Here is a 922746-nt window from a genome sequence, read left to right as displayed (position 1 = left end):
GCTCTTGGCACAGCGCCTGCGTTACTCCCCTAGCGACGACAACAAAGACCTTGCCAGCGGAGGAAGACGCATGCAGGCAATCGGAGGAATCAGGCGAGCGATGATGCTCGCGGCACTCTCGGGAAGCACCCTTCTCTTCGGCACGTCGCAAGCCCGCGCGGGCCACGATAACCCCTACGCCCTGGCGGGGCTGCTCGTCCAACAGGCCGGTCAGTTCCAGTGCTCGGTGGCAGAGATGTCCAAGCACGTCCCGGTCTGCCCCGACCTCTTGCGGCATGCCGGCGTCCTTCAGTCGCAGGCCTTGCTGCTCAATGGTCAGCTCCAGGCGGGATCCGCGCAGTGCCAACTGGAGGAAGTCGTCCGATCGCTCGAGCAGACCCAGGCGTGTGCCGAGGACGAGATCGAGGACTTGCGGGTTCCGCGGCGTTCGTGTGCCTACCCCGTCTACAAGCAAGCGTCATGCCTCATCGAGGACATCGAGGACACGATCGATGACTTGGAGGACGCGATCTGTCATCTCGATCGCTACCGAGGCAAGGGATGCGCCATCCAACCGGTCCGAGGTCGTCCCTACGGCAACCTCCCAGGGCTCTTTCGCGGCCACGTTCCCGGCTACAACGTCAATCCTGGCCCCGCACGACGAGGAGCGACCCCGCCCCGGGTCTTCCACGAGGAGCCCGTGATCCCGCAAGGCCCAAGCATCCAGCCGGTGCCCTCGGCCCCCGTGCCACGGCCGCCGCAACTGGCTCCGGCGCCCACGCGGCCAGAGGGGTCTTCTTATCACCGGGCGAGGCGTCCTGGCCGTTCGGTACTGACGCCGGTCGGCAACCGAAGCACCAACTTCGAAGGTCGTCTGGGACCGCTGCGGTTTCGGTTCTAACATTCCGAGGACTCGCCGGGGGCGCCCTTTGTCGCGGCCCCGGCCTGGATCGATAGCGGGTGTTTTGGCAACAATGGTCTCCGGAAGCCGCTCGGAACACGTCAACATGCGAGCGGCGACCAGACGACAGCCTTCGGCACCCGAACCCATCTAAGAGACGATGTTGAACGCGGTCCGCCCCCTCCCCTTGATTCTCCTGCTTGTCGGCCCCTTGGGCTGCTCCGGCGTCAATGCCTCGAAGTTCGAACCGATCTTCAAGACCGCCGACGACATCGAGACCTCCACTCCAGAGACGTTCACCGAGCAGCGAAGCCTCTTCAACCGGGCACTCTCGACTCTTGAGGAGCAGCGGCTCAGTTCGAGCGAACGAGGGGTCGTTCGCCTCCTGGAGCAAGCCGCCCAGGAATGGCTGCTGGCCGACATCGCGTTCGACGAGTATCGTCAAGCGACCGACCAACGCCAACGCGACGCCGGACTCGCGCACGCCACCGAGGGTCTCGAACGGGGAAGTCGCTACGTCGAGAAAGCCAAGCAACTCGTGTCGGGTGGTCGCCTCTTCTGACCACGCAAGCCACCAACGCGATCGCCCATCGACAAACAACGACTTGGCATCACGTCGCCTGGGGTGTCGCGTCCATGAAGAATCGCATCGCGGCCTCCGCGAGCAGTTCGGGATGACTCAGGTGAGGTAGGTGCCCGCAATCGGCAATGGTCAACCGCTGGGTGTTGGGAAGCCCTTCGACAAGCTCGTCGGCTTGCTCGGGCGGCACGAGCGGGTCCTCCTGGCCACTGACCACGAGGACCGGTTGCGACACCGATCCGAGGATCGGCGAGAGGTTGGTCGCGTCGACCGCGCGACTTTGAGCCGCGGCGGTGCGAATCGGAATGAGCCCGCGGCGCTGCGTCAGGAAGTCGACCAATCCCGGATCGCGCGCCAGCAGCGACTTGCCGTGAAAACGAGTCACCATCAACTTCATCAGCAGTGATTTGCCAAGATTGCCCCGACTGCGGCCGGCGAAAAAGCGAACGAATCGCTCGCGGGCCTTGAGCGGTCGATGGACGAACCCACTGGCAAGGACCGCGGCGGTGATTCGGTCGGGAGCCCGCGCCATCGCGCGGACACAAACCGTCGTCCCGAAGGAGATGCCGAGAAGTCGGAACGTGGCGTGCCCCAGATGGTCGCCGAGCGCCAGGAGGTCCTCGACGTAGTTCTTGAGCGAATACGCCGCGAGATCGGCCCCGTCATCGCTGTTGACGCCGGGGTAGTCGAAGACGGTCACCTGGAAGCGCTGGGCGAGCTGCACCATCAGGGTCGAGTAGAGCATGATGCTCGAACAGATGCCGGGCACGATCAGTAGGGGAGGCCCCGCGCCCATCGTGGCGTAGCGGATGTTGTAGCGGGGCCCGTCGAAGACGTGCTGGTAGGCCTCGACGTCGAAGCGCTCAAGCATCTGTTCGAGGGAGAGCAAGGCGGATGTTGCCTCGTCTTCTCCCTCCGCCGAAACCGCGGTCTCGCTCACGATGGGGCCTCGTTAGTGGTCGCGCCGAAGAAGCGTTCCCCGGCCTTGGCCAAGACATCGGGATGACTCAGATGGGGAAAATGGCCGCATTGGGGAATGAGCATCACCCGAACGTCCATCAAGCGTTTGGCGATCTCGGAGGCTTGCTGGGCCCCGACGAGCCGGTCGTCGCTGCCGTGAACGACAAGCACCGGCTGACGAACCTCGGCCAGCAGTTCGCGCAGATCGGTTTGATGAATCGCACGGGCTTGAGCGGCGGCGGCGCGCACCGGAGCCTCCCCCAACTGAGCAACGAGAAAATCGGTCCGTTCGGGCGCGTAATGATCGATCTCCAGCCCGTGGTTATAGCGAGTGACCATGCTCATGAACGGAATGTGGCGCATCCGTCCGGGCCAGTGCTGGAGTACGTTCAGCAGGAATTGCTCCGACGCAACCAGACGGCGCAGCGCGAACCCGCCGAGAAAGATCGCCCGCGTCGCTCGCTCCGGGGCTCGCACCAGGGTCTGGGTCGTGATCGAGACGCCGAACGAGGACCCAACAAGACCGAATCGCTTGTGACCGAGGTGGTCGGCCACCGCGAGCAAATCGCTCGGATAGTCCTCAATGCGGTAGCGCGACAGATTCGCCCCGTCGCCGGTTCGCATTCCCGCCAACTCGTAGAGCACAACGCGAAAGGAACTCGCCAGGGCCAACGCCAGGGGCGCGTAGATGCGGCTGGGCGAACACATGCCCGGCACCAGGACCAGGGGAGGGCCCTCGCCGAGCGAGGCGTGATGGATGCGATAGCGCGGTCCATCGAGGACGCCGGTCTCGGCCTGGTCGTCGAATTGCTCGAGCAAGTCGTTCAGAGGCGTCAATGGGGTCGATCGAGGTGGCAATTCGACCTGACCAGTGGATGCTTCCGCCATGCTTCCCCAACACGTGGACATAGGACCAGGAACGTGGTGACGCCCATCCCTCTATTCTCGGCATGCGGCGGTTCGGGTCAAGCCGCACGTTCGCCGCCGGCCAACTCGAGCGATTCTTTTCGTTGACCTGATCGCGGTCAGCCCGTATGAGGCGAGCGCCCGCGAGGAGGCAATCTTGGGCAGGAAACTATCGAAATCGAGGGCACGACGATGAAAACGTGGACGATCTGGATCGGGGCCGCGTCGCTGGTCGCGGTGATGAGTCTCCCGAGTTTGGGACAGGACTGGCGCGATCGAGCGCGGGGGCTCTTCCGAGGGGCCACCAATCGGTTCGTGGCGCCGCGGCAGGCGACGCAGCGTTCTGGCGATCCGCAGCCGCAGAACGTTGCCGCCAACGAGATTCGGATCGAGCGTCACATGACCCGCGCTTCCGATGGGTGGAAGCTGGTCGCGACCCGCTACCAGGTGCCCGGCAAGCTCGTCGCGGGGCGAATGCCGGTCATTTTGTGCCACGGCTTCGGCTACAACGGCCGCTTTTTCGACATGCGCGAGGACGCGAGCCTCGCCCGCTACCTCGCCCAAGCCGGCTTTGACGTTTGGGCCGTCGATCTGCGCGGGAGCGGCTTAAGCAGCAAGTGGGCTCCCACCGCCGCCGGAGGAGCGACCGCCCTGCTCGATCGCGTTATCCCGACCGGAGCCGAAGTGCCCGCCCAGGGCTTCGGAAGCCTCGACTTCAAGTACGCCAATTGGACGATGGACGATCACGTCGACAAGGACGTCCCCGCCCTGATCGACTTGGTGAAACAAAAAACGGGCGCCCCGCAGGTCGCTTGGGTCGGCCACTCGATGGGGGGCAACGTGATGCTGGCCTATCTGAGCAAGTACGGCAATAACGGGTCGGTCGGCCGCTTGGCGACGGTCGGTTCGCAAGTGACGATGCCCAATGGCCAACTGATGATCGAGTTCCTGATCGAGCTCTTCACCCGCCGGCAGGGCCAACTCTTCGGGAATCAGCTCGATGCCCAGGACGCCCTCGACAGCGTCAATAGTATCTTCTTCAACGAAGCCAACACCGATCCGATCATCCAGAAGGCTCTCTCGACCGGCGGCGTCGCCTACGACATGCCTTCGATCAACCTGATCAAGCAATACCGCCTCTTCGCCGACCAGGGGAAGCTCACCAGCGAGAATCGGCAAGTCGATTACTCGTCGGGACTTAGCAAGATCCAAATCCCGACGTTGGTGATGGCGGGGAGTGTCGACCAGGTCGCCCCGCCGCGGACCCAGCGTGAGTTGCTCGAACGCATCAGCTCGAACGACAAGACGCTGGTCTTTCTCGGACGCCACCGTGGCATGGGCGCCGAGTACGGCCACAGCGATAGTCTCGTGGGTCTACAGTCGTCCCGCGAGGTCTACCCGCTCCTCTCCTCGTGGTTGGCCGGCCAGCGGGTTCAAGCCGACCGCTAAGTAGAGAAACGTCGACGAGAGACCTACTGCATCTTCTCGACATCGTCGCGAATCTCTTGAAAGTCGACGAAGTGCATGCCCGCCAACGAACGAAGTTCGCGGGCGACGAACCCCTGTGTCGACAGGATCAAGAACCGTTTCCCGCGAGCGTGCAACGTCCGCATCGGCCGTTCGAAGTCGGCGTCGCCGCTGACCAGGACGGCCATGTCGTAGTGCTCGATCTGGTTGAACATGTCGAGGACGATCTCGACATCGAGATTGGCGCGTTTGCGGTCACTGCCGTCGGAGAGATGAATCGTTCGCAGCTCTTTGGAGACGACCGTGTATCCCATGTAACTAAGAGCTTTGAGAAACCCCTCTTGCTGAGGATCCGCGTTGTAGTCGACCCCGATGTAATAATAGGCGTCAACGACATCCCCTCGTGTCCTAACCCATTCCAGCAACTTCTTGGGATCGATCCACCAGTGAAGCCGGTCCTTCTGCATGTAGAAGAAGTTGGCCCCGTCCACGAACACGCAGGTTCTCATCGATTCTATCCTTGCGTTGGTTCTCTCACGCCCGGAGAGGGGCCAACTTCCAATCATAGTCGGCACAGACTCTAGGACGCGCGGCTCCCACCGCTCTCGGTGGCGAGCTCTCCCCAGTTGCTAGGCGCACTGATCGTGACGACGCGTGATCACTCCCCTTCCCTTCAACTCCAATCAAGGGACGTTGGAGGGAGAGGCAATAATCCTCAGCACGCTCTCACGAAGGTGATGAAAGACGCGGTGGGCGGAAACGCCCAAGTGGTGGGGAAAAAGAGAGAGTGACCCCGACGGGATTTGAACCCGTGTTGCAGGAATGAAAATCCTGTGTCCTAGGCCAGGCTAGACGACGGGGCCGGTGGCAAAAAACGCGATCAACAAGCGTTGATCATGATGTCCGATGGTAGAGATAGGACACGTTCTCGTCAAGGCACCCGTTTGACGCCCTTTCGGCCATAAAAACACAACTCGAAACCCAAAAGAGAGTTACGACCAATCCAGCATCCGGTTCCATTCTCCTTGTCCGCCCACACACAGCTCGCCGCGTCTTCACACGTTGCGCCTTGGAAGACACTTCCAAGCGACCGCCAACCGTGTCGTGGTCCTGCCACGAACGCGGTCACCGTCGCGACGGACCGGATGCAAAGGCCGTTCCAGTCCTCCATGCCCACCTCCTTTGAGGCGAGTCAATGGTCCCAGGGACAACCCTAGCGTGAATCGCTCCTGCCCACTCCCCGACTCGTCTTTCCCGGTGAAACCGTAGTTAGGACGGTCGCTCGACACCGAAACAAGTGGAGCAAGGTTTTTTCCGTGAGATTGAAAAGACGCCCGCCAGCTTCGCCGCTTTCTCGCATCGAAACGGGTGCGGCAGGATGAGCGATCATCCACCGCTACTGGTTGGTCACCAGCCAACCTGGCTCCGCAAAGGCCATGTCGTCAACAACTCGCCTCGGGGAGACGTTGGGCCCCACGGTCGTCATCATCGTGATTTGGAAAGTGTCACGCGCCCTTCCAACCGGTGTTGGTCCAGCGAATTCCCCCCTTCCTGACTCCCACCGACCAATCGCACTCGCTCCCGAAGGACTCTCTGGTACGCGATCTGCTTTCGCTGCTCCACGACCAGTCGTCAACCACCGCAAATAGCCTCACCTAACGAGGTGTTCGTCGTGGTCGACGCTCGGCGAACGTCCTCCTCCCCGGCCTTCGCCACCAGGGAATGCGAAACCACCTTGTGAAAGGACCTTCGATGTATCACCACGTCAAGAAGCTAATGTACACCGTGCACGTGGACGATCCCGATCCCCGCTTCGGCAAGATGTTGCTGGAACAGTTCGGCGGAGCCAACGGCGAACTCGCCGCCGCGATGCAGTACTCCATCCAGGGGCTCAACTGCGAGGATCCCGCTCGCAAGGACTTGCTCATGGACATCGGCACCGAGGAGCTGAGCCATCTCGAAGTCATCGGTGCCCTGGCTCGTGCCCACCTGAAACCGCTACGGGAAAAGGGCGATGCGGCCGTGGAAGATCCGCTCATCGCCGTCGTCGGCGGAGGCGGCGTCTCGCTCAACAACTCCCAGGGCAATCCCTGGACCTCCGACTACATCAACGTCACCGGCCAGCTCGAAGTCGACCTCCGGGCCAACATGGCCGCCGAAGCGGGAGCCAAGATCGTCTACGAGCGGCTCATCGGCTTCACCGACGATCCTGGATCCAAGGAGGCGCTCAAGTTTCTCATGACCCGGGAAATCACGCACCTCAAGGCCTTCGGGGCCGCCCTGGAGAGCATGGACAAGGGTCCGCTGGAGATCGGCGAACTCAAACCCGAGAAGGAGTGGGTCGACAAGTACTTCAACGACTCGACCGGCGAGGGTGATTTGGGCAAGGACGCGACCGGCCCCTGGAACAAGGGCAAGGAGTGGGAGGTGATCGAGAACCCCGCCTTCGAGTCGCTCAAGAGCTGAGTCGCGGCATTCCGTAGTGGGGTCACTCCCCGATGGTGGACCATCGACGCGTTCCGGCTGGACAAGTTCCGGTCGGAACGCGGGATGATGGCCACCGGAACCCGTACAATCGTGACGGATACGTCAGGAAGCCCATTTGTACGGGAGCATGCCGCTTTGAAGTTCGCGATCTGCAACGAGTTGTACGAGCAACGTCCCTTCGAGGAGATCTGTCGCTCGGTCGCCGAGATCGGCTACACGGGACTGGAAATCGCGCCCTTCACGCTGGCGCCCCTGATCACCGACGTCGACGCCGAACGTCGGGCCCTCCTCAAGCGACAGGCCTCCGATGCCGGGGTCGAGATCATCGGCTTGCACTGGCTCTTCGCGAAGACGACCGGGTTTCACCTCAATTCGACCGACGAAGCAGTTCGCGTCAAGAGCGCCGATTATCTCCGGGCGCTCGCCGACGCCGCCGCCGACCTTGGGGGCTCGATCCTGGTCCTCGGATCGCCGGACGCTCGCCGAATTCCCGAGGGCACTTCCAACGACGAAGCGCTCAAGCTCGCCGCCGACACCCTTTCACGTGCCTGTGGAACCCTCGCTGATCGAGGCGTCACCCTTTGCATCGAACCTCTGGCGCCGACGGAAACCGACTTTCTCCAAACGGCCGACGAGGGGGCTCGCCTCATGAAGATGGTCGACCATCCCAACGTCCAATTGCACCTCGATGTGAAGGCGATGTCGTCCGAAACGCCTTCGATTCCGGAGATTGTCGCGACGCATCTCGGCCATACCGGGCACTTCCACGCCAACGACGCCAACTTGCGTGGCCCCGGCATGGGCGAGACCGATTTCCGTCCGATCTTCCAAGCTCTGCTCGAGCACCACTACGACAAGTGGGTCTCGGTCGAGGTCTTCGACTTCAAACCCGATCCCGAAACGATCGCTCGCGAGAGCCTCGCCTACATGAAGCAATGCCTCGCCGACATCGGAGCGGCGACATGAACGACTTCGGCCAACGCCTCAGCGACGCGATTCTCGCGAAGAAGACCCCCGCGATGGTCGGCATTGATCCCCGTTGGGAACTGCTCCCCGAGGAGCTTCGCCGCGATGCCGTCGCCGAGCACGGAGAGACAACCAAGGCGGTCGCCCAGGGCTACCAAGTCTTTTGCCAGCGCGTGCTCGACGAGGTCGCCGATCTCGTCCCGGTCGTGAAGTTCCAGATGGCCTTCTTCGAGGCGGCCGGCGCGGAGGGCTTGCTGGTCCTCTCCCAACTCGTCGACCACGCTCACGACGCCGGCTTGCTCGTCGTCCTGGACGGCAAGCGCAACGACATCGGCAGCACCGCGGCGGCTTACGCCAACGCCTACGTCGGGTCGATCGGCATTGGTTCGACCACGCTGCGCCCCTGGAACGCCGACGCCCTCACGGTCAGCCCCTACCTGGGAACCGAAGGCATCAACCCGTTCGTCGAAAGCTGCGATAAGCACGGAACCGGGATCTTTGTTCTGGTCCGGACCAGCAATCCCGGCGCGGGGGCGATCCAGGAACTCAGCGCCGAGGGCCGATCGGTCTGCGAACGGGTCGCGGACCTGGTCGAGGGAGCTTCGGCTTCGCTCACATCAACACCAGACGGCTACGGCCCCTTGGGCGCCGTCGTCGGGGCGACGGTTCCCGAGCAACTCGTGGCGCTGCGCAAGCGAATGCCGCACGTCCCCCTGCTCATCCCCGGCTACGGGGCCCAAGGGGGAAGTGCCGCCGACACCTCGGCTGGCTTCGATGAGCGCGGGCTCGGCGCGGTCGTCAACAGCTCGCGGGCGATCCTCTTCTCCTACCGTCTCAAGGACGGCGCCGAGGCGCCCTGGAAGGATTCGTTCGCGACCGCCGCCCGGCGAATGATCGACGATCTCGCCACCCACACGCCCGCGGGCCGGCTTCGCTAACGCTCCGATCGCCAAGTTCGTCGCCGAAACGCTGTCGGGAGCGATGCTCGCGTTGGTGTGGGCGTCTTCTCGAATCCGTGGCGTCTCGCGCATGCCCACGCGGCGGGGGCATGGCACCCAGAGCCAAGAGGTCTCCGCGGACGAAGCTTCCTCGGCCTGACGATGAGCGTTGGTTAGAATGGAGTTGAGCAGATGACACCAGGAGACTTGGGATGCAACTCGAACTGACCGACGAACTCAAGCAACACGTGGCCGACGAGATCAAGTCAGGCCGGTTTCAGACCGAGCAAGAGGTCGTCCTCGACATGCTCGAGCGTTGTCGCCAGTTCTTCGTCACGGACATCGAGGATCTGCGCCGGGAGATTCAAGTCGGGATCGACGAGATCGACCGCGGCGAGTTCGTCTCCGCCGAAGAGGTCTTCGCGCAGCTCCGGAAACGCAACAGGCAGCTTCGCGAGAAGGTTTGATGGATGTCAATTTCTCGCCTCAGTCCCAGAAGGACCTCGACGAGATCCACGACTACATTGCGGCGGATAGCCCCGAACGTGCTCTCTCGTGGATCCGCCAGATCGAAACGGCATGTACCAGCCTGAGTGAGGCACCTCTTCTCGGAACGCCACTCGCGATCGGCCTTCGCCATGTGCGAGCGACGACCTACGGAAACTACGTCATCTACTACCGGGTTCGCGACGATCAGGTCGACATCCTGCGGGTCGTCCACGGAGCCAGACGGCCACTCGGATCGTTGTGAAGGGTCGCGGCATCGCCCCCGGCTACCGCGGATGATCGACGTTCAAGATCTCGCCGACCGACTTTTCGATCCCTTGGCAGATCGTGTCGAGTCGCAGATCGTTGCTGTCGCGGCCGAAGGGTTCCTCAAGCGACTCGGCAAGCAGCTCCATGCCGACCATGAAGTAGGCGATGAACGCGGTCGCGGGAATGCACCAAGCCCCAAGTTCCTCGGTGAGCCCCCAGGGAATCCAAACGAGGTAGAAGATGACGCACTGGCGGATGACCGAGAGGTAGCCGGTCGAGATGGGGGTCGACTTGATGCGTTCGCACGCCCCACAAATGTCCATGTACGCGCGGCCATGTACGTCGAGGATGAAGCTGTCGGTGCCGTCGATATGCCCTTCCCGCTTCCAACGTCGCAGTTCGTGCTGTATCTCTCCCGCGAGATAGGCGGGGACGTGGGTGACCGACCCATCGTGGGGAACCTCGACCGGAAGGGAGGCGACATCAACTCCTTCGCGAAGGTGCTCCTTCAGCACGTAGGGAAACGCGACGATCAATTCGCCGATGCGGTCGGAGCCGACGCCCGTATGACCTAGGAACTCGCGCGACTTGATCGCGAGGTTGCGAGAATCGTTGACAAGCTGCCCCCAGAGCTTGCGCCCCTCCCACCAGCGGTCGTAGGCGGAGTTCATCCGAAAGACGATCAGCACACTGAGCACGGCACCCGCCACCGTCTCGAAGCGGGAGTCGACCGTGATCGCCATCCAGGGCCATCGTTGGATCACGAGATGAACCAACGTCGCGTAGAGGCAGGTCAACAGTACGAAGATCGTGACACGGTAGAACAGCCCATGATCCGGGCAGTCGGATCGAACACTCATCAACTACTCCGTTGCCTCCATTGAATACTATCAACAGACCCTAGCTGCCAGCACGTCACCACCGCGAACCCGATGCGCGGCCCCGGAATCGAGCTTGCCAGGGCTCGAAGGATGCCCCAAAATTAACCTGGGGGAGGTACCTACCGCAAACTCACGGGGAATCACTTCATGGTTAAGTTTCGTTCGCGCTCCGCGTTCACCCTCATCGAACTGTTGGTGGTGATCGCGATCATCGGTGTTCTTGTCGGTCTGCTCCTCCCTGCCGTGCAGTCGGCGCGCGAAGCCGCCCGGCGCATGCAGTGTCAGAACAAGTTGAAGCAGCTCACCGTCGCTTTGGCCAACTATACGGACTCGGCGGGGCGTTTCCCCCCGGGGCACGTCTGGATGTCGACGGCTGCCGTCCCCACGTCAGGCCAAGGTCGTGGCGCCAGCTGGGGAGCGAGTTGGGCACTGATGCTCCTTCCTTACATGGACAAACAAGCGATCTACGATAAGTACAACTTCCAGCTCACCTCAAGGACGCCGGAAAACTCGACCGTCAACCTCATGCAGATCTCGGATTTCCTATGCCCATCCCAGTCCGTCCCCACGACTCCCTTGACTCAGGATTACAACGGTCATGCGAAGATGCATCTGGCGGCGAACTTTGGCCCCGGACAGCAACTCGACCTCGGCGACTTCACCACGCAATCCCAACGAGGCCCCTTCAGTGCCGTCGCTCAATGGGGAGCGGCGCCCGAGGACATCGCCGATGGAACATCCAAAACGGTCGCGCTGTCCGAAATCATGGCGCTGACTACCGTCAGCTATGACGGTCGCGGCGCGTGGAATTATGTCGTCGGTCTCTCCTTCTGTGGCGATGACGGCCAATTGACCCCCAACTCACTGATCCTCGACGAGCCTCCCTACTGTATCAACAGCGCGACCGTTGCCCCGCCCTGCTCTTCGGACAACACTGGCTCCAGCTCCGTCCAGGGGGCTCGCAGCGTCCACCCCGGCGGCGTTCACGTCAGCTTCTGTGACGGGGCGGTCTCGTTTATCAGCGACTCGGTCGACTCGACGGTCTGGGATGCCGCGCTCGGCATCTCGGACAATCAAATCGCGGAAGGTCTGTAGTCGGACGCCCGATTGCGCAGTTACAGGAGTGTATAAGTGACGAGCGTCCAACATCTCGGGCGAGTGGGGATAGGTTTGGCTTGCCTGCTACCGCTCTCCCTGGTGGCAGGTTGCGGCGGAGATAGCGGTCCGCCGAAACTATCGGCCACCGATGCCAACAGCCAAGTCGCGAAGAATCTCGTCGAACGCATTGCCGAGATCAAGAAGGTCGCCTCCAGCAGCACGACCCAGGCGAGCAACGAGTTGGCGATCCTCAAGGAGAGCTTCGAAGGTGACGCCTACAGCAACTTCGGTCCCAAGCAGGGGACCGTTGACGAGATCCATGCGGAGCTTGACAAGCTGATCAGCTTGTCAAAGTCCAACGGCTCGAAGAAGGAGATCCTTGCTGGTCTCGACCAGATGGAGACAAAGGCCAAGTCTCTAACTGCACCGTAGAGACGGCCCAGTCGCTCCAGGCCCAGTAGAAGTTCTTGCAACCACTCAAAGCGAAACGCCCGTCCCAAAGTGACTTGGAGACGGGCGTTATCGTTGAGGCTTCCATGTTGTCAGGACCTAGGTCTCAGCTCTTCATGAAGTTCCGCAAGACGGTCTGAAGAATACCGCCGTTGCGGTAGTACTCGACCTCCACCGGCGTGTCGACTCGGCAGATCGTCGTGAACTCGGTCACCTTGCCATCGGCGGCGGTCGCGCGAACCGTCAGCTTTTGGCCCGGCGTGATCCCCTCGGCGATGCCGACGATGTCGAAGACTTCGTCCCCCTTGAGCCCGATCGTTTCATAGGTATCCCCCTTCTCGAACTGAAGCGGCAAGACACCCATGCCGACCAGGTTCGAGCGGTGGATACGTTCGTAGCTCGAGGCGATGACCGCCTTGACGCCCAGGAGGAGCGTTCCCTTGGCGGCCCAGTCGCGCGACGATCCGGTGCCGTACTCGGCGCCGGCGAGGATCATCAGCGGCGTCCCGCTCTCCTTGTACTTCATCGCCGCGTCGAAGATCGACATCTGCTCGCCCGTGGGCAAGTAGGTCGTCACGCCCCCCTCGGTGCCGGGAGCCAGGAGGTTCCGCAAACGGATGTTGGCGAACGTCCCCCGCGTCATCACGCGATCGTTGCCGCGGCGCGATCCGAAGCTGTTGAAGTCGGACCGCTCGACGCCTTGCGATTCGAGGTACTTCGCGGCGGGACCGTCGGCCTTGATCGCCCCGGCCGGGGAGATGTGATCCGTCGTCACCGAGTCGGCGAGCTTCGCCAACGCCCGGGCGCCGGTGATGTCCCCGACCGCGTCGGGCTCGATCGGAAGGTCGAGGAAGAAGGGCGGCTCCTGGACGTAAGTGTTCGCGGTATCCCACTCGTAGATCTGGCCCTCGCCGCCGCTGATCGCTTTCCAGTGGTCATCACCTTCGAAGACGTTGGCGTAGCGCTCGCGGAACATTTCCGGCGTGATGACCGAAGCGACCACGTCGGCGATCTCCTGCTCGGTCGGCCAGACGTCCTTGAGCATGACGGGCTGACCGTCGGCTCCGGTGCCGAGCGGCTCGGTCGTCAGGTCAACCGTCACACTCCCGGCCAGGGCGTACGCGACGACCATCGGCGGGGAGGCGAGGTAGTTGGCCTTCACCAGCGGATGAACGCGTCCCTCGAAGTTGCGGTTGCCCGAGAGCACCGACGTGGCGACCAAGTCCCCAGTCGTGACCGCCTCGGCCACGGCATCGGGAAGAGGCCCGCTATTGCCGATGCACGTCGTGCAGCCGTAGCCGACGGTTTGAAAGCCCAACTTGTCGAGGTACTCGCTCAGGCCCGACTTCTCGAGGTAGTTGGTGACGACACGCGATCCGGGGGCGAGACTCGTCTTCACCCACGGCTTGACGTTCAGCCCCTTCTCGGCGGCCTTCTTCGCGACCAAGCCCGCCGCGACCATGACGTCGGGGTTACTGGTGTTGGTGCAGCTCGTGATCGCCGCGATCACCACCGCGCCGTGATGCAACTCCGCGCTGTCGCCGTTGGACTTGAAGGTCGCCGACTTCTCCAGATCCGAGCCCGAGAGCCCGAAGCCTCGCTTCTCCGGCGGCGTGGTCAGCGTCGTCGCAAAGGCCGACTTCATGTCGGTCAGCTTGACGCGATCCTGCGGACGCTTGGGACCGGCCAGGCTCGGCACCACGGTCGCGAGATCGAGCGAGAGGGTCTGCGAGTACGTCGGGTCGGTGGCGTCATCCGTCCGGAAGAGCCCCTGGGCCTTGCAGTACTTCTCCACCAAGTCAACCAGTTCGTCCGTCCGACCACTCTGGCGAAGGTACTTGAGCGTCTCGTCGTCGATGGGGAAGAAGCCCATCGTGGCCCCGTACTCGGGCGCCATGTTCGCGATGGTCGCCCGGTCGGCGAGCGACATGTTCGAAAGACCCGGTCCGAAGAACTCGACGAACTTGCCGACGACGCCGGCGGCCCGAAGCATCTCCGTCACCGTCAGGACCAAGTCGGTCGCGGTGGTTCCCTCGGGGAGCTCGCCGGTCATACGGAAGCCGACCACCTCGGGAATGAGCATGTAGATCGGCTGGCCGAGCATCACCGCTTCGGCCTCGATGCCGCCCACGCCCCAACCGAGGACGCCGAGCCCGTTGATCATCGTGGTGTGGCTGTCGGTTCCGACCAAGGTGTCCGGGTAGGCGACCGCGGTCGAACCCGAGTCGTCCTTGAAGACCCCCTTGGCGAGGTACTCAAGATTGACCTGGTGGACGATGCCGGTCGCGGGGGGCACGATCTGGAAGTTGGAAAAGGCTTTCTGGCCCCAACGCAGGAATTCGTAGCGCTGCTTGTTGCGATGGAACTCGATCTTCGCGTTGAGGTCTAGCGAGTCGGCGGTTCCGAAGTTGTCGACCTGGACCGAGTGATCGATCACCAAGTCGACGGGGCACGTCGGATTGATCTTGGTGGGATCCCCACCCAGTCGCGACATCGACGAACGCATCGCGGCGAGATCGACCAGGGCCGGAACTCCCGTGAAGTCCTGCAGGATGACTCGAGCAGGCTTGTAGGGAATCTCGGTCGGCTCCGCGGCGGTCGGCTTCCAACCCGCGAGGGCGCGGACGTGATCCTCGGTCACGGCGAAGCCATCAACGTTTCTTAAGACGTTCTCCAGCAACACCTTAATGCTGTAGGGCAAACGATCAATGGGACCGAGCCCCGCCTCGTCGAGCTTCTGGAGCGAGTAGTAGCGGACTTCACCTGCGGCCGTAGCGAGAGTCGCTTGGGCATCAAACGCGTTCGAGCTGGGGCTCATTGGTGGTGCGTCTCCGGCAAGATTCAACATTTGGTTTCGTACTGGTTAAAGTATGGTGGGCGCACGGGACCGCCAAGGAGAGGTTTCTCCCTCGCTCGCGTCGAAAATTCCCCGCCACCACCATCGATTCACCAACCATTCCGCCCTCGACGCCGCGTGTGATCGAGCCATCGGGGACCATCACGAGGAACTTTGCGGCTCGTAGCGGTTCGACGAAGCCTGATGAACAGGTAGGAAATATTCGGATTATAGGAGTTCTCAACAGACTAAAGCGACTGGGGGGTTCCAGCCGAAACAAACGGTGGGATCGGCCACTCGACATCGCATGATGTGACGAGAGGCGCCGCACGATGCGCGTAACTTCTGGACCAGGATCAACGGTCCCCACGCTTGTCAGACGTTCGATATCCACTAACCACCGATTGTCTCGTCTGGAGCTGACAAGGATGCTTTGCTCACTGACTCGACATGCCCTCGGCACGGCTTTCTTGGCGGCGACACTTTCCGCCTCGCCCGTGTTCGCCCAGGACGCCGACCCCACCGGACCCGCGATCACCGCTCCCGGTGACGCTGGCGAAGTGCCGCCCGATCCGGAAGCGTTCGTCGCCCCGGAAGGCGCTGACGACGAGTTCCTGTTCACCCCCGATGTCTCCGACACGGGCATGGGCGCCGATCCCGTCCTCGAAGAGGACGTCAACACGGCACCGACGCCGAATCCCTTTCAGCCCTTGCTCTTTGAGAACAATTTCCTCTATCTCGACAACCCAGGGGCCGATCGGGGCAAGATGTTCGAGTGGCTCAAGCGCCGCAAGCTGTGTGGCGATTGCGTGGTGGTCTCGGCCGGTGGCCAAATTCGTCACCAGTACAAGAACCTCGACAACCGCAGTCTCTTCACCGGAACGCCGACGACGCCACGCACCAACAACGAGAGCCTCGTACGGTTGCGGACCTATCTCGATGCGGAAATCGGCGGCTGGTTCCGGGCCTACGTCGAGTACCTTGACGCTTCCTACAACAACTCGTCACTGCCCCCACTGGCGATCGATGAGAACCGAAGCGACCTACTCAACGTCTTCGGCGAAGCGCATCTTTGGACGTGGGACGATGGAGCGAAGACATCGGCGCGCGTCGGTCGCCAACAGCTGACGGCCGGAGCTCAACGGCTCTTGTCGCCGCTCTTCTGGGCGAACGCTCCGCGAACCTTCTCGGGCGGCAAGCTCTTCACCAAGGGCTCCAAGAAGTTCGACACCGAGATCTTCTGGGTTCGGCCGACCAACGCCTTCTACTGGACGCAGTTCCACCCAACGAGCTACGACCAACCGAGCCAGAGCACCTGGCTCGCGGGCCTCGTCGGCTACACGCGGGGAAATGAGAACATCCAGGCAATGCCGTTCCTCTTCATCCTTCGGGAGGAAGATGCCCTTCCCGGCCCCCAAGCCGGTCCAGGTCACCGCAACTACAGCGGCAATCCCGACAACCTGGTCTGGACCGTCGGCAGCCGTTTCGACGGTAAGGTCTCCGATTGGCTCTACGACATTGAAGGGGGCATGCAGCTCGGGACGTCAGGCAGCAAGGACATCGTCGCGGGAATGATGACGGTTGGTATCGGCCGCGAGATGCCCGATGTCTTTTGGACGCCGACGGTCTGGGCCTGGTTTGATTGGGCGAGTGGAGACTCCGATCCGTTCGACGGCACAATCGGAACCTTCAACCAACTCTACCCATTGGCTCATAAATACTTCGGCTTCATCGACCTCGTCGCCCGACAGAATGTTTACGACGCCAACTTCCAGGTCTTCGTCAAGCCGACCAAGAAGCTGACGCTTCTGGCTTGGAGCCACTTCATGTGGTTGGCCGAGAAGCGCGACGGGCTCTACAACGCCGCCGGGATCGTCTCCTTCCAGGATCCGACCGGACGCTCCGGGCAGCACATCGGCAACGAGTTGGACCTCGTGGCTCTCTACAAGGTCACCAACAACGTCAGCCTGGAAGTGAGCTACAACCACTTCTGGTCCGGCAACTTCATCCGCAACCAGGGTGGTCAGCAACAAGCTCACTTGCTCTACACCCAGATCCTCGTCAACTTCTAATCGGACGAGAGCTTCTGAGCGATCGCGGTCACCAGCGGTTTCATGAAGAAGGACTCCGATGGCGAGACGGCGACTTCGACCCCACGCTGCTCGAGCGCCTCGTTGACTACCGGGCCGACCCCGGCGACGAGCGTTCGAGCAATCCCTTTCCGCAGGGCCTCGGCCCGCTCGGACTTCTCCGCCACTTGCCAAAGGCGATCGACTTGCGAGGCGCTGGTGAACGCCACCACCGTCACCTCTCCCCGGTTCATGCGATCGATCAAGTCGATGACACGATCGGTGTCGCTATCGGGAGCGTAGACGTAGGGGGCCACGGGAGCGACGGTCGCTCCCGCTTCGCGAAGAAAGCCGAGTAGTTTCTCGTTGGGAACTTGGCCGTACATTTGGACCGCGACGCGACGTCCCTGGAGATGCTCGCTTGAGAGCGTCTCGATGATACCGTCGGTCGTCGGCGCCGCGGCGGGAAGGTCGGGGCCGAGTCCGATCTTTCGCAAGGCGCGACTCGGCTTGGGGCCGCGGGTGATCTTCCGGACCTTTCCGAGAGCCTCCTCGACCGCCGGCCTCATCGAGGCGCGTTCGGCGAAGCCGAGAAGTCGGTTGACTCCCTCGCCGGTCATGAGGATGAGGTCGTCGAACGTTCCACTCACAAGATCCTTGAGCCAGGCCTCGATCGGGGCGGCATCCTCGGCATCGTGAATCGCGACCAAAGGACAGCGAATCACTTGCGCCCCCTTCGCCTCCATCATCCGGGCGAGCGTATCCAACTCGCGACTCTCGGGCAGAGCGACCGTCGCATCCGCGATCGACGCAGCATCATCAGACATGGCAAGCTCCATCGGACTAGCGAAACAGCCTCGAGGCGACCCGCAAGACCTTCGCATCCCGCGAGCCGGTAACTAGTAACTAGGTGTTCGCGACGGCGTCGCAAAGAGTAGGCGCCAAACTTGGTCCCGGGTCGCGCCGAATCGCGACGAGTGCCCAAGAACGGCGCGAGCTTGCTGGATCATCTCGCATCCCTTCATCGTGCCGAGTGAAACCAAGAGCTGTAACCACCGAAGGCGGCACGTGTTAGCGACAACTTCGCGGTTATCCTGCGGAACCGGAATAGGGTTTGCACCGATCACCGGTTGGGATCGGCTTAGCGAGGTAACCGCGTAGGGACTTCTCCGAGGTCCCGTCCATCTATTCGTTGCCAAGTAATAGATCGAAATCGATGACCGATCCGTACGCCGACAATCAATCCGCGCCAGCCAGCGTTCCCCAGCCGGGACCGCTTCACGTACTCGGTTCACCCGATTCGAAGCTTTCCTTCTCCCAGATCAACGAGCTGAAGACCGAGGGAGTGTTCCTCCGCAAGTCGGACTCCCCCGGCAAGTTCATGATCCGAATTCGCATCCCCGGCTGCGAGCTGACAGCCGACCAGGCGCGCGAAGTCGCCTTCGTCGCGTACGAGTACGGTCACGGCATCGTCGACGTCACCCGCCGAGCCGGATTGCAGGTTCAAGGTCTCGACACCCAGCGGGTCGCGAAGGCGGTCGAACGACTCGAAGCGGTCGGCCTCTCCACCAAACGGACCGGCTGGCACAGTGTCCGCAACATCTACTGCCACCCACTCAGCGGTATCGATCCCGACGAAGTCTTCGACACCCGCGAGTTGTGCGTGACCCTTTCCGAACGCTTTGTCGCCAACGAAAGCTTTCGGAACCTCACTCACAAGTTCAACGTCGCCCTCAACGGCTCGAGTCGCTTGGCGATCAGCTATTGGCTCCAGGACCTTTGCTTTCTCGCGGTGCGCGGCGACGACGGCGATGTCGGCTTCCGCGTGCTTATCGGCGGCCGACAGGGTGAAAGCCCTTCGCTGGCGCGGCATCTTCCGGTCCTCATCGAGCCTGAGCACGTTCCCGAAGTCGCCGAGCGGCTGGTGGAAATCTATCGCGAACACGCTCCCAAGTACGCCGAGGCCGGTCGTCGCTTCGACACCGTCGTCGACGCCCTCGGACTCAACGAGCTTCAGCGTCTGCTCGAGGAAGGACTCGACCACCCGCTGATTCCCTGTGTCGCCGAGCCGCCCACGCCGGTCGCGTACGACGATCTCGTTGGCTGGTTCTCGGAGAGGAAACAGGGTTTCTGGGCGATGGGGCTCGCGGTCCCGGTCGGTCGAATGAGTTGGGAACAGCTCGAAGCGATCTCCGTCGCCGCCAAGCGATGGGGCAACGGAACCCTTCGCACGACGCAAGAGATGGGCATCGTCGTCCCCGGCATCAAAGAGGCGTTCCGCGATTCCGCGGCGACCGAAGTGGGCCGAGTCGGGCTCAGCCCCTTCGCCGACACGCAAACGAGAAACATCTACGCCTGCACCGGCCGGCAGTTCTGTAGCTTGGCGATCACGGAAACCAAACGCCACGCGCTGCGTCTGATCGACGAACTCCGCCGTAAGATGCTCACGCTGCACGGCATCCGCATCCACATGAGCGGCTGCAACTCCGGCTGCATGCAACACATGAGCGCCGATATCGGCCTGAAGGGCGTTCGCGTCCGGCGGATGCTCGGAACGCGCGAAGGCTTTGACGTTTACCTCGGTGGCGGTATCGCCGGCCGGGTCCATCTTGCGAGACCCTATCGCATGGGCGTCGACGTCGAGCAGCTTCCTCAAGTCATTGAGGAGATCGTTCGCGAGTACTACGTCAAGCACCGGCCGGGCTATACCTTCACCGCGTATTGGCGCGAAGTGCTTCGTCACCACGAGGCCAAGCAGGTGCAAGAGGGCGAGTACGTCCCCCCGACGTGGGTTTGCGAAGCGTGCAACTACCGCCATCGCGGCGAGGATCCGCCTGTCTTTTGTCCCGAGTGCGCCGCCCTTCGGCGTCACTTCGCGCGCGATGAACGTGAACAGTCCGAAGAGACCACTCTCCCGGCTCCTACCAATCCGATCGAAAGCGACGCCGATTCCTTTGACGACGAAGTTCCGATGGACGAGATCGTTCAGGTCGTCCAACAACCGCAACTCGTCGGAATCGACCGGGTCAAAAAGGCGGCCGAGACGCTCGTCGACTGGCTCCGCCAAGCCGAAAACACCTCCTCCCAGCAACAACGCAAGAGCCGTGGTCGCCCCCGTGATCCCGAGATCGCGCGCCGCGACCGACTGATCCGACGCCTCGTCCGGGAGCAACCCCATCTGGGGCATACCGACGTCGCGAAGATCGTCTCCGAACGACTCGAACGAGACATCACCACCCACATGGTCCGCAACGCACTCAAGCGGGGCGGGCAGACACGTGGGAGTAAGGAAACGCTGTCAAGCGATCCTTTTTGACCACCGGCTTTACCGCAAGACGCAAGCCGTTGGCCAAACGAGAGTTGCGACACGACCTCAAAAAACTCCGTGGTCGAAAATCGTTAAGACCAACGACCTTTTGATCACCCCTTAAGATGCGTCCGTGGCCCAAGGCGGTGTCCCGAGAGGATCACGATGGCGATCATTGTTGATAGTTTGACGACCTCCACGACTCAGGACGAAACGGCTCTCGCCGGCGTCAGCGGAGAGCGTCTGATTCATCATTACCTGCAAGAGCAGCAGGACCTGACCGCCGTCGAACGCTTCGCCAACGCGCATGACGCCTCGACGATTCCCGAGATGCGGCGCTACTACCGCGACTTGATCCCACTCACCAATCCGGGCCCCGGCGAGCAGTTCGCCTTCCAAGTCGATCTCGACTCCTGCACCGGCTGCAAGGCCTGCGTCACCGCGTGCCACAGCTTGAACGGACTCGACGACGACGAGGCGTGGCGCGATGTCGGCCTGCTTCACAGTCGCGAGACCGACGAGCCCTATCTCCAGATCGTCACCACCGCGTGTCATCACTGTGTCGATCCCGCCTGCATGAATGGCTGCCCGGTCAACGCCTACGAGAAGGACGAACTGACCGGCATCGTTCGTCACCTCGACGACCAGTGCATCGGTTGCCAGTACTGCGTCCTGAAGTGCCCCTACGACGTTCCCAAGTACAACAAAGCCAAGGGCATCGTCCGCAAGTGCGACATGTGCAGTCAGCGTTTGGCGAAGAATGAAGCCCCCGCCTGCGTCCAGTCGTGTCCCAACTCCGCGATCAGGATCACGATCGTCTCGACCGAGCAGACGGAAGATCGCGCCGACGAGCAGGTCTTCCTGCCGGGCGCTCCCGATCCCTCCTACACCAAGCCGACAACGCGTTACCGCACCTCCAAGCGGATTCCCGAGAACGCGATTCCCGGCGACTACTGGACGGTCAAGAAGGAGCACGCCCACCTTCCGCTAGTGATCATGCTCGTCCTCACCCAGCTTTCGGTGGGTGTCTACGCGGTCAACGCGGCGATCACCTTCCTTCACCAGCAGATCCAAACAGGTGAGCTTGTGGCGATCAAGGCGTTGGTGGCCCTCTTCGTGGGACTGTTGGCGCTCGGCTCCAGCACGCTGCACTTGGGCCGGCCGCTCTACGCCTTTCGGGCGATCGTCGGACTGAGGAAATCGTGGCTCAGCCGCGAGATCGTCCTCTTCGGCCTCTTCGCGAACATGGCGATGTTCTACTCGGCGTACTCCTGCTACGAGTGGGTCTTCCAGCGGCCCTTGCTCGACTTGGGAAGCTGGCTCGACGCGGGCATCGTGACGGTCGGCGTTGTGGCGATCTTCTCCTCGGCGATGATCTACCACGATACGCGTCGCCCCTATTGGCACCTGGGACGTTCACTCTCGAAGTTCCTCCTGACGGCGCTCATCCTCGGCATCAGCGTCAACTTGAGCGTCGAGATCGTGACCGCGGCGTGGTCGAACGACGTTCCCCTGACGACCTTCATGAGGGTGTCGGCACCGGAGCTCTGCGGCGTGCTGATCCTCGCCACCCTCGTCAAGATGGCGATCGACGCCAGTGTCTTCGCCCACCTGATGGACAACCAACAAACGCCGCTCAAGCGAACCGCCATCCTGATGGCGCGGCATCTCTCGGAAGTGACCGCGTGCCGTTTCCTCTTCGCCCTGATTGGCGGCGTGGTCATTCCCGCGGTCTTCATGCTGGGACACCAGGACGGCGATCTTCAGAACCTGCCCTTCGCGATCATCGTGACCTCGCTCTCGCTGGGGCTGAGCCTGGGGGCCGAGTTCGCCGAACGCTACCTCTTCTTCACATCGGTCGCCGCCCCCAAGATGCCGGGAGGAGTCCCCCAATGAGTCTCGCCACCGCCAACGACACCGATCGCCTCATCGACGAATTCGCGCTCATGCGAAAAGAGGGGCCGCTGACGCGCCAGCTCCTGCAGGAACCGGGCGGCTTCGGGCTCGGCATGATCCCCAACGGCTGCAAGCCCGACAGCACCACGAAGATGGTGTGCGGCTTCTGCTCGACCGGTTGCTCGCTCAACGTCCATCTGAAGGAGGGCGAAGCGGTTGGGCTGACCCCCGCGACCGGCGATCCCGTCAACGTCGGCATGGCGTGCCCGAAGGGTTGGGAAGCGGTGTCGGTGCTCGACTCGCCCGCCCGAGCGACCACCCCACTCTTGCGACGCAACGACCGACTCGAGCCGGTCTCCTGGGACAACGCGTTGACCACCTTCGCCGAGCGGATCAAGGCGATCATCGCCGAACACGGACCCGACTCGGTCGCGTTCATCTCCACCGGTCAAATCCCGACCGAAGAGATGGCGATGCTCGGAGCGTTGGCGAAATTCGGCATGGGGCTGCGGCACGGCGATGGCAATACCCGCCAGTGCATGGCGACCGCCGTCGTCGCCTACAAGCAGGCCTTCGGCTTCGACGCCCCGCCCTACACTTATCAGGACTTCGAAGAGTCCGACATGATCGTCCTGGTCGGCTCCAACCTTTGCATCGCCCACCCGATCATGTGGGAACGGGTGCTCAAGAACAAACGCGATCCCGATATCGTCGTCATCGACCCGCGCTGCACTGAAACCGCGATGGCGGCGACGTGGCACCTACAGATCAAGCCCAAGTCCGACCTCGCGCTCTTCTACGGCGTCGCCAACATCCTCGCCGAGCGTGGTTGGCTCGACGAGTCCTTCATCGAGCGGCACACCGAGGGCGTCGATGATTTCGTCAAGCACGTCGCTCCCTATAACCTCGACCGCGTCTCCCACGAGACCGGCCTCGAGTCGACCGCGATCGAGACCTTCGCCCGCTTCATCCACGAGCGCGAGCGGACCTCGTTCTGGTGGACGATGGGCATCAATCAGAGCTACGAGGGCGTTCGCGCCGCGCAGAGCATCATCAACCTCGCCCTGCTCACCGGCAACATCGGACGTCCCGGCACCGGCGCCAACTCGATCACCGGCCAGTGCAACGCGATGGGCTCGCGGCTCTTCAGCAACACCACCTCCCTCTTCGCCGGACGCGACTTCACCAACGACGCGCATCGTCAAGAAGTCGCCGAGACGCTCGGGATCGACGTCGATCTCATCCCCTCGACGACAAGTTGGGACTACGCGACCATCATGGAGAACGTCCTCGCCGGAAAGGTGAAGGCTCTCTGGGTCATCGCGACGAACCCGGCCCATTCGTGGATCAACCAGAACGCTTGCCGCGACATCCTCAGTCGGCTCGACTTCCTCGTCGTCCAGGACAGCTATGTCGACACCGAGACCGCCAAGAGCGCCGATTTAGTCCTGCCGGCGGCCGCTTGGGGCGAAAAGGAAGGGACCTTCATCAACTCCGAGCGACGTCTTGGGGTCATCAAACGCGTCAAGCAAGCGCCTGGACAAGCCCTGGCCGACTTCTCGATCTTCAAGCTGATCGCCCACTACTGGGGATGCGACGACCTCTTCCGTGAGTGGACCTCGCCCGAGGCGACGTTCCAGATTCTCTCGCGACTCTCCAAGGGGCAGCCCTGCGACATTTCCGGCGTCGAGGACTATCGCATGATCGACGACGCCGGCGGCATCCAGTGGCCCTGTCCCGAGGGAAGCCCCCCGTCGCTCGCCAACCAGCGTCGCCTCTTCGAGGATCACGCGTTTTACACGCCCTCGGGCCGGGCTCGCTTCAAGTTCGAGGAGCCCAAGCCCCTCTCAGAGCCTCCCGATGACCACTACCCGCTGATCCTGCTCACCGGGCGTGGGACCTCGGCGCAATGGCACACGCAGACGCGAACGCGACAGTCGGCGGTGCTTCGCAAGCTCTATCCCCAGCAGATCTACGTCGAGATCAACCCCATCGACGCCAAGGAACTGAACCTCGAGGCGGACGAGTGGGTTTCGGTGGAGTCGCGGCGGGGGCGAGTCAAAGCTCGCGCCTTCCTCACGAACTCCGTCCAGCCGGGCCAGGTCTTCCTGCCCATGCACTACGAACCGGTCAATCGTCTCACCGACGCGGTCTTCGATCCCTACTCCCGGCAGCCCTCCTACAAGGCGTGTGCGGTACGGGTCGGGCCCTGGCGCGTTCATCACGGAGTCTAGTCGTGACAACATTCACCAGTAGCTCGGCGGAAGCGTCGGAACAAGCCAACCAGGCGGGCAACGCAAACGCCGATCCGCCTTAGTCGATTCGCAACGCCCAACCGGCGCCGACCTGCGGCGTCTCGTTCGTCACTAGTTGTCAACAATCTTGGAACACGGTCGCCAACGGCCGTCCGCGTGGAAGGTACGTCCCGACATCGCGGCTCGGTCACTCGAATAGGAGGAAATTTCGTGCAAGTATCCGGAAAAGCCACTCGCATCGAGCTGTTCAAGCTCACCACGCAGATGAAAGCGTTCCACATGAGCTGGTTCGCCTTCTTCCTGTGCTTCTTCGGCTGGTTCGGCATCGCCCCGCTCATGGCCGTCGTCCGCGACGACCTCGGACTGACCAAGGTCCAGATCGGCAACACGATCATCGCCTCGGTGGCGATCACCGTGCTGGCCCGACTCCTGATCGGCCCCCTGTGCGATCGCTTCGGTCCCCGACGCACGTACACGTGGCTGTTGATCCTCGGTTCGCTCCCGGTGATGACCATCGGGCTCGCCGACAGCTACGAGTCCTTCCTGCTCTTTCGGCTCGCGATCGGAGCCATCGGGGCCTCCTTCGTCATCACGCAGTATCACACCTCGGTGATGTTCGCTCCCAACTGCGTCGGCACCGCCAACGCCACGACCGCCGGCTGGGGCAACTTGGGCGGTGGCGTGACCCAAATGGTCATGCCGCTGATCTTCGCCGCCGTCCTTTTCTTCGGCGTCGATGCCGTCCTGGGCTGGCGACTGGCGATGGTGATTCCCGGTGTCGCACTGCTGCTGACCGGAATCGCGTACTACTTCTTCACCCAGGACGCCCCCGAGGGTGACTACCGGGAGCTTCGCGCCAAGGGCCTCATCCCGCCGGCCAAGTCGATCAACTTCTCCTCGTTCCTCAAGGCCTGTGCCGACATTCGCGTCTGGGCGCTCTTCATCGTCTACGCCGGCTGCTTCGGCATCGAGCTGACGATCAACAACATCGCCGCCCTCTACTACCACGACCAATTCGGCCTGGAACTGCAATACGCCGGTTTGATCGCGGGGCTCTTCGGTTTGATGAACCTCTTCGCCCGAACGCTCGGTGGGTACTTCTCCGACGCCGCCGCCAAGATCGTCGGCCTCAAGGGCCGGGTCTGGTTCCTCTTCGTCGCGTTGATGCTCGAAGGGATCGCGCTGATGCTCTTCTCGCGCATGAACGTCCTCGGCGTGGCGATCGCGACCATGATCGTCTTTAGCCTCTTCGTCCAAATGTCCGAGGGAGCGACCTTCGGCATCGTCCCCTTCGTCAATCGTCAAGCTCTCGGAGCCGTCGCCGGCATCGTCGGAGCGGGCGGCAACGCGGGAGCGGTCGCGGCCGGCTTCCTCTTCCGCCAGGAGGGACTCAGCCACCAGGACGCTCTGTTGTATCTCGGGTGTGCGGTCGCCCTGATCTCCTTCTTCGCGCTCGCGGTTCGCTTCAGCCCCGAAGTCGAGCACGCCGAACGAGAGAGCTTGGCCAACGCCCTTCGCGAACGGGCCCTGCCGGCCGGTGCGTGAAGTCGATTCATCGCGTCCAGGATTCCGTCGTCAACGGGAGAGGATTTGACATGAGGTCACTCGGGCCGCCCCCGCGGCGGCAGTTTCAAGGAAGATCGACGACACGATGATGTCGGGCAACCTACGGTGATCTTCCCGTGCAGCTCGGTTGTTCATCCGGGTCGGTTCACGGGACTATCGGAGTACCGTGCTAGGCCGATCCCAGCCCGGACGACTCCGAGCTGTACGGGTTTTCTTCAACCAGCGTCCCCGCGCTTTTCGCGCCGGGGACGCCTTCGATTCAACGAGGGACTCGCGGCGACAAGGCCACGACACGAATAGCACCTTCAGACAAGTCACCTCGGCGTGACCCCGACGAGGGAAGGAAGCGAGATGGCAAGCAACGGAACAGCGCAAGGGTTCAGCGAGGAACAGAAGCAGTACCTCTCCGCGTTCATGTGGGGCAGTGACTTGGCCCGAAGCGCTCGGGGACTACCGACCTTCGCCGGCACGCTCGGCCCCGCCAACGAGACTGATTCCTCGACGAGCGGCAGCTTCGACTACGACGCGTTCGGCCCCGAAGCGATGCATCGGCGCGCCCAGGACCAAGTCGAAGCCGGTGGCGGAAAACTCTGCAAGGAAGAAAAAGCCAAACGCGACAAGGACCCCTTCGGCATGTGGGGCGAGATGCGCGCCAATGCCCAACAGGGAGTCTTTCCCAAGGGAACCGACGTCTTTCTCTACAAGTACTACGGCCTCTTCCACGTCGCCCCCGCCCAAGACTCGTTCATGTGCCGACTCCGCTTCCCCGGAGGACTGCTCAACGCCCACCAAGCCAACGAAGTCGCTCGCTTGGCACGTGACTACGGCGGCAACTACGTCCACGTCACGACCCGGGCCAACTTGCAAATCCGCGAGATCGGCCCCAAGCACACCTTGGACGTCCTCACCGGCTTGCAAAATGCCGGCATCATCAACAAGGGCTCGGGCGCCGACAACATCCGCAACGTCACCGGCAGCGCCACCGCCGGCATCGACGCCGAGGAGCTGATCGACACCCGGCCCCTCAGCAACGAAATGCACCACTACATCCTCAACCACCGCGAGCTCTACGGTCTTCCCCGCAAGTTCAACATCGCCTTCGATGGTGGCGGGAGCATCTCCACGCTCGAGGAGACCAACGACATCGCCTTCGCCGCGGTCCGCGTCCCCGAAGGCAAGTCGATCCCCGCGGGCATCTACTTCCGCATGGGCCTCGGCGGCATCACCGGCCACAAGGACTTCGCTCGCGACACCGGCATCCTCCTCGAACCGGACCAGTGCGTTCCCGCCGCCGTCGCCGTCCTCAAGACCTTCATTGAACACGGCGACCGCACCGATCGCAACAAGGCACGCCTCAAGTACGTCCTCGACCGTTGGGGCTTCGAGAAGTTCCTCAGCGAGTCGGAAAAGCATCTGCCCTTCGCGTGGCCCAAGTTCCCGTTGGAGCAATGCGAGCCGCGCCGTCAGCCCGTGCGGATGGCCCATCTCGGCGTTCACCGTCAAAAACAAGAGGGCAAGGTCTATCTCGGCGTCGTCCTCCCCGTCGGCAAGCTCGAGACCGATCAGCTCGAAGGGCTCGCGACGATCGCAAATCGCTACGGCAGCGGCATGCTCCGGCTAACCGTCTGGCAGAACCTCCTCATCCCCGACATCAACGAATCGGATGTTCCCGATGTTCAAGAGGCTCTCGAGGACCTTGGTCTGGACTGCTCACCGACTAGTATTCGAGCGGGTCTGGTCGCTTGCACCGGCAACACCGGCTGTAAGTTCGCGGCCTCGAATACCAAGGGACAAGCCATGATCCTCGCCGAGCATCTCGAAACGAGCCTCAACGTCGACCAGCCGCTGAACATCCATCTGACCGGTTGCCATCACTCCTGTGCCCAGCACTACATCGGCGACATCGGGATGCTCGCCACCAAGGTCGAATCGAGCGATGGCGAAGAACTGATCGAAGGTTATCGCGTCTTCGTCGGTGGCGGCTACGGCGCCGACGAGGGGATAGGACGCGAACTCTTTCCCGAACTCCCCTTCGACGAAATCCCCGGACGTCTCGAGTCCCTCCTGAAGGTCTACATGCAACGACGGGATTCCGACGACGAATCGTTTCGTGACTTCTCGCGGCGTCATTCCATCGACGATCTCCTCGCCATGACGGAGCAACAGACCCATGCATGAACTCAACACCAATCTCACCACCGAACGGCTGGTTCCCCTGATCCCCGAGAGTGCTCCCTTCAACACGGAGCAGCGGGCCTGGCTCAACGGCTTCCTCGCCGGCTACTTCAGCAACGAGGTCGTCCCCGAAACAGCCCAGCCGGCGGTCGCCACCAGCGGTCAGGTGCCCGAACCCGAAGCGGCGCCCATTGAAGAGGACTTTCCGTGGCACGATCCGGGGCTCGAAGTGGAGGAGCGGTTGGCCCTCGCCGACGACCGGCCGCTTGAACGCCGTTTGATGGCGGCGATGGCTCAGCTCGACTGCGGCCAGTGCGGCTACGTCTGCCAGACCTACGCCGAGGCGATCGCCAACGGGAGCGAGTCGAAGCTGACCCTCTGCTCGCCCGGCGGCAAGACGACCAATCGTCAGCTCAAAAAACTCCTCGCCGAGTCCGACGCCCCGAGCGCCAATGGCGACGGTTCGCCTGGTGCGACCTCGACCGCCAGCGAGACAAACGGCCAAGACAAGGCGGGCTACGATCGCAACCATCCGGTCAGCGGCCGCTTGCTCGAGTCGCGGCGTCTCAATCACCCCGAGTCGGACAAGGAGACGCGTTTCATTTCGATCGACCTCTCCGAGTCGGGTCTCACCTTCGAGGTCGGCGACAGCTTGGGGATCTTCCCCAAGAACTGCCCCGACCTCATCGGTGAACTACTCGGCGAACTGGGCGCCAGCGGCGAGGAGACCGTCGGCAACAACGGCAGCAGCAAGACCCTGGCCGAACTCCTCTCCCATGCCGACTTCGGCGCTCCCTCCGACGAGTCGCTGCAACTGCTCGCCGAGTGCGCCACCGACGCCGAGGAACACGCCTACCTTCATCGCTGTCTCGAGGATGGAACCGACGATGGTGACGACATCGTCGACGTGCTTCGGCGCGTCCCCTCGGCCAAGCCCGATCCGGCGTCGTTCGCCCTGACGCTCGAACAGCTCCAGCCCCGGCTCTACTCCATCTCGTCGTCCCAGAAGGAACACCCCGGCCAGGTACAACTGACGGTCGCGGTCGTCCGCTACGAACGCAACGAGCGACGCCGCAAGGGGGTCGCGTCGACGTTCCTTTCCGAACGCCTCGAACCGGGGACGCCGATCGACGTCTATGTCCAGCGTTCCCACGGCTTTCGTCTGCCGGGCGCCGATGTTCCAGTGATCATGATTGGTCCCGGCACGGGGATCGCACCCTTCCGCGCTTTTCTCCAAGAGCGCAAGGCGAGCGGTGCCAAGGGAAAGAACTGGCTCTTCTTCGGCGACTGGCGTCGCGAGCACGACTTCCTCTACGAGGACGAGTTCTCCTGCTACCTAACCGACGGGCATCTCACCAACCTCGATCTCGCGTTCTCGCGCGATCAGGCCGAGAAGATCTACGTCCAGCATCTCATGCGGGAGCGTGGCAAGGATCTGTGGGAGTGGTTGCAGGAAGGGGCTCATCTCTACGTCTGCGGTGACGCCAAGCGCATGGCACGCGACGTCGACAAAGCCCTCAAGGAGGTCGCCACGACCCATGGCGGCGTCGACGGCGATCAGTACGTCAAGGAGCTCTCCGCGGCGGGACGCTATCTCAAGGACGTTTATTGATCGCGTGGGCGTAGGAACGCAGTCCGCCTTGCAAGCCGTCGGTAAGAAATCCCCTCTCTTGGCTACCCCAGGTTGATTCAACCTGGGCCGGCGCAGCCGGCAAGAAGTCTCGAGAGGATGCTCCCCCGCGGACGATTGTCCCTCTCCACCATCCGGCGATCGGAAGTCCCCGTCGGCCTCCGACGTGCTTCGCTCATATCCCTCTTCTGCTCCCCCTTGTCCAAGGGGGAGATAGAGGGGGTTCTCTTGTCCCCGCGAGTGCCGCCTCCGATGTTCATTGGTGGGCAAGTGCAGCCCGGAGAGAGCGAGCGATCCGGGACGTGTCGCCCCGACGGGGCTCGACGACTGCATCACATCACCCTGGCACTCACGTGCCAGGCTTTACTCGGCTGTCGCTTCGCGGCTACTCCCGTCCCATACCGATCGTCGAGCGCCCCGGTACCGTCAGCAACCGGGGCTACCGCGAAGGAGGGTTCGTTCGACTCACCGCCAACCCTCTCTTGGCTACCCCAGGTTGATTCAACCTGGGCCGGCGCAGCCGGCAAGAAGTCTCGAGAGGATGCTCCCCCGCGGACGATTCTCCCTCTCCACCATCCGGCGATCGGAAGTCCCCGTCGGCCTCCGACGTGCTTCGCTCACATCCCTCTTCTGCTCCCCCTTGTCCAAGGGGGAGATAGAGGGGGTTCTCTTGTCCCCGCGAGTGCCGCCTCCGATGTTCATTGGTGGGCAAGTGCAGCCCGGAGAGAGCGAGCGATCCGGGACGTGTCGCCCCGACGGGGCTCGACGACTGCATCACATCACCCTGGCACTCACGTGCCAGGCTTTACTCGGCTGCCGCTTCGCGGCTACTCCCGTCCCATACCGATCGTCGCGCGCCCCGGTACCGCCAGCAACCGGGGCTACCGTGAAGGAGGGTTCGTTCGACTCACCGCCAACCCTCTCTTGGCTACCCCAGGTTGATTCAACCTGGGCCGGCGCAGCCGGCAAGAAGTCTCGAGAGAATGCTCCCCCGCGGACGAGTCTCGTGTTCCACCATCCGGCGATCGGAAGTCCTTCCTCTCCGCCTACCCCAACTCGAACGTCGTCACCCCGAAGACCTTCGCGTCATCGACCTGCGGACGACCGTTCTTGTACATCCGCGCGGTCTCGAAGACCTTGGTGAGCTGCCGAGCGGCCGCCATCGCTTTCGCCTCGGCGTTGAGCCCCGCGATGTCCCAGTAGTAGAGCTCTCCGGGAATCGTCGAGAGGAGCGATTCGAGGAGCGACTCGGCGATCGACGCATCGTCGGCAAAGAGCGGACCGATCTTCCACCCTTGGCGGCACGCGCGGATGACGCCGTAACCCGCGAGTTGGCCGTCGCGCGGGACGCCGACCGCTCCCCCCTTCGGCCGATCGATCCAGCGTTCGAGGAACGCGGACCTCTCGGCGGGAAAACAAAGGCGGTCGTAGCGCATCACTTCCTCGAAGGGAACGTCGGCCAGGTCGACGACCTCCCCCGGGCGGGTGCCGCCGCCGGTCCCTTCGAAGCGAATGTTCTGGGTGATGAGTTCGAAGTTCCAGAGTTTGCGATAGCTCTCGACCTGCTCGACGACCCCATCGCAGCCGATGATGCGGTCCCCCAAGTACGCGAGGGCGACGTCGGCGAGCTTTGGACCGATCCAGCGATTGCGAAAGTCGGGCCGGACGATGTAGAGGCCGACGAAACCGAACTGGGCGTCATACGCCACCGCCGAGACCGCCGCGATCGGCTCACCCTTTGACTCGGCGACGAAAAAGCCGCTGGGGTCGGCGGCCCAGAAGGACCGAGCGTCGTCGAGCCCCGGATTCCACCCTTCGGCGGCGGCCCACTCGAGGGCCACGTCGACGTCATCACGATTCATGGTCCGGATGTGAAAGTCGGCCGCCAGCGGCATGCCCGAAGTCCTCCGCGCAAGGGTATGGTTGGGCGATTCGGCCGAACGAACTCGTCCCGCGTCGCGACCCGACGACGAGCACGCGACGTCGGTGCCTTCGGCCAACTGCCCCCTTATACGTGGAATGTCAGTGCTCGACGACAACGCCTTTCCAGAAAGCGACGTGGTCGGTGATTTCGCTCGCCGCTTCTTTCGGCTTGAGATAGGACCAAGCCGCCGCCGCGTTGACCTTGCCGTCGACGACGATGTCGTGGTAGCTCGCCGTCCCTTTCCAGGGACAGACCGAGGTCAATGTCGAGGGTCGCAAGAACTCACGATGGAGAGACTCGGGCGGGAAATAGTGATTGCCTTCGACGATCACCGTTTGATCGGACTCGGCCAAGACCTTGCCGTTCCACTTCGCCTTGGGCACGGTGCTCACCTTCCGTCAGTGATCAGGGGACGCTCGGAGCGACGACATCGACCTCTTCAGGCGCCGGCGCGGGTGTTTCGATCACTTTCGAGACCTGCTTGCCAACCGGCTTGCGGGCACTGGCGATGCGACTGGTCGAGCTCGCGAAGAGCTTGCCCTCGCCAACCGCGGGGATCGCCGCTGGCGGCACCGGGAAATCGTAGTTCACGGCCAACTTGCTGGCGCTGACCATGTGAATCACCGGCACCCCTCGCTTCATGAACCGCGTCATGACCGAGTCGATCGAGAGCGCCTTCGCCGAAGCCTCGAGGTTGAGACCGGGATGATAGGAGCGCTTGCCGATCGAACGACCGACCGACGCGGCGCCACCGCCGACATTGATGTAAGCCTTGATCTCGTGATCGTCGGCATGCCGGTCGATCAAGTCCATCCGTCGACGGATGGAATCCCCCAACGTCGTCTCATGCAGAAACGGCAATTGGTTGCGTTCGATCGCCGCCCGCAACATGTTCCGCGACTTGTCGTTGAAGTTGAGACCCTGGTCCTCGCGTCCGCCCAAGGAGGCGGCGACCGAGCGGAAAGAGATCAACTCCTTCTCGTGCAGGTACCGCTCGATGTCGAGCCAGGTCATCTCGGGAAAGTTCGCCCCGTATTGGGACGCGGAGGTGCTCGCGACGCAGACAGGATTGAGGTCGAGCGTCTCGATCGAGGCCGCGACACAGAGATTGAACGCGGGCAGCGAGCCGGTCCAGCCGACAGCGATCGTGTCCCCCTCCTTCACGCCAGCTTGTTTGAGCATCGACACCACGGCGGCGGCGAAGTTCGGGTTGGCCGAGGAACGCTTCGAAACCAGATTCCCACGCATGCTCGTTAGCGCCGTGTCCGCGGCGCCGATCAAACCGCTGCCGGTTGGGTCCAATTCGAGGTTGATCGGATAGCCCCGTTCAAGCCGGAGCTGCTTGACCGCTTTCATCAACTCGACCGCGTGTTCGGCCGCCTGGGTGAACTCGGCACTCGCGATGGCACGTGGAGCGCCCGCGAAAGCGCGCGGCGTCGGCATCACCAAGAACGCGGAAGTCAAAACAGCGGTCCGCAACATCGTCCGTCGAAGATAAGTCATGGCAACCTCATGCGGATGGTTTGAACCAGGTCCGACCCAAAGGGTACTGGGTGCGGCGCGGAGGATGGCAATCGGGGAGACAGCCACCGGAGGTTTGGCTGGGGAGCGATTCGCGGTGGAGCAGCGAACCACTCGACACTCAATCGTACCCCAACGCCGAGACATTTTCTAGTGGAGATGGACTTTGGCCCCCTTCCCGAGCGAGCGACCACGAAAGCATGCCCGCCGAACTCTCCTCGTGTCGCCCTTGGGCCGATCACTTCGACGAATTTTCTTGGAAGCTACGGCAAACGAGAGGATCCTACAGACGGAACCGCTCGGGCAAGCCCGCCGAGCGGACGCGATTTCGCGGTCTTTGCGGGCCTCGCGGCGGAAGGATGCGGAAGCTTTATCGCGAGTGACGACCGTTCCGGGAGACCTTCGAGCCCCTCGCTCTTGACACACGAGGACCATTGGCCATTTGACGACATCGCCCAAATTCCGACGATGAGTGACATTCGACACCACGCCGGTCACCCCGCGAACGCGATGCCCGAAAGGGGGCTCGCCTCGCCCAGGATCGGCGACTTAGCCAACAGAGGAGACCGATATGGCGGAAGCCCCGCAGAGTTCCCAGCAAGCTCAGAAGAGCGTGCAGCAGTTTCAGCAACTCCTTCCCCTGACGCTCGCAATCGCCGGCCTACCGACCAACGAACTCGGAAAGCATTTCAACGAAGACCAGATGGACGTCCGCTCGCAGCAGATCAAGACCGCCTACAAGATCGCCCGGCGCTTGATCAAGGACGTTTCGCAGTAGGCCAATCGCGTCCCCGAGCGACGATCCGCCTAGAGATCCAGGGTGCCACTTGCTGCTCGCCCGCCAGTGAGATCTAGCGACGATGACCCAATCGGGGACGGTCTCCCAGGGGGACGGTCTCCCGGAACATGCCGATCGGGTGAAACCTCCGAAGGGCCCTCGGAGTATCTTCTGTTGGAACATGCACGAACGGTACCGAGGATGTGCTGAGCGACGACCAGGACCTTGTCGACCGCTGCCTGGCTGGCGACGAAATTGCCTACCGCGATTTCGTCGAACGCTACCAGGAACTGATCCACGGCGTCTGCTACCGACTCCTGCGCGACCGGCACGAAGCCGAAGATGTCGCCCAGGAAGTCTTTCTGCGGGCGATTCGGGCGTTGGATCGTTGGGATTCGCGTCGACCGCTGCGCCCCTGGATCTTGACCATCGCCATCAATCGGTGTCGGACGTGCCTCGGACGCCGGGGACGACGCCCGACTCCCTCGGAGTACCCCGAGATGATCGCCGATCCACGCTCGGACTCCGGGGAGAGTCACCTTGACGCGAACGAGCTCGACACCGAAATTCGCGTCGCCGTCGACTCGCTGCGCGAGGACCAGCGCCAAGCCTTTCTGCTCTTCCACGAGCAGGGGCTCAGCTACGAGGAGATCAGCGATGCTTTGGCGACCCCTATCGGAACCCTCAAGACGTGGGTTCACCGTTCTCGCAAGCGGATACTGGATCATTTGAAAGACAAAGGGTTCGCCGAAGTCCTTCAGGCGGCCCTGGCATGTGGAGCCCCCCGCTCGACCGGGAGCCAAAGCGATGATGGATGACCAAACCTTCGAATCGGCGCTCAACGCGTGGTGGGATGAGCGCGACCATCTCAAGGATCCGAGCGGTCTCGAATCCCTCCCCGAGGAGTTGCGTCGCGAGATCGACCGCGATCCCCAGCGGCGCGATGACGCCCTGGCGTGGATCGGTCTGGCCCGGCGCGTTTCCTCCCTTCCCAAACCGGCGGTTCCCGGCGACTTCGCCGATCGCATCCTGGCGCAGCTTCCCACGAAGGCTCCCCGACGACGGGGTCCGGGCACGCGCCGGTTCGTCGCGGTGATCGGTGCCGTCGCCGCGGTGGCGGCGTGCCTGCTCGTTGTCGTCGCGTTGACTTCATCTCCCGACAGCGCCCCGAGCGACGTCGCGGTCGTCCCTCCCGAGACGCGACCGGGCGATGGTCCGCCGGAGACCCTCGAGCCCGAGATGCTCGTCGTCGATCTCCGACAAACCGGCGCGACCTACAGCAAGGCCTTCTGGGAACTCGTCGAAAGTCCGCTGGGAACGGAGGACTCCTCCAGCGCGACCGAGCGAGAGGATGACCACCCCGAAGCGACGGCCCTCTTCGTCGCCCCAGGCGCCTTGGATGAACTCCTCAAGGAAACCTCGGGCAACGCCGAACGCGTCCGAGCCAAGATGAGCCAACGACTCGCCCCCGTTCGTGAAACAACGTTCAGCGCCTTCTCCTTCCTCGGCGTGGGTGCCCCGCAGGTCCCGGAGGAACCGACCATATGAATCAGGTGTATGGGCGATGGCTCGCCGTGCCGTTTGTGTTCAGTCTGCTGCTCGCTCGTCCCTTGCTCGCGCCGGCGCTCGCCGAGCAGTCCTCGCTCGACAAGGTGTTGGCACTGGTGCCGTCCGACGTCGACGCCCTCCTGATCGCCGACGGCATCGCCGACGAGTACGCCGACTTGCGGCAATCCGCCTGGTGGAAGAACGCCGAGAAGCTCCCGATCGTCCAACAAGCTCTCCAATCGAAACCCGCCCGCAACGTCCGCTGGATGACCGCGATGATGCCGGCCTTCCTGGGCGTCACCCTCGAGCAATTGCGCGATGACGTCCTGGGCGAAGCGGCCGTCTTGGCCCTCTGGAAACGCGACCAGAAGGACCCGATCGGCGCCTTGATCGCCCGCGCTTCCGATGCCGAACTCCTCGCCAAGCTGATCGACACTCTCTCGGCCGAGCGTCCTGGACGCGAAGTCGACCAGCGCGCCTTTCGCGGCCAAGACTACGTCGAGACCCGCGAAGCCAACGGCAAGAAGGCCTACCTCTTCCAACGCGACGACATCGGCGTGATCGCCGGCGACGAGGAAGCGGTCCGCAAGATCATCGACACGATGCTCGACGGCCACGGCTTCGGCACCTCGTCCATCCGCGCGCGGCTGCGTCGAGCCCTGCCCGAGCAAGCCTTCCTTCGGCTCTACGTCAACCCGCGATCCCTCGACCATGCCCTCGACGAGGCACCTCCCTCTAACGACCCGTTCGAGCGGTTCCTCCTCCAGCGTCGCGAGGCGTGGGATCGTGTCGAATGGTTGGCCGCCACCATCTCTTCCAGTCCACGCTACGAACTCGGGCTTCACTTCGCGATCCGCTCGATGAAGCCCCCGGTTCCGACCTCGGCTTCGCTGGCGGCGTTCTGGGATCGCGTCGACGACTCGACCTTGATGGCGGTCCACATGATGTTGCCGATCAAGTCGGTCGTCGGCATTGTTGGCGAGGTCCAATCCGAGCGGGAGTCGCGCGAAGTCCGCGAAGCGATCCGTGTCATCTCCCAGTTTCTCGCCGGTTACTCGGTGCCCGATGTCTTGGACCACGTCGGCCCCAGTGTCGGCGGGATGATCGCGCCGGGCCAGCCGGGCCAGCCGCCGCGCGTGATGGGCGTCGTCGAACTTCGCGACGAGAAGCCGAGTACCCTCGGGGCCCTCCCCCTTTCGATGGCGTTGGAGAACAGCGGCGTCGCGGTCCTAGTCCTGATCGGCGTCGAACTCTCGCGCAAGGAGAAGACACCCTGGCGCGTCGAGCTGGAACTCTCCGAGGGAGAGCGGATTCACTATCTCCGTCGGCAGGAGGCACCCGGTTCCTGGCCGCAGCCGGCGCTCGCCGTCACCTCGCACCAACTTCTCTTCGGCAGTTCGCCGAAAGCACTAGCGCCCTGGCTCGGGGGGGAGAAGGAGTCGAGCGATCTGCCCGCGTGGTTCGCCCAGCACTTTCCCGCCGGCTTTCGCCCCATACTTTGGGTGAACGCCAGCGCCGTTCGGACCTACCTCGAGCGCGAGGGCGATCGTCTCCTCGTCTTGATCACCCGCGACGATCCCGAGCACAAGGAGCGCCTCGCCAAGCGTACCGGCCCGATCCTTTCGGTGATGGGCTTACTCGACCGTCTCGTCATCGGCGTCAACGTCACCTCCGAGGCCTACCATCTCACCATGACCCTCTTTCCCACCCCCGCCGAGTCCTGACTTGCGTCGGGCGGGTCTTGACTAGTTCTTAGTTAGGGTAGGTCTTGATTGAAACTGAGGTGGGGTGGGTCTTGACCCACCATTCTCCCTTCCGGGTAGCCCAGGTTGCTCCGCTACCGGGGCGGCGAAGCACGCAAGAAGTCTCGGGAAACACCACCATCCGCCATTCCAACTTGCTCGCTCGCGTTCCGACACGGAAGGATGCATCCACAGAGATCGCAGCGACCGCAGCGTTGGTCACCGAGGAGTCTTCCCACCAACACCCTCTCCCCGTGGGAGAGGGAAGCTCGCGCAGCGAGCAGGATGAGGGGTTCAATCAGCCCGTTGTCTATTCGCTGCCGGTTGAACACATCAGATCGCGAGAGGGAACTCCGCGCACTCCGTTCGCCAATCCCGCCTTCCTCGCAAGTGATCCATCGAACCCACGCCGCATTTGGGTTAGAATGCCAGTCGACGTTAGAAGAACGGTGTGAGGGGAGGAGACCGACATGCCGAAGAGTGTCACGGTGTGCGACGAGACGATGACCGGCAACATGTTGCACCAGCGGACGATCGACCTACCCGGACATCGCATCACGATCCGCGAGCTGATCCGCAACCGTGTCTTCCAAGAGGTTCGCGACTTCAACGAGAACCAACCCGACGACTACAACGGCCTGGTCCAGCCCAGCGACGCCGAGCCGACCGAAGGCGGTTGTCGGCTCCGCATTCCCCGCAAAATCAACTGGAGACAACAATACGAGCGAGCCGTCTCGGCCTTCCGTTCCAAGCAGATCCTCATCGTCGTCGACGACCGCCAAGTCGACTCGCTCCACGACGAGGTTCGCATCACCGCCGACACCCGCGTCTCCTTCTTCAGACTAGCGCCGCTGGTCGCGGGATGAACGACGTTGGATGCCATGCCTCAATGTCCCCCTTTGTCGAAGGAGGGGATGGAGAGGGTCTCTTCGTTCCTCGTCCAAGGAACAATGGCTCATCGAATGAACAACGGCAGGCAGTGGCCTGCCCTACGTAGAGAACAATCGCAAGCTGCCCTATTTAGTGCTCATGAGGCATCGCTACGGAGCCGCAAACACGGCGGCACCACGTAGCCTGGTGGCGTAAGCCCCAGGAAATCCCGCCTCGCAGCTTCCGCCTTCTTGGCCACCCCCGGTTGCTTCGCTACCGGGGCGTGCGCAGCACGCAAGAAGTCATGGAAAGGATGTCCATCCGCGCACAGTTCGCCTTACCCGTTTTGCCTTCCGCTCAAGGCCTCCAGCGCCTTCGTTTTGCCTTCCGCTCAAAGCCTCCAGCGCCTTCGTTCTGCCTTCCGCTCAAAGCCTCCAGTAAGCCCCAGGAAATCCCGCCCCGCAACTTCCGCCTTCTTGGCCACCCCCGGTTGCTTCGCTACCGGGGCGTGCGCAGCACGCAAGAAGTCATGGAAAGGATGTCCATCCGCGCACAGTTCGCCTTACCCGTTTTGCCTTCCGCTCAAGGCCTCCAGCGCCTTCGGCGCCCCGGTAGCGAAGCAACCGGGGGTAGCCGGGAGAGGTCTTTCTCTCAAGACAAGAAGTCATGGAAAGGATGCCCATCCGCGTACAGCTCGCCTTACCCGCTTTGCCTTCCGCTCAAGGCCTCCAGCGCCTTCGGCGCCCCGGTAGCGAAGCAACCGGGGGTAGCCGGGATGGTGGTCCATCAATCGACCACCATCCTCACTTCTCCGGTTCGGCTTGCTTGATCTCTTTCGTGTTCGACGTGCGGGCGTTGGGGTGGCAGTAGCAGCTCGCGACGGGGGCGACGTCGGAACGCGACCAGGCTTTCTTGACCTGAGCGGCGAGCTTGTCGGCCTTGGCGGTCTTGCCCTGCTTGCGGAGGGACTGCTCGAGCCCCAAGAGCGACCAGGCGTTGTTCGGATGACGCACCAGGTCGGCGCGATAGACCTCCTCGGCCTCGGCGTCGCGACCGTCCGCGAGCAGCAGAGCCCCAAGAGCATGTCGCACCGGTTGCATCCAGCCCGGCGGCTCGTCGTAGCGGAGCATCTCCTCCATCGCGACCGCCTTTCGTAGCCGTTTGAAGGCCTTCTTCGTCTTGCCCTCGCGAAAGAGAATCTCCCCCATCGCCATCGTCCGGGCGATCGCGATCACCTCTTCGGCCTTGTTGTTGCCCATCTTCCACTCGTCGGTCAGCTTGGACGCGACCTCGTCGAGTTGGTCGATCTCGTCGCGTGCTTGATGCGTCTTGCCGAGCGCCGCCAATGCCACCGCGCGGGCGAAGTGCCACTCGGCCCGGCTGAAGAGACGCTTCGTTGGCGGTTCGGGCTCGGCGAGGATCTCGTGCCACTTGCCGAAGCGGATCATCACGTAGAGCGACGTCGGCATGAAGCCGTCGGCGAGCGTGACGTACTTCTCGAGAAACTGCGGCGGGATGCTTTCCTCGATCTTGCGGGCCGATTCGAGAGCCAGGTCGTAGCGGCCCTCCATCATTGCGGCATACGCGAGGAAGTGGACGTTGTGCAGAAAGTAGAGGCTGTAGAAGTCGGGCTCGGGTGCCTTCGCAAAGTAGGACTCGTCCGCCTTGATCGCTCGCTCGTTGGCGTCGGCCGCATCGCCGTAACGACCGACGCGAATGTAAATGTGCGAGGGCATGTGGACGAGATGCCCCGAGCCGGGCACCATCTCGCGAAGACGCTCGGCAGAAGGAACCCCCTTCTCCGGCCAGGGCGAGGCCTCGATGGCGTGGATGTAGAAGTGATTCGCGCCGGGGTGCTCGGGCATCTTCGCGAGGGTCCGTTCCAACACCGCGACGATCTCGAGCGTCCTCCCCTTCGGGGCCCCCTCGTGCGTCCAGAGGTCCCACGGTTGGAGGTTCATCAGCGACTCGGCATAGAGAGCGCCGACGTCGGGGTCATTGGGGAAGCGGTGCCAGACCGACTCCATCGCGTCGGCATAAGCCTGGTCGAGCGACGAGCGGTCCTCTGGCACGGGCAACGCGTATCGCTTGCTCACCGCTTCGACGAGAGCCTTCTCGACGGGGGCCTCGTTGTCGAGGGCATTCATCGCTTTGGTGGCGGCTTCATGGGCGAGCTTGCTCTGTTCCTCGGTCATCTCCGGGTTGTTGATGTGAAGGCCACGGGCATAGGCCGAGCCCCACCACGCCATGGCGCAGGAGGGATCGATCTCGGCGGCTTTCTCGAAGGAGCGGATCGCCTCGTCGTGGTTGTAACCGTAGAGGAGCTGGATTCCCTGGTTGAACCACCGTTGGGCGTCGTCGGAATCGGTGGTGACTTTGCGGGTGTAGCCATCAAATCCGGGGTAGAGGTTGGCGCTTGGGGGGTCAATCTGAGAAGATAGCTCGCCGGCCACCGCCGAGCGGACGGGGTCCTTCTTGGTTTTTTGGCTGGCCGTGCTGGGTGACTCGTCGGCGCTGACGAGGAACGTCCCTCCGAAGAGTGCCAGTGTTCCCACGAGCAATCGTGGCATGAAGTGCCTCCTTACCTAGCGGATTTCGAGGGCGTCCCGGGCCCTTCGCCGGGAAAGAGCGATCTCCCCACGGCGGGGTTCGCCCCAACAGTCACCCCCAACCGCTCGCATGCCGGCGGAGGCGATGATATTCTGGGGACCGCTCGATCCCAGGACTGATCTTACCGTTTGCGCTTCGGGCCGTCTGGCCCGACATTTTAAGCTAGGAGTTCACGTTAGCCGATGCCCACGACTCGATGCTTGTTCCCCGTCCCCGCGCTGTTGGTCTTGGCTTGTCTTGCCGCCGAGGTGGCGACTGCCGTCGAGCCTCCCAACGCGTCGAAAAAGACATCGAAGGTGATCAAAAACGATGCAAAAGCGTCCAAAACGGCGCCCAAATCGTCCGAAAACGAGCACAATCCGACCAAATCGGGCAAGAAAGCGCCGAGAAAAGCGCCCACGAAACAGATGTCGCCCGAAGACGAGGCTCGCGCCGTCATGAAGGCGCTGCGCAAGCCCGAGGGGATGACGCTGGAGCTATTCGCTCATCGTCCGATGCTCGAGAATCCCGTCGCGATCGGCCTGGACAAGGACAATCGCGTCTACGTCGTCGAGACCCACCGGATGCGGCGCGGCGTCCCCGAAAACCGCGGCTTCGGCACCTTCTTCCTCGACGAGGACCTGCAAATCGGGACCGTCGATGAACGACTGGCCCTCTACAAGAAATGGGCCGACAAGTTCGACGGCGGGATGGGATGGTTTTCCAGTCATGGCGAACAGATTCGCCTGCTCGAGGACACCGACGGCGACGGCTTCGCGGAAAAGACTTCCCTCTTCGCCGAGGGCTTCAACGACCCGCTCGACGGCACCGCTTCAGGCGTGCTGATTCGCGACGGCGATGTCTACTTCGCGTGCATCCCCAATCTGTGGCTGCTGCGCGATACCGACGGCGACGACAAAGCCGACGAAAAGAAGGTCCTGCACCGTGGCTACGGCGTCAACATCGCCTTCATCGGTCACGACCTGCATGGGCTGACTTGGGGACCCGACGGCAAGCTCTACTTCTCCGTCGGCGATCGCGGTTTCCATATCGAACGCCCCGACGGCAAGGTTCTCGCGGCCCCGCGCCGCGGAGCGGTCTTCCGCTGCAATCGCGATGGCAGCGATCTCGAGGTCGTCGCCCGCGGCATGCGCAACCCGCAGGAACTCGTCTTCGACCGCTTCGGCAACCTCTTCGCCGACGACAACAACTGCGACAAGGGGGACAAGGGCCGACTCGTCTACGTCGTCGAGGGGGGCGACAGCGGCTGGGACATGGCTTACCAAACCATCGAGGAGCCCTACCTGACAGGACCATGGCACCGAGAGAAGATGTGGCACCCGCATCACGCGGGCCAACCGGCTTGGCTCTTGCCGACGATCGGCTGGATCGGCACCGGCCCGGCGGGCTTTTTCGGCAACCCGGGCGTCGGTCTAAGTGACCGCTACGACGACTACTTCTTCATGTGCAACTTCACCGGCAACGGCGGCATCGAGGCGTTCGGCCTCGAACCGAAAGGAGCCGCGTTCGCGATCAAGGACTACCACGACTTCTTCAAGCCGCTTCGGGCCAGCGACGCCGACATGGGCTACGACGGCAAGATCTACGTCGCCGACTTCGGCTCCATCCAATGGGAAAAGAACGGCGGCGCCAACAGCCACCTCTACACCCTCTTCGATCCCGAGCGGATCAAGGACAAGGCCGTCCTCGAAACCAAGGAACTCTTCGCCAACGGCTTTGACAAGCTGAGCGACGAACGGCTCGTCGAACTCCTTGGCCATCCCGACATGCGGGTCCGGCAGCGGGCTCAGTTCACTCTCGCCGATCGGGGCGAAGCCTCCGCGGAGAAGTTCCTCCCCGTCGCCCTCTCCTCCACCAACCGCATGGCCCGGATCCACGGCATCTGGGGCATCGGCCAGCTCGCTCAGACGAACCCCGAACTCCTCACCCCCCTCGCCGCCTTGCTCGACGACGACGACATGGAGATCCGCGTCCAAGTCTTGCGAACAATCGGCTGGGCCAAGCGAACCGATCTTGGTGACAAGGTGACGGCACTCTTGAGCGATCCCGAGCCGCGCATCAAGTTCCTCGCCGCGATCACCCTCGGCAAGTTGGGCCACCACGCCGCGATGGACGACGTCTTCGCGATGATCAAGCAGAACAACGACCAGGATCCCTACCTGCGACACGCGGGTGTCATGGCGCTGCTCGGCATGAACGATCCCGACGCGGTCCACGCCAGGGCTCACGACAAGAGCCCAGCCGTTCGGATGGCGGCCCTGCTCGTCGAACGTCGCAACCACGACCCGAGGATTGTCGAGTTCCTCTACGACGAGGAGCCGCTGGTGGTCACCGAGGCGGCGCGGGCGATCAACGACTTGCCGATCGAGCAGGGAACTCCCGCCCTGGCCCGCATTCTCGAACGATTCACTCAGCGACCGACGGGGGACTACGAACCTCTCGTACGCCGGATCATCAACGCGAACTTCCGCCTCGGCGCCAAGGAGAACGCCCAGGCCCTCGCGTCGATCGTCTCCAACCCGAACTTCTCCGAGGTGATGCGTCGCGAGGCGCTCGCGGCTCTCGCCGATTGGGAGAAGCCGTCGCAGCGCGATCGCGTCACGGGCAAGTGGCGGGCTCTTCCCGAGCGCGACGGGGCGATCGTTCGCGACGTCCTCAACGAATCGATCACCAAGATCCTCTCGACCACTTCGGGCAACCTTCAAACCGATGTCGCCAAGCTGATCGGCAAGTACGACGTCAACGTCGACAACGATACCTTCTTCGCCTGGATCGCCGACGACGATCGCGCCGCGTCGACCCGCATCGCGGCGCTTCAGCTCCTTCACGATCGGAAGTATCCGAAGCTCGACGAGGCGGTCTCGATCTCGCTCGAGGATTCCCAACCGCTGCTTCGCGCAGCCGCCCGCGATGTCGTCGCCAAGACCGACCCCGAGCGAGCGGTCAACCTGCTCGAGGAGGTCCTTACCAGCGGCGATGCCACGACCGCCGAGAAACAACTCGCGTTCGTCACCCTCGCGGGCACCCAGTCCCCAGAGGCCGACCGGATCCTCGCGGCGTGGATGCAAGAACTCGTCGGCGGCTCGGTCCCGCGCGAGCTTCGTCTCGATCTCCGGGAAGCGGCCCATCAGCGGGCGACGCCCGCGCTGGCGTCGTCACTGGCCGAGGCGTCGAAGTCGCTGAAGGAAGGCGATCTATTGACCCGGTTCGACGAGTGTCTCTCCGGCGGCAATGCCGAACGGGGTCGGGCGATCTTCGTTGGGCACCGCGACGGCCAGTGTATTCGTTGTCACCAGATCCGCGGGCAAGGCGGCACGGCGGGTCCCGATCTGTCGAAGTCGAAGCAGATCGCCGATCGGCGTCACGTCCTCGAGTCGCTGCTCGATCCCAACGCGAAGATCGCCGAGGGCTTCGGCACGATCAGCCTCGTCTTGGACGACGGCGACGTCATCGCCGGAACGGTCAAGTCGGAGGAGGACGGCACCATCGAGTTGATCACCCCGGAAGGCAAGGTCCTTCGCGTGCCTCTCGACCGGGTCGACGAGCGATCCTCGCCCAAGTCGCTGATGCCGACGATGGAGAAGTCGCTCTCCCGCCGCGAACTTCGCGACGTGATCGAGTATCTCTCGACGCTGCCCAAGAGCTAAGTCTTGTCGGGTCGGTCCGCAGCCTCTCTTGTAGGTCAGGCATTGTCTGACTCTTCGCAAACTGGGCCTGCTGCCCATCGGCAACCCCGAGAGACACCGAAGATGGTGGGTCAAGACCCACCCTACTTGGCTCCCGATTCCAACAACGCGGCCACCATGTCCGCCCATCGCCGGCAACCGCAACGCCGTGATCCCGATTTCCGGCAACGCCGTGATCCCGATTTCCGGCAACGCCGTGATCCCGATTCCGACAACGCGGTGATCCCGATTCCGACAACGCCGTGATCCCGATTCCGACAACGCCGTGATCCCGATCCCGGCAACGCGGTGATCCCGATTCCGGCAACGGCAACGCGGTGATCCCATTTTCCGACAACGGCAACGCGGCGTGATCCCGATTTCCGGCAACGGCAACGCCGTTGAACAACACAGCCCAGGGTCGCGCAGCGCACCCTGGGTCGCCGTGGTCCCCCAATCCAAACCCCGAAGCGGGTTTGACACGTGTTGCGTTGTGCCAACAAATCACCGGCCGTCACGGCGGTGGTCGAACGCTTTCAGCGTTCCGAATGTTATTTCCACGTCACCCAGGGTGCGCGAAGCGCGACCCTGGGCTGTGATGTCGCATCCCTTCAGGATGCTTGGGAGACGACAACGGCAACGCGGTGATTCCATTTTCCGACAACGGCAACGCGGCGTGATCCGATTTTCCGACAACGGCAACGCGGTGATCCCATTTTCCGACAACGGCAACGCCGTGATCCCATTTTCCGGCAACGGCAACGCCGTTGAACAACACAGCCCAGGGTCGCGCAGCGCACCCTGGGTCGCCGTGATCCCCCAATCCAAACCCCGAAGCGGGTTTGACACGTGTTGCGTTGTGCCAACAAATCACCGGCCGTCACGGCGGTGGTCGAACGCTTTCAGCGTTCCGAATGTTATTTCCACGTCACCCAGGGTGCGCGAAGCGCGACCCTGGGCTGTGATGTCGCATCCCTTCAGGATGCTTGGGAGACGACAACGGCAACGCGGTGATCCCATTTTCCGGCAACGGCAACGCGGCGATCCCGATTCCGACAACGCCGTGATCCCGATTCCGACAACGCCGTGATCCCGATTTCCGACAACGCGGTGATCCCGATTTCCGGCAACGCGGTGATCCCGATTTCCGGCAACGGCAACGCCGTTGAACAACACAGCCCAGGGTCGCGCAGCGCACCCTGGGTCGCCGTGGTCCCCCAATCCAAACCCCGAAGCGGGTTTGACACGTGTTGCGTTGTGTCAACAAATCATCGGCCGTCACGGCGGTGGTCGAACGCTTTCAGCGTTCCGAATGTTATTTCCACTTCACCCAGGGTGCGCGAAGCGCCACCCTGGGCTGTGATGTCGCATCCCTTCAGGATGCCCTGTAGGTGGTCAACCAGGTCATAAGAAACACGAACGCTCGTTGGTTCCCACCAAGGAATGCCAGGAAGTCGTGACGCTGCTGCCGAAGACCTGCCGGCGTTGCGACTTGGCCGGTTGCCGAGGAGATCGAAGACGTCGTCGATCGCGGCCTCCTGGTTAGCACGTCGAATCTCAAGCAAGAAGAGCGCGACGGTCCCACATCAGTCATGGTCGTTTAGCTGGCGTCATCCCCTTCGCGGCACGGCAATGTGGATCCATCGGTTGGATCAATCCTTCGCCAAGCGGTACACTAGCAGTTCGTTGATTTAAGCGGGCCAAGGCGAGAACGAGCCATGTTGGCCAAGATCAAGGAGAAGAAACGGAGGCGAATCCGTGGATTCGTCGAGTCTCGAAAACCTCGTCGGTCAGGTATTGCCTGACTCTTCGCAACGTGGGCCCCGTGGCCCATAGGCAACCCCGAGAGACGCCGAACATGGTGGGTCAAGACCCACCCTACGAGTCGTTTGTGTCGGGCAATGGCCTGACCGACGTGAAGTCCCTGCCAAGTTCCCCAACCCCTTGAGAAGGATACCTGACAACGATGCCCTCCAATCCGACGCTTCTGACTTCTCTGCTTCTTCTCCTACCAACAGCGCTCTGCGCGTCCGAGCCCCCCAAACCGAACATCATCCTGGCGATGGCCGACGACCAAGGCTGGGGCGATACGAGCTACAACGGCCACGAGATCCTCAAGACGCCAATCATGGATGAGATGGCGGAGACGGGCCTGCGCCTGGACCGCTTCTACGCGGCCGCGCCGGTCTGTTCGCCAACGCGGGGTAGCGTCATGACGGGACGGCATCCCAATCGTTTCGGCTGCTTCGTCTGGGGATCGACGCTCCGTCCGCAAGAGATCACCGTCGCCGAGGCCCTCAAGACCGCCGGCTACACCACCGGGCACTTCGGCAAGTGGCACCTCGGGTCGGTCCAAGCCGACAGCCCCGTGTCACCTGGTAAGAGCGGCTTCGACGAGTGGGTCTCGAGCCCGAATTTCTACGAGAACGATCCCCTCTTCAGCCACAACGGCAAGGTGATCGAAACCAAGGGCGAAAGCTCGCGGGTCACCGTCGACGCGGCCCTCGATTTCATTCGCTCGGCAAACGATCGCAAGCAGCCCTTCCTCGCGGTGATCTGGTTCGGCAATCCGCACAGTCCGCACGAGGCCCTCGACGAGTTGCGCGAGCCGTACAAGGACCAGCCGCTCAAGGACCAGCACTACTACGGCGAGATGGCCGGGATCGACCAAGCGATGGGGCATCTTCGAACGGAACTGCGTTCCCTCGGGATCGCCGAGAACACGCTGGTGTGGTACACGAGCGACAATGGCTCGCGGGCTCCGGGGTCGACCGGCGGCCTGCGTGGGCACAAGGGCCAACTCTGGGAAGGGGGCATTCGCGTCCCCTCGATCATCGAGTGGCCGGCGGTCATCAAAAAGCCGAGTCGCAGCGACTTCCCCTGCGGCACCATCGACATCTATCCGACGGTCCTGCAAGTCGCGGGCGTCACGATGCCCCACCAGCCGAAGCTCGATGGCGAGAGCCTCTTGCCGTTGATCGAGGGCGAGGCGATGCCGAAACGTGCCCCGCTCGGTTTTTGGACCTACCCACAAAAGGGAAGCCCGATGCGAAGTCACGAGATGCTCGAGGAACTCGCGAAGCAGCAGCTCCAGGGCATCGCGCCGAAGGAGACTCCCCATGCGAACGCGGGTGACTTGTCGACGCAATACGCCACCGACGATCGCCAGGGCGACGCGGCGCTCATCGATGGCGACTACAAGCTCCATCGGATGACGAACAAGAAGTCGGGCAAGACGCATTACGAACTGTACAACCTCACGAGCGATCAATCCGAGACGAAGGACATCGCTAAGAAAGAGCCGAAACGCACGAAGAGCATGAAGGCATCCCTCGAGGCCTGGCAACGCAGTGTGATCGACAGCCTCAACGGAAAGGACTATCAGTAGGTTGATGTTCAACCCACGCTTGGGAATGGTTGGAATCGACCGGCGTTCGTGAGTTAGGCTATTGTCTGATCCAACAACCGGCGAACCTCGCTCGCCACGAACGAGGAGGGTCGATTGCCGGGCGGCAAGTATGCCAACCGATTCTTCCGGACGGGCAGTGGCACTTACTCGCAGCGAGGTATCTCATGGATCCCATCACCACCAAGCCACTCGTGGACCCGAGCCTCATCGAACTCCTCAACGCTCACGACATGCTTGAGTTCCTGGGGCTCGGCATCGCAATGATCTTGGGAAGCATCATCGTCATCTGTTGCTTTGTGGTTTCGAACTGGCGAAGCGACCGACGACATCAGCGAGATGTGGCTCTCAAGCAAGAATTGCTTGATCGCGGCTTGTCGGCCGACGAGATCGTTCGGATTGTCGAAGCCAATTCCGAACCACCCGCGAAGTGCGGTTAGCGACGATGGTGGGTCGTTTCCTCGTCGGTCAGACATTCCTCCCCTCAGCCGCGTGGGAGAGGGGAACAAGAGGCTCAGTCTCCCACGGAGAGAGGTCGACGCTCGTCGTCAGCGAGTTGGGGGGGGACGAGTCTTCCTGAAAACAAAGCTGTTCGCTGAAAGAGAACCCCCTCACCCCTAACCCCTCTCCCACAGGGAGAGGGGAACAAGAGGCTCACTCTCCCACAGGGAGAAGAGGGGAACAAGAGGTTCAGTCTCCCACGGAGAGAGGTCGACGCTCGTCGTCAGCGAGTGGGGGGGACGAGTCTTCCTGAAAACAAAGCTGTTCGCTGAAAGAGAACCCCCTCACCCCTAACCCCTCTCCCACAGGGAGAGGGGAACAAGAGGCTCACTCTCCCACAGGGAGAAGAGGGGAACAAGAGGTTCCGTCTCCCACGGAGAGAGGTCGACGCTCGTCGTCAGCGAGTGGGGGGGGGGGACGAGTCTTCCTGAAAACAAAGCTGTTCGCTGAAAGAGAACCCCCTCACCCCTAACCCCTCTCCCACAGGGAGAGGGGAACAAGAGGCTCACTCTCCCACAGGGAGAGGGGAACTCGGAAGCCTGACATCGAGATCTCGACGGACCACTCGCGAACGTTCCCTTTCCGAACAGCCAGGTCGTCCCTTTCCGAACGGCGGCTCACTTCTTTCTGAACGGCGGCTCACTTCTTTCTGAATGGCGACTCACTTCTTTCTGAATGGCGACTCACTTCTTTCTGAACGGCGACTCACTTCTTTCTGAACGGCGACTCACTTCTTTCTGAACGGCGACTCACTTCTTTCTGCCTCCTCCTCGGAATTTGTGGGTCATCTCTTGGCTGTTTTGGCGTCCAGTGGGCCAATTCTTCGAGAAACACCGCTGTTTTTGGCTTCGGAGGCCTGCTGGCAATTGGACCGGCAAATTGCGAATCGTGTTCGAGCCCTCTCTTGCGAGGTGACGAAATTTCGTCACCTCACCGCTTGGCTGGAGAATAGGCTTGGTCCTGGAACGCCAACGCCCGATTCGCCTAAAAAACCAGCCCGGATCGGCTGGGTGACGCCGGGCCCCTGCAAAGACAGCCCACCAGGGTGGCGTCCGGGTCCCAGACGAGCCGGCCGGCAGAGAAGCAATTTGTCCTCTTTAGGACCCACAGATTCGCCAATAGAGCCTTCTTTCTGAACGGCGACTCACTTCTTTCTGAACGGCGACTCACTTCTTTCTGAACGGCGACTCACTTCTTTCTGAACGGCGACTCACTTCTTTCTGAACGGCCTCGACGTTCCTATCCGAACGGCAATGCCGTTCTCTAACGAAGCCCAGGGTCGCGCTTCGCGCACCCTGGGTACCAACCAAATGGAAACACCAACCCCGCAGGGGTTGTCTACACCTCAAATCAACGGAGACTAGGGAAACGCCAGCCTATCGACGTCCGCGAGAAACGTGGTCAACGCGCGACCACTCAGAGTGCCGTTCACCTGTTTCTGATGGAGGCTCTTGCAGAAGAGAAACACGTCGACGTGCTTTCCCGTCCTGAGCCGAATGGTGATGGGGAAAATGACGTGTTCTTTCCCTTCGTACCGCGCCCACGCCCCCGCGTCTCGCTCGACGAGCGACTGACCGAGGTAGAGCGAGAGCAGTCGCTCGAAGTTGTCGATCCCCAGCTCGATCGACGCCGGCGACCTCGCGGCCGTTCGATAGATCCGCTCGACGAGTTGGAGGCTCTCGTCATCGTAGCCGATCTCGCGGTCGACGCCGGTTCCGCTCGATTCAATGATGAATTGAAGGTCGCGAGCGACCGATTTGGCTTCGGCGACGGTCTCCTCAAGGGTCTTGGCGACGAACGACGAGGGTGAGCGTTTGAACGCCTTTCTCGCTCGGTCGGCCCATCGTGGCATCGAATCACCTCGCTCAACAGATTCGTCCGGCATCCCAAAACCAAGATCGTGGGGTACAGTCCCACGGTACCTGCCAGAACGAGGGGTGATCAAGGAAACGGGGACTTTCAAAAACTTTTGGCGGGAGAGCCAAGATTCGGAAGCGAGCGGCGAGTAGCTTGGAAGGTGAGTCTCTCGGTCCGTGGCTCGTCGTTCGTCCAGGGAAAGGAATGGATCCTCATGGAAGCCGCCTCGCATCCACTCTCGGAGCCGTCGTTTCTGCAACAGTTTTTTGAGCCGGGGGTAATGCCGTTCGCCTTCACGGGCGTGGTGCTGCTGCTCTTGGCGATCGTCGCCGTGTCATGGATCGGGTTTCACTACTGGAATGCCGACCGCCGCCATCAACGCGAAGTCGCGTTCAAGCACGAACTGATCGATCGAGGCGTCTCGACGGAGGAAATCATCCGGATCATCGAGTCGGGATCGAGTGCCTACAAGAGGCCCGAGCAGCGATCCTGGTCGGACGATGTCGTCCGCGTCATCGAGGCGAGCAAGGGGAAGTGCGCGCCGGGAAAGAAGGCTTGACGAAGTCCTCCGCGGAGAATGGCCCATGGAGTACCCGCTGGCCCGGGCCGCGAGCGAAGCGACGACCGAACAAGGTCTCGCGGCGTTGGGAGCCCGTTGATCGATTCGCTGCCAAGTTCGCGGCGGACCGTCGTCACGCGCGATCCAACTCAAGCGGAAACTGACCGAGCGGGGACTGTCGGTCGACGAGATCACGCGAATCATCGAAGCGGGGAAGGATGTCCCCAACGACGATTGACGCCGATCATGGTCCGGTCGGCACCTCATCCCCCCACCAAACGCGACCTTCCTTGGCGCGCCAGACGGCGCGTTTGCCGGGCAACTTGAGATAAGGGCACTGCGCCGTTCCCGTGCGAAGGGTCAACGACGTGTCCCCCGGCGCGATCCACAGCAGCCGGCCGGCGTCGATCCAGGGCTCGAGCACGTAGTCGTACTCGTCCTCCGCGTCGAACCACTCCCCCGATCGATAGACGCCCGCGGCGTCGGTGTAGCTGAACTTGTCGATCCCCCAGTCGTTGGTCCGGCACTCGTCGGGCAACGACTGGTCGGAGAAGTAGACGATCGGGTAGGCATCGAGCTCGCCGATCATCACGTGCGAGACGACCGCCTTGACCGAATCCACCTCGAAGAGTCTCGGAATGACAAAGGGCTTCTCGGGGCCCGGCTCGGCAAGGAACGGAAAAGCCGGGATCGGGTCGGCATGACGGACCGCGCCGGTGAAGGAGAGATACTTGCCCCCCATCGGCTCATCGAGTGGCCGTTGCGGCTTGTCGAGACTCCACCACAACCCATCGATGCCGATGTTGTCGAGGGAATGGGCCCAGACCTCCTTGGTGAACGGGCATCGGGAGAGTTCCAGCACCGGCACATTGGTGCGGTAAGCTTCCCAAAGCTGGGTGAGCTGTTCCGTCAAGGGGGTGATCTGAGGGCGGAGGTTCTGCCCCGTCTCCTCGGCGGTCTCGATCAATTCCGCCAAGCGGCGCATGCGGGGAAAACACTCGGCCAGTAGATCCGCTCGATCGCGGGCGTTGAATGCCACGCTCGTCTCCTCTCAAAGTCGGCCCGGAGGCCGGTTGGCTCGGTCAGGTGTTCGGCTGTTCGCGCTTATTCCCAATAGCTGTGGCCGACGCCGCCGTCGGGGTTGAAGTCGACCAGCGGCTCGCCCCCCTGCTTATGGCTATTCAGGATCGCGTTGTCGATGTCGCTCGCCTGGCTATCGGAAGGATCGTAGTCCCACGAGCGGTGATCGCCGTGCTGCCCCTGGACGTGGGGATCTCCCTGAAAGTCATCCACGACCTTCTTATGCAGGTCGGGATCGGAGTCGGGCGTGACTTGCTTCCAATTGCCGTTCTTGTCCTGCTTGTGGATGTCGAACATGTCGTGATCGCCGGTGAACTCCTTGCCCTTGTTGGGGTTTGGATTGCCATTGACCATGTCGCGATTGTCGAGGAGCACGCCTCGGTCGGGATCGACGGTGACTTTGTCGCCCTTGGCGTGGACCAGCTCGTTGTTGTTGCGGTTGAACTCCTTGAGACGCTGGGCGCGCCGCGATTCGAGCTTGGCGGCCTCCTCGGGCGTGAGGCTTCGACCGAGTTGCCGTTCGGCGTTCTCGCGCGCGGCGTTCTTACCCGGTGGTTTGAAGTGCCCGACCAACCCCTGCGATCCCGGGTTCGGCGGCGGTCCCATCAAGACGTCGAGGTCGTTGATCGACTTGTTCTTCAGGAAGACCGGCTTCTTCGGATGCCCCGCCTTGATCCACTTGAGACACTCGGGATTCGACGGCCGCATGCGAATCTTCACCTTGTGCTTCTTGGCGATCTTGCGCATCGCCGCGAAGGCCTCATCGGTCATCCCGACCAAGTCGCGGACCCGAACCCGCCAGGGGGCGTTGACGTTCATTTGCGTCAACTCGTTGTTCATCCCGCTCTTGCCCTTGCCCTTACCCTTGGCGGCTTGGCCCTTGTGGAGCCCCTGCAAGTCGACGTCGACGAGTGGGTTGTCGGTGTAGGCGTAGAGGTTGATCCCCCCCGCGATCCCCAAGGGATCGGACTGGAGATAGCGGCCCAGTCCGGGGTCGTAATAGCGGAAGCGGTTGTAGAAGAGGCCGATCTCCTCGTCGTGATAGTGCCCTGGGAACCGCAGCGGCAGCGCGATCGTCGACTTGGGGGCGACATGAGCCGTGCCGTAGGGATCGAGGCGAGCCTCCCAAGCGACGCGGCCCGAGAGATCCTCGACCCAGAGGGGAGCACCGAGCTGGTTGGTGAAGATCGCGTACGACTCGCCCGAGTTGGGATCGGCGTCGGGAGCGGCATAGTCGACGAACTGGACCGGGGTGAGAGCCTGACCGTTTGCGTAGAGGTAGATCCGCAGCCGTTGGCCGTCGTGAAGCTCGGCGGCGAGTCGCTCGTCATCCCAGAAGAAGTCGACCCGGTGGCCACGCCACTCCTTGGAGATCCGCCGGCCGAGAGGATCGTAGCTCGCCTTCCACTCCCACGAGTCGCCGTCCGCTTCCTCAACAACGACACCGACGAGCAGGTCGAGCGAGTTGTACTCGTAGCGGAGCTTGCGACCGTCCGCGCCGACTCGGCTGGCGAGATGGTTGCGGTCGTTGTACGTGAAGGCTTCCTCGTTGGCGGACTGAAGGCGATTGCCCTCCTGGAGGGTGACCGCGTGAAGCCCCGGCTGCCTCAGGAGGTTGCCGGCGGGATCGTAGAGGAACTCGCGAATGGTCCCATCGGGGAGCTCTTCCGACTCGAGCCGATGGTCGCCGTGATGCCGATACGTCGTCGTTCCGGCGAGGCTATCTTCGACCCGGTGCAAGTCGCCCGCGGTGGTGTAGTAGTAGCGACGGACGTGACGAGCTTCGTGCTCGGCGTCGCCGACGATCTTCACGAGGCAACGTCCCTGGTGATCGTACTGAGCCAGTTCGGTCGTGCCGCTGGCGAGCTTGCGGAAGATGAGGCCACCTTCGCTGTACTCGTAGGTGTGATGATGTCCCGCCGGGTCGACGAGCGTCATCGCGCCGATGCCCTCGGGACGATAAAGCGTGCGGAAGCGATCGAGCACCGTCGTCTCGGCATGCTGGTTGAGGACGTTCTGGTGCGTGACGCCGAGGCCCCCTCGGATGTCGGAGATCACCCGTCCTTGTAGGTCGTAGGTCAGCTCAACATCGAAGTCGCCATTCCCGGCGGAGGTGATTCGGCCGAACTCGTCGTGGGTGAAGCTTTGGCACTCGCCGGAGGCAAGCTCCCGCTTGGTCAAGACGCCGCCGGGCCCCGGGTCGAGCTTGAGGATGAGGTTCCCCTCGCCATCGTGCTTCTCAAGGAGGTTGCCCCCGTCGTCGTAGGTGTAGCGCTCCCGGACCTGGCCGTGGCGCCGAACGACCGCGAGCCGGTCGAGGTGGTCGTAGTCGAACTCGCTGACACTTCCGCCCGGATCCTCGACGCGGGTGATCGACTCGCGCAGCGAGTGCTCGAACCGCGTCCGGGCGCCCAGCGGCGACACCTTCGACTTACAGAGGTTCCACGATCCGTACTCGCGGCGATGAACCGCCCCGTCGGCATCGCGGTAGGCGACGGTGTTGCCGTTGCCGTCGTACCGCCACGTCTCCTCGCCACGGGACTGGTCCCCTCGGCGAACAATCCGCCCCAGAGCGTCGCGACGACTCGGCGGCCGAACCTCCGATCCGCGAAGCGAGACCAGCGCGGCGGCGTTGTCAACCCGGCGGAGCAGGCGGTCGGTCTCCTTGGGCCCCTCGATCGTCTCCGGATCGAGCAAGACGCCGTACTCCCATTCCGCGACGGTGCGCGGCAAGTCGACCGCGAGCGGGTCGGGAGGCATCGGCATGATGTGCATGGGCGGCAACTCCAACCCGGTCGGGTCGATCCGTCCGGTGTGCCCACCCCACGCGTCGTAGAGGTACTCCGTCTCATCCCCGTTGGGATCGATCTCGGAGGCGACGTCGCCTTCCTCGTTGACGATGAACGAGCTCACCCCGCCATCGGGTTGGAGGACCTCGGTGATGACCCCATCCTCGTTGAACACGTACGTCGACTCGGCGCCGTCGGCGAAGGTCGCCACCGTCGTGCGGCACTCGGGATGGTACTCGAGCCGGACATCGTAGAGACCGTCGTCGCCCCAAGTGTGGACACAGCGACCTTCCTCGTCGTAGCGGTAGTGAAAGGAGTAGCCGTTGCGGTCGGTCTTTCGCGTCATCAGCCGACGATCGGCGTACTCGTAGCGAGCTTCGCGCTCGGTCGGGTCGATCCAGCGAGCGAGGCATTCCGCCTCGTCGTAGTCGTAGCGAGCGATCGTCGTTTCCTTGCCCGAGGAACGCGAGGGAATCTTGACGGCGCGAAGCAGGTCGTTCTCGTCGTGTTCGAAGGTGACACGATGACCGCTCGAGGTGCGAAGATCGCTCAAGCGGCCCCGACCATCGTACTCGAAGTGTGTCGAACGGCTCGAATCGTTCAGCTCGATCAGTCGCGCCGGCCACGCTCCCTGGAGCAACTGGAAGATCATCGTCGGCTTGCCGGTCTCCGCCAAGATCCACCGGCCACCCGGCTGCGGCGTGAGCAAGAGCCCGTCTTGAGCAACACTCTCCTGCCCGGCGGGAACGGGGGGAAGCTCGATCTCTTCCCCTTCTTCATTGACGTAGAGGAACCCATCGGTGGTTTGAAAAAGTTCTCGTTCGTACTCGTGACGGAAGCCCCAGCCGAGCGCTCCGCGGCGTTCCTGGAGCGAACTGTTGTAGAAGCGCCGCCAGAGGAACGGGATGGGGCCGGGCGCCTCGAAGTCGATGAACTCATCGACGTTGGCGCCGGTGACGACATCGACCGGTTCGCCGGGACGTCCGCATCCCTTATTGTGACTCGGCGCCTTCTTCTTCAACTTCTTCTTGAGTCGTTTGCGGACCTTCTTCATCAGCTTGGTGCGCATCAACCGCTTGAGGCCCTTGCCGAGCGCCTTGAGCGCCAACCCCATGATCAAGTTCATCAGCGAGATGATCGGTGGGCCCCCGATCAGGACCGGCTTGCCAGCGGGCACCGGGAAAACGAAGCTCGTCGGCAAGACCATCGACTTGACCCGACTCTTCTTCTTCGGGTTCATGCGCGGCGGAGGGATCATCCCGACGTCGTGGCAACTCAGCGCCGGCAGCGCCATGTAGCTCATCGCGTCGCCGTCGAACTGAACGGTCATGCTCCCCATGAACATTTCGCATTCGTTCGCGGGTGGTTTGACGAAGGTCCCCCCGATCGGGATGTGCGGCGGAACGCACTTGCCCATCGTCCCGGCGATCGCGCGATGCAGGAAGTTGACGTAGATCGTCGAACCGATGATCGGGACGTAATCAAACGGATCGAAGAGGAACCCGACGAAGGGGTGCGGGATCGGCACGACGGCGCCGACCGGCGTCAGGATGAGGTGAATGTCGATCCCGATCACGGGATCATAGTGTTTCGCCGCCGGGAACATCAGTCGCGTCCCTTTACTCCTCCCCGCGAGCCAAAGGTCGCGAGGATCGCTGTGTCTTCGACGTGAACGACGTCGCTCGGATGACGAACCGTGCCGATCGTCTTCTCGATGGTGCGAGGGGGCACGATCGGCTTCACGCCCGGCGTGAAGTCAGTTCAAGGGTTACATGGGAATCGTTTAGAAAAACCGGCTGCTCGCGACGCCCGCCCCAGTTTCTCCGAGGCAATCCGACGATTGCGACCATTGAGAGGACCGTTCGCAGCCAGCATCGAATAGCTTCACGGTCGTGTATCTTGGTTCTTGATCGCGCGGGAGGGTGACGAATGAACGGTGTCTCCCCCATGCCCACGGCGAGCGCAGGATATCGCCGGAGACTCTTTCGGCAACGAATCATCCCATTGGGGCATTACCCCTCGGCCCAGTCTTCGCCGAGCGCCTCGTCCAACCGCTTGCTCACCGCGGGCCACTGCTCCTCGAAGGACTCGTTCGCGGCGAGATCGCGTAACGCGCGACCGACGTAGGGAAGGGTCGAGTTGAGTCGCTGTTCGGGCTCCAACTGTTCTCCCACGGCGAGCGCCGCCTTGCCGGCCTCCCATGCCTGTTCTCTCTCTCCAAGGGTCGCGAGGCAAAAGCAACGCATGCGCTGGCATTCGAGTTCCGCGAGGAGTTGTTCGGTCTTCTGGGCCATCGGCACCGCGGCGGCGTAGGCCTCGGCCGCTTCCTCATAGCGTTCGGCTTCCACTAAAGCGGCTCCCTCCGCCATCCGGGCTTGCAGGATGAGCTTGGGCCCCTCCTCCGCCCCCTGCTTGTCCGCCGCGTTGGCGGCGACCCCGGCGCGACGATAGGTGTCGATGGCCGAGTCCTTGTTCCCGGCGGCCGTGTACGCGGCGGCAAGCGCGAAATGCGTGACGACGCCCATCGCCGGCCAATTTTCTTTCTTCGCGATCGTCAGCGCCCGCTTGGCCGACAATTCGGCTCCCTTCACGTCCCCCTTGCCCGCCGCGTTGGTCAGCGAGGCATACTCCTTGCGAAAGGCGCGGTCGGGCGTGTTGGGGCCATCGCCACGGGCCAGTTCGCGGTGAGCATCGGCCATGTCGAGATCGAGCGGTTGGGTCACGACCCGTGCCGGATCGGCATCGGCCAGTGGGCCTAGGAAGGGAGCGTGGACATTGTCGACCATCATGAACCGGATCGCCTCGGGCGGATCCTTCGCGAGAATCTCCGCGAACCAACGATGGAACTCCTCGACCGAGGCGATCGTCGTCGGCGTCAGGAAGATGACCATCCGCTCCATCAAGTCGGCGTAGTGCTTCCAGAAGGAACCGCAGGCTCGGGTGAAGATGCGCAGGTCGCCGTTGCCCTCTTCCGGGACGGGACACTGCCAGGTATTGTCAATGCCTTCGGCCTCGAGCGCGTCGCGCTGTTCCTCGTACATCTCCCGCAATGTCTTGCATAGCACGCCGGAGTAACTGTCGAAGGATTCGAAAGGCTGTTCGAAGCGCAGGAAGTAGTCGGGAGACTCGCCGGAGTCCTCGCTTTGAAGCTGGACAAAGGCGTCGACAATTTGAGCATTTTCGCTGTCGGTCAGCCAACGCATGAGCCGTGCATCGGGATTGACGGCGAACTCGTTCCAGTATTCCTCGACGCGTTGGATTCGTCGCTCGATCGCATTCTTGACGTTTGCCGGCACGACCCCAGTCCCCCTTTGCCTCCGCGATGAGACCCAAACGACATCTCAGCGTTCGGGAAATCGCGGAACACCGCGCGTCGCGAGCGACGTCGGTACGCCCATAGATGGGGATCGTTTTAAAAAACCGGCACCTCGCGACACCCTTGATGAGAAAGTCGCGAAAAGATGCCGGCACTCGGAATGGTCTCCGCCCCTCAAGACGCGAGAGGCGTGAAATGGAGCTGACGGTGACGCTTGCGGTCACGACTCGGGCGCCGGTTCCGGGTCGGCTGGAACTTCCGTTGTCTTGACCGGGAGGGCAAACGCGGCCGCTTCCTCCCCGTTGCGAACGTAGAGAGTTCCGTGAGCGACGACGGGATGATTCCACGTCTTGCCGTCGATGGCCTTGAACTTGGCCAGCTCGCGATGCTTCTCGGGCGTCGCCTCGAGCAAGACGACTTCCCCCTTCTCGGAGAGGACGAGCAGCAATCCCTGGTCCTCGAGCAAGAGAACCTGCCCGTTGCCGTAGCGCCCTCGTTTCCAGGCTCGGTCACCGGTCTTGAGATCGACGCACGTGAAGATATTGCCGTCGAAACCGTATAAGGCGTCGCCGTAGACGACGGTGTCGTTGAAGTAGGGCTTGAGGTTGCGTGAAGTCCATTCTTCGCTGGCGGTCCACTCGTCGCCCGACCGCGCCACGTTGATGAGTCGACTCCCCATCCCGTAGCCGGTGCCCAGAAGAACTTGCTGTTCCCCGACAAGCAATGGTTGAACGACCCGTGAGTAGGGGGCACTGGGCCAGTCGTAGTTCCAGATCTCCGTTCCCGAGACCGGATCGACGGACGTCACCCCCGCGTCGGTGAGCGCCAGGACTTGGTCGACGCCGCCGAGATCGGTCCGCTGCGGCGAGCCGTACGCGTGTTCTCCCGCCTCGGCGGTCCACAAGGGCTCGCCTGTGGTTCGGTCGTAGGCCGCGATCCCCTTGCCCGTCTTGCCGCCGACATAGACAATCACCGCGTCGTTGACGACTTCGGGCGAACTGGAGAATCCCCACTCGGGGACCTTGGCTCCGGTATCCTCGGCGACGTTTCGCGACCAAATCTCCTTGCCGGTCGCCGGGTCGAGAGCATTCAGGATCCCGCCGGCGCCGAAGGTGAAGAGTCGTCCGTCATGAAAAGTCGGCGTCGCTCGCGGGCCCGCCCCGGAAACGGTTTCCGTGAAGCGATAGTCGTTCTCATGAATCCAGATCGGCTTACCCGACGCGGCGTCGTAGCACGTCACCACTTCCTGGTCGCCGCGCTGCTCCTGGGTGAAGAGATGCCCGTCGACGAGGGCGAACGACGACCAACCGGGGCCGAGCGGTCGTCGCCATCGTTCCTGGGGAGGACTCTTCTTCCAGTCGGTCTCGATCACGGTCCCCGTCACCACGCTATCCCGCTGAGGGCCCCGGAATCCGGGCCAATCGCCAGGCTGCAGGGCGAGCGGCGGCACGGTCGCCTCCGGCGCCTCGGTCGACGGGGAAGGTTCTTGGGCAAGTTGTTCGAGAAAGATCTGTTCGGCGGTCGGGCTCCAGCGCAAACTCATCTGGGCCGAGAGCGTGCCGTCGGCGCCATCGAGGCGAAAGAGGGTCCAGAATCCCCAAGCGCCGAGGATCCCGGCCGTCATCACGACCGAACGAAGACGCCAAGAGGTCCCCCTGGTGAGGAAATACGCAACGACAAACGTCGTGGTTGCCGCCGGAAGTCCATAGACCAGGAGCATGAAGGGAATCGTCGGATGGACGAGGAGGTTCGCCGCGATGATCCCCATCGCGAAGACCAGGACGATCCAGGCCTTGACGCTCCAGGGGGCGCGGCTCAGGAAGAGCCACCAGATGCTCAGGAGGCCAAGCCCGATCATCGGCCCCCAAACCATCCCCATGAACTGCACGGGGGTGCCGGGAGCGAAGTACCCGGGAACGACGACGGCGACGATTTGGGCGACGACGATGGCCAGCGGCACCCAAACCCTCCACCCGGAGGCGTCCGTTGGTCTGGCGGTGGCCATCGGCGTTGGGGTTTCGGGTTCCGCAGACGACGACTCGGCGGACGTGGTGGACTCAAGACTCGACATGGCAGTTCCTTTGCCAAAATGACATTGTGTCGTTCGAGGTTCCCTCGGTAGGCTGGACTCTTTTGGATCACTCGCAACTATACCGGTACATGTTGTACCCGTCCACTTTTTTAGGTTCACCTTTTTGCCCCGACCGCTGGTCCGATCGACTCCTCCTCGAGAAGGGTAGGCCAACGCCGCGAGGTGGTCTTCGCGACCTGGAAACGTGCCTCATGCCAGACTCACAGGAACTCGCCTCCGTCGTCGCCGAATTCGGCAAGTCGTACGCGCGGTGGCTCCGCGACCAGTTGGAACATACCGGCACGACCCCCGCCCGGGCCCGGCTGATGATGGTCCTGAAGTGCGGCGGGGCGCAGAAGATGAGCAGGATCGGCGAGCAGTTGTCGGTGACCCCGCGAAGTGTGACCAAGTTGGTCGACGGGCTCGAGCGGGAAGGACTCGTCGCCCGCGAACCATCGCCCCACGATCGTCGCGCGACGCTGGTCCACCTCACCGAGTCGGGCGAGCGGGTTTGCAAGGAGAGCATGCTCGCCAACCATGCCGCCGCCGCGGAGTTGTACGACGAACTCTCCGAACGGGAACGACGGGACTTCGCCCGCGTCATCCGCAAGCTACAACAGTCACTCACGCAGCGAGGTTACTAGCGCGAATGTCCATCCGAAGGTTTCGGGAGCCTCGGATGGCTTGTCGAGCTGGGAGAATACGACGCTTCGTTGTCCGCCGGATATAGAGGATTGAGAAAGCACTCGCCGCCTCACGAAAGGAGTCACTCACGATGTCACTGGAAAGCCGCGTCGAGCGATTGGAGAAGGAAGCCCGTCTTTGGCGCCGCGTCGCCCTGACCCTGGGAGTGGTGATCGCCGTCGTCATCGGGTGTTCCGCCAAGACTGTCGAACGCACGAAGTTCGACGCCATCACGGTTCGGCGACTGCGAGTCGTCAACAGCGACAGCGTTCTGGTCGCCCGTTTCGGATGCGAGAATGGCGAACTTCCCTCCCTGTGGATGCAAGATACCTCCGGGACGGCGTCGACCAACATCACGATGGAAGAGGGCGGAACCAAGATCCGCCTCGAAAACGACCAACGCCGCGTCGTCGACCTCAGCGCCAGTGCTTCGGGGAACCTCTCCCTTGGATTCTCAAAAGCCGACTCCAACAGTGCCCCCTACGCCGAGGCGATCGTCGGCATTGACGGCAAGGCGAAGCTGAAGGGCTTTGGACGCTAGCGACCAAGGGAACCATCGGCGTTTGGCGACACCGGTGGCCGAGTCGTGAGATCGAAGTCGAAGTGATTGTCCCCTCGCTGGACGTCCCGCACGAGCACGCTCTCGGCGTTGTACCATTCGGGAACCAGTTCCGGAATGCCCGGATCGGGGTTCGGCGTGCCGTCGTCGAGCGTGTCCCCACCCTCGGGCGGCTGATAGGTCGAGACCCGCACGACGTTCGGTCCCAAGAGAGCCCCCATCCGGTAGGGAGCGTAAATCAACTCATAGTTTCCGTGTCCATCGGTCTCGGCTTGAGCCGGCCGGCCGTGCTCCGGCAAGAAGGTCACGAAGGCATGACGTAGCGGCATCCCGTCGAGCGTGATGCGGCCATGCACACGCCCGAGAGGCGGATTTCCAAAGCAGCCGCCTAGAACGAGCAAGCCGGCGACGCACTGAATCAGCGCGCCTCCGCGAGCGATGTTCACCCGTTGGCTCGTGGAGAGTCGTCGTGCCATGTGGATCCGTACGGGAATGAAACCCCAGTTCCCCGATGAGCCATCGCCCTTCGATCACCGTTTCCGTCGGTCAGTGACGAGCAGCCCGCCAAATTAGCGCCGACGCCGCCAGAGCCGGCTCATTCGACGGAGCCCAGCTTTCATTTTTTATCACCGCGACACCAGCCAAGCCATGGGAATCTCCGCCGCTCCCTTCCCAACCGACGAACCAACCAAGAATGGACGCCTGGACACGACACGGCGACACTCCGTCTCGTCGCATGGTCCTCCTGCTGTTGCACCGACGGTGATGTCGGGACATCCTTCCAGTTTCGCGGGAGCCCAACGAGGAGGGTCGCGCCATCGGCAAGCGCCAGCGTGTGGATGGCCTTGAGACGTTCACGGCCCGGATGGTGACTTGATACCCCGTGTGGAGCAACCTCACGCGTTCCCAGGTAGAGTCGATTGAGAAGGTGCGAACCGAAGAGAGAAATGCCCAGTATCTCTACCAGGAGCCTTGGCGCTCGCTCCCGAGTCACCGTTCTTGCGGATCGATCGCCGGAACCATACGTCACGAACTCGGCCGACGCAACTCGGCGCCGCATCGCACACCACAATCCCTTCTCTATTCACGTATTATCGCGAGCACTGCGAACTCGGGACAATACGCGGACGTCATGGATCAAGGTTGTCCGTTCGCCCCGGGAAGTACCCAAACGCTCCCATCGCTGAGCATGTTCCTCAGCCATCGTCGATCCACCGAGATCGTCGACGATCGAGCGCGGACCGCCTCCGCCACCGAAGAACCACCCGTCGAAGAACCTCCCACCGGGAGCACCGGAACGGGTCTCGACGATCTGGTCGAGATCACCCTCGACGATCCTGGGCTCGCCAAGCGGGTCGATCGCGCCGACGTCGAGGAGGCCGCCGCGGCCGCGGACACAATGAACGCCTACCTCATCGAGGCGATCGTCGCGACCGGCATCGCCAATGACGGCACCATCGACGCCGCCGACGTCCGCGACGTGAGCGCCTACCTCGCGGCCAATCACTTCGACGAGTGGGCCGAGCTTCACGGCGACGACGGCGCGGAGGGATCGAAGCGGGCTTCCATCTCGTGCGGAATGAAGGCGCGACGACGCGGGTCTTCGGCGGCCAGAACGCGATCAACGCCGTGGCCGATGCCATCTACCATCTCGGCTTCGAGATTCGCAACGGGCGGCTGCTGAACGAGGACGGCGACAAGAACACTCACGTGGAGACCGTCGCGTACTGGCTCAACGAGTTGCTCGCCAAGGATCTCGAGGAAGGAAGTCCAAATCCGCCGGTGGTTCAGGTTGCCACCCCGCTGGTGACCCAAGCGACGGCGATCTCGGCGACGGGAACGGTGCGTGAAGCGGAGGCTCTCGACGAGGTCTTCACCCTGCTCAACCAAGGATCTCTCTTCGCGTCGGTGACCGAGTACCAACAAACAAGCGTCCGTGGCCCTAACAACCACGGACGCTCTTTTTACTCCTTCAATCGTCGACCGCCGAACGACTTAGTACCGCAAGATCAGTTGGTTGATGAGGCGATTGTTGATCCACATCTCGTTGTTGGAAAGCGGGAACTCGAAGGCGATGCCATACTCAAGGTGCTTGCTCGGCTTCGCGGAGAGACCGAAGGCCAACGTCACCAAGTCACGGCCCGCCATGTCGGAAGTACCGAGGTTGATCAAACTGTCGACTTCCTGAAGGCCGGTCGGCAAACCGCGACGTCCGCCGGCCGTGTAGTGCCACCAGTTGAACTCCATCACTGGATAGAGCCACGACGTCACTTGGGCATCGAAGTGCGCTTGGAAGTAGCCGAAGCTGCTATTGTCGGCGGAATCGACCGGAACCGAGTAGCCGGCGTTGCCGATGAAGTGGAAGACCTCGGCGATCTCTTTACCGACCGAGAAGTACGGGGTGAAGACGCCGTCGCCCTGACCTTGAAAGATAGCCGACTCACCCGTTCGCAGTTCGTACGTGCAACCAACCGCCGCGAGGAACTGATTCTCGACGTCGCGAATCACCACGTACTTGAGGCCGGCCATGAGGTTCACCCAGCCCTCCGGATCACCAAGGCCGCGGCTGTTGAGCCAAAGATAGCCGTCCTTGTCGGCGGTGAATTGCAGACGCTCGGTTAGGGCAAGTCGAATCTGGCAGGCCAAGAGATTGAAATCGCCCGGACCGGCGAGGTTTTGGCTCGGAATCGAGTCGTAGATGTACATACCGCGCAGTTCCGTCTGCGAGATCGGCGAGCGCGCAAAGATTGGATTCGAGATCGGCGAAACGAACCCGTTGAAGCACTGATCACTTTGGAAGAGCTTGCGGCACTTCTCGCAGAACGGCACGCAGGGATCACAACAGGAGCAGCAGTCGGAGCAAGTGGAACCACAACAACCCGAGCCACAGCATCCGGACCCACACGACGAGAGCCCCCCTTCTTCCCTCTCCGTCAGCGAGCTATAGAAGACCGACTGCGGTTTCTGGTTCTCTTGCGTGTCGCTCACCTCTTCGATGACCGGTTCGGCGGCAATGAGAGTCGGAAGCTGCTCCGCCGGGGGGACATCCTTGTCCACCGGCGATCCCATCACCAAAAGCACACCTATCAGCGTCCAGGGCATCGGACATGCTCCTTTATGTCAGCTCGAGGCTTCTCTCGCCCCGCAACGTGAACCTTGTGTCTGTTTCGTATTCACCCGTATTGGCGACCGATTGACCGTCTCGATTCCCTTCGAGTTCCGATCGTTGAAGACCTGTCGGCCACCATGGCCCACTCCGGGTATCGTCATTACTTTTGCTGAAATCCGTCCGAAGTGCCGAACCGCTTCGACTGGGTTCATCGCCAGCTCACCTACAAACCGGAATACTGTCACAACCGACAAAGTTCCGACGTCGAACGACCGAGAGTTTCCCTCCTCCCGACGAGCCGACCACCACGCCTACAACCTAACACCTAACCCCAATCATGCATTGCAAGCTTATTGAGCTTCAACGCGAGGAGCGGCGCCTATCTTTGTCCCAAAGGGTTGCCCGCGAGGGTAAATCTCGACGACGCTTTCCCCCGACCCAATTTCACCATCACTTGACCGGCCAACACACGCAGACTATGCTTCAATGCTATTCTTAGTCTTCCCTTGCAGTCGCAATGGATGGACGCAACACAAGGAGGAAACAGTGCGGTCCAATCCTCCACATCACTCCGGCATCGACGACGTCATTGCGGTTGCGAGCCCGTTGACGTGCCCAATCAAGACAGAATCCGGATCTGGCCTCAGATGGGCCAAGTGTAGCAACACGAATGCTCAGGCCCATTTCGAGCGCATGACATGGCCCAGCACTCTTAACTCATGCGCATCTTCGGAACAGCGGATGGGATTTCGATGAACTCCGATTCACCAGTTTCTGTGCTACTTGTCGCGGAAAACGACGCCGACGCCCTAGCATTTCAAGAGGCGTTGGAGATTCCCCGCCTCGGCCCCTTTCACGTGGCCCGCGCCGAATCGCTCGAAGTCATGTTCAGTGTTCTTGAGCAAAACCCTGTCGACATCGTCGTTCTCGATCTCTCGCCCGAATGGAAAGGCGACCTCGGCAACTTGGCGGCGATGATGAAGCAGGTCCGCGCGACGCCGGTGGTTCTTTGGCGCCACTTAGACGATGCCAACCATGCCATCCCGACGAGCGAAGGCGTCGACGACTACCTCGACAAGCATCTGCTCAAGGGGGAGTACATCGGTCGAGTTCTTCGCGACATCGTCGCTCGGGAGCAACTCCTCCAGAAACTCGAGCAAACCAGCGAGTCGGTTCTCAACGAAGTTCGGGAACGATCCGCGATGCTCGCGCACGTCAACGCGAGTCTCTCGGCCGCGAGGATGGATGCCGAGGTCGCCAATCGCGCCAAAACTGCCTTTCTCACGAACATGAGCAACGAACTCAAGACGCCGCTGACCAGCATCATGGGCTACACCGAGATGCTCATCGAGGGGCTTTATGGCTCGCTCAATCTCGAGCAGCGCGAGGCCATCGAACAGATCGCCGAGAGCGGCGAGCGGTTGAACAAAGTAGTCAAGCACTTGATGAACCTGATTAGACTGGAAACCGGTACGATCAAGCCCGAGATCGAGCCGGTACTCATCAGCGCCTTTGTCAACGATTGCATTTTACCGGTGCAAGTCCGGCACGAGGGCAAGGGACTTGACGTCGAGATCGACATCGACGAGCACATCGTTGTCGAAACCGATCCGGTGATCCTCAAACAGGTGTTGCTTCACCTGATGTCCAACGCCGTGAAATTCACCCCCGAAGGTGGAAGAATCGGCGTCCGCTGTCAGACCGATGCCGGGACCGCAATCATCAGTGTCTGGGATACGGGTGACGGCATTGATGACGAGCGTCTCCAGTCTATCTTCGATCCATCGCAGCAAGAGGAGAATGGCCAAGTGCAGTCTGGAATCGGCCTCACGATGACCTCACGACTACTCAGCGTCATCGACTCCAAGATCGAGGTCGAAAGCCGCCCGGGCATGGGATGTTGCTTCTCTTTCCGCGTTCCGCAAATCGAGGTCGATCCGACATCAACCATGGATCGGAACGACATCGCCGCGGCCCAATCGGCCGCCATCCCCGAGTCGAATGGAAAGCGAGTCCTTCTCATCGACGATGACGCCGGGATTCGCAAGCTCGTTCGCGACACTCTTCGGCCCGTTGGCGCGGAGGTCGTCACATGCGCCAACGGAGCTGACGGTCTCCAACGACTTCGCGATGAGTCGTTCGATCTCATCCTCCTAGATCTGGAGCTCGAGGGAGCGACGGGCGTCAACGTCATCCGATGTATCTGCAAGGAGCAGCTCGCTCGCCATATCCCGATCTACGCGTTCACGGCGTACGCCGAGCGGGAGGATGTCGACCGTCTCTTCTCCCACGGATTCGTCGGGTTGATCACGAAGCCCTTCGATATCCGCGCGCTGCAGGAACGCATTGCGGAGATCTTCGCCCGGGTTCCAAACGTCACGGCCTCGTAGAGAAGCCGTCTCGATGGCCTGAACTAGCACCTCGGTGGGGTCACGTTCGGCGAGCGAGTCGGTTGCCGTGTCGGGACTCTCCTGCCCTCCAAGCGACGTTGACAAACCAGCCAATCGGCCAAGCTCATCCCGTGGAGCAAATGGAGCCGAATCCAAGGGTGGTACAACTCGACCGGGTCGGTTGGGAACGGGCCACTCGTTCGAAGCAGCCGCCAATGCTCGAGCCGCGCGAGGATCCGACGCCCATGGGTTGTGATCTCCGCGAGTTCCAACGCGTCGCGTTGAGCGAGCGGCTCGCGCGAGGCGGCGATCGTCTCCAGGAGCACTCGCTCCTCGGCACTCAATCGCGTGAGTCTTTCATCAAGAGAACGGATCACTCCCGCGCCTAGAACGTGCTTGGTCTCTCGCGGGTGGTGGAGTGCTCCGACAAGAGGGACCAGGGATGGATTGCCCGCGACCTCGCGGGCGATGTCGTCCGCTCGCCGTGTCGACTCTTCGCCCCGTTCAAGTTGGCTCGCAATCACCTGACCCATCGCATCGTTTGAAAGTGGACCCAACGCGAGGGAGTGACAACGTGCGATACTTGGATCCTCGCGCAATCCCCTTCCCAACGTCTTGAGGAAAGACGCGTTGACCAGTTCCTCCGTCCGAACGCTCGCGACGAGCAACAGCCGAGGAACGCGCTGCTCGACGAACAGTTCTAAAAGTGCCTCGGTGCTCGCGTCGTCTCCCTTCTCCAGATCATCGACCAATAGAACGAGTCCATGACGACTTGAGAGGTCGTGGATCAAGCGCACGAACGTCTCCATAGCCTCTCCACGACGGCGATCGGCATGGGGGAACTTCGGTGGCATGACGTTACCGCCGTCACCTTCGCCGAATGCCTTGAGTTCGGCGAACGCGGGAAAGTGTCGCGAAAGGCGTTCGCCCCCTCCTCGCAGGAGCGAGGCGAGATCGACCTCCGGGCGACGTTCGAGCTCTCCGACCATGGAGTGGGCGATCTGGTCCCAGAGGCCGAGGACGACGAGTTCTCGTTTCGAACATCCGGCCTCGATCACGACAGCCCCCGACGACCGCCGAATCTCCCTCGCGGCACGCTGGAGGAACGTCGTGCGCCCGATTCCTTCCGACCCGTGCACGACCACGATTGTCGAGCGTTCATGCTGGCAGGGCTCGGCGAGCGATCGGACCTCCTCGAGCTCGCGGTGCCGACCGACGAACAGTTCCCGAGACCGCGCGGTCGCGGATTCGCGATTCTTCCGTTCGGCACTTTCCCCAAGTCGCGCGAGCACCCGATCCGGATCGGGTCGTTTCAACTCCACGGGGGAGAGCAACTCCACACAGAGGTCGGCGAGATCGTCGGGTATCCCCGGGGCTCGGTGACGGGGATCAGGCGGATCGAGCAGGGACTTGGCCAATCCGATCTCGGTCCATGTTCCGGCGAAGGGAACCTCCCCCGTCAACACCTCGTAGAGAACGACGCCGATCGCGTAGAGATCACCCGTGGGGGTCGAACGTCCCGAGTCGTACTGCTCGGGGGCCATGTAGACATCCCGGGTTCGTCTCACGTCCGCGCGAGGCAACGTCCCCATCCGGTAGTCGACCGGCGTCCCGAGATCGAGCAAGGTGAGCCGCGACGTGGAGGACACGACAATGTTCGATGGCCTGATGTCACCATGAACACCACCCGACCGGTGGAGCGACGCGGCGGCCCCCACGAGTTGTCTCAGAGCGTGCCGAAGGCGTGGAAGCCAACCTCGCCCCGAGTGTTCGCGCCCTCCCGCCGGCGAAATGTCCTCGTCATCCCTCACGAAGTCGAACAGGTTTTGCCCTTCGACGTACTCCATCGTGAGGAACCAGCGTTCGCCCGCGGCGATGAGCTCGTGGTAGGCGGCGAGGTTTGCATGTCCATGGTTGCGACGCCGATGGAACTCACGCTGCAGCATCGCTACCTGGGAAGGCGAGGCGCGCCGGACGGTCTTGAGCACCACCGGCTCGTCCCACAGGTGGTCGTGCGCCAAGTAGGAAACGGTCGTCGGCGCAATCCCCAGGCGGCAGATGACGTCGAAGCGTTCGCCGGGATCGAAGGTAACCGAGGAGACCACCGCGCGATCGCTCTCGGGGCCTTCGATCACGTTGGTGTCAAGTCGCCCGTCCGCCATCATGTCGAGGAGTTCGAGTTGGATCGGTAATTCGTCGGCAAACTGGGGGAACCGCGCGCGATACTCCTCGATCTCGGGAGCCTCCCCATCGCGGCGGCGAAGGAAGTACTCCCCGGCGATCAGCTCGAGAAGCGCCTCTCGCTGGTGATGGAGCGACCGATAGCGGGCCAGATAGTCCTCAACGCGGGCACCACTTCCCTTTGTCCAACGCGACAGTTGATCGGCGAGGAGGAGAAAGGCGAGTCCACCATCTTCCGAAGCGCCGTGATTGGGATCCATCGGCCGTTTCCTCGTGTCACCCGAATTCAGTGACAAGCGTGTTGATGGAAGGGATGCGAAGTCCGCTCTTGGGACGCCGAGCGCTAGCCACGCCGCCGAGCCCATCGCTGCCGCATCGGCGTGAAACGTCGTGGTGCGACGCCAACCCAAACGTTGGAGGGCGATGCAGTCCACCTGCTCGCCCTCCGCGTTCGCGTGACGATGCTCCCCTCACGGACGTTTCGCGACTAGAGGAGGTCCTCGTCCTCGGCGAACAGGCTATCGAGTAGACCGACGTTGCTCGGCAACACGGCCGCTTCGGCGACGCTCTCATCGACCCAGTGGCCGGCGACAGCGGCCAACACCTCTCCACTCGGAGCATCGACCGACAGGCGCAGCCGATTGATCGAGGTCGCATCCCGGTTGAGCACGAACTGGTTGGTGACCTCGTGATGAACGCCGGCTTCGTCGACGCCATCGCCATTGAAGTCACCGACGACCGGAAGCGCCGTGCCGCCTCCTTCGTTGAAGAAATCCCAGATCGCCTCGTCGCGACGGTAGTACGCGTCCCAACTGAAGTCCCGAACGTCCGACGCGTTGACAATGAAGCGGTTCATGTCACCGACGAGTCGCATGACGCCGATCTGGGCGTAGGCGACGCCGGGCATGAAGCGACCGACGACCGGGGTATCAGGTCTCGCCTGCCCCAGGTCGCGGGCCTGGTCGATGGTCAAGCCATAGGTCACCGAGGTATCGGTCTCCATCCCGTCCCACGCGGCGTTTTCGTTCAGATCGAAGGAAAAGGACGCGTACGCTCCGCGGTAGACGATGAACTGGGCGATCCCGTTGCCGTCGATGTCCTCGGCCATCGGCTTGTCCCCCGCGATGCCGAAGAGGGCCGCGGCGCGGTTCTGCGTGGCGTTGAAGGCGGTCACGTCGCTGGTGTTGACAATCCACACCATGATGCCGTCGGCGTTGATAAAGGTACCGGCGGCATTGGTCTTGCCATCGCCCGTGAAGTCGGCGAAAACGATCTCGTCGAACTCCGCGACCTCGGTGATCCCGGCGTCGATCGGTCGGAACTCGATCAGGGCCACCGGGCTGGTGGAGAAATCGTCGGGCGGCGACTGGAAGGCTGTCGTCAGCTTGCCGACCCCTCGCTGGAGAAGCCCGACCCCCTCCTGGGTCACCACCGTGGGCGGATTGACGGGCGGCGAGACCGGAGGAACTACCGGGGGAACCACCGGAGGAGGCGACACCGGCGTCGGCGGAGGTGTCGGCAGGGCGATCTCCACCAACTCCGAGTTCAACGGAGCACTCGTCGCCCGATTGCCGAACGCGTCGACGACATCGCTTGACACCTCGATGCCGAACTCACCCGACTGGAAGACCCGAATGTCGACTTCGAAGGTTCGGCCACCATCGGGGGTGGAAACGCCCAGGATCTCGCTGCCTCCTCCCGTGATCGTGAAGCTCGCTGCCGTCACGTCCACCACCTGGCGATCGAATCTCACTTCGAACGCGATGTCGGCGTACGCGGAATTCTCCGTCAGGATGCCCGTCGGAATGACGTTCTGAATCACCAGCGGTCGTCGATCGACGCGAACCGCCGGCGATGGGGTGGTGGGCTGAAGCTCGTTGCCGGCAACGTCCTGGATGTTGTTGTCGCCGTTCATCGTTATCTGGACGGCGCCAATGGCTCCCTCGGGAATCATGACGACGATCGTGTAGGAGTTCGGTCCCGACACTGTTACTTCAGCGATGTCGGCACCTTCGGCCCCATCCCCGAAGAGCAGGAAGTCGTTGGCGTCGACATTGAGCACCTGCCCCACGCTGTCGTTGAAGGTCACCTCGAAGGCGATCGTCGCGGCGTTGGTCAGCGACGGCGTTTGAATTCCCACGGCGAAGCTCGCCACCAAGCCGGTCGTGTCGACCTCCACCGGATTGCTCGGACTTCCAGGGACAGCGACGTTGCCGACCGCGTCGCGGACCGCGTTGGGCAGGATCTGCAGTCGCATCTCTCCCACTTGGTTGTCGCCGGCCGACACTTGCACGTTGAAGAGTCCCGCGCCGATCGGAGTGACCGAGAGCACGCTGCCTCGCAACGATCCCGTGGTGAGGACCTGAAGGGCCTCGGCGGTCAAGACCTCCACGTCCGCCGGTAGTCCGAGCTCTTGGAAGGCGACCGTAAAGGTGATGATGTTGGCGTTCGTCAACGCGGGACCGTCGGGCAGGATCGTCACCGTCGGCGCGATCGTGTCGACCTCGAATCCGACTTGCGAGAAACCAAGCTCGTTGGTGAGGATCACCCCGTTACCCGACGGGGTCGCGATGTCCGCGTCGCCGGCCAAGACGATGGTGACGCTTCCCTTGCCCTCCAGTCCCGTAATCGTCAGCGAGTAGTTCTGGCCGGCTCCCGAGAGGACGGCCTCGTCGTAAGTCACGCCATTGCTCAGGATGACGAAGTCGTCTAGATCGACGTTCTCCAGCGGTTGCCGCTCGGTCGATAGCTGAACGACAACCGTCCCGGCATTGGTGGGAAGGTCGCCCATCTGTTGACCATTGACAAAGGGAACGCCGACGAGATCGACGAGTTGGTTGTCCACCACGATCGGCGTCGACGGTTGCGCCTGAGCCGCGTCGAGCGGATTGCCCGCTTCGTCGTGGATCACCGCGTTCGGATCGATCCGGACGCTCAACTCCCCGTTGCCGGCGATTCCCCCGACGACGATGAGGTAGGCGTGACCGTCTACCGAAAGAGCCGCCAGATCGAAGTCGAGGTCATCCTGGTCGAAGGGCAAGTCGAGCCCGAGGTCGTCGAGTTCGAAGTCGGCGTCCGCCGGAAGTTGGACCACGGAGAGCAACTGACCCGAGAGCGGCTGACTAGAGCCGAGCAGCGACTCCAAGACGAGTTCGAACGAGCTTCGATCGACCCCTTCCACCGGCTCGTCGAAGACCGCGGTGAAAACCGCGAGGCTCGAGTTGCTCGGGTTGTCGAAGGGATAGATCGAGAAGAGGCTCTCCAACTCGGGAGCCGCCGAATCGACGGTGAACTCGCCAGACGCCGCCGGCTGGAAAGCGAGTCGATTTCCTGCCAAGTCCACGATCGGGGTGGCGGCCATTAGGTTGATCGCCAAGCCGAGCCGGCCATTGCCGGTAACATTGTCGACCGCGAGGATCCACTGCGTCGCCGAGATCCTCGTCGCCTGCCCGATCGTTCCGCCCACGCCGTTGGCGTCGAGTAGGAAGTTGCTCGCGAAGTCCTCCGGAATGATATCCCCGATCTCTTGGTCGAAGTTGAGCTGAAAGATCACCGTGCCCGGCGTCGGAGTCAACGCGGGGGAGATCAGTTCGGGTCCGAGCGGCTCGATCGAGACCACGGGAGCGGTTCGGTTGACGATGAAGACCTGATTCGCGGTCAAGCCACCGAGTTCGTTTCCGAACCGGTCGGCCAACTCGTCGCTGACGAGCAGCTCGACGACCCCTTGATCCAGGGCTTGAACGGTCACGTGGTAGGTCAGCACCTCCCCGCCGGGAACGTCGGGAACACCGACCACTTCTTCAACAATCCCATCCGCGAAGACGCCGAGCAGATCCTCCCTCACGTCGAAGTCCGATAGCGTCAGCGTGCTCGACAGAGGCTTCGTGAACCGAACCGCGAACGTCAGTCGCGACTCGTCAGTCAGCTCGCCGCTCGGATCCATCCGCGTCACGCTGTAGAGCGGTGCCACCTGATCGACAACGATCGTCGTGGTTTGCGACGGCGGCGAGTTGATGTCGAGCGCCACATCGAGTTCGTTGACGATGTCGTTGGCGATGCTCGGCACCACCTCGAGAATCCCATCGGCCGCGCCCGTTCCGTCCGCGGCGGCGATACCGCTGACGGTGACGATCCAGTTCACTCCAGCCGTCCCGACGGGGTCCGCGAAAACCTCGATGGAGGCCGCGGAAATGTCGCCCACCAAGTTCAACGCGAAGTCGTTGGCGTCGACGTTGACGACCGGCTGCGTGAACGTGACGTGGAAGGTCAACTCGTCGGCGTTGGTCGCGGCGATGCTGGGCTCCGGAGCAATGAGGACCGCCGGGGCGACGGTGTCGATCTCGTAGATCGCGACCGAGCCGACGCTTCCTTCGAAGGCGTTGCCCGCCGCGTCAAAGATGTCGCCGACAACTTCGAGCCCCAGTGTCCCATCACCACCGGCGTGGACGAGCACGCGGTACTGATCCGTCCCCGCGATTCGACTCACCGACTCGATGCGGGAGTTGGCATGAGCCGCGGCCGACCCGGTCAGTCCAAAGTCCGTGGGAGCGAGCGGCACCTCGGCAAGATCGCCCGTGTTCGGATCGACTTCGTGTCCGAAGACCGCTTGGTCGAAGCTCACGATGAACTCGAGCTGCGTGCGGGCCGTCTCACTCGGAACGGGCACTCCGGTAACGGGATGCGGAGCCCTCGTGATTGACGTGACGGCGGGAGCGACGTGGTCGATCACGTAATCGAGCGATTGCCCGATCGTCGTCCAGCGGTTGCCCTGGACATCCCGTAGCTCGGTGGTGGGACTCGGGATCAATCCGAGCCGTCCCTCGGGAACACCATCCACATCGACGACCACGGAGACTAGCAGCGGGTTGTTGGGGTCGACCGCGACCTGTTGGATCGCGGCCCCTGCCACCGGCACCGACTGCCCATCGACCATGAGGGTCAATGCGAAGTCGCCGACCGTCGGCGGGTATTGGCCGAACTCCATCTGCTGCGCGAAGGTGACCCAGAACGTCACGCTCGATTGGTTGGTGACTTGCGGGTCGGCCAACGCGACATTGGCCGAGACCGGATTGTTGTTGGCCGTGTCCACGTTGACGGTCTGCAACGTGATGTCGCTGGTGGGAGCGACGAACGCGATCCCATTGAGGTCGACGATCCCGTCCGCTTCGCTCTGGAGCAGCTCCGCGACCACCGGCCCCTCTTGACCGGTCGGAATCGGGACGGTCAGCTCCCACGTGCCCGAGGCTGGCTCGGCTCCGCCGACGTCGCCGACCGGCAGGACCGTCGCGTTGGCGACGATCGACCCGTCCGGCAATTCGACCTGGAACATGTCGGGCGTGAGGCCCGTGACGACCTTCGAGAAGTTGAGCGTGTAGGTGACCGTTCCCGTCCCGGTGGCGGGATCGTGAACAAAGACACCCTGGGACGCGACCAACTCCGGGGGCGTCTCGTCGTTGATGGCGATTGACTCGCCGACGGGGAAGGTCCCGCCGTAGCTGTACGGATTGGAGACTTGATCGACGATCGTCGCCTCGGCACTCGTTTCAACGATGGACAGGTTCAGTGTCCCGGCAGCCCCTTGGACAAGATCCACCACGACCGTCCAAGTTTGGTTGGTGCTGCCGGCCGCCTCGAGGACGGAAATGGAGGTTGCGTCGACCGGCGTCCCATCGAACTCCACCGTGAAGTCGTCCTCGCCGAAGCCTGACACAGCCTCGCTGAAGATGATCGTGAACCGCGCCTCTTCGCCACTGACCTGCACCGGGTTGATCTCTTCGATGACTGGCGCGACGGTATCGACCGACTGCGTTCCAAGGTCGCCCATGGCGTGATCGAGCGCGAGACTGCTAGCGTTCACCACCAGACTCGGATCGACGAGGACGAGATCGACATCTCCCTCCTCACCGGCGGGAACCGTCGCGGAGATCGTCCAGACGGTCGCGCGTTGCGTTTGGGGCTGATTCGTGTTCGTTACGGAAAGGCCGTCCAACGGGTTCCCATCCGGACCGCGAATCACCACGGCGGCCGCGGGAAGCTCGACCGGTTCGTTGAAGGTCACGGTGAAGCTGACGGTCGCTGGTTCGGGCGATGCGGAGAAATCGCTTTCCACCAAGTCGATCGTTGGAGCTCCATCGAGCGACTTCGTGGCGATCGGGTTCCCCGTGGTCGCGCTGATCGGAATGCCCGCGCCGTTGGCGACATCGGCGATGACCTGGTCGGCTTGTTCGAGATTCAGTCGACCTTGGAACGGACTCCCCGCCGTGGCGGCCGCTTGCGCCGCCGCCAGGTCCGCGGGAGTCAACGTCTTGGTGATCGTCCATGTCGTCGACAGGTTGCCGATCGGGGTACCATAGTCGGCGTCGTTCAACGGGTCATCGTTCACGACCGTCGTTCCATCAGCTCCGACGACCTCGATCGCGAGAGCGGCGGCGTCCGTGATCACGACGGCGGTGTCGAACACGACGGTGTAGGTGATTTCACCCGTCACCGGATCGTAGGTACTGGACGTGTTGGTGATCGTCGGAGCTTGGGCCAGTGTCTGCGACGCGACCGGATTGACCAGGTTCGTCGGATCCAACGGAACGGCCGCGGCGGTGATCCCCGACGCATCGGCGATCAGCAAGTTGGCGGTCTGCCCGAAGAGCGACTGCCCATTGGGTGTGTTGGACACGGTTCCGCTAACGGTCCACGTCTGGCTCCCGTTCCCCACCCCGGGGGTCAGGTTGACGTTGGTCAGATCTTCAGCGGCGCCACCGGCACTTCGGACCCTGATGGTGAAGACATTCGCGTCCAGAATCGTCACGTCGGTATCGAAGGTAACGTCGAAGCTGACTGTTTGCGTCGCTGGATCGAACGAGGAGGTCGCGGTATCGAACGTCGGCGCGGCGATGAGCGTGCGCTGTCCCAGGACGATCGCGGGATCACCCGGTTCCCCAATGGGTGTCTGGCTGTCGGTGGCGACGACCGCGGTCACGTCGTCGAGCTGGAGCGCGACGTAGTTCGTCGCGTCCCGCAGATTCCCTGGAACGGTCCAAGTGATCGTGACCTCGTTCGACGCTGTCCCAATCGAGGGCGTGAAGTCTCCCGCATTCGGTGTCGACGATTGGAGCTCGACATCCGATGAGTTATGGACGACGAGGGAGAACGCGGCGGGATCCGTGATCTCGACTTCCTCGTTGAACAGGGCCGTGAAGGAGAGTTCGCCGGTCGCCGGATCATAGGTGCTCGAGCTCTGAGTGAGTTGGGGAGCCGACCCGACGTTGAGCATCAAACTGGCGAGTTCGAGGTTCGGCGAGACGCCGGTGAGCGTCTGGGCATTGTCTCCAATGTCCGCAATGAGAGTCGGGTTGGTGAGGACCAGCGTGACCGGGCCATCGGGCTGACCCGCAGTGGAACGGCGAATCCGCCAGCGGGTGCCGTCAGCGATGACGGGATCGAGCTCGGCAGTCGCGGGGAGGATGGCTCCGGTATCGCCGAACCTAACGCCAAAGGCGCCCGATCCCACGAGAACGGGCCGATCAAACTCGACAACGTAGACCGCTTCGAGGTCACCGTACCCCTCGACATCGACCAGTTCCGCGGAGACGGGACCGGCGAGCGTGGGATTGCCTGAGACCAAACGCGTGGGATCGGGGAGACCGGCGACCGTGACTCCGTCGGCCGTCATGAACGAACCGCTAAACGCGAGGTTCACGCTGTCGCCATCGCTGAAGCCCTCGGGGAGGAGGACATCGACTACCCACGTTGAGGCGAAGACGCCTGACGCCGTCGGGGTTCCACTCGCGGTCGTGATCTCCACGTCCCCGGCGGGAATGGCCACCGTTGTTCCATCGACGACGACTTCGATCATCGCATTGGTGGACGGGAAGGAAACTAGCGTGTTGAACTCGACGATGAATCGAGCGACGCTCTCAGTCTCCTCGGCGGTCGTCGACGCCACGGGCACGAAGGCGAACGATTGTATCGCTTGCGGCTCGTCCTCGATCTCGCGTTCGCCAATGGTCGCGACGACCGCGGTCAGCCTCGCGGCGGCGTTCGGCGCGACGCGAATCGTCGTCTCTTGCGTAAAACCGTTGGGCAACGCGATCCCCGGGTCGGAGGTGATGGCACCGTCGTTCGGTTCGAATCGTAGGGAGAAGCTCTCCCGTTGGGCAACGGGAACATTCGCCAGATCGAGGGTCACCAGGTAGGCCTGGCCCACTCGGAAGGCGATCGGATTGGCCGCATCGACCCCGACGACCGAGACGCGATCGTCACTGGGAACGAAGAACTCGATTCTACCTTCCAGTCCTTCCACCGGTTGGTCAAAGACCATGATCGCCGTGACGATCGGGCCCGTCTGCTCACTGGTCGAGGGCCCGAAGAACTCCAAGACCGGCGTTCGGTTGTTAATCGCGAAGAACCCGACATCTTCCGGCGTGGGCACGAAGACGTTGCCCTCGCCATCCGTGACTTCCAGATCGCCGGCAAGGAAGATTGGTAGCACCAGTTCGCTCTCGGCCGGAAGCGTCACGTCGGCCGTGTAGGTGAACGTGCTGGACGATCCCGCTACTGGGGAGAGGTTCACATTGGAGACGTTAACATCCGCTGGAAAGGCGACGGTGAAGTCGTTCAGGTCGAAACCAACGACCTGTTCGCTGAAGGTGAAAGTCGCCGAGATCTGCCCCGTCGTGGCTCCCGTCGCGGAAAAGGTGGTGTCGATCGACTCAAGAGTCGGGGCCTCGCCGATGATGGTGTCGACGAAGTGCATCCCCATTTCCGTCTCGGGAAGCACCCCTGAGAGAGTGAGGCCCATCGGATTGGTAATCGCCAAGAGATTGGAGAGCGTCAGGGTCACCGGCCCCCGAATGCCGATCGGAACCGTCGTCCGGACAATGATCTCCGCGTCCCCGATCTGTCCAGCATCACCCTCGGCGAAAACGGCCGAGAAGGACTCCGGGGGGAGAAGCTGTCCATCGGGCATGCGGATCTCGAAAGCGCCGCTGTTGATGGTCAGGCCACTACCTTCCGCGGGAATGGTGAAGGTCAGCTCTCGCGTCGTTTCGTCGAAGCTTGTCCGCGCGAACGAAATTGCGCTCTCGCGAACAATGGTCGGCCCCGCGAGGTGCAGAGCAATCGTCTTGGATTCGGGGAGCGGCTGGTTGTCGACGTCCGTGATCCCCGCCGCCTCGAAGGCCACCTCGACCCGGTTTGGACGGGAGACACTACTCGGCAACGGAACCGTGACCTGGTAGACGTTGTCGATGAGGCCGGCGCTCATGGCCTGTTCGATGCTTGGATCGATGCCCACCGGGACCACGACACCGTCGAAGTAGATCGTCAGATCACTCGTGTCGAACGTGACGGGCTCGGAGAAGGCGACCCCGATACTGACGTACTCCTCGGTCGTTCCGTTCTCAACGTTCGATTCGAGATTCGCCGTGAGGAGGAGGATCTCCGGGGGCATGTCCTCGGGGATGAGCGTGACGACGGTCGTGGCTTCGGCGACGACCAGGGCGATATCCCGTTCATCGACAATGTCGCCGTCGACGTCGTTGAAGATCAACTCGAAAGTTTCGCCGCCGTAGGAGGAGTCCGCGGCCAGTCGGACCAAGTAGCCGGCACTCGCGGTTGAAGAGGGGGAGTCACCCTTGGCATTGAATGGGACAACGCTGAAGACGCGAACCGCGTCGGTTCCCCCGATGGAGAAGTCGTCGACCTCCACGCCGCTGACCGGGACCGAGAAGTTGATCAGGGCGAGTCCCGAGTCGACCGACTGGCGGGGAAGGATTGGGCCAAACGACTCGATCGTGGGGGGGGCGACATCCGCTTCGATCGCGGCCACGGTGATCTCGGACGACGGTGACGACGAGCCGTCGAGGTCCGTGCCCGCGGTGTCATTGACATGCGACAGCGCGAACAGCGCGTCGTAGACGACGGTATACGTGACGTCTTGATCCAGGTCCGCACGGTCGGCTCGGAACTTGTACGTCCATCGCTTGGCTCCCCGCTTGCCGGAGCCATCGGAATCGAGCGCCGCGAAGGCTTCCGCCAACTCGACTTCCGCCACGTCGGAAGAACCGTCGCTCCGAGTCACCTGCAGGTCGTCCGCATAGAGCCCGTCGACCTCCTCATTGAAGTAAACGTCGACGATCACTTCGTCGTTGGGAGCGTCGTAGAAGGTCTGAACGTCCACCGCCTGGGGCGCGGTCCGATCGACTCGGAAGTGACGTAGGACCTGATCGGTCTCTGGAAACAGGACAAGGCCATCGCCAGAAGTCGCACTACCCTCGAGCAGCACGACATCGTACTCCCCGTCACTGAGTGTGTCCGTGGGGAGCTGAACCCTCTTCGTGGTGAAACCGTTGACAGAGGCAGAATCCATGACATCGAATGCATTCGCGACGACATTGCCCTGGGCATCGCGAATCTCGAAATCACCCGGATCAAATAGGGCACCTGGCGGTTCGGCCACTCCGAGATGGAGTTCATAGGCGGATGAATTCGTAATGACATCTGGGAGTCGATTGGCGTTCGTGGGGTCGTCGAGGACGAACGCGAGTGGCTCTAGGAGTTCCGGAGAACCGCTATCAAAGACGGCAAGGGTCGTCGACTCGGAGATGCTCGTCGGATTCCCCGCGAGATCCTCAAGGGACGCAAGGGCACTGCTGGCTCTAAGTTCAAGACGGCTAAGAGCGGGTACAGCGATACCCGAGAGCGTGAGCCCGGTCGGCGTCTGGTTGACCGCTGCCGAGGCGGTGACGTCGTTACCGTTAACCAGGATTTGGAAGAGGCCGACTTCCTCCTGGAGCGTGACGAGGTCGAGGCTCTGCTCCGCGTGCGTCAGGATGTGTAACGTGACCGTCGAGTTGGCGGCGTCGTAAATCGGGTAGGCTTCGATCGAGGGCGGAACCACATCGAGGTAGATGCGGTGCAGTAGCGCCGAATCGTTGAGCGTCCCCTCGAGATCCGCGACACTTCCCGCCTTGAGGCGGAGCTGGTAGAGGCCTTGCTCCAAGCCGGAGAAGGATTCCCCCGATGGGAGCGTGAAGTCATAGGCCATCTCTATCTCAGTCGGCCCGCCGTCTGTAGACGAGTTGGTGATCGTTCCCCCCACGCTCTGGCCATCGGGCCCAATCAGTTCTAGCTCCGTGCCGTCAATCTCGGTGGCGTTGAGACCAGCGGCGGCGGAGTAACGCACCGAGAAGGCGAACGTCGTCGAATCGCTCATCGAGGCGTCGATCACCTCGGGAGCGTCAACGATCTCGGCAGTGATGGGAAGCTCCGGTAGCGGCGCCTCGAGGGTGAGACTCACGCTAGAGGAAACACCTGCATCGAGATCGAGTGCCGCGGGCGGCACCAAGGTCGATGCCACATTGTTGTCAATATCAAACGCGATCGAGAGTTCGCCTTGGAGGTCGCTTTCCAAGAAGATCACAACGAGAAAGGCGTTGTCGCCAACCGCCGAATCGCCATCCGCCGGAGAAACCTCGACGGGCAAGAAGGGATGGGAGTACGCGACACCGTCGATGGTCACCGAGAGGTCGTCGGCATCGAAGTTCACCACGTCCCGATTGAAGGAAATGGTCGCGAGGACGAGATCGCCCGGGACACCAAACTCCGTGCCGTCGAAGAGGGCCGCGTCGAAACGCGTCAACTTGGGAGCATCGGTATCAGCGCCGACGATCACTACAGCGGGTTCCGGAGGAAACACCGCGCTGTTGCCGTAGAAGTCGACGATGTCTTGCGAGAAGCTGGGCACGAGAGCGACGGCGTCGCCCGACCCAACGGCGTCAACGTCGACCAGGATGATGAACTCGTAGGATCCAGACGTGTTCGCGAGCGGATCGACACTGAAAACGATCGCCTCCGGAGGTGTCGGGGCGAAATCCTCCACGCCAATCGAATCGGGGTTGATCGGCTCGTCGAACGAGATCCGGAACTCGATCAACCGAGGCGATTGTCCATCGGGCGTGAAAGGAACTTGCTCCGGGGAGGTTCCCTCGAAGGCGACAACCCGCGGTGGCGTCGTGTCGGCCTCGCTCACCGCGGGGACGACGACCGGTCGAATCTCTTCTTCGCCCAGGAGAACGTTGCCCGCGTTGTCTCGAATGGTGACGCCTTCCTCCGGCGGCGTGAACCGCACGTCGAACGGTTGGTCTTCGTCGGTCTGCTCGACGATCCACATCACCCGGACCCGGCGCGAGCCGGGAATGCCGTTGAGATCGGGGTCGTCCCTCTCACCAAGGGCTTCGATCGTGGCCAGCATGGGAGGAAGCCCCAGATCGCCCCCACCTTGTCCACCGTCAGTCGTGGTCGACTCGAGAATGAACTGCTCCCCAACCACGTCGACCACGTCCTTGCTGAACGTCACGTCGGCGACGACGCGACCTTGGTTGGCGTCGTAGAAGACCTCCATGTCCTCGACCACGGGAGCGGTTCGATCGAGTGTGAACTGACCAAGCACCATCTCCGCGATGGGGAAAGATGTTTCTCCACCGATCGTGAACGCATCTTGAACGAGCACGATCTCGTAGTCACCGTCGGCCATCCCCGCGATACTCGGGGCGATGTTGAACGCAACCGTTATCGAGGCGGCATCGTCGGACGGTTTCGCCACGGTGATGCCCGCGTCGACCAGTGTCCCATCATCAACGCGGCGGGCGACAAGATCCGATTCGGTGATCGAATCGACATCGATCGGCGTTTGATCTCCACTCTCCAGGTGAATCGTGACGGAGAACGGATCGTCGTTGGTCAGCGCATCGATGGGGGCGTCAAGATAGATCGCCGGCTGATTCGCCAAGAATGAGAACGTCGCGAGGGTCGAGTCGGCCTCATTGGTCACGGGATTACCAAGTCGATCGGCTAAGCCGTCATCGCCCGGGGTGTACCGAAGCGGCACCGTCGTGTCCGTCGTCGGGAGGAGCGGATCGTTGAGAGTGATCCGGACCCCTCCTCCCTCTAGAGGTTCGGTCGAGAAGGGGAGCTCTCCGAGGGAGAAGTTCCCCAGGACGTTCAGGTCAAGCTCGGGGTCCCCGTCGGCATGGACGTGAAAGCTGAGCTGTCCCACAACGGGCTCGTAGAACGCTTCGGCCCGGAGTGTCGGGGCGACGGTGTCGACCGCGAACTGCCCGAGTTCCTGCGGGCGCATGATCGCTCCCGCACGGTCTTGGACAAAGCCGCCGTCGATCCGAAGGGTGTAGACACCCTGGAGTTGATCGGCCCACGTGTCGGTGTCACCGAAGGGGAAGGAATAGACCACGCGGGCAAGGTTCGGTGACAGGATCTCCGGGGACGCGCCGCCGGCGGCCACTTTGGTCCCGTCCGGGGTGACGAGGATCGCGGCTTCGGGACGATCGACCCCACCCTCAACGAACCCGGCCGGGGAGTAGTACAGCACGCTCTGTTGGAACTGGTTTTCGACTCCACGGGTGGCGTTGATGTCTTCCAAGCGACCGTCGACGACCGCGACGACTTGCTCGGTACCAACTCGGGGGGACTCAACCGTCGCCAATTCCGCCGGGTCGGGCACGCTCGTCGGATTGCCGACGCCGTCCTGGAGAAGCGATCCGTTGAGAAGGTACAAGTGGAACGCGTTGGAAGCTGGTGAGGAAGCCACGTCGGGCACCGAAATGACGTCGGCCGTCTCGCTCGCCGCATGGAAGGTGAAGGGAATGTCTTCGCCTTGAGCGTCGCGGACGACGAAGACGCTCTCGGGCGCCCCCGCGATGGTGGCGGGTTCGTCATAGTCGACGAGAAAGTGCACATTGCCGGCCAGATCGACAAACGTTTGTACCCCGACAATCCCCGGCGCTTCGGTGTCGACGCGGAAGGAGTCGATGGCGATCTGTTCGCCGTTCGACACGCCATCGTTGTCTTGAACAGTTCCCCCATTCAAGTCGATGGCGAATTCACCCTGGAACTGCTGCCACGCTCCCGCCCCCTGGGTGCCGTCAAGATCCACGGTGTAGGTCGCGACAACACTTTGGGGGTCGGAGTTGTCGGGCTGTCCGACCGAGATCGTGGCGCCCGAAATGTCGACGCCGGAGAGACTTCGGACGGCAATGTCGGCGTCATCAATCGTGTCCCCGTCGATCGGAGCCGCGTCGCTCGTGTATCGCACGGAAACGGTGAACTCCGCTTCCTGGTCGGCTTGGGCGGCGGTCACGTCCGCGAGCGCGACGGACTGCAACTGACCGGTGACGGCCGGCGTCCAACGATCCTCGAGGGCCTCGAGAAGGAGATCACGCTTGGAGCGGTTGGTCCAACGACGAACCTTCTCAATGGCGGGCAGGATACAAAAGGGCAGGATCATGGTCTTCTCCCAGGCTTAAGTCGATAGAGTGAACCTTGTGGCTCAGCGTCAACATCAAGTGACTCAAGACGCGCGGTTGGTACGTACCTTCGACGCCAGCCTCTCCCAGTTCTCTCCGAGCGAGGCGCATCGCGCACGGAATGTGTTCCCTCGATCCACCTCTCGCCGTCCAGTGACGAAACGGACACAAGTTCGGAGCGATCGGACCGAAAACGTCAGACCTTCACGAAGTGATCACAATCGATTGCCCAACCTGGAGGGTGGTGACGCTAAGTCATGGATCGAAAAGGAGTAGGGAGAGAGCGGCGAGAAGGGCGTTGTAGGCGACTAAATAAAGAATCGTTCAAAATCGAACAGCGCTGTTGTATGCCCTCCAACCATGGTTAGTTTGTTGATGGCGTACGTGACTCATTTACCGGTCAACGGGTCGCCGCTTGAGACGACTCCGTCAACCCGACGGCATAGCCGTTGGATCCCCACCCAGCCCAGCAAAGGTCGTTGTCCCTCGACATCGCAATGGCCCTTTTTGGAGCACGACAGTTTGGTAGCCACAACCTCAACCGTTGCCGAGATTCTCGAGCGGGCTCGTCAAGGGGACGAACACGCCGCCTACGAGTTGGTCCGCCGCTACGAACCGCTCATTCGTCGAGCCATTCGCGTGCGCTTGGTCGACCGGCACCTATTGCGTCTGGTCGATCCGAGCGACATCGTTCAGTCGGTCTTTCAGAGTTTTTTCCAGCGACTCGTCGCTGGCGAGAAGGAGTTTGACGACTCGGAGAAGCTGGTCCGCTACCTGATTGGCATGACGCGCAATCGAGTCGCGTCGGAAGTCCGCTCCCATCGGCGCGATCGGCGCGACTATCGCCGGACCATCTCCCTTCACGACGAGAACAACGTCGCGAGCGAACGGATCATCACCCATCGGTCCCCTTCGGAGGAAGTGGTGACCACCGAACTGATGGGGCGCGTCAAGCGAACGCTCTCGCCCAGAGAGCACGAGCTGATCACCATGCGAACCGAAGGACATTCGTGGTCGGAGATTGCCGACCGTCTAGGGGGATCGCACGAAGCGCTCCGGAAGCAATTTACGCGGGTGCTCAAGCGAGTGCGCGGCGACTTGCAAGTCGCGGTGGGCGCCGCCACCTAGTGTCCTGATCGACAAGCTCGCCACATTGAATCTCGGCCCTCGGATCGTGCGGAAGATTGCCCAATCATAGGCGTCTTCCGCATGCCCACGGCCAGCGTGGGCATTGGCACCCAAGACTCTTTTCGTCAATGAATTCACCAATCAGGACACTAGGCTCCGTCTCAAAAATCGGCTCTGGCTTCGGCTGGCTAAGTTGCCGCGGGACTTTGTCGGTCTGCATCGACGAATCCAACGGATTCGCCTGTTTCGACCTCCTCGTCCCCCACCAACTCGCTGTGCCTCGGGCCGACGATCAACTTTTGAGACGAAGCCTAGCGGTCCATTGATCTAGGCGGGCCGAGGCGAGAACGAGCCGGTCGGGTCGTTCGACAGGTCCGTGGAACTCACGAGCGAGGACGAGCGCCCTTGGAAAGCCGGGGGCGACAACCAAGCGACGGGTTCGCCGCGATCTCCGGTCGGCCGAGGAACCAGGTTCGGTCAAGCGACCCAGCCTGTCACTCCTGTCCCGCCATCCGAACGATGACACTTCCCAGACCGAACGCGACCAAACTGATCAACACGACCGAACCGATCGTGACGCCCAGGAGCATCACTGTCGTCGACGTGGCATCGCGGAGAATCACGGTCCGGTCGCCGGTGATGATCATCCCGAAATAGGGCTCGTCCCCATCGCCGCGCAGCGGCAGTTTCCGCGCCATCACGATCTCGTCGCCGACATCGTAGGTCAGCAGTTCCGTCGACGGAGCGGGACCACTGAGAAACTCCCTGGCGCGATTGAACGTTTCCTCCGGCTCCGTCTCCTCGACAATGGTTCGCGAGGGGCCGCGGTGGCGAAAGACGATCTCTCCTTCCTCGTTGGTCATCGCGATCGACTCGTACAGAAACTCGGTGCCGAAGACGTCGGAGAAGCGTCTGTCGAGTTCGATCTTCAAGAGAAAGACTCCCTTGGTTTCGTCGTCGATCGCGATCGGAGTCCCCGCGTAGAACTCGTTGGGGCGATCCGCGCGATCGAACAGGATGCGCGAAAAGTAAACGCGACCCGACTCTCCGCCGGCGACTTTCCGCGCGAACTCCGCCCACCGGGCGAATCCGGGCAAGAGCTTCGTCACCGACGTCTCGTCGGTCAGGTTCCCCGAGGCGTCGAAGCCCAACACGATCGCCGAGGGATCTCGAGACGACATCATCGCCGCGGCGGTGTACTCCTTCCAGTGACCGATGAAGTTGCCGATGCCGACGATGGCGGCCGAATCACGCGAGAGCTTCTCTTCACCACCAAGGGCGGCAGGGAGTCCGGGCAACGTGGTGAGGTAGCGGACGTCCTTCTCGATCGCCGCGACGTTGTTTTTGAGGAGAACTTGCGCGGCATGCGTCTGCTCGTGCATCGCCGCGATGGCCTGATCGAGCATCGAACGACGATTGGCCCAAAGCGAAGTGACCACCACCGAGGCCGCGACGACCACCGCGAGCAAAATACCGGCGGCGGCGATCGACCGCTTCGGATTGGCGACCGCGCGGCGCGCGAACTTGCGGACGAAGGGCTCAGGGTAGACCGACACCGGCTCGCCCGCGAGCCAACGGTTCAGGTCTGTCGTCAGCTCCTCGGCGCTCTGGTAGCGCCGCGTGGGATCGGACGCCATCGCCTTGGCGCAGACGGCGTCCAACTCGAGCGGAACCGATTCATCGACCTCCCGCGCGCGCGGCGTCGGCCCGGCCGCCACCTCCGAATAAAACTCGTCCGGTCTTCGCGACGACATCCGCGAGTGTGGCGCGACTCCCGCGAGGACGTGAAACAGGATCGCCCCAAGTCCATAGATGTCGGTACGCTCGTCGATCAGCTCCGGTTGGCCCGAGGCCTGTTCGGGGGCCATCCAGAGAGGCGAGCCGATCCGCTGACCCGGTTGGGTCAGGTCAAGCTCCTCGGGTTGAAAGTCATAGTCCGACATGTCGCCCGCCGTTCCCGAGGATCTGGAAAGTCCCCAGTCGAGCAAAAAGACGCCGCCAAACTCGCCGAGCACGATGTTCGCCGGCTTGAGGTCGCGATGAATCACGTTCTTCGAGTGGGCATACGCGACGGCTTCCCCAATGCGCACCAGGAGGCGAACCAGCCGCTTTCGTTCCGAGCGCCACGCCTGGTCACTGCGATGGCTCGGGTGAGCGCGGGCGATCGTCTGCTGGAGCGTCGCCCCCTTGAGGAATCGCATGACATAGAACGGCGGCCCATGTCCCTCGGAGACCTGGTAGACCGGGACGATGTTGGGATGTTCCAGGCGCGCGGTGACCTTGCCTTCGGCGAGAAACCGTTGGACGAGCAACGGGTTGTCCGCCCGGTCGCTTCGGACGCGTTTGATGGCGACCACGCGGCCGGTCGCGGTTTCGCGAGCGCGAAAGACGGATCCGAGTCCTCCTTCCGCGTGAAGAACCTCGTCCATGAAGGGGGGCGACGTGACAGGAGATGGAATAGCCGGCTTCGAACCGCCGGGATTGGGAGACGCATCGGGTGTCGAGACGGTGTCATCCCATAGGGCTTGGCGTCTGACGATCTCCAGTACGCCCGAATCGTCCACCTCGCCCGCCAGTTCCTCGGCCGCGACCCGAATCATGTCCTGTATCTTCTTGCGACCCGCTTCCTCGAGCCGGTCGGCGAGCATTTGCTCGAACTGAGCCAGATCTTCCGGGGCGAGACGTTCCTGGGCGAGGAGCTGACGCGATAGTGGTTCGCGATCTGAACGACGACCATCGAAGTGGCGTTTGAATTCGGCCGCGTCAATCAGCCCACGACCGAGGACGGCGAGTCCGAAGAGGAACTCTTGGTCGTCCCGCGGGTCCTGATCGTCCGTCTCGTCCGTCTCGTCCGTCTCGTTCGTTGCCAAGTGCCACTAGCCTCGCAACCAGCGATCCCATTGCCCCCCTTGGGAGTCCTCCCCTCGCACGGGGCGTTCAGGAACCCCGGAAAGGGAATTCGCGACCCAGCTTTGAAAGTTATGGAATTGATCGCGCCGCTTCCGCTCGGTCTCCTCGCTCGGCGCGGCGTCGGTCGGCTCGGGCTTCTCCGCGCTGGTGTCGAGTTCCTTGGGCCGGTCGCTCTCCATGAGACTCATCCCTGGCGGAAGTCCCACGGAAAGGGATGCGTAAACCCAATCGGGAAACTCCTCTTGCTCGGGTTCGTCCTTGGCGACTTCTTCCGTCTCGACGAAGGCCTGGGTCCAATCGCGCGTCGGCGGCCCTTGGGGAAGTTGCAACTCGATCGCGGCGACCTCGTCGAGGAACGATCGAACCTTCGTGACTTCCTCCGCCTTTCGCGACTGCTCCAAGAAACCACTCGCGTCGGCGGGGAGTTCCATCGCCCGGACCTCGGGGCTCTCGAGCCCCGCTCGAGGTAGATCCGGCATGTCGATCTCGCCGAATCCACGAATGACCTTCGCCACTTTGGCGTCGATCTCTTCGCAGAACCGCGCGTGCTGAGCCGGTTCCATCACTTGAGCCATTTTCGGCTTCATGGCGAGCAGCTGGAGGAGCTGCCGCTTGACCACCTCGGCATCGGGAAGCATTCATTCCCCTCCCTTGATGGGTACGTTGTTCCTGTCCGCGATCATCCATCCCCAGCCGGCGTCGTCGGCCACCCACTCCTACCTCGGGAAACATCCCACCCCAGCGCCAAGACGCGGAGCGACGCTTCGTCCTCCTCGCCATCACGGCAGGCATCCAAGGCGAGCGCGACCGAGATCGAGGTGGCGACCCCTCGGGCCGGAAAGTTCTGCGGAAGATGGTCCATCGCCGCTGGCAGCGGCAAATCGAGGTAGCCGGCAGCGCGGGCGAGCCAACAGAAGGGGCTCTTCGACGGGCATCGCGATCCCCAACGACTGGCGGCCCGAGCACGTTCGGCTTCCGGCTCGATCACCCACGCGATCGACGCCTGTAGCGCGTTCAGTTCGGTTTCACTGGGCGCCTCCGAAGCGAGCAAGTCCGAAAGAACGAGACAACCCCACCACACCGCGCACCGCCGCGGCAACGCGAACGCCAAGAACGTGATCGCGTCCTGATACAACTTCTCGTTGATGAGCGTTTGCAGGTACTCGCCACGACGCTGCCCTGCTCGCAGCCGTTCCTTGGCGACGGGACTCAGCGCGATGACAACGCTATTGACGACATCGCTGGCCGTGGGCGCCTTCTTCGCGGACTCGAAGACGATGTCCATGGTGATCCTCCCGCGCTTGCTAGGTCGGCGGCGTCATCCGCACCCGGATTCCTGGAATGCCGGAACCAACTGACTACTCACTCATTCGCCAGAATGCTCCAGTTCGTCTGTAGCGAGGTACTGTCCGCGACGAGACTACCGGCCCGTGCCCTGATACTGGCGTAGTCGATATCCGACACGTTCGATGTTGTCTCGGAAACGCTCGTATTCAACTCCGAGACGTTGCTGCTCAGCCGGCCGACGTTGACGTCGATCTCGTCGACGATGACGTTGGTCTCCGCGACGCCGCCGACGATGTGTTGGTTCTTGATATCGAGCTTCATGTTCGAAAAAATGTTGACCGCGCCGACGAGAATCACGTTGAACTGGAAGCCAACGAAAACCACACCTAGCGGTTTGAGTTCGGTGTGAATCATCCAGTAGTCGGTCGTCATCCCGACAATGCGGATCGTCGTGTCGAGGTCACCCATCTGGTATGTCGTCGCGACGTGGAACTTGGTCCACTTGCTCTGTTTCGAAGACTGCTCGTTGACGGTGTAGTCTCCTTCCACCGTCAGCGTGTAGTTCTTTTTGATCGTCTCGGTCACCTCCCCACCCGTCACTTTGAGTTGGTAGAGCGGATCGTCGCTCTCCTGCTCCTGCTGGACGGTCAGCTCGTAAAGCGTATTCTCGTCCCCCGCCGTCGTGTCGGTCACTGTCGTGAGGTACTGGCCCGAGACATTGACCTCGTACCCACTCGCGTAGGTCACATCGTTGTCCGGCCCCACCAATTTCGACGGTGCGAGCGCTGAGTCGTCTCCAGAATTCGAGCGACTCGGAACGCGGGCGATGGCCTCACCGATTCCACCACCGAGAGTCGAGACCTCGGGAACGTCGAATCCGATGTTGAGCGTGTGACGCCGACCGACGTTCTCGAACCGGTCGGTTTCGGCGCGAATGTGCAAGTCCCTCTCCGCGTGAAGGCGGACGAGTTCGTTCCCCAAGGTATCGTCGAAGAGCAGTTCACTTACGCCATCGCTCTCGCCCGCGATTGTTTGGGTGCGAAACCCGGAGAGCGATCGCTCCGCGGGGAGGTTGAATGGGGGTCGCTGCTCGGCGTTGTAAAGACTCCCGACAATCACCGGGCAATCGGGGTCGCCGTCGAGAAAGGAGACCAACACTTCCTGTCCGAGTCGTGGCAGCGTCATGCTGCCGAACCCCTTCCCGGCCGACGGCTGCGCCACCCGGACCCAAGCGGTTGACTGCCCCTCTTGCATCCAGTGAAAACGAATCCGAACTCGAGCATGTTCCTCGGTGAAGACTTGGTCGTAGCCCTCCTCGTCTCCCGAGGAGCCGATGACCGTCGCCGACTGCGTCCCCTGGATCCGCGGACGCGGGGTGGAGACTTCGGGACGAAAGGTCATCCCGGCGGGAATCACCCGAAAACGATTGCGATAGGCGTCGTGCCCGCCGTCCGAATCCTTCCGAAGGGACTCCCCATCGCGTTCGAGTAGTTGATGGTTGATCTCGGTGACGAGATACGATCCCTCCGCCGAAGGATAACCCGAGAAGTCGAACGTATGCCCCGTCAGCAACGTAGAAACGTTCGATTCCGCGCGGATCGTGATCGACTCAACCGCGTAGCGCTCGCTCTCGATCGTCGCGAGCGATTCGGCAAGTTCGCCCATCGGCCCCGAATCGGCGTTGGTCGCGAAGGGCTCAAATCGATTCGCCAGCCGGGAATCGAAGCGGCGCGTGCGAAGATCCCCCAACTTGGACACCGTATCGAGCGCGAGGGTTTCGCCTCCCACGACTTGTGACGGCGGCATATCCGCCGACCCCTTGAACGTCGATCGTGGTTGATACTGAAAGGAGCGATCCCGAAGGGTGACCCCAGCGGGTCGCAACGTCTGCGAGCGGCTCCACCTCCAAATCGAGCTGGTCTGGTCAATTGTTCTCATCGGTTGATAGCGGAGCGTCGTCCCATCGCTCGGTTTGGGAACGTTCGTCGCGTTTCCCAGGACCATCACGTGGCTGTCGGCCTCGTGCCAGAAGAAGTAGAATACTCCCGCCGCTTCCAGTAGCCGAGAGACGAACTCCAGGTCGGTCTCCTCATACTGCACGCAGTACTGATAGGGCGTGGCGACGGCGGCGACCTCCTTGTTCACCCGGTTCGTCTTGAGGGAGAACTCGCTGCCAAAGGCGCCGCGATAGTCCTCGAACACCGTTGAGACGATGTCGAGCACCGACGCGTTCTGAAAGACGCGGTAGGTCGAGTTGAGCCCCAGCAGCGAAAGCTTCGGCGCGAGCCGCATCCGGTAGTACACGTATTGGGAGTCGAAACCGACCTCCTCGAAGGTGGAGGTCATGCCATGAAGATGGCGTTTCGTCTTCGGGCCTTCCGAGGGAGTCGACTCAACGTCGATGCACGCCCACTTGCCGAGTAGCTTCGCCACGTCGACCTCGTCGCGACGATCAAACTCGACCGCGACCGCGACATCGAAATCAAACGGCCGCGAGATCGCTTCGGTTCCTTCGAAGCTCGTTAGTCGCAAGAGATCTTCGCCGAGCGGCGTGCGGAGCGTGAACTGCGATGGACAGAGTTTCATCGTCCCCTACCTCCCTTGGACATCCACGGACCCCGCGTGCCGAGTGGCGCAAACGTGGTGGTCGTGTGTTCCCTCGCTCTTCGCGCCTGCTTCGACGATGCCCCGCGCCGGCCGGACGAGAGCGGCTCAGCGGAGAAGCACCCGAAACTAGTACGTCGCGATCACACGGGAATCATGGCCCCTTTCCGCCAGGTGCGGTTCTAGCGGGCCAGTGGTGACAGGCAAATGATCGCGGCTCGCGGCCTTCTCATCGCGCCCTCAGCCTCATCTCCCCGAGAGGTGTCGGCAAGCCACCTTGGATTTGCTCGTTGAAGAGTTCGCCGCCTGAAGCGATCATGAGTCGGAAGTGATGCGATCTCGATACCAGTGCTCCGACAAACACCCGCGGCTCCACTCTCCCTCTTGGGCTCACCGCCAACCGACCACCAATGATCAACTACGCCCGGCAGGACTCGAACCTGCAACCAAGGGATTATGAGTCGTTCCTGACCTATTGTCTGCCTTCAGGTTGACTCAAGTGTGCCCGAGTTTCTCGGGACTCGGGCACACTCATTCTTTACCCATTCTGCACTCAATTGTTAGGAAGATGTCACTGACGTGGCGCTTCGCATCCCAACGATTTCGGCCTCCCGGCTCAACCAGCTGGACTGAGTTGCTGTCCATCCGACGCTCTTGACCATGCACGGCTTCCCTTTACAACGATTGATGCACGAGGTTTCCAACAGGCTACTTCATGACTCCGCGATCCTATCAGCGATTCGTCGTTGTCGGCCATAGCCGCACGGGGTGGCATTTGCTGCGGACCGCGCTTAGGGAACATCCCAATGTCGCCTGCCATCACGAACCATTTCACGACCGCAATCCACAAGCCTTTCCGCACAGCACACCTGCCGACATCGTCCTTGCAGAGCACCTTTTCACCCACTACCCCGGGAACATCCATGCGGTCGGCTTCAAGATCCAATATGAGCAGCCGGTGTATAACCCCTGGTGGCAGTCCATTTGGAGGCTGCTCCGCGCGGATACTGAGATCAAGCTCATCCACCTCAAGCGGACCAACCTCCTCGCACGGTTGCTTTCCGAGTGCAACGCCCTTCGGACGAATCGCTGGTTCGTCGAAGCCGGGACTCGGCCGCCCATCCCGCCGCCGGTGACCCTCGATCCGCAGCGTTGCCGAGAAAGTTTCGAATGGACCAAGCGTCAGGAGAAGCTCGTCGAGGAGTTCTTCAAGGACCACGAGATGATGGAGATCGACTTCGAGGATCTCGTCGCCGATGTGCCGGACACGCTCGGCAGGGTCCAGGAGTACCTTGGTGTTCCAGTGGTTTCGATCGCACCGGGGACGCAGCGGATAGAGAAGCGGCCTCTCGCGGAAGCGATCGTGAACTACAAGGAACTCAAGCGAGCGTTCCAGGACAGCGAGTGGGCGACGTTCTTCGAGGATTAGCGATCATGTCCTCGCGATGAGCGACTCCATGTGTTCGGCCAGGTGGATGCCGGAAGCTTCGTAGTCCCAGTCGCGGTACTTCTCGGCGATGCGCTCGGCGCCCGCGGTGTACTCGTCGGAGCCGAGGATCATCTCCATCTTGCGGAAGATGTCGTTGGGTTCGGTTCCCGAGACGACCAGGCCGGCTCCCCGCTCGACGATGGGGGCGGCGCACATCTCTTGTTCGAGACTCAAGGGGAAGTTGAGGACCGGCTTGCCGCCAAGGACAAACGCGGCCATCGTCGCGTGATTCGCGTTGAGGATCGCGAAGTGGCAGTCGCGCCGGGCTTGGGCGATGTCGACGCGCTCTTGCTGGAAGTGGAGCGTTCGCGAGGCGTACTTCTGCTGGATCGAAGTGGAGATGCCGTCGGGATGGATGACGGTCGGAAGCTCGAGCTTATTGAGGAGTTCCAAGAGCGTGGGGAGCGACGCAAAGGGTTTCAGGTAGCCGAAGACCCTGCGGCGATCGCCGGGTGGCCAGGCGGGAGGAGCGCCCGCGACCAGCGGCGAAAGCCCCCAGTAGGTGGCGCCCGCGCGATCTTGGTAGTGGTCCATTTCCTGGAAGGTGATGAGGATCCGATCGTCAAGATCTGCGTAGAGCTGGGCGAGGTACTCGAGCGGCGGACTGCCGAAGCGGTCGAGGACCTCGTTGGCGTTGGAGAGGAGTCGGGTCTCGTCGGCGAGGAGTTCCTCGGGCGAGTGCGGCAGGCGCGGTTCGAGGATGGGAAAGGGGGCGACGGCGATCGGACAACTAAAGCCCGCGCCGATGGTGGCTCGCTTGGCGGGGAGACCGCGAAGAGCGAGCAGAGCCGTCGGGCTGTGATCGCAGATGACGAGATCGGGCTTGATGAGTTCGAAGAGATTGCGCCAGGCGGCGACGAGGGAGAAGAGTTCGCCGGGGTGGTCGAATCCGACGTTGTTCAGGATATGGGCGAAGGTGACGGTCTTCTCGATGGGATGCGTGGGTGGACTGCACTTGAAGGGTGCCTGCAGGTAGCGAACGCCGAGGCCGCCGAAGACCTTCTCCATCGCCTGCAGGTTTCGCGAGGCGAAGAAGACCTCATCTCCCCGTTCGCGCAGCGCCTCCACTGTCCGCCGATGCGGCAACAAGTGCCCCAGCCCCCGTCCGAGTTCCCAGGTGAAGAGGATGCGTGACATTTGTTACCTTGTGGGAAGCGAATGCCTTCGAGGGCGAGCCGTGCGCACCGCCCACGATACTCTCTTCACGGTCACCGAGGTCGTTCTGCCTGGAGTTGCTATCCAGAGGGCCAGGTTACGACAAGTCCATCGAACAACGATTGTCAGAACCTGGCAACTGCGTTCGGGGACCACCATAAAGATTAACGTTCCGCCTGCGAAGTGGTAGTGTCGATAGTCGCTCATCGTCCACACCTGCCAGGCGATCGCCCACATAGACATGACTCTCTTCTCTGATTGCCGAACAGCTTGCGATACAACAGCGTGGTGGGTCAAGACCCACCCTGCTTGGCTAGCGGCATGTTCGGCTATTGACATTATGTTGGCCCTAGAGGAAAAGAATCGTGTAGGTCAGAATCACTGGCATGAAAAAGAGAAGAACAGGGACCGGTCGCACAAGAGCCCAACACTCTTTTCAGCGGGCGAAGAACCGGACTCACATTTCCGCGTCTACCACTACGGGAAGTTGCCTAATAGGGAACTCGAACACCGTCCCCCATCCGGATCAAGAGTCAATCTTCACCGCTTTTGCTTGCCATGGCGCGACGAACATCCGCTCGAATCTGCTCACTAACCTCACTATCGGGTCGAAGTATCATCTCCTCTGTGGCGTGCGAGGGCCACTTAACCCCATGCAAATCCGCCAAGAGCTGCCAAGCACGCTCTCGCGGAGTATCTGGCGTGGAATTCGCCTCCGCAATCTCTAGAAGTTCTAATGCTATCGATTCATCCTCCTTCGCACTATCACCAAGAAGCACGATAGCGGTTGATTGGATGGGCCGATCCAGGTCATCACGTTCTCTTTCGTCACCTTGTCGCGCGATTCGCTTTACTATTGAGCGGAGAACGTCGTGTTGCTCATGTATTCTAAACAGCGTATAGAGAGCGACGGCCACGACCATTGAGTCATCATGGGCCAAGAAGGGCCACAAGATTCGATCGTCACCAGGCACAGGGTTTCGGCGCAAATCGACAATGGCATTGTGCACCGCAGTATATGATTGCTTCTCGCAATCTCCCAACACTTGCAATGCACGATTTCGTATCTCATACTGATCTGTCACCGGGCCAATTCTCCGAGGATGTTTTCCGCGTTGTCAAGCAGATTCGACAATTCCCCAAGTTCCCCTTCAATGATCGCTCTGTTTGCCTTCGACAAATTCCGATCACTCAAGTGCTTTTTGATGTTAACAATATGTCTCTTTGCTGATGCCATATCGTTTCTCGTTTCTGTAAGGTGATCATACGGAACTCCACTTTCTTTGCGGCTCACGACTTCGCCTGCTTTCTCCCTCGCGGCAGACTTCACATGTCTTGGATCTAGAGAGTGTTTATAGTTGTCAACTCTTCGCACATATCTTCCATAGGAAGTTGTAATGTAGCTATTATGCACCAAGGCCCCAACGGTGCCCACACGATAGACGTGCTCGTTGTGGACTTCGAGGTTGTAGACGGTGTCGTTACCGGGACGGGAGGTGACCGAGGCGACGGTGGTGCGGCCGTGGAGGGTGTCGAGGGTCTCGCCGCGGCGAAGCTGACCAGCGGGGACGAATTGCTTGCGGTCGACGGACCAGTAGCGGTGGTTGTCGGTGACGCCGGTGGCTTCGGATTGGTTGGCGAGGCGGAGATCGACGATGTTGCCGGCGGCTTGGTGGATGAAGCGGCCGGTGACGACGTTGCCGTCGCCGGGCTTGATCTCCGGACAGGGAGCGATGGCGGTGATGACGGCGGGGCCGTGAGCCCCCATCTCCTCCAGGTCGAGATGAATCGTGTCGCCGACCGTAGCCTCTTGAGCCTCGAGCCACGCCAAGGGCCGCAACAGCTCGATATCGAGACGGCCGCCGTTGCCTTTCGTCATCCAAAGCGTGACGTGCCGCCATGTCTTGGAATCGGGCTCGGCCGTGGGTTCGACTTCGCTTCGGTCGGGATTCGTGCCGACGACACGGTCGCCGAGAGCGACCTCCTCGATCGCTTTCGTCGGTAGCTTCTCGGGCGTGACCGCCGCGACCGCCAGCGATGCGGTGTGGTTGGCGCTGGTGGGCTGCGGGCTTCGGATGCCGGCGAAGAAGAGTGAGCCCGCGAGCGCCAGGCAGAAGGCGACCCACGCGAAACGTCCTCGACCCCTCTTCGGACGTTCGAGCGTCTTTGCCGATGCACCGTCGTTCATGGACTGCTCCTGGTTCTCGTGAGTCTCTCTAGCCATGGGCGGTTTGTCAAGAAGGGTCACCGCTGCCTTGGTTCGGACTGGTTCGGTGCAAGGGGCCCGTTCGCCATGCCATGAAGCCTCGTCGTCAATGTCCTCCTCCCACGCGAAGACGTCGTCATGCCGCGAGATTCGTTCCGCGACATCCCTGGCGCATCAATCCACTTCGTTTTGCAGTTCCAAGAGCTGATCATCAGGATCCCAGAACTGAATACGATACTTAGCAAGGCCCAGCTTTGTCACAATCTTCGACAGAATGTTAACCCATCTTTGTTCCAATTCCAGAATCTTGGCATCGAAGACGTCGTCATCCAGGCCAGATTCAGCCAGCCTGTCATATTCTTCAAGCAGATTGTCGAATACAATCTGGCAACCAGAATCTTCGATTCTATTTGGGTTTGAAAGGGACGATGGGAACACAATGATTCGCCCCGAATCAGGCCAAAGTTCAACCCGAAGATAATCCCAAGAAACATTGCGGTTTTCCGGAATGATCACCTCTAGGATATGCGTGCATAGCTCCACCATGGCGTCCTCGATCGGTTCGCCTGCGTTGACGGTTGCGACAGTGTAGTTGTTCTTAAGGCGTTCCCACTCCATAGTTCTCCCTTGATGTCTAATGAAGCATGCTTGTGCTACGTTCGAGTCCCGCACGCAACTGATCAGCGTATTCCTGGAGTGCTCTCGCCGCATCAGCATCAGAAATACCAGGGTTCAGCTCTATGATCCCATCCAACCTCTTGTTGATTGCAGCATTGTACTTTGGATGAGATCCCAGATGCTGAAGACGTCCTAGTCGAATCCCGTTGTTGGCGCCGTTTATGTTGAAGCCGCCGCGAGCAGCACGCTCTACTAGGTCATGATTGCGACTTTCAAACGGAATGATATGGTGCGTTTGCCCACCACTCCCGGGGACTGATCTTCGAAGTGCTTGTCTAGCAGACGTTCCGCTCTTGCGTAGTTGCTGAACATAACTATTGTGCACCAACGTCCCAACGCTGCCCACGCGGTAGACGTGCTCGTTGTGGACTTCGAGATTGTAGACGGCCTCGGTTGAAGAGCGTGGCGTGATCGAGGCGACGGTGGTGCGGCCGTGAAGGGTGTCGAGGGTTTCGCCGACTCGAAGCTGGCCAACAGGGATGAAGGCGTTGCGTTCGACGGACCAATAGCGGTGATTGTCGGTGACGCCGGTGGCTTCGGATTGGTTGGCGAGGCGGAGATCGACGATGTTGCCGGCGGCTTGGTGAATGAAGCGACCGGTGACGACATTGCCGTCGCCTGGTTCGATCGCCGGACAAGGAGCGATGGCGGTGATGACAGCGGGGCCGTGGGCCCCCATCTCCTCCAGGTCGAGATGAATCGTGTCGCCGACCGTAGCCTCTTGAGCCTCGAGCCACGCCAAGGGCCGCAGTAGCTCGATATCGAGACGGCCGCCGTCCGCTTTCGTCATCCAAAGCGTGACGTGCCGCCATGTCTTGGCATCGGGTTCGGCCGTCGGTTCGACTTCGCTACGATCGGGGTTCGTGCCGACCACCCGTTCGCCGAGGCGAATCTCTTCAATGCCCTTCGTGGGAAGTACTGGAGTGTTGCTAGACGCGACGGCGATAGGAGAGTGATCTGGGCTCGCGGCAGAGGGTTGCGGATTTCTCGCTCCAGCAAGGAACAGCGATCCCGCGAGAGCCAGGCACACGGCAACCCACGCAAAACGGCCACGGCGCGTTGTCGGCGGCTCGGACACTTTCGGTGATTCGGTCATGCTCACCTCTCCCTCCCGACTCTTGTGAGTCTCCTCGGGCGATGGCGGTTTGTCAAGAAGGGTCACCGCTGCCTTGGCTCGGACGGGTTCGGTGCAAGGGGCCGGCTCGTCATGCCATGAAGCCTCGTCGTCAATGTCCTCCTCCCACGCGAAGACGTCGTCATGCCGCGAGATTCGTTCCGCGACATCCCTTGCGAGGCTAGTCGGCGATCGGTCTCGATCGTTGAACGGATCTTCGGAAAGTTCCGGATCCTGGTCGCCGAAGACAGCATCCGTGAGGTCTTCCCGTTCCTCCCGCTTCTTGCGCTTGCGATCGGGCAGCAGCCCCGCTCCGGCCGCCGCGAGAGCGACAAAGGCACCCGCAAATAGATAGGTCCTCATCTCCTCACCGCTCGGGCCGACATTAGCCACGATCGGCTTGTTCCAAAGTTCCGGCTCCCCGTTGGCCATGACGACGGGTGTGCCCGCGACGAAGCAGGGGCACCAGCCGAAGAACTTCTTGACGGACTTTGGTACTCCCATGGTGTTTAAGACGGCTCCACCAAGCCCAACGCCATCGGCAACGTCGAAGTCCCCATTGATGATGTGGTAGCCGGTTTGGACATGGTCAAAGGCATCGGAGACAACCATGTAGCCCTTCACGACCTTGGCGACCCAAAGAGGACCACCGACAGGAGTGAATGACAACGCAAATTGCGCACCGGTGCCTGCCACTTGCCCAGCTTGATAGGCGCCGCTATTGGGGTCGATACCGTCGTTGGCGTCGAAGTATTCACGAACATACCAGGTACCGTTGAACGTCAATGTATCCGCCCAGCCGGCGGCGAAGTTGGCGGTCTCATCCAGTGTGGGGATCCAAGCGGTCCAGGTTCCTTGCTGTGGCGGGATGGCGTAGTTCGCAATCTCATCGAGTTCCATCTCACTGTACCACGCGTATTCGAGGTCCATGGTGAGAATAATACCATCGTGCTCGTATTCCTTTTGGACGAGTTGCCCCTCCTTGTTGGCCTCATGAATCTTGTCGGCCTTTCTCTTGCCGATGTCCGCGGCTTCGATCGACTCTTCCAGATTGATGTCATTGATCGCTTGCTTGTATTGGACAACTTTCGGCGAAGTGAACGTGAGCCACCAAGAGTCATTGGCGGCGTTGCCATCGACCAGGGCCTTGCTGGCCTGGGCGTCGGCCAGATTCCTCGTCTTGGCGGCGTCGGCGTTGCCGCGAACACGCGTGGCGTCCTCCGACGCCCTGGTGTCGTCGAGTGTTCTAGCCGCCTCGGCGACCGATTCGGAGTACGACTTGTTGGCCGTCGCTTCGGCCTGGGCGAACTGAAGCCCCGCCTCGGCCATGGCGTCGTTGTAAGTCTTGGCAGACTCGGCCGCACCACTCACCCAGGTGACCGCCGCGCCAGCAACCGCGTTCTTGTAGGTTTCGGCGGCCGACGCTTCCGATGAGGTTTGAAGTTGAGCCTCAACTGCGGTCGTTGTCACGTACGTCGTGAAAGCGGACGACTCGTTGGTGGCGAAGGTCTGCCACGCGGACGCAACATTCGTGTAGTAGGCCGCCCACGCCTGCGCCACGTTGGCGGCTTCCACATTGCCACCGGCGGCGGCTGTCGCCGCTGACGCTTGGGCAGCCGCGACTGTGCCGACGTAGCCAACCGCAGCCGAAATGACCGAACTCTCGTATGTGTTCAGCGCCGTCGACATCGAGTTCGTCCAAGTAACTCCCGCCGTCGCCATCGCATTGGCTTGCGTCGTCGCGGCAGTCGCCTCCGAACCGACCCAAGTCGCCTCCGCCGCGGCGAGGGCATTGCTCAGCGTTTGATCGGCGGCGGCCAAGGCATCCGCTTGTGCTTTGGCTGCTTCGGCAACGGTATCGTCGTAGGTCTTCTGGGCTTCGATATAGGCGGCATCTCTGGTCGGCGCTGCCTCCCCGACGGTGGCGTTGTACTCATCGGCGGCGTCGACGAGAGCGTTAGCGAGGGTAAATTCCGCATTCGCGAGGGCATTGGCGAGGGTGAGCCCGTGCTCGGCAATCGAGGTTGCCAATGGAAGCGCGAGATTCATGTAGTCGAGATCGAACTGAGCTCGTTTCTCAATGTAGGTGTTCTCAAAGGTGTTTCCGGCAGTCGCCTCGGTTATCTGGAACGCTTTTCCCGCGGCAGTCACGGCGCTCGCGAGTGCGACCGATTCCGACTGTTCCGATTCGGTGTAGGCGAGCTCGTGTGTTTTGATCGCATTGAGGTAGTCGAGCTGTGCTGCTCGACGCGCGAGTTCGTTCTCCTTGAGGAGAGTGTTTCTCTCATCGTTCGTCGATGCGTCCCCAATCGCGTCAAAGTAGGCATCGTTCGCATCGTTGACCGCTTGTGCGTAGGTCTCGCCCTCGGTCTCGTAGTGACCATTGAGCGTTCGTGCGGCCGATTGCATCGCAGTGCGGAATGAATCGATGGCGGAATTGATCTGACCTTGCTGAGTTTCTCTGGCACCATCGATCGCGTCATGCAACGTGTTCTGTGGCTGGACGAGGTCAGCCTCAAAGTTGGCGATGAGTTGGTCGACGGCCGCGTCGAAGGCTGCATTCAATCCCCCGACGGTGTTGTCATACGTCTCCTGGGCGGTGGTGGTCGTGGACTCGTAGGCAGCCTCGGCATCAGCAACGTCGCTGTCGTATTGAGCCTGCGCGATGGCTACGACATCGTCGAAGGTAGCATCGGCGGCCGCCTGGGCATCTGCCTGAGCGGCCGCTGCATTTGACTCGGCCGTTTGATAGGCATCGTTGGCTGCTTGCACGGCGGACGCATGGGCGCCCTCAGCGGCAGCGACGGCATCATCACGTGTCCCATCCGCGTCGGCGAGAGCGGCGGTGTAAGCATCGCTGGCCGACTGCGCAGCCGTATCATAGGCATCGTTCGCGCCATCGAGCGTTGACTCGAAGGCCGTTCCCGCCGATTCGATGGCCGTTTCCAAGGCCGTGCGAGCGGATTCGAGGGTTTGCTGGTATCCCGAATCGTACTCCGCCGCGGATGGGGCATAGATCGCGTTCGGATTGGCGGCGATCACCGCGTCACGCGAGGCTTCGGCCGCCGCCACGGCGGCATCGTAGTCGGCTTGATAGAGGTCGACATAGGTCTGGTAGTTCTCCCATGCGTCCTCCTCGGCCTGGCGATAGGTTTCGGCCGCCGCGTCAATAGCATCGCGGAGTGTCTGTTCGGCTGCGGCGATCGCACTATCGTAGGCCTCATCCGCATCGGCGATCGCCGCTCGATAAACCTCGCTCTCTTCTTCATCGGTCTGGTCGAACTGCAATCGCGCGTTCGCGACCGCCGCTTCATAGGTGTCTTTCGCCGACTCGACGGATTGATTGTACGTTCGTTGGGCATTGGAGACTCTCGTCTCGTACGTTGAGTCGTTTTCTTCGACGGCGTCTTCGTAGGCGTCCTTTGAATCCCTCAGTGCCTGGCTATACGCTTGTCCATTCGCCTCTTCAGCCATCGAGTGCATCCAGTTTGCCAACTCTACACCGCTGCCCAATGAGAGAGTCAACCAAGCCGCGAAACGGTCTTGCTCGAATCCGATCTGCGCATCTCTGAATTCTTCGTTGAGATCCTCAAGATCGTCATCTAGACCTTCCTTGATGGCCCTGATCTCTTGTAGGAACTGCTGGTGTTGCTGAGCCCACGGATCATCTGTTTCGACTGCTGGGTCATCTGGTTGCGTCGCCGCCATGGGCGCGAACAACGGACCGGCTCCGCCAACCCCCGTGCTTGGGAGGACGAGTGCTTGTTGCGTGCCTTGCTCGAGAGTTTCTTGATCAACGAAGGCTGAGTCGAACGTGGGAGGTATCCCCTGCGTGATCGCCAACGGTGCCATGAGAGGAGCCGCCATGGGGGCTACCGCTTCAACCGTGATCGTCACCGTGGCGACGTTACTTGTCGCAATCCCATCACTGACGCTGTAGGTGAAGGAGTCGGTGCCCGAGAATCCCGTATCGGAGACGTAGTCGAAGGATCCACTCGCATTGAGAACAAGAGTGCCATTTGCAGGGCCCGTCACGACTGATGCCAGAATCTCATCGCCATCTCGGTCGTAGTCGTTGTTAACTAGGCCCGTGCCGGAGCCATTGGAACCGCTGTTGCCTAAATCCCATCCGTAGACGCTGAGCGTTTCACCGCTGTCAACGACAAAGCTGTTGTCTGTCGCAACGGGGGCTGAGTTAACCACGTTGATCGTGACGGTGGCGAGCGGACTGTCCAGAAGTCCGTCCGACAAACGGTACGTAAACGTATCAACACCAGTGAAACCCGGATGTGGCGTGTAGGTGAAAGATCCTTCGAAACTCATGCTCAGCGTGCCATGCGAGACATCGTCGACGACGGTGATCTCAAGAGCATCTTGCTCGGCATCACTGTCGTTGTCGAGCACAGATACTCCATCGTTGTCGACGGCGACAGCGAATGCCACGAGGGTTTCGTCGTGCTTGACCGTGTAGTCGTCATTCACCGCTTGCGGTGCCGTATTGACGACATGGATGGTCACGGTCGCGACATTGCTGTCCGTGACACCGTCTGAGACCGAATAGGTGAACGAATCGGTGCCAACGAATCCAGGCGTGGGCCGATAGCCGAAACTGCCATCCCCCAATAGCGACAGTGTACCGTTGGAGACGTCACTTACGAGTTCCACCGTGACCGAGTCGTCGTCGACAATTTGGTCATTCGATAGAACACCGAGCTGACTCCCGGTGCCGTACCCGTAGCCGTAGAAGAAGCGGTTGTAGTAGTCGTCGAGATAGCCTTCCTCAGTCTCGAACTCAGTCGGTTCAGGTACTTGAAGGCTCCGATCATGTGCGACGGTAAAAGTGTCATTCTGCGCAACGACTCCTTCGTTGGTCACATTGATCAAAACGGTGGCTAGTTCACTTTGGTAGGTTCCGTCAGTGGCCCGATACGTGAAACTGTCGACGCCGACAAACCCGGGATTCGGATGATAGGTGAACGAGCCATCTGGTTGGAACTCGAGCGTGCCATTGGCAACATCGTCGACCAGGATCGCGGAAAGAGAGGCACCGTTCGTGAACGAGTCATTGCTTAGGACACCGTAGGTTGGAACACCCCCAGCGGACGATGCGCCGTCCTCATCATCTTCTATCGGCGCGGCGACATTGAGCACGTTTCCGTGGACCAGGTCGAAGGAGTCATCATTGGCGACAATGTCACCATCGGAAACGGTGATCGTGACGGTGGCATCATTGCTCTCGTCCGAGCCGTCTGTCACTCGATAGGTGAATTGATCTGTCCCGACGAATCCAGCGTTGGGAGTATACGTGAATGATCCCGAATCACTGAGATTAAGGACTCCGTTACTCACGGAAGCAACCAGAGACACGTTGAGATGGTCGCCATCCGGATCGGAGTCGTTCGAAAGAATGGACTCAACCGGCGAGTCCTCATCGAGGGGAACTACTAGGGCTGAGAGCTGGCTGTCGTGGAGTATCGTATACGCGTCATCGGTTGCGATGGGGACACCGTTGCTAACGTTGATCGTGACGATAGCAATGGAGCTTTCGAAGATTCCATCCGTCGCCTTGTAGCTGAAGGTGTCGATTCCCGTGAATCCAGCGTTGGGTCTGTAGATAAAGGTGCCATCCGCGAACCATGTGAGAAGTCCGTTCGATGGGGAGTCGACGAGAGTCGTCGTCAATTCCTTCTGGTGATCGTCCGTGGCACTGTCAAGCAAGGAACCGTCGATAACGACAGAGTTGCTTTCGCCTTCTTCGCCTACCCCAAGATCTTCATGTCCGAACCGCAAGGCAGTGTTGTCCGGAATGGTGTAGGCAGCGGACTGAACACCGATCACGTTGCCGACCACGTTGATGGTCACGGTCGCGGCGTTGCTCTCGGAGATGCCGTCTCGGACGACATAGGTGAAGCTGTCCGTTCCTGCAAAGCCATGATTTGGTGAGTAGATGAAGGAACCATCGGAACGAAGGGACAAGGCACCGTTTGTTGGCCCCGAAACGAGAGACACGAAGGAAGGTTCTTCGTCCCACGAGTTGTCGTTGTCCAGAACCGTCCGAGTGTCGTAGGCGAAAGAATCTTCCTCGCCGCCCTGTCCATCGTCCCCGTCAACACCAGGATCGACTCCGGCAAAGAGCCGTTGGCCGGCTGGAACGCTGAAGCCGTCATCGGTGGTTGACGGAGTTTCATTCGTTGCATTGAGCGTCACCGTGACGGGACTGGACGAGAGCAACCCGTCCGATGCCTGATAGGTGAAGGAATCGGTCCCGGTGAAACCTTGTCGTGGAGCGTAGACAAACGAACCGTCCGCGTTGAGTTCAAGGAGCAGACCGTTGGACGGAGCTGCAACGAGGACTGCCGTCAACTGGTTGCCGTCACTATCCGTGTCATTGCCGAGAACCCCAGGAATGACTGGATCGCCAGGTTCAGCAGCATAACCTGCACGGAAGAGTTGGTCGTGCACGATGGTGTAGGAGTCCGCATTGCCAACAGGCGCGGCCCCATTGACGAGGATGGTCACGGTAGCCGCCGCACTATCGCGTGTTCCGTCATTGACCTTATAGGTGAAGCTGTCCACGCCGACGAATCCGAGGTTGGGTTCGTAGGTGAATGAGCCATCGGTTGCGAAAGACGTGAGCGTCCCGCTCGCCGGGCCAGCGACTAACGTCGCTGTCAGCGTCAGGCTCAGGGGACTACTGTCGTTTTCAAGTAGTCCGTCGTTGCCCGCAACGGAATTGAGGATGGTGTCGTGCAGAATGAAGTATTCCTCACTCTGAGCCACGGGAACGCTAGAGGCGACATCGATGGAGACTGTAACTACACTGCTGTCGGCCACACCGTCTGAAACTAGATAGGTGAACTCATCGACACCGACGAAGCCTACATTGGGTTGATAGGTAAAGGAGCCATCACCTGCAAATGCCGTGATGGTACCATTCGCTGGCTCGGACACTCTAACCGCGTGGAGTGAATCATCGTCCGCATCCGAGTCGTTCGCAACCAAGCTCGAGGCACCGACAGCAACGACGAGCGGAGTCTCCTGGTACGCCGAGTAACTGTCCGCTACCGCGACGGGGGCGGTGTTTCCGATTCCAATGGTGACCGTCACAACCGAACTCTCACCCACGCCATCACTCACCTTGTAGGTGAAGCTATCAGTGCCAACATGGCCTGCCTCAGGTTCGTAGATAAACGAGCCGTCGGCTTCAAATTGAACAAGTGTTCCGTGCGTCGGATCAGTGACCTTGATCGCCGTAAGTCCATCACCGTCCGAGTCCAAGTCATTGCTGAGCAGACCGACCTCCGGAACAACCGACAACAACTGTCCGTGGCTGGTTTCAAAGGAATCGGCGTTGGCCACGGGGTCATTGTTCGTGACGTCGAGAGTGACGGTGACGATGCTGGACGTGCTGACGCCGTCACTGGCCATGTAGGTGAAGCTGTCGGGACCGACATAGCCCGGTGTCGGGGTGTAGACGAACGAGCCGTCCTCCTCGAGGTCGACGGTGCCGTGCTGGGCATTCGTAACGAGTGATGCGGTCAGAGCGTCCGATTCGGGATCGGAGTCATTGACCAACACGCCATTCGCAACGGCAACGTCCAAGTCTCGGTCGTGGATGACCGAGTAGGTGTCGGCTTGTGCCTCGGGAACGCTGTTGGACACCGACAACGTCACCGTGGCGAGACCGCTGTCGGTCACGCCATCGAAGAGCGTGTAGGTGAACGAGTCGGCTCCCAGGTAACCGGCGTCGGGCGTGTAGGTGAACGAGCCATCGGTCTCCAAGGCGAGCACACCATGCTGGACGTCGGAGACGATCGTGATGGTGAGCCCATCGTTCTCGCCATCGCTGTCATTCGCGAGGACCCCACTGCCGGCATCGATCGTGAGTGCCTGGTCATGCAAGACGCCGTAAACATCATCGGCGGCAATCGGGGCGGTGTTGGTGACGTCGAGGGAGACGGTCACGAGATTGCTTGTTTGGAGACCATCGGAGGCCTCGTAGGTGAAGCTGTCGGAACCGACGTAGCCGGCGGCCGGCGTGTAGATGAACGAACCGTTGGCAGCGAGTGCCAGTGTGCCGTGTTGGACGTCGGTGACGAGCGCTGCCGTGAGGGTGTCATTCTCGCCGTCGGTGTCGTTGCCGAGGACGCCACTCGCACCGACGGTGAGCGTTCGGTCGTGGTAGAGGCTGTAGCTATCGTCGACGCCCACGGGAACGGTGTTGGTGACATCGATCGTCACGGTCGCGACGCCGCTCTCATCGAGCCCATCATCGACCTTGTACGTGAAGAAGTCGGCGCCGACATAGCCGGCGGCCGGCGTGTAGAGGAACGAACCGTCCGCGGCGAGTTCCAGCGTCCCGTGGGCCACGTCGGTGACGACGACGGGGGTCAACGGATCGCTCTCGGCGTCGCTGTCATTCGTCAGGACACCGGCCGCGACGACCGTTAGCGGTTGATCGTGAACCGTGCTGTAGCTGTCATCGGTGGCGATGGGCGCGGTGTTGACCACGGTAAGCGTGACGGTGGCGACGAGACTGTCGACGGCGCCATCGGAGACCTGGTACGTGAAGCTATCGGGACCCGTGTAGCCTGCGGCGGGCGTGTAGGTGAAGGAACCGTCGGCCGCCAACTCCAATAGGCCGTGCTGCACATCCGCGATCACCGTGGGCGTCAACGCATCGGAGTCGGCGTCAGTGTCGTTGGCGAGAACTCCTTGAGCGATCGCGATGACGTTCGCGCGATCGTGAACGACGGTGTAGGCGTCGTCGGCGACGACCGGGTCGGTGTTGGTCACGGTGAGCGAGACGGTGACGGTCGCACTCTCCTCGGCCCCATCGGAGAGCTTGTAGCTGAACGAATCGGCGCCGACATAGCCGGCTGCGGGGGTGTAGATGAACGAGCCGTCGGTTTCGAGTTCCAGCGATCCCTGCTGCACATCGGCGACCAAGACGACCGTCAGCGCATCGCTGTCGGCGTCCGAGTCGTTGGCCAAGAGACCGCCCACGACATCACGAGTCAGCACGCGATCGTGGAGGACGCTGTAGCCATCGGCCACGGCGACCGGTGCGTTGTTGGTCACCGTCAGGGAGACCGTCTCTGTCCCGCTCTCCTCGGCGCCATCGAACAGCCTGTAGCTGAAAGAATCGGATCCCAAGTAGCCCGCCGCGGGGGTGTAGGTGAACGATCCATCGTCGTCGAGGTCGAGAACACCGTGCTGAACATCGGCGACGAGGATCGCGGTCAAGGCATCACTGTCGTCGTCGTTGTCGTTGGCCAGAACGCCGCTGGAGGCATCGATGGTCAGCGTTCGGTCGTGGATGATGTCGTAGCTGTCGGTGGCGCTCACGGGAGCGGTATTGGTGACCGTGATGGTGACGGTCGCCAGATTGCTTTCCAGTGCCCCATCGTTGACCCGATAGGTAAAGGTGTCGGTTCCGACGAAGCCGGCGCCGGGAGTGTAGGTGAAGGTGCCGTCGGCGTTCAGCGGGTCTAGCGAGCCGTGGGATGGTCCGCTCGCGAGGATGGCGTTCAGCGGGAGTTGGTTGGGACTTTCGTCGTTGGCAAGGAGGGTGGGAGAGCCGTAGCCATCGACGGAGAGCACCGTCCCCTGGTGAACGCTGTAGCCATCATCATTGGCCGTCGGGACGCTGGCGGGATCGCCCACCACGATCGTGACGAGGACCGGGTCGCTCTCCTCGGCGCCGTCGTTGGCCTTGTAGGTGAAGGAGTCGACGCCCTGGAATCCGGTGTTTGGCGTGTAGCTGAAGGTGCCGTCCGAGTAGAACCAGTTGAGCGAGCCGTCGCTGGGACCGGCGACGAGGACGGCGGTGAGCGGATCGTTGTCGGCATCGGAATCGTTGTCGAGGACGGACTCCGATGAGTGGACCGTGCCTCCTCCATAGCCGTACCCATATCCGTAACCATACCCATAGCCGCCGCCGCTGCCGGCTTCGAGAGAGGAGCCCGCGGGAATCGTGTAGCTGTCATCGACGCCCACCGGTGCCGAGTTGGTGACGTTGATCGTGACCGTGGCCTCGGTACTTTCCGCAGCGCCGTCGGAGACCTTGTAGGTGAAGGTGTCGGTACCGACGAAGCCGTTGTTGGGCGTGTAGTAGAAGGAGCCATCGCTCGATAGATAGGAGAGATTCCCGTTCGAGGGACCGGCGACAAGGGTGGCCGTCAGCGATAGCTGATCGGGACTCGAGTCGTTGGTGAGCACGCCCGTCGAGCCATAGCCGTACCCATAGCCACCGTAGTTGCTGGCATAGAGCGTGCCGCCCTGATGGACCGAATAGCTGTCGTCGACGGCAACCGGTGGGCTCGTGCTGTTGGCGACGTTGATCGAGACCGTCGCGGTGTTGCTGTCGTCGGCGGTGTCGTTGACCTTGTAGGTGAAGCTGTCGGGGCCGACGTAGCCGGGGTTCGGCGTGTAGCGGAAGGTGCCGTCCGAGTAGAACCAGTTGAGCGTTCCGTGACTGGGGCCACTGACGAGCTGGGAATAGATGGGGTCGTTGTCGGCATCGGTGTCGTTGACGAGGACGCCGCTGCTGCTCCCGCCGTACCCATAGCCATAACCGTAGCCGTACCCATACCCACCACCGCCGCTCGTGACATCGAGCGTCGTGTCGTGCATCACGTCGAAGCTGTCGTTGACCGCGACGGGTGCCGTGTTGGTGACATTGATGGTCACGGTCGCGACGTTGCTCTCGTTGACGCCGTCGCGGATGCGGTAGGTGAAGCTGTCGGTGCCGGTATAGCCGTAGTTGGGATCGTAGGTGAAGGAGCCGTCGGAGTAGAGATAGAGATAGCCGTGCTGGACGTTCTGAACCCGTTCGACCCATGAGGAGCCGTTGGCGGTGTCGTTGAGAAGAACGCCGCTGGTGCTGCCACCGTAGCCATATCCGTAGCCGTACCCGTAACCATAGCCGCCTCCGCCGCCCGTTTCATCGAGCACGTCGCGATGGTGGACGGAGTAGGCATCGTCGTTGGCGATCAGCACGGCCGTGCCCGTCACGGTGAGGGTGACGGTGGCGATGTTGCTCTCGGCGGCGCCGTCGGAGACTTTGTAGGTGAAGCTGTCGGAGCCGATGAAGCCTGGGTTGGGAATGTAGACGAACGAGCCGTCGGCGTTGAAGGTGTCCAGCGATCCGCTCGATGGACCGACGACGAGTTGGGCGAGTAGCGAGTCGTCATCGAGATCGGTGTCGTTGCCGAGCAGACTCACCGGGTCGTTGACCACCGCCCCCGTGCCATAGCCGTAGCCGTATCCATACCCACCACCGCCGTAGGTCGCTCCCCCCGCCGCGAGCACGTCCCCGTCCGGGACTTCGTAGCTGTCATCGACCGCCACCGGCACGTTGTTGGTGACACTGAGATTGACGGTCGCGACACCGCTCTCGGCAACGCCATCGGTGACCTTGTACGTAAAGCTGTCCGAACCGACGTAGCCAACCGCGGGCGTGTAGGTGAACGAACCATCTGCGGCGAGCGAGAGCGTCCCGCGTTGGACATCGGCGACGAGGATCGTCGTGAGCGGATCGCTGTCGGCATCGGTGTCGTTGGCCAGCAGGCCCGCGGCGGCGACCTCGAGCGTTGTTCCCTGATGGAGGTCGTAGGTGTCATCCACCGCCAACGGCGGCAGGTTGTCTCCCTCCAGGCGGTTGGTGATGATCACCTCTTCGGGGAGACCGTTCCCCCACCAAGAGAGCCGGACCCGGGCAGCGCCCGTCTGCTCGCGGTACTCGAGCTTGATGTCGTACTTCGACCCAGCGCCGAGGTTGATCACGCCGGTATGGTTGGTCAGCCCGACGCTGTCCCACGCATCGATGATGAGCTGGTCGTTGACCCAGAGCCGGACGCCATCGTCGGAAACGAGATTGAAATGCGTGTCGCCGGAGATGCGAGCTTGCACCTGGCCTGTCCAGCGGACACTGAAGGTGTCGGCACCGATCGAAGCATCCGGAGAACCGCTCGCCCAGTCGAAGTCGATGACCGCGTCCTCGCGCGTGAAGACGTGGCTGGTGAGATTCTCGTCGTCGTAGTAGCGGCCGACCAAGCCGTCGCCATTGCCAGCCACCGAGTTGGGGAGCAGGTAGTTACTCGTGATGATTTGGGGGGTTGGATTGCCGGTCCGCGACCAGCGAAGCTCGATCTCCGGGGAACTCGAGCGATCGACGTACTCGAGTCCGAACTCGTAGCGTTTGCCCGCCTCGAGCGCGATCGTCGCCGTCCGTTCGATCGCCCCGCCGCCGTCGCGATCGAGATCGTCGATGATGAGCTGGTTGTTGACGTAGAGCCGTAGCCCATCGGGTGCGGTCACGTGGAAGGTGTAAGTGTCGGTCGCGGGAGCGATGATCTGACCGGTCCAGCGAGCGCTGAAGCCATCGGTGGGGACGCGCGAGTGCGGACCGAGCGTCGTCCAGTCGAAGTCGATTGTCTCATCAACCCGCGTGAGCAGTTTCTCGCCGAACTGATACTGGAAGTATTCGGCGGTCAGGCCGACAACAGCGGCTTGCGTGAAGCCGTCGTAGAGCCTGCCAACGGGGACGACCTCGGGTGTCCCTTGGGAGGGCTTCTGCCATGACAGTGTCACGAAGGCATCGCCGGCGTTGTCGCGGTAGTCGACGATGACGTTGGCTCGCTGGAAGGCGGCCAGGTCGATCGTCCCCGAGACTTCGCCGGGCGTCGTCTTGTCCCAGGCATCGATGACGAGTTGGTTGTCGACCCAGAGCCGAACGCCTTCGTCGCTGTTGAGCAGGAACGTGTAGGTGCCGCTCTCGTCGGGTTCGACCTCGCCCTTCCATTGGACGCTGAAGCCGTCGGCGTTGATCCCGGCAGTCGGGGCCCCGCTACCCCAGTTGAAGTTGATCCCCGCATCGAGTTGGGTCGTCGCGTTCGAGGCGAGGAAGGCGTCGTTGTGGTAGGTCGCCGTCAGTCCGCTGCCGCTGCCGCCACCGCTGCCGACCGAGATCATGACCGTGGCGAGGCTTTCCTCGGCGCCGTCGCTGGCCTTGTAGATGAAGGTATCGACGCCGTTGAAACCGGTATCGGGCGTGTAGCGGAACGTGCCGTCATTGTAGAGCCAGTTGAGCGTTCCGTGACTGGGGCCTGACACCAGGATCGCGGTGAGCGCATCGTTGTCGGCATCGGAATCGTTGTCGAGAAGCTTCTCGGGGGCGGTCGTCACCCCGCCGCCATAGCCGTAACCGTAGCCATACCCATAGCCGTATCCGTAACCGCCTCCGACCCCCGCATCGAGTGTGGTGTCGGCAGGGATGCTGTAGGCGTCGTCAACGGCGTTGGGAGCCGCGTTCGTGACGTTGATGGTCACGGTGGCCGTCGTGCTTTCGACCGCGCCGTCGGAGACCTTGTACGTGAAGGTGTCGGTACCGACGAAGCCGTTGTTGGGCGTGTAGTAAAAGGAACCATCGCTCGCCAGGTAGGAGAGATTGCCGTTCGAGGGACCGGCGACGAGGATGGCGGTCAGCGATAGCTGATCGGGGCTCGAGTCGTTGGTGAGCACGCCCGTCGCGCCATAACCGTACCCGTACCCACCGTAGTTGTTGGCATAGAGCGTGTCGGCGTGGTGGATGGAGTAGTTGTCGTCGACGGCGACCGGCGGACTCGTGCTGTTGGCGACGTTGATCGAGACCGTCGCGGTGTTGCTGTCCGAGACGGAGTCGTTGACCTTGTAGGTGAAGCTGTCCGAGCCGACGTAACCGGCAGCGGGCGTGTAACGGAAGGAGCCGTCCGAGTAGAACCAGTTGAGCGCCCCGTGACTGGGACCGCTGACGAGTTGTGCATAGAAGGTGTCGTTGTCGGCGTCCGAGTCATTGGCAAGCACGCCGCCACTTCCACCATAGCCATATCCGTACCCATAGCCGTAGCCCCCACCGCCCGAGACATCGAGCGTGGTGTCGTGCATCACGTCGAAGCTGTCGTTGACCGCGACCGGAGCGTTGTTGGTGACGTTGATCGTGACCGTGGCTTCGTTGCTCTCGTCCGTGCCGTCAGTCACCTTGTAGGTGAACGTGTCGGTACCTGCGAAGCCGTAGTACGGGCTATAATTGAAGGAGCCATCGGAATAGAAGTAGAGATTGCCGTGCTGAACGTTCTGGATCCGCTGGGCCCACACCGATCCGGAGACGGTGTCGTTCAGCATGACCCCGCTGACGCTGCCCCCATAGCCGTATCCATATCCGTAGCCGTACCCATAGCCGCCGCCACCCGAGACATCGAGCGTCTCCCCATGCTGGACCGAGTACGAATCGTCGACGGCCGAGAGCGATCCCGACGAGAGGAACATCGTCAGCGGTTCGGTGGCGAGGTTCGCCCCCGCGTCCTTGGCCCCCGACGCTGTCGCGGCAACGCTGGAACTGGGAGTGGCAACGGCTGGATCGACCGAGACAAGCTCGCTCGTTGTCAATGACTCGACACTTAGCCCAGCTCCATCCGAACTCGACCCTTCGTCGCTGCCTGCCCCATCGGACGACCGGGGTTGCTGAACGCGGGCGCCTCCACTGCCAGTTCCCCCGCCAGCACCGCCCGATCCGCCGGCCACGGCGATGATGGACTCGGTCGGCCCAGGCAGTTCCGCACGAACCGGTTCGGCCCCTCCTTGGTCTCCACGCGGTCGCTGCCGCGATCCCGACTGACTCGTCTCGGGCTCTTCAGCGAAGAGATCGGCAATCGGATTGAAGGGATCGGGCTCATCCGCCTGCTCGGCGGTCGTGGTCTGATTGTAGAAGAGGCTCGGGTCGATCCGGGGTGGTTGCGGCGAACGCTTCTTCGACTCGGACTCCGATTCTTTGCCGAGCGTCTCCTCCCGCATGGGGTCGCCCATAAAGAACGGCAGATCTTCGATGGGTGGGAGGTTCCTGGGTGGTTGCTTGCCGGCGACGCTCTCCTCCTCGTTGACGGCCAGCCCGTTCCAGAGCCCGTAGAGCGAGGGGAGGAACGGAATCATCGCATAGATGTTTCCGGAAGGCGCCGAGCGTTGCTCGAGCGCTTCGACCCCAAGTGGTGGAGTACTTGCCGTGCGAGACGTTTTCCTCGGACGTCGATCCGTACGAGCTTCCGCTGGAAGAATCGAGAAAGGCAAGCGCATACCGGTACCCCTCGGCATTAGGAATGGAGAGACATTCCGCCCCGCGAACGAATGGTCAATCAATAGAAAGTGAGGAAGGTCGACATAGACGCTTGCCACTGACTAAGCAAAGACAGCGTCGACACTCGAGGCGAATTCGCCTCAAGCCCTGCGCGCAAACACTATGAGCAGACCTTCCTGGCGCCCATCATCCATGAACCCACAACTCGCTTCGAAGTCCTTGAAGCGATTCGCAACTCCACAACGAAAAGTTTCGGTCCCCATCGTCCCGCCGCTACAGGCAGGTCCGTAGTCGAGCTTCGATCGATTCCCGCTGTCACCCCGGTTCAAGCGATCCCAGCTAGTGGGACGTTATCTTGAACCCAATGGTTCATTCACTTTGAGCTCGCCACCGCACTGTCTGAACGGTGACACCCAACTCAAGAAACGGAAACTTCGGTCGCAGCATAGCACTCTCGTAAGGAAAGAATCGAGAGCTACCCCAACGTGATTCGACAGCCGTCCCAAGTCGGTTCCCCGACGGCGATGGTCAGCGTAGGGAGCCAGCGTTTGGTCCCGAACTGACGCGATGATATCGTTCACGAAATCAGATCGAGCCTAGCGTCCGCTCCCGGCCTGACATGCAAGAATTCTACAACAAACGTACTGGCACCAAACACGGATGCCGTAAACCTTGAATTGCAAGGGGTTACGTCGCCAAAAACTTTCCATGAACGCGAGATCTCGACCGTCCCGCGATACCATGTTCAACCACCGTCACCATTCCCTAGAAGAACCGCCAAGCGTCTGGAAGACTCACCATGCGGACATAACCCATTTACTGTCATCCGGTTACAAGGATCGCAGGCTTGGTTGCCACAAGATCGGTGTTGTTCACTCGGCTGGGACCACATTGTTGACGGCGGTTGAATGTGGTAACGCTGGGGGGGATTCGCGGTACCTCAGCGAGAGGGGAACCGCTTCCTCCACTGATTTTGAGAGGCCTTCGACTTGGTTGATCCTCTCAGCAAGATCCCCATGAACGGCGTTGGGCATGGACGCCACGTCCCTTGCCGCCACCTTGAACCGCCGGAGGAACTCCTCCGCCTCCTTGCGAACTCCGGAACAATCGGGACCAAAGTCCCCATCTTCCCAAGTCGCAACAAGACGTGAATGAGCGCCACCATTTTCAACCGCCGCGACACAACCCCAGCGCCGCCATTTTCAACCGCCGTCAACATGGTTTGATGGTCTTTGTGTTCTCGACGGAGATCCCGATGTCGATCGGAAACTTGCAGCCGGATGCCTGCGGAAGTGCCCTTCGTTTTGGGGTTTTGTCATCGCAGATGGGTGCTCAACGCCTGACGGCATCAGAGGAATCGGCACAGAGAGCCGTACAGGCACTTGAGTGGTCGATGATGCTCGGCGACAAGGGCCATTGGCTCATCAGCGGTCAATGAACTGCGACTTCGAGCCTCTGACGAAATCTGTTCAGTGTCTTTTCTGGCAAGATGCGTCGGGCTCGCAAGAACGTAAGTCGTACCAACTCCGCGTCTAGAACCGCGCGGTGAACAGGTTGCATGCTCCATCCGTGAGTTCGCGCGATGGTCGATAGCTTGAAGTCCTCCGTCTCATTCAACTCTCGCGCGAGCATTACCGTGTCAATCCATTCCAACGACAGGCGACGACGAATCGAACCGCTGGCGATGGCCGACTCGAGAACAGCGGACTCGAAGCGAACGTTGTGTGCGACGAGTACCACTTCGTTGGCCATGGGAAGCCATCGAAGGAACCGGTCGACCACGCAATTGGGCGGAAGAGCTCCGGCAACAAGGTGCTGCTGGATCCCCGTGAGTCGTGACACAAACTTCGGTATCGGGCGTCCAGGGTTGGCGAAGGAGTGGAAGCGTGAAGTGATCCGGTCAACGTCGACCGCCGCTATTTCAAGCAGATGAGCATTTGGCGGCAGTCCCGTTGTTTCCGTGTCAAGAGCAACGAATCGCATGATCGAATGTCCCCAATTTCTACCGACATGCAGCTTGTTGGTATGACCTGCATGCTTCCGGCCGCAGCGCTGGGATTCCTTCGAGATCTACACTTCGATCGCTTCTCTATCTCAAGTCGGGATTGAACATGTTCCCCCCCCCACGCGTGTGGGGACAACTCCAGGTTGCGGAGGATCTGCTTTGCTACAACCGGTTCACCCCCACGCGTGTGGGGACAACAGATACATGTGGTGGCCCAGGACATATCCTTTCGGTTCACCCCCACGCGTGTGGGGACAACGCCCCGGCGTACCTCCGTCCCATCCAAGATAAACGGTTCACCCCCACGCGTGTGGGGACAACCGAGTGATCGAGGCCGAGCGGCTGTAGGTTCCCGGTTCACCCCCACGCGTGTGGGGACAACTCAAGTGGCCGGGTGGGCCGATGATGTTAATCGTCTTCACCCCCACGCGTGTGGGGACAACTCCCCCTTTGGAGGAAGTGGACAGATGAGCATCGGTTCACCCCCACGCGTGTGGGGACAACCGTCCCGTTTTGGTACTCGGTCCAAGTGCGACCGGTTCACCCCCACGCGTGTGGGGACAACACGAGCTGAAGCCTTTCCATCTGACGCAATGGCGGTTCACCCCCACGCGTGTGGGGACAACTACGTAGAACGAATTCATGGGGTCATCTCCTCCGGTTCACCCCCACGCGTGTGGGGACAACGTTTCGACTGACGTGTCGGTCATGCGTCAGCTCCGGTTCACCCCCACGCGTGTGGGGACAACTGCTGGTGACAGGTAATACGCAGCGGCGTTTCTCGGTTCACCCCCACGCGTGTGGGGACAACGACAAGGCTTGCGGTCACGTGCTCGGCATACTGCGGTTCACCCCCACGCGTGTGGGGACAACCAAAGAGTCTTCCCGTTGCCGCGCCAGATCACCGGTTCACCCCCACGCGTGTGGGGACAACGCCAGGCCCGTCTTTTCCCCTCCGCGTCGCATGCGGTTCACCCCCACGCGTGTGGGGACAACGATGCCAAGTGTCAGACGCTGGAGTGAGTCTACGGTTCACCCCCACGCGTGTGGGGACAACTCGATCCAAGGCCGCACGTGCGCCCTCTAGATCGGTTCACCCCCACGCGTGTGGGGACAACGAAGTCCTCGACATCTGCCTTGGCCCTCTTGGCGGTTCACCCCCACGCGTGTGGGGACAACTTTAACAGGTGATGGGTGATCACATTTCGACCACGGTTCACCCCCACGCGTGTGGGGACAACGTGTCGTCACGACTTCTTGGTAGGGAACTTTTCGGTTCACCCCCACGCGTGTGGGGACAACTTTAGTCTCCCCTCTCGTCGTAACTGAGAATCCGGTTCACCCCCACGCGTGTGGGGACAACATGACCGCCGTCGACGAGCAAGGCGAGCACCTCGGTTCACCCCCACGCGTGTGGGGACAACCCAGCCACCGTCTAAATCTCCCGACAGTCAGTCGGTTCACCCCCACGCGTGTGGGGACAACTCGATGTCCGCGGACTTGCTCGTCGCGACGACCGGTTCACCCCCACGCGTGTGGGGACAACGCGTCGGCAAGCTTCTGTCGCTCGATCGCAATCGGTTCACCCCCACGCGTGTGGGGACAACCCGCATCCCTTGATTTGGGCGTGCGGGCATGGCGGTTCACCCCCACGCGTGTGGGGACAACAGCCGAGTTTCGAGAAGTCCATTCGTCGGTTCCGGTTCACCCCCACGCGTGTGGGGACAACGTGGCGTTGGCCTCGATCCACCGTTCGGCTTTCGGTTCACCCCCACGCGTGTGGGGACAACAAGCTCGTTCACCGCCCGTCCGACCAATCTCACGGTTCACCCCCACGCGTGTGGGGACAACTGAGTCGGTCGCGGCGAGCGTGAAGGTCGTCCACGGTTCACCCCCACGCGTGTGGGGACAACGTTTTCTCGTTCCGTCAGATTGACCCACCGGTGCGGTTCACCCCCACGCGTGTGGGGACAACGTTCTTCGTGATCGCGCGACCCTCGATCAACTGCGGTTCACCCCCACGCGTGTGGGGACAACGTCGTCGCTGTAGCCCTCCTGTCGGGCCGTCTCGGTTCACCCCCACGCGTGTGGGGACAACTCCCGGGCCCACGTGTACTCGCTCGAGCCCTGCGGTTCACCCCCACGCGTGTGGGGACAACTCAATTTGACTCCACGTCCGAAACGTCGTTGTGCGGTTCACCCCCACGCGTGTGGGGACAACAACTCTGCTAGGTAGTCCCGCATCTCGATTTGCGGTTCACCCCCACGCGTGTGGGGACAACAAGAACGGCTGATCCTTAGCCTCGAAGATCGTCGGTTCACCCCCACGCGTGTGGGGACAACTAGTCGCTGTCGAGCTGGATCAGCTTGACCTTCGGTTCACCCCCACGCGTGTGGGGACAACATAGCGATGGTGGCCCTCCCGGCGTGAAACATCGGTTCACCCCCACGCGTGTGGGGACAACTAGTCCCCACCCTCGGGGCGGAAGCCATCTACCGGTTCACCCCCACGCGTGTGGGGACAACAGGAGCCAACTCTTCGCACGCTCGCCGGCCTGCGGTTCACCCCCACGCGTGTGGGGACAACTCGTTGAAACGGTCCTCTTTGTGCCGAACACGCGGTTCACCCCCACGCGTGTGGGGACAACTCGCTAAGTCCGTGTCCCACAGGTCGGTGTCGCGGTTCACCCCCACGCGTGTGGGGACAACTGATGCGGCTCGGGCTGCGTCTCGGGCTGCGGCGGTTCACCCCCACGCGTGTGGGGACAACTGATGCGGCTCGGGCTGCGTCTCGGGCTGCGGCGGTTCACCCCCACGCGTGTGGGGACAACTTCTTGTTTTCGGCGGCGGAGCTCGACGAGCCCCGGTTCACCCCCACGCGTGTGGGGACAACTCCGCACTCCCGACGTCTGAGGGCTCGATGAGCGGTTCACCCCCACGCGTGTGGGGACAACTTGCCTTGACGGCTTAGAGGATATCCAGATACTCGGTTCACCCCCACGCGTGTGGGGACAACCCCTGCAAGTACCCCTGGATATGCCACTCGTGCGGTTCACCCCCACGCGTGTGGGGACAACCGCTCGGGGAGATACTTCGCGTATCGCCCATGCGGTTCACCCCCACGCGTGTGGGGACAACAACAGCCTCGACCGGAGTTCCTCGATCCCCTTCGGTTCACCCCCACGCGTGTGGGGACAACACCGTGTTCGAGTTCTCGAAAGAGCAGGACGGCGGTTCACCCCCACGCGTGTGGGGACAACGCTCCACCTCTCGCGGGTCTTGCCGTCGTACTCGGTTCACCCCCACGCGTGTGGGGACAACATCAGGACAAGCCCTGGCGACGTGGAGACACCGCGGTTCACCCCCACGCGTGTGGGGACAACGCCAGGGTCGACCGTTGGTGGCCCGGCCATCTACGGTTCACCCCCACGCGTGTGGGGACAACTCTTGCCTGCCTGGTTCTGTGTGCGTGCGCGCCCCGGTTCACCCCCACGCGTGTGGGGACAACGCCACATCTAGTTTTGGGATATCGTCCGTGCCACCAGATGTAGACCCTCGATGTCGACGAGTCGACGTTGTGGTTCGCCAAAGACACGGTAGGCAAACCCTTGCTCGGTGTTGGCTCGCCAGATCTGAACACACGTTCCTCCCTTGGCGCCGTCAATCGCTTTGGCCCAAAGCTCGTCACGGACCCTCGCGCTCATGCGACCAAGGAATGTCCCGGCCCTCGGTTCGATCATCCAACGACTCAAGTCCCCCCTTAGACTCGGAGGGACTCGCTCCAGTATCATCACGACCATGCAGCACCTCGTCGATGTCTCTGGGAATGCTCTCGAGCAAACGCTCGGTCTGAAAGAAGTCACGGCAAGCGAGCCGGGCCCGACGCTCCACGTGGCGCCCATCCTCCGCGACGACCCGGAATGCCAAGGGGACGATGTGGTCGACCTTGTAGAGGTCGGCGACGTCATAGACGAAGGAAAGCATCTTGCCGGTGTGGACGAAACCGAGCGCGGGGGAGTAGCCGATACTCGTGATCGCCGCGTGAACCACACCGTTGAGGCAGGAACTTGCCGCCGAGAGAGCGCGATTGAGTGGATCGGCGGTGCCCCACGCGGTCGGATCGTAGTTGCGTCCCTTCCACTCGATCCCGAACTCCGCTGCCCAACGCTGGTAGGCGGATCGGACCCGATGGCCTTCCAAGCCGCGAATCTGTCGGATGTCCAAGTCGGCATCGAGCTTTTCGTCAAAGCGCTTCTCGTACATCCGGCGCACGACGCCATGCCGGAGTCGGGGATGGGTCGCCAACTCGGCCTGGCGAATCAGCCGAGCCGAGTGATAAGTTCCCCCTTTGCCGTAGCAGTACATGCGAACTCCCGTCTCGCCTACCCAAGCGACGAGACAATCGCAGTCGGCCAAATTCCTGATCGCGGCGTGAGAGATTGTGGTCCCCGGACCCAGCATGAGCAGTGCGAGGTCCGCCGCCGGCACGGGAATGGACTCGTTCTTGGTGACGAAGGCGATCGACTTGGCGTCTTGCTCGATGTGGCCCTTTTCGAGGTAGAGGTAGGACAGCCGATCGCGAAAGAGGGCTAGCTCGGTGAGTCTTCTCACGGGCTTCCTCCCGCTGGAGCTACACTGAGCAGGCCGAAGCCGAATGCTTTGGCCGATCCGATCCCCGCTTCGATACTCGCGATGAACTCGGTCGGGTCGGTGACTTGCAGGACTCCCTCGAAGCGAACGGCATGATGATGGGTCGTCGAGCCACCCTTGCGACTGGAGACGCGACCGACCGGATCGGCGCGAACGGTTTCGATGGAGAAGCCCCCGGAGTCCCCTTTGCGCCGGAGCCAGTCGATCTGGTCCTGATCGCGAAAGAGACCGTGTCGTTTCCCCTCGCGTTTGACGGTCGGGTTGGCGAGGAGTCGAAACCGAAATCGCCGGCCGATCGGGATGGGGACGGCGTGGGGATCACCGTCGGTCGAATCTGAAGAGAATCGAATCGGGGTCGTTTCGGCATTCGTGTAGTCGGCCTTGACTAACGACGACCAGTCCGGTTCCTTGTCGGACTGTGCGAGGACGATGGGCGGCCCCTCGTCCTGGCGGGTTTCCAAACGAAACAGGACACGACCGGGACCACCGGCTTCCCGATCGGGAAAGCCGCGCAGGAGTGTGCGGTGTAGTTCGTAGGGAGAACCGACGTCCCGAAGGACTCCGCGGTTTCGTGGATTGAGCGTCAGTCGGCTAAGGTACATCGTTCGAGTCTCCTATGGTTCGTAGCCGGGGGCGGGGAGCGTCTCACTCGGGTTGTCGATCCAGGCAGTTCGGACGTAGCGAAGGGCGAAGGAGCGGCGATCCGAGACAAAGGTGTTGGGGTGGTCGCGTCGCACCTCTCCCTCAAGACGATCGTTCGCCTCGAGGACGAGTCGTAGACGCTCCGGCGGGTTACGCTTGGGACGACGCCATGGTTCGGCGCGCAACACGGACTCGACGTCATTCCCATCCCGAGGCCCATCGGGATCGAAGACCGGCAGGCTGGGAACAAAGGCCTTCCGTCCCAGGTAGAGTGGGAAGACCGGGCGTTTGACCGCCTCGTGCAGCCGCCCGATCAGTTCGTCCTCTCCCGACAACGCCACGAGGAAATCCGCATCGGCGAGATAGTCGCGGTGGGAGATGACGGTCTCGGGTCTTGCGCCATTCACTTTGGCGACTCCGTAGTCACGTCCGTTCAGCTTTCCACCGCCGGCCGTATGAAAGTCTCGCTCGATTCGGCCTTCCCGATTGACGCGAATTCCCATCCCGAGAGAGCCAAGATCAGCAAGCGGCTCGTCCCGCGACCGGCCGAGGGCAGCGCAAAGCACGCCGACGATTCCGCTCTTGCTCGGTTCGAGCCCAGTATCGCGATGGGAAAAGCGACTCTGTGTCCCCCAGCTTTGCATCGGGGCGACAAGGCGCAACAGAAGAACACTCATGAGGCCTCCTTGTCGATGCTCACGTGGTCGAGAACTTTCCTCATGACCTCGTCAAACGAACCGCAATCGTACTCTTTGGTTGCTTCAAGCAAACCGTCGGGCTCCGTGGAGCAGATCGCTCCGGTGACAAGATCCTGATTGCCGTAGACGCGCGTCAGATTTGCCCAGTGGGTGTCCAATGCCTTGATCGAATTGGCCACAAGGCTGTCGTTGCCGAATGGACGGATGGGATTTTCGAATGCGTTGGCGAGAGACAGGAGCCCACGATTGCGCACGACCGCGAAGATGAACGAGGGGCGTTGGTGAGCGGCCATGCTGTTTTGCTTGCCGGTCGGAATCGCCTCGATCGATGCTTTGAGAAAGGCGCCGATCGCTTTCCTGGCAAGCTGCTCGTCCTGCTGTAAGTTGCTCATGAGTTGTTCAGTGTTGATGTTCGCGTAGCGATAGAAGCACGAAGAGTTGAACTCGACCGTGCCCATCATGCCAGCACCCGCATCATCGTTCCGTGTTTTCAAGTCGTCGACGGCTGTAAAGAAATCCATCTCCATGTCGACCTTGTTGGTAGAGATGGCATGCGCGACTTGGGATGCTGCGTCGATGTTCTTCGAAGGTAGATTGGCGAGCATTCGTCCGAACAAGGCCAAGTCGGCCGCCTTGCCGCCGTCGAGGACGTTGCCGATGGCTTCCTTGATTTCCTTTGCCGCTTCCTTGGGCAAGGGCTTCTTCCCTTTGTGCGCCGCAAGCTTGTCAAAGTTGCTCGACAGCACCGCGGCCAGTTCGGTGATTTCCTCATTGCCCAGAAAGAGGAGGTATTGAGTTGCTCCAGATTCATCGACCTTGAGCTTTTGGGTTTCAAACGCGAGCGAAATCACGCGGTCGATTGTTGCGTCATCGGCGTCGACACGCTCCGAGATCATATCGGCCAACTTCTTGGCCACTACAAGCGATCGTGTGGCGCGTTCGCTTTCCGCAAGTAGATCTTCCGTCTCAAAGGTCGAGCGGATGGCTCGCTTGAGACATTGGCTGCTGATACGGGCACGCCGGTAACCGCCAAAGCGGCAGTCCTTGGGCGTATTCGTATCGTCGCGGTTGAGGCATGAGGGAGCGAAGTTCTGAATGAGGTGTAGTTCGATAAACATGAGAATTTCCTTAGTACGAGTCACTGGATACTGAGTTCATTGAGAGACGGCGGACGGTTTGGCTTTGTCGCTTATCGATTCGTTTTCACCGGATTGAGGAGACCAAAAATCACGGGCCCACTGGCGTTGGACGAAGCGATCTGGATGACTCCAATTGAAGAGGTCCTTGGCTACTTGGATCCAATCAACGGCGATGTCCTTGGAGCGGAGCAGAGAGATCGCATGCCGCAGGCGACCGGGTAAGTCCTCCGCGTCGGCGTTCAGAAGAGTGGTGAACCGTCGTTCGGGTCCATCGGAGTCATCCTGACGTGCGAGTTGTCGAAATGCGGCGCCCAGCGTGCCAGTACCGCCTGGTTTCGAATGGCTCGCAAACAACGACGCGATGATACAAGCGACATCAAGGTCACGATCGGAGAGGGTCGATGGCGTCCGACGGATGACCCAGGCATCACGCTCGGCCAACGTTCCGAAAGGTTTGCCAACTCCGCGGCGAAGACGTGCAAGGGTCGCGCGGTCCTTTTCCGATTCGATCCGTTGGAGCGACTCCACCAACTCATCCCGCCATGTCTGCCTCTTCATTGAGGATCTCCTTGTAGTCAGAAAACTCCTTGGCCAATGCCGCCCTGAGCTTGCTTCTTCCCCGAACGACGGCACGAAGTAAACGAGAGTCTTGATCGAGTTGATGTGTCGCTTCGTCGAAAGCGTCGATTGCGGTGCCGCGGACGGTGTGCCAAGCCCACGTTGCGAGAGAGAGGTCGACGGCATTCGGGTCGGTGTGTGCGAGATCGAGCAGAAGAGTGCGGAAGGGAAGCTCGAGTCTGGACCAGAACACTCGCTCGATGCCAAGCGATGCGACCATCTGCCGGGCTCGATCTTTGTCGGGTGGATCACCCTCTGGCTCGAGGACATCGACGGCGAGACTGTATGTGCATCGAGAGAGGACTCTTCCGACCGCCTCGGCGGCATTCAAGCCGACGTCGACTCCATCGATGAGCTGTTCGTTGACGAGAAGATCCAAGGGCAAGGGGAGACGTTCGTTTCTCCAGAAGTTGATCTTGGCCTTGTCCGTACAAAGGCCAACCGACATCAAGTCGAACGTGAAGTCTGAGTCGAGCACTCCTTCCGCAGTAAGTTCGGCAAGCCATGCAATAACCGCCGGCTGTCGGTGGGACTCCGAATCGAACTTGACGAACAACGCATTTGAGTCTCGCCAGACGGCACGGTTCTCCGACAGACGCATCGGGACGTACCCCAGTTCCTTGTTGCGTCGGTAAGCCATGTGAGGATCGTTCCAAGCGATCTCTGGTGAGTGAACTCGCCCTTGAGAGTACGCCGCTCCAATCGTTGTGCCATCTTGGTCAACTTCGAGACGAATGCGTCGGCTCATCCAAGTCAGATGATCGAGGTAGCCGCGAGGAGTGGACGGCCCATCGTTGGGATCATCCAATTCCCAGCACGGAGCGTCATTTGTTGCTGGAACAGGGTACTGCTCGTCGTACCTAACTAGGTTGAGCAGCAGTGTCGTAAAGAGTTGGCTACCGACAGGAAGGTGAACGGCTCCTCCGAGAAGCGGTCCACTGCAGAGGTTGCCGGTCTTGCTGCGACCGCCGCCAATCGCGTAACCCTGTTCGGCGATGAGCGATCGCGCCGTACGAGCTGATGGCCAATCGACTCTCGCGGCATCGTTGGTGTGATCAAAAAGAGTGGCATTGTTGCCTCTTGCGTGTTCGGCGGCGAGACGGGCAACACCAGCCGCTTCGGAAAGGTCAAGACTGCGATCCTGTATGAACGGATACTTCTCATCGAACAGATCAAAGCGGTGACGCCATGTTGTCAAATAGTCGGCAAGCGGATCGGGGTCGAATCGCCCTCTGTCCCAGAGCGTCTTCCACGCCTTGCGGTCGGGCGGTCCGTGAACTCGGTGAAGGATCGCCAACAGTAGGCGATGGAGAGCGAAGGTCACGAGTGGCGAGTCATCGTGGATCTCGCGCAGTTCGTGAGCGTTTATCAATGTATCGTGGATGCCGAGTTCCACCGGCGTGCCATCGAGACGAACGCACGGGATGAAGGGCTCGTCGATCAAGTTGAAAGATGGTTGGGTCATCGATTGGCCGCCTACAGGGGTTCAGTGTCTTCGAACACAACGCCGAGGTTGTCGTCAAGCTTCAATCGCTGGCCGCGCCGTTCCCAAATACCACTGGGAGGTAGGACGGCGACATGGGCATGGCGGAGCACGCCACTCTTTTGCCAAGCAAGGGGCCGGCAAGGTTCGTCCCGAAGGAGGCGAACCCACTTGATGGTCGAGAGCGAAACACTCCGCTCGAGCAACCGACGTGTCGTCGTGGGATTGGGCCGAGCCATCAGATCGACCGGTTCCGACCCATCGCGGTCGAGACATGGTTGGCCCGCCACCTCCCAGAGGAAACTGACAGTCACAGACTCGCGAGCATCACGCGTTGCCGCCCGCAGCGACTGATGGACATCGGGATTCTCCTCGTCGAGTCCGACCTTGTTGTTGCAGAGGAGATTCTCGTCGTTCGGATCCGGGATGAGGACGCTACGACCCTTCTGATCTTGCTTCTTGACATCCGCATCCATCTGGCACTTCGAATCAATTAAGGCGGACCGGAAGAGGTCGGGAGCTTCGTACTCGTCGGCATAGACCTGTTCAACGAGCGGTTCCAAGTCGTCTGGAAGGCGAATCTGCTCGCGGTCCCAAAGGGCCAGGTGCGAGCGAAGCAACACGTGCCGCTGATAGATCTTTTCGGAGATACCGAAGTCGGGAATACCTTCATCGTTGTGAGGTGACTGCAAGACGATGAGTGTCGGCTCTTCACACTTGGTCGGCCGACGGCGCCCCTGATGGCGATGAAGACGGCCCGCCCGTTGAAGCACCAGGTCGATCGGTGCCAACTCGGTGATCATGAGATCGAAGTCGAGGTCGAGACTCTGCTCGACGACCTGGGTCGCGACAAGGACGGCGCGACGGGGCCGGTGGGGACCGTGGATCGGCTTGCCATAGCGTCCGAGCACGCCTTTCTCAATCCGGTCCCTGTCTTCGAACGGAAAACGGGCATGAAAGAGTTCCACGACGTCATCGTTGTCAAGCGAATCGGAAAGCTCCCGATACAATGACTGAGCGCCGCCAACAGTATTGCAGATCACCGCGGCGCAGCCGCCTTCGGAGAGTCGGTCGTTCAGCAAGTTAGTTAGACCGCTTTGCGAGATCGTTTGCAGCCGCATCGTCACCGCACGGGCGGGGTCGGTGTCGATTGCCTGGCATTCGATGTCGCGACGACCCACTTGCGCCACCGAGATGCGTGGATAGCGGTCCTCGGGAAGTGTGACGTTCTCCTGCCCGGAGTACGCGTCGAGCAGTGTTCGCCTAGTCTTGGCGGGCAGCGTGGCGCTGAGGAGAACGACTTGGCAACCAAGCGAGCCCAGCCACCGCAGGAGCTGACACAGCAAAGCATTCATGTAGGCGTCGTACGCATGGACCTCGTCGAGAATGACCGTTTTGCCGGCCAACCCGAAGAGCCGTACGAACCCGTGCTTGGTTCGCAGCACCGAGAGCAGCGATTGATCGATAGTGCCAACGCCGAAGGGAGCGAGCATCGCCTGCTTTTTGTCGAGAGCGAACCAAGTCTCGGCGACGACACCGCCATCCCCATGGTCGTCGTCATGAATGTCCGCGAGATCGAGTAGGTTGGCGAGATCGTCGTTGAACGCGGATTTTCCGTGGAGGAGTTGCAGATTGATCCGTTCGACATCGTGGTAGCGTTGCCGGAGATAGTCCCGCACGCGTCCGAACATTTGATTGGCGGTCGCCATGGTGGGGAGGGCGACGTAGGCTCCCCGTCCGCCGAGAACATGGGTCGCGTGGTCGGCGAGATAGAGCGCCGCTTCGGTCTTCCCTTCGCCCATCGGGGCTTCGATGAGGACGAGCGTTGGCTGGTTCGTTTTCTGGGCAATCTCCACGCAAGCGTGTTGCAGCGGGCGTGGTGTTGCGATGGCGGGATGGACCTCCCGAAAGGAGAGTCGCTCTTTCCGATCCGGTTTCCACCGTGCCCAACCCATCGTCTGAAGAGCTCGTGCGGCGTTCTCGCGGGACAAAGGCGCGTAGGCCTCTAGATCGGAAATGACTCCCGCTTTGGGAAAGAATTGGAGGTTCGAACCAATCCAATCCGACACCGTGACCAGGCCTGCCAGAAACAGGTAGAAGGCGTTGTCGTCTCCATCGGGTGGTGATGGTGTCGGTGTGTCGACGGTCAAGCCGATGAGTTGGGCGATTCTTGTCATCGCGACGATTTGAGCCTGTCGCCATCTGCGTTCGCCGAGTTGGCGTTTCTTGAGGTGAATCCAATCACCGGAAAGTGGGAACCATCCGTGATGACTTCCTAGGACTCGGGCAACCGAGAGGCTGAGCTGCGACGTGACTCGGGGCCAATCGTTCGAGGTCTCGGACACCTCGTGGAACAGTTTTGCCGAGACATTTGCGTGAGCTACCTCGCTTCCGGGTACCCGGCAACGATAGCCCGCTGTAAGCAGCACCTTGGGAGCAGTACCGGAACGATCCTTGTTCTGAAATCCGGGACTGATCTTCCCGACGTCATGAAGGGCGGCCCAAAACGCAATCCACTTTCCGAGCGAAGGGGTTTCGATGGCCAAGGCTCGCGACCACCGCTGTCGACTGCGTTCGTCGATGACATCGTGCCAGATAGCCTCCGCGACATGACCGACATCGAGCATGTGGCACACAACGGGATGCGCATCCTCCGGGTAGGTCCCGCTACCCAGCTTGGCCCAAAAGAGAAGAAGCTCCTCGTCGGAGATGCTCATGACAAGGCATTCTCTGTTTCATAACGGTCCAAAGTGGCCCGTAGCTCGCTGACCGTTTTGGTGATCAACTCCGGAGGTTCGAGTACCTCCGCCGCCGTGCCAAAACTCATGACCCACCGGAGAATCTCATCCAAGGCCCCGACGGTGAAGGTGGCGATCAGGCCGCCATCCTTCTGAAGCTCGAGTTGTTGGCTTGGATGGAATTTCGATTCCCGGACATAGCGAGCAACGCTCGACGAGAACTTGATACGTACTGTCCACTCCTTGTCACCTTGGTAGATGCCGAAGCAACGATCGCAGTGTGCCGTGAGATCAAAGTCCTTGGGAAACTCGAAGGTCGCGCCGCCGACCTCGACGTCGTGAAAACGATCGACCTTGAAGTGCCGGATCTCGTCGTGCTTCAAGCTGAAGGCGATCAGGTACAAGGAGCCTCGGTGATAGGCGACGCCGTAGGGATAGAGCTCGTACTCGACCGGTTCGGTCGAGCTCGCGGAGTGGTAGACCGCGATCGTCTGACGATGTTCCTCGATCGCGCGGTAGAGCTCGTCGAGCAGTTCCCCTTTGCCCTTGTAGTCGCTGGCGCCGGGGATGCGGTGGTAGAAAGTCTCCGCCATCTTCAGGATGTACTCGAGGGCGTCTTCACGCAGGGTCGATCGGATCTTCTGGAAAGCTCGCTGGAGTGATGACCAGAAATATGTCCCCGCGATCGGCTGCAAGGTGTGCCGGGCCAGGTAGAGGGCCAACGCCTCGTCGTAGGGAAAGGTCAGCTCTGTCTCGCCCCACGAGGAGTCGATGCGGTAGGTCTTGCGGTTGTAGTCACCGCTCGTTTCGGTGATCGGAACACCGACTTGCCGGAGGACAGCCAGGTCGCGGGAGATTGTCTTTTCGGATGTTTCAAACTCCTGGGCCAATTCACGAATCGTCGCGCCGAATCGGCGAGCGCTCAGGGTTCGCAGCAGATTCCACTGGCGGATGAGTTGCTCGTTGCGGCCCACGCGTTCACCTCCGACCATCTCCCGATCACGACTCGGCGTTGGGTGTTCGAGGCCATGATGTGGGCCGAATGCTCGAAGTGCCAGGAAGATTGCGTGCATTTCCCATTTCCGTCCCATCCGAATGGATCAGCCGTCTCCTCGCTTGACGAGGTCGGGGCAGCGCCTCGTCCCCAATCAAGCTACCACTCCGCGAGACAGATCAGGTCCCACCGAACAGGCGTCCACCGGAAGGTCTCGTTCGCCGCCGAAAACCTCGACCGAAGACTGGATTCGGGTCTTACCACCGGACAATGTTCATATGTTCATCATTTGGATTTCCGATTCACGATCCGCCTCGTAATCATCTCCGAGTGGTTGCGAGAGTGCGGCGGGTCTTTGCGCGGGAAGGTGCTCATCGATTGAAACCAGTCCACGAGGGGAAGCTGCAACGGCGCGCTCGCCGTGATCTACGTTCGGGAAGGCCTTCACCCGAAGCATCAAGAGTTCGTCATCGCCCACGAGATTGGTGAACTGACGATGTCGACGATCGAGCGCCGTAGCGGGGAAGAGATTGACGACGCTCGCCTCATGGAGGTCATGGCCAACCGTTTCGCTTGCCAGTTGATGGTTCCCCATCGCTGGTTCGCCAACGACTACTGGCGGACCGGCGGAGATTTGGAGACACTCCAGGGGATCTATTCGACGGCGCCGGCAAACGTGATCAAGGTCGCGATCGGCGCCTTGCTTGCGATCGAGGGCGAACCGTTCGAGCTGGCGGCGTGAGTTTATTGAACAACCGAGCCCGGTCGCTTTGGTGACCGGGCCGTGGGACGGATCTCAGTGATCACAGCAAGGTCTGGGACTTATTGAATGGCGACGAAGAGATATGCGTTTTGGAAAACCAAGGTCGGGAGACCATTCCGAAAAGGTACCGACTTCACAACGAATGCTCCGAAGCACTACTTGACACAATGTGTACAGAGATACACGCCGAGAGGCGGAGGCGAGATGGGCTGCGAGTCTATTCCGATCTTTGACTTCGAGCTGCTGGCCACCTTCATTCACATCGAGCATGACGGCGAATCACTCGACGGCACCTCCACGACAGACTTGGTGACTGGAGTGTTCCCGAAGTGGATCAACGGTAGAAGTGGAGGCAACAAACTACAGGAGAACGACCCTGAGGTCCTCTTACGCCTGATAGACGAACAGGCCAGAGATTACTTTCGAAGAGCCCCCGATGACTACACTCTTCTTTCCGGAATTTCGCTTGAAAACTACCGGACGCCTGAGGGAACCTTGCCGTCCGAAAAGATCAATCTATCTGGCTGCGAAATTGAGTTGCCGAACACGCCCCGTCGCCGCTTCGAAATACCTGACCGTCTCGCAAACATTGGCAAAGGCCCGATAATCCAACATCTCACCGAGACGGGATATCAAACCCTATTGGCAAGAGTAAAGGCCAGAAGTTCTTATGACGCGGCTCGAAAAGGGGAAGAGACGCTCGATTTGTTGCGAGCAATATGGACACTAGCGGGAACATATACCAGCTTGGCGCAGAACATCGGCGGAAAACCCAAGCCAATTGGCGTCCTCTTCCTGAGCCCAGTTGCCGTCACTTACGCTGGAACTCCAGGCTTTGATTCCCAACCATCCGGAGTCTATTGCGAATTTGGCTTTACTGAAGACAGAGACCTCTACAGACCTGGAGACAAATGGAGCGAGCTTGAACGGCTCCGCGAGCTATACACTTCCTCTTTGAACAGGAATCCGCTGGGTCCTGCAATTGAGAATCTTCTGCGGAGATACGTCAGAGCATTAGACCACCTTGACATCGACACGTCTCTGTTTCAGATGTGGAGTGTCCTCGAATCATTAGCCTCGACGGCAGATGAAGACTACAGTGTAGTCATCAAGAAATCTACGGCCATATTCGCAGATGCTTCAAGAGGCTGGATAAGAGATGTCATGTCAACCGCAAGGGCGAACCGAAACGCTTACGTGCATGCGGCCGAGAAATCTTCTGCACGCCGTTACCTCACACGACTCGTGAAGAAAGTCGTCGACAATCACCTTCTTCGCTTGATCGAGAATAGGGACGGCTTTTCATCGCTTGACGAATACAAGGAGTTTCTCGGGCATCTCTGCCTAGATGACTCAACGCTCGACAGAAGGCTCAGGCTGCTTCAGTTGATAGCTGACTATCGCGAAGAGGACGAGGCCAACACCGAATCGAGTAAAGAGCGTCGCGGTGACCAAACAGACGCATCCTGATGTGCGGAACGCCGACGTATCTACTTCGTCACCTACCGAGTCCGGCGGGTCTGGCTTCCTGGTAATTCAAAGGCCCCCCATTTCAACGAAAGGCACCATCATGAGTTGGCGAATCAAGATCGTTCCGAAGGAACACCCACCGACAGGAACAATGTCCTCCCTTTGGGGATACGTCTCCAGATGCGATCCGCGCAGCTGGTCCAACAACAACAAACATGAGGTGATCACCACCTGGACTGACAAGGACATCAGCCAAGATCCACGGTACGCCACCGCCGAGTTCAGCGTGGAACCAACCGACGCAAAGGACCGCCGAGGCAAAACCGCCGCGATCGAGAGCCTGAAGAAGGCCATCAAAGATCTGGACTGCGTCGAGACCTTCGACATCACCGAGGAAGCTTGACCATGGCAACGCTCTACAAGAAGACGATCGCCGACCCGAAGCCCCCTTGACCTTCGCCCCTGCCTCGTCGGCTACCGGGTCCGGCGGGGCGGGGGCTCAATCACCCGGCAACCCGGTACGGAGTTCCCATCATGTCCAGAGCCTGGATCCACCAGGATGCCCGACAGGTCCGCATCCGCGGGCCCGAGAACGCATCCTACTACGTGGGCTGGTATGACCCCGAGGGCAAGCAGCGATGCAAATCCTTCGGGACCGGCTCGCGCGGCAAGCAGAACGCCGAAAAGTACCAACGGCGCGTCGAAGGCGAGCTGGCCGCAGGGACGTACCAGAGTGCCCGCAAGGCGACCTGGAAGGACTTCCGAGCCGAGTATGAGACCAACGCCCTTGCGGGGCTCTCCTACGGCACTCAGGGGCTCGTGAAGCAGTCGCTCGACGTCTTCGAGAAGCACATCAAGCCCAAGAAGATTTCGGCCATCACGACGCGAACGATTGTCTCGTTCGTGGCCAAGCGGCGCCTCGATCGCGGCAAGGCGGAAGGCTCGAAGGTATCCAAGGCGACGATCAACAAGGATCTGCGGCACCTTCGGGCGGCCCTGCGCAAGGCGAAGAAATGGGGCTACCTTGCGACCGTGCCCGACTTCGACATGGAACGCGAGCCAGAGCTCATCAAGCCCTACGTGACGCCCGAGCACTTCTGCAAGCTGTTTGACGGCTGCGACGCGGCGACGTTCCCCAGGGACGTGCCCAACGTCCTTCCCGGCGACTGGTGGCGGGCCCTGCTGCTGACGGCGTACCTAACCGGCTGGCGGATCGGGGAGCTACTCGCGCTCGAGTGGACGGACGTCGACCTCGAGGAAGGCGCCGCGATCACCCGGGCGGACGAGAACAAGGGCAAGCGAGACGATCGCGTTCCGCTCCATGAAGTCGTCTGCGAGCATCTGGCGAAGATCAAGGCTTTCCATCCGCGTGTCTTCCCGTGGGATCACGACCTGACGCACCTCTACGCCCAGTTCAGGCGGTTGCAGGAGTCGGCGAAGGTGACGCCCGAGGATTGGATGCGGAAGCAGTGGTACACCTTCCACGATCTACGGCGGGCGTTCGCGACGATGAACTATGACCGGATGACCGGCGACGAGCTGCAAAAGCTCATGCGTCATCAGAGCTACGCGACGACGCAGCGGTACATCAAGCTCGGTGGCAAGCTCCGCTCGAAGGCCGCCGACATTTTCGTTCCCGACATCAAGGGGACGCGCAAGCAGGCCTAACCGGCCAATGTTGGGAAAATCCCGGGACGGGGGTTGTGAATCGACGTAAGTCATTACGCCCGGCAGGACTCGAACCTGCAACCAAGGGATTATGAGTCCCCTGCTCTAACCATTGAGCTACGGGCGCGTGGTGTTGATAAATGACGCAACATCTTATCGTGGTGTCTCTTGCGGATACCGGAAATCCACATCGGTCCAGCACAGCCAACCAGGGGTAACGTGGCGCCCGGCGTCATTCGTCACCCCACAGCATATCAATCGTGCCCTGTTCGGTCTCGGCGTAGTAGTCCAGTGAGACGTTGATGGTCGAGTGCCGCATCATCGCCATGAGTTGCTGGGCCGGCACCTTCACCGCCCATCGGCTCCCGTAGTTCCGGCGAAGGTCGTGGAGCGTGCATGCCTGCTTTCCGTCCCGAGGCTTGCCGTTTCCGGGGACGGCGGCTCTTGTCGCGATCTTGCGGAATTGACGAGATATCTCTGGGATTGAGGTTGGGACGTCCTTCGTAATGAGCGGGCCCGTCGGGAGCCCGTCTGGGAACTGGGCTCGGATCATCTCGTCGAGGTCGCGGGTGATGAACGCCCGCGCGTCCGCGTTGCCCGCCTTGTTCCTGGGCAGGTGGATCAGGTGCCGCTCAAGGTCGACGTCCATTCCCTCCACTCGTCGGCACGCCCCTGCCCTCATCCCGCAATGCCACGCGACCGCGTCGACCACCGATACCCTGACCGATCGCTCGCTGGCGATCCAGAAGTCTTCCTCGGTCGTGGTCGACCAAGGGCCGTCGGGACCAAGCCCCACGGACATTCTCGAATACACCCTGCGTTTTCAGGTCTCCGACTACTTCGCCTTCGACAACGTCATCATCCTCGACACCCTGACCGACGGTCAGACGTTCGACATGACCTTCGCTCCTGTCCTGACGTTCCAGGAACACGACAACAGTCACACCGCCGACTACAGCCTGTCGACCCCGACCGTCACCAACACCAACGGCGACATCGTCACGGCTTACGATCACTTCTCCGTCAACGAACTCTTCGGAACGAACCTGGGCTGCGATGGCGCGACCGAGATCGCCTTCGACGTCTCCGGCATTCTCGACTCGATCCGGTTCCCCGGTTTCGACGATCTGGTTCTGGGGGGCTTGATTCCCGACGGTGGCGTCGGCGCCGGCAACGAGCCGGACGCGACGGTCTTCAACGGCGGCCCCACGACCGGAGAACTCACTTTCCGCTTCGTCGTCAACGAGGAGTATCGCAAGGACTTTCCCTCCGGCGACGCGCCGATCAACTCCGGCGACCAGATCGGCAACCACGTCGACATCCAAGGCGACGTCCTCAATGTCGAGGACGCCTTGACGCCGACCGGATCCACCGTCACCGACACCAGCAACGAAGAACTGACGATCGTCGATGGGTCGTTCAACAAGAGGATTGATGCGTTCCAAGACGCCAACGCGGGCTCGCCCACGATTCTCCCCCCCGCCTACTCCGATCCCAACGTGACCGATTCGGCGACGCTGCTCACGGTGCGACCGGGCGACCTGCTCACCTATCGACTGACCGTCACCTACACGCCGGCGATCCATCCTTACTGAGGGCGAATAATTGTCGGGACGCCGTTGTCGTTGGGGATTTCCTCAATGCGGCATCGGCATATGGTTAGACTCATGCGAACGGATTGGAGGCGCTGAGATGGGATACTCAAATAGAATTCCATGGTTAACAGATGTCAACGAAGGTCCGTCCATGCCGACGACACCAACGCAATCCTCGCCACATCGTGCCGAGCAGTTCAAAGGCCGGCTGACTGATGTTCTTGACCTCGCCGCAAGGTACGGCCTCAACCAGTCCGACGTTGCCTCGATTGTCGGTGTCGAGACCTCCCATACTTCTCGATGGGAGAAGACTGGCGTCGGCATCGTCAGGGTCACCGAAGAGGTGATGGGCCTCTGCCGTCCCTTCGGCGTGAAACCGAAGTCAATGTGGACGGACAAGTTGGAGTTCACCGACGAATCACCTTTTCTCATCGCCGCCAAGCGATCAGCCGCCTGGCGGAACTTACTGGACAATCACGACAAACTTGACGCGTTGCTGGAGTCCAGGGACGCCGCCCTCGTCGTGTCGCTCATCCATTCTCTTTCCGAGAAGTTTGCTCACGGCGAATAGCCGCTCGCTTCTTTATGAACAGCTCCACATCGTAGGGCCGGAACAGCAGCCGTGGTGCCGCCCTTCCCCACGTCGCGGACCGACGAACTCGCCTCACGTCGGGATCGGATGCGGACGTCGGACCTGCTTCGCGGAAGGGCCAAGCTCTCGGGATACGTCTACATCGACCTCAACCAAGACGGGCAACGCGACGCCGACGAGCCGGGCATCCCGAGAGTGTAACTCATCCTCAACGGCACCTCCATCCGCACGACGGTCACCGATGCGCAGGGTCGGTACGTCTTCCAGGAGTTGCCGGCCGGGGCGTTCCGGGTTCGCGAAGTGCAGCCGAGTGGCTTCTTCGACGGTCGCGACCACATTGGCGTCCTTGGCGACGCGGACGACGACGCCTCCGCATCTGGGACACTCGCGATGTGCGTCGCGGGGTTAGTGACACTTCGCACTAGGCGTGGCAAGAAGGGCGAAGAGGACGTGACCCCCTCGGCTTGATGGCGGTGCGAGTGGGGGGTAATACGTCCGAAATGCGCGAGAATGGGTCCAAATGGGTTCGTTTCGTGGCCTTTTCTGTCGAAAATGTGCCCGAAACGGACCAAATTCGCGCCGATTCGGACCTATTGGCTCCGCGCGGACGGTCCGCAAGTCCCTGATACTCACGACTCGCGCCGGTTGACCGAACCGGACGATCCCCTCCCCGAGGCGATCGCCGATTCCTGCCGTTTCGCCCCCATGCGGACCAGCTCCGCGGCGTTCCCGACAAACCGGCAAGCGACGGATGCGGCCCGCCCCCATTTCTCCTACCATATCCCCTTGGACGATTGCCGAACCCGCGGTATCGCGAGTTCGTTGGAGTCGAGCGACTCGCATCTTCCTCCAAGGGCCCTCGCTCGCCCCGCACTCGCCCCAGGTTCAAGCCTTCACGCCGCGCCCGTAGCTCAATCGGATAGAGCAACGGACTTCTAATCCGTAGGTTGGTGGTTCGAGTCCACCCGGGCGTGCTTCAAAGAAGTGATTCTAAACCCATTATCTGCTGTCGTTTGCGACGATTCCCGATCGGGCGATCGGCGTCGTCTATTTCACATTCTCGACCTCGCGCCACGTCGGCGCCACGTCAGGTCTCGGCTGATCCTTCCAAAGGGCTTCCACCGCCGCCGCCTCGGTATCGGCGTAGAAGCTCATCGTGGTGGACAGGTTCGCATGGCGCATCAGCCGTTGTAGGACTTGGGCGGGAACCCTCCCGGCCATTCGGGAACCGTACGCCCTGCGTAGGTCGTGAATGGTGACCAAGTCGTGCTTCGATGCCCCCTTCACTCCCGCCCGCCTGGCGATCTTCTGGAAGGTGCCCGAGATGGCGGACTTGTCCTCGCTGACCTCTCGCTTGGAGATGAGTTGGCCGCTTGGGATTCCCTTCGGATAGCGACCGACAAGGATCGCGTTCAGTTCCGGCGAAATGAAGGCGTGCTCGTCGCTGTTGCGACTCTTGGCATTGGGGATGAAGATCCGATGCCCCTCGAGGTCGATGTCCTCGCCCCGAACGTTGCGGGCCTCGCTGGACCGAAGTCCGGCATGCCAACAGAACGCGAGGAACAGTCGCCACCCGTCGTTCGGGCACGCCGCAAGCAACCGGTCAAAGACCTCGCCCGTGATGTTCGCGGCCGCCCTGATCTTCTTCCGACTGATCGCCTTCGGGACCGGCGGCATCTCGATCGTCGGCACCCGGACAAGGTATTGCCGCTTGTACGCCCATCGGAGAATCGCACGGAGGTACCGAAGGTGAAGTTGGATCGTGAAGGGGCTCAGGTTTCGCTCCCTCAACGTCGCGACGTAGGCCGCGATCGTCCGCTCCGTGACGCTGTTGATCGTCGTCAGCTTGACGTGACTCTCGAATGAGTCGAAGACGTCGATCGCACGTTTCTGGTTTGTCGGCGACGTCTCGATGAGTTTCTCGGTCTCGTACAACTCGCGGAGCCGCGACCATCGCATTTGGCCGGCGCCGACGTCGACGCCGCGGTTCAAGTCGACCTCGAGTTCCGCTCGCTGCTGCTCGGCGGCCCTCCAGTCGTTAGTTCCCGTCGACTTCGTCCGGCGCTTGCCGGTCGTCGGATCGTGCCACTCCAGCGCGAGGGTACGCCCCTTGCGCTGCTGAATCCAGACTCTTGTGCGTTCAGGCATGATGCCTCCAGTACCGGGTTGCCGGGTGAAAGAGCCCCCACCCCGCCGGACCCGGTAGCCGACGAGGCAGGGGCGTAACGGTTAACTCAGGGGCCACCTGACACCTTAGTTAACCGATAGGAACGCTCGACCTTGGTCGGTGATGACGACGCCGGTCCAATGGGAGTATTCCGCGACGATGACCGTCACGAGCCCCCGATTGTCCAATCGCGTGCATGACCGGCTGAGAGTCGCCATGACGCGGGAGTATTCCTTCTCGCCGATCTTCGTCCGCGAGAAGCGATGGCTTCCCGGCGATGCGAGCACGCCGTCTTCGTACTTGAGGGGCCATCCTGGTTTCCAGCCGAAATACTCCACGAGGATTTCGGAGTAGTAGAGCCGCGGCGCCTTCGCCGATCGCTCGAGGATGAACCGTTGCAGTTCCGAGAGTCCGCGTCCCATGCTGTTCTCTCCCACGGCCCGGCCCCCGAAGGGACCGGGCTTGTTGTTGTTGACGGCTACAGGGCTTGCTGGCTCTCGTCATGCTTCAGTTTGAGCCAGTGGATCATCATCGACATGTAGGGCCCCATCGGTCCGCTTAGCAGATCCCTTACTGTCTCCAGCGAATCATCGTGTTGTCTACAGGGGAGCGACGGTTCCACCCTCTTTCCCTGTCTCGTCTCCGCTCGTTTCCACGATTCGCTTTCGTCATCATCCTCCGGTTCCTCGATGTCGTCTTTGTCCCGCCACGCACGAAGAATCTCGGTTACTTCGGTGTAACTCAGCTCACGATCAGCTAGGTCGCCGAAGGTGATCCCCAAGCCATCGGCCACGCTTTGCACACTGTCCAAGCGGGGCCTATTCTTCATCTTTGCCCAATTGTCGAGCGTGAACACCTTGGTCCCATCGGGCAACCATACGCCCCACTCCTTGCGCCACTGTGTTCTGATCTTGGCGGAGTTGATCGCGACATACGTTCGCGCCGTCATGTCTTCGACATAGAGATGAACGCGGCACGAAGGGCGACTGGTCATGTGGATGAGAGCACGTTGCCGTTTCTTCTCGAGTTCGTCGACGGTGGGGCGATCCGATTTCTCCGTGCCGCTCCTGAAGTCGGCGGGCAGACGGTTGTTGTTTGCATGCGTCATGCGGCACCCCCTTTCGTGGGCTCGGCGAAGGGCTCACCTGTCACCACCGCGAGGATAACGTTCCTTGCGCCTTCGTATGCGTGACGCTGAGCCTTGAGGAAGGCGATCGTTTCGCGGTCCCCGATGAACTGTGCTTCCATTTGAGGCGGAAGAAAGTCTTCATCAATGAACGTGATGCCGTCAAGGTGATCGGGGAGCGAAAAGATATCCTCCTGGACGTGGCGCGCATACTCATGGTGATCGGCATCAATCGTCCGTCGGCTCTCGTTCAGCATGAAGCAGAGGTGACCGGGGAATGAGCCGCGCTCGGCAATGTAGCGACGTGTCGCGTACTCCCGAAGCGATATCACCCGACAAAGTGGGCCTGCGGGCGATTGGGGCTCCTCGGAGAAGTCAAGGGGCACGCCTTCGGCGAACTCCAACGGCTCGTCGCGGCGCAAAGCCCCATTGATGCGATTCTTCCCATTCGGGACACTGTTCTTGGCCATGGCGTAGGGTCTCCTATGAAGTGGCAAGGATCGGCCGGGAGGTAGTGTCTCTCGGTCGGTCCGCTCTTTCCGTGCCGCCCATCGACGTGATGAGCGCGCGCACGATCGACCAGGGGCATCACGCCCGGAAGACAGACCGATGGCAATCGATAGGATGAAATGCAGCCATGGGTTGAACCTCTTGTACAGGTCGGCTCGTGGTTAGGGCCTGTCGAGTGTTGACGCACTCGGCGGGTCCGACCTTTGAACCTATCGATTTTCCACCTCCCCAGCAAGCGAATTTCCACCGCGCTAGGGAAATCCCTAATGGCACGCCGGAGCCGGTCCGGTACGCTTCCATGGTGCCACCTACCTACGGGAGTCCGCGTCATGTCTTCGACCAGAACCTCGAACTCGGACGACAAGCGATGGATGTACCGGGACGTCTCGCTCGGCATCAACGTCGGTCCGTACACGCCCAAGCAGATTCGCCAAGCCGTCATTGACCGCATCATCACCAAGGACACGCCCATCAGCCCCAACGGGAGCAAGTGGGTTTCCGCCGGGGAAGTCGACCAGCTCAAACCGTATTTTGGGGGCATACCCGCGACGAATGCGGATGAGCCACCGACCATTCGCACGCCACCGCTCTTGGACAATCTCTCGAGGCTCAACTACATCCTGTGCATCGTCGGGGCATTCTGCGGACTCATCGGCGCCGTCTTCTGTGCGGCCAACGTGTCCCTAGCCCTGGCCATCTCGTTGACCATTTCGACGGGAACGTTCTGTCTGCTGACCGCGTCCATGGGTGCTGGACTTTCTTACATCGGGCTAACCTATGCCCATGTAAGAACACTCTCGCTTGGTTAGTTCGGCATCGGGTTGATGGGTCGTCTATTCTGTTGCATCTTCGCCTGTTTGTCGGTCGCTCTCTCGATGGCTTCCGCCGCTCGTTCCAATCGCTCCGCCGCGAGGGACTGTTTCTCCGCAGCTTGTTGAAGCTCTTGAACTTGGGCTTTGTCGCGGCGGGAGTAGCTCCCATCGGCGGACAATTGATCCTTCAGGTCGCGGGCCTGGAACGATAGATCCGACGCCCGTTGTCTCGCCGCTCTCGCCTGCTGACGTTCCTGGAGTTCGGCGGGAAGGAACCCCTGGACAACGGCGTCTTGGTTGAGCCGTTGCTGCCGTTGGGCGAGGACTTGGTTGATGGCCTGGGGGGCGAAGCGTTGTTGATCCTGGGGGAGGAACTGGTTGGCGAACTGGAACGCTTGTGCCCCCGCGTCGAGCCCGGCGCCCAACTTGTTCTTGTCGAGGACCTGATTGAGCGGACCGCTTAGGGCGGACGCCGTTCTCCCGATCGCGTCCCTGGTTTCCTGTTGCTTGCGTTCACGCTCCGCCTTCTTGTCGGCTTCGGCCTGGAACCGTGCCACTTCCCGCTGTCGCGCGAGAAGGTCGGACCGTTGCCCTTGGAGACGCGCCAACTGTTGCTCGGCGTCGAACAGTGGTTCGTTGGCGAACCCACCCAAACCGGGAATGTTGCCAAGGATGTTGCGGCGGATGCCATGCTTGTGACCGGACACAACGTCCTGTTGCTCGAGGATCTTCTTGTCGATGTCCGAGATGGCGGTATTGATCTCGTTCGCCTCGTTCTGCCTCGCGACCGCCTCTTGCCCCATCTGAAGCTCGCGCAGCTTTTTGCGGACGCTGTCGGCCGTCTTGCCGAACCGCTCCAGGGCCTTCTCTCCCTTCTCGACGTCGTTCGACGATTTCAGGAAGTTGTAACCGAGCGTCAGCGCCGCGGACGCCAGACCGGGGACCGCGAACAAGAGCGGACTGATGCCGCCGAGCAGCATCGACAGGTTGTTCGACGCCGCCCGCGCGCCCGAAATGATGCCTTGCCAGCCACCTTGCATCGACGCGACCACCGCGAAGTCATCGAGTCCCTGGGAAAGCGCTGTTACCTGCATCTTGTCGAGACCGAGCGTCTTGTTCGCCTGATTCCCGCCCTTGGAAAGGTTCTTGTAGGCGAGTTTCAATTCCTCGATCCGGCCGCGGACTCGAACGACTTCGGCCGCTTGGGCCTTCAATGCCGCTTGGGCTGCTTTACCGCCGGCGGTGGCGGTCTTGGCCGTGTTGAGTAGCTCTTTCGAGAGCAGCTTCTCTTTCTGAGTCATCTTCGTCATCTCGGCGAGCGCATGGGACGCGTCGCCGTCGTACCGCAGGGTGGCTACCTCGGGCATTGTTCTTCCTCCAACCAGTGAAGATCAGACCACGTGGGCAAGTAGGATGGATCTAGGCCGCGTCTCCAGGGGAGACTTCGCTTCCAACGGCTTGTGTGTCCGCCATTTTTTTTTGAGCCTCGATCTCGGCGATGATTTGAGGCACGCCCAAACTCGCCTCGATGACGCCGTTGCGAATGCTCGGGGTCGTGTGGATCACGTTCAACATCCCGACTTCGTGAACACCCACGTGGTAGTTGACGTTGAGCAAGCCGACCGCGTAGCCGAAGAACTCGACCAGACTGAAGGACTTCCCTGTCTCGACCCGATCGTGCCAGATGTTCGCCTCATCCATCAGGTCGCGATAGGCCGGCGTCACCTGGAGGGAGACGTTCCCTTCGGGGGAAACCGTGAACTCCTTGGGGAGCGTCGTCGTGCTCACATGGATCGAGGGAATGACCCATCGGTTCCCATCGGCGAGTTCCACGGGCGCCCCCTCGACCATCGACCTACGAGCAAGATCCCTTGGCGTCGGCGGGTTGCCGTTCTGGATGCCGACCCAATACGGCTTCTTCCCGACATTGACTTCCCGCCACGTCTGGAAATCGGGGTAGTAGCCGTTGCGGGCGGTTTGCAGGTCGATCGACTTGACCGCCAACATGATCCCGCTACCACCATCGGGGCCGCCCCTGACCTCCCCGCAGACCGACCAGTCCCTTCCCCTAAGATGGGCTAGTTCAGGAAACCACTCGTCGCCGAAGAGTTGTTCTTGATCAGCCTGGATGCCCATCGGTGTTTTCGGAAGGTAGTAGAGGAATCCCGCCACTGATTGAGTCCTTTCAAAGGTTGCCTAAGACCTGCTTGTCGATCACATCCGGGCGTTTCCGTAGCCGTCGGATGAGTGCGTTCGTGCTGACGCGGTGCATCGCCTGGAGCTCCTCGTCGATGAGAATCACGAGTTCCCGCCGAAACTCCCTTCGAAGACGGCGGTTGTCCGAGGTATGGAGCGGAATGCGAACGTTCGCCTTCCCGCCCCTGGTGACCGTCTTGATGTTGAAGGACTCCGGGGGACGCCCCGTGAGCTCATCTCTCAACCGCCCCGAGAAGACCAACGGACGAACGGGGCGTTTGATGCGGACTCGTTCGCCATTGACGTGCCACGACTTCGCCCGCGTCTTGACCCGAGTCGTGAACGACGACCGCTCTTGGTAGCCGTAGCGCCCCGACGCGTTGCGCGTAAAGTGCTTTGGCAGGAAGTAGCGAATCCAGTACTCCCCCGCTTCCAAGAGCGACTCCGCGAGCAGACGATCGAACTCACGTTTCATGTTCGCCGCTTGGCGTAGATTCGTCGCCGTGATCTTGATGGGAATCACCATCGCTAGGGTCCCTTCACCTCGAACCACGCGTTCATGAACACCAATAGAAACGAGTCGAACCGCTCGTCGAGTGACGCCATGTGTTGGTCACATTGGGCGAGCTCTCGCGAGATGCGGGCTTGCTCTGCCTCGTCGCCAGCAAACTGTTGACGTTCATCGTGGAGTTCGGTGATACGGCCACGAACGTCGATCAGTTCCGTCAAGAGATTCGTCCAAAGCAAACTGGTTGATGTCCCAATTTGCCCGGCAAGCTCGACCATTCGCCTCGAGGATTCGTTCCAAGTCGTTGACATGTCGATTTCTCCAAGTAGCGACTACTGCAAGCCGAATGACACGCGAGAGGCGACTCAATATAAGTCGTTGGCCTCGTTCAAATCTGATCTGACGAAGCCGATGCTCTGGTCGGTGCTCGAGAGTAGCAACCGACCGGGAGACAACGATTCGTCCCAGATGTCCTTGAGCACACCGCCGACGCTGTTGGTGAATTCGATCGCGGCATCCTGGTCGTCTGCTTGCTCGACTCGGTCCGTGATGTGAACCTCCAACGTCCCATTGATGAAACTTCCCATCCCTCGCCGGTCGGTTGATGAGATAGGGCCCATGACGACACAGAACGGAAACGTCGCGGTGTTTGGTGCCACCTGGAAATACGTCCTGGCCTTCGCGTCGGCGAGATGATCCAACAATCCCGCTAACATGTCTCAACTCCTTTGAGAGACAACCCACGGTGAAACCCTCTTCACCGTCAAATACCCTTTGTTTCCCCGCCCAATCGCTCGCGGCTGCCCTGAGCTTGCGGCCATCCCGAAACAACCCAACATTTGGAACCGATCGGATAAAAACGCTGCAATTCGCCGCCTCCAGTACCCGGTACCCCCCTGGAAAGAACCTATGCCCCCTGGGGCCTGCCAAGATGGCAGCCTGGGTAACCTGGAGCACATGCGTCATGATTCGAACGGGGCGCCGACAGCAGGAAAGGAAGCCGCCGACGCCCCGCCATCGGAGCCGCTGGGCTGGATTGGAGGGCCCGCTGCTCAACGACGGATCAACTTGTCCGAAGCGTTGGCGGCTCGTTCGTCTTGTCGAAGAACGACGGCCGACGGCCGGCGAGCAAGAGAAGTTCCCTCGCCGCGCTGTCACATTCGCTGTGGTGCGTTTCCGCTCGTCCCACGGCCATTCGTGCCTCGAGGAGTTCTTCCTTGTGTCGCCGCTTCAGGTCCGCAAGAGCATTCCGCTTGGCGTAGAGAACATCCCTCGCCTCTTCGCGTTTGGCGTGGAGTTCCTGAAGGTCGAACACCCGCTTGACGATCTTCTCGTCATCCTTGACCTTCTCCGGGCTCAATTCCAGGTCGCGGATGATCTGCGTCAAGAGCTCGGCGTCCTTCGGCATCGGATTGTCCGAGCGTTTCAGGAACTCGAGGTAGTGACGCTCCGCGCTCTCCTTCCATTCCCGTTCGCCTTGCTCGAACCGAGCGTTGTCCTCGTGAAACTTGGCGATCGCCGCATCGGTCGCGGCCACCGTCTTGGCTTCACTCTTCTCGCCTTTCGGCATGGTTGCCGTCGTTGGCATCTTCTCTTCCTCCGTTCTTGATGACCTTGCCCGAGGGCACCGCGCCTTCGAGCATGCTTCCTTCAGTTTCGAGCCGTCCGGTTCGTTCCCTTGCGAACGGCGTCGATCGTTGCCGAGAGCGTTCGAATCCCGTCGACGAGACCAAGCTTGACGGCGTCACCGGCGAGGTAGTCCTTGCCCGTGGTGATCTCCTCGAGCCGATCGCGATTGACTGGACGGGTTCGGCCGACAGCGCGGTAGAACTCCGCGGCGACGACATCAACTTGTCGCTGCCATTCGGCTTTCTGCTCGTCGGTGATGACGGTTCCGGGCCAGCCGGCCCCCTTGAATTTGCCCGACCTGATGAGGACCGGCTTGATTCCCCGATCGGCGTAGTTCTTGCTCAAGTCGTACACGCCGAAGTAGAGACCGATCCCGCCGACGCGAGCAGTCTTGTTGCTGACGAACACCTTGTTCGCTTGAGACGCGAGCCAGTACGCCGCCGACGAGCAGTGATCCTCGACGTAGGAGACAACCGGCTTGCGTTTCGCGATGTCCGCGATCGCGTTGGCGCAGGTGTCGAGCCCCTTCGTATGGCCGCCGAGGGAATCGACCTTGAGCACAATGCCGTCAATCTGGCTGCTTGCCCCCGCCGACCTGACCTTCTCGGCGAGATCGAGATAGGAGGTCCACCGATCGTGCAGAGAACCGTACTTCGACAGAACACCGTCGACAGGGATGATCGCGATCCGCTGCTTGACGCTCCCATTCGCAGGCGATGAGAACCGCGGGGGCGTGATCCGGTTCGATCGCGATTGGATCTCCGATGCCACGATGTCGCCGCCGAACATCGGGCAGACAGCCCAAAGTGGATCGGTCCACTGATAGAGGATCAATCCGGGGTTCCCGACCTGGGGATTGTCCTGATAGTGATGTTCGATTGCGGCTTCCTCAGGCACTCGATCATTCATCTCTTGCTCTCCTGTTGTTGCCAGACTGGCCCGTTCGTCCGAACCGGCTTCGTTCAATTGATCCTTCCTCTGCATCTGCCCACGTCGCCACGCTCAGCCCCTCGAACAACGGCTCGCCTCTCTCTGCCCTCGCCTGGTAGTAGAGGATGCGTCGCTCCCTCTCTTCAGCGTGCTCGTCTTCGGCTCTTGCTCTCACGTCATGCACGGGGCTAGGACGTGGCATGAGTTCCGCGGCGATGATCGGTCGTTCGTCCAGCTTTGCCATTGGCGGCCTTCTCCAGCCTGCTCTTGGTCACATCGGGGTAGCCTTGACTGCGTGAACTGGCTAGGCCAGCACGAGTCCTTCGGTCCCATCAAGTGCAGCAGCGCTAACACCAAAACCTTCTCCGTCGTTGACAGGTTTGATCTCCACGCCCGTCGAGCGCGTTCGAACACATCCATCCCGATTACCACCTGCGTTCGACCTGTTGGGTCTCAGAACGGCCATCACGCGGCCTGGAGGATCGTCTCCCGGGCGCTCGCCCACAGATCGGACAACCGGTCGAAATGCTCGGGCGGCTCGTCGTCGATCCCGAGCGCGGCCGCCATGTCGGTCCAAGCACACGTCCACATCGCGGTGTTGTCGCTCGGATCGTTCCAGACCCCGGGAAACGCCCCCATGGCCCCGCTAACGGCATTCGCCCTGTGGGTGGTCTGAGTAGCTTGGAGTCGTTGTTTCGCCTCAGGGAAGCCTTCGTAGACGGCAACGGATGCCGCTCGTTTCGCCGCGTCAGCCAACGCGGTGGATATCATCCGCTGGACCAGTGCGGCGTATTGCTCGGCGATCTCGGGTAGGCCTTCCCCTTCGCACAACGATTGACCGTTTTCGGGTGAGTCGAACCGCGTTGGGATTCTGGGCTCGAGGACCTTTTTGACGGTCTCCGGTGTGACGAGGAACGCTTCGGCGATTGCCTCGACGTCCCATCCGGCGGCATCGAGCATGAGGACATCGGACGCGAACAGGTCCCACCATCTCACCGCGGAGTAGTGCCGATCCTCGGGTGTCTTGTCCAAGAATCGACGATGGATGAACTGTTCCGAGCTCTCCAAATCCGCCGCGCTGCGGCGGATTTGGTCACCGATTCTGATGGTCCTCTCGAGCAATCTCTCGAATCCGCGGATGGTCAAATCGGCCGCGATGTGGCCGCTTTCGATGTCCATCAGCCCCTCGAACTCGTCCCAATGTGACGCGATTCGCATGTAGCGTTGGGCCACTCGACAGGAAAACTCACAGTGTTGGGACACCCATGCTTCCCAACCCCCGTGCCGTATTTGCTCCTTCGCTCTAAGTAACGCGTCCCCAGCAAGCTTTGCGTTTGCCAGCACCGACTTTGCCGAAGCCAACACGGCGCCCGCCGAGTCCAAGGCTTTCCTGTGGTAGGTGTTGATCTCCGTCGCCGCCGTCTGAAGTGATCTCATCGCACCCATCTTCCTGCCTCCGTGGGTCTGTACGCTGCCCATTACGGGGTGACTTCCCCCGCTGGCTACATCGTTGCGTCGGTGTACCGGTCCGTTTCCCACTAGCGGGGAGGCAGTCCGCTCGTCCTCTCGGTCGACAGTTGATAGAGCATCTGCTCCGTCACCCCCCGGGTCGTCAGGGTAGGACGTTGCCCGGATTGCTTGGGTCGACCGATCGGCACTATCTCGAGGCCACGGCTGCGAGCCGTTTCGGGGTGCAGCAACAACGTTGCTGCGTGATGGCCTGAGCCACGACGACTGATAAGAGTCATCGCCGGTGTTGATCGCGTTAAGGGGGAGAAGAGCAACGAATGAACCCCACCTTCGATTGACGATGCTGCTTTACGATCAACGATCTGGTACACTAACGCGAGGTGGCCCGGACAAATGCCACGTAGACCGACTGCCAAGTCATGTCCGGGTCGCCTCTCTCTAACACCATTCCGCCGCCCGGCCGCGACACCGGGGATTCGCTCTTCGGCGACGAAGTATCCATCTCTCATCGGCCCGCCTCTCCCTCGCGGAAGAGCCACCGCAGCACATCGGCACCGCGATACCATCGCCGGCCAACGCGTACGGACTCCCGCAGCTCGCCGGCGCGGACCGCGGCGCGAATCGCGCGGTCAGTCAGGCCGAGAGATTTCTTGAGGGCGGCGCGATCGAGGATCGCGTCATCTGCGATCTCCGCGTGTGCCATCACAGGGGGCCCTCACACTTGGCGCGGGCCGCGACGAATCGCCGCTTGATTGACGCAAACGTCTCCTCGTCGAAGAAACTGATCCCTCCCTGGATCACCGCTGGCTTGGCGCGGGACTCCGCCATCGCTCGTGCTAGGGTCTGGCGGTCGATGCCTATCTCGCGGGCCATCTGCCCGACGTGGCGTAGAGTCTGGTCCATGGTCGATCTCCTGGATGGGCCGGTGATTGTGATCCCGTGGTGCTGGCCCGCACACCTCGGGTCAGTTCGCTGGTCAGGCCTCGACGGCCTCAAAAAAACAAAGCTCCGAGTCGTACTCCTCGAGGATCTGCTGGACGATGGGCCAGTCATGATCGAGGTACGCGACTCGGAGCGCGGATAGGGTGTGGTTGGGTGGTCGCCCATCGCGAAAGCGGATGGCGACGATCGGAGCAGGGATGCGATTGACGCCGGGGCCGCGTAAAGTGACCGTTGGGCCGGCGATAGTATCAGTAGCGGACATGCTGAGTACCTCTCGGGTCAGACCGTCATCTTGAGTCTGATCCGATGGTACTCACTGCGATGCGATTTTTTTAGATTGGGAGGTAACGTTGGAGTAGCGACGAAGAAACACTGAAAAAACAATCACGAAGCGGAGAATGTCGCGCTACACTCCGCAATGTGCTCGTCAACGCGTGTCCGATCGAGTTTGGCGATCACGACTGACTTGTTCTCAGCACGATCGATCATGAAAGGATAATCTCGATCGCTGATGTCTTCGCGTATCTTCGTTAGGAGAGTCCTCGCGTAACTATCTTTGAGCTCTAACTCTCTCTTGAACGACTCCCATTCCATCTTTCCATTGTTCTTGAGAATCTTGTTGATCGCGTCTAACCGTCTTTTCGGGGGCGGTGACTCTGCTGGAAAAGGGAACTGGCATCCCTTGAGCCAGAACTCTCCCATGCGGTCGATATGGCCTCGTGCGAGCCCCTCATGGGCGACGACATTGGCCGAGAGTAGCTCCCTCATTTGGATCTCGGCGGGCGCCTCTTCAAGGGCACTACTTTCAACGTGCTGCTCGGCCATCCGAACCGGAGCCTTAGTTGGACCCGTGTCGATCGCGACGACCGGGTCATCGGTAACCCCGATCGCGGTTTCCAACCGATCGACTTCGTTCGATGCGTCCCATCCTTCGCCTTTGTCTCGGATGGCAATCTGAGCGACCGTCAACATCCGCGCGATCGCCTCGAAGACATTCACCGTTGGGTCGAGTCGACTGTAGGAAAGAGAACTCATCAAGAGGCCATCGTCCGAGCACGGGACGTGTTCCGATCCCACGCACGCGAAGGACTCGGCAGAAACAGCCGCGGCTCGCTCGGTTGATACCCGCCCCAAGCCGTGAGAATGGAGCGTCATGAGCGTGCAGTCCACGGCCCTGCTTCGGGGGCCGTGGATGTGGTCGGGTGATTGAAAGAAACACTCATAGCCAAGGCACTGATTGATTGCCGGGGCAATATCGTAGAGCAACTCGCATATGCCTTCGAGTCTTCGATACGCGTCCCACTCGTCCGCGCCTGTCCGATCCCAATCGGGTCGGTCCAACGGATACTCGTTCTCCGAAAGGGAGTTCCACTTCTTTACGAATGCGGGTGTTCGGCGATAGTAGAACAGGTGGACCCTCGCGATGTTGGCGGAACTCGTCTGCCGAACTCCGTGCGTGGGGTCGAGGATTTGCACTTCGCTAAAGGCGCCGCAGGGGATGAACCCATCCTCCATTTGGAAGCCCTTGGCCGGGATTCTGACGCCGAGACTGTTGCCCGCGAACTCGTCAACGACTGGCAAGTCCCAGCGGTCGAGTTTGACTTTCTGCTCATGTCGCTCGTAGATTCCGGGACGTTGTCGGTAGAGTTCAATCGCGTCGTATGACTCAACGCATGGCCGGGGGACCCACGGAAAGTCACCTTCTGGCATGACCATGACTGGATGAAGCGGAAGCATGATCACCGCCGCGTCCCGGCAATCCTTGCTAATCGTGTCTAGCGCAAGCTCGATTCCGTTCGACATGACATTTTCTCCGGGTTTTGTGCCAGCCCGCGTCCAGGGCACCGGAGAGAGCCCCAGACGCGGCTAGCGTTGGTCGGTGATCAGGCCGACATGGCTAGTGTACGTCCGTCGAGTGAGGGCGTCAATCGATAGTGGGGCGAGACGCCTTGCCGCGTCGAGGTCGCGTGCTGCGGTTGTTCCGCTGCCGACAAAGACGCATCGCGTTAGGGTTTTCCCTAATGCCCGCGTCCCTTGGACCAACTACGATGGCTCGAGACCGACGATCCCCCAAGATCCCGGAGCCCCGTCATGTCCAACGCCTACTACGTCATGATTGACGAGACGCCCCAGGGGCCCTACTCGAAAGTCGTCATCGGACGCCTGCTGTACGAGAAGACGATCACGCCCGAAACACCCATCCGAAGCCAAGATGCTCCAGGGTGGAAGACCCTCGGAAGCAACGCCCAGAAGTTCGTCGACCTCTATCGGAAGCAGGGAATGCCGACCGGCGCGAGTTGGTCGCGGGCCGACTCTCCCGAGGTCAAGCCAACACCGCAACCGCAACGGGCCGAACCGGCTCCCGCGCGGAGCCGCGAGTACAAAGTCCTGACGCAGAAAGACAAGTGGTTCTCGGGCAAGTTCGATCCCGAGAAGCTCGAGGAGGCCTTGAACGTTGACGCCTGGCTCTTAGCGGACTTCGCGACCCTTTGGAGCGTTGGTCACCGAACCGCGAGAGGGGTAATGAGCGGCCGGTTGTCCGCGGCGATGTTGACCTCGGCGACGACGTTGTAGACGGAGGCGATTCGTTCTCGAGTCAACACGCTCGCGGGCGGACCGGCACCGTCGACGAGCCCATCCTTGAGCACATAGATCGTGTCCGCGAAGCGGGAGGCGACCTGTAGGTCGTGCAGTGCCATCACCACGCAGAGGCTTCGTTCCGTGCACAATCGTCGAAGCAAGCCGCAGAGGTGGAACTGGTGCTCGATGTCAAGGTTGGATGTCGGCTCGTCGAGAAGCAGAACTCGCGGATCGCGAACGAGAGACTGAGTGATGGCGACCATCTGGCGTTGCCCACCGCTAAGTTCGGTGATCATTCGTTGACTCAAGTCCGCAAGCCCCATCTTCTCGAGCAAACTCTCGACCTGATGAAGGTCCGCCGCTCTCGGTCGCCAACCGAGGCGATGAACGTAGCCGATCAGCACACTCTCAAAGACCGTCAGGCACGCTCCCGTCGACAGGTCCTGGGGGAGATAGCTGACGAGGTTCGAACGCTCATCGGTCGACAACGTCGCGATGTCCCGCCCGTCGAGCACGACGCGTCCTTCCGGCGACAGGAGACCGCAGAGGCACTTGAGGAGCGTCGACTTTCCCGCGCCGTTGGGGCCGAGAAGGACCGTCAACCCAGACTCCGCGTGGAAGTCGACACCTCGGAGAACTGGCTGCGAACGATACGAGAAGGTGACGTCTGTCGCGTCGAGGATCACCAGAAACGACTCCTGCCTCCTAGAATGAGCGAGATAAAGAACGGTACACCGATGAACGCGGTGGCGACACCGAGCGGAAAGACGGTGCCGGGTATGATGCACTTGCTGACGATCGAGGCGCAGGAGAGTAGCAGGGCGCCCAAGATGGCCGAGAGTGGGAGAAAGTACCGCTGGTCTTCGCCGACCGACATGCGCGCGATGTGAGGGGCAACTAGTCCGACAAAGCCGACGGCGCCGACGAAGCAAACCGCAGTGGCCGTCAGGAGAGACACGATCAGAAGGATTCGCCGGCGAAGCGTTCGTACGTCAAGCCCCAGGCTGTTGGCTCGGTCGTCACCTAGTCGCAGCGCCGTGAGTTTCCAAGCGTCGAGAGCAAGAACGGGCAGGGTGACGAGGAGGCAGGCGCTGACGAGCATTAGTTTGGGCCAAGTCGCTCCCTGGAGACTTCCGAAGATCCAGAAGACGATTGCCGCGAGTTGATCTTCCGACGAGACGAATTTCAGAAAAGCGACACCGGCACTGAAGAGAAAGTGAAGGGCCACGCCGCCGAGCACGATGCTCTCCGTCGACCCACCTTTGACACGAGCGATCCCGTAGACGGTGGCGCTGGAGAGCATGGCGAAGCCGAAGGCGGCCAGCGGCACCAAGACGGTCGATCCAACGAGCGATGCGCCCGTGCCGAAGACAAGAGCCAACGCCGCCCCAAAGCAGGCTCCCGACGACACGCCGAGGGTGTAGGGGCTGGCCAGTGGGTTGTTGAGGATCGTTTGCATCTCCGCACCGGCGACTCCGAGAGCGGCACCGACCAACAGGGCCAGCAGGGCTGTGGGCATCCGGAGCATCCAGACGATGACGTGTTCGCGGCCGGAGCCCCCCCAAGGAGAGAGGAGTGTGTGGAAGACTTCCGCGATCGAAAGCGACGCGGGCCCCGTGATCAAATCGACCATCAGTGACACCAGCACGACACCAATGGCGGCGACAAGAAAAAGCAACCGGCGCCGGCTGTGGCGCCGGTAGGAGTCGCTCGGCGAAAGTCCGGTAATGGCGATCGGTGTGGCGATCGTGTCGTCTCGCTGTAACGTATCGCTCATGGTGTCAACGAGGCCATGAAAGGATCGAATGTCGTCGTTCTCACATCGAGCGACTCCAGTTCGTCGATGACACGTAATCGGCTCTCCTCGGTGCCGCCATACTTTGCAGCGCCCATGACGGTGACGTCCTTCAAAAGACAAACTCGTTGACCGGCTTTCAAGAGGCCCCTCGCTCCCGAATTGACGCAGGCGTTGAACCCGTTGCCGAAGACAATCCATTCCTCGACATCAAGGAGTTTGAAGAGCCGAGCGGCGTTGGCATTGGTGTTGAGCACATCGAAGGCTTGGAGAGCGATATTTGTCTCCGGGTCACCACGTCGACGCTTCTGAAGGTAGAATTCGCGGTGCGAAGAGATTTGTTGTTCCCACTCGCGCCGTTCCGGCTTGTCGGGGATGTAGAGGACTTCGGGAATGTCCCCTTCCTCGAGTAGTCGTCCTCCGAGGCATGAGCAAAAGACAAGGGGAAAGGATCGTTCCCGTGCCAACGCGTAGAGTCGCTCGAGTCGCGGTGCCAGGGGAGCTGCCCGCGGACGAATCGTGAAACCGTTTCGCTCCTCGTTTACTTCCCGACAATCGACGTCGAAGAATCCTAGCGGAAACGTCATCCTTTGTCCTCCAAACTGATCATCCACGTGCCTTGGCACGCGTAGGGAAGAAAACGCCGATGGAATTCGTCGAGTCGCTCGCGTGGCGCGAGATCGGCAAAAGTCGCTGGATAGAGCCATTTTGCCAACTGTTGCAGAGCGACGAAATTGAAGGCATGCATGCAGAACCCGTGAAAGATGGCGTGGACGCGTCCCGAGCGGACCGACTGAAGATCACGCCAACCGGGACGGCCTAGATAGGCTCGAAGCCGCGATCGGGCATCGGTGGGATCGGCGGTGTACCCCAAGCGAATGGTGTCGGGAAACGTGGGCCAGTTGGCGCCGGTAAAGATGATCAACTGAGGATCCTTCGCCAGAAGGTATTCGGGATGGACCGGAGTCAGATTGGGAACGACTCCGACCGCGATGTTGCGCGACGGAAGACGGCCAACAATGGCCGCCCAACAGGAGAGTCGTCGCTGGGAATCGTAGGTCCAAGTCCACCCGAATGTCGCGACGCCGCGCGCGCCCTGTTCGAGGTAGACACTCGGAGATGGCTCTTCGATATCGTCGAGTTTCGAGTAGACCTCTTGCAGGCGAGCTTCGATAAACTCGTTGATCTCTCGACTTCGATCTTCCCGATCCAGGATTCGTCCGAGCAACGCGAGACTTCGCTGGGGATCAACGAGCGGATCATTCGCCGTCTCGAGAAAGAGAAGTGGGATACCGGCGCGTTCCATTCGATCGATGCTGTCATGGCTACGTTCTCGCATGAAGTTCTCGACGATCACGAGATCGGGATTGAGATCGAGGATCTGCTCAACGCTGGTCGCGTCCCGATAGATCGAACCGATGTTCGGAACGTCGGCCAGCCACGGGTAGGCCTCGACAAACATCTCGTATCCGTCCCGATCATACGCTTTGAGGTCAGGGCCCCATGCGACGAGCTTGCCTCGCATCTCTTCGCCAAGTAGGAGTGCCAGTTCGTAGATGTCGCGACCGCGGATCAAGACGATCCGTTCGATCGGTTGCTTGAGCGTGACCTCGCGTCCGGCGAGATCGGTTACCGTGATGGTGGCTTCGGAGATGGGAACCTCGGACGGCGTCGTGGAGACGCCGCAGCCGATCGAGGAAAGAGCGCCAACGAGAAGACAGGCGATACGAGCACGTGACATGGTGATCCCTTGGGGCAAGTCGCTTCGGATACTCGCTACTTGCGTTTCGAGACCAGATCGAAATTGGCTTGGTCCGTCCCTCCCTCGGGAACCTTGAAACGAAGCGAGCCATCGGAGGCGTTCGAAGGCAACGTGATCTCACGCGTCGGCTTTCCTGGAATGTCCGGAGTCCCCTCCTCGTCGCCATTTCCATTTAGGGAAATCGAGATACGGACAACATGTTCCGCACTAACGGCACCATTGCCCCCCTTGACCGTTTGGAGCGTGAAGTTCCCTTCGCTGTCCGTTCGGCCCAGTGATCCCGGACCGACGTTGGGGTTGTCCTTGTCCTCGGCGAGGGGGACGAACGTGAGCGAGACGTCGGGACAGGGTTGTCCATTGAGCGTCACTCGCCCAGAGACAGGAACGACACCGTACTCATTCCCGCCGCAACCAACGAACGTGAGGCACATGGCTACGAGCATTCCTCGAATCACAAGGTAACGAGGAAGCGCTCGTGACCGTGGGAACGACGTCGGTACGTGCCGAAGGTAATCTGTCGGTGCGGGCATCGGACGGGAACTCCACAGTGTCATCGGCGGAATTGGTTTCACCAAGAAGTTGGGTTCTCGTGGTTTTTCCACGTCAGGGCAACTCGACGATCTCGCCACCATTGATCGTTGCCAAGTTGTAGAGAATCGTCAGGTCGATGCTCTCGCTGATGGCCCCGACCGAACCGTCCACGAAGACGAATTGGATCACTCCCGCATGTGTGCTTCCCCAACCGCGGGCACAGGGGGCCGACCAGTCGCCGGCGGCGCTGGCCAACGCGGCGCACTGGTCGTAGTCCGCGGTAAGCGAGAGAGGATGTTCGATGGAATGCGACATGGAGTAGTAGATGTACGGGTAGGCCCAAAATGTCGCCAAATCGAGCCGTTCGACCGAAGCCTTTTCGCCGACCATCAAGGTCTTCGACGCTCCGTCGGTGACGGTACTCAGCGACTCACAAGCTTCACCCGGAAAGGCACCAACGCTGTGCAACACACCTCGCTTTTGGTCTTCTGGGTAGTTCAGGGTGCCATCGCCGTCGTAGTCGTAGAGGCCGTCCCACCAGCCCTGCTCGCGAAGCGTTCCGATCGATCCGACCGCTCCGGCCACCCCCTTGTAGCTTCCGGTGCGGTAGGTCAAGTCGAGTCCGCCACGGGCGCTAGTGCCTCCCGGACCGGTCAACGGAATCGCGAGCTTTCCTCCGGAGGGATCCGAAGGACAGATGTAGGTCTTGACGAGCGATTGGTGGACGAAGTTGTTCTCCACCGACTCATTGTGAATGTTGAAGTTGTATCGGTCGGCGAGACTCGGTTGGTCGCCGTACTGAAGGATCGAGAGGGCCCAGTTGCTGAAGCTTGGTTCGGAGCAGCACTCGCCGACGGTGACCCCGCCCGCCGGGAAACAGTTGTTGGCGTCATGGTAGTTGTGCAGGGCAATGCCGATCTGCCGGAGGTTGTTGGAACACTGCATCCGTCGGGCGGCTTCACGTGCCTGTTGAACGGCTGGTAACAATAACGCAACCAAGACGCCAATGATCGCGATCACGACAAGTAGTTCAACGAGCGTGAACGCCTTCTTCGGGAAGGGAGTGTTGGGGCGTGGAGAACTCATGACTGGTCAACACCTGCAAACGGAAGGATCACTGGCAAACACGGAAGTCCGTGTGAGTCGTCCGCATTTCGCGATTTCCGTGCCAAGAGGCCTTCTCTATCGTCGGTGACAGACTAACCGCCTACGACATCGGACCTTGTGGAAATGCCGCCCGAGTTCCCTTCGGACGAGACGGAGACGTCCGACGGCGACAATTTAACCATGGACGGCGAGAAATTCGCCACCGAGAGATGCCCGAACTTTGTCAGTGACTTTCGTGAAAGTGCCGAGGAATTGAACGCGGACGCCAGTCAGCGCCGACCCGCAAACCGTTGAGTCAATTCGCCACTGACCAAAACGGCGCCCTACCGAGCGCCACGTTAACGACATCTTTTGCACACTTGGGTATCATCTACTGTGCGAAGGGTGGCGACGAAACCCCGATGAACTCCAGGGTTTGACACCTAAGCGACTAGCAGATAACAGGTTAGAATCGACTTCTAATCCGTAGGTTGGTGGTTCGAGTCCACCCGGGCGTGCTTTGGCGGTGCCCCGCTCGCGTGCGGGGATCGGCTATTTCACGATAAGACGAAGGACGCCCCACGCGATCATCGTGGTGAGAAAGATCGACACGATCACGATGACGAGATTGACCATGATCCGCTGAAGAAAATTCGTCTTCACGCGAACGATTCGCAGGTCGATCATCGTGATGAAGCCCAGAACGCTCGACTCCCCACTGAACGCGTAGGGGAACCGCTGAGTGCAGACAATCCACTCCTGCGTGAACGGCACAACGCTGACGGCTTGGCAATGGACATCGGTGCCCGTCGCGGGATTGGTCACCTCGTCGATGAAGCTCGGGTTCGCCGCGAGTAGCGCGAGCGCCGACTGTTGCGGGACGTAGTCGGGCGACTGAACGACAACAATCCTTCCTTCGGTATCCGTCACGACCACCACCGCGACGGGATGATCGCCAATCGCCCCCATCAAGAGTTCACCGACATCGACGACCGCCACGATCACCCCGAGCAGTTCCGCCTCATCGCGGACCGCCATCGCCACGACCGTTGTCGCCGAGACGGCCTCACTCTTCCCCTGGTGGCCCAGCCGTAACACGGGCTCGCCTTGCGGTTGCCGCTCCGCGGCGACGACGCTCTTGCGCTGCTGTTCGCTCAGGGGAGAGCCGCGCCCCTCGCGTGAGACGACCATGTTGTCCTTTAGCGTGAAGGTCCATGAGGGCGTGAACGTCCCGTCGTCGCCACGAGCGCCGAAGATCACCGACCTCAGGAGTCGCTGACTCTTGAGGAACCGATGGATTTCACCAAGCGATTCCTCGCGTCGCTGGGGATCCATCCCCGGAACCAAGAGATTCTCCGTGGCGCTGGAGGCGCTGAGAAACTCGAGTTCGCCCTCGAGTTCATGGAGCCCCTTCTGCACGCGGCTTCGTTCGTTGGCCCCACGCGTGGTGACGATGCTTTCCGAAGCGACGGTGCCGCCGGTGATCACATCGGCGTAGATCACTCCCATGATCACCAAGGGCAGAAGCAAGCAGAGGACCATCCCGACGACAAGGGACGTGCGCATGGGGTAGGTCAGGGCCACGCGCGCGAAACGCCGCCCCCACGGTTCTCGGTGGACGGAGACCGGATCGTCCGCGAGCCAATGCTGAAGGTCCGTCGTGAGATCGCGAACCGTCTGGTAACGATGGGATGGATCCTTGGCCATCGCCGTGGCGCAGACGGCGTCAATGGACGGCGGCAAGTTGGCAATGATGCCTCGGGCGCGCGGAGTGGGCTGGGAAAGGATATAGCCGATGACCTCCCGCGCATCCATGGTCTCCTCGGGCAAGTGGGGAGGCTGGCCGGTCAGGATGTCGAAGAGGGTCGCTCCAAGACAGTAGACGTCGGATCGTTCATCGACATTGGGTCCGCCCTCGGCTTGTTCGGGAGCCATCCATAGAGGCGTACCGATCCTCGTGCCCGGGAGCGTTTGCTCATAGCTCGTTCCCGCATGGACCGTCTCGGAGGTCGACTCGTTCTCCGAACGATCGGTGACTTTCGCCAGCCCCCAGTCGAGGAGATGGGTCTCCCCGAAATCTCCGCAGACGATGTTCGCCGGCTTGATATCCCGATGGATCACGCCGCGCGAATGAGCGAAGGAGACGGCCTCGCAAACACTGACGAGCCGTTGGACAAGAGCGCGAAGATGCTGGCGCCGCGCGGGGTTGTTTCGCCGAAGATCGGGCGCGTCATGGATCAACGCCTCGAGCGTGCGTCCCTGGACCCAACGCATGACATAGTATGGGGGAGCGTCGGCCACCTGCCGGGGCACCGAGTAGACCGGAACAATGTTCGGATGCTCGAGCTGGGCGGTCACACGGCCTTCGGCGAGAAAGCGGGCCGCGATCTCGGGATCGTCGCTCCGATCGGCTCGGAGTTGCTTCACCAGAACGGTCCGCCCGGCTCCTTCGTCGCGCACCTTCCAGATCTGTCCGAGCCCCCCCCGCGCGAACGGCTCTTCCCCACGAAGCTCTTGCGGGGAGCAGTAAGCATCGATATGCCAGACGAGCGCCGGCAGCCGCCTCCAGAATTCGCGTCTGACCTCGGGAGGCAGCGTTTGGATCGCTTCGGCGATTCCTTGTTGGCGGGTACGGCTTCGGGCGCGAAGATCCTCGGTCATCGAGCCGAGACATTTCCGGAGACTCGTCTCCGTGAGGACTTGTCGATCGACGAGTTCCGTCCCGAGAGAAGGTCCCGACTCTGACCGCTTCGAGAGGTGTTCTTCCGCGACCAAGAGAACCTTGCGGGCATCGACACCCTCCCAGTTCAAGAGCCGCAGGAGCAGGAGGATCTCGAAGTCGACCATGGTGTTTGTCCGGCATCTCGTGCTCGCCCGCTCACCAACGTCGCCAATGGCGGTGGACGCGCGACGACTTCTCGATGTGTGCGAGCGGTTTGCTTGTTCGGGGCGTATGTCGACCGCAGGGTGTCTTCGGGGCGAGCCCGACTCCCGCGTTGCCCATGGTACTGACGTCTCCAGGGAAAACGAGTCCAAAGCCGACGCGTCCCCCGCTCCCGACTCCCTGGGAGATTCGCATGGAGCACTTGCTTTCCCACGATGCAGGAGCCATGATCGAGTCATCGTCGGGATCGCGCGTCTCGGCCCCTTTCTGACGTCGAAATCCGTTTCCGAGGACATTCGAGAGGTTCCAACACCCACGAGGGATGAAGGACCGGGGCCTCGTCAACCGGAGGCGGCTCGCGATGGAACTCCACGTCGGCCCCCAAACTCGGCGAACGATTGTCGTAAGACGGAATGGTTGATGAAGCATCTTCTACGTTGTTCGATCTGGATCCTCGCCACCGCGAACCTCGCGGTCGCCCAGGACGTCGGCGGGTTTCTGCGGCAGCACTGCGTCAAGTGCCATGGCCAACGACTCGAGGAGGGGGAGCTTCGGCTCGATCACCTCACTTCCCCCGATGCGACGACCGCGGAAACCTGGACCCTCGTCGCGGACATGATCGAGTCGGGCGACATGCCGCCGGAGGGCGAGGCCTCTCCCGACCCTGAGCAAACCAGACGGTTCCTCTCTTGGATCAACGCGAAGTTGGCCAAGGCCCAATCACCGCCGGCGGCGACGCGTCGGCTCAACCGCGTCGAGTATGAACACACGCTCCACGATCTTCTCGGGATCGACGTTCCGCTGGCGCCGCTGCTTCCCGAGGATGGTGAGGTTCAGGGGTTCGACAACGTCGCCAGTGGTTTGGGAATCTCCTCGATCCTGATGGAGCGCTATCTCGAAGCGGCCAATGTCGCCTTCGAACACACCATCCGCAGGATCAAGCCGCTCCCCCCAAGCACGCGGCGCGCCGTCTTGATGGAGTCGAAAGAGAACATCGGCTCGGTCAAAGGGAAGAAAGGCGGCGTCATCGAGTCCCACGGCGCGTTCGTCGACTTCACGCCGGGTTGGCCTCCCGCCCGTGTCGACGCGGCCCATCCCATCGAAGGCGGCACCTACCATTGCCGCGTCGCCGTCTGGCCCCACGACCCGGGCGATCGAACCCTGAGCGTTGGCGTCTTCACCGGCCCCCTCTTCGGGCCGGGAGAGCGGACCTTCGAGGGGATGTTCGACGTGACCGGCACGCCGAAGGAGCCACGCGTGATCGAGTTCACCACGCGTCTGGAAGCGGGGCATGCCCTCCACATTCTCCCCTGGATCTACCCCGAACACGTGACCTGGCGTGACAAGGATGAGCCACGGCCGGGCGTCGCCATCGCTTGGGCGGAGACCCACGGACCACTCGACCAGAGCTTTCCCGCCGAGTCCCAGGCTCGACTCTTCGGCGATTCGAAGTCGTTGACGCTCAAGGAGGGCCGGCCGTTCTACCTGCGTCATCGTCGCGGGGTGAAGGAACACTTCATCGACTCGACCGAGCCGCGCGCCGATCTCCAGCGGCTCCTCCGCGATTTCGCTCCCCGCGCCTTTCGCCGGCCGGTCGACGACGCGCTGATCGACCAGTTCATCGAACTGGCCCAGGCCCGACTCGACGACGGCGACACCTTCGAGCAAGCCGCGCGCACCGGCGTCACCGCGATACTCTGCTCGCCCCACTTCCTCCTGCTCAACCAAGAGGAGCGCGTGGATGACTACACGCTGGCATCGCGACTCTCCTATTTCCTTTGGTCCTCGATGCCCGACGAGGAACTGACGCGGCTGGCGGCCGAGGGCAAGCTCGGCGACTCCAAGATTCTCCACGAACAAGTGGAACGGATGATAAGCGATCCGAAGATTGAACGCTTCGTCGACCACTTCACCGGTCAATGGCTCGACCTGCGCGAGATTGAGTTCACGACACCGGACAAGAAGCTCTACCCGGAGTTCGACGACCTGCTCCTGCGTTCGATGCTGGCCGAGACGCGTCGCTTCTTCCGCCATCTTCTCGAGGAAGACTTGAGCGTTCTGAACTTCGCCGATGCCGACTTCACGATCCTCAACCAACGACTCGCGACGCACTACGGCATTCCCGGCGTCCGCGGCCATGAGGAGTTTCGCGTTGTTCCGCTTCCCTCGGACAGCGTTCGCGGCGGGTTGCTAACCCAAGCGAGCATTTTGAAAGTCACCGCCAACGGGACAACCACCTCGCCCGTGCTGCGAGGCGTCTGGGTGTTGGATCGGCTACTCGGGCAACCCGCGCCACCGCCGCCACCCGGCGTCCCCGCGGTCGAACCCGATATCCGAGGGGCCACCTCCATCCGCGAGCAGTTGGCGCTCCACCGCGAGAACGGGGCATGTAACCGTTGCCACACCCGCATCGACCCGCCGGGTTTCGCGTTGGAGGAGTTCGACGTCATCGGAGGGCATCGCGACGCCTACCGTTCACTCGAAGGAGACCGGAAGCGGCGCGTTGGCCGAACGCGTTACTTCGTCGGTCCGCCGGTGGTCTCTAGCGGTGAATTAGCCGATGGGCGGACGTTCGCGAACTTTGTCGAGTTCCGCGAACGACTCGCCGACGACCCGGAAACGATCGCCCGCGCCATCGCCCAAAAGCTACTCGTCTATGGCTGCGGTCGACCGATCACGCGCGGCGACAGGGACTTGGTCGACGCGGTCGTTCGCGCGGCGCGTTCGAGCAACTTCGGACTCCGCTCGATGATTCACGCGGTGGTCGACAGCGAGCTCTTTCGGCGGCCCTAGTTTCCTGTTTGGCAAGTTCGTCACATGAAATCTCGGGCCTCAAATCGTGCAGGAGTTTGCCCAATGACAGGCATTTCCGGCATGCGCACGGCCAGCGTGGGCATGGCACCCAAGAGTCTCTTAGGCCATGAACTTACCAATAAGGACACAAGTGCTCTGTTCCAACGTGGTGTTGGTGTTTGTGCAATTCCAACCCTTTGGCACTGGCTGACAAGCAGCCAGTGGCCCCCCAAAACTCCGATGGACCAGTTCACTAGGCAACGACTCACCGAAGCTGCGGCGCAACGTATGTTGGCGGAATCGCCATTGGAACATTGACAGGTTACTCACCCCGACTCGGACTCCAGGCCATGCCACGTTCAACACTCGATCGTCGATCGTTCCTCCGTGCTTCGGGGGTCGCCCTTGGACTTCCCATTCTTGAAGCGACCGCCCGGCAAACCACCCGAGCCGCGACCAACCAAGCGCAACCCAGGCGGATGGTCGCGATCTGTGCTCCGCTCGGCATACACACGCCCTACCTCGTGCCCACCACGGCCGGAAGAGACTACGACGCCACGCCCTACCTCGAGCCGCTGCAACAGGTGCGCGACCAGGTATCGGTCATCTCGGGGTTGATGCACCCGATGGTCGACGGCGGCCATGCCGCGGAAAAGAGCTTCCTCACTGGAGCCGCCCATCCGGGCCAACCAAGTTTTCGCAACACGATTTCTCTGGACCAGTTCGCCGCGGAGCGGATCGGACACAAGACGCGTTTCCCGTTCCTCTCCCTCTCGGCCGGCAACGGCGGGATCTCCTACACGCGTTCGGGGGTGTTGATCCCGTCGGAAGGAAGACCGTCGCGCGTCTTCAAGCAACTCTTTCTCGAGGGAACTCCCTCGGAAAAGACCGAGCAACTTCGGCGTATCAAGAGCGGGCAAAGCATCCTCGACCTGGTCGGCACGCAGGTCGGCGACATCAAACGGCGATCGAGTCGCCGCGATCGCCAGACGCTCGACCAATACTTCACGAGCGTCCGCGAACTCGAACAACGGATGACGCGCGCCGAGGAGTGGGTCCACCGTCCTAAACCCACCGTCAACGAAAAGCCTCCGACCGACATCGACGATCGAGCCAACTTCTCCGGCCGCATGAAACTCTTTCTCGACCTGATGGCGCTCGCGCTTCAGACCGACTCGACGCGGCTGATCACGCTCAAGGGACCGGGCGGCAACGAGGTGGTCGATCTCAAGGGAGTCGATGACGGCTGGCACAACCTCAGCCATCACGGCAAGTCCCCGGAAAAGATCGAGCAACTGGCGATCATCGAGAAGGAGGAGATGCGGCTCTTCGGTGAGTTTCTCAAGCGGCTTGCCGACATCCAGGAAGGGGAACACTCCGTGCTCGACCAAACCGCCATTCTCCTGGGATCGAGTCTCGGCAACGCCTCGAGTCACAATAACAGCAATCTGCCGATTGTCGTCGCCGGCGGCCGCTTCGACCACGGCCAACACCTCGCCTTCGCCGCCGACTCCGCGCCACCGCTGGCGAATCTCTTCATCTCCTTCCTTCAGCACCTCGAACTCGAGAACGACACCTTCTCCAGCGGAAAGGGAACCCTCCGAGGTTTGTCGAGCTAGCGCTCTGTTCCAACTTGGTGTTGGTGTTCGTGTTGGTGCAACGCTAGCCCTTTGGCCCTGGCCAACAAGCAGCTAGTGGCCCCCTGAAACCTAGATGGACCAGGGCACGAGCCTCCCTCAATGGAGTCGTCGCCATGTCCATCTTGGGTGTCGCGCTGAGCGACCAACGGTCACCCAAACGACCCAAGGCGACAAGACGTGGACTTCGGTCTTCCCTTCGCCGTCTCAAGAGGTATCTTGGGACACGGCCTTCTCCCTATGCTCAACGGTCAACGCGATCGAGAAACCGAACCCGTAGTCTTTCCTCTCCGCGACCCGGTGAGGGCGAACAGTCTCCACTCTCCGACAGGGAAACCATGACACCAGTTGCTCGCTCCAACCGTTGGGTTCACGGCCTTCTCCTTCTTGGTATCGCGATCGCGATCCCAAGCGTGGCCCGATCGGCCGAACCAGCCGGTGTTCACAAGGACATCGAGTTCGCCAACGTCGACGGCCACAGCCTGAAACTCGACCTCTACCTCCCCGACACCAAGCACCCACCGCTGGTCGTCTGGATTCATGGAGGTGGCTGGCGGGCTGGCAGCAAGGCCAAGTGCCCCGTCACTTGGCTCACCGATCATGGGTACGCCGTGGCGAGCATTTCCTATCGGCTGACCGACAAAGCGACCTTTCCCGCCCAGATCCACGACTGCAAGGCCGCGGTGCGCTGGCTAAGGGCCAACGCGGACAGGTACGGCTATCGAACCGAACCGATGGCGGTCGCCGGTTCGAGTGCCGGCGGCCATCTCGCGGCCCTGATGGGAACCTCGGGCGAGGTCGAGGAACTCGAGGGCGAGGTCGGCGGCAATCTCGATCAGTCGTCGCGTGTCGATGCCGTCATCGATCTCTACGGAGCGACCGATTTCGTCCTGCGCTCCAAGACGCAGCCTCATCGCGCCAACAAGGAGGGCTCCGTCGTCCATCGGCTTCTCGGTGGAGGTGCCGACAAGAGAGTGGCGTTGGCCAAACAAGCATCCCCCGCATTTCACGTCACCCCCGACGATCCCCCCTTTCTCGTCCTCCACGGCGACAAGGACAAGACCGTCCTGCTCGATCAGTCCGAGCGGATCCAGCAGGTCTACCGCGACGCGAACCTACCGCTCGAGCTGCGCGTCCTCAAGGGCTCCGGACACGGCGGCAAGGAATTCACCAGCGGCCCCCGACGGGAGCTGATGCTCGAGTTCCTCCAAGAACATCTCCGGCCAACGACCGCCTCCCGCGACCTGCCGCGAAGCACACCGGAGTCGCAGGGAGTCGACTCGGCAAGCATTCGAGCCTTCGTTCGAGAAGCCGACGAGACGATCGACACGATGCACAGCTTCATGCTCGTCCGCCACGGTCACGTCATTGCCGAAGGCTGGTGGAGCCCCGAGTCGGCGTCGAAACCGCACATCCTCTGGTCGCTAAGTAAGAGCTTCACCTCTACGGGCATTGGACTCGCGATCGCCGAAGGGAAGCTGCGTATCGACGATCCCGTCCTCAAGTTCTTTCCCACGAAGGCCCCTTCGCAACCCTCGGCGAATCTCAAGGCGATGCGCGTTCGCGACCTGCTGACGATGGCGACCGGACAAGATCCCCTACCCCGACTCGCGCCCGACGATGTTTGGACCCAGAAGTTTCTCGCCGCGAACGTTCCCTATCGGCCCGGTTCCCGCTTCCTCTACAACACACCCGCGACCTACATGCAGTCGGCGATCGTCCAGCAAGTGACCGGCGAGACCCTACTCGACTATCTGCAACCGAGACTCTTTGCTCCCCTCGGCATCGCCAAGCCCGTTTGGAGGTCGAGCCCCCAGGGCGTCTCGATCGGCGGCTACGGCCTGTACCTTCGCACCGAGGACATTGCGAAGTTCGGTCAACTCTACCTGCAAGAGGGAACGTGGGACGGCAAGCAACTCATCCCAAGCGACTGGATCGCGCAGGCGACCAGCAAGCAGATCGAAAACGCCGATGCCCCAAGCGGCAGAAACCCCGATTGGCGACAAGGGTACGGCTTTCAGTTTTGGCGGTGCCGTCACGATGCCTACCGGGGCGATGGGAGGGATGGTCAGTTCTGTATCGTCCTGCCAAACCAGGAAGCGGTCATCGTGATGACCGCGAAGACGAACAACATGCAGGGCCAACTCGATCTCGTCTGGAGACACCTGCTCCCCGCCTTCGACAATGTCCCACTTCCAGAGAACAAGGTCGAACAGACCCGTTTGGAGCAGGCCCTCGCGAACCTCAAGGTCAAAGGGTTGTAAGACAAACAATCCTGCCCCCCCAGGTCGACGAATCACCATCACGCCAAGTCAAGCGATGGACCATCGCAACACTCCGTTCGATACCGACTAGATCACGTCGCGGACGACTCCCCTTCCCATGAACTGGTTGTGAAATTCCACTTCTTGCAGTGAATAGACTTGCGGATGGACCTCGGAAACACCAGAATTCTGTCCAGCCTTAGCTAATCAGGTGCCCGACCGATCGTTTGGCGCTGATGTGAGACGATGATGACCATCTCGCAGGTGGTCGAGGTCAGTTCTCGTCGTCTGGCCCATTCGCCATCGTCTCTCCACGCACCACGACCGACGCGGGTGCGCGTCGCCGATAGCAAAGAGATCAATGGGCGGGTCGACACGGCCCGGCAAGCGTCTTTCGACAAGAACCTCTTTCTCGACGGAGTGTTCTCGTGATGTGTTCCTCACCACACACGAAGCTCCTCTTCGGAGATCCGCGACCGCGTGGCGCCGGATCGAGCGATCGAACTTCATTCGCATCTCCGCGAACCAGCGACTCCAGTCCCCAACGCGTTCTCGAAATCGCCACCCGACCGACGGAGTCCGCACGGACGCTTGTCCGAACGTCATGTTCAAACCCGCAGCGAAAGTGAAAATGTTGACCGCCGAATTTCAACGAGAAACCGAATCGCTTCTCCAGCAAGTCCGCGAAGGAGACCGACTCGCGCTCAACAAACTGATGGACCGTTCCCGTTCCTACCTCACCCAGGTGATGAAGCTCCAATTTGACCCCGCTCTAAGAAAACGTGTCGACGAATCGGACGTCGTGCAGGAAACGCTCTTGAACGCATGCCATCGGATGCAGGACTTTCTCGACCGCAAGCCCATGCCCTATCTGATCTGGCTGCGAAAGAACGCACAAGAACGGCTGATCATGCAGCGTCGTCGGCATCTTTCCGCGGAAAAGCGAACCCTTCGCGGGGAAATCACGGAGAATTCCTCCATTTTACTCGCGGATTTGCTGCCCGCCGCTAACGATCAGCCACGCCAAGAGTTGGAGCGCAAAGAGTTGATCGCCAAGGTTCGTGACGCATTGACCCAGCTCTCCGAGGATGACCAAGAGATCCTTCTCATGCGGCAAGTCGAAGGGCTCTCCAACTCCGAGGCCGCCAAGGTGCTCGACTTGACCACCTCCGCCGCGAGCAAGCGTTACGGACGGGCGCTGCTTCGACTCCGCCGCGCCGCCCGCAACCTCGGTCTGGGGGAGAGTGCCGTATGAGCGACCTCGGGCCCCCTCCCCGCGACGACTCCCGTGACCCTTTCGACGACTCCGGCCTCGATTCGTTCATCGGCCGTGTCGCCGACGAGTTCCTCGAACTTCAGGAGAAGGGTCGGACTCCCTCCCTCGAGGAGTTCATCAGCCGCTATCCCGAACACGCCGAGGTGCTCCGCGACCTCCTTCCGATGCTGGGAGCCTTTCCCGAGGGCGCGGCCGACGACGACGCCGACCCCTTCAAGGGACTGAAGGTCCCCAAGCGTTTGGGGGACTACCACCTCGTGCGTGAACTTGGCCGGGGGGGAATGGGCATCGTCTACGAGGCGATTCAACTCTCGCTGCGGCGCCGCGTCGCCCTCAAGACGCTCTCGGCCCCGATCGAAACCTCCGAGGCACACCGTCAACGGTTCGAGTCCGAGGCCCGCGCCGCCGCGATGCTCGATCACCCCAACATCGTCCCCGTCTTCGCCAACGGCGAGCAGGACCAGCAGCTCTACTTCGCGATGCAGCTCATCGAGGGCAACTCCCTCGCCGCGCTCGCGAGCCAGGAACGGCGATCGATCGACGCCAACGATCAAGCGAACAGTCTCGCCTCCTCATGGTGGAAGTCGATCGACACGACCGATCGCTATCGGTCGATCGCCTCGCTCGGCAAGCAGATCGCCGAGGCCCTGCACCACGCCCACGAGCGCGGCGTCATCCACCGCGACGTCAAGCCGTCGAACATCATGGTCGATACCAAGGGACACCCCTGGATCACCGACTTCGGCCTCGCCCTGGTCCGCGACGAAGCGACCATCACCAAGACGGGCGAGTTGGTCGGCACCCTCCGCTACATGAGCCCCGAGCAGGTCGTCGACAGCCGACTCATCTCCCACCGTACCGACATCTACTCGCTCGGCGCGACGCTCTACGAACTCTTGGCCAGCCGCTCGGTCATCGATGGCGACAACCCCAAGAGTGTCCTTCACCGCATCCTCGAACACGAGCCACCGCCGCTCCGAACGCTCGACCCGACGCTACCAGTCGATCTGCAGACGATCGTCACCAAGGCGATCCAGAAGGAGGCCCACGAGCGCTACGAGACCGCGGCCGACCTCGCCGCCGATCTCGGTCGCTTCCTGAACCACCTGCCGATCCAAGCCAAGCCCTTGGTCCCAATCGACTACGTCTTCAAATGGGCCCGCCGCAACCGCCGTGTCGTCACCACCGCCGCGAGCCTTCTCGTCACCCTCTTGGTCGTTTCGGTCGTCTCTCTGATCGCGGTATCGACCGCCTACCGTCGAGAACACGACGCCCGCACTAAGCTCGAGACCGCCAATCTCGAGAATCGCCGTCAGCTCTCGCGGATGTATGTCGAGCGTTCCAAGCTCGGCGAGACCGACGACGTGATGAGCGCCCTCCCCTGGCTGGCCGCCGCCCTCAAGCTTGACGAAGGCGATCCCCAGCGCGAGCGCATGTCCCGCATCCGCATGGGCATGGCTCTTCGGGCGTGCCCAAAGCTCGAGCAATTGTGGAAGTTGCCGGAGCGTCCTTCAAGAGTACTTCTCGCACCAAACGCGAGTACTGCCCTGGTTCTGTACCAATCCGGAGGAGCGGAGCTTTGGAACACCAGAACCGCTAGACGCGCAGCACAACGTCAACACTCGGACTCCCGATTCACCGCTGCTGCCTATACCCTCGACGGGAACATGATTGTTACCGGCGACGATAGGGGAGTCGTACATCTTCGGCAATCCTCCGCTTTCTCGACACACACACATACATTCTCTCATTCAGACGCGATCACAAGAATTCTCTGCCACCCGAAGGGACGACTAGTCGCCACCGCAAGTCGAGACGCTTCCTGCATGCTCTGGGACATGTCGAGCAAAGGCCAACACCTCGGCCCCTTCCAGCATGACTCAGAGATCACTGATATATCCTTCGACCCCGATGGCTCCCATATGCTTACCGTAAGCAACGACAAGACGGCTCGTGTCTGGAACATCAACAACGGCACTCCGACGACACACCCCCTACTGCACTCCTCGGCCGTCATCTCAGGCCTGATCAACGCCAGTGCCACTCAGATTGTCACCTCAACGTCCGATTGTGGCGTTCGCATCTGGAACATAGACTCCGAGAGCGTAGTATTCACCGACTCACAATTGGATAGCCCAATCATTTGCTTCGCCTGGAGTTCACAAGGGCGATTCATCGCAGGCGTAGACACACAGTCACAAATGCACGTCTGGGATCTACACTCTGGGATGACACGATCCACCTATAACAACCATTCGCCCTACACTTCGTCGCACAACAACAACACAACCCTTCTACTTTGCCATCCTAGCAACACCATTCTGTCCTGTTCCCGACAGGTGTCGCTTCGACATTTACCAAGCGGTAACGCGGCGATTTCACCGATCTCACGCGTGCTTGATTCACACGCGGTTTGTTCCAACGGTATCCTCCACATCGTCACGATAGACCCTACACTTACGACGAGGTACTGGAGCACCCACGTCCCCTTCCCAAACCAACAATTGTTCCCGAGCAGAAAAGTCACAGCTTCCTGCCCCATTGGCCGTACAAACCGACAAATTATCGCTCTTGATGACAATAGCGTCCACGACGTGGACCTAGTGAGGTGCTCGACTATTTGCTCCTTTCCACGGTCAGCCGACCTCACGGATATCCGAGTATCGACTGACAACTCCACTGTCGCCCTCGTTCATGGCCAACGCAACGTCACCGTTTACAACATTGCCCGCCCGACTCCACACATAGCACGATTGCAATCAAATGAGCCAGTGGTCGACTTACAACTCAGCAACGACACCATCGCTCTACTCGGCAAGAGTGGATCGGTCGAAGTATGGAGTTACAGCGGCCACGCGCCAAAGCGATCTCGCACACTCAGCCATCCATCATCGACTAGCTTCTTACGATTCAACCATTCAGGAGACACTCTGTTACTGGGCTCACCACGAGACGCGGTACTGGTAGATCTCTCAACAGGACTACAGCAGCAGGTCACGGACCGACCCATTTTACAACGCATCCCAAACAGCGTTGTCCAAGGGGATCCTGGCACGCTGCTTGGCGCCAAGGGATTTGAAAGTGTGCATTTCGACACTCTGCCCGGTCTCACCATCCGAACAGCTTCCGCAGAGTGGACCAAGGTTCTGGCAACCCAAGGGAACGGAAGCAAGATGATCACAGCGTCGAACGATGGAGCGGTACGACTATACGACGGACGTTCGAGTGTCAGAGTAGCAGCGAGGCATCCCGAAGGTGCCAGAATTACCTCCGCCACCTTCTCTCAGGACGGATCACTGGTTGCATCCATTTTCTCTGATGGTTACCTTTCCATCAACAGCGTATACACTGGCGAGCGTATCTCCCCTTCGATCGGTGACCGATCGCCTTGCAAGTGCTTCGCCTTCAGCAACGACAACACCCAGTTGACTCTACTCTTGAAAGACGCACACATCACGACTCGGGACTTGTCAGCCGACAGCCGTAACGGCTCACGCTTGCTCGCCTTGTCGGCATCCATGACAGGCAAGAGAGTCGGACAGAAAGGAACACTTGAACCAGTGACGAGCGGAACGCTTCGAACACTTCGGCGAGGATCCGTTGGCGCCGACGAGAACGACCAACGCCGCCAAGAGAGACCCACCGGCATGTTCCCTCAAGAAGACAGCAACGATCCTAAGTCCGAGTGATATTAGTGTACTGTTTGCGAGTTGAGCGAACTCATGCTGGCCGAGAACTCTTACAATGGACATCGAAACACTCGGAATCCATGCTGTTTGCTCCATGTTTCTTCAGCAGCGCATAGATGCGCGGAGCGCCCGCGAGAGATGGGTGAACTCCGAACTTTGCCATCCCAACAAACAAAGTCGCGGGCGACATACGCTCATTCAACTCCCAAACGTTTCACTAGACAGTAAGGTGCACAGAGCGCCGTCCATGAGAACCACAGTTTAGAGACGCCTAAGACGAGGAGACTGACGTGGACTACGTTTCACTATTTGAAAAGTCGTTGACCAGCAACGACGATACGCATCTTGAACGAGGGACCCAGATCATGCAGGGGCTAAGCAAAGCATACGATGGACTGAACGTCGCAAAAGCGCAACGAATGCTTGCTCGGCCCGTCAGCTCGCGGCGAACGTATCTCGCCTACTCCTTTCACGCAGACGCATCATTGACGACTGACTCGATGGTCGCGTTTGTCGTCCTTCGAATCCGGCATAGTGCCAATGGGACTCCAGTAGAGCTTCACGTCGAGATGCTTGGAATTGACAAGAACGAAAGAGTGCGAAGCTCGCCTCGAAAGCAGCGCACAATTCTCGACCATGTGATCCGGCGTTGCGGTAACTCGATGAGAGCATTGGAACTTGACCGATTGTCCGCATGGGTACCACACAGATCAGGCATGGCGCCCATACCACCTCTCCGAACGGGACCCAACCACTACAACGACACGAACATAGAGCACTTTCTTCATCACTACTTGCTCAACAGAGCGAGAAGCGGGAACAGCCATGACCACAACTCACCCTCTGCGTGCATACGGATTCTGTACGAGAACAACCGTACGAGAAGCGATGGCTCAGAGGACGGCTCAATCGATGTAACCTTCACCATACTGAGTTGCTAACCTTGACTTTTCCGCGACCTAACTACCAGGAGCACTACCATGTCTGCCGGATTCTTGTTGAGCTTTGACAACCAGTCTAGGACTGCGAACTCAATTAACTTCGACATTATTTTGACGGCGCAGAACGGATACAAAGGGACAGTTCTATTCACGTTCTTGGCGAAGCCCCAGGGCCTGAGCGTCCAACCTACTCAGGTGTTCCCAGATGACTCCGATGATACTGACGAGTACGTCCCACAAGACGAGGATGCGACACAGACTACAAGTATCTCTTATGGATTGCCCTCATCTACGACCGGTTGGGACCTCGCGGTCGTTGGCATTGATAGCGTCGACTCGAGTATTACCAGCACAAATCAAACGCCAATAGCCAACTTGTGAAACGAAGAGTCTACGAAATTGCGCCGCTAGAGACACTCGAACAGAGCATCAGTCAGTTGTCGTGACTCTTAGAACCGAGGACGCTTGCTGGCCAACACTGTTCTGCTCCCCGTACGGAGGGCTGTTTGAACTTCCAGTATACGCAAACGGCTTTCGGCTATCCCACTGCCTCTTGGGAATGATGTAACCGATTTCGTCGTTGGCCAGGCCGAAGAGCATCCATCTTCGGTCTGGCATTTCTTTTGCCAAGGGAGGCTCGATGGGGGCGTCGGGAAAGTCCAAGCGCAAATCGGGTGGATCGACGACCCCGCCATAGACCAACTCGGGATGAATCTCGCCGGGAATGAGAAGAATGCGCAGTTGGCCAAGCTGAAGCCAGCCGGCTTCGGTCTCGATCGCGATCAAGCTGCCCGTTTGGCGACTTGGGACCTGGCGTCCAAGCTCGGAAGAATCCCCCGTCCAAAGATAGATGGGCCTCTCCAGCAAACCGATCGACAGGGCGCCGATAAACTTGGGGTTCGTGAGAGGAAGCGAACGACGCTTCACCACCGGCTTCATCGGCATGAGTTTGATCGGTTCGCTTTCGGCGAGCGCCTTTCGTGCGAGCGAAGTGACCGCCTTGCCGTACTCGGCCATTCCCTCTTCAATCGTGAGCGACTCTGACCCGCTCCGTTCCCGTAGGGGACGAAGATTCGGCATCATCAACCCGCCCGTCGCTCCGACAAAGAATAGCCCGGGGCAGCCGTATTCTTTTTGTAGTTCCGCCAGGAGGGTCGCGGGGTAGTCGGCGCTGAGGAAGCTCGAGCGGGCACTGGTGCATTCGGGATGGGCGCCCCATTGGACGACGATCGCGAGCGGCTGGTTCGTCTTGGCGTGGCGGAACATCAGGGTGCGGAGGATGTCGTCGTACACGTAAGGGGGCCTGGGGTCGTAAAGGAGCGACTTGTCCTGGGCGGTGCCGAAGGAGGCGGTGGCGGGGTTGGTGCTGCTTCGGGCGGAGGTGACGGCGGCGACGATCTTGTCCTCGATCAAGCGGACGTACGCGGGATCCTTGCCCGACTCACGTCGCGAGGGTCCCCAGAGCCCGATGACGTCGGGGGTTGAGTGGGAGTGCGTGCTCGCGACCATCACGTAGTCGAGTTCCGGCAAGCGCTTGCGAACTCGTTTGGTCACGTCGTATTGCAGGCCGATCGAGTCGACCGAAACCAGCGCGATCTCCTGGTCGCCATCCTTGAGAACCAGAGCGCGGGCGTAGAGCGGGTCGAGCACCTTCGTCGCCCGCCGTTCGAGGCCATTGCCCGCGATCCAGACCGGGCGATCCCCTGAAAGAGTCGGCGTGATGTCCTCGGCGGCAAACCCGACCTCGAGCGTTTCGGCGGCGGCCCCAGCACTTGGAGAGAGCAGCCCCCCGGCGAGAAAACTCCAAAGACAGTAGCGCAGGGCAGTTCGTCGGAACGAGGTGTCGCCGAGCATGCATCCGTCCCATGGGGAATCTAGTCGATCACACGCTCCGGTGGGCCAATTCGACCAAGTTGGGCGTCCGCCTAGAAATCGGAGACGATCTCATTGCCGTTGATGGAGTTGATGAAGATCCACACTTCTCCATCAATGTTACTCGAAATGAAGCGGGCCGATCCATCGACAAATGCCGCGTTGACGCCGCCGGGATGACGGCTGCGGGCTCCCGCGAAGGAATTCTTGTCACTGTTTACCGAGTAACAAAGAAGATCCGGGGGATTGTTGTCGCAGAAGAACGATCGCGGCATGCCGTCCCCGGCGCCCGTGGCCTCTCCATAGAAATCTTCGGTGCCGTTGGGTGTGTACCGGGTCATGAACGTTCCGGCTCCCGGCGCGGAGACCCACGCGAATCCGCGTAAGTCGTTCTCGCCGCCCTGAATCACCTCGGAATAGCAGACCGTCTTCGACGTGCCATCGGTGAACGCCGCCAAGGGGACGGGCAAGTGCCCGAGCGCGGAATCGAGGTTCGGCGTGAAGTCGCTATCCTGTCCCCAATCGGTGTTCCCCCAGGAGCCAGCGTAGTTGCAGCGTGAGAAGGGAATCGAGGCGACGGCACTGAGTCCCGCGGCCCCGGCGTACGTCGGATCGAGCTTGAAGACAACGTCCCCATCGGAAGGGCAAAGGAAGTTGCTGAGAGCCTTCTGCATAAGGGTGTAGTTGGCATTGATCCCCGCGACGTTGTAGGGACCGCCCACAGGGCGTGCTCCGAAGGTGCCTGTCTCGTAGTTGAATGCCTCGGCCGCCGCCAAGCCGTCCATGTAGGGAAAAAGAAACGGCAACCAGGTCGTCTCCATCCCACCATGAAGGATATCGGCGGTGTTCGAGGTGATCGGCTCCGCGTGCGTCGTGATCCGCCCGGGAACGTAGAAGCCGTGTGAGGACTCGTAGTTCTGGGCCGCGAGGGCGATCTGCTTGATGTTGTTGAGGCACGAGGCACGCCGGGCCGCCTCACGAGCCTGTTGAATCGCCGGAAGCAGCAAGGCCACGAGGAGTCCAATGATGGCGATGACCACCAGAAGCTCGATCAGCGTGAATGCACGGACGCGGCAGTGGGTTGTTCGCATCGTAGCATGCCCTCATCTCAACACCAGTAACGGACGCACCAACCCTACTTTTTAAACAACAACTGGGAGGATACGCCCCTCATCTACTCAGCCTAGTGAGATTCAATCTTGATGAACTCACCCATCCGACTCAATCCGCGTAACCGCCGTTTCAAATAGTATAGCGAACGCCGCGCTATTCCCACTGCCGGTGACTCTCGGAAGGTGCTTCCGTCGCTCCGACGCGAAGGAAACGATCGAGGGGGGGAGAGGTTTTAAAAATCTATCGGGTGAGCATCAGACTGGCGCAGAACCCCACCAGGACGGAGACAGTGACGCCAATGGCGCCGAAGAGGAGGAAGGAGAGTTGCGTTGTCATCGCGAGGGTCGCAACGACGGCAAAGCTCGCGGCCCACCCGATGAGCGCACCGCGAGCGTTGCTCCGTCTGGTGAAAATCGCGAGCACGAAGAGCCCCGCCAACCCACCACCGGCGAAGCCCAACACCAATTGGAACATATCGAAGAGCGAAGCGACGTGGCTGCTGGCCATCCAGAGCGCCGCCCCGGTCCCTAGCACGCCGAGCAACAACGTCAGCCCACGAGCGAGGTTTAGGTAGAACAACTCGTCACGCTCCGGATAGCGTCGACGAACGAAGTCGGTGGTGATCACCGTGGCAACCGAGTTGAGGCTGCTGTCGAGCGTCGACATGGACGCCGCGAAGACCGCGGCGATGACGAGCCCGGCAATCCCGGTGGGCATTCGTTGGACGATGAACCAGGGGAGCATGGCATCGATCGGCAAGTGAGGATTCAACTCCGAGGGGAACTTCGAATAGTAGACGTAGAGGGCCGTTCCGAGGCCGAAGAAGAGAATCGTCGCGGGGATCGTCAGCACAGCGTTCGTCCAGATCGAACGGGCGGCGGCGCTTTCGGTCGGCGTCGTCAGGTAGCGTTGGACAACGGCTTGATCCGATGTGTAGGGAATCAGGGGATTGAAAAAGGCCGCGATCGCGACAATCCAAAACGCGGTGCCGGCATCGCTCGTCGTCCAATGCACTAGCCGCAGCTTCTCCGATTGCTGGGCATCGGCGACAAGTGCGAACGGGCCGCCGACATCGAAGGCGATGAGCAGGAGAGCCAATAGCGCCCCACCCAAGAGAACGAAGACTTGCAGCACGTCCGTCCAGACGACGGCCTCGATGCCGCCGAGGTAGGTGTAGATCGTTGCGAGAACCCCCATCACGATGATCGAGAGCCACACATTCAGCCCGATCGCCGCGGAGAGGGCCAGCGCCGGCAAGTAGAGGACAACTCCCATGCGCCCTAGTTGCATGAGTGTGAACGTCCCCCCAGCCGCCCACCGCACCCCGACGCTAAAACGTTGCTCGAGGTACTCGTAGGCCGTCGTGACATTCTGTCGTCGAAAGTGCGGCAGGTAGAACCAGACAACCAGCGGAGCGACGAGGAGGATTCCCCCGTTGAGCAGAGCGAAGGTCCAATCCTCGGCATAGGCCTTCGCGGGCACCGCCATGAACGTGATGGCGCTAAGCTGGGTCCCGAAGATACTCAGGCCCGCCGCCCACCAGGGAATTCGACGCCCCGCGAGGAAAAAGTCCTCGGTACTATGCTCGCGGCGGGAGAAATAGACGCCGACACCGACAATCGCCAGCAAGTAGAGACAAAGAGAAAAGTAGTCCCAGAAACCAAAGCGGGTCCTGCGTAGCGGCGTGGCGACGTGGATGATGCTCGAGCGGACACCGGGGCGAACCTCGCCACTGGGTAGCACGAGACGGCCGTTCCACATGACCGCTGGCGTGGTCACCGGCGGTGCGATGTTCCGTGAAGGATCGCGGGGAAGTGAACCGATCGTTCGCCAGGAATTGGTCACTGTCTCGAAGGCGAGAATGTCCTGGGAGAAGCCGGGGTGTCGGTCTGCCAGTTCCTCGACGCGAGCGGCATGGGCGCCAGTGTCCCCCCCAAGCACGAGGAGATGGGTCTGGCCAATGGCCGGCGCGGGGTTGGGGGAAGCGACCGCGGGCTGGGGTAGCGGAGCAATCGGCGACCAGCCGTCGCCGGGGCGGTAGCGAAAGGCGTCGGTCAGGTACTCGCGAACGGGGGAGCCATCGCGGCCGGCGACGAGATCGACCCCGCTGCCGAGAATGATCGCTCCTGCCTGGGCGCCCATCGCCGCCAACATGCGTGGAGGACCCGGCCAAGGTTCCAATTCGCGCCAGGTTCCTTCGCGCAGGTCAAAGGCCAGGAAGCGGTGCTCGGGTTTGTTCGCGTTCGGCTTGGTAAGCCCTCCCGCCACGTAGATGACACCATCGAGGATAGCTCCCGAGGCGAAGGCCAACGGAATCGGAAGCGGGGGAAGCTCCTCGACAACGAGTCGCGTGCCATCCCAACGATACCGGCGCACATCGGTGACGTGTTCGTCCGCGTCCCCGCCACCGATGCAGATCACTCCCTCGGGGGTGGTGAGGGAGAGCCCGTAGGCCAGCGGCTTCGGCAACGTTTGCTCGAGCCGTTTCCACGACCCGTCGGGACGCTCCAAGAGATAGATGTCATCGTGCCAGACTTTCCGATACCCATCCCATGGACGCCCGTCGGGGAAGTTGGCTCCTCCCGCAACGAGCAGCGCGTCGCCGGTCACGCCAGCGAACGGCCCCGCGACCCCAACCGTGTTGGGAAACGCGTCCAACTCTCCCCAGGAGTAGGGGTTGCCGACAGCGCTGGACTCCCGCGGCGCATCCGACGGCGCCGAGGCACAAATGAGAAGGAGGGTGATAACCCGCCCACAAACCATCTCCAGATCCCCTACGAGTCGGCGGAAGCCAGTCCTTGACACCAGTCGAACAGACCAACCTCCGCGAGTTCCTCGCGAATGATGGGCCACTGCTCTCCCGAAGGCATTCGCAGTGGCAACCGCGTCGGCCCGCAGTCGACGGTCAGCTCGTTGATCGCCAGCTTGATGGCCCCAAGTCCGCCGTGGCGAATCAAGACGTGGATCATGGAGGTCGCCACTTGCTGCAACCGGCGCGCCTCTTCCAAGTCGCCTTCCTGGAACGCTTGAACGACGCTCAAGAAGAGTGGCGCGGCGAAGTTGTAGGTGCTACCGATCGCCATCGTCGCGCCGGCGAGAACGCCAGAAAGCAGCATCTCGTCGACGCCGAACGCGACCGTCTTCTCTCCGGCCTCGGCGAGGCCCAACTGAAACAGGTCCACCGCGGGCGAGGTGAACTTGACCCCCGCGAACCCATCGATGGTGTCGTCCGCGCGCCCGATCAATTCGACGATGTCGACCGGGACGCCGGTCAAGTGGGGGATGTGGTAGTAGTAGATCGGGAGTCCTTTGCCGGCGGATGCGACACATCGCAAGCACTCGAGGACCGCGTCCAAGGAGTTCGGCTTGAAGTAGCAGGGGGGCAGCATCGCGATCGCATCGGCACCCGCCAGCTTCGCGTGCGTCGCGAGTCCACAAGCCTCGGCCAAGGAGTTGTGGCCGACATGAACCGTGACGGGAATACGGCCATCAGACGAACGGACGAACTCCTCGGCCAACGACTGTCGCTCGGACGTCGTGAGCGACATGCACTCTCCCGTCGTGCCAAGCGCGAACAGGCCGGTCACTCCCGACTCGACGAGGTGATCGACGAGCGGCCGAACCATCTCCAAGTTGATGGCGCCGTTCTCGGCCAGCGGAGACGGCGCGGCGGCAATCAGATCGAACGATGCGGACAACGTAGGTACTCCCGTGGAGCGATCGGCTCCACCATTGCAAAATCTCGCCAGCGGGGCTGAACGAGCAACCATGCCGGAGCGATCGCGACGATCCCGCTCCGACCCAATAGACGGGATACGCTCAGCGCGAACCAGCGCCTCGCGACTCGAGTGACTCGATCGGAATCCGGACGAAGCGAATCTCCTCGTACGGTTTCTGTCCTCCCTCGTAGAGACAGCCGATCGTCCCATCGGGAAGCTTGGCCAAGCAGGAATAGGCGGCGTGCCCCGGATCGACCACCAGCTCTTTCGGCCAGGTCCGGCCATCGTCCTCGCTCGCCCGGAGGGTGAGCCCCACGCGTTTCTTGGGGTGCGCGGGATTCGAGAAGAGCAATCGGCCAGGGTTCTCGCCTTTCGGCCAATCGTAGCGAATGATACTCGCTTGGCAGACCGGTTCGACGAGCGTCTTGTCGTGGCGAATCGGCCCCCAGGTCTGACCGCCGTCCTCGCTGGTCGCAACCCCTCGCGAACTCTTCTTCGCGTAGGACCGCATGTTCATCTGAAGGGTGCCCTGGCCGTCGGCCAGCTCGACGACTTGGCATTCGTTCATTGCCGGCTGGATGGGGGCTCCGAGCCGCCACGTCTTGCCATGATCGTCACTGTAGATCGCGTGCGAACCGAAGCCGGGCTTGACCTCGGCGCTGCCGGGCGTCGTGTCAAAGCTGTGGTCGCACGGAATGACCAAGCGTCCCTTGTGCGAACCATGCTCGACCTGGATACCGACTCCCGGTCCGGTCGCGTACCACCCCCAACCGGGATCCTTCGTGCTCTTGGTGATTTCGACCGGTTCGCTCCAACTCTTTCCGCTGTCATCACTATGACAGACCCAGACCGTGCGGGTTCCCTTGGCTGTTCCGGTCTTGATCTTTCCCTCATGATCGGCCCCGAGGTTGTGGGTCAACAGGAGCCAGATCCGTCCGGTGGACTGATCGACGACGGGGCAGGGATTGCCACAGGTGTTGGGTCCCTCGTCCCAAATGACCTCCTGGTCGGACCAATGGCGCCCGCCGTCGGTCGATCGCTTGACGACCAAGTCGATGTCGCCCGCGTCACGCATGTTGTTCTTGCGGCCCTCGCAGAACGCGAGCAGCGATCCATCGGGAGCGACGAGAAGTGACGGAATTCGGTAGGTGTGGTAGTCGTTCATCCCCTTCTTCCAGACGGTGACCGGCTTCTCCATGCCGGCCGCCTCGGCGGCCGTGAGACTCGCGAACGTCAGGATGGCTCCCGCTAGAAACGTCATTGAGCTGATCTCCTTGCTGATGAACTGTCGTTGAAACACTCATTGCCTGCCGGACGCTATCGCGCCTTGGCCGTTGACCGCTGGTCCTCGGCGACCTCGACGTCAATGGTCGTCGCCTCCGCGGGCAGATCGACCGTTCGAGCGTAAGGGGCGAAGAGCGCCTTGCCCTGTGGCGCCTCCTCGCTGACGGCGACTCCGTCGTATCCCTCGACCCGCAGCCGATGGGCGCCGCCCACCACTCCCTTGCCGCCGTCGGCGGTATCGAAACGGCCGTTCTTGATCGGTGCGAAGCCTTGCGGCCCCCGGTTGTCCTTCGACGTATCGGGGTCGAAGTAGACCCAACCGCTCGGCACCGGCTGTCCTTGGTGTGACACGCGCCCGGAGACACGGTAGCGCGTCGGTCCCTCGGCACCGGAACAACCGCCAATCAGTCCGGCGAGAGACAACGAGATCCAGAGCTTGTTCATGGCCTTCATCGGTGTTCCCTCAAGTCATCTCTCACGGTGCGTCGAGAAGTTCGCCACCATCGCGACTCGCGCCCGCCTTGAAGACCGCCAAGTCGATGTTCTCGGACACGAAGGTCGTGGCGCCGTCACACATCAGGAAGTGAGCGCCGCCGGGATGGAGACTCGAGAAGGGAATGTCGTTGAAGATGCTGCCAAAGGGAGAGTTGATCCCGTTGGAGATGTTCTTGCAACTCGACATCCCGTCGAACGCGGGAGAAAAGGCGATCCCTCGAGCCCAACTCGCCCCGTCTCCGGATCCCTCGGAGAGTTCTCCGAGCAGGTAGGTCCGCGTCGTTCCGTCGAGGATCTCGCTGATCCCCGATCCCCGATTTTTTCCCATCACTCCCTGGAGGGCGAACCCGCCGTGAGTCGCGGGACTGTTGTCGTGGCGGTACGCCGTCCCGTCGGGGGCGGTTCCCTTGGGACCGGCGACACCGTAGTAGTGCGAGGTGTAGGTCTTTCGCCCATCGCTGAGGGTGCTGCTCCCATGGGTCGCCAGTTCATTGGGGGAAGTGGGACAGAGGAACATCGGGATCCGCACGAGGGCATGGACATTCTTGTCGGGGCCCTCGTTGTTGGGAGCTCCGTTAAAGGAGCCCGAAGCGAAGCTGAACCTATCGAAGAGCGCCTGACGGTCGATGTAGGGGAGGATCGAAACGTTCCAGGAAAGCCCGGTCGAAGTAAGGGTCCCCGGTGGAAAGAGTCCCTGGGAATCGTGGTAGTTGGCGAACGCGATCCCCAACTGTCTTAGGTTGTTGGTGCACTGGGCTCGTCGAGCAGCCTCGCGGGCTTGTTGCACCGCGGGCAAGAGCAGACTCACCAGCACGCCGATGATCGCGATCACCACCAACAACTCGACCAACGTGAACGCCATTCGCCTCGACTCGATTCCTCGCATGTCACTACCCCTTTTTGCGACCTCGGCCCGCCGCGAGCGGCAGAAGCGCGACGTCGATCACCATGTGGTTGGGATCCGGATACTCCCCTCGCGAAAGGTCGTGAAGCATTCGGCCAATGATCGCGCCTTGTTGCTCGTAGCCCACCAGTGGTGTCGTGCACGGGTAGAGCGGCGCTACCCCATCGGAGGCGTAATAGTCGGCGGCGAAGATCTCAAGGTCGCGCGGCACCCGTAGCTTCAGGTCGCGTGCCACCCGGCTGGCGACGTCGGCGGCGAAAACCGGACGGCAAAGAAGAGCCGTCGGCGGGCGCCTCACCTTCAGCAGGGACTGAATCGTCGGCGCCAGCAGCGACTCCTCGTGGGCGACGCTCCGAACCGTCAACGCGTCGATCGGCAAGCCCGCGTCACTCAACGACGACTGCACCCCGTCGAGAAAGAGATTGTCGCCCGACCCCCAAAGGTCGCGCATCAGCACCGCGACGCGCTGGTGCCCTTGCGTGACGATCTCGTCGGCGAGCAATCGCCCCATCTTCCGTTGATCGCGATCGACCCAACAGAGGTTCTCGACGTCGGGATGAAGACTGCCGGATACGACGATCGGCAGATGACTCTCGGAAGCGTAACGCTGTAGTTCCGGACTACTCACGAACAGGACGGCTCCGGATGGTTTGGGAAGCGCGGGCGACTCGAAGAGACGCTTGACGAACTCGACCTGATGATCCGCGGGCAGCAGCGTGTACTGAATCGCCGCCTCCGGCCATTCACGCGACAGCCCGAGAATCATCGGACCCAAAAACTGTTGGCACGAGCGGAGCGAACGGCGAGGAATCAGCAGGTGCAAGCAGGCCAACCCAGGCGACTCGTCCGCTTCGAAACGATCACCGACAAACGTCCCCGCCCGTCGTTCCCGCGTCAGAATCCCTTGTCGAGCGAGAACCTGCATCGCACGATTGGCGGTCATGGCGCTGACGCCGAGAAGTTCCCCCACCTCCCTGGCGGTAAGATACCTATCGCCGGGAAGCACTCCACGCTCGCGCATGTCGCGAAGAACCCGGCCGGCCAACTGTTTCGCGCTCGGCGCCGCGATGCCACTCTCGGTCATCCAGTCACTCTCTCCCTCTCGACGAAGACCCGTTCTCAGGGCTTTGTCAGTTGAAAGTCTTGCCGCATCGAGGTAGCTCCCTTCTCGACGACGACTTCGAGGTTCGAGCGTTCATTGAACTCCGCGGGCACGTACTGCTCGCGCGCCTCGATCTCCAAGTCGTCACCGGGATCCTTTGGAAGCTCCCGATAGCCCATGATCTCGACCCGATAGGTCCCGACCGGAACCCCGCCCTTGTTGGTCACCTCGTAGAGTCCGTCGGCGATGAGCGCTCCGGCGACGGGAGCGACGGTCCCCTTGATCGGCACGAACCGGAGTTCGCCCTCGGCGATCGGTTCGTCGCCGAAGGCCACATTCCCCCGCACGCGAACGCGCTCGAACCCGTCGGCGCGACCCCCGCACCCCACGAGCAACGGCGAACAAGCCACGAGCCCCCAGACCAGCCTCACCCCAAGGTTCATCGGTCAGCCCCTCTCGAGCGTACCCCGCCAAGCGGTCGTACGAACTCACAATATATCACTTAACACCAACTAACACCACGCCCGTAATGTTTCAGCGCGGATCGGTCAACCGCGCTCCCAGGAAGGCGAGGCCTCTAGAAACCCTGGTTGATGACTTCGTTGCCGGCGCGGGTCGTCAGCGCCTCGAGCATGCCGATGTCGATGCTGTCGGAAACGAATTGCACGCTTCCGTCCCCAAGCAGGAAGTGCGCCCCGCCGGGATGGTAGCTCGAGAATTCCTGCCGGGCGAAGTTCCACACCCCGCCGCCGGGAAGCGTGTTCGGGCCGTTGATCCCGCCAGCGGTGTCAAAATGGTTGACGACCGACCAGTAGTTGCCGTCGTAGGACCCCGGCGAGGAGCCGGTCACCTCGCCCACCATCAAGGTGTTCTTGCTGCCGTCGGCGATGTCGCCGAGGGAAGTGCTGGAGTTGTTGAACAAGACGCCGTCGCCGTCGGTGCGTCCCCAACTCGAGGCGCACTCCCAGGTCCGCGAGTCGGCAACACCCGCCATGTTCGTGCGCCCGAGGTCATCCTTGTTGCTCGGGCCGCCGTTGTTGATCGCCCCGGTGCGGTTGCAGCGAGGATCGCGTTGCGGATCGCTAGGACAGAGGAAGACGCCCACGCTCGCCCCGACGGCGTCAATCGCCTTTGACGGGGAGACGTTGTAATTGATGGAGAAATTGATCTTCTCGTAGGTCGCGGTCCTGTCGAGAAAAGGTAGCAGGTGGGCTCCCCAGGCGAAGCGATAGACCTGGGAGACGCTCCATTCACTGCCGCTACAGCCCCGGCCCGAATCGCGATGATCCGAGAGCGGAAAGAGACCGTAGCTGGCGTGATAGCTGTGCAGCGCCACCCCGATCTGCTTGAAATTATTCTTGCAGCGAATCCGCCGCGCCGCCTCTCGGGCCTGCTGGACCGCCGGCAAGAGCAAGGCGACCAAGACGCCGATGATGGCGATCACGACCAAGAGTTCGACCAGCGTGAACCCCGCCCAACGACGCAACGGCTCTTTCGACATGACGTGCTCCCCTATTCCCCGACGTGACATGAAGATCGCCCAGTCCCGCGTGCCAGGCCCACATTGGCACGCGGCGAGATGCCGAATCACGGTCTGCCCGACCCATGCGAGATCGAACCCGACCGCTTGTCCCCCACGCGATCGCTCGCCTGGGGGCTCGCGTCCGACCGCGTTTCCCCGCGCGGCGGACGATCTTGGCATCACCTTGGACGTGATCAGAAATGTAACACTAAATTCGTTTAGTATCAATTAAAAGAGAAAGTTGATGATTCTTGTCAGAAAGCATTGCATCGTGCGGAAAGGACGTCTTAGATGGCGTTTGGTCGACACCCCACTTCCCTCATGGGGCGGGAAGAGATGTCACCATGATGGCACCGCGATTGACCGGACGTACGCTTGCGTCCTTTCGACCTCCCTCCGGACCCGCTGGCGTGTGCCCAACGAACCTCAAGCAATGGGACCCTGACCAATGACGACCGACCTCAACCAACGCGTGAAGCGGCGAACGTTCCTGCTGGGCGCTGGAGCCGCCGCTCTCGCCTCGTCCGGCATCCGGCCCTTGAGAGCGGAACCCGGCGGCGCCCGCGACCTGATCGACCGTATCTCGCAATCGGTGATCTTCTCCGGCCGAACGGCGGTGGATGGAATGCGAGCTCGCTGGTTTCACCCTCGTGGCTGCGCCATTCCGGCGAAGCATCGACCGCTCGTCCTCATGACGCTCCAGGAGATCTCCGGCAGCGACATCTTCGGTCCGGTCCATGTCACCGACAGCGATGATCTCGGCGAGACGTGGACCCAACCGGCGCCGATTCCGGGGATGGGTCGCCAACAACTTGGCGACGGCCTGGAGATGGGCCTCTGCGACACGGTCCCGGAGTATCACGCCCCGACCGACACCGTGCTCGCGCTGGCGTGGAACGTCTACTACAAGAACAAGCGCCTCCACTCCACGGAGAAGGATCGCTGGGTCGTCTACAACGTCCGTTCGCGCGACGGACAGTGGACGCCGCCGAAGCGCCTCGAGTGGAACGATCCGCGCGCGAGCCGCATGTACGGCTCGAACTGTTCCCAACGCTTGGTCTTGCCCGACGGCGACGTCCTTATCCCGATGACCTACGCGCCGATCGGCCAACCCTACCGCTCGGTCACGACGGTTCGCGCCTCCTTCGACGGCAAGAATCTACAGATCAGGGAGGTGGGCAACGAACTAATCAACTCGGCCAAGCGGGGACTGCTCGAGCCATCGGTCGGAGCCTTTGGCGGCCGCTACTTCATGACCATCCGCGCCGAGGATGGACGGGGCTACGTCAGTCAGTCGAAGGATGGGCTTCGTTGGAAACCGCAAGTGGCGTGGGCGTGGGACGACGGAGAACCGCTGACGATGTCGACGACCCAGCAGCACTGGCTCGCCCACTCCGACGCTCTCTATCTCGTCTATACGAGGCGTGATCCTTCCAACATCAACGTGATGCGTTGGCGGGCGCCGATCTACATGGCCCAAGTCGACCCCGAGTCGTTGCGGCTGATTCGCGACACCGAACGGATCGTGGTCCCCATGAAAGGCGATGGCGTCAACCATCCCAAGGACGTCGCTCGGCTAGGCAACTTCCATCCCATCGCCATCACGCCGAAGGAGTCGTGGGTCACGGTCTCCGAAACGCTCCATCACCACGGCTGGCATGGCGATACGATCCTCGCGCGGATCGACTGGGCGCGTCCCAACCAGATGGTCACTCCGACGACGTAAGCGGCGACGAGGGAAAGCACCCATTCGTTCCTCCCGGAATGGGAGTCCAAGCGGGCTACTTCCGCTTCTTCCGGGGAGGAACGACGACCGGGCTTTCCGGATCGTAGATCGGCGAGTCGAACTCCTTGATATCCGCCGGCTTGACACCACGGCGATGACCGCCGAAGCGAAACGTCACCGGGTGATACTCCCCAACGAAGTCGACGTTCATGTTCGGGGTGATGCTCGCTTCATCCCCGATGGCCCACAGCGTCGCGTTGACGAGCATCCGACGAAAGTCCTCGTCGAGGATGTCCTCCGACGCGCCGTAGGTCGTGGTGAAGACTCTCCCCTTCGTTCCATCCTTCCCTGAGTAGGTTCGCACCCACGCCCCCGGACAGGGCGACTTGTCGGGTGCCGGCGACGCGGTCGGCTTCATGCTTTCGAGCGGCTGAGCCATCGCGAGCACGACACTGTCCTCCATCGGCTCGGTCCAATATCCGCCCGCTTGAACCCAAGGACGTTCGACGCCCCGGAGGATCGGGTGCGACTTGGCACTCGGGACCGGATCGAGCCGCGTGCTCATGACGTGGTTCTTCCCATAGTGTCCCGACCAACTCTCGCCGAGCACCTGACGTCCGAAGCCTCGCGAGTAGTCGTCGCCAGGGTACTGAAAGTCGAAACGAGCGAAGGGCGAGTCCTTGGGAATCTTGAACGCGTGCGTCGCGGTCCGCAAGCCGACCACCGGGCCGCCACGTTCGAGGTAGTCGACGATCGGCTGCATCTGATCGGCGGGAAGGTTCTTAAAGCGAAGGAAAATGACCGCGAGATCGGCCGAGTCGAGCGTTTTCGTTCCCGGCATGTTGTCGGCGGCGGGATCGATCTCCCCCGTATTCGGATCGACCGTGAAGAGGACGGTACATTTGTAACCATAGCGTTTCGCGAGAATACGGGCCAACGCGGGCAACGTCTCTTCCGAACGGTACTCGTGATCGCCCGCGAGAAAGACGATGTGCTTGCCGACCCCGGGACCGGACGCCCCCTCGTACACCAGCGGTTCCGCACTCGCCGCTTGGCAAAGACAGAGAACGATCCCAATCGCCCAGGTTGCGTGACGAACCATGTTTTCTCCTAAAGCGCTTCCGAAGGTAGGTGTGCTGTCATCCGTGGATGGTGGCCATCATCACACGAATCGCGGCGTCCGTCCACGCGAATGGAGAAACGAGTCGATGGGGGAAAGAGCCAAGGCTTCGTGCTGCGACAAGAGCGCCCCGGCAACCACCCCGTCGGAAAGGTGGCGGAGTCTAACGGTCGCCAACCTTCTTCTTGGCCGGGCGATGACCACCTCGAGACTGCGGCGTCCACTCGATGAGTTCCGACTCATAGCGTGGCCATTCCCACACCGGCCAGACGGGACTGTCCTGGGTGACGTCCGCGTACATCGCGGTCAGCTTCGCCGCCAGTTCCCGCAACCGCTCGGGCTCATCGGCGGCGAGATCGTGCTCCTCGGCGATGTCCTCGCGAAGGTTGTAGAGCTCAAACCCCATCGGTTTGGCCTTCGTCAACGCCTCGATGTCTTCCTCGGTGATCCCGCCACTCGGCTTGAGATCACCGGTCGACAGGCGAGCGAGAACCTTCCAGTCGCCCTCGCGCAGAGCCACCTTCGGAGAACTCTTCGCCCGCCAGAAGTGCCAATAGAGCGGCGTCGATCGCTCAATGGGCTCTCCCTCGAAGAGGGGTGTCAGATCGGTGCCGTCGATCGCCCGATCTCTGGGGGGTTCGGTTCCGGTGACCGCACAAAGAGTCGGCAAGACGTCGACACCACACACCGGCTCCTCGCTGACCGTGCCTGGCTCGATCCGGCCGGGCCACCGCACGATCCCCGGAACGCGAATCCCGCCTTCGTAGACGTGGCCCTTCTTCTTCTGGAGCGGCCCCGTCGATCCGTGCGGATGCCGTCCGGTGATGGCCGGCCCGTTGTCACTGGTGAAGATCACGAGCGTATCGTTGGCGAGGTCCTCATCCTCAAGCGCTTTAAACAAGCGTCCCAGGGCATCGTCGAGCTGGGTCACGTTGCCGTGGTAGGCGGAATAGCTCGCATCCTCCGAGGGATAAAGCTCGCGGTACTTCGGGGCGGTCGCGATCGGTTCGTGGGGTTCGTGAAAACACGCGAAGAGAAAGAACGGCTTCTCTTTGTCGCGACGGTGTTCAATCCAATCGATCGCCTCGTCGACGACCAGATGAGCGGAGTAGCCTTCGAGCTGTCCCACCGGCTTGCTGTTGCGGACAAAATTGGCCGGGTCATGATGGTTGGGCAGCGCGTTGTTCTGCGTCGAGAACCAGTGCGAGAACCCATGATCGTGAGGCTGCGGCTGACCCGTCAGGTTGAACATCCCGTTGAGGTGCCACTTGCCGACGTGGCAAGTGTCGTATCCCCCCGTCCGGAGAAGGGTCGCGATCGTCACCTCGTCGCGCGGCACGTGCATCGGCGAGAACATCGGAATCCAGTTGTGAACCCCGACCCGTGTCGGCGTCCTTCCGGTCATTAAGCCGGTACGCGCGGGGGAGCAATTGGGCGCGGCGGCGTAGCAATCGGTGAACCGCATCCCCTGGGAGGCAAAGCGGTCGAGGTTGGGCGTTCGCGTGATCGTGTTGCCATAGCAGCCGAGGTCGCCGTAGCCGAGATCGTCGGCAAGCGCCAGGATGATGTTGGGGCGTTCCGCCGCCAACGCCGCGAAAGGCACGACAAAGAAAAAGACTATGGCGAGCAGCGACAGTCGACGCGGGAAGCTGGTCCTCATCGCGAGTCCTCAAGAGTGAAGATCATTGGTGGTGGAAAGAGTCACGGTGGGTCGAAGAGAACACCTGAGAGAACCCATTGTGCCCGCTAGAGAGGCCCCGCGTCCAAGAATTGCCGGCGATAAACGCAAAGATCCGCGAGGGAGATGTTGCCGCCGCAAAGAAGAACGACGACCTTCTCCGACTCGCCGAAAGAGTCGGCTTGCAACCGCGCCGCGGCGAGCGAACAGGCGGCGGCGGGCTCGACAAGTTGCTTGGTCCGCTCTAAGAGAAACTCGAGCGCCGCCATTGCGGCGGCGTCGTCGACCACCACGACGTCGTCGACGAGCTTCTCGACATGGTTCAGCGTGAAGGCGCTGACGCGGGGGGCGCCCAAGGTCCGCGCGATGGAGGTGATCGCCGGCAATTCGATCAGCTCGCCCGCCGCTCGGCTCTTCGCCATGGTGTCGGCGCCGCGCGTCTCGACGCCGATGATCTTCGTGGTCGGCGAGAGCGCTCGAATCGCGGCCGCGATGCCCGCGATCAACCCGCCTCCACCGATGCTGACATAGACGCGGCTCACGTCGGGGACATCGTCGAGGATTTCGAGTCCCACGGTCCCCTGCCCCGCCGCGATCAATGGGTCGTCGAAGGGATGGACCGGAGTGAGCCCCGACGACGCGCGTTTCGCCATCTGGGCGAACGCGTCGGCGATATCTTCGCAAAGAACGATCGTCGCTCCATAGCCACGAGTCGCGTCGAGATAGTTCGCCGAGGTTCCACGCGGCATGCAGATGGTCGAGGCGATCCCGAGCGAGCTCGCGGCGAAGGCGAGACCTTGAGCGTGGTTGCCACCGCTGGCCGCGACCACCCCTCGTTCGCGCTCGAATGCCGTCAGCGAAAGCAGTTTGTGGAACGCGCCGCGCGGCTTGAACGATCCGGTCCGTTGCAGGTGTTCGTGTTTGAGGTAGGTCCTCACACCAAGGTCGTCGCTGACCGAACGTGAGTGGAGGGTCGGTGTCCGATAGAGCCGCCCCCCGATGCTCGCCCGAGCCGCGCTAACTTGATCGAGCGACAATAACTGCATCGGCTGCGAGAGATTGACCCCGCTCATACCATGATGTCCTCGACGACGCGACCGTGGACATCGGTCAGTCGGAAATCGCGACCGTTGTGACGGTAAGTCAGCTTGGTGTGTTCGAGTCCCAGCAGATGCAGCATCGTCGCGTGCAAGTCGTGGATGTGAACCTTATCCCTCACCGCGTAGTAGCCGTACTCGTCGGTCTCGCCGTAGCGCATCCCGCCTTTGACGCCGCCGCCGGCGAGCCACATCGTGAAGCCCTCGGGGTTGTGGTCGCGGCCTTCCTTGCCCTTCGTGGCTCCCTGAATCGTCGGGGTTCGGCCGAACTCGCCCCCCCAGAGAACGAGCGTGTCGTCGAGCAAGCCTCGCGCCTTGAGATCCTTGAGCAGGCCGGCGATCGGTTTGTCGACCTCCTTGGCATTCTTCGTGTGACCTTCGACAAGCGAGCCGTGCTGGTCCCATTGCACCTTGGTGTCGCTATGCGTCACTTGAATGAAACGAACGCCCCGCTCGGCAAACCGCCGAGCCATGAGGCACTGGCGCCCGAAGTCGGCCGTGATCGGATCATCGAGCCCGTAGAGCGACTGAACGACGTCGCTCTCCCTGGAGAGATCTTGGATCTCGGGCATCGACGTCTGCATGCGAAACGCGAGCTCGAAACTGGCGATCCGCCCCTCAAGTTGTTGTTCGATCGGCGACGGGGGTCGCGTCTGGTTCATCTCGGCGAGCAAGTCGAGTTGCAGTCGCTGCTCGGCGCGGGAGAGCCGTCCATTTTGGATGTGGTGGACGACGGCCTGCTTGGAGGGAATCGACGCGTTGCCGATCGGTGTGCCCTGATGGGGAGCGGGCAGGAACGCCGAACTCCAGTTGTTGACGCCGCCGTGAGCCAGCGTCGGACAGATCGTGATGAACGAGGGCAGATTCTGGTTCTCGGTCCCCAAGCCGTAGCTGACCCACGATCCCATACTCGGTCGGACGAAGGTGTCGCTGCCGGTATGAAGCTTGAGAGCCGCGCCGCCGTGAGCGGGGTTGGTCCCATGGAGCGAGTTGATGACACAGAGATCGTCGGCGCACTCGGCGACATGGGGAAAGAGCTCACTGACCGGTAGGCCCGACTCGCCCCGCTGCTTGAACTTCCAGGGCGACTTCATCAGGTTGCCGGTCTGCGCGAAAGTGACTCGCGGCTTGTCGAAGGGAAGCGGCTTTCCATCATCCCGATCGAGCATCGGCTTGGGGTCAAAGGTGTCGACGTGCGACGGCCCCCCCTTCATGAACAGGAAGATCACCCGCTTGGCGCGAGGCGCGAAGTGAGGCGTCCTCGCGGCCAGCGGCCCTTCTTCCTTCGTCGCCAGTGTTTCGGCCCGCGCTTCATCCGCGAGCAACGCCGACAGGGCCAGACCGCCGAACCCGACCGATCCGAGCTGCAGCATCCGGCGGCGGCTAAAGGGCATCTCTCTCTCGCCGAGCATCGGTCTCTCCGTCGTCCTAGGGGACATAAACGAACTCATTGCTTACCAAGAGCACCTGTCCGAGAGCGACCCAGGCGCGTTTGGGAACCGGTCTCGGCTCCGCGCTTGCCGCCTGGGGCATCGCCTCGCGGAAGCGATCGAGGAATCGCAGCGACCGAGCGATCTCCTCCGCGGTGGCGTGACGGCCGAAGGCGATGCGGTAGGCTCGATCGACCCGCTCGGCATCGGGGCGGGGCCCTTCCTCAATGAGTCGCTCCGCGAAGGCCTCCGCGGAGTCGGACACCTCGTCGCTGTTCATCAACAGCAGGGCCTGGGGGGCGACCGTCGTCGTGTTGCGATCCCCGGAGACGTTGGCGGGATCCGGGAAGTCGAACTGCTGAAAGAAATCGTAAACGTGATTGCGAATGACCGGCAGATAGACCGAACGCCGGCGATCGGCGTAGTCGGTCATGTCCATCGACGTATGGTTGAAGACGAGATCCCGATTCGGCATGTCGCACGCTGGCCCACCCATCGTCGGTTCGAGCAGCCCCGACACCGCGAGCAAGCTGTCACGCATCTGCTCGGCGCTGAGCCGCTGCACCGGGGCACGCGAGTAGAGCCGATTGTCCGGGTCGCGGCGAAGCGTCTCGTCGCTGGCGTGGGAGGACATCTGGTAGACGCGGGAGCGCATGATCTCGCGATGGAGTTGTTTGATCGACCAGCCCTCCTCGATCAGTCGCACCGCAAGCCAGTCGAGAAGCTCCGGATGCGAGGGAACTTCCCCTAGCTTGCCGAAGTTGTCGGTCGTCTTGACCAGACCACGACCGAAGTGCCAACGCCAAAGGCGATTGGCAAGGACGCGCGCCGTCAGCGGATGGTCGGGAGCCGTCAGCCATCGGGCGAGTTCTAGTCGTCCGCTCGACTTCTCTTGCACCTCGACCGGGCTCCGCGTGAGCACGACTGGGAAGCCGCGCGGAACCTCGTCGCCCAGCGTCAGATGGCTACCACGCCGATGGACACGGACATTCGCGATCGTTCCCTCGCGCACCCCCATCGCCGAGGGCGTCTGATCGCGCAGTTTGTTGAGCCGTCGGACTTCGGCTTTGAGCGCCGCGATCTCCTTTGGTTCGGCGTTGGCGAGCTTGTCGTGAAGGATCGCAATGCGAGCATCGAGTTCCTCGATGAGTTCGCGTTCCTCCCCTTCGGCCAACCCATGCTCCCACCAACGGGAGATGATCACACCGTTGATGTCGTGTTCCATGGTTTGCGTGCTGCGGAAGATCCCGGCGAGCGAGTAGTAGTCGCGCGTCGAGATCGGGTCGAACTTGTGATCGTGACAACGAGCGCATCCGATGGTCAGCCCGATCACCGATCGTCCCAACGTCCGGATCTGTTCGTCGACGATATCCATCGCGAGCTTGGTCTTGTCGGGCTCCGCGAGAACCTTTGCCCCGAGTGAGAGAAAGCCGGTCGCGATCAACTGCCGCTGGCGGGTCTCGTCGTCCGCGTAGGGAAGCAAGTCTCCCGCGATCTGCTCGATCAGGAATTCGTCGAACGGCTTGTCCTCGTTGAACGAATCGATGACGTAGTCGCGGTAGCGCCACGCATGGGCGAAGCCGGCGTTCTCGTCGAGCCCATTGGAATCGGCGTAACGCACGACATCGAGCCAATGACGTCCCCAGCGTTCACCGTAGCGGGGCGAGGCGAGCAGATCCTCGATCACGCGATCGAACGCCTCGTCAGAGGAATCGGCCAAAAAGGCGTCGACCTCTTCTGGCGCCGGCGGCAATCCGACCAGATCGAAGTAGGCGCGACGGATCAGATCGCGGCGATCCGCGGGGGCGGCCGGGACGACGTCCTCCGCTTCCATCTTCGCAAGCAGGAAGTGGTCGATCGGGGTTCGAGGCCAGTCCTCTCTCGCGACCGCTGGCACGCGTCGCTTCTCCGGAGAGCGGAAGGCCCAGAACGCTCGGCCCGCCTCGACATCGATCGACTTCTCTTCGCTGACGGGCGCGGGCTGGTCGCGTGGATCCTTGGCACCCCGCCGAATCCACTCCTCGAGATGAGCGATCTCCGTCGCGCTGAGCTTGTCCTCGGGAGGCATCTTCAGCTCGGAATCGGTGTAGCGGACCGCTCGCATGAGCAGGCTCTTCTCGGGATGACTCGGAACGATCGCCGGCCCGCCGGTTCCCCCCTTGCTCCAACCCTCGCGCCGATCGAGCAGGAGCTCACCGGCCATCTCCCCCGAATCCTCGGAGTGGCAATCGTAGCAGTGAGTGATCAACAGCGGACGAATGTGCTGTTCGAAGAACGTGACGTCATCGTCGGAGAGTGGTTTCTCGCTGCCCGACGCCGGCGCGAGCGGCAGGCAACCCAGCAGCGCCATCACGACGATCCCACGAGACATCCCCCAGAAACCGGCGAGCGTGAGCGAATCTCCGCGAGTCCGCGAGCAGCGAGTCATGACCTGACCTCATCGTGCGGCGTCTGGCGACGCCAGGGTCTCGAAGGAAGGAAACTTGGGGGGAGATTCCCAATCGCGCTCGCCAGAATCGTGCAAGGGCTGGAAATCGCTCCTGGTAGTAATCTAGCGCTTACCACGCAATAGCACAATTATCGAAGCGGGAAACGAGTCTTTTACGTGGTCAAAGAGTTCCCCGACTCCTTCGAATCCTCCTGACGAACACCGAAGTAGTCGCGAAGGAGTCGTTGAAACACCTCGACCGGTTCGGCGGCATGCGCCCCCCGGCGCGTCACCAGGGAGATTGAAATCCCTTCATCCCAGCCTTCCAGCGGTCGCCGATAGACCGCCGACTTCGCCGGCTCCTCATCGACGTGAAGCAGCGCGACGCCCATCCCGGCCGCGACGTAGTGTCGGATCACCTCCGCGAGCGGCGTCTCCATCACAATCCGCGCCTGCTGGTTGAGATCACCTCGACTGAGCAGTTGATCGAGCGTCCTCCGGGCGAAGGCCCCCTCGGGGGGAACAATCAAGGGATACTCGATGATGTCCTTCAAGGAAATCGATCGCTTGCGCGTCAGTGGGTGTCGCTTCGGGGTCAGCAAGGACAAGGGCAAGTCGCGAAGGAACTCGTACTCGAGCTGCGGACTGCGCGCTTCGCCGCGATCGACGAAGATCACCCCGAGTTCCGCTTGTCCCTGCTCCACTTGGCGGATCACTTCCTGGAACCAGACGAGGACCCGCAGCGTCAGCCGTGCCGTCTCGTGTTCGTCCGCGAATCGCCGGACCGGCTCGATCAGGTGCGTCGACGCCAAGTAGGGAATCGCGGCGACCGTCAACTCCGGCGGAAGCATCCGTTGTCGTGCCGCGAAGAGCGACTCAAGCGACTCGAGTCCGCTTACGTGCGGCTGGACCAGTTCCAGCAAGAGCCGACCGTCGTCGGTGAGCACGACGTTGCGTCCTCGGCGCCGCATCAGGGTTGTCTTGAGGCGTTGCTCGAGCGCGCGAACCTGTTGCCACACGGTGGGAGCGGAGAGTCCCAGGGTTCGGGCCGCCTTGGTGAAATTGCCCTCCTTGGCGGCGACGCAGAACGTACTGAGTTGCCGAAGCTGAATCTCCTTGTAGCGGTCGATATGCTTCTCCGAGTCTCTGTCACGCTCCCGCGAGCGATCGCTCGCCCTCACGCGACGGGTTGAACGAGACCACCGATCCTTTCTCGGGTGGGCACTGCTGCCATATCATTGGCACTAGGTCGTTGTCGGCGATCCAAGGTCGGACGAATGGATCAACAACTCGTTTTCCCAGGCTGACAAGCGGCCAGTGGCACCCGAAACACAGGCTTTGACGGAGCACTAGGAGAAGAAAACCTTCTCCGCCGTTCGCCGCAACATCCAATCCTTGTCGTCGGGCGAGAGAAAGTCGAGGCCCTCCTTGATAAGATCGATCGACGCGGCGTAGCTATGCTCCCCTTCCACTTGGAACGGACAATCGCTGGCCCACATCAACCGCGAGGGCCCGTAGGCGTCGAGGACGCTCTTGATCAATCCCGACAGGTCGGCGTAGGGCGGCTTCTTCTTGCCCAATGCGTAGAACGCCGAGGTCTTCACGTAGACGTTGGGATGACGCGCGAGCCCGGTCAGCGCCTTGACCTCGTCGGGCTTGACCTCGCCATCGATGCCGATTCGAGCGAAGTGGTCGATCACCACCCTTGTCTCAGGATGCTCGATGCAGAGCGTGTCCACATCCGCGAGCGCCGGCGGGTTGATCAGCGGACAGATCGCAACCCCCGCCGCGGTTGCCTCCCGCCAGAGATTGCGCATGCTCGGATGCTCGGGAGACGTCGTCGGATCGTCGAGTCCCAGCCGGATGCGAAGCCCGCGCACGCCTTGCGACGCCAACGAGCGAATCTTCGTTCCCACGTCGGGAGCAGTTTGGTCGACGATCGCCACTCCGGAGAAGACGCCAGGATACTTCTTCATCGTCGCCAACATGTAACTGTTGTCGTAGCGGTAGAAGCTCATCTGGATTAGGACGACTCGCGTGACCCCGACCGGCCGGGCGTGCTCCATCAGGACGCTCGGGGGAAAATTCGCCGGCTTCATGTTCGCGACACGAAACCCTGGAGCCAGCGGATACGCTGCAACATCGTCGGTCCAGACATGGACGTGGGCATCGATGAAGCCCTTCGCCTCGCCGGAGGATGCCTCCTTCGCGTCATGGACATTCAACAGCAGTCCTCCGAGCGTCGCCGAGGCTGCCGCGAGAAAGTCGCGCCGCTTGACCTGGGCTTGCCGCCCGAGGTTGGCATCATCTCGCGCCGGCGTCAATGGGTCGCATGCCGGGGCTGCCTGAATCGTCGGTTCGGTTGGTCGGTATCGCACCATCGCGTGGTCGCCTTCGCTACAAACCCTCGGACCTGGAACATCGTCAACGCACCGAGCCAACCCGAGCGAACACAAACTCAGACCGGGCGCCCCCGACAACACCGACAGCCCGATGATCGAATCGATGCCGACTACGAACAGGCCTCTTAGATCAACGGACTGCTAAGCTTGCGGGCCGGCGTCGAACCCCAGGATCCATTGGCGATAGATCTCTTGGGCCTGAAGCACCTGCTCGCAGTCGACGAACTCGACCGCGGCATGCGCTTGATCGATCGAACCCGGTCCCATGATGATACTCGGAATCCCCCGGGCGGAGAACTTGCTCGCATCACTCCCGAAGGGAACCCCGACGATCTCGCTGTCGCGACCGAGCCTCTCCAGCGCCTTCGCCGCGACCCGAACCACCATCGCGTCGGCGGGCGTCTCAAGCGGTTCATCGGTGAGAAGGGGCGACTCCATCGTCACCTCGATCTCTCGCTCTCCGAAGCCGAGACCATCGAACAGTCGCTGGTAGTGGTCGAGCACCTCCTCGATACCCTCGCCCGGCAATCGACGCCGATCGATCTCGATGACACAGCTCTCGGGCACGAAGTTGATCTGAACGCCCCCGTTGATAACTCCGACATTACAGGTGGCCGGACCGAGCAGAGGATGCTGAACGTCAGCGAGTTGAGCGGAGTCCGCTTCCAACGTGACCAACAAGTGAGCCATCGCGTTGATCGCGTTTCGTCCCAGATGAGGCTTCGAACTATGCGCGGCTTTGCCCTTGGTGAGGACGCGAAAACGAACGAGCCCCTTGCTCGCGGTGACGAGTCGCAGATCGGTCGGTTCGGCGACGATCGCGGCGTCGGCCTTGAGGCCCTCGCAGCACTTGAGCACGCCGCGATAGGAGTACTCCTCGTCGACCGTCGCCGCCAACAAAACATCGCATGGGGGAACGATTCCCTCTTGCTTGAGCGAGGCGACCGCGTGCATCATCGCCGCAAGTCCCGCCTTCGTGTCACACGAGCCACGGCCGTAGAGCTTGCCATCGACCAGCCGCGGCGAAAAGGGAGGGATCGTCATGCCGGTGACCGCGACGGTGTCGGTGTGGGCCTCGAGCACGATACGCCGCGACGAGTCGCGACCGGGCAACCGGGCGATGACGTTGGGACGGTCGCGCCACACCTCCTGGCGGGTCGTCTCGATGTCACGCTCGGCGAAGAAGCGATCGACGTAGTCGGCGATCTCTCCCTCCGGCACCCCGTCATCGTAGGCGGGATTGACGCTCTTGATCCGAACCAAGTCCGCGAGCGTGTCCAACACTCGCTCGGAGGCTACCGTCAGCATCGAACCGCTTCTCCTTCCTCCGACCAGTCGATCGGCGCGACCTGCCCGACGAGGGCCAAGTAACTGAAAATCCCGACGCCGAGCACACCCGCCGCCACGGTGAACGCCAGGCCGAACGAGCCGGTCAAGTAAACGATGAAGCCGGTCAACATCGGCGAGACGACGCCCCCCATGTTGCCGATCGCGTTCTGGATCCCGCTCCAGCGTCCCGACGCTTTCGGGCCCGCGATCGTTTGGGTCATCGCCCAGACGTTGGCGGTGTACAAACCGAGGGCGGAACAAGCTCCGACAATGAGCGCCACGCACGAGGTCACCGTCTCGACCCGAGTCACGGGAAAGAGCATGATTCCCGCGAGCGCCAGCCCGGTGACCGCGAACCCTTTGCGAACCATGGTGACCGAGCGCCCCTGGGCGATGAGCCAGTCGGCCGTCCAGCCCGCAAGGACCGTCGTCGCCGCCATCGCGAAGAGCGGAAGGGACGCGGCGACCGCCATGCGGCCCAGATCCAACCCGCGCTGCTCGACCAGATAGGTCGGCAACCACGTCAGGATGAAGTACCAGGTGTAGCCAAGAGTGAACATGCCGACCGACGTTCCCCAAAGGTCACGCCGTACGAGCAGTTGCCCCAGGGAGGGACGCGAACTTGCCGCGGGTTCGCGACCCTTGTCGTCGTCGAGTGCGTGCAGGGACGAAGGGCTCGGCGCGACCAGAAACCACGGGATGAGCCAGAAGAGCCCACCGACGCCTAGGCCGATGAAGAGGGCCCGCCAGCCGAACTGCTCGACCATTAGCCCTCCGATGAGGGTGCTCAGCCCCGGCCCTATCTTCGAGCCGGCATCGACCAGAGCGTTCGCGAGTCCACGACGTTGCTCGGGAATGTTCTCGGAAATGATTCGCGACGTCGCTGGGTAGGCGACGCTTTCCCCGACCCCGAGGACGAGACGGGTACTCAAGAGAAGCCCGAAGTTGCCCACGAACCCGGTCAGCGCGGTGGCGACCGACCAGACGGCGTAGCCGATCGCGTAGACCCATTTGACGTTGAAGCGGTCGACGAGCCAGCCGGCGGGAATCTGGGCGAGGGCGTAGGTCCAAAAGAACGCCGAGAGCAACAGTCCTTGATGAATCTTCGTCAGGCCGAACTCGCTCTCGATGAGCGGATTGGAGACCGATAGCGCTCCGCGGTCGATGTAGTTGACCGCCACGGAAATCACGATCAGCGTCAAGAGCGCCACCGCTGGAGGACGGCTGGAAGGACTCTCCGAACCGAGGTTCCCGGGGGAAGATGGTTTCCCCACACGGCTGGGCTCCTCGGGAGCGACTTGCGGCGAGGGATCGGCGACCGAACCCATGGGAGACCTCTTTGTGTCAGGCGCAGCGAGTGACGCGGCGGCAGGAGACCGGCGTTGACGACCCATCGTCAGTCAATCGGCATGAGTTGACTTGAGGCTAACACGGGATGCTGGGAAGACTATTACCATTCCGGAAAAGGTCCGTTTCACCCCGTCAAAGAGAGGTCTCCGGCGGCAATCGCTCCTCGTCTCACCGGCCGACAAGCGACCGGCGATCTCTTCATGGGATACAGAGGCCGACGTTGCACTACGCCGATTTGGGTACAATCGCTTCGCTCCGGCCGGGACGCTCGACCCACTTGTAAGCGCGTATGGCGTTCTGAGAGAAAAACTTGGGAGCGACCTCCGAGCCGCGTTCGGCGACATCGTCGAGGACGAGTTGCTCGAGCACGTGATATTCAGCCCCCCGGTCGGAGACGGGCCAGTTGCTTCCGTAAATGAGACGGTTCTCGCCGAACGCATCCCAAACGACATCGAGGTAGGGCTTGTAAAACGCCAACTCACGCGGCGCCGTTCTTCCTCCTCGGGACGCCCCCTCGACCAGGGCCGACACCTTGCAGAAGACATTCGGCCCCTTCGAGGCTTTCCGCAAGCCCTCGGCCCACTCGCTCGGCGGCGCCTCGGCGGTGATCGGCACGTTGGCGATGTGATTGATCACGATGCGAAGGGACGGCAACCGCTCCGCGAGTCGAGCGACCGCGTAGGGCCCCGTCGGCCCGCCGTTAACATCGAGCGAGAGGTCGGCGTCGGCCATCCGCTTGAGGTCGGCGAGGTCGTCCTTCTCCAGCAACTCGAGCACTTGCTTATCCCGAACTCGGATGCCCCGGTAGAGATCGTTCTTTCCAAAGCGGGCCAGGTGATCCTTGAATGCCGGCTCTCCCGGAGTCAGATGCCCGACGATGCCGACGATGAAGGGATCGTCCTTCGCCAAGTCGAGCAGCCATTGGTTGTCCTCAACCCATTTGCTCGCTTCGACGATGACCGTCCCCGTGACCGGCTTGGGCTTGGGGAGTCGCTTCAAATCATCGGGCAGCACCGTTCGATAGAGTGGCGTCCCCTTCCCCGGCCAAGGAACTCCCTGCGGACGCGTCGGATCGTAGAAGTGCGTGTGGCAGTCGATGATCTCGAGCGTCTCCACGCCGGTGTCGCTCTTCGCGGCTCCGAGGGCGACCGTCCCCAAAGCTCCGGCCACCGCGTGTCCCAAGAATGCCCGTCGCGTTGTCATCAGCGTTCCTTTCAGGGATCTTGCGAGCGGCATCGCACCATGTGACGCGGAGTCGATCAAACCGTTCACCTCAAGCGGTCTGGAATGACATCGTCGGCGGTTCGTTCGAGAACGAATCCCAGGATGGAGAACGTCCGGCTCGGACGAAACGCATGCCCGCTAGCAGGTGAACTGTAACCTCGCGAATGACGCAAAACAAGCGATCGATGCCGGAGCGCCGAGGGACAATCGCGTCCCTGGAGATCGGATCGCGACCGCGATCCACGTGACCGTTGAGAGGCCCGGTGTCGGCCCCGACAACGACGGGCTACACGACGACGAACATCTCGGCGTTCGGCCCATCACGCAACGTCTCCGCGACGGGGGCGGCCACCGTCACCCACTCGCCGCAAGCGAAGATGTTACCCGCTCCGTCGCGAACCTCCGCCATCGGCCCCTTGTAGAGAACAAGCCGCTTCTCGTGCCCCGTCCCTCTCAACACTTTGCGAGCTTCCAGCATCGACTCGCGCAGTTGAATCTCGTCGACGACGAAGCATGGGGAGGCCTTGAACTTCGTGAACCTCACGGCCGTGAATTGACTCGCCCGCAAAGCGCGGACGAGGAAGTCCTGCATCGGAGTCGCTTTCACCACCGACGCCGGTCCCGGCAAGGAGAGTTCTCCGCCCCCCACCGGTCGATCGGCGACCAGGGTATGGAGCTTAACAACACCTCCCTCCTTCAGGGACCGATAAACCTCCCGAAGAAGGCTCGTGATCGTCACTTCGTCGAGAGCGGTGTTGAAGGTACCGTTGAGCCTGACCTCATCAAGAGAACCGTCAGCGAAGGGAAGCCGCGTGGGAATCTCGGTGCCCAGCGAGTGCTCCCAGAACAAGCGGGAGCCGCTCTCTGGTTCGTCAACTTCGGACTTGTCGATCTTGGACGCCGACGTCTCGCCAGCGGGAGTCACCGAGACGACCTCCGATCCCGCCCCGAAGTGATCGATGTCTTCGTGAAGCAGGTAGATCTCCCAAAGAACTCCGTCCGGGTCGTGAACCCAAAACTTCGTCTGCCGTGAATTGCAGCACTCGACCCCCTCCTCCCGCTGGATCGAGGCTCCCGCGGCGACCAGCCGACGCTCGGTCGCGAGCATCGCCGCCGAGTCGAGGAGCCTCAACCCCACGTGGTTGAGCGAACTTCCCGACGGGCCGCGAGCGACACCGCGTCCGCTCGCAGGCTCGCGATCTCCCCTGGTTCGAAGACCTCGCGGAGTATCAAGGACCCATCGCGACGATAGGCCTCCACGTCCCACGGAAAGAGACAATGGTCAAAACTGGTCGCGGTCGCCAACTGGCTCTCCCTCCCTGATTCCGAACCTCGGAACTCCGAGACGATCTCGTTGCCACTACGGGTCGAGAGGCCGCGCCAAAGGTCGAAGTCGATCGAATCGTTGATGAAGCGTGTCGAACCATCGGCGAAGGAAGCGTTGACACCGCCGGGGTGGCGACTACGCGCCGTCCGCCAACCCCATCCGGTGTACTGCCGCTCGCCACCGGAGACCCAGAAGCCAAGGCAGTCGAGTTCGGTGTGGTTCGGCGGGTAGAAGTGGTTGTAAAGGGCGCAGCGATATTCGCCGTTGGCCCAGGAGAAGCCGCGCGGGTCGCTGATGTTGTAGCCTCCCGGCGCGGCGCACCCTCCCTCGGACAACGGCGCGGAGTACATCGTCGCGTAGACCGTCCGCGGGTCTTGCCGACCCGACGGAGCCGGATCGCTTCCCAGTAGGCTCTCGGAAAAGGCGATCGTCTTCGACGTGCCGTCCGTGATGTCTCCGAACCGCGTCGCTGAGTTGATGTAGAAGAGACCGTCGGTGTCGAACGCTCCCCCGTTCTCGACCAAACCGGTCCCCGTGGAAGCCGCGTAGTTGACCGGTCCGAAAGTCGACCCGGTGAAGCCGAGCAAATCCGCGACAGGAACCCCACGATCGCTCGGACAGAGAAAGACGCTGAAGACGGCGCCGACGGTGGTACTGTTCTCCGGCGAGACGGAAGTACTGCTCGAATAGAGCGGCACCTCGAGATTCAGCGATTCGTAGATGCCCGCTTGATCCAAGTAGGGCGTCAAGTGGGCCCACACCGACCAGCGATAGTAGTTCTTCGGATGCGAGGGATCGGCAGGCCACAGCTTGAACTCCGAGCCGATGGGAAAGGCTCCATGGGCCTCGGCGAAGTTTTGGGCGGCGACCGAGAGTTGCCGGAGATTGTTGAGGCACTGCGTCCGCCGAGCGGCCTCGCGAGCTTGTTGCACCGCCGGCAGGAGGAGTCCCACCAGCACGCCGATGATGGCGATGACGACAAGCAACTCGACGAGGGTAAAGGCGGCGCGGCGCGATCGTTTGCTGAGGATGGATGTGAGCATGGCGGGTGTCCGTATGGGGATCCCGAGCGATCCAAGTCCCGGACCGGTCGGGAAGTCGCGATGCATGTCGGCTCGCCGGATCCCTCCGAGAGCCTCGGGTTGAGCGCGAAACAAGGGGCACGCGGGCGCCAAACCCTCCAACGTTCTAACGAACATTTGAATATAGTCACCGACAAAGATCGCGGGACACGGGCGTCGGGTATCGTTGGCTGTGATCGACGTGCCGACGTCGGCGTGGAGCCGGGCAAGACTCCGGGAGTCGGCTTCGAACCGTCGCGACTAACCCTCTGGCGATGCTTGACCGAAGTCGAGACGGCAGCAGCCGAGGTTCAGCACCGAGGCGTCGGAGGACTCCTCGAATAGCGATTTGTTCAGCGAATAGACGATGTGACGTCCCTTGCGCCGATCCTTGACCAGACCGGCATTGCGGAGCACGCCCAAGTGATGCGAGACGTTGGCGATCTCGGTCTTGAGGATCTCCGCGACCTCGCCCACGTTGTGGGGAGCCTCGAAGAGGCACTGAATGATCTTGAGCCGTTCGGGGTCGGCGACGGCCTTGAGCATTCGGGAACAGCGTTCGGCGTCGAGCCTATCTTGCATGGTGTCTCGTCTCTATCGCGTTGCGGTCCTTCAACAATGAGTATATCGCCGCCGAGCGACCCCAGGGAGGGCATTCGCGGGGACCACCCCGTCCGCCCCGGAGATGACGTCGATCAGGCAGGAAGCGAGAGCTTTCTCTAACAGCCCGTTGATTTGAGCGGGCCAAGGCGAGAACGAGCGATGTTGGCCAAGATCAAGGAGGCAAATCGCAGGCGAATCCGTAGATTCGTCGAGTTTCTCCAACGCCGAGATTGGTCAAGAGAGCCGTTCGCAGCCGGCAGCGAATAGATCAACGGACTGCTAGAGGGTGTTGCGCGACCGATACGTTCCCGGCGTCTCGCCAAACCACTTCTTGAAGACTTCGACCATGTACTGCGGGTAGCGGAACCCGGATTTGCCCGCGATCTGCGTCAGCGATAGATCGGTCTCCACCAGCAACTGTTTGACACGCTCGAGTTGCAGCCGGGTGATCTCCGCCTTGGGGGAGCGTTTGAGCACCGCGCGCATCTTCCGCTCAAGGGCGGTTCGCGAGATCGGAACTTTCTGAAGCACCTCGTTGACGCTGATCCCCTCGCAAGCGTTCTCGCGAATGAAACGGACCGCGGCCGCCAAGTCGGTGTCCTCCATCGCGACGATGTCCGACGACTGCCGCGTGACGATCCCGACTGGGTCGACCAGGATCGGCTCCGAAGGCGCCGTCTCCCCACGCATCAATCGATCGAGCAACTCCGTCGCGGCATAGCCGATCAGCTCGGCGTTGAAGCAGACGCTCGAGAGGGGCGGCTCGGCCATGGTGCATAGCGTCTCGTCGTTCTCGACCCCGACCACCGCCGCCTGTTCGGGAACCGCCACGTTCGCCCGTCGGCAAGCATCGAGCACCCAATAGCCAAGCTGATCGTTGCACGCGAGGATGCCGACCGGTTTCTCGAGCCCGTCGATCCAGCGGGTCAGTCGCGCTTGCTGCGTCTCCCAGTTCTTCGTCGGCTTCATTCCACGCGGCGGAAAGACCGAACAGGAGAACCCTTTCTCTTCCACGGAGCGTTGGAAGTTGTCGCAGCGTTCCTGGAAGAAGACCTCCGACTCGATGCGCCAGACCCCGAAGCGGACGAAGCCCCGTTCGATCAGATGCTCCGCGACCATCTGGCCCATCGCCGCGTTGTTGACCCCGACGAAGGGAAACGAATGGGCGAGCTTGGTCGCTCGCAGCTCGACGGTCGGCACGCCAAGTCGGCGGATCGCGTCGGCCGTCGCTTGGCTGGTCGTGCGCGTGAGGATGCCGTCGCCCTTCCAGGTTCTCAGCCACGAGGGGACTTCCGACTCGAGGGCGCGAAGCTCCATGAAGACCGACCAGGGCCCATGCTCCGACAGATAGCGGCGCAGTCCGCGCAGCATCCCGCGACCGTAGGAACGGGAGGTCTCCACCAGGACCGCCACGTGCGGAATCGTCGCCATTCGTTTCCCAAACGCCCCCAGTCATCCCCTCGCGTGGCACGCTTGCCGCGAGGTCTGACCATCATAAACGCGCCAGGGTGCGAAGAATACACTCCGAGAAGAAGAGCCCTCCGGTTGATGCCGCTCCCCGCCGCTGCTAGCATGCCGACGAACGCGGACGCACGACTCGTCGCTCCGCCTCGTCCAAGGCGTGAGCCTCTTGTGCTCCCCCTTTGTCCAAGGCGTGAGCCTCTTGTGCTCCCCCTTTGTCCAAGGCGTGAGCCTCTTGTGCTCCCCCTTGTCCAAGGGGGAGATAGAGGGGGTCTGCCACAGCGTTCAAGAGAGCCACGAGTGTGCCGACAAACGCCACACCGCACCACCGGTCCGCGTCGACCCGATCGTCGATCCGACAAAGACAGGAAGTTCGATGTACCAAGAGAAACGGATCGCGGTCGTAATCCCCGCCAAGGACGAGGCCCATCAGATCGAGCAGGTCCTTCGCACGGTGCCCTCCTTTGTCGACGCCGTCTTCCTGATCGATGACGGGAGCACCGACGGCACCGCCGCGACCGCCGACTCGATCGCGTCGGCCCTCCCTTTCGTCCTCGAGGTCATCCGCCACGAGCGAAATCGCGGCAAAGGCATCGCCGTGGCGACCGGGTATCGTCGTGCCCGCGAGGAACGCTACGATATCACCGTCGTGATGGACGGCGACGGCCAAATGGACGCGGTCGACTTCGAGCCCCTCATCCGTCCGATCGCCGAGGACCGCGTCGAATACACCAAGGGCAACCGCTTCGCCTTCCCCGGCGGCTTGGCCCATATCCCACGCCTCCGCAAGCTCGGCAACTTTGTCCTCTCCATGATGACCAAAGTCGCCTCGGGGTACTGGCACGTCTCCGACTCGCAGTGCGGCTACACCGCGATCTCGCTACTCGCCCTTGACGCCCTCGACCTCGACCGGCTCTATCCGACCTACGGCTGTCCCAACGACGTGCTCATCAAGCTCAACATCGCCAACATGCGTGTCGGCGAACTCCCCGTGCGACCGCTCTACAACGTGGGCGAGCGATCGAAGATGCGCATCAGTCGCGTTGTGCTGCCGATTCTTCGGCTGTTGTTGTTGGGGTTCCTCGGCCGCTTGGTGGTGAAGTACACCCTCATGAGCGGACACCCACTCGTCTTGGTCTATCTCGCCGGCTTGGCCCTGGTGGCGATGCTCGCCCCTCTTGGGCTCTATCTCACGATCATGCTCTTGATCACCGCCTTGTTGCGCCGCGGCGCTCTGATCATCGCGGGATTCTGCTTCGTCGCGGGAATCAATCTACTCGTCGGTGCGATCGCGATGGATGCCGACGCGAACCGCCATCTCTGCGTTCACTTCTCGCCGCGCGAACTCGCCAGGTTTCGATCCGGCCAAACAAAGTAACCGTCACGACGACGAATCCCCGCGTGCCTCCTCGGCAACCGACGATGCGGGCGCGTGCCGGAGCATGATCCAGCCAATCGCCGCCAGCATCAACTCGATCGCGGTCTGCCAGAGACGACAGACGCCGGTGACAACGATCGCCGGCCCAGGACCGACGATCCCCTGGAGTCCCATTAAGAGAATCCCCTCGCGTACCCCGATGCCCGCCGGCGCGAAGAGAGCCACGAATCCCGCGACTTGCGCCGAGAGAAAGATCGCCGCGATGGTCGGCCATTGGTCCCAGCTAACCGGGTAGAAACTCGCGAGCAGAAGAAAGAAAGCGGTTCCCGTCAACAAACACGTCACCACCAACGTGATCACGACCAGTAGCAATTCCCAGAGGCTGAGCCGAGCGGAAAGGGGCTCTTTTCCCAACAACCGCAGCCCCCAATTGCTCAAGCCATAGAAACAAGGCGGGAACGCGAACGCCACGAGTGATCCAAGGGCGATCCCGAACGTCCACGGACCGAAATGACGCAAGATCACCTCGCCACCGAGCAGGAGCGTCGTTAAGACGTTCGCCAGCAGTCCCGCCGCCATGACCAGCGCGATCGTCACTAAGGCGACACGTCGGGCAACGCCCTCTCGCGCGAAGAGTTCCATCGCGACCACGATGGTCCAGATTTTGCCGGGCACGTACTTCGCCAGTTGCGGGAGGTAAACGACGCCGACCATTCTCGGAAACGAGACCTCCGCCCCATGCCGCGACAGGACAAAGCAATACGCCACCGCGACAAGCGAGTATCCCGCCAGCCCCACCAAGGTGGAAGCTCCAAAGAGCCAAGGGCTCGGTACCGGCACCGAGCCGACGTCCCGAGCATGCACCATCACGTACCGGCCAACGAAGACCAAGACGACCAGGAACAGCAGCCAACGAATTCCCGCCGCGAGTCGTCCACTGGGACTCTTCCCGGTCGACGCCGTTTCGAAAGCGAGGGCCTCTTCTCGCTCCCGCGAAGATCTCACTTCATCGGAAGAATCCGCCGTGTCGCCGATCATCGCCTCCCCGCGAGGGCCCCCCAAGCTTCGTTTCAACGTTGACCATTTGCCCGAGGCTCAGCGAGTTGGTGCGGGGCGAGATGGGCGCGATGCCGAGATCGCGGATCGTACCGACCGATTCCTCGATGTTCCGCCTCGATCCCGACAAGATCGGCGCGACGGATTGACTATATCAATGGGAAGCCGACCGAACCGATCGCGGAAGAGTCCGCTGACGGTCACGAAACGCGACCACACGCGAACGAGTCGGCGATGTTCCGCTCCACGCGGCACGATACGATCAACCCACCGATGTGAATTCCCCATGGAGATGCCACGATGCGACCGTCCGTCACTGACCGCTTGTCTCGCTTGATCCTCCACTCGACGTGGATGCTCACGTGCCTGCTGGCCGTCGCTCCCGCCCAGTCCGCCGGCGCGGAAGAGACCAAGCGACCCAACATCATCTTCTTGCTCTCCGACGATCAGCGCGTCGACACGATCACGGCCCTGGGCAACGATCGCATCAAGACCCCGAACCTCGACCGGTTGGTTCGGCGTGGCTTTATCTTCGACAACACCTATTGCATGGGCTCGATGTCCGCGGCGGTCTGCGCCCCGAGTCGAGCGATGATTCTGACAGGACGCACGCTCTGGCACAATCCCATCGGCTTTAGCGTCCCTTGGAAGGGAACGAAGCAGACGCGCGGCAAGACGCCCCACATCACGATGCCGAAGTTCTTCCGCGACCACGGTTACGCCACCTTCTGCACCGGGAAATGGCATCAGGGTTCGCCAACCGCTATCGAGGGATTCACGGCCGGCGACAATATCTTCTTCGGTGGCATGGGAAATCACGAGGAACTCCCCCTCACCTCCCTGGAGCGGGTTTCCCAGGGGAAAGGCGCGACGAAGAGTTCGACCTTCTCCTCGGAGGCGTTCGCGAGCGCGGCGGTCGACTTTCTGCGTCGGCGCCACTCCGAGGAGTCGGCATCGAGCCAGCCCTTTTTCATGTACATCTCCTTCACCGCGCCGCACGACCCACGCACCCCGCCAAGCGACTATCGCTACGATGCCGATACCATGACAGTCCCTAGGAACTTTCTCCCCGAGCATCCCTTCGACAACGGGGAACTGACGATCCGCGACGAGAAGCTCGCGGCGTTTCCGCGTTCGAAGAAGGCGGTCCGCCAACACCTCGCCGACTACTACGGCATGATCACCCACCTCGACGCCCACGTCGGTCGCGTCCTCGAGGCGCTGCGCGACACCGGTGAGGCCGACAACACGCTCGTCGTCTTCACTTCCGATCACGGACTGGCGATCGGAAGCCACGGGCTGCTCGGCAAGCAGAACCTCTACGAGCACTCGATGAAGGCTCCGCTCATCTTCGCCGGACCGGGGATCGAAGAGGGAAGCTCCGCCGCGCTGGTCTATCTCTTTGACATCTTCCCGACACTCGCCGAGTACGCGGGCCTACCGGTTCCCGTATCGGTCGAGGGAAAGAGCCTTCTGCCGATCATCGACGGCAAGAGCGACAGCGTGCGTGACTCGGCTTTTCTCGCGTACCGGGACTTGCAACGGGCGGTTCGTGAGGGGAAGTGGAAGTTGATCGAGTACGCGGTCAAGGGCAAGCGGACCACCCAACTCTTCGACCTCGAGAGCGATCCCGACGAAGTGCACAACCTCGCCGCCGACCCGAAGTACAAAGCGATCCGCGAGCGACTCTCCGTCAAGCTTGGCGACTGGCAGGAGAAACTCGACGACCCCGCTCGAAGTAAGTTTCAAGGCTGAAGCGAAGTCACAAGCCGCGTCGCCGACCTCTCGCGGAGGTCACTCCTTCTCCGCGATGATCGGTCGGTGGCGTGGAAGGACCGCCTTGAAATCGCCGAGCGAACGCCATTGGGTCCGGCGATCGAGGTCGACCTCCGCCACCGCGACGGTCCCCCACTCCTTCGCCAGGGCGGGCGTCTCTCCGGCATGATCGAAGACCGCCGAGAGCATCCAATCGCGGTCGATGTCACAGTAGGTGCTGCTGACCAGGTAGACGTGATTCTCGATCGCCCGGGCCCGCGCCAGTTCGGGGTTGCAGCCCCACACCGGCCACGCGATCACCTCGGCCCCCTTGTTGGTCAGCGTTCGCGCGACCTCGGGAAAAAAGCCGTCGTAGCAAATCATCATCCCGACCTTTCCGAAGCGCGTCTCGAAGACGGGCAAGTCGTGGCCGGGCGCGACGCCCCGTTCGATCTCCTCGCGAGGAAGGGTCACTTTGCGATACTTGCCGACGATTTCGCCATCGGGACCGAGCAGGACCGCCGTGTTGTAGACGAGGTGCTTGTCGCGTTCGTAGAGGCTCAGCACGAGGTACAAGTCGTGCTTGTCCGCCAGCGAGCCGAAGTACGTCGTCGTGGGACCGGGGATTGGTTCGGCCGTCTCCGCGGGCTTCTTTCCCAGGCCGACGTAGGGAAGCGTCTCCCCCAGCACGACGAGATCGGCCCGTTGCTCGGCCGCCTTCTCGACCAGCGGCGCGGCCATGCGACAGTTCTCCACAGTCGAGCGGCCACCCTTGGGCATGAAGTGCACCGCGGCGAGCCGAACGAGTCGGCGCGGAGGCGCGGGAACTTCCCTCAGGGAAATGTCGCTCCACTCGGCCTTGCCGTTCGGCGCCCAAAGAAGGTGCAACTCGATGACGGCCTCGGTCGCCCGCGCGGGTGCCAGGTAGGTGTCAGAGACTTCCGTCCAGCCCTCGGCATCGGCCTGCTTGTCGGTCGGATGCTCGGGCCGAACCAGCGGCGTCCCACCTCGGGGTAGCTCCGGCGTCGCCTCGCGATCGTTCGCGACCAGGGAGCCGGCGGCGTCGCGCCAGATCAGCCGCGCCGGGGCGCTTCGTCGTGGGGACGCGACTCCCGTCAGTTTGCGGAACGCCTCGAAGCGGTAGTGCTTGCCCGCCTCGACCGGGAGCGTCGTCGTCCAGTAGCCGTCGAGCCCCTCGCGCTGGTCGTGGCTGATCAGGAATCGTCCCTTGCCGTCACGGCCGCCATCGGCAACGTAGTCGAACTCGGGGCGAATCTCCTCGCGCGCCGCGACCGGTTTCCAACCCGCGGGCGGTTCCTCGGTCCAACCGGGAATGGCGGCGACAAGGAGAAGGAACAAGGACACTCCAAACAGGTTGTTCGCTCGAAACACAAGTGACTCCTTCCTCGTTGGCTGAGCAGCGAGACGTCTCAGCGACGGGCCTCGTGGACCTTCGGATTCGCGGGCATCTCCTGGGCCCCCACGTCGCGGCGCCATTGCTGGAGTTGGGCGTGCAACGCGGCGGCGCGTCGGGGATCGGCGGACGCGAGATCGGTCTGCTCGCCCGGATCATTGGCCAAATCGAAGAGTTGCACCGAACCGGGTTGCGGGCCTCCCTTCCCGTTGCGATCAAACCACTCGATCAGTTTGAAGTCGCCCTTGCGAATCGCTCCCGAAGGCCCATCGCCCGCCGAGTGGTAGTGGGGGAAGTGCCAATAGAGCGCCTCGCGATCGAGGCCGTCGTCTCCGCGCAAGAGCGGAACCAGACTCACGCCATCGATCGCCAAGTCAGTGGCTTTCTCCCCGGCAATCTCCGCGAGCGTCGGGAAGAAGTCGATCGAGGAGACCGGCACCGAACAGGTCGAACCAGGCTCGACCACGCCGGGCCATCGGACCACCATCGGCATCCGAATCCCTCCCTCGAGGATCTGTGCCTTGCCCCCACGCAGCGGCTTGAGCTCGTCCTGACCGTGCAAACAGCCGTTGTCCGACATGTAGATCACGATCGTCTCGTCGGCAATGCCGAGATCGTCCAATCCCTCGAGCAACCGGCCGACGTTCGTATCGAGCGTCTCGACCATCGCGGCGACGATCGGCTTCTGGTGCGAGTTGTTGGCTCCCGTTTTGGCTTTGTACTTCTCGATCAGCCGTTCGCGTTCCAACAGCGGGGTGTGGATCAGGTGATGCGACACGAAACAGAGAAACGGCCCGTCGCGGTGATCGCGCATGAACCGGAGGGCCGCGGCGGTGATCTTGGCGGCCGAGTGGGCATCATCGTTCGGATCGGCTTTCCCGGAGGGTTTTCGCGTCGTCAGCACCTCCTCGAAGCCCTGCGACGCCGGGTCCATCGGTCGACCGGGCTTGTAGTTCTTGTCCTTGTTGAGGTGCCACTTGCCAAAGAAACCGGATGTGTAGCCCGCGGGCTCGAGCAACTCCGCGAGTGTCTCTTCCGATTCGGGAAGATGCTTGGTCCACTTCGGGGTCAAGAGCCGCCGATTGGCCGGTTCTCTTCCCGGGATGTACTCGGTCAGATGCAACCGAGCGGGATACTTGCCGGTCATGATGCTCGCGCGGGTCGGCGAACACGTCGGCGCCGCCGCGTAGGCATCGGTGAAAAGCATCCCCTCCGCCGCGAGCCCATCGACGTTCGGAGTCTCGTAGAAGCTATTCCCGTACCGTCCGATCTGATGCTGCCCCTGATCGTCGGCGAGGATGAAGACGATATTCGGAGGCTTGGTCGATTCCGCGGCCCGAAGTGCCGACGTCGTTCCGCCAAGCCACATCGCGACCAAGAAGAATCCCGCGGCAAGGCGCGTCCCTTGGTGAGTCACGGCGTGGGAGGAGCGATGCATGGCGGCAGTCCTTGAACGCGGAGGCGGGATCTCGCGGAGCGATCCCATTCTCGGGTACGCCGCGAAGAAGATCAATAAGTACCCCGGTCGACTCGCCCGAAGAACCCTAAACCGACGAGGCGACGCAACTCAGGGACCGAAAAAGCCCGCGTCGAAACCGCGAAATAAGAGGTACGGTGTGTCGCTCAAGATAAAGAAGAGCCCAACCAACACCGCCATCAGCCACTGGCCCACACGCGGGAGATAGACGATTAACCCCCACGCCACCGGCCCCAGAATCGCCAAGGCAACGGGGAAGAGGTAGCGTCCTTGGACGCTGAGATGAATGCTCCCGTACCGGGCGTAGATCGTGTAGTTCACCCAAAACAGAACGCTCGCGTAGCCCAGCGCGATCGCCACGGAAATGAACATCAGTCGCAAACGACCCGGAGCGTCGTCCGGCTGCCAGGTGCGAATCGGCAGTGGCAACAACAGCATCGCGAGGCCCAACCCAACAACGCCCATGCCGATCCGCGTGTGCCAGGGATCCTTGAAGAGGATCTGGTGCCCGAGCACGCCGAAGAGTCGTTCGGCCATCAGGAAACACCAGCCCGGAAGATGGGCGAAGGGAGAACGAGGCTGCGCCGATCCCTCGCGAAATGGCCTGGCCTGCTTCAGCAATCCCTCCGTATCGCGACGATCACCCAGATGGGGAATCGACGCCGCGGCTCGTTGGGCTTGGTCAAAAGAGAGATCTCCATCGAGGAAACTGGCGACGATGTGGTTGCGAGCGAAGATTCGGTGCCGCATCGCTTGCTCGAGCGTGAGCACTTGCAGGGTCTTGGGAACTGGCCGACCGTAGCGAACCAAGTTGCCGCCGTAGAGTTCCACGTTCAGCCCCACGAGCAGGAGGAGCAAGAGGGTGAGTGCGAGGTGACTGGTCCGCGGTGGCCAAACCAACCCTCGCAGCGATTCCCAAAGCCCCCGCAGTCGGCCGGCTTCATGAAGCAAGAGGGCAGCGCCAAGAATCAACACGAGCGGGAGCGCCGTCACCTTGGTCAACGACGCCGCGCATAGGCAGCATCCGAACCAGCCAAGGGAGATGGGGCCCGGGGATCTCCAATAGGCATAGAGCCAGGAGAACGCCAGGGCGGCGAGGAGGTTCGTCATGTTGTCGTACGTCACCGTCGCCGAGAGGAAGGTCAGCATCGGCGTGTTGGTCAGCATGATGATAAAGAGCGATCGCACCACGAGGTTCGATGTCAACTGCTTGATCCACGCCCAGCCGACAACAACCAGCAAGGCGCCGCAAGCGACGTTCGCCAGTCGCAGCGCCGTGAGTTCTCCACCGCCCGCCGGGACCAGATTGAGCACGCGCGCCGACGTCCAGTAGTAGAGGTAGGGCTGCCGCGTGACCGGCCCGAAACGGTACGACTCCGCGTCATTCGTCGGCAGACCGAGGGTCTTGGCGTAGACCTTGGACACGCCGAGATGAGACTCCTCGTCGGGCGGCACGCTGGGATTGAGCGTGAACGCCAGAAGGGCGGCGCGCAGAAGAAAGAGCACGAGGGAGAGGAGAAAGACCACGTCTCCAATGTCTCGAGCCTGAAAAATCTTGACGAGTCTCAATGAAGAATCTCTCCTGATGGTCGGTTCCCGACGCGTTGGTTGAAGCATGATCGCTTGGTCCGTCTCATGCAATCCAAACCCACCCGGAGGGGACAGCACTCGATGGTCATGCGCGGTGGCAACCGCCGAACGAATTGCTTCCACGGAACGTGAATGCGTCGGACGTTTCGTTCCGCTGGAGTATCACAAACGGTTGACCAATGGAGCCGTGGAGACGATGGGAGAGCCCTTGGGCATGGCCGCGAAGAAACGCTACTGGCTGATGAAGTCGGAACCGTCCGACTACTCGATCGATGACTTGGAACGCGACGGCAAGGAGCCGTGGGACGGCATCCGCAACTACCAGGCCCGCAACATCATGCGCGACGAGATGTCGATCGGCGACGAAGTCCTCTTCTACCACTCCAACGCCGATCCGCCCGGCGTCGCCGGCATCGCGAAAGTCGCGTCAAAGGCCTATCCCGACCACACCGCTTGGGACAAGAAGAACAAGCACTTCGACAAGCGGTCAACGCCCGAGAATCCCGTTTGGCTGATGGTCGATGTCGAATTCGTCGAAAAGTTCCCCCACCTGGTGTCGCTGCCCGAGATCAAGGAGGAGGAAGCTCTTGCCGAAATGATGGTCACCAAACGCGGGATGCGACTCTCCGTTCAGCCCGTCGACGGCGCACACTTTCGCAAGATTCGCAGCATGGGACGAAGGAAGAAGAAGTAGAGCGGGCCTCTTGCACCACCGATTCCCCGCAAGAGCGCGAACCACCCTGCTTGGGAAACCCTGGCGCACAGGGCACACTACGCGGCTTTGGGAAGGGATTCGGTGCCGAGGTCGCCGTGGGCGATCGACTCGAGGAGCGAGCGAAGGGCTTCGGGACTCAACTGGCGCCGTTCGGAGCCGACGTTGACGTCGAGGGTGACTCCCTCGGCGGTGGAAACGAGGGCAACTTCGTAGCGGCCGGCGAAACCGACCCGAACTTGCCCGCAGAGCTGCTCTCTCTGCGAGAGATCGCGATGGAGAAGTCGAAGGCTTCGGGGAGCCATGTGCTCGTCACCCGGACCGAGATCGAGGTCGACGTGGTGAAACATATTCCGCTCCCAAGCTCAACGTCCGCGCGCGGCGCGGCTACTCCATCACCTCCGCTGTCTTTCTTTCGGCCAGATCGCTGACGTTCTTCTCATATTCCTTCGTCAACTTCTGAATCTCGTCCTTGAGTTGATCGCGATCGTCCTCGCTCATCTCCTTGGACTTCTCGGCGGCGTCGGCGTTTTTGTTGCCGTCGCGGCGGATGTTCCGAATCGCCACCTTGGCCTCCTCGGCCAGATCGCGAACCCGGCTGGCAAGACGCTTGCGCTGCTCACCGCTGAGGGAAGGAACGTTGAGGCGAATGACTTTGCCGTCATTGTTCGGCGTCAGCCCCAGATCGCTGGCGAGGATCGCCTTCTCGATCTCCTTGAGGGCATTGGCGTCAAAGGGACGGATGACCAGGAGCTGGGCTTCGGGGGCCGAAACGCTGGCGATTTGCTTCAGCGGCGTTGGAGAGCCGTAGTAGTCGACCCGAACACTTTCGACGAGTCCGGGACTGGCACGCCCGGTGCGAATGCCGACCAATTCGTCGCGGAAGTAGTCGACCGCCTTCTGCATCCGTTCTTCGGCATCAAGCTGAATCTCGTCGCTATCCATCGCTCAGTCTCCCACCAAGGTCCCGACACGTTCTCCCGCGACCGCCCGGGCGATATTGCCTTCCTTCAAATAGTTGAAGACGACGATCGGAATGTTGTTCTCCATGCACAGGCCGATGGCGGTCACGTCCATCACCGCGAGCTTGTCGCTGATCACTTCCTTGTACGAAAGCCGCTCGTAGAGCACGGCGTGTGGGTTCTTTTCCGGATCATCGCTGTAGACACCGTCGACCCGCGTCGCCTTTAGGACGATATCGGCACCGATCTCACAAGCCCGCAGGGCGGCGGCGGTGTCGGTCGTGACGAAGGGGTTACCCGTTCCGCACGCGAGAATCACGACCCGGCCATGTTCGAGGTGGCGGGTGCAACGGCGGCGGATAAAGGGTTCGGCGAAGCCATCCATTCGGATCGCGGTCATCAGGCGGGTTTCGCAGCCGATGTTCTCCAGGGCGTCCTGCAGCGCGAGACCGTTGATGACGGTCCCGAGCATGCCCATGTAGTGGGCGGTCGCCTCTTGGATCATCTCGGTGCCGGCGCTGAACCGGGCGCCGCGGATAATATTGCCGCCGCCGACGACCACGGCGAGCTGCGTGCCGCTGGTGGCGATTTCGGCGAGTTGGCCGGCGAGTTTGGCGACGTCGGCCACGTTGACGCCCGTCGCGCCGCCGCTGCTGAAGCCTTCGCCACTGATCTTGAGCAAGACTCGGCGATAGCCCTGGGGCTGGTCGGAATCGGTCACGGGATGTCTCTTCGAATCTTGGTTGGATGACGAGCAATCGCGGGGAGGCGCTCGACGACTCCTCGCCACTTCCCGATCGCCCCCTCGTGGCCCCAAAGCGGTCGTCCGGAAGCGATCTCTTCGCCTGTGGGGGCGTCGAACATCGCGAACGACGTTCACCATGAACGCATCGACGCCATGCGTCAACATGAAGGTGCCCACGCGAGGCGTGGGCACTGATCCCTTTGAACTAAGGGAATTCTACTTATCTGGCGGCCGGACGTCCGGGACTCAAGGTCAATCGACGGCCGGAGCAAGGTTGGTCGAAGCCCAACCGACCAGGACTTAGTCCTCGGCGCCTTCCTCGGGCTCCTTCGGAGCGGTCTCGCCGACCTCGAAGCGAACGAAGCGAGCGACGGTGACGTTCTCGCCGGTCTGAGAAGTCGCATCCTCAAGGAGCTGGCGAATCGTCTTGGAATCGTCCTTGGCGAACTTCTGATCGAGCAGGACACGCTCTTCGAACCAGACGCGCATCTTGCCATCGACGATCTTCTCGATCACCTCGGCGGGCTTGCCCTGGGGCACGTCCTTGGCGTGGTGCTCGCGGATGCCCTTGACGACCTCTTGATCGAGTTCCTCGCGGGTGACGCACTGCGGGCTCAGCGCGGCGATGTGCATCGCCAAGTCGCGGGCGAGCTGGCGGAACGTCTCGTTGCGAGCGACAAAGTCGGTGTTGCAGTTCAGCTCGATGAGCACGCCGACTTTGCTGTTGTGATGGATGTAGACTTCGATGATTCCTTCACTCGCCGAACGAGCGGCGAGCTTGGCAACCTTCTCCTGGCCCCGTTTGCGGGCCATGTCCTTGGCCTTACCGATGTCGCCATCGGCCTCGGAGAGGATCTTCTTGCACTCCATCATCCCAAGGCCGGTCATATCCCGGAGTTCCTTGACGGCCTGGGCCGTGGTCGCTGCCATTTGGTTGGATCTCCCTTCCCTGCGCTGCGCTATTGGTACTTGTCTTATTCGCTCGGCTTCTCTTCCGCTTCAGGCGTCGCCGGAGCCTCGGGCTCGGGGCTCGAAGCCTCGGGCTCAGCCGGTGCTTCCGGAGCGGGCGTCGTCGCCACGGCCTCGGCGGGAGCCGGTTCGGGCGTGGTCGCCGGAGCTTCCGCGGGAGCGGCCTGGGCCGGGGCGGCGGGCTGAGCTTCCGGGGCGGGCGTCGCCGCGACCTCAATGGGGGCGGCGCCAGGAGTCACGACCGGGGCGGGAGCGTCCGAAAGCGGGATCACTTCCGCGTGGGCCTTGGTGAACTCCCTCTCCAGCTTCTCGACCTGATCCTTCGGCAGCGAGTGAAGTCCGGAAAGGACCGCGTCGGCCAGCTTGTTCAGGACCAAGTCGATCGCCCGGATGCTGTCATCGTTGCCGGGGATCGCCAAGTCGATCTTATCGGGATCGCTATCGGTGTCGATGAGCGCCAGCGTCGGAACGCCGACCTTGCGGGCCTCGCGAACCGCACTCGACTCACGGTGCGAATCGATCACGACCATGGCACCGGGCATCCGATTCATCGTCCGGATACCACTGAGGTTACGATGAATCTTCCGCATCTCTCGCATGAGGCTCGAGCGACGCTTCTTACTGTACTTGTTGATCTCGCCCGTCCGGACGAGGCTCTCGAGTTCCTCGAGGCGCTGAAGCCGGTGACGGATCGTCCGAAAGTTCGTGAACGTTCCGCCAATCCAGCGTTCGCGGACATACGGCATGAAGCAGCGATGGGCCGACTTCTGGACCGCCTCTTGGGCCTGACGCTTGGTCGCGACGAAGAGGACGAGCGAGCCCTGCGACGCGATCCGCTGGAGGAACTTATGGGCACGAATCAGCCCACGGACCGTTTCACGGAGATCAATAATGTGGATAAGATTGCGTTTCCCGTAGATGTAGGGACGCATCTTGGGGTTCCAACGGCTCGAACGATGACCGTAATGAACGCCGGCGGAAATCAACTCATCGACTTGAACAATCGCCACCCGAAGTCTCCGTGCCAATATTCTGGGTACTCTTCGACGAAGACGCCTTTTATATCGTTTGTTGCGTCTTGCGTCACCCTAGCGCAACGCCCTTTTTTGGGAGCCATCCAAAGCTCCTCGCTCCGCGGCAAGACCCTACAACGATCCTGACGCGGGGAGAACCCTGCTTTATGCGCGAATACGAACGAAAAACCGCACGCAATTTGAGGATTTCATGCCGAAGTCGACCAATTCGCCTTCAAAAGCCACCCAATCAGGACCGTTTTCGCGCCGACGAAGCAAGTTGGCCCGAGCCCTCAAATCGAAGGGGGCCGACGCCCTGCTCGTCTCGGATCCCGTCAACGTCGCGTACCTGACCGGCTTTCGCGGCGACTCCAGCGAGTTGCTCGTCACCAAGTCGAGATCGCTCCTCCTCAGCGATGGTCGCTTCACCGACCAGGTCGCCGAGGAGTGCCCGGGACTCGATGCGGTGATTCGCGGCACCGGCGAGTCGATGACCAAAGCGATCACGAAAACACTGAAAAAACTGGGCTGCCGGGCGATCGGCTTCGAACGGGCCTACCTGACGGTAGCTCGCCATGAGGCTCTGAAGGAGGCCCTCCCCAGTGCCGAGTGGGTCGGGCTGGAGAACATGGTCGAGGACTTGCGGCAGATCAAAGATCGCGAGGAAATCGCTCAGATCCGCGAAGCGATCGCGTTCGCCGAGCGGGCCTTCGGGATCCTGCGGGCGTCGCTACGTCTCTCCGATACCGAGAAGAGCCTCGCCGACGACATGGAGCACTACCTGCGTCGTTCGGGCGCCACCCAGTGCGCGTTCCCGTCGATTATCGCCGCGGGTCGTCGCGCCGCCCTGCCCCACGCGATCCCCACCGACCAGCCGATCGGTGAGTCGGAGTTCGTCCTGATCGACTGGGGCGCCAAGGGAACGTTCTACCACAGCGACTTGACGAGGGTTTTGGTCACCCGTAAGATCAGCCGCAAATTTGCCAAGATTTACGAGACTGTTCAGAAGGCCCAATCGCAAGCGATTGACGCGATTCGCCCCGGAGTCACCGCGGGTGACGTCGACGCCGTCGCGCGAGGCGTCATTGAAAAGGCCGGCCACGGGAGCGCTTTCAGCCATTCGCTCGGTCACGGGATCGGGATGGCGGTGCACGAGGGCCCCGGTCTACGGCGCGGCTCGGAAACCGTCTTGGAACCGGGCATGGTCGTCACCGTCGAACCGGGGATCTACCTCAACGATTGGGGTGGCATTCGCCTCGAAGACGACGTTTTGGTGACGAAGGATGGGCACGAGGTGTTGACCAGCGTCCCAAAGCACCTAGAAGAGACCGTCGTCTAAGGCGAGTTTGCAACGGGTGCTTTCGAGCGTTCGAGAACCCTCGCCCAACGGGCCCTCCCGGCGAACGCGGCCGCCGATGGGGTCGGTGGTCGCGTGCGATGACCTTCAGACATGTCGCGGCTTGCTTAAGGACCTCCGGCTCATGGCCAGCAACTCGGGCTCACCTCCGGAAGGGACTCCCTTCGACATCGCGAAGATTCGCCAGCTCGTTCGCATGATGAAAGAGAACGACCTCTCCGAAGTCGACCTTCGGTGGGACGATTCGCGGGTTCGGCTCCGCCGTGGCCCCGACAACGTCGTGGTCTCTTCCGGTATGATGCCGGCGGTCCCGCAGGCGCTCGCCCCGGCTGCCGCGGCCGCCCCGAGTTCGACCGAGCCCGCCAAGCCCGAAAAACCCGAAGAGAGCGGCACGCTCATCACCAGCCCGATGGTCGGCACCTTTTACGCCTCCTCGAGCCCCGACGCCGACCCCTTCGTCTCGGTGGGAGCGAAGGTCACCAAGGACTCCACGGTGTGCATCATCGAAGCCATGAAGGTCTTCAACGAGATCCCCGCCGGCGTCGGTGGAACGATCGCCGAAATCCTCGTCGAGAACGGAGCCGCGGTCGAATTCGGCCAACCTCTCTTCCGAGTCTCCACCTAACTCCTCCGAGCGGAGACCCGACTCCACCATGTTCCAGCGTATCCTGATCGCCAATCGCGGTGAAATCGCCCTGCGGGTCATCCGAGCCTGCAAGGACCTCGGCATTCAATCGGTCGCGGTCTACAGCGAGGCCGATCGCGACGCCTCCTACCTGAAAATCGCCGACGAGGCGATCTGCATCGGCCCCGGCCCCTCCGCGGAGAGCTATCTCAACATCCCGAGGATCATCGCCGCCGCCGAGATCGCCGACGTTGAAGCGATTCACCCCGGCTACGGCTTCCTGAGCGAGAATCCGCACTTCGCCGAGGTCTGCCGCTCCTGCCGGATCGAGTTTATTGGCCCCTCCCACGAGTCGATGCGGCTGCTCGGCAACAAGTCGGCCGCCCGCGATCTCGCCAAGGAGAACAACGTTCCCACCGTTCCCGGGAGCGACGGCGCCATCGAGGACGAACAAGAGGCGATTCGCCTCGCCCACGAGATCGGCTTCCCCGTCCTGATCAAGGCGGCGGCCGGCGGCGGCGGGCGCGGGATGCGCGTCGCCAGCAACGACATCTCCCTGCACTCGGCCCTGCAACAGGCCCAAGCCGAAGCCGAGGCCGCGTTCAACGATCGCTCCGTCTACATCGAGAAGCTGATCGAACAGCCGCGACACATCGAAGTGCAGATCCTCGCCGATACCCAAGGGTCGGTCGTCCATCTTTGGGAACGCGACTGCTCGATGCAGCGGCGCTACCAGAAGATTGTCGAGGAAAGCCCGGCGCCCGGCCTCCCCTCGTCGGTTCGCGAGGACATCTGCAAGGCGGCGGTCCGGCTCATTAAGTCGGCCAAGTACATCAACGCCGCGACGTGCGAGTTCCTCGTCGACAAGGACCATCGCTTCTACTTCATTGAAGCCAACGCCCGCATCCAGGTCGAACACCCCGTCACCGAACTGGTGACCGGCATCGACTTGGTCAAACAGCAAATCAAGATCGCCGCCGGCGAACCGCTCCCCTGGACCCAAGACCAGATCGAGCAACGCGGCTGCGCCATCGAGTGCCGGATCAACGCCGAGGACCCGGAACACAACTTCCGCCCAAGCCCCGGACTGATCGAGGAGTGGCGTCCCGCCGGCGGCTACGGCGTCCGGATCGACAGCCATGTCTCCGCCGGCTATCGCGTCCCGCCGAACTACGATTCGCTGATCTGCAAGCTGATCGTTCACCAGCCGACGCGAGAAGAAGCGATCGCCTGTGTGCGTCGCTGCCTCGACGAGTTCCACATTAAGGGCATCGCCACCACGATCCCTCTCCACCGTCGCATCTTCCGCGACAGCGCCTTCATCGAGGGCGGCATCGACACCAAGTACCTCGAGCGCACCTACACCAACGACGAAGCGTAGCGACTGGTCACCAGTCACTCGTTCTCAAACACGCAAAGGGGTGCGAGGTCATCGCCCCGCGCCTCTGGGAAGCGTTGGCAATTAGCCGCGACGCGGCGGCCGAGTAGAGCCTGATGGCGTAAGCCCCAGGTTACCCGGTTCGAAGATCCCCGAGTCCCGAAGAGACGGCTTCGGTGACTTGCCGGTCTGACTCTCCAAGATCCGACAAGAGCAAGGGCACGACGAGGTGTTGTCGTCCGCCGAGGCTCGGCTTGCCGCGTTCGTCCACCTAGCACTCACTTCGTGAATACGCGATGGGTCACCATGACCCCTATCGCCTCATGCGCGTGAGCGATCCCTCCAACCGAGCGGCGAACGAACACGTACTAGAAGCAGAGAGACTCGCATCGGAAACACGTCGCCATCTCCGCGAGGGAGGGAACCATGCAAACGCTCACGCACGAACAAGCCAGGCAGTTCTACGATCGCTTCGGGGCGCGGCAGGACAACCAGCGCTGGTACGAAGACCGACCGATCGCCGCCCTCCTCGACCAACTCGACTTCTCCGGCGCCGAGCGTCTCCTCGAATTCGGCGTCGGGACCGGACGACTCGCGGAGAAGCTCCTTCATCACGAGCTGCCATCATCTTGTCACTATGTCGGCATCGACGCCAGCGCGACGATGATCGCTCTCGCGGACGATCGCCTCGAGCCCTGGTTCGACCGCGTCCGACTCATTCAAAGCGATGGCACGATCCAACTCGATCTCGACGACGGCTCCCGCGACCACATCATCTCGACCTACGTGCTCGACTTGCTGAGCGAAGAAGACATCCGACAGTTCCTGCGCGAGGCCCATCGGGTGCTAACGCCGACGGGACGCTGCGGCTTGGTCGGACTGACTTGGGGTGAGGAACCGATCTCGCGAGGGGTGATGGGAGTCTGGTCGGCGGTCCACTCGTTGTCGCCGCGGCTGGTGGGAGGGTGTCGCCCGCTTCGCTTGGAGGAGCTGCTCGATCCAAACGAGTGGACCTTGGTGGACCGGCGAGTCGTCACCTGTTGGGGATTGGCGTCGGAGGCGGTGGTTCTCTCACCGCGGTAGGAAGTCCGATGATTCAAGCTCACCGCTAGCGAATCACCTTTCCCTCGACGCCCAACAACTGACTGTTGGGAACGCTGTTGCCGAACCTCTCGAACTGGTCGAATGTCCAGACGACCTTCTTCGACTTCGGGTCGATCTCGATGAGTAGGGGCTGCCCCGGTCCGGCATGACAGTTGCCGATCACGTAATGACCATTGGGCAAGACCTCCAGAGTGGTGACCCACGCCAACCTGATCCCGGGAAGTTCCTCCTGATCGAGCCGCCAAACGACCTCCTTGTCGGGGCTGACCTCGAGCACGCGATGGCCATTGCCCGTGGCGATCAACGTATTGCCGTTGGGTAACCGAAGAGCGCCGAAGAGCTTGTTGCCGTAGGCGCTCGGGCCATGGCCGGGCCTAGGCGTCTTGCCGAAGAGGGGGACTTCGTACACCCAGACGACCCTCCCCGCCGCGTCGTACTCGCGTACCTTGCCGTCGTTCTCATGAGCGACCAGGTAGTGGCCGTTGGCAAGCTTGCGAACGAGCCGAGTATCGGAGTGGGGGTGGGGACGATCGAGCTGGAGCGGGACTTCCTTGGTCAGCTTCCCCTCGCGGTCGATCTCGATGATCCTGCCCGATCCCGATTCGGCGATCATCACCGCCCCGCCGGGCAGCGGTTGGAAAGAATGAACCTCAACCCGCTTGCCTTGGTTGCCATTGCTCTTGGCGGCGTCGTAGCTCCAAACGACCTCGTTGGTTTCAGAGTCGATCTCGACAATCTTGCCCATTCCCTGCTGGACCATCAGGTGTCCGTTGGGAAGAACGTGGAGGTCGTGGATCCCACCCCAGGGCATCGACCACTCGATGTTCCCCTTGGCATCGACGATCGCCAGTTGGCCATTCCCCTGAATCACGAGTCGGTGATCCGCGCGCAAGTCGGACGGAAGCGCTAGGCTAGCCACGGCCCAGAAGAAAAGATGGAGTCGTCTCATCGTCGTTCCCTTTTCCCCAGTCCCTTGAGCCATCCAAAGAAGAGGATGGCTCCCAACAACATCGTTAACAATACTAACAAACCAATCGCCCAACGGGGAGATCCCCGATGCCACCACGAGTTGTTTTGAAGATTGAGAGAGACTCACCGGCGCCGAGAGAGGCGAGCGGGAACACACAGTACCGCTGGGGCGTTGCGCCCCAGCTTGCGATGCACGAACAGAGGTGTCTGGAGAAAAGCGCGGTCAGCCCTCGGCGCCTGGAAGCTTGTTGCCCAGTTCGACGAGTTTGTCCAACTGTTCCTTGGCCGAGGAGGATGCCTTGCCCTTGTTGAGGGTGGAGACTAGCTCCTTGGCGATGCCTTGAATCTCCTCATAGGTCGCGGTTTGGTCGCCGGTCGGTCGGCCGCTCAAGTCCCCCAGGTTCTCGACGAGATTCTGAAGCTCCATCGCGCAAGCGACGGGAGCCTTGGGGTATTCGGCGCTCGCCCGAGCGATCGCCTCCCTGACGGTGTTGGCGAAGACCTCCGGTTTGCGGGCATCGTTCTCCGGGCTGCCGGCACCATTGCCGTCAGCACATCCCGCCACCACGAGCATCGCCAGGGCGATGCTCGTCTTGAGAAAACGAATCATCGAACATGTCATTAGCGGCCAATCTCCACAATCTCGTTGCCAGCGATCGTCGCCGCTCCGTAGAGGATCCGTTCATCGATGGAATTGCCGATGAAGTGGACACTTCCATCACAGAAGACGACATTGACGCCGCCCTCGTGGTTACTGCGAAGAGCGATCCGCGCAGGGGTGCCGTTGCCATCGTTGCAACTGAGTTGCGGCCCCGTCAAGCCATTGGCACACGAGGCAGGCTCGTCGCGTTTGTTGGAGTCGTACGCGTTGCCGTTGGGGACCATGACACGCGTGTAGTCGAGCCCGCCGCCCGAAGCTTCCAGGACGTTGATGCTGAAATAGCATCCGGCGGGATGGGACCAGAGTCCGCGTCCGTCATCGCCACTGTCGTGGGCGTTGAGGACTTCACCGAGCATGAAAGTCTTATTGGTACCGTCGGCGATATCGCCCAGTTTCGCTCCGTACTGCTTGACCGCGTTGAAGGCGGATTTGAAGCGGTTCTGATCTATGTAGCTCGCCTGCCAAGCCCGTCCCGCGCCGAAGCAAGCGCCGTAATTGCCGCGGGCGAAGGGCCCGGTTCCCTCGGAACCGGTGTGGGTTTGTCGTGCCGTCGGGCGGGGGGACGAGGGACAGAGGAACGCTTCGACGACTTGCCCGGCGACCTCCTCGTTGTCGGAATGTTGTGCGGGAAGGCTGAAGTTGTACTTGTCCGCGAGCGATTGGCGATCGATGAACGGCAGGATCATCGTCATCCAGGTGGCGCCCCAATCGGGAGCACGTCCCGATTGACGGGTCGAGTCGGTCGCGGTTCCCGTCGTATCGTTGTAGATGCCGCCGGGGGGAAACTGACCGTGGGAGGACTCATACGTGAGCACCGCGGTGCCAAGTTGCTTGAGGTTGTTCTGACACTGGCTTCGACGAGCCGCCGCCCGAGCTTGCTGCACGGCGGGAAGCAAGAGCCCCACCAAGACACCGATGATCGCGATGACCACGAGTAACTCGACCAGAGTGAACCCCAACGAATACCGCTTCGAGCGCGGACTCTCCATGGTCCTTTTCCTCTCGGTTTAGACGTGACGTGATGACCTGAAGTGAAGAAATGGTCGCCCCAACGAGCCTGTCGATCAAGTCGTCGGATTGTCCGAGCCGCAATTGGTCCCCAGCGGCGTCCGGAACACTTCGCCTTCCCCTCAACTTCCCCCAGACGGAATATTGTACATCCTTATCGACGCTCGCTCAACAATGTCGATAGCCCAATCAGTATTTTCGGAAGCTTACGGAACGCCCTAAGTGCTAGTAAATGCTCTTCTTATGCTTGTTTGTCGCCGCTGGATGAGCCACCGAACCTTCATTTCTCCCCAGTTCTTGAAGGCGTAATCCAGAATTGCCGCCATCGCTGGTCCACTTTGACCATCCGCCCAGCGGGACGAAAGAACTCGGAAGCCGACGGTCATCGCCGACTCGATCGACGGAAACGCTGCCCATTCCCGCCGCGGCCCCTTATCATTCGAGGCGACGACGCGGGAAGACCGGCCACCGGAGAGGGAACTCGCCTTGGAGACGAACTACGACGACATCGCGCAAGAGTACCAAGAGATCAAGAACGAACCATGGCGTCTCCACTGCGAAGAGCACATGATCCGCGAACTGGTCGGCGACCTCGCGGGCAAGTCGGTCCTCGACCTGGCGTGCGGCGAGGGCCATCTGACCAGACGGCTCAAACGGCATGGCGCTCGCCGGGTGGTTGGGGTCGATCTCTCCCAAGGAATGATCGATCTGGCGACCGCGCAGGAGGCCCAGCGGCCCCTCGGCATCGAGTACGCGACGCACGACGTTCGGGGGCTCGACCTCGGGGAACGCTTCGATCGGATCACCGCCGGCTGGCTTCTGAGCTATTCACCCACCACGGGCGACTTGCTCGAGATGGGACGAACGATCGCCCGTCATCTGACTCCCGACGGCCACTTCGCCACCATCGACAATCACCACGACATCGCGTATCGGCAGTTCGGCAAGCTCAGGGCCTACAACGTCGGCAAGGAGGTCCCACATGAGGTCGCCGACGGGACGCCCGTGCGCGTTTGGGGTTATCTCCCCGGGGGCGGCACCGTGGAGATGGAGGTCTACCACTACAGCCACGAGACCTATGAGTCGGTTCTTCACGAGGCGGGCCTCGATCAGATCACCTGGCATCGGCCAATGATCGCGCCGGAGGGCATGGAGCTATTTGGCGCCGACTATTGGGACTACTGGATCAAGCATCCCTTCCTGATGGGAATGACCGCGAAACGGCGTTCCTGACCATGCCGCCGCTTAGCAGTCCACTGATCTATTCGCTGCCGGCTACGAACGGCCCTTTTGGGTCAATGTCCGCGTCAAAGAAACTCGACGAATCTACGGATTCGCCTGCGTTTCTTCTCCTTGATCTTGGCCAACATGACTCGTTCTCACCTTGGCCCGCTTCGATCAACGGACTGCTAGCGGAGCATCGCTTTCCGCTTCAGTCAGTCTGCTTCATCGCTTACAATGCGGGCCACCGCGATCCCACCCGCGACGGAACGAAGAGAGAGCCCACCCACCACCGCAATAGGAGCCCCGCATGCGCTCACGATGGATGACACCACTCTTGGTCGGCATGGCCCTGCTCGTCGGTATTTCCCAGGCCTCCTTGGGCGACGAGGCGCGTAAGCCGAACGTGGTCATGATCGTGAGCGATGACCAGGGCTACGCCGACCTGGGGTGCTTTGGCAGCGAGGAGATCAAGACGCCTCACCTCGATCGTCTGGCGAAAGAGGGCGTCTGCCTGACGAGCTTCTATGTCTCTTGGCCGGCATGCACCCCGAGCCGAGCTAGCCTGCTGACTGGCCGCTACCCACAGCGCAATGGCATCTACGACATGATTCGCAACGAAGCCCCCGACTACGGCTACAAGTACAAGCCGGCCGAGTACGAAGTGACCTTCGAACGCATCGGCGGCATGGATCTCCGGGAACGTTTCCTGCCGGAGTTGCTCGACGACGCGGGCTACACCAGCGGGATCTACGGAAAGTGGGATCTCGGCTCGCTTAAGCGGTTTCTTCCGACCTCGCGCGGCTTCGACGACTTCTACGGCTTCGTCAATACGGGGATCGACTACTTCACGCACGAGCGCTACGGCGTCCCGTCGATGTATCGCAACCTCGAACCGACGACCGAGGACAAGGGAACCTACGCCACCGACCTCTTCCGGCGCGAAGCCGTCCGCTTCCTGGAAGAGCACCACGACGAGCCGTTCTTTCTCTATGTGCCGTTCAACGCCCCCCACAGCGCCTCGAACCTCGATCCGAAAATCCGCGGCGCCGCCCAGGGCCCCGACGAGTTCAAAAAGATCTACCCCGAACTCATGAAGATGGCTGGCTACCAGCGCCGGATTGCCAAGAGAAGTGGGATGCAAACAGTCCCCAACAGGGCAAGGAAACGACTCGAATACGCCTCGTCGGTCTCCAGCATGGACGACGCGATCGGCGAACTGCTCCACTTGCTGGACAAGTACGGCGTCGCCGAGGACACGATCGTGGTCTTCTTCTCGGACAACGGTGGCGGCGGCGGGGCCGATAACGCACCGCTTCGAGGAAAGAAGGCGATGATGTTCGAGGGGGGAATCCGAGTTCCGTGCATCGTCCGCTACCCCCGAAGAGTTCCCGCGGGGACGCGAAGCGACGAGTTCCTGACCTCGCTCGAGTTGGTGCCGACCTTTCTCGCGGCCGCCTCGATCCCGCAACCCGACGATGTCGTCTTCGATGGCTTCGACATGATGCCGGTCCTCGCCGGCGCGAAGCCCTCGCCCCGCAAGGAGATGTTCTGGGAACGTCGCGACGATCGAGCCGCGCGGGTGGGGAATTGGAAGTGGGTCGAGTCGTCGAAGGGCAATGGACTGTTCGATCTCTCCAACGATATCGGCGAGCAGCACGACCTTTCGACGAGTCATCCCGAGAAGCTCGCGGAGTTGAAACAACGCTTCGCCGACTGGAAGAAGGAGATGGCCGCCGCCGAACCACGGGGCCCCTTCCGCGATTTCTAGCCGCTGTTAACTTGTGACGATTGTACCGGTCATGCCGATTGCTCCGATCGGAGCGCGACGCTCGATTGAACCGGCGATCCCGAATCGTTCGGTTCGACGGGCTCGATGTCCGATCAAGGGAGAGGCGGTCCGTCTCGAGTGGCCGCGTTGTACCTCGGCAGTGGACCGCGAACCGAGTCCATCGTCGATCTCCGACCCGCATTCGGATGAGGGATCGCATGACCGATCACGCAAACCGCACCCCAAACCTGCTTCACTTGCACCAAGCACTCCGAGTAGGCGGCCGTTCGGCGTTGGTGTTGTCGTTGATTCTCGCGGGGGTGTGCTGCCAAGCGGTCGCCATTGAGCCCTGCCCGATCATGGAGGACGTCGAGCTGCTTGAGGGCGCGAGTCTGAACGAGTTGCGGACGCTCGAGAACGCCATCTCCCTCGCCGAGCAGTACAATCCCGGCCTGCGGGCGGCGGCCGCCGCGGTGGAAAGGCAGCGTGGTCTCGCGATCCAAGCCGGTCTTTACCCCAATCCCGACGTTGTCGCCGGTCCCAATCAGCTTGGCAACGTCGAGAGTCAATACTCCGTCCAGGTCGCGCAAGAGTTCGTCACGAAGGGAAAACTGCGGCTCGATCGGGCCGCGGCGCGGGAAGCGATCAGTCGCGCGGATGCGGCTTACGTTCAACGCCGCTTCGAACTACTGACGACGGTCCGCAAGCATTACTACGAGGCCCTCGCCGCCAAACGCCGGGTGGAGATTATCGAGGACCTCACGGAAGTGGCTTGGCGTTCGGTGCGGGCCGCCCAGCAACGGGAAAAGGGAGGCGAAGGGACGACGACCGACACCCTGCTCCTAACCATCGAGGCGGAGCAGAACGACGTCGCCGAGTTGAAAGCGATCGCGCAGTACGATGCCCGCAAGAACGAACTCGTCGCGGTGATCGGCCTGCCCGAGATCGCCATCAGCACCCTCGAAGGTGATCTAGCCACTCCTCTGCCCGCGTTCGATTACGCCCTCAGTCGCCAACAGGTCGTCAACGAGAACGCCCAAGTGCAGGCGTCCGCGGCCGAGGTCCGGCGATCGCGTATTCTCTTGCGGCGCGCCGTCGTCGAACCCTTTCCGAACGTCACCGTCGAAGCGGGTTACCAGTACTTCGTCGGCGGCCCCAACAATCAGGCGCTCCTGGTCTTCGGGGTTCCGCTCCCGGTGTGGGATCGCAACCAAGGAAATGTCCGGGCGGCGCGCGCCGAAATCGCGCAAGCCGTCGACGACCTCGGCCAGGTTCAAGTCGAATTGGCCAACGCGCTGGCCACCGCGATCGGGAACTACCAAGCGGCAACCCAAGCCGTCGATCACATCAAACGCCTCATCCAGCCGAAGGCCCAGCGCGTGCTGAACATCACCCAAACGGCCTACGAACAAGGGCAGCTGGACTTCCTGCGTCTGCTCGAGGCGGAAAAGACGTTGATCGAGGTCAACCTTTCGTTGGTCGACGCCAACGAACGTCGCTGGACGGCGGCGGCCGAGGTCGCGGGATTGCTGCAACTCGAGGTCTTCCCGTAACCGCCGACATCGCGGTGAAACACCTTCGGTTGATTCCTGAGAACGCCCAGCTACCAATGAAGGGATCGGAACGCGAACCCTGGGACGTGGCTTTGGTAACCTTCACGCGGCTGATGCTTGTCGGATCGTTTCTCTACTTGCAAGGCGATTGTCGCTGCTGCGAGTCGTGGAACTTGTGGCATAGCCTCGTCTCCACCACGATCGCCTCACCCCATCACCACGACGACCACCATCACGAACACGACACTCCCACAAGCGATCTCGGTCACGCGATGACGCCGGTCGACTGCGATCCCGTCGCCCCCACATGGACGATCGATGAGCTGTCGATGATCGGGTGGAGTTGCCCCCCGGTCGGAGTCTTGGCTCTCCAAGAGTCTCCCTCGGCGCGATCATTGACTCTCCCGGGCCGAGAAGACGACTTCCCCCGTGCGCTACCGCTGCGCGCCCAGCTCCAATCCTTTCTGCTCTGAATCTTCCCATTCCATCCTGACCTGGTCGCGACTCGCTCGGGTGTACTCCCCGAGTGTTCGCTTTCATACGACGGCACCTTCGTCCCCTTGACGGATGACCGTCTCGGAACCCGGGCCCCTGGCCTCCCGACGGTAGGGATGGCCAAGGCCAGACTCTCGACCCAAACTCGAAGGAGCAATCATGCGATCATTCGCAACCTGTCTCGTTGCGGCGTCCCTTGGCCTCTGGATCACGGGATGCGGCGAGCACCACCACGACGAGGATGCCAAAGCAACCAGCAAGGCCGACGACCACGACGACCACGGCCACGGTCATTCCCACGACCATGGGCATGACCAAGAACACGATCATGGCGCCCACGGTCCCCATGAAGGCGAACTCCTCGAACTTGGCGACAGTGGCTACCACGCCGAGTTCGTCGACGACCCTCCCGCGACGAAGATCTACTTGCTTGGCAAGGACGCGAAGAGCCCGCTGGAAGCGGACGTCACCGGCGTCACCATCAACGTCAAGAGTGGCGATAAAGCCAAGCAGTTCACTCTCAAGGCCGACGCCAAGGGCGGCGACAAGCTCTACATCTCCGACGACGCGGAACTGACCTACCTCCTCGGCAGTGACGATGCCGACGCTCGCGTGCGGGTCGACATCGGCGAGAAGTCGTACGTCGCCGAGTTGCACCTGGACGAACACGACGAGCATGACGACCACGACGAAGAAGCTCCGTCGACGAAGAACTAACAGGGAGTCTCTCCATGACGAAAACCATTGCGGGGGCGATCGGCATCCTGCTGATCGTCCTCGTCTCCGCGGGGACCGGCTTTGTCGTCCGCCATGTCCTTCCCATCGCACCGGCCAACTCCGAAGAGACCAGCGCCGACGACGAACCGCATCCGTCCGGGGTGACGCTCTCCGAGCAAGCACGCAAGAACCTCGACTTGAAGACCGGCCGGATCGAACTCGGTGACTACTGGCGGACACTTTCGGTCCCCGGCGTGGTAATCGAGAAACCGGGCGAAAGCATGCACGGGGTGACGACGCCCGTCGAAGGCGTGGTCGAGAAGATCTTCGCCTCGCCCGGACAAGTCGTCCGGTCCGGCGATCCCCTCTTCCAGCTTCGTCTGACGGGAGAGCGGCTCGCCGAGGCCCAGTCGGAACTACTCAAGACCATCCGCGATATCGAGCTCGTCGATCGAGAGCTCAAGCGCATCGAACCGCTTGTCAAGGATGGCGCCGTCACGCAGCGACAGAAGCTCGAACTCGAGTACAAACGGCGCCGTTTCGAAGCGACCCAGCAAGTCGCCTCCCAGGAACTGCTGGCCCTTGGCCTGTCGGAAAAGCAGATCGCTCAAGCTCGCGAGACGGGCCAACTGGTCCGAACCTTCACCGTCCGTACTCCCGAGAGGGATCACCACGCGACTTCCGTTCCCGAGGAGGCGGATCGCCCCTTGCCAAAGGCCGATCGCTGCCCCGCCGAGGAAAGCGCCTTCACCATCGAAAAGCTCTTGGTTCAACGTGGCGGTCTGGTCGCCGCGGGCCAGAACCTGTGCGACCTCGCCGAGCACACGATGCTCTTTGTCGAGGGGCAAGCCTTCGAGAAGGAGGTCGAAGTCATCGGCAAGGCGATGACCAACGATTGGCCCATCAAGGCGGTCTTCGAGGTCGGCGACGACGAGGATCTCGTCCGCGAGGGACTGCGCGTGCTGTACATCGACAATCACGTGATCCCCGACTCGCGTACCGTCCGGCTCTATCTGCCGCTGTGCAACGAGGTCTTTAGCGATCGCCCTGGCGCCAACGGCTCGGTCTACCGAACCTGGCGGTTCAAGCCGGGGCAGAAGTGTCGGCTCTTCATTCCGGTCAAGCGGTGGACCGAGCGGATCGTCGTTCCCTCGGAGGCAGTCGTGGTCGAAGGCCCCGACGCGTATGTCTTTCAAGCGAGCGGCGATTCGTTCGAACGTCGCCCGGTACACCTGGAGTACCGCGACGCCGACACCGCGATCATCGCCAACGACGGCAGCATCTTTCCTGGCGACATCATCGCGCTGAACAACGCCTATCAGCTCAACTTGGCGTACAAGGCGAGCGTCGAAGGCGACAAGGGAGCCGGCCACGGTCACAGCCATGGCTAGCCGTCGGACAAGAACCGACTGCCACAGCGGTGCCACTTGCTGCTCGCCAGCCAGTGCGGCGAGCGATGGGTCTTCAGCGCGTGGCGAGAACCATTCGGCGGAACGAGCTATTCCCCTCTCCCGCCGGAAGAGGGGAGCAAGTGACGGGTTTTCGATCGGGACTTGGTCCATGTCTCCTGATTGACGAGTTCGTTGCATGAAACCTCGTTCTCCGATCGTGCGGGAGCGTGCTGAATCAGAGGCCTTTCCCGCGTGCCCACGGCGAGCGTGGGCGAGGCACCCAAGAGCCTATTGGTCGTGAATAGACAACCAGAACACTAGGTAACGATTTCATGCTCAACGCGGTCATCCGCCTCGCCTTGAAAAACAGACTCTTGGTCATCGGGCTCGCGCTGGTCATCGCGATGTACGGAAGCTGGGTGACGTCGCAACTATCGATCGACGTCTTCCCCCAACTGACGCGGCCGCGGGTGACGATCATGACCGAGGCCCCCGGCCTGGCTCCCGAAGAGGTCGAGACGCTCGTCACCTTTCCTTTGGAAACGGCCCTCAACGGGGCCGCGGGGGTCGAGACCGTCCGCAGTTCCTCGGGTATCGGTCTCTCGATCATCTTCGTCGAGTTCGGTTGGAACGCCGACATCTACACCGCCCGGCAGATCGTCCAGGAACGGATGGCCCTCGCCAGCGAACAACTCCCCGAGGGGATCACGCCCCAACTGGCGCCGATCAGCTCCATCCTGGGGCAGATCATGCTCGTGGGGCTCTGGAGCGAAGAGGGAAAGACCGACCCGCTCGAGTTGCGTACCCTCGCCGATTGGGTTCTGCGACAACGGCTGCTCGCCATCCCCGGCGTCGCGCAAGTCATCAGCATGGGCGGTGGCCGCAAGCAGTATCAAGTCCTCGTCAATCCCGACAGCATGCGTGCCTACGGCGTCACGCTGCACGATGTCGACACCGCGCTGGCCGCGAGCAACCTCAACGTCACCGGTGGCTACCTCGAATCGGGATCCAGCGAGTTCCTCGTCCGGGGATTGGGCCGCGTCGAGACCCTCGACGACATCGAGAAAGTGGTCGTCAAGCGAACGGCCGAGCGGTCGATCCTGATCCGCGACGTCGCCAGAGTCGTCGCCGGGCCGCAAGTCAAGCGGGGTGACTCCTCGGTCAATGGTCGCTACCCCGGTGTCATCCTCACCATTCAAAAGCAACCTGGCGCCGATACCCGACGTATCACCGAGGACATCACCAAGGCGCTGCTCGAATTCAAGGAGACGCTCCCCGAGGACATCGGGATCGACGAGAACATCTTCCAACAGCGGATGTTCATCGACCGAGGGGTCGACAACGTCGTCGAGGCCCTGCGCGATGGAGCCATCCTGGTCGTGATCATTCTCTTTCTGTTCCTGATGGATCTGCGCACGACCTTCATCACGCTGACCGCGATCCCGCTCTCGGTCCTCGTCACCGCCCTCGTTTTCTACTCTCTCGAGATGTCGATCAACGTGATGACCCTCGGCGGCTTGGCGGTCGCGATCGGCGAACTGGTCGATGACGCGATCGTCGACGTCGAGAACATCCACCGTCGGCTGAAGGAGAACGCCGCCAGCGACCGACCGCGACCGGTCCTGACCGTCGTCTACGAGGCGAGCATCGAGATCCGCCGGGCGATCGTCTTCGGCACGATGCTGGTGATTCTCGTCTTCCTTCCCCTCTTCGCGCTCAGCGGAATGGAGGGTCGACTCTTCGTCCCGATGGGCTTGGCGTACATCGTCTCGATCCTCGCATCGCTGGCGGTCTCGCTCACCGTCACCCCGGTCCTCAGTTCGTTCCTGCTCGGCCGCGGAAAGTCGACCGGACACGATCCCGAGGATTCGGAGCGCGATGGCTTTCTCTTGCGTTGGCTCAAGTACCTGATGGCCCCGATCATCCACTTCGGCATCGCGCTGCCGGGGATGATCCTCACGATGGGCGCGGTCCTCGTGATCGGTGCCTTCGTCGTCCTGGCGAATCTCGGCGCCGACTTTCTCCCGGAGTTCGACGAAGGGGCGGTCCAAGTCAACGTCATCCTCCCGCCGGGATCCTCGCTTTCGACCAGCAACCGTCTCGGCCGTATCATTGACGAACGCTTCCGCGCCCTTCAAGCGACGTCCGAGAACCCGACCGGGCCCATCTTGAGCTTCGGCCGCAAGACCGGTCGCGCGGAGAACGACGAACACATCATGGAAGTCAACGTCAGCGAGTACGTCATCGCGCTGAACCCCGAAAGCGGGCTGTCGCGGCGCGAGGTGCTCAAGCTCTTTCGCGACGAGCTCAAGGAGATTCCCGGCATCCAATACGAGGTGGAACAGCCATTGGCCCACCTCATCAGCCACATGCTCTCGGGCGTGACGGCCCAGATCGGCATCAAGGTCTACGGCGACGATCTCGATGTCCTGCGGCGTCTGGCCAACGAGATCAAAGGCGCGATCCAGAGCGTGCCGGGAATCGCGCCGCCCGTCGTCGAGCCGATGCAGCTCATCCCGCAGATCCGCATCGAACTCAACCGCGACGAGCTGGCGCTCTACGGCATCACGCCCAAGTACGTCAACGACTTCATTGAGACGGCGATGAACGGCGCGGTCATCTCGTCGGTCCTCGATGGTCAGCGAACCTTCGACCTCTTGGTTCGGCTCGACGAGCCCTACCGCAAGGACATCACGAAGCTCAACCGACTCTCGCTCGATCTCCCCGACGGCGGTAGGATCCCGATCTCCTCGGTGGCGAAGGTCTACGAGGGAGGCGGACCGAACACGATCAACCGCGAGAATGTTCGGCGACGGGTCACGATCCGCGTCAACACGACCGATCGCGATCTCGGCAGCGCCGTGGCCGACATCAAACGCCGCATCGCGGAGAACGTCACCCTTCCCGAAGGCTACTTCATCGAATACGGCGGCCAGTTCGAGGCCCAAGAGCAAGCGACGCGCATGATCGGCTTTCTCAGCCTTCTGTCGCTCGCCGGAGTCTTCCTCGTGCTCTACACGACGCTCCCCTCGGTCCGCATCGTGCTTCAGATCATGGTGGCGATCCCGGCAGCCTTCGTCGGCGGTGTCGCCGCGTTGGCACTGAGCGGGCAAGTCCTCACCGTCGCGAGCTTGGTCGGCTTCATCTCCCTCGCCGGCATCGCCTCGCGCAATGGCATCCTGCTCGTCTCCCACTACTTGCACCTGATGCGTTTCGAAGGGGAAGAATTCAACGAGAAGATGGTGCTGCGCGGTAGCCTCGAGCGGTTGGCGCCGGTGTTGATGACGGCGCTGACGACCGGCATCGGCCTCGTTCCGCTGGTATGGGGTGGGCAAGCTCCGGGACGCGAGATTCTCTACCCGGTGGCGACCGTCATCGTCGGCGGCTTGACAACGTCGACGCTCTGCGAGTTCCTGATCCGGCCGGGCATCTTTCTCGCCTTCAGCGGTTCGGCCGCCAAGCGGCTGGTCGAGGGAATCGAGCCGGAGTCACCAGCCAGCGATGACTCGCGAGACAAAACCTAGTGCATTGATCCATCGACCTCTCGGATTGCCACTGGCTGCTTGTCCGCCAATGCCAAAGAGTTCGGCTTGCACGAATACCGGCGTCAAGTTGGAGCAGAGCACTAGTCGCCCAAATCGAAGGTCAATTGGTTGTCACCGCTTTCAATCTCCGCCGATAGTCCGGAACGAGCGGGGTCGCCGAACTTGGGTGGGAGGAGCGATTCGGTCTCCATCGACCGCAGCGCCGCTTGGGCATCGGCGTCCACTGGATTGGCGGGCGTGTGGGTCGCCATTGGTTTCTGAACGGACTGAATCGCGACCTGATGTTTGCCGAGCGTGGCGCCGTCGCCGGGGCGATAGGTCGTCACCTCGATGATCTCTCCATCCAGGATACGGCCGGTCGCCGGTCGCCCTCCCACCGGTTCGAGAATGATTGTTCCCTGCGGCAACGGTTTCCCGAGATAGTTCACGGTCCCGGTCACTCGGCCGAGTTCCGGGTGACCCGAACCGCATCCCGCCGCGAAGAGAAGCAACAGCGTGAATGGTACCGTCGTTGGCTTGATTTGAGTCATGCGTCGTCGCCCTGTTGATTGCCGTCTCACATCAAAGTCACGATTGAACGTAGACACTGCCCTTCCTCCAAGGGTCATTCCCATCGCTCCCCCTTGTCCAAGGGATGTTCCCATCGCTCCCCCTTGTCCAAGGGATGTTCCCATCGCTCCCCCTTGTCCAAGGGATGTTCCCATCGCTCCCCCTTGTCCAAGGGATGTTCCCATCGCTCCCCCTTGTCCAAGGGGGAGAAGGAGGGGATCGCTCCTCACGTTCGGAGGGGGTCGGCTCCTCCGACCCGCGAGCCATCATCCGAAGCCACGGCGACGGGACTCAGGGACTCTTCGACACGATCTCTCCTCCGTCGCGCGACGCCATGGCGCGGTAGAGCACCCCATCGATGTTCTCGCTGATGAAGTCGATCGATCCGTCCGCGAAGAGAAAGTGGGCGCCGCCAAGATGCCTGCTGCGAAAACCGAACGCGTGGTCCCATTTCGGACTCCCCTGCGTCGGCCAGTTCGAACTTCCAAGCAGATCGTCATTGCGAAAGTTGATCGGATGGGCGGTCGATCCGAAGCTCTGGACGCCGAAATTCTGGGCGATGCACCCGACCCCGATCGACTCGCCGACGAGGAAGGTCTTGCTCAGCCCGTCGGGGCAATCGCGAAAACGGGCGCTCCATGCGAATCGGGACATCATTCCCCGTACCGGGTTTCCGTTGCCGGCGTTGCCGTACGTCGGGTCCTCGCCGATGCCGGTCGAGTTGCGGTAGTCGCCGACGACCGCCGCGTAGTCGACGTTCGAGATCACCCAGGTTGGTGGCGCGAAGAACTCCTGTTCACGAAGAACGTGGGCGTCGGGATTCGAGGGACAGACGAACTGGGCGTAGACAGGCCGAATGTAGTCGATGTTATCCCCCTGCCACGACGCCCGGCTGAAGTTCAGCTTCTCGTGGATGTGGCCGAGATCCATGAATGGGGTCATCAAGGGCAACCATCCCCAGCGATTGACGTGACTGTTGCTGATCGGAAGCATCAGATGCGACTCGTGATAGCCATGCATCGCGATGCCCAGTTGCTTGAGATTATTGCGACACTGCGTCCGACGAGCCGACTCCCGGGCCTGCTGCACCGCCGGCAACAGCAGCGACACTAGCACGCCGATGATGGCGATCACGACCAGCAGTTCCACCAGCGTGAAACCATGTCCATTCCTTCCCAGACGATGAGATCTCATCGCTTCCCCCTCGATTCGTGGATGAAAAGATGTGGAGCCCAATCCCCGTGGGCGCGACCACGAAACAGAGCCGTCGATCACCGAGGACGGGAAGGAGCGCAACGAGTCGACGCACGAAGGATCTTCGCGGATTGTGGTCGTTGCGAACGAGAGGAGATCACTCTCGACCCCTCGTTCCCGCATCGCGGCAGATTCCCGAAGGGGAGCCTCCGCGGTATCGGATCCGACTGGCATCAAGAGCAGTGCTGATTGGCAGGACTCGGCGTGAGCCCTTTCCCGATCGGGAAGGCGCCTCACCCAGCACAGTCCCTCTCATTAAGACGGGTAGCTCGTGCAGTCCCGACTCTCCAGGGAGGTGGGCCGAAAGTCAAGGACCAACCGGCAAAATTGGCTCTCCAAATACGCGTACCATGATGACAAGAAGCACGAGGGAGCGAGGCAACAATGATTCGCGCAAGCGTCTTATTCATCTGGGAACAATCCGCCGGTTTTGCGGATTGAACAGGCTCAAAGCCACGCCGCAAGCCCCTACCTTCATCAAGTCTTCGCACATGATCGCTATAACGTAGATCGGGTGGCTGCTAGAATGCGGTTCGATTGACCAGTGCTGTGTCAGATCCAAGAGTTCGGGGTGGCATTGGCTGCTGGTCAGCCAGTGGGAAGTGATTGTGGGTTCGCAACCCGAAATCTTGCGTTTGACGCAGCCCTAGTGTACCCCCACAACGATGGAAGCTCATTTTCGAGGCCCGACGGATGCGCATCCTCTTGGCGATCGCGATAGTCGTACTGCTCGGTGCGGTCGCCTTCTTCTCCGGGCGCACGCACGCACTGACGAATGAGTCCACGCCGACTGACACATCCAACCCCGCGGTGTCGGGGTTTGGCGTCGAGAAGTCCAAGAAGGATGGGACCTCGATCGTGGTGGGGCTGGGGATGCTCCGACCCGTCGGCGACGTCATCCAAATCGGGGCGCCCCCCGGCTCTCGGGTCGCCGAGGTATTGGTGAGCGAAGGGGACATTGTCGAGTCGGGGGACCATCTCGTGGTCCTCGATCAGCACGAAGTCGCCGAAGCGTCGGTCGCGCTCGCCAAGGCTCGCTTGTCCTCGAGCAAGGCGTTGCAACTGGCCGAGATCGGCGTCGCGGAAGCTTCGATCGCGAAAGCCAAACTCGCGGCCGAGCAGGTGGTGACGCTGACGCCGTTGGAAGTGGAGAGCCAGGAGACCAACGTCGAACTGCTCAAGGCGGCGGCGGAGAACGCCAAGCGCAACCTCGATCGCTTTGAGCCGCTGGCCACCGACAACACCGTCTCGCCCCAGGATTACGATGCCCAAAAACTAGCGGCGCGGCAAGCCGAACTCAATCTCCAGGAAGCGACGATCACCCTCGAGCGGTTGAAATCCAAGACTTCGCTCGACGCGCTTCTAGCCCAACAACAAATCAAGGTCGCCGAGGCCAATTTGGAACGGGCCCGTCGCTCGATTCAGCTCGACGTGCTCGAGAACGACGTGGCCCTCTCCCAAGCCAAGCTCGACCAGTGCCTCATTTGCGCCCCGGGCGTCGGCGAGGTCATCAAGGTCTACGCCCGGCCCGGCCAGCCGTGCAGCGGCGAACCGTTGGTCGACTTTGGCGACACCTCGCACATGTACGTGCTGACGGAGGTCTATCAGACCGACGCTCTCAAAGTCCACGTGGGGCAACGAGCGGTCGTGACGTCGCCGGCGCTTCCCGAGCCCTTGAGCGGCAAGGTCACAACCATCAGCAACCAGATCTCGCGTCAGAGCATCTTTTCCTCGAGCCCAACGGCTCTGGTCGACGCCCGGGTGGTCGATGTCCACATCCTTCTCGACCACGGCTCCCCCGCCAACCGTCTGATCGGGCTTCAAGTCGACGTCAAGATCTTCGTCTCCGCCACCGCGCCGACGAATTCGGTCACGCCTACTGAGAACGCCGACACACCATGAAGACTCCGTTGGCATGGCGCAAGATCTGCCATCAGAAGACGCATACCCTCGTCGTCATCGCCGCCATCGGCTTCACGATCACTCTCATCTTCATGCAGTGCATCGTCTTCAACGTTTGCCGCGTCTCCGGCACGGTCTTCTACGACTTGTTCGACTTCGACCTGCTGGTCATCTCCAGCGACTATGACGGCTTGGTCGACCCCGGACAGTTTTCCCACCAACTGCTTCAGAGCATCAAGAGGGAACCCGAGGTCATCGCGACCACGCCGATTCGGGCGGTCAACATCAACTGGAGAAATCCGAGCAACGGGCAGGAGTATCCGGTCCAGTTGGTCGGGGTCGATCTCTCCGACCCGGTCTTTCGCTCCGATCACCTCAAGACCCTGAAATCGTACTTGAGTCGCCCGATGACGGTGATGATCGATCGCCGCAGCCTCCCGGCGATCGGCAAATGGCACATCAACGACACCTGTCGACTCGGGGCCAGCCAACTCGACATCGCCGCCGCGTATAGTCACGGCATCGGTTTCAGCGCGTTCGGGTGCGTGGTCTGCGGAAGCCAAACGTTTCTGAACGTCGTTCCCTACGACGGCAGCAAGACGACATTCGGTCTCGTTCGGCTCGCCGGCGACACCAATCGCGACGCCCTGATCGAGCGTCTTCGGGAGAGCCTTCCGGACGATGTCGCGGTCGTGACACCCGAAGAGATCAGCGTGAGCCAGCAGTACCGCTGGATCGTCCAGAAACCGGTCGGGATCCTCCTCGGTAGCGGCGTGATTATCAGCGTCCTCGTCGCCTCGATCATCCTGCACCAGATCCTCTCGCACGACGTCAACAACCATCTGCACGAATACGCCACGCTCAAAGCCATCGGCTACTACGACTCAAAGGTCAAGTCGGTCCTCTTCATCCAGGCGTCCCTTTGGACGCTCCTGAGTTTTCTTCCCGCGACGCTCGTGGCATGGATCCTTTGCCGGTACCTGAACGCGCACACCCCCGTGCCGGTGCTGCTCGCTCCCGGGCTACTGGTCATCGTGCTCGCGATCACCGCCACGATCTGTCTCGTCTGCGGCACCATGGTGCTCGCGAAACTCAAACGGGCCGATCCTGTCGATCTCTTTTGAGGAGCCAACCATCAAGACACCGTTGTCCTGGAGGATCCTGACGCTTCACAAGATCAAGCTGGCGGTCTCGGTGGCCGGTATCGCCTTCGCGGTCGTGCTGATGTTCGTTCAGTTGGCCTTTCTCAAGTCGCTCTTTCTCGCGGAGACACAAGGTCCAGCCCAGTTCAACACCGACTTGATCATGATCAGTCCCACGCGAGTACTTCCCGGCATGTCCCCGTCGTTCCCCTTGAATGTCCTGCGCAACTCCCTTGCCGACCCGGATGTCGAGAACGTCACGCCGGTCTACACCATCACGTTGGCGCGTTGGCGCAACGCGTGGACCGGAAAGGGTCACCTGATCCAAATCTACGGCATCGATCCGGACGCCGACGTCTTCAATATCGAGAGGCTTTCCGATTACCGCGATCAGCTTCGCATCCAGGGAGCCGTCCTCTTCGACCGTCGCTCGCGCGACTTCTACGGGCCGACCTTCCAGGGAGTCGAGACGGAACTCTCCGATCGGAAAGTCACGGTCATCGGCCAAGTCTCCCTCGGTCCGACCTTTCGTTCCGACGGCAACGCCCTGATGAGTCGTCGCACCTACTTCGATCACGTCGGCACCGGAGACCTCGGACCGATTCGGACCGAACGAGTCGATTTCGGACTGATCCGCACGAGGGAGGGAGCCGATCTCGACGCGCTCGCTCGACGACTCGAGCAGGCGGCGAATCAACAGGTACGCGTCCAGACGAAGACAGCGTATCTCGCTCAAACGGAGGAGTTCGTGAGCAAGAACACGCCGATCGCGTTTCTCTTCGGTTTCGGGGTCGTCCTGGGCATCTCGATCGGCATCGTCTTCTGCTACAACATCCTTTACAACGACATCGCCGCCCAACTGCGACAATACGCGACGCTCAAGGCGATCGGCTACCAGGACATCCAGTTGACCAAGTATGTCGTTGAGCAAGCCCTGCTGCTGAGTCTGCTCGGCTACGTCTTGGGCTACGTGGTCGCGTCGGCGATCTACGCGGTGCTCTCGAATTCCGCCCGCGTGCCGATGCCAATGACCGCAGGTCGAGCCGCGATGGTCTTCGCCTTGACGGTGGTCATGTGTCAGGCGGCGGGTTTGCTGGCGGTGCGTAGGGTCCACCGCGTCGATCCGGCCGAGTGTTTCTGAGCGAACCGAAGGGAGAATCCTCGAGAGTGAGCACCTCGGAACCAACCGTACTCGCCAGCGCCCTGAATTACGCCTTCAGCTCCGGCGGTTCGTCGAAGCGAGTGCTCGACAGCGTCGACTTTGAGATGCAGCCGGGAGAGATCGTGATCGTCACCGGTCCCTCCGGATCGGGAAAGACGACCCTGCTGACCCTCGTGGGGGCGCTCCGCTCGGTGCAGCAAGGGGAGATGTTCGTCCTCGGCAAGCCGCTTCATCAGTTGGACAAACGCTCGCTCGTCGATGTCCGGCGCGAGATCGGCTTCATCTTCCAGATGCATAACCTCTTCGACGCACTCTCGGCCTTCGAGAACGTCAAGATGTCGCTCGAGCTGCGCAAGTACTCGAAAGAGTACATCAAGAAACGCGCGATCGAACTCCTGACCGAACTCGGCCTCGGCGAGAGGATCGACTACAAGCCGCAAGCCCTCTCGGGAGGGCAGCGCCAACGCGTCGCGATCGCGCGTGCTCTGGCCAACAAGCCGCAACTGATCCTCGCCGACGAGCCGACCGCCGCGCTCGATCGCGAATCGGGACGAACCGTCGTCAACCTGATCCAGCGACTCGCTAAACAGGAACAAAGCTCTATCCTGCTGGTGACGCACGACAACCGCATTCTCGACATCGCCGACCGGATCGTCACCCTGGTCGACGGCCGGATCGAGTCGGACGTCAATCTCGCCGAACGCCTACGGATCTGCGAGATCCTGCGCCAGACGCCCGCCTTTCGTTCCCTCACTCCCGGCGAGTTGACCGAGATGGCCGAACACATGCAACGAGAGACTTTCGCGAAGGGTGACGCCATCGTCCGCCAGGGAGAAATCGGCGATCGCTTGTTCGTCCTCCAACAGGGAGTCGTCGAGGTCTTTCACGATGATGGTGACGGATCGCGTTCGGTCGCCTCCCTGGAGTCGGGCAACGTCTTCGGCGAGGGGGCCCTGTTGACCAGTGGCGAACGCAACGCGACGGTGATCGCGCAGGAGGATGTCTCGGCGCTCAGCCTCACCAAGGAGTCGTTCGACCAAGCCCTCAACTCGAGCGTCAGCTTCAACCAGGAAATCCTCCAGATTCACTTCACCCGGACGAACGTGCTCACCGGCTCCCCGCACCCTCCCCAGACCTCCTAGTCACAAAGCGGACGCATGAAGAATCGTTACAACCGTCACAATTGATCATGTTTCTCGGCCGCGCGCGTCGATGAGACGAGCAAGGCGGCGTCGGGAGGTCCCTCGACGGACGCAACCCACGAATCGACACCGATTCGTCCCAGAACATGGTTTGAGGCTGACGGCATGCCAGAGAGGTCAACGTCCCGCGTCTTGCGACGACTGCTGGTCGGACTCGCGATCGCTTCCTTGGGATGTCATCAGATCGTCTCGACGGAGTTGGAGAACCTCCCCGGGGCGTTTCATCCCATCATGGAGGGCTATCCGGAGACGGATGTCTCTTGTGCCCCGTTCGCGGAGACCGAACCCGCGCCGCGCACCATCAAGAACTACCAAAACGCCGAGCCCTGGAACCTTTCGCTCCAAGAGACCCTCGCGATCGCGATGGGGAACAACCCGCGCATCGCGGCCCTCGGCACCCAACCCGGTGAAGTCGGTACCGCCATCGCCGCCCATCAGGCCATGTTCGACCCCGTCATCAACATCGCCGAATCGTACACCTACTACAACCAGCAAGAGTTCAACCCGATCTACTTGTCGATCATCGAACCCGGAGCCGATGCCTTCACTCTCGACGTCATCGGCAACCTCTTCGGACCGGAACTGACTCCACGCAACATCACCAGCGGAGCGGCAACCAATCCCAACCAACCGATCAATCCCGGGTTCGGCCTCTTCGCCTACGGCAAACGGTTCTCGCACGGTGGAATCGGGACCCTTCACTACGACCTCAACTACCGTGACTTCGGCCCGCTCAATCAGAATCTGTTCATCATCAATCCCGCGTACCAGACCTCCATGCTCGCGAAGATCGAGCAGCCGCTGGCTCAAGGCTTTGGCAAGAAGTTCAACGAGGCCAGCATCCTGATCGCCCGTTCCAACCAGGCTCAGGCCTTGGGCGATTTCGAGGCCCAGGTGCAGCAGCTCTCCCTCGACGTGATGCAAACCTACTGGAGTCTCTACCTCGCCCAGCAGGTGACCCGAGTCCGTCACGCCAGCTTGAAGCAATCGCAGTCAACCCTCCGCAGCGAACAACGACGACTCAAGACCGGCGTCGGTTCGACCGCGAGTGTCGCGTTGGCCCTTAAGCGATTCGAGACCTTTCGCGCCCTTCACCTCGAGGCGATCAATCAGGTCTTAACCATCGAACTGACTCTTCGGGAACTGATGGGAATCACGCCGACCGACGGCCGTCGCATCGTTCCTGTCGATCGTCCCCAGGAGGCGGAATTCGCTCCCGACTGGACCATCGCCCTCGAGGAAACGATGAACTTCCGCTCCGACGTGCGTGCCCAGCGTCACGCGATTCGCGCCGCGGAACTCGACCTCTTCCGGGAGCGAAACGGTCTCAAGCCCGACTTGACCGCCTCGGCGGCGATCGCGACCACCGGCGCCGACTCGTCGCTCTCGCAAGCGAACGGATCGATGTTCGACTTCCGTTATCTCGATGCCTTCGCGTCGATCGCTTACTCCCGTCCGCTCGGGGAACGAGCCGCCCGCGCCGCGGTCCGCCGAGCCCAACTCGCGCTGAGTCGCGCCCGTCACGAGCTTCGCGCCCGAGAGCTGTCCGCTCGTCATGACGTCGCGATGGCCTACAAGGAGATCGTGACGTCCTACCAACTGATCGAGGTCCAACGAGCCCGCCGCGACGCGTCGCGCGATTCGTTCGAGGATCAGCAGCGGCTCTATGACCGTGGGCTCTCCACGCTCGACATGCTCCTCGACGCCCAAGTCGAACTCGTCGACGCCGAGAATCAACTGATCAAGGCCCAAGTCGACTACAACCTCGCCCTGCTTCGCTACTCCCACGCGAAGGGAACGATCCTGAGCGATCACGGGGTGACGATGGCGGAGGAACTGTTCGCCTCGGAGTCGGTTGGTCTTTGTCAGAAGCTTCACGCTCACTTCGGCCGCAAGTCGATGCCGATGGCCGCGATGCCATCCGCGACCGTTGCGCCCGAGGACGTCATCGTCCCCGTCACGCACCAAGAGTCCGTGGTCCCCGCCCAAGAGACGCTCGCCCACGAGGAGGTCATCGTCGACGCTCCCCCTGCGATCGCCGAGCAAGCCGCCAGTGACTCCGCCGAGGGACTCCTCGCCCCGGCGCCCATCGTCGAAACCGGCGTCCTGCGCATCGACCCGTAGGGAATCCGCTAGTGCTTTGTCTGATCCCAACGTTCGGGTGGCACTGGCTGCTTGGTAGCCAGTGAGAAGTGATCGTGGATTCACAACCCGAAATCTTGCGTTCGACGCGGCACTAGTCCATCGGTGTCACTCTCTCGTCACCATCCGCGGCACCGATCTCGTTCCCATGACCCGCCCGTTCACCCGGTCCCTTCCTCAATCTCGGCAACTTCGCTTGTCAGTGGCTCTCGATCCCGTAGACCGCTGCTAACAGCCCGAAAAACGGTTCCTTCGCATCTCTATCGACTCAACGTCAAGCGCGAGCCCGTGGCCCATGAATGCCGAGAAACTGCGACTCCAGGAAACCAAGGCGCATCACATCCATTGGAAACGATGGGGGCCGTATCTCAGCGAACGGCAATGGGGAACGGTTCGCGAGGACTATAGCGCCACCGGCGAGGCATGGGACTACTTCCCCCATGAGCAGGCGCGCAGCCGAGCCTACCGCTGGGGCGAAGACGGCATCGGCGGCATCAGCGACTACCACCAACATATCTGCTTCGGGCTGGCCGTCTGGAACGGTCACGACCCGATCCTCAAGGAGCGGCTCTTCGGGCTGACCGGCCCCGAGGGCAATCACGGCGAGGACGTCAAGGAACTCTACTACTACCTCGACGCCACCCCGACGCACTCCTACCTCAAGATGCTCTACAAGTATCCGCAGACCCTTTACAACTACGCCTGGCTCGTCGAGGAGAACCGCCGCCGCGGCAAGGACCTCCCCGAGTTCGAGCTGATCGACACCGGCGCCTTCAACGGGGATCGCTACTTCGACATCTTCATCGAGTACGCCAAGGACAAGCCCGAAGACATCCTCATCAAGATCACCTGCGTCAACCGGGGCCCCGACCCGGCGCGTATCCACGTCCTGCCGCAGCTCTGGTTCCGCAACACCTGGTCGTGGAGCGACGACGGCGACATCCGCCGCCCCCACGTCAAGGCAGGCAATGGGTCCTGGCTCGAGGTTCACCACCCGCAAGTCGGCGACTATCGCCTCTACTACGAAGGCTCCCCCGAACTCCTCTTCTGCGACAACGAAACCAACTCCCAAAAGCTCTTTGGCTCCGGCAATTCCCACGGCTACTTCAAGGACGCCTTCCACGAGTACGTCATCGACGGACGACAGGAGGCCGTCAATCCCGCCCGAACCGGGACCAAAGCCACCGCATACGACACCCTGAGCATCGCCGCGGGCGAGTCACAATCGATTCGGCTTCGGTTGAGCAAGTCCGACGCCGGCGTCACCAATCCCTTCGCCGACTTCGACACAATCTACGCCCAACGACGTGCCGACGCGGACGAGTTCTATGATGAGCTTCAAGAGGGCGTCAAGACCGACGACGCCAAGCTCGTCCAACGTCAAGCCCTCGCCGGCATGATCTGGTCGAAGCAGTTCTACCACTACGACATCCCTCGTTGGCTCAACGGCGATCCGGGCCAACCGGCGCCCCCTCCCCAACGAAAAGAGGGACGAAACCACGAGTGGTTCCATCTCAACAACGCCGATGTCGTCTCGATGCCCGACAAGTGGGAGTACCCTTGGTATGCCGCGTGGGACTTGGCGTTTCATTGCTTGCCGCTCGCGCTGGTCGATCCGCAGTTCGCGAAACATCAACTCGTGCTGATGACCCGCGAGTGGTACATGCACCCGAACGGCCAACTCCCCGCCTACGAGTGGGCCTTCGGCGACGTCAACCCTCCGGTCCACGCTTGGGCCACCTGGCGCGTCTACCAAATCGATCGCAAGCAGACGGGAAAGCCCGATCGCGACTTTCTCGAGCGCGTCTTTCACAAGCTCATGCTCAACTTCACCTGGTGGGTCAACCGCAAGGACTACGACGATCGCAACGTCTTCCAGGGCGGCTTCCTCGGCCTCGACAACATCGGCGTCTTCGACCGTAGCGCCCCGTTGATGAACGGCGGCCGACTCGACCAGGCCGACGGCACCGCCTGGATGGGCATGTACTGCCTGAACCTGATGCGCATCGCCTTGGAACTCGCCAAGGAGAACCCGGTCTATCAGGACATCGCCACCAAGTTCTTCGAGCACTTCCTCCACATCGCCGAAGCGATCAACAGCATGGGCGAGGACGCGCACGGTCTCTGGGACGAGGAGGATGAGTTCTACTACGACATGCTTCACCTTCCCAACGGGGAGGCTCGACCGATGAAGATTCGTTCCATGGTCGGCCTGGTTCCCCTCTTCGCCATCGAGACCTTGGAGGCCGATCTGATCGAACGGGCACCCGAGTTCGCCAAGCGGCTCGAGTGGGTTCTCGAGAACCGGCCCCATCTGGCCAACTTGGTCTCGCGATGGCAAGTCCCCGGTCGCGGCGAACGCCGCCTGCTCGCCCTCCTTCGCGGCCATCGCATGAAGCGAGTCCTCGCCCGCATGCTCGACGAGACCGAGTTTCTCTCCGACTACGGCATCCGCGCCGTCTCCCGCTACCACAAGGACCATCCCTACGTCCTTCACTGCGACGGACAGGTCCTGCAGTGCTATGGCCAAGACCTCTCCGTCGAGTATCAACCGGCCGAATCGAACACCGGCATGTTCGGCGGCAACTCGAACTGGCGCGGGCCGATCTGGTTCCCCGTCAACTACCTCATCGTCGAATCGCTCGAGAAGTTCCATCACTACTACGGCGACGACTTCAAGGTCGAGTGCCCGACCAACTCCGGCAACTACATGACCATCAACGAGGTCGCCCAGGAACTCTCGCGGCGACTTTGCAGCATCTTCCTCAAGGACGCCGACGGGAAGCGGGCCGTCTTTGGGCAATACCCCCATCTGCAAGAGAACTCGCAGTTCCGCGACCACTTGCTCTTCCACGAGTACTTTCACGGCGACACCGGCCGCGGCGTCGGCGCCTCGCATCAAACTGGCTGGACCGGCGTCGTCGCCAAGCTCCTGCATCCGAAACGAGAGGCGGTCCACTAGTGGTTGGTTTGTCTTCTGGAGTCCGGACGGAGTGTTCCCCTCTCCCCGTGGGAGAGTTAGCCTCTTGTTCCCCTCTCCCCGTGGGAGAGTTAGCCGGTTGTTCCCCTCTCCCCGTGGGAGAGTTAGCCTCTTGTTCCCCTCTCCCCGTGGGAGAGGGGTTAGGGGTGAGGGGGCTATCTTCCGACCATTGGCCCTGTCTCCTGGAACACCGCCGCCCCATACCCAGCGTGCTTCGCTCGTCGACCTCTCCCGAACCAAGCCCGCCAGGGTGGCTTGGCGTCCCTTGGCGCGGAGAGGTGACAGGATCCTGACATATAGACCTGGAAGGACCACCAGTTCGACGTCCGTCCTTGAGAAGCGGATGTCCTGTCGACCTGTCGGTCGAACCAACGCCGTAGCCGACACACGAGTAGATTCGCGAACAACGTGTTCCCCGAGGTTGAATCTCTTCTCCCGAAGTTGGAGCCTACGATGTCGAGTCCAGAGTCCACCGGTTGTCCCAACGTCCAGATGCCCAATCGCGACACCCTCAAGATCCTCCAAGGGCAAAAGGCCCTCGTCACCGGGGCCAACTCCGGGATCGGCATGGGGGTCGCCCTCGCCCTCGGTGAAGCCGGGGCCGATGTCGTCGTCAACTATCGCTCCAAGCCGGAGGTCGCCGAGCAGGTCGTCGAGAAGATCAAAGGGTTCGGCAGCAATGCCCTCGCCATCCACGCCGACGTCTCCAAGGAAGACGAGATCCAGGCGATGTTCGCCAAGATGGTCGAGACCTTCGGCACCATCGACATCCTGGTCGCCAACGCCGGCCTGCAGCGGGATGCCCCCATTGACGAGATGACCCTCGATCAGTGGAACGCGGTCATCACCGTCAACCTGACCGGACAGTTCCTCTGCTGCCGCGAAGCGATCCGCGAATTCAAACGCCGCGGCGTCCGTCCCGAGGTCTCCTGTGCCGCCGGCAAGATCATCTGCATGAGCAGCGTTCACGAGATCATCCCCTGGTCCGGGCACGTCAACTACGCCGCGTCCAAGGGGGGCGTGATGCTGATGATGAAGTCGATCGCCCAGGAGGTTGCTCCCCATCGCATTCGCGTCAACAGCATCTGCCCGGGCGCGATCCGAACGCCGATCAACAAGGCCGCCTGGGACACCCCCGAGGCCTACGACAAGCTGATGAAGGTAATTCCCTACAAGCGCATCGGCGAACCCGAAGACATCGCCCACGCCGCGGTCTGGTTGGCCTCCGACCATGCCGACTACGTCACTGGCACGAGCATCGTCGTCGATGGCGGCATGTGCCTCTTCCCAGGCTTCGCCGAAAACGGCTAGTCCGCCGTCCGCTGCCTCACGTGGGCGCGATCATCTTCGCGGGGTGGACCTGTCGACCACATGTAGTGACAATAGTACGTCAGCATCCACGACACGCCTGCCTGGGTGGCAGGCCCTCGCTGACCAGAGGGACCGGTCACGTCCCGCCAAGGGCCTCGGGTTCGCCCGCCCATCGGAGACAACCATGGAACTGCAAGCCGAATGGCTCGAAACGGACGGACTGGGTGGCTTCGCCTCGGGCACGGTCTCCGGCAGGCGGACGCGTCGCTACCACGCGCTGCTCCTGGTCGCGACCAACCCTCCGACCGGCCGGGTCGTCCTCGTCAACGGCTTCGACGCTTGGCTGCAAACGCCTAGCGGCACCTGGCCACTCTCGACCCAGCACTACCTCCCCGACGTCGTCGCCCCCGACGGGCAAGACCGGATCGTCGACTTCCAATCGGAGCCCTGGCCCACCTGGCACTACCGAACCGAGGACGGCACGGAGATCCGTCAAGAGATCCTCGTGCCGCGCGCCAGCCAGGCCGTCACGCTTCGCTGGACCTTGCTCACGCCCGCCGAGGGAGTGTCGATCCACATCAAACCCTTCCTCTCGGGCAGGGACTATCACTCGCTGCATCGCAAGAACAACTCCTTCTCCACGGACGTGACTCGCAAAGACGACCGCATCTGGTGGCAGCCCTACCAAGACATGCCGACCACCTGCGCCTTCGCCAACGGCAGCTACGACCACGCGCCCACTTGGTTCAACGCCTTCTTCTACGAGAGGGAACAACAACGCGGACTCGACTGCGTCGAGGATCTAGTCTGCCCCGGAGAACTGCACTTTGACCTCTCGAAGGAACCGGGCGTCCTGATCCTTCAGGCGGGATGGCCCAGCACTGACGTCGCCGATGCCAACGAAACCCCACTGGCTTGCTGGCGGCGTCTTGCTTCGGCAGAGAAGCAGCGGCGAGCCAAACTGGGCGAGCCACTTGATCGAGCCGCCGACGCATACATCGTCCGGCGAACGAACGGGTCGACGATCATCGCCGGCTATCCCTGGTTCACCGACTGGGGACGGGATACCTTTATCGCGATGCGTGGTCTCTGCATCGCGACCGGGCGCCTGGACCTCGCGCGCGACATCTTGTTGAGCTGGGCCGGGCACGTCTCCAGCGGCATGCTCCCCAACCGCTTCCCCGACAAGGGCAACGCCCCGGAATTCAACTCGGTCGACGCGTCGCTCTGGTTCGTCATCGCCGTTCACGACTACTTCGCCGCGGCGGGCTCGGCGGTCGCCCCCATGGAGCGGGAACAACTGCGCCAAGCCGTCGAGGCAATCCTCGAAGGCTACTCCAAGGGGACACGACACCGGATCGCCATGACCGACGATGGGCTGATCGCCTCGGGGGAACCAGGCGTGCAGTTGACCTGGATGGACGCCAAGGTCGGCGACTGGGTCGTCACTCCGCGGATCGGCAAACCGGTCGAGATCGAGGCCCTCTGGCTCAACGCCCTCCACATCGCCTCGGCGTGGAACGAGCGTTGGCGTCCGGTCCTCGAACGTGGCCGCGAGGCGTTCACCAATCGCTTCTGGAACCCCGAGCGTAGCTGTCTCTTCGATGTCATCGACGTCGACCACGAGACCGGCAAGCGCGACCCGGCAATTCGTCCGAACCAGCTCTTCGCCGCCGGGGGGCTTCCGCTCGGTCTCTTAACGAAGGAACAAACCGCGTCGGTCCTGCAGGTCGCCGAGAACCACCTGCTGACGCCGATGGGACTTCGCACGCTCTCGCCGGTCGATCCCGCCCACATCAGCCGCTACGAGGGCAGTGTCTGGGAGCGGGATGGGGCCTATCACCAGGGCACGGTCTGGCCCTGGCTCCTCGGACCGTTCGTCGAGGCTTGGGTCCGCCACCGCAACGCGACCACCAACGCCAAGGATGAGGCTCGCCGGCGTTTCCTCGAGCCGATCGAGAACCATCTTCATGTTGCGGGGTTGGGACACATCTCCGAGATCGCCGACGCCGCCAGTCCCTACACCCCCCGCGGCTGCCCCTTCCAAGCTTGGTCGCTCGGAGAACTACTGCGTCTCAAGCGTTCGGTCCTGAAACCGACGTAATTGGCCCCGGCGCATCGCACCCGGCCGTCGTGGCGGGCCATGGGCAACCCTACGTGGGTGCGACGAATTGGCTATCAGCGAAAGCTCGTCGCAAGCGGTGGGCGCATGCTTCACACGGATGCCGCTCGGTCGCATTCAGGGTTCTCAACTCTCCCTCCCGGTGCGTAGAATACGGGCTCACGTCGGCCGCGGGAGGGTCCGGTCGACACCCATCACCCACAACCGGAACAGACGATGCTCAAGATTCCCGTCATCTTCGGATCGGTCCGCTCGGAGCGACTCGGCCACCAGCCGGCGAACTACCTGCTCAAGCAGTGCCAGGCACGCGGCTTCGACTCGACCCTCGTCGACCCGGTCGAGTTCCCCCTGCCGCTGCTCGACAAGATGTACAAGGAGTACGAGCCCGGATCGGCTCCGCCCCTCCTACAGAAACTCGCCGACATCATCGTCCCGGCCGACGCCTATCTCATCGTCACCGCCGAGTACAACCACTCGGTGCCGCCGGCCCTCTCGAACCTGCTCGATCACTTTCTCGACGAGTACTATTTCAAGCCGTCGGCGATCGCCTGCTATTCGGTCGGTTCCTACGGCGGGGTTCGCGCCGCGATGCAGCTTCGCGTCATGCTCGCGGAAATGGGAATGTCGAGTATCCCGAGCATCCTCCCCTTCCCAAAGGTCGGCCAGGCCTTCGACGAGTCCGGGGCGCCCACCAGCGAGCGTACCGACAAGTCGACCGGCCGCTTCCTCGACGAACTCGCGTGGTACGCTAGCGCCCTAAAGACCCAACGTGCCTCGGGAACGCCCTACTGACCAATCGATGACACCGATCCCCGGCGAGGTATCGTCAGTTCCAGTCATCGGTATCGACCCCGCGACACGAACATCGCGACACGGAGCGAAAGCGAGAGCCTTGAAGAAACGACCACTCGGCAAGACGGGACTTCACGTCGGCGAACTCTCCCTCGGGGGACTCTTCACCTCCTCCTTGGCGGGGGGAACCTCGGAAACGATCCGGATCCTTCCGCGAGCGATCGAACTCGGGATCAACTACGTCGACACCGCGCCCGCGTATGCCGATAGCGAGGCGACCCTGGGCACCGCGCTGGCGAGCGTCTCCGAGCCGCTGGTCCTCTCGACCAAACTCGGCGGTCGTCCCCAGCCATTCGACGCCCGCGACACCGCGGCGCTTCGCGAATCGTTTGAGGAAAGCCTCAGGCTCCTGGGACGCAAGCGCGTCGAATTGCTCCTCATCCACGAGCCCGATCGCCCCCAACAGTACGACTGGTGGACGAATCAAGAGCGGGCCGAGGGCCCGGTGATCGACTTATTGCTCGAACTCAAACGGGAGGGCCTCGTCGGCGCGATCGGGCTGGCGGGAACGACCTCTTCGGAACTCTACCATCTCGTGGCGACCGGCAAGTTTGACGTCGTGTTGACCGCGTTCAACTACAACGTCCTCTACCGCGAGGCCGCCATCGAGCTGATCCCCACGGCCACGCAACTCGGCATGGGGATCATCATCGCCTCCTCGCTCGGCCAGGGCTTTCTCGCCCGGCGCTTCGACGAGGAGGTCCGCCGCCGACCGGTCTGGCTGGCCAAGCCGCGCCAAGAACAGTTCGCCAAGCTTTACGCGTTTCTTGATGACATCGGCATGTCACTTCCGGAGATCGGACTGCGATTCGCCATCTCCCATCCCGACATCTCGACCGTCCTGGTCGGCCCGAAGACGACGGCGCAGCTCGAGGAGAGCGTCGCGCTCGTCGAGAAAGGCCCCCTGCCCGCCAACCTGCTCGACCGTCTCGACGAGATCGCCGCGATGGTCCCTCATCGCCCTTTCGAGGAGCCGATGATCTTGCCGTTCGGCAAGTCGTACCACGGACCCGGCCTGGCCAATCTCGGCGCGGGCGTCCCCATCGGCAAGACCGACTGAGCCACGAGCCGCCGAACGCTCGTCGGCCGACAAACGAATTGACTCCATCGCTCACCCAACCGTTCATGACAGGAGCCGACACAATGCCTCGATGTCACCCTTTTGGTACCCGTACAGCCCTCGCCGCGATCGCGACGACGCTTTGCGCCTTCACCTCGCTCCTGGCGGCGGAACCGACGGTGACGAAGCTCTGGCCGACGACGCCGCCCGGCCCACAGGCCTTCGCCGATGGCCCCGAGTACGACCGTCAGCGTCCCACCGACCGCCACGTCGGGGGCGGGACGGTCATGAAGTGGACCAACGTCGCCGAACCCGAGTTGCACGTCTTTCTCCCTCCTCCCGAAAAGGCCAACGGAGCGGCATGCGTGATCTGTCCGGGAGGTGGCTTTCACATCCTCGCGTGGGATCTGGAAGGGACCGAGGTCGCCCGTTGGCTCAACGACCACGGCATCGCGGCGATCCTTCTCAAGTACCGCACCCCAACCGGCAAGCACGGCAAGGACGACCGCTGGAAGGGCCCGGTCATGGACGCGCAGCGGGCTCTGAGCCTCGCTCGCGCCAACGCGAAGACGTGGCATCTCGATCCCGATCGAATCGGCATCCTCGGCTTCTCGGCCGGAGGCAAGACCGCCGCCAACACCGCCCTCTTCGCCGGCAAGCGCCTCTACGAGCCGATCGACGACGCCGACAGCGAGTCATGCGCGGCGAACTTCGCGATCCTCGTCTACCCCGCGTGGCTCACCGACGACCAAGGCAAGCTGCTCAAGGACTACCGCGTCGACAAGAACACGCCGCCGATCTTCTTCGCCCACGCCGCCGACGATCCGATTACCTGCGAGAGCAGCGCCGAGCTCTTTCTCGCCCTCAAGAGAGCGAAAGTCCCCTCCGAACTGCATGTCTATCCGACCGGTGGTCACGGCTACGGCCTGCGGCCCGACTGGCATCGTGTCACCCGTTGGCCCCGCGACGCGGCCGCATGGCTGCACGACCAGGGCATGCTCGAACCGGTAGCGAAAGCTTCCGATCACAAAGGAAGCCCGGTCGATCATCTTCCGCCGTATGTCCGTCGACTCACGCACTTCGGGAAGCGTCCCCACTGGTCCGCCGATGGAAAGCGAATCCTCTTTGTCGAGAAACCACGCGGTGAGGTCTTCGCCTTCGATCGCGATACCGGGAGCATTCGGCCGATCACGCTCGCCTTCAACCATCACGGCTTCTCGAAAGCGATCACCCTCGCGGACGGCAACATCCTGCTGTTGGGCCCGAGTCATCCCGCGTCCGGTTCGGACGAGAATTCAACGGCGACCAACGACCTCTTCCTCCTCGAGAAGAGCGTGACCAAACCGCCCGTCCCCCTCGGTCTGCGCGGGGTCGAAAGCGTCGCGGCCTCCCCTGACTCGATGACGATCGCCTGGACCGAGCAACCCGTCTTGACCACTGACGGTCGCGAAACGCCGCCGAAACTCTACATGGCCAACGTCGAATTCTCCGACGACGCCCCTCGGCTAACCGAGCGTCATCTCGCCTTCGACGGCGCCAGCCCATCATCGATCCATCCCGACTCGCTCGAAGTCGCCGGCTTCGTCGCGCCCGATGATCAAAGGCTTCTCGTCAGTGCCGATGTCGATGGCCATCGCGAGGCCCTGCTACTCGACACGAAGACAGGGGAGCTTCGCAACTTGACTCGCTCGGAGAAACGCGTCGACACGCCCGTCGCCGTCTTTCCCGACGGTCGCGAGGCGCTGGTCGCGTCGGCGGCCGTCGTGGATGATGTTCCCGGAGGTACGGATCTCCACAAGCTCGCCCTTGATGAACGTGGCTCGATGCAACGACTCACCGATGCCGCGACCTACCCGGGATACGCGGCGAGCGAGGGAGTCCTCTCTCCCGATGGTCGTTTCCTCTGCTTCGCGATCGACAAAGCCGACGGGGAAAGGAGCACCGGCCAAGGCCTCTTCGTGATGAACCTGCCACTGGCGGAGAAATCGCTCGACGCTCCGCGAACCTACTCAACGAAGCCCCATCCCGACGACGACGTCACCAAGAGGATTGCGACCGCGTGGAAGAAACGGGAACCACTTCCGCGGATCAGCGACGCCTCCTCATCCGGCGGTGACGCGTTGAACCAAGCCTATCGCGTGCAGCGGAGGTGGCTACAACAGACGCTCGACGCGAAGGAGATCGGCGGCGTCAAGGGAGGGCTCGTCTCGCCACGCGTTCAAGCGCGGCTTGGCATCTCCGAACCGCTGGGTGGCATCCTCCGCAAATCGGGGCGACGAGACGGAACGAAGAAGTCGACGATCGCGCTGGCCGACTGGCCTGGGCTGAAGATCGAAACAGAGATTGCCTTCATCATCGGCAAACCAATCACCCGGCGTCTCACCACTGGCGAGGAGTTCAAGGCTCACGTCCGCGCGGTCGCCCCGGCGATCGAGCTACCGGCCGGCCAACTGGCGGGTGACGGTCCTCCCACCGCGGCCGACATCGCGGCCATCAATATCGGCGCCGCGGCGTACCTCGTCGGCAAAGAAGTCAAACCGGACACGCTCGATCCGCGAGCGGTCAAGGTGACCCTGACGCGGGATGGAGAGTCGCTCCATACAGGTTCAGGCGACGACTGCTGGAAAGGCCCCTGGGAGACTGGGCTTTGGCTCGCCAACTTCGCGTTCGATCAAGGGATCGATCTGAAGCCCGGCCAAGTCATCCTCAGCGGCGCCCTCGGCAAGATGCACCCCGGTCAGCCTGGGCGTTACGTCGCGAACTTCGGTGACCTAGGCACGATCGAGTTCACGCTGAAGTGAGTCGCCGGAGGGGAGTCGTATTCGTCCCCGCTTGCACAGGTTCCCCCTTGGACAACGGCGAGCAAAGGGCTCTCCCCCTCTCGGGTACCCCCGGTTGCTTCGCTACCGGGGCCGACGCAGTCGGCTGGAAGTCTCAAAGCAATGGCGGTCAAAGGGCTCCTCCCCCTTTCGGGTACCCCCGGTTGCTTCGCTACCGGGGCCGACGCAGTCGGCTGGAAGTCTCAAAGTAATGGTGGTCAACGAGCGGCGACGCCCACGAAGGACAACCGCTGCCGAAAACTCAGCCTCAACAGCATGCGATCCTCGGAACAAGACCTCCAGCCGCTTCGCCGCACCTCCCCCTTTCGGGTACCCCCGGTTGCTTCGCTACCGGGGCCGACGCAGTCGGCTGGAAGTCTCAAAGCAATGGTGGTCAACGAGCGGCGACGCCCACGAAGGACAACCGCTGCCGAAAACTCAGCCTCAACAGCATGCGATCCTCGGAACAAGACCTCCAGCGGCTTCGCCGCACCTCCCCCTTTCGGGTACCCCCGGTTGCTTCGCTACCGGGGCCGACGCAGTCGGCTGGAAGTCTCAAAGCAATGGTGGTCAACGAGCGGCGACGCCCACGAAGGACAACCGCTGCCGAAAACTCAGCCTCAACAGCATGCGATCCTCGGAACAAGACCTCCAGCGGCTTCGCCGCACCGGTAGCACAGCAACCGGTGCTCCCCCTGGGAAGACACGACGCAGTCGGCTGGAAGTCTCAAAGCAATGGTGGTCAACGAGCGGCGACGCCCACGAAGGATAACCGCTTCCAAGAACTCAGCCTCAACAGCATGCGATCCTCGGAACAAGACCTCCAGCGGCTTCGCCGCACCTCCCCCTTTCGGGTACCCCCGGTTGCTTCGCTACCGGGGCCGACGCAGTCGGCTGGAAGTCTCAAAGCAATGGTGATCAACGAGCGGCGACGCCCACGAAGGACAACCGCTGCCGAAAACTCAGCTTCAACAGCATGCGATCCTCGGAACAAGACCTCCAGCGGCTTCGCCGCACCGGTAGCACAGCAACCGGTGCTCCCCCTAGGAAGACACGACGCAGTCGGCTGGAAGTCTCAAAGCAATGGTGGTCAACGAGCGGCGACGCCCACGAAGGATAACCGCTGCCGAAAACTCAGCCTCAACAGCATGCGATCCTCGGAACAAGACCTCCAGCGGCTTCGCCGCACCGGTAGCACAGCAACCGGTGCTCCCCCTAGGAAGACACGACGCAGTCGGCTGGAAGTCTCAAAGCAATGGTGGTCAACGAGCGGCGACGCCCACGAAGGACAACCGCTGCCGAAAACTCAGCCTCAACAGCATGCGATCCTCGGAACAAGACCTCCAGCGGCTTCGCCGCACCGGTAGCACAGCAACCGGTGCTCCCCCTGGGAAAATAGGCAAGAGACCCCCTCTGTCTCCCCCTTGGACAAGGGGGAGCAAAAAAAGTGGTGAATCCTCTCTGAGGAAAAATCGCGAGTAGCCCTTGGAAATCGCGCGATCGTGACGCAGACTGGTCTCGCGGGCGGACGCGATCTTCCGACCCGCGGCCTAGGCTTCGTCTCAAGAGTAGATCGTTGGCCCGAGGTTCAGCGAGTTGGTGGGGGACGAGAAGGGCGAAGCAGGCGAATCCGCTGGATTCGTCGATGCAGCCCGACAAAGTCCCGCGCCGACGTAGCCAGCCGAAGCCAGCGCCGACTTTTGAGACGAAGCCTAGTGGTCCTTCTTCTCGATGCGGTAGAGGTGGGTGAAGGTCCGGGGGTACATCGCTTCGTCGTCGACGGCAGGGGTCGAGTTGAAACCATCTTCGAACCTGTTCTCGGCGACCGACTCGAACTTCTCGGGTGAGGCCCTGAAGACGGGCACCCGGCCCTCCTTACTGAAGCCGTAGACGTTGCCATCGATGAGTACCGGCGAGGCCCAATATTTCCCACGCAGCCTCTTTTGCCAGCGAAGTTTGCCCGTCGCGGCCTCGATGCACGACGCGATCCCCTCATCGTTGATGATGTACAGGTGATCCTCAAAGAGAATGGGCGATGGGCGTTTGGGAGTCCCTTTGGAGAGACTCCAGGCGAGATGGCTGTCGGAAACGTCGCCTTGGCCATCGGGGCGCACGGCGACCATGCCGTTGCCGCGCCCGCCGGGGGCGATGAACACAAGCCCCTTGGAGAAGAGAGGTACCGCGGCGACGTTGTAGCCTCCGTGGTAAAGCTTCCAAAGTTCTTCGCCGCTGGAAGGATCGTACGCGATGGTGGCGATCGCGGCCGGACTGACGAGTTGCTCGCGCCCCGCGTATTCGATCAGCGCGGGTGTCCCGTAGGCTTTTTTCATGTCGCCGTTGTCCGTGCCATAGTCGATCGCGCGTTCCTTCTTCCAGACGGTCTTGCCGGAGTGTTTGTCCAGCGCGACGACGTATTGGACATCAACGCCGTCGTAGTTGGCGAAGAGCAAGTCGCCGTGAATAATTGGCGAGGATCCGGGGCCGCGGAAATGATCGCACTCCAAGTCGCGCCGCGACCAGAGGATCTTTCCGGTCTTCGGATCGACGCAGGCGGTGCCGTAGCTTCCAAAGTGCAAGTAGACGCGCCCCTCGTCGATCGCCGGCGTGGGCGAGGCGTAACTATTCTCTGGATGGCAGAAACGCGGCTCGGCGTTCTCGAAGATGAGCAGATCGTGGACGATCTTCCCGCTGTTCTTATCGACGCAGACGCCGTACATTTTTCGACCGTCCTCGGTGGCGGTCGTCATCCAGAGTTGATCGTCGAGCAGCACCGGCGAGGACCACCCTCTCCCATGAATGGGGGTCTTCCAGGCGACATTCGTGTCGTCGCCGAACTCGACGGGAATGCCCTTGGTGGCGGAGATGCCGGTCCCATCCGGCCCGCGAAAGCGGTTCCAGCCCTCCTCGGCGTTCGCGAGCGAGGAGAAGACGAGCAGTAGACCAAGAAGTGTTCGTTGGAGCATGAACTACGGTTCCCTCTCAGTGGTTCAGCACACCCGTCCCGATGGGTGAATGCCTGAATCGGCACCGCCTCGCTTCAAGGCCCCAGTAGCGAGGACGTACCCGTCGGTTTGTCCGCGTGACAATGCGGGATGGTGTATCGGCGTGGAGCATGACAGTAAGAACCTAGAGCCGATCTCGCGGTCACTGGACACTTTAACCACTTCCGGAGGTGGAGTCACTCGAATCGTCGTGCCGGTTGGCCCCCCTCATCGCGGAGGAAAACGGGGACGACGGCGATCTCCGGAAAAGGGAGGTAAGAGGTCGGCGGCACTTCGCTTTGGGGTCCGCGCCGCGCAAGGAAGTGACAGGACTTTCGGCAACCCAAAACGATCGCGAGGGGTAGCCTCCGCGAAGTTCCTTTTCGTTTAATGGACAGAGAAGCGAGGATCGGTCGGACGTACCACTGGCGTCAGGCGAAGATCTGAGGCATACTCAAGAGTGGTGGACGTTGCCCAAGAAGGCGACGGGACCGGCGAATTTACGGAGAACGACCGGTACCCTGTTGGTCGATTTGGTCGTCGAGGCGGGCAGTCGCGGCACCCGCGAGCGGTTCGTCGATTTGGCATGATGAGGAGGCGGCAAGATCGACCTCGAGCAATTCACCGTGGGCGTGACCGAAGCGGGGCTGCTCAGCGAAGCGGAATTACGCAATTTTCTTGGCGGGTTGACCGAGGAGGCGCAGCCGCAAACGGCCAAGTCGCTGGCCGCCGAACTGGTCCGAAACGCGAAGCTGACGAAGTATCAGGCGTCGATGGTCTACAAGGGCCGGGGACGTTCGCTGAACCTGGGAAGCTACGTCCTGCTGGAGAAACTCGGCCGAGGCGGGATGGGGATGGTCTTCAAGGCCCGTCATCGCCGCATGGACCGGGTCGTCGCCCTCAAGGTTCTCCCCTCCACCGCGATGCATTCGCCGATCGCGGTCCAGCGCTTTCACCGCGAGGTCAAGACAGCGGCTCGGCTAATCCACCCGAACATCGTCACCGCCTTCGACGCCGACGAAGCCAACGGCATTCACTACCTGGTCATGGAGTTCGTCGACGGCAGCAACCTCGCCGACATCGTGAAAGCCAACGGGCCGCTTCCCCCTTCGCAAGCTTCTGACATCATCACGCAAGCGGCCCATGCCCTCGACTACGCTCATCGCCAGGGGGTGATTCACCGGGACATCAAGCCCCATAATCTGCTGGTCAGTCGCAAGGATGGCAGCGTCAAGATCCTCGACATGGGTCTCGCGCGACTCGAGTCGCTCGACGACAACGACGAGACCAGTGTCGAAGAGGGGCTGACGCGAAGTGGCAGCATCATGGGGACGGTGACGTACATGTCCCCCGAGCAAGCCATTGCCACGAAGAGCGCCGACCAACGCTCGGACATCTACAGCTTGGCGTGCACGTTGCACTTTCTGCTCACCGGGGAGCCGCCCTTTCGCGGCGAATCGGCGATGGCGACCCTTCTGGCCCATCGCGAGCAAGCGATCCCGTCGCTGCGGGAGATCAATCCCGAGATCTCCGCCGACATGGACGCGATCTTCCAACGAATGCTCGCCAAGGAACCCGAGGACCGCTACCAGACCGCGGCGGAGTTGGCCAAGGATCTCGATGCGTGCCAAGACCCCAACCAGACGATTTCGCTGACGCAAATGGCCAAACAGGCCGAGGAAGTGGATCGCCCGGGATCGAGCGGTACCCATTGGGCGCCCTCCAGCGACGCCTCGGACGAATCGCAGGATCCGACCATCATCCAGACCCCCAGCGAAGGGGACACCAAGCCGGGTCGCGGTGATGGGAAGATGCCGACAGTTTCGCGCAAGCGCCGTCGGCGTTCCTCGCGGTCTCAAGAGATCCCGCGCCCGCGCAAGCCGGAGCCTCCACCGCTGACGCCGGAGCAGATCCAACAGCGAACGACGCGGAATTTCGCCATTGTCGCGATCGCCGGGGCCTGCCTCATCGGCGGTTTCTCCATCTGGAGTGCCGTTAAGACGATGGGCACGACCAGTTCCGGAACGCGTTCCGTCACGGGAACGCTCGCGATTCGGGCTAACGTTGCCGGAGCGGAAGTCGTGATCGACCAACGCTTTAAGGGCAGGACCGGCCCCGACGGCGAGCCGACGCTCTTCGGTGACGAGATGACCGGCACGCACTTCGTGGAGATCACCAAGGAGGGCTACGAGCCCTGGACCAACAACCACGTGATGATCGATTCGGGCGAGACGACGACGATCAACGTCACGCTCCGGCGCCTCGAACCGGTCGACGCCGTCGAGATCGGCGGGGCGAAGAAGGCCTCGGCGCCCGAGCGGCCCCGAATGGTCGAAAAAGTGTCCAAATCGGGCGATATTCGGCGCAAACCGGGGCGAAAACGGCCGAGAAATGACGAGAAAGTCGCCAAAGTTGACAAAAAACAGCAGTTTCCGCCCGCTGAGCCGACCGATCTGACCAAACGGCCGGAGACTCCCAACGGCGAGAAGATGCGCCAGCCCTCCCTCAAGGGAGCCCGCCCCCTCGGCGAGAAACAACCCGAAGCCTCCGTCGTCGATCTCTTGAAGCGGACCGATCCCCGTCGCGACGCGATCGTGGGTAGCTGGAACAAGAAGATCAACGGTGACTTGATGTCTCCCGGAACGATGTGGGCCCGGTTGCAGATCCCCTACGACGTGCCGGAAGAATACCGGCTCGTGATGGACGTCGAACCGATCAATAAACCGACGAACCTGACGATCGGCCTTCCGGTCGGCGACCACTACTGCCAAGTCATGATCGACGGTTCGCCTCAAGCCGGTGCCGATAAGGTTCGCTCAGGGATCATGCTCGTTGACGGGGTGAGACTCGTCGAGCGCCAAGGGCTGCCAACCCCCTTCCTGCGTCCCAACGCGGACAGCGAACTGGTCATCAACGTCACCAAGGGCGAGCTGACGGCCGAACTCAATCGCGAACTCTTCGTCGATTGGAACGAGGGGTTCGATCGCCTCTCGCTGTCGAAGAACTGGAACGTCCCCAATCGCCGACGCGTCTTTATTGGCTCGAGTGATTCGACGCTCCGCATTCGCAAGATCCAGCTCATTCCCTTGGGCAAACCCGACGCGGTCGAGCCGAAGACGAACGAGCCCAATGCCCCCGGTGGCGACTCGGGCCTGGCGTACCGGGAATGGCGCCGCAAGTTCCTCACGCTCCTTGCGTATCGCGACGATAAAGCCGCGGAGGCCTTGCTCGCCGAGGGTCGCGAAGCCGACGTACTCAAGGGAGCGGCCGATAAACTTCATCGCGACGCGGAGGATCTTGAGCGTCATAAGCTCGTCATCGGAGCGGCGGAGAAGCGACTCTCCAAACTTAACGCCGGCGAGGAGATCCGCGTCCGGGGACAGGGCGGGCATCGCTTCCTGGAGTACAACACCGATAGCCAGGTGCTCTTCACCCAGGTCGGCCAACGAGCGCGGCAGACGCCGTTCCGCGAACTGCTTGCCGCCGATGTCGCCCTACTGGCCAACGCCCAATTGCTTTCCGAGGGCGTTAATCCGCTTCAGGTCAAGTGGGCGCTGGGGATCTTCTTCGCCGTCGACGACCAAGGAAGCAAGGACAACGCCCTCGAGTACCTCAACGAGGTCGCGAAGAATCGCATTGACGTCCGTCGCTGGATCGAGCACGTCAAGGGCCCACCCCCTTCCGCGATCGAACCGGATGCGGAGACGTCCAAGCCCAACCGCCGCGACCAGACCGGGTTGCAGTTCCGCGGCGTCGACTACGTGAGCATCGACACGCTCACCTACGACGGGTCGTCACCGGCAACGATCGAAGCCACGGTGATCCCCTACGCGAGCGACGATGCCGCCATCGTCGGCAACCAGCACGAAGCGGGGATCGGCCTGGAACTCAATGGCGGACGCTGGGCCTTCACCGTTCACGACCAGAACGGTCCCCAGCGCGTCTTTTCCAACGAACGGGTCGAATTGAACAAGCCGGTTCAGCTTGCCGGGGTCTTCAACGGACGGCAGTTCATGCTCTTCGTCGATGGCAAGCGGCAAGGTGCCCAACCAGGCGAACTGATGCTTCCGCCGCCCCCGCCGCAACCACCCAACGGCAGGAATCCACCGCCGCGACCACCTGGGGGCAAGCAGAAGAATCGCTCCGGACAACCGTCAGATGGACAACGATCTCCACTACCGCCCCCTCCACCGCGAGTCCATCGCTCTTCGCCCTTGCCTTTCCACATCGGATCCGATCCGGCCGACGGAGCCGACGAAGAGCGGCAACGCTTCAGCGGTATCATCGACGAGGTCCGCTTTTCGAACGTCGCGCGCTATGCCGACGACTACCGGACCAAGGAGAGACTTCCCACCGACAAGCAGACCGTCGCCCTCTTTCATTTCGACGAAGGGGAAGGCAACCTCACCCACGACGCCACCTCGCACGACCACGACGGCCACATCGTCGGCGCCCGCTGGACGACCATCGAAGATTGACGGCAGGGCTCACCGTGCCGGGTGAGCTTCTCCCGTAGGTCAGGGCATTGCCTGACATGAGCTGCCTTCAGCGTTCTGGATCCAAGCAGGGTGGGTCTTGACCCACCATCTCTTGTCCGGCGTCCGTACCGCAACTCACCCTCAAGACCGTTGCGGCGCCCGGTGGCTCTTGTGGCGGTGCGAAGCACGCAAGAGGCCCAACGCCACACCGTCGTTCGACAGAAACACCTCGTCACCAGGGACTCTTGTGGCGACGCCACCCCGATTGGCAAGCAATCGGGGCCACCCCGCCAAGCAATCGGGGCCACCCCGCGCGTTCCACGCTCCATTCCATGGGTAGCCCAGGTTGCTCGCCAACCTGGGCGTGCGAAGCACGCAAGAGGCCCAACGCCACACAGTCGTTCGACAGAAACACCTCGTCACCAGGGACTCTTGTGGCGACGCCACCCCGATAGACAAGCAATCGGGGCCACCCCGCGCGTTCCACGCTCCATTCCATGGGTGGCCCAGGTTGCTTGCCAACCTGGGCGTGCGAAGCACGCAAGAGGCCCAACGCCACACAGTCGTTCGACAGAAACACCTCGTCACCAGGGACTCTTGTGGCGACGCCACCCCGATTGACAAGCAATCGGGGCCACCCCGCGCGTTCCACGCTCCATTCCATGGGTGGCCCAGGTTGCTTGCCAACCTGGGCGTGCGAAGCACGCAAGAGGCCCAACGCCACACAGTCGTTCGACAGAAACACCTCGTCACCAGGGACTCTTGTGGCGGTGCCACCCAGATTGACGAGCAATCGGGGCCACCCAAGACATCTGTCGGCCGTCATTTGTGGTGGGTCAAGACCCACCCTGCGAGACTAAAACTCGAGCGTGAGCTTGCCCAAACGCTTGTCGATCTCGGCGACGATGCGTTTCTCGTCTTCAGGCGTGGCGGCGGCGAAGGTGACGCTCCAACGGACGAAGGCTCCGGCGTCATCCCATGGCACCGTCGAGAGCAACAGCGCCGTGATCAGGAACTGCGAGACCTCCTCGGCCGAGGCGAACTCGATCCGGTGACCATCCTTGCTCGTCGCGGCCTTCGGGGCTCCCACGTAGAGGAAGAACGAGCCCGCCGGCTTCTTCGCGTCAAAGCCATGCTCCCGCAGGACGGGCACGAGCAGATCCATCCGCCGTGAGTACTTCTCCGCGATCGATGCGGTGATCTCCGGATGGTCGAGGCAATAGGCCCCCGCCTTCTGGATCGCGGCGAACTGCCCCGAATCGCTGTTGTCTTTCACGTCGGAAAAGGCCCGCACGAGCAACTCGTTGCCGCAGACGAAGCCGATTCGCCACCCGGTCATGTTGTACGCCTTGCTCAAGCTGTGCAGTTCGAGCGCGACGTCCTTGGCTCCGGGGGTGCTCAGGATCGACAGGGGCTTGCCCTCGAAGACGAGCCCCGCGTAGGCGGCGTCGTGGATGAGGATCAGCTCGTGTTTCTTGGCGAACGCGACCGCCTTCTCGAAGAACGCGGGCGTCGCGCTGGCGCCGGTCGGGTTGTTCGGATAGTTGAGCACGACGACCTTGGCCCGTTTGCACTGCTCGGGCGTAAGGGTCTCGAGTTGGGGTAGGAAGTTGTTCTCCGCCGTCAGCGGCAGGTTGACGACCTCGCCGCCGTAGTACTTGGCGTGGGTGCCGAAGACGGGGTAGCCCGGCGTCGTCATCACGGTGATGTCGCCGGGATTGATGAAACACGCGGGCAGCAGCGTCAGGGCGCTCTTGGAGCCGATGGCGTGATTGACCTCGGTCGCCGGGTCGATCGCGACCCCGAAGAGATTTTGCATGTAGCGGGCGGCGGCTTCCTTGAACTCGGGGATGCCGTTGTCGGTGTAGCCGCGGTTGCCGGGATCGCCGGCTTCCTTGCGGAGGATCTCGACGACTTGCTCGTGGGCGGGCTCGTCCGGCTCGCCGACGCCCATGTCGATCAGCTCGACGTCGGGCATCGCGGCCCGCGCGGCCTGCTTGGCGCGTTTGATCTTCTCGAACTTGTAGATCGCCGTATTCTTGCCGTAGTTCTCACCGCCGATCCGCTCGGCGAACAGTTTTTGCAGGTAGGTATCGCTCACGCTCGTCTCCGCTCCATCCGCGTCCGTTCACGTCAAGCCGCCATTTCTACGGAGCGGAGTCACGTCCGGCGAGACTCGCCTACACGACGGATGGGTGGCCCAGGTTGCTTGCCAACCTGGGCGTGCGAAGCACGGAAGAGGCTCAACGGAACACAGTCGTTCGACAGTACCATCTCGTCACCAGGGACTCTTGTGGCGACGCCACCCAGATTGACGAGCAATCTGGGCCACCCCGCCAAGCAATCGGTGCCACCCCGCGCGTTCCACGCTCCATTCCATGGGTAGCCCAGGTTGCTTGCCAACCTGGGCGTGCGAAGCACGCAAGAGGCCCAACGCCACACTGTCGTTCGACAGAACCACCTCGTCACCAGGGACTCTTGTGGCGACGCCACCCAGATTGACGAGCAATCTGGGCCACCCCGCCAAGCCATCGGTGCCACCCCGCGCGTTCCACGCTCCATTCCATGGGTAGCCCAGGTTGCTCGCCAACCTGGGCGTGCGAAGCACGCAAGAGGCTCAACGGAACACAGTCGTTCGACAGTACCATCTCGTCACCAGGGACTCTTGTGGCGACGCCACCCAGATTGACGAGCAATCTGGGCCACCCCGCCAAGCCATCGGGGCCACCCCGCGCGTTCCACGCTCCATTCCATGGGTGGCTCAGGTTGCTTGCCAACCTGGGCGTGCGAAGCACGCAAGAGGCCCAACGCCACACAGTCGTTCGACAGAAACACCTCGTCACCAGGGACTCTTGTGGCGACGCCACCCCGATTGGCAAGCAATCGGGGCCACCCCGCCAAGCAATCGGGGCCACCCCGCGCGTTCCACGCTCCATTCCATGGGTGGCCCAGGTTGCTCGCCAACCTGGGCGTGCGAAGCACGCAAGAGGCCCAACGGAACACATTCGTTCGACAGTACCATCTCGTCACCAGGGACTCTTGTGGCGACGCCACCCAGATTGACGAGCAATCTGGGCCACCCCGCCAAGCCATCGGGGCCACCCCGCGCGTTCCACGCTCCATTCCATGGGTAGCCCAGGTTGCTTGCCAACCTGGGCGTGCGAAGCACGCAAGAGGCTCAACGGAACACAGTCGTTCGACAGAAACATCTCGTCACCAGGGACTCTTGTGGCGACGCCACCCAGATTGACGAGCAATCTGGGCCACCCCGCCAAGCCATCGGGGCCACCCCGCGCGTTCCACGCTCCATTCCATGGGTAGCCCAGGTTGCTCGCCAACCTGGGCGTGCGAAGCACGCAAGAGGCCCAACGCCACACAGTCGTTCGACAGAAACACCTCGTCACCAGGGACTCTTGTGGCGACACCACCCCGATGGGCAAGCCATCGGCACCACGCGAAGAGATTCGTCTACGCGACGGGCTTTTCGGCGAGATACTGCTCGATTCGGGCGCCGATTTGGTCGCGAACGCGTTGGAAGAACTCCCGCTTTTCTTCCTCGCTACCGCTGGCCGAGGCGGGATCCTCGAAGGGCCAGTGAAGCACCTCGCCGACGCTGGGAAAGACGGGACACGACTCCTTGGCGTTGTCGCAAACCGTGATCACGAGATCGAACGACTCACCCTGATATTCCACGACCGACTTGCTGGTCTGGCCAGAGATGTCGATGCCAACCTCGTTCATGACCTCGATCGCCAGCGGATGGACGTAGCCGGACGGCTGAGAACCGGCCGATGCCGCCTCCCACGTCCCCGCGGCGATCTCCCGCCACAGCCCTTCGGCCATCTGCGAACGGCACGAGTTGCCGGTACAGAGAATGAGCACTCGCTTACTCATCGTTTCCCCTCCCTTGCCCCCAACATCGCTACGTCGCGTCGGCGGTTTCGAGCACACACGACCGGTTCCCCTCGGGGAACCATCCCTCGGTTCTCTTACAGAACTTGACCAGCATCAGCATGACGGGTACCTCGATCAAGACGCCGACCACCGTCGCCAACGCGGCTCCCGAAGAAAGTCCGTAGAGCATCACCGCGGTCGCGATCGCGACTTCGAAGTGATTGGAGGCTCCGATCATCGCCGTGGGTGCCGCGTTCTCGTAACGGAGCCCCACCAGTCGGGACAACCCATAGCCCAGGGCGAAGATCGCCACCGTTTGCACGAAGAGTGGAACGGCGATCCAAACGATGGTAAGCGGATTCGAGAGAATCACGTCGCCCTTGAAGCAGAAGAGCAGCACCAGCGTCACCAACAGCGCCGTGATGGTGACCGGCGTCAGCCAACCCAGAAAGGTCCGCTGGAACCACTCCTCCCCCTTGGTGGCGATCAGCCACTTGCGGCTAAGGAAGCCAGCGACCAACGGCAACGCGACATAGACGACGATCGACAGGAGCAGGGCTCGCCACGGGACTGGGAGTTGACCGACTCCGAGAAGCAACCCACCCAGGACGCCGTAAAGCAGCAACATCGTCAGGGAGTTGATCGCCACCATGACGAGCGTGTGCCCATCGTTGCCCTTGGCGAGCGCCCCCCAGACGAGCACCATCGCGGTGCACGGGGCGATGCCGAGCAGGATGCAGCCCGCGAGGTAGCTTCGCCAGAGCGGGACTTGGAGCATCTTCACCCCGTCGACGAGGACGACCTCGCCGGCGCCGTAGTGGGCCCCGACCTCGAGATCGACCCCAAGCGGCGGCTTGACCAGGTCGGTGGCGTCGGGACCGATGAAGCCGAGAAAGACCGTTCCCAGGAAAAAAGTCGCGATCGCGTACATCGTGAAGGGCTTGATCGCCCAGTTAATAAACAGCGTCAGGCCGACGGGAACGACCGCGCGCCCGGCCCGGACTACCTCGCCGAAGTCGATCTTGACCATGATCGGGTACATCATGAAAAAGAGGCACAGAGCGATGGGGATGGAGACGACCGGAGCGCCGTCGACGTAGATCGCCATGTTGTCGAGCGACTGGGCCAGTCCGGGAGCCGCCTTGCCCAGCAGAATGCCGGCCACGATGCAGAGCCCCACCCAGAGGGTCAGGTAGCGTTCGAAGAAACCCATCTCGGCCGCCTGCTCGGCGGGTTCCGAAGACTTGGTCGCCATGGTTGAGGAACCCCTACTAAATTCGCTTATGCGAATATATTAAACAAAAAAATTTACCCGCACCGCTCCGAACAGCCATCGAGCCGGAGTCGCTCGAGGTCAGCGGTCAGCTCGGGCACCAACGCAACCGACGCCTCGACACACTCAAGAAGCTTCTCGTGAAGGAGTGTGCGACTCGCCGACAAGCGGTAGTGCTGCCACAGTCCCTCCTTGCGCGACACGACCAGCTCCGCCCGGCGCAGATAGGCCAAATGGCGAGAGGCGGTCGGCTGCGGCACGTCCAGGACGTTGACCAAGTCGCACACGCACAGTTCCCCACTGCGGAGGAGATTGAGGATGCGGAGGCGCGTGCGATCGGACAGTGCCCGGAAGAGGGTCTCCACGTCGAGCGAGGCCTCGGTAGCTTTCAACGCCATATTCGCCTGAGGGAATATACCCTACTCTCCCAAGGGCGTCAAGGACTGGTGGCGGCCCTGACGCCATCGTTCACGTCCCATGGCCAAGGGGCTAGCATCCCGTTGATCTATTCGCTGCCGCCTTGCCCCGCTTGAATCAACGGAAAGCTAGGGCTCGGTTCCGACTTGACGTTCGTGATGGTGTCGTCAGCACCTCTTGGCACTGGCTGACAAGCAGCCGGTGGCACCCGAACGTTTCGATGGACCAGTGCACTAGCGGGAAGGCTTGAGGTCCTTGGCCATCACGCTCATCGCGACATGGACCGTTCGATCCGCGAGCACCAGCAACTCCGGATCGTCCACCTGGAAGGTCACATGATAAACCAGAAGTCCTTTGGAATGGCTCACAAAATAGTCCTGGCCAACGATGACCGACGGCAGGGTGATATTGTCGATCGGATAGCCACTATTGGCAAGCTGACTCTTGAGCCGCCCGCCGATGACATTGGCCAGTTCCCCGATGCTGTCGAGCACATCCTCGTTGAACGTGGTGAAGTCCTCCATGAGCATGCCGCTGGCGAGCTTGAGGGCGACCTTCTGGCACATGTTGACCAGAATCGAGCCGTTGGTTCGTCCGGCGAGTCCCACGATCCCGGAAACGTCGGCCAGGGCGGTGGGGAAGGAGCGGGAAACGCCGACACATCGGGCTTTCAAGTTCCCCAGGTCGAATCCGGCGGCGCCGGCGTCGATCATGGCATTGACCAACGTCTCGTCCAACTGCAACTTTAACGCCATCCTGGTTCCCCTTGTTGTCGATCACGCCAACGATAGATCAAGAGAGCTTGATAAACGGGACGCCGAACGAATTCGCGTGCCGCTTGATTTTAGCACGCCCTGACGCGAGGGTGAGCGAGGTGTCGTCCCTACGACAACGCGGAGCACTCGCCGGCCCGGCGGTTCCAAGAATGCGGAGACTTCGTGAAGACTCCACGATCACTCGATAACATTCGAACGACACGCGTGTGGAGAGGTTGACCCTCCCTCAGTTTCCCGAACCGACATCGCTCCACGAGACTTGGCTCGCGCGGAGGAGATCATCATGCTGGAACAACTTATCCTCCCCGACCTGCGCCAGGCGTTTCAGGAACAGGACTGGGAGTCGATCGCCGAGATCAGCGCGATGATTCACCCGTCGCTGGTCGTGGAGGTGCTCGACGAGCAGGAGAATCTGGAGCAGCACTGGGAAGCCTTTCGCCACATCCCCGCGGAGGTCCGTGTCGGAATCTTCGAGTACCTCGACGAAGAGGACCAGGACGAGATCGTCGAACGACTTCCGCGCGACGAGTTGGCCCAGCTTCTCGAACTGATGTCGCATGACGACCGCGTCGACTTGGTCAAGCGGATGGACGACGAGCGTCAATCGCGCGTCATGCCCCTCGTGGCCCGGGCCGACCGCGAGGACATCCTGCGACTGTCGCGTTATCCCGAGCAGACGGCCGGCTCGATCATGACGACCGACTACGCCGCGCTGTTGGCCCAGGACACCGTCGCCGAGGCGCTCGGCAAACTCCGCAAGGAAGCGCCCGATCGCGAAACGATCTACTACGTCTACGTCGTCGACGCCGACCGGCACTTGATCGGCTTCGTCTCGCTCAAGGACCTGATCCTCGCCAGCCCCACCAAGACGGTCGGGCAAGTGATGCGCGAGGACGTCATGTACGTGATGACCGACATGGACGTCGAGCTCGTCGCCGATCGGCTGGCGCAATACGACTTGATCGCCCTGCCGGTGGTCGATCAGGAGATCCGCCTCGTCGGCATCATCACCCACGACGACGTGATCGACGTCGTCATCGAGGAAGCGACCGAGGACGCCCACCTCATGGGTGCGGTCCAGCCGCTCGAGAACTCCTACTTCGAAAGCTCGATCGGCGTGATGATCCGCAAGCGGGTCATTTGGCTCTACCTGCTCTTCTGCGCCGAGATGCTGACCAGCTTCGTGCTCCGCAACTACGAGGAGCTCTTCGCGACCTTCGTGATCCTGGTGATCTTCATGCCGGTGATCACCGCGACGGGGGGCAACAGCGGCTCGCAAACCGCCTCGCTCATCACGCGGGCTCTCGCGATCGGCGAAGTCGACATGAAGGACTGGTTGCGTGTGGGACTGCGGGAGCTCTTCGCGGGCATCTCCCTCGGCCTGCTGGTCGGGGTCTTCGGCGCGCTGGTGGTGAGCATCTTCTTCCAAGAGACCGCCGGGCTCGGCTTAACGCTGGTGCTGGCACTCGTGTCGGTGACGACGTGCGGCTCGTTGGTCGGAGCGCTGATGCCCCTCTTCTTCAAGCGAGTCGGGCTCGACCCGGCGATCAGCTCCGGGCCCTTCGTCGCGAGCATGGTCGACGTCGTCGGGATTTTCATCTACTGCACCATCGCCGCATCGATCTTGCCCTTCTGGCACTGATCAGACCTTGGACCGACCGAGTCGCTCGTGGAGTGCGGCGATGTGCTCCGGGCCTGTTCGGCAGCATCCCCCGATGATGCGGGCGCCGGCCTGAAACCAACGCTCGGCGGCTCGGGCGAACTCCCCGGGATCCGACGTCCCCACCCAACAACGTCTCTTGGCATCCCAGGTCTCCCCCGAATTCGGGTAGACGACGATTGGCTTCTCCGTCGCGGCGCGGATCTCCCCAATGAGCGACTCGAGGTGCCTCGGGGCGGTACAGTTGACACCGATCGCGACGACGGCGGCAACTCCATCGAGCAGCGCGGCGGCCTCGCGAATCGGCTCGCCGTGGCAGAGGTGCCGACCGTCCTTGCAGGAGAAGCAGACCCAAGCGGGCGGCCGCGCGACCTCCGCGAGGAGTTCCCCGAGAGCCTCGGCCTCAAGCAGCGAGGGAATCGTCTCGCACGCGAAGAGATCGGCGTCGGTCTCGGCGAGGGCCTCCATCCGCTCGTGGTGAAAGTCGATCAATTCCTCGCGCGAGAGACCGTAGTCGCCGCGGTATTCCGAGCCATCGTGCAGCGTCGCGCCGTAGGGCCCAATGGACGCGGCGATCACGGGCCGACACTCCGCTCCACGAATGCCACTACGAATCAGATGCATCGCCCGCCCCCGAAACGCGACGGCGTAGGATCGCTTCATCACCGCGATCGCCTCCTCCCGCGACAGTCCCCGCTTCGCGAAGCCGGCGAAGGAGGCCTGGTAGCTCGAGGTGATCAGGCAGTCGGCTCCCGCTTGCAGGTAGTCGAAATGGAGTGCCTCGATCGCGTGCGGCTCTTCCAAGAGCACCCGGGCCGACCAGAGCGGATCGTTGACGTCGAAACCGCGACGCTCCAGCTCCGTCGCCAAGCCACCATCAAGGAGGAGGTAGCCCTTCTCGTTGAGTCGCTCGGTGAGGAGGTCGTGGGAGGACATGGTGGCGGTGCTCCGATAGTCGACCAATGGCGGAAACGACGGACCCAATACTTTCATCAGCGTAACGAATTCCTTGGAGGCGGTTCGAACGGGACGCTAGTTTGGCCAGCGGGGACAGATACCGGGATTGATGGGGCACTCCATGAACACGACGATATTGGCAACGCTACTGGTCTCTCTTGGTGGTCTCGGCTCGGGAGAGGTCCGAGAAACAACGATCGCGGACCTGATCCAGCCGGCAATCGACGAGGGCAAGGCGAAGTCGGTCCTCGTCGCCTACCGCGTGGGTGACGAGTTCGGCTTTGTCGGCTTGGGAGCCAAGTCCGACGAGGATCCCACCAAGCCCGACGCCGACACGGTCTACGAGATTGGATCGATCACCAAAGTCTTCACCGGTAACCTGCTGGCGGACATGGTGCGCCGGGGAGAGGTGAAGCTCGATACGCCCGTCCAAGAGTTGCTCCCCGAGGGCGTTCTCGTGCCGAAGCGGGGCGACGGGGAAATCACTCTGCTCGATCTCACGACCCACACCTCGGGGTTGCCGCGGCTGCCAACCAACTTTTCCCCCAAGGACTGGAAGAACCCCTATGCCGACTATTCGGTCGAGCAGTTGGAGTCCTTCCTCACCGCGCGGTCGAAACTGCCGACGGTCGCGGGCCTCGCGAGTGTGGTCGGGCAAAAGGTGCCGGAACCGGGCTATGCCTACAGCAACCTCGGGGCCGGACTTCTCGGTCACGTCCTCTCCCGCAAGGCGGGCACGTCGTACGAGGACCTCGTCGTCGACCGGCTCTGTGAGCCCCTGGGACTCGACAGCACGCGGGTCACGCTCGACGCGGACCTGAAGGAACGGCTCGCGCCCCCGTACGGCAAGAGAGGAGAACGGGCGGAAAACTGGGATCTCCCGACGCTCGCCGGCGCCGGGGCACTGCGATCGAGCGGCCGGGACATGCTCGCGTTTCTCGACGCGGTGATGGGAGAGCGAGCGACGGACCTACGTCCGGTCCTCGTCGACGCCACCAAGCCGCGACGCGAGATCAAGAAAGACCGCGCCGAGGTCGGACTCGGTTGGCACCTCGACAAGCGCCGTGGGCTCGTTTGGCACAACGGCGGGACCGGGGGCTACCGTACCTATGCCGGCTTCATCCCGGAGAAGCGCATCGCCGTCGTCGTCCTCGGCAACCAAAGTTCCTTCAACGCGACGGGCACGGGAGTGAAGCTGATCGACAAGCTTCGCTCCTCCTCTAGCCAATAGGTTCCCACCAATCCTTCACGGTGCGGACGGCTCGAGCGTCAAGTCGACGTCGAAGGTCTGGCTCCGCTCTCGCACGTCGAGCACGAGGGTGCTCTCGTCGTTGTAGTGGGCGGGAAGGTATTGCTCGGTCTCGTCGACGAGGACACCCTCTCCCAACCCCGGTTCGGCGACTTTGCGTCCCGTTTGCCGGTAGGCCCGGATCTCGACGCGGTGCTTACCCCTCACCGGTCCGCGATCTTGACGGACGACAAACATCCCTTCGGCGATCGAAGCTCCCGCCGTCGGACCGCGGGTCCCCTCGATCGGCGTCAATCGGATCATCCCCGAGGGGAGCGGGTGCCCGTCGACATTCACTCGGCCCACGACCCGCGAACGGGCTGGGCCATTCTCCGCCGAGCAACCCGCGAAGCAAACGATGCCCACAAGCAGCCATCGGGTGGCGTTCACGTTCAACGATCCTCTCCCATTCATCGTGGCCTCCACTCGTCCTACGCCCCGGATCACAGCCCGTCGACGATCGCGCCATCGGCCACCCAGGCCGAGCCACGCCAAACGCCGATGTCGATGGTATCGCCGACAAAGCGGACCGCGCCGTCGGCCATCAACGCGTGCACGCCGCCGGGGTGCTGGCTGCGCGGACTGGCGTGATTGCGGTCGGTCGTCTCGGGAATGCACGGCAAGTTACGCTCGGGCTGATCGTGTCCGGGGGAGGTGCAAAAGAGCGCGTGCCCGAGAAGGCTATCGGGGGCCGAGGAGTTGGGCGTATTAGCCGGATAGAGGAACTGACAGCCCGCCCGATGCGTCCAGGGCCAACCGCGTGAGTTGTTGGCGTAGCCGGTGAGGTACTCGGCGAGCATCATCGTCTTGCTCGATCCGTCGGTCAAGTTGGCGAGTGACGAGCCGTAGTTGTACGTGAAGGTCGCTTTCATCTTCGGGTCGCTCATGGCACCGCGAGAATCGCGTTCGTTGTCGCCATCGTTGAGTCCCGAGAAGATGCCGAGGTAGTTGGTCAGGAAGAGACTCGGTCCGCTCGCCAACGTGACGGCGCGGTGATTCTCCGGTTGCGGGTCGCTCGGACAGCGAAAGATCCCCATGCCAACACCGATCGTCTCGGTCGGCCAGTTGGCCATCGTGAAGTACGGCGTCCGGTCGACGTCGCTCCAATCGCCCGTCAACGACTCGTAGTAGGAGGCCTTGTCGAGGTGCACCAGCAACGCGTGCAGAAGGTAGGGCCACTCCGGCCTCCCGAACCGAAACGTGGAGCCGTTCTGACGGCCCAAGTTCCCCGGAGGAAACTGTCCGTGGGCGTCGTGGTAGTTGTGCAGGGCGATGCCGATCTGCTTGAGGCGTCCGGAACACTGCATCCGTCGAGCCGACTCGCGGGCCTGTTGCACCGCCGGCAGCAAGAGGGCGACCAGGATCCCGATGATGGCGATGACGACAAGAAGCTCGACGAGCGTGAACGCCCGTCGGCGCGTGAAAGCCGAAGACATGAGGCAACTCCTAGAGAACGGTTGAGCGGACATGCTTGGTACCGGCACCTACGATCAACGTCCGAGTTGTCGGCTTCGTTCGAAGAACGACGGCTCACGGTCGTGGCAACGAATCCCAACGTGACGCGACGGGCCAATCGTTTCGTGTCCTCGGATCCCAAGCCCGGGGACATCAAGCCTTTCGTCGCTGGTTGGACATTCCGTGGGGACATGATCGGTTCCGTCTGAGCATCGCGCTTGCGTTCCGCGCACGCAACGACAGAATCTGGTAAACCCTTTATGAAATCTCGTCACCCGCGCTGGGTCGTCGACTTGCCCGCTCCTTCCCGTCGGTTTGGAGGAGGGCGTCCATGGACGATGAGCCGCGGTGCGACGTCGAGGTCGGGCACGCTCCGCAAAGTCCCGGACCTTGGCCGATGGAGCTTGCGACGCATCCGCTGGAGCGTTACATTCTCGACTGGGCCAAAACGTGTCTTCGTCATCCACGATCCGTCTCGACAGCGACCCCACCTCTTCCTGGGAGAACCGGGATGACCACGGCGGGAGCGTTCGACGAGTTCGCGTTGTCACCGCTTGTCAGCGATGCCACCGTCGCCGCAATACGGTTTCCAAGATGAACGCGCGGGGATGTCGCCCCTGGTGCCCAATCGTGCCTCGCTTCCCGCAAGGAGTCGGAGAACTCTCATGCAACGTCTCTCCCCAAAGCGTTCCCTCGGGTTCACCCTGGTGGAACTCCTCGTCGTCATCGCCATCATCGGCGTCCTGGTGTCGCTCTTGTTGCCGGCGGTCCAGCAGGCGCGCGAAGCGGCCCGCCGCTCCCAGTGCACCAATCAGATGCGTCAACTCGGCGTCGCGCTTCAGGGCTATCATGAAGCCCACGGGACATTGCCTCCCGGCCAGGTCTCCAACCGATCGCACACGACCTCGGGAACGTGTTTCTCCGTCACGCAACAGACCGCCTACGCTCCTTGGTCGGTGCTGGTGCTCCCCTTCCTGGATCAAACGGCGCTCTACGACCGCTTCAACTTCGAAAGGCGATTCACGTCCCGCAAGGACCACGTCGGATCGGCGCCCAACTCCGATCTTTTCAACGAGCACTTGGGAATCTATCAGTGCCCGACCTACCCCAGCGGCGAGTTGGAGGTGTTTAGCAGCACCTACTACGCCGTGATGGGTGGAGCGTTGACGCACGCCGACGGTTCGCTGGCCGGCACCAACGACGAGGGATTCGTCTGCACCGCCAGCGGCGACACGCGCGGCTTTTCCAACAACGGGGTTCTCTACCTCAACAGCCGCGTCCGCATGTCGGACATTTCCGACGGCACCTCGAAGGTCTTCATGGTCTCCGAGTCACGCAACGTGCAAGTCGACACCAAGTCTCCCGGTTGGGCATCGTCCCTCTCGATCGACGGCGCCTGGCCCTACCCGATCGGCTTGTCCTCGGCGATCGACCCGATCAATTCGGCGACGGCGAACAACGTCGTGCGCTCGAGCCGAGGCTTCGGCAGCTATCATCAGGGAGGCTGCAACGTCGTCATGGCGGATGGATCAACACACTTTCTCTCCGAGAACATGGACACATTCGTCTACCGCAAGCTCGGTATTCGCGACGACGGACAGCCGCTCGAGTCGGCGTTCTAAAGACCCGGCCCCCGCGAAGATGAAATGAGAAGATTGAACGGAATGCTCTGGATCGGTTGCGAGATGACTAGCATTTGGTCGCGATTCAAATGGAGGGTCAGCGGAGCCCTCATCCGCTTGCACTTGCTGGCAATCAGCCAGAGGCACCCTGAGAACGTGAAGGAACGACACGCTAGATTTCTGGCTAGAGTGTCGCCCTGTCTCCATCGGGTCGCGTGCGTCGCCCTGATCGCGTGGATGCCGGCGATACTGATCGGTTGCGGTGGCGATCGCTCCGGACCGGCTCGATTCTCCGTCAGCGGGAACGTGACCCTTAACGGGGAACCGCTCCCCGCGGGCGTGATTCGATTCACCCCCGATCGCGGGAAGGGGAACTCGGGGCCGGAGACGATCGTCGAGTTCACCGAGGGAACCTACAAGACCCCGACCGGCAAAGGGGTGGTCCCAGGCCCCCACGTCGTCTCGATCACCGGCTACGATCGCTTGCCCGAAGAAGAGACGATGTTCCAGACACTCGTCTCAGACCACCGGCAGTCGGTCTCGTTTCCGGAGGAGGAGACGATCCAGGACTTCGCCATCACCGTTGAGGCAACGCCGAAGAAGTGAAGCCGCGCGGGGCATCCCGAGCCCCCAAAGCGGAACCTCCCAGGCCTCCCATTCCTCGCACGCTTCCCACTAGCATCATCGTGCCCATCCTCCCCAGGTATCAGACTGCTTGGCGATGCCTCCGACGTCCATAAACTAGCTATCTTAGGCTCATCGAACCCGATTCCGACCGGAGGTGCCGCATGGAGGAGCGTATCGCCTACCAAGGCGTGACTTTTGACGACGTTCTGTTGCTCCCGGGCTACAGCAACGTGTTGCCCCGTGACATCGACATCAGCACTCAGCTCACCAAGCGGATCAGGCTGAATATTCCGCTCCTTTCGGCCCCGATGGACACGGTGACCGAGGCCAACCTCGCGATCGGGCTGGCCCAGGAGGGTGGTCTCGGCATCATTCACAAGAACATGACCCTGGACCGCCAACTCTCCGAGGTGGAGAAGGTCAAACGCTCCGCCAACGGCGTGATCAGCGATCCAGTGACCCTCCCCCCTCACGCCACCGTCCGCGAAGCCCGCGACGTGATGGCGCTGCACAACATCAGCGGCGTTCCGAGCACCGAGAACGGCGTCCTCCGCGGCATTCTCACCCGCCGCGACCTCCGTTTCGTCACCGAGGATCAGACGCGTATCGACGACGTCATGACCAAGGATCAGCTTGTAACGGCTCCGGAAGGAACAACGCTCAAGGAAGCTGAAGCGATTTTGACGAAAAAGAGGGTAGAGAAACTTTTGCTGGTGGACGATGAATACAGACTGAAGGGACTCATCACGATCAAGGACATCGACAAGATGCTCAATTTCCCTTCGGCTTGCCGCGATGATCGCGGTCGGCTAAGGGTGGGAGCGGCGGTCGGGGTCAACGATCTGGAGCGGGTCGAAGCGTTGATTTCACGGGACGTGGACGTTGTCGTCGTCGACAGTGCCCACGGCCACAGCGAGAACGTGATCGAGACCGTTCGGCGAATTAAGCGAAGTTGCGATATCGACGTCATCGCGGGAAATGTCGCAACACCCGAGGGAGTGCGTGCCCTGCTCAACGCCGGCGCCGACGCGATCAAGGTCGGCATCGGTCCCGGATCGATCTGCACGACGCGGGTCATCTCCGGGGTGGGAGTTCCGCAACTGACGGCGGCTTACTTGGCCGCCAAGGAAGCCGAACCCGAAGGAGTTTCGATTATCGCCGACGGCGGAATCCGTTATAGCGGCGACCTGACAAAAGCCATTGCCGCGGGGGCGCATGTGGCGATGCTAGGCAGTCTCTTCGCGGGATTGGCCGAAAGCCCTGGGCAAACGATCATCTACAAGGGACGCAGCTTCAAGGTCTATCGAGGGATGGGTTCGCTGGGGGCCATGGTCTCCGGATCGAAGGATCGCTATCGCCAGGAGGGGCCGAGCGAAAAGCTCGTGCCCGAAGGAGTGGAAGGACGGGTCCCCTTTCGGGGGCCGCTTTCGGAGTTCGTTTATCAGCTCGTTGGTGGGCTGAAAGCAGGGATGGGCTACTGCGGCACGCCGACGATCGGTGACTTGAGGACCAAGTCCCGATTCATACGCGTCACCGCGGCCGCAGTACAGGAGAGTCATCCGCATGACATTCTCATTACGCAGGAAGCGCCGAACTACACGACCAGTCATCTTGACACTAATTAGTGCCCTCGTGGCCGGACCGGCGTTTGCCGTGCCGCCCTACCCGGACAGCACCAACCAACCGCAAGCGCCCGCCCGATTCAGTGGCTCGGCGCTGCCGATCGAAGAATACGACGACACGAGGGCGCCCGTCTTCAAGTCGACCCTCGACCTCGACCAACGAAGCGATGCGCGCATCATTCCCGTCCAGGCCCAGATCAGGCCCGACGTGCAGTTGAAACGAGGCTCCGGCCGCGCGTTCGGCGACGATTCGGACTACTACTTCAAGGTCGAGAGCAAGCCGCCCTCACGGGACCGACTCTTCACGCTCGGCTCCGAGGACTTCTTCCTCGGCACCATCGAGAGCGAGTTCAAGGAGCAGGATCCGAGCCAGATCTTTCTCGTGCCCGCTCCCAAGGACACCTTCGACAGCCCCGATAGCCCCAACCTCGGCCCGCTCTGGTTCCAGAATCGCGAGACCGGCCGTCGGAAAAACGACGCCCAGGACCATCGCGGCGACATGGAACTCAAGGATCGTCGCGGCGTCTACACCGTCGGCGCTCCCCCGGAGGTCGCGATCCTCAACGAGTCGGTCGGAACCTCCGACATGATCGTCACCCTCAACGTCGAACTCGGCAGTCCCGACAGCGAGTATGGCTTGGTCGCCCGGGCGATCGATCCCAACACCTGGATCGACACCGTCGACCAGATCAAGATCAGCACCTTCTACTTCGCCTACGTCGATGCCGACACCGTGACGATCGGCAAGAGCGTCAAGGGCAAACGGGAGATCATCAAGACCGGGACGATGGCCGCCAAGACCTCGTTCCAGCTCCAGTTTTGGGCGTTCGAGAACAAACTGACGGTCCGTCGCGACGGCCAAGTGATTCTCGAAGCGACCGACGACAGCATCAAGGAGGATGCACAGTACGCTGGGATGATCGGCCTGAAGAGTGTCGGTCAGCCGACCACCTTCGACAACTTCGACGCGGTTCGCTACGGGGGACCCTTCGAGGCTCGGCAGTTCGCGCCGACGGCGTCGATCTTCAAGGGACCGAACGTTCACTACCACCCGCTCTACTTCGAGCAGGTCTCCCTGGAACGTTGGGGACAGAACTACGGCAACCTCGTCCAACCGGCGATCGCCCAAGGCAAGTTCTGGCTCGACTTGATCTTCGTCCCGTACAGCATCGGCAAGAATCCGCCGTGGACCTGCCAGACCGGCAACGGCCAACCGATGCCAGGCGACATCGTGCTGCCTTACCGAATTCTTCCGCCGTACCCCGATCCTGGCGGAATCGCCCTGGAATGTGCTACGATGGGACTGATCTTCGGCCTCATCCCGTAGTGTGAGACAGGTGTATCTGGCAGGCTTGTTGAACCAAGCGTTCGATGACTTGCGAATGACCAAGCGATGGGCCGCCCGAAGAGAGGGCGGCCTGTTTGCGTATTCACTAGCCTATTTAACCCAACCGACTAACATGAGGACGCTCAAGGAAGAGTTCACCCATACTAGAATTTGGAGGTCATCAGAGCGATGACCTCGCAACACGTGAATCGGGATGACCATGAACGGCTCTCCCCCGGCGCATCGTCGGCTTGACCATTCGTTGCCGACATCGCCTGTGCGGCAAGCAGCGTTTCCCTCGTTTGGTTTCGGTAGCTCCATGATCGACGATTACGTCACCATCGATACCAACCTTCTCCCGGAAGGGGCCGAGATCCACCACGCGATGCTCGACTCTTCCGGCGAAGCGTTGCTCATGGCTGGATCAACCCTCACGCCCCGCTTCTTCGTCCTGCTGCGCCGCCAAGTCGCCCTTCAGGTCCTCGTTCATCGCGAGGATGCCGAACGCTGGGGTCTCATCGTTCCCCAACGAGACAAGCCGACGGGCCAACGCCACGGCGACCACCAGGACGAACTCCCGCCCCTGCGTGTGATCCAGCCTCCCATCCCGCTCCCCTTCGCCAACGCGAACGACTACCCGGCCCCAAGAGCGCTGCTCACCTCCGTCCGACGACACCTCCAGGAAAGGCACGACGATCCTCCCTTCCAGGAGAGTCGGCAGTACGACCGTTTCCCGGTCGGTCTCGTTGTTTCGATCGTTCCACTCGACGCCGACTTTCGTCCTGCTGGCGATGCCTTCCAAGCGGTGCTGCAAGAGCTCTCTCAAGGAGGGTTCTCGGTCGTCAATTCGCGGGCCCTCGAAATCGAGTACCTCGGGATCGAGATCAAACCGCTCACCGGTGGCGCGTCGCGGATGATCGCCCGCGTCATGCGTTGCGAGTCGTTTGGTCGCTTCTACTCCGTCGGATGCCGCTTGATTGGCAAGATCCCGTAGTGTCCCGGTTTGGCATTTCGTCGCCAAGAGACTCTTGGGTGCCATGCCCACGCTCGCCACGGGCATGCGTGTGAAACGCCAGTCATTCGGCAAACTTCCGGTCGATCCAGCAGTCAATTGATCTAAGCGGGCCAAGGCGAGAACGAGCAATATTGGCCAAGATCAAGGAGAACAAACGCAGGCGAATCCGTCGATTCGACGAGGTTTTCGACGCCGAGATTGGTCGAAAGGACCGTTCCTAGCCGGCAGCGAATAGATCAGCGGGCTGCTAGGGCCGAGACTTCGACGTCAGGACTTGAGGGTGCCTCTCTCCCCCTCGTTTCCATTAGCCTCCCTAATCAACTCGGCCACACATATCAAGCAAAACAGATACCTGTTAACCCCCTTCTTGTTTGACGCCGAGCTCCCTAAGTAGAATGGCGCTGGGGCCAGTTCATGTTGTCGTCAGTCCGGCGGGACTCCGTCTCGTCGCATGGATCGTCGCTACCGCGCACGCGGAGGTGACGACGCGCGCGGAATTCGGACTCGGTCGACACGAGCAAACAAGCGTTGAACCGCCAGTCATCGGAAAGGAGGCGATGCCCATTCCTTGTGTCGCTTGCTGATCGTCACGTGATTTGAAGCTCGGGGAAAATGCGTCCGAGCGCCGATCGACTGGGATGCGCGACATTCCGCTCGCGAGGGCCGTTCGGGTGTTTCCTCAAGAGGCCGTTCGAGAATCTAGGGAACTTCAACGGGAGACCGATATGCGCTATGTACTGGCAACCGCCGCGATGGCGGGACTTCTTCTTGTTCCGGCAACGCTCGTTCAAGCGGGACATCGTGTCGTCTACAGCTACGACTGCTGTAGCTGCTCTTGCGGCGACGCGACCGATGTGGTCACCACTCAACACGACAAGGACGCCGACAACGGGGAAGTCGCGACGACCGACGACCCCAATCGCGTCCAGTATCGTTCGACGTACCGGGCCGACTCAATGGACTCGATGGATACCGTCGACGCCCCCGTCATGATGACGACCCAACCGACGATGCAACCGATCTATCGTTCGTCGTCATCCTCTTCATTCCGCACCGGAGGCAACCACGGCTTGCAGAGAAACTGGAAGCCGCACTATGGCGCCCGCTCGCGCTAGCGCCTGGCGAACTGGTTCATTGGGAAATCGCTCTTGGGTGCCCTGCCCACGCTTGTCGTGGGCAGGCGGGTCACGCTTGTCGTGGGCAGACGGGTCACGCCACTGATTCGGCAACCTGCCGCCTAGACGTGAGGCCCCAGACGATGCAATGAACTCAGCAATCAGGACGTCAATCGGAGGATCGATCTTCCGATTTTTCCAGGGCGACGGCAGCCACGGTACCATCGACCTTTTTGGGTGACGCCGCCGTTACCCACTCTTTCCAATCGCTCTCCAAACGGTCAACGCTCTCGATCCCGTAGACCTCGGCAAGCGCTTGGTCCACGCCCGACAACTTCGTCCGTTCGGCGAACTCGAGCAGCGCCTGCTTCGACCCCCGTGTGACGAGATAATCCGCCAACGACGCGCTTTGAGCGTAGAAGATCCGCGCGTTCCTGCGCCCACCCGGATAGCCGTTCCCTGAGAGCAACCGGTCGATCGTAGGAAGTGTCTCGTCCGCCATTGCCTTCATTAATGTTTGATGGAGCTTCGCTTGTTGGGGCGTCTGCTCCGCTTGGATCGCCACCCCTTCATCCACCCAGCGCGGAATCCGAAATTGACAGAAACGATCGGCCAAAAGCACGTGCGTCAGCTCGTGAAGCACGATCGACCGGCAATAGTCGCCGTCACAGTAGAAGTGCAGCCGACGCATCGAGACGCGACCATCGCCAATTTCCAAGTCGGCACAACCTCGCGTCGACACCCCGAGTCCCGTTTGACGGGAGTACTCGTGACCGCTGCCGTAGATGAAGACGTCGCACTTGAGCGTCCAATCGCTCGCCGTTTCGATGCCGAGCCAATCGCGTCGGAAGTCGGTCCGAAAAGACTCGTACCCTTTCGCGAGCCCCTCGAGCGCGAAGTCGTCGCGCGTGGTGCGAAAGCGAAAGTTGTCGCTTTCCAGCACGAGCCAACGGCCATCTTGGTAGCGCTGAAAGGTTGGCTCGGAGGACTCCGCGTCGGCCGTCGGGCCATGGGCAAACATTCCCAGAATGAGGACCGCCAATCGCGTGGGATGTCCCAACAATCGCATCAATGTGCCTCCGTGCATAAGCGGCGCGCTTAGCGCAAGCGCGTACCGCCCCTGTCAGCGCATTCCGGCCACAAGCGCGCGGAGCGACGTCAGGAGATGGGACGCTTCAGATGAGAGTCCACGAATGGGTCGGCTAGAAGCAACAGACGTGCCGGAAACACATTACTAGCGTAAGTGACGTCTGTTATTCCCTTTAGGGCAACCGAGCCAAATGGCGGTTTGAGTGGAGATGTTCATCACATTGGCAGGAGTGTCACGAAAGCGGGCGGCGGGGAGAGGAACTCGAGGTCCGCAATCACGGCCCCATGCTGGCCCCGATGGCGCGTTGACGACGATTGACGCCGCGGGCGAGGCCTTCGAGCGACTGCACCGTTGACGCCATCTCGTTGACCGCGTCGGTGATCTTTCGCGCCCACTTGTCCCGACTGGCGCGATAGGAGTTGAACGTCTCTTCCTGGAGCTTCACGCGTTCGCGAAGAGCGGCGTTCTCGGCGATCACATCCGCGAGCCTCGCCTCCAAACCCACCGCCGGCTCCACGGACGTTCCCGAAACGGCCTCGCCCTGCTCTGCGGCGGCTTGTACCTCGACCGGTTCGGTTGACTCCTCAACCTCGGTCGCGGCGTCCTCGGCTTCGGCGCCGGTCTCCAACAAGGAGGACAGGGCTCCCAAGTCGATGGTGTAGTCGATCTTCATGCCTTCCACTGAGAAACTTCCTTCTTAATTCAGTCCTCGCGATCTGTCGTTCCAACTCGAACTCAGCAGTCTGAGAACGCTTCACGATGGAAAGCCTAAGACCAAGCGACGAAGGGCATCGGGCTCCGTCGATTCGCAACCGGCGTTGTCACGATTGGCCAAGAGATTCACCGATTCGACAAGCCGTTCGAGATCTCTCGAACTCCGCCTCCGTCGCGCATCGAATCGCACCCGATCAGGAAGCGTGTGTGATTGACATCGCTCAATCCGGATCAGGATACTTCTCTCCAAAACACTTCAAACTCTCCACAAACTCCCTAAAGGAATTCGCGACGAGATAAACATTGTCGTAGTAGTCTTCAAATTGCGGCGGATCATCTTCGTCATCCGCGTCGGGGACCTCTTCAACGCTGTCCCAAAAGTAGATTCTTCCGCGTTCATTCCCCGATAGCCCTTGCGTCATCCCGATGAGAATCAGATCGTTGCCGCTCTCCGCGAACGGCAGCATCCCAGGCGGAACACGATAGCCGTAGTTCTCGTAAGTCGTCACAATGTCGTAGCTGCCATTTTCAACACCCTCGGGGCTGCTTCCGAGAAACAGTTCAGCCTGCACCCACGACCGACCACCTGAGATCTCGTGAATACTTTTGTCCAAGACACTTGCGTAGACGAAGGATCGAAACATGGACACCCCGATCTCCACCGCGAATTGAGCATAGTCGTCGGGAAGTTTGGCCGCGTACTTCGTTTCGAGATACTCGATCGCGTCGGATTTCACGGGCTGAAACATGCCAGTTGCCGCAGGCGGCCCAATAGGTAGAAGATCTAAGCTGAGAAGACGTTCAATGAGATCATTACACATGCTAGCCGTACTCCGATTCTTGACATGGACTAGGCTCCGTCTCAAAAGTCGGCTCTGGCTTCGGCTGGCTGCGTCGGTGCGGGACTTTGTCGGGCTGCATCGACGAATCCAGTGGATTCGCCTGCTTCGCCCTCCTCGTCCCCCACCAACTCGCTGTGCCTCGGGCCGACGATCAACTTTTGAGACGAAGCCTAGTGTAGTGTTTGCGCGCTGACCGAACTTATGTCGCCCGCGATATCTCTTGTTGGGAATAGCAGATCTCGGAAGCCACCCTATGTACAGCGTGATGTGCGCAACCGAAAACATACGCATTTGAATGAAGCACTCCACTAGCGTTTCCGCTTCCTAGCCTTCTTTCTATTCCTTCTTTTTAGGTAGGATGCCCCTCCTCGATGTGGTAGCTCGTGAACGATTCGCGGGAGAATCTGTATTCGGGATGATCGAGGAACATGATGTACTCTATAGTCATTCTTCCTCGCCCACGCTTGGACATCGCCTATTGTCTTGAAACGGCCTCCTCCATTGTTCAGTTCACGTTTCAGCATAACCCCAAAGGCCTTGTTGCGATCGCCCGATCCACCATCCATTCCTGGTACTTCAAACTCGTCAATCGCCCACTGACTAAAGTCAGCTTCCTTACCAGTGTACGGAACTCGATCGCCTGGTTTCAATCCGTACTTCTCGGGATGATCCGGGATGAAGTATTCCTGTCCTTTCTCCTCAATCCAAGTCCCCGGATGCTTCTTCGTCCCAGGCCTCCCACCGGGATCCCTCGTCGCACTCTTCTTTTTTTTCTTCTTCTTTGCCTTCTTCTTCGAAGGCTTCTTGATGATCGGAAAGCGTTCAGGTTTCTCGGAACCCTTCGCCTTCTTCTTGGTTCGCTTCTTCGGCGATACCTTCGGCTTCTTCTTCCCGCCACCTCCGAACCCGCCGGCGCCCATCCCGAGCGAGGGACTTCGGACGTTCTCGCGGGCGGTCTCGAGAAGGAACTCGTGGCCCGACTGAGCCGCCTTGCGGACCGACTTAGCGGCTTCGGACGCGCTCTCGACCAAGCCGATGCCCGCGAAGATCGTCTCCACCGCGGCAACCGAGCCTTCGAGGTAGTTGCCCTCGGAGAACTGCTCGACCGAAACTTGGCCGGACTCATAAGCGCCGTACGCCTCGTAGGCGTTGAGAAAGGGTGTCGCGACTTTCGCCGCGGTGACTCCCTTGGCCGCCAGTTGCGCCGTCCCCGCGGACGCGGCTGTGATCGCCGCTTCCCGGGCCCCTTGCGCACTTCCCACGGAGATCGACTGGGAGACCGATCCTTCAAGGTGTGTCTGCGACCAGAGTTCTTGGCGTTGTTCACCGCCGGACACGCCAAACGAGAACGCGTTGGCGACTTCCGCCGCCCCGGCAATCGCCCCTTTGCTTGCCTCGAGGTGATAGCGAGCGGGGTCCTCCGCCATGTAGCCGATGTCGCGGGCGAGCGTCGAAACCTCGAACACCAACTCGTCGCTCAGGCGCTCCGCAGCCTCGCGCCCCGGTGCTTGTCCCAAACGCTGGTGGCGCTGACGACGCCTCGTCGCCCTTGCGGATTCGCCATCGTGACGGCCCATCCGCGGACGGCGACGGCGACCGCCCGGAGCATCCGCTCGCTCGTCCGGCTCCGCATCCACCACCAAGCGATGTGCGCCGGCAAACGTCGGCGTTCCCGACGAACGCACCCAGATCTGATCGCGGGTCTTCGAAGGGAGACTGCCGAGTACGTCGTCGTTTCGGCGCCGCGCGCGATCGCGAACGGCCTCGAACCGCATCTCGTCCCAACCGACGAAACGAGTCGACTCGGCAACGAAGCCTTCCCACTGCGCCCGCTCTTCGGGACTGAGATCAGCGACCGCGCGTTCGCGTACCGCGACCGGGCTCGCCGCTAGCCAATCGTCGAGCGAGTTAAAACCGTTGGTTCGCCGCTTGATGAAGTCGGCGTGGTACAGTTCGTCCGCCGAGACGGTCTCACGCCCCCCGAGGGATTCGAGTGCGCGAAGCGCTTCGATCAGTTCCGGCGGAAGTCTCTTGGAGGAAGCGGTGGGCGCAGGGGGCATGACAGACCCTCTCCGTAACGACGGAGTCGTCTCTGTCTGCTCGCTTTGACCACGCGGATTGGTGTCGCGGAACGTGGTGTGGGACAGGTGCGGACCTGTCCCGACGGCGCCGACCGGAATCGGACTGACGAGTGGATGTCAGTCACGGGTAATCCCGAACCGACAACGGATCGTACCCGCATGCGATTCAAGAACGAACGGCTACTCCCGTGTTTCTTCCCGACCGGGCTTCGCACGGCGCCCCGGGCGGGGAAGTCGCGATTTCTTGCTTGGCGTCGTCGTCCTCATCGACCAGAATTGCGAGGAACCGCTATTGGGAGCACAAGATGTCTCGTGAAATCTTCTCGACAACCCTCCTTCTCCTCGCCGGCTCGCTCGCCGGGGCCGACCAACCCCTTCCCGGCACCAAGCCGCTCACTCGAAGCGACGACATCGCCTCGTCCATGGTCGACGGCATCGACCGCTTTCTCCTAGAGAGGCTCGACCAAGCCGACGCCCGGCGGGCCGAGCGTTGGAATACCGACACCTCTTCTCCCGAAGCCCATGAAGCCTCCCTCGTCGCCAAACGCGAACTCCTGGCCCACCAGTTGGGCGTTCGCGACAAGCGCGTTCCCGCTCAAGCTCCCGTGCCCTCGTCGCCCGTCGACCAATCACCCGTGCTGGGAGCGAGCGAGGCCTTCGAAGCGATCCCCGTCCGCTGGTCGGCGTTTGCCGACGTCCATGGGGAGGGCCTGCTCCTCGTGCCGAAAGGGAACGTATCGGTCGCCAACGTCGTCGCGATTCCCGACGCCGCCCAAACGCCCGAACAGCTTGCGGGTCTCGACGCGGGCACTCCCCCCGAACAGCAGTTCGCCCGTCGGCTCGCGGAAAGCGGCTGCCGCGTCCTGATCCCGGCACTGGTCAACCGGGAACTTCGCCCCTCGCCGCGAGCCATCATGTCGAACCGCGAGTTCGTCTACCGCGCCGCCTACGAGCTCGGTCGGCACTTGCTCGGCTACGAAATCCAGAAAGTGCTCGCGGGAGTCGACTGGTTCGCGGAAACGAGCGATCAGCCGATCGGGGTCGTCGGCTACGGCGAGGGCGGGTTTCTCGCGCTGGCCGCGGGGGCGCTCGACCCTCGGATCGATGCCGTCCTGGTGAGCGGCTACTTCGGGTCGCGGACCGACCTTTGGAAGGAGCCGATGGATCGCAATATCTTCGGCTTCGTGCGTGACTTCGGGGCGGCGGAGTTGGCCGCGATGATCGCTCCCCGACCCTTGGTCATCGAAGCGGGCAAGGCCCCGACGCTGGTTCTCGAGTCGAAGGGAGGGGCACCGGGCGAGCTGACCCGTCCGGCCGACGCCGAGGTCCGAAAGGAGTTCGCCTTGGCCAAGACCCTTGCCGGAAGTGTCGCGCCGAAGGACTCGTGGAAGCTCCTCGAGCCGGGCGCGGAGACTTTCGGTTCCCCGGAAGCTCTCCGAGCTTTTCTTCACGCTCTCAATGCCGAGGCCTCGCTCGCGGAACTCGGTTCGGATCCTTCGGCGACCAGGTCGGTCGACAACGACGCGCGGCAAGAGCGGCTGACTCACGAACTCGACCGGCACAACCAGTGGCTCCTAAGCGAGAGCCCCTATGTCCGCGAGGAGTACTTCAAGGACCTTGACACCTCGAGCATGGAGTCGTTTCGGCGAACGATCGAGCCCTACCGCGAAGCGTTTCGCAAGGACGTGATCGGCGAGTTCGACGAGAAGCTCTCCGAGCCCAATCCGCGCACGCGACGGTTCACCAAGAACGCGAAGTGGACCGGCTACGAGGTGGTCCTCGATGTCTTCCCAGACGTGATCGCCTACGGCCTGCTGCTGGTACCCAACGATCTCAAAGCGGGCGAAGAGCGTCCCGTCGTCGTCTGCCAACATGGGTTGGAAGGGAGGCCACAGCCACTCGTCTCAGGGAACCATCGGGCCTACAAGGACTTCGCCGCGAAGCTCGCCGATCGGGGCTTCGTCGTCTTCTGCCCGCAGAACCCCTACATCTTCAAGGACCGCTTTCGTACGCTTCAGCGAAAGTCCTACCTCCTCGGTAAGACCCTCTTCTCGACGATCGTGCCTCAGCACCAGCGGATCACCGATTGGCTCGCGTCGCTCCCGTTCGTCGACGGCGATCGGATCGGCTTCTACGGACTCTCCTATGGCGGCAAGACGGCGATGCGGGTTCCGCCGCTGGTCGACAACTACGCGCTGTCGATCTGTTCGGGGGACTTCAACGAGTGGGTCGACAAAAACGCTTCGACGCGGCGGCCAACCAGCTACATGTTCACCGGCGAGTACGAGATCTTCGAGTTCGATCTCGGCAGCACTTTCAACTACGCGGAGATGGCGTACCTGATCGCTCCCCGCCCCTTCATGGTCGAGCGCGGCCACTTCGACGGCGTCGCTCGCGACGACACCGTCGGTTCGGAGTTCGGCAAGGTCCGCTTCCTCTACAACGCGAAACTGGGCATCGGGGACCGCGCCGAGATCGAATGGTTCCCCGGCCCCCACGCGATCAACGGCGTCGGAACTTTCGACTTCCTCCACAAGCATCTCGACTGGCCGAAACGCGACTGAGAAGGCAAGAGATCGTTCGGGAACCTCAGCGGCCGCCGGGGAACGATCCCACCCTAGGTGGCCCGACCTTCACCCGCTCAGCGGATGCCCATCTCACCTCATCTCCATTCCCTCGGACACACCATCGATCGTCTCGCTCCATGGATCGCATGCGCGGGCGTCCCCAATCGGGTCTTGGGACGCCATAAAATTCGCGGGCAACCTGTCGCGAAGTCTGGCACCACGACAGGTAGGCCCGAGGAGTCCGTCCCTATTGCCCACGGAGCGCGAGCGTCGACCTAAGGGGTATCCCCGTGAGTGACCAATCCTCCTCGTCCGGATTGCAGTACGGCATCGTCGGCATCTTGGCGGGATTTCTCGGGCTCGCCGCGATCAACCCAGGTTCCGGGCCAGAGGTGGATGAGAATGAGAAGACCACCTCCTCATCCTTCGACCCTTCATCCCAACGAACCTTTCCCGACGGCAACTGGGAGTCGCGCGTCACCGCTCCCTTATACAAGCACATCCATCTCGATCCCGAGTCATCACGTACCGAGGACTGCGCCAAGGGCCGACAGACCACGGAGCTGCGCCAAGCCCTGACGAATGGGGGCTGGTGTCTCCAGTTCCTCATCGTTTGCGTTCCGGATCCGATCAACTCCTCCAATGGATACCGCTTCGACCTGATGATCGAAACGCTGCAAAAGGCACTCCTTCCAAGCAGCCTTGTCCTCGATCGCAACTATCTCCCTTGGCACGATTGGCTCCAAGCCTATCGCCACTATCTCCTGGAAGCCGGAAGGCCAGGCATGCCCGCGGGGTCCGGCAATCTCGACGAACCGATCCGCCGCCATTTCCAGTCCGAGCCGGGCCTCCTTGTCTTCCGCAACAATCGTCGACCCTCCAGTCCCGAGCTGACAGGAATCTACCGTCATCACAAACGCCTTCTACTCGTCTTCCTTGTCGGCGAGAGCCCCACGATCGGGATTCACAAGAAGGCCTTCCAGCGCGCGGTTGATCTGATTTGCCGTTGGCAAGAGTTCGAAGCGGACAACAAGCTACTCGGAATTAAGTCACCCGAGGAACCGCTACCGCCGCCCTTTCTCCGCGTCGTCGGCCCGACGTTCTCCGGTTCGGCCGACTCCCTCGCGATCGCGATCCGAAGCATCAGGGAGCGGTTCGATGTGAAGAAGGACCGTCCCAACTTTCGTGTCATCTCGGGATCGGCGACTACCGTCGACAAGACCCCCTTCCTGATCGATGCCCATCGGCTGGACGAAGTGCCCCCGGACTGCGTGAACAAGGCCCTCAACCAACTGTTCCCGGACGACGGTTTCTCGGATAGCGAGCAAGTCAGCTTCGCGACGACGTTGCCCTACGGAAATCTGGTCGAGTTCGAACTCGTCAAGTACGCCAAGGAACAGGGTTTTCTCCATCGGTTCGGAATGGAGACCAACCCCCGGATCGGATGGCTCTACGAATCGGGTACCGACTACGGTCGTCCCCCCAGCCTGGCTCGTCATGGAGTCGTTGCCGGTGTCGAGATCGTGGAACTCCCCTTCCCGCTTAGAATCTCCCAGATCCGGGGAGCCTTCGATAAGGACCGCTTGACGAAGGAGAGAACCCGCACGAGTTTCGCGCCCGACCGCTACCGACTCTCGATCCCCTTCAACGAAGCGGAACATGCCACGGACACGCTCACGCAGTTCGCCCCGAGGCTGACGGCCGCGACGGTGGAACTCACCCTCGCGAGCATTTTTCAAACCATCAACCGAGAACAGCTCCGCTGTGTCGGGATCACGGCCACCGACCCGCGCGACGCCCTGTTCCTCGCAAGCTACTTGCGGGAGTTCTGTCCCGACGTGCAAGTGCTGATGAATGGCACCGACCTCCTGCTCACCCATCCCGACTACAACCGCTATCTACGGGGCACGCTCGTCGCCTCGCCCTATCCGCTCTACCCGCGAAACCAACTCAAGAGCTTTCCCTACGCCAGCACGATCAACCATCGCGTTCCCTTCCCGAGCATGGTCCACCAAGGCTTCTACAACGCGGTCATTTTTCAGGAGTGGCTGACGCGAAACGAGAACGATATCGGCAATCTCTTCCCCGTCGTTCACCGGGATCATTTCCAGCATCCGTCGCATACCTTTCGGTTGATCCTCCCCGATGTCGCCCACGATCGCTCTTGGCCACCCCCTCTGATCGAGTATGGTCCCCCTCGATCGAACACGAGTTCCGCACCGCCTTCGGAGCCAGCCGTCTATCGTCCAGGAATCTGGATCAGCGTGATTGGCGCGCGCGGCTTCTGGCCGCTCCGGTTCTCCCACTTGGACTCGGCGATCGACGAGGATGCCGCGAGTCATCAAGAGAGTGGTTCCACGTCCCCGAATCCATCGGAGCGGAAAACATTCTGCGACCAGTTGGCGAAGGCTGACGATCAAGCCACGACCACCGGCTCGGAGTCCGACTCACTCGACGGTAGTCCGGACCGGGAACAACCCGATCCGCCGGGCCCAAGAGCGCCGACGCTCATGGCCGCTTCCGCAAACATTGATGCGGAAGACATTCCGGGCGCGGAGACAAAGCCCTCCGCCAACACTGGCGGCGATCTCAAGAGTCGAATGAATCAACGCAAGGAGAGACTTCTCGGGTACACCATCGCCGTCCTGAATCGGAAGGATGAGCCATACTCCCCTCCTAGCCGCCTCGGCCACGCGGCGTTTCCGGACACGGCGTTCGTCGCCGCGTGCTTGGTCGCTCTTCTCCTTCCCATCCTTCTTCGCCTCTGCGGCCATCGCCTCTACGAACCACGCCTGTCCATGCGTCGACGAACGCCGTGGCGTCACTTCCCGACCAAACAAGATCTCCACCTCGTTTGGCACGGTCTCCTTTACTCCATCGTCATGCTGCTTTTCTCCGGGACGCTTTTGCTTCTCGTACTTAGCGTCATGCCCAGTCCGCTCGCCTGGGTCATCTCGCTCTTGGGTATCCACGAACCCCTTGCCCTTCTCGGGCTCGATGCTCACTTCCTCGAACGCACGGTCCACCTTTCCAACGGGATCTCCATCTACCTCCCCTTCTTCTTTCTCACGCTCGGTCTCGCGACGTACGCGTTTGCCCAACAGTTTCGCATCGGTTACTTCCTGAAACACCAAGCCAAACTAGAACCGTTGCCCGAGAAACCCAAACAGTCCGAGCCGACCCACCATCATCTCATCGCCACTCACCTCTTGGAGTCCGCGAACGCGGCCAGCCGACGCGTCACCTACCCGGTCTTCCTCTCTCCCAAGGTCAGCCCCCCCTCGCCCAAGCGACTCGACTTGGTGGCTCTCTTCGTCCTTGGCGTTTCGGTCGTGGGCATGGTCGCGATGCTCTACTATTCACGACCGACCTTCGAGGAATGGTCGATCTCCTTCGTCCTGTTCTCCATGATCTGCGTCTTCGTCATTTCCTGGGTGCTCTGGCTGTATCGCGTCATTCGTATCCGGTCGAACATCAAGGAGATCATCGATCGGCTCAACGCCTTCCCCTTGACCAGCGCCGCCAAGAGGCTTCCCAGGTCGTTTCGGGTTCTCATTGGACGATTCGGGGTGGGCGGCAATCTGCGCAGCGTGCACTACCAGACCATGATTGACAAGCTGCGGCAGGTGGCGGCTCCGTTTCCCAACAACGACAACGTCGAGCCCTCCCTCGTCAGGGACGAGGACATACACACTCTGCGACGTCTACTCGAACGAAGACGCCAAAAGGACTTGGACACGATCACCGTGAATTGTCTTGAACGGTGTCTGCAAAGACGAGTGTCCCGACTGGCCAAGAACGCTTGGCGAGAACTCATCGTCTGCTGGACCCCGAAGGAGAATCGGCCAACCTCCGGGGAAGGCGGGACGCTCGTTTCCAGCCTGAAGGGCGCCCGCTTGAGCGAAGAGTTTGTCACGATGTACGCGGTCGCGTATCTCGCGGGGTACTTTCGACAGATCTCCTACGGGCTTGGTCTTCTCATGCTGACGGCCGTTCTGTTTCTCTTCGCCATCGCTTCCTATCCCATCGCCCCCCATCAGCTTCTTCTGCTCACGGGGCTCGGCATGGTTCTCGCGGTCACGATCGTCGCCATTCTCAACCTGGTCCAGATCGAGCGATGCGACATCGTCAGTGCGTTCGCGGATACCAAGGAGGGACAAGTAACCTTTGACTTTCAGTTCTTCCTTCAACTTGGGGTCGTGGTGCTACCGGCGATCCTCGCGTTGGTCGCCGGGATCTTTCCCGACACGCTCGAGTGGTTGGGACATCTCGCGGGATCGATGTCGCAGTCGCGCGGCTAGCGGGCTGGTTTAACTTGAGTCCGCTGCGGTGGAGTCCTGACCCCTGGGCACAGGCTGACAAGCGGCCAGCGTCACCCGAACGCGGAGAGGGACCAACGCAAGTGTTCGCCCACAAGAGGAGTCTCCCCTTGCTCACCGACGACGACTTTGGCTTTGGGATCGAAGCGGAGTACCTGCTCGTCGACAGCGACAGCCACCGTCCCCTTTGGAAGGATGACCTATCCTTCGAGAAGCTCAACGCGCTGCTGGAGTCCATCCCCTGCGACGACCTGGGCAGCCTGGACGGACTTGAGGTCGAACCGCCCCATCGCAAACGCATGCCCTACGTCGTCGAAGGCTACCATCTCCCCGATCCGGAGTTCCAACCGGTCGACTTGTTGCCCAAGGGAATCGAGATCCGAACGCCGATCTCGACATCCATCGACGAATGCGTCCGATCCCTTCGCTTGCTCTTCGACCGACTCCAAGAGGTGCTTGAAGACGCCGGCATGTACGCGACGGCGATCTCCCATCACCCGACGGCGAAGGACTTTTCCGGCCCCCGGAATAAACGCCGCGAAGACTACTGGCGCTGGTCGATGGTGGCGATGACGACCTTCGGACCGGACATCAACGTGAGCCTGCCCAAACGCCTCCACCAACGACTCGATATGGACGACCTCTTCGCCAAGACGCACTGCTACGCTCCCGCCCTGACGGCGCTGACGCTTTCCTCGCCACTCTACGAGGGACAACGTTGGATCCCGGGAGGGCGTACCGGCTACTCCGTGCGAACCTATCGACGTTCGCAGGTTGGCGCCGTCATCGAACCACACCCCGAGGAACGTCGCCGTCTGGAGTTTAAGACGTTCGAGATGCCCCCGTGCCTCGAGGATTTCAAGGCTCACTTGCTGCTCTGGCTCGGACTTCTACTGGACGAGGCACTTCCGGGTCGAGCCACCTCCACGCACTGCGCCCAACAGCTCCGTCGCGTGTCGATCGACGGCCTGACGCGACGCGAGACTCGCGATGGGGCTTGGGAGGCGATCGACGCCTGCGAGCATGTCCTCGCATCGCACGACTTCGACGCGACGCCGTTGGAGGTGATGAGACAACGACTCCATCACGGACGCTCTCCCGCTCACGACATGATCGACTTGGCCGATCAAGCCGGTTCGATCGAGAGGTTCTTCCAGCTCACCGGCGAGACCGGCACCGCGGCAATTGCTCCCCCCGAGAAAGCCTAGCGGCCCGTTGATCTATTCGCTGCCGGCTTCAATCAACGAATTGTTGGGCCGGACGGTTCGACGGCGGTAGGATCGGGCCGATGCTCCCGGTGGCTCCTTCCTCGGCGCGGGACAATCGCTTGCCCATGTCGATTCCGCCCTCAATTCCGCTTGAAAAGGTTCCATCCGCGAGCCACAATTCAATGTTGGGCGTGGGCGAACATCAACGACATCAAGCCTGTGTGAACCTACCTGTGTTCTTCCGCGAGGCCGTCGCACGACGGACTCTCTCCTTCACGCGACGACGCCCCTTGCATGAATCATCCCAAGCCGGATCCCCGATCGATGCGGAGATCGACGATGCGAAACACTTTCTTAACGTTGGGAATATTGGTCTCGTCACTTGCCACGGGCCTCGCGGTCGCGGTCGCGGCGGCGCCGACGCCAACCTCCAACACGGCCAACACGAAGGAATCCGCATCCCTGCGATTCGAGCCGAACACCGAGGTCCACCTTCGCGGGCCGGACGCTCGGCATCAACTCATCGTCACCGCTCACTCGCCCAGTGCTGATCCCAAGGACGTGACCGCCGCGGTGAGTTACCACGCCGAACCGCGAGGCATCGTCACGATCGACAGCACGGGCCAAGTCGCTCCACTGGCGGAGGGAACGGCGCGGATCATCGCCGAAGGACCAGCGGGCAAGCGAGCCACGATCGCGGCGCGGGTCACCGACTTGACCCAGCCGCCGAGCATCAACTTCGCCAACCAGATCGTCCCGATCTTCACCAAGTTCGGGTGCAACGGTGGTGGATGTCACGGGAAATCAACCGGCCAGAACGGCTTCAAGCTCTCGCTCCTGGGATTCGTCCCGTCGGAGGACTACGAGTATATCGTCAAGGAGGCGGGCGGCCGACGCGTCTTCCCCGCCGCTCCCGATCACAGCCTCTTGCTCCAGAAAGCCATCAACAAGATGGCCCACGGCGGCGGCGAACGGCTCGCGATCGACTCGCCCGAGTACCGTCTCCTCCGTCGCTGGATCGAACAAGGAATGCCGCTCGGCTCGAAGGACGCTCCCGTCGTCGAGCGAATCGAGGTCTTCCCCAAGGAGCGCCGGCTCGGCAAGAGCGGACACCAGCAACTGGCGATCGTCGCTCACTACAACGACGGCGGCAGTGACGACGTCACCCGCGAGGCCCAATACGACTCCAACGACACCGAGATGGCGACGGTCAGCGAGACCGGACTCGTCGAAACTCTCGGCGCCGCCGGTGACGTGGCGATCATGGCCCGCTACCAAGGACACGTCGCGGTCTTTCGCGGCAGCGTTCCACTCGGGGTGCCCATCGCGTCGATGCCACAACCGCGCAACTTCATCGACGAGCACGTCTTCGCCAAGCTCAAGGATCTCGGGATCCCCCCCTCGCCGCGCTGCGACGATGCGACGTTCCTACGGCGGGTGTGCGTCGACCTCGCGGGGCGGCTGCCGACGGTCGAGGAAGTGGAGCAGTTTCTCGCCGACACCAACCCGTCGAAGCGTGACCTCAAGATTGACGAACTGCTCGCCTCGCGCGACTACGCGGAGAACTTCGCGACCAAGTGGAGTGCGGTGCTCCGCAACAAGCGTGGCAAGGACAGCCACATCAGGGGCACCTACGCCTTCTACCACTGGATTCGCGACTCGCTCGACGAGAACAAACCCTTCGATCGGTTCGTGCATGAGATCATCACCGCTTCGGGGGATGCCGCCTATCATCCGCCGGTCGTTTGGTACCGCGATGTCAAGACTCAGGAACAACAGACCGAGGACGTCGCCCAGCTCTTTCTCGGAATGCGGATCCAGTGTGCCCGCTGCCATCACCACCCCTTCGAGACCTGGAGCCAGCGCGACTACTACGGCTTCGCCGCCTTCTTCTCTCGCGTCGGGCGCAAGCAGGGCACCAACGGCCTGCGGACCGACGATGAGCCACGCATCTACCATCGCCGCGGAAAAGCTTCCGCGCGGAACCCGAAGAGCGGCAAGCAGCTCGCGCCCACGGGACTGGGTAGCGAACCCATCGACCTCGGTGCGGATCAAGACCCTCGGCACGCGCTGGTCGATTGGATGACCGCGAAGGAGAACCCCTACTTCGCGCCCGCGCTGGTCAACCGCTACTGGAAGCACTTCTTCGGACGCGGCCTGGTCGATCCGGAAGATGACATGCGGGTGACCAACCCGTCGTCGAACCCGGCCCTGCTCCGCTCGATGTCTCAACACTTCAAGGAGAGCGGCTTCGACCTCAAGGACTTAGCGCGGACGATCTGCCGATCCAATGCGTACCAACTCAGTTCGACTCCCAACGCGCACAACGCGAAGGACACCCGCAATTTCTCGCGGTTCTATCCGAGACGACTGACCGCCGAGATCCTCTATGACGCGGTGAGCCACGCGACCGGCGCGGTCCCCCGGTTCGACAAAGTCCCTCCCGGAACGAGGGCGGTCGAGCTACCCGACACCGGTGTCAACAGTTACTTCCTGGAAGTCTTCGGCCGACCACGTTCGAGCAGCGCATGCGAATGCGAGCGATCGGGCGACGTGACGATCGCCCAGAGCCTTCACCTGCTCAACTCGAAGGAGGTCCAAGAGAAACTCCACTCCTCCGAGGGACGAGCGATTCGCCTCGCCGGCGCGAAGGAAAAGCAGGACGACGAGAAGATTCGCGAACTCTACCTGACGGTTTTCGCACGTCCTCCAAGCCAGGAGGAACGGACGATCGCGAAGCAACACCTCGAGAGCCACCGCGATAGCCAGGACCAAGCCTTCCAGGATCTCCTTTGGGCCCTCATCAACTCGAAAGAGTTTCTGTTCAACCACTGAGCCAGCGTTCGGTCGTCAATGACCATCCATCGACTCGCTGGCGACTGACCTCGCACGGACCCAAGTCCGTCGCGCGACCACCGGAGGACCGATGTCGCCTCACCGACCCATGAAGCCCGCGCGGACGATCCCGTTCGCGTGGTCGATCGGCGTTACCGTTCTCTTAACGGGGACGGCGATCGCGAACCTACCTGTCGCTCGTCTAGCCACGATTCGGCCCGCGGGGGCCCAACGGGGTACCAGCACCGCGGTGACGATCGAGGGCTCTGACCTCGACGAGGTCGATCGGCTTCTCTTCTCCCATCCGGGCATCTCGGCGACCCCGCACAAGCGCGCTCCCGCACTCTTCGAAGAGGGCGAGCAACTCGTCACCAATCGCTTTACCGTCAACATCGCAAAGGAGATCCCACCGGGCCTCTACGAAGTCAGGGCGGTCGGCCACTTCGGGGTCTCCAACCCGAGAATCTTCGCGGTGGGGCTGTCCCCCGAGGCCGAAGAGAAGGAACCCAACAGCAAGCCCGCCGATGCCCAGGAGGTGTCACTCGACACGACAATCAATGGGCGGATCGACAGTCCCGGCGATCAGGACCTCTATCACTTCCAAGGCAAGAAGGGCCAATCGCTGACCGCGCAGCTCCTCGGCCAGCGCATCGACTCGGAGATCGAAGCCCGACTCGTACTCCTCGATCCCGACGGGCAAGCCTTGGCGAAGAGCCGCCCGGTCTTCTCCAAGGACCCACTGTTGCATGCCCTCTTGCCGGCCGATGGCGACTACGTGCTTCGCGTCGAGGACATCCGCTATGCCGGAGGGGCCCGTTATCCCTATCGACTCGAGCTGTCGACCAAACCGTTAGTCACCTCCGCGTTTCCCCTTGCGGGACCGGCCGGCCGGCGATCGAGCTTCACCCTCTACGGCTACAATCTCCCCGGCGGTGCTCCCCGTTCCAAGCGAGACGACGGCGACCCGAACCTACAAAGGCTCAGCGTCCTCGTCGACGTTCCTCCCGGCGCCGGAAACGATCGCCCTCGAGAGACGAGCTTTCCCCCCGTAAGCGACGCTTTCATCGACAGCTTCACCTATCGACTCCCCGCTCGGCGGGGGCCCTCGAATCCCCTTCGGCTCGGGATCGCGACCGAAGCGATTGTTCGCGAGCACGAACCCAACGATCATCCCGACAGTGCCCACCGAATCCCCATCCCGTGCGAAGTCGCCGGGCGTTTCGATCACTCCGCGGATCGTGACTGGTTTCTCTTCGATGGCAATCGTGGCGAACAATTCGTCATCGACGTCGTCGCCCAACGTCTCGGACAGCCAACGGATCCCCTCCTCGTCGTCGAACAAGTCTCTCCCAACCGACGCCAACTCACCGAAACCGATGACGCCGTGCCGGCGGGGGCCGATTTCGTCACGTCGACCCACTCCGACGATCCGACCTTTCGGTTGAGCATTCCCGAGGACGGGACTTACCGAGTTCTCGTCTATGATCAGTTCGGCGGCCTCTCCACGAAAGCGCGCGACGGCTACCGCTTGCTGATTCGACGCGCGGTCCCCGACTTCAATCTCATCGCGATTCCGCGGCAAATCACCAGCGACCGCAACCGGTCGGCGCTGTGGTCGACATTCCTTCGGCGTGGCCAAACCGATCGCGTCGAGGTTCTCGCCTTTCGTCGCGACGGCTTTTCTGGCCCCATCGTCCTCACCGCGGAGGGCCTGCCTCAGGGCGTCTCGGCATCACCGATCACGATCGCGCCCGGTCAATCGCGCGGATCGCTCATTCTCCGGGCCGACGACAACGCCCCGGCGTTCGCGGGCCCCTGGCGCATTGTGGGAAAGGCGACGATCGACAAGCGGGAAGTGACCCATGAGGCCAGCGCCGGGACGTTGGTCGAGTCGGCCGTGCGCGATCAGCACTCGGGTGACACGAGGTTGGCAAGCCGGTTGATGCTCGGGGTCGGAGCGGCGGAGTCCTATCCCTTCTCCGTCGGACTCGGTACGCCGATCCTCGAGACGTCGCGGGCCGGAAAGCTCGAGATTCCCGTGCGAATCAAGAGGCGCGGCGACTTCAAGGAAGCCGTTGTCCTCACCCCCGTCAACCTCCCCCCGAGGGCAAAAGCGGCGGCGGTAACGATCGCCAAGGACAAGTCGGAGGGCACGATCGCCGTCACCGTCGAGTCCGCCGCACCGCTGGGAACGTTCAGTTCGTACCTCCGGGCCCAGGCGACCGTCCCCTATCGTCGGACCCCAGGGGCGGCCGCTCGGGCGGAAGAACGAAAGAAGCGTGCCATCGCGGCGACCGCCAACCTTGGCCAAGAGATCGCGGAAGTCGATAAGCGACAGAAGGGCCTCGCGGCAGAGATCACCAAGCAGCTAGCCGCGACAAAACAACTCGAGCAACGGGAGAAGGAGGCGCGTGCCAAGCTGACGACGATCAAGCCCGAGGAGAAGGCGGCCGTCGACAAGGAGATCGCGACACTGACCAAGCAGTTCGCCGAGGCCCGCGCGGCCCTCGATCGTGCGAAGGCCGAGCAAGCAAGAATCGATCAACAGCTCAAGCGGCAGCGAGAACAGTTCGCGACCTTCGAGAAGGCGAAGAAGGAATCCGAGGACGCTGCCAAGCGAGCCGCCGACGTCGCCAAACCGAGGAAGATTCGCGTCGAGATTCCCTCTCCCTCGATCACGCTGGCCATCGTGGAAGCCCCTGTCAGGACTCAGTTCCCCGATGTGGTCGGGCTCGAGCAAGGGGCCACGATCGACGTGCCACTCGCGGTCGAACGCCTCTTCGGCTTCGCGGATCCGGTAACTCTCAAGGCTACCATTGGGGGCAGTGTGAAGGGACTCACGGCCGCGCCGACGACAATCGAGAAGGGATCGAGCGAGTCGCTCCTCAAGGTCGCCGCGATCCGAGAGACCCCAACCGGTCGTCACGCGATCCCGATCGAACTGTCGCTCAAGTTCAACAACCAGACGCTCAAGCTCGCTCGCACGCTCACCGTCGAGATCACCCCGGCGCCCGCTCCCCAAGCACCGCCCGCCAACGCGAAGTAGGAACCGCGATGCCCAGCCCCTTCCCACGAGTCGCACGCCGCCTGTCGCTGATGCTTCTCCTGTTCTGTCCCGTCCTGGCCGTCGGGGCGGACGATGATGTCAAGCCGATCGCCATCGCCGAGATCACTCGACAGGGAATCGGCTTCGACAAGGAAATCGCTCCGATCCTGCGAAGTCACTGCACCGCATGTCACCGAGGCAACGACGCTGACGGCAGCCTGTCACTCGAAACGGTCGCCGCGATTCGTGAGGGGGGCGACTCGGGACCGGCCTTCGTTCCGGGAAAGGGGGGCGAGAGCCTGCTCGTGAAGGTCGCGGCTCATCGCGAAGAGCCGATCATGCCCCCCTTGGACAACGACGTGAACGCCTCCCCGCTCTCACCCGAGGAACTCGGGCTACTCAAGCGATGGATCGACGAAGGCGGCAAGGAGTCGTCGAAGAGCGCCGCGACAATGGACTGGCAGCCCCTCCCGCCCGACACCCATCCGATCCGCGCGGTCGCGCTGAGCCCGGACGGAACCTGGCTCGCGTTCGGGAGGGGGAACCGGCTCCTCGTCGGGCCGGTCGCCTCGGCGGAGTCGACTTCGGAACTGAACGATCCCGCGACGACGAACGTCGTTCCCGCTAATGGTCGGCCGCCGGCCCATCTCGACGTCATCGCATCCCTTGCCTTCAGTCCCGATGGGCACCGTCTCGCCAGTGGCGGCTTCCGCACGGTGAAGATCTGGCAACGCGACAACAAGAACGGTGCGCCGTCGTGGCGACTCGAACGGACCATCGGGTCGATCGACAATCCGGGGATCTTCGGCGATCGGGTGACGGCCCTCGGGTTTAGTCCCGACGGCAAGCGCCTGGCCACGGGTGGAGGGGTTCCCGCCGCCTCGGGCGAGCTGAGGATCTGGGATGTGGCGTCGGGCGAACCGGTCCGTAGGGTACCCGATCCCCACAGTGATGTCGTGTTGTCCATCGACTACTCGGCCGATGGAAAACTCCTCGCGACGGGAGCCGCCGACAAGTTCGCCAAAGTCTTCGCGGTCGACGACGGCAAGCAAGTCGCCTCGATGGAGGGTCACACCCATCACGTTTTGGGCATCGCGTGGCGCAAGGATGGAAAGGTGATCGCCAGCGCCGGGGCCGACAACGAGATCAAGCTGTGGAGCTATCCCGAAACCAAGCAAATGCGAGCGATCAAGGGCTTCGGCAAAGAGGTGACCGCGATCGACTTTCTCGGCGACTCGGCCAACACGATCGCGGGCTCCGCCGACCACACCGTGCGAATGCACGATACCAACAACGGCCGGGAACTTCGGCGCTTGGGGGGATCGAGCGACTTCGTCTATGCCCTCGCCATCACCGCCGATGGCAAGATCGTGATCGCCGGCGGACAGGACGGGGTTTTGCGGATTTGGAACACCGCGGACGGGAAGTTGATCGGACAACGGGCACCGACGCCGCCGAAGGGCTCGTGAGAAAGCCCATCGGCCGATGTCCGCGAGAGCGCGACTCGCCTACTTGACGGGAAGAAACTGCACGGCATCGACGATGACGTAGCCATCGGTTCCCTCGTTGGAGATGACGACCTTCGCCGGGGCATCGCCGCTAAAGCGGTACTTGCCGAGCGAGGAAAAGAGCTTCTTCACCTTGGGCGAAGTCTTCTCGTTGAGCGTCACCTTCTCGACACCGTCCGCGTGGTGAATGGTCACCGGCACATTGGTGGCGCGGTTGCTGTGCGCCGAGTACGCGATCCGGACGTCGTAGTTACCCGGCTTGAGGTTCGTCTCGAAGCTGGCCGTCTTCTTCCCTTTGTCTTCGTTCCCATCGTGAAGATATCCGTGATCGACATAGGGATGGATCGTTCGGCCCTGGCCCCAATTCCCGGTCAGCACCGCTTTCTGGTCGTCGAGCGAGATCCCCTTGAGGTCTTGCGAGAGAACCGGCGGAGCTGACGGCGGTCGCGGCGTGCGGGACATCTCCAGCACCTGACCGTCGGCGAGCAGTCTCTCCTTGAGCTTGTCGTAGTCGACATCCTGAACGGGCACCCCACGGTCGAGAGCCTGGGCGGCCGCGGTCGCCGCCGACTGTCCGAGGACCATGAAGACCGGTTCCATGCGGATCGACCCGTAGGCGATGTGCGAACTCGACAGACAAACGGGGACGAGCAAGTTGGTGCACTCGTCCCGCTTCGGCACGATCGCGCGGTAGCTGATCGGATAGGGTCCGCCGGGACTGACCTGAATGTCGCCCTCGTTGCGGGCGTGCCCCTTCTCGTCGACGTAGCGCTGCGTGTTGTGCGAGTCCATGTTGTAGGAGCCCATGCCGACCGACTCGGGAGTCGGCTTCAGCGCCCGCAGGTAGGGCTCGGACATCACGAAGTCGCTCACCATGCGACGAGCTTCACGAACGTAGATCTGATGGGGCCAATTGCCGTTGTCGACGAACTCGTCCTTCGCCAAGCCCCACTTGTTCATCTTCTCGGAAATGTCCTTCGGGACGCGCGGGTCGTTGGCCAGGAAGTAGAGCCACCCCTTCTGGTAATCCTCGTGCTCCTTGATGATCTCGCGGCGGCGATCATACGACGCCTCGGGATAGTCGTAGTTCTTGCCGATGTAGTCGGTCGAAAAGGCCCCGTGGTTGTTCGTGTCGGTCTTGTAGTTCGGCGCCGGGTCGAACTTGTTGAAAACGCCCTTCCAGCCGGTGTCGAGATAGCGACGCAGTAGCTCATAGTTCATCGGGTCGTAGTTGTCGGGCTTGGGAAACGGCACCAGGTTGTCGGGAGCGGTCGTCAGGCACATGCGGAAGTTGTAGGCCTGCACCCGATCGTCACCCTCCCCCTCCTTGCCAGGCGGTCCCGGATGGATGTTGGGCAAGAGTCCCGAGGAGGGATCGCCGGGGACGATGTAGGGATCGACCGGAGCATCGAACTGGTGGGAACGGGCACGCCGGGCCTGCACGCCGTTGAGCGTCTCGCCGTACTTGCTGTTGGGCTCTCGTCCGACGTGAAAGCCGACGCCGGCCGCCGCGAGCAAGTCACCTTCGTAGGTCGTGTCCATGAAGATCTTGCCGGGATAGGTGTTTCCCGAGAGAGTCGTGATCGCCTCGATGCGGGAGCCATCCTTCTTGACGCCGCTTTCGCGATCGAGGAACTCCTCGCGCACGACCTCGATGCCGTGTTCCTTGACCAGGTCCTCGAAGACCTGTTCGGCGACGCGCGGTTCGAAGACCCACATCGCGTCATCCTTGGGACGGTACCGGCTGTACTTCTCGGGCTTTTGTTGGATCCACGCCTCGGGTTTGTCGTAGTGCTTCTTGACGCGCTGGTAGAACTCGCGCGAGATGCCGCCGATCGCCTCCTTGCGTCCCGAGTCGGTCCAGCCGAGTCCGCCGCTGGAAAGGCCGCCGAGGTGCTTGTCGGGACTGACGATGATCACGCTCTTGCCCATCCGGGCGACCTGCACCGCCGCGGCAATCGCGGCCGAGGTTCCCCCGTAGATGACCACGTCGTGAGGTTTGCTTTCCGCCGCCGGCAACGAGGTGATTGATGCCAAGAATAGCGTGGCCGCCGAGACTGCTCGCAAGGAGCAGACGGCGCGGAACGTTTTGATCATGCGGTTGCGCTTTCCCATGGAGAAGAATCACGATGTTCGGCGGGATCTCGGCCCAAGCCCCACCTTGTAGAGCCATTGTGACCAAAATCGGACACCCCGACCATCAAAGACCTTCCTTGGGCTCCAAATCGTCTCGGATCGCGACTTGAAAGTAGACAGACTCGTCAATGTTCTCGGAAACGAACTTGATAGCCGCATCCCCCATCAAGAAGTGACAGCCTCCTTCGTGGTGACTCCCAAAAACACGACTCTGCTGGGTGATCGTGTCGTGATCGCTACCGTCGCCGGGAAAGAGATTGATCGACATCTGAGCCGAAGCGGTCGTCGTCGGCATCGCCCAAGCGTCGAACTTGTCGCTAGAGGCCCACCCCATGTGGATCCCGTCGGCCCGACCGCGAGGCGTGAGTTGGTACTTGGTCTCGCCGACCATGAAGACCTTCGACATCCCGTCGGTCACGTGGGCGGGCCGGATCGACGAGTTGGTGTAGATCATCCCGTTGACGTTGAAGACCCGCGTCAACCCCGGGCCTGTCGCGTTGCAATCGGGGGTCGTGCCGCCGCCTTGGACTCCAAAATAACTCAGTAGCGACGGCGTGTTCGCTCCGGCGCTCGGATCGGACGGGCACTGGTAGGCGGCCACGCCTCGCAGGAAGGCGTTCCGATTGGCGGTCGGCACTCCGGCAGTGACATTCGTCGACGAGATCGAGGTGCCGTCCAAATCGAATAGGTCGAATAGAGCCTGTTGATCGAGAAACGGCAACAGATGTACCGTCCAAGGCAACCCGGATGACGCCGTCCCCGTGCTACACCAACCCGCGGTGCCCGTGCCGATTGGCGCGGTCGTCGAGGGCGGAAGAACGCCGTGACTATCCAGATAGTTGTGAAGCGCCACGCCGATCTGCTTCATCTTCGAGTTGCACTGCGCCCGGCGGGCCGCCTCGCGTGCCTGCTGCACGGCCGGCAACAAAAGAGCGACAAGGACTCCGATAATGGCGATGACCACTAAGAGTTCCACAAGTGTGAATCCGCGACGACTTCTCATCTTATCCCCCAATCCCCCTGGTGCGTTCCCCGGTTGAGTCTTAGCAGAGCACAAGGCCCGCTCTCAACGCATCTCTCTACGATTCACTAAGCAACTGTCACCGAAAGGCTTGCACCGAGTGACGCAGGCCTCACCGAGACATTCCGTGGATGACAATTCTATCAAATGCCCCGGATCTCTAATGGTCGAAGAGGCGTCCCCCACGTGTCCACGCAAGCGTGAACACGGCACCCCGCACTCACTGGCTGGCAAGCAGCCAGTGGCACCCGAATTTTTCGGTCGAACGAAACCCTAGTCGCGACTCCTTCGGTTCCCGAGCCGACGGTAGAGCCCCAAATCGATCGTTTCGTCGACGAAACGAACGGACGCGTCCCCCATCACGAAGTGGCATCCCCCCTCGTGAAAACTCCCGAATGTTCGCGTCTGATGTCCCGCGATCTCCGACGGATGGTCGATACCGTAGATGGCCGGATCGATGCCGTCGTAGTATCGCCCTTGTGGCCGGTTAATGGGATCGACACATGCGGCCACGGTGGTCGGCATAGCATGAGCGTTGCTGTTGCGATCCCCGCTGGCCCACGTGAAATGAAACCACGGCATGCCACCAATGTTCTGTAGCTTCGTTCGATTCAGTTGGAATCTCTGTTCGCCGACCACGAAGGTCTTCGACAGACCGTCGCGCACTCGCGAAGGGCTAACATTCGAGTTGGGATACATGACGCCGTTGTCAAAGGTGACGCGTCGCTCTTGACTGTTGCCGGGTGCTGCGGGCGGAGGATGATTATTCGCGCCGTCGTGCCAGCCGTCGGCGTTGGCCCCGCCCCCTTGGACGCCAAAGTAACTCAGTCCGGTCGCAGCCCCGCCAACGGTCGGGTCCGAGGGACACTGATAGATCGAGAGCGGTTGCCACTGATGCTCGGAATTGGCGCCCCGACCACGCTGGTCGGCATGGACGCTGAACGACGCGGAGAAGTTGAATCGATCATGGAGCGACTGCTGATCCAGGAAGGGAAGGATCATCACGGTCCAGGGAGCCCCGGGGTCACTCGTGTCGCTGGACGCGTCGATCCGATCGTCGCCGAGATAGATCCCCACCTGGCGATTGACCGCCCCCGGCGGGAACACCCCGAAGCTGTTGACGTAGTTCCCCAGCGCCAGACCGATTTGGCGGCAACGATCGGCGCAGCGACGCCGGTCCGCCGACGCGCGCGCCTGGCGCATGGCGGGCAAGAGAAGCCCGACGAAAACACCGATGATCGCGATGACGACGAGGAGCTCCACGAGCGTGAAGCCCCCGATGCCTCTGCGCATCTCCGCTTCCCCCCCAAGTCTTGGCGGACGGTCGAAACGTTCGAGTGCCGCGTGTTTCGACGGTCCGCGAGGCACCAAGAATGTGCCGATGGCGGCGTGAGTCCACCATGACGTGACGTGCAAGAGGAGGTCTCGTGCGAGCCCGTTCCCCTCCCCTTGCTAAGTCCCAACTGCGAGCAGGTTGGTCACAAAATTTTGCTACCAACCGAAAAACGACTGCAGACGCCCAAATAGACTCGGGTTCCCCAGATCGACGACCACCCGAATCTGATCATTCCCCCGACCGGTACTTCCCCCATAGAGGGTCATCTGCAGCGTGTGCCGATCCGCGCTCAGAATCACGGAGTCCTTCGTCTCGGACCGATGCGAGTCGAGCCCTCGACGGCTCAGCCGATACTCGACGTCCTCGCTCCCCAGGACTCGATCACTCTGCGCGAGATGTTCATCCGTCATCGCCAGTCCGATGATCGGCGCATCGAACGAGACGGTCGCTCGTCGCTCAACTCCCTGGCCCCACCCGATCTCGTCGAGGTGAACTAGGTAGCTTCTCACACGCCGTCCCGACTCGACCGTCGCGACGGGCGCGGTGAACGGAGCCGCCGCATACCCGGTCGAAGTGGTGGTCAGCGTCACCTCTTCGGGTAGCACGATCTCCTCTTGCTCGAGGAAGAGGCGAATCCCGTTGCGTTCAAATCCGCCGGGAACGACCGACGCGGGCATCCGCGGTTCGAACGTGATGCTGCCATCCAACGCCGCGATTCCAGGCGGCAACGGTCTTCGCAGACTTTCGAAGCGACGGGCCAACGTCGTGGAAGCCTCGATGCGTTCGGCTCCTGGTCTCCAGCGTGCCCCTTCACCCGCCCGCGCCGTGATCGTCTCCACCGCGGAGCCGTCGGGGGCCAACGCCGTCAAGTCGACAACTCCTTCGAAGACCGCGATCCCGGTCTCCTCACCACGTACCGCGACGCCGAACTCGGTCCCTCGATCAACCACGATCGCGCCGGGCGTCTCGATGCTGAACCCCATCGCCTCGCGCCCGGCACGGGCCACGAGCGAACCCTCCGTCAGCCGCGCGGCGTTCGGCCCTAAGATCAACAACTCGGCGGGAGCCGCGAACCGGACCACCGCCCCAGTGGCGAAGGTGACTTCCGCCCTTCCCTTCACCAGACGAAGGGCCGCCCGGCGAGCGAGATGCCGGCCTAGCCGCGGTGAGCCGCCATCGTCCCAGCGACAGTGATAGGCGCCCGTCAAGCGAGCGATCTCGATTGGCTTGGCGATCGGCTGAGAACGCCAAAACGCGAGCGTGATCCCTATCAACACCAGACACGCGGCGACGGGGAGCATCCACCGCCGGCTCCCCACGCGTTCGGGCTGGCGCCGCCGTTGCCAGAGCCAGCCGACCTTCTCGTCACTGGGGCGCGGCTTCGGCTCGCTCACCAACGGGTAGACAAGCCGAAGGCGATCGGCGAGCGACATCGTCGCCGGATCGATCCCACCCGCGTTGCGCCACCGCAAGCCCGCACAAATCATCGAATAGCGGACGTAGTAGTGCCTCACCGCCGGGTCGCTGGCGATGAGCTCGTAAATTCGCTCGCGATCCTCCTCGGTCGCTTCGTCGTCGCGCACGCGCCAAAGGAGTTCGAGCAGTTCGTCGATCTTCTCGCGCGAGAGCGACATTCACGCTTCCTCGAGGAGCTTGCGTTCAATGCAAGCGAAGAGCATATCGTGGACGCGGTTGAGCATCCGATAGACGGTGCTCAGTGGCTTACCGATCGCCTCGGCGATCTCGCGCGTCTTCACTCCCGGCGCGTAACGCCGGTCAACCAACTCGCGTTCGGCCGGCGGCAGCGCCTGGTAGCAGTCGGCGAGCGCTTTGAGTTCCGCGTCGAGCCGTTCGGACATCGCCGCGACGTCCTCGGCGATGCCGGGATGGGCGTCGCTGAAACTGACGGGACTTCGCCGCCGCGAACTCCAATGATTCAAGACCCGCAGGTACGCGATGCGACAAGCCCACGCGAGAAAGTCCGTGCCCGGCTCGAAGTCGTCGAACTTCTGCCAGAGCAGGACGCTCGTCTCCTGAAAGATGTCCTCGGTCGACGCATCGTGGCCTGTCATTGTCAGGATGTAGGCGTAGAGCCGCTGGGCGCACTCCGAAAAGAGACGGACGAATTCCCCCGTCCGCCTGAAGTCGGGCATCGGCCCCACAGGCTCGTCGTCATTCGTTGGCTTCATCGCCCCTCATGAAGAAATCGTGGAAGTCCCTGGATTTTCTCAAAAATTCCTCAAGCTCCCCGCGTGCGTTGATAGAGTCCGAGAAACACCAACACCCAAACATCCACGTGGCTCAGGTCCAAGAGGTCGCGGAAGCCACCAGGCAACGGATCGCGCTGAAGCGCTTCGGCCAGGAGATCGCCAAGGCCGCGCTGTTCCTCGCGTCGGACGACTCCTCGTACGTGGCTGGCGAGGAACTGGTCGTCGACGGCGGGATTGCGCAGACCTGATCGGCATCCATCCCCGACCGCCACAACGCGTTATTCAGAAGCAGGTTAGCCCAAAGACCCTCCCAACCAAACCCTTGGAACCGTTGAATCGGCTTGATTTCAAGACGACCGGTCATATACTTTGTCGATAGAAACAATGAGGAACCCCATGGGACGACCAAAACTCAGCCCCGACTCCAAGGAGAGGATCATCCAGCAAGGGCTCTGCTCCCTCCTCAAACAGGGCTACCACGGCACCGGACTCAAAGAGATCGTCGATGCCGTCGGCGTCCCCAAGGGCTCCTTCTACAACTACTTTCGAAGCAAGGAGGACTTCGCGGTCGAGATCATCCGCTACTACGCCGCCCGCATCGAGAGGAAACTCGACGACGCGCTGCGGGAGGCCCCTACACCGCTCGACGCGGTTGGACGGTTCTTCGATCAAGAGATCCTCTGTTACGACGCCCAGGGCTGCTGCGAAGGCTGTCTAATTGGCAATCTCGGCAACGAACTGGCGGGCACCAGCGAGCCTTGCCGTACGGCCCTCGCCGAAGCACTCCAGGAGACCGAGAAGACGATCGCGGTCTCGCTGGCGCGAGCGCAAGAAGAGGGGAGCGTCCGAAGGGACATCCCCGCGATCGAGTTGGCGCAATGCTTGATGAGCGCTTGGGAGGGCTCGCTCATGCGGATGAAAGTCGAGGCGAGTACCGAGCCGCTTCATCGTTTTCGCTCGGTTCTGTTCGAGAAGTTGCTGCATTGCTGATGGTCGGCATGCGCTCTTCATTATTTTGAGACGACCGGTCGTTTCCCGGCCGCTCATGCATCTCTCTTCCTGTCACGGAAAGGAACGATCCATGGCCGATACCCACACCACCCAAACCTTCTCCGATGCCGAATTCCAACAAGACGTCCTCGAGAGCGGCCAACCCGTCCTTGTCGACTTCTGGGCCCCTTGGTGCGGACCCTGCAAGATGGTCGGACCGGTCATCGAAGAACTCGCCACCGACTTCCAAGGACAAGCCAAAGTCGGCAAGCTCAACGTCGACGACAACCCCAAGACGGCCGCCGCCTACGGTATCAGCTCCATTCCCACGGTGCTGATCTTCCAAAACGGCGAGGTCGTCGATCGGTTCATCGGCGTCCAGCCCAAGGGCAACTACGCCAAGGCCCTCACCGGGGCCGCGTAAGCAGTCGCGAAGAATTGATTCGAACGAGGGATGACCGCTGGTGGTCATCCCTCTCTTCGTTGACGAGGACCGAACAGCTCCAAGTGGATCTCATGCGACGCGAGAAATGATCGCGCGGAGACCGAGCCGATCAGGCCACCAATTCCGAGATCACCGAGCCCCCCACCTGGCTGAGTTGCTTGAACCGCCCCGCGTGGAAAAAGGTCAACTTGTTGTCGTCGAGCCCGAGCAGATGCAGGATCGTGCAGTGAAGGTCCTTGATCGGGTGAACGCACTCGACCGCTCGGTCGCCAATCTCGTCGGTCGCCCCAACGATCGCGCCCCTGGGAACCCCGCCGCCGGCCATCCAAATCGACATCGCCTTGGCATTGTGATCGCGGCCATACGCGACACTGCCGCCGCGAATGCCGTTGTCGGGCGAGCGTCCAAACTCCCCGCTGCAAATAACCAGCGTGTCGTCGAGTAGCCCCCGTTGCTTGAGGTCCTTCAGCAAGCCGGCGATCGGTTTGTCGACCGCCTCGATCCGCTTCGCGTGGGCTTTCGCGATGTAGTCGTGCGAGTCCCAACCGGAACTGTAGATCTGGATGAACCGCACGCCCTGCTCCACCAGCCGTCTCGCCAAGAGACAACGACGACCAAAATCCTTCGTCGCGTCTTGGTCGAGCCCATAGAGCTCCTGCGTCGCTTCGCTCTCCTTGGCGATGTCGATGATGTCGGGAACTTCCGCCTGCATGCGGAAAGCGAGTTCGTATGTCGCCATCCGAGCGGCCAATTCGTCGGCATGACTGGCTCGCGTTTGCTCGTGGCGATTGTTGAGCCGAGCCAAGAGATCGAGATTGGCCCGCTGCTCGGCGCGGGTCACTCCCTCGGGTGGCTGCAAATCGAGGATCGGCGAGCCCTGGGCCCGAAGCGGAGTCGCCTGATAGTCCGCCGGCAGAAAGCCGTTGGACCAGTTCGCCGCGCCCCCCTGCGGATAGGAGACCTCGGGCAACACGACGAAGGAGGGCAGGTTCTCGTTCTCGGTCCCCAGCCCATACGTGACCCAGCCGCCGATCGCCGGATCGCCCCCGAAGCGATTGCCCGTGTTCATGTGGTAGCAAGCGGTCGGATGGTTGATCGATTCGCCGACGCAACCACGGTAGAAACACATGTCGTCGACGCAGTCGGCCAGGTGGGCGTAGTGCTCGTTGATCTCGATGCCGAGGCTCCCCGCCTTGCGGAACTTGAAGGGGCTCTCGACGTAGTAGCGATTGCCGCTGGCCATCGCCGAGGCGAACTTGTCTTCGCGGGTGAAGGCCTTGCCGTGCAGTTCGTGGAGCTTGGGCTTCGGATCGAACGTGTCGAGATGACTCGGCCCACCCTCCATGAAGAGGAAGATACACGCCTTGGCCTTGGCGGGATGATGCGGCTCTTTCGCGGCCAACTTGCCCGCCCGCGCCTCTTCCTGGGCGAGGAGCCCCGTGAACGCGACCGAGCCAAGTGTCGACCCGAGCCCATAGAGGAAGTCCCGTCGCGTCAGCCCGGCGGCCGCAAGTCGTCGATTCATCGGTTCGGTTCCCGTTCTTCGTCGTGGCTCATCGACCATCGTCACGTGGCGCCTCACGGGCTTGGGTGCCCCAGATTGCTCGTCAATCAGGGCATGCGAAGCATGCAAGAGGCACTGGAGCAATCGTCGCTTTCCAGAACAACGTTGGCGTCATCAGGCAACTCTCGTGGTCGCGCTCCCCCGGCGGACACGCCACTGGGGACACCCGTCAAACATCACGTCAACTACCCACGACGGGCCCTGATGACCCACGAACTCACTCAAGGCACGTCAATAGACGTAGACGAACTCATTCGCGTTGAGCAGCACCAGGCACAAGTCGGCCCACGCGAGGGTCTCGGGCGTTTTCTTCTCGGGGGCGACGTTCGGCTCGTACCGACTCGCTCGGTCCAACGGTTCGGTGAAGGTAAACAGCTCCCCGGTCAACTCCTCCTGGGAGGAACGTGTCACTTCCTTCTGAGGCGATCTCGTCGGCCGAAGCTCCTTCTCGTGACGTGCTCGCATGGCGCGAACGTGCTCGAGACACCACGAGAGCTCACCTTCGTCGGGCACACGTCCGAAACAGAGTCGAAACGCGCGGGTCACCCGCTCCTTCGGTTGGCGGGCCTCCTCGCAGAGCCGGCAAGCCATCGCGAGGGCCCACTCGTGGGAGAGCTCGCCATTGAAGAGGGCGAAGACCTGCGGCGTGACCGTCGAGATGTCGCGTCGTTCGCAAGAGACATCGGCGGTTGGACGGTTAAAGACCTCCAGGAAGGGATCGCCGAGTGTCCGGATCTTGGCGGCGTAGATCGTCCGCCGATTGCGCTGTCTCGGATCGGGAGCGGCCTGGTAGGACGGGGCAACCGTCCCCATGATGTGCCGCGGCTGAAGGGCCACCTCGCGATGAAGATCGGCGTGCACGCCGGGACCGCCCATCTCCATGCTGAGAAGCCCGGCGATCGAAAGGATGCCGTCGCGCAGTTCCTCGGCCGAGAGCCGTCGCGGCGTGAAAGCGGCCAGGAGCGTGTTGTCCGGATCGACCTTCGCCAGCTTCTCGGGATCGGGATGCTCGCTTCCCCGGCGGTAGGCCTCGGACGTCATGATCAGCCGGTGCATCTCCTTGACGCTCCAACCCCTCGCGAGGAACTCGCCGGCGAGCCAGTCGAGCAGCTCCGGATGGCTCGGCTTCTTTCCCATTTTTCCGAGGTTGTTGGCGTTGGCCGCGATGCCGGCTCCAAAGTGATACTGCCAAATCCGGTTGACCATCACCCGCGGTGTCAATGGATTGTCACGACTGGCGATCCAGCGAGCGAAGTCGAGCCGGCGCCCCTTCATCGTCGCGCCGATCGTCGCCGATCCCTCCTGTGCGGGCCCCTCGGCCGAGGCGGGAATGGTACTGAGGACGCCAGGGCCAACCTTCTCTCCCGGCGACTCGAGCGCCCCTCCCGCGAGGACAAAGACCGCCATCACCGGCCCCTGCTCCCGTTGTTTCATCTTCTGGCCGGGGTGGTTCCGATAGCCGGAGAAAGGCCCGTTTCGGACCGAAAACGCGATCGGCTGATAAGTTTGCAGCGACTTCGCGTAGACCTGGTTCCACTTGTTGTAGACCTTCTTGAGCCCCATTTGGGTTGGCGTCAGGCCGTAGTTGCGATCGGGACGCTCATCCCGAGGCAGATCCTTCTCCTTGGTGACGCCCTTCTCGGCCAAGTGCGCCTCGACCGCCTTCGCCCGCGTCGCGTTGATCGGCGCCAGTTTCCGATTGACCTCCGCCTTGAGCCGAGCGATGCGCTCCCGCTCCTGTTCGACATGACTCGTGTTCTCGTGGGCCTGAAAAGGAACGTTCTTGTCGTCGAACTGCACGGGCGCGAAGACCGCTTGCATGCGGTAGTAGTCGCGCTGGGGAATCGGGTCGAACTTGTGATCGTGACACTTCGCACAGCCGAGCCCAAGGCCGAGGAACGACTGGCCGACGCTGTTGGTCACGTCGTCGAGAAAGAGTTGCCTGGTGACGGCCGCGACACTCATCCCCGTGTGTTCCCAGGGGCCCATCCGCAGAAATCCGGTCGCGATTTGGCAATCGGGATCGCTCGGATCGAGCTCGTCGCCGGCGATCTGTTCGAGCACGAACCGGTCGTAGGGCTTGTCTTCGTTGAAACTGCGGATGACGTAGTCGCGGTAGCGCCACGCTCCGGGCCGTTCCCAATCGTTGGCGAACCCAGCCGTGTCGGCGTAGCGTGCCACGTCGAGCCAATGGCGTCCCCACTGCTCGCCGTAGCGTGGCGATTCGAGCAAGCGGTCGAGGAGCTTCTCGTACGCGTCCTCGGAGGTGTCGTTAAGGAATGCCTCGATCTCCTCGGGCGTTGGAGGTAACCCGGTCAGATCGAACGTCGCGCGACGAATCAGCGTCAACCGATCGGCGCGCGGCGCCGGGGCGAGCCCTTCTTTCTCAAGACGGGCCTTGATGAAGGCGTCGATCGGGTGGCTGACACCTTCGACGGTCGGCACCTCGGGGCTGATTAACGGTCGGAATGCCCACAAATCCTCGGGCTTATAGCTCCACTTCGCGTCGGCTTCGAGGGCGAGGATCTCCTTCTCGCTCGGCCAAAGGGCGCCGGCATTGACCCAATCACGCAGCAGCGTGACCTCATCTCTGGTGAGCCGGTTGCGTTCCTTGGGAGGCATCTGATAGTCCCCCTCCCAAGTGACGGCATCGTGGAGCGGACTCCTCGACGCGTCGCCGGCGACGACCGCCGGATCTCCCGACGCGCCGCCGCGCATCATCGCCTCGCGACTGGTGAGATCGAGTTCCCCCTCGGCATCCTCGGCGTTGTGACAGCCGAAGCATTTCTTCGCGAGGAGCGGCTTGATCGTCTGGACGAAGTGCTCGTGCGCCGAGGAGGTCGCTGACAAGGTGGCCTGGGGTGTCGCGGAAGAGGGCGTTTCCTCCGCGAGGAGCTGGCGGGCGGTGAAACTGAAGAAGGCGGTCGCCAGCAACAGCCGCCCAAGGCGCAACCCTCGATCGCCCAAGGTCGCCAATGCGGAACGACCGGCGTGGTGCTCGGAGTGGGCTGTGGTCGGCACGGAGAACATCAAGCTGCTCATCGCGTTTGCCTCTTTTGACCGGCAACCGCGGCCGGGGAGAGCCGGGGTTGGCGAAATCCGTTCCCGCCGACCGGTTCCCGCTCGGACAAACCCGAGACGTGTCGTCGGCGATACTCTGAGGGGCTGAGCCCGGTGATGCGTTTGAACTGGGTCGCGAAGAAGGAACTGCTGGCAAATCCGGTCTCGGCGGCGATCCGCTTGATCTCCGCTTGTGGACGACGCAGAAGTTCGCAGGCTTCGTGGACCCGCAGTTCGTTGATGAATTGGACCGGCGTCACCTGGTAGGTCCGCTTGAAGTTTCGCCGGAACTGGCTGGGAGAGAGATGGGCGATCTTGGCCAACTCCTCAATGCGCAGCGGTCCGCGAAAGGTTCGCTGGATATGGGAGACGACGTTGGCCATGTTGACGATCGGCGCTTGGGCGTTCTGACTTTGCTGGGCGTAGAGCCGAGCCAACGCCGAGACGAGCACGAGGAAGTGACCGCGGATCAGCGTCCGCCAACCCTCGGCCCGCTGCTCGAGTTCCGTACGCATCCTCACCAAGAGAGGTTGTAGCTCCGCCAACTCGCTCGCACTGAGCCGTAGCCGCGAGCGGAACCCGCGGCCCCCCCGGGACTGGGGCTCGAGATCGAACAGGGCGTGGAATCCCATCAAGCATTCCAAGTCGCGTTCGCCAGCGAAGAAGGACTCGGGGTCGAACATCACGTTGCAGAGTTTCAGCCGGCGCGGATCGCCGAAGCCATGTCGCTCCGCCCCTTTGATGACGAAGACATCGCCGAGATTGATGGGAAAGTCCTCACCGTCGGTGCGGTGCAAGGCGCTGCCGCCGAGAACAAAGACGAGTTCGGCGTACTCGTGGGCGTGCATCGGGAACGGCTCTCGATGCTCGACAAACTGGACGTTGAAGCGGAACTGGGGATCGGGCATGTCCCCGGCCATGGTGCCGCGACAAATCTGTTCCCGCTCTCGCCCCTGGACCGTCTCAATCGCTCGACCGATGATTCGACGCGCATCGCTGACCATGGCGCTCCGCCGATCAATGGAGGACTTCTTGCTGGCAATGCTCATTGGCTTGGCGAACCCCGTCGTTCAACGATAACCGGGCTTTCCGCGCCAATCAAGCAAGCCAAAGACTGTCCATCGGGCCCGTTCGAATGTCTCACGAGCGCGAAGCACCGAGTCTCGCCACCGAAGCGAAGCGCCCGCGAACCAGCTTAACACATGTCACTCAAAAGCATTACGGCCCACGTACCGCTTGATTCACGAACCGCGATCTGAGAAGATGATGTGTCGGTCACAGCACCAGCATGCTCGCGGGAGATGCGCGAAAACTGAAACAGGATGCGCGAATCGTGATGCTCCGCGCCCGGCGATCCTTATATCACCCGGTGTCGAGGGACGGGCGTACCCCGCTCGCCAATCACGACCACCCCGGCGCCAACGTCGCTCGGCGACAGGCCTGCCATCCTTTTGACACTCAGCGGAAGTGGTCTCGGGGAAAAGCTGTCGCGGCCCGATCGGTCTTCGTGGGCCGAATGGGGCGGGAATCGTTGCCAAACGGGAGCGATTCGCGCCGAAAACGGGACAGAATCGGGTCGTTTTCGAACCAAAATAGAAGATAATCGACGGAAAGAGGTCGAAATCGGACGCCTGGCCGCACGCGATGATGGAACCGCGTCGGGCGGGTTCACGAGCCATCGACTCGACCGCGATTGGATTTGCTTGCACGTCTCCAGACCGATCGGTAGTCTGGCGAATTATTATTCTGCAACCTAGGTGCCACGGAGACGAACCCACCATTGGGGAGCCGTTTTCGCCGAATAAACCGGGGCGAGGCGGCACACTTCCTTGGTCACCTGATTCGAGCCACGAGAGTCAGCAATGGCAACAGGACGGGGCGATTTCGCGGACATTCTGATCCAGAAGAACAAGATCTCCGCCGCACAAAGAGCAGAGGCGCTAGCCCACGCCCAATCCCAAGGCACCAAACTCCGCGATGCCTTCGTCGAACTCGGCCACCTGAACGAAGCCGAGGTACTCCAGGCGGTCGCCCAGGAGCGTCACCTCTCCTTCATCGATCTCGAGGACCACGACGTCCCGCCGGATGTCATCGAACTCGTTCCCGAATCGGTCGCCCGCGAAAACAACGTACTGCCCGTGAGCCGCCAGAATGGAACGCTCTCGGTCGCCACCAGTGACCCCGACGACATCTCGATTATCGATAAGCTCCGCTTCATCCTCAATCAGGACGTCGAACTGACGCTCGGGACCAAAGACGCGATCACCGCCGGGATCAACCGTCACTACGGACTCGGCGGCGATCAGTCAAATGTCGACTCGATCATGCAGGAAATGACGCGGCTCGCCGTCGACACGATGACTGCGGATTCGATCCTCGCCGACGACGATGACGTGGGAACCCTCGGCACCGAGAGCGACTCCGAGGCCCCGATCGTCCGGCTCGTGAACCTCATCGTGGGCGACGCGGTCCAAAAACGAGCCAGTGACGTCCACATCGAGCCGTTCGAAGACCGCGTCCGCGTCCGCTACCGGATCGACGGACAGCTCGTCGAACAAGAGAGCCCGCCGCGACGACTCCTCGGCGCCATGCTGACCCGTATCAAGATTCTCGCGAAGATCGACATCACTGAAAAACGCCGTCCCCAGGACGGCCGGATCAAGTCGAACTTCGGCGGCAAGATTCTCGACCTCCGCGTCAGCGTCCTTCCGACCAACCACGGCCAATCGATCGTCATGCGTCTTTTGGACCAAGACAACATCAAGATCAGCGTCCGCGACCTCGGGTTCGGCGACGACGACTACCGCCGCTTCAGCCGGATCATCAAACGCCCCAACGGCATCTTCCTGGTCACCGGGCCGACCGGATCGGGAAAGACGACGACCCTCTACGCGGCACTCAACGAACTCAACCGCCCCGACCGGAAAATCATCACCGCCGAGGACCCGGTGGAGTATTACCTACCTGGAGTGAACCAAGTTCAGGTGCGAGCTTCGATCGGGTTTACGTTCCAGTCGATCATCAAGGCGATGCTGCGTCAGGCCCCAAACATCATTCTCGTCGGCGAGATCCGCGACAAGGAGACAGCAGAGATCGCGATCCAAGCATCGCTCACTGGACACTTGGTTTTCAGTACACTTCATACTAACGATGCGCCCGGATCCGTGACACGTTTGATCGACATGGGAGTCCAGCCGTTCCTCGTCGCCTCGAGCTTGATGGCAGTCCTCGCCCAGCGACTCGTCCGAAAAGTTTGCGTGAAATGCAAGGAGCCCGTCGCGCCCACCGCCGACGAATTGCGCTCGATTGGCATCAATCCCGACAAGCTCAAGCGAGCCAATTTCTCCAAGGGAAAAGGATGCAAGTCGTGCAATAAGAGTGGATACCGTGGCCGCATCGGCATCTACGAATTGATGGCCGTCAGCCAAGCCATCCGCGAACTGACCTTTAAGAGCGCCTCGCACCTGGTCATTCGTCGACAAGCCCGCTCCGACGGCATGAGAACGTTGTTCCAAGATGGTTTGATCAAAGCGATTAAGGGAATCACTTCGATCGAGGAGGTCATCGACGTCGCGGGCATGGACAAGGAGTAACCATCCCCGACCAACCCGAGGGGACGAAGCGACACCGACTCCACGCGACAAGGAACCAGAGCGTTCCTCTCTCGCACGAACGGACGCCAGCAGGCATCGTCCGCCAACGACCTCCCCAAGACGGTGGCACGGCGACTCGCGACGGAGGGCGCGAAGGACGGGACATTTTGATGACGATCGCGGTCGTCGGCGGCGCCACCCTCGCTATCGGGAGATCCGCCACCGACACCTTCCGCTTGAAATCCTGAGGACGAGACTCACAATTCGGCAGGCCAAGAGAGCACATCAGGGGTTTCCGAGCTGTTCGGCTCGGTATCGTGGCCTGCCTCCCATGATCGAGGCATGAATGAGCACGGTTCAGATCGACAAACTGCTGCAGACCGTCGTCAACTTGAAGGCGAGCGATCTGCACATCACCGTGGGCCAACCCCCCGTGCTACGGCTCAGCGGCCACATGCGGCGGCTCGATACCAAGGTTCTCGAGCCCGACGACACCGTCGCCCTCATGAAAGCCATCACCCCCGAACGCTGCCAGCAGGAGTTGCAGGAAGTCGGCACCTCCGACTTCGGCTTCGCCTTCGGCAACCAGGCACGCTTTCGGGTCTCGGTCTTCAAGCAACGACAGAGGGTCGGCATGGTCCTTCGGCGGATTCCGAACGACCTTCTGACGATGGACCAGCTCGGGCTTCCCAAAGGGGTGCTCGGCTGCATCAATCGTCCCCGTGGACTCTTCCTGGTGACCGGCCCGACCGGTTCAGGGAAATCGACGAGCCTCGCGAGCATGATCAACTGGCTCAACGAGAACGTCGACCACCACATCATCACGATCGAGGACCCGATCGAGTTCACGCACGAGCACAAGAAGTCGACGATCATGCAGCGCGAGATCGGCGTCGACACGCCGAGCTTCGCCGAAGCCCTACGGCGTGCCCTCCGGCAGGATCCCGACGTCATCCTTGTCGGCGAGATGCGTGACCTCGAAACAATCTCCTCGGCGATCACCGCCGCGGAAACGGGCCACGTCGTCTTCGGCACGCTGCATACCAACAGCGCCGAAGGCACCGTCAACCGAATCATTGACGTCTTCCCGCAGGAGCAGCAGGACCAGATCCGCACGCAGCTTTCGACCGCGCTGATCGGCGTCTTGTGCCAGTGCCTCTGCCCGAAGGTCCCCGATGGCGTCATCGCCGCCCACGAGTTCATGGTCGTCACCGACGCGATCGCCAACCTGATCCGTGAAGGCAAGACGTATCGGATCAGCTCGGACATTCAGACAGGCAAGAAACACGGCATGCAGCTCATGGACGACTGCCTCTTTCGACTCTGGGAGGCCGGCACGATCGAGAAGGAGACCGCCGTCTTCAAAGCCGTCCGCGCGAAGGAACTGCGAGCCAAGATCGAACTGGCGGAAGCTGGCAAACTGGAGGATGAGGACGAAGACGAATTCGAGGACGATGAATACGAGGATGGCGAGTACGAGGACGACGAGCCCAAGAAGAAGGGCTTCCTCCGACGCGGCCGATAGTCGCCGCCAGCGATCGTCGAGTGAGTACCCGTATCCAACCCCGACCATAGCAGCAGAGACGACGAGTAGCACCATGGCAAAGGCACCCAACAAGTTCTCCGCCGGTCTTCGCAAGAAGAAGACGGACAAAGCCTCGGCGGCCCCGGCCCCGAGCGCCGCGCGGCCCCGTGCCCGTCACCGAAAACTCGGCCAAGTCCTCGTCGACGTCGGCTTCATCACCGACGATCAACTCTGGCAGCTCGTCGAACACCACAAGATGTCGGGCATGCAAATCGGCAAGGCCGCGATCGATCTCCAAATGATCGACGACCGCATGCTCCTGCAGGCGCTCGCCGAACAACAGGGCATGTCGACCTTCGACATGCTCGACGACGAGTTCATGGTTCCCGGCGACGCGCTTGGCTTGATCGACGAGAACATGTGCACCCTCTACAAGATCCTCCCAGTCAAGTACGAAGAGGGCGTCCTCTCGGTCGCGATGGCCGACCCGAGCAACATCATGGCTCTCGACGACCTGCGCAACCTGCTGCCGGTCAACGATGTCATCGGCATGGCCGCCGAGGAAGACCTCGTCATGGAGGCGATCTCCCGGAATTACTCGGCCGTTGGCGGCTCCTCGATCGACGATCTGGTGGCGCAGATGGCGGTCGATGAGAGCCTTCGTCCCGACGCCGGCCAAACCGGGTCGATCGATCTCGACAGTCTCGAGGAAATGGCCGAGGCCGCGCCGGTCCGCAAGCTGCTCAACATGGTCATGCTGATGGCCATTCGCGACAAGGCCAGCGACATTCACCTCGAACCCTTCGAAGGCGAATTCCGCATGCGGTACCGGGCCGACGGCGTGATGCACGAGTTGACGCCGCCGCCGAGACACCTCGCTCCCGCGATCGCCAGCCGCGTCAAGGTCATGGCGAATCTCGACATCGCCGAACGGCGACTGCCACAAGACGGCCGCATCGAACTTTCGCTCGGTGGCAACCCGATTGACCTTCGCGTCTCGGTCCTGCCGACCATGTTCGGCGAAGGCATCGTCATGCGAATCCTCGACCGGACCGTCGTCAATCTCGACCTCGAGAAGGTCGGGATGCCCGAGAAGACGCTCGTCCCCTTCCGGAAACTGATCGAGAGCCCCAACGGGATCGTGCTCGTTACCGGCCCAACCGGTTCCGGCAAGACGACGACGCTCTACTCCGCGTTGACCGAACTGAACAAGATCACCGAGAAGATCATCACCACCGAAGATCCGATCGAGTACGACATCGACGGCATCATTCAGGTGCCGATCAACCCCGATATCGATGTTACCTTCGCCAACGCCCTGCGGGCGATCTTGCGACAGGATCCCGACATCATCCTCGTCGGCGAGATCCGTGACTTCGAGACGGCTCAAATCGCGATCCAATCGTCGCTGACTGGTCACTTGGTCTTCAGCACGTTGCATACCAACGACGCGGCCGGCGCCGTGACGCGTCTGCGGGACATGGGCGTTCCGGCGTTCCTGATCTCCGCGACCGTCGAAGGGGTGCTCGCCCAACGTCTGGTCCGCCGCATCTGCACGAAGTGTCGCGAGGAGTTCTCGCCGACCCCCGAAATGCTCATGGAGCTAAACCTGCTCCCCGAGAAGGTCCGCGACCGGAAGTTCTACCGCGGCGCGGGCTGCGAGTTCTGCACCAACAGCGGTTACAAGGGACGCCAGGGTGTCTTTGAGCTGCTGGTGTGCGACGATCACATTCGCGAAATGATCAACAAGGGAGCGACCAAGGACGAACTCATCAAGGCCGCCAAGCAGAATGGGATGACCACCCTCCGCGAAGCGGGCTTGCGAGCGATCTTCGAAGGGCACACGACCATCGACGAAGTGGCGCGTGAAACGATCCTCGACGAAGACATTCAGTAGTGCGTGAATGGGGCAAGACGAAGAGCAAGACTGACGTTGGTGTTTCGAAACGACAAGCGCCGTCGAAAAACGCGCCGGGTCGACGTTTAGAGTTTAGGAAGAAGGTCTATTGTCCTGATTGGTAAGTTCATTCGCCGACAACCATGCTCACGCTCTCCGTGTGGGCATGCGGGATCGCCGTTGATAGGGCAAGCGCACCCACGATAGGAACACGAGACTCCCTGTCACGAACCTGCCAAGCAGGGCACTAGAAACGCCGTTCGTCATGGAAAACGACAACGGGTTGTCCAGGAGCAGCAGCCGATGCCGACCTTTCAATTCGAAGCCATGGACAGCCGTGGCGAAGAGGTCAAAGAGACGATCGAAGCCGCCAGCACGGAAGAGGCCCAGGCGCTGATCCGCAAGAAGGGCTACTTCGTCACCAAAATCACCGAGAAGTCGAAGCGAAAGAAGAAAAAGAAGCGCGGTGGCGGCAAGAAAAAACGCGGCTTCGTCATGGGCGGCGTCTCCTCGAAGAAGCTGACGACCTTCACGCGACAACTCTCGACGCTTCAGGATGCCGGCCTGCCGGTCCTACGGTCGCTGCAGATTCTCGAATCGCAGATGAAGCCGAGCCGGCTCAAGTACACGCTCGAAGATGTCGTCGAAGATATTGAATCGGGCCTCGCCATGAGCGAAGCCTTCGCCAAGCACCCCAAGGTCTTCGACCGCCTCTACGTCAACATGGTCAAGGCGGGTGAAGCGGGTGGTGCCCTCGAAGTCATCCTTCAGCGTCTGGCTGACTTCAAGGAAAAGGCCCAGAGCCTCAAGCGTAAAGTCATCGGCGCGATGGTCTATCCCGTCGTCGTCCTCATGGTCGCCAGTTCGATCTTGTTCTTCATCCTCTATTACATCGTGCCGAAGTTTAAGACGATCTTCGCCGACTTCGGCCTGGAACTGCCCGCGATGACGCAGTTCCTGATCGACGCGAGCACGTATGTCGTCGACTATTGGTGGACCTTGCCGCTGATCCCGTTCTTAGTCATCGTCGGGATCAAGTTGACGCGGAAGTTCTATTGGGGTCGAGCCATTATTGACTGGATAGCGCTGCGCATCCCCATTTCCGGGGGGTTGACGCGGAAAGTGATCGTGGCGCGAACGACACGAACGCTCGGGACGCTCGTCGCGTCGGGTGTTCCGATTCTCGAGTGCTTGATTATCTGTCGTGACACGTCGAACAATTTCGTGTTCGAGCGGGCCTTCCAGAAGGTCTACGATTCGATTCGCGAAGGTGAATCGATCGCCAGCCCTCTCCGCGAGACGCGCGTCGTCGACGAGATGGTCATCAACATGATCGACGTCGGCGAAGAGACAGGCGACCTCGACACGATGCTCTTCAAAGTCGCCGACGTCTACGACGAGGAAGTCGACGTCGCGGTCGAGAGTTTGGTGAGTCTTCTCGAGCCCTTGATGGTCGTGATCCTTGGGTTGATGGTCGGTTTTATCGTCATCGCGCTCTTCCTCCCGCTGATCAAGCTCCTCACCGAGCTCAGCGGTTAACAGATCGGCCCAAAGTCCCTCCCCGAACCGGCACCGGCACCGGGGGCCGTCAGTCGGGGAGGACAACGAAGTTGCAACAACGTCGTGCTCAGGAACAAGGTCCGCGCCGCGAGTGTGGACCGATGAATTTGGTCTACAGCCACGCAGTTCAGGAGAGCATTGTGATCACCCACCACGTCAAGAGACCCGGGTTTACCTTGGTCGAATTGCTTGTTGTGATCGTCATACTGGGACTTCTGGTGGCGTTTTTGTTGCCCGCGATCATGGGCGCGATTGGTGCGGCAAATCTCACCAGAGGGCATGCAGAGATCAACGAACTGTCGTTGGCACTGGAGAAGTTCAAGGATCAGTTTGGTATCTACCCTCCGAGTCGAATCAGGCTCAAGGAGAATCAGAGATATGACCTTACAGATGCGTTTGATGCTCACAGCTTCAAGTACCTCAGAAAGATCTGGCCTCAAATCGCTATTGAGCCCGGAACTGGTACTTCAGCCACAACGTTCAATTGGTTTGATGACGGATCGACGACATCCTATGAACTAGAAGGCGATGAGTGCCTCGTCTTCTTCCTGGGAGGAATCGCTCAGCCTCAAACCGGCGGGATTTACGCGACATACGGTTTCTCAGCTGATCCAGAAAACCCTAGCGGGGTACCCGTCACGAGCACTGCAACCAGCCTGTCTCGAGTCGGGCCCTTCTACAATTTCGATGCCGGCAGGCTATACCAGAGGACCGCCACGGATGGTCCTATCGCGCTTGCAGCCGCCGAGAACGACTGGGACTTCGGGGCAACCGATCCCCGTCCAACTACAAAGCTTCCAAGCTATCGTGCCTTGGAGAGCGAAGGCCCCTACGCTTACTTCAGCTCCTACGAGGGTCGTGGCTATCGACCATACGACTGTGAATTGGGTCTGGCTTCGAATGGAGACATCCCGCTTGCCTTCTTCCAAATGACGTGGCCAAACATTAGCACGGCAAACTCCGGATCACCTCCCACCGTTCACGCGAGCGATTGTTTTGCGCCGAATCCGCTCACAGAAACAGATCATGCACCAACAGGCGGAGAGGTAGTGCGACCATTCAATCCCAACACGTACCAGATCATCTCGCCTGGAGAGGATGGCCTATTCGGGCGTGGTGGCCAGTTCGGGGCATCTACTGGATCCAGTGATCCCAACGGCGTGGACGACCTCAGCAACGTTGCACCAGGAATGACGATCGGAAACTTCGCCGCGGAGCGCAATAACTGATGATGATTAGGTACGTACTGGCTAGCCAACGATTTGTCCGGGCGGGTTTTACGCTCGTCGAGATTCTTGTCGTCGTCGTCATCATCGCGATCCTGACGGGACTCGCGGCTGGCGGATACATCGCCTACGCGCGACGCGGACACGAAGCGGCAACTCAAGCGCTCGTTCGCCAGCTCGATATGGCGCTCAAGGAGCGAATCGAAGCTTTCAATGCAGGCATCGTGTCTCTGGATATCAACGACTTCAAAGTTCCCGCTGGGGGTACTTCTGCATCGCCTGACAACTCCGCCGTTGGCAAACGTGCGCGTGTTCTTGCTCGATTGGACTCGATGAGAAAGGTGTTTCCCCAGCGTTTCAAAGACTTCTTGCCCGGCCCCCAAACAGGAAGCAACCAAATTCTCGGAGGTATTGGCACCGACAGTACAATCGGTCGTGCAACGGGCCGCAACGTCCGCGCCGAAGTCGCCGCTATGGTGCGTGAATTCGAGAAAGCGACGGGCCAAACGGGGACCAATGCCTCGTTGCCCTCTGGTCATGATGATGTGAACACGGAAGGATCCGAGTGTCTCTATCTGATTCTTGGTATCCCAGTGGAAGGCGGCACCTTTTCTCTTGACCAGATTCCCGGCCGATTCATCGACGATACTGACGGCGACGGACTACTTGAATTCGTCGATGCCTGGGGGAATCCACTTGCCTTCTATCGCTGGCCCGTAGACTACGTAGCTTACTTGATGGAAGGCACGGGGCAACTCCCGCGGTCGCTCCTGCGCACAACCGATCCAAACAACTTGAGTGCCACCGTCGATAGCAACGGTGTCGATCCTGACGGCGTACTTGGAACGTCAAGTTGGTTCGGGAATACGAATCTTCGACAGCAATTCTTTGAACAGGCATCGGCCGAATTGTCGACCACAAACAGGGTTCCCGGAGGTTTCTACCGTCTCCACTGGCCCTATGCAATCCCAAGCTCTTCCTCCGATGCGATCGACATCACGACGTCGCCCGTGCCGGGAACCGTCCGCGTTTACCCGCTAATGCCACTGATCATGTCGGCCGGTCCGGATGGCGAGTTCGGACTCCTCGTCGAAGATACGGGGTCGATACCTGGGGTCGGAGCCAACTATCCCGGTTTCATCGGTGCTCGGGTCACCGGCGACACTTCGCGAGTTCGTCTGACCGAAGACAATATTCTCAACTACGATTTGACGGAGCTCGAAAGGTGACAAGGTATATCCGATTTGCGAAGCATCGCCTTTCCGTCTCTCCCGGCTTTACGCTTATCGAGATGTTGGTGGTGATCATCATTGCGACTACGATCGCCGCAATTGCCCTACCAACACTCTCAAGGATGGCGCAGGGAGATCAGGTCCGAGCTGGAGCGAGGCAATTGCAAGCCCTCCTCGTCGCCGCGAGGGACAAGGCTCTCGCGGCCGACGAGCCGCGAGGGGTGCGACTGCTTCAAGATCCGGACGACCTCTCGCTCGTTCGCTCAATTATTTTCGTCGAGCCGGCCGAGCCGATTTCGGCGGGAGGCGCTTCCGCTTCGACGGATACGGCCGGATCCGTCCGAGTTGTGAGACAAGTCACACTTGCCGCCAATTCCGACGGAGACACTCAAGAGTTGGTTGCGGCACAGCTTCAGCAATTGCCTCAAAGTGGCACGAATCATGTCGGTGTCATCCGTCTTGGACACGCTGGCCAGTACCATTCATTCAATGTCGCTGCAGGTTCGAGAGTTCTGACTCTCGATACACCATTGCCTGTCGGAGCCGCGTCGACTACAGGACGCATCAGCGACATTGAGTACGTCATCCCCAGGCCTCCCGTTCCTATTGCCGATGGTGAAGTCAATCAACTTCCAAAGGGCGTAGCTATTGATCTCGGCCAGATGCCTGCGAGCCTTGCCACGGCCGTGGATGCTTCCGAGAGCCGTTTGAGTCGACTGACTCGCGATGAGAACGCGTTGGCATTCGACATCATGTTCGCTCCCGACGGTCGCGTGATCGGCAGCGCGGCACGTGACTCTCAAATCGCCCTTTGGCTACGCGACGAGTTTGTTCAAGACGTTTCCCGCAACACCGCTTACTCGAATCGTCGAGAGGTGCAGACCCAGGGATCCGATGAGCACCTTTTGATTGTCGTTCACAGTCGATCGGGTCTCGTTCACGCCGTCCGACCGCTTCTTCAGGTCCGCTCACCTGACGACGGTTTCTACGATTTCGATCACTACTACGACAACGTCGTCCGTGGCTACGGCACGGGTCTCTGAGCCGCCCACGAGGAGTTCGACAGGATGATTGCAAGCACACCGACAACCAGGCTTGGCGTAACCGTCAACGAAGTGCTGATTTCCCTCGGAGTCATGGCGATAGGGGTCACGTCGGTCATCGCCTTCTTTCCGATCGGGATTCAGCGAGTCCGACAAGCCCAGCAAGATACGCGTGCCACCATCATGGCGCAGAATGCCAAGAACATCATCGAGCTGAAGCAGCTTGTCAACGATCCGCGACTTTGGAGTTGGTATTCCTCTCGATCCGCCACAAATCCCGCGCCAGACGAAGTCTTCGATCCTGAAGCTACTTCGACAACGCCGGCGTTCATCAATAAGTGGGCGTGGTTGGCCAACGATCCCGGCGGCAATACCTCTCGGAGGTATCTCTCGGGAACGCTCAACGAGTATCCAAACGCGGCGACTCAGGATGGAAACGCCATGCAGTCCTACACTGCGGAGAGTTCATCCGAACACTTCAAGAGCTTTCCGATCCTTCTCGATCCATTGCTGGTCGAGAGAGGTTCAGGCGACCTGCAGGCGGCAGCAAGTGGCAACGATTATCGCCTCGGGATACCCGAGTACTATACAGGCATCGGGGTCTCTCCTACTCCCTACTACGACATACGCGTGGCGACAACAGGTGAAGCGAGCAACATAGCGGACAAAAATCTTCGAAGAGCCTATTTGACGCGTTGGTTCTCCTCCCCTGGCGACATTCAGTACAGTGAAGCCAATCCCATTGTTCCTTTGAATCCCAATGCAGCCACTAGCTCGACGATCGACGCCTTTGATTTTGCCCGACGGGACTTTACGGCATCCCCTCCGACAACAACAGCTACTCGGGATTATCCGTACTCTTGGGCGGTCATGCTACAGCGAGATCTTGAACCCGACCCGACGCCGATGACTATTGGCGTTCCGACGGGCGTGCCAGGCGGATCTTATCCCGGAAACAGTTACGATATTCCCGTGGCACGCCCGCCAATCAACGGCGGATTCTCCGGAAAAACGAATATCCTCTGCTTCTACAAGCGGGACTACATCAACCCGGTCACGATCATCGATGGGGCCATTTTCAACGGGAGCAACAAGATCACCCTGTCGTGGACTACCGCAACCGAGCGCCCAGAAGTGAAACGCGGCACGTGGTTGATGGAGGCATCTGTCTCCCGCGACAGCTCTACGAACGCTGGGAACCGTTCGACCGGCGACTACGGAACGGGTGTTACGTCTCACTATCGTCGCGACTACGGTTTCTATCGTGTAGTCGAAGCTAGGGAACCGCAACTCTCCAGTGGTCGTTGGTTTCAAGAGGTTCTTGTGTCACCGACACCAACGGGATACCCAACGAGTCACAATGAGGGAGATCTCCGAGTTACGGATGCTTGGCAAACTCCCGTCTGGCCAATTGTTGAGAACGCGTCAACGGATGTCGTGGCCACGTCGAGCAATACTGCACCAACACGCTTTTATCCGATCGTGATCTTCGACGGCCTAATCGAGGTCTATTGAGGCAACACCATGCGAAATCAAGTACTTACAGCCCAGATGCCTCGCGGTTTGACGCTGATCGAAGCCCTTATCGCGACGACACTGACTCTGCTGATCATGGCGATCTTCTCGACGCTCTTTGTTGCCGCCAACAAGGGAGTCTCCGATGCGCGTGGGGTCGCGGACATTGATCAAAAGGTGCGCCTCGCACTCTCGACAATCCGAAAGGACTTGGAGCACGTCTATTTGCTCAATCTGGACGGTGAAGAAATGACTCCCTCTGACCTCTTCGTGGATTCCAATCGGATCCCGAATCCGACAACGCCGACCACCGTTCCCCAGCCAACAAATATCCCATCGGCGGGATACATCCTCATCGAGGAGAATTCACCTGCCGCGAAGTATCCCGATGCGTCCGGAACGTGGTCATCGAGTAGCTTCACGGACAACCAGCTACGACAAGGTGTGGATTCCATCGGCTTGCCCGTCGAGATTGATACTGATGACGTTCTCGCCATGACGGTAAAAGATGAAGGCGTGAGTCCAGAGACATTCTATTGGGGGAAAGTTTTTCCGGCCGCGGCTGTGCTGGATGATGGTTCCTCGCCGACCGCAAGTTTGGACCAACTCCAATCTGGCAATGGTTTGATCGCCAGTCCGTTCGCAGAAGTTGTCTACTTCCTGCGTCCCGACCGCACGCAGTATGCCACGACGGACATCAACAACCCTTCAGCACCGCCCGAGATTCCGGCAACCTACACGCTCTATCGCCGCCAGCTACTGGCTTTAAGTGAAACTCTTGTTTCAAACCTCGACTCCGTTTCGGGTGGCAGATTCAACATCAATACGAATTCCGAGTCGTACTACGAAAACTACGACATCTCCGTTCGGTGGGATGGCACAAGGCTCCGCTTCAACACGCCCCAAACGTTGGCCCAACGAAGAAACAGATTTGGAATGATCCCCTTTGGGGCCGCCTCCACAGCATTGGAGCTCCCCTTCGTTCCCAGCACAACCTTCTACCAAAACGGCATTCACAGCTATGGCCAGAATTGGTTCGGACGACCGACGCAGAAGGAAACGACACACTCAGGCTTCCCGCAAAACCCAATGAGCATCAATCTCACGGACACGACACCGACCAACGGAATTGCCGATGCCTACCAGGACGAGTTCGATACGAGGCAAGGTGAAGACATTCTTCTCACCAATGTCGTCTCCTTTGATGTGAAGGTATTCGACGATGACTTTCTGCTGGCAGGAAGCGACTCGACGATTGATCCAACGACTGACCTTTCCACCAACGAACTCGATTGGCCGGCTGTCTACACTTCCGCAAATGCGAACACTCCGCCCCATTCATCGGTGCCGAATGCGACAATCGACGCCCCAACGTTGACGGCCAACTCGTTGCAGATCAACCCGCCGTCACCTTACAACGCGAGTCCACTGCTAAGACCTGACTTCATCGATCTCGGCTACCGGGGCAGCGGCAACGGTACAACCACGAATTTCGAACAACTCGGCTACTTCCTCAATCCAAGTGGCGCGACACTTCGAACGATGGGTTGGCATGAAGCCGCCCGGTGGCGGACTTCCGGACGAGGCCCCGTTTTCAATGCTGGTACTGCCGCTCAGCGCAACCCTGTGTCAACCTATGATAGTTGGTGGCAGAACAACGCCGACGGCACGACCATCAACTGGCTTGATTCCGGCAGTGCGAATTTCCGTCCACCGCCCTATGACCGACCGCTACGCGGCATTCAGATCAAGATCCGAGTTTGGGAACCAAAATCGAACATCGTCCGCGAATTCACCATCGTCCATTCTTTTCTAGGCTCAACATAAGCACATCTCGAGCCAACGTGGGGGAAATAAGACATGCTCATGCTTAAGCTCATCGCTCAAACACGCGACCGTCGCGGCGTCGTGTTGCTCGTGGTCCTGGGAATGCTTGGACTATTTGCCGGCATCGGCCTCACCTTCGCCATGCTCGCGCGAGTGCAGGGCCAGGGAGCTCGTAATTTCAAGCTCGCTACCCAATACCCCGGCCGAACCGGTAGCCGCTTCGACGTTGATGATCCAGGCGTTCTTTTTCGCTACGCCATGAATCAACTCATCTACGACACCGACAACATCTATTCGTCGATTCGTGGCCACAGCCTCCTTAGAGACATGTACGGCAGCCGTGACTCAGTCAATCGTGGAGCGATGGGAACAGGGGCGAATGGTGACGGAGCCGAGATCCGCCACGACGTCACAGACGCCGGCTGGAGTCCCTACGAAGGTGTCTACAACGGCACGGGAATCTTTAACCCACGAGATGACGATGGGGATGGCCTCATTAGTGATTCGGAAGTTAACAGTTACATTCAGAGATTAAGTCCGTATCCAACCTTTGGGACAGCGCTATCAGATGCAACCTGGGATCCGATTTACCCCTTCAACTTGACAATGTACACGAACGCGGGCGGCCGGACCGCTACGCCACAGGTGAACGGCGAGAACCTTCAACCCGAGCGGTTTCACGACGGCACGAATTGGCATTGGTTCGGTGCGGACGAGGACTACGACTACCCCGACTTTAACAACATGTTCCTCGCAGCCGAGCGCGCCGACGGGATGATTTTGCAGCCCTCGTTTCACCGGCCTCAACTGATCGCCGAGTTGGAGAACGCAGGGGCTTTCGGTGGTGATGCCTGGTCTGGGGCAGATGGGCGTCGCATGCTCTTTCGTCCACGTCGGGCAGACAACGCGACTTCACTACCGGTGATGGGTGTTGACCAGGAAAACAACTCCTCTGCCGGCACGATGAGTACTTGGCCCCATTCATCTGCAGCTGACGGCATCCCTGACGATGTCAATCGCAGCGGTGCCATTGGCGATGACCCGCGGGAGCTTGACGTTGACACTGATGGCGATGGTCTCAAAGACGCGGTCTGGGTTGATCTTGGTTCCCCGGCGAACATCCAGCTTCCCGACGGAGGCTACGCCAAGCCACTCTTCGCCTTCAAAGTCTTGAGTCTCGACGGCAGAATCAACCTCAACACAGCAGGCAACTATCTTAACACTCCTACGGGCAATCAGATCATCGGCCATGTTTCGAATCTCGGCGCATCCCCAACGGAAATCAACCCACGTCACGCGATGCTGCTCAACTCCTCAGGAGGCAAACCTGACTGGGAAGATCCGGACGACCTTTACCGACACCTCCTCGCGACATTGGACGGCGGGGGAAAATGGAATGACCGCACTACAACACCAAGCACAGCAGATCGCGCTGGACGAAGCGACGGCACCAATTCCGACAATGATGACAACTCTAACCTATCAACTGAATATTTAGACGGATCGGTCACATCCCTGCAAGGACCTGCAGATTACTTCGGTTCCGGCCAACTCGCTGAGCCCTTCACTGACTTTGCAGCCTCTGTTTATCTGAACCGAAGGCAAGTCATGCCGGCGTTCGTCAACTATATCAGCTTCAGCCTTAACGACTGGACTACGGCTCCGGGGCCCCTCGCAGCGAACAACTTGGCCGTAGATGAAGCCTATGAGTTCAATCCTTATGCTAGCAATCCACGCGATTTTCCGATTACAGCAGCACAAATTGAAACACTGCTTCGGTTCTGGGACATTGATAACACCGCTCTCGACAATCGGCTTCAGACCCTACTGAGTAAGCTCTTCGCGGCGGATTTCACAAACGCCCCGGAAGAGTATGGACGCATCCGAATGCGGCGACTCTTCACTCACTCAAGTTGGGATCTCAACCACTTCAGCAATCCGCTCATGTATGCAAACCCTGCCGATGGCGGCAGCCCACACAACGCGACAGGCAACGAACTTGCCGAAGACATTGCCCGTTACTACGCGGATGCGGTTGCCCAACGAGCCCACAGCGGAACATGGTCGCAGTACAATTCAGCTCGATCCGATCCACCTACGGGATTGAACTTTGGGGTCACGCTACAGTTTGGCAATCGGCTGCCCGACGCCATCACTGAGGGTCGTCGCTTCGACCTTAATCGCCCCTTAACGCCCTACGGGGTCGATGCTGATGTTGCCGACCAGGAGCGGACATCCATGGCTGAGCAAATCTATGTCCTGCTTTGGATGGCGACCCATCCCCTCCCCGCGACGGGAACGCCAACCGTTGAGGAAGAAGCCCGCTCTCGGGTCCTAGCTCAACTGGCGGTCAACATCGTGGACTACATGGATCCCGACAGCGCCATGACGCAAATGGACTACGACACCAATCTCAACGATGGGGCGTGGTCAGCCAACGACACGGTCTTCGGATTTGAGCTTCCTGAAATCGTCATCAACGAGGGAATCGCGCTATTTCACGAGTTCTCGTACGACGACGATGGCGCTGGCCCCAACCCTTCAGAGGATAGGGACAAGATTTGGGTATGGGCAGAGCTCTATAATCCTTGGCCGGACGCTTCCGTAATATTCGCTTCAGCGACCGACCCCGTTGAGGCAGTCTTGTGGGACGACACCAACGCCCGACCGATCTTTCTCCTGGGAGTTCGAGCAGCAGGCAAGACACCCGAGGAACCTGATGGTACGACGGGAACATCATCATTCGTGACCTTCGATCCGGATACGGGATCCGGAGACCCATCTGCGTCAATCACTCCTGTTCAGGCAACCGGCAATCAGTCCATTCCTGGTCAAGGCTACTACGTCGTTGGCCCACGCGGAGCCTTCAACGATCCCATGAACGGGGAGCCGAGCTCAACCCTGCTCGAAAGCTTTGTCGTCGCAGATTTGACGAACAATCAAGGAAATAATTACACTGCATACGACGATGGTATTACCGGCAATATGAACGGGATTCTGAAGTTCACGCGAACGCGTGTCGCGGACCGAGATGTCGAGATTGCCCTTTACCGGCTTCGCAACCCGTTCGCAAACTTTGACGCCACTGACAACCCTTACATCGCAATAGATATCCTGCGTCTCGAGAACGCGAATGGCAGCTATCAGATAGGCCAGAACGAAGACGAGATTACTCCACGAAACGATCGCAAGTCGCTTCAACGCAAGCAGCCATGGGTTGGATCGAGGCGACCCTGGGATCCAGATCCCGGCATGACGGGATTCGGAAATGAAGAGGGCAAATTTCTGGGCTTTCCGGAGTTGACCAACGCCGGAACCAGCACGGGCACAGAAGTAGCACCAGGAACTTCGACGCCATACAGTTCGTTGACCGATGACGGTTTCGAGGTCGGGCAAGAGACGTTTTCTATCGAGAATTCTGATGTCGATCTCGATGTCTACGAGACATTCCCTTTCCTGAACCGACAGCTTGCGAGTCCGCTTGAGCTACTTTCCGTTCGATTGTACGGGAGTCATGATTGTATAGGAACGAACGTCGCTGGAGGGGGAACTGTCGACGAGTGGCGTCTCCGCTTCACAAACGACTTTGAGTTTCGTCCGAACGGAATATGGCGTAGTCGGCAAGCCCCCTGGTTCACTGAGAATCGTGCCGGCCATCCATTGCTCGCCAACAATGACCAACTCCCATTGCCCAATCTCTATCGATTCTTTGAATTGGTCGAATGCCGCTCTCGGATGAACGGCGCAGGAGGATGGAACACATCCGCCACCCCAGCGGACGAGCGTGTATCGAGAGTCGCGGGCAAGATCGACCTCAACAACATCTGGGACGAAGAAATATTCAAAGCCCTCGTGGATTCACAAGAGGTCATGCCCGCGTCGGGATCGGTAACATCGTCAACACTGCAATTGCTGACGAATTCAATACCAACCAATTACCCACCGAACTTGTCGCGCACAGTCGCATGGGGTTCTCTTCTTATTTCTCCTTCGGGCGCGACATCTCCTGGTGTTTCCTTTGGCGGCCTTTTTGGCGGTGAAGATCTGGACACGATACTCGGCAACAGTGTTGCCGGACTATACCAATGGCCCGGTGTCAACACATCAGCGGCCCCGTCGGGTTCAAGCTTTCCCGAAGATTATCCAGGCTTCAAGCCTGGGGTTCAAGTTAACGGAGAACTATTCCGGATGTTCCTACTGAGTCGCATGGGCCCTGACGGCATCATGGGAACTGGAGATGACAAGCCATTCCGAAGCTTTGCGTCGGGACGTGTTTCCGATACGCTTCTCAGACGAAGGAACTTTCGGGCGCTTGACATGCCGGTTGGCAATGCATTCGACGGCACCGACGACACCGTTGTGTCCAGCCAAGCCCCCGGCGAGTTCATCACACCGCTAGGTGGCCAGTGGACTCCTCGTTTATTTGATCCAATCCCCGATCCCTATTCAACAGCCCCAGCCGTACTCCAAACGCGAGCGGGGACATCGTTAACACCGGCACAAGGTCTTGACTACTGGATGCTCGAGCATCGACGTAATCGGCTTCTCGGGAAGATCGCCGGCAATTCGACGACGCGAAGTCACGTCTTCGCAGTCTGGGTAACCGTTGGACTGTTTCGGGTCGAGGACGCGACCGCAAACGATCCTCTTCCACGACTCAAGAGCGAGGTCGGGATAGAAACGGGAGAGAACATCCGTCACCGCGGTTTCTTCATCGTCGACCGTAGCCTTTCGCCCAGCTACGACGGACCACCGACAGGAGAACACGAGCTAAGCGACATAACGCCACTGGTCTACTACCGACTCATTGAATGACACGTATCCGCAGGGCCAGCGCGCAGTTTCGGGGGATTGGGCAATCGAGGAAGGGTTGCGCCAGTGGTGAGCGATGAGTAGAACGTCTTGCATGGGCCCGAGGGATGGTGAGCATGCAAGGAGAGGTTCTGATGAGCAAGGACGTTCGGGTAACGCTTGAAGATGTTGTTACTCACTTCGAAGATTTGGAAGATCCACGCTCGTCGATCAATCAGCGTCATCCGCTTGTCAGCGTGGTGGTGATCGCGGTGATGGGCGTGCTCGCGGGGGCGAGCGGCCCGACCGGCATCGCCAAGTGGGCACGCATGAAAAAAGAGTTGCTGCTCGAGACCCTCGAGCTTCCCAACGGCATTCCGGCCAAGGACGTCTTCCGGCGGGTCTTGGCGGCGTTGCGACCGGATGCCTTTCAGTCCTGTTTTGTCAGTTGGCTAGAGTCACTACGGCAGGCGGCTTGTGAAGAGGGTGCTGTTAGTCAACCGGTCTTTGCGGTCGATGGCAAGACCAATCGCCGCAGCCACGACCGCAAACGCGGGCTGGGAGCGTTGCACGCGGTCAGCCTGTGGGCCAGCGAGTTGGGCCTGTCGCTGGGACAAGTCGCCTGCGAGGAGAAATCGAACGAAATCACGGCGATTCCCGAGCTTTTACGGTTGGTCGATCTCCAGGGAGCGATCATCACCATCGACGCGATGGGAACGCAGAAGGCGATCGCGAAGCAGATCGTCGAGGGCGGAGCTGACTACGTCTTGGCAGTCAAGGGTAACCAAGAGAGCCTCGAAACGGCGATCGCCGATGCCTTTCTGGCCGAGACCGAAAACGACTTCGCCAGTGGCAAGGTTCGCAAACATGAGACGACCGAAACCGCCCACGGTCGCACGACGACGCGGACTTACTATCAAATGCCGGCTCCGCGAAGCCTGGTCGACTCGGCCGCGTGGGCGGGACTTCGGACGATTGGCATGGTCATCGCGGTCTGCCTGCGAGACGGGAAAGAGACGGTCGAGATTCGTCGCTACATCAGTAGTCTTGGGATGGGCGTCCAACGGTTCGCCCGTGCCGTCCGCGGCCATTGGGGGATCGAGAATTCCTGTCATTGGATTCTCGACGTCGTCTATCGCGAGGATGATTCGCGCATCCGCGATCGTTTCGCCCGTGAGAATTTCGCCTGGCTCGATCGTTTCACGCTCTCTCTACTTAAGCAACATCCAAGCAAGGACAGCATCGCGATGAAACGCCGAAGCTGCGGCTGGAGCGATGACTTCTTGATGGAAGTTCTTACAGGGACAGCCACTTAGTATGCGCTGGCCCTGGGATCGGTGATATGAGTGAGGTTGTACACCTCGTCGTAACTAGTGCCGGTTGTGCGGACCAGCGATCCAGTGTCATCGTACCATCGCTGTTCCGTGACATTCCCGACTCGGTCATAGGTGAACTCTCGAACACGCCCATTCCTGTCGGTGACACGAGTCAGCCGATCGGCCGCATCGTACTCATAGGAGCGTTGTCCGCCCAACTGTCCAATCTCTTGGACGACACGCCCCGCGTCGTCGTAGGCGTAGGTTGTGGTGTTTCCGACGGGGTCAGTGATTGTTTCGAGCTGATTGCGATTGTCGTATGTGAAGGCTGTTTCCCCACCATTCGCGTCAGTGATCATTTCGAGCAAGCCGTTGTCGCGATAGGTGTTGACCGTTTCGTGGCCCAGTTCGTCGATGGTCTTTGTCGGCAACCCCCAAAGGTTGTACTCGAACTGTTCAGTTGCACCGTCCGGGTGGAGAATGCTGGTTGGTTGGGAGTGCGTGCCATCGTAGCCGTAGGTGGTGCGTTCGGACTTCTGGTCGTCGTAGGTAAGCACTCTGCCGAATGCGTCGTACTCTTGGCTTGTCGTGAAACCCTCGGGATCGGTCACAAGCACATCATTACCGTGAGCGTTGCAACGGTGGCGTGTGGGAGAAGCAGGAGCCGATGACGATGGGGGACCGGTCACCGATCAACGGGGAGTGGCAGCAGGGACGCGGCGTTGGGCTCGGCGGGCGCGTTTGCGGTCGGCTCGTTGACGGGCTTCGTCGGCGCGCTCTTGGAGACGATGCTGGGGGTGCTCGTCGATCCAACGGTCGGGTAGCAACGAAGGGAGATCCGAAGCCGGAGTGCTCGGCAGGCGAGTGTAGACATCGCGGAGGTAGGCGAAGGGATCGACGTGATGGCGGTTGCAACTCTTGGTCAGCGTGAAGAAGGTGGCGGCGGTCTCGCCTCCTTGGCTGTTGCCGAAGAAGAGCCACGCCTTGCGGCCGAGGACGGCGTACTTCAGCGCCGCTTCGGTGCGGTTGTTGTCGATGGGAATCGCCCCATGGTCGAGATAGCACGCGAAGGACTGCCACCGGTTGGTCATGTAAGCGATGGCGGCGCGCAGCTTCGATTTCGGAAGCTCCCGCTCGTGCTGCTCGAGCAGCCACTGATGGAACTCGGTCACGATCGGCTTGGCGCCGCGTTGTGACACACTACTGTCACGGGCGCGATCTTCGATGTCGTAGAGCCGCTGGAAGTAGCCCAGGGCGGTGTGCGTCCGCACGCTCGGCGCGCTGAAGTGGATCTCCTCGAACTTACGGCGCGCATGAGCCCAGCAACCGACGGGGACGATCTGGTCGTCCGCCGCGGCGATTCGCTCGTAGCACGTGTAGGCATCCGACTGCAAGTAACCCTGGAAGCCGGCGAGGAATTGTTCCGGTCCAGCACGGCTGCGGTCGGGTGTGAAGTGGAAGCAGTCGTAGGGATGGGCATTGTCGCCGACGGTGCTCCAGAGATAGGTCTTGGTGCAGCCAGACGGCTCGCCCGCCAACATCTTGACCGGCGTTTCATCGCAGCCCAGCACCTCGGACTGCAACGCCAGCCGACGCATGAGTTCGACCAACGGCGCGACCGCCAAGGCCAGGGCGAAGAGCCAACGCTGTTGGGTGCCGCGGCCGATGCGGCAGCCGTGGCGCGAGAGGATGTCCTCTTGTCGGTAGTAGGGCAGATGGTCGGCGAAGCGACTGGCGGTCAGATGAGCCCAGAAGCCGGGGCCGGCGTAAGCGTCGATCAACTGGGGCGGCTTCGTTGCCGAGACGATCGTCGTCTCGCCCGATGCTTCGTCGCGAACGATCACCTCTTGGTAATGTTCGATCACATGGATCGAAGCGGGCGTGAACTCCAACTGCTCGCTGGTCTTCTTGAAGAACCGCCGGGCGGTCGGGTCGTTCCTCAACTCCTCGGGAACCTCTTGCTCGTCGAGTTCGTGACGGACCGTCTTGCGCGGCAGCAGGTCGGGGAAGAGACGCCGGCCGCGTCCCTTGCTCGTGCGGCGTTCTGGTGACGGTTCGTCGTCATCGCTCTCTTCGTCGTCGCCGGAGCCTGAATCGTCGTCCGCCCCGACGATTGTCGAGTCGAACAAAAGCCCCTGCTGGGAATCGTCGACGAAGCGTTCCCGCCGCCGGCCGTACAAGGTCCGCTTGAGCAAGTCGACGTCGCTCTGCAAGCGATCGATCGTCTCCTGCTGCTGGGCGATGGTCTCTTGCTGCTGGGCGATGACGGCGGCTTGCCGTCGGCGCTCCCGATCGAGTTCGAGGATCAACTCGTGGCAGGCGTCGATGTCGCGAGGGAGGTTCACGTCGAAGGCGTCCATCAAACCGATCTCAGTTGTCGCGGGGACACCCTAGCACGTCGACATCGGAGGCGCCAGAGCAGTTTCAGCGATTTCGACGGAATGACGAGAAAACCTGCGAGTCCGCCTCGTCGCTGCCATCACCATGACATCGTTGTCGCTCGCGAAGAGAACGCCAGGGTCGATCGTCCAACGAGATTGGCAAGCGAAGAACCCTGGGTCCGAGGACAACCGAAGACAAGACTCGGTTTTGGTCGCGTGCCGTCCCATGGCTTCCAGTCTCTCGCCGCCGTGACGGGGAACTGGCGTCACGAAGGAGCAGCGGCGCGTCCTGGCTCCGCGGAGCGGCACGCATCATTCGGGAAAGAGCGAGGGGAAGTCACGAACGACGGGACGACGTCGCGTCACGGTGCTGATCGGAGACTTGAAAGCGCTTGCGATGCCGGACCGAGGAGAGGTCGATGCCCTCGAGAATGAGTGACAATTGTCCGGCAGTGATCTCGAGGCCGGCCTCATCGTCGGCCGCCTGGGCGTCGGGAAGCTGATAGCTCCCTTCCTCCAACTGCTGATACCAAATGCAATAGCCGACGCCGCCCCAATAGAGAACCTTGATCCGATCTCTGCGGCGATTGATGAAGACGAACAGGTGGCCCGAAAGCGGATCTTGCACGAGCACCGACTCCGTCAAGGCGATGAGCCCGTGAAAGCTCTTTCGCATATCGACCGGTTCCCGAGCCAGGAATATCCGCACCTGATGAGGGACCGACCACATGCTCACTCCTCCTCGACGCTATCGAGGGCCGCAAGCACTTTGCGCAACGCGTCGCTGTCGACTTGGGCCGGCGCTCGCACGATGTAGCCTCGGGGATGAACGATCTCAATCACGCTCGTTGACGTCGGGGCCAATCGCAACGCCACGAACGGCGACGGACACGTTCCACCGCCATCGACCGCAGTCGACCGTTCCTCTTTTCGATCGCGTCGCTGTAGCTCACGCCGCCAACCGTAGAATGACCCCTCCGAAATCGTGCGCGTTCACGGGGTTTGATCGGCGGGCGTGTTGGTTTGGTTGGGTAGGATGTTAGTGCTCGCGTGATGGTACCAGCGAAGGCGGTTCGAGTTGATGCAGTTTGGCCTCCAGGCATTCCGTGAGATATTCCAGGACGTCGCGGCCTTGTTGTCGGCAAGTGGCGACGACCGAGAGGACGCGCTCGACAAATCGACTTCCCGCTTCGCTGTCGGTTCCCCCGCTCATTTTGCGGTAACGCACCGCGACATTGATCGCTCGCTCGCCGGTGTTGTTGGTCGGTTCGATCCCTTCGAGGCGTGCGAACGTCCAAAGATGCGCTTCTTCTTTGAGCAATCGTTTACAGATCCGCGCGGTCTTCGCGCAGCCGCATTGCATTCCCGCTTCGAGAGCGTCGGTTAGTTCGCCACGGAGGATGCTGACATAGGTGCGAAAGCTGCTGCGGGCCAGATCGCCGTCACGAACCCGATGCCACCAGATAAAGAGGGCATCGGACATCGATAGCAAACGCTCGCCAATGGGCTGACCGGCTCCGCCGCGATCGACCATGGCTTGAAAGTCGCGCCGCAGATGCGACCAGCAAAGTTGGCGATGCTTGATCCAGTTGTAGGCGCCGTGACGATCCGAAGTGGCTACTTGATCATACGCTTCGCCGAGCAGCGACTTGGCCACTTGGCCGGTTCGACGGTCAGCGATGTGAAAGAAGGTGGCCAAGGGAGCGACCACCACCCACAACCAACTCTTGCTCTTATGCTCACGCCAGGAGGTTTCGTCGATGTTGACCGGCTGGGTTCGCACGTACTCGCCAAGATGGGCGATCGGCTGCTCCAACGCCTCGGCCACGCGGCGTTCCAACTTGCAGATCATGCCCAGCGAGATGGTCAGGCCGAAGAGTTGGCCGGCCAATTGTTGGACGGTCCGCTTCCCCAACCGGCAGCCGCCCGAGAGCAAGGCCAAGATCGCGGTCAACCGGGGACCGAAGCTGCCCGTGGGTACCCCCTTGGGCAAGCCGCCGCGCGTCCGAGCCCCACACCGGTCGCAGACGCACTCATGAAGTCGATACTCGGTGACCACCGGCTCGATGGGAGGGATTTCCGCGACCTGATGCCGGACGGGCGTCGCGTCGTCCCCATGCAGTGGCGCCCCACAATCACCGCACGACCGCGGTTTGCAATCGACCACCGCGGCCACCTTTTCCGGAGGCGTCAACGGCCGAGAGTGCTTTGGATGACCTTGCTGACCGCCTCGCTTACGACCCGTTGGCGCGGAGGGTGGCTTGCGCTTCGCCTTCCCCTTGGACTGGCCACGAGGACCATCGCTCGAAGGAGGACGAGAAGAGTTCGTCGAATCCTGACCCGCCTTCGCCCGAAGATCCTCTACCTCTTCTTCAAGCTTACTCAGGCGAATCAGGATCTCCTCGATGGCGACCACTCGCTCTTCGAGTGGCGCCGTCGCAATCCTCCATGCTTGCTCCCGATGACCTTCCATGAACGAAGACTGAACAATCCACCGTTTTCGTCAAGGTCAACCCGTGAACGCGCACCCGAAATCCCCTCTTCCCGGCAGAATCGTCGAACGCCCCGCCCGCTCTCCTCTTGCCGACGAACGACCTTCCGCCAATACGCTTCCTTCTCCGCACAACGAACTCGCATCTTCCGCCTCGCGACAAACCAGGGCCAACCAACCCAAGCCTACCGCAATCCACAAGACGCCACCGTTGCAACGCTCACTCATTACCTGCATCGTCGTACGCGTATTCCGTGGTGCGTCCAAGGGCATCCTCCATGGTGAGGACCTGGCTGAATGCATTGTACGTGTACGTCGTGACTCCATTGAGGTGATCGGTGCGAGTGAGCATATTGCCGAGATCGTCGTACGTGAGCTGCGTCGTATGTCCGCGGGCATCCGTGATGGAAGCCTCGTTGTCATCGGAGTCATAGGTGTAAGTGGTGGTATTCCCCTCGGGGTCGGTCTCCGTGAGAATGTTGCCAACGGCATCGTACGAGTAGGTGAGCTGACGGAGGCTTGTCGTGCCGTCCCACCATTCTTCTCTAGTCGTGCGGAAGAGATCGTCGTACTCGAAGGTCGTCTTGCGGCCATTGCGATCGACTTGCTTGACGAGATTGCCCCAGATGTCGTACGTGAACGTCTCGTCGTGGCCGAGGGGATCAGTCCTTTTGGTCAGGCGATTAGCATCGTCGTACTCGAAGGTCGTCGTTTGGTTGAGCGGGTTGGTGTAGCTCGTTTAATTGCCGACGGCGTCGTAGTCGTAGCCGATGACTTGATTGAGCGGGTCGGTTTCCTTGATCAAGCGATCGAGGTCGTCGTACTCGTATGTGAGCGTTGCAACGGTGGCGTGTGGGAGAAGCAGGAGCCGATGACGACGGGTGTTGACGGCGGTTGAAAATGGTGGCGCTGGGCGGTCGAAAATGGTGGCGCCTGGTTGGGAAAAGGTCTCCGTATGCCGAGATCGTGTCGCGGGTGATTCCTTGGTTCAGCCGGTTCGCTGTCGGCGGCGTTTGGCGTCCTTTAGCCGATAGCTTTCGCCGGTGGTTTCGAGGATGTGGCAGCGATGGGTCAGCCGATCGAGAGCGGCTCCGGTGAGCCGTTCGCTGCCAAGGACCTCGGTCCAGTGCTCGAAGGGTAGATTGGTGGTCACAAGAAGACTGTACCTCTCGTAGGCGGTGGCGATGACATCGAAGAGGAGTTCGGCCCCGGCCTTGCTTGCCGGCACGTAGCCCAACTCGTCCAGGATCAGTAGGTCCAGCTTGGCAAGTTGTTGCCGGTACCGCAAGAGTTGACGTTCGTCGCGGGCTTCGAGCAAGAGGGTGAGCAGTTCGGTCACGCGGACGAACCGCACCTTGCGCCCCTGGGCGCAGGCGGCCATGCCCAGCGCGGTGGCCAGATGCGTTTTGCCCGTCCCCGAGGGTCCGACCAACAAGATGTTCTCTCGGCGCTCGAGATACTCCCCCTTGAGCAGTTCCAGGACCAATGGCTTGTTGAGGCTCGCGCGGGCGGCGAAGTCGAACTCATCGAGCGTCTTGGTGGTGGGGAAGCGAGCCGCCTTGAGACGCCTCGCGGCGGCCCGACGTTCGCGTTCGATCAACTCCAGTTCGCAAAGCTGCAAGAGGAATGCCAAGTGGTCGGCGTTGTCGGCGGCGCAGCGCCGGGCGATCCGCTCGCACTCGTCGTGAACGGTCGGCAGCTTGAGCGCCTTGAGATGATGCTTGAGCAGCACGGTGCTTTTGGTCGTCGTCTTGTTCACGAGGCCTGCCCTCCCAGTAAGACGCCGTAGGAAGCGACGTCGGTCGTCGGGACATGCACTCGCGCGAGGTGCGGTCGGCCATCCAACGAGAAGACGGTGACCGGCTCGTCGGCGCGATGTTCGAGGATCGTGCGGATGCTCTCGGCATCGGTGACGTCGATCGCCAACGCCTGCTCGACCGCGGCCGTCAGTTCCTTGAGCGGAAACTTCTCTAGTAGGCGAAGCACGCGGATGTAAGACCTAGTTCCATGTCGGTCGTCCTCGGCCTCCAAACGGCGTCGCAACAGTGAGCGTTGCAACGGTGGCGTCTTGTGGGTTGCGGTAGGCTTGGGTTGGTTGGCCCTGGTTTGTCGCGAGGCGGAAGATGCGAGTTCGTTGTGCGGAGAAGGAAGCGTATTGGCGGAAGGTCGTTCGTCGGCAAGAGGAGAGCGGGCGGGGCGTTCGGGTGTTCTGCCGGGAAGAGGGGATTTCGGAGGCGTCGTTCTACGGTTGGCGGCGTGAGCTACAGCGACGCGATCGAAAAGAGAAACGGTCGACTGCGGTCGATGGCGGTGGAACGTGTCCGTCGCCGTTCGTGACGTTGCGGGTGGCCCCGCCGTCGATGAGCGTGATCGAGATCGTTCACCCCCGAGGCTACATCGTGCGGGCGCCGGCCCAAGTCGACTGCGACGCCTTGCGTCAAGTGCTTGCCGCCCTCGATAGCGTGGAGGAGGGCTGAGCATGTGGTCGATCCCTCACCAGGTGCGGATATTCCTGGCTCGGGAACCGGTCGACATGCGAAAGAGCTTTCACGGGCTCATCGCCTTGACGGAGTCGGTGCTCGTGCAAGATCCGCTTTCGGGCCACCTGTTCGTCTTCATCAATCGCCGCAGAGATCGGATCAAGGTTCTCTATTGGGGCGGCGTCGGCTATTGCATTTGGTATCAGCAGTTGGAGGAAGGGAGCTATCAGCTTCCCGACGCCCAGGCGGCCGACGACGAGGCCGGCCTCGAGATCACTGCCGGACAATTGTCACTCATTCTCGAGGGCATCGACCTCTCCTCGGTCCGGCATCGCAAGCGCTTTCAAGTCTCCGATCAGCACCGTGACGCGACGTCGTCCCGTCGTTCGTGACTTCCCCTCGCTCTTTCCCGAATGATGCGTGCCGCTCCGCGGAGCCAGGACGCGCCGCTGCTCCTTCGTGACGCCAGTTCCCCGTCACGGCGGCGAGGGCCTGGAAGCCATGGGACGGCACGCTACCAAAACCGAGTTTTGTCTTCGGTTGTCCTCGGGCCCAGGGTTCTTCGCTTGCCAATCTCGTTGGACGATCGACCCTGGCGTTCTCTTCGCGAGCGACAACGATGTCATGGTGATGGCAGCGACGAGGAGGACTCGCAGGTTTTCTCGTCATTCCGTCGAAATTGCTGAAACTGCTCTGGCGCCTCCGACGCCGACGTGCTAGGGTGTCCCCGCGACAACTGAGATCGGTTTGATGGACGCCTTCGACGTGAACCTCCCTCGCGACATCGACGCCTGCCACGAGTTGATCCTCGAACTCGATCGGGAGCGCCGACGGCAAGCCGCCGTCATCGCCCAGCAACAAGAGACCATCGCCCAGCAGCAGGAGACCATCGCCCAACAACAAGCAATCATCGCTCAGCAGCAGGAGACGATCGATCGCTTGCAGAGCGACGTCGACTTGCTCAAGCGGACCTTGTACGGCCGGCGGCGGGAACGCTTCGTCGACGATGCCCAGCAGGGGCTTTTGTTCGACTCGACAATCGTCGGGGCGGACGACGATTCAGGCTCCGGCGACGACGAAGAGAGCGATGACGACGAACCGTCACCAGAACGCCGCACGAGCAAGGGACGCGGCCGGCGTCTCTTCCCCGACCTGCTGCCGCGCAAGACGGTCCGTCACGAACTCGACGAGCAAGAGGTTCCCGAGGAGTTGAGGAACGACCCGACCGCCCGGCGGTTCTTCAAGAAGACCAGCGAGCAGTTGGAGTTCACGCCCGCTTCGATCCATGTGATCGAACATTACCAAGAGGTGATCGTTCGCGACGAAGCATCGGGCGAGACGACGATCGTCTCGGCAACGAAGCCGCCCCAGTTGATCGACGCTTACGCCGGCCCCGGCTTCTGGGCTCATCTGACCGCCAGTCGCTTCGCCGACCATCTGCCCTACTACCGACAAGAGGACATCCTCGCTCGCCACGGCTGCCGCATCGGCCGCGGCACCCAACAGCGTTGGCTCTTCGCCCTGGCCTTGGCGGTCGCGCCGTTGGTCGAACTGATGCGTCGGCTGGCGTTGCAATCCGAGGTGCTGGGCTGCGATGAAACGCCGGTCAAGATGTTGGCGGGCGAGCCGCCTGGCTGCACCAAGACCTATCTCTGGAGCACCGTCGGCGACAATGCCCATCCCTACGACTGCTTCCACTTCACGCCCGACCGCAGCCGCGATGGTCCCGACGAGTTCCTCGCCGGCTTCCAGGGTTACTTGCAGTCGGACGCCTACACCTGCTACGAGCGAATCGCCGCGGCGGACGACCGGATCGTCCCCGTCGGCTGCTGGGCTCATGCGCGCCGTAAGTTCGAGGAAATCCACTTCAGCGCGCCGAGCGTGCGGACGCACACCGCCCTCGGCTACTTCCAGCGGCTCTACGACATCGAAGATCGCGCCCGTGACAGTAGTGTGTCACAACGCGGCGCCCTGCGGCAACGCGACGCCAAGCCGATCGTGACCGAGTTCCACCAGTGGCTGCTCGAGCAGCACGAGCGGGAGCTTCCGAAATCGAAGTGGCGCGCCGCCATCGCTTACATGACCAACCGGTGGCAGTCCTTCACACGCTATCTCGACCATGGGGCGATTCCCATCGACAACAACCGCACCGAAGCGGCGCTGAAGTACGCCGTCCTCGGCCGCAAGGCGTGGCTCTTCTTCGGCAACAGCCAAGGAGGCGAGACCGCCGCCACCTTCTTCACGCTGACCAAGAGTTGCAACCGCCATCACGTCGATCCATTCGCCTACCTCCGCGATGTCTACACCCGCCTGCCGACCACTCCGGCTTCGGATCTCCCTTCGTTGCTACCCGACCGTTGGATCGACGAGCACCCCCAGCATCGTCTCCAAGAGCGCGCCGACGAAGCTCGTCAACGAGCCGACCGCAAACGCGCCCGCCGTGCCCAACGCCGCGTCCCTGCCGCCACCCCTCGTTGATCGGTGACCGGTTCCCCGTCGTCATCGGTTCCGGCTTCTCCCACACGCCACCGTTGCAACGCTCACCCTACGACGACGCGGGGCGTGTCGTCCAAGAGATTGGACAGTTGGGCGGACAACGCTCCTATGAGTACGATGCGGCCGATCGGCTGACTCGTGTCACCGACAGGAATGGGCGTGTTCGAGAGTTCACCTATGACCGAGTCGGGAATGTCACGGAACAGCGATGGTACGATGACACTGGATCGCTGGTCCGCACAACCGGCACTAGTTACGACGAGGTGTACAACCTCACTCATATCACCGATCCCGACAGCACTTACACACTCTCCTACGACGACCTCGATCGTCTTGTCGAGATCGACAATCTCGGCACACCCGATTTCCCAAGACATATCCTGACGTATACTTATGACTCAGTCGGCAATCAGCTCTCAGTAACGGATAACTCTGGCGTGAACGTCGTTTCCACCTACGATCGGCGTGATCTGCTCACTTCCCGCATCTGGTCGGGTGGCGGGATTGACGACGCGTCCTTTGAGATGGACTACGACGAACGAGGACAATTGGCGGAAGTCCGGCGCTATGGCGACGCGACCCAAACCAATCGTGTCGGACGTTCATCCTATCTCTACGACCAACGAGGCCGCCTCACAGACATCACCCACGCCGATGCCTTGGACAACGTTCTCGTCGACTACGACTACGCCTTCGATCTTGCCGGAAGAGTGATCTCAGAGACGCACCACGGCCAGACATTCGACTACACCTACGATGACATTGGACAACTCCTTGACGTGGACGCGTCCGTCCTTCCAGACGAGAGTTTCATATATGACCTCAACGGCAACCGCACCGCTGGTGGCAGGGTGACGGGTCCCGAGAATCAACTTCTCGAAGATGCCGACTTCACGTACGCGTACGATGCAGAAGGCAATCTAATCACCAAGACGGACAAGGCGACCGGGGACGTCACCAGCTACGAGTACGATCACAACAACCGTTTGGTGAAGGCATCGACCACGACTTCGGGTGGTATCATTCTCGCCTCGTCTTCAGAATTTGTGGGTCGATGGTGGCTCGGGGAGGTTGCCGAGATTGTGATAGAGAGCGTATTTGAGGGTGCTGGGGTCGCGAAAGCCGTAGGAGCGGCGGGTCGTCAATTTGACCTTCAGATTCATTCCCTCGACGGCGCCCGCGGAAATCTCTCCTTTTGCCTCGAACCAATTGAAGATCTGCTCGGCGTGACGCTCGAGGGTTCGTGCCAGGTTGCGCATCGGTTCGATCCGTGTGCTCAAGGCCCGGTCGAGCCACTCCTGGAAGAAGGATCCGATCCGCCAGGGAGCCTTGTAGTCCCAAAGCCGCTGGAAGTCTTCCTTCATCAGGTAGCACTTGACCGTCCTGAGGTTGTGCGTCAACAACTCGTTGAGACGAAGGACCTCCTTGCGTTTGAGGTTGCCGCGACGCTTGAGCAGCAGCCAACGCGTCCGCTTGAGCACCTCGAAGCCCTTGCGTTTGAGTTCGCGTGCCTCCTGGGCCCGCACCTTGTCGATCGCCTTGTTGAACAACTGCATGATGTGGAAGCGGTCGAGAATGTGCAGGGCCCCATTGGCCTCGCGAGCGATGACCGACAGGTAGGCCTTCCACATGTCGCTGCAGATGTACTTCAGCCGCTCGGTTCGCCGCCTGCCGAAGAAACGAAAGAAACGACCGAGCGTCTCCTTGGTCCGGTCTTGCCCGACCCAAAGCAGACGACGCGATCCGCGGTCGATCTGATAGACCAGGGTGAAGTACTGATGCCCCTTGCGGTAGGCGACCTCGTCGATGCCGATCGCCTCGATCCCTTCCAGCTCGCGATGGCGGATTCCCCAGCAAACCGCCATTTTCACCGCACGAAAGACGGTGTGCCAACTCGTGCCGAAAATCGCGGCGGTCTCACGCCAACTCAAGCGTTTGGCCCAACGGGCCAGGAACCATTGGAAGCTCGACGTCGTTCGCTCCTTGCCCGACGCCCAGGGAAGGCGTTCCACCTTCACCCCGCAAGCAGGGCATGCGACCCGCCGCGCCGCGTAGACCAGCCAAACCGCCAGGCCCCACAACGGCACATGCTGAAAACGGCGTTCCGGCAAGTGGTCGTACGTGCCGCCACGATTCCCGCAACCCGAACAGATCGGCCGGCTGCGACGACGTGGGCGAATCCGAACCAGCAGTCCCCGTTTCGACGAATCGGCCCAAACCACCGATTCGTAGACGAAACTCCCGTGACGCCCCAAGGCGTTGAGGATAACCTGCAGTTGCATCCCGTCTCTCGCGGCTGGCGTTTGAAGAAGTCCTCGCAAACTCCATCATGCGCCCCTCGAGAGCGGGATGCTCTTTTACTCCCTCCTGCCGACTTCTCTCCTTTCCGCTTGACCAGTGGAACATCCTCCCCGCCAACGGCCAAGGAGGAGTCTTTGCCGGGCGACCGAAGCCGAGCCACGATGGCGAGGATGCAGGGCGAGCGAAGCGAGAAGACAAGGCAAAGCAGCAGCCGGACGCGGCCCTTGGCATACGGCGGTAACCTCCACTACCAAGCGGAACGGAGAAGACACTCACCACCCACAGATTTGGCAATAGAGCCTCATTCTCCACGAATCAGAGTTCGTTTACGACGCCTTCGGCCGGCGTATCAAGACCGTCGAAGACGGGACGGCCACAAAGACCGTGTACAATGGCGACATGGCTTGGGCTGACTTCGATGGCAATGATACGGTCACCGCACGCTACCTTGTCGGTTCGTCAACTGACAATTGGGTAGCTCGCTGGCGACCAGGTGAAGGAACGATCTGGTACTTGACGGATCATCTCGGTACTGTGCGTGACCTCGTAAACAATGCAGGCGCCATTGTCAACCATATCGACTACAGTGCGTTCGGCACGATTCTTGCCCAGACTGACACAAGCATGGGAGATCGGATTGGTTTCACAGGCCGTGAGATTGACAACGGGACGCAGCTCTACTACTACCGGGCCCGATTCTACAACTCGTCCATGGGTCGATTTATCTCTATGGATCCGATCAGCTTTGCTGGACATCAGACCAACCTCTATACGTACGTCGCGAATTCACCCACGATCACAACCGATCCCACCGGATTGTTGACATTGAAAGAGTTCGCCACTCTTGCCAAGACACTTGCTATTGATACATTCGCCTACATTACCAATAATCCGGCGTCTTTCTTAGTGGGATGTTGGGCAGTGCTCTACTACACGCTGGTGTTTCGGTTCAATGTACAACGCTTAGACGCCTTCGGCGGAAGCGGAGCCGTCTGCACTGGGCTGACAGTTGCCATTCAAGGAGGTTTCGGCCGTGCCTAACGGACCGAGAGGAACTCGCAAGATGCCCAGAAGGACAGGTCAGCAGAGCAATTGGTGCATGATCCTAGTAGGGCTGCTAATTGTCGTCGTATTTGCCATCACAGGTTGGCATTCGCATCCTCCGCCGCAGGTGCCTGAACCCACGATCCTTGAGACCACCCTCGTAGGTCTTGTCCTTGTAGTCTGGGCAACTGCACGCTGGGTGACATATGGCATCTGGGGACTACTGATGTTAGGTGCCGATGTCCTGATGTTTCTCTGGCTATTATTTCCGCCTCGTCTTCAGAATTTGTGGGTCGATGGTGGCTCGGGGAGGTTGCCGAGATTGTGATAGAGAGCGTATTTGAGGGTGCTGGGGTCGCGAAAGCCGTAGGAGCGGCGGGTCGTCAATTTGACCTTCAGATTCATTCCCTCGACGGCGCCCGCGGAAATCTCTCCTTTTGCCTCGAACCAATTGAAGATCTGCTCGGCGTGACGCTCGAGGGTTCGTGCCAGGTTGCGCATCGGTTCGATCCGTGTGCTCAAGGCCCGATCGAGCCACTCCTGGAAGAAGGATCCGATCCGCCAGGGAGCCTTGTAGTCCCAAAGCCGCTGGAAGTCTTCCTTCATCAGGTAGCACTTGACCGTCCTGAGGTTGTGCGTCAACAACTCGTTGAGACGAAGGACCTCCTTGCGTTTGAGGTTGCCGCGACGCTTGAGCAGCAGCCAACGCGTCCGCTTGAGCACCTCGAAGCCCTTGCGTTTGAGTTCGCGTGCCTCCTGGGCCCGCACCTTGTCGATCGCCTTGTTGAACAACTGCATGATGTGGAAGCGGTCGAGAATGTGCAGGGCCCCATTGGCCTCGCGAGCGATGACCGACAGGTAGGCTTTCCACATGTCGCTGCAGATGTACTTCAGCCGCTCGGTTCGCCGCCTGCCGAAGAAGCGAAAGAAACGACCGAGCGTCTCCTTGGTCCGGTCTTGCCCGACCCAAAGCAGACGACGCGATCCGCGGTCGATCTGATAGACCAGGGTGAAGTACTGATGCCCCTTGCGGTAGGCGACCTCGTCGATGCCGATCGCCTCGATCCCTTCCAGCTCGCGATGGCGGATTCCCCAGCAAACCGCCATTTTCACCGCACGAAAGACGGTGTGCCAACTCGTGCCGAAGATCTCGGCGGTCTCACGCCAGCTCAAGCGTTTGGCCCAACGGGCCAGGAACCATTGGAAGCTCGACGTCGTTCGCTCCTTGCCCGACGCCCAGGGAATGCGTTCCACCTTCACCCCGCAAGCAGGGCATGCGACCCGCCGCGCCGCGTAGACGAACCAGACCGCCAGGCCCCACAACGGCACGTGCTGAAAACGGCGTTCCGGCAAGTGGTCGTACGTGCCGCCACGATTCCCGCAACCCGAACAGATCGGCCGGCTGCGACGCCGTGGGCGAACCCGAACCAGCAGTCCCTCTTTCGACGAATCGGCCCAAGCCGCCGATTCGTAGACGAAACTCCCGTGACGCTCCAAGGCGTTGAGGATAACCTGAAGTCGCATCCCGTCTCTCGCGGCTGGCGTTTGAAGAAGTCCTTGCAAACTCCATCATGCGCCCCTCGAGAGCGGGATGCTCTTTTTTGGCCTCCTGCCGACTTCTCTCCTTTCCGCTTGACCAGTGGAACATCCTCCCCGCCAACGGCCAAGGAGGAGTCTTTGCCGGGCGACCGAAGCCGAGCCACGATGGCGAGGATGCAGGGCGAGCGAAGCGAGAAGACCAGGCAAAGCAGCAGCCGGACGCGGCCCTTGGCATACGGCGGTAACCTCCACTACCAAGCGGAACGGAGAATACACTCACCACCCACAGATTTGGCAATAGAGCCTTATTTCCGTTCTGGGTGCTCTATGTTGCTCGGGGCTCCTGGGAAGGAGGATGGGAGGCAATCGCGATTAACACTGTGATCGGCGTTGGTGCCGTCTTATGGCTCGTGATCGGATCTAAGATTTACCGGATGGCTAGACACCGATTGCTGACCGTTAGGACATCATCGGACGCTCCTGATTCCGCCGAGCACCGTAATAGTATTAGCAATGACATCGAGCGCTAGGCTCCGTCCGGCCCTAGCAGCCCGTTGATCTATTCGTTGCCTGCACCGAACGTGATTGGCAAGCATCTGGTCAATGGTATGAGTTCGACAGAATGTCCTCACTACTGTCACCTCGACGTACGGCCAGCGAGATCTGCTCTCCACTCGCACCTGGTCCGGGGGCGGCATCGATCCCGCGCGGGCCGAGTTCACCTACGACGAACGAGGTGACCGGATCTCGCTCGAACGCCACGCCGATCTGCTTGGTCAACAGCTCATCGGAAAGACCGAGTATGGCTACGACGACAACGGCAGGCTGACCGACATCGAGCATCTGGATGCTCTCGGTCAATTGCTTGTCGACTACGACTACGACTACAACCTCGCCAACGAACTCATCTACGAAGCCCACCATGGAACGACGGCCGACTTCGCCTACGACCTTTCCGGGCAACTCACGGATGTCGACCGAACCGGACAAGCCGATGAACTCTACCGCTACGACGCCAACGGCAACCGCACCTCCTCGTCCCTTCACGGCAGTGACTTTGTCGTCGGCGCGAACAACCGGCTCCTGAACGACGGCACCTACTCCTACACGTACGACAACGAAGGCAATCTCATCACCAAGACCGAGATCGCCCCCGGCGATGTCACGACCTTTACCTACGATCATCTGAACCGACTCGTCGCCGTCGAGGAGCGGACCTCTGGCGGGATCATCACCAGCGAGGTCGAGTACACTTACGACGTCCTCGGCCGGCGGATCGCCAAGAGTGTCAACGGCCAGTCGACACACGTCATCTACGACGGCGAGAACGCCTGGGCCGACACCGATGCGACAGGCACCGTCACCGCTCGCTACCTGATGGGCGAGAGTCTCGACGAACTCGTCGCCCGCTGGAAGCCGGGGGACGGGACCGCTTGGTACCTCGTCGACCACCTCGGCACCGTGCGAGATCTCGCCGACGCGACCGGGGCGATCGTCAACCACCTCGACTACACCGCCTTCGGCCAGATCATCGCCCAGACCAATCCCGGCCACGCCGATCGCTTCTCCTTCACCGGCCGCGAGTTCGACGCGGAGTCCGGTCTCTACCACTACCGCGCCCGCGCCTACGACGCCGCCCTCGGCCGCTTCCTCCAGCAAGACCCGCTCTCCTTCGATGCCGGCGACGCCAACCTCTATCGCTACGTCTCCAACGCCCCGACGATCTACACCGATCCGACGGGCAAAGCAGCGTTTGCCGAAGACCACGTGACGAGGATTGCGAGCGGAACGGCCGCAGGTGCAGTCGCGGGAGGTGTCGCCGGCTTCATCTGCGGCTACCTTGATGGTTACTTTGGCGGTAGTGATGACCCGCTACGCGACGGTATTGAGGGAGCCGCTATCGGCTGGGCAATCGGTGCGGTTGCGGGTGGGACACTTGCTGCCGTCGGTCCCGCGAATGCGAAGGCTCTCGCGGACGGCCTTGCTGGAGGATTCGGTGCCTATGGTGCTTGGCTAGTGTCTCAGTCGAAGAACGTTCCACAAGCACTAGTCCGCGCGACGTGTGATTTTGCGGTATCATTCGCGTTTGGTGCCGCAGCTCGACGATTCGGCAAACGATTCGGACCTAACGTCGGTGACGGTCCCAACAACCCGGGTGGTGACGGACCAAATCTCGGAGGGGACGGACCGGGACCGGGTGGTGACGGACCGGGACCGGGTGGTGACGGACCAGGACCGGGTGGTGACGATGGCGGCCCCGGAGGAACGAACAAGGGTGGCGACGATACTGTACCGCCCAAGACGAAGGACGGCGATAACGGCGGAAGTGATCAGGAGCAACGCTACAAAGACTGGGACGAGTGGGATGAAAACAACAATCGGAATCCCAGTGACGAGGATGCACCTCCCAAGCCTCCCAAGAACTTCACAGAGCGAATTGAGGAAGCGGTTCAAACTGAGTGGGATCAGCGAGGAGATTTGACTGCCGAAGCGATGTCGCTTCGGAAGCTGGAAGGACCACACAAGATGGCAAACCCTGACTCAGCGCTCGGCCCAAATCAAGTGCGCTATCAGGCGACATTTAAGAATGAATTCACAGGAGAGTCAATCAAGGTCTCAGTGAACTACGATCCAGCGACCGGACTCTTCGGTACCATTAAGCCTTCGTCGGGCAAGTAGAAGCACGATTACTCGACTACACACACATCAACGAGAGGTGTCCGTTCCCGATGCGCGGTGAAATTAGCTACGACCTGGTTATGGAGGACGACATGAGTTTTGTCGAAGGGGTCTATCGCTTGCCGAACGATGAATGGAGTGTCCTAGTCGTAAGCAAGGATCCTGTCGAACAAGTAGTCAGCAAGGTGTGCAAGTGGGATAGCGGTCGCGCAGGAGTTTGCATCTCATTCCCAGAGTCAACGAATTTGAACAAGCACCTTGTCGAAGAGTTCTTGTCGGATCTAGTCGGAGTCGAAGGTTGGGATGAGGTACGAGGGCCAGACTCAATGGACCTTCGTTAGATATTTGTCCCGGTTCAAATTCTGGTCGCATTCGGTGCCGAGTTCGGGCTGTAGGGATATGGGGTCTGTGGAGGCGGTGTTGTCAAATTGTCGGGAATTCTGGAGGAGGCTGGGCGTGATGGGATTGGCTTGCTCGTTGCTTGCGCATGGTCGGTCCTTTGGCAGAGTTGGCTGTCCCGGTTCAAATTCTGGTCGCATTCGTTGCCGAATTAGGGCGGTAGGGATTCTGGGTCTGTGGAGGCCGTGTTGCCGAATTATCCGGAAGTCTGGAGGAGGATGGGCGCGATGGGACTGGCTTGCTCGTCGCTTGTGCATGGCCGGTCCTTTGGGAGACTTGGCCCGGTGAACTGCCGTCCTACTTGGATGGGAATGGCGGGGTACGAGTTTTCTTTTGGGCTTGCTGGTGCCGATAGCGACGGAGCCATTGGTCGAGGAGGGTGACGGCGGCGAGGAAAAGAATGCTTCGGGCACGCACCCCCTTGCGCCGCCGGTTGTGGTCATCGTAGCCACGCAGATAGCCGTGCAGGATCAGCGTGCCGACAACATGGCAGTGCGGGCAGGGCGTCAGCTTGAGCTTCTCGTGAATCCGTCGGAACTCCTCCTCGTCCCGGTAAAACCATCCCCGCTCGCGCATGACCCTCCGCTTCGCCGTCAAAGGGACGATTCTACCCTGACCCGAGGCGAGGGACGACCAAGAAGAAACAGCGGGGGACCCGTGATGGAAATTTCAGCGAAGTAGCCCGGTGGCCCAACCCATCCCTTTTGCCAAATTCCCGGGGGAACCACCAATCTCAAATCCGATGACAATTCGGCAATATCCGACAAGAAATGCGATCAGAACTCGGAAAAGGACAATCGAGTTCCCGCTTACCCTTCCCCGCGAGTGTTTCGGACGGTCCGTCAAAACGAACCGAGCGTGCCTGGAGACAAGCAGCCCGTTGACTTGGCCGACAGCGAATCATGGGCTACTAGCCATTTCAATGGCTGGCCGCGTGCCCCATAATGTCCACATGGCGATCCAGGAATCGAGCTTCGGAAGCACATCGAGCGACTTGATCAGTCGGGTGCGAGCGCGCGACGACGATGCCTGGCGAAGATTGGTCGATCTCTATGGCCCCTTGGTGATCTATTGGTGTCGCCGATCGCGCCTCGACTCGAGCGACGCGGCGGATGTCGTGCAGGAGGTCTTCGCCTCCGTCGCCGGGGCCATCGATCAGTACCAGGCCCGCGAAGGTGGACGCTTTCGCGGTTGGCTCTGGACGATCACGCGCAACAAGATCCACGACCATTTTCGCCGCATCGAGAAACAAGGGCAAGCGGTCGGCGGCACGGCAGCCCATCAGCGGATCGCGGAGCTCCCGGACTACCAGCCCGACGAGTCCTCCGACGCCGAAGATCAGCAGCAGTTAAGCCAGTTTCTCCACCGGGCTCTGGAGGTCGTGCGGGTCGAGTTCGAGGAAAACACCTGGAAGGCGTTTTGGCGAGCGGCGATCGATGGGGACTCGACCTCCGACATCGCCGCCGACATGGGCATCTCGGCCAATGGCGTTCGCCAAGCCAAGAGCCGCGTTCTGCGACGGCTGCGGGACGAACTCGGCGAAGATCCGCTCTGAATCGGCCTATCGACGACGTCTATGGAAAATCGTGTCGCGCTCTCGCGTTGTTCGCTTTAGTGGGCGGAAACGTCGCGGCTTGCCGTGCTGCTCCGTTCTCAGCCATTCACTTTTTCGCCGAAACGTCGACTACGGAGCCGGGGACCTGATCGATGCTGAACGACCCTTGCCCTTCCAGCGAACAACTCAGTGACTTTCTGCGTGGGCGTTTGCAGTTCGAGACGGTGGACGAGGTCGTCCGCCACTTGGATCAATGCCCAACTTGCGAAGAGACGGTGGTCCAACTCGAAGCGGACGGGGACACCTTGGTCTCCGCCTTGCGAGCCGCCAATCCCGAGCCGCCATCCAACGACGAGCGCTGCCGAAACGCGCTGGCTTTCATTAAACGGCATGGTCGCGAAGCCGCGCAGAGGTCGCTCTCGACGTCACCGGATCCAGGTGACGAAACGGTCGTCCCTTTTGGCCAGATCCGCGGATACCAGTTGCTCGCGAAGCTTGGCGAAGGCGGCATGGGCGCGGTCTTCAAAGCGCGCCACACGCGGCTGGACAAGATCGTCGCCCTCAAGCTGTTGCCGCGCGAGCGGATTCAAGACGAACTGGCGGTGGCCCGCTTCCAGCGTGAAATGCGCGCGGTCGGCAAGCTCGACCACCCCAACATCGTTCGCGCGATGGACGCCGGCGAAGTCGATGGCGTGCACTTTCTGGTCATGGAGTACATCGAGGGCATCGACTTGGCGGAACTCGTCCGTCGGCAAGGCCGGTTGCCGATCGCCGCGGCGTGCGAACTGATTCGCCAAGCGGCCGTCGGACTCGACGAGGCTCACGATCATCAGATGGTTCATCGGGACATCAAGCCGAGCAATTTGATCCTCACTAAGCGACGGCGTCACGAACCAGTGCTCAAGATTCTCGACATGGGGCTGGCGCTGCTCGCCGACGCCCATGCGATCGACCGTGAGGGATTGACAAGCACTGGCCAGACGATGGGGACGCTCAGTTACATGGCCCCCGAACAGGGAGGCGACAGCAAAGCGGTCGACATTCGGGCCGACATCTACTCCCTCGGCGCGACGCTCTACAAGCTCCTGACGGGCCAAACCGTCTATCACGGCGAGCAGTATCTCTCTCCCGTTCAGAAGATGATGGCCCTGGCCAGCGAACCGGCCCCTTCGATTCAGTCACGTCGACCGGAGGTGCCCGATGAGCTCGCCGCGATCATTCATCGGATGCTGGAGAAGGGTCCCGATGCCCGCTTCGCGGAGCCGTCGGACGTGGCGGAAGCGATCGCGCCCTTCGCCGCCGGAGCCGACCTCTCCGCGTTGTTGAGCGACGATCGTAATGCCCAACCGCTCGTGGACGCCAGCTCTCGCAGCACCGACGCGTTCCCGACAGCTTCCGACGCCGAGACGCGGACATCGCCCGTCGCCACGTCGACCGAGGGGAAGCAAGCTCGCCCTTCCCGCTATCGCCGGTGGATGCTGACGACGGCAATCGGCTTGATCGGGATTGCGATGTCTGGTTGGTTCATCGTCAAGATTCGCCATGGCGACAAGGAGACGACGTTCAAGGTTCCGAAAGGGGCACACGTCGCGGTCGAGCGCGATGGCAGCGTCGCCGTCACGTTGCCGTCGGGAAAGATGGCGACACCGAAAGAGTCATCGGCCGCCAAATCGACCGGCGAGAAAGCGAGTCCGTCATCATCTGTCCCAAGCGACGCCGTTGTCGACCGGCCATCCGAGGACGCCGTCGGCCAGTGGGTCCCGTTGCTCGACAGCGAGGAGGAGTTCGCGAAGTGGGAACGCCTCAAATCCGAGAAGGATCATCCCGAACTCAAGACCGAGTTCCGTGACGGCGTGCTCACGATTGACTCGCGGAATGCCGAAAAGCAATCCCTGCTTCGCTCGATACGAGCGGGCAACTTAGTACTCCACGCCGAACACGACAAACGCTATGCGCCAAGAATGGAGTTAGCCGAGGAGATACTCGTCTTTGACGACTACTCGTATTCTGGAGCACACTTCTACAATTCCGCCCACGAGCTCTGGCGCGTCAACAACAAGAACAGTCGAAGAGTTCTCGGTGTGGGCACGCATCGCAGTGAGGGCATCAATCGCTTCTCCGCATTTGACTACGTCGTCGTCGATAACGTCTTGAGCGCCTATGTCGACCAACGCAAGCTTTTCGAGTATGCGATCGAGCAAGGTGATTTGACGCAGCTAAGACTGGGAGCAAGAAGTGCGAAGGCCCATTGGCGCAACGTGGCGCTGTTGCGTCTGACCGACGAACAAGCGGCCCTTGTCCGTGCCGGTGGCTTACCATCGTATCCGCTCAAACCGATCACCCCGGCCGACGGTTGGTTCGATCTCCTCCCCACCATCGACGCACAGCAAGGCACCGAGAGCGGCGACTGGTGGTTCGCCGATGAGGGAACGCTGACCGTCCTGCCACCGAACGTCAAAGGACAAGCCATTGTCACGGCGCGGCTGGCGCTTCCCTGCTTGCCACGGGGAAGTTTCGAGCTGCGAACGAGTTTTCGACGTCTCGTTTCGAAACAGCAAGGAATCGCGTTCCATCTTCCGGTCTTCGGCTCCAGCACGTGGTTCAGCTACGGCCGGAAGGAACCGCTCACCTTCGCCCACGGCATCGACCCGAAGTCCCAACGGCTGCCGGACAATCTGAGTTTGGCCCCCATGCAATCGAAGGAATTGGTGATCCGCGTCGATCGCCAAGGGGAGCTCGCTCGGGTAGCCGCTCTGGTCGACGATGTCCCATTGTTCGTTTGGAAGGGTGATCCGAGCGACCTGGCTCCACCCGATTTCCTGACCGTCAAGCCCGGCGGATTGGGCATCGGTGCGGCCGGCCGCTACTCGATCGAGAAGCTCGCGTTGCGAATGCTCGACGGCGAGGCGGACCTGTTCCCGCGCTCAAACGATCCACTACCGGCGAATGTCAAGACCCCACCCGATTACGAACCGCTGGCGTTGACTGATTGGGTTGAAGTGCCATTGGAGGAATTGGCCGCGAAGGAGCCGTCAAGAGCAACGATGAAAGATGGCTACTTGGATCTCACGGAGTCGCATATCGACCTCGAGAAGTACGCCGCGAAGGACATGCTGGTGCGGGCGAGTTTGCGTCTCGTCAACAGATGGAATGCGACCATCACCATCGACGAGCAGATGGTCTGGGCAAATGCCGATGGCGGCGTGGGGGGAAACCAGTTCGACGGCGACCGTTGGCCTCGATTTGATCCCCATCAGTGGTTTGAACTCACGCTCGCCTCGGTCGGTGATCGCTTGATTGCCTACGTCGATGGCGTGAAGATCCACGAGGCCAAGCGAAAGAGTGGCGGGCCCGGCATCCCCGGAATCGGGACGAGAGATGGCACCGGTCAGTTTCGCAAGATCGAGGTGATGCCACTCGACGATCTTCCCGCGCCGGGAAGTTTCCCAGGCGGCTGGAAAGAGCGTGCGGTGCTCACCGGCCATGAGGGAGGCGTGGCGCACCTCGCCTTTTCGCCGACGCAGCCGCACCTGGCCACCATCTCGGCCGATGGGACGGTTCGGATCTGGGACATCGCGACGGAGACGACGATTCAGATCATTCGTACTTCTGGCAAGGATCACGATCGGGCGCTCGCCTACTCGCCCGACGGGAAGAAACTAGCGGTCGCCGTCGGGGGTGACGAGCCGGTCGTCAAGTTGTGGGACACCGAGAAGGCGGCCTTCGAAGAGGAGCCACTTGGTCCTGGCAGGCTCGCCGGGGCATTTTCGCCCGATGGGAAGTCCGTGGTCCTCGCACTCGGCGAAGAGTTGCGCATGATCGATGTCGCTTCACGGAAGGTCCAGTGGACGACGAAGACAGGCATCGGCCAATCGGGAGTCTGCTGCGTCAACTTCAGCCCCGACGGCACACTCATCGCCACCGGCGGCGGGATGACCGTCGACCTCTGGGACCCGGCCACGGGCGAGTCGCTCGGTCGCTGGAAAACTCTCATGAGACTAGGCGAGAAAATCAATCAAACCGCATTTTCCCCCGATGGAAAACAAATCGCCGCCGGTTCCGACTACGACAGGAGCTACGTGTTCGAAGTGGACAGCGGGGAACGAACGGGGGTTATGAGTCATCGACGAAATAACGGCAAGCCGAACATCTATGGGATCGCCTACTCTCCCGATGGACGCTATCTGGCGATGGGTGGGACCGCGAACGTTGTCTACGTGCGCGATGCAGAAACGCTGAAACTCGTGACGGAACTCCGAGGGCACGAAGAATACATCAGGGAGTTGGTCTTCTCGCCCGATGGCAAACTCCTGGCGAGTTGCGATCAGGCAAAGGTGGTCCGTCTCTGGGAGGTCCCGCAAACAGACGAAGCGCTGAAGCCGGAAGACGGCTGGCTCGATTTGCTCCCTCTGGTCGACGGCAAACTCGACACAAGAGGAGCGTGGAAACGCTACGGCTCGGGCTGGCGCATCAACACTCCGCACCATGGTGGCATTGCCCTGACAATCCCCGTCGTTCCCGAGGCCTCGAGTAGTTACGAGCTCGAAACCACGTTCCGAACGAAGACCTCCTCGTTCTGTTCGCTTGTCCTCCCTGACCCAAAGGGATGTGTCGCCCTCTCCCCATTCCACGAGGACCCGAACGGACTGAGAGTCGTCCACACCGACCACAAGAAGACGAAGACGCTGCAGCGGCCCCGCTTCACCCCGCCCCATGACAAAGACTTGCGGCTGTATGTCACCGTCAAGCGAGAGGGCAAGCAGACCCACATCCTCGCCACCATCGATGGCAAGACGTGGATCGACTGGAACGGACCCACCGAGCAACTCGAAAGCGACCGCCGCTCCGCGCTGCGATTTTCCTTTGCCAACGGCTATCTCTGGGTCAAGTCCGCTCGTCTCCACATGCTCGAAGGCGAGGCGAGGTTGCTTCGCCCATCACCCTCTGAAGCAAAGCTGCTTTCCAACGGGGAGCGGTAGCGGATCGCGAATGTTGTCAGAGCGACGGCACGGTCGCGGGGGCGCTCCGGCGGCATCGCAAACGCGGGCAAGTCTCGGCTGGACAGCGCCTCTCCAACCGAGTAAGATGTCAGACATCTGTTGTCTGTCGCGTCACCGTCCAGGTCCCTTCATGAACGTCAAACTCAAACCGATTCCCCGCCGCTCCTCCGTCGATCAAGTCGTCGAACGAATTCGCGAAGTGATCGAACAACAAAAACTTTCCGCGGGGCAACGTCTTCCCGGCGAGCTGGAACTCGTCGAGCAACTCAGGGTCAGCAGGCCGGTGCTACGCGAAGCCCTTGCACGACTCCAGGGGTTGGGCCTCGTTGAAATCCAACGAGGAAACGGCACCTTCGTCGCCAACAGGGACGTCCTCGCCAACTGCGTCCAACTGCTGCGTTCAGCCGTCACGCTGGCTCCAAGGGAACTGCTGGTCTACACCGAACTGCGCTCGGCCATCGAAGTACAGGCGGTCCGTCTGGCCGCCGAACGAGCCACGGACGCGGACATTTCCGACCTTCAGGACCTGCTCAAGGAACTCGACTCGATCGATCGCCCGTATGCCGAATTGCTGGAGCTCGACTTCCGCTTCCATCGCCGCATCTTGCAGGCCGCGGGGAATCCGCTCATGCAGAACCTGATGGAAGTCATCTACGAATTCGTCGTCACCCAGATGGCCCAAACGACTCCTTCGCCGCGCGACAACCAACTGGGACGCTCGCTGCACCGACGAATCTTCGCCGCCATCAAGTCTCACGATCAGGACGCCGCCGACCAAGCGATGCGAGAGCACATGGAAGCCGTCCTGGTGATGCTGAAGAAGCGAGTCAACAAACGAACGCGATCGTGAACGAGAGAGCAAATCGGACGGAACGACCTTCAAGCCAACGAGTCCGCGCATGGGAATGTCCATCAAGCCGATGGCACGGCTGCTAGCCGCCACCTTCGTTCTCTCGGTAGCCACCGAGCGTGCGAAAGCCGATGGCGCCGCGGTCACGACCAACGAGGGACAGGTCGCGGAGGGGCTCCTCGCGGCGACCTGCCTCGCGTGTCACGACGAGGGCACGGCCGAAGGCGGACTTGACCTCAGTTCGCTGGAGTGGTCGTTCGAGGACCGAGCGATTCGCGAGCACTGGATCACGATTCATGACAGGATCGCTTCCGAGGAGATGCCGCCCGATCGCTCCGACCTCATTCCCAACGATAGGACGACGCTCCTGGCCGCACTGGCCGACGCGATCCGCCATGGCGAGGCGCATCAAGCACGACATTCCGGCGCCGGGTCGATCCGCCGCCTGACCCGTACGGAGTACGAGGACAACCTGCGTGACTTGCTGAAGCTCCCCCATCTCGACATCGTCGATCGACTTCCCGAGGACCGCGACGCTCACGGGTTCACGAAGGTCGCGGCCCTGCTCGACATGTCGCACGTTCAGTTGGCCGCCTATCTCGACGCCGCCGACGCCGCGCTCGCCGAAGCCGTCGCCACAGGACTGACAGCCCCGAAGGTTCATCATCGTCGCTTCACCGGCACCGACCTCTTTCCCGCGACGAACACGTTCGGCGAACGCGAAGCGATGTTCTTCGTCCGCGATGGCAAGTTGCTTCCAATCACAGGCAAGGATCTGGCGTCGATGTCGGCGGAGGAACGCCGCGATCCGCGCATCACGCTGGCCCTCTTCCGCTCGGCGACGTGGCCCTACTTTGGTTACCCGCGCGGATTCGTCGCCCCCGAGGATGGTCGCTTCCGAGTGACGTTCTCCGCCCGAGCCGTGCTTCAACGGCCCGGTTTTCGGTTGGTACCAGCCGACGATCCGCTCCCGATGAGCTTTCGAGCGAGACAACCCTCGGGCGCGGATGTCTCCGGCGACGTCCGCGAGACAGGGGGGTGGATCGATCTCTTGCCCAAAGGCAAAGTGCACGAAACGACGATCGATCTCAAGGAGGGCGAGACCTTCGAGTACAGTCTCTTGGGGCTTCCGGTCCCCTTTGTGCGCACCGATGGCGGTTTCTTCTATGACTTTCCACCGATGCCACCTCATGGTCATCGCGGCGCGCTCATCGAGTGGCTCGAGGTCGCCGGTCCGCTGCCGCCGACAACGTGGCCACCGGAATCCCATCGCGTTCTCTTCGGGGACCTCCCGCTACGGGCGATGGCCAAAGGTCATTCGGTCGGTGTCGACATTCAATCCGATCGCCCGAGAGAAGACGCCGAACGTCTGTTCCGGCGATTTGCCGAGGCCGCGGCGCGGCGTCCCCTTGACGAAAAGGTCCTCGCGCCGTTTCTCGAGCTGATCTTCGCGAAGCTCGACGAGGGAGCCCCCTTCCCCGAGGCGATGCTCAAGGGATACCAAGCGTTCCTGTGCTCCGGTCACTTTCTCTACCTCACCGCTCCCACCGGGGACCGGGAGGACGACCATGCACTCGCGTCTCGACTGTCCCACTTGCTGTGGAACTCCCGCCCCGACGACGAACTGCTTCGCTTGGCCTCGGAAAGTCGGTTGTCGAACCCCGACACACTGCGTTCCCAGGTCGATCGGCTTCGACTCGATCCGCGTGTCGAGCGATTCGTTGAGAACTTCACCGACCAATGGCTCGACCTGAAGGAGCTGCGCCGCGACGGGCCCGACATTCGCCTCTACCCGGAGTACCGAAAAGACGACTACCTCGTCGCATCGATGGAACGTGAGACGCGCGCGTTCTTCGCCGCGATGGTCCGAGACAACCTGCCGATCACCTCGCTGGTCGACGGCGACTTCACCTTCGTCAACGACCGGCTCGCGGAGCACTATGGCCTGCCCCGCCAACAGGGCTCCGCGATGCGCCGCATCGAGTTGCCGGAGTCCAGCCCCTACGGGGGACTGCTTACCCAGGCGTCGATCCTGAAGCTTACGAGCAACGGCACTTCGACCTCACCGGTCGTACGAGGCGTATGGGTGATGGAGAAGCTGTTGGGGCAACCCGTGCCACCACCGCCAGAGTCCGTCCCCGCCATCGAACCCGATATTCGCGGCGCGACAACGATCCGCGACCTTCTCGCGAAGCACACCGAGTCCGAGTCGTGCGCCGTGTGCCATGCTCGGTTCGACCCTATCGGATTCGCGCTCGAGAGCTTCGACATCATGGGAGCGTGGCGCGATCGCTATCGAGGTCTCGGGCGAGGCGACAAGATCACCGGGATCGACCGAGCGGGGCATCCCTTCGAATACCGTATCGGACCCGAAGTCGATGCGTCGGGAACGTTGATGACCGGCGAGTCGTTTCGCGACGTCCGCGAATTGAAGCGACTTCTTGCCGGTCGACCGCGACAACTCGCGCGGAACGTTCTGGGGCACCTGACCCTCTATGCCACGGGTACGCCTCCTCGGTTCTCCGATCGAACAGCGATGGAACAAGTCCTCGACCGCTGTGAACCCGGTGGGTATGGAGTCACCGACCTCCTCCGAGAATTCGTGGCGAGTTCCCTCTTCACGGGGCAAGCGGCGTTGAGAGAAACCGCGGCGCGGCCTCCCTCGACCACCAACGGAAAGTGACAATCATGGATCCACGATTCGATCAGCATGGGACGACGAGTCGACGGCGATTCCTTCGAGGCATCGGCGTCGTCCTCGGACTACCGCTGCTCGAATCGGACCGTGACATTCGCGGCGGGGAGGCGTCTTCCTCACCCGCTCCACGGCGAATGCTCCTCATCTCCAACAACCTCGGCGTCCTTCCTGGACCGTTTTTCCCAAGCGATGTCGGCGAGAACTACACGCTATCCCCCTACCTCGATCACTTGCGCGACTTCCGCGACGACATCACGGTCTTCAGCGGCCTGTCGCATCCCAACGTCGTTGGAGGGCATTCCACTGAGAACTGTTTCCTAACCGGAGCGAAGGACCCGACCGGAAGTGGCTTTCGAAACACGATCTCGCTCGACCAATTCGCGGCGGAGCACCTGGGCCAACAAACGCGCTTCGCGTCGCTGAATCTCGGCGTCAACGTCGACCGAGCCAACCGCAGCCTCTCCTGGAGCCGCGACGGCGTCCTCCTTCCGGCCGAGGATCGCCCGTCGGCCCTGTTTCGACGCATGTTCGTTCAGGGCAACCGGCGCGAGGTGGCCCGCCGGCTTCATCAACTCAAGGAACAGGGCAGCATCCTCGACGTTCTCCTGGACGACATGAACTCCTACCAGCGCCGGATTGGAAAAGGCGACCGCGAGCGCCTCGACCAATACGTCACGTCGATCCGATCACTGGAACAGCGGCTTCACACCGCCGGTCAATGGGAACAGACGCCCAAACCTTCGGTGGACGGCGATCCCCCCAAGGACATTCTCGATCGGTCGCAGTTCTTCCCGAAGTTCGAACTGATGCTGTCGATGGTCCATCTCGCGTTCGAGAGCGACTCGACGCGGATCGTCACGCTCATGGTGGATGGGTTCGCGACCCCTGTCTTTGAGATCACGGAGAAGGAGCGCTCCCTCAACGGCTATCACAACCTGAGTCACCACGGGCAGTCCGCCGAAAAGATCGCGCAACTCCAGCGCATCGATCACGAACAGATGCGCGTCCTGAAGAGGTTCCTCGATCAACTCGCCTCGACGTCCGATCGCGGTCCCAGTCTTCTCGACCAGACGATCGTTCTCTTCGGCAGCAACATGGGTGATGCCAACGTCCATAACAACACGAACCTGCCGATCCTACTCGCCGGCGGCGGGTTCCGTCATGGAAAGCATCTCGCCTTCGATCAAGCGAACAATGCGCCGCTGTGCAACCTGTACGTCAGTTTGCTCCAGCGACTCGGAATCGAAGCGGAGCACTTCGCCAGCAGCACGGGAACGCTGACTGGCCTGAACCAAGTGGGTTGACCTGAACCGTCAGCGCGACTTGGTCAAACGAAGCTTTCCAGAACGCCGGTGGCGTCGACGCGTCCTCGAAGACGTGACTCAATCGTCGACCGGCGGCAATTTGTGGTCGCAGGTTCGCAACCCATTCGGCCTCGTGGCAACAATTCATTCGGGTTCCGAGCCTGCGCTCTGTTTGAAGTGTCGCACTTCTTGCTCTCAATTCGGGGGAACGTCGACGATGTCGAAGAATTCGATGGATCACCAACGTGGGTTCACGCTGGTGGAACTCTTGGTTGTCATCGCAATTGTGGGATTGCTCGTGTCGCTTCTTCTTCCCGCGGTCCAGACGGCCCGGGAGGCCGCACGACGAAGTAGTTGCCGCAGCAATCTCAAACAGCTCGGGGTCGCGATCCACAACTATCACGACACCCACGGCCTCTTTCCTCCGGGTGTCATCCAAGGAATCTCCCCTTCCCCCGCCGGTAAGCGAACTCCCTTCTGCATCCACCTGTTTCCCTACATCGGACTAACCGCCGCCTACGACCGATACGATCACGACATCAATTGGCATCTCGGCGGCACCAGTCAACGAATCGTTCGAACGACGCCCGTGCCCACGTGGCAATGTCCAAGCGACCGGGAAGCGGTCATCCCCAACGACAGTGCGTTCTGGGGAGAGCCGGGCGCGAGTATCAAGGCCAACTACGGCCTCAACTGGGGACGCAACACCTTCTCCGACCAGGGCGAGGCCTCTCCGTTCAACCGTCACTACGGGGCCACGATGGGAGACATCACCGATGGCGCGAGCAAGACACTCGCCATGATGGAGATGCTGAAGCCGGCGACTTCGGCGAAGGAGTATCGTGCTTGGATCTGGAACGATGAGCCGAACGCCTACATGCTGATGACCCGCGTCGGACCAAACTCCAGCGTCCCGGACCGAAACAAGAACCTTTGCGTCAACGAGTCGCCGCGTCTTCCCTGCACCGTGGTGGGCAACGCCGGAGACTCGAGTGTCGCCTCGCGCAGCATGCACTCGGGCGGGGTGCAGGTGCTCTTCTGCGATGGCGCGGTCCGCTTCATTTCCGATGACATCGATCTGTCGACTTGGCGGAACCTCAGCAGCATGCGCGGGGGAGAGATCACCGAGTAAGTCTTCCCAGACCATTCGATCACGGCTTGTCCAACTCGCGACCATCGCGACATGTCCAATGATTGGACGACTCTGGCAGCCGTTCCGACACGTATCGGAACAACAACGTTCTTTCTTCAAGCGGAGGAGCGCGGGACGACCTCCAACGCTCCTCGAAACGGAGAGACCACATGTTCACCAACCAGATCCAAGCAGCCGTCGCCTCCCTCGCGTTCATCGCCCTGGTGGCTGGGTGCGGAGACGGAAATCAGCGTCAAGGCGTCGAGGTCCACGGCGACGTCACGCTCGATGGGAATCCCGTTTCCGAAGGGACGATCGAGCTGATTCCCCTCGACGGAGGTGTCGCCGCGGGCGCGTCGATCAGCAACGGGACGTATCGCATTGAGGCGAAGAAAGGCCCCCGTCCAGGGCAGTACACCGCGGAGGTTCGCTCCACCATCGCGACCGGACGCATGATCCCGGGAACGCTCGGGGAGGAGTCGATCGAGGAGCGCGTCAGCATTGTTCCCGCGAGGTACAACGAGGCGTCCGAACTGCGATTGACGATTGACGATGCCGACGAAGACCGGCATGACTTCCGGCTGACGAGCCAGCCTCAAGCGGAACGATGAGCAGTTCAACGCCGGCCGGGTCGTGATTGTTCAACACGGAGGCTGGCCGAGTGAACGGTTCGCGATCGACATGGTGAGACTCGCCGGACGGTCCACTGTCACGGCGATTTATTCACCGTGGGCGGTTAAAGAATCGCCATGCCACGCACTGTTCGGTCAAATCCCCCTGCTCTCTTCGCTCTTTCAAATTCCCATAAAGCGACTGCCATCAAACAATTTGGCAATCCGGCGGCACTTCGAGGGGTCGTCTGGCATCCGGTGTGCTTCTCTTGGTGTGGGTTGTCAATCCAACGAAGAGAACTCGCCTTTGCCGAACTGCCTCTGGACCCTTGCTCGTTCTTGAGACCCCGTCGGACATTCGAGCGTTTCTCTTCCTCCCTAGCAGTCCATTGATCTGAGCGGTCCAAGGCGAGAACGAGCCATGTTGGCCAGCGACAGGAAGACAGCCACAGCGACACCATGGATTCGGGACTCCTTCCGCACCAACTTGGTCGTCCCCCTCCTGGAGCGGGCCGACGAACCAATTCCCTCGATCTACTTCGGAGAACAACGTTGAGACGAACACGCCACGGATGCCACTCCTCGGGATTTACGCTGATCGAACTGCTGGTGGTGATCGCGATCATCGGCGTCTTGGTAGGGATGCTGCTGCCGGCGGTTCAGCAGGCACGCGAGTCGGCTCGCCGGATGCAATGTGCCAACAACCTAAGACAGATCGGCGAGGCGGTCCACAACTTCGAAACCGCCCACGAGTACATTCCCCCGAGCGCGACCGAAGATGATCCGCGGTCGATCAACCCCAACGATCACAGCTTCATGAGTTTCCTTCTTCCCTATCTGGACCAAGTCAACGTTCGGGATCGCTACACGCTCGACTACGACTGGTATCACACCGAGAATCACGACGCCATCGGCGCGATGTTCAAGGTCGTCCAATGTCCTTCCTCTCCCGGTCCCCGCCAGTCATCGGGAACGTTTGAGATGATCGACTGGGAGGCGGCCACGGGCGACTACGGCGTGCTGCAAGGCCTGGACAGTTCCGTCTTCAGCATGGGACTTCCCACCGACTACCCCCGAGCGGGAATCACGACCGATCGCGAGGTTACGCGATTCGGGGACGTCACCGATGGACTTTCGAAGACGATCCTGATGGGCGAGATCGCCGGCCGTCCGGCCTACTACCGCAACGGCAAGAGAGTCGCCGACCTCATCAACACCTCGAAACCGGACTACGGCGTCTGGGCTTCCCGTCAATTCAAGATTCAGCCGCGTGGACACACTCGCGATGGACTTCTCTTCCCCGGACCGTGCGCGGCGAACTGCTCCAACGATCGGGGACTCTACTCGTTTCATCCCGGCGTCGTGAATGTCTGCATGGGCGATGGCTCGGTCAGGTCGCTGAAGGAGAACGTCGACATTTTCGTCTTCTACTACCTCTGCACGATTCAGGGAGGAGAACTCATCGATGAGTCGTCGGAGTACTGAGTTGTCTCGCTCGAACCACACGAAGGACGCCCGACGAAAGAGCCCCTCGATGAAGAGACACGCGCACTGCCGAACCGTCGGCTACCTCGCGGTACTCACTCTGGTGATCGGGTGCCAACAGTCCAAGATCGAAGGTGAAGTTCCGGTCTTTCCCGTCACGGGGACCATGCTCGCCAACGGGAAGCCTGCGACCGGTGCCATGATCACCTTGCACACTATCGACACCACCACGGCCCACTACTTTCCGCGCGCGACGGCCGGCGAGGACGGTACTTTTCGACTGAGCACGTTCGTGAGTGACGACGGGGCTCCGACGGGCGAGTTCGTCGTCACCATTCGTTGGCCCGATCCCAAAGTCGTCGCCCAGGACCCCTTGGGTGAACGCGAAGAGGCACCGCCGGATCTGCTGAAAAGGAAGGTTCTCCTCGCCACGGACGTCGAACTTGCGACTGACCGTCCCGGAGTCCGCCATCCAACTGGCACCGGTCGACCTTTCGGACAAGAGTCTTCGGTCGAAGACGGCATACTCGTTCACCGCGAGTTCAGAGTAACGATGACCAAAGGAGGTGACATCGTGGCGACAATACTTTGCGAGTCGGTCGATGACTAGCGTCGTCAACCAAGGAACCAAGAGGACGATCGCCGTACGATCGTTGGTCGGAGTGCTCGCCTTCAGCGCCTTCATGCTGGTCATCCTTCAGGCAATCGGTCCGGCCCTCGCTTATCGAAGCGACGCGCCGAGGGACCTGGACGAGTACAGCGACGTTCCTCCCGGAGCCGGGTCGCGACCGGTCGACGTGGTCGAGGACGGTGACGACTATCGCCTCGTGCGCCATGTCGCCGGCACGTCGCGCGTGCCAGCGGCTCCGAGGAGGATCTGCGCCCTGTCCAGCGCGGACGAAGTTTTGTCGTTGGGAGTGATGCCCGTCGCCCACTCGATCGCCGACGGCAACTTTCCCGACTACTTGAAGGAGCCGTTTCGCGATGTTCCGTGGATCCCCAATGTCTTCGGCTCGAACATGCCAAACATGGAAGCGGTGATCAGCGTCAACCCCGACCTCATCATCACGCGCAGTCCCAGTCGACAAACGTACGAGCAGCTTTCGAGGATCGCTCCGGTTGTCGTGTTGCTGGACCACCTCGACAACTACCGGCAGCGGGTCCTCGACGTTGGAGCGATCATCGGAAAACGTAAGGAAGCGGAAGCCCGCGTCGCGTGGTATAACGCCAAGGTCGCCGCGGCGCGAAAGGCGATCCACGAGAAGCTGCGAGGCCGATCGGTGGCGCTGCTTCGGATCCGTCCGACTTCCTATCGTTTGTATGGCGATCAACGACACGTGAGCCCCGTCCTCTATCGCGACCTGGGGATTCGCCGGCCGAAACTGGTGGAGGATCGACACTGGAGCGCCACCGTCTCGCCCGAGGGCCTTCTGACGCTCGATGCCGACTACATGATCCTGGCCGCCGACACGACCACCGGTAGTCAGCGGAACATGGACGCCCTCCTCTCTCATCCGATCTGGCAACGCGTTCCAGCGGTCAAGAGCCGTCAGGTCCTGGTCATTCCCAAGTACCGCCATTGGGCCGACGCGGGCATCCTGGGTCGAGGCCGAGCCGTGGACGACGTGGTGAAGGCGGTCGCCCCACGATCGCTGGAGGAGGTTAACGCCAGTGCCGACTCGGCATGGCGACGGGCATTGCCATGAGCGTATTCCAAACCGTTTCTCCAACCGACGATTCAAAGCGAGTGTCGCGGTATGTCGTGATGCTCCTCGGTGGCACGGCCGCGATTCTGGTCGTCTTTGCCTCTTCCTTGGTTGTTGGCACGACGCCCATCAGCCTCGGAACCGTCGCCGAGTCGATGTGGCGTTACGATACGGCCAACAGCGCCCACCTCGTCGCTCGAGACGTACGGCTTCCACGCGCGATCCTGGCACTTCTCGTGGGAGGAAGCCTCGCCGCGGCCGGTGCGGTGATGCAGGGAGTGACGCGCAACCCGTTGGCCGGCCCCTCGATCATGGGACTAAGTGGCGGCGCCGCCCTCGCGAATTTGGCCGCGATGATCGCTATTCCATCGTTGAGCTACAACGGTTCGATCGTGGCATCGCTCTTGGGAGCGACCTGCGGCTACTTGAGTGTCCTCGGCGTGGCCTGCTTGGCACCAGGAGGGTTCTCCCCAACGCGAATCACGCTCGCCGGCGCGGTGACTTCTTCACTCTACACAGCACTGACCCAAGGGCTGGTGATCGCCTTTGCCATGTCCGGCAGCATGATGTACTGGACCGTGGGAGGAATCACCAATGTGACGTGGGACCAAGTGGTTGCGATGGCTCCCTGCTTCGTCGTTGGCCTGGTGGGAGTGTTCTGTCTGGCCCCGAACATCACGATCCTCAGCCTCGGCAATGAGGTTGCGATCGGGCTGGGTCAACAGTCACGTGCGATTCGCGTCTGGGCCAGCCTCTTCGTCTTACTGCTGACCGGAGGAGCCGTGGCGGTGGCGGGTCCGGTGGCGTTCGTCGGATTGATGGTTCCCCATCTGTGCCGTGGATTGTGCGGGGCCGACTATCGTCGGTTGATTCCGATGGCCGCGCTATGCGGGGCCGCCCTGACCGGGTTCGCGGACCTGGCGTCCCGCACGGTCTTGGGGCATGGATCCGAACTTCCCTTGGGGATCGTGACCGCGCCGATCGGGGCGCCTTGTTTTGTGTGGCTCATTCGCGCGCGGACCCGAAACCGCCTCGACGGCGGACGGCCGAGCGGTGGTTCCATTCCGTCAGTCCCTTGGCCGGCCACCCGGGCCTTCGCGGTTCTGGGTCTCTTCCTACTTCTCGGCGTCGTCTCAGGTTTTCAGCTCGGTTACATTCACTACTCTCCGTGGACGATCCTCAAGTCGTTCGTGGGCTTCGGAGGGGTCGAGGAGAACCTGGTGCTCTGGTCCTTCCGCTTTCCAAGAGTCGCCTTCGCGATTCTGGTCGGGGGCGGTATCGCCGTCTCCGGAGCGATCATGCAAGGCGTCCTCAAGAACGACTTGGCCGAGCCCGGCCTGCTAGGCGTCTCGGCTGGCTCGAGTCTGGCCATCACGCTGTCGCTCGGAACGTTGGGCTACTCGGTGCTGGCATCGGTGTTCATCCTGCCGCTTGCCGCCATCACCGGATCGGTGGCGACAATGCTGCTGGTGTGTCTCTTGTGTTCTTCCGGCCAGCATTCGAGTCCGAGGCTGTTGCTGACGGGAGTGGCCGTCGGTTCGGCGATCAGTGCGATCTCGCTATTCGCCTCGATGCAATTGAACTCCGAAGCCCGTTCCTTCGCGATCGCCTACTCCGCCGGAAGTTTGAATGGTGCCGGCTGGAACTATGTCATTGCTCTTGCCGTGTGGCTTGGAGTGCTCGTCCCCTGCGCCTGGCTGGCCTCTCCTACGTTGAACGTCCTGCGGTTGGGGGATCTCGTCGCGACGGGGCTAGGTATCCGCGTTTCGATTGGCGCGCTGGTCCTCCTATCGCTCGCCGTGGCCATTGGAGCTTCGTGCGTGGCGTTTGCGGGAAGCATCTGGTTTCTTGGCCTGATCGCTCCCCACATCGCGCGGCGTTTGATCGGGGCCAATCACTCGCTGCTGATTCCCGCGTCGGCCCTCGTTGGAGCGGTGCTGCTGATCCTGGCTGACGTCGTGGGCACGAACGCCATTCCGTACACCGAGATTCCGGCTGGGATCATGGTCTCGGCCATCGGCGCCCCGTACTTCTTGTACCTACTTACTCGACGCTGAAGACGAATACGATGAACAGATTTGCTTCCGAACACCTCACCGTTCGCTACGAACGAAAGACTGTCATCGAGCAGCTTTCGGTATCTCTGCCGGTCGAAAAGATCTCGGCAATCGTGGGAGCCAATGGCTCCGGCAAATCGACCGCCCTCAAAGCGTTTTCACGGATCCTTTCTCCGTACGACGGTCGCGTCGTTCTGAATAGTCACTCAATCCACGAGATGCCCTCCAAGGAACTCGCCCGGAAGCTGAGTATTCTTCCTCAGGCCGCACAGGCACCGGACAGCCTGACGGTGGGCGAACTTGTTTCCTATGGTCGCTATCCGCACCGTCGCTGGTTTTCGTCCCTGGGAAGCGACGACCACGACAAAATCGACTGGGCGCTGGAAATCGTCGACTTGTCAGATCTTCGCGATCGTCCCGTCGCATCATTGTCCGGTGGACAGCAACAGCGAGTTTGGATTGCAATGACCCTTGCCCAAGGAGCTGAGATACTGCTGCTGGACGAGCCGACGAGCCATCTGGACACATGCCACCAGCTCGAAGTGATGGAACTTCTCGCCCGGTTGAATCGAGACGAGGGCAAGACGGTCGTGATGGTGCTGCACGACCTGAACCTGGCCGCCAGATATGCCCACCACATGATTGCTCTGAAGGACGGTGACATTGCCGATGAGGGCACACCTGAAGAAGTGATGAATAGCGAAACCTTGAGGACAGTGTTCGGCATCGAAGCCCACATAACGCGTGATCCACGAATCGGCACGCCGATTTGCATTCCCTACATGGACAAGGCTAGCGAGGCCTGCCAGCTCGATTCGTTGTCCGAAATTCCACACGCGTAAGGCGATAGGCGGCCTGGCGGCCATTGACCGACTCGATGCAAGTTGCGAACAAAGCGAGCCACGGTCCAACCCAATTGAGCCGAATCGTCCCGAGAAAGCACATCACTTGATTCAACGCTTCTGCCTATACGGCTTCCTGAAGAACCAGCGATACTTCGAGCCTTTTTGGATCATTGCGTTCCTCGACAAGGGGCTGTCGTTCGCATCAATTGGTCTCTTGATTGGATTCCGAGAGATCAGTATCGCGTTGCTGGAGATTCCGACCGGGGCCATCGCCGATGTCGTCGGACGCCGATGGGCCATGATCTTCTCCCATGTGGCGTACGTTGTCGCATTTCTCGTGTTTGGCTTCTCGTCCTCGATCGTCGCGATCTTTGTCGCCATGCTTGCATTCGCGATAGGAGAAGCCTTTAGAACGGGAACGCACAAGGCCATCATCTTCGCTTGGCTGAAAAGCCAAGGAAGGGAGAGGGAGAAGACGGCGGTCTATGGGATCACCCGCAGTTGGTCGCAAGCTGGATCCGCGGTGTCCGTCATTATTGCGGCCGTGATGGTATTCGTGTCGAGAGAGTATTCGGCGATCTTCTGGATGAGTGCGATTCCGACATCGCTGAATATCGTCAACTTTTTGACCTATCCGAGCTGGCTTGATGGGGTGACGGCCGAGAAGAAGTCTAACGTGGTTCGCCTACTGCTCGAAGGACTTCGGCAGTGTTTCTTCCAAAAGAGCCTTCGCCGACTACTCTTCGAGTCGATGGGATACGAAGGGATGTTTAAAGCGGGCAAGGACTACCTGCAACCGATGCTTCAGCAGTTGGTGCTGGCGGCCCCTCTGCTGATGTTTCTCGATCCGATCCGAAGAACGGCTGTGGCGATTGCCGTGGTCTACACGGCGTTCTATTTGATGGGCAGCTACGCTGCGCGAATGTCAGGCACTGCTTCCGAACGCTTCGGTGGAGAAGAGCGTGCCGCCGGGAATCTATGGGTCGCCTTCGGCATCGCCTTCCTCATCCTATTGGCCGGAAATCTCACCGACACGCTTGCCCTCGTGATGGCCAGCGCCCTGGGACTCGCGGGTCTCCAAAACGTCTGGCGACCCATCCTAATCAGCCGAGTCGCCAAGCAAGCCGAGGAGCACAGCATGGCTACCGTGTTGAGCATCGAGTCGCAGGCCAAATCCCTCGGAGTGGCGGGCTTTGCCCTCCTGCTGGGCGTCTGTGTCGACTGGATGCCCGAAGCCTATCGGTTTGCTCCGGTCGGCTTGATGGGAATCTTGGTGGCTCTCCTCGCCCTTGTGTCTTCTCCCACGGGAACGCGCATGCTCTCGACTCGCTCACCCATCCAGGCGGTCCAACAGCGGGGCGAAAACCGGTCGAAGCCTCTCCATTGATCGTTGAGCGGTCGCTGCCCGGAATTCCAATGACTCAACGCTTTGTCCGATTCTCTTCGGGGCACCTCCAACCAAGATGACCGAGTAGAGCCTACTTGGCCCAGCCACCCCGCAACACTTTCACCCGTTTATCCGTGTGTCGGTCGAGGAGGTCAATCACAAGGGCCGCGACAACCTTGACCTGACGTCGCCATCCAATCCGAAGGTCGTTGGAACACTCTCGACCGAACGCTGACAATAGTGCCAGCCTCACGACAGTACCTCTTCGGCGACATGACCGTGTACGTCGGTGAGGCGGAAGTCGCGGCCGGCGTGCCGGAAGGTGAGCCGCGTATGATCCAGCCCCATGATGTGCAGGATCGTGGCGTGGAAGTCGTGGACGTGGACGCCGTTCTCGACGACGCGGTTGCCGATCTCGTCGGTCTTGCCGTGGACGATGCCTGGTTTGACCCCGCCACCGGCCAGCCAGCAACTAAAGGCGTCGGGATGGTGGGTCCGACTCTTGGTTCCCTTGCCATCCTGTGCCCAGGGCGAACGGCCGAACTCCGTGCAGAAGATCAAGAGCGTCTGGTCGAGTAGGCCTCGCCGCTTGAGATCTTCGACCAGGGCCGCGATGGGCCTGTCGACACGTTTGGCGTACTTCGCATGACTGGCGATGTCGCGGTGCGCGGCGTCCCAATTGTCCCGGCAGGCACCCACCGAGTCGATGATCTCCACGAATCGGACCCCACGTTCGACCAGCCGACGGGCCATGATGCACTGGGCCGCGTAGCTGGTGCGATCACCCGCTTCGGCGCCATACAGCTTGAGGGTCTCTTTGGTTTCGCCACGCAGATCGAGCGCCGCGGGCGCCGCGTCTTGAAGATTTTTCGCCATGTCGAACGATGCCTGACGACCGAGGAGCTGGCCCTCCCGCCCCCGTTGATCGGCGTGATTCCGATTGAGCCGCGCCAGCATCCCAAGCTCCAGTTCCTGAAGCTGGCTTGGCGTCCTCGGCTTCAGGTTGGGAAGAGGTCGACTTCCCGGCACGATCCGGATTCCCCGATGGTGAGCCGGCAAGAAGGTCGTGTCCCAAGGTTGCGCGCCGGTGTAGGGCAAGTGCTCGGAAATCACGACGTGCGAGGGAAGGTTCTCGTTGAAGGTCCCCAAACCGTAGCTGAGCCACGCTCCCAAGCCCGGCATCGCCACCGTGGTGGAACCGGTGTGAAGCTGGAGCGTCGCTTCGCCGTGATCCCGATGATCGCAGTACATCGACCGGATGAGCGCGGCCTCGTGCATGATCCCGCGAATGTTGGGAAACAGGTCGCTCACCTCGGTGCCACAATGAGCGTTGGGGCGGAACTTCCAAAGCGGGGCCTTCAGGAAACGCTCGACGCCCTCCCCCATCGAAACGTCTTTCGCGGGTGGCTTTCCCATCGACGTGTCGTGCTTGTCGATGAGCTGTTGTTTGGGATCGAACGTATCGACGTGCGAATAGCCGCCCGACATGTAAAGCATGATCACGTGCTTCGCCCGAGCCTCGTGATGCGGCGCCTTGGGCGCCAACGGGTTCGGAGTGCCCCCCTGGCGTTCTCCGGCCAGCAACTCTCCTCGGGACATGGCGTTGAGTGCCACGGCTCCCGCGACTCCGGCGCTCCGCGCGAGAAGCTCACGTCGATCGAGTGTCGGTTCCATGGTTGTCGTCTCCTCGGTGTCATTGGTCCGTCGCGGCGTCGCAGCTAGTCGACGAAGAAGAACTCGTTGCTGGTGAGCAGGACCTTGGCGAAACTGACGAACGCCTGCCGCGTCACGTCGTTCGTCTTCGTCCCGAGCGACGCCGAGGTATCGCGATGCGTCGCGAGAAACTCGCGGGCAGCGGCCTGTTCACTCGGCTCGGCGGATCGAGCATAGGCAAGCTCGTAGGCACTCTCGATCCGCTCATCGTCCGTCTCGCCGGACCGAAGGATCCGATCGGCGAATGCCCGCGACTGCTCCTCGATGAACGTCGAGTTCATCAAAAACAGCGCCTGGGTCGCGACGTTGGTGCTACGACGCGATTCGGTGCTCGAATTGCGATCGGGACCGTCGAAGAGATCGAGCACCGGGTGCTTGAACAATCGTTGTGTCATCAGATAGACACTACGGTGGTTCGAGGTGTAGACCTGCTTGAAGGGGCCATTGAGGCTGTAGCGTTTCTTCGTCCAGTGAGGAAAGGGGTGCCGGCCCCCGGGCCGAAGGTCGAGCGTCCCGCTGACGTAGAGCATCGCGTCGCGAATGACCTCCGACTCAAGCCGGCGCCGCGTCGCTTTCCACAAGTAGACGTTGTCGGGATCGATCTCCATATTGGCATCGATGTTGTCGCTGCCCAGTTGGTAGACCCGGCTGAGGACGATGCGGCGATGAAGCTTCTTGAGCGACCAGCCATCCTCGATGAAGGTCTCGGTCAAGTAGTCGAGCAGCTCCGGTTGAGCGGGCGGTCGGCCTTGCACCCCGAAATTGCTGGCCGATTCGACGATGCCTCGGCCAAAGTGGTGCTGCCACACGCGATTGACGAGGACGCGCGCCGTCAGCGGATGCTCGGGCGCGGTGATCCATCGCGCCAACTCCAGTCGACCGGAGCCCTGCCCGATCGCCGACGGGGTTGCGCCGCCCAAGGCCCCGACGAAGCCGCGCGGCACCACGTCGCCAAGCCGTTCCGGATTGCCGCGACGATGCAAACGGGCGTCGCCGGCGTCCCCTTCGGAGACGGCGAACAACATCTCGTACGGGGGATTGGCCGCCAGGCGATCCTTCTCGCGACGGACCCACGGGAGGCCATGAATCAGCAACTCCCGAAAACGGTCGTGCTCGTCCAAGAGGGATGACAACTCCACCTCGATCGGCGTCGTCGGTGTTCCTTCCTCCTTGGCTTTCTCGAGAAGTCGCTTCAGACGCTTGTACTCGTCGATGGTCGGCCGCAACCAAGGTCGGCGATGGTTGTTGATCTGATACTCGTAGCGGGCGATGAGTTCCCAGTACTCATCGGCGCGGCGCTGCGCGTTCGGATCGGCCGAAGCGGGAACCAACTCCGACGGCGACTTCTCGTCGGAGGCGCCCATCCACGGATAGCGGGTGCTGGCGAGGATGCCATAAATTCCGTAGTAGTCGTCCATCGTCATCGGGTCGAATTTGTGATCGTGGCAACGGGCGCAGCGAAGCGTGATCCCCATGATGCCACGCCCGATGGTGTCGATCGTGTCCTCGACCACGAGGTGCATGTCATCCCGCTTGCGGTTGCCGAAGCGTCGTGAAAGGGCCAGGAAGCCGGTCGCGATCGTCATCTCCCGGCGCTCCTTCGGGTCATCCGATTCCCGAGCGAGAATGTCGCCGGCTAGCTGGAGCCGCAGAAAGCGATCGGCGGGCATGTCCGCGTTCAGAGCGTCGATGACCCAGTTACGATAGAGGTAGGCTTGGGGAATGGGAAAGTCGCCGACATCACCTTGCGTATCGGCGTAGCGTGCGACATCGAGCCAGTGCCTTCCCCAACGTTCGCCGTAGCGCGGCGATGCCAGGAGCCGATCGACGACGGCGACCAACCCTTCCGGCGTGGGATCCGCGAGAGCCTCGCGCATCTCCTTCGAGGTCGGAGGCAGGCCGGTCAGGTCGAAGTAGAGTCGACGAATGAGCGTTCGCCTGTCCGCCGTCGGTACCGGCCTAAGCCCTTTCTCTTGAAGCTTCCGCCAGACGAAACGGTCGATGTCGGTCGTCGCCCAACCACCGTCGTCGACGGTCGGAATACGAACGCTTCGACGCGGTCGAAACGACCAAAGGTCGACATGTTCGACCTCTTCCCTCGGCTTACTTCCCTCGACCTTCGAGGTGCTGGCGATCGTGCTCTCCTTAGGCCACACCGCGCCATCGTCGATCCACTTGGCCACCGCCGCGACCTCTTCGCGCGTCAGCGGCTCATCGCCATCGGGAGGCATGCGGAGTTCTTTGTGGGTACCGTTGACGGCGTGCCAAAGGAGACTTTCCGCCGACTTCCCGACCACGAGCGCCGGCCCGAAGTCGCCCCCTTCGATCAGCGCTTCGCGACTAGCGAGGCTCAAGACGCTCTCGGCCTCGTCGCTGCCATCGTGACACGAGAGGCATCGTTCGACCAAGAGCGGGCGGATGTGAATCTCGAAGAAGTCCGAGGATGGCGCCGAATCGGCCATCGCGAACGTCGACAGACCGCTGATCGACGCCAGCACCGCCAGTCCCATCGCCCCCTTGCGAAGCGCCCCAACCATCAGTCACTCCCCAACATGCCCAGCAGAGTTCCCTCGATTGCGGATCATCGTAGAGCAACCGTCCCCTCAATGCAAAACCTAAGTGCAAATAAAATTATTTGCAAACTTTTGCACAACGGTTTGGCGTGCGCCACGTTGAAACTACTCCTCTTGGACGAGGAGTCCGCCACTTGACGTTCAGCAGGCCGAGCGGCATACTTACTTGGAATTTGCCGCCTTCCTGATGCAAATAAGACCAGGCGACCAGCAAATCACCGTGCCGTAATCGCAAAGCCCACTTCCCCTTGGCGGACAACAGCTTGGCAGACCCCGTTACATTGCAGACCGTTGCGGACGCGGCGAATGTCTCCGTCAGCACCGCGAGCCGCGCCCTTCGGGGCGACCCGGTCATCAGCGAGGACAGTGCCGCTCGCGTGCGTGACGCCGCCTCGAGCCTCAACTACCGTCCCCTGCGGCGCCGCAAACCCGCGGAGCAGAAGACGGCGCACTCGCCGCTGGCGGGGAAACGGTTGGCGGTCGTCACGCTCGGCATGGATCGCTCGCTGGTCTCCCTTCCCGTCATCGGCGCATCGATCAACGGCACCGAGGAGGCACTCTCGTCGGCCGGGGCGCAGCTCCAATTGCTCAACGTGCCCGACTTGAGCAACGTTCCCGCGTCCCATCGTGGTCTCGAACTCGACGGCGCTTTTCTCCTAGGCGCCATGCAAGGCCCCGCCGTCGCGCAGTGCGCCAATCCCTGGGTGAGGAAGCTCTTCACGATCCCCCATGTCTGGCTTCTCGGCCGACCGGAAGGTTGCGACGGCGACACCGTCGGCGCCAACGACATGCTGGTCGGCACGCTGGCCGCCGACTACCTGGCGGACCACGGCCATCGCCATGTCGCCTTTCTCAATCCCAAGCCCGACCATGTGCTGATGATGCATCGCGAGAACGGCTTCATCGCGCAAGGACTACGTCGGGGCCTTCGCGTCGAGCGCTACGCCTCGGCGCCGCCCGAAGGCTGGACGATTCCGCTAAAGCCGCCGCAGACGTCGGAGTCGGTTCAGTTGCTCGTCGATCAGTTGCTGGAAGCGAATCCGCGCCCGACAGCCCTCTTCGCGGCGTCGGACTCGGTGGCCGCGGTCGCATACGGCGCGCTGAGCAAGCGAGACATTCGTATTGGCCGGGACATCAGTATGATCTCTGGCAACAACGATGACGCCCTCATCGCGGGACTCCATCCCGCGCTGACGACCTTCGACATTCAGCCCTACGAGATCGGACGGGCGGCCGTCGACCAGATGGCCCGCCTTCTCTCGATGACGGCGACACCTCCCGATAGCGTGATCGGCCTCGAGCCAAAGCTCGTCGAACGTGACTCGGTCAGGACGCTCGCCACCAAGGGCAAGTAGCTCTCGGAGTCGACCGAGCGTCTCGATGTGCATCAGGGATGCTGAGCGACTTCGTTTCCCCGAGCGGTGCTCATCGCCCGCCATAGTCCCACATCGATGCCGTCGCTGACGAAGCGAACCGCTCCATCGCAAAGAGAGGCGTTCACGCCCCCCGCGTGCCTCGATCGCGCGGCGACGGCCTGCTGTTGCACTCTCGCCCAACCGCTGTTGAGTAGTGTCGTGCAGAGCCCGGCGCTTCGTTGCTCGCTCGCCGTCGGCACCGCTCGGGTCATCTCGTCACACGCGGAGGCATTCGGCGTGAGCCACGTCGTGAATGCTTGCCCTCCCATCGACTGCGTGAACTCCCCGTAAAACGAGCCGGCATTGATGCACTCCGAAACCATCAACGTTTTCGAAAGCCCGTCACTCAACTCACTGGGCCGCACGTTGACCCCTTGACGAAAGGGCGCTCCTCGAAAGGAAACACCACTCTTGGTCTGCTGCCCATAGTCGGTGTTGCCGAAGTTGACGACGTAGTTGCCCTTCCAACGAGCCGTCAGCGCATTGCTCCAACTCTGCTGAGTCATGCTGTCGGTGGGGCAGCCGAAGAGGCCGAGCTTGATCCGCCGCGCCCCCTCGTTGACGTTCGAACCCGTATTGATCCAGCAAACGTCCGGGTCGATCATGTCGAAGAGACTCACGCCGTCGACATAGGGTAGGATCGGCTGGTACCAACTCTGGTCATTGACCCAGTTCCCGCCCGCGGGATGCGTCGGGGTGTTCGAGTTGCCACCTCCCTTGATGCGACTTCCGAACGGGAGCAGGCCGTGAGCCTCGCTGTAGTTGATCATGGCCAGGCTGATCTGGCGAAGCTTGTTCGTGCACAACGCTCGTCGCGCCGCTTCCCGCGCCTGCTGCACCGCGGGCAGGAGGAGGGCGACCAACACGCCGATGATGGCGATGACGACGAGAAGCTCCACCAAGGTGAAGCCTTGGCGATGACGATAGACGGGATCGACGGCTGACATTTCCCCTCCCTTCGTTCCCGGATGGTGACCACCGACGTGCAACGAGAGACCTTCCCGCGTGGGCGGACGACACGACGCGACCGGCTCGCTTCCGATCACAGGCCGCCCGTGACCTCTTGCCCCTGTGTGGTACTCAACGATCGCCACACGCGCGAGTCGATTCCATCGCTGAAGAAGCTGACCGACCCGTCGCAAAGGGACGCATTGACGCCACCGGTGTGCTTGGAGCGGGCGGCGAAGACTTGATCCTGCACCCTCGTCCAGTTGGCGGCGAGCATTTGCGTACACAGCCCAGCGCTCCTTTGTTCCGCCGCCGTCGGGATCGATCGGGTCATCTCGTCGCATGCGCTCGCGTTCGGCGTAAGCCAACTCGTGAACATCTGACCGCCCTGGGAACGAGTGAACTCCCCATAGCGTGCTGAGGGCCCGCCGACGTTGATGCATTCGGAGACGAACAAGGTCTTGGAGAAGCCGTCCGAGATCGACGAAGGGCTGACGTTAATCCCTTGCCGGAAGGGAGCCCCCTGAAACGTGACGCCCGTCTTGGTCTTCTGTCCGTAGTCGGTATTGCCGAAATTCACGACGTAGTTCCCCTTCCAACGAGCGAAACGCGAGTCGTCCCAGCTCGCCTGGGTCATCCCGTCCGAGGGGCAGCCGAAGAGGTTGACCTTCGCGCGACGCGCCTCCTCGTTGGTCCCGGTGGCGTGCGTGTTGTTTCCCCAACTAAGTTCCTGGTCGATCATCTCGGCAATCGACGCGGCGTCGACGTAGGGCAGTATCGGCTGATACCAACTCTGATCGTCGACCCAGGAACCACCCGCGGGATGCGACGGCGTGTTGGAGTTCCCGCCCCCTTTGATACGGCTGCCGAAGGGAAACACGCCGTGGGCCTCGCTGTAGTTGATCATTCCCAGACCGATCTGACGTAGCTTGTTGGTGCACATCGCTCGCCGCGCCGCCTCGCGCGCCTGCTGCACGGCGGGCAAGAGCAGCGCGACCAGAACCCCGATGATGGCGATGACGACCAGGAGTTCGACCAGAGTGAAGGCATGACGTCGGCGGCATGCGCGATCGGTACGATGCATGGGACTCCCCTTGAGCTGTTCGTTCACCCTCAATCACAATCCGCTAGTAATCTCTCCGCCCTGCGTGGTGCTCAACGATCGCCACACGCCGAGATCGATGCCGTCTCCGGTGAAGCGAACCGAGCCGTCGCACATCACCGAGTTGACGCCGCCAAGATGCTTGCTGCGCGATCCGTAGAACTGATTCTGAACGGCGGTCCAACCGGAGTTGAGAAGGGTCGTGCACAAGCCGGCCCGTTGCTGTTCGGCGGTCGTTGGAGCGAGTCTCGTGACCTCGTCGCAAGTCGTCGAGTTGGGCGTGATCCACGCGGTGAAGCCCTGCGATCCGGTCGTTCGCGAGAAGTCGCCGTAGAGCCCTCCGGCGTTGATCACCTCACCGGCCAGGAGGGTCTTCGACAGACCATCGGTCACCTCCTTCAACGCCACCGTCGAGCCTTGCCGGAAAGGCGCCCCGAAGAACGCTGTCCCCGCTTTTGCTTGCTGACCGTAGTCGGTGTTGCCGAAGTTGATGGCGTAGTTCCCCGCCCAATAGGCGTACTCCCGGGATGTCCACGCTTGCTGAATCATTTGATCGGAGGGACACCCCATGACGCCGACCCGGGTTCGCCGAGCTTGCTCGTTTCTGTGCGATCCGGACGAATGCCCCGCCCAACTGATGTCGAAGTCGACCAGGTCGTAGAGCTGTTGTTGATCCATGAATGGAAGGATGCCGGAGTACCAGCCCATGTCGTTCACCCAGCCGCTGCCGGAGACCGGGTGCGTCGGATTGCCCGAGTTGGGGCTGGTCAGACTCCCCATGAGGCGGCTGCCGAAGGGAAGCGTCCCATTCGCCTCCGCGTAGTTGAGCATCGCCAAGCCGATCTGGCGAAGGTTGTTCGTACACTGCGCTCGTCGCGCCGCTTCCCGCGCCTGCTGAATCGCCGGCAACAGCAGCGCGACCAAGACTCCAATGATGGCGATGACGACAAGCAGCTCCACGAGCGTGAAGCCAGACGGACGACACTTCGGTCTATTCACGACTCAGTTCCCCTTCCATCCCGTGCAACTTTGCGTACTTTTGCACACTCCTTCACCCAATTCACCCAATCGGCGACGCGATCCACCCCGAACCCCAGACGCGGCGCCGGCCCCGGCACGACGTCACGAAGAGCTCAGCTCAAACGCGATCCGGTTGTCTCCGGGAACGAGTTCCCGGACCAGATCGGACGCCTCGTTGTATCGCGTGGGAACGATCTCGATGATTTCCTCGACTTGCTCGCCGTCAGGATTGACACTGTCGGGAGGGACGTCGATCAGACGGCCCGTCTTCTTGCTACCCCGTATCCTGACCAGGTATTTTCCAGGCAAAGGCCCCTTTCGTTCGGAGATGGCGAAACGCCCCTCGACGATCGCTCCGCCCGCGACGGGACCACTGGTTCCTTGATGAGGAACGAAGGTGATCGCCCCTTGTTCGACGGGTGCCCCGTCCACCGTGACTTCGCCCGAGACCGCGCAACGCGGCGGTCCGGACAGGCCGCCGCAAGCGCCCAGCAGCGAACAGCCAAGGATAACCAGAATGTCTCGCCCAATCCGGCTCATGTCGATCATGTTGGTGCCCCAGTAAGGATGTGATGGTCGCGAGTCTAAAACGGATGCAACGGCTCTGCAAATAATAAATGCAATATTCGTGAAATTTGCACGATACAGTTGCATAGCGAGGCCCCGGTTTGCTAGACATGGGGAAAAGGAATCGTCGTCATGAAAGTCACGCTCCGCGACATCGCCGAGGCTGCCGACGTCTCGATCAGTACGGTCAGTCGCGTCCTCAAGGGCGATCCCGTGATCAGCACCGATCGCGCTTCGCTCATCCGTGGGATCGCCACACGAATGAACTATCGCGGACGTGACGGCGCCAAATCGACCGTTGCGCTGGCTCAACAGACGCTATGTGGCAGGAGCGTGGGTCTGGTCACCCTTGGCATGGACCGTTCCCTCTTGTCCCTGCCAACGGTGGCCCTGGCGCTCAACGGGGCGGAAGCGGCTCTCTCGCAAGCCGGCGCCAACGTCCTCCTGTGCCACGTCCCCGATTTGGAACAACACGCGTCGAGCTTGGAACGCCAGAGCCTCGACGGCGTCGTACTCATGGGAGCCCTTCAAGGGAACCGGATCGCCACCGCTCGTTCGGCCCTCCTCGACCGCTTGCGTCAGACCGCGACGGTGTGGATCGTGGGAAAACCCCAGGACTGCTGGGGAGACGTCGTGATGTCGGACTCGGTGGCGGTCGGCACACGAGCGGCCGAGTATCTCATCGAACGTGGGCACACGCGACTTGGGTTCGTCAACCCGAAGCCCGATCATCTCCAGTTTCGCCAGCGAGAGACTGGCTTTCTCGCCGCCGCGGCGCGGGCTGGCGTCAGGGTCGAGCGTTTCTGCGAGGACCCTCCGGGGGGATGGAGTCTACCGCTTCGCCCACCGACCGACGTCGACGCGGTGGAGCGATTGGTCGACCAGATGCTCCGAAGCCGCGTCCGACCGACGGGGCTGCTCGCCGCCGCCGACAGCGTGGCCACGCTTACCTATCGGGCACTTGCCGCCCGCGACCTCGTCGTGGGACGCGACATCAGCGTAATCTCCGCGAACAACGACACCGCCTGGATCGCGGGTCTGCATCCGCGACTGACCACCTTCGACGTGCATGCCGAGCGGATCGGCCGCTTGGCGGTCCACCAACTCGCCTTCCGGATGAGCGATCCAGGGGCTCCGGGTGAGGTACAGCTCTTGGTCGAACCAACGCTCGTCGAAGGCAATTCGGTCGCGAGACGAACGTAGCCGCGGGATTTGACAATGCCGTTTCCAGCTCCATTCGGCTCGGTCCGGGAACAGGCGAACAAATGAGAAAGGATCTGCTCGAGATGAACCAAGTTCTCCTTCCGATCGGCGACGGGACCGAGATGATGGACACGCTCTATCCGTGTCTACGTCTTCCCGAAGACGACTTTCGCGTAGTCGTCACCGCTCCCGAGGCGAGACGCTACCACGGCGTCATGCACGAGATTCCTCCATCGACGGCGATTCCTTGGGACATCACCCGAGAGCAACCCTCCTACCACATCGCGGCGACCGTCGCCCTCCAGGACGTCGACCCCCGGGAATACATTGGCCTCTTCCTCTCCGGAGGACGTGCCCCCGAGTACCTCCGCTACGACGAAGACCTCCTACGGATCACCCGGCACTTCGTCGACGCCGGCAAACCGGTCGGCGTGACCTGCCACGGCATCGAAATTCTCGCCGCCGCCGGCTGCCTCGAAGGTCGAAAGGCCACCACCGTCGCGAAGTGCCGCCTCGATGTCACCCAGTTCGGAGGCGTCTACGTCGATCAGCCGGTGGTCGTCGACGGCAACCTCGTCTCGTCAAGAACCTGGCACGACTACTCGGAGCAGTTCCCTCCCTTCGTCGAGCTGCTCCGACGAGCCACCACCAACGGCAACGGTGCGGTCCGGGACTCCGAGTTCGAGGAGGCGGCGGAATGAGACGACGAGATTTTCTCGCCTCCTCGGCGGTTGGCGCGGCGCTGCTCGCCCGCGACCTGAACGGAGGGGCCCCCGAACGCGAGGCGCCCGAAGCGACCCTGAGCTTCAGCACCTACGGCACGAAGAGCCTCCCGACGAAGGAAGTGATCCCCGCGCTGGCCAAGATCGGCTACGACGGCGTCGAATTGGCCGTGCGTGAAGGCTGGGATACGGACAGCGCGCGACTCACGCCGGCGGAACGTCGGCAGCTTCGCGACCTGCTCGCCAACGTCAACCTGACGCCGACCGCCCTCATGGAACACGTCTTTCCGGGCAAGAGCGAGTCGAGCCACCAGAACTCGATGGAACGATTGCGACTGGCGGCCGGGTTGGGGCAGGCCTTGGCACCGTCACGGCCACCAGTCATTCAAACGGTGCTCGGCGGTGGACGCTGGAACGACGTTCGCGGTCTCTTTGTCGATCGGCTGGGCGCCTGGGCGGACCTCGCTCGCTCCCTCGGGGTCGTCATCGCGATCAAGCCCCACCGCGGCGGAGCCATGTCACGTCCCGCCGACGCGATCTGGCTGATCGAACAGCTTGGAAATCCCTCCTCGCTGCGGATGTGCTACGACTACAGCCACTATGCGTTTCGCGACATGCCCCTGCTCGAAACCGTTCGCGAAGCGGCTCCCTACACCGCGCACATCGCGGTCAAAGACGCCGCGAAAGAGGGGAATCGCGTCGCCTTTTTCCTCCCTGGGGAGAAGGGCACGATCGACTACGTGGCGCTTCTGCGCGGCTTTCGCGACGCGGGCTATCGCGGCGATGTCTGCTCCGAGGTCAGCGGGATGGTCTCGTCGAAGCCCGGCTATGACCCGCTCGCGGCGGCGCGGAAGAGTTACACAAGTTTGGCTCTCGCATTCAAGGAGTCGGGGATTCCACGTCGTTCGGCCGCGAGGGGTACGTGACCTATTTGGCGACTCCTGATGGGTAGAGGATTCCCTCTTCTCGCGGGCGTCTCTCGTATGCCCACGCAAGCGTGACGACGATGGCCTGCCCACGCAAGCGTGACGACGATGCCCTGCCCACGCAAGCGTGACGACGATGGCCTGCCCACGCAAGCGTTTCACCCAAGAGTTGTTTTGGTGATGAGTTGACCAGTCAGGCGCCCGGCAATGGGAACGCGATGGAAGACGGACATGCGATGAAGGACACATCACGACGCGGTCTCGCGATTGCTCTCACACTCGCCTTTCTCTTCGCCATGGTGATGGGAACGGGACCTGGCGTCCTGCTCGTCAATCACCCGAGAAGCTTTCTCGGCCTGCCGCTGCTCTACACCTGGGCCATCTTCTGGTACGTCGTTCAAGTGATGATCGCTCTCGTCGCCTACTTTTGGCTCTGGCGCGATGCGGGAGTGACCAACTCGGCAGCCAACGGGTCCGGAACAGAGGAAGACGAATGATGCCGCTTTGGACCACGGTTGCCGACGTCCCCTCCACCATCATTCCCCTCGTCGTCGTGTCGGCCTACTTGCTGCTGCTCCTGTTCCTGGGCTGGTACGGCTACCACAAAAGTTCGGCGGGCGAGGAGGACTACTATCTCGCCGGTCGCGGCCAGGGTTGGCTCGTCTCCTCCCTCACCATCATGGCGACCTTTCTCAGCTCCTTCGCTCTGCTCGGGGCGCCGGGTATGGTCTATCGCGAGGGTGTCGTCTTCGCGCTGGTGAGCCTCAACGTGCCGGTGGCCGGCTTTTGCATCTACCTTTTGGGAGCGCCGATCTGGCGACTCGGCCATCAGAAGGGATATGTGACCCCCGCCGACATGCTTTGCGATTACTACGGCAGCCAAGTGGCTCTCCGCATCCTCGTCACGCTCGTCGGCGTCTTTTTCTCCATCCCCTACGTCATGATGCAACTCAAGGCCGGCGGCGAATTGATCTCCCCCCTCTTCCCGAATCTCGACCACGGCTACGAGATTGGCGCGACGATCCTCGCGGCGATCACCGCCCTCTACATCATGCTCGGGGGCATGAGGAGCGTCGCTTGGACCGACGCGCTGCAGTGCGTTCTCCTGACGATCGGGATGATGATCGCGGGCGTCGCGATGGTCACGACCTTTGGTGGCATGTCTGACTACAGTCAAGCCGTCGCGGAGCTTCCCGATCGTTCGCTCACCGTGCCGGGCAATACCGGCTACTGGAGCGTGCCGATGCTCTTGAGCGTCTGTCTGCTGATGCCGATTGGTGGCATCATCCAGCCGGCCCAGTGGATGCGGTTCTACGCGGCGCGAAACCCGAAGGCCTTACAGCGCAGCGCTCTGATCTTCATCATCCTCCTGACGGGTTGTTTTCTCTTCGGCATCATGCTGCTCGGCCTGGGAGCTGGCGTTCTCTACCCGTTGCAGCAAGGCCCCGAGGGCATGATTCGGCCTCACGAAGCGGTCGGCCAGTACGATCAAGTGCTGGTGGTCGTCCTGAAGGACCAGCTACCCAAGCTGATGGGAATGACCGCCGGCGCGGCGCTGTCGACGGTCCTGATTGTCGCCATCATGGCGGCGGCGATGAGCACGGCCGACAGCAACCTGCACGCCCTGAGCGCCCTGGTCACCCGCGATGTCTACGACCGTTTCGTACGTCCGACGGCGACCGATGTCGAGCGAGTCTGGGTTGGCCGCGTCGTGATCGTGGCGGCAACAACCTTCGCGTTGGCGGTCGTGGTTCTCGGCAGGCGCCCGTCGAGTTCCCTGGCGCCCTTCCTCGAGATGATCGTTGGACTGGCGCTCTTCGCGGTGGCGTTCTCCGTTCAGCTCTTGCCCATGACGGTCGACGTCCTCTTCGTCCGACGGGGTACGAAAGCGGGGGCGATTGCGGGATTGATGATCGGACTCGTCGTCGCATTCTGTTATTCGTCACTCTTTTCCGCGACGAGCGGGGCGCTCGCCGAAAGTTGGGGCGGCTCTCTCGCGACGAGCGTTTCGGAGTTCGTGCAGTGGTCGAAGAACCGCCTCACGATCCATGCGATGGCGTGGGGGCTGCTTGCCAACAGTACGGTCTTTGTCCTTGTCAGCCTCGTCACGCCGGCCGTTTCGGATGCGAAGCGTCTCGAGTTCGCCAACCTTGTCCGATCTCGCAGAAGTGACTCGGTCTGCTAACAGTCCGTTGATTTAAGCGGGCCAAGGGGAGAATGAGCAATATTGGCCAAGACCAAGGAAAACAACCGCAGGCGAATCCGTAGATTCGACGAGGTTTTTCGACGCCGAGATTGGTCAAAAGGGCCGTTCGTAGCCGGCAGCGAATAGATCAACGGTCTACTAGGCACCAGCGACTCGGTGCTTGGGATCGACGAAGACCCAACAGAGGGCGCCGGCCAGATAGATCCCGGCAAAGAGAAGGAGGATCAGCCCCCACTGGGACGTGCGGTCGAAGATCGCTCCGACCAGTATCGGGGTCGCCGCCGCCGCGAAGTTGCCGCACATGTTCATCAACCCAAAGATCTGGGGAACGCGCGAACCGCCGATGTCGATCGAGGTCGCAAAAGCGCAGGGACCGGCGATCGCGGCGAGGAACGCTCCAAGCGTGAGCAACGCGATGGCGATGGTGACGGTCTCGACAAACCAGGCCCCGAAGACCAAGACTCCACAGCCACCAAGAAAGAACGCCCCGGCGCCGCTACGGCTGAGCCGCAAGTTTCCGGTTCGCACCCAGATCCAGTCAATCAATAGGCCGCCGAACAAACTGCCGACGAGGGTTCCTCCAAGGACGAGCCCCTGCATGAACCCCGATTCGGACACCGACACGCCGCGGGTCTTCTGCAAGAACGTGGGAAACCAACTCGCGAAGAACATGTAGCCGGCGCTGCGAAAGATCTGCTGCCCACAGAGTAGCCAAATCATCGGGTTGCGCACAAAGCCGAGCCACGTCGCCAGTTCGCTCTCGTCTTCGGCTGGGCCAGACTCCACGATCGGTCGTTCCGAGCGAATCATGGCGAGCTCCGCGGCACTGATCTCCGGTGACTGTTGGGGGTCGTCGCGGAAACGGATGAAGAACCAAGGTGCCCAAACCAATCCGGGCAGCGCGAAGAGAACGAAGGTCCAACGCCAATCGAACAAGCCGATCAACGGGCCAGCGAGGAGGCTGGCGAGGATGGCCCCGATCTGCATCCCCGCCACGAGAACGCCGCACGCGAGCGAGCGTTCGGAGAACGACATCCAGTGCCCGATCGAGTTGCACGACGCGGGAAAAGCTCCGGCTTGGGCCAGTCCCATCAGGAGTTGGGCGGCGACCAGGAGCCAGAACCACGAGGCAGCCCCCAGAAAGAGCGTCGCCACCGACCACGCCAGCGCGAAGAGCGTCAGTGACAGCCTGGTGCCATAGCGCTGCGCGTACCAACCGCCGGGCACTTGAAAGAGAGCGTACGTCCAGAAGAACGCCCCCATGAACCAACCCGACTGCTCGAGCGACAGGCCGAGGTCCTCGCGGATCGTGCTCTCGGCGACGCCGACGCCGTTGCGACAGACGTAGGCGAGCCCCGCGGCGAGCGTGAGCCAGCCGAGCACGCGATAGCGAATGTGAGTGGGAGTCGCGTTCATTCAGAGCGCCGCCTGCAGTCGGTCAAAGAGTCGGTCGACCTCCGCCGCCGTTTCGTCATCGATTTCCCAGCCGGCTGGTCCCACGAGGCGCCGATGGGGAAAAATCCCTCGTTTGTGAAGCAGATACTTCTCGATCGTGACGAAGCCGTCGAGTCCCGCTTGAAGTTGAAGCGCCACGATGGCACTGAGCGGTAGCGATAGCCGATAGATCCGTTCCTCGTCGCCCGACTCGAGGGCCCTCCAGAGCGCGACCACCGCATCGAGCAGGTCGGTTCCCGGCATTGTGCCGACGATTCCGCGGCGGTGGCAGTCGACGAGATTGATCCCGCCCGAGCCTTCGAAGATCCGGGCGGAGCCGTCGGTCGCATCGCGAAGCCGGGACAGATTGGGTCCCAACGGGCTCGCTTCCGGCTTGAATTGGATCCTTTTCGGTCCAAATTCGTCCAAAAGCGACACATAAACGCCCAAATCGATCGCCATTCCGACGTAACTCGAGGCATCTTGAACCAAAAGGGGAACCGAAACGCTCCGCGCGATCGCCGCGAAGTAGTCGCGCACCGCCGTTCCACCAAGTCGGGTCGTCACCGGCGGAATCGCCATGACGGCATCGACTCCGAGGGCCTCGGCGTGTCGAGCCAACTCGATCGACTCCCTGGTCGACTCGGCGCCCACACTGACGACGACAAACCCACGTCCCCCGACGGATCGGCAGACATGCTCGGCGAGTTCCCGTCGACGCTGATACCCGAGCCGCGTGATCTCGCTGACCATCGCGATGACGACGCCGTCGGCCCCGACCTCGAAGGCCCAATCGACCTCCCGCTGGAGCGTCGGCACGTCGATCGATTCCTCCTCGGTCAGGGGAGTGTGCAGGACCGGAAGGACACCGTGAAGGTGTTGGTTAGTCGCTGATGACATGGTGGATCGCTTGGGACATGGCTTCAATGGTCAACTCGAGACATCCACGTTCGAAGGGCGTTTGCCAAACCGCGTAGTGGTCGTGGTCATAGAGGGTCGCGGGAGGGAGGTAGCCGATCGAACCGTTGATGAGGTTCATGACGACGACCACCCGATCGGGGAACCGCTCGCGGAGTTCCTGTTGCAGCACCGAGAACGGCTCGCAACAACAGCCCACCAGCACCGCGTCGCCGAATCGCCAGACGTGGATCGGCAGGCCATAGGTCATCCCTTCGCCAAGCCCGCGCCGGATGTCGCGCTTGCGCCGCAGTCGCTCTTCACCCGCGCGGTCCGAGCAACGTAGACGTTGCCGCTCCAACTCGTCAGCCGACGGCCAGTCCTTCAATGGAAGGTCGACCGGCTCGACGCGGTAGCGAAGATCCTTCGATCCCTCACGGCGTGTCTCTTTCCAGATCGCTAGCGGCGCCCCAGATTCGACAGTCCCGGCGTAGCCGAGTTTGGTCCCTGGCGAAAGCATGCCCTCCAAAATCGAGAGGGCGGCGTAGCCGAGCTGTCGTCCATGCCCATCCGCGATCGACGGATCGCCGACATACTGCCGGCGCGGAGCCAAATCGCCGCACGCTCCCAAGAGGAAAATCGCGGGAGCCCCGGTCGCTTGCTCGATCGTCTCCCGCATGGCGCCGATGTAGTCCGGCGAGATCGCGGTGTTCTCCCACGCCAACGTGGTCGGATGACAGGCATAGTTGACCAATGATCCGCGATGCTCTCCGCTCGAATCGCTAATTCGGCCGAGGAGTAGCGTATCGTCGGCGGGGCGGTCTGGGTCAACGCCGACGAGATAGCGATCGGACTCGGGGTTCGGATCGCATAGATCGCGGTTGCTCGCGAGCGAGCAGCGTCCAACGTGCCACTCGAGGAGAGCTTCGCACTCGGCCTTCCGCGCTTGCTCGATTACATCGGTGCAGCGCGAAGCGAGGCCATCAAGCCAGTCCCGATGCAGTTCGCCGCCGGGAAGCTCCGGGTCGACCGCGGCCAAGGGGGCCGCGGCGTGCGTGTGCGTGAGAGCGATGATCAGGTCGGCCGGCTCAAAGGAGAGCTGGTCGAGCACGCTTGAGCGGAATCGCCGGAAGAGATCGAGATTCTTCCACCAGCCGAGGTCGGCGTCGACGAGCACTATCGGAGGCTTGCCGGAACCGTCGGCGAGCGTAAGGGCCGTCAGGCTCAGCGGTCGATGCACGCGGTCGGCGACATCTTGTGTCGCGGCGCCCCAGTTTCGGTGGTAGACCCCAACCGGCGGCGTGATATCGACGCGTGCGATGCCGATGAGACCTCCGAAGGAGGCATGCCGGAATGTCGAAGGAGTCGAAGCCGTCATCGCTCACCAATCTCCGACACTGCCGTCATGGTAAAAGACTCGCTGCGGAAGCTCTTGCTCGAAGGGATGCCGCTCGACTTCATCCTCGTCGATCGAGACTCCCAAACCGGGACGGTCGCCACGACGAACGGTACGCGTCTGCGGATCGACGGCGAAGGATTCCTGCACGACATCGCGGCGCCAAGGAACGTCCTCGTGGACCGACTCGCAGATCATGTAGCTGGGCTGGGCGAAACCAAACTCGAGCGAGGCCGCGGTGCTGATCGGCCCTTGCGGGTTGTGGGGCGCCAACGCGATGCGATGCGCCTCGGCCAACGCGGCCACCCGCCGCGCCTCGCTGAAGCCGCCGCAGTGCGTCAGATCGAGTTGACAGATCTCGCAGGCGCGGGCGGCGAATAGATCCCGAAACGCGGCCGAATGCGTCAGCCGCTCCCCCGTCGCGATCGGCGTAGCGACAGCGGCGTTGATCGCGGCCAAGGAGTCGACGCACTCGGGCCAGCACGGCTCTTCCAGAAAGTACAACCCATAGGGATCGAGCGCCCGGGCAAACTGCATCCCCATCGTTGGCGAGGGGCGGGCGTGGCAGTCGACCATGATGTCGATCTCGTCGCCCACCGCTTCGCGCATCGCCGCGACACACGCATCCGCCGCCTTGATCGGCTTGAGCCCTTCCACCGGCATGGTCGGCGGCACCGCCATCGACTTGAAAGCGGAAAAGCCTCCCTCCACCGCCATTTGAGCCAACTCCGCGAACTGGGCCGCGTGGTCGACGGGAGTTTCGTAAAAGCGTTCGAGACGTCCGCCGCCGAGATGGCAGTAGGTCCGTATCGTGTCGCGAACCGGCCCCCCCCAAAGCTTGTGGCAGGGAACACCGTGAACTTTTCCAACGATGTCCCACAGGGCGAGGTCGATGCCGGCGATGGCGGTCGAACGTACGATCCCCGAGCCATGCCAGAAGTGCTGGCGCCACATCATCTGCCAGAGATGCTCGACGCTCGTGGGATCCTCGCCGACAATGAGCTCCGATAGGTCCTCCACCGCACCGACCACGGCGCGCGTGTGCCACTCGAGCGTCGCCTCTCCCCAACCGAACAGCCCCGGCTGATCGGTGATAACCTTGACGAAGACCCAGTTTCGCATGCGGGCGTTGCAGACGAGCGTTTCGATTCGTTCGATCTTCATAGGGTCCATCGATTCGGGTAGAAGGAAATGATACCGGGCCGGCTTGTTCTCACCACTCGTCCCTCGAAACGATCGTGTCGAGGATCGGGTGGTTGCAGCGAATGTGATGCGACAGCGCCGCGGAAGCGGCGTGGCGATCGTGCGACAGCATCGCGTCACAAATCGCATGGTGCTGCCGAATCGTTCCTTCCGCGGCCCGCAGATCGTGGTCTTCCCACTGAAACAGAAGTTGGTAATAGCGGCCGTGACGCTTGAAAAAGTCGCCGATGTAGGGATTGCCCGACTTTTCGATCAGATATTGGTGCAATGACTCGTCGACCCGCGGCTTCTTTCGGGATCTTCCGGAGAGGACGTTCGCGTCGCGAAAGGCTTGAACGCGCTCGGGTTCGACGTGGTCGAACGCCAGGTCAAGAGCCTTGAGCTCGAGCACCTCGCGGACTTCCAAGAAGGACTCGAGATCCTCCTTGCGAAAGGGCCGCAGGCGCCACCCGCGTCGAGGAATGTGATCGAGAATGCCCTCGCCGGCGAGCCGGTGCATGAAGTTGCGGCAGACCGAGCGACTGATGTCGTACTTCTTCGCCGTCGCTTCCTCTCGCAGGTAGACCGCCTCCCCCTTGAGGCTGAGACGCACCAGATCGTTCGCGATTTCGACGAAACGATCTTGCGACAGTTCGGGGGGAAACTCCGGGGGCGGGAAGTCGTCTTGCTCGTCGCTCGCCAAGCTCTTGACGGCGATTCCCCCGCCGGATGCGTTGGCCAAGCGAGCGGGCGAAAGTCGGCGATTGCTTCCCTTTTCGATCAACCCCTCGTCGATCAACTCCGCGATCGCGGTGCGTACGGGCTTGGCGCTAACCTGGTAGTGCTCGGCGAGCCCTTCCAGCGTCAACGGGGCCGGCAACTCCTGACCGGCCATCAGCCGACTCGCGAGATCTTCCTTGATGAAGGTCGTGATATTCATGCCCGAAAGATATTTGACTTAGACGACGAAGTCAATTACATTTTGACTTTGTCGCCAATGGCCAATTCTGGCAAGGCGCGGTCCCCTTTACCACGGTCTCTTGGAGATCACGCTCCCGATGATCGCTCGCGTCCTCACAATGTTGCTCCTCGCCGGCACCTCGGCATCGCAAGCGGACTCCGCGGGGTCGGGCGTCGATTACCTCACCCAAATCAAACCACTGCTGCGCGAACGCTGTTTCGCCTGTCACGGGTCGCTTAAGAGAGAGGGAGGTCTGCGCGTCGACACCGTGGCCCTCCTGAAGGAGGGCGGCGACTCTGGTCCCTCGATCGTTCCCGGCAACGCCCCGGAAAGCTACTTGCTCGAACGCATCACCGCCGAGGACGGCGACTATCGGATGCCACCCGCGCATGAGGGAGAGGCGTTGGACGCAAAGCAGATCGCGCTGCTTCGGCGCTGGATCGACGCCGGTTCCCCCGCCCCGGCCAACGAGAAACCCGAGGCCGATCCCAAGGATCACTGGTCCTTTCAGCCGGTGGTTCGCCCAAAGGTTCCGGTGGCCCGCGACTCCACTTGGCCAAGAAACGAAATCGATCACTTCATCGCTCGCCAACATCGCCAGAAGGTTCTTGAGCCTCAAGCCGAAGCGAACCGGCTCGTTCTCTTGCGGCGGCTCTACCTCGATCTGCTCGGGGTTCCTCCGACCTGGGAAGAGATCTCCGCCGCGCAAGCGGACACCTCCGCCGACTGGTACGAGCGAACCGTCGATCGCCTGCTCGACGATCCCCGCCATGGCGAACGGTGGGCTCGACACTGGATGGACATCTGGCGATTCAGCGATTGGTGGGGACTAAGGCAGCAGTTGCGAAACAGCCAGAAGCACATGTGGCATTGGCGCGACTGGATCGTCGAATCATTGAACGACGACACTCCCTACGACGAGATGATTCGACAGATGCTCGCGGCGGACGAACTCTATCCCGACGATCTGGACAAACTCCGCGCCACCGGATTTCTGGCGCGAAACTTCAACTTGTTCAATCGCAATCAGTGGATGGAGGAAGTCGTCGAGCACGTCAGCAAGGGGTTTCTCGGACTGACGATGAACTGCGTGAAGTGCCACGACCACAAGTACGACCCGCTCGAGCAAGCCGACTTTTATCGCATGCGGGCGTTCTTCGAACCGTACCAGGTTCGGATGGATCTCGTCGCGGGAGAAGTCGACACCAACCGCGATGGTATCCCTCGCGTCTTCGATGGATGGCCCGACAAACAAACCTACCTCTTCGTTCGCGGCGAGGAGAGCAAGCCCGACACCACCATCGACATCCAACCCGGAATTCCCGAGTTCCTCTCGTTCGACGAACTCGAGATCGAACCGGTGTCGCTTCCCCTGGAAGCTTGGCAACCCCAACGTCGGCCCTGGATCGAGGAAACGTATCTCGCCGATGCGCAGCGAAAGCTCCGCTGGGCCACGAACACCCAGCAGGCATTGCAAGCCAAGCTCGACAACGTCGACGCCAGCGAACGGGACACTCCGAGAACGAAGGTGCTCCGGGCCGATCTCGTTCGGCGGCAGCGCCAACGAGACGTCGCCGAAGCGAAGCTGCACTCGCTACGAAAGACCCTGGCCGCGATGAAGGCCGAGTGGGAGATTGCCGGAGCGGATGTCGTTGAGAAGAAACGACTCTTGGCCGTGAAGGCCGAACGACACGTCGTTCTCGAGAAAGCGCGCGAAGCGGTCGCCACCGCCGAGTACAACCTGGCAAAGGCGAACGAGAAGGCCAAGACGACGGTCGAGAAGGAGGTCGTCAAGGCGAAAACGGCACTGAAGAAAGCCGAGGAAGCGGCCTCCAAGGAGGTCTCTCCGAAGGATCGCTACACGCCGATCGCCGGGGCGCGTTGGTCGGCGACACGCTTCAACCATACTGGCCGCGACGATGCGAGCATCGCATTTCTGCCCGAGAGCACCGGTCGCCGCAGCGCGCTGGCCAAGTGGATTGCCGATGCGCGCAATCCCCTGACCGCGCGAGTCGCGGTGAATCATCTGTGGACGCGACATCTCGATACGCCACTCGTGGCGGACGTCTTCGACTTCGGGCGCAAGGGAGCCGAGCCGACGCATCCGGATTTGCTCGACTGGCTGGCCGCCGAGTTCGTCGAAAGCGGCTGGAGCATGAAACACCTGCACCGGCTGATCGTCACGTCGGCGACCTACCGCATGGGCTCCTCGGTCGTTGGACGCGGGAGCAATCTCTCCAAGGATCCCGACAACAGGTCGTACTGGCACCGTTCGCCGATCCGCATCGAATCCCAAGTCGTCCGCGACTCGGTTCTCTCTCTTGCCGGCACGCTCGACTCCACCATCGGCGGGCCTTCGGTCCCGCCCAAGCAACAGAGTGCGTCGAGACGACGCTCCCTGTACTTTTTCCACTCGAACAACGAACGTTCGCTCTTCCTGACGACGTTCGACGACGCGGCTCCGGCGGAGTGCTACCGGCGTGAGGCGAGCATCGTCCCCCAACAGGCCCTCGCCCTGAGCAACAGCCGGTTGGTGCTGGACTCGGTCGCGAAGATCGCCTCACGGATCTCGGCGGAAACCGAGGATGAGGAAACGTTCATTCGCCGAGCGTTCACGCTGCTCCTCGGAATCGAGCCGGACGGCGACGAGATCGCCGCGAGCCGCCGAGCGATGCGGGCATGGCGGGGACTCGACGAGGGGTCGGAGGAGCGGACCCGCGCCAACTTCGTCTGGGCCCTGATCAATCACAACGACTTCGTGACCCTTCGATGATCGAGCGTAAGAGAGGTACTGCCACCATGGATAGGCGTAACCCGAGTAGCGCAAGCCGCCGCGCGTTTCTGGAGAACGCGGGGATGGGATTCGCCGGACTCGCGCTCGGAGCGATGCTGCACCGCGACGGCTACGCGAGCACCGGCATGTGGTCGCCCCCCACTGGGGAACCGCACTTCCCCGCGAAGGCCAAGAGCGTCATCTGGCTCTTCATGAATGGCGGCGTCAGTCACATGGAAAGCTTCGACCCCAAGCCGATGCTGACCAAGTACGGTGGCAAGACGATCGCGGAGAGCCCTTTCGCCCATACCCAGGATCCCGAAAAACTCGCGATCGAGCGTCTGGTCGCCGCCGACGGCAACGGCCTCCAGCGTAATAAGCTCTACCCGCTACAAGTCGGCTTCAAGCGACACGGTCAAAGCGGGATCGAGGTGAGCGACTGGTTTCCCAACATCGCCCACCACATCGACAAGCTCGCCATCGTCCGTTCGATGTGGACGACCGACAGCAATCACTTCGCCCAGACGCAGTTTCACTCCGGGCGACACCTCAACGACGGCTACTTTCCGACCCTTGGCGCCTGGGTCCACTACGGACTCGGCTCGCTCAACGACAACCTGCCGCAGTTCATCTCGATGGGCAAACGGGAGTACTGGAACAATCGCGACGGGCGCTATCTTGGCCCCGCCCACGACGCGGTGCCGCTCCGGGTCAACCCCGACAATCCCCTCGACTACAGCAAGCCCCAGGGATCCTTCTCCATGGAGGAGCAACGGATCGGCAAGGGGCTGCTCGATGATCTGAACGGACTCCGAGCACAGGACTATCCCGAGGACGCCAGTCTCGAGGCGCGGATCTCGTCCTACGAACTCGCCTTCCGCATGCAGACCTCGGTCCCCGAGGTCATTAACTTCACCAACGAATCCGAGGAAACCAAGTCGCTCTACGGACTCGAGCGCGAGGAGACCCGCGAGTTCGGGATGCAGTTGCTGGCCACTCGGCGATTCATTGAGAAGGGCGTTCGCTTCGTCCAGATTCAACATGGCGGCGGCGGGGCCGGCAAGTGGGACGCCCATTCGGGACTCAAGAAAAACCACACCGCCAACGCCCTCGCGGTGGACAAGCCGATCGCCGGCTTGCTCGAGGATCTCGAGCGGCGCGGACTCCTCGAGGAGACCTTGGTCGTCTTCGCCACCGAGTTCGGTCGAACCCCCGGTTCCCAAGGGGCCGATGGACGGGATCACCACATCTACGGCTTCACGGTGTGGATGGCCGGGGGCGGACTCAAACGCGGCGTCGTTCATGGCGCCACCGACGAGATCGGATTCCACGCCGTCGAGAATCGGCACTACGTGACCGACATTCACGCGACGATCCTCCATCAACTTGGGCTCGACTCGCGCAAGCTCGAACTGCCGAGTCGCAAGCGTCTGGAGATCGACCACGGAAAGCCGATCGAGGAGATCATCTCCTAGTCCCTGGAGGTCTGTTTCCGGGACCTCGTGTTCCATCCATTCACCTTGGTGCGATTGTTCATTGTCGAAGTCGGGATCACATCGCTGAGCATGTCTTTGTCCTTGTTGAAGGAAGTACCCATGAATCGCAATCGCGGTTTTACGCTCGTCGAGCTGCTGGTCGTCATCGCGATCATCGGCGTCTTGATCGGCCTCTTGTTGCCCGCCGTGCAACAAGCTCGGGAGGCGGCCCGGCGGATGCAGTGCACCAACAACCTCAAGCAGATCGGCGTGGCGGTCCACAACTACCACGCGACCAACGGCATGCTCCCGATCGGGACCATTGGACAGTTCAAGCACTCCTGGGCGCTCGCGCTTCTTACCGAGGTGGAACAACAAGGAATCGCCGAGAGACTCGACTGGAACAACGTGGGCAGCGCGTCGTGGGCCCCCGGATCGGGACTGCCCGATGGCCCCAACGGCGTCCTCATGGACGGCTACTCCCCCTCCTTTCTTTGGTGCCCCTCCTCCACCGTCGATCGATTGGCGTCACGAGTCAGCGATACCGGCTATGTCTTCACCTCCGCTTCCTACGTCGGTATCGCGGGGGCCACGACCTCGGCGACCAGTTCGACCGACCCGACCGGGCAAGGTCGCTGCGTCTCCGGCAGCCAGGGTTACTCATGCGCCAACGGAACGTTTGTCCCCTTCAAGGGAATCCGTCTGAGTGACGTGACCGACGGCTCGTCCAAGACGATCCTGGTCGGCGAGAACTCCGCTTGGGGATACACCGCGGGCGGCACCAAGACCGATATCCGTGGAAGCTCCGAGTGGGGCGTATGGGCGGGCTGCGGTCCGACGGTCCCCATTCCGAACACGAGTACGGGTTCCTACCGCTGGAACTCCAATGCCTATAGCCGCAACATCACGACGATCCGCTATCCCATCGGCATGAACACCGAACTGACCGGCTCCGGCGGCAATCATCGGGACGGCACCAACAATACCCTTCACTCCGAGCACACGGGAGGCGTCAACGCCCTCAACGCGGACGGCAGTGTCGAGTTCCTCTCCGACTCGATGGAGATGCAGGTCCTGCGCAACCGCGCGATACGGGACGACAATCAAATCACCGAATAGCCGCCATCGGGCAGGCCGTCGTGCTGATGGTCACCCGCTAGCCCGCCGCGACGGGCTCGAGGTCGAGGAGACATCTCGCGCTCGAGTCCGCTCGGTGGGTGGAGCATTCGAGTCGATCGCGACAACCACATCACGTGTTTCCATTCAACGAACACCAAATCCACAACGTTTCATTCTGGAGTGACCGTTCGTCATGGGTGCAATCAACTCTCGTTTCGGTCCGCATCGAGCGTATGCTCTCCTCCTGGCTGTTTCCTTCAACCTCACCGGATGCGAAGGGGACGGTCGCGTCTGCCAAGTCTCGGGGCGGGTCACCATCGATGGCGAGCCGGTTCCCGCGGGGTCGGTGCTGATGATGTCCGAAGATGGTCGCCGCACCTCGGCCGCCGAGCTCCAACCTGACGGCACCTATCGCGTCCGCTGTCAACCGGGTCACTTCATGGTGGCCCTCGTTCCTCCTCCCGGCCCCGATCCCTTCTCCGACACGGCTCCGGATGCGACCTCGACGCCACTTGAGGTGCCCATTCCCAGGAAGTACCAGGATGTCGGAACGAGTGGACTCGAGGTTCAGGTCCCTCAAGGCGAATCGACGTTCGACATCGACATTGACTCGACACTCGCGCGTTCGAAAAGAGAATAGCCGACGCTCGCGTGACGACGGCTGGCAAGCATCATCGTCCAAGGCCCGCCCATTTGTCGTCGACACACTCCGCCGCGCCGGAACTCTCCGACCGGCCACCGCGAGTCTCGCCTAGTCGTCCAGATGCCACCAACCTCCTCCCCGTCGCGACGAATTGCTTGCGGAACGTCCCTCGATGTGGCCAGATAGGGTGATGTCACGAGAAATGGAGGTGACCATGGACATCCAGAAGACGCATGTCGAAGCCGAACATGCCCACGATAGCCCGCTGATCAGTTGCCGGTTCTCTCCATCGGGGGAGGAAGTCGTTTTCGGGGCGGAAGACTTCCACGTCCATCGTTGGAACGCGAACGCGGACCGCAAAGTGTCGCTCAACACCGAGGCGTGGGTCCGCGCCCTCGCCTTCGCGGGAAAGGACGGTCCCCTCATCACCGGCGGCTACGACGGCCGACTGATGTGGTGGCCCGACCCCGCCGCATCCCCGAAACCGATCCGGACCATCGATGCGCACGAAGGATGGATTCGTGCGATTGCGATTTCTCCCGACGGCGCCCGGCTGGCCTCGGTGGGCAACGACCGCGCGATCAGGCTCTGGAAGGTGGCCGATGGCGCCCCGATCCACGAGTTCGAGGGAACCACCGTCGTCGAGGACAAGTCGATTGGCCACGAAAGCCACATCTACAACGTCGCCTTCCACCCCGGTGGAACATCGCTGGTGACCGGCGACCTGAAGGGCCAACTGATCGAATGGGATCTCAAGGCGCTTCGCCCGAAGCGTTCTTGGACTGCGGAATCGTTGAGCAAGTACGACAAGACCTTCCGAGCACAGATCGGCGGTTTTCGGGATCTCCTCTTCGATGCGAGTGGCTCGAAACTCTTTGGGAGCGGGATCACCAAGGTCACCAATGCCTTCGCCGGGGTTGGGAATCCCTCAGTCGTCGAGTTCAACTGGGATGATGGCAAGCAACTCAACGAGTACCTGACGAAACCAAAGCTGCAGGGAGTCGCTTGGCGAACCGTCCTGCATCCCGATGGTCCGATCATCGCGGCCCACGGTGGTAGCGGCGGCTCGCTGGTCTTCTGGAAGCCGGGTCAAACCGACTCGACGCATCAGGTCAAACTTCCCCAGAATGCCCGAGATCTCGATCTGCACCCAGATGGTAAGCGCCTCGCGGTCGCCTGTTCCGACAGCAAGCTCCGTCTCTGCCTAATGGAAGCCAAAGCCAACTGATTGCGTCTTCCGCGTCAGAAAAGAACCCTCGGCGCCGCAAGATGCATCGAGAAATCAATTGACGGGTCTTCGCCGTCCGCATAGCCTTGTGTTCAGCCTGCCGGTTACCCCGCCCTCCCGCTCGCGAATCCCTCATTCGCTCTAGGAAGGCCCACCATGAATGGTCGAAGCCGCTTTCTCTGGATGATCGTGACGTGTTGTGCGACAAGCACCACGCTAGTTTCGTCATCGTCGCGCGCCGACAAAACTCACTCCCTGCGCGAACGCATCGATCGACTTGTCGAATCGAGACGGATCGGCCCGGTCGCGGAACGATGTGACGACCCGACGTTCGCCCGCCGCGTCTACCTCGATCTTCTCGGCCGAATCCCCACGCTCGAGGAAACGAAGGAGTTTCTGAGCGATCCCGCCGCCGACAAGCGGGAGCGACTGGTCGATCGTTTGCTCGACAGTCCCGAGTGCGACCGGCATCTCGCGGTGCAGCTCGACTTGTTGCTGATGGAGCGACGAGGTGGAAAACACGTGAAGTCGAAGGACTTTCGCTCTTTCCTCCTCGAGTCACTGCGTGACGATCGGAGCTACCTCGACATCGTGCGAACGATCCTCGCCGCCGATGGCACCGACGAGAAAACGCGCGCCGCGGCCGCGTTCTACTTGGAGCGGGACGTCGAACCTCATGCGCTCACGCGCGACGTCGGACGCATCTTCTTCGGTGTCGACCTCCAGTGTGCCCAGTGCCACAACCATCCGCTTGTCGATGACTATCACCAATCCGACTATTACGGTCTCCACGCCTATTTCGTCCGGGCGAGCCTGTTTCGACCGAACCGAAAAAAACCGGCCGTGATCGCGGAACGGGCAACGGGCGAATCGGACTTTCGCTCCGTCTTCACCGATCGCACGGGACGGTCGGGTCCACGCTTCCCGGGAGGCTCCGAGAGCGCCGAGACCTCGCGACGACCGCAAGACCGCTACCGGGTCGAGCCCGCGAAGAACGTTCGCCCGATCCCACAGGTCAGTCGACTCAGTCAGTTGGCGGAGTCCCTCACCGCCGGCCCCTCCACGGAGTTCAATCGCACCGCCGCCAATCGCCTCTGGGCGATGCTCTTCGGACGTGGGCTCGTCGATCCGGTCGACCTGCATCATTCCCGGAACCCCGCATGTTATCCCAAGCTACTCGAGTTGATCGGTGCTGAGTTCGCGAACTCGGGCTATGACATCAAGGGGTTTCTGGGCGAGCTCGCCAAGTCCCGCGTCTATCAACGATCGTTTCAGATCCCGACGGCGCAGCCAAATCCGTCGTTGATCGCCAACGAACTCGAAGCGGCGAAGCGACGGGCGAAGGAACTATCGGAAAAGGCCGAGCAAGCGGACGCTGGCCTCGCGGCGCTGGTCGACAAGCTCGACGAAGCCCTCGCCGCCGCGGAGCCACTTCGCAAGTCGGAGCTCGAGAAGCTCAATCAAGCGGCCGACTCGCTCAAGAAGCGCGACGCGGCCAATGCCAAAGTGGCCTCACGCAAGAAGGAGTTCGACGGACAAGAGACGAAGGTCAAGCTCATCCAGGATGCCGTGACCACGACCAAGGCCGCTTCCGAAGCGATCAAGGATCCGGAGCTTTCGGCAGCCCTCTCCACCCTCCAGAAGAAAGCCGCGGACTTCGGCAAGCGCCTGGAGGAGATTAAGAAGGCTCGGGACAAGGAGCAAGCCGCGGCGGAGACCGCGGAATCGACCCTTCGTGCTCACACGCAAGAGGCCGACAAAGCCATCGCGGCGCGCAAGCCTCTCGAAGCGGCCATTCGCGCAGAGCGAGCCAAGTTGCTCGAGGCACGCGAGAAAGCCGCCGAATGGTGGACCAAGTCCACCAACGCTCAACGCGAAGTGCGTCTTCTTCAAGCGGTTGTCGACTTCGAGCAAGCTCGCGGTGAGATCGTCGCAAGCCAACGCGCGATCGCCGCGAGCGAAGCGCGGATCGTCAAGCAAGAGGCCGCGATGACCGCCGTACGAACGTCGCTGAACCCGCTTGAGGCGAAACGTCACGAAAGCCAAGCCGAGGTGGAGAAGCTGCGGAAGCAACACGATCGACTCTCGGCGGAGCATCGGGCGGCGAAGAAGCATCACCACGACCTTGCCGCGGCCATCGATCAAGTGGCTCACGTGCGCGAGAAGAACGGCGACCTCGAGCACCTCGCCGACGCGGTCCCTCTACTTCAGACTGGGCTCGCCAAGCTCACCGCGAACGTCGATCGGCGGACCAAAGCGCTTGCCGCCCACGAGAGGCTCTTGCGTGCTGCGTCGGCGACACTGCAGAAGCGTGAAGCCGCCTGGAAGCAAGCACGGCAACAGCTCGCCACGATGGAAGCCTCGGTCACCAAGGAGATAGACGCGCTCGCCCGGAAGCGAACGAGTCTGGCTTCCCAACAGTCGACCGCGGAGACTCATTGGAACGCGGTGATAGACCAGTCGGTTCGGCGATTCAATGCCTGCGACTCGACGCCCTTGACTCCCGAGCAGTTCGCCACCAGCATTCTGGTCGCGACCGGTCAGTACGACGTGCTACGCAAGGCCGCGATCACCAAGCTCGACAACGAGTCTCCGGCACCGGAGAAGCCGTCAGCGGGCCAACGCGACGAGCGAGACCGAAAACTTGAGAAGGCGGCTTCCGACGCGGTGGACTCCGCGATTTCGACGTTCGTTCGCCTCTATGGAGCCGAGCCGGGCCAGCTTCAGTCGCAGTTCTTCGCGACCGCCGAACAGTCGCTCTTTCTCTCCAACGGCACCGTGCTGCAAAGCTGGCTCGCTCCCACCGGCGACAACTTGACGGCGAGGTTACTCAATCAAAAGAGGAGCGAGGACGTGGCGACGGAACTCTACTTGAGTGTCCTCTCGCGTCCCGCGACCAAGGGCGAGGCCGAGGACGTTGGCCGCTATCTCGAAAGCCGTCCGGAGAAAGAACGAAGCGCGGCCATCCAAGAGTTGTGTTGGGGCCTGCTGACTTCTTCGGAGTTTCGCTTTCGGCATTGATACGCCGGCAAGTTCAACGCTTCGGATGCCTCAGTCGGCTAGACGGCGAGCGAGAGGCGTTCGGTTGCCGAGGCCGCTCGTACGGAGCGGGTTGGCCATGGACCACGACCTGTTGTCGGGAGATAGGTGCTCATGAAGAGACAAGCGAACTGCGGATCGGCCGCGCACGAGATCGCCAGACGACACTTCCTTGGACTACTGGGCGCGGGAACGGCCGGCTTGGGACTGCTCGGGGCCAACCGGGTGCTTGGTGGCCTGAAGGAGCAAAACCGACGCGTTCTGGTCGTCTTCTTGCATGGCGGCGTCAGCCAGTTGGAAACATGGGATCCCAAGCCGATGACCAAGACCGGCGGCCCCTTCCGAGCGATTCCGACCAAGGTGCCCGGCATCCACATTTCAGAACTTCTTCCGAAGACCGCCCAGCACATGGACAAGCTCGCCCTGATTCGGGGTCTCAACACACACAACAACGATCACAGCAAGGGCTACTATCAGATGAGGCACGGCCGCGACCGCATGCCGGGACTCGACTTCCCTCACCTCGGCGCCGTGACCGCTCGCGGCCTGGAACGCCCCCAAAGCCCACTGCCAGGCTTCATCCGCGTCCCGAGTGGCGGGCGAGGCAGTGACGCCGCCTACCTCGGCCCACGCTATGGCAGCATCGGCGTCAACGGGAAGCCGCCGGTCAATTCGAGCCGCCCCGCCACGTTGACCGAGGCCGCCGACCTGGCGAGACGCGAGTTTCGTCGTCGCGCCGACGAACGATTCGCCCGCAACCGCCACTCCGGCCCATTCGCCACCGATTCGGGCAAAGCGGAGACGGGGATCTACGCCGAAAGCTACGATCAGGCGCTGCGGCTGATGGCCAAGCGGGATGTGTTCGATCTATCCCACGAACCACAGCGTGATCACGAGCGTTACGGCAAGCATGACTTCGGGCAACACTGTCTACTCGCGCGTCGATTGCTCGAGAACGACGTCCCGTTCGTCGAAGTCACCCATCGCAACTACGACACGCACAACGAGAACTTCAGCTTCCATCTCGAACAATTGGGAGAGTTCGACACGCCCTTCTCTTGCCTCGTGCAGGATCTCCACGAACGTGGTCTGCTCGAGTCGACGCTGGTGGTGGTGATGTCGGAGTTCGGACGAACGCCGAAGATCAACGTCCGCTACGGTCGCGATCACTGGGGAAAGTCCTGGTCGATCTGCCTAGGCGGCGCGGGCATCGCGCCGGGGACGGTCGTCGGGAAGACGAACGAGACGGGGATGGAAGTGGTCGATCGGGAAGTCGATCACGGCGAACTCTTCCACACCTATCTTCAAGCGGTCGGTCTCGACTCGCATTCGTCGTTCACGATCGGCGGTCGCGATTTTCCGCTTGCCGATCCCGCCAAGAGCCCCATCAAGGAAGTCCTGAGTTGAGTCATCCCTGAATTCGCGAAAGCGCGTCGGGTCAGGCGAAGATTTCCGTGGCGACCTTGCCTCCTTCGGGCCCCGTCAAGCGGTGCTGACGGCCGGCGTAGTAGTAAGTCAGGTCGTTGGGCGGAAGTCCCAGGAGGTCGAGAATCGTCGCGTGCAGATCGCGGAAGTGAATCTTCCCCTCGACGGCGCGGGCACCGGTCTCGTTAGTCTTGCCGTGGACGTGACCTCCCTTGACGCCGCCGCCGGCAAGCCAGAAGGTGAAACCGCGAGCGTTGTGCCCCGTCTCGTTCTTGCCGTTCTCCGGCGTGAGCCCTGGCCGTCCAAACTCGCCTCCCCAGACAACCAGCGTGTCCTTTAGCAAATCGCGGTCCTTCAGATCGTCGAGCAGCGCGGCGATCGGTGCGTCGGTCGCTCGGCAATTCGCCTCCAAGTCCCGGCGGTGATTCTTGTGCTGATCCCAGCTACCGTGGTTGAGTTCGATGAAACGCACACCCGCCTCGGCGAATCGTCGAGCCAAGAGGCACTGGCGACCAAAGTCTGTTGGCTTACAGGTGCCAATCTGCTTCTTGAACTGGCCGACCCGGTAGCGTTCGAGCGTCGCCTCCGACTCGGTGCTGATGTCGAGCAGTTCGGGGGCGGCGGTCTGCATCCGATAGCCAAGCTCCATCGACTCGATGACACTCTCGAGTCGGTCCTCGGTGGCGCGCTGGGCCAGATGGCCGCGGTTCATCATCTGCACGAAATCGAGTTGCCGCCGTTTGGCCCGAAGCGAGAGATGCTCGCTGGAGACATTGCGGATCGTCGCGTTTGACATGTCCTCGCCGTTGACCCCGATCGGCGTGCCGTTGTGGATCGAGGGGAGAAAGGCGCTCGAGTAGATCGTGCTCTTGGAAGTGTTTAGACTGATGAACCCAGGGAGGTTCTCGTTTTCCGAGCCCAGTCCGTAGTTGATCCACGAACCGAGGCTCGGACGTTCCCGTAGTCGCTCGCCGGTGTGCAGTTGCAAAAAGGACTGAGCGTGAATCCCGGTGTCGGCATGCATGCCGTTGAGCATGCAAAGCTGATCGGCATGCCGAGAGAGTTCCGGAAAGAGTTCGGAGATCCAGAGGCCGCTCTCGCCGCGCTGTTGGAACTTGTAGACCGATCCCGGATGCTTCTTCTTTAGGGTTTGGGGCTTGTAGTCGAAGGTGTCGAGATGAGCCGGACCACCACTCATGCAAAGAAAGATGACACGCTTGGCCCTTGCTCGCGTTTGAGGCGTTCCCGTCCCCGGCGCGACTTTCCCCGACCCCTCCGCGAGCGCCGCTTGCCCCCGGAGAGCCTGGAGCGCCAGGTACCCGAAGCCACAGGATGTCGACCGAAGCATGGCGCGTCGTGAATAGTTCATCATCCCATCCTCTCGTGGACGTTCATTGCCTTCTGGAGGTCACTGACATTCGGTCGTTGCTGGTGTCAGCTCAGTCGACGTAGCGAAATTCGTTCGTGGTCAGCATCGCTTGCGCCAACGCTTCCCAAGCCTTCTCGGTTCCCTTGTCTCCAAACTCCCCCGCGGCCGCGTTCACCATCGCGATCGCTCCACGAAGCTCCGCTGGAGCCGGATCGCGGCAAAGTGTTCGCCGAAAGAGCATCCGGACACGGGCATCATCGCTCTTGGCATGGGAGGTCGCCAGTTGGGCGAGGTGGCGCGCCTGCTCGATGACGAAGGGGCTGTTGTAGAGATGGAGCGATTGCCCCGGCACGGTGCTGACATCACGCTGGGCGACCGTCGTCACGAAGCTGGGCAGATCGAAGGGAGCGAGTTCCGGTGGGGCCGAGTCACGTAGGTAGCAGAGATAAACGCTGCGGTGCCGACTCGGCAAATGCAGGTTGCCCGCCCGATTGACCAGGATGTCCCGATGCCGAATGATCGAACCGTCGGCCGGCGTCGGATCGAGCTGCCCACTGGCGGCGAGCATGCTGTCGCGCAGCGACTCCGCGTCGAGTCGACGTAGGGAATGCCTGGCCCAAAGGAGGTTCTCGGCGTCCGCCTCGACCAACTCCGCCGAGGCGCGGCTGGAGAGCTGGTAGGTCCGGCTGAGCACGATCGTCCGAATCAATCGCTTGAGCGACCACCCGTTGTCGACGAAACGACTCGCGAGGTGATCGAGCAACTGGGGATGAGTCGGCTGCTCGCCGTAGACACCGAAGTCGTTCGGCGTGCGCACCAGGCCCTCCCCAAAGAGGTGCATCCAAACCCGGTTGACCATCACTCGCGCGGTCAAGGGATGCGACGCGCTCGTCAGCCATTGAGCCAACTGAAGCCGTCCACTCTGTTTGGGATCGACGCCGATCGGCGCGGCCACGGAGGACTCGACCTCGCAGGCGGTCAGGAAGCCTCGCGGAACGGCGTTGCCCAGCTTCTTCGCGTCCCCCTTGATGTTGATCTTGCAATCGGCCGGCATGTCCCGATCGCGAAGCCCCATCGCCAGTGGGGTTCCCGCCGGCCATTTCGACTTGGGAACCGCTTTCGGTTTGCCCGTGTTCGAGTCCAACACGACCACCGTCTCGACAAAGTCCTTCGGGGGGAGGACCTTGGGAGCGGCCTCGAGCACGTGTAGATCGGTCGGAGGAGCGGTGAGTTTCTCATTCGCCGCCACGCCCCACATCGTCTCGCTACTCGTGAAGTTCCCGGCGAGCGCGTAGTAATCCTGCGTCGAGATCGGATCGAACTTGTGATCGTGACAGCGAGCACAAGCGACACTCAATCCCATGACTCCTTGGCCGATGACGTCGATCTGATCGGCGACGACATCCATGGCGAAGTTGTTGTTCATCGCCTTGGCCGGCTTGGAGCCGATGGCGAGAAACCCGGTGGCGACGAGATAGCGATCGCGCTGGGTGGGCGAGTCACTGGGCAACAAATCACCGGCGATCTGCTCGGCCAGGAACTGGTCATAGGGTCGATCATCATTCAGAGCGTCGATGACGTAGTCGCGATAGCGCCAGGCGTGGGGGAAGGTCGGGTTCCGCCCGAGGCCGTCGTTGCCGTTCGACTCTCCGTAGCGAGCGACGTCGAGCCAGTGACGCCCCCAACGTTCGCCAAACTGCGGTCTCGCCAGCAACGCGTCGACGAGATCCTCGACGGCGAGCCCTCCCCTCTGGCGGTAGTCTCGTTCGAACTCATCGACCTCCCTTATGGAGGGCGGAAGCCCCGTCAAGTCGACGTGCAGGCGCCGAGCGAGGATTCGAGGTTCGGCGTCGTGAGTCGGTCGCAACCTTTTTGATTCGATGCGGGCGAGCACGAACTGATCGAGGGGATCCGACGGCCAGCGACGATCTCTCACCTCGGGTACTTCGGGGTTCTCAACGGGTTGAAGCGACCAAAGATCCGTCGACGGCGCCTTTGGTCTTTCGACTTTCGCTGGCTTCGCGAACCGAGGATCGGGAGCTCCACGGCGAATCCAACTCACAAAGTCATTGATGACCGACTCGGAAAGCGGTTCGTCGGGAGGCATCTCGATGCCGTCGTAGCGGAGTGCCTGAACGATGAGGCTGGTGTCGGGATTGCCATCGACGACCGCGGGTCCCGACTCGCCACCATCGCGCATGCCTTGGCGTGTGTCGAGTCGCAGCCTACCCCCCAACTCCTCGGCATCGGCCGCATGGCACTCGTAACAGTGCTTGACCAACACTGGTCGAATTTTCTTCTCGAAGAACTCGATGTCCTTTCGAAAGGGCTTCTTGCCATAGGCGGACGCCGGGCACAGAGCGGTCGCGATGATCAGCGAGCAAGAACCTAGGAGGGCGACTCGACTCACGGCGGGTTCCTCGTTGGCGGGCGGAATTGGCAGGCGTCTTGGAGGTTAGCCGATGTCTCAGTCCGGTGCAACCACGTGACATCACAAAATCGAGCGATCGGACGAATTAGTGATCAGGCAGCACCCAGAACGCTGCTCATCCCTACCAAAGTCTCGATCTCTCCTGCATGGCGAAGGTGCTGCTGATGATATCGGCGTCACTATTGATGAGATCGGGAAACCGGATGCCCTCCAGAACCTCGACGGCGAAGATCGCGGTGACGGAGTCCACAATCTCGATGGGGCTCGTCGTCGACTTCAGCATCCACTAACTCGGCCGGTTCCGTCAGGAGCGCGAAGCGGGAGCGAGCTTTGACGAAGCCCTCGCGCTGACGCATCAGAGCACCGGCAAGGCGATGGTCTTCGCCAACCTCGCCCTGATGATCGGCTTCAGCATTCTCTCCTTCTCGTCCTTCGTTCCAACCGCTCAGTTTGGCGCTCTGGTGAGCATCGCGATTCTCGGAGGCCTCTTGGGCAATCTCTTCTTCCTTCCGGTCCTCCTCCGCGTTCTCGTCGGCCGAGCGTAAGACGATCGCATCGTGTCAGGGTGGCCCAGATTGCTCGCCAATCTGGGTGGCGCAGCCACAAGAGACCCTTGGCAAGCTGTCGCCCTTTCAGGGCTCGGAATCATGGGAGGACGTCTACCTGGCACTGACGTACCAGGCTACGTGCTGGCGCCGCTTCGCGGCTGAAGAGGTCGCCCCGTCCAACGACGGCGGGAATGGTGATCGCAGAGCGTTTGTCTTACGACCGGCCCCCGGTCCGAATTCCTTAGTCGCGAAGCGACGCCAGCACGTAGCCTGGTGGCGTAAGCCCCAGGAAACAATTGCACCAACGATTGCCAAGCAGCGGTCGCTTCGAAAGCACTTCATTCCCACTGATCGCCTGTCTCCCTCGTATCAGTCATTGACAAGACGCGCTTTCCGAGACTAACGAAGTAAACCTGGGACTGTACCGATGGCTACTGTCGCCCTGCAAACGGACCAACGCCGCATCCAATTGCGGACGCCGTTGGCGAACGGTTCACTGGCCGTCCATCGGTTTCGTGGCCGGGAGGCGATTTCGGATCTCTTCCAGTTCAACGTGGAACTCCTCGCGCCCAACGACGTGAGCATCCCCTTCGAGAAACTGCTCGGCCAATCGGCCACCCTGACCATCGATCTTCCGGGCCAGACGACGCGACACCTCAATGGCATCGTCGCCCAACTCACCCGAGGTCGTTCGACCGACGTCGTGACGAGCTATCAAGCCGTGCTCGTGCCCAAACTGTGGCTCCTCACCAAGGATCGCCGTAGCCGTGTCTTCCAGCAGAAGACCGTGGTCGATATCGTCCAGCGATTGCTGAAGCAGGCCGGCATCGACGTCGAGTCGCGTCTGCTCGACACCTACCCGACGCAAAGTGATCGCGTCCAGTACCGCGAGTCGACCTTCAGCTTCCTCCAGCGAATTCTGCAAGAGAGTGGCATCTACTACGGCTGGGCCCACGACGAGAACTCCCATCGGCTCGTCCTCTACGACCAGATGGTTCAAGTCCCCAACATCACGGAGGATGCGTGGGAGTACTCGCCTCACTCCGGCGGGAATCGAGCGACCGGCACCATTCGATCGTGGCGGGTCAATCGAGTGGTCACGGCGGGAAAGGTCAGCTTGCAAGACCTCTCCTTCCAGCTTCGCGACCAACTCGTCGGGGCCGCCCAGCCCTTGCTCGAACACTTCCTTCTAGGCGACGAAAGTCAGAAAGTCGTCTCCGGCACCAACCGCGATATCAAAGTCGACGAGCACGGGGTTAACTTCGCGCACTGGTTCGATGAGATCGGCTCAATGGGGGAGGAACAGCGCCAACAACTTCAAGAGGTCTTTGTCGAGGGCAAGCGGCTGACGAGTCTCTTGGTCCAGCGCAACGCTTCCCAGAGCATCGCGATCGATGGGACCAGCGATATCGGCCTGCTTACGCCTGGACGCGTGCTCAAGACGAGACGTACTCCCCAGGGCGAGGGATCGTTCCTGCTGAAGCAAGTCGTTCACGACGCCTATCAACCCGTGCTCGTCGAGGAGGACGACCAGCCCGACTTCTACCGCAACGAGTTCCAGGCCCAGCCGACGAGTGTGCCTTTTCGGCCCCAAGTCACGATCGCTCGACCGAACGCCGGCCCGGAAGCCGCCACCGTGGTCGGGCCACGGCAGGGGTATCCCCACGTCGACAAGTACGGACGGGTGCGGGTGCAGTTCTCTTGGAGCGACGACGCCGACGACAACGAGTCGTGCTGGTTGCGGGTCGGGCATGCGTGGGCGGGGAGCAAACGCGGCCACGTCCACCTGCCACGCGTCGGCGACGAAGTGGTCGTCAACTTCTACCAACACGACCCCGAACGACCCTACGTCGAACACTCGATGCACAACGCGAAGAACTCCCATCCGCAGAACTTGCCGGATGAGAGCCATCAGACGGTCTACCGCTCCGCGGGGTTGGTGAACGAGAGCGAGTCGACGAGCATCACCTCCGACGATCTCGCCAGTCACCTGAAACTCTCGTCGTCCAACGACATGAGCCAGTCGGGAGGTCACAACGCCTATGACAACACGGGTGGTTCCGCTCAGTCGAACATCAGCCAGCACCACGGTCGATATCTCGGTGGGAGCATCTTCGAGGAGGTCAACCCCGACGTCTCGCAGTCGCGAAAGAACACGGCCGACCGCAACGCCTCCACGTCGACCGATGTCTATCAAAGCGTCCAACAACGAGTCAGCCAGTCGACCGACGCGCAAAGCACGAGCGGCCTCTTGGGTAGCAGTTCGGCGACAAGTTCGACGGACTCGTCATCGACTGGTTCAACCTCGACCGAGTCGAGTTCCTCCGACGCATCGACCTCGTCAACGAGTTCGGTCTCGGGAGTGGTGGGCGATCTCCTCGCCTCCAGTTCGACGTCGGAATCCAGCTATTCGAGCGATATGGAGATGGTGCTCGGCATGCATGAGTACGGCACCATCGGCGTTTCCGAGGACTTCACCTACGGGGTCCAGAACATCACGACCTTCAACCTCGTCGGGCTACTCTTCATCAATGCCGCGAGTGCGGTCGCCGTCGGAGTGGCGGACGACGTGGTCGCCGACGAAGTCGATGACATCGCCAGCGACTTCGATAATGACAACCGCATCAACCTGACCGGGCACTACGACAACGCGTTCAGGCTTACCTACAAGACGACCGAATACTTCGAATACAGCCAAGCCCTCGGCAACGTCATCAACCACGTCGGCGCCAACCTACCCGACAACATCGCCGAGGAAGGCTCGGAGGTCGGATCGGATGTCGCCTCGGACGTCGACCTCGAGGACGACTCCATCGCGGAGGCTTGGACATCGGTGCTCGACTCGGCGTTGTCCTTCTTCCTCTTCGCCCCCGTCCAGGGCCGGTGCCGTTCGACATTCGCGACCTCGTCCCATTTCGTTTACGGCCCCTCGTTCAACTTCCACCACGGACCGAAGGTCAACTACAACGCCGGATCCGGTTTGGTCTACTCCAGCACGAATGCTCTCTCCACGGCGTCGGCGGTCTGCGCGATTCTCTTTCTCGTCTTCTCGGTGCTTCAGCGCGTCGCCAACTATTGGATCGACCACAGCTCCGGCGGCGGCTACTCCTCGTTGGATGCCGAGAAAATCCTCCTGATCGAAACGGGAAGGCTGCTGCTTCAGAACATCTGGTACTCCCTGGAACTGACCACCTACTACTCCGTCGCCCTCAATAGTCAGGCGAGCAGTTTTGTCACCGGCTTCGCGAACGCGATCACCTGTGTCTTCTGGAAGCTTCCCTATGCGTTTCTCGTCACCAAGCTCCAGCAAGCCACGAGCAGCGTAACGGAATTCATGCTCTTCCTTCTCACGCTGTTACTCGGAATCGGAGCACTCTTCATCGTCCTTGTCGTCATCTTTTTCATCTACGCAATGGCGAATGGTGGGAGCGTGTCCATCAAGTTCTGAGGCGGCTCGACTCGATGTCGCCAACGACTCTGCTCCAACTCTCCTCAAGTCGGACGACCGCGCAACGACACGTCACGGTTTGACATGCGCATGACAGCCATTGTTCCTGTCCCCCCAAAAAGCCGCGAATCAGATGATTCACCCACGCTTGAACTCGCGAATGCGTACCAGATGGTAGAGCGGTCATCCGAGTGACCGAATCACAAGGGACAATTGCGATGTCCACAAGAAATGACCAAGAACGACGCTTCCGACTGAAGACATCCCTCCCCGACGAGACGTTGCTCATCCAACGCCTCCACGGGACCGAGACCGCCGGCGATCTCTTTCGCTTCGAACTCGACTTGATCGCCGACAACGACACCACCATCTCGTTCGACTCCCTGCTGGGCCAGTCGGCGACGATCGAGCTGAACAACCCCGGCACATCGACCCGCTACATCAACGGCATCGTCTCGGAGTTCTCCAGCGGCAATCCGGGAGAAGTGGCAACTCCCTATCGGGCGGTCATCGTTCCGAAACTGTGGCTGCTAACCAAGGATCGACGGAGCCGCATCTTTCAGCAGAAGAGCGTCGTCGACATCGTCACCAAGGTCCTCAAGGAAGCCGACATCGATCTCGAGAATCGCCTTTCGGACTCCTACGTCGCCCAAAACTACTGCGTGCAGTACCGCGAGTCGACCTACAACTTCCTGCAGCGCATCCTTCAAGAGAACGGCATCTTCTATTCCTGGGCCCATACGGAGAACTCCCACCGCCTCGTCCTGCTCGATCGCGTCTCCAACGCCGCGACGGTCGATGGAGATGCCTGGGAATTCCATCCCATCGGCGGGGGGGTTACGGAGAAACCGACGATCTCCTCGTGGACGTTGCACCAAGAGGTCGCCCCCGGCAAGTTCAACGTGCGCGACGTCGCGTTCCAGTTTCGGGATCAACTCGTCAGCGCGGTCGCCCCGCTACTCGAGACCGTCACGGTCGGAAGTGAGCAGTCGACGCAGCAACTCCTTCTCGACGCCAATCGCAAGATCGAGATTGACGAACACGGGGCCGAGTTCAGCCAGTGGTTCGACGATGTCGGTCCGCACGGCGAAGACCAGAGCGACGAGATGACCGACATCTACGGGGTAGGAGAACGCCTCGTCCGAATCCTGATGGAACGCCACGCTTCCGAAAGTCTTTGGATCGAGGGAACCAGCGATCTAGGCCTCATGAGCGCCAGCCAGCTCCTGACCACGAGCGGAACCCCTGGCGGCGATGGGAGCTTCTACGTTCGCTCGGTCCTCCACCGCGGCGAACAACCTCTCCTGACCGGGGACGAAACGCCCTCTACCTACGGCAATACTTTTCGCTGCCAGCCGGTGTCGATGGCCTACCGCCCCCAGCGCAACTCATCGAAGCCGGATGCCGGCCCGGAGACGGCCGTCGTGGTCGGCCCGCGCAAGGGACATCCCTACGTCGACAAGCATGGTCGCGTTCGCGTTCAGTTCTACTGGAGCGACACGGCCGAGGAGAACCAGTCGTGCTGGGTGCGCGTCGGCCATGCCTGGGCGGGCAGCAAACGGGGTCACGTCCATCTGCCGCGCGTCGGCGATGAAGTGGTCGTCAACTTCTACCAACACGATCCCGATCGCCCCTATGTCGATCAGTCGATGCACAACGCGGAGAGCATCCATCCGCGAACGCTGCCCGACAACAATCAGCAGACCGTCTTCCGGTCGGCCGGCCTCAACGACAGCGCCGAGTACACCGGCATCGCCAGCGACGATCTTGTGAGCCACCTGCAGATGTTCTCGTCGAACGACATGAGCCAAACGTTGGGCGGAAACTTTTACCACAACACGGGCAGCGCCCATCAGTCGAATGTGCGCAACCACCACGGCAAATACCTCGGCCCCGCGATCTATCAGGAGGTCAACCCGACCGTCGATCAATCGCTCTCCAATACGAAGACGAGACGGACGAGCTCAAGTTCGTCGCTCTCCTCACGGATCAAGGCCCATCTCAACGCCGCCTCCTCCTCGTCGGGCACGACCAGTCAGGGAAGCGGTGCGGGATCGTCGGGTGGTCCCACGGAATGGTCCGCGAGCGACTCCAGCGACTCCAGCGACTCGACCGACAGCAGCAACAGCAGCAGTAGTAGTAGTGATAGCAGCAGCGACAGCAGCTCCTTCGAGGACTTCGGCACCAGCGTCGACATGACGTGGGGGATGTCGCAACAGTTCACGGTGGGGTTCGACGAGGACTTCACCGTTGGCATCCAGAACATCACGACGTTCAATCCGATCTCCTTCTGGTTCATGGGCGCCGAAAGCGGCGCGGCCTTTGCCACCGGGCTCGGAGGCATCAGCTCGCTGCTGCTTCAGATCCCCGTTCAAGGTCGATGCAAGTCAATTTTCGGCAGTGATTCCGACTTCACCTATGGGCCCCGGTTCAACGTCACCCACGGCCCAAAGGTCGACTTCTCGCCCGGTTCCGGACTCGTCTACGACTCGGACAACGCCCTTGTGATCGCCGCCGCGATCCTGGCGATCCTTTACCTCGTCTTTACCGTGGTTCAAGGCATCCTCTCCTATTGGTGGGACCACAAGGATGGCGGGGACTACTCGACCACGAGGTTCATCGACGAACTTCTCGTCGAGTGGGGCAGGCTCGAACTACAGACCCTTTGGTACAGCATGGAGATCGCCGGGGCGGACAGTACGAACCTGACGGGCATGAGCGCCACGGCCTGGAGTGGTATCGCCGACGCGATCACCGCCGTCTTCTGGACGTACTCCGCCGGCGCCGTCTACAAGACGATCAAGTGGTTCTTTTCATGCTGGGAACGATTCATCATCTTCCTGCTCATCATCGCCGCCGTCGCGAGCGTCAGCTATGTGATCGCCAAAGAGGCCGAGAACGATCTATAGGCGCCGTTGGCGGAATCAGGATCCTTGCAACGGCGAGCGGTGAGATACAAGTCACAAGGTAGCGTTCGGCAATCGACAGATTGCCATCAATCCAGGAGGTCACGACCATGGCATCGGACATCGAAGCAATTGAACTGGCGGAAATGCCATTCGAATCGGACTACGCCACGGCTCCAAAGGAGATCACGTCCGCCTGCTCGCTCACGCTCTCGAGCATCCCGCAGGTCACCAGCTTGGAGGACCTGGTCGATTCTCCCTGCGTCTACATCGAAGCTCCCGGCATCGAAGGGCTGGTCGGTGGTGGAGTCGGGGTCACGGCCAGCGAGTTTGTCACGCTCGTCGCGGGAGAAGGATGCGGCATCCAGCTCTACGACGAGGAAGATGCCACGGGGACCGTCACGGTCGAGTTCCCTTCTGACGGCATGCTCACCATCCGCTCCCAGGACTACAACCAGATGATCCTGATGGAAGCGGCGGGCATCCAAATCCTCACGCCCGAAACGATCACGATGACGACGGGAGAGTGCTCGGTCGAACTCAACGACGCGACGGGGTTCGATGTTGACTGCTTCGGGATTTCCAACCTCCTGCTCGACGAAGCGGGAGCCCAACTTCAATGCTACTCGTCCTACGCCCTCGTCAGCGAGGTGCTGATCGAGATGGTGTCGACCTCGATCTCCATGGAGGGAACAATCGAAATCACGGGCGAGACGGCAATCACGGGGAACACCAACATCACCGGAGAACTCGAAGTGACGGGCGCCACGACGATCACCGGTGGCCTCATCGTCGCGTAGACGAGAAGCCTAGAGGACCAAGTCATGGCAAACTATCCGAAGTTCGAGCCGATGCCACCGCTGAAGCCCCTACCCAACCTTCAGCCGATGACAAAGTTCGGAAACAACGCGACGCGGGGGATACGCAAGATCATCGCCACCATGTACGACGATGTTCCGCCCGCGATGAAGAAGCAACTCGATTGGTGCAACCAGCAGCTCGATCAGGTCGAAGCGAAGCTCCCCGGCGCCATGGAGAACGCCGTCGCGGAAATCCAAAAGACCTACGAGAACGCCGAGGTTCTCCGCGAGAAACTCAACAACGCGCCCAAACTCATTGAGGAGGCCAAGAAGAAGCACGACTCGTCGATGAAAGCCGCTCGGAAGAAGATGGAGAGGTTCAAACTCCCCCTCCTTCCTCCCGAGGAGGTCGAGACCTGGCACGACCGCGTCCGGGACGAAGTGCTTCGGCACTTCTACCACGCTCCCGCGGAGGGCGAGCCCCATGTTCGCACTCACCAAGACTTCCGCGACTGGGCGATGAGCACGGACATGATGGACTTGTACGAGTCGGCCGAGGCGATGGGGAAACCACCTCAAAGCGTCCAGCCGGCCAAGGAGAGAAGAGTCGACTGGAAACAGTTTCTCGACGCGCACGACGCTCATCTCGGCCACACCGAAGCGACGGGGGCGCAAGAGAAGACGCCACCAGCAACGGAGAAGCCGAGCAGGACCACGGAAGACCGCGACTCCTACTCCTCTTGGCTCGACTGGCTTTCGGTCTCCTCGGGCGGCGAGGAGTCGAAGTAGGCGACATCATGTCGTCGCACCGGCTGCCGATCGCCCGACGAGCGGCGTCGGCAGGACGTCAGAATCACCGCGTCTTCTTCGCGTGAACGCGTGACTGACGACTTGATGTCACACACGCAACCACGTTCGCGTGGCTTGGCGCCCAGCGGTTGCCGCGTCCTCCAACGGAGGCGGGCCGACGCGGAGATTGGTCGAAAGGGCCGTTCGGAGCCGGCAGCGAATGGATCAACGGGCTGCTAGGTCGTGACGACGCCACCGTTGACGTTGATCGTTTGCCCGGTCAGAAACGAGGCGTCGTCCGAAAGCACGAAGCCGATCGTGTTGGCCACGTCCTCGGGAAGCCCCCAACGCTTGAGCAGGGCCTCCTCGGCGGCGCGCCGCTGCCAGGCGGATGACGCCCCATCTCCCCATGCGGTCTTGATCCAACCCGGAGCGACGCAGAGGACGCGGACTTCGGGGGCGAGCGACTTGGCCAAGCTTCGACTGAAGGCGGTGACTCCCCCCTTCACCGCCGCGAAGATTTGACCACTGTCGCCATCCATCCCGGTCGCGACCTGGTCCCAGCCAATGGTGACGATGACGCCGTTGCCCTGCCGGCGCATTCGGTCGCCCACGTCGCGGCAAGCGAGGAACGTCCCCATCAGATCGACACGCAGCGCGAGTTCGAGTTTCTTCTCGGCGGGCCAGCGCGCTTCGGGAGTCGTGAGCAGATCGACCCCGGCGCAGTGAACCCAGGCCCCGAGTGGGCCGACATCACTCCACGCCCGTTCGACGAGAGTGTGAACCGCGTCGGCGTCACCCAAGTCTGCTTGGAAGACCTTCGCCTTGCGACCGAACTGCTCGACGAGACCGGCAACCTCTTCGGCCAACGTGGCGCTTTGGCGATGGTGAATCGCCACGTTCCAACCGAGTTTCCCCAGACGGGTCGCCGTCGCGCGTCCAATCCCGCTGCTGGCCCCCGTCACCATGGCCCAGCGTTCCGTTGGCTCAGCCGGCATCGTTCGTGGCCTCCTCGATCACGTCGCTCCCCTCTTGTCCCTTTCCCGGGCCCTTCCAACGATCGCGGTAGCGAATCACCACCCAAACACTCGACAACGCCACCACCACGACGGCGGCGATGATCAAGTCGACGCTCTTGAGGATCTTTTTGGCTCGCTCCGGGTCACCCACGACATAGGAGATCGAGACCGTGACCGGCGTCGTCAAGGAGGCGGCGGAGGCGTCGAGCAAGATGAACTTCCAAAGCGGCACTCGCGACATCCCCGCGACGATCATCGTGACGAACCGGACGCCCATGATCAGGCGACCGAAGAAGATCGCCTTGACGTGATGCTTGCGAAACTCGTACTGCACGCGTTCGAGGTGTTTCTCGGTCAACGCCCAACGAAATGGAGGATAATTCGCGAGCTTCATCCCGAAGGTGCGTCCCATCAGATACGCGGCGGTATCGCCCCCGACAATTCCAATCGCGAGGGTGAGGACCACCCCATGGAGCGTCACGAGCCCTTGAGCCAAGAGGATCCCGCTCGCGATGACGCAGATCTCTTCCGGAAAGGGGAGTCCCACGCCGGCGAGGACGAGCATCGTCCCGATCGCCAAGTAGATGGAAACGGGGTCGAGTTGGGCAAGCCAGTCCATGAGGAGACAAACCGCTTGGAGTCGCTCGAGCACCTCGGCCCAACGGCCGCCAGAGGGGCATTCCTACGCAAACCGCGGGCGTGCCGTCACACGTCCGCTGAAATCGACTCCGAGCAAGTCGAACCGGAGGCGGGACGTCGTGCGGCACGTCCTCTTCAATCGGTCGTTCTGGTCGGCTCCTCGATCGGAATACTCGCTTCCGCGAATCGCTTGGGCGCCTTCAAGCGATCGTAGTAGCGAAACGCCACCCAGATGCCGGTGAGGATCACCACCACGGTGGCGGCGAGAATCAGATCGAAACTCTCGAGGAGATCCTCGACGCGATCTGGATCCCCCACAACGTACGCAATTGCCACCGTGACCGGTGTCGTCACGAGCGCGGCCGCCAGGTCAAGCAGGACAAACTTCCAGAGCGGAACTCGGGTCATCCCGGAGAAGATCATGGTCACGGTCCGAACGCCCATGATCAACCGACCGAAGAAGATCGCCTTGACGTGGTGCTTGCGAAACTCGTACTGAACTCGCTCGAGATGTTTCTCGGTCAGTGCCCACCGAAACGGAGGATACGACGCGAGCTTCAAGCCAAAGACTCTTCCCATCATGTATGCCGTGCAATCGCCCACGAGAACGCCGATCGAGAGCGTGACGATAACACCTTCGAGCGAAACCAACCCGTGCGCGAGGAGAACGCCGCTCGCGATGAAGCTCACCTCCTTCAACGGGGATATCCCCACGCCGGCAACGACGAGCATTCCGACGATCGTCGCGTAAATCGAAATGGGATCGAGTTGCTCTAGCCAGTCCATCAGGTCCCCAATCCTTCGCGAGGTTACATCAACCGATTGCCAGCCCATCGATCGTTGAGAGGCGATCTCCCCTTCGACGACTCGCCGGAGGCCATCCTTCCCTTGAACGCGAAGCCGTTCCCAGGGACGCGGAATTGGTGACCGACACGCCGATCCAATATCCTTCCCTCGGGAGCGAAGACGTCCTAACAAGACCCGAACCACCGACGGTGGCTCCGTGGTCATCGGCCAATCTATGAAGGGGAACGGTGCGATGGTAAAAGAAAAGGCACGCGACGCGGCCAGCGGCTATGCCATGCTTATCGGCGTCCTAGGTGGATTTGTTCTTACGGCCGCGATCATCTACTTCGGGGCCAACGCCGACCGCGCGAGTACGGGCCTCATCGTCATTGGCGTCCTGTTGGGTCTCGCCTCCTTCTTCTGCACCTTCGGCTTCTTCATCGTCAATCCGAACCAAGCCGTCGTCTTGCAACTCTTCGGCGAATACGTGGGGACGGTGCGTGCGACGGGGCTTCGCTGGGCCAACCCGCTCTACAGCAAGCGGCCCGTGTCGGTCCGCGTGCGCAACTTCGAAAGCGACCAGATGAAAGTCAACGACAAGGACGGCAATCCCATCGAGATCGCCGCGGTGGTCGTCTGGAAAGTCGTCGACACCGCCGAGGCGATCTTCGAGGTCGACGACTTCGAGGACTTCGTCTACGTCCAAAGCGAGTCCGCCGTCAGACGGATGGCGGCGGAGTACCCCTACGACGCCGATGGCGACGAGGTCTCGCTACGGGGACATACCGACGGTGTGGTGGAACGCCTGGAGGCCGAGATTCAAGCTCGGCTCGACCGCGCCGGCGTCAAGGTGCTGGAGGCCCGCATCAGCAATCTCGCCTACGCTCCCGAAATCGCCGGAGCGATGCTCCAACGGCAACAAGCCAGCGCGATCATCGCCGCCCGGACCAAGATCGTGGAGGGAGCGGTCTCGATGGTCGAGATGGCCCTCAGGCAACTCATGGATCAGAAGGTTGTCGCCTTCTCCGAGGAGCAAAAGGCGTCGATGGTCGCGAATCTTCTCGTGATCCTCTGCGGCGAGCGAGGGGCGCAGCCGGTCCTCAGCGTCGAACGCCGCGCCGGCTAGGCGAGGGTGGAGGCTAGAATGACGAAAGGGTCGCGTGGTCGTGAACGAACTGGTTGGGGCTCGCGACCGGGTCGGTACGGGAGGGTTCGCCACGCGACCAACGTCCCAGCTCCGCGACGTCGACGAGCATCTCGAAGGTCTCCACGAAGCGCAGCGCCGCCCACTTCTTCGTGAAGTACGCGACATCGGCGCGGGCCCGCTCCTCCAAGATGAGCGGCATGCCATCAAGTGTCATGTCGTCGACATCCGGGACCCAGGAGTGCTGCTCGACATGGGAGACGAGGTCGGCGACATACCCAACGCGAATGCCTTCGGTCCACGCCCGAAGACCATAGTCGATGTCCGCGTGCGTCGTCGTCATGCCGATACTCAGCCCGCCTAGCCGCTGAAGCGTTTCACGCCGGACCGCCCAAAGGGTCAACGGGGCGAACCAGTCATAGCGGCTCTCCCCACCACGCGGATCGTCACCGCGGCAGCCGGCCAGGCGTGGATGCCACTCAAGACTCCCTTCCGCCTTCTGAAAGCCGGCGCTTTGAACCGTGCCATCGCCGACGAGGATCTTCCCGCCCAGAATGCCGACGCGGGAGTCGACGGCGAACGCTCGACCAAGCGACGCGCCCCACGGCTCCCGCCAACGAAGCGTCGGCGAGCAGACAAGCACGAAACGCCCCCGACTACCGGCCAAGCCACGGTTGATCGTCGCGCCGATCCCGAGAGACTGATGGTGGTGGATGATGCGGCACGAGGGCAAGCCGGGTATCCGCTCGAATCGACGCCGAGCATGGTCGCCGTAGGAACCATCAATGACGACGAGGTATTCGATCGACAATCCTTGAGGCGCGTTGGCGTGACAACTTCGGAGGCACTCGGCCGCCTCATCGATTCGATCGGACTCCGCGGTGATGACCACCGACCAATCGAGCGTGGCGGGTTCGAGGAGATCGAGGTCGGGATACTCGTCGTACCACTCGCAGGGACGCCAAGCCGGTTGCTCGAACCGGGGAGCCTCCCGTTGGCGTAGCGGTTGTCCCGCCAGCGCGCGTTCGAGTCGATGGATCGTGCGATCCCACGTCCAGGCATCGACGACATGATGGGCGGCGAGACTCAGTTGTCGCGCGAGCCTCGGGTCCGACTGAATCATCAGGCACTTGCGCGCGAGTCCTTCGACGTCGCCTCGCGGAGCAACCATCGCGGTCTGTCCATCGCGGCAGACTTCCGCATGGACTTCCGAGTCGATCGTCACGACCGGGCAGCCGTGAGCCATCGCCTCGACGACTTGACGATGCGCCTCGGCGGTGGCGCCGACGCAAAGAAAGAGTCCCGCGCGCCGCCATAGCCTCTTGCGCTGATCGGGCGACGGGGATTCGACATGGTAATGCCCCGGCGAAAACGATGTCGACGCGATGACATCCGACCCGATCGTCACCACGCGAGTTTGATCGCTCAACCGCAGGCAACGCTCGAGCACTTGGCGCAGCAAGCCCTCGGTTTGGCGTTCGGCTTCGCCACCGACGCCGTCGCTCGAACCGAATGCGGCTAGGAGAAAGTAGTCGCGAGGCACCTCCGACTCATCGGAATCCTCCTCCGACTCTCCGTCGACACCAAAGCCGATGGTCAGAGGCTCTCGACCGATGAACTCGCGAAGTCGTCGTCCCACCGCGGCACGCTCGACGATCCAAGTCAGCCGGCGTCCCGTCGCTCGGAAGTCGAGACCATCGACGTTCACCTTGACCGAGGGATCGAGCACGAGGGCGAACCCGCGATCCGAACCGCAAAGGCTCTCGGCGACCAGTTGAGCGGCCAGAGCATCGCAGGCGATCTTGTTGCCGCGAAAGCCGGCAAGACTCTCGGCCAGTTCCTCTTTCGAGTCGAAGGTGGTCGACAAACAGGTACGGACCAGCGCGGACGCCCCTTCGAGCGATGTCACCCGGACGGTTCTTCCCCGTTGTCTCAGTCGACGGACGTGGTGGACAATCGTGTTCGCCGCCTCTTCCGTCGGCGGTTGCGCCAGGATGTAGAGAACGGGCGGTTCGCCCGCGGAGCGTTCGCGAACTGGCGTCGTGGCCACCGGGAGATCCAGTGGGGTATGTTCCCCCACCACGCGAAGGCCCGTGGGCCGTTCGGAAAAGGACGCTCCCCCGGAGCGAGACCGCGCTCCCAACGCGTGTGACCACTGCGTCCAGCGTCGCCAGGGGACGTGGCGCGCATTGAACCGGAGGAGCCGAAATTCCTCTCCCCCCTCGCGTACGACGATTCGCAGACCGAGCGCGGGACCGTCCAAGTGGATCCAGCGGATCCCATCACGGCCGACTCTCTCAAAGCGAGCGATCGGCTGGTCAGGTTCGTGTTCCGAGAGAGGAACCGCTTCGACGAGCGCGCACGCCGCGGGGTGGCCGTCGAACGCGCATTCGATCCGCATCCATCCCTTCGGAAACCATGCGGGCAAGAGGTACTCGGCGGACCACTGGTCGAGGTCCGCGGGGGCTAGCGGCTCACCGACCGTGTCGAACGACTGGGAGACTCGCAAGAGTGACGTTTGATCGTGGAGACGGGGGCGAAGCAAGCGAACGAGCCAAGCAAGCGGCGCGAAGAGTCGCCAATCGCCGACTCCCTGCCAGCGACTCAAGGCCGCGCGGGCGAGCAGAAGTCGCTGGTCGTTCCTGGTCGCGAGAGCGTGATTGGGAGGATGGCCATCGTTCGTGGACGACGAACGAGAGGCCTCGCACGACTTGTCCGAGGAAGGACAACACGAGGCACTCGACGCCAAGAGGGTCGCCATCGCAGATTCCTTTCCGCTTCCACGGAACCGGGCGGCATCCAAGATTGCCACCGGTCGTTCCTTTCCGCCGCGGCGCTGACGGCCGCGAGCCTGTGGGAACGATGTTGATAAGGTACGCGGCGTTCCGCGGGAACGCAAGGCGACATCAGCGGAATGTCCGTGGGGGAAAGAGGATAGAGCTGAACCAGCGTATCAGGACGTTGGTCTCGACGACGAGCCGGCTCGGTCGCGGGCTCATCGTCGTTGCCAGGAAGGTTAGTGGGCCAACACGACAGGCACCGGCCGCATCAGCTTGGCGGAAGGTTTCTCGTTGACCGTCGTCGCGCTCACCCGTCGCACGGTCCTCGACTCCCGCTTGCGCGACTCCGACCACTCGGCGGTCGGCGGAATAGAGGAGGTATCGAAGAGATCGAGCACCCGTGGTACCGGACGGCTCGAAAGACGCGGCCCCCGAGGAGTTTCGACCTCCAAGTCCACGGGAAGGATCGGGCCGCTCTCCTCCTTGCGCGATTTGATGGGAGCCTCGCCCGTGTCGACCGGGATCGTCATCATCTCGTCGCCGAACACGGGTGGCGGCAACTCTTCCGATTGCAGCACATCCCGATCGAGCATCCGGGGGGTCTCGTCGGCGACCACCACTCCCTCGTTGACCGCCGCGACGCGAATGGTTCCTCGCGCCGACGTTTCGGGCTTGGTCTTCGCTTCGGGAAGCGTGACCTCATGCTCGATGTCGGCGTACGTCAGCGGGCGTTCCTTCTCGAAGAAGGACTCCGGCAAGTCGACCTCCTGCGCGATGACCGGGTTCTTGCTCTTCACCGAGACATCGACGGGGATCTCGATCTCGTCGATGACCGGTTCCACCGGAATCGTCGGAGCACACGTCGGTCCGCAAGGGATCAAGGGCCGCTGGCACGGGACGTCGACTTGGCGACAAGCCGCGCTCGGGACCGAAGGATCGCCGATCGGTACTTGGAACTCGCGTTTGGACTCGAAGACGCGGCCATCGGGCGTCGTGAAGCGGGCCGAGGCGATCAAGTTCTTGCGGGTCGGCGGGAGCTGCCAGAGATAGTCGAGCGAATAGCAACTACCAAAGAGGCCGGCGCGCCAGCTCTCGCGAAGCACCTCTCCCTCGGCATGCCAAACTCCCAGTTCCTCGATCTTCCCCAGGTGCCCCTTCTGGAAGAGACTCACGGTGATGCGACCGGGAACCTTGAGAGCGTCCCCTTCCGGATCGAGGGGTTGAACTTGAATCTGGAAGCCATCGTAGACGCCATCTCCCTCGAAATCGCGCGCGCCGGTGGCCCGGCCGACATCGATCTTCGAAAGGAGGGCGGTTTGGTAGACCGTTTCCGGCGCGACGGGAACCTCACCGGGCCCGAGCGCGGGAACGTCAGCCAGAGCGGAGCGGAGGGCGAGGATCTCGGCATTCTGCGTCTGGACGACGCATTCGAGTTCCTGAGCCCGGCCCGTCTGATAGCGCAGCTCCGCCTCGACCAGTTGGTTACCTCCATGGCAACCGATCCCGGCGACGAGTAGAAGCAAACATGTAGGATGAGCAAGACGCCTCATCGTCGGTCCTGATGCGTGGAACCTAATCGTTCCCAAGGATCGAGATGCCCCCAAGGAGCATCTCAGGGAGCCAACGTGGCTCCATGCACAAAGTCAGGAGACCGGCGTCTATCGAGTGAAGTGAAATCAGGGTGCTACGAGCCGGGCAGTCGCCCCGACGCTCGTAGCGGCGGAAGCGACTTACTCCGACGGGGCGGCCGTCGGGTCCATCTGTTCCAACACCTTGTCGACGAGCCCGTAGTCCCGGGCCTCTTCCGCCGACATGAATTTGTCGCGATCGGTATCTCCCTCGATCGCATCGAGATCCTTGCCGGTGTGACGCAAGAGAATCTCGTTGAGCCGCTTCTTGAGCCGGAGGAACTCGCGGGCGTGGATCTCGAGATCCGTCGCCGTTCCTTCCGAGCCCGCCAAGGGTTGGTGGATCATCACCCGAGCGTTGGGCAGAGCCACTCGTTTGCCCTTGGTTCCCGCCGCCAGCAAGACCGCTCCCATGCTGGCCGCTTGGCCGATGCAGTAGGTCGCGACATCGCACGTCACGTACTGCATCGTGTCATAGATCGCCAATCCCGCGGTAACCGAGCCACCCGGAGAATTGACATATATGTGAATGTCGGACTTTGGATCGTCGAACTGGAGGAAAAGCAACTGAGCGATGATGACATTCGAAACGTTGTCATCGATCGCGGTGCCGAGAAAGATGATGCGATCCTTCAACAGCCGGCTGTAAATGTCCATTTCCCGGGCATCACGTCCGGATTTTTCGACGACATAGGGAATAGTCGGCATCGCTGAATTCTCCGCATCCTTGATTGATCGCCCTGCATTCCCGCCGAGCCAACCAAACGCCTCAGATCACCTAAACGACCTGACCATCCTTCTTACTCAAGCGTGAACTTCTCTTCGGGAAGCTTTTGCAGGACTTCGTCGACGAGTCCGTACTCCGCGGCCTGCGGCGCGGTCAGGTAGCGATCGCGTTCGGTATCCCGCGCGACCGTCTCGATGTCCTGGTTGGTGTGACTTGAGAGAATCTCGTTGAAAACCGACTTCATTCTCAAGATTTGCTCGCACTGGATCTCGATATCCGAGACCTGACCACCAACGCTACCGTGAGGCTGGTGAATCATCACCGTCGAGTGAGGCAACGCGAATCGCTTGCCCTTGGTACCACCGGCGAGCAAGACCGCGGCCCCACTGGCCGCCAGTCCGATCACGTAGGTCGCGATGGGACACTCGAGAAACTGCATCGTGTCGTACACCGCCAGCGTCGAGGAGACCGAACCTCCCGGGCTATTGATGTAGAAGTGAATTTCCTGCTTTTTGTTCTCGTACTGCAAGTACAGGAGCTTCATGACCGTCGCGTTGGCGCTGGCGTCGTCAATGACCCCCTCGAGAAAGACGATGCGGTTCTCCAGGAGCAAGTCACCGAGGGTGAGCTGACGCTGGCGTGCATAGTCTCGGTAGCGCTGAACGCGCGGCTCATTCCAGTTTCGACTCATGTCATCCATGGTGCCCGTGCTCCTTGTGAAACCTTCGCTGTGCCATTGTAGGGGGAATCGGCCGATGTGTAGCACTCGCTTTCCCGGCCCCGCCCCGCGAGGCACTAACAGCGTTCACGGTGCCAAGTTACTCCATCGCGAGCAAGCGGGATTGTCGTCAGCGACCGCTTCGGGCCGGTACTTAGCGGGCCCTTCCCGACACATGGACGACTTTCCTGACCCGTGGATCGGCGGTTGGTGGAGAACTACACGACAGGCGACGCGAATCGACCGACACGTCGTTAGGAATCCTTGGCTTCGGACTCGTCCCCAGCCTCTGCCTCGGCCTTCGTCGAATCCTCCTCGGTCGCGGCCGCGGAAGTCTCTCCCTCCTCGGCCTCTTCCGGCATCACGGATTCGTCGAGCCCGGCCGCACCCGTCGGCTCGGAGAGTTCGACCGTCACGTCTTCCTGCTCGGCATGAGAAACGACGGCCGCGATCGCTTTGCGTTCGAGGATGTGCAGCCCCAGGGTATCCCAAAGCTGTTCCTTCTCGATACGGGCACGGACGCGTCGGGGACTCTCCCCCGTGCGTTGGGCCAACGAGAAGACCTCCGCCTCGAGATCGCTCTCCTCGATCTTGATCTCCTCGCTCTCCGCGATCCGTTCGAGCACGAACTGCTGCTTGAGCGAGCGGGCAGTGGAGGCCATGCTGTTCTGACGCAGCACGTTGATCTTGGCGCGAATCTCGTCGTCGGGATAGCCCGCTTCCTGCAGGTCGAAGATCGTCCGCTGAAGCGTTCGCTCGGACTGCCGACGGAGCAGATCGGGAGGCAGCTCCCAGTCGGCCCCTTCGAGAAGTTTCTCGATGACCTGTTCGCGAGCGGCCTCTTCCTGCTCGTGCTCCAAGCGGCGTCCCAGGCTCGATTGCACCAGATCGCGAAGCTCTTGCTCGTCTCCACAACCGACCGAGTCGAGAAAATCCTGGTCGAGCGTCGGCAGTTGCTGCTCAGAGACCCCTTTCACGACAAAGACGGCTTCCACCTCTTTGCCACGAAGCTCTTCCTTGCGAATCGAGTCGGAGAGGACGGCTTTGACTTCCCGCGAATCTCCAGCTTTGACGCCTTCCATCTTCTCGGCGAAGTCCGCGACGCGGCCATCCCGGAAGACGAGTTCCTTGTCCATGCGGACGTTGAGATTCTCGACCTCGTTGATGACCTTGCCATCGTGGAGGAAGCGAATGTCGACCTCGAGGTAGTCGTCCTTGACGGCTCCCGTGTCCTTCGGCTTCATCGCCCCGAAGCGGCGAAGGAAGTTCTTGAGCCCATCATCGATTTCGCTCTCGCCGATCTCGCGGACCGGACGCTTGATCTTGAGGCCCTTGTATTCGGGCAGATCAAACTCGGGACGCACTTCGACGTCGAACTCGTAGACGAAGTCCCCGTCCTCGGGCAATTCGACCGCTTCGATGTCGATGTTCGGCTCGTCGAGGGCATCGATCTTCTGCTCGTCGCCAATCTGCTCAAGGCTCTGCATCATGAGCCCAGCCTTGACCTGGCTGGCGACGTCCTTGCGGAAACGCCGCTCAATCAACCTCCGCGGCGTCTTCCCAGGGCGAAATCCGGGAACGCTTGCGGACTTGACGAGATCGGAGAACTCTTTGTTGAAAAAGCGATCGACTTCGGATCGGGGAACAGTGACCCGAAGGTGCTTGCGGCAAGGGCCGGCTTCGCTGATATCGACGGAAAGGTCGATGCGATCGGGGGTTTGCTCTTGCCCTTCGGCCTGATCTTCGGCCGCCTCTTCCGGATCGGTGGAAAGAACATCCGCCTCTTGATCGGACATCGTTAGCTCCGTCAGCTTCCAGTCGCTAGCGTTGGTGGATTCGTGGCCCGTCGAACGTCGAGGCTGGACTTCGGAGCGAGGAGACTATGTCGGCTAGCCCAAATCACCCTAGCGCCCGACCCCCCTAAGCCGGCCGAACCGTCACTGCTTCGTGGTCAAACAAAAGAGAGCGGGTGATGGGAATCGAACCCACGACAGCCACGTTGGCAACGTGGTGCTCTACCGCTGAGCTACACCCGCAAAAGAGTCAACTAAATTGTCGGCGAGGAGGCCATCACAAGATGTCCCTCGCAGCACATCATCGTAGCCACAACGTCGACGTTTTCAAGCGAATTGAGAACTTCGAATTCCGACTCGCCGAATCTCCCGAGTCCGCCAATGATGGTTGTGCCATGTCAACGATCGTCGCGGAACGCTAAACTGCTCCCATGCCATCGCAACGACCCAATGTTCTTGTCGCTGTCCCCAACCGTGGATCACTTTTGGCCAAGACGGTCGAATCGCTCCGGCGCCTCGCGTGCGCGAGCGCCTCGGCCGAACGCGTCGGCCTCCTGGCGATGCCCGGCGAGCCCGTCGAACGGGTTCGCCATCAACTCGTCGACCGGTTCCTCTCCGACGCCACCTGGACCCATCTCTTCTTCGGCGACGCCGACCAAGAGTTTCCTGAAGATACGCTCGATCGACTCCTAGCGTTGGATTCGGCGATCGCTTGCTTGCCGGTCACGATCTACGCCCCGCGAGTCGCCGGCAAAGGCCGCTCGGGCCCGGGCGTCACCACGAACATCTGGATGCACGACTCGGAAGCGGGCACTCCCGCCACCGAACGAGTCTCGCGATTCCTCGATCCCGACGAGTTTCCCAGTGGGCCATTCACGTGCGACGGCACCGGGCTGGCTTGCTGCCTAATCGCTCGCGAAGTCTTCGAAAGGATGGCAAAGCCCTTCTTTTCCTTCAAGTTCCGCAACGAGGGAAAAGCGATCGGCGTCAGCGAGGACGCCTACTTTTTCAACAAGGCGCGCGAGCTGGGTTACCACATCAAGGTCGACCCATCTCCCGAATCGGTTTGCGAACACTACAAGGAAGTCGACCTGACCCGTCTGGAGGACTTCTTCCGCGATCTGCCCAAGCGCTGGCCTTGGCGACGCGACTCAAAGACCAACGAGTCCCTCTTCATCGCTTGCCTGCCGGAGGACAACGAGATCCTCCACGAGACGACGCTCTTTCTCTGGATGCAGCAGAGCCAGCTCAAGCGACCGCACGAAGTCTTCCGCACGTCGAACTGGCTCCAATCGCTCAAGCTGTCGATCCGTACGTTCCTCGCTCAGCAAAGCGAGGACTGGCTCTTGATCATCGATGGCCGCACCGTCCCCCCCGACGACTTCGCCGATCGGGTCATCAGCACTTCGATCCCGTTCGCATCGGGACTATTTCGCGAACTCGTCAATGGGGAGCCCGCCAACGGGTTTCTCCTTCGTCCCTCCGAGCACGATGGCGACCCCGCCCATGTGGCCGACTGGTTGACCGAACCTCTTCCCGTTCATTGGGCGAGCTTGCGTGCCACCGTGATCCACCGTCGCTTGCTTGAGAAGATCGGCACGTCCTGGGTACCAGCCCATGGCGGACCGCGCGAAGCGGGATCGGCGTTGGCCGAGGCGCTGTGCCGCTCGGGCGAAGACTCCCCCCAGCTCGTTCCGATCGGCTGCTCGCACTTGCAGCCCTTTGGTCTTCGGCGCCTTCTCGACGCGAAGCTGGCCCTGAAGGCGGAGCTTCGCCAGCGAAACGGCGCCGGTTCCTAGCCGAATCCGCTCCGGATCGATTGCCACGGGCTCGATCAATCTCGAACTTCGGCCGAAAGAGAATCTTCGAGCGAATTCCCCTCGCCTCACCCTTCCTCGTCCATTACCATTCGGACCATCTTCGACACATCGACGACGTCGGCCAAGTCCAGCGACAAGGGGCAACCCGTGAGCCGTGGCGCCACCACGCTAATTTCGTTCATCGCACTCGTTCTCACCGTTCCTTGGCTCTACACGAGCGACCGGATGGCGATTTGGTTCGGGTTTCCGCCGTGGGCGTTCTACACCATCGCGACGACTGTCGTTTACGCCGTGGTGTTGAATCTGCTGTTGGGCACGCAATGGTCGCGCATGGCGGGAGGCGACGATGCCGACAACGCCTGACGTCGCCACCGACGTGACCGACACCGCCCTGCTTGGCCCCGGCGGCATCGCGTTTCTCTCGCTCTATCTCGTCTCGCTTCTTCTCGTCGGCCTGGCCGGAAGGGCCGTTCGCAAGGAGAACTCCCTCGCCGACTTCTTCCTCGGCGGGCGGGGAATGGGATTTTTCGTCCTACTGCTGACGCTCTACGCGACCCAATACAGCGGCAACACGCTCATCGGCTTCGCGGCTCAAGCCTACCGCCAGGGCTACGCCTTCCTGGTGAGTGTCACCTTCATGACCGCCGTGATCGGTTGCTACCTCATCTTCGCGCCGAAGCTGCAACGCCTCTCGAAGCAACACGACTTCATCACTCCCGGCGACTACTTCCACTTTCGCTATGGCTCCCGAGCCCTCGCCGTCCTAGCAACGATCATCGGCATCATCGCGCTGGGCAACTACATCGTCACCAACCTCAAGGCGATCGGCACAATCGTCGAGTCGGCGACCGGCCATCAGATCTCCTTCACGACCGGCGTGATCGCCCTCTCGTTCATCATGGTCGTCTACGAGACACTCGGCGGACTGCGAAGCGTGGCATGGACCGACGTGATCCAGGGCATCCTCCTGATGGTGGGGTGCCTTTGTATCTTTGGCGCCATCCAGTGGCACTACGGCGGCCTGACGGGCATGGCCGAGCAACTTCAAACGATCAAACCCGAGTTCTGGACACCGCCGACGTGGTCGGAAAAGCGAACGTGGCTGAGCACACTCATCCTCGTGTTCGCCGGCATTCCGCTCTACCCGCACGCGATCCAGCGGATCTACGCCGCCCGAAGCGCCGGGACGCTCAAACGCTCGCTTCAGTTCATGGTCTTCATGCCGTTGGCAACCACGCTCTTCATGGTGCTGGTGGGAATCATCGGCGCCGCCCGCTTTCCCGACTTGAGCAAGGATCAGAGCGAACAGATCACCCTCAGGCTCCTGCAAGACATCGCCGCTCACATTCCCGCGGTGTCGATGCTCATTGTCGTTTTCCTCTCGGCGGCGGTCGCGGCGATCATGTCGACCGTCGACTCGGCGCTGCTTTCGATCGCGTCGATGTTCACCCAAGACCTCTACCGGCCAATGCGTTCCCGCGCCTCCCAATCGCACCTGACGCGCGTCGGCAAGATGTGTTCCTGGTTGGTCATGGCCCTCTCGACGCTGCTCGCGATCAACCTTCCCCAAACCATCTACTTCTTGATGGAGATCAAGCTCGAGCTTCTTTGCCAGATCGCGCCGGCGATGCTCCTGGGCATTCACTTTCCTCGGCTAAGATCGATGCCGGTTCTCTGCGGCCTGGTGGTCGGGGTGGTCTTCTACTTCGGGTTGTTCTTCACGCTGCGGGCCTTGGACATGCCGCGTCTCTGGGACGTCCATTCGGGGATCTGGGCGTTGCTGGCCAACTTGGCGACGATCGGCTTGCTCTCGTGGCTCCTCCCCGAGACGCCGCGGACAAGTGCCTCGAGCCCCCAAGTTGCTTCGAATTGACCTTCATCTAACGATGGAACTCGCCAGAACGTATATCCTTTTAGGAGCTTTTCACGATGACACGGTTTCTTCTCTTGCTCACCCTCGGCGGGGTCGTGCTCACCAGTGAGGCTGCCCGGTCCGAGGAAGCGATGAACACCAACTATCCCACCATTGGCAAAGTCGTTCGCGAGAGCGGCAAGCTGGACAACCTTGTCGATCCCGACGCGAAGATCGACGTTCTTGCAAGCGGTTTCGATTGGTCGGAGGGCCCGATCTGGGTCGCCGACGGCGGCTACCTCCTCTTCTCCGACATTCCGCCCAACAAGATCATGAAGTGGAAGGAAGGGGAAGGGCTCAGCCTCTTCATGCATCCCTCCGGCTACACCGGTGTCGCCGACTACGGCAAGGAACCGGGCAGCAACGGCTTGACGCTCGATCCCAAAGGACAGCTCATCCTGTGCGAGCACGGCGATCGACGTGTTTCGAAGCTGACCAAGTCGGGCGGCAAGATCACCCTCGCCGATCACTACAACGGCAAGCGGCTCAACAGCCCCAATGACGTCATCGTCGCCTCCAACGGCGATCTGATCTTCACCGATCCCCCCTACGGTTTGCCGAACCGCTGGGACGATCCGCTTCGCGAACTCGACTTCTGCGGTGTCTATCGCTTGACGCCGGAGGGCGAACTGACGCTGCTGACCAAGGAGATGACGCGGCCCAACGGCCTGGCCCTCTCTCCCGACGAGAAGACGCTCTACGTCGCCAATTCCGATCCGGAGAAAGCGATTTGGATGTCGTTCCCCGTCAACGACGACGGGACGCTCGGCAAGGGAGAGGTCTTCTACGACGCCACCGAGAGCGTCGGCAAGCTACCGGGACTGCCCGACGGACTCAAGGTCGATGTCGACGGCAACCTCTTCGCCACCGGGCCGGGCGGCGTCCTCGTCTTCACCCCCGACGGCGAGTTGCTCGGCCGCATCGCCACCGGCGAGAAGACCGCCAACTGTGCCTGGGGCGACGATGGCTCGACGCTCTATTTGACCTCCGACATGCACCTGTGCCGGATCAAGACCAAGACGAAGGGCGCCGGCTGGGACAAACGCTAGTGGTCAATCTTTCGGTCCCGCGTCAACTCCCCGAGGCGAGCTGACGCTGGAAACCTGGGGTACGCTGGATCACCCGAAGGCGAGCCCGCATCCGCTCCCAGCAACGCCGGCCGTGATCGACGAGTTCGACCACTGTTTCCGTGATCCTCACCGAGGGCTCCGCTCCGACGAGCGAGCCCTCCGCCGCTAGCGAGTCCGACACCCAGCGGCGCGTCTCCTGGAGCAATCCCGCCATCGGCGCCAGTCCGACGAGATGGTGAACCACATCGTTCTTGTAAGGTGGTGGCGGCCCCTTGCCCCCTTCCTCCAACGCCAGGGCGTGGATCCGATTGGCGAAAGCGATCTGTTCCCCCACGAAGCTCCGAATCAACTCCGACACGCACACATCCGATGCCAACATGTCCGGGATCTTCGCGAGTTCCTCCACAAAGCTCGGCGTTTCGCGATCAAATCGTTCGAGCAAGAGCGACAGGGTCGGATCGCGCCTTGGAGGATGAGGATCGATCGACTCGACCGCACCGGCGAGCCATCGTGTCAGCTCCCACCCTTCGTCCAGCAATTCATCTCCCGCGAGGTTCATCAGGCAGCGCAAGAGGTAGCGTGACTTGTCGAGGGCTTTGCGCGCCTTCGTCGCCAATGGACCCGCCTCCATCCCTGGGGGCAACGCCTCTCCCCGCTCGAGCAACAGGGCCGCCTTCCGGTAGAAGAGGCCGATGTGGGCATACGCATGTCCCGCGAAGAGCACCCGCTCGCCCGCCCACCAGATCGGATGATCCGGGCCAGGCGTGTTCCACCACGCCGGCACCCGAAGCTCGGGCGACGCAAACGCCTTCCGCGTGAGGATCTCCCCGGCGACCACCAAGTCGGAGAGCTTATTGTGCGCGGCTTCGTGAATCAGCGACTCCGCCAATACCCACGGGTTGGCCAAGGATTTCGCCGACACCCAAATGGCCCCGAAAAAAGGATGCAGCGAAAAGGAGATCCATTCATCCTCGTCTCCGACGGCTGGGGTGTCGGGGTTGGGACGTCCGAGGACCGCGAGCACGCGGACATGCGCCAAAAGGCTCGGCGTCAACTTGGGCAAGACCATCCGGGCGAGCGATTCGGCCTCCACGAGCCTCGTGCGCGACGCGGCAGGCATCTCCTGAAGTACCTGATTTCCCAGCGCGATCCCCGGCCGAGCAAGCGTCGCGTAGAGCCGCCGATACTGGGACGCGATGAAGTCCTCGGCGCGACCTTCGTCCCAGAGCAACGTCTGAAGGGGAGGCTCGCCAAGGTAGTGCGGCTCGGGGGCATCGACTTCCAACGGCGACACTTGGCGATCGCCTTCGAGAGAAGCGGAAGCGACTTCCAGAAGCGTGGCGAGCCCACTCGGAACGGAGAGAGCGTTGCGCATCTGGGCGAGAGCCGCGGCTTGAATCCGGGTCCTAATCACGGGGTCGAGCAACACGCGGTGGCTCGCGGAAAGAGCGGTTCCACGAAGCCGCTCGGCGAATCGTCTCGCCTCGGGATGGTGGATCGCCAAGTCGTCCACCATCGCGCGGACGACTTCCGCGGTGCGCGGCAGCACGACGCCGACATCCCCAAAGGAGGCGTGCGTCGCGAGTTCGTCTTCCGTTCGTTCCAAATTCTCGAGCATGCTCTCGTCAGCCACTTCGGGAGGACGTCACGCGTCTCTCGACGATCGCGTGCGGAGCGATGACTTCGACGAGACTCCTTTCGACGTGACGCTATCCCAGAGTGTACGGAGGGCACGGGTGCCTGGACAACGGCGCCGGGCACTTACCCCACTTCCTCCTGGCCGGTCGACGGCCCCAAGTGCGTCGCGAAGGTCCAACGGTGCCCATCCGGATCGAGGACCGCGAAACAGCGATCGCGCCAAAACATGTCGGTCGGCGGAAAGAGACTCTGGCAACCGGCCTCGACCGCTCGCTCGTGCATCGCGTCGGCATCGGCGCAATAGACGTAGAGCCCGACGGGCGAGGGAACCGAATCGACGGGCGCCTTCGCGGGGTTCCCGAAGGCGCCGGAGGGACCGACCATCACGACGATCTGGTCGCGATACGACATCTCGCCGTGCAGGACGCTGCCCGACTCGTCCTTCATCGGCGTCGATCCCGCCGAGAAGCCGAACGCCTTCTCGTAGAACTCCATCGACTCGGCAGCGTCCCGAACGGTCAAGTAAGGGGTGATCCAAGGCATCTGGGATGGGCGAGTGGTTGTCTCTGACATGATGAAAATGTCCTCAGTTTTTACATCGAAGGCTGGTCGCTCCGGGCAGGTACTCATGGCGACAAGAAGGTACGCGGTAGCGAACATCCGGCGATCCCTGTGGTCGAAGTCAACGAGTTGGTAGCACGTTGTTGGGTTGGAGGTCGACTTGTTGGACCGCCGAAAGCGGTTCCCGTCGACCTCGGGTGCTACCGAAGTATTGGTCCAGAGAGAGGGTCCGTCCAACAAATCCGTCGGCTTCGATGGTAATCGTCGCGCTGCGGAACTCGATGAGCCCCTCGTCGAAGAAGAGCCCGTGGTTGCCCTTCACCACGAATCGGTGCTCGATTTCGGCGATTCCGTCGCGGTTGGTCGAGGTGGAGGTTCGATGATCGTAGCCATCGGCGAGTGTGACCTTGGCCCCAGGCAGAGGTTTGCCGGTCGCTCTATCGAGGATTTGGAAGCGAAGCGTGATGTTCGTCGAGCCAATCCATTGACCGATCGTGCCCCACTGAAGCAGCACGACCAGGGGCAGGAACAAGAGAGCCATTCCGGTCACGCGCCACAGGAAACGACGTTGACGGGCCGCCGACGTCGCTCGCGACCGATCGGCCCCGGAGTCTGCTCCACTCGCACGTTGTTCCATGTTCCGCCAACGCTCCCGTTCTCTCGACGGAGTCGAGCGACCTCTTCCGAGTGCTCCCCCTTGCAAGGGGGAGTTGGTGGGGGTCCCGTTTTCTCTACTGGTTCGAACGACCTCTTTCGAGTGCCCATGCCCGGAAGACATTCCATCGGCTGCCTTCCCGCCCCAGTCCAGATCGACTCTCTCGAGAGCGTTTGTAGGAACCGGTCCAACCAGACGCTAACGCGCGTACCAGACGATGAGCCGTTCGAGACCGCGCTGGCGTGCGAGGACATCGAGTCGTTTGCGGTGTCGATACCCCGACAGAAGGGGATAGAAGTGCGACCGATCGAGGATGCAGACCGTGCGGATCATATCCTCGCGGGTCGGTTCGCGGCCCTGAGAAAGCCATCGCAAGACCCAGAGCCCAACCGGAAACGCGAGGGCCAAGGCCCGAAATCCATCGACGACGGACCAGCCGAAACGGCCAGCGCCGCAATACTGGAGCGAAGCCGTCATTGCCTCGAGATAGGCGTTGAGCGGCCCGACGACTTCCGCCAAGAGCCCCCCGAGCGGGCGTTCCAAGTCCTCGAAACGCGCGACCGGCATGTCGGGATGCACTCTTGGCACTTCCCCGCGCCCTCGGGCGATCCGAACCGCCGCGCGCAACAACTCCCACCGCTTGGCGAACGAGGGCCGATCGCCAAGGTTCGGATGAAACCGGACGTACTCTCCCGCCGTCTGCCGGAAGAGGATCCTGGCGGTCCGGCTCGGCTCGGCTCGCTCCCGCAGAAGCTCGTTGACCTCCTTCGAGGCGGCCGTCGCGAGCACCTCGACCAGGTCGACGAGCGCCTTGCCCTTCACGCGACCGAGCCGACACTCGGCCAAATGACCACAAAGCCTGACGAGATGAAGCAGACGCCGGACCGGTGGAAAGCGCTCGTCGAGCATGATGCGTTCGAAGTGATCGGTCACGCGACGGACGTCGGCCCACGGGTGGGAGCGCCGACTGACGATTCCCGGGGCTGCCAGGGACTCGAGCTTCTCGGGAAGCGCGTGCGGGGCGAGTTCGCGAACGAGCCCGAGATGCTCCTTGAGCACCTTCCCCTTGTTATCCGCGGCCGAGGGACAGGTGCGCCGCATCGTCAGTCGAAGATGATCACCGACCGGAATGAGTTGGAAGGGAAAGAGGCGGCACGCCCAGGGTTTGGCCGCTTCGCCATGTTCGGCATGAATCCGGCAGAGTCCCTCGTCGGTCAGGAAGACGCAGCTTCCATCGGGACGCTGAGCCAACGCCGTGGGACCGCCGAGGAGACCGACTTGCTGGGTGACCGCGACCCCCTTGAAGTCGGGATGACGGGCCCAGCCCTGTTCGCTCAGTCGTCGTGTTTCGCTCGCATCAAGGACGACCGTGTGTCCCTTGCAGCACTGACCACAAGCGAAGCAATCCCACTGCTCCACGATGGGCAGGGTTCGGATCGGAAGCGTGTTCGTGGCGGAGGAAGGGGTTGAAGTCGAGGACATGGTGAGCCGAGAAAGCGACGAGCTCTCCTTTTCCTTGCGAATCGGCCAGCTCACGCGACGGATCGCTCGCCATCCTCCCGCGAGGATGGAGGGTGAGCAAGCGTGGCTGACGCTAGTGGTCTGTTGCAATTTGAAGTTGGCGTCGGTGTACCCCTACCCGTTCGGCGCAGGCTGGCAAGGAGCCACTGGCACCCGTAACCCTAGGTGAATCAGTGCACTAGTGGTCGTTGAATTCGGTGGCCATTTGCGCGGCGATCTTCGCGAACCGCTGCTGCTGAGGCCCCGGCACGTTCGCGAGGTGCTGATGACACTCGAAGACGTGCCGGCTGATCTCCTTGAATTCGACACCACCCGTATCGAGTGATTCCCATTCCCCGAGGAGACGGGGAGATTCGTCGACAACCCGCAAGATGGCGTCCAAGTGGAGTGACTCAAGAAGGCCTCGGCACTGCCGCGAGGGATTGGCGATGGCGAAGTGGCACCCAACGTCTCGCCCGGCCGCCTTGTGGAGTCCGACCATGACGCCCAGGAAGGTACTGTCGAGATAGTCGCAGCAACTCAAGTCGAGGACAAGCCCCATGGAGGAACCCTCCTCGGCGACGCTCTGCGCGAAGTCCTCGACCATGGGGCTCTCGTGGAGCGTTCCGGCTCCCTCGACACGAATGACGTAGCCTTCCTCACAGCGGCCGAAGCGCACGATTGATGAACTAGCCATTCTCACCCAACCTCCCCGCAACCTTGATGATCGGGACTCCTCAAGTCTATCACCATGCGGTGAGATTCGTCAGTAGAAACCGGACACCAAGCAAGTTCCCTCGCCCCGGAGGTAGAAACCGTGAAGACGGGCCCGATGATTGGACGAGTTGCCAGCCGATCGCCCAATTGGCCCATCCACACCTACCTGGATGCCAGAGGATCACGCCTCTGTGGGCATGGCACCCAAAGGTCTCTTCGACAATGGATGAACCGATCAGGATTGCTACGCCATGACCGGGAAGAGGTCGGCGAGACCGTTGAGGATGCGCTGCGCCGAAGCCGAGCGGTTGAGAATGTAGAGATGAATCCCCGGCACGCCCTCGCGGAGGAGTCCCTCACACTGATGGCGAGCGTGGTCGACCCCGACCTGCTCCTGAGCCTCGGCATCGTCGGCACATGCCGCGAGTTTTTCGAGAAGTTCTTCGGGGAGCCGAGCTTTGCACATCGACGTGATCCGTTCGATCTGCTTCTTGCTGAGGATGGGCAAGATCCCCGGCACGATGGGAACCGAGATCCCCCGTTCGTGGCAGCGATCGCGAAATCGGAAAAAGTCGTCGTTGTCGTAGTAGAGCTGGGTGAAAACCGCGTCGGCGCCGGCGTCGACCTTCCGAACGAGGTTGTCCAGGTCGACGTCGGGACTGGGCGCTTCCTGATGGGTTTCAGGATACCCCGCGACCCCGATGCCGAAGTTGGGGAACTCCGACCGAATCAACGCGACCAGTTCATTGGCGTAGCGCAGGCCGCCCTCGACCGCCTTGAACTCCGCTTCACCTTTCGGCGGATCCCCCCGAAGGGCCATGATGTTCTCGACGCCGAGTTCGGTCGCTCGCGTCAGCCACGCGCGAATCTCCTCGACGGTCGATCCGACGCACGTGAAGTGCGCGGTGGTGGGGACACCGTAGCGCTGGCGAATCTCCGTGATGATCTCCAGCGTCCGGTCGCGTGTCGAGCCGCCCGCCCCGTAGGTACACGAAATGAACCCCGGATCGAACGAGCAAAGTTCCCCCACCACTTGGTAGAGGTGTTCAAGCCCCTCTTGCTTCTTCGGCGGGTAGACCTCGAACGAAATCCGACACCGTCCATGGCTAAACAGTTCCGCGATTTTCACGCGTGATCCTCACTTTCGTCTCGTGCTGGCCGACACTGATGTTGACGGGACCATCTTGTCCCGTCAGGAGATGCCGTATTTTTTTAGCTTACTGCAAAACGTGCTGCGGGGAATGCCCAAGACTTGCGCGGCCTTGCTCTTGTTCCCGCCGCCGGCCTCGAGCGCTTCCAGGAGCTGCTGACGCTCGAAGTCGTTCAGCTTACTCTTCAGCGCCCGCCCACCGCGTCGCGGCATCGGTGGATCGCTCCAGGTACGGCGCGGCTCTTGCGAACCCTCGGGAGTAGCTCGTCGCCCCGATTCCGAGGGCAAACGCGGTTGGCTGACCTCTTCCGGAAGATCCTCCAACGTGATCAACGGGCCGTTGCTCAAGATCAACGCCCGTTCGAGCACGTTTTCCAGCTCCCGAATATTCCCCGGCCATTCATAGTTGAGCAGTGCGAGAACGGCATCGTCATCGAGACCCTCGCTCGACTTCTCCGTCTCGAACGAGCACTTTCGCAGGAGGTGTAGCGCCAGGTCCAAGATGTCGTCGCGCCGCTCGCGCAGCGGGGGAAGATACAGGCTCATCACGTTGATGCGGTAGAAGAGATCCTCTCGAAAACGTCCCTCACGAACGAACTCCTCGAGCGGTTGATGCGTCGCGGCGATGAAGCGCACGTCGACCTCGATCGGTTCACTCGATCCGACGGGCTCGAAGGTGCGTTCTTGTAGGACTTGCAGCAGCTTGGTCTGAATCTCGAGACTCAAGTCGCCCACTTCGTCGAGAAAGATCGTTCCACCATCGGCCAACTGAAAACGGCCGATCTTGTCGCGGTGGGCGCCGGTGAAGGCCCCCTTGACGTGCCCGAAGAGTTCACTCTCGAGCAGCCCCTGCGACAGGGCCGCGCAGTGCACTTTCACGAACGGTCCCTTGGCTCTCGGGGACGCGCGGTGAATCGCCTCGGCCAACATGCTCTTGCCCGTCCCGCTTTCGCCGCGGATCAGCACCTTCGCGGTCGAGACCGAGACCTTCCGGGCCAACGAGACGACGCTGCTGAGCGCCTCGCTACTTCCCTTGATGATATCGAAGTTGTCGGGGGCGACGCGTTCATCGCTCTCGCCGGCATCCAAGGTCGTTTCGGCGTTGGACTGAAGTTGCTGCAATTGCCGATGCTGCCGCGAGATCCGGGTGACTTTGTCGCGCAGTTCGACGTTGAGCGCCTCGAGCGTCTGATGCGTCTCCGCCCCATGCAGCGCCAACGCGGCCATCTTGGCCAGCGCCGAGAGAAACCCAAGATCCTCCGTCGTGTAGATCCCTCCCCGCTTGGGCCCGATAAGGAGAAACCCCTTGAGTTGCGTATCGAGCACCAGCGGCTGAGCGACCTCCACACCCAGACTCCGAAGGAGCGGCGTGACCCGATCGCCACGCAGGATCAACCCTGGGCTAGCCTGCAAGAGCGCCCCACGCTCGAGAACGCGGCTGAGCTCCTCGTCGGCGGGAAGGTGATCGGGGAGAACCGCCTCGCCCGTCGAACTGCCTCGAACAAAGGAATCGTCCCCCTCACGCAGATAGAACGCCGCCCCGCGCGGATCGAGGACCTCATCGACGACGAGCAGGATTCGCCGACTCAGTGTCGATAGGTCGAGGAGCTGTCCGACGGTTTCGTTCATGCGGCGCATCGCCCGGTTGAGCTGGTGCCGATCGCGATAGAAACGGCGGTCAAGGACCAGACGAATCCGCTCGCGCAGTGTGCTCAGCACCAAGAGCACGAGCATGACGAAACTCGCGATGAGGAACGACTGGCGTTCCGACTCGCCCTGGCTGACTTCATCGGCAAGCCGCGGCGAGAACCAGACCGCCAAGATCAAGAGCCCGTAGTAGCAAAGTCCACCGGCGAAACTGATCAGGACATAGAGCCAGCCGCGCTGAAGGATCTCCTCGACGTGGAGTAACCGGTAGCGGGCGATGCTGACCGCGAACCCGACCGTCATGACGAAGGAGGCCGCGAAGAGCGACCAATTCGCGCCGCCCAACGCGAAGTCGACGGGTTGCAGCAGCGCCAGGACGAAACTGTAGACGACAAAGAAGCTGGCACAGACAAGTCCGCCAAGGATGCAGCGAACCTGGTTCTTCTGAATCAGATTGTTCGCGGTGCGAGCACTGTGGACGAGGCTCGTCAGGCAGGCCAGGAGCATCACCCCCGCGATGCCGAGGTAGATCCAGATCAGCCACCAGAGTGTGTCGAGGAGATGATCGATGCTCGAGGCGGGAAAGTCGTGCCGAAAACGGAAGACGACGGTCCCGATCGTTCCGAGGATGGCGACCTGAAACAGGCCCGGAATGAGGTGAATTCCGACCAAAGTGAGCCGAGGATAGCGATAAACGACCCGTTTTGGCGTCGGAAAGACCAAAAAGAAGTGCAAATTGGCCTGCGGGAGCGCCATGGCGCACAGGGCGAAGATGTAGAGTAGCGCCGGACTGCCCGCGATCTGCAACCAGTGGTATCCCCCGACGTACGCTCCCACCGTGACGATGCACATCAGGAAAAAGAGGGCTGCGGAGTCATCCTCCGGACGCCGTCGAAAGACGAGCCATCCGATCCAGAAGATGAGGGACTCCATCGCAAACCACAGCAGGGAGACCGCCGAGGTCTGCCAAGGTTGCTCGCCGATCTCAAACCACGCCACGGACAGAGTTTCCGGTGACTCCGTGGGTCTGAACCGAACGCGAACGTAGCGTCGACCTTGATATTCCGCCACGGGCAGGCTTGTGGTAAGCAACTGTTCGGTCGAGGAGACGGTAGCAGAAGGAAACCGTTTGGGGTCGCCAAGTTTGGAGATGGTGTTAATGTACCGCGGCATGCTGTCAATGGGGATACCGGCGATCGACACCAAACGATCCCCCACTGTCGGCGAGGGACCGGCAGAGGGAGCGCGAGAGACGCGCCCGACTTGGACGCCCATAGCCTGAAAGCCGACGTTGGGCGTCAGATTGGCGTAAATAAGGACAACGATCGAATACGTGATGATTCCAATCGCCGAGGCTTTGAGCACTAGGCCACGGTTGATCGGGGAGAGTAGTCCGCCATTCCGAGCCATTCTTCCGGCTGCTCCCCAATTGCCCAGACACGTGAATCACGCTGTTTCGCCAAGAGACCCAAAGCCTTCGGCCAGCGTAACGAAAATTCGATGAAATAGCGAACTTTCACTGTCGTAACATTGGTAACGAAATTTCGTCACCAACTTCTGGCATCACAAGATAAAGTCACGAATACATTTATGCCGATTCGATAATCCAGGCCGTTTGGCCTAACTTTCGCAACGTACTGCAATGGATTGCAGCGGTCTTCCCACCGATTTTCAGGGATGGATGTTCATGGTTACAAGCGCTAGCGTTACTCAACTCCCGCCCACCAACAGTGTCTTCCTCTCCGCGGGGTACACGGCTGAATACATTCGTGTCGGCTCCGGAGATCCAATCGTCATTGTGCCCGGCATGGCCGGCGGCATCGCCCTCTTGCAGCCGCTGATCGACCAACTGAGCCAGACGAATGAGGTGATCGCCTACCAACTTCGGGGCGAAAACCAGGGACTCTTCGACCGGGGCTTCGGCTTCGACCGGCTGGTCAACGATCTCGGCGAGTTGATGCGAGCCCTCCGGCTGGAGCGCCCGGGATTGCTCGGCGTGTCCTTTGGAGGGACGATCGCGCTGAGCTACGCGGCTCGTCATCCGGCCGAACTCGCGTATGTCGCGGTCCAGGGCGTCGGTGCGAGTTTTCGACTCGGCATGATCGGCGATGTGGCTCGAGCCGTCCTCAACCGGCTCCCGCTCCCCGATGATAGCCCATTTCTGAATCAGATTTTCCAGGTACTCCTGGGAACTCCGGCTCGTCCCGGCGATCAGTTCGACTTCGTCGTCAATCGCTGCTGGCAGACCGATCAGAGCGTGATGGCCCACCGCATGACGATGCTCGAGGACTGCGACGTCGGCGGACATCTCGACGAGGTGACCACTCCCGCCCTGGTCTTCGGTTGCGATCACGACATCATCGCGTCGGTCGATCAGTCGCGCACGCTGGCCGATCGCGTCGCCCGGGGTCGTTTCGAGCACCTGGAGGAAGCCGGTCACCTGGCATTTGTGACCCATCCCGAACGGGTGGCGTCCTGCGTTCACGAGTTTGGACGCCACTGCCAGAAGGCCGCCTAAGTCGGTTCAACCCACGATGCTCCGGCGTGAGTCGCCCCTCACGCCACGGACGTCCCGTCACTCACCTCGACGTCGGGCCGAAGCAACACCACTCCCCGCTCCGCGTCGACGGCCCCCAACACCAAGACCTCCGAACGAATTCCCGCCACGCGCAGCGGCGGAAAATTCATCACCGCGGCGACTTGCCGTCCAACCAGATCGTCCGGCGCGTAGTTTTCCGTGAGCTGGGCCGAGCTCGTCTTCATGCCTTTCTCCCCAAAGTCGATCGTCAGGACGTACGCCGGCTTCCGGGCCGCGCTGTTGGCCGCCGCCGTGACGATCGTTCCGACGGCCATCTCTACCTCCTGGAAACGTTCCAACGTCGTCTGCACTCGATCAGTTCCTTTCGGATGGGTTCCTGTTACTTGGTGTTGCGACACCCTTGTTGGTCGACTTTGGAATGGAGAGTGGCAAGGCGAGAACGGTTCGCGGCCGGCACCGAGATGAGTCGATCGGCGTCCAACGTCCTGGTTGACACGAGTTCGCAAGTTGAGACCTCGTCGTCTCGAATGAGCGGGGCATTGCCACGTCAGCGGCGTCTTTCGCAGGCCTACGCGGGTGCCGGGGCCCAGTAGACCATTTTCAAGGCATGAATCAATCAGGACATTGATGCCCTGTCAAACGTCCACGTTCGGATTGATGGCCACGCAACTCGTTTTCACTGACTGACAAGCAGCCAGGGGCACTCGCGAGCCAGGTCTTGACGGCGCTAAACGAAGTTCACGGCTAGGACAGGTTCGGGCGTCGCTTCGGATGCTCCCTCCGCCGTTCGGTGGGGACAGCGCGCCACCAGCCCTCCTTCGATGTACTCGATGCCCGCCACCTCGGTCAGCGCGACCTCGCCGTCAGCGCGACGAGCGACTCCAAACTCCATCAGGCAGTTCCCCTCGCGGTCGTAGGCCCGAAGAAGAGCGACGTCCGGAGACGCGTTGGGTGGCCGAATCAAGAGGATGTGATCGTCCGTCCGGAGCCGCTCGGCGATCGCGTGGTCGACCTCGTCCAGCGCCGACAGATCGTACTGGCCCAGAAAGTCGTCCAACGACGATCGGGTCGTCTTCAAGAAACGCACGTCCGGAGCCGCCTTCGAGGCATCCTCGAGGCAAACGACGCCCGGCCGACTTTCGTTCGGGTAGTCCGCCACACTGACCCCTCGCTCGAAGTAGGAGTCCTCAAGCATCACCTTCAACTCCTCCAGCTCCCGATCCATGGGGATGAGCCCCCACTCGCTGAGCCGATCGAGTCGCTCCTTGGCGATCGTGCGACTGAACGTCACATAAGAAAGCAGGACGGTGCGATCGATTTCCGCCGGTCGCTTGAACACGCCCAACGGTCGATCGAGGAAGAGTCCCGTCCCGAGCTCGCGCAGCTCCACCCGGTCCCGCAAGTCGCGGACGCTCGAACGAAGTAAGTGCCAGCCAAACTCGCTGAGCAGTTCTTCCGCGGCGACGTCGACGAAGAGCTCGCGAGAACGCTCGTCGCGATAGAGAAACTGTTCCTCGGGAATGCGTTGCCACGGCTGCGGTAGGACGCGCAGGTTCTCTCCCGGCGATGATGGCTCATCGGGGACCGGTAGCCCTTGGTACTCCCGACGAACGTACCACGCCTGACGAAGGGCTCGCCGCCGGAGGCGTTTGAGCTTCTGGCGGGACTCGTCGTCGCCAGCGCGATCGGCGAACTCGTCGGGATGGGCGTTGATGAGCCGAACGTAGGCTCCTAAGAGACTGTCGAGCAGTGGCGCGTCGGGATAGTTGGCGCCGAGATGATGAAAGATCTCGAGGTTGAACGCGGTCAAGTGCCGAACCAGATGGCGCAGCAGGTACCCGACGAGTTCGATCACCGGAGCCGGCCCGAGAGCGTCGCACCGGGTCCACGAACAGAGTAGCGCGACCAGATTCTCCGAAAACCCGGTCATCGGCGAGAGCGCCACCCCGTTGAAGAGCGAACGGATGACCTTGGGCAACTCGTCCGGCCTCCAACCGGCGGCGGCGGTCCGGTCGAAGAACTGAACCGCCAACCAGGAAACTCCTTCCACCGAGGTGCACCGCAGCAGGGTCTCGAGCCGCTTGGCCCGTTCCCACGTCGAGAGGTTGACGCTCAAGCCCCAGTCGAGCAAAGCCTCCGATCCGGTCAAGGCATCGTCCGACTCGGGTGTCTCCTCGCCGAGATAGGCGAACTTGCCCAGGGAAAAGGCTGGCAGCGGAGATTCGATGGAAGTGATCGGGAGGCGACTCGTCCCAAGGACCGCTCGCTTGAGCGTCACGTTCAGAAGCCGCCGGAAGCCCGCTTCGTCGAGGGACTCGTCCAGCGGCAAGGATCCCACCAGTTCCCGCTGCCCCTTGCGCACCTCGCGCGTCTTGATCGTCCGATCGTCGTCCTCGTATGCTTCGTGCCCATGAACGAGGATCGAGCGAACCACGTAGAGACGTTTTGATTCCCAGTCGATCAGGACACAAAGCAGCGGATCGGACTCCCCCATCAGGGCGGGTTCGAGCTGAACCGACCACGCCTCGAAGAGACGAGTCGAGCGCGTCTGCGACTGGTCGAGCAGATGCCCGCGAAAGACTTCCCAGGGAAGCTGGAGCGTCGGCTGATGATCGACGCGAACCGACAGCTGCGGCATCACAAAGAATCGCCCGGGGCGAAGCGCGTCGGCGACTACGTTTCTAATCAATTCCTCCATCATGTACTTGTTCTAGGAACCAAGCTGCGCGACGACTCTGAAAGGATGGTAAACGAGCCGGCTCGCCGGCATTCCGACTGCCCCGCCAAAGTGCCCCCCGACGGCGGTCGCTCGCGTCGGCCGAATCGGTAGAAATCCAATGGGCTGGCTCGCGGGCCATCCGCCAACACGGGCGATCGCGTCGGGGGAGACGAGTTTTGAAGGTCGTCGCACCCGTACCTCGCCGTGGAACAGAGGGACCGATTGGCGAGCGGCCTTTCGGGGCAATTCAGGTTTCGCGAACCAAGGGCCGCGGAAGGTTGGTCACGATCGCGACGGGAAACAGTTACCCTCGTCAGGATCCGGGGATGCCGACCGCTTGTCGCCATCGCCACCGACGGGAATGCTGAGGGGAGACTCCAGCTATCGGCAAGACGTTCGCAACGCCAAGTCGCCGCCGCATGTCGAGATCGTCAGCGATCGTCGCGTTGTCGCTCGTTCTCTCCGGCCCCGCCCATGCCGGCCACCAAACGCTCTTCCAATCTCGCGATCGGGAAGTTCTCTTGGCGATCGAACGCCTCGAAAGCTGCGACGACTGCCCAATCGACGTGCTTCAGGACTCGACCAGGATCCTCACTCAACGGCAGCTTCCCAAACAACTGCGTCGCCGAGCCATCGACGTCTTGATCACCTGCTTGTCCGAGGAAGCGCTGCGTCATCACGCGACCAGGGCCTTGGGGCAGTTCGGAGCCGAGACCTACGACGCGCTTCTCGATTCCCTAGAGCCGAAGGAAACGCCGTGGCGCCAGAAAACCGCGGCGATCGATCTTCTCTCCAAGCAGCCGCTCGACGAGTCCGATTCGTCGCGATTCGTCGCGATCCTGATCGGCCAACTCGAGGCCAAGCACTCGGAGATGCGCCGCGCCGCCCTTGGAGCTCTCTCGGCCCGCATGGACCAGGCGATGAGTCCTCTCGTCGACGCCTTGCTGCAATCCCCGAAGGAGAACAATCGCGGCCTCTTGATCCTGCTCGCGGAAGTCCCCGAGCCCATGGCGAAGAGCGAGGACTACCAACGCCTCCTCGGCGCTAGGGAACCGCTTGTCGAGTTGCTGTCCGACTCCGACCCGAGGAAACGGGCGGCAGCTTTGGAAATTCTCGATCAACTCGAGGTTCCAGCCACGCCGCCTCTTTGGCGACTCCTCTGGAGTTCCAACAAGGACGTTCGCGACTTCGCCGCCCATGAACTGGTCGCTCGCGGAACGCTCCCTTCGCTCTCGGCGATCGACGACCTCCAGGGACTCGACCCGAACCGTCCCCCCGGAATTGACGGCGGCCTGGTCAGCAAGAGCCGCGGATGGTTTCCCTCCATCGCCGCTTGGCTGCCGATGGTCCTGAAGTTTCTGTCCTATGGCGTCTTAGTGGGCGGAAGCGCGGCCCTCTTCGGCTCGATGTATTTCCGCCATCTTCGGGCCCGCCGCGAGGCAAATGCCCAAGTCATGGAAGAGACGTTCGGCGAAGCGCTCCATCGGGACGAGGGGGCGTCGGGTCAACGGTGCCGCACCCTGCTGCAGTCCCTCGATCTCCGCGAAGGCCGACCGGAGTGCGAGCAACTCGTCCGCGTGGCCGAAGCCATTAAGAGGACGTTCGCCCTCTCGAAAGTCGACCTATGGAGTAGCGTTCCCGAACAACGAGCACTCGCCGAGGAAGTCCTGGCGGGCGTCGCCGCCAAACGTGCCTCCCAGATGACCGAGCAACTCGACGTCAATGCCCTCGAAGTCGTCGTGAGCCCGACCGAGAGCTGGCGGGTCACGCTCCAAGAGCTTTCGTTGGCCAACCTCCCCACGCGACTGGGCCTGGCCGCGGCGATGATCCGCGAGGACTGGTTCGATCGCCTGACGCATGCCGGGCGTTTCTTCACGATGCTCGAATCGAAGTGGCATCTGCGGACGCCGGACTACGCGGCCATCGGCCCGACAGAGAAAGCGAGGCTCTGGCGCGCGGCCCTCGTGGATGAGGAGCACCTCGCGCAGACGATCGCCAACATCAACTCGTTGAGCGATCTGTTCCGTTTCCTAAGTCGCTCGGTGATCGCGAAGCTGTCGGCCGAGGAGAAGATCAACCTCTTTATCGGCGTCTCCCATGAACCCGCGGGGCTGATGCGACTCCGCGAATCGACAATTTCCACCCTTCTCAAGCCGATGCACATCGATAGCTTCGGCGAGTTCTGCCAGATGCTCGATGTCAGCCAGGAAGTCCTCTATCGCATGATGGGGCACTACGAGTCGATGGTGCTGGAACTCTGGCGTTCGGACACGCAGCGACAGTTGATCGAGGAGGAACTCGTCCGGGAGAGTCGGGAACGAGTCGCGAAGGAAGTGGCGCACCGCGCCGAGGGTGAACTCGAACGGATTCCGCAGGAAAGTATCAAGGTGCTGATGAAGACCGGACCGATTCTCCGCCTCATCCGCGCCCGAAATGATGAGATCCGACAGCTCCTTCAGGACACCGAGCACCAAACGATCCTCACCAACACGAAGCTCGTCGTTCGCCTTCTCGAGTTGGCGGAGTGGTCGCCCGAACGCCAGGTGGCCCTGAGGTCGCACGTCGCCCAACGGCTCAAGGAGAACCCGCTCGACGTCCAGAAGACCGGTTGGGCGCCAGGCCAAGCCCGCGAATTGATCAACGAGATCGCCGCGGACTTCACTCGCTAGTCGTTCCGGGCTGGGGCTTACTGCAAGTAGAAGTCGGGCGGGGGCTGACTGAGCAGTTCGACCTTCTCTTGGCTGACCAAGGGGAAGTACTTCACTTGGCCGGTCTTCGGATCCTTGTACTCCTGAAAATTCACGGCCCCAGTGATGTCGAGCCACTGCCCGTACTTCCACTTCCGCGAGAAGTCTCCGAGGATCGTGACCCCGACCGGTTGGGCGTCGGCCGCGCAGCAAACGATGCGAATCCGCATCAAGCGATAGCGATCGGAGAACCGCTCGTCGGGGACGAACTGGCCCTTCACGCGAACGCACTTTCCTTCCCAGAAGGTGCGCGCTTCCTGGTTGCTGGCGTCGTCTTGCAGCTTTTTGACCGACTCGGGAATCGCCTTGCCGCCGCAACCTTCGCCGGAAGCGAAACTCGACGCGTCGATCTCGCCGATCGAGTTGATCTGGTCGCGAGAAAGCTTCCCCTTGAGCATCTCGGCGCTGAGGCCCTTGGGTGCCAGCCCCATGACGATGATCACCATCGGAATCGCCAGCACGATGAACCGCCAAAGCGAGACGCCGTGATCATGGTCGTGGTCATGGTCGTGGTCATGATCGTGGCCCGATCCCTGCACCATGATCGCCCGCACCTTGAGCAGCACGACCAATCCGAGCAGGACGCCGCCACCGAGCACGAGCAACTCGAATTTCTGGTCGGCGAGGTAGAATTTCAGCCGATCGCTCGCAACCAGGTCGATCATCGAGTAGCTGAACAATCCGCCAAAGGCAACCGCCAGCCAGCGAGCCAATTGAGCCGTTGATGCATCCATCGCGTCCGCTCCAGCCGAGGGAGGACCTAAGAACCGCTCGTCAACGTTGGACCGAGCAGCGATATCCAGTGAACCAGTTGGCAGATCACGAAGATCGAGACCGTCAGCGTGAAGACGATCACCTTGACCGCTCGCGACGTGAAGACCCACTGGTACATGATGTAGAGCTTGATGTCGAACATCGGTCCGAGGACCAGGAAGGCGAGCTTGGCCGAGAGGGGAAACGCCGTCATGCTCGCCGCGACGAAGGCGTCGGCCTCGCTGCACAAGGAGAGCAGCGCCGCCAACCCCATCATCAGCAGGATGGAGAAGGTGTTGTAGTCGGCCAATTCGTCGAGCTGCGCCCGTGGGATCAGGGTGTTGACCAGCGCCGCCAGAGCCGCCCCGATCACCAAGAAGGCCGCGATGTCGAGGAAGTCCCCCAGGGCGATCTCGGAGATCGCCGTCAACCGATCGAGAAGAGAACGAGGTTTCGGTGAGTCGGCATCATGGTCATGGTCGTGATCGTGATCGTGATCGTGCGGGCGATCCTCGAAGACTTCGTCCTCCTCGAGCAACCGCAGGCTTTCGTCGGTCGTCACCAACCGGATGCGGCGACTGTCGTCGCGAACGACCGGAATGTCCCGACGGATCATCCGCTCGATCGTCACGCCCACGATCACCGCCGTCACAAACGCGGCCCCCGCCCGCAACAGGACCATGCCGAATCCCGGAATGCCGAGAAAATCGTAGAAGCCCCAGAAGGCCATCGCGGTGCTGACCAGGACGATTGGATTGATCACGGGAGCCGAGAGCATGTAGGTGATCGCGCAACTGGCCGGGACACCCTTGCGCATCAACCGCCGCATCACCGGAACGATGCCACATTCGCACATCGGCAGGATGAAGCCGAGCAGACTGCTCGCCATGATCGCCAGGAGCCTGTTCTTCGGGAGCCATCGCGAGAAGAACTTCTGCGGGAGAAGCTCCTCGAGCGTGCCCGAGATGATCGCCCCCAGGACGATGAAGGGAAGCGCCTCGAAGATGATGCTCGTGAAGGTGACGAGGAAATAACCGACGTCAAAAGTCATCTGGCCAGAAACTCTCCATCACGAGAAGGTAAACCGTCGCGGCATCCCCACTTGGGCGCAATCACACCAGGTCAGGCTACCGAGAGCGGTCGCGACGTCAACCAACCTGCTTCGCCTCGGTCCGCCAAAGAAGCCCTTCGCACCACCGTAGCGTGTACTACGACGTAAGACTCCGTCGGGTTCACGAAATTTACCGCGAGCCTCGCCGGAGTCGCCGATGGCGGCGGCCAATCCATTCCCCTAGCATACCCGCTCAGGCGGTACTGCGTGACCCGGGGTTGCAAAGCGTTTCGTTTTCCATGATTCACCTACGCCAAGTCAAGAAATTCCACCAACGTTCCCTCACGCCGCACGCGCCGATGGTCGCTTTCCGTCTGGACGAACTCGACATCGACGCCGGCGAGGCGGTCGCGCTGTTGGGCCCCAACGGCTCGGGAAAGTCGACCCTCCTGCACCTGATCGCGGGCATGCTCCGGCCAGAGGAAGGCGACGTTTCGGTCAACGGCGTCCGCCTCGACCAGACTCCTTCCGATCGGGTCGACCGCTTGCGGGGCCAAACGATCGGGATCATCTACCCCGATCGAAACCTCATCCCCGCCTTGACCACGCTGCAGAACATCCGGCTCGGGCTTCGCCTCGGACGGGGACTTCCCCGCATCCAGCGTCGCATCCGCGCCAAGGAGATGCTCGACCGCGTCAGCCTCGCTCATCGGGGTAAATCGTACCCGAGTGAACTCACGCTCATCGAGCGCCAACGGGTCTCGCTGGCCCGAGCCTTCGCTCACGATCCGCTGATCATCCTCGCGGACGAGCCAACGCGATACTTGGAGCCGGCCTCGTCGCGGCAGCTTGTTCACTTGCTCCTTGCGCTCAAGGAGGAGTTCGGCGCGACGCTGCTGCTCGCGACCGACGACGCGGAACTCGCCGCCCTGTTGCCGCGGCGCGTCGACTGTGCGCACCTGATCCAGGAGAGCGATTCTCCCCAATGAATCACTTCGCCCTATCACTGGCCTACATTCGAGAGCGGAAGCTACCCAGCCTCATCGTCGTCCTTTCGGTCAGCCTGGGCGTCGCGCTGCTTCTCACGGGGATCAGCATTCCCGACTCGCTGACGGAGATTCAAAGCGACCATCCCGGCGAGGGCCGCCCATTGCATCCTTACTCGCTCTTGGCGAAGTTTCTCATCGCGATCGGTATCGCCGTCTGCGCCACCGCCTACGGCACCCTCTTGTCGACGTTCGATCTCTCCATCGACGCCCGCCGGCGTCAGTTTTCGATCCTTCGCTCGCTGGGCGCTCACCCCGCGGAGGTCCTCTGGCTGGTCATCGGCGAAGCGGCTCTGCTGCTGGCGATCGGCGAACTCCTGGGGCTCGGCTTTGGCATTGGCACTCTTTGGTGCTTGGAGAAGATGGTTCGGGAGCCCGCGTCGGCGATCCCCCATCCGCAGCTTCTGGGATGGTGGACGTGGCTGATCCTCTTGGCGGTGGGGGGCAGTGGTCTCTTGATCGCGATCGTTCCCGCCCACCGGGCCTCCAAGTTGGACGCCGCCCGCGAACTTTCGTGAGCCGGCCTTCGCTCGACTCACCCCAAGCTCGCGGGTGAGGCCTCGACGCCCGCCCGTCGTCCCAAAGCTTCTGGCGATTCCCGCTCCGCCTGGATCTCCGCGAGAAACGCGTGGACTAGGCCATACCATTCGTCGACGTCGCGACAGAGCGGAATTCCCCTTCGCAGCGTCGGGCAGGGGCTGATTTGCTTGCCATACCACGTCATGTACTTGCGAAAATTGACCACCGCTCGCCGATCGCCGAGATGACGCCTGGCGTGCTCGAAGTGGTCGATCATCTTGTGAACCCGCTGCGCCCTCGTTGGCGGCGGAGGGACGTCGCCTGTCTCAAGCAGGGATCGGGTATCGCGAAAGATCCAGTTGTCGGCCATCGCCCAACGACCGATCATCACACCCGCGCAACCGGTGACCTCGATCATGCGTTTGGCATCATCGGCCGAGCGGATATCGCCGTTGCCAATGACGGGAATCGTTCGGGCCGCCTGGGCCACGGCGCGGATTCCCTCGAGGTCGACCGAACCCTTGAATCGCTGTTCGCCGTAGCGGCCGTGAATCGTCAGCGCGGCGACCCCCACGTCTTCGAGGTCCTGGACAAGCCGCGGCGTGACCAAGTTGCCCATCTCCCAGCCCAGACGGGTCTTGACCGTGACGGGAACCGGGGAAGCGTTGACCACCTTCTCCGCCAGGCGGACCGCGTTGGGGCAGGAACGCAACAGGCCGCTCCCTCCTCCCTTGCCGGCGACCTTGGGCACGGGGCATCCCATGTTGATGTCGACGAGGGCGGCCCCATGGTCGGCGGCCCACTTCGCCCCGATGTCGAGCCCATCCTCTTCGGTCCCATAGAGCTGCACGGCCCAAGGGCGATCCTCGGGACATGATTCGACGATCTGCATCGAGCGCGCGGTCTGACGCAAGAGCCCCTTGGGATTGACGAGTTCCGTGTACGCGAGCCCCAGCCCTCCGAGCGGCCGAATGGAGAGCCGAAACGGAAGGTCGTAGAAGCCCGCGATCGGACTGAGAAACAGGTTCGAATCGAAGGTTCGATCTCCGATCCGAAGGACGGATGGCGTCGATGCGTTCATCCAGCTATAGCTATGAGCGACCCGGCCGCCCAGAAAGGTGTCGCCGCCCCCGCCCGTCGTTCCGCGAAGAGACAATCGGCGATTGCTCCTTGCCGGCCCCTACGCCGAGACCCATAATCCCCTGCGCCACATCTATGCTTTCACGGATACGAATAAGTCCATTGGTTGCGGGCAGACTGTCCAAACGAAAGGGAGAGACCATGAAGGGAATTCGCTTCATCGCCGCCGCGGCGATTGTCCTCATCGGTGTGGGATCGCTTCGAGCCGAAGATCCTCGAGAGCTTCTCAAGAGAGAAGCGGGCACCTGGGAAGCCGAGGTCAAGATGTATATGCCCGGCTCGGAGGGCCCGGTCACGAGCAAGGGAACCGAAACCAACCGCATCATCGGCGAAGGCGTCTGGCTGATCAGCGAATTCAACGGCGACTTCGGCGGCACCAAGTTCACCGGATTCGGCGAATACGGCTACGATCCGGTGAAGAAGAAGTACGTCGGCGCGTGGGTCGACTCGATGACCCCTTTTCTCAGCACCATGGAAGGCGAGTACGACCCCAGCACCAAGTCGCTGACGATGATGTCCAAGGGACGAGACGTGCGCACTGGCAAGGAGATCACCACGAAGATGGTCACCAAGTACGAGAGCGACACCGAACGGAGTCTCACGATGCTCAACCTGACCCCCGACGGCAAAGAGGTCAAGATGATGGAGATCAACTACACGAAGAAGTAGCGCTTCGATGGGCTATTTCATCATCGAAGACCTTTCACCTTCTTGGGTGCCATGCCCACGCGCGTGGGCATGCTCGAAAGACCTCGTCATTCGGAAACACCGTTCGGGCAAACGGAACGACCAACCGGAAGGTTGGTCGAGACCCACCCTACCCAATCCTTGAGGCCCTCAACGACGGTTCGCCGGCTTCCAGATCGGCTCGACCATCTCGCGATCGAGGTTCTGCCACAGTTCCGTCAAGGCGCGGAGTTGGTGGGGGCGCCGCTTCGCCAAATCGTTGGTCTCTCCCTGATCCTCACTGAGATGGAAGAGTTGAAACGGCGGCTCGGCCTGTCCCTTCACCGGGTGACGGACGATCTTCCAGTCCCCTTCGCGCAGGGCGGTTTTCTTCCCCATCCGCCAATAGAGAACCGGGTGCGGTGAGCCTTCCCTCTTGCCCAGCAAAAAGGGAATCAGGTTGACGCTGTCCATCGTGCGATCGATCGGCATGAAGGTTCCGGCGACCGAGCAAGCGGTGGCGAAGACATCGGTCGCGAGCACCGGTTCATCGTAGGTCTTTCCCGCCGGCAACGTTCCCACCCAGGAGACGATGTAGGGAACCCGAATCCCGCCCTCGTAGAGCGTCCCCTTCCCGCCGCGAAACGGCTCGTTGCTCGAGGTCAACTCGGCCGTGGGACCGCCATTGTCGCTGATGAAGAAGATCAGCGTTCGCTCGTCGAGCCCCTCCTTGTGAAGCTTGTGCATGATCTCGCCAACACCCTTGTCGAGGTCGGCGAGCATCGCCGCGAAGACGCGCCGGTGGACATCCTCGATCAGGGAGAAACGTTTCATCACCTCCCGCCGGCCCTGCATCGGGCTATGGACCGCGCTGTAGGCGACGTAGAGGAAGAAGGGTTCGTCCCTATGGCGACCGATGAACTCGACCGCCTCGTCCGAAATCGCTTGCGTGAGGTAGCGCTGTTCCACGATGGGGGTCGTGTCGCGCATCACCGGATTGTGATCATCGTAGGGAGGTTCGTCGTGGGGCAGGTGCGACGACCAGATCGTCTCCCCCTCGCGCCATCGGCCCTCCATCCCCGTCGGCAATTGCCTACGTCGCAGAAAAGACGTCACGTTTCGGTAAGGGGGTGGGACGTAGTAATGCCCTTCGTGGAGGAAGCCGTAGAAATCGTCGAAGCCCCGGCGTCGCGGATGAGCCTCTTCGGAACCGCCAAGGTGCCACTTCCCCATCAACCCCGTCGCGTAGCCCACGGACTTAAGTCGCTCGGCGAGCGTGATCTCCGAGTCCTGCAGTCCCGCATTGGGGTCGAGATTGTGTCGTCCGGTTGGATTGAGTTCGTGACCGAAGCGAGTTTGATAGCGTCCCGTCAGCATGCCCGCTCGCGAGGGACCGCAATAGGACGCGGTGACGTATCCCTGCGGGCAACGAATTCCTTCCCGGGCCAAGCGGTCGATGTTCGGCGTCGGGATCGCATCCTCACGCTGGCTGCCGATCTCCCCGTAGCCTAAGTCGTCGGCGAAGATGACCACGATGTTCGGTTTGGTCCGCTTCGCCGCGGCCCAGCCCCCCGCCGGCATCGTCGCGCCGAGCAACGCCACCAGAAGGAGAGTGGCGCATGCACTCGCGCGAGGTTGCCCCCCATGTCGTGAGGTACGACGCAACAAAAACGAACGCACCGTGGATGGAGGCATCATTGGGGCATGATTCCGACTTGACCGTCGTGTGTCAGTTCTCTGGCGGCGTTGGCGTGGACGAACGTCGCACCGCTCTATTGGGACGCGAAGGAATCATTCTCCACCCGATCGGGGAGAGAAGCAACCTTCTCAACGAGTGGAGTGCCCTGATCGTGCGGGGGTCTACGGAATGACACACGCTCTCCGCATGCCCACGCGTGTGGGCATGACACCCGGAAGAGATTTTGGCGGTAGATCAACCGATCAGGATACTAGCTCAGAAGGGCTTCGCGGGCGGCGAGGACTTGGAAGCGGGCTCGTTCGGGCGTGTCATCGAGACAGGTGAGATGGCCCATCTTGCGCCCAGGGCGGGCTTCGGACTTGCCGTAGAGGTGCAACTTGACGTTGGGAAAGGCGGTCACCGCTTGCCAGTTCGGTTCGCCCCGTTGCCAGAGATCACCGAGCAGGTTCGCCATCGCGGCGGCCCGATAGAAGTCGGTCGACCCCAAGGGCAACCCGCAAATGGCGCGGAGTTGTTGCTCGAACTGGCTCGTCACGCAAGCGTCAAACGTCAAGTGACCCGAGTTGTGCGGACGTGGCGCCAGCTCGTTGACGAGGAGCTTTCCCTCCTTGGTCAGGAAGAATTCGACGCACAGCACGCCCACCACGCCCAGCGAGTCGAGGATGCCGCGTGCGACCTCGACGGCTTCCTTCTCGATCGCCGGCGAGACGACGCCGGGCCAGGTCGAGATGTCGAGGATGTGTTGATGGTGTTCATTGCGAATGACGCCGTAGTGGGCGAAGGAGCCATCGTCGCCGCGGGCCGCCACGACCGATACCTCGCACTCAAAGTCGACGAACTGCTCGAGGACGGCGTCCCCTCCTCCGATCGTCGCCCAAGCCTCCTTCGCATCGGTCTCGGGAAGAATCAGGACTTGGCCCTTGCCGTCGTAGCCCCAACTGGCCGTCTTGAGGACGGCGGGTCTGCCGACGACCGCGAGCCCCTTCTCCAGGTCCTCGGCCGTTCGAATCGCGGCAAACTTGGGAAGCGGAAATCCGCCCTCCGCCAGAAACGTCTTCTCGCGCAGCCGGTTCTGGGTCGTGTGAAGGACCGTCCCCGCGGGCCGCACGGGAGCCCCCTCCGCGGCGGCGGCCGCGGTTGGAGCGGGAACATTCTCGAACTCGAAGGTCATCACCGCGACCCCGCGAGCGAACTCGCGCACCGCGTCGAGATCGTCGTAGGAACCCCGGATCTCCAGATCGGCGACCTGGCCCGTGGGCGTGTGGTCCTCCGGGGAGAACGTGTTGACGTAGTAACCCATACGGCGTGCCGCGATCGTGAACATGCGGCCCAGTTGGCCGCTGCCCAAAACGCCGATCGTGGCTCCCGGAAGGACAGGTTCGATCACGGCAACGACTCCCCAAGGACGCGTTCTTCCTGCCGACGGTGAAACTCTTTCAACTGCTGAGCCAATTCCGGCGCGTGGGTCGCGAGGATCCGAATGGCCAGCAAGCCCGCGTTGCGCGCCCCCGCCTTGCCAATCGCGAGCGTCCCAACGGGAACGCCCCCCGGCATCTGAACGATCGAAAGGAGCGAGTCGAGCCCTTGAAGAGCCCGGCTCTGAACCGGAACCCCGAGCACCGGGAGCATCGTCTGCGCGGCGACCATCCCGGGGAGATGGGCCGCGCCGCCGGCACCGGCGATGATCACCTTGATGCCCCGGCTTTCGGCCGACTCGGCGTACTCGGCCATCCAGCTTGGTGTCCGGTGCGCGGAGACGACCTTGCACTCGTGGGGCACCCCGAACTCCTTGAGGATCTCGTGCGCTTCGCGCATCGCCTCCCAATCGGAGGTGCTTCCCATGATGACGCCGACGATGGGGTTGGCGTCACTTGATTGGCTGGCTGGATCGCTACTCATGGCGTTCTCTCGCGGCGACGTTCTTCCGTCCAGGTTTGCCGATGGACCCATTCGTCTCGGAGCGTGGTCAGGGTGGTCATCTTCGTGCGGGTGTGGTCACGTTTCCGGCCATCGGGGCGTCAACCGAATGCCAACGCAGGCATTTCTCCATTTGCCCACCCAGGCGTGGAGCATGTCACCCGGCACCGGCACCAACTGTCCAGACGAAGCACGACCATGCCGATCGGCGAAGTGCTGATGCTACGGGATTGAGCGTTCCGAGGCAAAACAGGGAACGCGCGAGAAACCGCGTCAATCATCCAGGACCAGGTTCTGGTCGCGTTCGTCACCATTCCACGCGAACGCTCTGGTCGTACGACTACTCCTCGCTGGTCACGGACGCCTCCTTGGCGGCGGCTCGATCCCTCTTGGTCGATTCGGCGCGCGTGGTCTCTCTCGGCAACCGGCCGCGCACGTAGTAGTCGTAGTAGGCCTTCGGCGTGATCTCGATCAGCGTGAACGTGTCGTCCGGATGCTTTCGGTTCCAAAGGGCGACCTGCTGGGCCCAGTCGTGCGCTCCGCCGAAGACGACAAAGGCGATTGGGTCGCGATTGTGAGCGATCAACTGAAGCAGGATCGACTCTCGGGTCGAACTGATGATCCTGGTCCGCTTGGTGTCAAATCGCTTTCCGGGCCTCTTCCGGCGGTAGTCGAGAATCGAGCGCATCGCGGCGCTGTTGGTGGCTTTGAGCTCGGCCGCGTTGAGCTTCAGGCCCCGCTGGCGATGAAGGGGAAAGACACCCGACAGCCGGAAGACCTCATTCCCCGTGAGCGCTCGGCGTCCCTCTCGCTCGTCGTCGCTTGGGGCGGGAAGCTTGGGGGAACGCTCTCCGGGCCGCTGCCCGGCAAGCCCGATGCTCGTCGGAGCCATCTCGCCGCGATTGATCGCCGCCTCGTTTTCGCGCGTGACCCCTTCCTTGTAGACCTCTCGCAGCTGGACGTCGGGATCATCCATGAAGTACTCGAGAATCGAGCGCACGTCTTGCTGCACCGCGCGGGTGACGCGTTCGACCACGGGAGACATGCCGGCGGAACCGTGCATGTCGCGGATGTGAACGAGACAATGCTGGGTGATGCGGACCCGACGTTCGTCCTCGCGATAGACGATCGCGGCGCCGGGAATCTCGCTGGCGGGAGGAAAGTGTTCGAGAAAGGTTTTGACGCGTTGCTGATTCGGATCGAGCCCTTCCGAGTCAGCACTGGGCGCGGCGCCGAGCGGAAGGACGATTGCGAGCATGTAGACAACTGCGTTCACGGGCTCCCCTTCCCTGGAACGACCATTGGCCCCTCGAGGGAACGGTATGCGTCGCGTCTGCGATCGGCAAATGGGCCCGATCGGCCATCAAGCCCGTTGGGAGGACCCTGAGTCTTCTTCTCCCGCTGTATTCGGTTCAGTTGGTCCGAGTCAAGACGACGGTGACATCGTCACCGAGCGAGGAAACACCCATCGCGTAGCCCACGTCCTGGGCGAAGAGTTCGAGGTTGTCGAACGTCCATTCCGCGACATAGTCGGGAACGGCGTCCGATTTGGCGATTCGGCGGTAAGTCTCCCGAACGGCATCGCGGATGTCACCCGTATGGTGGAGGACAATCATGCCCTGCGAATCTCGCACCGTTTGAGCGGTCGACATCTCTACTCCTTTCCACGATGAGGACGGGGGCGCACCCTTGGCCTCCGAAGAGTGCCAAGACTCTTATCTGCGGAGGCTCGACGCGCTTCCACATCGAGTTCCCTTGGGCCAGGTCCGCGTTGCGGTTCGCGAACGGCTCACTCAATGGCCTGTCAAGGGGCATTCGTTCACCAATCGCCAATCTTGGCGTCGGCCCCAGGGAACCTTCGAGACTCGTCGATCAATCGAAAGATGGCGTCAGTCAGGTCGTCGCTGGAAGGGACACGCGAGCCAAGAGACTCGTTCGCGCTGCTGACGGAGAAAGATCGCCCGAAAGGAATATTCGCGCTGATGAAATCGGATGCTCCGCCTGCCGCAGCAGATTTCAGCGACACACCACCAGAGCGTCAAGCTAAGCCACTGTAACATAACAGCTAGCCATCCTGACTGTTTTCCCGATAATATTCAGCGAGAAGAAGCGGTCAAGTTTCGCAGACGAACGACGACATTGCTGACGACAAACCAAACGACCGCGACGAGGATGGTCGTCGAACCGGTTGCCGTCGCGAACCGCTCGGAGACGATGAGCCCGCCGATGGTGCTGCTGAGCGCTACCAGCAATCCCCACCAAAAGACGCTACATGCCGATCGGGCGAAGTTGCGTGCCGATGCGGCCGGAATCACCAGCATCGCGGTAATCAGCAGTACGCCGATCGCCTTGATCGCGAACATGACGATCGCCGCGAGCAACGCCGCGTAACAGTACTCGTAGATCGCGACGCGAATCCCCATGGTCCGGGCCATGTCCGCATTGAGACCAATCACCATGAGCCGGTTGTAGGCGAACCCCTGAACGACCATCGCGGCGATCGAGAAAAGCAGAAGCGCCAGAAGCTCACTGTTGCTGATGGTCACGACGTTGCCGAAGAGGAAGGTGTCGAAGTTGACCGCCCCGGCGCGGACGACGCGGTTTTCGAGCAGGTAGCTGATGATGAAGAGCCCCAGGGCGATCACCGCGGACTGAAAGACGCCGATCACGACATCACTCGAGAGATCCGATGAGCGGCGGTAGGCGGTGATGCTCAGCGCGACCGCGACCCCGAAGAACAACATCGCCGGCAGAGGGTTCATCCCCTCGAAGACGGGGAATAGCGAAAGGAGCACCCCCACCGCGAGCCCCGTGAAGGCCGAGTGACCAATCGCCTCGGCGAAGAAGGCGAGCCGAAAATTGACGACCTGGATGCCGACCGTCGAGCAAAGCGGCGCGATGAGCACCATGCCGAGCAGCGCCCGCTGCAGGAAGTCGAACTCCTGAAAAGCATCGATCGGAACGAGAAACGCCAACGCGTCGCACAGCGGGGCGATGACCGCCTCGGCGCAAGCGGACCAGAACGCCGCGAAGTGTTGCCACCAAGCCTGCATCAGCGCCGATCCCCTTCCGCAAACGTCGCCGCGTCGGCGCGATCGAGGCCCGTCGCCCCATAGATCGTCGCGAGCGAATCGGCGGTCACGACCTCACGAGGATGACCTTCTCGTTGGACGCGGCGGTTGATGCAGATGACGTGAGAGGCATAGCGCGACACCACCGCCAAATCATGCGTCACCATGATCATCGTCAACCGGCGAACCTGGCTGACCTGCTCGAGCAACTCGCAAAAGAGCTGCTCGCCCGCGACGTCGACGCCGGAAACCGGTTCGTCGAGGAGCACGATCGACGGCTCCTCCTGGAGAGCCTGGGCCAACTGGACCCGCTGCAGCTCCCCGCCGGAGAGCTTCCCCAGGGGCCGCATCAGCAAATGCTCCGCCCGGACCTGTCGGAGGAACTCGACGGCCCGCTCCCGGCGCTGGCGCGAGACGCCGAACCAGAGGGGGACGCGTTGCCTGGGCATGACGAGAAAGTCGCGCACCGTGATCGGCGCCCCGCGGTCGAATTCGAGCCGCTGGGGGACGTAGCCGATGCGGGCGTTTGGCTCGGTAAAGGAGATTGAGCCGGAAAAGGGAATGAGCCGGAGGATCGCCCGCAGCAGGGTCGTCTTGCCGCCGCCGTTGGGACCGATGATGGCGGTCACCTGCCGCGCGGGGATCTGGGTCGTGACCGATTCGAGGATCCGGACTCCCTGCTGCCGAACGGAGACGTTCTCCAACGTGATGGCCGCTTGCGAGCCCATGGAGTGGGGCTCGGTCGGGTCGGCGGCTGTCGAAGACAACGAAGAGCCTCCAAAGGATCGGCGGGAACCCTCGCTCGGGCCGCCTTCGTGAAGAGATCGGATCTACACCCTATGGGAAGGTACGGGGAATGAAAAGAAAGGTTTGCGGAAATCGTCGGGGCCCGTCGGAAGGGGATTCACGGGGCTCCTCTCCCTGCGAGGCATGGGTCGTCATCGACGAAATCGCGAAAACTCATTGGCAACCTTCGTGCCGCGCGCGTCGATTCTTCGTAAAAAACCCGACCGATCCAATCGCCAACCTTGCCGACAGGGAGGCGAACCAGTAGGTTATCCGTTTGGATCGCGCAGCCGAGGATCCTCTCGTGGGGATGCTTTGCTCGTCTGCCGAAAGGAAGAGCGATGAAAGTACGAAGCAGCGTCAAACGGATCTGCGAAAACTGTAAGATCATCCGCCGCAAGGGGACGGTCTACATCATTTGCACAAACCCACGACACAAGCAGCGGCAAGGATAAGGGATGCCTCGTCTTCTCGGTATTGACATTCCGACCAACAAACGCGTCGACATTGCGCTCCAGACGTTGCAGGGCATTGGCTCGCACGTCTCCAAGGAGATCTGCCAAAAGGCCAGCATTGACGCCGCCAAGCCCGCTCGAGAGCTGACCGACGAGGAACTTGCTCGCATCGCGTCGCTACTCGACACGGAATACGTCGTCGAAGGTCAACTCCGCCGGACGGTCCAACAGGACATTAACCGACTCAAGGAAATCGGCTGCTATCGCGGATTGCGGCATCGCCGCAGCCTTCCCTGTCGGGGACAGCGCACCCGAACCAACTCGCGTACCCGCAAGGGTCCGAAGAAAACGGTCGCCGGAAAGAAGGGCGTGAAGGACCTCCGCTAACGAGGGACGCCTTCCACTCTCCCCTTCATTCGCTTGGATCGACGAACAACATTCCGATAGGGTCGCCGCTTGAATTCGGGCAGCGACCCTTCACCTTTGGAACATCACTACCTCCCGCAATACCGAGGTTTTCGCGTGGCGAAGAGCAAGAAGAAGAAGACGCGTCGCAACGTAACGCACGGGGTCGTGCATATCGTCAGCACGTTCAACAACACCATCGTCACCGTCACCGATCGCAACGGCGACGTGTTGACCTGGAGTTCCGCCGGCTCCACCGGCTTCAAGGGAAGCCGCAAGAGCACGCCGTTCGCCGCGCAGCGGGCGGCCGAGATCTGTGCCGAACGGGCGATCAAGTTCGGCATCCGCGAAGTCGAAGTTCGCGTCAAGGGCCCCGGCAGCGGTCGCGAGTCGGCCATCCAGGCTCTCAGCCAAGCGAACCTTCAGATTCGCGCCATTGAGGACGTCACCCCGCTTCCTCACAACGGTTGCCGCCCGCGGAAGAAGCGCCGCGTCTAGGCACCACCTTCGCGGATCGGGACGATCACACCGGGTGGACTGGGCGGCGATCTAGCTCCGCCCCGCCCCGGGGATACGGCCGCGAATCCGCGTTTCCGTATGACAGTGAAGCTCACACAACGACTGACGAATCCACAGCCTTCGTCGGGCGAGTCCATCCGGAAGCAGAAGCGTCGCTCTGCCTTCCCTACGTCAACATGATCTGGTCGCTCTGGGATTGGGAGATTAACACCGATGCGAATTCGCTGGCGCGGTCTGGAGCTGCCGAGCATTATCGTTTCCGACCGGGAAACCCTTACCGACACCTACGGTAAGTTCACGGTCGAACCCTTCGAGCGTGGCTTCGGCACCACGATTGGCAATAGCCTGCGTCGCGTCCTGCTCGCGAGCCTCGAAGGAAGTGCCGTCACCAGGGTCAAGATCGCGGGCGTTCAGCACGAGTTCAGCACCATCCCGGGCGTCGTCGAGGACGTCACCGAGATCATCCTGAACATCAAGAGCCTCGTGCTCAAGAATCACACCGACGAAGAGAAGACGATCCGCATCGACCGCTCCGAAGCGGGTGTCGTCACCGCCGCCGACATCATGCACGACGAGTCGGTCGAAGTCATCGACCCCGAGCACGTGATCGCGACGATGACCGACGACGTTCACTTCTCGATGGAGATGACCGTCAACAATGGCCGCGGCTATGTCCCGACCGAGGAAGCCGATCACGGCGACCAGGAGATCGGCGTCATTCCGATCGACTCGGCCTTCTCGCCGGTTCACCGGGTGACCTACAAGATCGAGGAAGCGCGGATTGGTCAAAAGACCAACTACGACCGCTTGAATCTCGACATCTGGACCAACGGAACGATCACGCCCGAAATGGCGCTCGTCGAGGCCGCGAAGATTCTTCGCAAGCACCTCAATCCCTTTGTCCAGTACTCCGAGCCCGGCCCGGAAGTGCCGATCGACCCCGAGAGCGCCCCGTTCACCAAGCAGCAAGAGTACGTCGATCCCGAGTTCGAGGCGAAGCTGAACATGAGCCTCGCCGAACTCGAGCTCTCCGTTCGGGCCACCAACTGCCTCGAATCCGAAGGGATCACCACCGTTCGCGAACTGCTCAGCCGCGACGAGGAGCGTCTCTTGCAGGTCCGCAACTTTGGAGAAACGACGCTTCGCGAGGTTCGGGAGAAGCTCAAGAAGTTCAACCTTCATCTCGGCATGAGTTTGCCGCAAACGGCGCAGGACTAAACCGCGTCGGAGATTAAGAGCATGGTCGCGTGCCCCGCGTCGGCGCGCCCATCACCAGTGACAAGGATTCAGCCGTCATGAGACACTTGATTAAGGGACGCCGGCTCAACCGTTCGCCGTCTCACTTGTTGGCCACCAAGCGGAACTTGGCGTGCAGTCTCTTCGTCCACGAGCGCATCAACACCACGGTCCCCAAGGCCAAGGAACTGCGCCCGTTCGCCGAGCGGATCATCACGATCGCCCGCAAGGGCTCCGCCGCGCTCGAACAAGCCGCCAGCCAATCGGGCGAGGATGCTCGGGTCTCCAAGGCCAAGGCGCTGCACGCTCGCCGTCGGATCATGTCGATCCTCGGCGGCAAGAAGCGGATCGTCGTCGGTGACGATGTCATCAACGTCGTCGACAAGCTCATGAACGAAATCGGCCCCCGCTTCCAGACGCGTCCCGGTGGTTACACCCGGATTCTCAAGCGAACCAAGCGCCGACTCGGTGACGCTGCTCCCGTCGCGTTCATTGAGCTGCTCGCGGCCAACGAGGATGCCGCCAAGGAAGCCGCTCCGGCGCCCGCTCCCGTCGTCTCCGAAGACGAGTAAAGCACTTTCCAACTCTTGGGGTGACACTGGCTCCTTGTGAGCCAGTGCCCGAGCCGCTCTTCGACTGCCATTGAGCCAAGAGTGATCCATCTTCGGGACAGATCGTCTGCCCGAGAGTTCGAGCCATCCGTCTCATCGGCGAAGCCTGTCCAACGGCTTCCGCCCGCGAAAGGCGGGAGCGGCCAACCGCCGACCACGAGTTCAGCGACTTTCACCTCGCCAAACAGCCGTTTCCAAGTCCGCGAGAGCCTCGCTCGCCTCTTCCGTTTTTTTCTTTGGGAAACTATTGATGCGGATTCTTCCGTGGTACACTTTTGCACGGGTGAGTGTTCGCTCATACACTTCCCATGAATCGGTTGGCACTCGCCAACGCTTCTAGCACGATCTGCTGGATACCGGTTCATTGGTGTTCGCGTGACGTTGTCACTCCGCGGTAACATCGCATGTTCGGAATCAACGTTGTCGCTGGTGTTCCAGTCGCCTCGGCGCCGATCGCGTCCGAGCCGACCACGACGGAAAACCCCCGAAGGGGATCTTCGGAGTCCGGACGACCCAACTCTCGGCAGCTTCGCCGTTCCAAACTCCAGTGACAATCGCGACATGGTCCGAGGGAGGATATGGACCAATGAAACAACGGCCAAACGTGGAAACGGAAGTCTACTTGGAACCCGCGGTGCTCTGGCAATCCAACGTCAAAGGGGTTGCGCGAGTCACCGACTCGACCAATCGCCATCGCATCGCCGACCAGGCCTACCCCTATGCGCTGGAGCTCCCGCGAGAGAAAGGACCCTTCCACTTTTCCAGGCACATCTCGCGCCTCTGTTCCGACATCACCACCCGCATGGACGAATTCCGTCACATCGACATGCGGCGGGTGCTGGTCACCTTCGCGCGCTGCCGCAATCGCCGCTTGGGAGGACTACAAGCCAAGCTGATTCCGCTCCGCTTTCAGGATGGCGAGCAAACGCAAGTCCGGCGTGGATTCGAGTACATTGTCCAAAAGGTCTTCGTCGGCGAAGTCGAACTCAAATACGTCCTCTCCTTCTACCTGCCCCGGTTCCTCAACCAGTCGTTCGATGAGAAGTTGATCACTGTTCTGCACGAGCTCTACCACATCGGCCCGGACTTTAGCGGGGACATTCGCCGCTTCGACGGAACCAACTCCGTACACAACGGTTCGCAACGCCGCTACGACAAGTACATGGCCGAGCTTGGTCGTGAGTACCTCTCCACGCGGCCGCCCCACGTGCTTTACGACTTCCTGCGTCTTTCCTGCGCGGGACTGAAGGAGCAATACGGCGAGATCGTCGGCGTCAACATCCCCTCACCGAAGCTCATCCCGACATCCAAGGCCCGCCGGCATCGCACGCGGATCTAGTCAGCCGATCTCCCACCGACGATGTCCCGGCTCGATGCAGTTTCCTTCAGGTTCATGGGTGTCATGCCCACGCTTGCGTGGGCATGCGCGACAAACCTGTGATTCAACAACTTGCCTCACGATGGAAGTGCGAGTTCTCATGCGACATGGAAGGCGGATGGTCTCCGCATCACCGCACACCGGGACGTCTCGTCCGGGAGACGCAAGCAAGGCGTCAAGCCGCACCGCGCAAGCGAACGATGAAGTCATGGATGACGATCAGGGAAATGCTACCGTGCCGAGGGATTGGCGAAGAGTCCCCCGGTTGATTCGGCACGCTTGAGAAGAGGTGGGTGAACCGACAGGCGACTTATTCGAACTCGTCGCGTGCGGTGAGAACCTTGGGACCGTCCGCGGTAATCGCCACGGTGTGCTCCACGTGAACGCTGGGCAATTGATCGACCGTTTCGACGGTCCAGTGGTCCCTGCGGATCCGGACCGCCTTTCCGCCCATGTTGACCATCGGCTCGATCGCGATCACCAGCCCTTCGTCGAGCCAGAAATCGTGCTTCATCCAATTGCGGGCGACGTAGTTGGGTACCTGCGGCTCTTCGTGCATCGACTGCCCGATGCCGTGACCGACGAACTGCTCGACGATGGAGTAGCCGGCTTGGTGGACGACCTCTTGCATCCGCATCGCCACTTGCGACCACTTCTTCTGCCGTCCGACTTCGCGGATCGCGGTCGCGAGCGTCTCCTCGGCAACATCCCAAAGCCGCTGCTTGTCGGCGGAAAGCTCTCCCACCGGAATGGTGATCGCCGAATCGCCGCACCAGCCCTCCAGACGGCATCCCGTGTCAACGGAGACGAGATCGCCTTCCTGGAGCACCCGATCACCCGGGATTCCGTGGACGACCTCCTCGTTGACGCTGATGCACGTCACGGCGGGGAAGGGTGTCTTGCCCGGATAGCCCTTGAAGAGCGACTGAGCTTCGCGTTCGGCGAACATCTGCTCGACGATCGCGTCGAGTTCTCCCGTGGTGACCCCCGGCTTGACCGCTTTCTTGACCGCCACGAGGCAACTCGCCACGAGCTGACCGGCCTTGTGCATCTTGGCAATCTGTTCGGCGGTCTTTAGATGAACGCGTTGCCTGAGCACCGGCCTACTCCTCTCGCGTGATGCGAATTGCTTTGTGTGTGTCTGCCGCGGCAACCCTTCGGTCGCCCTCTTCGTGACGAGCTCGCTTGATCATGGTTCACCAAGCCGAAAGGTCGCCCCGCCGACATAGGATACCATCGATCGCACCGGACTTCCGTCCGATCACCTCTCGCAGGGTTTCGTGGAGACCCAACTCTCGGGCGCCACTGGCCGCATTTCAGCCAGTGAGCATGCGTTGCGTAACCGTCACCCAGAAGGTGGACGTTCGACCGTGGACTAGTTCTGAGCTGTTCCCAGCAGACTGTCGTAATTTCTCATGATCAGGTGACTGTCGATCTTCTGTACGAGATCCAAAGCCACACTGATGATAATCAGCAGCCCGGTCCCGCCAAAGAAGCTCGCCACCTCGTAGGGAACGCCAAGCGAGGTCGACACCATCTGCGGAATAATCGCTACCACCGCGAGAAATGCCGCCCCCACGTAGGTGATACGCAGCATCACCCGTTCAAGATAGTCGGCTGTCCGTTTCCCCGGACGATATCCCGGGATGAAACTCCCATGATCCTTCAGGTTGTTGGCCATGTCCTTCGGGTTGAAGGTGATCGCCGTCCAGAAGTAGCAGAAGAAGTAGATCAGCCCGATGTAGCAGACAATGTAGAAGAAACCCTGCCCGCTAAAGGAGTTCCGCAACATGTCGAGCGGCGGCCAATTGACCCACTGGGCGAGATAGGCGAGCACGATCGAAGGGAACATCAAGAGACTGCTGGCGAAGATGACCGGCATGACGCCCGCTTGATTGACCCGCAACGGAAGGTACTGGCGATTGCCGCCATACACGCGCCGGCCGCGAACGTGTTTCGCCGACTGGGTCGGGATCCGACGTTGGCCTTGCGTGATGAGCACGACGCCAACGACCACGAAGACGAACAGGATCGCAAGAAGGATCAGCTTCTCCACCCCGATGCCCCGTTGCGGGGCGATCGCCAGCTCGCGGATCTCGAGCGAAAGCTTCGCCAGAGCGTTGGGAAGACGGCCGACGATTCCCGCCATGATGATCAGGCTGATGCCGTTGCCGATGCCGTACTCGTCGATCTGCTCACCGATCCACATCAGAAAGACCGTTCCCGCCGTCATCGTGATGACCGAGACGAAGATGTAATAGAAGCCGTCGTAGTTTGGATTGACGACCCGCATCTCCCCCCCTTGCGACATCATCAGGCGAACCCAGATCCAGCTCTGTACCAGACAGATGGCGACGGTGAGATACCGCGTGTACTCGTTGATCTTCTTTCGCCCCGATTCGCCCTCCTTTTGCAGCTTCTCCAGGGCGGGAATGACACTCGCCAGAAGCTGCAAGATGATCGACGCCGAGATATAGGGCATGATTCCCAACCCGAAGATCGTACTCGTCGACAGGTTGGTTCCGCTGAAGAGCGCCAACTGGTTGAAGAGCGACTGCAGATTGCCCCCCATCGTCCGCTCGGCCCATGCCTGCAGCGCGACTTGGTCGACGATAGGCAGTGGCACCCAGAATCCGAGCCGATAAATGGCCAGCATCCCAAGCGTGAAGAGAATCTTGTTCCGGAGTTCCGGAATCTTGAAGATCGTAATGAGTTTGCTCATCAAAGAGTCCTTCGGCTGGCCCTACTGTCTCGGGCGTGCCAAGTCCATGGCTGCAGGCATCTTGGATAAGGTAAGAAAGCTTGTCAAGCGGCGTTTCGTCCGCCGCGCACGACCAAACGGACTGACCTCGTTGAACCCAGTCAACTCGGTCACCCCGTCGCCGCTATCGCTACCTATGAACGGAAGTTGAATCGAAGGCAAGCCGACGATGACCCGGCCCGACGCTCGCTCGATCGCGCCGTCAGGCCGTGCATGAGAGAGGTGGTGGGGAGTAAGAGGACGAGTTCCCTTCGTCTTCGACTCCATAGGATTACGCTTCCGCGTTCTTGGGCTTTCTGGGCCGCATCTTGTTGCGAATCTTCGGACCCGAGTGCGGACCTTCGACCACGACACAGGTGCCGCCGGCCTTCTCGATCTTTTCCTTGGCACTCTTGCTGAAGCTGTGGGCGTGCACCTCAAGCCTCTTGGCCAACTCACCGTCACCGAGAATCTTCACCCGGTCGTGGGGACGCTTCGTCAACCCAGACTCGGTGAGGGCCTCAAGGGAGACGATCTCGCCTTCCTCGAAGTTCTCCAGATCGACGACATTGACGACCGCGAAAACGAGCTTCCACTTGTTGTTGAAGCCCCGTTTCGGCAGACGACGATAGAGAGGCATCTGCCCACCCTCTTTGAGGAGGGAGGGATTGTCGCCGGAACGCGAGTACTGACCTTTGTTACCTTTGGTCGCGGTGCGGCCCTTCTTACTACCGGGGCCGCGACCGATTCGCTTTCGGCGCTTGAACTTCTGGATGCCTTCGTGGACCGCTTTCAAATCCATTAGAGGGTCACTCCCCTCAGTTCGGCAACTTCATCGCGGGTCCGCATCTGCTTGAGCCCGTTGATGGTCGCCTTGACCACATTGACCGGGTTGGTGGATCCCATGCACTTGGTCAGTACATCGGTAACTCCACAAGCCACCATCACATCCCGAACACCCCGACCGGCGATGACGCCCGTACCAGGAGCGGCGGGAAGCATGATGACCCGAGCCGCGCCGTAGCGGCCGATGATCTTGTGAGGGATCGTCTTGCCGCGAAGCGGGATCTTCGCGAGCGCCTTGTGGGCGCTCTTGACCGCCTTCTCGACCGCCGGGGGAACTTCCTTCGCCTTGCCGTAGCCAAAGGCGACTTTTCCCTTGCGATCCCCAACGACGACTAGCGCGTTGAAGCTGAAACGCCGGCCGCCCTTGACCACCGCGGCACAGCGCTTGATCTGCACCACCGATTCGAAGGCGTCGGAATCCTTGTTGCGGCCGTCTCCGCCGCGTCCGCCTCGACCTCGTCGTTCTTGTGCCACGATCGCCTCGCCTCATCCCACGCCCGGGCATCTCTCGGCCCACGCGCGGTTGATTCCTCTTTCCTCAGCGGACTAAAACGACAATCCGCTTTCCCGAGCCGCATCCGCCAAGGCGGCAACGCGACCATGATACTTGCAGTGCCCGCGATCGAAGCAGACCGCCTCGACTCCCGCGGACTTGGCTCGCTCGGCGACGAGCTTGCCGACTTTCGCCGCCGCCGCCTTGTCCGCCGTCGAGTCCAATCCCTCGGCGACGTCCTTCTGCTGCGTCGACGCGGCCGCCAGCGTCAGCCCCTTCTCGTCGTCGATCACCTGCGCCGAGATATGACGCAAGCTACGATGCACCGTCAGACGCGGACGCGCCGACGTGCCCCGAATGATCCGACGGACATGACCCTTGCGGCGGGCCCGTTGCTCATTGATCGTTGCGCGTTGAACCATGGTTCTCTAATCCTAGCCGCCACTGCCGAAGGCCTTACCGGCCTTGCGACGCACTTGTTCGTCTTCGTAGCGAATCCCGGTACCCTTGTAGGGCTCCGGCTTGCGAACCTTGCGAACGTTCGCCGCGAACTGACCCACCGACTGCTTGTTCGGTCCCGACACCACGATGTGGGTCGCGTCCGGCAGGTTCACCGTCACATCCTCGGGAACGGGCACCTTCACCGTGTTGCAGTAGCCAACGTTCAACGCGAGATGCGTGCCCTCGAGCGTCGCCGTGTAGCCGACGCCGACGATCTGCAGCTTCTTCTCGAAGCCCTTCGTCACCCCCTCGACCATGTTCGAGAGTAGACTGCGGTAGAGCCCGTGCAACGCACGCGCCGACCGCTCATTGCCTTCTCGATCACAGATGAGATGGCCGCCCTCTTCCTTCACCGTGATGGCGTCACGAACCTCGAGATCGAGCTTGCCTTTCGGTCCTTCGACCGAGACATTCGATCCGGCGATCGACACCTTCACGCCCGACGGGACGGCTACCGGCTTTTTTCCTAGTCGCGACATCGTCGTTACCCTAACCCGCACGCCCAGAGGCAATCACGGGACTTGTCTTGTTTGAGGGCCACCGCCCCACTCAGTAGACCTCGCAGAGAACCTCGCCGCCGACATTGCGAACGCGTGCCTGTCGGTCGCTCATGATTCCATGGCTGGTACTCAACACCGTGATTCCAAGACCGCCGAGAATCGGGCGCAACTCCTTTGAACCGCGGTAGATCCGCCGGCCTGGGTTGCTGATTCGGCGGATCGACTGAATCACGTGCTCGCCATCAAGGCCATAACGCAATTGCAGCCGCAGGATGCCCTGGGGCTCCCGCTCGATAATCTCGAACTTGACGACATACCCTTCCTCGACGAAGACCTTGCAGATCTCGTGCTTCATCTTCGAGTAAGGGACATCGACCGCAACCGCTTCGTTACGAACGGCATTGCGGATACGAGTCAACATGTCGGCGATCGGATCGGTCATCATGGCGCTATCACCAACTCGCTTTCTTGACGCCGGGGATCAGCCCATCGCTCGCCAGGTCACGGAAGCAGATCCGACAAATGCCGAACTTCCGATAAACCGCCCGCGGACGCCCGCACAACCGGCAACGCCGATTGAGCCGCGTCGAAAACTTCGGCGGCCTCTTTGACTTAACGATCTTTGACGTGCTGGCCATACCCGACTATCTCCCGTCAGTTTTCCCGAAAGGGCATTCCCAGCCCACGCAACAATTCGAGTGCCTCGTCATCCGACGCGTTGTCGATGACGAAGTTGATGTTCATTCCCTGCGTGAACTGCAGGTGATCGAGGTTGATCTCGGGGAAGATCGTTTGCTCGGTCAGGCCCATGCTGTAGTTGCCGTGACCGTCAAAGCTCTTCGTGCTGATCCCGCGGAAGTCACGCACCCGCGGCAGCGCCACGTTGATCAACCGATCGATAAACTCGTACATCCGCCGGCCGCGAAGCGTCACCTTCAAGCCGACCTTCATTCCCTCGCGGAGCCGAAATCCGGCGACCGACTTCCGGGCGACGGTGACAATCGGCATCTGCCCGGAGATCAAGGTCAGATGCTTGATCGCCTCTTCCATCCGGGACTTCTCGCCCTGAGTCGCCGCGCGGCCCATCCCCATGCTGATCACCACCTTCGACAGCCGAGGCAGCGCCAATCGGTTCTTCCGACCGGTCTTCTCTTGAAGACGGGGGAGGAGCTCGTTCTCGTAGCGGTCAATAAGCCGCGTGACCATCGCTTACGCCTCTCCCTCGGAGCCAGCTTGTTTCTTCTCGCCCTTCACCCGGTTCATGAGCTCCGCCGGGCGCAAGACCCGCAGCTCTTTTCCCGACGAACGGCAAAACAACACCTTATCGCCCCGCTCGTTGACCCGCACTCCGGTGCGGACGCCACGACCCAGCTCGGGGTTGTAGTACATCACGTTGGACGCATTGATCGGCATCTCGACCGAGAGCCGTCCGCCGCGCGGGTTCTGCTGGCTGCGCCGCACGTGCTTGAGGACCTTGTTGATGCCCTCGACCACGACCTTGTTCTCTTCCGGAATGACCCGCAGGACGCGTCCGGTGACGCGTTGTCCCGAGCGCGTGTCGCCGCCGGCAATCACTTCAACCATGTCGCCACGACGAATCTTCATCAGACCACCTCCGGAGCCAAGCTAATGATCTTGCTGAACTTCAAGTCGCGAAGCTCACGTGCCACCGCCCCGAAGATACGCGTCCCCTTGGGATTGCGATCATTGTCGATGATGACCACGGCGTTCTTGTCGAACCGAACGTAGCTGCCATCGGCCCGACGCGTCGCTTGCCGCGTCCGCACGACGACACCCTTGATGACATCGCCGACTTTGACATCGCTGCCCGGCAGCGCCTTGCGGACGCTGGCGACAATCACGTCACCGATTCCGGCATACCGTCGTCGCGAGCCGCCAAGCACCTTGATGCACTTGACCTGCTTCGCGCCGGTATTGTCGGCGACGTCCAGGAATGTTTCTTGCTGAATCATGACGCCCGTATCCTTTTGGACCGACGAACCCGCCTATCGCCACCGGGAAACCACCCCAAGCGGCCGCTTCGCCGATCGAGCGCTAACTATCCGCGCTGCCTTCGTCCGCACCGCTATCGTCTGTCGCGACCGACTCGAGCCCCTCGTCCACCGACGAGACCACTCGCACCAACCGCCACCGCTTCGTCTTCGACAGGGGACGCGTCTCCATGATCTCGACGCGATCACCCTCTTGCGACGCATTCTTTTCATCGTGCACGTGGCACACCGTTCGACGGCGGAGAAACTTGCCGTACTTGGGGTGCTTGGCCAGGCGCAACACTTCCACGCGTCGGGTCTTGTCCATCTTGGCGCTGGTGACTTGACCCACGAGCGTCTTACGTAGTTTACGTTCGGCAGCCTGCATTACTGTTCCTCGCCCCCGGCCTCGACACTCGCTTCACTGCTCGCATTCAACTCGCGTTCGCGTTGAATGGTCTTGATTCGAGCGATATCACGCCGAAGCTTCTTGATTTCCATTGGCGACTCAAGCTTCTCCGTCGTCGCCTGAAACCGGAGCTGAAACTGCTGCTGACAGATGTCGCGAAGACTATCCGCGAGCTGCTCGTCGCTCATCTGCCTGATCTCGTACGCTTTCATCGCGTCGACTCCAACTCCGCTCGTCACCCTAGAATGTCTGGCGCCGTCCGATCATCCGACACTTGAACGGCATCTTGTGCGCGACCCGATGGAAGCACTCCATCGCCGCCTCTTTCGGCAAGCCGGCAACCTCGTAGATGATTTGCCCCGGCCGAATCACCGCCGCCCAGAAGTCGGGCTCACCCTTACCCTTACCCATTCGGGTTTCCAAGGGAATCGAGGTGATCGACTTGTGCGGGAAGACTCGAATGTAGAGCTTGCCTTCGCCACGGACGAACTTCGAGCAGGAGATACGTCCTGCCTCGATATTCGCCGCACTCAGCCAAGCCGGCTCGAGCGCTTGCAGACCCCAGTCGCCGAAGCAGACCGTGTTGCCGCGCTGAGCATTACCTTTTACTCTTCCTCTTTGACTTTTGCGGTACTTCACCCGCTTGGGCATCAGAGGCATCGCCGCTCTCCACGTCGTAAAAGCCCTGGTTGATCCAGACCTTGATGCCGATATGGCCCTGCGGCGTCTTGGCCTCCGTGAAGCCGTAGCTGATCTTGGCCCTCAGCGTCGCCAGCGGCACCGAGCCCTTCAGCACTGTCTCCCGGCGAGCCATTTCCGCCCCGCCAAGTCGACCGGCCAAATTAATCTTCACCCCTTTGCCGCCCGCGTCCATCACCGCGTCCATCGCCCGCTTCATCGTGCGACGGAAACTCGAGCGTCGCTCGAGTTGCTCCGCGATATCTTCCGCGACCAACTGGGCATCAATCTCCGGCCGGCTCAACTCAAGAATTTTGATGTTGATCCGCCGCCCGGTCAGCTCCTGAAGTTCATTCTGAAGCCGCTCTACCTCGGTGCCTTTCCGACCGATGATAATACCCGGACGCGCGGTGTGAAGAATGACCTTCACCTCGTCCCGCGTCCGCTCGATCTCAATCCGAGGAATTCCCGCTTTGCCGTACCGCTCCTTGACGAATCGACGGACCTTTTGGTCCTCGACAAGTAAGTCGGCGAAATCTGCCTTGCCGGCGTACCAACGAGAAGACCAGTCCTCGAAGATGCCAATACGAAAGCCGGTCGGCCTTACCTTCTGACCCATAGTGCTTATCCTGAATTTGTTCGGAATCAGCGAGCGTCGATCGCCACGTGAATGTGTGACATCCGCTTGAGGATCCCAAAGGCCGAGCCACGAGCCCGCGGACGAATCCGCTTCATTCGCGGTCCCTCGTCGACATGAGCGTCGACGACCACCATCTCCTCAAGCCCCCGGGCCCCGCCATCCTCGGCGTTCGCCAGGGCACTCTTGAGCACCTTCTCCAACATCCGGGCGCCACGATTCGGCATGAACCGCAACGTGTCGAGCGCCTGGTACACGGGCTGATGGCGAATCAAATCAGCGACCGGACGCACCTTGGTCGGCGCGATGTCAGCAAAACGATGACTAGCCCGATACGCCATAATTCCACCATTGCCTCGAAATTCCGGCGGCAGGATTCGAACCTGCGACCTCCAGGTTATGAGCCTGGCGAGCTAACCACTGCTCCACGCCGGGATTGTTTCCTTGCTTCCCAATGAATGAAACAGCGACGGCCGAAGTGACGACCGCCGCCTCGCAATTGATTCTTTACCGTCTAGCGCCTGAATGCCCCTTGAAGGTTCTCGTAGGAGCAAACTCGCCCAACTTGTGCCCCACCATGTCTTCGGTGACGAAGACTTTGATGTGAGCGCGACCGTTGTGAACGAGGAAGGTGTGGCCCACAAACTCGGGAACGATCGTACAGGCACGCCGCCAGGTCTTGATCGGCTCTCGACCGGACACGCCCTGAGCGAGTACTCGCTGCAAGAGCTTGGGATCGACGTAAGGGCCTTTTTTTAGTGATCTACTCATGGTTTTCCAACCAATCCCGCCAAATCTTGTGCCGCATCTTTCGCTTTCCAGCCAGCCCGATTCCGATAACCGCGCCGGCACCTCTCCACGACGGCCACCCACTCGCGAGGGGGCCCTTTCGCCACTACTGCGGCAAGATCTTTTGCCCGTAACGCACCGTCTTGCGACGGCGGATGATCGCGCGATTCGACGTCTTACGACGTTTCCGCGTGTTGCCACCCTTGGCCGGCACGCCGGTCGGGCTACAGGGATGACGACCACCCGACGAGCGACCTTCACCACCACCCATCGGATGGCAAACCGGGTTCTGGGCAACGCCGCGAACGTGCGGACGCTTTCCGAGCCAACGCTTCCGCCCAGCCTTGCCGAGCTTGATGTTCATGTGCTCGGCATTGCCGACCGCACCGATTGTCGCCCGACACTTCGCGCTGACACGGCGAACTTCGCCGCTGGGAAGCGTGATTTGCGCCCAGTCCTTCTCGCGAGCGTTCAGGACGACGCCCGTGCCCGCGCTGCGGCCGAGTTGAGCCCCCTTTCCGGGAACCAACTCCACCGCGTGAATCTCCATGCCGAGCGGAATCGAAGAGAGGGGCATCGAGTTACCGACCTTCGCCTCGACCTTTTCTCCACTCTGCACCGTCATGCCGGCAACGAGGCCGGTCGGGGCCAGGATGTAGCGCTTCTCGCCGTCGGCGTACTGCACCAACGCGATTCTCGCACTGCGGTTGGGATCGTACTCGATATGAGTAACCGTCCCGACCACATCATCCTTGCGACGCTTGAAGTCGATCAAGCGGTAGCGACGCTTGTGTCCACCACCACGAAACCTGACCGTCGTCACACCCTGGTTGTTACGTCCACCCTTCTTGTGGAGCGGGCGCAACAGCGATTTTTCCGGCTTCTTCTTGCGATCCGTGATTTCCGCGAAATCACTGACCGTCCCGTGCCGTCGACCGGGGCTTGTAGCCTTGTAGCGACGAATTCCCACGAGAACACCTCTCCCTTACCGGCAACAGCGTCGCCCGCCGAGCGACGAAGAAACCCTCACCCAGCCCGCGGCGACGTTCGCCCGGCACCTTAGAACATGCTGATCCGATCCGCATCCGAAAGCGTGACGTAGGCCTTCTTCCAGCCCGCCGTCCGCCCCTTACGCCCCTTGAATCGACGGGTCTTCCCAATCCGATTCTGGGTCCGAACACTCGTGACCGAGACCGAGAAGAGCTGCTCGACCGCCTGGCGAATCTGCCCTTTGTCGGCGAGCGGATGCACCTCGAACGCGTACGTGTTGCGGCGTTCGACCAGGTGAGTACCCTTTTCGGTGATAATCGGACGCACGAGCACTTGATGCGGCTCGAGCGCGGGGCCCTTCTTGACCTCGGGCGCCCGAGGGTTGCGACTAGCCATCGTTGGCCTCCTCCCCGTCCGCGCCACCATCCGAAGCAGATTCGGTCTTCGCATCCGAAGCCTCGCCCGCCTCGGCCGACGGCACCTCTTCACCAACAGGTGATTCGGCGTCCTTGCCGACGCTGCCCGCTTCTTGCAGGAATTCCAACGTCTCCCGGGTCACCAGCATCCGCTTCGGCTTGAGCACCGAGAGGGCGTTCAAGTCGCCGGCGGTCAGGATATCGACCCCAGGAATGTTTCGTGCCGACAACAACACATTGGTGTCGGTCTCTTTGAGCGAGATCAAGCACGACTGCTCGGAAAGCCCCAGCGCCGCGAGGACTCCCGCCATCGCCTTGGTCTTCGGCTCGGCGAACGGCAGCGAGTCGACCACGACCATCTCGTCGTCGACCATCTTGCTGAGAATCGCCATCCGCGTGGCCAAGCGACGAGCCTTCTTCGGCATTGAGTAGGAGTAGTCGCGAGGCTTGGGCCCATGGGCCTTTCCACCTCCACGCCGAACCGGAGACCGCTTTGGCCCCATCCGGGCGTGACCGGTTCCCTTTTGCCGATAAAGCTTGTGGCCCGAGCCGGCCATCTCGCCACGACGCTTCGTCGAATGTGTTCCGACGCGGCGATTCGCCTGGTACATGACCACGGCGTCGTGCAACAACTGCTTGTTCACGGTTCCGCCGAAGTGCGCAGGATCGACCTCGACGGTCGAAACCTGCTTGCCCTCAGCGTTCATGACCGGAAGCGTCAACATCGCTCCCACGTCCCCCAACTAGGTCCCTTCGGGCTTACGCCTTCTTGGACTTCTTTCTGTTCGTTTCCCGCACCATGACCATGCCGCCATTCGGGCCCGGCACGCCACCGCGAACCAAAAGCAGGCTCTGCTCGGCATCGAGCCGAACGACCTTCACGTTCCGAACGGTCGAACGGGTGTTCCCGTACTGACCGTTCATCTTGCGGCCCTTGATGACGCGAGCGGGATAGGCCGAGCAACCGATCGAGCCCGGAGCACGATGGCTCCGCTGCACGCCGTGAGTCGCCTCGAGACCACCAAACCCGTGCCGCTTCATCGTTCCCGAGTAGCCGCGGCCCTTCATCGTGCCGATGATGTCGACGGCCTTGACGCCATCGAAGATATCGGCCGTGAGGACGGCCCCCGCCTCATGCTCCGCGGGAGCGTCGAGGCGAACCTCGCGAACAAACCGCTTCGGCTCCGCGCCGACCTTGGCGACATGCCCACGCTCGGCCTTGGTGGCCGACTTGCGAGGCTTGTCGAGATAGCCGAGCTGCACCGCCTCGTACTTATCCTTCTCCGCCGTCCGAACCTGCAGGACCTGACAAGGACCCAGCTTCAAGACGGTGACGGGATGCACGTTCCCCTCGTCGTCGAAGACTTGGGTCATGCCGATCTTCTGACCGAGCAATGTCGGCGTCATGTCAAAACCTCTCTCGACGGCACGTTGACCAAATGCGTCCCACGTACCCTGTCGGGCGGCCCCGGAAGACCGAACTCCCAACACGGCTTGACGCAAGACGTTCGGTCGCTACCGAGCCAACCTAACCAGCGATAGATAGAGCTTTAATCTTGATATCGACACCCGCGGGCAACGCGATCTTGTTGAGCGCGTCAATCGTCCGCGCCGTCGGCTGCACGATGTCGATCAGCCGCTTGTGCGTCCGGATTTCGAACTGCTCACGGCTCTTTTTGTCAATGTGCGGACTCCGGTTCACGGTGTACCGAGAAATCCGCGTCGGAAGCGGGATCGGGCCATGAACAGTCGCCCCGGTCCGCTTCGCGGTGTCCACGATCTCTGTTGCCGAACTATCCAGGATGGAGTGATCGTACGCTTCCATCCGAATGCGGATTCGTTCGCTGCCGCCCGTCGACACCAATACTCCCCCTGGGCTGAAATCGTTGCCAGCCCGAAATCGCTAACTCTATTATTCCCAAAAGGTTACGGCTTCGCGATTTTGAGCCGTGATCTATTAAGTTACGAACGCCCTTCGGTAGCGTCAACTAGGTTCGCGCAAGTTTCGTTCTCCCGCGCGATTCAGCCTTGGTTCAACGGCCCTTCTCCCGGGCGCGAGCATCAGCCGGCCCCCCAGTCGCTACAACCGGCACCACCTGTCTCTCAATTTGAGTGATACGCGGCGCGAGGGTGCTTCCGCTGTCCGGTTGTTCGTACGCTTGCCGAAAAATCAAATCAAACTCGGACCGATTTTGTCCAAAACGGAACCCGAAACACGACAAAACAGCGCCGAAACGAACTCGTTCTCGTCAGAAGTTGACACCCGTTGACACCCAGGAACCGGTTTTCGGTGGCCTTGTGCCAGCGACAGGAAAGGACTCCCTCATGATCCGTGCGACCATATGGCGCCACATGCCCGCGATGTTCGCGACGCTCGCCATGATCGGCAGCCCCTTGGCGGCCCAGGCGGGCGGCAAATGGCGCCCCTTCAAGAAGAAGTGCGCCTCTTGCGTCGAATGTGAGCCCTGTCCGTGTGACATCTCGATCTATCCCGAGGCCAGCGAGCCCGAGTCGACCGAGGCGCCGACCGAAGCGCCGACCACCCCGGATGACATGCAGGCCCCCACGGACGACCTGACCGACGCGCCCGAGCCGTCGCCGGAAATGTCCGACTTGCTGTCCGACTCCCTCACCGGAACGGACTTCTCCGCCGCCAACGCCCCGACCAACCTCGCCCCGTACATGATCGGCGACGGCTTCGGTGGTGGACCGCTTGCCATCGACATCCCGAATGTCATCCCGGGTATCTTGAACGGCCAAACCGGCACGCTCTCGATCAGCAACGTCCAGGGAAGCCCGTCCTACGAAGGTAGTGGCCCGGTCATCTTCTCCACCGGAACAGTCCCGCAGCCGACGACCCTGTCGATCTCCGCTCTTGGCGTCCAGCAGCAGTTGGCCCCGCAGACCCTTGATACCCAGAGCGTCAACTCCTTCCCCGCGGACACGCTGCCCCAGTCGGCCGAGATCCTCGCTCCCGACGCGAGCATCACCGCCCAAGCCGCCCAGGGCGTCCAAACGATCGAGGAGATCAACGCCGCTCAAGTCGCGCCCGGATCGACCGTCGTCTCGAGTGTCACCAACGAGAGCAATGTCGCCGAGCAAACCGAAAGCGGGAGCCTTTACTCGGCCAACTACAACTACACCGCCGAGTCGCGTTACATCAGCCAGGAGACCGTCCTGATCTCCGTCGCCAACCCCAGCGGCGGCGGCGCGGTCGGTCGACTCAAGGTCGCGGAAAACAACAGCCCGATGCCCCGCGATCGCGTCTTCTTCAACTACAACTACTTCGACGACGTCCCCTACTCCTCCAGCGGCGTCGATGTTAGCCGGTACACGCCCGGCTTCGAGAAGACCTTCTTCAACCGGATGGCCTCGATCGAGTTCCGCATGCCCTTCGCCGGCACGCTCAACAGCAACCAGGTCCTCAACTCGGGTCCCGGTGTCGATCAAGTCGAGTTTGGCAACATCGGCTTCAATCTCAAAGCCCTACTCTACGCCACGCAAAACTTCGGCATCTCGGTCGGTTCCGGCCTGGCGATCCCGACGGCCGACGACGTCACCGTCCGCGACACCGCCAACGACGTCCTGGTCAGGATCAACAATCAGTCGGTCCACCTCATGCCCTACATCGGGGCGGTCTTCGCTCCGAACGATCGCTTCTTCGCCCAGGGCTTCCTCCAAGCCGACTTCGGCACCAACGGCAACGCCGTCTGGGAAGACCTCGACGGCATCGGCGGCCTGAACAAGGCGGGCGTCTTGACCGATCAGACGCTCGGCTACATCGACGCCAGCATCGGCTACTGGGTCATGAAGCACCGCGATTACGGCGTGCTGACCGCCGTCGCCCCGATGCTCGAGTTGCACTACACGACGACGATGGGCCAGGTCGACCGCATCCAACAGGGTAGCTTCGTCATCGGCGACTTCGCGGCCAACCAGGACATCCTGAACCTGACGACCGGCGTCAGCCTCGAGCTGTTCGGACGTGCCAACGCGGTCCTCGCCGCCGGCACGCCGCTCAAGGGTGGCATCTCCGGCCGTCAGTTCGACTGGGAGCTGCAGGCTCAGATCTCCTATCGCTTCGGACCGCAGAACCGTCTGACGCGAGCGAACTTCTAAGGTCTGCCCCGGTCTCGAAACCGGGCATTCCGAGCGTTTTCCAGCCCCCGCCACGACGCAGGCGACAGCACCCACCCTCCCATGCTGCTGTCGACCTCTTCGAGGCGGGGGTTTTCTCTATGCGCGACGTATCCGTTCACGGTTTGGTGACAAGGGATGGACAGGGTCGCGCTTCGCGCACCCTGGGTACCGATCGGATGGAAATGCGAACCCCGCAAGGGGCCATTTAGATTTCGGTTTCAACTGTTAGGTGAGGGATTGGGGAGACCCCCTCTCACTCCCCCTTGGACAAGGGGGAGCAAAGAGTTCTTCCCTTGGGCAAAGGGGGAGCGAATTCACAGCCGTGAGACGGGAGCCTTCTGGTCGAAGCGGGCGGCGACGACGCGGAGCTTCTCCTGATCGTAGCCGGAGTCCTTGACTAGGCGAGTGGCGATCGCGAGGGGGGACTCCGACGCGGTCTCCGTCGTCGCTTGTTCCTCGGCGAGAAACTCGGCCATCTCCATCGCGAGCACGGCGGCGAGCTCGTCCTTTGACGTAAGCGCTTTGAGCATGCCGCAGCTCACGTAAATCGTCCCTTTGTCGGAATGATGGCTGCGTGGGGTCGGGTTATAGATGCTTTGAAACGTGAAGGTGATCCCCCGCGATCCGGAGGCCTCGGCGAGACGCCCGCCCACTTCGTCGAGAATCCGTTGGACGTCCTCGGGATCGCAGATCGGACGCGCTGGCTCCTCCTTCGTCGATGCCGGTTTCGAGCTCCCCGCCTTCTCGACGAGATCGATCGGCGTCGCGTCGGCGGCTCGTGGCTGAGGGTTGGCCGCGAGTGCGGAGGAGGGCGGAGACTGCCGGCGAGCGGCGCGCGCGGACGTCCCCTGACAGCCGAGGTTCACCCCGGCCAAGGGGATCGCGATCAGCATCGCGAGCGTATGTCGCAGGAACTTACTCATCATGGAGCACCGGATCTCGTTCGAAACCCGCGGTGGCAAACTCACTTTCGTTGGGGAACCTCTCTCGCCGGTCGTCGGGGCGACATCGGCTATCCCCGCTTTCCCCGTTCCCGGTTCTTCTTGCGATCGAGGCCGACCTGTTCTCCCACCCGGACCGGACGGGCCATCGACCGATGAATCTGATCCTTGCTCACGTCCCCGAAGAGCTGCAAGTAGGGGGCGAGGAGCCAACGGTCCCAACGTCGCGGGAACCAAAAGTAGCTGTAGAGCGGCACCTGGTCGGCGCCGCGAACGCTCTTGGCCTCGTACGACGCCGGCCCGAGCCAGATCCGACGGCAACCCTTGTCAATGGCGTGCTGGATCGGCGCGTAGAAACTGAGGCTGAAATAGAACGGGGCTTGGGCGATGTTCTCGTCGTACGATCGCCCGATGCGATACGTCCACATTTCCCCTCGGCGTTGACTGTGCAGCAGCACCGTGAACCCAACCATCGCCCCTTCGTACTCGCACGCGATGACGTCGACGCTCTCGCCAAGGGTATCGTTGAGCGTTCGCCAGAAGCTCGGTGGATGGCGGAAGAAGCTCTCCCCGTAGCGTTTGTAGGTCTGACGATAGAGCTCGCTGAGTTGTCCCGAGATCGTCCCGAAGTCCTCGATCGTCCGGAACGTAAACCCCGCTCGCGAGGTGCGGACGATATCGCGCTGGAAGGCGCGTCGTGTCGTTCGGCGGAAAGAGCCGAGGTAGTCGTCGAAGCTTTCGTAGGGATCGAGATTGAGCTGGTTGTCGTAGAAGAGGAACGTTCGTTGGCAGCCGGCCCCTTCGAGCATCTTTGGCCAGCGACTGTCGCTTTCGTCCACGCTCAGGAACCAGAGCGGGAGGTTGCGGCGCCGCGAGAAGCGTTTGAGCCCATCGAGCAGCGCGCCGTAGACCTCCAGCCGGAACGACGAGGAGGAAGGCGCGACCGGGACGGTTCCGCGATAGGAGAGCGGATTGGTGACGATCAGGCAGTCATCCAGCGGGGCTCCGCTGAGCTGCAACGACTTGCGGTAGACCGAAACGCCCGCCATGAGACGCGCGAAGTGACGCGACTGGCTCGGATCGATGCGGACCGCTTCCTCGATCCAATGTTCGAAGTAGTAACGGCGAAGACTATAGACGAAGTAGACACCCTCGCCGCGAGCGCGCAGCAGGGGACAGACCGCGACCGGGCGATCATCGGCCCGGACGACGACGAAGTAGAGCTCGACGTCGCCGCCGACAATGGTGCGCAGATCGAGCCGTTCGAGCATCCGGTACCAAGAGGTGGACGCGAAAACGTGTCCATCGGCCGTGATCTCGTCGAGATCGTCGTCGCTAATGTCGGCGATCGAGGAAACAACCGCCGTGTTCATCCTGACCATGCGCTCGTTGCCCACTTTCCACTTGTCGAGGAAAGCTCGTAATCGCTCTTCCAAAACCGGTCAAGTCATCCCGGTCGCGGAACGGGTACTCCCATGGCTCCACCTTGTCCAAGGGACTTCCCATGGCTCCACCTTGTCCAAGGGGGAGGGAAGAGGCTCCCCCTTGGACATAGGAGCGCTAGCGCGCCATGTCGCCGAACGAAACGATCAACCGGGTGACGCCGTGGTGCAAGTCGGATGTCTCGGGGATCGACGGAGACGAGGCGGTCTCGTCAAGAGGCGTGGGGGAGTCATCGTCGTCCTGCCAGGGGCAGGGGGCAGCCTCCATCAGGATGCGAAGGGCCTCGGACCGACTCCGGTCGCGGGAAGAGGTGGAAACGGCGGACGTTGGGCGATCCTCGGAGGACTCATCGATGGGGGGGATGGGGTCCTTGGAGGAGTCGAGCGGGGGAGTGGTCATGATCGCGGACGAGGCCTTTGTTATCCGAACGACTACTGTTTCTCGCGAAATGAGCTCTTGGCGTCGGCGGTGGGAACGGCTTGATCGCGCCCGGGCGACCCAGCACGTGGGCCGCCCACCGACACCAATTCGTCGTCACCGAGGTTCGGCTCAAAAGACGTCGAGTTGGTAATGGTTCCCCTGGTACCACGACTTCCAGTTGTTGCCCGGCTTGAGCTGCCGCAGATAGGGGTAGTAGAGATCCTTGCGGAAGTAAGGCGGGAACGCCTGGTACTGCGGATACATTGGGTAGCCGTACGGCATGTACGCGTCTCGGCTATTGAATGGCTTGCGGTAGTTCACCGGGAAGTACGAGTAGGGGTAGTGGTAGAACCGGCCCCATTCGGTGGCCTGGGCCGCGCCGACCGATGAGAACATGAGCATTCCCGCCGCGAGGACGAGAAACGCTTTCCGTCTCCATTGCATGGTGTTTGCCCTCCATGATGCAACCAAGGCGCCAACGCGCCGTCAGGGCAAGTATGCCCGGTCGCCGCCCGGAAAGACGACCAGCGGGCTCGGTTGAGACGAGGGAATTGCCAACCCGCGCTGGCATGCCAGTCGCAAAACCACCGATCGCTACGAGATGTCGAGTCGACACGACGTGAATCAAGACCGCGACGCTCGCGACCCGATCGAGAATGTCGCCGATCAAGAAAAGACCGAAGGCTTCCCCTAAAGCCCGGAGGTGAATGCGGGCTAGTTGCGGGGAAGCCTTCAGCGCACAGCGGCCAGGCAGTGGCATCCATGGGAGGGAAGACGACGACGTCCGTGCCGTCAACGCTTCTCAAAATACCCTAGGACTCTCAGTTTTCCCATACCTCCTTGTTTGTCTCCATGCGGGATCTCAGGTGGGCGCTCCTCAGAACCGGCAAAGCCGTTACAATCCCCCAAGTCACCCTGGACTCAAGCTCGGTAAGGAACGACCGATTCGCCACGCCAAGGAACACCTCCCACCCAAGGAACCGACCGACGTCTCCGTCGGAATGGGCCTGCTGTGCGGCTTCGCCTATGCCGCTGTGTTTCAGATAAGCTTCTATGCTGCCACGCTTTACGGCAGTGCGCCCCAGCCCGAGAACCGCTTCGCCCGCTGGCAACTGATGGAGCATGCCGCCCTACCGGCGCCCGACGGACATCCTTCGATTTATGCCCTTGCCCTTTCACGCTTTGAAACGCCCGAGCACCTTATTCAGCGTCTTCCGCTCTACCTCGCGGCGATCGTTTTTCTCGCGGCGGCGACGCTCGCGGGCGATTTGCTTCGGCATTGGATCGGACCGGAGGACTCCGGACGCGGGCTCCGGCGGTGGATCGTCGCCTTCGGACTGGGGATGGGAGCCGCTTCGCTGCTGGTACAGCTCTTGGGTCTTGCCGGATTGTTGGGCCGCGTGCCCCTCTCGATCGTGATGGCGTTGGTGGTGACCGGTTGGGTCGTCTGGTGGCGTCGTCGGCCGAGTCCCCCCGCCGATCGCTCTTCCGACCAGTTGGCCGCGGACCGACCTTCCACGATCGAGCGTTGGGCGCTATCGCTGCTGGTGGCGCCCTTCGTCTTGCTGGGCCTCCTGGCGGCGGCGCTTCCGACGATGGACTACGACGCGCTCGCGTATCACCTGCTCGGGCCGAAGGAGTACTTCCTCGCCGGCCGGATCAGCTACCTGCCGCACAACGTCTACACGAGCTTTCCCTTCCTGACCGAAATGTGGTCGCTGGCGGGCATGAGCCTCTTTGGCGACTGGTTCCTGGGCGGGCTCTTCGGCCAGATCGTGATCGCGACCTTCGGACTCGCTGGGGGGCTAGCCGTCGGCGTGCTCGCGGAAGACCTCTTCGGCGAGCGAATCGGCTGGTGGAGCGCCGCGATTTATCTGTCGACCCCGTGGATCTACCGTTTGAGCGTCCATCCCTATGTCGAGGGACCGCTGCTCTTCTACGGCGTGCTCACGCTGCTTGCCTCCCTCGAGGGCCGAATGGGGCGTTGGCGTTGGGCCCTGGTCAGTGGGCTGCTCGCGGGGTTCGCGGTCGGATGCAAGTACACCGGCGTGGTCTTCGTCGGCCTGCCCGCCTTCGTCGTTCTGGTGGCGATGCGCGACGGGCGACTGGCCTGTCGGCTCGGGGCGATCTTCGTCGGGGGAATGCTGCTCAGCGCGGGTCCGTGGTTCTTGCGCAATCTCCTTTGGACGGGAAACCCTGTTTATCCGCTACTTTTCGAGCTTTTCGGGGTTGGAGAATGGACGGCTGCCGACGCGGAGAAATTCTCCAAGGGGCATCGGCCTGGCAACTACCAGGTCGGCTCGCTGATTCAGTCGGCCCGCGAGGTCTTGATCGAGAGCGATTGGCAGAGCGCCCTGGTCTTCGCGTTCGCGCCGCTCGCGTTTTTGCATCGCGATCGCCGCAAAGCCTTGTCTCTCTGGCTGCTGGTGCTCGGCCTCTTTGGGGCCTTCTGGCTGCTGACGCACCGACTCGACCGCTTCTGGTTACCGCTTGAGCCCTTCGCGGTCGTGCTCGCGGGAGTGGGAATGTGCTGGTCGGCAAGATTGAATTGGAAGCTCGTCGCGTGGCTCTCGTTTTCGGTCGCGGTCTTTTACAACCTCGCCTACTGCACGACGCCGCTGGTCGGATTGCCGTACTACACCGCCGACATCCACGAGGCGCGTCTTCGCGGCCAGGGAACCGCGATTCAGTTGGTCAACAGCCCCGAATTCGTGGCCCCCGACGAGACCGTCCTCTTCGTCGGACTGGCGGCTGTGTACAACGCCCTGCCCGACGCCCGCTACAACACGGTCTTCGATCGTAACCTGCTGGAAAAACTGGTGCGCGATCCGGATGGGGATGGCTTGCGCCCGACCGAGGAGATTCGCCAGGCCTTCGAGGAAGAGGGAATTGATGTCGTTCTCGTCGATTGGTCGTGGATCGAGCTTTATCGTTCGGCGGGGAATTACGGTTTCCCTGACTTTGTGACCCCGAAAGTCTTCCAGGAATTGACCTCGCGTGGCATGCTAAGGCCGGTACAGACCCCGCTGGGGCCGGCATCCCCCATTCAGGTCTATCGCGTTACTGATGGTCCCCTTATTGGAAGGGATTCCGAGCGGTGAATCTCGTCACTGGCGGTGCCGGTTTCATTGGCCGCCATCTCGTTCGGCAATTGGTGGATGCCCAAGAGCCCGTTCGCGTCCTCGATCTCTCCTCACCCGTCGAGGGCGATCTGACCGGAGTCGAATGGCACGTCGGCGATATCCGCGATCGTTCGGCGGTGCGCCGCGCGGTCGAGGGCTGCCGACGCGTCTATCACCTGGCCGCGAACCCGAATCTTTGGACGAGGCGTCGACGCGACTTCGATGCCGTCAACCACCAAGGGACGGTCCACGTCCTCCGCGAAGCGGTCGATGCCGGCTGCGAACGCGTCCTGCATACCAGCACCGAAAGCATCCTCACCTCGCGCCGCTTCGACGGGGGCGCCGTCGAGGACCTCACGCTGCGCCGCGAGGACATGGTCGGCCCCTATTGTCTCAGCAAGTTCCAAGCGGAAGAGGCCGCGATGACCCTTGCTAGGGAAGGGGCTCCCGTCGTCATCGTCAACCCGACGTTGCCGATCGGCCCCGGTGACTATGGCCTGTCGCCGCCGACGCGGATGACGGTCGCCGCCTGCCGCGGGGCCTTGCCCGCGTACCTCGACTGCCAATTCAACATGATCGACGTCCGCGATATCGCCACCGGCCTTCGTCTAGCCATGGAGAAAGCGCTCCCCGGACGCCGCTATCTGCTCGGAGCCCACAACGTGACGCTCGCCGAATGGCTCCGCATGGTCGGAGAGCGAGCCGGCCGCAAGCCGCCGACACGTCGCGTTCCCTATTGGTTGGCTCTCGGCGTCGCCCACGCCAGCGAGTGGTGGGCCGACTGGATCTCCGGCCGCATGCCCCAAGCGACGATCACCGGCGTGAAACTGACCCGCTACGTCATGCACTTCGACCCCTCCCGCAGTCTCGCCGAGCTTGCCCTCTCCCCACGTCCCCTCGCCGACTCCCTCAAGGACGCCGTCTGCTGGTACCGCCGCATGGGCTGGATTTGAGCCTTTCCTTCATGGGAAGTCTTCGTCGAGTGGGCTCCCCCCCACCATCTCCGTAGCAAGCATCGCATCGGCTGACACAGACCTCCCGGAGACGTCGCCGACTGCGAGATCCAAGCGGAAGACCCTGGCTTGCCGGTCCGCCCGCGAGGACAATGGACGTGCGACTTCGAACCACGGGAACCCACCGATGAATGAACCTTCCAGAGGCCCTATCTCCCGACGCTCCTTCTGCCGAGCCACGAGCGCCACCCTCACGACGAGCTTGCTCACCCTCCCCCGCGGGCCGGTTGTCGCGAGCCCCGGCGACGCGCCGTCGCGGCTGCTCACCCCCATCGACGAGCGGACTGTCTGCCCGTGGACACCGAAGCATCCGCGCCACGATCATCAACTCTACTTCCCACTCTCGGGCGACCGCTTGCTCTTCGCGTGGTGCGAATACTACGCCGATCGCCCGTCCCTGCTCGAGCGGCGACCGACGTCACGCGATGGGTCGTTTCGCGACGACATGCCGTGCCGGATCTCCGGCATGATCTCGCACGACCGCGGCCGCACTTGGAACTCGGGATTCACGCTGCAAGAGAATCGTTGGAACCTCAACGTCAAGCATCCCAACCTGATTCGCCTCCCCTCGGGGGAGATTCTCTTCTTCTTCGTCGCGTGGGACTCCGGCCGCGGGCAACGCAACGTCTTCATGAAGCGATCGAAGGACGAGGGCGAATCTTGGAGCGAGATCGAGCAAGTCTCCGAGCCGGGTTGGTACTGCAATGTCGCCGGCCGAGCCCTCACAATGAAGAGTGGTCGGATCGCCCTCCCAACGCACGGCCCGCGCGGCGCCGGCGACTATCGCGGCAAGGATCTCGAGTCGTTCGTCTACTACTCCGACGACGGCTTTGCCACCTGGAAGCGAGGCCAAGCGGTCACCGCCCCCGGTCGTGGCGCCCACGAGCCGACACTGATCGAGCTTGCCGACGGACGTCTCTATTGCCTGCTTCGGACCACGTTGAAACGCCAGTACGTGACGTTGTCCGACGATGGCGGTGCGAGTTGGAGCACGCCCGAACCGACCGAGCTGGCCTCGCCCGATTCCCCCGCCGTCCTCGCTCGCATCCCGTCGACCGGCGACTTGCTTGTCCTTTGGAACAACGTGGCCTCGCCGTCGAACTGGCCGCGAACGCCGCTCACCGCGGCCCTCTCCCGCGACGAGGGAGCATCCTGGACGATCGTCGGCGACATCGACAACCGTCGGACGCACGATGCCGCGTACCCATCGGTCCATGTTCAAGGCGACGAGCTACTGGTTGCCTACTACACTCGCCCGACCAAGTGGGCCCGCGACTGCGAGATCATGCAGAAGATCTACGCCATCGACGAGCTCTACCGCACCGCCTGATCGTATCCCACGCGCGTTCTCTCACCCAGCCTCCTCGCCCGCACCCCTATCGGCAGTCGTTTGAAGTGGCCTTTCTGGCGGGCCATCCCGTTTGTCAGGCCATTGCATGACACAAGCCGAAGGGTGGGTCTTGACCCACCAATTCGACTTTCAAGGCTACCCCCGGTTGCTCCGCTACCGGGGCGTGCGCAGCACGCTGCTCTTTCAAGGCTACCCCCATGGCGAGGCCGAGAGTCGAGATGGACGCGTACCGGGCGTGCGCAGCACGCTGGTCTTTCAAGGCTACCCCCGGTTGCTCCGCTACCGGGGCGTGCGCAGCACGCTGGAAGTCTCGGGAGGGACGACCGCCGGCCGCGCATCGCTGGAGTGACCGTTGACGCGGGAGGTCGTGGGTGAAGGAGCGACCTTCAGGGAAACACTCCTACTCGGCTGCCGGCGCTCTCACGAATCGTCGATCAAAACGAAAGGTCTCAAGTGTTCGAACTCGGTAATTCCCGCGAATAGCCTGCTGGGCGTAGTTCATCGCCTTGATGAGGTTGGATTTCCCAGCCGCGTTGGGCCCGTAGATGAGCGCGCACCGGACCACGCTTTCCCCCGTCTCACCGATGGGAACAAGGTGATTCTGATGATCGGACAGCTTCTTGCTTGCGACCATGTTCAGCGTGACTTCCTCTCCGAACGATCGGAAATTGCTGACGGAGAAGGAGATAAGCATTGCTCGGACCTTTGACGGAAACGGACTCTCCCGAGACTTTTTCTCGGATCACTGACGTTGCCTCTGGTTTTCGACTTAATTCTAGCCAACATGCGAGACATGTTCGCGGTTTAGTCTGATGTTTCGCCGCCTGAACGCATTGCACCAGTTCGGACGAATGAACAGGCGATCACCAAGACCTGCAACAAGTTGCAATGAATCGAGGCTCATGATTCTCTTCGCGTTTCCCCAACTACTCCCCAAGAAAAACACAAACCCTCCAGCCAAATAGCCGGAGGGCTCGCGAAGCTCGACTTGTGGCCCGTTCAGCTTACTTCACCGTTCCCACCGCGGGGCGTTCGCTGACGGCGGGGGTGGCGGGGCTGCCGGCGACGGGGGAGCCGTTGGAGGGGACGTCGGTCTGCTCGACGCTGAGGTTGCCGGCCTTGTCCTGGACGATGAGCCGAACCTTATAACGCTCGCCGGCGTTCGACGGCCAGGTCCAGCGGATCTCGACATCCTCACCCGGGCCGGGGCTCTGCCAGATCGACTCCCCTTCCCGTTGGATCTCGACGCGGAGCTTGCTCATGTCGACGTTCGGGTCCTGCATGAGGAAGGAGACCCCGGCACGACCGCCACCCGCGGGAAGGGCCCGCAGTTCGGTCGTCGCGGGACGGGTGTCGACCACGACCTTCAGCGACGGGTTGGCCAGCCGAAGATCGGACGGGACCGTCTTGCCCCAACGATCGACTTCGACGACGGTGAACCAGTACTCGCCGTCACTGGGGGCCCGGAAGACGACTTTCTTCTGCGTGGTCGGAACGGTCTCGAGCAGTTGCCAGTTCTTGCCCAAATCGCTCGAAAAATAGAGCCGCAGATCCTTCACCAGCGGCCGACGGGCGATTGGCACGTGGATCGGAATGTCGATCACCGGCTGCTTAACCGTGATGGTTTCGCTGCTGCCGGCGGGCAGGCCGGTCACTTTGCGGCTGATGTCACTGATTCCCTCGCCGAGCGAGTGGAACGCCGATTCGACGCCGGTGGTGACGTTCTGCAGCGGGTCCTTGCGGTCGACAACGACCTTGAGTTCGGCCGGGGCGTTGAGGATGTTCTCCGGCTCGAGTTGACCCTGTTCGTTCAGATAGCCCAGCTTGAACCAATACTCGCCGATGTTCGGGGCTTTGTAGGTGAAGGCTTTGGCGGTTGGGACCGCGGTCTGCGACATCGTCCAGGTTGCTCCCTGGTCGGTCGAGACGTAAAGCTGGTACTGGGTTACCTTTTGGGCGACTTCGGTGCTGACGTTGATCGGAATCTCGAAGGTCGAACGCGAGATCGTGACCGTCTCGGCGGCACGGGCGGTGGCTTGCCCGGCGAAAACCGTGGTCAATGTGAGCAAAATGAGCGGAATGGGGCGTCTACGAACGCGACGTGGAGGCATGAATCGGCTTCCTTGTGTTGTGGACCAGCGCAACCGTCGCCCGGGACTATCCTTCGGTTCGCCGAACGGGTCAAGAGAAGGTCGAACCACTCCCCAACCTTGGGCTCCCCCTTGCCCAAGGGGCGTTCCGACGGCTCCCCCTTGCCCAAGGGGCGTTCCGACTGCTCCCCCTTGTCAAAGGGGGAGATAGAGGGGGTTTCCAAACCATGGAGTAAGGGTTGCATCCGGAGCGCCGAGCACCGAAAATCCCACCAGGAGGAATTGACGATGCTCAGACGACTTGCGGTTATTGTGCTGTTTTTCGGGGTTTCGGGATGGGCCCACGCCGCCGACCGACCCAACATCCTGCTGGCGATCTCAGACGATCAATCCTACCCGCACGCCTCGGCATACGGTGATCCCGTGGTCAAGACCCCGGCCTTCGACCGCGTCGCGAGGGAGGGAGTCCTTTTCACAACGTGCATCGCCCCCTCGCCAGGGTGCAGCCCCTCCCGCGCGGCCCTGCTGACCGGCCGCTACCCCTGGCAGATCGAGCATGCCGGCACTCATGCGAGTTCCTTCCCGACTAAGTACGTCGTCTTTCCAGAGCTACTGGAATCGTCGGGCTACTTCGTTGGCTATACCGGCAAGGGATGGGGACCAGGCAACTTCAAGGTGAGCGGCCGCGATCGCAACCCGGCGGGGCCCGCGTTCAATCAAAAACGGTCCAAACCGGCGCGAAAAGGGATCAGTTCCGTCGATTATGCGTCCAATTTCGACGCTTTTTTGCGCAAACGGGACAAGAATCAGCCCTTTTTCTTCTGGTACGGATGCCAGGAGCCCCACCGCGCCTACGAGAAAGGGGCCGGCATCTCCGAAGGCAAAGACCCCGCCAAGGTCCGCGTTCCGGGCTTCCTTCCCGACCGCCCCGAGGTCCGATCCGACATCCTCGACTACTACGTCGAAATCGAATGGTTCGATCAGCACCTCCAGAGGATGCTCGACGCTCTGGACAAGGCCGGCGAGCTCGACAACACCCTCGTCATCGTCACGAGTGACAACGGTATGCCATTCCCCCGCGCGAAAGCCAATGTCTACGAGTACGGCATCCACATGCCGCTGGCGATCGCGTGGAAGGACAAGATCCCCGCCGGCCGGACGATCGACGATCCGGTCAGCTTCGTCGACATCACCGCGACGATCCTCGCGGCCGCCGATGTCGGGCCTCCTAAGAAGTTCCCGATGGTGGGGAAGAGTCTCTTGCCGATGTTAGAGAGTCATAAGGAAGGGACCGTCGAGCCCGATCGCGAGGTCGTCTTTAGCGGCCGGGAGCGGCATTCGTCGTCGCGCTATGACAACCTCGGCTATTCGCAGCGGGCACTTCGTTCGAAGGACTATCTCTACATCCGCAACTTCACGCCCGAGCGTTGGCCCGCCGGCGATCCCCAGAAGTACGAGAAGGACGGCAAGCTCGGCCCCGTCGACGGCGGCTATCACGACATCGACGCCTGCCCCACCTTCACCTTCATGAAAGAGCATAGGAACGACCCCGAGATCGCCCGTTACTTCGAGCTCGCCGTCGCCAAGCGCCCACCCGAGGAGCTCTTCGACATCCGCACCGACCCCGAGTGTCTCCACAACCTCGCCGGCAACCCCGCCGACGCCGCGACGCTCAAGAAGCTCCGCCAGCAGATGACCGACTATCTCACCAAGAACGACGATCCCCGCGTCGGTCCCAACGGCGACATCTTCGAGACCTACAAGCGCTACAGCCCGATTAGGACGTTCCCGGGGCCGGAGGGAAAGGAGTAGTGGACGCCGTGTGTACCAACACATCGTCCACGTCATTCTCTATGACAACTTTCTGACGGTTCGGTCGTAGATATCCTGAATATGGGCTTCCTTGAACGATGCGCGTTCACGGGGTTTGATCGGCGGGCGTGTTGGCTTGGCTGGGTAGGAGGTTAGTGCTCGCGTGATGGTGCCAGCGAAGGCGGTTCGAGCTGATGCAGTTTGGCCGTAACTGTTAAGCCCGGGGTTGGCGCGTTTTGGGAAACGTGGCAGCCTTTAGGCATGATGGACGACCGCGAGGAACTGCGCCGACGAATCGAAACGCTGGAAAGGCTCGTTGCCGAGTCGATGACTCGCAACCGTGAACTGACCGAACGCAACCGCGAGTTGACCGAACGCAATCGGGAACTCGAGGCCGAGCTGGCGCGTCGGGGCAAGCGGTATCGTCCCAAAGCGAATACTCCCAAACGACCCCAGAACAAGCCGGACGGGCGTCGCAAGGAGTTTCGCCGTCATGGCGGAACGACCCGTCCCGATCCTCCCGACACCGAGAACGCCATCGTTCACGAAGTCGAGCTCGACGCTTGCCCCCTTTGCGGCGGCGAACTCGAAGCGACTGCCACGTGCGACGAAAAGTTCGTGACCGACATCCCCGAACCGAAACCCGAGATTCGTCGCTGCCGGGAGTCTTGGTCACCGACTTCTACGCCGCCTACCACAGGCTCGAGGCGAAGAAACAACGCTGCCTGACTCATCTTCTGCGAGACTTGGCGAAGCTTCGCGAGGAGTTGCCCGCCCGGCTGGTCGCCAAGAACATTCAGCCGCTGATCGACCTCTTCCAAGATGCCATCACCCTGGCACGCCGGCGCGAGGAGTTATTGCCTGATGAATTCGCGTCCGAATCCGATCAGATCCGCGAACGGTTCGACGAGCGTTCGTGGCGCTCGTCGAGCGATCCCGATTGCCAACGGATCTACGATCGGCTGCGCCGTCACAAGGAGGAGCTACTGACCTTCCTCGACGATCCCGCCGTTCCCGCCGAGAACAACTTGGCCAAACGCGACATCCGCAGCGTCGCCGCCGCGCGCTCCGACGGTGGCGTCAACCGCGCCGCGTGGAGCGCCGACGCCTTCGCCGTGGCCAAAACGATCGTCCGCACCTGCCAGAAGAATGGCCTGAACTTCTTCCGCTACGCCCTCGACGCCGTTACCTCCCGCATGCCAAACCAACCGCTCCCGCTTCCGATCCGCGAAGCCGCTTAACAGTTACCTTCAATCAGCTTGACGGGTAAGAATTCATTGTCTTGCGGAAGGAGGCTAGGATGACACACTGCGCTTCTCAGTGCGAGCCTACACAACCCCAGGCCAGTAGTACACATAAAGAACTCCGGATTCAAACGATGTCGCTTCGCCAAAGCCATCCTTCGATGCCATACCAAGAACGCCGACAAGCCGTCGACGAACTCGCGGGAGTCATTCGTCGCAATCCCTCTAAGCATTCTAACTTGATGAGCAATGTGCGCATCTGACGCACGAAGCTTGAGCCGCTTCAGCTGCACTTCCATCGCCACCTTGTCGCCAAGGATCAACTCACGCAACCCGTAGGCCAGGCTCTGATCACTTGGAGTACAGAAAGAACGGGGTCCAATGTAGGCCGCATTTGGCGGATCCCAGATCAGCTTTGCGAGGCTGCCTGCTAGAGCGTCTTGGCAGGAGACCAGAGCCTCGCAAACAGCACGGTAGCCCCTAAATGAATTGGTCAATGAATGGTCAACCTCTTGATCTTCCCGTAGGTTCCTTATCTCGAAGTCACCCTCAGCATCCCCTGTCGCCCCAGACGGTTTCGGCCTTACTTCGCATGCAGGGAACGCGGGTTCCGTACCACGCATTCTAAATACTTCCGAATGTGCGTGAGCAGCCAGCGACAGCGATTCTTTCACCTTGCCCAATGAGCAACCAATGGCATAGGAACACCTCGCGATAGTCTCGTATTCACCGGCGAGAATAGCGTACCGTGTCTGGCGAAGTGTCGCGGGCTCATCTGCGATAAGCTTAAGAAGGTCCGGCACTTCCGCTTCCGAATTTGCAAGGACTCGTTTTGTAGTCTCAGTGTCGACGTATGACAGTCGTCGCTTACATTCACTGTTCACGGCTAGTACTTCCACCTCCCTACTTCAACGGTTCTTCCTAGTGGTCCATCTGTCGACTGAATTGCTACCCCTTTAAGCTTGCCGGACTTCAAAGCGTCAAACAGCTTCTTTCCCCAGGGATTCCAGTCGGCTTCCGTGCGAATCCTGTTAATATTGCCAATTGCCCGTAACCGTTCACGGTTTGGTGACAAGGGATGGGCAGGGTTGCGATCGGAAATGAGCGTCGACGACGTCGGTGAGGTAGGTGAAGAGGTCGCGGGATTGTTGTCGGCAGGTTTCGATGACGGTCAGTGTGGTTTCGACGAAGCGACTGCCGGCGGCGCTCTGAGTGCCGAACGAGAGCTTCCTCCAGATCACGGCGTGACGTAGCGAACGTTCGCTGAGGTTATTGGTCGGGTCGACGCCATCTTGGTCGAGAAAGGTCCAGAGCCATTCGCGATGGTCGTAGAGTTCACGACACATGCCGATCAGTTTCGGGTTTCCGCTAAAGAGACCGCGCAGCAGCAAGTGTTCGATCTCGCGACGAACGGGAGCCAGACGACGTTTGAGTGTTCGGCGTGTGATGGTTCCGTCTCGGCAGCGTGCCCATTCGCGAAAGAGTCTTTTCGTCGGTCGCATCAGGTCATGACCCAGGCGTTTGACTTGACAGTCGCTGCTGTCGATCAAGGCTTGGAAGTCACGCTTGAGATGAGCCCAACACCACTGCAGGCGGCCAAGCTGCCAGTACATCTTGGCTCGGTCACACATCACGACGCCCGAGAAGGTCTCGCCGAGCAGTTCGGTCAGTACCGTGGCTGCCCGCGAGGCACGCATCGTGAAGAGGGTGAAGGTGCTGGCCACGAAGGTCCACAACCAAGCCTTCTGACCCGCTTGTTTGGTCGGCGTTTCGTCGGCCCCAAGGACAAGCGAGTCGGTGACGACGGTACTCCGTGATCATCGGCTTGATTTCCGGGCGTTCCCACACTTGATGACGCAACGGATCGGCGTCCTCTCCCGTCAGCGGCGTGTCGCAACGCCGGCAGGTCTTCGGCAGCAGCGTCACGACTTCCTGGCATTCCTCGGTGGGAACCAAGGAACGTTCGTGTTTCTTATGACCTGGTTGGCCACCACGCTTCCGCTTCGATCGCGGCGCCTTGCGTGGTGTCTTGGCATGCGGATGCTGACTGCCGGGAGGCAGCGACGAGTTCCGCGGGGTCTTGGGAGGGCCAAATGCTTCTTCCAATTCCGCGATTCGCAGCAACAACGACTCGACGAAGGCACGCACCTCCGCCGTCATCTGGGCCGCGAGTTCAGGAGGTATCTTCGACTTCCCTGTCATGAACGAATTCTCTCACGACTTCCCTTTCGTGAAAAGACCAACTCACAGGGTGTGAACGGTTACCCCTAGTCCAGCAGCCGAAATTCTGGTGGCTGGTACCAGTGGTTGGATCGTCCCAGCCGCTGGCGGCCGAGGGGGCGTGGACCGTCCGCGAAGGGACACAGCACGCTGGCGAGCTTGCCAATCAGGTTGCCATGGCTGGTCAGGCGGCCGAGATAGCCTCGGCAAAATCTGCCGCCCGTCTCGACTCTTGTTGGGAATCTGGGGTTCCCCAGCAAGAACGTTCGTGGACGGTTTATGCCGCGTTTTCGCCTCGATTCGGAGCCAACTTGAGAAAATTCCTGACCAATTTGGACGAGATCGCCGGGATTTCCGTCCCAAGTGTACGATTACCTTACGGCGACGCACCACACTGCTCGAGGCCGGCCCCACTCCTCCTGGCGGAGATCGCACTGGGATCATGCGGATGGAACAGAACTCCCGAGAGGTGAACTACACTCGTTTACTGACCATCCACCGTCGGCCGCTTTATGCCTTCATCTATTCTCTCTTGGCGGACCATGCCGACGCCGAGGATGTCTACCAACGTTGCAGCATGATTCTCTGGGACAAGTTCGACCAATACGATCCGTCGCGAGAGTTCCTGTCTTGGGCCATGGGGATCGCGTTCTATGAGGTCAAGAACTTCCTCCGGGTGTCGTCACGTGATCGCCATCACTTTTCCGAACAGCTCATCGAGCAACTCTTCGAGCAAATGCCGGCCCGGCAAAGCGACCACAACGTCTACCTGCGGTCCCTTGAGCAATGCCTGAAGAGCCTGCCGAAGAACGACTTGCAATTGGTCAGGAAAGTCTATTGGGACCGGTGCACCGTCTCGTCGGTCGCGAAGGACTTGGGGGTCGCGATGAACACGCTTTATGATCGCATGGGGCGTATTCGGCATCGACTTAGAAAGTGTGTCTCGCTCCGTAGCGAAACGGGGGTGCGAAGTGTCTAAAGACATCACGCCCGACGAAGAATTCGAGAAGCTGTTGAGTCGGCTGGCGCAGTGCCCGCTTGAGAAGTCGGAACTCCAAGCGTTGGAACGACTCCTAATCGACCATCCCGAGAGGCAGTCACTCTACTTGGAGTGCATGCGGCTCGACTCGTCCCTTCTCGAGCTTGGGCAAGTCTTTGAAGATGTTCCCGAGTTGGCGTTGCCGCGCGTTCGCCCGCGTGTAGCCTTTTCGTCACGTACGCTGGCGTGGGGCGTGTCGGCGGCGATGGGACTTCTCTTGGTCGTTGGCTTGGCGGTGTCCGCGCGACGCGACCCGCAAGGCTTGGCCGAGGGTAATCGTCTCGGCAAGGCAGCGTCGATCGGCCCCGAGAGGGGGCCGGCTTCCGTGGACGCGGAGAAAGAGCCGCTCTCGTCCGCACGCTTTGCCGGAGCCTATCATGCCGTCTTCCGCGAATCGAGATCACCGACGTCGATCGGCACCCATCTGCTCTTCTCCGAGGATTACATTCTTCTCAATGGCATGACGCGGCTCGTCTTCGCTTCCGGCGCGGAGGCGATTGTCGCCGCTCCTGCCGTGTTCCAGGTCGCGAGCGATGATGAGCTCGTGGTCAACCTCGGTAGCTGCTCGGTCTATGCTCCCGAAGGGGCCGAGGGCTTCAAGGTCAGTACGCCGACGAGCGAGGTCATCGATCGGGGCACGCGTTTCTCCGTGGTCGTCACCGAAGACGGTGCATCCAATGTCGCGGTGGTGGATGGCGAAGCCGAAGTCTCCTCGCCTGGAAGCAATCAGAAGAGAACGCTCTTCGAGGACAACAGCGTTCGCGTCGGGGTTGACCAGCAGATCGTCGACGGCGCGGAGGCGACGAAGGGCAATGCCTACGTTTCCTCAATCCCGGACCATCTCGTTTCCTACGAGGCGCTCCCGGACGACCTGGGGCGAGCGGTGAAGCTGCTGTCGCTCGATGTCCAGCGAGGCGGTAGACGATTGACGTATCGCGAAGGAGACTTCATCCTCGCAAACGTCAATCACTTCTCCGCGAAGGGAAGCTCCGGTTCGGTTCATGGGATCGTGCCCGCCGACGCGCCCGCCGACGAATTCAACCGCTTTGGCCCGATGAACCTCTCGTTCGTCTCCGGTTTCATCAATCCCGGTGGTGAGAAGCGCCTTCGCGACGATGCGATTGTCCTTGGCGCCGAGGGGACTCCGGGGATGAACCTGGTCTTCGAGCGGCCCGTCATCAACGGCCCGGGGCCCGACATCGTGCTCTTCGACGCACAGTCGATCGCTCACTCCCTCGATGGTGATGTCTTTCACCTCTATCCCGAAACGGATGCTCCGGGGGCCCGCGCGATCACGGTCGAGAGTTACGACATCGATGGGCATTCCGCGGATGCGCAGGTTCTGTCAGGGTGTCGCCTGCTCCACTCGAGCCCAGACCACGCCGAGGACGGCTCTCCGATTCCGCTGTTTGGGCCCACGCCGATCGTCCACCGAATTCCGTCGCGCGTCTTCGGCGTGGGGATCGACTTGGACGACATGGACATTCCGCGCGGCGAAGCGATCACTGGACTCTTCCTGCAGGACGCGGTTGATGATCACGATCGGCTCGATCCCGTTGTGATCGTCGGCCTTCCGCCTGTCGATTAACCCGTCATTCCGAGAGACCCATGCGAAAGCACCTCACGACTCTTGTCCCCGTCGCTCTGCTGATCGTCTCCACGGCGGATGCCGGTGACGTCTCCCCGGAGACGATGGCGTTCTTCGAGAAGGAAGTTCGCCCGTTGCTCGCGGAGCATTGTTGGTCCTGTCACGGCGAGAAGGAACAGAAGGGAGACCTGCGTCTCGACTCACACCAGGCGATGGTGCATGGCGGCGAGTCGGGCGTCTCGATCGTTCCCGGCAAGCCGGACGAGAGCCTGTTGATCGAGGCCGTCCGCTACGAGTCGTACGAGATGCCTCCGACTGGAAAGCTGAAGCCGGATCAGATCGCGGTGCTCGAAAAGTGGATCTTGATGGGGGCTCCCTGGCCGGGCGCCGACGAGACCGCCCCGGTGCGCAAAGCCCACGGTCCCACGTTCACCGACGAGGATCGTGCCTGGTGGGCGATCCAGCCACTCCGCGAGGTGAAGGTCCCCGCCGAGAGAACGCCGGACTGGAGCCGGAATGAGATCGACCGCTTCATTCTCGCCGCGATGACCAAGGAAGGCCTAGAGCCCGCGCCGCCCGCGGATCGGGAAACCCTCATCCGGCGGCTCACCTTCGACTTGCACGGCCTTCCCCCAACGCCGGAAGAAGTGCGCGCGTTCGTCCTCGATCGGCGCCTCGACGCCTACGAGCGACTCGTCGACCGACTTCTCGAGAGTCCACGCTACGGCGAACGCTGGGCGCGGCACTGGCTGGACGTCGTTCGCTACGCCGACTCCGACGGTTTTCGCGCGGATCACTATCGGCCGAACGCCTGGCGCTATCGCGACTACGTCATCCGGTCATTCAACGACGACAAGCCGTACGACCGCTTTGTCTTGGAACAGATCGCCGGCGATGAACTCTTTCCGGACGACGTCGACGCCCTGATCGCCACCGGGTTTCTCACTCATGGCATTTTCGAATGGAATCAGCGGGATGTGACGCGCAATTGGGACAACATGCTCAACGAAGTGACCGACACGGTGAGCAATGTCTTCTTGGGGGTGGGCTTGCAGTGTGCCCGCTGCCACGATCACAAGTTCGACCCAGTCTTGCAGAAGGACTACTTCCAACTCCGAGCCTTCTTCGAACCGCTACGTTTTCCCACCAGTCGCACGGCGGCCACGTCGGACCAGATCGAGGAGCATCGAAAGAAGTTGGCCAAGTGGGAAGAAGCGACGCGAGAGATTCGCGAGAAGTTGGCGGAGTTGGAAGCTCCCTACCGACGGAAAGCCGAGGCGGTGGTCAAGGCCTTTCCGAAGGAGATCCAAGCGATGGTCAACAAGCCCGCCGCGGAGCGAACGCCTCGGGAGCAGCAGATCGCGATGCTCGCGTGGCACCAGGTGGAGCACGACTACAAGCGAATCGATTCGAAGTTCTCCCCGGAGGACAAAGAGAAGATCCTCGCTCTTCGCCGCGATCTGGCCAAGTTCAACAAGCTGAAACCAGCGTCGTTGCCCGTCGCGCGGGTCGCCGTTGATGTCGGTCCGACGGCACCCGAAACGGTCATTCCGAAGAAACGCACCAAGTGCGAGCCCGGGTTCTTGGCGTTGCTCGATGAGCCGGCTCCCGCAAGTTCTCCCTACGCGAGTGAGGTGTCGACGGGTCGGCGGAGTTCGTTGGCGAAGTGGCTGACCCGAGAGGACAATCCGTTGTCGACGCGGGTCATCGTCAATCGTGTTTGGCAGTATCACTTCAGCCGAGGGTTGGCGGCGAACGCCAACGATTTTGGTCGCCTCGGTGGGACGCCGACGCATCCTGACTTGCTCGATTGGATGGCGCGACGCTTTGTCGACGGTGGTTGGCGACTGAAAGACCTTCATCGCCTCATGCTCCTGTCGGCCACCTATCGCCAGTCGTCTTGTCACCCGCGCCATGACGCGATGACCGCGATCGATCCCGACAACAAGCACTACTGGCGGGGCGGCACCCGTCGGCTCGACGCCGAACAGATACGCGACTCGATTTTGGCGGTGACGGGGAGACTCGACCTTCGCACGGGAGGTCCTGGAGTTCGCTCCGACCAGCCACGTCGATCGGTCTACCTACGGACAACCAGAAATGCCCGAGATCCATTCTTGGCCACGTTCGATCTCCCGCAGTTCATCACCAGCACCGCCTCGCGAGATATCACGACGTCGCCGATCCAGTCGCTGCGTCTGTTCAACAACCAGCAGATGCTGCGGTTTGCCGAGCACCTGTCGGCGAGGGCCATTCGCGAGGCTGGTCCGGTGTCGGAAGATCTGAAAGAGGACGCGTCGGTTCGCCGAGCGTGGGAGATCGTGTTCGGCCGAACCATGACCGACGATGAAGCCCTGCTCGCGAAGGCATTCCTCGATCGGCAGTCGGCGCTTCTGGCCGAGCAAGCCGCTACGGCGCCGGCTCCGGAGCTGGCCACGGCTCAGATGGCCTACCGGCAAGGACAGGCGGTAGTCGTCAATCCGGACGATCCGCCACCGCTCTATGTCGCCAGTGACAAGCGGTTGGGCCTGGAGAACTTCACGATCGAAACCTTCTTTCAGATTCAGTCGGTGTATGACACGGGATCGGTCCGCACCTTGGTCGCGAAGTGGAATGGCCGGGTGCCGGAACCGGGCTGGGTGTTCGGCGTGACGGGACAAGGGTCGCGACGCAAGCCGCAGACGCTCGTCTTGCGCATGCACGGCAAGAGAAGTGACAATAGCGTGGGCGACTCGATCGTCTTTTCCGACCAGCATATCGAGCTCAACACGCCCTACTACGCCGCGGCCAGCGTTCATCTCTCCGGCGAGCGAGCCGGCACGATCGACTTCTATCTCAAGGATCTATCGAACGCGGAAGAACCGCTCAACCACGTGGTGATGAGTCACCAGATCGTCCAACTTCGCCCCAACGATCTTCCCGTCACCTTCGGTCGGATGGCGGGCAAGAGTCCCAGCTATTTCGATGGTCTCATCGATGACATCCGTCTTTCCTCGGCCGCGCTCAACGTCCCCGAACTCCTTCTTTCGCGAGAGGGAACCACCAAGAAGACCTTGGGGTACTGGCAGTTCGATCCCGTGCCAGGGATGTTCCAAGACAGCTCGCCAAACCGGCACGATATCACGTATCGGCACGTCGAAGAGAGCGCGGACGACCCGCGCGCCGCGGCGTTCGTCGATCTGTGCCACATGCTTCTGAACTCCAACGAGTTTCTCTACGTCCAATAGGGAGTGACATGTCTCGACTGCCTCACGTTGACATTCCGCGTACGCGCCGGGAGTTTCTTGTTCGAAGCGGCTGCGGATTCGGCGCGGTCGCGCTGAGCAATCTTCTCGCTCAGGCTGAACAAACGCCTGGACACGAACAGTTCACCACCGCCGCCGGACTGGTTCCCCATCACCGCCCGACGGCGAAGAACGTCATCTTTCTGTTCATGGAGGGTGGCCCGAGTCATATCGATCTGTTCGACCCGAAGCCCAAGCTGAACGAGCTCGCCGGGAAGGCGCTCCCGGACAGTTTTGGGGAGATTATCACCGCGATGGGGGAATCGCGGTCTCCGTTGCTGGCCTCGAAGCGGACTTGGAAGCAGCATGGCGAAGCGGGCACTTGGGCATCCGATTGGATTCCAGAGATTGCAACGTGCCTGGATGACATCGCGGTCATCCGGTCCTGTTGGGCCGACGGGATTAGCCACTCGCTCGGCGTCTGCCAGATGAACACCTGCTCCATCGTTGGTGGCCGTCCATCCCTCGGCAGTTGGGTGTCGTACGGACTCGGGTCGGAGAACGAAAACCTACCCTCATTTGTCGTCATGCAGGACAACCGTTCGCAAGTGGTCAATGGTCCCCGCAACTGGGGGGCGGGGTTCATGCCGGCGCTCTACCAGGGAACTCGGTTGCAGGAGGGCAAGCAGCCGATTCCCAATCTGAACAATCCCGAAGGGGTCAGCAACCTTCGACAACGTGGGAAGTTGTCGTTTCTTCGGTCGCTCGATCAACGCTTCGCCCAACAGCATCCCGAACAGAGTGAACTCGATGCGCGAATCGCGAGCTACGAGTTGGCGTTCCGCATGCAAGCCGAAGCTCCCGAGGCGGTCGATCTCGGCAAGGAAACCAAAGCGACCCAGAGTCTCTACGGGATCGACCAGAAGGAGACCGCTTCGTTTGGCCGTTTGTGCCTCCTCTCGCGTCGACTTGTCGAACGCGGCGTCCGCTTCATCCAGTTGTATCATGGGTCCGGTAGCAAATGGGACGCTCACACGGGGATTGAAGGGAATCACTCGAAGCTCTGTCGATCCATGGATCGTCCGGTCGCCGGTCTCCTCAAGGACTTGAAGCAACGGGGCCTGTTGGAAGACACTCTGGTTGTCTGGGGTGGCGAGTTCGGGCGAACGCCCATGTCCGAGAAGGGCAATGGTCGCGACCACAACCCGACCGGGTTCACGATGTGGATGGCCGGCGGTGGCGTGAAGGGCGGTCAAACCATCGGCGCCACCGACGAACTGGGGCTCCGGGCGATCGAGGATCGCATGCACGTCCACGATCTTCACGCGTCGATCCTCCATCTCTTGGGGCTCGATCGGCTGAAGCTCTCCTACAGCTACAACGGTCGACCGGAGCGTCCCACGATCAATGAAGGCTCGTTCCAGCCGAAGCTGGTGACGGGATAGGATCGCACTTCGCGGATGCTCAGCATCGGTTTGTGACCGTTCTCATCAACACGTGTGTTCGATGACACGTCATTCCCCAATCGTGCGGGAGTGTGCTGAATCAGAGTCCGTGTTCCGCATGCCCACGCGAGCGTGTCCTCCAAAGCCTGCGGCGAGCGTGGGCGCGGCACCCACGATTCTCTTAGTCAATGAATTGACCAGTCAGGACTGCCAACAGCCCGTCGATCTATTCGCTGCCGGCCACGAACGGCCCTTTTGATCAATGTCCGCGTCAAAGAAACGCGACGAGTCCACGGATTCGCCTGCGTTTCTTCTCCTTGATCTTGGTCAACATCGCTCGTTCTCGCCTTGGCCCGCTTAAATCGACGGACCGCTAGGCGATGAGTGACTTCAGCAACCTCGACAAGAGTAGTGACAGAAGGATCGTCGAGGCCGTGACGGCGGCGACGCTGATGAACGCCGAGTTGAGGAAGTGGGATGACTCGGAGAAGAGCTTCCAGTCAATGATATCGATAATGCAAAGGCGACCTTTCTCATTCGAGAAGGTGTAGTCCACGAGATGGCCACACACTTGCCATTGCCAGAGAGCGGAGCTGTTTGGCAGTCTTAGGGTCTGACAGTCGAACTCTCCCGTCGTCCGCAGGTCGTCGAACGCGTTGGGCATGAGTTTCAGCAGCTTGTCGGGCGCATCCGGGTTGATGGGGCTAGGTTGTTGCCAGAAGATGACATCGCCATCCAACGTGGTGACGCCGACCGTTCCAAATGGGCGCGTGTCAAAGTTCAATAGCTTCGAGAGATCGACGTCCACGACGAGGTAGCCGATGAATCGGTCCGCGGTCCGCACGAGGGCGAGCACCTTGACGTTCGCGACGCGGGCTCCCGTCTTCTCATCGGTCTGACGGTGATGAAACAGTATGGGCTGAGGATCCGCGCGTGCCCGGAGGCTTCTCGCTTCGTAGACCCAGTCCGGCCTCGATGCGAGGGGTAGGCTTTCACTCACGGCGACATGATCGCCAATACGTCGAAAGCGCCACAGTGATTGAAACCCCTTTCCCGCGTCATTCACCACCAGATTCAGCTCTCGGCACGCAGGCTGGGCTTCGACGAAGCGACGAATCGAGGAGAGATCGCTCGCGTGGCTCTCGCCAGGCTTGGCTTCGAAGAAGACCTCCTTGATGTCATCGAGTTCCATCAGAAAGGCGACCTGTTTCGAGAAGTCGTTCATTCGGTCGCGAACCATGTTGCTTTGGGAGACACGTCGGCTCACGACGAACGACATGGTGACTCGACTGATGGTGTTGCCGAGACTGACGATGAAGATCGCCAAGAGCAGAAGGGTCACGAAGAGGGTAAGGAAGCTGCCCGAGACGAGAGCGCTGAACGTCGGGTGTAGCGTCGAATATCGAGCGAGGCGTCGAGCGATCGGCTCCCGATAGACCGAGATCGGATCCCCGTCTAGCCACGCATTGAGGTCGGAGATGAGTTGGTCGACCTGCTGGTAGCGATCGCTTCTCTTTTTTTGCATCGCCGCGACGCAGATCGCCTCCAGTCCTTGTGGCGTTCGTTTCTCGAAGGCCGAGGGGCGTGGGGTTGGGGCGTTGATGGCCGTGCCAATGACTTGTCGAATCGTCGCCTTGCTGTCGGTGGCATTGGGCGGTCGGCCAGTCAAGATGCTAAAGAGGGTGCCTCCCAATCCGAAGATGTCGGTGCGTTCGTCGATGTCGCCGACGCCACTTGCCTGTTCGGGCGACATCCAAGCGGGCGAGCCGATTCGTGATCCCTGAACCGTGTGGTAGGAGCGCTGGTCGCTTCCGGGCGTGGTGGATTCGGTGAGCGACGACGCGGTGTCCAGTCGCTTGACCAGACCCCAGTCGAGGAGGTGGGTTTCTCCGAAGTCGCCAATCATGATATTCTCGGGTTTCAGATCGCGATGAAGAATTCCCTGGGAATGTGCATACATGACGGCGTCGCAAACACGTACGAGATGTTGGGTGAGCGTGCGAACACCGTCGAGCCATTGTTCGTCGGTCACTTTCTCGGACCGCAGGGTCATGATCTCGCTACCGAGCGTCCGCCCCTGGATCCAACGCATGACGTAGTACGGAGGATATCCGTCTTTCTGGGTTGGCACTCGATAGATCGGCACGATGTTGGGATGCTCGAGCCGTGCGGCGACACAACCCTCGTCGACGAACCGCTGAACGGAACTCGGCTCGCCGAGCATCTCCGGCCTGATCTGCTTCACCAGCACGGTGCGGCCCGTCGGATGCTCGACGGCTTTCCAAAGAAGGCCGAGTCCTCCGATGGCGAAGGGGGTTGGCTCCGAGAGTTGGAAATGCAGCGATGGGTCGGTGCACCAGGCGAGAAACGGCAACTTCTCCCAGAGCAATTGGCGATGGCTGGGGTCCAGTGAATCCATGGAATCGGCGATCAACCGTCGGGAGTCCCACTGGGCTTCCCGAAGGTCGGCATGGACTTTCTCGAGTTGGACAAGGACTTGTCCTCGATCGAAGAGATGAGCGTCGATCAAGTGTTCCGGCAAGGAGGGAGAGAACTCGTTGCTTGGGTACATGCTGGTGGCAACGACGTTGACAATTGCTTCCCCGGCGTCTGGATATTCCCGCAAGAGATGCAACAGGTACAGAATGTCGAAGTCGCCCATGAGGCACTTGTCCAACGTGAGAGTCTGGCGGTACTGGACTCGCTGACGCCATGTCGCGACACTGACGCCTAGCAGTCTGTCGATCTATTCGCTGCCAGCTACATATGGTCCCCTTGGCCGATCTCGGTGTCGTGGACTCCTCGACGAACCCACGGACTCGCCTGCGACTCTTCTCCCTCGATCCCGACCGACACTCCTAGCAGCGCGTTGATCTATTCCCTGCTGGCTTCGAACTGCCTTCCACACTAGTCTCTGCGCCTGGGAAACTCGGTCTTGGTCAACAATGCTCGTTCTCGCCTTGGCCCGCTTGAATCAACGGACTGCTAGGCTTCCCCCGGTTTCGTTGCATGGAACATCCTGCTAGCAAGTGTCGAACGTTGACGTGGTCGTGTTCACGTCCTTCATTCAAACGCCTGCTGGGAAGGCGAGCAAGCAATTTCCATGAGAGTGGATCGACGTGAGTGTCATCGGGAACGCGATGAAAGGTCGGATCGACGACGATGGGTGCGTTCGCGGCGAGCAAGTGTCTTTCGACAACTTCATCGCGGAATGCTCCCCTTTGCATGACGAGAACTGAAGGCCCCGAGGAGTCGTGCCATGACTCGGAACCCGACGCCCACGCGCTAGGTGAGATCTCGGGTTGGACCACGGTACGTCATCGTGATCATCACCGAGCTCATTCGTCTGCGGCTTGACTCACACGGAACAACGGCGTGCCGAGGACCTCATTGAAAGCGTTGGCGCTTATATGAAGGAAACCGCGCCATGACTGGGGAAGGAACGTTAGTTACCGTGGAGAGGCGTGAACATCGACCGCGAGTCAACACGGTGGTTCCCAATCTCAAACGGGTGATTCGCCCATACCTATTGATGCTTGCTCGGTCGTTCGGCTGAAGCTACGATTACCACGGCTCCGCCGGAGTTGGCAGGCCGTTGGTGTAGGCCGGGTACGCCGAGGACGAGCGATTCTCGTCAGGAGTAAGAAGAAGAGGCAGGCGAGTCCGCGGACTCGTCGCGCGACTTCGACGCCGAGGTAGCCGGCAGCGAATAGATCAACGGGTTGCTAGTGGTTCATCTATCCTAGGATTTCGGGTTGGTTGATTGCTTCTGTTCGAGGAAACTTGCTGCTTCCTGGAAAGCACGGAGGTTTCCCAATGAACAAGAAGTACATCGTTCGCCTCACGGAAGAGGAACGCGCAACTTGTCACGCGGTCATCAAGAAGCTCAAAGGCTCCTCCCAGAAGGTTCGACGGGCACAAATGCTCTTGAAGACAGACGCCAACGGTCCGGCGTGGACGGATGAGAGAATTGCCGAGGCTTTTGGTTGTCGTGTCCAGACCGTTGAGAATCTACGCAAACGCCTAGTCACCGAGAGTTTTGCGTTGGCATTGGATGGAATGAGACGCGAGAAGCCACCGACTCCGCCGAAGCTCGACGGGCAGGCCGAAGCAAGACTAATCGCCATGCGTCTGGGAGAGCCGCCCAAGGGATACGGCAAGTGGACGCTGCAACTGCTTGCCGATCAATTGGTTAAACTAGAGGTAGTGGAATCCATTTGTCCCGAGACCGTTCGCAAGACGCTAAAAAAAATCGCATGACCAAGCGTATGATCGACTATTGGGTGATCCCCCCCGAGAACGACGCTGAGTTCGTCGCTTGCATGGAGGAAGTCCTCGAAACCTATGAAAGACCCTACGATGCAGACCATCCGGTCATTTGCATGGACGAGCAACCGGTCCAGCTGATCAAAGAAACAAGGCAGCCGATTGAAGCTGCCAAGGACCATCCCAAGCGAGTCGACTACGAGTATGAACGAAACGGAACGGCGAGCATCTTCATGTTCAGCGAGCCGCTTTCAGGTTTTCGCCAAGCGACGGCCAGGTCGCAACGCACCAAGGTTGATTGGGCGCAAGAGGTCGCGCAACTGCTCGACACTCGCTACGCCGATTGCCAGCAAGTGACGCTGGTTCTCGACAACCTAAACACCCACACCAAGGGAGCGTTCTACGAGTTGTTTGAGCCTGCCGTGGCACGTGCCTATGTCAAGCGAATCACGTTCGTCTACACTCCGAAGCATGGGAGCTGGCTAAACGTCGCCGAATGCGAACTGAGCGCGATGACACGACAGTGTCTGACCGGTCGACGCGTCGGCGAACTCGACGAATTACGAGACGAAATCGGGGCTTGGTCCGATCAGACCAACCAGAAGCAGCGCGGCGTCGACTGGCAACTACAAATCGACGAAGCACGCACCAAACTGGCCCGACTCTACCCAAAAATTAAGAATGGATGATGCACTAGGCTTCGTTTCAAAAGTAGGTCGTCGGCCCGAGGCTCAGCCAATCGGTGCGGGTCGAGGAGGGCGAAGCAGGCGAATCCGCGGGATTCGTCGATGCAGCTCGACAAAGTCCCGTGCCGATGCAGCGAGTCGAAGCCAGAGCCGAGTTTTGAGACGGAGCCTAGTGTTCTTGGGCAAATCAAGAATCCATTTCGTGGGGACAGGTCGCCATGGCCGACACCTGCTCATTGAAGCTCGATATCGATCTGCCAGCCGACTGCGGCGCTCTTCGCCTCTATGGCTTTGAGGGGCGTGAAGCGGTCTCGGAACTCTTCGACTACACTCTCGATCTATGCATGCCGTCTGGTCAAGAGCTCCGTTTCGAGAGCATCCTTGGGCGAGAGGTCACGGTCACCGTCGTCGTCGACGAACAGTCCCCACGCAGAATCTCCGGAATCGTCTCGGAGATTGCGCGCGTCGGATCCAATCCACGATACGTCTTTTATGAAGCGCGCCTTGTTCCCTCGGTGGCCTTGCTCGATGTCGATGTTGGCTATCGTGCGTTCTCCGAGGTGAGTCTCGAGCAGGTCTTCGAGGCATACCTGAAAGAGTACCCCTACCGTTGCGAGTTTCGCGAAGAGCATCTCGCCCAGGACTACACGGTGAAGTATGCCGAGAGTAGCTGGAGTCACCTCGCGCGACTCGCCCGCCAGGAAGGGTGCCACTACTACTTCGCCGACGAGGGCGGCCGTTGCCGACTCGTGTTCGCCGACAACTGGCTCCACGCCCCGCTGGTGTCCGGCGTCGACGAGCTCCCGTCGCGTCTTCAGGGTGTCGAGCCTCATGTGTGGAAATGGAAATCGTCTCAGGAGATCACTCCGTGGAAGGTGCGAAACGACGACTATCACCATGAATCACCCCAAGCCGACCTATCGTTCACCGCGGAGGCGACTCCAAGGATCATGGCCGGCTGCCGACAGACGAGCTTGCGCTACGGAGCGCTTGACGAATGCACGCTCGAGGCGCGAGAATCCTTCGCGCAGCGATACCGAGCCGTCGATCGCCAAGGTCGACAGGATGGTGGCGGGCTCGACGGATTGCTCTCGGAGAAGGAGAGGCAGGCGCGATTCCGCCTCGAGCAGGAAGTGGGGCGAGCGATCAGGGCGCGGGCGCGGACGAACTTCTCCGGCATGCGGCCCGGCTATGGGTTCCAGTTGAGCGATGCCGGGGCCGACTCGGGGCGTTACGTCATCATGTCGATCAAGCACGGAGCAAGAGTCGTGCTTGAGGGATCCGACGGCTGGAAGGCTCGCGCGTACACCTGCAAGTTCACCTGCCGGCCGGCCACGCTTCCTTGGAGACCACGTCCCAAGGTCGATCGGCCACGCTGCCGCGGCGTCGCGACGGGCGACGTTGTGACCTTCGATTCACAAGAGATCTCCTGCGACGACCTTGGTTCGGTCAAGGTCCGGTTTCCTTGGGACAAGGAGCTGGGCATACACTCACCATGGATTCGTCATCGCCAGGCACGCGCGGGCGGAGGGATCGGTGACTTCTTTCTTCCACGAGCGGGTCACGAGGTGGTCGTTGCCTTCGAGGAGGGACACCCGGAGCGGCCGCTCGTCTTGGGATCCCTCTACAGCGCGAGCCGTCTGCCGCCGGAGAGTCGGGAAACCCACCGCCACGTGCAGGGATACTGGGTCCGATCACAAGGGGGAACGCGACAGGAGACCAGTCGCTTCACCTTCGACAACGCCGCCGGACGGGAGAAGGTGACGCTGGCCTCGGCGCGGGACGCGCGGATCACATCCGATGGAGATCTCCAACTCGGCGCTGGCGGCAATCTGTCGCTCAAGATTGGCTACGACGTCGACGACACCGAAATCCCCGCATCCGATGGGGACTCCGGTAGCGGGCAGGGTCACTTCAAGATCAATGTCGCGGGGGAGGCGCTCGAAACGATCGCCGGAGACCGGCATGTCTCCATCGCGGGCAACTTGAACGTGTTGACGAAGGGAGTGGCCTTCCTCTACGGATACCAGACCGTCACCTTTGCCATGGCTTGCCCCGCGGTCTTGGTCAGCCCGGTCGTCACCTACGTCCATGGTTTGGACACGCGTTTGGTACTCGGCGGTGCCCGAATCGAAGTCATCCTTGGCCAGTTCTTCTACACCTTGAGAGTGACCCTCGCCTCATGGGACTGCAGCTACATCAGCTTCCGGTACTTTCCCTACCGTTGCGTGAAGACCAATGAAGAACTCACCTGGTCGGAAGTCAGGACGGGATTCTACCGGCAAGTCCACCGTCACTGGCTCTCAGAGACAGCTCAGGATTGCTCTCGCATCTGGTTGTCGACGCTGTGTATCGCGGCGAAGAATTTGACAAGAAACAGAGGGGCCGTCTATCACAACTAAGCTCCGTCTCAAAAGTCGGCTCTGGCTTCGGCCAGCTACGTCGGCGCGGGACTTTGTCGGGTTGCAACAGGCCCAGCCTTACAAGGCAGCTTGGCGCCCTTGTCCTATCCAGCGGATTCGCCATTGAGTCATGGACGCCAAGACCTTGGCGGTCTTGGCTTCCATTCTCGTCCCGCACCAACTCGCTGAGCCTCGGACCGACGATCTACTCTTCAGACGAATCCTAGGAACTCGATCCAACAGCCCGTAGGTTCAAGCAAACCAAGGTGGTAGCGAAGAATGTTGGTCGAGGCTAAAAGGAGAGGATCGCGAGTGAAGGCGTCGACTTGTCGCGACGTTCGCGAGCATTGCTCGACGCGGAGATTGATCGGAAGAACTGACTTCGGTCAAGGGTTTATCGTAAGAGGGGTTGTTGGGGCGACCAATGACCTGTGTCGTTCAAGGAAGGGGACTTGGGTCATCGCGCGTCCAACGATGTTGTCGGTAGTTCCTTCGCAAGTCGCATGACGCCGAAGTGTGTCACCCTGGGAGGTCGGACTATTGTCTTCGGAAACACGGCTGACGCTCACCGCGCGTTCGCGTGGAGGCGACCAGGAACTGACGGTCTTGTCCCTCCGAGGCGGAGAGCGAGTGTCGGCGTTGTACGAGTACGAACTCGAGGCGTGTGCGCCACGGGATGCCGAAGGGCGGATACGGTCCCTCCTTGGTGAGGACCTCACCGTGGAAATCGCCGTCGAGGGGCAAGAGCCGCGAACGATCGGGGGAATCATCTCGTCCGTGCGCGTCTCGCTTCACGATCGGACCTTCGAGGCCGCCGGAGGGATGTCGGAAGAACATGTTCTCTATGGTTTGACGCTGTCGCCCAACGTCTATCCTCTGTCGCGCAATCGGCGATGCCGGCTCTTTCAGGCGACAAACCTCGCGGGGATTGTCGGCGAGTGCCTGCGCGGCTTCGACTCGACGATCGACTTCGAGGAGGGGAGCTATCCCTACCATCTCGCCGTGCAATACGATGAAAGCGATTGGTCCCACCTAGAGCGCCGACTCACCGAGGAGGGAGCGTACTATTACTTCCTTTCGAAGGGAGACCGCGTCACGGTTTGTCTCGCCGACTCTTCCCCGAAGGCCCCCCTCGCGACAAGCCTTTCCGAGCGGGGACAGCCCGGCGTCCCCAGGCTGCTGCGTTGGAAGGAGAGGCAACGGTTGGTGCCTTACAAGTGTGGCATCGTGGACCGAGACTCGGAGCGGTTTTCGCTCGATGTCGACGCCGAGGCGGAGTTCCGCTCAGTTATCCAGGGTGGTACTCGGCCCGTACGGCTCGATGTTCCGTGCATGAACGAAGCGAGTGTCGGGACGGCCGAGTTTTTGTCTCAGCGATTCACGCGGTTCGGGTTTAGTGGTGCCTTGGGTGAGGCTGCCGAGGACGACCTTGACGCCGAAGCGCGACGTCGCGTCGATGTGCGGTTACAGCAGCGAACGGCCCAAGGGTTTCTGGCGAGAGGGCGAACCGATTGCGCGACGCTGCGGCCCGGCCACGCGGTCGAGATCCGCGATGCCGATGGTAGAGTGGGACGCTACTTCGTGACGTCGATCAAGCAGCGAGTCGAGGCGGCGGCTCCGCTGGCGGGACTGCGGCATCGGGCGTCCGTCTATCGCTGTGACTTCGAGTGCCTGCCGATCGATCTTCCCTATCGGGCCCCGACTCGCGAGCCGGTACCTTTCGTTCCTGGGGTGGAGACGGCAACGGTGGTCGGCATGCCCCAACACGACGTAACCAACAACGAGCATGGTTCGGTCTTGGTTCGATTTCATTGGGACGAACGGCCCGAGGGGATGTCGAGTTGGATTCGCGTGCTGCAGCCCTCTGCCGGGACCCAGTTTGGGCACGCTTGGCTTCCTCGGCAAGGGGACGAAGTCGTGGTGGCCTTCGAGGATGGCGACCCCGATCGTCCTCTCGTTGTCGCCTCTCTCTACAATGACGGGCGGATGCCCGCCGGTGACCGTCGCCGCCACCGCGACCATAGTTCCATCGCCGTCCGTTCCCAGGGTGGGACCAGCGAGAGCGTCAGCCACTGGTTGATCGATGATGCTTCGATGGAAGGAACATCGTATCTCGCGGCGATCAGGGACATGGCATGGACGTCACGCAACGACTGCCTCCTCGAGACCGGGAATGATTGTAGCATCGTCGTCGGCGACCTGTCCGGCATCTCTCGCGAACCGAATCAAACCGGTGCTGTCACCGAAGGAGACGACGGTGCTCCCCAGTACAGCGTCGATGTCTCCGGATCATTCGATAAGGATGTCCTCGGACCACTTCGCAGCTACATCTCCGGCTACTTCACGCTTCGCGTGGATGGGATGACGGAATGGATTGGCTATGGTCCCGTCGTCTTGACGAACTCGTCATTGACGGTCGCGGGGGCCTCTTGGACGCAGATCGACGTCCTGTCCACACGTGTATGCCTCCCGCTCGGTTCCCTACAGATCGTGTGCGGTATCTCTTCGATCCAATACTTGCAAGTTGCCGCGATGATACGGAGTACGCATGGGGGACCGAGGTTCACGCATGCGTACGTGGACATGCTGGTGCATGTCATCGAGTTTGAGAACGGAATCGTCAGGTGCAATATCAATGGAAGGTTTGAATTCGACGTCACTGAAGACTGTTCGAACACAATCGGTCAACAACGACAGCGAGTCGCGGTCGCCACGCAAGAGGCGAGCACCTGCAACCTCGTGTTCGGAAGCAGCGTTCATGAGTAGACGAACTGGCGGAGCGGCCTCGGCATGACGTCGATCGTCGGCGCCGATGCGAACAGCGAAAGCCATCGCCTTCTCTGACAGTCAAGTTCAACGGGCTGTCGAAGGGGCGTTCAAAGGTGAGACGGAAAGCTTGCGGCGAAGGCCGAGGCGAACAGAGGTGGGCGCATCGGTGAAGATGCCGGGTGGCAATGGCTGTTGGTCGGGCAAAGGTAAGAGGTTGGCGGTGAGCCGCCCCGAGGCCGGCGATGGGCGCGGCACGGTGGTTCCGAGGTAGGATCGGTCGAGCGACACATCGAAGCTGGCCGACCTGTTGGTACGATCACTCTCACAGGAGATTTACCGGTGGCCACCACTGATCAGAAGTCGCTTCGCCGACCTCATGTCGCCCTCGAGATCGAATCGCCCATCGCGGGTCTGCGACTCCACGGTGTTCGTGGCCGCGAACGGATCGGGGAGTGCTTTCTCTACCGCTTGGAACTTCATGCCGCGCGAGATCGGAACGTCGACATCGAGGAAATGCTCGCCACCCACGTCACGATCACCCTCGACGTTTCCGGGCAGCCGCCGAAGCGTCTTCAGGGACTCGTTTCGAAAGTGGCTCGTGTCGGTCGGACCTCTGTGAACGAGTGCTTCGAAGCGACTCTCGTTCCCAGGCACTATCTACTGTCGGAGCACGCCCAAGCAGGATACCGAGTCCATCAAGAGCGGACGCTCCAGCAGATTATTGCCGCCGAGTTCGCTGGGTTTTCTTGTCGCGTCGATCAGGTCGGCCCACGTCCCCCGCGCGAGTTCTCCGTGCGCTACGCGGAATCTCCATGGCACTACGTTCAGCGATTGCTCTCCGAGGAAGGTTGCTATTGCTACTTCGATCATCGCGAGGGCAAGACGGAACTGGTTGTCGCGGAATCGTCGCGGCTCGCTCCTCTACTCCCCTCTTGCGATGATCTTCTCTTGGGGAGCCGGCCGGATCGTCCCTCGATCATGTCGTGGGAGGTTCAGCAGTCGCTGGTCCCCGGAAAAGCCAGGGTGTTGGACTACCATTGTGAGAAGTCCGCGGCGATGCTCACCGCGGACGCCTCGGCCCCGGCGTCTATTGGACTCGGATCTGAAGAGGCGATCTTCGGTCAGTCCATCATGGGATCTTGTGAGGTCACCACTCATGAAGAGGTCGCCCATCGATTCATGGGGTTGGGAAAGGGTGGCGGTCCACGTCCGGAAGGTCTCGTCGGCATGGAGGACCAAGTCCAACGGCACGCCAAGATCGATATCGAACGAGAGTGCGCCCGAGCCCTCGAGGCGAAAGGAGTCAGTGACTGCGCCTCGCTGCGTCCCGGCTATTTGTTTCGGCTCACGCAAGCCGGAGGCCACTCAGGCGAATACTTCGTCACCGAAGTCGACCACCGCGTTCGGCTGCCGTTTGAAGCTGACGACGATCGGAGCGCCAAGCCCTACCGCTGCCGGTTTCGAGCGATCCCCAGGGATCTTCCCTACCGAATGACCGTCTCTCGCCCACGGCCGCGGATTCGTGGGGTGATGACCGCCGCGGTCGTCGACGTCGCCGACGTCTCGTCCACAACCACCGATGACGCGCGCGTGAAAGTTGCCCTTCGCTTCGACCGTCGGGAGGATCCCGAGTCGTGCTGGCTACGTGTCGCGCAGCCCTTGGCTGGTCGTGGCCAAGGAGTCGTCGAACTACCTCGTCGCGGCGAAGAAGTCATCGTCACGTTCCTGCGTGGCGATCCCGATCGGCCGGTCGCTATCGGCAGCGTTTACAATGCCTCCCACCTTCCCCCCGTGGCCAGAGAGGCGATGCACGAGACGGAAGGTATCTGGCGGCCATCTCGGCATCGCTCACCGGAGAGGAGGAATCACCTTTCTTTCCGTACGCGTCGCGGAGCGGAGGAAGTAAGCTGGCACACCGATGGTGACATGGCGACATCGACGGAGCGGAACCATGAGATTGCCACCGGTGGCAATCTCGTCCTTCAGGTGGGTTCGACGTCTACCGACGGATCTTCCTCCGCCGAAGCGGGTGGCGATGGAGCGATGGAGGTCGACGAGGTGATGGGCGGCACCGAGTCGGCAGGTGACGGCAACTATCGACTAATGGTGAAGGGAGACTCGAAGTTGAGCGTTGGTGGAGATTCCAACATCACCGTGCATGGAACGGCATGTCTTGAAGCCGAGCGTCCCGTCCTGTGTCAGTTTCTCATGCCTACCGTCGCCATGCTTCCTTCGAGCCTTACCAGCGTCGCGGGCAATGCTCTGTTCGCCCATGGAGCGTCGGTTGGGGTGCATCTTCCCTTGGGGTGGGTGGCGTCGGGCAAGTTGGATGTAACCGTCGCGGCGTGTGACCTCGAACTCAACGTCACGGCGTACGATGTGAAGAACTTCAACGGCGTTGCTTGCTGCATCACTAGCACAGAGACAGCCAACGGCAATGTCAGCTATGGTGCCCTATGTGCGGAAAGTAAGTTCGTGAGCGACTGCAAAAGTCATCTCCAGCGCAAAATGATAGCGTCGTTCTATCGACAGCAGCATGAATCGCTGACACTCGACCAGAACACCGTCGCGGGCGCCCACGCCGCTCAGGGAGCCAGTTACCAACAGTGATCGCGAGCACGAAGGGTCGAGTCGTCGTCCACGAGAGTTGCTCGCGCCGCGATACGTTCGATCGGCACGTTCCGTGGAGCACCATTCGCGGACGACTCGTCCCGCTCCGGAGGCGGTCGTCATGGGCTGGTGAACGACGCGGACCAAGACGAGTACGAGCCATCGCGACCCGGATCAGCGCGGAGAGGCACGATCAACGTGTGGAGTCGTCGAGGGTTGTCGAGAGTATTCCGGAGGCCCGTTCGCAACCGGGCTCCCACCGCTCGGCGGATTGTGGAGAAAGGACGCCAAGTTGAAAGATCTTGAACCGGCGATTGACCACTACGTCTCCGCCTCCGAGTTGACCGAACGCGAGTTCACGAAGCTGAGTCCACCGGCGGTGGCGATGGTGAAGGAAGGCCAGAGCTGTGGCGAGTTGATCGAACAGCTTCTCCACGCCCAACTGCTGGAGGACGCTCTCGAATTCATCGGCCACGCGTTGCCGGTCCGCCATTCGATTTGGTGGGGATGCTGCTGTATCGCGGACGTTACTCCTCCGGCATCGATGAACGAAAGGGACCGCAAAGCCTTCTCGGCGACGTTCCGCTGGGTCGTCGAACCGACCGAACTCCACCGGGAGTATGTTCATCGCTTGACCCGGATTGTCGGCACCATTTCGGCGCCGGTGATGCTTGCTCGGGCCGCCGGATTTCCGAGCATGCCGCTCCCCGAACCGCTTATCTCGCTCAAGCGGGAATTCAGGAAAGAGGGAGCGATCTCCGCGGTCAACCTCGCCACTCTCGAAGGGGAGGAGGTCGATCTCGTCCAGCGACGATTCATCAAGATCGGACTCGATGTCTCGCAAGGCAAGATCGTATGGAAGAAGCCGACCACCGGAGTCGAACACGAGTGATTACGAGTAGAGACACGAGTCGGATCAATTAGCGGAAGATGCCATGGACTCTCTTCAAAACTACATCGACACCATCGAGCGCATCGAGAAGATGAAAATCGCAATGTCGCGGATGCTGAGGCCGGATCAGTTGGCCGACGCGACGGGCGAATTGGACAAGATGATCGACAACATGGTCGATGGCCTTAAGAAAGCCGAGATTCCCGACCTGGATCCGACGGCCGTCGAGAAGTTGCGGGAGTCCGAGGAAGGGCGAGACGCGCTCAAGCAAATGGAGGAACTCAAGAAACTCTCCGCGCTCGCGAGGGAAGATAAGCTTCCCAAGGATATTACCAAGGCGCAGATCGAACCATGGGTCAAGTCGGAGAACTGGTTGGCGTTTGGCTTGAAGCCGAAGGATGCCCCGGCGTTGGAGCACGAGGAACCGGGCGATGCCGAGTTCGTCGATTGGGCCTACTCGAACTGGTTGTCGGCCGAGCAGATCGAGCGGGAACTCGCCCCTGCCGTGTCGACCCCGTCGAGTCAGCGGCCCACGTGGGCGAGTTCGCAGCATCTGGCCGTCGCGCCGAGCGACGAATCCGCGCGCGATCACGATCGGGACCAAAGCCCCGACACCGGAGCCCCGCAGCCGAGGGACGCGACGAGTGGTTCGTTCTCGGAATGGGCCAACACCCAACCCGACGGTACCGCCGATGCGAAGCCCGATCCCGAACGCTCGTTCATGAAGTGGATCTCGTCAGTCATTCGGCGAACTTAGCAACCGGTAGATCGAATCGCTTCCGGCCACGAACGGCCCAGCGTCACGAAGGCGTGGGCCGGTCATCGTAGACGGATTCTCTCAGGGGGGGCGTTCTCGCCTCTCTAACTTCGTTCGAGAACAACGCGTTCCAGATTCTCGACGACGCTCTCTTCTCCTGCACTTTAGGCAAAAGCCTCTCTGGCCTGCCATCGTCCTAGCTGGCCAGGGCGAGGAGGTGCTCGAATCGCAGGCGGATCTTGGGATGGTCGGGGCCGGAGGCTAGATCGGCCCATAGTGCGTCACGTAGCATGTCGCGGGCAATCCGGCGCCGGCGATCGGCATGCGATGGCCGACGACCGGGATTGTCCCACGGCCGATCATCACGGTCGACCAATTGCTCGGCAGGCGCGTCCCAGCACTCCAGTTCCACCATCGCGTAGAGCCAACCGCACAGGTTCCAGCAGCCGATGTTCGAGTCCAGATTGCGCACCTGTTGCTGGCCGGCGCCCAAGACCTCTTTGACGTCGTGGAAGTGCTCTTCGATACTCCAGCGGCCCGAAACGATCTTCAAGGTCATCCCGATACCCATGTCGGCGTCGCTGGTGGCGTAAGCCGCCCAACTGCCATGGGCATGTCTCATGCAATATCACGCGGACGCTGCCACCAAAGACCTCGCTCGTCGTGACGAACGTCTTGCAACGATCCTCGGCCATCACGCCCCGGGCTTTACCCCTCCGCGCCCCGGTGGTTCACTTCCTGCTTCCATCCCGTCTAGTGACGCGCACGGCAGGCGCTGGCCCGCCCTACGCTTGAAGCCCCACCCTACGCGCCGATGCTGATGGTGAACTGGTGATCGTAGGTCTCGTCGAGCGTCGGTTCGGTCAGGTCCAGCGGGTTGCCCGCCACGTCCAACACGAGCGAGATATTCGCCAAGTCGATGCCAACGATGCCGTCGACCGTCGCCAAGTCTCCGCCCGTCACCGTCAGTTCGTAGATCATGCCGTCGCTGCCAATGACCTCGACGACGTTCACCACCGTCGCGGTCGTTCCGGTGACAACGAACAGCGAAGGATCGACCCCGATCACCGTTTCCGAGAACGCTGCCCGGAAGACCAAGGTGTTGACGGTGGTGTCCTCGCTCAGCGGGTTGAAACGAGTGAACGATTCGACCACCGGCATCGTCGTGTCGAACTTGACGATGAAGTCCGGCGACATCGCGGAGGTTCCGAGCGTGTTCGATTGCTGGGCGGTGAAGATGTGATCCCCCTCGGGCAGAATGCTGAAGCTGTCGAACGTCCAGAATCCTCCCGTGTCGGCGATCGTCGTTCCCTGCGAAAAGCCGTCGAAGAAGATCTCGACCGTCGCCCCAGGTTCCGCGATGCCGGTGAGCTCGCCCGAAGTATCGCTGGTGACCCGATCACCAGGGTCGAATCCCGTGTCGACCAAGTAGTCCTCGATCAACGGCGTGGGAAGCGTCGGCGGTGACGGGGGCACCACGGGAGGCGACGGCGGCACCACCGGCGGAGAAGGAGGAACGACCGGAGGCGAGGGAGGGACCACCGGAGGAACCACCGGGGGGGCCGGGGGAGGTGGCACCGGGGTCGGGTCAACCACAGTGACCGCGAAGGGCTGCGACTCCGCGGAGACATTGCCGGCCAGGTCGATCGCTCGGGCCGACAAGAGATAGTCGTCCGGCTCGAGCGCCAGCGCCGTGTTGTCGAACGACCACGTCCCGGCTTCATCGACTTGGGCGAGCCCAAGCAGCACGCCGTCGAGCAGCACCTCGACACGGGTGTCGAGCTCGGTGTTGCCGAAGATGATCAACGTCTGGTCGGTGGTGATGCCGTCGAAGCCCGAATCGCCATCGTCGTCGGCGATCCCGTTGATCGCGGGGGCGTCGGGAGCGACGGTGTCGATCGTGATCGGGAAGACGGCCGATCGTGGGAAGGCGTCGAGGATCAGCGGCGACGCCTGGGCGGTGAGGGTGTACGTGCCGTCGGCGATCGGACTATTGCCGAGATCGATGCTCCAATCCCCGTTCGCGTCGGCGACGGTCTCCGCGAGAAACGTCTCGTCGAGCAGGAGCTGCACGGGGCTTCCCGGATCGGCGACGCCAATGACGATGGGGGTGGGGTCGTTGGTGATGCCGTCGCTATCGGAGATGCCGGTGTCCTCGACGATCGCGGTGATGTCCGGAGCGGAGGGGATCACGACGTCGACGGTATCGACCAGCGGGATCGCCGGACCATCGCCATAGTTGAACGTGGGCAGTTCGGCCTCGCCCGTCGAGAGGGTGTTGCGTAGGAACCAGGTGCCGTCGGTGGAGACGCCGCCGATCCCGTCGATGCCATCGCCGTTCCAGTCGCCGACGACCTCGGTGAAGGAGCGACGTCCGAACTCGAAGGGGCCGATGTCGGGCACGCCGCCGGAGACGCTGTTTCGCAACTGCCATCCAAGCCCGTAGAGGCCGTCCCGATTGATGTCGGCGTTGAAGGTCACCACCCCGATGCTGTCGCGGCCATCGCCGTCCCAGTCTCCCACCACGGCGTTGCCGTCGGCGCAGCCATACTCGAACGGGGTGATGTCGGGAGCACCCGGTCCGATCTCGTTGCGGACGTACCATCCCAGTGTCAGGTTGCCATTGCCGCTAAAATCGACGCCGCGTTCGACGACCGCGATCGTGTCGATGCCGTCGCCGTCCCAGTCGCCGACCATCGCGGCCCAGTCGGCCGATCCGTACTCGAAGGGGGCGATGTCGGGAGCGCCCGGCGTGTTGGAATTGCGAAGGAAGAAGGCCAAGCCGGCCACACCATCGCCGTCGAGATCCATGCCCGAGTAGACGGCTCCGATCGTCTCGACCCCGTCACCATCCCAGTCACCGACGATCGGCTTGGACCCCGCGGGCCCATACTCGAAGGGCTCAATCATCGGCGTGCCGCCGGTGAGACCATCGTCGAAGAACCACGCCAACTCGGCCACGCCATCGCCGGAAACATCGTGCTCGTAGGTCACCACGGCCGAGACGTTGCGAACAAACTCTTGCTGGGCCCCGACACCGTCGGCAAGGGTGAAGGTCGCCGGGACGGCCCGTTCCTCCAACGACTCGACCCGAGGCTCACGACCCGTGCGGTCCTTGGATGATGTCGGCCCGAGGAATCGTCGCAGACGCGACCAGGGCGTGCGCCAGGCGGAAGGCGAAGGGAGTGGCATACCGGGGGTCCTCATCGAACGCGTGTCTTGGTCGTCCGGCGGTGATCCTTCCCGCCGGGGTAGGCCTTCGAGTCAACTCATCGGCCGCTGGCATCTCACAAGCGAAGAAGAACCGCTTCCGGTCAACGCTTTGGCCGAATTCGCGGTCCATCCATCAGACTTCTAGGGTTCGTGAACGTTGTGCACGAAATGATGATGGACTCTCGGCGTGGCGGAATCGCGCTTAGAGACGACTCCCACCACTCCAACCTAACGCCCCCGACGCATCCTGCAATGCGAAAATGATGCAGCCAGGGTCGCGAGGCGGGCGGAGGATGAGCCGAAAACTCCCCGCGGTTGAGGTCAACAGGCTGGCGTTCGATCACAAATCAAATCTCGGCGGGACGTAACAAACTTCGGTGGCGCGGTGCGTGGATCGCGGTAGGAGAACGGGTCCATCGACCCAAATAGTAGGGGAAGGTGGACGGGAAAGGGAGTACCGATGAGACCTGCTCGCAACGACACTCCCTCTCCGGAACGCTCCGTCGCGGCAAGTGGACCCGGGCCGGATTGACCCTTGTCCTTCCCTACCGCGACGGCGAACATCGGTTCCCTGAGAAAGCAGCGAGATGCTACCCCGTGCCCCAGTTGGACATCGATCTGAGTAACCGCCGCTCCGGTCGCCAACGTCGAGCGTTGTCTATCTGAGACCCGCTAGCAGTCCGTTGGTTCAAGTGGGCCAACGCGAGAACGATCAATGTTGGCCAAGATCAAGGAGAGGAAACGCAGGCGAATCCGCGAACTCGCCGAATTGTTTCAACGCCGAGATTGGTCACGAGAGCCGTCCTTAGCCTTCAGCGAGTCGATCCACCCGCTGCTAAACACGGCAGCAGCGAAGTACACATGCTCCCGCGCACGCCGCCCAGCACCAGTAATTGGTGCCACAACGAATGCATCCCGGCGCGCATCTCCGCAGACACGACCAGTTGCAGCTCGGTCGATAGGCTTCCATGAGCACGTTCTCACTCTCCACCGTCACCGAGCAGGTCGACGGATTGAGCACGTCCTCGCATTTCATGAGCAGGATGACCGAGAAGTATTCCGAGCCATTGTGGCTCACGCTGAACCGCACCCGGATGGAGACTTCCGGCGGGAATGGATCGACTTCTCTGATCTCCCAACAGAGTTTCAAGGGAATGCCAAAGATGGGAACCGTGACGCATCCCTTCTTCCCATCCGCAGTTCCTGTCGCGACCGTCGGTTGCCCCTCGATCAGCCAGATCTGCTGCGTGCTGAACTCCTGGGTCATCTCGGCGGCGGCACTCGCTTGGAGCGAAGTCAAAGCCGCGAGGTCGAACTGATGAATCATCGGATCGCTTGATTCGTGACCACATCCACAAGACATGTCCCGTCTCCCGATACGAACGTTCCTCGAAGTCACGGATCCGCGTTCGTGCCAAACGAACAAACGTACGGGCGCACCGGTGACGGTGATCCGTCGTTTGGGATCCACTTGCCGCGAGGTTCGTTCGGTTCTGATTGGCCTTCGTCACTTCCACCTGCTGGCGACGGGAACGGAGGACATCGGCCGACGAAAATTTTCGAGCGATTCTGAGCAAGCCGAACGGGACCGTTGGAAGTCCGTTCGTCCAAGCCAGCCGTTCATCGACCGATGCGAGGATCGCAGTGCTTCGTGACGTGAGCGCATCAACCAAGGAACAGCCATCGGTTCCAGCGAGAACGAGAAGCTGGCCCCCGGAGCTTACGTTGGCTCCTACCGCTCGAAGACCAGGTAGTAGTTCTCCTCGAATGTCGGGATCGACGCTTCCTTGACGAAGTGAAAGCCGGCCTTCTCGACTTCCTCACGGAAGACTTCCTTGCCGGCGCGGACGTGACCGAGGAGCCACTCGCGCGATTTGCCGGGGATCCGCTCGAAGTCGATCACCACGAGCTTGCCGCCCGGAACGAGCGCTTCGTGAATCGAGGCGAGCGACTGATCGGGATACTCGAAGTGGTGGTAGACATCGCACACGAACGCGACGTCAATCGAACCGGGAGGCAGCCGAACGTCGTCCTGACCGCAGAGCACCGGCGTCACGTTCTGGAGATGGAGGATGTCGATGATCTTGCCGTAGCGTTCGACGAACCGGGGGACGATATCGACCGCGTAGACCCATCCCTTCTCGCCCACCGCTCGGGAGAAGGGCGCGACGAAGAGCCCCGTCCCGGCACCGATGTCCCCGATCCGCTGGCCGGGCGACAAGTTCAGCTCCTTGAGGATCTCGTCCTTCGCTTGGACGATCTCGCGACTCTCGACCTCGAATCGTTCGATCCACTCCTCGACTTCGAGCTTTGGATCGAGGAAGGGTTTGTTGATCCCCGGCTTGACGCTCTGGCGGGTGACGGGCGCGGCGGTCTCTTGAGCGATGATCGGGGAGACCAGCACCGTCGCGGCCAGCAGGAACCACAAGAACGTTCGCATCGTGAAGGTCCTGAATTCGGAAAGTTCGAACGACACTACTTTATCGTTTTGGCGTCCGTTTCGTCGTTGCGAACCCGGATCCAGTGATCGTGAAAGGTCAGCCCGGGGTGAATCTCGACGGGCGGCAAATGGCAGGAGACACAGTCGCCGACGGGGACCTTGGGACACCCCTTGGTGGTGTCGGGCTCATGACAGTTCATGCAGACGCGGTTGTAGACGACACGGTCGGTCGAAACCGGTCCGTGCGGGTCGTGACAGGCGCTACAGGAAATTCCGCCCGGCGTCTTCTGAAAGCACTCGCTCCGCTTGAGGCCGAAGGGCTGAAAGCGAACGTTCTTCAGCGCGGCCGCGTCGCCAAGCACATCCTTCTCCCCCCGATGGCACTCGGCGCAGCCGTCAACCAGCGTCTCGGCGTCCGGAAAGCGAATCGGGGTCGGCGCCTCGAAGGCCTTTCCCCGCCGCGCGGCGTCAACGTGGGCCCGGCTGGGGCCATGGCAGCGTTCACAGCCGATGTTGGCGATGATCGTCTCGGGCGTCAATTCTCGATCTTCGGGCAGGAAGGTCGCGTGACAACCGAGACAGTCGCACATCTCCTTCCAGGTGAAGACGCGGCCGAAGTACTCCGCGGGCTGCGAGACATCCTCGGAGCGATAGAGTTGCTGGCCCGGCGTCACTCCCATCGCGTCGGACTCGGCATACCACGTCATGCGGTGCTCGAGCCCGGTGCCGAACTGGCGGGAGAGGGAGACCGGGGTCTGAGCGTGAATCCCCGAGCCGAGGAGCCAGTCGACGGCGAGGCCCTCGGCGCCGAAGAACTCCGGGATGGTGACGGTGAAGGTCCCATCGACGAGCGTGAAGTCGTAGGCGTAGCCGCGCTGCGGGTCGCGCACGGCGTTGCCGCTCAATCGCTGGGCGAGATCGCTCGCGGGCATGGGCAGGAGGGTGGACGCATGGCCCGATTGCCGATGGGCTTCGAACTCGCGCGCGTGGCACGCTTTGCACGACGCGTCCCCCGCGAAGTCCTCGATGGAGAGGTGCGTGGAGGAGCGTCGCTCGTCACGATTGGCTTGTGTCCTCCCCGGCCCGTCCATCGGCCAGAGGATGACCACGCCGACGAGCATCACCACCGCTAGCGTGGCGAGACCAACGACGACGCCGAAGGGAAGCCGGCCATGACGAGGACTCGCCGCGAAGAGATTCGCCATGCCTTGTGCTCTGTTCCAACTTGAAGTTGGTGTTGGCGCCACCCCAACCCTTTGACACTGGTTGACAAGCGGCCAGTGGCCCCCCAAGACTTTGATGGACCAGTGAATTAGTCCAGCATGGGAATGTGAACGATCGACATCGCCAGCGTTCGGGTGTCGTCCTTGAGCTTGGCGTTGTCGGTACCCTCGAGGGCGGACAGGAAGTTCTGAGTGTTCTTCTTGACGACCTCGACCTTCTCGCCAGCATGTTGCTGGTACCAGTCGGGAACCGGGTTGTCGAGAAAGGCCTTGGCGACCTCCTCGATCTTCGTCTTGCTCTTGCGAGCGCCGCCGTCGCCGCTGCCTTGCAGGATCATCGGCGCGTAGGTCAGGACCATCTCGTTGAGGGCCTTCAACTCCGGCCAAGGCTCTTGAGGGGTTGGTACGTGCGTATTGGTCGGCGATGAACTACCGCAACCGAGCACGAGGGAACACAACAACGGCAACAAAGCGACCGCTCGTCGCATTGGCGAAACTCCTTCCACGACACGGAATCGAAACGGGCATGACGAGCGAAGATCGCCCGCGATTAGAATTGCACTCCTTGATCGGACCCGGAGATCGTCACCGTCCCCTGGTAGAGGTCAAGGTCGACGCTATCGCTGACGAACTGCACGGCGCCGTCGGCGAGAAGATGGTTGGCTCCCCCGGGATGCTCGCTGGAGGCGGGCATGTCGGCTTCTTCGCTCTCGGTCGAGATGTTGGGCCAGACCACACAGTCGGGATCGGGAGGATTGGGAGTCCGAACGGCGTTGAGGAAGACTCCCTCGTAAGGCTTGACGCTCATCCAGCGACGACCGCGCCGACGTCCCGTGAGCAGTCCGATGGTGGGGTCGGAGGGATCATAGCACGGGATCGAGCCGGAAATGTAAGTAAAGGGGCGGGCGCGGGTGAACTCCGCCATGGCGAAGGTCTTGCTCGCCCCATCGGTGATCTCGTCGAGAGAAAGGCCAAAGACCCAGCCGAAGCCGTTGGCGTCGTCGATTCGGGAGCAGGTCTTACGTTCCCATCCAGGGACATCGCAAATGAATCCGGAATAGATCGACGTTCCGGTCATCATCCCATAGTTCGCGGTCCCGTAGGCGGGGTTGCCGGACGTGAAACTCCGGGAGCCCTTGTCTGACGGGCAGAGCCAGCCAGGGATGGTGGCCGATCCCGCCTCATTTTGGACGGCGTTCCGGTAGTTGCGGTTGTAGTCGATCTTCTCGGCGATCGATGCCTTCTCCATCTCCGGGAGAAGCATCGTGAAGAAACTGAAGCCAGGCCCACAGTTCGGCGTGCAGGTGCCGAAGTTGTCGCCGCTGTTTCCCCAGACTTGGTAGGGTGGAAAACGAAGGTGGGCCTGGTGGTAGTTGTGGAGAGCCAAGCCTAGCTGACGCATATTGTTTGAGCACTGAGCTCGTCGTGCCGCCTCTCTCGCTTGCTGAACGGCGGGGAGAAGCAGACCTACTAAGACGCCGATAATGGCGATCACCACAAGCAACTCGACAAGCGTAAATGCGCGGCGCATTGACCTCTTCCCCTTCTCAAGACTCGGCAGAATGCCAAGCGTTGTTTACCAGAGTTGAAACCCGCGTTTCGATGGCCCAACGACAACTCTTGCCGACACCGCCGCACCCGTCAGGGAAAGGCGGACGTCAGAAAGAAAGCCCGGCGTCGCCACCAGCGATCGTCACCGTTGCCTGATAGACTCCCAAATCGACCGCGTCGCTGATGAAAACGACGCCGCCATCGGCCAGTAGTGCGTTAGCTCCTCCGGCGTGCTCACTCGACAAGGGCATGTCGGCGGGCTCCCCTTCAGTGTTCGTGTTGGCCCACTGGATGCAATCGGGATCGGGAGGATTTGGCGTTCGGACGGCGTTGAGGAAGACTCCCTCGTGAATCTTCGGGCTAATCCAACGTCGACCTCGAGGCCGACCCGTCTGGAGGCCGACGGTGTGGTCCGAGGGATCATAGCAGGGGGTCGAGCCGGAGACGTACGTGTAGGGACGTGCCCGCGAGAACTCCCCCATGGCGATCGTCTTACTGGTCCCATCGGTGATTTCGGCGATCGACAACCCGAAGAACCACCCGAAGCCATTGGCGTCGTTCGCGCGTGTGCAGGTGAACCGATCGTAGGGGGTGTCGCATGGCTCCACCGACCGCATCGACGTTCCGGTCATCATGCCGTAGTTGGAAGTTCCTTCCGGGGGAGTTCCGGTCCGAAAACTTCGCGATCCGAAGTCCGAACCACAGAGAAACGTATCGATCTGGTTGCCGCGAGCGGTACTTTGAACGCCGCTCTTAAAGTTGCGTTCGAAATTGATCTGGTCGTAGACGTTGGTTTCATCCATGTACGGAAGCATCAAGGCCAGATGACCGATGCCGGTCCCGCAGTTGGGAGCACACCCCGACGCCAGCGGATCGGAATTGAGCCCCCAAATTTGGTGGGGCGGAAAACGCAAGTGAGCTTGCTGGTAGTTATGGAGGGCCAGCCCCAACTGTTTCAGGTTGTTGGTGCACTGGGCTCGACGCGCCGCTTCTCTCGCCTGCTGAACCGCAGGCAACAGCAGTGCGACGAGCACGCCGATGATGGCGATCACCACCAGCAACTCAACGAGTGTAAATCCACGACGCCGCATGTTCCTTTTCCCCCTGACCGGCGCCGATGCATGAACGCACCCGCCGCCCCTTCCCCTTCCCCTTCTGCTTCCTCCGCGACCAAACCTCGTTCGAACGGGACATGCCACCGAGATCGATACGAAGACTAACTAAGCCACGCATCGGCGGTTGGTTGACTCTCGACGTTGGAACCGCACTTGAACGGATCTCGCGCCGTGGAGAATCGGTAAAGGTATTGGTCACAAAGGCCTGGGACGTTGATTTGCCCTTCCCTGAGTCTGATCAAGATGAAACTCGGCGTCAACGCAAAAGAGCGCCGTTGGTCCATGAACATCAGGACGATTGAAACAGAAACGCCGCTCGGCACGGTTGCGCCCCGCACAACTCCTTGCCCGATTCTCTCGGCATCCCGCCCCAAGAGACGCGACTTGATCGAAAAGGGAAGGTCATCACGACCAGCGAAAGCTGGTAAGATGGGCGACCAATGAGACCGTGGAATCGACTCTCTCCGAGGAAACCATGAAACCCCAGACACTCTTCGCCCTGGCGCTCGTCTTGGTCGTGGGCGCCGAACTCGCTTCCGCCCAGAACTCGCGCGATCCGGCCAAGGAAGGACAGCGTCTCGTCGACGCCGGCCAACCCAAGGCCGCCATCAGCTATCTCAACGCCGCCATCCGCAAGGATCCCAAGGACGCGCACAGCTACAACAACCGCGGCGTCGCCTACGATCGACTCGGCATGCACCAACAAGCCCTGCAAGACTACCAGCGGGCCCTGGAGCTCAAGCCGAACTTTCCCCAGTTCCTCAACAATCTCGGCGTCCTCTATCGCCAACTCGACCGTCCCGACGAGGCGATCGCCACCTTCTCCAAGGCGATCCAAGCCTCTCCACGCTACGCGCTGGCCTACCGCAATCGCGCCGACACCCGCGCCGCCCAGAAAGAGTACAAGGAAGCCCTTGAGGACTACGGCAAGGCGATCACGATCGATCCAGACGCGCCGATGTCGTACTTCCGCCGCGCGGTCGCTTACGCCAAGATGGGCAACCACGAGGAGGCGATCTCCGACCTCGACGAGGCATTGCGGATGAAGGACGATTGCGTGGAATGCCTACACGACCGTGGCGTCGCCAAGCATGAGTTGGGAAAGCATGAGGAAGCGATCACGGACTTCAACAGAGCCCTCGCCCTGAGTCCGAACTCCTCGCTCTTCACGCTCAATCGTGGCCGTACCCATCTGGCGATGGGAGATCACGCGAAGGCGATCGCGGACTACGAGAAGACGATCGAACTGAATCCGAAGAGCATCAGCGGTCACAACGCGCTGGCGTGGCTTCTGGCGACCAGCCAGGAGGAAGGGGTTCGCGATGGCTACAAGGCCTACGAGTACGCGAACAAGGCTTGCCAACTCAGTCAGTGGAAGGACTACGACTCGATCGACACCCTCGCGGCGGCGTACGCCGAAGCGGGCGATTTCGAGCACGCGGTCGAGTACCAGAAAGAGGCTCTCAAGTTGGCCAAGGACGCCGGCCTGGGTGAGGAAGAGCTCGCCGCCGGGAAGGCGCGACTCAAGCTCTACGAGCAAGGCAAGCCTTTTCGGGAATAGCAGCCGCCGTCCTGGCTGCCAAGTGGGGTGCCGCGGCATGCTCACGCTCGTTGTGGTCATGCTGGAAAGACCCACGCTCGTCGTGGGTATGCTGGAAAGTCTCACGCTCGTCGTGGGTATGCTGGAAAGTCTTACGCTCGTCGTGGACGTGCGCGAGGCGCCTTCAACGCCCTTCTTGTTGACAAGCCCCCGCACGATCCCAAGACGAGATGTCACCCGGCGAGCTTGTCCACCAGGGCTCAGGCCATCGCTTACGCCTCTCCGAACTTGAGCAACACCTTGCCGCCGCGGGCCACCTTTTCGGCCTCCGTGGCGGCTTGCTTGATGTCGTCGAGGGCGAACGACTCGCCGATCTCCGACTCGAGTATCCCATCCTTGATCAATCCCGTGATCGTCCGCATCAGCATGATCTTCGAGGGCAGCGCGAGCTGCTCCATGTAGTTGGCCAGCCAGAAGCCCTCGACCGAGGTGCCGGGCGTCATCAGATCGCGCGACGAGAACGACAGCGGCGTGTTGGACAGCGTGCCGTAGACCAGCAGCTTGCCGCGTCGCGCGAGACACCGAATGACGCTCGAACCGAGTTCGCCGCCGACGCAGTCGATCGCGGCTTTCGCTCCCTCGCCGCCGGTGATCTCGCGAACTCGCTCTTCCATGTTCTCGACGTCGGTCGCAACGACTTCATCGGCGCCGAGCCGGCGCAACTCGTCGGCCTGCTCCGAACGACGAATGACGTTGATGGTGCGGAAGCCGAAACGACGTCCCAGCCGAATGACCATTCGTCCGAGGGTCGATCCGGCCGCGGTTTGCAAGAGCCACTTACCGTTGCCCATGCCCAGGACCTTGCGTGTCATGACGTAGGCCGCCGCGGGGTTGACGAAGAAAGTCGCGGCCTGGTCGAGCGGCAGCGAACCGGGTAGCGGCACCGCTTGCTTGAAGGGGATGACCACCTTCTCCGCCCAGTTCCCCCCCTTGCTGTTGATGACCGCGACGCGTTTGTTCTTGAACCAGCCGGCGACCATGCCGCCGCCGTCCGCCTCGACAACGCCGACGCCCTCGAAGCCGGGGGTCGCGGGAGGGGTGGGAAGCCGGCCGTAGATGCCCCGCACGACCATCAAGTCGGAGGGATTGACGGGGCTCGCCAGCATCCGCACCAGAACCTCTCCCTGCCCGGGACTTGGATCGGAGACATCTCTCGGTTCCAGCACCTCGGCGGGATCACCAAAACGGTCGAAGACAACGGCTCGCATCGGCCAACTCTCCCTCTATCGGTGGGACCGGACCGCGCACGATGGCACGTCATGGCCAGACTTGCTCGGTCGATCGCTCACCCTGGTTGAATAGTGGTCGTGTTTGGGAATTTGGAGGGTCGATGTCCAGGTCAATGACCGCCCGAGTCCCGTTGTGAGGGATCGGAAAACCGGCGATCGACCGATGCCGACACGAGAGATGTGATTTCGCGAAAAGTGCCCACAAAACCGAAATTCGCGACCGCGACGGCCCCGGAGTCGGACGTCCGGGGCATCGAGACCGCTAGCGAATGCTCGGTTCTTACGCCGCTTCGCGAAGGGCGACGTCCGCCTTCTTCGCCTGGGCGTGGGTGAGCATGAAGGGAGCGACGTGCCCGCCGTAGCGTTGCTTGATATCGGCGAAACCCGACTGCTGCCCGAGTTTGCGGAACTCCTCGGCCGAGCAGTGATGAACCGCCCCTTCGATCGTCGCGACGATGCAATCGAAGATGAGCCATCCCCACGGGTTGTCGCGGTTGGCGTCGACGATCGCGAGCTCACCGCTGGGCGAAAGGACGCGGTACATCTCGTCGAGGACGCGGTCCTGGTGGGGATAGTGGTGGAAGCTGTGAATGCAGGTGATCAAGTCGAACTCGTTGTTGTCGAACGGCAAGTTCTCGCTGTCGCCATGAACGAGGGTGAGTCGGTCGCCGTAGCGCTCCTTGAGTCCCTCGGCCTTTTGGAGCATGCCTTCGCTCAGGTCGAGACCGACGACGCTCGCCTCGGGATAGGTATCGAGCAGACGGGCCGCGAACTGGCCGGTGCCGCATCCGACGTCGAGCACGCGGGCACCCGGTGGGATGGAAACCGAGTTGAAGATCAACCGGTGCGACGGTCCGAAGAAGAGGAGCTGAAGCGGGCTGCGATCGTACGACTTGCTCCAGTAGTCGAACTCGTCGCGGGCTTTGGTTTTCCAACAGACCATCGGAGACTCCATCCAACGTGATTTGTATTGCCGTCGACGCGCGGCCTCCGGCCAACTCGGAAGCGGGGCCGTCCGACAGGACTTGACATCGCCCAGGGACGATCGGCCGCTCCATCACGCGGATGGTCAAATCAGTCAAGAGCAAGTTGGTGGAATCGGACGCTGGGGAGGTGAACACTCGTCAAGACGAGCGCGTTCCAACTCGGATGAGGGAGTCGAAGGACTGATGGGTCGCCCAGATTGCACTTCAATCCGAATTGGCGGAGCGAACACGAGGCCCCAGAAGGGGAAGAGCTTTGGGATGAACGCCGATGGTCCCGTAGATTGTCTGGGCCGTCATCACTTTTGGCATAGGGCATGGAGCGAAGGAGCCGTGAAGCGGCGGCCGACTAGGTGAGTGCCAGGATAGGATGATCCACGCGTCGAGCCCCTGTGGGGCGACCCTTCTTAACGTCCCCCACTTGTCCAAGGGGGGGGACAACAGGGGGGACGGCTTTCTCTTCAAGCCGTTTGCGATCACCCACGGAGTCCGCTTATCCGGCGACCGGAAGAAGCCCGCTCTACGTCCCCCTGCCAAGACCGCCAGGGCTGCTTGGCTGCCGTGGCTCGACAAGGAGGGGTAATAGCAGAAGGGTTTGTCGTTGAGGGCTACGAGCCTTGCATGCGCTGCAGCGCGCGGGTCGCCGCTTTGCGGACCGATTCGTCTTTGTCGTCCTTGGCGGTGGCCTTGAGGGCGGGAATCGCTTGCTTGGCCTTGGCACCCATTCGTCCCAGGGCGTAGGCGGCGTTGTAGCGGGCCTCGACCCGATCCTTGCTCAAGGCGTCAATGAGCATGGGAATGACGATCGCCCGCGACTTGTCGTCCAGACCGATCTGGCCAAAGGCGACGAAGATCGCACGCCGGAGCGTCGGATCGTCGTTCACCTTGGCGACCTCCAGCACCTGGGGCAGGACCGATTGGGCGGGAGGCCCGATCTGGCCCAAGGCGCGGACCGCGGTCTCCTTAACCGCGACGTCCTTGTCGTCCTCGACGAGCTTGATCAGGGCGGGAATCGCGGCGGGACCGATGCGTGCCAGCGCCCCGGCCGCCTCGGAACGCGTCGTGTACTTCTCGGCGTTCTTGAGGATGTCGACGAGATTGGGAATAGCCGGCTTCGCGGCGGGACCAATGTTGCCCAGCGCGACGACCGCGTGAGTTTTCAGCGACAGATCATCGCTCTTGGTGGCTTTCATCAGAGCGGGCACGGCATCCTTCGCCGCTGGCCCCATCGTCGTCAGCGCGAAGGCGGCCGCTCGCTGAACTTCGATCTCCGGGTCGCCCAGCGCCTTGATCAGCGCCGGAATCGCGGCCTGCGCTTGATCGCCCAATTGTCGAAGATGACGCGCCGCCTCGAGACGTTCGACAACGTCATCGCTCTGGAGGTGATAGACCTCTCGCGAGACACGATCGCTGAGATCCTCGCTTTGCGCCACCAACGCGGTCGCCACTAGTCCAATCGACACCAACATGGTGCTCACCGACCTTCTCCTTCGCCATATGAGGAAGCATGCCCCCCGTGAGCATAGATGGTTGCTCCGGGGTCGGCAACGCTCCAATTCGCCGGTTGGACCGAGGAGCAAGGGCCGGAGTTCCGTTTATGACGACGGCGCGTGACTCGCACTCAGGAGAAGAGAGCGAGGCGCGGGTAGTTCCCTCCGAGGATCGCCTGGCTCGGATAGCCAAGCCAGTCGTCGAGCATGGCTTGGTAGACGCTACGAAAATCGGTGTGGTGCTTGAGGTCACCATCGTCGAGATCCGAGAGGCTCGGATGGTCCCCGATGATCCCCGCGGGAGGCTGGGCACTCAGGACGAACATCTGCGACGCCGCCCCGTGGTCGGTCCCCAGGCTGCCGTTCTCCTTCACTCGTCGCCCGAACTCCGAGAAGGTCATCGCGACGACGCGATCCTCGAGATCATGTCCTTTCAGATCGCTCCAAAACGCACCCAAAGCGCTCGAAAGTTCTCCCAAAAGCGCCGTGTGGGCACCAGCTTGCTGCGAATGGGTGTCAAATCCACCCAAAGAGACGAAGAAAATCTCGGTCCCGACCTCCGCCGCGACGATCTGGGCGATCAGTTGGAGCTTCTGCCCGAGACCGTTGCGGGGGTAGTCGGCCGCCGGTTTGTACGAGGCAACCAGCGACTGGAGCCGATCGGCGCTGTCGTACGCGGAGATGGAGGTTCGACGAACGAAGTCGAGATCGCTAGCCGAATCACTTCCCGGTCGCGCCAACTCGGTCATGAGCCGGCGCCGCTTCGTTCGGTCGGCGTCGTCTCTCCCTCCCAGGTCGAGCCGATAACGGTCGACATCGCGCACATTGGGAGCGTTGGCGGTGTGAGCCACCAGCGTCAACGGAAGACGGTCGAAGCCGAGACTGATAGCCCTCAACGTCCCCTCTCTCTCCGAATCGTCCTCGTCCATCGCTCGTCCGAGCCAGCCGACATCGGGCCTCTCTTCGTCGAGCGAGGCGGTCTGCCAGATGTCGGTACTGCGAAAGTGAGAACGGTTCGGATTGGGGTAGCCGACGCCCTGAACGATCGCCAGCGCCCCGTCGTCGTAGAGTCCCTTCATCGCCCCCATCGCCGGATGCAGCCCGAGTTCATCGTTGAGTTTGAGGACAGCGTCCTTGCCGATGCGTACGCCCGGACGGTTCTTCTCGTAGAGATCGTTGCCGTAGGGGATGACCGTGTTGAGACCATCGTTGCCGCCCGCCAGTTGAATGACGACGAGGCTTCGACCGCTTCCTTGTCGCTGGTGCCGCTCCGCCGCCAGGGAGGCTCGCGCCAAGAGTGCCGGCGGCAGACCACTGAGGGAAACCAATCCCGTCGCTCCGAGCCGCTTGAGAAACGTGCGTCGTGTCGGCATGGTGAATTCCTTCGATTGGAGGTGGATCGACGTCGATCCGTGTTCAGCCGAACTGGTACTCGGGTGAGGTCATCAGCAAGTGAAGCAATTTGCGCGACCGTTGCTCGTCGACCGCACCGGCCCCCACGAGGTAGTCATTCAAACGCTCAAGCGAGTCCTCGCCCAGTGAACGACTCGCCAGAAGCGACGCGAAGTGCTCGATGAGCTCCTTTGGTGATGTTCGCCGCGCGGTCGGAACCGACTCGACGACCGCGGGGACCTCCCCGTAGCGTTGGCCGCCGAGCAGATCCGCGACGAAGTTGGCCCGCAGCAAGATCGTCGCCGTGTTGATCCAATGCCGTCCCCCTTCCCATCCCTTGACGGTCGGAGGCTCGAACACGTCCTGCCCCAACTCGGCGAGAAGCTGGCTCGTCTTCTGAAGGTTGGGACGCACATCGAGCGTTCGGTAGGTGCCGATGACGAAGTCGACGGGGCTCTTGATGATCGCTCCCCGCGACGCCGGCGAAAAGAAGAGCTCCGACCGCAGCAGTTCCCCGACGACCTTGTCCATCGCGAAGTCGTGGTGGCGGATGCGGCCAGCGAGGAGATTGACTTCCACGTCGCCGACATGAGGCCCGATGAAAGCGTCTAGCAACTTCGTGGCGAGGAAGCGGGGGCACGCCTCCTGTTCGAGGCAGAGGTCGACGATGTCATCGCCGTCGAGATTCCCGCGTTTGCCGAAAACGCTCTTCGTACCGAAGTCGTGATGACCGCGATCGAACCAAAACTCATTCTCCCGGACATGCCATCCCGAGAAGGCCCGAGCCGCTTCCTGGATATCGCGTTCCGAGTAGTTCCCCTCGCCAAGGCTAAAGAGCTCCATCAGCTCACGGGCATAGTTCTCGTTCGGATGGCGCTTTTTGTTCGCGTTGCCATCGAGCCAGACGAGCATCGCGACATCTCGAGAAATCTCATGAACGAGGGTCCGAAAGTCGCCGAGACAGTGACGACGCAAGAGCGCGTTCTGATCGGCCATGAGCCGGACCGAGTTGACTTTGGCATGCGACGTGGCGAAGTGGTTGTGCCAGAGGAGGGTCATCTTCTCCGTCAGGGCCGCGTTCGAATAACGCATCCGGTGCAGCCACCAAGCCTTCAGGTCCTGGATCTCCCCCGTGCCAATCGCGACGCGATGGAGAAGCTCGTCGGTCTCTTGGAACTCCGCGGGCGGCTCCTCGGGAGCGAGCAGGCGCTCGATGGTCGCCGCCGCGCCCGCGCGATGGGCGGCGGTGATCTCTTGCCACCTCGCGGCGAAGCCCGCCCGGCGTAGCAAGTGAGCAGCCTCCTCGAGCGTCCATCCCTTGGGACCAGGCTGAAACACCTCGAGCGAAGCGAGCGAAACCGAGTCGGCGGTCGTCATTTCCAACTCACCTCCGCGCGAAGATCGAGTCCGTCCCCTTCCACCTTGCTCGTCAGTTGGAACTGGTCGAGCCGCGTGAGCCACTCGAGAGCAAACGCGAGCCGGGCCTTGGCCGCCGGCGCCGGTGTCCCTTCCTGAATCATGCGAGCCTCAAGCAGATGTTTGTTGCGATCGAGGATATTGGCCAGGGTGTCGGCCTGGACGAGCAGCTTGACGTTGTCATCACTATTCTCGGTCGCCGGAGTATCCTTGCCCTGGTAGTGGCCGACCAGTTGCCGGCAAAGCTCCAGCGACGAGCTGATGATGTAGCGGTCCTTCACCAGGGCCGACGCGGGGGTGAAGTTGTTGATAAACGGCAGTTCCTCCCCCGCGGGCCGGTTGAGGAAACGACAATAGGAGATCTGGACGCCCTCGTACTGTTCGCCGGTCATGATCCAGGGTTCGCCACCCCGTTTGCCGACGGTCAAGTTCCCGATCGAGACGACCGTCTGAAAGAGAAGCTGGTACAAGTCGCTGGCGTCCGGACTCGACGAGTCGGCCACCAACGCGAAGGCGGGTAGCTGAACGCCGGGCTTGCCGTCAAGGTGCTCGTAGCTCTGCGTCGACGCGAGGATGACAAAACGCTTGCCCAAGTTCGGCAGCACGTCCTCGGCGAAACTCTTCCCCGGCAGAAGGTTCCCCAAGCCCGACTCGAACTTGTCGAAGTTCGGCAGGATTCGCTCCTCCATCAACTCCTCGCGGCCACGGTAGAGGGACGCGAGGTCACGATACATCGTCAACCCGGCGATCTCGCCCTTGATCCGTGGAATCCCCGGCGCCGCGTCCTTGTTCGAGTCGGCGAAATACCCCGCGTAGCGTTCGGGCAACCTCGCGACATCGCCAGGAATCGCGAGCGTGAGCGAGACGTCATTCTCGGCAACCCCCAACGACCACGCCAGCATCGAACTCTCGCCCATCATCTCGAAGATGCCACCGAAGAGAAGCGCCGCGAGGGCGTTGTCGAACCGCGAGGGCGGAAACTTCCCTTTGCTCGCCGCCTCGAGAAAAGCTCGCTTCACCGTGCCACGAATCACCCCACCCCGACCGAGTCGCTTCGTCACTCGCCGGTAGGCGTCATCCTCCGCCAACGAGGGCACTTCTCCATCACCGCCCAAGAGAGCGACCGCCTGCCCGGCGAGACGCTCCGTCGTCGCCACGACCAGCCAACCTTCCCTCACCCCGAAATAGACCTTGTCGTCGACCGCCGTGAGACTGGTCCCATCGATCAGCTTGGATTCCCGCATCTTGTCGGCGGCCACGGCGACCAGCAACGTTCGCGTGCGACCGAGGACCTCGTCGAACGCCTTCTTATTCGAGGGATGCGCGACGATCAGCAGTTCGGGCTTCTCGTCGTCCTCGGGCGGATAGAGTGCCACCCCGATCGAACCGCCAAACAGATCGCGGGAGAGGTCGCGAAGAGACATGCCGTAGTAGTACTCGACCATTCGCTTCGCCGCGATCGCCCGCCGATAGCCTTCGGTCTTTCGTAGCGGGGCCAGGAGGGAACGTTGTTGTAGATCCGCCGCGTAGTCGGACGCGAGGAGGCGTTCGACGACCGCCGCGAGTCCCTCGACCTCGACGGTGGCCAGCGCTCCGGCCGGCAAGCGCGCCGCGACTCCGGCGTTGTGCTCGTCCGCCCCGCTGGGCCGCACCGATCCAAACGAGAGGACGCCGACCAAGCAGACGGCGCCCCATAGTCGTGATGCACGCATGAACCAATCTCCCGGCAAGATGGAGATGCCGACAGGCGGGAGACTCCCGCGCTGTTTCTGACGATGCTTACCTCGACATCGCGGGGTGGGTTTCAGGTGAATGCCGGACAAAAGCACCTTTGGCGCCAGGAGATCATTGGCTAAACTGACCACTTGGCGTGAACCATGTCGTCCCCCCTCGAAGCCGGAGGGATCGCATTGAGTTCGCTTCGTAAATGGATTCGTCGCCCCTTCGCAAGGATTGCTCAATGTCCACAACAGCTCGCCGACCAGCCCAACGACTCGGACTAAAGGATCGTCTCTCCCGACTCACCTACAACAAGGCTTGCCAACTTCTCGGGCCGCATGGACGTGAGCTACTGCATCGCGGCTCGCGAGGCTACGATGACCTCGACCTCGACACGTGTCTCCAGATCGACGATGAGCGGTTCCTCCTTCGCCTTCCCCCCTCCCGAATTGGCGGCGAGGACGTGGTCGTCACCCTGTCGTCGCGGGAAGATTCGCGCGATCGAATTCACTTCGAGTGTTCTGAGTGCGAGACGACTTGCGCTTGCATCGGCACCGCGGTGAGCTTGATCCTGGAAGAGAAGACACTTCTCGGTCTCGCGGAAGCGCCTCCCGAGCGATCCCCGATCGAATGCCTGAGCGAGGAGCAACTCGTTGAGCAGGCGCTCGCCGATCGAGTCGAGCGTTCCAAGAAGGAGAAGTTCACGCTCCGATCGAACGATCCCTCGGAGCCATGGACGGACTACACGATCACCAGTGCGGCTTCGGGGAAGTCGTATCGCCTCGCCCTTCGCGGCGAGGAAGCGGGCGAGTCGTATTGCAGTTGTCCCGACTTCCGCACCAACACCCTCGGAACTTGCAAACACCTGCTCTACGCGCTGCGACGCGTCCGGCGCCGATTCTCCGCCGAGGCGCGGGCGACGCCGCCGCGAACCCCCGACAGTTTCATTCACGTCCACTACGGCGAAGAACTGGAACTTCACCTGACGCTCGCGGACGATCACGGGCCCGACGTCGCCAAGGCGGTCGGCAAGCTCGCCAAAGGTCCGATTCGTGACATGAGCGGCTTGCTCAGATGCCTCCGCAAACTGGAGCGCCTCGAGCACAACGTGATCATCTACCCCGACGCCGAACAGTTGATCGAGGAACGGCTTCTCGCGAGCCACCTTGAGGATGTCGTCGCCGAGATTCGCAAACGGCCCAAGTCGCACCCCTTGCGAAAGACCCTGCTGAAGACGCCGTTGCTGCCCTACCAACTCGACGGTATCGCCTTCGCGGCCGGCGCCGGACGAGCCGTCCTCGCGGACGATATGGGACTCGGCAAGACGATTCAGGGTATTGGCGTTTCGGAGCTTCTCGCGCGCGAGGCGGGAATCCGTCGTGTCCTGGTGGTCTGCCCGACGTCCCTCAAGTCGCAATGGCGTTCGGAGGTCGAGCGATTCAGCGACCGCTCGATCCAACTCGTGGTCGGCCCCGTGGCGCAACGTTCCCAACAGTACGCCCAGGGTTCGTTCTTCACCGTCTGTAACTACGAACAAGTCCTTCGCGACATCATCGCCATCGAACAAGTGAAGTGGGATCTGATCATTCTCGACGAGGGACAGCGCATCAAGAACTGGGAGTCGAAGACCGCCCGAATCATCAAGGGCCTCAAGTCTCGTTTCGCCCTGGTCCTCTCCGGCACTCCGCTCGAGAACCGGCTTGATGAACTCTACTCGGTCGTTCAGTTCATCGACGATCGTCGCTTGGCGCCCGCCTTCCGCTTCTTCCATCGGCACCGAGTCGTCGACGAGAAGGGCAAGGTCCTGGGCTACAAACACCTCGACGAGCTGCGAGAGAACCTCCAGCCGATCCTTCTCCGCCGGACTCGTGATGAGGTGCTTGACCAGCTACCTCCGCGCACGTCCGAAGTCGTGCGAATTCCGCCGACCGAGGAGCAGCTCGATCTGCACCGCTCCCACATGCAGATCGTCTCGACCATCGCTCGCAAGTCCTACATCAGCGAGATGGACCTCCTTCGCATGCGAAAGAGCTTGCTGATGTGCCGCATGGCCGCCGATAGTACGACGTTGGTCGACAAGGAAGAGCCGGGGTACTCGCCCAAACTCGAACGACTCAAGGAGCTGATCGAGCAACTCTTCGAGGAGCCCGATCGCAAGGCGGTCCTCTTCTCCGAGTGGACGACCATGCTCGACTTGATCGAACCGATCCTCAAAGAGCGCATGCTCGACTTCGTCCGTCTCGACGGGAAGGTTCCCCAGAAGAAACGACAGGCGCTCGTCAACCGCTTCCAGAAAGATCCCGACTGCCGGCTCTTTCTCACCACCAACGCTGGGTCGACGGGGCTCAACTTGCAAGCCGCGAACACCGTCATCAACGTCGATCTCCCGTGGAACCCCGCGGTGCTCGAACAGCGGGTCGCCCGCGCCCATCGCATGGGGCAGAAGAACCCCGTCCAGGTCTACGTGCTGCTCACCGAGCAGACCATCGAGGAAAGCCTGCTCGCCACCCTTTCGGCGAAGAACAAGCTCTCCCTCTCGGTCCTCGACGCGCAGTCGGATGTCTCCGAAGTCGAACTGACGAGCGGGATCGAGGAGCTGAAGCGACGTCTGGAGGTGCTCCTCGGAAAGACTCCGGACGCCGCGATCGACGAATCGCGACAGCGGCAACTCCAGGATGAGGAACAGAGAATCGCCGCCCAGCGGGAACGGGTCGCCCAGGCGGGAGGCGAGATGCTTGGCGCCGCCTTCTCGTTCCTCGGGGAGATCGTCGGCAACGGCGACGATTCCCAACCTCCCGAGTCGCTCGTGTCATCGATGCGCGACCGACTCGCCCAATGCGCCGAGGAGGACTCGACGGGCAAACAACGACTTTCGATCGTCCTTCCGAACCGCAAAGCGCACGATGGACTCGCGACGTCGCTGGCCAAGCTCCTCGCCGCGAATGGGACCGGGGCATAACAGCCCGTTGATCGATTCGACACCGGGTACGAACGTGTGCCCAAGCCGTTGGAGCGTTCCACTCTTGGCTACTTGGCGGCTTCCGCTTCCCCCTCCGGCAGCGGAACCTGGGCACGCGAGGACAGGTATCCAATCAAATCGCGGATGTCCTCTTCATTAAGCTTCTCGAAGAGTCCGTCGGGCATGAGCGAGAGCTTTGAGGGATGCTTCTCGTCAATCTCATCGGCGGGGATCGCGATCTTCTCGGTCGCCGTCTGAATCGTGACGACATCGCCGTCGCCGCGCCCGAGCATGCCGGTCACCAGACGGCCGTCGGCCAAGACGACGACCGACGTGCGATACTGGTTGGGCACCACGCCGCTGGGGTTGAGAATGTTCTCGAGCAGATAGTCGAGGTTGTGGCGATTCGACCCGGTGATGTCGGGTCCGATCGCGCCGCCGTCGCCGTACATCTTGTGACAGGTCGCGCACGTCTTCTTAAACAGAAGCCGTCCGTGGGAGAGATCGGCCTGGGCGAGCCGTTCGGAAGTGAGCAAGCGTTTGTGCTCCTCGATGAGCTTGAGCTTCTCCTCGGGCGTGCGTTCGACAATGCCCCAGACGTCTTGGAGTCGCTCCTTCAGCTTCGGATCGTCGAAGCTCGCCAACTGCCGGACGTGAAAGGCGGCGATGTCTTGGCGCGGAATCTTCTCCGCCTCGATCGCATCGAGCAACGCGAGTGCGTACACCGGTCGCGAGACGAGCGTGTTGACCGCCTCTTCCTTGGCCCCGTGACGAAGCCGCCGGTACTTGTTGACGAGTTCCTTGCCGATCCGAGGATCGTCGTAGGACGCCAAGCCTCGCACGGCCGTCTGGGCCATGATCCGGTCGTTCATCATCGCCAATAGCAACGGCACCAGATCCTTGGGGCGACTGTCGATGAGAATCCGTAGTGCCTCGCGGCGAGCGTCGGGAGTCTCCTTGGTATTCTTGGCGATCTTCCGTAGGGCGTCGAGCGCCCGACCATCCCCGAAGACGACCGACAACTCCCGCACCCCATCGCGAACGCCCGGATCGTCACTCTTGGCAAGTTGCTCCTGAACCTTGCTCCACGACGCCGGCGCCGGAGCGGTTCGCCAGCCGCGCAGCGCGTCGACCATGCCGAGGAGCATCCGCTGTTGGCTCCCGGCCGACTCTTGCTCCGCAATCAGCCTGACCAGCGCGTCGACCGACGCGGGATCCTCCTTAAGTCGCCCCGTGAGACGACGGGCGATCAATTTCCGCAGCGTCGGGATCGGCGTGCTCGCCGCGAGCCCGAGCGCCCGCTTCGGATCGGCGGGAACAGCGGCCTCGATCCCGTACCAGATCATCAGCGGCATGTTGTGATCCTTGGCGTCTTCCGAGTGCGACGCCAATCCCTCCGCGATCGCCCACCGCTCTTCGAGCGGCAATCGCCGCAGCGCCGAGGCGAGGTAGAGTCGCACCAGCCCCGAGGGATCGCTTCCCGCCATCGTCGCGAACTTGTCGATGGCCGCGGGGGAGACCGGAAGACGGTCGACGAGCAGGCGAACCGCCCAACTGCGAACGTGCTCGCTGGGATCGTCGAGTTGCTCGATCAACCAGTCATGGTCCGCGCCGCCGGTGACGTAGAGCGTCCACAAGGCCCGGAGTCGTTGCGGGTCGGTCGACGCACTCTTAAACAGTTCGCGCATCTCGCGATGGACCGATGACAGGTCCTGTCCCGCATCGGCCCGTTCTTGAAGGACGCGGCGGGCATGCCGGGCATGCCAAGCGTTCGGATGCCGCTGGAGCTTCGCGAGTTCATCGTTGGACAGGCGACCGACATCGAGATCGGCGGGAGGCGTCTCGGGCGTGCCGTAGGTGACCTTGTAGACGCGGCCGCTGGTCCGATGCACCCCGTCGTGGTCATGACACTCGCCCAGATCGACCCAATCGCTGACGTAGACGCCCCCATCGGGTCCGTACTTGAGCGAGACCCCGCGAAACCAGGGCTGATTGGCGAAGAACATGTCGGGAGCGCGGCGGCCAACGTAGCCGGAGCCGTGTCGCTCGAGTTTGTTCTGGTTGATCCGTCGCCCGTGGGTGTTACACATGAAGATGGCGTTGCGGTACTCCTCGGGCCAGTTGTCCCCGAGGTAGATCATGCCACCACAGTGCGAATGGCCGCCGCCGAGTTCTCCGTGCTTTCCGGAGGCGTCGCGCGACTTGTTCCACGCCTGGCCCGTGTCCCAGTGGTAGTGGTCGGCGTGCTGGTCGATCAGCTCGTAGAGATAGGGGTTGAAGTCCTCGCCGTACATCCGCCGAAAGTGAGCGCCGGGGATGACGTGCCAGAGATGGCCGATGACGTTGTTGGTGAAGAAGAACTCGCCGACGTCGTTGTAGTCCATGCCCCAGGGGTTGGTCGTCCCGCGAGCGACGACCTCGAGCGTGTGCTCGCGGGGATGAAACCGCCAGATGCCGCAGTTGAGCTTGAGGCGTTCCTCCTTGGGCAACCCCGGCGGGCCGGGAAAGGAAGTCGCTTGGATGCCGTGGCGCGCGTAGAGCCAGCCATCGGGCCCCCACATCAACCCATTGACGATGTTGTGGCCGACCTCCTTGGCGTTGAAGCCGTCGAGTAGAGTCACCGGCGGTCCATCGGGGATGTCGTTGGCGTCCTTGTCGGGGAGGAACTGGAGTCGTCCGTTGTTGAGGATCCAGACACCGCCGAAGCCGAGAACGAGCCCGGTCAGCTTCTCCCCCTCATCCCAGAAAACGGTCCGTTTGTCGAAGCGACCATCGTTGTCCTGGTCGTCGAGGATGATGATCCGGTCACGCATCGAGGTGTCGAAAGGACCGCCGCCGTAGGTGTAGCACTCCGCCACCCAGAGCCGACCCCGGTCGTCGAAAGTCATCGCGATCGGTTGCTGGACGTCGGGTTCACCGGCGAAGAGGGTCGCGTTGAAGCCGTCGGGAAGAGCGATCTTCTTAACCGCCTCCTCGGGGGAGATCGGACCTTCGCCCGGCGGTTGCGAGTTGACGATCGGCGGGAACTCCGCCCGCGCCACGAGCGCCGTCGAAAGCACGACCAACGAAGTGACTAGTCTGAGGGACGTCGACGCGAAGATTCCGAATCGGCAACCGCCGTCTCCACCCATGGCATGATCCTCTCGCTTGCGCCGTGAGGGCGTTCCCTCACGGACCTCGTCCTATGGAACGAAAGGGTCAAGGATCGCATGCCCAGTGGGGGTGCGTCAACGGGTGGGAACCGATTCCCGTGAAGTCCGAGACGACTCCAAGATCACCGCTGATAGGCGGGAAGGACACGGCGCTCCACCGCGAGCGCCAAGGCGGCCATGCTGGTCATGTAGACATCGCCGTGGTTGCCCTCGTTGTCGCTCGGCGGTCGTGGCCACGATCCATCCTCGTTTTGGTTCTCGAGCAGGATCGACTCAAGGTGGTTCGAGTAGCGTTTCCAATGTTCGGGCGCCGAACGACTCATGCCGACCGCCTCGTAGTAGACGCGGTAGAAGAAGAAGGGCCCGCGCCATTCAAGCGGGTGCTCCTCGATCCGATTGGCGACACTTTCGAGCTTCGGGTCCTCGAGTTCCCCACCGATGGCGAAGCAAAGCATCCCGAGCCCGCGAAGAGCCGGATGGTCCTGCTTCGGCGCGCTGTAGCCGACCTTGCCGTCGTCGGTCGTCAACCGATTCGCGTACTCGACGGCGCCGCGAATCGTCTGCTGCGGCACGGGGATGCCGACTTGTTGCGTCGCGTGCAGGCTCATGATCTGCCACCCCGACAGACTGAGGTCGGCGGTCTTGTCGTTGGGACCGTAATGCCACCCACCGCGGTAGCGTTCGTCCTTGGGAATCGCGGCGGCCTGGATCGTCAGCTTGACCGCCTTCTCGAGACAACGCAGGATCTCGCGTTCGAGCTGATCGTCGCTGCATGTCCCCATCGCCTCGGCGAGCATGAGCGTGGCGATGCCGTGACCGTACATCCGGCTGCCGTCCTTCTTGCCGAAGTAGCCGGATGGCTCCTGTTGCTGCAGGACATAGCGGACGCTCTTTCGCAGCCAAAAGCCGTGCTCGGGATCGTCGAGCGTATGCCCCGCCGCGAGATGGGCCATGATCGCGAGGCTCGTCAGCGCGGTCTTGTGGCTCTTCCCCAGGGCCCCATCGCCATTTTGCTTCGAACGGAGAAAGGCGAGCGCCTTGGCCAGGGCCAGGTCGCGTGGGCTCCGTGTCGACAACCGATCGAGCACTTCCTTATCGGTCAAGTCCTCCCCATGGGCGACGGAGACGGTCCCTCCGAACAACAGAACCGCCGCGCACACAAGCGAACTCACCGAAGTCATCGCCAGTCGCGGCATCACTCCCCCTCCCCCAACTTCAAGAAGTACTCGTCGATCGCCTCGCGATACTCCCTCGGGAAGTTGGCTCCCCCGGTGTTGCGAATCGAGGCTCGCTTGCGGGCGGCCAGTCGCGCCCAATCGGGATCGAGCGAGCCTTCCATCGTCGCGATCTTCTCCAGCAAGTCGGAGGACTGGCCGGTGCCACTACCCGCGTTGCCGAGCGACGGGACCGAAGGCAGGTTGTTTGCCGCCTGGTTCACGCGCTCTTGTTGGGCGGCTTGGGCGAGCGCCTTCGCGGCGTTCTGGAACGAGTCGCTCGACTGATTGGAGGCCTCGATTCCCGCCAGCGCTTCCGCGACCCCCTTGGCCTCTTGTTGCGAGAGCGGGCCGGAGGGCTTCCCTTCCGAAGTCTCGGCGGCTTGCTGCGCCTGGGCCATCGCCTCGGCGTTGGCGGCCTCGGACGCGCGAAGCGACTCCTCGGTCGCCTTCGCCAAACGTTCGGTCGCCTTCATCAGCGCCGCGCGGGCCGTTCGCTTGTTCGCCTGGGCCCCTTGCTTGTTCGCCTCGGCTTTCGGAGACGCGGTCATCGCCTCGCCGCTCGACTCGGAGTTGGCTTCCGCGTGATCGGAGTTATCGAGAGCCTCGTGAAGATCCGACGCCGTGTCCGCCATCAAGGGGAAGGCGGCGTTGCTTGGCAGAGACTCCTGCGCCTGCATCGCCCGAAGCTGCGCATCGAGGGCGGTCTTCTGTTGAGCGACCGCGTGTCGCTGCGTCTCCATCGCCCGCTCGGCGGCCTGCTTCCCTTGTTGCTTCGCTCGCTCGAGCTTGCCTCGATCGGCGGAGTCCGAGGCGAGCGCGTCGGCGGCGCGCATCCTCTCCTCGGCGTCGGCTTGCTGCCGGTCCGCTTCCTGTTGTGTGCGATTGGCCTGTTCCTGGAGTTGGCGGGCTTGCTTGGCGACCTTCATCGCCTCGCCGACGGCACGCTTCTCCTCCCGGCTCAGCTCCATCGGCGCGACCGCTTTCTCCAATTGCCGAGCCCACTCCCGGCGATGCTCGGCTTGGGCCTTGAGCACCCGCTCGAGTTCGTCGGTCGCTTGCCGTTGGTCGGACGCCATTCTCGCCAACGCCTGACCGAGTTCGGCTTGCTGTTGACGCTGCTGGTCGCTCATCTTCTCCTCGGCGGCCGACTCGCTAAACGCCTCGGCGATCGGTCCAGCAAGCTCGTCGCGCAACATGTCGGCTTGCTTGTTCGCCTCGCGGACCAACTCGTCCGACGGAGTGCCCGGCGCCGCGGGGTTCTTCTCCGACGGCGGAGGACTCGCCGCCTTCTTCGCCAGTTCGCCAAGCTCTTTCGCGGCTTGGGGAGCCTTCTTCGTCATCTGCTCGAGGCCCTGTTTCGCGGCCTTCGGCTGCTCCTGCCCTTTCATCGCGGCGGCTTTCTTCTTGAGAGCGTCCAGCGACTTGGCGGCCTTCGTCGAGGTCTCGGCCAACGCCGAACGTGCCTGCTTCTCCGACTCCTCGAGCTGCTCTTCCCGAGCGAGCAGATCCTCCAAGCTCTGATTCATCAGCGGGCTCCGCTCGGCCATCGCCCGGGCGGCGTCGCCGGAGGGAGGTGGTTGATGGCTGGCGAGCATCCCCTTGAGGGTTTCCAGGAAGTCCTCCCGCTTCTCCTTATCGCGGCGGGCCTCCTCGGCGCGCTGGGCGAGTTCCTCCAAACTCCCCTCGGCGTTCTCCTTCGTGGCCGGGGTGTCGGCATTCATCCCCTCTTGTCGCTCGAGCGCGGCGGCGATCTCCTCTTTCTTCGCTTGGTCCCCTTTCGCCCCCTCGAGCGCGGCGGCTCGCTGTGCCAGCGGCTCGATCCGTTCCGCCTTCAATGGCTCCTCCTTGAGTAGCTCCTCGAGGATGTCCTGACCCAGTTGACGATAGGCGGCCGCCTCCTCCTTGTTGCCTCGCTCCCGCTCCGCTTCCAACGCGGACGCCAACACCGAGCGTGCCAACCCCGCTTTGGCCTTTCGCTGCGACTCCCGATCGGGAATGTTCTTCTCCACCTCGCTCTTGTCGTGGGCGAGTTGCTCGGTCAACGTCTTCGCGAGCGACTCGGGACGACGCGCGGTCGAGCGGTCGATGTTCTTTCGCAACCGACTGGCCAGCTTCGCCACCTGACTGTCCTCGAGCGTCTCCTCCGCCATCTTCCGCAGGTCGCTGGCCGCCCGGCGATCACCCGCCGCCTCGGTCAACTCGGCGACCTCCGCCAGCGATTCGGTCAACTCCTCGTGGGCCTCGAGCGCCTTGGGCGCGTTTTGATCGTGGCGCGCCCTCACCAGATCCCGCACTTGTTCCATCGCCTCGCGCGACGCGTCGGCGAGTTCGCGCTCGCGGGTCATCTGTTGGGCTTGTTCCTGCTTGCGAACGGTGTCGTTGAGTTTGCTCAGCGCCTGTTCGGCTTGCGAGGATACCTCACGATGCTTCACCCCATCGCGCTCGAGTCGTTGACGGACCTCGTCGAGCACCTCCTCCGTCTTTCGGGCCAACGCCGAAGCGGTCTCGACATGGGCGACCCGCTCGGCGAGGCTCGCGTCCGCATCACGAGAACGCTCATCCGACGCGGCCTCTTCCCGTTCGAGGACGCGCTCCAACTGATCGACCCAAGCCTTCGCGGCGTTCTGCTCCCGGCGAACGTGTCGGTCCCTCTCGCTCTCGGTCAACTTGCGCGGAATCTCGCGCATCGAACGGAGGTGTTCCCGAAGCTGCTCCGCCGTCTTGGCGAGTTCCGTCGTCGGCTTCCCCGAAAGCTGCATTCGCTTGTAGCGACTGTGCATCCCCTTCTTGATGAGGTCGCGGGCGGCGCGGGCGGCATCGACCAAGAGATCGGCGCTGTGCTCCCCGCCTCGAAGATCCTCGATACTCCAAGGCTCCCGTTCGAGCACCTCCTCGAGCGCCAACGAGTGGGGACGCTCGCGATCGGCGATCTTGTCGATCCCCTTGATCCCCGAATCGCGGGCGAGTTGCTCGATGATCGCCGCCGTGGGCGCGACGCGTCGCAAATCCTTGTGGAGGCGCCGCTGGGCCGATTCGACGTTCTCCAAGGAGAGTTCCGCCATCTGCTTCAGAAGCAGCGGCGTGTACCGAAACGACTGATGTTCGCGGAGCCGTTCCGCCGGCACCTTCTTCAGAGGCTGTCCCTCGGGCGCCATCGAGAACTCGAGGTGCGATTCCCCGGTCCCCTGGAATGCCTCGAGCACGATTGGGTGCCAACCTGCCGACAGTTCCAACGTTCCCGAATACTCGGTCGGCGCTTGATGCTTCCACCCCTCCGAGCCGATCAGGGGCTTCTCCGCCACCACCAGCCGGGCTCCGTCGTCAACCTTGCAGGCGAAACGCCAACGCCCCTTGTTCGGAACGAAAACGTCCCCCCGGTAGCGGATGCTGAAGTTGTTCTTGCCGATCCCCGGGACGTCGAGATCGTGGTAATCGGGCAGACTCACCTCGGTGCGTGCCGGCCGATCCCCCAGAGCCTCGCCTCGGAAATACTCGGCCGAGAGTCCTCCCGCGAACGCCGAGGCCTTCGCGCCACCCTCCGGCGACTCGTCGTCCCGCCCTTTCGCGGGTTGCCCCATCGCCCAACCACTCGCGCCCCGCACGATGGGAAAGGATCGGCGATAGCGGCGCTGCGCGGCATCGTCGCGCGCGACCAAGGCGTCGGCCTCAACCTCGGCGACCACCATGCCCAAGGTCTCGTCCCACTCTTCGAGATCAGCGAGCGCCGACTGCTGCAGGTCGAGTCCCCGCTGAAGCGATTCCTCCAACTCATCGGGCGAGGCCGCTTCGACACCCGCGATCGATTCCTCGGTAATCTCGTGAAGACTCGTGGCGAGGCTGACAAGCCGACCGCCCACGTCCTCAAGCACGGCATCGAGCGGTTCGGTGGCTTCGGCCGATTCGTCCGCGACCGCACCGCCGACGGTGTCGACTTCCTCGGCCAACTCGTCCCAACGCGCTTGCAGCAGGATCAGCCGCGCGTGCCGGTCGGCTTCATCCTCGGGGTCGCCCTCACGGATCAGTCGTTGCCAGCGACTGACGTTCTCGCGCTGTTTGCGGACCTGGCGGGTCAACTGGTCGCGAAGCTTGCGAAGCCGCGCGGCGAGCTGCACCGCCTTGGTGTCCTCCGGGGCGACGACGGTCAGTTCGACCGCTTCGCTTCGAACGACGTGACCACCCAAGTCGCGCACCTCGACTCCCAGGGAAAGGGTGTCGCCGTACTCGAGAGCGTAGCGGCTTAGATCGAGCGCCGTCGCCAACCGCGAGACTTGCTCGCCACTGTCGACCTCCTGCAGCGACTCGGCCTCCTTCATGGGGAGATCCATCGATTCGATCTCCCGTCCGTCCACGCTCAGGAAGAGCTTGCAACTGGCGACCCCGACATCGTCGCGCGTCTCGGCCGTCAAGAGCAGCAGCTCGTCGTCCCCGACGAGACCGTGGGCGAGCGACTCTCCGGAAAGGGTCGCCGTCGGCGGCAGATCCTCGACGACATGAATCCGCCAGCGCTGGGCGGGCGTCACCTCGAGACCGTCATCGGCGGTGAACCGCAAGCCGTACGTCTGCGTCGCCCGTGGCTGCCAGCTCGTCTCCGCCTCGTCCCCCATGATGTCGAACGGTTGCTCCGCGCCGTTGTCGAGCAGCAGACTGGCGCTGTTGGCGGGGGCGTCGGCGAAACGAAGCATCACCTTGACGTCGCTGCCGAGCAGGACCTCGGCATCGCCCCCCTCCACCCGCCGCACGGGCCATCCCGCGTACGAGGGAGGCGTCACTTCCAAGCCGATTCCCGAGAGTCGGGGCGGCATCTTCATGCTCACGTCGTACTCGGGACTAGTCGCGTCGCCGGCGTGCACCGAGTAGCGAAATTCGCGCGTGACCCCGTTGATCGGCAGTCGAAACTCGCCCTCGGCCGAGAGCGAGGAGAGAGGCATCTCCTCGACGAGCCCGTCCTTCCAGACGATGGTCGCCGTCGCCGAAGACGCGGGCGGATCGGTGGTCGCGAGGATCTCCAGTTCCGCCCCTTGCGCCAGCTCGATGTCGCCGGGACGCACGTCGAGCACCGTCGTCGCGGGGCGCACGACGTCCGAGGAAGGAACGATCGCGCGATGCAAGTAGGATCGCCCCTCGGGGAAAAGACTCACCAGCGCGAGCAGCGCGATCGAGAAGAGGGCGATGCGGCCCGAACGCTTCGCCGGTCGGCCGTCGACCAAGCCGATCGGATCGACGTTCGACACTTCGTTGGCCGCCAGCGCGATGGTCCGGTTGATCATCCACTGCCCGACCCCTTGGCCGGTGACGCCTTCGCGGGCGACGGCGAACTCGACCGCCGAGCTGAGCCGTTCCTTGTGCCCATCGGCCCACGCGGCCGACTCGAAGCGGGACGCCACCTCGTAGGGAGGTCGCGAACGCACCAGGGGCCAGAGGGCATAGACCGACAAGAGTCCGAACGCCACCAGATAGGTGACCAAGCTCAAGGCCATGCGAATCGGCAGGCTGGGCGAGACCAGCCAATCGACGAGGCTGGTGAGCAGGATCCCCGCCACGAGGGCGACGAGGGCCGCGCAGCCGCCGCAAAGGAACGCGATCATCCGCTGACGACCGTCGAAGGCCCGAAGGGCCTGGGCAATGACGTCCGGAACTTTTCGCCACGATGCCATCACTCTCTCCGATCTCGAATCGACACCGCCACTCTATCGTCCTCGTCTTGGCACGTGCCGAGACGACACTCGAAGTCACTCGCTCATCGGTCTGGCGGCCCGCGTCAGGGCAAGCCCGACCGCTTGCGCCAGAGCCATTCGACGCACAAAAGGGCACCGACCAACAGCAGCGCCGTGTAGTTGTCCCACAAACTGTACGTCAAGCGTCTCTCTTCCATGCGCGGCTCGAGCCCCTCGACGAGTTCCGCGACCACACGATCGGCATCGCCAATGTCGCCGTAGCGGCCTCCCCCCTCCTCGGCCAAGCGCCGCAGGGCCTCCGGATCGGCGGCCAACTCGATCATCTCCTGATCCTGACGACGCCTGACGAGAAACCGCCGCGTCTCGCTCAGGTCCTCGAAGCCCGGCTCGCTGGTCGAGACCGTCGCCGACCAAACGCCCGGCTCGAGCGCATCGATCGAGCGCTCGCGGATGGTCGATCCCTCCTCGGAGGCGAGTAGGGGGAACTCGCGGACGGACTTCTCGAGCAGGTTTCCCTCCTCATCGAGCCTGCCGACCCGCACCAGCAGCGGTGCCCCGATCGAACGCCCGTCCGTCCGGTGGGCCCGGGCGCGAACGAGCACCGGCTCTCCCTCGAGGACGAGATTGCGATCGAGCGCCATCTGCAGCCTGGGGTCCTTTCCCCGAAGCCGGGTGCCGACGCCCCAGCGAACCGCCTGGAGCCAGAAACGTCGGTGCACCGTGTCGCCAAGCTGATCGCGCCAACGCCACGACTCGGGCGACCCCATCCAGAGAACGCGGCCCGCGCCATAGCGCTGGACCGCGACCAGGGGCGTGCGTTCCTCGTCATCGGCTTCGAGCAGGACGATCGCTCCCGGCTTGGCGACCACGCCATCGGCGATCCAGCGAAGCGGGGGCAGAAGAGGCCAGAGTCTGACGTTGAGCTGCTCGTCCTTCAAGACCGAGGTGATCGGGTGGCCGTCTCCATCGGAAGTCAGCGCGATGCTGCGCTCGTTCATGCCATCGGTCGGCGGACGGACAACGCGTACCGGAAGCAGCTTGGCGATGCCGCCCAGTCCGTAGCCATGCGGCAGCGAGCGCGGTCCCGCCAGGCAGATGAGAAAGCCCCCCCGTCGGGAAACGTACGCTTCGAGCCGCTGCTGCTCCGCCGTCGAAAGTTCGCTCGGGCCGAGGTCGCCGAGGATCACCAGGTCGAACCCGTCGAGTTCCTCTTGCGTTCGCGGTAAGAGACTGCCATCCCCCTGGCTCATCCCGATCATGCGGTACTGACGGTCAATCGTCACCTTGCGGTCGCGTTCGAAAAGCGTGACCAGGTAGCGGCACTCCCAGCGAGCGAGGGCGTCGACGATCAGGACCCGCATCGGATCCTCGTTGACCGAGACGAGCATGCGGGCCTGATTGTTGTCGTGGTCCGCCTCGGGCAGACGGGCGGCATCGACTAACCCGCGCAGTCCGGCCGGATCGACGCCTTCGTCAATCGCCTCGGCGAGTGCCTGTGCGGGGAAGCTCGACTCCTCGGCGCCGGCCGTCGGCTCAAGCCGGGCGGTGAGCGTGTGCACGCCCGCTTCTCGGGCGGGGAACTCGAACCGTTCGGTTTGCCACTCGCCGTTGCCGGTGATGGTCTTGCGATCGAGTTCCTCCCCGAACCCGGAGACGACCAGATCCCAGGGCTTGTCGCCAAAGCCGGCGACGCGGTAGCGAACATCGATGCGAATCGTCTCTCCGAGAAAGACGTCGGGGCTGCCGAGGATCTCCGAGACGACCGCGTCGGGTGGATGGCCCGACTCGGCCACACCGATCGTCGAGAAAGCGGTCCCGCGCGAACGCAGGGCTCGTACCGGTGGAAGCGGATCACCGCCCGCGGTCTGCCGACCGTCGGAGAGGACCAGCACTCCCCCCAAGTAGTCGTGCGACCAGTCGCGGGCCACCGTTTTGAGAACGCTCTCGAAGTCGGTCGCCTCGTCGGTCCCTTGCGCGGCACCGGCATCGAGGAGCTTTCGCGACGACTGACCGAAGCCGAGCAGCTCAACGCGCGCCCTGCCGTCGAGCTTGGGAAGGATCACCTTCTGGAGCAACCGCAGCGCCCGTTCGCGACGCGACAGTCGCTCCAACTCCTCGAGCCCCTGCTTGATGGGGGAGTCGGCATCGGCGCCAGTGACGAGCGTCTCGTCGACCGCGCTCTGCTCCGCCTCGGTCCGTTCGATAATCTCCTCGGAGGACTCGGCGAGCCGCTGAAGGCCGTTGAGCGAGAGCTCGATCTCCGAGGAGGAGGGAACACCAACTCGAGCGAGGGCGCGATCGAACTGATCGCCGATCCGATCGAGTTCCGCCGCCAACTGAAGAAAGTGATCGGGAAGCCCCTGGGTCGCTCCGGTCAGCTCCACCAACTCGCGAGCCTCCTCGGCGTGCGTCATCGCGATTTGGGCGGCCCGTTCGAGTCGTTCGGCCGAGACTGCCGGGCCCATCATGCCCGATTCCTGAAGCGCGGCCAGGGCGGCGCTCAGCGTCGGCGCATCCTCGAGAAAGGCGGCCAGCTCGCGCCGCGCCTTCGCGGCGTTGGTCGGTCGCAGTTCCTCCGGAACGAGCCCCAACGCGATCGCGGCATCGAGCTTGTCGCCAGGCGTGCCACCATCCTTGCCGACTTCCATCGAGCCGGACTGATCGACCAAGACCGTCACCACCGGCAACGTACTTTCGCGGCTCTCCTTGGTCAGGGCCGGCTCCAGCAGCATCAGCACGAGCGCCACCGCCGCCGCCCCGCGCAGGATCGCCATCCCGATCCTCAGCCCTCGAGGTCGATCGTCGAGTTCACGCCGCTGTATGCGCAGCAGCCACCACGCGACCAAGATCGCCGCGGGGACGATGAGCCAGACCGGCGCCCCGACCAGTTGCAGCGAGTACCAGTTCTGCTCCGAGCCGTTCATGCCGCACCTCCCGACTCGGGCGTCTGCGAGGCCGAGGCTCGCAGCTCGCGTCGGCTCTGCCGGCTCGTCATCAGACTCTCGACAAAGAGCAACCCGACCGCCAGCATCAACAGCAGCGGCCACAACTCCCGCGACGGCCGCTTGGTCTGTCCCAGGACGTCGATGACCTCGTCGGACTGCTGAAGCGACACCAGCGGGACGTTGGCCAAGGTCTTACGAAGGTCCTCGTTCGACAAGACCGTCAGCCGGCTCTCGTTGCGGCGCGGATTGACCGCGTAGTAGACCCGGTTCTTTCCCGAGGCATCGCGGACGCGGTAGATCCCGGCGCTCGCGAGCGGTTCGCTGATCCGCGCGGGGTAGTCTTCCCAGTAGCCCTGTTCGAGAACGATGGGGTTGCCCTTCGGATCCTCGCACAAGACGACTTCGCGCGATTCGAGATCGGAGGGACAGTAGGTGATGCGGTCGCCGGGACGCATGTTGCGCGGCGGCAGGACGACACTGCCAAGGTACGCGGTCAGTCCGCGAATCAGCGGGACGAACGCCGAGACGAAAGGGAGGTCCGACCATTTCGCGTCGAGCGTCGTGGTGACCAAAATGACACGACCGCGGCCGCGCGCTCGTTCGACGATCACCGGATCGCCATTGGTCAGCGAGAGAAGCGAAACGACCTCGCTGCCGAGCAGCCCGGTGGTATCGAGCCGGTAGTAGGCATCGATCTTCGCCTCGCTCCAGACGTTGGTCGCTTGGTCCTCGAAGGCCTGCATCCCGTAGTGCCCCACGCGGGCCTCGGCGGGAAGGAGCGATCCCGGCGGTACCCGGCGTCGGCCGAGCGTCGCGGGCAGAAAGCCCTCCGATCCACGGGCCCAGTCGCGGTTGGCCAACAGGGGCTGCGTCGCCGGGCCGAGCCCGACCAAGACGCCGCCTCCCATCATGACGAAGCGTTCGAGCTTGGCGACGGTCGAGGCGTCGAGCGCGGGAACGTCCCCGAGGATCATGACACGGAAGTCGCGAAAATCGACGTCGTCCAGCCGGCCGATGGTGGTGCGGTCGAGCCGAAAGAGCCCGCGCCCATCCCCGCCGGGATCGAGCGAGGCGGCGACGTAGCCGAGGCTCCCCTCGAACCCCTTGCCCGTCGCCCCTTCGACCAGAAGCACCGGGAGCGACTTGGTCACCTCGACCGAGAGTGCCCGGCGATCGTCGGCGGCGAGTGAGTCGCGAGCCCCCTCGATCACCGCCTCGATCACATGGCTGCCCGCTTCCTCGAAGGTGTAGGTGAAGGTCTCGCGGCTCGTCTCTCCCGCCTCGATCGTCACGGGGCGTTCCTCCACGGAGCGACCATCGACGAAGAGCCGCAACAGCGCCTCTTCCGGGTCGGACTCGCCGTAGTGGACGAGCGAGACGTCGATCTCGATCGGAAGGTCCTCGGGAATCAGGGCGCGGTCGAGGCGAATGCGCGAGACGGCGATATTCGCTTCCGGCCTCGGTTCGGGGCTGAGCATCACGACGCGCGGGCGGCGCCGGGTCCCGATGGGGGCCTCGGGATCGCTTTCGATTTCGGCGCGAAGACTCTTCCACTGCTGTTCGTCGTCGACCTTCCACCCTTCCTTGCGGCCGTCGTGGATCAAGACCAGTTCGATGCCGGGGTTGACGTGTCGCGCCATTTGGTCGAGTCCGGCGGAGAGGAGTCCGGGGACATCGCTCTCGACCTCGGTCGATTCGATCGCCTCCACCGAGCGCCGGGCGGCCTCCAGGTCGAAGATCGGATCGGCGGTCGCCTTGCCGAGCTGCGAGGTTCGGATCAAGCTCACTTCGTCGCCGGTGGAGAGCGTGTCGAGATAGCTCGTCGCGAGCTGCTTCATCGACTCGATCGCCGAGCGGCCGCGCCCGGAGCTGGTCGAGACGCTGTCGTCGACAAGCAGGACCGCGCCGGTGCGTCCCTGTCGCTCGACCCGGCCGGCGTTGCCCGCGCTGCTGGCGAAGTACGCGGGACGAAGCAGCGCGATGGCGATGCACGCCAGGATCAGACTGCGAATCAATAGCAAGAGCCACTCGTCGAGAAAGAGCCGACGACGACTCTTCGCCGGCATTGCCCGAAGGAACTGCATCGCGGCCCACGTGACCGGCTTGATCCTCCGGCGATGCATGAAGTGGATGATGACTGGGGCCGAGATCGCCGCCAAGCCACCGAGCATCGAGAGATTCAGTAGCTCGATCACCGACGCTGCCCCCCCACCGCGAGGTGGCTCAGGGTCCGAATCAGCACCATCGCCAAGTCGTCATCGGTGCGGCACGGCTCGAACTGCACCCCGACGTCGTGGCAGCCCTCGGCCAACTGGCGACGATGTTCCGCCAACGCCTCTTGATAGACCGAGCGAATGCGGTCGCCGTCCATCCGTAGCCGGGGCTCGTTCTCCATGCCGACAAACTCGACCATCCCGCCGAAGGGAAAGGTCTCCTCGTGCGGATCGCAGATCTGGTAGAGGCGAATCTCTTGCTTGCGGAAGCGAAGGTGCTTGAGGGACTGGACCAGCCGATCGACCTCGTCGAAGGCGTCGGTGATGATGATGATCAGTCCGTGGCGGGCGCAGCGGTCCGCGAGGGTGTCGAGCACATCGGCGAGGCTCGTTTCACCACCCGGCTTGGCCGACTCGAGATGGTCGAGCATCGCCCAAAGGTTCGACATCCGCGAACTGGGAAGCAGATGCTCGCGAATCTCGGTGTCGCAGAGAACCATCCCGACCGCGTCCTTCTGCCGCACCATCAGGAAGCCGAGCGCCGCCGCGAGCATGCGAGCGTACCGCAGCTTGGTCATCCCGCCGGAGGAATACTCCATCGAGCCGGAACAATCGACGACGATGGTCGCCCGAAGCCGGGTCTCCTCCTCGTAGACGCGCACGTCGTAGCGGTCGGTGCGTGCGAAGACCTTCCAGTCGAGATGCCGCAAGTCGTCCCCCGGCTGATAGGGCCGGTGGCCGGCGAATTCGACCGATAGCCCGCGGTGGACCGAACGATGGCGCCCCGAGAGAATGCTCTCGACCGCCTGCCGCGCGGTGACTCCGACGTTGCCCAGACGCTCGAGGATCTCCTCTTGAACGGAAGCTTGCAGACTCATGAGTGGGCACTCTTTGTCGACTTGTCCAGATGATCGACGAGACGATCGATGATCTCGTCGCTCGAAAGTCCGGCCGTTTGCGCGGCGAAGTTGCAGACGATGCGATGGCGCAGCACCGGCTTGGCCAGCGCGGCGATGTCATCGGTCGAGACATGGAACCGGCCGTGGATCAGGGCGCGAGCCTTGCCGCCAAGAATCAACTGTTGACCGGCGCGCGGACCGGCGCCCCACTGGAGCCAGCGAGTGGCATCGGGCACGTCGTTGTGGCCCGGCCTGGTCGAATGAACAAGGTCGACCACGTAGTCGTAAACGTGATCGGCGACGGGAACCTGCCGCACCAGGTGCTGGAGCTTGATCAAGCTCGCGGCATCGAAGACTCGCTTGAGGGTCGGCCGCTCGTCGCCAGTCGTTCGGCGCAGGACCTCGATCTCCTCCTCCTTGGTCGGGTAGTCGACCTTGACCATGAACATGAAGCGGTCGAGCTGCGCTTCGGGAAGGTTGTAGGTTCCTTCCTGCTCGATCGGATTCTGGGTCGCCAGGACGAAGAAGGGATCGGGCAACTCGTAGGTCCGCCCACGGCACGTCGTGCGCCGTTCCTGCATCGCCTCGAGTAGCGCGGCTTGCGTCTTCGGCGGCGTCCGGTTGATCTCGTCCGCGAGGACGAGATGACTGAAGAGCGGCCCCGGCAGGAACTCGAGCTGTCGTCGCCCGGTCTCGGGATCCTCTTGAATGATGTCGGTTCCGGTGATGTCCGAGGGCATCAGATCGGGCGTGAACTGAATGCGGCTGAAGGACATGTCGAGGATCTGGCCCAGCGTCTGCACCATCACGGTCTTGGCGAGGCCGGGAACACCCTCCAGCAGGCAGTGACCGCGGCAAAGGATTGCCAGGACCAACTGCTCGAGAACCTCGGTTTGGCCGACGATGATCTTCTGAACTTCTTCAAGGATGGTCTCTCGCGCCTCGCTGAGTCGCGCGACGAGTTCCGCGTCGCCGCCGTCGGCGGGAAGCGTGGAGAGACTGCTCGATTCCGTGGTTGCCATCTCCGGCATCCTTCGTGACTAGAGAGAGGAAAGGTCGCGTGGGACCAGCAGGACCGCTCGCACGGAAGAAGATCCGTACACCTTTCGCGTTCCCGGACGACACCGACCACTCGATCGCGTGAAGGAAATGCCGCCACCGCGGACGCTTCGGGCTAGCCGTTCGCCAGCCCCGCAACGTCGACATTCCGTTTCCGTGGATCCCGAGCGGTGCCCATGCACCAGGAACGATCGTGACCTGCGAGTCGTATCTTCTGCGTCTTCAGAGTATCCCAGAATGGCGGCCGTGTCGCCTTGGGTGTTTTATCGAGTTAACGCGTTCGCGGGCGAAGTGTGACCGGAAAAGTGCTCGGCGAGGAGACCGGACGTCAGCTCGCGACGATCCCTCAACCTAATGCCGCGTCAAACGCTCGACTTCGGGTTGTGTACTCACGATCACTTCTCACTGGCCGACGAGCAGCCAGTTCCACCCGAACTCTTGGATCCGACCAAGCACTAGTCGCGGTTCGCGCGTCCCGTGCGGTTTCGCTTTTGCCTTGAGGACGGCGGCTTCGGCAGTTCGGAGAACCTCGCGCCGGAAGGACCGGCGGAGAAGACCGGCGACCCCAATCTCGCTCCTCCCTCGCAGCGACCGACGAAACGCGTCGCCGACGCGGGGGCGGCCACCGCGAATCGGATATCGTCGACCCGAACGATCCAGCGGCTGGAGAAGCGCTGAATGATCTCGAGTCGGCGCACCAGCAGCGGCGCCCCGCTCAGTTCGAAGAGCCTCGGTGCCCGTTCTCCCTCTCGGATCGTCAGCTTGCCCGGCTCCAGACGCAAGTGCAAGTCGCTCCGCTCGGCGGGACGGCCGAGCAAGGTCAACTCGACCGATGCCTCGACCGACTCCCACTCGATGGTACCCTCAAACCGCCAGTCCGCCATCTCGGCCAACCCGGCGACCTGAAAGCCGTCGGGCAACTTCTCGAACACGGGCGCCGGCAACCACGGATAGGGCTTCCCCGTTCCCGAGTAGGCTTTCTCGGCCTCAATGACGGCTCCGCGATAGCGAGCCCGCCCCTTCTCCACCCCAACGATGCCGCTTTGCTGATTGGCCTCGATGGCCACTTGAGAGCCTTCCTCGAGTTCCGCCAAGTCACCCCCCACCGCCGCCGAGAAGGGGGACCGGTTCTCAATCCAGGCGCGTCCACTCAGCAACAAGAGCCCGCGCGGGTGAACCACGACCGACGCCGGGCCGATGATCGTCGCCTTGTCCCCTTCGGGCCAAACGAGGGAGAGCCAACTCTTCTCGTGAACCGTCATCGGCTGGCGATCGACGCTGGCCCCGGGGACGAGCACTCGCTTGGCGTGCCGCGTCGTCCCACGCACGGACGCGACCTTGGCGATCGGAGCCTCCCAAGCCGTCCGCTTCGGCCACCACGCGACAAGCGCGACGCCGATCAGCATCAGCAGCCCCCCAATCGCTAGCGGGAGCCAGCGTGGACGACGTCGCGGCCGTGGATCGGGAACGACGATCTCCTGGAGCTTGGGACGATCGAAGGAAAGGCGCGACCAGAGGGAGTCGAGGAACCCCTGGCTGCTGGCACTCCGTTCCGCGTCGAGTCGGTGGCGAACAGTGTCTTGGAAGATGGTCCCGACGGAGGCCTGCAAGTCGAGCGACAGATCGAGGGTCTTCCAAACGATCTGAGCCGTTTCCTCGGCATCCTCCCCGCTGGCGAGAATATCGTGGAGTTCCTCGAGTTCCGACTGACTGAGATCGCCAATCGACAGTCCCGTCGCGAGTTCCGTGATTCGTTGTTCGCGCGACCGGTCCATGAGGATGGAAGGCTCCGGAGAGCGGAGTTTCCGTAGGGGCGGGAACTCTCACTAGTTGGCTTGAAGTCGCTTCTCCACGCAACCCCGCAGGGCGCGCTGTAGCCGAGAGAGCCGTTGACGGCATGCGGGAGGCTTGATGCCGATCACTTCGGCCGCCCCCTCGCTGGTGAGCCCCTGGGCGTGAACCAAGTCGATCAAGCGACGCTGTTCCTGCCCGAGATTCGCCAGGCACTCGCGCAGCGCCAGCACCCGCTCCTCGGAATTCTCGCGTTCGACATCCTCATCACGGTAGCGCAAGAGATGCTGACGAATCAACTCGCGCAGGTGCTTCTGCCCACGGGTGGCGCGGCGCTGATGGTCGACGAGTTGGCTGCGGGCGATCGACAAGAGCCAAGCCCTGGGGCTCGTCCCCGGCCGATACTGCTGGCGGTGAGTCCAGGCGCGACAAAGTGCCTCTTGGGCGATCTCGTCGGCCAATTCCGAATCGGCGGTCTCGCGCAGGAGCATCGCCCGGATCACGTGATGACATCGCTCCACGACGCGCGCGAAGGCCTCTTGGTCATCCTCCGCGCTCGCGGCCGTCATCCATAGATCAAGCGTGTCACTCATGGCGAGTCCGCGGCGGGCCGGTCCGAGCAAGGAACGAAGACGGGGAGGCGGGAACCGCTGCGAACCGCCGCCCCCCCACGACGCTCCAAGCGATGATAGTGCCCCTTTCGAGGCACGGGCAACCGAAAAGTCGGACTCGAATTCCCACGGGGAACGAGCCCGCTCGCCGGGATGGTCGAAATGTCTCCAGTTTGTGACATTCGCGTTGGTGTACCGCCAGGCCTTTGGCGCTGCCTGGCAAGCAGCCAGTAGCACGCGAGCATCAGGTCGCGACGGAGCCTACTTCAAGTCGAAGGAGAGAGGAGGATTGTCTTCGGAGGTGACGTTGGCGGTCAGCTCGCTGGCTTCGTTGTACTTCGGCGGAATGTAGGACTCGACGACCGGCACCATTCGCCCATCCTCGAGGACCTCGATCTTCCCAGGGACTTCACGCTGAGCGTAGATCTCGATTCGCTTGGAACCGGAGGTAACGCGAGCGTGGAACTCCCCCCCTTCGATCTTCGCCGACTGAACCGATCCCGATTCGATGTCCGCCGGTTCGGGGATGAAGGCAATCTCCCCCTCGGGCACGAGCTCGCCCTCAAAGCGAACGGTCCCACTGACCTCGTAGAGCGGCGGTCCACTCGGAGCTCCGCCACATCCGATCCCCAACATCAATACCGCAAGCATCACGCACTTGCCACGCATGGTCGCCGCCTCGACTTCGCCTCGATGATCGCCCCCGCCATTCGCCCCGACTACAGATCGCCGAGGATCTGACCATCGCCGCGATCGCCAAAGCGGTTCCACGTCGTCTTGCTGATGCTGTTGGAAATGAACCGCACCGCTCCATCGGCGACCAGGGCATTGACGCCTCCCGGATGGAAGCTGCGGGCTCCGGTCCGATAGTAGCCACTGGTCGCGACGGCCGCGGGAGCGAAGGGCTCGTAGTCGTAGAAGCGACCGGAGTACTGCTGGTCGGCGAGAGTCGTGTTGGGCGTGTCGCGAGCCGCGAGGGTGCAGTTGCCGTGCTGGCAGGTGTAGTAGCGGCCGCGTCGGTCACTTCCGCCATCGACGCCGAGGGGAACCTGAATGATCTCGCTGCCGGCGAGGGTATTGGCGGTCCCGTCCTCGATATCGGCGAACCGGACCGAGGAGATGACGTAGAAGAGGCCGTCGAGGTTGTGTCCGTTGGTGGCGGAACTGCTCGTGCGAAAGCTCCCGCCGCCGTGACTGAGCAGGAAGTTCCCCTGGAACACGCCGCCGCCGACCTTGGGGCTCGCGGGATCGGAGGGACACAGGAGTGTTTCGACGACCTTCTCGCGTCCATCCCAAGTCCACGAAGCGGTTTGGCCGTCGAACTGGGGGGAGACCTGGTCATAGAGAGCCATCTGATCGATGTAGGGCAAGAGGAGTTGCATCCAGCAATAGCGGCCCTTGCCCTTTTGGGCGGTAGTGCTGCCGATGGTGTTGCCTGCATCCTGGAATTGCCCCGGGGGAAGAACGCCGTGGGCATCGTGATAGTTGTGGAGTGCGACGCCCAATTGTTTCATCCGCGCGGTACACTGGGCACGTCGCGCCGCTTCGCGGGCCTGCTGGACGGCGGGTAAGAGGAGCCCGACCAGCACGCCGATGATGGCGATGACGACGAGTAGTTCAACGAGTGTAAACCCAACGCGCGGCCTCCGTGTCACGGCGGCGTCCCCCCTAGCAAGAATGGAATCGGTCCCCAAGAGAGAGTCTAGCGGAGAATCCCACCGCGGGGCAAGGGGCCAATTGGTGTCCGGGGGTGATCGTTGCGGGTCGGGAGGGGGCGCCGATTGCGTCACTCGGGGCGAAAGGCGCTTGACCCCGGCGGCAGCCCGATTATGATGTCACGTGACATCTCCACAAGATCACCATGGAGTTCACCATGCCTCTACGTCCCCCGCGTCTGCTCGCCGCCTGCCTCACACTCCTCGCCCTCGGTGGATTCGCCCACGCCGACGATGCCAAACCGGTCCGTGTCGGCATCATCGGCCTCGATACCTCCCACGCCCCCGCGTTCGCCAAGATCCTCAACGACCCCAAGGCCGCCAAGGACGTCTCCGGCTTCCGCGTCGTCGCCGCCTATCCCAAGGGGAGCCCCGACATCGAGTCGAGCGTCTCCCGCGTGCCCAAGTACACCGAGATCCTCAAGGAGATGGGCGTCGCGATCGTCCCGTCCATTCCCGACCTGGTCGACCAAGTCGACGTTGTCCTCCTCGAGACCAACGACGGCCGACCCCATTTGGAACAGGCCCTTCCCGTGCTAAAGGCCGGCAAGCCGGTCTTCATCGACAAGCCGGTCGCCGCGTCGCTGGCCGACACGATCGCGATCTTCGAAGCCGCCAAACGCTTCAAGACGCCGGTCTTCAGTTCCTCCTCCCTGCGGTATCTTCAGGGAGCCGACGCGGTTCGGACGGGCAAGTACGGCAAGGTCCTCGGCGCCGACACCTGGAGCCCCCAGTCGATGGACCCGACCCACCCCGACTTGCTCTGGTACGGCATTCACGGAGTCGAGCCCCTCTTCACCATGATGGGCACCGGCTGCAAGACGGTCCGGCGCTTCGTCAACAAGGACCAGGATGTCGTCGTGGGGACCTGGACCGACGGTCGGCTCGGGGTCTTTCGAGGCCTTAAACAAGGGGCGCGGGGCTATGGCGCGGTGGCGTTCACCGAGAAAAAGATCCTGCCGCTGAGTCGTTTCGACGGCTATCGCCCGCTCATGGTTGAGATCGTGAAAATGTGGCGCTCCGGCGAGGTCCCCGTTCCCGCGGAAGAGACGATCGAGATCATCGCCTTCTGCGAGGCGGCCGACATCTCCAAGGAGAAGAAGGGAGCCCCCGTCGAACTCGCGCCGCTGATCAAGAAGGCTCGGGCCGAGGCGTCGAGTCGGCTCGCGGCCCTCTTGGACGAGAAGGATGGGGCCAAAGTCGCCGCCGGGACCGCCGCGCGGAACTGAGTCCCGATCGCGCCCCTTTCCCGCGATTCGCGACGGAACTCGTCCGTTTCTGACCGATTCGCAACCAATTTGGCTCGGAATCGAACATTTTTGGACCGATTCCGGGCCCAAACGCCCCAAAATCCAGCCTCTGGAGCCCATCTCGGGCATTGGCACGCCCTGTGCGTCTCTCCTTCACGCCGGCTCAACCATGACGAGCCCCTCGGTCCCTCTCCCGTCTCAGGCGGAATGGAACGGGGTGCTCGTTGAACGGAACTCACGCGGGCCAACCGACACGCTCGGCACCGCCCGCCCTTTGTGAAGAGGAGAGAGAATCATGCGTATCTTGCTGATCACCGGAATCATCGTCGTCCTGTTGGCGTTCGTCGGGATTTTGACCTTCCAAAACGACGACGACACCATCGGCGTTCAGTTCGACAAGAACAAAGCCGCCGAGGCGACGCAAGAGGCCGTTGAGGGAGCCAAGAAGATCGGTCATTCCGTCAAGGAAGGTGTCGAGGAGGGAGTCGAAGAAGCCAGGGAGACCGCTCACGAGGTCGATCCCCACGAAGATGACATCGTGGAGTAACCCGCAGGATAAGCTCGGGGGGCATCGCGTGATGTTGCCCCCCTGGGAAAAGGTCGTCGCTTCACGCTGGCGGAACTACGTCGATTCGCGTACCACCAATCGCGGCGAAATCGTCTTGATGCGGCGGTTGGGGGTCATCTTCCCAGCCATCGATTCTTCCAGAAGATCGAGCGCCGCCTTGGCGTAGTCATCGTGACATTGGTCGATCGTGGTCAGCGACGGTTCGACAATCTCGGCCATCTCGAGGTTGTCGTACCCGGTCACCGCGACATCCCCGGGCACGGAAAGCCCCCGGCGACGAAGACGCTGGATCAGCCGCACCGCCCAAACGTCGTTGGAGCAAACAATCGCGTCGGCTTCCCCTTTGACGACAAGCTTGTCGATGCAGTCGTCGAGCATCGCTTGATCGGGCTTCTGCGCCTCGGAAGGCGACGTCCACGTCCGCTTTTTAAGGGGACGCATCCCGTGTCGCTTGAGCGATTCCTCAAAGGCGCGACTGCGAACCTGCATCAATTCGTCGCTCGGCGACCACAACTCCAGGCCGATTCGCTTCCTTCCCCGTTCGACGAGATGGTCAATGATCATCCCCATCCCTTGGGCGGTGTCGACGCGCACGCACCCATGACCGGCGCCGACCGCCGCGGCGTGGAAGACGACGTGCGGACACCCCTTGAAGACCGGCTTGAGCTCTTCGCGATAGCCGCGCATCAAGTCGAAGAGGCAAAGGACGCCCTCGACACCCCGATCAACGAAGTCGTGCAAGTACTCTTGAACGGACTCCGGGTCGTGGTGCGACTGCCCGACGACGAGCCGGTAGCCTCGCTGGTGGGCCTCCCCCTCAATCTTCGCGAGTCGGGCGGAAAAGACCGGAAGATTCACGGTATCGAGAATCAGCCCTAGTAGGTGGGTCCGCTTCCCGCGCAACTGCTGAGCGGCACGGTTGGGACGATAGTTCATCTGCCGAGCGATCTTGAGCACCCGCTTGCGGGTCTCCTCGGAAATACGAACGTTCGCCCCGCCGGAACGATTGAGCACCTGTCCGACGACGACGCGCGAAACTCCCGCTCGCTCGGCGATGTCAATTAGCCGCGTCGGCTTGTCTTGAGCCATATCGAATCACTTACTTGCTAGTTGATGGGCGGCAACGGCCCCGCGAGAACCGATGTTCCAGACTGGGAGAACATCCTTCGGGCACGATCTCCTCAAAGACCGTGGTCACTCAACAGGCCATACGCACTCAAACCACGTTCCGGCCCCGCACGCTCCGTGAGGTCTTTGGGACGCACCATCCTGACGTTCTTCCCGCTCCGTTGCAAGCGACATCAGCTCCCCGGCAGGCGGCCTCCCTGGTGCCAGAGACCGAATCTGCATCTATCGCACCACAACCAGGTGATCGCGTCGTCGAAACCGAGCCAATGCCCCTATGTCCGGGCCAGATCGAGGAGAAATCGCTCCAGCACGGCTCGAGGGGCGAGTGCCGTCCCCCCCTTGATATCCAGGTCGGCCCGCAGCAGGCGACGATAGAGATGGGCCATCCGCTTGCGACCCAACCGGCGAAGCTGCGTCGCGGACTTTTGAACAGCAAAGGGCGGAATCCCGGCATTCTTGATCGCGCTCTCGAGCGGGACTCCCGCGACCGCCTCGCGCGCCGCCCGCGTCAATTTGCGGAGTTGTGCCGTCGCCATCGCGAGGATCGAAACCGGCGATTCCCCCGCGACGAGCATCCGGTCGAGCAGTTCGATCGCTCGGGAAGCTTCACCGCCGAGCACCATGTCTAAGAGCTTGAACGCGGTCTCGGTCCGAGTCCCCGCGACGAGTTTGTTGACCGCGTCGATGCTGATCGCCGGCGCCTCGCCCACGTAGGTCGTCAGCTTCGCCAATTCCTGATCGAGTTGCCCTAGTTCCGTGCCGGCCAGTTCCACCAGCCACGCGGCGGTCTCGCGATCGAGCTGTTTCTTGTAGTGATCCCTGGACCAGCGAACGACCCAGTCCGGCACGTGCCACGCCTTGGGGGCCGACGCGTCGACCGCGATGAAGTCTTTTTCGATCGCCTTGGCAAGCTTCGTGTTGCTCCGCCAGGTCTTCGCCTCGAGCAACAGGACGCCGCACTCCGAGGGAGACTTGGCGTAGCGTTCGAGGGCGTCGCGATGTTGAGAGATGAAGGGTTCCCCCTCCTCGACGTGAACCAGACGGCGATCGCCGAGAAAGGGGGGCGTGAAGAGGTCATCGAGCACGTCGGCGATGGCGGCCTGTTTGCCGTCGTGGACCGCGTAGGTCAAGTCGTCGGGATCGTCCCCGAGAGCGAGTTGGCGGATCTGATCGACGACCTGTCGGTGCAGGAAGGTCTCGTCGCCGAAGACGACGTAGATCGCCGTCACGGGATCCTTTTGTTTTCGCTTCAGAAAGTCCGTGCTCGAAACGGGCACCTTGCATCTCCGGCCGTTTTGTCGTCAACGATACTCAACGTCACCCTTTGTCCAAGGGGCTCGCTCTCAACGTCCCCCCTCGTCGAAGGGGACTACAGGGGGGTCGGCTTTCGAAGGGTCGGCCTTCTCTTCAAACGCGTTCGATCGCCCTCGAACGGCGGTCGTCCGAGCTTCGGAAGAAGCCCCCTCCTTCTCCCAAGCCGAGCCCGCCGGGGAGCACGATGAGAAATCGCGAGACTTCGATCGACATTTTCATCGGTTGGTTTATGGGGAAGCGAACCGGGACGCCATGAGAAACGAAATAGCCAAGGGCCCTGGGAAACGAAACTGCGGAACAGCCGATGAAGATTGCGCGAAGATCACTGCTCGCCGGAAGCGTCGCCTTGCTCGGACTCTCCTTGGTGGGCTTTCTCGCCTCTCTGGCGTGGCCCTTCGAACTGGCGAGCCACTTTCGCTTCCAGTACTTTCTCGCCGCCGCCCTCCTCGCCGCCCTTTGCCTCGGCCTGCGGCATCGGGCGGCCCTCGCCGTCACGTTTGCCGGCCTCGCGATCAACGTACTGACTCTTCTTCCCTATCTGCCGACCAAACCCGATACCGTCGCCTCGGGAACACCCTTACGCGTCCTGGTGATCAACGCCTACGTCTCGAACAGGAGCCCGGGACGAGTCGTCGAGTTCGTCCGATCCTCAGGTGCCGATGTCGTCTTCGTCTGTGAATTGACCCGCGATCTGGACAAGCGTCTGCGGGAACTCGCCCTCGAGTATCCCTACCGCTGCGCCGATCCACTCGACAACCCGCTCGGGACCGGCCTCTACAGCCGTTTGCCCTTGGCCCAGGCAGAAATCACGACCTTCGATGGCGAGGGTTGGCCATCGGTGATCGCCGACGTTCGGGTCAACGGGGAGCTCGTCACGTTCCTCGGCACCCATCCCGAACCACCAAGTTCGCCCTCACGCCGGGCATCGCGCGATGCCCAACTGCGGGCGATCGCCCGCTTCGCCAAGAAACACGAGGGACGGCTCATCGTCGCGGGCGATCTGAACGTGACGTCGTGGTCGTCGATCTTCTCGATATTGACCGGCCAAACCGGCCTCGTCGACAGCCGTCTCGGACGCGGGTTGCAAGCGAGCTGGCCGGCGGGACGATCGCGGGCCTTGATGCGTATCCCAATCGATCATGTCCTTGTCGACGAGGAGGTCGACGTGGTGGGACGCCGCTTGGGCCCCAATATCGGCTCGGACCATCTTCCGGTCCTCGTCGATCTGTCACTTTGCCCCGCGCCCGTCGCTCGGGTCCCGGGTGCGAAAGCCCATCCGAAGCGATGACATGAACCTGTCACGGGTCCTTGCTTGCTCGCGTTGGGAGAACTTGTAGAACGCCCGACGAGCCACGGGAGCGGTATCTTCCGTTGTCGCCGGGAATCAGCTTGAGAACGCTTGCGCGCGGGGATACTAGATGGATGCCTTCCTTCATGACATGGTCGGCAAGTCCGATGAAATCAAGCTCCAGTTCGTCTTCTGGATCCTGATCTTCTCGACGTTCTACTCCTTCCTGATCGCGTTGATGTATCGCATCACCTTCAAGGGAGAGGCGTACTCGCAGAACTTCGCGCAGTCGATCGTGATCCTGGGAGTCCTGGTCGCGATCGTCATCTCGCTGATCGGTGGGAGCGTCGCTCGCGCCTTCGGCGTCTTCGGAGCCCTGTCGATCATCCGCTACCGCGTCCCGATCAAGGATCCGAAGGATCTCACGTACGTCCTCGCCGCCGTCGTCATCGGGCTCGCTTGCGGTGTCGGCGAACTCTTCGAGGCGGGGGTCGCCACCGTCTTTTTGCTAATCCTGATCAGGGTTCTCTACGATCACGACCTTTGGCTCGGCCCGACCCGGATCGAGCTTCCCTTCGGCTTCACGATCAGCCCGGTGACCGCCAAGTCGCGTCGGCTGAACATCATGCCGCTCAAGACGAGTTCCACGAGCAAGTCGTCGAAGAAAACGACCTCGTCCAAGTCGTCGAAGAAGAACGGATCGAAGTCCAAGACGAAATCTTCAAGCGACGCCAGCTCGTCCAAGGACGCCGACGCATCCACCAAGGAGAAGGACGCGACTCCGGAAACGCAGGTTTCCTCCCCCGAGCCGACCACCCCCGACGCCACGCCGCCCGAGAGTTCTCCCGAGGACTCCCACGAAGGCGACGCGAAGCCGAGCGACGGCTAGTGCTCTGATCCGACTCATCGTTTGCGTTGGTGTAGGCCTAACCTCTTGGTACTGGCTGACAAGCAGCCATTGGCACCCGATAATTTGAATGGACCAGCGTACTTGCATTTCGTTGAACTCTGGGGTGCCAACCTCTCCTTGGGGAGAGGTCGGCGAACACCGTGAGCCGGGTGAGGGAGATTCCGGTCTGGCACGATGAGGCTGGATTTTGAAGAGAAACCACCCTTGCCTTTCTTGAAGAAGAGCCACTTCACCCTGAAGAAGAACCCCCTCACCCCTAACCCCTCTCCCACAGGGAGAGGGGAACAAAAGGCTCACTCTCCCACAGGGGGGAACTCTCGAAAGGAGTCTCAATCGCTCCTCACCTCTCCTTGGGGAGAGGTCGGCGAACACCGTGAGCCGGGTGAGGGAGATTCCGGTCTGGCACGATGAGGCTGGATTTTGAAGAGAAACCACCCTTACCTTTCTTGAAGAAGAGCCACTTCACCCTGAAGAAGAACCCCCTCACCCCTAACCCCTCTCCCACAGGGAGAGGGGAACAAAAGGCTTTCTCTCCCACAGGGAGAGGGGAACAAAAGGCTCACTCTCCCACAGGGAGAGGGGAACAAAAGGCTCACTCTCCCACGGGGAGAGCAGGGAAAGCGACGTCTGGCGATCTCGACTCCGTCCCTCCTATGAGAGCACACCATTTAAACCACCCGTTCAGGCGACGAGTTTTCTTCAAGATTCCGTGAAATTCGCCCAACAGATCTCGCCCCGGCACGTAACAGACACCAATGCGCCCGGCGTTCGCGCACGCCGACGCGCCCCGTGGGCTCCCGGCGGACACATCCTTCCCAGGGATCGTCCCTCCCGCCCGTTGATGCCCCTCCGTCTCGTTTGTCCAGGTTGAGGCGATCGCAGGATCGCGATCGCAACGACGTTCCGCGAAGGATCCGTTTCGAATGGAATTTTTCGGGTCACTGCTCGTTCTCGTCGGTTCCCAGGCGACGGTGCTCGCCGCTGAGGCGCCGGCGAACCGCTCCACGATCGTGGTCGGCCATCGCTCCTATTCCGGGACATGTGATGCCTCGGCCGCCTTCCCGCTGACCAGCAACCAGTTCCTGGTCGCCTCCGACGAGGACAACATTCTGCGGCTCTACGGGACGATGGGGCCGACCGAACCGATCGCGGAGTTCGATCTCTCGGAGATGCTTTCCCTCGACGACGAGGAGGCGGACATCGAAGCGGTCGCGTGCGTCGGCAATCGGAGCTACTGGATCACTTCCCACGGTCGCGATGGACGTGGACGGCGCTGTCCGAGTCGGCTTCTCTTTTTCGCCACCGAGGTCTCCCTGACGACGAAGGGGAAACCACGACTGGATCTGGTGGGAAAACCGAGCACGATCTTGCTGCAGGAGTTGCTGGCCGACCCAAGGTATGCCCGGTTCAACCTCTTCGACGCGTGCCAAAAACCGCCCAAGGCTCCCGGCGGGCTGAACATCGAGGGGCTGTGCGCGACACCCGAGGGCGATCTGCTGATCGGCCTGCGCAATCCCCTACGGCTCGGCCGGGCGCTCGTCGTTCCGCTGGAGAACCCCGCGAAGGTCGTCGAGGGGGGCAAGCCGCGGTTCGGCAACCCGATCGGCCTCAACCTTGGGGGACTGGGCATTCGCGGCCTGGAGTATTGGCCCGAACGCGATTGCTACCTGATCATCGCCGGCCCGCCCCAAGCGGGTGGCGAGTTCAACATCTACGCGTGGAGCCACAACGAGACGACCGAGGAACTGCGGGTGATCAACGGGCTGAAGATCGGCCAACTACAACCCGAGGCGATCCTGACCTACCCCGGCGACCCCTTCTCCTTCCAGATTCTCAGCGATGACGGGACTCATCCGGTCGACGACTGCGTCTGCAAAGACCACCCGAAACGTTCGGCGCGGAAGTTCCGAAGCGCCTGGGTCGTCCCGGCCTCGACGGCGTTCAGCATGGCCGAGTGAGCCCCCGGCCCGATCCGCCGCTCGCTTCCCGGCGGGCGATCTCGTCTTGATTCGCTCGCCGCGTTCGACTAGCAACCTAGATAGCAACGCTCCCGGTCGAACCAGCATTCGCGTCACGTCGTCGAGAGGACGCGGTCGCGTTTGGGCTCGCCAGGTAGAGCCGTCAAGACTCACCTAGGATCATCGTCCCACGGGCGGCGATTCGTTCCGGATCCCATCTCACCAACATGGAACTGCATCGATCCAGCGGCCTCTTGCTGCATCCAACCTCGCTTCCGGGCCCGCACGGGATTGGCGATCTCGGTGCTCCCGCCTACCGCTTCGTCGATTTTCTCGCGGCGTCGGGTCAGCGACTCTGGCAGGTGCTTCCGCTGGGGCCGACGGGATACGCGGACTCCCCCTATCAGAGTTTTTCGGCGTTTGCCGGCAACCCCCTCTTGATCAGCCTCGAATTGCTCGAACAGGAGGGCTTGCTGACCAAGTCCGATCTCGCGCCGGCCGCGAAATTCCCCACCACCCGCGTCGACTACGGCGGCGTAATCGACTTTAAGAAAGCGATGCTCCTGAAGGCCTTTTCCGCCTTTCGCGATCATGGCTCGATCGCGATGCGCAAGGAGTTTGGCGTCTTCTGCGACCGGAGCTCCGACTGGCTCCCCGATTTCGCCCTCTTCATGGCGGTCAAGGCGGCCCATCAGGGAGCCCCCTGGGTCGAGTGGGACCGGGGCATCGCCCGGCGTCATCCCTCCTCCGTCCTGCGTTGGCAACGGCTGGCGGCCGAGCAGATCGAAACGCACAAGTTCTGGCAGTTCCTCTTTGATCGGCAGTGGACGGCGCTGCGAAACTACTGCCGGGAACGCCGTATCCAGATCATCGGCGACATGCCGATCTACGTCGCCCACGACAGCACCGATGTCTGGATCGCGAAGGAACTGTTCCATCTCGACAAGTCGGGCCGCCCGACGCTCGTCGCCGGCGTTCCGCCCGACGCCTTCAGCGACACCGGCCAGCTCTGGGGCAACCCGATCTACCGTTGGGACGTCATGGCCAGCAACGGCTACGAATGGTGGATTCGGCGGTTTCACTCGGCGCTCTCGACGGTCGACATCGTCCGCATCGACCATTTCCGGGGCTTCGAGGCCTACTGGGAAGTCGCCGGCGACGCCGAGACCGCCCAGATCGGGCAGTGGACGCCCGGTCCCGGTCCGGCTCTCTTCCAAGCGATGCGCGACGCGCTGGGCGACCCGTTGCCGATCGTCGCCGAGAACCTTGGGGTGATCACCTCGGCGGTCGAGGACTTGCGGGTTCAGTTCGGCTTTCCCGGGATGGCGGTCTTGCAATTTGGGCTCGATGACGGCGATCCGCACAGCGTCCATTTGCCGCACAACTACCCGCACCGCATCGTCGTCTACACCGGAACCCACGACAACCACACGTCACTCGGTTGGTGGGAAGAGGCCCGCCGCAAGGGGGACGAGGAGTCGGGGCCGAGTCCCTCGGAGAAGTTCGCCCGCGCCTACCTCAACCTGGAAGGCGACCGCACGAATGTCCCGTGGTCGATGATCCATGCGGTGTCGGCGTCGCAGGCGCTCTGGACGATCGTCCCGCTGCAAGATGTGCTCGGGTTGGGCACCGAGGCGCGGATGAACACGCCGGGGCAGGAGAGCGGCAATTGGCAATGGCGATTCGAGGAGGACCTCCTCACCGACGCCCTGGCCCAACGGCTCGCCGCGATGACCTTCGCCCACGGCCGCGGCTGACGGTTCGAGCGCCCCTTCCCTCACGGACGCGATTCGATCTCGGCGCCGTGCTGTGGTAAGAGCATGATATCTTGCCGCGGGAACGCGATGTCGATCCCCGCCGCGTTGAACTCCTCGAGGATCGACTCATTGAGTTCGTTGCCGATGCGCAGTCGATCGGCCATCTCCCCCACGAAAGCGCGCAGGAGCAGGTTCAGCGAGCTGTCGCCGAACTCCTGGAAGATGACCACCGGCGGCGGATCGTCCAGAACCTCGGGATGACGCTCGCAGATCGAGAGCAACAGCTCACGGGCCCGCTTCGGATCGGAGTCGTAGGAGATGCCGACGGTGACTTCCTGCGCGACGATCCTGTTGGAGAGCGTCCAATTGGTCACCAAGCTGGTGATGAACTGCTTGTTGGGAATGAGCACCTCTTGCCGCTGGGCGTTCAGCAAGGTCGTGGCCCGAACGCGGATGCGTTTGACGGTGCCCGTCACCCCCTCGACGGTGACGACGTCGCCGATGCGAATCGGGGCCTCGAAGAGGAGGATGAGTCCCGAGGCGAGGTTGCCGAAGATCTCCTGCAGGCCGACACCGATGCCGACGGTGAACGCCGCGACCAGCCACTGGATGTGCGACCAACTGATGCCGAGCAGACTCAGGGCGACACTGGCGCCGATGAAGACCGTCACGTAGCTGGTCACCGTGCTGAAGGCGTAGCGTCCGCCGGGCTGAAGGGCAAGCCGTTCGAGGATCGTGATCTCGAGCAGGCCCGGAAGATTGCGCGCCGCGATCACCGTCAGCACCGAGACAACCGCCGCCCAGATCACCTCGATCAGGGTGATCGACAGTTCCCCCTCCGAGGCGTTGGGCGGAATCACCTGCAGGAAGTGGGGATAGACCTCGATCCGGTTGAGGCGATCCATCGCCGGCACGAACGAGGACCAACTGAGCCAGATCAGCGTCCCGAGCCCGATGAGAAACAAGCACCGGAACAGATGCCGCGTCTGGGTATCGATCGCATCGAGGGTGACGGTCGGGATTTCCTCCTCGTCGTCGCGATCAGTCAACGCGTCCAGTTCCCCTTGCGACTCCCCCTTCTTCAACTGTTCGAGTCGTTCGAGCCGCTCGGCACGTGCCTGCTCAAAGGCCAACCGGCGACGAGCCAGCATCAGCCAACGCAGCGCCAAGAGGTACAGCAGGGTCGCGACCAGCACGAGCACGATCGTCCATCCGAGTTCGTCGACGATGCGCCGCGCCGTGTAGACGTATCCCAACGCGGAAATCGCCGCCATTGCGACCGGCAGCAGAAAGAGCGCGACGAAGGCGCTCGCCGAGAGCCGTTTGGAGAGTTTCGAGGCATGCTCCGCCGGTCGCAGAACGCCGTGACTGGGACGAAAGAGCGACCAGGCGAGCCACGCGAAGACGCCCATCAGGCCAATGAACGCCAGACGTCCGAGCGTCGCTCGATACATGACCTGATGAACGTTCTCCATCAGGTCCACGAGGAAAATCAGCGGCAGCCCCACCGCCGCGGCGATCAACAAGCGATACCGGCAGCGACGGATGACGCTCGCATCCCAGTCGAAGTGGGCGATCACCAAGCCGTGAGGTCGCAGAAAGGCGTTCAAGAGGAGGACGACGAAGAGAACCAGGGCGCAGTGACTGGTCGCGATTGCGACGGCGACCGCCTCCATCGGGACATCGGTCGGAGCGCGCAGTCGCCAGCCGACGAACCACAACAATAGTGGCCACGGCAACGCGATCAGCATTGACAGTCCCAGGGCCTGGGCCGTTGGCAGAAAGCGAACGCAGCGGTACTGACTCGCCCGCTCCGCCAAGAGGGCGAGATAGGACTCGCAATGCCAACGATTAAGGATCAGCAGAGCCACGACCACGCTGCCGACGATGAGGCAGAGCAGAAGGTGATCGGTCGCGTCGTGCCGAAGCTCGTCGCCGCGCATTCGCCACTCTTCCGCGTCGACGATCCAAGCGAGGGCGTCGAGACTCGCTCGAAAGTCCTCCGTCGAGATGACCGGCGCGCTGGCATACCAGAGGATGTTCGCGTCGATGTAGTTCGCCAACTTCTGATTGGCGGCGATGAGCCTGCGTTCACTCTCGTCGAGGTTCATCATCGCGGTCAGGTATTGACTGACCTGCTCGATGGCGCGGTTGAGATACTCCTGCTGGATCCCAAGGAGCCGCCTAAACTCCGCGAGGCGCTCGTCGTGATCCTTGTTTCCCTGAGGCGGCGGGAGCATCGAGTTGAGGTTGTCGTCTCCCTTCCGCATCCGTACGACCTCGCCCCGGGTGCTCTGCAGCCGAATCAACTCGACCTCGGCCTTCTGCATGTTGATTTGCCGTGCCCGAATGCGATCGTGGTAGGTCCGCAGATTGGGGAGATCGAGCTGTGCCTCGCGCAAGTAGATTCCCATCGCGGGCGTCAGCCCCACTTGGTTGATCCGTTCCTTCATCTCGGCAAGTCGATCATTGGCGCGGACCGCGAGCGCGGCGGCCTGGGAAGCCTCGAGACCGGCGTCCGCGACGCGCGCGGAATAGTCCTTGGGAGGCGTGAGCATCTCGGCGTAGCGCACGATGCTTTCGGGAATCGAGAGCAGGCTGGGAAACTCCCGCTTCACGTTCTCCTCGAGTTCCTTCGCCTTGCGCAAGTCCTCCTGGGCGTTGGCGAGCTTTCGCTTGTCGATTTCGGCCTGGATCCGCGCCAGTTGTTCATTCAAATGGTCGACGTCTTTTCTGGCGGCGGCTTGCTCGGCGGGGAGAGAGGTCGACAGCGCCTTGGTGGTCGCGATCTCCTGCTGGAGCTGCGCAATCGCCAAGCCGGCTCCATCAATCCGCGCTCGCGTCAGGGCCCGCTGGGCCGCGCCACGAGGGGTGGAGTCGCTCTTGCCTGTCCCCTTGCCCACCTCAAGTTGACGCTCGAGTTCTTTCTTGCGGGCCCGGGCAATCGAAAGCTCGTTGGGAATGTTCGCCAGGCGATCCTTCAGGCGTCCCGGCTCTCCCGCGAGGCGATCGACCGACTCCTGCGCCTGCAATAGCTCCGCCTGGGTCGCGGTCTCATTCGCCGAGAGTTCCGACAAGGTGGGTGTCGTCACGTCAACGTCTTGACGCGAAAGCCGCCTCAGCGACTCGAGCTTGACCGGCAGTTCGCGCACACCGGTCCGCCCCGACTCGATCTGGCGACGGATCTCGTCATTCTTCTCGAGCTGAGCGAGCGCCTCCTTGTAGAGGCCGACGATCTGTTTCTTCTCCTCGTCGGCGAGGTCCGACGAAGACTCGACTTCTTTGATCGCCGCCTCGATCGAGTCGTGCGTCACCGAAGAATCAGGTGTCGACGGAGCCGACTCTGTCGAGATTCCCACCGACGAGGCGCCCGAGGAACCCGCTTTCGAGGACTGGGCGAATGCGCGAGGCGTCCAAATGACCTGCACACCAAGGACCACAAGGAGGCTGACAAAGGCCATTCGAAAGACCAAACGCCGTACCTCATCATGACCATTGCTCGGATGGCCGACGCCTCGGGACCGGACCGGGCTCCGGTGGAGCCGACGTCGCTTGAATCCTTGGAGTCCACGCTTGGATCGCCGCATCAAACGGAACCTTGCACCTTGAGACGTTGCTGACCCTTGACGGTGTATGCCGCTCCGATCGCGGGGTCCAACGGGAGGAACGCCACGAAGACTCCACGGGACACGGAACGACATGCCCGAGCCCATGGCTTGTCGAGAGGAGAACCGCCGGTCCCGAGGCCCAATCCCAATGGTCCTCGAAAATCATTGCATGTGCCCAACCATGGACTAGGGTAAAGCGGAGGAGGAACGCACCGACGAGTTCGTGTCTGCCTAAACCGTTCTCCCCTCATTGTCCCGGTTCCGCGTTTGCGCGAGCAGACTGCTGAATGACGCGAGCCTATTGCTTCGTCAAAATTTGGCTTTCGGGCGTCGTTGGCTTCCCGTTAGCCAGTGAGCACGAGTTGCGTTGCCGGCAACCCGAAGGCGGACGTCTGCAAGTGTACTCGGAGCATTCGCGTTGGATTGGGACCGCCCCTCAGTCAGAAGCGAGTGTCGCGTTACATGACAAGTCAGAAAGGACCGATCGTAGAAGGAACGAACCAGCATCGACACTTCCACGGGCGATTCCCTTCACGACATCCCTCAACACGACGCCAAGCCCATGCTCTACGTCGCGTCGGTTCACCGCTGGGGACTCCGGCACCTCTCCTGCAGCCCGGAACTCCATGCGTTGGTGGGTCGCGACCAGGAAGGACAACTTGAGGTGCCCTGGGCGGACTGCATCGTCGAGGACGATCAGGACCGGTACGTTCAGACCCTTCGATCCTGGATCGGAAAACAACATTCCGACGCTAGCGACGAGTTGACCCTGACCTACCGGGTCACTTCGCCCGACCGAGGTCCGATCGACGTCCTTGAAACGATCCGTCTACTACGCAACACCAGCGGCAAGCCCATCCAAGCCTTCGGGGCCATCACCATCGTGGACGCCCCTGCCACCTCCCCAAACGTCTCGTCGAAGGTCTCGTCGTGCGACCGCTGCGGCATCGTCGGCGAACTTACCGAACAGCTCGACCTCGCGATGGCGGCGGTCGATCAGGAGGGTCGGCTTCTCTTCTTCAACAAGCCCTACGCCGATCACCTGAGCTGGTACTACAACGTCACCCTCACCCACGGGATGAACATTCTCCAAGCCCTTTCCATGCACCCCGAGGAGACCGACGCGGAGCGAACCGGCTGGGAACGGGCCCTGGCCGGGGAGCGGCACAGCGTCCTTCGCCTCTTCGGCGACTCCGCTCTCGAAATGGAGGTCTTCGAGGACAACTTCGCTGTCCTAAGGGACGACCAACGCCGGGAGATCGGAGCCACGCACACCGTCCAGGAGGTCACGAAGCGTCAACGCGCGGAAGAACGGCTTCGGGAAACCGAGCATCGCCTCCGGGCGGCGATGGAGGGAAGCCTCGACGCGATCCTATTGCTCGAATTCGCCAAGGACACCAGCGGCGCCCTCGTCGACTTTCGCATCCTCGACGTCAATCGCAACGGCGAGGAACTGCTCGGCGCCAACCGGTTTCAGTTGCTGGGGAAGCATCTCTCGCAGGTGTCGAGTATCTTCAGCGACGCGGACCTTCGGAAGCGCTTCCTGGAGATCGCGACCCTGCGAAAGCCCGCCGACGAGGAGATCCAAGCCGATCTTCCGCACAGGAAAAATGCCTGGCTGCGTCTGCAGATCGTCCCGCTTGCCGAGGGGATCGCGGTCACCATCCGCGACATCACCGAACGCCGTCGCGTGGACGAGGAGATCAGACGCCACGACTTGCAGCTGCGCAACATCACGGCCGAGATTCCCGGGGTCGTCTACCAGTACGAACTCGACGCGAAGGGAGTGGAACGATTCTCGTTCATCAGCGACGGCGTCGAGGAGCTATTCGGCTACACCGCCGAGCAAGCGATGGAGGATATCGGGCAACTCTATGCCCAAATCCTTCCCGAGGACCTCGTACGCGTCCAACGTTCCGTGAGCGAGGCCTATCGCAAGTGCGAACCATGGATTTGCGAGTACCGCATCCAGGACTTGAAGGGAAACATCAAGTGGGTCCGGGGGGCCTCGAATCCCAAAAGAGCCGACGAAGGCCTCATCTCGTGGGATGGCCTCTTCCTCGACATCACGGCCGAAAAGCGGTTCCAGGAAGAACTCGCCGAGGCGAAGGAAGCCGCCGAAGCGGCCAACAAGGCGAAATCGACCTTTCTCGCCAACGTCACGCACGAGCTACGCACACCCCTCAACGGTATTCTCGGCTTCGCGCGACTCCTCCGCACCCGCGATCTGCTCACCGCGAGACAGACCTCCTATGTCGATCAGATCACTCAATCGGGAAACCACCTGCTTGAGATCATCGACGACGTCCTCAATCTCACACGGTTCGAGATTGGCCGCGAGACGCTCATCCTGACCTACGTCGACCTCGAGAAAGTTCTCTCCTGGTGCGTCGATGTCGTGGCGGCCAAGAACAACAATCGTCCCCACATCGTCGTGCGCAATGTCGAGTTCGCGGGCCCCATCCTCGCCGACCGAGCGAAGATCGCCCGCATCTTTCTCAACCTGCTTTCCAACGCCTTTAAGTTCACCCCCGACGGGGGCACCATCGGTATTGACGTTCGGGAGACCGGCGACCGGGTCCAGTTCGCCGTTTGGGACACGGGTGTCGGGATCCGCGAGGAAGAGCAATCGAGGATCTTCGAACCCTTCCACCAAATCGATTCGGACCTCAACCGACGGTTCGCGGGAACCGGGCTCGGTCTGTCGATCACCAAGAACTTGGTGGAGATGCACCGAGGCACGATCGACGTCGAGAGCGTCCTCGGCCAGGGGACTCGTCTCATCGTCAATCTCCCCAAGGAACTCTCCAAAGCGGGGGAGTCCCCACCGGCGAAACCGCGGACGACCCACCAGGCCTCTTGAGCTCATCTCCACCCGATGACGGGATTGTGTTTTCCCCCGAGTCTCCGATAATCGCATGATGGGGCACGCTGGTTCTTCTCCGAAGAGAGGAATCGCGGCCGGGATGCACGGAGCCAGGCCACGGGCCCAGCCGCGCCGCCTCCCTAGACCGGAACACGTATCCCCCGTTCCGCTGACGTTGTTCATCCGAGGAGTTCCATGGCCGAGTACATCGCGGAGGGTTCCGAGACCACCATCATCGACGAGGCGAAAGCCCGTCGACTCATTGACGAAATGTTGGCCCAACTCGGTCCGCTCAATCGCGTCTTGATCCTCCCTCCCGACATCACCCGCTATCACTCCTGGGCGGGGAAGCTGACCCAACTGCTCTACCAAAGCCTCGACAGCGGCGCCCACGTCGAGATCATGCCGACCATTGGCACGCACTTCCCGATGTCCGATAGTGAAATCGAGAAGATGTACTCGGGAATCCCCCGCGACCGTTTCCGCGACCATGACTGGCGCCACGGGCTGGCTCGACTCGGCGTCGTCCCGGGCGAGAAGATCCACGAACTCTCGGGAGGGCGACTCGACTATCCCATCAACATTGAGGTCAACCCGCTCTTGGTCGAGGGCGACTGGGACGCGATTCTCTCGGTCGGCCAGCTCGTCCCCCACGAAGTCATCGGCATCGCCAACCATGCCAAGAACGTCTTCGTCGGCGTTGGCGGCGCCGACACCATCAACAAGACCCACTATCTCGGCGCCGTCGTCGGGATGGAGTCGATCATGGGGCGGGCGGCCAACCCGGTCCGCGCCGTCTTCGAATATGCCTCCGAACACTTTGCCGACGAACTCCCGATCACGTACCTGCTCACCGTTCGCGGCCGCGACAGCGAGGCGGGGCTCGTCACCCGTGGACTCTATGCCGGCAACGACACCGAGTGCTTCTACCGTGGGGCGAAACTCTGTCAGCAGGCCAACTTGAATCTCCTCGACGAGCCGTTGCCCAAAGTGGTCGTTTACCTCGAGCCCGAAGAGTTCAAATCGACCTGGCTCGGCAACAAGGCGGTCTATCGCACCCGCATGGCGATCGCCGACGACGGCGAGCTGATCGTTCTCGCTCCCGGCGTCCGCGAGTTCGGCGAAGATCCCGAGATCGACCGGCTCATCCGTAAATACGGCTACCGCGGCATTCCCAAGACGCTCGCGAACGTCGCCGAGAACCCCGAGCTTGCCCAGAACCTCTCGGCCGCAGCCCATCTGATGCACGGGTCGTCCGAGGATCGGTTCAAGATCACCTACTGTCCCGGCCACCTTTCCCAGGAAGAAATCGAAGGCGTCAACTTCGCCTACGCCGACCTGGCGACGATGGCGGAACGGTACAATCCCGAGACCCTCACCGACGGCATCAACCAGCTTCCCGACGGCGAGGAGATCTTCTACATTTCCAACCCAGGGCAAGGACTCTGGGGACTGCGGTCGCTCTTCGAGGGGACGTAGCCGGGCGACGTGTCCGCCGCTTCACGAGATCTTCTCACAGCGCGGGGACTAAGAAACCAGCCCGTCGACCGTTGCCCCTATAGTGGCCTCAGGGCCACCTCGGGGGGAAACCACATCCAGACCGCATGTCCGATCGCAATAAGGGAGAGTTTCCGATGCAGCGCGGAATCGTCGCTAGTCTTCTGGGATTGGCCGTTCTTGGGTTCGCGGGCCAGGGGCTTTTGGAGGGGGCGTCGCCGGAGGAACTCTCCTCGCAGGCAAACGAGGCCTTTCGCGTCAAGTCGTACCATCGCGCCATCTCCTCGGCCCAAGCCTACTTGAGCCAAGCCCCCAAGGGCGCCGACGCGAGCACGATGCGTCGCTTGATCGGGCTCTCCCAGGTCGCGCTGCGCAAGTATGCCGAGGGCAGGGCGACGCTTGAGGAACTCACCAAACTCGAGCCCGCTTCGCTCCAGCGGCCCGATGTCGCCAGCGCCATCGCTCACTGCGATCTCCAACTCAACGCCAGTATCGACGTCGTCACCAAGAGCATCGATCGAGCGGTCAAGCTCCACGCCAACGCGGGAGAAGTTCGCCCTCAAGTCGACCTCCTCTTCGCCCTGGCCGACTATCTCGGGCGCCGTCTCCATCAGCCGATTCCCCTGGTCTCCAATCTTCCCTCGGGCCGCCAACTCTCGATCGGCTACCGACTCGCCAACGCGCTGGCGACCTATGACCGGATCCTCGCGCTCGATGGGTCGACGGCCGACGACCGGATCCGGGCGCTTTCGAGCAAGGCTCGCCTGGTCGTCAACAACGCCTGGAACCTCGATCGACTTCCCGAGCCGGCTTGGCGAACCGCGATCCCGATCAAGGTCGGCGACCTGAAGAAACCATTCGAACTCGCCATCGGCTTTCTCCGTCAAATCGTCAACAACTACCCGCGCCACGCCCAATCGCCGGGGGCGCTCTTTGAAATCGCCCAGATCCAGGAAGGACGTCAGAATGAGTACGTCGCGGCCCTGGGCAGCTATCGCGATCTGCTCGAACGCTACCCTCGCTCACGCCAAGCCCAAGGAGCGAAGGAGTCGATCGCGCGCATCACCGACCCGAGCATCGGACTGCAACTGACCGGCGTCGTCCCGCCGGGCGAGAAGCCGACCTTCACATGGAACGTCCGCAACGTCGCGACCGTCGAGCTCACCGCCTATCCGATCGACTTGCTGGCGCTGGCCAAACGCGGTCCACTCGATCTCGACTCCCCATCGTTGCCGATGCCCAAAGGGGAACCCGCGGCCCGCTGGTCGCTGCCGACGGGCGATGAGGGAACGCACCAATTCCTACGTTCAGAGCAGCCCGCTTCGATTCCGCTCACCGAAAGCGACGCGTACCTAATCGTCGCGCGGGGCACCAACCCCGCCGGCAAGGAGACCACCGCCCGCATTCTCGCGATCGTCAGTCGCCTCGGGATGGTGCTTAAACTCGGCCAGGAGAAAGGGGAAGTCTTCGCCGTCGATGTGAAGACGGGAGAGCCGCTAAAGGGGACGGACGTCGTGCTGCGGAGCGACCCTTGGCGTCATCGCCAGAATCTCAATCTCAAGCCGGTCGTGCTCGAGCGTTCGGTTCCGGAGACCGGGCTGCTCGAGGTGAAACTGCCCGACTCGCGGCGCGATCGGGGCTGGATGGTGACTGCCGTCGCCCGGCGTGGGAAGGACTACGCCCTCGCGGGGGGCAACGCCGCCACGTGGTGGGGATGGTACACCTCCCCGACAATGCGGTCCTACGTCTACACCGACCGTCCCGTCTATCGACCCGAGCAAACCGTTCGCTTCAAGCAAGTCATCCGGCGGATCAAGGAAGGAGTCTACTCGACGCCTGGAAACATCGGCGTTCACGTGAAGATCCACGATCCGCGCGGCAACGCGGTCTACGAGAAGAACCTTCGCGCCGATGCCGACGGTACGATCAACGGCGAGTTTACGCTCGACGTCGAACCGCCCCTCGGGCCGTACCGCTTTCAAGTCACCTTTCCCGACGGTTCGCCGGTCGAACTCGGGCCGGGAGCGACCTTTCGGGTCGAGGAGTACAAGAAGCCCGAATTCGAAGTCACCGTCACCCCCGCCAAGCCCTACTTGAAGCTCGGCGAACCGCTCGAAGCGACGATCCACGGCGAGTACTATTTCGGCGGTCCCGTCCCCAACGCCAAGGTCGAATACACCGTCACGCGCGAGACGTCGCGGCCCTACCCGTTTTGGCCAAGGCCCTTCGGCTGGTTCTACAATGACCTCCATGGCACTCGCTCACGCTTCGGGGGCGGACTCACCGATCGGGCGATGATCTGGTACCCAAGCCGCACCGATCTGGTGACACGGGGGACGTTGACGACCGACGAATCCGGCAACGCCCAGCTTTCGATCGACACCGCTCCCTTCCCGCAAACGCCCGATCAGGACGTCCGCTACAAGATCGACGCGAAAATGGTCGACCAGAGCCGCCGAGAGATTGCGGGCTCGGCGAGTCTCAACGTCACCCACACCGCTTTTTCCGTCTCCCTACAGCCCCGGAAACGTCTCTATCAACCGGATGATCGCGTCCGCGTCGCCATCAAAGCGCGCAGCCCCAACGGCCAGCCGGTGGCCTTCGACGGCACCGCGTCAATCGACTTCGTCACCAGGCGGGAAGAGCGCGACTCCTCGGGCAAGATCACCCAGGAGGAGACGGTCGAGCCGATCGGCAAGCAGGAGATCCACGTCGACAAATCGGGCGACGGGGAGTTCGCCTTCGATGCCGATCGCAAGGGGTACTATCGTGTCACCGTGACCACCAACGATCCCTGGGGCGGCACGATCACCGGGAAGACCTACGTCTGGGTCGCGAAGGGAACGGGGGAACTCGCCCACCTGGCCAACCGCGATCTCGAGTTGATCCTCGATCGCGACACGCTGACCGCCGGTGAGACGCTCAATGTCTTGATCAACTCCAAGGCGGGAGATGCTCGCGTGCTGGTCACCGCCGAGGCCGACGATCTCTACTACGCCGCGTCGGTCTCGCTGCGTGACGGTTCGGCAACGCTCGCCATTCCCATCACGAAGGCCTTTCAGCCGAACATCACCCTCAAGGCCGCCCTCTTGCACGAGGACAAGGTCCACCAGGCCGAAGAGCAACTTCAGGTCCCGCCCGTGGAGGAGTTCCTGACCGTCACCATCAAGGCGTCGAAGAAAACCTTCCAGCCGCGCGAGGAAGCCGACGTCGAAGTCGAGGTGACCGACCACGAGGGTAAGCCGGTCAGCGCGGAGTTCTCCCTCGGTGCCGTCGACGCCAGCATCTTCTACATCCAGCCGGAGACACGGGGCGACATCCGCAAATTCTTCTACGGCCGCTACCGCCCGATGCGGGTCGGTACCTCCACCTCCTATGCGATCCAGCAGAACATGCGGGGGCAAACACGCCAGTACGGCGCCCGGTTCGCCCGCGGCGGGGCGAACGCGGTGGGACTCGCGCAAGCCCCCATGGCCGAGTCCATGGAAATCGCCGACGCGGCCCCCATGGCCAGCAAGCGGGCAATGCAAAAGAAGGCTGCGGGGAGCTTCGCCGAGACGACCGTCCGCAGTGAGTTCCCCGACACCGCCTACTGGGCAGCCGACCTCAAGACCAGTGCCGACGGCAAGGCGACGGCGCGGATTCGGTTCCCCGATTCGCTCACGACCTGGAGCCTCACCGCGATCGCCGTCAACGCCAAGACGCAAGTCGGCGAGGTGCGTCATGAGGTGATCACCCGCAAGAACGTCATCGTCCGACTCGAAGCCCCGCGCTTCTTCGTCGAGAAGGACGAGGTCTGGCTCTCGGCGATCGCCCACAACTACCTCGAGGTGGACAAGGAGGTTCGCGTCGCGCTCGAGGCCGGCCCCGAACTCGTCCTGACCGCCCTTCGCGCCGAGGGCATCGATCCACGTAGCGGCCCCCCATCGGCGTCGCGTCATCTCGACATCCTCGTTCCCGCGGGCGGCGAACGGCGAGTGGAATTCCTCGCCAAGGCGCTCAAGCCGGGTGAGGTATCACTGCTGGCCAAGGCCCTGACCGACACCGAGTCGGACGCGATGCGCAAGGAGTATCCGGTCCTCGAGTACGGGGCAGAAAAGCTGCTCGCCGAGAGTGGCATCCTCTTCGGCCGGCCCGATAGTCCCGAATCGACCACCGTCACGCTCACGATCCCCGACGCGCTGCGAGAGGGCTCGCAAGAGTTGACGATCGACGTCACGCCGACGATCGCGGGGGTCATGCTCGAGTCGCTTCCCTACCTGATCGAGTATCCCTACGGCTGCACCGAGCAGACGATGAGCCGTTTCCTTCCCGCGGCCCTGACGGCGCACACCCTCCAGGAACTGGGAATCAACCTATCCGATCTGCGAAAAATGCCCGCCACCGACCCGGTGATCAAGAAGCGACTCCAACAGTTCAAGAAGGATCCGGTCTACGATCCAGCCAAACTCGCGACGATTGTCAAGGCGGGTGTCGATCGGCTCCAGTCCTTCCAACACGCCGACGGCGGTTGGGGCTGGTGGAAGAACGACCAATCGAACCCCTACCTGACGGCATACGTCGTCTCGGGTCTTCAGGTTGCTCGCGATTGCGACGTGACGCTCCCCGAGGCCATGATCGATCGCGGCGTCCTCTTCCTCGAACTGGGGCTGACCAGTGGCGACCGAGTCACCCGCTACCCCTGGCAGCAGGGAGAGGACACCTCGCTACGGGCCTACATGCTCTACGCGATGGGGATGGCCGCTCCGGCGACCCTGCGCGATCCACGCATCGCCAACCAACTCGAGAGGGTCTACGAGGGGCGCGACGACTTGAGCGACTATGCCCGAGCGCTGCTCGCCCTCACCCTCAAGCAAGCCGGACGCGACAAGGAAGCGGCGATCGTCGCGGACAACATCGTCGACCGCGCCCAGCGCGATCGGCAATCAGGGCTCGCCTACTGGGGCAAGCCGCGTGGCTACTACTACTGGTACCAGGGTGGCACCGAGTCGACGAGTTTCAGCCTACGGGCCCTCTTGGCGATCCGTCCCGACAGCCCGCTCATCCCCGAATCGGTGAGCTGGCTCCTCCGGCAGCGGCGCGGCACGCGCTGGTTTAACACCAAGGACACGGCGCTCATCTCGGTGGCGATGGCCCAGTACCTCCAGCAGACGGGCGAACTCGACCCCGACCTCGAACTGACCGTCGCCGTCGACGGCGTCGAACAGCGACGACTTCATGTCACCCGCGAGAACCTCTTCACCTTCGACGGAAAAATCACGCTCGCCGCGAACGCGTTGGGGACGGGGGAGAAGCGGATCACGATTCGCCGCGCCGGCCGGGGCAACTGCTACTGGACCACCTTCGCCACTTTCTTCACGAAGGAGGAACAGATCGAGCCGGCGGGCAACGAGATCCACGTCCGGCGCCGCTACGAGAAGCTGACGCCGCGTGAAGTCGAGAAGACGCGCCGAGTCTACAACAACCAGAAGCGGGCGTGGGTCGAGGAGACCTATCGCGAGGTGCAGTACGATCGCTCCCCGCTCGAGGAGGGAGATCGTCTCGCCAGCGGCGACCTGATCGATGTCAATCTCCAGATCGATGCGAAAAACAACTTCGAGTACCTGATGTTCACCGATCCCAAGCCGGCCGGCTGCGAGCCGACGGAGCTTGTTTCGGGGTGGTCGTGGGGCAAGGGGCTCGGCGCCCACCGCGAGTTCCGCGACGAGAGGGTCGTCTTTTTCGCGACCTACCTCAATCAAGGCGAGCACACGATCAACTACCGACTCCGGGCGGAGATTCCCGGCGTCTTCCACGCCCTGCCCTCCTCGGCCGAGTGCATGTACGCCCCCTCGGTCCGCGGCAACGGCGCCAGCCAGATCATTCGCATTGTCGAGGAGTGAGTGAGCAGCCCGTGACGGCGGGCTCTCTCAGCTCCCACTTGTCGAGACCGGGGCGCCAAGCCACCTTGGCGGGCTTGGCTTGGGAGTTGGAGGCGGTCTCTTCCCTGTCTTCCCAGGGGGAGCACCGGTTGCTGTGCTACCGGTGCGGCGAAGCCGCTGGAGGTCTTGGTCCGAGGATCGCTTGCTGTCGAGGCTGAGTCTTCGGCTGCGGTTCTCCTTCGGGGCCGTCACCGCTCGTTGACCGCCATTGCTTTGAGACTTCCAGTCTTCCCAGGGGGAGCACCGGTTGCTGTGCTACCGGTGCGGCGAAGCCGCTGGAGGTCTTGGTCCGAGGATCGCTTGCTGTCGAGGCTGAGTTTTCGCCAGCGGTTCTCCTTCGGGGCCGTCACCGCTCGTTGACCACCGTTGCTTTGAGACTTCCAGCCTTCCCAGGGGGAGCACCGGTTGCTGTGCTACCGGTGCGGCGAAGCCGCTGGAAGTCTTGGTCCGAGGATCGCTTGCTGTCGAGGCTGAGTCTTCGGCAGCGGTTCTCCTTCGGGGCCGTCACCGCTCGTTGACCGCCGTTGCTTTGAGACTTCCAGCCGACTGCGTCGGCCCCGGTAGCGAAGCAACCGGGGGTACCCGAAAAGGGAGAGATAGAGGGGGTCTCTTCCTCTTCCCTGTCTTCCCACGGGGAGCACCGGTTGCTGTGCTACCGGTGCGGCGAAGCCGCTGGAGGTCTTGGTCCGAGGATCGCTTGCTGTCGAGGCTGAGTCTTCGGCAGCGGTTCTCCTTCGGGGCCGTCACCGCTCGTTGACCGCCGTTGCTATGAGACTTCCAGCCGACTGCGTCGGCCCCGGTAGCGAAGCAACCGGGGGTACCCGAAAAGGGGAGACCCTTTGCTCGCCGTTGCCCAAGGGGGAGGTAGAGAGGGTCTTCTCTTCCACCACCGGGGTCTTCGTTCGACGCTCGGAGAAGTGAGCCGGTGGGCCACGGGGCCTCCCGACTTGGGGATGCTAACGCCACCAACGGCTCTGGTTGATCATCTCGTCGTGCAAGATCTGGGCGGTCAGGACGATCGTGAGCACCAAGTTGATCAAGCGGTTGCGCGGCATCACCCTACGAAGGGCCGCGATCGCCGCGATCTTTGTCGGGTTCCAGATACCCGCGTCGCGAATCGCTTCGCGACTGAGATAACGCTGGAGCAACGCCTGCCCCTCGACCCCTTTGAACGGAGCCGGCGGCGCTAGGAACGCTTGCTTGCGGCGCTCGACCACATCACTGGGAACGATGTCGGCGAAGGCGTCGCGGAGGATGTGCTTTTCCCGATCGCCCTTCATCTTCGCCTCGGGTGGTAGTCCCATCGCCAACTCGACGACGACGTGATCGAAGAGCGGCGGACGCGCTTCGACCGAGCCGGCGAACTCCGCCCGGTCGGCGATCGTCGCGATGTACTCGGGCACGATACTGTTGAGGTGGATGTACTGGAGCAATACCATGTGCGGCCACTCGTTCGCCGGCGGCATCGACTCCGACAGCCAGTCGACTTGTCGTTCGACCGCGAGCTGATCGGTCTTGGCGACGAACTCGGGGTTCATCAGTCCGCGGATACGAAGCTCCCCATCGAGAGCCCGCGCCAAGTCGGTCGGACGAAAGCCGAGCTTGTCGACCATGAACTGCGAATCGGGGCCAATCCGCCGCGCCAGTCCGCCGCTGAGATAGAAACGGTTGCCGCCGATCCCCTTGGCTTCCCGCTGCATCGAGTTGAGTTCGTCGCGGATCGCGGGGAGCGAGTAGTTGACCTTTTGCAGCGCGTTTTGAAGCCAGAACGTGCTGTAGCCGCAAAAGCTCTCATCGCCGCCGTCGCCGGTTAGGACGCAGACGACGTGGTCGCGGGCGTACTGCGACTGCATGATCTTCGCGACACTGTGGAGATTGCCGAAAGGCCGTTCGAGATGCCAAACGGTCTCCGGTAGCTTGCGAATGGTATCGGCGTAGGTGACCGGAATGCGGTGGAGACGGATGTTCGGATATCGCGCGGCGACTTGTTGGGCGAAGGGGAACTCGTCGTGGCGTCGCGATTCCTCGAAGGCGAGCGAGAAGCAGTCGACCTCGTCCAAGTGGCACGCCGCCGCGGCGGAGATGATCGAGGAATCGATGCCGCCGCTGAGGTAGGACCCGACGGGGACGTCGGCCCGGAGCCGCAGTTGCAGCGCTCGGTTGACCTCCGCTTTCACCGCTTCGGTCTGTTCGCGCGGATCGGCCGGAATGTCGGTACGGGCATTGCCGATCGCGTCCCAGTAGCGGCGTTGGGTCATCTCGAGCGTGTCGAGCTTGACCCGCATGAAATGGGCATGCTTGACTTGATGGATGCCGGCGAAGCAGGTCTCGCCCGGAACGTCGGCGACGACGATCGCGCCGATGAGCCCTTGAGGGTCGATGCGGCGTTCGACCCGTTCGTCGCGAAAGAGGGCCTTGATCTCCGACCCGAAGAGGAGCGTGTCCCCGAAACGGGTGAAAAAGAGAGGTTTGAGTCCCATGCGATCGCGGACCAGGATCGCCTCGTTGGCCCGTTCGTCGATCAGGGCGAAGGAGAACTCGCCGCGCAGGTCCTTGAACATGTCGAGTCCGCGTAGCGCGTAGAGCGCCAGCAGGACCTCCGTGTCCGAACGGGTTCGGAAGACGTACCCTTCGGCGCTCAGTTCTCGGCGCAAGCGTTCGTCGTCGTAGATCTCGCCGTTGTAGACGAGGGTGAGCCCACGCTCGCGGTCGATCATCGGTTGCGTGCCGCACTCGGGATCGACGACGGCGAGGCGACGATGCGCCAGTCCCCACGTCTTGCTCGGCGCGATGACGATGCCGCTATCATCGGGTCCACGATGCAGCAGCGCGTTGTTCAAGTGATAGAGGCGTCGACGTTCGACATCGGGGGAGAGGCTCAGTTGGCCGACAAAGCCACACATCGATTCACATTCGCATCGGGAGGAGGCTGCATCGGTGTCCCCGGCCAACGACGGCCGACGATCGGGAGGTGAAGCTTTGCTGGAGACTCTTGCAAGCGATCGCGGGACGATCGCCTCTCTTGGAGCGACCGACTCGTCGTTCGCGTCACTGGGCGAAAGTCGTCTCGACCGCCTGCGCGTTCACGTCGTTGTCCTGCAGTTCGAGCCGAATCTTGTTGAACTCGTCGGCCAGTGTCAAGAAGACATCGCAAATTGTCGGGTCGAAGTGGGTGCCGCGCCCCTCGGCGATGATGCCGACGGCGCGCTCGTGGGAGAATGCCGGCTTGTAGGGACGAGCGCTCGTCAACGCGTCGTAAACGTCGGCGCACGCGGTGATTCGGGCCGAAAGTGGAATCTCCTCTCCCGAATACCCGAAGGGATAGCCCGAACCATCCCATTTCTCGTGATGGAAGTAGCAGATATCCTTGGCCATCGACAGGAATGAGTCGTGGTGCAGCAGCGATTCGGCCGCCTCGAGGGTTTGCCCACCGATGACGGTATGCTGCTCCATTTCCTTGCGTTCTTCCGGCGTCAGACGTCCCGGCTTGAGCAAGATATTGTCCGAGATCCCGACCTTGCCGATATCGTGCATCGGCGCCGCCCGCCACAGTTCGCTGATGAATTCGGGAACGAGAGCCTTCTGATGGTGGCCCGAGAGCCGGAGCGATTCGGCGAGGCGACGACAATAGGTCTGGACGCGGCGAAGATGGTTCCCGGTCAGTTCATCCCGCGATTCGGCCAGTCGGGCCAACGCGAAGATCGTCACATCCTGGGTCTCGCGGATCTGCTCCTGCCGCAGCCGGTTCTTAATCGCGATTCCCGCCACTTGGGCGACGTAGGTCAGCACCGTGATATCGGTCGGAGCAAAGTGACCGGGCTCGGCCCAGGTCCGATCGGTCAGCGTGATCACCCCCAACAACTCATTGGAGAATGAGAGCGGCACCAACATCACCGGCAATTCGGAAAATGCCATCGCCCCGTTGGCCCCGTAGAGTTCCACCGCCATCGCGTTGGTCGGATCGATGATCGCCGGCTGTCCCCCGGCGCTCATGTCACGCAAGATCGGGCTATCCTCGGAGAGAGAAATCTGGGTCGCGACGTCTTGGGGAATTCCGAGACTGGCGACGATGTTCCAGCGACGGATCGAACGATTGAACATCAGCACCGAGACGCGGCGGCAATCCATCATCCGCGAGAGACTGTTGGTGAGCACCGAGAGGAGTTCATCCAAGTGCTGGGACTTGTTCATCTGCAGCGAAAGGGTGAAGAGTTCGGTCAGCGTCCGGCTCTGACTGCCGAGCGTCTCGATCATCTCCTCGTTGTGGTCGTGGAGCATGTCGAACATCTGTTTGCGACGGATCAGATTCGACAGCCGCAAATGCAGTTCGGGCAGACGCAGCGGCTTGCAAACGTAGTCATCGGCGCCCGACTGAAGGCCGTTGACGACGTCTTCCGGTTGGTCCATCCCCGTCATCAGCACCACCGGTAGGTGCTGGGTCGAGTGGCGTGCCTTGAGTTCCCGGCAAACTTCCAAACCGGTCATGCGCGGCATCATCACGTCGATGAGCACAATGTCCGGGACGCGGTCCGAGGCGAGTTCGAGCGCCTCGACGCCGTTTCGAGCACTGATGGTCTCGTAGCCGAATCGTTGGAGGAAGGAGACGCAGAGATTCCGAATCTGGTCCTCGTCGTCGGCAATCAACACGGTGCCGTTAATTGGGGCCATCGACCATGCGTCCTTTCCACATCGTTCCGATCCACTCTAGCTGATGCGCCGCGAGCGGGCAATTTTTCCTGCAAGTTCCTTGAAGGTTGTTCCCGCCCCGACAATCGATCGTTGACCGTCGCTTCTCGGCCCCATATCGTGATTTCCGGTGAGCCATCGATTCCCCCCACGAGAACTGCAACCATGGCCGACGAGACCACAGCGTCCGAGACACCTTCACCGACCCCCTTCGGCCCCGAGCGTACGATTACCGCTTACTGGGCCACGCTCGGCGAGAGCAACGCCGCCAACTCGGTGGCGAACGCCTTGCCGCTGGGGCTGGGACTGCTGATCTACGTCCCCGCCTACCTGCTCAAGGGGCTCAATGTCTTCTCCTGCATTCGCTACACCCTGACCAACCGCCGATTGCGCGTCGATCGCGGCATTCAGCGCCGTACCGTTCAGTCGGTTCCCCTCGAGGAAATCGAGGAAATCCGCCTCGCCAACGAACTCGAATTCACCCGGACCGGCGATCTCGAGATTGTCAGTCAAGGTCGAGTCGTTCTCCGAATGGTCGGCATTCAAGATCCCCGACCGGCGCGGCAAACGATCCTCGACGCCGTCGAAGCTCGCATTCAGATTGGTCGCATTGTCGAACGTCAGGCCAAGGCCCGTGCGATGGCCTCCGCCTAGACGGACGAATGCCATCGGCCCCGCTCCCCATTCTCTAGACTAGCTCACGGCGTGTCATGAGCCTTTTGCTCGAATTCAGCATCTCTCCCCTCGGAAAGGGAGAAAGCGTCAGCGACGACGTCGCCGAGTGCCTCGCCATCGTTCGCGACAGCGGGCTCGACTACCGTCTTCACGCCATGGGAACCGTTCTCGAAGGAGAGTGGGACGACGTGATGGCAGTGGTCAAAAAATGCCGCGACTGCCTGCGAGCGCGCCATTCGCGCATCTTCTGTATCATCAAGTTCGATGATCGCGACGGCCCCGGCGGCAGACTCGAACGAAAAGTCACCAGCGTCCTCGACAAAGTGGACGGCAGCCTCAACGTGGTCGAAAGGGTGGACGACTGATGGATCTGGCAAGCGCTCTCGGACGAATTCCCAGCGGACTGTTCATTCTCACCGCCCGCCGGGGCGAGGAGACCACCGGCATGCTCGCCAGTTGGGTGATGCAAGCATCTTTTGAACCACCTTGCGTCACCGTCGTGCTCGGGAAGGACCGCCCCGTCACCCAGTGGTTCCACGAAGGCAACGTCCAAGCGACGATCAACATCCTCCCCGAAGACTGCCGGGAGATGCTCTCGCACTTTGGCAAGGGGTTCGCCCCTGACGAGGATGCCTTCGCAGGGGTCGAGGTCCTGCCTGTCGACTCCGACGCTCCCGTGCTGGCCAAGGCGTTGGCCTACCTGACCGGCACCGTGCGCGAGGGCTCGATCGACTGCGGCGATCACGAGGTCTTCTCGATCGCCCTCGACGGCGGCGCGACCCTCGGCGACACGAAGCCCTACGTCCACCTTCGCAAGAACGGCCTTTCCTATTAGAGCCCTAACCCCTCTCCCCGTGGGAGAGGCAGTCTCTTGATCCCCTCTCCCCGTGGGAGAGGCAGTCTCTTGATCCCCCTCTCCCCGTGGGAGAGGCAGTCTCTTGATCCCCCTCTCCCCGTGGGAGAGGCAGTCTCTTGATCCCCCTCTCCCCGTGGGAGAGGCAGTCTCTTGATCCCCCTCTCCCCGTGGGAGAGGCAGTCTCTTGATCCCCCTCTCCCCGTGGGAGAGGCAGTCTCTTGATCCCCCTCTCCCCGTGGGAGAGGGGTTGGGGTGAGGGGATTGGATTTTGAGCGAGGGAAAACCGCTTCGTTCCCCAAGCGACGTTTCCCCCAGTGACCTTCGGGTGCCGCTGGCCGCTCCCCAACCGGTGCCCGAAAGAACCGGTGATTAACCTCGGATCGGGCACCAGCTCCGGCCCGCAAACCGGTACAATGGGACCAGCCGCCGATGTCGCCCGCCTGTATGCCGGCCCCGACCGCGTCGACGATGACGTCACTCACTCCCGTTTTGACTTAGGCAACCATGACCCCCATCGAGACCAACCAAGCCCTCCTCGACGGTCTTCGCGAGATCGTCGGTGATGACGGCGTCTTGACAACGATGGGCGACCGCCTCGTCTACGAGTGCGATGGCTACGTCCTGGAGAAACAGACTCCCGACATCGTCGTCCTGCCCTCCACCCGCGCGCAAGTCGTCGGCGTCGTCAATCGTTGCCGGGAGGCGGGCGTCCCCTTCATGCCGCGCGGCGCGGGCACCAGTCTCGCCGGCGGCACCGTCGCGGTCGGTGGCGGCGTCATGATCGCCCTGACACGGATGAATCAGATTCTCGAGATCGACTTGCGCAACCAATTCGCGGTCGTCGAGCCGGGTGTCGTCAACATTTGGCTCACCCAGCGGCTCAAGGGAACCGGGTTTCACTACGCCCCCGACCCCTCCAGCCAAGGCGCCTGCACCATCGGCGGCAACGTCGCCACCAACTCCGGCGGCCCCCACACCCTCAAGTACGGCGTCACCGTCAACCACGTCCTCGGCGTCGAGATGGTCCTCCCCGACGGCAACGTCGTCACCTTCGGCGGCCCCCACGCCGACCCGGTCGGTTACGACCTGACGGGACTTGCGGTCGGCAACGAGGGGACCTTCGGCATCTGCACGAAAGCCTGGGTTCGCCTCTCGCGCGACGCTCAAGCGGTGCGAACGATGCTCGGCATCTTCGAGACCGTCGACGACGCCTCCCACGCGATCAGCGACATCATCGCCGCCGGGATCGTCCCCGCCGCCCTCGAGATGATGGACCACCTCATGCTGCAGGCGGTCGAGGAAGCCTACCAGTTCGGGTTTCCCTTGGACGCCGGCGCGGTCCTCATCATGGAAGCCGACGGGCTCGAGGCCGGGATCGACGAAGTTGCCGCCCGCATCGAGGAGATCGCCCGCGCCAACAACGCCCGCGACGTCCGCCGTGCCCGCGACGAGAGCGAGCGGTTGCTCCTCTGGAAGTGCCGCAAGAAGGCCTTCGGCGCCATTGGTAGGCTGAGCCCTAGTTACTGCTGCCAAGACGGTGTCGTCCCGCGCAGCAAGATCCCCGAGATGCTCCGCTTCATGAGCGACATCAGCGCGAAGTACGACATCCGCATCGCCAACGTCTTCCACGCCGGCGACGGCAACATGCACCCGATCCTTCTCTTTGACGAGCGCGATGCCGAGCAAACCCAGCGCGTCGTCGACGCCAGCCACGAGATCTTGAGCGAGTGCATCCGCTTGGGCGGCTCGGTCACCGGCGAGCACGGCATCGGCGTCGAGAAGATCGCGTTCATGGATCGCCTCTTCACCGACGACGATCTACTCGCGATGCGCTGGACCCGCGCCGTCTTCAACCCCGACAACATCTGCAACCCGGCCAAGCTCCTTCCTTCGGGTGGGCATTGCGCCGAAGTGAGCCTGCCCGCGACGCGACGGGCCACGTAGCAGGCAGGAGCCATCGTTTTCATGTCCGCATCGACCGATATCGCCCACCACGCGGGCCTCGACGTCGTCGGCCAATCGACCCCCGCGACGATCGACGACCTCAAGGGGCTCGTCGCCGACCTCTACACCGGCGAAGACGCCATCGCCCCCACGGGCGGCGGCACCGCGCTCGCCTATGGACCCGCGATCGCCAAGCGAGCCCACCTGGTCGACACCACCGGTCTCGCCACGATCGTCGACTATCCGAGCGAGGACCTAACGATCACGCTCGAAGCGGGCATCACCATCAAGCGGCTCAACGAGGTGCTCGCCGAGAAGGGCCAATTCCTTCCCCTCGACGTCCCCTTCGCCGATCGCGCCACCCTCGGCGGCGTCCTGGCGACCAACACCGCCGGGCCTCGGCGACAAGGCTACGGCACCGCGCGCGACTACGTCATCGGCATCGACGTCGTCGGAGCCGAAGGTCGACGCATCCATGGCGGGGGCCGCGTCGTCAAGAACGTCGCCGGCTACGACTTCATGAAACTCCACGTCGGCGCCCTCGGGACGCTCGGGATCATCGCGGAAGTCACGCTCAAGCTCCACCCACTCCCCGGCCAACGCGGTGGCGTCTGGGCCTCGCTGCGCGACGACCAACTTCAGAGTCTCCTCGAACGACTGCACCAGACCCAAACGCGACCGGTCGCCACGACGCTCGTCAATGAATCCGGACGTGCCGGCACGACGCCCTGGCCGGGCGAACCCTCCCCTTGGTCGCTCGTGGTCCTGTTCGAGGAGAGCTCCGCCGCCGTCGCTTGGCAAACCGAGCAACTCCGGCGGGAATTGGCCGACGCCGCCATCGACCAAGTCGGCGTCCTGCCGAGCGAACAGAGCGCCCCCCTGCTCGACTGGCTCACCCATTGGCCCGCCGCCCCCGAGCGTACCGACGTGCTCAAGGCGAGCCTCTTGCCGAGCGATCTCGCGACGATCTGCTCGTCGATCCCCGAAAAGCGCCCCGGCACGGGCATGCTGATCGATGCGGGCACGGGAATCACCCACGTCGACGTCTCGGGAGGTGGCGTGACCGCGATTGCCGACGTCCGTCAGGAAGTGGTCGAACTCGGCGGTCATGCGGTCCTAATTCAGACCGATGAGGATCGGGGCTCGCGCGACTTGGTCTGGGGATCACCCCGCGACGACGTCACCTTGATGAGACGACTGAAAGAAGCCTGGGACCCACGCGATCTATTCAATCCTGGAAAGATGCCATGACGACCCCGACGTCCGAGACCGCCGCCCAGGCCCCCCACTCCGGGCCCGAGTCGCCCGCGACGAGCCTCCCGCTCCCCGTCCTCGACCAGCCGGAAGCCTCCGCCGTCGAGTACGAACGGTTTCTCGACTGCGTCCATTGCGGCTTGTGCACGTCCTCGTGTCCCACCTACTTGGAACTCGGGACGGAGATGGATAGCCCACGCGGGCGGATTCACCTGATGCGAGCCGTGACCGACGGCCGGCTTCCGCTCGACAACGACGTCAAGCGGCACCTCGACCTTTGCCTCGATTGTCGCTCCTGCGAAACCGCCTGTCCGTCCGGTGTTCAGTACGGCCGAATCATCGAGCCGTTTCGACTCGCGATGGAGAAGCAGTCGCCGGCGCCAAAGTCTCGGGACTGGTTCCACCGCTGGATCCTGTTCGGCATCTTGGCCGACGCGACACGAACCCGTTGGGCGCTGGCGCCGGTCAGGCTCATGCAGTGGCTCGGGCTCGACCGACTCCTCGATCGCTCGGGCCTCGTGCGGTTTCTCCCCGGCAAGTTGCAACGAATGCACCGGATGCTGCCGCGCCTGGAACCTCGCGGCCCCGAACTGCCCGAACGGCTCGCCGCGATCGGCCCCAAGAGGGCCACTGTCGCTCTCTCGACCGGGTGCGTCGCCGACGCGGTCTTCCATCATGTCCATTGGGCGACGATTCGCGTGCTGCGCGAGAACGGCTGCGATGTGCTGATCCCCCGTTCCCAGACCTGCTGCGGAGCGATTCACTTTCACGCGGGCGCCGAAGAACCGGCGATCGAGCGGGCGAAGACGAATTTGGCCGCCTTCCCGCTCGAAGAGCTCGACGCGGTGATCGTCAACGTCGCCGGCTGCGGGGCGATGCTCAAGGAATACGGACATCTTCCGGTCAACGCGGCGACCAAGGAACGACTCCAGCTCTTCGCGAGCAAGGTTCGCGACATTCACGAGTTCCTGGTGGACCTCGGGCCGATCGCGCCCAAGGGCGAACTGAACTGGCGGGTCGCCTATCACGACGCGTGCCACCTTTGCCATGCCCAGAAGATCACCGAGCAACCGCGGGAGCTACTTCGGCTGATCCCCGGTTTGGAACTGGTCGCTCACGAGGAACCGACGATCTGTTGCGGGGCCGCCGGCTCGTACAACTTGGTCGAGGCCGAGATGGCCGAACGGCTGGTGGCGCGCAAGGCCGATCATTTGCTCGCGGTCGAACCCGACGCGATCGCGATCCCCAACGCCGGTTGCCTCTTGCACATGGGCCGTCGCATTCGGGAAGAGGTCGACGGCGAACACGCCGCCCCCTGGATGGGCCATCCCATCGAGCTTCTCGACCGCTCCTACCAAGCGTCGTCGAGTCCATGATCGGCAACGAGATCTCTCTCACCGCTCCCCCTTGTCCAAGGGGAGAAGGAGGGGGTCTTCATCTTCTTCCAATTCCCTCCGGACCTTCCGCAACAGTCCCATTCTCGCTCACGAGCCAGGCTCTCATCGGCCGCCGCTTCGCGGCTACTTCACTCCTTGCCGGTTGCCAAAAGGAATCACGAACGACCCGGCCGGCAAGCTCGACGCTTGACTCCATCATGGGCCACAGGCCCACCGTACGGGAGACTCGGTGAACGGTGCGGGGACTCGAAAGCATCCCTCGTTGGCAATTCTTTCGGAGGCGTGTATGATGGTCGACACATGCCAAGTGATGGTCGGCCACTTTCTTTCGCACAAACGGCAATGCTCATGATCCTCAACTGTTCCCTTCGTGCGCGCTTCTGGTTCTCCTTGTTCGCGGGCGTCGCCCTCCTGCTTCCCACGGGCTGTAGTGGCAACGGCGGCGGAGCGGGCGGTCGTCAGTTCCTGAGTATCGGAACGGCCCCAGTGGGCGGCGCGTTCTTCCCCGTCGGAGGCGCCATCGCCGCGACCCTCAACGACAACAAGGGGGACAACACCTGGAAGGTCACCGGCGAGGCGACCAAGGGCTCCCAAGAGAACATTCGCCGACTCGACAAGGGGCAACTCGACCTGGCGCTTTCCAACTCCGCGATCACCTACTTCGCCGTTCGCGGCGAGGAGGGCTGGGACAAGCAATACCCGATGCGGACCGTCATGACCCTGGCGCCAAACATCGCGTTCTTCATCTCTCCCGACGCGACCGGCATCAAGACCATCCCCGACATGAAGGGCAAGCGCGTGATCCTCGGCCCCGCGGGAGCGGGCTTCGAGTACTTCCTGAAGCCGATGCTCGCCCAGGAGGGGGTGAGCTACGATGACCTTCAGGTCCTTCACGCCACGCAGTCCGACGCGGTGGGACAGCTCGCCGACGACGCGGCACAAGCGGCCTTTCTCGGCGGAGCGGTGCCGACGGCGTCGATCACCCAAGCCTGCACCACCCAGGACATCAACTTCATTCCCTTCGGCCCCGCCGCGATCGAGAAACTGGTCCTCGAGTATCCCTTCTTCAAGGAAGCGGTCGTCCCGGCGGGGACCTACCCCAAGCACGACGAGGCCTATCAGGGACTCAACGTCGGCTCGATGCACCTGATCACCACCGCGGCGATGCCCGACGAACTGATCTACGACATCACCAAGACGATCTACGAGAACCGCGAGGAAGTCACCGCCAAGCATCCCGCGGGCAAGTCGATCAACCCCAACAATATCGCGACCTACACTGGCACGCCGTTCCATCCCGGGGCGATCGCCTACTACAAGGAGATCGGCATCTGGAAGGGCGAGTCGTCCGAGTTGACCGAGGTCGACGACACGAACATTGCCAAACCCGCCGACGTAGCACCTGAGAACGAGTAGACGCTCGGCCCCGACAACCGTCGGTCACCGCGAGCGACGAGTCAGTTATTTCCCACCGAGAAGCCGTCTCGGCCATCCGGGACGGCATTGCCCTCCGTTCGCGGACGCGCGTTGGCCTGAATGTGATGGCGGGCAGGATCGCCCGCCAAGTGATTGCATGGGATAAGACGATCCTACCACCGAAGAGGAGATGCGAATGATCGAGTCGGCCCGCCGCTGGCTCGCCTTGGGTTGTGGAACGGTCCTACCTCTTTTCGTTCTCGCCGAGGTCAACTACCCGCGGTTGCAGCCGCAGTCGAGCCTAGCCATCTTCGCCATGTTCGGGCTCGTGCTCTGCTTCCTCGAAAACCCTCTCATCAAAAGCTGGAAGGATAACCAGCTCGCCCGAGCCGTCGACTTGGGGCTCTCCCTGCTGGTGGTCATCTGCTGTCTCTACGTCGTCGTTCAAACTGAAGAGGTCTTCGAACCGCTCTGGCTCGGAGGTGTCTCGCTCGGTAATCGCGCCGGGGCCGAACTCGGGATCGACTTCGTCATCGGCTTGATCGGCTTGGTCCTCGTGCTGGAAGCGACGCGTCGCGCGATTGGGCTGGCGCTGCCGCTCATGGCGATCGCGTTTCTCGCCTACTCCCGCTTCGGCGCCGATCTGCCCGATTGGCTCTTTCCCCACCGCGGCTACAGTTGGGAACGCATCGTCGGGCAAACCTTCCTTCAGAGCCAGGGCGTCTTCGGCACCGCGCTACGCGTGATGTTCTCCTACGTCTTTCTCTTTGTCGTCTTCGGGGCCCTGCTCGAGATGACCGGGGCGACGGGCTTCATCCTGAGTTTCACCGGCAAGCTCTTCAAACGCGGCGCCGGCGCTCCCGCGAAGGTCGCGGTCACCAGCAGCGCCCTGATGGGCTCGCTCTCGGGTAGCGCGGTCGCCAACGCCGTCACCACCGGGACGTTCACGATTCCGATGATGCGCCGCGTCGGGTTCGCGCCGCATGTGGCGTCGGCGGTCGAAGCGGCGGCGGGCTCTGGCGGGGCTCTGGTGCCACCGGTCATGGGCGCGGCCGCGTACATGATGCTCGAGGTCATCCACCCGCCGGTGACTTATTTGCAAATCTGCCGGGCCGCGATCATCCCCGCGTGTCTCTACTATCTCTCCTTGTTCGCCATTGTCCACCTCTACTCCCTGAAAGCTGGCGCGACGCCCGACGAGGAGCCGGAATGGGACTCCTCGCCCACCGTCTGGAGCGGGGTGATCTTCTTCAGCGCCCTGGCGGCGCTGATCTACTTCCTGCTGAAGGGAAACACCCCGTCAGTGGCGGTGACGCAGTCGCTTGGCGTCATTCTCGTCCTGTCGATGATGGAGCGTTATCGCCAGCTTTGGCCCTCGCTGATCGGCTTGGTGGTTTCGCTACCGCTCTTTTTCTGGCTGAAGTTGGGAGTTACCGGGGCGGTGGCCTCGGCGTTGGGCGTGAGTTTCGTCGTGGCCCTCTTCACGAGCGAGGGACGCTCTTGGCTACGCGAACTAGTCGTCTCGCTGATCAAGTCGGCCAAATCCGGGGTCGCACTGGTCGCGGCGGCGGCGTGCGTCGGCATCATCATCGGCGTGGTGACGCTCACCGGAATCGGGACGAGTCTCCCGGCCGCGGTGCTGCCGTTGGCTCAGGATAGCCTCTTCGCGGCGCTGGCGCTCATCATGCTCTCCTCGATCGTCCTCGGGATGGGACTCCCCTCGGCGGTCTGCTATCTGCTGATGGCGACGCTCGTCGGCCCGGTCCTGGCGAAGCTCGGCGGCGTTCCGCCTCTCGCGGCTCACTTTTTCATCTTCTACTTCGGGATGATGTCGATGGTGACGCCTCCCGTGGCACTTGCCGCTTATGCCGCCGCGTCTATTGGCAACGCCAGCATCATGAAGACCGGACTCGCCGCGTTCCGCTTCGCCCTCGTCGGTTTCACGCTGCCTTACATGTTCGTCTATCGTCCGGCACTCTTGATGCTGACACACGACGGCGAGCTTGCTTCCTGGACCGCCATTGTGCCGGCGACGCTGGTGGCGATTCTCGGCGTCATCCCGTTGGCGGCGGCGATCGCGGGATATCTCTTCACGAATCTCTCGTGGTGGATGCGAGCGGGACTACTCGTCTCGTCGGCCTTCGCCCTCTTCCCGGGCCAGGGCATCACGCTGGGGAGCCTCTGGCTACCGGTGACGGACATCATCGGGATCGCGATCTTTATGACACTGGCGATCATCAATTGGCGGGCCCGCGAGCCGGCCGAAGTCACCCCGGAGCCGGTGGCGACGTGAGCCCACCAAACCTTCCGTCAACCTCGTCGCTGATCGGCCGCGCATGAAGAAAGCCGCCGGTCGACCCCATCCACCTCAAGGAAGGGTCAGCCAGCGGCTCGTTCGCGCACCAAACGCTCGAAATCGATCAGTTTTGGACCGATTTCGCTCCGGAATCATCCGTTTTCAGCGCCGATGGGCCCGATTTCGCGCCAGATTCATCCGTTTTGGGCTCTTCGGGCTCGCTCGCCTCGGCTTTCTCGTTCGGCTTCGCCTCCAGGGCCTCCTCGGGCGTCGGCATGCCGAGCTTCTCGGGCTTCTTCGGAGCCGGGGAGAGTTCAACGTCCTCAAGCGAAGCCTCTTCCTCCTCGTCGGTCGGCGAGACGTAGCGGTACTCGCGGATGATCACCTCACCCGGAATCGAAACCCGCTGGGACTTCACCGTCGGCGGATAGAGGCTCGGCGAGGTGCCGGAGTAGTAGTATCGCTCGATCTGGGTCGTCGGCGGCTTGGTGGGAGCCGCTTGGACCGCCGGGACGTAGTATCTGACCGGCGCCGGCTGTACGACCTGGACCGGCTGAACAACCGGTTGCCAGACCGGGGCGACGACCGTTGGCTGGACGTAGACCACCTGAGCCGAAGCCGCGGCTGGAAGACCGCCCAACACCAAGCCCATCATCATGAGATGCCGCATGCTTGACTCCTCGCCTCTCCGTCGGTGAGTACTTCCCAGGGACGGGAACCGCACGGGCCGGTTCCCCAGAGTCATTGTGCCAAGGGCGTCAAGCGCCCCTCGCAAGTTCGACCGTCAGCGAAGCCTTGCAGCCCGTTGATCGAGTCGCTGCCGACTTGAATCAACCGACAGCTAAAACGTGTAGTAGTAGCTGACCGCCGGAGCGACGTAGTAACTTGTCGCCGCGGGAGTGTAGTACGAGACGGCCGGCTCCACGTAGTAGCTCGTCGTTGCCGGCACCGAATAGCTTACCGTCGGCGCGACATAGTAGCTCGTCGCGGGGACGGAGTAGCTGACGGTCGGGGTGGTGTAGTACGAGACCGCGGGGGCAGCTTCGGTGTAATAGGAGACCGCGGGGGTTGGGGCAGTGTAGTACGAGACCGCGGGGGCCGGCGCGGTGTAGTAGGAAACACTCGGCGTGGTGTAGTAGGAGACACTCGGGGCGGTGTAGTAGGAGACCGCCGGGGCGGCATCCGCGTAGTAGCTGACCGACGGAGCGACATAGTAGGACGTCGCGGGGACGTAGTAGCTGGTCACCGTCGGCGCGACATAGGTCGCCGCGGCCGGGGTGTAGTAGCTAGTCTCGACGACCGCCGTCCAACCCGCTTCCGCCTTCGAGGTCGTGCCGAGGGCACACAAAGCGGCCGCGAAACACGATAAAAGATGATGCCGACGCATGGCTGTAGTTCCTCCGAGATGATGGGGTCTCTCCTTCCGCGGATCGACCCTTGCAACGAAGCGCCCAATTCCAGGCTAGGTGGGTCCGACGCCGTGTCAAGAGATCACCCCGGTTCCAACTAACCGTTGCGACAGGATTAGTCGCTACAACCGGAACGACTTCCCTGACTCGCACCCCTTACCCGGCCCGCACGGCTTCCTCCCCCTCGTCCATGCCAGCCGTCGCCGACCGGGCACTCTCTCCGTGAGCGAATCATGTCCCCAATCTGGACCAAACGACCATGGACGAGTGCAAGACTGATGGTTTGAAACGATTGGAGAAGGCTGCATCAAGGTCCGCTTGCGTCGTCCCGCCGTTCTGTTACAGATCCCGCGCATGAAGTGTCGACGTCGAGGACGTGCTCCCCAGCGGCCACTCTCTCCCCGTTTCTCCCGTAGCTCTCTCGGCCGCCTCCAATGAGACTCACTGCGAGGAAGCGAGTGTCGCGACAGCTCTCAAGTTCGCCACCAGCGACCGAACAGACCGTTCGGAGCCGTTTCGAGGCTCTCGATGCCATCGTCGCCTCGGGGCTGACGATGTCGGGACTCGCACGCGTTCTGGGGCAATGGATCGTCGAAGGCTTTCCCATCCGCGAATGCACAATTCGGCTCACCGACACACGTGGTTTCGATCGCTACTACCGCGCCGACGCGAGCAGCCAGGACGTCTCGGAGGTCCTGGTGACCGCCGCGTCCCCTCGCGACTCCAGAGACGCGAACACCGACGCCAGGAATGTCTCGATCGAGGGGAGTCACGATCTGCTGGGAGATGTCGAGGTCGTTCCCATCTCGCCCGACGCGTTGACGCCGGACTTGCAGGAGCAACTTGTCCACCTGGTTCGCCGCTTCGGGTTTCTCATCAATTGCCACGTCACGATGGAACGGGCGCGGGCGGAAGCCGACCGGGATGAATTGACGGGCCTCTACAATCGCCGCTTCCTTCGTCGTTGCCTACGGCAGGCGCTCGCGGAGCCCTCCCCCCGGCCGATGAGCTTGCTGATGCTCGACGTCGATCATTTCAAGAAGTTCAACGACAGTTGGGGACACGCGGTTGGCGATCGTGTCCTGCGCTTGATCGGCGAGTTGATGCAGTCGATCTTTCGCTCCGAGGACATCGTCTGTCGCTACGGCGGAGAAGAGTTCGCCGTCCTTCTTTGCGACGATCGCGCCAAGCCGACCGGCGACCATCCGCACGAGGTTCGCCAGTACGCCGAGCGTCTTCGCCGGGAAGCCGAGCATCTCCGCCTCACCTCCGAGGATGGCCGAGTCCTTTCCCAGATCACGATCAGTGGCGGGATCGCCTCGGTTCCCTGGGATGCCCGCGACGCCGACGAACTTTTGCTCAAAGCCGACGACGCTCTCTACATCGCGAAACGAAGCGGGCGCAACCAAATCGTCTTCTCCGACGGTCTGGCGAAATCGGCGTAGCGGTTCATCAAGGCCCCAAGCCTCTTGTTCCCCTCTCCCTGTGGGAGAGTGAGCCTCTTGTTCCCCTCTCCCTGTGGGAGAGTGAGCCTCTTGTTCCCCTCTCCCTGTGGGAGAGTGAGCCTCTTGTTCCCCTCTCCCTGTGGGAGAGTGAGCCTCTTGTTCCCCTCTCCCTGTGGGAGAGTGAGCCTCTTGTTCCCCTCTCCCTGTGGGAGAGGGGTTAGGGGTGAGGGGGTTCTCTTCCAACGAAACGCCTCGATACACGACACATTTCATCCCCTCACCCGTCTCGCTTCGCTCGACGACCTCTCCCACGGGGAGAGGTCAGCAAGAGCTGACGCATGCCGTTCGACCAACCGCAGGTCAGGCATTTCATCCCCTCACCCGTCTCGCTTCGCTCGACGACCTCTCCCACAGGGGAGAGGTCAGCAAGAGCTGCCGTATCGAGTTCGTCCAACCGTAGGTCAGGCTATTGCCTGACGCGCACGGCGGTCGGCCCCCTTGGTGGCTCAAGCGTGGTCATGGCACCCAAGAGTCTTTTGGTCAATGAATTCACCAAACAGGACTGCTAGAGCGGTACCGACCAGTGGTGGTCCGGTCCAACTTGAATGTCGGCCAATGGCACCCAAAAGCCAGATCTTGGCGGAGCAATAGTCACTTCGGCACCATCACTCGCTAGAATCGGGGCGGACGCCAACTGGACGCATTGGATCTGCCCATCGCCATGAAACGATTGATCGACTGGAAAGGTTCCGATCCGCTGCCGGACTGGATCGTGCCCGCGATGGTGGGCAAGAGCGACGATGTCTTCCCGGCCGCCTTCATCGGGGGAGAGCCCGTCGATCGCGGACGCCGGGCGCTCGAGGAGATCGAAAGCGGCCGTCACGTGCTCTTCCTTCCGTCGCCGACCACCGATCTGAAGAGGTGGGTGTCGGTCATCGCCCTATCCCGCGAGCATGGGACCGTCTTGCTCGATCTCTGCCCGTGGCTGCATCATCCGCGAACCGCGCGAATCTATTCGCACTGGCACGCCGAGCCAGGCCGACCCATTGTTCGCGCGACCCTAGCCCTCAGTGCCGACGTCCTGTCCCAGTTCCCGGACGTGTCGGCGTGCTGCTGGGCCTGCGTGCGACTCCTGCGGATCTTCTTTCGCGAGCGGCCCAGCGAGATCTACGCGACCGAAACGCGTTCGGAGAAGGGAACCCAGCTCTCCGCGGTTCTCCGCTTTCCCAGTGGCGGCCACGCCAGCTTCGACGTCGGCGACGTGACAAGCGGCAGACAATGGCTGGAGTTGGCCGGGGAGAGAACCTCGACGGTCTGCGACGACCTCTTCGCACCGCTGGAGCGGACGCGCAGTCGCTTTTTCGTGCACGAGATCGCCGGAGTCGCGAGTCGCGAAGTGGTCGAAGGCGAGCCCCAAGAGCGCTGCCTACTCAACTCCTTCGTCGCCCTCGCCCAAGAGCCGAAATTGGCCGAATCGATCCGGCGCCAGTTGCTGGACACTCACCTCGCTTGCGACGCTTTGACTACATCGCTCAAAACCAAAAGTCCGGTCTCTCTTACGTGAAGCCACGAGTATCTCCGATCACCGACCAGTCGGGGCGGACGACACCCGCGGTGTTCTTAGACGGATCCAACGCCAATCCCCCGATCCCGATTTCCCGCGGCGCATGGCCGGAGGCACACGCGGCGGGTATCATGGCAACGAGCGACGTGGGGCCGAGTTCTTCGACGTCGGAGTCAGCCGAGAGGACCGTTCGAAGCCGGCATCGAATCGTCCGACGGTCTGCCAAAGCGGCTCCGCCAGGGACACCACCATGGATGCGCGTACCGCTCGACGACTCCTGCTTCCGTTCGCGATCCTCGTGTGCTCCGGGTGCGGGCAAGGGCGCCGGGTGCCGATCCAAGGGACTGTGACCTTCGATGGTCGCGCCGTCGAGGAAGGCGTCATTTACTTCGACCCGATCACCCCGGGGCTCAGCGGGATCGCGCCGATTCGAGCGGGAGCCTTTACCATTCCCGCCTCCAAGGGCCCGACGCCGGGCAAGAGTCGCGTCTCGATCCAGGCGTACGAACACCGCGGACGGACCGAGCCCGACGAGTTCAAACCCGGCCGACGGATCGCGGTCAAAGACCAAATCATCCCGCCTGAATACAACGATCAAAGCAAGTTAGCCGTCGATGTGTCACGCTATGGGGAGACGTTCCACTTCGAGTTGGAATCGTCGCCCCAGTAGCCTCCGTCAATCGTTCGCCATTGGATGGTCGATGTCTCGCCGTTGGATTCTCTCTCCCGATCGTCGCGAAGCGGGCTTCTCGCTCGCCGAGTCGCTGCGCGTCCACCCCGTCGTGGGGCACTTGCTCGCCAATCGCGGCGTCGAGAAACCGGAGGACGCCCGTCGCTTCCTGCAGCGTCAGCTCTCCTCGCTGCACGATCCCGAAAGCCTGCCCGGCGCCGTCGACGCCGCCGAGCGTCTGCATGAGGCCGTCGCCGCCAACAAGAACATCCTCATCTACGGCGACTATGACGTCGACGGCATGTGCGGAACGGCCGTGCTGTTGCGTTGCCTCAAACTGGCGGGCGTGCAGCCCCGCTTCTACGTGCCCGACCGGCTCGAGGAGGGCTACGGCGTCAATCTCGATTCGCTTCAGCGGCTGCGCGAGGAGGGGATCGACCTGGTCATCACCGTCGACTGCGGCATCACCAGCGTCGAGGAAGCGCGGCGTGCCCGCGAACTGGGGCTCGAGTTCATCGTCACCGACCACCACGAATTCCAGGAGAGCCTGCCCGAGGCCGATGCCGTCGTGCATCCGCGACTGCCCGGATCAGAGTATCCCTTCGGCGAGCTCTGCGGCGCGGGGGTCGCGTTCAAGCTCGCGTGGCAATTCGCCCGTCGCTACACCGGCCAACAGCGCGTGGGAGAGATCTTTCAACGGTTCCTGCTCGAAGCCCTGGGGCTGGTCGCGCTTGCCACCATCGCCGACGTCGTGCCGCTGCGCGACGAGAACCGCGTCATCGTCCATCACGGCTTGCAGTCGATCCAGCGTTCGCCAACGCTTGGGATCCAGCGACTGATGCGGATTTGCGGCCTCACCGAGAAATCGCAACTCGGGGTCGGCGATGTCGCCTTCACGCTGGCCCCGCGACTGAACGCCTGTGGCCGACTCGGGCAAGCTCGGCTTGGGATCGAACTGCTGACAACCGGTGATCCTTCCCGCGCCAACGAGTTGGCCGCGTACCTCGAGACCGCCAACAAGGATCGGCAAACCCTCGAACGACGCGTCTTCACCGAAGCGAAGAAGCTCCACGAGGAGATGGTCGGCGAGGAGGGTGACCTCGCGGCGATCGTCCTCGCGAGCGAGGAGTGGCACCCGGGCGTCGTCGGCATCGTCGCCAGCCGGATGGTGGAGCGTTTCCATCGGCCCTGCATCCTGATCGCTCTCTCCGAGGAACTCGGCAGCGGGTCGGCCCGGTCGATTCCCGGTTTCGATATTCAGGAAGCGCTGACGCACTGCCAAGAGCATCTGCTCACATGTGGCGGTCACGCGATGGCCGCGGGAATGCGAATCACGCCTGAGAAAATCGACGCCTTTCGCGAGCGTTTCACCGAGGTGGCCGATCGTCGGATCCTGCCCGAACAGCGTGTGCCGGTGCTGCGGATCGACGTCGAAGTTCCCCTGCACACGCTGACCAACGACTTGATTCGGTCGCTGGCGGTGATGGAGCCTTTTGGCCTGTCGAACCCCTCTCCCGTGATGCTCGCCACGGACCTGCAGTTGGTCGGCGAGCCCAAATGCGTCGGCGGCGGGGGAAGGCATTTGAGCTTTCGGGTGCGGCAAAACGGCAAGGCGATGAAAGCGATCGCCTTCGGCATGGCCGATCGGGCCGAGGAACTCGCCAGCGACAACGGCAAGTGCTGCGTCGTCTTCAGTCCCATCGTCAACGAGTTTCGTGGCTTCAAGGAAGTCGAACTGCAAGTGAAAGACTTCCGGGCCGGTTCAAGGGTCACCGATTGAGGGTCGATCATGGCCGACACCGAGGCATTCGCCGACCAACGCTCGGACCTGATTCGCGAGCTCCAGCGCGACGGGATTCGCGACCATCGCGTCCTCTCGGCCATCGACCACGTCCCCCGCGAACTCTTCGTCCCGCCGATGAGCCAACACCGCGCCTACGCCAACGAGGCCCTCGGCATCGGCAGCGGCCAAACCATCTCCCAGCCCTACATCGTCGCCCTGATGACCGAGTCCCTCGCGTTGGAGGCGCATCATCGCGTGCTGGAAATCGGCACCGGCAGCGGCTACCAGACCGCCATCCTCGCCACCCTCGCGGGAGAGGTCTTCACCGTCGAGCGGCTGGCCGAACTGTCGCTGAAGTCGGAGACATTGCTCGCCGGACTCGGGTTTCGCAACGTCCGCTTCAAGGTCAGCGACGGGACTATCGGCTGGCCCGACCAAGCCCCTTTTGACCGGATCATCGTCACCGCGGCGGCCCCCGAGGTCCCCGAGAGTCTCCTCGGGCAGCTCGCCGAGGGAGGTGTCCTCGTCATTCCCTTCGGCAAGTCCGATGTCCAAAAGCTGACGCGGTTCACCAAGGTCGACGGCCAAGTCCATGCCACCGAACTATGCGACTGCCGATTCGTCCGCTTGATCGGCAACGAAGGCTGGCCCGCCCCGTAGGAGGCATGCCGTTCGCTCCCCGTTCGTCTCTCGTCCACTCCCCCTTGCCCAAGGGACAGTCCGATTGCTCCCCCTTGCCCAAGGGGCAGTCCGATTGCTCCCCCTTGCCCAAGGGGGAGATAGAGGGGGCCTCTTCCCTGTCTTCCCACGGGGAGCACCGGTTGCTGTGCTACCGGTGCGGCGAAGCCGCTGGAGGTCTTGGTCCGAGGATCGCTTGCTGTCGAGGCGGAGTCTTCGGCTGCGGTTCTCCTTCGGGGCCGTCACCGCTCGTTGACCGCCGTTGCTTTGAGACTTCCAGCCGACTGCGTCGGCCCCGGTAGCGAAGCAACCGGGGGTACCCGAAAAAGGGGGAGATAGAGGGGGTCTCTTCCCTGTCTTCCCAGGGGGAGCACCGGTTGCTGTGCTACCGGTGCGGCGAAGCCGCTGGAGGTCTTGGTCCGAGGATCGCTTGCTGTCGAGGCTGAGTCTTCGGCAGCAGTTCTCCTTCGGGGCCGTCACCGCTTGTTGACCGCCGTTGCTTTGAGACTTCCAGCCGACTGCGTCGGCCCCGGTAGCGAAGCAACCGGGGGTACCCGAAAAGGGGGAGTTAGAGGGGGCCTCCGCAACAACCACGGAAACTGCCAACTCCCTCGGGCCTCTTATCCGCAACGCGAACGCGGATGGACGATCAACCCGCGCCGCCCACCGACACCCGGTTCGTATGGCAACGATGGTGGTGTCCAATGTCGCCCGTGAACCTCTCCTCCCGAGCGTGCGTCCCTACCCACAACTCGGCGGGCTCGGGAACCGCGGCCCAACTGGGGGCTCCGTGGGACTTTCTTTGACGCGTGGCGGCCATATCATGAGCAGAACACACGCGATCCATCCCGGAGACGATCGATCCCGACGGCTGTCCGTGCGTTGATCCCGGAGCCGAACCCGTTGCTACTGGCTGGCAAGCAGCCTGTCCGTCGCCACTGGCTGGCAAGCAGCCGGTGGCACCCGAACGGCGAGGAAGATCGAAATACCAGGATGCCCCCGTGCTCAACAAGCACGGAGACCGTTTGCCCCGTGCTCAACAAGCACGGAGACCGTTTGCCCCGGCCTCGGTTGGCACGGGGAGTTACGCCAGCTCGCACGACGAGAGAAAAGACGAGGCAAGTTGATGCCAGCCCGCACCATGTTTGAGAAGATCTGGGACACCCACCTTGTGCATCAGGAATCGGGTCGCCCCGCGCTACTCTACATCGATCTTCAGCTCGTTCACGAGGTCACCTCCCCGCAAGCGTTCGAAGGACTGCGTCTGGCGGGACGCAAGGTGCGCCAACCGGGGCGGACCTTCGCCACCATGGACCATAACGTCCCCACGACCGACCGCTCCCTGCCCATTCTCGACCCGATCGCCAAGCAGCAGATGCAGACCCTCACCGACAACTGCAAGGAGTTCGGCGTCACGCTCTACGACCTCAACAGCGAGCACCAGGGCATCGTTCACGTCATCGGCCCCGAACTGGGCCTGACGCAGCCGGGCATGACGATCGTCTGCGGCGACAGTCACACCTCGACCCACGGCGCGTTCGGTGCTCTGGCGTTCGGTATCGGCACCAGCGAGGTCGAACATGTCCTCGCGACTCAGTGCCTACTGCAATCAAAGGCCAAGACGATGGAGATTCGCTGCGACGGGCGTTTCTCCCCTGGGGTCACCGCCAAGGATCTCGTCCTCGCCATCATCGGCACCATCGGGACCGCCGGCGGCACCGGCTACGTCCTCGAGTACACCGGCGAGTGCATCCGCGCGTTGTCGATGGAGGAGCGGATGACCGTCTGCAACATGTCGATCGAAGGGGGGGCCCGCGCCGGGATGATCGCTCCCGACGAGACGACGTTCGAGTACATCAAGGGACGCCAGTTCGCCCCGAAGGACTTTGAGCAAGCGGTCGCTCGCTGGAAGGAATTCCAAAGTGACGAAGGCGCCGTCTACGACAAGACCGTCACCATCGACGTGGCCGCGTTGGCTCCCCAAGTGACGTGGGGGACGACGCCGGCGATGGTTGCCGACGTGACCCGAAACGTTCCCTCCCCCGGCGACTTCACCGCGGAGGTCGAGCAGAAGACCGTCGAGCACGCCCTGGCCTATATGGGCCTGAAGGCGGGAACGCCGATCACCGACATCCGGCTCGATCGCGTCTTCATCGGTTCGTGCACCAACGCCCGCATCGAGGACCTTCGGGCCGCGGCGAAAGTCCTCGACGGCAAGCGGGTCGCCTCGCACGTTCACGCGATGGTGGTGCCCGGATCGCAACACATCAAGAAACAGGCCGAGGCCGAGGGGCTCGCGGACGTCTTCCGTTCGGCTGGCTTCGAGTGGCGCGAGGCGGGATGCAGCATGTGCCTGGCGATGAACCCCGACGTGCTCGAACCGGGAGAGCGCTGCGCGTCGACCTCCAACCGGAACTTCGAAGGTCGCCAGGGCAAGGGTGGGCGGACCCACTTGGTCAGCCCGTCGATGGCCGCCGCGGCCGCGATCGAGGGGCACTTCGTCGACATCCGCGACTGGAACTAACGCCGCCCCGTGAACGGTTGGTTTCCACGGGCTGCTCGTCAGCCAGTGACCACCAAGGCGCGCGAGCGCAGGAGCGCCCGCGTTTCGCCCCGTGTCCAACGCGCGGCGCCACTGACCACGAATCATCACTGCCTTTTGCGAGGAATTGAACGACATGGAACCATTTCGCGTCCATCAGGGCCTCGTCGCCCCCCTCGATCGAGCCCACGTCGACACCGACCAGATCATCCCGAAGCAGTTCCTCAAGCGCATCGAGCGCACCGGCTTCGGCCAGTTCTGCTTCTTCGACTGGCGCTATCTCGACGACAACTTGACGCCCAACCCCGCTTTCGTCCTCAACGAACCTCGCTACAAGGGGGCGAGCATCCTCCTGGCTCGGGAGAACTTCGGCTGCGGCTCCTCGCGCGAACACGCTCCCTGGGCGCTCAGCGAGTACGGCTTCCGTGTGATCATCGCCCCGTCGTACGCCGACATCTTCTACAACAATTGCTTCAAGAACGGGATGCTGCCGATCACCCTTGCGCACGAGACGGTCGACGACCTCTTCCGTCGCGTCCACGCGAAGGAGGGGCATCGCTTCACCGTCGACTTGACCACCAACACCATCGAGGTCGATGACGACCACACGCTCAGCTTCGAGGTGGACGACTATCGCCGCAAGTCGCTGCTTGAGGGGCTCGACGAGATCGGCATCACGCTTCAAAGCGAAGAGAAGATCAGCGCGTTCGAAGCCGAGTACGCCGGATAGCGGCACGCGCAACCGCGATGATGAGCGCGTCGATGACGAGCCGCTACTCGGCGCGTTGGCGCCACGTTTCAGAAGACGAACGCGTCAACGTTCGACCAAACTGCCCCCAAAACCGCCCGATTCGAGAACGTTTCGGGCGCATCGGGGGCAAAATTCACCCTACCTTCATCCGTTCTTGTCCAAATCTTTCCAGTTCCTCGATAAAACCGACCTCGTCACGGAAGAATTCGGAGACGGAAACGATGCCGCCGTGCCGACCTGGCATCGGACCTAGCCGCACCGGCCCCCCCAGCCCGCCGGCGAAGATCTCTTCCGCTCCCCCGAAGCGAAACGAGGCGTCCCCATGGGCAACAAGTCGATCCTTATCCTCGGCGACGGGACGGAGGACGTCCTGCGTCTCCGCGATGGCCTGGACAAGGAGGGCTTCAATACGCTTCTCCACCGGCGACGGTTCACCGGCCCCGTCCAGATCAGCGACGACGAAGCCGACCTCATCCTCGTCGACCTCGACCAGTCCGGAACGATGGGCGTCAACATCTGTCGTGAGATCCGGCAAAAGCCCCGCTTGCGCATCGCCCCGATGATGGTCATTTCCGGTCGCGACGATGAAGCCGAAGAGGTCCTCAGCTTCCGGATGGGCGCCGACGACTTCGTCCAACGTCCTTTCCGCACCCGGGCGCTGGTCGAACGCATTCGGGCTCGCTTTCGCCGCCCGGAGCTACACGATCCCGCCGGCGACATGGCGACGAGCCAGGGCATCGAGATCGACCGCGTCAGCTATCGGGTCACGCTCGACGGGAAGGAACTCTCGGTCACGCCGACGGAGTTCAACATCATCTGGCATCTTGTCTGTCACCCCGGCAAGGTCTTCGGACGCAACGATCTCTTGAAGATCTGCGTCGGAACCGACTCCTCGACGATGCAGCGCAGCATCGATGTTCACATCCGATCGCTCCGACGGAAATTCGGCCAGCGAGCCTCGCTGATCGAAACGGTCCGCGGCGTGGGGTATCGCCTACGCGGACACGTTTTCCCATAACGACAGCGGCCGAACGCTAGATGAAGGCTTCTTCATATTCTGGTCGATTGTCGAACCATTCATGAATCTCGCCTTCCAACCCATAGGGTAATTTCGGCCCACGTTTTGAAGATCGCGCGTCCCCGGAGAAGTGTCGCCATCGCCGCGATCCCGCGCGATTGGACCACTCGGGCAGCGCGAGGAGAAGGGAGATCATGCCAACACGAATCCTCTCGATTCGACCGACCACATCGAAGCATCAACGACTGACGACCAGTGACCACCACCGCGGGAAGAACCGACGACGAGCCGGGAAACTCAGCCTCCTCTTAGCCGCGTTCTTAGGCGTGGGGACGCTTCTCGCCGTGTCTTCGACACCCTTTGCGTTCTCTCAAGAGAAACCGGTTAAGAACGCTCCCCCGGCCCCGGCGAAGAACGACGACGCTGGTAAGAGCGCCACTCCTAGGACGCCCGCCAAGCCGGAAAAGGCGGACGCGACAAAGAGCAAGGACACGAAGAAGCAAGCCAGCGACGCCCCGAAGTCGAACAGCACGGAGAAACGCATCGAAGTCGACGATCAGCTCCCGAGCGTGACGTCGACTCCCGGACTCCGCGGCGAACTGACCATCTCCAGCCCGGTCGCCCTTCGCCCCCTGCTCGTCTTCTGGGAGAAGGACTTCAACGAACTCAACCCCGACGCGAAGTTCAACTTCGTCGGCAACAGCGCCACCAACGCGGTCAAAGAATTCATCGACGGCAAAGCCGACATCGTCGCCATCAATCGCCCGATGACCGACAGCGAGATGAAGGCGTTCAAGGCGAAGTTCAGCTACGACCCGATCGCGATGCCCTCGGCGGTCAACACACTCGTCCTCTTCGTCAACAAGGACAACCCGACCAAGTCGCTGACCATCTCCCAAGTCGACGCGATGTACTCGAGCGACCGCGCATGCGGGGCGACGAAGGCGGCCACCACTTGGGGCGACGTCGGAGCCAAGGACGCGTGGGCGAAGGAGCCGATTCGTTTGATCGGCCAAAGCGAACGCGATGGCAGCTACACGTTTTTTCAGGATCACGCGCTCTGCAACGGGAAGTTCGCCAAGAATGTCCGCATCGAGCGCAACGACTTGGCGGTGCTCGACGCAGTGGCCGAGAACAAGGACGCGGTCGGGTACGCGAACTTCAGCGTCAGCAACCCCAACGTTCGCGCCCTCGCGCTGGCCCGGGAACAGTCCGACAAACCGGTCGACCCGACCTCCGAGAACGTCTACTCCGGAACATATCCCCTGGCCGGGTTCGTGCTGCTGATGGTCAAGGAGAAGTCGGGAACCAAGCTCCCGCCAGTCGAAGCCGCGTTCCTCGAGTACGTCTTCAGCAAGCAAGGTCAGAACGAGGTCATCACCGCGGGCTACCTTCCCATCGGCTATCAGTCCGCCTCGGAAGTTCTCAAGCGGATCGGGATCACGATGGCGACGCCGCCGAAGGATCCGAACGCGACCTCTCAACCGCCGAAGAAACCCGCGGTGAAGGCTCCGAAGAGGTCGTCGACCGCGCAGGCCAAAGCCCCGAAGATGAAGGCTCCGGCCAAGGCTCCCGCGCCGACCAAATCAGCGGCGCCTCCGCCATCGACGACCAAACGACCCGCACCGGTCACTCCTCCGGCCAAGCCGAAGCCCCTCAAGAAGATGGAGGCTCCCCCCAAGGCCCAGGAACCGACCAAGCCGGCGCCGACTCCGCCGTCCAAGGAGGATCCCGCCCCCTCCAAGGCCAGCAAGGACGAGGCTCCCGAGACGATCGAGCCATCGCCCAGCCAGGGGAGCCAAATGCTCGACGAGTCTTGCCCCTGCGAGATCATCATCATCGACGATTGTTCCTGCCAAGAGCGCAGTCCTCGCGTTCGGCGTCTCTTCCGGCGCCGCTGTCGCAAGCTCTTTCGGCGTAGTCGCTAGTGGTTCGTTTGCGTTTAGATTGTTTGAGGGGGCCGCTGGCTGTTTCTCGGCCAGCGTCAGAGGGTTGGGGCGACACCCGGACAAACGTCAAGTTGGTACAGAGTATTCTTGTCCTGGTTGGCCGACTTGCCACCCGAGATCGTGTACCCTGATCCTGCGAGAGCTTGACGACTCAGCGGCGTTTCCCGGATCCCCACCGCCAACGCGGGCAGAGCACTCAAGCACCGTTTGGTGACGAGCCAACCAACCAGGACACGAGCCGACGCGACGCGGCGAGGCCCGCCCGGTCTGGAGCAAGCATGGATGGCACCACGTATCGACGAGGGGGAATTCACCTCCGCAAACGCTCGGCGTGGTACGACCGAATTGCTCGAACGCTCATCTCCGCTTGTGGTCTGGGTGTCTTCGTCGTTCTCGGTCTCATGCTCGTGCTCCTGGCCGCGACCATCTATCCACTCATCTCCCAGTCGGGACAAAAACCGGTCGTCGCGTCGACGCACGCTTGGTCGGTGACGCGACCGATCCATCTGATCCTCGACGATCGTCGTCAACTCGGCGCCGCGATCCTCTCGACGGGAACGATCTGCGCGTTTCGAACCGACAACGGGGACGCGGTCAACACGTGGAAGGCTTTTCCCAACCGGAAACTGACATGTGCCGCCTTCACCTCCGACGGACGCGAGGCGATCTTCGGGTTCGACGACGGCACCGCTCAAGTCGGCCATCTGAGCTTCCAGCGCCAGGTGCATTCTCCGGAGAACTTGCCCGAGGGACTCGCGAGCCTGCCGGTCGGCGAGTCGGCGGTCTGGCGGAAAGGGTTGGTTCGACGTCTCGATCGCAAGCGTTTCGAGTCGACCGACTTCGTCATGACGCTCGACAATCCGATCGCCTTCTCTCCCCACATCCCCATTTCGCTGGTCGCGATCGCTCGATCTCACGACGAGCCTCGATTCGCCGTGCTGAGTGAAACCGGGCCGGTGATCTTGCGTGAGGGATCGATCGAACGACGACTTCCGCTAAGCGCGGACGCGAACGCCGAACGAGGGACTCCGACCCAGCTTCTCTTGAGCAGCGACGGTGCCTCGCTCTTTGTCGGGTGGCGCAGTGGCGACTCGCTGCGTTGGAACACGGCTTCCTTGCGTGACCTGGCGCCCCCCGAACTTGCCAATCTCGTCGGAGGCGATCGGCAAAGTGACGCGACCCTGACGGCGATGCTCTCTCTCTCGGAGCGTCGTTCCTTCGTCTCGGGCGACTCCCTGGGCCGCGTTCGTCGCTGGCGCGAGTCGAACCGCGAGGGTGGCTCGCTCGCCCTCCATCCGCTGCCGAGTTTGGGATCGCCCGTGACGAGCATGACGACGCTTCCGGGGGGAACGCTGCTCGCGGTTGGTTGCCAGGATGGGACCGTCGCCCTCATGCACCTCGCGACCGGGCGACTCGTGACTCGTCTCTCGACCGACAACCAGCGTTCGATCCAAACGCTCGCGATCGCTCCCCACGGCGACGGGCTCTGCGCCCTGACGATGGACGCCTTCTGGTATTGGAACATGGCCGACGGCGTTCCCTCGGGCAAGCTCAGTTCCCTCTTCGTCCCGGTTTGGGTCGATGCGGCGACGGCGAACCTCCCCGACCGATCCTCCACGCGAGACATCGAACCGACGTGGTCGCGGTTCGGCCTATTCCCGCTCTTTTTTGGAACGATCAAGGCGGCCCTTTGCGCGATCCTCTTCGGAGCCCCGCTAGCGATTCTCTCCGCGATCTACACCAGCGAGTATCTCAAACGGTCGGCCCGGAGCAGCGTTCGGTCGGCGATCGACCTGCTCGCGAGCATTCCGAGCGTCGTCTTCGGGCTCGTCGCGATCGTCTTCGTGATACCGTTCGCCGCGGCGCACTTGGCGGCGTTTCTCGCGGCCCTGGCGACCATCCCGATCGCGGTGCTCGTCGGCGCCCACCTCCAACCGCTGCTTCCCAAAGCTTGGGCGAGTGCGGTCTCGCGTTGGCGCTTCGTCGTGATCGGTCTCCTCCTCGCTGTCGGCGGAGTCCTGGCGATACCGGTCGGCAACTTCCTCGAATCGTGGCTCTTCGCCGGAGACACGATCGCTTGGCTCGACGGGACTCGCGGGAGCGCGACGGGCGCATGGTTACTCTTGTTGTTGCCGGCCAGCGCGGTGGTGACGTCGGTGGTCGTCGGATGCTTCGTCTATCGCCCGGCGCGACGAACCACGTTTCCCAAGCCGCGCCGCGACGCGCTCGGCAACCTGGCCCGATTCCTGGGAGGCGCGGTTGTCGCCTGGTCGTTGGCATTTGGCATCGCGTGGGCCATGACCAGCCTTGAGTTCGATCCTCGGGGGGCGTTCCTCGGCCCCTACATGGATCGCAACGCGTTCCTCGTGGGGATCGTGCTTGGCATCGCCATCGTTCCGACAATCTTCTCGATCGCCGAAGAGGCCTTCTCCTCGGTTCCCCATCACTGGCGCGCGGCCTCGCTCGGCTCGGGGGCGACCCCATGGCAGACCGCGGTGCATATCGTCGCTCCGGTCGCGATGAGCGGGTTGGCGTCCGCCCTTTTGATCGGCCTGGGACGAGCCCTGGGCGAGACGATGATCGTCCTCATGGCGACCGGCAACCAGCCATTGACGAGTTGGAACGTCTTCGAGGGCCTTCGTTCGCTTACCGCCGACATCGCCCTCGAGATGCCGAGCGCGATCCCGGACTCCAATCACTTTCGGGTTCTCGTGCTCGCCACGTTGCTGCTGCTCCTGCTGACGGTCGCGATCAACACGATCGCGGAACTGATCCGCCTCCGACTTCGCGGGAGGTACGGGCGGCGATGACTAGCCACCAAGAGACTCCGACTTCCGCCGGCGACGAGGAGCGCGCTTGCGTCAGCCGAGACGCGGCCCGGGTCGGCATCCTGGGCATGCCCGCCGCCGAGCCGATGCACTGGCTGACCGGCGGCGCCTTGGCGATGGTCGTGCTGTCGGTGGGCGGGCTCTTGGGACTCCTCCTAGTCCATGGCCTGTTCGCGTTCTGGCCCAAGCCGATCGTGCGCCTGTCAATGACCGACGGGCGCGCCTATCTCGGCGAAGTCCTCTCGTGGAACGCCTCGCCCACCGCGTCGGCGCGACGCGATCTCATCGTGGCGTCCCGGTCGGCCTCCGACCCCGAGACGATCGGCGACATGATCCTTCGCGTGTCGAACCGATCGCCCTCGCCATCCTCTTCGGACTCGGGGATCGTGCGGTTGCCGCGACGCGCGATCGCAAGCCAAACGATCGATCCCTGGGCGGTCGCGATTGATCTCGGAGGGAACGTCCGCCTCTTTGGAACGCCGACCGCCTTCTACGAGCAGTCGACCCTGATCGCCGACGAGCCGGCGAGAATCTGGCCGCTCTTCGAGACCCGCCATCGTGAGGTCCGACAACAACGGCGCGACGCCCAACGGGAAAAGGACAACGTCTTGGCGGATGTCGATCGCCTCCTCGCGAGCAAGCGCCGGGAGCTCGCCGCGGCGCGGGCACGATCCCAAGCGAGTCCCCAGGCGGTCGACGACGCCGAGGAGGCTCTCGCCTACGCGCGCAGCGAGTCGGACAAGGAACTCGACCGACTCCGCGAACGACTCGCCCAGGTCGAGGCCTCGACTCAACGCTACCGGATGATCGTGAAAGGAACGGATGGGACGACGTGGAATCTCGCTCTGGTCGACATCGTTCGGGGTTCGGCTCCCAACCAAGCGGGTTTCCTCAGTGCGGTGGTGACATCCTGCGAGCGCTGGAAGGAGTTCCTCACGACGGGCGCCGGCGACTCGGTGCAACAGAGTGGGATCTACCCGGCGATCGTGGGAACCCTCGCCGTCACGATGATCATGACGGTCCTGGTCGTTCCGGTCGGCGTCATGGCCGCGTTCTTTCTACGCGAGTACACCCGCAACCCGACGTTGCGGTTCTGCCTTCGGATCACAATCCGGAACCTCGCGGGGATCCCGAGTATCGTCTTCGGCGTCTTTGGGCTGCTTCTGTTCTGCGACACGATCGGGCCGGCGCTCGACGCGTTGTGGTTCGCCGACTCCCTTCCCTGGCCGACGTTCGGCAAGGGAGGACTTCTTTGGGCCGGCTGCACGCTGGCGCTGCTGACGTTGCCGGTGGTAATCGTGTCGACCGAGGACGCGGTCGCGGTGGTCCCCAGTTCCGTGCGGCAAGCCTCGTACGCTTGCGGGGCTAGTCAATGGCAGACGATTCAGCGGGTCATTCTTCCCTATGCCCTACCCGGAATCGCGACCGGAACGCTGCTGGCGATCGCCCGGGCGGCGGCCGCGGTGGCGCCATTGATGCTCGTCGGAGCGGTGACGATGACCCATGGTTCCGAGGGAAACGAGACCTTCTCCCAACTACAACTTGACCAAGAGTTCATGCATTTGGGACTCCACGTCTATAACTTGGCATTTGAGACAGACGACCACTGGACGACCCGACCCCTGCTCTACGCGACGGCGCTGGTGCTGCTGGTGATCGTGATCAGCCTCAACATGGTCGCGATCGCTCTGCGTTCGCGTTGGCGACAACGCCTCGCGGTGCGGGAGCTGTAGGCGATGATCGGTGGTGGCCGCCTGTCGCCGTCACCGGGACGCACCCCTCAGGACTCGCGATCGGTACCGATGCTTAAGAAGACCCCTGGCTCCCCCGATCCTCACGGCGACAACGATCTCCTCGCCGCCATCGAACGTGGAGAACCGATCTCGACGGTGACCCACGAAGAGGCGCTGCGGGAAGATCCCGTGCTGGCGATCGAGCACTTCAACTTCTGGTATGGCCGTCAACAGGTCCTCACCGACATCCGCATGCCAATCCCCCGCGGAAAGATCACCACGCTGATCGGCCCGTCCGGCTGCGGCAAGTCGACGCTGCTGCGCTGCGTCAATCGACTCAACGATCTGGCCGACGAAAGTCATGTCTCCGGGCAGATGAGTCTCAACGGCGCCCCACTTTACGACTCATCGGTCGATGTGATCGCGCTGCGCAAGCGCATGGGCATGGTCTTTCAGAAGTCCAACCCCTTTCCCAAGAGCGTCTACGAGAACGTTGTCTACCCGCTGCGCATCGATGGCATCCGGCAGCGGCGCCGTCTGGACGAGGCGTGCGAGAGCAGCCTGCGCAAAGTGGCGCTCTGGGACGAGGTCAAGGATCGGCTTCGTGACAACGCACTGACACTCTCCGCGGGCCAGCAACAGCGTCTTTGCATCGCCCGCGCGATCGCTGCCGAGCCGGAGATCCTGCTAATGGACGAGCCCTGCTCGGCACTCGATCCGATCGCGACGGCGAAGATCGAGGATCTGCTCGAGCAGTTCAAGGGGTCCTACTCGATCCTGCTGGTAACGCACAATCTGCAGCAAGCCTCGCGAACGAGCGACTTTACGGCATTCATGTTCCTGGGGCGGATCCTCGAGTTCGGGCCGACGCGTACGATCTTCACTCGACCGCGGCTCGCGGAAACCAACGACTTCGTGACGGGGCGATTCGGCTGAGACCGTTTTACCTGGGTTAAAATCCGGGAGAAATTGGGCGAGCACACCTGTCGCACGGGGCGGGAAGAGGGGGAGTGAAACGGGGCTGACATGACCAACCGCTGTCAGCGCGAGGTTCCGACTTTAACGATTTTGACGAAAAAGCGGATTACTTCCTCCTTCATAAACCGTTGAGCCGCTAGACACTTGTGTAAATCAAGACGAATGGCACGCGTTTTCACCCCTCGATTCATTGATTTCGCTCCGATGCGGTGTAGATTGCTCCCGATCCGATCGGATGGGTAAATTTCACGTAGTTCACCGCGGTCGCAAAACGCGGTTCCCTTTTATTGGGGAGGGACCATTTACATGTACGGAACGATTCTTTTGGTCGGTCTTTCGGCCGCCATGGGTTGCAAGAAGTCGGCTGATTGCTGTGCGCCCACCTGCGATAGCTGCTGCGCGACGACCTCTTGCGACAGCTGCTCCACCTGCGATAGCTGCTCGACTTGCGACAGCTGCTCGACCTGCGATAGCTGCTCGACTTGTGACAGCTGCTCGAGCTGTGGCTCGACCTGCGACACTTGCTCGACCTGCTCGACTTGTGACACCTGCAACAGTTGCTCGAGCTGTGGCACGATCGACTACTGCGTTTCGCCCTGCAACAAGAAGTGGAAGAAGGCCGAGTGCCGCACCAACTGCTGTGGCGATATCGTCTACTACAAGAAGAAGGGCCTCTTCGGCGGCAAGGAAGTTGTCCTTGGCGTCCGTCGCATGTCCACCCCCGTCATGAGCTACAGCAGCGAGACGGTCTCGGAGCCGGCCATGGTCGACGCTCCCACCAAGAGCCGCAACAACGAAGGCGAGAAGAAGACCTACAAGGAAAGCTACCAGGCCAACTAAGCCTGCGTTGATCCTTGGCCTGTCGGGCGGGGCGTTGGGGCAACCTAACGTGAACGGTCGATGGGAGTGATTCATCCGCCGGAAGGGTGCCGCATTCAGCGATCGGGGCACTCTTCCGCAGATAAGTGGCCATTCCGAGAAGCGAGTCGTGCGGGGCGATGTCCCGACGCTCCCCTCTCGGGATGGCATCTTTCGTTTCTTGGGCTTACTCGCTGGTGAACTCAATTCCGGCGGGCAAGTAGCTCTCCACGTCCTCGACGAACTTGCGCTGGCACTCGATGTTCTTGAGCAGCCAAATGCGTCCGAGATAGATGGTCGCCGTCTCGGGATCTCCCTTGGCTCCGTCGGCGGTGCCATGGCCGCAGACGGGGCAGTGACCACCGAGCGCGGGCAGATAGCGATCGGGCTCCGCGTTGAAGCGATCGCGATGGGCCTTCGTCACGAAGCGGTAAACCGCTCCCTCGTAGGTCGTCTCCAACGATCCCTTTCCGTCCTTGAGCAGTTCCTCCTCGAGCAACGTCACCGGGCAGTAGCCGTTGTAAGCCAGCGGCGCCTCGGCCGAGGCGAACGCCGTCGACGCGGGGGCGACTGGCGAGTCCATCACTTCCGGCTTATGCTGGGCAAGATAGGGGAGCAGCATCGACGGGGTCTTGTAGCCGGGATTGCGGTCGATGATCCGTCGGGACGGCGCGATGATCACCGTCGTCGGGAAGGCGCGAATCCCCACACGGCGGACGATATCGGGATGATCGTCCGCGTCGATGAGCAGCGGCACGTAGTTGGCGTTGATCTCTTCGGCCACCTCGGGACGGGACATCGTTTCCTCGAGCATCCGCTCACAGAAGTGACACCACGTCGCGGTGACTTGGAGAAGAACATTCCGGTTGGTCCGGTTTGCCTCGACCAGAGCCTCTTCAAGGTCGGTCTTCCAGCGAATCGTTCCAGAGTCCGATCGGGCCGGCGCCGTACAGATCGCAATGCTCAGGAAAATGGAAACGGGGACCGCGATCGAACTGAGATTTGGCATGACGGGTCCTTGCCTGTGAAGATGGAAGGCGAAAACCTATTGGAAGCTCTTGAGATTTATCGCCTTGAGAGTCCCGCATTGTTGACATCTAGTGGAGAATCGGTGTGGGCAAGTCTCAACCGAGCAGGCATTGCGTCCCCCCAATCATCAAAGACAACGCATCCGCCCGACCTTGCCCATCCACCCTCGGCGACCATCAGTTGCACACTCCTCGCAGTCGCCCCGATAGACGCCTGGCGTGGGATGACCGTTTGACAGTCTCCGTCGAAGGAGTCGGCTTCGGTCCGTCGTGCGGGCTCGCCGTTCGCTTCTTCCCGGCTCGTGTCGACGCTCAAGGGAGCATCGAGCGGTTCGATTCTGTGTCAAGTCGGTCTCCTTCGGCGTTTCCGAATTCCGCGAACCGAGGACCGAGCGATAGGATGAACTGGCGCGATGGGGCAAGATGTTCGCCCCGTGGCCGATTCCTCCATGTTCGAAGAGGTCGCGGGAATTCGTCGTATTCTCTCTTTGCCCATCACACGTATTTGAGTACTTGCCCGGGTTCGGGCAGCCCGGCGCATCACGTGCAGGATCGCTGACGAGGCTTTTGTCAGGCAATCGGGATCATCGATCGCGGTTCGATTCGCGGTCGGAAGAACATGCGTGGCGCCGGCAACGAGTCATTCTGAATTCGAACGTCGAGTGGACGACTACCGTCGTCTACCAGACGCTCCACCGAGTGCGTGCGGGAGATTCCCTTCGATGTCGGACCTAGGTGAATCACGATTCGACGAGCGACGAGGCGATCAGCCCCAAGAGCGGGAAGAGCTCGAACGGGCCCTCGACGAGTTGGCCGAGTTGTCGGGGGATCCCAATGACCTCGTCTCGATCGCTCAGGCGGTCGAAAAGGCGCAGCGCAACGACCCAGGGAATCTCGTGAGCTCCTGGCCCGGTCAGCTCGCGATGGCGGCGGGAATCATCGGCCTGCGGGCGACGGTGATCCACCGATCGGTCGCGCGCGCCATCCAACTCGTCAAAGCGGGCGCTCCCCTGGCGATCTACTCCTCCAAGCTCCCCACCCCATCGCGTGTCGGCGGGTTCCTGGTCATCAGCGACCGGCGGGGCGCCCGGGTGAAGGTGAGTGGCCCCGACTTCGACGGGAAAGCGAAATGGATCTCTCGCCGAAGCCTCTCGGCCCTCCTCGACGAGAACGACCCGGAGCTGACGTGGGTCCTGATCGAGTCGGCGACCCCCTGCGAATCGATGCGTGATCAGCACGGCCACGGGCATGGGATGTCGCCGCTCAAGCGGGCCCTCAAGCTCGTCTGGCCGGAGCGGCGTGACATTTGGGTCGTGATGGTCTTCGCGATCGCCTTCGGCGTCCTGATGCTGGCGGTTCCAATCGCCGTGGAGAATTTGGTCAACACGGTCGCGTTCGGCAATCTCCGCCAGCCGCTGGTCATCCTGTCGATCCTGCTCCTAGGCTGTCTCGGGTTCGCCGCGGCGCTGCGCGCGATCCAGACCTTCGTCGTGGAGGTGATTCAGCGACGCATCTTCCTGCGCGTCGTCGCGGACCTAGCCTATCGCTTGCCGCGTCTGCACGCCGATGTCTCCGATCGCGACCACGCGCCGGAGTTGGTCAACCGGTTCTTCGACGTGATGACGGTCCAGAAGTCGGCGGCCTCGCTGCTGCTCGACGGGCTCTCGCTGATTCTGCAATCGGTGATCGGGTTGATCGTGCTGGCGTCATATCACCCCTTTCTGCTCGGTTTCGACATCGTGTTGATCCTGGCGATCGGCTTGATCGTCTTCACGATCGGGCGCGGCGCGGTGTCGACGAGCATCGACGAGTCGGTCAAGAAATACGCGGTCGCCGGCTGGCTCGAGGAAATGGCTCGACATCCGACCGCCTTCAAGTTCTCCGGAGGTCGCGAGCACGCGCTGCATCGCGCCGATGCCCTGGCCCGGGAATACCTGTTCGCGCGGCGACGTCACTTCGCGATCCTCTTCCGGCAAATCACCTTCTCGCTGGCGCTCGAAGCGATCGCGCTGACGTCGCTGCTGGGACTTGGCGGCTGGCTGGTTATCGAGGGTCAACTGACGCTCGGGCAGTTGGTCGCGGCGGAACTGATCGTCTCGACGGTGGTCGGGTCACTCGCGAAGTTCGGCAAGCACTTCGAGAGCTATTACAACATGATGGCGGCCGTCGATAAGCTCGGGGTCCTGATCGACTTGCCCCTGGAACGAAGCGCGGGCAGCCAGATCAGCCACAGCTCCGATGGGATGACGGTCGCTTTCCGCGAGGTCGACTTTGCCTACAACGGCCATCGGCCGGTCCTAACGCACGCGAGTTTCGAGATCGCTTCCGGCGAATCGGTCGCGATCACCGGCGCCAGCGGCTCCGGCAAAACGACCATCGTCGACCTGCTCTACGGTTTGCGATCGGCCACAAGCGGGTATATTGAGCTTGATGGGCTGGACATTCGGGATCTGCATCTCGAATCGTTGCGGTCGGACGTCGCGGTCGTGCGTACCGAGGAAATCGTTCCCGGGTCGATCGAGGAGAACGTTCGCTTCAGTCGGCCGGGGATCAACGCCGAGGAGATCCGCGAAGCGCTCGACTTGGTCGAACTACTCGACACCGTCCGCGACCTGCACGACGGTCTGCAAACCCAGTTGACGACGGGGGGAGCTCCGTTGTCCCAAAGTCAATCGCGCCGGCTGATGATCGCCCGAGCCATTGTCGCCCGCCCGCGACTCTTGATTCTCGACGAGTCCCTCGGGGCGCTGGACGACGACGTTCGCGCGCGAATCGTCTCCTCGATGTGTGACAAGCGTCACCATTGGACGCTGATCTTGATTACCCAGCGGCCCGACATCATGGTCGCGTGCGATCGCTGTCTGACCCTTTCCGATGGCCAAGTCATCGAGGGCACGTCGCTCCGTTCGGAGCACGAGTCGCCCTCCTAACGCCAGTGCCCCAGGTAAACGATCATGCTGAAGAAATCGAAGTTCACCGAGATCGACGAGGTCGACGTCAGCATTCCGACGCTCCGACTCGTCGAACCGTCCAACGCGATTCGCAAGCTCGCGGTGGTGCTGAGCATCATGTTCATCGTCGCCCCGATCGCGCTGATCCTCGTGCCTTGGCAACAGACCGTCAGCGGGATGGGACGTGTCGTCGCCTACGCGCCACTGGATCGCCAACAGACGATTCAGGCCCCCATCAAGGGGCGAATCGTGCGAAGCTGGGTATTCGAGGGCTCCAGGGTAAAACAGGGCGAGAAGATCTTCGAGATCCAGGACAACGACCCCTCCTTGGTCGAGCGACTTCGGTTCCAGCGTGATGCCGCCGAGGCCAAAGTGGATGCCTACGAGGAGAAGGCCGAGGCCTATGCCGAGCAGGTTAAGGCGTTCACCGAAGCCAGGCAACTCGCGATCGAGGCGGCCCACAACCACGTAAGTGTCGCCGAGCAGAAAGTGATCGCCGCCCAACGTTCCGTCGACGCCTCCGAGGCAGCGGTGAGCCAATCGGAATTGAACTACGAACGTCAGCGGGATCTCGAACGTGACGGCTTGGCATCAAGACTGGAGCTGGAAAAGGCCGAACGTAGTTACAAGGAAGCGCTAGCCAAACTTGAGCAAGAAAAGGCCTATTTGTCCGCCGCGAGGAACGAGGTGGCGGCAAAACAGGCAGATTTGATAAGAGTAGGCAACGAGGCGGGCGCGAAAATCAATTCCGCCCAAGCGACCCAACGGGCCGCCAAAGGCGACTTGGCCACCGCCAAGAAGGAGCTGTCCGACGCCGACGTGAAGCTGTCGCGTCAAGCGACCCAGATCGTCACCGCCCCTCGGGACGGAACGATTCTGCGGCTGATGGCCAATACCGGCGCGGAGATGCTCAAGGAGGGTGACCCGCTCGCGATCCTCGTGCCCGACACCACCGAGCGAGCCGTCGAACTCTGGCTCAAGGGCAACGACGTGCCCCTAGTCGAAGCGGGTGAGGAAGTCCGGCTTCAATTCGAAGGGTGGCCGGCCCTTCAATTCATGGGTTGGCCCTCGGTCGCGGTCGGCACGTTCCCCGGAAAGATCTCGCTCGTCGACTCGACCGACGATGGCAATGGACGGTTTCGTGTCCTCGTGGTACCGGTCGAAGGGGACCAATGGCCGGCGGATCGATACTTGCGGCAAGGCGTTCGCGCCAAAGGATGGGTATTGCTCAATCAGGTACCTCTCGGCTACGAGCTGTGGCGACAATTGAACGGATTTCCCCCCGTCATCGCCGAGGGAGCGCCGATGAAAAAAGTGAAACGCAAGAAGTGACGATCAAGCAAAGACCGCGCGCCCGCACCGCGACACGGATCGTCACGGCGTTGGCTCTCGGCATCTTTCCCGAACTTGCCCTGTCGGCGCAGCCCGCCCCTTCGACGCCAGAGGTGCGCGAGCAGCCGGCTCAAGCCGAACAACGTCCGCCACTGGTCGGGCCCGATCCCGCTCCGATCGACGCCTCTCCCGACGAAATCTCCGAACGTGATCGCATCCGCGCCTGGAGGCAGCGCGCGCTTCGTCAACGCCGGATCGGAGCCGGAGAAACGGCTCCGCCCGCCGACCTCGAGTACCCGCGTCAACAAGCGGGCCTCGTTCCCGAACGTCCCCAACCGAAGGAGACCCTCTCGCTCAACGAGGTGCTCGAATCGGTCGATCTGCACTATCCCCTGCTCGCGGCGATCCTCGAGGAGCGGACGATCTCCGGCGGCGATGTCCTAGCCGCCCTCGGCGCCTTCGACTACCGCATCAGCGGCAGCGGACAGTCGATGCCCGAAGCCTCCTACGAAAGCGAGCGTTTCCGCCTCGATCTCGAACAAGCGACTCCGATCTCCGGTATCAAGTGGCGGGCGGGCTACCGCCTCGGACTCGGCTCCTATCCGATCTACAAAAAGAACTACCTGACCGCCGATGGTGGCGAATTCAGTGCCGAAGTCTTCTTCCCGTTGCTCCGCAACCGGCCCATCGACAAACGCCGAGCCGAACTGCGCAAAGCCGCCCTCAAACGGGAGATCGTCGAGCCCAAGATCCTCAAGGAGCGGATCAAGTTCGCCCTCACCGCGTCAAAAGTCTACTGGCAATGGGTCGCGGCCGGACAAGTCTATTCGGTGCTGACCCAGTACGTGCAGCTAGCCGAGGACCGCGATCGGGCCCTGCGCGGACGTGTCGCCCGTGGCGATTTGCCACGCATCGAAATCACCGATAACCAACGAACGCTCGTCAAACGCGAAACCCAACTCGTCAAGGCCGAACGACGACTTCAGCAGGCCGCGATCATGCTCTCGCTCTTCTATCGCGACGCCGAGGGGCTCCCCATCGTCCCGCTGCCCGAACGGCTTCCAAACTCCTTTCCCGATCCGACGCGACTCGATCCGTTGCGAATGCCGTTCGACCAGGAGATGGCGCTCGAGAACCGACCGGTCCTTCGCGAACTTCGCCTCAGGCGCCAAACCTACGGGGTCGACCTCGACCTCGCGCGCAACGACTTTCGCCCCCAACTCGATCTAGGACCGGGGGCCAACGGCGACGTCGGCTCGGCGACCAAATCGCTCGATCGCTACGACATCAACATGTACGTGAAGCTCGAAACACCGATCCAGCGACGTGTCGCGCGCGGCCGCATGCAGTCAGCCCAAGGACAGATCGCTCAGATCATGCAGGAAGAGCGCTTCGCCATCGACACTATCATCGCCGAGGTGCAGGACTCCTACTCCTCGCTCGACGCCGCGTTCGTCCAGATCCTGCGAGCCAATGAAGGGGCCGGGCTCTCCGAGATCATGGAAGATGCCGAGCACCGCCGATTCGTCCTCGGCCAGAGTACGCTGATCTTCGTCAACCTGCGTGAATCCCAAACGACCGAAGCGGAACTGCTCGTCGTCGACTCCTATGAGAAATTCTTCTACAACGTCGCGGACTACTGGGCCACGTTGGGAGTCGATGGTCTCTCGACGCTTGGTCTCGTCGAATTGCCGCAAGGACTTCCCGCGGAAGCGATTGAGGGAGAGGCATGCCCGCCACCGGGCCTGCTGCTCGAGTCGCCGCTGCGAATGTCGATCCCCAGAGCCCACCAGTCCCCGCGCACCATGCCCCCCGCCAAGCCGGCACCGGTGATGCCCGTGAACAGCCCGTAGAGGGCTTCCGAACCGACTCCAGTGATCAACTTCCCTTGCCGGCTCCTCTTGACGGCCAATGGGCTCCAGGCCCCTTCGGCAACCAGCGATGACGAGCGGAGACTCGTCGGGCACACCATTTGAGCGGCGTCCAATCGCTCCTCCTCCCGTCGGACCGCCTGTTCCCGATTGCGAACTTCCGTCAAACCACCCGCATTACATCCTGCCATCATCTCGACCGACGTCATTTCGATGAACCGCCGGCCCGGTCGGACGGACCAACACACCGTTGCCCTTGACGTCGCCAGGAATGCGAGGGCCCCCAGAGTCCCGCGGCGCTTGAACGCAAGGGTCCGTGCTCGGGCGAAATGTCCCCTTTGGGAAACAAACAGTCAAAAACCTTGACCTGATCGTCAGAATCGGCCGAAAGATATATTGAACTAAACCGTACAGTAAACTATTATGAAATCGACGGGCCGAAAGTGGCAAATTCGAGGGCGGGAGTTATGATGGGTCTTCATCGATTTTCCCAACTTCTCAGAACACTCGACATTCAGCCTATGGGCCATGTCGACAGGGCCATGACCACCCCAAAACGCGGCAGACCAAAATCCGAAGCCAAACGACGGCAGATCCTGGAAGCCGCACGCACGGTCCTCTTCGATGTCGGCTACTCCGCCATGACCATGGAGACCGTTGCCGAACTCGCCGGGGTCTCCAAGCCGACCATCTACAGCCACTTCGACTCGAAGGAGAAGCTCTTCGGAGCCGTCCTGCAAACCGGCGCCGACGAACGCCTTCGCGAGCTTTCGGCTATCTCCACCAACGCTGAGGAGGCTCCCGAAGAGGCGCTGCGGCGCTTCGGAAACCAGTTCCTCAACCTCGCCCTCTCCAAGGAGGCGCGGGCTTGGGATCGGATCATGATCGCCGAGATCGGTCGACATCCAGCGGTCGCCAACCTCTTCTTTCAGGCCGGCCCGTCGAAAGTCCTCGCCCTGCTCGGCAGCTATCTACGCGAGCAGGACGACGCCGGACGGCTTCGCGTGCCCGATCCCGCCATCGCGGCCGAGCAGTTCATTGGACTACTGCTGGGGATCAAGCTGCTCCGGCACCGGGTCGGACTCGATGACGACACCAATCGCGGCGAATGGCCCCGTCATGTCGACGAGGCCGTCCGCACCTTTCTCGCGGCCTATCGGCCGAAGACAGCGGACTCCGCTTAGCAGTCCGTTGATTTAGGCGGGCCAGAGCGAGAACGAGCCATGCTAGCCAAGATCAAGGTGAGCAAACGCAGGCGAATCCGTCGATCCGTCGCGCTTCTTTGACGCGGACATTGGTCAAGAGGGCCGTTCGGATCCGGCAGCGAATAGATCAACGGGTTTCCATGAGGATGTCCCCGTTCGGGCTGAGCACCGCCCGAGCCACCAATTCACCAACGATCCGCACCAGATGAACAATGTCGTGTCGGACGTACGCACTCATGTCCCTTCCAGGGGGAGTTTGATGGTAGTGAGCCTGAAACTGAGTCGCCGTTGGCTGGTCATTCCCCCCATCGTCGTGGGCGTGGCGATCTTGGCGATCGCCGTCGCCAACGGCAAACCCTTGAACCGCGAGCCTCTCGCGGAGTTGGCCCGCCCGCTTCGCGTCGCCGCCGCGACCCCGCGGGAACTCGCCCCCGTCGTCGTCGGCTACGGCACCGCCCAACCGACTAGCGTCTGGACCGCGGTGACGGAGGTCAGTGGACGCCTCGTCGACGTCCATCCGAAACTCGACGCGGGCGAACGCGTTCGCCAGGGAGAACTGCTCCTTCGCATTGACCCGACCGACTATCAGCTTCGCGTCGATCAACTCGAAGCGGAGCTGACCCAGGCCAACGCGATGCTTCGCGAGACCGAACAACGGCTGGAAAACGAGAAGGCACTGCTCGAGATCGAGGAGGAGTCGCTCCGGCTGACCGAAAGTGAACTCGCTCGCATGCAGAAGCTCGCCTCGCGGGCCGCCGCCAGCGCGTCGGATCTCGACCTCGAACGGCGTTCGCGACTCACCCAACTTCGCCAAGTGCAGTCGATTCGCAACACCATCGCGGTCCTTCCCGTGCAAATCGACAACCAACGCGCGGCGATCAAGCTGACGCAGTCCAAACTCGACGAAGCCAAACGCAACCTCGAACGAACGCGTATTATCGCCCCGTTCGAAGGCCGACTCGCGGAGGTGACGCTCGAACCGGGACAGGTCGTCGCGACGGGGGAACGCCTCTTCGAGCTCCACGCCGACGACGCCATGGAGATCGAGGCGCAGTTCCCGCTCGACAAGGTTCGCGAACTCTTCACCAGTCGCAACAACTTCTCCTCGGAGTCCGGGCAGGCCGTTCTCACCCAGCACCATTGGGAACCGCTCCGGGTGATGGTCCGCGCCCGCGACGGCAACACCGCCGTCGAATGGGTGGGCAAAGTGACGCGAGTTCGCGAGCGTCTCGATGAGGTGACGCGCACGCTCGGCGTGGTCGTCGAAGTGAGCAATCGTGGCGAAGGGGGTCAGCCGTCGGCCGTGCCCGACCTCCTCAAGGGAACCTTCTGCGAGGTCGAACTGATCGGGGAACCGCGACGGGAGAGCATCGTCATCCCACGGGTCGCGCTCGCCGGGAAGAACGTCTACATCGTCGACGATGAGAATCGCCTCAGTCGTCGACCGGTCAACGTCGACTTCATCGCGCACGAGGAGGTTCGGATCGAGTCGGGCATCGAGCCGGGGGAACGCGTCGTCATCACCGACCCGACGCCCGCGGTGGAAGGAATGCTGGTCGATCCCATCGTCGAGTCCCCGGGGGGAGCCGGCCAGCGCGTCGCCACCACCGTCAATCGGTAGTCGAATCGTCAATTCATCGGTGCTTCTCGAACGGGGAACAGGTCACGAGGACCGTTCACGACCGCTACCGGTACGTCCGGACGGCGTGTAGGAAAGGGCAAAGGCATGATCGCCTTCTTCGTCCGCCATCGCACGGCGGCCAACTTGATGATGATCGCGTTCCTGGCGGCCGGGTTTTTCGGCTTGGGCCAACTCCGGCGCGAGACGTTTCCGGACAACTCGAAGACCGAGGTCCAAGTCAGCATCGTCTACCCAGGAGCCACCGCCGACGAGGTGGAGGAGTCGATCTGCCAGCGTATCGAGGACTCCCTCGACGAGGTGCGCGACGTCGCGGAGGTTCGTTCCGAAGCCCGCGATGGGATGGGCGTCGTCACGATCGAAATGAACGATCGCGGACGCTACAGCGATTTTCGCGATGAGATCGACACCGCCATCAACTCGATCGACGACTTCCCCGAGGAGGTCGACGAGCCGATCATCGAACGGCTCCACGTGACCGACCCGGTCGTCACCATCTTGGTCCAGGGACCGATGGAAACCCCCGATCTCAAACTCTACTGCGAAGCCCTCAAGGATCGGATCACCACCATTCCCGAAGTTTCGTCGGTCACGATCGATGGCTTCTCGGAACACCTGCTGCGTGTCGAACTCTCCCAAGAGGCACTGCTGCGGCACAACCTCAGCGCGGAAATGGTCGGCAACATCATCCGCCGTCAAAGTGTCGACCTCCCCGCGGGCACCGTGGAGACCAGCGGCGACGAAGTCGTGCTCCGCGTCGTCGAGGAACGCGAAACAGCCTCTCGGCTCGCGGATCTGGTCATCGTCGCCGGTAAGGGAGGAGCGGAAGTTCGCCTCGGAGACATTGGAGAGATCCTTGATGTATTCGAGTTCGAGGAAGACAAACTCCTCATCGACGGCCAACGCGCCGCGCGACTTCAGATCGCCAAGACGAAATCGGAAGACGTCCTTCGCGTCGCCGGCTCGGTCAAGGAACTCATCGAGCGCGAACGGCAGCAGCACCCGCTCGTCAGCCTGACGGTGACCTCCGACATGTCGTCGCTGGTGGAGGACCGCCTCGCCCTGCTCCTAACGAACGCTTGGCAGGGAATGATTCTCGTTTTCGCGACGATGTGGCTCTTCTTCAACACGCGACTCTCGTTCTGGGTCGTGATGAGCCTCCCCGTCTCGTTCCTGGGAGCCTTCTTCGTCGCCCCCTATGTCGGGTTGACGATCAACATGCTCACCTCGGTCGCGCTGCTCATGGCGCTCGGACTGCTCATGGATGACGGCATCGTCATCGCGGAGAACATCGCGTCGCACTACGCCCAGGGTAAATCGGCCGCCCGGGCCGCGATCGACGGCAGTTCCGAAGTCGCCGGGGGCGTCTTCTCCTCGTTTCTCACGACCGTTTGCGTCCTCGGCCCGCTCGCGTTCATTTCCGGGGACATCGGCAAGATCCTGCGTGTCCTGCCGATGATGCTTATCCTCGTGCTTAGCGTTAGCTTGATCGAGGCCTTCTTTATCCTCCCGGCCCACCTGGCCCACTCGCTCGCGCACGAGAACCGCGACAAGCGGAGCGGCTTTCGTCAACGCATCGATCGGGTCGTCGACTGGGTCCGCGAACGAGTCTTGGGAACGACCGTCGACTTGCTCTTGCGTTGGCGCTATCTGACGGCCGGGGTACTCGCGGGCGTCTTCTTGGTGACGATCTCGCTGCCCGCATCGGGCCTGATCCGCTTTCAGTCCATCCCCACGCTCGACGGCGATGAAGTCGCGGCCCGGCTGCTGATGCCTCCCGGAACGCCTCTCGAACGGACCGAGGAAGAAGTGCGGCGCCTGGTTGCGGGACTGCAACGGGTCAACGAACGCTTCAAGCCGAGACAGCCTGGACAGCGTGATCTGGTCGAGACCGTCTTTGTTCGCTTCAACGAAAACAAGGACGCTTTCGAGACCGGTCCCCACGTGGCGACCGTCCAAGCCGATCTTCTCGCCGCCGAGTTCCGGGACGGACGCCTCGACGACATCTTTGCCGCCTGGGAGGAGGAAGTCGGTCCGATCCCCGACGCGTTGAGCGTCACCTACACCGAGCCGGCGATTGGCCCCATCGGGCGCGATCTCGAGGTTCGTCTCTCCGGTCCCGATCTGGAGGACCTTGACCGAGCCGCCGCGGAGATGGCAGCCTGGGTACGGCCGTTCGACGGCGTCTTCAACGTCTCCGACGATCTGCGTCAGGGAAAGAGGGAGTTTCACGTCTCCGTCCGACCGGGGACCTATGGTATCGAACTCGACGCTCAGCAGATCGCCCGCCAACTTCGTGCCGCGTTCCATGGCTTCACCGCGGACGAACTCCAAGTCGGCGACGAATCCTACGAGGTCGAGGTCCGACTCGCCTCGAGCGATCGCGACGCGCTGACCGACCTGGAGACCTATCGCTTCATGCTGCCGGGGGGCAAGCACGTCCCCCTCTCCGCGGTCGCCGACATCAACGAAACGCGAAACTGGTCGCGGATCGCCCGAATCAACGGCGTGAGAACCGTGACGTTGGTCGGCGATGTCGACACGCAACGCTCGAACACCGCCGCCCTGGTCGAGGAGATGAGACGGTCGTTCCTCCCCCAGTTCCGCGAACGTTTTCCAGAGGTCGCGGTCAAATTCGAGGGAGAGATCGAATCGGGCCAGGAAACGGGGGCGTCGATGGCCTCCGCGATGCTGGTGGGGATGCTCGGCGTCTTCATCTTGCTCTCGTTCCAGTTCCGAAGCTACACCGAACCGCTGATCGTGATGATCGCGATTCCCTTCGCGTTGGTGGGGGTCATCTGGGGACACTTTCTGTTCGGCCTGAATCTCAGCATGCCGAGCATCATGGGCTACGCCTCCTTGGCGGGCGTGGTGATCAACGACTCGCTGCTCTTGGTCATCTTCGTCAAGCGGGCGATTGCTCAAGGAGAGGGCCCGGACGTCGCCGCCGCGAAAGCGAGTCGCCAACGTTTCCGCGCGGTGGCGCTGACCTCGCTCACGACGATCGCGGGGCTGATGCCGCTTCTCCTTGAGCGGAGTCTCCAGGCGCAGGTCTTGATTCCGATCGCGATCAGCATCTGCTTCGGCTTGATGGCGTCGACGCTGCTCGTCTTGTTGATCATTCCGACGCTCTACGCGATCCTCGCCGACTTCGGCCTGACCGCTCCGGCGGAGGAAGAACACGACCACGAGGAGACGCCGAACGCCACGGATGCCTCCGGGACGCGCGGGCTGGTTCCCGCCGGCGTTTAGTGCCGGACCTCGGCGATTGCCGAGCAACCTCCCCTTGACGGAAATCGTTGGGCCGAGTGTGCTGGTCTCCGCAAGGAGACCAGCGTGATACGTCGTCTTTCCGAGACATCCAGGCCCGACCAGACCGTCGTATGTCGGCGGGCATCCACCGTTGGCCGAAACCGTGTGGTTCTGCTGGCTGTCGCGATGGTCGGATCGTTGCTCATTGCGGAAGCGATCGCGCAGTGCTGGACGACGTCGGCACGTCCCATCGGAAGCGTCGTCGGCGAACCCTACCCCGCTTCCGCAAGCGACGACCTCCCCTTCACGCTGCCAACCGACTGGGAGTTTCTCCACGAGCGGGTCGCGATGCGGACGCTTTACCGAACCAACAACGCCGGCTTTCGCGACGATCGTCCGCTGGCCATCCCGAAGCCGGACAACCAGCGACGCATTCTTGTCCTCGGCGACTCATTCGTTCTCGGTTGGGGCGTGGCCCAAGGGGAGACCTTCGTCCGTGTCGCGGAAGCTAGCTTGAATGACGTGGCACCGACCCGTCTTCTAAACGGCGGCTACCGGGCGGGCTACACCCTCGATCACTATCTCTTGTTTCTGCGCCGCGAAGCCGATCGGCTCTCGGTCGACGAGGTCGTCGTCGCGATCTACACCGGCAACGACCTCGAGGACATGCGTGAGAATCGCTGGATGGGCATGGACGAGGATGGGCTGCCAACGCGAATCGAAACGCGCCGGCCCTACGTCGACTTCACCGGTCGCTTCATCGATTCTCGGCACAACGACGTGTCGTTGCCTCTCGGCCTCGAACGCTTGGCGCTCCCTCGGCTCGTCACCCGAGCCCTATGGCGAACGCCGCGCGACTGGCCCAAACTCTCCGAGGAGAAAGCGGCCGAACGTCTTCGCCGGGTGATTCGCGAGATCGACGACTTCTGTCGGGCGCGAGCATGTCCGCTGGGTTGGATCCTCATCGACTCGCAAGAACCAACCGAGCGCTCAACCCGCAGCCGGACGGTCTGCCGGGAAGCCCTTCGCGACCCAAATGCCCTGTGGTTGGAAACCGAATCGCTCTTCGAGCGGTCCGGCCTCCGCGCCGACGAGTTCTTCATTCCCGGCGACGGACATTTCACGCCCGCCGCCCATCGGCTCGTCGGGGAAGAACTCGCAAAACTGCTCAGCTCGCCGGCGAGCCGATGACATCCTTGCCCATGAACGGGACGAGTGCCTCGGGGACGCGAATCGTCCCGTCGGCCTGCTGGTTGTTCTCCAGTACCGCGATCATCGCGCGTCCCGCCGCGACCGCGGTTCCGTTGAGCATGTGAACGAAGGTCGTTCCCTTCTGCCCCGGCGTCTTGAAACGGATATTGAGCCGACGGGCCTGGTAGTCGGTGCAGTTGGAAGTACTGGTCACTTCCCCGTACTCACCTCCGTCGCCGCGTCCGGGCATCCAGGCCTCGAGGTCGAACTTGCGATAGGCCGGCCCGCCGAGGTCGTTGGCCGCGATATCGAGCACCCGGTAGGGAACGTTGAGCCCCTGGAAGATCTCCTCCTCGACCTTGAGCAGACGCTGGTGCATCGCGTCGCTTTCCTCGGGAAGCGTGAACGCGAACATCTCCACCTTGGTGAACTGGTGAACGCGGTAGAGTCCTCGCGTCGCTCGTCCGGCGGCTCCCGCCTCGGTCCGGAAGCAGTGCGAGAGCCCCGCCATCTGGATCGGCAAATCGGTTGCGGTGATGATCTCGTCGCGATACATGCCCGCGAGCGTGATCTCGGCGGTCGCGACCAGGCAGAGGTCGGTCTCCTCGATCGCGTAGATCTGCGTCTCCGGACCGCGCGGCGTGAAACCGGTGCCGGCGACGACTTGATCGCGCGCCAAGTCGGGCGTGATGACAGGCGTGAACCCTTCGCCGACGAGCTTCTTCATCGCGTACTGGACCAGCGCCATCTGCAACAGAGCACCATCGCCGGTCAGGTAATAGAAGTCGGCTCCCGCGACCTTGGCCCCGGCCTCGAAGTTCGCGAGCCGGTGGCGATCACACAGTTCGACGTGATCGAGCGGCTTGAAGTCGAAGTTCGGCTTGGTGCCGACCTCGCGAAGAACGGCGTCCTCCTCGGGCGGAACGTCGGGATGCGTCAGGTTCGGAATGACCCGCTGGATCGCGGCGATCTCCTCGCCGAGTTTGCGGTTGTCCTCTTCGGCGGCGGCCGCCTCGGCCTTGAGACGCTTACCCTCCTCGACAAAGCCCTTGCGCTCCTCGGGGTCTTTAGCCTTGCCCGTCTTCTTGGCGACTTCGTTCTGTTGACGCTGGAGATCTTGTAGCGTCGTCGTCTGCTCGGCTCGTCGGGCGGCCAACTCCACGAGACGATCGACGTCCGCCTCGATGCGCCGCAGATGACAGTTCTCCTTGACCGTTTCGGTCTCTTCTCGAATGAATCGCAGATCTAGCACGATGTCCTACCTTCTGATTCTTGCGGTTGGCGTGCGCATCGAACGCACGCCGGTCGTGGGCACTGGTTGATTCTTCAGATCGTCTACGGCTTGGCCAACTCCTCAAGCAGCCGCGCCGAGGAACGGATGCCGCGATGGTAGTCCTTCAAGCACATCTTCTCGTTGGGCGAGTGCGTGTTGTCGTCGGGCAACCCGAACCCGATGAGCAGACACTCCGCGCCCAAGTGCTTGACGAAGTCGTTGAAGATGGGAATGCTTCCCCCTTCCCTGATGAGCACCGGTTCGACCTCGAAGATCGCCTCGAGCGCTCGCCGGGCCGCCTGGATGCCCCGACTGTCGCTCGGCACAAGCAGGGCCTCGCCCCCTTCGTAGAAGAGGATCTCCAAGTTGATCCCCGGCGGACAGTGGGCCTTTACGTGTTTCTCGAAGGCCGCGGCGATCTTCTCGGGCGACTGATTCGGGACGAGCCGAAACGTCACTTTCGCGCGAGCCTCCGACGCGATGACCGTCTTGGGGCCCTCTCCCTGGTAGCCGCCACTCAAGCCGTTGATGTCGCACGTCGGCCGAGCCCAGCGCCGTTCGAGCGTGGAGTAGCCGCTCTCGCCGAAGAGTTCCTTCACGCCGACCTGGGCTTGGTAACCCGCCTCGTCGAAGCCGAGGCTCGCGTACGCCCGGCGTTCCTCGTCGGTCAGCGGCACGACGTCATCGTAGAAGCCGGGCAACTGGATACGTCCCTGGGAATTGACCAACGAGGCCATCATCGACACGAGGGCGTTGGCGGGATTCGTCACCGATCCGCCAAAGACGCCGCTGTGCAGATCCTTGTTGGGTCCGCGAGCGATCACCTCGAAGGGGATGATGCCGCGAATCCCGTAAGTGATCGCTGGCCGGTCGGGTCCCCACATCGAGTTGTCACTGACAACGATGTAGTCGGCGGCGAGTCGGTTCGCGTTGGTGGCTAGGTAGTCGGTGATCGCGGCGCTGCCGACCTCCTCCTCCCCCTCGATGATCACTTTCACGTTGACGGGAAGTCGCTCCTCGACGTGGAGCCAGGCCTCGACGGCTTGCAGATGGGTCATCATCTGCCCCTTGTCGTCGGTGGCGCCGCGTGCGTAGATATTGCCGTCGCGAACCGAGGGCTCAAAGGGAGGCGTCGTCCACAGCTCGAGCGGGTCGGGGGGCTGGACATCGTAGTGCCCGTAGATCAGGACGGTTGGGGCATCGTCGGCGTGCAGCCACTGGCCGATGATGAGCGGATTGGTATCGGTTTCGACCAGTTCCGTCTCGAGGCCGCTCTTTTGGACCTTGTCGAAGACGAACTGGGCCGCTTCGCGAACATGCGGAGCGAAGGCGGAGTCGGCACTGACGCTGGCGATGCGAAGCAGATCGGCCAACTCCCGCTCGTAGCGTTCCCGTTGAGAACAGATGTACTGGTCGACCTGGTCCATCCACGCCACCTCGCCGTTGGTTGATTGGGGCACACTTTCCGCAAGGGGGTATCTTAAGGAGAAGAACTCGGTCGAGAAGCCGACTTTCCGACGTGGGGGAATCGAGGCGGGGAACTTGAATCGCGGCGCGACGTGGGTAAGGGAATATCCTTGACAGTGCCACGGACGAGCCTAAGAATCGGAATGCTCAGGCATGACTCATCGTGGTTCCTATTCGCTACGTAGAATAGTGTGGGAATGGTCCTGAACGCGAGACGACACCGGCGAGGTTGAGCGGTTGGCCCAGGGTCGACACGCCAAGTGATGGCCGGGTACGTTCCGCTTCTCGGTGTTTGTACAAAGGTAGTCGGCGAGACGGGCGTGGCCGGGAACGGTTCGGTCCAAGTCCGTCGGAAGAGTGGATGGGGAGAGACCGGTCATGTCCCAAGGTCGTCGTCGTCGCATCAATGTCGAAAATGTCGGCGATGTCGCGGTTGTGACGTTCATCGACAAACGAATCCTCGACGAGCAGAACATCCAAGTCATCGGCGAACAGCTCTTCGCTCTGGTGAAGGAAGAGGGACGCAAGAAGATCTTGCTGAACTTCGACGCGGTCGAATACCTCTCCAGTGCCGCGCTCGGCAAGCTGATCACGATGAACAAGAACGTCAAAGAGGTCAAAGGCCAGTTGAAGCTGTGCTCGATCCGACCCGAGATCTACGAGGTCTTCGAGATCACCAAGCTCAACAAGGTCTTCCAGATCTACGATGATCAGGAACAGGCCTTGAACGACTTCAAGTAAGTCAAGCCTTGTCGGGTCGATCCTCTCCATCGCGGACTCAAAGTGTTTCGCCTCGGTTGTTCAAGACTCCGACTCATCGCTGGGGCAACGAGTGGACAAGCGGACGCCATGGGGTTGGTCGGCTAACTAGCGACGGCTCTTTTCCTCATGCGTCCCTGCGGGAATGACGGTGCCAGCATGGACAGGCCCGAGTACCTATCGTCAGTTCGCATTCCGAGTAAGCCCAGCGTCGCGTCCAAGTTCATCGAGGAACTGGTCGAGTCGCTGAAGCAATCACAGTATTCCTCACGTGTGATCTTCGGAATTCGCTTGGCGGTCGAAGAGGCTCTCGTCAACGCCGTTCGCCACGGCAATGACTGTAAAGAGGACCTCGAAGTCGACATCCGCTACACTGTCGGCGACGATGAGTTCGTCATCGAAGTGAAGGATCAAGGACCCGGGTTCAATCCCGACGACGTTCCCGACCCTACCGCTCCCGAGAATCTCGAACGCCCCTGCGGTCGTGGCATCTTGCTGATGCGGACCTACATGACCGATTGCCAGTTTGTTCCCCCAGGCAATGTCTGCCAGATGCGGCGCATCCGCGAATAGGCCACCGCGATCATTTCGGCGCCGCGGAACTCGGGCAGCGAGAAGCTCCCTCCGACAATTTCCGCTCCAAATCGCCAACTTCACCACCCCGTCGGTCGCCTTTGCCGACCTCACGGCCCCTTCGGTCACATCTTCCTAAAACACCTCGAACGACTTGCGCCCTCGATCGGGCATCCTCACCACGTGCGAAGAGTGCCTCATGACCCTGACTCCCATGATGCGGCAGTACCTTGACACCAAGGAACAGGTCGGTGACGCCCTGCTCCTGTTCCGCATGGGGGACTTCTACGAGCTCTTTCAGGACGATGCCGAGGAGGCGGCGCGCATCCTGGGCATCACGCTCACCAGTCGCGACAAGGGGACCAATGCCACCCCGATGGCGGGGTTTCCCTACCATGCGCTGAACCAACACCTCGGCAAGCTCTTGGCCGCCGGACGACGGGTCGCGATCTGCGACCAGGTCGAAGATCCCAAACAGGCCACGGGACTCGTCAAACGCGAAGTCACCCAAATCATCACGCCGGGAACCCTCACCGACGACGCTCTGCTCGATCCGAGAACCGCCAATTACCTCGTGACACTGGCGGCGGCACCTCGTGGGAAACCCGCGGGAATGGCCTGGCTCGACGTCTCGACCGGACGGCTCACCGTCGCCGATGTCGCCAACGACTTCCTCGCCGAGGAGCTCTCGCGGATTGAGCCGAGCGAGTGTCTCGTGCCCGAAGAGAACCCCTTCCCCGCGGAGGTCCTCCTCGCCGTCAGCAACGCGGTCGTTACCCGGCGTCCTCCCTGGACCTTCGCCCGGCAGAACGCCACCGACCTGCTCCAGCGTCACTTCGGCGTCACCTCCTTCGCCGGCTTCGGCGTCGCCGATGACGCGTCGAGCTTGCTCGCGGCGGGGGCCCTCTTGCAGTATGTCATGGAGACACAACGGGCCGATCTCAAACACATCGCTCGGCTGATTCCCTACGATCGGGGCCGCGTGATGATCCTCGACGCGACCACTCGCCGCAGCCTCGAGCTGACGCGGACCCTACGTGAGAACAAACGAGAGGGCTCGCTCTTGGCGACGATCGACCGCACCACCACGGCGGCCGGCGCTCGCTGCTTGGGGGACTGGCTCAGTCATCCGCTCCTGGACGTCGAGGCGATTCGCTATCGCCAAAGCGCCGTCGCGGAGTGGAAGGACGATCCCTCCTCGCGAAGCCGTTTGCGCGAGTTGCTGCGACAGACCTATGACGTCGAACGGCTCGCAGCGCGAGTGAGCACCGGTCGCACGAGTCCGCGAGACCTCGCATGTCTGCGTTCGACCCTCCGTTGGCTCCCCGAGATCAAGGCGAAGCTGACCGGACGCCAATCGCGCTACAACGCCGATCTTGACGAGAACCTGTCCCTCTTTCCCGAACTGCGTGCCCGCCTCGAGGAGACCCTGGTCGACGAGCCGCCGATCCAACTTCGCGACGGCAGCATCATTCGCGACGGCTACCATGCCGAACTCGACGAGCTCAGGCAGATCGCCGCCGGCGGCAAACAGTGGATCGCCGACTTCCAACGCCGCGAGGCCGAACGCGCCGGCATCCCAACGCTCAAGGTCGGCTTCAACAAAGTCTTCGGCTACTACGTCGAAATCTCCAACGCCCATCGAGACAAGATCCCCGAGGACTTTCAGCGCAAGCAGACGCTCAAGAACGCCGAACGCTACATCACCCCGGAGCTGAAGGAGTACGAACAGAAGGTGCTTGGCGCGGAAGAGCGAGCCAAGTCACTCGAGTACGAACTCTTCCAGCGGCTGCGCGACGAGGTCTCGTCGCAGACCATCGAACTCCAGCGTCTCGCGCAGCTCTTGGCCGAACTCGACACCTTGCTCTCGCTCGCCGAGTTGGCCTCGAGCCGTCAGTACGTTCGCCCGCAAGTCACCGAGGGTTCGGACCTCGACATCAAGGGGGGACGCCATCCGGTCCTCGACGTCACCATGCCAGCGGGTCGCTTCATCCCCAACGAGACCCGACTCGACGCCGAGGGAGAGACCCGGCTGATGCTGATCACCGGCCCCAACATGGCGGGCAAGAGCACCTACATTCGTCAAGTCGCGCTCGTCACCTTGTTGGCGCAGGTCGGAAGTTTCGTCCCGGCGGACTCCGCGACCATCGGCGTGGCCGATCGGATCTTCACCCGCGTCGGCGCCAGCGACGAACTGGGACGGGGACAAAGCACGTTCATGGTCGAGATGATCGAAACCGCCAATATTCTCAACAACGCGACCGCGAAAAGCCTCGTCATCCTCGACGAGATCGGTCGCGGCACGAGCACCTACGACGGTGTCTCGCTGGCGTGGGCGATCGCCGAGTACCTCCACGATCGCACGCGTTGCCGAACCCTCTTCGCGACACACTACCACGAGTTGATTCAACTCGAGGAGACGATGGCGGGGCTCGGGAACTACAACGTCGCCGTGAGGGAATGGAAGGACGAGATCATCTTCCTTCACCAGATCGTCGAAGGGGGCGCCGACCGGAGCTACGGCATCCACGTGGCGAAACTCGCCGGCGTCCCCGAGGAGGTCCTACGCCGGTCGCAAGCGATTCTCGACCAACTCGAACGCGATCCCTTCGGCGAACAACTCCACACGCCCCCCCAAGGGCAACCGACGAAACACCGACGCAGCTACCACCAACTCAGCCTCTTTCCGACCATCACGGCGCATCCGGTGCTGGACCAACTTCGGATCGTCGACTCGGAGGAACTGAGCGAGGCGGAGGCGCTCGCACTGCTTCGAAAGCTCAAGGCCGAATTGGCCGGCGACGACGAGGGTTGAGCCGTCCGGGTTTCCATCGACGACCTGATAATGACATGACGACGTCATCCCGATCGACTCACCGCGATCAGTCGACGACATTGCGTCCGGCGGCCGCCTCTTCCTCGAGGCCCCGCGTGTCCGCCTCTTGCTCGAGACGAATCTGGTTGGAGACCGCGTTCGACTCGGAGGAGGTGGTGACTTGGGCGTGGTAGTCGGCTCGGTCGGCTCGAACGCCCTCCCGCTGCAGGAAGCTGGAGATCCGCGAATCGTTGACGAGCGGTTGCTGCACCTGGTTGAGAAGCCGCGCGTCCTCGGGAAGAACCTCGTTGGTCAGCGCGTCTTGGGCCCGAGGCCCTAGGACCCCATCGTTGCCGTATCCAGCCAAACGCTGACGGTTCTCCAGCGCCCGATCCTCGTTGAGGTCGTTCTGCTGAGCTTGCGGCAACGTCTTCTGGGGCACCATGCCCGCCGCTCGCTCTTCCTGATAGAGGTGCTCGTCACGGGCCTCGTTGGTAGCGTCCTGTTGCGCCTTGAGTCCCTTCGTGCGCTCGTCGCTGAATCCGCCCCACTCGTACTCGTCGAGCCGCTTGAGTTGCGATTGAATGTCCGCCTGGGGCGGGTGGGTCCAGGGCTGCTGGTCGGTTCGCTGCATGGGAGGCATCGACGCCAGAACGAGCGTCACAAATCCCGTGCAAGACATGCCCACGCTCATCGAGAAACTCCTTGCGTCGCCCGTATTCCCGGATCTCTCCGACAAGCTCGGCACGTTCATTTGGTAATTCGGGGCGATGGTCTATGACGGTCATTCCCCGCATGCCCACGCGAGCGTGCGGCCCGGCACCCTGAGCTGAGTCATCCATGGCGTCGCGTCGCCAAGATTGCTCACCCCTTCAAGCCTACGCGGAGAGAATGCGTCGCACCAGGACCGGGCTGGTCGATTCCACGACTAACGGGATTGCTGACCCGCAGGTTCCTCCTCTTGCGTCGGGATCGACCGCTGAGCCTCTTCCGCTTCGCGCACGATCCTGTTGATCATGCCAGGGAAGATGAAGAGATGCGCGGGCCACATCGAGTTCCAGTAGACCACACCCAGCAGGCCGACCGGTTCGAAGAGCGCCGATTGGACCAGGCGCGTTCCGCCATCCTCGGGGATCGCCTCGAACTGCAACCACGCCCGTCCTGGGAGTTTCATCTCGGCGCGAAGCCGGAGCAGTCGCGGCGGATCGACCTCCTCCACGCGCCAGAAGTCGACCGCCTCTCCGGGAAGCAACTCCAGCGCATGCCGCCGTCCGCGCCTCAGCCCGGGGCCGCCAATCATTCGATCGAAGAGTCCGCGCAGCCACCAGGCCCAATTCCAAACCAGCCATCCTTTGTCGCCGCCAAGGCTACTGAAAACACTGAACACCGTCGCCGGTTCGGCCTCGACATGACGCGTTCGTTCCGCCCGAATCAACCCTTCCCACTGCGTCATCCGGTACGTCGGCGTGCTGCCGAGCGCCGAACTCCACCGTGTCTCGACGCAGTTGTGCTCGATGCGTTCGACCGCCAACCGGACCGCGTCGGTGTAGTCAATCGGCTCGATTTCCGGGAAGATCTCCCTCGCTCGATCGTCCGAGGTCACCACGGGGTTGACCAGTCCCTTCACCAGAGGGATGGCGAGCGAGTTCGGAATTGGGGTCACCAGTCCCACCCAGCGGGCCGCGAGCCAAGGGGCCAAGACCGGCAAGGGAACAATCAGCCGACTCAGCCCGCGCACCTTCGCGTACTCGGTCATCATCTCCTTGAACGTCAGGACATTGGCGCCGACATCGACAACACCGAGTGTATCCTTCTCGAGAGCACCCATGAGGTAGGCCAGCACGTCGCGAACCGCGATGGGCTGTACCCGGTTCTCGATCCAGCGCGGCGCGACCATGACCGGAAGTCGCTCCGTCAAGTAGCGAACCATCTCGAAGGACGCCGACCCGGAACCAATGATCGGGCCGGCCCGAAATTCGGTGACCGGGAGACGATCCCGAAGAATCGCTCCAACCTCGGCGCGGCTCTTCAGATGCTCGGAGACATTCGGGGCATCGGGAAGCAGGCCGCCAAGGTAGACGACCAATTTGAGATCCTTCCCGGCAACGGCAAAGCTCTCCGCCGCGCGGCGGTCCTGAGCCGCGAAGTCCCTGGCGGTCGACATCGAATGGACGAGATAGTAAGCCGCCTCGACGCCCTCGAAGGCGGGACCCAGCGAGTCGGCGTCAAGCAGATCCCCTTTCACGACGGTGACCCGGTCAAGCCAAGCGCGTCTGGCGATTCGAGAGGGATCGCGAGCGAGCACGACCAGTTCGTGTCCCCGCTCGAGTAATCGGGATACGAGTCGTCCGCCGATATAGCCTGTCGCTCCCGTGACGAGAATTCGCATCGTATCGTTCCGCCGAAAGGTTTGGACTCTCCTATAGAGACTGTAGTGTCTCAGGAGTTGCCGCAAGCGCGGCATCACGTGAAGTTGTCGGCGCAGGATGGACGATCTCGTAGGACTCCATCGGCCGGCATGAAGAAATCTTCAAAAAATCACGGCCTCGCTCGCCAACCCGATGCCAGGCGGCTAGGCTGTCGACATCTCAACGATGCCTTGGAGAATCAACGCATGTTCCGTTCGCAAGTGAAGACCCTGCTGCTTGCCACTCTGCTCGTCGCCCTCGGCGCGTCCTGCGCCCAGCATTCGTCGTCGGACGACTCCGAGAAGGTGGTGACGATCAAGGGAGTGGGCGGGACGCTAATCGAACCCCTCCTGAAGACATGGTTCTTCGAGTTCCAGCGCGAGAATCCGAACTACCAGATGGAATTCGAGGCGAGAGGTAGCGGCGAGGGGATCGCCGCGTTTCTCCACGGCAAGGTCAACTTCGCCACCTCCAACGTCCCGCTGACCGAGAAGCAAATGGCCTCCGTTCCCCGCGGGGCCCTCAATATCCCGGTCGCCGCGGCTCCGATCGTCTTCGCGTACAACCTTCCTGGAGACCTGGAGACCAACGCGTTCAAGCTCACCCACGAGGCGCTCGCGAGCATCTACCTCGGTGAAGTGAAGAAGTGGAACGATCCGATCATTGCCAAGGCGAATCCCGAACTGAAACTGCCCGAAAAGGAAATCGTGCTCGTCTACGAAGGTCGACAGGATGGAACGACCTACGCGCTCACGCGATACCTCAGCACTATCTCCACCTCGTGGAAGGAAGGGCCGGGAACGGGGCTCTCGGTCAATTGGCCGGTGATCGGCATCTCGGGAGAAGGCAACTCCTCGATCGCCCAACTCGTGCAGGACAACGACGGGTCCATCGGTTACCTGGGATACTCGTTCGCGTCGATCACCAAGTTGCCGATGGCCTCGCTCCAGAACCGCGCGGGGGAGTTCGTCGCCCCCTCGGTCAATTCCGGAATCGCCGCTCTCAACGACACCCCGTTCGACGACAACTTCCACATGCAGGTCTTCGATCCCACCGGCGTCGACGCCTACCCGATCATCGCGTGCGCCTGGGTGCTCAGCTACAAGAACACCAACAATGCGGCGATCTCGACCGGCCTGAAGAAATTCCTCGACCACGTGCTCACCGAGGGGCAACAGGTCTCCGAGAGCGCCGGCTACATCCCGATCCCGGCCGACCGCTTACCCAAGATCTTGGCCCTCACGAGCCAGATCAAGACGGTTCAGGGCGCGAGCGTCTCCAAGGAAGAACAGAATCAGGGCCAGTTCATGATCGGCCAGTAAAGCCATTCAACCGGTGATCGCGCCCTATTGGCTCGCGGATGGTGACAAGGTCGACCAACGGGCGGCCTCGAAGGGTTCGACGATGTCGACAGGCTCGAAGGAGACGGGACGCAGCTCTCCGACGGACGTGGTCCGTTCAACGGCCTGGAGCGTTTGCTCCCGGAGTACTTCTTCGGGAATGACAACGCCCGGACGCAGCGTCCGAAGGGCCTTGGCGACCGTCACGATCTGGCGCTCCAACTCAACCTTCACGGCGGCCAGCTCGTCGGCGATCCTCGTGTTGGGGACTTCCTCATTCGTCACGTGAAAGCCGACGCCCCCCTCCTCGGTCGGTTCCCACGTCATCGGCCGAACGGACTCTCCATTCCCGAGCATTCGCTGCTGCCGGACGACGACGTACTGACATTCGCGCAAGGCGCCAAGGAGTTGAAGCAGACGCTGTTCGGTGAGGGAACTGGAGGGGAGGACGACAAATCCCTCCTCGACGCGATGAGGAGTCACCGTCCGTTCAAGAAACCGCATCACGAAGTCACTCCGCGCGGCTCCGGCCCGCTGGGCATCGGCCAACACGACCTCGTGCGTATCCCCCACCATGACGAAAAGGATCGCGAGAGCCACCAAGGCGATGCCGCAGACGACGACTTCGAGACGCTTGCCGTTTCGCATCGCTCAGGCTCCCTCGTTGCATGCCACCGACCGGCGTGGTCCAGTTGGCCAACCCATGGTCACTTGGCGGAGATAGCGTCGTTTGGACAACAGGGGAAGGTCAACTGGAGCCTCTCGGAGCCTTTCTGGCGGGTTCCATTCGCCAAGGTGGGCAAGGAAGCGGAAATCCGTAGCATGAGGCGAAAATCAGATGCTACTCCTAAACGTCAGGAGAACGTCACCTTGGCGGTCCAAGCTCGGGCGCTCGTCCCGCCCCGGCCCATCGGCCCGCGACGTCACTCCTCGGCATGACATCGCAACGCGGAGGTAGGCAATGGACGTGGTATGGCTTGCACGGGTGCAATTCGCCCTTGCCGTGATGTTCCATTACATCTTTCCACCGCTGACCATCGGCGTCGGGCTCTTGATGGTCATCATGGAAGGGACCTACATGCGGACCCGCAATCCCATCTATGAGGCGATGGCGAAGTTCTGGACCAAGGTCTTCGCCGTCAACTTCGCGATGGGAGTCTCGACCGGGATCGTGATGACGTTCCAGTTCGGCATGAACTGGGGGGCCTTCTCCAACTACGTCGGCAACATCTTCGGAGCGGCACTGGCCGCCGAGGGCATCTTCGCCTTCTTCCTCGAGTCGGGTTTTCTCGCGGTCCTTCTGTTCGGATGGGATCGCGTCTCACCGCCGGTCCACTTCTTCGCAACGATCATGACGACCTGCGGCGCGATCTTCTCCGCCGTTTGGATCATCATCGCCAACTCCTGGATGCAAACCCCCGCCGGCTACCAAGTCGTGGAATTCCAAGGTGTCCCCCGCGCGGAGCTGACCTTTTTCTGGGACATGATCTTCAACCCGTCGACCGTGCCGCGTCTGATCCACACCCTGATCGGTTGCTTCATCGTCGGCGCGTTCTTCGTCATGAGCATCTCGGCGTACTACATCGTCCGCAATCGCTTCGTCGACTTCGCCAAACGCAGCTTCACGATCGCGCTGCTGGCGGCGCTAGTCTATAGTTTCGTCATGATGTCCTCGGGCGACTTGATGGCCCGGACCGTCGCCTTTTACCAACCCGAGAAGCTGGCGACCTTCGAAGGTCACTTCAAGACCGGCGAGGGACCGACGCCGTTTCTGCTTTTCGGCGTCCCCGACGAGAAGGAACAGACGGTCAAGTACGCCCTCTACGTTCCCAAACTGCTGACGTTTCTCGTCTATCGCAACTTCACCACCCCGGTGAAGGGTCGCGACTACGTCAAGGATCCGGCCGATCGACCACCACTTTGGATCCCGTTTCTCTGCTACCACATCATGATCTACTCCGCGGGGCTCTTCGCGGGACTGACGTTACTGGGAGCGATCTTCCTTTGGCGCGGAACGCTCTTCGAGAAGAAGTGGCTGATGTGGATCTTCGTCTTCGCGATCATCTTCCCGTACATGGCCAACCATAGTGGGTGGATATGCGCCGAGGTCGGACGACAACCTTGGGTCGTCTATCACCAAATGAAGACCTCCCACGGCGTCTCCGCCGCGGTCAGCGGTGGCGAGGTGCTCGCGGGAATCATCATGTTCGCGGTGATTTACGGGCTCCTCTTCTTCGTCTGGATCTATGTCCTTTCGAGCAAGATCCTACACGGTCCCGAACTGCCCGAAACACCTCCGGAGACGACCACCGTCAAGGGTCTTCTCGGCGCCGCGGCCGAACGTATGCGTCCGGAGTTGAGCGAGATGGCGGACCAAGAGGATGAGTCAAAGGAGTCGCCCTCATGACCGAACTCGAAGTGCTGCAGTACGTCTGGTACATCCTTTTGGGTTTTCTCCTCGCGGGCTACGCCTGTCTGGACGGGTTCGACCTCGGCGTCGGCATCATTCATCCCTTCCAACGCGGGGACGACGAGCGGCGCACGGCGATGAACGCCATCGGCCCGTTGTGGGACGGCAACGAAGTCTGGCTGGTCACCTTCGGCGGAGCCCTCTTCGCCACCTTCCCGATCGCCTACTCGACCGCGTTCCAGGGCTTCTACATCCCGTTTCTGATTCTGCTGACGTGCCTAATCTTTCGTAGCGTCTCGCTCGAGTTTCGCAGCAAGCGTCCCTCACTCGTCTGGCGCTACACCTGGGACATGATCTTCTTTCTCTCGAGCCTCGGCGCGACCTTCCTCTACGGCGTCGCGGTCGGCAACATGGTCCACGGACTCCGGCTCGACGCGGAAGGGCATATCACCGACCGTCTGTGGAACCTGCTGCACCCCTACTGTCTCGTCGTCGGCGGACTCGCCGTCGCCACCTTCGCGATGCACGGCTCGATCTTTCTTTACATGCGAACCGATGCCAGTCAGCGCGAACGCACCTACGGCCATATCTGGTCGTGCATCGGGTTCTTCCTGATCTTCTTCTACATGGCGACCGTCTTCACGCTCTACTTCATCCCGTCCTCGACACGCAACTTCGTTCATTTCCCGTGGGCATGGATCATCGTAATCGGGACAATCTTCGCGATCGCCAACATCCCGCGCTCGATCTTCCACCATCGCCCCTTCCAAGCCTTCTTGTCGTCGTGCGCGACGATCTGCGGCTTGGTCGCCCTCTTCGGCATCGCGCTGTTTCCGAACCTGGTCACCTCGTCGATCAGCCCCGAGTACAGCCTGACTATCCATAACGCCTCCTCGGCGGTGAAGACGCTGCGAGTCTGCCTGATCATCGCGATCATTGGCATGCCCTTCGTGATCACGTACACGGCGTGCATCTACTGGGTCTTTCGCGGGAAGGTCCAGATGGGGCACTTCAGCTACTAGCGCGCTCGGGATCCGTTTTTGAAGCCGGCTCCGGCTACGTGCCGACGATCAGCTCTTGAGACGGAATAGGCGAATCAAGTTCACTCGCCCGACGACGCGCCGGTCTCCGGATCGGGATCGGCGCCGACGCGCCAGAGACGCAATGTCGAGGTGGTGAAGGGCTGGCCCGAGGGTCCAATGACCACGGCGATCTTGTCGCCCGGCTCGACGATTCCCGCGTCCTTGAGCCGCCGTTCGGCGAGCCGCGCCGCGGTCTGACCATCGTTGACCTTCTCGCATAGCACCGAGCGGATGCCCCATTGCAGCGCGAGCCGGCGACGAGTCTGGTCGTCATAACAGAACGCGATCACTAGTGAGTGAGGGCGATAGGCGGAGAGATAGCGTGCCGTCCGTCCGGTCCGAGTGAAGACCGCGACGGTCGCAAGATCCAAGTCGATCGCCGCCCGCGCGGCCGCGTGGGCCACGGCGTTGCGAAAGTCGGGATCGGTCTGGTGAGTGGCCGGAAGGATGGTCTCGTCGGAGGTGGCGCTTCCCTCGACCTCGCGAACGATCCGGCTCATCATCTCGACCGTACGCCGGGGATAGCGTCCCACCGCCGACTCGGCCGAGAGCATGACCGCGTCGGTCCCATCGAGGACCGCGTTGGCGACATCGGAGACTTCCGCCCGCGTCGGCTGCGGGTTATTGATCATCGACTCGAGCATCTGCGTCGCGGTGATCACCGGTTTGGCCCGTCGGTTCATCACGCGAATCATCCGCTTTTGGAGCATCGGAACCTTCTCGAAGCCGACCTCGACGCCGAGATCGCCGCGCGCGACCATCAGCCCATCGGCAATCTCCGCGATCGCCTCGAGATGGTCGATCGCGTCGGGTTTCTCAATCTTCGCGATGACGGGAATGTCACCGGCGCGCTCCTTCGCCGCTGTCACATCCTCCGGCCGGCGGACAAAGCTGAGCGCGAAAAAGTCGACGCCGATGCCCCGACAAAAGGTGATGTCCGCTTTGTCCTTCTCGGTCAGCGCGGGTGTCGAGAGCCCCGCCCGCGGGATGTTCAGTCCCTTGCGACTGCGAAGCTTCCCGCCCGCGCGGATCTTGCAATGGACATCCCTGCCTTCCGACTCGAGGACCTCGAGTTCCAGCAGTCCATCGTCGACGAAGATGGCGTCGCCCGGTTTGACATCGCGGGGAAGAGGTTCGTAGTTGGTGCCGACACGCTGGGGCGTGCCTACGATCTCGTCGGTCGTGAGGACAATCGAGTCACCGCTCTGGATCTCGACACCACCCTCCTCGATCTCGCCGAGCCGGATCTTCGGGCCGCACAGATCGGCGAGAATCGCGACAGGCTGGCCCATGCGGGCGGCGGTGGCCCGGATCGTCTCGAATGCTTCGCGATGGTGATCGTAGTCACCATGCGAGAAATTCAGCCGAGCGACGTTCATTCCCGCATCAATCAGTTGCTCGATGGCATCGGGACTCGACGAAGCCGGACCGATAGTGCAGACAATCTTCACACGACGCACGGCAGCATCTCCCTGTGGAGCATTCCGAGACCGTCTCAACAGACCGTTGGCCTATTCAATCCTGGTTGCAAGATCGGTGCCGCTCGAAGAATGGGCTAGAGCAGCTCGTCCAACTGATCCACCAGTTGTTCGAAGCGACGCAGCGCCGCCTCGATCGGTTGCGGCGAGCTCATGTCGACACCGGCATCGCGGAGGAGATCGAGCGGGTCCTTCGAGCAACCCGAGCTCAGGAAGCCAAGGTAGGCGTCGCGCTCCTTGGCTCCACCTTGGAGCACACCCTCGGAGAGCGCGATCGCGGCCGCCATCCCGGTCGCGTACTTGTAGACGTAGAACGCGTGGTAGAAGTGGGGAATCCGCAAGCACTCCAGCGACAGGCATTCGTCGATGCGGAACTCCTTGCCGAAGTAGGTCTCGAGCAAGCTGTGGTAGAGGTTCCGAAAGACATCGAGCGTCAGGGGTTTGAGGGACTCGGCGAACGTGTGTGTCTTTCTCTCGAACTCCGCGAACATGGTCTGGCGAAACATCGTCGCGCGAATCGCGTCGATCTCGCGGTTGATGTAGTAGGCCCGTTCCTGATCGGTCTCGGCGTTCTCGAGCAAGTAGTGGCTCAAGAGCTGCTCGTTGAAGGTGCTGGCCACCTCCGCCACAAAGATTCGGTAGTGGTAGTCCTGGTACGCTTGCTTCTTCACCGAGTAGTAGGAGTGCATCGAATGGCCCGCTTCATGGGCGAGCGTGAAGACGTGGTCGAGCACGTCCTCTTGGTAGTTCATCAGGATGTAGGGATCGCTATCGAAGCTGCCGGAACTGAAGGCCCCGCTCTGCTTGCCCTTGTTCTCGTAGCGATCGCACCACCGCCCGCGCAATCCGTTCTCGAGCACCGACGCGTACTTGTCGCCTAGCGGCGTGATCGCCTCCATGATCACCGAGACGGCTTGGTCCCAGGTATGGTGCTTGTGGATCTTGCCGACGATCGGCACATAGGTGTCGTAGTGGTGAATCGCCTTGAGCTTCATCGCGCGCCGCCGGACTTCGTAATAGCGGTGCAGCGTGGGCAGACACTTGCGCGTCGTCCAGACCAGATTCTCATACACGTCGACCGGGACGTTGTCGGGAAAGAGAGCCGCATGAAGCGCCGAGGGATGGTTGCGAGCCTTCGCGTAGTAGACATCCGTCAGGATCGAACCACGCAGCGTCGCGGCGATCGTTTGCGCGTGATGCTCGTACTCCTGGTAGTACTGCTTGAATGCCGCCTTGCGAACCGATCGTTTGCGCGACTGCATGAGCGACGCGAAGGAGGCGTGGCTCAGCTCGATGGTCTGCCCGTGCGCATCCTCAATGGTCCCGAAGCGAAGATCGGCATTGTTGAGCTGGGTGAACGTGTGACTGGCCGTCCCCGCCATCTCCGATTGCATCGCCAGCAGACGTTCCTCGTCCGGGCCCAGGGTGTGAGGCCGATGCCGAAGCATCTGGTCGAGCAATCGCCGATACTCCTCAAGCACCTTCTCCTTGAGGAACTTCCTCATCTTGGTGACGGGAATCGCGAGCAGTTCCGGTTGGATGAAGCTCGACGCTTGGGCGGCGAGACTCCCCGTCGAAGCGAGCTTGGCGAGCATTGCTTGGTAGGTGTCGTTCCCCTTATCCTCGGAAGAACGTAGGCTCGCGTAGACGCCGAGCCTCTCCCCCTGGCGAGAGACTTGCAGATCGAGCTTAATGCAGTCCGCGATCGTCTGGGCGCTCTTGCCAAGCTTGCCTCGATACTGTTCGTAGCGGGCGAACGACTTGCTCCAGCGAATGAAGGCCCGCTCCCAGGCCTTGTCGTCGGTGAAGAGACGCGACAGATCCCAGGTATCGGCTTCCTTGACCTTGGATCGGGGCGGCACACGACGGGATTTCGCACGATTGGCTGAGGTCGACATGAGGTTACTCCATCTCGAGAAAGATTCGTCGCGAACCACGACCGCGCGGAAGCGCTCGTTTCGCCAGTCACGGCGTGTCGCCGTCGTTTCTCTCTCGAGAAGCTACGGACAGGACTCCCTACGGAGCGAGACTAAGCTTCGATCAACGGGCTGCTAGGGGGGTAGGATACCGATCAGAGCCGATGAGGCGAGAGGCTCTCGAGAGAACTCGCGAGCCATCGGGTTGGCATCAGGGCTCGGCCGTCGCTTGAGGGCGAGCCGTCGGCGATGGTTCGGCGGGCGGATCGGGAAACTCGCCGAAGATGCGAAAGAGCATGGCCGCGACCATCAAGCCGATCATCCAGACCGCGATCACAATCCCAAAGGTGCGAATGGAGCGTCGACTTGCCAAGGACCAGCCTTTCTTGCTTCGGACACGATGCCTGTGGTGACTCCTCTTATCTTACTGATCCCCGCGAGAGAGGGACGTACGAAGCCGGCGACGTCGAGCGAGTCCGGCCCTGGCGACGATGACCTCAGGAGACCACTCGATCGAGGAAGCGCTGCGCCACGTCACTCGAAAGCAGCAGGATGAGCACGACGACCACCAGCGCGCCGCCGACCCACACCCAGGGGTTCTTTAGGTCGAGCATCGCATCGGAACGCTTCGTCTCCGCTCGGAAGGAGGGACCGAAGTCGACCGTCGAGATCTCGATCGTTCCAACAGGCTCCGACAGGTCGGCCTCGGCGACAGGGTGCGCCAAGTCATCGGAGCCCGAGACGATCGGCTCGAGGACCACTGGTTCGGCGATCGCCGGTTGGGACACCGTCGACCTGGCGTCACTCGGCGGCGCCAAGGTGGCCGTCTCGGTGACCATCGGCGAGGCGACTACAGCTTTCTCTCGCGGCGTTTGGACCTTCAGTACCCCTCCCAGCACCGCGACGGCGGACACCGCTTGTGTCGCCGGTGGCGATTCGTCCTCGAGCCGAGCCTCGAAGGGCTGCTCGATTGACGTGCGACGATCACCCTCGACCAAGGAGAAGACGATTCGCCCTTTCACCCCAACCAACGGACTCTCATCGAGCAACCGCAGAGGCTGCGTCCATCGTCGTTTCGTCGGCCCCTGGATCAACCCATCTCCCGTGTCGCCGGTATCGTGCGGCAACTCGAGAGGCCCCTTCGGCTCGACTCCGGTCATCTCGTCGATGAAGAGCCGCGAGGGGGCATACGCCGCGCCCTTGCTCCGCCCGATCGGCACCAGACGCATCCCGTCGAAGACCGAAACATCGAGATGCAGCGCGACGCTGTCCGCTTCGCTCTCCCGACGGAGCACCGCGCGCAGCGTTGGCCGCTCGCCCACTTTGAGCGTCCTCGACTCCGCGAGGACGCCAAGGGATGTCGAGAACGGCAGGCCACTCATCAGGTAGGAACGCCCCGATTCTTCGTGGGTGATCAGACAGTCGACCGTCCCCTCGATCGGGATGGCGTTGACGTTGACGACCTTCCGAATCAGGAGTCGACGGCGAAAGACCGGACTCTCTCGGTAGTAGCGAACGACGCGCAGATGGAATCGGGGCTCCCGCTTTTCGAGGGCTTCGGGCGACTCAAAAGCCTCGAGAGGAACGTAATAGCGCGACGGATTGAACCGAATGCGTGTCGGCATCACCGACCCCGCGACCTGTTCGGTGTCGTAGGCGACATACCCCGACGGGATCCGAATCTCGAGCGAGAGAAAGACCTCGCCACCAGGCAAGGCCGAACGTGGTATCACCGAGGCTTGCACCCGCACGCGCGGGCGGCGCGGCTCGTCGCCTAGTAGCGACGTCGACAGCAGCATCAGGGTTAGTAGCAGAGGAACATAGACACGAACCATCGGACCGGTGCTCGCTCCAAGATGAGACCAAGTGACCAACCACGCCGCGGTCCGGTTATTCCAATCGTGTTGGTTGGAACGCGATCGCGCGGAGTCCCCCATTCGATTCATCGTCACGTCGTTCGGTGTCGTGGAGACTTGGAGAGGTCTTTTTGCGCCGAGAGGTGGTTGGAGCGGTCGGGGTGGGCGAATAAAATTGGTTGCAGGAGAGGGTCGCGTCTCGCGCCCCCAACATTGGCGGGAATCAGGTCGCGGGGGAAATGTCTTGAAGTCCCAACTCACGGTCAGCGTGTGGTCGATCGCCATCGTCGCCACGCTGGCACTGACGGCGGTCGCTCACGCTTGTCCGATGTGCGCGGAAGCTCTGGACAACACGACGGGCCAGGCCGGCGGCAGCCTCGCGGGCGGTTTCTACTACAGCATCCTCTTCATGTTGAGTCTGCCCTTCTCGATCATCACTTTCTTCGGCGTGATGTTTTATCGCCTGCACCGCAAGTCCCTGCTCGAGGCAGGCGAGTTGCCTGGCGCCGACCCGATCGAGTCCCCATCGTCGTCCACCTAACAGCCCTGGTCCATCTGACTCGTCGGGCGCGATGCCCCACGAAGAGTCCTCGTCGGACCTACTCCTCATCGATTTCGAGGTAGTCCTCGTCGGTGATCGACTCGAAGATGCCAATCTGCTCGATGGCTCCCTCGTTGCCGCCGAGAGCCTCCTCGACGATCGAGAAGGACGCACCCGTCGACTCGAGCCGGAAACCGCTGTCGCTCGAGTTGCCGAGCATGTAGATCGACATCGTCGACGCCTCCTCGTTCCGCGCGGAGAATGCCATCGTTCCCGTGCTCTGGTTGTTAGCCTGGAAGAGGATATCGTCGACAATCGCCTTCAGGTTGGCATTCCCGTGCGACGTCAGCAGTACCCCTTCCCCGGCGCTGTTGGCGATGTTGGACTGCGAGATGCGCAGCGAGACTTTGCTGTCATCGCTGGCGTCGGCGACAAATCCATGAGCGCTGTTGTCAACGATGGTGCTTCCCCACTCGATCCCGGCGATGCTCGAGCCGGTGGTGAGAAGCCGCGTCCCGGCGCCGGCGTTGTTCTGAAAGACGTTGCCGTAGACCGAGACGAGCAACTCCGTCTGGTCGGCTCCTTCGATTCGCACCGCGTCATCAAGCCCACCATCGACGATTGTCGACGCCAGCGTTCCCGTGACCAGCGAGGTATCGCGCATCGTTAGGAGCACTCCCGTGCCTTGGGGACGTAGGATCGTGTTGTTGATCGCTCGGATCTTCGTGTAGCTATTGCCAGATCCATCAAAAGAGAGTCCGATCCCGCCCGCATCGGTGATCGCGTTGTTCTCAATGTTGGCTTCCAGATCGGCCGAGTCCCGCGCCACCATCGACACGCCGGTGCCGGGACTGTCGACAAGAACGTTGCTGGAAAAGGTCACTTCGGCGTCGCTCTCGCCTTGAGCGGTCACGATCACCGCGGGCGCGTTGGTGGTGATGCCGGAAGCGTCGATCGCGTTTCCGGTGAGCGACGCGTCGAGCACTCCCCCTTGGGCGGTCACGACGATCGCCGAGTCGGTCGTTCCCTCGATCGTGTTGCCCTGGATACTGAATCCTAGATCACCCGCTCCCTGTTCGATCGCGATGCCGCGTCCGCCGAATCCGGCTCGTCCCGGATTGACAATCGACGTGTTCTGAACGAGCCCTCCTCCGAGGAACCCGGTGAGACGAATCCCATCACCGCCCGCGTTGAGAATGGTCGTATCGCGAACCGCGGCGTTGGTGATGCCATCTCCCACGATGGCGGTCCCACCGGCGCCGTCGATCGTGAAGCCAGCGACCTCGTTGCCGTTGGCGAGCCGAATCGCGACATCGGGAGAGGTGATCACCGGGGCACCGCCACTCGTCTCTCCGGGAAGGACGAAGAGCCCCTTGCTGCTGTTGATCAGATGGCTCGTGCCCTCACCCAGGAGATGCTGGTAGTCCTTGAGCACGATTCCTTGGTCCATGCCCCGCGCGGTGCCATCCCCACGACGAACGTAGATGTACTCGCCGACATCCGACGCCGCCTCGGCTTGGCCGAGCGTGCCGTAGGGATCCTCGAACGTCCCCGATCCACCACTGACCGTATTGTCGACGTGGTAGAACTGAAGCGCCGAGCCGGTGGTGCTGACGGCGAGTTCCGGCTGCGAGTCACGAAGGACAGCGATCGCCCGCTGTCGCTGTACCGGATCGCCGAGTCGATCGATGAATTCGAGCGAGCGCTTGTTCCGAGCGGAATTGCGTCTGTAGAGTCGGTAGGCTCCCTGAAAGACCACGGTCGTGTCGAAGAGCGTGTCGTTCTCCACCGCGAGTTGCAGGAAGAGGTTCTTGGTCACGCGAGCGGCGATCCGCCCACGGGCGCCATAGGCCTGAGGCGTGTCCTCCCCCTTGTAGTGGTACCAACCGCCGAACCCACGAAGCTCGAACGCTCGGTAGGCCCAGAGGAGAGCTCCCGCCTCCATGTCCAGGCCGGTCAGGGCCGTCTGGTAGTCCTGCAGGAAGTAGACGTTGTTACCACTGAAGTAGGGATCGTGGACGCCACCGACGGTCTTGCGAGTGCTACCGACCGGCGCGTAAACGTTCGTCCGAAAGTCCCAGACCTCGCCGAGGGTCTCCACGCCGACGCCGATCTGGCTGAAGGTGCGCTGTCCCGTGTCGCGGTTGTCGTAGTAGGAGTATGCTCCAAAAATCCGGTTGAATCGCTTGCTGTAGAACCGGTGGCCGAGTCCGAGATTGGTGCCGAGGGCGGCTGAGTTCGAAAGGAGCAGGTTCCCATCGAAGAAGGTAATGTTGCGTCCCGGCGCCTCTAGCAGCGGGATGAATCCCTCGAACGATGTGAAGCTCTCCCGATAGCCGATGCCTGGTCCGGTATCGTGAGCGATACCGACGCGCGGTCCGATCCCCCGGAGAAAGCGCTTGGGCGCCGAGTCGATGATGTCGACCGCCTCGCCTCCCTCTTCGATGACCTCGTCACCGATGTTGGACATCTCCGACTTGGCGGCGATGGTCTCCTCATCACTCTCGGAGGCGGAAGCCTCGATTGCCACGGGGGGCGGGGGAGTCAACTCGCTCGGCAGATCGATAGGTTCGACCGCCACGACCTTCGCCTCTTCGACGGGTCGGTTGCGTTTCAACGATTCGTCTCCCGTCGCGGCCTGGTCGGCCAAACCGGGAGCTGCGCACGCCACGATCACCAGAAGCGCCGCAAGATCGTACCGATGACCCATGGGCACCGGCTCCTCTCTCGTTCGAGTTTTTTGGATAATGGCGCGAACGGATACGGCAGACGCGATCCTGTGTCAACCGCGCCTTGAACGAACGAGCAGGAATGTCGATTGCCGCGAGGACCAGTTCCTCTCATCTCCACCAGCGAATCGACGAAACATGCCACGTCGGAGGCGACCTGACCGGTTCCGTTGGGTCCTAAGAGTGGGTCACGCGGACGATTCCCCTCCCGTCGAGCGACGAAACCCCAGTCGAAACCGAACGAAACGCGGAAAATCTTACGCAGTGTGACGCACTTTCGCCACATTCGCTGTCCTGCGCTGTCAAGTCATTCTTCGCGATTGACCGATCTAGGCAATGAGCAAGGATTGCTCGGACTATGACGGCACAGGCCGCAACCGGTGCGAGAAGGTGCCGGGCTCGTCACGACAAACCGCACAAGGAAGTGGGGAATCACGATGCGCGCTCTCCCGAGCTCGTTCGTTCAGCAACTCTGTTTGTTGCTTTCGATTGGACTGATGGTCGGCTCCGGGCTGGGATGCTCGTTGACCCCGGGCGGAGGCCTCGTCGCTTTCCCCCATCGGGAAAAGCTCTCCGAGTGCGCCGAATTCGTGCGTCAACAGAACCCCCACGAACTGGCGGTGCCGCGCGAACTCGAGAAGACCGTGATCCCCGCCTACATCGTCGAGCCGGGTGACGTCCTTCTGGTCCAGGCCGCCGACTTCGACTCCCCTGCCCGGCTCCCCACCGATCAGCCGGTCCTCGCCGACGGCACTATCGACCTGGGTCGCTACGGACGACTGATGGTCGCCGGCCAGACCGCCGAGGAGATCGAGGAGACCGTCACCCACATCGTCAACAAGAAGACGAAGGATGCCGGGGCGATCACCGTGCGGATCATCGAACGCCAGAGCAAGGTCTTCTATGTCCTCGGCGAGGTCAACGCCCCCGGGGCCTACACGTTCATCGGCCGCGAAACGGTCCTTGACGGCATCCTGACGGCCGGCGGCTTGACCGACCGGGCATCGCGAGATGACATCATCGTCAGCCGTCCGACTGCTCCGCCGGATTGTCGCGTCGTCCTGCCCGTCTGCTACACCAACATCGTCCAGCTCGGTGACACCACGACGAACTACCAACTGATGCCGGGTGATCGCATCTACGTCACCGACCGCAACGTCTGGAAGGATGCGTTCAAGAAGAACAAGAAGAAGCTCTGCGAACGGTTCTGCTGCGGCCCGCAGTGTCGCTGCCCGGAGGTTCCCGGCCAAGCGGGTTGCGTCCCGATGTACCATCCGCCGGTGCCCTGTCCGCCGACGCCGACGTTCGTGCCGCCTAGCAACGACACCGCTCCCTAGTGCGGAGAAGCGACCGAGTCGCTCAGGCTCGACTTGAGTGTTGAAAGATGAGGTCGGTCGAACCAGAACGTCCGACCGAGAAGGATGTCGGTCCCACCGACTGTTGTCCACAAGTAGCTGTGTGGGCCACCGGCTGGTTGCCCGTCAGTGACCATCGGTTTCATGTTGGGCGACCCGCCATCCAAACTCATACGGACCTAGACCAAGCCCTTCAGCCCAAAGCGTTCCCGCAAGTCGTCAAAGAGCTGACGCCGCTCGGGAGCGGGAGCGCTGCCGCCAAACGAGAGGAAGACCTTGAAGGCCGATCGGCCTGTCTTTTCGAAGAACTGGAAACTGAGCGTCGAGACCCCGTCCATGTGACTCGGTTTCTCGACCGCGAAGATCGCACCGAGTCGATCGTAGCGAATGTGCATGTCCAGCGACCCACTCTGGACATTGAAGTAGGGGCCCGACTTGCTGAAGCCTCCAAACGTCCCTTCCGCCTCGATCGCGACCGTCCCCGTGTTGACGATAACGAAGACATCGCCCAACGGCTCGAAGGAGCGAAACACCTCCTCCCACGAACCGAGATCGAGTTCGACCGACCGCCCATCGGGCAAGTAGCGAACGACCTCGCATTCGGTGATGCCCAACGAATCGGCGACGTGCGGCGTCATTTGCCGAGGATTGTGCTCGAACGCCTCGCGCACCATCTCGGCGATCTGTTTCTTCTCGTCCTCGCCCACGATCACTCCTTGTCCGGGGGTGGTCACCAATAGGCCCCGTCGACTCACAACGCCAAAATGTTTGCTAGAACCCGAGCACGTCCGCCATGCCGTACTCGCCCGGCGCCTTCCCCGCGAGATACGCCGCCGCCGCGACCGCTCCGGAGACGTACGAGTCCCGACTGCTTCCCTTGTGCACCAGCTCCAGCGTTTCGCCAAGCGTGCTGAAGACGACGGTATGTTCGCCAACATTGTCGCCGGTACGAAGCGCATGGACACCGAGTTGATTTCGCGGACGTTCGCCCGTGATTCCCTCGCGGCCATAAACCCGTTCGGTTAGACCCATCCCCTCCTCGACGATCTCGGCGAGTTTGAGGGCCGTTCCGCTGGGGGCATCGACCTTGTAACGGTGGTGACGTTCGATGATCTCCGCGTCGAAATCGCGTCCCCGAAAGATCTTCGCGGTGTCGGCCGCGAGCTTCATCAGGACGTTGACCACCAGGCTGCAATTGGCCGCAACCATCAGCGGAATCCGCTCGGCATACGTCATCAGACGTTCGCGATCCTCGGCGCTGAATCCCGTTGTCGCCACCAGCAGGGCGGTTCCCTGCTCGGCACAGCGTTCCGCAAGCGCCAGCGACGCTTCCGGAACCGAGAAGTCGATCACCGCGTCGAGATCCTTGGGCATCTCGGCGCTGACCTGGACGCCCACGTCCCCCAAGCCACAGACCTCCCCGATATCGTTGCCCAACTCCTTGGAGTGGGACGATTCGAGAGCCGCCGCCAAAGCGACGTCGGGATGAGCATGAACCGCCGCGACGACGCGACGCCCCATCCGTCCACAGGCACCATGAACTCCAACACGAACTACTGACACGACAAACCTTCCTTGAGTCGAGGGCGTGAAGGGGCTAACGGACCATGCGAGCGTCGGCCCAATCCGCGTAGTCCTGGACGTCTCCACGACTCGCGTAGTCGACCACGAGCGTCAGCCGTTTTCCTCCGGCGATATCCACGTTGATGGCCGCCGGCTCGCTACGAACCGTCATCTCCCCGCTGTCGAAACGAGTCTCTCCGTCGACAAGCACGAGAAAGCGAACGCTCGCGAGATAGCCGGCGGCCCGGTCCAGCCCCGCGATCGCCTCGAAACGTTCGTAGCTGCCGACATCATACGAAAGTGAGCTGTGGCTCTTGACGCCGATTCCCTTCGTGTAGACGGTTTCCCCGATGCGGATCGGCTGACCGAGCACATTGAGATCCTGCCGCCGCTCGCGCCGATCGTCCCAGTAGGCTTCCGCGACCTCTTCGACCGGTTCGAGGTCCGACAGGTATACCGCGCGTCCGTTGTACATCGTAACATCGACCAACAAGCGGGAATCGATCTCGACCGGCAGACCGATCGCCGTCATCGCCTTCAATTCCCACCCGTCGGTCGTCATCTCGCTGACACGAATCGAACTGCCATCCTTGAATCGCAAGAGCGCGTGCAAGCCCTCCGGAGCCCGATAGTCGAGGAGGGTCGGATCGATCGCCAGCGCCGCGACGACCTCGCGATCGACTTGCGCTTCCGCGTCATCCTTCATGATCTCGACGTTGGCGGAGGAGAGCTTCAAAAACAGACCGGTCAACGCGTCGCCGTTCTTCAGAAGGACTTGGTCGCCCGTGCGCTTCCCCTGGCGAATCGCCCGCGTGAGATCCTCGATCTTCTCCTTGGTCGCGTCGACGCTCTCAAGCAGGATCACCCCCTGAACCACCGTGAGAGGAATCTCGAGCCGACCGTTGAACTTGCCTTGGAGGACGACCGTTTCCTCCTCGCTGGTCATGATGTCCCCGGCAATCACCTCGCCGGTGGGGAAGAGAACCTGCGAGCCCTCGGGACGGGCCAAGGCGCTGTTGCCGACGACTTGCAGCGAGATGACGTCGGCCAGATCGAAGGTGACCTCGCTGGCGTCCTTCTTCCCGCGAAGGGTCCACCGCTTGCCGAAGGATGCCTCCTCGAGCTTGGTGAGCTTGCCGTCGGCTCCCTTCACCTCGACGGTGAGCCCGTCGGCCGACGCGACGCCCGCCAGCGTGAACAACAAGATCGCGGTCAGTCGAAACAAGTCGGTAGGTCCTAGCGTTGGAAGATGGGAAGGTAGCCGTTGGGCATCTGCAGGATGATGCAAGCCATCGCGGTACCGTACTCGGGACAGATGGTGTCGGCCCAACTGCCGTCGGGGCGACTGCGACGATTGAGCTCATCGCGGATAGCGGGATACCAGACGAGCCAATGATCATCGCCCGACTGATACATCGCCTGAACCGCGTAGTAGTGGCCGTAGAAGTAGTGGCTCTCGCGGCGGTTCTGCCGTCCCGGAATATATTGCATCAGGTACTCGAGCCCGTGCTCGATCTCGTTGCCTTCGTAGATTCCGGTGCTGTAGAGCGCGACGATTCCCGCGGCCGAGCGGGGAAAGGCGCTGGGGCCGGCGTTGATCATGTAGCGAAACCCGCCATCGCCGTTTTGGCTACGACGAACGTACTCGACGCACTTGTCGATCGTGCTGCGCGGGACGTGGATGCCGGCGTTGCGCGCGGCCCGCAGCGCCATGATCTGACACACCGAAACGGAGATGTCCGCGTCGGGCGTGCGCTGGGGTTGGTAGCGCCAGCCCCCTTGATTGTTCTGGGAGAAGATGATCAGTTGGATCGCCTTCTTGAGTTTCTCCCGGATGTCCGCCCGCCGCGTCATCCCGTAGACCTCGGCGAGAAAGAGCGTCCCGAAGCCATGATCGTACATTGGCCCGTGCGAGGTCGAGCGTGGCACACAGATGAACCCCGAGGGCGAGGTGTTATCGAGGATGAAATCAACGAGTCGATCGAGCGGTTTGCCGTAGGGCCCCTCGCCGGGAGTGCTCCCACTACTGAGCAGCGCGAGCCCCGACAGGGCGGAAACCGCGATGTTGTCCGCGTACTGACCACTGCCGATCGACCCTTGCGGATTCTGGCGGCGAACCAGGTACTCCAGGCCCGCGTTGATCGACCGCTGCGTGTTCGGCGTGACGAGGATCAAGTCGTCGCCGGCCGCGACCAGCTCTTCCTTGGCTTCCGGAGGGTCCGCGTCTTGGGCGACCGACGCCGTCGTGAGAAACAGAAGTGCCGCTAGGACGACCATGTTGGCAACTTTCACGGCTACTCCGATCCCCGGCTCGACTCGGTGGCGATGCGCGTGTAGTACTTCTCGAGCAACTCGCGGTAGCGCGGCAAGAAGTCCTCTTTCGCGTACTGGCTCATCTCGTCGCGCATCAACGCCCCGAGATGTCCCCAGATGTCGCGCTCGTCTTTGTCCTTCCCCAACTCCTCGCGACCGACGGCGCCTCGCGTCGCGCGTTTGGCCGGCTCCTTGCCGACCTGTTTGCCCTGCGAACGCTGTTGCCGCTGGCCACGCTGTTGTTGTTGCTGCTGTTGCTGTTGTTGACGTCGCTTCTTCTGCTGCTGTTGTTGCTTCTTGTTCTGGTTCTGATTCTGGTTGTTCTGTTGCTGGAGCAAGACTTCCAAGTCCTCGAGAATCTTCTTCTGAAGTTCGACCGTATCCCCCGAGGCGTCGAGCCGCGCCAAGCGTTCCTCGACATCCCGCATCCGACCGCCGGCCCGCATCAGCGGATCGGCCTCTTCCTCCGCTCCTTCGAGATCCGGCACCAGGTCACGCATCAGCTCTCGATCTAGGTCGGTCTTGCCGCGCGGCTTGGCGTCCGGTCCGGGGATGAGCCGATCGGGAACGACGGGCGCTTCCTCGTCGAGTGTCATCTTCTTAGCATCATCCTTGGTACTCTTGCGACGCTTGAAGAGGGTCGGTTTCTTCTTCGACTTCTCCTCGGAAGCCTTCTCGCGGTCCTTTGCCGCGGATGCCTTCTCCTCCTTGGAGGACGCTCTCTTGGAAGACTCTTCCTTAGGCTTCGTCTCCTTGAAGGAAGTCTCCTTGGACCCTTCGGCCGCGACCTTCGCGGGAGGTGTCTTCTCCTTGACCTCGCTCTTCGCGTCGGCACCCATCTGCAGCACGACCAACAACAGTAGCGGCGTCATCATCGTCATTCCTCCTTCGGGCCATCGCCCGGCAGAAGTGGCTCTTCCTTCGGCTCGGTCATGTTGCGCACCAAGTCGGCGAGCTTGCCCTGCATCTTGCTAAGACGGACGAATTCCTTCTCCTGCAGTGGCGAGAGCTTGCCGTTGCGTCCCTTCACACCCGTCAGACGCGTGGTCCGTTCGTTGATTTCCAACTGAAGGGATTTTAGGAGTTTGATCTGAGCAGTCGGCGGCAAGCCGTCACCTCCCCCCTGACCGCCCTGTCCTTGGCCCTGGCCTTGACCTTGCCCCTGCTGACCGCCCTTCTTCTTACTCGGATCGTTTTTGAGCGAATCGAGCAACTGGGCGAAGCGTCGGATCGCGCTCTCGACTTCGAGTTGCGTTTCCTCCCCAGTGTCGCGCCGCGCGAGCCGGCCCGCCGCCGCGTCCATCGACTCGACCGCTTGCTCGACCACGAGGACAAAGACCTTGGCATTGGGCAACTTCTCGATGAGCGAACGGGCCTCCTCGGCGAGCCCCCCTTCCGCGCGGGAAAGCGACAGGATGCTCTGAAGCTGCCCCCGGGTCCAACGCCCCTTCTCCTCCTTCAGCACGTTGAGCCGTTCGATCTCGACCCGGACGCCGATCTGACGTTCGTGGATCTGGCGAATCGCGTCGGCGATCTTCGCGAGTTGCTCCTGGGCAAGCTCCTCTTCCGCCTGGCGAATGTCCTGCTGAAGTTGCTGCTGGGCCTGGGCGAGTTCCTCGAGCGCCTCCTCTTGTTCCTGCTCCCCTTGTTGGCCGCCCTGCTGTTGCTGCCCCTTGCCACCCTGCCCCATGCGACGAGCGGCATTGCCCATCCGTGAGGCGGCCCGGCCGGAACGTCGACTCGCTTGACGGGCCTGGAGCCGCGAAAGGCGCCGGGCGAACTCCTCGGTCTTGCGTTCGAGTTCCTGCTGCCGGCGCGAGAGACGTTTCAGTTCCTCCTCACGCTTCTTCGGATCCTGGATCTTCTTAGCTTCCTCGGTCTTCTTGCGCAGGAGCCGTTGTTGCTCCTCGATATCCTTCAGCTCCGACGCCGCCTGCTTGAGCTGCTTGACCAGTCGGGCCAGCTCCCGTTCGCGACGGTTCTCCAGGGTCTGCAAGAGATCATTGAGTTCACTGGCGATCTGCTTCTGGTTCTTCGACGCCTCGCCAAGCTGGTTCTCCCCGACGTTGCGAGCGGCTCGGGCCATCTTCCCACCGAGGTCCTTCTTGCGAACGTTCTCGAGCGCCTCCTTGAGTGTTTCCGACGAGACCGGATCCTCCTTGCTCACCGAGTCGGAGAGCTTGCCCATCTTCTCCTGAAGCCTGAGCAATTCATCGCGGATATCGCCCTGTCGTCCGGCGACTTTCGCCAGCTCGGCCTTTTGATCGGCCGTCAGTTCACTCTTCTTCTTTCCGAGCGTCTCCTTGCCGAGCGTCTCGATTCGCTCGGCGATCTCTTCCTGCTTTTCCTGTAGATCGCGGGTGTCGCTGATGACCTGCCAGATGGTCTCCCACTTGTCGAGCTGGTCGAGCATTTGCGCCAGGGAGTCCTCGACACGCTCTTGGTTCTCGTCGGCCTCCTTGAGTTCCTCGGCTTGACGCTGGGCACTGCTCGAGCGCGGTGGGAATGGCTGGCTGGCACTCGTCGACGCGGTCGCCTTTTCCTGTTTGGCCTTGCCCGCTTTCCCGGCCTCTTGCGAATCTTGCGAGTCACCAGATTGCTCTTGCCCACTGGCCTTCGCGGAAGCCTTCGCCTGTTTCGGGTTCGACTTGGACGACGCTCCCCGAGAGGCGGTCTTCGGCGACGCGCCTTGAGAGGCGGTCTTTGCCATCTCCCCCTTCGAAGAGTTCTTGCTCGAAGCGCCCTTCGATTCCGCGTTCTTCGACTCGCCGCTCGCTTCGCTCCGCTTGCCGTCTTGAGATGCTGAGGAGCCCTTTTGCTGCCCACCCGCGTTGGATTGCCGGGACCGAGGGGGTGTCCGCGGTTGCTGCGATCCTTGAGACTCCTGGGTCTTCGCGAGCTTGCGGGCGCTGGTCAGCGAACGCGAGATCTTCGGAAGCTGCTGTTCGGCCACCCGTCCCAGTTCCGAACGAATCAGCACCAGTCGCTTGCGCGTGCCGACGTCGTCGACCTTGTTGTCGTCGAGTTCGCCGAGCATGTTGTCGATGTCGCGAATGAGGCTCTGATCCGAGAGGGAGACGCGTTCGTGAATGCGGCGTTGCATCATCTCGGCCGCCTGCAATTGTTCGAGGTCGGGCCGATCGAGCTTGCCGACGATCTCCATCTGCTTGCGTAACTCGGCGACGGTATCGTGAGCCTTCGTCTGGAGTTTCAAAAGTCGCTGCAATTCCTCGCGAACGAGCCGTTGGCGATTCTCGATCTGACGCACGAACTCCTTCTTGTTGACAATTCGCAAGCGGATCTCGCGGCTAAGGCCGACGTTGGGCTTCGGGTCGTCGAGGTGATCGAGGGCGGCGACGTGAAAACGGACCACCGACCCGTGGCTGAGTTTGAGATCCTTGATCGGCCACTTGAACTCGACCAACTTCCGTCGCGGTGATTCATTCGACGAAAAGAGTTCGATCGGCTTGGTGGGCGCCGGATTGTCCTTCGGTTCCTCGCCGGGAGTGGCGACGCCGTCGATCGCGTAGCGAAGCTCCGCCTTGGTGATCCCGAAGTCGTCCTTGACGATCGCGCGGAGCGGGAGTTCGACCTCGGAAGTCACCTCCTGATCGCCGCGCGGCTCCTCGATCGCGATCTCGGGCTTGGCGTCGGCCAAAGCGTTGACCCGATGCCGGGTCGGCTGGCGGTTCTCATTGCTCATCCCCTCCTGGTCCGACAGGATCACGCGGTAGGCGCCATCCTCGGCCACGGTGAACTGAGCGCGGAGCGTGTTGTCCCCCGAGACCGTCGCGGAGGTCTTCTCGCCCGACTCCCACAGCAGGAAGGCCTCCGAGAGCGGCTTGCTCGACTCCGCGTGGACCGTCACCCTCGAGCCTCGCACCGCCCGGATGTGACCGCGTCCCTCGGGCAAGCTCACCGGTTCCATCTGGGTGTAGTCGGGATACTCGAGATCGACCCGCAGGCGAGCCACTTCCGGGGCCGGCACGACCGCCACGTCCGACCACTCGGTTTCGGCATCGCCGGCGACGACTCGGTAGGCGAAATCCCGATTGGCGCTCTCGAGCCCACCGCGGAAGGAGTCGTCCTTGCCGGGGCGAAGGGTATCCGCCGGCGGCTCCTCGCCATCCTCGAACCGGTAGTAGACGTGGACTTTGTCCGGGACCACGCCCTGGACGCCGACTACCACTTGGAAGGGGTCCCCCTTGGCGATCTTCACCGGAGCGGTGACCTCAGTGATCAAGGTCTGCTTCGGCCAGTCGACCGGTCCGAACGGGTCGACCAGTCGGCGCAGCGCGATCGACGCGTTGGCGGGCGATACCCCGAAGAGACAGACCGCGAGGATGACGGACGCCGCCAGCCAACCACCCATCAACTGGACCGGGCGATGGTCGACCACGTCGTTGAACCGAATCTTGTCGACCCGTTCGAGCGTCGCATTGATCACGTGCGATCGCAGCCGCGACGAACCGGAAATCTCGTCGTGGGGATCGGCATGCATGAAATCGATCGTGCTGCTGAGGTGCTCGCCGAGTTCCGGATGGAGTCGCTCGACGCGCAGCGCGATGTCGAGGTCGCGCACGTGGAGCAGCAGCGGTTGGAAGACGTAGCGGATCGCCAGCAAGGTCGCGCCGCCGAGTAGCGTCAGGAGAAAGAGAAGCCGCATGCCGCTGGAGACGTGAAGCAGCCAGTCGACGACCGCCGCCAATGTCACGCCCGCGACGAGGGCGACGAGAATCCAGGCGATGCCGTGCAGCAGCACCACACGGCGCAGGAGTCGGCGGCTTTCATTGAGTCGCTCGGTCAAGCGATCCATGTCGATACCTCGGCGGGCTATTTCTCGTGTTCTGTTCCAACTTGAAGTTTTTGTTGGTGGTGCTCCAACGCGTCGGCACTGGCTGACAAGCAGCCAGTGGCACCCGAATAGTTAGAAGGACTACGTTCTTGAGTCTTGAGTGTCTCTCAGGCCTCAGGTGCCGTGTAACCTCTGGTCTCCTATACCCTTATAACATTCGGGCTCGCTTCCTCAAAACCCATTCGAGCACCAGCAAGGCGCCGAAAAGGACCAACACCGGCCACGTATTCCACAGCGGAATGGGCGGGTCGGTCTGAAGCACCACTCGTCGCCCCGACGGAAGCTCGTCAAACAAACTCTCGGCGCGCGGGAGGGGAAAGTAAAGCCCTCCCGTCATTTCGGAAGCCTGCCGCAACCCCGTCTCATTCATGCGGACGCGGTCGAGCTCTCCCGGCGGGGGCACCACGACAAACTCGGCACTCGGGGCATTCCCCTCAATCAGCGGGCTCGCCAAGCGGATGCGATAGTGGCCATCTTCCGAACGAGCGAAGACCGCCTCGAAGATCCCGGCATGCCCAGGGAGCGCGCTGAGGTCGACCTGGCGTTGCCCATGCCCTTCCCGCTCCACCAGCACCGAGACGGCATCGTCGCCGCGTGGGGCGAGGGTCTCGTCCAGGAACCGAACCCGCATCCGCACCGGCTCGCCGCGACGGTAGCTGGGGCGGTCGACCATCAGCTCGACCGAACGGCTCTTCCCAAGGAGCTTCGACCGACTCAGGTAGCGAATCGTCTGGATCCAGTAGCGAGCGTGGTAGAGATCCTCAGTCCGGAACCGCCAACGCCAAGTTCCATCGAAGCCCTGGAAGTAGGTACGGCCCGACCCGAAAAACTGCGTCGCGACCACGGGACGCGACTGCCCCTCACTCTGGTCGAGAGGATGTTCGGCGAGGACCTGGGCTCCCGGCTTGGCCTTGTCGACCTCCGCGTACCAATAGATCTGCGGAAGCGCGGCGAGAATCGACTCGTTCTCCGACTCGTCCGCAGAAAAGCGAAACATCGGGCTCGTCTTGCCCGCGACCGTCAGCCGCGGCGAGAACCCGACATCGACGATGGTGGCGCGATCTTGATTCAAGCCAGGACCGAACTCGACCGGGAGCAGGTCCGCCAGCGTCGTGTCCCGATAGCTGCCCGGGGCGTAGTCCCGGCCCGCGACGAAGAGCAAGCCCCCCCCCTTCTTCGCCACGAACTCGCGGATGTTCAGCAGTTGCGTCGGACTGAGAAATGCCGGCGCCACATCGCCCAGCACGATCACGTCGTACTCGAAGAGTTCTTCCTTCGAGGTCGGGAAGAAGTCGCGCGCCGAGCGGTCCTCCTCGACGTACTCGGGATCGGCGTCGAGGACGATCACCGACAAGTTGATCGTCGGCTCGCGTTCGAGCAGATGCTTCAGGTAGCGGAACTCGTAGCGAGGATACGTCTCGACATAGAGAACGTTGACCTTCTCCTTGAGGACGTTAATCCGCTTCTCGATGGCGTTGTTGCCCGCGTTGATCTCACGTTCGAGGGTCGGAATCTCGAGGACGTAGTCGGTCGTCCCCGGCAGGTTCGGCCGGTGTGACAGCCGGACGGGGACCGTTTCGCCATCCTCGCCGACGGTGTAGGTCTTCTGATCGAGCGGGGTGTCGGTCCCCTTCTGCTTGAGCACGACGCGGACGCTCTCGCCCGGGTAGCCTTGAGCGCTCAGCTTCGCTTCGAAAGAAATCAAATCATCGACGAAGACGGTATCGTCAACGAGCAAGTCGTGGAGTTCGATGTCCCGCAGCGGTCCCGGATCGCCGACGCCGACGGTGAAAACGGGGATGTTCTTCCGATCGGCGTACCGCGCCGCTTGAGCGAGCGGCTCGCCAACGGTCGTCACCCCGTCGCTGAACATCACCACCGACGACGGCGGAACGCCCCGAAGATCGTTGAGCACCGAACGCAGATTCGAGCCGAGACGACTTTCGGCCCCGGTCGCCTCGAGCGCGTCGATCGACTCCATGAGGGTGGGGACTTCGTCCTCCTCGATCGTCACGCCTAGTTGACGGGGTACCGTCGCGGTCGCGAAGAGCATCAACTTGTGCTCCCGCGTCAGTTCCGCGAGTTGCTCACGATGTTCGCCGAACCATTTCTGGACGCGCTCGAGCCGGGACATCCCCGCGTCGCTGGCCGCGGGCGAGTTCGGATCGTCCTGGACTTTCATGCTCTCGGAGTCGTCGACCATCAAGACGAGGTACGGCAGCCCCGTGCGGTCGATCGAGATCTCCAGGCCGCTGAGCATGACCACGAGCAGCAGGATCGTCGTCAGGCGAATCCCCGCGAGGAAGAGCTTCATCGTCTTCGACGCGGCTTGGCCTTCCCGCAGATAGATACTCACGACGAACAGGAACGCGAAGATGACAAAGAGCAACAGCACCCAGTCGGGCCAGCCGATCGAGAAGCGCAGATGCCACTGCGTGTCCTCGCCGGCGGCGACCGGAGCGATGCCGAGCCATTCTTCAATACTTCGTCGCATGTCGAGCATAAGGGGGTGGTCCCGCCCTCCTACTTCAGTCGATGGTGCCCGAACTTCCAGGCGAGGAACGTCTCGAGAAACGCGAGAAACAGCGCGATGTACAACAGCGGCCGGTAGATCTCGCCGCGATCGGGAATCACCGCTTGGGCGCGGGCACCGCTGGTCGGCCAACGATCGTGCAGCGTGAATTCCCAGCCCGGGAACATCGAACGCAAGTCCTCGCTCGACACGCGTTCCAGCACGCTCTCTCGCGGCCAGGTGTTGACGGCGAGCAACCGCGTCTGGTCGATCGGCGGGCCCAAACTGACCCGGTAGATCCCGCTGCGTCCGGTGCGATCGTACTCGAGTAGGTTCGCGTCATTCTCGCCCTCTTGGGGACGCATCGGCTCGCTGGCGACACCCTCTCCCGGTGGCGTCAGCGTGGCGCTGACATCGAAGACCCGTTCGGGCAGCGCGATCGACAGCAGATCCCCGACCCGCGACTCGGGCGCCGAAACCCGGCCCTTGACGAGCTGCCCGGCGAGCTCACGCATCACCGGCAGGAAACTCGGCGAGATCGCCCAACTGTTCCAGTCGAGATCGGCGCTCGTCGCGACCACCCCGACACGACCCCGGCCCCGATCGGCCAACACGATCGCCGGATCGCCGGTCGTGAACGCCAGCGCCACCGACGGCGCGGGGCGTTCCTTGCTCGTCTGCTCCTCCGTCGGTAGCTCGATCTTCGCATAGCGGAAGATCTTCGTCGTCAGCAGTCCCGCCCGTTCCAGATCCAGAAACGGGGCAACCACCGGATGAACATAGTCGAGCGGATCGAAGCCGTACGCCTCGTCGTCACGCTGCTTGTTCTCGGAGAGATCCGCCAACCGAACCGGCAAGAGCCCCTTGCCCTCATTGAATAAGACGCTGTTGAACGCCTCGATATTAGTCTGTTTGCCCAGGAAGAAGAGGAGCCCGCCCCCTTGCCGGGTATGCTCCTCGAGCACCGCGACCTCGCTGGGCGTCAGTTGCCCGACGTTGCAGAGGACCACCAGATCCCAGTCGCCGAGATTGATCTCCAGCAAGTCGGACTCGAGCCGGGTTTCGGTCCGGATCGAGGCCGGACCCTGCGACGCGTCGCTCGGCTCGAACGCGACCCGCAGATAGTCCGCCTCGGACTCGAACGGGCCGCCCGCCGGTTCGCCCTCGATCAAGAGGACGTTGAGCGCATCGCGAACCCGCGCGGCGTAGTGGTGATGATTGTCGGGCTTCAGATCATCCCCCTCGATACGAGCTTCGACCGCTTGATCGCCGGTCTCGCGGAAGCGAACGTTAAAGATCGCCGCCCCGGTCTCCCCGGCCGCCAAGTCAAGCGTCTCGACCGCCTCAATCTGGCCGTCGACCAGAAGCTGCACCCGCACGCCGTTGCGATCCTCGCTCGAGTGATTGACGATACTCGCCCGAAACCCGGTCGGCGTTCCGGAGAGGATCACCGGCTCGATCTGCTCGACCGACGCGACCGAGAGGTTCGCTTCGCTGGTCCCGCCGGCGTCGAGGATGACGAACTGACAACGATCCGACATCGCGCGGAGCTTCTTCGCGAGTCCGGCTTGCTCGCCAGCAAGATCGCTCGATTGCCACGAGGTCCGCTGCATGTCGGTGATCAGGTAGAGCTGTTTGCGCCCGGCGCTCGAGTTCTTGAGGATGTCCTCGACCCGGTCCATCGCTTGCTCGACGCTCGCGATGCCGTCGTGGACCTTGATCGCCTCGACCTCCTCGCCGACCGCCGAGAGGTAGGGACTCGCGTCCCCGACGAGGATCGACGTCGGCGAGCCCATCACGACGACGCTCGCCAAATCCCCTTTCTGAGCCGTCTCAAGCACACTCTGCGCGAGACTCTTCGCACGCTCCCAGCGGCTTCGTCCCCCCGAGGCGAATTGCATGCTCATCGAGTTGTCGAAAACGATGACGTGATGCGTCGCGGAGGTCGTCGAGGCGAGCAGCGGCCCGGCGCTTTCGATGATCGGCTTGGACATCGCGGCGACGACACAGATGATCAGCAGGGTGCGGATCGCGAGCAGGAGCCATTGTTCGATTTGGACACGGCGGGCATTTTTGCGCATCGCTTGCAGCAGCCAGCGCATCGCCGCCCAATGCATCTCCTTGTGCCGCTGTCGGTTGAGCAAGTGAATCAAGAGGGGCGCACCGGCAAGCGCCAACCCCCACAGGATCGCGGGTGCCCCGAACATGAAGGCGAACACCGCCATGAACCATCACTCCCTGCTGCCCGCCGAGCCACTCGGCAAGCGCTTCCTTCTCCCCTGGTGGGTCAAGACCCACCCTACTTACTCTTGCCCCCCTCTCCCTGTGGGAGAGAAGGCCACTTGTTCCCCTCTCCCTGTGGGAGAGAAGGCCACTTGTTCCCCTCTCCCTGTGGGAGAGAAGGCCACTTGTTCCCCTCTCCCTGTGGGAGAGAAGGCCACTTGTTCCCCTCTCCCTGTGGGAGAGAAGGCCACTTGTTCCCCTCTCCCTGTGGGAGAGGGGTTAGGGGTGAGGGGGTTCTCTTCCAACAAACCGCCTCGCTGCCCAACACGTTCCATCCCCTCACCCGTCTCGCGTCGCTCGACGACCTCACCCACAGGGAGAAGTCAAGAAGAGCTGACGCATGGAGTTCGTCCAACCGTAGGTCAGGCCATTGCCTGACACGCACGTCGGTCGGCCTTCGTGGTGGGTCAAGACCCACCCTCCGAGTGCCGCACACCCAACCCTACGCCGAGCGGGCAGAGCGACTGGCGAGATAGCCGGCGAGCGCCAAGTCGAGCGGCTGGTCGGTCCGCATCAACTGATAGTCGACGTCGTTGGCCCGACAGGCGAGCCGCAACTCCTTCAAGTACTCGTTGAACTCCGCCAAATACGCATTTCGCAGCGCCCGCGGTTCGGCCAAGACATCGGGCAACGCCTCGAGCCCCTTGAACAGCGTGATCTGATCGAACGGGAAATCGAGCTCCGCCGGATCGAGCACGTGGAAGAAGACAATCTCGTGTCGCTTGTACCGCAGGTGCTTGATTCCCGCGACGATCCGGTCGATATCGTCGAAGCAATCGCTGACCACCATGATCAAACTTCGTTTGGTCAGCCGCCCGGCCATCTCCCCGAGCACGTCGCCGACCCGGCTCGCCTCCTTGCCCGGTTCGCAAGTTGCCAGCAGCGTCAGCAGTTGCTTCAGATGCGTCGCTTGGCTCGCCGGGGGAAGGAACTTGTGCAAGCGATCCTCGAAGAGGGCCAAGCCGACACTGTCGGCGCGATGTACGATCAAGTACGCCAGCGACGCGACCAAGCGCGACGCGAACTCCAGCTTCGACGTCTCTCCCGAGCCGTAACGCATCGACTCGCTGACGTCGAGAAGGAGGTTGCAGACGAGGTTCGTCTCTTGCTCATACTGCTTGAGGTAGAACTTGTCGGTCTTGCCGAAGACCTTCCAGTCGACGTGGCGGACGTCGTCACCGGGAACGTACTCCCGGTGCTCGGCGAACTCGACGCTGATCCCCTGGAACGGGCTCTTGTGCGATCCGGACACGAAGCCTTCGATGACCTGGCGAGCCTTGAGCTCGAGGTCCTTGATCCTAGCTAGCGTTAGCGGATCTAAGTACGTTTGGGAGCTTTCCACCTTCGAGGGACTCACTTTCGTCACGAGGCAGCGATTCGATCAACTGAGCGACGATGTCGTCGGGCTTGATCCCCTCGGCCTCGGCATTGAAGTTCGTGATGATGCGATGACGCAAGACCGGCACCGCGACCGCGCGAATGTCCTCGGTCGTGACGAAGTAGCGCCCGTAGAGGACCGCTCGCGTCTTCGCCGAGAGCACCAAGTACTGACTGGCACGCGGCCCGGCGCCCCAGTTGACGTAGTGCTGGACAAAGTCGGGCGCTTCCTGCCCCGCCGGCCGAGTCATGCGCACCAGCTTCATCGCGTAGCGGATGACGTGATCGGCCACGGGAATCTTGCGCACGATGCCTTGCAGCTCAAGCACCTCCTTCGCGTCGAGCACCTTCGACAACTCCGGCTCGGCGCTGCCGGTGGTCGAACGAACAATGAGGAATTCCTCCTCCTCGTCGGGGTAGTCGACCAGGACGTTGAACATGAAGCGGTCGAGCTGGGCTTCGGGCAGTGGGTAGGTCCCTTCTTGTTCGATCGGGTTCTGGGTCGCGAGGACGAAGAAGGGAGGCTCGAGCACGTGGCGTTCGCCGCCGACGGTGACTTGTCGCTCCTGCATCGCCTCGAGCAACGCCGCTTGCGTCTTGGGAGGGGTTCGGTTGATCTCGTCGGCGAGGACCAAGTTCGCGAAGATCGGCCCTTTCAGGAACTTGAAGTCGCGTCGCCCGGTCGCTTTGTCCTCCTCGATCACCTCGGTACCGGTGATGTCCGAGGGCATCAAGTCAGGCGTGAATTGGATCCGGCTGAACGAGAGGCTCAACGACTGGGCGATCGTGTGGACCATCAAGGTCTTGGCCAGCCCCGGCACCCCGACGAGCAGGCAGTGGCCGCGGGCGAAGATCCCGATCAGCAACTGTTCGACCACGTCGCTCTGGCCGACGATCACTTTCGCCGTCTCGCTCTTGATCGCTTCGTACGCCGTGTGCAAACGCTCGACGACCTTCAAGTCGTCGTCGCTGAGCGTTGTCGCTTCGTCTTCACTCATTAGCAGTTCCCGTGGAGGCCATGGATTGGGAAGGAGGCTGTCGCAAGAGGTAGCGCCCTTTCTCACCGCCGAGCACCAACCAGCCCGTGCCGGCAAGGGCGTCGAGATACTCGCCGACGGAACCGAGTCGAATCAGCCTGGTGGGACGCCCCTCGCCCGAAAGCGAAATGGCGACGGTTTCCCCTTCCACTGTTCCGAACAAGGTCGTCGTCGCGCCCATACACCAAACGTAACGCGTCGTCCCCAACTTGGGAAGGGCATAGCGCCACTTCAACACCCCGTCGGCGGTTCGCCAGCACGAGACCTCATCTTCCCCAAGGAAGACGAATCGGTCGCGCGTCCAGGAAAAGGGACTTCCGTCGTGCGTCCGCTGCCGATCGGCGACCGCTTGACTCCAAAGCGTTTCCCCGGTCGTCGGGTCGATGCTGTTGAGCTGGTAGCCATCGACGAGCGCGAAGAGTTGAGCCCCTTCCCCGAAGAGTCGGGGCGATTCGAAGCTCGGCCAAACGAGTTCCTTGGACCAGCGCTGCTCGCCCGTCTTCTCGTCGAATGCGTTGATCCGCGACCGCTTGGTGACGATCACCAGTTGATCGCCGACACGCAAGCAGGAATCGCGGAGGCGTCGCGTCTCCTCGGGACTCCAGGTCGTCTTGAACCGTTGCCGCCCATCGCGCAGGCCCCAAGCATCGACGTGCCGTCCCGACGCGAAGCAGACGACATCCCCCAGGGCGACCAGATCGACCGACGGCGACTCGGTCGACGAACGACGCTCCCAAAGAAGGTGCCCATCGTCGGTGTCGAAGGCCCGAACTGTGCCATCGCGCCCCGCCATCACGAGCGTATCGGCATCGAGCCCGAACCGAGGAAGCTCCCCGACCGAAGAAGCGCCCGTCGCGTCACTGATCGGTGCGGCCGACAACCACGTCGTGGACGTGCCGTCCAATGGCCTCTCCCAAATGATCTCCCCTTTCGCGGCATCAACGCAGCGCAGCCGGGATCCGTCGACGATCAAGAGCCCTGAGGGAGTCCGCACCACATGGCTCGGAGCCGACTCCATTGGCAACTTCCAGATCGGCTCGTCATCCCGCGGCAACCGAGCTTCGAGGACCTTCCCGTCGTACAGCAGCAGGTATTCCAGCTCCGCCGAAGGGGCGACCCCCTCGGGCCAAATCATGCTGCCCCCTGAAGCGTTCGCGAGGAGCGAGATCGCGGGATACCCACGGCGCGACGACGGCTCCGGCAGGGAGGACGCGCTCAAAACACCCGGGTCGGCAGTCTCTTGATCGCCCACCGTCGACCGCCGCGCGAGCAGGTCGACCAAGCGATCGCGTGACGGCTCGTAGCCGAGACGCTCGTGCAGTCGCTTCAAGCCGACCATCGCCTCCGAAGCTTGCTCGCCACTTCGATACGGAGAGCGCACGACCGACTTGTAAGCCCAACGTGCCAGTCGCCCACCTTCGGCGCTCCCCAAGAGCGGACCGGCCCGAAGCAGCATCTCGCAACGACGTTTCGAGTCGGGATACGCCCGAAGCTCATCGACGAGCGAGGTGGCGACCGCCTTTCCCGAAAGCATCGCTTCGATCGCCTTCGTCTTGGATGCGAAGAGATCCTCGCCCTCCTCCTCGTGCAACTGAGCCAAGCGCCGCGCGGCCCGAAGACTGAGTGGACGCCAGACGCCCTCCTCGTCGGCCATCGTCGCCTCGTGCTCGGTCGTCACCGCGAGCGACTCGAGGACGGGGATCGCTCGGTCCGGCTTGTCCGCATCGAGCCACATTTGCGCAAGCTGCCAGTGAGCCTCTTGCTCGGCGTCGGGTTTAGCAACCGCGTCGATCGAGGCGAGCAGCAACGTCTCGGCCTCGGCAAGGGAACCCTCCTTGGCGAGCACCTCGGCTTGCCGCAACTTGGTGTCGTGCAGCCGATGCTTCGCCAGTTGCCGCAAGGGTTGCCCATTCAAGTAGCGATCGGGTTCGGCGTGATTCGCGGCGAGTTGGAAATGCTCCGCGGCAAGGCCGTACTGCTTGTCGGCGAACGCGGCCTCGGCCAACTTCAAGTGCAGCCGTGCCGACGACGGCCGCTCGGTGAGCAACAGTTGCAACTTGTCGATCACCCGCGAGTGGGGCGCGAGGGCATAGACTCGGTTCGCCTGGGCGATGATCAAGTAGTCGTGGCCGACGGCGAGATTGCCGCCCTTGATGCCGAATTGATCGCCCAGCGCGATCGACGGTCGCGCCTTGATCCCGGTCGCCGGGTCGATCACATGGATCTCGCGCGTCGTCGGCCAATAGAGAAAACCTCCGGCCAAGACGCCACGGCCGTAGCCGGTCGCGAGGTTCTCCGGCCAATACCAGGAGACTTTGCCCGTCGCGACGTCGATGCCCCAGACCCGCTTGCCGGTCATCATCAAGCGATCGTCGACAACGCCGAGAAGATGACGGACAGGGGGATACGCTTCCCAGAGAACCTGGCCGGTGTACGCGTCGAAACAGTGAACCTTGTTGGAATCGTGGGCGGCGACGAAGAGACGTCCGCGATCGAAGACCGCCGGGTTGAGGTCAGGCTCGACCGGGAGCGCCAAACTCCCGGCAGTCGACTCCGACCGCTCGTAGGTACTGACCCATTTCAGCCGCCCGCTGCGAGCGTCGAGCGACGCGACCGCACCCATGTTGGTCGCGTAGTAGATATTGCCACCGGCGTAGGTCAGGAGGTTGCGCCGAGGGATGCTGGGACGGAGATCCTCGAGACTCGCTTCGCACACCAACGACCGCCAGCGCCGTTCGCCCGTCGCCAAGTCGAAAGCCGCGACCGACGTCTCGGCCATCGCGTCTTGCCGAGTCAGCGCGACAAACGCCATCCCGTGGGCGACCACCGGGGCCCCTTCAAAGACGGCGTCCTGAATCTCCGGCTCGTCGGTGCTGACGTGCCAAAGCATGCGTTGAGTCTTGTAATCGAAGCAATAGAGTTTCGACCGGGAGCTACGAATCCTCGACCGCCCGAGCACCGCCCGTCCGGAATCCTCGCCGGTGCGAACAAAGAGCTTGTCGCCCGATACCGTCAACGTATGCCGCGCGTGGCGAAGCCGATCGGGCAGGCGACCGCCGCCGATCGTCCCGAAGTCATACCACTTCTCCGCCCGACCGTCGCTTAGCTTGAGAGACCAAAGAGCCGTGCCGGTCGCGACGATCACTTCGTCGCCGACGATCACCGGATGGAGTTTCAGTTCCTCGTCGGAGCGACGCCCAAGAGCGGCATCGGGAGCAGCCGCGTCCTCGACATCGCCGAGAATCCACTCCCACTCCACATCGCCCGCCGCGACGGGCTTGGGGGCGACTTTCGAACGCCGAAAATCGCCGGCGAAGGTCGGCCAATCGTCGGGCGCCGCGGACTGCTTCCAATCGAGCGCCGTCCGCTTGACCTCGAGCACGACCTCGACGAATCGACCGTCGCGGCCGGCAAGCCTCCCCTCCTTGTCGGCATCGTCCCGCTTGAGCAATGCGATGCCCCGATCGGCTCCGTCGACATCGCCGACGACGAGTTTCGCGAGCGCCCACTTGGCCAGAAGCCGAGGTTGATCGTTGTCCGGGTCCGGGTAGCGAAGTCGCTGACCCGTCCGCGCGCCGGGCGCCGCATCGCCAGCAAGCTCTTCGGGCAGGAGCATCTCCCACCAGTCGAACGCCTCCTGGACCGACCCTTCGGCCAACGCGAGATCGCCCAACCGCTCGATCGCCTCATCGGCGACCCCCGAGCAGTAGAAATTCCCGACGATCTGCCGAAGAAGGGTCTCTTCCGCCTCCCCCTTCGCACGGCGCAGGATGCCCTCGGCCTGGCTATCGACCCGTGACCGGTAGGCCGCTAGGCCCTCCGCCGGGAAGCCCGACACCATGCGATGCGCGACGAGGCGAACGTTGTGGTAGATGGTGGAATCGTCCGTCATGGGAACGACTTTGTCGCCGTAGAGCTCGACGAGACTTTGCAGCAATGCGACCGCCTCGCTCCACTGCCCCTGCTCGACATAGGCCTCGACCATGCCAAGCCGGTTCCGGGCCTCGATGCTGACATCGAGAAAGACGCTCGGCACCGCCGCATCGTCAGCGGCCGCGCACGGAGCGGGCGCGAGGAGACAACAGGCAACAAGCCCAAGGAACCCCAAGAGGCGCGGGATCGACGGGGCTACGAGCGGGGAGACTGGGTCGCAGGACGCTTGTCGCGGCGGGAGGAGGATGGCGATGCGACGAGATCCTGGTCGAGAAGTCATGGCAAGATCAACCAGTTTCGTCATGGTGGTCGGACTCGTCTCGCAACAGTGCCTCCCTCCACCGCGCGGCCGGGCCGGACGATCGGGAGGTCGAAGACCAACCCGCGTTCGCTCAGCGTTCCGAGGCAACATCTTGGGACCATCGGAGGGAATGCGAAACGGACTGCGGGGCCAACGGGACCGGGGCGACGGAAACCGAGTCCCCGCCGCCTCTGACACGCCACATTGTAGTCGTGCCACGGATTCCTTGGAAGGAGCATTGACCGTCATTCCGACTGGGACCTTCAGCTTCGCAGGACCTCGTGAATCTGCTGAGTGAGGTGCTGAACGCGATCGACCAACGTCCGCAGCCGTTCGATCGCCTCGATTTCCCCGACGTATTGCCCGGTTTCGAGCTCAATGGCGGGCACGAAGACCGAGTCGACACTCCCCGGCAACTCGCCCAGATCCTCCGACTCGGCGTCCTTGGTCCGGTAGAGGATTCCCTCGTCAATCTCGTAGCGGCACCGCGGCCGGGGGCACTCGTGATACTTCGCGACGTACAGTTCCACGGGAAGAACCTGAATCTCCACGCTGCACCTCCTCTTCACGAATGGGGAACCAAACAGACACAAAAAGAACGCATCTTGAGCAATTCCTGTCGACTTTGAGCACGATTTTGTTCACGATGATGACAAATCGCGCCATTTTCACGACCAACATCGACGCATCGAGACGCCATGGCTCACGAACATGACCCGCCGTCACCGAGCGAGATCCCCGGGGTGACACTCGGCAGCCAATGGGCCGACGAACAGGCCCGACGCCCCTCGCCCGCCCAGCAAAAACAAGCGCGTCGCGATACCTTTCGCCGGAATTTCCTCGCGGCGATGGAGAACTCAGGGCTGACGATCGATGCCCTCTCCGAGCAGTCAGGCGTCGACATGCCGACTCTTCGTCGCTGGGAAACCAAGGGCGTCATCCAGCCGAAACATTCCCATTTGCGCTCCGTCGCCCGCGTCTTCGGCTTGGCCGACCCTTGGATGCTGCTCGATCCCGACGCCGAGATTTCCCCGGAAAATGCCCCATCGAGCCGAAACTCGCCCACCCGCTCGCTGCACCCGACCATCGAAGAGGTCCGCGACGATCGCCCCGAACTGTTCGACGCGTTCACCACCGAAGAATGGTCGGAATTGACCTCCCATCGGGGCGTGGGCGGCGCCCTCAGTTACGAAGGCGTCATCCACCAGGCCGAACGCATCAACCGCAAGCGAGAAATCCGCCGCAAGTTCGAAACCCTGCTCGAAAGCGAGCACTTCCGAACACTGGCCGACATGATTGATCTCATGCATCGTGATGTCCAACTTCCGCGACCAAAATAGTGAACACCTATATAGTAACCAAGACCCTAACGCGTCGCCATGCGAAACCGAACATTTTGACCATGTTAACCATGATGAAGATCATCGCGACGACTGATTCAAGGTTCACCAAACGCGGCCCCGATGCCCCCAGCCCTCCGGAGTGACCAATGGACCCCTTCGATTTCGACGACCTGCCAGGCAGCGGCGACAACAAGAACGAACCCTCACCGCCTCTACCCTCCAGTGACGACTCCCCCCGCAAGCGACGCTGGCTCGAACCGGTGATCATCGTGGGCGGACTGCTCCTGATCGTTCTGGCCATCGTCGTCTGGCAAAGCTTCTCGACCCGGACCGTTCGCGCCAATTCCTTCATCCTTCTCGACGACAGCGGGACCGTTCGTGCGACCCTCTCCATGGAGGACGAAAATCCGAGCCTCACCTTCTTCGACCCCGAAGGCAGGCAACGCTCACGGCTCGCCCTCCGCTTTGACGGCCCCCACTTGCTCCTCTACGACGAGAATCAGACCCCACGCGCCATCCTCGGCTTGACCGACGAGGGAGCGGGCATGAACTTCCTCGATTCCCAGGGCCGACTACTCCACTCCTTCCCCCGCTAACCCCACGAACTTCTCCCACCCCCGACGCACCAAAAGTCCGCGCCCGCAGGCTGCGCCATTGGCCAACGAGCCGCTGCTTCACCCTCAATCCTCCAAGAAACATGGCCAACTTTAAAGACTTACGCCCATAAAACCCACCATACATAACTATCTTGAACATCTTGGACAAGTAACTGTTGATCCTGACAAGTAGCATCGCTTATACTGTGTCCGTCCAAGCAATGGAGGGACTCATGCAACGCGAGACCGAAACACAGTCGTGGAAGTCCGAAATTCTCAACGCCGGCCTCAAACAGGGACCGGCGTTCATCCTGCTCCTGCTGCTCCTCTATGGACTCTGGGAATTCGGGACCTACGTCGCCTCCGTTGGCGTCCCCGCCCACCTTGAGCAAATCAAAGTCGGCTATCTCGAGATTCAGCAATCCCACTCCGAAAACCTCGAGCGACTGCTCACCTCCTTCGAACGCGAGCAGGAACGTTACCGCGGCGTGATCGACTTGCTCGGATCCCTCGTCGAGAGCCGCGAGCTCATCGAGTCGAACCACTCCCTCCTGCTGCAAGTGATCGAGGAACTCAAACTGATCCGCGAAGCCCCCGAACCGAGGAGAAAGCCCCATGCCCCAAGCTGACCCGCTCTACCCCCAAGAGATCCCGCTCGACGCCGTCCGAGAGATCGTCCGCGTCATCCGCCAGCTCCGTGTCGGCCAGGAACGCCGACTCTTCGCGAAAGAGTGCTGGATCACCATCGGCTACCTCCTGGGGCGAGTCTTCGGCGACCCCGACCAACTGAGCGTCGTCGGTTCGATCGCGCCGAGCGACGAGGAACAGATGTGCCGACTGCTCGAAGTCACCGCATTGCCCGAGGCTCGCGTGTCCCAGCCCGCCGAAGCCTTGCCCCTGCCGGCCCGGCTTCTGCTTCGCTGGTTGTTGCGGCGCCTGTTGGACGAACTGCTCCAAGAGGAGATCGACGCACCATGAGCGGCAATCCCAACCAGGCCCGCCGCGCGCCGGCCACCAGAAGAACGCGAGCGTCCACCGGAGGCCATCGCGTCGACGGTCCTCCTTGGACACATTGGATGACATTCTCGTGGCACTTGGCGACCACCTTGGGCCTACTCCTTGCGTTCGCACTGCTTGGACTCTTTAGCCAGACGAGGTGACACCTCCATGAACCGAAAACATCGAACCATCGCTCTTCTGCTGACGCTGGTGACCGGTGCCGCCACTTGGATGAGCGTTGAAAGCATCCGACTCCTCAACCGATGTCGCCCGCGGCCAAGCCAGACCGCGAGCGCCGTGATTCGAGCACCTGAACGAGCCAGCGCCGGCGAGTTGGTCGTCCTCGATGCCACCACGTCGACAGCGGATGGACTCGCATGGATCGTCGCCGAGCCGGAGGCTCGCGTTCTCGCTGTCGACGATGGGCGGCGTTGCGTCTTCGCGTCGCCCCACGCGGGGAGCTACACCTTTGTGCTCGCGGCCGCCAAGGGAGGTCGCGTCGCGACGGCGACGCATCGCCTCACGCTCACCAACGCTGGTCCGGAGCCTCCCGAGCCGAGCCCCGAGCGATTCGGGTTGGCTTCGGACGCTCGTCGTTGGGCTGGCGACGTGGCTCTCGAACCATCCCTTCGTCAGCGCACCGCGTCGTCCCTCGCCCACTCGTTCCGAGCGACGCACGCCGCGATCGTGGCCGGAGCGCTGACCGAGCCCGCGACGATCCTCGCCGAAACCAAGCAACGCAACCTCGAGGCTCTCGGCCCTCACGCCGACGCTTGGTCCCCGTGGGGAGAGCGTCTCGCCGAGCGGCTGGGGCAGCTTCATCAAGAAGGTCGATTGACCGGCCCCGACGACTACGCCGAAGCCTGGCGCGAGATCGCCATCGGACTCGACCGAATCCAGCCCGGCGTCGTCAACCGGCCCCGATGACGAGTGCCACCTCGACGTCATCCACGGACGGGTGTCAACGGAATGTCGCCGACGAACGGGTGCCACTGGCTGCTCGTCAGCCAGTGCGAACGTCAAGCCAACCTCGTGGTGGACCACAAGCCCACCCGACGGGAAAGACCGTAGGTCAGGCCATCCACCGACACGAGCGGCCGCCGGAGTTGCTGGTGGGTCAAGACCCACCCGAAGAGTGACAAGATACTGTCAGTAACGAGGAACAATTCGCTCCCCACGGGAGCGTCGACGGAGAAGGTACGCCATGACACGACGAACGACACCGCCGGCGAAGCGACACGGGTGGTTCGGGCCCGACGAGGCCAAACGGGCCTTCGCGACACTCGGACCGGCATTGCCCCCCTTCTTCATCGCGGGCACCCCACAGCGTTCGGAACGGCGCCGCGTCGTTCTCTGGGACTACACGCGTCAGGCCAATGGGGGCAATCACTTGCCGACCCATCAGCAAGAGATCGGCGACTGCGTCTCGATGGGAGCGGCCAACGCGGTCGACTACCTCGCCGCCATGGAGATCGTACGACTCGGCGATCCCGAGCGACTGCGACCCGCGTTCCCGCCTTACCTCTATGGCATCAGCCGCGTCCAAGTCGGTGGTGGCCGACTCGAGAACTCCGACGGAAGCCTCGGCATCTGGGCCGCTGACGGCGTTCGTCGCTACGGCGTTCTAGCGGCCGACACGCCCGGCGTCCCCGAGTACTCGGGCGCGATCGCGACCACTTGGGGCAAGCGTCCCGGCCCGCCCGAACCCCTCATCGCCGCCGCCTCTTCCCATCTCGTTGGAACGACCGCGCAAGTGACCACCTACGCCGCGGTCCGCGACGCGCTCGCCAACGGCTACCCGATCACCGTCGCCTCGACCCAAGGCTTCCTGATGCGACCCCGCGTCGATCGCGGCAAACACTGGGGAGTGCCCCGCGGACGATGGGCACACCAGATGTGCTTGATCGGCGTCGACGATTCTCCCGAACGGCCGGGATGCTACTGCCTGAACTCCTGGGGCCCCGACGCGCACGGCCGTCCCGCTGACGACGCCCCGCCGGGCGGTTTCTGGATCGACGCCTCCATCGTCGACGCGATGGTGGCCCAAGGCGACTCCTTCGCCTTCTCCCAGTTCGATGGTTTCCCGCGACAAGACCTCGATTTCCACCTCATCTGAAAGGACCGTTCGATGCTTACGCTGCCTCTCCTGCTCTCGCTCGTGGCCGCCGATCCCGACTTCCAACTCATCGATCTCCCCGCGGAACTGGGGAACGTGAAGCGAGACGTCGCCGCCAACAAGGTCGCGATCACCAACCTGATCGACCGTCTCAACACGCTCGAGGAACGCTGTTCCTGCGGCGAAGAGACGATCCCCAAGGTACTCACCCTTGGTGACAACAACAAGTCAGTCATCCTGGCTCCTCGCTGCAAGGGTCCCTCGTGTCGCCCCCGAGCGATTGTCGGTCCCGATCCTCCCGCCGATGTCGTCGCCGAGCAAGGGTCGACGGCGGCTCCATCGCGGAATCGAAAGTTCCATTCGGCTGACAGTCCGACGTTGTCCTCCGAGGCGATCGTTCTCCCTTCGGAGCGGATCATTCGCACCGTCTCCCCGGTCGACGATTGCCGCCGAGGACGCTGCCGGCTGATCAAACGGTTCTCCAAGTGGCGTCGCTGTCGATGACAACTCGACGCCCCCTCTCCCCATGGGAGAGAGCCCAATGTCCTCCTCTCCCTGCGGGAGAGGTTGCCCGATGTTCCCCTCTCCCCGTGGGAGAGGTTGTCCGATGTTCCCCTCTCCCCGTGGGAGAGGGGTTAGGGGTGAGGGGGTTCCGGAACCACGAGCGATGCGGGTTCATCAAGTCGCTCGGCCCCCTCACCCGGCTCACGATGTTCGCCGACCTCTCCCCCAGGAGAGGTTGGGAAAGTGACAGCCCGATGTTCCCCTCTCCCCGTGGGAGAGGTTGTCCGATGTTCCACTCTCCCCTTGGGAGAGGGGTTAGGGGTAAGGGGGTTCCGGAACCACGAGCGATGCGGGTTCATCAAGTCGCTCGGCCCCCTCACCCGGCTCACGATGTTCGCCGACCTCTCCCCCAGGAGAGGTTGGGAAAGTGACAGCCCGATGTTCCCCTCTCCCTGTGGGAGAGGTTGTCCGATGTTCCCCTCTCCCCGTGGGAGAGGTTGCCCGATGTTCCCCTCTCCCCGTGGGAGAGGGGTTAGGGGTGAGGGGGTTCCGGAACCACGAGCGATGCGGGTTCATCAAGTCGCTCGGCCCCCTCTCCCGGCTCACGATGTTCGCCGACCTCTCCCCCAGGAGAGGTCAAGAGAGCAACAACGATTCGCGAATCGAGGAGAAGGACAGATGCCGGTGGCGGAGATCGTGAAAACGACGCCCATCCAGCGGAGCGATCGCGTCGAGCAGATCGAGACGATGTTCGATCTCCCGAGGAGCGACCGGTTCGAACGCCGGTGGACGATCGATCTCCCGCTCGAGGATCGCGATTGGAGGATCGGCTTGATCGTCGGCCCCAGCGGCAGCGGCAAGTCGACACTCGTCCGAGAACTCTTTGCCGACGCGGTGATGAACGAATTCGCCTGGCCGGCGCATCGCTCCCTCGTCGACGGGTTCCCCGAGCATTTACGTCTCGACGAGATCACGCGGCTGCTCGCGCGGGTCGGGCTCGGAAGTCCTCCGAGTTGGCGACAGCCGTTCGACACGCTCAGCACGGGCGAACGCTTCCGAGCGAATCTGGCGCGAGCCCTCGCCAGCGACCCCGAACGACTCGTCGTCGACGAGTTCACGAGCAACCTCGACCGCCGGGTCGCTCGCTACGCCAGTTCGGCGATCGCCAAGACCATCCGCGAGCGACGCACCCGACTCGTCGCGGCGACATGCCATGACGATGTCAGCGCGTGGCTCTGCCCCGACTGGATCGTGGACATGGCGCGTCTCTCTTTTCGATGGAGGTCTCTTCGGCGCCGTCCCGCCATCGAGTTGGAGATCCACCGCTGCGATCGGGGCGAGTGGAAGCGGTTCGCTCCGCATCACTATTTGAGCGGCACGCTGAACCCGAGCGCCCGCTGCTTTCTGGGAGTGGTCGAGGAGTCCGCCGCCGCGTTCTGCGCCGTCGTGCACCAGCCGCACCCGAGGCGAAGTGGCTGGAGGGAGCACCGAACCGTTTGCCTGCCAGACTTTCAAGGCGTCGGCATCGGCACCGCACTGAGTGACATGATCGCGTCACTCTATCACGCGACCGGCAAGCCGTTCCGAAGCGTCACCGCCCATCCGGCGCTGATCGACCACCGAGTCCGTTCGAACGATTGGCGGCTACGGCGGCGAGCGTCGCGGACCCAACAGCCAAAGCTCGCGTCCCTGGCCCGAAGCTGGTCGGGCGTTCGGCGGACCGCGGCCTTCGAATACGTCGGAGCGGCGCGGCCGCTGGAAGCGAAACAACTCGGAATCGTTCGTGGTGAAGCGAAAGTGGTGAGCCGATAGGGAGGGGTTCGTCGTGATTCAATCTTGGCGGGTGATGGGACTTTGGTTTGGTGGCCGGGTCTTCCTGGTCGTGATGGGACATTCGATGAAAGACTGTGCTCGGCGTCTACCGCGAGCGATGGAGGACTACACCCTGGAGGACCTCGATCAAGTCGAGTGCCTCTGGTACGAGCAGTGGGATCCGGGGACGTCGATGCGCGATCCCGAGTGGGTTCCCGTCGAGGAGGTTTCGATGCACCGCGTTCGCCAGCGTCAAGCGGCGCGGGAGAGTTCGCGAGGGCGTCTGCACGAATCGCGATTGAGACTTGACCGTCGCAAGTCGGCGTAGGCCCGATCATGCCGTCCGGCGGTGGGTGTTGCTGCTTGCACCTGATTGGTCCCGCCGGGCGGCCCGTTCACCTAGGTGACTTGGGTACGTCAGTGCTCATGGTAGGTCAAGACCCACCCAACTCGGAAGACTGTAGGTCAGGCCATTGCCTGACGCGAGTGGTTCTCGGCGTAGGTGGTGGGTCAAGACTCGCCCGAGCGGGTTCTTGAGTTCCCCCTCCCCCTGTGAGAGAGGTTGTCCGATGTTCCCCTCTCCCTGCGGGAGAGGTTGTCCGATGTTCCCCTCTCCCCGTGGGAGAGGTTGCCCGATGTTCCCCCTCTCCCTGTGGGAGAGGTTGTCCGATGTTCCCCTCTCCCTGCGGGAGAGGTTGTCCGATGTTCCCCTCTCCCTGTGGGAGAGGGGTTAGGGGTGAGGGGGTTCCGGAACCACGAGCGATGCGGGTTCGCCAAGTCGCTCGGCCCCCTCACCCGGCTCACGATGTTCGCCGACCTCTCCCCCAGGAGAGGTTGGGAAAGTGACAGTCCGATGTTCCCCTCTCCCTGTGGGAGAGGTTGTCCGATTGTTCCCCTCTCCCTGCGGGAGAGGGGTTAGGGGCGAGGGGGTTCCGGAACCACGAGCGATGCGGGTTCATCAAGTCGCTCGGCCCCCTCACCCGGCTCACGATGTTCGCCGACCTCTCCCCCAGGAGAGGTCAAGAGAGCATCATTGCCTGACGCGAGTGGTTCTCGGTGTTCTGGTCCCCAGAGACGAATGCGGGAACCACCACGGGGAGTGGAGCCCGGGCATGACATCCGGCAGCAAGCGAGGAAGCAATCGAGGATCAGGGGAGTGACATGGAATGGACACATGACAGCAAAACGAACGATCACCGCGGCGGCGTGCTCGCGCCAAGAACGGGCTCTGGAACTGCGAAAGGCGGGACTCTCCTACGAGGAGATCGCCGAGAAGGTCGGCTACTCCAACCGGCGCTCCGCCCATCAAGCCGTGACCAGCGCCTTGAGGAAATCGAGTCGAGAGACGACCGAGGAGGTACGCCTCTTGGAACTCGAACGACTCAATCGGCTCCTGGTGTCGGTCTGGTCCTCCGCGCTCAAGGGGGACGAGAAGTCGATCGATCGTGCCCTCAAGATCCTGGAACGACGCGGCAAGCTCCTGGGGCTCGATGGCCTCTCCAATCAACGAGCGCCCTCGCGGGACGGCGCCGCCCCACGGTCCACGCCCAAGGAGTCACCGGACCATGACATCGATCGAATCGCCTCCATCCTCGCGGTCCTGGCGGAGTCTGGCCTCGTCCCTGCCGCGCCTGAAGGAACTGACTCAGCCGAGGATGACTGACTACATCGTCCATCGGCCGACAACCAAGCAAGCGGCCTTCCTGCTCCTTTCGGGGCTCGAGGCTCTCTTTGGCGGCGCGGCGGGCGGGGGCAAGAGCGACGCCCTCCTCATGGCGGCCCTGCAATACGTCGATCATCCGGGCTACGCGGCGGTTCTCTTTCGACGAACCCTGGCCGACCTCGCCCTCCCTGGGGCGTTGATCGACCGCGCCCATCAGTGGCTCGCCGGCACCGACGCGAAGTGGAACCAGAGTGACAAGACGTGGACATTCCCCTCGGGCTCCACGCTCAGCTTCGGCTATCTCGACCACCCGCGCGATCGCTACCGCTACCAGTCGAGCGAGTTCCAGTACATCGGCTTCGACGAGCTGACGCAGTTTCGCGAAACCGACTACACGTACCTTTTCTCGCGACTGCGACGACTTCAGGGAGCATTCGTCCCCCTGCGAATCCGGGCGGCGACGAATCCCGGCGGCTTGGGACACGATTGGGTTCGCCAACGATTCCTGCTCGACCCGCGCCCCCCCGAGCGGGTCTTCCTCTCCGCGACCCTGATGGACAACCCGCATCTCGAACGGGAAAGCTACCTCGAGAGCCTCGGGCAACTCGACCCGTTGAGCCGCTCTCACTTGCTCGACGGCGATTGGTCGGCCGACGAGGAGGGCATCCTGCGGTTCGAGGACATCATCGCTTGCCAGACCGAGACGCTTTGGAACAAGGAGGGCCCCAAGCAACGAGAGCGCCCGGAGCTCTACCTCGGGGTCGACGTCGGCCGCACGCGCGATCTGACGGTGATCTGGACGTGGCAGCGGATGGGCGATGTCTGTTGGTGTCGCGACTTGACGGTCCTCGCGGGGGCCTCCTTTGGCGAACAGCGCGACGCGATCAGCAAACGCTTGACGCGGCACGTTGTCGCGTGCGCGATCGACAAGGGCGGCATCGGCTACCAGTTGGCCGAGGAACTCGAGGCAAGCCATCCCGGCGTCGTCGAGGGAGTTGTCCTTTCGGCCGGCGTGCAGGGAAGACTCGCGCGCCGCCTGGCGGTCGCATTCGCCGAGCGGTTGGTCCGGATTCCCGACGATCCGGTCCTGCGCGACGATCTGCGTCAAGTCAAACGAACCCGTATCGTCGGTGGTGTCGATCGCGTCGAGACGGAACGAAGCGCGAGCGGGCACGCCGATCGCTTCTGGGCGGCGGCGCTCGGCTACGACGCGGCGTGTGTCCACGCGACATCGCCCCCGCGCCCCAAAGCCTCCCTCCCGAGAACCGCCAGGACGAAGAAGAACGCCCGTTGTTCACGAACCCGCAAACGAAGAAGAGCCCAATCATGAATGACTCGACTCCCCGATCTCGCCCCGTCAACAAGGACCGCGCCGAGGCGCCGCTTCGCGCTCGGCATCACGCGATTCTCCGAAAGGCCCGTCGCCAGGAACCGGCGTCGCTGGCTCGACTCGTCGAGGGAATCGAGGCGGACTACCAGTTCAAGCTCGGCTACGTGATCCTGACGTCGATCATCGAATCGGTGGAGGTCGCGATCGAGACCGAGGACCCGCGGGCCCAACCGCTCGCGAAGAACCTTTTCGAGCACTGGCATCTCGTCCTGCCGCATGGACTGCGGGCGATCGCGTATGGACGAGCAGCGTTCGAGAAGACGTACCGCATCGACGCGGACTCGGGGCTCGCGCTGCTCGCGGGGCTCGACTACCTTCCGTTCGAGCGAAGCGGGCTGCGTCTGGACGCGGAGGGTTCCTTCGCGGGAGTCGAGTTGCGTGGCCCAGGGCACACCGCGCTGCTGGAGCCCGATCGCGCGTGGTGGTTCGCGCTTGACCCGACGCCCCTGGAGCCCCATGGCCGCAGTCGCTATCTCGGCGCGGCGCTCGAGGTATGGAAACAGCGACGACAGCTCGAACGCCAAGAGGAGATCTGGTACTCGAAGTTCGCGATCGGCCACGCGGTGGCGAGGGCGCCCGAGAAGGCGGACGTCGATCCGATCATCGACCAGGGGGATCTCGGCGTCGTCGGCGCCGACGGTCAGTATGTCGACCCGATGGACGTGATGCGCGAACGCTGCAACGAGATTGAAAGCGGTGGCGTCCTGGTCCTCTCCAGCAAGACCAACCGCGAGGGGCGTTATCTCTACGACTATCAGGAGTCACCGGAACAGAAGGAGAGCGGACCGCTCGAACTCCGGCGCAAGTCGCTCGACGCCGCGGCGCTGCGTTCGCTCGGCATTCCCGAACGAGCGATCACGCAAGACAGCTCGACCGGCTCCTACGCGATGGCGTCGACACACCTCTCGGTGCTGCTGCACACGTGCGAAGGCATCCTCGCCCAACTCGCGACGAGCTTCGAACGCTATGTCATCAGGAAACTCGTGGAGCTGAACTGGCCCGAGGACCGACGGCCGTCGGTTCGTTTGACGCGTCAACCCCTTGGCAGCCGTCGCAAGGAACAACTCATCGAGTTGGTCGGTTCGCTGCTGACGGCTCCGCATGTCTCGCCGTGGTTCACCAATGGAGTCGTCGACGCCCGCAAGCTCTTCGAGATCGCCAATGTGCCTCTGGCGAGTTCGACCGCGGCGCCGGCATCGGAGAGTCCAATGACTGACGACGAGGCCCAACAGGATAGACAGTGACATGCGTTTCCCGCAACCCTTGAGGATGCCTTCCGCAATCAGCGCTCTTTCCAGCACGCTCGCGCGAGCGCGGACATCCCATCCGAGAGAGTGACGTGGCATAGGCAGCGACGAGCGCGCCGGACCGCTAGGCGTCCAAGCCGACCGACTTGGCGATCGAGGCGAGCGTTCGCAGCAACTCGCCGGGAGTGCTGAAGCGATCCTTCGGGTCCTTGGCCATCGCGCGGCCGATGGTGTTTTGCAGTTCCACGGGAACGTTCTGCCGAAGCGTTTCCGGAAAGATCGGCGGCTCTTCCCGAATCTGTCGACCCAGCTCGACCAACGTCTCGGACGCGAACGGCGGCTGTCCCGTCAGGGCGTAGAAGAGAGTCGCCCCTAGCGAGTAGATGTCCGCCGTGAAGCCGATGGCGCCCTCCTCGAGAAGAGCCTCGGGCGACATGTACGCCAAGTCGACGAGGTACTCGTGCACGCCGACAACGCTAATCTTGTCGTGGCTGGCGCCCGCGATCGCCTTGGCGACGATGAGGTTGTCGAGTTTGGCCGTCCCGTCGCGACCGATCAGGATGTTTGACGGCCTGATGTCACGATGAACGATGTTTCGCGCGACGACGTGATCGAGCGCCGCGGCGATATCCATGCCGACCCTGAGTACCTGATCGATGCTGAGACGCTCGAGGCGACCGTGTCGGCCCATGAGCATGCCGAGCGGTTCGCCGTCGAAGAGTTCCGACGCCATGTAACAGTAGTCGCCGTCATTGCCGGCCGCGATCAAGCGGATGAGATTGGGATGCTTGAGGTCGATGGTGACACGCATCGCGCGCACGAAGCGGGAGAGCGCTTCGTCGTCCATCACGATCTGCGGCCACAGGACCTTCAAGCGGACCTTGCGATCCTTGGCCATCTCGGTCGCTTCCAGGAAGGCGCCGGTTTCGTCTTTCCAGAGAAGGTGACTCGGGCGGAACGGGCCAATCGCTCGCCCCAGCAGTTTGGAGATCCACACCCGTCGAGCCTCGACGTCGATCGCGGCCAACCGAGAGTCGAGGCGCGGATCGGTTTCCGTCGGTCGACGACCATGCACGGGAGAATGCGACCTATCCGACGATGCCATGCTGCCCCCTGCGGAGAGGATCCTCAAACGCAGCCGCCGCGGTCGGACTCGTGAGGACCGTCGCGCGGCTTCCGTGGTCGCGTCGCGACGCCGGCCGCGGGTCACCCCAATCGACCAAAGTCGCTGATGTCCGTGGGGCATGATTGTTGGATCTCATGCCTCGCTGCCATTGTACTCAGATCGAAATCGCGACACCAATCTCCGGTTCGGTCGCGTCCGGTAGGAAGGGGCAATGGATCGCGGGCCCGGTTGGTCTTCCGGGGCCGGTTGGAGAGCGGGCCGTCTGAGCGAAATGCTGGAGGAAACCGCACCAACGGAAGTCTAGAGAGGGGCGGCGGAAAAATCGGGGTCAGAAACGCAAGAAAAGGCTGATGCGCTAGGGTTTTCCCTAATGCGGAAAAGACTTGGCTTTCGCAAACTAGGTCCAAGTGCTGACAGGGAAAGTCGACGCGACGCTCGAGGGGTTGAGCAAACGTCGACGCTAGAATGACTTGGGGTTGCTCGGGCGGACTGGCATGACCGGCTCGCCCATCCCGTCGGCACCCAACATGTCAACCGAACGAGTGTTGACATGCGGTGTGAAGCATTGACCTGGTGTCCGCCGCCCGGTCTGGTATGGTTCCCGCGGCTTCGGCTGGGCGGCGGCCCCAGGGTCAATTCATTCTGTTTCTGATCGCCATTTTGTCGATCACCCATCTGGCGCATTTCCTCCGCCATTTTTTGGGTTTCGTTCTCGGGGGGCTTCTCTCCTCGCTGATCGCGATCTTCTCCAAATCCTCACCAGTTTTCTCGGTCGCCGGGTCGACCAGCGACCATAGATCCGTGCCCCATCGGGTGTCTTCCCAATAGAGAGGCGCTTCCCGCATGCCCATGCGAGCATGGACATGGCACCAGGCAATGCTTCCGCGATCAATCGGCGTATAGCCAAGCCCCCCACTTGGGGGAAATCCCCAACTGGACTCTCTCGCTCTGACGGGAGGTTCGCGCGTCTGGAGACGGACCGACGGCATCCTTTCTCCCGCCTTTCTCACTCGCGCCATTGCCATGTCACGACGTTGCCAACCGACGACGAAAAAGTTTCTAGGACGCGCTGGAGTAGCCGTTGAATCGATCCTCGCCGACGAGTAATCTTCACGCACCAATCGAGTGAAGCAAGCAGCAAGTCGAACCTGGCCGGTATCGCCGGGAGGGCTTGCGTGACTCAGCAACCAACCATCAGTGACTCTCGGGCAATCGGCTCGAACTCGCCACCACCACGGCGCTTCCGTTTGCGTCTGGCGGTCGGCGGCGTCGAGGAATCCGCCCACCCCGCGATCGCCCCAGACGACCGCGCCTCCGACGTGGCGACACGACGCTACTACGAGAAGGAAATCCTGCGCGCCGGCCGTTGGGAGACTCCTCAAGGCCCTTGGCGTGTCACCCAGCAGACACTCCGCCGGCTCGCCGACTCCTGGCGCCGTGCTCGCGGCCGGGGCGTTCGCATCCCCGTGGTCTGGAACCACAGCGACGACGCCCGGGACAAAATCGGCGAACTCACTGCTCTGGTCGTCGTGGACAACGGCCTCGTCGCCCGCTTCTGGGCCGCGAGCCACGACGATGTTCGTCGCATCGGCACCACCGTCCAGGACGTCTCCGTCGAGGTCCAAGCTCCCTGGCGCGACGGGGCGGGCCACCGCTACGACATGATGCTGACTCACTTGGCGCTCGTGTCCCTCCCTGTCGTGTCCGATCAACAGCCATTTCGTCAACTAGCCCTTTCCTCCAAAGGAGAATCCGCGATGCCCAAGGACCATCGCTCCAGCCCAGCCACGGACCTCGCCCCGAACACGCCCGACGCGTCCCCTCCCAAGGAGAGTTCGAGCGAGTTCGAGAGCGTCTCGATCTCGGACGTCATCGCCGCGATCAACGCGTTGCTCGACGCATCGGGTTTGGGACTCAAACTTCCTCCCGACACGAACGCCGAGACCCTTCTCGACGAGTTGCTCCAGCTCAAACAGCGCGTGCTCGACGATCAAGTCACCGAGGAAGACGCGGAGCATTCGGTCCCAAGGAGCGGCGACGCCCCGACCGATGTGCACCAGCTCCAACTCGCGCTCGATCGGACGACGCGTCGACTCGCCGCCGAACGCCGAAAGAGCCTGGCTCAGCGTGAGCGTCACTTCACGAACTCGCTCGACCGGCTGGTCCGGCAAGGACGCATCCTCCCCGCGCGACGTGCCGATCTCCTCGAGACGGGAGCCTCGATCGGCTTCCGCTTGTCGCTGCTGACACCCTTCGAGGATATTCCCAGCGAAGCGGCGCTCCCCCTTCGGCGGCGGACCCGGCAAGCGGCGACCAGTCAACCACCCGTCGTCGGCGCCCGGAACCCGATGTCGCCTCAACGGGCACGGGAGATCGCCCGCGGCTTTCGTCCCGAGTGACCCGCCACCCTCGTCGTTTCTCAATCCACCCGAACCATCGTTAAAGAGGAATCCCTAGATGAATCGTTCACTTCCCGGCTACGAGACGATCCACACGCTCGAAAGTCCTGACATCCTCTTGTCACATCTGGGCGCGGTCCGCGTCCCGATCATCGTCGGCAAGGAGAGTCGCGACGGCGGCCTCGTTGGCTACGAACACGAGATTCGCGCTGGCTGGCTGATGGGCCAGGTCACCGCGAGCAAGCTCTGGTCTCCTTGCAAGCGAACCACGCTCGCGGCCGACGAGTCCTCGAGCTCCGGCGAGGGAACCAGTCTGCTCACGGTCGTCACCGCCGCGCCCTTCGTCGTGGGAGACGTGATCACCGTCGGGAGCCAGACCGGACTGAGCGTCACCGCGGTCGACTACGACGCCAACTCGCTCACCGTCGACGAGGCGATCGACGTGGAGGAGAACGACGCGGTCTTCGCCGAGGACGGCTCGGCGACCTGTCGCGGCATCCTGCTCGACTCGGTTTCCCTCCGCAACGACGACAACACCGTCGACGTCCACAAGTCGTCCGGCCTGCTCATCCAAGGCGTCGTTCGGACATCCCTCCTTCTCGGCGACCTCGATGCCATCCGCGCGGACTCAAGCGCGAAGCTGAGCGGCGTCCGCTTCAGCGACGAGCACGGCCAATAGACCGCACCGAACCAGTCATTCCCCCAACCATTCTGAGGAGCCCCGATGTACACGCTCGATGAAGTCCTTCACCCGCGCGTCATGACCGAGACCTACGTTGAGGAGGCCGGCAAGTATTTCCACCATCCGCTGGTGGAATTCTACGGTCGCCAATCGCGCGACTACACCGGCGATCGCTTCGAGTTCGCCTATCGCGAAGCGATGAAGGAGCCGGCACCAGCCAACTTCCGCGGCCAACCGGCTCGCGTCCTTCAGCCGACCAGCGCCGCGGAGCGCCGAGTCTACATGTTGCACGCGTTCAACGAAGTCAATCTCTCGACCGAGTCGCTTCGGATGGTGCGTCGTCCCGACGATCAGACGTTGCAGGAGCAAGGACGCGAGGAGATCCATCGCCAGATGGAGGACTTCGGCGATCGGCATCTCATCTTCCGCGCCGTCTGCCTGGCGAAGACGCTGGTCGACGGCGAGATTCATTTCAACAACGAGGGCCAAGTCCTCGAAAGCTCCAGCGGCGCCAGTTACACCGTCGACTTCGGCGTCCCCGACGGACACAAGGGGCAGCTCGATTTCAATGGCTCCGGCGACCTGATCGGGACCAGGTGGAGTTCGACATCCGCGAAGATCCTCGACGATCTCGACGACATCCGCATCGCCGCGGAGGAGGAGAACGCCGAGGAGCCCAAGCACATCTGGCTCCACCATTCCGCCAAGCGCTGGCTTCGTGACAACACCCAGTTGCAGCAGTACGTCCAGGGCTCCCCGGAGAAGATCGACCAGGTGCTCCGCGGGTCGTTCATCGAAGATCTCAATGGTTGGACTTGGCACTTCTACAGCGGCCGTTACGCCGCCGCCGACGGCACGACCAAGCCCTACATTCCGGTTGATCGAGCGATCATCACGCCCGACGTCGGTCCGTGGCTACGGGCGGTCAACGGCTCGGAGATGATCACCGGCTTCGAGGGGCTGCGATCGACGATCGACGAGGCGCTCGGCGAAATCACCGAGGTCTTCGGCGACTTCGCGTACGTCAAGCTGGTCGACAACCCGACGAAGCTCGTTCTTCGCATGGGTACCAACTTCGTCTACGCGTTCGCGAATCCCAAGGCGGTCTGGATGCCGACGGTTGACTTCACCTAGATCGCGCCAGCCAGTTGCATCCCCTCTCCGCGATCGGATCCAATAACCGGCGATCGATCGCGGAGACTCACCCCGGCGGGCAACGCATCCCCCTGGCGCTTGCCCGCCGGGCCCACCAAGGAGTCAGCGATGAGTTACTGCACCAGCGACGATCTGGTCAAACGCCTCGGCGATGCCGGCATCCTCTACGTCGCCGACGACGACGCCGACAACGTCGCCTCGAGCGACGAGCGGGAAGCGGCGATCGACGAAGCGATTCGGGCCGCGGGCGCCGAGATCGATGGATCGCTCCTGCCCCACGTGAATCTTCCGATCGCCGGGACCAACGATTGGCTCCGCCAGCGTGCGATCGATTTGGCGAGCGAGCATCTGGCGGAACGACGTGGGAGTCACCCGCCCGCCTCGCTGACGAATGCCGCGCAGCGTTCGCGGGGCTGGCTCGAGGAAGTCCGGCTCGGAACCCGTCGCGTGCCGGGGCTGAGCTATCCCTCCGATCGCTTCGATCGCGAGACCCGACACTCGAGCCTGCCCCGCGTGGGCAACCCGACGCTCCCTCGCGAGCGTGCGAGGTAGCAATCGCTCGAACACGCCTCAATCGCCACCAGCAGTAGGAACGTGACAACGTGTCGACATCAATTCTGACGACAGCCAGGCAATCGGTCTGGGCCGCCATCGACGAGTGGCCCGCCCTCGCGGCGACCTTCCGCCGCAAGTGGAAGTTCGAAGACACGGGCACGCTCCAAGGGCCGGAGCCGGCACCGTCACTGGGCGATCTGCCGGGGTTGGCGATCTCACCGGCGAGTCAGCGTCACCAGTGGGCGGCGTCGCAAACGAGTCAGATTCTCTACGCTCTCGACGCTCGCCTCTGGACTCGTCATTGGGACGTGCGCCACGGTGAGGAACTGATCGAGGAGATCACCAAGGCCCTCTACCAGTCGGGGCCCGAGGACTCGAGCGCGGCGAACTTGCCCTTCGTCGAGGCGGCGACGCGCTATCCGCCCGAGTCGATTCAGAACATCAGCGCCAAGCGCGTTCACTTGGCGAGGAACGATGGGCCCCGAGCGACGCTCTGGAGTTGGACCATCGTCCTGCGCATCAAATGGAACCCCCGCACCGCCTCTTAAGGAGAACTCTCATGGCCGAATATGCCGGCTGGCAGCGCTACATCCACGTCGCCTCGGAGACACAGTTCGGAACGACGCCTGGCTCGCCGACCTACGTCTACGTTCCGGTATCGCAGTACGACGTCGGCGTTCAACGGAACAACCGTCAAAGTGAACTCTTCACCGGTCGTCGCCAACAGACGAAGAATCAGCTCGTCAATCGCTCGCTGCAGGGGACACTCGCCGCGCCCTTGTTCGGCCATCATGCCGGTGGCCAGTCGATCGCCCAGTTCTTCATCGACAAGGCCCTTTCCGCCCCGTCGGGACTGGAACTCGACTCGTTCCTGGCCGAGATCAGCGAGGAGGGAACCGACGACAAGCGCCACAACGGACTCCGCGTCAACTCCTGCCAGATCTCCGGACAAGCGGAGGGTGGCGACATCACGATGTCACTCGATCTCATCGGCAAGGACGAAACCGGCGGCATCACCGTCCAATCGCTCTCGGACACGAGCGACGAACCCGACGCCTTCCTTTTCGCCGACGCGACGCTCTCCCTGGATGCCGACGGAGTCGGTGGATCCTCCCCGGAGGATTTCGACTTCATCAGTTTCCAGATCGACATCCAGAACAACCTCAAGCCGTACTTCGTCAACTCGAAGGTGATCGAGAAGCTCCCCGCGATGCAGCGGCTCGTTCGGCTCACGTTCCAGATCTTCAAGATCGACGACACGTTCGACGCATTGAACCGCTCGAACGACGATCTGGAATACTCGATCGAACTGGCCCTTCGCGGCAAGCACGGCGGCAGTGCCTCCGGCACCTACACGACCGCGACCTTCACGTTCGACCGCATCCCGCTCGAGACCCTGTCGATGCAGTCTAGTGTCAACGAATTGGCAACGCTCTCGACCAACTGGCTGGCCCTCAAGCCTCTCTCCTCGAGCAACGAACTCGATGTGACGTGGTCGACGGAGTAGGGGATCGGCACCGCAAGCGACCAAGCGAGAGCAATGCGACGGTTGATGGGAGTAACTCATGGCAAACGAAGTGAAAGCGAATTACGAGAGTGGCGCCGACCTCTACTTCTTCCTGTTCAACCAGGCGGGGCAGGTGTGGAGCGGCTCGGCGTTCGTCGATTTCTCCACGGGGAGTTGGGATAGTTTCCTCCTTGAACTCCCCGAAGTCGACATCGGAAGCGGCTTCTACTTCGCCGACTTCCCGACTGCCATCACCACGGCGGGACGGTACTGGATCGTCATTTTCGAGCGATTGCTCTCCGCGTCCAGCTCCAGTTCGTCCTCAAGCTCCGACACCGATGGCGCCGGGCCAGCGGATGAGCGGATCGCCGAATCTTTCGTCTCTTGGGACGGCTCGCGAGAAGTCGAGTTCACCCTCGCCGCGTCCACCGGGAACTACGGCGACGGGACGGTGGGAGCGGCCCTGTCTCGCATCGGGACCGGCAACCTCACCATCGTCTCGATCGTCGCGGCATCGGGTACCGTCACTCTCGTCAAGGGCGACGACTACACCGTGAGCCAAGGTCGGGCTCTCACGTGGACGACGGCCGCGGCGGCGACATGGCCGGTACTCACCGACGCGACGATCCTCTTTCGGATCTCTGGGAACACCCTTCTCGCTGCGGGAGAAGTCGTCAACGCCACCGGAGCGAACAAGTCGGTTCGGGTCGAACTGCGGTGCGGGCAGACCATTGGACTCACGCCGGGGAGCTACAGCTACGACTTGCGAGCCATCCTTGACGGTTCGTCGGCATCCTCAAGTTCGAGCGACGACTGCGTCGACGGAGCGGAGACCGTCACGCTGGCCCGCGGAACCCTTGTCGTACTGGCGGACGCATCGTGAGTATCAGCAACCCGGTTGACTTTGGCTTCGATGGAACGCCACCGCCGCCGGAAAACTACAGTGGCCTACGAATGTTCCAGCTTGGCGTTGAGGGCTGGGCGGAGGTCGACATGCCCGGGGAAGGCATCGTCGAGCTACAACTCAGTGTTGCGTATTCTCACGCGACGACGCTGACGTTCTCGATCCTCGCCCCGCAGCATACGTTGCCGATCGCCCCGCGAACCGCGATCAAGCTCATTGACGAGGCCTTCGACGAGTCAGAAGACCGTCCCATCTTCGAGGGATGGGTCCACGACATCTCGCCCTCGGAATCGAACCGGGTCGACTACACCTGTTACGACGCCACCAAGCGAGCGGCGGATGAAGTCTTCGTCTTCAGCTTGCCGTACACCCGAAGCCACCGGGTGCCGCGACTCGTCTACAACGTCAAGATCGAGGAAGATGAAGACAAGGCCTTCGAGCGAAACAACAGCGCCTCGATCGCCGAGATCGTCAAGGATCTGCTGAACGATCCGATCGACGAGTTGCGGGAGATTCTTGCGGCGCCGGACGAGGACTCCTCGTCTTCCTCGGAAGAGAAGGCCTACGACGAGGACGACCTCGCCGAGTTAACCTACGAGCCGCAGGAGAAGGTCGTCTTCGAGTCGGAGACGCTTCGCTCCGCGCTCGATCGCACGCTGAGCCACTACCCGCGCTACCGCTACCTCTTCCACCCCGGCGAGCACGAACGCAAATGGCGACTCCGCGATGTGAAAGCGGCGCCCCAGGTCACCTTCACGCTCAATGACCCGAACGCGACCCCGCAGGTGTTGTCACTGGTCCTCGAGCGTTCGATCGAACAACGGTTCACCGCGGTCACGATCTACGGCCCGCAGGCGCTCAGCTCGGCGGTCGCCTACCAGGATGACCTCGACAGCAACGGGTGTGACAGCTCGGAGGAGACGCCCTTCCTCTGTGTGACGCTCAAGAGGCTCTGGACCGACCAAGAGCAGGATTCGTTTCTCCAGAACGGCCCCTCGGGCTCGAACTTCTTCGACACCGAGGTCGGATCCGTCTTTCGCCGCTGGCAGATCGAGGAGGAAGAGTATCGGCAGATGGGGCGACGGCTCCGCGACCCAATCTTCGTCGGAATGTTCTCCCCCAACATCTTCGGTTCCGGGCTCGCCAAGCGGACGACCATCAAGCCGAGCCTTCAGGCCCGGTGGGATGACGCGGTGGGCTGGGAGAACCTCAACGGCTGGTTCATCGAGAATGCCGCCAACGGTGTGATCCAGGTTCCTTACCATGCGGTGAAGAGCTTCCCCGCGGCGGCATCCGTTTCGGTCTCCTCGTCATCGAGTGCCGAGAACTTCAGCACGGATCGCGACCCGATCACGTTTCCGGCAGACGAGTCAATTCTGCCGATCGGTGTTCGCCTCTACTACACCTACTACGGCGAGCCGCTCAAGGTCCGCAAACCAGCCAGCGGCTTCGAGGGAACCGCCTACGAACGATATGGCATCCAAAACGAGATGCACCGCTACGACGAGTTCCTTGCCACGGGCTACGATCGTGGCTCCCCAGTCACCGACGATGAGCGGAAGGGCAAGTTCGAGCGGATCGCCGAGCAGATCCTCGAAGGGCACAAGGATGTCGTCTACTCCGGCGGCTGTTCGCTGCACGGCATCCACTACGACTTCCTCCGGCTGAACAAGCGCGTCAACTTCACGGGGCTCGATGGAGAGGGGAACCCCGAGACGCTCGACTGGGAAGACATCAACGCGATCGTCACCGACGTCGAGTTCGACTACGCCGAGAACCTGACCACGTTGACGTTTTCTTCCGATCATCTCGAATTCACCCAGGTCGACCCCGAGCAGCTCAAGAAGCGGCTGAAGATTCCCGCGAGCCAGTTCGTGATCGAGTCGGACGAAGGGTTCATTCCGTTCATCGAGATCGACGGTCGGCGGTACATCGTCAGCCTGAGCGGCAAGAACGAGGGGAACTCCGCCGCCGAGAACAAACGCCGCAACGATCTCGACCGACTCCAACGCGAACGCTTCAAGAGGGGGCTCGACTGATGGGAACCCAGCTCGAGAAGGAACAGGCCAAGCGGATTCGGGAACTCGAACGCCGGCAAGCCCGTGTGATCACGGACATTGCTCGTTTGCAACGATTGCTTCCCTCAAGCATCGACCACGCCTACCTTCCCGGCGGCGCGGCCGAGGCCTCGAAGACCCTAGGTTCTGTTGCCCCGCTGCCACGACCAATTCCGGGAGGCGCTGGCGACTGATGGCACTCCCCCTTCGTTACGGCGGCAATCTTCAGCGGCTTCGTCAGCTCGAGCGATCGGTGAGTCAGGCGGAAGTCGATGTCGCGCGGCTCTGGCGGCAGATGGACGCCGCCAACAACCAGTTGGGGTACATCGACACGGGTTACGGCCCTTTGGTGGAACCGACGTCGGAAGGATCGGAGAGTTCAGAGCCGGGAGTGGCAACCCCGTGTTGCCCAGATGGCATCCCCGCGACACTGACCGCAACCATTGCAGCGTCGTTGGCTCCTGCGCTCGTAGGCACAACGTTTGAGATGAACTACCTCGAGGGGCCACCCTATGACCGTTGGTGCGGCGAGCTCGACTTGCCATCGGCGTGTGGCCGTACTTTTATTATCGCGCTTAACTGCAACGAAAATATCAGCGTCTGGATGCACAGTGCGGGGTTGTTGTCGGCATTCGTGGATTGCGACGATCCGTCAACGGCCTACGCCGTGGTGAGCTCGGCTGTGTGCGATCCCGTGTCGATCGAGTTTTCGCGGGCATTGACAGTATCGGGTTGGTCAAGTGCATGCAGAACAGCGCTTGGAAATCCGCCCCTCGTGGGGTTTGGTAGCCTGAACTTGACATCGACATTCCTTCTGACGGAGTAACCTCGGTGCCCTGCGAATGCCCCGAACAATCAGGCCCGCATCTCTGCGAACGGCACGGCTTCGTCAAGTCCGAGCACCTTCGGAACCTCTGCAAGCGAGCCGACTACTTCGGCCTCTGGGAGCGGCAGGCGGGCAAGTGCCGGCATCACGGCGAAGAGATCGCCACGCGATGGCAAGACGGGGCCGAAGTCGCGGTCCATGCCTGCCATCACCCCGAGCGATGCGAAACCACGAAGCACGAGTGCGGGCACTGCGAGGACTTCGTCTCGATCGACGGATTGACGCCGAAGCCCATCCTTGCCGAGCCCGTTGAATCGGCCCCCGGTAGCTCTCGGCTGACGCGTCTCGTTCCCCCGCCGGCAATGCTCCATCGGCGGCACAAGTCCTGGGAATGGGCGATCGCGGTCACGACGACGCCACGACGAACGCCGACGCTTGCGAGATGCCTCGAGTCCCTGGAGCGAGCGGGCTGGTCCGATCCCTACATCTTCTCGGACCGCATCGACCGCACGGGCGAGGAGCGATCCTTCACCCCGGCGGACCTCAAGAGCTTGCCTGACTGGTCGGAGGTTCCCGCGAAGCACGAAGCCCGCACGATCCGACGCGTCGCGAAAACCTGGGGATGGTCGAACACCTACCTCGCCCTCCAAGAGCTCCTTCACCGCCACCCGCAGGCCCAACTCTTCATGTTGGTCCAGGATGATGCCCTCTTCGGCTCCCGCGCGGGCAACATCCGCCAGTACCTCGAGGATCACGTCCTCTGGCCGGACCGGCAGTGCGGAGCCCTCAGCCTCTTTTGCTCTTCGGGGTACTCGGGGCCCTCTCACGCCAAAGGAGAGCCGGGCTGGCATTCGTTCGGAGAACGCAAGTGGGTCTGGTGTGCCCTTTGCTTCGTCTGGTCGCGGGAACGTTTGATGTCGTTCCTTGCCAGCGACGTGGCGATGCAGTGGCGCATCAAGGGCGGAGAGTCGAGCCGCCGGAAGGTCGACGTCACGATCGGCAAGTGGGCCCAAGCGGCGAAGACTCCCATCTGGTACCCGTATCCGTCCCTGGTCGAGCACATCGGGGAAACGACGACGATGTGGTCTCGTGGCGCGGGGCTTGGTGGCCGACGGGTTTCGAAGCAGTTCGTGGGGAATATGGCATGAGCTTCGAAGAATGGCTCGTCATGCTCGGCAAGCGGTTCGGGACCGACAAGTTCGGCGGCCCGAGCCACCACTACGAACACGCCTACAGGTTTGTGGAGCAGATCCAATTTCAGCCGATCACCCTGCTCGAGATCGGCGTCCTTGGCGGCGCGTCCCTCAAGCTGTGGCGGGAGATTCTTCCGAACGCCAAGATCGTTGGTGTCGACAAGAATGAGAAGTGCCGATCGCTGGAGTGGGGACGCGTCAGCATCGAAACCGGAGACCAGTCCGACGAAGCGTTCCTTTCCGAGATCGTCCGCAAGCACGGCCCCTTCGACATCGTCATTGACGACGGCTCGCACGTGGCCGCTCATCAGCTCGCGTCGATGAGAGGCCTCTGGCCGCACGCGAAACGCTTCTACGTCATCGAAGACCTGCAACATCCACCCGCCGCCGAGACCGCCCGCCAAATGGGCAACGAGGTCCGCCGGCTTCTCAAGGCCCGATTGCCCGACGATATCGCGGCCATCCACTGCTATCCCTCGATCGTCGTGTTGGAGAAAGCATGCGCGTCGCCGTTCTGACCGCCATCTATGGAGATCGCGACATCCTGCGGGAGCCCCGTTTCCGAACGCCGGGCTGGGATTACATCTGCTTCAGCGACAAGAGCCACCTGAGCAAGTCGTGGGATGTCCGCGTGACACCGCCCCACGCGAGCGACCCCTGTCTGGCCGCCAAAATCTTCAAGGTTCTGCCCCATCGGTTCGTCGAGGCCGATGTCACCATCTGGGTCGACGGCAACCAAGAGATCATGTCCGACCTCTACCCGCTGGCACGCTTCATGAGTGGTGGCATCGGGGTTTGGCGGCATCCGAAGCGACACTGCCTCTACGCGGAAGCCGCGGTCTGCGTCCAAGCTCGAAAGGACAGCCGCGACCGCATCTGTCATCACATCCGCCGCTACCGCGAGGAAGGCTTTCCCGAGGGCTACGGGCTCTGGGGCTGCGGCCACATGGTCTTCCGGCACGGCGACATAACGAAAGACTTCTGTGAACGCTGGTGGCGGGAGATCATCGGCGGCACGCGTCGCGACCAGGTTAGCTTCCCCTACGTCGTTCGCCACTCCGGCATCAAGCTGCACGAGTTCCAAGGAACCCCGTGGAACTACCTGAAGCTCCACCCGCACGCGAAGGGGAAGTGATGCGCGTTCACCTCGTCGCTCCGCGCGACGGCTGGGTACTCGACAAGATCGCCAGTTCCTTCGAGTTCCCGGGCGGAACGCGGGCGCGGACGCCCGACCCGAAAGCCGACATCAATTTCTACATCAACTACGCGCTGCTCAAGCGGCCAAGCGGATCCCTCGACGTCGGGCTCTTCACCCACAAACACCCCGGCCCGGCGGCGGAGACCTGGGATACGTGCGCGGCGATGTCCCATCACTGCGTCGCCATGTGTCGGAAGTCGGCCGACGAGCTTCCGGCAGACAAGACGTCGATTTGCCTGTTGCCCCCCTTCGGGCGATTCCTCGGGCGTTCACTCAAGCTCGGATTCGTGGGAAGAGAGTACAAGAGTTCCCCACGCAAGCGGTTCGAGTGGATCAACACAATAGCTGATATCCCCGGCGTCACGTGCGATTGGGCGAACGGCGGCACGCCCGATCACGACCTTCCCGAGTTCTACCGATCGCTCGACTACCTCGTGATCACGGCCGAACGCGAAGGTGGGCCGATGCCGCTGGTCGAAGCCCTGGCGATGGGGACGCCGGTCATCGCCCCCGACGTCGGCTTCGCGTGGGACTATCCAGTCATCCGCTACGAAGGGCTCCCCGAGCTGAAGCGAATCGTTCGCAACCTGGTCTTCCCCTTCGATGCGTGGGAACGGACGTCGGAACGGCTCGGGATGCTCTTCGAAACGCTGCTGGAACGGAAGGCGAACGCGTGAAGACGACCATCATTATTCCGCACTGGAACCAAGCCGATCTGCTGGGCAGGTGTCTCGAGCTTCTCGAGCAAAGGACGCCCCACTTCTGCGCGAGCGTCTTGGTCATCGACAACGGCTCCACGGACCACACGCCCGAGGTTCTTCGGCGGCATCCCCTGGTCAGGTCGAGACGACTCGACAGTAATCGAGGGTTCGCCGTCGCCTGCAATATCGGGGCGTCCATGGCGGAGACCCCCTACATCTGCTTCCTCAATAACGACACCGAAGCGAAGCTCGGCTGGCTCCATCCTCTCGAAGCGACCCTCGACGCCGAGCCCGACGTGGCCGCCGTCGGCCCGAAGCTCCTTTACCCCAACGGCAAGATTCAATCGGGAGGCGTTCGCATCTACCGCAATGCAAAGGGGAGCGTCACCACCGCGGCGGAGATGTTTCGGGGCGAACCGGGCGATCATCCCGCCGCGAACACCCGTCGCGACTCCGCGATCACCGGAGCGTGCCTGCTGGTCCGTCGCTCGGTCTTTTGGGACGTGGCCGGATTCGACGAGCGGTTCCGCAACGGCCTCGAGGATGTCGACCTCAACCTGAAGCTTCACCAAGCGGGCCACCGAACGGTCTACGAGCCCGCGTCGGCCGTGATCCATCATTGTGGGGCGAGCGGAAGGGAACGTCACCGCTACCACCGCCAGAACAAGCAACTGTTGCGCGAGAAATGGAGAGCCGCGTGAGTATCGGCGTCATCATCCCGACCAAGTGCACGAAGGAAACGTGGCCCTACGCGCTGCGGGCGATCAGTTCCGCCTTGGAGTTCACGCCGGGCGCAACGGCGATCGTGGTCGACGACGCGTCGGAGGAATGGCCCGAAGACATGCCGGACGTTTTGCGGTCCCTCGCGGCCGAGCGTCCCATCGTGGTCCAGCGATACCGCGAAGGAGGAGGGCTGTCGCGATCATGGAACGCGGGGCTGCGGCTCTGTCGCTCCCTGGGGCTCGAGTACGCCGTTCCCGCCAACGCGGACGTCGTCTTCACGCCGGGATGGTGGAAGCCCGTCGCGGAAGCTCTCGAGCAAAAGGCATTCGTCGGTCCGATGACCAACGCACCGGGGCACTGCAAAGCCCAGCAGATCGCCAAGTCGCTCGAGGGCTACACGATGGACGATCGCGAGGACGTGCTCGCCGAACAAGCGGAAGGCTTGCGGCGCAAGTTCAAGGAGTCGATCCGCAACACCGATCGGCTCAACGGCTTCCTGTGGGCCGGGAAGACCTCCACCTTCTGGGAGATGGCGCTCGGCGGGGGCAACGTCTACAACCCGAAGATCCCGCTCGCGGGGAACGAGGACGATCTTCGCAAGCGGGCCATCAAGGCGGGCAAGACGCTCGGCATCGCGCTCGGCTCGTTCATCTTCCACTACCGCAGCGTGATGCGACCCTCGAGCCCCCGGCTTTCCCATGGCCAGTACCGCAACGAGAAGCTTCCGACGATCGACGCCATTCGCAAGGGGCTGAACGAAGCGCCCCAGCCGGCCGAACGCTCCGAACTCGCCGCGCCCGTCGAGAGCAAGGCGAAACGGACCGCTCAGTGCGTTCATCTCGGCAAGGTCGTCGACCGCAACAGCAAGGGCTGCCACCGTTGTTGGACGCGAGAATGTGACTTGCTGAAGAAACACGTCCAGATGCGAACCGAGTGCGAGACCTGCGGGAGCTACGAGGCGGTGTGAGTTAGTTGGCGTCTAGTGGCAGTCGTGGCCGGGCATCCTGGACACTGCGCCATTTCAGGCTGTCACTCATCGTCCTCTCCGTTGCTCCCATGGCGGAATAGGCCTTCCGTCGGCCCACAGTCCCCGTCTCGCGGCCTTGGCGCTCTCCTGGAGCCGTGCGAGAGCCTGGTCCGCCGGGGCGTACTTCTCATACCACCACACCAGCCCCTCGGCGACAAGCTCGTGATTGAGGGAACAGGCCTCGTTCTCGACAACGACAACGCCCACAAGTCGCCCGTATCGATCCTTGTCGGAGAGCTATCCTACTGGTGGCAGTACACTTGGGGATACGCAGTGAGCGCACTCTTTGGTTATGCCCTTAGTTTTGCCTTCCGTGGCTCACGCTGACCCAACGACACCCGTCCTGATCATCCCCTAACCCCAAACCTCACCACCAGCCATCGTCATCAAGTGTCGAAACTATCGTCAACGTTCTTCGCGTATGGTCGCCAATGGGCTCGGCTGCTCGGTCATGCTACGCTGATGTTTGGGAGAAGGACAACCGCGAGACCGGAAGGGATGGAAAAGGAACGACTCCGATGAGCGACGAGGAAAACGATCTGCCTGCCCCGGGCGAGAAGTGGGAACGGGTTGTCTTCGTGAAACCGCTGCGTCCCGATGGATTCGGCTTCAGCGTCCCGGCCCGCTTCGTGTCGATTGTGGGATGCGCGGAGACGACCGACCATGGGCGCAAGGTCATCTACGAAGAGGAAGGCGGCCACCGCGACGCCGTCGACTTGGGCGAATTTCTCGCGGAGTTTCGGCGGGCCGAGTGACCGTCGTGCGATCGAGCGGCCCCAGAGGAACCAGACCGTCCGACACCAACGCGGCGAGTACCAACGTGGCCGAACACCTGTCTCCCGTGGACGTGGCTTCACTGCCACTGAGGCGGCACCGACGATTCGCCGATCCGTCGTTACGAAAAACGACTCTTGCCGCCAACGGTCTTCACCATCGCGGCGTACTATTGATCAGTGACAGAATGACCACATCGCACGAAGGAGTCAGCGAGCCGACGATGAGGGTATAACACAACAACGGGGACATGGTACTCGCCATTCGTGGCGCGGAGTTACCCCCGACGATCGACCCGCCCCTCACTTCGGCTCGCTCCTTGAAGTTGACTCGTCCTGTCCGTCGGAGACGCATGCCGCCTCGTTGGTTCGCCAACGACTCCTCTTCGAGCCCTCCCCATCTCCCCCATGATCTTCCCCAACGATACACCCTTCGGCGTCGTCTCCGGCGTCTTCCACCAGATTCCCGTTGCCCGTGCCAACGACCAAAGGAGCCGGCGAAACGTGATGTCCGCCCCCAAGAGGAGGAATCGGTAACCACCTCGGTTCGACCCGGGCGAGGATCTTCCCATAGAACGGCTTGGCTGTCGCAGCTTCCTACTCAAGAGAACGAACCATGATGCGAACACTCGCCTTGGCGGCCATGCTCCTACTCGGGATCGCGGGAATCACCATCGCCCTGGGAGCCGAGCCGCCCTCTTCCAAGATCGGTGGCATCTCGACCCACATCCTCGACACCGGCCGAGGCCGCCCCGCGTCCGGCGTCCCCGTCGTGCTCCAGGTGCGTGACTCTTCGGGCAAGTGGCGACGACTCGGCGAGCAGACCACCGACGCCGACGGCCGCGTCAAGCGTCTCCTGCCCAAGGGCCACACCTTCCCGAAGGGTGTCTACCGCCTGACCTTCGACACGTCGGCGTACTACCGCAAGCTCGGCCAAGAGACCTTCTACCCGGAGGTCACCATCATCTTCGCCGTCCGAGACGAATCGGAACACTTTCACGTCCCCCTCCTTCTCAGTCCCTTCGGATACTCGACCTATCGCGGAAGCTAATGCACGGTCATCCGTCCAACGTCAGGGCGCCGGTGACGTAGCTCGTTCTCGCTGGCTGACAAGCAGCCAGCGGCACCCGAACATCAGGTCTTGACGGGGCACTCGTGTCCTGATGCGCAAGTACGTTCATGAAATCTCGGCCCTGTGATCGTGCGGGAGATTGCCCCAATCACCGGCGTTTCCCGCATGCCCACGGCGAGCGTGGGCACGGCACCCAAGAGTCCTTTAGTCAATGAACTAACCAATCAGGACACTAGCCGTCCGTCGATTTGAGCGGGCCAAGGCGAGAACAACCGTAGGCGCATCCGTCGATTCGTCGAATTTGTACCACGCCGAGATCGGCCAGAAAGGCCGTTCGTCGCCGGCAGCGAATAGATCAACGGACTGCTAGATTTTCGTCGGCCGGTCGAGTAGGTTCGGGGTCAGTGATTCTCTGGGACTCGGGGGGTTGGGAAGAAACGATGATGACATTCGCTTCGATCGCACTGGTCGTCGCCAGCACCATGCCGATGGCGGAGCCGGCACCACAAGCAGCAAGCAAGCCCAATTTCCTCTTCATCCTCGCCGATGATGTCGGCCAGGAGGTCCTGGGCTGCTACGGCGGCCAGTCCTACCCGACGCCGCATATCGACCGACTCGCTCAGACCGGGATGCAGTTCGATCACTGTTACAGCATGCCGGTCTGTCATCCCTCGCGGCTTGCGCTGATGAGCGGCAAGTATCCCTTTCGTCATGGACAAGTGACCTGGGGCGACTACCCGAAAGAGGGCGAGGGGAAGACGTTCGCGAACCTCCTCGCGGGCGCCGGCTACGCCACCGCGGTGGCGGGCAAGTGGCAGCTCACTCTCCTCGGCGACCACCCGGACCATCCCGCTCGGCTCGGCTTTCAGCAATGGGACCTCTTCGGTTGGCACGAGGGGCCGCGTTTCTACGAACCGATGATCTACCGGAAGGAGGGCGTGCGTCCCGATACACTCGGTCACTATGGCCCCGACCTCTACGTTCGCAGCCTGATCGAGTTCATGAAGGCCCACCGCGACCAGCCCTTCCTCGCCTACTACCCGATGGCGCTCTGTCATGAAGTGACCGACGACTTGGAAGAGCCCGTGCCGCACAGTCCCTTCGGACGCTACGACAGCTATGCCGAGATGGTCGCGGAGATGGATCGCAACGTCGGACGACTCGTCGCGGCGCTCGAGGCCCTGAAGCTAAGGGAGAAGACGCTCGTTCTCTTCGTCGGCGACAACGGCACGCCGCAAACGCTGATCGTGCGTGCCGAGGGGAAGGAACTGATCAAGGAGCCGGTCTATTCGCGCTGGCACGGGCAAGTGCTGCAAGGGGGGAAGGGGAAGCTGACCGACGGGGGGACCCGGGTGCCGCTGATCGCGAACTGGCCGGGGACCGTTCCCGAGGGAGTCCAGTCGCAAGCACTCGTCGACTTTACCGACTTCATGCCGACGCTGCTCGAACTCGCCGGGGTTCCTGTCTCGAGCGATCGCTCGCTTGATGGGGTTAGCTTCGCGCCGGTTCTACTTGGGGAGTCCGATGGCGTCCGACGTTTCGCCTACGGCGAGGAGGCCGTCCTTCCCAAACCGGGCGGGGTGGAGCCGGAACGGACGAGCTTGGGTCTTCATTGGGTGAGGACGACCGACTGGAAGCTCTACAACGACGGGCGGCTCTACGACATGCGCCAAGACCCCTTCGAGCAGCGACCGATCGGGCGAGACCAAGAGACCAAGGCCCAGCATCAGATCCGAACCCAACTCGCGAAGAGGCAGCAGCAACTTCGCCCGGAGTGACCCGCCGCCCGATCTTGAGCCAACCCGTCACGTTCGATTCCCGTGCGATTGAAACCTCCAACAACGAGTGCTAGAGAGATCGACCGAGGGCATTGTTGAAAGTGTGAAGAACCGTTCGCCCTCTTCTCGACAGGCCGTCGGAACCAGCAAACGCCGACATTCTTAGTCCTCTAAAAAAACGGTGGCGACGGGTAGCGAAATCGTTTAGCCTTCGACCGGGGACTAGTTATTAGACAACACATCCGTTGCCCAGCACATCCGTTGCTGATCACCTTGGGGGAGGTGTCCGTATGATTCGCGCGCGCGTTCGTGGATTCACTCTTGTCGAGCTACTTGTCGTGATCGCCATCATCGGCGTCTTGGTGGGTCTCTTACTTCCCGCCGTCCAACAGGCACGCGAAGCGGCTCGTCGTTCGCAGTGCAGCAACAACTTCAAACAGTTTGGCATCGCGCTACACAACTATCACGAGAGCCATCTCTGCTTTCCACCCGGCGGCGCGCATTCGGACGCGACGAACAATAGGCCACGACGCTACAGCGCTCATGTCCATCTCTTGCCCTACAGCGACCAAGCCCAACTCTACGACCGCATCGCCGAAGGTGGATTCACGGGAGATCCCTGGGGAACGGGGACGATCGGGGCCACGGTCCAGGTCGAGGGACTCGTCTGCCCGTCCGATCCGCTCTCTCGTTCGGCGGCGTTCGGCGAAACCAACTACATGTTCTCTCGTGGCGACTCGCTCCAGGACAACAACCACTGGGCCGGCAACAGCGCCCGCGGCATGCGGGGGATGTTTCCGCAGATGGGCGACAGCATCACCGACACCACCCACGGTCGTTGCCAACGCGTTCGCGACGTCACCGACGGCTTGACCAAGACCATCGCGATGTCCGAGCGCATCAAGGCCAAGGCCGGCTCGAACCTCGTCAGCGACGGCGGCTGTGCCTCGGACTTCGGGAGCGGCTTTCGCACCAACCCCTCGCTCCTGTTGGCGGAGGTGTCGGGCAACGCTTACACCGGGACGGTGCTGCGAACCACCGGCTTGCGTTGGATGGACGGCACCATCACCTTCACGGGATTCACGACGATCATGGGCCCCAACACGCCCTGTGCCCACAACGGCGGCGGCGACCAAGGTGATGGGGTCTTCGATCCCTCGAGTCTTCATCCCGGCGGCGTCAACTGCCTGATGGGTGACGGCTCGGTTCGTTTCATCGGCGATGCCATCGACACCGGCGACAATACGGTGGGAGCGGTCACCGCCGGCGCGAGCCCCTACGGAGTTTGGGGAGCGATCGGCTCGATCAACGGGGGCGAGTTGGTCGAAACTCCCTGATCGACTCGAGGCGCGGCGTGGATTGTGGAATCCATCGGATAGGAACGATTTCGTGAAGCACCTTCTGTTCGCGGGCGTGATGGGCGTCCTGGTCTGTCTGCTCAACGGTTGTGGAGGCGGGCAAGACCCCAATCGCGTCCCGGTCTTTCCGGTCGAGGGGCAGGTGAATTACAGAGGGGCGCCACTCGATGGCGCGGTCGTCACCTTCTCTCCGAAGCAAGGACAGCCGACCGCGCTGGGCAAGACCGACGCCGAGGGCCACTTCAAACTCAAGACATACGGCAAGGAGGACGGAGCGGCCAAGGGCGACTATGTCGTCATGGTCACGAAGCTTGACATTCAAGAGAGCGAGGAGATCCCCATCGACGATCCTCGCTACGGCGTCCCCCAACCCGACAAGGAGGACAAGTCGCTCATTCCCGAAGTCTATGCCACGAAGAAGTCACCGCTCGCCGCCACCGTGTCCGACGAGAGCGAGAATCGGTTCAACTTCGACCTCACCCAGTGACGGTGAGGAGAGTCCCGGAAGACGATGGGCCGGAAAGGGGCCCGTTGGTCTATTCGCAGTCGGCTACGAGACGGCCGGCTTCTGAAGATTGAGGTTGTACGTGAGCCAATTGCCGAAATACTCCTTTGGCTCGAACCCCGCGAGGGCCGCCAGTTGGGTCACGACCTGTTGGCGCTGGTAGTGCGGGTCGAAGACGGTTTCGGTCACCGAGAGAACCTCGCCGGGCTACTAGTCTCCAACCAAGCGTACTCTTTGGAGGAACTTGCGCAACTGTCAACCCGCTCCGCTGATCGGAAGCGGGAGCGGTTGGTGTGGCATGCGGGACGTAACAGCGTCGAGGGCGTAGCGGAAGAAGTGCAGGCCATTCTTCTGGCAGGTGCGAACGATTGATTTGGCGAAGGCGTCGGCGCTCCACGCGGCGCGGTTGACGCCACCGTCGGAGCGCGCGGCGGCGACGCTGCGGATGTCGCGTTCGGCCAAGTTGTTCTCGGCGGGAACGTCGAGGAAGGTCAGTAGCTACTCTTGGTGACGGCGCGGCCGATCGTAGATTCGTTGGCAATCGGGGTCGCTCGAGGAACGCCACCAACGCAGGTGGCCCAGGGCGGCGGCACGACTCAGCCGGATGCCGAAGAGATCCTCCAGCAGCGTGGTGGTCTTGTCCAGCGAGATCCCGAGCATCTCCCGGCTGTAGACGCTCAAGAGCCGAACCCGCGGACCGACGGTGGAACCGGGGACGTCAAGGTCGGGACGGCCGTGGACCTGACGACGGCATGTATGGCAGCGGTAGTGATGACGCCGGTAGCAATGAGTCTCGGGTTTCGATTCGGGGATGTCGGTCACGGATTCTTCGTCGCACGTGCCGATCGCTTCAAGTTCGCCGCCGCAAAGGGGGCAGGAGTCGAGTTCGACTTCGTGAACGATGGCGTTCGGTCAGCTCACGGTTGCGAGCCATCCACTCGGCAACGAGCTTTTCCAGCGTTTCGATTCGTCGGCGCAGTTCCTCGCGGTCGTCCATCATGCCCAAGGGCTGCCACGTTTCCCCAAAACGCGCCAACCCGTGCTTAACAGCTACGAAGGAACGGGCGGAAGAGCGAGATGACGGTGAAGGTACAACCCAAAGTGCCCGGGAACTCGTGTGTACAAGCTGATCGATGCGTTGATGAGACGAGACTCCATCGAACTCGAAGAGTGAATGCCGAGTCCTTCTCGGATACCGTAACAGCCCTCTCTCTCGTCCATAGCCGCTTACGGCAAGCCACGCTCGTCAGGAACTCGGCGATTCTGACTCTGGTTCTGGTAACTGTTGGCGTCATCAGAGACTTCTCGCGGCTGCGCCGCACCGGTAGCGGAGCAACCGGGGGTAGCCAGGAGCGGCCCTTTCCGGCTAGCCCAGGTTGATTCAACCTGGGCCGACGAAGTCGGTAGGAAGTCTCGGGAGAAAGGATCGACCAGCGGAGGATGCCGCCCTGGCTGGTGACCTTTTTCCCACGACGATGGTCGGTCTCCGTCGCTTGCCGGGCGGTGAGGTGTGCGGTCCTACTCTTGGAGGCTTCTCACGGCTGCGCCGCACCGGTAGCGGAGCAACCGGGGGTAGCCAGGAGCGGCCCTTTCCGGCTAGCCCAGGTTGATTCAACCTGGGCCGACGAAGTCGGTAGGAAGTCTCGGGAAAAGGGATCGACCAGCGGAGAATGCCGCCCTGGCTGGTGACCTTTTTCCCACGACGATGGTCGGTCTCCGTCGCTTGCCGGGCGGTGAGGTGTGCGGTCCTACACTTGGAGACTTCTCGCGGCTGCGCCGCCCCGGTAGCGGAGCAACCGGGGATAGCCAGGAGCGGCCCTTTCCGGCTAGCCCAGGTTGATTCAACCTGGGCCGACGAAGTCGATAGGAAGTCTCGGGAGAAGGGATCGACCAGCGGAGGATGCCGCCCTGGCTGGTGACCTTTTCCCCACGACGATGGTCAGTCTCCGTCGCTTGCCGAGCGGTGAGGTGTGCGGTCCTACGCTTGGAGACTTCTTGCGGCTGCGCCGCCCCGGTAGCGGAGCAACCGGAGGTAGCCAGGAGCGGTTCTTCCGGCTAGCCCAGGTTGATTCAACCTGGGCCGACGAAGTCGGTAGGAAGTCTCGGGAGAAGGGATCGACCAGCGGAGGATGCCGCCCTGGCTGGTGACCTTTTCCCCACGACGATGGTCAGTCTCCGTCGCTTGCCGAGCGGTGAGGTGTGCGGTCCTACGCTTGGAGACTTCTTGCGGCTGCGCCGCCCCGGTAGCGGAGCAACCGGGGGTAGCCAGGAGCGGCCCTTTCCGGCTAGCCCAGGTTGCTTCAACCTGGGCCGACGAAGTCGGTAGGAAGTCTCGGGAGAAGGGATCGACCAGCGGAGGATGCCGCCCTGGCTGGTGACCTTTTCCCCACGACGATGGTCAGTCTCCGTCGCTTGCCGGGCGGTGAGGTGTGCGGTCCTACACTTGGAGACTTCTCGCGGCTGCGCCGCCCCGGTAGCGGAGCAACCGGGGGTAGCCAGGAGCGGCCCTTTCCGGCTAGCCCAGGTTGCTTCAACCTGGGCCGACGAAGTCGGTAGGAAGTCTCGGGAGAAAGGATCGACCAGCGGAGAATGCCGCCCTGGCTGGTGACCTTTTTCCCACGACGATGGTCGGTCTCCGTCGCTTGCCGGGCGGCGAGGTGTGCGGTCCTACACTTGGAGACTTCTCGCGGCTGCGCCGCACCGGTAGCGGAGCAACCGGGGGTAGCCGTAGAGAGGAGAGAAACGAGCAAGCGCCCCCTCACCCGGTTGGCGGGGCCAACTTCCCTCTCCCACGGGGAGGGGTGGGTTCGGATGAAGGGTGCGGAAGGTTCTCGTAGGCGACCGCTTGTGAAATCGTGGTGAACCTCCGAACGCTGCGATGTGTCTGGGGGAAGGGGTGTGCCGTGTGGCCCTTCTCGTGGACCGGGTCGATGGTGAGAACCTATCGTGAGTGATGACATCACCGAACGCCAACTCGCGGAGTTGGGGTGGCGCGAGGAGTTCTTTACGCAACTGACGTCCGACGAGTGGGGACGGTCGGTCGTGGCCCGCGTGGTCGCCGAGCATCGTGCCCATCTCGAGGTCGTGACCGCGGCCGGGACGGAGCGGCTGTCGCGGCCTCTTTGGACGAGGGACGATCCCACGACGGTTGGCGATTGGGTCCTCATCGACCGAGAGACACGGCTCCTGCAACGCTTCCTCACGCGGCGGAGTCTGTTTCAGCGAAAGGCTCCGGGGACCGCTCGCGACGCGCAGCTCATCGCCGCCAACGTCGACACGCTCTTTATCGTCACCTCCTGCAATCATGACTTCAACGTCGCCCGGATCGAGCGCTATCTCGTCCTCGCCGCGGAGGCGAACGTGACCCCCGTGCTCGTCGTGACCAAGGTCGACGAGGCGGAGGATCCGCAAGCGTTTCGGACGGCGGCCGAAGCAATTCGGGCCGAGTTGCCGGTGTGCATGCTCAACGCCCTCGAGGCGCGTGAGGCCGACCGGCTTGGCCGCTGGTGCGGCTTCGGCGAGACGGTGGCTCTGGTTGGTTCCTCCGGCGTGGGGAAGTCGACCATCGTCAACTCGCTGCTCGATCGTTCGATTCAGCGGACCTCGGGGATTCGGGAAGACGACAGCAAGGGGCGACACACGACCAGTGCGCGCTCGATGAATCGGCTGGCGATGGGAGGGTGGCTTATCGACACGCCGGGGATGCGCGAGATTCAGCTCTTCGACGCGGCCGAAGGGGTCGCGAAGGTCTTTGTCGAGATTGCCGATCTCGCGCGCGAGTGCAAGTTCAGCGATTGCTCGCACCGCTCGGAGCCGGGATGCGCGGTGCGCCGCGCGATCGAGGAGGGGCTCATCGACGAGGGGCGTCTTGAGCGCTACATGAAGCTCGAACGGGAACAGACCTACAACAGCGAGACTCTCGCGGAGCGGCGATCGCGCGAGAAGCGGTTTCAGAAGCGGGTCAACGTGGCCGTGCGATCGAAGCGAATCAAGCGTTAGTGTCCTCATCGGGTAGTTTCGCAAGGGGTGACCACGGATCCCGCCCGGCTTACTGCGCGCCGCGTGTGACCTTGATCGGGACTTCGATGGCGGCGGTGGCTTGACCGTTGACGAGAGCACGGAGATGAACGCGGGCCTCGCGCGCGGTGGCGGACATGGGAGCGTCGAGTCGAATGGTCAGGCGGCCGTTGCCCGAGGAGGTGACGGCACTCTTCCAACGGGGCGGGGCACTGACGCGGAGTGACTCGGGACGAAGGTTCTCGCCGGCCAGGCTGATGGTGGTCGATCCGCCGGGCGCGATCGGAGCGGGGGGCTCGTCGAGGGCGAGAGCGGGGGCGCCGAGTTCGCTGGCGAGGGGAGTCTCCTTGTCGTCGTAGAGGAGCATGATGGGATCGTCGCCGAGTGTCATGGTGATGGCACCGTCGCCGCTGTGTAGTTCCCGCTCGGTGCCGTCGATTGCGAGAAGCCGAACGGTCTGGTCGGCGGGAAGCGGGATCGAGACCTCCTTGCGATCGCGGTCGAGCCAAAGGATCTGAAGCGCCTTCCCCTTGTCGTCGCGGAAGAGATAGGCCTGCGCCCTATTGGGATAGTGCATCTCCTCGGCGAACTTCTTCACGCAGATCGCGTTTAAGAGGTGGTAGTGCGTAATCGCGTCGAGGCGGGGATTGTAGAGGTTGTACTTGCAGTCGAACATGCAGTGGGCGTCGCCGAATTGCCCCCGCGCCTTCCCCTTGGGGTCGGGATACTGGATCGTGAACCAGGCGACCATGTCGCCGCCCTCGGCGAAGAAGACGGTCAACTTCTTGATCATCTCGCGGGCGACGTCGAGGCGGGCCTGCCCCTGACTGTTGAGGCCGAGTTCGGTCGAGTTGATCGGCTTGACCGCGTCGTAGTCTTCCATCAGCTCGCGGTAGCGCCGCATCGACTTGCGGACGTTGGTGTAATGCTCGTAGATGTGGAAGTCGTACGAGTCGAGGAAGTGCTGGTAGCCCGCTTTGAAGTACTCCTCGTTCGGCTCGACCGAGGTGCCGATGACGTGGATCTCGGGATCGAAGGCTTTGACGGTCTCGTAGATCGCCCGGTACGCGCGGACGTTGTCGAGGACCTTTTGGCCGGTCCCGTGCGGTTCGTTGCCCATCGCGATCCTCGCGAGCCCCTTGTCGGCGAACGCTTCCAAGAAGTTTCGCATCCCCTCGCGTAGCGATTCCTCGCTGTATTTCGTGAAGCCGTGACGCTCGATCTGGGCGGCGGGCGTGCCGGTGATCCACTTGTCGCCGAGCTTCTGGCAGGTGTCAATGCCTGGGCAGTGCGGCTTATAGGGCGGCTTGGATGACCAGCCTCCCCAGACGCCGAGCATGCGAAGGCCAAGCCGGTCGGCGAGGTGGAAGTAGGCCGGGACGCGGCTGTCCCAGTTGCGAATGGTGAAGGGGACTTTCTCGGCGGGGTAGTTCTTCGCGATCGCCGGGGGGAGGATGGCGAGGCCCGAAAACTCTTTCGCGGTCGCGGCGGTCGACTGAGGGATCTCGACGAAGAGTTGGTAGAACTTGCCGACGGCTAGCTCGTCCTTCGGCAGCGTGATCTCGGTTCGATACCGATAGGTTCCCTTGTTGGGCGGCTGCTCGACGAGCATCGCGTCGCCCGGCGGCAGTTGCTCGGCATTCCAGTAGTCGCGCACGGAGTAGTAGAGCGTCCGGTCGGAAGGGGCGAGTGGCTTTGTCGCCTCGATCGTGACTTGGAAGACGACGGGCTCCTCCGGGAGGAAGAGGTTGCCGATCGCGGGGCTTGAGATCAGGACTCGGGCGATGCGTTGTTCGATGGGCTGCACGCCGAGTCGCGCGGCCGCGAGATCATCGACTTGGTAGGTGCCATAGGTCTTCTGAAGGTCGATGCGTAGCCGAGCCGTGGCGATACCGCGTGGGATGGTGACGGTCTGGTCGATGGTGGTCCAGTCGTGGCGACCGTGTCCGATGGCGATGGGCATCGTTTCGATGACTTTGCCGCTGGGGCCGAGGAGTTCGAGCAGGACGCGGCCGCGGTAGGAGTTGTCGGGCGAGTGGAGCGTTGGCTTCTGCCGATAGCGGATCCGCCACGTGCCTGGTGCGACGGCGAACGGTTTGCTGGTCGCGGCGGTCTCCGCTTGGAGATGGTCGAGCGTCCGCGCGAGCGTGAGCGTTCCATCGGCGAGGAGCACGTCCCCCGTCGTCCGCCAGCCGTCGTGAAGAGCTTTGGCCGAGTCGAACGACTCGGTGAAGGACGCGGCAGTGGTGGTTGCCTCAACGACGACGTCGCCGCGAATGTCGGCGAGGAGTAGTTCGGGCTTGTTGTCCTTATGCGAACGCGTGTTGAGCATGAGTTCGACAAGGCGGGGGCTGCCGTGCCACTTGCCGTCGTTGGCGCCACCCCAATGTTCGCCGCCGGCGACCTCTTCGGGACGAATGATGAGATCGTGCCACTGGCCATCGGGCGTGAAGGCGATGCCCTTTCGTTGATGGGTCTGACCGCTGCCGTCGACCATGCGAAGGGCGAACTGCTTGGTCGTATCGCTTCGCAATTTCATGCGGATCGCGTCGATCGACTTCACGTCGAGGTTTTCGAAACGCTTGCGAATGCCGACATAGGCACCGCCGCCGGTGAAGTCGCCGTGGAGTCGCAGGGCGTGGTGGCCTGACACGGTCTGGTCCTTGGTGACTTCGAGGCCGCCCTTGGCACCGGGGTACTCGTGGCCGGGGTTGAAGGCCCAGCCTGGTTGGCCGTGCGCGAGTTCCTCGTCCAGGGGGATGGTCTTGGTGATGCTCGTCTTGGGGCGTGCGGGCCGGAGTTGGACATCGCTCAACCGGATCGTCGATGCGTCCCCCATGCCGCGAGTGCAGAGGACGACGAAGTACTTGCCCGGTTGGTGCCACTTGCCGTCGTTGGCGCCGCCCCACTTCTGGTACTGGCTGGTGATGTCGAGAGCGTCGGCGGTTCCCTGGTGGCGAAAGTACCGGTCGACGGGGAGGACGATTCGCTGCCAGCCGCCGCGATCGTTGATCTTGAGCTTCAGTTGGTGGCACTGCCCCGAGCCGTCGCCGAGGCGTACGGGAACCGCGGTGACGCCCGGTGGTGTCTCGATCCAGAAGGAGAGGGTGTCGAGAGGCAGTTCGGGGAGCTTGGTCGCGGCTTGGACGTAGCCGCCGCCCTTGCGGAAGTCCGCCTTGAGTTCGAGGACGGGTTGCTCGCGGTGTTGTTTCTTGGAGAGCTCCAGCCCGCCACGTGCCCCAGGGAACTCCTTGCCGTTGTCGAAGGTCCAGCCGCCGTGCTCCTTGCCAGCATCGATGAGGGAGACCTCTTCACCCCGTTGTGCCGTCGGTGGCGGTGCGGCGAGGAGAGAAAGCGTCAGCAGTGCGCGGATCATCATCGGCTCCGGCTCTTGGTGTTCGGCGATCGGTCGGTCGAGGGGAGTCTCCAACTGCTAGAACGCCGCGCGGGGTGATGTGTGACATCGTGGGGGAGTTGACGCCCGCCGTCTAAGAAGGGCTGTGGACTCGGGAGCTTTGCCGAAAAAAGTGACTTGATGGGACCAGGAACGCGCTTGGCGCACCCTGGGAATGGAAGGTCGCCGCGCGCAAAAAAAGCTGGGGCTTGTCGCCCCAGCCTACGGCTTGCGGATTGTTCGAAACGTGTTGGCTAACGCTTGGGGTTCTCGTCTGCTTGGGCGGTGCGGCTGGGGAACTCGAGCGTGCTGACCAGCGAGAGATCCTGCGTGCCGAGCTGCTCGTCGTGGTCGGGGTCGAGCAGGAAGCTGAAGATCACCTGCTGTCCGGCGTTGCCGGTGGCGAGGTAGTGCTTCTGAACGAGCTTCGATCCGCCGGCGTGTCCGTGAGCGGTCAGGAGATTCACCTTGTAGCTGCCGTCGGTCGGGACGTTTTCGTTGTAGCCGATCACTTCCTCGACGGTCCAACCCTTGTCCTGCATGATCAGCGACTGAAACTCGTCCATCGACATCACCGTCCCCGCGGCCCGCTTGGGCAGGAAGGTGACGTTGAGCTGGACGAGGAAGTCTTCGCCGTCGAACTGGCGGAGGATCGCTTGATCGGGTCGCAGCGCGGTGATGTGCCAGTCGTGGCCGTAGTGGAAGCGAACGTCGTGGGCGGGATCCTCGAAGAGGACCAGACGCGAGACGGGCGTTTCCTTGAGCGGCGTTTGCTTGACGATCTCATCGGTGAGGACAGTCTTCTCGGGACGGTCGCGTTTGACCGTGACGGTAGCGTTGTACTGGCCCGAGGGGCTAACCGGACCGACGGCGCGGGCGTCCTTCTGCTTCCACTCGACCTCGGTGATGAGATCCTTCTTGCGGTCGAAGACGAGCTTCATGTCGATCTCGGACTCGACGCGGGTGCCGAGGGAGATGCCGACGACCTTGCCCTTGCCGATGATGGTTGCCTTGGCGTCGTCGATCGACTCGAGCTCGCAGGAGACGTCACCGGACGCGAAATGGTCGAAGCCGGCAAGCGTTTGGATGACGGAGACCTCGGGTTTCCAGGGTTCGCCCTTGGCGACGGTCGTCGTCGGCAGGAGACCCGCGAGGGCCGTCGTGTCGAGAGCGTCCTTGATGAGCTCCATCTCGTCACCGGTGACCGGGCCGGCGACGGGCCAAAGGATCATCTTGTTGTCGTCCCGCTTGCCGACAATGAGACGGCCGTCGGGTCGGAGTTGGCGCGGGTTGTGGTCGGTGGCGATGACGAATTTGGCCCGAGCGTCCTCGTAGAAGCGGAGGACCTTGCTGGGCAGGCCGTCGTCACCCACCTCGATCACGCGCTCGGGGTAGACGAGCCGAGCGCGGCCGGCCATCGGCAGGATCATGTCGCTCGACTGGATTTGGCCCTTGATGGTCAACTCGACGGTCGTGGTGGTTTGTTGTCCGGGCTGGACCGTTTCACGCAGTTCGTAAACCTTGCCGCTGTCGGCGCCCAAGGTGGCTAGGGTCAAGCAAAGAAGACTCGTGGTGGTGCTAGTCAACGTCTATCCTCCGTCCGGTTCCGTCTTGTCGCGTACCATCCGTCGCGAGGGGCGTGGGACCGGTGAACTCTCGACGGGGGATGCCCCCCGTCATCCCGGCAAGTGAGGTTGGTAACTTTCGCCCCGGATCGTGTCAACGCCAGCATCGGTCTCGTCGCGGGCCGTCTCTCTCTGGACAGATTGGGGTTCCCTCGTTTCGCGGATTCCCGTATGGGGCTGCCGAATCCAATTGTCTTTTCATCTCCGCGAGGACAACGCCTTCGGTCGAGGAGCGAACGAGCCTGGCATTTGCCGTGGCTCCTGTCGGCTCGACTGAGTCGCGGCTTCTCGTGGAGGAACAACGTTCGCGGCACGATACCTGTCAGGGAGGAGAGCGCCATGCGCGCTGTCGGGGGATTTCTTCTGATCGGGGCGGTCGCCCTCGGGGCTGGCTGCTCGGCCATGCCCAAGGCCTTGGAAAGCTTGGTCATCAAGGGGGAGCATTTTCGGTTTCCCACGTCGGCCCAAGAGCAGTCGGACAAATCGATGGAGCGTTCCGTCGAAGTGGTCAAAGGGATCATGAAGCAACGGGACATCAGCATCGGGATCACGGAGATTGGCGAGAACAAGGCCCAGATTCGTGGCTCGAAGGAAGGGTTGCAGTACGTCTTCGACGTCGAGCGCAATGGGGAAGGGAGCGTGGTGAAGCTCGAAATCGACGAGTGCGGCAACGACTCGATTGCGTGGGGCATCATGCGGGACTACATGGCGTATCCCTGAGTGTGCCACGTTTGGAGAATACGGTCCCGAAGGGCTTGATCCGAAAGTGGGGTTGAGCCCTTTCGCCTCAGGCGGTAAGAGAGACCGCTTGAAAACATGGCCCAATGCGCGAACGCGAGGGGCCGTTCCGTCAAGGACCGACGGATGGCGGGTTCAGACACACGTCTGCTGAACTCCGCTCGAGCGGCTTACCGCTCGTTCACCCTATCCGTCTTTCCCGAGCCTGCGATGGCTCGTCAATCCTTTCTAACTCACGACGTCCGCTCCGCATGCCCACGCGAGCGTGGCACCCAGAGTTGCTGTCATGGCACCCGGGAGGGTGGGTTTGGCGACTGGAAGGCTGTTGCCGAGCGGGTGATGGCTCGATTTCTCGTCCAATCTCAACCCAAGCGATGTCGTTGCTGGCCGCGAAAAGCGGGGCCGCTTGACGTCCGTCGTCGGGTGCGATTGTGGACTTTCCGCGAAAACCGAACCCGGTCGGCGACAATTCCGTCTATGATTTCCGGTTGGGGGAAGAGCAAGCCCGACGGGAAGCACCGTTCGAAAGAGAAGCCGAAAGGGGCTTCGTTGGTGCATATTCCCAGATGGCCCATCTTAGAAGATGGATTGCCTTTGGCAAGATCGGCGGCCTGGGAAACCTGGTTGCGTGTTGCAAGTTCCTCACGATTGAGTTATGATCGTAGTAGACCCCAAATGGTGGTGGCTCGGGAGACGCTGCTTGTCTTCCCATCACCGTGTACATCTGACATTTCCTGCGGTCCGCTTACCGCTGATTTGGTTAAAAGCCTGCCGCTCATACACTCCGGGGTCCTTTCAGCAAAACCTGGGATGAACGTTCGTTCGCGACCTTTTTGCATGCGCGGACGTGGGGACCGACGTGTTCGTTGGTGGTCTCTTTGGCATCTACATGGACTCTTAACGGTTGCGCCCCCGCTCGGCCAATCGTTCGCACCGCTGAAAAGGAGGCGAGCTTATGATCATGGAGGATGGACGTGCCCTCATTAATTTGATCGCGCAACGACAAAATATTGAGGAGTACCAGAAGGAACACTGGGAAGGTTCATTCGAGGAATACCTCGAAATCGTCGCTCGAAGTCCCGCCGTCGCCCGCAACTCGTGGCAACGCGTCTACGACATGGTCATGTCGTACGGCCAGCGAACGCTCGAGGGCGGCCGGGAGAAGTTGATCCGCTACAACTTCTTCGACGATCCCATTCAGGATGGCAAGGACGGCGTCTTCGGGCTCACCCGTCCGCTGATGGATCTCGTCAACGCCTTCATGTCGGCCGCCCAAGGCTACGGCATCGAACGACGTGTTCTGCTCCTCCACGGTCCCGTGGGAAGTTCCAAGAGTACGATCGCACGCCTCCTCAAGAAGGGGCTCGAACACTACTCACGCACCGACGAGGGGGCTCTCTACACCTACGGCTGGGTCGACGACGAGGATCCGACCAACATCATCCCGTGCCCCATGCACGAGGAGCCGCTCAAGCTCATTCCGCGGGCCGACCGAGCCGAGTTGCTTCAGAAGCTCTCAACGCCCGAGTTCAAGATCAAGATCGAAGGGGATCTCAATCCTTTCTGTCGACGCGTCTACAACGACAAAATGCGGAAATACGGTGGCGACTGGACCCGCGTGATTCAAGACGTCCGCGTTCGCCGGCTCCTCTTCTCCGAGCAGGATCGTGTCGGCATCGGCACCTTCCAGCCAAAGGACGAGAAGAACCAGGACTCGACGGAGCTGACCGGCGACATCAATTATCGCAAGATCGCCGAGTTAGGTTCCGACAGCGATCCACGGGCCTTCAACTTCGACGGCGAGTTCAATGTCGCCAACCGTGGGCTGATCGAGTTCATCGAAGTCCTGAAACTCGACGTCGCGTTCCTCTACGACCTTTTGGGGGCGAGCCAGGAACACAAGATCAAGCCGAAGAAGTTCGCCCAGACCGACATCGACGAAGTGATCATCGGCCACACCAATGAACCGGAGTATCGCAAGCTTCAGTCGAACGAGTTCATGGAGGCGTTGCGCGATCGGACCGTCAAGATCGACGTGCCCTACGTCACTCGGCTCTCCGACGAGGTGCGGATCTACGAGAAGGACTTCAACAGCAACCGGGTCACCGGCAAGCACATCGCTCCGCACACGCTCGAAATCGCCGCGATGTGGGCGATTCTCACGCGTTTGGAAGAGCCGAAGAACGCGAGCCTGACGTTGCTTCAGAAGCTCAAGCTCTACGACGGCAAGTCGCTGCCGGGCTTCACCGAGGAGAACATCAAGGAGCTGAAGGAGGAGGCCCATCGCGAGGGAATGCAGGGGATCTCGCCCCGCTATGTCCAGGACAAGATCTCCAACGCCCTGGTGGCTCATCCCGAAGCGACGTCGATCAATCCGTTCATGGTCGTGAACGAGTTGGAGTCGGGGCTCAAACATCACTCGCTGATCAACAGTGAGGAACTGCGCGGGCACTATCGCCAATTGTTGACCGTCGTGAAGGAGGAGTACGAAGACATCGTCAAGAATGAGGTCCAACGCGCCATCGCCGCCGACGAGGCCGCGATGACCCGCCTTTGCGGCAACTACATCGACAATGTCAAGGCGTACACGCAGAAGGAGACGGTCATCAACAAGTTCACCGGTCAGCCGGAGGAACCGGATGAACGCTTGATGCGGTCGATCGAGGAGAAGATCGGGATTCGCGAAAGCCGCAAGGACGACTTCCGCCGCGAGATCATGAACTACATCGGTGCGCTCGCGATTGAGGGGAAGAAGTTCGACTACAAGACGAACGAACGCCTTCAGAAGGCCCTCGAACTAAAGCTCTTTGAGGATCAGAAGGACTCGATCAAGCTGACGAGCCTGGTCTCGAAGGTCGTCGATCAAGAGACCCAGCAGAAGATCGACGTCGTCAAGAGTCGGCTCATTCGCGACTTCGGTTACAACGACGAATCGGCCACCGACGTGCTCAACTACGTGGCGAGCATCTTCGCGCGGGGTACGACCAAGAGTTCCAGCTAACTACGCGGTGCCATCTCGAGCGCCCGTACCCGTCTCCGAACGATCGCGTTCGGGGCGCCGGGGCGTTCGAGCATGGCACCTTGGGTCATCCGATCGCCTCCGCTCTCGGGAATCTCCCGACAGTAGGGCGGAGGCCTTGGCGGCGCACTTGCCGAACGCGACGAGCTGGAACATTCGACGTTGGAAGGTAGTCCACCATGGTTCAGAAGATTGAACGCGATGTGGCCCGCTTCAAGGAGATCGTCCGCGGACGGATCCGGCAGGACCTTCGCAAATATCTCAGTCACGGCGAGATGATTGGCAAGCGGGGCCGCGATCTGGTCAGTATCCCGCTCCCTTCGCTCGACATCCCGCACTTTCGCTACGGCGACAAAGGCAACGGCGGCGTCGGTACCGGAGAAGGGGATGTCGGCCAGCCGCTCGGCCCTGGGCAGGACGACGATGGAACCGGTTCGGCCGGCGATGGCCCAGGTCAGCACTTGCTCGAGGTCGACGTCTCGCTGGAGGAGCTCGCGGAGATCCTAGGCGAGGAACTCGAGCTCCCACGCATCGAGCCTAAAGGGCAGCCGACGCTGGTCCATCACAAGGACAAGTACACCGGGATCAGTCAGACCGGCCCCGAGTCGCTGCGTCACTTCAAACGGACCTTCAAGCGGGCGCTGAAGAGGCAGCTTGCGACCAACACCTATCGGCCCGAACAGCCTCTGATCGTGCCGATCAAGGAGGACCATCGCTACCGGACGTGGAAGACGGTCAGCGAGCCGCAAGCCAACGCGGCGATCATCTACATGATGGACGTCTCCGGTTCGATGGGGGACGAGCAGAAAGAGATCGTTCGCATCGAGTCGTTCTGGATCGATACCTGGCTCCGCTCGCAGTACGAGGGGATCGAGGTCCGTTACATCGTCCACGACGCCGAAGCGGCGGAAGTCGACCAAGAGACCTTCTTCCACACCCGCGAAAGTGGGGGGACGCGGATCTCCTCGGCATACCGACTGGCGCTGGACATCATGGAGCGGGATTTCCCGCGGCAGGACTGGAACATCTACGCCCTGCACTTCTCCGATGGGGATAACTGGGGCGACGACGATGATCGTTGCCTGCACGTGCTGAAAGAGCGGCTGGTGCCCGCGGTGAACCTCTTTGGTTACGGGCAGGTCACCAGTCCCTATGGAAGCGGCCGCTTTGTGGAGGTGCTCCGCTCCCAGTTTGGCGAGATCGACAACGTGGCGGTCTCGGAGATTCCCGATCGGGACGGAATTCTGGAATCGATCAAAGTCCTGCTTGGGAAGGGGAAATAAGCTAGTATTATTTTGCCGAAGAATACTATTAGTCGATGATATGGTAGTGAGTGCGGAGTTCCGCAAGCAGGAGGCGGGGCTGCCAAAGGTCCGTTGGGTGGGTCTCGACCCGCCATTCGGGGGTGTCGCCCCCTCGCGGGCGAGCATTCGCGGGATGGTTCGAGGAGGTGGCGCGGATGTCGCTTCCTTCTCGGACGGGTCTTGGGGTCACGAGGAAACCGGCTGCCGGCTTTGGATGAGGCTGGCGGCAACGAATCGATTGGGAACGGAACGCAATGGAAGAGGATTGTTGTCAGCCCGGTGGTGATTGTTTGAGGCGATCACCGCCTGGATACTGGCCCATTCGAGGATGGAGTGAATGGTGCTCACCTTGGACCGGTCGTTGCCGGCGGATCTGCGTGATTTGCAGGTCGAGATCGAGGAACACGCGTTAAACTACGGCCTCGATTTTTTCGACGTCATCTTTGAACTCGTCGATCACGACGAACTCAACGCCATCGCCGCGCTCGGCGGCTTTCCGAACCGCTACCCTCACTGGCGCTTCGGGATGGAGTACGAGAAGCTCTCCAAGGGCTATCGCTACGGCCTCTCGAAGATCTACGAACTCGTCATCAACAACGATCCCTGTTACGCCTACTTGATGGACAGCAACGCGCTGGTCGATCAGAAGTTGGTGATGGCCCACGTCTACGGGCACTGCGACTTCTTCAAGTGCAACCAGTCGTTCTCGAAGACCAACCGCAAGATGATGGATGAGATGGCCAACCACGGCAATCGCATCCGCTCGATCATGGATCGCGTCGGCGAGTCCGAGGTCGAGGACTTCATCGACGTCTGCCTTTCGGTCGAGGACCTCATCGACATCCATCTTCCCTTCATCCGTCGCCGTCCCAAGCCGCGGGTCGAGGATCACGAGGGGACTCCCGACGGCTCGGGGCCGGTCCGGTTCGATTCAAAGGACTACATGGAGTCGTTCGTCAATCCACGCGAAGCGCTCAAGGCGGAGGCCCAGCGAATCGCGGAAGAGGAAAAGTCCCGCTACAGCCGATTTCCGGTCGAACCCGAGAAGGACATTCTCCTCTTCTTATTGGAGCACGCGGAGCTCAAGCCCTGGCAGCGCGAGATCCTCAGCATCATTCGCGAGGAAGCGTACTACTTCGCGCCGCAGGGCCAGACCAAGATCATGAACGAGGGATGGGCCAGTTACTGGCACTCGCGGATCATGACCGAACGCCAGCTCACCGACGCCGAGATCGTCGACTTCGCCGACCATCACTCGGGGACGATGGCGATGCCGCCCGGGTCGTTCAACCCGTACAAGATCGGAATCGAGCTCTTCCGCGACATCGAGGACCGCTGGAACAAGGGCCGCTTCGGCAAGGAATACGACGAGTGCGACGACTTGCACGAACGTCGCCGTTGGGACAAACAACTCGGACTCGGCCGCGAGAAGATCTTCGAGGTGCGCCGCATCCACAACGATGTGACGTTCATCGACACCTTCATGACCGAGGAGTTCTGCCGGGAGCACAAATTCTTCTCGTTCGCGTTCAATCGTAAGGACGGACAGTACGAGATCGAGAGTCGAGAGTTTGAACAGATCAAGGATCGTTTTCTGTTCCAACTGACGAATCATGGACGTCCCTTCATCTACGTGAAGGATGGCAACTTTCGCAACCGCAAGGAAATGCTTCTGCGACACAAGTTTCTCGGGGTGGAACTCGACGTCGCGTATGGGCGCGACGTGCTGATGAACCTTTGCAAGCTTTGGGGCCGACCCGTCCATGTGGCGACCGTCATCGAGGATCGACCGATGTTGATGTCCTTCGACGGTACCGAACATTCGACCGACCCAATCGATGAGGAGAGTGAAGAATGAGTCTCAGCATGACGATCAGGCGTCAGCTCGAGGAGCAGGCGCCTTTCCATGACGATGGGATCCGTGACTTCTGGGCCACGGACCAAGGCGTGTCGGTACGCTGCCAAATTGCCGGCAGCGACCGCTACGGCTGCGCCCTCAAGCGGCTCGAGGTTGTCGAGGAAGTCTCCCGCGTACTGCAGGACGACGAGTTGGCCAAGCGGGCCGAAATCCTCTGCGGAAAGATCGTTTACCTCACCGAGCCGCTGCGACAGATCGAGCTCGATCCGCTGTCGCATTCGGTGCTGGTGCGCAGCAGCAGCCCGCGCGTCGCCGACGAGGAGATCACCTATTACGAACTCCTCGCGACAGGAGACCGCCACACAACCCTCGGACGAATTCGGTTCGATCGCAGCTCGCGATCGCGGCACCACGTCGAGTTTCTCCTGTCGCGTGATCAGCTCGGCATGTTGATCGACGACTTGGTGACGACCGTCGTGAATTGAGCCTTCCGCACGTCTGGGAAACGACGACCTCCACACGCCGAACCTTGAGCACGCGGGCGTTTCCCAAGACGGATCAGTCAGCGCGGCGTGGGGCGAGGGAACCTTCTCGGTCGAACTCACACTCGACAGTGCTTCCGTTCGTCCCGCCCGGCGCGGGGAATTCCGCGACTCGATCTCCAGCGTTTCCGCCATGAGGGGGACGCTCCGCCTTCCGCCAAACGTCTCAAGACGTTTCCTTGGTCGTTTGTGACCAGCTTCTTTCACGGTTCACGCATCGCTCCTCGTCCCATGGGGCGTGAGCCCGTTCCCGTCCGGTGTTCGCGTCTTCCTGTAGCGGTCGAAGCGGAGACTCGGGCAGACGATGTCCAGTGGAGGCCGAACCCGCCGGCTTTCAGCGAAGGTGGCGTGGAGCGGACGCCGACCATACCCAGAGAAACCGACATCTTTGGGTAGAGGAGCGCGCGTGGACCTGGCTTGCCTCGTTGGCTTGTTGTTGGCGGTATTATCCCAGCCGAACGTCGGAAGAGCCGACTGTGCCGCTTCCTCCGTGGAAGCGACGACGTGTGGCGTGTGCCGTGTCCAGGCAACTTGCGTTGCGGGTCACGTGTGCACCAAGTGTCCCGCCGGCGATCCGGCGCTGGCCAAGCTCAATGCGGAGCTTGCCGGCCGCCTAGTCGACTACACGAAGAATCACGGCGCCGACCGTCGCATCTGGTCGGAGTCCCTGGGTTGTCGCCGCGACCTCTATGTTTATCTTCCCCCCAACTACGATCCGAACATGGCCTATTCGGTCATGATCTGGCTTCACGGGGCCTTTGGAGACGAGCGTTTCTTTCTCGATCGCAAGACGATCCTTGCGCTCGACGGCGCGATAACCAATGGCACCCTTCCGCCAATGATCGTCGCGGCTCCCGACGGGATCGTTCAGGGCAATCGCCGCTGGTCATCGACTCATTCGTTCTACGTCAACGGATCCTCGGGACGGTTTGGAGACTACATCATTCAGGATGTCGTGCCGTTCGTGTCGAGCCAATATGCGATCCTGCCGGAGCGAAGGGCGCACACGATCTTGGGAATCTCGGCGGGGGGCTACGGGGCGTTGTCGCTCGGGCTTCGCAACCGGGACTACTTTGGCAACATCGTCGCGCTCGCGGCCCCGGCCAACTTCCGCTACAGCGCCCGCAGTGGGCGGTACTTCACCAACTTTAATCCCTCGAATTACCGCTGGCGCGAACTCTACCGTCCGGCCCAGGTCGTTGGGAAGTACTTCGCGATCATCCGCCTGCGAGCTGGCCGGTTTCTCAATCCGGTCTTTGGGCCTCGCGAACAGGTCCTCGATAAGGTCAGGCAGACCAATCCCGCCGACTTGATTCGCCAGCTTCCCATTCAGCCCGGCGAGGTGGATATCTTGTTGCACTACCCCGGGTTGGACAATTTTAACTTCGATGCCCAGAACGAGTCCTTCCAATGGATCGCCGCGTCGGAGGGGATCGAGGTCGACGCGATTCGCAAGCCGCTGGCGATGCACTGGTCGCCCTATTTTCGCAAGGCGCTGTGGGATGTCTACGCCTGGCTTCGCTGCCGCGTCCCAGGGCCTCGGCCGATTGGGGAACTAACGACGCTGGGCGCTTCCCCGGCGGCGGCGACGGTAAAATGAGCCGCGAACTCTTGGGAATCATGGTTCCTATCGGTTAGGATGTCACCTTGCCAGCCGTCGCCAGCCGTGGGCTAAGGAGTTGCCCCAACTGCGGCGTTAGGGAAGAATAACGACGCCTGTTGCCGCGGGCCGAGGAGCAAGGACGAGCGACCCTTTGGTTCCGACCGATCTCCAGCACTGATTCCATTTTGTGATGTCGTGGAAGCCAGCCGCCCCCTCTGAAGCGGATGGTTCTCGCATTGCGTATGAGGCAGGCCTGTTCCGTCATGAGTCGAGGAAAGTCCAACTCGTATTCATCCGAGACCGGTACGCCCAAGGCGGCGGTCGAACGTCTTTCGCTATACTTGAGAGAGCTTGAAGCGCTCTTGGAGAGTGGGCAGAAGACGATCTCGAGTCACCAGCTCGGTCAGGCTCTCAAGATCACCGACGCCCAGGTGCGTAAGGACTTGGCCTACTTCGGCCAGTTCGGTTATCCCGGCATCGGCTATCGGGTCGAAGAGCTACGCGAGTCGCTGCGTGCGGTGTTGGGAACGGACAAGGTTTGGCCCACCGCTCTGGTGGGGGCGGGCAACCTTGGCCGCGCCCTGCTCGGCTATCGCGGATTCGCCGGCCGGGGGTTCCAAGTCACTGCGGTCTTCGACGGCGACGCGGAGATGGTGGGAAAAAAAGTGCTCGGGCACGAGATTCATCCGATGGAGGACCTCTCGCGGATCGCTGATGAAAAGGGCCTCGTGCTCGCGATTTTGGCCGTTCCGGCCGCGGCGGCGGAAGAGGTCGCCTCGAAGGTCGTCCAAGCGGGAATCGTGGGCATCTTGAACTTCGCCCCCACTCAGCTTAAAGTACCTGACGAGGTTTCGGTCATTTCCGTCGACATGGCGTTGCGTCTGGAGCAACTCGCTTTCCAGGTCAATCAACGCCGGGGACATGTCGCGAGCCCGTCCGAATCGAAGGACGAGTGACCGCCTCCTTCCCTTCCTGACGGCAAGATTTCCTTGCCCCGTGGTGTAATGGTAACACAGCAGATTTTGGTTCTGCTTTTGCAGGTTCGAATCCTGCCGGGGCATCTCTCTCCCTGTTGACGTCTCCTCTCGCCCGAAACGACATCGGCTCTCACGGACAATGCCCGCTCCTTCGCTTCTCGAGATGGGCTCGCGTGAGCGAGCGCTGCCGGGAGGACGCTTCGGACCAACTCACTCCTTCCTCGTCGACGACTGCTCCTTTCTCTCACGATGTTGGGTCGGTATACTCAGGGCCATCTCCTGGGGAGTCGACGGGAATCGACGGGAAAATTGGGGAAGGCTCACCGATTGGCCGGAAGGATTGGACGTGATAAGTCTGTTTAGTGTTGTCGCTCTGACGCTGCTGGGGGCGAATGCCGACGAAGCGAAGCGGAAACCCAATGTGGTCTTCATCCTCACCGACGATCAGCGTTGGGACGGGATGAGCTGTGCCGGCAACAAGTGGATCAAGACGCCGAATCTCGACCGGCTCGCCAAGGAGGGAGCTCGCTTCTCCAACGCGTTTGTCGTCACGTCGCTTTGTTCGCCGAGCCGAGCTTCGTTCCTGAGCGGTCGCTACGCCCATTCGCATCACGTGCTCAACAACTTCACCGACTACCCGAACGATCTGCCGAGTTTTCCGCGTCAGTTGCAAAGCCATGGCTACGAGACCGCCTACATCGGCAAGTGGCACATGGGCGAAGACAGCGACGAGAAACGACCCGGTTTTGACTACTGGGTCACCCACAGGGGGCAGGGCAAATACTTCGACACCGAGTTCAACATCAACGGCGATCGCCGCGTCGTTCCCGGCTACTACACCAGCGTCGTGACCGACATGGCCGTCGATTGGCTCAAACGCGACCATGAGAAGCCGTTCCTGCTGATCCTCGGGCAGAAGGCGCCGCATGGGCCCTTCGTTCCTGAGCCGAAGTACGAGCACGCCCTTGACCACGTGACGATCCCACGGCCGGAAACCGCCGAGGATACCGGCCCGCCGAAACCGAAGTGGGTCAAGGACCGCGTTCCGACGTGGCATGGCATCGAAGGCAATCTTTACGGACTCAACGAGTACCAGAAGTTCGTCAAGAGCTACTGGCTGACCATCCCGTCGATCGACGACAGTGTCGGCCGGGTGATGGACACGCTTCGGGAAACGGGCGATCTCGACAAAACGCTGATCGTCTTCGCGGGCGACAACGGCTTCATGCTCGGCGAGCACGGCGGCATCGACAAACGCTGCATGTACGAGGACAGCATCCGCATTCCGATGCTGATGCGCTACCCGAAGCTGATCAAGCACCCGCCGGAAGTTATCGAGCAGATGGTTCTCAACATCGACGTTGCTCCGACGATTCTGCAAATCTGCGGCGTACCGCAACTCGAGGGGACGCAGGGGCGATCGATGGTGCCGCTCCTGGAGGGAGACACCAAGGATTGGCGCAAGTCGTTCCTGTACGAGTACAACTACGAGAAGCAGTTCCCCTACACGCCCAACGTCCGGGGTGTCCGCACCGACGACTGGAAGTACATGCACTCGCCGCACGGCGATGGCAGTCCCGATCGCCACAAGGCGGAGTTCTACAACCTGAAGAAAGATCCGCTTGAGACCAAGAACCTGATCGACGATCCCGCGTCGCAACCAAAGCTCGCCGAGCTGAAGAAGGAACTCGCGCGACTTCTCAAGGAGACCGACGCGCTCCCCGATCAAATGCCGGTCGACGAGGGGATCAAGACGGAGCTTCCAGACGAGAAGATTAGGTAGGGGCGTTCATCTCACCGTCGCGACGACCAGGGTGCGGTCGTCGGTCGCCAGTTGCCCGCCGGAGAACTTGGCGACTTCACCGAGAATCGCTTGGATCACCTCGTCGGCGTTACAGTCGCAGGTGCACTGAAGCACGCGATCGAGGCCGGTCAGGCCGAAGAGATCCCCGCGACGGTTCTGGGCATCGACGATCCCGTCGGTGTAGAAGATGACCCGATCGCCCGGCCGTAGGCGCCGCACGTGATCGGGGTAGACCTCCTCACTGGAAATCCCCAGCGGGAGCCCCGCTTCGCCATCGATCGCCCGGACGTTGGTCGCTCCGCAGCGCGTCATGCGAGGCGGATTGTGCCCGGCGATCGAGTAGGTCAGCTCCCGGCTCTCAGGATCGTACACCCCGTAGAACGCGGTGACGAACGAGTCAATCTGTCCGGTGTATCTCTTGGAGAGATGTTGATTGACGAACGTCAGCATCTCGCTCGGGGCCGAGGAGGTGCCGGGGTAGAGGTGCGCGATACTGTGGGTGATCGCCATCACGACCGCCGCCGGCGTGCCGTGGCCGCTGACGTCCGCGATGAGGATTCCCCACTTGCCGTCGGGAAGGGGAAAGAAGTCGTAGTAGTCGCCGCCGGCTCGCTGCGAGGTTTCGTAGTGAGCGGCAAGTTTGAGGGAGCTGATCTCGGGCATCGCCGTCGGCAGCAGCCCGCGTTGGATGCTCGCCACCAGCCGCAATTCTCGATCGAGATCTTCATAGGCCCGCTTCACTTCCCCCGAGAGGACGAGGTTCTGCGTCGCGCGACCGAAGAGGTTCGCCAGCCAGACGTTCTCCGCGAATCGTTCCCGATCGAAGGCGAACGGCTCCTTGCGCATGAGGACGACCATGTTGACGGCGACCCCCTTGTCGAGCATCGGAATCGCCATCAAGGAGCGGTTTCCCGCGAGGTATTCCGCCCCAGGATCGTCGGGATCGACGGTAAAATCGTCGAGAATGATGGGACGATCGCCGAAAATCAACGCTCCGAGAACGCCTCCCTCGAGAATCGGGAGCCGATCCTTCTCTTCCCAGGGGTTGATATCTTCTTTCCAGCCCGTGAAGCGCGTGATGCGGTACTGTTTGCCTTCGAGCCCCCGGCGACTCAAGCTCACCCGAGCGTCGATGGGAAAGAACTCGCTCATCCGGCGACCGTAGTTGCGCACCATCTCCTGCGGATCGGTGTGCAGACTCATCTCGCGCATCGTCTCGTAGATTTTGTTGACGCGATCTTGCCAGTTGCCCTGGGGGACGCCGTCGCGTCGATCGATCGCATCGGGCTCGAGATTCGCCATGCCCATGGACTCAGTCCTTCGTTTCTGGCCGGATCGTCAACGGCCATATGGGTTTACGGCGACGATCCTTCGTGGCCGACCGCACCGGTCTCCCCCCCGTCGGGTGTTGAGACTCCTACGCAGCTCGCTGCCCGATGGTGCGTGTTGTTGGCCAGCTTTTAGAATAGGCATTCAGGTAATTCCCGAAAGCCCTCCTGAGTGGGGCGTCCCCGTTTTCTCAACCTGATCCTCTCTCGCGGCCGCCTAGGCGCCATAACTTATTACCAAAACATCGGTTATGTCGCCGTCGGCCGCTTGGCAACCAGAAGGTCCATGGGCATCATGCGCCGACCATTTCGCGGCTTGCGTCTGAACTCGGCCTATTTCGCGGCGCTCTTGCCCGCCAGCGTACCGACACGAGTCAGGGCCGATCCGGTTCGGACGAGGAAGCCGCCAGGGACGACCGCGACCCCGTAGACACGATCCTCCGTGGGCAGGTCGTTCTCGGCGAGCTGCTTCCACTCCGGGCCGGTCGCGGCAACGAGCGTCTTGCCGTTCTTCGTGAAGAAGTAGACGCGATCGCCTGCCCCGATGGGGGAGGCCCAGCATGACTCTCCGAGTCGCTGGTGCCAGCGTTCCTTGCCGGTCGCGAGATCGAGGCAGAACCCAACTCCTGATCGATTCACGAGATAGACCGCGTCGTCATGGACGAGGGGCGACCCGAACGAGGACGAAGCCTGCTCGCTCCGCCATACGACGTGAGAGTCGGTGACGTCGCCGGTCCCGCCGAGACGCAGCGCGAGGTTCGAGTCGGCGTTCTTCGAGCCAACGACGACGAGTTCCTTGTCCGCCGAGATCGATGCGGAAGGAACGGTGTTGCCGTCGAGCCCGCCGAGGTTCCAGAGAGCCGATCCGTCGCTGGCCTTGTAGGCTTCGACGGTGCCGTTGGAGCTGACCAGGACGATCTCGGTGCCGTCCTTCTGCTTGGCGATCGAGGGAGAGGACCAAGAGACCTTCGAGGGGCGATCGGACTTCCAGATCGTTTCCCCGGTCTTCGGGTCGGCGGTCATCAAGTAAGAGGGCCCCGAGTGGTCAATGAGAAGGACCACCCCCGTCGACGACAGCGCGAGCGAGGCGCCGATGCCGTGATTGCCCTGGAAGTCACCATACTCCTTCGGGAAGGATCGCTTCCAAACTTCGTTGCCTTCGTGATCGACGGCGATCAAGTCGCCGCTTCCCCACAGGGCGTAGACGTGATGCGCGTCGACGACGGGCGTTGGGGCGGCCCGGCTGACGTAGTCGCTCGATTTAATCTTCAGCGTGCCGGGAAACTCCTTGGTCCACAGGATCTTTCCTGAGTTTACGTCGACGCCGGTCAGGTGCAGTACGTCCTTGTCCGGGCCCGAGACCGAGGTGACGAACGCGCGATTGCCCCAGACGACCGGACTCGACTGCCCGTAGCCGGGTAGCTCCGTGTTCCACGCGAGGTTCTCGTTTTCGGACCAAGTCAGGGGAAGGGCCGCGACCGCGGTCCGGCTCGTCCCGTCACCACGAAACGCTGGCCAGTTCGCCGACGCATCCGCGCCGAGCATGCTGGAAAGGAGTAGTAGAAACGCCATCTGATGAGAAACCTTCCTATTGGGGAGGGGCTTCCTAAGGCGTGGGTCGCACTCACAATCGCCTTCGCCGCCGGTCGTCCCTCAACCCGCTCGATTATAGAGCGATCGATTCTCCCCGGCCCGGGGTGAGGGTCGCTTCTGGGCTTCGTCTCAAGAATTGATCGTCGGTCCGAGGCACCGAATAGACCAACGGTCTGTTACTCTCCGCGGAATTGGGCGATGCGGCGTTGGACGAAATTGCCGATCCCCTTCTTCCTCTGAAACCACGGGGCTCCCTCGACCTTCGAGAAATCGAACGGGATGCCCGGCTCTCCGTCGCGTAAGAGCACGACGGTGTTGAGGATCAGGTTCGCTTCGATCGGATCGGTCGACGTTCGCAGCACATCGACCAGGACGGGAACGGGGTCGCCGGTGCCGGAGAGGCCGAGGAACTCCGCTGCTCGCGCGCGAACCAGGAGGTTCTCATCCGACGCGGCGAGCTTCGTCGCCTCGGGAACGAAGCGGGCGGCCTTGTCGCCAAAGGCGCTACAGACAATCAGGCCCCAGTAACGTTTGAGCGGGTCCTTGGACTGGAGGGCTTGCGCGATCTGGCTCTGGGCTTCGTCGAAGGGAACAAGCTCGAGGTCGGCGATGTCGATTAGCTCGGCGATTCGCTCCTTGTTGTCCCGACCGAACGCCTCGCCCTCACCGCCACTCGCGGAAACGAAGACCGGTTCGGGGATGAACCCGAGATCGGGCATCCCTTTAAGCCGCTTCTCGAGGGATGTTCGCATGTCGGCGAGGATATCGGCATACTTCGGATCGTCAGCGAGATTGTTGACCTCGTGAGGATCCCGTTCCAGGTCGTAGAGGCATTCGGCCGGACGGGGTTCAAAGAAAGCCGCTTGGGCTTCGTTGAGTTTCCCTTCCTTATGGAGATCGCGCCACTCGCGATAGGCCGGCTGCTTGTAGCGATATTCGTTGAAGAGTCCGTCGAAGTTGAAGGGCTGATAGTTGCGCTGGTAGGTGTACTTCCCCTTGCGAAGAAAACGGACCATGTCGTACTTCTCGTCGAATCGCTCCGCGTAACCAAACGCGGTATCTCGCTCGTTGAGCTCCTCGAGGGAGATGTCCTCACCAAGGAAGGGGCGCCCATCGATACCCTCGGGGATGTCGATGCCTGCCAGATTCAAGGCGGTCGCGGAAAGGTCGACGAATTCGACGAAGCCGTCAACCCGCGAACCTGGTTCGGCGGGAGCGAGGTGTTTCCAGTTCCTAGGGACATAGACGACCATTGCGACCTGCAAGCCATCGTTGCGAGCGTAGCCCTTGCTGCCTGGCAACACGCCGCCGTGGTCGCCGTAGTGGAAGATGAAGGTATCATTGAGAAGACCGTCAGCTTCGAGCTGGTCGATCATCTTGCCTAGCTGGCTGTCGACGTCGTGCTGCCTCGTCAGGTACTGGGCGTACTTCTCGCGGAAGAGCGGCGTGTCGGGATGGTAGGGAAAGACCTCGACGTCGGACGGATCGACGATCTTGTCGACGCCTTTGGGGAGATCGCCGAAGAGTTGGCCTTCGTGGGTCTGGGTGTAGTTCTGAACGTGGAAGAAGGGTTGGCCCGGCTCGCGGTTGCGGTAGGTCGCTTTCCGTGAGGACTCGTCCCACGCGTCTTTCATGTCCTCCTTGCGAAAGTTGTAGTCGGTCTTGCTATTGTTGGTGGTGTAATAGCCCGCTTGTCGGAGATACCAGGGGAAGGGGTTGACGCCGCCGGGCATCGCGACCGGGAGTTCCCGGCGGTGGTATTGGGCGCCGAGTCGCGGTCCGTAGCAACCGGAGATGATCGTGCTTCTTGCGGTGGAGCAAACCGGGGCACAAGAGTAGGCGTTGTTGAAGACCAGTCCATGTTCGGCGAGCCGTTCGATGTTTGGGGTCGGGGCGCCGTTCTTATCGTAAAGTCGGTACCAGTTCGCGGAGTTGTCCTCGGTGGTCAACCAGACGATATTCGGCTTGTCGGCAGCCGTGGCATCGTCGGGGGAAGCGAGCATCGGGGCCGTGAACCCCAGAAGGAGAAGCAGGGGTGAATTCATGAGGGTATCGCTCTCGAGGAGTCTTGGTTGATCGTTGTCCCGTCCCTCGCCGCAGCTCCCTACCTCAACCGGTACCGGTTGTTCGCGTTGGTTGAGCGCGCAGAGTCACTCCTCCGGACGAGAGAAACGCAAAGTGACTGAAGTGAGTCGAGTTAACCAACCGATCATAACGGTTGGAATTGCACACCGCCATCGACCATTGGGGTAAGATTTTTTGCCCACCACCCGAAATTCCGCCCTCCGTCACTTTGTCGCGACGGGTCGTTCTCGCAGGAAAAACGCCTACGAATCGTGCCTGGAGGGAGGATTTTGAGACGTCGGTGATGTCTCGTGTTAGCTGCTTTGCTCGGGATGGACAAAAAGAGTTGCATTCGAACGGAACGTCCCGTATTTTTCAGAGAGTGCGTTGTCGGGAAACTTCTCGGTCTCACCTGGTTTCCCACGATACTCCCACCGGTCGATGCCCCGCTAGGAGCCAAGACGATGTCCCGCCTAGAACTTCCATGCCCCGGTCCCGTCTCTCGTCGTAGTTTCGTGCAGCTCGGTTCGCTCGCCTTGGGCGGGTTGACGTTGCCGAGTCTTTACCAGCAGCGCGCGGTCGCCAGTGCGGTCTCCGGCGAGCCCGCCGCGGACACCTCGGTGATTCTGGTTTGGCTCCAGGGTGGCCCAAGCCACATCGACATGTACGACATGAAGCCGGAAGCCCCGGAAGACTATCGCGGTCCCTTCAAGCCGATCCAGACGAACGTCGAAGGCCTCGAGATCTGCGAGCACATGCCCCGCCAGGCCAAGATCGCCGACAAGCTCGCGGTCATCCGTTCCATCGCTCACTCCAACAATCAACACGCCGGTGGAGCCACGCGATTCCTTTCCGGCTACGTCCCGGTGCGCCCCAACGACAAGAATGGTTCGCACCCGACCATCGGTTCGGTGGTCGCTCGGGTCCGTTCCGACATTAAGAAGGGTATTCCGAACTACATCTCGAGCACCAAGGCGGTCTACGGCGGCGGTGGAGCCTACCTCGGACAAGCGGCGAGCCCGTTTGTCGTCGATGGCGATCCCAACGACCCGAAGTTCCAGGTGAAAAACATCACCGCCCGTCCCGGCGTGCTCCAGAAGGCCTCGCTCCTCTCGCGGCTCGACACCTTTCGCCGCGAACTCGATCGCTCTGGTTCGATGACGGCGATGGACGAGTTCCAGGAGCAAGCCCTCAGCCTCTTGACGAGCGAGAAGGTTCGTGCGGCGTTCGACTTGTCGAAGGAGCCCGATCGGCTTCGCGACGAATACGGTCGCAACCGCTGGGGACAGCGGGCGCTGATGGCGCGGCGGTTGGTCGAAGCCGGTTGCAGCTTCGTCACGATGCAGATGCAGCGTTCGCCGTTCGGCAAGTCGCACAACTGGGACGACCACGCGGTCAACTGGCACGTCTTCGACGAGCTCAAGCTCCGATTGCCGGTCTACGATCAGGCCGTCACCGCGCTGGTCAACGACATCTACGCTCGCGGGCTCAACAAGAAGGTGATGCTGATCTTCGCCGGCGAATTCGGTCGCACCCCGCGAATCAACACCAACCGAGGCGTTGGTCGTGGTCACTGGGCGCGGGCGATGTCGGTCGTCGTGTCGGGTGGCGGCATGCGGATGGGCCAGGTGATCGGCTCGACCAACGACAAGGCCGAAGAGCCGAAAGATCGCCGCATGGAGCCCAACGACCTGCTCGCGACGACCTACAAGTTCCTCGGCATCAACACGCACCAGCACTTCGAGAACATGGCTGGCGTGCCGACTCGCATCCTTCCCAACGGCGAGCCGATCGCCGAGTTGGCCTAGGGCAGCTTCTCCGGTTCGTGACGGCCGCGCGGACACCTCTCCGCGCGGCGTCCTCACGCCTTCCCTCCCCGCCGGTGCTTGACCCGCCTCTATTCCGGAGTTTGATCGACCATGCGATTAGCGAAGATGACCTCGGCGTTGCAGTGTTCGCGGCCGATCGTTCGGCTGCGCATGTCGCTGTTGCCGTGGCTGGGCATGTTCGTCGCGCTCGTTCTACCCGGCACAAGTCGCTCGGCGCCTGGTGATGTCGCCACGGTTCCCGCGGTCTCCTCGATGCGGTTCGATCTGAAGGATGGACGCATCGTTGGCCGCGATGGTCGCATTCAGCTCCTCGTCACCGGATCCGATCCCTCGGGACGGGCCTACGACTTGACTCGTGACCTCGACTACCGCGTCGAGCCCAAGGGGATCGTCGAGGTCGACAAGACCGGTTACGTTCGGCCGATGTCCGACGGTGAGGTGACCGTTGTCGCAAGAACGCCCAGCGGGGTGGAGGCACAGACGAAACTGGTGGTTTCGGACGTCAAGGCCGACGAGCCGCCGAGCTTCCATCGACGGATCATGCCGATTCTCGACAAGTATGGCTGCACGAGTTGTCATGGAACGCCGCGAGGACAAAACGGCTTTAAGCTGTCACTCTTCGGATTCGATCCCCAGGCCGACTACCGCGCGTTGGTCAAGGAGCTTGGCGGCCGGCGCATCTCCCGCTACGTTCCGGAAGAGAGCCTCATCTTGCTCAAGGCGACCGCGTCGATTTCGCACGGCGGAGCCAAACGTTTCGCTCGCGACTCCGACGCCCACGGCCTGCTCGTCGACTGGATCGGAAGTGGCGCTCCCTACGGGGAGACGAGCGACGGCGAGATCACTCGTATCGAGGTACTCCCTCGTGATCGCGTCATGGACCCCGAGCAGTCACAACAGTTGCGCGTCATTGCTCACTTCGCCAACGGCGACGTCGAGGACATGACCAGACTCGCGAAGTTCCACTCCAACGACGAGACCCTCGCGGAGGTTTCGCATCGGGGCGTGGTGAGCACGCACGATCTACGCGGCGATTTCGCCGTCACCGTGAGCCTACGCGAGCACGTCGGCGTCTTCCGGGGAACGATCCCGTTCGGATATGCCAGCGATGGCTTCCCCGAGCCGCGCAACTTCATCGACAAGCATGTTTTCGCTCGCCTCAAGTACCTCGGGATGCCCCCATCGGCGCCCTGCACCGACTTAGAGTTCCTGCGGCGGGTCACGATCGACTTGGCTGGTCGGTTGCCGACGCTCGCCGAAATTCAGCAGTTCGAGGCCGACAAATCCGAGGACAAACGCGATCGGCTCATTGACCGACTGCTTGCCGGCGACGACTACGCGAAGTACTTCGCCAACAAGTGGTCCCTGATCCTGCGGAATCACCAGAAGGGTCGCGAACGCAAACGCGGAAGCTTCTCCTTCCACCACTGGGTCGTGGAATCGTTTCGCAACAACCGGCCGTACGACGAGTTCGTTCGCGAGATCGTGACCGCGTCGGGCGACGTGACGCAGAACCCGCCGGCGACGTGGTATCAGGAAGTGATCACGCCGGAGGACTCGGTCGAGAACCTCTGCCAGCTCTTTCTGGGGGTACGGATCACCTGCGCCCGCTGCCACCATCACCCATTCGAACGCTGGAGCCAGAAGGACTACTACAGCCTGGCGGCCTTCTTCGCTCGCGTCGGTCGTAAGCCGAACATCCACGGCGACAAGTTCTTCGAGAACCGTATTCACCACAAGCGAGGAACGGCGACGTACAAGCATCCGAACACGGGTGAGGTACTCAAGCCGACGGTCTTGGGAGGATCTCCACTCGAAATCGCTCCCGACGACGATCCGCGCGAACTCTTGGCGGAGTGGTTGGTCGATCCGGAGAATCCCTTCTTCGCGACGGTTCTCGTCAATCGCTACTGGAATCACTTCTTCGGGATGGGGATTGTCGATCCGATTGATGACTTGCGCGACACGAACCCTCCCTCGAACCCCGAGCTGCTCGAAGCCCTGCGGGAGCACTTCGTGAAGAGCGGTTTTGATCTGAAGGCTCTTATTCGCGAGATCTGCCGTTCGAAGACCTACCAGCTCAGCGCGAAGCCGAACGAGTTCAACTTGGAGGACTCGAGTAGCTTCTCCCGCTTCCAACCGCGACGGATGAATGCCGAGGTGCTGCTCGACGCCATCGACCAGATCGCCGAGAACAAGACGAACTTCTCGGGGATGCCGCGCAGCGTTCGCGCCATCGAGCTTCCCGACAGCAGCACCGGCGGCAGCGAGTTTCTGGAACTCTTCGGAAGGCCGAACGCCAGCTCGCCGTCGGAGTCCGAGCGGTCCCAGGAGAGCGATCTTCGTCAAAGTCTCTTCCTGCTGACGTCGACGGGTTTGGAAGGCAAGCTCGCTTCCAACAGCGGCACGGCGGCACGGCTCGCCAAGGACGCCAAACGCTCCGACGAGGAGAAACTCCGCGAACTCTACCTGCGAGCCTACGGTCGGCCACCACGGCCGGAGGAAATGGAGATCGCCAAGGCTCACATCGAATCCTTTGGCAAGGACAAGAAGAAGGCCTACGAGGGACTCCTTTGGGCGATCATCAACACCAAGGAATTCATGTACAACCACTAGCGCTTTGGTCCGTCGTACGACTTGGGTGTCCCTGATCGCGTGTCGGTCGGTGGCGGCGAGTTGGGTCCGTGAATTTGCGGTCCCATCGGTGGCAAAGCTCAAGCCCACGACCCTTCGAAGGGAGGGGACTTTGACTCGATCATTCCTACCTCAATGCGTTGTCGCTCTTTTGACGCTCGTCGCGGGACCGCTGGCACCTACTTGGGCCCAACTCCCCAACACGCAGCTTCAATCCGTTCGTCCCGCGGGCGGCAAAATCGGCGAGAAGGTCACGGTGAGTATCACGGGCAAGGATCTCGACGATGTCGCGTCGTTGCGATTCAGTCACCCTGGGATCGTCGCGAGTCAAGCGACCCGTGCTCCGAAGAAGGGAGAGACGGGACCGCAAGTCGTTGCCAATCAGTTCGAGATCGCGATCGCGCCGGACGTTCCCACGGGCATCTACGAGGTGCGAGCGATCGGCCGATTCGGAACGAGCCCCCCCCGCTCCTTCCTGGTGAGTCCTCATACGCAGGAGCTCGAGAAGGAAGGGAACGACGACATCGCCAGCGCGATGCCGCTCGCCCGCGACGTAGTCATGAATGGTCGTTCCGACCGGGGGGGGGATGTCGACTTTTACCGGATCTCCGCCGGGAAGGGGGAACGCCTCTTCATCGAATGCGTCGCCGAGCAGATCGACTCCCAGCTCGATCCGATCCTGTCGATCCACGACGCGGATGGTCGGCTACTTCACGAGTGTCGCGATACGTTTCGACATGACGCGTTCCTGGATTTCACGGCTCCGAAGGAAGGCGACTACTGGGTCAAGGTCAGCGACATCGTCTACGATGGAAACGTCGAACACTTCTACCAGTTGCGCGTTCATCAGGATCCCCATCTCGACTTCGTCTTCCCGCCCGCCGCGACTCCTGGCACGAAGGCGAAGATGCGTCTCTACGGCCGCAACCTTCCAGGTGGAACGCCAAGCGGGATCAAGATCAATGGACGGGAGATCGAGCAGCTCGACGTGACGATCGACATTCCCAAGCGGCCCGCCGCCGACGGCCGCATCGACGCTGATCAGTTCAAGCGGCTTGGGATTCTGGTGAGTCCCCCGAACGACGCCACCGATGGCTTCGCCTACCGATTGCCGTTGAAGTTCAACGTCTCCAATCCCGTCTTCATTGGGTTCGCGACCGAACCGGTCGTGGCCGAGAACGAGCCGAACAACGATGCGGCGAAGGCACAACCAATCAAGATCCCCAGCGAAGTCGCGGGTCGGTTCGCCCCGGCTGGTGATCGTGACTGGTACAGCTTCGAGGCAAAGAAGGGAGAGGTGATCGAGCTTGACGTCATCTCCCAGCGGACCGGGATCGCGACCGATCCGTTTCTCGTCGTCCAGCAAATGCTGCCTGACGGGAAGGTGAAGGACCTCGCCGAGGTCGATAACCTTTGGGACGCGAACACCGTGCGTCGGCTCAATCAGGAGACCCGAAACTTTGGCGGCTTCGCCTTCAACACCCAAACCGACGACGCCGTCCATGAACTGAAGGTTCCCGCCGACGGCACCTACCGCGTGATGGTCCGAGATCTCTACTACACGGCTCGGAATGAAGGTGGTGCGGTTTACCGTCTAGCGGTACGGAAGCCTCGTCCCAACTTTCGACTAGTGGCACTCTCCCACTATCCCGAAGATCTCTTTCCGATGAACCGGAAACGGTATCAGTGGGTTCCCTTGCTGCGTCGAGGAGGTACCGAGGAGATCGACGTACTGGTCTACCGCTGGGATGGCTTCGATGGCGATGTCGAACTTTCCCTCGAGGGACTGCCCGAAGGAGTGACGTGCTCGAAGGCAGTTTGTCGCAAGGGGGAGATGTCGGCGCCGATCATCCTGACGGCATCCAAGGAGGCGAAGAAGTGGGACGGGCCCATTCGTGTCGTTGGCCGCGCGCTGGTCGATGGGAAGAAGGTCGAGAAGGAGGCCGACTACGGCACGGTGATCTGGTTTGGTCAGAACACCCACTGGGGATGTCGTGCTCGCTACACGCCGGAACTGCTCCTCTCGGTTCGGGAAGAGGACTCGCCCCTGCGAGTCGATCTGGGGGAAGGCACAGTCTGGAAGGTCGCGCCCGGCGAGAAGATCAAGATCCCGGCGAAGTTGGTTCGCCAGGGCAAGTTCGATGGGGCGGTTCAGCTCTTGGCCAGCGCCATGCCTCCCAACATGTCGTCCAAGGTGGTGACGATTGGCAAGGGGAAGGACTCGGCCGAGGTCGAGGTGACCGTCGGAAAGAACGCGTTGCTCGGCACGCACCATTTCTTCTTCGAAGCCAAGGCGGATACGCCCTATGAGAAGAACCCCGTGCTTGAGGATGACGACAAAGCGAAGAAAAAGAAGAAGACCAAACCGGTTAGCGTGCGGACGCCGACCACCATGGTGACGCTCGTGGTCGAGAAGCCCGAGCCGAAGGAAGCGGCAAAAAAGAAATAGTTCCTCCGATCGTTGCTCGATCAATCGGCGAGACCCATCATCGCGCCGCCCGCCACGACTCCGAACAAGGTTCCCTTCCATGATGCGAATCCGAGCCGCTCTCCTGGTTGTCCTCTCCGCCCTCGTCGCGCCCCAGGCCAAGACGGAGGAGCCGCGCGTCAGCTTCACCAAAGAGATCGCTCCGATCTTTGTCGAGCATTGCCTCGGATGTCACGACTCGACGACGACCGAAGGGAACGTCGACATGAGCCGCTTCTCCGGACTTTTCATGTCGACTAAGGGGGAGGCGATGATCGTCCCTGGCGAACCATACGAGAGTCAGTTGCTCTTGCTGATGTATGGTGATGACGAGCCGGTGATGCCCCAGGAAGCGGATCTGCTCGATGAGAAGGTCGTCGCCAAGGTCGAGAAGTGGATCAAGCAAGGAGCGAAGTTCGACGGCCCCGACGCGAACGTCACGCTGCGCTCGCTCCTCCCCGAGTCGGTGGCTCCCGTCGCGACGAACTACACGCAGCCCCCGATCATCTCGTCACTCACGTTTAGTCCCGACGGCAAGCAGCTCGCGGCGGCGGGATTCCACGAGATTACCTTCTGGGATCCAGCCAGTGGAAAGCTGCTGCGTCGCCTCCCCACCAAGGGCGAGAAGGTTCAAGCGATCGCGTTTAGCCCCGATGGCGAACTCCTCGCTCACGCCGGCGGGACGCCCGGCCGGATGGGGGAGGTCTGTCTCTGGGACGCGAAGACGCTTTCGCCGTTGAAGACCATCTATGAAGCGCCCGACATGGTTTACGCGCTGGCGTTCGGTCCCGATGGCAAGACGTTGGCGGCCGGCGACACCGAACGCAAGCTCTCGGTCTGGGAGATTCCCAGTGGGAAAGCGCTGACGTCGGAGGAGATCCACGCCGACTGGATCCTGGACCTCGCCTTCGCGCCCGATGGCAAGCAGATCTACTCCGCGAGTCGCGATAAGACGTCGAAGATCTGGGATCTCACGAAGAAGCAGGTCATCGCCAGTTTCGCCAAACATCAGGATGGATTGCAGCACGTCGTCTCGTTTCCCGACGGAAAGCGGGTCGCTACCGCGGGAGATGACAAGACGATCAAGCTCTGGGAGCCGAACGAGAAGGTCAAACAGCTGCGAACGATCGGTGGCCATAAGGATGACGTCTTCGCCTTGGTCGTTTCCAAGGATGGCAAACGACTCTACTCTGCAGGTGCCGATCAGAAGATCCACATCTGGGATCCGAACAACGGCAAGCGATTGCAGTTACTGACCGGGCACGGCGACTGGATCAACTCGCTGGCGTTATCTCCCGACGGGAAGTGGTTGTTCAGTGGCGATTCGGCGGGAGAAATCTTCTGTTGGGATCTGTCGACGGGGAAGCCGATCCGGCATTTTCAGGCCATTCCCGCCGTGGCCACCGCGTCATTGGCGAAAGAGAAGTCGCCGAAGAAGGCAAAGCCCAAGGGGGGCTGAATCGTCGTTGGAATGGCGAGAACGCCCCCGGTTGATGCGTGTCCGTTGTAAGAACTCGATACGACTCTCATGTATTCGAGCTTTTGCTTCAAGTCGCTTGCGTGCTGCCTCCGATGTTAGAGGGATGGCATCGTCTCTCTAACGAGATGGGAATGGAGTGGCGCCGCGACGTGAGAGCACCGAACGCTCGATCCTATTGCTGACGGCACTTCTCGTGCTCCCGATCGCGGTGCTTCGCGCCGACGACACAACCGCCGTTTCGTCTTCTTCGTCTCATACGGCGTCCGTTCCCCCTGGGAACGACACTTCCCAACCCAGGACGACCGGTAGCTCGCTGCCCAACTCGCCAAGTCATTCCGCTCAACAGTACTCGGGATCCTCCTACTCCAAAACCCGCGACGACGTGGTTCGTAAAGAGGGAACCACCGAAGTCGGCTTTGTTCAACCCGACGTCGCCAGTGGCCTGATCAACCGGGTGACCGGGATCGAAAAGTACGGTGTCGAGGCGGAAGTTCGCTGGGCCATGAGCTGGAACGCGGTCTTCTTCGGTGGTTTGCTGCCGGGGAACTGGGCTGACGAGAACGTTGGGGAGGTCAAGCTGATCGGCGACCTCGACACGATGTTTGGCTGGAAGGGGGGCACGGCCCAGATTCGGTTCCTTCATCGCCGCGGATCGGATGCCTCGGCGTTGACGGGGGATCTCTTGACGTTCAACGGCTACGACAACCTCAATCAGGCCCTCGGCGAACTCAACGAACTCTGGGTCCAGCAGGACCTCTTCGAGGAGCGATTCAGCGTGCTCGTCGGGAAGGTGAAGATCAATCGCACCTTTCAGCGAACTCAGAGCGCGACGCTCTTTCTCGGCAACGACTACGAGGCGCTCCCCGCGATCTCGGCGTTCCTCCCGCAGAACCAGTCAACGACGTCCGGCATCCAAGGCTTCGTCCGACCGAACGACCAATTCTTCGCCGGTTTCGGGTTCTACGACGGCCGCCTTGGCGCCCAAGGGATCAACACCGGCGCCCGAGGGCCGCAGTTCAACGGGAACTACTTCTACATCGGCGAGACGGGTGTCCGCTACACGTTGGGTAGTAACGACTTGCCTGGCAGGTTCCTCGTTGGCGGCTGGGGCCAGAGTGGCAAGTTGTCCCGTTTCGACGGCGGCGTTCAGAACGGGACCGCGGGGTTCTTCCTCATCCACGAGCAGACGATTTGGCAGGAGCAGGAGCATCCCGATCAGAACCTCGCCGCCTTCTTCTCCTGGTCGACCGGCGATGGCAATGTGAACCCATTCGTCAAAGGGCTTACCGCGGGACTACAGTGGATCGGTCCGATCCCGCGTAGGGACGAAGATGTTTTCGGGTTCGGCCTTGTTTGGGCTCAACTGACCCCGGTGATGGGATCCGCGAGCGAGAGCACGCAAAGTCAACTCGCGCCTCGGCCACTTCCTCCGCCATTCAACAATGACCGCATCACGGCCAACGAGTGGGAGTGGCAGTGGTACTATTGGATTTTTGTCCACGAGTCACTCAAGGTGCAGCCGAACCTCACCTACATCCACGATCCCGGCCTCAGTACCGAGATCCGCGACCCCTTGGTCTTCACGATCAACGTCTTGCTCGATTTCTAGGGTGAGCGTCGGCCGCCCTCTTGGCCCATCGGCGCAAGTCATTGCTGAGAAAGCATCTAAAAAAAGTGTTCCGAGTGTGGCGAATCTGACGCACCCCGAGACAATATATCCTAGTGGCCCGTGGTGACGGTGGTGTCCTTGGTTCGGGCTGTCGTGACAGCTCCAGTGGGACCGGCCGAGCACTGATGGACGCGGACAGGCACCAACAGTTCGCCGAACGCGTCGTTCGGAACCAGCATCGGGTCTTTCGCTACATCGTCTCGTTGGTCGCGAATCGGGCCGACGCCGAAGAATTGTTTCAACAAACCTGTTTGACGCTGTGGGAACACTGGGATCGTTACGATCCCGCCCTCGATTTCCTGCCATGGGCATGTGGGATTGCCCACAACCATGTACGAAATTTTCGTCGCCGCAAGGAGCATCGCCAAGTGCAGTTGGACGCCGATGTTGTCGAACTGCTGGCTCGACGCAGCGAGGCGGTTCTGTCGCGTGAAAGCGATGGGGTGGCCGCGCTACGAGACTGTTTGGAAACACTCCCCGACGCGAGTCGCTCGGTCATCCAGGGTTACTACAGTGGTCGGACGGTTCGCGAGATCGCCGCCCTGCGCGACGCGACGCCCAATGCGATCTACAAGATGCTCGATCGGATCCGCGTCGCCTTGCACGAATGCGTGGCGGCGCGACTGGCCGGAGAGGTGCCCGGATGAGCAAACGTGATCGCTGGCAGCACCTCGCCAACCGGATGATGCACGGGACGGCTACCAACGCGGAGGCGGCCGAGCTATCGGTACTGCTCCGTCGCGACTCGGAGCTTCGTAGCGAGTATCTACGGTATCTCGAACTACACGCGAATCTCTGCTGGGAGTTTCGCGATGCCGAGACGGCTGGGCTCGATCCGAGCGCGGGGGCGAGTCGGGCAGCGTCTCCGGCACCGTCGAACACGACGCGACGGGTTTCGATGTCTTCGGTCTTGTTGCCATGGACCATCGCCGTGCTCGCCACCATTGTCGCGATGGTCGCTCTATGGCATGGCTCGAACCTTCCGATGGCGTCGGTGGGACCGGAGCATCAAGAGCGGGATCGTGGCGCCAAGGATCAACCCGAAAGGGACGTTCTCGAGGAGAAGAAGCCCTCATTGGCGGCTCTCCTGGTCGACCAGGCCGGGGCGGAGTTCGCCGACGATCGCGGCCCTGATGGCGTTCGCTTTCGTTCGGGTGACTACGAGCTGGTCGACGGCGTCGTTCATCTACGCTATGCCAACGGTGCCGATCTCGTCATTCAGGCCCCCGCCTCATTCCAGATCGAGGATGAGTACCATACCGAGCTGGCGTCGGGACGCGTGCGAGCGATCGTTCCTCCCTCCGCCCACGGCTTCACGATCGAGACGAGCGATGTCGCGTTCGAGGACATCGGCACCGAGTTCGCCGTGAGCGTCGATCCCGACGGCAACAGCGCGATGCAAGTCTTCGATGGGCAAGTCGACGTTCGGCGGGCCGGAGCCGAGGAATTGCTGCAAAGTGTCTACGAGGGCGAGTGGGTTCGGTACCGCGAGGGCCGTCCGCGGAAAGGGCCGGCGCTGAACTTGTCGGGTCTACCAACGCCTGGGCACATTGGGTTTCTTCGATGGAAGGCCCAGCGTCGCCAGATCCTCGCCGATCCGGGATTGATCGCTTGGTATCCGTTCGTTCGCGAAGCCAATGCGTCGGTGTTGACCAATGCCCAGCGGAGCCACGACGTTCCCGATGGCCGGATCGCGAGTGCCCGTTGGGTGGCCGGTCGCTGGCCGGGGAAAGAAGCACTGCTTTTCGATCGCGACGCCGACTACGTTCAGTTGCAGATTCCCGGCGAGTACGACGCTCTGTCGGTTGCGGTCTGGCTCAAGGCCGACCGCTATGATCGGGAGCTCAACGCGATTCTCAACTCCAATCGCTGGGAACCGGGTGACCTCCACTTTCAGTTGAATCGCTACGGCTTGCCGCGCGGTGGCATCCACGGGCTTGGCGACAGAAAACGTTGGGTGGGTAGCCCGGTACCGCTGGCGAAATGGACACACGTCGTGTCGGTGATGTCGGTTCCGGAGCGAGTCTATCGCATCTACGTGAACGGCAAGTGCGTGCTCGACAGTGTCTTCGCCAACGACAACGTGCCCATTCGCCCGGGAGCCTGCCGGTTGGGTAATTGGCTGTCGTCGAACCCTTACGAGAACAAACCTCCGCGCGCGTTTCGGGGACGGATGGACGAGCTTGCCGTCTGGAGCCGCGCGTTGGACGAAGAAGAGATCCTCGAACTAGTCGAGAGCGGGCGACCGAGCCTGCTCTGGTCCCGCGACAATCCGCCCCTTGACATGCCACTGCCCCAGCCCTGAGTCGTGCTTTCGTTTGTTTGTTGACAAGACTACTTGCCTCGGATTGATCCTTGCCCATGCGAACGCGTCAGCCATTGATCGGCGTCCTTCTCGTTTCCCTCCTGGGGGTCGTCCCCTCCGCGCTTGGCGAAGAGAAGAAAACGAGTGCCGGTCCGCCGAACTTCCAGGACGACATCAAGCCGATCCTGCGCGAGCACTGCCTGTCATGTCATGGCGATGACACCCAGGAGGCGGGTATCAACCTACAGTCGTTCCAGGCGCTGATGCGCGGTGGCAGCGCCGGCAAGATCGTCGTCGCCGGCCGTGCGAGTCAAAGCATTCTCTTCAAGGCGATTACCAACGAGGACGAGAACGCGCGAATGCCGCCGAGCAGTCCGCCGCTGGCGGACGCGAAGATCGAACTGATCCACAAGTGGATCGACAGCGGGCTGCGGGCCTCGGCCACGAGCAAGTCGATGGTCAAGGAACGCGACATCGCCTTCAAGCCGGTGAGCAATGCGGGTTCCAAACCCAAGGGGCCGCCGGCGATGCCCGAGAACCTTCCCGACGTGAAGGTTCCCAACGTGACCAGGCCACTTCCCGTGCTCGCGATGGACACCAGCCCTTGGGCTCCACTATTGGCGGTGTCGGGCCAGGGACACGTCAAGCTCCTGCGCACCGATTCGAAGGCGGAGATCGGACGCCTCGCGTTTCCCGAGGGGGTGCCCCATGTCATTCGTTTTAGCCGGGATGGATCGGTGCTGATGGTGGGCGGTGGACGTCCGGTCGTTTCGGGACATGTTGTCCTTTTCGATGTCAAGACGGGCAAGCGACTGGCGAAGATCGGTGATGAAGTCGATGCCGTGCTCGCCGCCGATCTTAGTCCGGACCAACGATTGGTCGCCCTGGGAGGCTCCGGCCGAACGGTGAAGGTCTTTTCGACGACCGATGGGGCCCAGAAACACAAACTGACCAAACACACCGACTGGATCACCGCGATCGCGTTTAGTCCCGATGGCACCAAACTGGCGTCCGCCGATCGCGCCGGCGGGATCCATCTATGGGATGCGCAGGCCGGAGGCATTCTGCTCAATCTTGCCGAGCACAAAGGTGCGGTACGGTCGCTCGATTGGCGCTCCGATGGCAAGCTGCTCGCGTCGACCGGCGAGGACGGCAAGGTCATCTGGTGGGACGTGACCGACGGTTTTCCGGCGATCACCAAGTCGAACGCCCACCCGCCACGCCGAACTCCCGGCACCTATGGCGAGGTACCAAACGGGGTGTTGGCCGGACGATTCGACCGAGAGGGAAACCTCGTCACCGCCGGCCGCGACCGGGTCGTGAAGACTTGGACGCCCAAGGGAGAGCAGAAACAAGCCTTCAACATCGATTCGGGCATTCCGATCAGTAGTGCGGTTTCCCACGACAGCCAGGTCGTCTTCGGCGGAACTTCCGAGGGCGAAGTGAAGTCTTGGGACGTGAAAAAGTAGTTTCACCGGCAAAGCGGCATCGGTGTGATGTCGATTCCGGAAGCGTTGCGACCATGGGAAAGATGAGGCGGACGAACCCGCGACTTGCAGGAGGAATGAGGATGGGGCCATTCGACAAGGGACGGCGAGGTTGCTCGGGTTTCCGGACGCTCTCGCGTCGCCATGCGATTCAAGCGGGCGTGTTGGGAGGGCTCGGCCTCTCGATGGGAGACTTGTTCCGACTCGAAGCGAGCGAGAACAGTGCCTTCACGCAAGCGGCGGGCGAGAAGAAGGAGGCCAAGGCCCTCAGCGTCATCCAACTGCACCTCGGTGGTGGGATGCAGCAGCAGGAATCGCTCGACCCCAAGCCGGAGGCGCCGGTCGAGATCCGCGGTTCCTTCGGCGTGACCAAGACGAACACCGGCGACATCCTCAGCGACCGGTTTCCGCAGACCGCGAAGATCGCGGACAAGGTGACCGTCATTCGCAGCATGGTCGGCCGGATTCCCGATCACGCGCTGGCGACCTATCATCTCTTCACCGGCTACACCCCGACCGCGGTGATCGACTACCCGCAAATGGGCTCGGTCGTTTCTCACGAACTCGGCAAGCGGGGCGACCTTCCTCCATACATCGCCATTCCCAACAAACACGCGTTCGCGGGCGGCACCGGATTTCTCAGCAGCGCCTACGGTCCCTTCGAACTCGGTTCGGATCCGGGCAAGCGGGGATACAAGGTGCGCGACTTCTCGATTCCCGGCAACGTCTCGCTCGAACGCTTCGACCGTCGGCTCACCGCGCGGCAGATCGTCGAGAAACGCATTCGCTCGCTTGAGGCCGATCCGAACACGCTCGACACCATGGATGACTTCTACAAGCAGGCCTACACGCTGCTGACCTCGTCGCAGGCCCAGGGAGCCTTCTCGCTCGATGCCGAGAGCGAATCGACGTTCGATCTCTACGGGCGGGATGTCGTGGGACTCAAGGGGCCGGACAACCGCTATCACCCCAAAGGCTTGGCCGAACGGCTGATCGTGGCGCGTCGCCTCGTCGAGGCGGGCGTGCGTTTTGTCACCGTCACCTTCGGCGCGTGGGACTGCCATGTCGACGTCAAGTCGAACACCCTCGACCAGATGCCGGCACTCGATCACGCGATCGCGGGGTTGGTCGCGGACTTGGATCAACGCGGCATGCTCGACACCACCATTTTCTGGCTGACGACCGAGTTCGGCCGCACGCCCAAGGTCAACAAGGACGGCGGTCGCGACCATCACGCTCGCTGCTACTCGAATCTGGTAGCCGGTGGTGGCTTCACCCGCGGCCAGTTCTATGGGGTCAGTGGCGCCACCGGGGCGGAGCCCTCTCGGGACGCGGTGCCGCTCGAGAACCTGATGTACACGATCTACCACCAGTTGGGTATCGACGCGAACAAGGAACTGCTCGCGTTCGGAACTCGGCCGATCGAGATCGTCAAGAACGGCAAACTCGTGGAAGGAATCCTCGCCTGACGAGGGGTGGTTCCCGAGGTCAAGCGGCAGCGAAGGATACTCATGAACAACGAATCCGTGATGGATCGGGTCGGATGCGGGGAGCGAATGTCGATGGGATGGTGCGATCGGAAAGCCGCGGCGGAGCGATGCCCGTCGTTCGGCGCCAATTGGTTCCTGGCTCTGCTCACGCTTGTCCTGTTCGGGCCGGTCGGGACGCTCGCTGGGGGAATGACCAAGAACGTCGAGTCGGTGCGTCCGCGCATCGGCCAACGCGGCACGACCGTCGAGGTTCATCTCCAGGGCATCGCGATCTCCGATCCTCGCGAGATCATCTTCTTCAAACCCGGAATTCGTGCCTACGACCTCAAAATGTCGAAAGAGCCACCCAAGAAGCGAAACTTGATGCATCGAGGGCGGATCGAGGAGGAAGTCCACTGCAAATTCGAGATCGCTCCCGACTGCCCGCTCGGAGAGCATCCCTTTCGGCTGCTGACCGGAACGGAGTTGACCTGCATCGGTACCTTCCACGTCACTCCGTTCCCCATTGTCGATGAAGGGGAGAAGAACAACGGCTACGCCAACGATTCGCCCGAGCAGGCGACGCCGATCGCCGCCAACGTCACGGTATGCGGCCAGATCGGCAACGGACGCAGGCCCGATCTCGATCTCTATCGCATTGAAGGCAAAGCGGGGGAGCGATTGACGGCGGTCGTGGAGTCGGCGCGGATCGCAGACACGCACTACGGCGACTCGGAGTTCGACCTGAGCGCGGCGATTCGCGACGACAAGGGCAAACTGCTCGCATCGAACGATGACAACTCGTTGCACCTCCAGGATCCGGTTCTTTCGGTCAAGCTGCCCAAGGACGGTCCATACTTCATCGAAATCAAACGATCGATCTATCTGCCAAGGGAAACGGTCTACTGCGCCCACATCGGCCACTACGCTCGTCCGCTCGCGGTCTTTCCGCCGGGAGGACAGACCGGATCCGAAACGGCGATCACGCTGCTCGGCGATCCATTGGGGCCCTACGAACGAACGATTCGGATGCCGGACGCGGAAGGAACCTTCTACTACTTCGGTGACGATCCGGCTCCTTCGGACGACAAACATGCCGCTACCGCTCCGACACCGCTCGAGCTCCGTTCGAGCCCTTTTCCGAACGTGCTCGAGAGCGCCAATGTCGTGACGCGGGTCGCCGCGTTGCCCGCGGCTCTCAACGGAATCATCGACCGTCCGGACGACGTTGACGGCTATCGCATCAAAGTGAAGAAGGGAGCCCCTCTTCACGTGCGAGTCTTCTCCGCCTCCCTGGGGGCCACCATCGATGCCGCGATTCGACTTCGGCGCGTCGACGCGGAAGGTAGACCCGGCTCGGTGGAGTTGGAACTCGACGACTCTTTGCTGACCGACCATGACATCTTCGGCGCCAAGTTTCGTGGCGGCGGAGGGTTGCAGGAGGTGATCGATCCGTCGGTGATCTGGAAGCCGAAATCTGACGGCGAGTACTTGCTCGAAGTGCTCGACTCCAGCCGGACCGGAGGGGCGCTGGGAGTCTACCGAGTGGAGATCCAGTCGCCACGAACGATCGTCCAGACCGCGCTGATCAGCCGGACGTTCGATTGGACGGAATCGACCCGAGTCACCGGACTGGCGGTTCCACGAGGCAATCGCTGGACGATCGACATCGACTTGCCCAAGGGGCAGTGGAACGCGGTCAAAGGGCCATTCCAATTGATCGCCCATGGGCTTCCGGAGGGCGTGAGACTCATCTCCCCGCCTGTCCCCCCGGGTACCGACCGTTGGCCAGTCCAACTCGTCGCGGACCCTTCCGCCGACCGGCGTGGGGCGCTTATCACGCTGGAGGCCCGCCCGATCGACAGTGCCCAAAAGATTGAAACGCGAAACCAGCAGAACGTTCCGTTCATCAACCATTCCGGGGGCAACGCGTGGCGGACCGTCCGCACCGACAAGTACATCATGGGAGTGACCGATCCCGCCCCCTTCCAGATCGACATCGAACAGCCCGAAGTGAATTTGGTCCAGGGCGGTCAGTTGTCCATTCCGGTCAAGTTGACGCGTCATGGTGACTTCGATGGTGCCGTCGAGTTTCGTTGCGGAAACTTGCCGCGACTGATCTCGGTGCCGCCGCCGACCGTCATCTCTCCCGGTGAGACGGAGGGAGTGATCCAACTCGAGGCCAATTCGAACGCACCCTTGACGAAGCTACCCTTCTACGTGATCGGGAGCACCATCCGAACGGACATTGATGACTTCCTCGGATCAGGGCACATCCGCGCGACGTCGGAGATCGTCGAACTCACCGTCGGGAGACCTTACGTCGAGCTCGCGGCGGAGCCCGAAAGCATCCGGCGGGGCGAACGGAAGAAGTTCATTTGGAAGGTGAAGCATCACACGCCCTTCGAGGGGGAGGCGTCCGTTCGACTTCTCGGATTGCCCAAGGGAGTCAACGTTGTCGGAACGCCGCCAACGATCACGAAGGACTCCAAGAGTATCGCCTTTGAACTCGAAGCGACCGACATCGCGTTGCTCGGGCAGGCGAGTGGCTTGACGTGCGAGGTGGAACTCCCGGTTGCCGGACAGCAAATCGTTCAGCGGACCGGCAAGGGATCCTTGCGGATTGATCCGCGAGCTTCCGGTGTCGCCAAGGTGGAAGCGGCGGAAACGGTCAAGAACTGAGCACACGCGATCATGACTCTATGAATTGGACTCTTGAACATGCTGAAACGAATGACGACGGCGCAACATCTCGGCTGGTGGTCAACGCTCTTCATCCTCCCGCTGGCGATCACGTCGGCATCCTACGCCGAAGAGAAACCGGCGGCCGCTCCCAGCTTTCGCCAGGACGTGATGCCTGTCCTGTTTCGCGCGGGCTGCAACTCGGGCACCTGTCACGGCGCCGCGCGGGGCAAGGATGGCTTCATGCTTTCGCTCTTCGGGTACGATCCGAAGGGAGACTACTTTCGAATCACCGAGGAGATGATCGGCCGGCGCGTCAACACGGCGGTGCCCGAGGAGAGCCTGCTCTTGCGAAAGGCGATTGGGGCTGTTCCGCATACCGGCGGCAAGCTCTTCGACCAGCAGAGCGAGTACTACGAGACATTGTTGCGGTGGATCGAGGCGGGAGCGCCCGACGACGATGGGGAGGTTCCCGAGACGGTGGGGCTCGAACTGTCCCAGGATCGCTTCGTCTTCGACAAGGCCGGGATGGAGGCCCATCTACGCGTCACGGCGTTGGCGAGCGATGGTGGCCGACGCGACGTCACCTCGTTGGCTCGCTTCCACAGCAATAACGGAAGTGTCGCCGACATCGGTAACGATGGGCGACTCGTTGCTCATGGAGCGGGGGACACACACGTCTTCGCTCGATTCAACCGGTTCACGATTGGCGCGGAAGTGATCGTGCTTCCTCCAGGGAAAGATTTCAAGTGGCCCAATCCGCCGGCCGCCAACTACATCGACGAGTTGGTCTTTGATCGCTTGCAGAAACTGCGGATCGTTCCCTCGGAGCTTTGCGATGACGAAACGTTCCTCCGGCGAGTCACGCTCGACTTGGTGGGGCGCCCGCCCTCAGTCGAGGAGTACCGTGCCTTCATGACCGACACCCGCTCGGATAAACGGGCGCGGAAGATCGATGAACTAATCGCCGATGACGCGTTCGCCGACGTGTGGACGACGATCTGGGCGGAGCAGCTTCGGATCATGGGGGGCAATTACGCTCCTGTCGGAACCCACATCAAGGCCGCCGACGCCTTCTACGAATGGATTCGCACTCAGCTTCGAAACGATCGTCCCCTCAACGAGTTTGTGGAGGAGATGGTCTCGGCCTCGGGAAGCAACCTCATCAATGGGCCGTCGAACCTCTACACCATGCTCATCCATGGACCGCGCTTCCAACCCAAGGCCTTCGCCGCGGACTTTTCCCAGGTCTTTCTCGGGATCCAGATCCAATGCGCTGAGTGCCACAACCATCCCTTCGATCGTTGGACGATGGACGACTACTACGGATTCGTCAGCTTCTTTACCGGCATGAAGCGCAAGCCCGGCGTGGAGCCGCGCGAACAGCGGATCTTCTACGACACCTCCGCGCCGCCGGCCAAGCATCTGGTCGACAGTCGTCCCATGCCGGCCAAGACGCTCGGCGCCATCGACCCGGTCACGCAAGGGGGCGATCCGCGGCAGGAACTCGCCAGGTGGCTGACGTCACCGAAGAACGAAATGTTCAGCCGCAACCTCGCCAATCGGATCTGGGCCCAGCTCATCGGTCGAGGGGTGATCGAACCGGTCGACGACATCCGGGTCAGCAATCCGCCGACCAATGGACCGTTGCTCGACGCCCTTTCGGAGCGGCTGGTGCAATCGGGCTTCAGCTTGCGAGCCCTCGTTCGGGATATCTGCAACTCGCGTGTCTACCAGCTTAGTGCCCAGCCGAACGACTCCAACAAACAGGACTCACGCCAATTCTCACACGCCCACCTGCGTCGGCTTCGCGCCGATGTCCTGATGGATTCGGTGGTCGCGGTCACCGGTGTGGAGAGGGGGTTCAGCGGCTTCCCGGGCGGCACTCGGGCGATCGACGTCTACCCGCGAGTCGGCGGCGACACCAGCGGGCCGCACTACGGCGATCAGTTCTTCGAGACCTTTGGTCGATCGAGTCGGGCGACGATCTGCGCCTGTGAAACCAAGAGCGAGCCGACCCTCTCCCAAACGCTTCACCTCTCGGTCGGCAACACCGTCGGCCCACGTCTCGCCGCCGGCGGCCTGATCAAGGAAATGGTCACGGAGAGCTCGACGCCGGAGGAGGCACTGGAGAGACTCTTCGTCTTGGCTCTGTCGCGGAAGCCGACTTCCGAGGAAACCGCCTCCATGCTGGAACTGCTCGGCGATCGGACCAAGGACCCGAAGGTCTACGAGGATATCTTCTGGGGATTGCTCAACTCGACCGAGTTCACTTTCAATCACTAGTGCTCTGTTCCAACTCGAAGTTGGCGTTTGTGCGTGAGCGTTGCAACGGTGGCGTTTGTGCAACCCTAACAGTCCGTTGATACAAACGGACCAAGGTGAGAACGAGTCATGTTGGCCAAGATCAAGGAGAAGAAACGCAGGCGAATCCGTAGATTTGTCGAGTTTCGTCGACGCGGAGATTGGTCAAAAGGGCCGCACGGAGCCGGCAGCGAATGGATCAACGGACTGCTAACCCTTTGGCACTGGCGGACAAGCAGCCAGTGGCACTCAAAACCTTACATGGACCAGTGCCCTAGCTTGCCAGGAACCGAGCCGACGATCGCGTCCCGGTTGTCGGTTTCGGGCATCGCGAAGGTAACGATCCATTTGAAGGATCGACTGCGGTAGACTTGCTGAGCCTTGGCTAAGCCGCCTTCATGCCTGTTCGCGGCGTTGGGCGAAACGGTGAATCGTACCGCCGAGAGCCGCTACGCTCGCGGGAAGATCGAGGGGAGTTCGATCCTACCGGAATCGTTTGTCGGCGTCGGTTCTCGGCGAGGGAAGCGCCATGGAGACCGTCCGTGGGGTGCCGCGAAGCAAGGGATTCGGAAGTGCTTCGTTCGTCGGGGGTTGCCCAGTTCGGAGTCCAGCCGTAAACTGAATCCTCTTGTCGTGAAGGCCGCTTCGAGTTCCTTCACCGGAGAGGTGCCAGAGTGGCCGATTGGGTCGGTCTCGAAAACCGATGACCCGCTTGCGGGTCCGTGGGTTCGAATCCCACCCTCTCCGTTCGTCCCGTCCTCCTTTTCGTTACCTCCTTTCTGATAAAGAGTTAGGACGAGCCGAATTCCTTGGCACAGTCGACTGTGCCAGGACTGTGCCAAATCTGCTGCTTTCTCCCCTCTCACCTTGGCTCTCGGAACCTCGGTATCGGACTCCAAGTTACTGGCCGACGGCACCGTTACCGTCGGCCTCCCCAAACAATCGTAGGCGTTGCATCTGGCGGCGCGCCTCGTCGTCGTGCAAGTGGTAGTAGTGGTCGACCATCCGGCTCTCCTTGTGGCCGAGCCATCGCCTCACCACTTGTTGTCCTACCCCACGGTTGGCACACATCGAACAGAAGAAGTGCCGAAAACTGTGCAGCCGACCATGGATGAAGCCGATGTCGCCCTCGGCCGTCGGAAAACGATCGGCCAGGGGAAAGAGCACTTCCCGAATCAAGATCCGTCTCACCGTGTCGGCTTTGATGCGTCCCCCTAGCGGTCCATGGAAGATGTAGCCGTCTTTGTGGCGGCCCATGTCGCTCAAGACGGGCAACAGATCGTCTTGAATCGGAAAGGTCCGCCCGCGACGTCCCTTGGTCGTACGAACAGTCGCCAGCTGGCGGTCTCCACCCCTTGTGGACTCGTCGACGAGTTGGATGGTGCGGTTCCGAAGGTCGACATCACGCCAACGAAGGCTCGCTAGCTCAGAGATCCGCAAGCCGGTCATCGCGAGGGCAAGGAGCACATCTCCCAGCCACGCAAGGTCATTGCTCGCCCGGCAGAACTCAAGCATTGCCCGTACCTCTTCCGGTCTCCAGCAGTAGGTGTCCGTGCCTTCGGGTTTCCGAAGGCGAAGTTCGATGGATCGACCAGACGGGAGATGCTTGGCTCGAACAAGCCAACCTATCGTCTGTTTGAGCGTGGTCAGCTCCAGGTACTGCGTTCGGTAATGGTAGCCCTTGTCTTGCAAGACGGCGGCGTAGTCCTGAAGCGTCTGGTCGGTGACTTGGTTCCAGGCGGTCAGTCCACGCCCGACGGCAAACTCCATGAACTTGTCCAATACAGCTCGGTAACGCTTCAGGGACGCAGGGCGGACACCACCGACAACGGGCGCTCTCCCCGCGTGCTCCAGGTAGAGTCGGCGCCCTTCCTCAAGGGACAACGGGTCTAGATCACTACCTTGCAGTGCGGACGGTTCGGCTAGGCCGTGCTCGACAGCCTTGGTGAGATCCAACTCCACCAACGCCCGCAGAGCCTCCTCGCGAGAGCGAGTTCCGAGCGAATGGCGGCCAAGGCTGGGCGTGCAGGATCGGCCATCCGCGAAGTAGACGCCTTCGCGTCGGCGCAGTTTCCAGGTGAAGTAACGAGACGAGATTGTCTCCGATTGCGTGATCTGTTTGCTCATAGGGTCGTGTTCCTCATCTACATTCGGTCACGATCGGGCCTGGCCTTGCGCCACTTGGGCGTCGGGCCAGAAAGACGAGTGGCCGATTCGGTGTTGCTTGGGAGAGAAGCTTGCGTCTTCGCGGCGGATCTCGTTTCCTCGCCTCGCTGCTCGTCGAGCCGGTCGAGGGCATCCTTGGGGATGAGCCATCGACCGCGCGGGCCAAAGGGTTGTCTCGCAGGGAGTTTGCCCGAACGCAAGTACCGGTAAACGGTTACGGTTGACAGCCCGCTCAAGGCGGCGAACTGCCTCGGCGAAAGTTCTTCTGGTAGATTCATGGTGAAGCGAAGCAACCACAGGCCGCCGACGCGAAGCTGGTCGGCGTTCAGCACAAGCCGGAGAATCCGTGTGCCGGCCTGCGTTTTCTCCACTTTCCGATTTAATGCGCGCGCGGACTTTGGGGATCAGTGCCCCGTAGGCGGGTGTTCCTCTCGGTGTGGAGAGGAAGGCGGGTCCGATGCTGTGGGGACGAAGCTGCGTTACTTCGCTGAGCTGGAAAAGAGCCTTGTCAGCTCTGCCCCTCTTGTTCGTACCCCTTCGACAAGTTTGGAAGAGACGCCGAGTTCTTGCGCAATTGACTCGTTGTCGAGACCCTTCTTGATCAGTTCGAGAGTGTCGTTAAAGAGTAGTTTGACATCGGAGTCTCCCTGAATTGAAGAACCGCGTTCGACCGGGCCCATCTCTTGCTCTTCCTTTGGAGTCCAAATCCGAGACTCCGGTACCGGTCGCGGTACCGGACTTTGGAAGCGATGGCGAATAGCGCCGGAATAGACCTCCTCCGGGTCGCCAGATAGCATGTTGAACTTGAGCGGCCCCATCACTCGCCACCAAAGATCCGGCGCGAACGGCCGGCCGACGATCAACTCGAAGGCGGCAAGGTACTGGCTATGAACGGTTGAAAGCGGCTCCTTCAGTTGTTCTGCGATGTCCTTGAAGGAGAGTTCTTGCGAAAGATCATACTCTTCTCCCGTCCAGCCTTCGCGTAGATCCCAGACCTCGATATACTTCGGCAGTTTGTCCGCATGGACACGGGTGGACGTCTTGCCTTGCGCGTGCTGAAAGTGGCCCAGCTGTGTCTTCAGGTCGTCCATGATCGTGCGTTGCGACGACTGAAGATGGACATAGAAGAGCGGGGCCTTGGCGTAGGAATCGAACGCCGGGCTAACGATCTTCTCCAGGCATTCGATCGCATGCTGGCGTTGATCGCGTTCGCCTTCGGCATACTCGGCTTTAGAGGCGACGCTAAAAACACCGGAGAGCGTCAGTAGCTCCGCCTGAGGAAGATTCGCCAGCAGCATCAGGGCGGCCGACCGCAACGTCATGGGTTGGACGGAACCGACGAGACTCCGCTCTTCCTCGTCCCCGAGATCCTCATAGTCGATCGCAGGGCTCACCGGTTTTCCTGTGACGCCGATCAAGCAAAGCAAGCGGAACGCCATGTTGCAGATGATGGTCTCGGTTGTCCCCTCGAACTCACCATCCCGGTATCGTTGCGCACTCTTCCAGAAGATGAGGTAGTATGGATGTCTCCGCGTGGCCTCCCAACGGAACTTTGAGGGTAGGTTGAGTACATGCTCGGCAGACCGAGGCACGAAGTCAACGCCCTTGGCCGCCGTTTTCCCAACCGTTTTCTTCTTAGTCATTCGTGCTTTCCCTCCGCTCGGTCAATCTCCTTGATCATCCTTTCGACGAGGTCGGGAATGCAAGAGTATAGGAGGGCGCGGACGGCCGGTTCGCATTCCTCGAACGGGACGACACGGCCGGACGCTTCCCTTTCGTAGCCATCCGGATCGTCCGCGAGCGTGGCAGCATCTTCGGTGTCCCAATAGATGGCACCGACTCCAGCACGAAGACTCAGAGCGGCTTGAATCGATTGACCACTGTCGAAGGGGCCGCCGACTCCGTAGGGCCGACTGAGAATGACGGAGCCGAGCAGGACCAGGTTGTGCAACATCCCCGTCGCATGAAGGGCGCGAAACTGTTCGTTGAGTCCCTCGACCCTCGCTTCCGCCTGTTCGTTGAGATGACGTAACCGAAGGTTTAGTTGCTTGAGTGTCGCGCGATAGTTTCTCTTCTTTGCCATCGTAGATTTCCTTTCCAAGGTTGCTGTTCGTCGCCGCGCCAACATTGGCGTCGCCGACACGTGCGTTGCCTGCCGTTGAAGCGACAAACCAAATCTCATCCCGATCAAGTTGAAGCAGGCCACCCGAAGGCTCCAACTGACAAGCACGTTCATTCGTTCAGACCCTCTCCTTCGAGACATCACTTTCTTCCTCTCTCGTTGGGTCCTGTCTCGCTACGGAGTCTCGCCGCCATCTCTTTGCGATGGCACGTCCCAAGACACGGACGATCTCTTGGAGTTGAGCACGTTCCTCGTCGAATCGTTTTGACCGCGTTGGTGACCCTTCTGTGGAACCAGTTCTCATAGCAACTCCTTCTTTGACAACGTTTCGGATGTAGAACTCGGTGAATTCACCAGCAATACCACTCGTCTGGTGGTCGACGGCCCTCCTTTCACTTGTGACCAGTAGTGCGAGCTTCTTCTCCTTTCCTCATGAGTTCCCGGACCTAAATACTCGCCCAAATCGGGGCAAGATACTTAGGAGAACGCTTACCCATCCGGGAGGCGTTCTTGGTTCTCGGAACAGTCATGAAAGGAAGTGATCACATGGATCGATCAGACTTGGCCAATGAACAGGGGACTCACGAGCAGAGTCCCGGATATTCAGGGGAGGTACCAGTAGGAGAAGTGATGGCAGACAACTCTGCGAACCAATGCGTTGAAAACCACTCCCAACTCACCGACACCGTTCGAGTGATCCTCGTGGTCGAAGGCTCCAACGATATCGAGTTCCTTCGCCGCATCGCACGTGTGCTTCATGAGCACGACACGTCCTTGCCTGACCTCGCGGACTTGGAGCAACGGGGAGTTGCGATCTTCCTCCCTTTCGGAGGCGGCAACGGCCAGGCCTGGACCCATCGCTTGGAGCCGCTTCACAAGCGGGAGTTTCACTTGTTAGACCGTGAACTCCCACCGGAGACCGACGTTCGCCGCGAAGCTGCCGACGCGATCAATCGTCGTGATGGGTGCCGTGCGGAACTCACTCGCAAGCGGAGCCTTGAGAACTACCTTCACCCCGAAGCCATTCTGGCGGCGGGCAACATCGAGGTGTCATTTGGCGACTTTGACCCCGTCGCGGAGATCACGGGGCGAGCGCTTCGTCAGCGAACACCGTCTGAACCGACCTGGGAGAACTTGTCGAGGCGTGCGCGGAGTCGTGTGACCCACCGAGCCAAGCGTTGGCTCAATACCGTCGCCGCCAACTACATGACGGTCGCGATGCTTCGAGAGCGAGATCCCGAGGGCGAAGTCATCTCTTGGATGAACACGATCGGACGAATGATTGGCTCGACCTGAGAAACACACGCATCACGAGTAATCCTCGACAAGCTGACCGGCAAAACATCCTTTCCCTCCACGTGCCGCTGAGTTCCCTTCCCATGGCGAACGACCCAGCTGGCCAATTGTCGCCAGCAAACGACCAATTCCACTTTTGACCTGTTGTCCTGGCTCCCTGCGGCCTGGACACAAGCCATTGCTCAATACGAGAGGAGGTATCACATGAGGCAAGGTGATCTGGAACGCGCCGTGGCTCGGGCCACGGGCGAGGCAGTTTCCACCATCAGGAGAATGGGGTTCCAACGCGTGGAACCCTTTGATCGGAATCGGGTGGCATTTCGAGCCAGCCGGCGTCGCAACACCGTTCAGCAAAACCGGCAAAGCGAGCGACAATCTGATTCAGGGAGAGGGGACGATGCTCAGATTTCCGCATGAGCGGGGCGCTCGACCCCGATGGCGTCTACGTGGTTGCCAGCACATGGGACGAAGGCGAGTCAGGCAGAGTTCATGCCGGCGACGGACAAGAAGGCGCCACCCACGTCCGCGACGATGAGCACGAACAAGTTCCCCCAAGCTGGCTCATGTCCCGTCATCGCCAATGGTAAAGCAAGTCGATTCTTCGCGGCAATCTCCCGCATTTGCTCTGCCGATCTGTCAGAGCCTTTCCATCAGTTCCGCCAATGAAATGCCCAGTGTTTGGGCGAGACATTCGACGTTCCGCAAGAATGTCCTTTCTCGTTGCCATCGCGATCGAGAGTTGGGAAGGGACACTTCCGAGACTTGTCAGGGCTGCGCTCAGGGTTGCTGAGGTGGTTAGTGGTGTCATCGTTCCGCGATGGATAGCTGCGAGAAACAACCGGTTCTTGACTTGAGGGCAAATCCCAGGGATGCTCGGCCGTCCATCGTGGCGGCCGAGCGTGCCTTTCTTTTACCTATCAGCGTCCGATGCTGGAGGTGTCACAACGAATCGAGTGAAACATCGACCTGCTCGTTTGCTGCGACTGCCGGAGGCCCGTGCCCTGCCTGATCGCTCACGGCCTTGTTGGTCCCAAAGGACAATTTGCCTGCGACTCGCTAATCCACTCCCATTGAATTCCCTTCAGGAAACGTGGCTCAGATGTTAATCTGCTTGGCCTAACGAGGGCATGATCCTCGAATTCTTTTTCCGAGACCCCCACGCGATGGCAGACTCCCCCGATAGATTCAGTAGGACGCTGGCCGAGGAACCGGCTACGACGTCGACGAGCTTGATTGAGAACCTGCGTGCCCGCGACGAAGGGGCCTGGACGCAAATGGTGCGGCTCTACTATCCGCTGGTCTACCGGTGGACACGACGCTCCGGTGTCGATGCGCACGGAGTCTCCGATGTTTGCCAAGAGGTGTTCTTAGCGGTCTCCAATGGACTCGATAGGTTTCGTCGCGATCGCCCGACGGACGGTTTTCGCCGCTGGCTGCGAGGGATCACCGAGTACAAGATCAACGACCATTGGCGTGCGCTACGAGAGCGTGGTGTTGGAGGATCGGACGCGACGCGCCAGTTGACCGAGTATGCCGCGAACGTTCCCAGCGAATCGGGCGAGTCGGTCCCTATCGACCTGGTACAACGCGCCGCCGAGATGATCGGCCCCAACTTCGATGGGCGCACTTGGGATGCCTTTCGCCGGGTGGCACGGGGAGACAAGCCCGCCGATGTGGCCGAGGACTTGGGGATGACGGTCAACGCCATCTACAAGCTCAAGGCTCGCATTTTGCGGCAACTTCGCGATCTGGCCGGCGAATCACTCGACGAATGAACGACAGGACTCAGCGATGCCGAACTGCCCCGACCAAGACCGAATCATCAGCTACCTCCACGGACGGCTTTCCGTCGCTGAACTGTCCGAGATCGAAAATCACCTCGACAGTTGTGAACTTTGCCAGACGCTCCTGGGCGAGGTCGACGATCCCAATGACTCCATTCTCGTCGCACTTCGTTCGTCAGCGGTCGCCGACGAGTACGCTGGAGAGGAAAGCTATCGTACGGGCCTGGAGCGTGCCGAACGGATCGGTCAAGATTGGTCCCAGGACGAAAAGCCAAACGAAGATCGACCGCGAGAACCTGATCGAGACGAACTCGGATCGATCCGCGAGTACCGCCTGCTTGAGAGGCTGGGCGAAGGGGCCATGGGCCAGGTCTACCGGGCAAGGCACGAGCGGCTCGACAAGTTGGTCGCGCTCAAGATCCTGCGGCACTCCACACTCAGCAACCCCGCCGCGGTCGCCCGTTTCGGGCGAGAGATGCGAGCTGTCGGCAAACTCGATCACCCCAACATCGTCCGCGCCACTGATGCAGGGGAGTTCGAGGGTGTTCACTACCTGGTCATGGAACTCGTCGATGGTCTCGACTTGTCCAACCTATGTCGACGAGTCGGTCTTCTGGGGACTCCCGAGGCGTGCGAGATCATTCGCCAGGCGGCCAACGGTTTGCAGCATGCCCACGAACATGGGCTCATCCATCGCGACATCAAGCCCCCCAACCTGATCCTGACTACACAGGGTGTCGTGAAAATCCTCGACCTGGGACTCGCCAGGCCCAGCGACGACGAGAAAGTCGATGGAGAACTGACGGCCGCCGGCCAAGTCGTCGGCACGGTCAACTACCTCGCCCCCGAGCAAGCCGGTTTCTGTCAGCATATCGGTGCTCGGGCCGATATTTATTCCCTTGGATGCACCCTCTTTCGGCTCTTGAGTGGCCGGGCTCCCTACGACGATGGCCAGCTCGTGACCCCGTATCAATACATCCTCGCCCACGTCAAGGACCCGATTCCACGCATCACCGAGAAACGACGCGACGTACCGCGCAAACTCGAAGCGATCTTGATCCAGATGATGGCAAAGGATCCGAAGGACCGGATCGAGGAAGCCTCTCAGGTCGCCGAGCTGTTGACTCCCTATTGCGCGAAGGCCGACCTGTCCGGACTATTCAACTCGACCGATTCGACTGTTGTCGAAAGCACTTCTTCCCCCACGGTCGACCTGCCGAAGGCGGAAACGAAGACCGAGGGGTACGACTGGACGTGCATCGAAAGGGTTTCGAGCGGCGGCCCCCCGCGAGTCAGACGGCGACGGGCATTCCTGACGGGAGGGCTCGCTTTCCTCGTGACCCTCGCCGGCATGATCACCTACTTGACGACGGGCGAGGGGAAGGTCGAGTTGACCGTCAACGAACCAGGCTACACCGTCGCGCTCGACGGTAAGGAGATCACGCTCAAGGACCCCGAGGGGGAGACAACCGTCCTCTCCGTTCCCGCCGGGCGTCACGAACTGCTCGTTCGCAAGTCGGGTTTCGAGTCAGTCTCGAGAGTCGTCCGCCTAATGCGCCACGGCCGCGTCGCCGTCGAGGCGAAGCTCGTCCCCAAGGAGGCACCAACGGTCGCGAAGGTCGATGAGCCGCCGCCGAAGATGGCCGATGATCCCTCGCCGAGAGCGGTGACGCCTCTCACGACCACTCCCAAACTTGCCGGGACGCTGGCGACCGCTTCGTTGGCGACGTCGTCGATGTTGCCGACGGAAGCGACCATTCCGAGGCTCTCGGGCCTGGTCGCCGAACCGAAGGAGTTGGAGGGGATCCACCGCTGGCAGGTCGACACCGTCAAGCCCCGCAGTGACGTCAACGCGGTCGCCTATTCCCCAGACGGCAAGAGCGTCGCGGTGGCCACGCATGGGTCGGGGCACCTGCGTATCTACGACGCCCACACCAACCGACTACTGCACGTGTTGCCGACGCAATTGGGCGGAATCCTCGCTCTGGCCTGGTCGCCAGATGGCGAAACAATCGTCTGCAGCCACACAAGCCGCAACCTTTACTTGTGGAAACCGTCGGAGAATCGTCTGCTTCGCAGGTGGCGTGTCTCTCCCATGCCGGTCCGGGCGATGGCCTTTAGCACGGACGGTCGTCATCTTGCCGTCGCGCATGATCGGCGGGTTGAGCTCTGGAACGCCGCCGGCGAGCGCCAATCGATCGTCGGCTGGCACGACGACCAAGTCACCTCGTTGGCCTGGGATCCCAAGAGCGAGCGTTTGTTGTCGGGTGGCAAGGACAACTCCGCCCGGATTTGGACCCTCGACGGTTCGCTTGAACAGACGTTGTCGTGTGACGCGCCCGTCTTGTCGGTCGGTTGGGATCCCAAGGGAGAGTGGATCAGTACGGCCGAAGAGAAGCACTTCCTGCTGTGGAAGTCGGACGGAACTCTCGATCGGGAATTGAAGGTGGGCGACAACAGCTTTAAGTCGCACTCGTGGGCCCCCGATGGGGACCGCCTCGCCATCGTTACATACTACGGGGTTCACTTGCGCAATCGCGAGTTCAAGCCCACTCTCGTGAGTGCGAACAACTTTGCGCAATCCCTCGCTTGGTCCCCCGATGGACAAACATTCGTCATCGGTTCTGACCTGATGACCCAATCGGGAATCACTTTTTTCGATCGCGACGGCAAGCGACTTTCGGAACTCTCCAATTGCCGACAAATCAGGGACATGGCGAGTCATCCCGATGGAACCAAGTTCGCCGTGGGAACAAGACAGACCGCCATCTGGTCATCCGATGGTCGTGATGTCACCGTCGTCAGAGCGAATAGTGAAGTCCCGGAATGTGCCTGGAGCCCGACGGGAGATGTATTGGCAGTTGGAAAGAGCTACGGAGAAACCATACTCGCCTCCAGTGGCGGGAAGATCTTACGAACGCTCAAGTCCGACGAGCCCTCGATTGACGCGCTCGCCTGGAGCCCCGACGGCAAGTGGCTCGCCACCGCGTCCAGCCTTGGAAACGGCGCCATTCGAATTTGGAACGTCGACGGTACGGCCGGACCGGTCTTGAAGGGTCACGAGGGAGGTGTCCCTGGCCTTTCCTGGAATCCCTCGAATCAGCTCGTTTCCTCGGGGAGAGACGGGACAGTCCGTTTCTGGAACGTCCCGACCTTCAACAAACACGAGCCAGCAAGAGAATCGACGATCGAACTAGGGCAGCCTGCGTGGCGGCTGCAGTGGGCTCCCGACACCATGCGAATTGTCGTGGATGGCAACGACGGTCGAGCGATCGTTCTTGATGAACACGGGATACGCCTACCCAAGAGCGCTTCTCTTCATGCGCTGATCTCTGGCAACGGAGACTGGTGCATCGACCCGAGTGGTGAGTGGTGCGCGACTGCCAGGTCGTTCATGCTGAAACTATTCTCCCTCGACGGCAAGCGGACCTGGAGACCGCTCCTCGGTCGTCTCGACATTCCCGTACATGTCGCCTGGCTTGGTGAATCGCGTTTGGCGATTGGGGGGGGGCGTGGAATCATCGTCATCATCGATACCGTCACCGGAGAACTCCAGTGGACAGGCATCACGCTCCGAAATGGCGACGAGAATGTTTCGTTCACACCCGAGGGGGAGGTCCTCTTTGGCAAGCCGCACGTCCTTGAGGATGAGTTAGTCTACATCGTCGAACCCGAACCGGGACGATATGAGATGCTCTCGCCAAGCGAGTTCAAAATGCGAATGGTGACCCCCACGAAGTCTCTTGCCAAGCGAGTTCCCAAAGTCGTCGATCATCCTCGCCGCGGCTGGAAGAATGGACCGATACCGCCCGACACGGGCATCGTTCCGCGGCCGGCATCGTTGCCGGGAGTCGCCTCGTGGCAAATGAACACCATCGGCCCCCTTCAGGTGCTCTCGACGATCGCCATCAGCCCCGATGGGAAATCGGTAGTTGTCGGTTCCCGCGGAGGGAGCGTTCGCCTCTACGATGCTCGAACGATGGAATTGCGACAGCTCTTGCGCGGTCACGCGAAGCATGGCATCGGGAAAGCGGTGAAGTCGCTCAAATGGAGTACTGACGGTGATTGGATCGCTTCCGTGGGGGACGACGGCAGGGTTAGGCTTTCCACGGCGGATGGTCGACGTGGACCGGTTCTACATCACCCCTACCCCGTTACCGATGTTGCCTGGAGCTCCGATGGCAACCAACTCGCAACGGCCAGTCGAGACGACGTGACCATCTGGAACCGCAATGGCGATCGTGTTCGCAAGCTCGGTGGCTTTGATGGCCACGTCAACAAGGTCGATTGGAGCTCCGCCGGTTGGCTGGCGGCGGGGAGCCTCGGCCCGAACCCGATCGTTCGTCTTTGGAAGCCCGATGGAACTCCTGGATCTACCCTGGAGGATTTCAAAGGTTCGGTTCTCGCTGTCGCTTGGACGCCCGATGGTGAGTATTTGGCGGCCATCGATCAGAGTCAGACGGTACGGGTTTGGTCGCGTGACGGTGAGCTGACACACTCGTTCGAGACCGACTTGGTTCCTCACCAATCGTTGAAATGGGATCCCAGTGGGAAAGTGCTCTCTGTAGGAAGCTGGTCCAAGCTGGGATTCTTCTCGGCTGATGGAACGCCAATCGCTGTCGCCAACGTCGTTCGAGGGACTGTCTACGATCTTGTCTGGGAGCCACGTGGCCAGCGATTCTATCTCGCGGGCGGTGACGCCGGACTCGTCCTTGGGCGTCTTGACGAATCATCGGTGTTGTTGGCGAGGATCCTCTTCGATCCGGATGGAGGGGACCATCCCCAAGTCGACTGGCGACCGGGTACCGATCAGCTTTCGTGGAACTCGGCGGCCCACTACCCCGCGCCGTATTCCCTCCCCATGCGTTTAGCAACAGCCGATGGTGATTTCGTGACGACGTCCAGACACTGCCGCAGAGTGTCCAATGCTTGGAATCGTTTGGGCGATCGATTGGTCGGTTGGACTTCGAAACGGGGGATAAGTCTCTTGTCGCCCGATGGCCGCTTCGAGCGTTACCTTCAGAGAACTCCGACATCGGCCGCGTGGTCGCCCGATGGGAGCCGGGTTGCCGTTGGTCTCAGCTACAGTGGCAAGCTTCAGCAGTGGAGCGCAGATGGTGAACTTCTGAGCGAATTCAAGGTCGATGAGAAAGGGATCACCGAGAACGCTCTCGCTTGGAACGCGAAAGGCGATCGACTCGCCACCAGCGGCAAAGCGGATGCACCGGTCAAAATCTGGCGGCCCGACGGCACACTCGTCCGGGCGCTCGATGTGGGAGCCGCCGCCATCGCGTGGAACCCTCAACCGAATCTGCTCGCCACGACGTCTCGATACTTGAAGGTCTTTGATGCCGAGGGCAAACCCGATTCGAAATTCAAAGAACACTCTGCGGAGTGTTTGGCTTGGAGTCCCGACGGAGGGCAACTCGCTGTCGGGGGCGAACTCGGAGACATCTATCGCGAGTCGGTGAACGGGGCCTCGATTCCCTCAATCAACGCCCACAGTTCGAAAGTCGAGTCCCTCGCTTGGAGCGATGACGGCAAACGCCTGGCGTCGTCGGGAGCGGACGGACTGGTCAAGGTTTGGGATACCGAAACCCGCGAGCCCCTTTGGGCCGCAGTCAATTTGCCGTACGCGAAAACAGTCACCTTCACGGGCGCGGGAGAGATCCTCTTCGGCGATCCGGCGGTCATCGACGAGCAACTTCGCTACGTCCTAGAAACCGCCGATGGGGCGCGTACGCTTCTCACACCAAAGGAATTCGAAGCCTTCGTCGACAGCGGTCTTGAGTTTCCCAAATGGCTCGCCGTACGGGATGCCGACTAACGACTGCGTTGCCATGTGGGTTAACGACTCTTCGATCCAATCGATCACCTCAATCCGTTTGCGGCCAACCGAACACCGCCGCTCCTCTCACGACCACCTCCCGCGTTCGAACTCCATCAAGAATCCTTTTCCTCCCTCTTCCTTAGCCCAACTTCCCCAGGTGTGGACGTAAGTCGTTGTATTTCAAGGGTGGGTTGGGGAAAGTCGTCACTACATCTCGGCGAAGTTTGTTGTCGAAGGCAGGTGGAGGCCGAGCTGATGGAGCAGGATGGCTTGGTGATCGGACGGACGGCTGACGCAGCGTTTTCGGATCTCGGGGACTTCCCGCGTCGGCGGGACCACGTCGATCGCGCGTAGCTCGTCGAGAATGCGACGTGGTTCATCTCCAAGGCCGGCTCGCTGGCAAAGAGCCGCCAGCGTCTTCCAGAGGACGTAGGCGAGAAAGCAGACGAGGATGTGGGCTCGGACCCGGTCTTCCTTCTGGTGCCAGATGGGCCGCAGGCTCAGATCGCTCCTGTGAATGCGGAAAGCGGCCTCGGCTTCGGTCAGCTGGATGTAGGCCCGCCACAACTCCTCATCGCTCCAGTCGGCCACGTTGGAACGCAGCAGGTAACAGCCGGCGCTGAGCGTGGCCCAATCACGACACTCGGCCGCTCTCTTCCACGTCAGCTCGGCGCGGCCGTTCTCGACGGCCCTGACAGTGATCTCGAAGAGCAAGGCGGCTCGGGTATGTTGGCCGAGGAGTCGGCCGATTTCCCGCTCCACTTTCTGCGAGTCGCGACGCTGCTTGCGGCAACGCGCGGCCATCGCTTCGAGGCGATTCTCGATCCGTTGCTCGAAGCCCCAGGTGATCGCCGAGTCCTTCTGGGTGCGGTCGCGGCTGCGGCTCTTGTTCCAAGAGACTCTGCTGCCGCTCGGCCGAGGGATCGCCCTCGGCGGCTTGCTTGAGACCGAGTCGTCCTTCGGCATCGACATTCCCCAGCCAAGCGACCACGCGCTGCCGCGGTCCGCGCTCGCTGCGATACGATTCGACCAACGCCCAATAGGCGTGTCGCTTGCCGTTCTTCGTGCGAAAGCATTGCCGAACAAACATGGCCCCATGCTAAGCCATCGCCTCCGGCCACCAAGACCAAAGGTCGTCACTACACCCCCATCGCAGCCGCCAGGCCCCAAGCTCCCACCGACAGCAAACGACTTGCGTCACCAAACCGACTCAGAAAACTTCAAAACACTCGAAATCGCCAAGACGCTGGGGAATGTGAGTTGGCCGTGGAAACGGGCAGGTGGGGACGCATCTTCGACGCCAGAAGGTGGCTTCAATGAGGCCACGGCTGGTTAGCCGTGGAGACGCGAGAGATCCAGCAGGCGGCGGAAAGCGACCGCGTCTCGCTTCAATGAGGCCACGGCTGGTTAGCCGTGGAGACCCCGAATTGTTGACGGCGGTTGAAAATGGTGGCGCTGGGCGGTCGAAAGTGGTGGCGCCTGGTTGGGAAAAGGTCTCCGTATGCCGAGATCGTGTCGCGGGTGATTCCTTGGTTCAGCCGGTTCGCTGTCGGCGGCGTTTGGCGTCCTTTAGCCGATAGCTTTCGCCGGTGGTTTCGAGGATGTGGCAGCGATGGGTCAGCCGATCGAGAGCGGCTCCGGTGAGCCGTTCGCTGCCAAGGACCTCGGTCCAGTGCTCGAAGGGTAGATTGGTGGTCACAAGAAGACTGTACCTCTCGTAGGCGGTGGCGATGACATCGAAGAGGAGTTCGGCCCCGGCCTTGCTTGCCGGCACGTAGCCCAACTCGTCCAGGATCAGTAGGTCCAGCTTGGCAAGTTGTTGCCGGTACCGCAAGAGTTGACGTTCGTCGCGGGCTTCGAGCAAGAGGGTGAGCAGTTCGGTCACGCGGACGAACCGCACCTTGCGCCCCTGGGCGCAGGCGGCCATGCCCAGCGCGGTGGCCAGATGCGTTTTGCCCGTCCCCGAGGGTCCGACCAACAAGATGTTCTCTCGGCGCTCGAGATACTCCCCCTTGAGCAGTTCCAGGACCAATGGCTTGTTGAGGCTCGCGCGGGCGGCGAAGTCGAACTCCTCGAGCGTCTTGGTGGTGGGGAAGCGAGCGGCCTTGAGACGCCTCGCGGCGGCCCGACGTTCGCGTTCGATCAACTCCAGTTCGCAGAGCTGCAAGAGGAACGCCAAGTGGTCGGCGTTGTCGGCGGCGCAGCGTCGGGCGATCCGCTCGCACTCGTCGTGAACGGTCGGCAGCTTGAGCGCCTTGAGATGATGCTTGAGCAGCACGGTGCTCTTGGTGGTCGTCTTGTTCACGAGGCCTGCCCTCCCAGCAAGACGTCGTAGGAAGCGACGTCGGTCGTCGGGACATGCACTCGCGCAAGGTGCGGTCGGCCATCCAACGAGAAGACGGTGATCGGCTCGTCGGCACGATGTTCGAGGATCGTGCGGATGCTCTCGGCATCGGTGACGTCAATCGCGAGCGCCTGCTCGACCGCGGCCGTCAGCTCCTTGAGCGGAAACTTCTCCAGCAAGCGAAGCACACGGATGTAGGACCTGGTTCCATGGCGGTCGTCCTCGGCCTCCAAACGGCGTCGCAACAAGCCAAAGCAGTCGGGCAACGACCACTCCTCCAAGGGGCGGGCGACATCGAACCCGCCCGGCTTGCGTTCGAGCAAGGCGAGGTAGTGGACCGGGTCATAGCAGGTCTTTTCCCGCTCCCAGCAGCGCGTATGCCGGGCCACCAAGCGGTCCTCGAAGATCAGCCGTACCTCCAGAACGGTGGCGACGATCGTCACGCGGCGATGGGCGTAGGCCACCGGCACCGAGTAGTCGTTGCGATCGAAACGGACGAGTGACTCATTGGTGGCACTTGCCTGGACCAGTCGCCTCGCCTCGAAGCGTTGCTTCGGCAGGGGCAGGAAAGCGGCACGATCATCGAGAAGCAGGTCGCGCTTGCAGGAGGACTTGCCGCGCGTGCGGCGTTCCAGGTCTTTCTCGCAAGAGACCACGAGCCGTTCGTTGAGTACTGCCAGCGAGGTGACATCGGGAACCGGGACCAGGAAGTTCCGCCGCGCGAAGCCGAGCAATCGTTCGACGTGTCCTTTCTCGTTCGCGCGTCTGACCAGGCAGAAATGCTCTTGGAAGAGATAGTGACTACGAAACCGAAGAAACTCCTTGGTCAGCATCCGCTCACGGCCGGGAAAGACCTTCGTCACCGCGATCGCCGAGTTGTCGTAGCTGATCCGTTTGGGCACGCCGCCGAGGAAGGAGAACGCGCGGACATGGCCTTCGTGGAAGGTCTCGGTGCATTCGCGCGGGAAGACCTGGATGAAAATCGCCCCCGAGTAAGGCAGCGTCATGACAAAGAGCGCGACCTTCGTCGGCTCGCCCGCCACACGGACCGTCGCTTCGCCGAAGTCGACTTGGGCCTCGCCCGGCGGATGCGAAAGCGGCACGAAGACTTCCCGCCGCGATTGCCTCCAGGCACGCACGGCGTCCTTGACGATCGTCTCCCCACCGTCGTAGCCGTGCTCGTCGCGTAGCCGCTCGAAGATCCGCTTGGCGGTGTGACGTTGCTTGGGCGGCTGCTTGCCGTCTTCCTCCAAGATCCGATGAATGATCGGCAAGAAGGGTTCGAGCTTGGGCCTCCTGCGAGGCCGGGACAACCGATAGCCCGGCGGCTCGGCGTGAGTCAGGATCTTCGTCAACGTGTGCCAGCCGAGGTCATACTCGCGGCACGCTCCTCGCTTGCTCAACTCGCCGGTCAAGACCCGCCGGCGCACTTCCGTCCACCACTCCATGTCGGTTCGCACTCCTCCGCCTCCTTGCGAACTTCGGAACGATCGGGACCAAAGCCCCCATCTTCCCAAATCGCAACAAGACGTGAATGAGCGCCGCCATTTTCAACCGCCGTCAACAAGCGGCATCCGGCCAGGTCCAGTCAATTCACCGGAAACATCCCAAAAATCATTGCCACCGTCAAGTTCCCCTCCACTTCACGCCCCACTCTCTCTTCTTTCAGTTTGCGGCACCCGGGTGCATGATTTAATGTACAGCTTTGGTCGTCCCCATACAAACGTCGAGGCACCTCATGACTCTCCGAAATGGTCTCTACAGTGGCAGCGCCAATGGTTGGAAGGCCAGCCTCAGGATCGATCTCAAGCGATTTCCCTCTCCGTATGAACAGCTCAACAGAGTCAGTGCCGACCTCTTCGAACTCGAAAGCGGTGGTCCGTGGTTCAAGTACGGGATTCGCTGGGCACCACAACTTGACGTGAGCGATGAAAAGGTCGAAGGGAAGTTCTTCCTTTACGAGGATGGGGAGACAAAGTCCGATCGATTTGTCCATTGCGTTGTGCAAAGTGACATTGAGGGTGCCGATGCGCGGTTGACGGTGCGATTTCTATCGATGAATCAGGATGTTATTAGGACACTAGAGGTGCCACTCTTGCACGTATCCAACTGTCCTAGAATTCTCCACCTCGAGATTGACACCGTCAAAGGTACGCGATCGCCTGGCGAGGTGTCCTGGAAAAGAACGACACATGATCTCAAGTCCGCTCTCGAAAGAGCTGGGATTGATGTGAAATGGGGAGGAGATTGGGTCGAATACGAGGATCTTTCCGACGAGACGTGGAGCGAAGCGGAACTCAACAAAGTCATGAAGGATCGCTCCGAGCAGTTGGTGAACGCGCGAGACTGGAGACTTTACCTTTTCGTTGCCAAGAGATTTCGTGATCCTCGGACTACCGGGATCATGTTCGACGTCTTCGGTCGACAGAGGCAAGGTTGTGCTCTCTTCGAGGAAACTCGTCGGAGTTTCTCAAGACCGGCAGAGTTTCCGAGAGACTACTTGCGAACGGCAATGCATGAAATTGGACACGCCTTTAACCTGCGACATAGTTTTGACTCTAAGAAGAAGCTTGGCCTCAAACTGTTGTCTTCGTCTTACATGAACTATCCCGACAGGCATGCGCACGGATCCACCGCATATTGGAAAGACTTTGATTGGGACTTCGACGACGAAGAAATGGATTTCATTCGCCATGGGCAGTTCGACCGCGTCGTCATGGGCGGAGCGAGTTACTCCGGGCATGGACAAGACAATGTCGCTCTCAGATCCGAACGCGAGAGCGAGAACGATTCCCTCCGGCTTGAAATCAGGCTCTCTCCGAAGGAACGCTCCCGGCGGTTCGAGTTTGGCGAACCGATCTACATCGAAGCCAAACTCGCCAACCGATCCAATCAACCGAAAGTTGTCGAAGATACCCTGGCTCCCGAACACCTCTCAACGATCTATCTCGTTGAAAAGCCGGATGGAACACTCTATCGGCACACTCCGCGTCAAGTTCGTTGCGGGCATGATCGTGAGCTCACCCTCATCCCCGAGGCCAACGCGGTGATCTACGAATCTGTTTGTCTGTCCGTTGATTACCGGGGTCAACAGTTCCTCGTTCCAGGAAACTATACGATTCAAGCGATTCACGAGGGACACGGTCGACGTCTTGTCTCTAACGCCTTGAGGATCTATGTCGGGTTTCCCGATGCGGTACACGAGGAGTTGGTGGAACCCTTCTTCGAGAGTGATGTGATCGAATCTCTCGATCTTTGGGGGTCTCCAGTGGCTTCCGAGAAACTCGCGCATTTGCTTGGCGATGCGATTCCCCGTTGTCAGCATCACGGCCGTCGACCCCGGCTCATCTCGGAACATGCTTGGCAACTGCTTCGGCTACAGCACACGGGATATAAGACCATTGAAGTCCACGACCGTCTTCCCCGACTTCAAAAAGTGAATGTCTCGGCACCCGAGTGCGTCCCGGGAATCGTCCGTGAAACCCTGCTGTTGAATGACACCGGTAGCAGAATGAAGGACTCAAAAGACGATTCCAAGGGTCGGATTGCTCATGTGCCGAACCTTGTCTATGGATGGCTCGGCAAGCATCTTGTCGAGAGTCTGTTTGATACAACAAGGGCGATCTGTAAGGCAAGGTCCTCCATGCTCCGCTACCTAAAGGAACGAGGTCTTCCCGAGACAAAGCAGCAGGACTACTTTACTAGAGAAGACCCCGACAAGACTGTCTCATGAATGTGACGGAGATCAATTCTCGGTGGAGACGACGTCATTGAGAGTCTTGGTCGTGTCGGCCCTACGCACTTCCGTCCGTTCGATGACCGGTAGCCCGAGTTGGGAAATCAACCCTGCCCCGGAGTCGCAGCTTTCTTCCGTAATCTCCCAAGGTTTGTTGATTCGATAGACACCGGGCTTTAGGTAGCTCTTCGTGACGCGTTCGAAGAGCACCATCTTTCCAATTGCATTGTCGGCTGGACCGGATGGCACACTCTTTGCCGCCGCTGCTAGAGCCGCAGGCCCGGCACTTGCCGCCGCAATACTTCGTGCCGTCTCGATGGCGGAATTGATGACGGAGATCAGTTTCAGGGGCACGGCGGTGGAATCGGACTGCTGATTGACTCCTGCCAATCGCCAGCCGTCCTCGAAACCGAACGAATAGGCTTGGCGAGAGAAGACGTTTTTCGGTTGGGCCGCGTATCTCTCCTCCATGTCTGGAAGGAAAATAATCTGTATGTCGCCCTTCAAGTTTTCCGCGGTCTGCGTGTCCTTGACAGTAATCGGTTCAGTCGTGAGCGCAGAGCCATCGGACGAGATTCCCTCTCCGCCGGCGGCCTTTTCCGCAAGTGCTTCCAGTTGTTCCACCGACGCGGACGTAACCGTTTCGCTGTCGATCACGGTGGCTATCGGCGCTTTGGCAAGATCTTCGTCGTCGCTGTAGAAGTACTCGTGATGCTCTCCCATGGGAATGGGCTTCTTGATCACCACGTAAGGCCGAGATAGATAGTACTGGAATCCGTGGTCGCAGATTCCATGCGAATCGTCGCTAACTTTCGTCACTTTGATCGATGCACAGCCGCCTAGTAGCGGGAGGGCACACACGGAAAGTGTTATCAATTTCGACGCCATGATCCTCGTCTCCAATCCCTGGGATGATTGCGGAATCTCACATTGCGGGGCACGCCTATAGCCCCGAAATCACTTGAAGAAATGATTCGTGCTCGACGGTCAAGCCAATGTCGGTCAACAGGCCCACACAGGGAACGGCGGTCTGCATTTCACTTGGCTTGTTGAGCCGATAGACTCCAGGGGGAATGTATGTCCGCTCGACGAGAACGGCGGCAACGGTTCTGCCGAGCATCGCTTCTTCAGCGGTGGAATCACCGCTCGTTGTCCCCGTTGCGCTCTTGGTGGGTGTCGAGGACGATTTCATCTCCGAGGATGATGATCCGCCGAGTGCCGTCTTGATCGTATCCAGTAGGGCAACGGGAACCTCCGTCGAGTCGAACGAACCGTTGACTTTCTTCAACTGCCATCCGTCTTTGAACTCGAGACCATAAGACGACTTCGCCGCGAAATTGCAATCCTTGATGGCGATCTGTTCTTCGAAGTCGGGTAGAATCACGACCTGAATCTTCTCAATCGGATCCTCTGGTGTCTTGGGAAGAGTTGGCTCAGGCGGATCTTCTTCCGTGGCTTTTTCGTTGCTGGTCCTTCGGTGTGGTTCACCCTGCGACTGATCGCCATCCGCCCGTGGCTGACCGCCGTCCACTTGCTCCTCGCCACTGACATTGGCAGAGATCCCGGCCAGTCTTGGTCCCTTGTCGCCCAATGCCGCAATCTGATCCTTCAACGATTTTCCTCTAGTGAAGGCGACAAAATTGCCCTCGTTGACATGATCTACTTTGACGCCATGAGAGTCATAGTAGCAAGGTGTGCCATCGTGGGGATCGACGATCTTGAGATAGACTTCGATCGTTTGATTGGACTCTTCTCCGTGGCCCGCCGTGCTTGAAGCGTTAACCTTGTTGTAGCCCAGTATTCCCACTCGGGAAACGGAGTCCAAGACGATCTTCTCCGGAACTGCCAAATAGGGGCGGCCGGTGTAGTACCGAAACCCATGGATGTGTTTGTCTTGTCCACAAAGCCTTGCTTGAAGAGGGACTTTCTTCGCGATGATGGCCGCACAACCGATTGGAATGCACGCGAGTGCGAGTATCACGTAACGCATCGAGACCTCCTGTCCGCGCTATGGTCGAGCCCTAGAGTCGTCGTTTCAGTCCAAAGGGAACGCGGCATGATTGCGCGTTCCTTCATCCTGCCGTGGCATGGGTTGGCGCCGAGTTGTGTCGGGAGGTGCTTGCCGAGATAGGTGATACAACCAAGGTAACCCGTGTATTCGTTTCAGTACCACTCATCGGCACCAAACTACAGCTTTGTTAAGCCAAAGTGAGGCAGATTACTCATTTACCTGTATAGCGACAACTATTTGTGGCTCTATTGCCAAATCTGTGGGTGGTGAGTGTCTTCTCCGTTCCGCTTGGTAGTGGAGGTTACCGCCGTATGCCAAGGGCCGCGTCCGGCTGCTGCTTTGCCTTGTCTTCTCGCTTCGCTCGCCCTGCATCCTCGCCATCGTGGCTCGGCTTCGGTCGCCCGGCAAAGACTCCTCCTTGGCCGTTGGCGGGGAGGATGTTCCACTGGTCAAGCGGAAAGGAGAGAAGTCGGCAGGAGGGAGTAAAAGAGCATCCCGCTCTCGAGTGGCGCATGATGGAGTTTGCGAGGACTTCTTCAAACGCCAGCCGCGAGAGACGGGATGCGACTTCAGGTTATCCTCAACGCCTTGGAGCGTCACGGGAGTTTCGTCTACGAATCGGCGGCTTGGGCCGATTCGTCGAAAGAGGGACTGCTGGTTCGGGTTCGCCCACGGCGTCGCAGCCGGCCGATCTGTTCGGGTTGCGGGAATCGTGGCGGCACGTACGACCACTTGCCGGAGCGCCGTTTCCAGCATGTGCCGCTGTGGGGCCTGGCGGTCTGGTTCGTCTACGCGGCACGGCGGGTCGCATGCCCTGTTTGCGGGGTGAAGGTGGAACGCCTTCCCTGGGCCTCGGGCAAGGAGCGAACGACCACGAGTTTCCAATGGTTCCTGTCCCGTTGGGCCAAACGCTTGAGTTGGCGTGAGACCGCCGCGATTTTCGGCACGAGTTGGCACACCGTCTTTCGTGCGGTGAAAATGGCGGTTTGCTGGGGAATCCGCCATCGCGAGCTGGAAGGGATCGAGGCGATCGGCATCGACGAGGTCGCCTACCGCAAGGGGCATCAGTACTTCACCCTGGTCTATCAGATCGACCGCGGATCGCGTCGTCTGCTTTGGGTCGGGCAAGACCGGACCAAGGAGACGCTCGGTCGTTTCTTTCGTTTCTTCGGCAGGCGGCGAACCGAGCGGCTGAAGTACATCTGCGTGAGCGTTGCAACGGTGGCGTGTGGGGGAAGCAGGAGCCGATGACGATGGGGGACCGGTCACCGGTCAACGAGGAGTGGCTGCATGGGCGCGGCGTTGGGCACGGCGGGCGCGTTTGCGGTCGGCTCGTTGGCGAGCTTCGTCGGCGCGCTCTTGGAGACGATGCTGGGGGTGCTCGTCGATCCAACGGTCGGGTAGCAACGGAGGGAGATCCGAAGCCGGAGTGTTCGGCAGGCGGGTGTAGACATCGCGGAGGTAGGCGAATGGATCGACGTGATGGCGGTTGCAACTCTTGGTCAGGGTGAAGAAGGTGGCGGCGGTCTCTCCTCCTTGGCTGTTGCCGAAGAAGAGCCACGCCTTGCGGCCGAGGACGGCGTACTTCAGCGCCGCTTCGGTGCGGTTGTTGTCGATGGGAATCGCCCCATGGTCGAGATAGCACGCGAAGGACTGCCACCGGTTGGTCATGTAAGCGATGGCGGCGCGCAGCTTCGATTTCGGAAGTTCCCGTTCGCTTTGCTCGAGCAGCCACTGATGGAACTCGGTCACGATCGGCTTGGCGTCGCGTTGCCGCAGGGCGCCGCGTTGTGACACACTACTGTCACGGGCGCGATCTTCGATGTCGTAGAGCCGCTGGAAGTAGCCGAGGGCGGTGTGCGTCCGAACGCTCGGCGCGCTGAAGTGGATCTCCTCGAACTTGCGGCGCGCATGAGCCCAGCAACCGACGGGGACGATCCGGTCCTCCGCCGCGGCGATTCGCTCGTAGCAGGTGTAGGCGTCCGACTGCAAGTAACCCTGGAAACCGGCGAGGAACTCGTCGGGACCATCGCGGCTGCGGTCGGGCGTGAAGTGGAAGCAGTCGTAGGGATGGGCATTGTCGCCGACGGTGCTCCAGAGATAGGTCTTGGTGCAGCCAGGCGGCTCGCCCGCCAACATCTTGACCGGCGTTTCATCGCAGCCCAGCACCTCGGACTGCAACGCCAGCCGACGCATCAGTTCGACCAACGGCGCGACCGCCAAGGCCAGGGCGAAGAGCCAACGCTGTTGGGTGCCGCGGCCGATGCGGCAGCCGTGGCGAGCGAGGATGTCCTCTTGTCGGTAGTAGGGTAGATGGTCGGCGAAGCGACTGGCGGTCAGATGAGCCCAGAAGCCGGGACCGGTGTAAGCGTCGATCAACTGCGGCGGTTTCTTCGCCGTGGCGATCGTCGTCTCGCCCGATGCTTCGTCGCGAACGATCACCTCTTGGTAATGTTCGATCACATGGATCGAAGCGGGCGTGAACTCCAGTTGCTCGCTGGTCTTCTTGAAGAACCGCCGGGCGGTCGGGTCGTTCCTCAGCTCCTCGGGAATCTCTTGCTCGTCGAGTTCGTGACGGACCGTCTTGCGCGGCAGCAGGTCGGGGAAGAGACGCCGGCCGCGTCCCTTGCTCGAGCGGCGTTCTGGTGACGGTTCGTCGTCATCGCTCTCGTCGTCGTCGCCGGAGCCTGAATCGTCGTCCGCCCCGACGATTGTCGAGTCGAACAAAAGCCCCTGCTGGGAATCGTCGACGAAGCGTTCCCGCCGCCGGCCGTACAAGGTCCGCTTGAGCAAGTCGACGTCGCTCTGCAAGCGATCGATCGTCTCCTGCTGCTGAGCGATGGTCTCTTGCTGCTGGGCGATGACGGCGGCTTGCCGTCGGCGCTCCCGATCGAGTTCGAGGATCAACTCGTGGCAGGCGTCGATGTCGCGAGGGAGGTTCACGTCGAAGGCGTCCATCAAACCGATCTCAGTTGTCGCGGGGACACCCTAGCACCTCGACGCCGAAGGCGCCAGAGCAGTTTCAGCATTTTCGTCGGAATGACGAGAAAACCTGCGAGTCCGCCTCATCGCTGCCATCACCATGACATCGTTGTCGCTCGCGAAGAGAACGCCAGGGTCGATCGTCCAACGAGATTGGCAAGCGAAGAACCCTGGGTCCGAGGACAACCGAAGACAAAACTCGGTTTTGGTCGCGTGCCGTCCCATGGCTTCCAGGCTCTCGCCGCCGCGACGGGGGACTGGCGTCTCGAAGGAGCAGCGGCGCGTCCTGGCTCCGCGGAGCGGCACGCATCATTCGGGAAAGAGCGAGGGGAAGTCACGAACGACGGGACGATGACGTCGCGTCACGGTGCCGATCGGAGACTTGAAAGCGCTTGCGATGCCGGACCGAGGAAAGGTCGATGCCCTCGAGAATGAGTGACAATTGTCCGGCAGTGATCTCGAGGCCAGCCTCGTCGTCGGCCGCCTGGGCGTCGGGAAGCTGATAGCTCCCTTCTTCCAGCTGCTGATACCAAATGCAATAGCCGACGCCGCCCCAATAGAGCACCTTGAGGCGATCCCGGCGGCGATTGATGAAGACGAACAAATGGCCCGAAAGCGGATCTTGCTCGAGCACCGATTCCGCCAAGGCGATGAGCCCGTGAAAGCTCTTACGCATATCGACCGGTTCCCGGGCCAGGAAGATCCGCACCTGGTGAGGGATCGACCACATGCTCAGCCCTCCTCCACGCTATCGAGGGCGGCAAGCACTTTGCGCAACGCGTCGCTGTCGACGTGGGCCGGCGCCCGCACGATGTAGCCTCGGGGATGAACGATCTCGATCACGCTCGTCGATTCGGGAACCACCCGCAACGCGACGAACGGCGACGGACACGCCCCACCGCCATCGACCGCAGTCGACCGTTTCTCTTTTCGATCGCGTCGCTGTAGCTCACGCCGCCAGCCGTAGAACGACGCCTCCGAAATCCCTTCTTCCCGGCAGAACCTCCGAACGCCCCGCCCGCTCTCCTCTTGCCGACGAACGACCTCCCGCCAATACGCTTCCTTCTCCGCACAACGATCTCGCATCTTCCGCCTCGCGACAAACCAGGGCCAACCAACCCAAGCCTACCGCAACCGACAAGACGCCACCGTTGCTACGCTCACGCAGGTCTGGCCGGAGCACTTCCGGGGATCGGTGCGTTACAGCCAAGCTTCACATAGACGTAGTGGCCAAAGCAATTCGTATGCGGATCTTGCGCACTCACGTGTTTTCGCCCCTCTGCATTGATGAGGGGGAAACCGAGTCGCTTTGCCGTATCTGCGAGCAGCTTAAAGATCTGCGACCCCGTTCCTTGACCCTGATTAACCACAGTGCAATCCGAATACTCAACGTGCAAAGGATCCGTGTAGATACGCACGACGCTGGAAAATACTCTGCCTCCTCCTCGGAATTTGTGGGTCATCTCTTGGCTGTTTTAACGTCTAGGGGGGCCAATTCTTCCGGAAACACCGCTGTTTTTGACTTCGGAGGCCAGCTGCCAATTCGACCGGCAAATTGTGAATCGTGTTCGAGCCTTCTCTTGAGTGGTGACGAAATTTCGTCACCTCACCGTTTGGCCGGAAAATCGGCTTGGTCCTGGAATGCCAACGCCCGAATCGCCTGAAAAACCAGGCCGGATCGGCTGGGTGACGCCGGGTCCCTGCAAAGTCAGCCCACCAGGGTGGCGTCCGGGTCCCAGACGAGCCGGCCGGCCAGGGAGCGATCCACCCCATTGGGACCCATAGATTCGTGAATAGAGCCGATGATTTGAGCCGCATTGTTTCGGTCGAGGATATCGACGGCACGCTGACCTTCGACTATGACGACACGTACCAGCTCACGTCGGCGACGCACGACTCCGATTCCTCCCGTAATGAATCCTACGCCTACGACGCTAATGGTAACCGAGAGTCGTCTCACCTCCACGCCACTGGTTACGTTACCGGTTTCAACAATCGACTTCTTTCCGATGGCATCTACGACTATGACTACGATGACGAGGGAAATCGAGTTCGCCAGACGGAGATAGCGACGGGCAGCTATCGTGAGTTCGACTACGACCATCGCAATCGACTCGTGGCCCTGGTCGACAACGACCAGGGAGGCGTCGACCTCGATCGTGTTGACTTCGTCTATGACGTCTTCGATCGACGCATTGCAAAGTCTGTCGACTTCAATGGCGATGGCAACGTTGACGTTTCGGAGCATTATATCCAAGATCGTGAGGATGTCCTGCTCGACTTCGTCGACCCCGATGGAAGCGGAACAGGGGGACCAGTCTTTTCCAATCGATACCTTCACGGCACAGGGATCGATCAAGTGCTTGCGCAGGATGATGGCGTCAATGTCGAGTGGCTCCTCCACGATCACCTGGGAACGACGAAGGACATTGTCGACAGCAGCGGCGCTGTCGTTAACCACTTGATTTACGATTCATTTGGCAACGTTGTCAATCAGTCCAACTCACTCATCGAGGTACGCTACAAGTTCACCGGCCGAGAATACGATGACGAAACGGGACTTTACTACTATCGGGCTCGCTACTACGATGCGACAAAGGGTGGGTTCATCAGTGAGGATCCAATAGGGTTTGCAGGTAGAGACACAAACCTCACGAGATATGCGACGAATAGCCCGACAATGCTGTCCGATCCTTCCGGTCTTTGGACGCTTGGGATCGGTCCCTCTGCTACGGTTTATACTGGAATACTTCGTTTCAATGTTTCTTTGGACTTCCATTTTGGGCTCTCGTGGGAACACGGACTCTCTGGAGGAATAATTGTATCCTATGCCGTCAATCCGGCACTTGGTCTGGGCGGGGCCGTTGAGGCGAACCTCACCGCCACTACCGCACAAAGAGTGGAAGACTTGGCGACCGGCACCACTTGCACAGTGGGTATAGACGCGGGACCGGGTGGTTGCGAGTATCAGCAGTCTGTAGATCGAGTGATTTCTGATGACGGAATCGTAATGCCAGCATGGGAAGGAGTTCAAGTAACGGTCGATGCTGGCCTAGGTGGTGGGATTTATGGTGGGGACTCAAACACATTGATCGGCGTGTGTGGCTCAACGGGATGGCCGGACTCACTGATACCGCCGGGGTGGCCGCGATTCGAGCCCTTTCCTCGTAGAAGAGCTCCAGGGCGCTAGTGGCAATTGCCCGGAAGGCCGTCATCTATCACGTTGTTTATATGGCAAACCAGTCTGGAATCACTTGATGTTGTTCGTCAAGATAATGCTGGCAACTGCACTTGCTCTCGGATTCTGTGGGCTAATGTATTTTTTTATATTACTGTGCTATCACCACATATCGATGATTGTGTCTGTGAAGGCTGGTGTCCCTTGGTGTCGGTATTGGTTTTGCACAGTGCTTGCCTTCACTCACCCCGAGGATTTGTCTGACCATGGCATGTATCATCGGAAACGAGTCATTCGATCCATCAAGCAGTTCTTGCTCCTATTCTGTGCTGAAGCAGTCATGGGTGTGTGGTTGTTCAATATGCCCTAGCGTCAGGGCCGACGCGGACCACCAATGCCCTCGCCGACAATGTCGAAACGGCCTGCGACCATGCCGGACAAGTGATCGCCACATCGGACGAGCGAGGTCGAACGACTGTCGTCGACTATGACGATCTCGGCCGCCGGACGAAAGTGACGCTCCCTGACCCGGACGAGACCGGTCCGCTCTCGTCACCCATGATCGAGTTCTCCTACGATGCGGCAAGCAATTTGCTTACCCTAACCGATCCGAGGGGCCACGTCACCACGTACACCTATGACAAGCTCCACCGCCAGGAGACAGTCACCAACGCCCTCGGCGATGACCAGACCATCGTCTACGATGCCGAAGGACAGCAATTGACCGTCACCGATGAGATCAATCGAACCACGACCTTCGAGTACGACGACCTTGGTCGGTTGGAATGGATCGACGACCACCTCGACCAACGGACGAGCTTCACCTATGATTCCGTCGGCAACACGCTGACCGAAACCGACAATTTGGGCTCTACCCGGTTTTGTGTGGGTAGAGGTCGAGTCCGCCGCAGTGGAAGTAGATGGCGTTTCGGAATCCGTCACGACTTCGAAAGCCACGAGCGGAGTGCTTGATCCATTGGATCTTGGCGGCGAGGCTCACACTGGTTGCGTTGGTGATCGGCGTCTTGATGAAGATGAGGAGTTCGTCGAGTCGGTTCTTGAAGGTTCTGGTGACTTGTCCCGGTTCAAATCCTGGTCGCATTCGTTGCCGAGTTGAGGCTGAATGGATTTTGGGTGGCTGAAGACGGTTTTGCCGAATTGCTGGAAGTTTTGGAGGAGCGTGGGGGCGATGGGATTCGCTGGCTCGGCGCGTGCGCATGGGAGGTCCCTTGGTCAGTTGGACCCCGTGAACAGCCGTCCTACTGGGACGGGAATGGCGGAGTACGATTGTTGTTTTGGGACTGCTGGAGTCGGTATCCATGTAGCCATCAGCTCGGCAGCAGGGTGGACGTCGGATCGGATGACCCCGCAAAGCCGCCTCCTCGCCCCATCCCTCACGCCTCGACAAACGTCCCCACTGCAGCCCCCGAAACTACCGCGTCACCTCCTCATCATCCGCCATCCCTTCCGCCACCCACTGCTTCTCTTCTCCTTCCCTCCCCACCACGACCGACACCACTCCCCATCCAACAGCCTCCCGCAACCTCCCCCGCACCGCCGCCACCAGCTCCTCAACCGCTCCCTGATCACCTCCCACCGCTCAAAGAACTCCTCCACGAACCTCTCCCCCCTCGCGAATCACTTGCCGAGCGCAGACGCCTCCTATTCCGGGTGATCTACCCGGCCGATGAGAAGTCCTTCCCGCACCACCCACTGCTCGACCCTCGACCACACCTTCGCGCACCCGGCAACTTCCTCGCCCTCGACGTTGCCCGTCATCGGCCATGAACCGACATCACCTACCAGGTCGCCAGGGTCCGCGTTGCCTGGATTTCTTTCCTTCGACGAGCTTGTGGCGGTTTTGTAGCGCCAGACTTTGCGGCAGATCGCTCCCGAAGTCAATTTCATCGTTGCGGGATCATGTGTAACCCGCTACCATGGTGAGAGTTGCTACAAACAGTGATCAGCATCGGGCAGGCGTTCAGAGAATCCCACCCTCTCCGTTCGTCCCGTCCTCCTTTCCGTTACCTCCTTTCTGATAAAGAGTTAGGACGAGCCGAATTCCTTGGCACAGTCGACTGTGCCAGGACTGTGCCAAATCTGCTGCTTTCTCCCCTCTCACCTTGGCTCTCGGGACCTCGGTATCGGACTCCAAGTCACTGGCCGACGGCACCGTTACCGTCGGCCTCCCCAAACAATCGTAGGCGTTGCATCTGGCGGCGCGCCTCGTCGTCATGCAAGTGGTAGTAGTGGTCGACCATCCGGCTCTCCTTGTGGCCGAGCCATCGCCTCACTACTTGTTGTCCTACCCCACGGTTGGCACACATCGAACAGAAGAAGTGCCGAAAACTGTGTAGCCGACCATGGATGAAGCCGATGTCGCCCTCGGCAGTCGGGAAACGATCGGCCAGGGGAAAGAGCACTTCCCGAATCAAGATCCGTGGCCTGCCCCTTTGGTTTGTACCAGTTGTTATGAGAGTATCGGGACCTGGTCCGACGTGTGCTGCTGGAGAGAGGGCGTAGCCCGAGCGGAAGCAGCACACGTCCGCGCGAACTCGGCCGGGGTTCGGTACCCCAGACTGCTGTGAGGACGACGCTCGTTGTAATCTTCCTTCCACTGCGCCGCCAACCCTTGGGCCTCCCCGATGCTTGCGAACTCCTCCACGTTCAAGAACTCGTCCCGCAAGCGACTGTGAAAACTCTCGCCATAGGCATTCTCCCAGGGGGCTCCCGGGGCGATGTAATGGGTCCCGACCTCCATCCGGTGTAGCCATTGCCGCATCGCCTCCGCGATGAACTCAGGACCGTTGTCGCTACGAATGTGCCCCGGCAATCCACGCTCGGCGAACAACCCCGCCAGGACATCCAACACATCCTCCGCCCGGCAATGCCGACCCACACGTAGCGACAAGCATTCACGCGTGTACTCGTCCACGATCGACAGAATCTTCACCGGCACTCCCGAGGCCGTCCGGTCGTGAATGAAGTCCCACGACCACACGTGATTCTTGTACTCCGCGCGATGACGTGTCACACTGTTGGCACTGCTTCCCAGTCGACGCTTCTTTCGCTGCTTTTTCGGCACTTTCAGGCCCTGGGACCGCCAGAGCCGGTAGATCCGCTTGCGGTTGACCCGGAAGCCCTCCCGACGAAGCAGGAACCAGATCCGGCGGTAGCCGTAACGGGGATGCTTCCGAACCAACTCCAGCATCCGAGACACCAAGGGCCCTTCGTCACTCGACACGCGTGGCTGGTAACGTTGCGTGCTCCGGGGCTGCTCGGCCACCTCGCAAGCGCGACGCTCGCTCACCCCGAACGACTTCTCCAGACGATCGACCGCCGCCCGCCGACGCGAAGGGCTTAGAAGTTTCCCTTGGCCAACTCCTTGAGCATCGCCTTGTCCAGCTCCGCCTCCGCAAGTAGCCTCTTGAGCTTCGCGTTCTCTTGCTCAAGCTCCTTCAGACGACGCGCTTCGTCCGCCTTCATCCCGCCGTATTGGTGACGCCGACGATGGAACGTCTGTTCCGAGACACCAAGCACCTGACAAACCTCGCCGATCGTCTTGCCCGCGTTCTGCATCGCCTCGGCATCACGAAGCTTCCGCACAATCTGTTCCAGGCTATGACGCTTGCCACCCTTCCTTGCCATCAAATGTCTCCTGCTCCTTCTTCGGCCCAGAAACTCTCAAAACAACTGGTACAAACCAAAGGGGCAGGCCAAGCGATCCGAGTCAAGCCACCCCTTCGAAAGTCCGGCCATTGCGATTCTCTTTGTTCTGCCTGAAATCTAGCAGTCCGTCGATTTAAGCGGGCCAAGGCGAGAACGAGCCATGTTGGCCAAGATCAAGGAGGTAAATCGCAGGCGAATCCGTAGATTCGTCGAGGTTTTCCAACGCCGAGATTGGTCAAGAGAGCCGTTCGCAGCCGGCAGCGAATAGATCAACGGGCTGCTAGCCAGTTCGGTATCATGCATCTTGCCACGTCTTGGCCGGACACGTAGGTGCCGGCCACAACCTGCACTATTCGTCTTCACGCCGACTGGCCCTTCAGCCGATCCATCAGCATCGCAACCGCTGGCCGATAGATGAGAGCATCCTCAAGTTGCTTCCTCTTCGTTTCGGGGCGTGTGTGGGTGTAGATCGCGGTCATGCCGAGCCCATTGGCTCCTTTGGTGCTGCTGGGGGAGTGCCCCATCAGCTCGTTTCGGATGAGGGGATCGACATTTGCGTCTTGAAGGCATGTGGCGAACGTGTGGCGGAGCATCTTCGGAGCCGTGATCTCGGGGCGTCCCATCCTCTTGGCGACTCGCATGAACTCCCGTCGAATCCAATCCTCCTTCAGGGCGCCGATGTCTCGCCAAACAGTCCTTGCGGCGGACTCCGATGCGTTGCGATCATCGTTGGGATGCTGATCCGCGCGTCGAACGACATCGCGTTCGAGGGCGATCGGCGAGAGGTCGACAAGGGGTGGAGTGTAGCCGTCACTGCATCGCCGTTGTTGGAAGATGGGACCGGTACGACGTTCGCCGATGACAACGCGAAGGAGATCGACGAGCTGAGGAATGAGCGGGATGTCACGTTCGTTGCGGGTTTTCACCCTCCAACCCAGTCCTGGCTTGTTGCGGACGAACAGCCAGCCTCGATCGAGATCGAGGTTGTCGGGCAAGAGCAGATGAGTGAGTTCGCCGGGACGTAGGCCAGTGAGCAGAAGCGTCGCGAAGATGGGAAACTGCCAGTCGTCGCAAGCTTCGAGGAAGCGCCGTTCCTCGTCGGGCGAGAAGACGTCGACCGGTTTGGAATCCTCGACGGGGATGCGGTGGATCTCGATCGTTTGGAATGGGTTCTCGGCGTAGGGCGGTAAATGACGCTGTTTGGCGGCGTATCCGAAGAGTGTCGAACAGGTTTCCAAGATGTACTTGATGCCCTTGTCGCGGAGACGGCGCTTCGCGCTGTTCCGGTGACCGTTGGGGGCAACTTCAAGGTGCCGAAGATACCGCACCAACTCCTGGGCGTGGGAAGCTCGAAAGTCGGAAGCCCGGCGCACTGGGCGGACGTCGTCCACGAAGCGGAGGAGATGCTCCGTGGCAGCCCGGTATCGGCGAATCGTGTGAAGCGAAGATCGCCAGACATGCTCGTGATGCTCAAGCCAAGCTTGCCGCAAGTTCGGGATGGAGATGGGCTGGAAGCCATAGGCCGACGGAGCGCCGACCTCGAGCTGAGAATTGATCTCGGCAGCCATCTGTCGAGCAACGTCACGCTCGGGACCGATGCGCGGTTGATGACGCTTGCCCTGCTCGTGGTAGCAGAGGTACCAGACGCGGCCACGGAGATAGACCCGAACCCGGCCGACGCGAAACGACTTGGCCTTCTTGGCTGTCCTTGAAGCGGAAGGGGACGACACCAGGCGTTCCTTTCAGAGAAGCCCACCGCTACAAAACGCTACAAATAGCGCTACAAACGGGAACTTCCTGAGGTCTCTCAGGAACGCAAACGCCTATCAGGACATGGTTTAGGTCGATAGGCTACAGGCAGGAGCGGAGAGGGTGGGATTCGAACCCACGGATAGGGCAAACCCTATCGCCGGCTTAGCAAGCCGGTGCAATCGACCACTCTGCCACCTCTCCGGGATGGGTTGGATCGCGTGTCGATTCAAGAAGGCTAGTCTACGTTCCCCACCACTTGACGACAAGTCTTCTGAGGCCGACTCGAGAGAGCCGTGGCGAGTTGTTGCGGCGAATGGGACGGTTGCCGGGGACATTCCGGACGACTCACCCCTCAAACGGGGCGTTGATCCTGCTCGGGCCGCCGCGTTTGGTCGTGGGCCCACCGGTCGCGTGGAGCACGGCCATGGAGTCTTCACGCCTACACGCGAGCGACCAACTCTCGGGGGCGGTCGGCGATGTCGTCCGATGAGTCACATCGCAATGGGATGAAGAGGGTGAACGTGGCGCCCTTGCCTTCCCCAGGGCTCTCGGCCGCTAGGGAGCCCCCCAACTCCTTGGCGGCCAAGGCTCCGCTGTGAAGTCCAAACCCGTGCCCGTTCTCCTTGGTCGTGAACCCGTGGGTAAAGAGTTTCGCGAGGACTGCCGGCTCCATACCGACGCCGTTGTCGGCAACCTGCACGAAGACATGAGTATCGTCCGATCGACCGAGTCGGAGTTTGATCCAGCGATCGATCCGTCCCGTCGCACTCGCCGCCTGACTGGCGTTGATCACGAGATTGACAAGGATTTGCATCACCTTGTGCTTGTCGGTGACGACTTCGGGAAGCGGTTTGTACTCTCGCTCGACGGCCACACCGTGCCGCGAAAGTGAGTCGTTGTTGATCCTGACGGCGTCGTCGAGGAGGTCGGCGAGACTGACGGGTTCGTAGAGGCTCTCCGTCTTGGCGAACTTCTGCTGAACGCTGATGACGTATTTGACGTGCTCGACATGTTTCTCGAGCGTCGCGAGTTCTTCGGTCACTTGCCGGTGATCCTCCATGATGGTCTCGCCAAGTCGATGGATAAAGGCCGGAAGTTTTTGACCGCGGGGATCGTTCGCGAGAAACGTCGCGAGTTGATCCTGCTGCGAGTCGATGAGCCGGCCAACGCGAATCAGATCCGCGGCCGGGCTGGATTTCAGCCTTTCGGAGAGGAGATGGGTGGAGATGCCGATGCTGTTGAGGACATTGCCGACGTTGTGCAAGACGCCGGCGGCGAACTCGGCCATGCCCGCTTTGCGGGAGGCGGTGGCGAGCTTGCTGAAGAGCTGCTCACGCTCCTTCTGGGTCTTGCGGTGTTCGCCAAACTCCACTTCCAACTGGGAACGAGCCTCTTCGAGTTGGCTGGTTCGTTGTTTGACCCGGTCTTCGACTTCCGCGTGGGCCAGTTCGAGGGCGGCCCGTTTCTCGCAGATGTTGCGGCCTTCTTGTCGACTGCGGAGACAGGCAATGATGAGAAAGATGTCCTCAAAGACCACCCACGCCGAGTGTTCGATCCAGCGGTAGGGGCTTTCCAGGAAAACGCCATAGATCGACTGGGGCCACCAGAAGCCTCGGACGAAGTGGTCGGTCGCCATGATCACGGTTGCGGTGATCAGGACCTTCCAGTCGCGGTAGAAGGCCAGGAACGCGAGCGATCCAAAAATGTGGAAGTGGGTTTCGATGCGGCCTCCGGAGAGATGAATCAGCAATGCCGACCAAACGGCCTGGGCGATTGCGACGACATGGCGAGTGAGGACCGCACCCGGGTAGTAGAGTCCCATCAGGATCGGGGCGCTCGAAACCAATGCTCCGAGGAACACCGCCGCCCAAACGTGAAGATGTAGAGTAGAAGTGTGGGCGATCCACGTTTGCGGAGAGACGAGTACTGCCATGAGAATGCCGCCGACCCATTGTAGTGCCATCAGGACGACGAAGAGCCGATCGGTTTGAGCAAAGAGAACCTGCTGGTGCCACGCGTAGAGTTCGTCGGCTCGACGAGCGAGGGAGCCAGCGGTCGTGGAAGTCTCGCTGAGTGAAAACGATGCCATGCCGTTCGGGCTCCTCAATTCACGTCTCCCAGATGGATGGGGCAGCCGAAGACGGGGAACATGGCATGGTCGACCGGATGGCCGTTGAGTAAATCCACAAGCGCGCCGGCGGCGACACTGTCGCCTTCGTGGGCGCGGGCGGGGGTGATCCCACCACTGAAGCGGAGCTGTCCAGCGTTCGAATAGAGGAGGACGTGCCCGGAGGTGGTAGCGCCGAACTCCTTGGCGTCCTCGCCCGCGACATCAACGATGGGAGTTGTGGAGCAAAGAGGGGCGGCGGAACGCCACAGGTCCGTGTCGGCCCAATCCGCGGTCGCATCGTCGGGGCAGTAGAAGAGGCATTCGACGGTTGGCGAGGACGCGCAACGGGAGAGCACTCTTGCCAACTCCGCGAGGGTGGCCCGACTACATGGGCACTTTGGATGTACAAACGTGAGCAGGGTGGGTCCCTCGGCGGCCAGATTGACCCTTGCGCCGCGGGGCCAAACGATGGGGACCTCCGCACTCTCTCCCGGCGTGTTGGAATAGGAGATGAGACCGAGCATGCCCATTGTCGTCGCGGCGATCCAGATGGCGACAGCGACTAGCGGAACGGTAGGATTCGTCGCGGTTGCTGACGATTCAGCGGTTGGCACGGGCACGGCAAACCTCTCCTCTTTGGGGCTGGAAGGCCTTGAGGTGCTGAGCGATTGGGCTGGTCCGAATGAGGTCGGGACACCAAATGTAAACGAACAAGTGGTGACGGCCTCCACGCCGCGACTTACGACACGGCGAGCTTTGTTTCGTTCGGGGTGTTCGAGTCGGACCATTCCGCCATGGGAATCCGGACACGAATGGGCTCTCGAATTCGGCGATGCCTGGCGAAGTTTCGCAAACGCTCCAAAAAGACCGGAGCAATCCGCCGCCCGGCGGCGATGAGGATTTCTCCGGCGTCCGAGCAAAGGTTTTCATCGAGGATCATGTCTTCGCAGAGGTCTTCCAACGTCACCGAGCTGACCGTGTAGTTCCAAGAGACAATGACTTTCAACTCGTGGATGAGGCGATTGTCGTACTGCGCGCGATTGGCGTGGATGAGTTCGATGGCTTCTTCGTCACTTTGCACTCTCGTGCGGAATTGAAGAAAGTCCCGAGCGATTCTCAGGACTCTTGCCCCCAAGGGAGGGCGATCTCCGGAGAGTGGATCACTCTGTTTCGCGATGTACTCCGCGACTTGTTCAAGTCGTGGGATCTTCGCCACGAGCTTGCTTCCGATCGCCGGATGAATGTCAAAGAGTCGCTGTTCCTCCGTCGATAGAGGATGACCGGCGGCGACGCGTTCGAGAGTGGCGTCGGGAACGGCGATGAAACCGAGCGAGGAGAGGGAAGCAGCGACCTCGATCTCCCAGGCGTTCGCGACGTCGAGCCGAGCGCAGAGCGCTCGGGCTAGGAGGCGGATATCCCCTGACTGCCCGAACGCCTTGGGACTGACGACGGAAAGGACCTCGCTGAGGATGCTCAGGCTGCCCGAAAGAGTCTTGCTGAGCAAGTCGCGCTCGGCCGTGACCAGTCGATATTGTTCCAGACCGGCATCGATCGCCTTGCCAAGTTGTTCTTCCGAGCAGGGCTTGTTGAGGAACCGGAAGATGTGCCCCTCGTTGACCGCCTCCACGGCGGTCCTTTGATCGGCATTGCCCGTGAGCATGATTCGAACAGTGTCGCGAGAGAGCTCCTGGATCTGCTTGAGGCATTCGACACCGTTTGTCACCGACATCTGCATGTCGCTGATCACGACGGCAAACGGTCCCTTCTCCTTGACGGCGGCCACACCTTCGCTCGCGCACGGGGCCGTGTCAATTTCATACCGCTTGCGGAAAGTCCGTTTGACGCTGTGAAGAACATTGGGATCGTCGTCGATGAAGAGTACCCGTTTGCTCATGTCTCCATCCCTTCTCCGGCCATCTCATGAATCTCTTCCCGCCACCTAGCGACGGCGTCGCTCAGCCCCAGACGCTCGATGTATGCCAGATCGAGTTGCTGTTCCTCGCCACCTGGACTTCGGAGTCCCGTTTCGTTGACGAAGGCATTGGAAATGTGGACCGCCGTTAGCGGGGTGAACTCCTCGACGTAGGAATCCGACGGGTCATGGTGAAAGGCGACGGCTTCCACGATTGGCTGGGGAAGCCCCCAGAGTCCGAGAAGGTGAGCGCCGACGTAGGCGTGCGTCGTTCCCCAACGCTCCGCCTCGATCTCACAGGCGCGTCCCGATCCCGAGTGAACCTCTTCCAGGATCGAGTCGTACTCGTCGCTGAGTTGCGAGGCCATCAACAGCTTGCCTATGTCGTGAACGAGTCCGGCCATTTGGGCATCATCAACAACCTGCTTTGGCGCGCCGACGTCATTGGCGATAACCGCCGACACTCGACCGACGGCGACACAATGGTCCGTGAAAGACTCGACGGAGAAGCTCTGACTCGACGACGAGTCGAACTGGGAGAAGATTCCAGCAGAGAGAGCGATGGGTCTTAGGACATCGAGGCCTAAGAGTGCCGCCGCTTGTGAGGCGCTTTCCACCCGAATCTTGGTACCGAAGAAGGAGGAGTTGACCAACTGCAAGAGTTTGGTGCTCATCGCGACGTCTTGAGAGATCAATTGTCCGACGGACCTGACGCATGCGTCGGGGGACTGCAACTCTACCATCAACTTGGTGTAGATTTCCGGTAGACTTGGAAGGCTACTCGTCTGAGAGATGAGTTGTTGGAGTGTGGGGTTGGAAAGTCGATCGCGCAACGAGCATGATCGTTCGATCGCGCGGTACAACTCGTTCGGCTCACACGGTTTCGAGAAGTATTGGTGAGTGCGAATCACGGATTGCTGAATGCCTTCCTGGTCGGACTGACCGGAGAGCATAATGCGCACGACGTTGGGATGGGAGGCCGCGATCCGTTTGAGAAGTTGAGCGCCGTCCATTCCCGGCATACGCATGTCGGTGACGACGACATCGACAGGCTGTTCCGCGAGCCGGCGCAGCGCTTCCTCGCCACCAACGGCGAAATCCATGGCCCATTCGTGCCGGTATCCGCGCAGAGCTCGTCGAAGCCCGGTAAGGATATTCGGCTCATCGTCAACAAACAGAATGCGTTTCATGAGATTCCTCCCGCGGTGGATGGCTCTTGGAATCGACCGAAGCGTGTTCGAGGGGCAACCGGATGCGGAAGGAGGTTCCCTTTCCCATTTGGGTGCGCAGGTCGATGGTTCCCTCATGCTTGTCGACGACAACAGAGCGGGCGATGGCGAGTCCTTGGCCTGTTCCCTTGCCAACATCCTTTGTCGTGAAGAACGGATCGAAGACCCGGCCAACGTTCTCCGTGGAGATGCCGGTGCCGGTGTCGCTGATCTGAATTTCCGCCCACCCATCCTCACAGCGAGACTCGATCAGGATGGTGCCCTTTTTCTCCGGCTGGTCGGCGTTCGCATCTTCGATCGCGTGGGCCGCGTTGACGATGAGATTGAGAAAGACTTGGTTCAACTCCCCGACGAGGCAGGGAACCAAGGGCATGTTCGGTTCAAAGTTGGTCTCGACCTCGGCCACGTACTTCCACTCATTGCGTGCGACGGTAATCGTCGTTCGCAACGACTCGTGAATGTCGGCGAGAGTCTTCTTCTCGGCGCCCGGATACGAGAATTCTTTCATCGCGCGGACGATGGTCGCGATTCGCTCGATTCCGTCGAGGGTCTGTTCGATGGTCTCGGGGATCTCTTCGACGAGATAGGACACATCCGCGGAGTCCGTCGCTTGATCGGCGGAGGTTGTTTGGTCGGGGGCGAGTTTCTTGGCCTTGCACTCCTCGAGAAGGGAGTCGAATGCCTTGATGACTTCACTCAGGTTCGCGAACGAATCTCTTAGGAAGCGGACATTGTCTCCGATATACTGCATCGGCGTATTGATCTCGTGGGCGATCCCCGCCGCGAGCTGTCCCACCGATTCAAGCTTCTGTGCTTGAGCCAACTCGCACTGGAGCAACTTGTGCTCCGTCTGATCGCGGACGATGGCGATGTAGAATGGTCGATCCGATTCGGAGACGTAGCCAATTGTCCAGTGCGCCGGAAAGACACTTCCATCGCGACGAACCGACTCGATCTCGCGGCCAATCGGTGTGTTCGTCGAGTCCATTCGTAAGAGTTCGCCGATGTCTCCAGTCGACTTCGGGTCGGCGTCGTGCAACAACTCCGCAACTTGCTTGTCCACCACCTCGTTGCGACCGTAGCCGAAAAGGAGCGAAGCGGCGGTGTTGGCCGTCTCCAAGACTCCTTGAGCGTCAAAGGTGATGATGCCATCGGGTGCCGTGTTGAACATTGCCTGCATTCGTTGTTCGCGGTCGCGAAGGGCGCTCGTTCCCTGGTCGACCCGTTCTTCGAGATCGCCAAGATGGGCGCGTAGTTGCTCGGCGAGTCGTCTCTTCTCGGCGATCGCCGTGGCCATCTGACAGACTTCCGCCTTGTCGAAAGGTTTCTTCAGGACGAGCCAGCGGTCGTTGCTTCCCAAGCGACGCGTCACGTCAGACCACGAGTAGTCGGCATAAGCGGTGCAGATGACGATGTGAAGCTCCGGGTCGATGCTCCAAAGGTGCTCGATCGTCTCGAGACCATCCCATCCGGGTGGCATGCGCATGTCGACGAACGCCATGATGTAAGGCGACCCACGTTCGAGGGATTCCTTCAGCTTTTCGAACCCGTCCTTCCCTTGGTGGGCCGAGTCGATCTCGAACTGACGCGGCTTGCAGGAGGTCTTCTCGTGGGTCTCGCCGAAGATCGCCGCGCGAAGGTCCTCGAGATCTTGGGATTGGGGGTTCTCTGCGAGAACCTTGCGAAAGTCATCATGGATCGAAGGATTGTCGTCAATGACCAAGATCCGTGAGCGATCGTCTGAACTGATTGCGCTCATATCGTTCGTCCACAAGCAGCGGGTTGGACTAAAGAAAGGATGACTGCACCTTATCACCAGCATGAATCCAAGACGGGTGCGAGATTACGGTGCTGATGAACTCTAGCATCAAAACAGACTTTTGCAGAGGATATCTGTGTCAGTTGCGGTGGAGTCCATCTCCTCGCGACGAGAGTCAGTCTGCCGCAGAATAATGAGCGTCATGGACCAGTGATTATTTCGGGGACTCCCGCAGGCTGCGCGGAGGGGGCACCGAGTTCCCCGGACACAGGCGCTTGGCGGATTGCCCACCAACCATCGACCAAGAAATGACTCTTGGCTGGCGGTCGGCCCCGGTTCATTCCGTCGGATGAGCCTCTTGCGGCGCGTCGAGAGCAGCAAGTTGGGCCGACCTGTTCGAGCATGTCGGCCTGCGTGAGCGCAGGGGAATGGGTCACGGAACACGATGGGCTTTATAATGCAGGCGTGGTCCGTGGCGGGTGCTCGGTCGCGCGGTTGCCAATATCGGTTGATGGTGAGGGATGGTTCTCGCGAGGCAGGGACACGGTCGCGATCATCAGGGAAATCCGGTCCATTGGCCCGTAGAACAGAGTGCGGAGTCCGAACGGGGCACGATTGATATGCCGTGGGATGACGAATGACGCCGGACGCCACATTGCCCCCGACGTTACCCCTTGCTGGCGGTCCTGGCCCGATGTGGATTGCAGACATACGCAAAGACCACGTCGACAAACGGTTGCGTCATCTATCTACACTCTGGCCGAGTGGTGGAATTGGCAGACACAAGGGACTTAAAATCCCTTGAGGGTTTCCCTCGTGCGGGTTCGAGTCCCGCCTCGGCTAATGACTTACGTCAAATCTTGTTCCGAGCGTGAGCGTTGCAACGGTGGCGTCTTGTGGATTGCGGTAGGCTTGGGTTGGTTGGCCCTGGTTTGTCGCGAGGCGGAAGATGCGAGATCGCAGCCCGGAGAAGGAAGCCTATTGGCGGAAGGTCGTTCGTCGGCAAGAGGAGAGCGGGCGGGGCGTTCGGGTGTTCTGCCGGGAAGAGGGGATTTCGGAGGCGTCGTTCTACGGTTGGCGGCGTGAGCTACAGCGACGCGATCGACAAGAGAAACGTTCGCCTGCGGTCGATGGCGGTGGGACGTGTCCGTCGCCGTTCGTGGCGTTGCGGGTGGTCCCCGAATCGACGAGCGTGATCGAGATCGTTCATCCCCGAGGCTACATCGTGCGGGCGCCGGCCCAAGTCGACAGCGACGCGTTGCGCAAAGTGCTTGCGGCCCTCGATAGCGTCGAGGAGGAGTGAGCATGTGGTCGGTCCCTCATCAGGTGCGGATCTTTCTGGCCCGGGAACCGGTCGATATGCGTAAGAGCTTTCATGGGCTCATCGCCTTGGCGGAATCGGTGCTCGAGCAAGATCCGCTTTCGGGCCATTTGTTCGTCTTCATCAATCGCCGCCGGGATCGCCTCAAGGTGCTCTATTGGGGCGGCGTCGGCTATTGCATTTGGTATCAGCAGCTGGAAGAAGGGAGCTATCAGCTTCCCGACGTCCAGGCGGCCGACGATGAGGCCGGCCTCGAGATCACTGCCGGACAATTGTCACTCATTCTCGAGGGCATCGACCTCTCCTCGGTCCGGCATCGCAAACGCTTTCAAGTCTCCGATCAGCACCGTGACACGCCGTCGTCCCGTCGTTCGTGACTTCCCTTCACTCTTTCCCGAATGATGCTCGCCGCTCCGCGGAGCCAGGACGCGCCGCTGCTCCTTCGGATCGCCAGTTCCCCGTCACGGCGGCGAGAGCCTGGAAGCCATGGGACGGCACGCGACCAAAACCGAGTTTTGTCTTCGGTTGTCCTCGGACCCTGGGTTCTTCGCTTGCCAATCTCGTTGGACGATCGACCCTGGCGTTCTCTTCGCGAGCGACAACGATGTCATGGTGATGGCAGCGACGAGGCGGACTCGCAGGTTTTCTCGTCATTCCGTCGAAATCGCTGAAACTGCTCTGGCGCCTCCGACGCCGACGTGCTAGGGTGTCCCCGCGACAACTGAGATCGGTTTGATGGACGCCTTCGACGTGAACCTCCCTCGCGACATCGACGCCTGCCACGAGTTGATCCTCGAACTCGATCGGGAGCGCCGACGGCAAGCCGCCGTCATCGCCCAGCAGCAAGAGACCATCGCCCAACAACAAGCAATCATCGCTCAGCAGCAGGAGACGATCGATCGCTTGCAGAGCGACGTCGACTTGCTCAAGCGGACCTTGTACGGCCGGCGGCGGGAACGCTTCGTCGACGATTCCCAGCAGGGGCTTTTGTTCGACTCGACAATCGTCGGGGCGGACGACGATTCAGGCTCCGGCGACGACGACGAGAGCGATGACGACGAACCGTCACCAGAACGCCGCACGAGCAAGGGACGCGGCCGGCGTCTCTTCCCCGACCTGCTGCCGCGCAAGACGGTCCGCCACGAACTCGACGAGCACGAGGTTCCCGAGGAGCTGAGGAGCGATCCGGCCGCCCGGCGGTTCTTCAAGAAGACCAGCGAGCAACTGGAGTTCACGCCCGCTTCGATCCATGTGATCGAACATTACCAAGAGGTGATCCTTCGCGACGAAGCATCGGGCGAGACGACGATCGCCACGGCGAAGAAACCGCCGCAGTTGATCGACGCTTACGCCGGCCCCGGCTTCTGGGCTCATCTGACCGCCAGTCGCTTCGCCGACCATCTGCCCTACTACCGACAAGAGGACATCCTCGCTCGCCACGGCTGCCGCATCGGCCGCGGCACCCAACAGCGTTGGCTCTTCGCCTTGGCCTTGGCGGTCGCGCCGTTGGTCGAACTCATGCGTCGGCTGGCGTTGCAATCCGAGGTGCTGGGCTGCGACGAAACGCCGGTCAAGATGTTGGCGGGCGAGCCGCCTGGCTGCACCAAGACCTATCTCTGGAGCACCGTCGGCGACAATGCCCATCCCTACGACTGCTTCCACTTCACGCCCGACCGCAGCCGCGATGGTCCCGACGAGTTCCTCGCCGGCTTCCAGGGTTACTTGCAGTCGGACGCCTACACCTGCTACGAGCGAATCGCCGCGGCGGACGACCGGATCGTCCCCGTCGGCTGCTGGGCTCATGCACGCCGCAAGTTCGAGGAGATCCACTTCAGCGCGCCGAGCGTGCGGACGCACACCGCCCTCGGCTACTTCCAGCGGCTCTACGACATCGAAGATCGCGCCCGTGACAGTAGTGTGTCACAACGCGGCGCCCTGCGGCAACGCGAAGCCAAGCCGATCGTGACCGAGTTCCATCAGTGGCTGCTCGAGCAAAGCGAGCGGGAACTTCCCAAGTCGAAGCTGCGCGCCGCCATCGCTTACATGACCAACCGCTGGCAGTCCTTCGCGTGCTATCTCGACCATGGGGCGATTCCCATCGACAACAACCGCACCGAAGCGGCGCTGAAGTACGCCGTCCTCGGCCGCAAGGCGTGGCTCTTCTTCGGCAACAGCCAAGGAGGCGAGACCGCCGCCACCTTCTTCACGCTGACCAAGAGTTGCAACCGCCATCACGTCGATCCATTCGCCTACCTCCGCGATGTCTACACCCGCCTGCCGACCACCTCGGCTTCGGATCTCCCTTCGTTGCTACCCGACCGTTGGATCGACGAGCACCCCCAGCATCGTCTCCAAGAGCGCGCCGACGAAGCCCGTCAACGCGCCGACGAAGCCCGTCAACGCGCCGACCGCAAACGCGCCCGCCGAGCCCAACGCCGCGCCCATGCAGCCACTCCTCGTTGATCGGTGACCGGTTCCCCGTCGTCATCGGCTCCTGCTTCCCGCACCACACGCCACCGTTGCAACGCTCACGTACGTATTGATCGCACGTCCCGAGCCGTTGACGTGGGCCAGGGACTCAAGGCGGCCGAGGGTGTCGTAGCCGTACGTGCTGGAGGCGACCAAGTTCGTGCCCGCCAAGTCGGAGTAACGGTCGATCTGCGTGAACTGTCCGACTCCATCGTACTCGAAATCGACCCTCTTTTCCGCCACATTCGGCCCCGATTGGGTGACTCGCGTCATTCCGTTGAACTATCGGTGCCCCACCGAAGACTACCTAAGAAGTCGTCGAAGCAGCCAACCCACTTCGTTCCCGTTCGCCTCGAACATTTCCTGTGACTCGGTGTTACCGCATTCTGACGGCTGGCTTGCCAAAGCCCTATTCGTTAGCGAATGCGATCAGGACCTGAACCACCACATCTAATCTCTATCGTTGTTCTCGAGCAACTCATCAACACTCCGGGACACTGCGGGGAAATGGGATGGATCCCGGCAAGCCTGGACAAATGTAGCAAGGCCCCATCCTTTGTACCTGTCCTGTACATTACTAGCGTATTGAACAAAACTATCAACGGACACCGATTTGGACTGCAGAAACGTTCTTGTCATAACGCCAGCAACTTGTAGCGACACATCTCGTTTCGAAGTGTTTTCCGCATTAACGAACATTATGAGCGCTCCAAGAATGCTGACGATGTAACCGGGGGCCGCTACAAGTAGCACGTGTATCCATGTAGGGTTACGGAACCGCCTTGTTTGTTGTGGCTTCATTGCTCGCGATGTCCTTGTATTATCGATCGATCCTTCGATTGTCAAAATCAGAACCATCTTCTTGCATTGTGGCTATGCTGCCACCGCCTTCCCTGGCACCTCCAATGATTGGTGCCCGGAACCATACGCGCACCCGCATGGAGAGCATCGTTTATCAGCTGGTTGCGGTACGTAATGCAGTTGTGCTCAGATCCGATGACCGAATACTGAGAAGGAGTCCTTGGAAGACTTCTGCGAAGCGCGTCTCGGATGCGTTGCAGGTCATAACAGTATGGGTTCACTATTAAGTGTTCGCAAACACGGAAGTTCTGTGTCCACGGACGCTGATCTCTATCTCTTGGATATATATTACCCTCACGCCCGCCTCGCTGCACTGCGGGGCCATTCCCAAAGTGCCACCATGGTGTCCGAGGGCGAAGTTCAATTCCATAGTCTACATCATCAAAGTTCAGGAAAACGTGCAATGCAATGGCCGATCCGCCACAACACGGAACTCGCCCTTGACAACGCCGGATCCCCGTTGCAACGAAAGTCGGATTGCGTGGATCACTGGACACACGGATCATTCCAGAGGGATCCAGAGACCCAATCGGACTGTTGTGCGCGTATGCCGACAGATTTGGAGACTCTTCGACCCCCATTGGGTCCTCGGCAATGAAGCGGCCATTCTGCACATCATAGTAGCGGGCGCGATAGTAGTACTGGCCTGTTTCGGCATCATACTCTCGACCTGTGAATGCAAATCGAATCTCGCTTATTGGATGTTCTGTATCGATGATCTCGCCAAAGGCGTTGTAGATAACGTGTCTTTCTTCTGTTACTTGCCCATCGCTAACAACGAGGTCACGGATAGAGCCTTGGTGATCAGGAAGAGACCAGACGACTTCCGTCACAGTTTCCTCGGCAAGTACTTGGTCGATGTCCGGTCCATGAAGAAAACGAGTCTGCGTGTCAGTTGCGTCATTGTAGACTAGAACAATGCTGTCTAATGGCGTTTGTGTCGTTGCGGCATAGGCAACAGGAAACTCGGCCTGATCGAGGATATATCGTTCGGTCTCTTCGGATCCCGTACCGGCGCCGTCCCAATCGATCTCTTTGGCGATGCGGCGATTGGCGATGTCGTAGGCGTAAAGCACGTCCTGAATGATGGCGTCTTGATCGTCTTTGGAGATGACACGCGTGAGACGATTGCGATGGTCCCAAGTGTACTCCGTCACCTCGCCCGTCGCGATCTCGGTGCGGGAGGTTCGATTGCCCTCATCGTCATAGGCGTAGGTGTAGACGCCGTCATCCAAGAGCTGGTTGTTGGGGCCGGTGTCGTAGTCGGTTGGCGTACGATGGGAGTCAAGCCGGTTGCCGTTGGCATCGTACACGTAGGATTCGTCGGACTGAATGGCGTCGACATGATCGGCGGCGGTGAGCTGGTCCTCCTCATCGTAGGTGTAGTCGACCGTCCCATCGATGGAGGTCATGGTGTCGATGCGATTGAGTGCATCGAACGTGTAGGTGTACGTATTGATCACCTGTCCTGAACCGTTGACATGGGCCAGGGATTCGAGACGCCCGAGGGTGTCGTAGCCGTAGGTGCTGGAGGCGACCAAGGTCGTGCCCACCAAGTCGGAGTAACGGTCAATCTGAGTGAACTGCCCGATCCCATCGTACGCGAAATCGACCCGCTTCTCCGCCACATTCGGCCCCGATTGGGTGACGCTCGTCATCCGATTCAGCTCGTCGTAAGCGTAGCTGTTCGTGAAGTCAGCAGCACCATCGATGGTCGCGGAGAGCTGCGTCCGATTGCCGTTGGGGTCGTACTCCTGGTTGAGAATGACATTCGGACCGGGCGTCCCGTCGTTGTCAATCGTCGTCACGCGACCGAGCTTGTCGTAGTCGTAATCGTAGGACGAAAGGATATCTGTCGGCGATGTCCGATCCGTTGCGGTCTGGATCTGGTGGGCGGCGTCGTAGGTCCAGTTGGCCGTGTAGTTGACGGCGGGGTCGGGGATGGCGTCGCCATCGAGATCGGTGATCTCGCTCAGCAGCCGATCGTTTTCATCGTAAGTCGACCAAGTCAGCTCGTCGATGGTCCCATCGCTCCCGAGATCGAGACGACCTACAAGAGCGCCGAGGAGTTGCGGGAGAAGGTCAACAGCGCCCCGGAACTGATGGAGGAGGCCAAGAAGAAGCACGAAGCGGCGACAAAGGCGGCACGGGCCAGGATGGGCAAGCAGAAGACAAAGCCCACCACGGCCGTCGAGTCCTGGCACGATCGTGTGCAGGACGATGTCTTGAGCCACTTCTTCCGTGTCGCGACACCAAACGCGTCTCCCGAACGGACGCACGAGGAGTTTCGCGACTGGGCGATGAGTTCGAATCTCATCGAGCTGTACGATTCCGCCGCGGCTCCGATCGAGTCTCAGGGACGCCCCGCAGCCACCCAGGGAACCCAAAGTTGACTGGAAACAGTTCCTGGAGTCGCGGGGAGCGTCTATCGAGGAGGGAAAGACCACCCAACCATTGGGCTCCATGCCTCCGGGCAACTCCAAGTCCGGCAACTGCTCAGAGGAGCTCAACTCCTACTTGTCGTGGCAGGATTGGCTCACCGTTTCGCCGAAGGGCGAGAACACGAGAACCTGATCGACTGAGCCGGCAATCGGCTTGGGACATGGTCCAAGACATTCCAAACAAACCCCACCCCGATGTGGCCAAGTTCGGCTCGATCGTCCAAACTCCGATTGTCATCATCGGTCGAGTCGAATAGCCTAGGGAAAGAGATCGTATTCGACCAAGCAGGGCCTCTTGATGGCGTTTTGTTACCGCCTAATGACGTTGATGTCGGTGCTCGGCATCCTTTCCTGCCCCTTCGTCTGCACCCAGGCGAACGTGGCGGCGGAAGAGGAAGAGACCGTCTCGTCATGCTGCGGTTGCTGTCATGCCGGGTTGGCCCAGCGAGGCACCTGCAATTCTTCTGACCAACCATCGAGCAAAGCGCCGGTCTCTCCCGACAACGATCAAGACGATCACGACTGCGTTTGCCAGATGATCGGCAAAACCTCCGTGAAGCGTTTTGCTCTGACGTTGGATCAGTTCCCGCATCTTCTCGACGGCGTTGTCCTCCGGGAAGTCCTCTCAACGACGGCCGTACCGCGTCCCGCAGCCGTTGACCGATGCTCGATGCGCCCCGACCACTTCTCGGGGATCTCCATGCGCCTAGCCTTCTCCTCACTCCTCTTTTGAACCCTCTCCTCATCGCTCCGCTTCGCCGAAGGACCTAGTGCGTCTATGCGCTGGCTTTCGGGTTCGGCGTCCTCCAACAGGCTACCGTCTCCTCACATGCGTTGGCATGGGGAGAAAGTACGTCACCTTGTCTTCTCTTGTCATCAGGTGATTCCGATGAGCCAAGAACTTTTGGAACATCCCGCGAGCAATCCGTCGCTCCGGCGTGACGACGTCAACGGTTCCGCGTGCCCCCCATTGTCGAGCGGGCGTCACTCCTTGGGGGAGTGGCTTCTTGACAGCCTGCCGACCGTCGTCGTTTTGGCATGCCTTGGAGCGGTTGGCTACCTCGGCCACCGTACCGGCTGGTCGATGCCGAAGTTTTCGACCCTCTTGGGAACGTCCACCACCGAACCAGACGACTGGTGCGAAGAGCACGGCGTCGCCGAGTCGCAATGTGTGGCCTGTCGCGTCGGGCTCTTCCAGCGCGGCCCCGATCATGGATGGTGCGCCACCCATGGCGTTCACAACTGCCCGCTCGATCATCCGGAGGTGGCTCAGCGCAAGTCGGGCGATCCCGTGACCCAAGCCGATCTCGACCGGGCCGCTCGCGCCCTGGCGTGGTCGCATCGCAAGCGGAACAACGCCGCGTGCACAACGTACCTGAGCCGAATCCAGTTTGCCTCCATTGAAACGGTCCAACAAGCGGGAGTTGATGTCGAACTCGTCGAACGCGGCCCGATCGTCGAGTCGGTTGCGGGCAACGGCGAGATCGTCTACGACCCGACAATGCTGGCGAAGCTCTCCTCGCCGGTTCCCGGTTCGGTCTGGCGGGTCGAGAAATCGATCGGCGATTCGGTCCAGAAGGGGGAACTGCTGGCGTTGGTCGATGGTGTCGAGGTCGGCAAGACGAAGAGCCGGTTGGTGCAAGCGCTTGTCGACGAGAAGCTCCAACACCGGCATGTCGAACGACTGAAGGCGGCGCGCGAAGCGATCGCCGATCGCCAGATTCTTGAAGCTGAAGCGGCGCTCGCGAAAGCGACGGCGGTCGTCCTCAGTGCCGAACAAGCGCTAGTCAATCTCGGACTTCCCGCCGATGCCGAACGTTTGCGAGGGCTCTCCGAACAGGAGGTGATGGACGACCTTCGCTTCCTCGGAATCTCGAAGGAGACCCAGAAACGTCTCGGCCAGGACGTGATGACGGCCAATCTCCTCCCTATCCGTTCCCCGATGGACGGAGTCATCGTCGATCGACGTGTCGTCACCGGCGAAGTCGTCGACTCCTCGCACGTCCTATTCCGCGTCGCCGACACCAACCGGATGTGGCTGGTCGTCAACGTGCCGATGGAACACGCCACGAAGCTGTCACCGGGACAGACGGTTCGTTTCCGGCCCGGCGGAAGTCGCGAGGAAGTGACCGGAACGCTCGATTGGATCAGCACCGCGGTCGATCCCCAGACCCGCATGCTCAAGGTCCGCGCGGAACTGGACAACACGAAGGGAACACTTCGCGACGAGACCTTCGGGTCGGGCCAAATCATCCTGCGCGAGGAGGAGGAAGCCATTGTCGTTCCCAACAATGCCATCCATTGGGAAGGCTGTTGCCAAGTCGTCTTCGTACGCGACAGGGGTTACTTCGACAGCCCGAGTAGTCCGAAAGTCTTCCACGTGCGGACGGTCCGGCTAGGGGCGACCAACGGTAACTCCACCGAGGTCATCGCGGGACTTCTGCCCGGCGAAGTCGTGGCGACCAGTGGTAGCGATGTGCTCCGAGCCCAACTCCTCAAGAACAACCTCGGCGAAGGTTGTTGCGTGGACGAGTAGGAGACCGCGGTGCTCAGTCGACTCATCGATCTATCTCTGCGCCATCGCGCGGTGGTCATCCTGGCGACGCTGGTGATGATCGCGATCGGATTCTACGCGCTGCGAGGGCTGAACGTCGATGCCTTCCCCGACACGACCCCGATCCAGGTTCAGATCAACACCATCGCCCCCTCACTATCCCCCGAGGAGGTGGAGCGTCAGATCACCTTTCCCGTCGAACAGGCGATCAGCGGCCTGCCGGGGTTGGTCGACTTGCGATCGATCTCCAAGTTCGGACTGTCGCAGGTCGTGGTCATCTTCGAGGACGCGACCGACATCTACTTCGCGCGGCAGCTCATCAGCGAGCGGCTGAGCACCGTCTCCCTGCCCGAGGAAATCGAGCGCCCGCAAATGGGGCCGGTCTCGACGGGGCTCGGAGAGGTCTTTCACTATGTCCTCGTTCCCGATGGCGTCGACGTCACCAACCTCTCCGACGCGCAACGCGTCAAGCAATTGACCGATCTGCGCACCACTCACGACTGGATCGTCAAACCCCAACTGCGTTCCGTGCCAGGCGTCGCGGAGATCAACAGTTGGGGTGGCTACGAGAAACAGTTTCAAATTCGGCTCGACCCCGATCGGCTCATCAAGCACGAGCTCACCTTCGCCGAGGTCGCCAACGCCGCGCGGCGAAACAACCAAAACGTCGGTGGGGGAACGATCACCGACGGCAGCCGATTGCTTCTCGTCCATGGCGTCGCTCGAACCACCACCCTCGAACAGATCGAGAACATCGTCATCGATGCCCGCGACGGCGTGCCGATTCGGATTCGCGACGTCGCCGAGGTCCAGATCGGTCACGAAATCCGGCGCGGAGCGGTGACCGCCAATGGGCAAGGGGAAGCGGTCCTCGGCCTCGGTTTCATGCTCATGGGCGAGAATAGCCACGACGTGACCTGGGCACTCAAGAACAGGCTCGACAAGATCAGGGACACCTTGCCGCCCGGCGTCGCGATCAAGACGGTCTACGATCGGACGGAACTGGTCGATCACGTCATCGACACGGTGCGAAAGAACCTCTTTGAGGGGGGCCTGCTGGTCATCGCGGTCCTGTTCATCTTTCTCGGCAACCTCCGCGCGGGCCTCATCGTCGCGCTCGCCATTCCGCTGTCGATGCTCTTCGCGTTCGCCGGCATGTGGCAGATCGGCATCGCGGCGAGTCTGCTGAGTCTCGGCGCCGTCGACTTCGGTCTCGTCGTCGACAGTTCCGTCGTCATGGTCGAGAACTGCGTCCGGCATCTCGCGCATGGCGAGCAACAACGCAGCCGCTTGGAAGTGATCCGTGAAGCGGCGATCGAGGTTCGTAAGCCGACGATGTTCGGCGAACTGATCATCATGATCGTCTACCTGCCAATCCTGACCCTCGAGGGAGTCGAGGGGAAGCTCTTCCGCCCGATGGCGTTGACAGTGATGTTGGCTTTGGCGGGTTCGATGATCCTGTCGCTGACACTCATGCCGGTGCTCGCGAGTCTTCTCTTGCCCAGGCGGTTGAACGAGCGCGAGCCGATGCTCGTTCGCGGGCTCAAACGACTCTACGCCCCCATCCTCCGCTTCACGATGCATCACAAGCTCGCCGTCATCGGCTTCGCCGCGACCGTGATGCTCGTCGCCTTCGGCATGATCGCTCCGAGCCTGGGGACCGAGTTCGTCCCTCGTCTCTCGGAAGGGGCGATCGTCATCAACGTCGTCCGCCTGGCCGGCACCGATCTCGACGAGTCGACGCGCTACAACACGCAAATGGAGCGGGTCCTGCTCGAGAAGTTCCCCGATGAGATCGCCCAGGTCTGGAGTCGGATCGGGACCGCGGAGGTCGCCACCGACCCGATGGGCACGGAGTTGACCGACCTCTTCATCACGCTTCGTCCACGCTCGCGATGGACGCGCGCGGCTACCCAGGAAGTACTCACCGCACTGATCCAGGAGGAGCTACGTGACCTACCCGGACCACGGCTCGCGATGACCCAACCAATCGAGATGCGGATGAACGAAATGATCTCGGGCGTTCGTTCGGACGTGGCGGCGATTCTCTACGGCGACGACCTCGACCTGATGGTCGGCAAGGCGAAGGAAATCGAGCGCGTCCTCAAGTCGATCGATGGAGCGGTCGATGTCAAGATCGAGCAAGTCACCGGCCAACCGGTTCTTCAGATCCACGTCAAACAAGACGAGATTGCCCGCTACGGCATTCCCGCCAAGTCCGTGCTCGACCTGGTCGAGTCACTCGGCAGCAAGCACGTCGGCGACGTCTACGAAGGACAATTGCGGTTCCCTTTGATCGTCCGACTGCCCGAACGCGCCCGCGCCAACCCCGACGCGATCAAGTCGGTCCTCGTCGCCACTCCGTCCGGTCAACGAATTCCGCTCGCGCGACTCGCCGACGTCGACGTCGTCGAAGGGCCGAACACCATCAAGCGGGAATGGTATCAGCGTCGGATCACGATCGAGGCGAACGTTCGCGGACGGGACATGGGTAGTTTTGTCGCCGAGGCGCGGCGCGAGGTCGCCTCCCGCGTCGCCCTTCCCCCCGGACGCTACCACATCGAGTGGGGTGGCCAGTTCGAACACCTGCAACGTGCGAGGGCTCGGCTGGCGATCGTCGTGCCGGTCGCCCTCGCGTTGATCTTCGCGTTACTCTACATGACCTACCACAATGTGGTCGACTCGCTGCGTGTTTTCACGAGCGTTCCCTTCGCTTGGGTGGGAGGAATCGTCGCGCTCTGGATGCGTGACATGCCCTTCTCCATCTCGGCGGCGATCGGCTTCATCGCCCTCTCGGGGGTGGCGGTGCTCGACGACATGCTACTCGTCTCGACCATCCGGCAGTTGCGACGCGAAGGCCGTTCCCTTGACGACGCCGTCGAGGAGGCGGCGATGACACGGCTCCGTCCGATCCTGATGACAACGCTGGTGGCCAGTCTGGGATTTGTGCCGATGGCATTCAGCACCGGCATGGGGGCCGAGGTGCAGCGTCCCCTCGCGACCGTCGTCATCGGTGGCGTCTGCAGCGCGATGATCATGAGCCTCCTGGTGCTGCGAGTGCTTTATGTCGTCTTCAATCTCCCTAGTCGCGGAGGAGACGACCGACGCGTCGGAGAAGCGAACCGACAACCTGTTGAGCCAGGCGGGGACCAGACGCGGCGCGTGCCCGCGTCGGCTGCGCCAACGTTTGTTTCCAAGAGTCCTTGAAAGGAATACGTCCATGACAAGTTGGCAGCGAATGATCGCGTTGGGAGTGACAGGCATGGCGAGCGTGATGTTCGTCGGCTGCGGCGGTTCGACGACCGAATCGACAGGCTCGGCCGCCGGAGAAGCCGAAGAGCACCAACATGCGCATGAACACGATCATGCCCACGGCGAAAGCGAACATAGTCAGGGTGGTTGGTGGTGTGTCGAACACGGCGTTCCCGAGGAGGTCTGCACCCGGTGCAGTCCGCAGCTTGCCGCCGCGTTCCAGAAAAAGGGCGACTGGTGCGAGGAGCACAGCCTTCCCGACTCCCAGTGCTTCACGTGCAATCCCGAACTCGAGGCGAAGTTCGCCGCTCAATATGAGGCGAAGTTCGGCTATAAGCCACCCAAACCGACGGAGTGATCCTCTATCTCGTGGCGTCGAACTGGGTCCCCAAAGAACACGCCCGCGAACAAGCTGACTGACTCGAGTCCTTCAAGGGCAATGCATTGCCAGCGGGAGTCGAGGGTGGGCATGCCATTGCCGACGGCTCACGCATGCCCACGCCATGCGTGGACATCGCCTCAACCGAAAGAGCGTGCCGTGCTCCCTTGGAATCCGCCTTCGCGTGAAGGTTCCACGGTCTGCTAGCGAGGGCCCAGAGTGATGCCTTCGGACCGGAGCTTTCCCTGCATGCGGGTCACGGGAACCTCGTGCACGACGATCGAGTCGTGGGCGGCGATGGCGGCGGCCGTTCCGGCGGCTTGGCCGGTCAGCATCCAGGTCGGCTCCACGCGCAGGGAGTTAAACGCGACGCGGGAGGTGCTCATGCAGACCGGCGCCAACAGATTTTCGCACTCGCTTCTCTTCGGCAAGAGGGCCCGGTAGGGAATCTGATAGAGAGGTGGCTCGACCAAGTAGCCCCCCTCGTTGATCACCTCCTTGCCATCGGGTGAGGCCAGCCGCTGAACGACGTGCGAGTCGACCGGAAAGGATCCAAGGGCGATCGCATCGCTCTTGCGGGTTTGCTCGAACAGGTCCGCCTGTGTCATGATAAAGTCACCCACCAACCGGCGACCCTCCCGGATATAGACGTCCCAAGGCCAATGTCCGTTCTCGACAAACTCGTCGCGTGGTAGGCCCCAAGCGCGGAATCGAGCACGCTGTTTCTCAGGGACCGCGGGATCGTGCTGCAAGAACCAGAGGAGCCGCCGCGTGTAGTCCCGGTGCGCCTTCCAAATAGTTCGCCTCTCCTCAGCCGAAGCTTGCGCATAGCCGTCGCCGCCGCCCACGAGCCCCCAATGGAGCAGCAACGGAACGCCGTCGTTGATCTTCGCCTTGCCATGGGGAACTCCTCCTCCGATGCCGAATGGGACGCGGCCCAATCGCTTGATCTCCCGTCGGAGAAGCTCGAACTCGCGGTCGTGGTAGTCATCCGGCTTGGTGAGATCGACCCGGTTCGACGTGTCGTTGGTGAAGCAGGCGTACATGTTAAAGCACTGCAAATGATCGTCGCCCGCTCCCGGCGTGACCGCGGTCGTCAGCCCCGAGATGTGGGGCAACAGCGTTGATCCATCCTCCGCGAACCCACTGACCGGACTTCGATGAATATCCTCGACCACCTTACCCGGAGGATTCTCCAACGCGAGGACCACACCCGCCAATGATTCGCCGTAGGTCGAACGGGCTTCCCTACCGATGGTCGTCGTCAGTCCGGACTTCGCCAAGAGATCGCCGGTGTAGGTGGCATCGACGAAGACATCCGCCTCCACCAAGCGACCACCACTCGACGTGATATGGGTGATTCGAGAGCCCTTCTTGGTCACCTCCCGTAGTGGAAAGGATTTGATCACATGAACTCCTTCCTCCACGAGCCAGTCGTCGAAGACCTTCTCGATGACGTGCGGTTCGGGCGTCGAGACCCGCTTGCCGTAGCGAGCCGCCACGCGCGATTGCAGCTCGTTCCAAAGCCCGCCGAGCGACGCGGGTTTCATTCGGTTCTGCTCGCCAAACCCGAGCGTCTCCGACATTCGCCCGCCCACGTGCCCGAGCTCTTCGACCAACACCACCCGCTCGGCACCCGCCCTCTTGGCCGCGATCGCGGCGGCGATCCCCGACGGCGAGCCACCGACGACGCAAACCTGCGCCGACACCGCGGCAGGTTCGGATGCCTGAAAGGTAGTGGCGATCGCCAAAATCGAGAAAGAAAGGATGGAACTTGTCATGGATCTCGTCTGTTGGGATTCGTGGATCGTGGTTGCGAGAACGTTACGACGAGCAGGCTACCATCTTGATGCGGTGGCGACATTCATCGGTCGGAAGGATTCCGCGAACACGCGCCGGCAACGGTTGCATTGACGAGCAACTAGCGTCCGAGAATCGAGGAAATCCAGCCGAGGAACGATCGTTCGCCGGAACCCACATCCTTTTTCGGCTCGTCGGCCGACTCCGGTTTCCCAGCGCTACCGTCGTCGACCCAGCGGGAGAACGAGTCGGCGCCTTCCTGCCCGGCTCCCTCCTCACCTTTCGCGGCCGGAGGTGTCGAGGGTGGAGTCACCGACGAAGAATGAGCTCCCAAACCACTGGTGGCCCAGGCTGGTTTCTCGGCACTTTGCTCAGGTGGCGGGGCGGCTTGCGGAGGGCCCAATTCGCGATTGATCTCCTCCACGGAAACCAAGTGCGAGTGGGCCCACTCCTCGAACTCGAGGAAGTCCACGCGCGACGCCGGCTCGGGGGATGCCCCAACCGGTTCCAGTCCGAACAGCTCCCACTCATGCGACTCGACCCACGGAAGGTTCCTGGCCTGGAGAATGTCCTTGGGAAGCTTCCCTTCCTTGGCGAGCTTGATGACCTCGCGCATCTTGTCCATGTTGTCGAGGACTTCCTGACCTCGCTCTTCCGCTTGAAGTTTCTCCAGCACGGCGGGATCGAGATCCGGCACTTCCGTCTGCACCAGCCCATTGAGGAGTTGCTCGTGCATGTTGTCAAGTTGCTCGGTCACCTTCGCCAGGCGGGCGGGATCGAGCATGCGGGCGAGAGCGAGCTTGTTCTTCTCCATGTTCTCGACGAACTGGGCGTACGACTCAACGGAATCCATCGCGAACGGCTCCGAACAAAGGTGTTTGTCTTGGATCCAGCGTTACTGGGGAATCGGGTTCTGGCCGGGGTTGCGCCAGACGATCTTGTTGCGAGAGACGGCAAGTCCGACCTCGATGAACTTGCGGCGAATCTCGTCGATCTCCTCCGCGTCGACCGTCGCGACATTGACGGCCGTGATGACCCCTTCCTTGTTGAAGTTGCGTTTAAGCGCCTTGATGGGGTCGGGAAGTTTGAACTTTGGGTAGCCGGTCGCGCGGGCCAGGAGGAGCGGAGGCGTCACCTCGAGGACAACTCGAGAGATGCTCTCGGCGTAGGCGCGGTGCCGGTCCGTCGGTTCGACCACCCAGCGGTAGGAGGCGCCGAAGGCTTGGCGATCCTTGTCGGTCATCGCCTTGGGCGGAGTCACCGTCGCGAGACAGCAGCAACCCCACCACACGGCATGGCGAAGAGGCAGGGCATGCCCGATGAACTCGATGCCATCCTCCAAGAGGTGGGTACGCAGTAGCTCCCGGAGGTACTCCCCACAACTGTACTCGGGCTTGACGAGGGCCTTGGCGGGCTTGCTGAGCTTGGTGAATTCCCGCGTAAGCACCTCGTGCGCCGGCCGAAGGTCCTCGACTGCCGGTTTGTAGCCATCTTGCTGCATCGTTCATCGACCCCGAGACGTCTTGAGTTCCCCAAAGGCCATCAGCCGAACATGTAGTCCGCGCCACTGGGACCAACGATATTGCCCATCGTGCTGGGAAGCCCAAGGAAGACCATGCCCATCCCCATGACGCAAGTCATGGGATCGCCGACAGTGTAGACGCCGGGCCCCATCACGGTCATGTCTTGCGCCATCCCCTGGGTGGCGAACGGCAACCCACAGTAAGTAACGATGGGCTGTTCCGACATCACGACCCCGGGTCCCACCGCTCCCATCGTTTCCGTTCCGGTGAATGCGTACATCGACATGGGTTAGGCCCTCCCCAATGAGTTTCGCGTTGGACCGAGCGTGAAAGGAGGCGAGCAACCGTTCGTGATCGCCGCGAGAGGCTCGATCGTCCATCGACTGTCGAACGATTGGTTGCCCACTCGATCCTCCAGACAGTGACAACGCTACCTTCTACGACGTAGGTGCTTGAGATATATGGAAACCTTTCTCGGGAAGAGAAAAGCCGCGAGTAAAACCGCCTTGCCAATCCCTACGACGAATCCCCTCAACGGACCTCGAACTCTTGCGGCGCGTTTCCGTGGACGCTCTTGCGCTAACTCACCATCAGCTATCCCCGAGTTGAGATCGTATCTTCACCGTCATTCTAGCCACGTTTGACGTAGTATGAGCGAACGGCCAACCGCTCGACACGAGCGTGACTTCCGGAGGGAAGGTCGCAAGATAGGATCCAACCGGGTCGACTTCTCGGTTCCCACGGAGCCCCCGCCGAATAGTCGCTGGAGAACACTACCGTGGACGAAACGATCAACGTCCATCTTTCCCTGAAGACGCCGCTGGACGAACTCGGCCCGGAGATCCACGGCTTCGAGGGAATCGAGGCGGTCTCCGAACTCTTTCAGTACCGACTCTTTCTGCATACGCCCATCGGCCGGGACCTATCCTTCTCCGACCTGCTCGGCCGAGACGTGACCGTCTCGCTCCGCGTCGACCAGCAACCCGAGCGACACCTTCATGGCATCTTCACCGAACTCATCAGAGCCGGCAGCGATCCCATGTATCGCTACTATGAAGCGATCCTCGTTCCCAAGGCCTCTCTTCTCCAACACCAAGTCGGCTATCGCATTGTCAGCGACAGCGACCTCAAAGGGATCCTCGGGGCCTATCTCCAAGGGGTTCCGCATCGTGTCCATTTCCACGAAACCCATCAGCGACACGACTACACCGTCAAGTACGGCGAAAGCAGTTGGAACCATCTCGCACGACTCGTCGAGGAGGAGGGTTGCTATTTCACGTTCGATCACGACGATGGAGGCACGATCGTTTTCGCCGACGACTCGCGCCATGCCGCCACGATCGAGCATCGGGATCAGCTCCCCTCGAGTGTTCAGGGAGTCGAGCCGCACGTGCGCAACTGGCGCACGCGTCAGAGCATGGTCGCATGGAAATACCATCTCGACGACTACCACGACGAAGCCCCCAACGCCGACCTCGCCCAGAGCGAGCAACAGTCCTCGCCCATCACCTTTGGATCCCGGGAGGTCCGCTACGACCTTCCATTGCTCGCGAACTGCGAGGTCGACGAATGGGAATCGTTCGCCCACCGTTTTCGCAAGATCGACCGAAACGGCCAGCACGATCCCTCCGGCCTCGACGGCATGACGCCGGAAAAGGAACGGCTTGCTCGGGTTCGTCTCGAGCAGCAAACGCTGGGTGCGTTCGGCGCCGAGGGGACCAGCAACTACTCATGGCTGATGCCCGGACGCATCCTGACACTGGGTGACGCGGGCCCCGATTCCGGCGACTACTTCATCACCCGTATCGAGCACGGCGTGCGAATCAGCCTTCACGGCTCCGACTATTGGGAGGCGACTCCCTACACGTGCCGCTTCGAGGCGATCCCGAAGGATGTCCGCTATCGCACCCCGCGACGGACCGCGCGGCGGTGGGCCGAAAGCCTCGAGACGGCGACGGTCGTGACCGATCATGGCGAGGAAGTGACCACCAACGACCTGGCTTGCGTCAAAGCCCGCTTTCCCTGGGATCGCGACCAAGGCAAGAAATCTTGCTGGATGCGAACCAAGCAGTCGCTCGCGGGAGCGGGCTACGGGGAGGTCTTCCTTCCACGCAAGGATCACGAAGTCGTCGTGATGTACGAAGAGGGCGATCCCGAACGACCGGTCGTCCTCGGCTCCCTCTACAACGCGAAGAACCCACCACCGGAAGCTCCCTCGACGCATCGCCACTTGCAGGGATATTGGTCGCGCTCGCTCGGCGGTGGTCCCGAGAACATGAGCAAGTTCACCATCGACCATCGGCTCGGCCAGGAAGAAGTGACCGTCCACGCCGAACGCGACGCCCACTTCCTTACCGAGAACGACTATCAGATCGTGACGGGGCGCAATCTCGACATCAGCGTCGGTTACGCCCTCCTAGATGGGAACACCGATGGCTCCGGCGTGGGAGGAGACGGCGGATCGACCGGCGGGAACCTCACTCAGACGAGTTCCGGCAACTGGACGGAGACCCGTTTCGGCAAGGTCGTGCAGCACGTCGCCGGAGACGTTCAAATCACCGTGAAAGGGTACGTCTACGTCAACGCAATTGACTTGGCTGGCCATTCTTACTCGGCGGTGTGGTGCATGCTAAGTCCGACCGTCCTCGTGGCCCCGAGTTTCTCTCGAACCACTGGGGTCTTCGATGTTCGACTCGTGGCGCCGATCTCGCACTTCGACGTCGACATGGGTCTCTTCGACGGCCAGCTCCACGCGGTAACGGTGGAGTTAAACAAAGGATTTTACCAGAGAAACTACTCGAACCTCGCCATGCGAAGCTCCCTCATCGAGACCGACTCCAAGATCAGTTGGGTCGACGCCGTGGGAGTTCAGACGATGTTTTGTTTGCGTGCGCTCGGGCGAAGCGCTGTCCGAACGAAGAACACCGTCGCGAGGTATCTATCTTGCGGATGTTCGAACAGCGTCGGGACGCGGATGTCCACGTGAGGGCAAGCGACGCGACACCGTCTCGACCGATTCAGTGGGAGTCTCTTGGACCCATCGTCAATCCGCCGGACACCAACGAGCACCACGGTGCGGAAACTTCAATGGAACAGACAATGACGTCGAACATCGTTGACTTGCGAATGCTCCGATCGCCCCTTCAGGGCGAGTTCGACGACCTTTCCGTTCTCGAGGTGAAGGGAAGCGAGGCGGTCTCCCAGTGGTGGATATACGAGTTGACTCTAGTCGCTCCTCGAGACAAGCGAGATCGAGTCGAAGCTCTCCTGGGAGAGGAAGTCCAGCTTTCGATTCGCGTCGTCGACCAGTTGGAACGTCGAGTTCAGGGGATTGTCTTCGCAATCGACCATGGGGAATCGCTCGAAGACAAGGTAGCTCTCCCCGACGATCTCAATCAGCGATTCGCTCGATGTGAATTGACGATTGTTCCGAAGTGTTCGGTACTGGAGATGGGTCGTCGCAGCAAAATCACACGGCAGACGTCCCTCGACGATCTCATCGCGACCACGCTATCGGGCTACGACTATGCCATCGAACTCGGCGAACAAGGAGCGACGTATGACTACGCCGCTCAGTATCGGGAGAGTGACTGGTCCCATCTTCGTCGACGATTCGAGGAGGAAGGGATCTATTACTACTTTCAGAGCGACGGCGAACGGGAAATCATCCACATCTCGGGAACTTCCCTCAACGCGTCGGTCGTCGCCGCCCTACCCTTGAACGAGGATGCCGAACGTAGGGGCCCCCACATACTCCGTTGGAGAGAGTCGGAACGATCGTTGCCGTGGAAAGCGGCGATTCACGACCGCCACCACCAGCGGATCGATCAGGAGGTGACGGCCTGGGACGAGTCGATCGCGCCGGTGCGATTCGGATCCCGAACGACGCGAGTCGATCATGATCCGATGCGCGAAGCGATCGTGGAAACACGAGAGCATGTCGCCCAGCGATTCTCGTTGCTCGATCCCAACGGCGTTCGCGACGACTCCGGACTAGACGGACTCGAGCGTGCGACAGCGCGCCGCGGGAGTGTACGCCGTCAACAATCGACCTCCGGCGCGCTCCGCGCGTGGGGCGTTAGCGATTGCGTTGCGCTGCGGCCAGGTATGGCCTTCGATCTGACGGGCGCGGGAGAGAGTTCCGGGACCTACTTCATCACGCGCACTCGCAATAACATCTGTCTCCCGGGCCCCATCGCCGGGATGGGATCAGCCGAGCCCTATCGTTGCGAGTTCGAGTGCATCCCGATCGACGTCCCGTTCCGGCCCGCTTCCACCACCCCTCGACCGTCCATTCCCGGCGTGCAAACCGCCACTGTGGTAGGGCACGAGCCCGACATCGTCACGACCGCGGGTGACGCTTGCGTGAAGATCAGGCTTCCCTGGGGTAGCGCCGCCGACGAGGAGTCTTGCTGGGTGCGAGTGACTCAGAAGAACGCGGGACCACAGCATGGCACCTTGTTGCTCCCGCGGGTCGGGCAAGAGGTCGTCGTCGGCTTCGAAGGAGCCGATCCCGATCGTCCGATCATTCTCGGCTCACTCGCGGACGCCCACCATCTACCGCGTGAATCACGGTCGACGCTGAGTCATGTCGACGGCATCAGTATCCGGTCCGAACGAGGAACGCTGGAGAACGCTAGCGGCCTCCTGTTCGACTACCGTGTCGACCAAGAGCAGCTTCTTTTGCACTCCGAGAAAGACATGACGTGGAATGCCGAAGAAGATCAGCTCATGCAATCCGGCGGGAACTTCCGGATCGTCGTTGGTGGTGAGCAAGAAGCTCGGAACGACCTGCTCGCCAGCGTTCCCGACTCCTCCGCGTCCTCTTCCCTCGACTCCCAGAAATCCACGACCGGCAACTTTAGCCTTACCGTCGCCGGATCCTTGAACCAAGTCACCGAGGGAAGTCAGACCACCACGAACCATGATGACTACGATCTCCTTGTCAAAGGCAACTCGCTCCTGGTCGTGGAAGGTCCCGTTTGTGAAGTGCAGTTCAGCAATGTTGTCATCACGGGGACGAGCTGGACCGGCATCATGGGCTCCCACCAGACTTTTTCCGTCTTCCGAATTCGGATCTACGTCTGCGCCATCGAGTGGGATACCGTCGTGACCCCCATCCGCTTTAGGGGATATGGGGCGATGGGCTACTATTCGACCACTCGCACCTATGAGCTAGGCGTGATGTCGATGGAGGGGGCGATCACCTCATTGTCGCTCAATAATATCCTGCACAGGGTAAGGAACAACCGCCTTGTCACGACGAATAACCTCTCGTCAACCATCGAAGGCATTCTCGCCACGGAGGTCGATGTCGTGAGATCACAGATGGGCGTGGGCAACCACGTGTAGGCGAGAAACGCACGCGTTAGAACATCCCGCGGTGATCTCCGCGGACAAACGTCACGTTCTCTGGATTCGTGAACGGGTACGAAGGGTGTCTTCATGGAAATGTCAACGGCCTACGCGGATCAGATGCGACTCCACTTCACGACGGCCCACTCCGCGGACTTTCCATACCGCCTGCACGGCATTACGGGTGAGGAACAGATCTCGCGTTTCTTCAAATACCGCCTCGAACTCCACGCGCCGGCAAGTGTCACCGTCGACCCCGCAACGATCCTCGGACAACAGGCGACCGTTCGCATTGAGCACGCGGGACGTCCGGCTCGTCTTCTCCATGGAGTCATCGCACAAGTGGAACGGGTAGGGCGGGACGAACGTCACACCTTCATCGAGGCGGTTCTCGTGCCACCACACGTAACGCTTCACCATCGTCGCGGCTACCAGATCCACGAGAAGATGACTCTTCGAAACATCATCGCCAAGGAGTGCGAGGGACTGCCCATCAGGATCGACTTCCACGAGGCGATCCACCCCCATCGGTACAGCGTCCGCTACGCGGAGAGCCCCTGGAACTACCTTTCGCGGCTGCTCGAGGAGGAAGGACGCTACTGCTACTTCGAACAGGGTGATGACCAGTGCGTCTTGGTGTTCGCCGACACCTCGGCCCGCGCCACGCTTCCGCCCGAGTGCGCCGCTCTTCCGCTGCAACGATCGTTCAACCCGTCGAGCATCACCTCGTTCCGGCGTCGCCGTCAGCTCGTTCCGTGGCGAGGTCACGTCTGGGACCACCATCACCAGGCGCCCGACTTGCCCCTGAGTCGGGAGTCGACGTTGCCGCCCGACGTCGCATGTGGTCGCGAACGACTTCCACTGCGTCCTCCCGTCTTGAACGACCGCGTCGACTCGGCGCCGATGGAACTCGCCCAGCGATTCTCGGCGACGACAACATCGGGAGTCGCGGATCGAGCGGGTCTCGATGGGATGACCGAGGAGCGGGATCGCCTCGCGAACGTCCACCTCCAGCGTCAAGCCTCCACCGCCATCAGCGTCTCGGGAACGAGCCCCTGTCCATCGATTGAGGTGGGGCGACTGCTGCAACTGACCGAGGCGGGTCCCGACTCGGGCGAGTACTTCGTCACGAGTCTCTCGCGAAGCGTTCGTATCGGGATCAAAGGACGTGACGACTGGGAAACGAAAGCGTACGAGTGCCGCTTCGAGGGTCTGCCGAAGGAGCTTGTTTATCGAACGCCGCGACGAACACCCCGCCCGTGCATCCGGGGGGTGCTCACCGCGATCGTCGCCAGCGACATCGACCGCGAGATCGCCACGACGGACGACGCCAGCGTGAAAGTGACCTTCCGTTGGGATCGTCGCTCGGATCCGCAATCCTGTTGGATCCGCGTCATGCGGCCACTCGCCGGTACCGGCTACGGAATGGTCAGCATCCCCCGGAAGGGGCAGGAAGTCCTGATCGCCTTTCGCGATGGGGATCCCGATCAACCGATCGTGCTGGGAAGCACCTACAACGCCCTCCAACCGCCGCCGGAGAACGCCGACACGCTTCGGCACCGAGAAGGTCAGTGGCACCGATCCTTGAGTGGTGGCCCGGAACACGCGAGTCAGTGGACGGTCGACACCAAGCTAGGCAGCGAACGAGCGACGCTCTACGGGCAACGCGATAGCAAAGCGGCCTCGGAGAACGATCACCGGATTGTCGCGGGAAACGACATGACTCTCCACGTCGGGCGTTCCGTATCGAGCGATCCATCCCCCGCGGAGGCGAGTACTTCAGAATCGGACGTTGTCGCGACAACACCCCAACCGACGGATGAAGGGGACTCGAGTCCCGCCACGACGTCCCCACCGGGCAACTATGAACTCGTGGTGACCGGAACGTCGAGTCAGACCGTCGGCGGCGATCTCCACAAGACCATTCACGGCCCCCTCATCCTCAATCAAGCGGGAAGCCAATTCTCGACGTTTGAGTTTCCGCAACGATTCGTCTCGTCGGGGCCGGTCAACGTCGCTTCGGCCGTCTCCCATACCGCCGCTCACGCTGCTTCCGGAGAGATCTGTTTCCCCGTCGGTCGTCTCGATGTCGGACCCTTTCTCAACGTTCGCCTATCCGCTTCGATCTGGAGACGAGACCGTCTCATGTGCGTCGACGTGCGCAACTATGGACTCGAGAACATGTACACGGCCAACAACTGGACCCTAACGGGCTCAAGAAACGTCAACCGAAACATCTCACTGGATACCGATTCCACCGTGACGACGCTGGATACGAGCGAAACCTCGAGCGATGGCAGTCGCAGCGAGCAATCCAGCCTCTCCCTCCATTCGGGCCCGAGCTATCAGGTATGACGGGTTCATCGTGGAAGCGCGAACGGCAAGGTTTGTTTCGGGACGAACCCGGCGACGGTCTCGCCGACGAATTGCCTTGCGTGGCGCATCGGTTTCAGGGACGGTGAATGGTTCGATTCCGTAGGATTGTCGCCATCGGCCCCCGGTCCGACGACGATGGACGAGTGTAGACGGAAGCCTCCATGGATGACTACGAGATCCTGTTTCTGCTCTATCTTCTAAGAAGGGGTGGCATCGATGCCGAGAAGGTGCTCGACTTGGCGGCGAAGCGAATGCTCTCCAACGGCGAGGCTCATCCCCCTTTTCCCGAGCAGTTGTCCCACGAGCGGCTGCTCAGCATGGAACTCTTCCGCGAGCACTCCCAACGGATGGCCGACGAGCTTCGCCTTGTCGATTGGGAACCGCGCAAGCTGATCGCGCCCTGGACGGATGAACTCCCGGTCGACATGCGCCACTTGCTGTGGCGGAAACTTCCCTTTCTCGCGTGGCGCGCCGACGATGGCCCCGGCGGACAACGTCTCACCGCGATCGGGCCGTTCGCGCAAGGCGGACTCGGGCTCATCTGGAAAGCCAAGGAAGAACCGGCCCGGCGGACCGTCTTGGTCAAGCAGATGCGTCCGGAGTTGTCGGACGATGCCGGCCTGCGACACCGCTTCCTCAAGGAAGGCCGGATCGGCGCCCAACTCGAACATCCCAACATCGTGCCGATCTACCGGGTCGTCGAGCACGAGGATGGAACTCCTCCCTATTACGTCATGCGCTGGATCCAGGGCCGAACGCTTGAGGAAGAGATCAAACAGTTTCAGACGGGAGCTCTGAACGAACACGAGTGGTTTCAGCGCCTACGCGAACTCTTGCAGAATCTCATTCAAGTCTGTGAAGCCGTCAGCTACGCCCACTCCGAACGCGTCCTGCATCGCGATATCAAACCGATGAACATCATCGTCGGAGACTTCGGCGAGACTCACCTCTTGGATTGGGGACTTGCCAAGCTCATCGACGACGACGACGAAGTGCCGTCGAACGTCTCGATCGGCAACGACCTCGGCGTTCACGAAACGGTCCAAGGTAGCTGCATTGGTTCCCCGGCCTGGATGGCTCCCGAACAGGCCATAGGCAATCCGAACATCGACGAGCGAGCCGACGTCTACGGGCTGGGCGCCACCCTTTTTTGCATCCTGACCGGCCTCCCTCCCAACGGACTGGGCAAGGTCTTCTCCATCAAGGAAGTCATCGCCGCCGCGATCAACGACCCCACCCCCCACCCCGCGAAGATCGAGCCGCGTACTCCCAAGAGCCTCGACGCCATTTGCGTCAAGGCCCTCCAAAAGGAGACGAGGGATCGCTACCAAAGCGCCAACGCCCTGATCGACGACCTAAAGCAATGGATGAGCAACGAAAAGATCTCGGTCTATCGCGAACCGTTCACTCGGCGCCTGGCGCGGGCCACCGTGAAGAATCCCTCCCTCAGCGCGACGGTGGCGGGTATTGCGATCGCGGTCGTCGCGAGCGCGCTGTTGACCCTTCTCTTCTCGATCGACGCCGGCCGCTCGGTTACATGGGCGGCGATGAGTTTCATGAAGCAACGACTGCCGGAACAGGTTCGCCTCACGAACCTCCAGCTCGAGTCGCTCGAGAAGAAGATGCTGATGCTCGGATCGTTCGAGTCGGTCAAGTCACTGCTAAAGAACAAGTCGGATGACGCGTCGGCGACCGCCCCTCGCTACGCGATCAGTCGCTTTCTCGACGCGGAACTCGCCTTCAATCAGATCGTGCTCGCCACCGTCGATGCCAAAGGTATTGTCGAGGCGCCGTGGATCATTCAACGCGAGGACTCCGTCATGGAAGTTCATCGCAATCAACTCATCGGCTACGAGACTCCTTGGCTTGGCCAAGTCAAGCGGATGCACGGCCAGAAACAACCCGCTCCACAACTCCTTCTCTCGAAAAAGAGCGACCCCGAAACGGGTGGATCGACGATCATGACCCACGCGATCTGCCGCGTCGACGATCCGGATGGACCGCTCGGCTACGTCGTCGCGGAGATCGATCTTTCGCTGCTGCTGCTCAACACCCTCGGCGTGCATCCGGTGGGAGGCTCGAGCCTCACCACGGCCGAGGGCAAACCGATCTTCTGGAGAAACGCCAAGGCCCTGACCCCAGCTCAGGCCGAGAGAATTCTCGACCAGGCTCCCGATGTCATCGACTCGATTCGCCATGACCGCGGCGAGGTCTGCCAGACCTCCCGGTACACCACCTTCCCCTTCGGTTGGGTCGTCTGCGCAACCTCGATTCCCTATTCGTTTGGAGATCAAGCAGGACGCTTTGGCGTCGTCAATCTCGTCGACTGGGCGCTGATCGAACTCCCCAAGGACGTCTTCGTGATCTTCGCCGCCAGTACGGCCGGGCTCATCGGCTTCATCGTGCTCTTGTCGGTCTTGATCTGGCGGTTCCTCCGCTCCATGTCGGGGACGTACCGCTGATCGAGACGACCCTGGAGGCAATCGACGAGGCCTTCACGCTCGTTTGACTTCCAGACAGACCATGGGCGGGTCCTCGAGGAACGCCTTCCAGAACTCATGACCATACTCGGCAAGTCCGGCTGAGGAAACTTGTGCCCGATGCCACACGAAGTCGCTCAAGCCGGCCTCCGCGAAAACCTTCTCGTGCGTCCCCTCGCTGAGGTAGTAATTGTCCAGTTCGAATGTCTCTCCGTTGGGCAAGGTGAATGTCCATGTAATGGGAGTGCCGTCGGCCAACTCGGGGCTGGCGGCACTCTTCGTGAACCCGTACGGCCTCGTCGCGTCGAAGTGAGCGGGGGAATGTTCGGGGGCACCGGTCAGGGAAAAGAAGCGCCCACCGGGCGCGAGATGCTGCTCGATCGTCCGCGCCATGGCGAGAAGTTCGGCGGAGGTCCGGGAGTAGCAGAGAAGCCATCCCGCGGCGATCACGTCGAATCGCTCTCCCAACTCCAGACCGACGACTTCAGCAACCCGATAGTCAACTCCCCCGCTGGAGTCGTCCTGTTGTGACTTCGCGAGTTCGATCATCGCGGCCGACCGATCGATTCCGAGCACACGGTCGGCCCCCCACTGCTTGAGCCTTCTGGTGAGGAAGCCTTCCCCACAGGCGAGATCGAGGACCGTCTTGCCCCCAAGGTCTCCCGCGAGCGTGCGCATCATGTGCTCTTCGACATGCACCCGCCACGGTTCCAGCTTGCTGCGACGATACTGGTCGGTGATGTTCGTATAGTCGGTCTGTTCCGGGTGTTCCGCGGCCATGTAGTGTCACCTCAACGTCTCGAATGATCGCGGGCGACAAAGGCTCCGCTCTACCATCTGATACGTCTCCGCGACGCATCGCTGATCGACAATTCGAGAGCGTTGGGCCAATCGTCAACGGCATCCTCCTCCCACCACGTCGCCCAGCAGCGACGCCACGAGAGCGTTCGGCCGCACACGGGACACCACTTCGTCGGCCCGGAACGCCTCCGAGAACTCATCGAGCACCCTCGCCACCATCGCGGACCCCTGACACGGCCACTATAGTTCGACGTTGGACGAGTCCCACGAGAGCAGGATGTGATGACGGCGATAGTCTGGCTTCGGCACGATCTTCGGCTCGCGGACAATCCGGCACTGCGGGCCGCCGCCGAGTCCGGAGCCGTGGTTCCAGTCTACATCTGGGATCCCGAAGGGGATGGAGATTGGTCGCCAGGAGGGGCAAGCAAGTGGTGGTGGCATCACGGACTAACCTCCTTGGATAAGAGCCTCCGCGATCTGGGCAGTCGACTCGTCGTTCGGCAAGGGCGATCGGGGGAGATCCTCGAATCACTCGCGAAGGAGACCGAGGCCGAGTCAATTCACTGGAACCGACGCTACGAGCCAGCCGCGATCAAGCGAGACTCGGCGATCAAGGAGTCGTTCAAGTCGCGGGGGATCGAGGTTCAGAGCCACAACGGGTCACTTCTCTTCGAACCCTGGGAGGTCTCCACCAAATCGGATGCCCCCTACAAGGTCTTCTCGCCTTTCTGGAGGAGCTGTCTCGAGAAAGAGAGCCAGCGATCCCCTCTCGCTCGTCCGCAGCAACTCGACGGGCCCGAGCACTGGCCCGAAGGCGACTCGATTGACTCTCTCCAGCTCGAACCACAACTCGATTGGGCCGACGAATTCCCCAGATGGTGGGATCCGAGTGAGAAAGGCGCTCAAAAGGAACTGGAGCGTTTCATCGAAGAAGCGGCGGCGACTTACAAGAGTGGCCGCAATCGCATGGATGTCGACGGAAGCTCCCGCCTCTCCCCCTACCTACACTTTGGGGCGATCAGCCCCCATCAGGTTTGGCATGCGATCGATCAGTTGAAGCCGAGCAACGGAACCGTCAAGGCGTCCTACGAGACCTACCTGAGCGAGATCGGCTGGCGCGAGTTTGCGCACCACCTCCTCTACCACTTTCCGCATACCACCGGCAACGCCCTCCGTTCGGAGTTCGACGACTTCCCCTGGGAGCCAAGTAAAAACGAACTCGAGGCCTGGCAACAGGGCCGCACCGGCGTTCCACTCGTCGACGCGGCGATGCGTCAGCTTTGGCGTACGGGATGGATGCACAATCGAGCCCGCATGGTTGTCGCGTCGTTCCTGACCAAGAACCTGCTCATTGCTTGGCAAGAGGGAGCCGCGTGGTTCTGGGATACTCTGGTCGACGCCGACCTCGCCAACAACACCCTCGGCTGGCAGTGGACCGCTGGGTGCGGCGCCGACGCGGCTCCCTACTTTCGCATCTTCAACCCTGTCTCGCAGTCGGAAAAGCACGACCCGAAAGGCGACTACATTCGTCGCTGGGTACCCGAACTCGAGAAACTCGACACCCCCGACCTTTTCAAACCGTGGGAGGCGTCGAATGACGCTCTCGAGCGAGCCGGGGTCAATCTAGGCGAGACCTATCCCGAGCCGCTGGTCGATCTCTCGGAGACCCGCAAGAGAGCCCTCGCCGCCTACGACGACATGCGTGGCAAGTAATCTCGCCAGGAACTCCCTCGAACGATCCGCCCCCAACGGCGAACCCATCGGGGCCATTCCGTATCATTGAAGAGGTTGACTGGAGTTCGAGGGTCGCTAGCCGGTTCATCCTGGTCGCGGCCCCACGCGTATACCGTGGCGTTCGGCGAGGCACTCGACGAACTCATTCTCTTCCCAAGATCGCGGAGACGACTGGTTCCCCATGCCCTCCCCCACGCGAATCAAACAAGTCATCGTGATGCGACACGACCTGTCGATGCGTCGTGGCAAACAGATCGCCCAAGGCGCCCATGCCTCGCTCGCGTTCTTGCGCGAACGTCTCGTGCGTGGAGGTTCGCTCTCCTTCGACGCGTTGACGGGACCGGAACAACAATGGATGACCGAATCCTTCGCGAAGGTCTGTTGTCGCGTCAACAGCGAGGCGGAATTGATCGAGATCCACGACGCCGCGATCGCGGCGGGACTCGAAGTCCATCTCATCACCGACAGCGGCCGCACGGAGTTCCACGGCCAGCCCACGCGCACCTGCTTGGCGATCGGGCCCGACGACGCCGACAAGATCGACCGAGTGACCGGCCACCTTTCGCTGCTTTGAATCGCGCTAAGCTTCCGACGCCAAGGGAAGGAGATTGCCTTCCTCGTCGAAGCTCATCTCACGGGGCCCGGTCAACACCGATAGCTTGTCTTCATCGGCCACCGACGCCAGCAGCGATGGCGAGACTTCCAAGACGTGTAGGTTGAGGGTGTCGCGAATGCGCGCGATCCGCGCAGTGTGGAGATCCTCGATCGCCAACGAATCGAGCGCCTTTCCGATGGCCTCACGGTCGCTGTCGAAGTAGATCGGAATCTTCGAATTTTGCGGCGTCAGGGCCGTCAGGGAATTGGTGTACATCGTCGCTCGGTCGATCGACTCGACCAGTCGCGTGGTCGTGAAGTCCGCGAGTCCGATTCCCAGGGCGTTGCCATGCGTCTCCGGCGTCAACTCGCGGACGAAGATGCGACGAATGAATGGAGAGGGCCGCTCCTCGCGTCCAAGAGCACTCGAATATCCATGAACCCCGCGTCCGGTCACGTTGGGATCGATCCCCACCCCGCTGATGTTCTTGCCAATCCGATCGACGATGAGAAGATCGATTTCGTTGAAAGGCAGCAGCGGCATCAAGGAGCGTGCCTGCGCGTGAAGCCCCTCCTCCGCGGCCAACATCTCCTCCCTCACGACGAAGCTCAAACGCGCGGTCTGATGAAAATGATCCTCGAGAATCGCCACGCCCCCAAGGAGCGGAGCCTTGTCGATCAGCACCTCGGCCATCCCGCGCAAGACCGGCTCGTAGTCCATGCGGCTCGCCGAGGCGTGCATCGCGGCCGCGCCGTGTCGCTTGCCCAAGCCAATCACGCTCATCTTCAACAGCCCGCTACCGATTGGGCCGATGAAATCGGTGTGGGGCTTCACGCGATTGACGAGCAGAACACCGTCGGCGTCCAGAGCGTCGTTGCTGCAATAGACGGGAGCCCCTTGGGGCGTCTCCCCAAGTTGACGAACGTCGAGCGAATCGCGAATCGGTGCCCCCATCGACTCTTCGGTGACGCCGTAGCTCGCGAGGATCCCGCGTTGCCCCGCGGGAGTCGCGCCGCCGTGACTTCCCATCGCGGGCATGAGAAAGGGTTTGGCCCCGAACTCGCGTAGGATCTCGAGGGTGCCGCGAAGAATCGCCACTTGATTGGTGATGCCGCGACTTCCGACGCCGACCCCGATGGTGTCCCCCGACTTGACTCGGCCCGCCAACCGCGACAGTTCCGTTCGTAGAGTCTCGCCAATGTCGATGGGCGTGGAAGGGGGGAAGTTCTGACGAACGGTTTGAAGCGGAGGATAGATGCCCATGGAGGCCCTGTCGTAGGTGGCTCGTCCTTCCGCCCGAAACGATCCGTCACGAAAGGGCGATTGGGGAGATCGCAACTCTTCCTAGGCTCGCCGAGTTCCGCGCGGATTTCAAGCGGTGATTTCCGGGGGGAACGTCTGACGCGACCTTGGCGATGGAGCGCCGACGTAGCCTTGCTGAACGTTGGACGTCCAACCAAGGACGGGTGTTCCCAAACCGTTGAACTTGTGCACCGTCGACACCTGATGTTCCCGTGCCACGAGTCGATGCCGAACATTCCAACTGGCGACCCGAGACTTCGTCGGATTACACTCTCCGCGCACGCGCAACCGCGACCACCCTCCCACCTGGCGCATCTGGAGAACCAAACCGAGATTTCCCGGCCAACCCAGCCGGCAACCTGTTGACGATTCGCCCCTCTCCGGCGAGGCTGCGTGGTGTCTGACTACACAAGGAAAGCTACATGAGTAAGGGAAAGATCGCCCGTATCTGTCTCGGGCTGCTGTGGGTGGGATTGGGGCTTTCGTCGGTCGTCGTCTGGTGGCTCTCCGGCGTCCCGGCGGCGGAGGTTCCCCAGTACCTCGCCGACTGGCTCGAACGCGTCGGCACCACGAGGGCGGTCGTCCTCTTTCTCTTGCTCTATACCCTACGGCCGCTGATCCTCTTCCCATCGTCGGTGATGGGCATCGCCTCGGGCCTGACGTTCGGACCGGTGCTGGGATGTGCCGTCACGATGGCCGGAGAGCTGCTCGGCGCCACCCTCGCCTTCTCATTGGCTCGGTTTCTCGGTCGTCGCTGGATTGATGCCCGACTATGGCCGCGATTCGATAAGTGGAACAAGCGGGCCGGGGACAACGGCGTTCTTTCGGTGTGCGTGCTGCGGCTTATTTGGTTGCCGTACGACACCGTGAGCTATCTGTGCGGACTGACGCGCATTCGGCTTGCCGACTTCGTCCTCGGGACGGCGCTCGGTTCGATCTTCTACGTGCTTAGTATGACGCTACTCGGTGGAAGCGCCTCGGTCGGCCTGGTGGGCGAGATCGTGATCGGATCGCTCACGGTCTCCCACCGGGCCCTCCTGGTGCTGGTGTCGGTACTCTCGTTCGCCGTCGGCATCGTCCTCGCGGTGACCCTACGGCGACGATTCAAGCAGGCTCCGGTCGAGGCGGGCTCACCGGCTTGACGCGGGAAGCCGGATCAACTCGGATCCGGGTCGGGACGCTGAGTCAACTCGGATCCGGCGAGGGAAGCCGGATCAACTCGGATCCGGGTCGGGACGCTGAGTCAACTCGGATCCGGCGAGGGAAGCCGGATCAACTCGGATCCGGGTCGGGACGCCGGATCAGGATGTCGAGGAAGGTGCCGAAGATCTGAATCAATAGGCCAATCCCGATCACCGGACCGAGGATGAAAATCCCCCACGCGAAGATGACGTGGAGCTTCGCCAACCACCAAAACGAGATCTCGAGGACCTGGAAGAATAGGGTCCATGGCACGAAGATCAGTCGAAACGCCACCGGCCAGCTCGTCAGGCTTAAGAGAAAACCGGTCATCGCGAAGAGGACCGAGAAGCCGAGCAAGTGAACGTGCGTCGTCAGCGCCAACTGCTTGAGCGGAATCCCTTCATCGACTTCGAAGTAGATGCTCACTTCGTGGAAGTCGGTCAGCGGCATCTTCTGTGCCTGCGGATCGCTCCCTTCGGAGTGGCAGATGACGCAGTTGTTCTCCAGCGTCTCGCTGATCATGGGCTGTAGCTCGATGCCCTTTCGCTGCTCGATCGTTTCCGGCGTATCGACTCCAAAGAGGGCGACAAATTCGTCGAGCTTGGGACTGCCCGTCTCCTCGTCCATGATGATGCCTTCGTCGTAGGCCTTCTCCCGCAGAACCGGGTCGAGGTTCGACCAGTCGATGAGCATCTGACGGGACTCCTCGGCGTAGACCCGGTCCTCGTCGGACGTATCCTCGCCGTCGAAGGAGTACTCGAGGATCATGTCCTTCATCGTTCCCTCGAGAGCCGCCTGTAACAGATTGACGTGCGGGCTGCCGTGATAGGTGTCGATGACATCCTGGACTCCGAGCGAGTGGGAGATCTCGGAAACGAGGCCACCAAGGCCCTTCGAGCGATAGACCGAGGCGAAATCATCCAGTTCGATCGTCTGGTCCCCATCGGCGGCGGCGTGTTGGGCGAAGAGATTCGCCAACGCACCGAGATAGCCGAAACCGACCGTCATCAGGATCACGATCACCAGCAGCTTCTGCGGCCAGCCAATATTGCGAAGTTCGATCCGGCGAGGACGCGTGGGCGTTGTCGTCATGGAATTCAGGTCCCCAGTTCGCGAGAAACCAAACAAGTAAGGTAGGAAAGTCGCGACTCCAAGGCCGTGTTCAGGCCAGCGGTCTCGCATCAAGGAGGAAGGAGTCCGATCATCTCGTCGATCAATCGATCGGACCGATGCCGTGGGAGTCTCGCCGAGAACGGCCATCAAGCCCCGAGCGCTCTCGTGACCAATATGGTAACCGAGACCGACGCCCGGGGAAAGTGCGGAGCGGAAGTGACTTGTCGATCGGGCACCATGCCGCCGACCCCGGCGGGAGCTACTTCGTCTCCGCCTTGGGAGGCATCTTGCGGAATTGCAGCGGCGACCTCTTCGCATCGTGGAGTTCCGCGACACGCTTGGACCAGTCCCACGACGACTCGTCGACATCGTACAGGATGACCTTGCGCGGAAACGCGAGCGCGACGCCCTGTGGCACATCGAGCACCTCCATGATCTGCATCAAGTAGGGACCATCCTTGTGGGACGACGCCAACCGATGCAAATCAAAACGTTCCACGTCAGGCTCGAAGAGACCCGCGTAGAGAGCGATGCCGGCGGCTGAACCCTCTCCCTGAACCCATAGCCGCGTCTTGCCGAATTCCTCTTCCGATCGCAACGCCTGGATCGCCCGGCGAACGTCCCAGATCCGGCCCTCATCAATCGTCTTTCCCGTCAGGTGAAAACGACGCCGCAAATGGGTCGCTTCCCGCTTGTCGGTCGTCCAACCGTTGGGGCCGATCCCTCGGGGAGGAATCGTCGCGAAGGCCCAAGGCTGCTGGTTCATCATCGCGATCTCCGCCTGGAGATCCTTCTGACCCTTCTCCGTCGTCTTGACCTCGGCCCCTTCCGGGATCGCGTCGCCGAAGAGCGGTCCGAAGGTTTGGACGAACTTGTCCCACCCCTCGTCGTCGACCGCCGTGACCACGAGTAGCTTCGGTTCGTGCCGCTTCGTCCCATGGACGACGTAAATCGGCAAGCGAAGGTTCTCGTCGCTGGTGTATTCGAGCACCTGAAGCTCCAGGCCCTTCGATTCCTTGGTGGCGACGGTCTTGACCCCGAGAGCCGGCGGATCAGACGGCCACCCGCGCAGCGAGCGTTCCTTCAGTTTCGCCAGAAGGTCCTCGCGCTGCGACTCCCACTCACTGAGACTGTTGGGACGGGGCACCTTCGCGGTGGGAACGAAACGCTCGTCGATGGTGGTCACCTTCTCGTCGGCGGGGAGGCTCTTGAAGACCTTCAGTTGCTCGGGCGTGAATGCCTTGTCGGCGATCCTCGTGATCGCGGCGTTGCTGCCCTTGAGCCAACGGTTCATCCAGCGAAAGCCGGGGACCCGTAACTCCTGGGTATCCTTGTGGGGTCCCTCGGTAATCAGCAGCCCGAGCTTGTCGCCCGCGCTGTAGAGGTCGTAGATCCGCTTGACCTCGTCGTGAACGCGGACCACCCCGTCGAGCGGAAAGATGCTGTCTTTGTCGCTGTTCGACAGGAGAAGAGGCCGCGGAGCGACGAGGGCGGCGAGGATCGGAAAGTCCCAGCCGTAGTTGTTGACCATGAACATGCAGTCGCAGTGACCCTCGATACAGTCGTCGATGACATGGTTCTCGAGATCGGTGATGCCGGCGACGGGAATGATGCACTGGGGCCGATCGTCGATGCCGGCAATCCACCAGGAATAGGCTCCGCCGCCACTCCGACCGGTGACGCCGAATTTCTTCGCGTCGACCTCGGGCCTGGTCTCGAGGTAGTCGAGCGCCCGCACGCCGTTCCAGGCCTCGACGCCCGCCGGGGTGTAGCCGCGCGAGACCCACCACCAGCGGCCCAAGCGATGGGTCCCGTGGTGAACGCCCTCGATCTCGCCGAGTTGGATGGTGTCGATCGTGAGGCAACAGTAGCCGTGCCGGGCGTACCAGACCCCGTGGTAGTGGTAGTGGGTCTTGTTGCCGTAGGAGACGCCGTCCTTCTTGACTTGGCCATGGCCGCAGACGTAGAGGATCGTCGGCAGCGGCTTGGTCACTCTCTTGGGGCGATAGAAGTTCGCGGTGACGTAGAGCCCCGGCAGCGACTGAAAGTGCAAGTTCTCAACGGTGATGTCGTCGAGATCCACCGTCTTGGTGATCGTCGCCTTGAGGTCGGTCTTCTCGGGGTAAGGCGAGAGTCCGAGCATCTCCAAGAGTTGCTGGCGGTACTTGGGCCGAGCCTCTTTCCAGTCGTCGAGCGTCTTGATCTCGGCGAGCGCATTCTCGGCCCGCTGGCGAGTGACGCGTTCGAGGTACTCCCGGATGGTGTCGGTATTCTCTTTTTGCCGCTGATGGATCGAGGCATCATCCGCGCCGCAAAAACCGGCGGCGACCAACAGAGCCACGAGGGCAAGGGAAACTGGGCGAACCATCGAACATCTCCCAGGGAGGAGGTGGAGGAATGAATCAATCGGCGAGTTGCTGCGATCGTAGTCCAAGGATGGTGGGAGTTCAAGAGGGCGTCCCCCAGCGCTGGCGCCGGTGACGCTGATCGCAGACCAGCTCGTCGGACTCTCAAAACCGGCTTTCGGGAAAGGAGCGTCAGTTCGCGTTTGGCATGACCGTGCCGCCTGGTTCGACCGCGGCCGAGAAGAAACCGATCGACGCCTTGATCAGTTCCGAGCGTACTACCGTCGTGAACGACACGGCTCGTTTCTCGAGCGTCAACGTGGTCCCGATCGGGCTCGCGGTTGGCGCCATGTGCATCTGTGCGGCGAAGGGAGTTCTAGAAAGGAGCGTTCCGTTGACTTCAACGCTACCTAGGAGCTCGAAGGGGTCGATGAAACAGACGACGTGGGGCCGGAGCGGCAAGTCGGCGAGGATCCGACGCAACCGTGGATCATCGGCCAGCCTCGACTCTTGATCCTGCAACGCCTTCAGCATCCCAACGTCATTCCCCGACGCATGACCAACGCGAGTCGGTGAGAGAGCCGTCCAGTACTCATCGCGAGCCTCCTCAACGACCTTCTCCTGCCCCTTCGCATCCGTGGAGGGCTCGCGGCGAAACCTGACGACCCGCCTCCCGTCAAAGTCTTCATCAGGCAACGACTCGAGTTTCTGTTCGTTGAGCAACTGGCTCCCCAAGGGTTGCGCGGTCTTCGAAACCGAAACGTAGGCCGCGGCATCCGCAACAGCGAGGCTCCCGAGCGATGCGTAGGCCCCTTCGCGCGTCATGGACATCCCGTTGGATTGTCCGCCTACTATCTGACGGGCCATCTTCTCCAATGCGGCGTCGTATTGAGTAATGAGGATGTCTCTGACCTGCTGGGAGACGTCGCTCTCGTTGTTCGGAAGCCGAACCCAAGAGGAAATGGCCTCGACGAACAACTTGAAGAAGGGATCGTTGGAACATCCATAGGCGAAATGAAAGGAGGAAGCAGGCAGCCCGGCCAGGAGGTCGGCGGCAGCCGGCGGAGGGCTCTCGAGCCGCTTTCCGAGCGTCGAACCCTCGACGAAGGTGAGCCGGAATCGCTTCGTGACCCGCTCGGAGTCGACCGAGAGTCCCAGGCTCGCTGATTCGGTCTGGTCCATCATCCAGACGAGCCCGTCGAGCAGCCAACGGACTTGAATCGCCATGCGTTGCGGATTCTCGATGGTCACCCCTTCGAGGTTCTGTGGATGCAGGTACGTCGCGATCGCCTCCCGGGTCATCATCGCGGAAAGCTTGTCGATCAAGGGCTTCGCCGATTGAACATCGACCCAAACAAAGACGTCCGATGTCGCCGCGAGCTTCGCTACTTCCTCGCTCCATCGCTCGGAGATGCGGCGCGGGGACTTTTCAAAACGAGCGAGCGTCTCTTCGTTAACGGCTCCGACGAGAACATTGCCCACCGGAAGGTAAAACGCTTCGCCCTCTTGCTCGTAGAAGCGTCCGACACGCTTGGCCCCCAGCAAGGTAAGCGCCTTCTCGACGTCCTTGACCTTCCAGAAAACGACCAGCTCTCGCATAAGTTCCGCGTCGAGTTGCTTGGCATTAAGGAAAGGGTCCGAGGGAAGTTCCAAGAGCACAACGCCAATACCCTCGAAGCCTTCTTCGACTTCCGCCGACATCTCCGGGAAGACTCCGACCCCGTCGAAGCCCTCATCTCCAATCTCGCTCAGGCCCGAGGATCTAGCGAATCCCAAGAGCCCCTCTTCGAGATCTTTCAGGTCGTTGAGAATGGCAGCCGCCTTGGCGTCGGCGGGGATGTGAGCCGCGAGATTGTCCGCTTGGGTTCGGCGAGCAATGACCATCGCGAACAGAGTTGCCAGCGTCAAAACCGTCGCGAGAAACCGGGATTGGGATGAGCGATGGAGCACGACACAACCTCCTTGTTGTCGATCGAAAACGAACGGACCGAACGCATCGTCATCGACATGGTCGATCTGACCGAGTTTCGTTGCAAGAGGACTTCGCCCAGACACTACACGGAGTGTGTCCACGGATTCATTTTGGACGCCGCTTCCCGATTGGCTAGCGCCGGTTGCTGTGCTACCGGGGGGAGTTAGCCTCGCGGGAGTTGCCGGCGCTTGAAGGGCTAGCCCCGGTTGCTGTGCTACCGGGGGTGGGTAGCCTCGCGGGAAATGCCGGCGCTCGAAGGGGTAGCCCCGGTTGCTGTGCTACCGGGGCGGCGTAGCCGCAAGAAGTCGCGGGCGGTGGTAGAGATCCGAGAACGGAGAGTGGCCGGCGAAAGTACGATTTGCCCGAGACTTCTTGCCGACTTCGTCGGCCCCGGTTGAATCAACCGGGGGTAGCCTTGCAGGGAGTTGCCGGCGCTTGAAGGGCTAGCCCCGGTTGCTGTGCTACCGGGGCGGCGTAGCCGCAAGAAGTCGCGGGTGTTGGCAGAGATCCGAGAACGGAGAGCTGCCGGCGGAAGTACGATTTGCCCGAGACTTCTTGCCGACTTCGTCGGCCCCGGTTGAATCAACCGGGGGTAGCCTTGCGGGGAGTTGCCGGCGCTTGAAGGGCTAGCCCCGGTTGCTGTGCTACCGGGGCGGCGTAGCCGCAAGAAGTCGCGGGTGGTGGTAGAGATCCGAGAACGGAGAGTGGCCGGCGAAAGTACGATTTGCCCGAGACTTCTTGCCGACTTCGTCGGCCCCGGTTGAATCAACCGGGGGGAGCCTTGCGGGGAGTCGCCGGCGCTTGAAGGGCTAGCCCCGGTTGCTGTGCTACCGGGGCGGCGTAGCCGCAAGAAGTCGCGGGAGGTGGTAGAGATCCGTGAACGGAGAGTTGCCGGCGAAAGTACGATTTGCCCGAGACTTCTTGCCGACTTCGTCGGCCCCGGTTGAATCAACCGGGGGTAGCCTTGCAGGAAGTTGCCGGCGCTCGAAGGGCTGGCCCCGGTTGAATCAACCGGGGGGAGCCTTGCGGGGAGTTGCCGGCGTTCGAGGGGCTAGCCAGAACTCCCAGGATGATCAGGAACGATCGCCACATCCATTGACAGGTTTCGCGGGGAATGGGATAGGGCGGGGATGGACAGGAAGACCATTCAGACAGGGCGGAGCCGACGCATGCACAAGCACACGTTGTTTCTTTCAGGACTCTTGGCGGTGACGATGGGCGTCGGTTGCGGCTCCCAAGGTTCCGACAGCGCGCCGACGAGCCAGGCGACTCCAGCTCCCGCCCCTAAGCCGACAACCTCCGTTGCCGAGACCGCCTCAACGCCCTCGCCTTCCCCGACCGATACGGTCGCGAAGCCCGTGAGCGTCTCGACACCCGCTCCCGTCGCCGCCACGCCGTCGACGAAGGAACCCACCCGAACCGCGACGAGCACTCCCGAGGTCGCGCCGGAGCCCGTTCCCGCGCCGGCGATGGTCACGTCCGAGAGCAAACCCGCCGAGGAAGTCGCCGACGGATTCGTGCTGCCGGAAATCGAGATCGAGACCGAAGCGCCCAAGGGACCTTCGCTTCCGGGCCTTAGCAAGGGCGACGAGAACAAGAAGCTGTAGTGCTCTGGTCCAACCAAACTCTAGGGTGCCATTGGCTGCTTGCCAGCCAGTGCCAAAGGGATAGGGCGAGACCAACACCAACTTCAAGTTGGACCAAGTGCTTCAACAATTCGCTTCGGCTCCATCCCATGTCCGCACCATCCCGCCTGGTGACTCGGCCCAAGGCACGACACGCCTTGGTAAAGACCCAACTCATTGCCACTGGATGAGAAGCAACCAGTGGCATCCCAAGAGCGAGAAGGGTCATGGACAGGGCGGTTGGCATCAAGGGAGACGGCCGCCGGAGACCCATTCGCTTTCTCCCCGCTGGAAGCGCAACCGCGCCGTGTCGCATGACGGCACGAGCCATCGACCAACCTTCCCATCTCCCCTCTCGTCCCCGATCGCGTCGGTCGTTCGTCAACCTTCGTGGGCGTCTCTTGAATCGGACCAACCAAACCAGAAGACTGAGGTTGGCGTCATTTTTGCGAACCGAAGACCTTCCCAATACCTAGAACGACCATTATGCTGGCCAAAAGAATCATCCCGTGTCTTGACGTGAACAACGGTCGCGTCGTCAAGGGGACCAATTTCGTTCAGTTGCGCGACGCGGGCGATCCGGTCGAGATCGCCGCGCGGTACGAGGTCGAGGGAGCCGACGAGCTGGTCTTTCTCGACATTACGGCCAGCCACGAAGCACGTGACATCATCCTCGACGTGGTCCGTCGGACGGCCGAGGTCTGCTTCATGCCGGTGACGGTGGGTGGCGGGATCCGAACGTTGGAGGACATTCGGAGTTTGCTCAATGCGGGTGCCGACAAAGTGTCGATCAACTCGACCGCGTGCAAGGATCCCGAGTTCGTCCGCAAGGCGGCCGAGCGCTTCGGGAGCCAATGCATCGTGGTGAACATCGACCCCAAGCGGGTGATGCGTGACGGAAACGAGGTCTGGGAGGTCCATATTAACGGGGGACGCGTCCCGACGGGACGGGAAGCCGTGGCGTGGGCCCAGGAAGTCGAGGAGCTGGGAGCGGGCGAGATCGTTCTGACTTCGATGGATGCTGACGGTACAAAAAATGGGTATGATTTAACCATGACTCGCGCGGTGGCCGATGCGGTGAGAGTTCCCGTGGTCGCGAGCGGCGGCGCCGGGCACCCAAGCCACTTGGCCGACGCGGTGACGGAGGGAAGAGCGGACGCGGCGTTGGCGGCGAGCATCTTCCACTATGGCGAGTACTCCATTCAAGAGGCCAAGCGGTTTCTCGCGGATCGCGGCATCGAAGTCCGCTTGGTCTAACGGCCAGCTAACGTCAAAGGAACCTGAGCATGGCGACGGCGGAAGCCAAAGATTCCTCGCAGAAAGAAGACGCCCCCAAGGAGCAAGCCGGCGGGGCCGAACCGAAGCGCAAGACGCTCGAAATCGAAAAGATCTTTCGGCTCTGCATGAAGCTGGGCGGCTCCGACTTGCACCTCAAGGCGGGCAAGCCCCCGATGATTCGTCACAAGGGCGACATTCGGCAGATCGAACTACCGCCCCTGAGCAATCGCGACCTGGAACGCCTCTGCATTCCGATGCTCAACGAGCGCAATCACGAGATTTTCTTTCGCGAGGGGGGAGCCGACTTCGCGTTCATCATCGGCGACAACGAGGCGCGTTTTCGCGTCAACATGTTCAAGCAGCTCGGCAACATGGGGCTGGTCGCTCGTTTGGTCAACCAGTCGATCCCGGGCTTCGACAAGCTCTTTCTGCCGTCCGCCCTGGCGGATGTCTGCCTGCATCATCAAGGCTTGATCATCCTCGCGGGGGTCACCGGTAGCGGCAAGAGTACGACGATCGGGTCGATGCTCAACTTCGTCAACTCGAAGCGGCGTTGCCACATCCTAACGGTCGAGGATCCGATCGAATTCGTCTTCACCGACGACAAGGCGATCGTCAATCAACGGGAGGTCGGCCACGACGTCCTCTCCTGGTCGATCGCCCTCAAGCACGCGATGCGGCAAGACCCCGATGTCATCCTCGTCGGCGAAATGCGTGACCGCGACACCTTCGAGGCGGCGGTTCACGCGGCCGAAACCGGCCACTTGGTCTATGGAACGATCCACGCGTCGACCGCTCCACAAACGATCGGGCGTATCCTTGACTTGTTTCCTCATGAAATGCATCACGCCATTCGGCAAACGATGGGGTTCAATCTCAAGGCGGTCATTTGTCAGAAGCTGATGAAGACGACGCCGGAGTGGCAGGACAAGGGTATCTCGCGGGTGCCGATCAACGAGATCATGCTCTGCAACGCGACCGTTCGCAAAGCGATCATGGAAGGCAAGGACGAGAAGATCCCGGACTACCTTCGGTCCTTCGAACACGAAGGGATGCAAGACTTCACGATGGCGCTGCGTCAGCGAGTCGAGGCCGAGATGGTCACGCGCGAAGCCGCCTTCGAGATCGCCCCGAACCCCGACCGGCTCAAGATGGAGCTCAAGGGAATTCGGGTGCCCACTTAAATCGACCCTTCCCTGGTTGGCCGTCGCTCGTCACGCGAGCGAATGGTCGCGAGCGGAAGCGACAAGCACGGAAAGGGGCCCATCCTTGAAACGTCTACTCCCAGTGTGGCTTGCGGTCGCGATGGCCGGGCTGACGGGAACCGCCCTCGCGGGGGGACCGCTCGCGCTCCTCGCGCAGGTACCGCGTGGCTCCGGGTTCACCCTGAACTACATCACGCTGATCGTCGCGATCGCCCTCTTTCTCGGGTGGACGGCCCTTTCGCACTGGGTCAACGAGGACGCGCAGTCGATTCGCGCCGACGCGGGGCTCTGGAACTCCGCGGTCCTCTTTCTCGGCCTGGTCGGCGTCCTGCAATTCTTCATCGTGGAGAACTTCGTCGCCTCGATCGGTATCTACGTGGCGTTCGTCCTCGGGCCCGTGGTGGCCTTCGTCTACATCGCCCACAATCCGAACGTGGCGGACAACCGTAAACTGCTCACACCAGAGCACTTTGAGCGACTGGCGGCGCGTTTTGGGATGCGTTTCGACAAGGACGATGTCGGCGAGGAGGAACTCCAACTCACTTTCGTCGCCAAGACGAGCACCGGCCGACGCGAGGATGCCGTCAGCAAGGCCGAGGGATCCCGCGGCTACGGGTCGGCCAAGGAATTGATGTACGACGCGATCCAATCGCGCGTCACCGACATCCACCTAGAGCCGAGCGGCGAGCAACTCTCGGTCCGCTATCGTATTGACGGCATTCTCCATGCCGCCGAACCCTTCGATCGCCCGACCGGCGACGCGCTGCTAAATGTCTACAAGGTGCTCGGCGCCATGGACATCACCGAACGGCGCAAACCCCAGGACGGCAGCTTCGGCGTCATCCTCGGCGAGGACAAGGAATACGACATTCGTGTCGCCACCTCCGGCTCGTCCCACGGCGAGAAGATGGTCTTGCGTATCCTCGACGGTTCGCAAGACATGCTCAAACTCGAGCGGGTCGGGCTCAACAAGAAGCTCCGCGAACGGATGAGCGAGATCATCGAGCAGCCGCACGGGATGGTCCTCTGCTGTGGCCCGACCGGAGCGGGCAAAAGTACGACCCTCTACGCGTGCCTCAATACGCTCGATCGCTACATGCACAACGTCATCACGATCGAGGATCCGATCGAATACCGCTTGGATGCGATCACGCAGATCGAGATCAACACCAAGGCTGGACAGACCTTCGCGGGCAGCCTGCGGAGCATCTTGCGCCAGGACCCCGACGTCATCCTCGTCGGCGAAATCCGCGACGCGGAGACGGCGACCATCGCTTGCCAAGCCGCCCAAACGGGCCACTTGGTCTTCAGCAGCGTTCACGCCAATGACGCGGTCACCACGGTCTTCCGTCTGCTCGATCTCGGCGTTGACTCGAGCAACTTGGCCACGGCTCTCTCGGCGGTGATCGCCCAACGGCTCGTCCGGGTACTTTGCAAGAAGTGCCGTCAACCCTACGTGCCGTCGCCCGAGCTTCTCTCGAAGCTGGGCATCAAGTCGAGCGCGGGGATCGAGGCCTTTCACCGAGCCCAGAAGGGCGGCTGCGAGCACTGCTCCACCACAGGTTATTTTGGTCGTACGGGAATCTTCGAGTTGCTCACCGTCAGCGAGCCGATGCGCGACATGATTCGCGACCGGACCTCGCTGAAGGAACTCAAGACCGAGGCCCGACGCAATGGGTTGGAGTTGATGCGCAACTATGGCATCCGCCTGGTCGCGCGGGGCGTGACGTCGGTCGAAGAACTCAAACGAGTGGCGACGTAAACGCCGGGAGAACCGAAGAACGATGCTCTATGTCTTGGTGATCGGCCTGATCCTCGCCTCGGCCGGCCTTTTGATGAAAGAGGGCGCTCAGGGCGCGGCGGTCGTCCTCGTCGCGACGATCTTCTCGGGGCTGATCGCCTTCACGACCTTCGAGCCGATCGCCGCGTTGATCGAACGATCGGTCCCCGCGATCGGAGCCTACGCGGACGCGATCGTCATCCTCGCGATTTTCTCCCTCTGCGTGACCGGTCTGCGGTTGGCCGCCGAGCACCTCTCGCCGGTAATGGTCAAGCTTCCCGGGATGGTACATCAGATCGGCGGGGCGCTGATCGGAGCCTTCAACGGGTGGATCTTGGCTGGAATCTTCCTGTGCGTCTTCCAGACCCTTCCGCTTCACCAAAACTTCTGGGGCTACCAGTACCGCAATCTCGAGAAGGGAAACGCCTTCAACCCCGATCGCTACTGGCTTGCGTACGTCGATCATGCCAGTCGGGTCATCTTCGATCGCTCGCCGGCTCACCCCTTCGATCCGGCGGCCGACTATCTTTACCGCTATCACCACTATCGACGCTATGACGACTCTGGTAAGATCGAAACGGTCGGTGGATCGCCCGGCGATCAAGAGACCACGCGTCCCACGCGTTCTCGTCGGGGCGCCAGCCCACGGCGGATCTAGGGTTCGCATCCCGTTCCGCCTTCCTCGTCATCGTGCCCACGTCGAGACCTTTCGATGGGATCCCAGGAGAAATATCTCAAGCCGGAGGTCATCCGCCAGGTCAAGCGGCTTGATCTGCGGGCGCGGTTCATCGTCGAAGGCTTCATCAGCGGCTTGCACGCCAGCCCCTTCCAGGGCTTCAGCACCGAGTTCAGCGAACATCGCAAGTACACGCCCGGGGACGATCCCAGCACCATCGACTGGAACGTCTTCGCCAAGACCGACCGCTTCTACGTCAAGAAATACGAGGCCGAGACCAATCTCGACGGCTACCTGGTCATGGACCTCTCCGCCTCGATGGACTACACCCATGATCAAGAGCTGACCAAGTTCGAGTACGGCATCTGTCTGGCCGCCTCGCTCGCGTACCTCATGATCCATCAATCCGATGCCGTCGGCTTGGTGACGTTCGATACCAAGGTCCGAAACAGCCTGCCTCCCCGCAGTCGGCGCACCCAGCTCTCGGCCATTCTCGCCCTGCTGGCGAAGCTAAAGCCGACCGGGACCACCGACATCGCCGCCTCGCTGCATCAAGTCGCGGCGATGGTGCGACATCGGAGCCTGTTGATGGTCTTCAGTGACCTCCTGAACAATCCCGACGATGTCATCCGCGGCCTGCACCACTTGAAACATGGCGGCAACGACGTCATCGTCTTCCACATTCTCGATGCCGCGGAGGCGGAGTTCCCGTTTCACGGAATGGTTGAACTCGAGGACGTCGAATCGGATCGAAAGATGGTAATCGACTCCGATGGGCTTCGCGCGGACTACCTCGAGGCGTTGGCGGAGTTTCAAGACCGGTATCGCCGCGATTTCGCCCACGCGAGGATTGACTATGTCCCCGTGCACACGGGGATGCCCTTCGATCGTGCACTGATGGAATACCTTGTCGATCGCAGTCGGCGCGCATAAACGTAGTAGGTGCGTCGCGGGATCGGCAGCCATTGACGATGTCTTTTGGCCTGCGAACGATCCCAGGTGAAAAGGAATGGTCCATGATGCAGCAGCGGACGCGCATCAAGATCTGTGGCATCACCTCTCCCGAAGACGCCATCATGGCCGTCGGCGGCGGCCGTGCCGATGCCATCGGATTGAACTTCTGCCGAGAGTCGCCGCGGCGCGTCTCCTTGGTCACCGCGCGCTCGATCGTCTCCAACACCCTTCCCGGCGTGGAAATCGTCGGCGTCTTCCGCAACGCCGATGCCGGAGCCATTCGCGACACCCTCGCCCGGACCGGGGTTCACTCGGTGCAGCTCCACGGTTCGGAGCCTCCCGCCCTCGTCGCGGAGTTGGCTCCGCTTCGCGTCGTTCGCGCCTTTTCCTGGAAAGGCCCCGAGACCGCGGCCCTCATCACGACCTTCCTTGAGGAGTGCGATCGGCTGGGACAGTTGCCGAAGGCCATCCTGCTTGATACTCATCGGAAGGGGATCGCGGGCGGAACAGGGATGACTTGGGATTGGGACCAGGCGCTGGAAACTTCCTTTGACATTCCCATGATCCTCGCCGGTGGCTTGAACCCCGAGAATGTCGGGGACGCGATTCGTCTTCTCAGACCGTTCGGGGTCGATGTCGCCAGTGGCGTCGAGTCGGCTCCGGGGGTCAAGGATTACGATCAGCTCGCCGCCTTCTTCCGTTCCGTCCGTGAAGCGGACGAACTCGTTCGGGCTTAGAGATCACCGCCAGGAACGATTCATCCCCGTCGGCCCCTCGCAGGCTGTTGAGCTAGGCGTGCCAAGGCGAACCCATTCGCCCCCGGCCCTCCGAGCCTTTCAGCGGCCTGCTCGCGTGGGCGTCGTCGATCATGAACCATCGCAGCCACTTGGGGAGAAGCTTCCATGGCAGACATTCGGGCCTTCCGCGGCCTTCGCTACGACTTGGCAAAAACCGGCTCCTTGGCCGACCTAATCGCGCCTCCTTACGACGTCATCGACGAAGGCCTCTCCCAACGGCTTCACGCCGCCAACGACCACAACGTCATCCGGTTGATCCTCAACCCGACCAAACCCGAGGACACCGACACCGACAACCGCTACACCCGCGCGTCGAAGACCCTTCGCCACTGGCGCGAGTCGGGCGCCCTGGCCGAGGAAGCCGAACCGTGCGTTTACGCCTACTTCCAAGAGTTCACTTGGGAAGGCGTGACCTACAACCGCCGCGGCTTCATGGTCCGCGTGCGCCTCGAACCCTTCGGCGAGGGCAAGATCTACCCACACGAGGAGACGATGCCCGGCCCCAAGGCCGACCGCCTGAAGCTCTTCCACGCGACCGGCATGAACTTGAGCCAGATCTTCGGACTCTATCCCGACGCCGATAACGAAGTCGCCAACAGCATCGAAGAAGCCGTTCGCGGCAAGACCCCGCTCGAGGCGGTCGACCACCTTGGCGTGACCCATCGCCTCTGGACCGTCACCGATCCCGAGACCGTCAGCAAGATCCAGGGATTGATGGGACCGAAGCCGATCTTCATCGCCGACGGTCACCACCGCTACGAGACGAGTTGCAAGCACCTCGAGGAACGCGAGGCCGCCGGCAAGGTCACCGGACCGGAGGATCCCTCCTGCTTCACCCTGATGATGCTCGTCGGCATGGACGATCCGGGACTCAAGGTGATGCCGACCCACCGCCTGGTCAGTGGCCTACCCGGCATCACCTCGGCACAGCTCCAGGACCGTCTGGGCGAAGTCTTCAAAATCGAGGCGATCGGCAGTGGCGAGGAGAAGGCGCGCCAAGCTTGCGAAGCCGTCGAATCCTCCGACCGGCAAGACATGATGGCCTTCGGCACGACCTCCGATCAGGAGTGGTTCGTCGCCACCCTGAAGGATCCCAAGGCGATGGACGCCGCCGTCAGCGATCATTCGGAGGTCTGGAAGTCACTGGGCGTCAGCATCCTGCACCGCTTGGCGTTGGGTAAGTGCCTGGAAGGAATGGGCACCCCCTCGTGCACGTACGTCCATCTCGTCGACGAAGTCCTCGAGTCGATGGCCGCGAAGAGCTGCGACCTCTGTTGCATCGTGCAGCCGGCGACGGTGGAGCACATTCGGGCCCTGGCGAGCAAGTTCGAGAAGATGCCGCCCAAGAGCACCTACTTCTATCCGAAGCTCGCCAGCGGATTGGTCTTCAATCCGATCCACTGATCGGCTCTCCCAAACCCTGAGCCCCCGGTTGTCCCGCGACCGGGGGTTGGACTCGGCAACCCCAACGGGAGCGCGGATCCTCGTAGAGTGGGCCTGCGGCGCACCATCGATAGGCAATACGGTCCCCCTACACTCTCGACACCCGCCAAGAGTTGGTCGCTTCGCGAATGGGGCAAGGGAAGAGTTATCGCCCCACCGGGGCTCGCCATACGGGACTCGACAACCTGGCACTCACGTGCCAGCCTCTATTCGGCCGCCGCTTCACGGCTTCTCTGTTCCACCGCAGCCCTTGAATGGGCTCATCGCTCCGCGACCAGGTCGTTAGCGTCCTCAATCATGGTTGCCTTCGGTTTCCACTGGCTACTTGCCAGTGCCAAAGGATTGGGGCGACATCAACACAGACTGGAAGTTCGAACAGAGCGTTGGCGTCTCGATTGGCAAGTTCGCGACATGAAGCCTGCTCCATCGTTCGCGCGGAATCTTGCCCGATCGCAAGCGTTGTCCCCATGCCCACGCAAGCGTGGGCGCAACGAAGACGGGACAGACGAAGCCCCCGCCGAAACTGCCGATCAATCCTCACAGCAGGTTGCTGGCCATCTCGGCGAGGACTGAACGCTCCCCCTTCTCGAGCGTGACGTGGGCGTAGAGCGATTGGCCGACCATTCGGCTCGTCAGGTAGCTGAGCCCATTCGACAGAGCGTCGAGGTACGGCTGATCGATCTGGTGGATGTCGCCGGTGAAGACGATCTTCGTTCCCTCGCCGGCACGGGTGATGATCGTCTTGATCTCGTGCGGGGTAAGGTTCTGGGCCTCGTCGACGATGAAAAAGACCCGCTGCAAGCTCCGCCCGCGAATGTACGCCAACGGCGTGATCATGAGCTTCTCGGAGTCGAGCATGTCCTGGATGCGTTTGGCCCCGATGTCGTGTTCGCCGAACTGATGCCGAATCACCGTCAGGTTGTCGAACAGGGGCTGCATGTAGGGCGTCAGCTTCGCGTCTGAATCCCCTGGCAGAAACCCGAGGTCCTGGTTTCCCAGAGGCACCACCGGACGCGCCAGCAAGATCTGACGGTACTTCGACCGGCACTCCAGCGCCGCCGCCAGAGCGAGAAGGGTCTTCCCCGTCCCCGCCTTGCCCGCCAACGTCACCAGTTTGATGTCGTCGTTGGTCAGCGCCGCCAGCGCGAAGGCCTGTTCGGCATTTCGGGGCGAAATCTGATACGCCTGGAGTTTTTCAACACGCGCGAAGCTGTCGGAGGTCGAACGGTAGGTCGCGAGCGCCGACTTCGAACCGTTGCGAAGGACGAAGTTCTCGTTGGCCAATGGATGATCGACGAGGGCGAGTTGCTCGCGAGCAGCCTCGCCATCGGTGTAGAAGGAGTCGATGACTTCGCTGGGAATGCCCTCGAAGGTCCGCTTGCCGCTGTACAGCTTGTCGACGCTCTCGACCTTGTCGCTGGTGTAGTCCTGGGCGGGCATGCCGAGGGCCTTCGCCTTCATTCGAAGGTTGGTGTCCTTGGAGACCAGGATGACCGAGCGATGGGGCTCTTTCTTTTGAAGCGAGATGCCGGCGTTGAGAATGCGGTGATCGGGCGTGTCTTGGGAGAAAGCGACCTTCAAGGCTTCGTCGAGCGGCCCGGTCAGGACAACGCGAATTGCTCCCATCCCTGGGCCAAGAGCAACTCCCGCGTCGGAGAGGATATCGCCGGTGAGCTTGTCGAGTCGACGAAGAAACTCACGGGCCTGAAAGTTGATGTCTTGGTTGCCACGTTTAAAGCGATCGAGTTCCTCCAATACGGTGATCGGAATGACGACGTCGTTTTCCTCGAAGTTTTGAATGCAGTTGTAGTCGTGCAGAATCACATTCGTGTCGAGGACGAACAGCTTGCCTACCGGGCGTTCCGGTTCCGTGGGCATTAAGGTCTCCGCGCTGGTGATCCATGGTCCCCCTGCGGCCCCGAGGGCCGGACGCGCAGTATCCCGCCAACCCTGCCGATCGTCAAGATTGCGAAGGCGGCGCGGGAGCGTTCGACGCCGGTTGGGCGAAAGTCGGCTCGTCCGCGAGGGTCGATTTCGCCGACATAAGAAGGAGCACGCGACTTCACCGTCGGGGGATTGACACCCCAACTCATGATACCGCATGGAGAAAGAGCGACGGCGCTCCTTCCGAGGGAACGGGCAAGAGAGACAAGATGAAGATTACGTTAAGATCCGCGAGCTTTCGGAAGGATATATAGACAGGGGAGTTTTCAGCCCCGAATTTTCGGCCCTCTCGATGGGCCAAGGATGGTCAGTACGAGCAACATAGTGGGACAGAGAGCGTGAAACTTCCTGAAAACTTACTCGAACAAATTCCCGAAAGTGGTGCGCGGTTGCTTGCCCTCTCCTCGTTGGACACCGCTTCCGCGGCCGTCCGGCGCCTGGAGGATCCACACGACACCGAGGCGCTGCACGACTTCCGAGTCGCCGTTCGCGGACTTCGCAGTCGGCTCAAAGCCTATCGGCGCTACTTCAAGCAGAACATTTCGCGCAAGCTCTTGACCAAGGTCAAAGAGCTCGCCTCCTCCACCAACGCCACGCGTGATGCCGAAGTCCAACTCCAATGGCTCAACGCGCAAAAAAAAGCCCTTGAAGGCAAGCATGCCCTCGGACTACAGCGACTCATCGACCGGCTCTCCTCGTTCAAGTCCGCCGGCTACGACGAGATCCGCGCCCAGGTCCAGGAGCGGTTCGGCAAACTCGAACCGAAATTGCGTGAAAGGCTGATGATGTATCGTCTCGAGATCCATCTCGAGCGTCCTCGCGCCGATTGCACCTTCGCCGCCGCCACCGCGGAACTTATTCGAGAAGATGCTCAGGAACTCGAGGACTATCTCCGATTTATTGAAGGGCCCGAGGACGAAGAGAACTCGCACGAGGCTCGCCTGGTCGTCAAGCGGCTGCGGTGCTTGCTCGATCCGATTCGTCACTTCATCCCCGAGTGCAAGCCGATGGTCAAGCGGCTCAAGGGATTGCAGGACACGCTCGGCGAACTGCATGACAGCCACGTCATGTCGACCGAGGTCGGAGCAACGATCGAAGTCGCCGCGACCCAGCAAGCCCGCGAACTGCTCGCCTCGGTGATGGGAGGTTACGATTCGGATCGCTCGCGCCACGATCAGGAGTGTCGCGACATCGTCGCGATCGCCAACGTGGTGCGGGGACGGACCCTCGACTTGTACCAGAAGCTGGAGAAGAGCTGGCTCCGCGGACGCGCCGAAGGGTTCCTCGGCCAAGTTCACGACCTGGCCAACCGCCTCTCCGCGTACGAGGCGATCACGCCGCACGCCCGCTTGAGCCGGGTGGCGAGGCTGCTTTGGTCACCGCGGCCGGCCACGCCCGAAGAGGGTGGCAAGGGATCGTCGCGCGTCGCTTAGCGGCGAGGTCACCGACAGGAGTTCGGGTGCCGCTGGCTGCTCTCGGGCCAGTGAGCACCGCTTCTCGTCGTTACGCCCCCGCGGTTACCTGGGGCGTCTTGCACCGGTCAATGGAAGGGGCGGTGTCGTCGTGGTCAGTTTGTCGCTCGGGTCCCCCGCCAGCGACGAGCGACCGCACGACGCCGCCCCGACGGGGCCGGACACTTCCTCTCACCACTCCCAACAAACGATTCCAACCCGATTCGAATCGATGCCGTCGCGGCGTTCACGTTCCGCGAACGGGATTGCCCGTCGCTCAACGTCCCGATTCAAGCGACCTATGAGTGCCAATGCTCACGCTTGTCGTGGGCACGCAAAGAGAACCACGTTCGCCGTGGGCACATAAAGAGAACCACGCTTGGCGTGAGCACGAGGGAATCGCCTTGGGTTCGGCAAGCGCCACACGCCTAGTGCATCATTGGGACCTGACCCTCGGCTGCCACTGACTGCTGGCCAGCCAGTGCCAGAGGACTGCGTCCAAACCAACGCAAACATTCAGGCGGAGCAGTGCCTAATTGCCAGGCAACTCATCGACGTAGCCGAGGAACATCGTCTCGATCCCGAGGTGCAGAGCTTCGTTCCATTGATGCTCGAGCTCGGCGGTCCAGTCGTCCTTGTGGAAGTCCTTGACCACTTCAATCAGCACGGCGCTGAACTTCGGAAAGAGTTCCCTCGGGATGCCAAGCTTGTAGTGCTTGTGTCCCATTCGGATCAGGTACCGCTTCTGAAATTCGACCCGAGACACGAAGTATTGGATGACCGACTCCAGACCGATCGTCAGGATCGCCGCCTGGTAGCGCATGTCGACGCCTTCAAAGAAGCGGCCGATGTCCGGGTGCTTGGCGATCACGATCTTGTAGAACTGCTGCGCCAGTTCTTCGTCGGTTCTGAGGAGGAGGTTTCGCAGGCTCTCGTGCAAGTTGGCCATGGCTTCTTGTCGACTCCGTACTGAGACCATCGGATGGGGCGTATCGATGACAATCGGAGGTTAACAAGATTCATGGGCTCGCGGCAAGTTTCGTGGCACGAGCCTTCGCGGAATCGGTGGCGGAAGTGACAAAATCGCGGCGAGAGAACAGGCGTTCGCCGCAAGGATGGACCTTGGCAACAAGGACGATCGTCGGATCGGCTAGTTCATCATCCATTCTTAATTTTTGGGTAGAGTCGGGCCAGTTTGGTGCGTGCTTCGTCGATTTGTAGTTGCCAGTCGACGCCGCGCTGCTTCTGGTTGGTCTGGTCGGACCAAGCCCCGATTTCGTCTCGTAATTCGTCGAGTTCGCCGACGCGTCGACCGGTCAGACACTGTCGTGTCATCGCGCTCAGTTCGCATTCGGCGACGTTTAGCCAGCTCCCATGCTTCGGAGTGTAGACGAACGTGATTCGCTTGACATAGGCACGTGCCACGGCAGGCTCAAACAACTCGTAGAACGCTCCCTTGGTGTGGGTGTTTAGGTTGTCGAGAACCAGCGTCACTTGCTGGCAATCGGCGTAGCGAGTGTCGAGCAGTTGCGCGACCTCTTGCGCCCAATCAACCTTGGTGCGTTGCGACCTGGCCGTCGCTTGGCGAAAACCTGAAAGCGGCTCGCTGAACATGAAGATGCTCGCCGTTCCGTTTCGTTCATACTCGTAATCGACTCGCTTGGGATGGTCCTTGGCAGCTTCAATCGGCTGCCTTGTTTCTGGCTCTATTGCCAAATCTGTGGGTGGTGAGTGTCTTCTCCGTTCCGCTTGGTAGTGGAGGTTACCGCCGTATGCCAAGGGCCGCGTCCGGCTGCTGCTTTGCCTGGTCTTCTCGCTTCGCTCGCCCTGCATCCTCGCCATCGTGGCTCGGCTTCGGTCGCCCGGCAAAGACTCCTCCTTGGCCGTTGGCGGGGAGGATGTTCCACTGGTCAAGCGGAAAGGAGAGAAGTCGGCAGGAGGCCAAAAAAGAGCATCCCGCTCTCGAGGGGCGCATGATGGAGTTTGCAAGGACTTCTTCAAACGCCAGCCGCGAGAGACGGGATGCGACTTCAGGTTATCCTCAACGCCTTGGAGCGTCACGGGAGTTTCGTCTACGAATCGGCGGCTTGGGCCGATTCGTCGAAAGAGGGACTGCTGGTTCGGGTTCGCCCACGGCGTCGCAGCCGGCCGATCTGTTCGGGTTGCGGGAATCGTGGCGGCACGTACGACCACTTGCCGGAACGCCGTTTTCAGCACGTGCCGTTGTGGGGCCTGGCGGTCTGGTTCGTCTACGCGGCGCGGCGGGTCGCATGCCCTGCTTGCGGGGTGAAGGTGGAACGCATTCCCTGGGCGTCGGGCAAGGAGCGAACGACGTCGAGCTTCCAATGGTTCCTGGCCCGTTGGGCCAAACGCTTGAGCTGGCGTGAGACCGCCGAGATCTTCGGCACGAGTTGGCACACCGTCTTTCGTGCGGTGAAAATGGCGGTTTGCTGGGGAATCCGCCATCGCGAGCTGGAAGGGATCGAGGCGATCGGCATCGACGAGGTCGCCTACCGCAAGGGCCATCAGTACTTCACCCTGGTCTATCAGATCGACCGCGGATCGCGTCGTCTGCTTTGGGTCGGGCAAGACCGGACCAAGGAGACGCTCGGTCGTTTCTTTCGCTTCTTCGGCAGGCGGCGAACCGAGCGGCTGAAGTACATCTGCAGCGACATGTGGAAAGCCTACCTGTCGGTCATCGCTCGCGAGGCCAATGGGGCCCTGCACATTCTCGACCGCTTCCACATCATGCAGTTGTTCAACAAGGCGATCGACAAGGTGCGGGCCCAGGAGGCACGCGAACTCAAACGCAAGGGCTTCGAGGTGCTCAAGCGGACGCGTTGGCTGCTGCTCAAGCGTCGCGGCAACCTCAAACGCAAGGAGGTCCTTCGTCTCAACGAGTTGTTGACGCACAACCTCAGGACGGTCAAGTGCTACCTGATGAAGGAAGACTTCCAGCGGCTTTGGGACTACAAGGCTCCCTGGCGGATCGGATCCTTCTTCCAGGAGTGGCTCGATCGGGCCTTGAGCACACGGATCGAACCGATGCGCAACCTGGCACGAACCCTCGAGCGTCACGCCGAGCAGATCTTCAATTGGTTCGAGGCAAAAGGAGAGATTTCCGCGGGCGCCGTCGAGGGAATGAATCTGAAGGTCAAATTGACGACCCGCCGCTCCTACGGCTTTCGCGACCCCAGCACCCTCAAATACGCTCTCTATCACAATCTCGGCAACCTCCCCGAGCCACCATCGACCCACAAATTCTGAAGACGAGGCTTGTTTCTTTGATCAGCTGGACCGGTTGCTCGTCCATGCAAATGACCGGATGGTCTGCATCGTAGGGTCTTTCATAGGTTTCGAGGACTTCCTCCATGCAAGCGACGAACTCAGCGTCGTTCTCGGGGGGATCACCCAATAGTCGATCATACGCTTGGTCATGCGATTTTTTTTAGCGTCTTGCGAACGGTCTCGGGACAAATGGATTCCACTACCTCTAGTTTAACCAATTGATCGGCAAGTAGTTGCAGCGTCCACTTGCCGTATCCCTTGGGCGGCTCTCCCAGACGCATGGCGATTAGTCTTGCTTCGGCCTGCCCGTCGAGCTTCGGCGGAGTCGGTGGCTTCTCGCGTCTCATTCCATCCAATGCCAACGCAAAACTCTCGGTGACTAGGCGTTTGCGTAGATTCTCAACGGTCTGGACACGACAACCAAAAGCCTCGGCAATTCTCTCATCCGTCCACGCCGGACCGTTGGCGTCTGTCTTCAAGAGCATTTGTGCCCGTCGAACCTTCTGGGAGGAGCCTTTGAGCTTCTTGATGACCGCGTGACAAGTTGCGCGTTCCTCTTCCGTGAGGCGAACGATGTACTTCTTGTTCATTGGGAAACCTCCGTGCTTTCCAGGAAGCAACAAGTTTCCTCGAACAGAAGCAATCAACCAACCCGAAATCCTAGGATAGATGAACCACTAGTTCATTGCCAAGCGATCACTTTGGTGCCCCTGGGCGCCATGACCCACGCTTGTCGTGGGCATGCTGGGAAAGCCCCACGCTTGTCGTGGGCATGCTGGGAAAAACGGTGACGTGGCAGGCCTCGCACGATCTGGGGCCGAGAATTCATTTGACGAATTCGCCAATCACGCCATGAGCAGCTTAAGTCGACGGGCTGTTAGAGGGCACCGTCCGAGGTGATCGGATCGTCAGCCGTCGTCGCGCGGACGATGGAAGACATCATGCCGGAGACTTGCGTCAGTTCCACCAAGTCGGCGCCGGCGCGAACCGCGACCCGACGCAGGGCTCCGACCGCGGTCGACCGAACGAATGAGTCTTCGTCGCCCAGAGCGGTCACGAGAACCGGAACAATCGCCGTGGAGTCGCCTCCGACCAGTCCGAGAGCTCGCACCGATTCCCGCCGAACCAGGACATCCTCGTCACCCAACTGCCGCGAGAGCGCGGGCACCGCCGACGATGCGTCGATGCCCATGTTCGCGAGCGCCCGGGCCGACTGGCGCCGGACACGGCTGTCGGTGTGAGCCAGCGAATCGACGAAAATCGCGACGACCTTGCCATTCTCGGTGCCGATCTTGCTGAGCGTGTCGCACGCGGCCCACCGGACGAGGGCATCGGAATCGTTGAGTCGCTCCGCCACCGCCGACAGGGCCGACTCGGCGGTCGATCCGAGTTCGCCGAGGAGTTTGGCGGCCTCCCAGCGGATCACTTCGTCGGAATCGTCGAGCAGGCAGACGAGAGGCCCGACGGCACCGGCGCCCTTGTCTTGCGTGACGCAGCGAGTGAGTGCTTCGTTGATCGCCAGGTGATCGTGCCGACGCATCGCGTCGACGAGTCGAGCGATCGTGTCGTGACATTGGCGAGGGGTCCCATCGGCGACCTGGGCAGTGGGCGCGAGGGTCGTCAAGTCAACGTTCTCCCCGGCCAAGAGCGGACCCGAGGAAACGAGGGCGAGGCCCATGGAGAGGAACAGAGTGGGTTTCATGAAATCCTCCGGCCTTGGACTGGAACGAAATCTAGGCAACGGTTACATCGTTACCGACTCGTTCCTCTGGCCGTGCCGTGTGCGCTGAGAAGAAACGTGCTCGCTGATCCAAGCCTAGGCATTCTCCCGAGGCGGGATCCAGCGTTATCGGGATTCTATATAGTTTCGCTTCCGGCGCCGACAACCACCTTGGGGAGATGGGCGGCCGCGGGGGATCGGGATTTTCACAAACCCTCTAAATGTTAACGTTTCGGAAAGACCGAAAAAAAGGCAAAATCCCGCCAGAACCGCTATCCTCCTATGGGAAATCGCTTCCCCGAGAGGACATTTCCGTCGGACTGATTTCTCGATCACCGGCTCAGACGCAAAGTTCGCCCTATGCTTCGGAGTCCCTTGGTCCGTCGTTCGAGCTTGGAGTCATGAACTCGGATGATCTGCGTTTCGATTGCGCAACCCTCACGAAGATTTGCACTTATCGACATCATCAATGCGCGGGGACGCTGTGATTTTCTCGAGATTTGCCTCGACCGCTTTGTCCGCCGCCCCTCCTTCACCGAACTTTTTCGCGCCTGGAATCGCCCGATCATTATCTCCTGCCGACGCCCTCGCGATGGGGGACAATGGAAGGGAGACGAGGATTCGAGGCTCGCGCTGCTACACAAAGCGGCGGCCGCGAACGCCGATTACGTTGAAATCGAACTCGACCGCGTGCGCGACTTTCGGCCCGAGAATGGCGCAAAATTGATCGTTTCTCACACCGATTTCGACAAGAACCCTTCTAATTTGCGACAAATTTGGCTCCAAGCGTGCGAAAACGGCGCCGATGTCGTCAAATTGGTGCTCCCCAACATCGCCCTCGAAGAGGCCCGCCGGGCGATCCAGATCCTCAAAGAGGCCTCGCGTCCCACCATCATTGTCGCCCGTGACGAAGCGGGCTTGATGTTCAGCATCCTCGGCAAGCGATTCGGCTCCCCCTGGGCCTACGCCGCCCTCGAGCCGGGCATGGAGAGCATTCCCGGAATGATTTGCGTCGACGACCTGCGCGGGGCGCTGGTCATTGACGACTTCGGGCCCAAGAACCAGATGGTCGGCGTCCTCGGCGGTCAGCAGGAGCAGCTCCTGGCCGCTCGCATCCTCAATCAAGGCTTTCGCGAGGGCCTACTCCCCATTCGGGCGATTCCCGTCACGATGGGCGACAACCCCGAGAAATTCCTTCGCACCGCCAAACGACTCCCGATTCAGGGCATTCTTCCGTCCCTCGAACAACGGAAACTCTTCGCCGCCCATGCCGACCACCTCGACGACATCGATCCGCTCAACGGGTCGGTCGATCTCCTCGAATCCTCCAAGGGAGGCTGGACCGGCCACGACGTCATGAGCAAGGCCATCAAACGGGCATTCGAGAAAGCGTTCGCCGAGCGATTTCCCGTGGAAAACCCGATCGTCGGCCGACCGATCATCGTCCTAGGAAGCAACAGCCTCGCCGTCAGCCTCGCGTTGACGCTCAGCCGAGTCGGCGCCGAGGTGAGTGTCGTCACCAAGGCCAGGGACGATCTTCGCGAGATCGAAGGAGTCATCTCGGGTGGGATCTACACCCTGGAAGAAGCGTCGGACCTCACCGCCGACGCCTTGGTGAGATGCACCGACGAAGTGAAGGACCTTCCCGCCGAGACGGTTTCCAAGGCGGGAATCGCGGCCGATTTCAGCAACTACCCCTTCGCGACCCATCGTCTACACGAGTTTCGCGAAGAGGGAGGCATCGTCGTCGACCCAATCGAGATCCACCATCGGGTCTTGCTGTCGGTCGTCCAGGCCTACACCGGCATCAAGCCGAACCCGGACGATGTCGCCGATTCGATGGCCGAATGGGAGTCCGATCCGGCTCACCCGTCACTCGTCGAATAGAGGGTCTTCGCCCGCACTCACGAACGCGCGAACCTCATCCCGCTCCACCAGGACCTCTCCCCTGCCCACGCGATCGGGGGCAGGACACCCGGCGACCACGCCAGCGAAGGCATAAACCCGAGCGAAACCTGGAGGACGGCAACGGTGCGGAAGCCGCCCAACCTATCAACCAGCCGAACCGCCCAGGACTTATTCGTCCCCATCGCGAAGCTGAGCCAGGACCGTGAAGTCCTCCAGCGTACTGGTATCGCCCTGCGATTCGCGACCGGCGGCGACGTCCCGAAGCAGACGACGCATGATCTTGCCCGAACGCGTCTTTGGCAACGAATCGGTGAAACGAATCTCTTCCGGGCGTGCCAAGGCGCCGATCTGGTCGACGACGTGCTTCGAAAGCTCCGTCTTCAACTCCGGCGACGGCTGCTTGCCCTCCTCGAGGGTCACGAAGCAGGTGATCGCCTCGCCCTTGACTTCATGGGGTCGACCGACCACGGCGGCCTCGGCGACATCGTCGTGGCTCACCAAGGCGCTTTCGACCTCCATCGTGGAGAGACGGTGCCCGGAAACGTTGATGACATCATCGACGCGACCAAGAATCCAGAAGTACCCTTTCTCGTCGCGGCGAGCCCCATCACCGGTGAAGTACTTGCCGGCGACTTGGCTCCAGTAGGTCTGCTTAAAGCGTTCCTCGTCTCCCCAAATATTGCGGAGCATGCTCGGCCACGGCTTCGCCATGACTAGGAAACCGCCCCGCCCCTGAGTGACCTCCTTGCCCTCCTTGTCGACAATCTGCGGCTGAATCCCGAAGAACGGACGCGTCGCGCACCCGGGGACCGTCGGGGTCGCCCCAGGCAGCGGCGAGATCATGATCGAGCCGGTCTCGGTCTGCCACCACGTATCGACAATCGGACAACGCCCACCGCCGATCACCTCGTGGTACCACATCCACGCTTCCGGGTTGATCGGCTCGCCAACCGTCCCGAGGAGGCGGAGCGACGTCAGATCGTGCTTCTTCGGCCACTGATCTCCCGACTTGATGAAGGCGCGAATCGCCGTCGGCGCGGTGTAGAGGATATTGACGCGGTACTTCTCGATCACGTCCCAAAAACGACCGGCGTCGGGCCAATTCGGAGCACCCTCGTACATCACCGTCGTCGCGCCGTTGGAGAGCGGCCCGTAAACGATGTAGCTGTGACCGGTGATCCAGCCGACGTCGGCGGTGCACCAGTAAGTGTCCTCTTCCTTCAAGTCGAAGATGTAGCGGGTCGTGAGCGTCGCCCCGAGGAGATAGCCCGCGGTGGTATGCAGGATTCCCTTCGGCTTGCCGGTCGAGCCGGAGGTGTAGAGCAGAAAGAGCGGGTCTTCGCTGTCCATCGGCTCGGCGGGACAGTCGGCCGACTGCTCCTCGACTAGCTCGTGCCACCAGTGATCGCGACCGGACTCCATCGAGATCTCTTGGCCGGTCCGCTTGTAGACGATGACGTTCTTGACCGTCGGCGACTTGGTCAGGCATTCGTCGACGTTGTCCTTGAGGGGGATGATCTTGCCGCGACGCCAACCACCGTCGGCGGTGATCATCACCGAAGCTTCGGCATCGTTGTTGCGATCGGCGAGGGCCTCGCTGCTGAAACCGCCGAAGACGACGCTATGCGGCGCCCCGATGCGGGCGCACGCGAGGACCGCGATCGCCAACTCCGGGATCATCGGCATGTAGATCGTGACGCGTTGGCCCTTGGTCACGCCGATACTCTTGAGAGCGTTGGAGAACTTGCAGACTTCGCGGTGCAGATCGCTGAAGGTCAGCACCCGGCTATCGCCCGGCTCCCCTTCCCAGACGATCGCCGCCTTGTTCTTTCGCCAGGTCAACAGGTGGCGATCGACGCAGTTGTGACAGGCGTTGAGCTTGCCGCCGACGAACCACTTCGCGAAGGGAGCGTTCCACTCGAGTAGCGTCTCCCAACGCTGGTCCCAATCGAGAAGTGTCTCGGCTTGCTCGGTCCAGAACGTCTCGGAGTCGTCGATCGACTTTTGCCAGAGCTGCTCGTACTCTTCCATGCTCTTCACGCTGGCCCGCGTTTGAAACTCCTGCGGGGGCGGGAAGGAGCGATCTTCCTTGAGTACCGTGGTGATTCCGCCCTGTTGTTCATCGCTCATTCGGTTCCCCTCTCGTCGCCCGCCGCGGACAGATCGTTCGTCTGCCGGCGTCGCGGAGCGCCTGACACATGCCTATTTCAGCTTGATGGATCGAGACATCGACATCGATTCCCGAGCATCGACCACGGGCGTCCCGTGGTCAAGCTTCTTCCCCGTGACTCCTTCTCGGATCGGCGAGGCATCGACGATGCCGGAATGTTGAGCCCCTTCCCGTGCCGTCATTATGCACGATGGTTGACTCGCGAGATGGAGTGAAAGCAGGCCGATTCTAAGTCGCCCGCCAAAGGCTGTCAAACACCGCACGCGCATTCACACTCCTGGACTCAGTCGTCAATCTCCGCCTACTCGCCGCCTCCTCTCGACGCCGCACCGATCCCGTGACCGCTTCCATCATGCCGCGTGTCGGCCCACGTCCCATCACCCCGGACGATCGCGATCTCCGGCAATCTCCCCTCAAGTTCATGTAAAGTTTCCGCATTGGAGCGAAGGGACTGGATTCCCAATGTCGTCCGGCCGAGCACGCCCCGTCGGTCCGCTTGACTTCAGTCACCCGTCGGCAATGCTCCCCTGTCACGCAACCCCGTACCAAGGACTTGCCATGCCCATCCACGGACGCAACCTCGCCGCCACGATGCTGGCACTTTCATTGGGAACCGGAATCACCGCCTCGACGATGACGGCCTGTTTCCTGGGGACGGACGTCCACGCCCAGTCGGCCTTCGACGATCGGGTTCGACTCCTGGAGATGACCGCGAGCGTCTTCGAATCGGTCGCCGACGCGGCCGCGCCCGCCGTCGTCTACATCGAGTCGCAACACGTCGACGACACCGGCGAGGTAAACTCTGAGGACTCCGGCTCGGGGGTTCTCATCCGCCCCGCCCAACTCGACCATCCAATCGTCCTGACGAACTTGCACGTCGTCGAGGGGGCACTGCTCGACGACATCTCGATCACCCTCGCCGATGGGCGCGTGATCACTCCCACCGATGTCTGGGCCGACCCGGAGACCGACCTCGCCTTTCTCGATCTCGACGAGCCCAACCTTCCCGCGGCTCGCCTCGGCCGAAGCGACGATTTGCACATCGGCCAATGGGTCATCGCCATCGGCAGCCCCTTCGGGCTCTCCCAGAGCGTCACCCACGGGATCATCAGCGCCAAACAACGCCGCCAATTGGGAATCCCCGGCAATCTGCGGATGCGGGAATTCATCCAAACCGACGCGGCCATCAATCCCGGCAATAGCGGCGGGCCTCTGCTGAACCTCCGTGGCGAAGTGATTGGCGTCAACACCGCCATCGCGTCCGAATCGGGCTCCAGTAGCGGCGTGGCCTTCAGCATTCCGGCCGACATCGTCCACTGGGTGATGGGCGAGTTGCTCGCGCACGGCAAGGTGCGCCGGGGCTTTCTCGGCGTCGAGTTCCCCAACGGCTTCGACTTCCGCGACGCCCGCCGGCTGGGACTGTCGGTCGCGCGCGGCGCCGCCGTCCACCGGGTCCATCCCAAGACGCCCGCCGCGCGTGCCGGGCTCAAGCCGAAGGACGTCATCCTCGAGTTCGACGGTCAGGTCGTCGACAGCGACGCCCATCTGATCAACATCGTCAGTCAGACACCGATCGGAAAGAAGGTGGAGGTGAAGGTCTGGCGCAAACGCCGCGAAGTGCGTTTGCACGCCGTCCTCGGGGACTGGGAGCAATTCCAGGTTTCGCAGCGCGTCGAGGAACTGTGAGTCTAGACAACCCCTCCGGGGTTGCTTCTTCCGTTGATTCGATTTCCCAGGGTCGCGTTTCGCGCACCCTGGGTTGTGGTGACCCACGATTTCCAAACCCTGAAGCGGTCTTCCAAACGTCTTCCCTTGAGCCTTCGGCGTACGCTCAACGGACTTGCCCCATCGCTCGCCAACGCCTGTCAGGTAATGGCCTAACCTACCAAGGGCGGACCATTCAGCGCCAACTGGCCATCGCGTGAGGCTGCCGCCCACTAGGCGCTGCCTTCGAGGTCGTCGGGCTTGGCGAGGAAGGGCGTTAGGTCGACCGAACCTTTCAACTCTTGCTCGAGAATCGAGAACTTCTGCTCGAGCAGCTTGAGCTTCTTGGCCAGTTCCTTGATGGGATCGCCGACAGCATCAGCGCGCGGTAAGCGTGGAACGCTCGGATAGCCAAGCTGACGTTGGAGGGCCGAGAAGAAGTACGACGGCTCATGCCCGATGCTCGCGGCGGCGATCTTGCCTTCCTTCTCGCCGAAGAGCGGCTCGAAACTCGCCTCGTAGGCGGGATTCTGGCGGCGGCGCTCGTCGAGGAAGTGCTGCGAGCGTGCGAAGACGAGTTCCGCTAAATCACGCGTCCCGAGTTGGACCCGCACCATTCGCAGGTACTCCCGCCACGCCGGCTCGTAGAAGGCATCGCGCATCATACTCTCGAGACCGGCCCGGTAGCCGAGTCGATTGCGACTGACCGTCTCGACGTGATAGAAGAAGAGCCCCGGCAACGTCGGCTTCTCGGCCCGGTAGTGCGCCTCGCGTTCCAAGATCAACAGGGCTTGCGTGAAGGTGAACCGAGACGCGGGATCTTCCGCCTGGCTGATGACGTGGCATTGAAAAGGAGTGAAGTAGTGGGGCACCGCGGCGATCGCCGCCCCGAGCAACCCACTGTGCTTGAGCTCGTCGAGCATGAACTCGACCGCGAGCGGAAGTTTGGTCGTCGAAAGAAGCTCTCTCTTCAAGAACTCGAGGATCTCCTGCGACGGTTGACCGTCCTGAATCCGTTCGCGGAAGACACGCCAGAAGTAGGCCTGTTCGACGTATTCCTCGCGCGGCAGGACGGGAGTCATGGGCACATCGTTCATGTCGTGTCTTCTTTGGCACATCCTTGGCGAAAAGTCCCTAAGGCGAGCATCCCCCCCACGGCGCTGACCTCGACACGCTTTCCGGCGCTTTCCGGTCCGAAGAAGGAGCGTGGCCTCAGCGACACGTTGTCTCCCCCCAAAGTCACTACAACGATCTCAGGGGCATCGACGGCTCTATCTCTCCTGTAGGGCCCTGCATGAAACATGGAACTTCCGCGCGTGGAATCCAGCCTACCATGGACAGCATCCTAATCGTTCTGCTTTTCCTCGTCCCCGTCGTGGTGATGGCTCGGGTGATGTTTCGCTCACCAGCGAACCACGAGCATGCCGAGCCGGGCGGCTACGCGGAGAAGGTCTTCGACAACCGCTTCGCGACTCTCTTCGTCAACGCGTTTCGCCTGCGTTGCCCGGTCTGCAAGGAAGGGGTAATCTTCAAGGGTTGGTTCCACACCGAAGAGCGATGCCCGGTGTGCGACGTCGAGATTGTCCGCGAGCCGGGCTACTTTCTCGGGGCGATCTACTTCAACTACGGACTCACCGGCGTCCTGGAAGTGATCATCTACGTGGTGTGCTACGCTCTCCTGGGGATTCCGCACTACACCGTCGTCGGGGGAATGCTCATTTTCGCGGTGCTCTTTCCGCTCTACTTCTTCCGCTACTCGCGCGCGAGCTGGCTCGTCTTCGACCAATATTTCGCGCCACGACTTCCCCCGGACCTGGAGGAATCGTCCGAAGCGTGACCCGAGTCCAATTCGTGTCCGAGATGGCGCGTTTCGTGGCAAGAGCGTTGACTGGTACTCCAATTCCCCGCCGCCGCGGTCACGAATGGAACGACGTGGCGTTTCCCGCATGCCCACGCGAACGAGGGCATGGCACCCAGCATCCTCCTGGACCTGGCGGACTCATCCGAGGCGTGATTGACGTCGAGCGAGCGGCGAATCGACCGGTTGCGTTCCTGGTGAGAACTCTGGCAATCTAGGCAAGCCATCCGAGCTCATTCGTGAACCCTCCATTCCCCCCTTCGCGCTCTCTTCCACAAAACCGTCACATTTCCCTCAAAGCTTGGCATGCGAACGAGCGATATAAGTGTCGTGGCAAGTTGCTTTGGTGCCGAGGTGTGGCTCCCGTTGGAGAGGCGAGCCGATCGCCGCCGGCACACCGAACGCTTTCGAACAGGAGCGTTCGAGGAACAGCGTTCGGAAATAGCCGCCACGTTGTCGTCAAGGGAGGGAACCCATGCGTTCGCGACGTATTCTGGCCGGCATCTTGCTGAGCGTCCTTTCGATCACGACGGGTACCGGCTGCTCCGTCGATGTCTGGTATCATGGTGATCTTCCCTGGCCTTTCTGGATGCCGGTGCCGGTTCCCCAGTTCATCGGCGATCACATCCAGGAAAAGAAGGAAAAGGACTATTCCGAGGTCCCGATCATGCCGCCGGTGCGCGACTACGCCCCGGTCTTCTGCATGGATCCGCCGAGCGAGTATGACGTCCTTCGCGTCATGAAGAAGCCGAGCGGCCAAGTCATCGGCAACATCCCGTTCCTCTACGAGAAGCACTACAACGACATGGAGATCGTCGTCGAGAAGATCGTCGATCACATCGACGATTGCCGCTTCTACCCGCTGGTCGGCCCGGCTCAGCTCCATCACTGTCACTACAAGTGCACGATCTACTTCCAGAATATTCGCTACAGCTACTGGCCCTTCTCCTGGTTCGTCGACGAGAAGGATGTCGAAGTGGTTTATATCGACAAGGACCACCTGCACATCTGCACGAGCCCCGAGATGGAGGCGATCCCCGAGAGCTATCAGGACATCTACGGTCCCTACTGATCGCCTCGAAGCCATCGAACCACCGCGAGCGTCCTTCCCCGGAGGGACGCTCGTTTCATTTCTTGACGGTCGAACCAATCCTGCTGTCTTGGCGGTTCCGCGCGGCGCGTCTTTCGCGGGACATTCCCCGCAAAACGCTTGCGAGCCGGTCCCGCCGCCTGTTAGCCTCGCGGGCGCTGGGGAGACGTTGGCGTACCAAGCTCCCTTCACAATCCCCAAACACTCGCCTTCTTGGGATCAAAAGCCAAGGACTCGGGACTCAGGCCAGGCGACCCGGGACGCAGGGGGCAGGTGCGACGTGACCATGATCGACAATGCCCTCGAATCAACTTCCCTGTCGCCCCCGGCGCGGTTCCTCATTCTCGGCAACGGCAAAAAGCGTCACGCCAAGCGTCACGCCGAGATCATTCGCAAGATCCTCGAGGAGCACGGCGGCATCATTGAGCGCTTCGAACTCGGCGAGCCGGAACCGATTACCGACCACAACGCCGACATGGCGATCGTCCTCGGCGGCGACGGGGCCTTCCTCCGCGCGGCAACCCAGGTAGAAGGTCCGCCAATCCCGTTTTTAGGTATCAATCTGGGGCGTCTGGGCTTTCTGGCGGATCTCTCGCCCGAGCAGTTCGCCCAAGTCTGCCCCGCCCTGCTCCAGGGCCAATACCAAGTGACGCGGCACATCATCCTCGATTGCCATCTCGAACGAGACGACACCCGCGAGTCGTGGCGCGTCGCCAACGAGGCGGTGATCTCCGCGGGGCCACCCTTTCGCATCACCGACGTGGAGCTGACCATCGAAGGCCAGGCGGTCGCGACCTATAGCGGCGACGGGCTGATCGTCTCGACCCCGATCGGCAGCACCGCCCACAACTTGGCGGCGGGCGGGCCCATCCTCGTCCAGCATCTCCCCGCGGTCGTCATCACCCCGATCTGTCCCCATTCGCTCACCTGGCGTCCCCTCGTCGAGTCGGCCAATCGCCGCTTTGAGCTCCGGTGCCCCAATCCTTCCGAGGGAACGACGCTCATCGTCGACGGCTACCGCCAACGTCCGATCACCGCCGACCACACGATCGTCCTGAAACGATCTTCCGAGGATCTCCTGCGGGTCCAGATCGCGGGGCACGGTTACTACCGAACGCTCACCGAGAAGTTGCACTGGGGTCGCAGTCCGACTCGTCCCCGGCCCCGGCGACCCGCGAAGGACCGACCGAAACCGCCCGAATGAACCGCGTTTAGCAGTCCGTTGATTTAAGCGGGCCAAGGCGAGAACGAGCCATGTTGGCCAAGATCAAGGAGAAGAAACGGAGGCGAATCTGTAGATTCGTCGAGTTTTGTGGACGCCGAGATTGGTCAAGAGGGCCGTTCGTAGCCGGCATCGAATAGATCAACGGGCTGCTAGGTGGGAATCTCCCTCTCGGTGCACTCGGACTGGAGCGAGAGGGACCGACTCCATAAACTGGAGTTGCCGTGGGGTGCGACCTCCACGTCGCGGAAGTGACTTGCGGGTATCGGTTTCCCATTCGAGTTGCCGCCGCGCGTCGACGAAACGCGATGGAGGCGCCGCGATCCCGAGGCGAGTCGAAGCCAATCTCCGAGGACGTCAGGTAGAGAAGCCATGCCCAATTTCGCATTTGTCGGCAAAGTCGCCGCTTGGACAGCCTTTGGCGCCTTGATCTTCGTCCTGCTTCTGTGGGGCGTCGGACTGCACGAGTACCTGCCGATGCTCCTCGCCGCTAGCGGCCTGATCTGCGCCGGCGCCGCGGTCACCGCCTCGCTGATCGTCCTTTCGATGAGCGCCGACGAAGAAGAGAAGGCCAACGCGGAAGCCGAAGCCAAGAGCTAGGCGGCCGGGATTCCGGGCAAAGGATACGAACTCCCGACCTAGCATTGTCCTTCCCGAAGTCTCCTGAGCGTACTCGACATCGACTCAACGACGGGAACCCCGATCTCGCGGCCAATCTGTACTGCGCGGTCTAGAATTTCGATCGCTTGTTCGATGTCTCCCAATTCTTCGCAAAGCTGGAACAGCTTCAGTAGAGTGATCAATTCACGGTCCAAACTACCATCCTTGCGATCGCAAGCAAGGCTTTCCCTACACAGGGCTATTGCTTCTCCGTGTCGCCCCCGCATTCTAAGAATCTCCGTGCGCAGCCTTCGAGTACTCGCTTCCACGGCGTCTCCCCCAATCTTCATGCCGACTTCCTCAAGCTCGCGTAGCGCACAATCGCACTTTGCAGGCAACTTGGCACTTTCATACGCTTGGACCAAGAACGACAACGATTGTAGGACGTATTTCACGAGACCAACGGATCTGCCGAACTCAACGTTCTTCTCAAGAATGCAGACAGCGTCATCGAAATTCCCTGAAGAGAGTTTCACCCTTCCGAGTTCACATCTCAGCCTGAGCATATTCACAGGATCACGTAGTTCCTCGGCAATCCCAATAGCGTTCTCAAGAATCTCAGTAGCGAGCTGGTAGTCTTCGCCTATGGCCGCAATCTTTGCCATCAATGCGAGTGGAGTAAGGATGCCACGCTGATCCCCAAGCATCGCAAATGCATCGCAGGCTATAGCCAAGTGTTTCTTCGCCGAATCGATATCACCGAGTTGAATCAGCACCTGAGCCAAGTTTGCCGCCGCCGCCGCTCCAAGTGATGGCTCTTCTATAGCTGCTGCAACTCTCGCAGCATCTTCGAATCTCTGCTTGGCAACATCGAAACTCTCCGACTCCAACTCCATGTTTCCTAGCTGAATCAATGCTGTACACTCGTGCTGACCATGACCGGACTTCCGAGCCATGCTCAACACTTCTTCATGAATCGACCTAGCACCTTGAAGATCTCCGAGTTCCGCATGCGCTCTTGCACCATTTCCAAGGAACTGGACGCTCGCATGGAAGTCACCTGCTTTCCTTGCTGCTTCCAGTCCAACTCGGCACCAACGGATCCTCTCCAGAGGGTGCTGCCTCATGTCTCGAATTTGAGCAGCCCGAGCAACGTAGTCGATACAAAGTTGCACTGCCTCGTGAGCGTCGCCCAAACGATGAACTACCCATTCGAAGGCAATCTCAATATTGGGACGATCAACATCAAATCCCATGAGTGCCTCAGTCGCTGAATCACTTCCAGTCTCATACTGCTGCTCAAGTGCCAAGCACTTATCAGCAAAATGTCGACAGAATCGCCACATTGCCTCCGACAGGCACGAGTCTCCAAGGCACTCTCCAGCGAACTGTGCAAGGAGGTCATGCATCCAGTACCGCTCAACAGTTTGGTCCCACTCGACGACGCTATGCAACAATAGCGTACCAAGCGTCACACCTGCTGCTTCATCTTCAGTGTCCCACACGGCTGCAGCCGCAGACCGATCGAAATGTGAACTGAACAGAGACAGGAGGTGAAACCGCTCTTGTACTTCCCGTTCCAGGAGATCATAGCTAAGCGCAATCGCTGCTTCGACATACCCCAGAAAGGATCGCTTTCCCACCAACTCTTCGACATGATCCGCCACACCTATGTCGGGCCGCTCAGCTATCGCGCAAGCGCATACTCGCAACGCGAGCGGCAGATACCCGCAAAGATCTGCGATCCTCCTGGCCTCATGGCTGATGCGAGGACAAAGTTTTTGGAGCAACTCTATTGCGAAAGCGCACTCCAACGGCCCTAGATCAACGGACAACAATCCGGGAAGGGAGAATCGCCTTCTCGTTGCAAACAGGAGCAACGAGTCATTACCCGGATCAAGAGATGCAACCGAGTCGGCATCTGGTACATTGTCAACGAACAGCATGGAACGCTTCCCATGCATTATCGTTTGGTAGAGCGCTTCGATCTCCGAATCGACTTCTGGCAACATCGCATCGGGCATCGTCGTCCTGATCACAAGCCTCTTGGCGTCAATTGGAGACAGAGGACGTGTAGTTTGGCCATGCATGTCGAGCTGAAACTGTGCGTCGGGGAACAACTCACCTACAGCGGATGCGAGCTTAAGGGAAAACGCTGTCTTTCCGACACCAGGCATCCCCCGAACTCCAACGAGACGGCTCCCTGAGCGTATGTAAGATTCAGCCTCTCGCAATTCAATGCGGTGGCCTACAAACTCACGCGGAGGATTCCGGATTTGACGCGCCATGCCGGACTGAACCCGGCTATCGACGGGCGACGTCAACTTTGGCTGGATCTCTCGCACCCACAACTTGACCATCACTTCAAAGTCTGCGCGAGAAATCGTCTCTCCTGTTGTCGAAAGCAAACCAAGTCGGTTGCTCATCGCATCGACAAGAATCTCTCTAACAACTGGACTTGGACGATGCGTGTTGCCGATTCGTGTTAAGAATCCGTCAAGCCTATGAGCAGCTTGTTGCGAAAGAGCTTTGATGTCGAGCGATTGAGGAACAGGAACCCAAACACGACCATGGCTTCGAGTTTCACAAACAGCTTGGGAACAAGGCCCAATGAGCCGAAGCTCGTACTCATCAGCTGTTGCGGAAGCTTCTAGGTCTTCGGCCCAACTCCTTACTGAAGCCAGGTTTATCTGGTTCTTTGACGATTTGACTTGGACAACTTTGCGAAAACCAGGATACTCCCAAAGTATGTCGATCTTCTCCGCCTCATCGTGTGGCTCGATAGCCACTGCACTCCAGTCGTGAGTTTCGTCGAGACAATCAAGTACACAGATAAGCGCCTGGAGCAGGTATCCACGAACTCCTGCTTGACCGCTCATCGGCTATGCTCACCAATCGAAACCACGTTGCAAGGCGTGTCATCTTTGCTGACATTCTAAACCATCGGCCGACAGACTTCCTCATCGAACGGCTCCCCACGGAAAAGTCTCGAGAGCATCTCGGTGCCGTCGACCAGACGTGGGCCGGGACGACTGAAGTAGCCGTTGGCGTCGACCGCGTAGATCCGACCATTTCGGTAAGCGGGTGTCTCGGTCCAGCCCGGAAGTTCCTCGAGTTTGGCCGACTGAGCGAGGTTCCGCTCGACATCGTAGCCGCAGGCCATCATCAGGATGATGTCGGGGTCGGCGGCCCGAACCCTCTCCCACGAGATCCTTGTCGACGGCATTCCCGCCTCGGCCCCGATCGGCACGCCGCCGGCGCGGCTGATCATCTCGGGAACCCAGTGGCCCCCCACCCAAAGCGGATCGGACCACCCCAGCGCCAGGACTTTCGGTAGTGGCATGACGACCGTTTGTTTGGGCACCGCCATGAGCCGAAGCTCGAGTTCGCGTCGCCACCGCCGCGCCTTCTCCAACTCGCCGATCCCCTTGCCGACCGTGATGATGTCGTCCAAGACGTCGATCAGATAGATGGGGTTCAGTTCGATGACGTTGGGGTAGGTAGACAACGAGCCGATCGCGCGCTCCACTTCGGAGCCCGACACCGAGCAGACGTCGCAGAGTCGCTGCGTGACGATGACGTCGGGAGCGATCGCTTCAAGGAGATCGACATCGAGTTTGTAGAGCGACTTACCGCTTCCAACGATGCTCGAGACCTGCTGATCGACGACACTCGGCGCCGCCGTCAACAACGCGGCATTCGCGGGACTGACGATTTGGGGAACATCGCGCACCCATTCGGGGTAATCGCACTCGTGCGTGATCGCGACCAAGCGTTCCGACGGACCGACAAGTTCCGCGACAATCTCCGTGGCGCTGGGAATCAGCGAGACAATTCGTTCGACCATGACACCGATCCTTTAGTGACTCGTGGAATCAAGCTTGTGACGCAGTTGCCGGGCCATCGACGCCGGATCATCGCAGACACATAAGACGTGGCCGACGGCGATTCGGGTCGCTCCCGCATCCATGACTTGAGGGAGATTGCCGGGTCCGATTCCCCCGATCGCGAACGCGGGAAGGGAGATCTCGGAGGCGACTTGCTTCACGGAAGGGATTCCCGCGAAGGCATCAAACTGCTTGGTCCGTGAGGGAAAGACCGGTCCGATCCCGATGTAGTCGGCTCCATCGAGGACCGCTTGTCGGGCCTGCTCGAGGCTGTGGGTGCTGACCCCAACGAGCATCTCGGTCCCGACGATGCGACGGACTTGGGCGACGGGAAGTTCCTCCTGGCCGACATGAACCCCGTCGGCGTCGACGAGCCGCGCGATGTCGGGGCGATCGTTCATGATGAACATCGCGCCCGCTTGAGCGGTGATTCGCCGAACGAGTTGAGCGAGCCTCAACAATTCGCGATCCTCGGATCGCTTGTCGCGAAGTTGGACGACTTGCACCCCGCCGGCGACCGCCCGCTCGACCATCCAGTCGAGCGTCCGGGAACAGGCGTCCGGATCGGCCAGCCAATAGAGGCTCGCCCCGGCGATTCGCCCAGCAGCCTCGCTCTGGATGAGCAATAACCGCTCGAGCGTGTACAACTCGTAGCGAACGCTCTCGAAGATGCGCCCCGCCACGGCGCTGATCGTCTTGGCGTACTCCTCGAGCGTCCGCACCGCCTCCTGGGAACGCTTGAGGTTGGCTTGGACGACGTCGCGGACCGACGCGCGACTCGCCTCGGCGCGAGTAGTCAATCGAGTGCCGACGTCGCCGGTCGTGTCGCGTGAGGCGAGAAGATCGGTCGTCGGCAAGTACGCGAACGCCTCCTGAAAACGATGCCGAGCCTCCTTAAGGCGGAGACTCAGTGCCGCGTCGTTGCGCGCGAACCGAACGTAGTCCTCGACGACCCGCATCCCCTCGCGGGCCCGATTGGCGTTCGCGTCGATGATCCGCGCGACATCGTGGTGCTCGGTCACCTCCTCGACTTGAAGATCGAGTTGCTGGTCCTCCGGGTCGACCGCGATCGTGGCCGGTTGGCGGTTCATCGCGAGGATTTGCTCCGCGTCGACGTCATGGTCACCGAGGAACTTCGCGACGGTGGACGAGCCCGCGAGGAGCGCGAGCAGAAGTTCCTGGCTGCCAATGGTTTGGCTGGCGTCGGCGGGAACCATCTCCGCGGCAAGTCGCATCACGTGCGCCGTTTCCGAATCGTACGTCACTTGGGGCGGGGGATTGCTCGATTCGTCCAACTCATCGAGCGAGGGGAGGTCGTTGATGAAGTGTAGCACATGAATGTTGGCTCGTCGGAGCAAGGCGATCGCTTCGCTCTCATCGTCGCGAAGAAGCGCGGCCAACAGGGAGAGGGGATCGACCGAGTCCCGGCCGGAGAGGGGCGGCAAACATCGGGCGGCGTCGAGAGCACGCCGAGCCGCCGCGGAGTAGTGTTCGTGCCACATCATCTCAAGAACCGAAGGCAAGTCGGTGGTGGAACATCCACGCGTTACCCTTCCCGGAAGGATAGTGACTCAACCGGGAAAGGGGCAGTCCCCACCGCCGCGGCGGAGTGGCGTCGTCGAGCGGTCATCGCGAACGTAGACTTCGCTTATCCTTCGCCCCCGAGATCGACGAGGTAGGTCTCCTGCAGGAGTTCCCACTCGTGATGGCGGTGACTCTCGAGGCGACGGAAGAAGCCGAGCAACCGTTGTTGCAGGCTGTGCAAGTTCGCCAGGTTGCTTGGATTCGTGTTGTGGGCGTCGGCGCGAATGCCCTCGAGATCGGAGACGAGGCTGCGGTGCTCCTCTCGCAACTTCGCGGCGCGATTGGCGAAGGTCGGCTTGAGGGCCGTCACGAAGTCCATGTAGCCGCCCTCTTCCTCGATCGCGAAAAGGCGACGCACGTGGCGGGAGAAAGAGCCGACCAGGAACTGAGCCCGTTCGAGCCATTCGATCGCGGTCTCGTGCGCCAGCGGCGCCCGAATGGCCACCGAAAGGGCCTCACGTACGTAGAAGAGAATCTCGTTCTCGATCTTGATGCGTTTTCCGATTGATGTGCTGTCTTCCATCGTCGTCACCTCCACGTGGCTCTGGCCCAATCCTGGCATCACGACCTGCCAAGCGAACACCGTTGTCATCCCGACGCGGGAGCAGGACGCGAACAAAGCCGACGAGCAACAAGTCCCTAACCCAGCCCTCTTCAGGGCAGGCCATCGACTAGCAAACTTATCGCGAAGTTATTCCGTCCCATCAAGAGCGGTTTCCCCCCACGATGGACCTCCACTCGAGAGGCGCGGGACGAACTCTGGACGAGACTGATGTTCACCGAAGGCTCGTTGGCATGACGCCTTCGGAGCCGATCCCCCAGCGGGGGGAGATGAGACTATTCACTCAACCATAGTCTACCAACGGTTTTAGCGAAGGGAAGCAAAAAGTCGAGGCCCCGAAGAACCTTTTGCCTTTCCCTCCCGGACGCGATCCCGTCCAACGCGTTTGACCCGCACGATCGAACGCTCCGCTCCCCCAAAGACTCAACCAATTACCCGCGCGTAGCGATTCCCCGCGAACCGCCGGACCAGCCCACGCATCTCCAGCATCAACAGGGAAACACTCGCTTCCGACGCCCGAAGCTCCGTGCGTTCCAGCAGCAATTCCAGCTCCATCCCCTCTTGGCCAAGCGACTCCCAAAGCTTGGTCTCGTTCCCATTGAGCCCCGGCGGCGCCTCGACCACCGCCGATGTCGCGGTTGTCTGTTCGTTGGCAAGGTCCACCGGCCCGAGTGCGTCGAGCACATCCTGAACGCCCATGACGAGCCCGGCACCCTGTTTGAGCAGCAGGTTCGGCCCCTCGCTCATCGGATCGCCGACACGACCGGGAACCGCCAACACCTCGCGGTTCTGATCGAGGGCATGACGAGCCGTTGACAGCGCCCCACTCCGAGCGGCGGCCTCGACCACCACGATCGCGAGACTTAGGCCCGAAATGATACGGTTGCGCTGCGGAAAGAGTTGGCCGATCGGCGCCCCGTCGATGGGGGCCTCGCTGAGAAGGGCGCCGCGCTCGATGATCGCCTGGGCGAGTTCGACATGTTCCGGCGGGTAGATGTTGGCGAGCCCCGACGCCAGGACCGCGATCGTCCGTCCCCCCACGTCGAGCGCCGCCCGATGGGCGACCCCGTCGATGCCTCGCGCCAGACCACTCACGATCGTCAGGCCGCGACTGGCCAATTCCCGCGCCAAGGTTTCGGCCATGCGCCGACCGTAGGCTGTCGCCCGACGCGAACCGACGATCGCCACGGCAAAGCGATCCGCCGGCTCGATCGTCCCGCGAATCGTCATCAGACCCGGGCAGTCGGGGAGCTGCGCCAAAGGATCGGGAAACTCGCGGTCCCCCTCGATGAGCATCCGAATGCCGAGCTTGCTCATGCGCGCAAGCAGCGATTGGGCTCGCTCCTCGGAGTCGTGGTGCACGATTGCCTTGGCAACCTTGGGACCAATGCCGGGGACCGATCGCAGCGCGTCGCGGCTTGCCGTCAGGACGCCGCGAGCCGACCCGAAGCGTTCGAGCAGGGCGCGCACGCGGATCGGGCCAAGCCCCTCGACCAAGGAAAGCTTTAGCAAGGAGAGACGTTCATCGTCTCCCATCGGAGCGGAAGCCATGGCTCGCCCATTATTTGTTCTGCCCGCGGACCCCCATTCCTACGGAGACCAAGGCCCAGCCGCGAGCGGTGATTCGCGTTCGCTGGTCGGGACCGCCAATCTAGCGAAACTTTCGGGATGGGAAGGATCGTGACGAAACTCAACTTCGCGGGCAAGTTGGCCGATAACGATAGTGTTGAGGATTGGAGTGGTTCTCCCGCCAGATGGAGGAAGTACGGTGCAAAAGGCGGTCATTGTGCGGAATCTTCTGAGCGACTCCGTCGGCCAGGGATGGAGCTACGAAGTCGACGCGGCGGACGAGACGGCGACTAACCCGTTGCGAGAACTTCTCGAAAAGGGCTGGCGCGTCGTCAAGACTTGCCCGATGCCCAGCGAGCTCGACAGTTGCTGCCTCGTGGTCCTCGAGGATCCCGAGACGAACAAGAATGGCGATCTTCCCCTCTCGGCGATGAACGCCCTCTCGAGTTGGCATCGGCTGCAATCGGCCGCCAAGCCGGCCTCGAGCCACGAGTGGGATGGCGAGACGATCCCACTGCAAGGCTTCGGCATCGATGGTTGACGTTTAGGTCGCGACAGCCGTATCGGAGAGGCCTGCTCCCCCATGTCCTCTTCGCATGCCCACCCGACGATGTGTGGGCATGGCACCCGGAATGCTGGGACGAAAGAACACGACCACCGGGGAATCGAGAGAACCTTCCTAAAAAGAAAGCCCGCCCAAGAGACCATGGGCGGGCCGTTTCACTTCTGCGTCGCTCGTGGCGGCTCTTACTTCTTGTCGATCGTGACCCCCGGCCAGTCATCGGTCCGGAACGGCGTCACCGGCAATCCCTGATTGCTGTAGAGATTGCAGATCGGGTTGTCGGCCCACGCGTAGCGAACCGCGACCGGGTCCTTCACTTGATCGCTCCACACCTCGACCTTGTCCGGTCCGACGACCTTCGCATTGGCGTTGACGAACTTGCGATCGCTGCCGGCGATGGTGAACCCAAGCACCTCACGCACATCGAACGGCTTGAGACCGCCCCCGGTGTGCTCGAGCGTGACGACGACGTGGCCGTTGCCCTTCTTCTCCATCGACTTGTAGGTCGGGCTCTGGTGGGCGACCTTCTTGCCGTAGTCGCGGGCCAAGGCCAAACGGGCCAAACGGTTGCCGACGCCTTGCTTGTCGCGTGGGTGAATATCCTTGCCTTCGCCAAGATCGACAATGACGGCTTGCCCGGTATTGGGAAGCTTCTCGGCGGTCATCGTCTGGGCTTCACGCAGTTCGGCCCAATCGCTCTCGTCGGGCTCGGCCTTCTCGCCGCGGAAGTCGGCCAACTGAACCCAGTAGAAGGGAAACTCGCCCTGGCCCCAGTCGTCGCGCCAGTTCTGAATCATCAGTGGGAATAGGTCGCGATACTGGTAGGCGCGACTGGCGTTGCTTTCGCCCTGGTACCAGATCGCCCCCTTGATGCCGTAACCGATCGTGGGATGAAGTACGCCGTTGTAGAGTCGGCCCGGATGATGGTTGGGAGCGTAGGGGCTACGGGGACGACGGGGGGGAGCGGACGGCTTCTTACCCGCCGCCTTGGCCTTCTTGGCCGACTCGCGCCAGTTGGCGAGTTGCTTCTGATACTTCGCCTCGGCGGCCTTTTTGTCCCATTCATCCGCCTTGCTCCAACGCTGAAGCATCGGCGCGTACTGATCATCCTTCTCGAGCAGGTCGTGGCGCACCCAAGCTTCGGCGGCCGAACCACCCCAAGCGTTGTTGATCAGGCCGACGGGAACCCCCAATGCCTGGTGCAGACGGCGACCGAAGAAGTAACCGACGCCCGAGAAGGGACCAACGGTGTCGGGACCGCACACCTGCCACGCTCCCTTGAAGTCGTCCTGCGGTTCCGCGGTGGAGACGTTGGGAACGTTGAGCAAGCGAATCTCGGGATAGTCCGACGTCATGATCTCAAGGTCGGCGTCGTTGGAGTTGGAAACGGTCCAACGCATGTTCGACTGGCCCGAGCAGACCCACACTTCGCCGACCAGCACATCGTCGATGTTGACGGCGTTCTTGCCCTTGACCGAAAGCTTGTGCGGCCCGCCAGCGGGAAGCGGATCGAGCGTCGCCTTCCAACGACCATCGTCCCCGGCGGTCGCCTTCTTCGTCTGGTCCCCGATTGTGACGGTGACCTCCTCGCCCGGATCGGCCTTGCCCCACACGGGGTTCGGCTGATTTCGTTGCAGCACCATGTGATCGGAGAAGATCGACGGCATCTTCACATCGGCGCGGGCCGACGAGAGCCACAACGGCAGCACGGCCGCGACCAACAACATTCGACGTAGCGACATCATCCAGCGGTCCCTTTTCGGCAGGTCTTTAAACGAAGCCATCAACGGTGAGTAGCGGCATTGTAGCGGGCAATTTCCCCCGCCAACAGTCCCTAGTCGACTTCTCTCGAGATTCCTCGATTCCGCCTCGAACCCTCTCGTTCGCGCCCGCGAACTCCCCTTCCCGTTTGCCCCCGGCCCTGTTATGAACGCCGCCTCGTCGAGAAGCGACGACGTCGATCGGTTCGAACAACGGTTTGAGGAAACAGGGAGGTTTCCGTGACAAAACGATGGCACTTCTGGATTCTGGGACTGGTCGTCCTTCTTGGCTGCGAAGCCGGCACGGCCCCTCCTGGCTTACTTCCCAAATCGATCTCGGCTCTCCAAAGCCAGCCAACCGCCCCAGTCACCGAAGGCGCCGTCGACTCGATCACGGTCTGCTCGTTCAACATCCAATTCCTGGGAAGCTCCCGCTCGCGCGATGACGCCGCCCTGGTCGATGTCGTCGATGACTACGACGTCGTCGTGGTGCAGGAGTTGGTCGCCCCCCCCTATTCGGGAACGTTCCCCGATGGCTCGGCATACCGTCCCGACAAGGAAGCCGGCCACTTCTTCAACGCGATGCGCGGCGCGGGCTTCGAGTACGTCCTCTCCAGCGAGGACACCGGCACCGGCGCGAAGAATCACCAGAACGGCTCCACCACCGAATGGTGGGTCGCGTTCTACAAGCCCACGAAGGTCAAGCCGGCCGCCGACCTACCCAACGGTTTCCTGGCCAACGACCGCACCGACCACACCGACTATGAGCGGGTCCCCTACGCGTTCGGGTTTCGGACCATCGACGGCAACAGCGACTTCGTGCTGATCTCCGTCCACCTTCAGCCCAACAACGGGCCCAAAGCGCGGGCTCGTCGCAAGCAGGAACTGACGGCGATCGCTCAATGGATCGACGCCAACGACGCCGTCGAGCGGGACTTCATCATTCTCGGCGACATGAACATTGAGAACGCCAAGGAACTCGCCTCGGCGACGCCCTACGGTTTCGTCTCGCTCAACGACGAGTGCCGGCCGACGAACACCAACCAGAACAACCCGCGTCCCTACGATCACGTCATGATCAACTCGGCCTACTCGGTCGAAGTCGACACCAAGTTCGACATGCAGGTCATCGACTTGGTCAAGGAGGTTCGGCCGCACTGGAAGAAGTCGACGCCCTTCCCGGGCGATCCCTACAACCACAACGAGTTTCGCAAGTACTTCTCGGACCATCATCCGGTCGTTTTCCGGATGAACATTCCGTCGTTTGACGACGATCTCGAGCCGGTCACCCGTGCGGCCGCGGCCACCGAACCGGCGACAAAGTAAGGGTAGATTCCGCGACGAACGGACACTTACCCTCCTGGGCTTCGGGGAAACTTGGAATAGTTCTCCCAAAGCCCCTAAAATCAAGGCGACGCGGAACCGATGGCGTTCCGCAAGTCGCCTCTCGCTCAGGGCGGCGCCATAAAGGAGGTTGCCGCCGTGCGACGTTGTGTTGCGATCCTTTCCCTGCTCGTTCTCGCCAGCCCTCTCGTCTCCGCCCGTGCGGAAGCGGCGTCGATCAGCTACCAAAACTGGTCCTTCTCCCAAAAGGACGTCGACCTCGGTCTGCTCGCGACGCGCCTTGGCTACATCGGCGTGAAGATCCCCTTCGCGATCGAGGGGACCCTCTCCTACGACGTCCAAGTTGGCGTTCCCTGGGGAGCCCTTCGTGACGCCAAGGCCTACCGATTCAACGGGACCGCGTCCTCGACCAAGCTCACCATCGAAGGGATCGAACTGGTCGACTTGAAGGTCCGCGCCGCCTTCCGCGACGGCATCCTGACACTCGATGAGCTGCGCACCGATGTCCGCGATCCAACCAACACCGCGGCCAACGCACCCGTCGGCAAAGCAACCGGAACCGCCAAGGTCGGGCTCGTCCCGCTCGAACAACTGACGGCATCAATCCAATTGACCGAAATGCCGATCCCAACGCTGCCACCGGAATTGGCCAAAGCGGTCGCCGGGGATGGCGGCGAACCGATCACCATCGCAGCCCAGTTCTCGCTGCTCGTCGCCGACCTCAGTGAGATTCAAGACGGTGTCTCCGGTAAAGTGACCGGCAAAGAGATTCGCGTCGGCCCCGTCCAGTTCTCCCAGCTTCGGTTCGACGTCAGCACGGCCAACGACACCGTCACCGTCACCGACTTCTACCTCGACTCCTCTCCCGGCAACGTCACCGGATCGGGAGCCTGGCCCCTGAAGCCGAATGGGAAAGGGAACATCGCCCTGACCTTCGACGACTTTGGTTGGTCGGAGAAAGTGGGCGACGGCTTCTTCGTCGATCTCTCCGGCCACATTCAGGGCAAGCTCAACGCCGACATCGGTCCCGCCGACCGAGCCGGCGAACGTCCCTTCTCGGGAAACCTCGATATTTCCGTGCCCGACTTTGAACTCGGTTCGGTACCCGTCACGGAGGGCCACATCGCCGCGACGCTCGACGACAAGGATGCGAAGTACGACCTCAAGGCGGGCTTCTCCCGAGGCACGGTCGATGTCTCGGGACAGGTCAACCTGGGCGCGGAGGTGGAGGACCTCGTCCAGGGCAAGGCGACGATCAAGGGAGTCCAACTCCAGCCCATCTTCCAAACCGCCTCGCAGATCGCCGGTCTCTTCGCGATCGAGGGGAGATCATTGCTCCGTCCGGTCCGCGGAAGCGTCGATGTCGACGCCTCCTATCGGGTCCCCGCGGCCGATTGGTCTCCCGTGGGCGACGGCACGTTCGCGCTGGAGAACTTCGCCTGGCTCGGCATCCCCTTGGTCGGACTCGTTTCGGGTGACGTCTCCTTGGCGCCAGGTCGCGTCGAGCTCGATTCCTTCAAAGGCTCAATCGCCGGTGGACAACTGAGCGGACGTTCGTGGATCACCTACCCGCGCCCCACGAAGAAGGGGCCCGAGGGAACGTGGAATTTCGACGCCAGCTTAAATATCACGCGTTTCGTCATCCCTTTCGCGATCCTGCAAAACATGGAGATCACCGCCCACTCGGTCGAGAAGCAGGTCGAGTACAACATCCTCGGGTCGGTGCTGGGAGGAAGTCTCCGCGTTGACGGCAAGGCCCCATGGGTCGGAGCCGGTGATGCATGGAAGGGAGGCGGCAAGATCCGCCTGAAGGGACTGAACTTGTCTCAAGTCGCCCAAACCGGCCCCAACCTGCTTTGGCTCCAGGCAATGCGTGGAACCGCCGGGCTTGACTTTGACTACACCCAAGACGCGGCGTTCACGACGACCGGTCGCGGACGAGCCAACCTCTCGGGTCTCGCCTGGGGCAACATTCCCGTCAGCAACCGTCTCGAGGGCATGGTCTCGCTCACCAACTCGATCCTGTCGGTCCAAGACATGACCGGCATCGTCTCGGGAGGCCTGGCGCGCGTGAACGCGAAGCTGGACCTCGTGCAATGGAACCGTAGCGAGGCCTCCCTGGCCGCCCAGGACGTTCGCATGAGTCCGCTGCTTAGCGGCTGGTGGGAACCGCTGGGAGTCTACGTCGACGCGATGGCCAACTTGCGCGTCGACGCTCGCTTTCACAACGCCCTGCTCTTCACCGGTCGCTCGCAGTTCACCCAAGGGCATATCCTCGGCATTGACTTGACCCGTTGGGACGTCCCCTTCGCCGGTGGCTTCTCATTCTTGCAGTCGACCGGACGCGTCGACATTCCGGAGAGCCTGGCACGCTTCGCCGGAGGACGCGTCCACTTGAAGGGACAGTTGATGCTCGGCCAAGGGCTCGGCATGTCCGGCTCCGGAACGTTCGACAACCTCGACCTTCCGACCATCTTTCGTCACGCCATGGGGATCACTCAGCTCGACCATGGCATCGCCAGCGGCACCTTCAACTTCAAGGGATCCAACGTGCGCACGATCCGCGACATTGAGGGAACCCTCGGCGCTCGGATCGCGAAAGCGGACGCCTTCGACTTGCCGATCCTCGACAGCATCACGCCCTTTCTCGAATTCGCGCGCATCTCGGGCTCGACGCTTGGCGACGGCGCTCTCCAAGCCAACTTGAAAGGTGGGATCCTCGCGGTCCGATCGGGTAGCGTCACGACGCGCACCGTCCGACTCTTCTTTAGCGGCTTGGTCACGCTGCCCGGAGGCGGGCTCGCCCTGAAGGCGAATGCCGGACCGATTTTCCCGATTCCGATCCTGCAACAGCGGGTCGACAACCTCGTTCGGCTCAACGTCGGCGGGACGGTCTATTCCCCGCAAGTCCGCGTCACCAGTTCCTTTTAGTGGGCCGATTCTGTTCACGACGGGAATGACGATGACTGCGTGCCAGCCGGTGCTGGTGCGTGAAGACCGACATCGTGTCACTCGAACGGTGACGGCGTCCTACTCAAACGGAATCGGCGTTGCCGCCCGTCATCGGTGGTACAAGCAAGGACAGCGGAACTACGACGCCGACTTCGACCAACTCTTCAGTTGTTCGGCGAATTCCTCGCGTGTTACCGGCTGGAAGGGGACCGCGTGCTCCTGGTGCTCTTCCTCGCTGGCCCACTGAACGCGATCGACTTCGTCCTCGAGCCGAAGAATCCATGGCGGGACGTCGAGACCAGCGCTCGTCTTCCCCTCGCGATAGTGCTCGACCAGGGACCGGAACTCGGCAAGTAGCTCGGCACTTTCCTCCGGGGAGCCACTACTTCGCGACTCCGCCAGTGGGTGAACCAGCCCCAAGATGCGATCGAGCTTCAGCGGCTGAACGAAACGTTCGCCCACGCGGTCGGCAATCGCGGGAATCCGCATCGAGAAGCGCCGTTCCAGTTCCGCCAAGCGGTCGATGAATTGATTGGCGATGCTCGACATCCGATCGGCGATGTTGTTCTCGAAAAGAGCGGCGGCCCCGGAACACTGTTTCTGGGCGAGGATGCCATGAGCCAACGTCGCCGGTTGCAACCGCCAGCGCTGCCGTTCGTAGTCCGCATGCACCCGGAGCATGTCGAGGAGCATGTGAACGTTCTCGCCGTAGTCCGACTGCGTCGTGATCGAGTTGTACTCTTTGTAGATGTCGTAGTTCTCGAGTACCGCCCGCAGCACGAGATCGAGATGGACCTCGGCCTGTTTGCGTGGAAGCCGATCGTCGAGATCCTCGCGAAGCTGACTCGGCCCGAACTCGCCGTCGTCCTTGGCGATCGCCTCGATGAAAGCACCGACGCCATGCCGTAAGATGCCACGCAAATTGGCGAAGCTCATGAACTCCTGCGTGAATAGTTCGCGGCCGTAGCGGCGAATGAAGGAGACCGTGGCGCTCCACCCTTGGGGGCTGACGCGCCGCTCGAGCTCCGAGAGCCGAAGCCCGGCGATGTGGTCGTTCCAGATCCTCGAGAAGCGATGAACCATTTCGACGACGGTGTCGACCGTCTCCTGGTCGTCGGCCACCTTCGGCGTCCACTGCGCCATCGAGTCGACCAGATGCTCGATCACCCCACGAAGGCCATCCTCGAAGAGGAGGTTGAACTCCGTGATTTGGTGAGGTTCGGCCGCTTGGGTTTGCTCGGTGGTCAGCGCCGCGACCATCAGGTCGAAGGTCTCGCGGTAGAGCCCCAAACGGGACATGCGGCCGGCGAGTCGGCGCAGAAAATCACGCGTGTAGCGGGTGCGGAAGAGCTTCACCGGATCGCCCCCCTGCTCCAGCGGCACGTAGAGCAAAGGGACCGACTTCAGGTGTTCCGCGAGCAGGGGCAAGAGGCGTCGGACCTCCCCGGCATCCCCGGCGAGCAGGGCTCGCTCCAAAGGCACGTTGGCATCGTCCCATTTCCAAATTCGATCTCGTTCGGGCGCCTCCGACGCGATCCCATAGAGCGTCCGCACCGCGTGGGCGGTCTCGATCGAGGTGGTGACGGTCCGATTGAGTAGCTCGTCGCGAATCGAACGACGACGATCGAACTCGACCATCGAGTCCTGCGACCCCGACGGGGCGGCGATCGGCAACGCCTTGAGCCCCCGCATCAGACCTTCGAGCCCATCGCGGTTCGTCTTGCTTCGATTGATCCAGGATGCCACCGCGCTGTTCCAAGCGTCGTCTTGTTCCTCGGAGGCACGATCGGCTAGCCGTTGCCAAATCTCCGCCAAGGTGCGGAGGAAGCGTAGATGCTGACCGATCTGCCGAGCGGCTTGGACCAACTCCTCGTCGGACGACGAGTCCCCATCGAGGATGTCTCCCTCCTGTCCATCCTCGGCGCTGTCTTGGTAGGTCACGCCTTCATAGGCCGCGGCGAAGAGGTCGTCTTCCTCGTCGGCAGTCGTTTCCGTGGCCGGTGCCTCGGTCGGAGTCGGCCCCAATCCGTAGGTCTCGGGAGTCGGGACTTCCCAGTAGTCCTCCGCGTTGGCCTCGAGATAGTCGACAAACTTGATGATGAGCCGCCGTTTCTCCTCCTCGGTGCGATCGCCGGTCGTCGCCAACGAGACCCAACGAAGGGCCAACTGATGGAAGGAGGCCTGATTGTCCTTGAGCGGAATCTGTTCCTTGTTGCTGAGCCAGTACATGAGAAGCGCCATCGACGCGATCGGATCCTTCATCCGCAGCAGCGCGTCGATCAGCGCATGGCAGGCTTGCGGGCTGGGTGAACCTTCCACGTGGCGCCGCCAGAACGAAAGCTTGCTCTCGGGGGTGTCGGCGCTGCGCCAATCGGTCAGCAAGTTCGCCACGAGCAACGCCGATTGCCGCTGTTCCTCGCCGCTGACCCGGCGAATATCGCTGACTTCGATGGTTGCGTACTTGTCCCACCACGAAGCGAACGCCTCCAAGCCAGCAATAAGCCGATCGCGCAAAGCGCTCTCCCCTCGGGCGGCCGCCTCGCGGAGTAGATGGCCGTAGAGTTCGAAGACCTGATGCACGATTTCGAGCAAACGTTCGACCCGCGGGTCGACGATGCTGTTCTCCGGGGCCGGAAAGAGGCTGTAGTTGCCCTGAAAGGCCAGGATGTTCCAAGGATCGACCATCGCACCACAGTCAATCGCCCGATGGAGCAGTTCCTCGATCTCCCGGATCGTCGCCTCGCCCTCGGTCAGCGCGCCATGCTCGGACTGCCGATGCCCCGTCGTCATCAAGTTCTGAATCTCGCAGCACATCCGAATCGACGCGGTCGGGATTCGCGACGCCTGCTCACGACTGGCGTCCGCGTACCCCATCCGGGCATAGAGCTGCGCCAAGTGGTCGTCCTCGAGCTGCATCGCCCGATGCCCGGCCAAGTGATGATTGAGGTACTGCCGCACATCGCCGAAGGGTTGGCGGGTTCGCACCGCCGTCTCCCGGACGCGCTGCCCGTGGGGCCCACGCAGCGACTCGAGGAGTTTCCCGTAGAAGTGATCGCGGCAGCGCGCGACCTGAGGCACGAGGGTCGCGAGGGTGACCTCGCCGCTATGCGTGTCGGGGCCGCTTCCACTGATGCCGGAAGCGAGCAGGATCGTACCCGCCAGCGCCGCGGCCGCCGAGTAGAGTCGATCCTTTTGGTCCTTCGCGGGCACCGACCCGATCCAGAGACGAAGCGCCTCCAAGATAACCGGCCTCAGGACGAAGCGACGAAAACGGCCCGAGATATCGATGAAATGCGGATCCCATTCTCCAAACTGGTAGCCGGGCCGCTGGGTCACGGGATGACCGTAGTCATAGGAGCGCGGGTCGACCGCGAGTTCATCGAGCAACTCGAGATCGAACGACGCCTCACGAAGAATCGCCTCGTCGGTCTCGGAGAGAATCTTCAGCGTCAGCCCAATCAATTCCTCGTGATGGCCGACGCTGATGCCCGCCTCGCGAATGAAGATCGGAATTGGCCGTACCCGTTCGTGAGCGTAGGGCTCGTGCGATCGTCCACCTTCCAAATGGGCGAGGGGACGATGACCGACATAGTCGTTGAGTTGCCCAAGCGTCCCGGCGACGACGCGTTCGGTCTCGTCCCACGGTCCTTTTTGGGAAAGGGTCGCTTCGACGACGCGGGCGAGAAAGAAGGGCTGCACCAACTCGGCATCGGAGAGATGAAAGAGCAGGTCGCGGTGATGATGGCGATACGCGGGCACGACGTGATCGAGCACAAGGGGCAACAAGGCGCGAGCCTGGCTCAAGTCCTGGAAGGCCGCCGACGTCCCCTCGACCGAGGCCGCATGGTCCAGCAAAGTCTGTTGCCAGCGGTCCCAGGGATCCGAAACACCCTGTTCGCACGCGTAGCGATAAAAGTCGTTTACCCCGGTCTGGAAGCGGGCGCTAGGCGTACCGTCGGAAAAGTTGAGGTACCCGAGTGTGGCGTCGAGGGACTTGGTGTCCGGATAGGTCATCCCTGTGGGCTTCCATGGCGAGGAGCATTCATCGCTTTGGAGGTTCGTGAAAGCATCCGCCTTTCCGGAACTTGCGCCGAAGCGACTCAGCCCCTCAGGATAGGATACCCAGGTCGGGACCACAACCCGACGTCTCGCCCCAGCCGCGCGAGAATGTGCGCAACTTGTTGATAATGCAGAAGATTCGTACGTTCGACGCCCTCCGAGACAATTGTCGAACCTCGCCAACGCGGGATGGACGATGCCAGCACCGATCCATAACATAAGCGGTTTGGCAGAAACGTCGGTTTTTTGACTGGATCAACCCTTATGTACGCCGTCGTCGACATCAACTCTCGACAGTACATCGTCGAAGAAGGTCAACGTCTCCTTGTTGACCTGCAGCAGGACTCTCCTGGTGAGTCCGTCGAGTTCGATCGTGTCCTCCTTCTGGGCGGGCAGGACGATGGCACCGTCGTCGGCAAACCGACGATCGAGGGCGCCAAGGTCGTCGCCGATATCGTCGATCACCAGCGTCTCAAGAAGATTCAGGTCCGCACCTACAAGCGTCGCAAGAACTTCCGGCGACACAAGGGGCACCGTCAACCGATGACGGAAGTCCAGATCAGCAAGATCGTCACCCCGTAGTTCTCCCCCTCCGACGACCCTCGACCCACGAGGGATCCGACCAACGCGCCCTGGGCCACGACTCTTCATGGTCCCAATGGCCACGTTCCTTCGTGGCCCCGATGGGTTACTGCGCCAGATCGTCGAACGTCGCCATCTCCCGATAAAGCATCACCGCCGACTCTAGCAGCGGCCATGCCAGCGCGGCGCCACTCGCCTCCCCCAACCGCATCCGCATCTCGACCACCGGAACCAGTCCCAACGCCTCGAGCACCACGTCGTGCCCCGGTTCCGCCGAGCGGTGGCTAGCAATGCAAACGTCACGCACCCCTGGATCAATCCGGCTCGCGACCAGCGCCGCGACACTTGCGGGGAATCCATCCAGGAGTAGCAACCGGCCTCGTTCGGCCGCTTCCAGCATCATCCCGACCATCCCCGCGAGTTCAAACCCACCGACCGCCGCCAAGACCTCGAGCGGTTCACGGGCCTGGGCATGAAGCGTCACCGCCCGGCGAACGACGTCGATCTTCTTGGCCAACGTCGCCTCATCGATGAGGGTCCCCCGACCCACCAAGTCGGCCGGATCGCGATCGAGAAGGAGCGCCGCCAGCGCCGCCGACGACGTCGTGTTTCCAATCCCCATCTCTCCGAGCAGGAGCGTCGACGTCCCGGGATCGATCGCGAGACGATCGAGCAGTTGACGGCCGATCGCCACCGCCTCGGTCGCGGTCTCCAGCGACATCGCCTGGCGATCGAGAAACGACTTTGTCCCCTTGGCGAGCCGAACCGAAAGCGCCCCCGGAACGACCTCGGCGGTCGCCGTCCCCATGTCGACGACGCGCAGGGGCAGCCGATGCTGCTTGGCGAGGAGGCTGATCGCCGCCCCTCCCCTCAGGAAGTTCGCGACCATCAAGCCGGTGATTTCCGAAGGGTAGGCGCTGACTCCCTCCGACGCGATCCCGTGATCTCCCGCCAAAACGACAACCGCCGCGGGCCGAAGAGCGGGCGAGTCGGTCTCCTGAATCCGCACGATCTCGACCATGAGATCGCAGAGTCGTCCGAGTGCCCAACGAGGCATCGTCAGTTGCTCGATGTGTTCTCGAGCCTTCGCCGTCCAGTCAATTCGCGTGTCGGTTTCTTCCATGATGAGGCCATTGTAGATGCCGGAGGCCCTTCGGCCCCGTCCGCGTGACGGGATCCTGGTGACAAACCTGCCAAGTTTCGACGGCTCGGCGAGTTCGGCTTGGGTTTTGCCGATCTTCTTTGCAAAATCGTCGCATGGACCGATCCCCCGGACATTGCCTTCTGACAGGCGGAGCGCGCAGCGGCAAGAGCCGAATCGCGCTGGAATTGTGCCAATCGCACGACCGCAAGTGTTTCGTCGCCACCGCCGAGGCTCGCGACGACGACATGCGCTCCCGCATCGAAAACCATCGGCGCGAGCGTGGCCCCGAATGGTCCCTGATCGAGGAACCGCTCCGTTTCTGTCAACGGCTGCGAACCGAAGCTCGTGATACCGACGTCGTGCTGATCGATTGCCTGACCCTGTGGGTGTCGAACTGGCTCCTCGCGATGAGCGATGGACATTCCCCGCTCGGCCAGCCCGACTTCGACGAGGAACTCGAGCAACTGGATGCCCTCCTCGCTGAGCCCAACCCGCGAATCATCTGCGTTACCAACGAAGTGGGAATGGGCATCGTTCCCGACAATGCCCTAGCTCGCTCCTATCGCGACCTGCTCGGCAAGGTCAACCAACGCGTCGCCCAAGTCTCCGACACCGTCCTGCTTCTCGTCAGCGGGATTCCCATCGCGGTTAAGGGATCGCTCCCATGAGACTACTGACCGCGCTCGGCACCGCCGTCACTCTCCTGAGCACCTTCCGCTTTCCGGTCGGTCATCGCCCGACGCCCCGTCATCTCGGCGAATCGACCGCGTGGTTCCCACTGGTTGGGATGATGCTGGGCATCGTCGGACTGGTTCTTCTCGTCGTCTCGACATGGGTCGGGATGCCCAATCGCGTGATCGCTCTTCTAGTTCTCGCGAGTTGGGCGATCCTCAGCGGCGGTCTGCATTGGGACGGTTTCGGCGATGTCCTCGACAGTGTCGGGGTGCGCTACGCCGGCCGCGAACGAATGCTCGAAGTCATGAAGGACCCCAGCATGGGAGCCTTCGCGGTCCTGGGCATGGTGCTCGTGCTGCTCTGCCAATGGGAGTGCTTGTCGGCGCTTCTGGTGGCGGGCAAATGGTGGCCCCTGCTGCTCGTCCCGACCGGAGCCCGTTGGGCCCTGACCCTTCAATGCGTCCTCGGCAACCCGGCCCGACCCGGCGGCACGGCCGATTCGGTCATCCAAGAGGCCAAGCCCAAGTCGCTACTCATCGCCAGCCTTCTTTGGCTGCTCGCCCTCTTCGCCAGCGGCTTCTCCTGGTCATCGCTGAGCTTGCTTCTGGCCCCGGTGGCCGTGGTCATTGCGGTTCGATCCTGGTCGGATCGCTACTTGGGTGGCCAGACAGGTGACGTCCTCGGCTTCACTGTCATCACGACGGAAACCCTTCTCCTCATTTGCCTTATCAACGCGATCTGGTCCTAGACTCCCTCCAGCAAACTGAACACCCGTTTATGTGAACATTTGTATTGATCCGCTCTCTCCCCCGTGCTATACATGCGATCACGTTTGGCAATCACCCCAGTTGAGAAGGACCTCATCATGCTGGTACTGACGCGCAAGGCTGGAGAGAGCATTCTGATTGGCGACGACATCCGCATCACCATCGCACGACTGGACGGTTCCCGCGTCCGCGTGGCGATTGACGCCCCCCGCCACGTCTCGGTCCAGCGCGACGATGCCAAACCGAAGGACGACCACGAGCGAGGAAAGTCTCGGGGCTTTGGTCCAGCTTCAATTGAACGGATGCCCCAACCTGGTTTACAATGCGTAGGACGGATGTCGGGCTGAGTGTCGCCTGGAGACCATCCGGAATCACGTCGGTTCGCGCAATTCCTGGGAAGCGGTTGGAGACCTGTGCATGTCGCCATCCATTTGGCTTGATGTTCACTACATCATGAATGACTTCGGGATGCTGGCAGTCCTGGCCGCGCTGCTGTTCGTCGCCTTCCCCAAAGGGGTTAGCACGATGCGCGCACGGTCCCCATGCCGCCCCAGTCAGCGCCGAGTCTTTTGAACCGCCGACACCGTTTCTCCCCATCATTCATGCATCCATGGCACTCCGTCGGCCACGGTCAGAGCATTAACGACAAACAGGCTTCTCGGACTCGAGGGCGTGCTCACTCCATCGTGGGAGATGCTGGTGCTGGAGCGAGCCTGCGTTGATCACCCCCGCTTGCATGATGGCGAGGAATCGTGACCGGTCTTGCAGGATCGCGATGTTGTCGAGCACGTCTCCATCGACGACGACGACATCGGCGAGCTTGCCGACTTCAAGGGTCCCAAGCTCCTTCTCTCGCCCGAGAATCTCCGCGCCGGTCTTGCAGGCGCACTTGATCACATCGACTGGCGGGAATCCGACGTCGGTGACGAAGAACTCGAGTTCGTTGGCGTAGTCCCCGTGCGGGTTCCACGCGAAGCCGTAGTCACCGCCAAGCCCCAAGCGACCGCCCGCCTCGAAGATGCGCCGGGCACTCTCCACGCCGCCGTCGAGCGTCTCTTGATGACCGTCGATTACCCCTTGGGGCATGCCGATGGCCGGCCCGCGCTCGACCGAGGCCTTCTCGAAGTAGAGGGCGGGAATGACCGGGACATCGCGTTCGAGCAAGAGATCGAGGGCCTCGTCATCCATGAAGGTTCCGTGCTCGATGGTATCGTAACCCGCGCGGAGGGCGTTCTTGATCCCCGCCGTCGCGCGGCAATGCCCGGTCACCTTGAGTCCGTGATTGTGCGCGGTCTCGACCACCGCGTGCATCTCCTCGAAGGTCATGCAGAGCGTGTGATGATCGTTGGTGTCGGGGGCGGCGGCGTCGCCCGTCGGGTAGGTCTTCACCCACTCGATCCCATCCTTGACCAATTTGCGCACCGCGGCGCGAGCTTCGTCCGGCCCATTGACCAAAAGGACGAGCCCTTCCATCCCGATCTTGCGGAAGTCGGGGTTCCAATCCATCAGCCCGCCGATGCCACAGATCTCCCGACCGCTCGCCGCCAAACGTGGACCGGGCACGAGGTCGTTCTCGATCGCCTTCTTCAGCCAAACATCGATGTTGAAGAGACTCCCACCACTGCGCGCGGCGGTGTAACCGCTCTCGAGCGCCAACTTCGCGTTGACCGACGCGAGCAGCGAGACGTACTCGACGGGATACTTCGTGTCGAGGTCCTCGAGCGCGGCGACATTGAAGTACGTCGGGTGAAAATGAGCCTCGACCAACCCCGGCAGGATCGTCCCACCACGGGCATCGAGTACCAACGCCTCCGCGGGGAGTTCCCGGTTGGGCTGGCGCGGTCCCGCATAGCCAATGCGACCATCCTCGATCAGCAGTTCCGCATCGGTCACCGGGGGATGGCCGCATCCGTCGACAAGCTGACCATTGGTGAGGAGCATGGTTCCCTGAAGAGACTTCATCGGCTGGTTCCTTGTTGGAGGGAGCAGGGACTCGAGGTTGGCACCCGCGGGACCGTCTCGAGAAAGGCGAGCGTGTGATTCACGATGTCCTGGGTGCGACCCCAGTGCAGCAAGTGGTCCGATTCGGGAAACGGCACCAGCGACAAGTCCCCGATGAGTTCCTCGGCGTCGGAGCGGTTATCGTCGGCCAACATCCCGCCAGCGTCGGGATCGGCCTGAAACAGCAGCGTCGGACAGTCGACACGTTCGAGCATCGACCGCCATACCAGTCCGTCGAGCCAACGTCCTTGGACGATCGGATCGAGCACCGTCGGGTCGAGGCGCGACAGCCCCCAGGCACTCAGACGCAGCGAGGTCGAGCTGCGCACGTCGCCGAGTCGCACCGAGACGTCGGAGCCTGGATCGCACAGGTTGATCTCCGCCAGCGACGCGGCCACCTCTCGCAGGGTAGCCTCCGAACCGGCAAGGGGATAGAGGCTCGCGAAGAAGCCGTGCGGTCGCGACTGCCCAATGCGGCTCCCCATCGCGTCGAATGGGGGATCCTCCATGATGAGGCCGCGCACGCGATCACGGCAAGCGGCCGCCACCGCCGCCGCCACCATCGCGCCGAGGGAGTGACCGTACAGCACGACCGGTTGGTCGAGCGACTCCCGCAAGTAGCTAACGACATCGGGCACGTAGTCGACGACCCGGTAGCCGCCGGGAACCCGATCGGAAGCCCCATGGCCGCGAAAGTCCAGCGCGTGAACCCGCCACCGCGAGGCCAACGCGGGAATCAACGGCAGGAAGGACTGCCAACACCTGGTCACTCCATGCAGCATCACCAGCGGGGGCGCGTCGCCCGAGGTCCGCGCGACGCTGATCTCGCAATCGCCGACAGCCACGCGCTGCTCGACAATGCCGAGGCCGTCTCCTCCCGCCACGGGCGACTCGTCGCCCGCTCCTGAAACCGATGGCTCGTTCGTTTGCGTCATGCAACACTCCTGGGCCCACGGACTACGAGCGCCCCTTGCGTCGACCGCCTCTGGAATTCCCCGTCGCCGCTTCTTCCTTCGAAATCGTCACGTCGAGGCGCGATGCCTCGCGCGGCAACTCGACCGAGAGCCGGTAGCCGTCGACAAGCATCTCCTGCAGCGGCGGCCCATCGTCCAAACCACCCGACGCCGCCTCGGGACGATAGCCGGTCACCGTCAACAAGTAGGGCCCGCCGAGAACGCCGGCCGCTTGCTCGGTTCGATACGATCCGTTCTCGATCTTCGCCAGCGATGCCGGCCCGCTATTCCCTCGAGACACGTCGGGCTGGAGGAGCACCTCGCCCGCCGGCACCGCGGCCCCATCGAGTGTTACCGTCCCCTCCAGGCGATAGCGCGGCGGCCCCTTCTCCCCACAACCGGCCAAGCCGACCACTCCGATCGCCACGACCATCCCACCGAAACGGCGACCCCATCCGATCACGTCAGCAACCATGTCGCCGCTCCTTCAGAAGTTGGTTTCGAGCGGAGCGCTGTCGTCGCGCACCGCGAGCGTCTGGTACAGCGTCAAGTCGATCCCCTCGGTGACGAAGTGGACCGAGCCGTCGGCCATCGTGAAGTGGCATCCCCCCGGGTGATGACTTCCGAAGAGCCGGCTCTGCTGCACAAAGAGGTTGTTGGTCGCGACGTCGTCGGTGACGCTGTTGATGGGAATCTCCGCGCCGGCAAGCGTCGCCGCTTGCCCGTGGTTCGAAGCCCGCGCGTAGACCGAGCCGGCCCAGCTCCCATCGCACCCGAGCGCCGGATTGCCGACCCCCATCGGCTGGTACTTGCTCTCGCCGATCATGAAGACATTCGCCGAGCCGTCGGTGATCTGACTGAGGCCGACCTTGGAGTTGTTCCAGAAGATGCCACTGGTCCAGTGACGGCGGGTCGAGGTCGTCGTGCATCGCCGATCGTTGCCTCCCCCCATCACCCCGAAGTAGGTCGAGCGCGCCCGCCCGACGTGAATCAGCGGATCGCTGGGGCATTCGAAGGAACTGTTTCGCTGAAACTGCACGTCATAGTTCTCGACGGCCTGGGTTCCGCCGCAATCGGCATACGCGAGAAACCGACCGTCGAAGTTGAAGCGATCGTAGAGAGCCTGATCGTCCAGGTAGGGCAAGATCATCACCGCCCACGGCGCCCGCGCCCGAGTCGCGGCATCGCTGTCCTTGTGAATGTTGCAGATCACGTTCGAGGGCGACCCACTTCCATCGGTGATCGTCCCCGGCGGAAAGAAACGGTGCGACTCGTGATAGGCGTGAAGGGCGACCCCAAGCTGCTTGAGCTTGTTCTGGCACTGCGTCCGACGAGCCGCCTCGCGCGCCTGCTGCACCGCGGGCAGCAGGAGGGCCACCAGAGTTCCGATGATCGCGATCACCACCAACAACTCGACGAGCGTGAAGGCCGGTCGCCCGCGCGCACCGGAGACGCTTGTTCGCAAGACGGACATGTCGCTTCCCCCGAAGGCCCGCGGCCACGGAACGGGCCGCTTGTCGTGTACCTCTCTCGGGCGTGGGCCGCGATCGGCGAAAGCCGCCCTTGCCCAAGAGTCCCCAACAGACTAGAATTGCATTCTGCATGCAGAACACAGCATGCTGAATGAAGACATCCTAATGGGGCCCTCTCCCTCGGTCAAGAATGTTTCGACCAGGGAACGCCCCCGATGTCCGGAGCCAATCCATGACCAGCCTGGAAGAACTCGCCTCGCCCATCCGGCGCACCTCGCTGGCCGAGGAGGTCTACGAGACCCTCCTGGAAGCCATCTGCGGCGGCCAACTCGCCGGCGGCACCAAGATCAGCGCCGTCGCTCTCGCCGAGAAACTCAACGTCAGCCGCACCCCCGTCATCGAGGCCCTCCGGCGACTCGAGAACGATGGGCTCATCGAGGCCTCCACCGGCAAGCAGGCCCGTATCGTCGAGGTCTCTCGCGATGAAATCAGTCAGATCTATCAGATGAGGCAGATCCTCGAGGGAGCCGCCGCCGAGGCCGCTGCCCGACGAATGCCGCGGGAGGCGCTCGACGACCTCGAAGCTCGAGCCCAGGATCTCGACGCCGGCCGCAAGCGACTCGACTGGACCGAACGCGCGCTCGCCTTCGACCTCACGTTCCACGACGTCATCGCCGGCGCCAGCGGCAACGAACGGCTCCGCGCCGACATCGGCCGCTATCGTCTGCTCGTACGCAGCTTCTGCCGCATGAGTGGCACGCGCGAGAACCTCGAGCAAGCCTTCGCGGAGCACCTGAAGATCCTCGAGGCGATCAAGAGCCGGAAGCCCGCCGCCGCGCGGCGCGCGATGGTCGAGCACATCGCCTCCCGACTCGACTCGGTCCTGCAAGACGTCGTCGATCATCAAGCGGAAACCAAGGAGCGATCGTGATCGCCCCCCAAGCGGCGCGGGACGCGACACCGAACGCATCGACGGGATCGCTCGGTGGCGTGCTCGCGGATTCGAACAGCAGCGGACGTACTTGGTGCTTTGCTCCTCATCGCTCTTGAGGTGCCACTGGCTGCTCGCCAGCCAGGGACGAGGCGTGAGGGGAATCAGCGCCGCGCGACGTGGACGGTGAAACAACACTAGAAAGGGCGATGGCCCCGAAGTGAGGAGTTCTCCATTGTCTCGAAGCCTTCCCATCATCGTGGCCCTGATCCTCGGCGGCATGACGCAAGCGGCGACTGCCGACAAGAACGCAACCGACCGCAAGAAGGTCGTGATCATTGCCGGCAAGAAGAGCCACGGCCCCGAGGGCAACGGCATCCACGACTATCCCTGGTCCGCTCGGCTGCTCAAGGTCATGCTCGACCGCTCGACCATTAGCGACCAGGTCGAGACCGAGTTCCACCTCCATGGCTGGCCCAAGGATCCCAGCACGCTCGAGGATGCCGACACGATCATGGTGATCTCCGACGGGCGCGACGGCGACAAGTACGAGGAGGCCCCCTTTCTCCGCTCGGCCGAGCGTATGAAGTTCATCAAGACGCAGATCGATCGCGGTTGCGGCTTCCTCACGTTTCACTTCTCGACCTTCGCTCCCGATAGCGCCGCCGACCAGGTCCTCGACTGGACCGGAGGCTACTTCGACTGGCAGGGAGAGGACGGCAAGCGCCAATGGTACTCGGCGATCAAGACCCTCTCGACCGACGTCGAACTCGGTTCCCCCGACCATCCGATCTCACGCGGCTTGACACCCTTCCGCATGAAGGACGAGTTCTACTACAACATCCGCTTTCGCGAGAGCGACCCGCGTCTGAAACCGATCTGGATCGTCCCCGAACTCTCCGGCCCCCGGCCCAATGGCGGTGTGGTCGCTTGGGCGGTCGAGCGTCCCCAGCGCGGACGCGGCTTCGGCACGACCGCTGGGCACTTCTACGCCAACTGGAAGAACGAACACTTTCGCAAGATGATCCTCAACGCCATCGCCTGGACCGCCGGGGTGGAGGTCCCCGAGCGCGGCGTCGACGCTCCCTACCTCTCGCATGAGGAGATCGAGCGAGCCCTCTCGGGCGACGATACCGGCTCCGGCGATGTCGAGCCGATCGACGTGCTGATCGTCACCGGTCATCAGCACCCCTCTCACAAGTGGCAAGAGACGACCCCCGCCCTCGCGGACGCGGTGCGAGCCGTCGCGCCGGGAGCGAAGGTCACGATCACCGAACACCCCGAGGACCTCGCCCGGCCCGATCTTTCGACCTACGACGTCGTCGTGATGAACTACTGCAACTGGAAACGTCACGGACTCAGCCAGGCGGCCAAGGACAACTTCACCAAGTACTTGCGTGAGGGGGGTGGGCTCGCCATCATCCACTTCGCCAACGGCGCGTTTCACTTCTCGCTACAAGGGGCCGACAAGTCGGATTGGCCCGAGTGGCGAAGCAAGATCTGCCGCCGCGTGTGGGATCATTCCCCCGGCGCCGGCCGGAGCGGACACGACCGCTACGGTTCGTTTCTCGTCGAGATCGACGAGACCAACCACCCGATCACGCAAGGCATGAAACCGTTCGAGACGATCGACGAGCTCTACTTCCGACAAAAGGGAACCGAGCCGATCGAGGTGCTGGCGACCGCCCGGTCCGAGGTGACGGGCAAGCACGAACCGATGGCGTTCGTCTATCCCTATGGCGAGGGTCGTGTCTTCCAGACCGTCCTGGGTCATGCCGAACAGTCGATCCGCTTGCCCGGCCCGGCGACGCTCATCGGCCGAGGCATCGCGTGGGCGGCCGATCGCCCGCTGACTCCCGTGGCGTCAACGGCGTCGACCGAGCCGAAGGCCAAACCAGAGCCTTCGAAAGAGACGCTTGTCGACGGTCGGTTCGGGAAGGCCCTCAATGCGAGGGCGAGCACGGCCGCCGCCGACCAACTGCCCGGCTACGCGGAGTCGCCCCTGACGGTCGAGTGCTGGGCCAAGATCGATGCCAAGCGAAGCTACAACATCCTGATCGCCCAGGAACTGAAGGCCTCCGGCGCCCACTGGGAACTCTTCACCATGCCGGGCACCGGGTTCCTGACCGCCTACCTCCCTGGGATGACGCCGGACCACGCCCGCAGCAAGACGAACATCTGTGACAATCGCTGGCACTATGTCGCGATGATCTTGGAGGAGAAGCACGTCCGTCTCTTCGTCGACGGCAAGCAGGTCGCGGACCAAGCGGTTGAACCGACCGATCGCAAACGCGTCCCCGGTCCGCTCGCCTTCGGCCGGCTCGCCTCGGGGCGCATGGGCTGCGCCGGCTTGCTTGACGAAGTTCGAATCTCGAGCGTCGCGCGAGCCATCGGCGCCCTGCCCGAGACTCCCTTCGAACCCGACGCGGCGACGCTGGGACTTTGGCATTTCGACAACCTCGACCAGAAACTCTTTCCCGACGCTTCGGCGACCACGCATCCCGCCCGGATCAAGCTCGCCACCGAGCCCGTTCCCTCGGCGAACTTCAAGTACCACCTCGACGATCCAAACCTGAAGATCGTCAAGATCGACTCCTCGAAGGACGAATCCTTCCTGTCCCTGCGCGCCGATGCCGAAGGCCGTCTCTTCGTGGGTGGCCGCGAGGCTCTCTTCGTCTACGAGCCGAACGAGACCGGCGGCTATTATCCGCGCCACCTCCTCTTCCGTTTCCCTCCGGACACGTGGATCAACGACCTCGAGATTCGCGGCGACGATGTCTACTGCATGACACCCGGAGCCCTCTATGTCTTCCCCGACGCCCGCGTCAAGCGGGAGCACCCACAGCCGAAGCGATTGATCTGGGGCACGCCGGTCGACCTCCACGTTACCTACCACGGCTTGGGCTGGGGGCCGGAGGGAAATCTCTACTTCGCGTCGGGCGACCCGCTGTTGCGCTACGGTCTTGGACGGACGCCGCCCGATCATTGGGGACACTGGACGATCCACACTCAGCCGAAGGGGAGCGTCTTTCCCTTCACCGGCACCGGAGCCTTCTACCGCTGCCAACCCGACGGCAGTGAGCTGGCGGTCGTCGCCCAAGGAACTAGGGGAAGTTGCGGGCTCGCGTTCGATCGCGACTGGAACCTCTTCTCCAACGACAACGACCACGAGAGCAATCCGAAGGACTACGTTCCCGGACGCTTACTGCACGTCGCTCCGAAGGCGAACTTCTTCTGGCCGCGCGGCTGGATGGCGGTGAAGACGCCCCAGCGTGCCGATCTGCTGCGAACGATGTTCGACGGCATGGGCCGCGCCGTTCCAGTCGGCCAGAGCTACTACCACGAGGAGTTTCTTCCCGAAGAGTATCGCGACAGTCTGCTCGTCGCCCGTTGGGGCCAGCGGCGCATCGACCGCTATCCGCTTGCCCGCCGGGGGGCCAGCTTCTCCGCCGAGCAAAAACCGCTGCTCATCGGCGAAGGAACGGCACGTCCCGTCGGCGTCACCGTCGGCCGTGGCGGGCGGATCTTCGCCGCCATTAGCGACATGAAGGGCAACGCCTACTCGCCGAAGTATCCCAGTGATCTCATCATGATCACCCGCAAGAACGACCGCGCCGACCATCCCTTTGAGTCCTACGACATCACGAGCGTCGATCCCGACAGGCTTTGGGGCGAGCTGGAGAGCAAATCGTGGTGGCGCCGGCAACGGGCCCACGTCGAGATCTTGCGACGCGGAGGAACCCTCCTCGACAACGCCATCGACCGACTCGCCACATCGAACGCGACCTCCCCGTCGCGGCCGCACCTCGTTTGGCTCGTGGGCGCCAGCGGAAGCGAAGAGGCAAGGAGTGCCCTCACCAAGATCGCCCAAGACCCTGCCGACCCGCTGCGGTTGCAAGCGATCCGGGCCCTTGGTGAATTCAGCCAGCTCGAAACGCCGAGAGAGCTCTTCATCGCCGCCCTTGAGGATGACGATCCCGCGATCAAGCATGCCGCGATGACCGCTCTCTTCGACCGTCCGGGTCCATTGCCCCAATCTCTTTGGGAGGAGGCCGCCCGCGATCAGGATAGCTACCTGCGTCAGGCCGCCGCGTTCCTGAGCGCCGAACAAGCGACGATCGACGAGCTGCGTTCGCTTTGCCAAGCCTCCGATGTGCCCGGTAGACTCGCAGGCGTTCTCGCCACCGGCTTCCGCCTTACCGTGCCCGCCAACGACGCCAAGCTTCCGGACGATTTTCCGGTGCACCTCCCGCGAAGCGGTAGCGTTTGGGATGCCAAGACAACGCTTCACTACGCCGACGGGACGGTCGACAACCTCGAACACGGCCGGATCGGCAGCTTCACCACCGCCGACCATTGGAACCGGATCAAGGAGACAAAGGAGGCGACCCAACTTCGTGATCTGCTCGCCGAGCGTCTCCGGGACGACGACAACGCGGTCCGCTCGCAAGCGGAGTACTTTCTTTCGCTCTTGCACGACGAGAAGACCGACTCCCTCATGGCGCGGCTGCGTCAACAGCGGGAGGACGAGCGGATGTCCAAGCTGGACCAACGGACTGTTCCCCAAGTTTGGACCATCGGCCCCTTCGCTTCCGGCGATGCCGACGCCCAACACCTGAAGTCGATCGAATCGGGTCCCGTCGACCTATCGGGAACTTTCGGCTCCCACCAATGGCGCGTCATGGACACGAAGAAGCCGACGGCGAGCGAGTCCGGGTCGCCAGGAACGCGTTACCACTACTTCCGCCTGGCGAGCTTTGGAGGAAGCGAGGCCCAGCTCGACGTTCCCGGCACCTTTCGGTTGTGGCTCAACGGCGTCGCCCTGCCGCCGGGCAAGGACATGACACGTTTTGACCTCCAGCCCGGAAGCAACGATCTGCTCGTTCGCCTCGACGGGACATCGCCCGGTGACGCGCTGATCCGCTACCGGGCCACGGGCCAAGTGGCGGCGATCCTCCCGGAGAATCTGGGCGGAGTCACGCTCGCGGAACGTCTCCGCTCGTCGGGGTCGACTCCCGAGAACCTCGAGGCGTTCCTCGGACGCGATTGGGCCAAGGAGGCCGCCAAGGGCAATGCCGAACGGGGCCGGAAGCTCTTCGGCGCCGATGGGCTCGGTTGCGTCAAGTGCCACGGCATCCTGCCGAATCAAGCGGCGGGGGGAGCTCCAAGCCTCGCCGACGCGCGGCGCCGCTTCGCCGTTGCCCACCTGGTGGAATCGATCCTCGCTCCCAACAAGCAAGTCGCCCCCCTCTTCCGCTCGACCATGATCGTGACCACCGACGGCGATCCGATTTCGGGTCTGGTCGTCGGCGAAGAGGATGAGGTCGTCCACCTCCTTCTCCCCAACGCGACCCGACGCTCGATCCGCAAGGACGAGATCGAGGTCCGCCGTCTTCAAAAGACGTCGCCGATGCCCGCGGGATTGGTCAAGACGCCCGAGGAACTCCGCGACCTCTTGGCGTACCTACGCGGCAAGACCGTCAAAGCCCCGTAGCTCGACCGCCGCTACGCGTTGACTCCCTCTCGGCGGACTCCGATACTAGGGACCCAGTGAGCGACCCTCTAGCGGAGACCCAACATGCGTTCCCTTCTCCCTCGAGCGACCACGCGTCGCCTCGAGTCTTCTCGTCGATGGCTGAACCGAGCCGTTCTCACCCTCCTCGGCTGGCTACCCGTCGGCCTGTCGCTGGTGTCGGCGCCCGCCGCTGAAGCGGCCGCGCCAGGTGAACCACCCAACATCATCTTCATCAACGCGGACGACTTGGGTTACGGCGATCTCGGCTGCTACGGACAGAAGCGGATCAATACCCCGGCGATCGACCGCATGGCGACCCAGGGATTGCGGTTCACCGACTTCTACGCCGGCAGCACCGTCTGCGCCCCCTCACGTGGTGTCCTCATGACCGGCTACCATGTCGGCCACGCCCGCATCCGCGGCAACCACAAGCCTGACATGCCCTTGGCACCCGAGGACGTCACCGTCGCCGAAGTCCTCAAGGACGCCGGCTACACCACCGCGATCATCGGCAAATGGGGACTCGGCGAGGTCGACAGCACCGGCTACCCCACGCGGCAGGGCTTCGACACGTTCTTCGGCTACCAGAGCCAGATCGAGGCGCACAACTTCTACCCCGAGTTCCTTCACCGTGATGGCGCCAAGCAGCCCCTTGGCAACAAGCTCGCTTCCTTCAACGTCGCCGAGAAGCGAGTCGACTACTCGCACGACCTCTTCACCGAGGAAGCCCTCGGCTTCATTGAGGAGAACAAGGATCGCCGCTTCTTCCTCTATCTGCCCTACACGATTCCGCACGCCAACAACGAAGGAGGACGCGCCACCGGCGACGGGATGGAGATCCCCGACCACGGCGACTATGCCTCGAAGGATTGGCCGAACCCCGAAAAGGGTCGCGCGGCGATGATCAGCCGACTCGACAGCGACGTCGGGAAGATCCTCGCGAAGCTCGACGACCTCGATCTGTCAACGAAGACGATCGTCTTCTTCACCAGCGACAACGGTCCGCACAATGAAGGCAACTCGAAGTCAACCTTCTTTGACAGCAATGGGCCACTCCGGGGGATCAAGCGCGATCTCTACGAGGGCGGGATTCGCGTACCGATGATTGTACGCTGGCCGGGCAAGGTGCCGGCGGGGAAGGTGAGCGACTATCCCTGGAACATGTGCGATGTGCTTCCGACCCTGGCGGCGATCGCGGGAACCCCGGCTCCGGAGGGGATTGACGGCATCTCCGTCCTGCCGGAGCTACTGGGCGAGAAGCAACCTCCCCATCCGCCGATGTACTGGGAATTCCACGAGCGTGGCTTCTCCCAGGCCGCCCGCATCGGCAAGTGGAAGGGTGTCAAACGTTCGATCGACGGCCCGATCGAGATCTACGATCTCGACCAAGATCTCGGCGAGGAGAAGAACGTCGCGGACGAATATCCGCAAATCGTCGAACAGATGTCGGAATACCTACACGGCGCCCGCACAGCGGACCCGAATTGGCCGATGAAGAAACCGGCTAGGAAAAAGAAGAACCCGACGAAGAAGTAGACCGTCAAGAAAGCCCAAGCCCCTCTTCCAATTCCCCATGGAAGAGGGGCTCCACACCCCACAAGACGGTTGGCAATCCGTTGATCTGATCCATGCCGACAGGGAACGCTCTTCTCGACCAACCTCGCCGTCGTCGAGATCGGCGAGCGGTTCGCGATCACATGGGCCGCATCGCGCAACGGAGCCGGTTGTAGGGTCGAATGTTCTGACGAAGATCACCTTCTCTTGACGCTTGTACCATAGGTCTTTCGGCAAATCCAGTATCGTTGACCCTAGATCTTCCCCTTTAAGATCACGGCCTCTCCCCGGCCCCGAGACCGCCGGTTTTGACTCATCATTGTCACCGCGCGAGCGTTCTTCCCGACCCGGCGAGGCCACCGCACTCCCGCCACCGGACGCGAACCTCGGCGTGTCGTGATTGGGGGCATTTGGGTTCGGAATGGGGCCACTTTTGATGAAATCGGTCCGAAATCGGGCCATTTTGGTTCAGAATGGAGCTAATTCGGGCACAAATCTTCACCTATACCATACAATTCACCTGTCTGCTGAACCCCTCTCCGGCCTCTCCGGATCGGCGGATATTGGGCGTCTCGCTCTCCGGTTCGGAGAAAGCCTTGGCAAGGTGACATCATGATGTCATGACGATGGGATCGAAGCCTGATCGTCCGAGAAGCGTTGCCCCCCGGCTTGGCCGCATGGTACAAATCAAGGGGACCGGAATATCGTCGAGTCTCGGGGAGTCCATCTCATGAAACATCACCCTCTTGCCCCCTACCGCGACCCAAAGGCCGATGACTGGTGGTTGGCATTCACCTTCTGGAGTTTTCTCGCGTTCGTCGCCTTGATGGGCGGCCTGGTCACTTGGTCCCATTACAAAACGCGCCAGAGCATTCAGCGGCACAAGGAGGAGGAACGCCACCACGTCGTCGCGGCGGCGCCGAGTCCGGAGGTCGTCGCCGGTAGCACCAAGGCTCGACTGACCTAACCATGACACACTCGTCGCGAGGGAAAATGAGACGGCCGTTTCGGCATCGCTGACTACCGACTCCTTCCCAAGCTCTTGAGATCCTTGCTCACCGCGACGGTGTCGTGCCGTCGTAGCACTCGAGTCGCCATCGCTCATTCGCGACAAACGCTACACGTCGATGGACTCGGCTTCGGCTCGTCGTCCGACTTGGCGCTTTCCGGAAACCGCGGCCAAGGACGGTGACTCCCGGCGACGGAGATGGGGGCGTGATGCCTCCGTCGGGAATTGACGAGGGCACGAAGAAGAACTCCTCGCACTCACCCCTGGTCAGTGCGGAACCTGACGATGATCCAGCGTAAGCTTCACACCCAATTCACCCATCGACAACAGATACGAGCCACGTTTCAAGCACCATGACCGCGTCGTCGAGGGGCTCTGGCTCACCGGACGCGTTCGACGCGCATGGGGATGGCGCGGAGGCGGAGGGATTGGGCCAGCATGCCGCCGACGCAGGGAAACCACGAACGAAGTCACCCATCAGGACGACACCAACCGGCGCCCAGCGTTCCGCATCGAGCACCTCGAGCGGCGCGACTGCCCCGCCTTCGCGCTTGAGTTTGTCGGCAACGTCTATGCCGTGGGATCGTTCGGCGACGACGAGCGTGAGCATGGCACCCCAGAGTCGTCTGGCTGTGGCCCAACGACTAGGATGTCCACCAGCCCCTCCAGCCGGCCACCATCAGCGAGGCCTGCCCAAGGGCCATCCACACGAGAAACGACACCAGCACGAAGGCGGCGATCATCAGCCACCAGTCGATCCGGGCACGGAGGTTTCCGACCTCCCCGCGGACCGTGGTGATCTCGGCGCCAAGGCCATCGACGGCGCTCGTGAGCGTTCCCAGGGTTTCCCGAAGTTGGCCCGCGAGCGTCGCGAGTTGCTTGAGGCGATCGGCGGGAAGCTCCCCTTCCGCAACCCCCTCGAACCGCGCTCGGATCTTGTCCGCTTGGCTGATCGCACGCTTGACCTGCGCCTCGACCGACTGAACCGCGTCGAGCAATCGCGACGCCTGCTCCGAGGAGATCAGGCCGGCGGGAACGCGTCCCCCTCGCAGTGCCTTCTCGATGACACCCGCGCCCGCCTGGGCGACGCCGAGAGCCCCTTCGAGTGACGCAATCCGGTCGGCGACGCGGTCGGCGATCTCGCGCAGCAGGCGGTTCTCGACATCGGGCGACTTCGTGGTCCGCGCATGGGGATCGAGAGTCCGCTGCTCGAACTCATCGGCCAGGGACTTGAGGGAGCCGAGCCGCTTGCCAACACCCTCCACCCCTTGGGCCGCGGCGTCGAGGAGGTCGTCGATCGTCCCGGTCACGCTGGCGACTTCGCCCACCACGATCCCGGTGCCGACCCCGACCCCAATGGTCATGACCAGGCAGATCGCTCCGCCGACGAAGCCGAGCAGCAGAAAGAGGAGAGGAAAGAGTCGCTTCTGGGTCATGTCGTCACCAAGTGGGTCTGTCGTCACTGCTCGTCGATCTTGGGAGACACCCCGAGGGCCGGGGAGAGCTCCAGCAGAAGTCGCTGCGCCGGGCTCATCTCCGCACGCTGCTCGAGGACGCGGCGAGCAAGCGCGGGCTTGTCCGTCAAGAGCCCATCGACGCCCCGACCAATCATGGTCGACATCGTGGCCGCGTCGTTGACGGTCCAGACGAAGATCTGTTTGCCATTTCTATGAACCCGCTCCACGAGGGAACGGTCGACGAAGGCGGCGTTGACGGCGAGGAAATCGGCCTCGATCTTCTTCACGTTCCCGATCGAAACCGACATGAGTTGCCCCACGCGCCACTGTGGGCGAATCTTCTTCATCGTCCGTACGCCAGCCGCCTCGAGCGACATCGCCATCACTTCGTCGTTCATCCCGGCGTCGCCGACGATGCGGGCAACGCGCCGCTCGAGGTCTTGGTCGTGGCCATAGTATTTCAGTTCGATGTTCACGCCGATCTTGCCCTTGCAGATCCGCAGCACCTCGGCGAGCGTCGGGACACGCTGGTCGGTGAACTCGTCGCCGAACCAACCGCCGATGTCGATGGAGCCGAGCTGGTCGGTCGTGGCGTCCCAAATCTTGAGGTTCTCGCCGGCGAGCTTCATGAGGTCGCTGTCGTGAAAGACCACGACCTCGCCGTCGGCGGTCTCTTGCACGTCGAGCTCGATCCAATCGGCGCCGTCGGCGATCGCTTGGCGAAACGAGGCAAGTGTGTTCTCCGGCGCCGCCTTTGACGACCCCCGGTGAGCCATGACCAGGACATCGTCCTCGAGGCGAACGCTGCCCAACGAGCTTGCCCCGATCAAAGCGGCCAGGAATCCCCCGATCACGCCGGCGACAAGCAGCCGTTTGGGCGTCATCCATCCGATCACTCGCGGCGGTGCTTCGTGGCCAAGCTCGATCGAGATGGGATCCGCGCCAGTTGCTCGCCCTCGCTCCAGGTAGAGATGACTCAACAATGTCGCGAAACTGATCGTGCCGAGCAGGTTGACGACGAGATTCGCCAAGCCTCCCAGGAGCAAGACGGCGCCGACCGCGAACGCGAGCAGATGCAAGGATCCGGTCGACGCCGGTACTATCGCCCGGCCCACGAGCCCGACGAATGCCGTCAGCACCAACGACACCAACGATGTTGCCAGCAACCATCCGACGAGCCAACCAACGATCGCCCCCCGGCCTCCTCGGGTTCGTTCGGCGCTCAATTTCAAGGCGGTGATGCCCGAGTTTCCCTCAAAGAGGACCAGCGGCAGAGCGTAGAACCAGCGGGTCACCAGCCAGAGCAAGGTCACCATCAGCCCGACGCTCAGCAAGGCGCCGATCCCGACGGCCACGTGAAATACCGGCGGCCGTTCCTTCAGGTAGTAGTTGATGTCGTAGCGTGACAACAGGCTGACATAGACCAGCCCGGCGACAATGACGAAAGGAGCGATCGCCGCGAGGACCAACGCGACGATGCGTGCGGTCACCTTCAGCACCGACCAACCATGGGAGAAGGCGTAGCGGAGGGCGGGCACCGGACCGACCAACTTGCCAAGTCGACTCGCGACCAGGATCCCCAAGAGGGAGGCCTGCTCCAAGGCGACGATACCGAGCCAAAGGGCCCCAACGAGCACGAAGACGAGCCAACCGACCGGTCCCAACAGAAAGCGAGCGATGTCGACATCGCAAAGGACCGAGGTTCCCGCGAAAGCCAACAAGGTACGGAGCGAAATCGCCACGAGCGGCGTCAACACCACGAAGGCGACCACCTTAAAGAACAGATCGGTGATGACCAAGGACTGCCAACAGGCCGCGAATGAACGCCAGGCACGCCTCGGCTCGGTCGGTGCTGTCGGTTCCCCCATCCCTGTCCCCTATTCTCGACGCCACGAGATCCCCGCGACACTCCTCCACCCCCAGTGCCGATGTATGAGCCAGGTTCGCCGGTGTCTCATTCCGATGTCCCGACAAATCGTCACCACTGGAAGAACTTCACCACTGGAAGAACTTCACCACTGGAAGAACTTCACCACTGGAAGAACTTCACCACGGAGGACGCAGAGGATCACAGAGGAGAAAGAAAGGTCGGGCCCTTCGTCCCAGATGGCGATCCTCATGACGTACGGATCCGTGGAGCGAAGCCAGGCTCTCGATGGAATTCGAGGAGAGATGAGTCGTCACTTCTAGAACGTCGATTCCATCGCCGGAACCACCACTGGCGTTACTCGCATCACCCTCTTCCTCTGTGCCTCTCCGCGGCCTCCGTGGTTAGCACTTGGATTTCACCACAGAGGACCCAGAGGATCACAGAGGGAAGAGAAGGTAGTAGTGGGACCGGCCTTTTGGTTTGAATGCTCTCCTGCCAAGCCGAGCCCCAAAAGATGACGTGTCGTCAATCGAGATTCTTGACACGAGAACTCATCGCACGACCCTTCCGTCGGATCGCCGGCAAGCCCACTCGCCACACCCTCTTCCTCTGTGCCTCTCCGCGGCCTCCGTGGTTCACACTTGGATTTCACCACAGAGGACCCAGAGGATCACAGAGGGACGAGAAGGTAGTAGTGGGGCCGGCCTATTGGCCTGAATGCTCTCCTGCCAAGCCGAGCCCCAAAAGATGACATGTCGTCAATCGAGATTCTTGACACGAGAACTCATCGCACGACCCTTGCCGTCGATCGCCGGCAAGCCCACTCGCATCACCCTCTTCCTCTGTGCCTCTCCGCGGCCTCCGTGGTTAGCACTTGGATTTCACCACAGAGGACCCAGAGGATCACAGAGGGACGAGAAGGTAGTAGTGGGGCCGGCCTATTGGCATGAATGCTCTCCTGCCAAGCCTAGCCCCAAGGGGATGACATGTCGTCAATCGAGATTCTTGACACGAGAACTCATCGCACGATCCTTCCGTCGGATCGCCGGCAAGCCCACTCGCGACACCCTCTTCCTCTGTGCCTCTCCGCGGCCTCCGTGGTTCACACTTGGATTTCACCACAGAGGACCCAGAGGATCACAGAGGGACGAGAAGGTAGTAGTGGGGCCGGCCTATTGGCCTGAATGCTCTCCTGCCAAGCCGAGCCCCAAAAGATGACGTGTCGTCAATCGAGTTCCTTGACACGAGAACTCATCGCACGATCCTTCCGTCGATCGCCGGCAAGCCCACTCGCCACACCCTCTTCCTCTGTGCCTCTCCGCGGCCTCCGGGGTTCACACTTGGATTTCACCACAGAGGACCCAGAGGATCACAGAGGGACGAGAAGGTAGTAGTGGGACCGGCCTATTGGCCTGAATGCTCTCCTGCCAAGCCGAGCCCTAAAAGATGACGTGTCGTCAATCGAGATTCTTGACACGAGAACTCATCGCGCGATCCTTCCGTCGGATCGCCGGCAAGCCCACTCGCCACACCCTCTTCCTCTGTGCCTCTCCGCGGCCTCCGTGGTTAGCACTTGGATTTCACCACAGAGGACCCAGAGGATCACAGAGGGACGAGAAGGTAGTAGTGGGACTGGCCTATTGGTTTGAATGCTCTCCTGCCAAGCCGAGCCCCAAGGGGATGACATGTCGTCAATCAAGATTCCTGACACGAGAACTCATCGCACGACCCTTCCGTCGATCGCCGGCAAGCCCACTCGCATCACCCTCTTCCTCTGTGCCTCTCCGCGGCCTCCGTGGTTCACACTTGGATTTCACCACAGAGGACCCAGAGGATCACAGAGGGACGAGAAGGTAGTAGTGGGGCCGGCCTATTGGCCTGAATGCTCTCCTGCCAAGCCGCGAACGCGATGCTGAAGACACAACGGAACAGTCGCACTTGACGATTGTGCCACACATGACACCGACCCGCAGCTATTGAGTTGTCTCTCATCGTCCGTGCGGGTGTGACCGATTCTGACCATCGCCACCTGACCACCCAGCCCCCCCGCTCCTTGACAGTTCCCGCGCTGGGTGATAGGCTCTTAAGGACATACCGAGCTACCCTCTCATGGAGAGGGACCGTGCTGACCGGGTGACTCCTCGATGAGGAGAAGACAAGCTGGTCGGCTTCTTTCCCGAAGCACTGCTCATTTCCATCCTCCTGTCCCGTGACGTTCGGCCTTGCGCCGACCACGGAGCGCACCGGGAAGGGAGAAATGACGTGGCGGCTCGTCCCCCTCTCACTTTCCCTCTCCCCACGGACCGGAGGACGCTGGACCATGCTCCAGCCGACGGATTCCGCGTGTCCCCCCACTTCGCCGGGACGCTCGGAAGAGTGCTAGCCGGTACTTGAGGAAGAGCATTCGCCATGAGCTTCGCCCTCCCCTTGGCTGTCTCGACGGCCCTTTTCGCGGCATCGCCCGAGCGTCCCGCGACGGCCCCGACGATCGATTTCGGCCGAGACATCCGCCCGATCCTATCGGACAACTGCTTCTCCTGCCACGGCCCCGACGAAGCCGAACGCGCCGGCGGCTTCCGACTCGACCTCCGCGATGAGGTCCTCAAGGAAGCCGATTCGGGCGAACACCCGATCGTTCCCGGCAACATCGCCTCCAGTGAAATCATCGCCCGCATCACCAGCGACGACGAGTCGATGCTGATGCCTCCGTCCGAGAGCAACAAGCACCTGACGCCGGCGCAGATCGACTTGCTCCAACGCTGGGTCGCGGAGGGAGCGAACTGGCAAGAGCACTGGTCCTTCGTCCCGCCGACGAAGCCCAAGCCGCCCGCCGTGACAAGGGAGAAGTGGCTCAACAGCCCAATCGATCGATTCATCCTCGCGCGGATCGAGGCGGCGGGGCTCTCGCCGAGTCCCGAGGCCGATCGCACCACGCTCATCCGCCGGCTGACGCTCGATTTGACCGGCCTGCCGCCCACGCCCCAGGAGGTCGACGCCTTCGTCAACGACACCTCGCCCGACGCGTACGAGAAGCTGGTCGATCGCTTGCTCGGTTCGAAGCATTTCGGCGAACGGATGGCGGTGATGTGGCTCGACGCGGCTCGCTACGGCGACACCAGTGTCTTCCACGCGGACGGCTATCGCGACATGTGGGCGTGGCGCGATTGGGTGGTCGACGCCTACAACGCCAACAAACCCTTTGACGAGTTCTCAATCGAGCAGCTCGCCGGCGATCAGCTTCCCAATCCGACCATCGAGCAGCGCCTCGCGACCGGGTTTCATCGCAACACGCCCACCACCGACGAGGGGGGTGCCATCGCCGAGGAGTACCGCGTCGAGTACGTCGTCGATCGCGTCAAGACGACGGCGACGGTGTGGCTTGGGCTGACGCTCGAATGCGCCCAGTGCCACGATCACAAGTATGATCCGTTCTCGCAGCGGGACTACTACCGCTTTTACGCCTTCTTCAACGTCAGCGATGACAAGGGCATGCAGTCGCGTCGCGGCAACGCCGAGCCGATGCTCGAACTCTTCGACCCCGAGAAGCAGCGCCAACTGCCCGGTATTCGCGAGCGAATCGCGGCGAAGAAGGGCGAGATGCAAGCCGTCGAAGCGACCGCAGCCACCCACTTTCGCGAGTGGCTCCGCAATCAGGACTATTCCCAGCCCGAGCAACCCTCGATGCCCGCGGGGGCGTTGGTTCACACCATGCTCGACGAGGGCAAGGGGAAGGTCATCGCCAAGATCCTCGGCGACGAGCAGGGGACCGCCACGAAGGGAACGCTCAAGGGGAACGCTCTCTGGACCGAGGGGAAATTCAACGGCGCCCTGAAGTTCGATGGCAAGACGGTGGTCGATCTCGGTGACGTCGGGAACTTTGAACGATCCGATCGCGTCAGTTTCGGCGCCTGGGTCAATCCGGAGAAGAACGCCAACGGGGCGATTCTCGCGCGGATGAACGAGGGGAACTCCCATCGCGGCTTCGACATGCTCCTGGAAGGCCGCAAGATCTCGGTCCACCTGATCAACTCCTGGGCCGGCAACGCGATCAAGATCACGACGAAGAAACAGCTCGAGCCGAAGAAGTGGCAACACGTCTGCGTGACCTATGACGGATCGTCCAAGGCGAAGGGCCTGACGGTTTACGTCGAAGGCGAGCCCTGGGAAGCGACCGCCTCCCACGATAGGTTGTCCGCGTCGATTCTGTCGAAGACGCCCTTTCATCTAGGAGGTCGACGGAGCGGGTCGAGGCTGAACAACTGCGCGGTCGACGATGTCCGTTTCTACGACCGCGCGCTCGAGGCCCTGGAAGTCCAGACCCTCGCGGAAACCGATCCGATCGAGCCGATCCTCGCCCTGCCGGCCCATCAACGTTCGCCGGAGCAAGTCGCCACCCTTCGCCGCTACTACTTTCTCGAGAAGGAACCGGAGTATCGCTCGCTCAGAGAAGAGTTGGACGGTCTGGAGAAGACCGAGTCGGAGCTGAAGAAACCGCTCACCTCCGTGATGGTGATGCGTGACATGCCCAAGCCGCGCGACACCTTCGTCCTCAACCGCGGGGCCTACGATGCGCCGACGAAGGAGAAGGTCTCGGCCGCGACGCCGTCGATGCTCCCTCCCATGGCGAGCGAGCTTCCCTCGAATCGGTTTGGTCTTGCAAGCTGGCTCTTCCAACCCGATCACCCGCTGACCGGACGTGTCGCGGTGAATCGCTACTGGCAAATGCTCTTTGGTACGGGGCTGGTGGCAACGCCGGCCGACTTTGGGTCGCAGGGCCAGTTCCCGACCCATCCGGAACTTCTCGACTGGCTCGCGGTCGACTTCCGCGAGAACGGCTGGGACATCAAACGGTTGCTCAAGATGATGGTGATGTCCTCGACCTACCGGCAGACCTCTCGCGTCACGCCGGAGCTGCTCGAACGGGATCCGACCAATAAGCTCCTCGCTCGTGGCCCGCGCTTCCGGCTCCAAGCGGAGTTCATCCGCGACGGCGCCCTGGCGATCAGTGGCCTGATCAACCTCAAGATGGGTGGGCCGGGCGTGAGGGCCTACCAACCGCCGGGGCTCTGGAAGGAAGTCGGCTTGAGCGGACGACCGATCTTCAAGCAAGACGCGGGGGACAAGCTCTACCGACGCACACTCTACTCCTATTGGAAGCGTTCGGCTCCCCCACCCAACATGTGGCTCTTCGACGCGCCGACGCGCGAGACCTGTACCATCAACCGTCCGCGGACCAACACCCCGCTGCAAGCGCTGGTGATGCTCAACGACGTGCAGTTCGTCGAAGCCTCTCGGAACTTCGCCCAGCGTATTCTCAACGAGGCGGGCAAGAGCACCGACGATCGGTTGGGCTACGCGTTCCGCTTGGCGACCAGCCGGGAACCAAACTCGGCCGAGCGGGCGGCGTTGGCGGACGTTCACGCCGCGGCGCTGGAACGTTACCGCGCCGATCAGTCGGCCGCGACCAACCTACTCTCGGTCGGTGACAGCCCACGGCAGATGGCGCTCGATCCCGCCGAGCATGCCGCGTGGACCATCGTCGCCAGCACGATCCTAAACCTCGACGAGACACTGACGAAGGAGTGACCCCCATGGATCCGATCCTCGAGTTCCATCGCCAGATGACTCGTCGGCAGTTGCTCAGCGGCGCGCGCACCTGCATCGGCGCCGCGGCGCTCGCCCAGTTGCTCGGCGTGACCGACAGCGTCGGCGCGGCCGCTCCCCAGGGGGTGCTCCCCGGCGCCGCCGGACAAGGCGCGACACCAGCCGGCGAACCGAAGCCCTCGTCGCCAGGCATCCCGGGCCTACCCCACTTCGCCCCCAAGGCCAAGCGCGTCATCTACCTCTTCATGGCGGGCGGGCCTAGCCACATCGATCTTTTCGACTACAAGCCGGCACTCAAGAAGATCCATGGCACGGAACTGCCCGAGTCGATCCGCAACGGCCAGCGTCTCACTGGCATGACCAGCGGCCAAAAGTCGTTCCCCTGTGTCGCGCCGATGTTCAACTTCGAGAAGGTTGGCAAGCACGGCACCTGGGTCAACACCGACGTCTTGCCGCACATGTCGAAGATGGTCGACGAGATGACAATCGTCAAGTCGATGAACACCGAAGCGATCAATCACGACCCGGCGATCACCTACATCAACACTGGGACGCAGCAGCTCGGCCGACCGAGCATGGGGGCCTGGCTCAGCTACGGGCTCGGCAGCCCGAACAAGAACCTGCCGACGTACGTGACGATGATCTCCATTGGAGCCCGGCCGGGACAAGCCCTCTATTCGCGGCTCTGGGGAAGCGGATTCCTTCCCTCGAGACATCAAGGCGTTCAGTTCCGAGGCTCGGGTGACCCAGTCCTCTACCTCACCGATCCGCCCGGTATGGACCGTACGCTGCGACGCAAGATGCTCGACGGCCTGGCGAAGTTGAACGCGGAGCGATTCGACCAGATCGGCGATCCCGAGATCAACGCACGCATCTCGCAGTACGAGATGGCCTACCGCATGCAAACGTCAGTGCCCGAACTCATGGATCTCAAACGCGAGCCCGACGCGATCGTCGACATGTATGGGGAGGACGCGAAGAAGCCCGGCACCTTCGCCGCCAACTGCATCCTCGCCCGGCGACTCGCGGAGCGGGGAGTTCCCTTCGTCCAGCTCTTCCACCGCGGCTGGGACCAGCACGGCAACCTGCCCAAAGATCTTCGCAAGAACGGCAAGAGCGTCGATCAGCCGGTGGCGGCGCTGCTCAAGGACCTCAAGCAACGGGGCATGCTCGACGAGACGCTGGTGGTCTTCGGCGGCGAGTTCGGCCGTACGATCTACTCGCAGGGCAAGCTGACCAAGGAGAGCCACGGCCGCGATCATCATGGCCGCTGCTTCTCGACTTGCTTGGCCGGAGGCGGCATCAAGCCCGGCTTCGAGTACGGCAAGACCGACGACTACTCGTACAACATCGTCGAGAACCCGGTCCATATCAACGACCTCAATGCGACGATTCTTCACTGCCTGGGCATCGACCATCGTCGTTTCACGTTCAAGTATCAAGGTCTCGATCAGCGGCTCACCGGCGTCGAGGATCGCCACGTCGTCAAGGAAATCTTGGCGTAGCGATCTGTTGGTCGCAACGGCTTGAGTGCCGCTGGCCACTCGTCGGCCAGTGCCAAGGCGTCGGCGTTGCGTCATCCCCTCGGACGCCCTGCCCACGCTTACGTGGGCATGCTGAGAAACGTCGCGCTCTCGGCCCCGCGCCGAAGCGGCCAGAAACAAGCCGCCCCGTTGTCTCTTCTCGGCTCGCCCGTAAGACTTGTTAGAAGGCCGCCAACCTCGACCATGACGCGGCCGTCGGGACTTCGCCGGGGCACTTTCGATGAAACGACCAATCAACACCTTCTCTCTCGTCGCGACCCTTTGCGTGGGAACGCTCTCGCTACTCGTGGGACCAGAAGCGTTCGCCCAGATGGGGGCGGAGCAGATCACGCTCAAGCCGCCGTTCTCGAAGTTCTCCCCCAATCAGAGCAAACTTCCCGCCAAGCCCCCCGCCGGCGCGGTGATGCTCAGCGGGGAGAAGCCGAGGTTCGTCAGCATGAAAGGGGATCAGATCGATTGGCCCGTCGAAGATGGCGCCCTCGTCTCGACGCGAGGGGAAGCGCAGCCGGGCAAACCGCGCTCGAACCACATCGCCTCGACGTACCACTTTCGCGACGCCGACATCCACGCGGAGTTCAAGCTTCCCAAGGGCAACAAGGAAGGCAACAGCGGCCTCTACCTGCACGGCAACTACGAACTCCAAATCCGCAACACCCACGACAAGAAGAAGATGACTCAGGACGACATGGGCGCCGTCTACGGCTTCAATCCCCCGAAGGAAAACGCGGCCTTGCCGCCGGGAGAGTGGCAGGTCTATGACATTCGTTACCGCGCCCCGCGTCGCGACAAGGACGGCAAGATCACCAAGAAGGGTTCGATCACCGCCTGGCTCAACGGCAAGAAGGTCCAGGACAACCTTCCCATCGATGAGCCGCGTTCAAAGTTCCACCCCTATCGCTACGGCACCAGTCCCTACCTCGAGAAGGTCGCGAAGAAGCAGCGAGAGACCTCGACCGGGCCGCTGTTCCTCCAGGACCACGACGCCGCCGTTCGCTTCCGAAACGTTTGGGTCATGCCGCTCGACGACAAAGCGGGCTTCTACGAACCGGGGAAGGAACAGAAGTCGTAGCCGAACTCCTTCCGCGACACGTCGAGCCAATCGATTCCGACGATGAACAAGATCGTTGTCCCAAAGATGACCACTCTTCTTTCCCCGATGGGGCAGCTTTACTCTTCTCCTCCCACCTATTTTTGGGCATAGACCTCCTCTCGGACAGCAAACGATGACGAGTTCGTGGTTCCAAGGATGGAAGGCGGCATCCCATGTCTCCTAGATCACCTGTTCGTTGGTGCAAGGTCAGGGCGCGATGGATGCTTCGCGCAGGTTTGCTAGTGGTGGCCCTGGTCGCGGCGCCCCTCCGGGCGCGCGAACCCGAGGCCGCGCCCGCGATCTTCGTCGACTTCGAGCAACTCGTCGACGTGGAGAGGGAGCCTCTCGCCGGGGCCACGCGAATTCCCGCAACGGTTCGTCCCGATCTTGGCAACCGTCAGCCCATTCTCCCAACCGTGCAACTCGTCCCCGCTCCTGATAGTGACAATGCCGTCGTCCCCGAGGACATCCTCGAAGACCTGGGGGAACCGGAAGCGACCCAACTCATGCCCGTCCCCGAGAGCAACGAGTCGATGGTGCCGAGCGATATCCTCGAGGATCTGGGCGACTGGGTAGCCCCTGGCCAACAGGAGAAGAAGAAGTACCCCAATTTCGCGCTGACGGGGTTGGTCGAGCTCGACTCGGCGTGGATTTCCCAGAGTCCCGCCAACGTCGAATCGGTCGGGGTGATCGACGACGAACTCGCCTTTCGGCGCGCCCGGGTGGCGGCCTACGGGTCGATCGTCGAGCATCTCTCCTACATCCTCGAAATGGACTTCGCTCTCGCGGGCCGCCCGAGCTTCGTCGACGCGTTCGCGGAGTGGGATTCGATCCCTCTTCTGGGAACGGTGCGCGTCGGTCGCTGGCGGCAACCGTTCGGGCTTGAATCACTCAGTTCGATTCGCGGCATCACCTTCCTCGAACGGGGGGAGCCGATCGCGTTGGCTCCGTTCCGTCGAACGGGTGTCGGCTTCTTCAACTACGCGAAGAACGAGCGCGTGACGTGGGCCCTCTCAACCTTCCGCAGCACCACCGACCAATACGGCAACGCGTTTGGGAACCTGGGAGGACAAGGGCTCGCCGGACGGGTCACGGTCCTTCCCATCTACAAGGACGGCGGGAGGCGACTATTTCATCTCGGGGCGAGCTACAACTACATGAACCCGGGCAACAACACCGCCCGCTTCTTCAGCCAGCCGGAGATCTTCTTCGACGAACTCGCGACGGGTGGAACGCCTCAATTCGTCGACACCGGCAACATCGACAGTCAGTACTACAGCGTCTTTGGAACGGAGATCGCGGGCGTTCACGGCCCCTGGTCGGCCCAAGCCGAGTGGATTCCGGCGTCGGTGCAGCAGACCGGGGGACCCCAGCTCTTCTTTTCGGGTGCGTACGCCTACGTCAGTTACATCCTGACGGGAGAGAGCCGTGGCTATGATCCCAAGCTCGGCGTCTTCACGCGGGTCACGCCAACGAACAGCTTCGACCCCAAGCGCCCCCTCTGCTTCGGAGGCGCGTGGGAACTGGCCGCCCGCTACTCGTACCTCAATCTCAACAGCGAAAACATCACGGGCGGCGAAATTCAAGACTTCACTTGGGGTGTGAACTGGTACCTGGTCACTCGCTTCCGCCTCCAATTCAACTACATCCACACCCTGCTCGATCGCGACCTCAACAGCACGGCCAACAGTTTCGCACTACGAGCCCAGTTCGACTTTTGATGTCCGGATGGGCGAGTTCGTGACATGACGTCTTGCCGATCGTGCGGGCGAGAACTTGACCAGTCGCAGGCCTTCCCCGCATGCCCACGATAAGCGTGGGTCTCATTGGCGGCATCCAAGGCAATTTCACGACATCGCGCACCGATGGAACGATGCGTCGACTAGGCGGCCTTCGCCGCCTTCCGCTTGCTTCGAGCCTTCTTCTTCTCCTTCGGCTTGGGTTCCTGGCGCTCGTGCTTCAGGAGCCACTCGTAGAGTTCCGGGTTGTCGTAGGTCTCGGTCCAGGAGTCGTGACCGGCCTCGGGATAGACGGTGAGCTTGGGCTCGCCCTTGTTCTTCTCGATTGCGTTGACCATCGCTTCGGAGCGTTCGAGGGGAACGGCTTTATCCTTGGCTCCATGGAACGCCCAGACGGGCAAGTGATTGATCAGCTTCCCCCAATAGGCCTCGCCGCCGCCGCAGACCGGCGCGATCGCGGCGAAACGATTGGGAGCATACGCCGCCAACCGCCACGTTCCGAAGCCCCCCATGCTCAATCCCGTGACATAAATGCGGTCCTTGTCGACGCTGTACTTCTTCTCGATCTCGTCGAGGAGCGCCATCAGCTCGATCGGCTCCCACCACTGCGTGTCGGGGCACTGGGGCGAGACCACGATGAATGGGAACTCCTTGCCCGCCTCGACGAGCTTCGGGGGACCATGCTTCTTGACCAACTCCAGATCGTCACCGCGCTCGCCCATGCCATGCAGGAAGAGCAGCAGCGGCCACGACTTCTTCTTGGTGTAGTCCTCCGGCAAGTAGAGCAAGTACCCCATCTCGACGGGGACCTTGGTCTTGAGCCGAGTCTCCTTCTGGGGGGCTTTGGACTTCTTCGGCATGGGTGATTCATCGTCGGCTAGCGGAACGAGAGCCAACAGGGACAAGACAAGGGAAAAAGACATCGGACTGCTTCTCCAGGTTTCGTTCGGACCATCGAGTTTCGATTGTAGCGTTCGCCGAAGCCGGAAGCACTCTTCGGAATCAGAGCTCAAGAAATGACACGGGCCCGGCCTTGTAAGCCGAGCCCCATGTCGATCAGACGGCAGCAAGCAACTCGCGTTACTTGATGAAGAGCATCTCTTGGTAGGTCGGCAATGGCCAGAGGTCGTCGGCGACGATGCCTTCGAGTTCATCGGCGACCGCGCGCACCTTGAGCATGGCCGGCAGAACCTCGTCACAGCAGTGACGCGACTCGGCCTTCATGCACTCGTTGCCATTCTTGCCCATCGCGGAATTGAGTTCGGCGATGCTGTCTTGAAGTGACTTGACCAGAGCGGTCATGGTGTCGAGCGTGTCGGTGTCGAACTCGTAGCCGACCGCCTTGAGGTTGGCACACGCCGAGGCCAACTCGGCTTGGTAACGAATCGCGGCCGGGAAGATGAGCGTCTTGGCCATCTCGAGGGTGAGATTGGCTTCGACGTTGACCGACATGACGTACTGCTCGAGGTAGGTCTCGAGGCGGCTTTCGAGCTCACGCTCGGAAAGAACGCCGTACTTCTCGAAGAGTTCCTTGACCTCCGGCTCCTCGAGGATGGGAAGAGCGTCCGCGGTCGTCTTCAAGCAGAGAAGGCCACGCTTCTCGGCTTCGTCGTGCCACTCTTGGCTGTAGCCGTCGCCGTTGAAGACGATGGCGCCATGCTCGTTCATGATCTCGGTGAGCAGCTTTTGCAGTTCGCCGTGGAGCTTACTGGCATCACCACCGGTCGCCTCTTCCAGCTTGGTCGCGCAGTAGTCGAGCGACTCGGCGACGATCGTGTTCATCGCGACGAGCGGACCGGCGATCGACTGGTTCGAACCGACCGCGCGGAACTCGAAGCGATTGCCGGTGAAGGCGAAGGGGCTCGTCCGGTTGCGATCGCCCGCGTCCTTCGGCAGCGGCGGCAGGACGTCGACACCGACGGTGAGCGTTCCCTTCGGAAGCGAGGAGTTGGCTCCACCTTTCTTGATCTGCTCGAAGATGTCGGTGAGCTGATCACCGAGGAAGATCGAGATGATCGCCGGGGGAGCTTCGTTGGCACCCAGACGATGATCGTTGCCCGCCGAAGCGACGACGGCACGCAACAGCCCCTGGAACTTGTGCACGGCGCGAATGACGGCGGCACAGACGAGCAGGAACTGAGCGTTCTCGTGCGGGGTGTCGCCCGGATCGAGCATGTTGCCCTGCGAAGCGCTACCGAGCGACCAGTTGACGTGCTTACCCGACCCGTTCACGCCAGCGAACGGCTTCTCGTGGGTGATGCAGGTCATGCCGTACTTTTCGGCAACGCGCTTGAGCGTCGTCATCACCAACTGCTGATGGTCGGTCGCGATGTTGGCGAACTCGAACATCGGCGCGATCTCGAATTGGCCGGGGGCCACTTCGTTGTGACGCGTCTTGACGGGGATGCCGAGCTTGAACATCTCCCGCTCGCCTTCGAGCATGAAGGCCAACACGCGCTCGGGAATCGCCCCGAAGTAGTGATCGTCGAACTCTTGCCCCTTCGGCGGCTTGGCGCCAAAGAGGGTCCGGCCAGCGTTGAGCAGGTCGGGACGAGCGAAGAAGAAGTTGCGATCGATCAGGAAGTACTCTTGTTCCGGACCGGCCGTGGAGGAGACCAAGGCACCATCGGTGTGGCCGAAGAGCTTCAGAACGCGCTGGGCTTGGGTGTTGAGCGCCTGCATCGATCGAAGAACCGGCGTCTTCTTGTCGAGGGCTTCGCCGGTCCACGAGACGAACGCGGTCGGAATGCAGAGAGTCGTTCCGTTGGCGTTCTCAAGGATGTAGGCCGGGCTGGTGACGTCCCAAACCGTGTAGCCACGGGCTTCGAACGTGACGCGGATGCCACCGGTGGGGAAGCTGGAGCCGTCCGGCTCACCCTGGATGAGCTGCTTGCCGCTAAACTCGGCCAAAGCGCCGCCGGTACCGTCGGGCGAGAGGAAGCTGTCGTGCTTCTCGGCGGTGAAGCCGGTGAGAGGGTAGAAGACGTGAGCGTAGTGCGTCGCCCCTTTTTCAATCGCCCAGTCCTTCATCGCGGAGGCAACGACATCGGCGACTGACGTATCGAGCTTGGCACCGGCGTCGATCGTCTTGCAGAGTGCCTTGAAGACCGACTTGGGCAGTCGTTTCTTCATGACCGCCCTGGAGAAGACGTTGGCGTTGAAGAGTTCGCTGGTCGGCTCCTCCTGAAAGTTCATCGGAGGGGCGCTCGGCTTGTAGTTGGTCACGGCCGAGATCGCCGCCGCCCGTGCGGTACCCACGGGGGACTTGTTGTTGCCATTGGACCCGATGTAGCCGTTGCTTGTCGAACCACTCTTTTTATCTGCGACCGTGCTCACTTTCAGTCGTACCTTTCTGAGGGGATTGCGTAGACGACGCCCCCCGATGGCGCCCGTTCGAGAGGCATCCGTGCGAAGACTCGCTACTCGTCCTGAATAGCAACAAATGCGGCGATCGACCTGGCGCGTCTCGCCGACTCGTCCCCGATCCACGGGGCATCGCGGACTCGGTGCCAGGACATCTCGTCACGTCCACCAATGGGCCCTTGACCCTACCAAACCATCCTGGCTGGAGGCGCAAGAGAGACCACGGAACGCTCAAGATTCATCACTCGTGTCGATTGGATCGGCCCACCGACGACGGCATCGTAGCCTACGGCCCTTACGTGATCTCTCCCCTCCCATCCGGTGAACGAAGGGATCACACGCCGTCCATTCCCCCGAATCCCAATGTCGGGATTCTGCGAACTAGCGATAGGTACGTCCGTCATGGCACCAGCTTTGAGCAGCGCCCGTGCCAAATCCAGTATGTCCCGGGCAATCTCTGTAACTATTGGTGGGAACATCCTCTGCGACCATTCGTGCACGATCCGGGGTTCCCCGAACCGGCCAGTGCCTGCACGAATCAGGGCGTCGATGCACACGGAATCAGCACGCAACGACGCCCTTGCCTGTTTCCTAAACGGGCAATTTGGGAAACTTACGTGACAGCCCCGTCCCATCGGATTGTCACTCACGAGGACACCGGGAGAGTCCGCCGAGCCCACGGCACGTGGTGGCATCACTCGGAGGAGGACGACGCGGGCGGCTCGATCAAGCCACGCACCCGGAGCCACGAGGTGGCGCGGTCGGGCCAAGTGTGGACCTCCGAGCCCTCTACCGGTCGCAGCCCGTAGCCGTGGCCCCCGTTCTGATAGATGTGCAACTCAGCGGGAACGCCTTGCCGCTTCAGCGCGGCGTAGATCCCCACTGAGCCGAGCGACGTCGAGGCATCGTCGTGCGTGTGCACGAGGAAGGTCGGCGGAAAACGCTTGTCGATCGCGATCTCGCTCTTGAGCTGCCCCGTCTCGGGATCGGCGACCCGCCAAGGGTAGACCAAGAGTCCAAAATCGGGGGCGAATGGTTCCTCATCAACGGCGTCAACGGCTCGGGCGAACCGTTTGTCGGGATGGGCCATCAGGATGGCCGCCGCCTGGCCTCCGGCGGAAAAGCCGAGCAAGCCGACACGCTCGGGATCGACTCCGAAGGTCTCGGCCTCCGAACGAACCAAACTCAGCGCTCGCTGACCATCCTGCACCGCCTTGAGCCACGGGGCCGCGTCTCCCCGTTTGGCGGTTCGGTAGCGAACGACAAACGCGGTAACCCTAAGCCGGTTGAGCCACTCGGCGGCTTCCGACCCCTCCTTGTCGGGCACCACCTTGCCGAAACCGCCCCCCGGTAAGATGACGACCGCGGTCCCGTTGCTCTTCTCCGCCGGAGCCTTGAAGATGTCCATCGTCGGCCGCGTGATCTCCTCGACCCGAGTGACGGCAGGGTGTTCCCCCGGTCGCTTCGGAAGGACTTTCCCTGGCGAACGCTCCGTCTCCCCCGGCGCCATGTCGGGCCAAAGGTCGATCGTCTTGGTCGGCTCCAAGGCTCCAGCGGTTGGAGAAATGCCAGTCGCGGCCAACCCCGCCACCAGTCCGAGGATGATGGGAGTTCTCACGTCAGGATATCCTTCACAACGTGGCCGTGGACGTCGGTCAGCCGAAAATCCCGGCCTTGGTAGCGATAAGTCAGCTTGGTGTGATCGACGCCAAGCAGGTGAAGGATGGTCGCCTGCAAGTCGTGGATGTGCACGGGTTGATCGACCGCGTTGTAGCCGAACTCGTCGGTCCCGCCGTAAGAGAGCCCAGGGCGAACCCCGGCGCCGGCCATCCAGACGGTGAAACTGCGTGGGTGATGATCGCGTCCCGCCTCGGGGCTCTTGTAGTCCCCCTGCCCCGCGACCCCACGTCCGAACTCGCCGCCCCAGACGACGAGCGTGTCCTCGAGCAGCCCGCGCCGTTTGAGATCGGTGATCAGGGCCGCCGTCGGTTGATCGGTATCGCGACAACGCGCGGGACACCATGCCGTCAGCTTCTTGTGATGGTCCCAGTCGGGGTGAAAGAGCTGGATGAACCGGACGCCGCGTTCGGCCAAGCGACGAGCCAGGATGCAGTTGGCGGCGTAGCTTCCCGGCCGGCGCGAGTCGGGACCGTAGAGCTCGAACGTCTCCTGACTCTCGTCGCCGAGATTGGTCAGGTCGGGGACCGACGTTTGCATGCGGTAAGCCATCTCGTATTGACGAATCCGCGTGGCGATCTCCGGATCACCCGACTCGGCGAGCTTGGCCCGATTGAGTTCGGCGATGCTGTCGAGCATTCCCCGCCGAAGCGCCTTGGGCAACCCCGCCGGATCGTTCAGGTAGAGGACCGGATCCTTGGCATTGCGAAGCTTCACGCCCTGGTAGCGAGTCGGCAGAAAACCCGAGCCCCAGTAGTAGTCGTAGAGCGGTTGGTCGCTGGGCCGTTTCATCTTCGACACGAGCACGATGTAGTCGGGCAAATCGCGATTGGGCGACCCCAGCCCGTAGCTCGACCAGGCCCCAATGCTCGGGCGGCCGGGAAGCTGGTGCCCGGTCAACAGGAAGGTCATCGCCGGGGCGTGGTTGATGTGATCGGTGTGCATCGACTTGATGAAACAGAGGTCATCCGCCACCGAGCCGATGTGGGGCAACCACTCGCTGACGGTCGCGCCCGACTCGCCCCAGCGACGAAACTTGGTCTTCGCGGGCATCACGAGTTGCTTCTGCTTGGCGGTCATCAAGGTGAGCCGCTGCCCCATCCGGATCGACTCGGGGAGTTCCTTCCCGGCCCACTTCTCGAGGCCCGGCTTGTGGTCGTAGAGTTCGAGTTGCGACGGACCGCCAGACTGGGTGAGGAAGATGACCCGCTTCGCCTTGGGAGCGAAATGGGGCAGCCCGGCGAGCGTTCCGATCTCGTTGCGCTCCGCTCGCGACGCTTTGGCGGGGTCGGCGAGCAATTCGCCGAGCGCCATCGCCCCCAAGCTCAATCCCGCCGCTCGGCCGAGAAAGTAGCGCCGCGTCGGCCTCAGGAGTTCTTCTCCAAGTCGATCCATGATCTCATCCTCTCACCGTCGATCGCCACCATTTGTCTCACCGCACCGACCGTGGGGCATGCCTTCCGGCACGACCCAAGCAGTCACTCTCGCGTCATCGTTTCATCAAGGTTCAGGAGCGTGCTCGCGACCAGAGAGAGCCCCGCCAACTCCGCTTGGTCGCACGACTCATCGGGTCGCCAGTTTCCTTGTCTCAGGTACGCGTGCGCATCGTCGGGATGCGAGCGGTAGTACGCGAGAGCGGCTTGATACAGCTGCCCGAGTCGCTTCCGTTCCGCACCGGTCGCCGATCGGGACAAGACCCGCCTTGCGATCTCGTCGATCCGTCGTTGCTCGTGGAAAGAGTTCTTCATCACGTCCTGGGCGAGGGCGTTGGCCGATTCCAGGTACGTCAAGTCGTTGAGCAGCGCCAACGCGTGCAGCGGCGTATTCGTTCGCGTGACACGGACCTGACAAACACGACGCTGCGCCGCGTCGAACATGAAGGTCGGGGCCACCGAGCGCCGCCAGAAGGAGTAGAGCGAGCGGCGATACTGCTCGGCGCCGTCGGTCGGCTCGTAGCGAAATCGACCCATCGTCCGATCGGCCCAAACGCCGTCGGGCTGATAGGGCCTCACGGGTGGACCTCCCAGATCGGCGGTCAGAAGATCGCTAGCGCGAAGCGCCGCGTCGCGAATCATCCAACTCGGCAGACGGTAACGCGGCGAACGTCCCAACAGGCGGTTCTCCGGATCCGACTCAAGCCGTTCGGGCGTCACTTCCGATCGCTGGCGGTAGGTCGCGCTCATCACGATCTGCTTGAGAAGCCTTTTCACGTTCCACCCACTCTCGACGAACTCGACAGCGAGCCAATCGAGCAACTCGGGATGCGTCGGCCGCTCTCCCTGAACTCCGAAATCCTCCGGCGTCCGTACCAAACCGGCTCCGAAGATCATCAACCAATAACGATTGACCGTCACCCGCGCGGTCAGCGGATTGTCGCGATCGACGAGCCAACGGGCGAGCGCCAAACGGTCCGTCGAGGAGGCCTCCTTCCAAGGAGCGACAGCGGCCGGAACTCCGTGAGTCACCTCTTCGCCCTTCTGGTCCCAGACGCCGCGAACCAGCAGGTGCGTCTCGCGCGGCTCCTTTCGTTCCTCGAGGACCATCACGCCGACCTCTCCCGCCCAGCGTTTGGCTTCCTTCAACTGTGACTGGGCACGCGCGAGGGCCGCCCGCGCCTCGACGATCTCCGGTCGTCCCGCGAGGAACTGCTCGTGAAGGCGCTTCTTCAACCTGCCCGGGATCGACGCCACGTCGGGAACATCGGTCGACGCCAACTCCTCCAGCGGGGGCTTCTCCAGACTGCGGACGACGGGGCCAAACTGGTCAGTGAGCGACAGCCGGAACCGTCCCATGTTCTTCGGCCCGCTCAGCGACCGATGCCGCAGCTCGATGACGTACTCGATGCCGTCGCCGGTGGGCAGGGCTTCCTCAAACGCGAACAGGGCGACGCGAGGCGTTCTCGGATCGCTTCCCTCGGACGACCAACCGGTGCGCGGATCGTCATCGAGCACATCCTTCACCGCCCCGTAGGCCTTTCCCTTGACCGACTCGGAGAAGTCGGCGATCGCCGAAACGATCGGTACCTCCTCGATGATGCTGCTCCCCTTGCGGCGAGCATTGATCTTGAGATTGGTCAGGATGAAGTGGCCGTTGTCCGAACGGGACAGTCCCCCTTCGGTGTTGGAGGCATGCGGAAGGATCTCGAGCCGCATCCCTGTCAACTGAGGCAGATCGGGAGAAACCGTCACGAGATAGTCGTCATGTCGCGGGTCTGGCCCCGAGGTCGTGATGACTCCCGTCGCGTCTTGGGCCAGCTTCGTGCCATCGGTACTCGTCAGGCCTTTGGCGACCACCGACCGCCAGACCGGAGTCGCCTGGCCCCGTTTGATCGCCGCGAGTTCTTCGGTGAGCCACGCGTCGAACGCGGGCCGGGTCTTGGCGTCGAGTCGACGGAGTTCCGCTTGCCGCCGATTGACCGCTTCGGTGGCGTTGGCGACCGCCCGCTTCCCCCACGGCGACTGATACTTCATGTAGGGCGATGCCGCGCCAGCGGCCTTTCCCGTCTCTTCGATGCTGTTGAAGAACGCGGTGAGTTGGTAGTACTCGGTCTGCGTGATCGGATCGTACTTGTGACTGTGGCACTGACAGCAACCGAGCGTCAGCCCGAGCCAAACCGTCCCGGTCGTGTTCGTGCGGTCGATCACGTAGTCGACCCGCGACTCCTCCGGATCGCGTCCCCCTTCTCCGTTGGTCATGTGATTGCGATGAAAGCACGTCGCGAGTCGCTGCTCGAGCGTCGCGTCGGGGAGAAGATCGCCGGCGAACTGCTCGATCGTGAACTGATCGAAGGGCATGTTGCGGTTGTAGGCTCCGACCACCCAATCGCGCCACGCCCAGTTATTGCGC

650 protein-coding genes, 9 tRNA genes, 6 pseudogenes and 1 CRISPR repeat array (1 of these 666 cut by a window edge) are annotated in these 922746 nt (G+C 61.8%); of the genes and pseudogenes, 332 read left to right on the top strand and 333 right to left on the bottom strand.

Annotated elements, in window-relative coordinates; genetic code table 11:
* The first annotated feature begins 70 nt into the window (after positions 1 to 70).
* Both Pan216_RS06560 and Pan216_RS06555 read left to right on the top strand, forming a co-directional pair.
* Positions 71 to 880, top strand: coding sequence for a hypothetical protein (locus Pan216_RS06560; protein ID WP_145256501.1), 810 nt, complete (start codon positions 71 to 73; stop codon positions 878 to 880).
* A gap of 160 nt (positions 881 to 1040) precedes the next feature.
* A complete protein-coding gene (locus Pan216_RS06555) occupies positions 1041 to 1442 on the top strand; it encodes a hypothetical protein (protein ID WP_145256498.1) in 402 nt (133 codons plus the stop codon).
* Positions 1443 to 1491: 49 nt separating this feature from the next.
* On the opposite strand, the gene Pan216_RS06550 is transcribed toward Pan216_RS06555, so the two are convergent.
* Entirely contained in the window at positions 1492 to 2400 is a 909-nt protein-coding gene (locus Pan216_RS06550) for an alpha/beta fold hydrolase (protein ID WP_145256495.1), read from the bottom strand.
* The gene (locus Pan216_RS06545) at positions 2397 to 3257 is read right to left on the bottom strand and encodes an alpha/beta fold hydrolase (protein ID WP_419193335.1); all 861 of its coding nucleotides are present in this window, start codon (positions 3255 to 3257) and stop codon (positions 2397 to 2399) included. The genes Pan216_RS06550 and Pan216_RS06545 overlap by 4 nt, the downstream gene beginning before the upstream one ends.
* A 261-nt stretch (positions 3258 to 3518) precedes the next feature.
* Here Pan216_RS06545 and Pan216_RS06540 point away from each other — a divergent pair, with 261 nt between their 5' ends.
* Entirely contained in the window at positions 3519 to 4775 is a 1257-nt protein-coding gene (locus Pan216_RS06540; RefSeq protein ID WP_145256489.1) for an alpha/beta hydrolase, read from the top strand.
* Between the two features lie 23 nt (positions 4776 to 4798).
* Here the strand turns inward: Pan216_RS06540 and Pan216_RS06535 are convergent, their stop codons facing one another.
* Positions 4799 to 5302, bottom strand: a complete 504-nt coding sequence (locus tag Pan216_RS06535; RefSeq protein ID WP_145256487.1) for a LabA-like NYN domain-containing protein — start codon at positions 5300 to 5302, stop codon at positions 4799 to 4801.
* Between the two features lie 279 nt (positions 5303 to 5581).
* Positions 5582 to 5656: transfer RNA gene (locus tag Pan216_RS06530), tRNA-Glu, on the bottom strand.
* Between the two features lie 889 nt (positions 5657 to 6545).
* Between Pan216_RS06530 and Pan216_RS06525 the strand changes: the two are divergent.
* From Pan216_RS06525 to Pan216_RS06505, 5 genes and pseudogenes are all read left to right on the top strand, one after another.
* Positions 6546 to 7247: pseudogene (locus tag Pan216_RS06525) on the top strand (manganese catalase family protein); the annotation flags it as partial.
* A gap of 168 nt (positions 7248 to 7415) precedes the next feature.
* Positions 7416 to 8246: a sugar phosphate isomerase/epimerase family protein gene (locus tag Pan216_RS06520; RefSeq protein WP_419193334.1), complete on the top strand. Its 831-nt coding sequence runs from the start codon at positions 7416 to 7418 to the stop codon at positions 8244 to 8246.
* On the top strand, positions 8243 to 9184 hold the full coding sequence (pyrF, locus tag Pan216_RS06515) for an orotidine-5'-phosphate decarboxylase (RefSeq protein ID WP_145256481.1): 942 nt from the start codon (positions 8243 to 8245) through the stop codon (positions 9182 to 9184). Before Pan216_RS06520 ends, pyrF begins: the two co-directional genes overlap by 4 nt.
* Before the next feature lie 212 nt (positions 9185 to 9396).
* Positions 9397 to 9651: a ribbon-helix-helix domain-containing protein gene (locus Pan216_RS06510; protein ID WP_145256478.1), complete on the top strand. Its 255-nt coding sequence runs from the start codon at positions 9397 to 9399 to the stop codon at positions 9649 to 9651.
* Positions 9651 to 9935, top strand: coding sequence for a type II toxin-antitoxin system RelE/ParE family toxin (locus Pan216_RS06505; RefSeq protein WP_145256475.1), 285 nt, complete (start codon positions 9651 to 9653; stop codon positions 9933 to 9935). Before Pan216_RS06510 ends, Pan216_RS06505 begins: the two co-directional genes overlap by 1 nt.
* A gap of 22 nt (positions 9936 to 9957) precedes the next feature.
* Here the strand turns inward: Pan216_RS06505 and Pan216_RS06500 are convergent, their stop codons facing one another.
* Positions 9958 to 10800, bottom strand: coding sequence for a bestrophin family protein (locus Pan216_RS06500; RefSeq protein WP_145256470.1), 843 nt, complete (start codon positions 10798 to 10800; stop codon positions 9958 to 9960).
* Positions 10801 to 10968: 168 nt separating this feature from the next.
* Here Pan216_RS06500 and Pan216_RS06495 point away from each other — a divergent pair, with 168 nt between their 5' ends.
* On the top strand, positions 10969 to 11916 hold the full coding sequence (locus Pan216_RS06495; protein WP_145256468.1) for a DUF1559 domain-containing protein: 948 nt from the start codon (positions 10969 to 10971) through the stop codon (positions 11914 to 11916).
* A 36-nt stretch (positions 11917 to 11952) separates the two neighbouring features.
* Positions 11953 to 12351: a hypothetical protein gene (locus tag Pan216_RS06490; protein ID WP_145256465.1), complete on the top strand. Its 399-nt coding sequence runs from the start codon at positions 11953 to 11955 to the stop codon at positions 12349 to 12351.
* 124 nt (positions 12352 to 12475) lie between these two features.
* Here Pan216_RS06490 and acnA read toward each other — a convergent pair whose 3' ends face one another.
* On the bottom strand, positions 12476 to 15187 hold the full coding sequence (gene acnA / locus Pan216_RS06485; protein WP_145256463.1) for an aconitate hydratase AcnA: 2712 nt from the start codon (positions 15185 to 15187) through the stop codon (positions 12476 to 12478).
* Positions 15188 to 15633: 446 nt separating this feature from the next.
* On the opposite strand from acnA, the gene Pan216_RS06480 reads away from it, so the two are divergent.
* Positions 15634 to 17277 (top strand): alginate export family protein, encoded by a 1644-nt coding sequence (locus Pan216_RS06480; RefSeq protein ID WP_419193333.1) that lies wholly within the window; start codon positions 15634 to 15636, stop codon positions 17275 to 17277.
* Here Pan216_RS06480 and Pan216_RS06475 read toward each other — a convergent pair.
* Positions 17274 to 18101, bottom strand: a complete 828-nt coding sequence (locus tag Pan216_RS06475) for a uroporphyrinogen-III synthase (protein ID WP_419193332.1) — start codon at positions 18099 to 18101, stop codon at positions 17274 to 17276. The two genes, Pan216_RS06480 and Pan216_RS06475, sit on opposite strands and share 4 nt — an antisense overlap.
* 389 nt (positions 18102 to 18490) lie before the next feature.
* Between Pan216_RS06475 and Pan216_RS06470 the strand changes: the two genes are divergently transcribed.
* The 6 genes from Pan216_RS06470 to Pan216_RS06445 all read left to right on the top strand — a co-directional run bounded on the left by Pan216_RS06470 (position 18491) and on the right by Pan216_RS06445 (position 30085).
* Entirely contained in the window at positions 18491 to 20590 is a 2100-nt protein-coding gene (locus tag Pan216_RS06470; protein WP_145256453.1) for a rubredoxin-like domain-containing protein, read from the top strand.
* A gap of 156 nt (positions 20591 to 20746) precedes the next feature.
* Positions 20747 to 22477: a DmsC/YnfH family molybdoenzyme membrane anchor subunit gene (locus tag Pan216_RS06465; RefSeq protein WP_145256450.1), complete on the top strand. Its 1731-nt coding sequence runs from the start codon at positions 20747 to 20749 to the stop codon at positions 22475 to 22477.
* Positions 22474 to 24711 carry a molybdopterin oxidoreductase family protein gene (locus Pan216_RS06460; RefSeq protein ID WP_145256447.1) on the top strand — a complete coding sequence of 746 codons (2238 nt, stop codon included), beginning with the start codon at positions 22474 to 22476 and terminating at the stop codon, positions 24709 to 24711. Before Pan216_RS06465 ends, Pan216_RS06460 begins: the two co-directional genes overlap by 4 nt.
* A gap of 231 nt (positions 24712 to 24942) precedes the next feature.
* Positions 24943 to 26277: a NarK family nitrate/nitrite MFS transporter gene (locus tag Pan216_RS06455; protein WP_145256444.1), complete on the top strand. Its 1335-nt coding sequence runs from the start codon at positions 24943 to 24945 to the stop codon at positions 26275 to 26277.
* A gap of 372 nt (positions 26278 to 26649) precedes the next feature.
* Positions 26650 to 28476: a NirA family protein gene (locus tag Pan216_RS06450; RefSeq protein ID WP_145256442.1), complete on the top strand. Its 1827-nt coding sequence runs from the start codon at positions 26650 to 26652 to the stop codon at positions 28474 to 28476.
* Positions 28469 to 30085, top strand: coding sequence for a sulfite reductase subunit alpha (locus Pan216_RS06445; RefSeq protein ID WP_145256440.1), 1617 nt, complete (start codon positions 28469 to 28471; stop codon positions 30083 to 30085). Before Pan216_RS06450 ends, Pan216_RS06445 begins: the two co-directional genes overlap by 8 nt.
* A gap of 1064 nt (positions 30086 to 31149) precedes the next feature.
* Here Pan216_RS06445 and Pan216_RS06440 read toward each other — a convergent pair.
* The 3 genes from Pan216_RS06440 to pgsW all read right to left on the bottom strand — a co-directional run bounded on the left by Pan216_RS06440 (position 31150) and on the right by pgsW (position 33530).
* The gene (locus Pan216_RS06440; RefSeq protein ID WP_145256438.1) at positions 31150 to 31998 is read right to left on the bottom strand and encodes a GNAT family N-acetyltransferase; all 849 of its coding nucleotides are present in this window, start codon (positions 31996 to 31998) and stop codon (positions 31150 to 31152) included.
* Positions 31999 to 32125: 127 nt separating this feature from the next.
* A complete protein-coding gene (locus Pan216_RS06435) occupies positions 32126 to 32410 on the bottom strand; it encodes a DUF427 domain-containing protein (RefSeq protein ID WP_145256436.1) in 285 nt (94 codons plus the stop codon).
* A gap of 22 nt (positions 32411 to 32432) precedes the next feature.
* Positions 32433 to 33530, bottom strand: coding sequence for a poly-gamma-glutamate system protein (pgsW, locus tag Pan216_RS06430; RefSeq protein WP_419193331.1), 1098 nt, complete (start codon positions 33528 to 33530; stop codon positions 32433 to 32435).
* Positions 33531 to 34119: 589 nt separating this feature from the next.
* On the opposite strand from pgsW, the gene Pan216_RS06425 reads away from it, so the two are divergent.
* The 5 genes from Pan216_RS06425 to Pan216_RS06405 all read left to right on the top strand — a co-directional run bounded on the left by Pan216_RS06425 (position 34120) and on the right by Pan216_RS06405 (position 38482).
* A complete protein-coding gene (locus Pan216_RS06425) occupies positions 34120 to 34326 on the top strand; it encodes a hypothetical protein (RefSeq protein ID WP_145256429.1) in 207 nt (68 codons plus the stop codon).
* Between the two features lie 203 nt (positions 34327 to 34529).
* On the top strand, positions 34530 to 35144 hold the full coding sequence (locus Pan216_RS06420; RefSeq protein ID WP_419193330.1) for an RNA polymerase sigma factor: 615 nt from the start codon (positions 34530 to 34532) through the stop codon (positions 35142 to 35144).
* On the top strand, positions 35134 to 35874 hold the full coding sequence (locus tag Pan216_RS06415) for a hypothetical protein (RefSeq protein WP_145256426.1): 741 nt from the start codon (positions 35134 to 35136) through the stop codon (positions 35872 to 35874). Before Pan216_RS06420 ends, Pan216_RS06415 begins: the two co-directional genes overlap by 11 nt.
* Entirely contained in the window at positions 35871 to 37598 is a 1728-nt protein-coding gene (locus tag Pan216_RS06410) for a hypothetical protein (protein ID WP_145256423.1), read from the top strand. The genes Pan216_RS06415 and Pan216_RS06410 overlap by 4 nt, the downstream gene beginning before the upstream one ends.
* Before the next feature lie 488 nt (positions 37599 to 38086).
* Positions 38087 to 38482: a hypothetical protein gene (locus Pan216_RS06405; RefSeq protein ID WP_145256420.1), complete on the top strand. Its 396-nt coding sequence runs from the start codon at positions 38087 to 38089 to the stop codon at positions 38480 to 38482.
* Between the two features lie 807 nt (positions 38483 to 39289).
* Here the strand turns inward: Pan216_RS06405 and Pan216_RS06400 are convergent.
* Entirely contained in the window at positions 39290 to 41056 is a 1767-nt protein-coding gene (locus Pan216_RS06400; protein WP_145256418.1) for a tetratricopeptide repeat protein, read from the bottom strand.
* 222 nt (positions 41057 to 41278) lie between these two features.
* Between Pan216_RS06400 and Pan216_RS06395 the strand changes: the two genes are divergently transcribed.
* From Pan216_RS06395 to Pan216_RS06380, 4 genes are all read left to right on the top strand, one after another.
* Positions 41279 to 44743, top strand: a complete 3465-nt coding sequence (locus Pan216_RS06395) for a PVC-type heme-binding CxxCH protein (protein ID WP_145256415.1) — start codon at positions 41279 to 41281, stop codon at positions 44741 to 44743.
* A 102-nt stretch (positions 44744 to 44845) separates the two neighbouring features.
* Positions 44846 to 45028 carry a hypothetical protein gene (locus Pan216_RS06390; RefSeq protein ID WP_145256412.1) on the top strand — a complete coding sequence of 61 codons (183 nt, stop codon included), beginning with the start codon at positions 44846 to 44848 and terminating at the stop codon, positions 45026 to 45028.
* A gap of 1699 nt (positions 45029 to 46727) precedes the next feature.
* Complete coding sequence (locus tag Pan216_RS06385) at positions 46728 to 48149, top strand: sulfatase-like hydrolase/transferase (RefSeq protein WP_145256409.1); 1422 nt, start codon at positions 46728 to 46730, stop codon at positions 48147 to 48149.
* A gap of 185 nt (positions 48150 to 48334) precedes the next feature.
* Positions 48335 to 48607 carry a hypothetical protein gene (locus tag Pan216_RS06380; protein WP_145256405.1) on the top strand — a complete coding sequence of 91 codons (273 nt, stop codon included), beginning with the start codon at positions 48335 to 48337 and terminating at the stop codon, positions 48605 to 48607.
* Positions 48608 to 50028: 1421 nt separating this feature from the next.
* Here Pan216_RS06380 and Pan216_RS06375 read toward each other — a convergent pair.
* Positions 50029 to 50520, bottom strand: coding sequence for a hypothetical protein (locus Pan216_RS06375; protein WP_145256402.1), 492 nt, complete (start codon positions 50518 to 50520; stop codon positions 50029 to 50031).
* 219 nt (positions 50521 to 50739) lie between these two features.
* Between Pan216_RS06375 and Pan216_RS06370 the strand changes: the two genes are divergently transcribed.
* A complete protein-coding gene (locus Pan216_RS06370) occupies positions 50740 to 51084 on the top strand; it encodes a hypothetical protein (RefSeq protein ID WP_145256399.1) in 345 nt (114 codons plus the stop codon).
* 244 nt (positions 51085 to 51328) lie between these two features.
* Here the strand turns inward: Pan216_RS06370 and Pan216_RS06365 are convergent, their stop codons facing one another.
* From Pan216_RS06365 to Pan216_RS06350, 4 genes are all read right to left on the bottom strand, one after another.
* Complete coding sequence (locus Pan216_RS06365; RefSeq protein ID WP_145256396.1) at positions 51329 to 52123, bottom strand: hypothetical protein; 795 nt, start codon at positions 52121 to 52123, stop codon at positions 51329 to 51331.
* A gap of 65 nt (positions 52124 to 52188) precedes the next feature.
* Entirely contained in the window at positions 52189 to 56559 is a 4371-nt protein-coding gene (locus tag Pan216_RS06360) for an RHS repeat-associated core domain-containing protein (RefSeq protein WP_145256393.1), read from the bottom strand.
* Between the two features lie 406 nt (positions 56560 to 56965).
* On the bottom strand, positions 56966 to 58249 hold the full coding sequence (locus Pan216_RS06355; protein WP_145256390.1) for a hypothetical protein: 1284 nt from the start codon (positions 58247 to 58249) through the stop codon (positions 56966 to 56968).
* A 240-nt stretch (positions 58250 to 58489) separates the two neighbouring features.
* Positions 58490 to 60229 carry a PQQ-binding-like beta-propeller repeat protein gene (locus Pan216_RS06350; RefSeq protein WP_419193329.1) on the bottom strand — a complete coding sequence of 580 codons (1740 nt, stop codon included), beginning with the start codon at positions 60227 to 60229 and terminating at the stop codon, positions 58490 to 58492.
* 323 nt (positions 60230 to 60552) lie between these two features.
* Between Pan216_RS06350 and Pan216_RS06345 the strand changes: the two genes are divergently transcribed.
* Entirely contained in the window at positions 60553 to 60984 is a 432-nt protein-coding gene (locus Pan216_RS06345) for a MarR family winged helix-turn-helix transcriptional regulator (RefSeq protein ID WP_145256384.1), read from the top strand.
* A 131-nt stretch (positions 60985 to 61115) separates the two neighbouring features.
* Positions 61116 to 61565, top strand: a complete 450-nt coding sequence (locus tag Pan216_RS06340; RefSeq protein ID WP_145256381.1) for a hypothetical protein — start codon at positions 61116 to 61118, stop codon at positions 61563 to 61565.
* Here the strand turns inward: Pan216_RS06340 and Pan216_RS06335 are convergent.
* A complete protein-coding gene (locus tag Pan216_RS06335) occupies positions 61562 to 62059 on the bottom strand; it encodes a carboxypeptidase regulatory-like domain-containing protein (protein ID WP_145256378.1) in 498 nt (165 codons plus the stop codon). The genes Pan216_RS06340 and Pan216_RS06335 overlap by 4 nt on opposite strands.
* A 656-nt stretch (positions 62060 to 62715) precedes the next feature.
* Here Pan216_RS06335 and Pan216_RS06330 point away from each other — a divergent pair.
* On the top strand, positions 62716 to 63267 hold the full coding sequence (locus Pan216_RS06330; RefSeq protein WP_145256375.1) for a hypothetical protein: 552 nt from the start codon (positions 62716 to 62718) through the stop codon (positions 63265 to 63267).
* Positions 63268 to 63578: 311 nt separating this feature from the next.
* Here Pan216_RS06330 and Pan216_RS06325 read toward each other — a convergent pair whose 3' ends face one another.
* The gene (locus Pan216_RS06325) at positions 63579 to 64685 is read right to left on the bottom strand and encodes a hypothetical protein (RefSeq protein WP_145256372.1); all 1107 of its coding nucleotides are present in this window, start codon (positions 64683 to 64685) and stop codon (positions 63579 to 63581) included.
* 759 nt (positions 64686 to 65444) lie between these two features.
* Between Pan216_RS06325 and Pan216_RS06320 the strand changes: the two genes are divergently transcribed.
* Entirely contained in the window at positions 65445 to 67082 is a 1638-nt protein-coding gene (locus tag Pan216_RS06320) for an ATP-binding response regulator (RefSeq protein ID WP_419193328.1), read from the top strand.
* A 23-nt stretch (positions 67083 to 67105) separates the two neighbouring features.
* On the opposite strand, the gene Pan216_RS06315 is transcribed toward Pan216_RS06320, so the two are convergent.
* Entirely contained in the window at positions 67106 to 69523 is a 2418-nt protein-coding gene (locus Pan216_RS06315; RefSeq protein ID WP_419193327.1) for a serine/threonine-protein kinase, read from the bottom strand.
* A 227-nt stretch (positions 69524 to 69750) separates the two neighbouring features.
* On the bottom strand, positions 69751 to 83559 hold the full coding sequence (locus Pan216_RS06310) for a hypothetical protein (RefSeq protein WP_145256363.1): 13809 nt from the start codon (positions 83557 to 83559) through the stop codon (positions 69751 to 69753).
* A 541-nt stretch (positions 83560 to 84100) separates the two neighbouring features.
* Here Pan216_RS06310 and Pan216_RS06305 point away from each other — a divergent pair.
* The gene (locus Pan216_RS06305) at positions 84101 to 84706 is read left to right on the top strand and encodes an RNA polymerase sigma factor (RefSeq protein ID WP_419193326.1); all 606 of its coding nucleotides are present in this window, start codon (positions 84101 to 84103) and stop codon (positions 84704 to 84706) included.
* Positions 84707 to 85200: 494 nt separating this feature from the next.
* Here Pan216_RS06305 and Pan216_RS06300 read toward each other — a convergent pair whose 3' ends face one another.
* The 4 genes from Pan216_RS06300 to Pan216_RS06285 all read right to left on the bottom strand — a co-directional run bounded on the left by Pan216_RS06300 (position 85201) and on the right by Pan216_RS06285 (position 91489).
* A complete protein-coding gene (locus tag Pan216_RS06300; RefSeq protein WP_145256357.1) occupies positions 85201 to 87576 on the bottom strand; it encodes a serine/threonine-protein kinase in 2376 nt (791 codons plus the stop codon).
* Positions 87577 to 87582: 6 nt separating this feature from the next.
* Positions 87583 to 88254 (bottom strand): hypothetical protein, encoded by a 672-nt coding sequence (locus tag Pan216_RS06295; RefSeq protein ID WP_145256355.1) that lies wholly within the window; start codon positions 88252 to 88254, stop codon positions 87583 to 87585.
* A gap of 41 nt (positions 88255 to 88295) precedes the next feature.
* Positions 88296 to 88901, bottom strand: coding sequence for a DUF6931 family protein (locus Pan216_RS06290; RefSeq protein ID WP_145256352.1), 606 nt, complete (start codon positions 88899 to 88901; stop codon positions 88296 to 88298).
* Positions 88902 to 88978: 77 nt separating this feature from the next.
* Positions 88979 to 91489 (bottom strand): type VI secretion system Vgr family protein, encoded by a 2511-nt coding sequence (locus tag Pan216_RS06285; protein ID WP_145256349.1) that lies wholly within the window; start codon positions 91487 to 91489, stop codon positions 88979 to 88981.
* A 733-nt stretch (positions 91490 to 92222) separates the two neighbouring features.
* On the opposite strand from Pan216_RS06285, the gene Pan216_RS06280 reads away from it, so the two are divergent.
* Positions 92223 to 92936 (top strand): sulfotransferase, encoded by a 714-nt coding sequence (locus Pan216_RS06280; protein WP_145256346.1) that lies wholly within the window; start codon positions 92223 to 92225, stop codon positions 92934 to 92936.
* 3 nt (positions 92937 to 92939) lie between these two features.
* Here Pan216_RS06280 and Pan216_RS06275 read toward each other — a convergent pair whose 3' ends face one another.
* The 4 genes from Pan216_RS06275 to Pan216_RS06260 form a co-directional block, all read right to left on the bottom strand.
* A complete protein-coding gene (locus tag Pan216_RS06275; protein WP_145256343.1) occupies positions 92940 to 94133 on the bottom strand; it encodes a glycosyltransferase family protein in 1194 nt (397 codons plus the stop codon).
* A gap of 1099 nt (positions 94134 to 95232) precedes the next feature.
* On the bottom strand, positions 95233 to 96339 hold the full coding sequence (locus tag Pan216_RS06270; protein ID WP_419193325.1) for a polymorphic toxin type 28 domain-containing protein: 1107 nt from the start codon (positions 96337 to 96339) through the stop codon (positions 95233 to 95235).
* 192 nt (positions 96340 to 96531) lie between these two features.
* Complete coding sequence (locus Pan216_RS06265) at positions 96532 to 96975, bottom strand: hypothetical protein (RefSeq protein WP_145256337.1); 444 nt, start codon at positions 96973 to 96975, stop codon at positions 96532 to 96534.
* 16 nt (positions 96976 to 96991) lie between these two features.
* Entirely contained in the window at positions 96992 to 113116 is a 16125-nt protein-coding gene (locus Pan216_RS06260) for an Ig-like domain-containing protein (protein ID WP_145256334.1), read from the bottom strand.
* 1289 nt (positions 113117 to 114405) lie between these two features.
* Between Pan216_RS06260 and Pan216_RS06255 the strand changes: the two genes are divergently transcribed.
* A complete protein-coding gene (locus Pan216_RS06255) occupies positions 114406 to 114696 on the top strand; it encodes a hypothetical protein (protein ID WP_145256331.1) in 291 nt (96 codons plus the stop codon).
* On the opposite strand, the gene Pan216_RS06250 is transcribed toward Pan216_RS06255, so the two are convergent.
* From Pan216_RS06250 to Pan216_RS06205, 10 genes are all read right to left on the bottom strand, one after another.
* Positions 114690 to 115241 (bottom strand): 3'-5' exonuclease, encoded by a 552-nt coding sequence (locus Pan216_RS06250; RefSeq protein WP_145256328.1) that lies wholly within the window; start codon positions 115239 to 115241, stop codon positions 114690 to 114692. The two genes, Pan216_RS06255 and Pan216_RS06250, sit on opposite strands and share 7 nt — an antisense overlap.
* A gap of 191 nt (positions 115242 to 115432) precedes the next feature.
* Positions 115433 to 118771: direct repeats of the CRISPR family, unit length 29 nt; unit sequence CGGTTCACCCCCACGCGTGTGGGGACAAC.
* A 7-nt stretch (positions 118772 to 118778) separates the two neighbouring features.
* Positions 118779 to 119003 carry a type I-E CRISPR-associated endoribonuclease Cas2e gene (gene cas2e / locus Pan216_RS06245; protein WP_419193324.1) on the bottom strand — a complete coding sequence of 75 codons (225 nt, stop codon included), beginning with the start codon at positions 119001 to 119003 and terminating at the stop codon, positions 118779 to 118781.
* Entirely contained in the window at positions 118948 to 119874 is a 927-nt protein-coding gene (gene cas1e / locus Pan216_RS06240) for a type I-E CRISPR-associated endonuclease Cas1e (RefSeq protein WP_145256322.1), read from the bottom strand. The genes cas2e and cas1e overlap by 56 nt, the downstream gene beginning before the upstream one ends.
* Positions 119871 to 120515 carry a type I-E CRISPR-associated protein Cas6/Cse3/CasE gene (gene cas6e / locus Pan216_RS06235; RefSeq protein WP_145256319.1) on the bottom strand — a complete coding sequence of 215 codons (645 nt, stop codon included), beginning with the start codon at positions 120513 to 120515 and terminating at the stop codon, positions 119871 to 119873. Before cas6e ends, cas1e begins: the two co-directional genes overlap by 4 nt.
* A gap of 12 nt (positions 120516 to 120527) precedes the next feature.
* Positions 120528 to 121232, bottom strand: a complete 705-nt coding sequence (gene cas5e / locus Pan216_RS06230; RefSeq protein WP_145256316.1) for a type I-E CRISPR-associated protein Cas5/CasD — start codon at positions 121230 to 121232, stop codon at positions 120528 to 120530.
* Positions 121229 to 122371 (bottom strand): type I-E CRISPR-associated protein Cas7/Cse4/CasC, encoded by a 1143-nt coding sequence (gene cas7e / locus Pan216_RS06225; RefSeq protein WP_145256312.1) that lies wholly within the window; start codon positions 122369 to 122371, stop codon positions 121229 to 121231. The genes cas5e and cas7e overlap by 4 nt, the downstream gene beginning before the upstream one ends.
* Positions 122372 to 122407: 36 nt before the next feature.
* A complete protein-coding gene (gene casB / locus Pan216_RS06220; protein ID WP_145256309.1) occupies positions 122408 to 122950 on the bottom strand; it encodes a type I-E CRISPR-associated protein Cse2/CasB in 543 nt (180 codons plus the stop codon).
* The gene (gene casA / locus Pan216_RS06215) at positions 122925 to 124475 is read right to left on the bottom strand and encodes a type I-E CRISPR-associated protein Cse1/CasA (protein ID WP_145256306.1); all 1551 of its coding nucleotides are present in this window, start codon (positions 124473 to 124475) and stop codon (positions 122925 to 122927) included. The genes casB and casA overlap by 26 nt, the downstream gene beginning before the upstream one ends.
* Positions 124476 to 124486: 11 nt before the next feature.
* Complete coding sequence (gene cas3, locus Pan216_RS06210) at positions 124487 to 127210, bottom strand: CRISPR-associated helicase Cas3' (RefSeq protein ID WP_145256303.1); 2724 nt, start codon at positions 127208 to 127210, stop codon at positions 124487 to 124489.
* Positions 127207 to 128205, bottom strand: a complete 999-nt coding sequence (locus Pan216_RS06205) for a helix-turn-helix transcriptional regulator (RefSeq protein WP_419193323.1) — start codon at positions 128203 to 128205, stop codon at positions 127207 to 127209. Before Pan216_RS06205 ends, cas3 begins: the two co-directional genes overlap by 4 nt.
* Before the next feature lie 441 nt (positions 128206 to 128646).
* Here Pan216_RS06205 and Pan216_RS06200 point away from each other — a divergent pair, with 441 nt between their 5' ends.
* The 4 genes from Pan216_RS06200 to Pan216_RS06185 all read left to right on the top strand — a co-directional run bounded on the left by Pan216_RS06200 (position 128647) and on the right by Pan216_RS06185 (position 132126).
* Positions 128647 to 128967: an ImmA/IrrE family metallo-endopeptidase gene (locus tag Pan216_RS06200; protein ID WP_145256297.1), complete on the top strand. Its 321-nt coding sequence runs from the start codon at positions 128647 to 128649 to the stop codon at positions 128965 to 128967.
* An 87-nt stretch (positions 128968 to 129054) separates the two neighbouring features.
* Positions 129055 to 130458: a hypothetical protein gene (locus tag Pan216_RS06195; protein WP_145256294.1), complete on the top strand. Its 1404-nt coding sequence runs from the start codon at positions 129055 to 129057 to the stop codon at positions 130456 to 130458.
* Positions 130436 to 130861: a hypothetical protein gene (locus Pan216_RS06190; RefSeq protein WP_145256291.1), complete on the top strand. Its 426-nt coding sequence runs from the start codon at positions 130436 to 130438 to the stop codon at positions 130859 to 130861. Before Pan216_RS06195 ends, Pan216_RS06190 begins: the two co-directional genes overlap by 23 nt.
* Before the next feature lie 131 nt (positions 130862 to 130992).
* Complete coding sequence (locus Pan216_RS06185; protein WP_145256289.1) at positions 130993 to 132126, top strand: tyrosine-type recombinase/integrase; 1134 nt, start codon at positions 130993 to 130995, stop codon at positions 132124 to 132126.
* A 54-nt stretch (positions 132127 to 132180) separates the two neighbouring features.
* Here the strand turns inward: Pan216_RS06185 and Pan216_RS06180 are convergent.
* Positions 132181 to 132253: transfer RNA gene (locus Pan216_RS06180), tRNA-Ile, on the bottom strand.
* Positions 132254 to 132358: 105 nt separating this feature from the next.
* Positions 132359 to 132775 carry a site-specific integrase gene (locus tag Pan216_RS06175; protein WP_419193322.1) on the bottom strand — a complete coding sequence of 139 codons (417 nt, stop codon included), beginning with the start codon at positions 132773 to 132775 and terminating at the stop codon, positions 132359 to 132361.
* A 112-nt stretch (positions 132776 to 132887) separates the two neighbouring features.
* Between Pan216_RS06175 and Pan216_RS06170 the strand changes: the two genes are divergently transcribed.
* The 5 genes from Pan216_RS06170 (at position 132888) to Pan216_RS06155 (ending at position 135287) form a co-directional block, all read left to right on the top strand.
* Positions 132888 to 133721, top strand: coding sequence for a hypothetical protein (locus Pan216_RS06170; RefSeq protein ID WP_145256283.1), 834 nt, complete (start codon positions 132888 to 132890; stop codon positions 133719 to 133721).
* A gap of 151 nt (positions 133722 to 133872) precedes the next feature.
* A complete protein-coding gene (locus tag Pan216_RS06165) occupies positions 133873 to 134292 on the top strand; it encodes a hypothetical protein (protein ID WP_145256280.1) in 420 nt (139 codons plus the stop codon).
* 51 nt (positions 134293 to 134343) lie between these two features.
* Complete coding sequence (locus Pan216_RS28090) at positions 134344 to 134514, top strand: hypothetical protein (protein ID WP_419193321.1); 171 nt, start codon at positions 134344 to 134346, stop codon at positions 134512 to 134514.
* A gap of 3 nt (positions 134515 to 134517) precedes the next feature.
* Entirely contained in the window at positions 134518 to 134781 is a 264-nt protein-coding gene (locus Pan216_RS06160) for an SdrD B-like domain-containing protein (RefSeq protein WP_145263704.1), read from the top strand.
* A 432-nt stretch (positions 134782 to 135213) separates the two neighbouring features.
* Positions 135214 to 135287, top strand: a tRNA-Arg gene (locus tag Pan216_RS06155).
* 73 nt (positions 135288 to 135360) lie between these two features.
* On the opposite strand, the gene Pan216_RS06150 is transcribed toward Pan216_RS06155, so the two are convergent.
* From Pan216_RS06150 to Pan216_RS06135, 4 genes are all read right to left on the bottom strand, one after another.
* On the bottom strand, positions 135361 to 136461 hold the full coding sequence (locus Pan216_RS06150; RefSeq protein ID WP_145256277.1) for a tyrosine-type recombinase/integrase: 1101 nt from the start codon (positions 136459 to 136461) through the stop codon (positions 135361 to 135363).
* Positions 136462 to 136566: 105 nt separating this feature from the next.
* On the bottom strand, positions 136567 to 136902 hold the full coding sequence (locus Pan216_RS06145; RefSeq protein WP_145256274.1) for a hypothetical protein: 336 nt from the start codon (positions 136900 to 136902) through the stop codon (positions 136567 to 136569).
* 56 nt (positions 136903 to 136958) lie between these two features.
* The gene (locus tag Pan216_RS06140) at positions 136959 to 137588 is read right to left on the bottom strand and encodes a hypothetical protein (protein ID WP_145256271.1); all 630 of its coding nucleotides are present in this window, start codon (positions 137586 to 137588) and stop codon (positions 136959 to 136961) included.
* Entirely contained in the window at positions 137585 to 138010 is a 426-nt protein-coding gene (locus Pan216_RS06135) for a hypothetical protein (RefSeq protein WP_145256268.1), read from the bottom strand. The genes Pan216_RS06140 and Pan216_RS06135 overlap by 4 nt, the downstream gene beginning before the upstream one ends.
* A 435-nt stretch (positions 138011 to 138445) precedes the next feature.
* On the opposite strand from Pan216_RS06135, the gene Pan216_RS06130 reads away from it, so the two are divergent.
* A complete protein-coding gene (locus Pan216_RS06130) occupies positions 138446 to 138925 on the top strand; it encodes a GYF domain-containing protein (protein ID WP_145256266.1) in 480 nt (159 codons plus the stop codon).
* On the opposite strand, the gene Pan216_RS06125 is transcribed toward Pan216_RS06130, so the two are convergent.
* From Pan216_RS06125 to Pan216_RS06075, 12 genes are all read right to left on the bottom strand, one after another.
* Positions 138922 to 140295, bottom strand: a complete 1374-nt coding sequence (locus Pan216_RS06125; RefSeq protein ID WP_145256263.1) for a hypothetical protein — start codon at positions 140293 to 140295, stop codon at positions 138922 to 138924. The genes Pan216_RS06130 and Pan216_RS06125 overlap by 4 nt on opposite strands.
* A gap of 52 nt (positions 140296 to 140347) precedes the next feature.
* Positions 140348 to 141100, bottom strand: a complete 753-nt coding sequence (locus Pan216_RS06120) for a hypothetical protein (RefSeq protein ID WP_145256260.1) — start codon at positions 141098 to 141100, stop codon at positions 140348 to 140350.
* Positions 141101 to 141113: 13 nt separating this feature from the next.
* Positions 141114 to 141650, bottom strand: a complete 537-nt coding sequence (locus Pan216_RS06115) for a hypothetical protein (RefSeq protein ID WP_145256257.1) — start codon at positions 141648 to 141650, stop codon at positions 141114 to 141116.
* 2 nt (positions 141651 to 141652) lie between these two features.
* A complete protein-coding gene (locus Pan216_RS06110; protein WP_145256254.1) occupies positions 141653 to 141943 on the bottom strand; it encodes a hypothetical protein in 291 nt (96 codons plus the stop codon).
* A 54-nt stretch (positions 141944 to 141997) separates the two neighbouring features.
* Positions 141998 to 142348, bottom strand: coding sequence for a hypothetical protein (locus Pan216_RS06105; RefSeq protein WP_145256251.1), 351 nt, complete (start codon positions 142346 to 142348; stop codon positions 141998 to 142000).
* A 347-nt stretch (positions 142349 to 142695) separates the two neighbouring features.
* Positions 142696 to 143220, bottom strand: a complete 525-nt coding sequence (locus Pan216_RS06100; RefSeq protein WP_145256248.1) for a hypothetical protein — start codon at positions 143218 to 143220, stop codon at positions 142696 to 142698.
* A gap of 62 nt (positions 143221 to 143282) precedes the next feature.
* Positions 143283 to 144170, bottom strand: coding sequence for a S49 family peptidase (locus Pan216_RS06095; protein WP_419193320.1), 888 nt, complete (start codon positions 144168 to 144170; stop codon positions 143283 to 143285).
* Entirely contained in the window at positions 144163 to 144435 is a 273-nt protein-coding gene (locus Pan216_RS28085; protein ID WP_419193319.1) for a hypothetical protein, read from the bottom strand. Before Pan216_RS28085 ends, Pan216_RS06095 begins: the two co-directional genes overlap by 8 nt.
* Positions 144436 to 144656: 221 nt before the next feature.
* Positions 144657 to 145628 (bottom strand): DUF3102 domain-containing protein, encoded by a 972-nt coding sequence (locus Pan216_RS06090; protein WP_419193318.1) that lies wholly within the window; start codon positions 145626 to 145628, stop codon positions 144657 to 144659.
* Between the two features lie 538 nt (positions 145629 to 146166).
* Complete coding sequence (locus Pan216_RS06085; protein WP_145256240.1) at positions 146167 to 146364, bottom strand: hypothetical protein; 198 nt, start codon at positions 146362 to 146364, stop codon at positions 146167 to 146169.
* Positions 146364 to 146564 (bottom strand): hypothetical protein, encoded by a 201-nt coding sequence (locus Pan216_RS06080; RefSeq protein ID WP_145256232.1) that lies wholly within the window; start codon positions 146562 to 146564, stop codon positions 146364 to 146366. Before Pan216_RS06080 ends, Pan216_RS06085 begins: the two co-directional genes overlap by 1 nt.
* A gap of 423 nt (positions 146565 to 146987) precedes the next feature.
* Positions 146988 to 147602 (bottom strand): hypothetical protein, encoded by a 615-nt coding sequence (locus Pan216_RS06075; RefSeq protein ID WP_145256229.1) that lies wholly within the window; start codon positions 147600 to 147602, stop codon positions 146988 to 146990.
* 1092 nt (positions 147603 to 148694) lie between these two features.
* Between Pan216_RS06075 and Pan216_RS06070 the strand changes: the two genes are divergently transcribed.
* Positions 148695 to 149177 carry a DUF4339 domain-containing protein gene (locus Pan216_RS06070; protein WP_145256226.1) on the top strand — a complete coding sequence of 161 codons (483 nt, stop codon included), beginning with the start codon at positions 148695 to 148697 and terminating at the stop codon, positions 149175 to 149177.
* Here Pan216_RS06070 and Pan216_RS06065 read toward each other — a convergent pair.
* The 7 genes from Pan216_RS06065 to Pan216_RS06035 all read right to left on the bottom strand — a co-directional run bounded on the left by Pan216_RS06065 (position 149105) and on the right by Pan216_RS06035 (position 157204).
* On the bottom strand, positions 149105 to 149869 hold the full coding sequence (locus Pan216_RS06065; protein ID WP_145256224.1) for an ABC transporter ATP-binding protein: 765 nt from the start codon (positions 149867 to 149869) through the stop codon (positions 149105 to 149107). The two genes, Pan216_RS06070 and Pan216_RS06065, sit on opposite strands and share 73 nt — an antisense overlap.
* Complete coding sequence (locus tag Pan216_RS06060; RefSeq protein ID WP_145256221.1) at positions 149866 to 150960, bottom strand: FecCD family ABC transporter permease; 1095 nt, start codon at positions 150958 to 150960, stop codon at positions 149866 to 149868. The genes Pan216_RS06065 and Pan216_RS06060 overlap by 4 nt, the downstream gene beginning before the upstream one ends.
* Positions 150957 to 151565 carry a hypothetical protein gene (locus tag Pan216_RS06055; RefSeq protein WP_145256219.1) on the bottom strand — a complete coding sequence of 203 codons (609 nt, stop codon included), beginning with the start codon at positions 151563 to 151565 and terminating at the stop codon, positions 150957 to 150959. The genes Pan216_RS06060 and Pan216_RS06055 overlap by 4 nt, the downstream gene beginning before the upstream one ends.
* Positions 151562 to 152719, bottom strand: coding sequence for an ABC transporter substrate-binding protein (locus tag Pan216_RS06050; protein ID WP_145256216.1), 1158 nt, complete (start codon positions 152717 to 152719; stop codon positions 151562 to 151564). Before Pan216_RS06050 ends, Pan216_RS06055 begins: the two co-directional genes overlap by 4 nt.
* A gap of 35 nt (positions 152720 to 152754) precedes the next feature.
* Complete coding sequence (locus Pan216_RS06045) at positions 152755 to 153171, bottom strand: DUF4198 domain-containing protein (protein WP_145256212.1); 417 nt, start codon at positions 153169 to 153171, stop codon at positions 152755 to 152757.
* 172 nt (positions 153172 to 153343) lie between these two features.
* A complete protein-coding gene (locus tag Pan216_RS06040) occupies positions 153344 to 154357 on the bottom strand; it encodes a DUF1559 domain-containing protein (RefSeq protein WP_145263701.1) in 1014 nt (337 codons plus the stop codon).
* A gap of 552 nt (positions 154358 to 154909) precedes the next feature.
* Positions 154910 to 157204: a serine/threonine protein kinase gene (locus Pan216_RS06035; protein ID WP_419193317.1), complete on the bottom strand. Its 2295-nt coding sequence runs from the start codon at positions 157202 to 157204 to the stop codon at positions 154910 to 154912.
* Between the two features lie 457 nt (positions 157205 to 157661).
* On the opposite strand from Pan216_RS06035, the gene Pan216_RS06030 reads away from it, so the two are divergent.
* The 5 genes from Pan216_RS06030 to Pan216_RS06005 all read left to right on the top strand — a co-directional run bounded on the left by Pan216_RS06030 (position 157662) and on the right by Pan216_RS06005 (position 168900).
* On the top strand, positions 157662 to 160034 hold the full coding sequence (locus Pan216_RS06030; protein WP_419193316.1) for a DUF1592 domain-containing protein: 2373 nt from the start codon (positions 157662 to 157664) through the stop codon (positions 160032 to 160034).
* Positions 160035 to 160384: 350 nt separating this feature from the next.
* On the top strand, positions 160385 to 161653 hold the full coding sequence (locus Pan216_RS06025) for a DUF1552 domain-containing protein (protein ID WP_145256204.1): 1269 nt from the start codon (positions 160385 to 160387) through the stop codon (positions 161651 to 161653).
* Between the two features lie 356 nt (positions 161654 to 162009).
* Entirely contained in the window at positions 162010 to 163935 is a 1926-nt protein-coding gene (locus Pan216_RS28080; RefSeq protein ID WP_419193315.1) for a serine hydrolase, read from the top strand.
* 631 nt (positions 163936 to 164566) lie between these two features.
* A complete protein-coding gene (locus Pan216_RS06010) occupies positions 164567 to 165190 on the top strand; it encodes a sigma-70 family RNA polymerase sigma factor (protein ID WP_419193314.1) in 624 nt (207 codons plus the stop codon).
* Positions 165187 to 168900, top strand: a complete 3714-nt coding sequence (locus Pan216_RS06005) for a WD40 repeat domain-containing serine/threonine-protein kinase (protein ID WP_145256198.1) — start codon at positions 165187 to 165189, stop codon at positions 168898 to 168900. Before Pan216_RS06010 ends, Pan216_RS06005 begins: the two co-directional genes overlap by 4 nt.
* 1370 nt (positions 168901 to 170270) lie before the next feature.
* On the opposite strand, the gene Pan216_RS06000 is transcribed toward Pan216_RS06005, so the two are convergent.
* The 10 genes from Pan216_RS06000 to Pan216_RS05955 form a co-directional block, all read right to left on the bottom strand.
* Positions 170271 to 171695 (bottom strand): hypothetical protein, encoded by a 1425-nt coding sequence (locus Pan216_RS06000; RefSeq protein ID WP_145256195.1) that lies wholly within the window; start codon positions 171693 to 171695, stop codon positions 170271 to 170273.
* A gap of 71 nt (positions 171696 to 171766) precedes the next feature.
* Positions 171767 to 172804, bottom strand: a complete 1038-nt coding sequence (locus tag Pan216_RS05995) for a DUF1559 domain-containing protein (RefSeq protein ID WP_145263696.1) — start codon at positions 172802 to 172804, stop codon at positions 171767 to 171769.
* A gap of 262 nt (positions 172805 to 173066) precedes the next feature.
* A complete protein-coding gene (locus Pan216_RS05990) occupies positions 173067 to 175589 on the bottom strand; it encodes a sodium:solute symporter family protein (protein ID WP_145256192.1) in 2523 nt (840 codons plus the stop codon).
* 11 nt (positions 175590 to 175600) lie between these two features.
* Complete coding sequence (locus Pan216_RS05985) at positions 175601 to 176524, bottom strand: dihydrodipicolinate synthase family protein (RefSeq protein WP_419193313.1); 924 nt, start codon at positions 176522 to 176524, stop codon at positions 175601 to 175603.
* A gap of 121 nt (positions 176525 to 176645) precedes the next feature.
* A complete protein-coding gene (locus Pan216_RS05980; protein ID WP_145256186.1) occupies positions 176646 to 177806 on the bottom strand; it encodes a sialidase family protein in 1161 nt (386 codons plus the stop codon).
* 56 nt (positions 177807 to 177862) lie between these two features.
* Entirely contained in the window at positions 177863 to 178282 is a 420-nt protein-coding gene (locus tag Pan216_RS05975) for a hypothetical protein (RefSeq protein ID WP_145256183.1), read from the bottom strand.
* A 22-nt stretch (positions 178283 to 178304) separates the two neighbouring features.
* Positions 178305 to 179186: a DUF1559 domain-containing protein gene (locus Pan216_RS05970; protein WP_419193312.1), complete on the bottom strand. Its 882-nt coding sequence runs from the start codon at positions 179184 to 179186 to the stop codon at positions 178305 to 178307.
* A 28-nt stretch (positions 179187 to 179214) separates the two neighbouring features.
* On the bottom strand, positions 179215 to 180312 hold the full coding sequence (locus Pan216_RS05965; protein WP_145256180.1) for a substrate-binding domain-containing protein: 1098 nt from the start codon (positions 180310 to 180312) through the stop codon (positions 179215 to 179217).
* A 35-nt stretch (positions 180313 to 180347) separates the two neighbouring features.
* On the bottom strand, positions 180348 to 180677 hold the full coding sequence (locus Pan216_RS05960; protein WP_145256177.1) for a hypothetical protein: 330 nt from the start codon (positions 180675 to 180677) through the stop codon (positions 180348 to 180350).
* Between the two features lie 230 nt (positions 180678 to 180907).
* On the bottom strand, positions 180908 to 181831 hold the full coding sequence (locus Pan216_RS05955) for a DUF1559 domain-containing protein (RefSeq protein WP_419193311.1): 924 nt from the start codon (positions 181829 to 181831) through the stop codon (positions 180908 to 180910).
* Between the two features lie 469 nt (positions 181832 to 182300).
* Here Pan216_RS05955 and Pan216_RS05950 point away from each other — a divergent pair, with 469 nt between their 5' ends.
* The gene (locus Pan216_RS05950; RefSeq protein WP_145256174.1) at positions 182301 to 183578 is read left to right on the top strand and encodes a sialidase family protein; all 1278 of its coding nucleotides are present in this window, start codon (positions 182301 to 182303) and stop codon (positions 183576 to 183578) included.
* A gap of 55 nt (positions 183579 to 183633) precedes the next feature.
* Here Pan216_RS05950 and Pan216_RS05945 read toward each other — a convergent pair whose 3' ends face one another.
* The 14 genes from Pan216_RS05945 to Pan216_RS05880 form a co-directional block, all read right to left on the bottom strand.
* The gene (locus Pan216_RS05945; RefSeq protein WP_145256171.1) at positions 183634 to 184680 is read right to left on the bottom strand and encodes a ThuA domain-containing protein; all 1047 of its coding nucleotides are present in this window, start codon (positions 184678 to 184680) and stop codon (positions 183634 to 183636) included.
* Between the two features lie 181 nt (positions 184681 to 184861).
* Positions 184862 to 186358, bottom strand: coding sequence for a sulfatase (locus Pan216_RS05940; RefSeq protein WP_145256168.1), 1497 nt, complete (start codon positions 186356 to 186358; stop codon positions 184862 to 184864).
* Positions 186359 to 186444: 86 nt separating this feature from the next.
* Positions 186445 to 187449 (bottom strand): threonine ammonia-lyase, encoded by a 1005-nt coding sequence (locus tag Pan216_RS05935; RefSeq protein WP_145256165.1) that lies wholly within the window; start codon positions 187447 to 187449, stop codon positions 186445 to 186447.
* Entirely contained in the window at positions 187446 to 188867 is a 1422-nt protein-coding gene (locus Pan216_RS05930) for a DUF1501 domain-containing protein (protein ID WP_145263686.1), read from the bottom strand. The genes Pan216_RS05935 and Pan216_RS05930 overlap by 4 nt, the downstream gene beginning before the upstream one ends.
* A gap of 34 nt (positions 188868 to 188901) precedes the next feature.
* Entirely contained in the window at positions 188902 to 191331 is a 2430-nt protein-coding gene (locus tag Pan216_RS05925; protein ID WP_419193310.1) for a PSD1 and planctomycete cytochrome C domain-containing protein, read from the bottom strand.
* 173 nt (positions 191332 to 191504) lie between these two features.
* Positions 191505 to 192512 carry a LysR family transcriptional regulator gene (locus Pan216_RS05920; RefSeq protein WP_145256162.1) on the bottom strand — a complete coding sequence of 336 codons (1008 nt, stop codon included), beginning with the start codon at positions 192510 to 192512 and terminating at the stop codon, positions 191505 to 191507.
* 168 nt (positions 192513 to 192680) lie between these two features.
* Positions 192681 to 193712, bottom strand: coding sequence for an amidohydrolase family protein (locus tag Pan216_RS05915; protein ID WP_145256159.1), 1032 nt, complete (start codon positions 193710 to 193712; stop codon positions 192681 to 192683).
* 162 nt (positions 193713 to 193874) lie between these two features.
* Positions 193875 to 195041, bottom strand: a complete 1167-nt coding sequence (locus Pan216_RS05910; RefSeq protein ID WP_419193309.1) for a M20 family metallopeptidase — start codon at positions 195039 to 195041, stop codon at positions 193875 to 193877.
* Positions 195035 to 196390: an MFS transporter gene (locus Pan216_RS05905; RefSeq protein WP_145256157.1), complete on the bottom strand. Its 1356-nt coding sequence runs from the start codon at positions 196388 to 196390 to the stop codon at positions 195035 to 195037. Before Pan216_RS05905 ends, Pan216_RS05910 begins: the two co-directional genes overlap by 7 nt.
* A 247-nt stretch (positions 196391 to 196637) precedes the next feature.
* Positions 196638 to 197615 (bottom strand): amidohydrolase family protein, encoded by a 978-nt coding sequence (locus Pan216_RS05900; protein ID WP_145256154.1) that lies wholly within the window; start codon positions 197613 to 197615, stop codon positions 196638 to 196640.
* Between the two features lie 307 nt (positions 197616 to 197922).
* The gene (locus Pan216_RS05895) at positions 197923 to 198774 is read right to left on the bottom strand and encodes a VOC family protein (RefSeq protein ID WP_145256152.1); all 852 of its coding nucleotides are present in this window, start codon (positions 198772 to 198774) and stop codon (positions 197923 to 197925) included.
* On the bottom strand, positions 198765 to 200006 hold the full coding sequence (locus Pan216_RS05890; protein WP_419193308.1) for a DUF1559 family PulG-like putative transporter: 1242 nt from the start codon (positions 200004 to 200006) through the stop codon (positions 198765 to 198767). The genes Pan216_RS05895 and Pan216_RS05890 overlap by 10 nt, the downstream gene beginning before the upstream one ends.
* A gap of 279 nt (positions 200007 to 200285) precedes the next feature.
* Complete coding sequence (locus tag Pan216_RS05885; RefSeq protein WP_145256146.1) at positions 200286 to 200606, bottom strand: ArsR/SmtB family transcription factor; 321 nt, start codon at positions 200604 to 200606, stop codon at positions 200286 to 200288.
* 300 nt (positions 200607 to 200906) lie between these two features.
* Entirely contained in the window at positions 200907 to 202058 is a 1152-nt protein-coding gene (locus Pan216_RS05880) for a XylR family transcriptional regulator (protein ID WP_145256143.1), read from the bottom strand.
* A gap of 406 nt (positions 202059 to 202464) precedes the next feature.
* Here Pan216_RS05880 and Pan216_RS05875 point away from each other — a divergent pair, with 406 nt between their 5' ends.
* On the top strand, positions 202465 to 203466 hold the full coding sequence (locus Pan216_RS05875) for a glycosyltransferase family 2 protein (RefSeq protein ID WP_145256141.1): 1002 nt from the start codon (positions 202465 to 202467) through the stop codon (positions 203464 to 203466).
* A 3-nt stretch (positions 203467 to 203469) separates the two neighbouring features.
* On the opposite strand, the gene Pan216_RS05870 is transcribed toward Pan216_RS05875, so the two are convergent.
* The gene (locus Pan216_RS05870; RefSeq protein ID WP_145256138.1) at positions 203470 to 204504 is read right to left on the bottom strand and encodes a hypothetical protein; all 1035 of its coding nucleotides are present in this window, start codon (positions 204502 to 204504) and stop codon (positions 203470 to 203472) included.
* Between the two features lie 318 nt (positions 204505 to 204822).
* Between Pan216_RS05870 and Pan216_RS05865 the strand changes: the two genes are divergently transcribed.
* On the top strand, positions 204823 to 206277 hold the full coding sequence (locus tag Pan216_RS05865; protein ID WP_145256135.1) for a sulfatase family protein: 1455 nt from the start codon (positions 204823 to 204825) through the stop codon (positions 206275 to 206277).
* Positions 206278 to 206316: 39 nt separating this feature from the next.
* On the opposite strand, the gene Pan216_RS05860 is transcribed toward Pan216_RS05865, so the two are convergent.
* The 3 genes from Pan216_RS05860 to Pan216_RS05850 form a co-directional block, all read right to left on the bottom strand.
* Positions 206317 to 207642 carry a carbon-nitrogen hydrolase family protein gene (locus tag Pan216_RS05860; protein ID WP_419193655.1) on the bottom strand — a complete coding sequence of 442 codons (1326 nt, stop codon included), beginning with the start codon at positions 207640 to 207642 and terminating at the stop codon, positions 206317 to 206319.
* A 65-nt stretch (positions 207643 to 207707) separates the two neighbouring features.
* Positions 207708 to 209129 (bottom strand): sulfatase, encoded by a 1422-nt coding sequence (locus Pan216_RS05855; RefSeq protein ID WP_419193307.1) that lies wholly within the window; start codon positions 209127 to 209129, stop codon positions 207708 to 207710.
* Between the two features lie 129 nt (positions 209130 to 209258).
* Entirely contained in the window at positions 209259 to 210737 is a 1479-nt protein-coding gene (locus Pan216_RS05850; protein ID WP_419193306.1) for a glycosyltransferase family protein, read from the bottom strand.
* Positions 210738 to 210954: 217 nt separating this feature from the next.
* On the opposite strand from Pan216_RS05850, the gene Pan216_RS05845 reads away from it, so the two are divergent.
* Positions 210955 to 211452: an EVE domain-containing protein gene (locus Pan216_RS05845; protein WP_419193305.1), complete on the top strand. Its 498-nt coding sequence runs from the start codon at positions 210955 to 210957 to the stop codon at positions 211450 to 211452.
* Positions 211453 to 211529: 77 nt separating this feature from the next.
* Here the strand turns inward: Pan216_RS05845 and Pan216_RS05840 are convergent, their stop codons facing one another.
* The 5 genes from Pan216_RS05840 to rpsB all read right to left on the bottom strand — a co-directional run bounded on the left by Pan216_RS05840 (position 211530) and on the right by rpsB (position 215156).
* A complete protein-coding gene (locus tag Pan216_RS05840) occupies positions 211530 to 211820 on the bottom strand; it encodes a hypothetical protein (protein ID WP_145256123.1) in 291 nt (96 codons plus the stop codon).
* 37 nt (positions 211821 to 211857) lie between these two features.
* Positions 211858 to 212415, bottom strand: a complete 558-nt coding sequence (frr, locus tag Pan216_RS05835) for a ribosome recycling factor (protein ID WP_145256121.1) — start codon at positions 212413 to 212415, stop codon at positions 211858 to 211860.
* A 3-nt stretch (positions 212416 to 212418) separates the two neighbouring features.
* Entirely contained in the window at positions 212419 to 213153 is a 735-nt protein-coding gene (gene pyrH, locus Pan216_RS05830; protein ID WP_419193304.1) for a UMP kinase, read from the bottom strand.
* A 324-nt stretch (positions 213154 to 213477) separates the two neighbouring features.
* Positions 213478 to 214107, bottom strand: a complete 630-nt coding sequence (gene tsf / locus Pan216_RS05825) for a translation elongation factor Ts (RefSeq protein ID WP_145256118.1) — start codon at positions 214105 to 214107, stop codon at positions 213478 to 213480.
* Between the two features lie 44 nt (positions 214108 to 214151).
* Positions 214152 to 215156, bottom strand: coding sequence for a 30S ribosomal protein S2 (gene rpsB, locus Pan216_RS05820; protein WP_145256116.1), 1005 nt, complete (start codon positions 215154 to 215156; stop codon positions 214152 to 214154).
* Positions 215157 to 215439: 283 nt separating this feature from the next.
* Between rpsB and Pan216_RS05815 the strand changes: the two genes are divergently transcribed.
* The 4 genes from Pan216_RS05815 to Pan216_RS05800 all read left to right on the top strand — a co-directional run bounded on the left by Pan216_RS05815 (position 215440) and on the right by Pan216_RS05800 (position 219602).
* A complete protein-coding gene (locus tag Pan216_RS05815; protein ID WP_419193303.1) occupies positions 215440 to 216498 on the top strand; it encodes a M24 family metallopeptidase in 1059 nt (352 codons plus the stop codon).
* A 142-nt stretch (positions 216499 to 216640) separates the two neighbouring features.
* Positions 216641 to 217141 carry an acetyl-CoA carboxylase biotin carboxyl carrier protein gene (accB, locus tag Pan216_RS05810; protein ID WP_145256110.1) on the top strand — a complete coding sequence of 167 codons (501 nt, stop codon included), beginning with the start codon at positions 216641 to 216643 and terminating at the stop codon, positions 217139 to 217141.
* A gap of 28 nt (positions 217142 to 217169) precedes the next feature.
* On the top strand, positions 217170 to 218522 hold the full coding sequence (accC, locus tag Pan216_RS05805) for an acetyl-CoA carboxylase biotin carboxylase subunit (RefSeq protein WP_145256107.1): 1353 nt from the start codon (positions 217170 to 217172) through the stop codon (positions 218520 to 218522).
* A 423-nt stretch (positions 218523 to 218945) separates the two neighbouring features.
* Positions 218946 to 219602 carry a class I SAM-dependent methyltransferase gene (locus tag Pan216_RS05800; RefSeq protein WP_145256104.1) on the top strand — a complete coding sequence of 219 codons (657 nt, stop codon included), beginning with the start codon at positions 218946 to 218948 and terminating at the stop codon, positions 219600 to 219602.
* A 25-nt stretch (positions 219603 to 219627) separates the two neighbouring features.
* Here Pan216_RS05800 and Pan216_RS05795 read toward each other — a convergent pair whose 3' ends face one another.
* The 3 genes from Pan216_RS05795 to Pan216_RS05785 all read right to left on the bottom strand — a co-directional run bounded on the left by Pan216_RS05795 (position 219628) and on the right by Pan216_RS05785 (position 222242).
* Positions 219628 to 220572, bottom strand: coding sequence for an outer membrane protein assembly factor BamB family protein (locus Pan216_RS05795; protein ID WP_419193302.1), 945 nt, complete (start codon positions 220570 to 220572; stop codon positions 219628 to 219630).
* A gap of 243 nt (positions 220573 to 220815) precedes the next feature.
* A complete protein-coding gene (locus Pan216_RS05790) occupies positions 220816 to 221202 on the bottom strand; it encodes a hypothetical protein (RefSeq protein WP_145256101.1) in 387 nt (128 codons plus the stop codon).
* An 11-nt stretch (positions 221203 to 221213) separates the two neighbouring features.
* A complete protein-coding gene (locus Pan216_RS05785) occupies positions 221214 to 222242 on the bottom strand; it encodes a DUF1559 family PulG-like putative transporter (protein WP_145263668.1) in 1029 nt (342 codons plus the stop codon).
* A gap of 505 nt (positions 222243 to 222747) precedes the next feature.
* Here Pan216_RS05785 and Pan216_RS05780 point away from each other — a divergent pair.
* From Pan216_RS05780 to Pan216_RS05750, 7 genes are all read left to right on the top strand, one after another.
* Positions 222748 to 223494, top strand: coding sequence for a class I SAM-dependent DNA methyltransferase (locus Pan216_RS05780; RefSeq protein WP_145256098.1), 747 nt, complete (start codon positions 222748 to 222750; stop codon positions 223492 to 223494).
* Positions 223495 to 223792: 298 nt separating this feature from the next.
* The gene (locus tag Pan216_RS05775; protein WP_145256095.1) at positions 223793 to 225253 is read left to right on the top strand and encodes a sulfatase-like hydrolase/transferase; all 1461 of its coding nucleotides are present in this window, start codon (positions 223793 to 223795) and stop codon (positions 225251 to 225253) included.
* Positions 225254 to 225471: 218 nt separating this feature from the next.
* Positions 225472 to 226806, top strand: a complete 1335-nt coding sequence (locus tag Pan216_RS05770) for a TolC family protein (protein ID WP_419193301.1) — start codon at positions 225472 to 225474, stop codon at positions 226804 to 226806.
* A gap of 86 nt (positions 226807 to 226892) precedes the next feature.
* The gene (locus Pan216_RS05765; protein WP_145256090.1) at positions 226893 to 227279 is read left to right on the top strand and encodes a hypothetical protein; all 387 of its coding nucleotides are present in this window, start codon (positions 226893 to 226895) and stop codon (positions 227277 to 227279) included.
* Positions 227280 to 227460: 181 nt separating this feature from the next.
* Complete coding sequence (locus tag Pan216_RS05760; protein ID WP_145256087.1) at positions 227461 to 228018, top strand: hypothetical protein; 558 nt, start codon at positions 227461 to 227463, stop codon at positions 228016 to 228018.
* Positions 228019 to 228032: 14 nt separating this feature from the next.
* The gene (locus Pan216_RS05755) at positions 228033 to 229409 is read left to right on the top strand and encodes an efflux RND transporter periplasmic adaptor subunit (protein ID WP_145256085.1); all 1377 of its coding nucleotides are present in this window, start codon (positions 228033 to 228035) and stop codon (positions 229407 to 229409) included.
* Between the two features lie 332 nt (positions 229410 to 229741).
* Positions 229742 to 232933, top strand: coding sequence for an efflux RND transporter permease subunit (locus Pan216_RS05750; protein WP_145256082.1), 3192 nt, complete (start codon positions 229742 to 229744; stop codon positions 232931 to 232933).
* Between the two features lie 101 nt (positions 232934 to 233034).
* Here the strand turns inward: Pan216_RS05750 and Pan216_RS05745 are convergent, their stop codons facing one another.
* On the bottom strand, positions 233035 to 233484 hold the full coding sequence (locus Pan216_RS05745; protein WP_145256079.1) for a hypothetical protein: 450 nt from the start codon (positions 233482 to 233484) through the stop codon (positions 233035 to 233037).
* A 310-nt stretch (positions 233485 to 233794) separates the two neighbouring features.
* The gene (locus Pan216_RS05740; RefSeq protein WP_419193300.1) at positions 233795 to 234697 is read right to left on the bottom strand and encodes a DUF1559 domain-containing protein; all 903 of its coding nucleotides are present in this window, start codon (positions 234695 to 234697) and stop codon (positions 233795 to 233797) included.
* A 753-nt stretch (positions 234698 to 235450) separates the two neighbouring features.
* Here Pan216_RS05740 and Pan216_RS05735 point away from each other — a divergent pair.
* From Pan216_RS05735 to Pan216_RS05685, 11 genes are all read left to right on the top strand, one after another.
* A complete protein-coding gene (locus Pan216_RS05735; RefSeq protein ID WP_145256073.1) occupies positions 235451 to 236659 on the top strand; it encodes an efflux RND transporter periplasmic adaptor subunit in 1209 nt (402 codons plus the stop codon).
* Positions 236656 to 237783, top strand: coding sequence for an FtsX-like permease family protein (locus Pan216_RS05730; RefSeq protein WP_145256070.1), 1128 nt, complete (start codon positions 236656 to 236658; stop codon positions 237781 to 237783). The genes Pan216_RS05735 and Pan216_RS05730 overlap by 4 nt, the downstream gene beginning before the upstream one ends.
* Before the next feature lie 22 nt (positions 237784 to 237805).
* Positions 237806 to 238942: an FtsX-like permease family protein gene (locus tag Pan216_RS05725; RefSeq protein ID WP_145256067.1), complete on the top strand. Its 1137-nt coding sequence runs from the start codon at positions 237806 to 237808 to the stop codon at positions 238940 to 238942.
* A 26-nt stretch (positions 238943 to 238968) separates the two neighbouring features.
* Positions 238969 to 240105, top strand: a complete 1137-nt coding sequence (locus tag Pan216_RS05720; protein WP_419193299.1) for an ATP-binding cassette domain-containing protein — start codon at positions 238969 to 238971, stop codon at positions 240103 to 240105.
* A 165-nt stretch (positions 240106 to 240270) separates the two neighbouring features.
* The gene (locus tag Pan216_RS05715) at positions 240271 to 242289 is read left to right on the top strand and encodes a TolC family protein (protein WP_145256061.1); all 2019 of its coding nucleotides are present in this window, start codon (positions 240271 to 240273) and stop codon (positions 242287 to 242289) included.
* Positions 242290 to 242602: 313 nt separating this feature from the next.
* The gene (locus Pan216_RS05710; RefSeq protein WP_145256059.1) at positions 242603 to 245269 is read left to right on the top strand and encodes an MGH1-like glycoside hydrolase domain-containing protein; all 2667 of its coding nucleotides are present in this window, start codon (positions 242603 to 242605) and stop codon (positions 245267 to 245269) included.
* Positions 245270 to 245740: 471 nt separating this feature from the next.
* Positions 245741 to 246598 (top strand): SDR family oxidoreductase, encoded by an 858-nt coding sequence (locus Pan216_RS05705; protein WP_145256056.1) that lies wholly within the window; start codon positions 245741 to 245743, stop codon positions 246596 to 246598.
* A 184-nt stretch (positions 246599 to 246782) separates the two neighbouring features.
* Positions 246783 to 248702, top strand: a complete 1920-nt coding sequence (locus Pan216_RS05700; RefSeq protein ID WP_145256053.1) for an amylo-alpha-1,6-glucosidase — start codon at positions 246783 to 246785, stop codon at positions 248700 to 248702.
* Between the two features lie 234 nt (positions 248703 to 248936).
* Positions 248937 to 249512 carry an NADPH-dependent FMN reductase gene (locus Pan216_RS05695; RefSeq protein ID WP_145256050.1) on the top strand — a complete coding sequence of 192 codons (576 nt, stop codon included), beginning with the start codon at positions 248937 to 248939 and terminating at the stop codon, positions 249510 to 249512.
* Positions 249513 to 249612: 100 nt separating this feature from the next.
* Positions 249613 to 250632 (top strand): aldo/keto reductase, encoded by a 1020-nt coding sequence (locus Pan216_RS05690; protein ID WP_419193298.1) that lies wholly within the window; start codon positions 249613 to 249615, stop codon positions 250630 to 250632.
* An 83-nt stretch (positions 250633 to 250715) separates the two neighbouring features.
* A complete protein-coding gene (locus tag Pan216_RS05685) occupies positions 250716 to 253433 on the top strand; it encodes an alpha/beta hydrolase fold domain-containing protein (protein ID WP_145256045.1) in 2718 nt (905 codons plus the stop codon).
* Positions 253434 to 255163: 1730 nt separating this feature from the next.
* On the opposite strand, the gene Pan216_RS05680 is transcribed toward Pan216_RS05685, so the two are convergent.
* Complete coding sequence (locus tag Pan216_RS05680) at positions 255164 to 256414, bottom strand: outer membrane protein assembly factor BamB family protein (protein WP_145256042.1); 1251 nt, start codon at positions 256412 to 256414, stop codon at positions 255164 to 255166.
* Between the two features lie 644 nt (positions 256415 to 257058).
* Here Pan216_RS05680 and Pan216_RS05675 point away from each other — a divergent pair.
* Positions 257059 to 260910: a protein kinase domain-containing protein gene (locus Pan216_RS05675; protein ID WP_145256039.1), complete on the top strand. Its 3852-nt coding sequence runs from the start codon at positions 257059 to 257061 to the stop codon at positions 260908 to 260910.
* A gap of 856 nt (positions 260911 to 261766) precedes the next feature.
* On the opposite strand, the gene Pan216_RS05670 is transcribed toward Pan216_RS05675, so the two are convergent.
* The 5 genes from Pan216_RS05670 to Pan216_RS05650 form a co-directional block, all read right to left on the bottom strand.
* Positions 261767 to 263011 carry an LL-diaminopimelate aminotransferase gene (locus Pan216_RS05670; RefSeq protein ID WP_145256036.1) on the bottom strand — a complete coding sequence of 415 codons (1245 nt, stop codon included), beginning with the start codon at positions 263009 to 263011 and terminating at the stop codon, positions 261767 to 261769.
* Positions 263012 to 264378: 1367 nt separating this feature from the next.
* Entirely contained in the window at positions 264379 to 264804 is a 426-nt protein-coding gene (locus Pan216_RS05665; RefSeq protein WP_145256032.1) for an arsenate reductase ArsC, read from the bottom strand.
* A gap of 28 nt (positions 264805 to 264832) precedes the next feature.
* A complete protein-coding gene (gene arsB / locus Pan216_RS05660; protein WP_145256029.1) occupies positions 264833 to 266059 on the bottom strand; it encodes an ACR3 family arsenite efflux transporter in 1227 nt (408 codons plus the stop codon).
* 53 nt (positions 266060 to 266112) lie between these two features.
* Positions 266113 to 266469 carry an ArsR/SmtB family transcription factor gene (locus Pan216_RS05655; protein ID WP_419193297.1) on the bottom strand — a complete coding sequence of 119 codons (357 nt, stop codon included), beginning with the start codon at positions 266467 to 266469 and terminating at the stop codon, positions 266113 to 266115.
* A gap of 258 nt (positions 266470 to 266727) precedes the next feature.
* Positions 266728 to 267249, bottom strand: a complete 522-nt coding sequence (locus Pan216_RS05650; protein ID WP_145256023.1) for a chemotaxis protein CheX — start codon at positions 267247 to 267249, stop codon at positions 266728 to 266730.
* Positions 267250 to 267553: 304 nt separating this feature from the next.
* On the opposite strand from Pan216_RS05650, the gene mgtE reads away from it, so the two are divergent.
* A complete protein-coding gene (gene mgtE / locus Pan216_RS05645) occupies positions 267554 to 268912 on the top strand; it encodes a magnesium transporter (RefSeq protein WP_145256020.1) in 1359 nt (452 codons plus the stop codon).
* Here the strand turns inward: mgtE and mmuM are convergent, their stop codons facing one another.
* Positions 268913 to 269923: a homocysteine S-methyltransferase gene (gene mmuM / locus Pan216_RS05640; protein ID WP_419193296.1), complete on the bottom strand. Its 1011-nt coding sequence runs from the start codon at positions 269921 to 269923 to the stop codon at positions 268913 to 268915.
* 85 nt (positions 269924 to 270008) lie between these two features.
* Between mmuM and Pan216_RS05635 the strand changes: the two genes are divergently transcribed.
* Positions 270009 to 271118, top strand: coding sequence for a serine hydrolase domain-containing protein (locus tag Pan216_RS05635; protein WP_419193295.1), 1110 nt, complete (start codon positions 270009 to 270011; stop codon positions 271116 to 271118).
* Positions 271119 to 271133: 15 nt separating this feature from the next.
* On the opposite strand, the gene Pan216_RS05630 is transcribed toward Pan216_RS05635, so the two are convergent.
* Both Pan216_RS05630 and Pan216_RS05625 read right to left on the bottom strand, forming a co-directional pair.
* A complete protein-coding gene (locus Pan216_RS05630; RefSeq protein WP_145256014.1) occupies positions 271134 to 271565 on the bottom strand; it encodes a hypothetical protein in 432 nt (143 codons plus the stop codon).
* A gap of 53 nt (positions 271566 to 271618) precedes the next feature.
* The gene (locus Pan216_RS05625) at positions 271619 to 272611 is read right to left on the bottom strand and encodes a DUF1559 domain-containing protein (protein ID WP_419193294.1); all 993 of its coding nucleotides are present in this window, start codon (positions 272609 to 272611) and stop codon (positions 271619 to 271621) included.
* A 684-nt stretch (positions 272612 to 273295) separates the two neighbouring features.
* Between Pan216_RS05625 and Pan216_RS05620 the strand changes: the two genes are divergently transcribed.
* From Pan216_RS05620 to Pan216_RS05595, 6 genes are all read left to right on the top strand, one after another.
* Complete coding sequence (locus Pan216_RS05620) at positions 273296 to 274252, top strand: DUF1559 domain-containing protein (RefSeq protein ID WP_145256008.1); 957 nt, start codon at positions 273296 to 273298, stop codon at positions 274250 to 274252.
* A 189-nt stretch (positions 274253 to 274441) separates the two neighbouring features.
* Positions 274442 to 274858: a hypothetical protein gene (locus tag Pan216_RS05615; protein ID WP_145256004.1), complete on the top strand. Its 417-nt coding sequence runs from the start codon at positions 274442 to 274444 to the stop codon at positions 274856 to 274858.
* A gap of 182 nt (positions 274859 to 275040) precedes the next feature.
* On the top strand, positions 275041 to 276504 hold the full coding sequence (gene guaB, locus Pan216_RS05610; protein ID WP_145256001.1) for an IMP dehydrogenase: 1464 nt from the start codon (positions 275041 to 275043) through the stop codon (positions 276502 to 276504).
* Entirely contained in the window at positions 276491 to 277828 is a 1338-nt protein-coding gene (locus Pan216_RS05605) for a hypothetical protein (RefSeq protein ID WP_145255999.1), read from the top strand. The genes guaB and Pan216_RS05605 overlap by 14 nt, the downstream gene beginning before the upstream one ends.
* A 319-nt stretch (positions 277829 to 278147) precedes the next feature.
* The gene (locus Pan216_RS05600) at positions 278148 to 278822 is read left to right on the top strand and encodes a hypothetical protein (RefSeq protein ID WP_145255996.1); all 675 of its coding nucleotides are present in this window, start codon (positions 278148 to 278150) and stop codon (positions 278820 to 278822) included.
* 746 nt (positions 278823 to 279568) lie between these two features.
* Positions 279569 to 279958 (top strand): hypothetical protein, encoded by a 390-nt coding sequence (locus tag Pan216_RS05595; RefSeq protein ID WP_145255992.1) that lies wholly within the window; start codon positions 279569 to 279571, stop codon positions 279956 to 279958.
* 169 nt (positions 279959 to 280127) lie between these two features.
* On the opposite strand, the gene Pan216_RS05590 is transcribed toward Pan216_RS05595, so the two are convergent.
* The 4 genes from Pan216_RS05590 to Pan216_RS05575 form a co-directional block, all read right to left on the bottom strand.
* Positions 280128 to 281027 (bottom strand): peptidase MA family metallohydrolase, encoded by a 900-nt coding sequence (locus Pan216_RS05590; protein ID WP_419193293.1) that lies wholly within the window; start codon positions 281025 to 281027, stop codon positions 280128 to 280130.
* Positions 281028 to 281322: 295 nt separating this feature from the next.
* A complete protein-coding gene (locus tag Pan216_RS05585) occupies positions 281323 to 281730 on the bottom strand; it encodes a hypothetical protein (RefSeq protein WP_145255985.1) in 408 nt (135 codons plus the stop codon).
* A 253-nt stretch (positions 281731 to 281983) separates the two neighbouring features.
* On the bottom strand, positions 281984 to 282583 hold the full coding sequence (locus tag Pan216_RS05580; RefSeq protein WP_419193292.1) for an SMI1/KNR4 family protein: 600 nt from the start codon (positions 282581 to 282583) through the stop codon (positions 281984 to 281986).
* Between the two features lie 329 nt (positions 282584 to 282912).
* A complete protein-coding gene (locus Pan216_RS05575) occupies positions 282913 to 284664 on the bottom strand; it encodes a hypothetical protein (protein WP_145255979.1) in 1752 nt (583 codons plus the stop codon).
* A 326-nt stretch (positions 284665 to 284990) separates the two neighbouring features.
* Between Pan216_RS05575 and Pan216_RS05570 the strand changes: the two genes are divergently transcribed.
* From Pan216_RS05570 to Pan216_RS05545, 6 genes are all read left to right on the top strand, one after another.
* Positions 284991 to 287249 (top strand): dienelactone hydrolase family protein, encoded by a 2259-nt coding sequence (locus Pan216_RS05570; RefSeq protein WP_145255975.1) that lies wholly within the window; start codon positions 284991 to 284993, stop codon positions 287247 to 287249.
* A 293-nt stretch (positions 287250 to 287542) separates the two neighbouring features.
* Complete coding sequence (locus tag Pan216_RS05565; RefSeq protein WP_145255972.1) at positions 287543 to 291553, top strand: hypothetical protein; 4011 nt, start codon at positions 287543 to 287545, stop codon at positions 291551 to 291553.
* 128 nt (positions 291554 to 291681) lie between these two features.
* Complete coding sequence (locus tag Pan216_RS05560) at positions 291682 to 292779, top strand: glutamate-cysteine ligase family protein (RefSeq protein WP_145255969.1); 1098 nt, start codon at positions 291682 to 291684, stop codon at positions 292777 to 292779.
* Positions 292780 to 293118: 339 nt separating this feature from the next.
* Positions 293119 to 295614 carry a DUF1549 and DUF1553 domain-containing protein gene (locus tag Pan216_RS05555; protein WP_419193291.1) on the top strand — a complete coding sequence of 832 codons (2496 nt, stop codon included), beginning with the start codon at positions 293119 to 293121 and terminating at the stop codon, positions 295612 to 295614.
* Positions 295615 to 295705: 91 nt separating this feature from the next.
* Positions 295706 to 298660 carry a hypothetical protein gene (locus Pan216_RS05550; protein ID WP_145255963.1) on the top strand — a complete coding sequence of 985 codons (2955 nt, stop codon included), beginning with the start codon at positions 295706 to 295708 and terminating at the stop codon, positions 298658 to 298660.
* A gap of 8 nt (positions 298661 to 298668) precedes the next feature.
* The gene (locus Pan216_RS05545) at positions 298669 to 300129 is read left to right on the top strand and encodes a c-type cytochrome domain-containing protein (RefSeq protein ID WP_145255960.1); all 1461 of its coding nucleotides are present in this window, start codon (positions 298669 to 298671) and stop codon (positions 300127 to 300129) included.
* A gap of 39 nt (positions 300130 to 300168) precedes the next feature.
* Here Pan216_RS05545 and Pan216_RS05540 read toward each other — a convergent pair whose 3' ends face one another.
* The 5 genes from Pan216_RS05540 to Pan216_RS05520 all read right to left on the bottom strand — a co-directional run bounded on the left by Pan216_RS05540 (position 300169) and on the right by Pan216_RS05520 (position 306850).
* Positions 300169 to 302265, bottom strand: a complete 2097-nt coding sequence (locus tag Pan216_RS05540; RefSeq protein WP_145255957.1) for an FAD-dependent oxidoreductase — start codon at positions 302263 to 302265, stop codon at positions 300169 to 300171.
* A 103-nt stretch (positions 302266 to 302368) separates the two neighbouring features.
* Positions 302369 to 303307 carry a DUF1559 family PulG-like putative transporter gene (locus Pan216_RS05535; protein ID WP_145255953.1) on the bottom strand — a complete coding sequence of 313 codons (939 nt, stop codon included), beginning with the start codon at positions 303305 to 303307 and terminating at the stop codon, positions 302369 to 302371.
* A 291-nt stretch (positions 303308 to 303598) separates the two neighbouring features.
* Positions 303599 to 304618, bottom strand: a complete 1020-nt coding sequence (locus Pan216_RS05530; protein WP_145263661.1) for a DUF1559 domain-containing protein — start codon at positions 304616 to 304618, stop codon at positions 303599 to 303601.
* Between the two features lie 198 nt (positions 304619 to 304816).
* A complete protein-coding gene (locus tag Pan216_RS05525) occupies positions 304817 to 306295 on the bottom strand; it encodes a FecR domain-containing protein (protein ID WP_145255950.1) in 1479 nt (492 codons plus the stop codon).
* The gene (locus Pan216_RS05520; RefSeq protein ID WP_145255947.1) at positions 306296 to 306850 is read right to left on the bottom strand and encodes a sigma-70 family RNA polymerase sigma factor; all 555 of its coding nucleotides are present in this window, start codon (positions 306848 to 306850) and stop codon (positions 306296 to 306298) included.
* Positions 306851 to 306972: 122 nt separating this feature from the next.
* Between Pan216_RS05520 and Pan216_RS28075 the strand changes: the two are divergent.
* The 3 genes and pseudogenes from Pan216_RS28075 to trxA all read left to right on the top strand — a co-directional run.
* A pseudogene (locus tag Pan216_RS28075) lies at positions 306973 to 307119 on the top strand (SDR family oxidoreductase); the annotation flags it as partial.
* A 148-nt stretch (positions 307120 to 307267) separates the two neighbouring features.
* Positions 307268 to 307861 carry a TetR/AcrR family transcriptional regulator gene (locus Pan216_RS05510; protein WP_419193290.1) on the top strand — a complete coding sequence of 198 codons (594 nt, stop codon included), beginning with the start codon at positions 307268 to 307270 and terminating at the stop codon, positions 307859 to 307861.
* A 91-nt stretch (positions 307862 to 307952) separates the two neighbouring features.
* Positions 307953 to 308285 (top strand): thioredoxin, encoded by a 333-nt coding sequence (gene trxA, locus Pan216_RS05505; protein WP_145255938.1) that lies wholly within the window; start codon positions 307953 to 307955, stop codon positions 308283 to 308285.
* Positions 308286 to 308415: 130 nt separating this feature from the next.
* On the opposite strand, the gene Pan216_RS05500 is transcribed toward trxA, so the two are convergent.
* The 3 genes from Pan216_RS05500 to Pan216_RS05490 all read right to left on the bottom strand — a co-directional run bounded on the left by Pan216_RS05500 (position 308416) and on the right by Pan216_RS05490 (position 313979).
* Positions 308416 to 309831 carry a DUF1501 domain-containing protein gene (locus tag Pan216_RS05500; RefSeq protein WP_145255935.1) on the bottom strand — a complete coding sequence of 472 codons (1416 nt, stop codon included), beginning with the start codon at positions 309829 to 309831 and terminating at the stop codon, positions 308416 to 308418.
* 270 nt (positions 309832 to 310101) lie between these two features.
* A complete protein-coding gene (locus tag Pan216_RS05495; protein WP_145255932.1) occupies positions 310102 to 312912 on the bottom strand; it encodes a PSD1 and planctomycete cytochrome C domain-containing protein in 2811 nt (936 codons plus the stop codon).
* Entirely contained in the window at positions 312909 to 313979 is a 1071-nt protein-coding gene (locus Pan216_RS05490) for a helix-turn-helix domain-containing protein (protein ID WP_145255929.1), read from the bottom strand. Before Pan216_RS05490 ends, Pan216_RS05495 begins: the two co-directional genes overlap by 4 nt.
* Before the next feature lie 813 nt (positions 313980 to 314792).
* Here Pan216_RS05490 and Pan216_RS05485 point away from each other — a divergent pair.
* The 11 genes from Pan216_RS05485 (at position 314793) to Pan216_RS05435 (ending at position 334455) form a co-directional block, all read left to right on the top strand.
* On the top strand, positions 314793 to 316523 hold the full coding sequence (locus Pan216_RS05485) for a GspE/PulE family protein (protein ID WP_145255926.1): 1731 nt from the start codon (positions 314793 to 314795) through the stop codon (positions 316521 to 316523).
* A 346-nt stretch (positions 316524 to 316869) separates the two neighbouring features.
* Positions 316870 to 318048: a type IV pilus twitching motility protein PilT gene (locus tag Pan216_RS05480; protein WP_145255923.1), complete on the top strand. Its 1179-nt coding sequence runs from the start codon at positions 316870 to 316872 to the stop codon at positions 318046 to 318048.
* Between the two features lie 73 nt (positions 318049 to 318121).
* Positions 318122 to 319945, top strand: coding sequence for a GspE/PulE family protein (locus tag Pan216_RS05475; RefSeq protein ID WP_145255921.1), 1824 nt, complete (start codon positions 318122 to 318124; stop codon positions 319943 to 319945).
* A 303-nt stretch (positions 319946 to 320248) separates the two neighbouring features.
* Positions 320249 to 321484, top strand: a complete 1236-nt coding sequence (locus Pan216_RS05470; RefSeq protein ID WP_145255918.1) for a type II secretion system F family protein — start codon at positions 320249 to 320251, stop codon at positions 321482 to 321484.
* 122 nt (positions 321485 to 321606) lie between these two features.
* Positions 321607 to 322734: a type II secretion system protein gene (locus Pan216_RS05465; protein ID WP_145255915.1), complete on the top strand. Its 1128-nt coding sequence runs from the start codon at positions 321607 to 321609 to the stop codon at positions 322732 to 322734.
* A complete protein-coding gene (locus Pan216_RS05460) occupies positions 322734 to 323960 on the top strand; it encodes a prepilin-type N-terminal cleavage/methylation domain-containing protein (RefSeq protein ID WP_145255912.1) in 1227 nt (408 codons plus the stop codon). Before Pan216_RS05465 ends, Pan216_RS05460 begins: the two co-directional genes overlap by 1 nt.
* Positions 323957 to 325006 (top strand): pilus assembly FimT family protein, encoded by a 1050-nt coding sequence (locus tag Pan216_RS05455; RefSeq protein WP_419193289.1) that lies wholly within the window; start codon positions 323957 to 323959, stop codon positions 325004 to 325006. Before Pan216_RS05460 ends, Pan216_RS05455 begins: the two co-directional genes overlap by 4 nt.
* Positions 325007 to 325030: 24 nt before the next feature.
* The gene (locus Pan216_RS05450) at positions 325031 to 326521 is read left to right on the top strand and encodes a type IV pilus modification PilV family protein (protein ID WP_145255909.1); all 1491 of its coding nucleotides are present in this window, start codon (positions 325031 to 325033) and stop codon (positions 326519 to 326521) included.
* 9 nt (positions 326522 to 326530) lie between these two features.
* Positions 326531 to 328348, top strand: a complete 1818-nt coding sequence (locus Pan216_RS05445) for a PilW family protein (protein ID WP_145255905.1) — start codon at positions 326531 to 326533, stop codon at positions 328346 to 328348.
* A gap of 33 nt (positions 328349 to 328381) precedes the next feature.
* Positions 328382 to 333163: a hypothetical protein gene (locus Pan216_RS05440; RefSeq protein WP_145255902.1), complete on the top strand. Its 4782-nt coding sequence runs from the start codon at positions 328382 to 328384 to the stop codon at positions 333161 to 333163.
* Positions 333164 to 333294: 131 nt separating this feature from the next.
* Complete coding sequence (locus Pan216_RS05435; protein ID WP_145255899.1) at positions 333295 to 334455, top strand: ISAs1 family transposase; 1161 nt, start codon at positions 333295 to 333297, stop codon at positions 334453 to 334455.
* On the opposite strand, the gene Pan216_RS05430 is transcribed toward Pan216_RS05435, so the two are convergent.
* The 7 genes from Pan216_RS05430 to Pan216_RS05395 form a co-directional block, all read right to left on the bottom strand.
* Positions 334452 to 335066, bottom strand: coding sequence for a hypothetical protein (locus Pan216_RS05430; protein WP_419193288.1), 615 nt, complete (start codon positions 335064 to 335066; stop codon positions 334452 to 334454). The two genes, Pan216_RS05435 and Pan216_RS05430, sit on opposite strands and share 4 nt — an antisense overlap.
* 81 nt (positions 335067 to 335147) lie before the next feature.
* The gene (gene tnpC, locus Pan216_RS05425) at positions 335148 to 336815 is read right to left on the bottom strand and encodes an IS66 family transposase (RefSeq protein ID WP_145255893.1); all 1668 of its coding nucleotides are present in this window, start codon (positions 336813 to 336815) and stop codon (positions 335148 to 335150) included.
* A gap of 358 nt (positions 336816 to 337173) precedes the next feature.
* On the bottom strand, positions 337174 to 337566 hold the full coding sequence (gene tnpB / locus Pan216_RS05420; protein ID WP_145255890.1) for an IS66 family insertion sequence element accessory protein TnpB: 393 nt from the start codon (positions 337564 to 337566) through the stop codon (positions 337174 to 337176).
* Positions 337567 to 337875: 309 nt separating this feature from the next.
* Positions 337876 to 339309 (bottom strand): IS66 family transposase, encoded by a 1434-nt coding sequence (tnpC, locus tag Pan216_RS05415; protein WP_419192575.1) that lies wholly within the window; start codon positions 339307 to 339309, stop codon positions 337876 to 337878.
* A gap of 238 nt (positions 339310 to 339547) precedes the next feature.
* Complete coding sequence (locus tag Pan216_RS28685) at positions 339548 to 339955, bottom strand: hypothetical protein (RefSeq protein ID WP_145263652.1); 408 nt, start codon at positions 339953 to 339955, stop codon at positions 339548 to 339550.
* 360 nt (positions 339956 to 340315) lie between these two features.
* Positions 340316 to 341086, bottom strand: a complete 771-nt coding sequence (gene istB, locus Pan216_RS05400; protein ID WP_145255887.1) for an IS21-like element helper ATPase IstB — start codon at positions 341084 to 341086, stop codon at positions 340316 to 340318.
* Positions 341083 to 341385, bottom strand: a complete 303-nt coding sequence (locus tag Pan216_RS05395) for a hypothetical protein (protein ID WP_145255884.1) — start codon at positions 341383 to 341385, stop codon at positions 341083 to 341085. Before Pan216_RS05395 ends, istB (Pan216_RS05400) begins: the two co-directional genes overlap by 4 nt.
* Before the next feature lie 65 nt (positions 341386 to 341450).
* Here Pan216_RS05395 and tnpA (Pan216_RS05390) point away from each other — a divergent pair, with 65 nt between their 5' ends.
* From tnpA (Pan216_RS05390) to Pan216_RS28680, 4 genes and pseudogenes are all read left to right on the top strand, one after another.
* Positions 341451 to 341804 carry an IS66 family insertion sequence element accessory protein TnpA gene (gene tnpA / locus Pan216_RS05390; RefSeq protein ID WP_145255881.1) on the top strand — a complete coding sequence of 118 codons (354 nt, stop codon included), beginning with the start codon at positions 341451 to 341453 and terminating at the stop codon, positions 341802 to 341804.
* A 2-nt stretch (positions 341805 to 341806) separates the two neighbouring features.
* The gene (tnpB, locus tag Pan216_RS05385; protein WP_145255878.1) at positions 341807 to 342199 is read left to right on the top strand and encodes an IS66 family insertion sequence element accessory protein TnpB; all 393 of its coding nucleotides are present in this window, start codon (positions 341807 to 341809) and stop codon (positions 342197 to 342199) included.
* A 358-nt stretch (positions 342200 to 342557) separates the two neighbouring features.
* Entirely contained in the window at positions 342558 to 344285 is a 1728-nt protein-coding gene (gene tnpC / locus Pan216_RS05380) for an IS66 family transposase (RefSeq protein ID WP_145255875.1), read from the top strand.
* A 542-nt stretch (positions 344286 to 344827) separates the two neighbouring features.
* Positions 344828 to 345292, top strand: a pseudogene (locus Pan216_RS28680) (RHS repeat-associated core domain-containing protein); the annotation flags it as partial.
* A gap of 48 nt (positions 345293 to 345340) precedes the next feature.
* Here Pan216_RS28680 and Pan216_RS05365 read toward each other — a convergent pair.
* Positions 345341 to 346585, bottom strand: coding sequence for an ISL3 family transposase (locus Pan216_RS05365; RefSeq protein ID WP_145255872.1), 1245 nt, complete (start codon positions 346583 to 346585; stop codon positions 345341 to 345343).
* 322 nt (positions 346586 to 346907) lie between these two features.
* On the opposite strand from Pan216_RS05365, the gene Pan216_RS05360 reads away from it, so the two are divergent.
* Complete coding sequence (locus Pan216_RS05360; RefSeq protein WP_473092395.1) at positions 346908 to 347645, top strand: RHS repeat-associated core domain-containing protein; 738 nt, start codon at positions 346908 to 346910, stop codon at positions 347643 to 347645.
* 282 nt (positions 347646 to 347927) lie between these two features.
* Here Pan216_RS05360 and Pan216_RS05355 read toward each other — a convergent pair whose 3' ends face one another.
* Together Pan216_RS05355 and Pan216_RS05350 are read right to left on the bottom strand one after the other, a co-directional pair.
* Positions 347928 to 349172, bottom strand: a complete 1245-nt coding sequence (locus Pan216_RS05355; RefSeq protein WP_145254871.1) for an ISL3 family transposase — start codon at positions 349170 to 349172, stop codon at positions 347928 to 347930.
* Between the two features lie 615 nt (positions 349173 to 349787).
* Positions 349788 to 350030, bottom strand: a complete 243-nt coding sequence (locus Pan216_RS05350) for a hypothetical protein (RefSeq protein WP_145255866.1) — start codon at positions 350028 to 350030, stop codon at positions 349788 to 349790.
* 18 nt (positions 350031 to 350048) lie between these two features.
* On the opposite strand from Pan216_RS05350, the gene Pan216_RS05340 reads away from it, so the two are divergent.
* Positions 350049 to 351866: an RHS repeat domain-containing protein gene (locus tag Pan216_RS05340; protein WP_419193286.1), complete on the top strand. Its 1818-nt coding sequence runs from the start codon at positions 350049 to 350051 to the stop codon at positions 351864 to 351866.
* Positions 351867 to 352562: 696 nt separating this feature from the next.
* Here the strand turns inward: Pan216_RS05340 and Pan216_RS05335 are convergent.
* On the bottom strand, positions 352563 to 352841 hold the full coding sequence (locus Pan216_RS05335) for a hypothetical protein (protein ID WP_145255858.1): 279 nt from the start codon (positions 352839 to 352841) through the stop codon (positions 352563 to 352565).
* A 358-nt stretch (positions 352842 to 353199) separates the two neighbouring features.
* On the opposite strand from Pan216_RS05335, the gene Pan216_RS05330 reads away from it, so the two are divergent.
* The 13 genes from Pan216_RS05330 to Pan216_RS05270 all read left to right on the top strand — a co-directional run bounded on the left by Pan216_RS05330 (position 353200) and on the right by Pan216_RS05270 (position 372895).
* A complete protein-coding gene (locus Pan216_RS05330; RefSeq protein ID WP_419193285.1) occupies positions 353200 to 353820 on the top strand; it encodes an RNA polymerase sigma factor in 621 nt (206 codons plus the stop codon).
* Between the two features lie 152 nt (positions 353821 to 353972).
* Positions 353973 to 358799, top strand: a complete 4827-nt coding sequence (locus Pan216_RS05325; protein WP_145255852.1) for a serine/threonine-protein kinase — start codon at positions 353973 to 353975, stop codon at positions 358797 to 358799.
* A 106-nt stretch (positions 358800 to 358905) separates the two neighbouring features.
* Positions 358906 to 359670: a FadR/GntR family transcriptional regulator gene (locus tag Pan216_RS05320; protein WP_419193284.1), complete on the top strand. Its 765-nt coding sequence runs from the start codon at positions 358906 to 358908 to the stop codon at positions 359668 to 359670.
* A gap of 49 nt (positions 359671 to 359719) precedes the next feature.
* Entirely contained in the window at positions 359720 to 362353 is a 2634-nt protein-coding gene (locus tag Pan216_RS05315) for a DUF1592 domain-containing protein (RefSeq protein WP_145255846.1), read from the top strand.
* A gap of 5 nt (positions 362354 to 362358) precedes the next feature.
* Positions 362359 to 363672, top strand: coding sequence for a DUF1552 domain-containing protein (locus Pan216_RS05310; RefSeq protein WP_145255843.1), 1314 nt, complete (start codon positions 362359 to 362361; stop codon positions 363670 to 363672).
* 217 nt (positions 363673 to 363889) lie between these two features.
* Positions 363890 to 364804 carry a DUF1559 domain-containing protein gene (locus tag Pan216_RS05305; protein WP_419193283.1) on the top strand — a complete coding sequence of 305 codons (915 nt, stop codon included), beginning with the start codon at positions 363890 to 363892 and terminating at the stop codon, positions 364802 to 364804.
* A 170-nt stretch (positions 364805 to 364974) separates the two neighbouring features.
* Complete coding sequence (locus Pan216_RS05300; protein ID WP_145255840.1) at positions 364975 to 365415, top strand: hypothetical protein; 441 nt, start codon at positions 364975 to 364977, stop codon at positions 365413 to 365415.
* 552 nt (positions 365416 to 365967) lie between these two features.
* Complete coding sequence (locus Pan216_RS05295) at positions 365968 to 366900, top strand: DUF1559 family PulG-like putative transporter (RefSeq protein WP_419193282.1); 933 nt, start codon at positions 365968 to 365970, stop codon at positions 366898 to 366900.
* Positions 366901 to 366949: 49 nt separating this feature from the next.
* A complete protein-coding gene (locus tag Pan216_RS05290; protein WP_145255835.1) occupies positions 366950 to 367510 on the top strand; it encodes a hypothetical protein in 561 nt (186 codons plus the stop codon).
* Entirely contained in the window at positions 367503 to 368606 is a 1104-nt protein-coding gene (locus Pan216_RS05285) for an ABC transporter substrate-binding protein (protein ID WP_145255832.1), read from the top strand. The genes Pan216_RS05290 and Pan216_RS05285 overlap by 8 nt, the downstream gene beginning before the upstream one ends.
* Positions 368603 to 370663, top strand: coding sequence for an iron ABC transporter permease (locus tag Pan216_RS05280; protein WP_419193281.1), 2061 nt, complete (start codon positions 368603 to 368605; stop codon positions 370661 to 370663). The genes Pan216_RS05285 and Pan216_RS05280 overlap by 4 nt, the downstream gene beginning before the upstream one ends.
* 11 nt (positions 370664 to 370674) lie before the next feature.
* Positions 370675 to 371505 (top strand): ABC transporter ATP-binding protein, encoded by an 831-nt coding sequence (locus Pan216_RS05275; protein ID WP_145255826.1) that lies wholly within the window; start codon positions 370675 to 370677, stop codon positions 371503 to 371505.
* Positions 371408 to 372895, top strand: a complete 1488-nt coding sequence (locus Pan216_RS05270) for an MFS transporter (protein WP_145255823.1) — start codon at positions 371408 to 371410, stop codon at positions 372893 to 372895. Before Pan216_RS05275 ends, Pan216_RS05270 begins: the two co-directional genes overlap by 98 nt.
* A gap of 249 nt (positions 372896 to 373144) precedes the next feature.
* Here Pan216_RS05270 and Pan216_RS05265 read toward each other — a convergent pair whose 3' ends face one another.
* Together Pan216_RS05265 and Pan216_RS05260 are read right to left on the bottom strand one after the other, a co-directional pair.
* On the bottom strand, positions 373145 to 374569 hold the full coding sequence (locus Pan216_RS05265) for a DUF1501 domain-containing protein (RefSeq protein ID WP_419193280.1): 1425 nt from the start codon (positions 374567 to 374569) through the stop codon (positions 373145 to 373147).
* Between the two features lie 44 nt (positions 374570 to 374613).
* Positions 374614 to 377145, bottom strand: a complete 2532-nt coding sequence (locus tag Pan216_RS05260; protein ID WP_145255820.1) for a DUF1553 domain-containing protein — start codon at positions 377143 to 377145, stop codon at positions 374614 to 374616.
* Positions 377146 to 377444: 299 nt separating this feature from the next.
* Between Pan216_RS05260 and Pan216_RS05255 the strand changes: the two genes are divergently transcribed.
* Complete coding sequence (locus Pan216_RS05255; RefSeq protein ID WP_419193279.1) at positions 377445 to 378536, top strand: LacI family DNA-binding transcriptional regulator; 1092 nt, start codon at positions 377445 to 377447, stop codon at positions 378534 to 378536.
* Positions 378537 to 378568: 32 nt separating this feature from the next.
* On the opposite strand, the gene Pan216_RS05250 is transcribed toward Pan216_RS05255, so the two are convergent.
* The 4 genes from Pan216_RS05250 to Pan216_RS05235 form a co-directional block, all read right to left on the bottom strand.
* Positions 378569 to 379543 (bottom strand): DUF1559 domain-containing protein, encoded by a 975-nt coding sequence (locus tag Pan216_RS05250; RefSeq protein ID WP_145263641.1) that lies wholly within the window; start codon positions 379541 to 379543, stop codon positions 378569 to 378571.
* 95 nt (positions 379544 to 379638) lie between these two features.
* On the bottom strand, positions 379639 to 380628 hold the full coding sequence (locus Pan216_RS05245) for a DUF1559 domain-containing protein (RefSeq protein WP_145255813.1): 990 nt from the start codon (positions 380626 to 380628) through the stop codon (positions 379639 to 379641).
* Positions 380629 to 380661: 33 nt separating this feature from the next.
* Positions 380662 to 381645 carry a DUF1559 domain-containing protein gene (locus Pan216_RS05240; RefSeq protein WP_145263638.1) on the bottom strand — a complete coding sequence of 328 codons (984 nt, stop codon included), beginning with the start codon at positions 381643 to 381645 and terminating at the stop codon, positions 380662 to 380664.
* A gap of 123 nt (positions 381646 to 381768) precedes the next feature.
* The gene (locus Pan216_RS05235) at positions 381769 to 382215 is read right to left on the bottom strand and encodes a hypothetical protein (protein ID WP_145255810.1); all 447 of its coding nucleotides are present in this window, start codon (positions 382213 to 382215) and stop codon (positions 381769 to 381771) included.
* A gap of 150 nt (positions 382216 to 382365) precedes the next feature.
* Here Pan216_RS05235 and Pan216_RS05230 point away from each other — a divergent pair, with 150 nt between their 5' ends.
* The 5 genes from Pan216_RS05230 (at position 382366) to Pan216_RS05210 (ending at position 387269) form a co-directional block, all read left to right on the top strand.
* Positions 382366 to 383436: a LacI family DNA-binding transcriptional regulator gene (locus Pan216_RS05230; RefSeq protein ID WP_145255807.1), complete on the top strand. Its 1071-nt coding sequence runs from the start codon at positions 382366 to 382368 to the stop codon at positions 383434 to 383436.
* 83 nt (positions 383437 to 383519) lie between these two features.
* Positions 383520 to 384137, top strand: a complete 618-nt coding sequence (locus Pan216_RS05225; RefSeq protein ID WP_145255804.1) for a DJ-1/PfpI family protein — start codon at positions 383520 to 383522, stop codon at positions 384135 to 384137.
* Complete coding sequence (locus Pan216_RS05220; protein WP_145255801.1) at positions 384134 to 385084, top strand: sugar phosphate isomerase/epimerase family protein; 951 nt, start codon at positions 384134 to 384136, stop codon at positions 385082 to 385084. Before Pan216_RS05225 ends, Pan216_RS05220 begins: the two co-directional genes overlap by 4 nt.
* A gap of 236 nt (positions 385085 to 385320) precedes the next feature.
* On the top strand, positions 385321 to 385581 hold the full coding sequence (locus tag Pan216_RS05215) for a hypothetical protein (RefSeq protein WP_145255798.1): 261 nt from the start codon (positions 385321 to 385323) through the stop codon (positions 385579 to 385581).
* Positions 385578 to 387269, top strand: coding sequence for a sodium:solute symporter family protein (locus tag Pan216_RS05210; protein ID WP_145255795.1), 1692 nt, complete (start codon positions 385578 to 385580; stop codon positions 387267 to 387269). The genes Pan216_RS05215 and Pan216_RS05210 overlap by 4 nt, the downstream gene beginning before the upstream one ends.
* 159 nt (positions 387270 to 387428) lie before the next feature.
* On the opposite strand, the gene Pan216_RS05205 is transcribed toward Pan216_RS05210, so the two are convergent.
* Genes Pan216_RS05205 through Pan216_RS05185 form a run of 5 tightly spaced genes read right to left on the bottom strand, consistent with a single transcriptional unit; the run spans position 387429 to position 393139 of the window.
* Positions 387429 to 388706: an MFS transporter gene (locus Pan216_RS05205; protein WP_145255793.1), complete on the bottom strand. Its 1278-nt coding sequence runs from the start codon at positions 388704 to 388706 to the stop codon at positions 387429 to 387431.
* Positions 388707 to 389624 carry a dihydrodipicolinate synthase family protein gene (locus Pan216_RS05200; protein ID WP_145255790.1) on the bottom strand — a complete coding sequence of 306 codons (918 nt, stop codon included), beginning with the start codon at positions 389622 to 389624 and terminating at the stop codon, positions 388707 to 388709.
* Positions 389608 to 390999: an alkaline ceramidase gene (locus Pan216_RS05195; RefSeq protein WP_145255787.1), complete on the bottom strand. Its 1392-nt coding sequence runs from the start codon at positions 390997 to 390999 to the stop codon at positions 389608 to 389610. The genes Pan216_RS05200 and Pan216_RS05195 overlap by 17 nt, the downstream gene beginning before the upstream one ends.
* Positions 391000 to 391002: 3 nt before the next feature.
* A complete protein-coding gene (gene dgoD, locus Pan216_RS05190) occupies positions 391003 to 392181 on the bottom strand; it encodes a galactonate dehydratase (protein WP_145255784.1) in 1179 nt (392 codons plus the stop codon).
* A gap of 49 nt (positions 392182 to 392230) precedes the next feature.
* A complete protein-coding gene (locus Pan216_RS05185) occupies positions 392231 to 393139 on the bottom strand; it encodes a GntR family transcriptional regulator (protein WP_145255781.1) in 909 nt (302 codons plus the stop codon).
* Between the two features lie 118 nt (positions 393140 to 393257).
* Between Pan216_RS05185 and Pan216_RS05180 the strand changes: the two genes are divergently transcribed.
* From Pan216_RS05180 to Pan216_RS05150, 7 genes are all read left to right on the top strand, one after another.
* Positions 393258 to 395933, top strand: coding sequence for a DUF1553 domain-containing protein (locus Pan216_RS05180; RefSeq protein ID WP_419193278.1), 2676 nt, complete (start codon positions 393258 to 393260; stop codon positions 395931 to 395933).
* A 26-nt stretch (positions 395934 to 395959) separates the two neighbouring features.
* Positions 395960 to 397408 carry a DUF1501 domain-containing protein gene (locus Pan216_RS05175; protein ID WP_145255778.1) on the top strand — a complete coding sequence of 483 codons (1449 nt, stop codon included), beginning with the start codon at positions 395960 to 395962 and terminating at the stop codon, positions 397406 to 397408.
* A 120-nt stretch (positions 397409 to 397528) separates the two neighbouring features.
* Positions 397529 to 398527 (top strand): DUF1559 domain-containing protein, encoded by a 999-nt coding sequence (locus tag Pan216_RS05170; protein WP_145255775.1) that lies wholly within the window; start codon positions 397529 to 397531, stop codon positions 398525 to 398527.
* 193 nt (positions 398528 to 398720) lie between these two features.
* The gene (locus Pan216_RS05165) at positions 398721 to 399167 is read left to right on the top strand and encodes a hypothetical protein (protein ID WP_145255773.1); all 447 of its coding nucleotides are present in this window, start codon (positions 398721 to 398723) and stop codon (positions 399165 to 399167) included.
* A 217-nt stretch (positions 399168 to 399384) separates the two neighbouring features.
* Positions 399385 to 400398 carry a WD40 repeat domain-containing protein gene (locus Pan216_RS05160; RefSeq protein ID WP_419193277.1) on the top strand — a complete coding sequence of 338 codons (1014 nt, stop codon included), beginning with the start codon at positions 399385 to 399387 and terminating at the stop codon, positions 400396 to 400398.
* A 156-nt stretch (positions 400399 to 400554) separates the two neighbouring features.
* On the top strand, positions 400555 to 403419 hold the full coding sequence (locus tag Pan216_RS05155; protein WP_145255767.1) for a DUF1549 domain-containing protein: 2865 nt from the start codon (positions 400555 to 400557) through the stop codon (positions 403417 to 403419).
* Positions 403420 to 403551: 132 nt separating this feature from the next.
* Entirely contained in the window at positions 403552 to 404844 is a 1293-nt protein-coding gene (locus tag Pan216_RS05150) for a DUF1501 domain-containing protein (protein ID WP_145255763.1), read from the top strand.
* 31 nt (positions 404845 to 404875) lie between these two features.
* Here the strand turns inward: Pan216_RS05150 and Pan216_RS05145 are convergent, their stop codons facing one another.
* The 3 genes from Pan216_RS05145 to Pan216_RS28065 all read right to left on the bottom strand — a co-directional run bounded on the left by Pan216_RS05145 (position 404876) and on the right by Pan216_RS28065 (position 408945).
* Positions 404876 to 406234, bottom strand: coding sequence for a DUF1501 domain-containing protein (locus Pan216_RS05145; protein WP_145255760.1), 1359 nt, complete (start codon positions 406232 to 406234; stop codon positions 404876 to 404878).
* A gap of 67 nt (positions 406235 to 406301) precedes the next feature.
* Entirely contained in the window at positions 406302 to 408641 is a 2340-nt protein-coding gene (locus tag Pan216_RS05140; protein WP_145255757.1) for a PSD1 and planctomycete cytochrome C domain-containing protein, read from the bottom strand.
* Between the two features lie 142 nt (positions 408642 to 408783).
* Complete coding sequence (locus Pan216_RS28065; RefSeq protein WP_419193276.1) at positions 408784 to 408945, bottom strand: hypothetical protein; 162 nt, start codon at positions 408943 to 408945, stop codon at positions 408784 to 408786.
* 22 nt (positions 408946 to 408967) lie between these two features.
* Here Pan216_RS28065 and Pan216_RS05135 point away from each other — a divergent pair.
* From Pan216_RS05135 to Pan216_RS05115, 5 genes and pseudogenes are all read left to right on the top strand, one after another.
* A pseudogene (locus Pan216_RS05135) lies at positions 408968 to 409207 on the top strand (MMPL family transporter); the annotation flags it as partial.
* A 430-nt stretch (positions 409208 to 409637) separates the two neighbouring features.
* Entirely contained in the window at positions 409638 to 412658 is a 3021-nt protein-coding gene (locus Pan216_RS05130; protein WP_145255751.1) for a type VI secretion system Vgr family protein, read from the top strand.
* Positions 412659 to 412876: 218 nt separating this feature from the next.
* Positions 412877 to 415567, top strand: a complete 2691-nt coding sequence (locus tag Pan216_RS05125) for a type VI secretion system Vgr family protein (RefSeq protein WP_145255748.1) — start codon at positions 412877 to 412879, stop codon at positions 415565 to 415567.
* Between the two features lie 107 nt (positions 415568 to 415674).
* Positions 415675 to 416364 (top strand): hypothetical protein, encoded by a 690-nt coding sequence (locus Pan216_RS05120; protein WP_145255745.1) that lies wholly within the window; start codon positions 415675 to 415677, stop codon positions 416362 to 416364.
* 24 nt (positions 416365 to 416388) lie between these two features.
* The gene (locus tag Pan216_RS05115) at positions 416389 to 417153 is read left to right on the top strand and encodes a hypothetical protein (RefSeq protein ID WP_145255742.1); all 765 of its coding nucleotides are present in this window, start codon (positions 416389 to 416391) and stop codon (positions 417151 to 417153) included.
* Positions 417154 to 417389: 236 nt separating this feature from the next.
* Here the strand turns inward: Pan216_RS05115 and Pan216_RS05110 are convergent, their stop codons facing one another.
* The 3 genes from Pan216_RS05110 to Pan216_RS05100 form a co-directional block, all read right to left on the bottom strand.
* Complete coding sequence (locus Pan216_RS05110) at positions 417390 to 418151, bottom strand: SDR family NAD(P)-dependent oxidoreductase (RefSeq protein ID WP_145255738.1); 762 nt, start codon at positions 418149 to 418151, stop codon at positions 417390 to 417392.
* Complete coding sequence (locus tag Pan216_RS05105; protein ID WP_145255735.1) at positions 418141 to 418791, bottom strand: DedA family protein; 651 nt, start codon at positions 418789 to 418791, stop codon at positions 418141 to 418143. The genes Pan216_RS05110 and Pan216_RS05105 overlap by 11 nt, the downstream gene beginning before the upstream one ends.
* A gap of 155 nt (positions 418792 to 418946) precedes the next feature.
* On the bottom strand, positions 418947 to 419597 hold the full coding sequence (locus Pan216_RS05100) for a DedA family protein (protein ID WP_419193275.1): 651 nt from the start codon (positions 419595 to 419597) through the stop codon (positions 418947 to 418949).
* A gap of 253 nt (positions 419598 to 419850) precedes the next feature.
* Between Pan216_RS05100 and Pan216_RS05095 the strand changes: the two genes are divergently transcribed.
* Positions 419851 to 420723, top strand: coding sequence for an SPFH domain-containing protein (locus Pan216_RS05095; protein WP_419193274.1), 873 nt, complete (start codon positions 419851 to 419853; stop codon positions 420721 to 420723).
* 13 nt (positions 420724 to 420736) lie between these two features.
* Here the strand turns inward: Pan216_RS05095 and Pan216_RS05090 are convergent, their stop codons facing one another.
* From Pan216_RS05090 to Pan216_RS05065, 6 genes are all read right to left on the bottom strand, one after another.
* The gene (locus Pan216_RS05090) at positions 420737 to 423502 is read right to left on the bottom strand and encodes a glycosyltransferase (protein ID WP_145255728.1); all 2766 of its coding nucleotides are present in this window, start codon (positions 423500 to 423502) and stop codon (positions 420737 to 420739) included.
* Positions 423503 to 423757: 255 nt separating this feature from the next.
* Positions 423758 to 425071 (bottom strand): hypothetical protein, encoded by a 1314-nt coding sequence (locus tag Pan216_RS05085; RefSeq protein WP_145255725.1) that lies wholly within the window; start codon positions 425069 to 425071, stop codon positions 423758 to 423760.
* A 180-nt stretch (positions 425072 to 425251) separates the two neighbouring features.
* On the bottom strand, positions 425252 to 425881 hold the full coding sequence (locus tag Pan216_RS05080; protein WP_419193654.1) for an ATP-dependent Clp protease proteolytic subunit: 630 nt from the start codon (positions 425879 to 425881) through the stop codon (positions 425252 to 425254).
* Between the two features lie 68 nt (positions 425882 to 425949).
* Complete coding sequence (locus Pan216_RS05075) at positions 425950 to 426576, bottom strand: ClpP family protease (RefSeq protein ID WP_419193273.1); 627 nt, start codon at positions 426574 to 426576, stop codon at positions 425950 to 425952.
* Between the two features lie 272 nt (positions 426577 to 426848).
* The gene (tig, locus tag Pan216_RS05070; RefSeq protein ID WP_145255719.1) at positions 426849 to 428390 is read right to left on the bottom strand and encodes a trigger factor; all 1542 of its coding nucleotides are present in this window, start codon (positions 428388 to 428390) and stop codon (positions 426849 to 426851) included.
* A gap of 168 nt (positions 428391 to 428558) precedes the next feature.
* Positions 428559 to 428630: transfer RNA gene (locus Pan216_RS05065), tRNA-Gly, on the bottom strand.
* Between the two features lie 242 nt (positions 428631 to 428872).
* Between Pan216_RS05065 and Pan216_RS05060 the strand changes: the two genes are divergently transcribed.
* The 4 genes from Pan216_RS05060 (at position 428873) to Pan216_RS05045 (ending at position 433168) form a co-directional block, all read left to right on the top strand.
* The gene (locus Pan216_RS05060; protein WP_145255716.1) at positions 428873 to 430186 is read left to right on the top strand and encodes a hypothetical protein; all 1314 of its coding nucleotides are present in this window, start codon (positions 428873 to 428875) and stop codon (positions 430184 to 430186) included.
* Between the two features lie 168 nt (positions 430187 to 430354).
* Positions 430355 to 430570: a hypothetical protein gene (locus Pan216_RS05055; protein ID WP_145255713.1), complete on the top strand. Its 216-nt coding sequence runs from the start codon at positions 430355 to 430357 to the stop codon at positions 430568 to 430570.
* Complete coding sequence (locus Pan216_RS05050) at positions 430554 to 432080, top strand: sodium:solute symporter family protein (protein ID WP_145255710.1); 1527 nt, start codon at positions 430554 to 430556, stop codon at positions 432078 to 432080. The genes Pan216_RS05055 and Pan216_RS05050 overlap by 17 nt, the downstream gene beginning before the upstream one ends.
* Before the next feature lie 56 nt (positions 432081 to 432136).
* Entirely contained in the window at positions 432137 to 433168 is a 1032-nt protein-coding gene (locus Pan216_RS05045) for an SMP-30/gluconolactonase/LRE family protein (protein WP_145255707.1), read from the top strand.
* Positions 433169 to 433190: 22 nt separating this feature from the next.
* On the opposite strand, the gene Pan216_RS05040 is transcribed toward Pan216_RS05045, so the two are convergent.
* The 7 genes from Pan216_RS05040 to Pan216_RS05010 all read right to left on the bottom strand — a co-directional run bounded on the left by Pan216_RS05040 (position 433191) and on the right by Pan216_RS05010 (position 442056).
* Positions 433191 to 434807 carry a hypothetical protein gene (locus Pan216_RS05040; protein ID WP_145255704.1) on the bottom strand — a complete coding sequence of 539 codons (1617 nt, stop codon included), beginning with the start codon at positions 434805 to 434807 and terminating at the stop codon, positions 433191 to 433193.
* A 143-nt stretch (positions 434808 to 434950) separates the two neighbouring features.
* A complete protein-coding gene (locus tag Pan216_RS05035) occupies positions 434951 to 435400 on the bottom strand; it encodes a VOC family protein (RefSeq protein ID WP_145255702.1) in 450 nt (149 codons plus the stop codon).
* 109 nt (positions 435401 to 435509) lie between these two features.
* Entirely contained in the window at positions 435510 to 436025 is a 516-nt protein-coding gene (locus tag Pan216_RS05030) for a peptidase associated/transthyretin-like domain-containing protein (protein WP_145255699.1), read from the bottom strand.
* A gap of 216 nt (positions 436026 to 436241) precedes the next feature.
* Positions 436242 to 437579 carry a YkgJ family cysteine cluster protein gene (locus Pan216_RS05025; RefSeq protein WP_145255696.1) on the bottom strand — a complete coding sequence of 446 codons (1338 nt, stop codon included), beginning with the start codon at positions 437577 to 437579 and terminating at the stop codon, positions 436242 to 436244.
* Positions 437580 to 437742: 163 nt separating this feature from the next.
* Complete coding sequence (locus tag Pan216_RS05020; RefSeq protein ID WP_145255693.1) at positions 437743 to 438240, bottom strand: STAS domain-containing protein; 498 nt, start codon at positions 438238 to 438240, stop codon at positions 437743 to 437745.
* Positions 438241 to 438504: 264 nt separating this feature from the next.
* Positions 438505 to 439389, bottom strand: a complete 885-nt coding sequence (gene metF / locus Pan216_RS05015) for a methylenetetrahydrofolate reductase [NAD(P)H] (RefSeq protein ID WP_145255690.1) — start codon at positions 439387 to 439389, stop codon at positions 438505 to 438507.
* A gap of 63 nt (positions 439390 to 439452) precedes the next feature.
* Entirely contained in the window at positions 439453 to 442056 is a 2604-nt protein-coding gene (locus tag Pan216_RS05010; protein ID WP_419193272.1) for a sigma 54-interacting transcriptional regulator, read from the bottom strand.
* 688 nt (positions 442057 to 442744) lie between these two features.
* Here Pan216_RS05010 and Pan216_RS05005 point away from each other — a divergent pair.
* The gene (locus Pan216_RS05005) at positions 442745 to 443575 is read left to right on the top strand and encodes an alpha/beta fold hydrolase (RefSeq protein WP_419193271.1); all 831 of its coding nucleotides are present in this window, start codon (positions 442745 to 442747) and stop codon (positions 443573 to 443575) included.
* A 38-nt stretch (positions 443576 to 443613) separates the two neighbouring features.
* Here the strand turns inward: Pan216_RS05005 and Pan216_RS05000 are convergent, their stop codons facing one another.
* Positions 443614 to 443946: a tRNA-binding protein gene (locus tag Pan216_RS05000; RefSeq protein ID WP_419193270.1), complete on the bottom strand. Its 333-nt coding sequence runs from the start codon at positions 443944 to 443946 to the stop codon at positions 443614 to 443616.
* A gap of 377 nt (positions 443947 to 444323) precedes the next feature.
* Positions 444324 to 446234 carry a hypothetical protein gene (locus Pan216_RS04995; protein WP_145255681.1) on the bottom strand — a complete coding sequence of 637 codons (1911 nt, stop codon included), beginning with the start codon at positions 446232 to 446234 and terminating at the stop codon, positions 444324 to 444326.
* 500 nt (positions 446235 to 446734) lie between these two features.
* Here Pan216_RS04995 and Pan216_RS04990 point away from each other — a divergent pair, with 500 nt between their 5' ends.
* Positions 446735 to 448984, top strand: a complete 2250-nt coding sequence (locus Pan216_RS04990) for a HEAT repeat domain-containing protein (RefSeq protein ID WP_145255678.1) — start codon at positions 446735 to 446737, stop codon at positions 448982 to 448984.
* Positions 448985 to 449001: 17 nt separating this feature from the next.
* Here the strand turns inward: Pan216_RS04990 and Pan216_RS04985 are convergent, their stop codons facing one another.
* On the bottom strand, positions 449002 to 449796 hold the full coding sequence (locus Pan216_RS04985) for a TIGR03943 family putative permease subunit (protein ID WP_145255675.1): 795 nt from the start codon (positions 449794 to 449796) through the stop codon (positions 449002 to 449004).
* Positions 449797 to 449822: 26 nt separating this feature from the next.
* Positions 449823 to 450866 (bottom strand): permease, encoded by a 1044-nt coding sequence (locus Pan216_RS04980; protein WP_145255671.1) that lies wholly within the window; start codon positions 450864 to 450866, stop codon positions 449823 to 449825.
* Between the two features lie 299 nt (positions 450867 to 451165).
* Between Pan216_RS04980 and Pan216_RS04975 the strand changes: the two genes are divergently transcribed.
* Entirely contained in the window at positions 451166 to 451855 is a 690-nt protein-coding gene (locus Pan216_RS04975) for an ABC transporter ATP-binding protein (RefSeq protein WP_145255668.1), read from the top strand.
* Entirely contained in the window at positions 451852 to 452430 is a 579-nt protein-coding gene (locus tag Pan216_RS04970) for an ABC transporter permease (protein ID WP_145255666.1), read from the top strand. The genes Pan216_RS04975 and Pan216_RS04970 overlap by 4 nt, the downstream gene beginning before the upstream one ends.
* 17 nt (positions 452431 to 452447) lie before the next feature.
* Here Pan216_RS04970 and Pan216_RS04965 read toward each other — a convergent pair whose 3' ends face one another.
* Positions 452448 to 453587 (bottom strand): tRNA dihydrouridine synthase, encoded by a 1140-nt coding sequence (locus Pan216_RS04965; protein WP_419193269.1) that lies wholly within the window; start codon positions 453585 to 453587, stop codon positions 452448 to 452450.
* Between the two features lie 125 nt (positions 453588 to 453712).
* On the opposite strand from Pan216_RS04965, the gene Pan216_RS04960 reads away from it, so the two are divergent.
* Positions 453713 to 454240 carry a DUF1579 domain-containing protein gene (locus Pan216_RS04960; protein ID WP_419193268.1) on the top strand — a complete coding sequence of 176 codons (528 nt, stop codon included), beginning with the start codon at positions 453713 to 453715 and terminating at the stop codon, positions 454238 to 454240.
* A 168-nt stretch (positions 454241 to 454408) separates the two neighbouring features.
* Here the strand turns inward: Pan216_RS04960 and Pan216_RS04955 are convergent, their stop codons facing one another.
* From Pan216_RS04955 to Pan216_RS04925, 7 genes are all read right to left on the bottom strand, one after another.
* Positions 454409 to 455935, bottom strand: a complete 1527-nt coding sequence (locus Pan216_RS04955) for a sulfatase-like hydrolase/transferase (RefSeq protein ID WP_419193267.1) — start codon at positions 455933 to 455935, stop codon at positions 454409 to 454411.
* 251 nt (positions 455936 to 456186) lie between these two features.
* On the bottom strand, positions 456187 to 457323 hold the full coding sequence (locus Pan216_RS04950) for a 5-(carboxyamino)imidazole ribonucleotide synthase (protein ID WP_145255655.1): 1137 nt from the start codon (positions 457321 to 457323) through the stop codon (positions 456187 to 456189).
* Complete coding sequence (gene purE / locus Pan216_RS04945) at positions 457320 to 457835, bottom strand: 5-(carboxyamino)imidazole ribonucleotide mutase (RefSeq protein WP_145255652.1); 516 nt, start codon at positions 457833 to 457835, stop codon at positions 457320 to 457322. Before purE ends, Pan216_RS04950 begins: the two co-directional genes overlap by 4 nt.
* A gap of 358 nt (positions 457836 to 458193) precedes the next feature.
* Positions 458194 to 459129: a hypothetical protein gene (locus Pan216_RS04940; protein ID WP_145255649.1), complete on the bottom strand. Its 936-nt coding sequence runs from the start codon at positions 459127 to 459129 to the stop codon at positions 458194 to 458196.
* Between the two features lie 136 nt (positions 459130 to 459265).
* Positions 459266 to 459505, bottom strand: a complete 240-nt coding sequence (locus tag Pan216_RS04935) for a hypothetical protein (RefSeq protein WP_145255646.1) — start codon at positions 459503 to 459505, stop codon at positions 459266 to 459268.
* Between the two features lie 444 nt (positions 459506 to 459949).
* Positions 459950 to 460906 (bottom strand): metal ABC transporter permease, encoded by a 957-nt coding sequence (locus Pan216_RS04930; protein WP_145255643.1) that lies wholly within the window; start codon positions 460904 to 460906, stop codon positions 459950 to 459952.
* Complete coding sequence (locus Pan216_RS04925; protein ID WP_145255640.1) at positions 460906 to 461691, bottom strand: metal ABC transporter ATP-binding protein; 786 nt, start codon at positions 461689 to 461691, stop codon at positions 460906 to 460908. Before Pan216_RS04925 ends, Pan216_RS04930 begins: the two co-directional genes overlap by 1 nt.
* A gap of 360 nt (positions 461692 to 462051) precedes the next feature.
* Here Pan216_RS04925 and rpmJ point away from each other — a divergent pair, with 360 nt between their 5' ends.
* The 6 genes from rpmJ (at position 462052) to Pan216_RS04895 (ending at position 466275) form a co-directional block, all read left to right on the top strand.
* Positions 462052 to 462165 carry a 50S ribosomal protein L36 gene (gene rpmJ / locus Pan216_RS04920; RefSeq protein WP_145255638.1) on the top strand — a complete coding sequence of 38 codons (114 nt, stop codon included), beginning with the start codon at positions 462052 to 462054 and terminating at the stop codon, positions 462163 to 462165.
* Positions 462166 to 462168: 3 nt separating this feature from the next.
* The gene (rpsM, locus tag Pan216_RS04915) at positions 462169 to 462552 is read left to right on the top strand and encodes a 30S ribosomal protein S13 (RefSeq protein ID WP_145255635.1); all 384 of its coding nucleotides are present in this window, start codon (positions 462169 to 462171) and stop codon (positions 462550 to 462552) included.
* A 135-nt stretch (positions 462553 to 462687) separates the two neighbouring features.
* Positions 462688 to 463068: a 30S ribosomal protein S11 gene (rpsK, locus tag Pan216_RS04910; RefSeq protein WP_145255632.1), complete on the top strand. Its 381-nt coding sequence runs from the start codon at positions 462688 to 462690 to the stop codon at positions 463066 to 463068.
* 234 nt (positions 463069 to 463302) lie between these two features.
* Positions 463303 to 464307, top strand: a complete 1005-nt coding sequence (locus Pan216_RS04905; RefSeq protein WP_145255629.1) for a DNA-directed RNA polymerase subunit alpha — start codon at positions 463303 to 463305, stop codon at positions 464305 to 464307.
* 77 nt (positions 464308 to 464384) lie between these two features.
* The gene (rplQ, locus tag Pan216_RS04900; protein WP_145255626.1) at positions 464385 to 464897 is read left to right on the top strand and encodes a 50S ribosomal protein L17; all 513 of its coding nucleotides are present in this window, start codon (positions 464385 to 464387) and stop codon (positions 464895 to 464897) included.
* Between the two features lie 625 nt (positions 464898 to 465522).
* Positions 465523 to 466275 (top strand): putative metallopeptidase, encoded by a 753-nt coding sequence (locus tag Pan216_RS04895; protein WP_419193266.1) that lies wholly within the window; start codon positions 465523 to 465525, stop codon positions 466273 to 466275.
* A gap of 349 nt (positions 466276 to 466624) precedes the next feature.
* Here the strand turns inward: Pan216_RS04895 and map are convergent, their stop codons facing one another.
* The 23 genes from map to rpsJ all read right to left on the bottom strand — a co-directional run bounded on the left by map (position 466625) and on the right by rpsJ (position 479165).
* Complete coding sequence (map, locus tag Pan216_RS04890) at positions 466625 to 467413, bottom strand: type I methionyl aminopeptidase (RefSeq protein WP_419193265.1); 789 nt, start codon at positions 467411 to 467413, stop codon at positions 466625 to 466627.
* Positions 467414 to 467689: 276 nt separating this feature from the next.
* Positions 467690 to 469036 carry a preprotein translocase subunit SecY gene (gene secY / locus Pan216_RS04885; protein WP_145255623.1) on the bottom strand — a complete coding sequence of 449 codons (1347 nt, stop codon included), beginning with the start codon at positions 469034 to 469036 and terminating at the stop codon, positions 467690 to 467692.
* Positions 469037 to 469346: 310 nt separating this feature from the next.
* A complete protein-coding gene (gene rplO / locus Pan216_RS04880; protein WP_145255620.1) occupies positions 469347 to 469856 on the bottom strand; it encodes a 50S ribosomal protein L15 in 510 nt (169 codons plus the stop codon).
* Entirely contained in the window at positions 469856 to 470374 is a 519-nt protein-coding gene (gene rpsE / locus Pan216_RS04875; protein WP_145255617.1) for a 30S ribosomal protein S5, read from the bottom strand. Before rpsE ends, rplO begins: the two co-directional genes overlap by 1 nt.
* A 72-nt stretch (positions 470375 to 470446) precedes the next feature.
* Positions 470447 to 470815, bottom strand: coding sequence for a 50S ribosomal protein L18 (gene rplR / locus Pan216_RS04870; RefSeq protein WP_145255614.1), 369 nt, complete (start codon positions 470813 to 470815; stop codon positions 470447 to 470449).
* Between the two features lie 12 nt (positions 470816 to 470827).
* Complete coding sequence (gene rplF, locus Pan216_RS04865) at positions 470828 to 471373, bottom strand: 50S ribosomal protein L6 (protein WP_145255610.1); 546 nt, start codon at positions 471371 to 471373, stop codon at positions 470828 to 470830.
* Positions 471374 to 471443: 70 nt separating this feature from the next.
* The gene (gene rpsH, locus Pan216_RS04860) at positions 471444 to 471839 is read right to left on the bottom strand and encodes a 30S ribosomal protein S8 (protein WP_145255607.1); all 396 of its coding nucleotides are present in this window, start codon (positions 471837 to 471839) and stop codon (positions 471444 to 471446) included.
* Positions 471840 to 471846: 7 nt separating this feature from the next.
* Complete coding sequence (locus tag Pan216_RS04855; protein WP_145255604.1) at positions 471847 to 472032, bottom strand: type Z 30S ribosomal protein S14; 186 nt, start codon at positions 472030 to 472032, stop codon at positions 471847 to 471849.
* Between the two features lie 16 nt (positions 472033 to 472048).
* Positions 472049 to 472600 carry a 50S ribosomal protein L5 gene (gene rplE, locus Pan216_RS04850; RefSeq protein ID WP_145255601.1) on the bottom strand — a complete coding sequence of 184 codons (552 nt, stop codon included), beginning with the start codon at positions 472598 to 472600 and terminating at the stop codon, positions 472049 to 472051.
* Positions 472601 to 472603: 3 nt separating this feature from the next.
* On the bottom strand, positions 472604 to 472999 hold the full coding sequence (gene rplX / locus Pan216_RS04845; RefSeq protein WP_145255598.1) for a 50S ribosomal protein L24: 396 nt from the start codon (positions 472997 to 472999) through the stop codon (positions 472604 to 472606).
* Positions 472999 to 473367: a 50S ribosomal protein L14 gene (gene rplN, locus Pan216_RS04840; RefSeq protein ID WP_145255595.1), complete on the bottom strand. Its 369-nt coding sequence runs from the start codon at positions 473365 to 473367 to the stop codon at positions 472999 to 473001. Before rplN ends, rplX begins: the two co-directional genes overlap by 1 nt.
* Positions 473368 to 473449: 82 nt before the next feature.
* Positions 473450 to 473773, bottom strand: coding sequence for a 30S ribosomal protein S17 (rpsQ, locus tag Pan216_RS04835; RefSeq protein ID WP_145255592.1), 324 nt, complete (start codon positions 473771 to 473773; stop codon positions 473450 to 473452).
* On the bottom strand, positions 473773 to 474006 hold the full coding sequence (gene rpmC / locus Pan216_RS04830; RefSeq protein WP_145255589.1) for a 50S ribosomal protein L29: 234 nt from the start codon (positions 474004 to 474006) through the stop codon (positions 473773 to 473775). Before rpmC ends, rpsQ begins: the two co-directional genes overlap by 1 nt.
* 28 nt (positions 474007 to 474034) lie before the next feature.
* Complete coding sequence (gene rplP, locus Pan216_RS04825) at positions 474035 to 474454, bottom strand: 50S ribosomal protein L16 (protein WP_145255586.1); 420 nt, start codon at positions 474452 to 474454, stop codon at positions 474035 to 474037.
* Positions 474393 to 475091: a 30S ribosomal protein S3 gene (gene rpsC, locus Pan216_RS04820; protein WP_145255584.1), complete on the bottom strand. Its 699-nt coding sequence runs from the start codon at positions 475089 to 475091 to the stop codon at positions 474393 to 474395. Before rpsC ends, rplP begins: the two co-directional genes overlap by 62 nt.
* A 26-nt stretch (positions 475092 to 475117) precedes the next feature.
* On the bottom strand, positions 475118 to 475450 hold the full coding sequence (gene rplV / locus Pan216_RS04815) for a 50S ribosomal protein L22 (protein WP_145255582.1): 333 nt from the start codon (positions 475448 to 475450) through the stop codon (positions 475118 to 475120).
* A gap of 21 nt (positions 475451 to 475471) precedes the next feature.
* Positions 475472 to 475544: transfer RNA gene (locus Pan216_RS04810), tRNA-Met, on the bottom strand.
* Positions 475545 to 475616: 72 nt separating this feature from the next.
* The gene (rpsS, locus tag Pan216_RS04805; RefSeq protein WP_145255580.1) at positions 475617 to 475880 is read right to left on the bottom strand and encodes a 30S ribosomal protein S19; all 264 of its coding nucleotides are present in this window, start codon (positions 475878 to 475880) and stop codon (positions 475617 to 475619) included.
* A gap of 124 nt (positions 475881 to 476004) precedes the next feature.
* Positions 476005 to 476868, bottom strand: coding sequence for a 50S ribosomal protein L2 (gene rplB / locus Pan216_RS04800; RefSeq protein ID WP_145255577.1), 864 nt, complete (start codon positions 476866 to 476868; stop codon positions 476005 to 476007).
* Positions 476869 to 476957: 89 nt separating this feature from the next.
* A complete protein-coding gene (gene rplW, locus Pan216_RS04795; RefSeq protein ID WP_145255574.1) occupies positions 476958 to 477284 on the bottom strand; it encodes a 50S ribosomal protein L23 in 327 nt (108 codons plus the stop codon).
* On the bottom strand, positions 477277 to 478029 hold the full coding sequence (gene rplD, locus Pan216_RS04790) for a 50S ribosomal protein L4 (RefSeq protein ID WP_145255571.1): 753 nt from the start codon (positions 478027 to 478029) through the stop codon (positions 477277 to 477279). Before rplD ends, rplW begins: the two co-directional genes overlap by 8 nt.
* 34 nt (positions 478030 to 478063) lie before the next feature.
* Positions 478064 to 478711 (bottom strand): 50S ribosomal protein L3, encoded by a 648-nt coding sequence (rplC, locus tag Pan216_RS04785; RefSeq protein ID WP_145255568.1) that lies wholly within the window; start codon positions 478709 to 478711, stop codon positions 478064 to 478066.
* Positions 478712 to 478832: 121 nt separating this feature from the next.
* Positions 478833 to 479165: a 30S ribosomal protein S10 gene (gene rpsJ / locus Pan216_RS04780; RefSeq protein ID WP_145255565.1), complete on the bottom strand. Its 333-nt coding sequence runs from the start codon at positions 479163 to 479165 to the stop codon at positions 478833 to 478835.
* A 464-nt stretch (positions 479166 to 479629) separates the two neighbouring features.
* Here rpsJ and Pan216_RS04775 point away from each other — a divergent pair, with 464 nt between their 5' ends.
* Positions 479630 to 481423 (top strand): hypothetical protein, encoded by a 1794-nt coding sequence (locus Pan216_RS04775; protein ID WP_145255562.1) that lies wholly within the window; start codon positions 479630 to 479632, stop codon positions 481421 to 481423.
* Between the two features lie 335 nt (positions 481424 to 481758).
* On the opposite strand, the gene Pan216_RS04770 is transcribed toward Pan216_RS04775, so the two are convergent.
* The 3 genes from Pan216_RS04770 to Pan216_RS04760 form a co-directional block, all read right to left on the bottom strand.
* Positions 481759 to 482370 carry a M48 family metalloprotease gene (locus tag Pan216_RS04770; RefSeq protein ID WP_145255559.1) on the bottom strand — a complete coding sequence of 204 codons (612 nt, stop codon included), beginning with the start codon at positions 482368 to 482370 and terminating at the stop codon, positions 481759 to 481761.
* 86 nt (positions 482371 to 482456) lie between these two features.
* Positions 482457 to 483758, bottom strand: a complete 1302-nt coding sequence (locus tag Pan216_RS04765) for a GNAT family N-acetyltransferase (protein ID WP_145255558.1) — start codon at positions 483756 to 483758, stop codon at positions 482457 to 482459.
* 619 nt (positions 483759 to 484377) lie between these two features.
* Entirely contained in the window at positions 484378 to 484692 is a 315-nt protein-coding gene (locus tag Pan216_RS04760; protein ID WP_145255555.1) for a hypothetical protein, read from the bottom strand.
* Positions 484693 to 485114: 422 nt separating this feature from the next.
* Here Pan216_RS04760 and Pan216_RS04755 point away from each other — a divergent pair, with 422 nt between their 5' ends.
* The 4 genes from Pan216_RS04755 (at position 485115) to Pan216_RS04740 (ending at position 490083) form a co-directional block, all read left to right on the top strand.
* On the top strand, positions 485115 to 487349 hold the full coding sequence (locus Pan216_RS04755) for an ArnT family glycosyltransferase (protein ID WP_419193264.1): 2235 nt from the start codon (positions 485115 to 485117) through the stop codon (positions 487347 to 487349).
* Positions 487346 to 488323 (top strand): NAD-dependent epimerase/dehydratase family protein, encoded by a 978-nt coding sequence (locus Pan216_RS04750; RefSeq protein ID WP_145255548.1) that lies wholly within the window; start codon positions 487346 to 487348, stop codon positions 488321 to 488323. The genes Pan216_RS04755 and Pan216_RS04750 overlap by 4 nt, the downstream gene beginning before the upstream one ends.
* A gap of 187 nt (positions 488324 to 488510) precedes the next feature.
* Complete coding sequence (locus Pan216_RS04745) at positions 488511 to 489713, top strand: sialidase family protein (protein WP_145255546.1); 1203 nt, start codon at positions 488511 to 488513, stop codon at positions 489711 to 489713.
* A gap of 130 nt (positions 489714 to 489843) precedes the next feature.
* Entirely contained in the window at positions 489844 to 490083 is a 240-nt protein-coding gene (locus tag Pan216_RS04740) for a hypothetical protein (RefSeq protein WP_145255543.1), read from the top strand.
* Between the two features lie 51 nt (positions 490084 to 490134).
* Here the strand turns inward: Pan216_RS04740 and Pan216_RS04735 are convergent, their stop codons facing one another.
* Both Pan216_RS04735 and Pan216_RS04730 read right to left on the bottom strand, forming a co-directional pair.
* Positions 490135 to 490368: an AAA family ATPase gene (locus Pan216_RS04735; RefSeq protein ID WP_419193653.1), complete on the bottom strand. Its 234-nt coding sequence runs from the start codon at positions 490366 to 490368 to the stop codon at positions 490135 to 490137.
* Between the two features lie 370 nt (positions 490369 to 490738).
* Complete coding sequence (locus Pan216_RS04730; protein ID WP_145255537.1) at positions 490739 to 491845, bottom strand: hypothetical protein; 1107 nt, start codon at positions 491843 to 491845, stop codon at positions 490739 to 490741.
* Between the two features lie 267 nt (positions 491846 to 492112).
* Here Pan216_RS04730 and Pan216_RS04725 point away from each other — a divergent pair, with 267 nt between their 5' ends.
* The 3 genes from Pan216_RS04725 to Pan216_RS04715 all read left to right on the top strand — a co-directional run bounded on the left by Pan216_RS04725 (position 492113) and on the right by Pan216_RS04715 (position 494877).
* A complete protein-coding gene (locus Pan216_RS04725) occupies positions 492113 to 493636 on the top strand; it encodes a sulfatase family protein (protein WP_145255534.1) in 1524 nt (507 codons plus the stop codon).
* Positions 493637 to 493897: 261 nt separating this feature from the next.
* Entirely contained in the window at positions 493898 to 494365 is a 468-nt protein-coding gene (locus tag Pan216_RS28060; RefSeq protein ID WP_419193263.1) for a hypothetical protein, read from the top strand.
* Complete coding sequence (locus Pan216_RS04715) at positions 494305 to 494877, top strand: IS66 family transposase (protein ID WP_419193262.1); 573 nt, start codon at positions 494305 to 494307, stop codon at positions 494875 to 494877. The genes Pan216_RS28060 and Pan216_RS04715 overlap by 61 nt, the downstream gene beginning before the upstream one ends.
* A gap of 1061 nt (positions 494878 to 495938) precedes the next feature.
* On the opposite strand, the pseudogene Pan216_RS04710 reads toward Pan216_RS04715, so the two are convergent.
* Together Pan216_RS04710 and Pan216_RS04705 are read right to left on the bottom strand one after the other, a co-directional pair.
* Positions 495939 to 496622, bottom strand: a pseudogene (locus Pan216_RS04710) (IS66 family transposase); the annotation flags it as partial.
* On the bottom strand, positions 496504 to 497040 hold the full coding sequence (locus tag Pan216_RS04705) for a DUF6444 domain-containing protein (protein ID WP_419193652.1): 537 nt from the start codon (positions 497038 to 497040) through the stop codon (positions 496504 to 496506). The gene Pan216_RS04705 and the pseudogene Pan216_RS04710, both read right to left, overlap by 119 nt.
* Before the next feature lie 508 nt (positions 497041 to 497548).
* Between Pan216_RS04705 and Pan216_RS04700 the strand changes: the two genes are divergently transcribed.
* The 4 genes from Pan216_RS04700 to Pan216_RS04685 are packed head-to-tail and all read left to right on the top strand — an operon-like array spanning position 497549 to position 504396.
* Positions 497549 to 498079 (top strand): sigma-70 family RNA polymerase sigma factor, encoded by a 531-nt coding sequence (locus Pan216_RS04700; protein ID WP_419193261.1) that lies wholly within the window; start codon positions 497549 to 497551, stop codon positions 498077 to 498079.
* Positions 498072 to 499727, top strand: coding sequence for a FecR family protein (locus tag Pan216_RS04695; protein ID WP_419193260.1), 1656 nt, complete (start codon positions 498072 to 498074; stop codon positions 499725 to 499727). Before Pan216_RS04700 ends, Pan216_RS04695 begins: the two co-directional genes overlap by 8 nt.
* Before the next feature lie 20 nt (positions 499728 to 499747).
* Positions 499748 to 502954: a DUF1549 domain-containing protein gene (locus Pan216_RS04690; RefSeq protein ID WP_145255515.1), complete on the top strand. Its 3207-nt coding sequence runs from the start codon at positions 499748 to 499750 to the stop codon at positions 502952 to 502954.
* A gap of 8 nt (positions 502955 to 502962) precedes the next feature.
* Positions 502963 to 504396: a DUF1501 domain-containing protein gene (locus Pan216_RS04685; protein ID WP_145255512.1), complete on the top strand. Its 1434-nt coding sequence runs from the start codon at positions 502963 to 502965 to the stop codon at positions 504394 to 504396.
* 373 nt (positions 504397 to 504769) lie between these two features.
* Here Pan216_RS04685 and Pan216_RS04680 read toward each other — a convergent pair whose 3' ends face one another.
* Positions 504770 to 507058, bottom strand: coding sequence for a serine/threonine protein kinase (locus Pan216_RS04680; protein WP_145255509.1), 2289 nt, complete (start codon positions 507056 to 507058; stop codon positions 504770 to 504772).
* Between the two features lie 1154 nt (positions 507059 to 508212).
* On the opposite strand from Pan216_RS04680, the gene Pan216_RS04675 reads away from it, so the two are divergent.
* From Pan216_RS04675 to Pan216_RS04645, 7 genes are all read left to right on the top strand, one after another.
* Positions 508213 to 508656 (top strand): helix-turn-helix domain-containing protein, encoded by a 444-nt coding sequence (locus tag Pan216_RS04675; protein ID WP_145254025.1) that lies wholly within the window; start codon positions 508213 to 508215, stop codon positions 508654 to 508656.
* Positions 508653 to 509351: an IS630 family transposase gene (locus tag Pan216_RS04670; RefSeq protein WP_145254028.1), complete on the top strand. Its 699-nt coding sequence runs from the start codon at positions 508653 to 508655 to the stop codon at positions 509349 to 509351. Before Pan216_RS04675 ends, Pan216_RS04670 begins: the two co-directional genes overlap by 4 nt.
* Before the next feature lie 215 nt (positions 509352 to 509566).
* Positions 509567 to 511750, top strand: coding sequence for a type VI secretion system Vgr family protein (locus Pan216_RS04665; protein ID WP_145255506.1), 2184 nt, complete (start codon positions 509567 to 509569; stop codon positions 511748 to 511750).
* Between the two features lie 540 nt (positions 511751 to 512290).
* Complete coding sequence (locus Pan216_RS04660; protein WP_419193259.1) at positions 512291 to 514516, top strand: type VI secretion system Vgr family protein; 2226 nt, start codon at positions 512291 to 512293, stop codon at positions 514514 to 514516.
* A 342-nt stretch (positions 514517 to 514858) separates the two neighbouring features.
* Positions 514859 to 517129, top strand: a complete 2271-nt coding sequence (locus tag Pan216_RS04655; RefSeq protein ID WP_419193258.1) for a type VI secretion system Vgr family protein — start codon at positions 514859 to 514861, stop codon at positions 517127 to 517129.
* A gap of 292 nt (positions 517130 to 517421) precedes the next feature.
* The gene (locus Pan216_RS04650) at positions 517422 to 518021 is read left to right on the top strand and encodes a DUF6931 family protein (RefSeq protein ID WP_145255497.1); all 600 of its coding nucleotides are present in this window, start codon (positions 517422 to 517424) and stop codon (positions 518019 to 518021) included.
* 43 nt (positions 518022 to 518064) lie between these two features.
* Entirely contained in the window at positions 518065 to 518778 is a 714-nt protein-coding gene (locus Pan216_RS04645) for a hypothetical protein (RefSeq protein WP_145255494.1), read from the top strand.
* A gap of 196 nt (positions 518779 to 518974) precedes the next feature.
* On the opposite strand, the gene Pan216_RS04640 is transcribed toward Pan216_RS04645, so the two are convergent.
* From Pan216_RS04640 to Pan216_RS04605, 8 genes are all read right to left on the bottom strand, one after another.
* Positions 518975 to 519400 carry a hypothetical protein gene (locus tag Pan216_RS04640; RefSeq protein WP_145255490.1) on the bottom strand — a complete coding sequence of 142 codons (426 nt, stop codon included), beginning with the start codon at positions 519398 to 519400 and terminating at the stop codon, positions 518975 to 518977.
* A gap of 182 nt (positions 519401 to 519582) precedes the next feature.
* A complete protein-coding gene (locus Pan216_RS04635; protein WP_145255487.1) occupies positions 519583 to 521970 on the bottom strand; it encodes an Ig-like domain-containing protein in 2388 nt (795 codons plus the stop codon).
* Positions 521971 to 522826: 856 nt separating this feature from the next.
* Positions 522827 to 523354: a hypothetical protein gene (locus tag Pan216_RS04630; protein WP_145255484.1), complete on the bottom strand. Its 528-nt coding sequence runs from the start codon at positions 523352 to 523354 to the stop codon at positions 522827 to 522829.
* Positions 523355 to 523723: 369 nt separating this feature from the next.
* Positions 523724 to 524431 (bottom strand): class I SAM-dependent methyltransferase, encoded by a 708-nt coding sequence (locus tag Pan216_RS04625; protein ID WP_145255482.1) that lies wholly within the window; start codon positions 524429 to 524431, stop codon positions 523724 to 523726.
* Between the two features lie 35 nt (positions 524432 to 524466).
* The gene (locus Pan216_RS04620; RefSeq protein WP_145255479.1) at positions 524467 to 525636 is read right to left on the bottom strand and encodes a multiheme c-type cytochrome; all 1170 of its coding nucleotides are present in this window, start codon (positions 525634 to 525636) and stop codon (positions 524467 to 524469) included.
* A gap of 107 nt (positions 525637 to 525743) precedes the next feature.
* Positions 525744 to 526142, bottom strand: coding sequence for a hypothetical protein (locus tag Pan216_RS04615; RefSeq protein WP_145255477.1), 399 nt, complete (start codon positions 526140 to 526142; stop codon positions 525744 to 525746).
* Positions 526143 to 526204: 62 nt separating this feature from the next.
* Positions 526205 to 527185, bottom strand: a complete 981-nt coding sequence (locus tag Pan216_RS04610; protein ID WP_145263620.1) for a DUF1559 domain-containing protein — start codon at positions 527183 to 527185, stop codon at positions 526205 to 526207.
* 127 nt (positions 527186 to 527312) lie between these two features.
* Positions 527313 to 528296, bottom strand: a complete 984-nt coding sequence (locus tag Pan216_RS04605) for a DUF1559 domain-containing protein (protein ID WP_145263618.1) — start codon at positions 528294 to 528296, stop codon at positions 527313 to 527315.
* 499 nt (positions 528297 to 528795) lie between these two features.
* On the opposite strand from Pan216_RS04605, the gene Pan216_RS04600 reads away from it, so the two are divergent.
* Positions 528796 to 529881 carry a tetratricopeptide repeat protein gene (locus Pan216_RS04600; protein ID WP_145255474.1) on the top strand — a complete coding sequence of 362 codons (1086 nt, stop codon included), beginning with the start codon at positions 528796 to 528798 and terminating at the stop codon, positions 529879 to 529881.
* 251 nt (positions 529882 to 530132) lie between these two features.
* Here Pan216_RS04600 and Pan216_RS04595 read toward each other — a convergent pair whose 3' ends face one another.
* The 6 genes from Pan216_RS04595 to Pan216_RS04570 form a co-directional block, all read right to left on the bottom strand.
* Entirely contained in the window at positions 530133 to 531128 is a 996-nt protein-coding gene (locus tag Pan216_RS04595; RefSeq protein WP_145255471.1) for a zinc-dependent alcohol dehydrogenase family protein, read from the bottom strand.
* 301 nt (positions 531129 to 531429) lie between these two features.
* Entirely contained in the window at positions 531430 to 532092 is a 663-nt protein-coding gene (locus Pan216_RS04590; protein ID WP_419193257.1) for a class I SAM-dependent methyltransferase, read from the bottom strand.
* 648 nt (positions 532093 to 532740) lie between these two features.
* The gene (locus Pan216_RS04585) at positions 532741 to 533601 is read right to left on the bottom strand and encodes a HEAT repeat domain-containing protein (protein WP_419193651.1); all 861 of its coding nucleotides are present in this window, start codon (positions 533599 to 533601) and stop codon (positions 532741 to 532743) included.
* 152 nt (positions 533602 to 533753) lie between these two features.
* Positions 533754 to 534995 (bottom strand): DUF1501 domain-containing protein, encoded by a 1242-nt coding sequence (locus Pan216_RS04580; RefSeq protein WP_145255462.1) that lies wholly within the window; start codon positions 534993 to 534995, stop codon positions 533754 to 533756.
* Positions 534996 to 535038: 43 nt separating this feature from the next.
* The gene (locus Pan216_RS04575; RefSeq protein ID WP_145255458.1) at positions 535039 to 536391 is read right to left on the bottom strand and encodes a DUF1800 domain-containing protein; all 1353 of its coding nucleotides are present in this window, start codon (positions 536389 to 536391) and stop codon (positions 535039 to 535041) included.
* Positions 536388 to 538142: a hypothetical protein gene (locus tag Pan216_RS04570; protein ID WP_145255455.1), complete on the bottom strand. Its 1755-nt coding sequence runs from the start codon at positions 538140 to 538142 to the stop codon at positions 536388 to 536390. The genes Pan216_RS04575 and Pan216_RS04570 overlap by 4 nt, the downstream gene beginning before the upstream one ends.
* Before the next feature lie 248 nt (positions 538143 to 538390).
* Between Pan216_RS04570 and Pan216_RS04565 the strand changes: the two genes are divergently transcribed.
* Positions 538391 to 541108 (top strand): DEAD/DEAH box helicase, encoded by a 2718-nt coding sequence (locus Pan216_RS04565; RefSeq protein ID WP_145255452.1) that lies wholly within the window; start codon positions 538391 to 538393, stop codon positions 541106 to 541108.
* A 68-nt stretch (positions 541109 to 541176) separates the two neighbouring features.
* Here Pan216_RS04565 and Pan216_RS04560 read toward each other — a convergent pair whose 3' ends face one another.
* The 11 genes from Pan216_RS04560 to Pan216_RS04510 form a co-directional block, all read right to left on the bottom strand.
* Entirely contained in the window at positions 541177 to 544239 is a 3063-nt protein-coding gene (locus tag Pan216_RS04560) for a PVC-type heme-binding CxxCH protein (protein ID WP_145255449.1), read from the bottom strand.
* A 143-nt stretch (positions 544240 to 544382) separates the two neighbouring features.
* On the bottom strand, positions 544383 to 545456 hold the full coding sequence (locus tag Pan216_RS04555) for a prenyltransferase/squalene oxidase repeat-containing protein (protein ID WP_145255446.1): 1074 nt from the start codon (positions 545454 to 545456) through the stop codon (positions 544383 to 544385).
* Entirely contained in the window at positions 545456 to 551131 is a 5676-nt protein-coding gene (locus Pan216_RS04550) for a PA14 domain-containing protein (RefSeq protein WP_145255443.1), read from the bottom strand. Before Pan216_RS04550 ends, Pan216_RS04555 begins: the two co-directional genes overlap by 1 nt.
* A gap of 104 nt (positions 551132 to 551235) precedes the next feature.
* Entirely contained in the window at positions 551236 to 554076 is a 2841-nt protein-coding gene (locus tag Pan216_RS04545; RefSeq protein ID WP_145255440.1) for a hypothetical protein, read from the bottom strand.
* Positions 554073 to 556292, bottom strand: a complete 2220-nt coding sequence (locus Pan216_RS04540) for a BatA domain-containing protein (RefSeq protein WP_145255437.1) — start codon at positions 556290 to 556292, stop codon at positions 554073 to 554075. The genes Pan216_RS04545 and Pan216_RS04540 overlap by 4 nt, the downstream gene beginning before the upstream one ends.
* Complete coding sequence (locus Pan216_RS04535) at positions 556289 to 557188, bottom strand: DUF58 domain-containing protein (protein WP_145255434.1); 900 nt, start codon at positions 557186 to 557188, stop codon at positions 556289 to 556291. Before Pan216_RS04535 ends, Pan216_RS04540 begins: the two co-directional genes overlap by 4 nt.
* The gene (locus Pan216_RS04530; protein WP_145255432.1) at positions 557185 to 558231 is read right to left on the bottom strand and encodes an AAA family ATPase; all 1047 of its coding nucleotides are present in this window, start codon (positions 558229 to 558231) and stop codon (positions 557185 to 557187) included. Before Pan216_RS04530 ends, Pan216_RS04535 begins: the two co-directional genes overlap by 4 nt.
* Before the next feature lie 492 nt (positions 558232 to 558723).
* Positions 558724 to 560043: a hypothetical protein gene (locus Pan216_RS04525; protein ID WP_145255429.1), complete on the bottom strand. Its 1320-nt coding sequence runs from the start codon at positions 560041 to 560043 to the stop codon at positions 558724 to 558726.
* Between the two features lie 51 nt (positions 560044 to 560094).
* The gene (locus Pan216_RS04520; protein WP_145255426.1) at positions 560095 to 560652 is read right to left on the bottom strand and encodes an RNA polymerase sigma factor; all 558 of its coding nucleotides are present in this window, start codon (positions 560650 to 560652) and stop codon (positions 560095 to 560097) included.
* A gap of 279 nt (positions 560653 to 560931) precedes the next feature.
* Positions 560932 to 561339, bottom strand: a complete 408-nt coding sequence (locus Pan216_RS04515) for a hypothetical protein (protein WP_145255423.1) — start codon at positions 561337 to 561339, stop codon at positions 560932 to 560934.
* Between the two features lie 50 nt (positions 561340 to 561389).
* Positions 561390 to 562325 carry a DUF1559 domain-containing protein gene (locus Pan216_RS04510; RefSeq protein WP_145255420.1) on the bottom strand — a complete coding sequence of 312 codons (936 nt, stop codon included), beginning with the start codon at positions 562323 to 562325 and terminating at the stop codon, positions 561390 to 561392.
* Positions 562326 to 562543: 218 nt separating this feature from the next.
* Between Pan216_RS04510 and Pan216_RS04505 the strand changes: the two genes are divergently transcribed.
* Together Pan216_RS04505 and Pan216_RS04500 are read left to right on the top strand one after the other, a co-directional pair.
* The gene (locus Pan216_RS04505; protein WP_145255418.1) at positions 562544 to 563614 is read left to right on the top strand and encodes a Gfo/Idh/MocA family protein; all 1071 of its coding nucleotides are present in this window, start codon (positions 562544 to 562546) and stop codon (positions 563612 to 563614) included.
* A gap of 316 nt (positions 563615 to 563930) precedes the next feature.
* Positions 563931 to 564182 carry a hypothetical protein gene (locus Pan216_RS04500; protein WP_145255415.1) on the top strand — a complete coding sequence of 84 codons (252 nt, stop codon included), beginning with the start codon at positions 563931 to 563933 and terminating at the stop codon, positions 564180 to 564182.
* A 75-nt stretch (positions 564183 to 564257) separates the two neighbouring features.
* Here the strand turns inward: Pan216_RS04500 and Pan216_RS04495 are convergent, their stop codons facing one another.
* Positions 564258 to 565292 carry a LacI family DNA-binding transcriptional regulator gene (locus tag Pan216_RS04495; RefSeq protein WP_145255412.1) on the bottom strand — a complete coding sequence of 345 codons (1035 nt, stop codon included), beginning with the start codon at positions 565290 to 565292 and terminating at the stop codon, positions 564258 to 564260.
* A gap of 311 nt (positions 565293 to 565603) precedes the next feature.
* On the bottom strand, positions 565604 to 566608 hold the full coding sequence (holA, locus tag Pan216_RS04490) for a DNA polymerase III subunit delta (RefSeq protein WP_145255409.1): 1005 nt from the start codon (positions 566606 to 566608) through the stop codon (positions 565604 to 565606).
* 341 nt (positions 566609 to 566949) lie between these two features.
* Between holA and Pan216_RS04485 the strand changes: the two genes are divergently transcribed.
* From Pan216_RS04485 to malQ, 4 genes are all read left to right on the top strand, one after another.
* Positions 566950 to 567933 (top strand): endonuclease/exonuclease/phosphatase family protein, encoded by a 984-nt coding sequence (locus tag Pan216_RS04485; protein ID WP_145255406.1) that lies wholly within the window; start codon positions 566950 to 566952, stop codon positions 567931 to 567933.
* Between the two features lie 130 nt (positions 567934 to 568063).
* Positions 568064 to 568822 (top strand): DUF4956 domain-containing protein, encoded by a 759-nt coding sequence (locus Pan216_RS04480; protein ID WP_145255403.1) that lies wholly within the window; start codon positions 568064 to 568066, stop codon positions 568820 to 568822.
* Between the two features lie 944 nt (positions 568823 to 569766).
* Positions 569767 to 570801: a DUF3616 domain-containing protein gene (locus Pan216_RS04475; protein WP_145255400.1), complete on the top strand. Its 1035-nt coding sequence runs from the start codon at positions 569767 to 569769 to the stop codon at positions 570799 to 570801.
* A gap of 227 nt (positions 570802 to 571028) precedes the next feature.
* Complete coding sequence (malQ, locus tag Pan216_RS04470) at positions 571029 to 572558, top strand: 4-alpha-glucanotransferase (RefSeq protein WP_145255397.1); 1530 nt, start codon at positions 571029 to 571031, stop codon at positions 572556 to 572558.
* A 20-nt stretch (positions 572559 to 572578) separates the two neighbouring features.
* Here the strand turns inward: malQ and Pan216_RS04465 are convergent, their stop codons facing one another.
* Positions 572579 to 575872 (bottom strand): mechanosensitive ion channel domain-containing protein, encoded by a 3294-nt coding sequence (locus tag Pan216_RS04465; RefSeq protein WP_419193256.1) that lies wholly within the window; start codon positions 575870 to 575872, stop codon positions 572579 to 572581.
* An 856-nt stretch (positions 575873 to 576728) separates the two neighbouring features.
* On the opposite strand from Pan216_RS04465, the gene Pan216_RS04460 reads away from it, so the two are divergent.
* From Pan216_RS04460 to Pan216_RS04450, 3 genes are all read left to right on the top strand, one after another.
* Positions 576729 to 579029, top strand: a complete 2301-nt coding sequence (locus Pan216_RS04460; RefSeq protein ID WP_145255394.1) for a sensor histidine kinase — start codon at positions 576729 to 576731, stop codon at positions 579027 to 579029.
* Positions 579030 to 579227: 198 nt separating this feature from the next.
* Positions 579228 to 580511, top strand: a complete 1284-nt coding sequence (locus Pan216_RS04455; RefSeq protein ID WP_145255391.1) for a nickel-dependent putative hexonate epimerase — start codon at positions 579228 to 579230, stop codon at positions 580509 to 580511.
* A gap of 155 nt (positions 580512 to 580666) precedes the next feature.
* A complete protein-coding gene (locus Pan216_RS04450) occupies positions 580667 to 586411 on the top strand; it encodes an alpha-2-macroglobulin family protein (RefSeq protein WP_419193255.1) in 5745 nt (1914 codons plus the stop codon).
* A gap of 995 nt (positions 586412 to 587406) precedes the next feature.
* Here the strand turns inward: Pan216_RS04450 and asnB are convergent.
* Positions 587407 to 589353: an asparagine synthase (glutamine-hydrolyzing) gene (gene asnB / locus Pan216_RS04445; protein ID WP_145255384.1), complete on the bottom strand. Its 1947-nt coding sequence runs from the start codon at positions 589351 to 589353 to the stop codon at positions 587407 to 587409.
* 145 nt (positions 589354 to 589498) lie between these two features.
* Positions 589499 to 591118, bottom strand: a complete 1620-nt coding sequence (locus tag Pan216_RS04440; protein ID WP_145255381.1) for an HD domain-containing phosphohydrolase — start codon at positions 591116 to 591118, stop codon at positions 589499 to 589501.
* 183 nt (positions 591119 to 591301) lie between these two features.
* Here Pan216_RS04440 and Pan216_RS04435 point away from each other — a divergent pair, with 183 nt between their 5' ends.
* The 8 genes from Pan216_RS04435 (at position 591302) to Pan216_RS04400 (ending at position 600971) form a co-directional block, all read left to right on the top strand.
* The gene (locus Pan216_RS04435) at positions 591302 to 591790 is read left to right on the top strand and encodes a PH domain-containing protein (RefSeq protein WP_145255378.1); all 489 of its coding nucleotides are present in this window, start codon (positions 591302 to 591304) and stop codon (positions 591788 to 591790) included.
* A 56-nt stretch (positions 591791 to 591846) separates the two neighbouring features.
* Positions 591847 to 592176 (top strand): MTH1187 family thiamine-binding protein, encoded by a 330-nt coding sequence (locus tag Pan216_RS04430; protein WP_145255375.1) that lies wholly within the window; start codon positions 591847 to 591849, stop codon positions 592174 to 592176.
* A complete protein-coding gene (locus Pan216_RS04425) occupies positions 592176 to 592646 on the top strand; it encodes a flavin reductase family protein (protein WP_145255373.1) in 471 nt (156 codons plus the stop codon). The genes Pan216_RS04430 and Pan216_RS04425 overlap by 1 nt, the downstream gene beginning before the upstream one ends.
* Positions 592647 to 593171: 525 nt before the next feature.
* Positions 593172 to 594611: an FAD-linked oxidase C-terminal domain-containing protein gene (locus Pan216_RS04420; RefSeq protein WP_145255370.1), complete on the top strand. Its 1440-nt coding sequence runs from the start codon at positions 593172 to 593174 to the stop codon at positions 594609 to 594611.
* A 21-nt stretch (positions 594612 to 594632) separates the two neighbouring features.
* Positions 594633 to 595862, top strand: a complete 1230-nt coding sequence (locus Pan216_RS04415; protein WP_145263616.1) for an FAD-binding oxidoreductase — start codon at positions 594633 to 594635, stop codon at positions 595860 to 595862.
* Positions 595859 to 597241, top strand: a complete 1383-nt coding sequence (locus tag Pan216_RS04410) for a (Fe-S)-binding protein (protein WP_145255367.1) — start codon at positions 595859 to 595861, stop codon at positions 597239 to 597241. Before Pan216_RS04415 ends, Pan216_RS04410 begins: the two co-directional genes overlap by 4 nt.
* Positions 597242 to 597610: 369 nt before the next feature.
* Positions 597611 to 598678: a TAXI family TRAP transporter solute-binding subunit gene (locus tag Pan216_RS04405; RefSeq protein ID WP_419193254.1), complete on the top strand. Its 1068-nt coding sequence runs from the start codon at positions 597611 to 597613 to the stop codon at positions 598676 to 598678.
* A 196-nt stretch (positions 598679 to 598874) separates the two neighbouring features.
* A complete protein-coding gene (locus tag Pan216_RS04400; protein ID WP_419193253.1) occupies positions 598875 to 600971 on the top strand; it encodes a TRAP transporter permease in 2097 nt (698 codons plus the stop codon).
* Positions 600972 to 601098: 127 nt separating this feature from the next.
* Here the strand turns inward: Pan216_RS04400 and Pan216_RS04395 are convergent, their stop codons facing one another.
* Entirely contained in the window at positions 601099 to 601644 is a 546-nt protein-coding gene (locus tag Pan216_RS04395) for a hypothetical protein (RefSeq protein ID WP_145255358.1), read from the bottom strand.
* 171 nt (positions 601645 to 601815) lie between these two features.
* Positions 601816 to 602361: a hypothetical protein gene (locus Pan216_RS04390; RefSeq protein ID WP_145255355.1), complete on the bottom strand. Its 546-nt coding sequence runs from the start codon at positions 602359 to 602361 to the stop codon at positions 601816 to 601818.
* A gap of 480 nt (positions 602362 to 602841) precedes the next feature.
* Here Pan216_RS04390 and Pan216_RS04385 point away from each other — a divergent pair, with 480 nt between their 5' ends.
* The 13 genes from Pan216_RS04385 to Pan216_RS28055 all read left to right on the top strand — a co-directional run bounded on the left by Pan216_RS04385 (position 602842) and on the right by Pan216_RS28055 (position 621162).
* Positions 602842 to 603828, top strand: coding sequence for a GGDEF domain-containing protein (locus tag Pan216_RS04385; RefSeq protein WP_419193252.1), 987 nt, complete (start codon positions 602842 to 602844; stop codon positions 603826 to 603828).
* A 721-nt stretch (positions 603829 to 604549) separates the two neighbouring features.
* On the top strand, positions 604550 to 605392 hold the full coding sequence (locus tag Pan216_RS04380) for a hypothetical protein (protein ID WP_145255349.1): 843 nt from the start codon (positions 604550 to 604552) through the stop codon (positions 605390 to 605392).
* A 250-nt stretch (positions 605393 to 605642) separates the two neighbouring features.
* Positions 605643 to 606062, top strand: coding sequence for a hypothetical protein (locus Pan216_RS04375; RefSeq protein ID WP_145255346.1), 420 nt, complete (start codon positions 605643 to 605645; stop codon positions 606060 to 606062).
* 31 nt (positions 606063 to 606093) lie between these two features.
* Positions 606094 to 607842 (top strand): single-stranded-DNA-specific exonuclease RecJ, encoded by a 1749-nt coding sequence (gene recJ / locus Pan216_RS04370; RefSeq protein WP_145255343.1) that lies wholly within the window; start codon positions 606094 to 606096, stop codon positions 607840 to 607842.
* Positions 607843 to 607851: 9 nt separating this feature from the next.
* A complete protein-coding gene (locus tag Pan216_RS04365; protein WP_145255340.1) occupies positions 607852 to 608505 on the top strand; it encodes a protein-L-isoaspartate(D-aspartate) O-methyltransferase in 654 nt (217 codons plus the stop codon).
* A gap of 1144 nt (positions 608506 to 609649) precedes the next feature.
* Positions 609650 to 611047 carry a 3-isopropylmalate dehydratase large subunit gene (leuC, locus tag Pan216_RS04360; RefSeq protein WP_145255337.1) on the top strand — a complete coding sequence of 466 codons (1398 nt, stop codon included), beginning with the start codon at positions 609650 to 609652 and terminating at the stop codon, positions 611045 to 611047.
* Between the two features lie 154 nt (positions 611048 to 611201).
* Positions 611202 to 611795, top strand: a complete 594-nt coding sequence (gene leuD / locus Pan216_RS04355) for a 3-isopropylmalate dehydratase small subunit (protein ID WP_145255334.1) — start codon at positions 611202 to 611204, stop codon at positions 611793 to 611795.
* Positions 611796 to 612138: 343 nt separating this feature from the next.
* Positions 612139 to 612834: a winged helix-turn-helix domain-containing protein gene (locus Pan216_RS04350; RefSeq protein WP_145255331.1), complete on the top strand. Its 696-nt coding sequence runs from the start codon at positions 612139 to 612141 to the stop codon at positions 612832 to 612834.
* A gap of 194 nt (positions 612835 to 613028) precedes the next feature.
* A complete protein-coding gene (locus Pan216_RS04345) occupies positions 613029 to 614762 on the top strand; it encodes a PstS family phosphate ABC transporter substrate-binding protein (protein WP_145255328.1) in 1734 nt (577 codons plus the stop codon).
* Between the two features lie 299 nt (positions 614763 to 615061).
* Positions 615062 to 617593, top strand: coding sequence for an ABC transporter permease subunit (locus tag Pan216_RS04340; RefSeq protein ID WP_145255324.1), 2532 nt, complete (start codon positions 615062 to 615064; stop codon positions 617591 to 617593).
* On the top strand, positions 617590 to 619344 hold the full coding sequence (pstA, locus tag Pan216_RS04335; protein WP_145255321.1) for a phosphate ABC transporter permease PstA: 1755 nt from the start codon (positions 617590 to 617592) through the stop codon (positions 619342 to 619344). Before Pan216_RS04340 ends, pstA begins: the two co-directional genes overlap by 4 nt.
* A gap of 69 nt (positions 619345 to 619413) precedes the next feature.
* Complete coding sequence (gene pstB / locus Pan216_RS04330) at positions 619414 to 620280, top strand: phosphate ABC transporter ATP-binding protein PstB (RefSeq protein ID WP_145255318.1); 867 nt, start codon at positions 619414 to 619416, stop codon at positions 620278 to 620280.
* Positions 620281 to 620628: 348 nt separating this feature from the next.
* The gene (locus Pan216_RS28055; RefSeq protein WP_419193251.1) at positions 620629 to 621162 is read left to right on the top strand and encodes a hypothetical protein; all 534 of its coding nucleotides are present in this window, start codon (positions 620629 to 620631) and stop codon (positions 621160 to 621162) included.
* 205 nt (positions 621163 to 621367) lie between these two features.
* On the opposite strand, the gene Pan216_RS04320 is transcribed toward Pan216_RS28055, so the two are convergent.
* Positions 621368 to 622189 (bottom strand): DUF255 domain-containing protein, encoded by an 822-nt coding sequence (locus tag Pan216_RS04320; RefSeq protein WP_145255312.1) that lies wholly within the window; start codon positions 622187 to 622189, stop codon positions 621368 to 621370.
* A 741-nt stretch (positions 622190 to 622930) separates the two neighbouring features.
* Between Pan216_RS04320 and Pan216_RS04315 the strand changes: the two genes are divergently transcribed.
* The 7 genes from Pan216_RS04315 (at position 622931) to Pan216_RS04285 (ending at position 635649) form a co-directional block, all read left to right on the top strand.
* Positions 622931 to 625138: a peptidase domain-containing ABC transporter gene (locus tag Pan216_RS04315; protein WP_419193250.1), complete on the top strand. Its 2208-nt coding sequence runs from the start codon at positions 622931 to 622933 to the stop codon at positions 625136 to 625138.
* Positions 625139 to 625162: 24 nt separating this feature from the next.
* A complete protein-coding gene (locus tag Pan216_RS04310) occupies positions 625163 to 626491 on the top strand; it encodes an HlyD family secretion protein (RefSeq protein ID WP_145255310.1) in 1329 nt (442 codons plus the stop codon).
* Positions 626488 to 628344: a TolC family protein gene (locus Pan216_RS04305; RefSeq protein ID WP_419193249.1), complete on the top strand. Its 1857-nt coding sequence runs from the start codon at positions 626488 to 626490 to the stop codon at positions 628342 to 628344. The genes Pan216_RS04310 and Pan216_RS04305 overlap by 4 nt, the downstream gene beginning before the upstream one ends.
* A 560-nt stretch (positions 628345 to 628904) precedes the next feature.
* Complete coding sequence (locus tag Pan216_RS04300; RefSeq protein WP_419193248.1) at positions 628905 to 629546, top strand: TetR/AcrR family transcriptional regulator; 642 nt, start codon at positions 628905 to 628907, stop codon at positions 629544 to 629546.
* A 280-nt stretch (positions 629547 to 629826) separates the two neighbouring features.
* A complete protein-coding gene (locus Pan216_RS04295) occupies positions 629827 to 631188 on the top strand; it encodes an efflux RND transporter periplasmic adaptor subunit (protein ID WP_419193247.1) in 1362 nt (453 codons plus the stop codon).
* A gap of 105 nt (positions 631189 to 631293) precedes the next feature.
* A complete protein-coding gene (locus Pan216_RS04290) occupies positions 631294 to 634458 on the top strand; it encodes an efflux RND transporter permease subunit (RefSeq protein ID WP_145255298.1) in 3165 nt (1054 codons plus the stop codon).
* 165 nt (positions 634459 to 634623) lie between these two features.
* Complete coding sequence (locus Pan216_RS04285) at positions 634624 to 635649, top strand: SGNH/GDSL hydrolase family protein (protein WP_145255296.1); 1026 nt, start codon at positions 634624 to 634626, stop codon at positions 635647 to 635649.
* On the opposite strand, the gene serS is transcribed toward Pan216_RS04285, so the two are convergent.
* A complete protein-coding gene (serS, locus tag Pan216_RS04280; RefSeq protein ID WP_145255293.1) occupies positions 635627 to 636901 on the bottom strand; it encodes a serine--tRNA ligase in 1275 nt (424 codons plus the stop codon). The genes Pan216_RS04285 and serS overlap by 23 nt on opposite strands.
* 83 nt (positions 636902 to 636984) lie before the next feature.
* Positions 636985 to 638349 (bottom strand): dipeptidase, encoded by a 1365-nt coding sequence (locus Pan216_RS04275; protein ID WP_145255290.1) that lies wholly within the window; start codon positions 638347 to 638349, stop codon positions 636985 to 636987.
* A 418-nt stretch (positions 638350 to 638767) separates the two neighbouring features.
* Between Pan216_RS04275 and Pan216_RS04270 the strand changes: the two genes are divergently transcribed.
* The 3 genes from Pan216_RS04270 to mutS all read left to right on the top strand — a co-directional run bounded on the left by Pan216_RS04270 (position 638768) and on the right by mutS (position 642536).
* Positions 638768 to 639130, top strand: coding sequence for an STAS domain-containing protein (locus tag Pan216_RS04270; RefSeq protein WP_145255287.1), 363 nt, complete (start codon positions 638768 to 638770; stop codon positions 639128 to 639130).
* 177 nt (positions 639131 to 639307) lie between these two features.
* Positions 639308 to 639721, top strand: a complete 414-nt coding sequence (locus Pan216_RS04265) for an ATP-binding protein (RefSeq protein ID WP_145255284.1) — start codon at positions 639308 to 639310, stop codon at positions 639719 to 639721.
* Positions 639722 to 639920: 199 nt separating this feature from the next.
* Positions 639921 to 642536 (top strand): DNA mismatch repair protein MutS, encoded by a 2616-nt coding sequence (gene mutS, locus Pan216_RS04260; protein WP_145255281.1) that lies wholly within the window; start codon positions 639921 to 639923, stop codon positions 642534 to 642536.
* A gap of 67 nt (positions 642537 to 642603) precedes the next feature.
* On the opposite strand, the gene Pan216_RS04255 is transcribed toward mutS, so the two are convergent.
* Both Pan216_RS04255 and Pan216_RS04250 read right to left on the bottom strand, forming a co-directional pair.
* On the bottom strand, positions 642604 to 643230 hold the full coding sequence (locus Pan216_RS04255; protein WP_145255280.1) for a hypothetical protein: 627 nt from the start codon (positions 643228 to 643230) through the stop codon (positions 642604 to 642606).
* A gap of 234 nt (positions 643231 to 643464) precedes the next feature.
* Entirely contained in the window at positions 643465 to 644925 is a 1461-nt protein-coding gene (locus Pan216_RS04250) for an SDR family oxidoreductase (protein ID WP_145255277.1), read from the bottom strand.
* A 225-nt stretch (positions 644926 to 645150) separates the two neighbouring features.
* Here Pan216_RS04250 and pstS point away from each other — a divergent pair, with 225 nt between their 5' ends.
* The gene (gene pstS, locus Pan216_RS04245; RefSeq protein WP_419193246.1) at positions 645151 to 646266 is read left to right on the top strand and encodes a phosphate ABC transporter substrate-binding protein PstS; all 1116 of its coding nucleotides are present in this window, start codon (positions 645151 to 645153) and stop codon (positions 646264 to 646266) included.
* 24 nt (positions 646267 to 646290) lie between these two features.
* On the opposite strand, the gene Pan216_RS04240 is transcribed toward pstS, so the two are convergent.
* A complete protein-coding gene (locus tag Pan216_RS04240) occupies positions 646291 to 646932 on the bottom strand; it encodes a hypothetical protein (RefSeq protein WP_145255271.1) in 642 nt (213 codons plus the stop codon).
* Between the two features lie 313 nt (positions 646933 to 647245).
* Here Pan216_RS04240 and Pan216_RS04235 point away from each other — a divergent pair, with 313 nt between their 5' ends.
* Positions 647246 to 648691, top strand: coding sequence for a cytochrome ubiquinol oxidase subunit I (locus tag Pan216_RS04235; RefSeq protein ID WP_145255268.1), 1446 nt, complete (start codon positions 647246 to 647248; stop codon positions 648689 to 648691).
* A complete protein-coding gene (gene cydB / locus Pan216_RS04230) occupies positions 648688 to 649716 on the top strand; it encodes a cytochrome d ubiquinol oxidase subunit II (RefSeq protein WP_145255265.1) in 1029 nt (342 codons plus the stop codon). The genes Pan216_RS04235 and cydB overlap by 4 nt, the downstream gene beginning before the upstream one ends.
* Positions 649717 to 649796: 80 nt before the next feature.
* Here the strand turns inward: cydB and pyk are convergent, their stop codons facing one another.
* The 4 genes from pyk to Pan216_RS04215 all read right to left on the bottom strand — a co-directional run bounded on the left by pyk (position 649797) and on the right by Pan216_RS04215 (position 655005).
* Entirely contained in the window at positions 649797 to 651236 is a 1440-nt protein-coding gene (gene pyk, locus Pan216_RS04225; RefSeq protein WP_145255262.1) for a pyruvate kinase, read from the bottom strand.
* A 95-nt stretch (positions 651237 to 651331) separates the two neighbouring features.
* Entirely contained in the window at positions 651332 to 653152 is a 1821-nt protein-coding gene (gene pepF / locus Pan216_RS04220; RefSeq protein WP_145255259.1) for an oligoendopeptidase F, read from the bottom strand.
* Positions 653153 to 653381: 229 nt separating this feature from the next.
* Positions 653382 to 653543 carry a hypothetical protein gene (locus Pan216_RS28050; protein WP_419193245.1) on the bottom strand — a complete coding sequence of 54 codons (162 nt, stop codon included), beginning with the start codon at positions 653541 to 653543 and terminating at the stop codon, positions 653382 to 653384.
* 124 nt (positions 653544 to 653667) lie between these two features.
* Positions 653668 to 655005, bottom strand: coding sequence for a hypothetical protein (locus Pan216_RS04215; RefSeq protein ID WP_145255256.1), 1338 nt, complete (start codon positions 655003 to 655005; stop codon positions 653668 to 653670).
* Positions 655006 to 655270: 265 nt separating this feature from the next.
* Here Pan216_RS04215 and Pan216_RS04210 point away from each other — a divergent pair, with 265 nt between their 5' ends.
* The gene (locus tag Pan216_RS04210; RefSeq protein ID WP_145255253.1) at positions 655271 to 655567 is read left to right on the top strand and encodes a hypothetical protein; all 297 of its coding nucleotides are present in this window, start codon (positions 655271 to 655273) and stop codon (positions 655565 to 655567) included.
* A gap of 58 nt (positions 655568 to 655625) precedes the next feature.
* Here the strand turns inward: Pan216_RS04210 and Pan216_RS04205 are convergent, their stop codons facing one another.
* Positions 655626 to 658277 (bottom strand): right-handed parallel beta-helix repeat-containing protein, encoded by a 2652-nt coding sequence (locus tag Pan216_RS04205; protein ID WP_145255250.1) that lies wholly within the window; start codon positions 658275 to 658277, stop codon positions 655626 to 655628.
* 456 nt (positions 658278 to 658733) lie between these two features.
* On the opposite strand from Pan216_RS04205, the gene Pan216_RS04200 reads away from it, so the two are divergent.
* Positions 658734 to 659633, top strand: a complete 900-nt coding sequence (locus Pan216_RS04200) for a polysaccharide biosynthesis/export family protein (protein WP_145255247.1) — start codon at positions 658734 to 658736, stop codon at positions 659631 to 659633.
* Between the two features lie 197 nt (positions 659634 to 659830).
* Here Pan216_RS04200 and Pan216_RS04195 read toward each other — a convergent pair whose 3' ends face one another.
* From Pan216_RS04195 to Pan216_RS04140, 12 genes are all read right to left on the bottom strand, one after another.
* Entirely contained in the window at positions 659831 to 660358 is a 528-nt protein-coding gene (locus Pan216_RS04195) for a ChuX/HutX family heme-like substrate-binding protein (protein WP_145255244.1), read from the bottom strand.
* Between the two features lie 64 nt (positions 660359 to 660422).
* Positions 660423 to 661214, bottom strand: a complete 792-nt coding sequence (dapB, locus tag Pan216_RS04190) for a 4-hydroxy-tetrahydrodipicolinate reductase (RefSeq protein WP_145255241.1) — start codon at positions 661212 to 661214, stop codon at positions 660423 to 660425.
* Between the two features lie 34 nt (positions 661215 to 661248).
* Positions 661249 to 662439 (bottom strand): NPCBM/NEW2 domain-containing protein, encoded by a 1191-nt coding sequence (locus Pan216_RS04185; RefSeq protein ID WP_145255236.1) that lies wholly within the window; start codon positions 662437 to 662439, stop codon positions 661249 to 661251.
* Between the two features lie 11 nt (positions 662440 to 662450).
* Positions 662451 to 663506 (bottom strand): prenyltransferase/squalene oxidase repeat-containing protein, encoded by a 1056-nt coding sequence (locus Pan216_RS04180; protein WP_419193244.1) that lies wholly within the window; start codon positions 663504 to 663506, stop codon positions 662451 to 662453.
* A gap of 2 nt (positions 663507 to 663508) precedes the next feature.
* Positions 663509 to 664402: a hypothetical protein gene (locus tag Pan216_RS28045; protein WP_419193243.1), complete on the bottom strand. Its 894-nt coding sequence runs from the start codon at positions 664400 to 664402 to the stop codon at positions 663509 to 663511.
* Between the two features lie 2 nt (positions 664403 to 664404).
* Positions 664405 to 668343 carry a DUF4175 family protein gene (locus Pan216_RS04170; protein WP_145255230.1) on the bottom strand — a complete coding sequence of 1313 codons (3939 nt, stop codon included), beginning with the start codon at positions 668341 to 668343 and terminating at the stop codon, positions 664405 to 664407.
* A gap of 187 nt (positions 668344 to 668530) precedes the next feature.
* The gene (locus Pan216_RS04165; RefSeq protein ID WP_145255227.1) at positions 668531 to 670885 is read right to left on the bottom strand and encodes a glutamine amidotransferase; all 2355 of its coding nucleotides are present in this window, start codon (positions 670883 to 670885) and stop codon (positions 668531 to 668533) included.
* 20 nt (positions 670886 to 670905) lie between these two features.
* Positions 670906 to 673119 carry a BatA domain-containing protein gene (locus Pan216_RS04160; RefSeq protein ID WP_145255224.1) on the bottom strand — a complete coding sequence of 738 codons (2214 nt, stop codon included), beginning with the start codon at positions 673117 to 673119 and terminating at the stop codon, positions 670906 to 670908.
* Positions 673120 to 673619: 500 nt separating this feature from the next.
* Positions 673620 to 674429, bottom strand: a complete 810-nt coding sequence (locus tag Pan216_RS04155) for a DUF58 domain-containing protein (RefSeq protein ID WP_419193242.1) — start codon at positions 674427 to 674429, stop codon at positions 673620 to 673622.
* Positions 674430 to 674475: 46 nt separating this feature from the next.
* Positions 674476 to 675552, bottom strand: a complete 1077-nt coding sequence (locus Pan216_RS04150; RefSeq protein ID WP_145255218.1) for an AAA family ATPase — start codon at positions 675550 to 675552, stop codon at positions 674476 to 674478.
* Entirely contained in the window at positions 675545 to 679627 is a 4083-nt protein-coding gene (locus Pan216_RS04145; RefSeq protein WP_419193241.1) for an outer membrane protein assembly factor BamB family protein, read from the bottom strand. Before Pan216_RS04145 ends, Pan216_RS04150 begins: the two co-directional genes overlap by 8 nt.
* Before the next feature lie 461 nt (positions 679628 to 680088).
* The gene (locus Pan216_RS04140; protein ID WP_145255212.1) at positions 680089 to 680376 is read right to left on the bottom strand and encodes a hypothetical protein; all 288 of its coding nucleotides are present in this window, start codon (positions 680374 to 680376) and stop codon (positions 680089 to 680091) included.
* A gap of 147 nt (positions 680377 to 680523) precedes the next feature.
* Here Pan216_RS04140 and Pan216_RS04135 point away from each other — a divergent pair, with 147 nt between their 5' ends.
* The 12 genes from Pan216_RS04135 to Pan216_RS04085 all read left to right on the top strand — a co-directional run bounded on the left by Pan216_RS04135 (position 680524) and on the right by Pan216_RS04085 (position 691492).
* The gene (locus Pan216_RS04135; RefSeq protein ID WP_145255210.1) at positions 680524 to 681165 is read left to right on the top strand and encodes a helix-turn-helix domain-containing protein; all 642 of its coding nucleotides are present in this window, start codon (positions 680524 to 680526) and stop codon (positions 681163 to 681165) included.
* Positions 681166 to 681314: 149 nt separating this feature from the next.
* Positions 681315 to 681764 (top strand): hypothetical protein, encoded by a 450-nt coding sequence (locus Pan216_RS04130; RefSeq protein ID WP_145255207.1) that lies wholly within the window; start codon positions 681315 to 681317, stop codon positions 681762 to 681764.
* 233 nt (positions 681765 to 681997) lie between these two features.
* Positions 681998 to 682393: a hypothetical protein gene (locus Pan216_RS04125; RefSeq protein WP_145255205.1), complete on the top strand. Its 396-nt coding sequence runs from the start codon at positions 681998 to 682000 to the stop codon at positions 682391 to 682393.
* On the top strand, positions 682380 to 682742 hold the full coding sequence (locus Pan216_RS04120; protein WP_145255203.1) for a hypothetical protein: 363 nt from the start codon (positions 682380 to 682382) through the stop codon (positions 682740 to 682742). Before Pan216_RS04125 ends, Pan216_RS04120 begins: the two co-directional genes overlap by 14 nt.
* Positions 682743 to 682931: 189 nt before the next feature.
* On the top strand, positions 682932 to 683690 hold the full coding sequence (locus Pan216_RS04115; protein ID WP_145255200.1) for a hypothetical protein: 759 nt from the start codon (positions 682932 to 682934) through the stop codon (positions 683688 to 683690).
* 277 nt (positions 683691 to 683967) lie between these two features.
* A complete protein-coding gene (locus Pan216_RS04110; RefSeq protein ID WP_145255195.1) occupies positions 683968 to 684879 on the top strand; it encodes a C1 family peptidase in 912 nt (303 codons plus the stop codon).
* A gap of 12 nt (positions 684880 to 684891) precedes the next feature.
* Positions 684892 to 685383, top strand: coding sequence for a hypothetical protein (locus Pan216_RS04105; RefSeq protein WP_145255192.1), 492 nt, complete (start codon positions 684892 to 684894; stop codon positions 685381 to 685383).
* A gap of 678 nt (positions 685384 to 686061) precedes the next feature.
* On the top strand, positions 686062 to 687195 hold the full coding sequence (locus Pan216_RS04100; RefSeq protein ID WP_145255189.1) for an ATP-binding cassette domain-containing protein: 1134 nt from the start codon (positions 686062 to 686064) through the stop codon (positions 687193 to 687195).
* A gap of 13 nt (positions 687196 to 687208) precedes the next feature.
* Positions 687209 to 687523, top strand: coding sequence for a hypothetical protein (locus Pan216_RS04095; RefSeq protein ID WP_145255186.1), 315 nt, complete (start codon positions 687209 to 687211; stop codon positions 687521 to 687523).
* Positions 687524 to 688369: 846 nt separating this feature from the next.
* Positions 688370 to 688858: a hypothetical protein gene (locus Pan216_RS28040; protein WP_419193240.1), complete on the top strand. Its 489-nt coding sequence runs from the start codon at positions 688370 to 688372 to the stop codon at positions 688856 to 688858.
* Positions 688761 to 690188, top strand: a complete 1428-nt coding sequence (locus Pan216_RS04090; protein WP_419193239.1) for a phage terminase large subunit — start codon at positions 688761 to 688763, stop codon at positions 690186 to 690188. Before Pan216_RS28040 ends, Pan216_RS04090 begins: the two co-directional genes overlap by 98 nt.
* Entirely contained in the window at positions 690185 to 691492 is a 1308-nt protein-coding gene (locus Pan216_RS04085; protein WP_145255180.1) for a phage portal protein family protein, read from the top strand. Before Pan216_RS04090 ends, Pan216_RS04085 begins: the two co-directional genes overlap by 4 nt.
* A 127-nt stretch (positions 691493 to 691619) precedes the next feature.
* Here Pan216_RS04085 and Pan216_RS04080 read toward each other — a convergent pair whose 3' ends face one another.
* Entirely contained in the window at positions 691620 to 692600 is a 981-nt protein-coding gene (locus tag Pan216_RS04080; RefSeq protein WP_419193238.1) for a serine/threonine protein kinase, read from the bottom strand.
* 1196 nt (positions 692601 to 693796) lie between these two features.
* Between Pan216_RS04080 and Pan216_RS04075 the strand changes: the two genes are divergently transcribed.
* The 16 genes from Pan216_RS04075 to Pan216_RS04000 all read left to right on the top strand — a co-directional run bounded on the left by Pan216_RS04075 (position 693797) and on the right by Pan216_RS04000 (position 707488).
* Positions 693797 to 695020 carry a hypothetical protein gene (locus tag Pan216_RS04075; protein ID WP_145255174.1) on the top strand — a complete coding sequence of 408 codons (1224 nt, stop codon included), beginning with the start codon at positions 693797 to 693799 and terminating at the stop codon, positions 695018 to 695020.
* A 58-nt stretch (positions 695021 to 695078) separates the two neighbouring features.
* Positions 695079 to 695699: a hypothetical protein gene (locus Pan216_RS04070; protein ID WP_145255171.1), complete on the top strand. Its 621-nt coding sequence runs from the start codon at positions 695079 to 695081 to the stop codon at positions 695697 to 695699.
* A gap of 45 nt (positions 695700 to 695744) precedes the next feature.
* A complete protein-coding gene (locus Pan216_RS04065; protein ID WP_145255168.1) occupies positions 695745 to 696836 on the top strand; it encodes a major capsid protein in 1092 nt (363 codons plus the stop codon).
* 129 nt (positions 696837 to 696965) lie between these two features.
* On the top strand, positions 696966 to 697409 hold the full coding sequence (locus Pan216_RS04060; RefSeq protein ID WP_145255165.1) for a phage protein Gp36 family protein: 444 nt from the start codon (positions 696966 to 696968) through the stop codon (positions 697407 to 697409).
* Positions 697410 to 697459: 50 nt separating this feature from the next.
* On the top strand, positions 697460 to 697960 hold the full coding sequence (locus Pan216_RS04055; protein ID WP_145255162.1) for a hypothetical protein: 501 nt from the start codon (positions 697460 to 697462) through the stop codon (positions 697958 to 697960).
* Between the two features lie 11 nt (positions 697961 to 697971).
* Positions 697972 to 698919, top strand: a complete 948-nt coding sequence (locus tag Pan216_RS04050) for a phage tail tube protein (RefSeq protein WP_145255159.1) — start codon at positions 697972 to 697974, stop codon at positions 698917 to 698919.
* Positions 698920 to 698977: 58 nt separating this feature from the next.
* On the top strand, positions 698978 to 699802 hold the full coding sequence (locus Pan216_RS04045) for a hypothetical protein (RefSeq protein ID WP_145255157.1): 825 nt from the start codon (positions 698978 to 698980) through the stop codon (positions 699800 to 699802).
* Positions 699799 to 701862 carry a hypothetical protein gene (locus tag Pan216_RS04040; protein ID WP_145255154.1) on the top strand — a complete coding sequence of 688 codons (2064 nt, stop codon included), beginning with the start codon at positions 699799 to 699801 and terminating at the stop codon, positions 701860 to 701862. The genes Pan216_RS04045 and Pan216_RS04040 overlap by 4 nt, the downstream gene beginning before the upstream one ends.
* Complete coding sequence (locus Pan216_RS04035; RefSeq protein ID WP_145255151.1) at positions 701862 to 702074, top strand: hypothetical protein; 213 nt, start codon at positions 701862 to 701864, stop codon at positions 702072 to 702074. The genes Pan216_RS04040 and Pan216_RS04035 overlap by 1 nt, the downstream gene beginning before the upstream one ends.
* Positions 702074 to 702706, top strand: coding sequence for a hypothetical protein (locus tag Pan216_RS04030; protein ID WP_145255148.1), 633 nt, complete (start codon positions 702074 to 702076; stop codon positions 702704 to 702706). The genes Pan216_RS04035 and Pan216_RS04030 overlap by 1 nt, the downstream gene beginning before the upstream one ends.
* 5 nt (positions 702707 to 702711) lie before the next feature.
* A complete protein-coding gene (locus Pan216_RS04025) occupies positions 702712 to 703854 on the top strand; it encodes a hypothetical protein (RefSeq protein WP_145255144.1) in 1143 nt (380 codons plus the stop codon).
* Positions 703851 to 704417, top strand: a complete 567-nt coding sequence (locus Pan216_RS04020; protein WP_145255141.1) for a class I SAM-dependent methyltransferase — start codon at positions 703851 to 703853, stop codon at positions 704415 to 704417. Before Pan216_RS04025 ends, Pan216_RS04020 begins: the two co-directional genes overlap by 4 nt.
* Positions 704399 to 705034 carry a glycosyltransferase domain-containing protein gene (locus Pan216_RS04015; protein WP_145255137.1) on the top strand — a complete coding sequence of 212 codons (636 nt, stop codon included), beginning with the start codon at positions 704399 to 704401 and terminating at the stop codon, positions 705032 to 705034. Before Pan216_RS04020 ends, Pan216_RS04015 begins: the two co-directional genes overlap by 19 nt.
* On the top strand, positions 704992 to 705774 hold the full coding sequence (locus Pan216_RS04010) for a glycosyltransferase (RefSeq protein WP_145255135.1): 783 nt from the start codon (positions 704992 to 704994) through the stop codon (positions 705772 to 705774). Before Pan216_RS04015 ends, Pan216_RS04010 begins: the two co-directional genes overlap by 43 nt.
* A complete protein-coding gene (locus Pan216_RS04005) occupies positions 705771 to 706499 on the top strand; it encodes a glycosyltransferase family 2 protein (RefSeq protein WP_419193237.1) in 729 nt (242 codons plus the stop codon). Before Pan216_RS04010 ends, Pan216_RS04005 begins: the two co-directional genes overlap by 4 nt.
* Positions 706496 to 707488 (top strand): glycosyltransferase family 2 protein, encoded by a 993-nt coding sequence (locus Pan216_RS04000; protein ID WP_419193236.1) that lies wholly within the window; start codon positions 706496 to 706498, stop codon positions 707486 to 707488. The genes Pan216_RS04005 and Pan216_RS04000 overlap by 4 nt, the downstream gene beginning before the upstream one ends.
* 66 nt (positions 707489 to 707554) lie before the next feature.
* Here the strand turns inward: Pan216_RS04000 and Pan216_RS03995 are convergent.
* Positions 707555 to 707767: pseudogene (locus tag Pan216_RS03995) on the bottom strand (thermonuclease family protein); the annotation flags it as partial.
* A 299-nt stretch (positions 707768 to 708066) separates the two neighbouring features.
* Here Pan216_RS03995 and Pan216_RS03990 point away from each other — a divergent pair.
* The 5 genes from Pan216_RS03990 (at position 708067) to Pan216_RS03970 (ending at position 713016) form a co-directional block, all read left to right on the top strand.
* Positions 708067 to 708303, top strand: coding sequence for a hypothetical protein (locus Pan216_RS03990; RefSeq protein ID WP_145255123.1), 237 nt, complete (start codon positions 708067 to 708069; stop codon positions 708301 to 708303).
* A gap of 724 nt (positions 708304 to 709027) precedes the next feature.
* The gene (gene uraH / locus Pan216_RS03985; protein WP_145263610.1) at positions 709028 to 709372 is read left to right on the top strand and encodes a hydroxyisourate hydrolase; all 345 of its coding nucleotides are present in this window, start codon (positions 709028 to 709030) and stop codon (positions 709370 to 709372) included.
* A gap of 461 nt (positions 709373 to 709833) precedes the next feature.
* Entirely contained in the window at positions 709834 to 711171 is a 1338-nt protein-coding gene (locus Pan216_RS03980; protein WP_145255120.1) for a sulfatase family protein, read from the top strand.
* 290 nt (positions 711172 to 711461) lie between these two features.
* Positions 711462 to 712508: a DUF1559 domain-containing protein gene (locus Pan216_RS03975; RefSeq protein WP_145255118.1), complete on the top strand. Its 1047-nt coding sequence runs from the start codon at positions 711462 to 711464 to the stop codon at positions 712506 to 712508.
* Between the two features lie 52 nt (positions 712509 to 712560).
* A complete protein-coding gene (locus tag Pan216_RS03970) occupies positions 712561 to 713016 on the top strand; it encodes a carboxypeptidase regulatory-like domain-containing protein (protein ID WP_145255115.1) in 456 nt (151 codons plus the stop codon).
* A gap of 63 nt (positions 713017 to 713079) precedes the next feature.
* Here Pan216_RS03970 and Pan216_RS28035 read toward each other — a convergent pair whose 3' ends face one another.
* From Pan216_RS28035 to Pan216_RS03960, 3 genes are all read right to left on the bottom strand, one after another.
* Entirely contained in the window at positions 713080 to 713223 is a 144-nt protein-coding gene (locus tag Pan216_RS28035) for a hypothetical protein (RefSeq protein WP_419193235.1), read from the bottom strand.
* A gap of 66 nt (positions 713224 to 713289) precedes the next feature.
* A complete protein-coding gene (locus Pan216_RS03965) occupies positions 713290 to 713496 on the bottom strand; it encodes a hypothetical protein (RefSeq protein WP_145255113.1) in 207 nt (68 codons plus the stop codon).
* Between the two features lie 36 nt (positions 713497 to 713532).
* Positions 713533 to 713856 (bottom strand): hypothetical protein, encoded by a 324-nt coding sequence (locus Pan216_RS03960; RefSeq protein ID WP_145255109.1) that lies wholly within the window; start codon positions 713854 to 713856, stop codon positions 713533 to 713535.
* 2124 nt (positions 713857 to 715980) lie between these two features.
* Here Pan216_RS03960 and rsgA point away from each other — a divergent pair.
* A complete protein-coding gene (gene rsgA, locus Pan216_RS03955) occupies positions 715981 to 717033 on the top strand; it encodes a ribosome small subunit-dependent GTPase A (RefSeq protein ID WP_419193234.1) in 1053 nt (350 codons plus the stop codon).
* 49 nt (positions 717034 to 717082) lie between these two features.
* On the opposite strand, the gene Pan216_RS03950 is transcribed toward rsgA, so the two are convergent.
* A complete protein-coding gene (locus tag Pan216_RS03950; RefSeq protein ID WP_145255106.1) occupies positions 717083 to 720430 on the bottom strand; it encodes a hypothetical protein in 3348 nt (1115 codons plus the stop codon).
* A 269-nt stretch (positions 720431 to 720699) separates the two neighbouring features.
* A complete protein-coding gene (locus Pan216_RS03945) occupies positions 720700 to 722031 on the bottom strand; it encodes a hypothetical protein (RefSeq protein ID WP_145255103.1) in 1332 nt (443 codons plus the stop codon).
* A gap of 378 nt (positions 722032 to 722409) precedes the next feature.
* Between Pan216_RS03945 and Pan216_RS03940 the strand changes: the two genes are divergently transcribed.
* The 9 genes from Pan216_RS03940 to Pan216_RS03900 all read left to right on the top strand — a co-directional run bounded on the left by Pan216_RS03940 (position 722410) and on the right by Pan216_RS03900 (position 733894).
* Positions 722410 to 722790 carry a hypothetical protein gene (locus Pan216_RS03940; RefSeq protein ID WP_145255100.1) on the top strand — a complete coding sequence of 127 codons (381 nt, stop codon included), beginning with the start codon at positions 722410 to 722412 and terminating at the stop codon, positions 722788 to 722790.
* Between the two features lie 979 nt (positions 722791 to 723769).
* The gene (locus Pan216_RS03935; protein WP_145263606.1) at positions 723770 to 725809 is read left to right on the top strand and encodes a PrkA family serine protein kinase; all 2040 of its coding nucleotides are present in this window, start codon (positions 723770 to 723772) and stop codon (positions 725807 to 725809) included.
* Positions 725810 to 726006: 197 nt separating this feature from the next.
* A complete protein-coding gene (locus tag Pan216_RS03930; RefSeq protein ID WP_145255097.1) occupies positions 726007 to 727110 on the top strand; it encodes a DUF444 family protein in 1104 nt (367 codons plus the stop codon).
* 358 nt (positions 727111 to 727468) lie between these two features.
* The gene (locus Pan216_RS03925) at positions 727469 to 728989 is read left to right on the top strand and encodes a SpoVR family protein (protein ID WP_145255094.1); all 1521 of its coding nucleotides are present in this window, start codon (positions 727469 to 727471) and stop codon (positions 728987 to 728989) included.
* The gene (locus tag Pan216_RS03920; RefSeq protein WP_145255091.1) at positions 728986 to 729474 is read left to right on the top strand and encodes a hypothetical protein; all 489 of its coding nucleotides are present in this window, start codon (positions 728986 to 728988) and stop codon (positions 729472 to 729474) included. Before Pan216_RS03925 ends, Pan216_RS03920 begins: the two co-directional genes overlap by 4 nt.
* A gap of 604 nt (positions 729475 to 730078) precedes the next feature.
* Positions 730079 to 731131, top strand: a complete 1053-nt coding sequence (locus tag Pan216_RS03915) for an alpha/beta hydrolase (protein WP_419193233.1) — start codon at positions 730079 to 730081, stop codon at positions 731129 to 731131.
* 266 nt (positions 731132 to 731397) lie between these two features.
* Positions 731398 to 732090 carry a redox-sensing transcriptional repressor Rex gene (locus Pan216_RS03910; RefSeq protein WP_145255085.1) on the top strand — a complete coding sequence of 231 codons (693 nt, stop codon included), beginning with the start codon at positions 731398 to 731400 and terminating at the stop codon, positions 732088 to 732090.
* A 34-nt stretch (positions 732091 to 732124) separates the two neighbouring features.
* Positions 732125 to 732195: transfer RNA gene (locus Pan216_RS03905), tRNA-Gln, on the top strand.
* A gap of 262 nt (positions 732196 to 732457) precedes the next feature.
* Positions 732458 to 733894: a sulfatase family protein gene (locus tag Pan216_RS03900; RefSeq protein WP_419193232.1), complete on the top strand. Its 1437-nt coding sequence runs from the start codon at positions 732458 to 732460 to the stop codon at positions 733892 to 733894.
* A 6-nt stretch (positions 733895 to 733900) separates the two neighbouring features.
* Here Pan216_RS03900 and Pan216_RS03895 read toward each other — a convergent pair whose 3' ends face one another.
* The 3 genes from Pan216_RS03895 to Pan216_RS03885 form a co-directional block, all read right to left on the bottom strand.
* Positions 733901 to 735223, bottom strand: a complete 1323-nt coding sequence (locus tag Pan216_RS03895; protein ID WP_419193231.1) for a PP2C family protein-serine/threonine phosphatase — start codon at positions 735221 to 735223, stop codon at positions 733901 to 733903.
* A 353-nt stretch (positions 735224 to 735576) separates the two neighbouring features.
* Entirely contained in the window at positions 735577 to 736815 is a 1239-nt protein-coding gene (locus Pan216_RS03890; protein ID WP_145255082.1) for an outer membrane protein assembly factor BamB family protein, read from the bottom strand.
* Positions 736816 to 737012: 197 nt separating this feature from the next.
* The gene (locus tag Pan216_RS03885) at positions 737013 to 738881 is read right to left on the bottom strand and encodes a sulfatase-like hydrolase/transferase (protein ID WP_145255079.1); all 1869 of its coding nucleotides are present in this window, start codon (positions 738879 to 738881) and stop codon (positions 737013 to 737015) included.
* A gap of 483 nt (positions 738882 to 739364) precedes the next feature.
* Between Pan216_RS03885 and Pan216_RS03880 the strand changes: the two genes are divergently transcribed.
* From Pan216_RS03880 to Pan216_RS03825, 12 genes are all read left to right on the top strand, one after another.
* Positions 739365 to 740708: a DUF1501 domain-containing protein gene (locus tag Pan216_RS03880; RefSeq protein ID WP_145255076.1), complete on the top strand. Its 1344-nt coding sequence runs from the start codon at positions 739365 to 739367 to the stop codon at positions 740706 to 740708.
* A 111-nt stretch (positions 740709 to 740819) separates the two neighbouring features.
* The gene (locus Pan216_RS03875; RefSeq protein ID WP_145255072.1) at positions 740820 to 743345 is read left to right on the top strand and encodes a DUF1549 and DUF1553 domain-containing protein; all 2526 of its coding nucleotides are present in this window, start codon (positions 740820 to 740822) and stop codon (positions 743343 to 743345) included.
* Between the two features lie 130 nt (positions 743346 to 743475).
* Positions 743476 to 745812 carry a hypothetical protein gene (locus Pan216_RS03870; protein WP_145255069.1) on the top strand — a complete coding sequence of 779 codons (2337 nt, stop codon included), beginning with the start codon at positions 743476 to 743478 and terminating at the stop codon, positions 745810 to 745812.
* Positions 745813 to 745891: 79 nt separating this feature from the next.
* Complete coding sequence (locus tag Pan216_RS03865) at positions 745892 to 747289, top strand: c-type cytochrome domain-containing protein (RefSeq protein WP_145255066.1); 1398 nt, start codon at positions 745892 to 745894, stop codon at positions 747287 to 747289.
* 157 nt (positions 747290 to 747446) lie between these two features.
* Entirely contained in the window at positions 747447 to 748919 is a 1473-nt protein-coding gene (locus Pan216_RS03860) for a carbohydrate porin (protein ID WP_145255062.1), read from the top strand.
* 185 nt (positions 748920 to 749104) lie between these two features.
* Positions 749105 to 749626 (top strand): sigma-70 family RNA polymerase sigma factor, encoded by a 522-nt coding sequence (locus tag Pan216_RS03855; protein ID WP_145255060.1) that lies wholly within the window; start codon positions 749105 to 749107, stop codon positions 749624 to 749626.
* On the top strand, positions 749623 to 751284 hold the full coding sequence (locus Pan216_RS03850) for a LamG-like jellyroll fold domain-containing protein (RefSeq protein WP_419193230.1): 1662 nt from the start codon (positions 749623 to 749625) through the stop codon (positions 751282 to 751284). The genes Pan216_RS03855 and Pan216_RS03850 overlap by 4 nt, the downstream gene beginning before the upstream one ends.
* A gap of 56 nt (positions 751285 to 751340) precedes the next feature.
* Complete coding sequence (locus tag Pan216_RS03845; RefSeq protein ID WP_145255054.1) at positions 751341 to 752753, top strand: c-type cytochrome domain-containing protein; 1413 nt, start codon at positions 751341 to 751343, stop codon at positions 752751 to 752753.
* A gap of 101 nt (positions 752754 to 752854) precedes the next feature.
* A complete protein-coding gene (locus Pan216_RS03840; protein WP_145255051.1) occupies positions 752855 to 754240 on the top strand; it encodes a DUF1501 domain-containing protein in 1386 nt (461 codons plus the stop codon).
* Between the two features lie 42 nt (positions 754241 to 754282).
* On the top strand, positions 754283 to 756922 hold the full coding sequence (locus Pan216_RS03835) for a PPC domain-containing protein (protein WP_419193229.1): 2640 nt from the start codon (positions 754283 to 754285) through the stop codon (positions 756920 to 756922).
* Between the two features lie 39 nt (positions 756923 to 756961).
* Positions 756962 to 759208: a DUF1549 and DUF1553 domain-containing protein gene (locus Pan216_RS03830; RefSeq protein ID WP_419193228.1), complete on the top strand. Its 2247-nt coding sequence runs from the start codon at positions 756962 to 756964 to the stop codon at positions 759206 to 759208.
* Positions 759209 to 759886: 678 nt separating this feature from the next.
* Positions 759887 to 759973: transfer RNA gene (locus tag Pan216_RS03825), tRNA-Ser, on the top strand.
* Positions 759974 to 760126: 153 nt separating this feature from the next.
* Here the strand turns inward: Pan216_RS03825 and Pan216_RS03820 are convergent.
* The 4 genes from Pan216_RS03820 to Pan216_RS03805 form a co-directional block, all read right to left on the bottom strand.
* Positions 760127 to 761353, bottom strand: a complete 1227-nt coding sequence (locus tag Pan216_RS03820) for a tyrosine-type recombinase/integrase (RefSeq protein ID WP_145255048.1) — start codon at positions 761351 to 761353, stop codon at positions 760127 to 760129.
* A gap of 17 nt (positions 761354 to 761370) precedes the next feature.
* Positions 761371 to 761670: a helix-turn-helix domain-containing protein gene (locus tag Pan216_RS03815; protein WP_419193650.1), complete on the bottom strand. Its 300-nt coding sequence runs from the start codon at positions 761668 to 761670 to the stop codon at positions 761371 to 761373.
* Positions 761671 to 761871: 201 nt separating this feature from the next.
* Complete coding sequence (locus tag Pan216_RS03810; RefSeq protein ID WP_145255042.1) at positions 761872 to 763035, bottom strand: helix-turn-helix domain-containing protein; 1164 nt, start codon at positions 763033 to 763035, stop codon at positions 761872 to 761874.
* Positions 763032 to 763475, bottom strand: coding sequence for a hypothetical protein (locus tag Pan216_RS03805; protein ID WP_145255039.1), 444 nt, complete (start codon positions 763473 to 763475; stop codon positions 763032 to 763034). Before Pan216_RS03805 ends, Pan216_RS03810 begins: the two co-directional genes overlap by 4 nt.
* 669 nt (positions 763476 to 764144) lie before the next feature.
* Between Pan216_RS03805 and Pan216_RS03800 the strand changes: the two genes are divergently transcribed.
* The 3 genes from Pan216_RS03800 to Pan216_RS03790 all read left to right on the top strand — a co-directional run bounded on the left by Pan216_RS03800 (position 764145) and on the right by Pan216_RS03790 (position 772421).
* Complete coding sequence (locus tag Pan216_RS03800; RefSeq protein ID WP_145255037.1) at positions 764145 to 764810, top strand: ATP-dependent endonuclease; 666 nt, start codon at positions 764145 to 764147, stop codon at positions 764808 to 764810.
* A 1229-nt stretch (positions 764811 to 766039) separates the two neighbouring features.
* Entirely contained in the window at positions 766040 to 766585 is a 546-nt protein-coding gene (locus Pan216_RS03795; RefSeq protein ID WP_419193227.1) for an RNA polymerase sigma factor, read from the top strand.
* Between the two features lie 16 nt (positions 766586 to 766601).
* The gene (locus Pan216_RS03790; RefSeq protein WP_145255031.1) at positions 766602 to 772421 is read left to right on the top strand and encodes a serine/threonine-protein kinase; all 5820 of its coding nucleotides are present in this window, start codon (positions 766602 to 766604) and stop codon (positions 772419 to 772421) included.
* Positions 772422 to 772631: 210 nt separating this feature from the next.
* Here the strand turns inward: Pan216_RS03790 and Pan216_RS03785 are convergent, their stop codons facing one another.
* The 3 genes from Pan216_RS03785 to istA form a co-directional block, all read right to left on the bottom strand.
* Positions 772632 to 773390, bottom strand: a complete 759-nt coding sequence (locus Pan216_RS03785) for an IS1634 family transposase (protein ID WP_145255028.1) — start codon at positions 773388 to 773390, stop codon at positions 772632 to 772634.
* A 568-nt stretch (positions 773391 to 773958) separates the two neighbouring features.
* Entirely contained in the window at positions 773959 to 774729 is a 771-nt protein-coding gene (istB, locus tag Pan216_RS03780; protein WP_145255025.1) for an IS21-like element helper ATPase IstB, read from the bottom strand.
* On the bottom strand, positions 774726 to 776228 hold the full coding sequence (gene istA, locus Pan216_RS03775) for an IS21 family transposase (protein ID WP_419193226.1): 1503 nt from the start codon (positions 776226 to 776228) through the stop codon (positions 774726 to 774728). The genes istB (Pan216_RS03780) and istA overlap by 4 nt, the downstream gene beginning before the upstream one ends.
* Before the next feature lie 278 nt (positions 776229 to 776506).
* Here istA and Pan216_RS03770 point away from each other — a divergent pair, with 278 nt between their 5' ends.
* A complete protein-coding gene (locus tag Pan216_RS03770) occupies positions 776507 to 778501 on the top strand; it encodes a zinc metalloprotease (protein WP_145255022.1) in 1995 nt (664 codons plus the stop codon).
* A 12-nt stretch (positions 778502 to 778513) separates the two neighbouring features.
* Here Pan216_RS03770 and Pan216_RS03765 read toward each other — a convergent pair whose 3' ends face one another.
* Both Pan216_RS03765 and Pan216_RS03760 read right to left on the bottom strand, forming a co-directional pair.
* Positions 778514 to 779392, bottom strand: a complete 879-nt coding sequence (locus tag Pan216_RS03765; RefSeq protein WP_145255019.1) for a hypothetical protein — start codon at positions 779390 to 779392, stop codon at positions 778514 to 778516.
* Positions 779393 to 779447: 55 nt separating this feature from the next.
* Entirely contained in the window at positions 779448 to 780494 is a 1047-nt protein-coding gene (locus Pan216_RS03760; protein ID WP_145255016.1) for a hypothetical protein, read from the bottom strand.
* 582 nt (positions 780495 to 781076) lie between these two features.
* Between Pan216_RS03760 and Pan216_RS03755 the strand changes: the two genes are divergently transcribed.
* Positions 781077 to 781766 (top strand): transposase, encoded by a 690-nt coding sequence (locus tag Pan216_RS03755; RefSeq protein WP_145255013.1) that lies wholly within the window; start codon positions 781077 to 781079, stop codon positions 781764 to 781766.
* A gap of 21 nt (positions 781767 to 781787) precedes the next feature.
* Here the strand turns inward: Pan216_RS03755 and tnpC (Pan216_RS03750) are convergent, their stop codons facing one another.
* The 3 genes from tnpC (Pan216_RS03750) to tnpA (Pan216_RS03740) form a co-directional block, all read right to left on the bottom strand.
* A complete protein-coding gene (gene tnpC / locus Pan216_RS03750) occupies positions 781788 to 783473 on the bottom strand; it encodes an IS66 family transposase (RefSeq protein WP_145255010.1) in 1686 nt (561 codons plus the stop codon).
* A 358-nt stretch (positions 783474 to 783831) separates the two neighbouring features.
* A complete protein-coding gene (gene tnpB, locus Pan216_RS03745) occupies positions 783832 to 784227 on the bottom strand; it encodes an IS66 family insertion sequence element accessory protein TnpB (protein ID WP_145255007.1) in 396 nt (131 codons plus the stop codon).
* A gap of 2 nt (positions 784228 to 784229) precedes the next feature.
* Positions 784230 to 784583 (bottom strand): IS66 family insertion sequence element accessory protein TnpA, encoded by a 354-nt coding sequence (gene tnpA, locus Pan216_RS03740; protein WP_145255004.1) that lies wholly within the window; start codon positions 784581 to 784583, stop codon positions 784230 to 784232.
* Between the two features lie 703 nt (positions 784584 to 785286).
* Between tnpA (Pan216_RS03740) and Pan216_RS03735 the strand changes: the two genes are divergently transcribed.
* Together Pan216_RS03735 and Pan216_RS03730 are read left to right on the top strand one after the other, a co-directional pair.
* Entirely contained in the window at positions 785287 to 786687 is a 1401-nt protein-coding gene (locus tag Pan216_RS03735) for an RHS repeat-associated core domain-containing protein (RefSeq protein ID WP_419193225.1), read from the top strand.
* Between the two features lie 336 nt (positions 786688 to 787023).
* On the top strand, positions 787024 to 787647 hold the full coding sequence (locus Pan216_RS03730; RefSeq protein ID WP_145254999.1) for an RHS repeat protein: 624 nt from the start codon (positions 787024 to 787026) through the stop codon (positions 787645 to 787647).
* Here the strand turns inward: Pan216_RS03730 and Pan216_RS28030 are convergent.
* The 11 genes from Pan216_RS28030 to Pan216_RS03680 form a co-directional block, all read right to left on the bottom strand.
* Positions 787547 to 787777, bottom strand: coding sequence for a transposase (locus Pan216_RS28030; RefSeq protein WP_419193224.1), 231 nt, complete (start codon positions 787775 to 787777; stop codon positions 787547 to 787549). The two genes, Pan216_RS03730 and Pan216_RS28030, sit on opposite strands and share 101 nt — an antisense overlap.
* Positions 787778 to 788107: 330 nt before the next feature.
* The gene (locus Pan216_RS28025) at positions 788108 to 788272 is read right to left on the bottom strand and encodes a hypothetical protein (protein ID WP_419193223.1); all 165 of its coding nucleotides are present in this window, start codon (positions 788270 to 788272) and stop codon (positions 788108 to 788110) included.
* Between the two features lie 559 nt (positions 788273 to 788831).
* The gene (locus Pan216_RS28020) at positions 788832 to 789110 is read right to left on the bottom strand and encodes a tyrosine-type recombinase/integrase (RefSeq protein WP_419193222.1); all 279 of its coding nucleotides are present in this window, start codon (positions 789108 to 789110) and stop codon (positions 788832 to 788834) included.
* 35 nt (positions 789111 to 789145) lie between these two features.
* A protein-coding gene (locus tag Pan216_RS03715; RefSeq protein ID WP_419193221.1) for an IS3 family transposase occupies positions 789146 to 790323 on the bottom strand; the annotation gives its coding sequence in 2 pieces (ribosomal slippage) (positions 789146 to 790050 and positions 790050 to 790323; 1179 coding nt in all).
* A gap of 380 nt (positions 790324 to 790703) precedes the next feature.
* On the bottom strand, positions 790704 to 792074 hold the full coding sequence (locus Pan216_RS03710) for a tyrosine-type recombinase/integrase (RefSeq protein ID WP_145254990.1): 1371 nt from the start codon (positions 792072 to 792074) through the stop codon (positions 790704 to 790706).
* Positions 792075 to 792208: 134 nt separating this feature from the next.
* Positions 792209 to 792297 (bottom strand) — tRNA-Ser (locus tag Pan216_RS03705).
* A gap of 238 nt (positions 792298 to 792535) precedes the next feature.
* Complete coding sequence (locus Pan216_RS03700) at positions 792536 to 794185, bottom strand: sensor histidine kinase (RefSeq protein ID WP_145254987.1); 1650 nt, start codon at positions 794183 to 794185, stop codon at positions 792536 to 792538.
* Between the two features lie 14 nt (positions 794186 to 794199).
* On the bottom strand, positions 794200 to 794562 hold the full coding sequence (locus Pan216_RS03695) for a thioredoxin domain-containing protein (protein ID WP_145254984.1): 363 nt from the start codon (positions 794560 to 794562) through the stop codon (positions 794200 to 794202).
* Positions 794563 to 794945: 383 nt separating this feature from the next.
* Positions 794946 to 796100 carry a response regulator gene (locus Pan216_RS03690; RefSeq protein WP_145254981.1) on the bottom strand — a complete coding sequence of 385 codons (1155 nt, stop codon included), beginning with the start codon at positions 796098 to 796100 and terminating at the stop codon, positions 794946 to 794948.
* Positions 796097 to 797308, bottom strand: a complete 1212-nt coding sequence (locus Pan216_RS03685; RefSeq protein WP_419193220.1) for a response regulator — start codon at positions 797306 to 797308, stop codon at positions 796097 to 796099. Before Pan216_RS03685 ends, Pan216_RS03690 begins: the two co-directional genes overlap by 4 nt.
* The gene (locus Pan216_RS03680; protein WP_419193219.1) at positions 797286 to 799106 is read right to left on the bottom strand and encodes a hybrid sensor histidine kinase/response regulator; all 1821 of its coding nucleotides are present in this window, start codon (positions 799104 to 799106) and stop codon (positions 797286 to 797288) included. The genes Pan216_RS03685 and Pan216_RS03680 overlap by 23 nt, the downstream gene beginning before the upstream one ends.
* Positions 799107 to 799864: 758 nt before the next feature.
* Here Pan216_RS03680 and Pan216_RS03675 point away from each other — a divergent pair.
* From Pan216_RS03675 to tnpC (Pan216_RS03660), 4 genes are all read left to right on the top strand, one after another.
* Positions 799865 to 799949, top strand: a tRNA-Leu gene (locus Pan216_RS03675).
* 106 nt (positions 799950 to 800055) lie between these two features.
* Positions 800056 to 800409, top strand: coding sequence for an IS66 family insertion sequence element accessory protein TnpA (gene tnpA, locus Pan216_RS03670; protein ID WP_145254972.1), 354 nt, complete (start codon positions 800056 to 800058; stop codon positions 800407 to 800409).
* A gap of 2 nt (positions 800410 to 800411) precedes the next feature.
* Positions 800412 to 800804, top strand: a complete 393-nt coding sequence (gene tnpB / locus Pan216_RS03665; RefSeq protein WP_145253735.1) for an IS66 family insertion sequence element accessory protein TnpB — start codon at positions 800412 to 800414, stop codon at positions 800802 to 800804.
* 358 nt (positions 800805 to 801162) lie between these two features.
* The gene (tnpC, locus tag Pan216_RS03660) at positions 801163 to 802890 is read left to right on the top strand and encodes an IS66 family transposase (RefSeq protein ID WP_145254969.1); all 1728 of its coding nucleotides are present in this window, start codon (positions 801163 to 801165) and stop codon (positions 802888 to 802890) included.
* 21 nt (positions 802891 to 802911) lie between these two features.
* On the opposite strand, the gene Pan216_RS03655 is transcribed toward tnpC (Pan216_RS03660), so the two are convergent.
* Positions 802912 to 803169, bottom strand: coding sequence for a hypothetical protein (locus Pan216_RS03655; RefSeq protein ID WP_145254966.1), 258 nt, complete (start codon positions 803167 to 803169; stop codon positions 802912 to 802914).
* A gap of 575 nt (positions 803170 to 803744) precedes the next feature.
* The gene (locus tag Pan216_RS03650; RefSeq protein WP_419193218.1) at positions 803745 to 805991 is read right to left on the bottom strand and encodes an RHS repeat domain-containing protein; all 2247 of its coding nucleotides are present in this window, start codon (positions 805989 to 805991) and stop codon (positions 803745 to 803747) included.
* A 505-nt stretch (positions 805992 to 806496) separates the two neighbouring features.
* Here Pan216_RS03650 and Pan216_RS03645 point away from each other — a divergent pair.
* The 4 genes from Pan216_RS03645 (at position 806497) to Pan216_RS03630 (ending at position 812362) form a co-directional block, all read left to right on the top strand.
* Positions 806497 to 806931 carry a hypothetical protein gene (locus Pan216_RS03645; protein ID WP_145254960.1) on the top strand — a complete coding sequence of 145 codons (435 nt, stop codon included), beginning with the start codon at positions 806497 to 806499 and terminating at the stop codon, positions 806929 to 806931.
* A gap of 156 nt (positions 806932 to 807087) precedes the next feature.
* The gene (locus Pan216_RS03640) at positions 807088 to 808734 is read left to right on the top strand and encodes an efflux RND transporter periplasmic adaptor subunit (RefSeq protein WP_145254957.1); all 1647 of its coding nucleotides are present in this window, start codon (positions 807088 to 807090) and stop codon (positions 808732 to 808734) included.
* Positions 808735 to 808743: 9 nt separating this feature from the next.
* Complete coding sequence (locus Pan216_RS03635) at positions 808744 to 811959, top strand: efflux RND transporter permease subunit (protein ID WP_145254954.1); 3216 nt, start codon at positions 808744 to 808746, stop codon at positions 811957 to 811959.
* Between the two features lie 13 nt (positions 811960 to 811972).
* Positions 811973 to 812362, top strand: coding sequence for an RND transporter (locus Pan216_RS03630; RefSeq protein ID WP_145254951.1), 390 nt, complete (start codon positions 811973 to 811975; stop codon positions 812360 to 812362).
* 224 nt (positions 812363 to 812586) lie between these two features.
* Here Pan216_RS03630 and Pan216_RS03625 read toward each other — a convergent pair whose 3' ends face one another.
* The 4 genes from Pan216_RS03625 to Pan216_RS03610 form a co-directional block, all read right to left on the bottom strand.
* Entirely contained in the window at positions 812587 to 814164 is a 1578-nt protein-coding gene (locus tag Pan216_RS03625) for an FAD-dependent oxidoreductase (protein ID WP_145254949.1), read from the bottom strand.
* A 140-nt stretch (positions 814165 to 814304) separates the two neighbouring features.
* Positions 814305 to 815036: a hypothetical protein gene (locus Pan216_RS03620; protein ID WP_145254947.1), complete on the bottom strand. Its 732-nt coding sequence runs from the start codon at positions 815034 to 815036 to the stop codon at positions 814305 to 814307.
* 42 nt (positions 815037 to 815078) lie between these two features.
* Positions 815079 to 815684, bottom strand: a complete 606-nt coding sequence (locus Pan216_RS03615) for a DUF6931 family protein (protein WP_145254944.1) — start codon at positions 815682 to 815684, stop codon at positions 815079 to 815081.
* A gap of 41 nt (positions 815685 to 815725) precedes the next feature.
* Entirely contained in the window at positions 815726 to 815992 is a 267-nt protein-coding gene (locus tag Pan216_RS03610) for a hypothetical protein (protein ID WP_145254941.1), read from the bottom strand.
* Positions 815993 to 816484: 492 nt separating this feature from the next.
* On the opposite strand from Pan216_RS03610, the gene Pan216_RS03605 reads away from it, so the two are divergent.
* The 4 genes from Pan216_RS03605 (at position 816485) to Pan216_RS03590 (ending at position 825899) form a co-directional block, all read left to right on the top strand.
* Positions 816485 to 818692, top strand: a complete 2208-nt coding sequence (locus Pan216_RS03605; RefSeq protein WP_419193217.1) for a type VI secretion system Vgr family protein — start codon at positions 816485 to 816487, stop codon at positions 818690 to 818692.
* A 113-nt stretch (positions 818693 to 818805) separates the two neighbouring features.
* Entirely contained in the window at positions 818806 to 821058 is a 2253-nt protein-coding gene (locus Pan216_RS03600; RefSeq protein WP_419193216.1) for a type VI secretion system Vgr family protein, read from the top strand.
* A 93-nt stretch (positions 821059 to 821151) separates the two neighbouring features.
* Positions 821152 to 823416 carry a type VI secretion system Vgr family protein gene (locus tag Pan216_RS03595; protein ID WP_145254932.1) on the top strand — a complete coding sequence of 755 codons (2265 nt, stop codon included), beginning with the start codon at positions 821152 to 821154 and terminating at the stop codon, positions 823414 to 823416.
* A gap of 182 nt (positions 823417 to 823598) precedes the next feature.
* Positions 823599 to 825899, top strand: coding sequence for a serine/threonine protein kinase (locus tag Pan216_RS03590; RefSeq protein ID WP_145254929.1), 2301 nt, complete (start codon positions 823599 to 823601; stop codon positions 825897 to 825899).
* A 33-nt stretch (positions 825900 to 825932) separates the two neighbouring features.
* Here Pan216_RS03590 and Pan216_RS03585 read toward each other — a convergent pair whose 3' ends face one another.
* Positions 825933 to 826697, bottom strand: a complete 765-nt coding sequence (locus tag Pan216_RS03585) for a class I SAM-dependent methyltransferase (protein WP_145254926.1) — start codon at positions 826695 to 826697, stop codon at positions 825933 to 825935.
* Between the two features lie 50 nt (positions 826698 to 826747).
* The gene (locus tag Pan216_RS28675; protein ID WP_145254923.1) at positions 826748 to 826918 is read right to left on the bottom strand and encodes a DUF2256 domain-containing protein; all 171 of its coding nucleotides are present in this window, start codon (positions 826916 to 826918) and stop codon (positions 826748 to 826750) included.
* Positions 826919 to 827000: 82 nt separating this feature from the next.
* Here Pan216_RS28675 and Pan216_RS03575 point away from each other — a divergent pair, with 82 nt between their 5' ends.
* Both Pan216_RS03575 and pth2 read left to right on the top strand, forming a co-directional pair.
* Positions 827001 to 828431, top strand: a complete 1431-nt coding sequence (locus Pan216_RS03575; protein WP_145254921.1) for a cryptochrome/photolyase family protein — start codon at positions 827001 to 827003, stop codon at positions 828429 to 828431.
* Positions 828432 to 828633: 202 nt separating this feature from the next.
* Positions 828634 to 829026 (top strand): aminoacyl-tRNA hydrolase, encoded by a 393-nt coding sequence (gene pth2, locus Pan216_RS03570; protein WP_419193215.1) that lies wholly within the window; start codon positions 828634 to 828636, stop codon positions 829024 to 829026.
* 6 nt (positions 829027 to 829032) lie between these two features.
* Here the strand turns inward: pth2 and Pan216_RS03565 are convergent, their stop codons facing one another.
* Complete coding sequence (locus Pan216_RS03565; RefSeq protein ID WP_145254918.1) at positions 829033 to 830310, bottom strand: nickel pincer cofactor-dependent isomerase, group 22; 1278 nt, start codon at positions 830308 to 830310, stop codon at positions 829033 to 829035.
* 461 nt (positions 830311 to 830771) lie between these two features.
* Between Pan216_RS03565 and Pan216_RS03560 the strand changes: the two genes are divergently transcribed.
* The gene (locus Pan216_RS03560; protein ID WP_145254915.1) at positions 830772 to 831491 is read left to right on the top strand and encodes a TVP38/TMEM64 family protein; all 720 of its coding nucleotides are present in this window, start codon (positions 830772 to 830774) and stop codon (positions 831489 to 831491) included.
* A 130-nt stretch (positions 831492 to 831621) separates the two neighbouring features.
* Here the strand turns inward: Pan216_RS03560 and Pan216_RS03555 are convergent, their stop codons facing one another.
* The 3 genes from Pan216_RS03555 to Pan216_RS03545 form a co-directional block, all read right to left on the bottom strand.
* The gene (locus Pan216_RS03555) at positions 831622 to 832623 is read right to left on the bottom strand and encodes a hypothetical protein (protein ID WP_145254912.1); all 1002 of its coding nucleotides are present in this window, start codon (positions 832621 to 832623) and stop codon (positions 831622 to 831624) included.
* Positions 832624 to 832903: 280 nt separating this feature from the next.
* Positions 832904 to 835012: an alpha/beta hydrolase family protein gene (locus Pan216_RS03550; RefSeq protein WP_145254909.1), complete on the bottom strand. Its 2109-nt coding sequence runs from the start codon at positions 835010 to 835012 to the stop codon at positions 832904 to 832906.
* Positions 835013 to 835181: 169 nt separating this feature from the next.
* On the bottom strand, positions 835182 to 836939 hold the full coding sequence (locus Pan216_RS03545) for a hypothetical protein (RefSeq protein ID WP_145254907.1): 1758 nt from the start codon (positions 836937 to 836939) through the stop codon (positions 835182 to 835184).
* A 1191-nt stretch (positions 836940 to 838130) separates the two neighbouring features.
* Between Pan216_RS03545 and Pan216_RS03540 the strand changes: the two genes are divergently transcribed.
* The 8 genes from Pan216_RS03540 (at position 838131) to Pan216_RS03505 (ending at position 846680) form a co-directional block, all read left to right on the top strand.
* Positions 838131 to 838568 carry a hypothetical protein gene (locus tag Pan216_RS03540; RefSeq protein ID WP_145254904.1) on the top strand — a complete coding sequence of 146 codons (438 nt, stop codon included), beginning with the start codon at positions 838131 to 838133 and terminating at the stop codon, positions 838566 to 838568.
* 504 nt (positions 838569 to 839072) lie between these two features.
* Positions 839073 to 839843, top strand: coding sequence for an imidazole glycerol phosphate synthase subunit HisF (hisF, locus tag Pan216_RS03535; RefSeq protein WP_145254902.1), 771 nt, complete (start codon positions 839073 to 839075; stop codon positions 839841 to 839843).
* A 29-nt stretch (positions 839844 to 839872) separates the two neighbouring features.
* Entirely contained in the window at positions 839873 to 841048 is a 1176-nt protein-coding gene (locus Pan216_RS03530) for a type IV pilus twitching motility protein PilT (RefSeq protein WP_145254899.1), read from the top strand.
* 85 nt (positions 841049 to 841133) lie between these two features.
* A complete protein-coding gene (locus tag Pan216_RS03525) occupies positions 841134 to 842831 on the top strand; it encodes a GspE/PulE family protein (protein ID WP_145254897.1) in 1698 nt (565 codons plus the stop codon).
* A gap of 22 nt (positions 842832 to 842853) precedes the next feature.
* Complete coding sequence (locus tag Pan216_RS03520) at positions 842854 to 843507, top strand: CvpA family protein (protein WP_145254894.1); 654 nt, start codon at positions 842854 to 842856, stop codon at positions 843505 to 843507.
* Positions 843508 to 843561: 54 nt separating this feature from the next.
* Positions 843562 to 844458 (top strand): DUF58 domain-containing protein, encoded by an 897-nt coding sequence (locus Pan216_RS03515; protein WP_145254891.1) that lies wholly within the window; start codon positions 843562 to 843564, stop codon positions 844456 to 844458.
* Positions 844459 to 844541: 83 nt separating this feature from the next.
* Positions 844542 to 845216, top strand: a complete 675-nt coding sequence (locus Pan216_RS03510) for a phosphoribosylanthranilate isomerase (protein WP_419193214.1) — start codon at positions 844542 to 844544, stop codon at positions 845214 to 845216.
* A 165-nt stretch (positions 845217 to 845381) separates the two neighbouring features.
* Positions 845382 to 846680, top strand: a complete 1299-nt coding sequence (locus Pan216_RS03505; protein ID WP_145254885.1) for a DUF1015 domain-containing protein — start codon at positions 845382 to 845384, stop codon at positions 846678 to 846680.
* Between the two features lie 576 nt (positions 846681 to 847256).
* On the opposite strand, the gene Pan216_RS03500 is transcribed toward Pan216_RS03505, so the two are convergent.
* The gene (locus Pan216_RS03500) at positions 847257 to 848597 is read right to left on the bottom strand and encodes a PhoH family protein (protein ID WP_145254882.1); all 1341 of its coding nucleotides are present in this window, start codon (positions 848595 to 848597) and stop codon (positions 847257 to 847259) included.
* Between the two features lie 404 nt (positions 848598 to 849001).
* Between Pan216_RS03500 and Pan216_RS03495 the strand changes: the two genes are divergently transcribed.
* Complete coding sequence (locus Pan216_RS03495) at positions 849002 to 850096, top strand: CHAD domain-containing protein (protein WP_145254880.1); 1095 nt, start codon at positions 849002 to 849004, stop codon at positions 850094 to 850096.
* A gap of 550 nt (positions 850097 to 850646) precedes the next feature.
* Here Pan216_RS03495 and Pan216_RS03490 read toward each other — a convergent pair.
* Complete coding sequence (locus tag Pan216_RS03490; protein WP_145254877.1) at positions 850647 to 851063, bottom strand: globin; 417 nt, start codon at positions 851061 to 851063, stop codon at positions 850647 to 850649.
* Positions 851064 to 851272: 209 nt separating this feature from the next.
* Complete coding sequence (locus Pan216_RS03485; RefSeq protein ID WP_145254874.1) at positions 851273 to 851956, bottom strand: IS630 family transposase; 684 nt, start codon at positions 851954 to 851956, stop codon at positions 851273 to 851275.
* Positions 851957 to 852136: 180 nt separating this feature from the next.
* Between Pan216_RS03485 and Pan216_RS03480 the strand changes: the two genes are divergently transcribed.
* On the top strand, positions 852137 to 853381 hold the full coding sequence (locus Pan216_RS03480) for an ISL3 family transposase (protein ID WP_145254871.1): 1245 nt from the start codon (positions 852137 to 852139) through the stop codon (positions 853379 to 853381).
* Between the two features lie 167 nt (positions 853382 to 853548).
* On the opposite strand, the gene Pan216_RS03475 is transcribed toward Pan216_RS03480, so the two are convergent.
* Together Pan216_RS03475 and Pan216_RS03470 are read right to left on the bottom strand one after the other, a co-directional pair.
* Positions 853549 to 853992: a helix-turn-helix domain-containing protein gene (locus Pan216_RS03475; RefSeq protein WP_145254025.1), complete on the bottom strand. Its 444-nt coding sequence runs from the start codon at positions 853990 to 853992 to the stop codon at positions 853549 to 853551.
* A 287-nt stretch (positions 853993 to 854279) separates the two neighbouring features.
* Positions 854280 to 855104, bottom strand: coding sequence for a HEAT repeat domain-containing protein (locus tag Pan216_RS03470; protein WP_145254867.1), 825 nt, complete (start codon positions 855102 to 855104; stop codon positions 854280 to 854282).
* A 429-nt stretch (positions 855105 to 855533) separates the two neighbouring features.
* Here Pan216_RS03470 and Pan216_RS03465 point away from each other — a divergent pair, with 429 nt between their 5' ends.
* Complete coding sequence (locus tag Pan216_RS03465) at positions 855534 to 857009, top strand: type I 3-dehydroquinate dehydratase (protein ID WP_145254864.1); 1476 nt, start codon at positions 855534 to 855536, stop codon at positions 857007 to 857009.
* Positions 857010 to 857198: 189 nt separating this feature from the next.
* On the opposite strand, the gene acs is transcribed toward Pan216_RS03465, so the two are convergent.
* The gene (acs, locus tag Pan216_RS03460) at positions 857199 to 859160 is read right to left on the bottom strand and encodes an acetate--CoA ligase (RefSeq protein ID WP_145254860.1); all 1962 of its coding nucleotides are present in this window, start codon (positions 859158 to 859160) and stop codon (positions 857199 to 857201) included.
* 598 nt (positions 859161 to 859758) lie between these two features.
* Between acs and Pan216_RS03455 the strand changes: the two genes are divergently transcribed.
* Positions 859759 to 860886, top strand: coding sequence for a S1C family serine protease (locus Pan216_RS03455; protein WP_145254857.1), 1128 nt, complete (start codon positions 859759 to 859761; stop codon positions 860884 to 860886).
* A 251-nt stretch (positions 860887 to 861137) separates the two neighbouring features.
* Here Pan216_RS03455 and Pan216_RS03450 read toward each other — a convergent pair whose 3' ends face one another.
* On the bottom strand, positions 861138 to 862001 hold the full coding sequence (locus tag Pan216_RS03450; RefSeq protein WP_419193213.1) for a hypothetical protein: 864 nt from the start codon (positions 861999 to 862001) through the stop codon (positions 861138 to 861140).
* A gap of 236 nt (positions 862002 to 862237) precedes the next feature.
* Here Pan216_RS03450 and Pan216_RS03445 point away from each other — a divergent pair, with 236 nt between their 5' ends.
* The 4 genes from Pan216_RS03445 (at position 862238) to Pan216_RS03430 (ending at position 865674) form a co-directional block, all read left to right on the top strand.
* Positions 862238 to 862741 (top strand): DUF983 domain-containing protein, encoded by a 504-nt coding sequence (locus tag Pan216_RS03445; RefSeq protein WP_419193212.1) that lies wholly within the window; start codon positions 862238 to 862240, stop codon positions 862739 to 862741.
* Positions 862742 to 863237: 496 nt separating this feature from the next.
* Positions 863238 to 863834 (top strand): hypothetical protein, encoded by a 597-nt coding sequence (locus tag Pan216_RS03440; RefSeq protein WP_145254851.1) that lies wholly within the window; start codon positions 863238 to 863240, stop codon positions 863832 to 863834.
* Between the two features lie 304 nt (positions 863835 to 864138).
* Positions 864139 to 865056 carry an NAD(+)/NADH kinase gene (locus Pan216_RS03435; protein WP_419193211.1) on the top strand — a complete coding sequence of 306 codons (918 nt, stop codon included), beginning with the start codon at positions 864139 to 864141 and terminating at the stop codon, positions 865054 to 865056.
* Between the two features lie 390 nt (positions 865057 to 865446).
* Entirely contained in the window at positions 865447 to 865674 is a 228-nt protein-coding gene (locus tag Pan216_RS03430) for a hypothetical protein (RefSeq protein WP_145254846.1), read from the top strand.
* Positions 865675 to 865712: 38 nt separating this feature from the next.
* On the opposite strand, the gene Pan216_RS03425 is transcribed toward Pan216_RS03430, so the two are convergent.
* The 5 genes from Pan216_RS03425 to dprA all read right to left on the bottom strand — a co-directional run bounded on the left by Pan216_RS03425 (position 865713) and on the right by dprA (position 873258).
* On the bottom strand, positions 865713 to 868553 hold the full coding sequence (locus Pan216_RS03425; RefSeq protein WP_145254844.1) for a tetratricopeptide repeat protein: 2841 nt from the start codon (positions 868551 to 868553) through the stop codon (positions 865713 to 865715).
* Between the two features lie 56 nt (positions 868554 to 868609).
* Positions 868610 to 869521, bottom strand: a complete 912-nt coding sequence (locus tag Pan216_RS03420) for an ABC transporter substrate-binding protein (protein WP_145254840.1) — start codon at positions 869519 to 869521, stop codon at positions 868610 to 868612.
* Positions 869522 to 869533: 12 nt separating this feature from the next.
* Complete coding sequence (locus Pan216_RS03415) at positions 869534 to 871084, bottom strand: thiamine phosphate synthase (RefSeq protein WP_145254837.1); 1551 nt, start codon at positions 871082 to 871084, stop codon at positions 869534 to 869536.
* 125 nt (positions 871085 to 871209) lie between these two features.
* A complete protein-coding gene (locus tag Pan216_RS03410) occupies positions 871210 to 871668 on the bottom strand; it encodes a hypothetical protein (protein WP_145254834.1) in 459 nt (152 codons plus the stop codon).
* Between the two features lie 462 nt (positions 871669 to 872130).
* A complete protein-coding gene (gene dprA / locus Pan216_RS03405; RefSeq protein WP_145254831.1) occupies positions 872131 to 873258 on the bottom strand; it encodes a DNA-processing protein DprA in 1128 nt (375 codons plus the stop codon).
* 217 nt (positions 873259 to 873475) lie between these two features.
* On the opposite strand from dprA, the gene Pan216_RS03400 reads away from it, so the two are divergent.
* Positions 873476 to 873817: a hypothetical protein gene (locus tag Pan216_RS03400; RefSeq protein WP_145254828.1), complete on the top strand. Its 342-nt coding sequence runs from the start codon at positions 873476 to 873478 to the stop codon at positions 873815 to 873817.
* A 206-nt stretch (positions 873818 to 874023) separates the two neighbouring features.
* On the opposite strand, the gene Pan216_RS03395 is transcribed toward Pan216_RS03400, so the two are convergent.
* Positions 874024 to 875580: a sialate O-acetylesterase gene (locus Pan216_RS03395; RefSeq protein WP_419193649.1), complete on the bottom strand. Its 1557-nt coding sequence runs from the start codon at positions 875578 to 875580 to the stop codon at positions 874024 to 874026.
* A gap of 258 nt (positions 875581 to 875838) precedes the next feature.
* On the opposite strand from Pan216_RS03395, the gene Pan216_RS03390 reads away from it, so the two are divergent.
* On the top strand, positions 875839 to 876924 hold the full coding sequence (locus Pan216_RS03390) for an endonuclease/exonuclease/phosphatase family protein (RefSeq protein WP_145254825.1): 1086 nt from the start codon (positions 875839 to 875841) through the stop codon (positions 876922 to 876924).
* Between the two features lie 156 nt (positions 876925 to 877080).
* Complete coding sequence (locus Pan216_RS03385; RefSeq protein WP_145254822.1) at positions 877081 to 879873, top strand: AsmA family protein; 2793 nt, start codon at positions 877081 to 877083, stop codon at positions 879871 to 879873.
* A 159-nt stretch (positions 879874 to 880032) separates the two neighbouring features.
* On the opposite strand, the gene Pan216_RS03380 is transcribed toward Pan216_RS03385, so the two are convergent.
* Complete coding sequence (locus Pan216_RS03380; RefSeq protein ID WP_145254821.1) at positions 880033 to 883908, bottom strand: hypothetical protein; 3876 nt, start codon at positions 883906 to 883908, stop codon at positions 880033 to 880035.
* A gap of 309 nt (positions 883909 to 884217) precedes the next feature.
* Here Pan216_RS03380 and rplU point away from each other — a divergent pair, with 309 nt between their 5' ends.
* Positions 884218 to 884535, top strand: a complete 318-nt coding sequence (rplU, locus tag Pan216_RS03375; RefSeq protein WP_145254818.1) for a 50S ribosomal protein L21 — start codon at positions 884218 to 884220, stop codon at positions 884533 to 884535.
* Positions 884536 to 884641: 106 nt separating this feature from the next.
* Here the strand turns inward: rplU and cobT are convergent, their stop codons facing one another.
* Entirely contained in the window at positions 884642 to 885658 is a 1017-nt protein-coding gene (cobT, locus tag Pan216_RS03370; RefSeq protein ID WP_145254815.1) for a nicotinate-nucleotide--dimethylbenzimidazole phosphoribosyltransferase, read from the bottom strand.
* 134 nt (positions 885659 to 885792) lie between these two features.
* Here cobT and cobU point away from each other — a divergent pair, with 134 nt between their 5' ends.
* The 3 genes from cobU to Pan216_RS03355 all read left to right on the top strand — a co-directional run bounded on the left by cobU (position 885793) and on the right by Pan216_RS03355 (position 887468).
* Positions 885793 to 886347 carry a bifunctional adenosylcobinamide kinase/adenosylcobinamide-phosphate guanylyltransferase gene (cobU, locus tag Pan216_RS03365; RefSeq protein ID WP_145254812.1) on the top strand — a complete coding sequence of 185 codons (555 nt, stop codon included), beginning with the start codon at positions 885793 to 885795 and terminating at the stop codon, positions 886345 to 886347.
* Entirely contained in the window at positions 886344 to 887102 is a 759-nt protein-coding gene (locus Pan216_RS03360) for an adenosylcobinamide-GDP ribazoletransferase (protein WP_145254809.1), read from the top strand. The genes cobU and Pan216_RS03360 overlap by 4 nt, the downstream gene beginning before the upstream one ends.
* Positions 887103 to 887219: 117 nt before the next feature.
* Positions 887220 to 887468, top strand: coding sequence for a carbon storage regulator (locus Pan216_RS03355; protein WP_419193210.1), 249 nt, complete (start codon positions 887220 to 887222; stop codon positions 887466 to 887468).
* A 292-nt stretch (positions 887469 to 887760) separates the two neighbouring features.
* Here Pan216_RS03355 and Pan216_RS03350 read toward each other — a convergent pair whose 3' ends face one another.
* The 4 genes from Pan216_RS03350 to Pan216_RS03335 are packed head-to-tail and all read right to left on the bottom strand — an operon-like array spanning position 887761 to position 891549.
* Positions 887761 to 889083, bottom strand: coding sequence for a metal-dependent hydrolase family protein (locus Pan216_RS03350; protein WP_145254803.1), 1323 nt, complete (start codon positions 889081 to 889083; stop codon positions 887761 to 887763).
* The gene (locus Pan216_RS03345) at positions 889080 to 890057 is read right to left on the bottom strand and encodes an alpha/beta fold hydrolase (protein ID WP_145254800.1); all 978 of its coding nucleotides are present in this window, start codon (positions 890055 to 890057) and stop codon (positions 889080 to 889082) included. The genes Pan216_RS03350 and Pan216_RS03345 overlap by 4 nt, the downstream gene beginning before the upstream one ends.
* Positions 890058 to 890079: 22 nt before the next feature.
* Entirely contained in the window at positions 890080 to 890550 is a 471-nt protein-coding gene (locus Pan216_RS03340) for a hypothetical protein (protein WP_145254797.1), read from the bottom strand.
* A 12-nt stretch (positions 890551 to 890562) separates the two neighbouring features.
* A complete protein-coding gene (locus Pan216_RS03335; protein WP_145263589.1) occupies positions 890563 to 891549 on the bottom strand; it encodes a DUF1559 domain-containing protein in 987 nt (328 codons plus the stop codon).
* Between the two features lie 230 nt (positions 891550 to 891779).
* On the opposite strand from Pan216_RS03335, the gene Pan216_RS03330 reads away from it, so the two are divergent.
* The 4 genes from Pan216_RS03330 to Pan216_RS03315 all read left to right on the top strand — a co-directional run bounded on the left by Pan216_RS03330 (position 891780) and on the right by Pan216_RS03315 (position 900514).
* Complete coding sequence (locus Pan216_RS03330) at positions 891780 to 892478, top strand: GntR family transcriptional regulator (RefSeq protein WP_419193209.1); 699 nt, start codon at positions 891780 to 891782, stop codon at positions 892476 to 892478.
* Positions 892479 to 892713: 235 nt separating this feature from the next.
* Entirely contained in the window at positions 892714 to 897972 is a 5259-nt protein-coding gene (locus Pan216_RS03325; protein ID WP_145254791.1) for a ThuA domain-containing protein, read from the top strand.
* Positions 897973 to 898056: 84 nt separating this feature from the next.
* Positions 898057 to 899529 carry an arylsulfatase gene (locus Pan216_RS03320; RefSeq protein WP_145254788.1) on the top strand — a complete coding sequence of 491 codons (1473 nt, stop codon included), beginning with the start codon at positions 898057 to 898059 and terminating at the stop codon, positions 899527 to 899529.
* A gap of 748 nt (positions 899530 to 900277) precedes the next feature.
* Positions 900278 to 900514 (top strand): hypothetical protein, encoded by a 237-nt coding sequence (locus Pan216_RS03315; protein ID WP_145254785.1) that lies wholly within the window; start codon positions 900278 to 900280, stop codon positions 900512 to 900514.
* 355 nt (positions 900515 to 900869) lie between these two features.
* Here the strand turns inward: Pan216_RS03315 and Pan216_RS03310 are convergent, their stop codons facing one another.
* The 3 genes from Pan216_RS03310 to Pan216_RS03300 are packed head-to-tail and all read right to left on the bottom strand — an operon-like array spanning position 900870 to position 903881.
* Positions 900870 to 901166 carry a hypothetical protein gene (locus tag Pan216_RS03310; protein ID WP_145254782.1) on the bottom strand — a complete coding sequence of 99 codons (297 nt, stop codon included), beginning with the start codon at positions 901164 to 901166 and terminating at the stop codon, positions 900870 to 900872.
* A gap of 34 nt (positions 901167 to 901200) precedes the next feature.
* On the bottom strand, positions 901201 to 901992 hold the full coding sequence (locus Pan216_RS03305) for a hypothetical protein (RefSeq protein WP_145254779.1): 792 nt from the start codon (positions 901990 to 901992) through the stop codon (positions 901201 to 901203).
* 23 nt (positions 901993 to 902015) lie between these two features.
* Entirely contained in the window at positions 902016 to 903881 is a 1866-nt protein-coding gene (locus Pan216_RS03300) for a glycerophosphodiester phosphodiesterase (protein ID WP_145254776.1), read from the bottom strand.
* Between the two features lie 2411 nt (positions 903882 to 906292).
* Between Pan216_RS03300 and Pan216_RS03295 the strand changes: the two genes are divergently transcribed.
* From Pan216_RS03295 to Pan216_RS03280, 4 genes are all read left to right on the top strand, one after another.
* The gene (locus tag Pan216_RS03295; protein ID WP_145254773.1) at positions 906293 to 909469 is read left to right on the top strand and encodes a DUF1553 domain-containing protein; all 3177 of its coding nucleotides are present in this window, start codon (positions 906293 to 906295) and stop codon (positions 909467 to 909469) included.
* A 5-nt stretch (positions 909470 to 909474) separates the two neighbouring features.
* On the top strand, positions 909475 to 910992 hold the full coding sequence (locus tag Pan216_RS03290; protein WP_145254770.1) for a DUF1501 domain-containing protein: 1518 nt from the start codon (positions 909475 to 909477) through the stop codon (positions 910990 to 910992).
* Positions 910993 to 911251: 259 nt separating this feature from the next.
* On the top strand, positions 911252 to 912100 hold the full coding sequence (locus Pan216_RS03285) for a 3-keto-disaccharide hydrolase (protein WP_145254767.1): 849 nt from the start codon (positions 911252 to 911254) through the stop codon (positions 912098 to 912100).
* 242 nt (positions 912101 to 912342) lie between these two features.
* On the top strand, positions 912343 to 913842 hold the full coding sequence (locus Pan216_RS03280; protein WP_419193208.1) for an OprO/OprP family phosphate-selective porin: 1500 nt from the start codon (positions 912343 to 912345) through the stop codon (positions 913840 to 913842).
* 161 nt (positions 913843 to 914003) lie between these two features.
* Here Pan216_RS03280 and Pan216_RS03275 read toward each other — a convergent pair whose 3' ends face one another.
* The 5 genes from Pan216_RS03275 to Pan216_RS03255 form a co-directional block, all read right to left on the bottom strand.
* Positions 914004 to 914783, bottom strand: coding sequence for a carboxylesterase family protein (locus tag Pan216_RS03275; protein ID WP_419193207.1), 780 nt, complete (start codon positions 914781 to 914783; stop codon positions 914004 to 914006).
* 157 nt (positions 914784 to 914940) lie between these two features.
* Entirely contained in the window at positions 914941 to 917055 is a 2115-nt protein-coding gene (locus Pan216_RS03270; RefSeq protein WP_145263585.1) for a glutamine synthetase III family protein, read from the bottom strand.
* Positions 917056 to 917917: 862 nt separating this feature from the next.
* Entirely contained in the window at positions 917918 to 918841 is a 924-nt protein-coding gene (locus Pan216_RS03265; RefSeq protein ID WP_145254761.1) for an alpha/beta hydrolase, read from the bottom strand.
* Entirely contained in the window at positions 918838 to 920295 is a 1458-nt protein-coding gene (locus Pan216_RS03260; RefSeq protein WP_145254758.1) for a DUF1501 domain-containing protein, read from the bottom strand. Before Pan216_RS03260 ends, Pan216_RS03265 begins: the two co-directional genes overlap by 4 nt.
* An 83-nt stretch (positions 920296 to 920378) precedes the next feature.
* Positions 920379 to 922746, bottom strand: partial view of a PSD1 and planctomycete cytochrome C domain-containing protein gene (locus tag Pan216_RS03255; RefSeq protein ID WP_145254755.1) — the 3' portion only. The gene runs 746 nt beyond the window's last position; only the last 2368 of its 3114 coding nucleotides appear in the window; its start codon lies beyond the right edge, outside the window — the gene reads right to left on this strand; the stop codon is at positions 920379 to 920381.

Origin of the sequence: Kolteria novifilia (assembly GCA_007748055.1) — a bacterium.
Lineage (GTDB): Bacteria > Planctomycetota > Planctomycetia > Kolteriales > Kolteriaceae > Kolteria > Kolteria novifilia.
The sequence above is the reverse complement of the archived record's forward strand: the minus strand, read 5'-3'. Positions and strand labels throughout refer to the sequence as shown.

Bases quoted from the DNA above. Each gene is read 5' to 3' on its own strand.
- Pan216_RS03610 (WP_145254941.1), bottom strand. From the start codon at position 815,992: ATGTCGATGTACGCATTCACCGGAACGGAAACGATGGGAGCGGTGGGA.
- Pan216_RS05620 (WP_145256008.1), top strand. From the start codon at position 273,296: ATGCAACGTCTCTCCCCAAAGCGTTCCCTCGGGTTCACCCTGGTGGAA.
- Pan216_RS04505 (WP_145255418.1), top strand. From the start codon at position 562,544: ATGCCTCTACGTCCCCCGCGTCTGCTCGCCGCCTGCCTCACACTCCTC.
- Pan216_RS05570 (WP_145255975.1), top strand. From the start codon at position 284,991: ATGTCTCGTGAAATCTTCTCGACAACCCTCCTTCTCCTCGCCGGCTCG.
- Pan216_RS03335 (WP_145263589.1), bottom strand. From the start codon at position 891,549: ATGTCCGTCTTGCGAACAAGCGTCTCCGGTGCGCGCGGGCGACCGGCC.
- Pan216_RS03290 (WP_145254770.1), top strand. From the start codon at position 909,475: ATGGATCCGATCCTCGAGTTCCATCGCCAGATGACTCGTCGGCAGTTG.
- Pan216_RS04745 (WP_145255546.1), top strand. From the start codon at position 488,511: ATGAATGAACCTTCCAGAGGCCCTATCTCCCGACGCTCCTTCTGCCGA.
- trxA (WP_145255938.1), top strand. From the start codon at position 307,953: ATGGCCGATACCCACACCACCCAAACCTTCTCCGATGCCGAATTCCAA.
- Pan216_RS05005 (WP_419193271.1), top strand. From the start codon at position 442,745: ATGGTTACAAGCGCTAGCGTTACTCAACTCCCGCCCACCAACAGTGTC.
- Pan216_RS06465 (WP_145256450.1), top strand. From the start codon at position 20,747: ATGGCGATCATTGTTGATAGTTTGACGACCTCCACGACTCAGGACGAA.
- Pan216_RS04605 (WP_145263618.1), bottom strand. From the start codon at position 528,296: ATGCGGCGTCGTGGATTTACACTCGTTGAGTTGCTGGTGGTGATCGCC.
- Pan216_RS05715 (WP_145256061.1), top strand. From the start codon at position 240,271: ATGCCAGAGAGGTCAACGTCCCGCGTCTTGCGACGACTGCTGGTCGGA.
- Pan216_RS03685 (WP_419193220.1), bottom strand. From the start codon at position 797,308: ATGAAACGCATTCTGTTTGTTGACGATGAGCCGAATATCCTTACCGGG.
- Pan216_RS03435 (WP_419193211.1), top strand. From the start codon at position 864,139: ATGATCGACAATGCCCTCGAATCAACTTCCCTGTCGCCCCCGGCGCGG.
- Pan216_RS05215 (WP_145255798.1), top strand. From the start codon at position 385,321: ATGAAGGACACATCACGACGCGGTCTCGCGATTGCTCTCACACTCGCC.
- Pan216_RS04955 (WP_419193267.1), bottom strand. From the start codon at position 455,935: ATGATGCCTCCATCCACGGTGCGTTCGTTTTTGTTGCGTCGTACCTCA.
- Pan216_RS05300 (WP_145255840.1), top strand. From the start codon at position 364,975: ATGTTCACCAACCAGATCCAAGCAGCCGTCGCCTCCCTCGCGTTCATC.
- Pan216_RS05800 (WP_145256104.1), top strand. From the start codon at position 218,946: ATGCAAACGCTCACGCACGAACAAGCCAGGCAGTTCTACGATCGCTTC.
- secY (WP_145255623.1), bottom strand. From the start codon at position 469,036: ATGAGCAAACTCATTACGATCTTCAAGATTCCGGAACTCCGGAACAAG.
- Pan216_RS05995 (WP_145263696.1), bottom strand. From the start codon at position 172,804: ATGCGAACAACCCACTGCCGCGTCCGTGCATTCACGCTGATCGAGCTT.
- dprA (WP_145254831.1), bottom strand. From the start codon at position 873,258: ATGGCTTCCGCTCCGATGGGAGACGATGAACGTCTCTCCTTGCTAAAG.
- Pan216_RS06040 (WP_145263701.1), bottom strand. From the start codon at position 154,357: ATGAGTTCTCCACGCCCCAACACTCCCTTCCCGAAGAAGGCGTTCACG.
- Pan216_RS05510 (WP_419193290.1), top strand. From the start codon at position 307,268: ATGGGACGACCAAAACTCAGCCCCGACTCCAAGGAGAGGATCATCCAG.
- Pan216_RS05105 (WP_145255735.1), bottom strand. From the start codon at position 418,791: ATGGACTGGCTTGCCCAACTCGACCCCGTTTCCATCTACTTGGCGATC.
- Pan216_RS05040 (WP_145255704.1), bottom strand. From the start codon at position 434,807: ATGCTCGAGAATTTGGAACGAACGGAAGACGAACTCGCGACGCACGCC.
- Pan216_RS04985 (WP_145255675.1), bottom strand. From the start codon at position 449,796: ATGGATGCATCAACGGCTCAATTGGCTCGCTGGCTGGCGGTTGCCTTT.
- Pan216_RS03890 (WP_145255082.1), bottom strand. From the start codon at position 736,815: ATGGCGTTTCTACTACTCCTTTCCAGCATGCTCGGCGCGGATGCGTCG.
- Pan216_RS04585 (WP_419193651.1), bottom strand. From the start codon at position 533,601: ATGTTGGTGTCGATTGGACTAGTGGCGACCGCGTTGGTGGCGCAAAGC.
- Pan216_RS05710 (WP_145256059.1), top strand. From the start codon at position 242,603: ATGAATGCCGAGAAACTGCGACTCCAGGAAACCAAGGCGCATCACATC.
- Pan216_RS03640 (WP_145254957.1), top strand. From the start codon at position 807,088: ATGAGCCAAGAACTTTTGGAACATCCCGCGAGCAATCCGTCGCTCCGG.
- Pan216_RS04495 (WP_145255412.1), bottom strand. From the start codon at position 565,292: ATGGCTCAAGACAAGCCGACGCGGCTAATTGACATCGCCGAGCGAGCG.
- Pan216_RS05950 (WP_145256174.1), top strand. From the start codon at position 182,301: ATGACGACCGACCTCAACCAACGCGTGAAGCGGCGAACGTTCCTGCTG.
- Pan216_RS05325 (WP_145255852.1), top strand. From the start codon at position 353,973: ATGCTGAACGACCCTTGCCCTTCCAGCGAACAACTCAGTGACTTTCTG.
- purE (WP_145255652.1), bottom strand. From the start codon at position 457,835: ATGAGTAGCGATCCAGCCAGCCAATCAAGTGACGCCAACCCCATCGTC.
- Pan216_RS05900 (WP_145256154.1), bottom strand. From the start codon at position 197,615: ATGACAACGCGACGGGCATTCTTGGGACACGCGGTGGCCGGAGCTTTG.
- Pan216_RS05775 (WP_145256095.1), top strand. From the start codon at position 223,793: ATGCGCTCACGATGGATGACACCACTCTTGGTCGGCATGGCCCTGCTC.
- Pan216_RS04905 (WP_145255629.1), top strand. From the start codon at position 463,303: ATGCGAATTCGCTGGCGCGGTCTGGAGCTGCCGAGCATTATCGTTTCC.
- Pan216_RS05885 (WP_145256146.1), bottom strand. From the start codon at position 200,606: ATGCAAGATAGGCTCGACGCCGAACGCTGTTCCCGAATGCTCAAGGCC.
- Pan216_RS03845 (WP_145255054.1), top strand. From the start codon at position 751,341: ATGCGAACGCGTCAGCCATTGATCGGCGTCCTTCTCGTTTCCCTCCTG.
- pstS (WP_419193246.1), top strand. From the start codon at position 645,151: ATGTTCCGTTCGCAAGTGAAGACCCTGCTGCTTGCCACTCTGCTCGTC.
- Pan216_RS05445 (WP_145255905.1), top strand. From the start codon at position 326,531: ATGCGAAATCAAGTACTTACAGCCCAGATGCCTCGCGGTTTGACGCTG.
- Pan216_RS06345 (WP_145256384.1), top strand. From the start codon at position 60,553: ATGCCAGACTCACAGGAACTCGCCTCCGTCGTCGCCGAATTCGGCAAG.
- Pan216_RS06030 (WP_419193316.1), top strand. From the start codon at position 157,662: ATGAAGCATCTTCTACGTTGTTCGATCTGGATCCTCGCCACCGCGAAC.
- Pan216_RS03305 (WP_145254779.1), bottom strand. From the start codon at position 901,992: ATGACCCAGAAGCGACTCTTTCCTCTCCTCTTTCTGCTGCTCGGCTTC.
- Pan216_RS03930 (WP_145255097.1), top strand. From the start codon at position 726,007: ATGGTTCAGAAGATTGAACGCGATGTGGCCCGCTTCAAGGAGATCGTC.
- Pan216_RS05265 (WP_419193280.1), bottom strand. From the start codon at position 374,569: ATGGAACCGACACTCGATCGACGTGAGCTTCTCGCGCGGAGCGCCGGA.
- Pan216_RS05485 (WP_145255926.1), top strand. From the start codon at position 314,793: ATGGCAACAGGACGGGGCGATTTCGCGGACATTCTGATCCAGAAGAAC.
- Pan216_RS03895 (WP_419193231.1), bottom strand. From the start codon at position 735,223: ATGGGCATGGCGAATCTCGAGCCCGATGCGATCGATCGACGCGACGGC.
- Pan216_RS05680 (WP_145256042.1), bottom strand. From the start codon at position 256,414: ATGCTCCAACGAACACTTCTTGGTCTACTGCTCGTCTTCTCCTCGCTC.
- Pan216_RS04760 (WP_145255555.1), bottom strand. From the start codon at position 484,692: ATGCAATGGAGACGGAAAGCGTTTCTCGTCCTCGCGGCGGGAATGCTC.
- Pan216_RS06045 (WP_145256212.1), bottom strand. From the start codon at position 153,171: ATGTGCCTCACGTTCGTTGGTTGCGGCGGGAATGAGTACGGTGTCGTT.
- Pan216_RS03285 (WP_145254767.1), top strand. From the start codon at position 911,252: ATGAAACGACCAATCAACACCTTCTCTCTCGTCGCGACCCTTTGCGTG.
- Pan216_RS03395 (WP_419193649.1), bottom strand. From the start codon at position 875,580: ATGTCGCTACGTCGAATGTTGTTGGTCGCGGCCGTGCTGCCGTTGTGG.
- mmuM (WP_419193296.1), bottom strand. From the start codon at position 269,923: ATGAAAGTATTGGGTCCGTCGTTTCCGCCATTGGTCGACTATCGGAGC.
- Pan216_RS04205 (WP_145255250.1), bottom strand. From the start codon at position 658,277: ATGGGTCATCGGTACGATCTTGCGGCGCTTCTGGTGATCGTGGCGTGC.
- Pan216_RS06290 (WP_145256352.1), bottom strand. From the start codon at position 88,901: ATGGACATCGTCTTCGAGTCCGCGAAGAAGGCGCCCACGGCCAGCGAT.
- tnpB (WP_145255007.1), bottom strand. From the start codon at position 784,227: ATGTGGTCGATCCCTCACCAGGTGCGGATCTTCCTGGCCCGGGAACCG.
- Pan216_RS05225 (WP_145255804.1), top strand. From the start codon at position 383,520: ATGAACCAAGTTCTCCTTCCGATCGGCGACGGGACCGAGATGATGGAC.
- tnpA (WP_145254972.1), top strand. From the start codon at position 800,056: ATGCGAGATCGCAGCCCGGAGAAGGAAGCCTATTGGCGGAAGGTCGTT.
- Pan216_RS04115 (WP_145255200.1), top strand. From the start codon at position 682,932: ATGAACCGAAAACATCGAACCATCGCTCTTCTGCTGACGCTGGTGACC.
- Pan216_RS05550 (WP_145255963.1), top strand. From the start codon at position 295,706: ATGTCGCCTCACCGACCCATGAAGCCCGCGCGGACGATCCCGTTCGCG.
- Pan216_RS05165 (WP_145255773.1), top strand. From the start codon at position 398,721: ATGGGTGCAATCAACTCTCGTTTCGGTCCGCATCGAGCGTATGCTCTC.
- Pan216_RS06145 (WP_145256274.1), bottom strand. From the start codon at position 136,902: ATGGGACGCGGACTCTCGGAACTGCAACGGTTCATCCTCGAGCGATCG.
- tnpB (WP_145255890.1), bottom strand. From the start codon at position 337,566: ATGTGGTCGGTCCCTCATCAGGTGCGGATATTCCTGGCTCGGGAACCG.
- cas6e (WP_145256319.1), bottom strand. From the start codon at position 120,515: ATGTACCTTAGCCGACTGACGCTCAATCCACGAAACCGCGGAGTCCTT.
- Pan216_RS06265 (WP_145256337.1), bottom strand. From the start codon at position 96,975: ATGGAGTGGGAACGCCTTAAGAACAACTACACTGTCGCAACCGTCAAC.
- Pan216_RS04035 (WP_145255151.1), top strand. From the start codon at position 701,862: ATGGGAACCCAGCTCGAGAAGGAACAGGCCAAGCGGATTCGGGAACTC.
- Pan216_RS05915 (WP_145256159.1), bottom strand. From the start codon at position 193,712: ATGGTGCGATACCGACCAACCGAACCGACGATTCAGGCAGCCCCGGCA.
- Pan216_RS03830 (WP_419193228.1), top strand. From the start codon at position 756,962: ATGCTGAAACGAATGACGACGGCGCAACATCTCGGCTGGTGGTCAACG.
- Pan216_RS04895 (WP_419193266.1), top strand. From the start codon at position 465,523: ATGAAACAACGGCCAAACGTGGAAACGGAAGTCTACTTGGAACCCGCG.
- Pan216_RS05475 (WP_145255921.1), top strand. From the start codon at position 318,122: ATGGCAAAGGCACCCAACAAGTTCTCCGCCGGTCTTCGCAAGAAGAAG.
- Pan216_RS04535 (WP_145255434.1), bottom strand. From the start codon at position 557,188: ATGAGTCTGCAAGCTTCCGTTCAAGAGGAGATCCTCGAGCGTCTGGGC.
- Pan216_RS04425 (WP_145255373.1), top strand. From the start codon at position 592,176: ATGGATCTGGCAAGCGCTCTCGGACGAATTCCCAGCGGACTGTTCATT.
- Pan216_RS05875 (WP_145256141.1), top strand. From the start codon at position 202,465: ATGTACCAAGAGAAACGGATCGCGGTCGTAATCCCCGCCAAGGACGAG.
- Pan216_RS05245 (WP_145255813.1), bottom strand. From the start codon at position 380,628: ATGCATCGTACCGATCGCGCATGCCGCCGACGTCATGCCTTCACTCTG.
- Pan216_RS05305 (WP_419193283.1), top strand. From the start codon at position 363,890: ATGTCGAAGAATTCGATGGATCACCAACGTGGGTTCACGCTGGTGGAA.
- Pan216_RS05650 (WP_145256023.1), bottom strand. From the start codon at position 267,249: ATGGCGTTAAAGTTGCAGTTGGACGAGACGTTGGTCAATGCCATGATC.
- Pan216_RS05990 (WP_145256192.1), bottom strand. From the start codon at position 175,589: ATGGTTTGTGGGCGGGTTATCACCCTCCTTCTCATTTGTGCCTCGGCG.
- Pan216_RS05955 (WP_419193311.1), bottom strand. From the start codon at position 181,831: ATGTCGAAAGAGCCGTTGCGTCGTTGGGCGGGGTTCACGCTGGTCGAA.
- Pan216_RS05545 (WP_145255960.1), top strand. From the start codon at position 298,669: ATGCCCAGCCCCTTCCCACGAGTCGCACGCCGCCTGTCGCTGATGCTT.
- Pan216_RS04320 (WP_145255312.1), bottom strand. From the start codon at position 622,189: ATGCCAAATCTCAGTTCGATCGCGGTCCCCGTTTCCATTTTCCTGAGC.
- Pan216_RS06275 (WP_145256343.1), bottom strand. From the start codon at position 94,133: ATGTCACGCATCCTCTTCACCTGGGAACTCGGACGGGGGCTGGGGCAC.
- Pan216_RS04310 (WP_145255310.1), top strand. From the start codon at position 625,163: ATGCTGAAGAAATCGAAGTTCACCGAGATCGACGAGGTCGACGTCAGC.
- Pan216_RS05760 (WP_145256087.1), top strand. From the start codon at position 227,461: ATGCGATCATTCGCAACCTGTCTCGTTGCGGCGTCCCTTGGCCTCTGG.
- Pan216_RS05160 (WP_419193277.1), top strand. From the start codon at position 399,385: ATGGACATCCAGAAGACGCATGTCGAAGCCGAACATGCCCACGATAGC.
- Pan216_RS06270 (WP_419193325.1), bottom strand. From the start codon at position 96,339: ATGAACGACGGTGCATCGGCAAAGACGCTCGAACGTCCGAAGAGGGGT.
- Pan216_RS04100 (WP_145255189.1), top strand. From the start codon at position 686,062: ATGCCGGTGGCGGAGATCGTGAAAACGACGCCCATCCAGCGGAGCGAT.
- Pan216_RS04455 (WP_145255391.1), top strand. From the start codon at position 579,228: ATGGCCGAGTACATCGCGGAGGGTTCCGAGACCACCATCATCGACGAG.
- Pan216_RS06375 (WP_145256402.1), bottom strand. From the start codon at position 50,520: ATGCCACGATGGGCCGACCGAGCGAGAAAGGCGTTCAAACGCTCACCC.
- Pan216_RS04130 (WP_145255207.1), top strand. From the start codon at position 681,315: ATGGACCCCTTCGATTTCGACGACCTGCCAGGCAGCGGCGACAACAAG.
- rplD (WP_145255571.1), bottom strand. From the start codon at position 478,029: ATGTTGACGCTTCCGGTCATGAACGCTGAGGGCAAGCAGGTTTCGACC.
- Pan216_RS03530 (WP_145254899.1), top strand. From the start codon at position 839,873: ATGGCGACGGCGGAAGCCAAAGATTCCTCGCAGAAAGAAGACGCCCCC.
- Pan216_RS04065 (WP_145255168.1), top strand. From the start codon at position 695,745: ATGTACACGCTCGATGAAGTCCTTCACCCGCGCGTCATGACCGAGACC.
- Pan216_RS03295 (WP_145254773.1), top strand. From the start codon at position 906,293: ATGAGCTTCGCCCTCCCCTTGGCTGTCTCGACGGCCCTTTTCGCGGCA.
- rplP (WP_145255586.1), bottom strand. From the start codon at position 474,454: ATGCCTCTGATGCCCAAGCGGGTGAAGTACCGCAAAAGTCAAAGAGGA.
- Pan216_RS03430 (WP_145254846.1), top strand. From the start codon at position 865,447: ATGCCCAATTTCGCATTTGTCGGCAAAGTCGCCGCTTGGACAGCCTTT.
- Pan216_RS05755 (WP_145256085.1), top strand. From the start codon at position 228,033: ATGACGAAAACCATTGCGGGGGCGATCGGCATCCTGCTGATCGTCCTC.
- Pan216_RS05460 (WP_145255912.1), top strand. From the start codon at position 322,734: ATGATGATTAGGTACGTACTGGCTAGCCAACGATTTGTCCGGGCGGGT.
- Pan216_RS05230 (WP_145255807.1), top strand. From the start codon at position 382,366: ATGAAAGTCACGCTCCGCGACATCGCCGAGGCTGCCGACGTCTCGATC.
- Pan216_RS04485 (WP_145255406.1), top strand. From the start codon at position 566,950: ATGAAGATTGCGCGAAGATCACTGCTCGCCGGAAGCGTCGCCTTGCTC.
- Pan216_RS04645 (WP_145255494.1), top strand. From the start codon at position 518,065: ATGGACTCTCTTCAAAACTACATCGACACCATCGAGCGCATCGAGAAG.
- Pan216_RS03590 (WP_145254929.1), top strand. From the start codon at position 823,599: ATGGATGACTACGAGATCCTGTTTCTGCTCTATCTTCTAAGAAGGGGT.
- Pan216_RS04215 (WP_145255256.1), bottom strand. From the start codon at position 655,005: ATGGTTCGTGTCTATGTTCCTCTGCTACTAACCCTGATGCTGCTGTCG.
- tig (WP_145255719.1), bottom strand. From the start codon at position 428,390: ATGTCCGATCAAGAGGCGGATGTTCTTTCCACCGATCCGGAAGAGGCG.
- Pan216_RS03925 (WP_145255094.1), top strand. From the start codon at position 727,469: ATGGTGCTCACCTTGGACCGGTCGTTGCCGGCGGATCTGCGTGATTTG.
- Pan216_RS28045 (WP_419193243.1), bottom strand. From the start codon at position 664,402: ATGATGACGCCGCTACTGTTGTTGGTCGTGCTGCAGATGGGTGCCGAC.
- Pan216_RS06390 (WP_145256412.1), top strand. From the start codon at position 44,846: ATGGTGGGTCAAGACCCACCCTACTTGGCTCCCGATTCCAACAACGCG.
- Pan216_RS05600 (WP_145255996.1), top strand. From the start codon at position 278,148: ATGATCGACGATTACGTCACCATCGATACCAACCTTCTCCCGGAAGGG.
- Pan216_RS04150 (WP_145255218.1), bottom strand. From the start codon at position 675,552: ATGAGTGAAGACGAAGCGACAACGCTCAGCGACGACGACTTGAAGGTC.
- Pan216_RS03940 (WP_145255100.1), top strand. From the start codon at position 722,410: ATGCGCGCTGTCGGGGGATTTCTTCTGATCGGGGCGGTCGCCCTCGGG.
- Pan216_RS04935 (WP_145255646.1), bottom strand. From the start codon at position 459,505: ATGTCGACCGCTCAAACGGTGCGAGATTCGCAGGGCATGATTGTCCTC.
- Pan216_RS04595 (WP_145255471.1), bottom strand. From the start codon at position 531,128: ATGCGAGCCGTTGTCTTCGACCGTTTTGGTGATCCCGCCGAGGTGCTG.
- Pan216_RS06005 (WP_145256198.1), top strand. From the start codon at position 165,187: ATGAGCGACCTCGGGCCCCCTCCCCGCGACGACTCCCGTGACCCTTTC.
- acs (WP_145254860.1), bottom strand. From the start codon at position 859,160: ATGAGCGATGAACAACAGGGCGGAATCACCACGGTACTCAAGGAAGAT.
- dgoD (WP_145255784.1), bottom strand. From the start codon at position 392,181: ATGAAGATCGAACGAATCGAAACGCTCGTCTGCAACGCCCGCATGCGA.
- Pan216_RS05595 (WP_145255992.1), top strand. From the start codon at position 279,569: ATGCGCTATGTACTGGCAACCGCCGCGATGGCGGGACTTCTTCTTGTT.
- Pan216_RS03470 (WP_145254867.1), bottom strand. From the start codon at position 855,104: ATGAAACCCACTCTGTTCCTCTCCATGGGCCTCGCCCTCGTTTCCTCG.
- cas2e (WP_419193324.1), bottom strand. From the start codon at position 119,003: ATGATCGAACCGAGGGCCGGGACATTCCTTGGTCGCATGAGCGCGAGG.
- Pan216_RS06410 (WP_145256423.1), top strand. From the start codon at position 35,871: ATGAATCAGGTGTATGGGCGATGGCTCGCCGTGCCGTTTGTGTTCAGT.
- Pan216_RS06315 (WP_419193327.1), bottom strand. From the start codon at position 69,523: ATGGATCCCAATCACGGCGCTTCGGAAGATGGTGGACTCGCCTTTCTC.
- Pan216_RS28055 (WP_419193251.1), top strand. From the start codon at position 620,629: ATGTACGGAACGATTCTTTTGGTCGGTCTTTCGGCCGCCATGGGTTGC.
- Pan216_RS04070 (WP_145255171.1), top strand. From the start codon at position 695,079: ATGAATCGTTCACTTCCCGGCTACGAGACGATCCACACGCTCGAAAGT.
- Pan216_RS05665 (WP_145256032.1), bottom strand. From the start codon at position 264,804: ATGAGTAAGCGAGTGCTCATTCTCTGTACCGGCAACTCGTGCCGTTCG.
- Pan216_RS05945 (WP_145256171.1), bottom strand. From the start codon at position 184,680: ATGGTTCGTCACGCAACCTGGGCGATTGGGATCGTTCTCTGTCTTTGC.
- rplX (WP_145255598.1), bottom strand. From the start codon at position 472,999: ATGAAGATTCGTCGTGGCGACATGGTTGAAGTGATTGCCGGCGGCGAC.
- Pan216_RS03565 (WP_145254918.1), bottom strand. From the start codon at position 830,310: ATGGGCATCTATCCTCCGCTTCAAACCGTTCGTCAGAACTTCCCCCCT.
- Pan216_RS05865 (WP_145256135.1), top strand. From the start codon at position 204,823: ATGCGACCGTCCGTCACTGACCGCTTGTCTCGCTTGATCCTCCACTCG.
- Pan216_RS06125 (WP_145256263.1), bottom strand. From the start codon at position 140,295: ATGCCCGAGGTAGCCACCCTGCGGTACGACGGCGACGCGTCCCATGCG.
- Pan216_RS04960 (WP_419193268.1), top strand. From the start codon at position 453,713: ATGAAGGGAATTCGCTTCATCGCCGCCGCGGCGATTGTCCTCATCGGT.
- Pan216_RS04730 (WP_145255537.1), bottom strand. From the start codon at position 491,845: ATGCCTCCACGTCGCGTTCGTAGACGCCCCATTCCGCTCATTTTGCTC.
- tsf (WP_145256118.1), bottom strand. From the start codon at position 214,107: ATGGCAGCGACCACGGCCCAGGCCGTCAAGGAACTCCGGGATATGACC.
- rplR (WP_145255614.1), bottom strand. From the start codon at position 470,815: ATGGTTCAACGCGCAACGATCAATGAGCAACGGGCCCGCCGCAAGGGT.
- tnpC (WP_419192575.1), bottom strand. From the start codon at position 339,309: ATGGAAGGTCATCGGGAGCAAGCATGGAGGATTGCGACGGCGCCACTC.
- Pan216_RS05540 (WP_145255957.1), bottom strand. From the start codon at position 302,265: ATGATCAAAACGTTCCGCGCCGTCTGCTCCTTGCGAGCAGTCTCGGCG.
- Pan216_RS03620 (WP_145254947.1), bottom strand. From the start codon at position 815,036: ATGGATTCCGTTGAGTCGTACGCCCAGTTCGTCGAGAACATGGAGAAG.
- rplN (WP_145255595.1), bottom strand. From the start codon at position 473,367: ATGATTCAGCAAGAAACATTCCTGGACGTCGCCGACAATACCGGCGCG.
- Pan216_RS05890 (WP_419193308.1), bottom strand. From the start codon at position 200,006: ATGCTCACATCCATCCTCAGCAAACGATCGCGCCGCGCCGCCTTTACC.
- Pan216_RS04930 (WP_145255643.1), bottom strand. From the start codon at position 460,906: ATGCAGGCTTGGTGGCAACACTTCGCGGCGTTCTGGTCCGCTTGCGCC.
- Pan216_RS05795 (WP_419193302.1), bottom strand. From the start codon at position 220,572: ATGAGACGACTCCATCTTTTCTTCTGGGCCGTGGCTAGCCTAGCGCTT.
- pyrF (WP_145256481.1), top strand. From the start codon at position 8,243: ATGAACGACTTCGGCCAACGCCTCAGCGACGCGATTCTCGCGAAGAAG.
- Pan216_RS04420 (WP_145255370.1), top strand. From the start codon at position 593,172: ATGACCCCCATCGAGACCAACCAAGCCCTCCTCGACGGTCTTCGCGAG.
- Pan216_RS04030 (WP_145255148.1), top strand. From the start codon at position 702,074: ATGGCACTCCCCCTTCGTTACGGCGGCAATCTTCAGCGGCTTCGTCAG.
- pstA (WP_145255321.1), top strand. From the start codon at position 617,590: ATGACTAGCCACCAAGAGACTCCGACTTCCGCCGGCGACGAGGAGCGC.
- Pan216_RS05880 (WP_145256143.1), bottom strand. From the start codon at position 202,058: ATGGCGACGATTCCGCACGTGGCGGTCCTGGTGGAGACCTCCCGTTCC.
- Pan216_RS03910 (WP_145255085.1), top strand. From the start codon at position 731,398: ATGAGTCGAGGAAAGTCCAACTCGTATTCATCCGAGACCGGTACGCCC.
- Pan216_RS03885 (WP_145255079.1), bottom strand. From the start codon at position 738,881: ATGAATTCACCCCTGCTTCTCCTTCTGGGGTTCACGGCCCCGATGCTC.
- Pan216_RS04640 (WP_145255490.1), bottom strand. From the start codon at position 519,400: ATGAGACATGCCCATGGCAGTTGGGCGGCTTACGCCACCAGCGACGCC.
- hisF (WP_145254902.1), top strand. From the start codon at position 839,073: ATGCTGGCCAAAAGAATCATCCCGTGTCTTGACGTGAACAACGGTCGC.
- Pan216_RS05320 (WP_419193284.1), top strand. From the start codon at position 358,906: ATGTCAGACATCTGTTGTCTGTCGCGTCACCGTCCAGGTCCCTTCATG.
- pth2 (WP_419193215.1), top strand. From the start codon at position 828,634: ATGCCCTCCCCCACGCGAATCAAACAAGTCATCGTGATGCGACACGAC.
- Pan216_RS04515 (WP_145255423.1), bottom strand. From the start codon at position 561,339: ATGCGTGGCAAGTGCGTGATGCTTGCGGTATTGATGTTGGGGATCGGA.
- Pan216_RS05635 (WP_419193295.1), top strand. From the start codon at position 270,009: ATGAACACGACGATATTGGCAACGCTACTGGTCTCTCTTGGTGGTCTC.
- Pan216_RS06320 (WP_419193328.1), top strand. From the start codon at position 65,445: ATGAACTCCGATTCACCAGTTTCTGTGCTACTTGTCGCGGAAAACGAC.
- Pan216_RS04255 (WP_145255280.1), bottom strand. From the start codon at position 643,230: ATGAGCGTGGGCATGTCTTGCACGGGATTTGTGACGCTCGTTCTGGCG.
- Pan216_RS03425 (WP_145254844.1), bottom strand. From the start codon at position 868,553: ATGAGCGGTCAAGCAGGAGTTCGTGGATACCTGCTCCAGGCGCTTATC.
- Pan216_RS05905 (WP_145256157.1), bottom strand. From the start codon at position 196,390: ATGGGTTCGGTCGCCGATCCCTCGCCGCAAGTCGCTCCCGAGGAGCCC.
- Pan216_RS06130 (WP_145256266.1), top strand. From the start codon at position 138,446: ATGTCTTCGACCAGAACCTCGAACTCGGACGACAAGCGATGGATGTAC.
- Pan216_RS06080 (WP_145256232.1), bottom strand. From the start codon at position 146,564: ATGGACCAGACTCTACGCCACGTCGGGCAGATGGCCCGCGAGATAGGC.
- Pan216_RS06055 (WP_145256219.1), bottom strand. From the start codon at position 151,565: ATGACGTTTCCGCTAGGATTCTTCGACGTCGATTGTCGGGAAGTAAAC.
- Pan216_RS05970 (WP_419193312.1), bottom strand. From the start codon at position 179,186: ATGGCGTTCACGTTGGTCGAGTTGTTGGTGGTGATCGCGATCATCGGC.
- Pan216_RS03975 (WP_145255118.1), top strand. From the start codon at position 711,462: ATGATTCGCGCGCGCGTTCGTGGATTCACTCTTGTCGAGCTACTTGTC.
- Pan216_RS03935 (WP_145263606.1), top strand. From the start codon at position 723,770: ATGGAGGATGGACGTGCCCTCATTAATTTGATCGCGCAACGACAAAAT.
- Pan216_RS28675 (WP_145254923.1), bottom strand. From the start codon at position 826,918: ATGAGTTCTCGGAGGCGTTCCGGGCCGACGAAGTGGTGTCCCGTGTGC.
- Pan216_RS03800 (WP_145255037.1), top strand. From the start codon at position 764,145: ATGGCAGACAACTCTGCGAACCAATGCGTTGAAAACCACTCCCAACTC.
- Pan216_RS03510 (WP_419193214.1), top strand. From the start codon at position 844,542: ATGATGCAGCAGCGGACGCGCATCAAGATCTGTGGCATCACCTCTCCC.
- Pan216_RS03345 (WP_145254800.1), bottom strand. From the start codon at position 890,057: ATGACGCAAACGAACGAGCCATCGGTTTCAGGAGCGGGCGACGAGTCG.
- Pan216_RS06095 (WP_419193320.1), bottom strand. From the start codon at position 144,170: ATGAATGATCGAGTGCCTGAGGAAGCCGCAATCGAACATCACTATCAG.
- Pan216_RS04685 (WP_145255512.1), top strand. From the start codon at position 502,963: ATGTCTCGACTGCCTCACGTTGACATTCCGCGTACGCGCCGGGAGTTT.
- Pan216_RS03480 (WP_145254871.1), top strand. From the start codon at position 852,137: ATGCGACTTCAGGTTATCCTCAACGCCTTGGAGCGTCACGGGAGTTTC.
- Pan216_RS04560 (WP_145255449.1), bottom strand. From the start codon at position 544,239: ATGGGTGGAGACGGCGGTTGCCGATTCGGAATCTTCGCGTCGACGTCC.
- Pan216_RS05980 (WP_145256186.1), bottom strand. From the start codon at position 177,806: ATGACGTTTCTAGCGGGAGCCATCCTGACGTTCGCGAGTCTCACGGCC.
- Pan216_RS06385 (WP_145256409.1), top strand. From the start codon at position 46,728: ATGCCCTCCAATCCGACGCTTCTGACTTCTCTGCTTCTTCTCCTACCA.
- cobT (WP_145254815.1), bottom strand. From the start codon at position 885,658: ATGGAAGAAACCGACACGCGAATTGACTGGACGGCGAAGGCTCGAGAA.
- Pan216_RS04365 (WP_145255340.1), top strand. From the start codon at position 607,852: ATGGCCGACACCGAGGCATTCGCCGACCAACGCTCGGACCTGATTCGC.
- Pan216_RS05490 (WP_145255929.1), bottom strand. From the start codon at position 313,979: ATGAGCATTGCCAGCAAGAAGTCCTCCATTGATCGGCGGAGCGCCATG.
- Pan216_RS04300 (WP_419193248.1), top strand. From the start codon at position 628,905: ATGACCACCCCAAAACGCGGCAGACCAAAATCCGAAGCCAAACGACGG.
- Pan216_RS03330 (WP_419193209.1), top strand. From the start codon at position 891,780: ATGACCAGCCTGGAAGAACTCGCCTCGCCCATCCGGCGCACCTCGCTG.
- Pan216_RS04045 (WP_145255157.1), top strand. From the start codon at position 698,978: ATGGCAAACGAAGTGAAAGCGAATTACGAGAGTGGCGCCGACCTCTAC.
- Pan216_RS04635 (WP_145255487.1), bottom strand. From the start codon at position 521,970: ATGCCACTCCCTTCGCCTTCCGCCTGGCGCACGCCCTGGTCGCGTCTG.
- Pan216_RS04400 (WP_419193253.1), top strand. From the start codon at position 598,875: ATGATCGAGTCGGCCCGCCGCTGGCTCGCCTTGGGTTGTGGAACGGTC.
- Pan216_RS03980 (WP_145255120.1), top strand. From the start codon at position 709,834: ATGATGACATTCGCTTCGATCGCACTGGTCGTCGCCAGCACCATGCCG.
- Pan216_RS04290 (WP_145255298.1), top strand. From the start codon at position 631,294: ATGATCGCCTTCTTCGTCCGCCATCGCACGGCGGCCAACTTGATGATG.
- Pan216_RS04375 (WP_145255346.1), top strand. From the start codon at position 605,643: ATGGATGCGCGTACCGCTCGACGACTCCTGCTTCCGTTCGCGATCCTC.
- Pan216_RS03410 (WP_145254834.1), bottom strand. From the start codon at position 871,668: ATGGAAGACAGCACATCAATCGGAAAACGCATCAAGATCGAGAACGAG.
- Pan216_RS04340 (WP_145255324.1), top strand. From the start codon at position 615,062: ATGGATGGCACCACGTATCGACGAGGGGGAATTCACCTCCGCAAACGC.
- Pan216_RS05790 (WP_145256101.1), bottom strand. From the start codon at position 221,202: ATGATTCGTTTTCTCAAGACGAGCATCGCCCTGGCGATGCTCGTGGTG.
- Pan216_RS05210 (WP_145255795.1), top strand. From the start codon at position 385,578: ATGATGCCGCTTTGGACCACGGTTGCCGACGTCCCCTCCACCATCATT.
- Pan216_RS04240 (WP_145255271.1), bottom strand. From the start codon at position 646,932: ATGCGAAACGGCAAGCGTCTCGAAGTCGTCGTCTGCGGCATCGCCTTG.
- Pan216_RS05705 (WP_145256056.1), top strand. From the start codon at position 245,741: ATGTCGAGTCCAGAGTCCACCGGTTGTCCCAACGTCCAGATGCCCAAT.
- Pan216_RS06115 (WP_145256257.1), bottom strand. From the start codon at position 141,650: ATGGTGATTCCCATCAAGATCACGGCGACGAATCTACGCCAAGCGGCG.
- Pan216_RS03315 (WP_145254785.1), top strand. From the start codon at position 900,278: ATGAAACATCACCCTCTTGCCCCCTACCGCGACCCAAAGGCCGATGAC.
- Pan216_RS05095 (WP_419193274.1), top strand. From the start codon at position 419,851: ATGGTAAAAGAAAAGGCACGCGACGCGGCCAGCGGCTATGCCATGCTT.
- Pan216_RS03310 (WP_145254782.1), bottom strand. From the start codon at position 901,166: ATGCTCACGCTCGTCGTCGCCGAACGATCCCACGGCATAGACGTTGCC.
- Pan216_RS03320 (WP_145254788.1), top strand. From the start codon at position 898,057: ATGCGTTCCCTTCTCCCTCGAGCGACCACGCGTCGCCTCGAGTCTTCT.
- Pan216_RS05030 (WP_145255699.1), bottom strand. From the start codon at position 436,025: ATGGAACAACGTGCGAGTGGAGCAGACTCCGGGGCCGATCGGTCGCGA.
- Pan216_RS04705 (WP_419193652.1), bottom strand. From the start codon at position 497,040: ATGACGGCGGAGGTGCGTGCCTTCGTCGAGTCGTTGTTGCTGCGAATC.
- Pan216_RS04725 (WP_145255534.1), top strand. From the start codon at position 492,113: ATGCTCAGACGACTTGCGGTTATTGTGCTGTTTTTCGGGGTTTCGGGA.
- Pan216_RS06495 (WP_145256468.1), top strand. From the start codon at position 10,969: ATGGTTAAGTTTCGTTCGCGCTCCGCGTTCACCCTCATCGAACTGTTG.
- Pan216_RS04105 (WP_145255192.1), top strand. From the start codon at position 684,892: ATGCTTACGCTGCCTCTCCTGCTCTCGCTCGTGGCCGCCGATCCCGAC.
- Pan216_RS04235 (WP_145255268.1), top strand. From the start codon at position 647,246: ATGGACGTGGTATGGCTTGCACGGGTGCAATTCGCCCTTGCCGTGATG.
- Pan216_RS05260 (WP_145255820.1), bottom strand. From the start codon at position 377,145: ATGGTTGGGGCGCTTCGCAAGGGGGCGATGGGACTGGCGGTGCTGGCG.
- Pan216_RS06285 (WP_145256349.1), bottom strand. From the start codon at position 91,489: ATGAAACTCTGTCCATCGCAGTTCACGCTCCGCACGCCGCTCGGCGAA.
- Pan216_RS03760 (WP_145255016.1), bottom strand. From the start codon at position 780,494: ATGCGTTACGTGATACTCGCACTCGCGTGCATTCCAATCGGTTGTGCG.
- Pan216_RS03440 (WP_145254851.1), top strand. From the start codon at position 863,238: ATGCGTTCGCGACGTATTCTGGCCGGCATCTTGCTGAGCGTCCTTTCG.
- Pan216_RS05770 (WP_419193301.1), top strand. From the start codon at position 225,472: ATGACCGATCACGCAAACCGCACCCCAAACCTGCTTCACTTGCACCAA.
- rplU (WP_145254818.1), top strand. From the start codon at position 884,218: ATGTACGCCGTCGTCGACATCAACTCTCGACAGTACATCGTCGAAGAA.
- Pan216_RS04135 (WP_145255210.1), top strand. From the start codon at position 680,524: ATGGCTCACGAACATGACCCGCCGTCACCGAGCGAGATCCCCGGGGTG.
- Pan216_RS04200 (WP_145255247.1), top strand. From the start codon at position 658,734: ATGCGCGCTCTCCCGAGCTCGTTCGTTCAGCAACTCTGTTTGTTGCTT.
- Pan216_RS04125 (WP_145255205.1), top strand. From the start codon at position 681,998: ATGCAACGCGAGACCGAAACACAGTCGTGGAAGTCCGAAATTCTCAAC.
- Pan216_RS05935 (WP_145256165.1), bottom strand. From the start codon at position 187,449: ATGAGCGGGGTCAATCTCTCGCAGCCGATGCAGTTATTGTCGCTCGAT.
- Pan216_RS06335 (WP_145256378.1), bottom strand. From the start codon at position 62,059: ATGGCACGACGACTCTCCACGAGCCAACGGGTGAACATCGCTCGCGGA.
- Pan216_RS03270 (WP_145263585.1), bottom strand. From the start codon at position 917,055: ATGAACTTTCAGGAGGAGCCGACCAGCGAACTCTTCAACGCCAACGTC.
- rplW (WP_145255574.1), bottom strand. From the start codon at position 477,284: ATGGCTAGTCGCAACCCTCGGGCGCCCGAGGTCAAGAAGGGCCCCGCG.
- Pan216_RS04975 (WP_145255668.1), top strand. From the start codon at position 451,166: ATGATTCACCTACGCCAAGTCAAGAAATTCCACCAACGTTCCCTCACG.
- Pan216_RS03505 (WP_145254885.1), top strand. From the start codon at position 845,382: ATGGCAGACATTCGGGCCTTCCGCGGCCTTCGCTACGACTTGGCAAAA.
- Pan216_RS06450 (WP_145256442.1), top strand. From the start codon at position 26,650: ATGGCAAGCAACGGAACAGCGCAAGGGTTCAGCGAGGAACAGAAGCAG.
- Pan216_RS06060 (WP_145256221.1), bottom strand. From the start codon at position 150,960: ATGAGCGATACGTTACAGCGAGACGACACGATCGCCACACCGATCGCC.
- Pan216_RS05310 (WP_145255843.1), top strand. From the start codon at position 362,359: ATGGATCCACGATTCGATCAGCATGGGACGACGAGTCGACGGCGATTC.
- Pan216_RS03855 (WP_145255060.1), top strand. From the start codon at position 749,105: ATGGACGCGGACAGGCACCAACAGTTCGCCGAACGCGTCGTTCGGAAC.
- Pan216_RS04110 (WP_145255195.1), top strand. From the start codon at position 683,968: ATGACACGACGAACGACACCGCCGGCGAAGCGACACGGGTGGTTCGGG.
- Pan216_RS04995 (WP_145255681.1), bottom strand. From the start codon at position 446,234: ATGCCGCAGCTGTCGGTTCGCGTCGATCATCAGCCGACGCTCCAGCTT.
- accC (WP_145256107.1), top strand. From the start codon at position 217,170: ATGTTCCAGCGTATCCTGATCGCCAATCGCGGTGAAATCGCCCTGCGG.
- Pan216_RS06260 (WP_145256334.1), bottom strand. From the start codon at position 113,116: ATGATTCCGTTCCTCCCCTCGCTCTACGGGCTCTGGAACGGGCTGGCC.
- Pan216_RS04405 (WP_419193254.1), top strand. From the start codon at position 597,611: ATGATCCTCAACTGTTCCCTTCGTGCGCGCTTCTGGTTCTCCTTGTTC.
- Pan216_RS05450 (WP_145255909.1), top strand. From the start codon at position 325,031: ATGATTGCAAGCACACCGACAACCAGGCTTGGCGTAACCGTCAACGAA.
- tnpB (WP_145255878.1), top strand. From the start codon at position 341,807: ATGTGGTCGATCCCTCACCAGGTGCGGATATTCCTGGCTCGGGAACCG.
- Pan216_RS04270 (WP_145255287.1), top strand. From the start codon at position 638,768: ATGTCCCAAGGTCGTCGTCGTCGCATCAATGTCGAAAATGTCGGCGAT.
- Pan216_RS05170 (WP_145255775.1), top strand. From the start codon at position 397,529: ATGAATCGCAATCGCGGTTTTACGCTCGTCGAGCTGCTGGTCGTCATC.
- Pan216_RS06310 (WP_145256363.1), bottom strand. From the start codon at position 83,559: ATGATCCTGCCCTTTTGTATCCTGCCCGCCATTGAGAAGGTTCGTCGT.
- Pan216_RS05220 (WP_145255801.1), top strand. From the start codon at position 384,134: ATGAGACGACGAGATTTTCTCGCCTCCTCGGCGGTTGGCGCGGCGCTG.
- Pan216_RS06560 (WP_145256501.1), top strand. From the start codon at position 71: ATGCAGGCAATCGGAGGAATCAGGCGAGCGATGATGCTCGCGGCACTC.
- Pan216_RS06090 (WP_419193318.1), bottom strand. From the start codon at position 145,628: ATGAGATCACTTCAGACGGCGGCGACGGAGATCAACACCTACCACAGG.
- casB (WP_145256309.1), bottom strand. From the start codon at position 122,950: ATGAAGAGGCAGACATGGCGGGATGAGTTGGTGGAGTCGCTCCAACGG.
- Pan216_RS06400 (WP_145256418.1), bottom strand. From the start codon at position 41,056: ATGCCACGATTGCTCGTGGGAACACTGGCACTCTTCGGAGGGACGTTC.
- Pan216_RS05500 (WP_145255935.1), bottom strand. From the start codon at position 309,831: ATGAATCGACGACTTGCGGCCGCCGGGCTGACGCGACGGGACTTCCTC.
- Pan216_RS06505 (WP_145256475.1), top strand. From the start codon at position 9,651: ATGGATGTCAATTTCTCGCCTCAGTCCCAGAAGGACCTCGACGAGATC.
- Pan216_RS05130 (WP_145255751.1), top strand. From the start codon at position 409,638: ATGGCTACTGTCGCCCTGCAAACGGACCAACGCCGCATCCAATTGCGG.
- Pan216_RS03690 (WP_145254981.1), bottom strand. From the start codon at position 796,100: ATGAGCAAACGGGTACTCTTCATCGACGACGATCCCAATGTTCTTCAC.
- Pan216_RS06050 (WP_145256216.1), bottom strand. From the start codon at position 152,719: ATGTCACGTGCTCGTATCGCCTGTCTTCTCGTTGGCGCTCTTTCCTCG.
- Pan216_RS05175 (WP_145255778.1), top strand. From the start codon at position 395,960: ATGGATAGGCGTAACCCGAGTAGCGCAAGCCGCCGCGCGTTTCTGGAG.
- Pan216_RS05465 (WP_145255915.1), top strand. From the start codon at position 321,607: ATGAATTTGGTCTACAGCCACGCAGTTCAGGAGAGCATTGTGATCACC.
- tnpC (WP_145255010.1), bottom strand. From the start codon at position 783,473: ATGGACGCCTTCGACGTGAACCTCCCTCGCGACATCGACGCCTGCCAC.
- Pan216_RS03455 (WP_145254857.1), top strand. From the start codon at position 859,759: ATGCCCATCCACGGACGCAACCTCGCCGCCACGATGCTGGCACTTTCA.
- Pan216_RS06330 (WP_145256375.1), top strand. From the start codon at position 62,716: ATGGATCAAGGTTGTCCGTTCGCCCCGGGAAGTACCCAAACGCTCCCA.
- Pan216_RS04265 (WP_145255284.1), top strand. From the start codon at position 639,308: ATGGACAGGCCCGAGTACCTATCGTCAGTTCGCATTCCGAGTAAGCCC.
- Pan216_RS04430 (WP_145255375.1), top strand. From the start codon at position 591,847: ATGAGCCTTTTGCTCGAATTCAGCATCTCTCCCCTCGGAAAGGGAGAA.
- Pan216_RS03990 (WP_145255123.1), top strand. From the start codon at position 708,067: ATGAGCGACGAGGAAAACGATCTGCCTGCCCCGGGCGAGAAGTGGGAA.
- Pan216_RS04480 (WP_145255403.1), top strand. From the start codon at position 568,064: ATGGATGCCTTCCTTCATGACATGGTCGGCAAGTCCGATGAAATCAAG.
- Pan216_RS05925 (WP_419193310.1), bottom strand. From the start codon at position 191,331: ATGACTCGCTGCTCGCGGACTCGCGGAGATTCGCTCACGCTCGCCGGT.
- Pan216_RS04625 (WP_145255482.1), bottom strand. From the start codon at position 524,431: ATGCGAACGTTCTTGTGGTTCCTGCTGGCCGCGACGGTGCTGGTCTCC.
- Pan216_RS05355 (WP_145254871.1), bottom strand. From the start codon at position 349,172: ATGCGACTTCAGGTTATCCTCAACGCCTTGGAGCGTCACGGGAGTTTC.
- Pan216_RS06535 (WP_145256487.1), bottom strand. From the start codon at position 5,302: ATGAGAACCTGCGTGTTCGTGGACGGGGCCAACTTCTTCTACATGCAG.
- Pan216_RS28065 (WP_419193276.1), bottom strand. From the start codon at position 408,945: ATGCTGAAGTCGACGACGAGCCCCATCGAGATTGTGGACTCCGTCACC.
- Pan216_RS03445 (WP_419193212.1), top strand. From the start codon at position 862,238: ATGGACAGCATCCTAATCGTTCTGCTTTTCCTCGTCCCCGTCGTGGTG.
- Pan216_RS06195 (WP_145256294.1), top strand. From the start codon at position 129,055: ATGGCGACGAAGAGATATGCGTTTTGGAAAACCAAGGTCGGGAGACCA.
- Pan216_RS04460 (WP_145255394.1), top strand. From the start codon at position 576,729: ATGCTCTACGTCGCGTCGGTTCACCGCTGGGGACTCCGGCACCTCTCC.
- Pan216_RS06100 (WP_145256248.1), bottom strand. From the start codon at position 143,220: ATGCCAACGACGGCAACCATGCCGAAAGGCGAGAAGAGTGAAGCCAAG.
- Pan216_RS03755 (WP_145255013.1), top strand. From the start codon at position 781,077: ATGCGACTTCAGGTTATCCTCAACGCCTTGGAGCGTCACGGGAGTTTC.
- asnB (WP_145255384.1), bottom strand. From the start codon at position 589,353: ATGTGTGGCTTTGTCGGCCAACTGAGCCTCTCCCCCGATGTCGAACGT.
- Pan216_RS06295 (WP_145256355.1), bottom strand. From the start codon at position 88,254: ATGCTTCCCGATGCCGAGGTGGTCAAGCGGCAGCTCCTCCAGCTGCTC.
- Pan216_RS03275 (WP_419193207.1), bottom strand. From the start codon at position 914,783: ATGTCTTTTTCCCTTGTCTTGTCCCTGTTGGCTCTCGTTCCGCTAGCC.
- Pan216_RS05250 (WP_145263641.1), bottom strand. From the start codon at position 379,543: ATGTCAGCCGTCGATCCCGTCTATCGTCATCGCCAAGGCTTCACCTTG.
- cydB (WP_145255265.1), top strand. From the start codon at position 648,688: ATGACCGAACTCGAAGTGCTGCAGTACGTCTGGTACATCCTTTTGGGT.
- Pan216_RS05110 (WP_145255738.1), bottom strand. From the start codon at position 418,151: ATGCCGGCTGAGCCAACGGAACGCTGGGCCATGGTGACGGGGGCCAGC.
- Pan216_RS05085 (WP_145255725.1), bottom strand. From the start codon at position 425,071: ATGAGGCGTCTTGCTCATCCTACATGTTTGCTTCTACTCGTCGCCGGG.
- Pan216_RS04080 (WP_419193238.1), bottom strand. From the start codon at position 692,600: ATGGCATCGTCGGATAGGTCGCATTCTCCCGTGCATGGTCGTCGACCG.
- pgsW (WP_419193331.1), bottom strand. From the start codon at position 33,530: ATGACTTATCTTCGACGGACGATGTTGCGGACCGCTGTTTTGACTTCC.
- Pan216_RS06475 (WP_419193332.1), bottom strand. From the start codon at position 18,101: ATGTCTGATGATGCTGCGTCGATCGCGGATGCGACGGTCGCTCTGCCC.
- Pan216_RS06085 (WP_145256240.1), bottom strand. From the start codon at position 146,364: ATGGCACACGCGGAGATCGCAGATGACGCGATCCTCGATCGCGCCGCC.
- Pan216_RS05350 (WP_145255866.1), bottom strand. From the start codon at position 350,030: ATGCTCGATGTCGGTCAGCCTGCCGTTGTCGTCGTAGCCATACTCGGT.
- guaB (WP_145256001.1), top strand. From the start codon at position 275,041: ATGGAGGAGCGTATCGCCTACCAAGGCGTGACTTTTGACGACGTTCTG.
- Pan216_RS04050 (WP_145255159.1), top strand. From the start codon at position 697,972: ATGGCCGAATATGCCGGCTGGCAGCGCTACATCCACGTCGCCTCGGAG.
- Pan216_RS05930 (WP_145263686.1), bottom strand. From the start codon at position 188,867: ATGCCCTTTAGCCGCCGCCGGATGCTGCAGCTCGGATCGGTCGGGTTC.
- Pan216_RS04250 (WP_145255277.1), bottom strand. From the start codon at position 644,925: ATGCGAATTCTCGTCACGGGAGCGACAGGCTATATCGGCGGACGACTC.
- Pan216_RS03765 (WP_145255019.1), bottom strand. From the start codon at position 779,392: ATGGCGTCGAAATTGATAACACTTTCCGTGTGTGCCCTCCCGCTACTA.
- frr (WP_145256121.1), bottom strand. From the start codon at position 212,415: ATGGATAGCGACGAGATTCAGCTTGATGCCGAAGAACGGATGCAGAAG.
- Pan216_RS04580 (WP_145255462.1), bottom strand. From the start codon at position 534,995: ATGCCGACACGACGCACGTTTCTCAAGCGGCTCGGAGCGACGGGATTG.
- Pan216_RS04630 (WP_145255484.1), bottom strand. From the start codon at position 523,354: ATGTCTTGTGGATGTGGTCACGAATCAAGCGATCCGATGATTCATCAG.
- rpsC (WP_145255584.1), bottom strand. From the start codon at position 475,091: ATGGGTCAGAAGGTAAGGCCGACCGGCTTTCGTATTGGCATCTTCGAG.
- Pan216_RS03790 (WP_145255031.1), top strand. From the start codon at position 766,602: ATGCCGAACTGCCCCGACCAAGACCGAATCATCAGCTACCTCCACGGA.
- Pan216_RS05045 (WP_145255707.1), top strand. From the start codon at position 432,137: ATGACACGGTTTCTTCTCTTGCTCACCCTCGGCGGGGTCGTGCTCACC.
- Pan216_RS06510 (WP_145256478.1), top strand. From the start codon at position 9,397: ATGCAACTCGAACTGACCGACGAACTCAAGCAACACGTGGCCGACGAG.
- Pan216_RS28030 (WP_419193224.1), bottom strand. From the start codon at position 787,777: ATGCGACCAGGATTTGAACCGGGACAAGTCACCAGAACCTTCAAGAAC.
- tnpA (WP_145255004.1), bottom strand. From the start codon at position 784,583: ATGCGAGATCGTTGTGCGGAGAAGGAAGCGTATTGGCGGGAGGTCGTT.
- Pan216_RS06140 (WP_145256271.1), bottom strand. From the start codon at position 137,588: ATGACGCATGCAAACAACAACCGTCTGCCCGCCGACTTCAGGAGCGGC.
- Pan216_RS06380 (WP_145256405.1), top strand. From the start codon at position 48,335: ATGGATCCCATCACCACCAAGCCACTCGTGGACCCGAGCCTCATCGAA.
- Pan216_RS05470 (WP_145255918.1), top strand. From the start codon at position 320,249: ATGCCGACCTTTCAATTCGAAGCCATGGACAGCCGTGGCGAAGAGGTC.
- Pan216_RS06470 (WP_145256453.1), top strand. From the start codon at position 18,491: ATGACCGATCCGTACGCCGACAATCAATCCGCGCCAGCCAGCGTTCCC.
- Pan216_RS04770 (WP_145255559.1), bottom strand. From the start codon at position 482,370: ATGATGAGTAAGTTCCTGCGACATACGCTCGCGATGCTGATCGCGATC.
- Pan216_RS04160 (WP_145255224.1), bottom strand. From the start codon at position 673,119: ATGGCGGTGTTCGCCTTCATGTTCGGGGCACCCGCGATCCTGTGGGGG.
- rplE (WP_145255601.1), bottom strand. From the start codon at position 472,600: ATGGTCACGCGGCTTATTGACCGCTACGAGAACGAGCTCCTCCCCCGT.
- Pan216_RS05285 (WP_145255832.1), top strand. From the start codon at position 367,503: ATGACTAGCGTCGTCAACCAAGGAACCAAGAGGACGATCGCCGTACGA.
- Pan216_RS05530 (WP_145263661.1), bottom strand. From the start codon at position 304,618: ATGCGCAGAGGCATCGGGGGCTTCACGCTCGTGGAGCTCCTCGTCGTC.
- Pan216_RS04415 (WP_145263616.1), top strand. From the start codon at position 594,633: ATGTCCGCATCGACCGATATCGCCCACCACGCGGGCCTCGACGTCGTC.
- Pan216_RS05275 (WP_145255826.1), top strand. From the start codon at position 370,675: ATGAACAGATTTGCTTCCGAACACCTCACCGTTCGCTACGAACGAAAG.
- Pan216_RS05365 (WP_145255872.1), bottom strand. From the start codon at position 346,585: ATGCAACTGCAGGTTATCCTCAACGCCTTGGGGCGTCACGGGAGTTTC.
- tnpA (WP_145255881.1), top strand. From the start codon at position 341,451: ATGCGAGTTCGTTGTGCGGAGAAGGAAGCGTATTGGCGGAAGGTCGTT.
- mutS (WP_145255281.1), top strand. From the start codon at position 639,921: ATGACCCTGACTCCCATGATGCGGCAGTACCTTGACACCAAGGAACAG.
- rpsQ (WP_145255592.1), bottom strand. From the start codon at position 473,773: ATGCAGGCTGCCGAACGTAAACTACGTAAGACGCTCGTGGGTCAAGTC.
- rpsS (WP_145255580.1), bottom strand. From the start codon at position 475,880: ATGAGTAGATCACTAAAAAAAGGCCCTTACGTCGATCCCAAGCTCTTG.
- Pan216_RS05745 (WP_145256079.1), bottom strand. From the start codon at position 233,484: ATGACTCAAATCAAGCCAACGACGGTACCATTCACGCTGTTGCTTCTC.
- Pan216_RS06165 (WP_145256280.1), top strand. From the start codon at position 133,873: ATGCCGACGACACCAACGCAATCCTCGCCACATCGTGCCGAGCAGTTC.
- Pan216_RS05235 (WP_145255810.1), bottom strand. From the start codon at position 382,215: ATGATCGACATGAGCCGGATTGGGCGAGACATTCTGGTTATCCTTGGC.
- Pan216_RS05695 (WP_145256050.1), top strand. From the start codon at position 248,937: ATGCTCAAGATTCCCGTCATCTTCGGATCGGTCCGCTCGGAGCGACTC.
- casA (WP_145256306.1), bottom strand. From the start codon at position 124,475: ATGACCCAACCATCTTTCAACTTGATCGACGAGCCCTTCATCCCGTGC.
- Pan216_RS28060 (WP_419193263.1), top strand. From the start codon at position 493,898: ATGATGGACGACCGCGAGGAACTGCGCCGACGAATCGAAACGCTGGAA.
- Pan216_RS06360 (WP_145256393.1), bottom strand. From the start codon at position 56,559: ATGTTCCCGGCGGCGAAACACTATGATCCCGTGATCGGGATCGACATT.
- Pan216_RS04380 (WP_145255349.1), top strand. From the start codon at position 604,550: ATGAAACGATTGATCGACTGGAAAGGTTCCGATCCGCTGCCGGACTGG.
- Pan216_RS05205 (WP_145255793.1), bottom strand. From the start codon at position 388,706: ATGAACGCGACTCCCACTCACATTCGCTATCGCGTGCTCGGCTGGCTC.
- Pan216_RS06445 (WP_145256440.1), top strand. From the start codon at position 28,469: ATGCATGAACTCAACACCAATCTCACCACCGAACGGCTGGTTCCCCTG.
- Pan216_RS04475 (WP_145255400.1), top strand. From the start codon at position 569,767: ATGGAATTTTTCGGGTCACTGCTCGTTCTCGTCGGTTCCCAGGCGACG.
- Pan216_RS05115 (WP_145255742.1), top strand. From the start codon at position 416,389: ATGGCAAACTATCCGAAGTTCGAGCCGATGCCACCGCTGAAGCCCCTA.
- rpsM (WP_145255635.1), top strand. From the start codon at position 462,169: ATGCCTCGTCTTCTCGGTATTGACATTCCGACCAACAAACGCGTCGAC.
- Pan216_RS06425 (WP_145256429.1), top strand. From the start codon at position 34,120: ATGGCGGAAGCCCCGCAGAGTTCCCAGCAAGCTCAGAAGAGCGTGCAG.
- Pan216_RS04680 (WP_145255509.1), bottom strand. From the start codon at position 507,058: ATGGGCGACTTCGACATTCTGTACCTGTTGCATCTCTTGCGGGAATAT.
- Pan216_RS06280 (WP_145256346.1), top strand. From the start codon at position 92,223: ATGACTCCGCGATCCTATCAGCGATTCGTCGTTGTCGGCCATAGCCGC.
- Pan216_RS28080 (WP_419193315.1), top strand. From the start codon at position 162,010: ATGACACCAGTTGCTCGCTCCAACCGTTGGGTTCACGGCCTTCTCCTT.
- pepF (WP_145255259.1), bottom strand. From the start codon at position 653,152: ATGTCGACCTCAGCCAATCGTGCGAAATCCCGTCGTGTGCCGCCCCGA.
- Pan216_RS03450 (WP_419193213.1), bottom strand. From the start codon at position 862,001: ATGAACGATGTGCCCATGACTCCCGTCCTGCCGCGCGAGGAATACGTC.
- Pan216_RS05290 (WP_145255835.1), top strand. From the start codon at position 366,950: ATGAAGAGACACGCGCACTGCCGAACCGTCGGCTACCTCGCGGTACTC.
- pstB (WP_145255318.1), top strand. From the start codon at position 619,414: ATGCTTAAGAAGACCCCTGGCTCCCCCGATCCTCACGGCGACAACGAT.
- Pan216_RS05965 (WP_145256180.1), bottom strand. From the start codon at position 180,312: ATGACCGAGAGTGGCATCGCGGCGCCGAGCGCGAAACAGTTGGCCGGC.
- Pan216_RS05580 (WP_419193292.1), bottom strand. From the start codon at position 282,583: ATGTGTAATGATCTCATTGAACGTCTTCTCAGCTTAGATCTTCTACCT.
- Pan216_RS05315 (WP_145255846.1), top strand. From the start codon at position 359,720: ATGGGAATGTCCATCAAGCCGATGGCACGGCTGCTAGCCGCCACCTTC.
- Pan216_RS03350 (WP_145254803.1), bottom strand. From the start codon at position 889,083: ATGAAGTCTCTTCAGGGAACCATGCTCCTCACCAATGGTCAGCTTGTC.
- Pan216_RS03595 (WP_145254932.1), top strand. From the start codon at position 821,152: ATGGAAATGTCAACGGCCTACGCGGATCAGATGCGACTCCACTTCACG.
- Pan216_RS05740 (WP_419193300.1), bottom strand. From the start codon at position 234,697: ATGAGATCTCATCGTCTGGGAAGGAATGGACATGGTTTCACGCTGGTG.
- Pan216_RS06480 (WP_419193333.1), top strand. From the start codon at position 15,634: ATGCTTTGCTCACTGACTCGACATGCCCTCGGCACGGCTTTCTTGGCG.
- Pan216_RS05435 (WP_145255899.1), top strand. From the start codon at position 333,295: ATGAGCAAGGACGTTCGGGTAACGCTTGAAGATGTTGTTACTCACTTC.
- Pan216_RS03475 (WP_145254025.1), bottom strand. From the start codon at position 853,992: ATGAACAAGAAGTACATCGTTCGCCTCACGGAAGAGGAACGCGCAACT.
- Pan216_RS03575 (WP_145254921.1), top strand. From the start codon at position 827,001: ATGACGGCGATAGTCTGGCTTCGGCACGATCTTCGGCTCGCGGACAAT.
- Pan216_RS05685 (WP_145256045.1), top strand. From the start codon at position 250,716: ATGCCTCGATGTCACCCTTTTGGTACCCGTACAGCCCTCGCCGCGATC.
- Pan216_RS03815 (WP_419193650.1), bottom strand. From the start codon at position 761,670: ATGAATCTACCAGAAGAACTTTCGCCGAGGCAGTTCGCCGCCTTGAGC.
- Pan216_RS05840 (WP_145256123.1), bottom strand. From the start codon at position 211,820: ATGTTTCACCACGTCGACCTCGATCTCGGTCCGGGTGACGAGCACATG.
- Pan216_RS28085 (WP_419193319.1), bottom strand. From the start codon at position 144,435: ATGGCAAAGCTGGACGAACGACCGATCATCGCCGCGGAACTCATGCCA.
- Pan216_RS05735 (WP_145256073.1), top strand. From the start codon at position 235,451: ATGCGCATCCTCTTGGCGATCGCGATAGTCGTACTGCTCGGTGCGGTC.
- rplF (WP_145255610.1), bottom strand. From the start codon at position 471,373: ATGTCGCGACTAGGAAAAAAGCCGGTAGCCGTCCCGTCGGGCGTGAAG.
- Pan216_RS06150 (WP_145256277.1), bottom strand. From the start codon at position 136,461: ATGCCTGAACGCACAAGAGTCTGGATTCAGCAGCGCAAGGGGCGTACC.
- Pan216_RS06185 (WP_145256289.1), top strand. From the start codon at position 130,993: ATGTCCAGAGCCTGGATCCACCAGGATGCCCGACAGGTCCGCATCCGC.
- Pan216_RS04970 (WP_145255666.1), top strand. From the start codon at position 451,852: ATGAATCACTTCGCCCTATCACTGGCCTACATTCGAGAGCGGAAGCTA.
- Pan216_RS06105 (WP_145256251.1), bottom strand. From the start codon at position 142,348: ATGTTAGCGGGATTGTTGGATCATCTCGCCGACGCGAAGGCCAGGACG.
- Pan216_RS05440 (WP_145255902.1), top strand. From the start codon at position 328,382: ATGCTCATGCTTAAGCTCATCGCTCAAACACGCGACCGTCGCGGCGTC.
- Pan216_RS04600 (WP_145255474.1), top strand. From the start codon at position 528,796: ATGAAACCCCAGACACTCTTCGCCCTGGCGCTCGTCTTGGTCGTGGGC.
- arsB (WP_145256029.1), bottom strand. From the start codon at position 266,059: ATGGCGACCAAGTCTTCGGAACCCGCCGAGCAGGCGGCCGAGATGGGT.
- Pan216_RS05185 (WP_145255781.1), bottom strand. From the start codon at position 393,139: ATGAATATCACGACCTTCATCAAGGAAGATCTCGCGAGTCGGCTGATG.
- Pan216_RS04690 (WP_145255515.1), top strand. From the start codon at position 499,748: ATGCGAAAGCACCTCACGACTCTTGTCCCCGTCGCTCTGCTGATCGTC.
- Pan216_RS04020 (WP_145255141.1), top strand. From the start codon at position 703,851: ATGAGCTTCGAAGAATGGCTCGTCATGCTCGGCAAGCGGTTCGGGACC.
- Pan216_RS04440 (WP_145255381.1), bottom strand. From the start codon at position 591,118: ATGGCCCCAATTAACGGCACCGTGTTGATTGCCGACGACGAGGACCAG.
- Pan216_RS06175 (WP_419193322.1), bottom strand. From the start codon at position 132,775: ATGGACGTCGACCTTGAGCGGCACCTGATCCACCTGCCCAGGAACAAG.
- Pan216_RS03680 (WP_419193219.1), bottom strand. From the start codon at position 799,106: ATGAGCGCAATCAGTTCAGACGATCGCTCACGGATCTTGGTCATTGAC.
- Pan216_RS04390 (WP_145255355.1), bottom strand. From the start codon at position 602,361: ATGCGTCGGCATCATCTTTTATCGTGTTTCGCGGCCGCTTTGTGTGCC.
- Pan216_RS05910 (WP_419193309.1), bottom strand. From the start codon at position 195,041: ATGCTGACGGTAGCCTCCGAGCGAGTGTTGGACACGCTCGCGGACTTG.
- Pan216_RS05090 (WP_145255728.1), bottom strand. From the start codon at position 423,502: ATGGCGACCCTCTTGGCGTCGAGTGCCTCGTGTTGTCCTTCCTCGGAC.
- Pan216_RS05145 (WP_145255760.1), bottom strand. From the start codon at position 406,234: ATGATGAACTATTCACGACGCGCCATGCTTCGGTCGACATCCTGTGGC.
- Pan216_RS04670 (WP_145254028.1), top strand. From the start codon at position 508,653: ATGACCAAGCGTATGATCGACTATTGGGTGATCCCCCCCGAGAACGAC.
- Pan216_RS03490 (WP_145254877.1), bottom strand. From the start codon at position 851,063: ATGGCCAACTTGCACGAGAGCCTGCGAAACCTCCTCCTCAGAACCGAC.
- Pan216_RS05520 (WP_145255947.1), bottom strand. From the start codon at position 306,850: ATGAAGCCAACGAATGACGACGAGCCTGTGGGGCCGATGCCCGACTTC.
- acnA (WP_145256463.1), bottom strand. From the start codon at position 15,187: ATGAGCCCCAGCTCGAACGCGTTTGATGCCCAAGCGACTCTCGCTACG.
- Pan216_RS03550 (WP_145254909.1), bottom strand. From the start codon at position 835,012: ATGGTTCGCCCAGTTTCCCTTGCCCTCGTGGCTCTGTTGGTCGCCGCC.
- Pan216_RS05155 (WP_145255767.1), top strand. From the start codon at position 400,555: ATGAATGGTCGAAGCCGCTTTCTCTGGATGATCGTGACGTGTTGTGCG.
- Pan216_RS03805 (WP_145255039.1), bottom strand. From the start codon at position 763,475: ATGGCAAAGAAGAGAAACTATCGCGCGACACTCAAGCAACTAAACCTT.
- Pan216_RS06035 (WP_419193317.1), bottom strand. From the start codon at position 157,204: ATGGTCGACTTCGAGATCCTCCTGCTCCTGCGGCTCTTGAACTGGGAG.
- rplC (WP_145255568.1), bottom strand. From the start codon at position 478,711: ATGACGCCGACATTGCTCGGTCAGAAGATCGGCATGACCCAAGTCTTC.
- tnpC (WP_145254969.1), top strand. From the start codon at position 801,163: ATGGACGCCTTCGACGTGAACCTCCCTCGCGACATCGACGCCTGCCAC.
- Pan216_RS03500 (WP_145254882.1), bottom strand. From the start codon at position 848,597: ATGCCCACGGAACCGGAACGCCCGGTAGGCAAGCTGTTCGTCCTCGAC.
- malQ (WP_145255397.1), top strand. From the start codon at position 571,029: ATGGAACTGCATCGATCCAGCGGCCTCTTGCTGCATCCAACCTCGCTT.
- Pan216_RS03355 (WP_419193210.1), top strand. From the start codon at position 887,220: ATGCTGGTACTGACGCGCAAGGCTGGAGAGAGCATTCTGATTGGCGAC.
- Pan216_RS05785 (WP_145263668.1), bottom strand. From the start codon at position 222,242: ATGGAGAGTCCGCGCTCGAAGCGGTATTCGTTGGGGTTCACTCTGGTC.
- Pan216_RS03585 (WP_145254926.1), bottom strand. From the start codon at position 826,697: ATGGCCGCGGAACACCCGGAACAGACCGACTATACGAACATCACCGAC.
- Pan216_RS03875 (WP_145255072.1), top strand. From the start codon at position 740,820: ATGCGATTAGCGAAGATGACCTCGGCGTTGCAGTGTTCGCGGCCGATC.
- Pan216_RS04520 (WP_145255426.1), bottom strand. From the start codon at position 560,652: ATGAGTGACACGCTTGATCTATGGATGACGGCCGCGAGCGCGGAGGAT.
- Pan216_RS04590 (WP_419193257.1), bottom strand. From the start codon at position 532,092: ATGGTCTGTTGGAAAACCAAAGCCCGCGACGAGTTCGACTACTGGAGC.
- Pan216_RS04500 (WP_145255415.1), top strand. From the start codon at position 563,931: ATGCGTATCTTGCTGATCACCGGAATCATCGTCGTCCTGTTGGCGTTC.
- Pan216_RS03950 (WP_145255106.1), bottom strand. From the start codon at position 720,430: ATGATGATCCGCGCACTGCTGACGCTTTCTCTCCTCGCCGCACCGCCA.
- Pan216_RS04855 (WP_145255604.1), bottom strand. From the start codon at position 472,032: ATGGCCAGCACGTCAAAGATCGTTAAGTCAAAGAGGCCGCCGAAGTTT.
- Pan216_RS06110 (WP_145256254.1), bottom strand. From the start codon at position 141,943: ATGTCAACGACTTGGAACGAATCCTCGAGGCGAATGGTCGAGCTTGCC.
- Pan216_RS03465 (WP_145254864.1), top strand. From the start codon at position 855,534: ATGATCTGCGTTTCGATTGCGCAACCCTCACGAAGATTTGCACTTATC.
- Pan216_RS05590 (WP_419193293.1), bottom strand. From the start codon at position 281,027: ATGCGATTGTTGGGACATCCCACGCGATTGGCGGTCCTCATTCTGGGA.
- rplQ (WP_145255626.1), top strand. From the start codon at position 464,385: ATGAGACACTTGATTAAGGGACGCCGGCTCAACCGTTCGCCGTCTCAC.
- cas3 (WP_145256303.1), bottom strand. From the start codon at position 127,210: ATGAGCATCTCCGACGAGGAGCTTCTTCTCTTTTGGGCCAAGCTGGGT.
- Pan216_RS03655 (WP_145254966.1), bottom strand. From the start codon at position 803,169: ATGACGCGAGTCACCCAATCGGGGCCGAATGTGGCGGAAAAGAGGGTC.
- Pan216_RS04665 (WP_145255506.1), top strand. From the start codon at position 509,567: ATGGCCGACACCTGCTCATTGAAGCTCGATATCGATCTGCCAGCCGAC.
- Pan216_RS05020 (WP_145255693.1), bottom strand. From the start codon at position 438,240: ATGGCTAGTTCATCAATCGTGCGCTTCGGCCGCTGTGAGGAAGGCTAC.
- Pan216_RS04395 (WP_145255358.1), bottom strand. From the start codon at position 601,644: ATGCGGCATCTCATGATGATGGGCTTGGTGTTGGGCGGTCTTCCAGCC.
- Pan216_RS03920 (WP_145255091.1), top strand. From the start codon at position 728,986: ATGAGTCTCAGCATGACGATCAGGCGTCAGCTCGAGGAGCAGGCGCCT.
- Pan216_RS05555 (WP_419193291.1), top strand. From the start codon at position 293,119: ATGCGAAACACTTTCTTAACGTTGGGAATATTGGTCTCGTCACTTGCC.
- Pan216_RS05100 (WP_419193275.1), bottom strand. From the start codon at position 419,597: ATGGACTGGCTAGAGCAACTCGATCCCATTTCGATTTACGCGACGATC.
- Pan216_RS06405 (WP_145256420.1), top strand. From the start codon at position 38,087: ATGCCGAAGAGTGTCACGGTGTGCGACGAGACGATGACCGGCAACATG.
- leuD (WP_145255334.1), top strand. From the start codon at position 611,202: ATGGAACCATTTCGCGTCCATCAGGGCCTCGTCGCCCCCCTCGATCGA.
- Pan216_RS05845 (WP_419193305.1), top strand. From the start codon at position 210,955: ATGGGAGAGCCCTTGGGCATGGCCGCGAAGAAACGCTACTGGCTGATG.
- accB (WP_145256110.1), top strand. From the start codon at position 216,641: ATGGCCAGCAACTCGGGCTCACCTCCGGAAGGGACTCCCTTCGACATC.
- Pan216_RS03485 (WP_145254874.1), bottom strand. From the start codon at position 851,956: ATGGCGAGGATGCAGGGCGAGCGAAGCGAGAAGACCAGGCAAAGCAGC.
- Pan216_RS04550 (WP_145255443.1), bottom strand. From the start codon at position 551,131: ATGGCATCGTGGCGAAAAGTTCCGGACGTCATTGCCCAGGCCCTTCGG.
- Pan216_RS03820 (WP_145255048.1), bottom strand. From the start codon at position 761,353: ATGAGCAAACAGATCACGCAATCGGAGACAATCTCGTCTCGTTACTTC.
- rpmC (WP_145255589.1), bottom strand. From the start codon at position 474,006: ATGAAAGCGTACGAGATCAGGCAGATGAGCGACGAGCAGCTCGCGGAT.
- Pan216_RS03615 (WP_145254944.1), bottom strand. From the start codon at position 815,684: ATGCAGCAAGATGGCTACAAACCGGCAGTCGAGGACCTTCGGCCGGCG.
- Pan216_RS03700 (WP_145254987.1), bottom strand. From the start codon at position 794,185: ATGGCATCGTTTTCACTCAGCGAGACTTCCACGACCGCTGGCTCCCTC.
- Pan216_RS04450 (WP_419193255.1), top strand. From the start codon at position 580,667: ATGCAGCGCGGAATCGTCGCTAGTCTTCTGGGATTGGCCGTTCTTGGG.
- Pan216_RS05730 (WP_145256070.1), top strand. From the start codon at position 236,656: ATGAAGACTCCGTTGGCATGGCGCAAGATCTGCCATCAGAAGACGCAT.
- Pan216_RS04610 (WP_145263620.1), bottom strand. From the start codon at position 527,185: ATGCGCCGCGCATTTACGCTTGTCGAGTTGCTTGTGGTGATCGCCATT.
- Pan216_RS04990 (WP_145255678.1), top strand. From the start codon at position 446,735: ATGTCGAGATCGTCAGCGATCGTCGCGTTGTCGCTCGTTCTCTCCGGC.
- Pan216_RS06070 (WP_145256226.1), top strand. From the start codon at position 148,695: ATGTCCAACGCCTACTACGTCATGATTGACGAGACGCCCCAGGGGCCC.
- Pan216_RS03840 (WP_145255051.1), top strand. From the start codon at position 752,855: ATGGGGCCATTCGACAAGGGACGGCGAGGTTGCTCGGGTTTCCGGACG.
- Pan216_RS04120 (WP_145255203.1), top strand. From the start codon at position 682,380: ATGCCCCAAGCTGACCCGCTCTACCCCCAAGAGATCCCGCTCGACGCC.
- rpmJ (WP_145255638.1), top strand. From the start codon at position 462,052: ATGAAAGTACGAAGCAGCGTCAAACGGATCTGCGAAAACTGTAAGATC.
- Pan216_RS04545 (WP_145255440.1), bottom strand. From the start codon at position 554,076: ATGAACGGCTCGGAGCAGAACTGGTACTCGCTGCAACTGGTCGGGGCG.
- cobU (WP_145254812.1), top strand. From the start codon at position 885,793: ATGGACCGATCCCCCGGACATTGCCTTCTGACAGGCGGAGCGCGCAGC.
- Pan216_RS04345 (WP_145255328.1), top strand. From the start codon at position 613,029: ATGCCAACACGAATCCTCTCGATTCGACCGACCACATCGAAGCATCAA.
- Pan216_RS03300 (WP_145254776.1), bottom strand. From the start codon at position 903,881: ATGGGGGAACCGACAGCACCGACCGAGCCGAGGCGTGCCTGGCGTTCA.
- cas7e (WP_145256312.1), bottom strand. From the start codon at position 122,371: ATGTTTATCGAACTACACCTCATTCAGAACTTCGCTCCCTCATGCCTC.
- recJ (WP_145255343.1), top strand. From the start codon at position 606,094: ATGTCTCGCCGTTGGATTCTCTCTCCCGATCGTCGCGAAGCGGGCTTC.
- Pan216_RS03520 (WP_145254894.1), top strand. From the start codon at position 842,854: ATGCTCTATGTCTTGGTGATCGGCCTGATCCTCGCCTCGGCCGGCCTT.
- Pan216_RS06340 (WP_145256381.1), top strand. From the start codon at position 61,116: ATGTCACTGGAAAGCCGCGTCGAGCGATTGGAGAAGGAAGCCCGTCTT.
- Pan216_RS04615 (WP_145255477.1), bottom strand. From the start codon at position 526,142: ATGCGACGAGCGGTCGCTTTGTTGCCGTTGTTGTGTTCCCTCGTGCTC.
- Pan216_RS04410 (WP_145255367.1), top strand. From the start codon at position 595,859: ATGACGACCCCGACGTCCGAGACCGCCGCCCAGGCCCCCCACTCCGGG.
- Pan216_RS03280 (WP_419193208.1), top strand. From the start codon at position 912,343: ATGCTTCGCGCAGGTTTGCTAGTGGTGGCCCTGGTCGCGGCGCCCCTC.
- rplO (WP_145255620.1), bottom strand. From the start codon at position 469,856: ATGGATTTGAAAGCGGTCCACGAAGGCATCCAGAAGTTCAAGCGCCGA.
- Pan216_RS04565 (WP_145255452.1), top strand. From the start codon at position 538,391: ATGTCCACAACAGCTCGCCGACCAGCCCAACGACTCGGACTAAAGGAT.
- Pan216_RS06460 (WP_145256447.1), top strand. From the start codon at position 22,474: ATGAGTCTCGCCACCGCCAACGACACCGATCGCCTCATCGACGAATTC.
- Pan216_RS04700 (WP_419193261.1), top strand. From the start codon at position 497,549: ATGGAACAGAACTCCCGAGAGGTGAACTACACTCGTTTACTGACCATC.
- rpsH (WP_145255607.1), bottom strand. From the start codon at position 471,839: ATGATGACCGATCCGATCGCCGACATGTTGACTCGTATCCGCAATGCC.
- Pan216_RS05120 (WP_145255745.1), top strand. From the start codon at position 415,675: ATGGCATCGGACATCGAAGCAATTGAACTGGCGGAAATGCCATTCGAA.
- Pan216_RS05535 (WP_145255953.1), bottom strand. From the start codon at position 303,307: ATGAGAAGTCGTCGCGGATTCACACTTGTGGAACTCTTAGTGGTCATC.
- Pan216_RS03540 (WP_145254904.1), top strand. From the start codon at position 838,131: ATGCACAAGCACACGTTGTTTCTTTCAGGACTCTTGGCGGTGACGATG.
- Pan216_RS05035 (WP_145255702.1), bottom strand. From the start codon at position 435,400: ATGTCAGAGACAACCACTCGCCCATCCCAGATGCCTTGGATCACCCCT.
- Pan216_RS04170 (WP_145255230.1), bottom strand. From the start codon at position 668,343: ATGGATCGCTTGACCGAGCGACTCAATGAAAGCCGCCGACTCCTGCGC.
- Pan216_RS04525 (WP_145255429.1), bottom strand. From the start codon at position 560,043: ATGGACCGGTCGCGCGAACAACGAATCACGGAACTCGCGACGGGACTG.
- Pan216_RS03865 (WP_145255066.1), top strand. From the start codon at position 745,892: ATGATGCGAATCCGAGCCGCTCTCCTGGTTGTCCTCTCCGCCCTCGTC.
- tnpC (WP_145255893.1), bottom strand. From the start codon at position 336,815: ATGGACGCCTTCGACGTGAACCTCCCTCGCGACATCGACGCCTGCCAC.
- Pan216_RS05575 (WP_145255979.1), bottom strand. From the start codon at position 284,664: ATGCCCCCTGCGCCCACCGCTTCCTCCAAGAGACTTCCGCCGGAACTG.
- Pan216_RS05125 (WP_145255748.1), top strand. From the start codon at position 412,877: ATGTCCACAAGAAATGACCAAGAACGACGCTTCCGACTGAAGACATCC.
- Pan216_RS05200 (WP_145255790.1), bottom strand. From the start codon at position 389,624: ATGTCATCAGCGACTAACCAACACCTTCACGGTGTCCTTCCGGTCCTG.
- Pan216_RS06250 (WP_145256328.1), bottom strand. From the start codon at position 115,241: ATGCGATTCGTTGCTCTTGACACGGAAACAACGGGACTGCCGCCAAAT.
- Pan216_RS06555 (WP_145256498.1), top strand. From the start codon at position 1,041: ATGTTGAACGCGGTCCGCCCCCTCCCCTTGATTCTCCTGCTTGTCGGC.
- Pan216_RS05480 (WP_145255923.1), top strand. From the start codon at position 316,870: ATGAGCACGGTTCAGATCGACAAACTGCTGCAGACCGTCGTCAACTTG.
- Pan216_RS05495 (WP_145255932.1), bottom strand. From the start codon at position 312,912: ATGAGCAGCTTGATGTTCTCCGTGCCGACCACAGCCCACTCCGAGCAC.
- Pan216_RS03625 (WP_145254949.1), bottom strand. From the start codon at position 814,164: ATGACAAGTTCCATCCTTTCTTTCTCGATTTTGGCGATCGCCACTACC.
- Pan216_RS06500 (WP_145256470.1), bottom strand. From the start codon at position 10,800: ATGAGTGTTCGATCCGACTGCCCGGATCATGGGCTGTTCTACCGTGTC.
- Pan216_RS04530 (WP_145255432.1), bottom strand. From the start codon at position 558,231: ATGGCAACCACGGAATCGAGCAGTCTCTCCACGCTTCCCGCCGACGGC.
- Pan216_RS03260 (WP_145254758.1), bottom strand. From the start codon at position 920,295: ATGGATCGACTTGGAGAAGAACTCCTGAGGCCGACGCGGCGCTACTTT.
- Pan216_RS05335 (WP_145255858.1), bottom strand. From the start codon at position 352,841: ATGCGCGAGCGGGGATGGTTTTACCGGGACGAGGAGGAGTTCCGACGG.
- Pan216_RS03880 (WP_145255076.1), top strand. From the start codon at position 739,365: ATGTCCCGCCTAGAACTTCCATGCCCCGGTCCCGTCTCTCGTCGTAGT.
- Pan216_RS04435 (WP_145255378.1), top strand. From the start codon at position 591,302: ATGGCCGACGAGACCACAGCGTCCGAGACACCTTCACCGACCCCCTTC.
- Pan216_RS04980 (WP_145255671.1), bottom strand. From the start codon at position 450,866: ATGACTTTTGACGTCGGTTATTTCCTCGTCACCTTCACGAGCATCATC.
- Pan216_RS04165 (WP_145255227.1), bottom strand. From the start codon at position 670,885: ATGCTCGACATGCGACGAAGTATTGAAGAATGGCTCGGCATCGCTCCG.
- Pan216_RS06415 (WP_145256426.1), top strand. From the start codon at position 35,134: ATGATGGATGACCAAACCTTCGAATCGGCGCTCAACGCGTGGTGGGAT.
- mgtE (WP_145256020.1), top strand. From the start codon at position 267,554: ATGCTGGAACAACTTATCCTCCCCGACCTGCGCCAGGCGTTTCAGGAA.
- Pan216_RS04620 (WP_145255479.1), bottom strand. From the start codon at position 525,636: ATGGCGAATCTCTTCGCGGCGAGTCCTCGTCATGGCCGGCTTCCCTTC.
- Pan216_RS04015 (WP_145255137.1), top strand. From the start codon at position 704,399: ATGCGCGTCGCCGTTCTGACCGCCATCTATGGAGATCGCGACATCCTG.
- rplV (WP_145255582.1), bottom strand. From the start codon at position 475,450: ATGGCGTATCGGGCTAGTCATCGTTTTGCTGACATCGCGCCGACCAAG.
- Pan216_RS05940 (WP_145256168.1), bottom strand. From the start codon at position 186,358: ATGAGGACCAGCTTCCCGCGTCGACTGTCGCTGCTCGCCATAGTCTTT.
- Pan216_RS04315 (WP_419193250.1), top strand. From the start codon at position 622,931: ATGTCGGACCTAGGTGAATCACGATTCGACGAGCGACGAGGCGATCAG.
- Pan216_RS06025 (WP_145256204.1), top strand. From the start codon at position 160,385: ATGCCACGTTCAACACTCGATCGTCGATCGTTCCTCCGTGCTTCGGGG.
- Pan216_RS04350 (WP_145255331.1), top strand. From the start codon at position 612,139: ATGGGCAACAAGTCGATCCTTATCCTCGGCGACGGGACGGAGGACGTC.
- Pan216_RS03515 (WP_145254891.1), top strand. From the start codon at position 843,562: ATGGGATCCCAGGAGAAATATCTCAAGCCGGAGGTCATCCGCCAGGTC.
- Pan216_RS05195 (WP_145255787.1), bottom strand. From the start codon at position 390,999: ATGACGGCTTCGACTCCTTCGACATTCCGGCATGCCTCCTTCGGAGGT.
- Pan216_RS05180 (WP_419193278.1), top strand. From the start codon at position 393,258: ATGATCGCTCGCGTCCTCACAATGTTGCTCCTCGCCGGCACCTCGGCA.
- Pan216_RS05700 (WP_145256053.1), top strand. From the start codon at position 246,783: ATGGAACTGCAAGCCGAATGGCTCGAAACGGACGGACTGGGTGGCTTC.
- Pan216_RS04555 (WP_145255446.1), bottom strand. From the start codon at position 545,456: ATGCCGCGACTGGCGATGACTTCGGTGAGTTCGCTTGTGTGCGCGGCG.
- Pan216_RS06370 (WP_145256399.1), top strand. From the start codon at position 50,740: ATGGAAGCCGCCTCGCATCCACTCTCGGAGCCGTCGTTTCTGCAACAG.
- tnpC (WP_145255875.1), top strand. From the start codon at position 342,558: ATGGACGCCTTCGACGTGAACCTCCCTCGCGACATCGACGCCTGCCAC.
- Pan216_RS04575 (WP_145255458.1), bottom strand. From the start codon at position 536,391: ATGACGACCGCCGACTCGGTTTCGCTCGCTTCGCTCGAGGTGTTTCAG.
- Pan216_RS06540 (WP_145256489.1), top strand. From the start codon at position 3,519: ATGAAAACGTGGACGATCTGGATCGGGGCCGCGTCGCTGGTCGCGGTG.
- Pan216_RS03645 (WP_145254960.1), top strand. From the start codon at position 806,497: ATGGCGTTTTGTTACCGCCTAATGACGTTGATGTCGGTGCTCGGCATC.
- cas5e (WP_145256316.1), bottom strand. From the start codon at position 121,232: ATGAGTGTTCTTCTGTTGCGCCTTGTCGCCCCGATGCAAAGCTGGGGG.
- Pan216_RS04765 (WP_145255558.1), bottom strand. From the start codon at position 483,758: ATGAACACGGCGGTTGTTTCCTCGATCGCCGACATTAGCGACGACGAT.
- Pan216_RS04085 (WP_145255180.1), top strand. From the start codon at position 690,185: ATGAATGACTCGACTCCCCGATCTCGCCCCGTCAACAAGGACCGCGCC.
- leuC (WP_145255337.1), top strand. From the start codon at position 609,650: ATGCCAGCCCGCACCATGTTTGAGAAGATCTGGGACACCCACCTTGTG.
- Pan216_RS05075 (WP_419193273.1), bottom strand. From the start codon at position 426,576: ATGGATGACATGAGTCGAAACTGGAATGAGCCGCGCGTTCAGCGCTAC.
- Pan216_RS05525 (WP_145255950.1), bottom strand. From the start codon at position 306,295: ATGTCGCTCTCGCGCGAGAAGATCGACGAACTGCTCGAACTCCTTTGG.
- Pan216_RS03785 (WP_145255028.1), bottom strand. From the start codon at position 773,390: ATGCCGAAGGACGACTCGGTCTCAAGCAAGCCGCCGAGGGCGATCCCT.
- Pan216_RS06000 (WP_145256195.1), bottom strand. From the start codon at position 171,695: ATGCTCGGCGACACCTCGTTCCGACGAACTGCCCTGCGCTACTGTCTT.
- Pan216_RS04735 (WP_419193653.1), bottom strand. From the start codon at position 490,368: ATGGTCGCAAGCAAGAAGCTGTCCGATCATCAGAATCACCTTGTTCCC.
- Pan216_RS03835 (WP_419193229.1), top strand. From the start codon at position 754,283: ATGAACAACGAATCCGTGATGGATCGGGTCGGATGCGGGGAGCGAATG.
- Pan216_RS06325 (WP_145256372.1), bottom strand. From the start codon at position 64,685: ATGCCCTGGACGCTGATAGGTGTGCTTTTGGTGATGGGATCGCCGGTG.
- Pan216_RS05625 (WP_419193294.1), bottom strand. From the start codon at position 272,611: ATGTCTTCGGCTTTCACGCGCCGACGGGCGTTCACGCTCGTCGAGCTT.
- Pan216_RS03380 (WP_145254821.1), bottom strand. From the start codon at position 883,908: ATGACCTATCCGGACACCAAGTCCCTCGACGCCACACTCGGGTACCTC.
- Pan216_RS04295 (WP_419193247.1), top strand. From the start codon at position 629,827: ATGGTAGTGAGCCTGAAACTGAGTCGCCGTTGGCTGGTCATTCCCCCC.
- Pan216_RS05855 (WP_419193307.1), bottom strand. From the start codon at position 209,129: ATGCATCGCTCCTCCCACGCCGTGACTCACCAAGGGACGCGCCTTGCC.
- Pan216_RS04060 (WP_145255165.1), top strand. From the start codon at position 696,966: ATGAGTTACTGCACCAGCGACGATCTGGTCAAACGCCTCGGCGATGCC.
- Pan216_RS03555 (WP_145254912.1), bottom strand. From the start codon at position 832,623: ATGACGACAACGCCCACGCGTCCTCGCCGGATCGAACTTCGCAATATT.
- Pan216_RS28040 (WP_419193240.1), top strand. From the start codon at position 688,370: ATGACAGCAAAACGAACGATCACCGCGGCGGCGTGCTCGCGCCAAGAA.
- Pan216_RS06440 (WP_145256438.1), bottom strand. From the start codon at position 31,998: ATGCCGCTGGCGGCCGACTTTCACATCCGGACCATGAATCGTGATGAC.
- Pan216_RS06395 (WP_145256415.1), top strand. From the start codon at position 41,279: ATGCCCACGACTCGATGCTTGTTCCCCGTCCCCGCGCTGTTGGTCTTG.
- Pan216_RS03600 (WP_419193216.1), top strand. From the start codon at position 818,806: ATGACGTCGAACATCGTTGACTTGCGAATGCTCCGATCGCCCCTTCAG.
- Pan216_RS04775 (WP_145255562.1), top strand. From the start codon at position 479,630: ATGATCCGTGCGACCATATGGCGCCACATGCCCGCGATGTTCGCGACG.
- Pan216_RS05050 (WP_145255710.1), top strand. From the start codon at position 430,554: ATGCCGACAACGCCTGACGTCGCCACCGACGTGACCGACACCGCCCTG.
- Pan216_RS05280 (WP_419193281.1), top strand. From the start codon at position 368,603: ATGAGCGTATTCCAAACCGTTTCTCCAACCGACGATTCAAAGCGAGTG.
- Pan216_RS03630 (WP_145254951.1), top strand. From the start codon at position 811,973: ATGACAAGTTGGCAGCGAATGATCGCGTTGGGAGTGACAGGCATGGCG.
- Pan216_RS03360 (WP_145254809.1), top strand. From the start codon at position 886,344: ATGAGACTACTGACCGCGCTCGGCACCGCCGTCACTCTCCTGAGCACC.
- Pan216_RS03420 (WP_145254840.1), bottom strand. From the start codon at position 869,521: ATGGTCGAACGAATTGTCTCGCTGATTCCCAGCGCCACGGAGATTGTC.
- Pan216_RS03560 (WP_145254915.1), top strand. From the start codon at position 830,772: ATGAGTAAGGGAAAGATCGCCCGTATCTGTCTCGGGCTGCTGTGGGTG.
- Pan216_RS05975 (WP_145256183.1), bottom strand. From the start codon at position 178,282: ATGAAGGCCATGAACAAGCTCTGGATCTCGTTGTCTCTCGCCGGACTG.
- Pan216_RS03810 (WP_145255042.1), bottom strand. From the start codon at position 763,035: ATGACTAAGAAGAAAACGGTTGGGAAAACGGCGGCCAAGGGCGTTGAC.
- Pan216_RS03340 (WP_145254797.1), bottom strand. From the start codon at position 890,550: ATGGTTGCTGACGTGATCGGATGGGGTCGCCGTTTCGGTGGGATGGTC.
- Pan216_RS04090 (WP_419193239.1), top strand. From the start codon at position 688,761: ATGACATCGATCGAATCGCCTCCATCCTCGCGGTCCTGGCGGAGTCTG.
- Pan216_RS06010 (WP_419193314.1), top strand. From the start codon at position 164,567: ATGTTGACCGCCGAATTTCAACGAGAAACCGAATCGCTTCTCCAGCAA.
- Pan216_RS05150 (WP_145255763.1), top strand. From the start codon at position 403,552: ATGAAGAGACAAGCGAACTGCGGATCGGCCGCGCACGAGATCGCCAGA.
- Pan216_RS05870 (WP_145256138.1), bottom strand. From the start codon at position 204,504: ATGATCGGCGACACGGCGGATTCTTCCGATGAAGTGAGATCTTCGCGG.
- Pan216_RS04570 (WP_145255455.1), bottom strand. From the start codon at position 538,142: ATGCGTGCATCACGACTATGGGGCGCCGTCTGCTTGGTCGGCGTCCTC.
- Pan216_RS05750 (WP_145256082.1), top strand. From the start codon at position 229,742: ATGCTCAACGCGGTCATCCGCCTCGCCTTGAAAAACAGACTCTTGGTC.
- Pan216_RS04675 (WP_145254025.1), top strand. From the start codon at position 508,213: ATGAACAAGAAGTACATCGTTCGCCTCACGGAAGAGGAACGCGCAACT.
- Pan216_RS03770 (WP_145255022.1), top strand. From the start codon at position 776,507: ATGACTCTCCGAAATGGTCTCTACAGTGGCAGCGCCAATGGTTGGAAG.
- tnpB (WP_145253735.1), top strand. From the start codon at position 800,412: ATGTGGTCGGTCCCTCATCAGGTGCGGATCTTTCTGGCCCGGGAACCG.
- Pan216_RS04275 (WP_145255290.1), bottom strand. From the start codon at position 638,349: ATGGACCAGGTCGACCAGTACATCTGTTCTCAACGGGAACGCTACGAG.
- Pan216_RS03850 (WP_419193230.1), top strand. From the start codon at position 749,623: ATGAGCAAACGTGATCGCTGGCAGCACCTCGCCAACCGGATGATGCAC.